Raw genomic sequence first — 922,746 nt, 5'->3', positions numbered from 1 at the left:
TCATCGCTGCTGATCGCGCTGATCTCAGCGGAAGCGGGCGCGGTGCGCTGCAAGGCTCCGCCAAGCTGCCCGGTCGCCCCGGTGATGAGAACTCTCATGCAAACACCCGCGCATCGGCAAGCGGGACGCTCGCCCGGTCCTTGTCAGACAGGATGGGCGCGGTTCCATCCAGCGGCCAGTCAATGCCGATGGCCGGATCGTCCCAGCGGACCGAATGCTCTGCCTGCGGGTCATAGGGCGCGGTGCACTTGTAGAGGAAATCGGTGTCATTCTCGAGCGTGAGAAATCCGTGCGCAAACCCCTCTGGCACATAGAACATCAGGTGATTGGCGGCCGACAGATGCACGCCTTCCCATTGCCCAAACGTCGCAGAAGACCGCCGCAGATCGACCGCAACATCAAACACCGCCCCGCGCGTGACCCGCACCAGCTTGCCCTGCGGGTTTGGGTTCTGGAAATGGAGCCCCCGCAATACTCCCCTTTGCGAGTGCGAATGGTTGTCCTGTACAAAGCTCAGATCAAGCCCAGCTTTGGCAAAGCTGTCCGCATTCCAGCTCTCTGTAAAAAACCCGCGATCATCGCCGAACAAGGCTGGCTCAATGATAACCGCGCCATCAAGCTTGGTTGGCGTAACCTTCATCGCTGCTGGCCGGGAACGGTGGGCTGTTCAAGCAGGCCAAGCAGATATTCGCCATAACCCGATTTGCGCAAAGGCTGCGCAATCCGCGCCAATTCGTCATCGGTGATAAAGCCCTGCCGCCATGCGATCTCTTCAGGGCAAGCGATCTTCAGACCCTGCCGCTCTTCAGTGATCCGCACATAGGTCGCCGCATCAAGCAGCGATGCATGCGTGCCTGTATCAAGCCAGGCGAAACCGCGCCCCATGATCTCAACCGATAACGCGCTTTCATCCAGATAGAGCCGATTAAGATCAGTGATCTCCAATTCCCCGCGTGCAGATGGCGTTAGATCGCGGGCGCGATCCGCCACTGTTTCATCATAGAAATAGAGACCTGTCACTGCGTAGTTTGATTTGGGCGCGCGCGGCTTTTCCTCAATTGAGATGGCGCGGCCATCATCGTCAAATTCAACCACCCCAAATGCGGCGGGATCGGTGACGCGGTAAGCAAATATGCTCGCGCCATCTGCCTTGGCGTTGGCATGCTGCAAAAGATCCGGCAGGCCGTGGCCATAAAAGATATTGTCACCGAGGATCAGCGCCGCTGGCTTTCCGCGCACAAAATCGGCGCCAATGTGAAATGCCTGGGCAAGCCCTTCGGGATGGGGCTGCACTGCGTAGCTCAGCGATATTCCGAAATCGGACCCATCACCCAGAACGCGCTGAAACTGCTCGCTGTCCTGCGGGGTGGTGATAATCAGGATATCGCGAATGCCCGCCAGCATCAGAGTGCTCAGCGGGTAATAGATCATTGGCTTGTCAAAGATCGGCATCAGCTGTTTCGAAACGCCGCGTGTCAGCGGATAAAGGCGTGTGCCTGATCCGCCGGCCAGAATAATGCCTTTGCGCTGCCCCATCACATCTGCCCCGTCATATTATAAGGTGCCCCTGACCCTGACTCAGACTCTGGCGCGTAAGCGAACACCGCCGCTGGCCCCTTATGGCTCCCCTGCCGCCGGATAAAGCGCTATCACATCAGCAGCCTCTTGCAGCATTAGCGGACGTTCATCGCTGGTCGAATGGCCCAGCCGCACCAAAGTTACATTCTGCTCAGGGGAAACCAGCACATATTGCCCCATATGCCCGATCAGCGCGAACAGGCTTTCCGGCGCGCGATCAGGGAAAAGGGGGTGGGGGTATTGCAGCCGATCATCGGGCCGGTTCATCCAGGTTTGATAGCCATAATGTTCAGAGGCCGGGCTGGCGGCTGTCATCGCCGCAATCCAGCCTGATGGCACCAATTGTTCGCCGCTGGGCGCTTGTCCGTCAGTGCGCATAAACTCGCCAAATTTGGCATAATCGCGCGCGCTCGCATGCATCAAACTGCCGCCGATCAATGTGCCCGCTGCGTCAAATTCCGGCACAATCGATGTCATGCCAAGCGGTTCAAACAGCCGTTCTTCAAGAAAGCCTGCCACAGCCGCGCGGCGCGTTTCGGGATCATCGCTGTCTGTCAGAGCGCGCGCGGCGATATCGGCCAGAATGACTGTGGTGTTGGATGAATATTCAAAAGTCTCGCCGGGCTCGGCTTCCAAAGGCTGTTCCATTGCCCAGCGCGCCATATCATCGCGCCCATCCAGGAACAGCATGCGCACTTCTGACGATTCGTAAGGCGGATCGCCTGCTTCTGTGTGGCGCAATCCAGATCGCATCTGAAGAAGATACTCCAGAGTGATCTCCGCGCGCGGATCGCCAGGGCGCTGCCATAAAGGCACAGGGGCGGGCTCTTTCACGCTTAACTTGCCATCAGCAACCAGCATTCCGATCAGCACCGCAGTGACCGTTTTCGCCATGGACCAGCTTAAGAACCGCGTGTCCGCATTATACCCTTGCGAATATCGTTCAGCTGCAATCTTGCCATTGGCCATCAGAACAACCGCTCGGGTTTCGCCAAGGCCTTTTTTTGTGAACAATTCGTCCACCGCGCGCGCCACCTGTGCGCGGGGCGCGCCTGCATCCTGCGTGACGGCTGCAATCGCTTCATCGGAAAGCGGCATGAGCGCGCCATCGGTTTCGCCGCTGCACGAAGCGATTGTCACACCGCCCAAAATCAGCGCGCCTGATCCAAGCACGCTTGGCAGGCGTATTATTGCACGCTTAAAGAGAGCCCTGTGATCGAACATCCTGCGATCATTCTCGCACCCGGCAAAGGTTGGCAATGGCAAATCCGCGAAATTCCCGAAGTTTGCGCATAGCGTTTTGGCTTATCATCATTGTCGCTGCGGCTTTTGCGGCGGCGTTTTATGTCTTTCGTGAACCGATTGGCGGCTATGCCGAAGTCGGCACCAGCTATGCCGCGCGTGTGGCCTGTTCGTGCCGCTTTGTCGCAGGCCGCCCGCTTGATGATTGTGCCAAAGACAAACTTGGCGGGATGGAATTGGTGACTTTGGTCGAGGATGCAGATGCCAAAAGCGTCACCGCGCGCTTTCCCTTGGTTACTTCCGCCACTGCCAGTTACCGCGATGGGTATGGCTGTGTTCTGGAGAGATGGGAGCCTTAAGCCTGGACAGATGCGGCGGTATCAATCCACCCGCCGCCCAGCACCCGCTCACCTGCATAGATAACCGCCGCCTGTCCCGGCGCGACGCCGAATTCGGGATCGGCAAAGCGTATTTGCGTGGCCGCGCCTTCTCCAAAGGGTCCCTCCAGTGTGATCGGCACAGGTTTTGCCAGGCTGCGCACTTTCGCTGTCAGCGGCTCGCCCACGGGCATTGGGCCAATGCGATTGGTTTCGATCAGCGTCGCGCTTTCGACTGCCAGCATGCGTTTGGGGCCGACCCGCACCGTGCGGGTTCCCGCATCCAGCGCGATCACATAAAGCGGTTCTGGCTGGCCGCCGATATCCAGGCCCTTGCGCTGACCCACAGTGTAATGGACGATCCCCTTGTGCTGGCCCAGCACTTCGCCGCTTGCCGCATGGACGATATCGCCTGGTACGCCGCCTTCGGGCCGCAGATCGGTGACGATCTTGGCGTAATTGCCATCGGGCACAAAGCAGATGTCTTGACTGTCCGGTTTGGCCGCGTTTCTGAGGCCAGCCTTTTCAGCCAGTTCGCGAACGACGCTCTTTTCCAGACCGCCAAGCGGAAAGCGGATATAGTCCAGCTGGTCCTGCGTGGTGGCGTAAAGAAAATAGGACTGATCGCGCGCTGGATCGACCGCGCGGTAAAGTTCCGGGCCGGAATTGCTCTGCTGCGGCCCTTTAACGCGCTGGACATAATGCCCCGTAGCCAGACAATCTGCGCCCAATTCGCGCGCCATCCGGAACAGATCGGTGAATTTAGGCCCCATATTGCAGCGTATGCAGGGCACAGGAGTGCGCCCGGCCAGATATTCATCGGCAAACTGATCGACTACGCTATCGCGAAACGCGCTTTCATGATCGAATACATAATGCGCAATCCCCAGCCTGTCCGACACCGCACGCGCATCGGCAATATCATCGCCGGCGCAGCACGCCCCCTTGCGCCCGGTCGCTGCACCATAATCATAGAGTTGCAGCGTGATCCCGATAACCTCAGCACCTGTATCATGGGCGAGCGCGGCAACGACCGATGAATCCACCCCGCCGCTCATCGCGACAACGATGCGGCAATCTTCGGGCGCGCGCGGCAAATCGAACAGCGCGGCGCTGTCGAGCCCGAAAGGCGATGAGGTGTCGAGAGAGGCAGTGGCAGTCATGGCGGGGTTCCGCTGGGCGATATAGGTGCACCCGGCCAGATAAGCCAGAGGCACATTTGTGTGCGTCTCAGGAGCGTTTCGATGGCCCGTTTGGTTAGCGGATCGCCGCGCGCTAATCCTAAGAGACAGTAAAGCCGGGTTTTACCACATCTTGACGACCGCGCTGTAGTGAGTCGGTCATGTTTGAAAAAGCTTCTTCTATTGTGCCCTCTGCGAATCGCGATTTTCGCGGCTCAGCATCGGTTGGGTTAGCGGCTGGCGATCTGATGATCGGCACAGCGCGCGGCGATTCCGAAGCCGCCTTTGCGAAAGGCGGCGATGCGCTGCGGGCACTTGACTGGAGCGAATTGACAAGCCGGTTGAACGCTGCGCGCGAGCTGCGCCTTTTGCTTCACCGGGATCATGGAAAGACGATTGGAACGGGCGCTGCCAGCTTTGGTGACGCTGCAGCGCGCTATTTTCGCGACCAATCGGAGAACGAACGCCCCGTTAACCCTGATGCTTTAGAGGCTCGAAAAGCATCGCAGTGCAATATCCTTCAAATCAAGGATGAGGCGACAACAGGCGATGCGAGAGACAGTGAATGATTGAGAATCAGGACATACGCCCCGCACAAGTGATCGGCCCCCTCGGCGAACCCTTGACGCTGGATGATCTGCCCGCGCCTTCAACCAAGCGTTGGGTAGTGCGGCGCAAGGCCGAAGTGGTCGCCGCCGTGAATGGCGGGCTGCTGACCATTGATGAAGTGCTCGAACGTTATGGGCTGACACTCGAAGAGTTTGCTTCATGGCAGCGCGCCGTTGATCGTTCTGGCATGCAGGGCTTGCGAGTGACGCGCATTCAGCATTACCGCGACCTTTACGAGCGCCAGCTTAAGTACTGATCTCACAAATCCATACCGACTTTCGCACCTGATCGCATTGTGCGCTATCGGAACAATCCCTAGACCCCCCGTTGATTGCATGAAGACAATCAATTTGGAGGAAAACATGGGTTGGATTATCGCATTGATCGTAGGCGGCGTCGCTGGCTGGCTCGCTAGCCTGGTGATGAACCGCGATGCCTCGATGGGCATTTTTTGGAATATCGTCGTCGGCTGCGTCGGCTCGGTTGTCGGCAATATGATTGTCGGCCCATTGCTCGGCATCAGCGGCAGCGTTAAGGAATTTTCGATCACAGGTTTGATCGTTGCGGTGGTGGGCGCGGTTGTGCTGCTCGGCATCGTTAATCTCATTCAGCGCGGCCGCGTTCGCGGATAAACGCGCAATTGACTTGAAAATCGGGGTTTTTGCCTCGATTTTTGGCAGTATAAAAAGCGGCGCGCCTTTGGGCTGCGCCGTTTTTTGTTATTCTGCAGCCATTGAGAGCGAATTTTGCAAGAAACCCCTTCGTCTAAGGCCAAAGTCATCAGTCGAACCGCGCATTGCGCGTTAGTAAGTAGAGGCGTATGGCTCTTGCGCGAGGTGAGTTATGCCGATAACACACTTTCAGGGCAGGTAAACGAGCAATTCTTGTTTGACCGCAGCGAGGCGACAGGATGAATTACGAGTCAACAATCACTGATGAGAACGTGGAATATGTCCCCGGCACTGCGCCCGGCGATGTTCACGCTGCCAACCGGCCCAGCAAGCGAGGCTGGTCGCGCGGGTTGCTGATTGGCGTGTTTGCCGTGCTGGCTTTGGGCGCTGCGCTGGTCGCTTACTTCGCATTTGCAGGCGGCGATACCGAAGAAGCGGCTGATGACAGCTCTCAAGCGCCCGTTGTCACGGTGGTGGCTGCTGGCCAAACCACTGTCGATGGTGTGATCGAAGTTCCCGGCACGATCGCTGCCCGCCGCGAAATGCCTGTTGGCGTTGAAGGCGAAGGTGGGCGTGTTTTATCCGTGCCGGTTGATGCTGGCCAATGGGTCGGCGCGGGCCAGGTGCTCGCCGTGATAGACCGTTCGGTTCAGGCGCAACAGGCGCAGGCGCAATCTGCGCAGATCGCCGTTGCAAAAGCGGATGCAAAGCTTGCGCAGGCCAATCTTGATCGGTCCTTGCAATTGGTAGAGCGCGGCTTTGTCTCAAAAGCTGATGTTGACCGTTTGACGGCAACCCGCGATGCCGCGACCGCCCGTGTCCGCGTGGCTGAGGCTCAATTGGCAGAATTGCGTGCCCGAAACGCGCGGCTTCGTGTTGTTGCACCTGCTGCGGGCTATGTGCTTGAGCGCAATGTGGAGCCGGGCCAAACGGTGGGCGCAGGATCACCAGCGCTTTTCCGCATCGCGCGCGGCGGCGAGATGGAAATGCTCGCCCAGGTCAGCGAAACACAGCTTGCAGGGATTTCGCAAGGCGTCAGCGCCAGTGTAACGCCAGCCGGATCTGGGAAAAGTTTCAATGGCCAAGTCTGGCAGCTTTCCCCCGTGGTTGACACGAACACCCGGCAAGGGACAGCGCGAATTGCTTTGCCATTCGCCTCTGAATTGCGGCCCGGCGGCTTTGCGACTGCCAAAATCGCAAGCGGGACAATAACCGCAACCGTTCTTCCTGAAAGCGCTGTTCTTGCCGATAGCGAAGGCAGCTTTGTTTACGTCGTTACCGATGAAAACACTGCTGAACGCCGCTCGGTTACAACCGGCATGGTAACGCCTGATGGGATCGCCATTACAGAGGGATTGGCAGGGGGCGAGGCCATTGTGCTGCGGTCTGGCGGGTTCTTGAATCCTGGCGAAACCGTTCAGCCAAGGCGCGAAGGTGCTGCCGGGGCAGCCGGTTCAGCTAAAGAATCTGGCGAAGAAGCCGCAGCCCCATGAATTTCCGCAACCTTTCCGCGTGGTCGATCCGCAATCCCATCATCCCGCTGGTGATGTTCATCGCCGTTACCTTGGCAGGTGTGGTCAGCTTTGTGCGAATGGATGTCGTCAACAATCCCGAAGTTGAATTTCCCGCTGTCCAGGTGGTGATTTCTCAGCCCGGTGCTGCGCCGACAGAGATCGAAAACCAGATCACCCAGCAGATCGAAAGCGCGGTGACATCGATTGACGGGGTCAAACAGGTATCATCCACCGCAAGCGAGGGTAGCTCCCGGACCTTTGTGGAATTCGAGATCGGCAACGATCCCGACACCGCTGTTGCAGAGGTCAAGAACGCGGTTGACCGGGTGCGCGGCAGCCTTCCCAATGGCATCTTGGAACCGCAGGTGATCAAGGCCCAGATTTCCGGCGGATTTCTGGGCATCTATGCCGTCGAAGCCAGCGATATGACGATTGAACAGCTGAGCTGGTTTATCGACGATACGGTCAGCAAACGGTTGCTGACTATTGATGGAATGGCAGAAGTGGGCCGGTTTGGCGGGGTAGACCGCGAGATCGAAGTGATCCTCGATCCGGCCAAGATGCAAGCTTATGGCATCACCGCCTCGGACATCAACAATGTGCTGCGTCAGGCCAATGTCGATGCCGCGGGCGGATTGGCCGAAGTGGGCGGCACGCGCCAATCGCTGCGCGTGCTGGGCAACAATGAAACCGCTTACGAATTGTCGCAGCGGCAACTTCAATTGGGCGGCGGCCGGACTGTTCGATTGAGCGAAGTTGCCCGGGTGCGCGATGGCTATTCCGAACGCAATTCCATCAGCGAAGTGCGCGACCGTGAAGTGGTCAATTTCTTTATGAGCCGTGCGCGCGGAGCATCTGACTTAACCGTTTTCACAGAAGCGCAGGAAAAAATTGCCGAGCTTCAGGTCGAAAACCCTGACGTGAAATTCCTCCCGCTGTTCAACACGGTCAAATACACCAAAAGCCAATACACCAGCTCGATGTCCGCCCTGATCGAAGGGGCGGTGCTGGCGGTTGTTGTGGTGTTCCTGTTCCTGCGCGATTGGCGCGCGACTTTCATTAGCGCGGTTGCCATTCCGCTTTCGGCAATCCCCACATTCTTCTTCATGGATTTGCTTGGCTTCAATCTCAATTTCCTGTCGCTGCTCGCGCTGGGACTCGTCGCAGGAGTGCTGGTTGACGATGCCATTGTGGAGATCGAAAACATCGTGCGCCATATGCGCATGGGCAAGACCGCCTATCAGGCGAGTATTGATGCCGCCGATGAAATCGGCCTGCCCGTGGTGGCAACCAGTTTTTGTATCGTGGCCGTCTTCCTGCCCGTTGGTTTGATGCCGGGCATTACCGGCCAGTTCTTCAAAAACTTCGGCCTGACCGTGGTTGTCGCCGTTTTGATGAGCCTTGCCGTCGCGCGGATGGTCACGCCGTTAATGGCGGCCTATTTCCTTTCGGCCAAAGGGCATGCCGAACACGGCGAAGGCCCGATGATGAACCTTTATCGCAAGGTGCTCGCCTGGACTCTCGATTCAAGCAAGATGGCAGCGCGCCGCGAAGGAATTGAGGGGCCGCGCTGGCGCTGGCTTTACGTGCCGAGCCTGTTGCTGCTGTCGCTAACCCTGTTGGGCGTCACAGGCGCAGTTATCTTTTCTGTCTGGGATTATCTGGGCGGGCTGGAGATACCCAAAGGCATTGCCAGCACAATATCCGACGATGAATATGGCACTGCGTTTTTCATAGTCGCGAAATTGGTCGAAGTGCTTTTGTTGGTGTTCGCATCCTTGGTTGCGTTTGCCGCTGGTTGGCTTGTGTTCAAGTTTTGCGAATTGTTCATTCATGTCGGATCGCGGCATGGTCAGAGCACACAATACCTCACCGCTCGTTTTTACGACCACCGTGTCTGGATGCTGGGTGCGGGGTGGATGTCGCTGCTGGTCACATTGGTTTTGATGTCGACCGTGCCTGGACAATTCCAGCCCGATATTGACGATTCCAACAGTGAAATCGCGATTGAGATGGTGCCCGGCACCACGCTTGAAGGGACAAAGCGGGTCACCGATCAGGTTGCCGAAATCCTTTACAAAGAACAAGAAGTTGAACTGATGCTGGAGCGGATCCGGGTCGGTGAGGCGACGATCTACATCACTTTGAAAGACGACCGTGAACGTTCTTCGATCGATTTTCAGCGCGAGATGGGACCGATCTTAAACCAGATCCCCGATGCGCGGGTTCGGTTTGTCGCCGATTCCATCGGGTTCAGTTCCGGCCGAGACATCACGATCATGCTTGCCGGGTCCGATCCGGAATTGCTCAACAAAACCGCCACGACCCTTGTCGAGCAAATGAAGGGTATCGACACGATTGTCGCGCCGCGCATTGGCGCAGACCTCAGCCGGCCTGAAATTCTGATCAAACCCAATGAGCAGATCGCCGCAGAGCTTGGCGTGTCGACTTTGGCCATCAGTCAGGCCATCCGCATTGCGACGCTCGGCGAGATTGAGCAGAACACGGCGAAATTCTCTTTGTCCGACCGTCAGATCCCAATCCGGGTGAGGTTGAGCGAGGATGACCGCGCCAATTTGACCACGATTGAAAACCTGCCAGTGCAAACGTCAAGTGGCGGCACAGTGCCATTGAGCCGGGTTGCAAGCATTGAGTTTGGGTCCGGCCCAACGGCCATTCAGCGGTTTAATCAAAACCGCCGGGTGCTCGTCGGCGCTGATCTGGGTAGCGGTGTTTTGCGAGGCAATGCGATCGAGCAGATCAATGCTTTGCCGATATTGCAGGAATTGCCCACCGGCGTGATCCGCGATGAAGTTGGCGATGATGAAATTCAGCAGGAATTGCTGTCCAATCTCAGCGTTGCGATCACCGCCGGTGTCTTGTTGGTGTTTGCCTGCCTTGTCCTTCTCTACAAACGCTTGATGAGCCCGCTGGTGAATATGACATCGCTGGCGCTGGCACCGCTTGGCGGGATCATGCTGATCTGGCTCGTAGGTTTGCCGCAAAGCATGCCCGTTTACATCGGGACTTTGCTGTTATTGGGCATCGTGTCCAAAAACTCGATCCTGCTGATTGATTTTGCCATTGAGGAAATGGCGCGCGGAACCGACAAATTTGAAGCCATCATGGAAGCAGGGCACAAACGCGCGCAGCCCATCGTGATGACAACCGTTGCGATGACAGCGGGCATGATCCCCACGGCCATATCGCTCACCGGGGATGGTGCATGGCGCCAACCTATGGGAATTGTGGTGATCGGCGGGCTGATCATGTCCACCTTGCTCACTCTGCTGATTGTGCCCGCTGGCTTCAGCCTTGCTGATGGGTTTGAAAAACGTGTGGGACCATGGCTGCGAGATAAGATGCTGACCTATAAGCCGGGCGATGACACTCGCCCCTTTGGCCAAGGTGACATTGCAACTGATCATGATCTGCCGCGTCCCGGTGGAGCGCAACCTGCTGAATAGCCCGCGCAGCCTTTGCCCGCGCAGGTGGCAGTGATGGTGGAATGTCGGTAAAGCCGCGTCCAATGTCCGATATGCGTTCCAAACCAATGATGTTCGGCGGTGAGCCGCTCAGCGATGATCGCGCGCGCCGGATGCGTTGGAGCGCGACCGGCTTGCTTGCCGCGATGGCTGCCGTCTTTTTCAGCACGCATGCCCTTGCCATTTCAGGCCATCCCGCATGGGGATATGTGAACGCTTTTGCCGAAGCGGCGATGGTTGGCGGGCTGGCGGATTGGTTTGCAGTGACCGCGCTGTTTCGCCGCCCGCTTGGCTTGCCCATTCCGCACACCGCAATCATCCCGGAAAACAAGGACCGGATCGCTGACACCATGGCGAGCTTTCTGCAGGAGAATTTCTTGATCCCATCCGTTGTCGCGCGCCGCATGTCGGGAATGAATGTCGCGCGCGCCGTGGGCGATTTTCTGGTGGCGGGCTCTGATCCCGCATCGGATGAGGATGCCCGATCGCGGATTACTGGAGGCGCAGCGGAATTGCTGGCTGAAGTGCTGGAATCGCTCGATCCGGACAGGCTCGGCAATCAGGTGCGTTCGGGGCTGGCCGGCCAGCTAGCAAAGATTGATGTGTCGCCGCTTGCCGGACGGATGCTCGAAAGCGCAATGGCGGACCGCAGCCACTTGCCTTTGATCAATGGCTTCATCCGCTGGGCCGGTCTTACCCTTGAAGACAACGAAGAAACCGTGCGCGACATCATTCACCAACGCGCCAATGGCGTGCTGCGCTGGACGGGCCTTGATGAACGGATTTCCGCCAGCGTTCTGGATGGCCTCTATAAGCTGCTCGCCGAAGTTCTTGTCGATCCAGAGCATCCCTTGCGCTCAAAAATCGAAGAGGGGCTTTCCCAGCTTGCCCGCGATTTGCAGCACGATCCTGAAATGCGTGAGCGGGTGGAAAAGATGAAGCGCGATGTGATCGACAACCCTGCGGTTGCGGAATGGTGGATGGGCGTATGGGAGCGCATTCGCCGGTCGCTGATCCGCCGCGCGCGCGATTCGCAAAGCGGGCTGGGCGTGGAAATGCGCAAAGGCCTTGCTGACCTTGGCGAGGCGCTTAAGCAGGATGACCGCCTGCAGCTTCAAATCAACCGTTTCGCAAGGCGCACAGCCGCAGGTGTCGCAACGCGTTATGGGTCAGAGATTGTCACGCTGGTATCAGAAACGGTCAAGCGCTGGGACGCAACGACGATCACGGGCCGGATTGAGAATGCGGTTGGGCGTGACCTGCAATTCATTCGGATCAACGGAACGCTGGTGGGCGGGCTGGTGGGGATGACGCTGCATTTCATTACCTCACTTATGTAACGCCCATCGGTATGAACCCCTAACCCGCCCGAACTGGCCCTATGTTGTCTAAAACAGACAGATGGCCAAACAATCCAATCCCACTCCTGCAACGCATGAAGTGCATTTAGTCCCCGGCGCGCAGGCGATCATCAATGGCGCTTTGGTAACGGCGCGAGATCATTGCGTGTTCGATGTAAGCGCGGGCGCGTTCGTTCTCAAAGGGCGCGCCTTGTGGCGCGAAAAACCAGGCTCGCGTCACCCCTGCGATGAGCTGTATTTTTCAATCCTCGAAGCAGGCATCGACGCGGATAGCTTTTACGAGGCTCGTTTTCGTCTGTTTCGATTGCTGGGCGAAGTGGTTGCCCGCGATCGCAGCTATCAGGCGCAGCGCGAATGCGCCTTATGTGCAGCCGCGATCATTGCGGGCGATGTTCAAGAAGCCACCGAAAGCGCCTCCCGCCTGTGTGCCATAACGGCTCATCCTCACGGAGCGGCGCGCAAGATCCCCGGCCGCAAAGCGGCGCGCCGTCAGCAAGAGATTGCCGTGCGGTAACCCGTCCAAAGGCGTAAGGCCACGCAAGGCCAGCTACGCGCACAACCATATCCCCTTCCCAATATCGCACTAATGGCGAGCGGCTAACCTTGGTTCATGAACCGAGGAAAAGCGGCCCTGCACCCTGTGTCTGCCAAGGCACCGGGTTCCACCAATATCGGTGACCAGATCGAAAGGCTGGCCGCCGATATAAGCGCGCATGAACGTGTGAAAAGCCGCCCCTTCATGGCGCTGCTAAAAGTGCTGGAGCCGCGAATTGGCCGTCTGATCCGCCAGTACGGCCTTGGCGATATGGGCGATGATGCCCAGCAGGCGGCGGCTATCGGGGTGTGCTGCGCTCTATCCAGCTATGATCGCGACAAGGCGTCTTTTTCCACCCATGTCACATGGCAGATCCGCGGCGAATTGCAGAGCCTGCGCCACCGTATGCGGATTGATCAACGCCGCAGTGCCCGCACAGCCGGCATCGCGACCGTTTCATTGGATGCCCTGTCCCTCACGGCAGATGGAGCGGGTACACCGTTCGAGATCGTCGATGAACGCGCCTGCGAGCGAACCGAAAAAGGCGCGAGCGATGCAATGGCGATAACGGCGTTGAACACCTGTCTCAACCGGCTCAACGCGCCCAGTGAAGAGCGCGCCATTGTGCTCGATCACATCCGCGGCAATTCAAATTCGGTGAAAGGTACCAGCCAGAAAACGGCCGAGCAGCGTCGCCAGATCGTGCGCCGAACTCTGCGCAATTGCGCCAAGCTGGTTGCGGCGTAAGCACTTAGCGCCGAAGGCAATCGCGGCCTTAGCGAAAGGCGAACGTCACGCGCTGGAAATAATAAGAGGCAACAGGATCGCCAGCGCCATTCACCGCAGGGTTAAATCGCGCGCGCTTCATCAAACCAAGACACACCGCATCATCAAACAATTGGGGCTTGTTTGATTTCATCACCGCACAAGCGCTCGCTTTGCCTGTTTTTGAAACCGTCAGGCGGACGTCAATCTTGCCCTCCATCTGACTGCTCATAAGGTAAGCGGGCCAATCGCTGGATTGCAGCCAACTGTCCTCACCGATCGGTTCCGGCGGTTTGGCTTCACCTGTTAAAGGGCGGCCCGCCTCGCTTAACAGCGCACCAACACGCTCACCGCAGGTCTGCAAACGGCCAAATTGCCCGCCCATATCGCCAAGCGCCAAGGTGATCTTGGAAAGGCCCGCCCCGCGCAATTGCAACGCCGTGATGGCCGCCAGGCGGGTGTCGGAAATGGCGACGTCAGGCGCTTCGGCATCATCATCGCGCTCCATTTCCGGTTGAACCATAGTGAGGCCGTACATCCGCAGAATAGGGCGACCTTTGCTTGATGTCGCCGCAATATAGCTGCGGACGATTTCATCCTCATCGCCCAGCTTGATCCGCACGGCTGGGCCATACGGGTTATCCAGCGGCTCTCCCAATAAGGTGAGATTGAAAACCTGGCCCGATCCGCCTTGATCGAGCCATAAGGTGACGCTTTGCTCCCCCTCGCCAAAAGTGCGGATCAGGCGGCATTTGTCATCATATTCGCGCAGCTTCCAATCAGATGAAGGTGCAAGGTCGAGTGTTGCGGCATGGGCGGGTGCGGTTAGGCATAGGACTGCCACCAGGGCAAACCACGAAGAAAAACGCACTAAGGCCTCCTTGTAAGGATCGGGGAGATGCCCGAATAGTGTTTGAGACGACTAACCATGAGCGCTCGCCTGTAAGATCTCATAGTTGATTGTTTTAACGAAAAAAGATCGCATGGGCACATCATCTTCGTCGCGCGCCGGCTCGAATTTTGCGTCCTTAAACGCCTTGCAAGCCGATCCATCCATATCCTTTGTGGCGTTCGCTTTTTGCAGCCAGCAATCAGCGACTGAGCCGTCGCTATCAACAATGGCTACGAGGGTCATGATCGCTTGCTCGCCGCGATAGCGTGCTTTTGTGGGGTATGACTTCTTGATCTTGCGATTGATTTCTCGTTCGTTCAACAGACGCGCCATCCGGCTCATGTTCTGGTGTTTTGCCTCATCAAGACCCCACACTCTTACAAAATCAGCGGTGCATGTGTTGAGCGCTTGAAACGCCGGGCCAAGTTCGCTGGTTGCGAAAGCCACAGCGCTGCCGCGATGTCCAAAGACCACTCTTTCGATCGCGCTTGCCTGATCCAGATCAATCGCTGGAACCGATTGTGCGTTAGGTGTTTCAGCGTCTTCCGTGAGGCGGCTGGCCTCGATTGAGTAGTCAATGACGCTTGCAGCAGCCCCGACATCGGCAATCTCGCCCCAATAGCTTTCCGTTTCGGGAAACCCATCACCCGGCTTCATGGCAAAATAGGTGAAGCGTTGGCCAAACACCCGAATTCGCGGTCCGGCCATTGTAACATTGAAAGTATGCCCCGGGGCGGCTTGCTCAAAATAAAGCAAATGCCGATCATCACCCTCTCCGAAAAACCGGGCAAGCCGACATCTGTCCTCACCATATTCGATGTTCCAACCTGTGCTTGGGGTCAATGTGTGAATGCGCGATGGCAAGTCATCATCTGCGCTGGCGGGCAAGGCAAAGCCGATCAAGCCAAACAACACTGTAAAAATCGCAAGAACACGCATAAAAAACCCTCCGCAAAGCACTTTAGCTTAGCGGAGGGTTTCTTCAACCTTCGGAAATTGTGCAGGTTTACTGCGTTATCACCCCAGCGCGCCAGTCAATTCAGGTACGGCATTATAGAGGTCCGCAACAAGGCCGATATCAGCCACCTGGAAGATCGGCGCATCTTCGTCTTTGTTGATCGCGATGATGACTTTGGAATCTTTCATGCCGGCCAGGTGCTGGATCGCACCTGAAATGCCGATGGCGATGTAGACCTCGGGAGCGACAATCTTGCCGGTTTGGCCGACCTGATAATCATTGGGGACATAGCCCGCATCCACCGCTGCGCGTGATGCGCCGATGGCAGCGCCCAGCTTATCAGCCAGCGGGTTGATGATCTGTTCGAATGTCTCGGAATCCTTGAGCGCGCGGCCACCCGATACGATGACTTTGGCGCTGGCAAGCTCTGGACGGTCGCTGGATGCGATTTCGCTGCTGACAAAGCTGGAGATGCCCGCATCGCCGGGTCCGCTTGCATCCTCGATTGCGGCTGAACCGCCTTCTGCTTCGGCTTTGGCAAAAGCGGTGCCGCGAACAGTGATAACCAGCTTGGGATCGGCCGATTCGACGGTTGCAATCGCGTTGCCGGCATAGATCGGGCGAGTGAACGTCTTGGGCCCCTCGACCGAGAGAATGTCCGAGATCTGCATAACATCAAGATGCGCCGCGACGCGCGGAGCGATGTTCTTGCCCGAAGTTGTGGCAGGCGCGAGGAAGGCGTCATGGCCGTTCATCAGGCCTGCAATGAGCGGGGCGACGTTTTCAGCAAGGCCATTGGCATAAGCGGCATCGTCGGCTTTCAGCACTTTGGCAACGCCAGCGATTTTGGCAGCGGCTTCTGCAACGCCGCCGCAGTCATGGCCTGCGACCAGCGCGGTGACTTCGCCAAGCTGCGCTGCGGCAGTGACGACAGCAAGAGTGGCGTCGTTCACAGCGGCATTATCGTGTTCTACAAGAACGAGAGTATTCATTTTTCTACCTCTAAAGTCCGTTCGCCCTGAGCTTGTCGAAGGGCCGTCCTTTTGTTCACCCGCGCGCCCAAAGAAGGACGGTGCTTCGACAAGCTCAGCACGAACGGGTTTGGGTTAAGCGATCAAGCGATCCCCAGCTCCTTGATCTTGGCGACGAGCGCCGCAACGTCTTCGACCTTTTCACCGGCTTGGCGAACCGGAGGCTCGCTGACATTGGTCGTGGTCAGACGCGGTGCGATGTCTACGCCGAAATCGGCAGGCGCTTTGGTGTCGAGCGGCTTCTTCTTCGCTTTCATGATATTGGGCAGCGAAGCATAGCGCGGCTCGTTCAGGCGAAGGTCGGTGGTGACGATCGCAGGCATGGTGAGCTTGACCGTTTCCAGACCGCCATCGATCTCCCGTTTCACGGTCACAGCATCGCCATCAACCTCAACCGTATTGGCAAAAGTGCCTTGCGGGCGGCCCATGAGGGCTGCGAGCATCTGGCCGGTCTGGTTTGAATCGTCCGAGATAGACTGCTTGCCAAGCAGGATGAGGCCGGGGCCTTCTTCCTCGGCAATCGCTTTGAGGATTTTGGCAACGGCGAGCGGTTCAACCTCTTCGTCGGTCTCAACCAGAATGGCGCGATCTGCACCCATGGCGAGCGCAGTGCGCAGCGTTTCCTGAGCCTTTGCAGGGCCGACAGACACAGCGATGATTTCCTCAGCCTTGCCAGCTTCCTTGATGCGGATCGCTTCTTCGACAGCGATTTCATCGAACGGGTTCATGCTCATTTTGACATTGGCAAGATCAACGCCTGTGCCATCGGCTTTCACCCGCGGCTTTACGTTGTAGTCGATCACCCGTTTGACGGGGACGAGGATTTTCATGACGTAAGTGTCCTTTCCCTTTGATCTTTGGCCTAAGAATCGCGTGATGCGGCCGTGATTTGTTGTAAGCCGTAGCTTGCGTTTACGTAAACGTCAAGTTCACCGCAGGGTTGGAAAATCAAATGGCCCATAAGGATGTACTTGCTGAACTAAGAGGCGTTTCCTCGCTTTGCGCAGAGCCAAGGTCAAGCCTCGTTTTTGCCAAGAATGATGCAATTTTTGCCCCCTTATTGCATCTGTTGCGATACACATAGGCGAAGGAGGCGGAAGGATGCACAAAACGCTTGGATTTGCAGGGGCAGCTTTGGGAATCGTTTTCGGTCAGCCACTCATGGCACAAGACAAACAGCCAGCGCCGCTTGAAACGCGCGTGATCGCGGCAGAGGACATCGCGCAATTCGAATCGCCTCCCGCCAGTTTGGCACAGCTCGATTGGCTTGTTGGCCAATGGCAAGGCGAAGGGATCGGCGGGGCGCCTGCTATGGAAAGCTGGCTTGCGCCCATGGGCGGGGTGATGGTTGGCACCTTTGTCCAAGAAACTGAAGCCGGCGCGATTATGTTCACCGAGCATATGTACATTGTCGCAGATGGCGGAACGCTCGCGCTGAAATTGAAGCACTTCAACGCCGACCTCACGGGCTGGGAGGAAAAGGATGATATGCTCACCTTCCGCCTTGTCGCCATTGAGGAATGCGCGGCCTATTTCAACGCGCTGACTTTGCGCTGCGCCGATCCGGAAAAGCCGGGTGAGGGATTGGTCGCGGCAGTGCGGATGCAGGAAGGCGGGGAGTTGGTGTTCCGCTTTCGCCCCGCTGCGGGATCAAATCCGCGCTCATACGATTGCGACGGAACGACAGTCGCGGTGAACGCCTGTCTTGCTGCGATCCGCAATCGGGCTGAGGAGCGTGAGCAACTCTATTTCGAAACTGCACTGGGTGAGAGCGGTTTGACCGAAGGAGAAAACGAACTGCACAAGCTTATGCGCGCATCGCAAGCCGCTGCGGCCGAACACCGTGTGCAAGAGTGCGGCGCGGTCTACGAGTTCTGGAAATCGGGCACGATCCGCAATGCGATGAGCCTTAGATGCTCGATCCAGCTGATCGATCAACGCACGCACACGATCTGGCGCAATTGGCTGACATATCAGGATTCGAGCGCTCCAATCCTTCCGGAACCGGGGCCAAGTCAGTAATGGAAAAATGGGCCGCCCCGGATCACTCCCAAGCGGCCCATTCAAACCAGTTTTGGCGAAGTTTACGCCGCTTTCTTCACCTCAGCGACAATCTTCTTGGCGGCATCGCCCAGATCATCAGCAGGCACAATTGCGAGGCCTGAATTGGCGAGGATTTCCTTGCCAGCCTCAACATTGGTGCCTTCAAGGCGAACGACCAGAGGAACCTGAAGGTTCACATCTTTCGCTGCCTGCACCACGCCATTTGCAATGATGTCGCATTTCATGATGCCGCCAAAGATGTTGACCAGGATGCCCTCAACGGCCGGGTCTTTCAAAATGATCTTGAACGCCGCGGTCACTTTTTCGGTCGTCGCGCCGCCGCCTACATCGAGAAAGTTGGCAGGGAATGCGCCGTTCAGCTTGATGATGTCCATCGTCGCCATGGCAAGGCCTGCGCCATTGACCATGCAGCCAATATTGCCGTCCAGTTTGATGTAAGCCAGATCATACTCGCTCGCTTCAACCTCGGCTGGGTCTTCTTCTGTTTCATCGCGCATGTCTTCGATGGCGGGATGGCGGTAAAGCGCATTTCCATCAAAGCTCATCTTGGTGTCGAGCACTAGCAAGTGCGCTTTGCCATCTTCATCCGGTTTGGTTTCAACCAGCGGATTGATCTCAAGCATGTCGCAATCGCTAGCCATAAAGGCGGTGTAAAGCTGCTTTGCCAGTTTTTGGCACTGCTTGTTGAGGTCGCCCGAAAGCTCAAGCGCAAATGCCACTGCGCGGGCATGATGCGGCATAAAGCCCTGCGCGGGGTCAATCGTGATCGTGGTGATCTTTTCCGGCGTTTCATGGGCGACATCTTCAATGTCCATCCCGCCTTCGGTGGATGCAACCATCGCGACCTGTCCCGATGCCCGGTCAACCAGCATGGCGAGGTAATATTCGCTTTCAATATCGACGCCGTCCGTAACATAAAGGCGATTGACTTGTTTGCCTTCTGCTCCGGTTTGGATCGTTACAAGTGTGTTGCCGAGCATTTCTTTGGCGTGGCTTTCCACCTCATCCAGCGAAAAAGCGAGACGCACGCCGCCTTTGGCATCTTCGGGCAATTCTTTAAATTTACCTTTGCCGCGTCCACCAGCGTGAATTTGAGCTTTGACCACATAAAGCGGGCCAGGCAGTTTTTTGGCGCCAGCAACCGCTTCGTCGACCGTCAGCGCCGCATGCCCCGCCGGGATCGCAATCCCGTGTTCTTTCAGCAGTTCTTTCGCCTGATATTCATGCACATTCATGCCGTTTGATCCCTATTCAACTGAATTTGCCCGCGACGCCGCTGCGTTTGCACACAAGCGCCAAAGTTTGTTGTGCCTAAGCATGTATCGAAGCGCTTGAAAAGTGCCTCTCGCACCGTCACGGATGGAATTGGCATGATTGATAGGAATCGCTTGGAATTGATCGTCCGCGAAGCGGGCAGAATGGCGCTCGCGCGGTGGCCGGGCGCAGGGCATGTACTGTCCAGTTGGGATAAGACACCGGGCAATCCAGTAAGCGAGGCGGATCTTGAAGTGGATGCCTTTCTAAAGCGCGAACTGGGCGCGTTGTTGCCATCTGCCGGTTGGCTGTCCGAAGAAACAGCGGATGACGAGGCGCGGCTGGACAAAGGCCTGATCTGGATGGTCGATCCGGTGGACGGGACGCGCGATTTTATCCGAGGCCGGGACGGCTGGGCCGTGTCCGTTGCGCTGATCAGTGCGGGCAAACCTTTAATCGCTGCCTTGTTTGCTCCTGCCAGAGGCGAAGAATTTGTGGCCGAGGCGGGCCAGGGAGCTCGGCTAAACGGTCAGCCAATCGCCGCATCAAAGCGGAAGGTTCTGGCAGGCGCGCGTATTCCCGCTGACCAATTGCCGCGTGCGATCAGAGACTGGGAAATGGTTGAAAAGCCCAACTCGATTGCTTTGAGAATAGCCATGGTCGCCAGCGCAAAGGCTGATGTGGTGGCAACTTTGCGATGGGGGTTTGAATGGGACGTGGCCGCTGCGACCTTGATTGCGCGCGAAGCTGGTGCGCGGGTATCGCAGGCCTTTGGCGAACCACTGAGCTTTAACAAGCGCGACCCGCGCGATTTTGGAGTGCTGGTGTCATCGCCTGCAATCCACGAAGAGGCCGCGGCGCGGATCAAGCATTTGGCGCAGGTACTGAAAGACAAATGAGAACGGGCTCCCAATTTGGGAGCCCGCACTGCTGTTCTAAGATTTTGGCTGATTAGCCCTGCGCGTTAGCCACATCGTCTTCGCTGATCGGAATGATCTTGATCTCGACCCGCCGGTTAAGCGGTTCATTCACACCATCTGCGGTTTTGACGCGCAATTGGTCGTAGCTTTCGCCAAATCCGCGCGTCGCAAGACGCCCGCGAGCCACTCCTTTTGCGGCAAGGTAATCGGCCACCGCCTGCGCGCGTTGCTCAGACAGGCGCTGGTTGAGTGCATTCGATCCGGTGGTGTCGGTAAAACCGTAAACGTCGATCAGGCTATTGGGATATTTGATCAGGCTTTCGGCGACCGTATCTAGTGTCGAGTTAAAGCCAGGATTGATCGCAGCGGAGCCGCTTGCAAAGGTCACGCCATCAGGAAGACGGACCAAAATGGCATCTTGATCGCCAACTTCTTCAATATCGATGCCGCTACCTGCGGTTTGTTCATCCAATTCCTTAATCTGGTCGTCAAACTGCTTGCCAACCACCGCGCCAGCGGTGCCGCCAATGCCTGCACCAATAATCCGCGCTGCATCGCCGCCAATCGCGCCGCCGAGCAAATAGCCCAAAGTACCGCCCAAGGCAGCGCCGATGCCTGTTCGGGAGACTTTCTGTTCGCCCGTGTTTGGATCGGTAACACAAGCGCTTGTCGTCAAAAGTGCAAACGAAGCTGTGCTGGCAAGTAGAATGCGTGATCGGTTCATGGTGTTGATCTCCTTTTCAACATATAGCGCTGTCGCACACAGATCGTTCCATATGCAAGTTGACCGCGCCAAGTCGGACATGATGTGCTGCCAATCGCTTTGCCTGTCCATGAATGCGATGTAACGATTTGTTAGCCATGTTGCACCACGCTGCTTCCATCCCTGCGCATTTGTGCTAGCGGTCTGAACGTGACACCGTTTCCCTGGTCTGACCTCATCCTGATATTTGGGCTGATTGTGCTCAATGGCGTGTTCGCGATGTCTGAACTCGCCATTGTCTCGGCCAAAACCGCCACGCTTCAGGCAAAAGCCGAAGAAGATTCTGTTGGCGCGCGCATCGCACTGCGATTGGCAGCAGAACCTGGTAAGTTTCTTTCCACCGTGCAAATCGGGATCACGCTGATCGCTATCATCACAGGCGCTTTGTCTGGCGCAAGTCTTGAAGCGCCTGTTGGAGAACGCCTGGCTGCAATTGGCGTGCCGGAGGACGTATCGCGGCAAACGGCGTTCATCATGGTGATCGCGCTGACGACCTATTTCAGTGTTGTCGTCGGTGAACTGGTTCCCAAACAGCTGGCATTGCGGGCCGCAGTACCGATATCGCTCATCATGTCGCGGCCAATGGCGTTTCTCGCCGCGATCGCTGCGCCGCTTGTCTGGGTGCTCGACACATCATCGGCCGGGATCATTCGCTTGTTTGGTATCCGCTCCAAAGGGAGCAGCAGCGTCACCGCAGAAGAGCTCCAGATGATCTTTGCTGATGCCACCCGGTCCGGCGTGATCGAGGCTGAACAGCACCAGATCCTGACTGGCGTTGTTCGCCTCGCGGAGCGCCCCGTGCGCGATATGATGACCCCGCGCACCGAGCTTGACTGGATCGAGGCTGATGCTGATCATGATCAGATCAAGCAGACTATTGACGATAGCCCGCACTCGCTGCTGCCTGTCGCAGAAGGTTCCCCTGATACGATCCTGGGCATCGTCAAAGTTCGTGAAGTGTTGGGCGCTTTGGTGGCGAACAAGCCCGTCATCATCCGGGATATGATGCACCGGGGAGAGGTTGTTCCCGATCAACTTGATGCAATGGATGCGCTGCGCGTGCTTCAATCAGCCGATATTGCAATGGCTGTGGTTCACGACGAATATGGCCATTTCGAAGGGATCGTGACGCCCGTTGATTTGCTCACCGCAATCGCGGGCAATTTCGCGAGCGATCAGGACGAAGGCGATCAGCCTTTGATCGTCGAGCGGCCCGACGGCTCTCTGTTAGTGTCAGGAGCTTTGTCGGCGGACGCGCTCGCTGATCGGCTTTCGATTGAATATGAAGAAAGCCGCGAATTCGGCACCGCAGCAGGCTACGCCTTGTCTGTGCTCAAGCACTTGCCCCTGCCTGGAGAGCGTTTCTCCGATCAAGGCTGGCAGTTTGAAATTACCGGTATGGACAACCGCCGGATCGACAAAATCCTGGTGACGCGTGAGGACAACCAGGAAACGTCCGAAAACGTCTAGCCGGCTAGCGCTGCTGGGTCGGCTCAGGACGGAATGAGCGTTTGCGCATTCGCACCATCACCTTCGGGCGCAGCGATAATATCGCGGGTCACTGTGCCTTTGGCGACGGTGTTGGTGCCCGGATCGCCCGCTTGACTGCGGATGCCGGGGGCTGAACTGCCTGCGCGGTCCAAAGTGCTGGTCTCAACCGAGCTGCGCGGTGATGGTCCGCCAAACAGGGCTTCCAGTGCTTGCTCGCTGGCCGTGCCTTCTGCGGGGCGCGGAGCACCGGGCGCTGGCGGCGTGAGCGAGAAATCAGGCGGCACGACCAAAGGCGCCTGGCGTTGCACAGCGAATTCATCGGGACGGTCACGATTGAAAATCCCGCTTCCCCCACATGCACTCAGCATGGCTGCGCCCGACAGCAGAATGATGGCTTTGGTTACGTTACGCATTTTTGGTCTCCGAAGGCGCATTGGCCTCTTCTTCATCTGTGTCGCGCACAAACAGGCTGCGAGCAAGGATAATGACGACGCCGATGGTGATTGCGGCATCGGCAATATTGAAAACAAGGAACGGGCGAAAGTCCCCGATATGAAAATCGGCATAGTCGAGCACATAACCCAAAGCGAACCGATCATAGATATTGCCGATCGCTCCGCCCAAAATGAGCGATAGGCCAAAAATATCGCCCATCTTGCGCTCACGCATAATCCACACAAGAACGACGCATGCTATCGCAGCCGTGACAGCAATCAAACCATAGCGCATTTCAGGACTGGTCGCCTGAAACATACCAAGCGAAATGCCCTGATTGTGCACGCGGGTGAGATCGAAAAAGGGCAACAGGTCCATTTTGTCACCCAGCTGTCTAAGCTCCAGCGGCCCGGCCACCCACCACTTCACCAGTTGGTCCACCGCGCAAATAATCGCAGCAATCACCAGACCGATTACGCGGTTGCGAGTAAAAAGCGCGCTCACGCCGCCGCTCCATCGATTGCAGTCACAGCATTATCGCACCGGCCGCACAGTGCGCCGTCTTCGCTGACGTCAGGCAGCAAACGCCAGCAGCGCCCGCATTTATGGTCGGTTGATTTGGTGACGATCACGTCGTCCGTTTGGCCGCGCGTCACTGTCCCGGTGATGAACAATTCGGCGAGCTGTTCGTCGGTTACGCCATCGGGCACCGCATCGGCGGGTATAGCAACGATCGCTTCATTGCTTGACCGGATCGTCTTTTCGCGGCGCAGCGGCTCAATCGCTTCGGTCACGCGTTCGCGGAGAGCGCGCAATTGTTCCCATTTGGCAGCGTTCGCGGGCACCGCAGGGACGGTCGGCCAATCGAGCAAATGGACACTGCCCTCTGCGTCGGGATAGCGGGTTTGCCACACTTCTTCAGCGGTAAACACAAGCACGGGCGCAGCATACCGGACAAGCGCATGGAACAACAGATCGAGCACGGCGCGGTAGGCCTTGCGCGAAACACTGTCAGGGCCATCGCAATACAGCGTGTCCTTGCGGATATCGAAGAAGAAGGCGGACAGGTCTTCATTGCAGAAGTCCACCAGCAGGCGAGTGTAGGTGTTGAAATCGTATTCGATCGCCGCTTGTTTAAGCTTCGCGTCAAGATCGCCCAGCAGCGACAGGACATACAATTCCAGTTCCGGAATTTCGCCCAGATCGCTCGCATCGCCTTCATATCCGTCAAGCGCGCCGAGCAGATAGCGGAACGTGTTGCGCAGGCGGCGGTATTGATCGCCCACGCCTTTCAGGATTTCATCGCCGATCCGGTGATCTTCGGTGAAATCAACGCTAAGCGCCCACAGCCGGATAATATCCGCGCCGGTTTGCTCCATCACTTTCAAAGGGCTGATCGTATTGCCGAGCGATTTCGACATCTTCTTGCCCTTGGCATCCATAGTGAAGCCGTGGGTCAGCACTTGGTCATACGGCGCGCGGCCTCTGGTGGCGCAGGATTGCAGCAGCGAGGATTGGAACCAGCCGCGGTGCTGATCGGATCCTTCGAGATAGAGATCGGCTGGCCATTGCAGATCGCCCCAGCGCCCGCTTTCGAGCACAAAGGCGTGGGTACATCCGCTGTCGAACCACACATCGAGGATGTCGGTGACCATCTCGAAATCATCGGGATTGTGCGCATCGCCCAGGAATTCGGCTTTGCGCGCTTCCTCCCACGCATCCACGCCCTCTTTTGCGACCGCTGCGACAACGCGCGCGTTCACTTCGGAGTCTTGCAGATAGGTGCCATCGGGCCGCACAAACAAAGTAATCGGAACGCCCCATGCGCGCTGGCGCGAAAGCACCCAATCGGGCCGCCCTTCGACCATGGAGCCGATGCGGTTGGCGCCTTTTTCGGGGATCCATTGGACCCGATCAATTTCCGACATGGCGCGGGTTCTGAGCGTATCGCGCTGGGTTTGCGGGGATGCGCCGCTGGAGGCTGCCGCCTCGATATCCTCAAGGGGCATGTCGTGCAGCGAAGAAGGTGCAGCGCCGCCTGTCAGCTCTTTATCCATCGGCACAAACCATTGCGGCGTGCAGCGATAGATGACCTTGGCTTTGGAGCGCCATGAGTGCGGGTAGGAGTGCGCGTAATCGGCAGAAGCGCTGAGCAGCGCGCCGACTTCGCGAAGGTCTGAGCAGATCGGGCCTTCGGGCGAGTTGAAAGGCTTGTTGATGACCGAGCGACGGCGTTCTTTGCCCTCATCGTCTTTGTCATCTGCGCCCAGCCACAGCCAATCGTCGCGATATCGTCCATCGTCCATTACCGCGAACTGAGGGTTGAGGCCGTTCGCTTTGCACAGGTCGAAGTCGTCTTCACCATGGTCAGGCGCCATATGGACAAGGCCGGTGCCTGAATCGGTGGTGACAAAGTCGCCTTCGAGGAAGGGGCGTGGGGTAGCGTAGAACCCACCCAAATGGTGCATCGGGTGGCGGGCTTTGGTTCCGGCTAGGTCGGAGCCTTTGCCTTCCCATAGGCGTTCAAAGACTTGATGAGGTTCGCCGCTATCCGTCAAGAAGCCGATCCTATCGCCGAATTCAATCATTAATTCGGTGGCGAGAAGGTACGAGCGGCCTGTCGAGCTCTTGCCTTCTTCTGGCAAGATCGTCTCACGCACGAGCACATAATCAACATCCGCCCCATAAGCCAATGCCTGATTGACCGGGATGGTCCAAGGCGTCGTCGTCCAGATCACCGCATGCGCGCCGACCAGTTCGGGCACATTCGGGCATTCCGTAATCTCAAACGCCACATCGATCTGCGGACTATCGGTCAGGTCCTCATACTCAACCTCAGCCTCTGCCAGAGCGGTTTTCTCAACCGGCGACCACATCACCGGCTTTGACCCGCGATAGAGATTTCCGGCCTCGGCAAACTTGCAAAGCTCCGCAACAATCGTCGCCTCGGCCTGAAAATCCATGGTGAGATAGGGCCGGTCCCAATCGCCCAGAATGCCCAGCCGTTTCAGCTGCTCGCGCTGGGTGTCGACCCATTTTTGCGCATAGGCGCGGCATTCGGCGCGGAATTCCTTTGGCGGAACCTCGTCCTTGTTTTTCTTTTTCTTGCGGTATTGCTCTTCCACCTTCCATTCGATCGGAAGGCCGTGGCAATCCCAGCCGGGCACATAGGGCGCGTCTTTGCCCATCAGGTTCTGCGTGCGGCACACCATGTCTTTGAGAATGTGGTTGAGCGCATGGCCGATATGCATATCGCCATTCGCATAAGGCGGGCCATCATGCAGGATGAACTTCTCCCGGCCCAGACGCGCATCGCGCAGCTTGGTATAAAGGTCGATTGTCTCCCAACGCTCCGCAATACCGGGCTCCTTTTGCGGGAGGCCAGCCTTCATGGGAAACGCGGTCTTCGGCAGAAAGACCGTGTCTTTGTAATCGCGCGTGGTTGTCTCGTCAGTCATCAGGAGGCCGCGCTTAATAGGCGGCGGGCCTCGGCGCAATCCTTGTCCATCTGAACGATCAGATCATCGAGGGCTTGGAACTTCGCCTCACCGCGCAGGAAATGGTGAAAAGCAACCTCAATCTCCTGCCCATAAAGGTCTCCGGCAAAGTCGAAGAAATGCGGTTCGAGCAACTCTTTGGGCGGCTCAAACTGGGGGCGAATGCCGATATTGGCAGCGCCTTTTAAGGTCTCGCCCGTGGCAAGCACTTTGCCTGTCACCGCGTAAACGCCGTATTTGGGCCGCAGATAGGTGTCGATGGCGATGTTGGCCGTGGGATAGCCAAGCTTGCGTCCGTTTTTGTCGCCATGCTCCACAATCCCGCGAATGGCGAAAGGCCGAGTGAGAAGGTCTGCTGCCAATTGCGGATCACCGCCGCGCAAAGCCTCACGAATGCGGCTGGAAGATACGACGCCGTCTTGCTTCACCGCCTTCACCACGCGCGAATGCAAACCGTGCTCTGCGCCAAAGCCTTGGAGGAGTTCGACATTGCCTTTTGCCCCCTCACCAAACGTGAAATCGCCGCCTGTCACCACGCCATGCGCGCCAAACCGGTTGATGAGAATATCGGTTATGAAATCTTCGGCCGATGTGTTCGCCAGATCGCTATCGAAATGGAACACCATCATCGCGGTTGCTCCGGCGGCGAGATACAATTCCTGACGCTGTTCCAGCGTGGTCAGGCGAAAGGGAGGCACATCGGGGCGGAAGAATCGCACCGGATGCGGGTCAAATGTTGCGATGATCGAAGGGCGTCCTTCGTTATGGGCCCATGCAATCGCTTCGCCTGCCACAGCCTGGTGCCCTGTGTGAAAGCCATCAAAATTGCCCAGGGCAATCACTGCACCGCGCAAGGGGTCAGGGACAGGGTTTCGGTGATCGAGCCAGCGCATACCGCGTCAGTCTGTAGCGGCGCGCTCGAAAGAGACAAAGGAATAAGCAGGGCGCATCGTACCATTTGCCTCACTCGCAGCAAAATCTGCGCGGGCAACTTCGGTCCATTCCGGTCCCGGCGCGCGCATGAATGTGTCGCCTTCAAACTCTTCATGAATTTGCGTGAGTTCAATTTTGTGAGCCGCAGGCATAAACACATCATAGATTGCCGCGCCGCCTACAATCATGACTTCGCCGGTCTGATTGTTCTGCGCGGCCAATTCCAGCGCATCAGATTGAGAGCGCGCGATCTCAGCCCCTTCGCTATCCCAACGTTCCCGCCGGGTCAGAACGATATGGCGGCGGCCGGGCAAGATGCCGGGCAGGCTCTCAAAGGTTTTGCGACCCATAATCATGGGTTTCCCCATGGTGAGCGATTTGAACCGGCGAAGGTCTGCGGGCAACTGCCACGGCAAACGGCCTTCTGTGCCAATCGCGCCATTGGCCGCGCGGGCATAGATCATCGTGATTGTGAGCGGATTGGTCACGTTCGCGTCAAATTGCTTGATGGCTAACCCGGGTCACGTGACCCATCTTTCGCCCCTTTCGCGCTTCACGTTTGCCGTAAAGGTGCAAATGCGGCTCCCCTTTTTCGGCAAGCATAGTGTGCGCATCAAGGGCATCCGCTCCGACGATGTTGCGCATATCAATGCTGGCAAAACGGGTTTCAGTCCCGCCCAAGGGCAGTCCGCAAATCGCGCGGATATGATTCTCAAACTGGCTCGTGGCCGCCCCTTCGATTGTCCAGTGGCCAGAATTATGAACGCGGGGGGCCATTTCATTGAAGATCGGCCCCTGCTTCGTCGCAAAGAATTCGAGCGTTAAAACGCCGACATATCCCAGCGCATCGGCGGTTTGCGTCGCGATATCGCGCGCCTTTTCCACCTGCTCTTCAACCAAAGCGCCTGCGGGCAAGATTGAGGAAGCGAGCATGCCGTCCTGATGCGTGTTGGCTGTGGAATCCCAGAACCGTATCGCGCCATCAGGCGCGCGCACAAGAATAACCGAAAACTCCGCTTCGAATGGAACAAGCCCTTCATAGATGCATGGCTGGCCAGGGAACCGCACTCCTTCTGCATCGTGAGCGGATGCGATCTTCCATTGTCCCTTGCCATCATAGCCATCGCGCACGGTTTTCAAAATGCCGGGCGCGCCGATGCGTTCAATGGCTCTTGCGAAATCATCCTCGCTTTCAACGCGGGCATAGGGCGCGCATGTCGCTCCCAATTGTTCAACAAAGCGTTTTTCAGCCAGCCTGTCCTGCGCCGTTTCAAGCGATCTGGCGGGTGCTGCGATCAGTCGGTCAGGTATCGCGGCCACGGCAGATAGAGGCACGTTTTCAAATTCCCATGTGACCACATCGCACTGGCTGGCAAATGCGGCGAGCGCCGCTGTGTCGCCCCAGCCATTCTCGAAGAAATCCTGACAAACATCAGACGCCACATTGTCGCCTTCAGGAGCGTATCCAATAACGCGGTAGCCAAGCTGCACAGCTGCCATCGCAAGCATGCGGCCAAGCTGGCCTCCGCCGAGAATGCCAATTGTCGATCCAGGGGCAAGTGGAGTGGTCATTGAGGAACCTCGCCCACGGCATCGCTGCGCCCTTGGCGCCATGCTTTAAGCCGCTCAGCTAGAAATTTATCGCCATTGGCAAGGATCGCGGCCGCCAGCAGCGCCGCATTCTTAGCGCCCGCATCGCCAATCGCCAAAGTGCCAACAGGAACGCCGGCAGGCATCTGCGCAATAGAAAGCAAGCTGTCCATGCCAGAGAGAGCTTTCGATTGGATCGGCACGCCGAGCACGGGCAGATGTGTCATAGCAGCAATCATGCCCGGCAGATGCGCTGCGCCGCCAGCCCCGGCGATGATGACGTGATAGCCATCATCTACGGCGCTTTTGGCGAAGGCATTCATCCGATCGGGGGTGCGGTGGGCCGAGACAATCCGGGCATCATACTCGACACCAAGTTCGTCAAGAATTTCGCATCCAAGCTGCATCGTTGGCCAGTCAGACTGACTGCCCATCACCACTGCAACTTTTGAGGCTTCATCGCCCGCCATTGATCACCCGCCCTCAGCTGTCTTTAAGGTAATACCGTGTCCCCGGCACCATATTTGCGTCAAATTCGTAAACAATCGGCTGACCGGTTGGGATCTCGAGCCCGGTAATATCCTCATCAGAAATGCCCGAAAGGTGTTTCACAAGCGCTCGCAGCGAATTGCCGTGCGCAGAGATGATAACAGTTTCACCGCTGGCAAGCACAGGCAGAATATCACTTTCCCAATAGGGCAGCACCCGCTCAATCGTCAGCTTCAGGCTCTCTGTATACGGCACAAGGATCCCGTCATAGCGTGGATCGGCGCCCGGATCATATTCACTACCCGGCTCCATCGGCGGAGGCGGTGTGTCGAAACTGCGGCGCCAGATATGCACTTGTTCTTCGCCATGCTTGTCGCGGGTTTCCTGCTTGTTGAGGCCGGTTAGGCCGCCATAATGGCGTTCATTAAGGCGCCAGTCTTTTGTAACAGGGAGCCACAACAGCCCTGCCTCTTCCAATGCCAGGTTCAGCGTTTTAATCGCGCGCGTTTGCAGCGAGGTGAAACAAGTGCTCGGGATAACCCTTTTTCGCGCAGCAATGCGCCCGCAGCTTTTGCCTCGGCGACGCCCTTGTCGGTGAGGTCTACATCCCACCATCCGGTAAAGCGGTTTTCAAGGTTCCACTGGCTCTGACCGTGGCGGACCAAAATCAATTTAGGCACTGGCGCGTCTGCTCCTCATGGTTTGGGAGCACACGCGTTAGCTTTCGCTGGCGTCCTTGGAAACCCCGCTTTTGGGCGATTCGCTCTTCATTTCGCGGACCTGCGTTTTACGGCGGCGCAGGTTTTCGCGCAGTTTTGCCGCGAGACGATCCTCTCGCGGTATATTCTTGTGCGTCTCTTCACTCATGCGAAACGCCTAGGCGATATTAGCGCAAGCATTCAAGCACCGCTTGACAACAGCGCGCCCCCAATGGATAGGCGCGCCACTTGAACGGTGTGCCGCGGTAGCTCAGTGGTAGAGCGCGTCATTGGTAATGACGAGGCCGAGAGTTCAATTCTCTCTCGTGGCACCATTTTCTTCTTCCAACCAACATTTTTGACGAGTGCGCCATTGCGCATCGGCTCCTATCCCTTGCTCGGTAAATCACACAGCTGGGAGAGCGAACGATGGATCTGGGACTTAAAGGCAAGAAAGTCATCATGAATGGCGGCGCGCATGGGCTTGGCCTTGCATCGCTCAAATTGTTTGCCGAAGGCGGCGCAGATGTCGCGTTCTTCAGCCGCAAGGATGACAAGATCCAGGCTGCCACCGCAGAGATTGATGCCGCGGGCCCGGGCAAGGTCTTTGCTGAAGTGTTCGACATGAATGATGGCGGGGATGCGTACAAAGCGTGGCTCGAAAAAGCGGCCGTCGAATTGGGTGGCTGCGATATCTTCATCCACACCGCCTCTTCATCGGGCACAGGCGGCACGGGCGATTGGCAAAATGGCCTCGACATGGACATCATGGGCGCGGTGAACGGGGTGGAGGCATTGACTCCGCATCTCGCCAATTCCGATAGTGGATCGATTGTCTTCATGAGCTCCACAGCAGCGCTCGAAACCTTTATCGCCCCACAAGCTTTCAACGCATTGAAAGCCGCGCTCATCACTTACGGATCCCAGCTCAGCCAAGCGCTTGCCCCGCAGGGTATTCGGGTAAATTGTGTATCTCCCGGCGCGATTGAATATCCCGGTGGCAATTGGGAAGCGATCAAAGGCATGATGCCCGAGCTGTACGAAGGCACTCTCGCCAAAATGCCGATGGGCCGGTTCGGGAATGACACCGAGGTCGCCAAGGCCATCGTCTTCACCGCCAGCCCGGCTGTGCCGTATATGACCGGATCGAACATCGTGGTCGATGGCGGCTTTACGCAAAGAGTGCAGTTCTAAGCCGCTCCTAGCTTCAACCATTCATCCAGAAAAAGGCCCCAAAAGCATGGCTGAAATAGATCGCGATACTCTGCTCGACATTTATACGCGTACAATGAAAGTGAACCGCACGGACGAGAAATTCCGCGAACTGCTGATGCAGGGGAAAGTGGCGGTCATGTATTACTGCGTGCGGGGTCAGGAACTCGTCTCGGGCGCGGCAATGGCTGCGCTTGATAAAGACGATTACGTTGTGTGCACTTATCGCGGGCAAGGCGAACAAACCGCCAAAGGCATCCCGATGGAGAAATGGTGGGGCGAGTGTCTCGGTAAGGCCACGGGAACCTGCAAAGGCAAAGGCGGCACCATGCACATCACCGATCCCGATACAGGGATCATGGTGACAACGGGTGTGGTGGGCAGCGGCCTGCCGATCGCCAACGGCCTTGCCATGGCGAGCCAGAACAATGGCGATGGGAAAGTCACGCTTGTCAGCTTTGGCGATGGCGCAGCCAATATTGGCGGCTTCCACGAGGCGATGAATATGGCGCAGCTGTATAAACTGCCCGTAATCTTCCTCTGCCAGAACAACCGGTACGGCGAACACACTGCCTTTGCCGATCACACTGATAGCCCAAATATCGGATCGCGCGCCGCCAGTTACGGCATGAAAGGCGTGACCGTTGACGGCAACAATGTGAACGAGATTTATCCAGCCATGGCCGAAGCAGTGGAACATGCCCGCAGCGGCAAAGGCCCCGTTCTCGTCGAAGCCATGTGCTACCGGATGATGGGCCATTTCTTCGGCGCCGATTTCTCTTACATGCCCGATGAGCATCTGGCCGAAATGCAGGCCGAAGACCCTTTGCCCAAATTGCGGCTGGTTATGCTTGAACGGCAATTCACTGAAGAAGAGCTCGACAAGATTGTCGGCGATATCGACGCTCAGATTGATGCTGCGGTTCAGCACGCACTGGATGCTCCGCTGCCGGATACAGACGAGATTTATAAAGACGTGCTTGAGGAGGTGAACTGATGGCCGAAATCACCATGACAGAGGCTTTGAACAAAGCCATCGATGAAGCCATGGCCGAAGATGACGGCGTATTCTGCTTGGGCGAGGATGTCTCTGCCAAACAGGGCGGCGGCGTTTTCAAAGTCACAAGCGGGCTCACCGAAAAATACGGTGAAAATCGCATTCGAGCTACGCCCATATCTGAGACCGCCATTATTGGCGCCGCTGTGGGTGCAGCTTTGGCCGGCCAGCGTCCGATTGCCGAAATTATGCTGATGAATTTCGTTGGCGTTTGCATGGACCAGATCGTCAATCACGCGGCCAAATTGCGTTATATGTCGGGCGGTCAAACACCGTGCCCGATCGTTATCCGCACCACGACAGGTGTGGGCGTTGGCTTTGGCGGGCAGCACTCCGACATGCTGGAGGCGTGGTTCGCCCATGTCGCGGGGATGCATGTGGTCACCCCGTCCAATGCGGCGGATGCGCGCGGGCTGATGCGCAGCGCGATTGATGCCAATGACCCTGTCGTCTTTATCGAGAACATCCTGTGCTACGGCCTGAAATCGGAAGATCCAGGGCCCGGTTACCGCGTGCCCCTGGGCAAAGCGGCTATCCCCAAAGAAGGCAATGACATCTCGCTCATCACTTATGGCCGCACCGTGCTGGATGCGCTTGAGGTCGCTGGCGAGCTTGAGAAGGAGGGCATCAGCGTTGAGGTCGTCGACCTGCGCACCATCGCGCCTTATGATGAGGAAACGGTGCTGGCCTCGGTCAACAAAACGGGCCGGGCTTTGACATTGCACGAGGCGGTTCGCCCGTTTGGCACAGGCGCTGAAATCGCGGCCAATATTCAAGAAAAATGCTGGGACAGCCTCAAGGGGCCAGTGCGCCGGATTGGCGGCACCTTTGCTGCGGTTCCGTTTGCCACGCACCTTGAACAAGCATGGATCCCGAACAAGGCGGACATCGTTACCCAAATCAAAGCCTCGGTAGGGAAAGCGTAAATGGCAGAAGAAATCCGCATTCCTAAACTCGGCATGTCAGCCACCGAAATGACCTTAACCGAATGGATGTTCGGTGATGGCGAGCAAGTCGAAAAAGGCGAGATTATCTACACTGTCGAAACCGACAAATCGACCACCGAGATCGAAGCTCAGGCCAGCGGTGTCATCCGCCCTACCGGCGAAGAAGGCGGGGTTTACAAGGTTGGCGATTTGATCGGGACGATTGAATAACCGCGGCCGATCTCGCCTGCCTTTAATACCCCCGGTTCGTTCACCAAACACATACTGAAAAGCGGGGGTTAGGAAGTGATATCGGGTCTGCGTTTCTTGGGCGTTGCACCTTGGCGCACCAACGGTTCCGGTAAATATAACAGCGCATTTGCATGTAGGAAAATGCGCATCCATTCGCCCCCAAGGCCCGCTCGCCCGCTCGCCCACTCGCCCCAGTCTTACACGCACTCACACGCCCAGACGCCCGTTCGCCCATACCCCCGCTTATCCGAGCAAAACCGCCCAGCTCTCGCCGCCGCAATTTCAGCGCCCTATTGAACCTTGCTGCCAAAATCGCCAGAACGGCTGCATGAAAAAACACAACGCAACCCCCTTCGCCCGCCCTTCCAAAATCGCTGCTCTTGCTGCCAATGCTTCGGCCATTGCGCTGCTTGCCGGATGCGCCACCACTTCGCCTGAGACCGCCATGACCGATCGCTCCCCCAAGAAGCGCCGACCCAGACCGCTGTCCTTATCCCTGAGGCCACCGGCTATTTCGCCACAGACAGCGCGCTGCCGTTCCACGCGCCTGATTTCACCCAAATTTCAGAAGCCGATTACATGCCCGCTTTCGAGCAAGGCATGGCGATCCACACCGCCGAGGTTGCAGCGATCACCGCCAATCCCGATGCCCCCACATTTGAAAACACGATTGTCGCGCTTGAAAATTCGGGCAAATTGCTGGGCCGCGTCGCCCGCGTATTCTTCCAGCTTACCGGCACCAACACCACGCCCGGCCTTGATAAAATCAACACACAAATCAGCCCCAAGCTTTCTGCCCATTCCTCCTCGATCACGCTGAACCCTGATCTGTTCGCCCGGGTAAAGGCGGTTTACGATGCGCGCGATACGCTGGGCCTTGACCGCGAAGATGCCAAATTGCTCGAAGGCACTTATGAAAACATGGTGCATGCAGGCGCGCTGCTGACCGCCGATCAGCGTGAGCAGGTGAAAGAGCTGAACACCCAGCTTTCTGTCCTCACCACCGAATTTGGCCAGCTTGCGCGCAATGCCATGGCCGATCAGCCGCTGATTGTGGACAGCGCAGAAGAGCTTGCCGGAATGTCGGATAGCGATATCCAATCGGCTGCCGATTTTGCGGCCAAGCTGGGCCAGCCCGGCAAATTTGCCATCGCGCTGCAAAACACCACGCAGCAGCCGCTGCTGCCGACATTGGACAACCGCGAAACACGCGAGAAACTGTTCAAGCTCAGCTATCACCGCGCCGATGGCCAGCGCGGGGTCGATACCCGCGATCTGATTGCCAAAATCGCCGCTTTGCGCGCGGAAAAAGCCGCCCTGTTCGGAGAGCCGGACTGGGCCAGCTACACCATGTATGACCGGATGGCGAAAAAGCCTGCAACCGCGCTTTCCTTTATGGAGCAAATGGTCCCAGCCTTGGCTGCAACCCAGCGCCGCGAGGCAGGATTGCTCAACGAAGCGATTGCCGCTGAAGGCAAAAACCACACGGTCGAGCCGTGGGATTGGTATCGCTATGCCAATCAGATCAAGGCAGAGCAATACGACCTCGATGAAGACGCCGTGATGGAATATTTCGTGCTCGAAAACGTGCTCGAAGACGGTGTGTTCTTCATGGCGAAAGAGCTTTACGGCATCACGTTTGAACGCCGCACCGATCTGCCGACCTATCATGAGGATGTGTGGGTTTACACCGTGTTCGAAGAAGACGGATCAGAGCTGGGCCTGTTCTATTTTGACCCCTTCCAGCGGCCATCCAAACGCGGCGGCGCATGGATGGGCAATTTTGTCGATCAAAGCTATGCGACAGGCAATAAGCCGGTGATCTACAACGTGCTCAACATTCCCAAAGCGCCCGAAGGCGAAGTGCAATTGGTCAGCTTTGACTGGGTGAACACCACCTTCCACGAATTTGGCCATGCGGTGCACGGTTTCTTTGCCGATCAGAAATACGAAACCTTGTCAGGCACCGCGACTGCGCGCGATTTCGTTGAATATCCCAGCCAGGTCCACGAAATGTGGACGACCTGGCCCTCTGTCCTGTCCAATTATGCCAAGCATTACGAAACGGGCGAGACGATCCCTGCTGAAATGATCGAAAAGATCGAAGCGGCGGGCAAGTTTAACCAGGGGTATGATTTTGGCGAAGTGATGGAAGCCGCCCTGCTCGATATGAAATGGCACGCTCTGTCACCCGATGAAGCGCGCGCGCTGATCGGCAATCCGGATGCGGTGGACGCGTTTGAGCGCAAATCGCTGACCGATCTTGGCCTCGAAGTTGATCTGGTGCCGCCGCGTTATCGCAGCACCTATTTCAACCACATCTTTTCATCGCCGGCGGGATATTCGGCCGGGTATTACAGCTATTTGTGGACGCAGATGCTGGACCATGACAGCCGCAACTGGTTCCGCGCCAATGGCGGGCTTAACCGCAAGGCAGGCCAGCATTACCGCGACACCGTGCTAAGCCGCGGGGGCACGATGGATTACGATGTGATGTACCGCAATTTTGCGGACCGCGATCCGGATGTGAAATACATGCTTGAAGCTTTGGGGCTGACGGGCGGGTCTGAATAGATCTTGGGGCAAGGGGAGCGATAAAACGATGAGCACACCGCGTGAAATGTTAGGGGCCGTGTATGCGGCGGCAGGCGCACGCGATTGGGCCAAGGTGGAATCGCTCCTCCACCCCGATTTCGTGCTCTATGAGGCCGAATGCCTGCCCTTTGGCGGCGAATGGCGCGGGAAAGACGCGCTGAAACGCTGCGCGGAGGCAATGTATGGGACTTGGGCGGAGGCAAAGGTCGACATCCACGACATCACCGGCGGTGATACCCATGCGGTGACCGTGCTGACGCTAACGATGACGTCCAAGCGTACGGGCGAGACGTTCGCCCAAACCGTGAACGAATGCGGGAGTTTCGAAGAAGGGCTGCTGAAAGAGCTGCGCATCCATTATTTCGATGCAGCAGAGGTTGCGGCAAAGGTTTGAGGGGTGTGGAGCGACCGCTATTGGGTTCGGCCAAGAGAGCGCGCAATGTCGGGCTTTGGGGTTGGAAGGGACAATCAAATGTGCTCCGGTCCGCGGAACCTCGCTAGCGTTCGGGCCATATGTGCACGGCGAAGCTTGCCTGTCCTCAAAAGGCGCGTAAAATCGTGCCATTGATCGAAGTTCATCAACTGATAGTGATAGTAATTCACGTATTCCAGCACGGCTAAACTGGCAAGAATGAGTGCAGCAGTCAAAGCTGCGGTCAGGCCAAATACTGTTAGACTTACAAGTGCACTTAGTAGTGCAAGGCAGGCAAGGCTAAGAAAGGGCTTCTCCGCCTTATCGGCCAGGTGAAGTGCAGTTTCCATCGATTGCTTGTCCGACCATTTGATGCGTTTGTCCAACGCTAGCCAATATCTCGCTCCGACATAAAAGAAGCTCGTGCAAGCTAAAATTGCCAGAGCCATTACGCCTATCTCGAAAAGGTTTTGGGGCGGCGCCACGAAAATAGCGAAGGCAGGAACGACGATGATATTGCCAGCCTCAAGTTGTCCATATCTTTTAAAATCTCTCATAAGCTCAAGATAGAGAGAAAACGCCACTCTCTGTCAAAGCTTCGCAAGTGGGCCGTTTGCGGAATGTCTGCTTTTGTTTGGCTCAGCAGCATTGCCGCGCTGGCCTTAAAGCGTCTGCCCATCATCCAGCACGAAATCCGCGCCGGTCACAAACTCCGCTGCATCTGAGCACAAAAACAGCACCGGCCCATCCAGCCCCTCTTCGCCCATCAGGCGTTTTCTGGGGAAGCGCCTGATGTGTTTCTTGCCCGCTTCTGTGTCGAACCATTCATCATTGATGGCGGTGCGGATATAGCCGGGGGAAATGGTGTTCACGCAAATGCCAGCGCGCGCCCATTCGCGGGCCATGCTGCGCGCGGCTTGCACAACGCCTGCTTTGCTGGCGGAATAGGCGACGAGGCCGGGGGACGGTTCAAACGCGGTGACAGAGGCGACCATAACGATCCGGCCATTGGTCACGCCGTTTGCGATCATCCGCTTTGCGCCTTCGCGCGCGGTCAGGATTGCGCCCTTCAAATTGATGGCGAGAGTGTGCTCGATTTCCTCTTCGGAAACCTCGGTGGCCATGCCATTGCCATCCACACCCGCATTGGCGATCACGGTGTTGATCGGACCCAGCGCGGCCTCTGCCCCATCGAAACCCGCGATCACATCCGCCTCGCGCGCGACATCCATGGTGACAGCAGCGGCGCTGGCGCCAATTTCGCCTGCCAGCGCCTCAAGCCGGTCCTTGCGCCGCGCTCCCAGCGCAACTTTCGCGCCATTGGCAGCGAGAATGCGGCCAAAGCGCGACCCAAGCCCCGAAGACGCGCCCGTGATAAGCGCGGTGCGCCCCGATAGATCAACCGATAAAGTCATGGCGCTACCCTGGGGTATCAAGCCTTTGCAGGCAATTCGCCATTCAGATATTTCTGCATGGTCAGGTTAAAATGGCGAACGCGGCTATCCTGATAAGAGCCAAGCTCCATCAACCCATCCTTCATCGTGCGCATCCCTTCCTGCACAAAGGGCAGGTTCGCCATGTCCTGATCGAACACATTGGCAAGCTGCGGCCCCATCTTGTCCGCGGCCCAAGCGAAGGGTTCATCATCGGGGATGTAAGTCATCTCCACCGAACGCGGGCGCTCTTCGCCTTTGGGTGTGGGGAAAAGCAGGCGAATTTCCATAATGGATTCGTGGCATGTCTCCCCCGGCAGCCAGCGATAGGTCAGCGTCGGCAGATACCCGATCCACGGGGCGAAATTGGGGAAGATGTTGTAGGTGAAATTGTCGAGCAGCTCGCTGTCCGAGGCTTCCGAATAATCATAGCCGTAAGCCTCGGCAAAACCCTGACGGCTTGCCTCGGCCAGCACTTTGCGCGCGCTCAGCGGGTCTGTCGTATCAAACGCCGCCTCATCCTCGGTTTCGCCCGCAGAGAACCGCCGATTGGTATCTGCATCTTCTCCGCCGGAAAATTCGTTCATCTTCTCCAGCACATAGTCAGAGCCTTTGCCTTTTACATGCGGGCTGAGAACGCCGGACGGCGTGATCGCGCGGTTGAAATGATCCCCGATCAAATCATAGCGCGTGTTCGCATCGCCAAGGAATGGCAGCAATTGCGGGTGCGTGGTGATCGAATGCCAGGCTTCCATGAACGCTTCGGCAGTGGCTTTCCAATTGGCGGGAAACTTCTTCTGGATCCACATGCCGGTATAGCGGTTTTCGAAATCATACCGCTCATAATGCTCCGCCGCCGGGCCGAGATATGTTTTGAAATCAGGCAGATCATGGTTCTCTGTGACCATGATAAAGCCCTGCCACAGCTCCACGCGCGCCTCGGGCAGGTCCATATCCTTGCCTTCGAGATGTTTGAAATCCCACCTGGAGGGTATCTCTTTCAGTGTCCCATCATTGCGCCAGGTGAACCCGTGGAACGGGCAGCGCAGCTGGATCGCCGGCCCGCATTCGGTGCGCAATTTGCGGCCCCGGTGGAGGCAGGCATTGTAGAACGCTTTGACGCTGCCATCCTTTTGGCGAACCAGCAGAAAGCTCTTGTCGTTGATATTGTAGACAACCGTATCGCCTGCATCGGGCATTTCATCTTCGCGCGCGGCAAATTGCCACACATTGGGCCACATCTTCTCGCGCTCAAGCTGGGCGTATTCTTCGGAGATATACGCTTCGACCGGCAGCGGATCATTGCCCATGTCGAGAGTGTTTTCCTCAAACAGATAATCGGGCGGCGTGCGCGTGTCCCCTTCCAGCATGTCGGTGTAGCTGATGCCGGGGCACCGATCCTCACGGGCGACATTTTTGACTTCGTTCATTGGCTGCCTCTTTTGATCCCAATACTCGCACTTTGCGCAGTGTTCTAAGCGATGAATATCACACAATTTGGGCGCAAGCTTACACTAGCGGATTGGAGAGGATGCGATGACGCACGCCATGGGGATTTCAGCATTGGGAGAGGTGATGCAGCTCGCCTTTGTGCCCGATGATTTTGACGCGGCAATCGCGCATTGGACGCAGGTGATGGGCGTGGGGCCATTTTTCCTGATGGAGGGCATTCATCTGGACGGCATGACATATAAAGGCGCGCCCACTGATGCGGTGTTCGATCTGGCGCTTGCCTATTGGGGCGATATCCAGATCGAGCTGATCCGCCCGCGCGATAATCACCCCTCAATCTACCGCGGCGAATACGCCGATGTCGGCGGCGGCCTGCACCATGTGTGCATTCTGGTCGATGATATGGAGAAGGCGCGCAAGGTCTGCGCTGATAAAGGCGCCAAGATCGTGATCGAAGGCACTTTGGGCGCGACCAAAGTGATCTATGTCGATCCGGGCGCGGGGCCGGGTTCCTTGGTGGAAATCCTGGAGCAAGACCCCGATGGGCCAGACCTGTTCGGCATGATCAAAGCGGCTGGCGAAAATTGGGACGGATCAGAGCCGCTGAGGACATTGGGATAGCGATAGCGCGCAAAAGCGGAACTTCGGTTTACGACCCAATTGCGGACACGAAATGACCCGCCTGTCCCCAAATTTGGGACAACGGTAGCTCAAAGTTCGATCACTGACATTTGCGCAACCATCCCTTCACCATGTCCGCCGCCCCATCATAGGCAAGCGCAACGGCGGTTTCGCGGCGCAACTGACCATCAAGTGCGAGCGTTCCAATTCCATGTGCAAGCCCCCAAAGCTTCAACGAAGATTGCTCCGCGGAACGTTCTGTCAAATTATACTCTTCGAACAAACTGATGATGAGGCGCAGTAGTGTTTCTGCAGGCGCAGCCATCGCCTTGTGGAGTTCTGGATAGGTGGCTGCATCATTGAATTCTGGCCGTCGCATAAGCCTGTAGAGGTTGGGGTTATCAAGAATGAAGCGAACGTAGTTTGCACCACCTGCAGCTAACGCTTCTCGAACGCTCTTGTTGGCATATTCGCTCTGTACCTTGCTTTCTTGAAGGCGCCTAAAACCTACAGTCGCAACTGCTGCCAGAAGGGCCTCTCGGTCTTTGAAATGATGGTAGGGTGCCATTGGGCTGACACCGACTGTGCGAGCCAACCGGCGCAACGAAAGTGCCGAGACACCCTCGTCTTCAAGCAAGTTAAGCGCAGCGGCGATGATCGCGTCGCGGAGTTCTCCGTGATGATAAGTTCCGGCTTTACTTTTCGTCATTGACGCCAGCTAGCACGCCAACTATGCAGCGTAAACTTTACAATGTAAGGATATGCGTATGATCGTAATGACTGGCGGCTCGCGGGGACTTGGTCTTGTTGCAGCAAAGCAGCTAACAGGCGCTGCGAAGACAAAGATTATGGGAGTAAGAGATCGGGCGACCGACCTTGCTGGTTGGGGTTCACATATGCTTGATCTCGCAAGCCTCTCCTCTGTACGTTCATTTGCATCTGAGCTCCCATTGGAGCCAATCACGCATCTCATACTCAATGCAGGCGGACAGCGGCCCGATGCGGACACGCGAACCATTGATGGGTTCGAAATGACGTTCGCCACCAATCATCTGGCGCATTATTTGTTGCTACGGCTTTTGATGCCGCAACTTGCCGATGGGGCGCGAATAGTCATCACCTCGAGCGGCACACATGACCCACGCGAAAAGACGGGCGTTCCACCACCCCGACATGCAAAGGCAGAATGGCTTGCCCACCCAGACCGTGATCCAAAGCTTGACCAATCGCCTACGGTGGCAGGAATGCGTGCTTACTCATCGTCGAAGCTTTGCAACCTGATGACGGCGCTTTATCTTGCACGCAGCGATTACGCGCAATCGCGAGGCTGGTCTGTATACGCTTATGATCCAGGGCTAACTCCGGGAACTTCTTTGGTGCGCGATCAATCTTTGATTGTTAGAGCACTGGTCTGGCCGCTGTTGCCATTGGTGGTGCCCTTTTCAAAAGGCATGAACTCCATGGCGAACGCTGGACTGGGACTGGCTCAACTTGCGACCAATGCTCAGGCGCCGCAAGACAGAGTGTATGCGGCTCTTCGCAAAGGGGTTTTAACTTGGCCCGATCCATCCCAGATCGCTCAGGACCCAAAGGTCTCAGAAGCACTCTGGGATGACAGTGCAAAACTCGCGGGAGTTGATTGAGCGGTCAAAGAGCCAAACAAACTGCATCATTTTGTTTCTGGAATGAGAATATCCGTTACCACCCTCAAGACTGGCCATACACGACAAGTCTTCATCGCCTAAATCGCGGCCTTGAGACCCTGTCGTTTCGGCCGGATTTGGCGGGAGCCCAGCCTCTTTAAGAACCAGCCTCTTTAAGAACCAGCCCCTTTAAGAACCAGTCTCTTTAAGAACTCGCCCCCAGATACCCCAATTGCCCCGCCTTAAAGATTGTCTGCGCGCGGTTTACGCTGTCGAGTTTCTCACCAGCGCGGTGGATGTGATAGCGGATCGTTGCGTGGCTGCGTTCAAGGATCATGCTGATTTCCCTGTCCGTTTTGCCAATCGCTGCCCAGCGCAGGCATTCCACTTCGCGTTTTGACAGCACGCAATCGGATGGGATGCGGCGTTTGGTCCGGTGCGCTTGAACATAGCCTGCGACAAAGCGGCGCGTGATCTGCGAAAACAACACGCCGTGCGTGGCGAAATCTTCGCTCAGATCCTCTTTTTCGCGGTCCATGCTGATAAAGCTGCTGGCCGAAATCTGGCCGAACGGCAAATGCACCGGGACCACGATCGCCGCTTTGCAAAGCGAGCGTTTCTCAAAATCGTGAAGGTCAATCTCTTCCAGATAGGAATTGCGCCAGCGTGTGTTGAAACCCTGGCTGTTCACCCAGAACGGCTCGCTTTCATAACGGCAGGCGCGCGGCAACGGGGAATGCAGCGCCAGACGGTGATCTTCCCACCAGCGCGCGCCATCATCCAGCCAGTGAAAGATATCGGCATTCAGGATGGTTCCTTCGGCATCGACCATGGGTTCTTTGGAAGAAATGTCATCGCACACCGCAATCTGCATGCCGCGCTGCATCGCGATGTCAGCCAGATTGACCGCTGCATCGTGAATGTCTTCAAGGCACGTAATCGTGACCGTTTCCAGCAAGCGTTCGATCTGGTCGCGCGTCGGAGCGGTTTTGAGCTCTACAACATTATTGGCCATGTGCGGCATCCTCCCTGTATTGGTCCCTCGAATCGCGATACTACTCTATTTTTGGCCAAACGCCTCATACTTTACGTAGGGGAAAATCGCATTGAGGCTGGTTAGGCCAAGCGATCTGAGCGAGGGAGCATAATGCATGTGGCAGGGCGAAAATTTCGGAGTTGCGCTAAAGGCGATTGCCGAAGGCATTGATCCTGCACGCCCGGCGATTGTGCATGGGACAAGAGTGCTCAGCTGGGGCGAATTGGACCGCCAAAGCGACCGTATCGCTGCCGATTTGCGCGCATCAGGGCTGAAACCCGGCGATATTGCGGGCCAGATGCTGCGCAACACGCCTGATTATATACTTGCATATTTCGGCTGCATCAAAGCGGGCGTGTCGCCGGTGAATGTGAATTACCATTACAAAGACCGCGAGCTATCCGACATCTGCCAGCGGTTTGGGATGAAAGCGCTGTTTGTTGAAAGCGATTTCATCAATTCTGCCAAGGCGGCGGCGCATGATGACACGCGCATCGTGGATGTCAGCGGAGCGGATTGGCAGGCCATGCTGGCCAATGATGTGCCTGCGGATTTCGCCATTCATCAAGACGCCAATGCGCTGTTCCTCACCGCAACAGGCGGCACAACGGGCATGCCCAAAGCGGTGATGTGGCCGATGATAGAAGCATGGCAGGCCTTCAGCATATCGGTGTGGCAGCGCGGCATGGGCGAGCCGCCCTTTGTCGCGGCATCTTTGGAAAGCCAGGTGGCCGAGGCGGCAAAGATCAGCCCCGACCACCCCGCCAGCACATCGCCCATGCTGTTGTTAAGCCCGCTTATGCACGGAGCCGGCCAGTTCACCGCCGTCATCCATTTGCTCAAAGGCGGAACGCTGGCGCTGCTGCCGGCGGACAAGTTTGATGCGGATCTGGCGATTGATGAGATTGCGCGGTTGGGCGCACGCGGTGTGTTTATCGTTGGCGATGCCTTTGCTTTGCCTTTGGCGGACCGGATGGATGCGCGCGGCGATGGCGGGGAAAAACTGGCCAGCCTGCGCCAGATCGTGTCATCGGGCGCGGTGTTTTCTGCCGCAGTCAAACAGCGCTTGCTCGGCCATCATGCGCAAATGGTGATTGTCGATGCTTTGGGATCGAGCGAAAGCTCGGGCACAGCCGTCACGATCACCACGGCGGCAGGATCGACAGGGGGCGGTAAGTTTTCCGCGCTGCCGGGGCGTGAGACCAAGCTGTTTGATGCAGACCTTAATGAGATCAAGCCCGGTGACGACGCGATCGGCATTGTCGCGCGCGCCGGGCCATTGCCGCTGGGTTATCTGGGCGAGGATGAAAAGAACGCGGCGACTTTCCCCGTTATTGATGGCGTGCGCTATCTGATGACAGGGGATCAGGCGCGCTGGGCCGAAGACGGCTCGCTCGATTTTCTGGGCCGCGACAATATGTGCATCAACACAGGCGGCGAAAAAGTCTTCCCCGAAGAGGTTGAAGCGGTTTTGATGGAGCATGAAGCGGTCGAAGATGCGCGCGTCGTCAGCCTTCCCGATCCGCGCTTTGGAAGGAAGATTGTGGCGGTTGTGAAGTCGGGCAAAGGGCCCGCGCTGGAACCCGCATTGGACACCTGCGCGCGCGAAGGGCTGGCCGGATACAAGATACCCCGGGTCTATGTGTTTACAAACCAGTCACTCAGGCTGAACAACGGCAAGCCTGATTACAAAACCGCGCAAAAACTGGCGGACGAAGCTGCCGCTTGAATTAAAAGGCCTCGTTTGGCGCAGCCGGTTGGGGTCCTTACTGCGCGCTAGTCTGTGCAATCAGAGCTTTATCCTCATTAGCGCGCTGGATCACATAAGCGCGGATCGCCTCGATCTCTTCTTCGGACATGGACGGGGAAAAGCCTACCATGCCTTGCTCTTTGAGAATGCCTTCAAAGACGACCGCCTTCCAGCTTTGCGCACTGCCCAATGTGCCTGACCGCCGCAGATCGGGCAGTTCGGTAGAGCCAACTGCGCCTGGCGCGTGGCAAACGGCGCAATAGCGCGCATATTTGGCCTTGCCCAATGCAATGGTTTCCTCGCTCGCACGGCTTGGCGGCGGATCAAGCGGCAGGCTGGCAAGGTCGAGTTCGGCTGGAAGCTTTGCCTGACCGCCCAATTTAAAGACCAAAAGGCGCGATACATTGCGCACCGGCCCCTGATCATTGATCATATGGCCATCGGCAGCAAGCGCATAGGCTCCGCCCCATCCGGCCAGAACCGCGATATATTGCTCGCCATCAACCGTATAGGTGATCGGCGGCGCGACTACGCCGGTTTGCGCGCCAAAGCTCCAAAGCTTTTCTCCGGTCCCGGCCTGATAAGCGGCAAACTCGCTTGACGAATTGCCTTGAAACACCAGATTGCCGCCGGTTGCCAGAATGCCGCCGTTCCACGGTCCGGGATGTTCAACCACCCAGCGCTGCTTTTGCGCAACCGGATCCCACGCCATCAGCTTACCTTTCACTGTGCCATAAACCGACTTGCGAAAGCCCAGATCAGGCGGAAGGTCACCCGCGCCCAGATCAAAGCCAACGTTGAAACCGCGTGCGCGGTCGGGTTTCCAATTGGCATCAGGTGCGTAAAGGGAGGCCGCTTCGAAGGCCGGAATATACACAAGGTTTTCACCCGGATGATATGCCATCGGATGCCAGTTATGACCGCCCAGCGGACCGGGCATAACCAAAGCCGGCTTGCCCGTCTTGTCGATGCGTGTCTCTTCGTTAAAGATTGGCCGGCCGTTTTCATCCATCCCTTTGGCCCAGTTTTGCGGGATGTATTCCTGGGCCGAAATGAACTCGCCAGTCTCCCGGTCAAGCACATAGAAGAACCCGTTTTTGGGCGCCTGCATCAAAACTTTGCGGTTTGCGCCCTCGATCTCCATGTCCGCTAGGATGATGTGCTGGGTCGCGGTGTAATCCCAGGTCTCGCCCGGCGTTGTCTGGTAATGCCAGACATATTCGCCCGTTTCCGGCCGGACCGCTACGATGCTGGAGAGGTAGAGGTTGTCGCCTTCGCCTGTGCCGTCTTCGCCCGGTGAACGATAGGCACGGTTCCATGGGGAGCCATTGCCTACACCGAAATAAAGCAGATCGAGATCGGGGTCATAAGCCATCGAATCCCAAACCGTGCCGCCCCCGCCAATCGCATCCGATCCGGCAAGAGCTTCCATATTCCAGGTTTCGGCTGCCGTTTTGAGATGATCGGGCGCGTCATCGCCTTCGGTGCCATCGGGAACGGTGTAGAACCGCCAAATTTCCTCGCCATTATCCGCATCATAAGCAGCGATATATCCGCGAACGCCGAATTCGGCCCCGCCATTGCCGATAATCACCTTGCCATCGATGATGCGCGGTGCGCCGGTGATGGTGTAGCTTTGATCCTGATCGACCGTTACAGTTTCCCATTCAACCGAACCGGTATCACGATCCAGCGCAACAAGCCGGCCATCCAGTGTGCCCAGATACAACCGGTCCCCCCAAGTCGCGAGGCCGCGATTGACTGTGTCACAGCACGCTTTGGCACCCGTTTCTCCGGGCACTTGCGGATCATATTCCCACAACAATTTGCCTGTTGCACCGTCATAGGCTTTCACTTTGCTCCATGCGGTGGAAACGTACAGCTTGCCGTCAATTACCAGCGGCGTCGCTTCTTGTCCGCGCGCGGTGTCCATATCGGCGAACCACTCAAGGCCAAGTTCGCCGACATTACCCGAATTCACTGCATTGAGAGGGGAAAAGCGCTGTTCGTCATAGGTGCGTCCGTGACTGATCCAGTTTGCACTGTCCTGCCCAGCGTTGAGCAATTGCTCTGCGCCTACCCTGTCGCCGCTATTGCTGCCCGGCTCCGTGCCGCAGCCAACCACACCCACTGCCAGCGCCGCAGCCATAGCGACCTTCCAGCCAGCGCCAAAAACCGATCCCGACATTCCCGTTCTCCCCATGCAGCACACTGAACCGGGCGATCCGATTTGTCTATCATGCGAGGCTTCTCAACCTTGTGAGTAAGTGCGCAGCCCATGACACGAAGCCAGAAAGCCGCGAGCTTAGCGCTGCATGGCCTATGTTTTACGCTCCGCCTTATCTTTGGCATTGGTGCCTTTTATCATGGCGCGCATCTGCTCCCATTCGGCATCGCCCAATCCTTCGAGCATGGGGTAGAATGTGCCGCCATTGGCCTGATAGCCCGCACCATCAATCGCCAAAGTCTGCCCGTTCACATATTCAGCGCCCGGCCCCATCAGAAACACCGCCAGATTGCCAAGCTCGTGCATTTCGCCCGCGCGGCCCATCGGGTTGAGATTATTCCCTGAATTGCCTCCCGCGCCGCCGGGATGCAGGCGCGCGCTCATGCCTTTGGTGGGGAAAAGCCCCGGATTGATCGCATTAAAGCGCAAACCATACCGGCCCCATTCGGTCGCCAGGCTCTGCGTCATCGCATTGATCGCGGTTTTCGACATTGCGCTGGGCACCACAAACGCGCTGCCCGACCACACCCAGGTGGTTAGGATCGAAAGAAAGCTCGCTTTCTTTTTCTCAGCGATCAGGCGTTTGCCCACATCAAGCGTCACATAAAACGTGCCGCGCATCACGATGTCGGCGATTGCGTTGAAGCCATTCACCGAAAGGTCTTCTGTGCGGCTGATGAAATTGCCCGCTGCATTGTTGACAACGCCCGTTAATGCGCCGCCATCGGCCCAGATCGCATCGACCATTTCGTGGATCGCTTCCGGGTCGCGAATATCGCAGGCATGGCCGACCATTTTGCCGCCGTGCTTTTCAGTGAGCTCGGTGACGCACTCATCCAGCTTGTTCTGCCGCCGCCCGCAAATATAAACGGCCGCGCCCAGTTTCAGGAACGCCTCGGACATCTCCTTGCCAAGCCCGGTGCCGCCGCCTGTTACAAGAATACGCTGGCCATCCATCAGGCCGTCGCGGAACATCAGCTTTGATACGTCCATACTATCGTTTCTTTCATTTGTGGGAGATCAAAGACCGAGCACGGTCTTTGCGATTATGTTCTTCTGCACTTCATCAGAGCCGCCAAATATCGTCGCGGCGCGGTTGTTCAAATAGCGGCCCATCGCGGTTTGTGCCGCTTCGCTGCCGACAGGTTCGGGCGCTTCATTGCCGTAAAGCGGGCGTTCCAGCGGCAATTGCAGCGCATCCGGGCCGAGCAGTTCCAGCTTTAACGTATCGACCTCTTGCCCGATATTGGAAGCGAGCAATTTGACGAGGGATGTTTGCGGGCCGGGCGATCTGCCCTTGGCCAGCTCTGCCAATATGCGCAGTTCGGTAAATTCGAGCGCCTCGGCTTCCAATCGCGCGCGCGCCAGCCGGTCGCGGAAGCGTGCATCATGCGCCATCGCGCCGTTCACGCCTGACGGTTGAGCTTGCGCCATTTCGGCAAGCTTGTCGATGCTTTGGAGAAGGCGCGGGGCAAAACATGACCCGCCGCGTTCGTTTTCGAGCAGGAATTTGGCAATCGCCCAGCCCTGACCTTCATCGCCGATCCGGTTGTCTGCGCCCGTGCGGGCATCGGAGAAGAACACCTGGTTCACTTCATGATCGCCCGACATCGAATGGATTGGCGTCACTTCAACGCCCGGCTGATCCATCGGGATCAACAAAAATGTGATCCCGGCTTGTTTTTTCACTGTCGTATCGGTGCGCACCAGCGCGAAAATCCAATTGGCGTGATGCGCGTGGGTGGTCCAGATTTTGGAGCCATTGATGACGTATTCGTCGCCATCGAGGCGGGCGGAAGTCTTCAGGCTTGCAAGATCGGAGCCTGAGCCCGGTTCGGAATATCCCTGACACCAGTAATCCTCGCCTGAGAGAATACGCGGCAGAAACCGCGCCTTTTGTTCAGGCGTGCCAAAGGCGCAGATGACCGGGCCAACCAGTTTGAGGCCAAGGATCGAGAGCGATGGTGCGCCTGCGAGCGCGCATTCCTTGTCAAAGATGAACTTTTGAACAGGGCTCCACCCCGTCCCGCCATCCTCTTGCGGCCAAAGCGGCGCGACCCAGCCTTTCTCATTCAGAATACGGTGCCATTCCAGCCCGATATCGGGTTCGACAAACACGCCGGGCGTGCGCCGCGCGCCATCGCGCAGCCGCTGCGGCAATTTGTCGCTGAGAAATTCGCGCACTTCCTCGCGGAAAGTGAGGTCTTCGGGGGAAAATGTCATATCCATAAGCGAGCGTCCCTTATTCGCCTTTTCATGTGCCGTCTCTCATCGCCCATCCGATGGAACGGCGCAGCATGTCGTAATACACATCGTAATTCCACGCGCACATTTCCTTGTGCGGGTAAAAATCCTGCATTCCGGGCAGATCATAATGCCCGCGGCAATGGCCAAGCGTGTTGTATACGATGCGGCCCTTGCCCAGATCGCGGGTGTAGAGGATCGGCACTTTGGTTTCGGGCCAATCGGCCTCTACAAATCCGGTGGCTTCGCCTTCGAATGTCGTCTGCATCAGCGTGTCGATGGGCGCGGTGGTTTTGGAGAGATACAGCTCGTCCACCACTTCGAAATCCTCAATGCCGCGCGTCAGCTCGTGGGTCTTGTTGACCACTTCAACTTCGAACTGGCCAATCGGTGGATGCGCTTTGAACTGGGTGCCCAGCATCTCGAACACATCCGGGCGGTTTTCGGGCGCATCGACAAGGCCTTCCTCGGTAAAGACAAGGATCGAATTGGTGCCATGCAGCGCCAGCCATTTGCCGCCCGCTTCCACCCATGCGCGCACCTGTTTTGCCTGCTGCTCGGTGGGCATCAGATCGCAGGTATAGGTGATAAGGAACCGGCATTGATCGAGCCGCTCCAGCCCCGAATAGTCGGCTGCGACTGTGGTGCGAATGTGCGGGTGTTCGGCCAGCAATTTGAGGATTTCGAGCCGCGGATAATCGATGTCGTGATATTTGCCCGCAGCGATAAAATGCGCATCGATCCGGGTTGCAGGTTGCTCGCTCATATCAGCTCCTGATGCTCCCTCCGCCATCGACAGTGAAATCGACGCCGGTGGTAAAGCTTGCCTCGTCACTGGCGAGGAAGACGACGGCTTTGGCAACCTCTTCGGGTTCGCCGATGCGGTTCATCGGATGGGTTGCGGCAAAATCGCGTTCGATATTGTCCGGTTCATCCGCGCCTGAGAATTTGTAGCGGTCATACATCGGGGTGCGAATTGCGCCGGGATGGACCATATTGGCGCGGATCGGCACGCCGCGTTCGGCGCAATCAAGCGCGACAGAGCGCGTCAGGCCAAGCAGCCCGGCTTTTGATGCTGAATAGGCCGCGACAAAGGCCGCCGCGCGCATCGCGATCATGGAACCGATATTGACAATCGCGCCCGGCTCACCAGCAGCCTCCATCGCCGGAAGAGCTGCACGCATGCCGAAATAGGGCCCGTGCAAATTGATATCGATGGTGCGCTCCCAAGTATCGAGCGGGCCGTCCACCACATTGCCGGGCTCTGAAATACCCGCAATATTGCACAGCACATTGAGCTTGCCGAAATGGTCCTGCGCGGTTTTTACCGCTTCGTGCCACTGGTCCAGATTGCGCACGTCCAGCTCAAATGCGGCTGCATTGCCCCCGAGTTCTTTGGCGAGAGATTGGGCTTTATCGATCTGCACATCGCACAGCAAAACTTTGCCGCCTTCGGCCACGATCATGCGGCCAACGCTCGCTCCGATCCCTTCTGCGCCGCCTGTGACAAGCGCGACCTTACCCGTCATTTTGCCCATATTCTAACGCTCCAATATCGCGACAGCAGAAAGGCCCGGCGCGCCGTAAACGTGGGAATAGCCTGTTTTCGGACCCGTCCCATCGCGCCCCGCCACTTGCCGCTGACCCCCGCGCCCGCGCAATTGTTCGACATTTTCGTAGACCTGTCGAAGGCCCGATGCGCCGATTGGCTCCCCGCATGCCAAACATCCGCCATCGGTGTTGATCGGCAATTTGCCATCCAGATTGGACCACCCATTGGCCAGCCATTCTTCCTGATCGCCATCGGCGCAAAAGCCGTTTTCGGCCATATGCATGATTTCAGCGCCGCTTTCGGTGTCCTGCAATTGCGCAACGTCGATGTCGCCGGGGCCGATGCCTGCGCCTTCGAAAGCGGCTTTCGACGCGAGCACGGTGGGTTTGCCGCCTTCTTTGACCGATACGCCAGCCTGAAACACTTCGAAACTGTCCGGCGGGCGCGTGCGCACCGCGATATGCGCGATTTTTGCCGATTTGCCTGCCTCCAGCGCGCCCATTTCGCGCGCTTTTTTCTCCGATGCTAGGATCAGCGCAACGCCGCCTTCGGCAGGGGCGCAGAACATGAATTTGGTGAGCGGGTCGTTGATCATCGGCGCGTTCATGATCGTTTCCAGATCAATTTCGCTGCGCCGCCAAGCATGCGGCGCTTTGGTGCCATTTTGAAAGGCTTTGACTGCGACCCGGCCCAATGTTTCCCGGCTGATCCCGTGCAGCTGCATGTAACGCTGAATTTTGAGCGCGAAGAACTGCGTCGTCAGCATCATGCCCGTTTGGCCGTACCATTCAGGCAGGCCGTAATCGGATGGCTTTGCATTGAACGCGCCGCGCGGATGTTTGTCGAAACCCACTGCCAGCGCCAGATCATACATGCCGCTTGCAATCGCTTGCTGCGCGGCGACCAATGCGCTGCCGCCTGTCGCGCAGCCATTGGCGACATTGGTAAACGGCAGCGAGGTCAGCCCCAGCTCATTGACCATGATATCGGCATTGCCCGCCGCCGCAGAACCGCCATAAGCGCATTCCATATCGGTCCAATCAAGGCCCGCATCGGCCAATGCCTCGCGAACAGCATAAACGCCCTGTTCGCGGCCCGATCGTTCTTCGGTGCGGCCAAATGGGTGGATGCCGGCGCCGACAATATAGACATTCTGGCTCATGCGGCTTGCTCCTGTGCGCTTGCCACGGGGCGGAAAGCGTAAGTGTCATGGGCGGCGTTAAACGGGACGATGCAAAATTCGAGTGGCATGCCCAGCGTCAGATCGTCCAGCGCGGCATCGACAATGCGCGCCTCGACAATCACTTCGCCGGGCAGCTCAACATAGCCGAGCAGGAAGGGCACAAAATCAGGCGGGCCTTCATCAGGACCGGAGCCGGGGCCTTCATACGGTTCTTTCGGCAAAAAGCCCTGCGTGGTCCACGACCACAAAGTGCCGGTGCGCGAAAGCTTGTAAGGTTCAACGTCTTTCGCGGCATCGCCCTGCGGCATGGGAAAGACTATTTCGCCCGATGGCAGCCGTCCGCCCATCAGATGCGGCTTGGCATCGTCGCTCCAAAGATCGGGATCAATTTTTTCGCCCATCGCCTGCGTCCTCCTCAAGCTGCCACAGCATATTCGGCCAGCACCGTATCGGTGTCGCCAAACATGCGGGCCAGCACCATGACGCGTTTCATCGCATGGCCAATTGCCAGTTCATCGGTGATGCCCATGCCGCCATGCATCTGCACAGCTTCGCGCGCGGTGGCATCAACCTGTTCGCCGATAAAGGCTTTCGCTCCCGCTGCTGCGCGTCCAAATCCTGCCGCATCGGATGGGTCCATCATCGCGGCGCGGTAAAGCATGGAGCGCGACTGTTCGATCCGCGAATAACAATCGACAAGCCGGTGCTGGAGCGCCTGAAAACTTCCAATGGCAACGCCAAATTGCTCGCGCTCTTTCACGTAAGTGAGCGTGTCATCAAGCAATCGCTGGCCAAGCCCGACCATTTCGGCTGCCGCACATAGCCGCGCAGCATCAATGACCTGCGCCAGCGCGCCCGGCGAAAGGTCAAGCCGAGCAGACGGCGCGGCCCGCGTGCATTTTAGCTCGCCTGCAATGCTGCCATCGGTCAGCCTATAGGGGCGAACTTCCACCCCGCCCGCATCGCGCGGGACAAGGAAGCAGGCGGCCTGCCCATCGCATTTGGCAGTCACCAGGAATTGATCGGCCAGCACCGCGCCCATGACGAAGGTTTTCTCCCCCGTCAGCACAAATCCATCTGTGCTGCCTTCGGCCACCATATGCGCAGGATCGATGGAGTACCGTTTGGCCCGTTCTGCCCAGGCAAGAGTGATGATCTGCCCCCCAGACAGCACCGCCTCAAGCGCATCTGCCGCGCCTGCTTTATCGAGCAGCAAGCTGGGCAAAACGCCCAGTTCCAGCCACGGATCGGGGGAATTTGCCGCGCCTACCGCTTCGGCAACCAGCGCCAGATCGGTAGGCGTACCGCCCATGCCGCCCGCTTCCTCGCCTGCCGCAAGCGCAATCAGGCCAAGGTCTGCCAATTGCTGCCAGCGCGCCCGGTCATAACCAGCGGGAGACAAGCGCAATTTGCGCCGCGCTTCCACATCCACAGGCGCACAAAACCGCGACACGCTTTCGCGGAACATGTCCTGTTCTTCGGTAAGGTCAAAATTCACAGCTTTATGCCTTTGCCGTATAAGTGATGGGCAGCTTGATGATGCCGCGCAAAAGGATGTTCTGGAGCACTTCGATCCCGCTCTCATCTGAAATTGCGAAGTTATCGAGCCGTTCAAACAGCTCATCAAATGCAACCAGCATTTCCTTGCGGCTGAGCATATTGCCCACGCACATATGCGGCCCCTTGCCAAAGGCGAGATGCGCGCGCGCATTCTTGCGCCCGGCATCAAAGGCATTGGGGTTTTCGAACTTTTTGGGATCGCGGTTGGCCGCAGCATACCGCAATTGAGCAATGGCGCCTGCGGGGATTTTCGTCCCGCCCAATTCGGTGTCCTGCTTAACGATGCGCCACATGCCCGAGGTGGGCGTTTCGTAGCGCAAAGTTTCCTCGACCATATTCATAATCAGCTTGGGATCGCGCCCGCCCGCTGCCGCTTTGGCTTTGGCCATCTGATCGGGATTGCGGATCAATTGAAGCATGCACCCGGCAAGGGTGGACGTTGTCGTCTCATTTCCCGCAACCATAAACTGCTGCATGATCGACATGATCTCGGCATCGGTAAGCGGCGTTTCCCCTTCGATCCGTGCTTCGACCAGATCGGTCAGCAGATCATCGCCGCCATGCTTGCGCGCCTCGTCGATCTTGCCTTTCATGTAATGCTGATATTCAACGAGGCTGCGCGCGCATTCTTTCTTGCGTTCATGATCGACCATCTGGCTGAACCGGTCGACCGCCGCATCAGACCATTTCTTGACCTGCTCCATATCCTTATCGAGCCCGATCTGGCCCGCAATCATGTGGACAGGCAAAGGAATGGCGAAGTCGGCGACAAAATCGCCGCCGCCTTTTGCTGCCATCTTTTCGATCAGTTCAATCGATTTGGCCCGCATTTCCTCTTCGATGGCGTTCACTCGCTTCATCGAAAACGCGAGATTGACCAGTTTGCGATTGCGCGTGTGGACGGGGTGATCGGCGGTTAGCAGAGTGGGCACATCGTCCCACCCTTCTTTCAGGATGGCCTGAATTTCCTCATCCTGTTCGCGGCCCATCAGGACGGTGAAATCGTTTGAGAATATCTCAGGCTTGCCCGTCGCCTCGCTGCACAGATCGTAATCGTAAACGACGAACGTGTTCATTTCCGCGATGTGTTCGATATCAATCCCGGCATCGTGGATCGCGGTGTAATAATCCCACGGTTCAAGCAGTGTATCGGGCGCAAAGACTGATGTGTCCTTGATCGCTTCAGGCTTGTTCATCGCGGCGGGCTCCCATCCCATAACAATTGCAGCCTTGTTTCTAGCCAAAGGAGCCGCCGCGGCGCGATGCGCGAATGTGTTAGGATTGCAGCTATTGCATCCTCTCAGATTTAAGAGGGAGCAAGATCGCCAAATTCGCGAACAAATTCCGCGCTGTCGAAATAATCGCGCCATTTCGCGATCTTTCCAGCCTCATTAAGCTCAAACACCCCCATCACGCGGATCGTGCGTTTGCGGCCTTTCATTTCGAACCAATCGGTGCGCTCGGTCAGCACAACATTCCCGTTGGCCGCGATATGATGCGTGTCGAACCCGCACGCTTCAACGTCGGGAAATCCGTCCATCTTGGCGCGCACTGCGGCAATGCCATTGACGGTTGAAAGCGGGATATCGGTCCATTCTATGTCGTCGGCCATGAACGAATAGATCTTCTCCAGATCGTATTCGTCCCACGCGGCAATGAAGGCGCCGATGGTTTGGGTGGGTGTCATGGGCTTTCTCCTGAAGTGTATAGAAGGGCATTGGCTAGAATGCGCCGGATATTGGGGTTGGCATAGGTTTGCGGGCCGTCACCAAATTGCAGATAGATAAGCGGTGCTTGCTCAGCGCGGGTCTCCCACCCAATGAGGTTAGAGCCGGGCGGATGGTCCCAGCCATCGCGGCTAAACATTTCGCCAGCAACAGCGCGCGCCGCGGAATAGAAATTGTCACGGGTGAATTCGAAACCTTGCGCGCGGATTATGGGCGTGACGGCACCTTCATCAATGGGGCAAAGGTACAGCTCATCGCAAACGGGAAACTCATGCGGCATGCCCGCTGTGATCGGGTGATCGCATTCGATCTTGGCGGTGTAATCGACATCGTGCCGGTATCCGGAATCGGGAACGGGCGACCCGCGCCATTCGCCCGGCTGATAGAAAAAGCGCCCGCCCAGCCATTCACGCCACCGTGGCCATTCGGACCATCCGGCAATCGCATGGTGCATGGCGACCGCGCCTTTGCCGTGCGCAAATCGGCGGGTGATGGCTTTGCGAAATTCCTGCGAAGGGGCGCGCGAGACTACCGCTCCATCAGCGAAAGTGTACCCACCCATATCGTAAAAGAGCAGCGCATCCGCCTCATCGGCGGCCCCTTCGGCGACCTCATCTTCCGCCTCCGGGTGGATGAGGTGCGTCACGTCCCAATCACCCAGCGAGTGGATCAACTCGCCAAAGGGTTCGGCCTCGTAAGGATGCCCGCCGGACAGGACGAGCAGCCGTTTCATGGCGCGATCTTGAGGATCATTTTGCCCTGGTTCGAGCCTGCGAACAAGCGCATGAAGCTGTCATATGCTCCTTCAAGACCCTCGTCGATGTGCTCTTCGCTGGTGAGCTTGCCCGCTGCGGCCCATTCGCCCATTTTGGCCGCGCCTTCGCCGAAACGCTCGACATAGTCCATGACAAGCAATCCTTGAATGGAAGACCGGGTGACGATGAGATTCCACAGATTGCGCGCGCCCACCGCATCGGTGTTGTATTCGCTGATAAGCCCGCACAGCCCGACGCGGGCGTATAGGTTAAGGTTCATCAGCCCTGCATCAAGGATCGCCCCGCCGACATTTTCGAAAATCACATCGACGCCGTCCGGGCACGCCTCGCCAATGGCTTTGGTCAGCGCTGCCTCATCCTTGCCCTTATAGTCAATCGCCGCATCAAACCCGTATTTGCCCGTTAGCTTGGCGCATTTTTCCGGCCCGCCTGCAATGCCCACCGCGCGGCATCTATGGATTTTCGCAAGCTGCCCCACAAGGCTGCCAACCGCGCCCGCAGCGCCAGTGACCAGAACGGTTTCGCCTTCCTTGGGTTTGCACACTTCGAGAAAGCCGAAATAGGCCGTCATCCCGACCGCGCCAAAGATTGACAGGTAATTGGTGATCTCGGGCACCAGCGAAGGGTCGATCGGCTGAGTAAATCCGCCCGCTTCGTTGACCGAATAATCTTCAAGCGCATTCAGCCCCATGACCCATTGGCCAGGTTCAAAACCATCTGCCTTGCTTTCCTCGACAACGCCGATTGTGCTGGCGCGCATGGGGCTGCCAAGGGGAACAGGCGGCATGTAATTGCCGCCCGCATCCATCCACCCGCGCATGGCCGGATCAAGCGAGGCATAATGATTGCGCACCAGAAATTGCCCATCGGAAAGCTCCGGCGCCGGCTGCACCACCAGCTCAAAATCATCGGGCACAGGTTCCCCATCGGGGCGGCGTTGCAACAGAAAGCGGCGATTGTCTGGCATGAAATTTCCTTAAGCTACCTTCGCAGTTTTACGCGGCGACGAGTTTGACCGGGATCGCGCTTTGAAGCGCTTGACCGGTGATCGGATCGTAGTCTGTCTCATCGCTGGTCAGGCGGTTGGTCGAGGAACCGCGTTCCCGCACATCATCTTTTGATGCATCCGCATCGCCATAAGCATGCGCCATCGAAACAAGGCCCCGGCGCACTTTATCGCTGGGTTTCACAACCCCGTGAATGGTCGCATGGGGCGATGTAATCTCGACAATCGCGTCCTCTTGTAAACCAAGCGCCGCGATATCATCGGGGTGGATGTAAGCGGGATTGGTGGTGGTTTTCGCGCGCAGTTTTTCGAGCGGATGACCAATGGAATTGAACCGGGTCTTGGACCGCCGGCTGATCAGTTTGAAATCAAACCCATCCCTGCTCAGCGGATCAGCAATGTAAGCCGTCAGGCTATCGGGCATCGCGCCTGCGGCCAGGTCAAAACGGTGAAATTCGCTTTCCTCCACCGGAGCAACCACGGGATGCGCGTCTTCATACACCACCGCCGCACCGTCTGCGGCCCGCGCGTCCTTGCGCACGGTGCTGGGCGGTACAAGACACCCTGCTGTCATCAGATCAAGAAAGGTTTCCTTCGATGGCTTTTCATCCATCGGCACGCTCCCGCCTGCCAATTGCATCGTCACGCCCAGATGTTTGGCGAGTGTCCAGAACATTTCGTATTCATCAATCACATCGCCGGGCGCAGGCACCATGGCCTCAGTGTAGCGGGCATAGGCTTCTTCGTGCCACCATTCGGATAGATTGGTGATGTCTTCGCGTTCAAGGCATTGCGACGGGGCAAGCACGACAGTGGCGCGTTTTGCGCTTGCGCTCATCCACGGGTCGATTTGCACGAACAATTCCAGATCATCGAGCGCGCGGACCATCTTTTGCTGATTGGGAAAGCCCACAACCGGATTGCCGCCCACCGATATCAGCGCGCGCACTTGCCCATCGCCGGGGGTCAGGATTTCATCGGCGAGCACATTGCACGGCATTTCAAAACCCAATTGTCCCAGCCCGCGAAAGCGCGATTGTGCCATGCCTTCTGCGCCAAACATCGGGACGGGCGGCGCGACCTGCGCGCGGCGTTCGGGATTGATATTGGTAAAGACACCGGGGATCGCGGCTTTCTCGCCTTCCTGCTTGAACCGGGCGCACACTGTGTTGAGGCACGTAACGAGATATTCGGTCAGCGTCCCATTGCCTGCCATTTCAGGGCCCGTGCCGGTAACAGCGCACCCTTTTGATCCGCCTGCAAACATGCGGGCTGCGGCAATCAATTGATCGCCGTCCACACCCGCCCGTTCTGCGGCGATTTCGGGAGTGAAGGGTTTGACCGCTTTGACCAGTTCATCAAAACCATCGACATGGGCGGCGACGAAATTGCGATCATAAAGACCTTCTTCGATGATCACATTGAGCATGCCGGCAAGCAGCGCCGGATCTTCGCCGGGTTTCACAGGCAGATAGATGTCAGCCAGCCGCGCCACATCGCTTTCGCGCGGGTCTGCGACGATGACTTTCATGCCGCGCTCTTTCGCATCGCGGATGCGGCGCGATGGGCTAAACGGCGGCACTCCGCCCGGCGGGGAATAGTGCGAGACAACAGGATTGTTACCGATCAGCAGCGACACATCGCTTTCGCTGAACGTGTTCATCCCGCCTGCCCATTTGCCATAACGCGCGGTGGTGAACACTTTGGCCGGCTGATCGAGCGTGACTGACGTATAGAAATTGCGCGTCCCGATGGCCTGCGCAAAACTCAGCGATGCCGCCATGGCGGACGAGTTCTGATAGCCGCCCGATCCCATAAACACGGCAACCGAATTGGGGCCGTATTCAGCGATAATGCGCTTAATCTCATCGCCCACATGCGCGAGCGCTGCGGGCATGGGTATTTTCTGAAATTCGCCCGCATCATCGCGCACCAATGAAGAGGTCAGCCGGTGGGATGCATTGTGCGAATCGGGCAGTTCGCGCCCTTTCATGCAGGTGTATCCGCCAAAGGCCGGATCAGCCGGATCGCCGCGCACTTCCAGCACTTTTCCATTCTCAACATCGACTTCCATCGCGCAATTCGCGTGGCAGAACCGGCAGAATGTGCGTTTGGTCTCAATACCCATGACAGTGCTCTCCTCAATCCCCGCAAGAGATTACCACAAGCACCCAGCGCTTCGACTGACACTTTTGCCCGTGGGAAGGGCGAGTTCGCGGCTGCATTACGCTGGGCAAAGGAGAACCTGCGATGACAACCACAACCCGGCAATGGCTTTTGAACGGACACCCGCGTGGGAGAGGCATTGCGCCTGATGATTTCAAGCTGGTGGAAACCGATCTGCCTGCACCCGGCGAAGGCGAGATGCTTTTGAAAACGCAATATCTGGGCTTTGATCCGGCGCAAAAAGGGTGGATGGAAAACATCGCGGATTACGTTGCGCCGATGAATATTGGCGATGTGATGCGCGGCAGCGGCATTTGCGAAGTGACCCAAAGCAATGGCGGCAAATTTGCCGTGGGCGATATCGTCTTTGGCAGCACGGGCTGGGCAGAGCATCTCATCCATGATGGCGAGGGGCTGACCAAGGTGGAAACCGCCTTATCGCCGACTGCCGTCCTGTCCGTGCTGGGGACGACCGGGATGACGGCCTATTGCGGCCTGTTCAAAGTGGGCAAGCCAGTGGCGGGCGATACCGTGCTGGTATCCGGTGCGGCGGGCGCAACCGGATCAATTGTCGGTCAGCTTGCCAAGATTGCAGGGTGCCGCGTGGTCGGCATCGCGGGCGGGCCTGAAAAATGCCAATGGCTGGTCGATAAGGCAGGCTATGACGCGGCGATTGATTACAAAGCGGGCGGGGTCAAAGACCAGATCAAGCAGCATTGCCCGCGCGGCGTTGATGTGATTTTCGACAATGTCGGCGGCTCGATCCTCAACGATATGCTCAGCCAGATTGCAACCGGCGCGCGCGTGGTAATCTGCGGCGGGATCAGCCGGTATGAAACAGGCAGCCTGCCAGCAGGGCCGGAAAATTACTTTAACCTCGTGTTCCGCCGGGCCAGCATGGCGGGCTTTATCGTGATCGACTGGATGAGCGAATTTCCCGGCATCCGCAAACGGCTCGAAGGGTTTATCGAGGACGGGCGGCTGACCTATCAGGAAGACGTGCAATCCGGTTTTGAAAACGCGCCAGACACGTTGCAAAGGCTGTTTTCGGGCAAGAACCGGGGCAAACAATTGCTCAAGCTGTAGTTCCTGTGTGCCCTTCAGAGGGGCGGTAAATCACCGGGCCGGTTCACATTCATCAGCGGCGGCTGGACGGCGACGCGGCGCGCGCCGATCTTATCGGCAAAGCCATAAAGCGCGCGCCCGCCCTGTTCGATAAACTCGGCCAAATCCGCTGTCACGGTCACAGGCCACAGCCCGGCAACCGGCTGCGTATCGACAATCGCAGCGCCGACGCCACCGCCAACGCCGCCGCCAACGTCATTGCCACCGCCGGCCAATTGCAGCGCAAGATCGGCCGGAAGGTTTGGCACATCCACCCCTGCTGAAAGGACATGCGCGAACCCCTTTTCCTCGGCAAAGCAAAGCGCCCCATACAGCCCGCCAAGAGGGCCAAACCCCGCCTCGGGCTTGTCCGGGACGCAGCCATAGCCCGGCTCATCACGGCCGCACACGATCAAGGCGGTGGTCTGCGCGCCCAGCGCATCGGCGACCGCGTCAATCAGGCGAATACCATTGTAGCGGGCATGCGCCTTGTCGCTGCCAAACCGGCGAGCTTGGCCCCCTGCAAGAATGGCCCCGAGAATTAGACCGCTGCTGCTCAGACAAATTGCTCGGTTGGTTTGCCATCGGGGCCGTACACTTCGCCTTCGGCATCGACGCGGTATTTGCGGCTGACGGCGTTTTCGATTCCAAAGCCGCCCAGATGGCCCAGCATTCCCGCATAATGCTTATCTGCAAAATGGCTGGCGAGCGCTTCTTCGCTGACCCATTCTTCAAACACATTGACGCGTTTCGGGTTATTGAGATCCGCGCTCCAATCGTAGTGAATGCAGCCATCCTGCGACAGCGCGCCATCAATAAAGGGCTGCGCGGTTCTCAAAGCTTCATCGCGCTTGTCGGCGGGCAAATCAATCTGCGCGGAAATAACGATTTTGGCCATAATCCTGCGCCCCTTTATGCCGCGTCTGCGGGTTGAAATTCTGCGATGATGGCAAAGGCGCGGTGAGTGAAGTGCCACTGCCCGTCCACTTTAGCGAGGCGATCTGTGTAGAGCCCGCCAATATGCCGGGTGGATCCGTCTTTGCCTTTTAGAATTTCTTGTGTCTGAATGCGCGCATTGGCGGTGTTGCCATCCACTTCAATCGAAGCGGGCACTCCGCAGAAACTGACCGCGTCAAACTGGCTCATCGCGCCGTTCCACAGCGCGACGATTGCCTCGCGCCCCTCTATCAGCTGACCCATGAAATCCCATGTCGCATCCTCAGCCCAGACAGAGCCCCATGTCTCGGCATCCATCCGCACCACGCCGTCGCCATAAATGTCGCTCAATTCGCGGATCGCAAGGCGATCTTCAATCGGTCCTGAAAACATGCGGCCTGCCTCTCTTGATTGTGCCGTTCTTTATTATGCCGTCTTTTATTGTGGCGGGCCAAGCTATCCGCGCGTCCGGTGCTGCGGGCAATGCCCATTTTTGGCAAGGGGGCAAAGGCGGCGCGCCATGATAAGCGGCAAGGTAACACAGGAGAGGATCAATGGGCCAACTGGATGGCAAGACCGCGGTAATTCTGGGCGCTGCAACGCCTGGCAATATGGGGCAAGTGATCGCGCGGCTGTTTGCCGGCGAAGGCGCGAAAGTGATGGTCGCCGGGCGCAAGGAAGAACCTTTGGCAGCGCTCGCCAGCGAAATTGGCGGCGCATATGCCCTGTGCGACATCACCGATCACGCGCAGGTTCACGCCATGGCGGACAAGGCCCGCGATGAATTTGGCCGCGTCGATGCCGCCGTGAATTGCGTGGGCGTTGGGCTGCTGGCAGGCTTGCTGGAAACAACGCAGGAACAGGTCGATATGATCGCAGACTTGCAATTCAAAGGCGTGCACCATTTTCTGCAAGCGTTTGTCAAAACCATGTCAGAGCAGGCGCCCACAGGCGGCTCGATCATTTCGCTGTCATCGGCGACGACCAAGGCGCTGATTAATAACCATGCGCTCTATATCGGCTCCAAACGTGCGGGCGAGGCGATGATTGAATGCGTCGCCAATGATTTTGGCCATTTGGGGATCAAAGCAAACAGCGTCTCCCCCGCTTTCACCGAAAGCCCGATGACCCAGGGCGCGTTCGCAACGCCCGGCATTGTCGATGCGTTTTTGCCGCGTTATCCGCTGGGGCGGCTTAACACATCGCAGGATGTGGCAGAGGCGTGTTTGTGGCTTTCATCCGATGCGGCATTTGTGACCGGCCAGAACATCCAGCCCAATGGCGGGGTGACCATAAGAGGCAATCCGCAGGCAAAGGATATTGAGGCCGCCGTGGGGGCCGCCATGGCAAAGGCTCAGCCGCAAGACGATTAAGTATCGAGCCAGGCCGCTGCGTCCTGAACACTGTCAAATTGCCCCGTATTGTCGCCCCTTTCGGTTACTCGCGCCACTTGCATACGCAGTATGGCGGAGTTCAAAACGAAAGCGACTCTGCGCAGGCCATTGGCAATGCCCCATGCATAGATGTTGGCCGTGTTCTGCGCCCGGTCCTGCGGCATTACGGATGTTTGGGAAAAATCGACCAGCGCATCCCATTCGCCGTCTGCATTGCGCATCCGGTTTACCGCATGTGTCAGCTCTTCAAACAGCTGGGCTGGGTCTTGTTGCATTGGCCCCGAAAAGGCGAGAGTGACCCGGCTTTTCGCCCTGTTGGTTGTTATGGAATACATGTCTGCGGCCCGGTTATTTATCGGTACCGCTTAAGCGGCGCGGTCTAAAGATTGGGCAAAAGCAGCCTAGGGGCAATCCCTGTCAATATTGCGCGGTTCCGCCATCCACGCTGAGCATAGCGCCCGTGATCCCTGCCCCTTCGGGTGATGCAAGCAGCAAGGCCATTGCCGCAATTTCTTCAACCGTGTTGGGGCGTTTGATCGCGGCTTCCTGCGCGAACATCGTGATCATCTCATCAAATTCCATTCCCATTGCCTTGGCGGTTTCAGGGCCGTTATTCTTGATGATATCGGTGACAACAAGGCCAGGGCAGATCGAATTGACCGTGATCCCGTTTTCGCCCACTTCGCGCGCGAGGCTTTTGGTAATCCCGTTCACGGCGTGTTTGGCAGCGGTGTATGCGGTAAAGACAGGCTTTCCATGCTTGCCTTCCATTGATGACATATTGATCACCCGGCCATCGCCTTTGCGGATCATTTCTGGCAAAGCGCGCCGGGTGGCCCAGAACGTGGAATAGACATTCCATTTCATCGCTTCGTCAAACGCTTCATCCGACAGCGCCACCATGGGCTGCAAATCGCCTGCGCCGCCGGCATTGTTGACGAGAATGTCGATTGTGCCGAAGTGATCGATGGTGGTGTCGATGAAAAATTCGACATCTTTTTGCTGCATCACATCGCCTGCAACAAAGATCGCGCGATCTGCGCCCTGACGGCCAACGCGCAATTCTTCAATGACCCGGTCGCCTTTTTCGCGGTTGCGCGCAAACAAAGCGACTTTTGCGCCTTCAGCCATGAATTTTTCCGCGATCCCTCGGCCAAGCCCTGCGGTGCCCCCGGTGATGGCGGCGACTTTTCCTTCAAGTTTCATGGCGCGTTCTCCTCTGAGTGACGGTGTAGCTGTCTGCGTGCGAACGTGCACCTTGCTAATTTAAGCAATTGCCCAGCGAGCTCCCAGATGGATGATGGAACAATGGACAAACCGGATATTATCGTTCTGGGCTGCGGCCCTGCGGGAATGACAGCGGCATTGGCCGCGCATGAAGCAGGCGCGAGTGCCGTGATAATCGAACGGTTTGACCGCATCGGCGGCACGGGCGCGGTTTCAGGCGGAGTGATCTGGGTCGCTGACAATCCGCGCCAGCGCGCAGCGGGAATGAAAGACAGCCGGGACGAAGCGCTCGCTTATTTCAAAGCGCTGGATCACGGCGATCTGGTCGATGAAACGCTGGAGGCCTTTGTCGATATGGGGCCAGAAGCGCTTGGCTTTCTGGAAGACACTGGCGCGCTCAAAACTGCGCTGCTGGACGGCTATCCCGACTATTATCTCGATCGTCCCGGTGCCAAGCCCGAAGGCGGACGCGCGCTCGATCACGATCTGTTTTCTCTCGATGAACTGGGCGATTGGGCGGGCCGCATCACCGCGATTGAAGAAGCAAAGCCGATGATGCTGCGCGAAACCCCTTTGGGCGGAGGCAGCGGAATTGTGGTGCCCGAAGAATTGCAGCGGCGCATGGCGGCGAATGAACGCGGATTTGGCCAGGCGATGATCGGGCGATTGCTTAAGGCGTGCCTCCAACGCGGGATTGAGCCGCTGCTGGGAATTGAAACGGAGCGGTTGATCCAGACGGGCGGGCGCGTGATCGGCATTGCCGGGCAGCGCGGGGGCGCACCGTTTGAGCTTACCGCGCGCTCCGGTGTTATCATTACGACAGGCGGGTTTGAATGGGATGCGCAGATGCGCCAGACATTCCTGCGCGGCCCAGCGCCTGCGCCCGCATCCCCGCCCACAGCGCGCGGTGATGGATTGCGGCTGGCGATGCAGGCGGGGGCACAGCTTGGCAATATGACCAGCGCATGGTGGTCCCCCACGCTCGATATGCCTGATGCGCCATGGGCAGGCGGGGAGAAGCGCGCTGCTCCGATGTTGATCGAGCGAACCGTGCCCCATTCGATCATGGTCAATGGCAAAGGCGAACGGTTCTGCAACGAGGCGGCGAATTATTCAGCGCTTGCCGGCGCGTTTCACGCTTTTGATCCGCAGACCTATTCCTATCCCAATCAGCCCGCCTGGCTGGTGTTCGATGCCCAATTTGAAGCGCGCTATCCGCTGGGCACCAGAATGCCGGGGCAGCCTCTGCCAGATCACGTGCTGCGAGGGGGCAGCGTGGCCGAATTGGCAGGCGCGATGGCGGTGGACAAAGATGCGCTTGAGGCCGCAATTGCGCGGTTCAACACCCATGCGCGCGCGGGCCGCGATCCCGACTTTGCCCGCGGCACGTCCGCTTATGATCATTTCTATGGCGACCGCACACGCAAAGGCACAGCGGTAACTTTGGGGCCGCTCGATCAGGCTCCGTTTTATGCTGTGCCTGTCCATATGGGCATGCTGGGCACCAATGGCGGGGCGCGCACCGATGGGCAGGCGCGCATTCTGGACCATGATGGGCGGCCGATCCCCGGCCTTTACGGCGCCGGCAATGCCATCGCCTGCCCCACAGGCGGCATTTACGCAGGCGCAGGCGGTACATTGGGGCCCGCGCTCACCTTTGGCTATATCGCAGGCAGAACGGCGGCGCGGGCGAATATCTAGCTATCTGTCCAAGCCGCCGGTTAATTCACCGCCCGCGCTTTACCCTCCCAATAGGGCGCGCGCAGTTCGCGGCGCAGGATTTTGCCCGAGGGATTGCGCGGCAAAGCATCGATGAAGTCCACCGATTTGGGGCATTTATATCCCGCAATATGCTGGCGGGCATGAGCGATAAGCTCCGCTTCGCTTAATGTCTGGCCCGGTTTCATCACCACGCAGGCCTTGACCGCTTCGCCCCATTTTTCATCCGGCACACCGATCACCGCGACATCAGCAACCGCTGCGTGCGAATAAAGCGCGTTTTCAACCTCGGCGGGATAGACGTTTTCGCCGCCCGATATGATCATGTCTTTCACCCGGTCATGGATATAGAGATAACCGTCCTCATCGAGGTACCCGGCATCACCTGTGCGCAGCCAGCCATCGGCATCGATGGTTTCAGCGGTCGCTTCGGGCAGGTTCCAATACCGGCTCATATTGCGGCTGGACCGCGTCGCTATCTCGCCCACTTCGCCTGCCGGGACCAGATTGCCTGCTGCATCGATAATCTTCAGCTCAACTCCTGCCAAAGGCTTGCCCACGCTGCGCATTTTGGGAGACCCTTCGGGCACGTGGTCTTCGGGGTCCAGCGCGACAATTGTGCCGCTGGTTTCTGTCATCCCGTACATCTGGATAAACCCGCAGCCGATGACATCCATCGCCTCACGCATGAGTTCGAGCGGGATGGGCGATGCGCCGTAAGTGATGTGAGTAAGGTCGCTGAAATCCACTTCGCGAACGCGCGGGTGGTTGAGCAGGATCTGGATCGCTGCGGGCACCAGAAATATCTTGGATATGTTGTAGTGCTCAATCAGCTCCAGCGCTTTGGTCGGATCATATTCGGGCAGCACAATCGAAGTTGTGCCCGCGATCATCGTGGTGAGACCATTGCCCGATCCGCTGATGTGGAAACACGGCATAGCCAGCAGCGCAACATCGCCTTCGCTGCGTTTTTGCCAGTCGCGGATATTGTCGCCGTGGCTTGCCGGATCAAGGCTTTGCAGCAGTGATCCATGCGTCATCACCGCGCCTTTGGGCCTGCCTGTGGTGCCCGATGTGTAAAGCTGCAGCGCGTCATCATGCGCGGTGATCGCGGTGCCGGGCGCTGCGGGCGCTACGGGCGGGGCCGCATCGCGCCAGCTGCGGTAATCGGCTCCATCGCAATCGGGCGCATCGATCCCGATAATGTGTTCCGCCGCGCCCGTATCACCGCTTGCCTTGCTGAGCATTTCGGCAAAACCTTCGCCCACAAACACCACGCGCGATCCCGCATTGCCAAGGATATAGGCAATTTCAGGCGGGGCGAGCCGCCAGTTCACCGGCGTCATCACTGCACCGATTTTGGCAGCGCCCAGCAAAGCTTCGAAATAAAGCGGATGGTTCTTGCCCAGATAAGAGACCCGGTCACCCTTGGCCACGCCAAGCGCGGTGAGCGCGTGAGCCACTTTGTTGGCCCCTTCATCCAGCTGCGCAAATGTCAGCGTCTCCTCGCCAAAGGTGAAAGCGGGTATATCGGGCGTCATCCGGGCATGATTGGCGACGATCTCACAAAAGGAGGCGGGCTGCGGGGCGCTTTGCTGTGTCATAGGGGCAAAGCTACGCGCACAAGCGGGCGGGGTGGATTGGCACTATTCATAGCCGCGCGATTGCACGCGCTTAGTCTAAGACCCGGATATGCGCGAAGCAGACATCCCCGAAGGCTTTAGCCCGGCCCGGTTCTCTCCCGGATTTCTGGATCATGGCGGGCCGTATTTCCTGATGCCGCGCGATGATGCGCCCAGTCTGGTGGGCCTGCGGATCGCCGCGCATCACATCAATTTTGCAGACAATGCCCATGGCGGAGTGATTGCGACCATGGCCGATGTTGCTTTGAGTTATGCAGTTTATGACGCGCAGCGCCCCCGATTGATGCCGTCTACGGTCACGCTGAATGTGAATTATCTGGGCGGGGCAAGACGGGGTGATTGGCTGATCGGCGATGTCAGGATTGACAGGCTGGGCGGGCGGCTGGCCTATACCAGCGGCGCGGTTATGCGCGCAGATGAAGTGATCGCCACTATCTCAGGCGTTTTTGCAATCAAGCGCTGATTGATCCGCGCCTTATCCCATCCACGGCGCGGCCGCCTGCGTCGATGGATCGCGTTCGTCGTGATACCCGCTTGCGCCTTGCGGTGTGTCGGACAGATCGGTGCCTTCAACCTCGCGAAACTCGCGCCAGTCATACAGGCCTGTGCGCCGCGCGATCCGCCACTCAGCGCCTGTGCCAGTGCCCCGTTTTTCGAACCGGTCAACATAACGGCCCGCAACCACGGCGGAATAGATCACCCCCTTGTCGGGGAACACATCAGGCATGGGAAATCCTGCGGGCACGGTGTGCATCGCGGTCATATAGGTTTCGGTGTGGCATACAGTGCCGCTTTCAAACGCGAACATGGTCTGGCCAAGCTGATGCTGGGTTGCCAGGCACGGATCAATCAGCGCGCGCGCCTGGCTCACAAACTCACGCCAATCGCCTTCAATCTCGCCAAAGCGGAACATCGCATCATCGTGGAACAATCGCTCCATCATGCCCCAGCGCCGCCGGTCAATCGCGTGCGCATAAGCGGCAAGCACATCGCGAATAGCTTCGCGGTCTTCAAGACTGTTGGTCATTGGTTAAGCTCCACGATAACTTTCCCGATATTTCCGCCGGTAAACAGCTTGGCATAGGCGGTAAGTGTGTTTTCAAGGCCGCGTGTCACATCATAGGGCATGGTCAATTGTCCTGCATCAAGCCACCCTTTAAGCTGCGCGGTCAGCCGCTCGCCCTGATCCATAAAGTCGGGGCTGAAGAACCCTTCGACGCGCAAACGGCGCATCAACACCTGATCGAATTCGGCAGGCGCAGTGCGCGATCCGCTGGCATAATCGGACAGCAATCCGCACACCGCGATGCGGCCATAATGGTTCATGCGGGTGAGGACTTCATCAAGGGCCGGGCCGCCGACATTGTCAAAATAGACATCAAATCCGCCTGCCTCATCCAATTGCGCGCCAATATTGCCAGCCTTGTAATCGATAGCCCCCGCGCAGCCCATTTCCTGAGTGAGGAACGCGCATTTTTGCGCGCCGCCTGCAATGCCCCACACTTCGCATCCCATCAGCTTTGCCACCTGCACCGCCAGAATGCCGGTTGCGCCCGCTGCGGCAGATACCAGCACGCGCTCGCCCGCTTTGGCCTGGCCTGTCTCGGCAATGCCCCAGAGCGCAGTCCACCCATTCATACCCAGCGGCCCGAACCATGCGCGCTTGTCCGCAACAGCTGGGTCGAGCGTGATAGCCCCGCTGGCCGCCGCATCCACTTGGCTGATACGGCCCCACACGCCAAAGGCACGCACCAGATCGCCCGGCGCAAACCCATCAGCGCGGCTTTCGATCACTTCGCCCACGACCAGACCCGTCATCGGCGCGCCCACGGGCAATGGCGGCTGATAGCCGTCTTCCCTGTCCGTCAGCCACAGCCGCGTACCGGCATCCATCGACAGCACCGCATTGCGGATGCGGATCTCGCCATCGGCCAAAGCGGGCAAAGGCGCATCCACCAATGCAAGGGCATTGGCAAAGTCGGTGCCATGGGGGCGGCGCTCTATGCGCCAGAACGTGTTTTGCATCACCGCACTGTCCGGGGTGGGGATCGCCGGGGCAAGCCCTCGCTTTTGCTAGGGGCAAATGCGCGCGCGCTATCACTTTGGCGCGGTGCGCGTCCCACGACTGAACGGCTATTCCCGCAGCACATATCGGGAGACACAAGCATGGCACTTATCACTGTAATCGGCGCATCGGGTCGTCAGGGCATGGCGCAGGTCCGTCAGGCTTTGAAGGCAGGCTATGACGTGCGCGCTATCTCGCGTCAGGCCGATCCGTTTGGCGGAGCCAAGATCGACGGCATTGACCGCGTCGAAGTGCGCGCGATGGATCTGTATGATGCCGCCACGTACAAGCCCGCGCTCGAAGGGACCGACTACGTCTTTTACACGCACCCCCTTCAGGCCCGCGCGGACCGCGCCGTGCTGATCGGCGATCTGGGCAAAGCCGCCGCTGAGCTGGGTGTCAAACGGCTGGTGTGGAACACGTCGAGCTGGATCCCTGATCGTCCCGGCGATCCCTTCACCTATGGCGAAAACACCAAAGGGATCAACGCTCTGTGGCGTTCGGGCTGTCCCGGCACCGTGTTTGGCAGCGTGCTCTTCATGGACAATCTGCTGACCAATTGGGCGCGCCCGTTTATCGTGGATGAGGGGCGCTATGTGTACCCGCACAACCCGGAATTGCATGCCAACTGGATCAGCCTTGATGATGTCGCGCGCTTCATGCTCGCCAGCCTTGATCGCCCTGATATGGAAGGCGCATGGCTCAACATTGGCGGGCCAGAGCGGCTGGTGGGCAAACAGGTCACCCAATATCTGACCGATGCCCTGGGCAAGGAGATCACCTACGATCCATGCTCGCCCGAAGAGTTTGGCCGCTATCTCGTCGAAGCCGCGGGCGACACCATGCCGCCGGAAATGCGCGAAGATTTCGCCAAAGGCATTCAGGCGTTTTACGAATACAACAACACCGCGCCCACGCGGCCTTTCGAAGTGGACATGGACCACGTCTATGAACGCTTCCCCGAGCTTGACGGAAAACTGGAGACTTTGGGCGATTGGACCAAGCGGCAGGATTGGGGCGAAAGCAATTTCCGGCCTGCCTTTGGGTGAGACATGGACCGCTGAGAGGGGTTTTTGCAAAAGTTCGGTAAACCCGCAAAGCTTGGAAAACTCGGGCCACCGCGCGTTTTCAGCGGGGCAATGGTGTAACCTTTCGTTCGGGGGCATAATCTCCTGCATCGCGGCCAGTGTGCGGCGGGCAGGATTACAGGCCTGCGCCCGTGTAGGAAAGCTTGCAAGCATGGTCTGATGAGGCGGGCAAAACGGGATCGGTCGTGCTTACAAGCGGCGGCAGCCATCTGGATATCACGCGGGAACTAACTCTCGCTCATGGCAAGGGCTGGCGCGACATGGTAGTGACGCGGCAATGCCTTGACGGATTGAACAACGCGCTGACAATCAAATCAGCGGCGCCTTTCTCGATCCAGATATCGGCCATTGCACAAAACAACGCAGCTGACGGTGCGGAGTGCTCGTTCTAAAAGAGCGGCTGCGCAAAACACTTTGAGGGGAGAGCGGCAGTGACGCTCGAGACGATCGATATTGTGATTATTGCAGGGTATGCTCTGGCTCTGCTGGGCATCGCCTTGTTCGTCAGCCGCGAGCCCAAAGGGCACGCCAAAAACACCGAAGATTACTTTTTGGCCGGTCGCGCGCTGCCGTGGTGGGCGATTGGGGCGTCGCTGATTGCATCCAACATTTCGGCCGAACAAATCATTGGCCAATCGGGCGAAGGCTTTGCCATTGGCATCGCGATTGCCGCTTATGAATGGCAGGCCGCGATTGTCCTGCTGATCGTGGCCAAATACTTCCTGCCAATCTTTCTGAAACGCCAGATTTACACGATGCCGCAATTCCTAGAGCAGCGCTATGGCACAGGCGTCAAAAACCTGATGAGCGTTTTCTGGGTGGCGCTTTACACGGCGGTGAATTTGACGGCGGTGCTGTGGCTTGGCGGTCTTGCGGTGGATACGCTGACCGGATGGGGTGTGATGCCCGCGATGATGGCTCTGGCGGCCTTTGCGGCGCTTTATTCGCTTTATGGCGGGCTGAAAGCCGTCGCTTTGACCGATATCATTCAGGTCGTGATCCTGATCATTGGCGGGCTGGCGATCACGTGGTTTGCGCTTGATGCCTTGCCGGCAAATGGCGCTTTTGCGGGGTTTGGATTTCTTATGCAGGAAATGCCGGGCCATTTCGAAATGATCCTGGATGAGGGCGATAAGGGTTATGACAAATTGCCCGGGATCTGGACGCTGCTCGGCGGGTTGTGGGTGCTCCATTTCAGCTATTGGGGCTTCAACCAATACATAATCCAGCGCGCGCTCGGAGCGGAAAACCTTGGCGAGGCGCAAAAGGGGCTGGCTTTTGCCGCATTTCTCAAATTGCTGGTGCCGTTTATTGTGGTCATCCCCGGCATCGCCGCCGTTATTCTGGCGCAGCAGGGAATGCTTGACGGAGCAGCCTTGGCCGAAAAGTCTGACCGGACTTACGGCCAATTGATGGGCTTTGCCCCGGCTGGCCTTCGCGGACTGGTGTTTGCAGCCCTGATCGCTGCGATTGTGTCCTCGCTTGCATCAATGATGAATTCCATCTCCACCATTTTCACGATGGACCTGTACCGCCATTGGCAGCCTGAGCGCGATGAGAAGCACTATGTCACTGTCGGGCGGCTAACCGCTTTTGCCGCGATGATTATCGCGCTGGTGCTGGCGCGGCCGTTTTTGGGCGGGTTTGAAAGCGCGTTTCAGACTGTGCAGGAATACACAGGCTATATCGCACCGGGCATCGTGATTGTCTTCCTCCTCGGCTTTTTCGACAGGCGAGCGAATTCTGCAGGCGCATTTACCGCATTGATCGGTTCGGTTGCGCTCAATTTGATCGTCAATGCTGCTTTGCCCGAATTGCCGTTCGTCGTTCGCATCTGGATCGTGTTCATGGTGGGAGTGGTTGCCGCCATGGTTGTCTCGCGGATGACGCGGCCGCCTGATCAAGACCGCGTGGTTGATCTTGGCGATATGCGCTTTGATACCAGCGTCTTGTTTAACGTACTGGCCGCGATAACCGTGGTTATACTCGCAGGGCTCTATGTGTGGCTGTGGTGATGCCACCGGGTGATGATCTAACCTTGCGGACGGCCTGAATGGCATCAAGGCCCGCTGTGGCCGGCGGTCTACTCAGCCGCCTGCTGCGCCTCGGCGGTGAATATTTCGGCCAATTCCTCATCTGAGGCATGGGTCAATTTCGCGGCCCATTGGTGAAACACCTGCCCGCCGCGTTCGTTCTTGCCGAAAAGGACATGGTCCATCATGCCCGATTGCAGCGCTTCGTGTTGGCGTTTGCCGGTCGCGTAATCCTCATCGCGCACAACGACTTCGAGAAAGTCAAATTGTTCATGCGCTGATTTGATGTCGGCTTCGTTTTCGGGTTGGTTCTCCATCACATAGAACTGCGTGGTAAAGCTTTCCCCCACGCTCTCGCCGGGAAACAATTGCGAGATCATCGCCCCGCGCTGTCCGCCGCCATAAAAGCTGGCGATCGAGATATGCGGGAAGATCGTCCACACCCCTTGGGTCAGCGCGTCATCGGGTAATTGCTCATCGCTCATTTCGGACAGATCAAGCATTTCATCGCTGCCCGTTTTCTGCGCGAATTTTGAGGGGCTGGAGAGGCGTTGATGCGGACCCCAGAAAAAGTAATTGGCCCGGTTAAAGAAATCCGCGCCAAAGGTGTCTTTGTGCAGCACGGGCAGATGATAGAAATCGAGATAGCCATCATAGGCCGTCTTCCAATTCGGCCCCGCCAATGTGCGCTGCGCAAACAGGGTCCACCCATCCAACCCGAACGCATCAAGCAGCGCGTCATAGCCGCACAGATAGTCCGGGATCGACAGTTTGGAATTGAGATCGAGAGTGGCCCAGATCAGCCCGGCGCTTTCATACACGGGAAACCGTTTGAGGCACAAAGCCGCCTTATCAACCGCACCGAAATCCTTTGGCGAAGCAACGCCCACAAGATCGCCGTCATTCTTGAACGTCCAGCCATGATATCCGCACATAAAGCGCGAAGCATTTCCGGTTGTCCCTGCCTCAACCACAGGATTGCCGCGATGCGAACACATGTTCAAAAATGCGCCCACTTTCCCATCGCGCTGACGGGTGAGCAGCAGCGGCACTCCGCAAATTTCCATGGCTTTGTAATCGCCGGGCTGGGGCAATTCGCATGATGGCGCGACCATAAGCGGCAACCGGCGAAAAATGTTGCGCTTTTCCAGGTCAAACAGATCAGGATCGGTGTAAGTGCTGGCCGGGATTTTGACGACTTCGTCGGCATATTCCATCGTATCAGCCGCGCCGTGATCAATCAGGCTGCGAGTCATAGTGATGAGTTCTTCGCGTGACATCTGTTTGTGCACCTTGCCAAAGCCAGCCCGCTCCCTCCACCCTTCCACCCGGATTCTACTCCGGGATATGATCCGGGTGGAAGGGTGGAGGGAGCGGGCTGGCTTTGGCCTCCACCCAAAAGAAAAAGAAAACGGACCCGAAAGCCCGCCTTCTTTTACAATATTATTCCGCCAGCCTCATCAGAAGCGGAAGCTAACCTCCGCAAAGATTTGGCGCCCGCGGTTTTGAGTCAGGATGATATCATCGCCGCCTACGGGCAGGAATGGCCGTCCGGCAGATGTGTTGGTCCAGATCTCGTCCGCCAGATTGTTGCCAACCACGGCAAGCTTCCATTTGCCATCAGCATCTCCGATCGAAACGCGCGCGTCAAATGTGACGTAGCCATCTTGGACAAAGTCGTTCAGCGAATCCTCATTGGTGATGTAGTCGTCTGAGAAGATTGCATTTCCGCCAAGGCCAAGTTCAAGGCTGCTGCCGACAGGGATCATCCAGTCAAACGCGACATTGCCTGACCATGTCGGCGCGCGGGCGGCATCACGGCCATCCAGATCAATGCCCGCCGATGTCACGAAGCTGTCAGTGAATGAGGCATCGAGATAAGCAATATTGCTCGATACGGTCAGACCTTCGACAGGAGTGCGCCAGCTAAATTCCAGATCCACACCCTGCGAAGTCAGTTCGCCAGCGTTCAAGGTAAGGAACTGGATGTTTACTGGATCAAAGTTTTGCACTTGAAGATCAGAGAACACGTAGTGATACACCGTCGCGTTCAATGTGACTGTGCGATCTGCCCATTGCGATTTAACGCCAATCTCGCCGCCGATTGTTGTTTCAGAATCGAAGATAAGGGCGGAGAAATCGCCGGACAATGCCGCCGCGCTCAAGCTGGAAGACGGCAGCGCAGAGTTATCAATGCCGCCCGATTTAAAGCCCGTTTTGAAAGAGGCAAAGATATTGATGTCATCGGCGGCCTGATATCTCAGCGTGACTTCGGGTGAGATATTGTCATCGGCAAAATCGATGGGACCAGAAAAGAACCCAGGAGCCACAAAGCCCGGGCCTTGCAGGAACAGATGCAGGAATGGCACGCTGATGGTTTGGGTTTTCTTCTCATCTGTGTACCGGACCCCGCCCGACAGCTCGAGATCGTCTGTCAGATCAAAGAAGACAGAGCCAAACACTGACAAAGCTTCGGTTTTGGTGACGTGGCGTTTGTCCCAGTCATAGGTGAAGCCAGTGATGGGATCGGCGCCGAGGAAGGATATGTTGACGGCTTGCTGCGCGGTGTCGAAGACAAAAGTGCGGTCCTCGTAAAATGCGCCCAGCATGAAATTAAATGCCCCGCCAAAATCGGACGTCAGCCGGACTTCTTGTGTGTATTGTTCAAGCTGGTTTTCAGGGTCAGAACAGCCCACACCGCCAGCGACAAATCCGCCTGCGCCATCGGGGAATTGTCCGCCATAGGAATAGCAATCAAAATCGACCGCATCGAGATCCAGAAAACCGCTGGTAGAAGTGAGTTTCAAGCTGTCTGACAGTTGTAGGTTAAACAGCAGGCGGCCAAAGAAAATCTCGGTTTCGCCGAATGGCACCCCATTGCGTCCCGCTGCCGGTGATGGTGTGGGAACTCCGGGCGCCAGGGGCGCTGCGGAATCGGGCAGGAAATAACGTTGATCGGTGTCGTTGCAGTCATAGCCCGGATCAATCAGGATGCCGCCCCCAAGCAGGGAGATCGGATCAGCTACGCCGTTCGCGCCGCAATTGAGATCTGAATGCTGGATTGCACCATCATTGGTGTTTTTCACATATTGCAGTTTGAGGTTAGCATCGAACATATCGCTCGGTTCAAAATCGAGCGTTCCGCGAATGACCAGATTGTCAGTCCCGCGGAACCGGCCATTGGCTGCTGGCGTGCCCTCCTGCAGCTCGACATATTCATCAATGTCATTCCATTGCGCCGCGAGCCGAATACCCAGTGTATCGGTGACAGGGCCAGAGATATAGCCGTTGAGCGTGTAGCCTTTTTCTTCAAATTCATATTGCGCGCGACCGCCCACTTCCCAGGTTGATGTCGGATCAGCGGAGCGGATCGCAAACACACCAGCGGATGCCGATTTACCAAAGAACAAGGATTGCGGACCCTTTAGGACATCGATCTGCTGGGTGTCGAAAAAGCCAGCCTGCACAAGGCGCATGGTCGAGATTTGCACTCCGTCAAAATCGAACGCGACCGCGCTGTCAAACGCGGCAGAGATGTTGGAAGAGCCAACTCCGCGCAAGGACAGCTGACCGCCCGAACCCGATCCGCCGACCTGCACGTTCAGTGTCGGCACACGCCCCACAACATCGGCGACCTGATCAACGCCATATTGCTCGAGCACTTCGCCGCCGATTGCGGTCACGGTCACGGGCACTTCCTGAAGGGTTTCGTTCTGCCGCCGCGCCTGAACGATGATCACAGGCGTTTCCGCTTCGTCTGTGGCGGATGCATCGATCACTTCGGCATCCTGCGCAAAAGCAGCTTGGGGCATTGCGACCAGCGCCGTGGCCGCTGCACTGCCCATCAAAGCGCGGCGCGCGGTGCGTGTCAGATTGCCAGAGGCATTGCGGGCGTGAAGTGTGATCATGTGTGTCTCTCCCTTGTGAGCGGCGCGTGACGCCGACCCATTTCCCCAGCCGCCGCTGCTTTAAATGCAACGGTAAAGCTATGACTGGAGTGTATGGAGGACCAAGAGCGCGCTCATCTAGCAAAAGCGCTAGGCAGAGTTGCAAAATGCGTCATTTTGGCCACAAAGCGCGATTTATACTCAATGCCGTAGCGTCATCTTACGTAAACGGAAGGCGTGAGTGGCGGTTATTGCGCCGCCTGCAACTCGCCGCGGCGCGGGTCATTGGGGTGCACCCAGTCATCACCAATCACCTGCTCAACGCGCAAATCAGCAGGCACATTGTCGGTGCCGATCATATTGTCGCAGCTTTGATGAAACGAATAGATGCGCGCTTCCTGATAGGATAGCGGCACAGACCTGAACGCAGCGCTTTGCATGGATTGTTGGATTGCTTCGCCAAATTGCGTGTCTTCCAAAATGATCGGGCTCATATTGCGGCCATTGGGAGAGGCCGGGTCAGGCACCGTCCAAAGATCAGGCGGCGGCCCATCACCCCAGTCGGGCGCCATCGTCACCAGCTCAAGCCGGGTGGTGGTCAGCGATGTTGGCCAGAACACCAGCGGGGGGACGAAATAATTTGACAAAGGCGACACCCAATTGGGAAACAAAGTATAGCTTTGCGTGCATGTCCGGCCAAGCTCGCCCACGGTTTCAATCTCTTGCCATTCAGGCGGACTGTCGAGCGCGCGCACATGCTCGCGGTCTGTGTTTTCAGGGGCAGGGGCCAGCATGCGCGCATGGCCATTGGGGTAGAGCGTGTTGTAATTCCGCTTGGGATCAACGAGCGGCGCAACCGTATGGGGATGGATAAAAGGGACATGGTAAACTTCCATGTTCGCTTCCATCGCGACTTTCCAATTGCAATTGAGATCGAACGAATAGCGCGCGGCAAGGCGCACTTTATCAAACGCGAATTCGTCCCATTCCTGCATCAGCGGGCCAAGCCACTGGGTAAGCGGCATGGCTTCATCGTCAAAGTTCACAAAGATGACATTGCCCAGCATTTCGCACCGGACCGGGATCAGCCCCCGGCAGCTCATGTCAAAATCTGCGGGGAAATCCTGGCGTTCGGGCACGCCCACCAGAGTGCCATCGGTTTTATACGTCCAATTGTGATAGCCGCACATCAACCGCGATGATTTGCCGCGATCCTGCGTGACAACCGGCGCGCCGCGATGGCGGCACGTGTTGTAAAACGCGCGCACCTCGCCGTCCATGCCGTGCACAATCACAATCGGATCGCCCGCATTGTGCCAGCGCATATAGCAGCCGGGTTCGGGGATCTCGTCGATATGGCCGGCAAACAGCCAGCTTTTGCGAAAGATATGTTCCTGTTCGAGCGCGTAATATTCTGCGCTCGTATACCGCGCGGCGGGCATATCGGGCAGCTTTGGAAAACCTTCAGGCGGGGCAGTGCGCTTCCCTTCCCATTCCATCAAAGCTTTGAGGCGCGCAATTTCAGCAGCGTCGATCATTGACGTGTTCTCCCGCCTGCAAATTTACGCCAGGCGCACAAGAATGCACCTCACACTTTTCTCATCGCTTTAATCAGTGGCGCGCGCCGCTCGCCTGCCTAGTCTGCGAATAAAGACACAGGCTTTTGGGAGAGAGCAATTGGCAGGAAGAGTTGAGGGGCGCGTGGCTCTTGTTACAGGCGGCGCAATGGGTCTGGGCAAGGCGGATTGCGAAAGGCTTGCCGCAGAAGGTGCCAAGGTTATCGTAACCGACCGCGAGGTGGAACTGGCGCACACAGTCGCCGACCAGATCGGCGGCGATGCCATGGCGCTGGATGTGACCAATGAAGGCCAATGGATCGACGTGATGCAGGCGGTGCAGGAACGCCACGGCGGGCTTGATATCCTCGTCAACAATGCGGGCAATGTGATCTTTGAGAATATCGAGGATTGTTCGCTCGATCATTTCAAGCTGCACCTTGATATTCATGTCAACGGCACATTTCTGGGGTGCAAATATGCGCTGCCCTTGATGAAGCATCGGCACAAGACCAATGGCGGTGGGGGTTCTTCCATCGTCAATATGGCATCAACCGCTGCCCTGATGGGATATCCGATGATCCCCGCTTATACTGCGGCAAAAGGCGCGATTTCTTCGATGACGCGCTCCATTGCGATGCACTGCCAGGATGAAGGATATGGCATTCGTGTGAACGCGCTTGCGCCCGGCGGAATTGAAACGCCGATGGTGATGGAAGTGTCAGGCCGTGCGGGCGAAGCGCCAATGGAAATACCCGCAGGCCCGTTGCCCTTGGATGGGCTGGGCCATCCCAATGATGTAGCGGGCTGCGTGTTGTTTCTCGCAAGCGATGATGCGCGGTTTTTGAACGGGCTGACGATCCCTGTCGACAATGGCCTTGATGCCAGACCCCACCATTAAACCGCCTGAGACAGCATCTCGCAGCAGCTGGTATGTGCTGGCGCTGCTGACGCTCGTCAGCATGTTCTCCATCGCTGACAGGTTGGTTTTTTCGATCCTGCTTGAGGATATCAAGGCAGAGTTTGCTTTTTCCGATGGCGAGATCGGCTTGCTCGGCGGTCTGGCGTTTGCGCTGACTTATGTGATCGCAGGCTTTCCCGCAGCGCGGCTGGCCGACCGGTCGGTGCGCAAGAACATTGTCTCTGCCGCGATCACGTTCTGGAGCGGAATGACCGCTCTGTGCGGGCTTGCGACAGGGTTCTGGACATTGTTTGCTGCGCGCACTGGCGTGGGCGTTGGCGAAGGGTGCTCTGGCCCTGCCTCGCAAAGCCTGGTGGCCGATTATTTCCCGCGGGCAGAATTGGCCAAGGCTATGGGGTTTCTCACCATCGGCGCGACCATGGGCACAGCGGGCGGGTTGATTGTGGGCGGACAGTTGAACGAGTTGTTTGGATGGCGCTGGGCGTTTGTGCTGATGGGTTTGCCCGGCATGATCATCGGGGCGATCGTCTATTTCACCGTGCGTGAACCCTTGCGCGGCCGGTTCGCCCCTGATGATGCCAAGATTGAGCAGCAACCGCTTTTGGAAACCGCAAAGACACTTGCGAAAAACCGCGTTTTTATGGGGCTGGCGGTCGGTTGGGCGGTGCAGATCATGATCGGCTATGCGCTGGCCTTCTGGATGGCGGCTGTGATGATCCGCAATTTCGGCATTTCCAGCGGGGATGTGGGGCTATATCTCGGCCTTGCTTTCTTTATCGGCGGCGTGCCGGGGCCGATATTGGGCGGCTATATTGCAGGCTGGCTGACCCGGCGCGATGAACGCTGGCGCGCTTGGATGCCGGGCATTGTCAGCCTGGGCTGCGTGGTGCCGCTCGCGCTGAGCCTGTCATCAAGCGGGTTCTGGCCGTTCCTTGGCTTTTTCGCGGTTGCCTATGCGATTTACGTGATGAGCCAGGCCCCGATCCTGTCCGGCATTCAGGCGGCGGTGGAGCCGGGCCAGCGCGGATTTGCGGTCGCGATTGCGCTGTTCTTCAACAATCTGGTGGGTCAGGCCCTGGGTCTTGCTGTGATCGGGTGGGTCAGCGATTGGCTCGCGCCCACGCAAGGGTCACTGTCGCTGACGATTTCTGTGTTCGGCGTGTGCCTTGTATCAGGCGTGATCGCCATGGCGGTGTTTGCCTGGACGGCTGCGCAAATGCGTTCCAGCGGGTATCTGGAGCGGATGCAATCGGAATGAAAGTCTGCCCTTAGAAACCGGGATGGATCGACAAGGCGCCCCCATCCACCAGCATTTCAGCGCCCGTCATAAATGGGCATTCATCGCTCGCGAGAAACGCAATTGCAGCAGCTGTTTCCGCCGGATCACCCAGCCTGTTCATCGGAGACGTTGCAGCAACTGCTGCTTTCAGGCCCGGCACGGCCTGTTCTGCCGCGTTCAAAATGCCTGTCTCGGTCGCGCCGGGGATTACGGTGTTGCAGCGAATGTTATAGCCCTTTTGCGCGCAATGGACCGCGATGCTTTTGGAAAGCACGCCCACCGCGCCCTTGCTCGAACAATAGGCCGCATCGCCCGGCAATGCGGCCATGGCCGAAGTGGACGCGATGTTGATGAGCGCCCCTTTTGACCCGCCCGGATTGGCTTTCATCGCAGCAATGGCGGCGCGGCACCCAGCCATCGTGCCTTTGATATTGACGCCGTAAGTCTGATCCCAAAGCTCATCGGTCACGTCCTCGATCGAGGCCTGCGAGATGATCCCTGCATTGTTGACAAGAATATCGAGCCTGCCGAACGACGCGGTCGCCTGCTCTATAATTTGGGGCCAAAGCGCGGTGTCTGCCACATCTTGAACCGTAAAGCCTGCGCCGACCGCTTCGCAAACGGGCCTGCCATCCGGGTTTACATCTGTGCCCAGCACATCTGCCCCATCTGCGGCGAGGCGTTTGACTGTGGCGGCTCCAATCCCGCTCGCGCAGCCAGTGACAATGGCGACCTTGCCCGAAAGGTCCGGCATTATTCCGTCTCTTGCCAAACCGCAGCGCTGGCCCGCGCGTTATGGGTTTCGACAAAGCGGGCAAGATTATCTGTCCCCTCTGGCAGTTTCCACCCAACAGTGAACCCGAAATTGGCAAAGCAAAACATCAACAAGTCCGCAAACGTAAACCGGCCAAGCGCAAGATTGTTGCTATCGCCCAAAACGCTATCAAACATCCGCCACTTCTCGTCAGACATGGCCGACAACTCTGCGCCTGCTTCTGCGCTCACCACGCTCATGCGGGGCTCAAACATGGGGCGGCCTGCGCCGGCGCGAAAGCCCATGGTCATTGGCACAACGACTTCCTGATCGAACAATCGCGCCCATTTGCGCACTTCGGCGCGCTCGGCTGCGGTCTCGCCAAACAGATTGGGGGCGGGGTGCTGTTCTTCGACATACTCGCAGATGGGCCAGCTTTCGGTAAGGCAGGTGCCATCGTCCAGTTCCAACGTGGGGATCGTGCCTAGCGGGTTTTTGGCCAGATAGTCTGCGCTTTGCCGGTTTTCGCCGGTGATGATGTCGTAGTGAACCCGTTCAAAGTCCTTGCCCTCTTCCAATCCCTTTTCGGTCATAAACATGCGCACAAGACGTGGGTTTGGCCCCAGACTGGAATGGAGTTTCGGCATCATCACTCTCCTCAAATTTGAAATTGTGCGCGATCCTATGCTTTTGAAGCTTGCCCGTCGCCCTCACAAATGCGCTAGGGCAAACGGGTGGATTGACAGGGACATGATACTGACATGGATTTCCAACTGACCGATGACCAGCGCGAACTGAAAGAGACCGCGCGCAAATTTGCCCGCAGCGAACTGACAGATCTCGCGCGCGATATGGAAGTTAAAGACTATCCGGTCCCGCACGACATGCTGCGCACTTATGGCGAAATGGGCTTTCTGGGTGTGAACTTGCCAGCCGAATATGGCGGGCTGGGGCTGGGCCATCTCGAAGCTTTGTTGGTGCTCGAAGAATTTGCGCAAGTTTCCAATGCGGTCGCCTTTCCGGTGTTCGAAGCGCTCACCGGCCCTGTGCGGACAATCGACCGGTTTGGCTCTCCCGAAATGAAAGCGCGTATCCTGCCAGAGGTTATCAAAGGCGAAAAAATCGTCGCGGTGTCGATGTCTGAACCCGATGCAGGAACCGCGCTGACCGATCTGACGACCAAGGCCGAAGCGGACGGCAATGGCTATATCGTCAACGGATATAAGCGCTGGACCAGCGGCGGTGGGCATTCCGATTACTACGTCACCTATGCGCGGTTCTCTGATGATCCGGGCGCAAAGGGGATCGGCGCGATCCTGCTCGAACGCGATATGGAGGGCATGAACTTCGGAAAGCGCGAGGAATTGATGGGATTTCGCGGCATTCCCACTGCCGATTTCGCCATCGACAATGTGAAAGTATCGCACGAAAATGTGATTGTGGGCGCCGGCGGTTTCGGCAAATTGATGAGCGCGTTCGGGCTGGAGCGCTGCGGCAATGCCACGCAATCGCTTGGCGTTGCTGCAGGGGCGCTGGAACAGGCGCTAGAATACACGCAGGAACGCAAAGCTTTTGGCAAACCCATCGTCGATTTTCAGGCGGTGCAACTGAAGCTGGCCGATATGGCGATGAAAGTGGATGCGGCGCGCCTGCTGATCCACCGGGCTGCGATCAACGCGTCTTCGCAGGATGATGGCCTGCCCACCGTTTATGAAAGCAGCCTGGCCAAATGCTTTGCCAATGAAATCGTGCGCGATGTCGCAGCGCTGGGCATGCAGGTGATGGGCGGATATGGCTATCACACCGAATACGGGATGGAGCAGCGCCTGCGCGATGCCTATGCCTGGGGGATCGCCGGCGGCGCTATTGATGTGCAGAAAACCAATATCGCAAGCGCGATGATCGGGCGGCGGTTTAACCAGCGCGCGTCTTGATCTGTTTGGGCCGCTTGCCCAAATACAGGTGTATGGACACCAATGCGCCTTCGCAATCGCCAGACCCGTTATCGGCCAGTCTCGGCCCCGCCACCCCGCCTTCGCCAAAGGCGCTTGGTGATGCTGGGGGTTTTGTTGAGGGATCCGTTGATGATAGCGCGGAGCTGACCAAGCTTGATCCCAATTATGTGAACGCTTTGCGGGTTTCGGCCATGCTCACCTCGCTGATGCTGCTGATTGGCGCTCTGGTGGCCGAAAGTGCGATTTTGCCTGAGACCGGCATGCCGCCGGGCGTGGTGGGCGGCATCACTTTGCTGTTATGCGCGTTCTGGATCATCCGCGTGCCTGCGCGCCGCTATGCCGCGCGCGGCTATCAGATCAGCGCTGATCGGTTGCGCGTGGTGCGCGGGATTTTGTGGCATTCCGACACGGTCGTACCGTTTGGCCGCGTCCAGCATATCGATGTCGATCAAGGCCCGGTTGAACGGTTTTTCAACATCGCCACGCTAACGGTCCACACCGCTGGCAATCACAATGCATCGGTTATGCTGCCCGGCCTGAATCATGATCTGGCCAAAGACATGCGCGAGGACATTCGGGCCCATATCAAGCGGGAAACCCTGTGAGCGCGAGCGTTCCGCCCATCGCCAAAACTGCTGGCGCTGATCCCGAAACACAGTCGCAGCGCACCGCCCCGTTAAGCGTTCTGGTGGGCGCGCTATCGGGCATTCGCAATGCGATTTTTCCCGCGCTCGCCGCCGCTTTCGGCAGCGGGATAGATGGCTATGGCCTTATCATCGGGCTGGGCCTTGGCGGGTTCATCATCGCGATGGGCGCGCTTGCAAGCTATCTGCGCTGGCGCAAACTCACTTACACCGTCGGGGAAGCCGATATTCGGGTGGAAAGCGGCATTCTCAGCCGCACCGCCCGTTCCGTCCCTTATGAACGGATACAGGATGTGAGCCTGGAACAGGCTTTGCTGGCGCGCGTTTTCGGGCTTGCGTCTGTGAAATTTGAAACAGGCGCTGGCGGCGGGGATGATCTGGCGCTGGCTTTCCTGAAACTGGAAGAGGGTGAGGCGCTGCGCGAACTTGTGCGCGAACGCCGCGATGATGCCGGTGCCATTGCATCTCCGCAGGCAGATGTGGCCGGGGACAGCGGCGAAGAGGCGGCGGCTGGCGCGGCCGAGACGCAATCCGAAACGCTATCTGAAACATTGTTCGCCATGGACGCAGGCCGCCTGTTCACTTTTGGCCTGTTCGAATTTTCGCTCGCCGCGTTTGCGGTGGTGCTGGGCCTGCTGCAATATGCTGACAATTTTCTGGACGTGGATTTATGGGAAGTGGATTACTGGCGCGCTCTGGCTGAAGAACAGGGCGGCTGGCTGCTTGAACTGGGTTCGAACATGGCCGCGATTGGCGCGGTTTTGGGGCTGTTATCGGTGATCGTCATCGGGTCTATCACGGGCCTATTGCGCACTTTCAGCCGCGAATGGGGATACACTCTGGAGCGCACCGCGCGCGGGTTTCGGCGGCGGCGCGGGCTGTTTACAAAAACGGATGTGGTGATGCCTGTGCACCGGGTTCAGGGCGTGAAAGTGGGCACGCGCTGGTTTCGCTATCGGTTCGGCTGGCACAATTTGAAATTCGTCAGCCTCGCTCAGGATGCAGGCGCGGCCAGCCATGTCGTCGCTCCCTTTGCAAAGCTGGATGAAATCGCCCCGATTATGGCCGCAGCAGGCTTTCACCTGCCCGATACAGATGCGCACTGGCACCGCGCGACGCGCGCTTACCGAACGGACAGCATGATCGGCGATGCGCTGCTCTTTATATTGGCAGCCTTTGCAGCGGGCATCGGCACGAGCTTTTATGCGCCGGAATGGACGCCGCTGGCGATTGCTGTGCCCTTGGTTTTGGCAGCCATATCCGCCGCGATTGCAGGCTTTGCCTGGCGGTTTAAGCGGCACAGTCTTGATGCAAGCCAGGTGATGGTGATGAACGGCGTGCTTGCCCCCAAAAGCCAATATGCAAGCCGCGTCAAACTGCATTCTGCTGAGATTTCCCAAGGACCAATTGCGCGGCTACGCGGCTATGCGACTTTGCATTTGGGGCTTGCAGGGGGCGAATTGTCGATCCCCGGCATCCCTGCCGAGCGCGCAAGAGAAGTCCGCCGCGAAGTGCTCGAAACAATTGCCGGGACGGATTTTTCGAGGTTGGAAGCTTAGGTGGTGGGCCGGGGCCGGTCGCCCCCTGTAGTCAGACCCGCAGGTCAGCCCAATCGGGATTGCGATCAAATTTGCGCGCGACATACCAGCATTGCGGATCGATTTTAAAGCCCTGTTCGCGCGCATCGGCGATCAGCGCTTCGACCAGCCGTGCCGCAACCCCGCGCCCGCCAATTTCATCGGGCACAATCGTGTGGGTCGCTACCCGCACATTATCGCCGCGCGGCTCCCATTCGAGATGTCCAGTCGCGCTCTCTCCTGCCACTTGCGCAGTGTATTTGCCGCCGGCACCGCGGCTTTCATGCGTGATGGTGACGTCCGTTTGCGTGTCGCTCATTCGCGTTCTCCTGCTTGCACTTGGCTCTATCGGGGTTAGAGGCGGTTGCAATGACTGATGTGAAGCCTTTCCTCTCCGATAACGCTGCGCCCGTCCACCCCGCCGTGTGGGACGCGATGCGCGCCGCTGACAGCGCCGATAACCCTTACGATGGCGATGCCTTGTCAGCCCGGTTGGATGAGCGTTTCACCGATCTGTTCGGACGCGAATGCGCGGCATTGTGGGTGGCAACGGGGACAGCGGCCAATTGTCTCGCGCTGGGCACAATGGTCCCGCCGCACGGCGCGGTGGTGTGCCACGAAGAGGCGCATATCGAAGTGGACGAAGGCGGTGCGCCCGGATTTTACCTGCACGGCGCAAAGCTGATCCATGCATGCGGGCAAGGCGCTCTGCTTTCGCCAGATGACATCGCAGCCGTAATCGACCCCATTCGCGATGATGTGCATCAGGTGCAGCCTCATGCGGTCAGCATCACGCAGGCAAGCGAATATGGCCGGACTTACACGCCCGGTCAGCTTTCCGCGCTTGGCGAGTTTGCCAAGACACGCGGGTTGGGCCTGCATATGGACGGCGCGCGGTTTGCCAATTCTGCAGCGTTTCTGGGCGGTGATGCGAAAGATGCGGCGCGAAAAGCTGCCGGCCCTGCCGATAGCCTCGCTTTTGGCTTTATCAAAAATGGCGGCATGAGCGCTGAGGCTGCGGTGCTGTTTGACACCGACCACGCGGCGCAAGTGCGCTATCGCCGCAAACGCGCGGGCCACCTGCAATGCAAAGGGCGCTATCTCGCCGCGCAAATCCTTGCGATGCTCGAGGACGATGTGTGGCTTACCAATGCGCGCCATGCAAATGCGGCTGCGGCTGAAATCGCGGGCGCGTGCGCCGAGCGATTGATGCATAGCGTTGAAGCAAACGAGTTGTTTGTGCGCCTGACGCCAGCCGAACGCGAAACTTTGCGCGCGCAAGGTTTCGCGTTTTACGACTGGGGCGCGGATGCCGCGCGGTTTGTCACGGCATGGAACACGCGCGAGGCCGATGCGTGCGCCCTTGCCAGGGCAATCGCAAACCTATGAGCGCGCCCGCAGCGACATTGCTGAGCCCGCGCGTTATCATTCCGTTTCTGCTGACCGGCACAATCTGGGGTTCGACCTGGCTGGTGATTACGGGCCAGATTGACGGTGTGCCTGCTGCATGGTCGGTGTTCTACCGGTTTGCCCTTGCGACGCCGGCCCTGTTTCTCGTGGCCTTTGTGATGAAGCGGCGGCTGAAGCTCACCCGGCCTGAACATTATCTTGCTGCATTGGTTGGCATTTTCCAGTTCAGCGGAAATTTTCTGTTTGTTTACAACGCGGAATTGTATGTGACATCAGGCATCGTCGCCATGATGTTCGGTTTGCTGATGGTGCCCAATGCGCTGCTTGGGCGGCTGTTTCTGGGGGAGCGGGTGCAAAGCGGATTTGTGATCGGCAGCGCTGTCGCGATCGTTGGCGTGTCGTTCCTGCTCGCGCATGAATGGCTGAGCAACCCGCAGGCGGGCGTTGTTGGCGGCAATCCGGGACTTGGTATTGTGCTTGCGATGCTGGGCATCGTCGCGGCCTCTGTTGCCAATGTCATTCAGGCCAATCCGACAGGGCGCGGCGTGCCGATGGTCAGCCTGCTCGCATGGGCAATGCTGTATGGGACGGTGTTTGATTTGGGCTTTGCATATCTCACCGCAGGCCCGCCGCCTTTGCCGAGCGATGCGAATTACTGGCTCGGCATTGTCTATCTGGCGCTGATCGGATCGGTGGTGACGTTCCCGCTCCATTATAATCTGGTGCGCGAGATCGGCGCGGGGCGCACTGCGTACAATTCGATCCTGACGATTTCGGTCGCGATGGCTTTGTCGACCCTGTTTGAGGGTTATGAATGGACGTGGCTCACAGCAGCCGGAATGGTTTTGGCGGTGGTGGGCATGGTGCTTGCGCTAAGGGCGAAGCAAACTCGATAATCCGTCGGCATAGGTCGGATATTGCGGCTGCCAGCCCAGCACCCGTTTGGCTTTACCATTCGCAACCCTTCGGTTTTCCGCATAAAAGCCGCGCGCCATTTCTGACAGGTTTGCCTCTTCCAGAGTTTCAAGCGGCGGCGGCTCCACCCCCAGCAATTGGCAGGCATATTCGGTGACCGCATTGCCGCTTGCGGGGAGATCATCGCCCAGATTGTAAGCGCCCGGCGGTGCGTCCTGGATTAGCGCACGGGCAATTCCGCTCGCAATATCATCGACATGAACGCGGCTGAACACTTGGCCCGGCAGGTCAATCCGCCGCGCTTTGCCGTCTTTCACCCGGTCAAGCGCGTTGCGCCCCGGTCCGTAAATGCCGGGCAAACGAAATGCGTGTGCGCCAAGCTCCAGCCAAGCTTTGTCCGCCTCGGCCCGCGCGTTCCGGCGGCCAGCGCCTGTTTGTGCCACCGTGGGCGTCGCCTCATCCACCCATGCGCCTTGCTGATCGCCATAGACCCCGGTCGAGGACAGGTAGAAGAGCGCGCGCTCCTTTAGATCATCGCCGTAATCATCCAGAACCGGATCACTGCCCGTTTCGCGGCTGGGAGGGACCGAGGAAAGAACGTGGCTCGCTTTGCCAAGCGCGCCCAGCACCGCTTCTCTATCGGCGAAATCCACATTGCCCGCACTGCCCGTTGCATCTACGCTCCACCCGGATGCCTCGACCGCAGCCTTGATCCGTTTTGCCGTGTAGCCAAGGCCAAATATCAACAAATGTGCCATGGGCGGGGCTGTGCCGCTGGACGTGGGCTGAAATCAACCTAAATCCACATGCATGGATATCGCAACAACACCGCAAAACCCCGAAGGCAACCCCGAAATCGCCGATGCTGCACGCGGTCCGCAGCAGCCGCCGGTGATCCTGCGAGAAGATTATCAGCCCTTTGGATGGCTGTTGCCGGCGACCAAACTGCATTTTGATCTGGGTCTTCAATCCACGCGCGTTACTGCCACTCTAGCGCTGACACGCAATCCAGCTGCCAAGCCTACAAACAAACTGCGCCTGAACGGTGATGGACTGACAGCAGACAGCGTGCAAGTTGATGGCGCGCCCACAGATGATTGGGAAATGGATGGGCCTGACCTTGTCCTCACATTGCCCGGCGCGGCGCACGAAGTTACCATAACCACCACCATTTGCCCTGATCAGAACACCACTTTGATGGGGCTGTATGCGTCGGGCGGTATGCTGTGCACTCAGTGCGAGGCCGAAGGGTTCCGGCGGATCACGTTCTTTCCTGACAGGCCCGACGTGCTGTCCACGTATTCGGTGCGGATGGAAGGCGACAGGAGCGCTTTTCCCGTTCTGCTGTGCAATGGCAACAAAACGGCGGAAGGCGATCTGGAAGATGGACGCCACTTTGCTGAATGGCACGATCCCTGGCCCAAGCCATCCTATTTGTTCGCGCTGGTCGCCGGGCAGCTGGTGGCAAAATCCGGCCCGTTCACAACGCAATCGGGCCGCGAGGTGGAATGCAATATCTGGGTGCGCGCAGAAGATCTGGAGCGCACCGATCACGCGCTCGCATCGCTCCACCGGTCGATGAAATGGGACGAGGAGACATTCGGGCGCGAATATGATCTTGATCTTTATAACATCGTGGCCGTGTCCGATTTCAATATGGGCGCGATGGAGAATAAGGGCCTCAACGTCTTCAACACCAAATATGTGCTGGCCGATCCTGACACGGCGACCGATGATGATTTTGACGGCGTCGAGGGGGTGATCGCGCACGAATATTTCCACAATTGGTCAGGCAACCGGATCACTTGCCGCGACTGGTTTCAATTGAGCCTGAAAGAAGGCTTTACCGTGCTGCGCGATCAATTGTTCAGCCAGGATATGCGCGGGCAGGCGGTTAAGCGGATAGAGGATGTGCGCATCCTGCGCGCCGCGCAATTCCCTGAGGATGCAGGCCCATTGGCGCATCCGATCCGGCCTGACAGCTACCGCGAGATCAGCAATTTCTACACCGCGACTGTCTACAATAAAGGCGCCGAGGTCATCCGCATGATGCGGTCTATGGCGGGCGAAGAGGCCTTCCGTAAAGGCACTGACCTGTATTTCGACCGCCACGATGGCGAGGCCGCGACTTGCGAGGACTTTATCAAAGCCATCGAAGACGGCGCGGGGCTTGATCTGGAACAGTTCCGCCTGTGGTATCGTCAGGCGGGCACTCCCACGCTTACGGTGCGCCAGGACGTGTCAGGCGATACGCTTACCCTGCACCTTTCGCAGACGGTCCCTGCCACTCCCGGTCAGCCAGACAAAAGCCCCATGCCCATCCCGCTGCGCGTGGCTGTGCATTCGCGGCAGGCACGGGCGCTGGGCGAAGAGCGTTTGATTGTGCTGAACGAGGCAGAGCAGTCGTTTGATCTGCCGCTTGCCGGGCCTGATCCGGTCTTATCCATCAATCGCGGCTTTACCGCGCCCATCACCGTGTCGCGCGAATTGGCGCGGGATGATCTGGTGTTTCTGGCAGGTCATGATGATGATCCCTTCGCCCGCTATGAAGCGATGCAGGAACTCGCCGTAGCGCATCTGATTGAGGCGGCTGAGGGCGCGGCCAATGCCGAAAGCGAGGCGGCCATTATCGAGGCTTTCCGCGCGATCCTGACCGATGAGGCGCTGGACGATGCCATGCGCGGCGAGCTGATGATGCTGCCAAGCGAAACCTATCTGTTTGAAGCTATGGCGGCAGGCACGCGCAAGGCTGATCCGGGCGCGATCCACACTGCGCGCCAGACATTGAAAGCTGCCATCGCCGCCGCGTGTGCCAGCGAATTGGGCGAGCTTTACGGGCGGTGTGAGACCACCGCTTTCACCGATCCAGCCGGGCGCGGCGCGCGCAAGGTCAAGACGCAGGCTCTCGTCTATCTCGCCGCAAGCGATCCTCAATTTGCAGGCCAGCTTGCCGCGCGGCAGTATGACAGTGCTGACAACATGACCGATCGGCAGGGCGCGATGATGGTGCTTGCAGGTCTTGATGTGCCCGAACGCTCCGCCAGGCTCGCAAGCTTCTATGATCGGTTCAAAGGCAATGATCTGGTGATCGACAAATGGTTCACTTTGCAGGCGCTGTCGCTGCACGATGATGTGATCGATCAGGTCCAAAAGCTCGCCAGCCACCCCGATTTCACCATGAGCAATCCGAACCGCGTCCGCTCCCTTTACATGGCGTTTGCAGGCAATCCGAAAGGGTTCCACGATGCATCGGGCGCTGGTTATCGGATGATTGCCGATGTGATCCTGGCGCTGGACCCGATCAATCCGCAAACCGCAGCCCGGTTTGTGTCCCCGCTTGGCAAATGGCGGCGGTTAGAGCCGGGCCGGGCCGCGCTGATGAAGGGAGAGCTGGAACGGATTGCTGCGGCGGACAATCTGTCGCGCGATACATTTGAGCAGGTTTCGCGTTCGCTTGATGGTTGAGTTTGATATTGAACGTTCGCCAGCGTTGGGCGATGTGCCGCACGGATTTTTCGGATCGGGCGGCGGCGCGCATCAGTTTGGCTATGGCGGGCCGGGCGATCCGGCCAAGATCGCGAAGCTGCGCTTGGCCGCCGCGCACGCCACCGCGCCGCAAAGCCAGATCGCCATGCCGCATCAGGTCCATTCGCCCGATGTTGTCACAGTGACCAAGCCTTGGGCCGATGACCCAGAAGGCCGCCCGGTGGCAGATGCGCTTGTTACTGCGGTGCCGGGCATCGCCATCGGAATTGTCACCGCCGATTGCGCGCCGGTCCTGTTTGCCGATTCGCAAGCGGGTATTGTGGGCGCGGCCCATGCCGGATGGCGCGGCGCGCATGGGGGCGTTTTGGAAAACACCATCGCTGCGATGGAAGCTTTGGGAGCAAAACGCACGCAAATCGCAGCCGCTATTGGACCAACCATCGCGCAGGCGAGTTACGAGGTGGATGCGCCTTTCCGCGCGCATTTTACCCCCGGCGATGATGCGCATTTCAAACCCGCACCCATGCGCGATAACACTGCCAGATGGCTGTTCGATTTGCCCGGATACACTGCTAAAATTCTCGCAAAATCAGGGATTTCGAAGATTCATGACATCGCACGGGATACTTTTGCACAGGCCGAGCGTTACCACTCGTACAGACGAGCATCTTTTGCCGCCGAACCGGGGTATGGACGCCAGATCAGTTTGATCGCGATCAGCTGAAACAGGGCAGACATTCTTGCGCGCAAGCGAACAGGGGATGCTTAAAACACTGTTGGATTTATCGAGCGAGTTGGCTATGCGCCCTGCGCGCAACTACGAAACAACGCATTTACGCGGATTTCTTGGTTGCCGGGGATTAACGCAAGGCTTTTCGGCAAAGCAGTGTTGAACAATGGATTGAACGCACTGGCGATGCGCGAGTGCGGCTAAACGAGCAGGATATTAAAGCGATGGCTGATATCGACGGCGTGGCAACAGCGCCTGAAGCAAGTCTCAACGCAGAAGACGGCGTGCGCCGCCGCGACTGGATCCACATTGCCGCGGTCAGCACCGCAGGTGTGGGCGGGGCGGCTGTGGTCTTCCCGCTGGCAGCGCAAATGGCCCCAACCGCAGATGTGCTCGCCGCATCCACCACCATTGTCGATGTCGCCTCGGTCCAACCGGGTCAGGCAATCAAGGCTGTCTTTCGCGGGCAGCCTTTGTTCATTCGCAAACTGACCGCTGAAGAAGTCGCCGAAGCCAACCAGGTCGATGTCGGCTCGCTCAACGATCCGCAAACCCTGGCTGAGCGCACCAAAGAGGGCAATGAAGACATGCTCGTCACTATGGGCGTGTGCACTCATCTCGGCTGCGTGCCGCTGGGCGCTGCTGATGGCGAGAATAAAGGCGAATTTGGCGGCTATTACTGCCCTTGCCACGGATCGCACTACGACACGGCTGGCCGCATCCGCAAAGGGCCTGCGCCAACCAATCTGCAAGTTCCCGAATACGAATTTACGTCCGAAACCGTCATCCGGGTCGGCTAAGCCAACGTATATTACCACGCTATCGTGCCAAGAATTTTAGTTGAGAGAACGTCATGAGTTTCGCCTGGGCAAAACAGTACGAACCAAAATCGGCTTTCACACAGTGGATTGACGAAAAATTGCCGCTGCCGCGCATGGTCTATAACGCCATTGGCGCTGGCTATCCGGTGCCGCGTAATCTCAACTATATGTGGAATTTCGGCGTGCTCGCCGGGTTCTTCCTGATGGTGCAGATCATCACCGGCGTTATTCTCGCGATGCATTATGCGTCAAATACCGGCGTTGCCTTTGCTCAGGTTGAGCACATCATGCGCAATGTGAATTACGGCTGGGCGATGCGATATGCGCATGCCAACGGCGCCAGCTTCTTTTTCATCGTCATCTATCTGCACATTTTCCGCGGCCTGTATTATTCATCTTACAAAGCCCCGCGCGAAATGATCTGGCTTTTGGGCGTGGTCATTTTCCTGTTGATGATGGCAACCGCATTCATGGGCTATGTCCTTCCCTGGGGTCAGATGAGCTTTTGGGGTGCAAAAGTGATCACCGGCCTGTTTGGCGCGATCCCGTTCATTGGTGAGCCGCTGCAAATCTGGCTGGTTGGCGGATACGCTCCCAACGATTCCACGCTCAATCGCTTCTTCTCGCTGCACTTCCTGCTTCCCTTTGTGATTGCCGGTGTGGTTATTCTCCACATCTGGGCGCTGCACATTCCCGGATCATCCAACCCCACGGGCGTTGAAGTGAAAAAGCAAAGCGATACGGTGCCTTTCCATCCCTATTACACCGCTAAAGACGGCTGGTTCTTGGGGCTGGTTCTGATCATCTTCTCGTTCTTCGTGTTCTTCCTGCCCAACGTGCTGGGTCACCCGGATAACTATATCGAGGCGAACCCGCTTTCGACGCCCGCACACATCGTACCCGAATGGTACTTCCTGCCGTTCTACGCGATCCTGCGCGCCTTTACCGGCGATCTGGTGATCCCGTTCACCGGCATCGTTCTGATTGAGGCTAAGCTGTTGGGCGTGATCGGCATGTTCGGTTCGATCCTTGTGTGGTTCTTCCTGCCATGGCTCGACAAAAGCCCGGTGCGTTCGGGGTCCTACCGTCCGCTGTTCAAGAAGTTCTTCTGGTTCGGCCTGATCCCGACCATGGCTGTGCTGACCTATTGCGGCGGCGCGGCGGCGGAACAGCCTTACGTTCTGCTCAGCCAGATCTTCACCGCGTATTACTTCCTGCACTTCCTCGTGATCCTGCCGATCATCAGTCAGATCGAGATACCCAAGCCATTGCCATTTTCCATCACCGAAGCGGTGTTGGGTTCTGACAATGACAAGCCGGGTTCCGGTGGGACAGGTTCTGGTGGGACACCGGCTGCCGCTGGCAAGCCTGCGGGCGATCTGCCCGGCGGCGAACTGCAACCGGCTGAATAAGCGCGCACGCTCTATCCATTTGATCCGATAATTAGAAAGAGTTCGGTCATGACAATCCGCCTTGGAGCCATTCTTTTCGGCCTGGTCCTCACCGGTATTCTGGTGTTCTGGTCCCTGGTCCCGGATACGCTCAAATATTCGACCCCGGAAAAGCCGAATTACTACGCTTTTCAGGAAGACAATATCTCGCCTCAGGGTGGGTTCTCTTTCGATGGGCCATTGGGCAAATGGGACGTGGCGCAATTGCAGCGCGGCTATCAGGTTTACAAAGAGGTCTGCTCGGCCTGTCACAGCCTGAAATATGTCGCGTTCCGCAATCTTGAACAGCTTGGGTACACCGATGCCGAAGTCCGTGCAGAGGCGGCCACCTGGAACGTTCCCGGCATTAACCCGGAAACCGGCGAGGAAGCTTTGCGCCCGGCAGAGCCGACCGACCATTTCCCGTCGCCCTACGCGAATGACGTACAGGCGCGCATTTCCAACAACAACGCTCTGCCGCCGGACTTGTCGCTGATTACCAAAGCGCGCCCTGATGGGGTGAACTATGTCTATTCGTTGATGCAGGGTTACAACGAGCCTGATCCCGAGGACGTGGCGAAATCGCCTGATTTTGAAACGCCATCGGGCCTCTATTTCAACGAGTATTTTTACAACGTAAACATCGCGATGCCGCCGCAGCTTTACCCCGATCTGATCACCTATGCAGACGGCAAAGAAGCCACGGTTGAACAAATGGCGCAAGACGTCACCGCGTTCCTTACATGGACCGCAGAACCGTCGCTGATTGCGCGCAAGCAAACGGGTTGGTTTGTCATTGGCTTCCTCGCCTTTGCGACGTTCCTTGCGTTTATGTCGTACAAACAGATCTGGGCCGGCGCGAAGCCGAAGAAGAAAAAAGCCTGATCTCACTCCTGTAAAACTTGGTCTTCTATCCGGGCGCCTCATCCTCTGCTTGCAGATGGTGGGGCGCTCTGCTTTGTGGGGCGGGCTGGTGCGTGGGCGCAGACTGCGTCCTGCCGAACTGGCCAATTTGAAGGATATCTATGAGCGCGCCGCAGCTTGTCCCCGATGACCTCAAATCGCTGATCCGAACCGTGCCCGATTTCCCCGAGCCCGGTATCCAGTTCCGCGATATCACCACGCTGATCGGCCACCCCCAAGGTTTCGCCGCGAGCGTCGATCTGCTGGCGCAGCGCGCGAAAGCGGCGGGCGCGCAGAAGATCGCCGGGATGGAAGCGCGCGGCTTTATCTTTGGCGCAGCGGTTGCTGTCGCGCTGGGCGTGGGCTTTGTCCCGGTGCGAAAGCCGGGCAAGCTGCCTGTCAAAACCATCGGAGTGGATTACGCGCTCGAATACGGGACAGACCGGCTGGAAATGGACCCCGGCGCTGTGAATAACGGCGAGCGTGTCGTGATCGTCGATGATCTGATCGCCACGGGCGGCACCGCGATTGCGGCCGCGCAATTGCTGCGCGATGCAGGCGCAAAGGTCAGCCATGCCGTGTTTGTGATCGACTTGCCCGATCTGGGCGGCGCGCAAAAACTGCGCGAAGATGGGCTTGAGGTTGAAATCCTGATGCAGTTCGAGGGCGATTGAGTGGGCGTGATGAACGACGCCTTGGAACTATGTGCACTCGCCGATCATTGGTCCTTTGTGAAAGCGCAAACACCTTAGATGGAAAGCCAGGCACTTGTGATCGCGACTGTGGGCGCGCTGGGTATTGGCGCGCAATGGATCGCCTGGCGCACTGGCTATCCCGCGATTGTCCTGATGCTGGCCGCTGGCTTTCTTGCCGGGCCTGTCACAGGCCTGATCGATCCCACTATCGCTTTTGGAGACGTGCTCGAACCGATGATCAGCGTCGGCGTGGCGCTGATCCTGTTCGAAGGGGGATTAAGCCTTGATCTAAGAGAGCTCAAACATTCAGGCAGCGCGGTGTGGCGATTGGCGACCATCGGGGTCGCCGTCGGCTGGGCGCTGGGCGCTGCGGCGTGTTATTACATTGCCGGGCTGCAATTCCCCGTCGCGGTGTTGTTCGGCGGCATTCTGATTGTGACAGGGCCAACGGTGGTGATCCCGCTGCTGCGTCAATCGAATATCCAAACCCGGCCCAATTCGATCCTCAAATGGGAAGGGATCGTCAACGATCCGACCGGCGCATTGTGCGCGGTTATCGCCTATGAGTTCTTCCGCAGACGGCAGGATTTCCCCGAAGCGTCGATCTTTGAAGTGGTCCCCCCGCTTATCATCGCGGCGATCCTCGCAGGGCTGGTGGGTTATGCCGCAGCGCGTCTGGTGGTCTATCTGTTCCCGCGCGGGGCTATCCCTGAATTTCTTAAAGTCCCCGTCCTGTTCACCATGGTCATCGCGGTGTTTGTGGCGACCAATGCGATCGAGCACGAAGCGGGCCTTGTTGCCGTGACAGTGATGGGTATCACGCTGGCCAACCGGGATGTCGCCAGCATCCGGTCTATTCATCCGTTCAAGGAAAACATCGCGATCCTGCTGGTATCGGGCATTTTCATCCTGCTTGCCTCTTCGCTCAAATGGGAGGAATTGGCCTATCTCGACCCGCGCGAAGAAGTGGGGCAGCGTCTGCTCGCTTTCCTGCTTGCGCTGCTGTTCCTTGTCCGCCCTGCAACAGTCCTCATCAGCCTCATTGGCACCAATGTCCCGTGGAATGAGCGGTTGTTTGTCGCCTGGATCGCGCCGCGCGGTATTGTGCTGGTTGCAATTTCGGGCCTGTTCGCGCTGCGTTTGGGTGATCTTGGCATTGAAGGCGGGCAATTGCTCACCGCGCTCAGCTTTGCCGTGGTGGTCATCACGGTGATTGCGCATGGCTTTACCATCGAACCTGTTGCGCGCTGGCTCGGCGTGAAAGGCACATCGCGGCCCGGCCTGCTGATCGTGGGCTCCACGCCTTGGACAATCGCTCTGGCTCAGGAAATGAAAGCGCTCAAAACGCCTGTCATGGTGGTCGATTCCTCGTGGCAGAAACTGGGCGCTGCGAGGCGCGAGGGGCTGCCATTTTATCACGGCGAAATCCTGAACGAGGCAACCGAACACAATTTGGATCTCTCGCCTTTTCAAGTGCTTGTCGCTGCCACCGATAACGAGGCGTATAATGCGCTGGTCTGCAATGAATTTGCGCATGAAATCGGCCGCGACAGCGTCTATCAATTGGGCGAAAGCGCGGACGAAGAAGACCGCCACGCACTGCCAATGAGCATTCGCGGGCGCGCTTTGTTTGAGAGCGGCTTTGGCGTCAACGATGTGAATGATCGCCAATTGGCAGGATGGGTTTTCCGCAAGACCAAACTGTCTGAAGAGTTCGATTTTGAACAAGCGCAGGAAAAACTGCCAGACAGCGCCAATATGCTGTTGCTGGTGCGCGCTGATGGCGCTTTGCGCTTCTTCACCCATGCCGCAAGGCCCGAACCGCGCGCGGGCGATACCATCATCTCATTCTTGCCGCCGCAGTTGAAAAACCCCGAGGGCAAACCCGCCGAAAAACCCGATCCAAAACCGGGCAGCAGCGCCGCATCGGGCGCACAAACCGCATAAAATGGCACCAAAGGACACTCGCCAGCCCATGATGAAATCTGCATCAACCGCTTTTGTTTTGACCGCTTTGCTGGCCGTTTCGGCGTGCGATCAGCGCCGCGCTTCGGATGCCGACCAACGTGCCGGTTCCGATCAGACCGCACCAGAGGCCGAGGAAACCGGCGCCGTGTCGATCCTGCGGTCCGAGGTTTCGACGCCCGAGGAGCGGGCCGAGACATTTGATCCGCTTAAAGTGACCATCGGATTTCCCGATGGCGATGAAGCGCTTGATGCGGATGCGGTGGCAGAGCTGGAAAAGGTGATTGCTTCCCCGCAGATCGAATTTGGCGGGCCGATCATATTGCGCGCTCACAGCGATTCGGCCGGCACTGACAAAGCCAATGAAGACGCATCAGAAGCGCGCGGGCTGGCCGTGGCAGGTTGGCTGATCGATCAGGGCGTGAAGGATGACCGCATCGAAGTGATCGTGTTCGGTGAACAGAACCCGGCCCAGCCCAACGCTTTGCCCGATGGCTCTCCCAATGAAGCGGGTAGGAAAGCCAATCGGCGGGTGGAAATTGAGATACTGATCCCGCCCGAAGACGAAATCGCGCCTCCTCCATCCGAGGCCGCATCCGGCGACGACGCGTCAGTCGAGAGCGGCGACTAGTTCCAATACCTTGTCCGCATATTCGGGGCGGCAAATCAGCAGATCGGGCAGATACGTGTCTTCGCGGTTATAGCGGATTGGTGATCCGTCAATCCGGCTGCAATGCAGGCCAAAGGCCTGGGCCACTGCGACAGGCGCGCAGCTGTCCCATTCATATTGTCCGCCCGAATGCAGATAAATCTCAGCCTCGCCGCGCACCACAGCCATTGCCTTTGCGCCCGCGCTGCCCATGCCGACCAGTTCGCCGCCCATGGCCTCGCTCACCGCGACCGCTTCTTTGGCGGGGCGCGTGCGGCTGACCAGGAAGCGCGGCGCATCGGCTGCGGGTTTAAGGTCTGTTATCTGATCCGTCCGAAGGATGGTGCCCCCGTCCAGACCCGGCAATGCGACCGCGCCCGTATGCGCAGCGCCATCAATCGCCAGCCCGACATGCACTGCCCAATCAGACCGCTGCTCGCCATATTCGCGGGTGCCATCGACCGGATCGACAATCCACACCCGGCTCATCGAGCAGCGCGCGGTATCGTCCTTTTCCTCTTCGGACAAAAGCCCATCATCCGGGCGCGCAGCGCGCAGAGCGTGGCACAAAAACTCATTCGCGGTCGCATCGCCAGCTTTGCCCAAAGCTTTGCCTTCAAACATGCCCGAGCTGCGCACATCGAGCAGGATCCGGCCCGCCACTTCGGCAAGATGCGCCGCAAGCTGCGCGTCGGTCATATCGGCGGCTGAGTTCATCGGCTCGCTCATTTCAGCGGCAGGATCTGTTTGATGATATATTCCGCTGCCTCAACCGGGGTCATATCGACCGTGTTCACGGTAATTTCCGCGTTTTCGGGCGCTTCATACGGGCTGTCGATCCCGGTGAAGTTTTTAAGCTCACCGGCCCGCGCCTTCTTATAAAGCCCTTTCACATCGCGTTTTTCCGCAACATCCAGCGGCGTATCGACGAAAATCTCGATAAACTCAGCATCGCCCAGCATATCGCGCACCATCTGCCGCTCTGCCCGGAAAGGCGAGATAAACGCGGTGAGCACGATCAACCCCGCATCTGTCATCAACTTGGCCACTTCGCCAATCCGGCGGATATTCTCGATCCGATCAGTCTCGGTAAAGCCAAGATCCTTGTTCAGGCCGTGACGCACATTGTCGCCATCGAGCAGGAAGGTGTGGCGGTTCATGATCGCCAGCTGTTTTTCCACCTCATTGGCAATCGTCGATTTACCCGAACCCGAAAGCCCGGTGAACCACAGGACACGCGGGGTCTGGTTCTTCATCAGCGCATGTTCTTCGCGTGATGTTGAAGTCGGCTGCCAATGCACGTTTTGCGCCCGGCGAAGCGAGAAATCGATCATGCCAGCGCCAACAGTGGCGTTGGTGAACTTGTCGATCAGAATGAACCCGCCAAGCGCACGCGAGGTGTCATAGGGTTCAAATGTGATCGGTTTGTCGGTCGAAAATTCGCACACGCCAATGGAATTGAGCTCAAGCGTTTTGGCCGCGAGGTGATCGAACGTGTTCACATCCACTTCGTGCTTGGGCGGCTGCACGGTCGCGGTGACCATCTGGCTGCCCAGCTTCATCCAATATCCGCGCCCCGGCTTCATCGCGGTTTCATCCATCCAGACGATGGTTGCAGAGAATTGATCGGAAGCCTCTGGCGGATCATCGGCAGCGGCGATTACGTCGCCCCGGCTGCAATCCACCTCGTCATTGAGAGTGATCGTTACCGATTGCCCGGCGACGGCTTCGTCCAGCTGTCCGTCAAAGGTCTCAATGGTTTTGACCGTGCTGGTCTTGCCCGCAGGCACAATGCGCACGCCGTCACCCGGTTTGATTGTGCCGCTAGAGATTTGCCCGGCAAAGCCGCGGAAATCGAGATTGGGCCGGTTCACCCATTGCACTGGCATGCGGAAAGACCGCGATTGAGCGGCTTCGTTGGCCAGTTTGACCGTCTCAAGATGCTCGATCAGCGAAGGGCCGCCATACCACGGCGTGTTCGCAGACGGTGCGGTGGTGATGTTGTCACCCTTGAACCCGGAAAGCGGGATAGCGGTGAAATCTTCGATCCCGACCTCTTTGGCAAAGGCGCGGTAATCGTCGACGATGGCGTCAAAAGTGGCCTGGTCGTAATCAACCAGATCCATCTTGTTCACTGCGAGCACCAGATGTTTGATGCCCAAAAGATGCGTCAGATAAGAGTGCCGCCGCGTCTGCACCAGCACGCCCTTGCGCGCATCGACAAGGATAACGGCCAGGTCAGCGGTGGATGCGCCGGTGACCATATTGCGCGTATATTGTTCATGCCCCGGAGTGTCCGCGACGATAAATTTGCGCTTTTCAGTGGTGAAAAACCGGTAGGCAACATCAATCGTGATGCCCTGTTCGCGCTCTGCGGCCAGCCCGTCGACCAGCAGCGCAAAGTCAATCTCTTCGCCTTGTGTGCCGACTTTCTTGCTGTCCGCTTCAAGATTGGCGAGCTGATCTTCGAAGATCATTTTGGAATCGTAGAGCAGCCGCCCGATCAGGGTCGATTTGCCATCATCCACGCTGCCGCATGTGATGAAGCGCAGCAGGCTCTTGTGCTGATGCTGATCAAGATAGGCGTCGATATCCTCTGCGATGAGGCTGTCGACCTGGAAGCTGGAATCTTGAGTGGTCATTAGAAATACCCCTCTTGTTTCTTGTCTTCCATCGAGGCGGACTGCCCCTTGTCAATCGCGCGGCCCTGACGTTCAGAGCCAGTGGCCAGCAGCATTTCCTGAATGATGAGGTTCATATCGGTCGCATCGCTTTCCGTCGCACCCGTCAGCGGATAGCAGCCCAGAGTGCGGAAACGGACCGAGCGCTCAACCGGCTTTTCGCCCTCTTCAAAGCGGAAGCGGTCATCATCGACCACAAGGATCAGCCCGTCGCGCTCCACCGTGGGGCGTTTTTGCGACAGATAAAGCGGAACAATGTCGATCTTTTCCAGCGCAATATACTGCCAGATATCAAGCTCGGTCCAGTTCGAGATCGGGAAGACGCGGATGCTTTCATCCTTGTTCTTCTTCGCATTGTAGAGGTTCCACAGCTCGGGCCGCTGGTTCTTTGGGTCCCAGCGGTGCGATGCTGTGCGGAACGAAAACACACGCTCTTTCGCGCGCGCTTTTTCCTCATCCCTCCGCCCGCCGCCAAAGGCCGCATCGAAACCGTGCTGGGTAAGCGCCCGCTTTAACGGATCGGTCAGCTGCGCTTGGGAGTAAAGCGCGCTGCCCGTGTCGAACGGATTGATGCCTTGTTCTTCCGCGTCTTCGTTTTGCGAAACGATCAATTCAAGATTGTATTCTTTGACTGTCTTGTCGCGGTGATCGAGCAGGTCCTGAAAATCCCAACCCGATGCAACGTGCAGCATGGGGAAAGGCGGCGGCGAGGGATAGAACGCCTTGCGTGCCAGATGCAGCATGACGGACGAATCCTTGCCGACCGAATAAAGCATAACCGGCTTTTCAGCTTCAGCCACGACTTCGCGAAAAATGTGAATGCTCTCGGCTTCGAGGCGTTCAAGATGTGTGAGTGTGCGCATTCCAGTGCAGCTAGACGTTGCACCGCACAAAACAACCCCGCTTTTCGGCCATCAACCAAAGCATGTCTTGCGGCCCATAAAGGGCACGTTGCATCTCGAAAGGGGTGGTGAGCGAAGCCCGGACTGGCAACGCGGTGGAGCGGGTAGGGGGAATCGAACCCCCCTAGCCAGCTTGGAAGGCTGGAGCATTACCACTATGCTATACCCGCGACCGTGGTAGGCAGCGCCATTGGCATGATTTAAGCGGTTTCGTCAACGATGAGGTTTGTCCAATTGCCGTGCCGGGTGACGGCGGCGGACGCCGCGACCTCAATGTAGACCCTCAACCCACCGCCATATTATCAATCAGACGCGTTGCGCCAATGCGTGCGGCGACCAGCAGGCGGGCGGGCGCGTGGGAAAGGGTGCCCATCGGTGCAAGCGATGCGGCATCCGCCAGCACGGCATAGTCGACACTCGCAAAACCAGCCTCTACCAATGCCTGCTGCAATTGGGTGAGCGCACGGGCCACATCGCCGCCGCTTTCCATATCCGAAATGGCCGCCTTCATTGCGCGGGGCAAAGCGGCTGCGGCTGCCCGGTCGGTGTCTGACAAATACCGATTGCGGCTCGACATGGCGAGGCCATCCGCCTCGCGCACGGTGGGAACACCCATGATCTGGTCTGCATGGGGCAAAGTGAGATCAAGATCGCGGGCCATGGTGCGGATCACGGCGAGCTGCTGAAAATCCTTCTCGCCAAAAAAGGCCATGTCGGGCTGCACTTGATTGAACAATTTGCAAACCACCGTTGCCACCCCATCGAAATGGCCGGGCCGATCTGCGCCGCACAGCCCGTCTGATACGCCGGAAACCGAAATGCTGGTCGCGAAATTGGCTGCGCCGCCGGGATACATTGCGCCGGGTTCGGGTGCCCACAACAATGCGCATCCTTCCGCCTCCAGCATGGCGGCGTCTTCTGCCAATTGGCGCGGATAGGCATCGAGGTCTTCATTCGGGCCAAATTGCGTGGGGTTCACAAAGATGGATACCGCGACATGATCGCAGGCCTCACGCGCTCGGCGCACCAGAGTTAAATGCCCATCATGCAAAGCGCCCATAGTCGGCACCAGACCAATAGTGGAGCGCCCGCTTTTCCCTGTTTGTCCTGCCTTGCCGCGCAGCGCGCCAATCTGCGTTCTCAACACATCCAGTTTATGTGCAGTTTGCACCCGGCCCTCCCCTTGGATAAAATGCCAGATGCTTCTAACCGAGCGCCGCCTTGCTTCACAAGCTGGCACACCAACATTCCTTTGAGCGGAGTTTATACAATGATGAAAACCGGGTCCGCTCCAACGCCTCATGCAGCCGCCGTGGAAACCGCGGCTTCAAACACCGCCCACAGGATCGTGTTCGCCAATGAAAAAGGCGGCACGGGCAAATCCACTACGGCGGTGCATGTGGCGGTCGCGCTCGCTTACAAAGGTGCGCGCGTCACCATGCTCGATCTTGATCCGCGCCAGCGCACGACGTTTCGCTATCTCGAAAACCGGGTGACGACGATGAACCGGCGCGGGCTTGATCTGCCCACGCCTGCCGCCGAGGTTTATGCAGGCGGCAGCAAAGAAGGCCTGCTCGCCGCGATTGAGCGGTTGGAGCAGGATTGCGACTTTCTCATCATCGACAATCCGGGCCGCGATGATCCGCTCGCCCGGCTGGCGGTGGAAAACGCCGATACGCTGGTTACTCCGCTGAATGACAGTTTTGTCGATTTCGATCTGATCGGGCAGGTCGATGGGGAAACATTCAAAGTGAAAAAGCTCTCCTTTTTTGCTGAGCTGGTATGGGAAGCGCGGATGACGCGCAGCAAAGTGACGCTTAAAAACGAGCGGCCCGAAATGGACTGGATCGTCGTGCGCAACCGCACCGGCCATGTCGAGGCGCGCAACCAGGGCCGGATTGAGCGGGCTTTGAAAGAAATGTCGCAGCGCGTCGGTTTTCGCGTGACCAAGGGTTTGTCCGAACGCGTGATTTACCGCGAGCTGTTTCCATCGGGCCTCACGCTGCTTGATAAAAAGCATCTGGGCGAACTGGGCACCAGCCATCTGATCGCGCGGCAGGAATTGCGCGCGCTGCTGCTTCAGCTGAAATTGCCCGAATTTTCTCGCAGCGCTGATGAAATGGAGCTAGCATAAGCGCATGGTAAAATTCGCAATTCTGCTGGGCCTGGCGGTGTTCGTCTATCGTTATGCGCTGGGTCAATGGCCGTGGGCGGGTCTGATGGGCAAGCCGACCCGTTCACAGGCGATCTTTAACGCGCGCAAATTGCTGGGCGTAGAGCAGGGCGCCAGCCGCGCCGATATCAAAGCCGCGCATAAACGGCTGGTCGCGATGGTCCATCCGGATAAGGGCGGCAGCAATGCGCAAGTCCATGATGCCAATGATGCGCGCGATCTGCTTTTGAGCGAGCTGCCCGATACAGGCGCGGACATTGCAAGCAATCAAGACGACGAGGCCGGCCCGCATCCCTGAACCACACCTAGAACACGCGATTGAAACAATTCACGCGCATCTGAGGGGTCGCATCCGCCATTGGTAAAGCTGAAAGATCAGCATGCTATTGGCCGCAAAAGATACACAAAGACACCCAAAGACAGGACGTTTCAGTTTATGAGCCATCAATTCGATCCCACCGTGCTGCGTGAATACGATATTCGCGGGATTATCGACGAAACCCTGCGCGCGGATGATGCCCGTGCGATCGGCCGCAGCTTTGGCACTTTGCTCAGCCGGGCGGGCGGCAAAACCGTGGCGGTTGGCTATGATGGCCGCACCAGTTCACCCATGCTGGAAGAGGCATTGGTCGAAGGGCTCACCCAGAGCGGCTGCGATGTGGTGCGCATCGGCATGAGCGCGACCCCGATGCTGTATTACGCCGAGGCGTCAAGCGATGAGGTGGATGGCGGCATTCAGATAACTGGCAGCCACAATCCCCCCAACTACAACGGCTTCAAAATGGTATTTCAGGGCCGTCCGTTCTTTGGGGCAGACATCCAGAAGCTCGGGGCAATCGCGGCTGCCGGGGACTGGAGCGAGGGAACCGGAAACGTATCCGAGCGCAGCCTCCTCAGCGAGTATGTCGAGCGCATGCTCGAGGGTCTCGTCGGAATAGAGCCCGCCGCCCTGGAAGGTATCAAAGTCGGCTGGGATGCGGGGAACGGTGCTGCGGGGCCGGCACTGGAGGCGCTTGCCGCGAAGCTTCCCGGAGAGCATCATTTGCTGTTTACTGACGTTGACGGGCATTTTCCAAACCACCATCCTGATCCAACTGTAGAAGCCAATCTGGCCGATTTGCGCGCTCTGGTCGCGGAGAAGAACCTCGATTTCGGAGTGGCTTTTGACGGCGATGGCGACCGGATCGGCGCAATCGATGGCGAAGGCCGGGTGATCTGGGGCGATCAATTGCTGATGATCTACGCCGAAGATGTCCTCAAAACCCACCAAGGTGCGACAATCATTGCCGATGTTAAGGCCAGCCGCGCGTTGTTCGACCAAGTCGCAGCCCACGGCGGAAAGCCGCTAATGTGGAAGACCGGGCACTCGCTGATTAAGTCCAAAATGAAGGAAACTGGCTCTCCGCTGGCGGGCGAGATGAGCGGGCATGTGTTTTTTGCGGACACCTATTACGGGTTTGACGATGCGCTGTATGCCGGTGTGCGCCTGCTCGCCGCATCGGCGCGGCTGGGCAAATCGGTGACCGAATTGCGCGGCGCGATCCCTGATATGCTCAACACGCCCGAAATGCGCTTTCAGGTGGATGAAGCGCGCAAATTCCCGGCGATTGCCGAAGTGACAGAGCGGCTCACCACCAATCCCGGCCCGCAGGTCGAAGAAGTCAACGCAACCGACGGCGTGCGCGTCAACACCGCCGATGGCTGGTGGCTACTGCGCGCCTCGAACACACAGGACGTGCTGGTCGCGCGCGCGGAAAGCAGCACCGAAGAAGGCCTCGATCGCTTGATGGCGCAGATTGACGAGCAACTTGCCTTGTCAGGCCTCGAACGCGGGGAAAGCGTTGGCCATTGAAAGGCATTTTGCGATATGACACCTTTCGAAGCCGCGCTTGAACCGCATCCCCCCCAAATGCGTTCGGCCCTTGAGCGGCTGAGGGGTCTTATCGTGAGTGTGGCTTTGAGCGAGCCGGAAATCGGCCCGCTGACTGAAACGCTCAAATGGAACGAACCTGCATTTTTGACTGAGAAGACAGGTTCAGGCACGACAATTCGCATCAATGCACATCGCGGCAATACGCAGGTTCTTGCGTTTTATGTCCATTGCCAGACCGATCTGGTGGCAAAATGGCGCGATCTATATGCGGATACGTTGAGTTTCGAGGGGAATCGCGCCGTCCTGATCGATGTGAACGCGCCTTTCCCCGAAACAGAGTTGCGGCATTGTATCGCGATGGCTTTGACCTATCACAGTGCAAAGAAGCATGCATGATTGCATCGCAGATCCACAAACCGTAACTGACATGTGGGGATGGCGGTGAACACAACAGCAACCAATGGAGGCGGGTCAGAAGGCTGGCCGTGGTCCGCGCTGGGCCTGTCAAAAACGAGCGATAAGGCCGCGATCCACGCTGCCTACACGGTCAAACGCGCCGAGCTTGATAGCGCAACCATGCGCATATCGGCTTTTGCTGAACTGACTGAAGCGCGCGAGAAAGCGCTGTTTCTGGCCTCAGAAATCCAGCGCGAATTGGAGCGCAAGGGGATCGCGCTGGAGCATCCTGAGCCGCTGGCTGCCGAACTTGACGCAAAGGCCGAGCAAGCCTCACTCCCGCCAGAGCCAGAGCCAGAGCCAGAGCCAGAGCCAGAGCCAGAGCCAGAGCCAGAGCCAGAGCCAGAGCCAGAGCCGGAGCCGGAGCCGGAGCCGGAGCCGGAGCCGGAGCCTGAACCAGAGCCACCGATTGGCCTCAACCCCAACCCGGACGAGGAATGGTCGCACGCTGGCAAATATACCCCCGATCAATTGCAGGTGTTCGAGCAACCGGGCCAGCAGGACAGCGAAAAACCGGATGACTGGGGCGATGAAGTCGTCGCCAAAATTGCTGCCGACACCAAAACCTTTTTCGAACGCTACCCGTTCAAGAAATACGGTTTTTTCTATGTTGCTGGCGCTTTTGTGCTGTTGAGCTTTTGCAGTGCATAGGTCTGGCAAACGCCCGCGCTCTCAGCCATAATACCCGGATCAGATAAAGGACACGCTCGCCATGAAACGCTTCATCCTCGCCGCTGCATCCGGCACTGCGCTCGCTTTCACCGCTGTGCCTGCCGCTGCACAAACTGTGGCCAGTGATGAACCCACCGCGGAGGAATTCGCTGCCCTTGGAAACATGTTCGGCGATATGTTCGGCACAGCAGAGCCCTTGGATCCGGAACAGGAAGCGCGCCTGCCTGCCGCCCGTTCGGTGGTGACCAAGCTGTTTCCCGAAGGCACCTATGCCAAGATGATGGACGAAAGCATGGCTCCCATGTTCGAAGGGATCATGGGCGAAATGGGCGGCACACCGGCCATCGCACTGAGCAAGCTGACAGGGCTTAGCCCGCTTGATTTCGCCGATGTTGAAGAGGCCAAGCTGACAGAGGCCCTCGCGCTGCTCGATCCGCAAGCGGCAGATCGCAATGCAGCGATGACGCAGGTCACTCTCGATATGATGAGCGACATCACCACCCAGATCGAACCCGCCTATCGCAGCGGTTTGGCGCGCGCTTATGCGGTGCGCTTTACGGATAGCGAGCTCGCTGATCTTGATGCTTACTTCGCCACGCCTGTCGGCAGCAAATACGCAGCGGAGAGCTTTTTGATCTTTGCCGACCCGCAAGTCATGTCGGCCATGAACGAGATGATGCCGCTGGTCATGGAAGCGATGCCGGGCATGATGGAAAGCTTTGCCCAATTGGCTGAAGACTATCCCGAAGGCCGCAAGTTCTCCGCGCTGAACGATGCGGAAAAAGAGCAATTGTCCGCGCTTTTGGGAGTTAGCCTCGAAGATCTGGCCGTGAGCGAACCAGAGGATGACTGGAACACCGATTGGGATGATGAGAGCGCTGAAGAAGGCGTGGTGGAAGATGCAGCGACCGAAGAGGCTGCTGACGCTGGCTAATCCGCGCTTGCGGCTTGAGCGGCGCGGCCCCATCTCGCATCCGTGACAACGCAAAACACCGCCGCTCCTGCAATACCGCCCGCGATCCAGCAATGGTTCGATGCGCGCGGGTGGCGTGTGCGGCGCCATCAGACAGAGATGCTGGCGAAAGCGCGCGAAGGGCGCGATGCTTTGCTGGTCGCGGATACAGGCGCAGGCAAAACGCTCGCTGGCTTTCTTCCCACCTTGTGCGATTTCGCCCCTGCACCCGGTGAAAAGCTTCCCGAAGATGGCCTGCACACGCTTTATGTCTCTCCGCTCAAAGCGCTCGCGCATGATGTAAAACGCAACCTTGTCACTCCTATCGAAGAGATCGGCCTGCCGATTCGGGTCGAAACGCGCAGCGGCGATACATCGGCGGATCGCAAGAAACGCCAGCGCACCAAGCCGCCGCATGTGCTGTTGACCACGCCGGAAAGCTTGTCGCTGCTGCTGTCCTACCCGGAAAGCCTCGACCTGTTTCGCACGTGCAAGCGAGTGGTGATTGATGAAGTGCACGCCTTTGCCACGGGCAAGCGCGGCGATCTTCTGGCGCTCGCATTGGCGCGATTGCAAACGCTCGCACCCGATATGCAGCGGGTCGCACTGTCGGCGACTTTGGCCAATCCTTTGAGCTTTCAGGAATGGCTTTCCCCGCAAATACCTGATGGCACAGGCGAGATATGCGCCGCCGATCTGGTGCAGGGGGAAAAGGGCGCAGAGCCTGATCTTGAAATCCTGCTACCGCAAGAACAGCGCGTGCCGTGGGGCGGGCATGCAGGGCGCTGGGCGGTCGATCAATTGTATGAGGCGATTAAGGCGAACCGCACGACGCTTGTCTTCACCAATACGCGCTTTTTGGCTGAATTTATCTTCCAGTGTCTGTGGGATGTGAACGAAGATAATCTGCCTATTGGCGTCCACCATGGCAGCCTGTCGAAAGAGGCGCGCCGCCGCGTCGAAGATGCGATGGCGGCCGGTGAATTGCGCGGCCTCGTCTGCACCGCCAGCCTCGATCTGGGGATCGATTGGGGCGATATTGATCTGGTGGTGCAAATGGGCGCTCCCAAGGGATCATCGCGCCTACTGCAACGCATTGGGCGCGCCGGCCACCGGCTTGATACCGCCAGCCGGGCCGTGCTGGTGCCGGGCAACAGGTTTGAATTTCTCGAAGCGATGGCGGCCAAAGATGCGGTTGATGAAGGCCAGCGCGATGGCGAGGAATTTCGGGCAGGGGGCCTTGATGTGCTTGCGCAGCACGTGATGGCCTGTGCATGCGCCGCGCCGTTTCACGAGGATGATTTGCTTGCCGAAATCCGCTCCAGCCTGGCGTTTGCCTGGGTGGATGAGGCGGCGTTGGCGCGCGTTTTGGCTTTTGTCGAAAACGGCGGATATGCCCTGCGCGCCTATGACAAGTTTAAACGGATAGTGCGGGACAAGCAGGGCGTGTGGCGGCTTGCGCATCCCAATCAGGCCCAGCGCCACCGGATGAATGCCGGGATCATCGTCGATAGTGAAATGCTCACCGTGCGGTTCAAGAACGGGCGCAAGCTGGGCAAGGTTGAGGAACGCTTTGCCGCGCAATTGTCTGCGGGCGATACGTTCTTTTTTGCAGGGATCAGCCTTGAGGTGGAAAGCGTCAAGGACATGGACGTGATCGTGCGCGCGGCCAAGAAGTCCGCCACGATCCCCTCTTATGGCGGGCTGCGACTGCCGATCACGGCGCATCTGGCAGGCCGGGTGCAGGCGATGCTGGATGACCGCGCGGGCTGGGCGCGGTTTCCCGATGATGTGCGCGAATGGCTGGAAGTGCAGGATTACCGCAGCCGCTTGCCAGCGCCGGGCGAATTGCTGGTCGAAAGCTTTCCCCATGGCGGCAAGCATTATGCGACCTATTACACCTTCGAAGGCTGGAACGCGAACCAGTCGCTTGGCATGCTGATCACGCGCCGGATGGAGGATCGCGGGCTGATGCCGGGCGGATTTGTGGCGAATGATTATTGTCTGGCAGTGTGGGGGTTGAAGCCTGTGACAGACCCCGCGCCGCTGCTGTCGCCTGATATTCTCACTCATGAATTTGTCGAATGGGTCACCGAAAGCCATTTGCTGCGGCGTGCTTTTCGCGAGGTGGCGGTTATCAGCGGGCTAGTGGAGCGCCAGCATCCCGGCAAAAAGAAGACGGGCAAGCAGGTGACGTTCTCGACCGATCTTATTTACGATGTGCTCAAGAAATATGAGCCCGATCACGTGCTGCTCGAAGCGGCCTGGGCCGATGCGCGCGCGCGGATGACGGATGTGGGGCGGCTGGCTGATCTGCTGGAGCGGTCACAGCGAGAATTGGTGCATGTCGAACTGGAGCGGGTCTCGCCTCTCGCAGTGCCGGTGATGACCATGATCGGACGCGAAGCGGTGCCGCAGGGCGCGGTGGATGATGAGCTTTTGCTGGAGGCAGAGAGCCTCGCAGGCGAAGCGATGCGGATCGGTCCCGATGATACGGCGCGCGCGCTGGAAGGGGATTAGCGCGCTTGGCTCCCCTGCCGCGGGCCGTGGAGGTATGGCACCATCCCAATCGGCGGCGAAGTGACCGCAAGGCCGACGAGCCAGCAGATGCGGTTTTGAAACACCAACATCCAAAACAAAAACGCCGCCAGTTTCCCGGCGGCGTTTGTCTGTTTGGCTGTTCGCCAGATCAATGCGTGAGGATTACTCGCCGCCGCCTGATCCGAACTGACGGTATTTTTCATTCCCGACAAAGCCGAACTTGGTGATGCCTGACCCCTTGATGATATTCAGCACACGGACCGATTTGTCATAGCTGGCGAGAGCTTCGGGCTCATATTGCAGCTCGGGCTCGGGTGTCATCGTCAATGTCTGACCCAGGATTGTAACAAGGTCACCTTCCGTGATCGCCTCGCCATTCCACAGCAGCGTATCATCAACCGTGATCAAAAGTTTGTTCTTTTGAGGTTCGATAATTACTGGCGGCGGGTTCGGGTTGGGCTGTGGCAGATCGATATCGACCGAGTGCGTGGCCACCGGAATGGTGATGATGAACATAATCAGCAGAACGAGCAAAACGTCGATCAGCGGCGTCATGTTCATGTCGAGCATCGGCTCGCCGTCGAGTTTGCCTCCGGACATACCCATGTCAAATTCTCCTTAAATTTCTTAGCGCTTTGATGATGCGCTTAGCCGTTCGGATCGACCGGGTTTGAGATAAAGCCAACCGTGGGATAACCCGCAGCCTGCACGTTGAAGATCGCGCCCGCTACGCATTTCCACGGCGCTTCTTTATCAGCGCGGATGTGGACCTGCGGAATGGCTTCGAGATCCTGCATGATCGCCTCAGCGCCGCCCGGATAGGCGTTCACAATCGCCTCAAGCCGTTTGAACGCCTGATCGCGCAGTTCTTCGGAAGTCACCGGGGTGATATTGTTGAAATACACGCGGCATTCGCCCGTGCGGGTCGCGCCGCCAAAACCACTGTTGATCGTGCCAGCGGTCGTGCCGGCGGCATCGGTGGTGCTGACGGTAAGCAGCAGGTTTTCAACCTTATCCTTGGATTCTTCGGATCGGAAAACGGGAACTTCCAGTTTCTCAATCGTCTGAATGGCCACAGGAACCGCGATCAGGAAGATGATCAGAAGCACCAACATCACGTCCACCAGCGGCGTGGTGTTGATGTCGGACATCGGGGTTTCCCCGCCTCCCATCGAAATCGCCATTGTCTTTTCCTAACTTAGTAAAGCGACAGTTCGTTGCGTAAGCTCTGCTGGCATGGCGCGCGTTGCGGCCCGGCTCATCAGAGGATCGTCGGGAACCCGGTGCCAGCGCGGATGCGCCGGGCGGGCTCCCGCACAGATCAGCTTACTTCTTCAGCGGAGCCGTTGCAGGCTTGGGCGCTGCGGCGGGCTTTTTCATCGCTTTGGCAGGGCCGGCACCAACAGCAGGCTTAACCGCACCGTTCGAACCGATATAGGCAACGATGTCGTTGGAAAATTCAACCATCAACGCCGAGATGCGGCGGTTGCGCGATTGCAGCCAGTTAAAGGCAAGCACGGCAGGCACAGCCACCAGCAGGCCGATAGCGGTCATGATAAGCGCTTCACCAACTGGGCCAGCCACTTTATCGATCGACGCAGAACCGGCGATACCGATATTAATCAGCGCGCGGTAGATACCGATCACTGTACCCAGCAGACCGATAAACGGTGCAGTAGCACCCACCGATGCGAGGAAGGACAGGCCGCCCGAAAGGCTTTGGTTGATGGTGTCTTGCGAATGGGCGAGCTCTTCTTCGACGAAGTGGATCTCGTTGCCAGCGCCTTCCATCTTGCCGTGGTGATCCTGTGCGGTGACAGCATCATCAGCAAGCTGACGCCATGCGCTGTTCTTTTCGAGCTTAGCCGCGCCTTCACGCAGCGAGCCTGCGCGCCAATATGCGCCTTTGACGTCTTTGTACTGCTTCATCACTTTGTTCTGTTCGAACAATTTGGAAAACAGAATGTAGAATGAGCCAATGCTCATAATCACCATGACGGCGAGGATGGCCCAGGCAACCGGGCCGCCTTCTTTCATGGCTTCGACAAAGCCGAACTTGTTTTCAGGTGCTTCGGTTTCAGCACCGGCAACTGCTGCGAGATACATGAGGTTCATTGCGAATAGTCCTTTTGAAAAGTTTCCCCGTGGACCGCGCCTCGCTCTCTTAAAGAGGCGTGATCCGAAATTCGATTAATTCAGACGGTATGTGATCCGGGTGGAATAGGAACCCGTGGTCGGCTCGCCCGCATCATTAAGCGCTGGGTTGAAACGCGCATAACGCTGCATCCCGCGACATGCTGCTTTATCGAGCACATCTGATCCGCTTGAATTGCTCACGCTGCATGCGCTCACCCGGCCATTGGCACCTACGGTAACACGCACGCCCACGGTTCCTTCAACCTCTTCACGCAATGCGCGCGAAGGATAATCGCCTTGGATCCGGCTTGCCCACCGACGTTCGTTCTTGGTCGTTGCACCGCGTGCCTGTGATGGCGGCGGAGGCGGTGGCGGCGGTACCGGCGCAGCCACAGGGGCAGGCGGCGGAATAATGCGCGCCGGTGGGGCTGGTGGCGGAATCGTGTCCTGCACCTGAATATCAGGCGGCGAAGGCGCGATATTGAGCGGCGGAGGCGGCGCCACAGGAGGCGGCGGCGCTGTTTCCGGCACCTCTTCTGGTGGCGGCGGCTCTTCCTCAGGCTCTGGCGGTTCTTCTTCAGCGACATCGACCATCGAGACACGCTCGATCTCTTTCTTCACGGCATCAATGGTCAAACCAATAACCATTGCAAGACCGATCGCCGCCACGATGCCAATCGCAATTATGAGAGCGGTAGCCTTGCTACCGGTCATTCCTTGATCAACGTAGGCCATCCGGCTGTTTACTCTCCATCTTCACGTCAGCGCATCCGCCGACACATTCATCACATCGCGCCTGAACCATGGTCAGGTCCGAATCAGATAGCTCCGTTTCGGACCGTCTTAGAACAGACCGCCAATGTGAAACTCAAATTTCTGGCCTCCCAGACCGGTTCGGCTGCCCCGCGACCCAGATCAGCCATCCCAGTTTGCCGAACATGCAGCTCCCACTGCAACCGCTCGGCTTGTTTCGCAAAGGCTTTGTCGCCAAAACGCCTGCGAACCATTCTCGCTTTAACGGTCAACGTTTAGTCAATCAAACGCTTTATGGGTTCAGGATTGATTCACTGTCCCAGCGCTGGAACGGTCCGACGAAAACTGTGGAGCGATTGCGCGCCGCCAAAGAAAGCCTCCAAGATGGATGTTAACGCTATTTTAATGAATAAATTCAGAGGTCTGGCGCGGGCGGCAATTTTCGCACCAGTGCTTGCATTCTTGCCCGTTCCCGCTTCTGCACAATTTTCAAGCGAAGCCTCAGCCGGCCAGCCTGAAAATATCGCGAATGCCCCAACCTATGCCGATCTGGCCACTTTGGCTGAATCCAGCGACATGATCGTGCGTGCACAGATTCGCCGTCAGACCACGGTCAAACCCGAAAGAGCGCCCGGCCTCGCCCCCGGACATGCGCGGCTTTATATAGAGGCGCGCACACTGGCGCTGATCGCAGGCCAGCGTTCTTTGGGCGAATCGCTTGTTTATCTGGTGGACGTGCCGCTCACCGCGAAGGGAAAGCCTCCCAAGCTGAAAAAGCGCGAAATGCTGTTGTTTGCAAGGCGCAGCGCCAATGGATCAACGGGTAAGGCAACCGCCCTTCAGCTGGCGGGCAAACGGGGCCAGCTTGATTACAGTCCCGCTCTGGAGGCCCGTTTGCGCCCTATCCTGACGGCTTTTGCGGCGGGCGATGTGCCGCCTGCGATCACCGGCATTTCCGACGCGCTTGCCGTGCCTGGTAATCTGGTGGGCGAATCGGAAACGCAGGTGTTCCTTGCGACCGCAGATGGATCGCCTGTATCGATTAGCGTGCTTCGCCGTCCGGGCCAGCCGCCGCAATGGGGTGTGTCATGGGGCGAAATCATCGATTCGTCCTCGCGCCCGCCGCAGCCGCAGACCTTGCAATGGTATCGCCTCGCCTGCGCGCTGCCTGATGTGCTCCCCAGCAATGCCAATCTGGCGCGCGATGCCAGCGCCCGGCAATTGACCGCGCGCGATTATGCGTTTGTGAAAGAGCAGCTTGGCCCGTGTGAGCGGCGTATCACGTAAGATTGCTTGCTGGCTGTTTGTAACAAAACAACCAAAAGCGCCGCTTGACGGAAAGATCGTGACGTTTATGCGCTTGTCGCCAAGCCACCCGCTCCCTCCACCCTTCCACCCGGATCATAGCCCGGTGTGAAAATCCGGGTGCAAGGGCGGAGGGAGCGTGTGGCCCAGCCCTAAGCCTTTGGCGGATGCCAGAGGCGCACCCAATACTGACACGCCAAAAAACACGAACCCACAAAACTCAATTTGCGGAGCGCATCTTTTGTCCAACACGCCAACCCCTCCCGCTCCCTTGCGCATTGCCATTGCCGGACTTGGCACGGTGGGCGCAGGCGTCATCCGCCTGCTTGAGACAAACCGCGATCTAATCGCTGCCCGCGCAGGCCGGATGATCGAAGTGGCCGCGGTTTCTGCGCGCGACAGGGGCAAGGATCGCGGGGTCGATATCAGCGGCTTTGCCTGGGAAGACGATATGTGCGCGCTGGCCAAGCGTGATGACGTTGATGTGGTGGTCGAACTGGTCGGCGGGTCCGATGGCCCAGCGCTTGCGCTCAGCCGGGCAGCCGTCAATTCGGGCAAGGGGCTTGTCACGGCCAACAAGGCGATGATCGCGCATCACGGATTGGCGCTGGCTGATGGGGCAGAGGCAATGGCCGCGCCGCTCAAATTCGAAGCGGCTGTGGCAGGCGGCATCCCTGTTGTGAAAGGCCTGCGCGAAGGGACCGCCGCGAACGCGCTGACCAAGGTTTACGGTATTCTCAACGGGACGTGCAATTACATCCTGTCCGAAATGGAAGCGACAGGCGCAGATTTTGCGCAGGTTTTAAGCGAGGCGCAAAAACTTGGCTATGCCGAGGCGGACCCCACTTTCGATATCGAGGGCGTGGATGCGGCGCATAAACTGGCGATCATCGCCGGGATTGCCTTTGGCGCTCAGCTTGATTTCGACGCTGTGCGCACCACCGGGATAACCGCTGTGCGCGCCGCTGACATCGCACAGGCCGATGGGCTGGGCTATGTTATCCGCCTGATTGCAGAGGTTGATCTGAGCGGAGAAGATGGCGCGCAAAGCCTGCTGCAACGGGTGCGGCCATGCCTTGTTTCCAAGGATCACCCTTTAAGCGCGGTTGATGGCCCCACCAATGCCGTGGTGGCAGAAGGCAATTTTTCAGGCCGCCTGCTGTTTCAGGGCGCGGGCGCGGGCGATGGCCCCACCGCCAGCGCGGTGGTGGCAGACCTTATCGATATTGCGCGCGGCGATGTGGGGGCGCCGTTCTCCATGCCCGTCAGCGATCTGACAGCTTATCCCCCGGCAGAGCCCGGCCAACGGCTGGAGCGCACCTATCTGCGCTTTACGGTCAATGACCGGCCCGGCGTGCTCGCGGAAATCACCGCAGCGATGCGCGATGGCGATGTCTCGATTGAAAGCCTGATCCAGCAGGGCCGCAAACGCGATGGCGGCGAAGTCTTGGTTGCGATTGTCACCCATGAAGGGCCAGAGGCAAATGTGCGCCGCGCGCTGGAATTGCTCGACGGGTCCGAAAGCCTGACGGGTGAACCGCTGGTCCTGCCGATTTTGGGATAGGTTTCCCGCCGCCGCGACCGCTTGCTTTATTCGCTCTCTTCATACTTGGGCGGCGGCAGGTCCAATGCCTCGCTGCGTTTCTTGATTTCTTCGGGCGAAAACCCCTCATCTTGCTCAAGCGGCGGCAGACCGCGGGCGATCCGGTCCGCATCTGATCCCTCAGGCGCCTGCGGCAGCGCCTCAATATCAATCAAAATGGGATGCCCGCCTGGAGCTGAGCCAAATTTCGCCTTGAAAGTAACGCCGACCATTGGCGGGGTGGGATCGATGTACATGTCCAGCGGCTTTAGCCCTTGGGTCTTTTCGGCATAGCGTTTCTCCCACGCCGCTTTATCCCAAGATCCATCCGTAACCTCGCCCAGTTTGCCGCACACGATAATCTCGCCTCGAATACGCGCGTTTTCTGCTTCTTCAGCGCATCGCTCATCAGCGATTGGATCGGGCGTCGTTTCAGTGTCAGAAACCGTCAGATCGAGCACAAATTTGTCTTGATCGCTGCCCGCTTCGCTTTGTCCCCACGCGGCCGCCGTGCAGGACAGCGCCAGCGCGCAAAGGCTGGCTGTTTGGCCTATCCACCATACAAAGGGCCTATTCGCTCTTTTCATATTTGGGCGGCGGCAGGCCCAATGCCTCGCGGCGTTTCTTGATTTCTTCGGGCGATAATTCCTCATCTTGCCCGAGCGGCGGCAGGCCGCGCGCGATCCGGTCCGCATCTGATCCCTCAGGTGCCTGCGGCAGCGCTTCGACATCAATCAGGATTGCGGCCTCGGGCGGGCAGGGCGGGATGATGCACGCGCCTGATATCGTCGCCGGCCCTTTGAAAATGCCCGCGCCTGACACATCAAGCGAGGTGTTCTCACCCTGAAACGCGGTTTCCTCGGCATAGCGTTTGCGCGCTTCTTCGCGGCTGCCGGAATAATAGTTTTCGCCTTTTTCGCCCAATTGGCGGCACACGATGATCTCACCGCTTAAGGTGGCGGCATCGGCGCGGTCTTCGCATGCCTGCGCCTGCGCTTGATTAACATCGCCGCGCGGCACGGTGATGAGAATATCAACAGGGTCAGGCCGGGCAGGCGCGGTAACAGGCTGCGATGCTTCGCCATCCTCATCCAAGGCTGCGTCTGCATCATCCGTCACGCCTGCGTCATCCTGCGCGGCCACAGGAACACTCATGCAAGCCAGCGCAAACGCGCCACCTGCCCGAAAGGATAGCTTTCGGGCATTCGGGCGGGCATTCTGGCGGGTATTACGGAGAAAGGCATTCAGATCGCTCGACAAGCCTGCCTCCTTATGACTAGACGCGGGCACATATCCAATGCGGAGAAGGACTGAATTTCGCATGAACACTGCACCTACCACGGACATTCTTGCTGACAAGCAGACAGATGATGAAAACTCAATTGAGCGCGTTCTGGTGCTTGAAATGGTGCGCGTCACCGAAGCTGCGGCGGTGGCCGCGGCGCAATTGATCGGGCGCGGCGATGAAAAAGCCGCTGATGCCGCTGCGGTCGAAGCGATGCGGCGGGCATTCGACAATCTCTACATGGATGGCACTGTCGTAATCGGCGAAGGCGAGCGCGATGAAGCGCCGATGCTGTTTATCGGCGAAAAGGTCGGCATGGGTAAGGGGCCCAAAATCGACATTGCGCTGGACCCGCTTGAAGGGACCACCATCACGGCCAAGGCCGGCCCCAACGCGCTTGCTGTTCTGGCGGCGGCGGAAGAAGGCAACCTTTTGAACGCGCCCGATGTCTATATGGACAAGCTGGCCGTTGGACCGGGTCTGCCCAAAGACGTGATCGACCTTGCCAAATCGGTAACTGAGAATGTGAAAGCGGTGGCCGATGCCAAAGGGAAAAAACCTGCCGATATCAATGTGTGCGTGCTCGATCGCCCGCGCCATGCCGATTTGATTGCCGAATTGCGCTCGATTGGATGCGGCGTGCATCTGATCGGCGATGGCGATGTGGCCGGCGTGATTGCGGTGACCGATCAGGACACCGGTATTGATATGTATATGGGATCAGGCGGCGCACCCGAAGGCGTTCTGGCCGCCGCCGCTCTGCGCTGTGTGGGCGGACAATTCAACGGCCGGCTGACATTCCGCAATGACGATGAAAAAGGCCGCGCCAAAAAGTGGGGCATCACCGATCTTGATCGCATCTACAAGCTGGAAGATCTGGCCAAAGGCGATTGCATCTTTGCCGCAACCGGCGTGACGTCAGGCTCGCTTCTCGATGGGGTAAAAACCCGCAAGAAATCGACAGGCGCCACAATCATGACAACCGACAGCGTCGTCATGCGCGCTTCATCGGGCACCGTGCGCTGGATCAAAGGCCAGCACAGAATTGCGCCGCATCATAGTTGAGCAAATGGCGGATGCACGCGCAGCGGTCCTCGCACGGCACACACAAACGTGCGCTGGATCAAAGGCCAGCACCGGATTGCACCGCATCACAGCTGAGCCAAGGGCGGATGCGAGCACGGCGGTCCTCGCACGGCACACATGACAAGACGTGCGCTGGATCAAAGGCCAGCACAGAATTGCGCCGCATCATAGCTGAGCAAATGGCGGATGCACGCGCAGCGGTCCTCGCACGGCACACACAAACGTGCGCTGGATCAAAGGTCGGCACAGGATTGCACCGCATTATGGCTGGACCGGAGGCCTGAAACAGGCGAGGCCCCGCTGCCTTGCTCAAGGTCCGTTCATCTGGGTGCGTGTTAGTGGCCGTCTCGTTTGACTTCAGGGCAGACTCCTTTGCGCATATCAACCGCCCTTTTCCTTCTTGCGACAGCCCTGCCTGCCTCTGCCGAAGAGGCTGCTCGCCAACCCGATGCGCAAGTGCTCCAACAGCTTGCTCTGCTGGGTGAACGCGATCCCGCGCTCACTGCTGCCAAAGCCAACTTGATCGATTGCGAGGAAGGGTGTCTTACGCCCTCAGAAGCGGTCGCGCTTGCTTTCACCGCAGGCGCGGACCAGCCGCGCGCCGGGCGGTTTCTGCTTGATGTAAGCGGAGGCGGGCAAAGCCTGTTTGGCAATCTGGGCGAATTGTTCTTTGTCAGCTCGCATCCCGATTATGCCGAATTTGGCACGCTCACCATCGCGTTTGAGGCGCGCGTTCTGCGCAATCTGCTGCGCCGCGCGCGCATTTGCGGGGGCACTCTGGTCAAGGGCGAGATTACGGTCGAAGGGTGCCGCGGGCGCGGCATCAAGGATGTGAACATGTTCACCATGATGCAGGCTTTGCACAAACGCCGGATCGTGGTGGAAGGCGACATCCGCCTGCAATGGATCGATGCAAGTTTCGGCCTGCGATCGCGCAGCAGCAACAAGCGCGGCGAATTTGAAAAAGGGTATTATCAGCCCTGGGTGCTGGTCGAGGATGCGGACCAGATCAGCTTTGCGTATGAGGATTGAAGGGTCAGGGCTTCAGCGCCCACCCCAATATTCAAACGCCAATTGCTGATGCAGCGCGACATAGGCCCGCGCCTCGGTTCCTTCCCAGTCCATTGGCCATTCGCCGGGCAAATCATCTGCCAGATGAGATCGGCTGACAAACCACCCCTGCCCGGGCAATCCATCCGATTGCCGCACCACCAGAACCGCCAAACCCGGCTCCCCTGCCAATCGCCCCGCTTCATCAATCCGGTCCATCGCCGCACACAGGCTGCGCATTTTGGGCCGGGTAAAGCTGTATCCCAGTAGGTTCAGCATTTGCGAATAGGTAAGCGCATTGCGAGCGCGCGCTGCCCCGATCAGCGTTTCGCGAATTTCGGCTGGGTCGAAGATTTACGACCCCTCAATCAAACAGTGAGCTGACTGAGCTTTCATCGGCAATCCGCCGGATCGCCTCGCCCACCAGCGGGGCGATGGTCATGATGCGGATTTTGCCTGATTGTTCCGCTGCCTCTGTCGGGCGGATGGAATCGGAGATGACCAGCTCTTTCAATTGCGAGCCGTCGATCCGCGCCACCGCTCCGCCTGACAGCACGCCGTGCGTGATATAGGCGGCGACCGATTTTGCGCCGCTTTCCAGCAGCGCATCGGCCGCATTGCACAAGGTGCCGCCGGAATCGATGATGTCATCAATCAGCACGCAGTGGCGGCCTGACACATCACCGATAATGTTCATGACCTCGCTTTCGCCCGGGCGATCGCGGCGTTTGTCAACGATGGCGAGCGGGGCATTGTCGAGCCGTTTGGCTAAAGCCCGCGCGCGCACCACGCCGCCGACATCGGGGCTGACGACCATCAAATCCTGATCGCCATAACGCGCCTGAATGTCCGCTGCCATGACGGGCGCGCCATACAGGTTATCGGTTGGGATATCGAAAAAGCCCTGAATTTGCCCCGCATGCAGATCAACCGCCAGCACCCGGTCAGCGCCAGCCTCGGTGATAAGGTTCGCCACCAGCTTTGCCGAGATAGGCGTGCGCGGGCCGGGCTTTCTATCCTGACGCGCATAGCCGAAATAGGGAACAACAGCGGTGATCCGTTTGGCCGAGGCGCGGCGCAGCGCATCGATGCAAATGAGCAATTCCATCAGATTGTCATTGGCCGGAAAACTGGTCGGCTGGACCAGAAACACATCTTCGCCGCGGACATTTTCGTGGATTTCGACGAAGATTTCCTCATCGGCAAACCGGCGGACGCTGGCATCGGTCAATGGGATTTCGAGATAGGCGGCGATTGCGCGCGCCAGGGGCAGGTTTGAATTGCCGGACATGATTTTCATGGTTGCGAATCCCCTCACCAAACAGCTTTATGGATCGCCTAGCCCAGCGTCATGAAAACGCAACAGATGAGGCGATTTTGTTGGGTGCGGATTGCACGTCTGTCCTGACCTTGGCCGGGTGTTTTCGTCGGGTGCGGTCAGGACATCCGTCCTGACCTTGGCCGGGCCACCCACCTCCCCGCCCGTCCACCAAAGGTTCCATAGGATATGGTGGACGGGCGGGGAGGTGGGGTGGCTCGGCGTGAGCGCCAGCGAACACAGACAAAACGCCCGTCCACCAAAGGTTCCATAGGATATGGTGGACGGGCGGGGAGGTGGGGTGGCCCGGCGTGAGCGCCAGCGAACACAGACAAAACGTTCGTCCGCCAAGGGTTCCATAGGATATGGTGGACGGGCGGGGAGGTGGGGCGGCGTCAGCGTCGTGAGGCTCAAACAAATCACCCGGCGAAGTATCTAGCCGCGCCCCACCCCGCAGTCTCACTTCTGCCAGGGGCGTTTCCCACCTGGTGCCAATCGTTTCAGTTCTTCCAGCCGCCGGGCGGCGCGGGTCTCCAGATTGATCGTAAGCAGCAACCGCTCTTTTGATCGGAAAGCGTGCGGGGTTGTCCCGAAAAAAGCCTGGAATTCTCTGATCAGATGCGACTGGTCGAAATAGCGCAGCAGAAATTCTTCTTCCTCCGCTTCATCCGAAAGCCCCAGCATCTGTGCGGCCAGATCGAGCGCGCGCGCCCGGCGTAGCACCGTTTTGGGCGTGAGGCCAAAATCGCGCCGTACCACGCGCTCCAATTGGCGCAGGCTGATATCATTGGCTTCGGCAAATTCGCCCGGCGCGATATTGGGATCAGCAAAGCTGGCAAGTTCAAACGCTGCGCTGATCGGATCGGGCGGCTGGGGATCGTGCTTGCTGATGTATTCGCGCACGCGTTCTTCCAATTGACGCGCCCATTCCACCGGCTCACCATTGATTGCGAAAATCGGAGCGCCATCATCGCCGACAAAGCCAAAGTAGTCCTTGCGCACGATCCGGTCGACCAATTCCGCCGCTGTAACGCCAAACAAACGCCGCTTGGCTCCGGGCCGGAATGCGATGTTAACGGTCGACATCGCACCTTTGCAAAGGACTTTCATATGACGCGAATGCGGACCGAGCAGCACCGCTTCGCGGCCCAAATGCACTGGTCCCTCTTTGGTTTGGGCCAGCCATTCACCATCTAGCAGCACACGCTGGAACGCCAGGTCGTTGCAAATCCCGCAATCAACCTCAAACTCTGCCGGAGCGTCGACTTTTGCCACGACAATGCGCGCGATCCAGGGATCGAGATCGGGCGCCGGCGCGCGATTGAGGGACAGGGGCATGCCGGAACGCGTCGTACCTGAGCGCGACTCGACCCCCTCTTTCGTGTTCTTCATGTCCCCCAATGCCTGATCTAATACTGACCCGTCTTTATCCAGACGATTTATGCTTAACACATGTTGGAGACAAAGACTGCATGATTTGCGTCACAGGCAGACGTAAATCATCGTGATCGAAGCAATAACAGCGAGATTTCTATCAAAGCGCTCGAATAAATCTTGGGGATCGGTCAACTGCACATGACCAAGACTGGCAATCTATCTGATTTCCGCGATCATCTGCGTGGCAATCCGGCGCTGTTCGGTGGTGATAAGGGTCGCGGTCTGCGCCTCGTCCTGACTGCCCAGTGCAATGGACCGCGTCAGGAAACCGCGCGCTTTATCGTGATCACCTGCGAGGAAAAAGGCAGACCCGGCCATATAATGAAACACCCCGTTATCGGGCGAGCGGCTGACAGCTTTTGCAAAGGTTCGGCCTGCCTTATCATAGTCCATGGCCTGCAATTGCTTGAGTCCGCGATTAAACAGCCGGTTTGCGGCCGCATCACTTGCCTGTTCATTGCCCGCCCGATTGTCGCAGCCAGCCGGACAATCACGCGCGCCCAATTGATCGCGGATCAATTGATCCTGCGGAGGCTGAGCCCGTGTGTGGGCCAGTGCGTGGGCCAACGGGTGGGCTGAGGGCAACAGGCCAGTTGATGCGCCAACAAGCGCAAAAGCGGTGATGATCTTACGGGCTGTCACGATGGCTGTTTCTCCGTTGCAAAGCATAAACGCACAGTTAGCTTCGCAAAAGCAGCGCGGATCGTTACAGGCTGGCTTTTATGACTGACACCGATCTCGCTTTTGCGCACAAACTTGCCGATGCCGCTGGCCAGGCTATCCGCCCCTTGTTCAGGGGGATTGGGAAGGGCACCGCAAAGCCGATGCCTCTCCCGTGACAGAGGCTGACCGCGCGGCAGAGGCCGCCATGCGTTCCTTAATTGAGAAGCACTGCCCCGATGACGGGATTATTGGTGAGGAATACGGCACCCGCAATGAAGCCGCCGGGCGGCAATGGGTGCTTGATCCGATTGATGGCACAGTCAGCTTTATGGCGGGCCGCCCGATATTCGGGACATTGATCGCGCTGTGTCAGGATGGCTGGCCGCTTTTGGGCGTGATTGACCAGCCGATTGCGAGCGAACGCTGGGCAGGCCAGATCGGTGTGGGCACCACATTTAACGGCAATCCTGTCACCACGCGCACAGGGCGGCCTTTTACCGAGGCTACACTGGCGACCAGCAGCCCGCATTATTTCAGCGCTGACGATGCCGATGCTTATATGAAACTGGCCGCGGCGATTGGCGGAAATCGCCCGCAGGCACCGATTATCTATGGCGGGGATTGCTACAATTACGGCCTGCTCGCCAGCGGCCATATCGACATCGTATGCGAGGCGGGCCTGAAACTGCACGATTACGCAGCGCTTGTCCCCGTCGTCGAAGGAGCAGGCGGAGTGATGAGCGATTGGCAAGGCAATCCGCTGGATGCGGGCAGCGCCGATGCCGAAGGCGGCAGGGTGATTGCCCTCGGCGATCCGGCGCGGCTCGATGATGTGCTTGAGGCGATGGGCACACCGGGGGGCTAACCGGGGGGCGGGTGCTGAACCATCGCAATCGCCCGCCGCTGTTCCAGTACGCGCCCAGCGCTATGCAATCTTTAAATCGCCTGAGAATTCACCGGGAAACAGGCTTGGCAATAAAAGGGGGCATATTCAATGAGCCGAACGGTACAAAGACGCGCTAATTGGTTCTGGAGCATTATCGCAGCAATAGGCCTTGCAGCATGCAGTGAAGCCGCAGGGCTTTCAAAACCCACGCATCAAATTGTCTATGAAGTGGATGGTGAGGCTATTCCCGAAAACGCCGACCGTGATGCACTGGCCGAAGCAACGCGCAAAGTGATTGCGGCCAGGCTTGGTGCTGGTTCGCCGGTTACACTTCATAATATCGACCTGACATCCGGTGGACGGCTTGTGCTTGATGTATCCGGCCCTGATGCGTCTGAGGCGGTGCAATCGGTTATCGGCATGAAAGGGGAAATGACCTTTCAATTGGTCGATCAATCCGCTTCTTGGCAGGATATCGAGAAGGGCATCGTGCAACCCGGCCGCGCGATTTTTCCTTCACGCGATGGCCCTCCGATGGCGGTGTACCGCCTTGGAGGATTGCGAGGCCGCAACATTATTGATGCAAAGGTAGAGATTGATGAGGCCTCGGGCCAGCCCGTTGTCTTAATCGGTCTTGATAATGCTGGCGCTTTGAAACTGGCGCAGTTGACGCGCGACAATGTGGGCAGTCCGATGGCGATGATTTTAGATGGAGAGATCATTTCTGCTCCCATGATAGTCGAACCGATTACCGGCGGCCAATTGCAGCTGTCGGGCGGCTTTACTCATGCGGAGGCCAACAGCCTTGCAATCGCCCTGAAAAGCGGTGCGCTGCCTGTGCCCCTGAAATTGGTGAAGGAGCGGGCCATCGAATAATCTGGAAGGATGCGAGGATTTCAGCAGGCAGGGAGCGTTTTCCTACAGGCGATGGAAATGGCATGAACAAAGGTATGTCTTGCGCCCACCTTTCTACGCTATTTTCGCAACAATCGCTGCATGATGGATGCACAGCACCGTGTCGCTGCCCCCAGCGCTTTTCTTCGCCAGGACCGTGTAACATGCGGTCCATGCTTCAGACTTCGAGGCGGAAACCTGAACGGCGCGGGCCATCTGTGGCGATCGGGTGCATTGCAGGCTTAGCGGCTCCGTCAAATCGCTTGCCTACAGGGGCCTGCGCCCCTAAGAGCGGCGGCTTCAACGACACGAATCAAGCGATCGGCCTGGCTACAAGGGCTGCCAGGGCCGGTTTGACGTGTCTCTATCTAGGAGATGAAAATGCCCAAGCTTAAGACCAAAAGCGGTGTGAAGAAACGCTTCAAAATCACCGCAACCGGCAAGATCAAGCACGGCGTCGCGGGTAAGCGTCACCGGCTCATCAGCCACAATGCGAAGTATATCCGCCAAAACCGTGGCACCACGGTCGTGTCCGATGCCGACACGAAAACCATCAAGAAATGGGCGCCCTACGGGCTTGACTAAGAGGGACGGCTAGCGCCGCCTGCCGCAGCCTCCCGCGCCCTCCACCCTTCAACCCGGACCATACTCCGGTTGAAAATCCGGGTAGAAGGGCGGAGGGAGCGGACGGCTTGGCACACCAGACAAGACACAAGGATATACAGACATGCCACGCATCAAACGCGGAGTTACCACTCGCGCCAAACATAAGCGGATCCTCGATCAAGCCAAAGGCTATCGCGGTCGCCGCAAGAACACCATCCGCATCGCGCGCCAAGCCGTCGAAAAGGCAGGCCAATACGCATACCGCGATCGCAAAGCCAAAAAGCGCAGCTTTCGCGCGCTGTGGATTCAGCGCATCAACGCGGCTGTTCGCGCCGAAGGCCTGACCTATTCGCAGTTCATGCATGGCGTGAAACTGGCCGGGATTGAGCTGGATCGCAAAGTCATGGCCGATCTTGCCATGAACGAGGAAGCGGCGTTCAAAACCATCATCGCACAAGCGAAAGCCGCGCTTCCCGCGTAAGGCTCAAAACGCTTTCCTACACCCTTGGCGAGCGGTTATTGCTGCATTCGTCAGGGTGCGGGACAACAATGGGGCGGTCTTGCAAAAAGGCCGCCCCTTTTGTGTTTGGCAATCGCAGGGACCGGGCGGGCTTGTAAGAATACGCCGCAAAACTTGTAGAATCGCGCCACACCGCGCAAACTGGACCAATGGGTCAGGACAGTAACAGGGGAAGCGCAGCGGATGCGCAGGCGGCGACCGGAGAGCATCGCCCCAGCGTGCGCAGCCGGTTCTACGCTCCGCCGGCGCAGTTTGATGGGTGTTTCACATCGTTCTACCAATTGGCGCTTGATGCGGATGAAGGCACGCGGGTCGAGGACTATCTGCAACCCGAATGGGCCAATATCCGCTTCTTCGCAGGCGGCAGACCTTTGGCTGAGATTGGTAGCTCGCGCGTCGAAGGCCCCCGGTTCAGCGCGACCGGACCAAGCGCGCTGCCGTGCCGGTTTGAGCTTGGCACATCGCGGATGTGGGGCATCGGTTTGCTGCCGCTGGGCTGGGCGCGGTTCATGGATGTGGATGCCAGCGACCGGGTGAACCAGGTTCGTGATGGCTCTGCTGATCCGGCCTTTGCCAAGTTCGACTGCATGTCGGACGTGCTGTGCGATGAAACCGCCGATGAAGAGGTGCAGTTTGCGCATATCGTGGAGCAAATGGGCAGGCTGATGCGGCCCAGCCGTGATGAGCCCAAGATCCTGCGAGTGCACACCGCGCTTGTCGATGCGGATCTAGCAACAGTGGGCGAGCTGGCCGATGCAAGCGGGATGAGCGTGCGAACGCTGGAGCGGGTGTGCCGCCGCTACTTTGGGTTCACGCCCAAGCTGTTGATGCGGCGTCAGCGCTTTATGCGAAGTCTGACAACATTCATGCTGCATCAGGGTTCGCATTGGACTGAGGCAATGGATGAACACTATCACGATCAAGCGCAGTTCACGCGCGAATTTCGGGAGTTCATGACAATGAACCCAAGCGAATATGCGAGCCTCGATCACCCAATCCTCGCCGCGTTTGTCGAAGCGCGAGCGCGGGTTTGGGGCTCAGCCGCGCAGACGCTCGACCCGCCGAAGGGCTGATCGCAGCCGCAGGGCGGGGCAAAGGCTTTGCATGGAGGGCCAAATAGCGCTAGCGGGCGCTCATAATGACTGACCTGACGACACAGAAAGACGCAAGCCTTGGAGCGATAGCCGGGGCTGAAACGCTGGAGGCTTTGGAAGCGGCCCGGCTGGAAGCTTTGGGCAAGAAAGGCTGGATCAGCCTGATGCTCAAGACGCTGGGCCAGATGTCACCAGAGGAACGCGCAGAGGCTGCGCCCGCCATTCAGGCCGTGCGCGCCGACGTGGCTGATGCGATAGAGGCGAAGAAAGCGCAACTAGAAGCCGCCGCGTTAGAAGCGCAATTGGCAGCAGAGACGATTGACCTCACCTTGCCCGCACAACCCTTGCCGCGCGGCTCGATCCATCCTGTCAGTCAGGTGATGGATGAACTGGCGGAGATCTTTGCGGATTTGGGCTTTGCCGTGGCGACAGGGCCTGAGATTGAGGATGACTGGCACAACTTCACCGCGCTCAATATGGATGAGAGCCATCCCGCGCGCGCGATGCATGATACGTTCTACTTCCCGGATAAGGCCGCTGAAGGGGCTTCAAGTAGCGAAGCGGTAAGCCAACAAGAACGCGCGATGCTGCTGCGGACCCATACCAGCCCTGTGCAGATCCGCTCGATGAAGGCGCTGAGCGCTAGCCACAAAGGCGGCGCACCCATCCGCATCATCGCGCCAGGCCGGGTCTATCGCAGCGACAGCGATGCAACGCATACCCCGATGTTCCATCAAGTCGAAGGTTTGGTGATCGACCGTGATATCCATCTGGGGCACCTCAAATGGACGCTTGAGACCTTCTTCAAAGCCTTCTTCGAACGCGAAGACATCACACTGCGCCTGCGCCCATCCTACTTCCCGTTCACCGAACCTTCGGTCGAAGTTGATGTGGGCTATTCCAATGAAGGCGACCGCCGCGTGGTTGGCGGGCACGGTGATGAGCCGGGCTATGACTGGATGGAACTGGGCGGCAGCGGCATGGTGAACCGGCGTGTGCTGGAATTTGCAGGGTTTGATCCAGACCAATATCAGGGGTTCGCCTTTGGCCTTGGGATCGACCGGATCGCGATGCTCAAATATGGCATGAACGACTTGCGCGCATTCTTCGATGGTGATCCGCGCTGGCTGTCGCATTATGGCTTTGCTTCGGTTGAACAGCCCACCTTGTCAGGCGGCGTGGGAGTGCGGCCATGAAGTTCTCGGTCACATGGCTCAAAGATCACCTCGAAACAGGCGCAAGCCTGCAAGAGATCGCTGATGGGTTGAATGCCATCGGGCTTGAAGTTGAGGGGATTGAAGACCCTGCCGAACTGCTCAAGGGCTTCAAAGTCGCGCATGTCATAAGCGCTGAAAAGCATCCCGATGCGGACAAGCTGCAAGTCTTGAAAGTCGACACTGGCGAGGGTGATCTTCTGCAAGTCGTGTGCGGCGCGCCCAACGCGCGCGCTGGCATGAAAGGCGTGTTGGGCCTACCCGGTGCAGTGGTGCCATCCAACGGTATGGAGCTGCGCAAAGCGGCCATTCGCGGCGTTGAGAGCACCGGCATGATGTGCTCTGCGCGCGAGCTTGATTTGGGTGAGGATCACGATGGCATCATCGAATTGCCCGGTGATGCGAGCACCGGTCACAGCTTTGCCGATTATCAAGGCTCATCGCCGGTCATTGACGTTGCGATCACGCCGAACCGCCCCGATTGCATGGGCGTTTATGGGATCGCGCGCGATCTCGCTGCTGCAGGTTTGGGCACACTAAAGCCGATCGCGTTTCCCAAATTCGGTGCATCGGGCGCTTGCTCGGTTGAAATCCGCACAGACGATGCTGAGGGCTGCCCCGCATTCTATGGCCGGGTTATCAAAGGGGTCACCAACGGCCCCTCGCCCGATTGGCTGCAACAGCGGCTGAAAAGTGCAGGCCAGCGTCCGATCTCGCTGCTGGTGGATCTCACGAATTACCTGATGCTGGCCTTTGGCCGCCCGGCGCATGTCTATGATCTGGCAAAGCTGCAAGGCGCAATTGTCGCTCGGCGGGCCAAGTCCGGCGAGCAGGTGGCGGCGCTCAACGACAAGACCTATACGCTTGATGAAAGCATGGTGGTGATCGCAGACGAGAGCGAAGTCCACGACATTGCAGGCATCATGGGCGGCGCACATTCGAGCGTTCAGGATGATACGCGCGATATTCTGCTGGAGATTGCCTATTTCGACCCACCTCGCATTGGGGTGACGGGCCGTAAGCTGGGACTGGCCTCAGATGCACGCACGCGGTTTGAACGCGGGGTTGATCCGGCGTTTCTGGATGACGGGCTGGACCTTCTCACCGGGCTGATTGTGGAACTGGCAGGCGGCAGCGCGAGTGAGGTGGTGCGCGCAGGCTCCCCTCCGGCTGAGCCCAAAGTGGTTGCGTTTGACACCGGACTGACAGCCAAGTTGGGCGGCGTCGAGGTGCCAGACCAAGAGCAGAAACGCATCCTTGAAAGCCTTGACTTTACTGTGGATGCGGATTGGCAAGTCACGTGTCCGCTGCGCCGCCATGACATTGAAGGGCCTGCCGATCTGGTTGAAGAGATCGTGCGCATTCACGGTCTAGGCAATGTGAAAAGTGTGGCTTTGCCCCGCGCGGACGGCGTTGCGCGTGCGACAGCGACGCCGGAGCAGATTACCGAACGCCGCGTGCGCCGCGCTGCGGCAGGAGTTGGGCTTAACGAGGCAATCACGTGGTCCTTCCTCCCCACGACTGAGGCGGAGCACTTCGCGCCAGAAGGTGCGCAGTTGTGGTCGCTTGCCAATCCGATCAGCGAAGACATGAAGACCATGCGCCCCTCGCTTATTCCCGGTTTGCTGATGGCGGCCAAACGCAATGCGGATCGCGGTGCTGAGACGACACGGCTGTTTGAGCTCGGTCGGCGCTATTTCAAGGGAGAGAGCGGCGCCAGCGATGAACGCGCGACCTTGGGCGCGGTGCTGGCGGGCGAGAAAACGCAGCGCGGCTGGCAATCAGGCAAAGCTGCCTCATTCGATGCCTATGATGCCAAATCGCTCGCGCGCGCATTGCTGGGCGTAGCCGGAGCTCCGATTGATAAGCTGCTGGTCATGGGCGAGGCCGGACCCCAATTCCATCCCGGCCAGTCAGCGACACTCAGGCTTGGTCCCAAGAAGGTGCTGGCCCGGTTCGGGATGATTCATCCGGCGACTTTGAAAGCATTCGATATGGACGGCCCGGTTGCAGCCGTTGAATTGTTCCTTGATGCGCTGCCTGCAAAGAAAGCGGCGAAAGGCCCGATCAGCTTTGCCCGCCCCAGTTTCACGCCGCCCGCTCTTCAAGCGGTGACCCGCGATTTTGCGTTTCTGGTGCCTGAGGATTTGGCCGCAGACGATCTGCTCAAAGCGGTGCGCGCCAGCGATAAAGCCAATATCACTACTGCGCGCATCTTCGATGTGTTTACCGGCGAGGGCGTGCCTGAAGGTCAGAAATCGCTCGCCATTGAAGTGACACTGCAACCGCGCGAGAAGAGCTTTAAGGACAAGGAATTGAAGGCGATTGCCGATGTGATTGTTGCAGCTGCCGGCAAAGTGGGAGCGCAGCTGCGCGGGTAAGCGCTGCTAAGCAAAACCTATGTCAAACCGCCGCACTTTTGCCATCATCTCGCACCCCGATGCGGGTAAAACGACGCTGACTGAAAAGCTGCTCTTGCAAGGCGGCGCAATCCATTTGGCCGGCCAGGTGAAAGCGCGCGGCGATGCGCGGCGCGCGCGGTCTGACTGGATGAAGATTGAGCAGCAGCGCGGGATCTCTGTCACGTCAAGTGTGATGACATTTGAAAAGGAGTATGACGGGGAGAAAATCACTTTCAACCTGCTCGATACGCCGGGTCACGAGGATTTCTCTGAGGACACCTACCGCACTTTGACAGCCGTCGACAGCGCAGTGATGGTGATCGATGCGGCCAAGGGTATTGAGCCGCAGACGCGCAAATTGTTCGAAGTTTGCCGGCTGCGCAGTGTGCCGATTATCACCTTTGTCAACAAGGTGGACCGCGAAGGCCGCGATCCGTTTGAGACACTGGACGAGGTTGCCGACATGCTTGCGCTGGATGTCAGCCCGCAAAACTGGCCAATTGGCATGGGCGGGCAATTTGAAGGCATTCTGGACTTTGCCAATGGCACCGTCGCTCGCCCCGAAGGCGCGTCCAAGGAATTTCTCGGCACGCGCGAGGAAAACCCCGTCATCCCTGATGACTTTGCCGAAGAAGCCGAATTGGCGCAGGTCGGCTATCCTGAATTTGACGCACAGGCTTATCGCAATGGCGATTTGACGCCGGTGTTCTTCGGCTCTGCGCTCAAAAACTTTGGCGTTACCGATCTGATTGACGCGATTGCGCAGCATGCACCGCCGCCGCGCGCGCAATCTGCAGGCGATGATCAGATCGCGCCCGACCATGACGAGGTCACTGGTTTCATCTTTAAGGTCCAGGCTAATATGGACCCCAATCACCGCGACCGGATCGCATTTATGCGGCAGGTTTCGGGCACGTTTAAGCGCGGGATGAAGCTGACGCCTTCGGGTCTTGGCAAACCCATCGCGATCCATTCACCGATCCTGTTCTTTGCTCAAGATCGTGAGATTGCCGATACAGCCGAAGCTGGCGATATTATCGGCATTCCCAACCATGGCACTTTACGAGTGGGCGACACTTTGAGCGAAAAGGATCAGGTGCGCTTTACTGGCCTGCCCAATTTCGCGCCAGAGATCCTTCGCCGGGTGCAGTTGAAAGATCCGACGAAAACCAAGCAGCTGAGAAAAGCGCTCGATGATCTGTCCGAAGAAGGGGTGATCCAGGTTTTCTATCCCGAAATTGGCGCGCAGCATATTGTGGGCGTTGTCGGCCAATTGCAGCTCGATGTGCTCATTTCGCGGTTGTCAGCCGAATACAAGGTCGAAGCGGCACTTGAAGCGGCCCCCTTTGCCACCGCGCGCTGGCTGAAAGGCGATGCCAAAGCGATGGACGAGTTTGAAAGCTTTAACCGGCCAAACCTTGCCAAAGACCGCGACGGGGATCTGGTGTTTATGGCCAAAAGTCCGTGGGACGTGAACTACCAGATGGAAAAGAACCCTGAGCTGACCTTTTCGGCTACCAAAGAACGCTAGGCTTGCGAGGGGCGTAAGTTCGGGGCAATGCGGGGGCATGACTATCGCCGGACCCACTTCACAGACTTTCATTTCGCAGCGGCTCAAGCTCAATTATTTTGACTGGGGCAATTCTGAAAAACCGCCTTTGGTTTTGGTGCATGGCGGGCGCGATCATGCGCGCAATTGGGATTGGACCGCAGAAGCCTTGCGCGATGATTATCATATTGTCGCGATGGATCATCGCGGCCACGGCGACAGCGATTGGGTGTCGGATGGCAACTACAATTCCAACGACATGATCTATGATCTGGCGCAATTGATTCATCAATTGGGACGCGGCCCGGTCAGTATCGTGTCGCATTCCATGGGCGGCAATGTTGCGCTTCGCTATGCTGGCATGTTCCCGGAAATGGTCGAAAAACTGGTCGCGATCGAAGGGCTGGGCCCATCGCCGGAATGGAAAGCAGAGCAGCGCCAAACGCCTTATCCTGAACGCATGCGCGAATGGATTGAGAAAAAGCGCAAAGCCGCCGGGCGAAGCCCTCGCAAATATGACACGATTGAGGCCGCTTTTGCCCGGATGATTGAGGAAAATTCATATCTCACCCCGGAGCAAGCACGCCATCTGACCATTCACGGCGTTAATCGCAACGAAGATGGCACTTATACATGGAAATTTGACCCGCATCTCAATGTCTGGGGTGTGGAAGATGTCGCGGACGATTTTGTCGAAGCGACATGGGGCGCGATCACTTGCCCAACGCTGTTGCTTTACGGTGCAGATAGCTGGGCTTCCAATCCCGAAAAGGATGGCCGCCTGCAACATTTCAACACCGCACAAGTGATCGAATTCGAGAAAGCGGGGCACTGGCTGCATCACGACCAGTTTGATCGCTTTATCGCGGTGCTGCGCGATTTCCTCTAGAGCTTGACGGAGACCTTACGATGGCTGACTTTTTCGATGCGTTAGAGCCCAAGCACGTGGCGATGATTGAAAAACAGCCCGTATTCTTCGTTGCAACGGGAGCGTCTGATGGGCGGATCAATCTGAGTCCCAAAGGCTATGACGCGTTTCGTGTGCTCTCGCCTACGCAGGTTGGGTATCTGGACCTGGGCGGATCAGGAAATGAAACACACGCGCATCTAACAGCGGATGGGCGGATAACTGTGATGTTCACCAACTTTGATCGTCCAGCCTTGATCTTGCGCATTTATGGAAAGGGACGGCCGGTTTTGCCGCAAGACGATGAATGGCAAAGCTTCGCTGAGCATTTCACAATGATGCCGGGCACTCGCCAAATATTTGTGATCGACATCGACAGCATTCAGACATCGTGCGGTTGGGGTGTGCCGTTTATGAGCCTTGAGGGCGAACGCGAAACGCTCAAAAAAGCACACCGCCAGACTGAGCCCGATGCATGGGAGGCCAAGATGGCGAAGCGCACCAGCAGTATTGATGGCCTGCCGACGCGCGCGACGGATCGCTATATTGCGGGTGAAGAATAGAGAATGTTCGCAAAGGTCTTGGACCTTTCCACGAAAGAATCCATCCCGAACTGCCCAAATAGTAAGCAAAAGATTAAAATTTGCGCAGGCACTATTCCAAGGGGTCTGTGCAAGCCGCTGATTCCGCTGCGTCAGCCATATTACAAAATTATGGCACGCCTTTTGCTCTCTTGATCCTGCCGGGCCGTCCGGCGCGCAAAGAGGGGGCAAAGATGAAGTTCATCATCGCCATCATAAAACCGTTTAAGCTTGACGAGGTCCGCGAGGCTTTGGGCAGTATCGGCGTTGCCGGGATGACCGTTTCCGAAGTCAAAGGGTTTGGCCGTCAAAAAGGCCAGACCGAGATTTATCGCGGCGCAGAATATTCGACCAACATGCTTCCCAAGGTGAAGCTTGAGATTGCAGCGAGCGATGAGATCGCCGCGCAAGTGGTCGAGACAATCCAGCAAACCGCCAACACCGAAGCCATCGGCGATGGCAAGATATTCGTGCTCGATCTCGCATCGGCAACCCGCATTCGCACCGGCGAATCCGGCGAAACAGCGCTGTAGAGAGGGGATCAGACAATGCAATTTTCACTCATAAAAAGTGCAGTGGTGGCACTGGGCGCGGGCATCATTGCCCAGCCAGCGCTGGCCGCTGCACCCGTTATCCCCGAAGGCGCCGAACTGGTATCGGGCGGGACCGGGTTCATTCTCAACACGCTGTTGTTCCTGATCGGCGGCTTTCTGGTCATGTGGATGGCGGCTGGTTTTGCCATGCTTGAAGCGGGCCTGGTCCGTGCCAAGAACACTTCCACACAATGCCTTAAGAATATCGGCCTGTATTCGATTGCAGGATTGATGTTCTGGGTGTGCGGTTACAATATTGCCTATCCGACATTCGCCGAGGACAGCCTTGGTTTGATCGGGGGGCTCACCTCTGGATCATACACCATGCAAGCCGTCGGCGCCGATATCCTTCAGGGCGGCGACGAAGTTGCTGGATACTCAGTCGCTTCTGACTGGTTCTTCCAGATGGTCTTTTGTGCAACCACTGCGTCGATCGTCTCTGGCACTGTGGCAGAGCGAGTGAAGATCGTTCCGTTCTTCATTTTTGTCACGGTCCTGACCGGCCTGATCTACCCTGTGGTGGTCAGTTGGGAATGGGGCGGCGGCTACCTTGATAGCGTGCACGGCTTCAGCGACTTCGCTGGCTCCACCTTGGTCCACTCAACAGGCGGTTGGGCCGCATTGGTCGGCGCGATCATCATTGGTTCGCGCATTGGCCGATATGGTCCTGATGGCAAAGTCAATGTGTTCCCGGGCACCAACATTCCTTTGGCAACGCTTGGCACATTCATCCTGTGGCTCGGCTGGTTTGGCTTCAACGGCGCATCGCAGCTTGCGATGGGCAGTGTCGGCGATGTTGGCGATGTGTCCAAGATTTTTGTGAACACCAATATGGCTGCTGCTGGCGGCGTGGTGACTGCGATCATCCTGACCCAAGTGCTTTACAAAAAGGCTGACGTTACCATGGCGCTGAACGGCGCATTGGCTGGCCTCGTTTCGATCACGGCTGAGCCGCTTGCACCATCTGTTGGCGCTTCGATTGTCATCGGTGCGATTGGCGGGGCCATTGTGGTCTTCACCGTTCCGCTGCTTGATAAGCTGAAAATTGACGATGTTGTCGGCGCCATTCCAGTGCACCTGTTCGCAGGGATATGGGGCACCTTGGTCGTGGCTTGGCACACGCAGACAACCTTCAATGAAGGTGAGCCCAATGAGTACACACTGACAGTGATGGAGCAGCTTGGCAGCCAGGCGGTTGGTGTTGCTCTTACCGCCTTGTGGGTGGTGCCTGCTTCGGCTGTCGTGTGGCTTGCTTTGAAATACACCATCGGTGTGCGTCCTTCCGAGGAGGACGAAGTGAATGGTCTCGATAAAGCTGAGATCGGTGTTGAAGCCTATCCTGAATTCGCTCGAACCTGAGCGCAAACGAATTGGCGGGGGAAGAACCTCTCCCCTTTCCCCGCCTACCCTTGTTCCTCCTGCGAACAAACACCTTACGATGGGCCGGAGCACAGCGCTTCGGCCCCCTTTTTGTTGCGCAAGTACATTCACAAAGCCCCCGTTTCAGGGGCTCTCAGGAGGGCGGAAAGGCCCTTATGCGAATTCTTTTTCGGATTGTTTTACAAAGTCGGCGCAGCGTTCGCCTATCATGATACTTGGCGCGTTTGTGTTGCCGCTTACCAGTTTTGGCATAATACTTGCATCAGCGATCCACAGCCCATCAAGCCCGCGCAGTTTCAATGTAGGATCCACCACCGCATCGCCGTCCGCGCCCATGCGGCACGTCCCAACGGGGTGATACACCGAATCCGATCGTTCGCGCAGCAAATGATCGAGCGCCTCGTCATCATCCAGATCAACCGGATGGCGGTCCTTGGGTCCAAAGGCCTGCAAAGCCGGTGCTTCTGCAATCCGGTGTGACAAGCGAACCCCTTCGCGCAGCACCGCAATATCGCGCGGATCATCAAGGAAGTTGGGATCAATCAGCGGCGCATCGGCGGCATCACCCGATCCCAGCCGCACGGTCCCATGGCTTTCGGGCCGCAGCACGCAGGCATGCAGCGAAAAGCCATGTTCTTTCACCTGCTCGCGGCCATGATCTTCGAGCACGGCGGGCACGAAATGCCATTGCACATCCGGGCTTGGCGCATCGGGCATCACTTTCCAGAAGCCCCCTCCTTCGGCGTAGCAAGTCGTCATTGCGCCAGTGCGTTTGCGGCGATGTTCGACCATGGCAGCCGCCATGCGCATCGTGCCTTTTAACGTGCCGCCAATGGGCACATCGCTTTGCGTTTCCCAGGCTGAGACATAATCGATGTGATCTTGCAGGTTTGATCCGACCGCTGGCCTGTCCAGCATCACATCAATGCCGTGATCTTTCAAATGCGCCGCAGGGCCAATGCCCGACAGCATCAGGATTTGCGGCGTGTTGAACGCGCCCGCTGACAGGATCACCCCGCGCCGGGCATATAATGTTTCGGTGCGTTTGCCTTTGCGCACGACAACGCCTGTCACCCGGCCATTATCAATCATCAGCCGTTCAACCAGAGTGCCCGTGCGCACGGCGAAATTGCCTTGATCCCGGATCGGTTCGACATAGCCGCGCGCCGCTGACCAGCGTTCACCATTGCGCTGGGTGACCTGATATTGGCCAAACCCGTCCTGGCGTTCGCCGTTGAAATCTTCATTGGATCGCAGCTGCAATTCCTGCGTCGCAGTGACGAAAGCATCGCTGACCGGATTGGGAGAGACCTGATCAGAGACGAACAGCGGCCCGCCTGCGCCGTGATAATCATCGGCGCCGCGTTCATTGCTTTCGCACTTTTTGAAATACGGCAAGACATCGTCATAGGACCAGCCATCGCAGCCCATCGCGGCCCAATTGTCATAATCCCAGGCAGCCCCGCGAATATAAACCATGGCATTGATCGCGGATGATCCGCCCAGCCCCTTGCCGCGCGGTTGATAGCCGATCCGCCCATTCAGCCCCTTTTGCGGGACCGTATCAAATTTGTAGTTCGAAGAATTGCGAATGAAGGGCATGAAACCGGGCGTTTTGATAATCATGTTATCATTGCGCCCGCCTGCCTCGATCAGGCACACGCGCCGCGTTCCGTCCACGGCCAAACGGCCTGCGGACGCGCTGCCGCCACTGCCACCGCCAATGACGATGTAATCAAAACTCTCCATAACCTCTCCTTTGGAGCAGAAGGTTAAGCAGGTTTCGCGCTGTCCGCAATCGGGTTTTGATCGGCCACTGATCTCTCGCCGTGCTGGCTTGCAGGATTTCGCGCCTCCAATTGGCGGTTCATCCAGCGCGCGCGAATGCTGGTCGATGTCTCGCGGCTGTTATCATGGCTCCATCCCGGCTCGCGCAGCAAATAGGACAATTTGTGCCGCCACGGCGCGCGCATAATATCGGTCAGCATGCCGATCCATTCGTGGAACACGGACCAGATCAGGTTGAAACTGCCCAATTGTTTGACGATGCCATAGCGGATTTGTTCGTCATCGCGTTCGGGCTCAAAGGTGCCAAACATTTTGTCCCAGATGATGAAGACTCCGGCATAGTTGCGGTCGAGATAGCGCGGATTGGTCGCATGATGAACGCGGTGGTGGCTGGGTGTGTTCATCACAGCTTCGAACCAGCGCGGCATTTTTCCGATGGCCTCGGTGTGGATCCAGAACTGATAGACAAGGTTAAACCCGCCAACAAAGGCCAGCATGGCGGGGTGAAACCCAAGCAGAACCAGCGGCAGCGCAAACAGCAATCCAAATGTGAACGCGCCCGTCCATGTCTGGCGCAGCGCGGTCGACAGATTGTAATGCTGGCTGGAATGGTGGTTCACATGCGCGGCCCACATCCAGCGGATGCGGTGGCCTGCGCGGTGGACCCAGTAATATTTGAGATCATCCAGCACAAAGGCAACCGGCCAAGCCCACCACTCGCTGCCAAAATCAAACAGGCGGTATTCATAAGCCGCGATAAACAGCGCCGCTGCCAATCCGCCAAACAGCGCGCCCGCGACCGTTGATCCCAAACCAAAAGCAAGGCTGACCAGAGTATCCATAGGTTCATAGGCATCAGGCGCGCGCAGGCGTGCCCAGATCATCTCGGCCAGAATGGCGATCACGAACAGCGGCACGGCGATCTGAGTGGGCGAAAAATCAGGCATGAACGCTGGCGTTATAACCGATTGATGGCATCGGCCCAAATGGCCGCATCATCAAGCTGAAGGCGAACGGGGCCAAAGCGTGCTTCATCCCGGCCCGGATCGACAATCAGCGCATCGACCTGTTCGCGCGCCTGCGCTGCGCCTGTCAGCACGCGGCCTGCAAATTGCCCGCCATGGCGTTTGATCACCATAATGCGCCCGGCATCATCGCGGACCAGGGCGGCATCGCCTTTGCGCGATACAGATATGCGAACAGGGTCAAATCCGTCCTCAACCTCGCCAGCGGCGCGTCGGACGACCTCATCATTATCAAGCGCAGGCTTTGCCCCAAGCCCCAGCCAGCGCGCCAGCCCATAAATCGCAAGGATCGCAGCAAGCGATCCGGCGAATATCAACAAAGGCGCCGGGATGTTCATCACAAAGCCAATTGGCATGGCGGATCAATTGCGGCAAGTTGCGGCTTAAGGAGAGACCGATGAAATCATTTGCCCGCCTGTGCGCCGCTGCTGCTTTGGTATCCATGACGGCGACAGCCGCCCCGCTGACCGCTGACAATCATTCAGCCAGCCTTGCGCCTGATCCTGTTATGCTGGTGTCAGCAGAGGCCAGCCGCACTGCGCGTGTTGCGCAAAGCCTGTGGGATTTTGCCGAGCTTGGCTATCTTGAAAACCGCTCCACCCAATTGCTGCAATCAGAGCTTTCCGCCGAAGGGTTCTCGGTTGAAGCGGGGATTGCGGATATTCCCACAGCCTTTGTCGCGGAATGGGGCGAAGGCGGCCCGGTGATCGCGATCCTTGCCGAAATGGACGCGCTGCCCGGCATCAACCAATCCGCATCGGCCAGCCGCGATCCGATTGACGGCAAACATGCAGGCCATGCCTGCGGGCACAATCTGTTTGGGGCAGGGTCGCTGACGGCGGCGATTGCGGTCAAGAAATGGCTGGAGGCCACCGGCACGCCGGGCCGGGTACGCTTGTACGGCACGCCCGCTGAAGAAGGCGGATCGGGCAAGGTCTATATGACGCGGGCCGGGATGTTCGATGATGTCGATATCGCGATCCACTGGCACGCCGATGATGAAAACAGCGCAGCGGCTCAAACCAGCCTTGCCAATCGTTCGGCCAAGTTTCGTTTTTCAGGCATTTCCGCCCATGCAGCCGGCGCACCGGAACGCGGGCGCTCCGCGCTTGATGGGGTGGAAGCGATGAACATGATGGCGAATATGCTGCATGAACATATGCCGCAGGATGCGCGCATGCACTATGTCATCACCAGCGGCGGCAATGCGCCCAATGTGGTGCCCGATTTTGCCGAGGTGTTCTACTATGTCCGCCATCCCGATCCCGATGGGGTCGAACAATTGTGGGCGCGGCTCGAAAACGCGGCGCGCGGCGCGGCAACAGGCACCGGCACCAAGGTCGAATGGGAAGTCATCCACGGCAACAACCCGCTGCTTGTCAATGAAGCTTTGGCCAAAGTGATGGATGCAAAATTGCGCATGGTGGGCGGGGTGGAATACACCGCAGACGAACGCGCATGGGCGCTTGATATCCAGAAATCGCTGGGGGATGCGGCAAAACCCTTGTCCAGCGCGCAGACGATTGGTGCTTATGGCAAAAGCCTGGGCTATGGCTCAACTGACGTGGGGGATGTGTCTTATGCCACGCCAACGGTGGGCGTTCGCACCGCCGCTTGGGTGCCCGGCACCAGCGCACATAGCTGGCAGGCAGTGGCAGCGAGCGGCCATTCGATCGGGCACAAAGGCGCGCAGGTCGCGGCTAAGGCGATGACGCTGATGGCGGTGGAACTGTACACCAATCCCGCTTTGCGCAAGGCGGCTCGGGCGGAATTTGATGCCGCGCGCGGGGCCGATTACACCTACAAATCGCTTTTGGGGGATCGCAATCCGCCGCTCGATTATCGCAAATGAGGCGGGCCTATTGGCCGCTGAGCATATCGAGCATGGGGCGAATGGGGCTGATATCATAGCCAGCCTGCATGGCCGCGCGAGTAATTTCATCGGGCGAACCGCCTGATTTCGCCTGCGCCAGCGCCCACAAAAACGTCGAACGCGTGCCCGACCGGCAATAGGCCAGCACCGGGCCATCTGCTGCGGCAAGTGTGTCGCACATTGCAGCGATCTGCGCCTCGCTGAAACCCGAATGGCCGATGGGTATGGCGGTGTAAGCGATGCCGGCATCACTGGCCGCCTGCGCAATCGCATCGCCTTGCGGTGCATCAGGTTCCTCGCCATCGGGGCGGTTGTTGACGATATGCGCGATGCCCGCCTCGCTCGCCGCGGCAACATCGGCAATCGTCAGCTGCGGGCTTGCAAACATAGTCTCGGCCAATTGTCTAAAATCGCTCATCGCATATGCACTTTCATGGTTGAGGGCCGCGCCGCTTTCAGCGAATCGCCCGCTTTCATTGCACCATGCGCGCAGCCATCAAGGGAGGCAATGGACAGGTCGCAAAGACCATTTGATGCGATAAAGCCCCCTAAAAACCCCCTAAAACCCCTCTATTGGGTTCGAAATTGTCACATATTCGCGCCATCTTTGGTTTGCAGGCTAAATCGTTCGCAAAGCTGTGCTTTGTGCGCTATGCCTTCCAGCATCGGCTATGCTCGGTTTCGTTGAGCGTATTACCGGCGACCGGCGCGGCACTGTCCCCGACCCCGGCGCATTTGAAAGCGGACAGGGTTAAAGGTACGAAGTGCGTTATGGGTTACGATAGGGGACGTCGGCGCGGCAAGGATAAGCGCGACGGTTTCGGCGAAGACGGTTTTGATCCGTTTGGTGGCGGTATGGACGGATACTCACCGCCCAGCGACTTTGGAAATGATCGCGGCGGTGATCGCTATGGCGGCGGGGGCGGTGGCACTCGCGGCGGCGGTGGTGATCGTTACAGCGGCGGCGGCGGAGGCGGTGATCGCTTCGGCGGCGGCGGTGGTGGTCGCGGCGGCCCTGGCGGCGGCGGCGGCGGCGGTTTCAACCGCATGCCCGCTCAGGTTGTCGGCACCGGCAAAGGCACAGTGAAATTCTTCAACGGCCAAAAAGGTTTCGGCTTTATCGCACAGGAAACCGGCGGCGAAGATGTGTTCGTGCACATCAGCGCGGTTGAACGGGCTGGCCTTGAAGGTCTGGCCGAAGGTCAGGAACTGGAATTCAACCTGGTTGATCGCGGCGGCAAAGTGTCTGCACAAGATCTTCAAATCATTGGCGACGTGATCGCGGCCCCTGCTGCTGACGCTGGCCCGCCCAAGCGTGAGCTGACCGGCGAAAAAGCAACTGGCACGGTTAAATTCTTCAATTCGATGAAGGGTTTCGGCTTTCTCGTGCGTGATGATGGCCAGCCGGATGCGTTCGTTCACATCAGCGCGGTCGAACGCTCTGGCCTTACCGCCATCAACGAAGGCGAACGGTTTGAATTTGACCTTGAAGTCGACCGACGGGGCAAACACTCTGCGGTCAATCTGGTGCCTGTTCAAAGCTAAAACGAACACTCACCAGACAGGCCGTTTCACCCGAATTGAGAGCGGCCATACAAAATTAGCGATGGCGGCTCTTTCAAAAAGGGTCGCCATTTGCTTTTGCGGATCAGGCGAACTCAAATTTACTCAATTGAATTGGATCACTCATGTCGATTAAGCCTCTCATGCCAGTTTACCCGCGTTGCGGCGTTCGGCCTGTAAGCGGGGATCACTGCCACCTGATTGACGAGGACGGCACGCGTTATCTCGATTTTGCCAGCGGCATTGCGGTCAATCTGCTTGGCCATTCGCACCAAGGGCTGATCTCTGCGATCCAGGAACAGGCGAGCACCCTGATGCATGTGTCCAACCTGTATGGCAGCCCGCAGGGCGAAAAGTTGGCGCAGCAATTGGTCGATCACACTTTTGCAGACACTGTGTTTTTCACCAATTCGGGCGCGGAAGCGGTCGAGGCGGCGATCAAATGCGCGCGGGCCTATCACCAGAATGCGGGCGATGCAGGCGATGCCAACCGGTTTGAACTGATCACATTTGCCAATGCCTTTCACGGGCGGACCATGGCGACCATCAGCGCGTCAAATCAGACGAAAATGCATCACGGATTTTCCCCGCTGCTTGACGGTTTCAAATATGCAGAATTTGATGATCTGGAAAGCGCAAAGGCGCTGATCGGGCCAAACACCGCAGGCTTTCTGGTTGAACCGATCCAGGGCGAAGGCGGCATCAGGCCCGCATCCGATGGCTTTATGAAAGGCTTGCGCGCTTTGTGTGATGAGCATGATCTGATGCTCGTCCTTGACGAAGTGCAATGCGGCATGGCCCGCACAGGCAAGCTGTATGCCCATGAACATTACGGGATTGAACCCGACATTCTCGCTACTGCCAAAGGGTTGGGCGGTGGCTTTCCGCTCGGCGCATTGCTGGCCACGGAAAAAGCAGCGCGCGGCATGACTTTTGGCACGCATGGATCAACCTATGGCGGCAATCCGCTCGGCATGGCGGCCGGCAGCGCAGTGCTGGATGCGGTTGGAAACGAAGAATTTCTCGCCTCTGTCCGCGACAAGGGCGAACGGATACGCACACGGTTGGAACAGTTTATCGGCAATTATCCCGATCTGTTTGAGTTGGTGCGGGGCAAAGGCCTGATGCTGGGCATCAAGATGAAAGTCGAAAGCCGCCCGTTCTTTGTCCATCTTCGCGACAATCATCAATTGCTGACTGTGGCCGCCGGCGATCAGACCCTGCGGGTGATCCCGCCTTTGGTAATTGACGACGCGGAAATTGACGAGTTTTTCGACAAGCTATCCGCAGGGGCAGCCAGCTTTACTGTGCCAGAGCCTGCATAATGGCCAGCGAACCGATGGATCTGGCGCCCAATGTGCAAAGCTTCCTTGATCTGGAAGATGCAGGCGCGGATGCGCTAGCGGCCATGCTGTCCGATGCAATTGATCGCAAAGCGGCTCGTAAGGGCATGCCCAAGGGTGCCGCTGATAAAGACGCGCCTTTGGCGGGCCGCGTTCTGGCACTGGTGTTTGAGAAAAATTCCACTCGCACCCGCGTCAGCTTTGATATCGCCATGCGCCAATTGGGCGGCAGCGTGCTGATTTTGGAAGCCGGATCAAGCCAGCTGGGCCGGGGGAAAGCATCGCGGACACAGCCCGCGTACTGAGCCGCATGGTCGATGGCATCATGCTGCGGACCGATGATCATGCCAAGATTGAGCAGATGGCCGAGCATTCTTTCGTCCCTGTCATCAATGGCCTGACAGACCGATCGCATCCGTGCCAGATCGTCGCTGATCTTTTGACGCTTGCAGAGCATGGCAAGGCGCTGCCGGGACTGGAGCTGGCGTGGTTTGGCGATGGCAACAATGTGCTGCATTCGGTGCTGGAAGCGGCGGGATTGTTCAAATTCAACGTGCGAGTGGCCGTGCCAGCCGGGTTTGAACCGGATGCTGAATTTGTAGAAAAAGCGCGCGCGGGCGGATCCTTGGTTACGATCACGCAGGATGCTGCTGCTGCTGCGCGCGGGGCCGATGTTCTGGTCACAGACACCTGGATTTCCATGGGTCAGGCCGATGCCGACGAAAAACGCGCGGCGATGGCCCCCTTTCAGGTGAACAGCGCGCTGATGGCGCTGGCAAAACCGGATGCGGTGTTTTTGCATTGCCTGCCCGCCCATGTGGGCGAGGAAGTGAGCGAGGAGGTTTTTGAAAGCGCTCAATCGCTCGTTTTTGACGAGGCTGAGAACCGCATTCACGCGCAGAAATCGGTGCTGCTTTGGGCGTTTGGCCTGTTGTAGGCAGAGGTTTTGGCGAGGCGGGGTGCGGGAGAAGCGGTGAAAGCCCCTTCTCCTTCGCCGTCCTCGTCACCATATTGCCGCGATGGCAAATCCATCTGAAACCCTGACAGAAACCTTCGCCGATAAATTGCTCGGCTTCACGATCCCATCGCGCAATGTACGCGGCCGCGCTGTGCGTTTGGATGGCCTGGTCAATGATGTGCTGTCAGCGCACGATTACCCTGCGCCCATAACGCATCTCTTGGGCGAGGCGCTGGTGCTGGGCGCGCTGATGGGCGGCCTGCTAAAAGGCGAGGGGGAAGAAGCGCAATTGACCATGCAAGCGCAAACGCAATCGGGCGCCGTATCGCTGCTGGTGTGCGATTTTCGCGGCGGGGAAATGCGCGGCTATGCCGATTTCGACGCAAAAGCGCTCGAAAACCTGGGCGCAAACCCGCCGCTTTCTGCTCTGTTTGGGGAGGGATACCTGGCGATCACATTCGAAACTGGCGCAGATCAGCGGTATCAGGGGATTGTCCCGCTCGAAGGGGACACATTGGCGCAGGCCGTAGAGACCTATTTCAGCCAATCAGAACAATTGCCGACTTTGGTGCGCGTCGCCAGCCAATCGAGTGGGGAAGGGCGGCTGGCGGCAGGGCTGCTGATCCAGCATCTGGCCGACGGCGAAGAGGGGCGCGAGCGGCTGCATGTTCGCATGGACCATCCCGATTGGGAGCATGCATCGACCATGGCGGCATCAATCAGCCACGATGAACTGGTCGATCAAAGCCTATCCATGGAAGGGATCGTGTGGCGATTGTTCCACGAAGAGAACGAGGTGCGCATCCAGCCGGGCGCGAGCCTGACGCGCGGATGCCGCTGCAGCGCGGACTATTACGCCTCAGTCATCGCCCGTTTTCCCGAAGCTGAGCGAGCAGAAATGCGAAACGATGAAGGGATCATCGCAGTGGATTGCGCGTTTTGTTCAAAGGTGTTTGAACTGGGTGAAGCTCAATTCATCGTTAATTAAGAACGCTTCGTCGATACACGCTAAGATATGCAATCATCTTTGGGGCTTTTGAGCAAAAGAAACCGAATGTTCTTTAAACAGCCAAAATTTCTTGTGACCGCGGCGATTGGTGCCGGGCTCGTATTGGGCTCAGGTACAGCTGCGGCTGTCGCACAAAGCGCTGGCGGGGAGCTGGAAATGCTCGGGAGCCTGGCCAAGGGCGAATGGACGATCAAATTTCGAGATGGCTCGGCAGATCGCAAGATTTGCGTCAAAACGGGTCAGGAATTGATCCAACTGCGCCATACCCGTTCAGATTGCAGCCAGTTTGTGGTGAATGACAGCGCATCGCGAGCAACAGTGCAATATACCTGCCGCGGCGATGGCTATGGACGCACGGACCTGCGCCGTGAAAGTCGCGATCTGGTGCAGGTAGAAAGTCAGGGGATTGCTGGCGGCGCTCCCTTCCAGTTCGCTGCCGAAGCACGCCGGACGGGCAATTGCGCGCCATAAATTTGGGCATTGTAAGTTGCCCATACCCGGCTAATCCGGGTGCGCAATGACCGAACAAAAAACGCCACTCTCTCCGCCCATAGCCGTTGTCCTGCTTTCAGGCGGGCTGGACTCAATGGTAACGGCCGCGCTCGCCCAAGAACAGGGCTTCCAGGTGCATGCACTAACGCTTGATTATGGCCAGCGCCACAGGCGAGAGCTAGGTGCGGCCAAGCGCATCGTCAAAGAGCTCAAATTGGCAAATCACACCGAACTCAGCCTAGATTTAAGAGCCTTTGGAGGTTCTGCGCTGACTGATGCGATTGATGTGCCAAAAATTGGAGTGGGAGAGGATATTCCGGTCACTTATGTGCCGGCGAGAAACCTGGTCTTTCTTGCCTTGACAACAGCTTGTGCGGAAGCGGCCGGGGCGAGGGATATTTTCATCGGCGTCAACGCACTCGATTACTCAGGCTATCCCGACTGCAGACCGGAGTTTATTTCAAGTTTTGCGGAAACTGCGCGATTGGGCACCAAAGCTGGCGTCGAAGGGCAACCTTTTTCAATCCATGCGCCGCTTCAGCATCACACTAAGTCTGATATTGCAAAAGAGACGGAGCGGCTTGGTTTAGACCCCGCCTGGAGCTGGTCTTGCTACGATCCAACCCGCGAAGGTTTGGCCTGCGGCCTGTGCGATTCGTGCCGATTGCGCAGAAAGGGTTTTGCTGAAGCGCAAGTCAAGGATAGCACACTTTATTCAGCCTGACGCTGGGCCGGTTCGCGATTGCATGAATAGGAGAATGCGTGTGAAGCAATTTGGTCTGGCGAAGCAACGCCGGAGCCTGCTCAAGTAGATCAGCCTGTGGCAGCTTACACTTTGTACGCCTTAAGCGTACTCGTGCGGGTTAATGTGCTTAATTTCGTAGATCGGCAGTTTCTTTTGATACTGGCGAATGACATCAAGGCGGATCTCGGCGTTGACGATTCCTATTTTGGTTTCCTCTTCGGCACCGCTTTCGCCGTATTTCATTCTCTATTGGGGTCCCCCTCGGCAAACTGGGCGATATTTGGAAACGGGCTCGTTTGTTGACAATAAGCCTAACTCTATGGTCAGCAATGACTGCTTTGTCCGGATTGGCAAAGAATGCCACCGCTTTGACTGTCGCTAGACTAGGCGTTGGCGTGGGAGAGGCGACTGCAGGTCCATCTGCATATACCTTGATATCTGATTGGCTTCCCGCTCGTTCACGCGCAACGGCGTGAGCGATCAATTCGTCTGGACTTTACCTGGGCGGCGGTCTTACGCTCCTGATCGGGGCCTTGATTCTCGAAAATTTGAACGCTGCGTATCCGGCGAGCGAGCGGCCCCTCGGAATTGTCGGTTGGCAAGCGGCCTTCCTATCGGTTGGGCTTCCTGGAATTGTCCGAGCTGCTTTTGTTTTGAAGCTGCGGGAGCGAGTACGAGGTGTAATAGATGGAGCCTCCTCGCCTGAAGATCCACGACCGTTCAACGGCTTCTTCAAGGTCTAATCCAAGCAATTCGAGACCTTACGATCTTCATACGTATCCGCCAGAAACGGTGACGATCCGTCACGAGGGGTCTATCAAGCCTGGTTGTCGCGCCGCTGGGCCTAGCTACCCATCTTGGCTCTTTGGCTTGTGCCATAGGCAATGGAGACGATTTCGGAGCGAGCCCGGTCTGCAGGTGAGCCCATCTGATATCAGCGGAAGAATTTGTTGGGCGTTACATATGATGAAGGCAACGCCTTTCTTTGTGATTTCGCCCATTAAACCAAACACAAAAAAGGGAGCCAAGCTATAAACTTGGCCCCCTTCTTTGTTTCAGCAAAGCTTCGTGTTCTTACATGCCCGAGCCCGGACCGTAGGAAACTTCAACTCGGCGGTTTTGCGGCTCGCGCACACCGTCTGCTGTCGGAACTTTAGGTTGGCTTTCGCCAAACGCGTTGGCGCTAATGCGAGTTCCTGGGACGCCTTTACCAGTAAGATAAGTGCGAACAGAAGCGTTACGACGCTCTGCCAAGCCCACATTGTAGCTTACACTGCCCGAACGGTCAGCGTGGCCAGCAAGCATAACACTTGCATTACCGCAGTTTGCGTAGGCTGTCACAGCTGCGTCGAGCACTGTTGTAGCATCCGCTGTCAACACCGACTCATCCCAGTCGAAGAACACAATGTAAGGACCTGTGTTGCAAACCGGAGCCGGCGGTGGCGGCGGCGGCGGTGGTGGAGGCGGTGGAGGCGGCGGTGGTGGAGGCGGTGGCGGTGGAGGCGGTGGTGGAGGTGCTTCGCCGCCAAAGTTATAAATGATCGAACCCATCAATGAGTGCGAGCTGATCCCGGACGAGAGATCAAACCCACGCGTATCGATGATATTCACATCGTCAGCGTTAAAGTAGCGATACTTCAAGCCAGCATCCCAGCTGTCATTCAGCGGTGCACGGATGCCTGCGAGGATCTGCCAAGCAAGGCCTGTGTCCGAATCGTCAAACGCTCCGGGCCCGCCCAAGAAAGCAGTTCCGTTCACGTCAACGCGCGCGACACCGATACCGGCGCCTGCAAAAGCCTGAACGCCGTCATCTGGACCGAAATCAAACAAGCCATTGAGCATAAAGCTCAACGCGTTGAATTCGCCAGCAGCGGGAAGTGTGGTGCCAGAAAAGGCCCCGGTTGGGAACGTTGTAGTGGTCGTGCCTGGCGCAAGAATTTGCAGCCCGGCAGAACCAGCTGACAGTTCGTCCAAGTTTGCAGCACGATAGCTGGCTTCGGCTTCCAAGCGGAAGGAGCCGAAGTCATGACCGACAGCAGCACCAAAATCATAACCTGGATCGAAATCAGCGATTGCATCACCGGGGGCTTCGAATGCAGCTCCGCCTGATGTTCCCGCGATATCGAAATCAACGTCTTCGACGATCATGGCTCCGCCGTCACCTTGGATATACCATTGCCCATCACGGGCCATGGCTGGCGCGGTGAGCGCGGTGGAGGCCATCGCCATACCTATGACGAAATTGCGCATTTTTATAATTCCCCTTTTATTTAGATGGAGGCTCGATGGTCCTCTAACTTCTCCCTACCGCAGTGGCAAGCGGACATTCTGTCCAAACTGTTGCATCTTTGCCGCTAACCCTTGCTCGCTGAGAAAAAACGACGGAAAACCGGTGGGTCTTAGGTTGTTTAGTGGCTTTGAAACCGCTGGCCAAGTATCTTCGATACACGGCTAAGACGTCGTATCAGCAAAAACACCGGCCTCTCTTAAAACTTCGATAAGATGGTTCACAGTGGCTCGTGCTTCTACGTCTACTACACTCCCGCCAGTGGGTGGGCTCGGTTCGGATGCGAATTCCCAAGACGAACGATAAAAGGCGTATTGTCCAGTCTCACGATCAAAAACTGACATACCTTCGATCGGATCAATAAATCGCCATGCACCCGCGATCCGCAACGCAAGCGTATCGTCTTGTCCGGCCCAATCACCTGCCGCAGGGTTCAATACAAGAAAACTATCGCCATCACTTGAGCTTGATGGCGGCACGGATCTAGACGCATTGATCGTTCTTGGCAGCAGGGCATCAATCATCGTGAACGTCTCGTTCACGAAGGGCTCTTTTTGCGCTTGGCCAGAGAAGAGAAGCGGAAACGAGAAATTTCTGCTTTCAGAAGCGAATGAGAATGGTTCAGACATTATGGTCTCCTGGGATTTAGGCGAGAGTGTCTAGCAACAGCGCTGGTGACTGGGCGTAAGTGCCGATTTGTTTGACCCACAAATCGCTAGGCCCGAAATCGGCGATGAGCTGATCGTTCACCGGGCCGGAAATGGAAAATCTATTAGTTTGTGAGTTCCAAGTTGCGTGCGGCGTAGCAACTGGCCCGAAGCCGATCAGGTATGATTCCTGTTCTTCGACGAGCGGCGTTTCAACGCTATTTTCCCAGCGCCACGCTCCCCGAGCCCGCCGAGCCCAGCAGTAGGTTATTGTGCCATCGCTTTTGGTTGAAGCGCGCGGGTGGACGGGCGTCGGCGGTCTAAGCGACAGTCCAGGGTTTTGAAATTCGGTGATTGCTGCGTCTGTATCGGCCGGGCCAATCGCGGCTATACGAGTGGACTGATCGGCTGGCACGAGTGCGGGGTCCAGCGATGTGATGCGGTTGTCCAAGAGAGTTATATCTGTCCCTATCGCGTGACCAGCTAACGCATAGTCCTCGGTACCCGCCCGCCCGCGCAGCAGCCCTGACAATCTCCAGCGGTTGCCGCCTATTGATTCGGCATGCATAAACTGCATTATTTCTGCGCCAACTAACAGCTGGTTGGCTCCAGATGCCAATCCTGCGATACTGGTTTCTTCGAAGTTCAAATCGCTCGCGGGCAGTTGGACTTCCAACGAACTGGAGGGCTCGATCATTAACGATTGTGAGCTAGAAAGCGCAGTGACCAGCGAGCCGGAAATCGCTCGTCTACTCCCTGAAGTCCCGATTGGGATCAGCGATCCGTTCTGCTCAACATACAATGAAGCGCCAGGCCACGCAGAACCTGATGACGTCGCAGCTGCATAAATGACCCGCTGCGATGAATTACCGGTTGCGGATTGGGGCACTTCGACCGCGCGCAATATGGTCGGGGTCAGCGCGATGTCGGCCGCAATTTTTGCGGTTCCGGAAGCGGATCCGACGGCATTAGCGAGTTCAGGCGCTACGCGCTGAAGGGTATATTCGATGCCGCGCTCGTACCATTCCCAAGCGGCCACTTGCCAGACCCCCGAATAGTCGGGGAGCTTAACAAACGCACCTGGGCCGATTGCTGGATCCAATTCAAATGTGCGCCATGTGATCTGTTCCTGAAGCCATCTTGACCGGTGCGCCTTTGAATTGACCAATTGCTTTGCGCCCTCAGCAGTGATCGTGGCTGGCAAATCAATCATGACTTCACTCCCACCGCCTCGCCGGCCCAATGCCCTCTGAACGCCTGGTTGGTAGTCGAGTTCTTCATCATAATAACGAAGTGAGATTGGTTCTCGAGCGGCAAGTTCCCCGCGTTGTCGGTGCCTTTCGTCAGCGTCGGCGGCGTCTAAAGCCATTTGCTCGGGCAAAAATGGCACTGATTCAGCAACCGCACCCAGAGATTGCACGGTCACTCCGTCTAAACTGCTGATAGCAACAAGTGGATAGACGCGATCAATTGCCGTTAGCGCGCTTGATACGGGGCCGCCTTCGTCGGCGAAACCGAGCGCATGCTCAAGGATTGCATGGTTTTGCGAATCCTGATTTGATGGCACGATATCTGAAAGTGAGACTTGCGCATCATCCAGCCCAAACACTTCGAAAGTCAGTGCTGGAATGCGATTGCCAAATTCTTCGAGCTGCAAGTCTTCAAAGACAATATAAGCGCAATCTCTGAATGCAGGAGCATCAGCGCCAAGCTCCGCCTCTATCAAAGGGTCGGCGTTGTCGTCGCCGCTGCCCAGATAAAGACGAACTGATCCTCCGACTTTAAGATCACCTTCCGCACCGCGAAGCAAATCGCCGTCGGCCCATATTCGTCCGACATCGGAGATCGGAGTGCTGGAAATGGCAACGGCGAATGAGACTGTGTAGCTGTAGTTGGTTCTGGATGGCTGTCCCTTGCCGCCTTGGGTCTCTGAACTTTCGGCGAGGTCGGTTGCCCAGATAATCGTGCCAGCAACGCGCATTCGACCAAAGCGTCGCGGGATTGCCTGGCCATAGCTAGACGTAGTCACCGAAAGCTCGGTGAGGCGCGGCCCTTCAATTGATCCGCCTCCAAATACCGCTTGATCGACTTGCCGGCCGATAAGGCCACCGATCGCAGATCCAAAGGGGCCCGCAACGGCAGATCCGACAGCTGAAAGAACTAGAGTTGCCAAGGTCAAACCTTTCAATTCTGAGCAAGTCGCCACGACATGATCAAGTTGAGTGAAGAAACATCCAGAGATTGAACGACGACTCGTCGCAATCCGGCATGCGCGTGAATGTAAGTGTTCTGCGTGTTGCAGATAATGAGGTGCTGCTGCGCGGGACCAGGGCTGATCAATAGGACGTCCCCGGGCCGAATTTCGTCACAAGCCGGGACAAGGCCGCATTGTGACGCTTGCTCTAACCAACTTTCTACCGCCGTGTTTCGGAAACGGTAGCCGTGAATGGGTGAGGGGTGTATTCCTATTGCTTGGAGGCTCGCATGCACCAATCCTACACAATCCAAGCCCGTTTTCGGGTCTCTGCCTTGAAGCCGAAAGGGTGTTCCGATAAGCTCCCTCGCGGCAGCTACGAGGTGCTCCCCATCGGTGGTTGATTTTGTCAAATTCTAGCCGTGCCGCGCTAATAGGTCATTGCCCGGGAGATGAGGCTCACCGCGAAAATTGACGATATTGTCAAATCGTGATGCACAGGCTGAGTGGGTGTGATCGCAGCCTTCTCTGATCTCGGCTTTGGTTCCGATCTGCGTGCCTTCTTTTAAGGGTCTGTCGAGCAGCAGGCTCGCTCCGTCGGTTGCAACGATCCCGAAGACAATGCCTGTTTGCGGTCCATCTAAAAACCGAACTTGACCATCGGCATAATCACTTGTGTTCAAGCTATCGAATTCGATATTGTTGGCATCAAAGTCGATGGCTGAAAGCGTTCTGATAGTCGTAAAACGCTGTGATGAAAGGCCGCATCTTGGGCCACAGAACTCAGCTCTGCAGGTTGGGCTAGTGCGAGGTACAAGGTCGCGAGAAAGCACAGACTTTGCTGAGCGCAGTTCGGCTGTGAAGCCGCGAGTATCATCTTTGATCGATCCGATTTTCCCGGAATAGAGAATTCGGTTCTCAAGAGTTTCCCAATCAACCGCGCCAACCTCAATCGACGCATTGTCAAACAGCCCTGCAGACAAATCCTTTTCGCGAATGGCATCGTGCGTCAACATGCCTTCCACTTCAGCATTGTCATCGGTCAAGTCGGATGTCAGCCGAATGGCTGCAGGCACCATCCCGGGTGCAGCGTGATGGCGTATTCCATCAAACACAATGTCCCGATCATGGCTTGTAAATGCGAGTGCAACCCCGTCTGGCCTGTAGAGGCGCCAGATCATAGCGACCGTATCCAGCTCCCGATCAAAAAACACACGGGTCATGCAACCTCCCGCAGCTCGATCAAGGGAACGCTCGGCGCTTCGCCCGCAGTGAAATTGACCCCGGAGATGTCTATCCGGTCCTCTGCAAACCGAACCGGCACATCAAAAAGAAAGCCAGCGCGTATGTCGGCTCCTGATGCGGGAGCGGCGTTGAACCTGAGTGCACCTGTCGGGCTAATCGTCCACCCTGTCACCTGTTCACCATCTATGCTCACGCTGACAGTGCTATGCCTTGGACGGGTTATGGGGCGCAGCTGAGGATCCTCGCCTGATCCATACGCTTTGACCAATTGGAAATCTGTTTTATGCCCGTCGCCAGTGCCGATTTTTTGATCCAGCATCGTAGGAGAACCCGTCATACCATTAGAGCTGTGATCGTAGGGGTCGCTGATCAAAAACCCTTTGGCAGCGCCGCGGCGAGCGCGGAAGAACGCGATCAGCTCTGCAAGCTCTGCTTCGGACCGAATGCCTGGTCCCACGTCAAAGTGGATCCGCGCATCCGACCACAAGGAATTGCGTCGTTCGTGACCTGACGCTGTTACAGAAACAGACGTTGAAAATTCGGGGGCAACTGCCGTGCCTCTACCAAGGGCAAAAGGGTAAAGCACGTCATCAATGGCTTGCATATTCTCTTCCTCACTAGAAGCTAGGCGGGTGTATCCATCGCGGCATATCTGCGGCATGGCCCACACATATCTGCGCGACACGCCGCGCGCGGCTGCCTCATCGAGGCCAATATCGATGTGAGCCCAATATGGCTCTGCATCTTCGGCATTGAGGACAAATCCCGACAGGTAATCTTGATCGGCAAGGGGATAACCGAGACGGTCATCGACAAAAGCGTAGGCATCTCTTCTGGAAGCTGCCGCGCCCGCCGTAAGCCAATCATAGTCTTCCAGTTGCAGCCTATCAAAAGCGGGCTTTGCCCAACCTAACGGAAGGTTGGCGCGGTGCAATTCGGGCATTTCAGGATCGAGAATTGTGGGCGTGAATGCCAGCAGCAATATCTCCGCAGAATTGGTGGCTGCGCTGCGGATTGAAGCGGTTAGATCCGCTGTCGACTGCGCGAGCATGGCCCCAGCACTGTCAAGCAAGTCCATCTGTTGCTGTGATAGCGCGGCCCGCATGTCATTGATCGCTGGTGCGTTTTCGCCAAAAGCCAATTTTGCGGCATCATCGTACAAGCAGATCTCGCCTGCTGTTGTAACCCACCACCAGGGCTCGCCTATTTGAAAGCGAACTGGCTGACCGGCGTTTTCCAGCAAGTCGACAAATTCTGCCGCACTGTTTGCAACCCAACTCATCGCATCACTATTCGCAGGCGATAACAAGCTTGATGGTGGAACCCATCCAGTAAGAGCGGGATCTCCGTTTGCGGTCCGCTGTTTCCAGCTATCTGGGCAATACGCGTTGAACAGCTCGTAAGAAATCGAAGCGATCACTTCCAGATCGAACACTCGCGCCTCTTCAAACAAGTGCGCGTGCCAAACACGAGCCGGCTCACAAAGCGTGCCTGCTTGATCAGCCAGTAAAGATCCATCCCCTTGACGCTCGAGCCGCATAAAATGGCTCATCCCAACATAGTGAACGATGTCTTCCCGATATCCCAGTCCGATGGTGTTTCGCACCAAACGCGCCGGAGTTTGGTTGTAAGCGTCGTCAAACGCCGTTGCCATGCGTTCGCCGTGCACGGGTGTGCGCACGTCACCGATTTCGATCATGGCATTTTTGCCGTCGGCATTGATTTGAGAGATGGTGACGCGTCCATTTGCGCGCTGGCTCAATGGCAAATCGCTTCCAGCGACATAACCAGGGGCGACAATCGAAATGAACATCCGATCAATATCAGCAGCGTTTATCGGTATGCCGGGAAGCCCATACCCGCTTTCAAGTTGTGAAAACGGAAGCGTAATGATGGCGTTTTCTGGGTCACCAGATGCGTAGTTCCAAAGCCTCACATACCAAGTCTGCGACTGACCTAGTGCGTCGCGCCCTTCAATGGTCAATGTCGGACCGAATGGTTGATCGAGTGGTACAGTATTGGTGGACTGCCAGCGAAAACTCAGCGTGGTGTGCGAGTAGTCTTTGCTGGTTGTGTAAGCCAAAAGGGGATGGTCAAGCGTATCCACACTTTCCCAAATCAGACCCACCAATTCACCTTCGTGGTGGAGTTCAAGATCGACCTGCAAAGAATCCGGCCCGGTCGAAACAACGGAAGCCATTGCGGGACGCGGGAAATTGACGGTCCAAAAACGCGGGTCAAAGCGCTGAATGTAGCTCGATTCTTGTGAATGGCGTTTTTTCGCAAGCCAGAAAGCCATTAAATTTCTCCGCTTCAGCTATCTTGAAGAGCACGGCGAACGGCGCTTGCGACTTGTCTGGACGAGCGCTGCATGGCTGTGGGCGCGGCGGTTCCGCGAGGGGTTGCCAGCTGGATAGCGACCCGTACATCGCGATTGCCACCAATTGCATTGCTGCCTGTTTCAATCCGGCCTGCACTTGTGGGAACAAATAATTCCGGGCCCCTTTCGCCAACGACATATCCACGTCCTGGCGAAACTGGACCGCCTGTTGCGCGGCCTGGCAGGCCAAGCAGCCCGCTCAAGGTTGACTGTAGAAATCCCCCAAAACCGCCATCAGAACCGCCAAAAAGCGAATTCAAGCCGGAGCTAAGCGCATGGGACGCGATTTCATCAAGTGCGCTGAATGCGACGCGTTTGAGATCATCAAACCCCAGGCTGCCGCTGCGCAAAGCGGACCGTAAACCGCGCTCCAACGTGTCACCAGCGCGGCCAAAACCGTCTAGCAGCGAAGAGTCCACCGTTTGCCGCATAGTCTCAAGGTCAGCCGAGAAGCCATCCGTTGTTGCGCGAACATCAATTACGAGTTCTTCAAAATTGTCATCCATTTGCGTCGCGCTCCATAATTTTTTCAATGAGGTCGTGGCTTGGCGGGGCGACTGCGGTTTGCTCAGGATCGCTTAGAGACATGGCCAGTTCGCTGGGTGTCGCTTGCCAAAATTCATTTGGCCGCCATCCGAGCAGGCGCGATGCCAAGCTGCACCAACGCGGCGCGCATTCGCTGAATTGATCGCTCACGTTTTGCCTTGCAGCACTTGACCAAGAACCGCGCGGACGGGTTTGGTCGCATTGACCAAGCCCATTGCGAGCAGAGCGGCACCCAAGTCTTCGCGTGATGGCCTGCCGCTGTCAGGAATGCAGTGCCAAATCAGGCCCGCCATTTCCGCGATCGTCATTGACCCGCTAGAAGCGCGTTCGACGAGGGCGAACAGCGAACCCAGCTCCTCCTCCGCCAGAATGAGGTTCTCAAAACTGGGACGAAGGACGTAGTCGCTCGTCCCAATCTTGATCGAAGTTTCCCCTCTTAAGGGATTGGCCGATTGGCTCACGCTGGGATGACCGGACCGGAGCTTTCCAATTGGAACGTGTAATTGCGTTCGCCATTGAAATCGCCCGAATAGTCGAGGCGCTGAACCAGAAAGCGGCCTCGCAGTTTCGCGCCGTCTTCGAATGATAGCTCATAGTCATCAAGGGTGCCGGCAAGCGCATGAGCGCGGACGGCATCTTCGGCGCCGCTGCCGAGAAAAATACCGGCGGCGCTGACCGAAACCGATCGGGTTCCCGCACCTGAAAGAAGGTCGCGCCAGCCACCTGATTCCTTGTGTGTGACGACAACACTATCGCCATTGATGGTCAATTGGGTTGTGCGAAGGCCTGCTACTGTTTCGTAAGCAGGGGTAGCGGCACCATCACTGATCTTAAGCAGGAAGGCTGAGCCGTTTTGGGCAGACATGGCTTTCTCCAGGGTTAGCTTTGAAATATACGGATGCGGAATTCGAGAAGTGCTCCGCGCAAATTGACATCGCGCGCTTCGCTTCGGGCACGCAAAAAGCGGATCGAGGCGATTTCGAAAGTTGGTTGAACCGGCGGGAGATCGAGGACACGCGCTTCAATCGCGTTTACTAAACTTCCATCCGCACCCGCATCATCGGTGCGGGTTTCAAGCTCTAGCGCGATACGCACTTCTCGGCCGCGGCGGTCCTTTGTGCCCCAGTCAGCCGAAGCGCTCGCTGCAATGCCCAACCAGGGCACGGCAGAACGAAGGGGGCTTTCCTCCTCAATCGCATTGATGACAGAGAGTGCGGGATCAGTGCGCAGCCAATCAATCAGATGCGCGCGCAGTTCATTTTCCATTGGCTATCAGTCCCGTTCAAAAGTGGGCCAAAGATATTGGGGTGAGCGCCAGGGGTGCCCCTTGGAGCTAATCCCGGCTACCGATCGCTTGTTGTGATCTGTTGCTAAGCGTTTTCCCAAGCGTGACAGTCGCTCAACCAACGCTTTGGAATTCGTTTCTACTTCGATCATGTAAGTCGGACTTTGCGCCATGGCTGCCAGAGCATGGCCACACTGTGCGGTAGAGGCATGACCTTTGCATTGGCTTGATCGCGTTCGCGGAAGTAAAACGCGGCGAGACGGATAATTCCCTGCTTCAATGCAGGTGGAAGATCTTCCCAAATGTTCGCGATCCCGACGTCAAACTGAATCGCGAAGGATCCGGTATTGCCGGCTTCGGTTATCTGGAACCGAGCATTGCCATACGCGTCATAATCAAAATTGCTCGATTGATCAGCGAGCACCTTGCGTGTGCCATCGCTTGATATGGTCTCGACTTTCGCCAAAGAGATGGCGGGGGCACTAGCGAGGCAATGCCATCCCATCTTTGCAGGAATTCGTTCCTCAACCGTTTTCCTCAGAGGCGCCTGAGCAATCGTCTCTTCGCAGGTTGCAAGGCTTGCTGCCAGCAAATCGATAAGCAGCGCGTCCTCATTTGGGCGGCTAACACCAAGCCAGGCTTTCAGATCAGCGAGTGCAGGGCCGGTAACATCAGAGGTTTGCACGATCGTCGGACGCATTGCGTTCTCCCGGATTTGCGAGAATTGAAAAAGGTTGCACCCGCGCCGCCACACAGGGCGAGTGGGCCGCCTGAGGGGGCGCGGGTGCGAGGTGCCGACCGGGGAGCAAGGGGGAACTCAACCCGGCCGGGAGGGCTTGAGCAATCTCCCGCTAATGCGAAAGGCTACTCAAAAGACTGCCGATTAAGCTTCGATTTTCAGAAGTTTGATGGCATTGCTGTCGAGCACTTTGCCGCCGACGCGCTTGGTTGCGTAGAAGTGGACGAACGGCTTGTTGCTGAACGGATCGCGCAGGACATTGGTCGCGCTATGTTCTGCGATCAGATAGCCATGACGGAAGTTGCCGAACGCGATGGGGAATTCGTCCGCTGCGATGTCCGGCATATCTTCCGCTTCAACCACAGGATAGCCAAGCAAGCGATCTGGTTGGCCTTCGACCATTCCAGGCTGCCACAGGAAAGCGCCATCGCTGGTTTTGAGTTTGCGCACAGTGGCCAAAGTTGCTGAGTTCATCACAAAGCTGGCGCCCTGGCGGTGGCCGGCTTTAAGCGAGTGAATGAGATCGATCAGCTTTGCATCAGGCGCGCTGTCGAAACCATCACTATCGCCCGATCCGATATACTGTACCGATCCAAATGCCCGAGTGCCGTCCACTGCCATGCTCGTGGTGGCCGTCAGAAAGCCTTCAGGTTGGTCTGAGCCAGTGCCAGAGACAAATGCGGCGCCTTCGGCGCGGGCAAATTCCATGGCAATTTCGCTTGCGAGCCAGTCTTCAAGGTTGAAAGCCGCATCATCGAGCATGCCTTGGCTTGCAGCGGGATTGGCATACAGATCGCCGCTTGGCGGGGCGATTTCGGCAAAGTTGGGCGCTGCTGTTTCTGGGCGCGTTGCAATTTCACTGACCCAGCCGGATGCAGTACCGCCAGTTGCGACCAGCTTGCGATAACCCGAAGTGCCAGTTTGCACGACCTGGGCGAGCGATCGGATCGGGCTGATCTCCTTTAGCTCCCGAGCGATCATCGCGTCGATTGCTTTGGGAACGGCATAGCCGCCATCACTTGGTGTCGCACCATTCATTGATTTGATCTCCGCCTCTTGACCGCGGCGCAGATAGCCATTGACGAAGCCTTTGACTTCTTCGCTGCCAGCCACCGATGTGCCGATCGCAGGACGCGATGCTGCTCGGGCGACTTTATCCATCCGTGCTTTGACTTCTTCAACGTCGCTTTGCAGCGTTTGGATGTCGGCTTCGGCCTGATCTTGGCGAGCTACGATGTCGAAGCTCTGATCCAGCGGATCAAGTGCTTCGGTGGTCGAAGTGACCGCGGAATTTGGAGTGTTAGTGGAGGTATCCATAGGGCATTTGGCCTTTCTTTGGGCATGAAAAAGGCCGCCCAATGGCGGCCGGTCGGAATACAAAATTTGATGTAGGTATATGCGTCAGAGCACGAAGTGGACGCGCGCTCCGAACTGCAGTGGGTGAGTGACGAGGCTGACCTCGAACAGGTCAATTCCAAGCAACTCCCTGCCCGCTTCGGATGTGCGCGCATTTCGCGCTCGATATCCAAAACTGAGCCCGTTTACTGAGGCTGTTTGAAGCAGATGAGCTGCTCGGCTGCCGGGGCGGTCAATTTGAGCGACAACACGCAAGCCGCGATTGTCTTCGGCAGCGATTTCAATTGTACCAATGCGCTGGTCAGGCCGGTGCTGCCACAAAAGCGGCAGGGGTTCTGTGCGAGATCGCAGAGTTTCCGCAAAAGCGCCTTTGCGAATTGTGTCGCCATCTGCATCTGCGATATCGAACAGCCCGGCATAGCCTGCAAACCGGATCGAAGGATGAGCGTTCATTGGCTTGCACCAGAGGCTTCTTCAGCCGGGAAACCCAACAATTCGCGTTTTTCCGCGCGGCTTAAGAATTCGGCATCGGAAACCTGTTTCCAAAGTCGTTCGCGATCCTCTGACAGAGCCGTGATACGGTCAAGATCAACAGTGATCGCAGCGTCAGGGAACCAGGGCTCAAGACTTTCGCTCAATGCGGAAAAGACTTTGTCTGCGAGCGGAAGCAATGTGAGGCGCCAAAGAGCCCGGTTGGCCTCACGGTAGTTCGAATATGTGTTGTCACCCGGAAGGCCAAGCAACATTGGAGGAACCCCGAAAGCCAAGGCAATTTCCCGTGCTGCCGTGCTTTTCAGCGTAGCGAAATCCATGTCGGCGGGCGAAAGCGCCATACTCTGCCATTTAAGGCCGCCATCAAGCAGCATGGGACGACCTGCATTGCTTGCTCCTGAGAACGCGTTTTCCAATTCAACGCGCAAGCGATCAAACTGGTCGGTCGATAATCCGGCTCCATCGCCTGTGTCATACACGAGCGCACCGGAGGGGCGGGCGGCGTTTTCAAGCAGTGTCCGGTTCCATTGCGACGCCAGATTATGGATCGCAATGGCACGGTGAGCTGCCGCGAGCGCTCCTGCACCGTAATGATCCTCAAGCGGATGCATGGCTTTGATTTGTACGACACCGGGCCAGCCATCCTCGTCCTCGGCGGCGATTGTCATCGTATTGCCAGAGGCAGTGTATTCGTAAGCGCATGGCCAGCCTGAGGCATCCGCAACCACTTTGACCCGGTCAGGTCGGAGCGCGAAAAGCTCAACTGGTTGCCCGCTGGCATCCTTGATAATGTGCACATATCCGTTTCCGTGAAGCAGGATATGCGCGGCGAGGGTTTCGACAAGGGATTGCCCCGCACTTGTGGCGGCGACCAGATTGGCAAGCCGCGGCTCACTGCTGTTCAGCGGAGCTTGGCCCACGCCTTCTGCTACAATTCTAACGGCTCTTTGGGCGATAGGATTGGTGAGAAATCCATCTTGCACCGCGCTTGAATATTCATAATTGCGCGGGCTTGCTGAGCTCTCATAAGCGGAAAGCCAGCTTGGCCAAATCCCTTGTGAAAGCGGCACGCGGTTTTGCTCGCCGCTTTTGAAAGCAGCGAGCATTGTGTCGAATAACGCCATGAGTGTTCCTTTATAGATTGAAATTCGAGAATTCTCGAAGGTCAGATAGATCGCACGCTAGGGCGCGATGCCGGGCCAAGCATGAGTTCGTGCAGCGCCCAGACAAGAGCATCAGCCCGATCAGGGCTGCGTCCGGGGCCTGCATAATCGCCGCCTGCAATAAGACCGCACAATTGGTCTTCGAGCTGCGGGAAGTGCCCGCAATGACGCACGCGGCCCGACGCATAAAGAGCCGCAATGGGTTCGGCTCTGGCAGTCTTACTCCGAGTTGCGTGGACGAGTTTCACAGGCAGCGTTTCGTTTGCAGCCAGCAACACACTTTCGACCATGGCGCCGCCCTGATTGGCCTCAGCGATAACGCGGTCTGCTTCCCAGGCATCGCAAGCCTGGGCAACTGCCTTTGCCCATTCATTGGGCTGCGCACCCGCAATGGAGCAATCGGCCAAAATTCGGCCCAGCCCATCACTGCCGAGCGCCGCGACTACAATGCCGCATTCATCGCCATTGGTCGAAGCGGGCGGATCGACTGCGACAACAATGCGAACATGATCGGCGTGACCGCCGGTCTCTCTCACGCTTTCGATCAAGCTTCGGGACCATAGCGCCCCTTCGATGTCTTCGATCAGTTCTCCGCCGATCTCTTGTCTTGCCAGCCTAGAACCTTCGAATTCGCTTTCGATGGCCGATAAGAAACGCTCAGGTAGATTGGCGGCATTGTCATGGGTCGATCCTCGTGTGACGACCGCGTCAGAGCTTTGCTCTTGGTTGAGCAAACGCTTGACGAGAGGCACAGAACGCGGAGTTGTTGTCGCTGTTACGCGGGGATCATTTCCCACACGCAATCCCATCAAGAGATTGTCCCAACACCGCGTCGCACGGTCATGAGCCAAGGGCCACTTTCCGATTTCATCACACCAGGCATGGCTATGCTGCGGCCCGCGCAGTGTTTCGGGTTCGGCCGCTGAGAAAAGCTGTGCCTGCGCTCCATTAGGAAATTTCAACCGCCTTAGCGATGGTTCGAAAGTGGGCCGGCTTTCTGGCGGCGTGCACGCCAACAATCCGCTTTCTCCTTCGACCATGACGGCCCTTGCTTCGGCCAAAGACGATGAAACCAGCGCAATACGTGCGGCTGGATCGCATTCAGCAATTGCCCTGACCCATTCGGCACCGGCTCGTGTTTTGCCAAAGCCTCTGCCTGCGATGATTAGCCAGATTCGCCAATCGCCCGGGGGGCGAGTTGGCTGTCGCGAGCAAAGTTACCCCAGTGAAAACCGAATTCCGCTCGCTCCTTCTTGCTAAGCGAAGAGACAATCATGTCCCGTGCATTGACAGGCGCATCGCCTAGCCAGTCCAGGCCGCCAATCATGCTGGTGACTTTTGGCTCTGTGCTTTTTCAAGTCTCAACTTCAACCGGATGTCTTCGACTTTTCGGTCGATCGAAGCACGCACCTCGGCGGCGCTAACATTGCGCTGCTGCGCTTGCGCATGCACCACATTGTCTCGGTGCGCGGTTAATAGGCGAATGGCATTGGCAAAGTCGTACTTGCCGTTGTCAGTTGCGGTCTGATCGCCTTCGCGCAGGCGGCGCAAAACTTCCATTTCCAGATGGGAATATCCTTCCCAAAGGGCAGCCAGCCAGTCCCGCGCAAAATCGGGTTCCTCGCGCCTTGCTTTGTAAGCCCGTGACGGTGTGACTTTGGCCAGTGCCGCAGATTTGGTGACATTTGAGCTTTCAGCCAAATGAGCGAGGAATTCCTTGCGCCAATGTGGGCTTGTCTTGCGTTGAGTGCAGGGCATTGACGGATTGCCGCGATTGGTCATGTTTGTTCTCCAGGCGAGGCAAGGCGGCAGCGGCCTGTTCTGAAAACCCGATAGGATAGTCAGAATAAACCGCCAGAAAACGACTCACACTTTTTCGATGATGCCCTTTACTAACCAAAGAGCGTGACGTTGTCAATACAAAAGTGCCAAATAGGTTATTTTCCTCCCTCTTGCGCGCAGAGCTCCCGTCGCCTAGGCCGCCGGCAACAGATGGAATGAGGGCCTTCGAATTGGCTTGGCTTCGCGCACTTTATGATTGGACTATGGCTAAGGCTGCCCATCCCAAAGCGGTTTGGTGGCTCGCGTTTTTCTGCTTCATCGAATCCAGCTTTTTCCCGATCCCGCCTCACCCCCTTTTGGGATTGATGTGCCTCGCAGAGCCAAAGAAGGCTTTGCGGTTTTCTATCATAGCAACACTCGCTTCGGTTGCGGGCGGGCTGCTGGGCTATGCGATCGGGTTCTATTTGCGCGAATCTGTCGGCGAGCCTCTGTTGGCGCTGATCGGCCTTTTGGACAGCGTCCCTGCTGCTGAGTGCACTTTCAACGAATACGGGGTTTATGCTGTCACAATCGCTGCTGCGACGCCGGTGCCGTTTAAGCTTCTAACGATCACCGCAGGGTTTCTCAGCATGGACCTGTTGCCATTCACGCTTGCTGCATTTGCAGGGCGAGCGCTCATTTTTGTGACCGTTGGAGTTCTCTTTCAGGTCTTCGGACGCCCAATCAAGCGGATCATTGATCAATATCTGGGCACAGTGACCACGGTGTTTGTCATTCTGGTCGTAGGAGGGTTCCTCGCCATAACTCAGCTTGCCGGTGAGGGAGAGGATGACGATCCGTGCGCTGCAACTTCAAGCCAGGTTGTTCCCGACCAGTCAAATTAGCCAGAGCACTTGGATCTAGGCGATAATTCCAACCGCTTTTCCTGCCCGTTCGAACATTTGCAGAATGGTCTTTACCTCATCCGCTGAATGTTCCGCGCATAATGAACAACGCAGCAAAGTCATTCCAGCAGGCGTAGCCGGTGGCCGCGCAAGATTGACATAGAGGCCCTCTTTCAAAAGCGCCTCCCACATCATGGCGCCGTGTTCGAGATCAGGCATAATGACCGCCACAATTGCGCTTTGCGGCTCATCTGTACCAAGCGAAAACCCTAAGTCCTTAAGGCCTTTGTGAAGCGTTTTGGAGTTCTCCCACAAATGAGCGCGCTTATTCGAACCGTGCATCAATTTTCGAATGGAGGTGGCAGCGGTCGCTACAACGCTGGGAGGCAGACTTGCCGTGAACACATAGGGGCGGCAGACAAGGCGCATGATATCGAACTTGGGGTGATTGGAGACGCAAAAGCCGCCAACAGTTCCCACAGACTTCGAAAACGTTCCAATGATGAAATCCACATCATCGATCACACCTTGGTCTTCACACACGCCGCGGCCGTTTTCACCGATGAAGCCCATGGAATGCGCTTCATCTACCAAAACCATTGCACCATAGCTTTTTGCAACCGCGATCATTTCTTTTAGCGGAGCAACATCGCCAAGCATGGAATACACGCCTTCGAGGATAACGAGCTTGCCAGCGTCCGCTGGTATACGCCTCAGCCGTTTTTCCATCGCTTCGATATCGTTGTGCTTGAAAGGGACAATTTCGGCCCTGCCCATAGCGCAGCCATCATAGATCGATGCATGGCTGTCGATGTCGATAACAACATAGTCGCCTTTGCCAGCGATAGTGGAAATAATTCCAAGGTTGGCTTGGTAACCGGTGGAAAAGACCATGGCGTGATCCATTCCGTAGAATTCCTTTAGCGCATCCTCGCACTCTTTGTGCCCCTGATACGTGCCGTTGAGAACGCGGCTTCCGGTTGTGCCCGAACCGAATTTTTCAAGAGCTTCCTTGCCTGCCTCGATCACGTCTGGATCGAACGTCATGCCCATGTAATTGTATGTTCCAAGCAGGATCGTTTCGCGCCCGTTGCAAACCGCGCGGGTCGGTGACAGCACCTTTTCCATCACGAGATTGTAGGGATCTTCGACACCAGTCGCGAGAATGGTCTCGCGCAACTGTATCATACCATCGAATTTGGAAAAAAGATCACCTTTAGCGGGAGCTACTTCGGTCGCGGGCGGGCTAACAATGTCGTTCATTGGATTGCTTCTTATCAGCTATCTTGAAGTTTATGCACGGCGCTTACCAGCTGCCCGTAGGTTTCAATTTCGGCCTGCTGATTCATGCTAATGATGACGTCAAATTCGTCCTCAATTTCCGCAACGAAATCCATGACAGTGAGGCTATCAAATTCCAGATCATTGGCAAACGTCGTGCCTTCGGTGATTTCAACGCCTTTTTTGTTGAACGGTTCAATTAGCGTTCGAATGCGCGTGTCAACTTCGGCGCTATCCATGATCAGGGTCTCTTTCATTGTTGCAAGAACTGGGATGCCGGCGATTAAGTGTGGGCCAGGTCTTTCGCTCTTTATCGCTTCAAAATATTCACCGGCAAAATGGTCATTTACCGCTCAATTGCAAGCATCACGGCGGTTCAGGTCTCAATCAGCGCTTTCACAGCATTCATGAAAGGCAGGATGGAAACTGGCTTTGAAAGGTAGCCCGAGGCCCCCGCCGATCGGATGCGTTCCTCATCGCCCTTGGCCGCAAATGCCGTAACAGCCAGCACTGGAATTTCGCGCAAGGCAGCGTCCTCGCCTGCGGCTTTTATCAAATCAATTCCAGAGATACCCGGCAATTGGATGTCCATTATGATGAGGTTTGGCGATGTTTCACGCGCTTGATCAAGCGCCAATGCGCCATCTGCTACTGGCTGCACATCAAAACCATTGGCTTTGAGCACATCGCAAAACAATTTGCGGTTGAGGTCATTGTCCTCAACAACCATAATTCGCTTGGTCACGTCTCGCCCCGCCTTTGCTTATGCGAATTCAACTACTCTTACCCAAGGCTCTTCACAATCCCACATCCTCCCGCACAATCACACAATTCCAGCGCCCCATCAGCGCCAACCCTTGCCCTTGCCGTGATCGGCTGGATCATGCAGGACCAAGACCGTGCCGAACGTTACCTTTCGTTGACGGGTTTAAGTCCAGATACCTTGCGTGCAGGTCTTGGTGACGAACAAATTCTCGCCTCAAGCCTGGAATTTCTCGTCAACCATGAACCAGATCTGGTCCGAGCGTCAGAAGCTCTTGCCGTAACACCCGAAGATCTGGTCGCAGCCCATCAGGAACTTTCTCAATGAACCGCCCTCTTATTATCAGCGATTGTGACGAAGTGATCTTGCATATGGTCGCGCCTTTCAAGGAATGGCTGGAGGAATCTCAAGGCGTCGACTTTAATCTGGAAGGCGCAAATTTTGGCGAGGCACTGCGTTGGCAGAAGACAGGTGAATTGCTTCAGGCGGTGGATGTTTGGCGCAAACTTGGCGATTTCTTCAAGACCGAGATGCCGCGCCAGCAACCTATCGAAGGCGCGATAGAGGCTTTGGCTGTTTTGAATGAGCACGCTGATGTGGTTGTGCTGACCAATTTGGTTGACGAAAATCGGGAAAAGCGAGCTCAGCAATTGTTGGCGCACGGCCTCTCGGCGCCAGTGTACACCAACCAGGGACCGAAAGGCCCTGCTCTCAAGAAGATAATCGAAGAATATTCGCCTAGCCGGGCTGTCTTTATCGACGATTTACCTCAACACCACCATTCAGCAGCGGAAACGGTTTCGGATACGGTGCGATTGCACTTGTGCGGCGAACCCCTGATTGCCGGATCGATCGACTGCGCGCACAAAGCGGGGCACGCTGATGCGCGGATCGATCAGTGGGCCGAAGCTTTGCCTTGGATAATTAATCAATTGGAGGTGCAGTCACAATGACAATCGCATCGAGACTTAATGAATTGGGCATAGTGCTGCCTGAAGCTGCCGCCCCGGTCGCAAGCTATCAGCCGCTCGTTCACCACAGCGGTTTTGCGCATATCTCCGGTCAACTTCCATTTCACAATGGCAAAGTCATGACCGGGCGATTGGGAGAAGATGTCAGCTTAGAGCAGGGTGCCGAGGCCGCGCGAGCATGCGGGATGATGATCCTCGCGCAATTGAAAGCCGCCGGTTTGCTGGAACGGGTCGATCGCGTCGTGAAATTGGGCGCTTTTGTCAGTTCCACCAGCGATTTTACGGATCAGCCCAAAGTTGCGAATGGGGCTTCTGATTTGATGTATGAGGTTTTTGGCGAAAAAGGACGTCACGCACGGGCTGCAGTGGGTGTGCCAGTGCTACCGCTTGGCGCCGCGGTGGAGGTTGATGCTGTGATCGCAGTTAGCGAGTGAGCAGACGGCGTGTTCCTGATTGGTTGACTGCGTGGGAATACGCGCATCGCGGACTGCATGGGGGGCGGTGCCTGAAAATTCGTTGGCTGGTGCAGATGCCGCGATCGCTGCGGGCCTGGGGATTGAATGCGATATCCAGCGCAGCCTCGATGATGTTCCAATGGTGTTTCATGACTGGAATTTGAAACGACTGGCTGGCGCGGATGTTGAAACAGAACAACTGGTCGCAGACGCACTTGAAGAGAAGTTCACTTTGCTCGGCACCGACCAATATCCGGTTCGTCTCAGGAGATTTTTGCAACATGTTAGCGGGCGCGTGCCGCTGCTTATCGAAATAAAGTCCACGCCTGAATATAACGTTGAATTGACCTGCGCAGTGGTACGCTCGGAACTTCAATCGTATTCAGGCCGGCACGCGGTAATGAGCTTTGATCCGCGGGTCTCGCGGTGGTTCGCCAAACATTCCGCCACAACCTTGCGGGGGTTGGTTATGCGCGAGGATGAGCACGGCCACACCCAGACGCAGTCAGAGCGAAAGGATGCGTTGGCCTGCGCCGATCCCGATTTTCTCGCCTATCATATTGCAGCTTTGCCCAATAACTGGGTGGCTGATCTGCGCAAAGGTGGTCTTGCGATCCTCACGTGGACAGTAAACGCGAAAGACACGCGAGAGCGAGCTCTCAGACATGCCGATGCGCTGATCGCTGAGGGTGAAGGGTTGGCATGAGCGCCGAGCTTACTGTCCGGATTGCGCCGTCGGTTAGGGGTTTTGACGCGGGCCAATGGAATGCGCTGGGCGGCAACCGCAATCCTTTTGTCAGTCATGAATTTCTGACGGCGATGGAGGATTCTGGCAGTGTCGGTGTTGGAACCGGCTGGGAACCAGCGCCAATCGTTGTGACCGACCAAAACGACACTTTGCTCGCTGCGGTTCCGAGCTATGCCAAAGGGCATAGCCAGGGCGAATATGTATTTGACCATTCGTGGGCCGACGCTTTGCAGAGGGCGGGCGGGCAATATTACCCCAAACTGCAAATCGCAGCGCCCTTTACTCCTGCCAATGGCCCAAGATTGCTTTTGTCTGATCCATTCTTGGCCTCGCATCTCTTGCAAGGCGCGCAGGCGCTTTGCCTCCAAAACCAGCTTTCATCCGCTCACGCGACATTTATCGAGCCGGAACAGGTGCCTTTGTTCGAACAAGAGGGCTGGCTGATCCGCAACGATATTCAGTTTCATTGGTTGAACCCGGGATATGAAACTTTTGATGATTTCCTGGCGGCACTGGCGTCTCGCAAGCGCAAAAATCTTCGTAAAGAGAGGTTAGCAGCCCAAACAGGATTGAGGATACGCTGCCTTTCTGGTGACGATATCAGACCTGAACACTGGGACGCCTTTTGGGTGTTCTATCAAGATACCGGCGCGCGCAAATGGGGGGCCCCCTATTTAACTCGCGAGGCTTTTGAATTGCTCGGCGAACGGATGGGAGAACGGCTGGTCCTCATCTTGGCCTATGATGATGCAACTCCGATAGCAGGCGCATTGAATTTCATCGGCTCAGATGCCTTGTACGGCCGATATTGGGGCTGCACGCAAGAAGTGCGGTTCCTGCACTTTGAGCTGTGTTATTATCAGGCCATCGACATCGCAATCGAGCTTGGGTTGAGCCGGGTCGAAGCGGGAGCGCAGGGCGGTCACAAACTGGCTCGCGGGTATGAACCTGTCCAAACTCATTCTGCGCACTGGATCGCTGATCCTGGCTTCAAGGCTGCTATTGCCGATTTTCTCGAGCGTGAGCGCGAAGGCGTGGCGGCTGATCAGATTTTTCTGGGTCAGCGCACGCCGTTCAAATTGACCCGGTAAGGCTCAAGCTGCTTTTCGGCGCTCATCAGCCAGCCATTGCCGTGCGCGGCGTTGGGCTTCTGCAATCTCACGGGCTGTCATCTCTTCTGAAATGTCTGAGCGCGACCATGCCGCTTCGTCATGCCCGCGCGATGCAGCAAGATTAAGCCATTTGTGCGCTTCGATCAGATCAGCGTCCAATCCGCTGCTGCCGGTCGAGTAGGCCATGCCCAAATCGAACAAAGCTGAGATGTCGCCGCGCGAAGCGGCTGCCAGACGCGTGGCGATAAGGATGTCGTCGTCAGTGCTGCCCAGTTTTTTCGCGTCGGTTGTGTCGATTTGAGTCAGTTTCATTTGTTATTCCCCGTTCGTCGATCCGCCCCCCGCGCATCGCTTGAAAGGAGATTTCCAAGATCATGGTCAACAAATGGTTAACGCAGCTTGATATTCTTAACTCACAACTGGGGAGTAAAGTGCGGCCAAAGCTGGAAACGAAAATTTTATGGCGCCGCAATACTGCGAAATGAGCTTAGCCGCTTGTGCGGCAGTCACCCCTTGCCTATAGCGCCGCACATGCGATCGATCATGTTGGGGAGCAGATCGAAATTGAAACGTGTAAGCGTCAGGACGGGACGGTCTCGAGGGGATATTTTTGGGACAAGAAAACCACATGGGCAGCGCCACCTCTGAAGAAATTGATATCCTTGAAAAAGCCAAGCGCTTGCTCGGGCCAGATTATCTGCCGAGCGAAGACGAGGAATACATGAGTGAGCCGCAGCAGAACTATTTCCGCATGCTGCTGATCGAATGGAAGCGTTCGATTCATGACGCAGCCGACCAAACCCTTCAATCGCTTCAAGACGGCCCTATTCGAGAAGCCGATTTGAATGATCGCGCTTCAAGCGAAACCGATTGGGGTATCGAGTTGCGCACCCGTGACAGGCAGCGCAAGTTGATATCAAAGATTGATTCAGCGCTTCGTCGGATTGATGAAGGCGAATATGGTTTCTGTGAAGTCACAGGAGACCCAATTGGGTTGAGGCGCTTGATTGCTCGCCCTGTGGCGACGATGACGGTCGAGGCACAGGAGGCCCATGAACGGCGCGAAAAGATCTCGCGCGACAATTAGGGCATAAAGAAAGGCATAGCCTTGCGTTTCAATTTGGGACGCAGTATTTTTGTACTGGGTCGAAGAAAACGGTTTAACGCACCGTTAACTGCCAAAAGTTAGCTCGATCTCGTCTTTCGATTGAGGTTTGTCCATTCGAAAGGTTTATCCGGACGGGTACGCTATCGCTCGGCCGGCAAAAATAGGAGCGGTCCGGCAATGACGAGTTTGGAAACAAGAAGTGTGTCGCGCGACAGCTTTTTTCTGCTCGCCACTATTCGCATTGAGCAGCAAAAAGATTCGCACAGAGTGCGCGTCCGAAATCTCTCGGACGGCGGAATGATGGCTGAGGGTTCTTTGCGAGTTCAACGCGGCAACCGACTCGAAATAGAATTGCGTAATGTTGGGTCAGTCAATGGCAGTGTCGCTTGGGTCCAGGACAATCGTTTTGGTATTGCTTTCGATGAAGAAATCAACTCGCAGCTTGCGAGGCAGTCCCCGGATTCAGACGAAAGACCCGAGAGTTCCGGTCCGGAGGGTTCTTGGGCGCACCGCGCTCCAAAAGCTCCGGAAGCGGGCAAGGTCAGAAAAATCTAGGTTTGCCGCCCCCGAAAACCCAAATCGTTGAGGTTTTCGTTTTGACGCACGCTATGGTGTGGTCCTACTCTTAAGACCTGCTATTGCTCGCGGCGCGATGCGTGTTTGCTCAAATCAAGAACTCCTCAGTTTCTGGTCGAGGCTTTGGACTGCCCTTTTGCTGGCAGCTGGCTCCTTCGCTTTGTCATCTTGCGGTAACTCGGTGCAAGAAGGCCCCGTTGCGGTGGCAGTTATTGGAGACCCTGAGAGCCTTGATCAGAGTGGGTACCGACTGTCTGTGGCGGCGCAACATCTAAGGGGCGCGACCAATGAGGGACTGGTTGCCCTTGATCAGTCAGGAAGGATATTACCCGGGCTCGCTGAGCGATGGCATGTTTCGCCTGACGGACTATACTACACCTTCAAACTGCGCGACGCCTCATGGTCGAATGATGAGCCCATCACAGCTGAAGAGGTCAGGCGAATTCTTCGTGTCACAGTGGATCAGTTGGATGGAACCTCGCTTGGTTTAGATTTGGCCAAGCTTCAAGAGATACGTGCGATGACAGGGCGTGTTTTGGAATTGCGTTTGTCCAGCCCTATGCCTGAATTCCTTCGTGTCCTGGCGCAGCCAGAACTTGGACTGGTGCAAAACGCCATGGGTTCTGGTCCAATGGTGTCTATCCGCGGTGATGATAACCAGCTGCTAGAGCTAAGTGCCTTACCTCCGGACCGCAGAGGGCTGCCAGCACGGGAAAATTGGGAGCGCTTTTTTCGCCCCCTCACGCTGCGAGTATTGCCTGCGCCTGATGCGGTTGATGAGTTTGCGCAAGGCAGCATTGACGTGTTGCTCAATGGCACTTTGGCAGATCTTCCGCGCGTCGATCTAGGTCCGCTTTCGCGCGGTACAATCCAGGTCGATCCAACGCAGGGTATTTTTGGCTTGGCGTTTCTCAATTCAAACGGTGTGCTCTCTGATCCAGCGAGACGAGAAGCCTTGTCGATGGCGATCGACCGAGACGCATTGATAGAGCCATTTGGCCTTGGCGGCTGGCAGCCCAGTGATCTTATCGTGTCGTCCTCCATGATAGAGGGTGCTGGATTTACCGAGTCTCGCTGGCCTGATCTGAGCCTGGAAGAGCGCAGGTCTATTGCCGCAAGACGAATTTCCCAATGGGAAGGCGCGGCGGGTGCTGATGCGGTGGTGCGAGTGCGGTTGGCACCGGGGCCAGGCAATGACCAGTTGTTCAACGAGCTTAGGCAATCATGGCAGGCTATAGGACTGGAAGCCGTCCGAGTGGCTGGTAATGACCCCGCTGATTTTGAACTGCGCGACGCAATAGCGCGATATTCTTCGCCTAGGTGGTTTCTAAACCAGTTTCATTGCAAAGTGAGCCAAGGCCTATGTTCGAAGCGAGCAGACGAATTGGTAGGGGCAACTCTCGATCTTCGTGACCTTGGTGCCAAGCGGCGCCTGCTGGCAGATGCGCATGACGCGTTGGTGGCCGAAGAAGTGTTTATTCCGTTCGGTGCACCCGTGCGTTGGGCTTTGGTTCGTGGCACGATTGCGTCGTTTGAACCCAATCCCTGGGGCCTTCACCCCTTGTTCCCGCTCTCTCAAGCCACCAATTAGGTTGTGAAGGAGAAGAAGTGTGGACCGTCCTGAGCCGTTTCAGCCTGCTGCATTGAACTTACCGACTGGTACGGACCCAGCATCGGTGCGAGCCCGTGTTGAGGCACTGGAATTTTTGCTTGAGCGAAGTTTTCGCGTACCCGGCATGAATGTCCCGATCGGGTTGGACGCGCTTATCGGTCTCGTGCCGGTATTGGGAGATTTCGTCACCACTGCACTTGGCGCTTACATTGTCTGGGAGGCACGGAACCTTGGATTGTCGCGGTGGCAGATCATGCGAATGGGGGGCAACGTTGCATTCGACACGGTTCTGGGCTTGGTCCCCTTAGTTGGCGATGCGGCTGATTTTGTCTTCCGATCCAACACGCGGAATTTGCGCATCATCAAACGGCATTTGGACAAACATCACCCCCAAAGCCGGATCATCGAAGGGTGACTGCGAAGACCTTTTGTGCGCTTTTGGGAAACTGACTGGCATGCCTGCTGAAATAACTTATTCGAACTATCTTGATTTAGATCGGATTTTGTCCGCCCAGCATCCCTCATCGGACGCACACGACGAAATGCTCTTCATTGTCGTCCATCAGGCCAGCGAGCTGTGGCTGAAATTGTGTCTTCACGAATTGACCGCAGCGCGCCAGGCAATCGAAACCGATGATCTTCGGCCGGCGTTCAAAATGCTTTCGCGCGTCGCTCGCGCTCAGCAGCAACTGATCCAAAGTTGGGATGTCTTGAGCACAATGACACCCCATGATTATTCGCGCATCCGTCCATTTCTGGGTGGCTCAAGCGGGTTTCAGTCACCGCAGTACCGCATGATGGAGTTCATGCTTGGAGGCCGTGACAAAAAACACATTAAGCTGCATCGTGACAACTCGGATTGGTCTGCGCGGTTGGAAGCTGAAACGACGCGCGCCAGCTTGTATGAAGCAGCCTTGTCTTTGCTGTCGCGAAGGGGCTTTGCAATTGATCCAATGGTTTTTGAGCAATCCACCAGCAAGTTTTACGCGCATAATTCAAGCGTCGAAGCCGCATGGGCCGAAATTTATCGAGAACCAGCGAAACACTGGGATCTTTATGAATTGGCCGAAAAGCTGGTCGATCTTGAATACCATTTCCAACGCTGGCGATTTGGCCATCTGAAAACGGTTGAGCGCATCATCGGCTTCAAACGCGGAACAGGGGGAACGCCTGGCGTGCCTTACCTAGAGGGGGTGCTCAAGCAGGCCTTCTTCCCAGAATTGCTCAGTGTCAGGACTGCAATCTGATGGCGCGCCGCATTTGGGATATTTCTCAAAGGCTTCGCCCCAATCTGCCTGTTTGGCCCGGCGATACAGCTTTTCAGCATGCACGGACCTGGAAAATGGAGGAAGGTTCTGCGGTCAATGTGTCGGCGCTGACATTGTCGACGCATTCGGGCACGCACGCAGATGCCCCGCTGCATTACGCAGTTGGTGCCCGTGACATCGCACAGGTCGATTTGGAGCCCTATTTGGGTCGTTGTCTCGTGGTCGATGTCTGTTCGGTAGGGGCTTTGGTGGAGGTTGGCGACGTGCCTGATGTCCAAGGCGTGCAGCGTGTTTTGTTTCGGACATTCAAGAGCTTTCCACTCGAAGATTGGATTGCTGAAACCGCCGCAATCGCGCCTGAAACGATTGACTGGCTTGCATCGCAAGGCGTTCGGCTGGTCGGGATTGATGGCCCCTCGATCGATCCGCAATCATCCCTCACGATGGCAGCGCACAAGGCCGTACTGAAACACGATATGCGTGTGCTCGAAGGCTTGGTGTTGGATGATGTGCCTGCGGGGCAATACGAGCTCATCGCATTACCTCTTCCAATTGAAGGCGGTGATGCTTCACCTGTTCGCGCCATCTTGCGGGACCTGCCATGATCGAAAGAGCTCGGGAACTCGACGCTGCCGATCCGCTCGTATCCTATCGTGATCGGTTCAGTCTGCCTGAAGGCATCGTATACCTTGATGGTAATTCACTGGGAGCCCTTCCAAAGGCCACGCCCGCCGCGATGCAACGCGCTGTCGAGCAGGAGTGGGGCAAAGGCCTCATCGGGTCTTGGAACAGCGCAGGATGGTTCGATATGGCCGCGCGAGTGGGAGGCAAGATTGCGCCGCTCATTGGGGCCAAAGACCATGAAGTGATCGTATGCGACAGCGTGAGCGTGAACCTGTTCAAATTGATCGCCGCGGCGCTGCAAATGCGGCCTGGGCGCACTATTATCCTTTCCGAGCCCGGCAATTTCCCGACTGACATCTACATGGTTGAGGGGTTGGAGAAACAGGGACTGGCCGAAAGGCGGCTGGCAGATCGCAAGGCCCTTTTCGAGGCGTTGGATGACAATGTGGCGGTGTTGATGCTCACACACGCTCATTACAAAACAGGCGATCTGTTCGACATGTCGGCCTTGACCAAGGCCGCGCATGAGGCAGGTGCGCTGGTTTTGTGGGACTTGTCTCATTCCGCAGGTGCGCTCCCTGTCGACCTGAATGGCTGCAATGCAGACTTTGCCACTGGCTGCGGCTATAAATATTTGTGCGGGGGCCCTGGTGCGCCTGCTTTTGCTTTCGTTGCCGAGCGCCATCATTCGGAATTGAAACAGCCGCTTACGGGATGGTTCGGTCACGCGAGACCTTTCGAATTCTCTGACGATTATGAGCCGGCCGCAGGTATTGAGCAGCTGCAATGCGGCACGTCGCCGATCCTCGGTCTGACGGCTTTGGAAGTGGGTGTGGAGTTGATCGCGGAAATTGGAGTTGATCGCCTAAACGCCAAGTCGCAGGCGCTTTCTGAGTTTTTTCTGGAGTGTCTGGGAATAGATGCAGCCGATTTGGAGCTAGTTTCAGCCTTAAAGGCTCATAATCGCGGTAGTCAGCTCTCGTTTCGGCACCCAGACGCGTATCCGATATGTCAGGCCTTGATCGAACAGGGTGTCGTGGGTGATTTTCGTCACCCTGACATCCTGCGGCTTGGATTTGCGCCGGCATACTTGGGATTTGAAGATATGTGGCAGGCTGCAAACAAGCTTCTTCAGGTTATCGAGAATATTGACTTCGTTCGCGATAAGTTCTCCGAGAAGAATGCAGTTACCTGAAACTGGCTCTCTCAATACATCCAAAACGGTTCTAATTCACTCAAATCCTGACATAATTAGTCTATAGCTATGGAAGGGCCGACGTTTTGTTGGTTTTTACAGGGGAGGTGAATATGGACTATTCTATTATTGTATCTATCGCGATGGTCTGCATTGCATTTTCGATGCTTGTTGTAAAAATCATCGAGATTTCACAGATGAACTGACAACAAATTGCTGGATCGGACTGGTTCTGATCTGCAACAGCCAAAGGCCGCGTTATTTTTCGGCGCGGCCTTTGATCGTGCATGTTTGTGAACTGTGACGGAGTGTGTGCCAGCAAAAGGCGCAGGTTACGCTTCCAGTTCGATGTCCCAATAGAGCCAATCTCGCCATGTCTCATGGAGGAAGTTTGGCGGGAACATTTTGCCATATTGCTGCAATTGCCAGCTAGTCGGACGGATGGGAATGATCGTGACTGGCATATTGGCCTGCTTAGGAGTGCGACCGCCTTTTTTAGGTTGCACGATGCGCAGGCGGTGGTGATGTTTTCCCAGGTGGTCTTTCCGCCCAATCGGCGCGGGATGACGTGATCGAATGTTAAGTGGTCCCTTGCGCTGCAATATTGGCATTGAAAGCGGTCGCGCAGAAATACGTTGAAGCGCGTGAAAGCGGGAAATTCGCTTTGTTTCACATACTGCCTCAGTGCGATAACGCTGGGAATTTTCATATCCAAGCTGGGCGAATGCACTTCGCGTTCGTAATTGGCGACGATATCGACCCGGTCCAAGAAGACTGCTTTTATGGCAGTCTGCCATGGCCAAAGGCTCAGCGGATAGTAGGACAGGGGAGTATAATCGGCATTCAGCACAAGCGCTGGGCACGCAGACAGATTGCGCGTCGGATCTTCCTCAGCACTGCGAAACCGTGCAGCTTCTTCGACCAGTTCGGCTTTGAACACGCTTGGCGCTCCTCCCTGATTGACGTGAACATGCCGCGCGCTTTGAGAGAGTCAAAGCTTATCTTGTCCGCTATCCACAGTCATGATCATTTTCATTGTGCGCGAAACAAAGCAACGCTGAGGGCGTTGATCATATTGTGAAGACAGTCACCCGTTTCGCGCCCAGCCCCAATGGCAATTTGCATCTTGGCCATGCTTTCTCTGCCATTTTTGCGCACGATTTCGCGCACGAACGGGGCGGTGACTTTCTTTTGCGCATCGAAGATATTGATGGGCCGCGATCCCGCCGTGAATTTGCGGATAATTTCAGGCGCGATTTGGAATGGTTGGGGTTGGAATGGCTAGAAGTCGCTCCCCAATCAGAACGCCTAGCTTCTTATGAAACAGCGGCTCAAACAATCGCAGAAATGGGAATGCTCTATGCGTGTTCATGCACTCGCAAAGAAGTGGAGGCGTTGCCCGTCCGAGCGACACAAGACGGGCAAGTCTATCCAGGATCATGTAAGGGGCGTTGCAACAATCCTGCGGAACTAGCGGCTTTAAGGCTTGATATTGATGCCGCAATGGCGCGGTTTGGCGATCTTATTTGGACCGATGAGGAAGTAGGAAGCGTCGTGGCCGATCCGCGCGAATTTGGCGATGTGGTCGTTGTTCGCAAAGACTTGCCAGCCAGCTATCACTTGGCTGCGACATTAGATGATGCTCGTGATGGAGTGACCGACGTAACGCGTGGAGCGGATCTCTTTGTCGCCACACATATCCATCGAATCTTGCAGGAGATACTGCGCTTGCCCGTACCACACTGGCATCATCACCCCTTAATCCTTGATCCAGAAGGTAAAAAGTTGGCTAAAAGCCGCAATTCGCCGCCGCTTATCAATAGGCGGAATGCCGGTGAGGACGGGAAAGCGTTGGCGGCACAATTGCGCGACAGGTATTTTCCTCTTGGAACTTAGGCGAAGGCTGCCCATTTCACCTTCATGAACTATTTCCTTATCCCCGTGCTGATTGTCCTTTGCGTCCTTGTGGTTGTGTCTTTGATCCGAGGTGTGGTCGCATTCTTGAAAACGACTAAGATCGATCTTGAAACAGGTGAAGGGGAGACCGCGACAGATATGCAGCTCGCGCAAAACAAAGCGATGTTCGCTCGGATTAAATACCAGGCTCTGGCTATTGTGGTTGTTGCGATCATATTCCTGGTGGCGCAGAACTGAGCTTTCTGGACGCACGCGCGATCGCAGTTCATACTGCGTAGCCATGGTCAAACTGAACAAGATATACACGCGTACTGGCGATGATGGGACCACTGGTCTTGTTGATGGGTCTCGAACACCAAAACATTCAGAACGCATCGCTGCAATTGGGGCGGTTGATGAAGCGAACAGCGCGATAGGTCTCGCCATATGCGCGGTTGAGAGTGATGCTCACCAATCGCTGCTTACCAGAGTGCAAAATGATCTGTTCGACCTAGGCGCTGATCTTGCGACACCTGCCGAGAAGGGTGATTTTCGCCCTTCCAAGATGGTCTTGCGAATAGTCCCTCCACAAAGCGATTGGATCGAGCGCCAGATTGATACGCTTAATGAGAAGCTGGAGCCTCTTTCAAGCTTTGTCCTGCCAGGTGGGGGGAGGCAGCTGCCCGATTGCACGTCGCACGCGCGGCCGTTCGGTCTGCTGAACGCTTTATGACCGCCCTGGCAGCTGAAGTTCCAGTTAACCCTGCTGCGCTAACTTACATCAACCGGTTGTCGGACCTTTTGTTTGTCATGGCGCGGGTGCTCAATGATTATGGGCAGGCTGATGTGAAGTGGGTGCCGGGGTCAAGCCGATAGGCGACATCTTAAGCTAAATTGCTGGCCAATCGCAAAGTGCGACGCTACTTGCCGCATGACGTGCAATATGCTGCACTTGCGAAGGGATGAGGTTGATGCGGACAATAGCTGTGATTGGTGCAGGGCAAATGGGGACTGGCATTGCCCAGACCATAGCCCAAAACGGAATGGCCGTTCTGATCTCAGATGTGGATCTGGCCCGCGCGCAGGCTGGTAAAGCGGGAATTGAGAAAGCTGTTTCCAAGCTGGTTGGCCGCGGCAAAATAGAGGCGGATGCGGCAGAAGCCTTGCTTTCCCGGATCACCCCGTTCCCGATTATGCTCCCATGGCCGATGCCCAGCTGATCATTGAGGCAGCGACGGAAAAGGAGCCCATCAAACAAGCCATTTTTGAGAATGTCGGAAAGGTGTTGGCGCCAAACGCTGTGATGGCTTCAAACACAAGCTCTATTCCGATCACCAGGATGGCCAATCATTCGCCCGATCCAGAGAGATTTATTGGACTGCATTTCTTCAATCCTGTCCCAGTGATGGGACTTATCGAGGTTATTCCGGGCCTTGCTACATCTGAAGCGACCACTGATGAAGTTACCGCCTTTGCCGAAGGTCTTGGCAAGCAGGTGGTCCTGAGCCAGGATGAACCCGGTTTTGTGGTGAACCGCATTCTGCTGCCGATGATTAACGAGGCAGTGTTTGTGCTGGGTCAGTCAACTGCAGGCATTGAAGACATCGACAAGGGCTGCCGGTTGGGCCTCAATCATCCCATGGGCCCTCTCCAACTGGCCGATTTCGTGGGCTTGGACACCTGTCTCGACATTATCAAAGTTCTCTACAAAACCACCCGCGACACCAAATATCGCCCCGCACCATTGCTGGTCAAATATGTTGAAGCGGGGTGGTTGGGCCGCAAAACAGGCCGCGGCTTTTACGACTATTCAGGTGATCAGCCCGCTCCAACGCGATGACCGGCGCTGGGATGCTTGGCAGGTTATTCAACCTCGCCAGCATCTCCCTTGCCTTTGCCACCAACGGAAGGGCTAATGCGGTTCGCATCGACAGGGATAGGGGCGTGCTCGCCCCCCTCAGCTGCCACAACGATGCGTTTGGGCGGCGAGCTGGATTTTGCACTGCCACTTGAGGGTGCAGGGGCGCTGGCAAAAGGTGACGGGCCGGCGCTCTGTGTGTTTTCTGTGAAATCACCATCACCATCAGAACTGTCTAGTTCACCATCAATCTCGTTAGGGTTTGTTTGGGCAAAGCCGTTGTCATCAAGGCTCTCGTCTTCAGCCTCATCCCCCAGCATATCATCGAAACTGGTGGCCGATGCCCAGCCAGCATTATCCGCCTTGGCAAGCTGCTCTGAGTCGTCCTCCGCAGTTTCTTCGTTTGATAGCTGTTCAGCATCTCCGTCACTGCTGGCATCAGTTCGAATGTTGGATGCAAGCAAAATTCCGCCAATCGCAATGACGGCGAGGATGCTGAGCATCACTTTATACTTTTCAAGAAACGCAATAGACATGCGAGGTTTCTAGCCCATGAGCGGTTAAGGTTTCGTAGCCGAAATCTCTCGTTTCCATTGATAGAGCAAATCCAGAGCGTCGCGGGGGGATAGGCTGTCCAGTTCCGTGTCTTTCAATCGTTCCTCCAGCACGTCCTTACCAGCGTCCTCGTTCTCGCTTGCCATACTTGCAGCAAACAAAGGCAGCTCTCCAAGCCCTGCAGCAATCCCGCCCGTTTGCGTTCTTGCATCCTCAAGCTTTTCCAGCACTTGGCGGGCGCGTGCGACCACTGGCGCAGGCAGACCGGCAAGTTTCGCCACTGCCAGCCCATAGCTCCGATCCGCCGGCCCGCTCGCAAGTTCATGGAGCAGCACCAGATCCCCTTTCCATTCGCGCGCGCGAACATGATGCAGTGAAAGCGCATCGCACTGCTCACCGAGCCGCGCCAGTTCGTGATAATGGGTGGCAAATAAGCAGCGACAGGCAATCTGGGAATGAACCGCTTCAACCACCGCCCACGCCAGCGCCAGCCCATCATATGTTGACGTGCCGCGCCCAACTTCATCAAGTATTACAAAACTTCGGCTGGTGGATTGGGCAAGAATGGCAGCAGTTTCGACCATTTCAACCATGAAAGTCGATCGCCCCCGAGCCAGATTGTCCGACGCGCCAACACGGCTGAACAGACGGTCGACAAGGCCGATTTCGGCGCTTTGAGCGGGCACAAAGCATCCCGCCTGCGCAAGCACTACGATCAAGGCGTTCTGGCGCAGAAACGTTGATTTACCGCCCATATTGGGGCCGCCGATCAGCCATAGCCGATCATTTTCGTGAAGTCCGCAATCATTCGCGACAAAGCGATCGCCGGTTTTGGCAAGAGCGGCCTCGACCACTGGATGCCGGCCGCCTTTGATATCCAGCATGGTGTCGGGGCTGATATTGGGGCGGCACCAGTCGCTTTCGGAGGCGCGTTCGGCAATCCCGGCGGATACATCAATCCGGGCAAGCGCAGAGGCTGTGCCCGCAATCGCCTGGCTGGCCTGCGAAACCGCTTGGGACAATTCCTCGAAATGGGCCTCTTCGGCAGCCAAAGCCCGCCCGCCGCTTTCTGCAATCCGCGCAGCTTCCTCGTGCAGAGCCAGAGAATTGAACCGGACCGCGCCTTTCATTGTCTGACGATGGGTAAACCCGCTTTCAGCTTCCATCAGGGCGTCGGCATGGCGCACAGGCACTTCGATGAAATAGCCTAGCACCCCATTATGTTTGATTTTGAGCGAGGAAATACCGGTTTCATCGCGGTACCTCGCTTCCATCGCTGCAATGGCCTTGCGCGCATTGCCAGATGTCGCGCGCAATTCATCCAGGCTCGCGTCATAATTTTCTGCGATGTATCCGCCGCCAGATCTATCTGTGGGGGGAGGCGACAAGTGCGCGGGCCAGCAGATCTGTCAGCGCCCCATGCCCCGACAAGCGCGGTAGCAATTCGCGCAGCAAATCGGGTTGATCGGAAACAGATGAAAGCAAGCCTGAGATGGTTTCCGCTCCGCGCAATCCGTCGCGCACTTGGCCAAGATCGCGCGGACTTCCTCTGCCTGCCGCAATTCTGCCCAAAGCTCTGCCGATGTCAGGCAATTGGCGCAGTTGATCGCGTAAATCTGCTCGTTCAATCGGCCGATCAAGCCAATATTGACCAAGGGCCAATCGGTCTTCGATCAATTGCTGGTCAAACAAAGGTGCTGCGAGATCCTGCGCCAGTTGCCGCGATCCCGCGCCCGTGACACAGCGGTCGACTGCACCGATTAGAGTGCTCGATCTGTCCGATGCCGAACCACTATTGGCGCTTTCGAGAATTTCAAGGCTCGCCCGCGTTGCTTCGTCCATTGCCATGCTGGTTGTGCCTGCATGCAATGTGGGAGCAAGAAGCAAGGGCAGATTGCCGCGACCAACATGATCAAGATAGGCGACAAGTCCTCCGGCTGCAGCGAGCATGGCGCGTGAAAAATCGCCAAACCCGTCAAGCGTTGCAACCTTGTGCACGGCGCAAAGCCGCTCGGTGCCGCGTTCGCTTGAAAATGCGCGTTTGTCATGCGCGGCGTGCGATATGATGTCGTGCACAAATCCTTCGGGCACAACCACTTCGGTGGGTCCGATGCGGGCCAGTTCCGCTTGCAGTCCATCAGCAGGGCATTCTCCAAGCACCATCTGGCCGGTAGAGATATCGCAGCTGGCAATGCCTATTGTGCCTCGCAGATCGGCGAGGGCTGCGATCACATTCGCTTTGTGCGGCTCTAGCAGCGCCTCTTCGGTCAGAGTGCCAGCCGTGACGAAACGCACAATATCGCGTGCAACCAAAGCTTTCGATGAAGGGCGCCCTTCGCGTTTGGCCCGCGCTTTGGCTTCGTCTGGTGTCTCAACCTGTTCTGCGATTGCGACCCGGCTGCCTGCTTTTATCAACCGAGCCAAATATCCTTCGGCTGAATGGACCGGCACACCGCACATCGGGACAGGTTCGCCGTCATGTTCGCCGCGAGTGGTCAGAGCGATATTGAGGATTTGTGCCGCCTTAACCGCATCATCAAAGAACAGCTCGAAAAAATCGCCCATACGATAAAACAGGAGAGAACCTTGCGCTGCCTCCTTAAGCGTAAGGTATTGCTGCATCATTGGTGTTGGGGTGGTGGAACTAGGCATTCGTCAGGACTAGACAGCATGCGAACGATTCGGAAACGGCAGGCATGTGTGTTTCCCCTATCATCTGAGCTGGGCGCGGGTTAAGCGCACAAAAGGTGGCGATCATACCCCGCGTGAAGGAAGACATACAAATGGCAGACGAACCCAAAGGCGGCTTTACCGCGCGCGAAGCGTTGTTCTATCACGAAACGATCCGGCCTGGTAAACTTGAAGTCGTCGCAACAAAACCGATGACATCGCAGCGCGATCTCAGTCTCGCCTATTCGCCCGGTGTGGCAGTACCCGTCGAAGCAATCGCCGCAGATCCTTCGCTTGCCGCGCGCTACACTGCCCGGTCCAATTTGGTGGCTGTTATCTCCAACGGCTCTGCGATCCTTGGTCTTGGAAATCTAGGTGCGCTGGCCTCGAAACCCGTGATGGAGGGCAAAGCGGTTTTGTTCAAACGCTTTGCCGATGTCGATTCTATTGATATCGAATTGGCTACCGAAGATCCCGAAGCGTTTATCAACGCTGTTGCCCTGATGGAGCCCACCTTTGGCGGCATAAACCTAGAAGACATCAAAGCGCCTGAATGCTTCATCATTGAGGCTGCGCTGCGTGAACGGATGAATATACCGATCATGCACGATGACCAGCACGGCACAGCGATCATCACAGCGGCCGGCCTACTCAATGCCTGCTACCTTACAGACCGCAAGATTGAGGATGTGAAAGTTGTCGTGAATGGCGCGGGCGCTGCGGCCATTGCCTGCACTGCGCTGATCAAAGCGATGGGTGTGCACCACGACAATGTCATCATGTGCGATCGCAAGGGGCCGATCACAATTGGCCGCGACAATGTTGACCAATGGAAAAGCGCGCATGCGGTGAAAACAACCGCAACCACTCTTGAAGAAGCGCTGGACGGGGCTGACATCTTTCTGGGCCTTTCGGCGGCAGGGGCGCTGAAACCGGAATGGGTTTCCAAGATGGCGGACAAGCCGATTATCTTCGCAATGGCCAATCCAGTGCCCGAAATCATGCCTGACGAGGCAAAGGCGGTCCGTCCCGATGCAATTATCGCGACCGGACGCAGCGATTTTCCCAATCAGGTGAATAATGTCTTGGGCTTTCCATTTATCTTCCGCGGTGCGCTTGATGTGCAGGCGACCACGATCAACGAAGAAATGAAAGTTGCCGCGGCGAAAGCCATTGCCGAGCTCGCGCGGGAACGCGTGCCTGAAGAAGTGGTGAGCGCATATGGAAAGAACCAGAAATTCGGCACCGACTATATTATTCCAGCACCTTTCGATCCTCGATTGATCGAAGTGGTATCATCCGCAGTCGCCAAGGCTGCGATGGATTCGGGTGTTGCACAATCTCACGTTGAAGACTTTGAACAATACCGAACAGCATTGCGCTCTCGTCTCAATCCAACGACGTCAGTGCTGACTGGGGTATACAACGAGGCCAAGGCTCATCCCAAGCGGATGGTTTTTGCCGAGGCTGAAGAAGACGTGGTACTGCGCGCGGCCATTCAATACCGCGATTTCGGATATGGGACACCGGTCCTGGTTGGCCGGACCAAAGCAGTGGTCGACAAGCTCCATCAGCTTTCGGTTTCCGATCCCGGCAGCTTTGAAATTCAAAACAGCGCAGACAGCCAGCATGTGCCCGCAATGGTGGATTTCCTATATGAGCGCCTGCAAAGACGCGGATACACCGAACGTGATGTGCGGCGAATGGTCAATCAGAACCGCAATATCTTTGCTTCGCTACTTGTGGCGCTTGGACATGGAGACGGAATGATTTCCGGGCTCACAAAGACATTTGCGCAGACAGTGCGCGAAGTGAACATGGTGCTGGATCCCAAGCCTGAGGCCCTGCCATTTGGCATTCACATGCTGCTTGGCAAAAATCATACGACCTTTCTGGCTGACACGACCATCAACGAACGCCCCGATGCGCAGCAATTGGCGCATATCGCGAAAGAAACGGCAGCAGTTGCTCGCCGGATGGGCCATGAACCGCGTGTTGCGTTTCTGTCCTATTCCACTTTCGGCAATCCATCGGGTCAGTGGCTGACCAATATCCGCGAGGCTGTGGCGATCCTCGATTCAGAAGATCCCGGCTTTGAATATGAAGGCGAGATGGCACCTGATGCGGCTTTGAACACCAAAGTCATGGAGCTGTACCCGTTCAGCCGTCTCTCTGCGCCTGCCAATGTGTTGATTATGCCGGGGCTGCAATCGGCCAATCTTTCCGCAAAACTGCTGAGGGAATTGGGCAGCAATACGACTGTGGGCCCGATGTTGATAGGAATGGAAAAACCAGTGCAAATTGCGCCAATGACCGCGATTGCGCCCGATGTTCTAACTCTGGCCGTTTTGGCAAGCGCGGGCGTTGTGGGCTAACCTACAGCCCGCGCCCTGATGGTATCCACGGCGCTTGTTGCCGGTGATGCGTGTTTGAATGGCGGGCGCTAGCCACATCCACATGCCCCTTCGAAGGTTTGGTGGGCGCGACATAAACTGTGACTTTATCGCCCTTCTGGATGGAAGGAGGCCGTTCCCAAAGCATCTCACTTTTGTATGTCTTTATGGTCCCCGTTTTGGGGTGTTTGGCGGCCGCTTTCACTCTCCATGGATTGGACCCATTGATGGTTATCCGCGTGTCTTTGGCGACAGAAGTGGTTGTTCCTTCAATTGCGATCCCGTGCAATTTAAGTTGCTTGATCCGATACCGGCTCCAGGTTGGAAGGCCTGCCAAAATACCGCCGATCGCCACAAAAAGGCCTCCCATTGCGGCAAAGATCATCGGCAGAAGATGCCGGTCGAAAAACGAGTCGATAATTGCAGAGTTGGAGTTTTCTGGATCGTAGATAACCGTGACCCTCTCGCCGACAGCATATTGAGAATTCGAACTGCTGACATCGCTCGAAAATACGTGGCGGACGCCGCGGTCGTCGCGATACTGAACTCTTGGGCGAAACATGGCATCGCCATCAGAATCTGTGCGGCGCTCAACTTCGATGACTGTTCCCACGGTTGAAGTTCCTGCCGCGGCAAACTGATGATCCGACCAAAAAAACCAGAGCCCAATAGAAGCAAAAAACCGCCAAAAACAGCGACGAAAATTCCCTTTTTTCAAGGCTTTTCATCTTTCTCGCCTTTGCAAAGTCTTCGCAGACTAGGCCTTACGGCGAAATCTGAAATACCAAACTTCATGACCGAAAGTCTCGCGCGCTTTGGTTTCGTAGCGTGTCTCGCACCATCCACTGGGGCGATTTTGCCAGCTCGCCGGCCCATCCGCGACCCATTCAAATTGATCAGTGAAACGCTGCATCACCATCAGAGCATGACGTAAATACACCGCGTGATCGGTGCCAAAGCGAAATTCGCCTCCTGGTTTCAATTTGTCTGCGATCATCTGCACCGGCCCATCATTCACCATTCGGCGTTTTGCATGGCGCGATTTGGGCCAGGGATCAGGATGCAGCAAATACAGCATCGTTAGTGCGCCGTCAGGCACGCGTTTCAAGACTTCCAGCGCATCGCCGTGATGCAGGCGCACATTGGCAAGCCTTTGCTCCTCAATATGGCCCAAAGCTTGCGCGACGCCGTTTACATAGGGTTCTGCGCCGATAAACCCATGATTAGGAAGCATATCAGCCCGGTAGGCAAGATGCTCTCCTCCGCCGAAACCGATCTCGAAATGCAGTGGGCAGGGCTCTCCGAACAAGGCTTGCGCTGTGACATCTCCATCTTGAGGCACCGAAATCTGCGGCAAAAGATTGTCGATCAGGCCTTGCTGGCGTTCGCGCAAAGGCTTGCCAATGCTTCGGCCATACAGCCGGTTGAGAGTGGTGGGGTCGCCTTGTTTGAATGCAGTCATAACGCCAAGCCGCTTGCGCGAGCGCTTAAAATTTGTCCAGTCCCATCAAGGTCGTCGCAGCCAAGGGTTGAGCGATAGCACTGCTTACCGCTATCGCGCCAAGTAATGGACCAATTTAACACATTTCTCTCCGCGCAGCCCATCTGGGCGCAGACCGCTATCGGTTTGACCATCCTTATCTTGACGGCAGTGGTAGTTAACTACGTGCTGAAACACGTGATCCTGCGGGCGGCAAAGCCGTGGTTGGACGAAAAAACCGACACGATAGATAAAGCTGCTGCGTGGCTTGCCACAGCGATACCTTTGCTGATCATCTCACGCGGCATTCAAACGGTGCCGCACCTTGCAGCCGACATAAGCACTGTAATCAGGAATGTCGCACAGGCCCTGATCGTCATGTCCTTTGCGATGGCAATCGTGAAAGGACTTACATACGCCAACGAGCTCTATGAACGCCAGCCGCGTGCCCGTGACCGCCCGATCAAAGGCTTTGTCCAGCTTTTGAAGATCATTATTCTTTGCGGGGCTGCGATCATTCTGATTTCAGTTCTGATCGATCAGTCGCCGCTGCTCCTGCTGTCGGGTCTGGGCGCGATAACGGCAGTGCTTTTGCTGGTGTTCAAAGACACCATTCTCAGCCTTGTGGCGAGCGTGCAGCTGTCGACCAATGACATGCTGCGAGTAGGCGACTGGATCACAATGAACAGTATGGATGCTGATGGGGATGTGATCGATATCTCTTTGCACACGGTGAAAGTGCAGAATTTCGATAAGACGATCACAACCATTCCAACGCACCGGCTCGTTTCAGATGCCTTTCGCAATTGGCGCGGTATGACCGACGCGGGTGGTCGCCGAATCAAACGGTCTTTGATGATTGATCAAAGCTCGATCCGCTTTCTGGACGATGATGAGGTCGTTGCGCTCAAACGGTTCAAGATGCTGAAGGACTATCTCGTCGCCAAGCGCGAGGAGATTGCGGAGTGGAACACGCGCGAACTATCCGGCGAAGATGCTCCCGTGAACGCCAGACGTTTGACGAATTTTGGCACTTTCCGCGCATATGTCGGCGCCTATCTGGCGTGGCATCCAAGGCTTGAACCGAACAATTTTACGATGATGGTCCGGCAATTGCCGCCAAGCGCGCAGGGCACACCATTGGAGCTGTATTGTTTTACCGACACCACCAATTGGAGCGAGTTTGAAACGATCCAGGCGGATATATTCGATCATCTGATTGCTATCGTGCCGGAATTCGGTCTCAAGCTGTTCCAGGAGCCAACCGGGGGCGATTTTGCGAAGGCTGCCCAAATGGTGACGGAAGATCAGGATGGGGCCTAGAAAGGGCTGACCTAAGGGCTGGAGCAACCACGTTCTGCAAATCGCACCATTTGCGCCAACACAAAGAAAAACGCCCGAAGCGTGAGGCTCCGGGCGTTTGTTTCACAGAAGACCGAATTCGTGAAATTCGGACCGCAGGCGATCAGCCGTTCTGATCGCATGCAGAAAACCCCTTCGGGCGCGGATCAAAGGACGCATGAGGCGTCCCGAACGCGAGCGGATCAAGCCGCTTCGACTTCTTCTTGCGGATCGCGCAGAACATATCCGCGACCCCAAACGGTTTCGATGTAGTTTTCCCCGCCGCAAGCATGGCTCAATTTCTTGCGCAGCTTGCAAATGAAGACGTCGATAATTTTGAGTTCCGGCTCATCCATACCGCCGTAAAGGTGGTTGAGGAACATTTCTTTGGTGAGGGTCGTGCCTTTGCGCAAGCTGAGCAGCTCAAGCATGGCATATTCTTTACCCGTCAGATGAACCCGTGCGCTGTCCACTTCGACAGTTTTCGCATCAAGATTGACTGCCAGTTTGCCCGTGCGAATGATCGATTGGCTGTGACCTTTCGATCGGCGCACAACAGCATGGATGCGGGCAACCAATTCTTCACGATGGAAGGGTTTGGTCACGTAATCGTCAGCGCCAAAACCGAAGGACCGGATTTTGCTGTCCATTTCGGCAATGCCAGACAATATAAGAACAGGCGTTTGCACTTTGGCGACGCGCAGTTTTTTGAGCACATCATAGCCGTGCATATCCGGCAGATTCAGGTCGAGCAGGATGATGTCGTAATCATACAGTTTACCCAGATCGAGGCCTTCTTCGCCCAGATCGGTGGAGTAAACATTAAAGCCTTCTGTCGTCAGCATAAGCTCGATGGCTTTTGCTGTGGTCGGCTCGTCTTCAATCAACAGCACTCGCATTGCTGGTCCCCTATTTGCCCTGTGTTAGGCGAAAAATTGGCAATCGGTTGACTTGGTAACCCCTCGGTAAGAGGTGTTGCCATGTATTAACCACACAAGTTCTGAACGGAAAAGGTTAATTTAGCGTAAACCAAGGGTTTCCCACGAGTCGCAGGGGTTAACACGTAGGGCCGTTGGAGCCGCTATCTGCTCATTCAAGGCATCGATCAAATGCCGTCCAGCTTCTTTTGGCGCCGTCTTTGAGCGCTGGAGCCTATTCCTGCGGCCTCGCGATATTTAGCGACGGTTCTGCGAGCAAGGTCGAACCCTTCACCTTTAAGCAGGTCGACCAGTTTTTGATCCGACAGCACTTTTTTCGGATCTTCTTCATCTGTCAGCGCTTTGATACGCGCCTTGATCGCCTCAGATGATGCGCCTTCGCCATCGCTTGATGCCACGCCGCTGGAAAAGAAGTATTTCAGTTCAAAGCAACCCCGGTCGCAAGACAGGAATTTGTTGCTGGTCACCCGGCTGACAGTGCTTTCATGCATCTCGATCTGCTCAGCAACCTCGCGCAGGGTCAAGGGACGCAATTCAGACACGCCCTTTCGGAAAAACCCGTCCTGTTGCTTTACGATTGCGGCAGCGGTTTTCAGGATTGTCTTTTGACGTTGGTCCAATGCGCGGATCAACCAATGCGCATCCGCCAGCTTTTCTTTAAGCCACCCTTGCGCCTCGGCAGATTGGCTGCCTGCGCCCACTTCGACGTAATAATCGCGATTAACCACCAGCCGCGGCAGGGTCTCCTCGTTGAGCTTTATATCCCATCCGCCCTTGCCATTGTCAGCTAACAGAATGTCCGGAACGATGGCTCCGCCGCTGTTGTGAGCAAAAGCGAGGCCTGGCTTGGGATCGTATTGCCGCAATTCACGCAGCATGTCGGCGAAATCTTCATCATCCACCTTGCAAATCCGTTTTAGCCGCTGAACCTCGCCCCTGCCAAGCAATTCCAGATTATCAAGCAGGCGAGCCATGCAGGGATCATAGCGATCCGCTTCTTTCGCCTGAATGGCGAGGCATTCGGCCAGATCACGCGCGCCGACCCCGGAGGGATCAAGTGTGTGGACGACCGCCAAAGCTCGCTCTGCAGAAGCCAGATCAATACCCAGATCATAAGCAATGTCGCGCAGATCAAACGGTAGCCAGCCTGTATCATCAAGCATACCGATCAGATGACTGGCGATAAATGCCTCGCGCTCATGGCTCGAGGCAGCTCCCACTTGTTGGCGCAGATGATCGCCCAAAGTAATGTCTGCGGACTGTGTGGCTTCGAGGTCTGGTAGCTCGCTATCGCCGCCAGCGACGCCGCCTCCTGCTCCCGCGCTCCAATCCGCGTCATTGCTGGGAGCAGCGGCATCGCCGATGCGCGCACCATCGCCAGTATCCACGTCGCGGTCCAATGCGCCAGTGTCCAGATCAAGCGGCGCTTCGCTTTCGCCTTGGGCCTGCCCCATCAATTGGTCTGCGGTAAATTCTTCGCGCGGGATATCGTCGCCATCGGCCGGTGCATCCGAGGCTTCGCTTTGCGTGTTGCCCACTTCCAGCAGCGGATTGGCTTCCAATGCGTCGCCAATAAAGGTCTCGATTTCGAGATTGGAGGCAGCCAGAAGCTTGATCGCCTGCTGCAATTGCGGCGTCATCACAAGCGATTGGGATTGCCTGAGGTCGAGGCGCGGACCTAGAGCCATAAATATCCGTTAGAGCGTAAAGCTCTCACCAAGATAAAGCCGGCGTACGTTTTCATCCGCGACGAGCTCTTGCGGGGAGCCGGCAAACAGCACTTGTCCGCCATAAATGATGCAGGCCCTGTCGACGATATCGAGCGTCTCGCGGACATTGTGATCGGTGATAAGCACGCCAATGCCGCGTTGTTTTAGATCTTTTACCAGATCACGAATATCGCTGATGGATAAGGGGTCGATCCCGGCAAAGGGTTCATCAAGCAGCATGATGGACGGTTTAGCCGCAAGCGCACGGGCAATTTCGCAGCGTCTGCGCTCACCGCCTGACAAGGCCATGGCGGCGCTGTCACGCAGACGGGTAAGGCCGAATTCGCTCAGCAGCCGCTCCAATTCTGCTTTGCGGGTCTCGCCATCGGGTTCAACCATTTCGAGCACACAATTGATATTCTGCTCAACAGTCATTCCGCGAAAAATGCTGGTTTCCTGCGGAAGATAGCCCAGTCCAAGGATAGCGCGGCGATACATCGGCAATTTGGTTACGTCTTCGCCATCCATTAGGATGCGACCGGAATCTGGCCGGACCAGGCCCATGATTGAATAAAAGCAGGTGGTCTTACCAGCGCCATTGGGCCCAAGCAGGCCCAGAACCTCACCTTTGGCGACGGTCAAGGAAATGTCGCTTAGGACGCTGCGTTTGTCATAGCTTTTGGCAATTGAGATAACTTCCAGCCCGCCGTCAGCCACGACGCTTTCCTGCGGGGTAAGGGTATCAGCAGAGGCAGCCATCTCGTTCATATGACCCTCTTAGCACCTATACCTTACCAGAAAAGGGTGCAGAGCTACCTATTGACCGATTCTGGCAGGATTTTTGCTTTGCCGTTGCGAGAGCGCTGCACGAGCTTTGCAAAATTTATCAGGTTACCGCACGGCCTTGCTAAGGCTCACCCCAAAAAAACTCGATAATCCAGCTCATTGCGGAGCTTGAATTGCGCCAAACGCAAGGTTCTGAGAATTTGGTTACTGCGCTTGCAACTCGTCCTTGTCTTTGAGATACTCTCTTCAAGAACTTTCCGTTGGGGAGCGGTGCAATGAACAATCGCGTGCAAGACACAAAGTTTGCCCAGACAGCGCAAATGGCCGGAGATAATTCCCGGCGGGCACGCGATTGGCGTCGCTCGATGAGCGATAATGTAGCTTATGCTCTCCTCGTTTACACAGGCTTGCAGATTTTCGTGACAGTCAAGGCTTTGGCGCAAGGATCCGCGTCAATTCTGCCTTATGTCGCCCTTATCATTCTTGTCGCGGGCATTATCCCGGCATGCCGCTGGTTTGAACGCCGCTGGGCCAGTTTGAGTGACGATGAGGCAATCGACCCTGCTTTTGGCGGCGCTTTCCGGCGCGATGTGATTGCCCTGTGGCTGCTCGCCATTGGTCTGCCGTTCGCCTTAACGGCCATATTCAAGGCCGTTTTCCCAGCAGGATAAGCGGGCCGCGCGCTGGATGAGTTATTCCTCAAGCGCGCTAAACCTGCTTTGATCCCTTGATCACCCTTTTGCGCGTTCGATCGCCTCGATTACAATCTGGCGCGCTTCATTGGCATCGCCCCATTTGCCAACCCGCACCCATTTTTCAGCCTCAAGATCTTTGTAGTGCGTGAAGAAATGCTCGATCTGCTGGAAAATGATCGAGGGCAAATCCTTGGTTTCGCCCACATCTGAATAGTACGGGAATGTTGTGTCCACCGGCACGCAGATCAGTTTCTCGTCCCCGCCATGCTCATCTTCAAGGTTAAGCACGCCGATGGGCCGCGCGCGCACAACGCAGCCTGCGATGAAGGGAGAGCGCGAAATCACTAGCGCATCCAGCGGATCGCCATCCGGGCTCAAAGTATGGGGCACAAACCCGTAATTGGCGGGATAGCGCATAGGTGTGTGCAGAATTCGGTCCACAAACAATGCGCCTGATTCTTTGTCGAATTCATATTTTACCGGTTCGCCGCCCGTGGGCACTTCGATAATGACATTGAGTTCTTCGGGAGGGTTTTCGCCAGTGGGAATCTTGTCGATGCGCATAATAGGATCCTGTGTTGCATGGCTCTTCGGGCCAGCGTGAGTTGACGGTCGGCCCCTCTCCCAAAAGGCTTCGGCTGGCGCTTAGCGGAGTGTTGAGGATTGCGAAAGACCTCCCTTGGTCGTAATCGCTCGCCCTTATGAGTAAGAACACACCCAAAGCAATCAGAGGCACGCAGGACATATTCGGCGCGGATGCAGAGGCGTTTGCATTTGTCGTCGAGACTTTTGAACGAGTGCGCAAACTTTACCGCTTCCGCCGCGCGGAATTTCCGGTGTTCGAAAAAACCGAGGTGTTTGCCCGCTCACTGGGCGAGACGACCGATGTTGTGTCGAAAGAAATGTACTCTTTCGATGATCGAGGTGGCACTTCTCTCACTCTGCGCCCGGAATTCACCGCCGGGATTGCGCGCGCTTATCTGACCAATGGCTGGCAGCAATACACGCCTCTAAAGGTCGCAACGCACGGCCCGCTGTTCCGCTATGAACGCCCGCAAAAGGGCCGCTATCGCCAGTTCCACCAGATAGATGCAGAGATCATAGGCGCAGGCGAACCGCAGGCCGATGTCGAATTGCTTGCTATGGCGGATCAATTGCTGCGCGAGCTTGGCATTGAGGGCGTGACGCTTAATCTCAACACTCTGGGCGATGCGGATAGCCGCGCAGCCTGGCGCGCTGGCTTGATCGAATATTTCGGCAAAGTGCGCGGCGATTTGTCCGAAGACAGCCAAGAGCGGCTGGAGAAAAACCCCTTGCGCATTCTGGACAGCAAAGACCCGCGCGACAAAGTGTTTTTGGCTGACGCTCCCAAGATTGATGAATTCTTGTCCGATGAAGCGCTCGCCTTTTTTGAAAGCGTGACAAGCGGGCTGGATGCGGCGGGCGTTAAATGGACAAGGGCAGAAAGCCTCGTGCGCGGCCTCGATTATTACCGGCACACCGCATTTGAATTTATCCCTGATGAGGGTTCCGCAGCGGCAGAGGCTTTGGGCGCGCAAAGCACGGTGCTGGGCGGCGGGCGCTATGACGGGTTGATGGAAAGTCTTGGCGGGCCAGCGACGCCTGCGGTCGGCTGGGCTGCCGGGATTGAGCGGCTCGCTATGTTGGTTGGGGAGCGGGGCGAGGCAAAACTGGACGTGGCGATTGCTTTGGAAGACGATACGCTTCTTGCCAACGCGCAACGCATTGTAAGCGACCTTCGCGGCGCTGGATTTTCCGTGGAGCTACTTGCCACCAATTCTCCGCGCAAAAGATTCGACCGGGCGGCAAAATTGGATGCCTCAGTTTTAACATCGTTACGCAAACAAAATGATGAACCATCGTATTTTTCGAAGGGTGGATTAAACGAACAAGACGACGAACGAGATCTCCGCGATTTTTTCGCGGCACTTATAGCCCATTTGTCATCCCCGCGAAGGCGGGGATCCAACTGCTTTAAATGGCAGCGACATCCGTAGGCTGGATTCCCGCCTTCGCGGGAATGACGTAGAGAGTAAGAATGCAAATCCCACCCGAACGCCTTGATCAGATCGCCAATCGCTTTGCCGAGCTTGAAGCGCGGATGGCATCGGGCACGCTTGAGGGCGATGAATTTGTAAAGGCCTCGCGCGATTATGCAGAGCTTGAACCGGTCGCAAAAACCGCCGCCGAGGTTCGGGCTATTCGCGAGGAGGTCGCCGGGCTCGAAGAGATGCTTGACGATCCCGAAATGAAAGCCATGGCGCAAGAGGAGCTGGCCGATTTGCGCGCCGCTCTGCCGGAAAAAGAGCGCGCGCTCGCCATTGCCCTTCTTCCCCGGGATGCAGCAGACAGTAAGCCTGCCATGCTCGAAATTCGCGCTGGGACCGGCGGAGATGAGGCCGCTTTGTTCGCGGGCGATTTGTACCGAATGTACGAACGGTTCGCGCAGGAGAATGGTTGGCGCGTCGAACCTGTCAGCATGAACGCATCAGAAGTGGGCGGATTTAAGGAAATAGTTGCCAATATCGCCGGACAAGGCGTTTTTGCCAAGCTCAAGTTTGAAAGCGGTGTCCACCGGGTGCAGCGCGTGCCCGTCACCGAAAGTGGAGGGCGCATTCACACCTCGGCTGCAACTGTCGCGGTTCTGCCTGAACCCGATGAAGTTGATGTGCAGATCGACCAGAATGACCTCAAAATTGATACCTACCGCGCATCGGGTGCTGGCGGCCAGCACGTGAACACCACCGACAGCGCAGTGCGGATAACGCACTTGCCAAGTGGTCTTGTCGTTATGCAGCAGGATGAACGCAGCCAGATCAAGAACCGGGCGAAAGCGATGCAGGTTCTGCGCGCGCGGCTTTATGAGAAAATGCGCGACGAGGCGCAGGGTGCAGAAGCCGAAGCGCGCAAGGCAATGGTCGGCAGCGGAGACAGGTCCGAACGCATTCGCACATACAATTTTCCGCAAGGCCGCGTGACCGATCACCGTATCGGGCTCACTTTGCACAAACTTGAAGAAGTGCTCGCAGGGACGGGCCTGGGCGAAGTCGTCGATGCGCTTACATCAGAGGACGAAGCCAAACGGCTGACAACACTTTCAGAATGAAAGTCGCAGAAGCTATACGGGCCGCGGCAGAGCAGCTGCAGGTGACCAGTGACACTGCGCGCCTCGATGCTGAATTGCTCATGGCGCACTGTTTTGGCATCGGTCGATCGGAATTGCTGCTGGGCTATATGGGCCACACAGCGCCCAAGCGCTTCGCTTCGCTTGTTGAACGCCGCGCAACCCATGAGCCAGTGGCCTATTTGACTGGCGAAGCGGAATTTTTCGGACGCACTTTTCATGTGACGCACGACGTGCTTATCCCGCGAAGCGATAGCGAAGCGCTGATCGAGACGGCGCTCGAAACTAAACACGATGCAAGCAGAGTGCTCGATATTGGGACGGGGAGCGGGGCACTGCTTTTGTCTTTTCTCTGCGAAACACAAGCACACGGGATTGGCATCGATAGTTCTGCAAAAGCGCTCGGAGTGGCCGACATAAATTTGAACGCATTGATTGCTTTCAACCGGGCAAGCCTGGATAACCGTGATTGGAGAAAGCCCAATTGGACAAAGCGCTTGGGCCAATTCGACCTCATCTTATGCAATCCACCTTATGTGGAAGAGAACGCGCAGCTTGATCCGGATGTGCTAAATTTTGAACCGGCCTCCGCATTGTTCGCGGGGCCTGATGGGCTCGATGACTATCGCATTTTAATACCCCAATTGCGTCCGCTTATGAGCGAGCATGCGAAAGCTCTGTTCGAAATTGGACACACGCAGGCCGATGCCGTGACACATTTGGCCTATGATTCAGGCTTTGCTGTTGAGATGCGCCGTGATCTGGCAGGCAGACCGCGCGTTCTTATCCTTTCCTAAGGAAAACGCGCCTAGGGCTTGGCAAAGCGGGCGATGCTCGCTAGCAAAGAATCAGGTCACGATTAGCGACAAGCGCAAATCGCTGAACCAAGCTCCAAATCTCGCTCAGAACGGCCGTCAGGGCATGCCCTTGGCCAGCATAGCGCGGAGCGTGCTCTTTTGGGGTCTTTTGGCCGGTTGCGCGCCATCAGGTGCGCCGGGCCGTTGGTGAGGAACATTTTCCTTTGAATAACAATCGTAACAATCGTCGCCGTGGTCGCGGAAATCGCAACAATCAGGGCGGCGCACACAGTCAGAACCGGATCGACAGCCGTGCGCGCGGAAATGCGCCGCAATTGCTCGATAAGTACAAGAAAATGGCGCAGGACGCTCAGCACAATGGCGACCGGGTTCAGGCTGAATATTACCTGCAGTTTGCCGATCACTATTTCCGGGTCATCGCCGATAACAAAGCGCGTCAGGACGAGGCGCGGGCCAAGCGTAACGAAGAACGCGGCGATAATGCCAGTGACGATAGCGAAGATGGCGAAGACAGCGGCAATCGCCGCCGCAACAATAACCGCCGAGGACGCTCACGCCGCGATGATGCCGACGCGATTGCCGAAGGTGAAATGGGCAGCGAAGGTGAAGCCGCGAATGACGGCGATGCGCAGGGCGACGAAAGCGAAGAGCCCAAGCGCAGGCCGCGCAAACCTCGCGGTGAAGGGCGCAGCGAAAGCAAGGCCGAGGCAAGAACTCCGCGCCGCAAACCACGGGCGTCTAAACCGCGCGATGAGGATGACAGTTCTGGTGAACTTGACCAATCTGTTCTTCCGCCAGCCATCGGTTCAGATGATGACAGCGACGACAATCTTGAGGCCGTCGGTTAATTCATGACAGCCCGCACAGGTGTGGGTGCAATGAACCGTAAGCTTACGAACAACCCGCTCAAGCCAATTGTAGAGTTCGCTGAGGCCTGGCCCAAGCTGACAGCGTTATTGCTTGGGCTGGTGACGGCCTTTGGGTATCCTCCGTTCCATGCATGGTGGCTGGCCATTCCCGCTTTGGCAGCGGCCATTGCACACTGGCATGCCGCCCCTTCATGGAAAGCGGCGCTGGCGCGCGGATTTCTCTTCGGCTGGGCGCATTTGACGCTCGCCAACAATTGGATCGCAACCGCTTTCACATATCAGGCGAACATGCCGGAATTTCTTGGCTGGCTCGCTGTACCTCTGCTGTGCATTTATTTGGCGATCTATCCAGCTATTGCCGTTTTGGCAGGGCATCTGCTGAGCCGAAAATGGATAGGAGATAAAGCAGGTTTTCTGGCTTTTGCCGCCGCGCTGGCCGGTGCCTGGATCATCATGGAGTGGGCAAGAGGCTGGATGTTCACCGGCTACCCCTGGCCGCCGCTTGGGTTATTGCTTTTGGGCGGCTGGCAAACCTCAGGTATTGGTGGTCTTCTACCATGGATGGGAACTTATGCCCTTTCTGGTCTGACGATCCTGCTGGCAGCGGCCAGCATGGGCATCGTTGCGGCGCGGCGTTGGTTGTTTGGATCATCGTGGGTGCTGGTCATCGTGGGCGGGATGCTGCATCCTCTCACCGCACCCGCTAAGCCCCCATTGCAAGGCATTCGTTACGCTCTTATCCAACCTCTTATCCCGCAAGATGAAATCAATGATGGCACAAAATTCGAAGAGCAGTTTCAGCGCATTTCAGATCTGACATTACCGGGACGCGGTGAGGAGCGGCTAGTATTGTGGCCAGAAAGCGCGATCCCTGACTACCTCGAAGATGGCTATCCACAGCGTTATTATGCCAGGATGACAGCGGGCGCTGATCCCAAATTTGCGCGCGGGCGCATTGGCAGCGTGATTGGACCGGATGCTGCCCTTCTAACAGGGGTAGTCAATCTCGATATAGGAATGGGCAGCGCTGGCTTTCCCACTGCCGTCACTGCGCGCAATTCGGTGCTCGGTTTGAATGGTGAGGGTGATATCACTCACCATTATGCCAAGGCGCATCTTGTGCCTTATGGCGAGTATTTGCCGCTTGACTGGGTGTTAGAGCCAATCGGTTTGACCCGGCTAACCTCTGGCACAATTGACTATATGCCAGGCCCCGGCCCGCAAACTCTCGACCTTGGGAATTTCGGCAAGGCGGGGGTCCAGATATGCTATGAGATTGTCTTTTCCGGGCATGTGGTCGATCGGGAAAATCGTCCCGACTATATTTTCAATCCCTCGAACGATGGCTGGTTTGGCGCTTGGGGCCCTCCGCAGCATTTGGCCCAGGCCCGGATGCGCGCGCTTGAAGAAGGTCTGCCTGTTTTGCGGTCAACCACGACCGGTATCAGCGCGGTGATCAACGCCTCGGGAATAGTGCTTAAAACTGTACCATCGGGCAAAGCAGGGCGATTGGATGGCCGGATACCAGCCGCACATGAACCGACACTCTTCGCGCGTTTCGGGCACGTTTTGACATGGGGTTGGGCGGCGCTGTTTTCGCTGATGGGCTTGGTCATGCCAAGACTGCTTGCGCTGCGCGCAGCACGCAGCTAGGGCTTTGCAAAAGACATAAAGGTTTCCTTATATCATATGGAAGCCGACCCGTTTGCTATTGCTCAGGAGCATCCATGCGCAGCGATTATCTGTTCACTTCCGAAAGCGTTTCCGAAGGCCATCCCGACAAAGTTTCGGATCAAATCTCGGATGCCATTGTTGATCTGATGCTTGCCAAGGACGCCGAGGCGCGTGTGGCTTGTGAGACCATGACCACCACCCAGCGCGTCGTTCTGTCGGGCGAAATTCGGTGCAAGCCGATGTATGATCTGTCGCGCGAAGAGTGGAAATACAACAATTACTGGGCACCTGGCGCGCGTGATGAAATCGAAAGTGCGGTTCGCCGGACGGTCGCCGAAATTGGCTATGAGCAATCAGGTTTTCACTGGGAAAGCCTCGTTTTCGAAAATCACCTGCACGGCCAGTCGGCGGAAATCGCCATGGGTGTGGATGCGGGCGATGCTGGGTCCAATAAGGACGAGGGCGCTGGCGACCAGGGCATCATGTTCGGCTTTGCCTGCGATGAAACGCCTGACCTGATGCCGGCGACGCTTGATTACAGTCACAAAATCCTCGAGCAGCTCGCGGCCGATCGCAAGTCGGGCGCGGCGCCATTCCTTGAGCCGGATGCCAAAAGCCAGGTCACTTTGCGTTATGAAAGCGGCAAGCCTGTTGGTTGCACCGCCATCGTGGTCTCGACCCAGCACGCCCCCGGCTATCACGAAGGCGAGAAAGAGGCGGAGCTAAAATCCTATGTCAAAGGTGTGGTCTCCAAGATCCTGCCCGCAGGATTTATCACTGACGAAACCGCATGGCATATCAACCCCACTGGCGCGTTTGAAATTGGCGGACCTGATGGTGATGCAGGCCTGACCGGGCGCAAGATCATTGTCGATACCTATGGCGGCGCCTCGCCCCATGGCGGCGGGGCTTTCAGCGGCAAAGACCCGACCAAGGTTGATCGCAGCGCTGCCTATATCACACGCTATCTGGCAAAGAATGTTGTGGCGGCTGGTCTTGCCCGGCGGTGCACGATCCAGATCGCTTATGCCATTGGCGTCTCGCAGCCTTTGTCGCTTTATGTTGATACCCATGGCACTGCGGCTGAGGGGGTTACTGATGCCAGGATCGAGGATGCGATTACTGCGATTGGCAAGCTGGGCGGTTTGACCCCGCGCGCTATTCGAGAGCACCTTGGGCTGAATAAACCAATCTACCGCAAAAGCGCAGCTTATGGGCATTTTGGCCGGATTGCGGATGGCGATTTCTTCCCTTGGGAACGGGTTGATCTGGTGGATGATCTTAAGGCTTCTCTGGCCTGATCAAAGCCGCTTTGGCGCACAAGAATATCGCTGATCTCGCCCCTTTCTTCGTTCATGAAACACATGCTGGGAAAGGGTGCCTCCGGAGTGGGGGAGGGCGCCCTCATTTGTCCGAGCGGTCCGCAGCGGGCGAAGACGGCGGCAAAGAAAAAGTAGCAGAGCATGAGCATGTAGGAAAATGGCTTTTCCCGCCTGCTTTTTGCCTGCCCGCGTTATCCCTCCCGCACCCGCACCCGCACCCGCACCCGCACCCGCGCCCAATTCGCTCCGCCGCGCCCCAATGCACCCGCCGCTCACGCACCGCGCGCCCAACGCGCTCCAAAACGCTCCAGCCCATGCCTCATAAGGCCCCCCGCCAGCCCGCGCAGCCAGCCCCCCGGTTCGCTAACCCATTGACCTTGGTCGATACCCTGCCATCATCAGGCCGTCACTTGAGGGGGATCACCATGTTCGCACCATCACGCAGCCAGCAGTCACGCGGCCACCTATCGAGCCGCCAGCAGTCACCCAGGCAAAAATCCGGCTGCCAACACCCGCGCCGCCTTCCATTCACGGCTCCGCTTGCACGCGCTGCGCCGGTTGCCGCCATCGCCTGCGCCATCACCGCCGCCGCCTCCATCACCGCGCCTGCCGCCCATGCGCAGCAGCCCATTGAGCTTGAAATCGGTGCCAGCTGGACCCATCCCCACAGCGGCATCATTGTGCCCGATACCCTTGGCGGTTTGCCGCGCGGAGAGGCGACCGAATTCGCTCCCGATTTCCTCAATCTGGGTTTCTCATTTCGCACTGATGAACCTTACGAGGAACTCTCGCTTTATATCTATCGCCACACCAATGCCGGGCTGCCCGTATGGTTTGAACAGTCCCGCAATGCCATTGCTGTGCGCGATGCCTATGCCGGGGCGAGCCTTGCTTTTGGTGTAGAACCGTTTGGCTGGCCGGGTGCGGAAAGCTGGCAGGGCCTGCGCGCTGTCTATGATATGCCCAAAGGCTCGCAGATCAGCAGCACGGCGGTCGCGCTGTTTTCGGTTGATGGCTGGTTTGTGAAAATGCGCGCATCATCGCAAAACCGCTCGCCTGAGCAATTGCGCGATTTGATGAACGAGGCATTTGCCGAGCTCACCCCGCCCAAGGCGCAATTTGCGCAGGCCCCGGCGGTTCCGGTCAAAGATTGCGCTGCCAAGCTGCAATTCAAGAAAAAGGCAAAGGATGCCAAACAGGACACCGGCGCTGCATTGATTGGCGCATTGCTGGGCGGCATGGCGCTGGAAGAGGTTCAAGAAGAGCAAGCCGATGATACGGCCCCGCCGCCGCCTCCTCCTACATGGTGCCGCGATGGTTCGCTCAGCGCCATGCAGGTCGCTTACCGCGCTGATGCTTCGCAGGATTCCTATATCATCGCGCTGAATGATAGCGGCATCGGCGTGTCGGTTGGGCCTGATTGGGGCGCGCAATTGCTGATGGATGACAAAGCCAAATCAAAGAAACCATCGTTTTCGATATCGGTCATCACCGATAGCCAGCGGATCAATTACGTCTCGCAAAACCGTCTGCCATCGTTTGAGCGCGTGCTGGAAATCATCAACGCCAATCGGCGGGTCAGCGCGGCATCAACTTGGGGTGACACAGACGAAATCGAAATCAGCTCAGGCGCGCTTTAGCGCCTGCGCTATGTGCCCCTAAATCGGTTTGGCCACCATCAGCCACAAAATGATGCACAGCGGCGCGGTGCTGATCAGGCCCCATGTGATCCACAACCGCGACAGGCGTTTGTATTGATCGGTCACTCCGTCCTGCGCGGTAAAGGCATTGGCCAGCCGCGCCTGCTTGATCTGGATCGGCACCAGCACAAACAGCCAGATGCATCCGGCAATCACAAACAGGATCTGGCTCCACACCAGCCAGGCATGATCAAACAGCGAATATCGCATCGCCCATGCCGCGCCATATCCGCCGGTCATCGTCAGGATAATGCCAGGTATCGTCAGGCCAAAATCGGTGCCTGTTACCAGACGCTGGCCAAATTGGACGATGCGCCAATCGCCATTGCGATCGGCAAACACTTTCCACACTGCAGTGACCGTGATGTTCCCGGCCAGCAGAATAAACCCCAGATAATGGAGGAACTTAAAAGCGAAGATTGATCCCACGCGGCCAAGATTAGCGCGCTCGATTTACAGCGCAACCTCATAATGCGCCGTGGTGCTTTGCGCGACCTGTTCCTCGGTGATGCCGGGGGCCAGCTCTATCAGGCGGAAAGCCGATGATTTGTCCGCGCGGTGGAACACGCCCAGATTGGTGACAATCATATCGACGACATTTTGCCCCGTCAGCGGCAAAGTGCAGGCCGGGATAAATTTGGGATCGCCCGCTTTGCTGGTGTGATCCATCACCACGATGATCTTTTTAACGCCGGCAACCAGATCCATCGCGCCGCCCATGCCTTTGATCATTTTGCCCGGGATCATCCAATTGGCGATATCGCCATTGGCGGCAACTTCCATCGCGCCCAGCACGGTAAGGTCAATATGTCCGCCGCGGATCATCGCAAAACTGGTGGCGCTGTCGAAATAGGCGCTGTGTTCCAGCTCGCTAATGGTTTGCTTGCCCGCATTGATCAGATCGGGGTCTTCCTCTCCTTCATAAGGGAAAGGGCCAATACCCAGCATGCCGTTTTCGCTTTGCAGTGTCACATGCATGCCATCGGGAATATGATTGGCGACCAGCGTGGGAATGCCAATGCCCAGATTGACGTAATACCCATCCTGCAATTCGCGCGCCGCGCGCGCTGCCATCTGGTCGCGGGTCCAGCCGATTGCATCGCTCATTATGCTGTCTCCCGTTTGCGAGTGGTTCGAAATTCGATTTTCTTGTCATAAGGCGCGCCCACAATCATGCGATTGACGAAAACGCCGGGCAGGTGAATGTCATCAGGCCCAAGCGATCCGGCAGGCACGATTTCCTCCACTTCGGCAATGCACACCTTGCCGCAAGTGGCAGCCGGCTGATTGAAATTGCGCGCGGTCTTGCGGAAAATCAGATTGCCGGTTTCATCGGCTTTCCACGCTTTGACGATGGCAAGATCGGCAAAGATGCCGCGTTCAAGGATGTAATCCTCGCCGTCAAAGCTTTTGATGTCCTTGCCGTCTGCAACTTGCGTGCCCACGCCCGTCTTGGTGTAGAAACCGGGAATGCCAGCCCCGCCTGCGCGCATACGTTCAGCCAGCGTTCCTTGCGGGCAAAATTCCACTTCCAATTCGCCGGAGAGGAACTGGCGTTCAAATTCCTTGTTCTCGCCGACATAGGAACTGATCATTTTTTTCACTTGCCGGGTGCGCAGGAGTTTGCCGATGCCTTCATCGTCAATGCCTGCATTGTTGCTGGCAAAGGTAAGCCCGGTGACGCCTGTATCGCGGATCGCATCGAGCAGCCTTTCGGGAATACCGCATAGGCCAAACCCGCCGCTGGCGATCAGGATGTCATTGGCGATAACACCGTCCAGTGCGGCGGCGGCGTTTGGGTAAAGCTTTGTCATATCAGTCCGTGTTCATGTGTGATCTTGAGCAGGAACGCGCGGGATCGTTTCAGGGCGGGCGTCGTTACGGGAGGGCGATAAAGATTGGCGATAAAGATTGGCGGGGGCTCTGTCATCAAATGATGTCACGAAAACCTGCCAAGCGATGAGGAATGGGTGCAAGTGATCGCTGCGCGCCCTTTCTGTCTCGGAGGAAATGCTGCGCCGCAACATGCGCCGCGCGCGTTCAATTGCCCAATAAGTAGGCAAATGCTCACTATTTGCACAGACAATTTGCGTAATTTGACATATTTCCGTCATTAAAGCGGTAGCTATTGCGCATTTTGCAACTTGCTATGCGGCTTTCGCACTTGCGAAGAATCGCCTGCGCCCGCATATCTCTTCGTGCCTTACAGGCATCCTCTCCCAAACTTTTCAGGCCCGGCCGCACTTAGGTGTACCGGGCCTTTTTCTTGCCCTGATTGCGCAGGGGCCGCAGCATCGGCGCCTATGGTTCTTTGCGGACCGCAGATACAGGCAATTGCAATGCCACCTTTGGGCTCCTAGCTAACGAATGCGTTAATTGGAGATCACCACGATGAGCGACACTCAGGACGCTCCTGTTCAAACCGTCAGATTGCAGGTTGCCCCCGCCCGGCAGGAAGAATCGGGACAAGGTTTGGCCCGCATGCCGCGCTCGGCGTTTCAGGCTTTGGGCATAACCGAAGGCGACGTGGTCGAGATCAAAGGGAAACGCAGCACAGCCGCAATCGCGATGGCCGCCTATGCCGAGGATGATACGCTGGATGTGGTGCGCCTTGACGGCCTTCAACGCGGCAATGCCGAAGCGGGATCGGGCGAGCATGTGAAAATCGTGCGTGCCGAAACGCGCCCCGCGACCCGCGTGGTGTTTGCCCCCGCTCAGCGCGACATGCGGCTGCAAGGGCCGAGCCAGGCGCTCAAACGCAATTTCTTCAAAAAGCCGCTGGTCGCAGGCGATCTGGTGGCGACCACAGGGCAGCAGCCCGTGCAGAACATGCCGCCCGATGTGCGCCAATTGCTGCGCGCGCCCGCTTATGCGCTGACGCAGATCAGGCTGTCGGTCGCGTCAACTGTGCCCAAGGGCATCGTCCATATCGACGAGAACACCGAAGTGGAGCTGCGCACCGAATTCGAAGAGCCTCGCGATGCGCGCGGCACGGTGAATTATGACGATGTCGGCGGGATGGAAGAGACCATTCAGGCTTTGCGCGAAATGGTCGAATTGCCGCTGCGTTATCCCGAATTGTTCACCCGGCTGGGCGTTGATCCGCCCAAGGGCGTTTTGCTCCATGGCCCGCCCGGCACCGGCAAAACGCGCCTCGCACAGGCCGTCGCGAATGAAAGCGATGCGGAATTTTTCTCCATTAACGGGCCAGAGATCATGGGCTCGGGCTATGGCGAAAGCGAAAAACGCCTGCGCGAAGTGTTCGAAGAGGCGACTCGCGCCGCCCCTGCCATCGTGTTTATCGACGAGATCGATTCCATCGCTCCCAAACGCAGCGGCGTGCCGGGCGAGGCGGAAAAGCGGCTGGTTGCGCAATTGCTCACTTTGATGGACGGATTGGAAGCGCGCGCCAACCTTGTCGTGATCGCCGCCACCAACCGGCCCGATGCCATTGACGAAGCTTTGCGCAGGCCCGGCCGGTTCGACCGCGAGATTGTGATCGGTGTGCCCGATCAGGGCGGCCGCCGCGAAATCCTTGCGATCCACACGCGCGGCATGCCTTTGGAAGAAACGGTCGATCTTGCTGAGCTTTCGCGCGTCACGCACGGCTTTGTCGGTGCAGACATTGCCGCGCTTGCGCGCGAGGCGGCGATTGATGCTGTGCGCCGTATCATGCCGCGGCTCGATCTGGATGCGCGCGAAATTCCGCAGGACGTGCTCGAAGATCTGTGCGTCACCCGCGATGATTTCATGTCCGCGCTCAAACGCGTCCAGCCATCGGCCATGCGCGAAGTTATGGTGCAGGCGCCCAATGTCGGCTGGGATGATATTGGCGGGGTCGGTGATGCGATCGACAAGCTGAAAGAGGGCATCGAACTCCCGCTCAAAAACGCTGAAGCATTCCGCCGTCTGGGCATCCGCCCCGCCAAAGGCTTTCTGCTGTATGGCCCGCCCGGCACCGGCAAGACCCTGCTGGCCAAAGCGGTCGCGAAAGAGGCTGAGGCCAATTTCATCTCGATGAAAAGCTCAGACCTTTTGTCCAAATGGTATGGCGAAAGCGAACAGCAAATCGCCCGCCTGTTCCAGCGCGCGCGTTCTGTCGCGCCATGCGTGGTCTTCATTGACGAGATCGACAGCCTTGTGCCCGCGCGCGGATCGGGTCAGGGCGAACCGCAGGTCACGGGCCGGGTCGTCAACACGATCCTGGCTGAGATGGACGGGCTGGAGGAATTGCAATCGGTCATCGTGGTGGGCGCAACCAATCGCCCCACTTTGGTCGATCCCGCGCTGCTGCGTCCGGGCCGCTTTGATGAGCTTGTCTATGTCGGCACGCCCGATGCGCCGGGCCGCGAGCATATTCTTGGCATTCACACCGGCGCGATGCCGCTGGCGGATGACGTGGACCTCGCCGACGTCGCGTCCAAAACCGAACGGTTTACCGGCGCTGATCTGGAAGACGTGGTGCGCCGCGCGGGCCTTAACGCGCTGCGGCGCATGGGCGGCGATGTGAGCAAGGTGGCCGCCGAGGATTTTGACGAAGCGCTCAAAGACAGCCGCGCCACCGTCACTTCAAAAATGGAAGCGGAATACCGCAAAATGCGCGGCGAATTGAAAAAACGCGCCGCCGAAGCCCAGCCCATCGGGTTTTTCCAACCGGAAAACCTTCAGCCAACGCGCGCCAAGAAACACGGCAACGACGAAGCGGATTAGGGAAGGTTTTGCTGGGTGGGGTCAGGGCATCCGTCCTGACCTTGGCCCGGAGTTTTGTTGAGTGTTCGCTTACGCTCACAGCCCGACCACCCCGAGTCTTTGTGGGGTGCGGATCAGGCATCCGCCTGATCCTTGGCCGGACCGCCCCGCCTCCCCGCCCGTCCACCAAGGGTTCCATAGGATATGGTGGACGGGCGGGGAGGTGGGGCGGCCCGGCGTGAGCGAAGCGAACACAAACAGAAACGCCCGGCAGTGAGCGAAGCGAGCACAAGCAAAAACTCTCGCTCAGCGCAGCGTCGCACCCACCCCCATCACCTAATGCGCGGCATCCCAGCTTGGCCCAGTGCCAATATCAATCGCCAATGGCACATCCAGCTCCACCACGGGCAGGGCAGCTTCTGCCATCACGCGCTCGATAATCAGTGATGCAGCGGCGACGTCGCTTTCGGGCAGTTCGAACACCAATTCATCATGCACTTGCAAAAGCATGCGCACATCATTCAGGCCCGCATCGCGAAGCGCTGGCAGCATGCGCACCATGGCGCGTTTGATGATGTCGGCGCTGGTCCCTTGGATCGGCGCGTTGATCGCGGCGCGTTCTGACCCCTGACGTTCGGCCTGATTTTTGGACGCGATCCGGGGGAACCATGTTTTGCGGCCAAACAGGGTTTCAGAATACCCTTTGGCTTTCACCGTTTCCAGCGTTTCGAGGATATAGCGCTGGATGCCGGGGAAACGCTGGAAATAGGTGTCGATCATGTCTTGCGCTTCATCGGGCTCCACTTCCAGCCGGCCCGCAAGGCCCCAGCGCGATATGCCATACAGGATCGCGAAATTGATCGTTTTCGCCTGCGCGCGGGTGTCGCGGGTCACCTCGCCAAACATTTCAGTGGCGGTGCGCGAATGGATATCCTCGCCATTGGCAAACGCTTCTTTCAGCGTATCGACATTGGCCATATGCGCAGCCAGCCTGAGTTCGATCTGGCTGTAATCGGCGGCCAGCAAAGTGTTGCCCGCCTCTGGCACGAACGCTTCGCGAATTTGCCGCCCAATGGCCGTGCGGATTGGAATGTTTTGCAGGTTCGGATCGGTGGAGGATAAGCGCCCCGTTTGCGCCCCGGCGAGCGAATAGCTGGTGTGAACGCGCCCCGTAACGGGATTGATCTGCGCTTGCAAAGCATCGGTATAAGTCGATTTGAGTTTCGATAGATGCCGCCATTCGAGCACTTTTTTCGCAATCGGCGCGCCTTCGCCGCCAAGCTTTTCCAAAGTTGCCTGATCGGTGGAATAGGCCCCGCTTTTGCCTTTGCGTCCGCCTTTCAGGCCCATTTTGTCGAACAGAATTTCGCCCAATTGCTTGGGACTGCCAACGGCAAATTCCTGGCCTGCAAGTTCGTGAATTTCGCTTTCCAACCGCGCGGTTTCGGTGGCGAATTCTTCGGACAGCCGGGCCAGCTGCGCGCGGTCCACTTTGATCCCTTCGCGCTCCATCGCGGCGACCACGGGGATCAGCGGGCGATCAACCCGCTCGTAAATCCGCGTGCCACCTTCCTGCGCGAGACGCGGTTTGAGCATCTGATACAGCCGCCAAGTGACATCGGCATCCTCGGCGGCATATTCGGTTGCCCTCGCCAGCGGCACTTCGCCAAAGGGGATGGCTTTCTTGCCTGTCCCGCACACGTCCTTGAACGATAAAGGCGTGTGGCCAAGGTGGCGCTCAGACAATTCATCCATGCCGTGCCCGCCGCCCATGCCTTCGCCCCGGCCTGCATCAAGGTCAAAGCTCATGACCATGGTGTCTTCGATGGGGGTGACGCTTACGCCCGCGCGTTCGAGCACATTGAGATCGTATTTGCCGTTCTGAAAGATTTTAAGAACCGCTTCATTGGCAAACAGCGGTTTCAATGCCGCCAGCGCGTCTTTGGTGGCGATCTGATCGGGTTTTTCGGCCAGCAGATCGGTCCCGCCATGGGCAAGCGGGATATAGCACGCATCATTGGGGCCAAGCGCCAGGCTGATGCCAACCAGATCGGCCTGCATCGCATTGAGCGAGGTGGTTTCGGTATCCACCGCAACATATTGCGCGGCACTAGCGCGGGAGATCCAAGCCTCCAGCCGCTCCAATGTCTGCACCGTTTCATAGGCGCTGCGATCAACCTTGGGCATTTCAGGCAGCGGCTGACGATTGCCCGCCGCATCGCCGGCATCGCCTGCCATATCCGCTTTGGCCGGGTTGAGATTGGTTGCGCGTTCAGGGCTGCCCGTACCAAGGCCGAGGCGTTTTAAGAGCGAGGTAAAGCCGTGCTCTTCGAGAAATGCTGCAAGCGGTTCGGGCGCAATCCCATCAAGCTTCATTTCATCGAGCGGCTGGGGCAGATCGCAATCTTCTTTCAGCGTGACGAGCACCCGGCTCATCTCTGCATCCCCGCGCCCTTCGATCAGGCGTTCTTTCAGCTTGGATTTCTTCATGTCCGGCGCCTGATCCAGCGCTGCGGTAAGCGATCCGTGCTCGGCGATCAGCTTGCTTGCGGTCTTGGGGCCGACCCCGTAAATGCCGGGAATATTGTCAACGCTATCCCCCATCAGCGCGAGCACATCGCCGACCAGTTCGGGTTTGACGCCGAATTTCTCCTCGACTTCCTCGATATAGATGCGTGCGCTTTTCATCGTGTCGAGCATGTCGATGCGCGCCGGGCCGTGGGGGCCTTCGACCTCTCCGATCAATTGCATCAGGTCTTTGTCGGAAGATACGATGGTGACGTTCCATCCTTTGCGCTGCGCCTCGCGCGCATAGGTCGCAATCAGATCGTCCGCTTCCAGCCCCGCTTCCTCGATACAGGGCAGGCTGAAAGCGCGAGTCGCATCGCGGATCAGCGGGAATTGCGGGCGCAGATCCTCGGGCGGTTCGGGACGGTTCGCCTTATATTCGGGGTAGATATCGTTGCGAAAACTCTTGGAATCTTTATCAAGGATGACCGCAAGATGGGTGGGACCAGCTGCTGTATCGAGGTCATCAGCGAGCTTCCACAGCATCGTTGTATAACCGTACACCGCGCCCACCGGTGTGCCCGCAGGATTGGTGAGCGGGGGCAGGCGGTGATAGGCTCTGAAGATATAGGACGAGCCATCGACGAGATAGAGGTGCTGCTGATCTGACATGGTGATCTGCTAGCATTCGCAGGCAGCCCACGTAAGCCGCTTTGGCACAATACCCCCCTTGCCAAGCCGATATGTTCAAACTTGTAAAATCAGGCCGAAATGAGGCGTAATTGAGGCGAAAGCGGCCGAACCTGCCTTATTTGACTTGCCTTGCCACATTCTTGCCATTATCTAGGGTGCAAGTCGGGGGTCAAAAGCCGGCTGACGCGGGGGTTTTGAAAATGCCTGCGTAACAAAACGCTGAATAAGGATTACTATTATGCGTAAGATCGTTCTTGCCGCTGCTGTGGCTACCTCGGCTCTTGGCCTTGCTGCTTGCGGCGAAACCGCTGAAAAAGCTGGCGAAACTGCTGATGCAATGGCTGCAGACGCTGGTTCAATCGCTGACGATGCAACCGCTGCTGCCGAAGACGGCGCTGCTGCTGTAGGCGACGCTGCTTCTGACGGCGCTGCTGCCGTAGGCGATGCTGCTTCTGACGGTGCTGCTGCTGTTGAAGGCGCTGCTGCTGATGGCACCGCTGCTGTCGAAGGCGCTGTTGAAGCTGCTGGCGACAAAGCTGAAGAAATGATGGCTGGCGACGAGTAGTCGTTTAAGCCTCAGCCCGCTCTGCCGGTCTGAAATAGAAAAGGCGGTGCCAGATCGGCGCCGCCTTTTTTGTTGCGTGATCCAGTCGCCTCTTAAAGGCCCTAGAGCTTACCCGCCATTGCGCGGCGCAGGGGCCCAATTGCGAGTGGGGTCGCGGTACAATCCGGCTTTGGCGGAAAACCCGTTATACAAAGCGCGCGTGATCTCTGCGATGCGTGCATCACGCTTGGCGCGCGCGGCGCGCTTGTTGCGCGATTCGTCGGAAAGGCTGGTGCTTTGCCCGGTGACATAGATCGCCGCCACAATTGCGCGGCCATCTGCGAGGCGGAAAATGCCGATATCGCTGGCGGTGCGGCTAAGCGTGCCGGTTTTGTGCGCAAGCGCTGCGGCCTGCGGCAGAGCCGCGTTCATCCGGCGGCGGCCTGTGGTTGTCTCTTCCATCGCGCCGATCAGCAGATTGCGGCTGTTCACGCTAAGCCAGCGGCCCTGATAAATCCCGGCAAGCAATTGCCCCATCGCCCGCGGACTGGCCGAATCGCGCGGATCAATCCATTCAACCGGATCAAATTCGCCATCATCGCGCACCAATGTCGCAATATCGCGCGACAGCTCAAATTCGTTAAGCCCCGCCTGACGCATCCACGCATTCACCGCCGAAGGCCCGCCGACAACGCGCAGCAGAGCATCGGTGCAGCTGTTGCAGCTTTTGCTGATCATCAGGCTGATGAGTTCATGCGCGGGGACATAATTGCCCGTGCGCACGGGCGCGCGCTCGCTCGAATATTTCTTGGAGCGCACCGGGATCAGCAGCGGATATTCGCTCGACAGGCTGAAACGGCCCTGATCGACGCCGGCAAGGAATGTCGCCGCGACTGCCACTTTGCTGGTGGACGCCATGGGAAAGCGTTGATCGCCCAGCACGGAAACTTCTTCGCCTGATGCCAGATCAACTGCATAGACCCCGATCCGGCCCAGATTGCCATCGGCCAATTCGGCGACGCGCTGTTCAAACGAGCTTTCGTAAATCGCCTCAAACGATTGCGGCTCGCGCATTTCGGTGCCCAAAGCGAGGTCAAAGCTGGCTTCGAGATCATTGCTCTGCGCGGCGGCAGGCGCTGAAAACAAGGCGAGCGAGGCGGCCAAAGCGGCGATGAAGGGGGTGCGAGAGAAAATAGCCATAGGGGCGTTGTTACAGTGTTCCGGTTTCCAAGGACTGAATGAACATCTGTAGGTGCGCACGATTCGTCGCGGCAAGCGCTCATTTCACCGACTGCGGCGAGATGTGCGCCTGCTACGGTTAATCCCCTAACTGGCCCGCGAAAGTGCGCTTTTCTCAACACACTGGGCGCAATTAGCGCGCGAATTGCTTTTACTGGCACAATCAGAGCGATTTGTGGCCCGGTTGTGCCCGGTTTGCACTTGACTGGCGCGGTGAGACGGGCAGTTTCCCAGGCAATACGCAGTTAACAGGACCACCCTTATGACGCCTCTTATCACCAATCGCACTTCGCTGCGCGCAACGCGCATCGCTTTTTCCGCTCTGATGCTTGGCACCTCTGGCCTTGCGCTCGCCCAGACCGCGCCCATCGTGCAGCCCGGCGCGCCCGGTCAGGATAGCAAAACCCTGACGGCGACAGAGGCAAGCCAACTGGCCGGTTCCAAATACACCGATGCCGATGTGATGTTCATGCAAGGCATGATCGTGCACCACAGTCAGGCGGTCGATATGGCCGAGCTGGCTGCGGATCGCACCAATAATGAAGATGTCATCGCGATTGCCGGACGCATTCTGTCGAGCCAGGCGGATGAAATCGTCTTCATGAACAACTGGCTGGATGAACGCGGCGAAAAAATGGTCATGGCCGGAAATCATCAAGGGATGGATCATTCCAAGATGGACCATTCCAAACACGCCATGGTCGATCATTCGCAAATGGCAGGCATGGCCACCCCTGCGCAGATGAAGGCTTTGGCAAAGGCAAAAGGCACCGAGTTTGATTCCCAGTTTCTCACTTTGATGATCGCCCATCACGAAGGCGCGATTGATATGGTCGAAGAATTGCTGCGCCAGCCCGGCAGCGCCTCTGACCCCATCCTGTTCCGCTTCGTCGGCGATATTGAAAACGACCAGCAGGCCGAAATTGAACGCATGGATGTTTTGCTCGCAGGGCTTTCCACCGATCCGCGCGCTGGACTGAAAGCAGGCTTTGCCGATGCAGAAGAGGCGATTTCGAACCTGCGCAAAGTTGTCAGCCTGCCCAAGCCTGCCGGTTTCTTCGATCCCGATAACCCGGCCGATCTGCGCGTGCCTGTACCCCCGCGCGAAAAAGAAGAGGCAGACGCAGGCAGCGAAGATGCCGCCAAAGCCGCCGTCGATGCGGTTCTGGCTGCCGCGCAAAAAGCAGCCGCTGATGCGCTTGCGGCTGCCGCTGGTGACACGCCCGAACGCGGCGAAGAGGAAGGCGAAAGCCTCACGCAGTTTGCCGAAAGATCACCCCTGCTTGATTTTGCCAACACCGATATGGCGTTCTTTGGCGACATCATGGTGGCCGGCGGCTATCACGGGTTCAACATCTACAAACTGGTCGAAGATGGCGCGCCGCAATTGATGAGCTCGGTTGTCTGCCCCGGCGGGCAGGGCGATGTCTCTGTTGTCGGCGACATCCTGATTATGAGCGTTGAACAAACGCGCGGGCGCGTGGATTGCGGCCTGCAAGGGGTCGAAGGCGATGTGAGCGAAGAGCGTTTCCGCGGGCTTCGTATCTTTGACATTTCAGATCTTGCCGCTGTGCGTCAGGTTGGTCAGGTGCAAACCTGCCGGGGCAGCCACACCCATTCCATCGTCAGCGCCGATGATGAAAAGATCATCGTCTACAATTCGGGCACCAGCCGCGTGCGCAAAACCGAAGAGCTGGCCCGCTGCATCGACAATCCGGTTGACACGCGCACCGCTTTGTTCAGCATTGACGTGATCGAAATCCCGCTGGCCGATCCGTCAAAATCGCGCATCACCAGCAGCCCGCGTGTGTTCGCAGACGGGGCAACGGGCGAAATTGCCGGTCTCTGGAAAGGCGGCGAAAGCGAAGATGGCGCGCAATACACCCGCCAGACCAATCAGTGCCACGACATCACCGTGTTCCCGTCGCTGAAAATCGCAGCGGGCGCGTGTTCGGGCAATGGGATCATCATGGACATCTCAGATCCCTATAACCCGGTGCGCACCGATTCTGTGTTCGATAAAGGCTTTGCCTATTGGCATTCGGCCACATTCAACAATGACGGCACCAAAGTGATCTTCACCGATGAATGGGGCGGAGGCGGCCGCCCGCGCTGCAAGGCGTCTGATCCGATGACCTGGGGCGCCAATGCGATTTACGACATTGTCGATGGCAAGCTGGAATTTCGCAGCCATTACAAAATGCCAGGGCCCCAATCCGAGCATGAAAACTGCGTTGCGCATAATGGGTCGATCATCCCTGTGCCGGGACGCGATATCTTTGTGCAAAGCTGGTATCAGGGCGGCATCAGCGTGATGGATTTCACCGACAGTTCTGCGCCCAAGGAAATCGCTTTCTTTGATCGCGGTCCCATCAGCGAAGAGCAGTTGGTGGTGGGCGGTTTCTGGTCGTCTTACTGGTATAATGGCCGCATTTACGGCACCGAGATCACGCGCGGTGTCGATGTGTTCGCGCTTGAACCCAGCGAGCATCTGACCGCAGAGGAAATCGCAGCGGCAGAAAGCGCGAGCTATGCCAACACCCGCTTTAACCCGCAGACCCAAACGCAGGTAACCTGGGATGAAGCGGTGATCGAAGCTGCCGAGCAAAGCCGCAAAGGCGGGTAAACGCGTCCAAGCCGTTCTGCCTTTGGGCGATAAAAAAGGGCCGGGAAAGCATCGCGCTGTCCCGGCCCTTTTGTTTGGGCTTTTTGTTTGGCTTACCGCGCCCTTGCTAAGCCGCTTTCACCGCTGCAATCCAGTTGTCGACCATTGTCTCAAGGATCGGCAAAGGCACCGCCCCGCCGCCCAGAACCGTGTCGTGAAAGCCGCGAATGTCGAAATCATCGCCCAGCTCCTCTTCGGCTTTCGCGCGCAATTCCTGAATGCGGATCATGCCGATCTTGTACGATGTCGCTTGGCCCGGAAGCACGAAATAACGCTGCACTTCTGAGCGGGCGACCGTTTCGGGATTGGGCGAATTTTCGAGGCAATAGGCGACCGCCTCATCCTCGGTCCAACCCTTGGCGTGGATGCCGGTATCGACCACCAGCCGGATCGCGCGCCACATTTCCGATTGCAGGCGGCCAAAGTCGGAATAGGGGTCTTCATATCCGCCCATCTCTTTGGCCAGCGCCTCGCTATACAGCGCCCAGCCTTCGCCATAGGCGGGCAGAAAGCCGCCTTGCGCGCGGAATTTGGGTACGCCTTCCAGTTCCTGCGCGATTGAGACCTGCATGTGATGGCCCGGATTGCCTTCGTGATAGGCAATCGCTTCCAAAGGCGGGATCGGCATTGCGCTCATATCGGACAGATGCGCGTAATAGACACCGGGGCGCGATCCATCGGGCGTGCCCGCGCGGTAGTGCTGTGCTGCCCCATCCTGTTCGCGGAAGGGTTCGACCCGGCGCACTTCCAGCTTTGCTTTGGGCAGACGGCCAAAGAATTCCGGCAGGCGCTGCGTCAAAGTGTCGATATGCATGGTCGCACGGTCAATATAATCCTGCGCGCCCGCTTCGTCTTGCGAGAAGAAGAATTGCGGATCTTCCCGCGTGAACACGAAAAATTCGGGCAATGTCCCTTCGAACCCGGTGTTCTGCATGATCGCTTCCATCTCGCCTCTGATGCGCGCAACTTCGGCAAGGCCCAGATCGTGAATTTCATCAGCGGTGAGATCGGTTGTCGTCATCTGGCTGAGGCTGAAAGCGTAGAAATCATCGCCATTGGGAAGGCTGGTCACGCCTTGCGCGATTTCGGCTGTGTTCTCGATATCCTGGGTGAACCAATCGATGGTCCGCTGATAAGCAGGCGCAAGCGTTTCGGTGAGAGCGGTGCGCGCTTCTTCGCGCAATTCTTCGGACCGCTCTGCCGTGATGGTGCCATCCTCGACCAGTTTGGCCAGATGCCCTTCGGTCCCGGCCCAAAGGGCTGATGGTTCGCCATCGTCGCCAAAGGGCGCGCCTGAGATAATCTTCTGCGATTCGGCAATTACCGCATCATAGGCAAAGCGCGGCGGGCGCGTGCCCGCTTCGGCATTGGTCTGAGCCAGAGTGAGCGCCTGATCCATCGCGGTGCCAATCCCTGCAAGCCGCGCGATAAAGGCTTCCATATCGCTTTCGCTTTCAACCGTGTGCTGGCTCAGCAGAAAGCTGGGCAGACCCGTGTGCAATCCGCCCATCTGGTGCAGGATATATTGCTGATCCATAAAGTCGCGCGATTTGATCGCTTGCTCGGCGCGGTATTTGAACATGTCATAGGAAATCTGATCCTGCGCTGACAGTTCGTCATAATCGAAATTCGCTTCCATATCGGCGAGCGCCTGCGTCCACCAAGTGATCTGTTCCAGCTGCGCTTCGCGGCTGATATCGTCGATTTTGTCGTAATTGGTTTTCATCCCCAATGCGGTTTGGCGGATGGGGGAAAATTCCAGCTCCTCTTCGAACTTGGTCTCAAACCAGTCATTCAGGCATTCGCCCTGAGTGGTGGCGCATTCGATTGTTGCAGCGGCCGGCCCCATCAATCCCTCGCACCCGGTCAAAGCCACTGAAGCCAGCAATATGGCGGCAAATTTGGTTTTCATCTCATGTCCTTTATTGCCGCGCATCTTGGTGCGCAGCTTTTTGCAATGCACAGCCTCATGCGGGAGGATCGCGCAGCTGCCAAGCCGCTTTGCCACAAAAAACCCCGCCGGATCGCTCCGACGGGGCCTTTATTGTTAGCGTTAGTAAGCTTGGTCTGGCTTAGAAGCCGCCCATGCCTCCCATTCCGCCCATGCCGCCCATATCGGGCATGGCAGGCGCGCCGCCGGCTGCTTTGTCTTCCGGCGCATCGGTGATCGCTGCTTCGGTGGTGATCAGCAGGCCAGCGACCGATGCTGCGTCCTGCAACGCGGTGCGCACAACCTTGGTCGGGTCGATCACGCCGGCTTCGACGAGGTTTTCATAAACATCGGTTGCCGCGTTGAAACCTTGGGTCTCATCGCCTTCGCGCAGCAGATTGCCGGAAACAACCGCACCGTCATGGCCCGCATTTTCAGCGATCTGGCGAACCGGTGCCAGGATCGCACGGCGGACAATGTCCATGCCGCGGGTCTGGTCGTCATTGTCGCCTTTGACACCGTCGAGCACTTTGGATGCGTACAGCAGTGCTGTGCCGCCGCCGGGGACGATGCCTTCTTCAACGGCTGCGCGGGTTGCGTGCAGCGCATCGTCGACGCGGTCCTTGCGCTCTTTCACTTCAACTTCCGAAGCGCCGCCAACTTTGATCACGGCAACACCGCCAGCCAGTTTCGCGAGGCGTTCCTGGAGTTTTTCGCGGTCATAATCAGAGGTTGTGGCTTCCATCTGGGCCTTGATCTCACCGACGCGGGCTTTGATGTCTTCTTCCGAGCCTGCACCGTCGACAATCGTGGTGTTGTCTTTGTCGATGGTGACGCGCTTGGCTTCGCCGAGCATGCCCAATGTGACGTTTTCAAGCTTGATGCCGAGATCTTCAGACACCATTTCGCCTTTGGTCAGGATCGAGATATCTTGCAGCATCGCTTTGCGGCGATCGCCAAAGCCGGGGGCTTTGACAGCAGCAACTTTGAGGCCGCCGCGCAGCTTGTTCACAACCAGAGTGGCAAGCGCTTCGCCTTCGATGTCTTCTGCGATGATCAGCAGCGGACGACCCGATTGCACAGCCGCTTCGAGGACCGGCAGCATAGCTTGCAGGTTCGAAAGCTTCTTCTCGTGGATGAGGATGTACGGGTTTTCCAGCTCAACCGTCATCTTGTCGGGGTTGGTGATGAAGTAGGGTGAGAGGTAACCGCGGTCGAACTGCATGCCCTCGACAACGTCCAGCTCAAATTCGAGGCCCTTGGCTTCTTCGACGGTGATGACGCCTTCTTTGCCGACCTTTTCCATGGCTTCAGCGATTTTCTCGCCAACTTCTTTATCGCCATTGGCCGAGATCACGCCAACCTGCGCGACTTCGGATGAACCGGCGACTTCTTTGGAACGGGCAACCAGGTCCGCGGTGACTTTCGCAACCGCTGCATCAATGCCGCGCTTCAGATCCATCGGGTTCATGCCCGCTGCAACCGCTGTCATGCCTTCGCGAATGATCGCCTGGCCCAGAACGGTGGCAGTGGTGGTGCCGTCGCCTGCAAGATCGTTCGTTTTCGAAGCGACCTCTTTGAGCATTTGCGCGCCCATATTTTCGAACTTGTCTGTCAGTTCGATTTCTTTGGCAACGGTCACGCCGTCTTTGGTGATGCGCGGCGCGCCAAAGCTTTTGTCGATGACAACATTGCGACCTTTGGGGCCGAGTGTCACTTTGACAGCATTTGCGAGCGTATCGACGCCCTTAAGAATGCCTTCGCGGGCATCGCGGCCGAACTTTACGTCCTTAGCAGCCATGGGATATTCTCCATTTTTGTCATCCCAGCGAAAGCTGGGATCGGGTTGTTCTTGGTAAAAAGCCGCCGGTCAGATCGGCCAGCGGCCCCAGCTTTCGCTGGGGTGACGATTCACACGGCTAATCAGCCGATCACGCCCATGATGTCGCTTTCTTTCATGATCAGCAGGTCTTCGCCGTCGATCTTGACTTCGGTGCCCGACCATTTGCCGAACAGAACGCGGTCGCCCGCTTTCACATCAAGAGCGATGCGCGCGCCGCTGTCATCGCGGGCGCCTTCGCCTACAGCGACGATTTCGCCTTCGCTGGGCTTTTCTTGTGCTGAATCAGGGATAATGATGCCGCCAGCGGTCTTGGTGTCGGCTTCAATGCGACGGACCACAACGCGGTCGTGCAGAGGACGAAATGCCATAATTTATGACCTTTCTATAAGGGTTGAAACAAGGATTGGCACTCTCCTCGTAAGAGTGCCAGTGCGCGGCATGTGGTTGCGCGGATGGCGCGAGTCAAGCGTGCACCGCCTAAAAATTTTGAAATGATTTAGGTGGGCCGCACGGCCAGCCCCAAATCCTCGCGCCGCATCCAGCGCCAGGTCAGCAGAATGGCGGCAAATAACAATCCCGTGGCCAGGCCAATCCACACGCCGATCCCTTGCAATGGGGTGTAAAAGCCAAGCCCCACTGCGAGGCCAAATCCCGGCACCCAATAGCTGAACACCGCAATCCACATCGGCACGCGGGTATCCTGCAAACCCCTTAGCGAACCCAGCGACACCGCTTGCATCCCATCGACAATCTGGAACGCGGCAGCCCACACCAGATATTGCAGCGCAAAGCCGACAAGGGCTGCGTTTTTGGCCGCATAAGGATCAAGATAAACCGACAACAAAGCATAAGGCGCAAACACCATGGCGCTGGCGGTCAGGGCCATCACGCCGGTGCCCAGGGCAATCGCAACCCACCCGGCCTGCGCGATCCCCTGGGCATCGCGCGCGCCGTAAAAATACCCCACGCGGATGGTCGCGGCCTGGCCCACGCCGAACGGTATCTGAAACGCAAAGGCCGCGATGTTGAGAGCGACGGTGTGCCCGGCCAGTTCGGATGCGCCAAAGCGCCCCATCAAAAATGCAGCCGCACCGAAAATGCCCGCCTCTGCAATCACAGTGAGCGCGATGGGCGTGCCAATAGCGATGATCTCACGAAACTTGGCCCAATCGGGCCGCCACATCTTGCCGAATATCCGGTAGCGGTGCAGCTTTCGGTCAAACCGGATGATCGCGATATAGGCCAGCATTGTCACGCTGGTGGTGATGATGGTCGCAATGCCTGCACCGATCAGCTCCAGCCGGGGCATGCCGAAATTCCCGAAAATCAGCGCGTAATTGCCCAGTGCGTTCACGCCAATACCAAGCGCGGTGATCGCGGTTGCAAAAATGGGCCGGCCAAGGGTGGAGACATAAGTGCGCAGGACATTGCCGATCACCATCGGGATCAGCGACCAGACCACCGCCAGCAGATAGGGAATGGCGAACGCTATCACTTCGGCAGGTTGGCCGGTTGCATGCATGACAGGGATTGTCACCAGCGCGAGCGCCATGCCGCCTGCGCCCGACATAACGGCCAGCCACAAAGCCATGCGCACCGCCCGCCTGACGGGGCGCACCGCATTGGGGTTCTCGCCCAGCTGCGCGGCAATGATGGGCGCAACGGCTGCGGTGAGCGAATTTAACGACCACACAATCAGCCCGAAGATTGCCATCACCAAAGATGACGCCGCCAGCTCCGCTTCCCCCAGCCGCGCGATGAAAATCACATCCACCGCATAGGTCAGCATCTGGAGCATGTTCGCGAGCGCAAGCGGAGCCGCGAGCCATAAAGTGGCCCGTATTTCCCCGCCCCAGCTTGGCGTTTGAAGAGGTTGCGTGTTGCTCATGGTGCGTCTCGCTCACCATCAGGCAAGCCGGCCCGAATAGGCGCGTGCGCGAGTCGGTCAAAGCGCTATTTTGTGAAAGGCTGCTTTATTGCGGAAACTCAACCCGGCCCAGCCCAGCCAACCCGGGCGGGGCGGGTCACTTTGGTTTAAGAAGCAGAGCATTTCGGCAAAAAAGTGGGCGGCTTGGCGCAGGTGGCCGCCCAAGGCCCGGTTTTGCTGGCCAAGCCCCGCGAGCGAAGGTATCGCCCCGCTGTGTTCAGGGCCACTTTCATTTTTGCGTGTTTGGCAATCGTCTCTTCGATGACGGTCCCGTTCGGCTATATGCCCGCCCTCGCGCATGATGGCAGTGTGATCCTGCGCATTTGTGATGGGACCATGCAGGTGCCGGATGAGACACCGGGGCATGAAACGCACCAGCAAGCCGATCACACGCAAGCCTCTCAAACACAGGCCTCTCACACGCAGGCCTCTCCCACACAAATCGCGCATGATGGGCAAAGAGGTCCCCATGCCGAGCATGACGATGGTCCCCACGAAGCGCGCTGTAATTACGCCGTAACGGTGGCTGCGAGCCTGCCCGAAGCCCCGCAAATCGCCCAATGCGCGGTGCAAGAAACCGTAATGCAGCAGTGCAGGCTCGCTGTGCTGACGGCCATATACCCCCCAGAATGCCTCCGGCGACAGGTCCGCCCGCCGCGTAACCAAGACCGATATCCCGCCTTTTTCCGGCAACAGGTTACACAAACAGGACTTTCCCAATGAGACACGCAATTTTTGTTGCGGGTGCCGCTTCGGCACTCGCGCTTTCGACCACGGCTGGCGCGCATGATGCTTATGCAGATGACCATGCGCCTATTGGAGTGATGGCAGATCACGCTCACAAAAAGGGCGAGATCATGTTCTCGTTTCGGGCCATGCACATGGAAATGCAGGGCAATCAGATCGGCACTGACAGCGTTGATCCAGAGACAATCGTCACCACCATACCCAACACCTTTTTCGGCAATCCGATGCAGCCGCCGACCTTGCGGATCGTGCCCACTGAAATGCGCACCGATATGTATATGCTGGGCATGATGTATGCTCCATCCGATGCTGTCACTTTGATGGTGATGGGCAATTACATCGAAAAGGAAATGGAACACATCACTTTCCAGGGCGGGATGGGCACAGATCGCCTCGGCACTTTTACGACCAATCCAAAGGCATTGGGCGACACAAAGGTTGCTGCGCTGTTTCCTCTGCTTGGCATTCCTGATGCAACCGATGATGTGAGGAATGAGCTGACGTTAAAGGCAGGGGTCAGCCTGCCGACAGGCTCAATCAGCCAGACAGACGATATTCTCACACCCATGGGAGGAACGCCCACTGTCAGGGTTCCCTATATGATGCAAACCGGCACGGGCACATGGGATCTTGAACCGGCGCTGACTTTCAAGGCACGCAGGGGCAAGATCGGATTTGGCGCGCAGGCGTCCGGCTCGATTAGGCTAGGCGATAATGATGCAGGCTATGCCTTTGGCGATGTCTATGAAGGCAGCGCCTGGGTGAGTTACCGGCCTGCCCAATGGGTAAGCCTGTCTGGCCGCGTGCGCGCGCGGACCACGGGCCGGATCGAAGGGTTTGATGCGAATATTATGGGGCCTGTTCAAACCGCCAATCCCGACTTTCAAGGCGGCGAGCGCGCCGATCTGATCGGCGGTGCCAATTTCGTTGCCACGCATGGCGCTCTTGCGGGTCACCGGATTGGCATAGAGGTCGGCGCGCCGGTCTATCAGGATCTCAACGGCCCGCAGATGAAAGGCCAGTGGTTTGCCACAATCGGGTGGCAAAAAGCGTTTTGAAGCGGGCGCGGGCGGGCGCACACATTGCGATCCCCCGCACCCCTTCTTGCCCCCTTTTGCCCCCTCTTGCCTGGCCTAAGCGATAAGCTCCAACCCGCGCAATCTGAGTTGGGGCAGGACGGGCGACCAGACCAGCCACAAATGGAAAAGGGCGGCGCCATTGCTGACGCCGCCCCCCATCTGCGAGCGCTTCAAGACACTCGCAAAATTCTAAGCCAAGATTACTTGAGCTCGACGGTGCCGCCGGCTGCTTCGATCTTGCCTTTGATTTCTTCGGCTTCTGCCTTGTTGACAGCTTCTTTGAGAGGCTTGGGCGCGCCTTCGACGAGACCCTTGGCTTCGGTGAGGCCCAGGCCGGTGATGGCGCGGACTTCTTTGATGACCTGAATTTTCTTGCCGCCATCGCCGGTGAGAATGACGTCAAACTCGTCTTTCTCTTCAGCAGCAGCTTCGCCGCCGCCGCCAGCAGCAGGGCCAGCAACTGCAACAGCAGCAGCGGCGCTAACGCCCCACTCTTCTTCGAGCGCTTTGGCCAGTTCAGCTGCCTCAAGGACGGTCAGCTTTGAAAGTTCTTCTACAAGTTTGGCAATATCAGCCATGATGTTTCACTCCAAATTGGCAGGGCGGATAAATGCGCCCCAAATGTTCCGTTTTTTGTACGAATAACGTCTTGTTGTGCGTGCTCTTACGCAGCGTCTTTGGCGCCGTAAGCACCAAACACACGGGCCAGCTTGTTTGCGGGCGCGTTGACGACCTGTGCGATTTTCGTCGCAGGGGCGTTAACAAGGCCAACAATTGTGCCGCGCAGTTCATCAAGGCTCGGCATCGAGGCAAGCGCCTTGATCCCGGCTTCGTCAAGAACCTGCGTGCCCATCGATCCACCGACGATTTCCAGCTTGTCGTTTGACTTGGCAAACTCCACAGCCGCTTTCGCTGCTGCGACCGGGTCAGATGACCAGGCCAAAGCTGTGGGACCAGTGAGAAACTCATCAATCCCGGTGTAATCGGTGTCTTTCAGAGCAAGCTTAGCAAGACGGTTCTTCGCAACCTTATACGTTGCACCGGCATCACGCATCTTTCCGCGCAAGTCAGTGGATTGATCCACCGTCAAACCAAGGTTGCGAGTCACAACGACCACACCAACCTCTTGGAAGGCTGCATTAAGCTGGGCAACCGCATCGGCTTTTTGCGAACGATCCATGCCATACTCCTTACATTATGGCCGCGCTGCATGAGGCTGCGCGACCGGCTCACAGTTCGGTCTGCCGCTAACCGACAAACCAAAGTCCGCTGACAAGGGAAGGAGGGTGCAACCTGCACCAGGGGGCCAGCAAAATTTCTGGCCAGAAATCTCTTTTCCCCGCCTAGGCTGCAAATTAAGAACGGGCAGATCCCGCTCAGCAACTGTCTCGGACGGATGACCACCGTGGCGGCCATTGGGCGCAATTACTTTGCAGCAAGGGAAAGTCAAGCAGAACCTTGCCCGCGTCTATTGTTCGCGGGCGGTGCGAACCTGTTCCAGCCCGTCCAGCCATGCCTGCCATGCGGGGCGTTCGAAACTGTCATCCCAACGCACAAACCCGCTGGTGGCGAGCCATTCCTCAAACCGATCTGCCGCAACCGGCTCGCCTTCATCGCGAATGGGCTGGGCGAAACTTGCGGCAAGCTGCGGCGACCAATCATACAGCTGAAACATTGTGGCGGCGCGCAATTGCGGATCTGTGGCGAATTGCTCGGTGAAAAATTCAAAGAACGCCGCCTGCCTGTTATGCGATCCGCCAATCGACGTTGCCTGCCCTTGCGGCGAATATCCCACCGGACATCCCAGTTCCTGAATGAAGATATCGCGCGTGCCAGCTGCGTCTTTCATGGTCGCAAGATCAGCGGCCCATTGTGTTTCATCTGTCACGGTGAGTTCGCCGCCGAGGCAATAATAATTGAACGTCACCATATCGGCTGCATCGCGCAGCCGTGTCTGCAGGTCCGGGGTGTTCTGGATCGCGCTGAGAGTGAGCGTGATGGTCGCTGCAATTTCGGGCACTTGCGCATTCCAGCGGGCAAAGCCTGCTTCGAAAAATGCGATCGCATCTGTTTGGGCCACCAAACCATCGGCGATGGGCGAATCCACTTCATTGCCGATTGAAATGGCCCAGACATTGCGCTGAACCAATTGCGGGCCGAGCCAGTCAAGAAGATCGGTAAAGGCGCTGACCACTTCATCAGAGGCGAGTGTCAACCCATCGCGCAAGCCATCCGCATCACCCAGATAATCAGGCACCGTCAGCCCTTCGCTGTCGAGCGTGGACAACAGCATGATCACATTCATGCCCTGAAGGTTCGGGTCGGCAAAGGCATCCGCCAAAGCCTGCTCGTCATAAACCCCTTCAGATGTTTCCAGTTCGGACCAGTCGATTTGAACGCGGCCAATCGATGCCCCCGATGCGGCGGCCTCTTGATAAAGACTGTCTGCCAGCGCCGCGCGTTGGGTGTTGAGCGGCTCAAACCCTGTAATCATGCCCAGATGCGGCCCAGCGGCAAGGCGGGGGATGGACGCGGTTACCGGTGCTGGCGGGGATGGGGAAGCCATGGGTGTGGGTGGGGGCGTGGGCGCTGCCATGGATGTGGGCGCGGATGCATCACCATTGCCGCAGCCCAGCAATCCGCAACTTGCAAGTGCAATGGGGGCGATCATCAGTTTGGGTGATTTAGACCTCATCGCCGCACTTTACAGCAAAGGCCCGCCGGCACCAAGGTACCAGCAGGCCTTATGGTTTGGCGCGCTAGCTTCGCCTTAATCCGCTGCATATTCCAGCAGATCGCCTGGCTGGCAGTCCAATTCGCGGCAGATCGCAGCAAGGGTTGTGAACCGGATTGCTTTGGCTTTGCCCGTTTTCAGGATCGACAGATTGGCCAGTGTCAGCCCGACCCTGTCGGCCAATTCAGTCAGCGTCATGCGGCGTTCGTGCAAAAGGTCATCCAGTTTGACCATGATTACGGCTCCTTCGTCATCGGCTGGCATCACACGGTCCCTTCCAGATCATCGCGCATCGCTGCGCCATGTTTGAAAACGCGGGCAAGGATGAACAGGATCAGCACCAGCAAAATCCCTTCAAGATCAAACCCTGCATCTATTGTGATATCGGCGTTCTCCATTGGCTCGGCCCATTTCGCCACCAGCAGCGCAAGGCCCGCAAGCGGGATAAGGATCACTTGCCCGGCAAGAGCCAGCCAGCCCATCAGCTGCAATCGCGCCGCATTTTCCGGAGCGAATGGGTCGCCTTCGCCCACCGTGCCAATAATGGCGCGCAATTTGCCGAAAAAGACAAATCCCAGAGCCATCAGGCCCAAAGCAAGACCGAGGATCCCGGCCACAGAAAAGGCCGGAAATGCGCCAACGGCATTGCCAAATTCTTCGGCTATTTCCGCATTGATGTGCCCTTGAAAAATTAGCATCAAAGGAATGGCCAGGACCACCGCCGCCGCGCCAAAGGCTATTGCGATCTGCATCAGTATGGTCAGGACTTTTGCTGCCAGCAGCAAAAGGTCATTGGGTTTGTCAGTCATGGATTGCTCCTGTTGAATTGGGGGCGATCAGGCCAGTTCAGCGGCCACAAGCGGCGCACCCGCATGAGCAGGCGGAACCGCAACGATGGCGCCAATCGAGCCAAAAGCGAGGATAGCCGCAGCGCAGATGGCGAGTGTTTGAGTGAAAAGGTCTGTCATATCGTTCTCCTATAAGGTGCATATTGTTATTCAATAAGGATCATATGAGTGATTCGAAGTTTATTGTCAATCAATAATATCGAAAAACAATATGCAGCAGCCATTCCTGACGCGGTCTTCCCGCCAGTGTCGCTGTTTGAGCCGCCTCGCGGTGCGTGCATTGCAATCCCTGTCCGGTCAGCTAGGGCGGGGGATGGAAAAGGGGGAATTGCATTGATTACACGCAAGATTATTGTCGCTGCGGCAGCCAGTCTGGCACTCGCGGCTTGTTCCGGGAGCGAAAGCGCCAGTGTTGAGGACGCCGTTACGCTCGCCAATGGCGCGCCGGCTGTTTCAGGTTTCGAAGAGACTGACTTGGTCAGTGAGGAAATCGATGCCGAAAAAGGCAAGCACGAGATTGAATATATGGCCAAGGGGTCTGTGGCCGACGCTTATGAATTTTACCGCGCATATTTTGCCGGGACGGATAGCACCGTCTCGACCGCGATCCTTATGTTCGAAGGCAATCAGCCCGGCACAGGCGGCTATGTTCAGGTGTTCAACGAAGGCGAGCGCACCATGGTGCATGTCAGCCCCAAAAAGGACAGCGTCACTGCCGAGGTAACCACCGAATTCGGCACAGGTTTCCCGGTCTATCCCAATGTCGCAGAAGCGGATTACGATGTAAGAGACCGGTCTGGCGGATCGCGAATGGTCATCTTCCGGGTTCAGGACAATCCGCTGGCCATTCTTGATTTCTACCGCGATGCAGCGCTTGCGGCAGGATACACTATAGACAGCGCGACCTATGATACCAGCGATGGCAAAGAGCGCTTTGTTATCAAGCCGCAAAGCCCAAGCGGCGGCACCAAAGTGCGCGCCACTAGGTACGATCTGACAAAACAGTAATCGCCGGCAAAGCTTCCCCGGCCGCGGGATAATCATCCGGCCGGGGCAAGCTGGCGGGCGGGCTTTAAGCCGGGCTATTTGATCAGATCGGCGCAGCCTTGGAATTTGTCAGGCCCAAGGGGTTTGACAGCGTGCGACTGTGTTCCTACATGACTGTCCAGACGAGTTTCGAGACAGTCCGATTCATACGCGGGGATCGGTTCCAGAATAGAAATCTCGCTCACCATAATCGCGACGATACATTGGCTGCACCCCGGTTTTCACAAGAGAGCTTTATGGGGAGGCGGCTTTTGCGCGTTGATATGGTGGATTGATCCCGTGATGAGCGTATTTTTCAAGCGCGCGAGCATTCGTTCGCGCGTGCACCACCTGTAAAGAGGCACATCTCCTCCATGGCGACCAAGGCGAAACCAACCCGCAGCCGCGCAGCAAAAGGCACGGCGAAACGGCGTATCCGCAAAATCTTCGGCGATATTCACGAAGTTGTCGATATGCCCAACCTCATCGAGGTTCAGCGCGAAAGTTACGAGCAGTTCCTGCGTTCCGACAAGGAAACGGGCTATGTCTCAGGCCTTGAGAAAACCTTGCGCAGTGTTTTCCCGATCCGCGATTTTGCCGGCACTGCCGAATTGGACTTTGTTCATTACGAGCTTGAAGAGCCCAAATACGACACCACCGAATGCCGCCAGCGCGGGATCACTTATGCGGCCCCGATGAAAGTGACGCTTCGCCTGATCGTGTTCGAAGTCGATCAGGAAACCGAAACGCGCTCGGTCCTCGATATTAAAGAGCAAGACGTTTACATGGGCGATATGCCGCTGATGACGGAGAACGGCACGTTCATCGTCAATGGCACAGAGCGTGTGATCGTTTCGCAGATGCACCGTTCGCCCGGCGTGCTGTTCGATCATGATCGCGGCAAAACGCATTCTTCGGGCAAGCTGCTGTTTGCTGCCCGCGTCATTCCCTATCGCGGATCATGGCTCGATTTTGAATTCGACGCCAAAGACATCGTCAATGTCCGCATCGACCGCAAGCGTAAGCTGCCGGTGACCGCGCTGCTGTATGCGCTGGGTCTCGATAGCGAAGGCATTCTGCATCACTTCTATGACACCATGTCGTGGGAGCGGGCGAAAGACGGTTGGAAAATCCCGTTTGTCGCTGAACAATGGCGCGGCCAGAAACCTGCTTTTGCGTTGGTGGATGCCAAAACCGGCGAGGAAATGTTCGCATCGGGTCAGAAAATCTCCCCGCGTGCGGCCAATAAAGCGGCCAAGGATGGCTTGACCCATCTGTTGCTCCCCACCGAAGAAATCGTCAGCCGCTATGCCGCTTATGATATGATTGATGAGGCAACGGGCCGCATCCATATCGAGGCAGGCGATGAAATCACGCTTGAGCACATCGAAGCCTTTGACGAGGCCGGGATCGACTCGATCGAACTGCTCGATATTGATGAGGTCAACACCGGCCCGTGGATCCGCAACACGCTGAAAGTCGACAAGGCTGAAAACCGTGATGAAGGTCTTGAGGCGATCTATAAAGTGATGCGCCCGGGTGAGCCGCCGACCAAGGAAACCGCAGACGCTCTGTTCGAAGGCCTGTTCTTCGATGGCGAACGCTATGACTTGTCCGCGGTTGGCCGTGTGAAACTGAACATGCGTCTGAACCTTGATGCAGAAGACACGGTGACGACCCTGCGCAAGGAAGACATTCTTGCCGTGGTTAAGGAACTGGTCGGCCTGAAAGACGGCAAAGGCGATGTTGATGACATCGACAACCTCGGCAACCGCCGGGTGCGTTCGGTGGGCGAATTGCTCGAAAACCAGTACCGCGTTGGCCTGCTGCGGATGGAGCGTGCGGTTAAAGAGCGCATGTCGTCTGTCGACGTTTCAACCGTGATGCCCAACGATCTGATCAATGCGAAACCAGCGGTTGCCGCTGTGCGCGAATTCTTCGGCTCTTCGCAGCTGTCGCAGTTCATGGATCAGACCAACCCGCTGTCCGAAGTGACCCACAAACGCCGCGTATCGGCGCTTGGCCCGGGCGGTTTGACGCGCGAGCGCGCAGGCTTTGAAGTCCGCGACGTTCACCCGACCCATTATGGCCGGATCTGCCCGATTGAAACGCCAGAGGGTCCGAATATCGGCCTCATCAACTCGCTGGCATCGTTCAGCCGGGTGAACAAATACGGCTTTATCGAAACGCCTTATCGCAAGGTTCAGGACAACAAAGTCTCTGGCGATGTGATCTATCTGTCCGCCATGGAAGAACAGCGCCACACTGTTGCGCAGGCTTCTGCTGAGCTGACCGAAGACGGCACGTTTGTCGAAGACCTGATCTCTGCTCGCCAGTCGGGTGATAACCTGATGGCGCCCAGCGATCAGATCACTTTGATGGACGTCTCGCCGAAACAGCTTGTGTCGGTTGCCGCATCGCTCATCCCGTTCCTGGAAAACGATGACGCCAACCGCGCATTGATGGGATCGAACATGCAGCGTCAGGCTGTGCCGCTTGTTAAGGCAGAGGCCCCCTGGGTCGGCACCGGCATGGAAGAAACCGTGGCGCGCGATAGCGGCGCTGCGATTGCGGCGAAACGCGGCGGTATCGTCGACCAGGTCGATGCAACCCGTATCGTGATCCGCGCAATCGGCGATGTCGAGGCGGGCCAGTCCGGCGTTGACATTTACACGCTGCAAAAGTTCCAGCGTTCCAACCAGAACACCTGCATCAACCAGCGCCCGCTGGTGAAAGTGGGTGAGACGATTGAGCCGGGCGATATCATCGCTGACGGTCCTTCGACTGATCTGGGCGAATTGGCGCTGGGCAAGAACAGCCTCGTCGCGTTTATGCCCTGGAATGGCTACAATTATGAGGATTCCATCCTCATTTCAGAGCGCATCGTGAAGGATGATGTCTTCACCTCGATCCATATCGAGGAATTTGAAGTCATGGCCCGCGATACCAAGCTTGGGCCGGAAGACATCACGCGCGACATCCCGAATGTTGGCGAGGAAGCGCTTCGCAATCTCGATGAGGCAGGCATTGTCTATATCGGTGCAGAAGTGCATCCGGGCGATATTCTGGTCGGCAAGATCACACCAAAAGGCGAAAGCCCGATGACGCCAGAGGAAAAACTCCTGCGCGCCATCTTTGGTGAGAAAGCGTCCGATGTTCGCGATACCTCGCTGCGTCTGCCGCCCGGTGTTGCCGGCACCATCGTTGAGGTCCGGGTGTTCAACCGCCACGGGATCGAGATTGATGACCGGACCCGCGCCATTCAAAACGAGGAAATCGAGCGCCTGCGCAAGGATGCCGCTGATGAACGCGCCATCCTGAACCGGGCGACCTATAACCGCCTCAAAGACATGCTGATGGGTCAAACCGCGTCTGCGGCTCCCAAAGGCATCAAAAAGGGCATCGAGATTTCCGAGCAAGTGCTTCACGATGTTGAAAAGCACGAATGGTTCAAATTCGCGGTTGCCGATGACAATCGTCAGCAGCAGATCGAAGCGATCAAATCGCAATATGACGATGCGGTTGGCCTGATTGATGCGAAATTTGAAGACCGCAAGGAAAAGCTGGAGCGCGGCGATGAGCTGGCACCGGGCGTTCTCAAAATGGTCAAAGTCTTTGTCGCGGTTAAGCGCAAGCTGCAGCCAGGCGACAAAATGGCGGGCCGTCACGGGAACAAGGGTGTGATCTCTCGCATCCTTCCGGTTGAAGACATGCCGTTCCTCGAAGATGGCACTGCGGTCGATATCGTTCTGAACCCGCTGGGTGTGCCTTCACGCATGAATGTCGGGCAGATCTTTGAAACGCATCTCGGCTTTGCTGCGCGCGGGCTGGGCATGGATATCGCTGACAAGCTGGAAGATTGGAAACGCGCCAATCCGAACGCTGCGGATGATTACGCCAATGCCAAACCACCCGAAGCGGTCGTGGACCGGTTGAAGGATGTTTATGGCGAGCAATATTTCGAAGATCTCGAAAGCCGCTCGGCTGAACAGATCGTCGATTTGGCGACCAATCTGTCCGCCGGTGTCCCGATGGGTACGCCGGTTTTTGATGGCGCACGCGAACCCGACGTGTCGGATATGCTGGTGAAAGCCGGTGTGGACAGCTCTGGCCAGTCCACGCTCTATGATGGCCGCACAGGCGAAGCGTTTGACCGTAAGGTGACCGTGGGCATTATCTACATGCTCAAACTGCACCACTTGGTTGACGACAAAATCCACGCTCGTTCCATCGGCCCCTACTCGCTCGTCACTCAGCAGCCGCTGGGCGGTAAAGCGCAGTTTGGTGGTCAGCGCTTTGGTGAGATGGAGGTCTGGGCATTGCAGGCATATGGCGCCGCCTACACCTTGCAGGAAATGCTCACTGTCAAATCCGATGACGTGGTTGGCCGGACGAAAGTCTACGAAGCCATTGTCAAAGGCGACGACACCTTCGAAGCGGGCATTCCAGAGAGCTTCAACGTTCTCGTCAAGGAAATGCGCTCGCTGGGCATGAATGTCGAACTCACCTCCATCGGCGATGGCGAGGATGACGACGATTTCAGCGCGATAGCAGCGGAATAATATCTCTCCCCTCCCGTTTGCGGGAGGGGCCGGGGGTGGGCGCGAAAGCAGATCGGCTCACCCATACCAGACCCACCCCTAACCCCTCCCGCAGGCGGGAGGGGGATAAAGGAAGAGAAAAATGAACGAACTGACCAAATTCACCAACCAGCTGGCCAAGCCGGAAACCTTTGACCAGATCCAGATCGGCATCGCCTCGCCAGAGCGCATCCGTTCGTGGTCTTTCGGCGAAATCAAAAAGCCGGAAACGATCAACTACCGCACGTTCAAGCCTGAGCGTGACGGCCTCTTCTGTGCCCGCATCTTTGGCCCGGTGAAGGATTACGAATGCCTTTGCGGCAAGTATAAGCGCATGAAGTACAAAGGCGTCGTCTGTGAGAAGTGCGGCGTTGAAGTCACCGTCACCAAAGTACGCCGCGAGCGTATGGGCCACATCGAGCTTGCTGCTCCGGTTGCTCACATCTGGTATCTGAAGTCGCTGCCATCGCGCATCGGCCTACTGCTCGACATTCAGCTGAAACAGCTTGAGCGCATCCTTTATTTCGAGAGCTATGTGGTGATCGAGCCGGGCCTTACCCCGCTTGAGAAATTCCAACTGCTGACCGAAGACGAGCTGCTCGAAGCGCAAGACGAATATGGCGAAGACGCGTTCTCTGCCGATATTGGCGCTGAGGCGGTCAAAGTCATGCTGATGGACCTCGATCTGGAGCAAGAGCGCGACGATCTGATGGAAGAGCTGGCGGTGACCAAGTCAACGCTCAAGCCGAAGAAGATCATCAAGCGTCTGAAAGTCGTCGAAAGCTTCATCGATTCGGGCAACCGCCCCGAATGGATGATCCTCGAAGTGATCCCTGTGATCCCGCCAGAGCTGCGCCCGCTGGTGCCGCTCGATGGTGGCCGTTTCGCGACGTCTGACCTCAACGATCTTTATCGCCGCGTCATCAACCGCAACAACCGCTTGAAGCGTCTGATCGAACTGCGCGCGCCGGACATCATCGTGCGCAACGAAAAGCGTATGTTGCAAGAAGCCGTGGACGCACTGTTCGACAATGGCCGCCGCGGCCGCGTGATTACGGGTGCCAACAAACGCCCACTGAAGTCGCTGTCTGACATGCTCAAGGGTAAGCAAGGCCGCTTCCGTCAGAACCTCCTTGGTAAGCGCGTCGACTATTCAGGCCGCTCGGTCATCGTGACCGGCCCTGAGCTGAAACTGCATCAGTGCGGTCTGCCCAAGAAAATGGCCTTGGAACTGTTCAAGCCGTTCATCTACGCCCGGCTCGACGCAAAGGGTCTTTCGATGACCCTCAAGCAAGCGAAGAAGTGGGTTGAGAAAGAGCGCAAAGAGGTTTGGGACATCCTTGACGAAGTGATCCGTGAACACCCGGTTCTTCTGAACCGCGCGCCCACGCTTCACCGTCTTGGCATTCAGGCGTTTGAGCCCGTGCTGATCGAAGGTAAAGCGATCCAGCTTCACCCGCTGGTTTGCTCGGCCTTTAACGCCGACTTCGACGGTGACCAGATGGCGGTCCACGTGCCGCTTTCGCTCGAAGCTCAGCTCGAAGCGCGCGTTTTGATGATGTCCACCAACAACATCCTTTCGCCTGCTAACGGTAAGCCAATCATCGTTCCGTCGCAGGATATGGTTCTGGGCCTCTACTACCTCTCGATGGAGCGGCAGGAGAAAACGCCCGAATTCCTCGAAAACGAAGACGGCACCAAAGTCGAAAAACTGCCGCGCTTTGCCGATATGGCCGAAGTGCACCAGGCGCTTGAGACCAAGGCTGTTACGCTGCACACCAAAATCCTCGCCCGCGTTCCGCAGGCTGATGATGATGGCAATATCGTGATGCGCCGGTTTGAAACCACGCCGGGCCGCATGCTGATCGGCGAATGTCTGCCGAAAAACAGCAAGGTGCCTTACGACATCATCAACCGCCTTCTTACCAAGAAGGATATCGGTGATGTGATCGATGAAGTGTACCGTCACACTGGCCAGAAAGACACGGTGCTGTTCGCTGATGCGATCATGGTGCTGGGCTTCCGCCATGCATTTAAGGCGGGTATTTCCTTTGGTAAGGATGACATGATCATCCCCGATGCCAAGGAAGGTCTGGTCGAAGAGACCAAGGCGCTGGTGGCTGATTACGAGCAGCAATATCAAGACGGCCTGATCACTCAGCAGGAAAAATACAACAAGGTGATCGATGCCTGGAGCCGCTGCGGTGACCAGGTGGCCGATGCCATGATGGACCGCATTAAAGCGACCCCGATCGACAAGGACGGCAAGGAAGCGCCGATCAACTCGATCTATATGATGAGCCATTCGGGCGCGCGTGGTTCGCCAGCGCAGATGAAACAGCTTGCCGGGATGCGCGGTTTGATGGCCAAACCTTCGGGCGAGATTATCGAAAACCCGATCATCTCGAACTTTAAAGAAGGTCTGTCGGTTCTCGAATACTTCAACTCCACCCACGGCGCGCGTAAGGGTCTGGCGGATACGGCGCTTAAGACGGCGAACTCAGGATATCTGACGCGGCGTCTGGTTGACGTGTCGCAGGACTGCACGATTGTGGTGCAGGATTGTAAGACCGAAAACGCGCTGGAAATGCGCGCCATCGTTCAGGGCGGCAGCGTCATTGCCTCTTTGGGTGAGCGTATTCTGGGCCGCACGGTCGCAGAAGACATCGTCAATGCAGCCACCGACGAAGTGATCGTGAAAGCGGGCACTTTGGTGGATGAACCAATGGTCAAAGCCATCGAAGCTGCCGAAGTGCAATCGGCCAAAATCCGCTCACCACTGGTGTGCGAGGCGGATCAGGGCGTGTGCGCGACCTGCTATGGCCGCGATCTGGCGCGGGGTACGCCTGTTAATATCGGTGAAGCTGTCGGCGTTATCGCTGCGCAGTCCATCGGTGAGCCGGGCACCCAGCTGACCATGCGTACCTTCCACATTGGCGGCGCTGCTCAGCTGAATGAAACCAGCCATCTGGAATCAATCTCCGATGGTAAGGTTGAACTGCGCGATATGCCGACCATCACGGACAAAAAGGGGAATATCCTCTCGCTTGCCCGCAATGGTGAGATTGCCGTCATCGATGCCGAAGGCCGTGAACGCGAGATGCACAAAGTGCCTTATGGTACGGTCATCAAGTTCAAAAACGGCGCCAAAGTCAAAGAAGGCGACCGTCTGGCGGAATGGGATCCGTTCACTCTGCCGATCATCACCGAGCAATCGGGTGTGGTGCGCTATCAGGATCTGGTCGAAGGCACGACGCTCGAAGAACAGACCGATGATGCCACCGGTATCGCTCAGCGTGTGGTGACTGAAAACCGGGCAACAGGCCGCAAGAAGAAAGAGGAATTGCGTCCGCGCATGACCTTGCTTGGTGAAGGGCAAACCGATGCGGACGAGACAGAGGCACAGCGTTACATGCTGGCCCCTGGCACGACTTTGTCGGTGGAAGATGGCCAAACGGTTGAAGCTGGCGACATCCTTGCCCGCGCCAGCCGCGAAGCTGCCAAAACCCGCGACATCACGGGCGGTCTGCCGCGTGTGGCCGAATTGTTCGAGGCGCGTCTGCCCAAGGACATGTCGGTCATCGCCAAAATCTCGGGCAAGATTGAATTTGTCCGCGAATACAAGGCGAAACGCAAAATCGCGATTGTGCCTGAGGAAGGTGATGCAGTTGAGTATCTGATCGCCAAAACCAAAGTGATCGACGTGCAGGAAGGCGATTTCGTGAAGAAGGGTGATACCCTTGTTTCCGGCGCGCCGAACCCGCACGATGTTCTTGAGGTGATGGGCGTTGAGGCGCTGGCTGAATATCTCGTCAATGAGATTCAGGAAGTGTACCGCTTGCAAGGCGTGAAAATCAACGACAAGCACATCGAGGTGATCGTTCGCCAGATGCTGCAAAAAGTTGAGATCACCAAAGGCGGCGATACGACATTGCTTCCGGGCGAACAGGTCGATCTGGCTGAAATGCAGGAAATCAACGGCAAGCTTGGGCGCAACAAACAGCCCGCTGAAGGCACGCCGATCCTGCTGGGTATCACCAAAGCTTCGCTGCAAACGCGCAGCTTTATTTCGGCCGCATCGTTCCAGGAAACGACGCGCGTTCTCACTCAGGCATCGGTTGAGGGTAAGAAGGACACGCTGATCGGCTTGAAAGAGAACGTGATCGTGGGCCGTCTGATCCCGGCAGGTACGGGTGCAGGCATGAACCGCATGCGTGTGACCGCGTCCAGCCGCGATGCAGCGCTGAAAGCGCAATGGAAAAAGCAACAGGATGCGCTGGCTGCTGCCAATGCGGTTGAGCCTGAACCTGCTGCTGATCCTGTGTCGAGCGAAGATGCGATGAAAGCGGCTATGAGCGGCGGTTCAGGCGGCGACTCTGCCCCGGCGGATGATACGCCCGCGGCTGAATAAACCTGTCGCACCGCTAAATGAATAACCCCGCCAAGGCAGTCGCTTTGGCGGGGTTTTCTTTGTTCAGCCTGCAGTCGGTTTCAAATCAATAGGCTGAGGCTGGAATTAGGGAAAAAGGGGAAATTCATGAAAAAGCTCATCATTACTATCGCGGCAATGGCGACTGCCATGCCGGTCTTTGCGCAGGATACCATTGTCGTCACTGGCGCGCGTCAGGACCGTTCGGCGGGCAATGCCTATTTCTCAGCCAACAATGGCCCCGCTGCCATCGGCGTGACACGCAAGGCGGATTATTTCGTCACGCCTCTGTTCGTCAGTTCCGATCTCGCGCGACCGCGAGGCACGCGTTGAAGAATTGTTCCAGATGCTGGGCGCGACGCTCGACCGGGCTGATGCCGAAGGGATCACCATGGTCGCCGGCCGGTACAAGCTTGAACCTGTTACCAAAGCCAATATGCGCCAATTGCCTTTGATGGGGGGCAACCGGCCCGATACCAACCGCGTGCAGATCTATGCCCGCATTCCCCTGCGCGGCAGTGATCCTTCGGTGAGGTCCACAGCTGAGGCGATCAAAGCGTTTGTGAAATCGGTGCCTGCAACCGGGCGGTCCTTCATTGATATCGGCACAACGGGCCTCGCGATTGATGATCCTGAGCAATACCGCTCCGATGTGGTCCGCCATGTCGCGAAGGAAGCCACCAGCTATGCCGCCATGTTTGGCAGCGATTACGGCGTGGATATCACCGGGCTTGATGGCGATCTGTACTGGCAGCAATCGAGCGAGACCGAGGTGTTCATCTATATCGATCACAGCTTTTCGATCCGCCCGAAATAGCATCATTACCGGGTAGAGCCGGTTTTAGCTATTGCGAAGCGTTTGCAACTTAGTCATGGTGTGCCTGTCGATGCGAAACAAATCGATACGCAATAAAAGGCCCGCACATCATGGCTCAAAGCCGTTCTACCACCGCCCATGCAATCATCGCCAAGCTGAGCGAGCCGCCCCGCATCAGCGCGCTTCATCCGATCGCTGCGCGCTTTGTCTATTCGGTGCGCATCATCGCGCTGCATGAACGGGCCAAGCGTGATCCCGTGCCCGAACTTGCAAACAGGCTGGGCAGCATGGATGCGGCAGCAAAATCGCTCGCGCTGGCGAAAACCGTGATGCGTTCATGGCCTGAAAACATCCATGTCTCGCGGTTTTGCTGCGGATTGATGAGCCATGATGAGGCAGCGCTCGGCGCAATGATCACGTGCACAGCCCGCCGCGATCGCACCGGATTTGACCAGGCATTAACCGGCCTTATCCGGCCTGAGCGGATCGATGCCCTGTGGGACGCCAGCGCCGATCTGGTTGCGGCAGAGTTTTCCGGAGGCTGAACCGCTTGCGGGCAGGGCCTGCGCGCTCTAACGCTCGCGGCCATGACTGTCACACGATTTGCCCCTTCTCCCACTGGCCGCCTGCATGTCGGCAATATCCGCACCGCTTTGCACAATTGGATGCTCGCCGAAAAAGCGGGTGGGCAATTTGTCCTGCGCATCGATGACACCGATGCTGCGCGCTCCAAGGAAGAATATGTCGATGCGATCCGCGCTGATCTGGACTGGCTCGGCATCCATTGGGACCGAGAGGAACGCCAGTCGCAAAGGCTTGACCGGTATGAGGCAGCCTTTGATGCCCTGCGCGATGCGGGCCGCATTTACCCGGCTTACGAAACCGCGCAGGAACTGGAGCTGAAACGCAAGGTTCAATTGGGCCGGGGCAAACCGCCCATCTATGACCGTGCAGCCTTGGCATTAAGCGACGCTGAGCGCGCGGCGAAAGAGGCAGAAGGGACTGCGCCGCATTGGCGGTTCAAGCTCGATCATGCAGAGCCGCTCGAATGGAATGACGGCGTGCGAGGGGCCGCCAAGTTTGACCCCGCTTTGCTCTCGGACCCTGTGATCCGGCGCGCGGATGGATCGTGGCTCTATATGCTGCCGAGCACTGTTGATGATGTCGATATGGGCATCACGCATGTGCTGCGCGGCGAAGATCACGTGTCGAACACGGCGGTCCAAATCCAGATGTTCACCGCCATGGGGGCAAAAGTGCCCGATTTTGCGCATGAAGCTTTGCTGGTGGGTAAAGAGGGCAAGCTGTCCAAACGGCTCGGATCGCTCGGCTGCGATGCGTTTCGCGAAAAGCATATTGAACCCGAAGCCATCATCGCGCTGCTGTCGCGGCTGGGCACATCGCTGCCGGTGGAGCCGATTGCTGACAGAGACGTGTTGCTCGGCACATTTGATCTGTCCACCTTTGGCCGTGCGCCGGCCAAGTTTGATGATGCTGAGCTGGAGCGGGTGAACACCGCGATTGTCCATGCGATGCCTTATGACGCGGTGAAGGACCGCTTGCCCGGCGGGATGGATGAGGCAGGCTGGCACGCAGTCCAGCCCAATATCGCAAGCCTTGGTGAAGTGGGCGAATGGTGGCGTCTAGTCACAGGCCCGATTGATCAGCCCGAATTTACCGGCGAAGATCGGGAATATTTGGCGCAGGCGCTTGCTGCGCTGGAATGGGGCGATGATCCGTGGGCCGCGCTGACGGGCGCGCTCAAATCCAGCACCGGACGCAAAGGCAAGACGCTGTTCCTGCCGCTGCGTCAGGCATTGACGGGTATGAACCACGGGCCGGATATGGGCGAATTGCTGCCATTGATCGGAGAGGAAGAGGCGCGCGCGCGGCTTGGCAAAGCGGCAGGTTAGGGCGTTTCGCTTTCGGCATCAGATGCGTTCGGACCTGGATTATAATCCGGCCCCTTAAACTCGCTCACCGCCGCGCCCGCATCGCACAATGTCACATTCGTTTCGAGATGCAGCCGCAAATCCTCGACATAGCCAAGCTGCTGTCCGCGCGATGCAATTTCATTCATCGCATCAAGCGTCTTGGTGTAATTGTCGCACGCCAAGGCGCGCCGCTCCGCTTGCCGGGCAATATCGGCAAGGACCATTCGGCCATAGGCCAGATCGCGCAGATTGCTGAGCGAACGATTGGTCTGCGCGCTCACTTCCTCGCGCCGGTCGATCACTTTTTGCTGGCGATCAATCGCCTCATCAAATCGGCCCAGCCGCGCATCAAGAGCGGCCTGTTCCTGCGTCAAAGTGTTGGCGAAAAACACCAGCGATTCGTCGTTCTCCTCAATCAGTCGCAATTGGCGAATGGTGCCTGTTGCGGTTTCCAAAAGCTTAATCGCATCAGGCTCCCGCCCGGTCTGGCGCGCAATGGCACCGCCGTAATAAGCTGCCCAAGATTTCCAATACAGCGCAATCGGATCATTGGGTTCGCGTTTTAGAACGGCATCAAACTTGTCCAGCGTTTCGAAAAATTCCGCGACCGCCCGCCCGTAATCCGCCTCGTTACCCAAAGAATGCCGGGTGGCTGCGTAATAGGCGAAGATTGCTGCGTTAAAATCGCCAAAGCGCGAATTGCGCAAGTCTTCGGGCCAGACCGCCATCTCATCTCCAAACGCATCGAGCGCGGCTTCCATCGACGTGCGATCCATTCCCAGATCTGCGTTTTCCAATTGAGCGCGGCGCAATTCCGCCCGCGCGCGCAGCCAGGCTTCGTTCCGGCTGGTTTCCGGCACTTTATCCAAAGCGCTCAGACCTTGTGCAAATGCCGCCTTGGCCTCTTCGGGTTTCCCTTTGCCATGCAAGAGAGTGACGGATGTGAACGCTTGCAATGTTCCAAACCCTGCGGCGATCTCGGCCTTGCGCGGTTGATCGATTTCGGTCAGCAACGCCTTGGCCCTGCCCAGATTTTCAAGCGCGCTGTCAGGATCGCCGTAATTGGGAAAGCCCGCCACACCCTGAATGCGCGCGATTTCAATAAAGCCGAGCGCCACATCGAGTTTAAGGCTGGGATCCTCATCGCTTAACGCTTCAAGCGTCAGCAAATAGCTTTGCGCCTTGTCGACAAGGTCCGCGCGCGCGGCGCTGTTGCCGACGACGGTCTGGAGCTTGGAATTGTGATCAAACAGCATGTAATTGGCAAGCTCGCGCAATTGCTCAACGCGGGTTGCCTCGGCGGCGCGGGCGGCTTCTGCGCGGAAATAGGCGGTGCCTGCCGTGGCAAGCGCGCCCAGTAGCACAGCAAGGCCAGCCGCGCTGGCGAGCACGGGCAGCCGGTTGCGTTCATAAAATTTTGCCATCACCGTGCGGCGGCTGGCGGGCCGGGCGCTGACCGGGAAATTGCGCGCATATCGGTCCAGATCGCGCGCAAGATCGCTGGTGGTGGCATAACGCTGTTCCGGATCATCGGCTGCCGCCTTGTCGATAATGGCGCGCAGATCGGCGTCTGGCCGATGGCGTTCGGCGAGCTTGGCAAGCAATTTCCCGATTGAATAGATATCGCTCAATGTGGTCGCGGGTGCGCCCGTATACCGTTCAGGCGCGGCATAGCCCGGTGTGAGGCTGAGCGAAGACAGCGAGGAGGATGCGGCAGGCGAGGAGGGCGTCTCACCCCCGCCGCCATCGTCTTGCGGTTTTGCAATGCCGAAATCGATCAGCTTGGGTTCGCCTTCGCGTGTCACCAGCACATTATTGGGAGTGAGATCGCGGTGAATGATCAAGTTCTGATGCGCAAATCCTACCGCAGCGCACACATCGCGGATCAGTTTTAGCCGCGCCTCCAGAGAAAGCGCATTGCTGCGCGCCCAATCATCAATCGGCACGCCATCGATAAACTCCATGACGATATACGGCCCGCCTGCATCGGTGGTGCCGCCGTCATACAGCCGCGCAATGCCGGGATGAGAAAGCCCAGCAAGGATCTGGCGTTCGCGTTCAAATCGCTCAACAAAGCGGGGGGACAAAATACCCGGACGCACCAGCTTAATCGCGACCAGATGGTCAAAATCGCCCGCATCGCGCTGCGCTTTGAACACTGCGCCCATCCCGCCCTGGCCCAGCATTTCAATGGTTTTGTAAGCGCCAATGCGTTCCGGCATGCGGGCGGTGTCAGCATCATCATCCAACGCGCCCACAGCGCCAGTGGAAAGGCGCTGTGATGCCGCTTCGCTGGCGTCCAGCAATTCGAGCGCGCGCGTCTTGATCGCCGGATCGGTCCCGGCCTGCGCCTCGATCCATGCCCGGCGCGTGCCTTTGGCCTGCTCAAGCGCCTGTTCCATCAGCGCCATCGCTTCAATATCGCGCGATGCCTCGGTCATATCTGTCCCCCTGCTTGCAGCATTTCCCAGGGCCCTATCGCCCGCTGGCTGCTCGCTGCCCCCTTGCCGCAAATCCTCTCCATGCTACCTTTTGCACCGCCAGCGTCAAATCGGGGCTGGGCACGGGGGAAAGGCCAAGGGGGGCTTGTGCAGTTTGACGAAGCGCTTTTGAGCGCAATCCAGCCCGATCTGGAAAGGATCGCGGCTTCGCGGCTGGCGATGGAGCACAATTGTTCGCTTGCCGCTCTCGATCTGGTGAACGAGGCATTTGTGCGCATCATCAATCTGGATGGCATGGGCACGATGACCCGCGCGCGTGTGCTCGCGCTGGTCAGCCATGTGATGCGCAATGTCCTGATCGATCATGCTCGGCGCAAGCTTGCGGATAAACGCGCGCACCAAAAGGTTACCCTTGTAACAGGTCTGGCGCAGGATCCGCCGGTTGATCTCATAGAGCTTGATCTGCTTTTGTCAGAATTGGCCGAGGTTGACCGCGAGCGGGCGCAGCTTGTTGAAATGCGCTTTTTCGGCGGCATGACGATTGATGAAATCGCCGAGGTTACCGGCAGCTCGCCTGCCACTGTTAAGCGGCGATGGACCGCGACGCGCGCATGGCTGTATAAGCGTATGGTGGGGTAAATGCAGTTGCCCCCCGTCAATTCACGCCCGTAACGCTGAGCGAGGCGGGCAAAGTGTCGGCGCTTTTTTGCAGGTTGACCAATTGCTGGACCAGCGCGATCACCTGAAGACTGCGTGCCTGCGCTTCGCCCGATGGCGGATCGGCCGCTTCTTCGGCTGCACTGATAAAGAACCGGCTGCCTCGAAATTCGGTCGCGATCAGCGCTTTGCCGCCGCCTTGTTTGAGATCAATAATCGGGCGCGACAGGATCGAGCCGGGCGAACAATCGCCATAGCAGGATGGCACACGGTACACCGCATCTGCGCCCAGTTCGCGGCTTAACCGAACATATTCGCCCAGAAAGTAAATCAGCCCCAGCGTTGATCGCAGCCGGGGGCGCAGAATGTATCCGGAAAGCTTGGGATCAGCGGTAATGCCATCGCAGCGCGGCCTGTCACGCTCAGCAATGCGCACCGAATTGGTCGACCCTTCGATAACCAGAGTGTCGCCAGTTAGCTTGACCCCGTCGCTTGATATCAGTTTGAGCAATTCGGCAATTTCCGCGCGTCTGTCGCTTGGCTTTGTGTCCTTGTCACTGACCGTGTCCTTGTCGAACAATTCGCCAAACTGCGCGAGCGGGACGGACGATGACGTCGGCTCTGACACCAGCCCGTGCGTGCATAACAATCGCGCAAATTCGCCCCCACGATACGGATCGTTGATGATGGTGAAAGCGGGCACCGTGTCACCCGGATCGCGGTACGCCTCCACCCGTTCCACCATCAGCGCCATCAGCTGTTCATCGCGCCAGCCTGCATCAAGATAATAGGCCGCGAGCTCTGACGGGATAGGCGCCTGAATGCCGCGCTGGAATTCATCGGTGGCAAGCACCGTTGCGCGAAAATTGGGATTGGTCGAAATCCCCGTGCCAGCGCTCGCATCCACCGGATCATTGCCGGGGCTGAGGGTCACGCCCACGCCTGCATTCAGCGCAAGGCGGGCATTGCCCTGCACTTCGGTGACAGTGGTGAAATGCAGCGGATAACGCCTGCTCGCCCGCACAATATTGAGCAAGGTTAGCTCATCTGCGCTTTGGGCGACCATCCGGTTGTGATCCACCGCAACCCGGCTCAGCTGGGGAGTGAACGCGCACCCCCAAGCACCTGCCCAAGCATGGCCGCACCTATCGCCGTTATGGCAGTGCGTGCAGGCCCCCCTAAAGCGTGCCATAATCAAAAGCCCTCCACACCAAAGTCGCGGCGGGCAGAGATGATGGTGACGACCATACCGGCCAGCGCATCAACCAGCACCATGGCGGTGATGATAAAGAACGTGCCGGTGGCAAAGCTTTCCAGCATCAAAAACAGCATCAGACAAAACACGAATAACAGCATCGACAAGATGTGGTTCACGATGCCGGCAGAGGCGGTGTTGGTTGATTTGATGACTTCGACAAACAGAAACGCGACCGCAAAAATCACCATCAATTCGCCCCAGGTGATCTGCATGGTGACACCCGACAGCATCGGAATTGTCATCGCGGCACTGTCCAAAGTCCGCGCAATCGCCGGAGCGTCAGAGCTGATCTGATCGCCCGCAAATGCGGCCATCGCGCAATACACAATCACCGGAACCAGCAGGTACGGAAACACATCTGAAAAAAATTTGAGCCGGTTTCCGCTCCCCTTACGCTTTGTAGGATTGAAGGCATTTATGTCGTTCGAAGTTAGTGGCGGAGCCATTATTCCCTCCCAATGAAGAATTGGGAGCAGTAATTCTGCGCGCCAATCCAAGTAAAAAGTGAATTAGTTCTATTGCATCCGCACTCATATTCGTAGCAAGATAAACAATAGATCATGAAATGCGGATATAATACTTTACAGATGATGTAAACACCGTTAGCAACGCCAATCAATGAAGGAGGGGGCTTTGAGTTCAATGCAGGATCAGGCAGCAGAGGGCCTTCGCGCCGCGCAGGATGGCGTCAGCCAGGCGATTGATCGCATCCCGCCCGATGCATGGCCCTTTATCGACATATTGTTCCGCATCGTGATTGCGCTTGCGGTTTTGTGGGTGGTGCTCGCGCTGATCGGCTGGTGGCGCAGGCGCGCTTACAATCTGACCGTTGCGGCATCGGCAGACCGCAACAAAAAGGCGCAGCCCGATTTTCTCAGTGTCGATGAAAAGGCACGCAAAGAGCAGATCAAAGCGGGCGAACGCCACGAGGATGTGCTGGAAAAACGTGAGCGTGAAGAGGCTCTGGCTGCACTTAAAGCGGCCAAGGAGCCCATGACGCTCGCCAGCAGGCTCGCATCGGCGGCGACTTTCGTCATGTCGCTTATCACGCTCGTCACCGGGTTTTCCGGCGCGGTTTTGGGTGTTGGCCGGATCAGCGGCCAGCTCGAACAGGCCGGCACCGCCGGCAAGGTCCAATACCTCCTCACCGAACACACGCTCGGCTGTGTCATCGTGGCCTTTGTTATCGGCTACCAGATCTGGCGCTTTATCGCTGAAAAGAAATGGAAAAAGGCGTAAATCCTATGTCATCGCAACCGCTTGTCCTGACCGACCCGAATATGCTCGCCGAATTTGTCCGGCAGAGCCAGTTGAAAACCATTTTTGAAAAACGCTTTGCTGCGCCCGCTGATCTTGGCGCGATCCTGTTTCGCGATGGCGGAATCGTGGATGGCTATAAAGGCACGCAGTTTTCCATTGGCGGGGTGTGGGAAAACCTGAAAGGCGTGATCGGCGGATCGCACCATTATGAGATCATGCTGGTTGATCTCAAACCCTTCACCGCGACCATCCCCGTGCGCGGCATGTCGAAAGACAATGTCGAGATTGTCGGCGAAGCCACGTTCGAAATGCAGATCAATCCCGACATGCCCACCAATGCGCTGGGCCTGATGCGCGGGGTTGCGCGCAATGAAAGCGATCCGGATGAAAAAGGCGGTTATGCTTCCAAAGGGCGCAAGGCGCTGCTTGTCGGCGATGTTGTCGCCCGGATTGAACCGCAATTTCGCGAGCGGGTGTTTGGCAGCATTTTGAGCCGTCACAACGCTGATGAAATTCGCGGCAATCGCGGGATGCAGGATCAGATCCAGGCCGACATGATGAAAGAAGCCAAGCGCATTCTGGGCGATCTTGGTGTGATGGCCCGCAGCGCGACAGCCAATTTCGCCACCAATGAAGTGGAGCGGCAAAACTTTGAACTCGCCCGCGTCAAGCGCGATGAGGCGATGAAAGATCATCAATTAAAGCTGCTCAAACGGCAGGTGGAACGCGAAGCCGATTCCACCGCGTTTATGCTGAATAACGAGCTTGATCTGGCAAAGCTTGAGCGCGCCAATGATGATGAATTGCGTCTGATGGTGCTCGACAGCGAAACCGGCTTTATCGATGCGCGCGAAACCCATGCGCGCAGGCAGGAAATGGAAGCGCTGGAGCATGAGGCGAGCGTGGTGCTGGCTGAAAACGCTGCAAAGACCAAGATCGCTTTGGGCGAAATTGAGGATGCGACTGCCAAAACCGAAGCGAAAATTTCGCAGACGAAGGTTGAGCAGGAACTGACTGTTCTCAGGGACGATTTCCGGCTCAAACGTCAGGATATCGAGGATGATGCCCGGCGCAAAAAGGAAAAAGAGGACGCCAAGCACGCAGCGGACGTCAAAGATATCAATCGCGACACGCAGGGTAAGGATCACGACCAGAAAATTGACGAAACCCGCGACTATCAGGATCTGGCCGCGCGCAATCTGGAACGCCTCAATGAAATAGAAGTCGCCAAAGCCAAAGGCGAAGCCAGCGTCCGCATGATGGAGCAGGAGGCCGAATCTCAGAACGAGATCAACAAGATGATGGCCGCAGGCCGCCTGACGCCCGAACAATTGGCGCAATATATGCCCGGCGTATCCGAAAGCGCAGCGCAAGTTGCCATCGCCAGAGCGCAAGCGGAAAGCCGCAATGCCGATGAGATGATCAAACTGGCGCGCGAGTTGACTTCAGAAAGCCGCGATCATGAACACGCCATGTTTGCCACCGGCATGAAAGGCGGCGGCGCGATGGCAGCAGGGCTGGGCGGGAAAGGCGATGCAGGCAGCGGCGGCTCTGAAGCGGCCAGCGTTGAATGCCCCAATTGCAAAACGGTCAATTCGGCCAAAGCCAAGTTCTGCAAAACCTGCGGCACCCAGCTCAGAAATTGAGGGGAGCAGCGCGATGCCATCCTTGAGCGATCCTGCGGCGCATCCTGGCCTAAACCCCGCCTCTCACAATCGCGGGCGGTCGTGCTGTATTGGCAGCGCGCTCGAAGACAGCGAGGCGACGTTTTGCATCCAATGCGGCAAGCCGCTGCTGCGCTGTATGGCGTTTTCCAAATGTGGCGGGATCGTCAATGAAAGCGGGCACTGCCCCGTGTGTGTCCACCCGCAATTGCAGATCGCGGTGGGCGCGCAGATGAAAGCCAGCGTCGGCGGATCGGTGACTGTTCCGTTTGAACTGGTCAACGGATCGCAGGTCGATCGCAAAATCTATGTCCGCAGCCTGTGGAGCCGTGAAGGCGGCGAATGGCGCAAGGAACGTTTGGGCTGGGCAGGGCTGGACCCCGAAGAGCGCAAATCAGCATCGGTTGCCGCCTGCGAGATTGAACGCCACGGCCTGCATAAGATTGAAATCATGTGGGTCGTCGCCTCGCAATATGGCGCGCGCGAGGAGCAATTTGCCTATGCCACCAGCGTTCTGCTCGACGTGCCTGATACCAGCCATCAGCCCGGTTCAAACATCCAGATCAATGGCGAGGATCAACGCGGCGCGATCATTCAGGTGAAACTGCCTGATGGAGGGCAGGGCGGCATGTCCCGGACAATCGAAGCCATTGATATGAAGGTTGAACGCCAGGAGATCGAGGAACGCCGCATGGGCCTGCGCGGAATTGATGGGCGCGAACATATTGCGCGTTCTGCCAGGTTTGAATTCGCAGGCTTTGCCAAAGCGCACGCCCCGGCCAGCGATCAGCCGATCGTCACTCCCGATGCCATGCTGGTGTTTGGCCGCGATTATCGCAGGGGTGAAGGCGGCAACACCGATTTGCGGCTGCTGGCGATGGATGCAGACGGCGCGATTGATGAAAACCTGTCTCGCGCAATCTCGCGGCGGCATTTCGAGGTCTATATCGAGAACGAACGGCTGGTCCTGCATGTCGCGGCCAAGTTTGGCCTGAAAGTGAACGATCAGACCCACACCGTCGATAGCCTGGTGCCGCTCGCAGAAGGTGACGTGATCACTCCGATTGTGAGCCAGCCCGGCGCTCTCAAATTGAAAGTTTCCATGCGCCGCCAGCGCAACACGATCAACCGCGTGATGTTCACCCGCATTCCCGCCGCAAAGGAGCAAACGCCATGAAGACCTGCCCCCAATGCGGGACTCAGAACGACGATGACGCGAATTTCTGCACCCAGTGCAACACCGCTTTTCGTTCGCGCGATACGGTCGGCAGCATCGGCACCGCTCTGCCCGAAGGCATGATGCCCAAAGAACAAAAGCGGCTGCTTTTGGAGCCGGGCGAAGTGTTTGCGGGCCGGTATGAGATTACCGAACAGATCGGACAAGGCGGCATGGGCGTCGTCTATAAAGCGAAAGACCGGCCAAGCGGCGGGGTGGAACGCGACATCGCTTTAAAGCTGATCCGGTCAGAATTGCTGGTCAATGACGCCGCGCGCGACAAGCTGGTGCAAGAAGGCGTGCTGACCCAAACCATCCGCCACAAAAACGTGGTCGCGGTGCACAATGTGGGCGTGTTTGAAAGCCAGCCATTTGTCGCGATGGAATTTGTCGATGGGCTGTCCATGCGCGAATGGCTGCGGCGCAAGTTTAATTTTCGCGATGAGGAAGGATTGAAAACCGACATTCCTTTTCCGGTGGTCGCCAAAATCATCAAAGAGCTGCTGAACGGTTTGGAAGCCGCGCATGAGCTGGGCATAATTCACCGCGATCTGAAGCCGGAAAATGTGATCTTTACAGGCGAACCCGGCGGGGATGGTGCGCCGTTGCAAATCCTCGATTTCGGCATTGCCCGCGCGCCCGGCCCTGCCTTGACGACGGGTTCAGGGCCGATGGGCTCATTTGAATATATGGCGCAGGAACAAAAGACCAATGCCGCTGGCGCTGGTCCGGCGGCTGATCTCTATTCGCTTTCGGTGATGTTTTACGAAATGCTGATGGAAGTGCTGCCGCGCGATGAGGGGCGCGATCTGGGCGGCACGCGCGGCGATGTGCCCGATGGTGTGGCAGCCCTTATCAGCAAGGGTTTGGCCAACAGCCCGCGTTCTCGCCCGCAAACAGTTGCGCAATATCGCGCAGCTTTGGATGAGGCTCTAAAACAAACAGGCGGCCGGGCGGGCGGGCAAACAGGCGTCCGGGCGGGCGGCAATGTGCGCAAGGGCGGCAAACGCCCCGATCCCAAGGATATCGACAAAGGCAAGCATATCCCGCCCCCGCCTGAGCCCACGAAAATCCCCGTGCCCGCGGTTGTGGGCGGGTGTGCTGGTCTTGCCCTGATGGCGTTTGTGGGTCTGATCATCGCTCTGCCTGGCCCTTCGGATGATGGGGGCGGAAGCGACACCACCACCACGTCCAGCGGCACTTCTGGCAGCTCCTCTGGCGATTATACCAGCAGCACATCAGGCGGCGATGGCCCGGATTATGAAGGGTATGAATATCTGGGCGGGATGTGGATCGATGATACAGGCGAGGGCACGCAGGTTTATGTCGCGCCCGATGGATCGTTCGAAACGAGCGACACCGATGACATGGGCAATCCCATCACCTTAAGCGGCAATCTGCCCGAGCAGCGGTTCACCTTTTCCAACCAGTTCGGCAGCGCGTCTGCCAATATGCGGTGGGATGGCGCGTGCCACATCAACTTCACCCTTATGGACGCGAACGGGGTGGCGCGGCCGCAGCAATTGCATCTCGATCACCCGCCCGATGCTGATGTTTGCCCTGAAAAATTTAACCGATGACAGCATCAGCGCAGCCACCTTGCATGATGGGAGAGATATGATGAGCGAATTTGACGAATACAGCCTGACGGGCTGCCTGATTGATCCCGAATACAATGATGCGCCGCAATTGCGCAGCCTTGGCGGTAGTGATGCGATGTCTAGCGCCGGCGCTTCCGGGGCTGGCGCAGCCCTGCCGCCGCGCGTGGACTTGCGCAAACATTGCAGCCCTATCGAAGATCAACAGCGCACCAATAGCTGCGTTGCCAATGCCGTGGTGGGCGCGCTTGAATTGCTCCAGCGCAAAGAAGGCCATTCGGTCCAGGATCTGTCGCGTCTGTTCAATTATTACAATGCCCGGCTGTTCCATGGGCAAGAGCCGCAGGATCAGGGCACCTTTGTCCATTACGCCGTCGCGTCTTTGCTCGCGCAGGGCATCTGCGAGGCGCGTATGTGGCCGTTTTCGCAAACCACTATCAATGATGCGCCCACACAGGCGTGTTATGAGAACGCGCAGAGTTATCGCGGGATCGAATTTGCTGAGGTGCAAAAAGGCACTCCGCTCACGCATATCATCGCGCAGGAGGTTCCGGTTATCATCGCGGTCGAATTGCCGCGAGAGGCGTACATATCGGCGCATCGCACAGATGTGATGGCTTTGCCTGAGGGCGGGTCTTCGGGAGGCGGGACCGCGCATCAGCATGGCCGCCATGCGATGCTGGTGGTTGGCTATGACCTTGAAAACAAGACCTATCTGGTGCGCAACAGCTGGGGGACGCGTTTTGCCAAGGATGGGTATTTCCATATGCCCATGGCGATTTTTGACCATGCCAGCCTGGCAGGCCAGCAATGGGCGATCGGCGCTCTGAACGGTGCGCCGGGTCTCGAATTGCTGGGCCGCAGTGTCGCGCAAAGCGTCGAAGGCATGGTGGCAGCTGCTGCCAGCCCAAGGGTCAAGGATTTGTCGAGGTTCTCAGCCAGTGTGGCCAAAGAGATGGACACCCGGCTCGCCAGCGCGAAACAGGGTTTCCGCAGCCGCTTGCGCGGCAATTGAAGCGGCGTAGACAAGCGCGCCATCCCGCCAGTCCATGAGCCTTTGATGCAATCCCGTCTCAAACCCGAAGTGAATGCGATGGACCTGTTCGAATGGGCTTTGGAGCAGGAAGGCGCAAACCATGGTGATCCGCCAGACAAGCCGCCAGACAGGGATCAAACCGCAGCCATAATTGCCAGTGTCGCACAGCCGTTGGCGGTGCGGCGATTGGCGCTTGAATTGTTGGACGCGCATTGCCGCGCGTCTCGTCTCATAGAATGAACCGATGGACGCCGGAATGTTCTATCGCAAATCATAACAGTGCAATTTGAGTTTAGAAGTTCCGATCGGATTTAGGGATCGAATCATGGCAAAACTCTCCGTCGCGCTTTTCGCGGCCTCATCGCTCGCTCTTGCTTCCTGTTCAAGCGCGGAGGCAGCGCCGCCATCAGGTTGGCAGGCTGTGTCCAATAACGATGTAGGCGATGTGTATAGCGGACCGAATGGCGCGACCATGCGCGTTGCAAGCCGGGCGGAGCTTGAGGCGGGCTGTTCATGCAAACTGCCCATCAAAAGCGCATCCTGGGGTGAGGAGGCTTTGCTCGAAGCGTTGGCGATCATGTGGGTGGATGTTGATCAGCACCAGATGCGCGGCACTGGGGCGCGCGCGACTATGCGCGGTAATGGCATGAACGAAGATGGAGATGTCGTCTTTGCTGCACGCGCCGCCGGTGATGCGGTGCATGTCCTGTTCGCGCGCAATGCGGCCGGTCTGACGAAATCGGATGCTCTTCTTTCGGCCAATTGGAGCGGATCAGGCAATGCGCCGGCCCGGCAATTGGCGGCTAACAGCGAACAACAATCGCGTTCATCGAACCAGCGAGTATCTTCTGATAAAATAGGCAGCTACACACCGCCTGCTAATCTTTCTGTGGCGGGAAAATGGCCCAAGAAGGGGCAATGGTGGGCGACGCAAAAGCCCAATGATCCGGCATCGCCGCGATTTGCATCAGGTCAGACGGGGCCAAAATATGATGTCACAAATTTCGCAGGAACTATTGGGGCGATGGAGAAATATTTTGGCGTAAAGTTCAAGTCGCGCCCCGTATATGAAAAGATTGAAGCCTGGCAATCTCTCGACGGAAGCGATTTTCGCATTGCTTTTGCACCGACAGATTTGAACGGAGTGGATGGCGTTGCCTTCGTGCTCGCGAAAAAGAACAGAGGCAGCGACCAGTTTGCGATGAATGTGTTCGAAATGCCGCGACAGACGTTTGTCGAATGGGGCGGGGCTGCGCGCATGATAGTTATTCGAGGCCTACTGCCGAGTATGGATGTGTTTCCGAAAAATGAACGTAGCCGCATTGCGCGCGGCTCTCTCTCCAGCCAGACCAAGTTTTACGAGGCAGCGGCGACCAAATACTTCGAAATGAAAGCCGCCCAAACCTACGCAATGACGCAGTCGAATCTTCTTTTGGGGATGCAGGAGCTCAACTACGACTTGCTGTTTGGCAATGATTACGGAACATCAGTGGTTTATTAATAGGGTGGGCCCGGCGGGCTGCCATCTCACCCCTTATGCTTGTCGAGTTCATCACCTGACAAGGTAACCACATGCAGCAAATTGGTTGCGCCCGGCGTTCCAAACGGTACGCCTGCCAGCACCACCTGTTTCGATCCCGCCGTGCCAAATCCGTGGCGCAGGGCCATGCGTTTGCCTTTAGCGATCATCTCTTCAAAGCTGCCGATATCCTTGGTCGCAACAGCGTGTGTGCCCCATAGCAAAGCCACGCGCCGCGCGGTTCGCATGCTGGGGGTGAGCACGAGGACCGGCGTGCCGGGCCGCTCACGCGCCACGCGCCGCGCGGTTGATCCGCTGGCGGTGAAAATGGTGATCGCGCTGATCGGCACGGTGTCAGCAATCGTCATACAGCTGTGCGCGAGAGCATCCGATGTGGTCGCATCGGGCGGTGTATCAAGGAACCGGATGCGTTCGCGGTATCCCTCTTCGCTTTCCACTTGGGTTGCGATCCGGTGCATCATGGTGACCGATTCTTCCGGCCAATCGCCCGCCGCGCTTTCCGCAGACAGCATCACCGCATCCGCGCCATCATAAACGGCATTGGCCACATCGGACACTTCTGCGCGCGTGGGCATCGGGCTTTCGATCATGCTTTCGAGCATTTGGGTGGCCACGATCACCGGCTTGCCCGCTTTGCGGCTGGCATTGACGATGCGTTTTTGCAGCGGGGGAACCTCATGCGGCTCAAGCTCCACCCCAAGATCACCGCGCGCGACCATGATGCCGTCTGACAATTCGATAATCGCATCGAGCCGTTTGACTGCCTGGGGTTTTTCAATCTTGGCGCACAAAGACGGCCCGATAGAGCCGTGCTGCGCGATCAGTTTGCGCGCCTCGGCAATGTCTTCGGGCCGCTGCACGAATGACAGGGCGATCCAGTCCGCCCCGTGCTCCACTGCAAAAGCGAGATCCTTGCGGTCTTTTTCGGTAAGCGCGGGGATCGGCACTTCGGCATCGGGCACATTCACGCCCTTGCGGTCCGAGATGACCCCGCCCACTTCGGCTGAGCAAAAGATGCGGTTATCGTCCGCCTCTTTCACAATCAGGCGGATCTTGCCGTCATTGATCAGCAGCCTTTGCCCGCGCTCCATAATGCCGAACAATTCAGGATGCGGCAGACACACGCGGGTTTCATCGCCGGGCGTGTCATCCCTGTCGAGCGTGAAATGTCCGCCATGGCGGATCACCGCTTTGCCATCCTTAAATGTGCCGACGCGCAATTTTGGCCCCTGCAAATCGGCAAGGATCGCGATGGGCCGGGCAAATTCTTTTTCCAGCGCGCGGATCGCAGTGATAGCGGCGGTGTGATCGGCGTGATTGCCGTGGCTCATATTGACGCGAAACGCATCCGCGCCCGCTTTGAACAGCTTGCGCAGCATTTCAGGCGAGCGGCTGGCCGGGCCAATTGTCGCCAAAATCTTGACCTTGCGCCCGCGCGGGTCAATTCGTGTGTGATCGCTTTTTGTCATGCCGCCGCGTGATCCCTTCTGGGTGGCTCGTTCGTCTGCGGCTATGGCACATCAAAATTTCAACTCAAGGAAAAGCCCAACCATGCCCGATGAAAATCCACAAGCCGGTCTTAGTCAGCTCGATGACGCAGTGGCCGCCGCTGCTTTTCGCCGTCTCGTCAAGCATTTGCAGCACCGCCACGATGCGCAGAATATTGAACTGATGGGGCTTGCCGGGTTCTGCCGCAATTGCCTTGCTGACTGGATCCGCGATGCCGGATTTGACGGCGACAAAGCCGCCGCGCGCGAGCTTATTCACGGCATGCCTCAAGAGACATGGAAAGCCACCCGGCAGACCCCTGCAAGTGATGACCAATTGGCCGCGATGAAAGCCAGCGTGGCGAAAAACGATCCTGATTTGCACTAAGCTGCTGGCTAGCCACAGCCTTATTCACAATTGAGGCTTCCGCAGGCGAAAAAGGGCTTCTATCGCCCGCTCAACTGATTCCCCATTTTGACCGGAGACATTCCCAGATGGCCGAAGCCACCGATGACCGCCTGCGCCTTTTGATCGAACGCATCGAACGCCTTGAAGAAGAAAAGAAAGGCATCGCCGATGATATTCGCGATGTCTATGCTGAGGCAAAAGCGGTGGGTTACGACACCAAAATCATGCGGCAGATCATCAAACTGCGCAAAATGAAACCGGATGAGCGCAGCGAACAGGATATGGTGCTGGAAACGTATAAAAACGCGCTTGGCATGGGATAAGGGGCTGCGTTTTCGCTCACCCCCACATCACCACATCGCTTAAAATCAGCAGGTTAAACGCAGCGTGTTGGGCTATGGCAGCGCCAAGGCCCAACCGCGTCCGGGTATAGGCAAGCACCAATCCGCCGACCGTTTGCGATGCAACCAGCATTACATCCACCGGGCTGGTGACACTTTCGAAATTGACCAGATGCGAAAGGCCAAAAGCAATGGTGCTGCCCCATACCAGCTTGCCATAATGCCGTTTGAACCAGGCGGGCACCTCAGTTTCAGTTTTGCGCGTGGCGATCCATTGGAACAGGCCGATCAGTACCAGAATGAACGCGATGCCTGTGACGCTGCCCAGCATTGCCCAGCCCAGCCATTCAGACACCAGCACCAGCGCAAAGGCGATCCACGCAATCCCGGCAAATCGCAAAGCCGCCAATTGCCCGCGCAGCCAGCCGCGAAACAGCGCTTCCTCCAACACCGGCGCGATCAGCACCATGTTGAGAAAATCTTGGCTGAATGAAAATTCGGTTTGAATGGGATCGGGAAAGGCGTGGCCAGCCGCCGCAATGCTGGCGGTGAGGGTTTCAAGCCCAATCACCAGCGAGCAATCGAGCACGAACAATGCGCCAAACAAGATGGCGAACCCCGCACCCATCGGAATGGTCGCCGCCGCCATAGCCGGGCGCAGCCCAAAGCGCGCGACATCGCGGTACAGACCAAAAACATCACCGAAAGTGAGGGGCAAGCTTGCTTGCGGCACTGCCATTGCTTAAGCGAAATCCATTCCATTTAGCCCAAGGCAAGAGATACCCATGGCAGGCCATTCCAAATTCAAAAACATCATGCACCGCAAGGGCGCGCAGGACAAGAAGCGCTCCAACCTGTTTTCAAAGCTCAGCCGCGAGATCACCGTGGCAGCGAAAATGGGCACGCCCGACCCTGATATGAACCCGCGTCTGCGGCTCGCGGTGAACACCGCGAAATCGCAATCCATGCCCAAGGACAACATCCAGCGCGCGATTGATAAAGCGAGCGCGGGCGATGATGAGAATTACGAAGAGGTCCGCTATGAAGGATACGGCCCCGGCGGCAGCGCGATCATTGTCGAAACGCTAACCGACAACCGCAATCGCACCGCCACTGCGGTTCGCACCGCTTTCAGCAAAAACGGCGGCAATCTGGGCACCGAAGGATCGGTTGCGCACGGGTTTGAGCGGCTCGGCTTTATCGAATACGGCGCAGAAGCGGGGGATGAGGAAAAAGTTCTGGAGGCCGCTTTGGAAGCGGGCGCGGAAGACATTGCATCCTCCGCTGATGGCCACGAGATTTGGACCGCTGCTGAGGATTTGCACGAAGTATCCTCGGCGCTGGAAAAGGCTTTGGGCGAGGCGAAAGAGGTTAAGCTTGCGTGGAAGCCCAACATTACGGTCGAGATGGACGAAAAAGGCGCAGGCACATTGCTCAAGCTGATCGACACTCTGGACGATGATGACGATGTGCAAACGGTGTGGGGCAATTACGAGATTCCCGATGCGGTGATGGAAAAGCTCGACGTTTGATCGCGCTCTATGAGTGTGTTTGGTGAGCTGGCGCGAATGGGCCTTTGCGGCCGCTTTGGGCTCTGCCTTTTTGCTGGCGGCGGCATGGCGGCTGGGCTTGACCGTGGGGCTGGGGTGATGGCTTTGCTGAGCGGGCGGGCGTTTTGATTATCCTCGGCCTTGATCCTTCCCTAAGCTGCACCGGCTGGGGCGTGGTGCGCGCAGAGGGATCGCGAATTTCTCACCTCGCCAATGGCCAGATCCCGACCGATGCCAAAGCACCCATGGCCGCGCGGCTTGCTGTGCTTCAAACGGGCATTGCGGCAGTGATCGCTGCGCACAATCCGGACCGGGCAGCCTGCGAGGAAGTGTTTGTGAACAAAAACCCCCAATCCACTTTGAAACTCGCCCAAGCGCGCGGGGCGGTGCTGGCCGCATGCGGGGCAGCGGGTCTGGAAGTAAACGAGCATGCGGCGCGCAAGGTCAAACAGGCGGTCACAGGAACAGGCGGCGCAGACAAAGCGCAGGTCGCCGCCATGGTCAAAGTGCTGTTGCCCGGCTCTAACCCAGCGGGAGCTGATGCCGCCGATGCGCTTGCCGCCGCGATTGCCGATGCGCATCTGGCACCGACACAAGGACACAAACCATGAACCACTTTTACGGCATTCCCAATTGCGACACGGTGAAAAAGGCGCGTGTATGGCTCGATGCAGAAGGCATCGCCTACACTTTTCACGATTACAAAAAGGAAGGCGCGGACCCTGCAAAACTTGCCGTTTGGATCGCGGATAAAGGCGTAGAGACCGTGCTCAACAAGCGCGGCACCACGTTTCGCAAGCTGTCCGAAAGCGAGAAGGCGGACGCATCAGACAGTCACAAGGCTGTAGAATTGCTTGTTCACAACCCTTCAATGATTAAGCGGCCAGTGGTCGAAACACCCGAAGGCATTCTGGTTGGTTTTAAGGAAGATGAATGGTCCGCACACTTTACTTAGTCGCGCTTGCAGCCGCGCTGTCATTACCGGGGGTCGCAATGGCACAGTCTGATCCGCTGATTATCGCGCATCGCGGCGCATCGGGTGACCGGCCCGAACACACGCTTGCAGCCTATGAGCTCGCGATAGAGCAGGGCGCGGATTACATCGAACCCGATCTGGTGGTGACCAAGGATCTGGCGCTGGTCGCCCGGCATGAAAACGAGCTGTCCGGCACCACTGATGTGGCGAGCCGCGAAGAGTTTGAAGACCGCCGCCGCACCAAAACCATCGAAGGCCAGCAAGTCGCCGGATGGTTTGCTGAGGATTTCACCCTTGAAGAACTGCGCACATTGCGCGCGCGCGAACGGGTCGGGGCAATCCGCCCGGCCAACACCGCCTTCAACGGATTGTACCAAGTGCCAACCTTTGACGAGATCGTGCAATTGGTCCGCGCGAAAGAGGCAGAGACCGGGCGCACAATCGGCCTTTATCCCGAGCTAAAGCATCCCACCTGGATCCTCGAGCAGGAAGGGATCGACATGGTCGATCTGCTGGTCGTCAAACTGCGCGAGCTTGGGCTGGATGGCGCGGATGCGCGCGTGTTTGTGCAAGTGTTCGAGGTTGGTCCCTTGCAGCGCCTTAACAAGCGGATTGATACGCCGCTTATCCTGCTGATCCGGCCCACAGGCGGCCCTTATGACGAACCCGAGATGCGCTGGGACGATATGATGTCGCCCACAGGCCTTGAAGAAATCGCGCAATATGCCGACGGTATCGGCCCATGGCTTGGCCATGTGATCAATGATGACCTTGCGCCCACGGGCCTTGTCCAAAATGCGCATGCAGCCGGGCTTAAAGTGCATCCCTGGACGATGCGCAAAGAAAACGGGTTCCTGCCTGCCAGTCTGCAAATGGAAGGCGGCCCGTCTGTCGATGGGCAGTATGAGCGCCAATGGAAAGCCGCCATTGCGAGCGGTGCGGACGGGTTCTTTACCGATAATGTTGCGGAATTTGTCGCTCTGGTAAGGGGCGCGAATTAACCCTTAGGCCGCGCAGCCAGAATGTAATTGAGTGTGTCATCATCGGAAAGATGCAGGCCTTTGGCGGGACTGAAAGCGATCCCGCGTGTGGTTGTAACCTCTAGGCCCACTGCGGCCAGCAATTCTTCCAGCTCCTCTGGCTGGATAAAATCGCGCCAGTGATGCGTTCCTTTGGGCACATAGCCCACAGCCTCTGCCGCACCCACCAGCAGCACACGGCTGGCAGCGGTGCGATTGGGAGTGGACATGACCAGAAGGCCATCAGGCGCAAGGCGCGCCGCGACATCGGCCAGGAATTGCTCTTTGTCCGCGACATGTTCGACCACCTCAAGGCAGGTCACCAGATCAAAGGTTCCGATATCAAGGCTAGCCACTTCGCCGGCCATATAGCGGATATTGAGCCCGGTGCTTTCCGCGTGCGCGCTCGCGGCGGCGACATTGTCAGCGGCGGCGTCAACGCCTGTCACATCGCCGCCCAGCCGCGTGAGCGGCTCGCACACCAATCCTGCCCCGCAGCCAATATCGAGCGCCGTCTTGCCCGCCAAAGGCTTCGCCGCGCCGGCCATATCGGGCCAATGCGCATCCATGCAATCGCGGATAAAGCTGAGCCGCACCGGGTTCACCTGATGCAGGCTGGCCATTTTGCCTTTCGGATTCCACCAGTCGCGCGCAAGATTTGAAAAGAATGCGGCTTCATCGGGGCGAATGGTTGCGTTTGCAGCAGTGGTTGGGTTTGCGTTTGTCATAAACTCTCGTTAGCAGCGCGCGCACGGGCAAACCAGCAAGGAGTGTGATCGCTTTGGCGCGCACCAAGCAAAGAATTGTGATGAAGTTCGGCGGCACCTCGATGGCGGGGACCGAACGCATTCGCCGCGTCGCAGGCATTGTGCGCGCTCAGGCTGCGCGCGGGGATGGCGGCGATGAGGTTGCTGTTGTCGTCAGCGCGATGGCCGGGGAAACCGATCGTCTCATCAACTTCTGCCGCGAGGCCAACGCACTGCACGATCCGGCCGAATATGACGTGGTGGTCGCCAGCGGCGAACAGGTGACCAGCGGATTGCTGGCTCTCACTTTGCAATCGCTGGGGTGCAAAGCGCGCAGCTGGCTGGGCTGGCAAGTTCCTGTCAAAACCATTGAAGCGCACGCAAAAGCCCGGATCGATACGATTGACGCGCCTGAAATGGTCGCAGCCATGCAAGATGGTGAGATCGCCGTGGTGCCGGGTTTTCAGGGAATTTCGCCCGAAGGCCGCATCGCGACATTGGGGCGCGGAGGGTCCGACACATCGGCGGTGGCGGTTGCCGCGGCTGTGGGCGCGGACCGGTGCGATATCTACACCGATGTGGACGGCGTTTATACCACAGACCCCCGCATCGTTGCCCGCGCGCGCAAGCTGAAAGCGGTGACCTATGAAGAGATGCTGGAGCTTGCCAGTGTCGGCGCGAAAGTGTTGCAAACGCGCTCTGTCGGCCTTGCCATGAAGGCAGGTGTGCGCATTCAGGTGCTGTCGAGTTTTGGCGGCGATGATGCGCTGCCAGCGGACGAATTGCCCGGCACGCTGATTGTCTCAGAAGAAGAAATGAACGCATTGGTGGAGAAAGGCGAAATGGAACGCCAGCTCGTGACAGGTATCGCGCATGACAACAAGGAAGCGAAAGTCATCCTGACCCGCGTGCCTGACAAACCCGGCGCGGTGGCCGATATATTCTCCCCGCTGGCTGATGCGTCGATCAATGTCGATATGATCATTCAGAATGTCGGGCGCGATAAAGGCGAAACCGATGTGACCTTTACCGTGCCGCAGGCCGATCTGGCGCGGGCGCAGGCTTTGCTGGAGGATCGGCGCGAGGATATCGGGTTCAATCGTATCATCACTGACAGCCACATCACCAAGATCAGCGTTGTCGGCGTCGGCATGAAAAGCCATGCCGGTGTGGCCAGCACCATGTTTCGCGCTTTGTCAGATCGGGGGATCAACATTCAGGCGATCTCAACTTCGGAAATCAAGGTGAGCGTAATTATTGACCGGGACGAGACAGAGCTGGCTGTGCGCGTGCTTCACACCGCTTATGGCCTTGATGCAGAAGATTAGGCGGCCACGCTGCCTCCAGCTCTGCTCTCAGGCCGCACAGGCGGTGCAATCCCTCGCAAGTAAGGGCTGGCCGCTAACTCCATCTTAACTTTCTGGCGATGATTATGATCGTTCCCAACTGGAGCGATCAATCATGGCGATCAAAGCCCACCTTGAACACCCGTCCAATCCCAACGAAAACCGGCAACATCCGCGCAGGTCGATGTATCTGGAAACCAGCGGGCGAATACCGGGCGGGGCTGAAGCCAATGTCACGATCCACAACTTGTCGGTCGCAGGTCTGCTGCTGGAAACCGATGCCGATCTGGACGAGGGCGAGGTCATCGATATCGATCTGCCGCAAATCGGCGGCGTTTCCGCTGCGATAGTTTGGCACAGCGGCGATTTGTATGGCTGCGCGTTTGACCGGGTTTTGAGCGAAGCGGCTTTGGCTGCAGCAGCCTTGCGCGGTACAGTGATTGGATCGCTGGACCCGGTGTTTCCGCTGGGATCATCGCCCGCATCTTCGCGCACGTCCCCGCCTGCATCCCCGCAGGATCATCAAGCAGCGCCGGCCAAACCCGCAGCCCATCGCGGTGAACCCTTTGGCATCCGGCTCAACCGCCTGCGCCGCGAACGATCAATGACCTTGGCCGATGTTGCCGAGGCGTTGGGCGTCAGCAAGCCAACGGTCTGGGCATGGGAGAAAGGCAAAGCCAAACCCATCCCCGAACGTCTGGACGCGATCGCACATGTTCTGGGTGTTTCGGCGGATGAATTGCGTGTGTCAGGCGGCGCAGGCGACAGCGCGGCTTTGATCGAGGAATGCCGTTTACGCATTGCTACGGCCTACGGAACGGACCCCCACAACATTCGTATCATGGTTGAGGTGTGAGGGTGTAAAATCCGATAAAAACGAAATCGAATCCCTGACACACCTGTTTTACATGGTAAATTGAGTAATAATTCGATTCGAATATTAGTTGAGTTAGCCTAATAAAAATAGAAATACTTAGTAGAATGCCTTATAAGGGTGAATTCACGCTAAATAAAAGCTGATTTTTAGCTTACAAGACTCACAGAGATTCGAAGAGAATAACAGGGTGTTTTTAGCCGGGGGCTTTCGGCATGGGATTTGGTTTGAATATCGTAGAGGGGCAAGTGCTCCACGGATTGCTTGAAGAGGCATCGGGCGACATTGTCGTCAAACTGGATGCCAATGGGTTTATCATCCACGCATCTGCCAATATCGCGCAGCTGGGCGAAGACTTGAACGCGCAATTGTTGATGCCGCATATCAGCGATCTATCCGAACCTGCTCACAGCGACCTCGTTGCCGCTTATGCTGAGGATGTACTTACTCAGCAGGCGCATGCCGAATGCGTTGAATTTCCGGTGCTGGTTTATGACAATGGCGATGATTGCCTGCCATCGGCATCGCAGCGCTGGTATTCCTTAAGTCTGCGCCCGATAGTTGGCGGTGAAAGCGCTGGCCCGCCAGCCGCGATTGACTGTCCCAATCTAGCGCATCGGGCAGCTTCAACGAAGCCAGGTGAAATCATCGGCGCGGTTGGTTTGCTGCGCTCGGTTCAGCATCTGCGCCGCCTCGAAGGTGAGCTGCATTCGCGCGCGGTCACCGATCCGCTGACAGGGCTTGCCAATCGCCCCGCCTTTTGCGCTCAGATGCGCCGCAAACTGGCAGCCGGCAGCGAGCAAGTGGTCGTGGTGTTCGCCGTTGACCGGATGCGCGCGATGTTGCTGCAATACGGCCAGCGCACTTCGGATGAAATCCAATGGGGCTTTGCCAAATTCCTCGAAGCGATGATCCAGCCGGGTTTCGAACTTGCTCAGCTAGACGGGGAAAGGTTTGCTGTGATGGTGCCCGATCTCACTCTGGCTGATGCGCGGGCTTGGGCGCAGGATGTGCTTGCCACCTTTTCTGATATCGCGATGGCTTCCTCGCAGCGTTCGCCCCGATTAAGCGCAAGTGCCGGGATCGCGCGGCTGGAATCCACGGTGGATTGGACTTTGCGTCAGGCCGAACTTGCGCTCGTGATTGCGCGGGCTGGCGGGGGCAAACAGGTGGGGCAATGCGAGTATCAAGCCAAACCGTTTGAACGGCTGGCAGCGGGGCACACCGGCCCCGGCCTAGAACCGCATACCAACCACGCTTAGCCTGTCAGATAAAGCCGCAACCCGGCGCGCATTTGCATTGTTCAGCGCCACTTTGAGCTGCAATTTATAGCTTGCGCGTGCCCGCTGTTTGCAGGTGCGATATTGCCGGTGGCCTTGCCCAAACCGGACCAGCGGGCGCTTGCCGCAAACTTCGCGCACGGCGCCGTATAATCGCCGATCCAGCATCCCGCGCTGGCTTCGCTGTGTCAGATCAAGTGTGTGAAAAGCAACCCGTACCGCCTTATACCCTGCATCATCGCTGCGCACTTCATCAGAGGAAGCATGGACGGCGCTGCCCGATGCCATCGCCATGCCCGCAAGGCTTGCGGCCAAGCAGATGCGTGCAAAGCGATATTGCGCTGGATTGGTTTGGTCAGCGGGCATTTGAATGGGCGGCTTTCAAGAATTGGTAGGGTGAGCCGCTTTGGCAGAAATGGATTACGCATTGCTTACCTTGGCATCATGCTCACGCCGCTCGATGGCAGGGAAGCCGAACAAAATGGCTGGCAACACCCACCCAAACGCCTTAGCGCCTCGCCATTATGATGCGCCCTCTTGTTCTTACGCTGGATTGTGCCGATCAGCCCGGCATCACTGCAAAGGTAACCGCCTTTCTGTTTGAGCGCGGCTGCAACATTCTTGATGCGCAGCAATTCAATGATCGCGGCAGCGCAGACGGGGATGGCCGGTTCTTTATGCGCGTGGTTTTTGAACCTGCTGAGGGCGATAACGATACGGCTGGCCCCAGCGATTTGCGCAGCCAGTTTGCAGGTTTTGCACAAAGCTATGCAATGCGCTGGAAGATCGCTCAGCGTGATCGGCCGCGCCGCACTATCATCATGGTCAGCAAAGCCGATCACTGCCTGGTTGATCTGCTTTATCGCTGGCGCACGGGCGAATTGAACATCGATCCGGTTGCAATCGTCTCCAATCATCCGCGCGAAACTGCGATCCGAATGGATATTGGCGATATCGCTTTTCATCACGTGCCCGTGACCAAAGGGACAAAGCCCGAGGCAGAAGCGCAATTGCGCGCGATCGCAGAGCAAGCGGATGCTGAACTGATTGTGCTGGCGCGTTACATGCAGATATTCTCAGATGAACAATCGGCGTATTTTGCCGGGCGCTGCATCAACATCCATCACAGTTTTCTGCCCGGTTTCAAAGGCGCGCGGCCCTATCATCAGGCGCATTCCCGAGGGGTCAAGATCATCGGTGCGACCGCCCATTTCGTCACCGCTGATCTGGATGAAGGTCCGATCATCCATCAGGATATCGAACGCATCGGTCACGCCGACAGCCCTTCTGATCTGGTGCGCAAAGGGCGCGATATTGAACGCCGCGTACTGGCAGAAGCGGTGCGTTTGTTCGTTGAGGAACGCGTTTTGCTAAACGGCAATCGGACGGTTATCTTCAAAGACTAGGCATCTTCGACGATAAGCAACGCACGAAGATAAGCGATGTATAAGGGAAAAGGCAAAAAGATGATTGTTGAGCGTCTCGATCATGTGAACATCATTACCAATCAATTGGATCGGTCTGCAAAGTTCTACGCCCAACTCCTCGATCTCGAAGAACGCGACGGACCTCCTCCTATGCGGCCGGATCAGGTGCGATGGATGTGCGATGGTTCAGGCCAGGCGATCTTGCATCTCAACTCGGCCGATTTCCCGCGATTTTATGATCGGTCTGTTTCACCCGGCGCGCCAACAGGGGCGATCCACCATATCGCGCTGAGATGTCGGGATTTTGATGGCGTGAAGGCTCGCCTTGATGAAAAGGCGGCCGATTATGAAGTGAATTCCGTGTCATCTGCAGGACTGCGCCAGATATTCACCCGTGATCCTGACAATATCCTGCTGGAATTGAACTTCTTCTCCGCCAGTGATGGATGACAGCGGCCGTGCCGCGTTATTCTGGTCTTTCAAAGATCGCTTGGCGTTTCTAGATATAGCCGAACATGCCAACAAGGAGCCGCTGAAATGTGCGAAGACGCTGATCTTAAAACCTGGGCCAAAGACACCATAAGCCGGCGCCAATTTGGGGTAATGACGGGCGCAGGTGCGGTTGCGGCCTGTGCGCCTGCACAAACCGGCGCAAGCGCGGAGGGAAACACCAGCCCAGAGGCGTTGGCAGTAAAAGAATCCGGCGTAACCTTCGACACAGCCGACGGCACAATGGATGCCTTCTTCGTCCATCCGGAAGAGGGCAAACACCCCGCTGTCATCTTCTGGCCCGATATCGCGTCTCTGCGAGAAGCCAAGCGCAATATGGCCCGGCGGCTCGCGGGCGAAGGCTATGCCGTGCTCGTCCTCAACCCCTATTACCGCGATGTCGCAGGCCAGCAATATGAAGACTTCGCCGCCTGGATTGATGGCGGCGCATTGGAAGCGGTCGCGCCATATCGCGCCAAACACAACGCCGACAGTATTGGCCGCGATGCTCTGGCGGCTGCGGCCTGGCTCGATGAGCAAGACGCGGTCGACACATCCAAAGGCATCGGCACACAAGGCTATTGCATGGGCGGCCCCTTCACCATCTGGAGCGCAGCCGCAGTGCCAGACCGGATCAAGGCTGCGGCCAGCTTTCACGGCGGGGGACTGGTGCGCGATGATTACGATAAAAGCCCGCACAAACTGCTCGATTCTGCGAAGGCCGCGCTGCTGATCGCGGTCGCAAAGGACGATGATGAAAAAGCGCCCGATGAAAAGACGCAGTTCGCAGCCGCGGCCAATGCAGCAAACCTTTCAGCGGACGTGAAAGTCTATGATGGCAATCACGGCTGGACTGTACCTGATACGCCGTCCTACGACGGCGAAGCGGCAGCCATCGCCTATACGGACCTGCTGGCGCTTTATAAGGCCAATCTCTAGCGTTCCTCCGGTCTATCCCGCCGAATTGCGCTGCTTTTCCCGTTCATTGATCGGGCCAAACCGCCCATGCTTGCGGAACCGCAGCATCCAATCATCAAGGAACAGTCCAAGCGGTCTGGGCTCAATCCCAAGATCCGCAAAGCTGCGATGTTCCCCCGATACAGTGCTGCCGGGTTTCAAAAGCGTCCATTGATCGCGGCTCATCGGAGTAAGCGGCATGGCGGCAAACAAAGATGACAGCCCATCCGGCATCGCAATAAAGGTCCGCTCGCGCCCTTGTGCCGCCGCAATCCTCTCATTGATCTCCATCATGGAAAGCTGCTCTGGCCCGCCCAGCTCATAAGTGGCGCCGCCATGATTTTCAGGCTGCTCAAGCGCGGCAGCAATCGCCTCGGCCACGTCATCAACATACACCAATTGCAGTTTGGCATCCGGACCAAAGACGGGCAGCACCGGCAATGTCTCGATCATCTGGCCAAACATATTGAGAAAATTGTCATCCCTGGCAAAGACAATGGATGGCCTCAGCACTGTTGCCTTGGGAAAGGCATCCAGCACGCGCGCCTCGCCAAGGGCTTTGCCTCGCGCATATTCGGCAGAGGAATTGGCATCTGCACCAATCGCGCTCACATGGACAAACGCTGCGGCGCCATTGTCCGCGGCAATTTGCGCCATCCTGCCAGGCGCTTCACCCATAAGCTCGGTAAGGTTGCCAGCGAAAGCGCCTACCAGATTGACCACATAATCAGCGCCGTGAAGGCTTGCACGAACGCTGTCTTCGCTGGTGATGTCACAGCGCGCAAACTGCAATTGTCCCAGATTGGCAAGCGGCTTTAACGCATGTGCTTTTTCAGGATTGCGGCTGGCGATCCGAAGCCTGGCCCCGCGCGACAGCAGACTCTGCGCGACATATTGACCAATATAGCCGCTGCCACCGAAAACGGTGATGAGTTTGTTTGAAAGCGGAGAAGTGCTGGTCATGTCGATACGCTCTTAACACGGTTGAGACGAAGAAGGCCCGAAGGATTGCCTGCCCCATGCGTCAATGAGCCGGCTTGGGCAAGAGTTCCTTTGTTCCGAATTGATGCGCATTAGCGCGCAAGCAGCGAGGTTTGCGTTGACAGAGCGCCCCACGCCTCGCTATTGGCCCGCGCCTACCCAAAGCCGCACGCTGCGCGCTTTGATGTGTGTGCCCAGATGGCGGAATTGGTAGACGCGCGTGCTTCAGGTGCACGTATTCGCAAGGATGTGGAGGTTCGAGTCCTCTTCTGGGCACCATTTGATAATTTCCCGCAACGTCTTAGTGGTTGAGGAAAGCCCGGATTTCTGCCAAATAAAGGCAGTTTCTGGTCGCGTTTGTTCGTCCATGTTCGCCTGCAATCGCTCGCTGAATGGGGCCACTTGAGGGGCCACTTTTTGCAGCGGATGATGGTGGCCCCCAAATGCCTTTGACGGATACTGCGATTCGGAATGCCAAACCTTCGGCAAAACCTCGAAAGATGTTTGATGAGCGCGGCTTATTTTTGCTCGTTCAGCCGTCAGGTGGAAAACTATGGAGGCTGAAATATCGGTATCTCGGTAAAGAGAAGAAGCTTTCGCTAGGCCGGTATCCTGACATCTCGCTCAAGGTAGCTCGGGAAAGGCGCGATGAAGCCCGGACCCTCTTGGCGAATGGAGCTGATCCGGCGAGCGTAAAGGCTCAACTTGCCAACGAAAAGCGTGAAGCGTCCGAGAACACCTTTGGAGTGATCGGCGAGGAGTATGTCGCTAAGATTGAGAAAGAGGGACGCGCTGCGGTTACGATTAAGAAAACCCGTTGGCTTCTTTCTCTGCTAGCAAATGATATCCAACATCGACCAATCACCGAAATCACAGCTGCTGAGCTACTAAGCGCGCTTCAGAAAGTTGAGGCGAAAGGTCATCATGAAACCGCTCGTCGGATGCGTTCTCTGTCTGGCAGGGTCTTTCGATATGCAGTTGCCACCTCGCGAGCGACAGCCGATCCATCGGCGCTGCTCAGAGGTGCTTTGATCACACCAACGGTCAAGCATCATAGCGCCATAGTCGACCCCAAACAGGTTGGAGAATTGCTAAGAGCTATCGATGGTTTCGCAGGCCAACCTCTTACCTGGCTGGCGCTTAAGCTCACCCCACACGTGTTCGTTCGCCCAGGTGAGCTGCGCCGTGCCGAATGGGAGGAGTTTGATCTAGACAAGTCTGTTTGGACTATCTCAGCAGACAAAATGAAAATGCGCGACCCTCACATGGTCCCACTGTCACGGCAAGCAATGGGAATTCTGGAAGCGGCGAGGGTGATCAGTGCGGGGCAGCGATACGTATTCTCTTCGCTCTACCCGGGCAATCGGCCCATGTCTGAAAACACGATCAACGCAGCCCTTCGAAGGATGGGCTATAGCGGCAACGAGATGACCGCTCATGGCTTTAGGGCGATGGCGAGCACGCTCCTGAACGAAAGTGGGAAATGGTCCGCTGATGCAATCGAGCGAGCGTTGGCCCATAAAGATTCCAACACAGTGCGGGGTATCTACCATCGTGGTACTCATTGGAATGAGCGTGTCGAAATGGCCCAATGGTGGAGCGATTATCTCGACGAACTAAAGTCGTCCTAATTTGTTCTAAAACACGGAAATAAAACACTAATTGGACGGCATGCTGCCATATTGCTAAACTGTAGCTGGCTAGGGCGGCATGGTGCCGTGCGAGCCAGAACAGGATACCGCGATGAAGGGGCAGCCAGCTAAAGTGCTTCAAGGCAGTGATGTTGATCGCCTGCTGCGACACTGTCGCACCAAGAGGCACAAGCTACGAGATCAGGCCATTGTGCTCTTGAGCTTCAAGGCAGGTTTGCGAGCTTGCGAGATAGCTGGCCTCACATGGCAAATGGTCCTTAGATCGGACAACAAAGTCGCCGACCAACTAACCCTAAGTGGCGGGATTGCAAAGTATGGCAGCGGCCGGACAATCCCTCTGCATAGAGACCTCAGGCGCGCGTTGAAACGCCTACATAGGGAGCAAGGCAAACCTGCCACTGGTCCTGTGGTGCTTTCCGAGCGTGGCGGTCACATGACCCCGCGAGGCATCGTGAATTGGTTTGGGTTCGCATATCGCGACCTTGGGTTGGTTGGCTGCTCGTCCCATTCGGGGAGACGCACATTCATCACACAATCAGCTAGATTGGTGAGCAAGTTTGGCGGTTCACTGCGCGATGTGCAGGAGCTTGCCGGACAAAGGGCGCTGACCACTACTGAGCGCTACATACAAGGCGATAGGGATGCGCAACGCACACTCATCACGATGCTGTAAATATGCATAGAACAAAAAGTGAACGAGGAAAATATCATGCGAAACAATAGAGGGGCGAAGAGCCGCGACAGGACTACGCGCATCCGAGAACTGAATGACCATTTTCGAAAAACTCAGCGCGGCGGATACAAATTCGTTAGCGATGGCATCTCTGATTTAGGCTATGATGTATACTGTCAAATGAGTGGCAATCGAGAAACTCAGCTCGAACCTCATCAAATATACGGAGCAAGAACAGCTTCTGAGCATCATCAATGCGATACAGATCGAAAAAAAACCGGTGTTCTTTACCGAAGGCAGCACGGATCCGATCATTATTAAGGAGGCTTGGCATCGCCTTTACGGAACCGAGCTGCCATTCATCCCATTCTACGCGTTCAGTTGCAGCTATCTGAAGCAGCTGCTCCAGGATAATCGAATCTTGGTCGAGATGGACGGCAAGCCTATGTTCGGACTGTTTGATCTCGACAAAGCTTATGATCATTGGAACGGCCTGCAAGGCGATCTGGTCGAAGAAGACCTAATGCGCGGAATGTGCAAGAAACTCGGCGATAGGAACTCCTACGCATTCCTTCTGCCTGTACCGGAAAATGAGACAATCAAAGCACAGGTGTTGAAGCCAGATGGCAGTTGCTTTGGGGGCGCATCGCTTTGCGAGATAGAGCACCTCTTCTATGGAGCAGAGGAGACCGCTGAATTCTTTACAACGGAGCCAATGCCTGGCGGCGGCGAGCGGATTGCCATTAGGTCTGACGCTCAAAAACACACGTTTGCCACTGAGACGCTACCAAGGTTGAGTACCAGCTTTTTCGAACCTTTCAGACCGATGTTCGAGCTCGTAGTCAGCAAAGTCTAATTCCAAGAAAAATAGGCGGACTGTGCCCATTTTTGGCAATAGTGCATGAGTTGGCGAGAGGGCTGAGAGTAGCTTCTAACACTAAGATTTGTTGGCCTTCAAATGCCCGGCCTGCTCCAACAAACTTCAAGTCTTGCAGCCCAGCACCAGCGCTACCCGCTCAATGTTCAGCAGCGTAGGCATGATCAAAGTGGCTCACATTGTTGATTTCACGCGAAGCCATATTGATGAACTGGTGCGCTGCGCGCGGTCGTTTTGATAGCCAAAGGGGCCTGATTTTGGGCCGAGAGGTGACTGTCCGCTCTTGGTTGCTCGATCCTTAGAAGCAGACAGTTTGTTCACGACCCAATTTCGGACGCAAGCAGATTGTAGGGCGCCGGCATGCTTCTGCGTATGCTTGATGGGCTGCTTCTAAGACACTCCGCGGATTAGAAGGATTAGGCCTCCTGCTAGGATAGCCAAGATTGCGAACGCTGCGAACATAGCAGTTAGCATTGATGCGATCTGGTTGTCGGTGAACACGAAGAGCGCGATTGAGGGGACAATCACTGAAGGCAGGGTGTTTGAGAGATTCATGAAGCCGAGTAGCAGGCCGCGCTTTGCGTGGCCCCCAACCAGCTGAGCAACCAAAGCCGTATCAACAGAGAGATAGGCCGCTAAAGCTGATTGGATTAGCGCATAACCTACCAAGAACAGGACGAATTCATTGGTTCCTGCGAGGATTCCCAATCCAATTGCAAACATGTATGCAAAGACAAATAAAGGCCTGCGTCTTCTGCCCCATCGATCAGAGATATAGCCGGCAATCAGTGTCGCCGTGATCGCAAGAATGGCTGCTGGCGTCGTGAGCGCGGCTAAGACTTCGCTCGCACCTGCGTTTTGCCAGATCTCTTTTTGAAGCTGTACTGCGCTAATATACAGGTAGATGTAACCGATCACGAAGCCCGCACCCGTTTGGATCAGCAATCGTGATGACCATGCAAGGGAAAAATCTCTCCAGAGCGACGCGCGCGCAACGATCGGTGGGTTGGCTACACTGTCACGTCCCGTAGCGTCTCGGCTGCGCTTTGCGTCCGTTTCGCCGAGCACAGGGCCAAGTCTCCAAGAAAGAAGAAGGGGCAAAAGGCAAAGCACCACCACTGTACCAGTCAGCAGAAACGCGGGATAACCATCTGAGGGAAAAAGCCAGGCAACCGGCAAGACCAGCAAGCTGGAGGTTGGGAGTGCGGCAGTCATCCATCCGCTCAACCTACCTTTGACTGCGTCGGGAAAATGGTCCGCCAGCAAAGCACCAAGGGGCGAGAAACAGCAATTAAGCGCGACCTGAAAGAAGATGAGAGCGGCAAACAGCTGCTTTACGTTGCTGGCAATCGCGAGGCCGATATAGGACAAAAAGAGTAGACCTACACCCACACTGACCAAGCCGCGACGAGTGCCAAACCGTTCAAGCCAGCGATCTCCTATTGCGCCAGCTGTGACATTGGCGATCCCTGCGACAACTCCGCCAGTTAGCAACAGCCAGCTGAGCCAGGACGCCGTGCTTTCAGGCGCGAGCGCTTCGACACGCCGGGGCAGCAGCAGGATAAACAGCGGCATAAAAGCAAGATGCGCTCCTAAAAAGGCGAGCGCATAGGTCCAATAGGCAGTGAAGGGGAGTGCCTTTGACAAACTAGGCAGCTTGGTACCGGGCAGCCGTGCTCTCGCGCTCAATAAATTCGAAAGGCAGTTCAAAGCACCCCCGCTATTGTCGCCTGATGCCGCAGCGATAAGGCCCTCACAAGCGCGCGCAATCATCGCCGCTGTAGGCTGGCGGATCGCTGTCATCGGGGGCACGCTGAGACAGACGCCGGGCGTGTCTTCGAAGCTAATCAGGGCCAGATCGTCAGGGATCTGCAAACCAAATTCTTGGACCTTGTGAAGGACGGCGAAAGCCATCTGGTCATTATCAGCGATTATCGCAGTGGGGCGATCTTTGCTTTCAAGCCATTGATGCGCGACCTTGCTTGCGATCTCGAAATCAAATTCACCTTTGCCAATCCACTCCTCGCGAAGATCAAGGCCTTGCTGATCAAGCATCGCCCGAAAGCCATCCAGTCGCATTTGTGAAGTGCCGTAATCAGGAGAGCCAGCGAGGTAGCCGATACGGGTGTGACCGAGTTCGACGAGGTGCTGTGTTGCCCGCGCTCCTGCCCCCTTTTCATCCATGCACACATCCACAAAGCCATTGCCTTCGCGCCGTCCGACACGTGCACAAGCAATACCTTCGTCTGATAAAAGCCGGTTAAGGGCATCGTTGTCGCTGTGCGGGGGGTCAAGATAACACCGTCAGGGCGCAGTTCTGAAATGACTTTAGAAAGCTTTTCAAGCGCTTTTTCTGGCTGTGTGTCTATCAGCTCAAACACCATGTGGTATCCGTGCTTTTCGCACTCTGTCATGCCGCCAAACAGCATTTGGTCGACCCAGTCATTGCCGCGGCCCGCGCGCCAATTGTCATAGGTGCGCTGACGATCATTGATGGCGAGGATCAAGTAAGACCGCGCACCACGCATCCGGCGCGCTGATAGGTTGGGCACATAGCCGAGCCGGTCGATTGCTTCCTCAACCTTCTCGCGCACCACAGGCTTAACATTGGGGCCGTTATTGATGACACGCGACACAGTTTGCCGCGACACGCCAACATCGCGCGCCACATCGCGAATAGTCACATTTTGCTTAGTAACCATTTTCCTCTTCATCCCGTCGGGTAACATTATGGCCGCATTTTCACCTGAACTTCAAGTGATAATGTGACCGGTCACATTTTTTGCTTGTGACCGGTCACAAAACGCGATAGCCATGGTTCCCGAAGGCTCCATATGAGAGCCAATAAGGGGAGAGAATCGATGCGTCGTTTTACCGCCGCGCTTGCTTTTGGGGCATCCGCTTTGGCGCTTTCTGCACCTGCCATCGCGCAGGATCAGGAAGCAAATCAGAATCAACAATCCGAACAATCGGCAGATGATAGCAATGCGAGCAATGCAATTATTGTGACCGCTGACCGGCGTGAGCAAACCTTGCAGGACTTTGCCGGAACCGCATTTGCGATCAGCGGTGAGGATTTAAGAGCGCTGGGCGTTCAAAATGTAACAGACTTACAAAATCAGATCCCGGGCCTTTCGGTCGCCAACAACCAAGGTAACGTCGAAGTATACATTCGCGGCATTGGTTCATCCAACAACACCGAGCTGGGCGATCCAGCGGCTGCATTTCACCTTGATGGGGTAAACATTCCGCGCCCATCAGGCATTGGATCGGCGTTTCACGATATTGAGCGTGTTGAAGTCAATGTCGGACCGCAGGGTACCTTACGTGGTCGCAACGCCACAGCAGGGTCCATCAACGCGATCTCTTTCCGTCCGGGCCTTGGTGGGTTTGATGGCGGTATTGAGGCGGAATATGGCAATTTTGATCACCGTTCTGTGCGCGGTGTTTTGAACATCCCACTGTCAGACACGGTCGCAGTGCGTTTCTCTGGTCTCTACCAAGCAAACGATTCCTACTATGACAATGTTGGCCCTGTCGAAGGGATTGATGTGGCGGAAGCGCAGGACAATCTTTCTGGCCGCGCGCAGCTTTTGTGGGAGCCGACCGATCGCTTGTCCATTCTTATTGCTGGCGATTACATTGCCGAAAATGGTACTGGCTATACCGGCACAAATTACGCACTGCCGCTGGGTGCGCTTGAAGATGGCGACATTACCCAGGCAGAGTTTGACAATATTGACCCGCGTGACGTGATTGCCCGCGGGATCACACCGCAATTGAACACCGATCACTGGGGTATCCGCACGACCATTGAATATGAAGGTGATGGCTTCAATGTAGAATATATCGGTAGCTATCGTGACGCGGTTTACGATTACGAAGCCACGACGCCGCTGACGCCCGATTTTCCGGGTGTTTTGGATCGGCTGTCAGAGCGTGACAACATCTTTACGCCTGAGCCTGATGATGTGATCAACGACCCGATCATTCTCGCAGAAAATCTCGACAATTTTTCACGTTTCCGGATCATCTCGGATTCGCGTTCGCAGTTCCATGAGCTCCGCATCTTCAATACTACTGGTCCCTTTATTTGGAGCCTGGGCGGTCTTTATATTTCTGAAGAACAGCGTTCCTTCTTAGGGTCAACCGGGGACCGCGGGCCCTTCTTCCAAGGGATCGAATTCAACACACGAACTGACACCGATTCCTATGCACTCTATGGCGATGTGACTTACGAGGTGAGTGACAATGTCAGGCTGACCGGTGGCATTCGTTACACTGATGACAGCAAAGAGCGCACCGGAGTCGCTGCGCGTTATGGTCTCGCTCTTGGAGGTGGCAGTTTCGAATGCTGCCTAGGCGTTCGCGTGGGCACTGAGGGCTTCGAATTTTCCGCCTTTGATCGCACCATCATTGATCCAGATACCGATGGCGATGGCACAATTTCAGAAGCGGAAGTGTTCGCATTCCACCGCGATGGCATCGCGCAATTTGGCGAGCGCGATAACCTTGATGAAATTTTGGACTTTGGCCCCTTGCCAGGCGATGTTTTTGAGCGTCCTGGCGCAGCTGAATGTCTTGATACAGTGAGTTTCGACGGCCTGTTTTGTGATGGCTTCACCAGGGGTGATCCATTCTTCAACAGCCAATTCACTTTCGCTGTTCCGTTCGGTGGCCAGATATTCCAGCAGGACGGAGAGTTCCAGGACGATTTCATCGATTGGCGTCTTCGCGCAGAGCTAGACGCTACTCCTGACAACCTGCTTTACGCGCTAGTCGCGAATGGCCACAAGTCGGGCGGATTTAACGACAATCTTGGAAACAATGGTGTCGCCCCGATCTATGGCACAGAAAATGTCGTTCTTTATGAGATTGGCTCGAAGAACGAATTCGATATCGGTGGTAAAAGGGCTTATCTGAACGCATCGCTGTTTTACAACGACTATACTGATCAAGTTTTCACTGGGCTGTTGAGCGTTGCGACTGCGATCGAAACATCGGTTGGTATTCTTGGTCAGGATATCGCGGTTCCGCCGGGAACAAACACCGATCTTGTCGTCTCCTTCAGCTTTAACGCGGCAGATTCAGAGATTTACGGCGCACAAATCGAAGGTGGATTTGAGTTGCCTGCCGATATCAACTTTGATTTTTCGATCCTGTGGCTTGAAGCCCAGATCAACGACGCTGAAGAAATTCCTGATTTCCGGTTCCAACCTGATGTGGATTCGGGTAATGCAGTCTTCCGTTCCGTCGAGGGGAGCCGCTTGCCGCGCACGCCGCGTTGGCAACTAAACGGCAAGCTGAGCCAAGTGATCGAGCTGCCAACCGGTCAGCTCGATTGGGTAGCCTCTCTCGGTTATCGTTCGTCACAGTTCCACACCATCTTCAACAGTCTGGAATTTGATGAGAATGGAGTGGGCACCAGCGTCACAAGCGGCCGCTTGCTTGATCGGATCGATGGCTACTTCACTCTCGATATCGGCGCGGGCTGGAGCATTGATGACGAAGGCAAATACCGCTTCGAAGTCTATGGCAACAATGTCACCAACGCACAGGAAGAAGCGGCGATTATCATCACGCAGTTTGACAATACGCGCTTCTTTATCCGGCCTCGGACATTTGGCGCACGCTTGCGCGCCAAGTTTTAACTGGGCCGGGTTGCAGGGATGTCAGAGCGCGCACGGGGAATGACGTTCTGACATCCCGCTTCAATCGCTGTCTGGCCAGCGCGGTGTGACGGGCGCTGACCAATGTCATTCCAATGGGACCGGATGATCATGAAAAGGAAACTTATTGGCGGCCTTTTAGTGGGCCTTACGGCAGGCGGTATTTTGGCATCGGCGGCGGCTAAATCGAACGGCGCGGATACACATGAAACGCAAGCCGGCAATGAGCAGGTTGCGGAGGCTAATCCTGCTCGGACCAAGACGAGTGTGCCTGCTGGCTTTAAGCTGGTTTGGTCAGATGAATTTGACACGCCGGGCCTGCCTGATCCTGCCAAATGGAAATACGATACCTTCCGCAACGAGCAAGGATGGTTCAACAACGAAAAGCAGTATTACGCTGCTGGTCGTCTTGAAAACTCACGCGTTGAAGATGGCCGATTGGTTATTGAGGCGCATAAAGAAGACTTGGGCGCGGGGCGTTTTTCTGATTGGGGCGGCCAAGAATACAGCTCTGCCCGTTTGATCACCCGAGGGCTTGGCGACTGGACATACGGCTTTTTCGAAATCCGCGCCAAATTGCCCTGCAGCAGAGGGACGTGGCCTGCGATTTGGATGCTGCCAACAGACCCCGATGTCGTATGGCCCGCTGGCGGCGAGATCGATATCATGGAACATGTGGGTTTTGAGCCGGGCGTGATCCACCACTCTATCCACACCACCGCTTTCAACTTCTCTCGGGGCACGCAAAAGACAAGCCAGCATGAATTGCCAACGGCATGCGATCAGATGCACAAATATCAGCTGCTTTGGGCACCCAATATGCTGTTGTTCGCTGTCGATGATGCGCCAAAATTCCTGTTCCAGAAAGAGAGCGATAAGCAAACCCGTTGGCCATTTGATAAGCCGCAGCATTTGCTTTTGAACGTCGCAGTAGGCGGCACATGGGGCGGTCGGCGTGGCATAGATCCAGCTGCTTTCCCGGCGCGCATGGAAGTGGATTACGTGCGTGTTTATCGCCCGACCAGCCTAATCGAAGCGGAAAGCGCGCAGGCCACTCCGTAAACCGGTCCTTGCCCAGAGCGCCCTTTCGCGTGTTTAAGCTAATTCTGAGAGATTGAAAAATGAAACGTCTTGCTCTTGCTGTCTCACTTGCCTGCGGGACCATGTTGAGCGCTTGTGCAATCACGGGGCCGCAGACCCCGTTGCAAACCGCTGCATCGCAGCCCGTCGCGCAGCCAATTGCATTAAGCGATGAGGGGCAGATCGCGGATCTTTTGGCGCGGATGAGCCTTGAGCGAAAGGTTGCTCAGCTGATTATGCCGGACATTTCGGCAATCACCCCAGCTGATGTGCAAGCATATCGATTTGGCACTGTCCTCAATGGTGGCAATTCTGGGCCCAATGGTGATGATTTGGCCCCGGCTTCTGACTGGCTTGAGCTGGCGGATGCCTATTGGGACGCCTCAATCCAGCCTCTGCCTAATGGAGAGCCCGCTGTCCCGGTATTGTGGGGCACGGATGCAGTACATGGTCACTCCAATATTATCGGCGCGACAGTCTTCCCCCATAATGTTGGCCTAGGCGCTACGCGCGATCCTGATCTTATTCGCCGGGTTGGAGCTGCAACCGCTGTCGAAATCGAGGCTACAGGCATAGATTGGACTTTTGCGCCCACAGTGGCCGTTGCCCGCGATGACCGCTGGGGTCGCACCTATGAAAGCTATTCAGAAGATCCCCAATTGGTTTCTGCCTTGGGTGCTGCAATGATCGAAGGCTTACAGGGGCGCGCGGGCGAGGCGGATCACCTGTCTGCGGGCCGCGTTGCAGCAACAGCCAAGCACTTCTTTGGCGATGGCGGCACCGAACAAGGTGTAGACCAAGGCGATGTGAACGGCGATTTGGATGAGCTGATGGCGATCCACGCGGCGCCTTACCCCGCCGCCATCGAAGCCGGTGTGTCAACGATCATGGCCAGCTTCAACTCGATCAATGGACGCAAAATGCACGGCAATGGCCCGCTTCTCGATGGCGAGTTGCGCGGCAATCTTGGTTTTGAAGGCTTGGTTATTGGCGATTGGAATGGTCATGGCCAGATCGAAGGCTGCACCAATTCCGATTGTCCTCAAGCGCTGCTGGCAGGACTTGATGTCTATATGGTGCCTGAAGATTGGAAGGCGCTGTATGAGAACACGGTTGCTCAGGTGCGCGATGGGACAATACCGATGGAGCGTCTGGATGAGGCGGTGACGCGGGTTCTAAGGCTCAAACAGCAACTCGGTATTTTGGGTGGCGATGCCGATGGCGGATTGCGCCCATCCGAACGCGCTAATGCTGGAGATTGGGAGAAATTGGGCTTCGCAGATCACCGCGACGTTGCGCGCGAAGCGGTTGCGAAATCCCTTGTCTTGCTTAAAAATGACGCGGTTCTGCCGATCCGTTCTGCCGCCAATATTGTTGTCGCAGGAACCGCGGCTGACAACATACCGCAGCAGGCAGGTGGCTGGTCTGTCACATGGCAAGGTGGCGGCGAACTGACCGCTGAACATTTCCCCGGAGCAACATCAATCTTTGGCGGAATTGTCGCGGCCGCTGAAGCGGCAGGAGGCTCTGCCATACTCAGCACGGATGGCTCTTCAGTTGGGGGTGCGAACCCCGATGTTGCCATAGTTGTGTTCGGAGAACAGCCTTACGCGGAATTTGTCGGCGATCGCAAAGATCTGGTGTTCCGCGATGAAGAAGGGCTTGAGCTCCTCAAAAGCTACCGAGCACAAGGGATTAAGACTGTCGCCGTTTTCCTTTCGGGCCGTCCGATGTGGATGAACCGCGAAATCAATGCAGCCGATGCCTTTGTTGCCGCATGGCTGCCAGGCAGTGAAGGGGCGGGCGTCGCAGATGTGCTGTTCGGCGCGCGCGCGCCCACCGGACAGCTGTCATTCTCTTGGCCCGCAACCTGCGAAGGCGATCCGCTAAACAGCGCAGAAGGGGCACTTCTCCCGTTTGGCTTTGGCCTTCGCTATGACGCGGCCAGCGAGACTGCTCAGCTTGATGAAACATGCGCCGCGCTCAACACCGCAGGCGGCGCGCAATGGTTTGCAGCTGGCCGTTTGGCCGATCAGGTAAGGGCACTGTCCAACGGAACCTCTTTTCCCGACTTCCGTGGCTCAGCTGGCGGTGTTGTCATCCGTGGAATTGATCGAAACACCCAAGAGGACGCGCGCGAAATCACGTTTGGACCAGATACCGCGATTGAGCTGAGCGGACCGCAAGGGGGCAATGGCTACCGGATCGAATATCTCGTATCCGAGCGTCCTTCTGCACCTGTCGTCTTGGCAAGCGGCGGAAGCACGCTCGATATCACGCAGGAAATGTCCGTTGCAGCTGGCAAAGGTTGGCGTAGTATGGTGCTGGCCGAAGAATGCTTGGCGGGGCTCAATAACGCGCTTGCCATCCGTTCGAGCGCCTCTTTCACCATTCAAATTTCGGCTGTTGTTTTGCAAGATTCTGCGCAGGGTACGGGCTGCTCCTTTTGATGAGCGCTCAACAATTTAAGGGGGGTCTGCAATGACGCTTGAGACGATCGATATCATCATAATTGCAGGCTATGCGCTTGCGCTTTTGGGGATCGCGCTGTTTGTGAGCCGCGAGCCTGCGGGGCACAACAAGAACACCGAGGACTACTTTCTCGCAGGCCGAGCCCTGCCATGGTGGGCGATTGGCGCATCGCTGATCGCTTCGAATATTTCAGCGGAACAGATCATCGGCCAGTCAGGCCAAGGCTTTGCCGTCGGCATAGCGATTGCCGCCTATGAATGGCAGGCGGCCATCGTGCTGCTCATAGTCGCCAAATACTTCCTGCCGATCTTCCTAAAGCGCCAGATCTATACGATGCCGCAATTCCTGCAGCAGCGCTATGGCGACGGCGTGAAAAACCTGATGAGCGTCTTTTGGGTGGCGCTTTACACAGCGGTGAACCTGACAACTGTTCTTTGGCTGGGCGGGCTAGCGGTCCAAGCGCTCACCGGTTGGGGCATAATGTATTGCATGATGGCGCTAGCTGGTTTTGCTGCTTTGTATTCACTTTACGGTGGATTGAAAGCGGTTGCGCTTACTGACATTATTCAGGTTGTGATCCTTATCCTAGGAGGGACGGCGATCACGTGGTTTGCCTTGGACGCTCTGCCAGCGGATGGCGCGTTGGGAGGCTTTGGCTATCTGATGCAAGAGATGCCGGGGCACTTCGAGATGATCCTTAGCGATGATCACCCCGCCTATAATGACCTACCAGGGATATGGACCTTGCTTGGTGGTCTGTGGGTGCTGCATTTCAGCTATTGGGGGTTCAACCAATACATCATTCAAAGAGCGCTTGGAGCTGAGAATCTGGGCGAAGCGCAAAAGGGGCTGGCCTTTGCTGCGTTCCTCAAAATTCTGGTGCCTTTTATCGTCGTTATTCCTGGCATTGCGGCAGTTATTCTTGCGCAGCAAGGCGTGCTCAACGGCGATGCGCTGACTGAAAAGTCGGATCGCACTTATGGCGAATTGATGGGCTTCGCGCCGGCTGGCCTTCGTGGGCTGGTTTTCGCGGCGTTGATCGCTGCGGTGGTCTCCTCATTGGCATCAATGATGAACTCGATCTCGACCATCTTCACGATGGACCTGTATCGCAGCATTCAGCCCAAGAAGCCCGAACAGCATTATGTGACCGTTGGCCGATTGGCTGCCTTTGCGGCAATGGCGATTGCGCTGGTTCTGGCCCGGCCTTTCATTGGCGGGTTTGAGAGCGGGTTTCAGACGGTTCAGGAATACACCGGCTTTATCGCGCCGGGCGTTGTCATCGTGTTCCTACTCGGATTCTTTGACAAACAAGCTAACACTGCGGGTGCTTTTACGGCGCTGATCGGATCGTTCGCACTGAATGTTATGTTGAAGGTTTCGCCTGAATTCGGCGCGCCCGACATCCCGTTCATCATCCGCATCTGGATCGTTTTCGTCATCTCTTTTATTGCTGCGATGATCGTCTCTCGGATGACAGACAGACCTGCCGAGGATCGCACAGTCAAGCTGGGTGACATCGCCTTCGCAACGAGCACACTTTTCAAAACGCTAGCCGCAATCACTTTTGCCATATTGATAGGGCTCTATGTCTGGCTGTGGTGAGTGAGTGACTAGGCTTCCCATTACTCAGAGGGCTTACTTCCTTTCTCTGTGCAATGTCCGCTTCCTACCAGTGTCCGACGCAAACGAGGAACCTTGCGTATACTGAAAGCGGTCGCTCAGGAGTCCTAAGCGACCGCTTGAACGTCAGATTTCAGTCTTCTCAGCGAGCGTGAGTGCGTCCTCTATGTCGACGCCAAGGTATCGAACCATGTTCTCAATCTTTGAATGGCCAAGCAAAATTTGGATCGCTCGGATATTCCCTGTGGCTTTGTAGATGATCGAAGCCTTGGTCCGACGAAGCGAGTGAGTACCGTATTCCTCTGGTCGCAAGCCAATCGCCTCAACCCACTCATCGACCAATCGTGCATATTGCCTTGTACTGAGATGCCGGGAGTGGTCTACGCGGCTTGGAAAAACAAAGTCCTCGATGTCACCTCCTCTGAGTTCCAGCCAGGCAAACAGGCTTGCACGCGCGTCTGATGCGATCTCAAACTGAACCGGCCGACCTGTCTTGCGCTGTGTGATTGTCGCCCGCGCTCTGACTACTGGACCACTAACCAAATCACCGATCGTCAGCTCGACGAGGTCACAGCCTCGCAGTTTGCTATCGATCGCCAAGTCAAAGAGCGCTCGATCTCGAATGCGCTGCTCGCGATCGAGGAAGAAACGGATCGCCCAAATCTGCTTCTGATTGAAGGGGCGCTTGGGACCGATCTTCGCGCCGAAGTTCCAAGGCACACGGTTTTGGTAAGCTGGGTCAAAGTGTGAATACGTCATTGTCATTCTCCTTGGCCGGAATGGCCTCAGAGAATGTCCGCTTTTGGGGAACTAAGATCTCGGACGGCTACGTCTTGGACTGGGGCGCAAAGCTGACAAATGGATTTGCCAGATCGCATTCTTCGGCTCCCATGAGTTCAGTGTTACTTTATTCAATTGAGAATTTGGGGGACGTGCGTTGTCTCTCCTACCTTTCTCACTGGAAAATTGTGAACTAAGAGGAATGACAGCGAACAAGAACGGCCGACGGGAACCGAACCCTCGCAGACGTTTTTGCATAGGGGCCATTTTGGGGGCCACGAATTCCGACATCAACGCGTTGTATTTTAATAACAATAGCTTGCATTGCAAGCGCGAGTCCTCTTCTGCACCAATAATTCAAGTACCGGAAAAACAAAAAAATTGGCAGGTTGCGAGTCCTTCTTGAGGATTCCAACCTAGTGCCTCTGATTGCCTTTTTGTTTCGACATCAGTCTCTTGCGATTTCACCCTTTCGAATCTCGCTTGGTCCCAAGCTGTCCCAACTGAGAAATTTTGCGGCCTTTCTTTTGGGCCTTTCAATAGACGGCATCGCGAGGCCCGCTTTGTCACTGATTTGGTTCGAGAACCACGCCTTTCAAAGAGCGAGTGTAAAGCCGCCGTTTACTGGATAAGTCTGTCCGCTGATCCACGAACTTGCGTCGGACGCCAGAAAGAGCGCCATGTTCGCTATATCGTCCGGTTCGCCTGGGCGGCGGACAATGTAGCGAGAGAACATCTTTTTGACCCGTTCAACATCCTCCAACTGCTTTTCAATCGCCGGGGTGCGTGTCGCGGAAATTGCTATGCAGTTTGCGTTGACCTGAAACCGGGCCGCGGTGCGCGCAACGCTGCGCATAAAGCCTGCTGCACCCGCCTTTGCACCGGCATACATTTCCAGCCCCGCATCGCCATTGCGCGCAGCATCGGAGATGATCGTAATAATACGCCCTGGAGCGTTTCGCTCGATCAAGTCAGGCATCACAGCAGCGGTGCAATTCATAACGCCATAGAGATTGACGCCAATCGACTGGTTCCAGACCTCTGGCCCGGTTTCCCAGAAAGGTTTCATCACATCTGCGGTCGGGTTTGCACCCATATTGCCAGCATTGTTGATCAGCGTCCCAACCGGGCCCAAGTCCGCTTTGACTTTCGCGACCATGTCTTTGACCGCATCAAGGTCTGTCACGTCGCACTGTACCGCAATCGCTTTGCCGCCTTCCGCGCGAATTTCTTCGGCAACCGCCTCTGCCCGGTCGAGATGGTAGTCGTTTACGGCGACGCCGCCGCTGTTGTGGGCCGACAGGTGAAGGGCAATCTGCCTGCCCACGCCTTGCCCTGCGCCTGTGACCAGTGAAACCCGGCCTGATTGATCGAGCATGTCTTTGTCCATTTGGTGAGATCCTCTCAAAGGCGTATTCGTCATTCACGACGCTGACACTGTTCCATTTTCAATAAGGTGTTCGATCTCATTGGCGCTGTACCCGGCACCGCTGAGAATTGTTCTAGAGTCTTTACCCCTTGGCGGGATCGCCTGCGGAGCGGCGCTGGTGTCGCGTGAAAATTCGGGCGCGGGCTTGGTCTGCAACACGTCGTCCACGCGGTGATAGACGTGCCGGTGCGCCATATGAGGGTGCTGTGCTGCTTCATCAGGGGCAAGGACAGGAGCAAAGCAGCTGTCCGTGCCTTCGAGAAGAGATTGCCAATGCGCGCGCGGCTGGCTTGCAAAAAGCCGAGTGAGTTCATCGCGGAGCTCAGGCCAAAGGGCCGGATTGAGCTGCCCTCTTGTAAAGCGCTCATCTGCACCGAGCCCAATCCGCTCTATAAGTTCGGCGTAGAATTGCGGCTCAAGCGGGGCGATATTGATCCAACCGCCATCAGCGCAAGGATAGCTTTGGCCAGCCCAGTGTGAATTGTCGAACCCCTGCGCATTTCTGGCAAAATCGCCGCCGCCGGACGCTATCATTGATAGAAGCAGATTGAGGAGGTTCGCCGATCCGTCGACGATTGCGGCATCGACGACTTGGCCCTGTCCACCTGATCTTACGCGCAGTATGCCGGACAGGATTCCGAGCGCCAGATAGAGCGCTCCGCCAGCGATATCGCCAAGCACTGTTGATGGGGCTTGCGGAGCGCTGCCTGATGCTCCGGCGTACCAAAGCGCTCCTGACAGGGCTGTGTAGTTGCTATCATGTCCAGCCGCCTGGGCGAGCGGTCCGGTCTGCCCCCAACCAGTCATACGACCGTAAACCAGCGACGGATTGCGCTCCAAACACACGTCCGGGCCGAGGCCTAGCCGCTCCATTACGCCGGGCCGCATTCCTTCGATGAGCGCATCAGCATTTGAGATGAGTTTGAGCACGACTTGGGAAACGCCAGGTGCTTTGAGATCGAGCACAATCGAGCTTTTGCCGCGGTGGTATATCTGGTTAGGCCGCGCTTTGCCCATGTCTGAGGCGGGACGCTCAATAGCGATGACCTCCGCGCCTAAGTCGGCAAGCAACATGCCGCAAAACGGCCCCGGACCAATGCCCGAGATTTCAATGATTTTGACCCCGGCAAGAACACCCGTCATTTTAGCAATTGCCGCGCCATCACTCGGTATTTGTGCACTTCGGTCGGCCCTTCATAAATGCGGGCGAGCCTTTGACCATCGAACCAATGGGCAAGCGGGCTCTCATAGGTGCCGCCAGCACCCCCGTGGATTTGGATTGCGCGGTCGATGACTTTGCCCACCATTTCGGTGCAGACCATCTTGATCATGCTCGCCTCGACACGGGTGTCGTGGCCCTGGTCGGCCTTTTCCGCGCAGGCATACATCATCAGGCGGTTTTGTTGGATCTCAATCCAGCTGTCGACAATCATCGACTGAATTGCCTGTTTCTCGCTCAATGCGCTGCCAAAAGCGTGGCGCGTTTTGGCATAGTCCACCATCATTTCATAACAGCGCTGAGCGATGCCCAAGGCGCGTGCGCCGACTTCAAAACGGGCGGCGGAGAGCGCCTTTTGCGCCCCTCTGAAACCAGCGCCTTCACCGCCGATCAGGGAAAGCTCATCCACTTTGCAATCGTCAAAGATCAGCTGATGGGTTTTAAACTGGCCCAGCATTGGAATTTCACGAGCGGTAATACCCGGATTGTCCGTCTCGACGCCAAACATGGAAATCCCAGCGGCTCCTTTGCCCTTCTCGGTGCGAGCAACAACAAAGACATAATCAGCGTGAGAAAAGTTGCTGATCCAAATCTTGTCACCATTAATAACCCACCCACTCGCATCTGGGTCGCGCTTTGCGCTGGTGTTGACGGACATGGCCGGGTCGGCGCCGCCACTGGGTTCGGTCTGAGCAAAACAATGCCGCTTTTCGCCAGCAAGAAGCGGGTCAAGATACCGCTTCTTCTGCTCGCCTTCCAAACCGTAAAGATTGGTGAGCGTACTGCTTCCTCCGAATTGGAGCTCTGCCAGGCACTTACATTTCTCTTCAAAGATGGCGAGGTAGGTGACAATCGGCAGCTCAATTCCGCCTAGCGATTTCGGTGCTGTCAGACCCCAAAGGCCAGCCGCTTTTGCAGCATCGCGTCCGGGCGCAAAGTCATCAGGGACAAGCGTTTCGCCCGCCAATATGCGCCTTTCAAGCGGCGCCTGATGATCTTTGACCAATCGCCGGACCAGTTCAACAATCGCGGTCGTTTCTTCCGAGAATTGGTACATGCACGAATTTCCTCACCCAAAGGGACATTCTTCTTGACTCATCATCAAGCATGATACTTGTTGGCCGTCAAATATATTGTGAGCCGGGAAAAGGCCGCTGAGTATTAGGGATGCGACGCGGAATTGCACAGAGGTCGGCGACGCATTTGGGAGGGAACAATGCACCTTGGGATGCACTTTGACCGCGCGATTGCGGCCTTTGGAGACAGGGAAGCGATTATCGATGGAGCTGATCGGATAAGCTACGATCAGCTTGGCGAGAGCGCGACCCGGTTGGCCAACGCAATGTTGGCGGCTGGCTTAAAACAGGGAGACCGCGCGGCAATCCTGATGCCTAATTGCCATCAGGCGATTGCTGTCGATGGTGCGATAATGAAGAGCGGGATTGTGAAAGTGCCGCTCAATGCGCGTGTTTCGGCAGGCGAGCTTAAGGGCATGCTTGAGGACAGCGGAGCGTCGATCCTGTTCACCCACGCTGGTTTGGCTGAGCTTGCCAAGGCTAGCCTTGAGGGTGTCGCCGGCGTCCGCAAAGTTGTGGTTGTTGGCGAGGTTGATCCCGGCCTCGGCTGGACCGATTTCAACACCTTCAAAAACACGGGAAGCACTGAACCGACCACCGCAGAGCTGGACGAGGACAGTCTTTACAAGCTTGCTTACACATCCGGGACCTCCGGTGTCCTCAAAGCAGCGATGCTAACGCATGGCAATTGGATTTGCCTAACGCGGGCCTATCTCATCGCACAAGGCCTCGATGCGACCGAGCCAAGGCTTTCCGCCTATGTCGCGCCGATCACACATGCTGCTGGCGGGCAGATATTGGCCAACATGCTGTCTGGTAGAAGCAACCTATTGCTCACCAAGTTTGAGCCCGCTGATTTTCTGCGGGTTGTCGAGGAATACAAGGTCACCGACGTGCTGCTCGTCCCGACGATGATCAACATGCTCCTCGAATGTCCCGATGTTAAGACCCGCGATCTTTCTTCGCTCACGAAGATAACTTACGGGACAGCGCCAATGGCGCCTGAGCGTATCAAGCAGGCGATTGCAGCCTTTGGTCCGGTCCTGGCGCAAGGTTACGGACAAACAGAATCTACCGCTGTTATCTCGACCCTCGGATTGGAAGATCACCTCGCAGTCAATGATCCTGCGCTCATTCATCGGCTGGCCTCGGCTGGCAGACCGTCTTTTGACGTCGACATTCGCATTGTGGATGAAGCCGGTGTCGCCGTACCGCCCGGTGAGATCGGCGAGATAATCGTGCGCGGCGATATGGTGATGAAGGGCTATTGGAATGCGCCCGAGCTGACCGCCGATACGATTAAAGATGGCTGGCTTTACACCCGCGATATGGGACGGATTGACGAGGACGGGTATCTGTATCTGGTCGACCGCAAATCCGACATGATCATTTCCGGCGGCTTCAACGTCTATCCAGCCGAAGTCGAGAACGCACTGATGGAACATCCAGCCGTTTTCGAAGCCGCTGTTGTCGGTGTTCCAGACGATAAATGGGGCGAAGCGGTCAAGGCGGTTGTTGTAACAAAAGCTGACGTGGGCGAAGAAGAATTGGTCGCGCATTGCTCTGAGCGTCTCGCGCGTTTCAAGGCACCGCGCAGTGTCGATTTCGTCGATGCCCTACCCAAAAGCGCGGTTGGCAAGACCCTGAGACGGGTCGTGAAAGAACGGTATTGGAAAGGCCAAGAGCGCCGCGTGCACTAAGCAGTTAGGGATCAACACAATGGCATTGGAACGCTCTTATTTTCGCATGGTCAATTGGGGCCTCTTATCTGCAATCTGTTTCTGGCTCTTTGGTGCCGCAGCCTTGGCACAAAGCCAGCCTAACGTGGAAACCAAATCCGGGGCGGTGATTGGGCAATCCAATGACGGGATAGAGTCCTTTCTGGGCATCCCCTTCGCGCCCTCAACCGGAGGGGAAAGACGGTTCATGCCGCCCGGTGCGCCGCCTGTCTGGAGCGAGCCATTGAAAGCCACCAGTTTCGGACCAGCATGCCCTAGCGTTGATCCCACGCGCGGCAATGTCAGGATTGAAAACTCGAGCGAAGACTGTCTCTCTTTAAACATCTGGAGGCCAGAGGGCGACGCGAGTGATCTTCCGGTTATGGTTTGGATACACGGCGGCGGATATCAATTCGGCTCTTCGCGAACCGAAGTCATCAATGGCGAACGGCTGGCGAGGCGCGGCAATATGATCGTGGTGACGATCCAATACCGGCTCGGCATCTTGGGGTGGATGGATCTCACCCATCTGGGCGGGGACGCCTATCGCACCAGCGGTAACAATGGCGTGCTCGATCAAGTGGCTGCGCTGCGCTGGATAGGCGACAATATTTCAGCCTTTGGCGGCAACCCTCAAAACGTCACCATCTTTGGCGAATCCGCAGGGGCCGTATCGGTGGGGACGCTGCTCAACACCAAGCTAGCGCGCGGCCTGTTCGCAAGAGGTATCATCCAATCGGGGCATCCGTTTATTCTTACGACCAAACAAGAATCCGCCTTCGTAACGCGCAGCGTCATGGAAGAAGGCGGGATTAAAACAATCGCGGATTTGAAGGCATTGAGCGCTGAAGAGATCTTGGATCTTCAGACGGCGTATCTTTCGGGGGTGGGGCAAAAGTACACTTTGGGCTCGTTCCTCCCAAGTCTGGACGGAGAAATCTTGACCGAGTTCTATGGGGAGAATTTGGCCGACCCTGATTTTACTCCCGTGCCTGTGATTATCGGCTCCAACCGCGATGAGTTCCGCAATTGGGCGCATTTGAACGGTATAGCGAGACTGCCTTTCGACTTCTATCAGCCATGGCTCGATGCGCTAACGGATGGGCGTAGCGCCGCCGTTTATGATGCGTACAAATCCGAGCGTCCAAGCTTAACCGACGGCGAGTTTGGCATGGCGGTGATGGGAGACGCTCTATTCAGAATGCCAAGTATTCGTCTTGCAGAGAAGATGAGCGCAAACGGGCATCCGGTGTGGATGTATTTGTTCGAGTTTGAAACTAATGTACCTGGCAGCAAAGTAGGCAGCCCGCATGCGATGGACATACCTATCGTCTTCGGGAATCTGGACGCGCCGCAAACGAGACAGCATCACATTTTGGTGACTGACGCGAACAGGCAATCTCTGCAACAATTCTCCGACCGGGTTCAGGATGCGTGGATAGCCTTTGCACGCACCGGCGACCCAAGCACTGCAACCCTGGGTGACTGGCCAGCCTATGACGAGCAGACGCGCGCAACCATGGTGCTGAACCTCGAAAGCCGCGTCGAGAATGACCCGGTAAGCGCAGAGCGCACAATCTGGGACGGCGTCGCCTTTGATGGCGTCACCCCGTCTGCGCATCACTCCCAACCCACCTCGCACTCGGACACAAAGGTCACCTTTGGTACGATCGTCGCGGTGATGGGGCCTTTGCAAGTGGCCCTGTGGGGCGTTGGAATTGTGGCAGTTCTCTTGCTTGGCGTGTGGGGGCTACGGAGGCTGATGCGCACGCGAAAGGTGGCTGCAAACTGAGGCTACAAGGACACAGCCAATCCGAAACAATCTGCAAAGGGCTCCTTGACTTTGAGGCTTAAACACTGGAATCCACAAACAAACTATCCCGCAAGCAAATATCTATTGCCTGACCAACAAATATGTTTAGGCTCGCAATCGTCAGGCTCTCAATGAACATCAAAAGATGTCTTGCGCCGGCTTTTGGGAGAAAAGTTTATGCGTGGAATTATCCTTTCGTCCGTGGCGCTTGCCGCTCTGGCTGTGCCGATGGCGGCACATGCTCAAGACAATGATGAAGAACCCGCCGTCAGCGTTGATGAAAATGTGATTGTGGTCACAGCGCAGCGCCGCGCTCAGGATCTGCAAGAAGTGCCGCTCTCGGTGACCGCGTTTAGCGGGGAGACGCTAGAGGAGGCTAGGATCAATGACGTCATTGACCTGCAGACGTCGACACCCGGCTTTCAGGCATCGACAGCCAACCGGCCTGCAACCTCAAGCTCATTTTTCCTACGCGGCTTTGGTACCGCTGGAAGCGATCCCGGCATTGAAGCGGCCGTTGGTTTGATTATCGATGATGTTTATCGGGCGCGGTCCGGCAACGGTCTAGGCGACTTGGTCGATATCGCGGGTCTCGAAGTGCTGCGCGGTCCGCAAGGCACATTGTTTGGCAAAAACACAACCGCCGGCGTAATCAAGGTAACAACCCGGCGTCCCAACCTCAGTGATTTCGAAGGCTTTGGTGAGCTGACGGGCGGCAATCATGACCTTGTCCGTTTCCGAGGCGCGGCCAACTTGCCAATTGCTCAAGACAAAGCCGCATTGCGCTTCAGCTTCGGTTATCAAAGCCGCGACGGCTTCATCGACGATCCGCTGCGCGATACATCCTACAATGATCGCAATCGGTTCACCTTTTCTGGCAAGCTCCTTTGGGAGATTGCTCCGGGATTTGAAGCCTACATCATCGGTGACTATTCAGAAATCGATGAATCGTGCTGCCAGTCTGTACGCTTTAGCAATCCCGATAATCCATTGCCTGGTATCCTTGCCGGGCTCGCCGCAGCAAGAGGCGCGAGCTATCCAAACCCGCCAACTCCGACCGAGTTTACCACGTCGGTCAATCGTCCGGTTGTCAACACGAACCGGGATCGTGGTATCCAACTCCAGCTCAATATCGATTTGGGCGGCGCTGAACTTTCATCGGTAACTGCGTATCGCGATTTTGATGACTTCACCACCAACGATGTGGACTTCTCCGGTGCGGATTTGCTCGGGCAACAAATCGATTTTGGAATCCGAACATTCACTCAGGAAATTCGCTTGCAAGGCGATGCGTTTGATGGCCGTCTCGACTGGCTCATCGGCGGGTTTTATTCGGATGAGCGGATTGAAACTGCAGGCAACATCTCGCTTGGGGGAGACCTGAACACCTGGGGGCAAATCCTTGGACTTCCGGCGATCTATCCAGCTCAAGAAGCTGCATATGGAAATGAAGCAAGCCAAGATGCCAACAGTTTCTCGATCTTTACGCACAATATCTTCGAAATCGCAGATGGGCTGAACCTCACCGCAGGCCTGCGTTGGACGAAGGAAGAGAAGGATGCGGTCCAAACGCCGTTCTTTAACAACTTTGCGTCCAATCTGCCGTTCACAGGTTTTGCACCAATCGGATTTTCGTCATTCGCTTACACTGAATCTCGCAGCGAGAGTGACTTTTCCGGTACTGCATCGCTTAGCTACCAGTTCACGCCGGATGTTATGGCTTACGCAAGCTATTCGCGCGGATTTAAAGCCGGTGGTATCGCGCTTGGCAGAGACTCCGCTGGACGGCAGTTTTCTGTCAATCCAGCATGCTCGGCCAACAATACGGTTGCACTAGCGGTTCCAGGACTAACAGTGTTTCAGTGTGATCCACTCGACCCAGAATTCGAGGATGAGACTGTTGATTCATACGAAATCGGTCTTCGTTCGGAATTCTGGGATCGCCGTATCAGGTTCAACCTGACCGCGTTTCGCGCCGACATCTCGGATCTCCAGCAAAACACCTTTACCGGCACGGGTTTCTTCGTCTCGAATGCAGGTAACGCCCGAAGCCAAGGGCTTGAGTTAGAGACGGCGGTAAGAGTTTCTCCAAACTTTAGCTTCGGAGGTAACATCAGTTATCTCGACACTGAGTTTGGCCCCAATGTACCTAGCGTTGCGGGCGGGGAACCCCCGCTGGCTGGGCAGGATTTGGGGGCAGCTCCAGAATGGAGTGGGGCCGTTTTCGCAAGGCTTGAAGTGCCGCTGTCTGATACCGTGGAATTCTATGCTCGGCCTGAGTATTACTTCCAGTCCTCGACCTTTACCAGCACACGCGTCGCTAGCGATGGCAGTGAGCTCAAGGCCGACGGATATGGCCTGCTGAATGTTTCCGCCGGCGTGAGCCTTAGCGAACAGTTCGAAGTTTCAGCCTTCTGCCGCAACTGCACGGACGAGGTCTATAACAGCTTGATATTCTCGTCAGTGTTTCAGCCGGGTAGCAAGGACGGGTTCCTTGGTAACCCAGCCGAATATGGTGTTTCGCTCAGGTTCGAATGGTAAGAAATGCCCAAGCAGCTGTTCGAAAATCGCAGCACTTTTGACTAGCTCCTCACAGTGGCCCGGTTCCCGCTTTCCGGAACCGGGCCACTTCCTTGATAAGGGCTGCAGACAAAATTTGGCGAGCGCGCACCCAAATTACTCAGACCGCTAGCCACAATATTTGACTTAGGAGAGTCGCCATGAGCGATGTAAAAACAGCCAATGCTAGTGAGGGAACATCGGGAACGCCCACACCGCGCACGGTTGAATATTGGGCTTCGGAAAAATCGGACGCGCTCGCCCTGGTAGAGGGCGATAAATCGCTAACCTACGGCGACTGGAATGCGCAAGCTGACAAGGTCGCCGAAGGTTTTGTCCGGCTCGGCGTTGAAGCGGGCGACGTAATCGTCACGCGCCTCCAGATACGGACGGAATGGGCCATTATTGCCTCGGCTGCGGCAAAGCTTGGCTGTTCGATCCTTGGTCTCAACTGGCGTCTGACGCCCAGCGAAGTGAATTACGTCCTCACCAACAGTGATGCGAGGGTGCTTGTTTGCGACGATACTGATCCGTCGGCATTGTTGCCCGCATTCGAGGGTGCAGCGCTCAAGCTCAAGGTCTCACTTGACGTTCCGGCCGATGAGTTTGTGTCCTACCAAGACCTGCTGGCTGATGATGCCCCTGCGCGCTTTTCAAAAGGAGAGGCACCTCTCATCATTTACACATCGGGCACAACAGGCTTGCCCAAGGGCGTGAATATGAGCCCGGGTGAAGGCGCGGATATACAAAAGATCATGGAATATTTCCAATCGCTTGCCGCTGCGCGTCCGCAAATTCCCGGTGATGTGGTTTTGATTTCTATGCCGATGCACCATGGCGCTGGTCCAGGGCTGGTGCGCGCAACCCTGAGCAATGGCAACACTGGGATTTTGCAAGGGCGCTTCGATCCCGAAGGCACTCTCCAATTGATGCAGCAACACAAGGTCACGTTCTGGACCGGCGTGCCGACTATGTACAAGCGGATCAATGGCCTGCCGGAAGAAACGCTGAACAAATACGATGTGTCTTCGCTCCGCTCGCTTGGTGTTGGTGCGGCCCCTGTTCCAGCATCGCTTAAGGAGTGGATCCGTTCGTTCTTCGGTGAGGTTTTGCACGAAAGCTATGGCGCGACCGAAGTAGGCATGATCAGCAATTTGGCTCCCGAGGAGCAAAAGCTCAAACCCGGATCATCAGGAAAGCCGCATAAGCACGTGCTGATCGAAATCCGCGACGAAGATGGCAATGTGCTTCCCGCAGGGGAAGCTGGCGAGATATGGATCAATACGCCTGTCACCATCCGCAACTATGTAAACGCTGATTTGCTCGCCAGCGATACGCTGGATGATCGCGGCTATTTCCGTATTGGCGACGTGGCGATGCTCGATGAGGACGGCTACATTTACATCACCGACCGGGTCAAAGACATGATCATTTCGGGCGGCGTGAACATCTATCCAGCTGAGATCGAGGCGGCCATGATCCAGCATCCCGACATTCAGGACGTTGCAGTTATCGGCGTGCCCGACGAAGAATTTGGCGAAAAGGTGATGGCTTTTGTCGAACCTAAGCCGGGCAAAAGCTTGAGCGAAGATGACGTCCGCGACTTCGCAGGCGAACATCTCGCGTCTTACAAAAGGCCGCGCGTTATCGAGTTTCGTGATGAACTGCCGCGCAACACTATGGGTAAGCTTTTGAAGAAAGATTTGCGGGCACCTTTTTGGGAAGGCCGCGAGCGCGCAGTATGACGCCTGGCAAAGCAATCGGAGAGGCCCTGAGATGACATATATTACAACCGAGGCGGATGACCATATTCTGACCATAACGCTCGATCGTCAGGAATCGCGCAATGCCTTTAACCGGGCCATGGCCGAAGAGATGGAGCAAATCATCGACGACTACGAAGCCGATACCGAGCTTCGCTGCGCGATCATTTGTGCCAAGGGGCCGACCTTTTCTGCAGGGCAGGATCTTAAAGGAGCGCTGAAAGGCGATTTGGCGGTTGCGCCAAAGCGCGGCGGTTTTGGCATTATGAGCAAACCACCCGAAAAGCCGCTCATCGCAGCGGTTGATGGGCAAGCTTTGGCTGGCGGAATGGAGCTGACCTTGTGCTGCGACATCATTGTCGCATCGGAAGATTCCGTTTTTGGCCTTGCCGAGGCAAAGCGAGGGCTGGTGGCAATTGGTGGAGGGTGTTTCCGACTGCCTCACCGGATCCCGCATAACATTGCGATGGAAATGGTGATCACCGCTGAGCCCAGATCAGCGCAAGACATGCATCACTTTGGCTACGTCAACAGCGTCGTGAAATCAGATGGCGTGATGGGCGAAGCCATGCGCTATGCCAAATTGGTTGCGCGCAATGGGCCGATTGCGGTCAAGGCTTCGAAGGCGCTGGCTTACCGTTCTGCGACCGAGCAGTGGACCGACAAGCAGGCTTGGGAAGAACAGGGGCCCATCATCGAACCGATGATGAATTCAGCGGACCGCATCGAAGGTATGAAGGCATTCGCTGAGAAACGGGACCCTGTTTGGACCGGCAAGTGAGCGCCCCTGCACAGACGGCATCGGAAACACCCGCCGCGACGAGGCCATGGCTGACCGTGGCGATGCTTTGCGCTGTCTATGCCTGTAGCCAACTTGACCGCCAGATCATGGGCATTTTGCTCGAACCGATCAAACAGGATTTGGGCGCAAGCGATACGCAGATGGGTTTTCTCGTCGGACTGGCCTTTGCCGTCTTCTACACCTTCCTCGCCATCCCGATCGCCGTGGTCGCCGATAAGGGGTATCGCCGCAACATCATCGCCGCCTCCGTCATCGTATGGAGCGCAATGACGGCAGTGTGCGGGTTGGTGAACACCTATGCCCAGATGGCGTTCGCGCGAATGGGGGTGGCCGTCGGAGAAGCTGGATCGACCCCTGCCTCAATCTCGATTATCTCATCTTTGTTCGATGAAAAACGCCGTGCAACCGCGATGAGCGTCTTTGCCATGGGCGCAAGCCTTGGTGTGCTCCTTGCCTTCCTTGGGGGCGGCTATCTGCTTGATACCGTTGGCTGGCGGCAGACATTTATTATTGTCGCCATACCCGGCATCCTTCTTGGGGTCCTCGTGCTGTTTGTGGTGCGCGAACCGCCTGTACCACCGCAATCCTCGCCTGATGACAAGGCATCGGTTGGGCCGACTGTCCGGCACATGCTTAAGAACAAGGCGATACGCCACATCTTGATCGGCAAATCCCTGGGCGGATTTGTCGGCTACGGAATGATCGTTTGGACACCGGCATTTCTTGTTCGCACACATGGTTTGAGCGGGACAGAAATCGGGCTGACCCTTGCGCTTTTTGCAGGAATTGGCGGAGCCATCGGTACGCTTATGTCAGGCCGCATAACCGACTATCTCGGGCAGTTTGATGAGCGCTGGCGCGCTTGGGCGATGGCTATTGCCATGGTGATCGTGGTTCCATTCTCGGTTTTTTGGTTCACGATTGATAGCTACTGGCTAGCTCTGTGCTTCTACGCAGTGCCGGCCTTGCTCGGTGGTTTCTACCTCGCGCCTTCTACCGCTCTCATTCAAAATCTGGTCCAACCTCGTATGCGCGCAGTGGCATCAGCGATTTCCATGTTCCTGCTCAACATCATCGGCATGGGGCTCGGCCCACAAGGAGTTGGGATTTTGAGCGATCTGCTCAAACCCGCATATGGCACGGATTCGCTGCGCTATACCTTATGCATATTCTTGGCGGTGAACATCTGGGCCGCTGTGCATTTTTGGATTGCCGGAAATCATCTCAGCGCGCCGGGTGACAAAGCGGAGCCAGAAGCAGCGTAGTGAAACCCGCGCCAACATATTTGCTAATGAACAAATAAATGACTTGAAGGCAATCGGAGCCAATACAAAAAGATGCCGCGAAACAAGGAGACAATCATGGATAGCGCAAACGACGCGTTGTTTTGTGCAGAGGGCACTGATGCTGCCGCAGATATACCGGCGCTATTGGGCGGAAAGTGCAATGCGTGCGGAGCCGTGTTTTTCCCGATGCAGACCTATGGCTGCCAGGCGTGCGGGTCAAAGGATCTCGCGCCTCATAAGCTGACCGGTCGCGGTACGCTGATTTGCAGTGCCCCTGTTTTCATGTCGATGAACCCCGCCCTGCCTGCGCCCTTCACCGTTGGCTCGATTGAGTTGGAAGACGGCCCCAAAGTGCGCACCATGCTGGCGGTTGAGCCTGGGACGCAGCTTACTCCGGGCGATGCGATGGAGGCGACACTCGTGCCGCAACCGCGCGAAGGCAAAGGCGAACATGATCTGCGATTTGCTCCAGCTGGGAAAGGAAACTGACCATGGCCAAACTGATCTCTGATCTTGCTCCGATTTATGTCGTTGGCGTCGGATTTCACCGCTACCAGCATGCCTCTGCCACCCCCTACGTTCAGCTTGGACTAGAAGCCGTCCGGGGCGCGCTGGCTGATGCGGGAATTGAATGGGAAGGCGTTGAGAGCTCTTATGTGGCTCATGCACTCCTCGGAATGGCGGTGGGACGCCCGATGCTCAGCCACCTTGGCGCATTGGGCAAACCGATCGTTCACGTTGAAAATGCCTCGGCCTCTGGTTCAACCGCGTTTCGTCACGCCTGTATCGAAGTCGCCAGCGGCATCAGCGATGTGGCGCTTGCCGTTGGCGTCGATAAACCGCCAAAGAACGGCGTGTTCCGCTCACCAACGGGCATCGACAATCTGGCAGATGACGCAATTGCCCCGTTCACGCATTTTGCTCTTTTGAGCGATGAATACAGTCATCGCCATGGGATCGCTTCAGAAGACATCGCTAGAATCGCGGTCAAGAACCACGCGAATGGGGCGAAAAACCCCAATGCCCAGCGGCAGAAGGTTCGCAGTTTGGATGATGTGGTAGGCGCGCCGCCAATTTCCGGCACGCTGACCGCATTGCAATGCTGCCCCATTGGCGAAGGCGCGGCAGCCGTAATTGTCGCTTCAGAAGAAGGGATCAAGCGCCTCGGAATCGATCCCGCACGGGCAATCCGCGTTGCGTCATCAGCGGCAGGCAGTGAGAAGGCCAATCAAGGGCTCAACCCGGACACTGCGCTCAGCAATGAAACCATGATGCGGGCGATTGCAGAGGCTCAGATCACGCCACAGGATCTTGATGTGATCGAGCTTCATGATGCATTCGCCACAGAGGAACTGCTTTACGCGGAGGCAACGGGCATCTGTAATCCCGGTGAATTCATCCCGATGCTCAAAGATGGCCATTGGGATATTGGCGGGCAATGCGCGATCAGCCCCTCTGGCGGTTTAATCGCGATGGGCCATCCTGTCGGACCAACCGGTGTCGGGCAAATTGGTGAACTGACAATGCAACTGCGCGGGGAAGCGGGTGAGCGTCAACAACCGGGTGCCAAGCATGGTCTTGCGCATATGGTTGGCGTGGGCGCTGTTTGTTACGTCCACGTCCTGTCGAACTAAACAATTAGCGACCAGATCAAGGGAAACTTCTCGTGCTTATTGAACCACGCCTCAAGAGCGATCTTCTGAATGACAAAGTGGCTATCGTCACCGGCGGCAGCCGCGGGATAGGCGGCGCGACATCTGAGATGCTCGCTGCGAACGGTGCGCATGTGGTCATCGCGGACGTTGACGCTGACGCAGCCCAAAAAGCCGCCGATAACATCAACGGCGCTTTTGGGTCAGACAGCGCCAGTGCATTTATCGGCGATCTGCTGGCAGAAGGCGCGTGCGACGAGCTTGTCCATGGGACTGCAAAGGAACGCGGCCGCCTCGACATTGTCGTCAATAATGCCGGCTATGCGTGGGATGGCGGTATCCATTCCATGACCGACGAGCAATTCCAGGCAATGCTCGACATCCATCTTATCGTACCGTTCCGTATTTCGCGCGCATGTGCTCCTATATTCAAGGCGGCGGCTGAGAAAGAAGATGCGAGCGGAGCGTCCGACTATCGCAAGATGATCATGGTTTCCTCCATGGCCGGGCAATGGGGCCTGATGGGCGCAGGCAATTATGCCTCTGCGAAGGCCGGGATGCTGGGCCTGATGCGAACGCTTGCTCAAGAATGGGGCCGGTATCGCGTCAATTCCAACGCCGTTGCATTCGGAGTGATCCAAACCCGTTTTGGCCAGCCGCAATCCGAAGATGAAGTCATTGAAGTGGACGGCCGGAAAATCCATGTCGGCATGACGGCAAAGCAAGCTGCGCGGATGGGGGTAAAGGTCGATCCAGACCACAAGCCGACGCAGGAAGAGATTTACGCGACCAAGCCAAATCCGATGATCACGCTTGGCCGCTCAGGTTCCATCCGCGAGGCGGCGGAATCGATCTTCTGGCTGGCTTCCCCGCTTTCAGACTACGTGACCGGACAAGTGTTGACGGTCAGTGGCGGCGCGCGGGGCGGCATGAGCTGATCACAGGTCGTCGTTTTTAGATGGTTGGCTTACGGAGCCAACCTGGCGCACATGGTGGCAATGAACTCTTCCCCCGCCGCATTCTGATCGAATGACTTATCAAGCGCCGCAAATGCCATCTGCCCGCGCAGGAATGAATAGATCACTGGAGCATGCGCAGCAGGATCAATATCTTTGCGGATGTTGCCCAATTCGATCCCCGTCCTGATCTCTGCTTCGATGCCCTTCTTTCCCTCGGAATTGAGCTTAGCGATGGTCTTACTCAATCTCGGGCTGACAAGCGCCTGCGCAATCAAAATCTGAAGGGTTCGAATTTCGACCCCATGGCCCGCAACATAGCTGCGCACCAGCGCGATCAATGTCGGCAGCCCGCGTTCGGTCGAGGAAATATCTGCGGCGCGTTCATTATACGCGCCAACCACATGTTCTGCGACGCGGGCGAGAAGATCTTCTTTACTGCCAAAATAGTGGGCCGGAAGACCTCTGCTGTAACCAGCGCTTTCGGCGACGTCAGCGAGTGTAAAGCCGTCATAGCCGAGTTTGCCCACAAGCTTCACCGCCTGATCGAGCATTTGGGTCTCTGCTTTTTCGCGTCGCTCAGCTTGAGTTCGGCGTTTTACCTCAGCCATGAATTGGTCTCATATTGCTTGTGATCTCGCCAACCAATTAGACGAATAATCTGGCGTTCGAATAGGGACTTCTGAAGGCAAGTGTCAACGCGGCCTATATCGAGAGATTGGATTGAGAGCACTGAGCTATCGAACATATTCCGGCCGGAAGGCGCGAGCCGCGTTACTCACGTGACGCACTAGCGGGGATGCCTTCGACACCAGCAGACCAACAGCATCTTCAAGTTATTGATCAACGGACAAACAAGTGTTACCCCTCGACCGTTCTGAAGTCGAACTGGCAAAGACCTGCTCTCGGCACGCGGTTCCACAATCGAACGCAGCAAGGGAGTGCCGCAATGTCAGCTCATGAAATCACCCGAACCCCATTTCCGCTTATCTCGATGGAGCAAGAAAAATTCAAGGCCACCTATGGCGGTTCTGAGGGTGTTGTCGTGGTGTTCTGTACGCTTATCCGTTCAGAAGTGCCGTCTGACACTTGCTTGATAACGATGCACCCCATTGGCGGCACCGGGTGGCTGCCGATCATGAACGAATTTGTGCAGCAGGGCGTGCACGTGCTGGCATGCGACGGGCGTTATCGCGGCGCGGATTATGCGCTCAATATGGAAAAATGCGCGGTCGATCTTGGCTCTGCGGTCAAGCATGCCAAGGAGGTTCTGGGTTACAAGAAAGTGGTTCTACTGGGATGGAGCGGCGGTGGATCGCTCTCGGCGTATTATCAATCTCAGGCTGAAAACCCTACCGTCACCTCGAGCCCTTGTGGCGGCGGCGTTGACCTGACCGAAGCCGGCCTCGTTCCCGCCGATGGGGTGATCCAGATGGCCGCGCACGTCTCGCGTCATCACACGCTCACGCAATGGATGGACGCATCGATCATAGATGAAGCCGATCCCGACAAGCGCGATCCGTCGCTTGATCTTTATGGCGAGGAAGTGAAGCCGCCTTACTCGGCCGAGTTTCTCGAACGCTACCGCGCTGCGCAGATCGCCCGCAATCGCAAAATCACCGCTTGGGTAAAATACAAGCTCCAGGAATTGGCTGATAAGGGCCGCGAGAATGAGGAATTTGCTTTCACCACCCATGGCACGATGGCCGACCCGCGCTGGCTCGACCCGGCTGTCGATCCCAATGATCGCAAGCCCGGCTGGTGCTATCTCGGCGATCCGAAAGTCGTCAACAATGGCCCGGTTGGGCTGGCGCGCTTCAGCACCCTTCGCAGCTGGCTATCGCAATGGAGCTATGATGATGCGCACGCTCATGGCCCGGCGAGCCTTGCCCATGTGACAAAGCCCGTTCTGGTGGTCGGCAACACGGCCGACGATGCCTGCACTCCCAGCCACACCCAAGCGATCTTTGACGGAGTGGGCCACGACAATAAGGAACTGCACCAGATCAAGGGTGCAACCCATTACTACGCCATGCAACCCGACAAAGCGAAAGAGGCCGCGAGCCTCGTGATGAACTGGTTGGAACGCCAGGATCTACGCTGAACGCATGCAAGAAATATCTATGGAGACGCGCAAATGAGCAAGAACATCAAGGCCAATGGTCTCAACCATCTGGCGATTTCGACCAACAATATGAAAGAGCAGATCGAGTTCTACACCGATGTGCTGGGCTTTAGGCTTGTGGCGCTTTACTGGATGCACGGAGTAGAGGGATGCTGGCACGGCTTCCTTGAAATGAATGATAGCAGCCAGGTTGCCTTCGTTTTCAACCCTGCAAACAAGGACGCGAAGGTCGAGTATGGCCGGACCAATCCGGGCCACACAGGCGGTCCTTCTGCGCCAGGCACGATGCAGCACCTCGCGTTCAACGTCGACACCCTTGATGACCTCCTGAACATGCGCGACCGCATTCGTTCGCGTGGGTACAATGTGATGGGTCCGATGGACCACGGCATGTGTCACAGCATCTATTTTCAAGGACCAGAAGACACCTGCCTTGAGGTCGCGACATTCGGCAATGCTGATTATCCGATTGGACCAAAGGACTGGATTGATCCTGAAGTGCAAAAACTCGCCGGGATCAGCGATGAGGAATTGGCGAAGTTTACAAACCCGATTGAGTTTGAAGGCCAAGGCGGAAAAATCCCTAACCCCGGTTACAATCCCGATAGTTATAATCCGGACCGCCCCGCACAGCTCCTCCAAGGGTTGTTCGCGATGCCTGATGAGCAATTCGCTATGATGCCAATGGAAAAGCGGCCCCCTTCCATGATGAGCGAGGAAGACCGCGCAGCGAAGCACGCGGGCTAGTGGCGTTTCACAGTTTGAGGCAAACATCGTGAACACAACAACTCCAGTCCACTATACTGGCGTCGCCAAATTCCTGCATTGGGCGATCGCGCTGCTGATCATCATGATGCTGGTGTTTGGACAGGGCTTTGAAGACATCACAAATCCGGACGATATGGCTTTTTCTTTAAGGGGGCATTCGACGCTGGGCTTTACGGTCATAACCTTGCTGGTCTTGCGCATCTTGTGGCGGCTTGGAAATCCGCCACCAGTGCTACCAGAGACGGTGGCGCCGATGCAGGCGATGCTCTCAAAGCTCTCGCACCTGCTGCTTTACGCTCTGATGATCTATGTGCCGGCGACAGGCATCTACACGGCGGCTGCGCATGAATATGCTGTGCTCCCATATGGGGCTTTCGATGTGCGGAAAGTGTTTGGCTTTCTGGGGGGCAGCGACTTTGACGGGCGGCGCTTCTTGCATGAGGTCGGCACTTGGTTGCTGATCGCGCTCTTGGCCGTCCACATCACTGCCGCATTCTTGCATCAATTCGTCCAGAAGGACGGCGTGCTGCGCCGGATGTGGTTTGGAGGCGGAAAGAAGCGCTGATTTCCTTGGGAGGGGAATGGAATGACACAGATCTGGATTCGACTGCTGATTTCTTTCGCAGCCATTCTGGGGCTTTCCAGTACGGCGATAGCGCAAGAAAAACCCAATTTCCTGATCGTTGTAGCCGACGATCTGGGCTGGTCCGATCCCGGTTTTCTGGGCAGCCGGATCAGAACACCAACGCTGGACAGTCTGGCGCAGCGCGGCATCTTCATGTCTCATTTCTATGTCGCGCCAACCTGTTCTCCGACCCGCGCGATGCTGATGACAGGGGTGAGCAATCACGCGGCTGGCGTCGGCACGATGCACAATCTCCAAGCCGAAAATCAGATCGGCCAGCTCGCCTATGGTGCTCAGCTGCATGATGGCGTCGTGACCGTCGCAGAGATGCTCCATGCCCATGGCTACAGCACGATGATGAGCGGCAAGTGGCATCTTGCCATTGATGAGAACCAACGTCCGCATCGTCGCGGGTTTGCACGCAGTTTCGGCCTTGTCGAAGGCGGGGCAAGCCATTTCGCCGATGCGATGATGATCACACCGTCGGAAACCGTCACCTACCTCGAAAACGGAAAGCCAACAAAGCTGGCGAGTGATTGGTATTCGACCATTGGCTACACAGATAAGATCATCGAATATATCGACGAAGCGGGCGATCAGCCGTTCTTTGCCTATCTCACCTACACCGCGCCGCATGATCCCTTGCAAGTGCCCGACGAATGGCTGGATCGCTATGCAGGCGTGTTTGACGATGGCCCCGAGGCATCGCGTGAAGAACGACGCCAGCGCCTGATCGAATTGGGGCACCTCGGTGCTGATGCTGAAATGGCGGAGGCGCTCAACTTTCCTGCATGGCTCGATTCTCACCAAGCACCGTGGGATGAGAGAAGCGATGAGGAGCGGCGCACCCATGCCAAGCGCATGGAAATCTACGCCGCTATGGTCGAACTGCTCGATTCCGAACTGGGCCGGGTCATTTCGCGTCTCGAAGAGAACGGGCAGCTATCCAATACCTACATCATGTTCATGTCGGACAATGGCGCAGCGGTGACTACACCGCTCGCCTATCGCGGCAACACCCGCGAATGGCTGCATGAGAATTTCGATCTCGGCCGCGATGAAATGGGGCAGATGGGGTCCTTCACGTCGATGGGACGCGATTGGGCGCATGCGAGCAACACACCGTTCAGCCGGTTCAAAGGCACCGTTGCGGAAGGCGGAGTGCGCTCTCCGTTGATTGTTGCCGGACCGGGAATGGAAAGCGGCGCAACGCGGACCATGCCTGCGCATGTCACCGATCTGGTGCCCACAGTTTATGAGCTGGCCGGTATCAATTCCGCTGACGCCCCGCTGTATGAAGGCAAACTTCAACCGCAAGGAACATCAATTCTGCCGATTTTCGAAGAGGCGAGCTTCGATGAAACGCGCGTCTTCTTCAACGAGCTGTTTGGAAACCGGATGGCGAGAAAGGGGCGCTGGAAAGCGGTCTGGCAGAGTCCACCCTCGGAAGCGGTGAATGGGAATTGTTCGATATCGTGGCCGATCCCAGCGCCATGAAGAACCTTGCCGAGGCGCATCCAGAAGTAGTCTCTGAACTGGTTGCGGCCTATGATGAGTTTGCGCAAGAAAACGGCGTTATTCCGCCCCATCCGCGCCGCAGCCTACGATCGGGTATCTGGTACGAAGGTGAATGCAATTGGTGGTGCGAGGCGAAGTTCAGTTTTGTTAACACGCTGGCCAATCCCACCGGTCGTATCATCCTGTTCGTAGGTATTCTTGGTGTCTTTGGCATCATCCTTTTTCTCGCGTTCCGGTGGCTGCGGTGTCGCCGCAAGGTGGCTCAGCAAGGCTGAAATGAGCTACCGGTATAATTTGCAAGCAACTTAGCGGGAACGGATCATTGGCTCATGAAACGGCTTTACGACGATGGCAGCGCTCCGTTTATGGTCTGCCCTATATTGGATACTCGATAGCGACACTTCCGGTCGTTGCGTTCATTCCCGCCTTCTATGCATCTGACCACGGGCTTAGCCTCGCTGCAGTCGGACTGATGATTGCGCTGACCCGCGTTTCTGACGCCATCACCGACCCCTTGGTTGGTTGGGTCTCCGACCATTTGAAAACGCCGATTGGGCGGCGCAAACCGATAATAATTCTCGGACTTCCATTGCTTTGTCTGGCTGCATGGATGCTGTTTGTTCCGCCCGGAGAAGTCAGTCTATCATATGTCTTTATCTGGGCGGCACTGCTCTACTTTGGTTTCACATTGGTTGATTTGCCGTTCAAGGCTTTCGGCGCTGAACTCTCACCCTATTATGACGAACGCGCAGAGCTTGCCGGTTGGCGAGAGGGGCTTGGGCTTGCTGGTACCATGCTGGGCTTGTTGGCTGCTGCCTATGTTTCCTTATCTTTGGGCGGAGGATTGAGCGATCAATTGTTCATCATGGCAGCCATCGCCGTCATTGCGACACCGATATTGTTCTCGATCACGCTTAGCCTGCTGCGCGAACCCGAAGTGGTCGATCTGCCAACACACGAGCGTTCTCCCTTCGCCAAGATGCAGCTTATTTGGAAGAATGGTGCATTTAGGAGTCTTCTTCTCGTGTCGTTCATCCTGCTCGCCACGGAATTTGGAGCAAACGCGCTCAAGGCACTCGTGCTGGAACAAGTTCTCTTGAATACAGAAATCTTCCCGGTCTTGTTGCTCTGCGAACTTATCGCAATGGTGGCATCTATCCCGGTCTGGCTCTATTTTTCCCGCCGTTTTTCCAAGCATCAAGTGCTTGCAATAGCGGTAGTGTGGGGTGGCAGTATCAGCCTGCTTATTCCCTTTTTCGGTGGCAATTCGCTCGGCATTTTCTTCATTCTTGCAGTATTGAAAGCAACATCAGTCGGGGCGCTCACCGTGCTAACCAATGGTATCGCCGCAGATGTGATTGATATCGATGCCGCAAGAACCGGAGAGGCACGAACCGGTGTCTATTTCGCACTTTGGGGCATGGTCAACAAGGGTGCGGTGGGGATCGGCGTGTTGGTTGCAACCAATCTGCCTGCGTTGATGGGATATCAATCAAACGGGGCTGAAGTAGAGGGAGCGTGGGCGCTTCTTTGGACATTTGGCCTCATGCCAGCCATCGGCTTTTTGTTGGTCGCGCCGGTGTTTTGGTCTTGGCCGCTCACCCGCGAGCGGCAAGCGCGTATTCGCGCCGCGATTGAACGCCGTGCAGCCAGAAACCAGAAAGTTGAACAGCTATCATAGGCCGGTCGCGGTTAGTTTGACAGCACCTCAGCGAAGTACCGACCACTAAGGAGACCGAATGTCTGCCAAGCAATATGACGTTCTAATCGTCGGGTGCGGTCCCGTCGGTGCGACCCTTGCGAACCTCCTGCGCGAAAGCGGGCGCTCGGTTGCGATTTTCGACCGGGACAAGGACGTGTTTCACTGCCCGCGCGCGATGATGTTCGATCCCGAAAGCTGCCGCATCTATCAGCGCATTGGGGTTATGGACCGGATGTTCCCTGATGATGCCAAGCCGTTTCAGACCTTTCGCATGGTCAATCACAAGCGCAAAACCCTGGTCGAAATGGACTACAGCCAAGTCCCGCCAAGCTTTGGCCACTCAGGCGTTGGAACCATGTTCCACCAACCCACCTTGGAGCGCCTGCTTCGCGACGATTTTGAGAAGGGCGTGAAAGTCGACAGCTTCCTTGGCTATGAAGTTCTTAGCGTCTCATCGGGCGATGCCTGTGCGACCTTGACCGCAAGAAACACAGAAACCGGCGAAGAGACCGAATTCACTGGCAAATACATCGTGGGGTCAGACGGCGGGGCGAGCCTGTGCCGCCGGTCCATTGGTGCGCGGCGGATCGACTTCAACTATCGCCGCAAATGGATCGTGATTGACGTTGTCGTTCACGACTACGCCTATTGGGAGGGGCTGGAAGACTTTTCAGAATTCATGTGTCGTCCAAACGGGGCAACGGTGTTCGTCAAAGGGTGCCGCGGCCATCTGCGCTTCGATTTTGAGATCGACGAGGAACTGGCCAATCAATTCACCCATGACGATGCGCGTGAGCACATCTCCAATTACATCGACACCTCCTCCATCGAGATACAGCGCTGCGCGCCTTACAATTTCTATGCCGGAATGCCGGATATATGGCGCAAGGACCGGATTTTGCTCGCTGGCGATGCGGCCCACCAAACCTCGCCCTTTGCCGGGCAAGGGCTCAATATGGGTCTTCGAGATGCCGCTCATCTCAGTTTTCTGTTCGACCTGATCTTTGACGGCAAAGCCGCTGACAGCATTCTCGACACCTATCACGAGGAACGCTGGCCGCATTGCGAGAAGGTCATCAACAGAGCCTCGCGCACGGGATTGCAGCTGAGCACGACCAGCAAATGGGAGCAGGTGAAGCGCAACTTTGGTTTCCGGCTCATAAGGATGTTCCCAAAGCTTGGCGGGGTCGCCAATTCGGATGATCGCTACCCGGCTTATAGGGGCGGCCTGATTGGAACAGGACACCGCCTATGCGGGAGGCGATTGTGTCAACCCGAAGTTGTCGATGCTTCGGGTCAGCGCATACTGCTCGATGAAGTAATCGGGGACGGGTTTGTGCTCTTGCTGTCCGACCCGGCTGCGGGCGAGGCTATCTCTTGGTTCAAAGAAGAGTTTGGCGGATCTGTTGTCGTGATTGGCCAAGACTTTCAGGACGCCGATGGGAAGCTAGCCGAATTCACCGAAGGCAGCGTCGTTCTCGCTCGGCCCGACCGCTATATTTTTGGCGCAAACGAGAATGCGGACGAGTTGTGCGCGGCATTTCGCGCCCACGTCGCCCGTTTTCAAAACTAAACGATCAAAATTCCTTCGCAGCCTCTCTCGCTGCTTCCTTCGCTTTGGCCAACGCTTCATCGAGAGCTGGTCCCGGCATACCTGTTGGTTGAACCCGGATCAGGTTGATGTCGGTAAAGCCGAGGAAACGGAAAATATGATCGATATATGTGCTGGCAAAATCGGTCTTGGGCGCGTCCGATGCCAGCGGGAAGCGGTCTTCATACGGGCTGCCGCTTGCCATGATGACCTGCAAAGGCCGGTCTGTGATTTGGCCGACATACTCAAACTTATTGTTGACCATCACCGTCACGCCAACTTGGGTGACAAGGTCAATCCAGTGTTTCAGGCGGTAAGGAATTGAGAAGTTCCACATCGCGGTGGATACCACCACCTTGTCCGCCGATTTCAGCCGCTCAATCTCTTGCATGACACCTGCCCATTCGCCTTGCGCCTCGATCCCTGAGCCAGTCGTCATCAGCTTCATGAGGTTTTCCATCTTCTGGTTCGCGCCTTGCATTCCAAGCGGGGCGAGCTCGGTTTCAAACAGCGGAAGATGTTCTATCTCATCGTCTGGATTGGCCGCCTTGTAGCTTTCTAGAAATTCATTCGCGATTTGGCTGGAGTACGAGCTCTCTTTGCGCGGGCTGGCTTCGATGAAAAGTACTTTCGCCATGTGATGTATCCTTCGGTTTCTAGACCAGTTTTTAGGTGGATAGGCGCTGTCAAAGCGATTGTCCGTCGTCCACGGTGAACGTGCCTCCGGTGACGTGGCGGGACGCGTCTGAGCACAGGTACAGCGTCAGATCATCGAGCGCATCGATGTCCATTAGGCGTTCACGATGCCAACCGGCAATTTGCCTCTCACCGCCCTCGGTATCGAACCAGTCGCCTACGATTTCCGTTCGGATGTAACCGGGCTGAATGGTGTTGACGTTGATACCCTTGCGAACCCATTCACGGGCGAAAAGCCGGCCAAGATGCGCCACGCCTGCTTTACTCGCGGCGTAGGCAGCATCACCCGGTGCATTCATTTGCGCGGTAATCGACCCGATCAGCACTATCCGCCCCTGGCTCGCATCGGAAGAATTGGCGGCAATCATGCGCTTTGCGCCCTCGCGGGCAAGTAAGTAGACGCCCAGAAAATTGGTATCGAGAACCGTTCGAATGCCTTCAATAGGCACATCGGTTGAACGACCATTCGCAGCTGTTCCCGCATTTGCGATAACCGTGTTCACGGGCCCGAACGCGGCCTCAGCGGTGTCGTAAGCCGCAACAACAGATGCCTCGTCAGTCACGTCGAGAGCGACCGCCAACGCCTTGCCGCCAGCCTCCTCCAGTTCACTGGCAAGCGCCTCGGTTCTGTCAGCTCTGCGAGCACCGAGAACTACCTTGGCCCCCGCTTTGGCAAGGACGCGGGCGAGATGCGCGCCGATGCCAGACGAGGCCCCGCTCAACATCACAATGCGATTTGTTAAGTCTAAGATCATCGCTTGGTGCTTAGGTGGTCCTGCTTGGATTGCTGTGCAAAAGCGGCCCTTCGTAGGGCTTAGTAGCTAACCAATCAACAAATATTATGCGCGTTAGATCGCGCCGCTTAGCGTCTCAATGCCTGGGAAATCTTTCGATTTGCAACCTCACACAGCGTCTTGGCGTGGGCCCTTGTGGAGACAGCTAGTATCCGATCAAATTTATGGCGGTTGCAGTGGGCGTTACTCTGTTTCACATTCGAACCGGTCGTTTCGAGCTATTCGATCACTTCATGATGATAGCGATTTTAAAATCTAGAAAATCGCTATCAGCCTGCTTTGGAAAAGCGGCAAGTTATGCAAGACAAATCCGATTAAGCATTCTTTAGTGAGCAAAATCCCTTCATCATGACATCGATTATTCTTTACACCGGGCCCACACCCAACGGACGCAAGGTATCGATTGCTCTGGAGGAAATGGAGCTCGACTATACGGTCAAGCACGTGGACATTCTTGCTGGTGATCAGCACCAGCCGGAGTTTCTCGCGCTCTGCCCGAACAACAAGTTTCCAGTGATTGTGGATCCGGATGGCCCCGGTGGCGATTCGCTTACGCTCTGGGAATCCGGGGCGATCCTCTGGTACCTTGCCGAAAAGACAGGCAAATTCCTCCCTGAAGGTGGAATTGAACGCCACATAGCGCATCAATGGTTGATGTTTCAAATGGCCGGAGTCGGGCCTATGTTTGGCCAGTTTGCGCATTTCTTCTTTTATGCGAAGGAGAAACATCCATACGCAATCGAGCGCTACTCGAACGAGATGCTCCGGCTGGTTAGGGTGATGGACGAGCACTTGGCCAAGAATGAATGGTTTGCGGGTGAGCGCTACACAATAGCCGATATGTCGATCCTTCCGTGGCTAGAAGGCCTGGTTAAACAGCCCACCCTCGAAAGCCGGGTGCATCTGAAGCGCTGGGCTTACGCTCTTCTATCTCGGCCCGCTGTTGTCCGCGGTTTGGATGTCGAGCGGTCAAATGTGAGACCCGAAATTGTCGAGGGTGGAATGGTCGGATTTGACGATGAACATCGCTCAGAACTGTTTGGCGACAAGCAACACAAGCGGAACAACACCTAGGCTCTATCGCGCGAAAGGGAACTGTTTCAAATGGCCATCGAATAGGCCGCAAGAGGAAGTGCCGGGCCTAGCTGGCCAACACGCTAAAACTGCAATTTCGCAAACGGTGAGTGGGCCTTTCTGTGGGCCTTTTGGAAAAGACGAACCAATTTGCTGCAAAAGGATAACAGCTTAAGCCGTCAGGAGAGTCCCCCTCTTGCCATTTGCGCCGATTAATCGGCTCCAACAACATTTGGGTCAGGTTTTCGGGGCCGCGTTTGGGGGCATTTGTCAGAACACGAATGGTATTCTTATGACTGCTCGCATATCGGTCGCATCGTCGGTTAGGCCGGCTTCAAGGCCGAAATTCACACTCGTTCGTTTATCGACTTTATAGGTTGTACCGAACAGAAAGCGGCCCACTTGCAGATCGCGTGATCGCTGGGTTGCCAAAGTTGTTTCGTCATCGCCATTAATTGTGGTTGTCTCGGTTCCAAAACCCCATGTGTGCGCATAGCCGAAATTGACGGATAGCCGCGGGTTCAGGGCCAAGCCTACGCCTCCGCTGAAGGACAGCGAATCGCCCGGATCCACGCGCGCGATGGTGACGGGGGAATTTGTGCATCCACAGTGCCGGCAAAGTTCTTGGTGTAGCTGATACTGCCAAACAGCACGCCGGGATCGCTGGGCAGGATAGCGGTAAGCCCGCCTGTCAGGCTCCAAAAGCCAGACCCGGTGGCGGCCTCTGCGGCTTCGCCAAATTCGTTGCGAGTGACTTCGAAGGGTCCTGTTCCCGTTGGCACTGTCGCTTGCACATTGCCGACCAGATAAGGGCCAAAGCCGCGCGGCGCGTGCAGCTGCTTGCGCGCTGACAATTGGATATCGCCCAGGCCATAACCATTGGCGCTATTGTCGATTTCGCGGGCATCATCGCCTGATGCCGCTACCGGGGTCAGGATGGATGTATCCCAGCGTGCAACGAAGGGCACATCGACACCAATCTCGATATCGCTCGTCAAGCCATATTGCAGGCCTATTGTGTTGGTGAAGACATCCTGACGGCTTTCATTGATATCGAAAACGCCGACGAGGACAGATTCGACGACTTCGACCCCGCGAAATAGAGCGCGATTGCGATCTGCGCGGGCATAGCTCCACTGAACCTCGCCGCTTAGACGCCCCTTTTGAGTGATTGCGCTTCCCTGACGGCCAAGGCTTGCGATCTCTGGCTGGCGGCCATCATCTTCGGGCGCCACGCCGACAGCCTCTCGGGGCTGGGAAGATTGATTAGCAGCTTGCTGCGGCGCTTGCTGCGGCGCTTGTTGCGGTGTTGGTGAGGGCTGTGCCAGTCGGGGTTGCGGCGTGTTTTGAGGAGCAACTGGTTCTTCACCGAGCGCGATCGACAAACGGCGCTCTAGCGCGCCTAGCCGTTTTTGCTGAGCCTGAAGCGATGCGATCTGCTCCGACAGTGCGGCGCGTTCTGCTGCAACCTCGCGGCGCAGTTGGGCGAGGTCTTGAGTGTCGCTAGGCGGTGAAGGCTGCGCGGCTGTTTCGCTGGTCGCCGCTTCCACCTCGACAGCGTCCTGAGCGGCCGCGGCCGCCGCGAGCAGCGATGCACAGCCCAAAACCGGACCCAAAATCAAACCACGCAAAAGCTTGCGCATATATCATCACCCAATCGGGCTTCGGTAAGCGGGAGAGCTCTCCGCTAAAAACCGAAGCTTGCTGTTTCTCGGGCAAGTGTTCCCAAAGTGGGGATCAGCGATCCAACCTCGCCCACAGCGGTGCGGGACAGGTCAATATCGACGGTCGTGACAGTGGTGATGGTGCGGTTGTCCGCCACATTGGCGATGGAGCTTCCGGTTACGCGCCCTGCGAGGTGAGAGATCTGCGATCCCTCCATCTCGATTGTGACAACGCTGCCTTTTGCATCCTGCGCTGTATCGACACTGCCTGTGTCTGACACTTGCTCTACGGATACAACGGGTCCGGTTTCTGCCAGCACGTAAGAGGAGCGCAAAACGAGCTCTCCATCAACGCTGGTTTCCTGAAAAATGGCGAAATCCAGGTCGATCCCGCCAGGCATTATGAAGCCGCCGCGCGCCTCGGCCAATTCTGCATCATCCATGGCCACAGCATCGCCGAAAGGCGATTGCGCAGCCGCAGGGGATGCCAGAACGGCAAGACATGCAAGACAAAGGCGAACAAGTCGCATCATCAAAACTCTCCATAGCCCGGCGCGGTCAAGGCCAGCGCTTGCTGGCTGATCGGCTCGAAGGCGCCATGATCCACGCCAAATGCGGCGACGCGGTTCCATTGCGCGTCTGCGTTTAGCGGGGTGTGGTTAATTTTTGGTCCATTGGTGACGACGAAATAGACGCCGTTCCAGGTTTCTTCGAAAGATTTGCGATCCATCCGGCGCAGGCCAAGTGACGGATCGCCGACCAGAACGAAGTCATCCTCGACCCCTTTGACGACGACAAAATGGCGGTAGCCATCGGGGGCAATCAAAGCGATGCCGGGTGTCTTGGAAGCGCGGATTTGCTCGAGATCAACGCGGTATCCGTCGGCTTTGAGCCCCCCAGCGGCGAGATAGCGTTTCATATCGAGCAGCGAGAAGCCAAGGCGCTGAATGGCTTCTTGATCGCCATCGCGCCACATGCCCTGAAACACTTCGTTCTCACCGCGGGAAAGATCGTAGTGGTAGCTTAACAATGTCGCGAGCGCAGCCAGTCCGCAGCTGAAATCAAATTGCTGCCGGATGACGGTGTCGTATTTTGTCTCCACCATCGTGCGCGGGGCGGTATCAAGCGCAAACAGCCCCTGATGCGTTCCCAAGGCAAACCGCGCATCATCCATCGGTACGGCTGCGCATGCTGACAAACATGTGCCAGCGATCGCAGTTATTGCGAGGGACCGAAAGGGGCGGATTGCGCGGTGCATTGGATCAAAATCCAGCCGTTACTGGCCGGGAGCACTCACTGCGGGCAATGCGACATTGACCTGGATTGAGGCGTTGATCGCGACGTTGTTCCCGGTGTTGGCATTCAGAATGACAAAGCCGTTCGTATTGCTGAATGCCTGATCACTGACACTGATCGTGCCCGTGACGGAGTTGTCGCCGACATCATTGCCGTTCACCGCGTTTTTCTGTTCCGCATTCGTTACTTGGTTGACATCTTCTCGCCCAGCAATCTTGGCAAGCTTGCTCTCAGCAATAGGCTCGGCCTGGGCAAAGGGGCTTGCTGCCTCCTGTGCCTTTGCGGGCGCTGCGTCCTGTGCAGCCACAGGAGCGGCTAGCAAGGTGCATGTAAGCGCGGTTATGATCTGGATTTTGGCCATTTGTACCTCGTTGAAGGAAAAGTTATGTGCCATTCAGGTTATGAATGGCACACATAGTCACTTCATTTGGTTAGTTTGCGTCAAACCCATCGCCAGACACAGCAATCGTCACGCTGGCATTCTGCGCAGCGCCAGTGCCTGTGTTCTGGTTAAGTGCGTTCATGCCCGAATAGTTGCGGAACGCATTGCCGTTATTGCGCAGCTGGGTGTTGAAGTTTGCAGAATCTTCGACATCGCCAAAGTTCACGTCAACACCGGTCACGACATTGGACAGAGTTGTTTCAGCCACAATAGCATTGTCGCCAAACACGCTGTTGCTGTTGATGCCGGTGCCGGATGAGAAATCCTGCGAGTTGTCATCGAAGCTGTCTTCGAAGACGCGCTCGGAATTGTCATCGAAGCTGTCGTTGAAGACTTCTGAATTGTCATCGAAGCTGTCGTTGAACACGCGGTCTGAATTGTCATCAAAGCTGTCTTCGATGGTGGTCGACGCGTCGATTTCCGTCACATCACCGCCGGTCAGGTCAGCATCTTGAGCGTAAGCAGCAGGCGCGGTTGATACGAGCGCTGCGAGAATAGCAATTTTGGTCAGTTTCATGATGGTCTCCAAAGCGATTTATTGAATTTCTGTTTCGTTCGCCTTGGTGTAAATACGGATGAACCTCTTCATAATTGGAAAAAGGCGTGCCTAGCGATGGGTCACCACGCATGGTTACCGCAGGGTAAACGGAGGTAAGCCTTCTTAAGGCGGCAGATAGAGGGCATAGACTGGGTAGGGCCGCGCGGTGCGCGCAGGCCTTGCGTGATTATGTTTCGGGGCCGGCTGAACTGAGCGGGAGGCCCGGCTGGGATCAGTCTTGCGTTATGGGTTCAACGACGCACAGCACAGCATCGACCTGCACTTGCCCGCCTTCGGAGGCTGCGAGTTCGGTGACGGTCCCATCAAAGGGCGCGGTGAGCGCATGCTCCATCTTCATCGCTTCGAGCACCATAAGACGCTGGCCGGCGGTGACGGTTTGGCCATCGGTGACATCGACGGCGATGACCTTGCCCGGCATGGGGGCGAGGATGGCTCCGTCGGCTGCGGAGGCGGAACCGCCTGCATCGTGCCGGTCGTATTCGGCGAAGAACCATCGACCACTCCGAGGAATTGCCCAGCCTCCCTCGGCCTCTTCGGCATAGAGTTCGCTTCGTTTCCAGCTATCTGAAAGCTCAACAGTTTCGCTTTGGCCATTCACCCGGACTGGAATGCCGCGCTCGATGCTTGAGTTTAGACGAAAGCCCCAAGCCTCGCGCCAAGGCTGAGCTGGACCGGAGCTTACCAACTCTAGTCGATCATCGATGAGATCGTGTTTCCGGTTTTGCCACTCGCTCGCTGCAATCGCGACTGCACCAGCCCAGAACACTTCGTCCTCTGGCTCACGCGGGGGCAGCAAGTCTGCCTTGTGTTTCTCAATGAAGCCAGTGGTGATGTCGCCCGAAAGAAATTCCGGGTGCTCCAATGCTCGCCACATGAAAGCTGCGTTTGTCTGCACCGGCCACACATCAATCCGTTTGCAGATGTCTGCTACCGCTTGAGCCGCCTCGCTGCGGCTGTCTCGATGAGCTACGATTTTCTCGATCATTGGATCGTAGAAGCCAGTAACCTCATCTCCTTCTTCATATCCAGTTTCGATCCGCGCTCGCTCGAAGTGGGGGCGGTAAATTTTCAGTAGTCCGGTGCTCGGTAGGAAGTCGATGGGGTTTTCAGCATAGAGCCTCGCTTCAATTGCGTGGCCGGTGATCGAAAGCTCTTCCTGCTTCAGCGGAATCGGCTCACCCGAAGCTACGCGCAGCTGCCATTCCACCAGATCGACCCCGGTGATCTCCTCAGTCACCGGATGCTCAACCTGGAGGCGGGTGTTCATCTCCATAAAGAAGATGCGGTCGGCGCGCAGGCCTTCGCTGGCGTCGGCGATGAATTCGATTGTGCCCGCGCCCTCGTAATCGACCGCTTTGGCGGCGCGCACGGCGGCGGCGCAGATTTGTGTCCGAGTGGCCTCGTCCATGCCGGGGGCAGGGGCCTCTTCGATCACCTTCTGGTGGCGGCGTTGGAGCGAGCAGTCGCGTTCGAACAGGTGGACGACATTGCCGTGTGAGTCCCCGAACACTTGCACTTCGATATGACGCGGGGAAGTGATCCACTTTTCCAGCAGCACCTCATCATTGCCAAAGCTCGCCTTGGCCTCGCGCTGGCAGCTTTCGAGTGACGCGGCGAAGTCGGCGGGATCATCGACCTTGCGCATACCCTTACCGCCGCCGCCCGCGACCGCTTTGATCAGCACTGGATAACCGATTGTGTCAGCTTCGGCAGAGAGGCGCTCCACCGATTGATCTTCACCCAAATAGCCCGGCGTGACCGGCACGCCAGCTTTAATCATCAGCGTCTTGGCCGCGTCTTTCAGGCCCATGGCGCGGATGCTCTCAGGTTTAGGCCCAACCCAAATCAGTCCCGCATCAATCACAGCCTGCGCGAAGTCAGCGTTCTCGCTCAAAAAGCCGTAACCGGGATGGATTGCTTCCGCGCCTGTTTCCTTGGCCGCTTCGATGATCTTTTCGCCAACCAGATAACTCTCGGCTGCGGGCGAGGGGCCGATATGCACCGCCTCATCGGCGGAGCGGGTGTGCAGCGCTTTGGCATCGGCATCGGAATAGACCGCGACTGTAGCAATACCCATCTCGCGCGCGGTGCGCATGATCCGGCAGGCGATCTCGCCTCTGTTGGCGATAAGGAGTTTTTTGATCATCGCATCACATCCTGAACACGCCGAATGAAGGCCGCTCGGGTATCGGGGCCTCCAACGTTGCAGCAAAGGCCAGCCCCAGCACATCGCGGGTCTGCACGGGGTCGATCACTCCGTCATCCCACAATCGCGCAGTGGCGTAATAAGGATTGCCTTCATCCTCATATTTCTGGCGGATTGGGGCTTTGAAGGCTTCGGCTTCGTCCTCGCTCCATGTGCCCGCATTGCGGTGGACGGTCGCAAGCACGGATGCAGCTTGTTCGCCGCCCATTACAGAAATGCGCGCATTCGGCCAGGTGAACAAGAAGCGCGGAGAATAAGCGCGCCCGCACATACCGTAATTGCCCGCGCCAAAGCTGCCGCCGATCACCACGGTGATCTTGGGGACGGTAGCGGTCGCAACAGCTGTCACAAGTTTCGCGCCGTGCTTGGCAATGCCTTCCGCTTCGTATTTGCCGCCAACCATAAAGCCGGAGATGTTCTGGAGGAACAGCAGCGGGATACGGCGCTGCTGCGCTAGCTCGATAAAATGCGCGCCCTTCTGAGCGCTTTCAGAGAACAGCACGCCGTTATTCGCCAAAATCGCGACTGGCATGCCCCAGATATGCGCGAAACCGCAGACGAGGGTGCTGCCATATTGCGCTTTGAACTCGTGAAACTCACTGCCATCGACCAGCCGCGCAATCACTTCTTTCACATCATAAGGCGCGCGCACATCATCCGGAATGATCGCATAAAGATCATCCGCCTCGAATTTGGGTGGGCGGGGGTCTTTGAGAGCGATGTTCTCAGCCGCGCCGGTATTTTCGCCCAGATGGCTGACAATATCGCGCACTATGGTGAGCGCGTGTTCATCGCTCTCCGCGAGATGATCGACGACGCCGGATTTCTTTGCATGCAGATCGCCGCCGCCCAGATCCTCTGCGGTGATTTCTTCGCCCGTTGCTGCTTTCACAAGGGGAGGGCCGGCAAGGAAAATTGTACCTTGATTGCGCACAATCACTGTCTCATCGGACATGGCCGGGACATAGGCGCCGCCCGCCGTGCAAGAGCCCATCACACAGGCAATCTGCGGAATGCCCAGCGCCGACATATTGGCTTGGTTGAAGAAGATGCGGCCAAAGTGATCGCGGTCTGGGAACACCTCGGCCTGATGCGGCAGGTTCGCGCCGCCGCTATCGACCAGATAGATGCAGGGCAGCCGGTTCTCCTGCGCAATTTCCTGCGCGCGCAGGTGCTTCTTGACCGTCATGGGATAATAGGTGCCGCCTTTGACCGTCGCATCATTGCAAACAATCATCACTTGGCGTCCCGACACCCGCCCAATCCCGCAAATGAGCGAGGCGCCGTTGATATCGCCCTCATACATGCCGTTGGCGGCAAGCTGACCGATTTCGAGGAATGGGCTGCCCGGATCGAGGAGCCGCTCGACACGATCACGGGGTAAGAGCTTGCCCCGCAACACATGCCGCTCGCGTGATCGCTCCGGACCGCCAAGCGCGACCTTGGCAACGCAGGCGCGCAAATCGGTCGCCAAAGCCTTGTTGTGCTCTGCGCGTGCTTTGGCATCCTGCGCTTCACTATCAAGTTTGGAAGTCAGAACGGGTGCGGTCATATGGTCCCTGCTGTTGATTTAGTGCTGTGCAAATGCGCGGATGCTGCGAAAAACACAAACGCCGCGAACGCACTTTGCATAAGGAAAGGAACGAGAAAATCGTCGTATCCAATCAAGTATGTATAGCCATTGACGATGACGTTGGATGCCATAATCGCAACACCCAAAATCACTCCCGGCCTTTCTCTCGCCCAAACCAGAATTGCGGCTAGCGGATCCAGGAAGATCAGCGAGGTCCAATAAATATTCCAAGGCAGCGGGCGAAAATCATAAGGAAGCCAGCCGCCATAGAAAATATCGAGAGCATGTGTTGTGGTTCCGATAAGGAAACCTGTTGTCCAGATAATCTTAGCAATGCTGGGCATCAGTTCGAAGCAGGGCCCGGATTATCGGTTGGGTTCTCAAGCTCCGCTTGAAGACCTGCGAGAATTGCCGATTTCAGACCTTCAATATCTTCGATGTCGAATTTGTGCGAATAGGCATAAGCAGCGTGCGTCGCCAAATCCGCAAGCAGTATCCCAAATCCAAACGGCTGCAGATCCGCCGGTGGATCAATGAAAATTCCGCCGTGGATCGGTTCTCCTTCGGGCAAAAAGACGCGAGCAACCTCACGCGCATCCTTTAGGTCAACATCCGCCAAATCGATGGAGCCTTGCGGTTGAGGACGCACCACGTTCAACCCGCCGCTCCAATTAGCTCACGCCCTATCAACATCCGACGGATTTCGTTCGTCCCAGCGCCAATGTCGAGCAGCTTCGCATCGCGCATATAGCGCTCCACTGGCCAGTCGAGCGTGTAGCCCGCGCCGCCAAGCGCCTGTACGCTTTCGGCTGCCACGCGAAAGGCGTTCTCGCTTGAGAGCAGGATTACGCCCGCCGCATCAAAGCGTGTCGTTTGGCCAGCATCGCACGCTTTTGCCACTGCGTAAGTGTATGCGCGCGCCGATTGCAGGGCGACATACATGTCGGCAACCTTCGCCTGCATCAATTGAAACGAACCAATTGGCTTTCCAAACTGAGTGCGTTCGCGAAGGTAAGGGATGACGGTGTCCAAGCACGCCTGCATAATACCTAGCTGCAATCCAGCCAGGACTACGCGTTCATAGTCCAAGCCGCTCATCAGCACGCCTACCCCGCCATTGACCGGGCCCATGACGCGATCTTCGGGGATATGGCAATCGTCAAACACCAGTTCAGCTGTCGGCGAACCGCGCATGCCGACTTTTTCGATTTTCTGGCCGATTGAAAAACCTTCATCGCCTTTCTCGATTAGGAAAGCTGTGATCCCGCGTGATCCGGCTTGGCCATCGGTTTTGGCGTAGACGACAAGGGTATCGGCGCATGTCGCGTTGGTGATCCAGAATTTAGTGCCGTTTAAGACATAGCCACCCTGAACCGCGTCGGCCTTCAACTTCATGGAAACCACATCGGACCCCGCGGATGCCTCTGACATTGCCAGCGAACCGACATGCTCGCCCGAAATCAGTCCTGGCAGATACTTGGCTTTTTGTTCATCACTGCCCCAGCGTCGGATCTGATTGAGGCACAGATTGGAATGCGCCCCATAAGATAAGCCAAGCGATGCACTGGCCCGGCTGACCTCTTCGACAGCAATCACGTGCTCGAGATAGCCAAGACCCAGCCCGCCATCTTCTTCTTCCACTGTGATCCCGTGCAAACCAAGCTCGCCCATCGCGGCCCACAATTCCGCGCGAGGGAAATAGTCTTCGCGGTCGATCTTTTCGGCCAGCGGTGCGATCTGCTCATCGGCAAAACGCGCAACGTTTGTCCGGATCATGTCGGCGCTCTCGCCAAGTTGAAAGTCAAAATCCGGGGTCGCGCGCATGGTTTCTCCTCAAAATCTAAAGCAACAATATGTCGTCATAGCACACTAATGCAATAAGTCTTTGTGGTGGCTTTGTCCTCGCTGGCTTTGCTAGCGGCACTGGCGTCTGATCAATTCCTTCAGCGCCGCTGCGTGCTTATATGTGTCTTCCCGCTTTTCGAAGGATTGCATTGAGAATTGCAACTGATTGCAATCAAACACGATGCCGCGCTGATTCGCCTCCGACAGAGTTTCGACATAAATATCTGCCGGCAGTACATTCAGGCCGCGCTGAACGAAGGCGGGATGCCATCTGGTTGTGCCCGAAACCAGATCGGTCAGTGCTGAACTGCTATCGCTGTTCGCGGCAAAGAGACGCTTTCCCATATCGACCAGAACTTCATCACTGGTCTGTTTTTGCAGCATTAAAGCGACAAAACGATGGGCAGCTTCTTTCTCATCTCCAGCATCCATGGCAATGCCCATCATGGCATGTTGAGCCAGGGGATCGCGCCAGCCTCGCCGGGCGGCGTGTTGTATGGTAAGCGCGCTGCTTGCCACTTGCCCTGCCCGAAATTGCGCGGCGGCCAATAATCGCAGGTTTTGCGCAGGCATGGGCCTCCGCCGAACGAGGTTTTGAGCATGCGTCAGAGCCGCACTGTGTTCATCATTGGCGAGCGCAGAGGCCGTGAGCCGCGTCTCAGCGAAAGCTCTGAAGGGTTCAGGCACATAGGGCGCAAGCGCAGGTGTTACGCGCGATTGCCGGTCCAATTGCAAGCCTGTTGTCCCCAGGCCAAGCACGGCAAGTGCAATGATCCAAATCGCCCGGCCAATCATCGACTGACTCTCTTCTGCGGGAGCTCACGTTGGTCAATCGAGGATCGGATCAATAACAAAACAGCAACACTCGCGGTTGCCAGCAAAGCCTGATTTCTGAGCGGGAAACTGGTGATGGATTGCGCGGCGAGCACGAACAAAATGGAGAGGCCTGCCAGCCCTGTCCATGGGTCGGCGGCCTTGCGCAGGCCTATCGCATACCACCCGCAAATCAGCACCCAACCAGCAAGGATTATGAGGCCCGGGAGGCCTGCTTCAATCAATAATTCAAGATAGTCATTATGCGCGCGGCCAGCACGACGCTCTGTGATATTCTCAAGCGACTCATCAATCTGGAAAACTTCGTCAAACGTCCCCATGCCCGATCCAATGGGCCAATATCGCTTCGCCGAATAGGCTGCATCTTCCCAGATATATGAGCGCGCATCGCCGGTCGCCTCAAAGCGGGACAGCGTGTCGTTGATGCGCCCAGTTGGACTAGATCCGATTGCGGCGATCACGCCGGTTACAATGACCGCAGCGCCGACTATTGATATCAAAAATGGGGTCCGCCACGCTGTTGTACGATCGGCGTGTCTGAAAGCAAAAAACATGCGGACTATGGCCAGGCCTGCCGGAATGGCGGCCAATACCAGCGCGCTGCGCGAGCGTGTCAGCACGATCCCGACAATCAGCAGCACACACAGGCCAATTCGCACCATCCATATGCGGCGATGCGGGGTTGGTGCGGGCAAAAGGGCTGCGCAGGCCAATGCGCTTACCAAGAAAATTCCGGCCGAATTCCGGTTGGCAAATGTTCCGAACAATACGCCCGGCATGGGGTTTTCAGGATAGAACAGCCCAAATGCGCCATTGCTCAAAATCTGGACTGCGCCAATCGGCAGGGTGATGCCGCCAAGGATGGCGAGGGCCCAACCAAGAAAGACGAGATGATCGCGCCGCAATGCCGAGCCCAAGGCAAGTATGGTGACCGGCACAATCAGACCGCTCAACGCGACCAGACTGCGTGCCGGATCGACGCTGATCGCGGCCCAATCGTCTTGCGCGCCGATCAATGCGAAGGAATCTATAACCGCCTGCCTTCCCGGCAGCGATGTCCAGATGGCGGGCGGCAACGGTATGGCGTGCAACAGGGGTAGGGTCAGACTGGCAAAAACCAGTGCCGTGAGGGCCAAGGGGGCTTTTTTTACCCCGCAAAAGAACGCGTCTCGGTTTAAGCAAAGGCAGGCCAACGCTGACAACTGCACTGCCAAATTGGCAAAGCCATAACGAACACCTCCACCGCCAAAGACAAACGCCATGACCAAAATCACGCAGAGCGCAATCGTGAGCCTATAGGGCGCGTTAGAGGTATGGATGCCCATAATGCCGGCCTAAAAAAAGCGCGAGGCATAAACCACCACGCGCTTTTTGATCAGCATCGTTTCGGCGAAACGCAAGTGCAGTCAGTTACCGCCAGGTGATTGATTGTTGCCATCATCGGCAATGATAAAGACCACTCCCGTAAACCACGAACCAACCAAGAGTGCGATGAAAAAATTTGAAAAATCAGTGGCCAGCCCCGCGCCGGCCGCTTCGCCATCGAGCAAAGCCCCCGCATTGCCATCTGCGTCGTTCGCATTCGTAGCGTAGACGTTGCCACTATCGCCAGCGCGCGTGTTGGCTTGTGCGGCTATGGGCGAAAATGCCAGACCAATTGCTGCCATCATGCAGATCAGACGTGATCGAGTATTCATATCCGCGCCCCTAAAGCAGACCTTACGTAAAAATGCTTAATGCAACCGGGGTGGTTAAACAAGCAATCAACGACTTTTCATCGCGAGCCCGACGCCTTTTTGTCAACGCGCCTCTGCTGGACTTCACAGGGCACAGCCTGTTAATCGCAAGGAATTGTGTCGTCAGCGCTTCAGGAACATATCGAATATCTGTCCATAAAGGGACGGTTTGACCTTTTCGAAACAGCTTTTGCCAACGTTATCCATGAAGGTGCAAAAGTCGCCGATCTGGGCTGCGGTGTTGGTGTGCTGGGTCTGCAATGCCTGAAAGCAGGCGCATCCCACGTCTATGGGATTGATGCGAGCGATGCGATCTATCTTGCGCGCGAAACCATGCAGCGCGCCGGATTAAGCGGCCCATACACTTGCATCTCCGGATCCACCTTTGACACTGAACTGCCTTGCCGTGTCGATGCGCTGGTGTGTGATCACATTGGGTATTTCGGATTTGATTACGGCTTGATCGACATGATCCGCGACGCGGCTTCGCGTATGCTGAAGCCGGGGGTGTTATTGTGCCGGACCGGTTGAAACTTCAAGTCGCGGCGGTGTCATCCCAAAAAATGCGGAACCTCGCTTCCGCCTGGAACGCAGAGCATGTGCCAGACCAATATCGCTGGCTGGATGAGCAAAATCGCAACCAGAAATTCTCTACGCAATTGACTGGAAAAGATCTTTGCTCGGCACCGAGCGTTATCGCAGATATTGTGCTCAACGCGGATACGCCCCGATTTCTGTCGCTAGACACCATTCTCACTGTCGAAGAGAGCGGGCAATTCGATGGGATAGCGGGCTGGTTTGATTGCCATTTGGGTGGCAGTGTTTGGATGACGAATTCTCCCGTTGAGACACGCGGTATTGAACGGCCTCAGGCGTTCTTGCCTGCCTTGAAACCGTTTGATGTGAAGGCGGGAGATCAGATCGGCGTGTCGCTGAGGTTCAATTCAAGCGGCGACTTGATTGCCTGGACTATTACGCCGCCTCTTGACGAGAAGGGCCGCGCCAGTCCGCAAAAGCTGTCCACTTTTGGTAGCGCGGTTCTGGCTCCCACCGATCTTGCAAAGCCCACCGATCAGGCGGTTACTTTGTCTAAAAAGGGCGAGGCGCGTCGTTATATTCTCGGGCTGGTCGATGGAAGCCGCACGCGCGAGGATATCACGGCAATTGCTCTGGCTGAGCGGCCTGACCTGCTACCAACCGAGGCCGCGATCCGCGAATTTGTCGAAGGCGTGATAAAGCGGGACAGCGCTTCAGGCACTTTGCTGTAGTTTTGATATGAGCGGGCTGGCGGCAATTATCCGGACAGATGGCGGCCCGGCAGATCGTGCCGGCATAGGCAGGATGGTAGCTGCGATGGCTCACAAGGGGCCGGATGGGACGACCAGCTGGAGCGATGGCACGGCCGCTCTCGCCCAAGCGACGCTCCATACCACAGCAGAATCGCATACTGCGCAGCAACCTCTGGTGAGCAGCGATGGTCAGTGCGCGATCATACTGGATGGCCTGCTCACAAACCACTCAGAACTGCGCCGCGATTTGTTAGAGCGGGGTACCATCTTGCGCAGCAGGAGCGATGCAGAGCTTGTGCTGGCGGCCTATGACCGGTGGGGAGAGGATTGTGTCCAGCGTTGCGACGGAGAATTTGCATTTGTTTTGTGGGACGGGCGGGCGCAAAAAGCATTGTGCGCGCGCGACCACCAGGGCCTTCGCCCGCTTCTCTACGCCCAGCTGAAAGATCGGGTCGTAATCGCGTCCGATCAGCGCACGATCAATGCCGGGCTTGGATACAGGCCCGAACCCAATTTTGAATACCTGGCGCAATTGTCCGCCGCCCAATTCCATGCGCCCCAGCAGACCGCAGCGCGCAATGTTTTCAGGTTCAAGCCCGCACATTTCTACTGGGTCACGTCCAATGCGGTCACACACAGATGGTATTGGACCCTTCAGACTGGCGTGACGATCCGGTACCGAAATGATGCCGATTACATTGAGCATTACCGGGAGGTCCTGACCCGTTGCGTAACAAGATCGGCGCGCACGGATCGTACTTTGGCTCTCGAAGTGAGCGGCGGGCTGGATTCATCCGCTACTTTTTGCCTTGCGCACGATCTGCATCGAAGCGGCAAGCTGCCTGCGCCTAGCCTACGCGGCTACACACTTCAGGGCGTGCCAGGTTCTGCTTCTGATGAATTGGAATATGCACGGTCTGCGGTGCGCCATGTGAGCGGCACTTTGCGTGAAATCCCGCTGTTCGAACCACCGCTTGATTGGTTCACCCAGCAAGCGGCGCTTGAGCAGGATATTCCCACCTACACCAATGGCGCGATGTCGATGGGGCTGGAGCAAGCGGCAAAAACTGATGGCTGCCGCGCAATACTGGGTGGGACAGGCGGGGACCAATGGCTGGATGGAACGCTGGACTATTATGTACAGCATATCAGGTCGCTTGATTTGCCGCGGATTGCGGCCGCCATTGCGCGGGACAAAGCTGAATGGGGTGCGCGCTTTACGTTTTGGTTTGCCGCAAAACAGGCGATCGCAGCTGCTTTGCCATTGCGCATCGCAAACATGTTTCGCGCACGCACGATAGGCGAATTTGTTGGCGATCTGGCTGACCTCGATTGGCTTTCAAACTCCTCAAAGCTGAGCTTGGATCAAGGCTTCAAACGGCTCGCCCAAAAACACAGCGGCCAAGCGCCGGAACACGCGCGCAAAACACTGCGCCTCGAACGCGCTGATGCCCAATTGGCCTTTGATCTGATGAACCGCCAATATGCGCGAGGGCATGTGGAATCGCGCAGCCCCATGTTCGCTCGCGAATTCATTGAATTCAGCGCGGCAACGCCGGAGCATATCCGGTATCGAGGCGGCGTGACAAAATGGGTCCACCGCGAAGCGATGCGCGGTATCTGTCCTGACGCTATATTGGACCGGCACACAAAAGCCGCTTTTCCCGCCGCAGACCTGGTTGATGCAGCTCGCAAATTCTGCGCAGGTCATGCCAATCTTTTGTCCGCGAATTTGTGCGATGAAAATGGTCTTCGGCGGATCACAGAGGCAGACGAGCTCACGTCATTTGACACAAGGCTCGCGGGGAACTTATGGGGAACCTATGCAAGCGCGGCTTTTCTGTCCTCAGATCAGCCAAAAAGCGGTTTGCAGGGGGAAAATTTATGACGTGCACAACCGGGCATTCGGGTGCCAAATCCGTATATAAAACGCCAAATCTCATCCATTTCGGCTCGGTTCGAAACCTCACAGGCGGCAGCCTGGGTCTAGAGAATGACGGCATGATCCTGATGTCGGGAAGCATGCTTTTGATGGGCCTCGATATGGGCATGATGGGCGGCATGTGATGGAGGGCTGAGTAACGGGCGCTTCTATGCCCGTTCCCCAGCATTTCAAGCACGATATGGACTGGACGCTTTGCCCTCCGCGTGCGCAGCGCCTCTTATCAGAAGAACCATATGATAGCTGGCTGGCACCTGGCGGCGATTGCATCGCTGAGTTTTATCGCACTCAAACAGGGTTTCTGGTCCGCTTTGATGGTAGGGCTGATTTTGAAATCAACCAAGAGGATCTGAGCGTTCGCGCAGTGCCCGCAATTGGCACGCGTGATGATGACATTGCGGCAATAGCGCACAATTCCATCGCGCCGCTCTTGGGTAATTATAGAGGCGGCCTTTACCTTCATGCAAGCGCTGCTTGCGTAAATGGAAAAGCCATTGGTTTTCTGGGGCAATCGCGCAGCGGTAAGACCACATTGGCAGCAAGTTTTGCCAAGAACGGATTTCAATTGCTGACAGAAGATGTGCTCGACCTGTCGCACAGCCGCGAGCGTTACTGGGCCGCTGCAAAGCCAACTTCTCTTAGGCTTTTCTGCGATAGCGCTGAATTCCTTCTGGGCGCACAAGAGGCGCATGACGAGGACGAGGGTAAGCGGTCAATCGCCTGCCCATCTGAATTGCCTTTTGTGCAGAATGGCGCTGAGCTTCAGGCTTTGTTCGTGCTTGGGTCTGACCATTTGGCGCCTTTGCAAGTGCGCCGATTGAGCAAACAGAATGCCCTGGCAGCGCTTATGCCTCACGCTTTCATTCTTGATGTTGAAGACAAAGAATTGCTGCGAAAGCACTTCGAAAAGCTAGCTGACATGGCGCGCGTTGTACCGGTTCTTTCGCTTGACTATCCGCGCGACTACGCGAGGATCCCGCAGGTGATCACCGCAATCGTCCAATCCGTTGAGAAGATGTAGAAATGCCCTCAGATAATTCTGTAATAAGTCCAGCTGAAACGGTGGTCGCGCGACTTGTGGGTGAGGACATGGTGCTGCTCGATTTGGAAAGCGGCCAGTATTTTGGCCTCGATACTGTGGGCGCAAGGGTATGGGAATTGCTTGAAGAGGCACCTCGGACATTGCGCGATGTGAGTTCCCAAATTTACGCCGAATTCGATGCTCCTCGCAGCACCATCGACGCAGATATCGCCAATCTTGCCAAGCAGTTGGCTGACAAGAAACTGATCGTCTCAATGGAAGACTAAGGCTGATGCCTGTCCAGTGATATAACGCGGTCTGCCAAGGCCAGACTGGCAGGACGGTGCGTTATCAAAAGTACGGTTGTTCCTTGCAAGGCATCGAGGCTGGCCTCAACAAACGCTGTTTCGCTATCGGTGTCATACATGCTGGTTGCTTCATCCAGAATTATGATCGCGGGGTTGTGAACAAGTGCTCGCGCCATGGCGATTTTTTGCCGCTGACCGCCAGATAACCTGATGCCATTGTCACCGATCTGAGTGTCGAGACCAGATGGAAGTGCATCAATGAACGCAGCGGCCTGTGAAAGACGGATTGCCCGTTCGACAGCTGCCGGATCTGTGGTGGCAAAGTCGTCCCCGAGACCAAATGCGATATTCTGCCTAATTGTCCCATCGAACAGCAAAGCGCGCTGCGGGACATAGCCGAATTGCCGCCGTAAGGATTGTATCTGAATATCGGCAACGTCTCGACCATCAAGAGTAATTTTGCCTGCCTGCGGCTGATAAAGGCCAAGCAGCAGGTGCACCAATGTGGACTTGCCAGCGCCATTGTCTCCGCCAATGGCGACCATGCTGCCCGCATCAATCTTGAGCGAAAAATCGCGGAGCACATTTGGCCTGCCCGCATATCCAAACGTCACAGTATCAAAAGCGATATCACCTTTTGCAACGGTCAGAATTTTTCCGCGCGCATAGCCAGGTTCCTCCGGTTTCTTGAGTACCGTTCTCAGCCGCACGAGCGTGCTGCTTGCCAATCGGTAATTGCCATAAATATTGGCCAGCGAGCCAATTGGCCGAGTTAGCAATGCCGCATAAAGGACAAAGGCGAACAGCTCTTCTGGCGAATTTTGCTCACTGCCCAATCGCGCGCTCGCTAAGACCAGCAGGCCAATCGCTCCCAAACCAGCGATCAGCGTTGCCATCGGGGCAAGGAATGCTTCTTGACGAGCCTGTGCTAGAGCCGTCTGCCGCGCTTTTTCTGCGATCTGTGCAAAGCGTCGGCTTTGGGGCTCCTCGACTGCAAACGTCTTGATCGCGCTCACCATATTGAGGTCAGTGTTTGCCCCTTCGACCAGGTCATTTTCTGCTTTGCGCAGTTTGCTTGTCGTCACCCGCAAGCGTCTGCCAAATAGCTTTGCGATAATAAAGAAGATGGGCACCAGCAAAGGCACGATTATGGCCATTGCAGGGTCAATCCAAATCAACGCCAAAATCGCGCCCAAAGCCGTCAATATCTGAGCTGGGACATTGGCGAGAGTGGAGGCCAAAAATCCGCTTAGATGCAGAACTTCATAAGTCATCAGAGCGAGCAGGTCGCCATGGCGGTTTTGATCGTGAAACTGCATCGGCAAACGCTGAAGGTGATCGTAGACATTCTTGCGAAGTGTCTTGAGAATTTTCCCTGAAGCAGCCTCTGAAGCGATTGAAGTCGCCACATTGAGGCCAGCAAGCCCAATTAGCGCGGCGGCGATTACCGCGACAAGTATTACAGGGGCTGCTGCGTCTCTGCTGAAGACATCGCCAAGAAATTGCGCTGCAAGCCACGGCAGCGCAAGCGTGCCTATTGCGTTAAAAATGCCAAGGCATGCGATGAGAGCGAGTTCGCCCTTAAATCGCTTTGCCCAATCGAGAATGAACTCAATCATTTGTAAGAACCTTGCGGCACACCCGTGCCGCAGTTTCGGCACAAAAACGCAACTGCAGAACAGGCCTTGGCCAGCCTCGCGCCGCAGGATATTTTTTGGCCAGATGCGAACGTGGAGGCAAAGCGCGCGAGGCCACCATCCGCGCGCGCAGCCGCCACGAAGACGTCGTGCGCAGATCCATCCAAAACTCGTCCATCTTGTCGCGCAGTGACAGATAGGTGGCAAAATCGCTGCCAAGTCGCATCGTCTCAAGCTCAGCCATATGGCTTTCGGGCAATGGAGTATCCAAATTCGCGGCCATCCGCCTCAAGCTTTGAGCGATAAACGGCCCAATTTTCTTCTGCTGGCACAGGATTACAAGCTCTTCCCAAACCGCTTCGCTCGCATGGCGGACAATGCGATTAACATCATACAGCCATATTAGGCGATAGGCGCCGTCCACGCGGTCTGGGCCGACCTGATAGCCGTGCACAAAGTGCCACTGTTGGTTCAACACACATTGGACCAAGGTGAAAGCAGGAGAAGGGCAACGCGCATTACTGGAGAAGGTGGGTAGGGGCTGCGCGCTGGCAAAAAACTCCTCCACATCCATGATCGATTGCACGATCGGTCTGTCACTTATTTGCCAGTGGAGGTCGATCATATGCACAAATCCGCCACCGCTTTGACGCTGCCAACCTTCTTGAAAAGACAGCCCATGCGGATCGTTGGATCGCGACCAGCCAAGCTCGTTTAGTTTCTCGCGCACTTGTCCAAGATCGCAAGCCCGCACCAACAGGTCACTGTCGCCGCGTCGCCGGATTTCAGGTTTCGTGTAAACCGAATAGGCAAGCGCCGAACCTTTCAGCAGGAGGCAGTCAATCCCAGCGGCACCTAGGCTTTCCACCGCGCATGATACTTCGATTTGATGTGTTGCTTCCCACAGGCCAGCCAGGCGGGCCTCACCGCAAATGCGTTGCCAAATGGCGGCTGGCCAAATGTGGGCTCCTTGTCCGTGGCCAAACAGAAAGGGTTGAAGGCCGTGAAATTCGATCCGCTTCCAAACCTCTTCGGTGAAAGCAGCATCTTCCCAGTCCAGCTTTCTTGAAACCAACCTCTGCGATTGGCAGGCGGGGCGCATCATTGCGGCCAGAAAAGCATCAATCGCAGCAGTGTTCATCATGAAAGGACCGCCGCAATTGCGTGCGGACAGAAGGTAAATGGGCGTTGCGAATACATCGATGCCCAGCATGGCTCAGCCTGTCTTGATTTTCCAGTTCAGCGGTGAACATGCTGTCATCCATCCCCGCTTGCCGATTGACCGCAGGTTTGCTTGCTGCGATGCGAAGACGGGAGGAGACGCTATGATGAGCGGCGCTGATCAGTGCGGGAACAAACCACTTTGACCAAATTGCTCATAACCGGCGGTGCCGGCTTTATTGGCGGCAATTTCGTGCACCACCGGGCCGCGTCCCATCCTGACAATGAAATCACTGTTTTGGATGCGCTGACCTATGCTGGCAACCGTTCGACTTTAGCGGGTGCGGAATGTGTAGAATTGGTCGAAGGCGATATCTGCGACACATCGCTGGTTGAACGTCTGCTCCAAGACCGATCAATCGACACGATTGTCCATTTTGCAGCTGAAAGCCATGTTGATCGATCAATCATCGGACCCGATGCTTTTATTGATACCAATATCATCGGAACGCATAGCCTTTTAAAAGCCGCCCGGAGGGTTTGGCTGGATAGCGGATCGGGCCAGCCGCACCGTTTCCATCATATCTCGACAGACGAAGTTTTTGGCTCTCTGGGGCCTGATGATCCGGCCTTTCATGAAAGCACTCCCTATGCACCCAATTCGCCCTATTCGGCGTCAAAGGCCGCTTCAGATCATCTCGTCCGGTCATATCACCACACCTTTGGATTGGACGTGACAACCAGCAATTGTTCAAACAATTATGGACCCTTTCAGTATCCTGAAAAATTGATCCCGCTGTTCTTTTTGAACGCGTTAACTGGCAAACCGCTTCCGATTTACGGCGATGGCTTGAATGTGCGCGATTGGTTGCATGTGGCTGACCATTGCCGCGGCATTGAAGCGTGCCTTTCCCACGGCAAAGCGGGTGAAACGTACAATATTGGCGGCGGAGCCGAGTTGCCGAACATGCACGTCATCCAATCAATCTGCGCCGAGGTCGATCAGGCGTTTGAAGACATTGAAGGCTTGGCCAGCCGCTATCCCGATGCGCCTGCTGCTAAAGGTGAAAAGAGTGAAAGTCTGAAAACTCACGTCACGGATCGCGCAGGCCATGATCGGCGCTATGCAATCGACGATGCCAAGGCGTCGCAGGAATTGGGCTATCAAGCGCGCCTTGGTTTTTCCGAGGGGCTGCGGCAAACGTTGCGCTGGTATTTGGATAATGAGCACTGGTGGAAACCTCTTATGCGCAAAAATCAGCCGGTCTGAGGCATGGGCATCGAATATCATTCGCAGGTTCGCACCGATATCGTCCCGCTGGTTCCTCGGGTAGTTCGATTGCTGGATGTGGGCGGAGGAACGGGCGCAACAGCGCGCCACCTGAAGGAGATCGGACTTGCCCAAGAAATCGGTGTTATCGATGCCGTGGCAGATGAACATCGCGGAGGACTTGATTTCGCATCGTCGGCCAACCTTGATGACCATGACGCTGTAGAGGCCTTTCTTGAAAGCGTGGCACCGCTAGATGCAATCTTGTTTTGCGATGTGTTGGAACATTTGATGAACCCTTGGGGGCTGGTGCAATTGGCTTCTCGGTATCTTTCTGCGGAAGGTGTTTTGATCGCCAGCGTGCCCAATATTCGCCACGTATCTGCACTTGGGCCTTTGCTGCTAAAGAATGAATGGACCTACGCCGAAACAGGACTGCTTGATCGCACTCACCTGCGCTTTTTCGTTCAAGATACAGCCAAAAAATTGATGGAGCCCGACGGGTTTGCTGTCGATAAATTGATCGGCACAGCCATTACCAATCGCAAACATCGTTTGATAAACGCGATGACAATCGGCGCTGCATCATCATTCTTTACTCTCCAATATTTGATTAGAGCCAAGCGTGATGACTGATCTTTGTGCTGATGATTTTTGCGCGATTGCTGCTGTCAATGACGAGGCAATCTTGCGCGATTGCTTAGCGCGTTCGCCTGATATCGTTGAGGGCCGCTTGCCGCTGACAGTTATCAAGCACGCCCCATCAATGCCGGAGGCGTATAATCAAGGGCTGATGCAAACAGACCGGCCAATCTGTGTCTTGGTGCATCAGGATGTCTATTTGCCAGCCGGTTGGCTGGATCAGGCAATTGCTGCGCTGAACGCTCTTACAGAAAGTCAGCCAAGTTGGATGGTCGCAGGCCCTTACGGGGTGTGCGATGATGGCCGCCATGTGGGACGCGTTTGGGATGCCAATATGAAGCGCGAATTGGGCGTTCCTGGTTTTGCCCCTCAACGCGTGGGCTCTTTGGACGAATTGCTTTTGATCCTCAGGCGAACAGATCAATTTGTATTTGATGAAGCGCTCCCGCACTTTCACCTCTACGGTACCGATTTGGTGCAAAGCGCGCGGGCCATGGGGCGCGGCGCTTTCGCAATTGAAATACCCGTGGTGCACAACAATCGGCCGTGGGACTCTCTGGGCGGGGGTTATGCGGATGCCTATCGGTATGCGCGCGATAAATGGCGCGCGAACCTGCCAATCCACACCACTGTATGCTCGCTTTCCAAAAACCCCTTACCCTTGCTACGAGCGCGTTGGCGCAGGCGACATATCAAAACCCGCGACGACCATAAACTGGCCGATTCGCGTGAACTTGCCCGTTTGGCCGGATACGAAATGGGCTAGTCGCGTGAGGCAAGCGCGCGTTTGGCCTTGGTGATGGCGCGTTTCCAGAACGAGCACCGCTGATGCGCAACGCGGTCAATGCGGGCCGGATCGATACCGTTGTTGCCATCAAGTGATTGAAATTTCAGCTGCGTCTTACGCAAGACCCATGAAAAGCTCATTTGATCGCGTTTCGTGTATTCAAAGATTTGCGACCACCACAAACTCATCGCCGCGGCCAGCCTGGTTGCTTTGTGATCCCGGACCAGAACGTAGCATGCGGGAATGGGAGCATTGAGATCGATCCCGTCGCTTGCATAGGTCGCCAATTGCTTTTCAACCCGTGCAAAATCCCAGCTATCGAATTTGCTTAGGGCACAGATCTCCGCCTCTTTTGAAAGCGAATGTCCGTGCGGGTGCCAAAAAGCCCCAATATCGGCGCTTTTTGACCTAATCTGCCCCACTAGATCCCTAAATTGTCCGTCAAAACGGATGTTGCCATCCATATAGATCGACCACCGGGCAGTGGGGAAAAGGTGGTGAGCGAAGAATTTGTGGAACCGATTGATGTCGTGGCCGCGAGTCAAGGCTGGCGGATTTTGCAAGGGACGGACATCCCAGCCGCTTGAGTGAATTTTGGCCGGCTGATCTGTAAAACACACAAAGGAAATGCCGGCCTCGCTTGGCGCTTGCATCAGTTCTTTGTCGTAGCCGCCTGTGATGCAGGTATAGACAATGATATCGGTCATTTTGGCCAGGCTTAGCGGGTCAAAACGAGGAACTGATCGTCGATATTGAAGTGGGCTTTGAACCCTTCTCGATCAAAGACAGCCATCATTTCTGCCATTTTTGCGTCTCCCAAAATCGCAGGGTGCGCCTCCAGGATCAGCTTTCGTAATAAGCCAAACGACGTGGCCTGTGTGAAAAGGTCATATTCCCCGCCTTCAATATCGAGCACAATAGCGGTGGCTTGCTCTTGTGCGATAACATCTTCGAATTGGAGGCATGGGACAGCCTCAACAATTTCGCCGCCATCTCGGTCATACATGGACGAAGAACTGGCATTTGCGTTGGACGAAAATTGTATTTCCCGCTCAATGTTATCACCAGCCGCCAAAGTACCAAACTGGGTGCGCACATCTTTGCCGTTCAGGTCAAACATATGCTTGGCCATCGCAAGGTTTCGGCGGTCTGCCTCAATCACAATATGCTGTTCGCGACTGACCAAATCGTAAAGGATGAGCGATGTGACCCCCATGCAAGCGCCCAATTCGATAACGCGATCATCTTTGCTGATAAGATCGCGGATCATCTCGATTTCCATCCTTTCATAGGAGTTTTTGAGAATGGAGCCGCCGATCAGCGCATTGCAGCGCGGATGATGAATATCGAACAGGTTTCCTTCATACTCCACCACAGGGCCATGTTTGGCGACCAGTTCTTCATTGGAAAGCTGGCGCTTAATCCCCAGTGCGTGCGCCATCTTGCGAATTGGCCGTTTGACGTCCTCGGCCAGAATGTTGAATTGGGTGCGGCTCATTGTTCTTGCCTTTTGGCGGGCTTGGAAAACGTGGCCTGGAGGCTGTCGAAAATCATCCGCAAACCCTCAGGGAACAGGCGATGGGCAATCACAAGGCAACTCACAAACAAAAGTCCATTACCAGCCCACAAGGTCAACGGATCCAGCATGAGGGCATTCCAGATAACGGCGGCAATCAGGGCGAACCCAGGAAGCCAGGCAATTGGCAGCACATCACTCAGCAATTTGCCGAACCCGCAAAGCAGGGCCGCATCCAGAACAGAGCGGGCATTGCGTGCCAGCGCAACACCAACAATTCCGCCCAAAAGCGCCCCGATCACCACCAGAACCGCGTAAGGCGGTGCTTGCCATGCGCTCACGATAAAGGTGGCTTTGGGCCGCCCTTGTGCCTCTAGCAGCATAATCGCCACTATTGCGATCGCATTGACCCACAAGGAAAGCGTGACGAGGCTGGCTGCAAGCCCTGCTTCTGCTGCAAAATCAGCACTGATCCAGAGCGAGAGAAATGGCCGGAACAAGACAATCGCCAACAGACAAACGATAGTCATCACGGCTAGATTCGCCCGAATTGCCCGAACAGCAAGATCCCGAGCCTGTGGCGCGCTGCGTTTGGCAAAATCGGGAAACATAGCACTGGCAAGCGCGCGGGGGATCTGCCCGCCTCGCGAAATGAGCTGAAAGGGAATTGCATAATATGTGACGGCGATAGGCGTGAGCAGCGCCGCAATCACGAAACGATCCAGATTGCCGACAAATTGAAGGATCGATTTGCCCAAAGTGACCCAGCCGCCATAACCCAGCATCTCTTTAAACAAGTTAGCGTCACCCAGCCGCGGAATAAGCGTGGCGTCCATGGCGCGAAAGGCCATTGCCGCAAAAATGCTTAACCCCAAGGCTCTGGCGGCAACGGTAGCGGGAACAGCGACATCAAGCGTTGGTGATATCCAGATCACTGCGGCCAATGGAAGAAACTGGACCAGAACCGCGCCAAATAGGGCTCTGATATTGAGAGCCAAGAATTTGCCTTTTCCCATAAGGGTTCCGGCAAACACGCCTTCCAAAGTTGTGATCGGTATAGCGAGCGCGATCCAGATATAAGTCGTCTCAAGCTCTGCCAATAGATCATCTGGGGTGTTGAAAATATGCTCGAACAGCACTGGAGCGAGCCCGTAGACGAGGGCGCCACCAGCAAGGCCAAAGCCTAGATTGAGGACGATAGCAGTCCACAAAATCCGCTCAGTTTGGCTATCATCGTCATTTGTCGAACGAGCGGCTTTGTAAGCAGTTGCCTGACCCAGACCAAAATCGAAAAAGCCGAAATATCCTGTCAGCAGCCACACAATTGCAAGAAGGCCGTACCGTACATCTCCAACCCAGCCGAGATAGAGAGGAACGCTGATCAGCATTAGCAAGGCGGGTGCAAACGTCCCGCCCAAATTGTATGCAGTGTTTCGTTTGACACCCATACTAGGCGGTTTGCCGCACTAGAAGGCAATCCGCAAATTCTCTGCGACTTAAATGTCGGCAATCTCCGGCTGTGGGTCTCTGTAACAAGGCAAAGGATGCGCGTGATGGTTTGTCGAGGCACCAACCATCACGCGCTGACTTCGCTATTTGATCGCGCCAACTGCGGCTAGCCCGATGCGTTTTTTGCCAAACAGATCAAAGCCGAAAATGGGCGGCTTTGATTGGGTCACGAGTTGGCCCTGCGGGGCAAAATTGCCATTGGCGGCATTGTTGAACAATGTCTCCATTGTTCCGCCAATCGTAGCATTGGTTTCAACCGAGAATGCCGTTCCGCCTGCGGCGTAGTGGCTCGAGGTGACCGTGCCTGCAAAGCTTGATCCGCTCTCCGATCCACCGCTTTCAAGCACATTATGACTCATCAAAAGATAGCTGTCGGCGGCGAAATTCGCTCTCACCGTCAAGCCTTGGTTGGGCATTGAATTGTGAGCAAAAATCAGATGGCTGTGCGTGCCATCCAACTGCGACACACCGTCTGTATCGACGCTTTGATGCCAGGCATTGTTGACGATCGCGAAGTCCTGATGACTGCCATTCTCAGTCAAGAAAATGGTCTGGCCGAACAAATCCCAGCTTCTGTTGCCATAGACCAAGACATTCTCACGGGTCGAGTTGGTGGTGTTGCCTTGATACCAATCAGCATGAAGATCAAACTGGGTCACGAGCGTCAGCCCGCCTTCAACATTTGTATCGCCAAACGAGCCACCAGACGAATTAGCCAAGCTTAGCGCTGTGGCTCTGCGAGTGTCATCAAGAACTGCGGCAGACCAGCCGGAAATGCCATTGATCCAGTCGGCTACCGCTTGGACAGTGAATGTGCCGTTTGTACGATCCGAACCGGATTTGCCGACGCTGAATGATCCGACTGTGGTGCCATTTTCCTTGGCCGTGAAAGTCCGAGTATTGACATCATTCGCGCCTGACAAAGACAATGTAGCACCAGTAGGGCCGGTGACAGTCAGTGAGGCAATTTCGCTCGAGAATGACCTGCTGTCGTGGACTTTGACGATATTGCTTGCAACACAATGCGCGCGACTGAACAGATCGTTGGCGACGTTTTCGAAAATGCAGCCACGCACCAATTCAATCCCGCGCATGCCCGCGTCAAGCAGGAAGTCAAACGAACAATCAGTCAGCCATGCGCCATCTTCGCCAATACTCTCAAACAAATATTGGACAGTTTTCGGTCCGCGGAACAACGTGGGGTCATCAAACCCGCCCGTATCGGTGAATCGCACTCCGTCGAAAAGCGGCTGGGTTTGGCCTGACCTTCCCCAAATGCGACCAAATAGCGCATATCGAACGTAATGTTGGACCCGCGCCAGTGCAGCCCGCCGATCCGCGAAATAAACGTGCCCGCATCCTCGAGCGTTTTTGAAACGGTGACCGGCTCATCCCATTCGATGACGATGCGTCCATCGGGTTCAAAGTCGTAGTTATTGAGATAGCCGCTCAGATCGAGCGCGGGGCCTTTGCCTAAGACGCGCCCAGTCGTTGCGTTCACGCTGCGCAAATAGGATAGAGCGCGACGCAGATCGTGATAGTTTTCGCCAACGACGCTTGGTTGAGAAAGATCGATTGTTACCTCATATTCGAATTCTGTGTCAGCCAAGACATACGAATACGGGCCGATCACTCGGTTCTGCATGGTTGCATCTGCTGGGATGGCTTCGATGTAGAGTTGAGCGATGCCGCTGAGCGCTTCCTTGCTTAGTGTTACCCAATAGCCAAGCTGCCTGTATGCTGACCCATCGTGACGCACGAAAGTTTGTAATGTGGGTTCGATGACATCGATAACATTTCCCTCAAACCGGAAGCGTACTCTGTCAATGCCTCCTATGAGAGTTCCGGCATTGTTAGCCAGAGCCATTGCGCCGACCACAAGCGTGTCGGTGACGGTAAGCTTGGGCGCGGTAAGCATGCGCAATATCGGCTTTGCGGTTGTGCGAGCCGGATCGCTGGGCACGGTTCCAAATCCGCTCGAAGCCGTTCCCGCCCAAGCGGCACTGGGCGCAATGGAGGGCGGTTCAATATTGGCTAACCCTCCAATCATGCTTGGCCGTGACCAAGTCGACATCACATCAAAGTTGATGTCCATAATCAGATCAGCCCGATAATATCAGATGCTGTCGTTCCGTTGACGCGAATTGCCTGTACCCGCACAGGCAAGATCGCTCCGCCAGGGAAATTCGCGAATGTGACATCAGTTTCTGAACCGATCGGGCGAAGAACCAGATCGCCACCCGTGCCAACATAAATAGCCTTGGTTGCGCGTGGCAGGTCGGCTGAATTGTGCGGTTCAATCTCAAAACATTCTGCTGCTGGAGAACTGAGGGAATTGGCGGTGTCTTTGAATGGATCTTGGAACATGTTCACTCCTGTTCGAACAAAAAGAGAACATTTGATACTGATTCGGATCCATGTAGGAAAGTGAATTGCGAAAAGGCACGGCGTGCGAACCGGCGCTGTTAAATGCGCCTAATAGGTTTGCGTGCGCTCCACACAATTCTATGGTGCGCTATATGGCTAATCCGGCTTTTCCCATTCGACCTATGAACCGGCATCGGCCTCGAGCGCCGACTGGACATGCAAACAGGTCCGACACTGTAGCGCAGGCGATGACCCGGATTATTCCCGCAGCCATACTTATATATTCGGCGCTCTTGCCATTTGAAATTCGGATAACGATCGCCGATCAAACGCTTTATCCGCCGCGCATCGCAGCTTTCGCCGTCTTGCCGTGGATCCTTTTGAAGCTGCCCAAAACTCAGGGAAGGTTTGTAATTTGGGATGCGCTGTTTGCGTTTTCGGCCTTGTGGATGGTGATCGCCTTTATGGCCAATTATGGACCGATGACGGGTCTGGTGCGCGGGGGCATTCTCGCGTTTGATATTGCCGTGCCATATCTGGCTGCTCGTGTTGCTATCCGCGATGGCAATGATTTAAGGCGCTTGCTGGTGCTGATTGCGCCAGGTCTTTTGCTTGCAGGGCTTAGCATGCTTGCAGAGGTAGTGGCGGCACGCTCGCTAATCCGTCCATTCTTCGCCAGTATTTTTGGCCCTCTGCCGCTCTATCAGGGCGGCGATGCAGTGGGAGTGGCAAACAGCGCTTCTTTTGAGCGGCGCCTCGGTATTTTACGAGCTTCGGGTCCGTTCTCACACCCCATCCTCGCAGGCCTATTTCTCTCCAGTTTCTTGCCCCTTTACCTTTATTCAGGTTTGAGGCGCTGGCCTCTTTTTGTAGGCATCGGTGCGAGTGCATTGTCGATCTTCTCGGCAAGTTCCGCGCCGATCTTGTTGCTTTTTATCAATGCCGGTTTGTTGGTCGTTGATTGGTTTCAGCGCGTTGTTTCCTTCGTTTCCTGGAAGATAATTCTACCTGTGACCGGGGTGGTGTTGCTCTTACTGCACCTAGGCAGCCAAAACGGATTGGTGAATGTCATCATTCGCTTCACTTTGAATCCTCAGACTGGATATTTCAGGCAGTTGATCTGGGAATATGGAAGCATCTCGGTTTCGAGGTATCCGTGGTTTGGGATTGGGTATGCAGGTTTTGACAGGCCATCTTGGATGCCAGAATCCGTCGACAATCACTGGCTCTTATTGGCCATGAGATTTGGATTACTTCCTGCCATTGGCATGGGAATTGTAGTTGTCGCTGCGATCACGTCGCTGTGCCTCAAGTCTCGTAGCGGCGATGAATTGCAGCGCAAGCTTTGCGTTTCGCTTGCGGCGTCCCTTTTTAGCTTTGCTTTGCTCGGCTTCTCCGTCGCATTTTTCGGCGGCATTTTAACATGGTTCACTATGCTCTTGGCGATTGCCATTTCAATTGCGATGAATTCAAATCGACGCGATATTCCCCAAGCTGGAATAGCGGTTCGCAATGCCAGCTGAGCTTTCGGTCATAATTGTCAGCTACAACACGCGTGATCTGACTCTGAAGGCGATTGAAACGCTGCTTCGGAATGCTGGCGAAGTTGAGCTCGATGTTGTCGTCTTTGACAATGCATCAAGCGATGGCTCTGCTGACGCAATCGCTCAGCGGTTCCCGCATGTTCGCTTGATCGCCAATGACGAAAACCTTGGCTTTGCCGCAGCCAATAATCGCGCTGTTGAACTGGTTGATACTAAATGGGTCTTGCTGCTTAACCCGGACACAGAAACGCATCCTGGCGCAATTGAAAACCTGTTGCGTTTTGCGGAGGGAAACCCTCGGGCTGGTATCGTCGGAGGACGAACAGTTTTTCCTGACGGTTCGCTCAACCCATCATCTTGCTGGGCGAAGATGACGCCGTGGAGCCTGTTTTGTCAGGCCTTCGGTTTGTCTACCTTGTTCGCAAAATCGCCTTTTTTCGACCCTGAAAGTATGGGCGATTGGCAGCGCGACACCGTCCGGCAAGTTGATATCGTGGTGGGGTGCTTTTTCCTTATAGAACGCGATCTTTGGAACGAGCTCCAAGGGTTTGACACCAAGTATTTTATGTATGGTGAGGAAACCGACATGTGCCTGAGAGCGCATCGCCTCGGCTATCGACCTATGATAACTCCTGATGCGCAAATCATGCATTTGGTGGGAGCATCCGAAAAGGTCAGCCACGACAAGATCATTCGGTTGATGCGCGCGAAATCAACATTGATCAAAGATCACTGGGGGCCGGTTTCGCGGCGGTTTGGCCTAGTGCTGTTGTGGTGTTGGATCGCCAATCGGCGAGCGGGTTCGGCGATAAAAGCTATATGGGGTAGCGACGTCCGGGCTTGCGAAAAGTGGCAAAAAGTTTGGACCGCGCGGCGGCAATGGATGCAGGGCTATGGCTAATCCGTTTTGGAGCAAGCATCATCCAAGGCTTGGCTGTAGGCACGCGAAATTACGGGCCTAGAGAATTTCCGAGCTTGGTCGCCTCTTTGCCAGTGTGCCAAACTTTCCTTTAACCTCATCTCATTTTCGCTTGCGAAAATCATCGCTTTTGCGATCTCGTTTGGGTCGCGGGGATTGACGCGTATCGCAAAATCCAAGCCGTCAAAGTAGCCATCCAAAGCATGTCCGGCTGGGTAAATGATGGGCAAGCCAGCATATAAAGCTTCGATGAAAACAAGGCCGAAGGATTCGCTCAGGGAAGGCATCACGAACGCTTTCGCTTCGTTCATGAGCTTGCGCACTCCGTCACGATCTCGCGAGCCGGCAAGACGCACTGGCAAGCTTGCGCCTATTATTTTTTGGCACGCCAGAATGTCATTTGTATCCCCACTACCAACCAATTCGAGAGTCAAATCCGCACCCTTCTTATTCGCGAGGCTCAGGCCTCTAGCGATATTAGCCAAGTTCTTCGTGACGTGATTTTTGAGATGGAAAACCGATAATAAGCTGGCTTCCGATTTCCTTGGCTCAAGCGGAGTGTCAAGATCGGTGGGGCAAGGGATGATGTGTGTTGGCCCCGTTCGTGGCCTCAGTTTCGCCTCGATTTTCTCGCGCGCTATTGGCGTGAATGCCACCACCATCGCGGCATTGTGATAGATTTGCGCGAAAATTGCTTTCAAGTCTGGCCGCGCTCGAAGAATTTTGTCGTCGGTGTGACTTTGAATCGTAATGGCATAGGGAAGCCCAAGCTTTTCTGCAGCGTGCTGCACCGCTATTCCTTCGATTGTCAGCTTGTGACCAAGCAACAATCTAGGCTCATGATTGCTTTGAATAATCTTCGCGGCCAGCCAATCACCCAATTCGATCAACCGCGTCCTGTGCAGCAATCCCTTTGCCGGCGCCTCGTAGGCAATCGCGGTGCCATACCCAAATGGCTGCGACCGAATGGCCATTTTTGCCTGCCCTGTAATTTGCTGCGCTATTTTCAGAGGCGAGGTTGAAGTACGATTGATCGAATAAACGGTATGGTCAAAACCCGTTGAGGTCAGGTCAACCAAACTCTCGATCACCCGTGTTTTCGAAAATTCGATGGGGTCTGGAAAATCCCCTGTCAGATGGATAATGCGTTGACGCTGCAAGGCAGGTTACCTGTCTTGGAGGAGGGGGTGTTGGTGAAATGACATCCATGCCGATCACACGATCATTGCGCTGCAATGTCTGATTACGTGCGATCCTGACCGTATTGGTAATAACCGTATTGATAATCGTAGGCTTGTCCGGCCTCTAAAGCGCGATATTTTGTGAGGATGACTCCCATGACTTTGGCACCAGCATAGCGCATTCTGCGCAGCGCCGCCTTGGTCTGGCCAAATTGCACTTTATTGGCTTCGAGGACAAAGATCGTGCGATCCACCAATGATGCCAAAACGGGCGCATCAGCCAACCCCATCACCGGGCAGGAATCGAAGATAATCAACGAATATTCGTGACGGTTGATCTCAATAAACTCGCGCAATTGCGGCGATGCCAAAACCTCGGTGGGATTTGGTGGAACCTCCCCGACGGGCAGAATATCCAGGTTTTCATGGACCCCACGAATGACCGAAGACTGCAAATCCGCCTTGCCCAGCAACACTTCGATCAGGCCAGAAGAGGGACGATCAATATCCAATAACTGGGCAACTGAAGGGCGCCTTAAATCACCATCAATCAGCAGTGTCTTGCGGCCCATGCTGGCGAACAATTCGGCCAGGATAACCGCCGTTGTGGATTTTCCTTCTGATGCTTGGCTGCTCGTTAGCTGGATCACATTGCTGTCACCGGGCAATGCAAATTCGATTGTAGAACGGATGGATGCATAGGCTTCCATCAATGCGCTAAACCGGTCAGTGCCTTCGGATTCCAGGTCGCGTTCAGCGACAAACGGTGTGTGGCCAATCAGTGGTAGACCGATCTTGCTTTCCACCTCGTCAAGCGAGCGGATACGATCGTCAAAAGTCTCACGCAAGATCGCCAGTCCGCCAGCAAGAGCAAGCCCGAATATCAGGGCAAAGGACATATTGCGAAAAAGACTTGGCGAATACGGCGTGTCCGGCACCAATGCTGCATCCAGAGGTGTTATCGATCCACTTTCAACATTGGCTGCGCTGCTGATCTGATTGAACCTGTCCAGCAATACGCCCAATTGATTGCGTAATGCTTGCGCCTCGCGTTCAAGCACGCCGTATTGAACCTGCCTGTCCTGTTCGGCCAAAGTTTGCCCGGTTAACGATGCCAGTTCCTTGGAGAGTGCTTCTTCCTGATTGCGAGCTACGATAAAATCATTGCGAACGGTGGCTTTGATATTCGCGCTTGATGCTTCAATCTGCGTTTCAAGCGCTTTGATTTGTGCGACCAAATTTGTAATCTGCGGGAAATTGTCATTGTAACGCTGGCGCAGGTCAATGAGCTGCGTCTGCTTGGCGATCTTCTCCGTCACAAGACCCTGAAGGACCGGACTTTGTTGCACTTCGGGCAATTGCGCGGCTGGCAGGTTCTGTACCGAGCGCCATCTTTGTTCCGCCTCGATACGCGCTGCTCTCGCGGCTGAGACGCGTTCGTTGATGCTGGCCAGATTTGACCCCGTCATTGTTCCGCCGCCACCTGAGCCATCTGCACTCGGAGCGGATTGCTGTACGATGATCCCGCTGTTGCGGGCATATGTGTTGACCGCGTTTTCCGCCTCTCTCACCTTCTCCCTGAGGCTCCCAATTTCTTTCTTCAGGATTTCTTGAGCGTATTGATTGTTGCTTACGGAGACTTCCGTGTCGGTGCTCGAAAACGCATCAGCATAGCCATTGGCCAGTTCTGCAGCGAGTACCGGGTTGGCATCCTGGTAAGCGATCGAAAGAACCCAGCTATCATTTGGAACTTCAGCATAGACCCCAGCCGATAATATAGAAGCTGCGATGCTCTTCTTTTCTTCAAGCCATTGTTCATCGCTCAGATTTGGTGGGCGGCTTTCATCAGTGTCCTTACCCAACAAATCATTTCGTTCTGCTAGGTTCAGATTTTCCACTACACTCATAGCCAGCTTTCGGCTTTTTATGATGTCGACCTGAGTGGACAGATAATCATAGACTTGATTGGAAGCGATCCCCGCATCGATGTCCTGACCGGGCAAGATATAATTGCTGAAGGGTTCAACACGCACTGTGGCTTCAGCCTCGTACATGGGTGTTGCCAGCAAAGTCAGAACCAATCCGCCTAATAAGGCGGCGCTCAGGACAGCTGCAACCAGCCAGCGCTGGCGAAAAATCATGCCGCGGATCGATGCGATGTCGATAAATGGTTTGGGCGCTTCGTCCGGTCCGAATTTCTGTTCGGGCAGGTACGTCTCGATCCACATGCCGCCATTCCCATGCTCGGGGCGCTTGATCAAAGTGTTATCATTCATGACAGCATCACAATGACGTCGCGTTGGCGAATATGCCGAAAGCCGGCAGGGCTCTTAAAAAGTCCTGCCAGAAAACCGAGAGGCCATCTGTGCCCATGACGACACGATCACCAGGTTCAAGGATCGGATCAAGCATCGATCCTTGGCGCATTTTCCCATAGTCAAACTTGGCGACAAAGGTCCCCTCCGAAGTCTCTCGAAAAACCGCAACTTGATCGATTTTCGCTGTCCGTTCCGGTCCGCGAGCTTGCGCAATGGCGGACGACAGTCTGGAGCCTGGGACAAATTCGTAAACGCCGGGCTGCCTGACTGCTCCTTCTACGGTAACTAGGTGAGATGCATAAGCGGTGATGTTCACGTTCACCAAAGGCGCTTTTACGCCAGATTGAATGAGGCGTTGCGTGACATCTTTTTCGAACTGAGCGGCTGTGAAACCAGCGGCTGGGATTGATCCGAGCAATGGAAGAGAAACATTGCCTTCAACTCCGATCTGCACATCCTCAATGCTGAAATCGGGTTCGCGAAAAACGTTGACGGACACCTTGTCTGATGGGCGCATCAGGTAAATCGTGGAGCGCGAATAGCTAAAACGTTCCTGTCCAAGTGCGCTTACCGGCTGAGAGGCCGCTGCCCCAATCACGGGTTCAGGCGTCGAAGCGCAAGCAGTCAGACAGAGTCCTGCCATGCAGGTCAACCCAATCTGTTTGCAACGAACACGCATGAAATCCTCCCCGCCCGGTGTCCTGCCTAGAGCCTCAAAACTGGGCGCGCAACACGGATCCGTGCCAGAATGATACGATCTTGCCCGATCTCAGCCTGATGTTGCGTTGTTGCCGCTCTATTTCAAAATTGTAACGCCTTTTGGTTTGGTGTTGCTGATCGGCAGAAAGTTCCGGTGCTTTCTTGCGCAAGCAGCTTGAGCGGTTCAAAAGCCAGAAACTTCGCGGCCACTGGGATGTTTTGGGGCCAGATAAAAGGGGGCAGAGTGGCAGGCGGACCATCATTCTTAAGTCTGTTCGCCTGTGGTTTATACGGCATCGTCTTGGCCAGCTGCGTCGCAGCATCCCGCTGCGCGCCAATAGCCAAGGCGCCTTTATGGCATCGCCGCGCTTGGATAGCTCTGGCGATCCTATTTGTAGCCTTGGCGCTTGCGCGGTTGCTAAACTTGGAAGAGCTTGTGCGTGGCGAGCTTCGCAGTCTGATGAAGGGGCATGAAAGCTATGACGAACGACGCGATTGGCAGGCCGCGATCGTAGCCGCGTTGGCGGCGATTGGAGCTTTGACCGCATTCGCAGCGGCTCATCAATGGTCGCGCAAAGCCCGCAACCGTCTGGATTTAACCGTTGCGCTCGCCTTAGCGGCTGGCGTTGGAATGATCGGATTATTGGCTCTTAGGATCACGTCATTGCACGGGCTTGACGAACTTTTGTTCGGGCCTCTTAAACTCAATTGGCTTGCAGATTTGGGAATGAGCGCTCTGACATTCTTGGCGGCGCTACGGTACTATAAGCTTCAGAATTAGGATAACGATCCCAGCGGTTTAATCGTGCCCAGTTGCGATGATCTGAGCGATTTTCTCACTGGCCGTCCCGTCCCCGTATGGATTATGTGCTTGAGCCATTGCACTATAGGCATGCGGATCATCTAGCAGGCGCTGGGCATGGTGTAATATCGCCGTTTTGTCTGCGCCCACCAGCATGGATGTGCCTGCTTCTACGCCCTCTGGTCGCTCGGTCGTGTCCCGCATCACGAGGACTGGTTTGCCTAAACTTGGGGCTTCCTCTTGGATGCCGCCAGAATCGGTAAGCATCAGGTCGCAAACCTCCATCATCGCAACAAAGCCAAGGTAATCCAGCGGTTCTATCAAAGCGATGTTCTCGCGCCCTTCCAGCGCCGGCTGCATCACCTTAACGACATTCGGATTGGGATGCATGGGATAGATGATTGCGACATCATCTCGTTCGCTAAGTTCTCGAAGAGCAGCGGCAATCTCTTCCATTCCGTGTCCGAAATTCTCGCGCCGGTGAGCTGTTACTGCGACGATACGCTTGCCCGCAAAACGCTGGGCAAGCTTTGCCACTTCAGGCGCAAGATCGGGCTTTTGCGCGATTTTCTCGCGCGCGGAAAGCAGCGCATCGATCACCGTGTTGCCGGTCACATGGATGCAGCTGGCCGGCACATTTTCTGCCCTCAAGGCAGCGGCGGCATTGGTGGTTGGGGCAAAATGCAGATCGGCCACAGCGCCTGTCACTTTGCGGTTCACTTCTTCAGGCCAAGGCGAATAGATGTCTCCGCTTCTAAGGCCTGCTTCGACATGGCCAACGGGAATGCGGCGAAAATAGCAGGCGAGCGTTGCCATCATCGTTGTGAGTGTATCGCCGTGCACCAAAACCCTATCCGGCTTTTCGCTATCAAGGGCTTCACCAAAGCGAGTGACGATGCGCGCTGAGAGCGCATCAAGGCTTTGCCCCGGCTCCATCAGGTCAAGATCGATATCCGGCTTAATATCTGCAATTTCAAGAACCTGATCGAGCATCTCGCGATGCTGCGCAGTCACTGCCACGCGCACATCGAACCGGTCTGCGGCTTTGAGAGCGGCCACAACCGGGAACATTTTTATGGCTTCAGGCCGCGTACCAAATGTTACCAGAATGCGCGGGCGCCGCGAAGCATTGCTCATCGTTTAAGCATTCCGCGCGTATCGAAAACAATCCGGCCCGCAAGATCGCTTGGCACCAGATGTTTGAAAGCTGTGTGGTCTACGAGAATTACGATGACCTCGGCTTCGGCCAAGGCTTCGTCAAGTTCAACCAGCCGGGCACCTGTGCCGTCAAACCCGGACGGTAAAGTCTCCGCAAATGGTTCAACCACCAGCATTTTCTCGCCTAATTCAGGAGCAAGGCTTTCGGCGATTTCGAGTGCCGGGCTTTCGCGAAAATCATCTATGTCAGGCTTAAACGCGAGACCCAGCAATGCGACTTTCCCACCCGGAGCTGCCTTCAGCAGCGAGCGGATGCGGTTTTGAGTGTGCAAAGCCTTGTAATCATTGACTTCACGCGCTGTTCGCACAAGCTTAGCGGCAGCAGGGGCGCAAGCCACCAGGAACCAGGGGTCAACCGCTATACAATGCCCCCCACCCCGGGACCAGGCTGGAGTATATTAACTCTCGGATGCCGGTTAGCGAGCCGGATAACATCCCAGACATCGACGCCGATTTCATCGGCGATCATCGACAGTTCATTGGCAAACGCAATGTTCACATCGCGAAAGCTATTTTCAACCAACTTGACCGTTTCGGCAATGCGCACATTGGTTTGTAAGCAATCACCTTTGACGAAACTTGTATACATCGCTGCGGCGCGTTCAGCGCAGGCGGGGGTGATGCCGCCGATTACGCGGTCATTGGCTACCAGTTCGTGCACGATTTTGCCTGGCAGCACGCGTTCAGGGCAATAAGCGAGCGCGATATCGGCTGGCGCATCAGCAGCTTGGCCGAAACGCGGAACGTTCAAATCGGGGCGTTGCTCCGCGATAATCTCTGCGACTTTTTCTGTCGTTCCGACCGGAGATGTGCTTTCAACGATTACGCATGCGCCGGGGAGGATTTTGGGAGCAATTGCGCGGGCGGCCGCCTCGACATAGCCGATATCGGGTGTGTTATCTTTTGCGAGCGGCGTCGGCACCGCGATCATATAGAAATGCGCAGCGGGCACTTCGGTAGAGGCAATCAGTTTTTCTGACGCAATGGCGTCATGGACCAGCTGGTCGAGATCGCGTTCCTCAATATGCACGCCTCCAGCATTCACTGTATCAACCACGTCTCTAGACACATCGACACCGCACACATTCCAGCCATAGCTCGCTAAAACGGCTGCAGTTGGCAGCCCGATATAGCCTAGTCCTATAACGGCAATCTGGTGATCAGGTGCTGGTTGCACCGCTGCATTAGGGCCAGTTGCTAAGGCTGTATCAAAAGGTGCATTCATTGCAGGATCATCCATTTTCTTGCTGCGCGGCTGCATAAGGTGATCTAGCTTAAAATCGTGTTAGTCTTGAATGGGGTTTAGCCGATTTAACCTGCTTGGCATCCAGTTTTTACATTTTGCGCGAGCAATGCTTAGATCGTCCCGGTCGCAATAAATGTGGCAATGGCGGCTTCAAGTTGGGCGGTCGCAGGTGGACTTGAGGCCGCGCCCGCCTTGGTCTTCAGCCCCAATTGGATGGCTGAAAGCAAGTCATGCTCTTCGAAAACGCAGTGAATCCCGGGCCTTTGTCCCAATTGCCGGCAAGTGGCCAATTGATGGTCGTTGCGGTGCTCGCCCAAACTCGCTCGGCGCGGAAACAGCACAATCGGTTTGGAAAGCCGCTTTGCAGTGAGGACCGTGCCTATTCCGGCATGGCTCACGATTAGATCCGCAGTTTTGGCCAGCGCTTCAAACTGATCTGCTGCCAATGTGCCGTGCTGTTCCATATGCCGGGCCTTAAAAGAACCCTTGCCGCTTTGTGCGATCACTGGCTGTTCAAGGTTTGGGGCAAGTTCATCCATCACTTTAATCAAACGATCAAAGCCAAGTTGCATCCCAACCGTTACCAGGATCAAAGCACTGCCCCGCGAAAACTTGGACGAGGCTCGGCAGCCAGATGCTCCCATTGCGTGAGACATTCATGGGCCACCCGCTTCGATAATCTGCCAGACATTGACATGGCATCGGCATTGGCAACGCTATCGATCCATAAGGTGCGCGCGCCAACAAGGCGGCCCATCAGGATGCAGAAAAAGCCCGGCGCCGCGCCAGTTGACACAACGACATCTGGGCGAACCTTCAAGATCAACCAGCAAGCGGCGAACATACACCAGACAGCGCGAAATGGCTGGTGCTGGTTGCAATCGGGTAGCAATGCCGCGTTTTCGATGCAGTGCAGTTGGGGCATCGCAGCGTCCGTTGTTGCATAGCTTAGATCTTGCCCTTCAAACGCTCCGCGCAGCAGCATAAGCTGCTCCCAATGCCCGCCTCCAGATGCAGCCGCAAGCACACGTTTTGGAGACTTATTCAATTTGAGCTACCCCGCCGTCTCAGTTGCGGTAAAGGTCTTGAAAGAGCGCCATGGCCAAGTCAATTGGCGGACGGGGCCGCGCTGTTAAAGGATAGAGAGGGACACATAAGGATGGCTAATCAAACAGGCCCGCTAGAAGGGCTGAAGGTGGTGGAATTTAGCGGTATCGGCCCCGGACCTCATGTCGGAATGCTGCTGGCCGATCTGGGCGCAGAAATTGTGCGAATAGAAAGGCCTGGCAGCGCGCCAAGCAATCCAGTGGTCGAACGCGCACGGCACCGGATTGCTCTTGACCTGAAATCGGAAGAAGGGCTCGCTTTTTGCCTTGATGCGGCGAGTAAAGCGGATGTTCTGATCGAAGGATTCAGGCCCGGCGTGATGGAGCGGTTAGGGCTGGGACCTGATGAATTGCACAGCCAAAATCCGCGCCTTGTCTACGCCCGGATGACTGGCTGGGGCCAGGACGGCCCATTGGCGCAGGCGGCAGGACACGACATCAACTATATCGCCCTTACAGGCGCTTTGTCGGCCGTGGGTAAAGCAGGCAATCCGCCTGTACCGCCGCAAAATCTCGTCGGCGATTTTGGCGGGGGCTCGATGTATTGCGCGTTCGGAATTTTGTCAGCGCTCTATGAGCGTGAACGCTCTGGGAAGGGTCAAGTGGTTGACGCAGCCATCGTCGATGGCGCGACCAGTTTGATGAGCTTTTTCTTCGGAGTGCGCAATCGTCCGTTTCTAACCACCGAACGCGGCATGGGCATGCTGGGGGGCGCGGCGCATTTTTACCGCTGTTTTGAATGCAAGGATGGCAAAGACATCTCGCTAGGCGCGATCGAACCGCAATTCTACGCAGAGTTTTTGGCCAAAGCGGGCGCGCCAGCAGGCCTTGCAGAAGGGCAGATGAACCCGGCCAATTGGGATAACAATGCTGAGCAGGTCGCGGCTTTGTTCAAGACAAAAAACCGAGACGAATGGTGCGAATTGCTTGAAGGGACAGATGCGTGTTTTGCCCCTGTGCTTGACCTCGATGAAGCTCGGCATCACCCCCATATGAAAGCGCGCGGTGCATTTGTTGAACATGATGGGGATTGGCACACAGCGCCTGCACCGCGATTCAGCCGGACACCCGGCGCGGTGCGTTCGAGCGATGATGCAGGGCGCGATGTGGTCGCGTCTTGGGAAAAGCAGGGGTAGCAGACATGGCGGGCAAATGCTTCGATGAATGGCAGCTTGGCGAACGGATTGAGCACGAAATCCGCCGAACTGTAACTGAAACGGACAATCTGCTGTTTTCAACCATGACACACAATCCGCAGCCACTGCACCTAGATATCGAGGCTGCAAAAGAAAGCGGATTTGGCCAAATCCTGGTGAACTCGACTTTCACTTTTTCGCTGCTTGTCGGACTGTCAGTTGGCGACACCACTTTGGGCACGTTGGTCGCAAATCTGGGCTTCGATAAAGTGGTGACGCCCAAGCCTGTTTTCATCGGTGATACTATGCGCGCCCAAAGCGAGGTGACGGGGCTCAGGGAGAGCAAATCTCGCCCTGAAGCAGGGATTGTGACGTTCACTCACGAACTGCTCAATCAGCGTGATGATGTCGTGTGCCGGTGTGAGCGGGCCGCATTGCTAAGGCGATCTAATTAGGTGCTCGCATCATCAGCTGCAGGTGGCTTCGTGTCCCCGCCAAGTGCTTGCCACAAAATGATGCGCGCGCGCATCGCGCGGCCTAGTGCGGCTGCGGCACGCTCGCCGCTCGCATCAGCAGCACGGCGGGCTTCGAGCACTTCGAGGAAATTCGCTAAACCAGCACGGTATCGAGTTTCAGCAAGCGATGCGGCCCGCTGCAAAGCGCCGCGTTCCTGGATCGACAGGTCGGCTTCGCGATCGCTGGCCTCAATCAGGCCGTACGCAGCCTCTGCATCGCCGAGCGCCTGAAACACCGCGCCGCGATAGGCTGCAAAAGCGATGCGCTTATTCGCGGCAGCACTATCAATCTGCGCCTCAATACGGCCAAAATCGAATATGGGCCCGGCAATTCCTGCGGTGAGCGCGCCCACGAGGGAATCACTGTCAAAAACATCGCCCGGGTTAAAGGCAAGCAGACCGACAACCGATGAAAGGTTCAGCTGCGGAAATCGTGACCGCGCAGCCGCAGCCAAATCCTGATCTGTCGCAGCAAGTTCAGCGCCCGCAGCCAACACATCAGGACGATTGGCAAGCAATTGAGAAGGCAAAGATCGCGGCGGGGGGGTTGCGCAAGCGCTGGACCTTCAGATGCCAAGGCCTGCGCAACCAGGCTGGCTGGTTGCCCTGTCAGCGTGACTAAACGCCCGATCATCCGAACGCGCTCGCTTTGCAAAGTCGCGAGCCGCGCGCGCGAGCTGCTTGCCGCCGCTTCAGCCCGCAACCGGTCAAACCCTGGAGAAATGCCAGCATCTTCGCGCACTTTGGCAAGCTGGGCGAGTCGTTCAGCGGCGCTCACGTCGGCTTCGAGAGCTGTCATACGCTCAGCCAGAACGCGCCAGTCAACTATGCTGCCTGCGATTTCAGCAAGCAGTGCAATGCGCACACTTTGAGCTGCAGCGCTTGCGCTGTCTATTCTCGCAATCGCCGCTCGTTCGTTTGCTTTCAGTCTGCCAAACAGATCGGCATCCCAGCTAGCAGTGAGGTTTGCTCCATAAACAAGCTGTTCGGTATCGATTTGCGAGGCGAACGGATTGTCTGCGCCAAACTGATTGGGGTTAATCCGGTTGCCCGTAACTGAAGCATCGGCTGTAAAATTGGGTAAACGCGCCGCCGCCGCGCCGCGCACACCCGCTCTTGCTGCCTCTACGCGGCCTGCCGCCTCTGCCAGTGTAGGCGCGCCTTCTAGTGCTGCGCTGGAAAGCGCTTGATAAGCAGGATCGCCGCCTGGCAAGAGATCGCCAAGTGTTGCATTGGTATCGGCGGGTACGTTGAAGTAATACTGCGTGCCAAGATCTGGCGCAGGTGTCGCGATTTTGGGCGCGGGACCCGCCACGCATCCGGCAAGACTGATTGATGCAAGCGAAATTACGAGCGTGCGCATGGCTCATTCATCCCCGCTTTGCTTGGATGCATCGCTGCCGGACCTGCTCGTTTCGCGGGCAGCGATAAAGGCATCAACCTGCTGGCCCACACGGAAAATATCGGTTTGGGGGAGAGCATAAATCACTTGAAGGACACGGACATCAACCCGCTCAGCCGCGCTGTTAGTCAGCTGTCTTTTGGGTACCACTAGCGGCTCTGCACGCACGAATTCAGCTTCGATCTGCAAGTCAGCCGCGCCGCGCGGTGACACGGTGGCAGGCGCTCCAATTTTGACCCGAACCGCCTCGTTCTCATCGATATCGACTCTAACATGCAGCGGCATTGTCTCGCCCATCTGAATAAAGGGCGCGCTCGCGCCGCCCTGTGTTGCGACAAATTCGCCTGCGCGGATGTTGACCGCGAGGATTTCGCCGGCAATCGGAGCGCGGACTGTCAACCGGCTCAGCTCTGTTTTGGCGCTGCCAGATCGAGCTTGGGCTGCCGACAGGCGCGCGCGTGCAGAATTGAGGCGGCTGGCTGCAGCGCGCTCCTCTCCCTCTGCTTGGATGATTTCTGCCTGGCTGACAGCGGCCGGATCGTCGAGGGCGCGATAGAGTGCCAATTGGCGCCGTGCAGTGTTGCGCGCGGTTTGTGCTTCTGAAATTGCTGCTTTTGCTTCTTCAATGGCGGCATTCGCTTCTGTCAGTTGAGATCGTACTGCGCGATCATCAACAACAAATAGCGGCTGGCCTTTCTCCACTCTATCCCCCGGTTCCACGCGCACATCTGTGACAAGTCCCGACAAAGCACTGCCGATATCGATGATCTCGCTCGATGGTTCGACCAGACCAACACCAGCAACCCGCGCCGAATTGGCCAGAGAGCCGGATGCCTTGGGAGGCTCCGCCTGCGGCTGGGTGTTTTCCCGGTCGGGCAGTCCAGACAAAACGTATAACGTCGCCAAGACAAGACCGATCAATGCGAGAACGGGCAAGATCTGCCTGGAAAAGCTAAGATTTTGGGGAAGAAGCGACATGGTGTCCTCAAGAGGTGCTGGCGATAAATGGAAGGGATTTAGTGGCCATCGGGCATATCTGAACCATCATGCGTGATGCGCCCATCTTCGAGCACCAGAATACGGTCAGCCAGATCGAAGATGCGGTTGTCATGCGTGACGATGATGCAGGCGCGGTCTTGTGAAACCGCCACATCGCGCAACAGGTCCATGACCTTCCGGCCAGACCGCGCATCGAGCGCAGCAGTTGGCTCGTCGCAAACCACCAATCGGGGTTCGTGCACCAGCGCACGGGCAATGGCGACGCGTTGCTGTTGACCACCCGAAAGCTGGCGCGGCAGCTTGTCTGCCTGATCGGCAATATTTAGCGCATCGAGCAATTCGGTGGCCTTGCGCCGCGCGCGCCCGATTTCCATGCCCTTTGCAATCAGCGGAACTGCCGCGTTTGCGGCGGCATCAATGCTTGGAATGAGATTATATTGCTGGAAAATAAAGCCGATATTTTCGAGCCGGAAATTGACCAATTGCGTGTCGGAAAGAGCGTAGATGTCCGTTCCAAAAACCTGCACTTCGCCGTCAGTAGGCCACAAAATTCCACACATGATCGAAATAAGCGTGGTTTTGCCAGAGCCGCTTTCGCCAACAACAAACGTCATTTCGCCGGAGCGTATATCGGTATCAATCCCGTGCAGAACCCGAATAGTTGATTGCCCAGCTTGAAAATCGCGCACGATCGCGCGCGCGCTGATCGCTGAGGATGCTGTTTTAGCGGGATTGTCTGATGGCGTATGCATATGCTCTGCGATCTTTACCTGAAGACCGAGGCAGGTTCTGTTCGCATAACGCTACGAAGAGAAATCCAACCAGTCATCGCCAAGATAACAACAACGGCGACCAGACTGATCAAGGGAATTTGCCATGGGATATAGAAACCTTTGAAAGTGGGGTCTCCCGAAAAGCCCCAGACAAAAACTGCGGTGCCGATGACGCCCATCGCATAGCCGACAGATCCGACCAATGCGGCCTGCGCCACGACCATAGTCGCAATCTTCGAATTGGCGACACCGATCGCTTTTAGCGCACCAAACTGTTTGATATTGTCGCGAATGAATAGGCTGAAAGTTAGGCCAACAATCGCGACGCCGACTATAAATCCAAGAGCCACTGTGATCCCGAAATTGAGCGGGATCCCTGTATTCTCGATAATGAAATCAACTCCTGACCTTGCCAGATCTTCGCGAGGCAGAGCTTTTAATCCGGTTTGCTGCGAAATGCGGTTGGACAAACTTTCCGGCGTTTCTCCCTCACCGACACCCACGAGGACAAACGTCAGCCGGTTACGGGTTCCCGGCACGTAGTTAAGCGCTCGGCTATATTTAGTGTATAACGTCACCTGCCCCGTAAATGCCGGGATTGAGTCAGCGATACCGCGGATAACTGCGCGCTGGTCGTTCAACTCCAGCCTTTGACCAATGGGGTCTTCACCGTTCTCGAACAGCTTCGAAATGCCTGTATCATCAATCAAGACACTGTCTGGCTGGGAAAGGGTCAGCCGGTCGCCTTCGATCAGCCGTTCGGGCAATCCGATCAACGTCGAGTCATCCACGCCGACGATGTTCACGCCTTCCAAATCACCCGTGCTGGTTCGAACTGACGCCGTCGCGCGCAAATGCGGCACAGCCCATTCCACCCCTTCCACCGATCGAACTTCATCAAGAGCGGTCGAAGGCATGGCATAATTCACCTCGGTCGTGCGGCTGACCGGGTCCATAACCCACACTTCTGCCTCTGGTGCGTTGTAGACGCCGCTCGCGCCGCGTTCGATAAGATTTACGAAGATCGTGAGCTGCTGGGTGATTAACAGCGTTGAAAAGCCAATGCCGAAAAGGAGCCCGTAGAATTTCTGCGGATCTCCTGTAAGCATTCTAATGGCGATCCAGAGCACGACGGGGAACCTTTGGCGAAGGGTTGGGGTTGAGAACGCAGGAGCAAATGCTATTATTGAACGGAAGCGTTTAATTGAACGCCTCCGTACAGTTTGTCAATGACCATGTCTCAGAATGTATCCCTGCCGCCTGCTAAAAAGCTTGGCCGACCTGTAGATAGCGCCAAACGGCGTGCCATTATAGCTGCAGCGGCACAGCATTTCTTCAAGCACGGATTTGCTGCCACCGCGATTGAGCAAGTCGCTGCAGATGCGGGCGTTTCTAAAGTAACGGTTTACAATCACTTTGGAGATAAGCAGGCTTTGTTCGCTGCCGCTGTCGAACTGGAATGCGCGAGGATGAGCGGGCTTTTCTCGCTTGATGCTTTGCCGCCAGGCAGTATGCGCGAGCGTTTAGTGGTGATCGGCGAAAGCATGTGCGATTTTCTGATGCGCCCGGAAATGCGCCGATTCGAACATCGTATTGCCGCCGAGACGCAGGACCATCCGAACATTGCCCGTGCTTTTCTGGAAGCAGGACCTTGGCGCATGAAAGCCGCGTTTAGCGAATTGTTGGCCTATGCTGATGCGTCTGGCGAGCTGAATATTGATGATCCATCGCTTGCTGCTGAACAGTTTGTCTCTTTATGCAAAGGCATGGGTGATCTCGAATATCGCTTCGGCGAGACCATCTCAAAAAAGGATCGAGACCGCAGGATCGCAGGCGCGGTGAGTGTGTTTTTGGTTGCCTATGGCTGCAAATAGGTCTGCTTTGACGGAAACCGCCCCCTAACGGATACGTCACGTTATCTTGCCATTCACGCGCCTAATCCTACATTGATGTTCTGAGAAAGGAATCACTTTAGATGAGCGACCAGAACGATCCGAACCAGCAACCTCCTGAGGGCCAGAACCCGTGGGTGAAACAGCTGATGATTTGGGGCGGTATATTCCTCGCTCTGCTGTTGGCGGTTTCCTTGTTCACCAATTCAGGCCAGCCCGCTGGGCAGGAAATTCGCTATTCTGAATTTCGCGACGCCATTACTGAGGGCCGAGTGAAAGATGTGCAGTTGGGTGAGGATCGGATCACCGGGACGCTCACGAATGATGAGCCTTTCCAGACGATCCCAGTTCCGACCGACACCGAGCTGACTGGGCTGCTGGAAAAAAACAATGTTGATTTTACGGGACGGCCGCGTGAACAGACCAGCTTGCTCGCCTATATCTTAATCAATTCGCTTCCTTTCATCTTAATCCTCGGCATTGCGTTCTTCGCTTTGCGTCAGGTTCAAAAGGGCGGCGGTGGCGGCGCTATGGGTTTTGGCAAATCGAAAGCGAAAATGCTCACCGAACGCCAGGGCCGCGTCACTTTTGATGATGTTGCAGGTATTGATGAAGCGCGCGAGGAATTGCAGGAGATTGTTGAGTTTCTCAAAGATCCTCAGCGGTTTTCCAAACTGGGCGGTCAAATTCCCAAAGGCGCTTTGTTGGTTGGATCACCTGGTACCGGTAAAACGCTACTGGCCCGCGCTATTGCTGGCGAAGCGGGTGTCCCCTTTTTCACCATCTCCGGGTCCGATTTTGTTGAAATGTTTGTTGGCGTTGGTGCAAGCCGTGTGCGCGATATGTTCGAACAGGCCAAGAAAAACGCGCCCTGCATTCTCTTCATTGATGAGATTGACGCTGTCGGCCGTTCGCGTGGCCACGGGCTCGGTAATTCCAACGATGAGCGTGAGCAAACCTTGAACCAACTGCTCGTTGAAATGGATGGCTTCGAAGCCAATGAAGGTATTATCATCATCGCGGCCACCAACCGGCCAGATGTTCTGGACCCCGCCTTGTTGCGTCCCGGTCGGTTTGATCGCCAAGTGGTGGTCCCCATTCCCGATATCGAAGGCCGCGAGAAAATTCTCGGCGTACACATGAAAAAAGTGCCGTTGGCCCCGGATGTGAAGCCGCGCACGATTGCGCGCGGAACACCGGGCTTCTCAGGCGCTGATCTGGCCAATCTGGTGAACGAGGCTGCTTTGCTGGCTGCGCGCCGGAACAAGCGTCTTGTGGCGATGCAAGAATTCGAGGATGCAAAAGACAAAGTCATGATGGGCGCAGAGCGCCGCTCCATGGTGATGACCGATGATGAGAAGAAAATGACCGCCTATCATGAGGCAGGCCATGCGATTGTCTCTGTCCACGAAGAAGCGTCAGACCCAATTCACAAGGCCACGATCATCCCGCGCGGTCGCGCCCTGGGTATGGTCATGCGTCTGCCGGAACGCGACAGCTATTCTTATCACCGCGATAAAATGCACGCGAACCTGTCGGTCAGCATGGGTGGACGCGTGGCTGAAGAACTTATTTTCGGCCACGACAAGGTTAGTTCGGGCGCGTCTTCCGATATCCAATACGCCACCGATCTTGCTCGGAACATGGTCACCAAATGGGGCATGTCTGAAAAGCTGGGTCCCTTGCAATATGAGCAGAGCCAAGAAGGCTATCTCGGCATGGGGCAAACCGCGCGCACAATGGCCGGCGAAGAAACCAACAAGATGATTGATGCCGAAATCAAAGACTTGGTTGAAGGCGCTCATAAGCGTGCGACCGATCTGTTGAAGAAACACGGCGATCAACTCGAATTGTTGGCTCAAGCGCTGCTTGAATACGAGACCTTGTCGGGCGAGGAGATCAAGGTCTTGCTGGATACAGGGAAATTTGATCGTCCTGATGCGCCCGCTGGTCCGGTTTCAAGCATTCCAACACATGGCTCTGCTATACCCAAGGCAGGCAAGCGATTCGGCTCAAATGGCGACGAAGCCCCTCAGGGCGCTTAGTCGAGTTTTCGAAGAGGTCAGGAAGGCGCCGGAGTGATCCGGCGCCTTTCTCATTAAACGCCTCTGCCGCATTCCCAGAGGTCAGAAAGCGCCAAGCAGAAACAGCACTTGCAGAAATCCGATCATCACGAACATTATGCCGAACAAAAGGCCGACAAAGCGCCACAAAGTGGAAAATCGGGACAAGCCATAAGCATGGCGCAAATGCTTGTTGATATGCAACGGCGCGATGATGGCAAAAGCAGTGAAAACCCAGTTCAAGTTAAGGCCAGCTGCGCTGACAAGCGAAAGCGCAATAAACAACAGAGACATAAAGCTCAGCGAGTAGGTGATGAAAACCGTGTGATCGTAAGCGTGAAATTGTCGCCGCCACAAGAATAGCAAAAGCATGGTGGGAAGCGAAAGTGGGATAAGCAACCAGCTGAACTTGTATCCATTTGCCTGTAACTTATAAAGCATTAGGCTCGGGTTGCGCTGCCACTTTTCGATAAGCCCCCTATCCAGTTGCTCAATCCCCGTAAGGTTGACCTCCATGTCGCGTAGATTGATCGAATTGCCGCCTGGATCGGTCGCAGGACTCCGCACTTGCTCGAGAAACTCCCGCGTCGCTGCGAGCGCTGCTTCTGTTTCTTGGCGGCTCGTTTCATAGCCCTCTGCACCCGGCTCAAGCTCAGCCAGCTCGGTTGTCAGCTGCTCCTCCTGTTGCACCAGAAACTGCTCAGGATACTGACTCACTCCTTCGACACTAAGGTCTCCGTCCAAGTCGGCTGGAACCGACAGGCCGAGCATTTGGAACACAGCGAACATCGCAAAAACGCTGAATAAGAACATTGCCATAGGGCTGACGAACTTTGCACGCTCGCCCTCGATGTATCGCCGCGTAAGCTCACCGGGCTTAAAAGTTAATAGCGGAAGCGTCGTAAACAGCTTGCCATCCAGATGCAGCACACCGTGCATCAGGTCATGGCCGATTGCCCGCAGAGTGCGATGAACGTGCAGCTTCTGGCCGCAGTTCCAGCAATACGCGCCGCTGGCTTTAGCCCGGCAATTCGGACAGGTTTCGGTTCCTTTAGGCGAGGTTGGATCGCCGCTATCGGGTTCAACTGCCGCGCTTAAGAGTGCGCCCTCGGCAACGCCGCCAACACCTTCTGCAATATCAGCCATCTTTGCGCCCTTGCCCCTATGCGATGCTCACGCAGGTGAGTGGTATAGGGAGAGGTTGCGAGCTTATCCAGACCGCGCAGCTTGATGAGTGCTTTTGATCGGCAGCAATTTACGCATACAAATCTCAACCCATTGCCAGTTTGCGCTCGATCGCAGTCCACAATTGGGCGAAACCGCGTGCGGCTATTGAGCGTGGTGCAAAGGCGCCAACCGGTTTGCGTGTCACCGCGCATTGCTCAATCGCGCTTGCCAATGGGATGATTGGCCAATTGGGATTTTCTTCGCGCGCGCGCTTATGAAGGCTTCGCCGCATATCTACCATAGATAACACAGGCAGGATCGGCGGGTGTTTTTTGCCGCTGCCGCGGACTTCAGCAACAACCATTTCAAATGCTCTACTGGAAAGAGGCGAAGGGGGCAGAGGAACGATAACCAAATCTGCCGCTCGCATCACCTGACCGCTGATCTCATTCAGCACTGGCGGACAATCGAAAATGATCCTGTCGTAATCCTTTGCAAGCGCAGAGTTCAGCTTTGCCAGCCGTTTCTTCTTGCCCAACTGGTTGAACTGCCGATCCAATGTGCGAATGCTCTCATCAGCAGGGAGAAGGGAAAGATTGCTATACTGTGTTGATTGGATGAGTTTGGTCACATCACGCTGTCCGGAGAATACTGACTTTGCCGCGTGTTTTTTCTTCGAATCAATTCCGAGCAAAAATCCTGATCCATTTGACGCATCCAAATCCCATAACAGCGTTTTGCGGCGGGAAATGTTGGCGGCACACCAGGCCAGATTGACTGCAAAAGTGGTCTTACCCACGCCGCCTTTGACACTGTAGACCGCAATCGATGCCATGGGATTGAGCTGCTCAGTCCTTTGCGTGAAGTGTGACGTTGTTTGGGCGGATATTGGTAGCGCGCACGATCAAACGGCCGCCGTTCCGCTATTCATCGCTACGCTACTAAGCAACAACCGAAAGATGTTGCACAAAAAAGCGTGTGCGTCCCAAAATGAAAAAGGCCGCCCGGTCAGGCAGCCTTTCATGCCGGAATGATCCGGCCGTGTCGTGATCCTTCAACCTTCGTAATCAGCGCCAATCGACGTTGAGCGAGTGGGTGCGGATGCCGTGATGCGCAAAGCTTCGGCCGACTGGCTGAGCGAGCCGATTTCATCGGCATCATCTTCATCATCAGGAAGGATTTTTTGAAGACCCGTAACCAGCGATTCCTGCAGATCTTTCGGCCGTACCGTTTGATCGGCAATTTCGCGAAGAGCCACAACCGGGTTTTTGTCGCGATCACGATCAATCGTCAGTTCGCTACCGCCCGAGATTTCGCGTGCGCGTTGGGCTGCCAGCAACACAAGGTTGAAACGGTTTGGAACCTTGTCGACGCAATCTTCAACGGTAACGCGTGCCATGGACGAAATGTCTTTCTGAAATTTTAGGAGAAAGGCTCACCTATGATATCGGCGGGAAAAGTCAAGAAAATGCCGCGTTGAGGCGACACGTCTTGGTTCCTATCATTCAAAGCCCCATTCGGAATAGTCTTTGAGGTTGGGCGAGGTGAATTTGGTGAATTCGCTCTGGAAATGCAGCGGGACGTTGCCGGTTGAGCCATGACGCTGTTTTGCGATATTGACTGAGGCACGGTTTTTGAGCTCTTCGTACTTTTCTTCCCAGGCCCGATATTTCTCAACCGAATCGGGGCTTGAATTCTCAGTTGGGAAATCGGGTTTGATCGCTTCGAGATAATAATCGTCCCGGTAGACGAACCAGACCATATCAGCGTCCTGCTCAATTGAACCCGATTCCCTGAGATCGGACAGCATCGGACGTTTGTCTTCGCGCTGTTCCACGGCCCGGCTGAGCTGTGATAGCGCGATAACCGGTACGCTGAGTTCTTTCGCAAGGGTTTTCAGCCCCCGGCTGATCTCTGAAATCTCATTGACGCGGTTGTCGTTTGCGCGGCCAGATCCTTGCAACAGCTGGAGGTAGTCGACCACGATCAATCCTATGTCATGCCGCCGCTTCAACCGCCTGGCGCGCGTGCGCAGCGCACCAATGGTAAGCGCCGGCGTATCATCAATGTACAAGGGCAGATCGGACAATCGCTGGCTGGCGAAAGATAGACGCTGAAAATCCTCTCGGCTCATTTTACCGCTGCGCAGCGCTTCTGAGCTGATTTCCGCTTGTTCCGCCAAAATCCTGGTGGCGAGTTGGTCTGCGCTCATCTCTAGGCTGAAAAAGGCCGCGGGTGCGCCGTAATTGTGATCGCCGCCATCATGTTGCCAATTCAAATGCGCCTCAGCGCAATTGAATGCGATATTGGTCGCAAGAGATGTTTTGCCCATGCCTGGACGACCAGCAAGGATGATAAGGTCGGAATTATGCAGGCCCGAGGTCTTGCGATCAATCGAATCGAGCCCGGTCGTCTTGCCCGAAAGCCCGCCGCCTGAATTCATCGCGGCTTCGGCCATTTTGATGGCTTCGAGCGCGGCAGTGCGGAAACTTGATGCCTCTTTGCCTGTGGCAGCGCCTTCTGCGACTTTGAACAGATCGGCTTCGGCTTGGCTGATCCTGTCCATTGGATCGGTTTCTTCCGACGTATCAAGCGCCCCTTCGACCAGCCCGCGCCCGACGCTCACCAATTCACGTAGCAATGCCAGATCGTAAATCTGCTGAGCAAGTTCACGCGGGGCAAGCAGGCCAGCGCCGCTTGCGGTGAGTTTCGCCAGATAGCTTGGACCGCCCAGCTCTTTCAACGCTTCGTCCGCTTCGAAATAGGGGCGCAAGGTTACAGGCGATGCGGTCGCGTTGCGTTCGAGCAAAGTCAAAACCCGCTCAAAAATGCGTTGATGCAGCGGTTCGAAGAAATGATCAGCGCGAATCGGCGCTTGAAGCTCCTCGATCACACGGTTGTCGATCAACACCGCGCCCAAAAACGCAGCTTCCGCTTCAAGATTGGAGGGAAGCTTGCGCACGGCGTCATTTTCGGCCGGGACGATCGATAGAATTTCGGTTTCAGGCATTCGCTCTTGATGCGCGCAGCCAGTCGCTTGATGCAAGGGCAAAGGCAGAGAATTTATTTTTTCGCTCGGCCAAAACCTTGTGGATTGCGGGGATGGTTTCGCGAAGAGCTTGAAGTGTGACCATCCGATCTGCGAAGAGCTTGATCCATGGCCACTCTGCCGCCCGATTCCTCTGCTGCCGGAACGCACCGGATTGCTCATATCGCTCTTGACGAAGAGACGATCCTTTGGCGCAATGCGGATGTCGAACAAGAACGCCGTGTGGCAATCTATGACTTGATTGAGGAAAACACGTTCAAACCTGTGCGAAGTGTAGAGCGCGGTGCCAATGGACCCTACAGGCTGCATCTTGGGGTAACCGATGGCCGGTTGGCCATGGATATCAGCAGTGAAGCCGAAGAGCCGCTCGAGACGTTGCTGATCGGATTGGCGCGGTTCCGCCGTCCGATCCGCGAGTATTTTGCTATTTGCGACAGCTATTACCAGGCCATCCGCAAAGCCACACCGGCGGAGATCGAGACGATCGACATGGCCCGGCGAGGGATACACAACAGCTCTGCTGAGCTTTTGCTGGAACGGCTTGAGGGCAAGGTCGAAACTGATTTCGCAACAGCACGCCGTTTGTTCACGCTGATCTGCGTTCTTCATATCAAAGGGTAGGGCGGGCTTTGGCTGTTTCTTCCCAAACCAAGCGCCCTGGTGCGCGTTCCAAGCGCAAAACCACTCAGAGCCGGTGGTTCAGGCTAATCTGGCTGACCATTGCTGCAGGAGTGCTTGTTGCGATCATTTTTGCAGCATGGCTGTGGATTGACATGCGCGAATGGCGGCCTGACACCGCATTATACCCCGAGCAGGGTGTCGTCATTCCACCAGAGCCTGAGGGCATGCAATACGCCGCGCTTTCGGCCATTGGCGCACAATTTGTGTATCTGCGCCTTGAGCAACAATCACGAGCGCTGGATGATGATTTTGCCGATAGATATGCACGGGCATCGCAAACACCGGTGAAGATTGGCGTTGTTGTTTCTTTTAACCCTTGCACTTCTGCCGACATGCAAAGCGCTTATTTTACTCAGATGGTCCCGCGCAGCCCAGAATTGTTGCCGCCTGCCATCGAGCTTGAACGATTGGCAAGCGATTGCCCCAAAGCGGTTAGCGATGCTGCGGTCGAAAGCGAGCTGATGACATTGGTCAATCAGATCGAAATGCATGCGGGAAAACCTGTCATTCTGAAAATCGGCGAAGCGTTTGAACAACGCCATCGCACCGCACGCAGTCTTGAGCGTGATTTGTGGCTGATGCGCGACAGGGCGCGGCCGGATTACGCCGGGCGGCCCTGGCTGTTATGGAGTGCGAACAGTCAATATCACAGCGCTGCGGCTGATGAGCCGCTTGAATGGGTGGTGGTGCAGAAATGAGATTTGATATTGGTCAACGCGACGCATTGATTGCAGCAGCGCGCAATGCTTCGCATAATGCCTATGCGCCCTATTCCGATTATCAGGTGGGTGCGGCTTTGCTGTTCGACGATGGCGCGGTGATTACTGGCAGCAATGTTGAAAATGCCAGCTATGGGCTTGCGCTATGCGCGGAAACGGTGGCGGTTTCGCGCGCTTTTGGGGAAGGTCGGCGTGGCGGGCTGGTAGCCGTTGCGGTCATTGGACCGGATGATAAAGGCGCTGGTGAACCGATTACGCCGTGCGGGCGATGCCGCCAGATCCTGCATGAATTGGCGGCATTAGGCGGGAGCGATCCGGTCATATTCTGTGTGGGCGCAGATCAAGTGCGCACAGTGCGTTTGTCCGACCTGCTCCCGCATGCCTTTGGCCCCAAAAGTCTCGCTTAGAAAATGCCGCCAAGACCTTTCAGCGGGTTCTTGCGAAAGGCGATTTCTTCTTTGCCGACATATTTGAAAATGCCGTCCAAACCCTGATCGGTGACAGTTTTATTGACGCTTTCGCGGTTCAACCCTGCTTGGCTGATAAGGCTGGACTGTGCGCCCAGTTTCTCGATCTGGCCATGAATGCCCGCATCGCCCAGAGCGCTGTCGACCAGTGGCAAAAGCTTTTCGAGCAGGCTGTCGTTCGATGATTGCCGCAGATATTGCGTGCCGCCGTCGTTCTGCTTGATGATGCCGGGGGCATCGCTGAACGACAGACCGTCAATTGCCTCGCGAAAGATCGGTTTGGCCTCGCCAGCGGCTACGCCTGCGCCATCATTGATGCCGCGGATAATGCCATCAAGTCCCGGAAGGCCCGCCAGCTTCGAGCCTGCTCCAAGGACAGTGCCAAGCAATCCCCCGCCGCCGGCTTTCGATCCGCCGCCCAGTTTGCCCAGCAAAGGCAGACCTATACGAATATCTTGATCGTTGAAAAAGGCGCCGGGCTGCGCCAGATCATCAAGCGCATTGTCTGTTGCCTTGCCCAGCAGCGATGACAGGCCAAGCCCGCTATCGCCGTTCGATTTGCTGCCACCCAAAATGTCACCAAGGCTTTGGGCATGGGCGGCCGCGGGCATCACAAGTGCTCCGCTCGCCATGCCAATGCCCGCCAGAATGGCCCGCCTGTGAATTGGTGAGTGTAGTTTTGAATGTGGCACAGCGTCTCTCCCTCTATCGTCTCAAGAGGTGCTATATCACAATGCCAGCCCGCCAGTATGAACATCGCCTGCCAGAAATGGTAAATTGTGTTGCTGGTCTATTCGCGTGCCTCAAGCCATTCGGCCAATGCCGCCAGGCAGTCGCGCGCCAGCATTTTACAGCGCTCCGGTGACCATCCCTGCTCCGGCTCCGGGAAATCGGCCAGATCTTTGTAAGGCATTTCCAACGTCATGGCGCAGGCACCAAAACGTTCTGCTACCTGATTGGTGCTGATCCCCAAGTTGGCTTTGCCCGCAGCCGTCTTGGGATAGCCCAACTTGGTCTGAAAATCGGGCGTGCGCCGATCAAGTATGCGCTGGTATCGATAGAATTGTTCGCCTTGTTCATCGCTCCATGAAGGAATGCCTTCAAATCCTGCGAGGAAATTGGCTGGGATGGCTTCATCGCCGTGCACATCCATCGCGAAATCAACGCCGCTCTCGTCCATGGCGTTGCGGATTGCGAGCACTTCGGGAGATTTCTGAGCAGAAGGATTGGCCCATTCGCGGTTCAAATTGGTGCCGATTGCATTGGTGCGCAAATGCCCGCGGGCAGACCCATCAGGATTGCAGTTGGGCACGATGAACAACCGGCATTTGTGCCTTAATGCCCGCGCTACCGGATCGGTAGGATCGGTGAGGCATTCCAGCGCCCCTTCCATCCACCATTCGGCCTGTGTTTCACCAGGGTGCTGGCGAGCATAGAGCCACACTTTTGTCTCACCTTCGCCCATGCTCAGCATATCAAGCGGACGGCCCTCAAGCGTTGTGCCAAGCCGGGTAACCTCCACCCCTTCGCTTGCCGCTGCCTCTGCCACCAGATCGTGGTGACGCTCAATCGGATAAGGCGCAAAATAAGCGAAATAGGCAATGTTTGAGGCTGGCGTGTAGCGGATTGTGAGTGTGCCTTCTGCTTCGTCTTTGTCAAAGCTACTGGCTGCACGCGCCCAATATTCGCGATCTTCCGATACGCACGCATCATAGCCCGGCCAGCCGCCAGGATACGCGGATTTGTTGAGGCCTGTAATTTTCAATTCTAGCTCTTCGCCAGCGCCGCACGTCACTCGGAAATGAAACCACTGTGCAAATTGCGACAAGTTGTCCTTGCAGATGGCAAGGTGAGCGGTGCTGCCTTCGATTGAGAGCACTTCGATATTTCCGCTGTCAAAAGCGGCATCGATGGCAATAGCGGTCATAATGTCCCTTAAAGGTCGTCGACGTCGACGCTGATCGTCTCGCCATTACCGCCGGGAAAATCGCGGAACAAGGCTTTGGTTAGGGCCTGTGCACTGGCGTCAACGTCGGCATAGTCTGAATTGACAGAGATCGCCTGCTGTGCGCGGCCTTCCCAAAGGGTTGCCCCGGTTGCATTTGTGATGCGCACGGACAGATCAGTAACCGCATTGGGCCCGCGCTGGCCGCCGCCCAGATTGATCCCCAGCCCGAGGCCAACACCGCTGCCAAACCCTCCTGTTCCCCCGCCGACACCCACGCTGACCGGTCCGCGCGACCTGCCTGCCGAGGCAATGGAATTGCGCGCCGTATCAACGCTTGCCACGTGCGCTGCGCCGATACCTTCAGGCGGACTGACGAGTTGCACATCATATCCCTGCTCCGACAATTCCTGCGCTATCGCAGCGGCAAAGGCCTGACGGGTTTCCGGCTTGAGTTCGTCATTGGAAAACTCGATGCGGATCGGACCTTGGCCGAGCCCTGCGGGGTTTTCAGCCACAAAGCGGGTGACTTCGACAGGGCCGGTGTAAGTGCTGACGCAGCCTGCCAATCCGGTCGCTGCGATTGCGGCGAAGATCGTCAAGGGGCGTTTCTTGGTGAAGGACATGGTGCGAATCCCTTTCTGTTGGTTTCAAAAGACTAGCACAGGCCCGCCGCAAAACCGTATAATGCATCCCAAACATTACATGTTTTTCCAAGGCTTTCATTCTTTTGCAGTGCATTTGTGATAGGCGGCTCCGCATGACGACACATTCAAACACGCAATCCACCAAGCCCTGTGTCCTCGTTACTGGCGGAGCGGGCTATATTGGCAGCCATGCCGTCCTCGCCTTGAGCGATGCGGGCTGGCCCGTCGTGGTGATCGACAACCTTACCACAGGCTTTCGGTTCGCTGTGCCCGACACAGTGCCGTTTTATGAAGGCGATATTGAGGATGCAGCATTGCTGGCGCAAATCTTCGCCAAGCATGATTGCAAGGCGGTGATGCATTTTGCAGGCTCGATTGTGGTGCCGGAAAGCGTCGAAAACCCGCTTAAATATTACCACAACAATACCGTCAAAAGCCGCGCCTTGATCGAGGCCGCGGTTACAGCCGCCGTGCCGCATTTCATCTTTTCATCGACCGCTGCGACTTATGGCATACCCGAAGTTTCTCCCGTGACAGAAGACACGCCGCGCCAGCCGATCAATCCGTATGGCTGGTCGAAATTGATGACCGAACAGATGCTGGGCGATACGGTTCAGGCGCATCCACTCAATTTCTGCGCCTTGCGGTATTTCAATGTGGCTGGCGCTGATCCGCGCGCCCGCAGCGGGCAATCAACAGCTGGCGCGACGCATCTTATCAAAGTCGCCGTTGAAGCTGCGCTGGGCAAGCGGGACAGTGTCAGCGTATTCGGAACCGACTACGACACCCCCGATGGCACAGGCGTGCGCGATTATATCCATGTGAGCGATCTGGCCGCCGCTCATGTCCTTGCGCTTGAGGCTTTGATGGATCAGCCTCAGCGTTCGCTCACCATGAATTGCGGGTATGGCCGGGGGTTCTCCGTGCTCGAAGTTCTCGATGCGGTGGACCGCGTGACCAATTTACAGATCGACCGCCGCATTGAAGGGCGCCGCGCAGGCGATCCCGATTCGCTGGTGTCAGACCCTTCGCGTATCCGGGCGACCCTTCCCTGGGAGCCAAAACACGCCGATCTTGATACGATTATTGCGCATGCTCTCGCTTGGGAGCGTAAATTGACCGAAATCCGCAAGAATGCTTGACCATTCCTGGCAGAGCACCTAACTGGCCCAGTTGAGATTGAAGTGCGCCGGGCCGGTTGCTTGGCGCTTTTTTATTTGACCCCTTCGCAAAAGGTAAGCCCTGTGAAAATCCGCAACAGCCTCAAGTCGCTGAAAAACCGCCACCGCGATTGCCGCGTGATCCGCCGCCGTGGGCGCACTTATGTCATCAACAAGACCAATCGCCGCTTCAAAGCCCGTCAGGGATAATTGAGCGCGAAAGGCCGCTTGGATAAGCGGTTCTAGGTTTCAGCGGCCCGCCTCCTTTTACCGGAGTGCGGGCCGCCGCTGTTTGAGGGAGCGGAATGGATAAAGCGGTTGTCTTTGATGTGGGCCGGGTGCTGTTTCAATGGAACCTGCGCCACTTGTTTGCAAAGCTGATTGATGATCCAAAACAGCTTGACTGGTTCCTCGAAAATGTTGTCACCGAAGCCTGGCATTTCGAACATGATCGCGGGCGCTCTTTAGCGGATATGCTGCCTGAGCGCATCGCGCTTTTCCCGCAATACGAACCGCTTATTCGCGCCTATGCTGCGCGCTTTAACGAGACGGTTCCGGGGCCTGTTCCCGGCAGTCTTGAGCTGGTGCAGCGCTTGTCTGATGCAGGGGTTCCGCTGTTTGGTCTCACCAATTTCGGCGAGGAGTTCTGGGACGGGTTTCGCCCCGCTCAGCCCGTTTTTGATCTGTTCGATGATATCATTGTTTCGGGCACTGAAAAGGTCGCGAAACCTGATCCCAGAATTTACGAGATCACCGAAAACCGCAGTGGGCGAAAAGGCTCGCAATTGTTCTTTACCGATGACAATCCCGACAACATCAAAGCGGCGCAAAATCGCGGCTGGGATGCGTATCTTTTTACCTCGGCAAAGGCGCTGGAGGGGCAGCTTGTAGAGGCGGGGTTTCTGGTTTCTTAGTTGACCAAACACATTCTAATCAGGCCCCAATTTGGAGTGGGGAATGACGGCTTTGGCCGCAAACCTTGGCTGCCTGAAAATTTCCTACATTTGTAATAAAAGAACACGCCCCCAAGCGCTCACACGCTCCCCGCGCTTACACATCCCACACCGTTCACACCCCCCAAGCGCTCCCTCACCAACCAGCGCCCACCTACCAGCGCGCACAAAAAACCCCGGTGCGCATCTGGGGAATGGGCGCACCGGGGTCATGTCCGGCCGTTCGCGATGGAGAGAAGCGAGCGGCCGTTTGTCAGCACTCGGTCACATCAATTGCCGTTGCATTTCGCCAGCTTGTCCGCTTCCAAGGCTTTGCCTTTGGCGGTGAAGCTGGTCACTTCGCCAAATTCGCGCGCCAGGCCGCGGCAGATGCGCATGGGGCGAGAGGTGCCTTTATTGGCGACGCACATATTGTCTTTGCACGCCCAGGCAACGCCGCCTGCCACAGCGCGGTTTTCGCCCGCAGGCTGCGCCAGCATTGCGGTGTAATAGGGGCCATCCGATTTCGCGATGGCGGCAGTGGAACTGGTCGCCACGCCGAAGGTCGCGCCGGTATACACCAGAGCCGAAGCAAAGATCAGCACGCGTCCAAACGACGGCAGGGCGCGGGGGAGTGAGAGGGAGAGGGACATCACGTTTTCCTTAATTCCAAGGGGAGCATTGAATTTTTGAACAAAAGGTTTCATATCAAAACCAGTTGCGAATCACTACCTATGTGATTGGGTTTTAAGTTGCAACCTAAAACTGAATATTTTTTGCATGCGCCCCGGAAAACAGGTTAAGCTTTACGCTGGGGAAAGGATTATTATGGGTGAAATAAGAGAGCCACTGCGCGATTTGTGCGAATGCGGCCTGCCGCAAGCGCTTGAAGTTATGGGGGAACGCTGGTCATTTATGATCCTGCGCGCCAGCTTTAACGGGCTCAAACATTTCGAGGAATTCCTGACCGAATTGGGAATCGCCCGCAACATTCTGTCCAACCGGCTCGCCAAACTGGTCGATCACGGCATCCTTAAACGCGAACCATGCGAAGATGATCGCCGCAAAGTGGAATACCGCCTCACTGCAAAAGGGTTCGATTTGCTCCCCTCGATGATCGCTTTGCGGTTGTGGGGCCAGAAATACAGCAGCGATTTCGTTGCCGAAGATCCCGTTCTGGTCGACGATCAGGACCGGCTGCCAATATCATCGGTATCGGTCCTGTCGCATGACGGCCGCATTCTGGAACACACCGATCTCAACCTCATCAAAAAGGCAGATCTGGGCAAACGCGCCGACGGCACCATCGCCGTCCCGCTGCCGGGCAGCGGCAATGGCGATGTGGTGGAGCTGGGCAAAGCGAAAAAAGCGGCGGGCTAGGCCGGTTTGCTTTGGCTAACCCGACCAGCGGGAATATTATGGCCCGCGTTTATTCCGGCGTGATGCCTATTCCAGCGTTATTGTCGCATCCTGCGTTTTAAATAGCGAACCGCCTCCAACAATTCCAAACGATGTCGCTACCATCTGGTCGCCCTTTCGGCATGTCTGCAATTCAGTTGTGGTCATCAACCAATTGAACCGGCGTGTCGAAGGGCTCAAGCACATTTTCTTCAACGGGTCTTTGCGCTTGATAAAATCAGATCGATTGTAATTCTTGGCCACCAGTTTCCCATTGCGCATGGTTGAAACAGACACCCAGAAATCCCAGCCAGTCGACACTAGAAAGTGCGTGCCGGAACAATCGCCAGTGTCCAGTTTCATCCACCCGACCAATCGCCAGTTTTTGTCCTGCCCGGGTTTGGGGAATTCTGGCGGTTGCTGTTCGGCCCCGGCAATCCAGATGGAAGAACCCGTCTCGTTGCAGAATTTGAGCCGTGTTGATGCCGATGCTTCTTGAGATATTCCCGCAAGCAAAACCGCAAATACGGCCAAAAATAGAAATTTCATCGCCCCGCCCCTCGTTTACAAAAATGTAAATTCGGTTGTGATCAGGCGCATTGGTCAAGTCAATGCGCTGCTTGGCCAATGCGCCTGATACGCCCCGCGCCCGCCCGGTGCCCGCCCGGTGCCCGCCCGGTGCCCGCCATGCGCCTGCCTCCCTCTAAATGACGGACCCCTCCCAAAAAAAGCGGCGGGATAACTCGCTTTTCATCGCATCGCCCGGCTGTAATGGCGGGGCGGATCGGCTAGGCTTATGCGATGGATGCAGGCACTCTTCCTTCAATTCACGAAATCCTGCGCGATACATTCGGGTTTCCCGGATTTCGCGGCCAGCAAGAGGCGGTGATTGCGCGGATCATGGCGGGCGCGCCCACTTTGGCGCTGATGCCGACAGGGGCGGGAAAATCCTTATGCTACCAAATCCCCGCCCTCGCGCTGCCGGGCACGGCGATTGTGGTCTCCCCGCTGATTGCGCTGATGCACGATCAAATTCGCGCGGCGCGCGCGGTGGGCATTCGCGCTGCATCGCTCACTTCGGCAGATAACAACCGCGCTGAAACGCTCGATCGGCTGCGCAGCGGAGAGCTTGATCTGTTATATGTTGCGCCCGAACGCGCGACGACGCCATCGTTCCGTTCGCTTTTGGGCGAGGTGCCCATCAGCCTGTTCGCCATTGATGAAGCGCATTGCGTATCGGAATGGGGGCATGACTTTCGCCCCGATTACCGCGGTCTTCGCCCCGTGCTTGATGCGTTTGAAACCGTCCCGCGCCTCGCTCTGACGGCGACAGCGGATGAAGTGACGCGCGCCGATATTCTCAAACAATTGGGCATTCCTGATGAAGGCATGGTGGTGGCAGGGTTTGACCGGCCCAATATCACGTACCGCATTGCCGCGCGCGAAAACACCGCGCGCCAGATCGCCGATTTCGTCAGCCGCACGCCGGGTGCAGGCATTGTCTATACGCACAGCCGCAAGGCGGCTGAGGATTTGGCTGCGAAACTGGCGGCAACAGGGCGGCCAACGGGCGCTTATCATGCAGGCCTGCCGCCCGAAGAACGCGCGCGCGTCCAGGCAGAATTTGTGCGCTCTGAAGATATGGTGATGGCCGCGACCATCGCCTTTGGCATGGGGATTGATAAACCCGATGTGCGCTTTGTCGTTCATGCAGGGCTGCCCAAATCCATCGAGGCCTATTATCAGGAAACGGGCCGTGCGGGCCGCGATGGCGACCCGGCAATCGCGCAGTTATTTTGGGGAGCGAGCGATTTTTCGCGCGCGCGCCAATGGCTGGCCGATATCGAGGAAGCACGCCTGCCCGCTGAACGCGCGCGGTTGAATGCGCTGGCGGGATTGGTGGAAGCGGCGAGCTGCCGCCGGGCCATTCTGCTCAAACATTTCGGCGAGCAGCCGGATGAGACTTGCGGCAATTGCGACAATTGCCTTGATCCGCCGCGCGTTCTGGATGTGAGCGAGATTGCGCAAAAGCTGCTCTCGGCGGTCTACCGGACCGGGCAGAGTTTCGGGATTGGCCATGTCGAAAAGGTTCTGCTGGGCCGCGATGATGAAAAAGTGACGCAGCGCGGGCATCATGCTTTGTCGGTGTTCGGCATTCTGAGCGGGGAGGATGCGCCGATGCTGCGCCCGGTTATGCGCGCGCTGATGGCGCATGAAATGCTGGTGCCTACCGAGCATGGCGGCATGGCGCTGGGCGGGGATGCGCGCGATGTTCTGAAAGGCGAGCGGCCCGTTTTGATCGCAGAGCCGCCCAAGAAAAAGCGCAAGAGCAGAGGCGCGCGCGGCGAGAACACCGCCAATCCGGTGGGCGATCCGCTGTTTGATGCATTGCGCGAACGGCGCAAAGCTCTCGCGCAGGAACACAATGTGCCCGCTTATGTGATTTTTCACGACAGCGTGCTGCGCGATATGGCGGTGAGCAGGCCTGAGACTTTGCGCGAGATGGGGCAAATCTCCGGTGTGGGCGCGAAAAAGCTCGACAATTGGGGCGGGGCGTTCGTCGAAGTGGTACGCGATTTTGCCGCTCAGGGTGTTTAGGGCGGCGCTGTTTAGGGCGGGGCTGATAAGGGTTTGGCGAGCGCCTCTTAACGAGCAACCGCGCGGGTGTAGTCGATCTTGATCCGCACCCATGATCCCACTTGGCTGCGCCCGCCCACAACCGCCGGGCGCACGCGAAACTGCCATGCAGCAGCCAGCACTGCGCGCCCGATTTGCGATCCGCGCGGGCTTTCGCCCAGCAATTGGCAATCCTCGACATAGAAATCGGGCACGGTCCTGCACACGATCAGCGCGGTTGCAGGGCCGGTGGCGGTGGAGAGATAGCCTGCGAGTTCCTGGCGTGTGGGTTCGCGGTACCAGCGCGCGGCATAAAGCGGTTCGCCATTAGGCGCAGTGCCAACGCGGCGGCTGTCATTGGCGCTGGAGCCGCCGGTATTGGGCGGACCATAAGTGCGCGCGGGCGGGCCCTGAGCAGGTTTTTGCGCAGGTCTTGGCGCAGGGGGCGGCGAGCGTGGAGACGGCTGGGCGCGCGGCGGTGCAGGGGCCGCCGGCGTGGGTGTTGGCCGGGGCAGTGGCAATGGCGGCGGCGCTAGCGGGCTGGGTTGCGGTTGCGGCTCAGGTTGCGGCCGGGGCGGGGGCTGCTGGGGTGATTGCTCTTCGGGCTGCGCGGCTTGCTCAGGCTCGGCAGCGTCTTCGGGTGCCTCGCTGGAGATATTGCTCGCCGCGATGGTGGTGACCTTGGCGCTTTCCTCCTCGCCGCCTGCCAAATTCCAGCTGAGCGTGAACAGCAGCGCAATCACCAGCACTTCGGCGATGATCGTGGCGGTGATGCCGATGACGCGCTTTTTCAGCGTGTCTGGGCGCGCGTCGCGGGATGCGGGGCTTGATGAGGACGCGGGTGAAGAAGACGCAGGCATGGCGGCGCGGGCTTAGACCATGCGCGCAGGAAATGGCAGCGGATATGCGGCGGCTTGCTGGGCAGCGTTACCGAACTGCGGCGCGCTGCCGGTAACTCAGCGCCTCTGCGATGTGCGCGCGCGCGATCTGGTCTGCCCCTGCAAGATCGGCAATCGTGCGCGCCACGCGCAGCATGCGGGTGTAGCTGCGTGCGGACAGGCGCAGCTTTTCCGCCGCGCGCATCAGCAAAGCGCGCCCTTCCTCGTCGGGGGCGGCATGCGTTTCGAGCGCATCGCCTTCCAGTTCCGCATTGGAGCGCACCCCGCGCGCCGTAGCCAGCGCCCGTGCAGCCGCGACCCGGCGCGCAACGTCCGCGCTGCCTTCTGCCGGGGGCGGCATGGCAAGGTCCATGGCGCTGACGGCTGCCACTTCGACATGGCAATCGATCCGGTCGAGCAGCGGGCCAGACAATCGACCCTGATATTCGCCGACACAGCGCGGATGGCGCGCGCAGATATTGGCCGCCTCGCCCGCATGGCCGCAGCGGCACGGGTTCATCGCGGCGATCAATTGGACACGCGCGGGGAACGTCACATGCGCATTGGCGCGCGCCACATCAACCTGGCCCGTCTCCAGCGGTTGCCTCAGCGAATCGAGCACGGGGCGCTGGAATTCGGGGAGTTCATCAAGAAACAGCACGCCAAGATGCGCAAGGCTCACTTCGCCCGGGCGCACTTTCAATCCGCCCCCTGTCAGCGCTGCCATGCTGGCTGAATGGTGCGGCGCGCGAAACGGGCGCGCGCGGCTGATCGTGCCCGCTTCCAGCGTGCCCGCCACCGATTGCACCATTGACACTTCCAGCGCTTCTGTCGGGGTAAGCTCGGGCAGAATCCCGGCGAGGCAGGATGCCAGCAGGCTTTTGCCCGATCCCGGCGGCCCCATCATCAGCAGATTGTGCCCGCCTGCCGCCGCTATTTCCAGGGCTCTTTTGGCGCTTTCCTGCCCCTTGACCTGTTTCAGATCGGCCGCGGGCGGGCCATCTTTCACCGCGCCGCGTTCCGGCTCGGCAAGCACGCTGTCGCCTTTCAGATGCGCGAGCAAGCCGGACAGATCGCGCGGCGCCAGCACAGGCACGCCGCTTGCCCACTTTGCTTCTGATCCCTGATCCAGCGGGCAAATCAGCCCCTTATCCGCCTCGCTTGCATGCAGCGCAGCGATCAAAACGCCGGGGGATGCGACCACTCTGCCATCCAGCGCCAATTCGCCCACCGCGATCCAATCGCCCAATTGCTCCGCATCGGTGATCCCCATCGCGCCCAGCAGAGCCAGCGCAATCGGCAGATCATAATGCGATCCATCCTTGGGCAGATCGGCAGGTGACAGATTGACCGTGATCCGTTTGGGCGGCAGCGCCAGCCCCATCGCCGCCAGCGCTGCCTGCACGCGCTCGCGGCTTTCGCTCACCGCTTTATCGGGCAGACCGACGATGGAAAAACGCGGCATTCCGGGCGCAACCTGGCATTGCACCTCGACCCGGCGCGCCTCAAGGCCCAGATACGCAACCGTTTCCACCAGCGCTACCACGTGGCCTTGCCCCTTATCCGCTTCCGTCCCGTGTAGCCGCGCCCGCGCAAATCGCGCGATTAACATCATGTTATTGGAAGGCGGCGGCGATTGTTTGAGCAATGGTAAACGCCCCATTAGGCACGATGCCGTAATACAATCGCAAGCATAAAACTTCGCTCTTCTTAAAAGGGCGCGGGGGCATTGTCCCCTAGATGAAAACGCTCACTCGCCTTTTTCTATGTCTTGCGGTCATGCTGCCGTTCTCGCCAGCTTCGGCCGAGAACGTAGCAATTCAGGCCAATGAAATTCAGGCCAGTAAGAATCAGGCCGGCGCGCGCACTCTGCATTCCGAACGCTGGGTCGAAGAATGGGACGCGGCCACGCAAAGCTGGGTGCGGGTGGAAGATGCCGATCCGCGCAGCCTGCTGTCGGCAAGCGCGCCCCAATCCACCATCACCACCACCACGACCGAGATTATCGGCGGTGTTATCACCACGCAGACCACCACCGTTCTGCGCGATGCGGCCCGTTACAGCGCGCCAGTTACGCCGCGCCGGGCTCCGCAGATTGCCGCGCAATATGGCCCGTTTCAGGTTCTCGATAACACCCGCGCGGCAATGATGGGATCAACCGATGCCGCCGCGCCTGCGCATTTTGATGCCATGCTGCGCGATTTTCCCGATCTCAAAGTGCTTGAGCTGATCGAGGCACCGGGCACCAGCCATGATCTGGCCAATCTGGCACTGGGCCGCCGGATCAGAGCCGCCGGAATTTCCACCCATGTGCCCGCTGGCGGATCGGTGCGATCTGGCGCTGTGGAATTGTTCCTTGCAGGCGCAACCCGCAAAATTGACGACAGGGCCGAATTTGCGGTCCACTCCTGGCGCGATGCCTATGGGCGCGAGCCTGATGATTTCGCTCCCAATGCGCCGGAAAACCGCCTCTATCTCGATTATTATGTCGAAATGGGCATGAGCGAGCGGCGCGCGCGCGATTTTTACGCGATGACCAATTCGGTGCCGCATCACAGCGCTTTATGGCTGAATGGTGATGAAATGCGCGCTTGGGTGAAAGAACGCCGGAACACGGGCAATGCCTGGGATCAAAGCGTCGCGCAAAAGGTTGAGGTCCAGAAATCTGAAGTCCAGAAAGCCGGGGCCAAGAACACCGCAGCGCCTGTATTCGTGGCTGTCTCTGCGCCTGTTATCAGCTACGAACACTTGTTCACCGCTCACATCGCGGCGGCACGCCCGCTTTGAAAAGCGCGCATATGCGGGGGGAATGCAGGCGCGCCTGCTTCACCTATTGCTTGACTCTGCCCCAACCATCCCATAACCGCGCGCACCTGATTTGATCGTTTTAGCAGGCCTGCTGCGCGGTCGTTTTTCCCGGTACCTGCCCTTTTGCACCTGTGTGCAAAGTGACGGTATCGAACCAGATATTCGAGGACGAAATGAAGCGGACATTCCAGCCAAGCAATCTCGTGCGCAAACGTCGCCACGGTTTCTTCGCACGCAAAGCCACCGTGGGTGGCCGTAAATTGCTGCGCGCCCGCCGCCGCCGCGGCCGTAAAAAACTGACGGCTTAACTGTTTTGCGCAGCCCCATCCGGGGCTGCGACTTCCTCGCTCATGCGGCCTAAAGGCCGCGTCGCTGCGGGCGGCCTTGCAGGTGGCCTTTGGCCAGCTGCGTCTTCGACTTCGCTTCCGCCCTTGCGGCGCTGCGCGCCGTGCTCCGCCACCAAGCCGATGACTGGCACAAAGCGTCAGGGGACAACAGGTCCAACCGGCGATGATTGCGAGCCGGAGGCGAGCCAGAGCGCGACTGCGCGACCGCAGGCGCTCAAAGCCGGACGAAGCCCGGCTTTGAAATAGCGCCGAGGACGAAGGCGCGGATGCGCCTTCGCAAAACAAAAACACCAATGTTCTTGGCGCTCTTATCGTTGGCTTGGAATGGTTCGGGCCGCAGGCCCGCAAGGGCGACCGCCCGTCGCGGCTTATGCCGCGTAGCCAAGCGGGCCGGATGGCCCGCGCCCGGCGCTTGAGGACTCAAACAAACAAACGCCCGGATGGGGTGCGGACAACAAAGACTCAAAAACACCCCCAAACAAAACACTCCCTTATCACCGCATTCTTGCGCTACCTGTTCGCCATGACACCCGTTGTTCTTACCAAGCGCGCTGATTTTCTTGCTGCCAATAAGGGCCTGCGCAATGCGCGGCCCGGCTTTGTGCTCCTGACCCGGCCCAATGGCGGGGAGGGGGTGCGATATGGGATCACGGTTACCAAGAAGATCGGCAATGCGGTTGTGCGCAACCGGATGAAGCGGCGCTTTCGCGAGCTTTTGCGCGATGCTTTGCCGGATAAGGGGCTGGCGGGCCATGATCATGTGCTGATTGGCCGGGCTGGCGGGGTGGAACGCGATTTTGCGAAGCTGGCCGATGAACTGGCCGCCGCATTGGTGCGCGCTGGTGAGGGTAAGGGGGATGGTCCCCGAAGAGGGCCGCGCCGCCCCCGGCAGGGCAATCGCGCCCCAAAAAGACCGACACATGAAGCACATTCTTATCTGGATTGCGCGCGGCTGGCAGCTTGGCCCATCGCGGATTATCCCGCCAACGTGCCGCTTTGCCCCCTCTTGCAGCGAATACGCTATTCAGGCTTTGCAGAAACATGGCGCGATCAAGGGTGGATGGCTGGCGGCAAAGCGTATAGGGCGCTGTCACCCTTGGGGGGAAGCGGGCATGATCCGGTTCCATAAAGGGTTGGGAATGGCAGCTGTCATACCTATATAATACACTTACGCGCTACAGATAAACGGGCTCAATCTTGGACAATCAACGCAATCTTATCCTCGCCGTCGTGCTTTCCGGCCTGCTGATTTTGGGCTGGGATCTGGGCATGCGCTTCTTTTATCCCGAAGCATCGGTCACCGCTGCGGTTGTGGATGAAGACGCCGGTGCCGCGCAATCGGGTGATCTGGCTGCCGGTGATCTGCCGGGGGGTGATCCGAATGCAGCTGGCGCGCCCAAAGGGCCGGTGGACCTGCAAACGGCGCTGACCAGCGACACCCGCGTAAAGATCAAGGCGCCGCGCGTCGAAGGCTCAATCAACCTGGTTGGCGCGCAGATTGATGACATCACGCTGATTGATTATCGTCAGACAGTCGAAAAAGACGCGCCGCCCGTCCAATTGTTCAGCCCGGCGCGCACCAAGGGGCAGTATTTTGCCGAATTTGGCTTTATCGTCGAAGGCGAGCGTTTGCCCAGCGACACGGTGTGGCAGGCCGATGGCGACACGCTGACGCCGGAAACACCCGTTACACTTACTCATACCACCGGTAGCGGCGCGGTTTTGTCGATCCGTTATGAGATTGACGATCAATTTATGATCTCCGCCACGCAAAAGGTTGAGAATGCAGGCGAAGGCGCGGTGATTGTGCAGCCCTCTGCCTATATCACTCGCACCAGCACAACCGCGACGCCCGATCAGTTTATCGCCCATGCTGGCCCGATCGGAGTGTTCGGCGGGACATTGCAAGACCCGCATACTTACGAAGAACTGACAGAGCTTGGCCGCTGGAAGCCCGAAGGAATGCCCAATTGGCTTGGTTACTCGGACGATTACTGGCTAGGCGCCGTGGTGCCGGGGGCAGGCGATGTGGCGAGTTACGGTTTCCGTTCGCTCGGCGACAATCTGTTCCTCGCAGGGGTCACGTATGATGCGGTGACAGTGCCAGCCGGCGGTTCGGCTGAGCAATCGACCCAGCTTTATGCCGGAGCGAAAGAAAGCTCGGTCCTCGACGCTTACGAAGAGACCGGCATCACCTATTTCGGCAAAGCGATAAGCTGGGGCTGGTTTGAATGGTTTGAAAAGCCCCTGCTGTGGCTGCTCACCACTTTGCACGGATTGATCGGCAATTTCGGCCTTGCGATCATCGCGCTCACATTCATCATTCGCGGGGCGCTGTTCCCGATTGCGCAAAAGCAATTTTCTTCCATGGCGCAGATGAAAGCCGTGCAGCCCAAAATGAAAGCGATCCAGGAACGCTTTAAGGACGACAAGCAAAAGCAGCAGCAAGAAGTGATGAAGCTGTATAAGGATGAGGGCGTCAATCCGCTGGCGGGCTGTTTGCCGCTGATTATCCAGATCCCGATCTTCTTTGCGCTTTACAAGGTTCTGATCCTCTCAATTGAGATGCGGCACGAACCGTTCCTGTATATCCGCGATCTGACCGCGCCTGATCCTGCGACTTTGCTCAACCTGTTTGGATTGCTGCCGTTTGAGGTTACCGGCTTCCTTGGCATTGGCGTTTTGGCAGTGCTGCTGGGCGTGACGATGTGGCTGACGTTCAAGATGAACCCATCCGCGATGGACCCGATGCAGCAGCAGATTTTCAACATCATGCCGTGGATTTTGATGTTCGTCATGGCGACGTTTGCATCCGGCCTGCTGCTTTACTGGGTGACATCGAACATCCTCACGCTGGCTCAGCAAACCTATCTTTATTCCAAGCACCCGCAATTGAAAGCGGCGGCGGAAAAAGAGAAGGCGGACAAAGCCCGCGAGGCTGAAAAGGCCACGGCTGAGGCCCAGCCTGAGGAAAAGCCTGAAGCAAAGTCGGATGCCGACGAAGCGGACAGCAAGGCGTAAGCATGACGGGCGAGGCCGATGAAGAGCGCGCGCAGGTTTTGCGCGAAAAGCGTGCCTCGCGCCTGTTTTCAGGGCGAGTGGATTTCCTGCTGTCCGCGCCGCAGCTGAAATTCCTGCCCGATCCCACCGTGCCCGAAATCGCCTTTTGCGGGCGCAGCAATGTGGGCAAATCCTCGCTTTTGAACGCGCTCACAGGGCGCAAGGCCATCGCGCGCGCATCGGTTACGCCGGGCCGCACGCAGGAGCTTAATTTCTTCGAAGTGGGCGAGCCGACGCAGTTCCGGCTGGTCGATATGCCCGGATACGGCTTTGCCAAGGCGCCTAAAGCGGTTGTCGACAAATGGAAGAAACTGGTGCGATCATACCTGCGCGGGCGGCAGGTTCTGGCGCGCAATCTGGTGCTGGTTGATAGCCGCCACGGGCTTAAAGATGTCGACCGCGAGATGATGAAAATGCTTGATGAGGCCGCCGTGGGTTACCGCGTGGTGCTGACCAAGACAGACAAGATCAAAGCGTCTGATCTGGAACGGGTCGCAGGCAAAGTCGCAGAGGAAGCCAAAACGCACCCCGCCGCTTTTCCGCAGCTCCATTTGACCAGCGCAGAAAAAGGCATGGGCATCGAGGCGTTACGAGCCGCCCTTGTGGCCGATGCCCTGGGTGAAGGGTGGTTCAATCAGCCCTGATCCCTCTCGCGCCGCTGCGATGCGGCTTGGCGATGATCCAGCCACCGCGCCAGCCGCACGCCGAACGTAATCAGGAACGGCACCAGCACAATCGACAGCGTCACTTTGGCGAGCACTTGGCCGATCATCAGATTGGTGATGTCAAATTCGCCGTAAAATGCCAGCGTGATGAAAATCACCGAATCGAATGCCTGACTGAGCGCAGAGGCAATCGCGCCCCGGATCATCAGGCCAAAGGTTGTCGCATCCCCGCTGCCGCGCAGCCGGTCGAATATCCAGATATTGAGCAATAGTGACGTGATGTAAGCCGCCGGACCCGCCATCAAAATGCGCGGGGTCTGGCCCAGAACGCGTTCGAACGCGGCAAGATCTTCGGCGCGAAATTCGAGCATTTCAGCAGAGGCAGGCAGGCTCAAAACCAGATAGATCAGCGCCGCTGATAAGGCGAGCGGCACAAATCCCCACCACACCAGCCGGGTCGCCATGGCGCGGCCATACAATTGCGAGATTGTGCTGGAGATAACGACCAGCAGCAGGAACGGGAAAATGCCCGATTCCACGGCCAGCTCGCTCGGCACCAATTGCACTTGTTTGAAGGCCACCACGCCTGCCAGCACGGTCATCCCGCCATACAGGATCAGGAACGCAAACAGACCCGCCGGCACATGCACCACAGGGCCATCTGTGTTGTCATAAGGGGCAAAGGCGGTTGCGCCGCCAGAGGGGCCATTGGATGAGCCGCTGGATGGCCCGCTGGTAGGCCCGTTAGAATGTACGTTCATCGCGCAAGGTTAGGCAGAGCTTTGCCAAAAGAAAGCGGCCAGCAACACTTCATCCCGCTTTGCACGACGATATGCTTGCCAGCATCGCCCCAAAATGCCACCCCTGCGCCTTCGGGATACACAATATCGGGGGCGCGGCCCGCACGGGCGGCGAAGCACAGCCATTCTACCCTATCTCAATTCTATTGCGGGGATCGCAGCGATCCTTGCCATCGCGTTTCTGCTGTCATCGGGCAAACGCAATATAAATCTGCGCGTTGTCGCATCCGCCTTTGCCTTGCAGGTTGTGATGGCCGCGCTGGTGCTGCGCACCGATATTGGCGCGCTTGTGATCAAATTCCTTTCTGACGGTGTGATCGCGCTGCTTGGCTATTCGGTGAAAGGGATAGAGACGCTGTTTGGCCCGATGGGCGCAAACCCGTTTGCCAACACTTTCTTGATCGCGGCGCTGCCTGTGATCGTGTTCTTCGCAGCATTGGTGTCGATCCTGTATTATCTGGGCATTATGCAGCGTCTGGTGCGCTGGCTGGGCGGGGCGATTGGCTGGATCACCGGCATCAGCAAAGTCGAAGCACTGGGCAGCGCAGCCAATATCTTTGTCGGCCAATCGGAAAGTCCGCTGGTCGTGCGGCCTTACCTCGCCAGTTTGCCGCCTTCGCGCCTGTTCACGTTGATGTGCGTCGGCATGGCGGGCGTGGCAGGCACCATTCTGGCGGGATACGCATCGTTTCTGGGTGATGAGGCTGTGCCCTATCTGCTCGCGGCTGCCTTCATGTCAGCGCCCGGCGGCATCCTGATGGCGAAAATCATCATGCCCGATGATCCGGTAGAGGCCGCAGCCCACGACAAACAGCTTGAAGACGTGACCGTATCGGAAACCTTCGAAGAAGGCGAAAAGCCCGCCAATATCATCGAGGCCGCCGCGCAAGGCACGACCACCGGCGTCAAACTGGCGGTGGCCGTGGGCGCCATGGTGATGGTGTTTGTCGCGCTCGTCGCGCTGGCAAACGGTATTTTGGGCGGGATTGGCGGCTGGTTCGGCTATCCCGATATCTCGTTCCAGCAGATGTTCGGGTATGTCTTTGCGCCTGTCATGTTCTTGATCGGCATTTCGGATTGGGAACAGGCGCAGATCGCAGGCGGATTGTTCGGGACGAAAATCGTTCTGAATGAATTTGTGGCGTTCATCGAACTGGGCGCGGTCGAAGGTTTGACGGAGCGAAGCCGCAATATCATCACCTTTGCGCTGTGCGGCTTTGCCAATTTCTCCTCCATCGCGATCCAGATGGCGGTGACAGGCGGGCTGGCTCCCAATCAGCGCCCGGTCATTGCACGGCTGGGGCTGAAAGCCTTGGCCGCAGGCTCGCTCGCCAATTTGATGAGCGCGGCGCTGGCCAGTTTATTCCTGCCGTTTTAGACCTATTTGCAGAAGGTTAGCCTCTCTATTAAAAGACACTTATGACTGCATCCTCCCAAACCCCTTCTGTGCAAATCGCCAGCGTCTCGCTGAACCGTCCGCTCGAAGATATTGCCGATGAATTGGGCCGCAGCTTTGCCGATGTCGGTTTTGCCGTGGTGCGCGATCACGGCATCCCAGCCGATCTGATCGCCAAAGCAGAGGCCGCCTCGAAAGAGTTTTTCGCGCTGCCTGACCAGCTCAAACGCAGTTACAAACTGGATGGCGGCGGCGGCGCGCGCGGATACACCCCGTTCGGCACCGAAAAGGCCAAGGATGCGAGCGTCTTTGACCTGAAGGAATTTTGGCATGTCGGGCGCGACCTGCCCCATGGCCACGAATTGTCCGAATTTATGGCTCCCAATATCTGGCCGGACGAGATTGACGGGTTCGAAGCGATTTTCCGCGAATTATACGCTGCCTTTGAAGCCGCAGGCGCGCGCGTCCTCGAAGCGATTGCGCTGCATCTGGATCTGCCGCGGGATTTCTTTGCCGCAACGGTTAAAGACGGCAATTCGGTGATGCGTCTGCTGCATTACCCGCCGCTTGGCCCTGATGCGCCCGATGGCGCGATCAGAGCGGCAGCGCATGGCGATATCAACACGATCACTTTGCTGCTCGGCGCAGAAGAGGCGGGCCTCGAATTGCTTACCAAATCGGGCGATTGGCACGCGGTAGAAGCGCAGGAAGGCGCGCTGGTTATCAATGTGGGTGATATGCTGGAACGGCTGACCAATGGCCGGCTGGTATCGACCACGCACCGGGTGGTGAACCCCAGCGGTGATGCGGCGCGGCGGTCGCGTTATTCGATGCCGTTCTTCCTCCATTTCCGTCCGGATTTCTGGATTGATCCGCTGCCCAATTGCACCGGCGACGGCTGCTGGGACACACCGCCCGAAGCGATCAGTTCGCACGATTTCCTGATGCAGCGCCTGCGCGAGATCAATCTGGCTTAAACCCCATGCGCGAATCGCGGACGTATCCGCTTGCGACTCCAGCAAGCGGCAGGGCCGCGGCCGCCTCAAAATTGGCCCAATATCGGATTGAATTCGCCCCGCCGCCTGTTGGCAACAGTCCATCGCTGTTTGTTCAGGCCCCTTGCAAATATCCTTATTTCGTGGCGCGGCTGCAACACAGGGCCAATAACCCACGGGAATCCAAGCCTTAGCCTGTGGATGGATTGGTATTGCGACCCGCTCTCAATCCGCGCCCCGGTCAGTGTCACACACTTGTCACAAAACCGTCGCTTTTCCGAAGTGGAGCGCTCCTAGGGGGGCTGCATCACACTCTCTCTCCATCGTGTTTAGGGGCCTATACATGAAAATTAAGTACCTCCTGGCAGCCAGCGTCGTATCGCTCACCGCCGCCGCCACTATCGCTGCTCCCGCAGCAGCGCAGCAGATTACTTCAGGCGTCGAAGGGTCAGTCACTGACGCCAGTGGCAATCCGCTTGCCGATGCATCCGTCGTCGTCACTGACACCCGCACCGGGGCAGAGCGCACATCGAGCACCGGCAGCAACGGCACATTCCGTATCCAGTCGTTGCAACCGGGCGGTCCTTACACCGTCACTGTCACTGCGCCGGGTTTTGAAGGCCAGACCATCGAAGACGTCTTCACCAATATCTCGGGCAATGTCGGCTACACTTTCACGCTGAACGAAAGCGCGGAAGGCAACACCATCATCGTGACCGGCGCGCGCGCCCGCGCCAGCCAGGTTGCTGTGGGCCCGGGTACTGCGTTCGATACGCAAACGCTGGAATCCTTCCCTTCGATCACGCGCGACGTGCGCGACATCATCCGCATCGACCCCCGCGTAAGCCTTGAACAAAACAACGATGTTGACCGTATTTCCTGCCTTGGCGGCAATGACCGGACCAACACTTTCACCGTTGACGGCATCGTCCAGTCCGACACCTTCGGCCTGAACGGCACGCCCTTTGCCGCGCGCAACTCGTTGCCGCTGCCATTTGACGTGATTGAGCAGATCTCGGTTGAGTTCGCTCCATTCGATGTGGAATATTCCGAATTTACCGGCTGCCTTATCAACACCGTCACCAAAGCGGGTTCGAATGAATTTCATGGTTCGGCTTTCATCACCTATTTCGATGATGGCCTGTTCGCCAACGAAATTGACGGCGCACCGCTGAACGCCAGCGAAGAAAAGCGCTGGGGCGTTACCTTGAACGGCCCGATCATCCCTGATCGCCTGTTCTTCTCGTTCGGCTATGAAGAAGCTGACCTTACGCAAGGCAACAATTTCGGCCCTGCAGGCGGCGGTTTCACCAACGAAGCCAACTTCGCCAGCGTTGCCCAGCTTAACCGCTTCGCCCAAATCGCGCGCGACGTGTACGGTCAGGACATCGGCGAATATCCGAACACTCTGCCCGAAGGCAATGTGCGCTATTTCGGCCGTCTCGATGCCATCATCTCTGACGATCACCGGCTTGAGGCGACCTATCAGCGGCTTGAGGAAACCAATATCGAAGCTGACTTTGGCGGCGGCGAATTGGGCGGGATCAACTCGTTCGAGGATGAGGGTACAATCTCCGATTATTACTCGGTGCGTCTGTATTCGCAGTGGAGCGACAGCCTTTCCACCGAACTGCGCGTCAGCCGTTCAGAAGTTGGCGATGTTCAAGGCCCGCTTGGCTTTGGCGAAGCGCAATCGGACAACCCGACCCCGCGTCTGGTCGTCGGCGTTGCACCTGACGGCAGCGGCACCACGCAATTCGGCGCGCTTGCAACAGGCCCCGGCATTTTCCGTTCGGCCAACCAGCTCGACCAGAAAATCGATCAGGCCCGTTTCCAGGTCAATTACGAAGCAGGCGGCGGCCACTTCCTGAAATTCGGCGCAGAGGTCAACGATCTGGAAGTGTTCAACCTGTTCGCAATCAACGCGACCGGTACGATCTTCTTTGAAAATCTCGATGCGTTTGAACAAGGTCTGGTTGCGCCCGGCTTTTTCTCAAGCGTGTTTGGCAACCGCGATGATTTGTCCACCGGCGGCGCGCTGGGTGGGTTCACCATCGCAGCGGGCGTTGATGGCGATATCAACAACGCAGCAGCCACATTCAGCCGCCGGATCTATTCGGTTTACGCGCAGGATGAATGGCAAGCGACCGATCAATTGTCAGTCAATGCCGGTGTCCGCGTCCAGCTGTATGACGGCGATGCACCGCGCGCGAACCAGGCCTTTATCGACCGATATGGCTTCACCAATGCCAATTCGTTCGGCCGGCTTGGCCCGGTTGTGTTGCCGCGTCTGTCGGCGACCTATGAATTCGACAATGACGGCTTCTTCTCAAACAGCCGTCTAACCGGCGGCGTCGGCGTCTTTTCTGGCGGCGATCCGGTGGTCTATTTCTCGAACGCGTTTTCGAACAATGGCTTCTCTTCTGCCAATGGCAGCAGCTTTAGCCCGGAATGCGCGGGCGCAGTGCCGGTTGATCCGGTTACCGGCCAGTTGCAAGTTGTGCAGAACGGCCAGTTCATCGGCTTCCCGCAATGCGCGATTGATGCAGGTGCTGCGATTGCAGGGGCAGGCGGCGCTGACATTCAGTCCACCGATCCCGATTTCGACATCCCGACTGTGACGCGCGCCAGCCTGGCGTTCCAAACCACATTCGGCGCGGAAAGCGGGTTTTTCTCAGACTGGGACTTGCAGCTCGATTATATCTATTCGCGCTTCAACAACACGCTGAACTTTGTCGATCTCAGCCAGGCACCGGACATTCGCACCAATGGCGGCTTCACCGTCGATGGTCGTCCGATCTATCAGGCTGTTGATGCGACCGCTGCTGGGTGTAACGCCGTGCTGCAAGGCACGGGCGGAACGCCGCCTGTTTACACGGGCCTGACGGCGGATTGCTTTAACACCAGCCGCGATGACAACATCCAGCTGACCAATGGCCGCCGTGCAGAATCGCACTCAGTGTCAATCGCGCTGAGCAAGCAGTTCGACAGCGGTCTGATCACCAGCGGCGGTTCGACACGGGTGCAGTTCGGCTATGCCTTCACCGATTCGAGCAATGCTCGCAACAACCAGTCATCAACCGCGACATCATCGTTCGATGCAACCGCCGCGTTTGATCGTCAGGATCCCGCAGTATCGACTGCAACCACAGAAACCCGCCACAACTTCACCGCGGCGGTCAATTTCCGTGAGCAGTTCTTTGATGGATACGACACCAGCCTGGGCATCTTCTTCCGGGCACGCGAAGGGCGTCCTTACAGCCTGACATTCGATGGCGGAGGCGTGTTCGCTGACAGCGCATCGGGCAATGACAACGCCCTGCTCTATGTGCCGTCAGGTCTTACTGATCCTAACGTTTCACCTTTGTCTGATCCGGCTGCGGTTCAGGATGTGATCGATTATGTGAGCGGCACGAATTGCGGGTTCACACCCGGCGAATCGATCAAGCGTAACAGCTGCCGCAATGATTGGCACTACGATATGGATCTGCGCTTCAGTCAGGAAATCCCGTTCATCGGCAGCCTGACTGGCATCGCCGAGGACCGGATCGAAGTGTTTGCTGATTTTGCGAACTTCCTGAACTTCATCGATGATGGTGCCAACATTCTGCGTTCGCGCGGCGGGTTTAACGGTCTGGTCGACGTTGCTGATGGCGGCGTGGATGATCAGGGTCGTTACATCATCTCGGGCTTCAACCCCGATGATCAGAACTTCATCGCGATCAACCCATCGGCATGGCGCATTCAAATCGGTGCTCGCTACGAATTCTAATTCGGCGCGTTTCGATTGACTAAGCACAAGCGGCGAGGCCTTAGCGGGTCTCGCCGTTTTGTTTTGGGCGGTTCTGTTTTGGGCGGTCCTGTTTTGGAGCCGCTTTGTTTTGGGTGTGCGAAATGGGGCGGTGTGTAATGGTCCGGGGCGAAATGGGCCAAGGCACGACGGGCCAAAGCGCAATGGGCCAATGCGCAATTGGGCGTTGTGTTTGGCCGTGATGCGGCATGCTAGCCGTCTGGCTGTGAGGGTAGGTGAGGCCGCGCGTGGAGCTACTCGTCAAAGAGCCAGCGCAAGGCCTGCAAAAGCGATTGGCGGTAAAGCGCGCTGCTAGGCGCGGGCGGCGGCTTGTCTAAACCCGCGAGCCCCGGCGGCGGCCCTTCGAATGCCCGCTGCTGGCCGCTCTGAGCTTGCCACCGGCGAAGAACGCCTCCGCCCCACCTTGCGACCGCCCCCGCTTGCAACCCACCAAGGCAGCATCCGGCGAGCCTAGGGGGCCCTGCTGCGCGCGCTGGACTGCGCCATATCCTCTGCCGCATCATCAGCGAGGCTCAGCAGTTCAAACGCCAGCGCTTCCTGAATTTTCGGATCAAGCTCCATCCTGAGCGCATTTTCCAAGGCCGAGGCCTGATCGCCCAGTTCAGGCTCATCAAACATCGCGGCGGTTCCGGCCAGTTTGTGGATCAGTTTTGCCAAAGCTTCGCGCGCGGGCGCTTCGCTTGGCTCTCCATTAAGGTGGTCATGCGTGAGGGCTGCGCGAACCGCTTCGACCGCTTCCTCGCGGCGTTCCACCCAGCGTTTGATCAAAGCGGGCGAATGCTTGCGTGCAGACTGCTCAGCAGCAGCGGATTTCGCCCGGTTTTCCGCGCGCGAGGCATGGAGCAGATCGATCACTTCGGATCTGTCCGGTCCGCTGCTTGCTTCATCGCGCGGCCGGGATGGTGGGCCGTATTCCATGTTCTCTCCATTTTCTTCGCCGGGTTCGACAATGCGAGTGGGCAGCCACCGCTGCAACACCCGCGCGAGGTCTGAAAACACCATCGGTTTTGCCAGATGCGCCTGCATCCCCGCTTTGCGTGCGGCGGTAACATCTTCGGGAAAGGCATTGGCCGTCAGCGCGACAATCGGCAATTGATCCGGCGTTATCCCCTCTGCGCGGATCGCGCGGGTCGCGTCATAGCCATCGCAGCCCGGCATCTGCATATCCATCAGCACCAGATCATAAGGAGAGCCGCGCATCACGCTGTCCATCACCATGGATATGGCTTCATTGCCATCATGCGCCACTGCAACCGTCTGGCCGCAGCGTTCGAGCATTTCGCGCGCCAGCATGCGGTTCACATCGTGATCTTCGGCAAGCAGGATGCGCGCGTGATGCGGCAAGTCTTCGAGCACATCATACTCTGTTTCCGGCTCAGGCTCGCTTGGTTCTTCCGATGGTTCCGCGTGCAAAGCGGGCAGCACCAGAGTGAAGCATGATCCCACATCCACTTCGCTGGTGACTTCGATCCGTCCGCCCAACAAATCAGCCAACTGGCGGCTGATCGACAGGCCAAGCCCGGTGCCGCCAAATCTGCGCGCGGTGTCCCCTTCGGCCTGAGTGAAGGGATTGAAAATCATATCGAGCCGCTGATTGCTGATCCCGATCCCTGTATCTGCAACGCTGATCGAAAATTCATCGCCATCGCTGCGGCAGCTGATTGTGATAGTGCCCGACTGGGTGAATTTGATCGCATTACCAATGAGGTTGAGAACAATCTGGCGCAGCCGCAAGGCATCGGTCATCACCCACGGCATCACTGCGCGGGGCGTGTCATCGCAATCATTGGCCGCAACGTCAGGCCATTCGAGCGCAATCTCCAGCCCTTTTTTCAGCGCAGCCGGCTGATGCAGGGCCGCGCATTCGGCGATGGTGGCATCCAGATCAACCGGCGCGTTATCAATCGCGATCTGCCCCGCTTCGATCCGCGACAGATCAAGGACATCATTCAGCAACATCATCATTGAACGGCCCGACTGGACAATCATTTCCGCCTGACGCCTCTGGTCGTCTTCCAGTTCGGATTGCAGCAGCAATTCTGCAAAGCCCAGAACGCCGTTCATCGGCGTGCGGATTTCGTGGCTCATATTGGCGAGAAATTCTGATTTGGACCGCGCCGCATTTTCAGCATGGCGGCGCGCACGGGTCAGCAGCAATTCCAGTTCCACCCGCTGGGTCACATCGCGCGCGGCAATCACCATGCCTTCGCGGGTTATACCGCCGCGCCCTTGAACAATCGCGCATTCCGCCTCGATAAAGACTGGGCTGCCATCTTCGCTGTCAAGGAAGCGGCGATAGGTAAAGCGTTCGTTCTGCGATACGCCTGATAGCAATTGACGTTCCGCTTTGGCGATCCGATCGCGCGCATCCTCGTGCATATTGTCAGCAAAGCGCGCGCCGAGAAAGCGGGCGGGATCCTCCCCCAACACGCCGCGAACCGATGGCGAGGCATAGGTGCAAATGCCATCGAGATCGTAATGCAAGACCGCATCGGAGATATTGTTTGCCAGAATATCAAGCTGCTGTTTGCCGCGTTCCAACTGGTCAATCATGCGTTTGCGCCCGGCAAGCGCCGCCGCAACAGGCAGGCCGGTGAGGAAATTGGCCGCGATAAATGCCTGAAGCACATGATTGCGAAATGCAGGTGAGCCGCTTGCCTCATAAATGGGGCCAAGTCCCATCGACGTCATGGTAAAGGCCAGAACAGACAGTGCCCCCACGAACAAGGCCGTGCCCAGCGCGCCCACTCTGAAGGCATGGAACAAAGTGATGACCGGGATCACAAACAGCAGCGGATAGGCGTTCTGGGCAAAGACGGCATAGCTTGCCGCAAGGCCAAAGGTGATAAGCGCCAAAGCCTCGAACAATTCAGCAGTGCCCAGCACAAACCGCCGCCGCCACAGATCACCCAGAAGCAGGATCGCCGGGACCAGCAAAACAATGCCCAGCCCATGGGCGAGATACCAATTGATCGCCTGATTGATAAGCGCGGGGCCTGTAAGTCCCAGATCAAACGCCATGCTGGCCGCGGCAATGGCAGTGGATGCAAGCGGGCTTATCAATGCGCCGAACCACAAGATCATCCCAAGATCGCGGATTTTGGTGACGGCAGGGTGGGGACCGCAGAAACGCCGGATCAAGCTGACAGCGACCACTGCCTCTGCAACATTGGCCAATGCGAAAACCGCCGATGTGACGGAGCTGAAACCGGCCATTACATCGGCGCAATAAATACCGGCAAACAGCCCTGCGAAAAATGGCAGCTCATTCTTGAGCGGCAATCGCAGAAGAAACGCAGCGGCAACCGCTGCCGGCAGCCACACCGTGGCAAGCGAGCCATCGCCAATGCGCGCCGCGCTTAACGAAAGCGATGCCAGCGCAAAACTGACGAAAGCGCAGACAATCGCGATAAGGATGCTGCGTGCATCGGGAAGGCCAAGGCCGATCAGCGCGCCTTTGCCAGCCGGAGCGCCCGCATATCTCGCCCCGGTGTCATATCCGCCGTGCCGGGAGGCCTGATAGACCGGGCCAGCATATCCGCCATAAGGCGGCCTGTCTGCAACCACGAGATCGCGGTCCAGAGGGTCTGTATCTGTATCGTGTCTTAGCACGATTTTACGCTCCATCGATAAACTTGCATCCCTTTGTATAGACAGTCCGGCTAGGTTTCGGGCGCAAGTGCACCCGTTTTGGTCCGAATTGGATTGGATGGGTCTGCGCTGTGCGATAAGCCGGGCACACACAGTTCGGGCATACGGTCAGGCAAAGCGCCAAGGGATAGGAGGCAAACGGTTGGCAAAGCGGGTCACACGCTATGGAACACGCAAAAAGCGCATTCGCTGGCCGCTCGTGCTGGTGCTGGTGGCGGTGCATGTCGCGGCGCTTTATGGGCTGGCGCGGGTCTTTGCTCCTGAAATGACCGCCTCGGTTGAGCAGCAGGTTGCATCGGCATTGACCGTTACTGTCTCGGTGGCAGAGCCTGATCCCCCGCCGCCTCCTCCGGCTGAGCCTGAACCTGACGAAGGCGCGCAGGGCGATCCGGGTAAGGAAGCTGTGCCTCAGCCTGTCACCGCGCCTCCGCCCAAAGTGCGCCTGCCCGAACCCAAGCCTGCGCCCAAGGCATCCTCCACCGGAACCGCGACCAGATCGGGCGCGCGCGATGCGGGTGTGGGGACAGGCGCTGATGGCCGCGGCACGGGCACGGGAAGCGGCCAGCGCGGCAGCGGGCAGGGCAATGCGATTGCCTCCAAACCGGAGCATATTTCTGGCAGCATCAACAATGCGCGCGATTATCCCGTACCAGCGGGCGGTCGCAGCGCCCGGCGCGGGACAGAGGTGATCGTGCGCGTCATTGTGGGCGTGGATGGCCGGGCCAGCCAATGCTCTGTCTACCGCGCCAGCCCTGATGCAGAAGCCGACGCGATCACTTGCCGCCTGGTTGAAGAACGCCTGCGGTTCCGCCCTGCCACCGATCAGGCTGGCAATCTGGTTCCAGCGCCCTATTACTGGCGCCAAAGATGGTTTTAGTGTTTTGAAGACCTTAGCAAAAACTTTGCAAATTGCTGATATCGTTCACACATTCAGGAGAAGCATGTGAACAGTTCGCCGGATATGGGCCTGCTCAAGTTGGGCGCGCACGCGGATGCGATCTATCCTGTTATCCTGTGCGGTGGCAGCGGCACCCGGCTGTGGCCGGTCAGCAGTCCTGCGCATCCCAAACCGTTTCTGCCTTTGATCGGTGATGCGACCCTGTTTGAACAGGCGATTGCGCGCGTGGCCGGAGCGGGAATGTGCGGGGCAGGTGATGCGGCCGATTTTGCTGATCCCATCGTGGTCGCAGGCGGTCAGCATTGCGATGCGATCACTGCGCAAATGCACGGGGCCGGGCACACCATCATTGTCGAACCCGCCGCGCGCAACACCGCGCCTGCGATTGCGCTGGCGGCTGCCATGCTGCCTGATGAGGCGGTGATGCTGGTGTGTCCCAGCGATCATCACATCGCCAACACGGCTGCTTTTCGAGAGGCGGCGCACGCGGCGGCTCAGCTTGCCCGGCAGGGGCGGCTTGTCTCGTTCGGGATCACGCCGGAGCATCCCGAAACAGGCTATGGCTATTTGCGCCGCGGCGGGGAGCTTCCCGGCGGATATGAGATTGCGCAATTCGTTGAAAAGCCCGATCTGGAGCGCGCCAAAAGCTATCTGGAAAGCGGCGAATACAGCTGGAATGGCGGTATCTTTGCCTTTCAGGCGGGCACTTTGATGAAAGAGCTCGCCCAGCACCGCCCCGATATGGCGCGCCATGTCACCGCCGCGATTGCCCGGGCCAGGCGTGACGGTGTGCAGGTTCACCCCGATAGAGCGCAGTTTGAAGCGATTAAGGGCGAGTCCATTGACTATGCCATCATGGAAAACACCGATCGCGCGGCCATGGTGCCTGCTGATATGGGCTGGTCAGATATCGGCAATTGGGCTGCGATGCAGGATGCGCTTTCCAAAAACGAAGATGGCGCGAGCGGTGCCGCGAATGATGCCAGCACCGATATTAGCACCGACGAAAACGCCAACACAGCGCGCGGCCCGGCGGATTTTGATGGGTGCCGCAATGTCCTTGCCTATAGCGATGGCGCGCGGGTTTCTGCCGTGGGGCTGGAAGATGTCTGCATCATTGTGTCGGGCGGTGAAGTGCTGGTGACAACCCGCGATGGCGCGCAGCGTGTGGGCAAATTACCGGGTGCAGGCGGAGTTAAACCCCTCGCAGGATCGCCATCAAAGTGACCCGCGTGCCCGCCGAAAAATCAGCCCGGTGGCTGGAGACCACCCAGGTGGAAAAGGTGTGGGGCAGAGATGCCTTGCCCGCGCCTTTTGCCGCCCCGCCGGGCAAACGCATTGGAGAGATCTGGTTTGATCCCATTCCCCAGTGCGATCAGCTTTTGGTCAAATATCTGTTCACCAGCGAAAAACTCTCCGTTCAGGTTCACCCCAGCAGCGCGAACGCTTTACAGGGTGAAGCGGGGAAAGAGGAATGCTGGCTGGTTTTGGATGCAGAGCCGGGCGCGCAATTGGCCATCGGTTTCAAGCAGGAATATACGCCGGATGCCGTGGCCGCCGCCGCGCTTGATGGCTCTATCGAGCAGCTGCTGGAATGGCACGATGCAGGCAAAGGCGATGTGTTCTATCTGCCCGCAGGCACCGTTCACGCCATCGGGCCGGGGCTGTCGCTGGTCGAAGTGCAGCAGAACAGCGACACGACGTTCAGGCTCTATGATTATGGCCGCCCGCGCGATCTGCATCTGGACCGCGCAATGGCGGTCGCCGATTGCGGCCCCTATGCTCAGCATCATCGCAGCCGCGTGACGCGCGATGAACAATGCCTGGTGAATGCAGCACATTTCCGGCTGGACCGAGTGGTGGGCACACCAAGCGAGGCTTTGCGTGAAAATTATCGCGGCGGCGTTCTGGTGCTGCCTTTGGAAGGCGAGATTGGGATTGCGGGCAGCGAGCAGCCGCCTGCTGGATCAGGCTACTGCCTTTATGCGCCTGATCTAGCAGCGGTCGATTTCACCCGAGCAGGCGTCACTTTGCTGAGCTGGACCGCTTAGGCGTAATCCCCACAAGGCCGGCCAAGACGATCAGTCTTTTTCGAGCAATTTGCCGCCATTGCTTTTGACCGCGCGCTCCAATGTGCCGCGCAGGAAACCCAGCATGGGCGGCAATTCCATCTCTATCGCGACGCTTTCATCAAACACTTCAATGGTGCCGGGGATGCGCTGGCCCGCCGCCGTAATCAGCAGCGCCATCACGTCTTCGCTGGTCCAATTGGTTTCCACCGTCGCCATGCCGCGCGGAAAGTGATCGGCGATTTCATGCGCGTGGGCGTGCATGCGGCGGCGCACTTCTTCGCGTCCAAGCGAATGGGGGAGGGTGACGCGCATGCGGGCCTACCGCGGCTGCTTGGTCGGCGTGGCGGAGAAATCGGGCAAAGGCACGCCGGTGTCGGGCGAACCTGTCATATCGGCGATCAGCTCGTCCCCGCCATAGCGGTAATCGAGATAGCGCGATTTGATCGCCAGATCATCCAGCGCCCCCTCGGCAAGGCGGCGCGTCACTCGGTCAATTTCGCCGGAGATTTTGGTGAGGCTGGTGGTCAGCCTGTCATCCGCCGTTCCGCCTGCATGATCCTCGCCGCGCAAATGGGCAGGGACTTTGAGGTAATTGTCGATCGTCTCCGGGATGTACTCGCCCACCAGCTCGCGCACTTCGGCCATGGCCGGGTGCGCGTCATCAATGCTGTCCAATTGCACTCCCAAAGCATCAAGCTGCACGCCCAGCCGGTCAACGATCATCGCGGCGGCTGCTGGCAGATCGGGGCGCTTTGCTTCCAGCCAAAGCTCTGTGCGGGCTACCATTTGCTGAGGATTGCCTTGTTTAAGTTCTGCGCGCTTGGGAGTTTTGACTTTTGGGTAGTTCGAAAACACATAAGCCGCCGCCATCACGGCAAGAGCGGTCATCATAACGCCGGTAAAGCCAATGCCTTGCAGAACCACGCCTGCGACCCCTGCGGTTACAAGGATCGTCAGCACAGCGCCTGCAAAATATTTTGCGCGGTTCAGCCAGTTCTTGCGCTTTGCGCTCGCCGATCCCTTGCCGATGGATGTGCCGCTTACTCCGGGCCGATGCGTGCCGCCTTCATCGCGCTGGGTGCGAAGGGATGTGCCCGCTGCGCTTAATATCTGATCGCTGTCCCGCGTGCTGTCCGGCATAATGGCGGCCTAGCTATCCAGCGCCAGCAGCGATGGTTCGCTCGCGACTTTCGCTTGAGCCTGCGCCTGGCCCTCAGCGCGGGCGATATAGCCTTTGGATTTCTCCACCTCATCGGTCAGCACATTCACCGTCTGTTTCATGCTGTCGAGCGCGCGGACTTTAAATTCGTCCACTTCATCCATCGTGTCATAGATGTTCTGGAACGCGCGTTGCAGCGTCTCAAGCGGGATTGTGGAAGCGGCCGCCTGTTCGTGGATTTGCCCCGTCTGTTCGCGCAGCAGCGTGCTGGTGCTGTCGATAATGTCGGACGTTGTCTGATTGAGCGAGGTGATCTGCTGAAGCACAAGTTTCTGGTTGGTCATCGCCTGCGCCACGGTCACAGCGGTGCGCAATGCGCCAACCGTGGTGGTGGATGCGCGGTCAACGCCTTTGACCAGCTCAACATTGTTCTTCTTCACCAGATCAAGCGCGAGGTAACCCTGCACGCTGACCGCCATCTGGGTGAGCAAATCCTGTGTGCGCTGGCGGACATAGAACAAAGCGCTTTCGCGCAAAGCTTTCGCCTTTTCAGGATCGGAAGCGTCCAGCTCCAACGCTTTGGCTTCGAGTTTTGCATCCAGAGCCTTGGCGATGTGGATCATCTGTTCCAATTCGCCCATCGCTTCCCACAGCTTTTGCCGTTCGGTGTCGATCGCAGCGTTATCCAGATGCAGCTCTTTCTTGCCGCCTTCCAGCCGTTCAAGGATCGCCTGAATATGCCCTTGCGCAGAGGTGTAGCTGTCGAAATAATTCTTCAGCTTGCTGCCAAACGGGATGATGCCGAACAGCTTGCGCGGGGATAGCAATTTGCCTTTGCGGCCTGGATCAAGATCTTCGACCGTGCGGCGCAGTTCCGCCAGATCGCTGCCGACAGAGCTGTCACTATCCATCGCGCGCACCGGGCGATCAAGGAAGCGGTTCGAATGCGCAGCGGCGGCGCGGATCTGTTCCTGACCCATGCGCGTGATCTGATCGACCTTTTCGCCAAAAGCGGGCGAATTGGCATCTTGCGAGATAAGCTCGGTGACAAACGCATCGACTTTCACGTCCAGCTTGGATTTCTCCTCCGCTGAAACCGGGACCAATCCTGCCGCCTGTTCGGGCGCAACCACGGGCACCGGATCGGGCGGGGTCAGCTCAAAATCGGTCGCGGTTTTGGTTTTTGTCGCGATGTTCAGATCTGGCGATGTCTCACTCGTCATGCAGCTTTGGCTCCCTTATCCGCGCGTCATGTGGCCATGCTTTGCGGCGCTCAACCTATATTGCTGTATTAGGTATCTAAAACACAGCTTTCAAGTGAGACTAGCGCGGAAGGCGGGTGTGCGTCCATTGTTGATTGCGCTGCCCGAATGGAGCTTGGCCGGTGGCAACGCGTGTAACTGTTGGCCTTTGCCCTTTCGCGCGGCTAAGTGTGATGATTACGCCATCCATTCCAGCAGCTCACATGGTTGACAATTTGAGTGACTGACAAAACCGAAACCACGCCTGAGGCCGCCCCGCGCGTGCCTTCATCATCCGGATACACGCCGATCCCGTCAAACGGCACGCCAGGTGCATCGGCGGCGGCGCTGGGTGAACAATCGCCGTATCAGAAGATCGCTAAATCACTTAAAAGCTGGTGGCACGAAGAAGTTATCGGCGCGATTGATCAGGGCGAAGTGATCGAGAAACGCCGCGCCGAATGCGCTTTGTCCGAACGATACCTGTTCATGACCGCGATGAGCGCCGGCATTGCGGTGCTGGGTCTGCTGCTTTCATCGCCTGCCGTGGTGATCGGGGCGATGCTCTTATCGCCGTTGATGGACCCGATTATGGGGCTGGGATTTGCGCTGGCGATTGGCGATTTCCAATGGCTCAAACAATCCGCGCGTAGCCTGCTTTGGGGCAGTCTTTTGGCGATTTTGCTGACAGGCGCGCTGGTGTTTGTCTCGCCTATTCAGACGATTACGCCGGAAATTGCCGCCCGCACGCAGCCTAATCTGTTCGATTTGTTCGTCGCGCTGTTTTCCGCGCTTGCCGGCGCCTATGCGATGATCCGCGGGCGCGAAGGAACCATTGTGGGCGTGGCGATTGCAACCGCGCTGATGCCGCCGCTCGCCACAGTTGGATTTGGCCTTGCGACGCTGAATTGGACCGTGTTTTCCGGCGCGCTGCTGCTTTATGTGACCAACCTTATCACCATCGCGCTCACCGCATTGGCGATGGCGCGGCTGTATGGGTTTCGCACCCGCCTTTCCAAAGGGCAGACGCAGGCACAAAGCCTTGCCGTGATCGTCGTGTTTATCGCGCTGGCCGTGCCGCTGGCCTATTCGCTCCAGCAAATCGCATGGGAAGCCAACGCGCAGCGCATCGTGCGCGGCGAGATTACCGAGCGGTTCGCGACCGATTCCGAAGTGTCGCGCGTGGACGTTGATTTTCGCAGCGATCCGCTGCTGGTCGGCTCAACGATTTATACCCCAGCGGTAAAACCTGAAATTGAAAGCGAGATCGAAGCCGCTTTGACAGAGCGTCTGGGCCGCCCGGTCGAATTGACATTGAGCCAGTTTCAGGTCGGCACCAGCGCGTCTGCCGCGCAGCAAGCGCAGCTTTCCGCCGCGCGCGCGAATGAGGAAGAGGCGGCGCTCGCGCGGGCAGAAGATCTGGCGCAGCGCCTCGCTCTGGTGGCCGGGGTCAGCGAGGATGATGTGCTGGTTGACCGGACCCGGCGCAAGGCCATGGTGCGCGCGCAGCGTCTCGAAGGCGCAACCTTGGCCGCCTATCGCGCGCTGGAAATGCGGATTGCGGCAACAGAGCCGGAATGGACGGTCGAATTGCTTCCGCCGCTGGCGAGCCTGCCGGATGTGATTGCCTTTGGCGAAGAGGGGCCAAGCATGGACGGGGCCAAGGCGCTAAGCGTGATCGAATGGGCAAGTGCCCGTGTGGATGTGCCGATTGTGCTTGTAGGCGATGCAGAGACACGCGAACGCGCGAGCGCGATCCTTGCCGAACGCGGGGTGTCTGTGGAGCTTGAACCCGGCTTTGGCCCCTTGCGCGCCGAATGGGGCGAGCTGGGGGAATGAGGCTGAGCCAAGCGGCTTTCGCCGAATAAACCGGAGACCGCGGATTGGGTGCGGAAAAAGAAACTCGAGCGCGAGCGAGCCAAAGGGCGACCGCCCGCCCGAGTTTATGCGAGGAAATAGCACCCCGCCGGGGTGGGCAAAAAAGCCATCCGGCCCGAAGGGCCGCAAGGGCGACCGCCCGCCCGAGCTTATGCGAGGAAATCGCGCCCCGGATGGGGTGCGCAAAAAACTAAGCCGCCAATTCCAAAGGCACAATCTCACCCGCAAGATACAGCTTTTTCGCTTTTGCGCGGCTCAGCTTGCCCGATGATGTGCGCGGCAATGTGCGCGGGGGGACCAGTTCCACAACGCAGCTCATGCCGGTGACAGAGCGGACCTTGTCGGAGATCTGCTCGCGCAGTTTCACCCGTTCTTCCGGGTCCGATACGCGGCAATGCACCAGCACTGCGGGCGCTTCTTCGCCATTGTCGGTCTCGATTGAGAACGCGGCAATATCGCCGTGGTTAAAGCCGGGCAATTGTTCCACCGCCCATTCGATATCCTGCGGCCAATGGTTCTTGCCATTGATGATAATCATATCCTTGGCGCGGCCCACGATGAACAGATAGCCATCGGCCAGATAGCCCATATCGCCGGTGTCCAGCCATGTCTGTCCCGCATCATCAGCGACCAGACAATCATCGGTCGCTTCGCTGTTGCGGAAATAGGAGTGCATCACGCTTGGCCCTTTGCACCAGACCTTGCCGATCTGGTGATCGCCGCGCGGTGCGCCGTCTTCGCCTCTGATCTCAACGACCATATCGGGCATGGGTTTTCCGCAATTGACGATGGCGCGGTACCGGGCGGGGCGTGACAGATCGCGCGGAGTGCCGGAGAGGCGCTCTTCTTCGACCAGTTCCACCCGGATCCCCTCGCCCGGCGGCATTACGGTGACGCCCAGAACCGCTTCGGCAAGACCGTAAGAAGGAGTGAAAGCGGCGGCTTTGAACCCGGCATCGGCAAAGGCGTTGACAAAGCTTTGCATGACATCGGGCCGGATCATGTCCGCGCCATTGCCCGCCAGCCGCCAGCGCGACAGGTCAAAGCGTTCGGCAACATTGGACTGGCTGGAAATGCGGCGCGCGCAAATGTCATATCCGAATGTGGGCGAATAAGAGATCGTTGTGCCTTCATTGGCGCTGATCATATCAAGCCATGCGAGCGGGCGGCGCGCAAAGGCATCGGGTTTGAGATAATCGCCTGACACCTGATTGGCGATCAGCGATAGAAAACAGCCGACTAGCCCCATATCGTGATACCATGGCAGCCAGCTGACGCAGCGTTCATTGTCGCGCAATTGCATGCTGGTGGAATGGCCATACAGATTGTGCAGCAGCGCCTCATGCGTCACCGCTACCCCTTGGGGAAAGCGAGTGGAGCCGGAGGAATATTGCAAATAGCAAATATCATCTGAAGATGCGGCAGGCAGATCGCATTGGGGCGCATCGCGCGTTGCAAATTGCTCCCACGTCTCACTTTGGCATCCCTGACGCTGGCCCGCTGCACCGGCAAGATCGGCGATTTCTTCGGGGTAAAGCAGGATAACGGGATCGCAGCTTTCCAGCTGGACGCTCAATTGATCAATATAGCTGTCCTTGCCGCCGAAAGTGGTGGGCAAAGGCAGCGGCACGGGCCATGCGCCTGTGTAGACGCAGGCGCAGAACAGGGCGGCAAATTCCGGCCCGGTTTCCGCGATCAGCGCCACGCGGTCTTCGCGTTTGATGCCCGCGGCAATCATCCGGCGCGCCATTTCCAGCGCATCTTCGCGCAATTCGGCAAAGGGATAGACCCGCTCAAGTTTTCCACGCATGTCGTGAAAATTGAGCCCTTTTTGAGAGCGCGCGGCGTAATCTATCGCGTCGTTAAAGGTCGCAAATTGGGCGCGGATGCGCGGCAAATCGCAATCGTTCGGCGTCGGCTTCAATGCGGCGTCGGTCATTTTATCTAACGATACCCGTAGCTTACGACGCTGCGAAGAGCGCCCTATCCTATCTCTTTTTCCCGCGCCATAATGGCGCGATGCGATCCTTAATCCTCCCATTTCAGAAGGACTGTGGCACGAATAAGGCGAAATGGTTTCACATAAAAGCAATTTGTCTTCGTTTGGTAGCGCGTGTTTGGGCGATGCAGCCATGGCGGGATGGTCAGAATTGCGGTCTGGCCGCGAGTAAGGAACCACGCGATGGATGATGAGGAAAGCGGCGGATTTGGCGCAGATGGCAAGAACCCGAGCCGCAGGGCCAATCGCCGTTCCCAAACGCCAAAGAAACGCAAACCCCTTGATGAAACCGCCTTGCGCGATTTGGGGCTATCATATGCTGCAAGGTTTGCGACAACGGGAGCTAAGCTCGAAAGCTATCTCGCGCGCAAAATTCGGGAGCGCGGGGTGGCGGACGATGGTGATGGGCGCACGCTTGATCTGGATGTGACGGGGCTTGTCACCCGGCTGATTGAGCTGGACTATGTCAATGATGATGCCTATGCGCGGGCCAAATCGCGCGATCTGACAGGGCGCGGATACGGTGCGCGGCGCGTGGAGCAGGCCTTGTGGGCGGCAGGCGTTGAAGAACCCGTGCGCGAGGCGCATGCCCCGCATGAAGCCGAAGCGCGCAGAGCCGCGATCTTGCTGGCGAAAAAGCGCCGCTTTGGCCCCTTTTCGGCTGATGCGCGGGCGGATGAGGATGAGAGCGCGCGCGACCGCGAAAGCATGCAGGCGGCTCAAAAACTGCGTGATAAACAGATTGCGGCGATGCTGCGCGCAGGCCATGTGTTTGACCATGTGCGGTTCATTCTGGATGCATCGCGGATTGAGGATATTGAAGAATGGCTGAGCGAGGCGGAGACGCTGGAAGCGCAAGAAAAAGGACAGGAGAGCGGATTGTGGTGAAATTGGCAGGAGCAATCGCAGCCCTTGCGCTTGCCGCAGGTCCGCTGACCGCGTGTTCGCCCGCTGAGACGGGCGCTGCGCTGTCGCAAAGCCCGCAGAAAGCTGAGACAGCTACGAGCGATGCCGAGACCCGCACGCATCCTGTCTCGAACCTAAGGATCATTGATGTCACCGTCGCGGGGCCGGGTGATGAGACCATCACGTTCGCCACCGAACTGGCCGACACGCCAGAGGCGCAATCGCGCGGGCTGATGTTTCGCACTGAACTGGCCGATGATGAAGCGATGATTTTCCCCACAGACACGCCGCAGCAGCGCAGTTTCTGGATGAAAAATACCCCTTTGCCGCTCGATATCATTTTTGTCGGACCAGACGGAACAATCACCAATATCGCCGCCAACACGGTGCCCTATTCACTCGATTCGGTGCCATCGGCCGGTCTGGCAATCGCCGTGCTCGAAATCCGCGGCGGGCTGGCAGAAGAGCTTGGGATTGAACCCGGTGATGCAGTGACGTGGGATGCGCCTGAGGGGTGATGTGGGGTTTTGTTGCGTGAGCGCAGGGGGTGTTCTTGTTTTAAGTTCGCTAACGCTCACGCCGGGAGTTTTTTGTTTGGTGCGGTCAGGACGTCCGTCCTGACCTTGGCCGGACCGCCCCGCCTCCCCGCCCGTCCACCAAGGGTTCCATAGGATATGGTGGACGGGCGGGGAGGCGGGGCGGTCCGGCGTGAGCGTTAGCGAACTTAGTACAAAAGACTCCCGGCTGGGAACGCATGCGCTCACAGATGGCCTCCCCAAACTGCGCGTTCCGCAATTCCCCCGCTTGAAGCTGAACTCAAATCGCTCTAACCGCTCCTCATGGGAATCTTAGGCAAAATCTTCACTTGGTGGGATGGGGCAACCATCGGCACGCATTTGTGGTCCTCGCGCAATGGCGAACATGTCGGCACTGATGCGCAGGGCAACAAATATTACCGCGCGAAAACAAAATCAGGCGCGCCTGCGAATGGCTCTTACATTCAGCGCGAACGCCGCTGGGTCATGTATGACGGGGCCAATGATGCCAGCCGCGTGCCGGCTGAATGGCATGGCTGGCTGCACGGCGCGTTTGACGATGTGCCTGAAAGCCATTTGCCGCCTGCGAAAATCTGGGAAGTGGATTACACTCCCAACGCCACTGGCACAGCGTCCGCTTACCGGCCGCAAGGCGCGCTGGAACGCGGCGGCAAACGCGCGGGCGCTGTGGGCGATTACGAAGCGTGGTCACCTGATGAGGATGCAGCGGGCGGCAACGCCTAAAGCGTGATGACGATGCGCGTGCGTTGCCTTCCTTTCGCTGCGATGCTCAGCCTTGCGGGTATGGTGGCTGCTTGTTCAGACGAAGCGCCCGAGGCTGAAGCTGAAGCTGAAGCTGAAACAGCACAAGCTGAGACTCAAGAGGGCACTGGCGAAACATCTGACGAAGCACTGGCCGCAACACCTGCGGCTGATGCAGAACCATCCAGTGCAGAACCATCCGATGATGAAGAGCCCGCCCCCGATGTGATTGCCGCCAGCGATGGCGCGACCCCGATGGCAGAGCGGGTTGCCACCATTGGCCTTTTGAACAAGCGCAACAATGTCTCCATCGATCTGGAAATGAGCCCCGGCGAAACCCGCGAGGAAGGCCCCGTCTCCATTACTCTGGCCGCGTGCGAACGCACCGCGCCTTGGGAAATGCCTCAGGAAACCGGCGCTTTTGTTCAGGTCGATGTGCTCGAACGCGGGCAACAGACGCGCACGCGCGCTTTTTCAGGCTGGCTGTTCAAAAGGTCACCCAGCCTTAATGTGGTCGAGCATCCGATTTACGATGTCTGGGTTAAAGATTGCGCGATGCGTTTTCCGGGCGATGAAGCCCCTTCGGGCTGATCCCGCGAAAATTCATCAAAAGCCTGCCGCAGCTGCAAAATCGGCTCTCCCCGGCAGCGCGCAAGGCCTTTCAGATACATTTGCTGAGGTATTTCCACCGCGCCCATGCTCGAAAGATGGTCGGTCATAAACTGGCAATCGAGCAGGCCAAATCCCGCGCGCCGCATCACCGCCACCAGCCAGCACAAAGCGACTTTGCTGGCATTGTCTGCTCGGCTGAACATGCTTTCGCCGCAAAACACCCGGTCAAACGATACGCCGTACAATCCGCCGACCAGCCGGGGCGGGGCCCCATCTTCTTCGGAGGCGCGTACTTCGTGGTCACCTTCCTCAGCGCCGCGATCCTCGCTTATCCAGCACTCGATGGAATGCGCATGCCCGGCGCGGTGCAATGCCGAATAGCTCGCAATGATCCGGTCGCTGATCCAGGTGTCGGGATGGCCGGGGCGGGGCGCTGCGCATTCGCGCATGACGGCTTCGAATGCGGTGTCCATCGTGACGATATAGCGATCTGAGCGCACAACCTTGCGCAGAGATTTGGACACATGCAGCCGGTCCAGCGGCAGGATCGCGCGGTCGCGCGGCTCCACCCAGAACACTTCCAGATCATCGCGCGCATCGGCCATGGGAAAAATCCCGCTGCGATAGGCAAGCAGCAGGGTTTCAACAGGGATAGCAGCGTTCACGGGGGCATGCATGGCTGCGCAGTGTATCAGCTTGGCCGGGCGCGGCTAGGGGCCTTTTGCTATAGCCGCGCCGATCCCAAACGCGCGCAGCTGCGAGACCAAGCGCGAAACAAGTGTTGCCACGGCCGCATCCGCATTATAGAGCGCTGCCGCAATGTAGGGGCGTAGCTCAGCTGGTAGAGCGTCGGTCTCCAAAACCGAAGGTCCAGAGTTCGAGTCTCTGTGCCCCTGCCACCAACCACTTATATTTGTCGTCTGTTGGCACCCGCATTGCGCGGCGGGAATGGCCGATGTCAGTCTTTGATGGGTTAGGGTTAGCCTGCGCGGGTCAGTTCTGCGAGCGCGCTGCAAAAGGCCGCTGGCCTGTCAAAGGTGAACAATTCGCCAGACCCTGCGATCACGCGGCACTGCGCGCCCGGCACGGTTTCGCAAAAAGCGGCGATGCGGCCAAAACTGATCCATTCGTGCAGCTCGCTCTGGATGAAGCAGAGCGGCATTTGCGCCGCGACATTGCGTGCTGCCCGTGTCCAGTCGCTTGTCCAGTAAATCAGTTCATCCACTGACCGGCGCGGTGTGCTCATATAATCGGACATCGCTTTGCTGGCAGGCTCGTAAATATGCGGATGCTTTAGCAATGCGGTGCAGTTGGGCGATTCGGCGAACTGGCTTTTCATGAAAGCGCGGTGGCCTGCATCGTCCTTGGTCGCTGATGCCGCAGCAAAAGCGAACGGCGCGTAAAGCAGATCGGGCGTGTTTTTTGCAGCAAGGAAAATGCGGCGGCTGGCCTCTGGCATATCTTCAAACTGGGCCTGCACTGTCATCGGGATGCCGGTATCAAACAGACCGGCAGCGCTGAATCTGTCCGGAAACCGCTCTGCTGCATGCACGGCATAGACCCCGCACATGGCGTGCCCTGCCAGCGCGGCGCGGTCGATCTGCAAATGGTCAAGCAGGTGCAGGCATTCCTCGATAAAGGCCATGGGACGGAACGTGCCATCATCCGCTGATGATTGCCCCACGCCTGGCTTGCACGGCGCGATGATTTGCAGATTGTGGCTGACTGCGGATTTGAAAATCGCATCGGTGGGCACAGCCGATGATGTGTGGCCGTGCAAAAACAGCACCGGATCGCCATCATTGTGCCCATAATGGGCAAATTGCAGCAACCGATCGCGCCGCACGCTTAACAGGGCGATGTTCCTGAAGCTGTCCTCGTGATGGCCTTGCTCGGCCTTGTCGCGGTGGAGTTTTGGCGCGATGTCGATCACATGCATCAGGCCAATGGCAAGGCTGATAAATTCGCTTTGGCTGGAAACCTGCGCTTTGCTCAAAAGCGATTTGATCTGTTTTTGGACAGTCGTGATTGACCGCGCGCGTTCCGCGGCAATCTCGCTGCTTTTGCGCCCTTCATACAGGCTGCGGGCGATGTCCATTTCCGCTTTGGTAAAGCCAAAGGACTGTTCCAGCACCCGCGCGCCGCTGCTGGCCCATTCGGCATGGCACGATTTGACCAGCAACACCGTTTCCGCCTCGATATCAGCAAATTCATGCCGTTTCAGATGCTCGATGATGATGATGGTCTCTTTGCCATCGGGCAGCAGGTAAAGCGCAGCTGTGACCGGCCGCGAAGACGTGTGCCCGGCTGTTTCAATGTCGCCCAAATTGCTTTGGCCCGCGCTGCTTTGGCCACCCCTGTTTTGGCCCGCGCTGCTCTCACTGGAAGGCTGCAATTTTTGCGCATGGTCGAACAGCGATTTGCCAGTCTCAAGCCCAAAACGCTGCTTGAACGCGGTGTTGCCAGCGATCAGACTGCCATCCAGTCGCGTGACAGCAGCGGCGAATTTCTGGTCATCAAGAAAGCCCTGAACCAGATCTTCGCGTTTCACTTTGGTTTTTTCAAACACTTTAAGTGCCCGCTCAAAGTGCTGCTTGAGTGTGTCCAGATCAACGCTGCTTGCCGCATCCAGATCATTCGCGGCCAGCATGGGTTCAACGATATTATCGTCCCAAACCTCGGCAAATTTCAGATAATTTTCAGGAGTCAGAGCCGTGTCATAAATCGCATCGATCAGCATCGAATAACCGCTTTTCTCTGCGCTATGCACCCCTGAGCCCCCCAAATTGCGAACCTGAAAACCTATTTGTTTCAATTTCCTATGCTGAAATACGCGCATCGCGCCTGCACGTCATACCCCAATTGGGGCATGCGGGCCTAATTCAATCATGTTCTAAATCCTGCCTTCATCGGGGGAGTTGGACATTTGATCTTTCGCAAATTGGTTTTGGCTTCGGCTTTGGGACGGGCAGGGGCAGCAGCGGCAGCGGGTCTTGCGCTGGCAATTCCATCGGGGGCGGCGCTTGCGCAGGAAAAGACCGAGCATCAGACCATGCCTTCTGGGACGGATGTCTGGCGAGTGGAACTGCGCAATTATGACGAAGTGCTGCTGATCGAAAACGCGGATTCCGATGATAAGGACGAATTGCATTCGGTCGAAATCATTCTCGCCAACGAATATTATGAATCGAGCCGCTTAGCGATAAGGCAGCCCGTCGAGACTGAAAATCAATACGATGCGGTGAAAGAAACCGCGATCAATCTGGCGGTCAATGATCGGGCGGGAAGCCGCGCTTATGTGCCAGCGCGCCGCGGCGATAAGGTCGAACTGGTCCGCCGTCCCAGCTCAACTTACAATTTGTGGGTCCACACCCGGCAGTTTCGCGAAAGCGCGGATTTGCCGCCGATGATCTTCTTTACAGTCACGGTCAAAACCCGCGAGCTGAGCTGTTTTCGCAAACGCGTGTGCAAGCGCGGATATTACGGCGAATACACCTATCAATTCACTGTTCCTGCTCCCTCTGTTCGCTCCTCTCACTGTGTGTCTGCCAACACGTTTGATTTCGAAGCGCAAGCGGATGAAATCGAAGTGCGCGCCCGCGCCAATGGCGAACCTGCCGAGGGTTGGGACATAGAGCGCGCGTCCGCTCGCAGAGCCCCGCAAATGTTCCTCAAATCGGGCGAGATCTGCATCGCTTCGACCAGCAAATGAGGGCGTGCCTCCCAGTTTTCATAGATTTCATCAGGAGAATACAGCGATGATTGGCAAAACCGCAAAATGGCTTGCAGCTTCATGCATGCTGGCGCTGATGTCTCCCGCCAATGCGCAGGAAAAAACGCACAATCACACAATGGCGTCGGGCGAGGATGTGTGGCGGATTGAACTGCGCACGCTTGAGAATTTTCTCACCACGTCGGTCGGCGATGACGAAGGCACGAGCGAGCTGTATTACATCGACATCACCTTGTCTGGGCCAAACAGCCAGTTTCACAAAGTGCGCGAGGTCAATCCGTTCCTCCAGGTGAATGGCGGTCCGCGATCGCTTCGCAATACGATCAATGTGCAGCTGGGCGATAGGGTTTCGCTTGATCGTTTGTCGCCGGAAACTCTCGATACCTATGACCTATGGATCCACACGCGCCCATCACGCGCGCCCGGCTCTGATGAACGGATGCTCAATTTTCAGATCACAGTGGCCGCGCGCGAACTGGATTGTTTCAGAGATCGCGTCTGCAACAGGGGCAGCACCGGCACGCTTACCTACAATGTCAGCGTGCCTGTTCCTGAATGGCGTTCCAGTCGCTGCTCGGCGCAAAACACCTATCAAATCTCGGCGGTGAACGGGGCGCAAATGGCTCTGCAACCGCGCAATAGAGGCGGGCGGCGCGGCAGGATCCCGGTGAATAGCGAGGCAAGCAACAGCCATTCCGGCAAATTGATCGCGCGCGGCGCAAAAGATGCGGTGCGCCTGTCGATGCAAAGCGGCCAGATCTGCGTGGCATCGACCACTCGGTAAAAACCGGCCTTCCGCAGCCCAGCAGCATTCAACAGGAGGCGTTTATGATCGCCGTAAAGCCCAATCTTGCACCGCGCAGCCTACTCGCAGCGGCGGCGGCCAGCCTTGCTTTTGCGCCTTTGCCCGCTTTTTCAGGGGAGAAAAGCTCCAATCACACTCTGGGTTCGGGCGAGCACATTTACCGGATCGAAGTGCGCAATCTCAACCGGCTTGAAGTGCTGGAAGCAGGCGACAGGGACGGCGTGGGCGAACTGCACGCAATGTACATTGAACTCAGCGCGCATGACCTTGCCAAAGGGCGGCAATATCACCGTCACAATTTCAGCGGCACGGAACTGTACGGGATCAACAAAGGCGGCCTTGTGGGCGGCAGGCGCAATTTCCCGGTAAAGGCGGGCCAGCATGTCTTTACCGCCCGCGACAGGCGCCCCACCGACGAAACCCAGCTGTGGGTGCATGTCTATGCCAACCCCGATGATGCCGAATACACTGCGCGGTTTCCCGATGGGAAAGGCGCGATGGTTTCGCTGCATGTCTGGGCGCAGGAACTGGATTGCGCCGGGCAGCGCGTGTGCAGGCGGCGCAGCACGGGCGGCGTGACCGTGCGCTTGCGGATCCCTGAATTCGCCTCGCCGCCGTCCAATCGCTGCGGGCCTGACAACACCTTTCGCCTCGAAAAACTGGACGGCGATATTCAGATCAGCGGCCTTTCAGACACCAGCGTTTCATCCCACGCGAGCAGCCGAACGATGATTGGCGGGATTGATTACAAAAAAGGCGGCCCGCGCCTCCAGCCGTTTAACGCCGACATCTGTATCGCCAGCACCGTCCGGCGGCCTGCCGTCCAATAATCAGCATCGCACAGCCTGCGCGCGCCAAATCCAAGCGCCAAAACCAGACGTCACATTCGAAAGGGTAACCGGATGATCCAAAGCCTTAGAACCGCAGCAATCGCTGGCATGGCTCTTTTCACAATTGGGGCCATCCCTGCCGCCACCGCGCATCAGGCCAAGGCGGATTACATCCGCAGCGCGTTCGATATGTCGAAATGCCTTGGCGTGCCCGATGGCAATAATGGCACGCGGGTGCGGATTGAAAACTGCGATCCGGGCGGCCGGGCGCAGCAGCAATGGAATTACAATGCGCGCACTGGCGAGATTTCCAATGAAGCTTTTCCGAGCAAATGCCTGCACAAGGCCAGCGGCGGCTGGGGGCGGGGCAATCGCATTCATTTGTGGAGCTGCGGGGCAGGCGGCACCGAAATGCGCACCTGGCGGCGCGATACGGCCTTTGGCACTATCAATGCGCGCGAAAATGCAGGGATGTGTTTCCGAATAGAGGGGAGTACTATCGAAAGCGGGTCGGTCATTTCGCTCAATCCCGATTGCCGTTCAAATTCCGACATGATCACATGGCGGATGACGAGCAAGGATCAGCAGGATTGTGCGGTTTTTGACGGTGTGGTGCGGCCAAATCTGGGCCTGATCACGGACATGATCAACCTACGCCTGCCTTATTCGGACAAGATCAATCGCCGCAAAACGCTGGTCATGCACCGGGCCACATCGGTTTTTGCCAATGGCTGCACTGCCACCATCAGCGCCGATGTCACGATGAAACGCAAAATTCGCAAAGACGCGCATGGCAACATGATGCTCACCGCAAAACTGCATTCGCTTGGCGCGGGGTATATCTGCCTGCGCGATCCCAAGGTTTTGAGCGTGAACCTGTCAAACCTGACGGGCGTCGGAGAAAATTTCTACCGGCGACGCGGTACCAAAAGTCTTCCTAGTGAAATGTGCGTGGCGATTTGATGCCTCCCTGTTGATGGGCGGCCGGTTCCAATTTTCAAACACCAAAAAAGAGACAATATATGCGCGCAGGATTTAGCCTTCTTCTCATCATGGCCCTTGCTGCTTGCGGTTCGGACCAATCTGCCAACGCTTCCAATGCGTCATCCTCTGGCGAACCAAAATTGACAGACACGCCGATCGCGTTTGCCGATGCCGTCGGAGACAATTCTGAAATGCGCGAGGTCGGCCCATGCCCCTTTGTCCAAGATGAAACGATCATTGCCAGTGTGCGCACCAGTTACGAGATTACTAGGCGCGAGGTCTCCAACACCAAATGCCGCTGGGCTTACAATGCCGGATTTGCAATCGAGGTGACGATTGAAGATCTGGCCGATGCCCGGCCTGTGTCCCAGCGCCGCTATAATATGGATATCGACCCCGTGCTTGAACCGCAAAGCGGCCCCGGCGCGAATGCGGCAGTGCTGAATGATACCGCTTTTGGCAATCCGCTGCCCTTTGCATACAGTTTTGAGCAAGACGATAAGCTCGTCTTTATGAGCTATACAGGCTTCAAAACCAATGCTGCGATTATGCGCCCTGCGGCTGATGAAATCGCGCGGCGCATGGGCGATATGCCGCAAATCACCGCGCAAAGGCGCGAATTGGCGGTGCCGTTCAAAGCGTGCGAGGTGTGGAGTGAGAGCGATATCAAGCTGGCCTTTGGCGCAGGACCTGCCGCCAGCGCCATGACAGGCGCGCGCGGTCCATCGACCTGCGCGTGGGAAATGATCGAGGACGGCGTTGCAGGCCGGCGGACCGCTGCGTTCAACATTTTCAAACCAGTGCCGGGCCAAAAATCAGAGCATGAATATTCAAGCTATGAGCCCTTCGAAGAAAATGGCGAAACGCACTATTTGCGCAAAGCGCCTTCGGATTTTGGCACCTATATCCATATCGTAACGCCGCGCGCCGGGGGGATCGTGCACACCACCGTGTCCGATGCCAATCGCGATGCGAGCGATGTTGCCAAACGCCTGCATTACAATCTGCTGGGCCGATTGACGTCCTGACGCGCTGTCTTGCGCCGCCACGTCGGTTTTGCGCGGGCGGCGCTTTTCCATTCAGGCAATCTGCAACAAACCTGAACGCTGGCTAACCACCTCGCTCAGCTTTGCGCCAGACCACCCGTGCATAATCATCGCCGAACCGAAGGGCAGCCTTTGGTGATCCGGCAATCTTGCCAATGGAGAATTGCACATGACACAAGCAACCATTCGTTCTTCGCGCCCGCACACCTGGAACAGCCCGCGCCCGCCGGTTGATCCTGCGCTGCGCCTGCGCGCTTATGGCAAAGTGCAATCCATGTATCAGCCGACCTTTTTTGAGCGCCTGTTTCGCCGCAACTGATCGCAGACAGGAAACGCTTTGGCGGCACTTTTTTCGGAACCAAATTCCGCCATCGGATTTATACCTAGCAAGTGATTAAACGCTAAAACGCAAAGGAATCAACGCTATGACATCGGCCACGATCCGATCATCGGCGCCAGACCGCTGGAATCAGCCGCGCCCGCACACCGATGCCACCATCCGCCGCTTAAAGCATGGCCGGGTGCGCCCGATGGAAGAGCCAAGCTTGCTCGAACGCTGGTTTGGCGGGGTCTAAACACCACCCAAATTTGACAGTCCCCCCGACGAAAAACGCCGGAGCCTGCGAAAGGCCCCGGCGTTTTTTGTGTCTGCTGCTCAATTGAGCGGGGTTAATATTCGAGCGGCTCCTCCGGAGTGTCAGCGCGGAAATCCCTGCCCGCTTTCTTGTCGCCCTGCGCCAGCTTGAACACCACGCCCGACAGCAGGACCAGTGCGACAAGGTTCGGCAACGCCATTGCCGCGTTGGAGATATCGCCCAGGCGCCAAACCAGTGTCAGATCGAGCGTTGATCCCAGATAAATCACCACGCACCACAGCACGCGCCAGATGATGTGCAGGATTTTCTCACCGCCGCGGGTTGATCCGGGCACCCGGTCATAGATGAATGTGATCGCCCGCTCGCCGTAATAGCTCCAGGTAAGCAGCGTGGTGAACACAAACACGATCAGCGCGACAGATGCGATCAATGTGCCCAGCGGAATGCTGGCGATCTCAACCGGGAACGCAGCGGCAAATGCGCCGCTGGTCATCGCGAACCCTTCAAGGTCTGAATTCCACGCATGCGCGACCGCTTCGCCGCCGCCGGTGAAATCGCCCTGAACGGTCAGGATCACCAACGCTGTCATGGTGCAGATGACGATGGTGTCGATGAAACATCCGAGCATCGCCATGCGGCCTTGCTGTTCTGGGTCATTGGTCTGCGCCACAGCGTGAGCGATCGGGGTGGAACCCTGACCGCTTTCGTTAGAGAACAGCCCGCGCGCCACCCCTGCGCGGATGGCCAGCATGATCGCTGCACCAAGGAACCCGCCGGTGGCCGATTGAAAGTTAAAAGCGCCGTGGAAGATCAGGCCGAATGTTGCAGGAATGTCCTGAATATTCAGCAGCAGCGCGGTTACCGCCATCACGATATAGGCGGCAGCCATAAACGGAATGACGCTTTCTGCGACGCGTCCGATGGATTTGATCCCGCCGATAATCACGACGAACACTGCCACAGCAACGATTGCGCCGCCCACGGCTTCTTCAATGCCGAACAATTCGTTCAGGCCATCGGCGACTGCATTGGCCTGGATCGAATTGCCGGTTACCAATGCGGAAAACAAAGTGCCGATGCAAAACAGGATGGCAAGCCATGTCCATTTGGGGCCAAGGCCTAGCATGATGTAGCTCATCGGGCCGCCGCGATAAGTGCCATCGGAGGTTCGTTCGCGATACCGGATCGCAAGCGACCCTTCGGCAAAAGCCAGCGCCATGCCGATCAGCGCGGTGATCCACATCCAGAAAATCGCACCCGGACCGCCCAGCGCGATGGCCGTGGCAACCCCTGCAAGATTGCCTGTGCCCACTTGCCCCGAAAGCGCGGTGGAAAGCGCGGCAAAAGGAGAGATTTCCCCGTCGCCATCGCCCTTGCGGCTTTTGAACAGGCCGGCAAAGGCGCTGCCCAATTGGCGCAGCGGATAGAATTTGAGGCCAGCCATCATGTAAAGGCCAATGCCCAAAAGGATCAGGACCATAGGCGGGATCGGTTGGCCGCCAATTGATAGCCATGGCAGAGCTTCCCCGTTCCACGTGCCGCCCCAGATAAAGTCCGAGACATTGGTCACGCGGTCAATCAGGCTCATCGCCTCCGCTGGATTGGCTGCCATTGTGTGAAGTCCCCTGAAAAATGCTTACCCAGCCGCGTCTAAGGCGCGGTATGTTTGAAAGCGGTGCACGCTAAAGCGGGTCGCGGCGCTTGACCAGCCCTCAATCTGCGCAGCGCGTGACGGGAAGGGCGGTGTTACATTTTTGTTGGGTCGGTGTTCTTGCTTGTGTTCGCTAGCGCGCGTTCCTGTTTGTATTCGCTATCGCTCAGGGCCGGGAGTTTTTTGTTTAGTGTTCGCTATCGCTCACGACCGGGCCGCCCCACCTCCCCGCCCGTCCACCATATCCTAATGGAACCCTTGGTGGACGGGCGGGGAGGTGGGGCGGCCCGGCAAGCCCTTGGCGGATGCCAAGGGCGCACCCAACAAAAACTCGGGGTGGTCCGGCGTGAGCGATAGCGAACACAAACAAGAACGCCCCGGCCCGTGAACCGAAGCGCCCCCCAAACAAGAACGCGCATCAGCGAACTCAAACGCCAACGCCCGCAAAACACATCTTGCTTTCCGGCACTGCGCGCCATATTACGGCGCTTAATTCCGACATTGGTAGCGTTTAAAGCCACCCGGCGATCTTGTCCCCGGCGGCGATGGACCCTACCTCGAAGACTTTGGTGGTGTTGGCAGCAAACAGGCTTTGCTGCCGGTGAGCACGACAGACTGACAGGACAAAGGCGGCGCCCATGGCCGAAGAGAAGAAAACCAAGACGAGCGTTCCGCAATTCGTCAACGAAGTGCGCTCTGAAACGCGCAAAGTCGTGTGGCCCACGCGCGAAGAGACAGTGCGCACCGCGATTTTCGTGTTCATTCTGATGGTGATCTTGTCGCTGTTCTTTCTGGGCGTCGACAGCCTGTTCAACTTTGTTGTCAAAACGCTTTTGACGCTGGCCTGATCGGCAGATCCCGGCAACCTCATCAAACACACAATATCAAAACGTATTTCAAGGACTTAACATGGCTCGCTGGTATATCATCCACGCTTATTCGGGCTTCGAAAACAAAGTGAAGGAAGCCATTCTTTCCGAAGCGGAGCGGCTTGGCCTGTCCGAAGGCGTTGAAGAGGTTGAAGTGCCGGTGGAAACCGTCACCGAAATTAAGCGCGGCAAGAAAGTTCAGGTCGAACGCAAATTTATGCCCGGCTATGTGCTGGCGAAATTGCGGATGAACGACGATGTCTATCACCTTGTGAAAAACACGCCCAAAGTCACAGGATTTCTGGGCAATAACAACAAGCCGCAACCGATCAGCGAAAAAGAAGCCGCGCGCTATTTTGGCGGCGTCGAAGAAGCGAAAGCCGCGCCCAAGCAGGACATCACGGTCGATTACGAAATCGGCGATCAGGTCAAAGTCTTGGACGGTCCATTTGCCAGCTTCAACGGCGTGGTAGAAGAGCTCGATTTCGACAAAGCGAAAGTCAAAGTCAGCGTGTCGATCTTTGGCCGGGCCACCCCGGTTGAGCTTGATTTTGAGCAGGTCGAACTGGTCAAGTAAGCGGGGATGCGGGCCGAGTGAAAACCCGTCCCTGATGAAAACCCGGCCCGGCATCTGCAATCGCAAAAAACGTTTCGCCACGCGCGAGGCGGCTGAGCTGGCGGCGGGCAAAGCGCCGTTCAAACTGCGCGCCTATACCTGCGAGCTGTGCGGCAAGTTTCATCTCACCAGCCGAACAAAGGGGATGAAGACGCCCGCTCATGAATTGCAGCGGATCACTTGATCCGCGCGCGCAGCAGAATCTCGAAGGTTTTGGTGTCGTCATACCCTTCGGCAACGCCGCCAGAAGGTCTGATCCGCACTCGCAAAACGGCAGGATCATAGGCGCCATTGGGCACATAGCCGAAATTGTTCAAGCCGGAGGCAAATTCGGAATATTCGATCTGCGCCGCTGAGCAGCAAGATAGCCCCGTTGCCGCAGCGCCTGTTCCATCGATAAACTCAATCGGCAAAGGCTCCGTCCCGCTGAACGCGCCGGTCCACAATTCGACATCGGTGGGCAGAACATCGGTGATGATGATCGAATTGGCATCAATCGCCGCGCCCGGATTGGCAAAACCGATTGTGTAGGTCTGATCGGCTCCGGGGATGCGGAACACATCATCGCCGCTGGTCGCGGTTGATGCGCTGATTTTGGATACGGTGACAGGGGCATCGGGCGCGCGGCAAAACGGCGTGGCAGCCAAGCTGGGCGCAGATGCGGAGGGCTGGCCAAGCGCGCCTTGCGTTGCGCCATTGGGCGGGAATTCAGTCATGGACGAGGCCGAAGTCACGCCATTTGTCCCGCCGCGTGCAAATGTCACGCTAACCCCGCCGCTGGCGGCGATCACACCGCCGCCGCCGCCGCCGCCCGGCCCTTCGTTTTCGTTGTTGGTGATAAGCTGATTGCCGCCATCGCCCCCGTCTGCGAGCAAAGATGCGCTGACGCCGCTGCCCGATTGCACGACAATGGTGCCGCCCGCGCCGCCGCCTCCGGGGCCATCATTGTGGCGCGGACTGGTGTCTTCGCCATCGCTGCCATCGGAACGGATAGTGCCGCCGCCTGTCACAGTGCCTGCGGATATAAAGATCAACCCGCCGCCATTGCCGCCTGCGCCGGCTGCATTGTTATTGCCATCGCCAGCGCCGCCGCCGCCGCCAAAAAACAGCCTGCCTGTGGGGTCATAGGTCATCGGGCGCCCGCCAAGCCCGCCCAATTCGCGGCGGAAATCATTGCCCCATGACGGATCACCCGGAGGAGTCGTCAGCGCATTTCCATCGCGCGCATAGGTGTAACCGCCGCGCCCGCCGCCTGCATCCGAAGTGCTCGCTGTCAGCGTGCCATCAATGTTCCATGCCTGCGCCCAACTGGGATCGGAATTGTCGGGCACACCCTGGCCGGCCCAGCCATTGCCATTGTCTCCATTTGAGCCGCCACCGCCGCCTGCATTGTGGCTGTTGCCGCCGCCGCCGCCATTGGCAGGGGCTCCGCGCCCGTAGAAGTTTCCGCCAGGAAGCTCGTTGCGGTATCCAGCGATCCCTTCGCCTTTTTCCGCGCCGTTATTGGCGATGTTGCTGCGATAGCCCATAAAGCTGGAGCCTGTGGGCGTGGTCAGGTTGTCAATTCCGCCGCCGCGAAATCCGCGCGCAGAGGCGTCGATTGAGCCTGTAACGGTCAAAGTGTCAGCAACGGTCATCGCGACAACTCCGCCCGTTGTGCCGTCCCATGGGCGCGGGACGACGCTGCCTGATACGGTGAGATTGCGGTATTGCGGCACGCGGATCACCTGCGCTTTGCCTGCGGCGCTGTAAGAGTATTCAAGGCCCGTACACGCCCCGCCATAATCGTGCAGGATTATCGTGTTGCCCGCGACCGATTTGACCGTGTGAAATTCATACCGTCCCGCCGATCCCAGCGAGGTTACCGCGCCATAAGCGGCCGTATCGGCGGCATTGATGCTGGCCCCTTGCGCCTGATACAGCATGATAAGATCACCCGCTTCAAGCGAAGGCAGATTGGCGGCCAGTCCCGCCACATTGATCGACGGCGCACCTGCTGATGCGGTGCCGGAAAGACTGGCATATTCATTGACGATCTGAGTGCCAGCAATGGTCACATCGCCATCTTTGCCCGGCGTTTCTGCGCGAAGCGGCGCGGCGATGAGCAACATCGCCAGGGCGGCGCACACAGCAATACCCCACGCACGCAGCCACGCAGCCGCAAAAGCGCGCAAGCGGGAAAGGCAAGGGTTGGTCATCATCAATCAGCGCACCCTTAAGGCTCGGTTTGCTGCGCTATAAGGGAAACAAGGTAAACGCTCGGTAAGGATCGCGGGCGCAGCGGTGTAAAATCGCGTTTCGCGCGGCCCTTGCAGGGTTTCGCGCAGATTGAAGGGAGGCCCTTCCACGGGACACTGCTTAGGATGCACCCCCGTGCTTGCACGGCACATTCCCCTTGCACCTGCGCGCAAACACGCTATGTGCGCCGCTCCTCGCTGTTGCAGCGGGGAAACCCGTGCGGGAGGCAGGCCAGCAGGCTTGCCGCTGAACCGCTTAACATGACCCTGCCGCGGCAATGCTTCAGGGAACAGTGCGAAAGGAGGCCCATAGTGGCCAAGAAAATCGAAGGCTATATCAAGCTGCAAGTGCCCGCTGGCACGGCAAACCCATCGCCGCCCATCGGCCCGGCACTGGGTCAGCGCGGCGTTAACATCATGGAATTCTGCAAAGCGTTCAACGCTGCCACGCAGGATCTTGAAAAGAACGCCCCCATCCCGACAACGATCACCGTCTATGCGGACCGTTCGTTCACGTTCACCTATAAAAGCCCGCCCGCCAGCTATATGATCAAGAAAGCGGCGAAGCTGAAATCAGGTTCGTCAGAGCCGGGTAAAGTCGTGGCAGGCTCAATCAAGCAGAGCCAGGTCAAGGAAATCGCCGAAGCGAAGATGAAAGATCTCAACGCGAACGATATCGATGCGGCCATGAAAATCATCGAAGGGTCATGCCGTTCGATGGGCCTCGAAGTGGTGGGAGGCTGATCCGATGAAAATGACCAAAAAGCAAAAGACTCTCGCAGAGCTCGACAATGACAAGCTCTACACCGTTGACGAAGCGATCAAGACGCTGCGGACGCACAAGGCGAAATTTGACGAAACCGTCGAATTGTCGATGAACCTTGGTGTGGACCCTCGCCATGCAGACCAAATGGTGCGCGGCATGATCTCGCTGCCATCGGGCACGGGTAAAGACGTGAAAGTCGCCGTGTTCGCCAAAGGCGACAACGCAGAGAAAGCCGCTGCCGCGGGTGCTGACAAGGTTGGCGCAGAAGACCTGATGGAAGACATGCAGGCGGGCAATCTTGATTATGACCGCGTGATCGCAACTCCTGATATGATGGGCGTTGTGGGCCGTCTTGGTAAAGTGCTTGGCCCCAAAGGCCTGATGCCGAACCCCAAGCTTGGCACAGTCACTCCCAATGTCGAACAAGCCGTGAAAGACGCCAAAGGCGGTCAGGTCGAGTTTCGCGTTGAGAAAATGGGCATCATCCATTCCGGCATCGGCAAGCTGTCGTTTGACGATGCGGCTTTGAAAGCAAACTTCGAAGCGCTGACCCAGGCGATTGTGAAAGCCAAGCCTTCGGGCGCGAAAGGCAAGTATGTGAAGAAAATCTCGCTCACATCGACCATGGGCCCCGGCCTTAAAATCGATATGGCAGAGGTCGAAGGCGCGTAAGCTTTTGCGCTTCAAGCGCCAGCGGGGCCATCTGCTCCCTTGGCGTTCCTGAAGGACCGAATACATTATGGGGCCGGAGGCGTTTAGGCTTCCGGCCCTTTTTGCTTTGGCCTGCTGGCTATTCATGCGCGGGTAAGTCGCACGGGTGCACATTTCGCCGCGGGCAGTCAGGGGAGAGAGGTAATGCGGTTTTGGGCAGCAATTGCGGTGACACTGGGCATGTGCTTTTCAGCCAGCCTTGTTCCCAACTCTGCCATGGCACAAAACGCCGCCAAAGCCGCGCCAATCACACTATCCCAGCTTGAGGCCAAAGCGCGAAAGGCATGCGGCGCGGCTGTTTCCCTATCGCCCACAGCGATCACGCGCGCTGATCTCGATGGAGATGGGCGCGTTGATATGCTGTTTGATTGGCGGCAAGTAACATGCCGATCATCGAGCGCACTGATGACCCTTGGCGCTGGCCATTGCGGGATGCACAATTGCAGCATCGATATCTATCTTTCCTCGCATTACCGGCACGGGGCTGCTGGCAAAAGAGGCTGGCCCAAGGCGGTTCTCAATCACTCCGAAATCGCGCCAAGCGTTGTTGATGGCAAATTGCGCACCGCGACGCAGGGCGGATCGTGCAAATTTGCGCATGTGTGCCGCTGGGAATGGAGCTGGAATGGCAAAGAGCTGGTCAGCCGCCCGCTTGCCGAAGGTGAGGGAGGAGGAAGCGGCGCGGAAGGGTCTGCAAGCGCGCTGCCTGTGACAGCGGAAAACCTCACGGGCATCTGGGCAGAAGCGGGCGACAAATGCGCCACCGATTTCGTCCTCGCGCTAAAGCCGGGCGGTGACTACGCCTCTTATGAAGAAAACGGCGACTGGCGGCTGGTGGGTAACCGCATCGCGGTAGTGGTGCGAGAGACTTACACTTTGGGCGATGCAGGCAGCACAAGGCCCGTACGCAATCCCAAGGCAAGGATGCTGACGGTTGAAAGCCTGACGAGGGACAGGCTGATCGTGAAGTTCAGCGATGGCTCTGGTTTCGCCTTTCGCCGCTGCGGTTGATCCAACCGGCGCTGCGCAAAAAAGCCGACCAAACGAAAGCGGCTGTAACCACGCCCGACATTCCGACGAACAGCAGGTAAGCCCCGATGCACAGCATGCATGAGGGCGATTAGCCGCTTGAATTGGAAATGGAAAACATCATGTCTGCTGTCTCATTACGCTTTCGCGCAAATCCCTTGAGCGAAGCTTCACTTGATGGAGATGATATGATTGCCCCGAAATGGCTGGTGCTTGGTGTTGTGCTGGTCGCCTTTGCCTTGATTGCATCATATGACCGTGATTTCGGCATAGCTGCTGGCGCGGTGTTGGGAGTGATTGCGTTTCCGATTGTCTGGATGCGAGTTCGGCTGTGGCTTGCCGATCATGAACCTGGCTCCACCCGAAAAGCTCTGGTCGAACGCTTTCGCAAACGCAGCGAAAACCGCCGCCGTGCGCGCGCGAAAGAGCTATCGGGAAAGAACTGAGCGCGCTCAGATACCGCCGGGGGTAAAATCGTACCCATGGGTGGCAAGGCCGTCTGACAGGCTGTCGGCTGCGCTTTTCAGGATATCGGCATCGGTGGAGCGAATGACGAAATTGGCTCCGACACGGCCTTCGCGAAAGAAGGGATAAGAGCCGATCTGGCAGTCATCATGCGCCTGTTCCACTTCGCGCAGCAGGCCGGCGATCTCGCTTTCCGCGACCCAGCTGCCAATGGTTTCGGTAAGCAGCGGCGCGCCGCCTTCCAGCTGACCCGTAAGCGCATCCAGCATGCCTGCGGCAATATGCGGAACGCCCGCCATTAAAATGACATTGCCGCGCCGGATGCCGGGCGCACCTGACATGCGATTGGGAATAAGATCAGCGCCTTCGGGCACGCGCGCCATGCGCAAACGCCCTTCGTTAAGGCCGCCCTTATCGGCGTAATATCGTTCAAGCAGCGCGCGCGCGTCATCGTGGATGACAACCGGCACGCCGAGCGCTTTGGCGACGGCATCGACAGTGATGTCATCATGGGTGGGGCCAATGCCGCCAGTGGTGAACAGGTAATCATTGGCCGCGCGAAGAGCGTCCACCGCTTCCACGATCCGGTCTTCTATATCAGGGACCACGCGGACTTCGGCGAGGCGGATGCCCTGCACCTGAAGCCAGCTTGCGACCTGCGCGATGTTCTTGTCGTGTGTGCGGCCAGACAGGATCTCATCGCCAATCACGATGAGGCCAGCGGTCCAAATCTTAGTGGGAGAATTCATGCGCGCAGGATTAGGCGAAACAGGCGCGGCGGGCCAGCCCTTAAGTGCAGCCCCTTGGCGTAAACCTGCGCGGTTACTCCGCCGCTTCCAATTGCGCATTTGCGCCGCCAGCTGCATTGGCCGAGCTTCCAAATACGAGCAGCCCATCATCAACCGGATCATCACGCATCTGCTTGCGATCCAGCACATATTCCTGATTCAGCCACCAAGGAAAGCTGGTGCTGCTTTTGGGATTGATCGATTTGGCCCGCTGGAGATAGCCGCTGGAGAAGATTTCATAAATGTCCTCTTCTTGAAGGCTTGCTTCTGTCTCCGGGGTCATCACAGGCGTGGCCAGATCACTGCCCCTCTCGCGCATCGTATTGAGCACACGGCAGATATAATCGGCATTGATATCCGCGCGCAAAGTCCAGCTGGCATTGAGATATCCGAACACCACCGCAAGGTTGGGCAGGTTGGAGAACATGCAGCCTTTGTAATAATAGTGCTCGGCAAAATCGACAGGTTTGCCGTCCACGCTGAAAGCGATCTTGCCAGCGACCGCGAGTTTCAGCCCCGTTGCCGTCACAATCACGTCCGCCTTGATAAATTCGCCCGATTTCAGGCGGATGCCGTCTTTTTCGAACGCTTCGATATGGCCAGTGGCGATGCTTGCTTTGCCTGAATTGATCGCTTCGAACATGTCGGCATCCGGCACCAGACAAAGGCGCTGCTCCCACGGATTATAGGGCGGGGTAAAGGCCTGCTTGTCGTAATCCTTGCCCATGGCCTTTTCGAGGCCCTTGGTCAGGTTCTTGATGACCTTTTCCGGTTTGTTGCGCGCAATTTTATACGTGAAATCCTGCATCCAGATATTGCGCGCGCGGGTGATCTTATAGGCCAATCCTTCGGGCATCACTTTGCGCAGCGAATTGGCAAACCAATCCTTTGCAGGGCGCGATACCATCCATGTCGGCGTGCGTTGGAGCATGGTGATATGCTCTGCCTGATCCGCCATTGATGGAACGATCGTCACCGCGGTTGCGCCTGATCCGATCACCACAATCCGTTTGCCGGCATAGTCAGGATCGCTCGGCCAGAATTGCGGGTGCCACACTTCGCCTTCGAATGCGGACAGGTCAAAGCCTGCATCATGGGGCTCATCGTAATCGTAATAGCCAGCGCCGAGATAGACGAAATTGGCGGTGATCTGACTGCGTGAGCCGTCGCCTTGTTCAATCTCGACATACCAGCGCGCGTCTTCGTGATGGAAATCGGCGCTGATGACTTTTTGGCCAAACCGGATGTGCTCACGAATGCCGCGTTCATCGACAATGTGGTTGAGGTAATCGAGAATGGCAGGTGCATCTGCGATGCTTTTTTCATGCCGCCAGGGTTCAAAATCAAACCCCAATGTGTGCATGTCGCTGTCAGAGCGAATGCCGGGATAGCGGAACAAATCCCACGTGCCGCCCAGCTTTTCGCGGCGTTCAACAATGCCAAAACTGTGGCCGGGCGCTTTCATTTTCATATGCGCGGCCATGCCGATGCCCGAAATCCCTGCGCCGACGATCAGCACGTCGAGATCGGGCTTGTCCTGGTTGAAAGCTGCTTGGGGCATCGGATTCTCTTCCTCATTGGCTTATTGCCTTGATGCGGATGTAACCACACACCTTGGATAAAAGCGAGTCTTGATGGCATTTTGCAACTGACTTTGGCAGCGGCGTGCCCTAGGCGGCGCGCCATGTTGCATCTTACGCGTTTCGCTCCGTCACTATTCCTTTCCGCATCACTGATGGGGCTGTGCGCACCTGCCATGGCGCAGGATGGCTCGCCCGAACCTGATGAAGACAATGTATGGGACGGCGAAATCGTTGTGCTGGGCGAAGGGTTAGACCCCGCGCCATCCATCGGTGCCTATGCCGTTACCACGATTGAGCGCGAGGCGATTATCGCGACCGGGTCAGGCCGGATCGAGGACACACTGCGCAATGTTGCAGGTTTCCAGCAATTTCGCCGGTCAGACAGCCGCTCGGCCAATCCTTCTGCCCAAGGTGTTACATTGCGCGCCCTTGGCGGCAACGCGACCAGCCGCGCTTTGGTGCTGCTCGATGGGGTGCCTGTGGCCGATCCGTTTTTCGGGTTTATTCCGTTAAGCGCGATTGCGCCGGAAAGCCTTGCGCAAATTCGCGTGACGCGCGGGGGCGGGGCGGGGCCATTCGGTGCTGGCGCATTGGCGGGCACGATTGAGCTGGAAAGCGCTGGCCCGGCCACGCTTGGCCCTGTTTCTGGCAGCGTGCTGATTAACAATCGGGCAGAGACAGAAGCGTCTGCCAGCATTGCCCAAAATTTGGGCAGCGGATTTGCTGTTGTCAGCGGACGGTGGGACCGGGGGCGCGGATTTTTCACCGCGCCAGACGATCAGCGCGTCCCCGCCAGCGCGCGTGCGGCGTTTGACAATTGGCAGGTCGGATTGCGCGCTGTCGCACCGCTTTCCTCCAACACTGAATTGCAAGCCCGCTTCAGCGTATTTGATGACAATCGCACGCTGCGTTTTGGTGGAGCCAATTCCTCGCATCAAGGGCAGGATGCAAGTGTGCGCGTGATCGGGCGCGGCGCGTGGGAGTATGACGCGCTGGCTTATGTGCAGGCGCGCAATTTTTCGAATGTCGTGATCAGCTCCTCGCGGTTCACTCGCGTGCTCGATCAACGCAATACGCCTTCCACCGGGCTGGGCGGTAAGCTGGAAGTGCGCCCGCCCATCGACGAAGCGCACACTTTACGCCTTGGCCTCGATTATCGCCGCGCAGATGGTGAATTGCAGGAAGAGGCGTTCAGCGCGTTCACAGGCGCTTTGCGCGAACGGCGGCGTGCGGGCGGGACGAACACCAATTTGGGCCTGTTCATCGAGGATGACTGGCAAATCGGCCCGCTGCTTATAACAGGCGGATTGCGCGCGGATCGCACCAGCATTGCCGATGGCTTTTTCCGCGCGGTCGATGCGGGCGGCACCGTGGTGAGCGAAACGCTTGCGCAAGGCCGGTCTGATTGGGCCGTCAGCTGGCGTGCGGGCGCATTGTTTTACGCCTCGCGCACACTGGAATTGCGCGGCTCTGCCTATACCGGGCTGCGCCTGCCGACTTTGAATGAACTGTACCGCCCCTTTGTCGTGTTCCCTGTGGTGACCCAGGCCAATGCCGCGCTTGAAAACGAGCGGCTTGAAGGGTTCGAACTGGGCGCTGATTGGCGAGCGAGCCGCAATGTACGCGTGTCGCTTACTGCGTTTGACGGCCGGGTTGAAAACGCGATTGCCAATGTCACCATCGCGCCCAATCTGCGCCAGCGGCGCAACCTTCCCGCTATTGACGCGCAAGGGATAGAAGGCGCGATTGCCGCAGAATTCGGCACAGTTAGCGTGGATGCCTCGCTGACCTATACTGATGCACAGATCGCAGGCGAGGGCGCGGCGGCAGCTTTGGATGGCAATCGCCCGCCGCAAACGCCTGAGCTCGCAGCCTCTGCGACATTGGCGTGGCAGCCAGCGGCAGGTTGGCGCATTGCAGGCACTTTGCGGCATGTATCAGCGCAATTTGAAGACGATCAGGAAACCGACCGTCTGGCTCCTGCAACGACGCTTGACCTGTTTGCACAGGCCCCGGTGACGAAAACGATCAGCGTGGTTGTCCGCGGGGAGAACCTGTTCGATGAAGATATCATCACGCGCAATGCGGGCGGAGCGATTGATCTGGGTGTGCCCAGAACGCTTTGGCTGGGCGTAAGAGTGGGATATTGATGTTAAATTGGGTGCGCCGCGCGCAACAAACTTAGCCTTCAGGCCGCGCGCTTATAGCTTTGCTGCACTGCAGCGTAACATGTTGTATTTTTGCTACAATCGCGCAAAAGCGCCCAACCGCTCTTGTGGGAGGCAAAACCGCTGATAGTCTTCGCCCATCACGAAGCGCGCCAACCAAGGCCGCTCTCGATAGGGAGAAAAATATGACACGTAAGGTTGCAGCCTATGCTGCTGGCCTCCTGGCTTGCACTACTTTTACAGCGCCTGCTTTTGCACAAGACACAGATGGAGCCGAAGCCCCCGAAGCGGATGACAATGTCATTATCGTGACGGCAACGCGGCGCGCTCAGGATGTTCAGGATATTCCGCTGGCTGTGACCGCCGTTGGACCCGCTCAGTTGGAGCGGCAAGGCATCAATGAAATTCGCGATGTTACAGCCGTGGCTCCCAGCTTTTCGAGCACCACTGCTCAGACTGCGGCTGGATCGGTTGTGCTGCGTATTCGCGGTGTCGGCACCACTTCCAACAATATCGGCTTTGAATCAGCCGTCGGTATTTTCGTCGATGGCGCTTACCAATCGCGTCCCGGCGTTGCTCTTGGCGAGTTTGTGGATATCGAACGGGTCGAAGTGCTGCGCGGTCCGCAAGGCACGCTTTTTGGCCGCAACACCTCAGCTGGCGCGCTCAACATCACCAACAAACGGCCCGATTTGGGCGAGTTTGGCGGATTTGCAAACGCAACCTATGGCCGGTTTGATGAAATCGGTGTTCAAGGCGCGGTGAACGTGCCGATCGTTCAAGACACCCTCGCTTTGCGGGTCACCGGGGCTTATCGCCAAAGAGACGGCTCGCTGACGGTTGTTGATGCGGCAGGCAATGAGATCGGCGATACCAACGATATTGATCGCTATTTGCTGCGCGGTCAGCTTGGTTGGGAAACCGATTCAGGGTTCAGAGGCCGGATCATTGCTGATTATTCGAACAACCAGTCCAGCGCTGGTGCAGCGGTACAGGTTTTTGAAACCCCGCTCAGTCCCTTCTTTGCAGCAGTGGGACTTCCCGCCACTGGCGGCCAACCAACGGCGAATTTCGCCACATCGCCTTTTGATCAAAGAGGGTTCAAGAACGCTGCGCAGGACCGCACTGTCGCGCTGAACAGGATCCCTGTTGCAGATGTCGAAAATTACGGGGTCGTCGCAGAGCTTGAGCATCCCATTGGCGACAGCGCTGATATTATCTTCATCGGTTCATACCGCGAATACAGCGCTGTTGAAGATTACGATTCCTCGTTTTCTGCTATCGACATTCTGAACGTCACTTTGGACACCCAGATCGAGACATTCACGGCGGAACTGCGTTTTCAGGGCGAAGCTTTGGGCGGCCGATTGAACTATATGATCGGCGGTTATTATTCGGACGAGCAGATTGAGGCAAACAACCGCTTCACACTGGGTGAAGATTTTGGCGAGCTGACAGGTTTCTTGTTCGCCGGTCTGTCTGGCGGCGCGACATTGGGAACGCTTGGCGCCAACCCGCTTTCAGCGCTGACGGGCGGTCTTGATCCAGCAGGTTCCAGCAGCCTCAACCGGTTCACGCAAAGCGCAGAGAGCTGGTCAATCTTTACGCATAACAGTTTTGAGATCGCAGACGGGCTTGAATTCACTCTCGGCGCGCGCTGGTCGGATGAAAGCAAATCCGGCGGGTTTGAGCAGCTCGAAAACACCAATGCGGTGTGCCCGGCCTTTGTTGCAGGGCTGACTGGCGGCGCGTTTGATCTTGGCCCGCTGAACACGCTGGGCATTCTGACGGGCTGTTTTGGCTTCACAGCTCCGGCAGACACTCCGGCATCGGCTGTTCTGCCTTTGCCGCAAACATTCCAGGACACTTTCAACGATGAGGAGCTGATCTATACGGTCAAGCTGGGCTATGAATTCAGCCCTGCTGCCAATGTATATGCCAGCTTCACGCACGGTTATAAATCGGGCGGGATCAACCTTGATACGACTGCTGGTGTGTTCGGCGCGGATCCGACTTTCGAATCTGAAGAAGTTGACGCCTATGAAATTGGGTTCAAGTCGCGGTTCCTGGATGATGCGGTGACTTTGAATGTCGCGGCTTTCCATCAGGAATTCACGAACTTCCAGGTTCTCGAATTCACCGGCGCAGCGTTCCAATCGTTCAATGTGCCTCAGGCGATTTCAACCGGCCTTGAGATTGAAAGCACCATTCGTCCAAACGAAAACTGGACTTTCAATCTTGCGACGACAATCCTCGATTCGCGCTATCCGGACGATTGCAATGGCGATCTGGTCAATGTGACGGTTATCTCGCTGTGCGGGAATGATCTGACCAATGCGGCCAATCTCACCGCGATTGCCGGCGTTTTGTACGAGAATGAGCTGACCGATAACATCGACTTCTTCTTCTCGGCACAAGGCCGGATGGTTTCGGATGAGCGCACTTCGACACAGGCGATTGTGCCGCCGACAGTGGCAGCCGGTGCAAGCGAGGCTGAAATACGGGCCGCGGCTGCAGCAGCGCCCTTGATCGTTGGCGACATTCAAGACGCCAATGTGAAAGTGAACCTGCGCGCAGGTATTAGCGCTGCTGATGATGCGTGGGCGATTGAGGCATTCGTTCTCAACGCGACCGATGTGGTGACACGCGGCGTTACGTTTAACAACGTGCTTCGCGGAGTGGGCGCGATCAACGCCCGGTCAAGCTTCGTCTTGGAGCCGCGCACTTACGGTGTGACGGTCCGCACTCAGTTCTAAGTTTGAGACCAAGTTATGTGGCCTTTGGGAGAGGGCTACAGGAAGGGGCGGCACACCGTAAAAGTGGGCCGCCCCTTTTTGCATCCTCGAAGTTGAAATATGGGTCTACATGCTGCGCGCGATCAGCATTTTCATCACTTCGTTTGACCCGCCAAAGATCCGCGTGATGCGGCTGTCGCGGTACATTTTGGCGATGGGGTATTCGTTGATATAGCCCGCGCCGCCATGCAATTGCAGGCATTTGTCGACGACTTCGCCTTGCAGCTCTGTCACCCAATATTTCGCCATGCTGGCGGTTGCGACATCAAGCTCGCCGTTGAGCAGTTTGGCGATGCAGTCATTCACAAAAACGCGCGCAGCCGTGCCGCGCGCTTTCAGATCGGCAAGCACAAATTGCGTGTTTTGAAAGTCCCAGATGGTCTGGCCAAACGCTTTGCGCGATTTGACGTATTCGACCGTCGTCTCCAGCGCTTTTTCAATACCATTGGCAGCGCCCATCGCGATGACGAGGCGTTCCTGCGGCAATTCGCCCATGAGCTGATAGAACCCTTTGCCTTCCACCCCGCCAAGCACATTTTCAGCTGGCACAAACACGTCCTCGAAAAACAGCTCCGATGTGTCGGCTGCATCCATGCCGATCTTGTCGAGTTTTTTGCCGCGCTGGAATCCGTCTGCCCCGTCCGTTTCCAGCAGCATCAAAGATATGCCCTTGGCCCGCTCATTCGGATCGGTCTTGGCGACAACCACGATAAAGTCCGCGGTCTGACCGTTGGAAATATAGGTCTTTGCGCCATTGATCCGGTAGCCATTGCCATCTTTCAGCGCAGTCGTGGTGATGGATTGCAGGTCTGATCCCACGCCGGGCTCTGTCATTGCGATTGCGCTGACGAGCTCTCCTGTCACAAGCTTGGGAAGGTATTTCTTCTTTTGCTCTTCGGTGCCGTGGCGCACGAGATAGGGCAGGATAATGGTGTTGTGCAGACTGGCGGCAAAGCCATCCACTTCGTGTTTTGATTGCTGATCAATCACCACCATTTCATGGCGAAAGTCCCCGCCATGGCCGCCATATTCTTCGGGAACGGATGCGCCGAGCAGGCCGGCTGCACCGGCTTCATTCCAAAATTCGCGTTCAACCTGGCCCTCTTCGCGCCATTTTTCGACACGTTTTTCGGGCGCATGCTGCTGGTAGAATTTGCCAACCGCATCAGCGAAAATCGCGATTTCCTCGTCTTCCATGAAAGCGGGCTGGGGAACGTCGATTACAGGCATTTGTTTCTCTCCTTGATGCCGCAGCCACCCGCGCCCTCCGCCCTTCCACCCGGATCGTGCCCCGATGCGATAATCCGGGTGGAAGGGCGGAGGGCGCGGGTGGCCTGGGCGCGCGCCGCCGGCGCGCACCAAACCATATCTATCTTATTTGCCCTTCCAATTGGGAGCGCGCTTTTCAGCAAAAGCAGCGGCGCCTTCGCGGGCGTCTTCGGATACGAATACGGGCGCGATCAGCTTACCCTGATTGGTATAGCGATCTTCCATCGCCCAGCTGCGCGATTCCTTCATCACCTGCTTTGAAACCTTGACCGCAAGCGGGCCATTGGCTGCGATTTTCGCGGCCAGCGCTTTCGCGCCATCAAGGGCCGAACCATCTGTGACCGTGTTGATAAGGCCAAGCTCATACGCGCGCGCCGCATCGATAAAGTCGCCCGTCAGTGCCAATTCCATAGCAATGCGTTCGGGGATCTGGTCCGGCAGCATCATCACGCCGCCAGCGGCAGCGACAAGCCCGCGCTTGGCTTCTGGGATGCCGAATTTCGCGCCGGAATTTGCAACCACCAGATCGCAGGCAATCATCAGCTCAAGCCCGCCCGCCAGCGCATAACCTTCGACAGCGGCAATCAACGGCTTTGCAGGTGGTGCCTGAACAACTCCGCCAAATCCGCGTCCCTCAACGCTGGGGCTTTCCCCGCGAAGGAAGCCTTTCAAGTCCATGCCGGAGCAGAACGTTCCGCCAGCGCCTGTCAGAATGCCGACGCGCAGATCATCTTCAGCATCGAGGCGGTCCATCGCTGCGGCAATGCCTTCGGCTGCCGCTTTGGTCATCGCGTTTTTGGCTTCGGGCCGGTTGATCGTCACGATCAAAACCCCGTCATCGACTTGCGTCAGAACTTCCTCGCTCATCAGGCTCTCACTCCCATTTTTATTAGAAACCTATTCTTGTGAAAGAAGTGCAGGCGGTTTACGAAAACGTCAACAGCAATTTCGATAAGATAAATGGGAAGAGGATATTATGGGCCAAGCTTACATCATTGATGCGGTGCGCACGCCGCGCGGAATTGGCAAACAGGGCAAAGGCGCGCTGGCCGAAGAGCATCCGCAGCATTTGGCTGCAACCGTGCTGAAAGCGATTGCGCAGCGCAATGGCCTTGATACCGCGACAGTGGACGATGTGATCTGGTCCGTTTCCACGCAAGACGGCATGCAGGCGGGCGATTTGGGCCGGATGGCGGCGCTTGATGCGGGCTATGACATTACCTCAAGCGGGACGACTTTGGATCGCTTTTGCGGGGGCGGGATCACGTCTGTGAACCTTGCCGCTGCTCAAGTCATGAGCGGTATGGAAGATTGCATCGTTGCAGGCGGCACCGAAATGATGAGCCTGACGGCCGCGATGTCGAAAGAGAAAATGCAGGCCGGGATAAAGCCGCCAATGATGGGCAGCTATAATGAACGACTGCAAAGCGTTCACCCGCAATCGCATCAGGGCATTTGCGGCGATGCGATTGCCACAATGGAAGGGTTCACCCGCGAGGAGTTGGACGAAGTTGGTTTCCGCTCTCAGCAGCGCGCAGCAGAAGCGATCTCCGAAGGCCGTTTTGACAAGTCGGTCGTTCCCGTAACGGCGGATGATGGCACTGTCCTGCTCGACCGGGAGGAATATCCGCGCCCGCAAACGACAATGGAAACATTGGCCGGGCTGGAGCCTGCTTTCACCAAAATCGCCGATGTACCGCTCGATAAAAACGGCACGACATTCCGGGGGCTGATCAACCAGAAATATCCCGATCTCGACATCCAGCATTTCCACCATGCCGGCAATTCATCCGGCGTTGTCGATGGCGCAGCAGCGGTGCTGGTGTGCTCGAAAGAATATGCTGAAAAGCACGGGCTGAAACCGCGCGCACGGATCGTGCAAACCGCCAATATGGGCGATGATCCCACGCTGATGCTGAACGCGCCTGTGCCCGCGGCCAAAAAGGTGCTGGAACGCGCCGGGATGAGCCTTGAGGATATCGACCTGTTCGAAATCAACGAAGCGTTTGCCGTGGTGGCAGCGAAATTCGTGCGCGATCTTGGTCTTGATTGGGATAAGGTCAATGTGAATGGCGGCTCGATCGCATTGGGTCACCCCATCGGGGCAACAGGTTCGATCCTGATCGGCACTGTGCTGGACGAGCTGGAACGCCGCGACCTCAAAACAGGGCTCGTGACGATGTGCGCAGCGGGCGGCATGGCGCCTGCGATCATTGTGGAGCGGGTGGACGGCTTCGTTGACTGATCTGCAAGCACACATTGCGGACAATACGCCTGTCATCATTGGCGTCGGGCAATATTCCGAACGCACCGATCAGCCCGGCTATGAGGCTTTGTCTTACATGGACCTTGCCGGGCGGTCGCTTAGCGCTGCGATTGCCGATAGCGGGGCTGCGGGGTCTGTGGCGGGCGCGATCGATACGCTCGCTGCGATCCGCGCGTTTGAAATGTCGCGGCCTGATCGCGATCCGCCTTTTGGAGCGCCGGACAATGTGCCGGGCGCTATTGCCAAACGCGTCGGGGCCAATCCTGCTCGCCAGATCCTGACGACAACCGGCGGCCAAACCAACCAGAAACTGGTTGGCGAATTTGCGCGCGATATTGCCGATGGCAAATGCGAATGCGCGGTGATCACCGGGGCCGAGGCGATTTCGACCGTGCTTGCTCTATCGGCCAAAGGGGAAAAGCCCGATTGGTCCGAAGAGATTGGCGGCGAATTTGAGGATCAGGGCTTTGGCCTTGACGGAATGATCGAACCGGCATTGTTCGCCCATGGGGCAGGCGGGGCGATCCCGCTTTATGCGATTGCCGAAAATGCGCGCCGGGCAAAGCTTGGCAAATCGCTTGATGAATATCGCCGCGATATTGGCGAATTGTTTGCCCCTTTTACGAAGGTTGCCGCCGCCAATCCCCATGCCGCTGCGCCGGTTGAACGCAGCGCCGAAGAACTCGCCACCATTACGCAGCGCAACCGGATTGTGGCAGAACCCTATCCGCGCATGACAGTCGCGCGCGACCAGGTGAATCAGGCGGCAAGCATCATCATCGCCAGCGCTGGCAAAGCGCGCGAATTGGGCGTGCCGCAAGGCAAATGGGTGCACATTCACGCGGTCACCTCTGCCACTGAGCTGATGCTGTCACAGCGGCCCGATCTGGCCGCCAATCCAGCCTCGATTGCCAGCGTTGAGGCGGCACTTGCCCGGGCAGGCAAAGGGATGGGGGATATGGCCTTCCTCGATTTCTATTCCTGTTTTGCCATTCCCGTTTTCAATCAATGCGACCATTTCGGTCTTGCCGCTGATGATCCGCGCGGGCTTACGCTGACAGGCGGATTGCCGTTCTTTGGCGGGGCCGGAAACAATTACTCTGCCCACGCCATTTGCGAAGCGGTCCAGCGCGCGCGCGGCAGGCCCGGCTCCTTCGCTCTTACCGGGGCCAATGGCGGGTGGATGAGCAAATATGCGACCGGCATCTATTCGGCCCAGCCTGCCGACTGGTCGGCCAATGACCGGTATGAAACGCTGCCATTGGCCGATGATGCGGTGCTGCGTTCTGATGAAACGTTCGGTATGGCCACCGTTGAAAGCTATACCATCAATCACGGCAAGAAAGGCGCAGCCGCCATTTGGATCGGGCGCAATGACAGCGGCGAGCGGGTTGTCGGCAATGCCGATCTCAGCGATGAACCAACGCGTTCGGCTTTTGAAAGCGGGGAACCATTCGGCGTCCGGCTGAGTATCAGCAGAACGGACAAAGGGCTCAATCTGGGCAGGGTTGGTTCATAAGATACATCCTGAGCGGAGCGGGGGGAGACCTTTGACAAATAGTCACACTCTGCCTATATAGTTTCAATTGAAACCATATAGTTTTGCGCGAAGGTTCTCCTCATGACTGTCCAAGCCCCGATCCATCCCGGCGATCTGTTTGAAAACCCCGCTGGCCTTGATGGCTTTGAATTCGTCGAATTTTGCGCGCCTGAAAAAGGCATGCTGGAACCTGTGTTCGAGGCGATGGGCTTTGCGCTTGTGGCCAAGCACCGGTCGAAAGATGTGCATCTGTGGCGGCAGGGCGGCATCAATCTTATCGCCAATTACGAACCCAAAAGCGCGGCGTGGTATTTCGCCCGCGAACACGGCCCGTCAGCGTGCGGCATGGCGTTCCGCGTGCGCGATGCGGCCAAAGCTTACGATCATCTGATGGAGCAAGGCGCAGAGCCTGTCGCCAACGAACCCGGCCCGATGGAACTGCGCATCCCCGCGATCAGAGGCATTGGCGGCGCGATCCTTTACCTCGTTGACCGCTATCCCGATGCAGCGGGCGAGGGGCTTTCCATCTATGACATCGACTTTGAATATCTGCCTGGCGCGGACAAACATCCCGAAGGCTGCGGTTTCCAATTGATCGACCACCTGACGCACAATGTCTATGGCGGGCGCATGGCCTATTGGGCTGATTTCTATGAGAAACTCTTCAACTTTCAGGAAATCCGGTATTTCGATATCAAAGGCGAATATACCGGCCTCACATCCAAAGCGCTGACCGCGCCCGATGGCAAAATCCGCATTCCGCTGAATGAAGAGGGCGAGAACGGCAAAGGCCAGATCGAGGAATATCTGCGCGAATATAATGGCGAGGGCATTCAGCATATCGCGTTGATCTGTGATGATCTGGTCGCCTGCTGGGACCGGCTGCAAAAGCATGGCGTGCCGTTTATGACCGCGCCGCCGCAAACCTATTATGAAATGCTGTCCGAACGCTTGCCGGGCCACGGCCAGGATGAGGCTGCCTTGCAAACGCGCGGCATTTTGCTTGATGGCACCACCGAAGGCGGCAGCCCGCGCCTGCTGCTCCAGATCTTTGCAGAACCGCGCATTGGCCCTGTCTTCTTTGAATTCATCCAGCGCGTGGGCGATTACAAAGACGGCTTTGGCGAAGGCAATTTCAAAGCTTTGTTTGAAAGCATCGAACGCGATCAGGTCGCGCGCGGCGTGCTGGATGTGGCGGATTAGACAATAGTATCGTCATTGCGAGCCGCAGGCGAAGCAATCCATCGTCAGACATAACGTCTTGATGAACCATTCGAACATGGATTGCCGCGTCGCCTTCGGCTCCTCGCAATGACGAGGAGAGAGTGATGACCAAAACGACTACCAACCACCCCGTTAAACTGGGCGGCGTCCATCACGCGGCGTACCGGTGCAAGGACGCGAAAGAAACGGTCGAATGGTATGGCCGCGTGCTCGGCATGGAATACACCACCGCCTTTGCTGAAGATCACGTGCCCTCAACCGGCGCATATGACCCGTACATGCACGTGTTTCTGGATGCAGGCGGCGGCAATATCCTGGCGTTTTTCGAGCTGCCTAACCAGCCCGAAATGGGCAGCGATCCCAACACACCTGCATGGGTGCAGCACCTCGCTTTCCGCGTGCCTGACGAAGCGGCTTTGATGGCGGCAAAAGATCACATTGAGGCGCAAAGCATCGACGTGCTTGGCCCCACGCATCACGGCATTTTCAAATCAATCTATTTCTTCGATCCCAATGGCCACCGCGTCGAACTCGCCGCCGATATCGGTACGGACGAACAATACGCCGAGCTGAAACGCGTCGCGCCTGCAATGCTGGACGAATGGAGCGAGACGAAGAAAGCGCCGCGTCACGCAGACTGGCTGCACGAGCTTGCACGCAAAGAGCACGGGAGTGCTGGCTGAGGCCAACATAAACCACCGCTCGTCCTGAGCCTGCCAGTGGACCGCACTTTATCTTTGAGCTCTCCGAAAAAAGGTAAGGACGACCCTTCGACAAGCTCAGGGTGAGCGGGTTTTCGTAATCAATGCTTGCGCTCTAACGCTCCCGTGAGGGCGCGACCAGCACGGCATTTGCCAGCAGCAGGTCAAGCCCATCAAGATAAGCGCGCGTGGTGGGGTCTTGGGTGAAAGCAATTGTCAAACCGTCGCCTGAACGCTGAGCCATCAAATACGGCTTGAACGCCATCTGGCGACGGTTTTCGTCCCAAACATATCCGCTGGCGAGTAATTGCTGCGGCCCGGCATAGCGCAGGACATTCACGCCATCAGCCCGGTCAAGCGGGGTGTAAATCTGCGATCCTGTGGCATTCACCACCGCGCGTCCGCCTTCTCCATCGCCATAGCCTGCTGACAGGTAATGGTCGGGATCAGCCAAGGTGTTGAGCAAAGCGCCGGGCAGATTATCAGGCAGGGCGGTTTCATCCTGAATGGCGGCGCGGTATTCTTCCTCGCTGGTAAACTCGCGGCCTTGGGCAAGAGGCGCGCTGGCTTCATCATCGCTTGCCGCCTCCAGTCCCAGCGCGGCTTCTCTTGTGACAGACAGCAGCGCATCATCGCCGCCTGCAAAGGTGCGCAGCGAATTGCCCAGGGTTACCAGAACGCCGCCGCGCTTGACGAAATCCGCGATGGTGTTTCTGCCGCCGCGTCCAAGCGTTCCTGCAGGCGACCCATCAGGCACGACCAGCACATCATAATCGGACAAATCCGCGCGCGCGAACCGGTCTGTACGGATGGGGGAGACGGGCAGTCCAAGCCTCCGCTCCAGCACATAGCGGGCCGATCCTGCGCTCAATTGCGACACGCCATCATCCCACGCCATCGCAACGCGCGGCAATGTCAAGCGGACGAACGCTTCGCTGCCCAGATTGGGGCCATCATCGACCCAGCTTGATGGCATGCGGGCTGTGTGCGCGCCAATCTCGCGCGCCAGTTCGTCAAGACGCGCCATGGCTTCTGCTGTATTGCTGGCGGCCGGGAAAACCACTGTGCCGCGCCCGAATTTCCGCCCGTTCTGGGTGAAAGCCTCATCGGTAATGCGGGCTTCCAATCCTTCGCGCAATGCGAGTGTGACAAGGCGCGCCTGCCCGCTATCGGTCCACGGGACAGCCACGGCGTAATTGCCGCTGCCCTCGGTTATCGGAGCGATAGGGGCGCTGGCATCCAAGGCCGAACCGCCCACCGCGCCGGTGCACAGCGACACGTCCACGCCCGACATCAGGCCAACAGACCAGGCGGTTACATCGTAGAGTTCGTGCGGTTGATCCTCGGATCGGCGCTGTTCCTGCTCGATAATGAACTGGCGCGGCAATGGCGTGTTTGTGTCAAGCAGGCTGCGCACAAGCCGCGCAGCGGGCTGGGCTTGGGGAACGGCGAGATATCCTGCCGGATAGCGCGTACCGCACACGCTGACAGGGCCATCGCGGCGCAGAACGGTGATGCCTTGGGCGGCCAATCTGCGGCCCAGGCCTTCTGCATTCCAGCGGCGTTTCGACAGATCGATAACATAGCTGCCCCGGCCCGCTGCGCCATTGGCATTGCCCGCGCGGTAGGATGCAAAGCTGGAGAGGAAATAATCCGCGTTCTCCGCCACCGCTTCGGCAGTGGAGAGGCTCGCGATGAACTGATTGCGCACTGTTGTCGCATAAGTCAGCGTTTCGCCATTGCGGCGGTCAAACAGCAGCCCGCGCGAAGAGCCTTGCTCATAAGTGCTGCCAATCGCGCCGTGATGCGCGTTCCAAGTGTCGCCATATCCGGGGTAGAACAGGTCATAGACCTCGCGCGTGAAATAAGGCTGGCCCAACTCATCGAAATAGCGCGCATTGTTGCGCCCGATAATCTCATATCCGCGCAATTGTTCAGGGGTGATATTGGGATTGATGGGGTCTGCAGCGGGGCTGAAGAAGTACGTTTCATCCCCGCCCATTTCGTGGATGTCTTTCACCACAACCGGGTTCCACGCGCGCACAGCCGCAACTTTGCCGCGCGTTTCGGGCTGGCTTAAAGTGAACCAATCGCGGTTGAGATCGAACATGTAATGATTGACGCGTCCTGATGGCCACGGCTCGTCATGTTCTGCGGTTTGCCTGTCGCCCAGCGGGGTGAGCCCCAAAGCGGTGCGGAAATTATGGACAAACCGCGCGCGGCCATCGGGGTTTTGCAGCGGATCAATAACGACAATGGTATCGCGCAGGATTTGCGTAACGCGCGCATCATTTTGCGCCGCCAGCATATGATAAGCCATCATCAATCCGGCATCGGTGCCCGAGATTTCGTTGCCGTGCACGCTATAGGCAAGCCAGGTGACAGGCAGCGCGCTGCCATTGCCCGCGCGGCCCGCTGCGATGGTGGCAAGGTCCGATTGGATCGCATCAATGCGCGCCATATTCTCAGGCGCGGTGATGACGAGGTAATGCAGCGGACGGCCCTGCCATGTGCGCGCATATTCCACCAGCCGCGTGCGATCCGGCGCAGCAGCGACCAGAGCGCGCAGATAGGCATGCGCTTCTTCGGGCGAAGTGATCCGCGTGCCCGGTGCATGGCCCACCGCGCTTTCAAGCGTCGGGATGGCAGCGTCAAATTCGCCATCTGCAAAGGATTGGGCCGATGCGGTAGTGGCCAGAAGGCCCAGACCCAAGGCCGCAATGCCTGCGGTTATCGTCTTCGCAATTCTGGCCGCGATGCGTGCGCTCATATCGGTCAATGCCCCTGATAAATTGTCGCAAATACGCCGCAGCTATTCGGCCAAGGGCGGTGCAGGGTCAAGCAGCCTTTGCCTTCTGCATGAGCACCAATCGCGAGCGGCGCGATGAGATGTGACCAATTGCGGTGCACATTTGCAACATAATTGCCGCAATCGTTACGCTAAAGTTACAAATTGGCATGTCGTTCTTTACCCGACTTCGCACTTGCAGCATGTCTGATTGCCCAGACACCTCAGGAGGCCCTCTTGCAATACGCCAAATTCTCCCGCCACGCTTTGCTGTTTACCGCCGCAAGCACATTGCCGTTTGCTGCCCATGCGCAAGATGCGCCGCCCCCTCCAGCAGATGATGGCGCAGATGAACAGGTGATCGTGGTGACAGGTTCGCGCATTGCGCGCGATCCCAATGTTGGCGCGCCTGCTCCGATACTGTCGGTGACTGCGGAAGAATTGAAGCGTGCAGGCACGGCCGATGTGGTGGACACTTTGCGCGATGTTCCCGCTCTCACCACTTCGACCAGCACGGATGGTTCGATTGATGGTATCTTTTCCGAAGGCGTTGGCCAATCGGTGCTGAACCTGCGCGGGCTAGGCGCGAACCGCACTTTGGTGCTCGTCAATGGCCGGCGGCACGTCTCCGGTGTGGCTGGCGAACAGGCGGTCGATATCAACTCGATCCCGACCGCGCTGATTGAGCGGGTGGAAACGCTGACAGGCGGCGCATCCTCGATCTATGGTGCGGACGCTGTGACAGGCGTTGTGAACTTTGTCCTCAAAGACGATTTCGAAGGCCTTCAAGCCAATATCCAAGGGGGCCTTAGCGGTGAAGGCGATGCTTTCCGGATCAATGGCGATCTGACATGGGGCACCAATTTTGCCGATGGTCGCGGCAATTTCGTGATCTCTGGCGAATATGCCCGTGCTGACGAAATCCAAATCGGCGACCGCGCATTCTCGCGCGACAACAACAATGAAGACGATCAGCCAAACCCGGCTCTGCGCTTTCAAACCGGCGAGCTTAGCGCCGCTGACACACCGAACTTTTTGGCCAATGGCGCATTCACTGGCGGTTTGATTCCCGGCAGCGCAGATGGCTTCACGCCAACGGCAGCTGAACAAGCCCTGCTTGACCGCGCAGCCAATTCCACCACTCGCCTTTTTGCGCGCGATCCGCGCTTCTCGCTTTCATCTGCGGGCGGCATTGTTGCACCCGGCGATATCGGGCTTAGCGATGGTCCGGATATCAACAATAACGGCATTGCCGATTGCCTTGAAAGCTCGGTCGGTTTCAACTCCACCTTTAATCCGGGCGCTTTCGGTCTTGCAGGTGGCTGTGCGGTTATCAATGATGACGGCTCGCTCAGCGTGTATCAGGATGGCCTTGTCACAGGCACGTTCAACCAGTTCGGCGGGAACGGCATTCCTAACGAGTTTAACGTAAACTCTCTGATCCCGGAAACCGAGCGCTGGTCGATCAATGCCAATTTCAGCTATGAGTTTTCTGACGAGGCCGAACTGTTCTTCGAAGGAAAATATGTTTCGAACTCGGCGGAATTTCAGGCCCAGCCCAACACCTTCTACGATCTGTTGACGATCCGCGCGGATAACCCGTTCATCACGGGCGATTTGCAGCAATTTGTCGCGCCGCTATTCTTTGGCGATGGGGTGGAAGAAGGGCTGTATCTCACCCGAGACCCGGCCGACCTTGGCCCCAACCGTGACCGCGAAGAATACGAAACATGGCGTTTTGTCGCTGGTATGCGCGGCGATATCACCGATCATTTCAGCTATGAGATCACCGGGAATTACGGCACGTTCCAGCGCACATCGATTGATAACAACCGCGTTATCACAGACCGCTGGTTCGCCGCGATTGACGTGATCAGCGATCCGGTAACGGGCAATCCGATCTGCCGTTCTGATATCGATCCCACCGCGCCTGCGACAACGCCATTTGGCATTCCCGTGGGCGATCCGGGCTTCTTCACCTTTAACCCCGGCGATGGCCAGTGCCGTCCGGCCAATGTGCTTGGCGGGTCAGGCGCGATCAGTCAGGATGCGATTGATTTCATCACCGCGACCACAACCGACGTGTTCGAGCTGGAACAATTGGTGTTCAGCGCGATCTTTACCGGCGATACCGGCGCGTTCCTTGAACTGCCGGGCGGTCCGATTGATTTTGTGACCGGTTTCGAATTCCGCGAAGAAGTGAGCCGGTCAAACTTTGACCCGCTGGTGCGCGGCGTGATCCCGGTGACAACCGCCGATGCCAATGAAGGCGATCTAATCCGTGATCTTCCAACAGCGGCGAACTCGCTGGTGTTCGATCCCGATGCAGTCATCGACAATGATGGCGGCGAATTTACCGTCTACGAATTGTTCGGTGAAATCCGCCTTCCCATCCTGTCAGGCGTCCCCTTTGCCGAAGTGCTTGAATTGGAAGGCGCGGCGCGCTGGTCTGATTACACGACCGTTGGCACGACTTTCACATGGAATGTCGGCGGCATCTGGGCTCCTGTGGAGGACATCCTGTTCCGCGGCTCTTATGCCCGCGCCATCCGTGCGCCAAATATCACAGAGCTGTTCAGCCCCGCACAGGGCGCAACATTCCGCCCGGTTGACCCATGCGATGTGGCAGAGCTTGCGACGGCGGCTGATCCGGCACTGCGTCAGGCAAACTGCACCGCGATCTTTGACCAATTGGGCGTCGATGAAACGCTTGGCACGGGCGCCTATGCCTTTGTTGATCCGCTCACCGCACGCTTTTCTGGTTCGGTTTCGGGCAATCCAGACCTTCAGGAAGAAACCGCCACGACCTGGACAGTGGGCGCGCAATTCACGCCAAGCTTTGTGCCTGGCCTCGTGCTGAGTGTCGATTACTACAATATTGAGCTGGAGGACGCGATCAACGCTGTCAGCGCGCAGGACATCGTCGACAATTGCGTGGATTCAGCCTCGATTGATAACCAGTTTTGCGCCAATGTGGATCGCCGCGCTGACAATGGCGGTTTCCGCTTCCTGCGTCAGTCGGTTGTCAACTTCGCGCGGCGCGAAACCGCTGGTATCGAGGCATCTGCCCGGTTCAACTTTGACCTTGGCGATCACGGCTTCACGATCAATGCCGGCGGCACATGGGTTGAAAAACTCGATGATTTCTTCGACCCCAGCGATCTGACTTCGGTCGATCCAGAGCTTGGCGAATTGCAGCGTCCTGAATGGGCCGGGCGCGGTTCACTGACATGGGATTGGAACGGTCTGAGCGTGACTTACGGCGTCACCTATCTTGACGCGATGGCACTGCGCTCTGCTGAGATCGAGGCCATCGGTGATGGACCAAACTTCCAGTTCACGCGCGAAAATGGCGTGGGCAGCGACGTGTTCATTCACGATATCTCGTTCAATTACGAAGCCACCGATCAGTTCACCGTCTATGGCGGTGTGAACAATCTGTTCGGCCGCGATCCCTATACAACCGAGCAAGCCTATCCGGTCAGCCCGGTGGGCACATATTTCTTCCTCGGCGCAACAGCGACGATGTAAGGCGGGTTCGCTGATCAAGTCACTTACAAAAGGGGCGGGCTGAAAAGGCTCGCCCCTTTTTTGTTTCAGATGGGGGAATGCGTGATGATACCAAGGCGGCAATTTATGGGCGGGCTGATGGTCGTCGGCGGGGCGCTGGCGGCGTGCAGCGACGTGAGCGGTGATGGAGCCGGAGGAACGGCGAGTTCGGGCGCTGCAAAGGCGCTTTCCGCTCAAGACTTGGAAGATGCTTTGGTCGGCTCATCCTATCTTGGCACGGGTGGCGGCGGGAGCTTAGCCGCAGCGCGTGAGCTTGTTGCAGCAGACCTTGCTGCTGGTCACACATTCAGCGTCTTGAGTGTGGCCGATTTGGCTGATGAAGACCGGGTTGCCTGCCCCTATGGCCTTGCCAGTCTTGCGCCGATGAGCGATGCAATGGCGGCGAAATTGGAGGCGGCTGAAAACCGAATTGAACTGCCGGTTCAAGGTGCCTTTACCGCGCTCGAAGAGCATTTCGGCACCAAATTCTCAGGCGTGATCCTGGGTGAGATTGGCCCCTTGAGTTTGGCCGAGGCGCTTTCTACCGCCGCGCGGCTGGATGTTCCGGCTCTCGATGCCGATACGGTGGGCCGCGCCGTGCCAGAGATTAACCAGCACTCGGTGAAAGTCGCCGGAGTGCCGCTTACCCCCATTGGCGCAGCAACGCCTTTTGGCGATAAAATGGTGGTGAAAGAGCTGGGTGATCCCAGCCGGGCAGAGGATGTCTTGCGCGCCGTCGCCGAAGCCAGCCAGGAATGCGGCGTCGCGGATTCGCCGATTACGGGCGCGCAGGCCAAAACCGATGGAGTGCTGGTGAAAGACAGCCTCACGCTGGCGCGCAAACTGGGCGCAGCGGTGCGCACAGCCAAGGCAGACGGCAGCGATCCGATAGCCGCCGCGATTGCCGCAGGGGATGGCTATCTGCTGTTCACCGGCACAGTCGGCGATTTCAATTGGCGCGATGAAGACGGGTTTTTGAAAGGCGATCTGACGTTGGCGGGCAATGGCGATTTTGCAGGTCAAAGCTTTGCGACCGAATATATCAACGAACATCTGATCGCGCGCCGCAATGGGAAGGTTGCAGCCACCTGTCCCGATCTGATCAGCGTGATCGATATGGAAAGCTATGACGGGCTCAACAATCCCGATTTCACGCGCGGTCAGCGTGTGAGCGTGGTGGGCTTTCGCTGCGATCCCTTATGGCGCAGCGATGCAGGGCTGAAAGTGTTCAGCCCCGGATATTTCGGGTTCGACGTGCCTTACACCCCGATTGAAGAGCTGATCTAACGCGCCGCTTGGCCCCGCGTCCGGTCTGAGCAATACCGATTTGCTTTACGCCAGTTTGCTTTGCGCCAGATCGCTTTGCAGCAGGGCAGGCGAAGGGGCGGAAGCAGGGGGATCGGTCACCACATCCTTGCGCTGATCTTCGGCATTGCTCACGCGGTCGCGGCCCGTTGCTTTGGCCTTGTACAGCGCTGCATCTGCGCGGCCAAACAGGCTTTCATAACTTTCCCCTTCGCGCGCTGTGGCAATACCGAAACTCGCCGTCAGCCGGATGTCATCGTTCAGCCCGTCATGAGTAAGGCTGGCAAAGGCCAGTCTGATGCGTTCAGCGAGCCGGGCAGCGGGCGCGTTTTCGCAATTCCACACCGCGATGCAAAATTCCTCGCCGCCAATGCGGCCTGCATTGTCGCATCCGCGCACCATCTTTTGGATAAGGTCGCCAAAGCTCGAGATCGCCTGATCGCCAGCCTGATGGCCCCAAATGTCATTCACTTGTTTGAAGTGGTCGATATCGGCCACCACCAAGCTTAGCGGACGCCCCTCGATCTGCGCTTTGGGCAGCAGATTGCGCATGGTTTCTTGGAAAGCCCTGCGATCCTGCAACCCTGTCAGCGTATCGCGTTCGCTGCTGGCGCGCAGCGCTGCGGTCCATTCCGAGATAGAGGCCCCGATCAGCACCATGGCTGTCGCAATCCCTTTCAGAGCAAGGCCAAGGCCGATCATCGAATAGTACAGCGATTCCCGGTAAACTTGCGCCGGGATTGCCCCTTCGAACAGCAATGTAAGGTTGGGTCGGATGAAAAAGTCCGCCGCCTGATACACCATCACAGCGATGATCGCGGCATCAACCAGCGTGCGGCGCGGGGCGGCGAGCAGGGTCGCAACGCCAATCGTGAACATCACACCATAACCTGTGTTGACGATGATCAGCCGCGCGCTCACATCGTTGGAAAAGCTGATCGCCACGCCTAGAACCAGAGCGGTGATGATGTAGACGCAGACTAAGCTGACCAAATGCGAATTTTGCCCGGCGCGTTCGCACACCGATGCTATCATCACTATCGACCCAAGCGCGTAGAAAAACTGGCTCGCGTGGAAGACGTAAAAGGCATCGACCGGCAGAAAATGAGTGAGCAAAAAGCCTATCGCTGACAGGGCATAGGCAATGCCAAATCCTAGCACGTGCCGCTGCAACCGGCCAACCCGCCATAAAACTACAAATGTTGCGGCAAAAAATAGCGCCATGAACGGCGTTATCAGTCCCAATATCTGTGTTTGCATTGACCCTATGCGCTCCCTTGAGAACGCCTTAGGCAAAGAAGGTTAACGCAGCCCTTAGGGTTACCGCGCAGGGCCAAGCACCAATCGACAACTTTCAATGATAAAGATATGTCCTGAAAACTAGAGAAAATGGCGGAGACGCAGGTGGCGAGCGCTAGCGTGTACGCGCTTGTGGAAGATGGCATAATCACAGGGCTCTAAGGCGAAGTGAATTGCGCGCGGATCAGCGCAAACCCATTTAACTCGGATGGATTGTGAGCCAAGCTGGCGTTTGAGGCCGTGTCTGGGCCTGGCGCGGAACGGCAGTTTTCCGATCTGCCAAGCAATAAGCCGCCATTCGGCCTACGACCCACTATCGGCCTTCAGTCTTGTCTCGAACTGGGCCGGTGGCGGACGGTCTGTTTTGCACGGCCAAAGGTAAAGAAGCAGACGTTACCCTTTCGGTCCACTGGCAGACATTGAGGATCGGATGATTTGACTGAGAATTCGATCATCTCAACGGAATCATCTCAACAGCCCCAAGCGAGAAACCCGGCTCAGGCAGCTGAGCCGGGTTCTGTCACTCGCGCGGGGAGACGATCAATTGATGTCCTGGACGTCCATCACCAGCTCGCCCCATTTGCGCTGGTTTTCAATGTCGTGCTCCAGCCCCTGCTCGTCGGCGATCGTGAAACGCTTTAGCGCAGGCGTTTTGCTGGTCGCTTGATAAAGCCAATAGGCTTCTGCTTTCAAAGCCTCATCAATTGGCTTGTCGATGGATTCATACACCATCTGTTTGCATGCATTGATGGATTCGGCTGGGAAGCGTGCGATGCGTTTGGCCAGAGTGTCGACATATTCGCCGATTTCATCGGGCTCCAGAACTGCGTTTACAGTGCCAAGACGAACGGCTTCATCGGCATCATAATCCTGCGCGCTCAAGATGATCTCCAGAGCTTTGCCAAGGCCGGTTTGCCGTGCCATCCGCGATGCACCGCCACCGCATGGCAAAATGCCCATGCCGACTTCCATCTGCATAAATTTGTACTTGCCGCGTGCTGCAAAGCGCATGTCGAGCGCCAGCGCCAATTCATGTCCGCCGCCGCGCGCAAAACCTTCGAGTTTGGCGATGGTTGCCTGCGGCACTTTGCTGATCCGCTCACACACAGCCTGCAGATCGAGCAATTGCGCTTCTTCGCGTGAGACCGCCTCGTCAGACATATCTTTCAGCAATTCGGTGTCATAGTGGCAGACCCAGATTTCAGGGTTGGCTGACTGGAAGATGACGACTTTTGTTTCGCGGTCACGCTCAAGCCGCATCGCAAGGCTGTTCAGGTCGGCCAGCATTTCCTGGCCTTGAACATTGACCGTGCCGAAATCGAATGTGACGTGCATTACGCCTTCATTTTTCTCAACCGAAAACGTTGTAAATCCTTCGTATTTCATAATCTCTTCCTTTCAGTGCGGTGGTGGATTGCAGGCAGACCTCTCCCATTGATCAAAAGCGAGCTTTGATCGGGAACCGTGCCTGCGGTTGGTGAGCGATCAGCCGATCAACTGCTCAATCGCGGCGATAACGCGCTTGTTCTTCGCCGGGTCTGCGGCATCGGGATGTGGCTGCCCAAAGCCCTGGCGATCATTGTCGTAATAGCGGCCTGAGGCGTTTGCGAACTCATCGCTTAGGGCAGCGCGGGTCAAGATATCTGCGCCAATGCTGAGGTCGTGTCCGGCCTGGCCATAGGCTTCCTTGACCATTTTGCTGCCCAAAAACGAAGCGGGGTTAACCGCCACAATCATCGGGCCGTCTGCGCCAAGGTCATGTGCCATTTGCGCGGACCACATGGTCAATGCAAGTTTGCTTTGTCCGTAGGCGGCATTGTCGGAGAAGGGCCGCTTTTCAAGGAAGGCTTCGACCTGAACAGAGGACTGCGCAGCGGATGATAGGTTCACAACGCGGCCCGCTGAGCCCAACTTGGGAAGCAGCAATTTGGTGAGCAAATACGGCGCCACCGCATTGACGATAAACCGCGTGTCATAGCCGTCTGCATTCACCGGCTGCGGAGTTGTGAAAACACCGGCATTGTTGATCAGAACGTCGATGGCCTCAAAGTCTCGGCTGATTGCATCGGCCAAAGCTTCAACCTCTGACAAGACCGACAAGTCGGCGCGATATGTTCTAACTTCTCCAGCGCCGCGAATGGCAGAGACTTCCGCTGCTGCCGCTTCAATCTTCTCTGGGCTGCGTCCATGCAGCAGCAGAGTGTGCCCTCCAGCGGCAATCATTTTTGCAGTTTGAAGGCCAATGCCATCGGTTGCGCCAGTGATGATGATAGTCTTGATCATGGTGATTTTTCCGATTGTTAAAGAGGGAGATTGGGGCGAGGCTCTTTCTAGAAAGGAGCAAAACCATCGGAAGGGATTTGCGGCACAGTCCAACGTTCCGCTGCGGTTGCGGCTTCACCGCCCTGACCATGCTGATAGGGAATTTGGCCGTGTTGGCCATAGAGCCAGAGAACGAAATTGTGCCGTTCGCCCTTGGTAATCGGCTTGGATGCATGCATTGCGCTGCCATGGTGGATCAGCGCCGTACCCGGGGCAAATGTCAGATCCTTCACCGACTTCGTAGCTGGGTCCATAAAGCGCACAGCAGACCCATCAAATTCCTCACCGGGAAGGTTGAGGTTGATATTCAATGTCACGCTGGATGCATCGGTATGGGCTTGAAGGGTTGTATCCTTACCCGCTTCCCATTGGATTGAGAAACCAAAGGTCTGGCTGTCATAGCCATAGACATCCGGAAACAGCAGCCGTGCGATGGGACGCATGAAATGATCCATCAGGTCTTGGTAAAAGGCCTGAAGGGTCGGCGCAGCGAGATAGCCTTGCGAACGCGGATCGAGCATTGCGCCGCCGCGATTAAGGACCAGCCCATAGGGCGGGCGCATTGGAATATCTGCATCAGCGGCGCGGTCCAGAAATGTGCGAAGGTCGCTCAGTTTTGCAGGGTCAAAGAACTGCGCTTCGTAGACATCGGGAAACACCTCGGTCCAAAGATCTTTGACGAGGGTTTCTTGCGCAGGATTGTCCCAAGCATCTTCAACGGCTTTGCGCAATTCGGGCGCATAAAGCGACCTGTCGAGCGTGAGCCCTTTCAGATTGCCGGCCTTCTCCCATTCATCCCAAGCGCTTTCGAAGACTTTTTCATTCTCGTCCCAGAAACGATTAACTGAAGGGGATCTTTGCAACATTTCGCCGCGTGACGGGCGGATAACAGTGCGTGCTTTTGTAAGTGTATCGATTGACATGGGCCTTGGCCTTTCATGAATTAAGAATAGCGGATGAGTGTCCGGCTCTCGATGCTTTTGCGCGGCACAGTTGCTTTGATGTCATCAGGCAGATCGAGCGCGCTATGAGCCAGATGCGGACGTCCGCTGCTGTCATAAATGTTGAAGATTATCGCCTCATCCGGGGTCATGTTGGAGCGGTAGAACCATTGGTGGTCCTGATTGCTCGCCACGCCTAGAATCTGGCCAAATCGGTCAGGGTAGATAAGGCCGATATCCATCCAATCATCGCGCTGCATGGATACCGGATTGATGAAACCGAGCGGTGATGACTTGATCACGTTTTCGATAGGACGCCAAACATTGACGAAGCCAAACCCTGCGTCCTGAAATTCCTGTGCGCGGTCCTCACCCACCAAATCAATCAAGCGCTGCTGAGCGCCGGCTTCATTGTAGTCATTGTGGACATTGCGGGCCGGACGACGTGCGGCCTGCGGATCGTCAACGCGAATGGTGTGATCAAAAACGATCACTTCTTTTGCGCCAAGCCGGTCTCCAAGAAGCGACTGCAATTCGCGCTCGTATGCGGCTTTCCAATCTTCCTTATCGCCAAAATCTTTCACGCCGGAAGGTTGATCAATGAACTCTACGCCGTCGCGGTGAAACGTGGGCTGCCAGTCGCTGCCGCGTAGATCGGTCACATTGACGGGCCTGGTTTCAAGGTCTGGCGACAGGAGGTTGCCTACAATGCCGTCGACATCGAATTCGAACGCTTGCGGCGCAGTCTTCTTTACGTGGTAATTCACGGTCGCATTGATGTGCATCGGATTTCTCCATCTGAGCGGCCAAACATTCTGCCGCATTCGTTGGGAGTGATCTATTGCCTGACATATCAATATGAAATAGAGTAATTCTTGATGCAGTTTATGGATTTTTGATATAATATGGATACTGAAGCTGTCCGCCTCTTCGTCCTTGCAGCTGACCTTCTGAACATCAGCGCAGCGGGCCGCGAGCTGGGCCTTTCACCTGCGGCAGCGGGCACGCGCCTGGCTAAATTGGAAAACGAAGTGGGCGCAGACTTGCTCCACCGGTCAACACGAAAAGTCTCCTTATCTTTAGAGGGTTCGGAGTTTCTGCCGTTCGCCAAGGAGATTATTGCGCAGGAAGATGCTGGTCTCGTGGCGCTCGGCAAAGGCAATCCGGTGGCATCTGGAACCTTGCGATTTGCGTGTTCAAGCACGTTCGCCCAGCTTTACATAGCTCCCATCCTGCCTGAGTTTTTGGAGACATATCCTCAAATCAGTCTCGACCTCAGGCTTTCGGACACTCAGGCCAAGCTGATCGAGGGCGGATATGATCTCGCCCTGCGCAATCTTGCGATTGAAGACAGTTCTATGATTGGACGAAAATTGGCAGATGACACGCGCATCTTATGCGCATCTCCCGCCTATCTTGCCCGGTATGGCACGCCTGAGCAGCCTGATGACTTGCACACGCACCGATTGCTTACCTTTGGCGAAGGCAGCCGCATTTTGACCGCTGATGACAAGCGGCTGTGTCATTTCCCGCCAGAAGGCACGCCTGAGCGGGTCGCCTGCGATGATGGAACGAGTATGAAAATAGCCACTCTTGCGGGCACAGGCATATCGATGAGTTCGCTGTGGAGCATCCATCAAGAGTTGCAGGATGGGTCATTGGTTCGGGTGCTGGCTGATTATGAAGTCAAAGACGGATCAGCGGTTTGGCTGGTCTATCCCAAGTCTAACGTGCTCTCAGCAAAAGTGCGTGTGATGATCGATTTTCTAATCGACCGGATTGGCTCCCCTCCGATCTGGGACAGAAGATAGGGGGTATCCCCTTTGGATACGTCACTAACTCTGCTAAATTCTGGCATCACGAGAGCCGTCACCACCGTCCAGTTCTCCACCGCCCAGTTCTCCCGCAAATTTCCAAATGACGAAGTCTGCTTGCAGCACTTGTTCGACGTTCGCTTTGGCGACGGTTACGAATGTCCAAAGTGCGAACGCGCCTTTAAATAGTTTGGCATCAAGGCCGAGGGTGCTGGCAGTCTAACTGCAACTTGTCTCTGATTGGCGGAGTTGTCCCTTACCCGATATCAGTTCAAACCATAAGGCTTTGTTACTCAACCAGTGCGGCTGAGCGGGCAGTCTTGTAAGTCTGTCTGTCTACAGGATGGCGTTGGGCGCTGAAATGGTCGTGAACGTTGGCGTGAACCGAGGCGGACTTTCGTAGCGATTTCATCTGCCGAAATCTTAGCATCGCGCTTCCTCGTCGCCGGAAAGTAAGGTGGCTGTTTTCACCCTGCTGTTAGCCCATCGTCCCACTTCCTGCTTCTCAGCATTTCTGAGCTCTCGCATCGCAGAAGGGTATGAATTGAGCCCGTCGGTTGCGATTTTCTCTCCCCGACCGTGCCGCTTCCATTGCCTGAAGCTACGCATCCGGCTTGCCCGCTGGCGCTGCACATTTGCCGCGAACAGCGGACTAACCCGGCTCTACCACTGCCGCACCGTCTCCTGGTAAATATCGATCCCGCGCTCCGCCAGTAGGTCTTCGACGTTCCGCAGGCTCAACGGAAACCTCCCATACATCATCATGATCAAGCGTATTATCTCAGGTGGCGAGTTGAAGCGTCTAAAAGGGCTGGGCGGTGTGGGGCGTCTTGGTATCAAGCGGCCTTATCCCAGCCACCTCAATCCTCAACAGGCGCAGTTGGTCTGACAGCACCGAGAAGCACAGAGACGGATCCCGAAGTTCCAACGAACGGCAGTTAGCCCCGTTAACACCGCCACATACCGCGGCCTTGCGCGGATACCCTGTAGGCAAAGACCAGTGCTGGGGGTTGATGGCGGAGACGGAGGGATTCGAACCCTCGATACCCGTTACCAGGTATGGTTCCTTAGCAGGGAACTGGTTTCAGCCACTCACCCACGTCTCCGCGCCGCATTTTGGCTGCGAGGCGTGCGCTATAGTCATGGTTCTGGCGGGCGGCAAGGTGGCTTTCGACAAAATTGCGCTCTGCGCCGCATCTGATGCCTGCCGCTGCGTAGAAACCCGCAATCCTCGCCCGCCAATTCGCCTGCGGTTCACGTCACTTGCTCTAATCCGATTCCATTCAACGCGTTTTCGATTCGGTCTGTCGCCTTTTCGATTGCTTGGACAGGCGCCTTCGATTCTGCTTGCGCCACGCACAATTGCTGCATTTTGCCGCCAAGAGGTATTGTCATGCTCTCGCTTTTCGCTCGCACTCCTGATGTTCTTTCCAGATTTGCCATTGCTTTGCTGGCCGCATTCGCGTTGGCCAGCACCGGGACAATCGCGAGCGCGCAAGGGGTGGAGACATTTGATCCCGACGAGATTTTTGCAGCCCCCGAAACAGCGGCGCAAACGGCGGCGCAAACAGCTTCGCAAGCTGCGGGACAGGCGGCCAGCCAGCCTGCGCGAACCCCGGCGAGCCGCACAATTGACGCCGATCTGGCCGATCCGGGCGCCGTCCGCGCACCTCAGCCTCCGACCTATACAGCACCCACCTACACAGTTCCTGGCGATAATGCCCAGCAGCCGGTTCCATCCCAGCCCACCAGCGAACCCGGATTTGAAGGCGTGTTTGATCCCTATTCCGATTACGGCGCGGCTGGTTCTGCGCAGACATCGGCGGCGGGCCCTGATATTGCTGCAGGCGAAAGCGCGCCTGCCATTCCCACCGCGGGCGCGCAGGATGCCAGCACTTACGGCGAAGATGACCTGATCGGCGCTGCCGAGGGCGTGTTTGGCAAAGGCGCAGAAGGGCTTGCCCGAATGATTCAGGGGCTGCTGAAAGATCAGGGCCAGCCCAATGGCTATATCGTCGGGCGCGAAGCAGGCGGTGCGTTCATTTTTGGTGCGCGCTATGGTTCGGGCACTTTGCATCACAAGGTCGAAGGCCAGCGCAAAGTGTACTGGACGGGCCCCTCTGTTGGCTTTGATGCGGGCGCGAATGCAGCGAACACCTTTATCCTAGTCTACAACCTTTATGACACACAGGAATTGTTCAAACGCTATGCTGCGGGCGAAGGGCAGGCCTATTTGATTGGCGGGCTGCATGCGAGTTATGTGCGCCGGGGCGATAAAGTGCTCATCCCCATCCGCATGGGCGTGGGCGCGCGGCTTGGCATCAATGCCGGCTATCTGAAATTCTCTGAAAAGCAGCGCTGGTTGCCATTTTAAGTCGCCAGTTACGGCAAAGTCGCAATTATCGAGCAAAAGGCGGTTGCAGCGCGCGGCCAAGCGCGCCATGGCACGCGCGTTATGCTCAACAACCTTGAACCCCAATCGCCCGATGCGCTGCTGGCGCTGATCAAGCTTCACGCGGCTGATACCCGCCCTGATACGATTGACCTTGGCGTCGGTGTCTATCGCACTGGTCAGGGAGATACGCCTGTATTTGCCGCGATCAAAGCGGCTGAACAAAAGCTGGTCGATGAACAGCCTTCCAAAAGCTATCTGGGACCAGAGGGCGATATGGGGTTTGTCACCGCGCTGATGCCTTATATCTTTGGCGGCGATCCGACCATGGGCGGGCGCATTTCGGGGATGCAGACGCCGGGCGGCACGGGCGCTGTTCGCCTTGCTCTCGCATTGGCGCAAAAAGCGGGCGTGAAACGGCTGCATATGGGCACGCCCAGCTGGCCCAATCACGCGCAGATCATCAATGATCTTAAGCTTGAGCTTGCCGCGTTTGATCATGCCAATCCCGATGGCACGGCCAATCTCGATGCGGTTCTGGCCGCAATCCGGGGCGCGGGCGAGGGCGAGGCCATCCTGCTTCATGGCTGCTGTCACAACCCCACCGGCATTGATTATTCTGATGAAGACTGGGGCGCGATTGGCGATGCGATTGCGCAAAGCGGCATCTTTCCGATCATCGACACCGCTTATCAGGGGCTGGGCGGGGGTCTGGAGGAAGACGCGGCCGGGCTGCGCTCGGTTCTTGCGAAAGTGCCCGAGGCGTTCATCGCTTACAGCTGCGACAAGAACTTTGGCATGTACCGCGACCGGGTGGGCGCGTTCTATGTGATGGCGGATGAGGCGGATGTTCTGGACAAGGCATTTTCAAACGCCAACGCGCTCGCACGGGCCAGCTGGTCAATGCCGCCCGATCACGGCGCGGCTGCTGTTCGGCTGATCCTGCGCGATGCCGATATGACGGCGATGTGGACCGATGAGCTTGACCAGATGCGCGAACGCATGCGTCAGGTGCGCGCGCGGCTGGCTGATGCTGGTATGGCGGGCAGTGTCGATCTTACCCCGCTCGGCAGTCAGAACGGATTGTTCTCCATGCTGCCTGTGACCAAGCAGCAGGTCGTGCAATTGCGCGAGGATCACGGGATTTATATGGCCGCATCGGGCCGGGTGAACATTGCTGGGCTGACCATGGGCAATATCGACAAATTTATCGCCGCGATTGCCGCTGTAACGGGTTGATTGACGGGGCGAAAGGAACCGCCAGCGCAATGGCCAGCACGATGGATCGCCAGCCCACCCTTACAGGGGACCGCGTCACGCTGCGTCCGTTGGTGCAGGACGATTGGGGGGATCTGTTCGCCATCGCGTCAGACCCCGCCGTATGGGAACAGCATCCCATGCACGACCGCTGGCGCGAGGATGTCTTCGCCGAATTTTTTGCCGATGCTCTGGCCAAAGGCGGCGCGCTTGCCGTGATTGATCGGGCCAAGGATGCAATCATCGGCTCCACCCGGTTTCAGGCCTATAATCCAGAGGATGGCGGATCAGTTGAGATCGGCTGGACTTTCATCGCGCCGCTGTATTGGGGCAAAGGCATCAATGCGCAGATGAAACGCCTGATGCTCACCCATGCGTTTGAAAGCGTTGAGCGCGCCCAATTTCGCGTGGGCGAGACCAATTACCGATCACGCATAGCGCTGGAGAACATCGGCGCCGTTCGCACAGATCGCACCGAGCTTGCCCGGTATCAGGGCAAAAGGGTGCTCCATATTGTCTATGAAATCACGCGAGCCGGATTTGAGGCAGGCCCGCTTTGTGCGCCTTCCTAAAGCCGTTTGCACCTGGATTGATATCTACGCGGTTCTAAGATAGCTTCATCGCGCCGATGCCGATCTAGCGGCTAAGGATGGAGGAGGAGGCTGCGCTGCCATTTGTGGCAGTGTGGAGCGCTTTGCGATACGGCCCGGACCGCCTTCGCATGGCAATCCTCGCGTCCTTGGAAAATCAAAGTCATGCCTTATACGCGGCACAATCTCGCCTATCGTCTGCGCCTTTCTGATCGGCTGGCGATCCGCCATTTTCGCAAATCCCTTCCCCGCCAATACGCCAAAGATTTCGACCAAAGGTTTGCAGTCATCATGCAAGCGGAGCGCAAATATTGCGATGACCCAGCCACGCAAAGCCTGACCATTTTTGCGGCCAGCGCATTGGCTTTGTACCGCGTCTTGCTTGCGCATTGCTCAGATGTCCAAAGTGCAAGGGTTGAGGTTTCTAAGCCTATCACAAGCATGAGCAGGCGAACCTCGAAGGTGATGATGTGGCTCATGAGTGCCTCATCGCGGGATCCTTTTGAAAGCGTGCGCCGCTATTCGCGTGAGACGGCGCCGCGCCTCTACGGACCCAGCTTTGCAATCGGTTTTGAGGAGGAGGATGCGGGCAGCTTTGTAAGCGTGGTAAAAGCTTGCGGATTTAAGGACATCCTGGACCGTCACGGCGCACCAGAATTGCTTGGATTGTTCTGCGAATGGGATCGCGTTTGGATTGATGCTTTACCGTCCAGCATCAAATTCAACAGGCCGCAAACCATCGCCGCAGGTGCTGCCACTTGCAGGTTTGAATTTGACCGAAGATAACAGGCGGGGCGCTTTGGCGAATTTGCCATGCGCCCCGCCTGCCCGGTCAAAACCCGAAAGCGAACCCTGCCTGCGCGATCACTTCGCCTTCGCCGCTATTGCCGGCAACGCCAGCGGTTAGCGCCAGATTGTCGCTCGCGCGGCCTGTCATGGTGAGGGCAAAGCCTTGTTCGCCGCGATAGGTGGCGACATTGCCTGCGATGACGAAATCCTTGCCCGGCATGGCAATCGCGCTGCCCAATGCGGCGGCAGCTGCGATCCCGCCTGCAAGGCTTTCTTCGGCATCCTCCAGCGCAAATTCAAGGCCCGTCAGCCGGCTGTCGAGCCCGTTCACTCGGTTTTCCAGCGCGCCAAATTGCGCATCGGTAACCTGCGCCAAAGCGTTCATCGATACGCGCACATTGGCAACGGATGCTGCGGTTGCCGCCTGCTGGCGGCCCAAAGTGCCGTTCTGATCTATTGTGACGACATCGACCGGCCCCTGCTGTGCATCGGTGGAGGCATCGATATCGCCGATCCGCACACTTGATCCTGTGCCGCCCAGCGACACTTGATCGTTGCGATTGGTGGCCGCGCCCGCGCCAATTGCGGTGGAGCGGGTGTTCGATGCGACCGCTTCAAACCCGACAGCGGTGCTTGCAAAGCCGCTGCCTACGCTGTTTTCGCCCACGGATGTGGCGCGCTCGCCTGCATTGGCGCCAAAACCCACGGCTGTTGCGCGTGCGCCGGTTGCGCGGCTGTCTTGCCCAACGGCTGTGGCCCGTCCGCCGGTTGCCCCTGCGGTGTTGCCCACAGCGGTGGCGCTGGCCGCGGTGGCAAAGGCATTGCGGCCCAAAGCGGCGCTGGAAAGGCCAGAGGCCTGCGTTCCCGTGCCCAATGCAGCGGAGTTTTCTGCCGTACCGCGCGCGCCCGATCCAACGGCAAGCGCATTGGCATTTTGGGCAAAGGCATCCGCGCCCAAAGCGGCGCTTTGCAGGCCTGTGGCAATCGCGCCATTGGCATCGCCATCATCGCCGTCGCCGCCGATTGCAATGGCGCTGATGCCGGTTGCCTCTGTCGCCTGACCCAGCGCCACTGCATTATCCATCGATGCAAGCGCGTCCTGGCCCAAGGCTGTGCTGTTCACTCCTTGAGCAAGCGCGCCATCGCCAAATGTGGTGGACCGGTCCCCGATTGCGCTCGCGCTGGTGCCAAAGGCCGCCGAATTGTCGCCATCAGCCTGCGAGTTCACACCAAAAGCGGTTGAGAAATTGCCCGTGGCGTTGGCGGTCTGGCCAATCGCTGTGCCAAATGTGCCGGTGGCGTTGGCCAGCGCGCCGATGGCGGTTGCTGCCGCTCCTGTTGCTGTCGAACCATTGCCAAGAGCCGTGTTGTTGCTGACAGAGGTCGCATTCTGACCCAGCGCAACCCCGCTGCCTGTCGTGCTCGCGCCTTGGCCGATTGATGTGCCGCCTGCCCCTGTGGCAGAGGCGCTGGCGCCAATAACTGTCGCGCCATTCGCATCCGCCATACTGTCTGCGCCAATTGCAATCGTGTTATCCGCCAGCGCCTGTGCGCCTTCGGTGTTGCCATCGGGCCCATCGCCGCCAATCGCAATGGCGCCAGCGCCTGTGGCATCAGAAGCATTGCCAACCGCCAGCGATCCGATGCCGCTGGCATTGGTGTTTTGACCCAATGCGGTTGCCTGCGCTGCGGTGGCGTTGGCCGCTTGGCCAAAGGCAGACGTGTTCGCCGCAGTGGCGGTCGCGAAATGGCCGACCGCTGACGAATCGGATCCGGTAGCATCGGAAATGCGTCCGACAGAAATGGACCGATCGCCCTGCGCATTCGCGCTGCTGCCAAAAGCGCTGGCGAACGATCCTGTCGCCTCTGCCCCGACACCGCAAGCGACCGATGCGTCATCGTCATCGGAATTGGCGCTGCCATCATTGTCCGCCGTGCCGATATCAACTTGGCCATCATTGTCGCGATCAAGCAGACAATCATCCGCGAGCGCAGCCTGCGGCGTGGCCATCAGCGCGAACGTGCTGGCCGCCATTGCAGTTGAGATCAGAAATTTGGTGTTCACGTTCTTTCCCCTTCAAATCGGCATGTGCGAAAGCAGGCCATCGCCATTTGGCAAAGGCGGCGGCATCATTTTCGCAGCAGGCTTCGATCGAGCCTTCGCGCAGGGGAATTAGCAGTTTTGTGCGTTAATGGCTTGCCCAAATCCGATCCAAATTTGGAACACTTTGTTAACCATAACGCCGCGAAAACAGCGCGAAAACAGCGCGAAAACAGCGCGAAAACAGCGCGAAAACAGCGCGAAAGGCGCGGATTAACCGGCGGCGGCCAGCCCTTGCATTCGCCGCAGATAACGCGCCAGAACATCAATCTCCAGATTGACCTCGTCACCTGTTTTGAGCGCGCCCAAAGTGGTCACTTCGCCTGTATGCGGGATGATATTGAGTGCAAAATCGCAGGTTCTATCAGGCTTGTCGCGCACATCATTGACCGTCAGCGAAACGCCATCGACCGTGATTGAACCCTTTTCGGCAATAAAAGGCGCCATTTCCGCGCGCGCGCGGATCACGATTTTCCAGCTATCGCCGACCTGGCTTGCGACCACGACTGTGCCGATATCATCGACATGGCCGGTGACAATATGCCCGCCCAATTCATCGCCCATGCGCAGCGATGGTTCAATGTTGAGGCGGCTGTCTTTTTCCCACATCCCGGCCCGCGTGCGGCTGACGCTTTCGCCGGATACATCGACATCAAACCAGGCATCGCCAGCGCTGCCGCCGCGATCAACGACTGTCATGCAGGCCCCTGAACAGGCAATCGATGCGCCAATATCAATGCGTGCCGGGTCAAGCGGCGCGGCAATCCGCACGCGCAAATCGCCGCGTTGATCGCTGGAAGTGACGGTGCCGATGGCGGTGACAATGCCGGTGAACATCTTGAGCAGGTTCCTTAAAGGTTACGGCGGCGCAAATAGACTTCGAACGTGTCGCTGCCAAGCGTTGAGCGATGCGAGCGGTGCCAGCGGTCATGCGCCTCAGTCAAATCGGTAAGGCCAAACGGGCCGATTGCGCGCAGCCCATCGCCAATGATGATGGGCGCGCGGTAAAGGTGCAATTCATCCACCAGATCCGCTTTCAGGAAACTCGCAGCAGCCCCCGCGCCCCCTTCGATGTAAAGGTAATGCACATCGGCCAATTCGCTGATCGCATCCGGTGAAGCGATAACGCGCGCGCCTTTTACGGAGCCGCTGGTCAGCACGATCCGCTCAGGACTGCGCGCGGCGAGGCCAGGCAATCGCACATCGAGGCGCGGTTGATCTTGCCGCCAGGTTCCCGCGCCGACAAGGATCGCATCGTTTCTGGCGCGCACCGCATGGACATGCGCGCGCGCGGCCTCTCCCGTGATCCATTGGCTGGTCCCATCGGCAAGCGCGATGCACCCATCCAGCGACATGGCAAGTTTCAGCGTGACATAGGGCCGTCCCAGCCGGTGCTGGGTGAGAAATCCTGCCAAACTTCGTGCAGATGCCTCATCATCCAGCACCTGCGCCGCGATGCCCGCCGCTTCCAGAGCCGCAATCCCTTTACCAGCGGTGCGCGGGTCGGGATCGATCTGCCCGATAATTACGCGTGCAGGCTCAGCCTTTGCCACCACTTCGCAGCATGCTGGCCCGCGAGCCGAAATATGCGCGCAAGGCTCCAGCGTGACATAGATATCCGCGCCCTGTGCGCCGGCCAAGGGTAATGCGCCCAGCGCGTGCTTTTCCGCATGAGGCCGCCCGCCAGCCTGCGTCCATCCGCGCGCAATCAGACGGCCTTCTTTCACCACGAGGGCTGCAACACCCGGATTGGGCCGCGCAATTGGTCGCGCGCGGGCCGCCAGCCGGGATGCGGCGGCCATCCAATCGCGATCTGTGGCGGCAAAACTGGCCATTGCCCTGGCTATTGCGAACCGCCTTCTGGTTCGCCTTCATCGCCGGCAGCTTCTGCCTGGCGCGCTTCTTGTGCGGCCATTTGTGCGGCTTCTTCAGCGGCGCGTTCCGCTTCGGCTTCGGCTTCAATCGCATCGACATCCATACCTGATGCCCGGCCCAGCGCTTTATACGCTTCTCGCTTGCGTTCAGCGAGCATTTCGGCATTCGCCTCGCGCAGTTCCTTTACCTCTTGATTGGCAGCGTTGGAGGCAGCGATCTCGGCATCGCTTCTGTCAGGATCGAACGAGGTGATATACGTGATCTGCGGGCGTTCCGGGTTGGTGTAGACCTCTTCGGATGCGGCCCAATATATGATCACAAGAATAGGCAGGACAGACACCGCCAGCATGGGCCAGCGATAGGGGTTGGGTTTGCGAAATTCACTCCAGAAATCCGCGATCCCGGTCTTGGGATTAAAACGAGAAACAAAAGCCATAGACTAGAATATAGGAGCGCGGGCGCAGGCTGGCTAGAGCGGTTTTAAGGGGCGGTTTTAAGGATCAGTGGGGGCGCGGTAATTCAGCTACCCAAAACTGGCATAGAGCGAGCGGCCCTTATCCTTCAGCCAGGCATCGGCTTCTGCCACATCGCCATCAAACACCTCGCCCAGCAATTGGTGAAATGCCGGGCTGTGGTCAAAGTGGACAAGATGCGCAACCTCGTGTGCAACAACCGAGCGGCGGACAAAATCAGGCGCCTGGATCAAGCGCCAATTGATGCGGATGCGCCATGTGCCGTTTTGCCCTCCATCAGAACAGCTGCCCCACCTTTTTTGCGCGCGCGACAGGCCAATGGGGACACGGTCAAGCTTTGCCCGCGCGCAATAAAACCCGATATCATCTTCAATCGCATCCAGCGCCTCGCGCTCCAGCCAGCGGCGCAGCCTTGTGTCCAATCCTTCCAGCGGCCCGCCGATCTGCACGGTATTATCGCCAAGCACCGGGCGGCGGCGATAGCCATCGCTCCAGTCAATCGCGACGCTGCGCCCGCGATAGGTGAAGCGCGCGCCGGGGCCAATGGTTTCGCGGGCAGGGATGCGGGCGCGCTGTTTTGCCAGCCAGTCAGACCGCGCATGGGCAAAAGCAAGCGCTTCTCTTGCCTGTGCCCAGCGGGGCAGAGTGACGCGCACTTCGCGGCCATCGGGCGCCAGACGCAAGGTCAGCCTGCGCGCGGTGTTGTGGCGGCGCAGAACAATCGGGATGGTTTGCCCGTTGAGCGATATCTCAGCATCAACAGGAGCGCGTTTCAGCCAGTCGATCATGCGCGTGTCCCTTTGCGCGGTTGGTCTGCTCAGACTACTTCATCTTCCGCATCATCGTCCAGCCGGGGCATGGCCCATTCCACGATATGATGTTCAAGCGGCCCTGCATCGGTCTCGCTCACCACGCGCCCGGCCACCGATACGCCTGCTCGCGCTGCGTCATCGCGGTCGCCGCTGATCAGGTAATGCCAGTGCGGCAAGGGGCGGCCGTTTGCGCGAATGCGATAGGCGCAGGTCGCAGGCAGCCACGGGACATCTTCGACAATCGCCAGTGTCAATCGCAGGCAATCGGGCACAAACGCTTTGCGGTTGCGATAATCAGAGCATTGCGCGGTGCCAGTGTCGAGCAATTTGCACGCGACATTGGTGTGCGCAATCGCGCCTGTATCGGCATCTTCGATTTTGTGCGTGCAGCATTGCCCGCAGCCATCGCACAAGGCTTCCCATTCGGCGCGCGTGAGCTGTGCCAGCGGCAGCTCCCAAAAACGTTCCCTTAGCTCACCCATTTTTCAATTTCATCTGCGACCGCTTCGGCGCTTTCATCAACTGGTAGAGTGGCGAGCGGTTTTCCGGCTGGATCGAACAAATAGACGATGTTGGAATGGTTCATCAAATACGTGTCGTTCACGTCCGCGCCGCGTTCGTAATACACTTTGAACGCATCGGCAGCGGCTTTCACTTGCTCAGCCGTGCCAGTAAGGCCGACAAGATCGTCTGAGAATGCAGCGGTAAATTCATCCACCACCGCGCGTGTGTCGCGTTCAGGATCGATTGTGATGAAAATCGGCGTAATCATATATTCGAGATCGGGCCTGCGCCCACTCGCTAGTTTCAGGCCGCGCACCATTTGCGACACGTCAGCAGGGCAGATGTCGGGGCAGAATGTGTATCCGAAATAGACGATGCGGTACTGATCTTTGAAATCGGCCCAGCGCACGGCTTTGCCGCCCGGTCCTTCAAGTTCAAATTCGCCGCCAATTGTCGCGCCGGCCAAAGGGGGTTCTTCAGGCGGAGCAGGCTCACTCGTGCAGCCGCTCAAAGCAAGCGCGGCCATTGCGGCCAGCGCGGTCACAGCCCTTTTGCGGGCGGAATGATAAGAATGCTTGGCTTGCATATTCATGCTTTGCTAATTGCGTCCCTGCGAAGAAAGATTATCTGGGGGCAATCCAGACAATTTGTATCTGACAGGAAACGGGAAAGGTTCAAGCGGCTGTGTCTATTGTTTTGCGCAAAATGGGGTCGATAGGCAGGAATGCCAAGATCGTGCTCGTCGCACTTGTCTCCATGGCGCTGGCATGGGCTGCGATGCCGCCTGCCGCGGCCCAGCTGTATTCTCCCGGCTATGAATTTTTGAAAGCGGTGAAAGACCGCGATGGCGATGCAGTCACCAAAATGCTCAACGATCCGGGCACGACAATCATCAACACACGCGATATCACATCGGGCGATTCCGGCTTGCATATCGTTGTGCAGCGGCGCGATGCCTTGTGGGTGCGGTTTTTGATCCAGCGCGGAGCGGATGCGAACTTGCGCAACAATAAAGGGCAAACCCCCATTCAGCTCGCCACCACCATGAACTTTGTTGAAGGTGTCGAAGAGCTTATCAAAGGCGGCGCGCGCATTGATGTGGCCGATAGTCAGGGGGAAACCCCGCTGATTGCGGCCGTTCACCAGCGCAGCGTTCCTTTGGTGGCGCGCTTGCTGAAAGAAGGCGCAGATCCGGATCGCAATGACAATTCCGGCCGCTCAGCGCGCGACTATATGGAATTGCAAACCGGCAATCTGCTGCTGCGTCAGGAATTCGCCGCCGCCGATGCCGAACGCAAAGAAACGGGAACCACAAAGCAATACGGGCCTTCTTTCTAATATGACAGACACTCCCGACTTTGCCGACATGACTTTGGAAGAGCTGCGCGTGGCGCTGGCTCCTGACATTGCCGCTTCTGCTATCTTTGATGGCTGGAACGAGACAGCGCTGCTGGCTGCTGCCGATATGGCCGGCGCGGACGCGGATGTGGCAAAGCTGGCGTTCAAAGGCGGGGCGATGCAAATGATTGAGGCATGGATTGTCTCGGTCGATCAAAAGATGGAAGCGCAATGGCCGGCTGAAAAACTGGCTGAGCTTAAAATTCGTGAACGCATCCGCACTTTGGTTGCGTTTCGTCTTGAAGCGGTCAGCGATATTGACGAGGCGGTGCGCCGCGCTCTGGCGATCATGGCAATGCCGCAAAACGCGCCGCGCTCGCTGCAATTGGGCTGGAACACGGCGGATATTATGTGGCGGCTGGCAGGCGACACCTCCACCGATTACAACCATTATACCAAGCGTATGATTTTGGGCGGAATTTACTCGGCGACTTTGGCGGTCTTCATCAATGATGACAGCGAAGGCAAAGCCAAAACATACGAATTTCTCGACCGCCGCATCGATGGGGTGATGAAGTTTGAAAAGTTCAAACATCAGCTCACCAGCCGCGATGTGGAATTGCCCAGCCTGACGCGCTTTCTTGGCCGCTTGAGGTATCCTTCGCGGTAATAAACTTTCCGCAATCACGTGGAAAACACCGCGCGCCAATAGCGCGGCGCGGGCCCCTGTCCTATTACGCTGATAAGAATCGGATACAGCGCAAGGGAATTTTAGAACATGGCAGGCTCGCTCAACAAGGTTATGCTGATCGGCAATCTGGGGGCGGACCCGGAAATCCGCAGTTTCCAGAACGGCGGCAAGGTTGCCAATCTGCGCATCGCCACATCGGAAACCTGGAAAGACCGCAACACCGGCGAACGCCAGGAACGCACCGAATGGCACACTGTCGCGATTTTCTCCGAAGGTTTGGTGAACGTCGTTGAAAACTACCTCAAGAAAGGCGCGAAAGTCTTTATCGAAGGGCAGTTGCAGACTCGCAAATGGCAGGACCAGCAAGGCAATGATCGCTACTCCACCGAAGTCGTTCTGCGCGGATATAATGGCACGCTGACTATGCTCGACGGCGCATCAGGCGGCGGTGGGGGCGGCCAGCGCTCCGGCGGAGGCGGCGGTTATGGCGGCGGCGGCGGAGGAGGCCAAGGCGGCGGCGGCTGGAACCAAGGCGGAGGCTCAGGCGGCGGCAATGGCGGCGGTGGCGGCCAAAGCGGCGGCTATGATGATCTTGATGACGATATCCCGTTTTGATGCGGCCCTAAACGGACCAATCACCCAAAAGCCTCGCAGCGATCTGCGGGGCTTTTGTTTGGCGCAGCGTTCACCCCTTTTTGAGCGCCGCACTCAATGCGCTCGCCAGCGGCCCTGTTGGCGTGGTTTCATCGGCCAGACCCGCCGCAGCCCTTGCAGCGTCAGCGCCGGGCCCTTCGGCGTAGGGATCAATCGCCAGTCCAAGCGATTGCGCAACCGCTTCGCCAAGGTCGATAGTCTCGCCTGAATATCCGATCTCGTCGGCATCGTCCGCCAACAGGTCCACTTCGATAGCGCCATCTTCATTGACTTCGCCTGCATCGCGCGCGGCCAACACGGCATTTTCTACGAATAAGAGGTTGAGCGTGTCGGTGATCGAGACATCAAATTCCTCGCCCGATACCGCGCATATCTGCGTGATGGCCGCATTAAGCGGGCCGGTGGCCGCAATCCCTTTGGCGGTTTTTTCCAAAGCGATTTCTGCATCCAGCCGTTTAATTGCGGCGATGCCAAATCGCTGGGCGAGCGCGCTTCGTTCTGTCTCATCCGCAGTGACCGGCACAGGATCACCGGGCAACAGGCGCGCTTTCACAGGCCGGGAAAGTTCGGGCGTTATGCCATCTGGCGGCAGGGGCGCGTTCACCAAATGCCGCTCGCTTTCATTAATTCATCGTCGCTGCGCGCTGCCAGCCGTTCGGACAGGCTGAGCAATTTGCCCGCGACGCAGGCAGCGGCTTCGTCTTCATCCGTGCCTTCTGAAAAGGTCACATTGCGCTGCACGGCGGCGGTCAGCTTTTCTGCATCGCGGTTCACCAAGGCGCTGCGATAGGCGCCCAGCCTGCCGCCAAGAACGCTCATCAATTTGCCGATGCGTTTGCCCACCACCACATCGTTGACGCCAAATTCGCGCAATTGGCCGTCCATATCCTCGACGAAGAGTTCTGCCAGCAGCGCGCTTTCCGCGCGCATCTCAGAGGCTTCGATCCGCACCATGACCGTGCACAAGACCGCGGTGATCAGATCGAACCGCCCACCCACGCTGTCGGCCACGCCGCAGGTTGCATAAAATGACGGCTCACGCGCCAGTTCGACCACGCGGTGCCACAGCGGGCGGATGGTCTCTCGCGGGTCAGGAGCGGTGCCAAGCAGGCGGGACAGAAACGACATGGGACTAGATACGCTTTCAAATCAGAATGGCCGCAAGGGGCTGTTTTATGGAGCAACAAATACCTCGCATATTCTGTTCCGCAATAGTGCTTAGCCTTGGCAGATAGGAGCAATTGGGGATGCGCAGCTGGCCCATTCATCGCCAATTCAATCGCGCATCGCCACCTCGCCAACAGACCGCTTAATTGCGGACATTGCCAGCCAGCGCAGCGCGCGATAAGGCTTGGTGCACAATCAGCGGCGCGGCTGCTGTTAGGAATGACATAAGGATTTTCGGCGAGTGACAATGAACAAAGCAGCATGCGCAATTTTGGCGTTGGCCGCAGCGGTAAGCGTTTCGGGATGTTCATCCATCCGCGAATCGCGCGGCTATGTGACCGATAATGTGCTGCTGGAATCGGTCCGTCCCGGAATTGACAATCAACGTTCTGTCGAAGGGACTTTGGGCCGCCCGACATTCACCAGCCAATATGGCGAGCCAACCTGGTATTATGTGTCCAGCGTCACGGGCCGCAAACCATTTGTGCGCCCGAAAATTCAAACGCATGGCGTTCTGGCGGTAAAGTTTGATGCGGCAGGCAATGTTGCCTCGGTTGAACGCAGCGGTGTCGATAAGGTCGCCTATTTCACGCCCGATGGCGACAAAACGCCCACTTTGGGACGCGAGCGTTCCTTCCTCGAAGATCTGTTCGGCAATATCGGCCAGGTCGGCGGCGTGGGCGGCGGTCCGGGCGGCGGGCCTTAACCATCAGCGCCTCTGCTTGACCCCAGCGGGTGAGCGCCCATATCGCACTGCATGACTACACCAAATGACAGCCACGGCCTGGTCCAGTGGCATGGCACCACCATTGTCGGGATCAAGCGCGGGGACAAAACCGTGATTGCCGGCGATGGGCAGGTTTCGATGGGCAACACCGTGATGAAACCGAACGCGCGCAAAGTGCGCCGTATCGGAGAAGGCGGCAAAGTCGTCGCCGGGTTTGCAGGTGCAACCGCGGATGCATTCACCTTGTTTGAGCGGCTTGAGGCCAAGCTGGAACAATATTCAGGACAATTGCTGCGTGCCGCGGTGGAACTTGCCAAGGATTGGCGGACCGACAAATATCTGCGCAATCTCGAAGCGTTGATGATTGTTGCAGATCAGGAAACGCTGCTGGTGCTAACCGGCAATGGCGATGTGCTTGAACCCGAAGGCGGGATTGCAGCGATCGGATCGGGCGGGAATTACGCGCTGGCAGCGGCGCGCGCTTTGTCCGATTACGAAGAGGATGCAGAACAGATCGCGCGCAAAGCGATGGCGGTCGCCGCCGATATCTGCGTCTTTACCAATGGCAATCTGACGCTTGAAACCGTCTAATTCTAACTTCCTTGCGAAAGCTTCCATGACAGATACGATTACCCCAGATGCGTTGACGCCGAAACAGATCGTCACCGCGCTCGACAGTCATATTATCGGCCAAAAAGATGCCAAGCGCGCAGTGGCCGTGGCCTTGCGCAATCGCTGGCGGCGGCAAAAGCTGGGCGATGATTTGCGCGATGAGGTGACGCCCAAAAACATTCTGATGATCGGCCCCACAGGCTGCGGCAAAACCGAAATCAGCCGCAGGCTTGCTAAACTGGCTGAGGCGCCTTTTGTCAAAGTCGAGGCGACCAAATTTACAGAGGTCGGCTATGTCGGGCGCGATGTAGAACAGATTGCGCGCGACTTGGTCGAAGATGCGATCCGGCTGGAAAAAGAACGCCGCCGCGAATCCGTGCGCGAGGCTGCATCAGAAGCGGCGATGGAGCGCTTGCTCAACGCCCTTGTCGGCGACAATGCATCCGAAGCCACACGCGAAAGTTTCCGCCAGCGCATCGTTCAGAACGCCATGAACGATGTCGAGGTCGAGATCGAAGTGACAGAAGCGAGCTCTGCCCCGTTTGATATGGGCAATATGGGCGGCAATATGCAGATGATCGACCTGTCGGACATGATGGGTAAAGCGTTTGGCAAAACGCCAACCAAAAAGCGCAAGCTGCGCGTGCCTGATGCATGGGACAAACTGGTGGATGAAGAGGCGGACAAGCGCCTTGATGATGACGATGTAAACCAGACCGCGCTCAACAATGCGGAGACCAATGGCATCGTTTTCCTGGATGAAATCGACAAAATCGCCGTATCCGATGTGCGCGGCGGCAGTGTCAGCCGCGAAGGCGTGCAACGCGATCTGCTGCCGTTGATCGAAGGGACAACGGTTGCGACCAAATATGGTCCGATGAAAACCGATCATGTGCTGTTCATTGGATCAGGCGCGTTTCATGTGGCGAAACCTTCTGACATGCTGCCCGAATTGCAGGGCCGCTTGCCCATTCGTGTTGAACTGCGCGCTTTGACCGAGGAAGATTTCGTTGCGATCCTGTCAGACACGCGGGCGAACCTTGTCGAACAATATCGCGCGTTGATCGCCACCGAAAAGGTCGAGCTGGAGATCACCGATGATGCCGTGCGTGAGGTTGCGAAGATTGCAGCGGCGGTGAATGAAAGCGTCGAAAATATCGGTGCGCGCCGCCTGCAAACGGTGATGGAAAAGCTGCTCGAAGACATCAGCTTTAACGCTGAGGATCACGAGGGCGAAACGGTGACGGTCGATGCCGCCTATGTGCGCGAGCGGCTCGAAGGGCTGGCGGGTAACACTGATTTGTCGAAGTTTATCCTGTGATGACGCCCGGTTTTGTGCGCGACCTGCAGGCGATGCTTGTGGGGATGGAGCCGGTGCTCGATGATGCGCCCTATGCCTTTGCCGCCAAAAGGGGCGAAGGGGCGACTTTTGCCGTCATAAACGAGGCGGAGGGCCCGACGTTCATCGTGCAGGCGACAACCGAGCCTGCCCCTCATTTCGCCCGCATCACTTTGCAAGTGCATTCCGATCTCGAAGGGGTGGGCTTAACCGCAGCGATTGCCACGGGGCTCGCCGCTGAAGGCATCGCCTGCAATGTCATCGCAGGATTTCACCACGATCATCTGTTCGTGCCTTGGGACAGGCGCGAGGATGCTCTGGCCGCCCTTAAAAAAATCGCCGCTGACGCACGCGATTAAACCGCCGCAGCGGTCTCTTCCTCGCGGTTTTCGCTGGCTTGCTGCATCCACATTTCGGCATACAGCCCGCGCGCTGCGAGCAGATCATTATGCGTGCCGCTTTCGGCAAGCTTACCGTGATCGAGTACCAAGATCCGGTCTGCATCCGCAATCGTAGAAAGCCGGTGCGCAATAGCAAGAGTCGTGCGCCCTTGCGCAATCCGGCGCAAAGTGCCCAGGATTTCCTGTTCTGTCCGGGTGTCCAATGCGCTGGTGGCTTCATCCAGCAGCAGGATCGGCGGATTCTTCACTAAAGTCCGCGCAATTGCGACGCGCTGTTTTTCCCCGCCTGACAGTTTCAGCCCGCGTTCGCCCACCATCGTATCAAACCCATCGGGCAGCCGTTCAATCAGCGGCATAAGCGATGCATCGCGCGCGGCTTGCTCGACTTCCGCCTCAGAGGCTTCATCCGAGCCATAGGCGATGTTGTAGCGAAGCGTGTCGTTGAACAGCACGCTGTCCTGCGGGACGATGCCGATGGCTGCGCGAACGCTATCCTGCTGGACCCGCGCAATATCCTGCCCATCAATCAGAATGCGGCCCGATGTCGGATCGTAGAACCTGAACAGCAATCGCCCGATGGTGCTTTTGCCAGCCCCCGATGGCCCGACAATGGCCAGCGTCGATCCTGCAGGCACTTCAAAACTGAGACCGTGCAGGATGGTGCGCTCTTTTTCATAGCCGAAAGTCACATTGTCGAATGCAAGGCCCGGTCTGCTTACAACCAGAGCGGGCGCGCCCGGCGCGTCATGCACTTCGATTTCGGTGTCGATCAGGCGGAACATCTCGCCCATATCAACCAGCCCCTGACGGATGGTGCGGTAAACCCAGCCCAGCAGATCAAGCGGGCGGAAAAGCTGCATCAGATAGGTGTTCACAAACACCAGATCGCCAACAGTCAGTTCGCCCTTGCTCCAACCCCAAACGGTGTAGGCCATAGCGGCCGCCATCAGCGAATTGGTGATGAGCGATTGCGCAATGTTCAAAAGCGCGAGCGAGTTCTCTGATTTCATCGCCGCTGCAGCATAAGCGCGCGCAGCGGTGCCATAGCGTTCTTCCTCGCGGTGTTCGGCGCCGAAATATTTGACGGTTTCAAAATTCAGCAGCGAGATCCACCGCGCGGTGCAAAGCCTGACCATCCAGATCGTTCATTTCGCGGCGCAATTTGGTGCGCCATTCGGTGATCCAGCGCGTGACCGCGATATAGGTGACCACGGTCAGGCCAGTTGCTGCCACCAGTTCCCAGCCGAAATTGAGGTAGAAAATCACGCCCACTGCAATCAGCTCAATGGCGGTGGGGGCAATGTTGAACAGCAGAAAATAGAGCATCATGTCGATGCTTTTGGTGCCGCGCTCAATAATCTTGGTAACCTCGCCTGTGCGCCGGGTCAGGTGGAAACGCAGCGACAGACGGTGCAGGCGGCGGAACACATCTTCTGCAAGCGCCAGCGTGGCCATCTGGCCGACACGCTCGAATGCGATGTTGCGCAGATTGTCGAACAATAGCGAGGTGAACCGGCCCAGCACATAAGCGCACACCAAGGCGAGCGCGACGCTGGCGCCTGTATCAATCGCTGCAACCGCAGGGTTGCCCTCCATCGCATTGACGGCGCCTTTGTAAGCAAAGGGCAGGGCAAGCGTTACGCCCTTAGCGGCGAGCACCAGCACCAGCGATATCGCAATCCTTACCCTTAGGCCGGGATTATCGCTTGGCCATAGATAGGGAAGAAACCGTTTGAGCGTGTGCCAGCCCTCCGCCTCAGGCGGCGTGTTTGCGGTGTCAGGGGAGGGATTGTCAGGCGGCATTGCGCTGCACCATGTGGGCGCGCGCAGGCCCTAGGGCAAGGGACTGCTATCCGTATTGGGTTTGAGCGGAGGCTTTTAAAAGCTGTGCGAGCTTCGCCGCGCGCGCCGCATTTCACGCGCTACATCGCGGGGCACATCGAACAAGATCCGCTGGTTGGAAAAATCAATCGCCACCCGGTCAAACATTTTAAGGTGCTGCATGCCGAGTGAAAGGACCGGCTTGTCCTTCAATCCCAGCGCTTCGAATGCGGGCGCATCGGCGAATGTCAGAGGAACATTGGTCAGCGCCAATCCCTGTATTTTCAAAGTTCGCACGATTGCCAATTGGCCAATCATCGAAACCCCGTTCACATCGGTCGTCTCAACTTCTGTTGCGCGTTTGGCGCGCAGTTTGTCGCGCAAGGCGTTGTTGGCGAGGCTGAACTGCGCCCCTGTATCAATGATAACGGTGGCGCGCACGCCTTCGACAATCGCATCGGTGATGAGCAATTGGCCCAGTTTTGACCGAGCCCGCACGATAATCTCAAAACCTTTGCGGTAATTGCCTTTGCTCGCAACATCTTCGAGCGCGATGGTCTCTTCGCGAAAATCCATGAGAACCCGGAAATCCTGGAGGCTATCAAGACCGATAATGCCATCCGCTCCCAAATGCTGGCGATCCAGCACGGGAGCCTCCAGCCCCTCGATCACATGCGAACCGACGGTCATGCTGTCGACCTCGACAAGGCTAACGGGCCGCCGGCTGGCCATACCGACAAGCGTGGCGGTGCCCAAAGGTGTAAGCGCAAGGCCTTCATTGATCTGGTGAGTGACCGCTGTCGCCTGGCTGCCGGTGTCGATCATAAAGTCAAAAGGCCCGCTGCCTTCAATCATGACAGGCACAGTGAGGCGCTGATTGCGTTCTTCGTCGAGATCGAGAATTTCGGTGGCTGGATTGGCGAGGTTCGGCGTGATTTCCGCCTTGTCGATCCCTGCAACCGGCACTTTGGGCTTGGGCGCGGGCTGGATGAATGGGGCGTTGCTTTCGGCGGCGACGTTTTCCGCGAAGGCAGGGCTGCTTGCCAAAGAAAGAGCCAAGACTGCGGCAGTGACGAAGTGCTTATAAGACATATGATCCGATCCCAGACGCGCCTTGATTCTTGGTGCGGCGCTGTAAGCAAAGCTATCAGACAATGCAGGATTGCCCAAATGGCAGGCAGCTTAAAGCGGAGCGCTCGGCAATTCGCCCGATGGATCAATCGGTCCTGCAGGTTTTTTCTGGCGCAGCATTTCCCAGCTGTCGCGCACGGTCTGCGGCCAGATGAACCATAAGGCGGCACCATAGACGGCCGCGCCGACCGGCACAATCGCGAGCAATCTCCACCAGGGGGCCCATTGCGGCATCGCTCCAAGCACCAGATAGACCGCCCCTCCCATCATCGCGCCGGACATAATCGCAGGCAGCCAGGCCTTAAACAGATCCATCACGCCCAATTTCAAGGCAGGCAATGTAAGCGCCATCGTAATCGCCAGCAATGTGGGCGCAGCGATCCACCAGGCATAGGTCAGCCCAGCGGGTCCATAAGCCACGCCGAAAGCAAAGCAGGTGGCAAAAGCAATCGCGCCGCAAATTGATGTGGTGAGGTAAATCCAAGGTTTGCCGATAGCATTGGTCGAAGGCGCACACACAATCTGCACGGCAAATACCGGCATGATGATCGCCAGATTGGCAAGCAGCGGGGCCATCCCCATCCACTTGGGTCCAAACAGAGTGGCAACCGCTTCGGTCGCGGTGAAAGACAGCCCGATATAGATCGGCGCAACCACCAGCGCGACGGTCTGCTGCACGCGGGCAAAATAGGGAGCCAGCGCGCGGCCTTTGTTGTGAAGCTCCGAATAGGCGGGGAACGAAACCTCGTTGATCGGCGGCAAAAACCGCCCGGTCACGATCAGCGCGACAAATAGCGCCTCGGAATAAAGGCCCAGCTCATAGGTTTCGAACGCGCGGCCTGCGATGAAAATGTCAGATTGGCTCTGAATGATCCAGAACAGCTGGCACAGGGTCAGGGTGCCGCCAAAGGTAATGATCGCGCGCGCCCCGCGCAGGTCGAATTGCGGCCAGGCAATGATGCGCGCGGCAAAGGATACGATAATTGCGCGCACCGCGAACAGCGCAATGGGCGCATAGACCAGCGCCCAAACGCCCCAGCCAAAATAGGCCATGCCAAGCGCCACGCCCGCGCCGCTGACAGCGCCCGCCATGCTCGCAATCGCTTGCGGGCGGAATTGCAATTGGCGCGCCAACATCGCCTCGGGCAGCGCCATGAACGGGACGATAAGGAAGATGACCATCTGGATACGCAGCAGCTCAGCAACCTGCGGCTCGCCGAAATAGGCGGCAGAAAATGGCGCGAGGATGAAAACAAGCGTCGCAAGCGTTATATTGAGCATGAGCAAAAGCCCAAATACCTGGCTCACTTCGCGCGGGCCGACATTGGCCGCGCGCACCAAAGAGGCCGCAAAGCTTTGCCCGTTCATAAAGGCGAGGGCGGTAATCAGCACCTGGCTCATCGCGAACAGGCCGTAATCCGACGGATCGAGCAGCCGCACCACCATGATGGTAGAGCTCCAGGTGATGATCTGCGCTGCGACCTGACCGCCATATCGCCAGGCCACGGCAAGGCGCACACGCGAAGCAAACCCGCCATCTGCTTGATTCGCAGATGCCGCGCCGCGCGATTCGCTTGCTTGGTCTGCGACCGAAGGCCTGTTTTCAGAGCTCATGGCGCTGCCCATAGCGCAAAATCATGAACAATCCGAAGCCTAGCTTTGGCTTATGGTTACTTTGGAATTGAATTTTACAGTCGGGATTGCGCGGGCAGGGGTTGCAATTGCGCGCAGCAACCCCATCTCTAGCGGGTCGGATGGCTACATAAACCCCGGAAATCTGGCGTTTTTGAAGTTGTTTGAAATAAAATTGCAAAAAGGCGTTGACCGAATCTCAGGTCGCGCCTAGATGACCTCCACCGACGCGGCGCTGACGGTTTAACCGGCCCCGCCAACGTTGGTCGCCAACATCAAACGGATAGCCGGTCCCCCGGTGTAAATCGGGGATACCATTGCTGTCCGCTTCTGCTGCTTGGTGAGCTCTTTGACATTGTTGGTTTTTGATGAAGGGACATGTGGGCGACGGCGCCCGGTCTGGAGGCATTAAGGCTCCAGTAACCGGTTAATTTCAAGCCGATGCCACATCCTTCCAGGCTCCACAGTCTGGATTGATGATACATGTTCATTCGTATCCATTACGTTTGACAGTGCAGGTATCGGCTCCTTGATATTCTGGCTTGTCGGAACGGCGAAGTTTACTTCGTGTCCGGTAGGTTAGTCTCACAAACTTGAGAGTTTGATCCTGGCTCAGAACGAACGCTGGCGGCATGCCTAACACATGCAAGTCGAACGAACCCTTCGGGGTTAGTGGCGCACGGGTGCGTAACGCGTGGGAACCTGCCTTTAGGTTCGGAATAACTCAGAGAAATTTGAGCTAATACCGGATAATGTCTTCGGACCAAAGATTTATCGCCTTTAGATGGGCCCGCGTTAGATTAGATAGTTGGTGGGGTAACGGCCTACCAAGTCGACGATCTATAGCTGGTCTGAGAGGATGATCAGCCACACTGGGACTGAGACACGGCCCAGACTCCTACGGGAGGCAGCAGTGGGGAATATTGGACAATGGGCGAAAGCCTGATCCAGCAATGCCGCGTGAGTGATGAAGGCCTTAGGGTTGTAAAGCTCTTTTACTAGGGATGATAATGACAGTACCTAGAGAATAAGCTCCGGCTAACTCCGTGCCAGCAGCCGCGGTAATACGGAGGGAGCTAGCGTTGTTCGGAATTACTGGGCGTAAAGCGCGCGTAGGCGGCTTTTTAAGTCAGGGGTGAAATCCCGGAGCTCAACTCCGGAACTGCCCTTGAAACTGGGAAGCTAGAATATTGGAGAGGTCAGTGGAATTCCGAGTGTAGAGGTGAAATTCGTAGATATTCGGAAGAACACCAGTGGCGAAGGCGACTGACTGGACAATTATTGACGCTGAGGTGCGAAAGCGTGGGGAGCAAACAGGATTAGATACCCTGGTAGTCCACGCCGTAAACGATGATAACTAGCTGTCCGGGCTCATAGAGCTTGGGTGGCGCAGCTAACGCATTAAGTTATCCGCCTGGGGAGTACGGTCGCAAGATTAAAACTCAAAGGAATTGACGGGGGCCTGCACAAGCGGTGGAGCATGTGGTTTAATTCGAAGCAACGCGCAGAACCTTACCAGCCTTTGACATCCTAGGACGATTTCTGGAGACAGATCTTTTCCCTTCGGGGACCTAGTGACAGGTGCTGCATGGCTGTCGTCAGCTCGTGTCGTGAGATGTTGGGTTAAGTCCCGCAACGAGCGCAACCCTCGTCCTTAGTTGCCATCATTTAGTTGGGCACTTTAAGGAAACTGCCGGTGATAAGCCGGAGGAAGGTGGGGATGACGTCAAGTCCTCATGGCCCTTACAGGCTGGGCTACACACGTGCTACAATGGCATCTACAGTGAGCAGCGATCCCGCAAGGGTTAGCTAATCTCCAAAAGATGTCTCAGTTCGGATTGTTCTCTGCAACTCGAGAGCATGAAGGCGGAATCGCTAGTAATCGCGGATCAGCATGCCGCGGTGAATACGTTCCCAGGCCTTGTACACACCGCCCGTCACACCATGGGAGTTGGTTTCACCCGAAGATAGTGCGCTAACCTTTTAGGAGGCAGCTAGCCACGGTGGGATCAGCGACTGGGGTGAAGTCGTAACAAGGTAGCCGTAGGGGAACCTGCGGCTGGATCACCTCCTTTCTAAGGATACAAGCGAAAGCGCCAGACCTCGCGTTTGGAAGTGCTTCGCAAGTTCCAAAGAACATTGCCGTCGTCCTCATGTCCTTTCATCAATCAGATACAGCGCTTCGGCCGCTTTTGCGGTATTGTTGCGTTGTTTGCCTGAGCTGGCTCGCGCCGCAATCGGCCATGCTTTCTTGTAAGAGAATGCAAGCCGGTTCATCGGTGCAGGTCCGTAGCTCAGTTGGTTAGAGCGCACCCCTGATAAGGGTGAGGTCGGTGGTTCAAATCCACTCGGACCTACCATTGCTTGATCGCGATGGCTGTTCACCACCTAAGGGGCCTTAGCTCAGCTGGGAGAGCACCTGCTTTGCAAGCAGGGGGTCATCGGTTCGATCCCGATAGGCTCCACCAGGTATTTAATCTGATAGATGAAACGAAACAGATCCTGTCTTCTGACAGGTCAGGCGGGTTTCCGCCGATCATTTGACATTGTGAATGGGTTTTTAAATCGATGCCGTGGCGCATTGATTGCACGGATGGTCTAGCCGACCATTCTAACGCGATCAGTGCATCACAAAATCAATCAAATTGATTATCTGGCTGAGATAATTCTCTACATCATCGCAAGACTTCAGATCTTTATGCAGGTCTGTCGTTGATGGTGTGGATTCTCAAGCGTGAGGTAAGAGCATTTGGTGGATGCCTTGGCATGTACAGGCGAAGAAGGACGTGGCACGCTGCGATAAGCGTCGGGGAGATGTGAGCAATCTTTGATCCGGCGATTTCCGAATGGGGAAACCCACCTTCACCATTTCTTTCATTTTCTCTTCGGAGAGATTGAGAGAGGTGGATAAGGTATCACCTTAGTGAATATATAGCTTTGGTGAAGCAAACCCGGGGAACTGAAACATCTCAGTACCTGGAGGAAAAGACATCAACCGAGATTCCCGTAGTAGTGGCGAGCGAACCGGGACCAGGCCAGTGCCTTTTCTATTATTAGCAGAACTCTCTGGAAAGTGAGACCATAGTGGGTGACAGTCCCGTATGCGAAAAGACTAGAAAAGGACTTGAGTAGGGCGGAACACGTGAAATTCTGTCTGAACATGGGGGGACCACCCTCCAAGCCTAAATACTCGTACATGACCGATAGCGAACACAGTACCGTGAGGGAAAGGTGAAAAGCACCCCGATGAGGGGAGTGAAACAGTACCTGAAACCGGATGCTTACAAGCAGTTGGAGCCCCATAGGGGGTGACAGCGTACCTCTTGCATAATGGGTCAGTGACTTAATCTAGCATGCAAGCTTAAGCCGTTAGGTGTAGGCGAAGCGAAAGCGAGTCTGAATAGGGCGACTGAGTATGTTGGATTAGACCCGAACCCCGGCGATCTAGGCATGAGCAGGTTGAAGGTGCGGTAACACGCACTGGAGGACCGAACCGTTGCATGTTGAAAAATGCTCGGATGACTTGTGTTTAGGGGTGAAAGGCCAATCAAGCCGGGAAATAGCTGGTTCTCCGCGAAATCTATTGAGGTAGAGCGTCAGATGTATGCCGATGGGGGTAGAGCACTGGATGGGCTAGGGCTGCGCGAGCGGTACCAAACCTAACCAAACTCCGAATACCATCGAGTCTTGTCTGGCAGACAGACGGCGGGTGCTAAGGTCCGTCGTCAAAAGGGAAACAGCCCTAACCTACAGCTAAGGTCCCCAAGTCATTACTAAGTGGGAAAGCATGTGGGAATCCCAAAACAACCAGGAGGTTGGCTTAGAAGCAGCCATCCTTTAAAGAAAGCGTAACAGCTCACTGGTCTAAATAAGGGTTCCTGCGGCGAAGATGTAACGGGGCTAAAGTAATGCACCGAAGCTTAGGGTTCATAGTTTACTATGAGCGGTAGCGGAGCGTTCCGTAAGTTGATGAAGCCGAAGGGTAACCGACGGTGGAGATATCGGAAGTGCGAATGCTGACATGAGTAGCGATAAAGAGGGTGAGATGCCCTCTCGCCGAAAGACCAAGGGTTCCTGCTCAACGCTAATCGGAGCAGGGTTAGCCGGCCCCTAAGACGAGCCCGAAGGGGGTAGTCGATGGGAACCACGTAAATATTCGTGGGCTTGGAGATGTGTGACGGATGGCGGAAGTAGTGTGGCCTTATTGGATTGGTCATGCTGCCAAGTTGTTCCTGGAAATAGCCTCTCCGTATAAACCGTACCCGAAACCGACACAGGTGGTCAGGTAGAGTATACCAAGGCGCTTGAGAGAAGTATCCTGAAGGAACTCGGCAAATTGCCTCCGTACCTTCGGAAGAAGGAGGCCCTGTATTGAGGCAACTCTTTACAGGGGGCACAGGCCAGGGGGTAGCGACTGTTTATCAAAAACACAGGACTCTGCTAAGTCGGCTTCAAGACGACGTATAGGGTCTGACGCCTGCCCGGTGCTTGAAGGTTAAGAGGAGGAGTGCAAGCTCCGAATTGAAGCCCAAGTAAACGGCGGCCGTAACTATAACGGTCCTAAGGTAGCGAAATTCCTTGTCGGGTAAGTTCCGACCTGCACGAATGGCGTAACGACTTCCCCACTGTCTCCAGGATATGCTCAGCGAAATTGAATTCTCCGTGAAGATGCGGAGTACCCGCGGTTAGACGGAAAGACCCCGTGCACCTTTACTGCAGCTTTAGAGTGGCATTAGGAAGAAATTGTGTAGAATAGGTGGGAGGCTTTGAAACTTGGGCGCCAGTCCTTGTGGAGCCAACCTGTGAAATACCACCCTGTTTGTTTCTGATGTCTAACCAACTACCGTTATCCGGTAGTGGGACCCTCTATGGCGGGTAGTTTGACTGGGGCGGTCGCCTCCTAAAGAGTAACGGAGGCGCGCGATGGTATGCTCAGGCCGGTTGGAAACCGGCTGCGAGAGTGCAATGGCATAAGCATGCCTGACTGCGAGACCGACAGGTCGAGCAGAGACGAAAGTCGGTCATAGTGATCCGGTGGTCCCTCGTGGAAGGGCCATCGCTCAACGGATAAAAGGTACGCCGGGGATAACAGGCTGATGATTCCCAAGAGCTCATATCGACGGAATCGTTTGGCACCTCGATGTCGGCTCATCACATCCTGGGGCTGGAGCAGGTCCCAAGGGTTTGGCTGTTCGCCAATTAAAGTGGTACGTGAGCTGGGTTCAGAACGTCGCGAGACAGTTTGGTCCCTATCTGCCGTGGGCGTCGATACTTGAAAGGAGTTGCCCCTAGTACGAGAGGACCGGGGTGAACATACCTCTGGTGTACCAGTCATGCCGCCAGGCGTGCCGCTGGGTAGCTATGTATGGACGGGATAACCGCTGAAAGCATCTAAGCGGGAAGCCTCCCTTGAGATAAGGTATCATCGAACCGTAGTAGACCACTACGTTGATAGGCCAGGTGTGGAAGCGCAGTAATGCGTGTAGCTAACTGGTCCTAATAGTTCTGTTCGCGCTTGAGAGTTCGCACTGTCAATGACAGCCCTGCCTGATGGTAGGCTGGCATTGGTGAGAGAATTAACCAAGCCAGATACGCCCAAGAATACCAATAATTGTTGTTCAAACACACACATCGATTTAGCCCGCATATCCGACAGGCCCCATTGCTTGGTGGCCATAGCGTCTGTGACCCACCCGATCCCATCTCGAACTCGGCCGTGAAACCAGATAGCGCCGATGGTACTATGTCTTAAGGCATGGAAGAGTAGGTCGTCGCCAGGCATTGAAGCCTGTTGGATAGCGTTTCAAAACGCGCGCGGGATATAAAACCCATTCATATGTCAAAGGGCTGGCCTATCTAGGTTGGCCCTTTTGGCGTCTCTGGTGCGCATATGCCTGAGAGACGCAGCTCGGTAGCGCGGGATGGAGCAGTCCGGTAGCTCGTCAGGCTCATAACCTGAAGGTCGTAGGTTCAAATCCTACTCCCGCAACCAGCAATCTTGCATATCCAACTTACGAAATGCCTCACTGGTAACAGTGGGGCTTTTTTCGTTTTGCGGACATATATGTGAGCAAGGCCGGTGATGATCATTGCGCCGCACCCCAGCGTCTGGGCTTCTTTGGCCAGTTTGCCGCCTGTAAGGACAGAGTTCTTTAGCGAACTTGCGGTTCAAATTGTTCGATGAAGAGCCACGAACGGTTCAGGCCCTCTTGCCGATTTTTCGCCGATCTTTTGCCACCAATTTGAGCGGTTGGATCGATGTCAAATCCCGCTCCTGCCCTCAATCAGGCAGATCTCGCGTGGTTAATTATTGTAAAACCATGGCTTTTTAAGCGATTGAGAAGACTTGTTCACGAAATTCGTCGGCATTTGAACACAGCTCGTCTGGTCATGATTTGGCTTTGTGCTAATCTTGGTTGATGCAGCAATTGCCAGAAAATGCGTCTTTTTACATAGGCGATTTTTAAACGGTTTGAGGGGTCTGCGGTGAAAAGCAAAACAAAGCGCAAGTCTCATCTTTTGGCGCTTGAGCCTCGAATGATGTTTGACGGTGCGGGCGTAGTCACTGCGCTTAGCGTCGATGCGGCACAAAGCGCGCAGACGCTCGATCATATTCCTATGACGTCCGCCTTGGTGGGGCCGATTGCGATGGATCCGCAAAGCGTGGTTGCTCGCGACGGGGCCTACACCGCACTGCCCGCAAAATCGGGGGCGATTGGCGATCCGGTTGATTTGGGTGATCTAGATGCCGGCGGGCATGGTGATCTCGCGGATGATGCGGTGGATGCAAGAGTAGCGGCGTATTTCGGATCCGAGCGAGGAAATGCGGCGGATTTTGGCTTTGACCAAAGCTTGACGGCGCCCGTCACTGCCGGTGCGGCCAATGACTTTATCTTCATCGACACCAGCATCGAAAATTATCAGGAGCTGGTCCAAACCTGGCAGGGGCGCGGCACGATCGTTTTGATCGATGCCGGATCTGATGGGGTGGATCAGGTTCTTTCTGCTCTGGCCGGGCAAAGCGATATCGGAGCCATTCACATCGTCAGTCACGGCGAAGATGGCATGTTCTGGCTGGGCGATACACGCATTGATAACGCGGCACTGACCGGCGAATTGGCAGGCGTATTCGCATCAATCGGTGCAAAGCTTTCGGCTGACGGCGATATCCTTCTTTATGGCTGTGATGTCGGGGCGGATGAGGCGGGTCAGGCCTTGCTTAACAATCTGGCGGCGATCACGGGCGCGGATATTGCCGCATCGGTGGATGATACCGGCCATATCCTGCGCGGCGGGGATTGGACGCTGGAAAACCGGGTAGGCCAGATTGAGGCTGCCACTCTGGTTGCACAGGATTGGTATGGCCTGCTGGCGCCAGCGGCATTTGTCACAGGCGCTTTTGATGTCTTTGATGAAAACGGCAATCAGGTGGCGGACAATACGCGCCTGACAGCGGTTGGATCCTCTGCTGTTTGGTTTGATGTCGCGACGGTCAACGGCCAGCAAATCAGTGTCAGAGCGACGGTAACGGCTTTGACCGCTGGCGATGATGTCCAATTCAGCGGGCCGGGCGATGATTTCGGCGTGTTCCTGCGCAAAGGCAGTTCTGCAGGGCTAGGCACGGTTGAGGTTCGCTGGGACATCTTCTTCACTGCTACAGGCGCGCCAGCCAATGTCGATGTGAATTTCACTGTCGCAGATATTGACGGCGCTGGAGGGCCTGAAACACGCGAGTTTCTGGTGATCGACACCGATACTTTGTCCTCGTTTGAGGCTGCCAATGGCTCCAACGTCTTGTTTGACACATCTGTTCCGGGCGAAGTTACCGCATCAGGCTCGCAGAATGAGAGCGGCGGTGTACCTTCCGCTGCTCGTTTCAACTGGCTCGATACCAACAGTTTCACCATTGAATACAACCTTGCCAATGGATTTGGCGGCGCGTTTTTCCGGCATGATGGCGATGCGGATTTCAACCTGGGGACCGGCGGCACAACCGTTTCGATCCCAAGGCTTGATTTGGATGGAAATAACAGCACGGCGGCAGGGTCCGCCTATATGGGCACCTATGTTGAAAACAGCGCTGGCGTGTCGATTGTCGATAGCGATGTCACGATCACCAATCCCAATGGCCTGGTTGAAGGCGCGAGCATAACGCTGACCAATGCGCAGGCGGGTGATGGCTTGCTGGTCAATGGCTCAGCTGCGGCATCGGGCACTTTGGCGGGCGGCATTGCCTATACGCGCACGGCAACCGAGATCATTTTGAGTGGTCCTGCGACTGCCGCACAATATCAGGCGGCGCTTCAGGCTGTCACATTTGAGACTGTGGGCGAATTTCCCAGTCAGGCTGATCGGTTGATTGATATCAGCTTTGAAAATGCCGCGCTGACATCGAATGTCGCGACCGCGACGATCAAGGTTGTCGAGGTTAACGATCCGCCCATAGCGGTGGATGATCCGCAGCAGACCACCGATGAAGACACGCCGATCACCAATATCGATGTGCTGGCCAATGATAGCGATGTCGATGACGCTGTGCTTACCGTCACGGCGGCGAATGCGAGCAATGGGACGGTCACGATCAATCCCGATGGCACGCTGAATTACACGCCCAATGCCGAATTTAGCGGCACGGATACGATCACTTACACCATCAGCGATGGACGAGGCGGGACAGATACAGCCATTGTCCCGATTGTGGTGAATGCGGTCAATGATGCGCCCGTGACCGCGGGTAACCTTCCCCCGCAGACCAATGTGGATGCCGATAGCGGGATCAGCGTTGATACCTCTGCCGGGTTTAGCGATGTCGACAATGCATCGCTGACATACAGCGCGGCCGGTCTGCCGCCCGGTCTTTCCATCAACACGGCCACTGGCGAGATCACTGGCACGATTGACAATTCGGCGAGCCAAGGCGGCGCTGCGGGTGTTTATAGCATCGTGGTCACGGCAACGGATGCAGGCGGGCTGAGCGCGACGCAGAATTTCAGCTGGACTGTCACCAACCCTGGCCCTGCGGCCAATGATGACACCGCATCGACTGATGAGGACACACCCGTCACTGTCGCTGTGCTGGGCAATGACGCAGATCCAGACGGCGATGATCTGACCGTCACATCGGCAAGCGCGCCCAATGGCAGCGTGGTCATCAATGCGGATGGCACGATAACCTATACGCCTGATGCTGATTTTAACGGCACTGATACCGTGACATACACTATCAGCGATGGCGAAGGCGGCACATCGACAGCCACTGTTACCGTTACCGTGGACGCGGTGAATGATGCACCTGTGGCAGCCGGGACATTGCCGCCGCAAACCAATGTGGATGCAGATGGCGGGATCAGCGTTGATACCTCTGCCGGGTTCAGCGACGTCGATAACGCATCGCTCACTTACAGCGCGACCGGGCTTCCCCCGGCCTTTCCATTGACGCTGCGACCGGCGAAATAACCGGCACTATCGACAATTCAGCGAGCCAAGGCGGCGCTGGCGGGGTGTATTCCATCGAAGTGACAGCGACGGATGCGGGCGGTTTATCGGCCACGCAAACCTTCAGCTGGACCATCACCAATCCTGTGCCCATCGCGGTTGATGACACGGCGAGCACCAATGAGGATACGCCCGTTCTTATCGATGTCTTGCCCAATGACAGCGATCCTGATGGCGATGTGATCAATGTGATATCGGCGGTGGCATCGGTGGGTCAGGCCACCTTGGTGGGCAATCAGATCAATTTTGTGCCGCCTGCAAACTTTAACGGCACGGCCACAATTACGTACACAATCAGCGACGGCGAAGGCGGAACATCGCAGGCTGAGGTTGTTGTTACTGTGGGCGCGGTGAATGATGCGCCCATTTCCATGCCAATTCCGCCCGAAAATGTGCAGGATGGTGAAACGATTTCGGTGCCGGTCGCCGGTTCCTTCACCGATGTCGAAGGCGATACTCTCACCTTTAGTGCGGCCGATTTGCCGCCGGGTCTGTCGATTGATCCTGTCACAGGTGTGATATCGGGCACGATCACTCCTGATGCCAGCCAGACGAATGGCGGCGTCTACACAGCCACCATCACAGTCGATGATGGCAATGGCGGGACCACGACGGAAACGATCACGTTCAACGTATCGAACCCGCCCCCGCTCGCCAGCAATGACAGCGCATCCACTGACGAAGATACGCCCGTTACAATCGACGTGCTGGCCAATGACAATGATCCTGATGGTGATCCGCTGACCGTTACGTCTGCCGATGCGCAAAACGGAACGGTTGTGATCAATCCCGATGGAACCGTCACGTACACTCCGAACCCGGATTTCAACGGCACTGACACTATCACTTATGAAATTTCCGATGGGAATGGCGGCACGTCAATCGCGACCGTGACTGTCACTGTGGCGGATATCAATGATACGCCGATGACAAGCGGTTCCATCGGCGATCAGAGCAATCTGGATGATCAGGCGATCAATCTGCCGGTTGCAGGGGCGTTCAATGATCCTGATGGCGACGCGCTATCCTTTTCGGCAACGGGCCTGCCTGCCGGACTGACGATTGATCCGGTGACGGGCATCATTTCGGGCACGATTGATAATTCCGCCAGCCAGGTGAATGGCGGTGTTTATTCGGTCACTGTGACGGCGGATGATGGACGCGGCGGAACCATTTCGCAGACATTTGAATGGACGGTTGCAAACCCTGCGCCCATTGCCAGCAATGACAATGCGACCACCGATGAAGACACGCCTGTCAACATCGACGTGCTTGCCAATGATGTAGATCCCGATGGCGATGATCTGACCGTGATTTCGGCCAGCGCGGGCAATGGCACTGTCACAATCAATCCCGATGGCACGCTGGTTTACACACCCAATCCTGATTTCAACGGGACGGACACGATTGTCTATACCATCAGCGATGGGGAGGGCGGGGAAAGCTCTGCCAGCGTCGATGTGGTTGTTGCGCCTGTCAATGATGCGCCGACAACCGTTGGCTTGCCCAATCAAAACGGCGAAGACAGCCAGACCGTTTCAATCCCCACGGCAAGCGCGTTCAACGATGTCGATGGCGATGCGTTGACATTCACAGCGACAGGCCTGCCGCCGGCTTTGACGATTGATCCGGTTACCGGCGTAATTTCAGGCACACTGGCAGCGGATTCTTCGCAGAACGGGCCGTTTATTGTCACCGTGACAGCGACCGATCCATCAGGCGAACAGGTCAGCACGCAGTTCGTCTATTCGATCCAGAACATCCCGCCGATCGCGCAAAATGATACGGCCACCACAGCTGAGGATACGCCTGTCACCGTGGCGGTGCTGGCCAATGACAGCGATCCTGATGGCGATCCGTTGACCATTACCAGCGCCAACAGCGACAATGGCACAGTTGTGGTGAATGCCGATGGGACAGTCACTTTCACGCCCGATCCCGATTTTAACGGCGATGCCACAGTGACTTACACGGTAAGCGATGGGCAGGGCGGTGTTGCAACGGCGACTTTGGTTGTCACTGTGACCGGCGAAAACGACGCACCAACAGCGGTCGCAATCCCCGATGTGGTGAATGAGGATAACCAGTCCGTTTCTGTCGCGACGGATAGCTTTTTTGATGATGTTGATGGCGATACGCTCACCATCTCGGCCACAGGTTTGCCTCCGGGCCTTGCAATCGACCCTGCCACTGGCATTATTTCGGGCACTCTCGATATTGATGCAAGCCAGGGCGGGCCAGCGGGCGACGGTGTTTATGCCGTTACGCTGACGGCTGATGATGGCAATGGCGGCACCGTTTCCCAGACATTCAACTGGACTGTCACCAATCCTGCGCCCACGGCCAGCAATGATGCAGCGACCACCGATGAAGAGACATCGGTGAATGTCGATGTGCTGGGCAATGACACAGATCCTGATGGCGATCCGCTCACGGTGATATCCGCCAGCGCGCCCAATGGCACTGTGGTGATCGAAGCGGACGGCACGCTGACTTACACGCCCAATGCTGATTTTAACGGCACCGATACGATCACGTATGAAATAAGCGACGGCAATGGCGGGTTCTCAACCGCTGCGGTGGTGGTGACAGTCAATCCGGTCAACGATCCGCCAGTGGCGGTTGATGATGCGGTGACAACAGATGAAGACACTCCCGTCACAATCGGCGTGCTGGGCAATGACAGCGATGTGGATGGCGATCCGCTGACTGTAACAAGCGCGGCATCGCCCGATGGCACGGTTGTCATCAACCCCGATGGCACGATCACTTTCACGCCAAATCCTGATTTCAACGGTAACACCACCATCACTTATGAAATTTCCGATGGTAATGGCGGCACTGCGACAGCGATTGTCGATGTCACGGTCAATCCGATCAACGATCCGCCTGTGGCAAATCCCGATATGGGCACCACCAATGAAGACACGCCTGTTACGGTTGATCTGATCGGAAACGATACCGATGCCGATGGCGATCCTTTGACCATCACCGCGGCCAATGCCCCCAATGGCACAGTGGTTATCAATGGCGATGGAACGGTAACCTATACGCCCGATCCTGATTTTAACGGCACAGATACAATTACTTATACGATCAGCGATGGCAATGGCGGGTTCTCCACCTCCACCGCGACGATCACGGTATCGCCTGACAATGATGCGCCGGTTGCCGCGCCCATTGCCCCGCAAAGCAACAATGACGATGCGCCTGTCACTCTGGATGTGTCAGGCAATTTCAGCGATGTTGATGGCGACACGCTGACATTCAGCGCGGCGGGTCTGCCGCCGGGCCTGTCGATTGATGCAAACGGCAACATCACCGGCACTATCGACAATTCAGCAAGCCAGGGCGGGCCTGCTGGCGATGGTATCTACACTGTCACGGTCACGGCCGATGATGGCAATGGCGGGACTGTTACATCCGCATTCACCTGGACAGTGGCCAACCCGGCTCCTGTTGCAATTGATGACAGCGCGGCGACGGATGAGGATACGCCCGTCAACATCGACGTGCTTGCCAATGACAGCGATCCCGATGGTGATGATCTGACGGTTACCAGCGCACTTGCAGCCAATGGAACGGTCGTGATTGAGGCGGACGGAACTGTCACATACACGCCCGATCCCGATTTTAATGGCACCGACACCATCACCTATACGATCAGCGATGGCGAGGGCGGAACATCGACCGCTACGGTCACTGTCACGGTCGATCCTGTCAACGATGCACCTGTTGCGGCGCCGATCACCGCGCAGAACAATGTGGATGCAGACAGCGTATCCCTGTCGGTCGCTGGCAATTTCAGCGATGTCGATGGCGACACTTTGACATTTGCGGCAACCGGCCTTCCGCCAGGCCTCAGCATTGATCCTGCCACGGGCGAGATCACTGGTACAATCGACAATTCCGCCAGCCAGGGCGGGCCGGGCGGTGATGGCATTTATTCGATTACCGTTACCGCCGATGATGGCAATGGCGGCACGGTCAGCTCAACGTTTAGCTGGACAGTGACGAACCCCGCGCCAGATGCGGCGGATGACACCGCGGCAACCGATGAAGATACGCCGGTCGATATTGATGTTCTGGCCAATGACAGCGATCCTGATGGCGATGATCTGACGGTCATTTCTGGATCAGCGAATAACGGGACCGTGTCGATCAATCCCGATGGGACGATCAATTACACACCTGATCCCGACTTTAACGGCACGGACACGATCACTTACACCATCAGCGATGGCGAAGGCGGGACGGACACGGCCACTGTTTCCGTGACGGTAAACCCGCAAAACGATGCGCCTGTTGCTGATCCGCAATTGACCAATCAAACCGATGAAGATGGCGATGCGATCGCGCTGGATGTGTCGGGCAATTTTGATGATATTGATGGCGATACGCTCACCTTTACCGCGGCCGGGCTTCCCCCTGGCCTGTCGATTGATGCCAATGGCAATATCACGGGCACAATCGACAATTCAGCAAGCCAGGGCGGACCCGGTGCAAATGGCCTCTATACCGTCACTGTAACTGCAGATGATGGCGATGGCGGCACGGCCAGTTCCACCTTTGTCTGGACCATTGGCAACCCGCCGCCTGTCGCATCAGATGACACCGCGACAACCGATGAAGATGTGCCGGTTACCATCCCCGTCCTTGCCAATGACAATGATCCTGATGGCGATACTCTCACCGTTACTGCGGCCAGCGCGAATAACGGCACAGTCATCATCAACGCTGATGGCACGGTCACTTACACCCCCAATGGCGATTTCAATGGCACCGACACCATCGTCTACACCATTGATGATGGCGAAGGCGGCACATCGACAGCGACTGTCACAGTCACTGTAAACCCTGTAAATGACGCGCCTGTAACGGTGGGTCTGCCCGATCTGGTTGATGGCAATAACGAGGCGATCAGCGTCCCGCTTGCCCCTGCGTTCAACGATCCGGATGGCGATCCGCTGACTTTCAATGTCACAGGCCTTCCAGCAGGGCTAACCTTTGATCCTGCAACGGGGCTGGTTTCAGGAACGACAGACCCGACCGCATCGACAGGCGGGCCAGGTGGCGATGGTATTTACAGTGTCACCGTGACAGCCGATGATGGCAATGGCGGGGTCACCTCCACCACATTCACCTGGACGATCAATAACGAGCCGCCGACCGCCGTGAATGACAATTTCACGACGGACGAAGACACGCCCATCACTATGGATGTGCTTGCCAATGATATTGATCCTGATGGCGATCCGACAACGCCCATCACAGTGATTGCTGCAACGGCGACAAACGGCGTGGCAGTGGTAAATCCTGATGGCACGATCACTTTTACGCCCGATGCAAACTTTGTCGGCACGGCGACCGTCACCTACACGATTGAGGATGCCAATGGCGATCCGGCAACGGCGGTTGCAACGATCACGATCGATCCTGTCAATGACGCGCCGATTGCCACCAATGTCCCTGACCGCGCTGATGAAGATGGCGACGTGATTGCCATTGATGCCTCTGCGTTCTTTAGCGATATCGAAGGCGATGCGCTGACTTACAGCATCAGCAATCTGCCCGCAGGGCTCAGCATTGATGCCAATACAGGATTGATCACCGGCACGATTGATCCTGATGCAAGCCAGGTCAATGGCGGCGTCTATTCAGCCATTATCACAGCCGATGATGGCAATGGCGGCACGACTGATATCATGTTCGTTTGGACTGTCACCAATCCCGGCCCCGCCGCGGCGAATGACACCGCATCGACAACCGAAGATACGCCAATTGCCTCCATCGATGTGCTGGCGAATGACAATGATCCCGATAACGATGCACTAACGGTCGTATCGGCAAGCGCGCCCAATGGCACAGTGACTATCAACCCCGATGGAACCTTGGCCTATGTGCCCGATCCTGATTTCAACGGCACCGATACGATAACTTACCAGATCACTGATGGGCAGGGCGGCACATCAACCGCGATTGTCACAGTGACAGTGGGGGCTGCGAATGATGCCCCAACTGCGCAGCCTCTGCCGCCGCGCGCGAATGCGGATGCTGAACCCATCAATATCGATGTGTCCGGCAGTTTTGACGATGTGGACGGTGATACGCTGTCTTTCACCGCCAGCGGATTGCCAGCAGGGCTTTCGATTGATGCGGGCGGCAATATCACCGGCACGATTGATTCAGGCGCCTCCATTGGCGGGCCTGGCGGTGACGGTATCTACGACGTGACGATCACAGCCGATGATGGCAATGGCGGCACTGTCAGCACCACGTTCACTTGGAGCATAACCAATCCCGCGCCTGTCGCTCAAAATGATGCAGCGACAACCGATGAGGACACGCTCGTCAATATAGATGTGCTGGACAATGACAGCGATCCCGATGGCGATGCGCTGAGCGTTGTCACCGCCAGCGCGCCCAATGGCACGGTGGTGATCCTGCCCGATGGCACGATTGATTACACGCCGAACCCTGATTTCAATGGCACCGATACGATCAGCTACACGATCAGCGATGGCAATGGCGGCACGGCCAATGCGACTGTGACTGTAACTGTGAACCCGGTGAACGATCCGCCGGTTGCGCAGGATGACAGCGCCGTCACCGATGAAGACACCCCTGTCACTATTCCCGTGCTCAGCAATGACAGCGATGTTGATGGCGATCCATTGACCGTAACAAGCGCTAGCGCGCCTAATGGCACTGTCACTATCAATCCCGATGGAACAGTAACATACACTCCAGACCCTGACTTCAACGGCACTGACACCATCACGTATGAAATTAGTGATGGAATGGGCGGCACTGAAACAGCGAGTGTTACTGTCACTGTCACGCCAGTGAATGATCCGCCTGTCGCTCAGGATGGTACGGCGACCACGCCGGAAGATACGCCTGTTACCATCCCCGTGCTCAGCAATGATAGCGATGTGGATGACGATACCTTGACGGTGACCGATGCGGCATCGCCCGATGGCACCGTTACGATCAATCCTGATGGATCGATCACTTTCACGCCCGATCCGGACTTTACCGGCCCTGCCACCATTACCTACACCATTGATGATGGCATGGGCGGCACAGCCACCGCAACCGTAACGGTCGATGTTGGCGCTGTGAATGATCCGCCGGTTGCGGTGGATGATACAGCAACCACTGATGAGGATACGCCCGTTACCATCCCGCCGCTTGTGAATGACAGCGATGTGGACGGCGACCCGCTCGAAGTGATCGATGCGAGCGCTGGCAACGGAACGGTCGTCATCAACGCTGACGGCACCGTAACCTACACGCCCGACCCCGATTTTAATGGGACCGATGTCATCACATACACCATCAGTGATGGCAATGGCGGCACAGACACTGCGACGATCACTGTTACGGTTGACCCCGTGAATGACGGACCTGTCGCACAAGATGACACGGCCAATACGGCCGAAGATCAGCCCATTACCATTCCGGTGCTTGCCAATGACAGCGATCTGGATGGCGATCCGCTAACGGTGACAGATGCTACATCGCCCGATGGCATGGTCACCATCAATCCTGACGGGACGATCACGTTTACCCCCGATCCCGATTTCAACGGCCCCACCACTATCACTTACACCATTGATGATGGCATGGGCGGAACAGCAACCGCGACTGTCACTGTGAATGTTGCGCCGGTGAATGATCCCCCTGTCGGTGTTGATGATACCGCCACCACCGATGAAGACACGCCTGTCACCATTCCCGCTCTCACGAATGACAGCGATGTGGATGGCGATCCGCTTACCATCGTGTCTGCCAATGCGCCCAACGGCACGGTCACCATCAACCCTGATGGCACGCTGACCTATACACCCAATCCCGATTTTAACGGCACCGACACGATCACCTATCAGGTGAGCGACGGCATGGGCGGGTTTGACACAGTCACGGTCACAGTCACGGTGAACCCGGTTAATGATCCGCCTGTTGCAGGCAATGATGTAACCAGCGTTGACGAGGACGGTTCGGTGACCATCCCTGAACTGGTGAACGACACCGATGCGGATGGCGATCCGCTGACGGTTACCGAAGCTTCTGCTGAAAATGGCACGGTCACGATCAATCCGGACGGATCGATCACCTATACGCCCAATGCCGATTTCTTCGGCACCGATACGATCACTTACACCATCACCGATGGCAATGGCGGCACGTCCACCGCGACGATCACTGTCACGGTCAACCCCATCACCGAAACACCGATTGATGACGACGAAGCATTCACTGTCATCAGCGGGGGCGAGCGTATTTTGGATGTGCTGGCCAATTCCAGCGATCCCGATGGCGATCCGCTCAATATCTTCTTTGCAGAAACAGATGTGGGCGAAGTTGTTATCAATCCCGATGGCACTTTGTCATTCACCGCGCCGCCTGAATTCGATGGCATTGCGACCATCAATTACATTGTGTCTGATGGTAATGGCGGGTTTGTGGCATCAACCGCGATTGTCACTGTGGTTCAGGCAACTGCTGATATTTCGTTCCTGATCAATCAGGATCCCAGTGCCGGCTTCCCCGATCTGGAGCGGACCATCCGCGAGATTGACCAAGATGATCAGTTTATCGCAGCGCCGCTTGTCATCCTTGATACGGCAAATGGTTTCCGCGATCTTCGCGGCACAGGCACATTGAATGTCGATCAGCCTTTGCTGACCGCCGTTAACAACATCAATTCTCTGCGCGGGCTGGGCACGCTGGATGTGCAGGGCAGCCCGATCAATGACGTAACGCGTTATATCGATGATATTCGCGATATCCGGTTTGGTGTCGACCGATTGTTCGATCCGCGCTTCGGTGATTTCATTCCGGAAAGCCTCACCGGGTTCTCTGTCCGTCAGCTTACGACAGGCAATGAACTGTTTATGATCGAGAGCATCGTGCGCGACCGTGTGGTCTATGTCGAAATGCGCGACATTGGCCCCGAAAACGCGCCGCGCATTGTCGAATTTCAGCTGGTGACCCGCGATGGATCGCCTCTGCCTGACTGGATCCGCATGGATGCACGCGGTTTGGCGATTATAGAGCGCCCGGTTGATGCAGAAGCGATCCGATTGATTGTTCGCGCCGTTTTGGAAAATGGCGAAACGGCCGAAACAGCCGTCGTAATCCAAGGGGCGACCGGCGAAATTCAGCTTGATAATGGCAATAGCGACCAAGCGGCGAAAGCGGACACGCTCGATGCGCTTATGGCCAAGGTCAATTCGGAAAAAGACGACGAGGCGAGCGCATTGCTCGAAGCCTTCAGTTAAGAAAATTCAACGACGAAACTCAGATAAAGGCACGGTGGTAAGGTTATGAAAAAAGGTATCGCACTTACGAGCGTCTCGGCACTTTTTCTGAGTGCCTGCGCAACTGTACCTGAGCCGTTTACGGGGGCAGAACTGAGCGAGACAGCCCAGCGCAATTACGCGCAGGTCGATGTGGATCAAGAGCCGATTGCAGGCGAGGTTGATCTGTATGAAGCGATGGCGAGGGCGCTGAAATACAACCTTGATTACAAGGTTGAGCTGATGGAAATCGCGCTGCGCGACCGCGAGCTCGACTTGCAGCGCTATGATATGCTGCCGCAATTGGTGGCCAGCGCAGGATATGGCGGGCGCAACAATTTTGCAGGCGCAAGCTCTTTGTCGCTGCTTACCCGGCGGCAATCCTTGGAGCCATCGACTTCGCAGGAACGCGACCTGTTCACAGCCGATCTCGCGCTTAGCTGGGATGTGCTCGATTTCGGGCTGTCCTATGTGCGGGCAAAACAGGGCGCGGATGAAGTCCTGATTGCGCAGGAACGCCGCCGCAAAGTTGCCAACCGGATCATCGAAGATGTCCGGTCATCCTATTGGCGCGCGGTCAGCGCAGAACGCTTGCTGACCAAATTGCAAGAGCTGGAAGGCTCGGTCACCACCACGCTCGAAAATTCAGAGCGGCTGGCGGAGCGCCGTTTGTCCGCGCCGCTTACCGCGCTCACTTATCAGCGCGAATTGCTCGAAATTCAGGCGCAAATCCGCAAGCTTCAGCGCGAGCTTGTGGTGGCCAAGGCGCAGCTTGCAGCTTTGATGAATCTGCGGCCCGGCACGCAATTCACGCTTTCCCTGCCAGACCGTTCCACCAATCTTCCCGATGTGAAATATGACGGTGAAGACATGATGATGACAGCCTTGCTTAACCGGCCCGAACTGCGCGAGGTGAGCTACCGCCAGCGGATCAATTCGCGCGAAATGGATGCAGCGCTTTTGTCGGCATTGCCCAGTTTCCGCGGGATTTTGGGCGTCAACGTCGATTCCAATGATTTCCTGTTCAACAATAACTGGATCAATTACGGCGCCCGCGCGAGCTGGAATGTGCTCAACCTGTTCCGCCTGCCTGCGCATAAGAAAGCGGTGAAAGCGCAGGATGCCTTGCTCGAACAGCGCGAGATGGCCTTGACCATGGCGGTCATCACACAGGTCCATGTCGCGCGCGCGCGGTTTGGCCATCTCAACAATGAACTCGATACCGCATCTCGCCAGATGAGCGTTCAGGACAAAATTCTTGACCAAATCCGGTCTGGCCACAAGGCAGGCGCGATGAGCCGCCAGACTTTGCTGCGCGAAGAAATGAACACGCTCGTATCCGAAGTGAAATACGACATCGCTTATGCCGAGGCGCAAAACGCCTATGCAAACCTGTTCGCATCCATGGGCATTGATGAATTTAGCCCCGATGTGACAGGCCAAGAAGATGTGGCCACTTTGCGCGCTTCTCTTGCGCAATTGTGGCAGGACCGCGAAAATGCAGTCCGGCTATCTGGGCAGTGACATTATGAGCGATGATACGCAGCTGGATGAAACGGTCCCGGCTGCTGACACTTCAAAGACCAAGTACCTCGTCGGCGGGGGTGTCCTCGCCGCTGTGGTGCTGGGCGCTTATGCTTTTGCCAATAGCGGCGAGACCGAATGGTCACAGGCCGAAGAAGCGCCTGCAGAGGAGGCAATTGCCGCCTCCGAGGAGCCTGCGGCTGTAGAACCTGAGCCCGAACCGGAATTGACAGCGCGCGGCGTGATCAAGGCGAAAGAGGAATCCGTAATCGCCTCGCGCATGACGGCCAAGATTACTTCCATGCCATTTGGCCAAGGGCAAAGCTTTCGCAAAGGCGCATTGCTTGCCCGGTTTGATTGTTCGTCAATCCAGGCGCAATTGAACGCGGCGCGCGCTTCTGCGCAGGCCTATAAGGTCACTTATGACAACAATGTCGAACTCGACGCATACGAAGCTGTCGGCAAGAACGAAGTTGCCGTATCGCGCGCCAATCTGAGCAAAGCTCAGGCTGAGGCGAGCGCCATTTCCGCCCAGCTAAAAGACTGCGCCGTCTATGCGCCTTTTTCCGGCAGCGTTGTCGAAGAGATCGCAGGCAAGGGTGAGATCGCGGCGAGCGGCCAGCCGCTGATGAAAATTCAAAGCGGCGGCAGTCTGGAAGCGGAATTGATTGTTCCGAGCAATTGGCTGACATGGCTGCGGCCCGGCGCTGATTTTGGCTTTGCAATTGACGAGACGGGCAACGAGATAACCGGCTCTGTCACGCAATTGGGGGCCGCCGTTGATCCGGTGAGCAAAACCATCCGCATCACCGCCGATATCAATCGCGGTGACGGGCTGGTTCTGCCCGGAATGAGCGGCACGGCCACATTCGAAGACCCGGACAAGCCTGAGGAAGCGGAACCGGCAGCAGATGAGGCTGGCGAAAAGGCTGCCGAGACCAAAGCCGAGGAAAGCAATGGCAGCGAGCCAGGCTGACCCTTCCAGCGCCAAGCCGGTTTTGGCAGAAGCGCCCGCCCCGCGCATCCCCGATGCGCAGGGTCTGGCCGCGCTGTTGCAATTTGAAGCGGATATGCGCCGCCAATCCACAGTGAATGAACTGCAATACTGCATCGCGAATGATGCGCGCGCGATAGTGCCTTATGGGCAGATGTTTATCTTCCAGCAGAAAATCATGGGCGAGGGGTTCAAAGCCACTTGCGCATCCTCGCTTGCGGCGATTGATCGCAATGCGCCTTTGATACAGGCGCTGGAACGGCTGCTTGGCGCGATGCAGGATGATCGCGGCCTTGGCAAAGTGCGCGTATTCGATATCGCCCAGTTTGGCGATGATGAGGCGCTGGCCGATTATCCCTATGCCAATATGCATTGGCAGCCATTGCTCAGCGATGATGGCGCAGCTTTCGCTGGATTGCTGGCCGCGCGCGAGGAGCCTTTAAGGGAAGGGGAGGCCAAACGCCTCGCTCGCATAGCAGAGACTGGATCGCATGCCTGGCGCGCGTTAAGCGGAAACAAGCCTGTGCGCCGGTTTTCCGCACTGGATAGCAACAAGAAGAAATGGATTGCCGCCGCAGCGGTAATCGCGCTGTTATTCCCGGTGCGGCTCACCGCGCTTGCACCGGCTGAAATCGTGGCGGAGCGCCCCTTTGTCGTGGCGGCCCCGTTTGCAGGCCAGATTGCATCGGTGGAAGTCACGCCCAATGCGCCTGTTACAAAAGGACAGGTGCTGCTGCGGTTCGATGATGTGCGGCTGGCCAATGAATTGGAGCTTGCAGAAGAACGCCTGCTGGTGGCGCGCTCTCGGCTTGAACGTTCCACCAGCTCTGCTTTTGGAGAGCGCGATGAGACATCGGATATCGCCATCATGCGCGCAGAACTCGAAGTGGCTGAGGCGGAATATGACTACGCCAAGGATCTCGTCGGCCAATCGGCCATCACCGCGCCGCGCGATGGGATGGCTTTGATCAGTGATCGCCGCGATTGGGAAGGGCGCGCGGTGAACACTGGCGATCCGATTATGCAAGTGGTTGATCCAACGGCAACGATGATCCGCATTGATCTGCCCTCAGCTGAGCAGATGGACGTGGAAAAAGGGGCCAAAGTCAAAATGTGGCTGGATGCGCAGCCGCTTTGGGCGATTGATGCGACGCTTGAGACGGCAAGCTATCAGGCACGCCAGACGCCAGAGGGGACATTGGCATTTGCTTTGACGGCCCGGCTGGATGGGGACAATCCGCGCATCGGATCACGCGGCACGGCGCAGATTTATGGCCAGTGGGTGCCGTTTATCTATTCGCTCTTGCGCAGGCCGATTGCCGCCATCCGCCAATTTATCGGCATTTAGGGCGCGCGCGGTGGCAGATGCTGCAATTCCGATCGAGCTGCCCGGCATTCCTGCGCCGCCGCCGCCGCTGCCAGCTTTGCGGCAGGAATTGCGGATAGAGGCAGGGGCACCGCTCGTAACAGGCGCGCCCAGTTGGACGTTGTTTGATCCGGTTCGCCATGCATTCTTTCAACTTGGCAAAGTGGAATTTGCGATACTTTCGCGCTGGGCATCGGGCAAGATGGACGGGATTGCGGGCCAATTGCGCGCACTGGGCCTGGACGGGGAAGAGGCCGATGATGCGTTTAATGAGGTGGTGGAATTTGCCGCGACCAACGGGCTGACAATCGCGCCTGTGGGGCAAGACGCTGTCACCACTTACACCGCCCAGCGCAATGCGGGCAAGAAAGCGGCGTGGAAATGGCTGCTCGACAATTATCTTTTCATCCGATTGCCGCTGGTTAAACCCGCGCGGTTTTTGGAGCGGACGATTGACCGGGTCAGGCCGCTCTGGTCGCCTTACAGCCTCATATTCTTTGCCTGCCTTGCGCTTGTCAGCCTGTTTCTGGTGTCGCGCCAATGGGACGTGTTCATCGCATCATTCCTGTATTTCTTCAGCTGGCAGGGGCTGATCGCTTATGGCTTTGGGCTGATCGCGGTCAAAATCCTGCACGAGCTTGGCCATGCATACACCGCCACTCGCTATGGCTGCCGGGTGCCGACCATGGGGGTCAGCTTTCTGGTGATGATGCCGGTGCTTTACACCGATACAACTGCGGCCTGGCGGCTGAAATCGCGCAAGGAAAAGCTCGCGATTGATTGTGCCGGAGTTGCGGCTGAACTGATGGTGGCCAGCATCGCGACGATGGCGTGGGTGCTTTTGCCCGATGGCTTGCTGCGCAGCGTCGCCTTTATCCTTGCGACCACAAGCTGGGTGATGAGCCTTGCTGTCAATCTCAATCCGTTCATGCGGTTTGATGGGTACTATGTCCTGTCTGATCTGCTCAATGTGCCCAATCTGCAACCGCGCGCCTTTGCACTGGCGCGCTGGAAACTGCGCGAGGTGTTTTTCAACATCGGTAATCCGGTGCCCGAAAGCGTGCCGCGCCGATTGCATGTCGGCATGATTGTGTATGCCTATGCTACTTGGATTTACCGTCTGTTCCTGTTCACCGGGATCGCCATCCTTGTGTACAGCGTCTTTTTTGAACCGCTTGGCCTGATCCTCGCCGTGGTAGAAATGGCTGTGTTTGTGGGCCGTCCCATCTTTTCAGAGCTTAAAGTGTGGCACGAAATGCGCAGCCGCATCTTTGCAACGCGGCGCGGTAAAGCCTGGCTGCTGCTCGCATTGGGAGGGGTTATCCTGGCGGTTTTGCCGCTTGATCGTCATGTGTCGGGCCATGCGGTGCTGGCCCCTGTGGGCGCATCCCCAGTTGTCGCAGGCGAAGCGGCGCGGGTCGAACGCATTCTGGTCAAGAATGGAGACCGCGTTGAAGCGGGCGCGCCGCTCGTTGAGCTGATCGCGCCGCAGCTTTCAGCCGAAACAGCCGCGACCAAAGTGCGCGTTGCCCAGCTTGAGCTGCAATTTGGCCGCGCGGTGGCGGATGATCGTGATTTGTCCAATCGCGCGGTCATCGAACGGGAACTGGCGCGCGAAAAGAGCAAGCTTGCAGGGCTTGAGAGACGATCAGAAAAGCTGGTTCTGCGCGCGCCCATTGCTGGCACCGTATCGGACCTTGGGCCAGAGGTGCATACCGGGCGCTGGCTGGATGGGGCCGAGATTATCGCATATGTTTTGAGCCCTGCTGATTACGATCTTCAGGCTTTCATCAGCGAAGATGACATCTGGCGGATTGAAAATGAGGCGATGGGAACTTTTGTCGCCTCGCACGGCACCGATGCCGCGCGCAAAGCGAAACTGATCGAGGTTTCAACCAGCGCGATTGAGCGGCTGGATCAGCCCATTCTTGCATCCGAAAATGGCGGCCCAATTGCCGTCAACAAGGATGGTGATGAGTATAAACCGCGCGAGGCGCTCTACCGCGTTCGCCTTGTCGCAGAACGAGGCCAGCAGGGCGATGAAAGCCATCAGATCCAACCGATCACAGGCGTGGTTCAGATCGAAACCGATGGGCGCAGTTTTGCAGGTTGGGCGTTAAGCGAAGCGGCCCGCATGGTGCGGCGGATACTCTAAAGGAGGGCGAGGATCGCCGCTGGGCAAACGCGCTGTGGAATCCCGCGCGCATCTCCTGCCCCATTTACGCCGTGCGAGCGGCTGGCGCGGGCGCCATGCTGGGATCATCCGGCGCGATTTCTTCGTTCATCTGAATTGCGAGGGCATTTCCCGACACCGGGCGGCCAACCATGTATCCTTGCACCATTTCCATGCCGGTGCGTTTGGCAATGGTCATGCCAAGCTCATCCTCCACGCCTTCGAGCAGGCACTGGACTTCCAACGTTTGCGCAAGGCCCACCATCGAACGCAGGATCTTTTCAGTCATCGGATCGTGCAGATTTTCTACGAAGGAACGGTCGATCTTCAACTTTGAGATCGGCAAAGCGCGCAGATTGCTGAAATTCGAATAGCCCGTGCCAAAATCGTCGATTGCGATGGCGTGTCCGCGCGCTGCAAGCCGCCGCACATTCTTGCTCGCCTTGTCCAGATCGACGAGCATCGCGGTTTCGGTGACTTCAAACTCAATCAGCGAAGCATCCGTTTCGTTCTGGTTGAGCAGATCGAGAATGGCCTGCGTGGTGTCATCTGAATTGAGATCGGCCGCCGACAGGTTGACCGAAACAGGCACGCGGTTGTCCCAGTGGCTCAATTGCGCGATGGCCTTGCTGACCACGGTAAGCGAGATATTCGCCATCAATCCGCATTCTTCGGCCACTTTGATAAAAGTGTTCGGTTCAACCAAGCCAAGAACTGGGCTGTTCCACCGGGCGAGAGCTTCTGCGCGTTCGATAGTGTTTGTGCGCAGGTCATATTGCGGCTGGAACACAAGTTCGAGCTCGTCGGCAAAATTCGCGCTGCGCAAGGCCTGCTCAATTTTGTAATGTTCCGCGAAGGATTTTGCATGCTCATCATTGAACGAGATCGAACGGTTCTTCCCGCTCCGTTTGGCATGAAGCAAGGCAAAGTCTGCATTCTTCATCACATCGCCAGCATCACGTTCCCCGTTCAACTGACAGCACCCGATTGATCCGGAAATCTGGATAAGACGTCCATCAATCGGATAAGTCTGTCCGATCCTGGAAAGCAGCTTTCCGGTCAGCTCCTGAATGTCTTCTTCGGACATGGGGCGATTGAAGATAAGCGCAAACTCATCGCCGCCGATCCGGCTTACAAGAGCATCCTCACCGCAAAATGCGCGCAGCCGAAAGCTCACCGCTTTCAGCAATTCGTCCCCCATCATGTGGCCGTAATTGTCATTCACCTGCTTAAAACCATCAAGATCAAGCAGCACGACCCAGCCATGCGTATCGCCTTCAACGCAGGTTTCAAAAGAATCGAAGAAAGCGCGCCGATTGGCGAGGCCTGTCAGAGTGTCTGAGAAGGATTCCTTTTTCAGCACAAGCTTTGCCGACACTTCGTGATCGAGCTTCTTTTCCGCCTTCGCATGCGCCTCGCGCGCTGCAATTTCTGCCTTGGCCGCCGTGCCGATTGCCTTGCGCAGGTGATGAGAGATACCCGTCGCACTCAACGCTGCGGCAAGTCCGACCAGCGCATAGGTTACCAATTGTTCTGACCCATTCGCGACAATATGCCAACCAAGCCCGCCCAGCGCCGCCGAGCAGGTCACAAAGGCCTGCCTGAGCGTCAGGCTCGACAACGCAAATAACGTGGTTGCGATGATGAAATAGGCCAGCTTGGCTTCGACAAATTCAAGATATATGGCGACAATGATATTGGCCAGCACCAGCGCATTCACGAGCATGGTCTGACACGTGATCGCGCGGGTGTTTGCCTGGCTGGGCAAGCGATAAATCGACAGGCAGATAAGGCCGCAAGTTACCGATGAAATCCCGGCGTAGACCAACAGCTCAGCGCCAGATACCAACATGAAGTTGGTCACGGTGATAACAGCATAATACACCGCCAATGTCGCGAAGTATCCGCGGATCATGGGCAGATATGTTGCTGCAATGGCGTTATCCAGCTGCTTGCCGGTCACGTAAGCGTCCCCTAGTTCCGATCTCCGGCTTGCAGCGTTGATCGCGTTTGAGTGACTTTACTTAGGGGAAGGGTATTAAAAATTCATAAGTCGCTGAATGGTCAGCAATTTGGGTTCGCAGGAATTAAACTTCTCGGACTTTTTTGAGGAAGTTTTCCACCTGTTCGCTCAGATGATTGGCCTGTCCATCAAGTTCAGTCGCGCTGGTGAGCACCTGGCTCGCCGCAGCCCCGGTGGATAGCGACAAGGCGCGCACATCTTCGATATGGCCGGAAACGGCTTCGGTCCGGCGTGCGGCAAGGTCGATGCTTTGCGCCAGATCCTGGCCCGCCACCGATTGCTGATCCACCGCGCTTGCGATTGAAATAGCAGTGCTTTCCAGCTCTTTGACCTGGCCCGCAATCGACCGAAGTGCGTTGACGCTGGCGCCCGTTGTGTCCTGCATGGAGCGGATTTGCTCGCTAACCTGATCGGTGGCGCGGCTTGTCTGCATGGCAAGCTCTTTGACTTCGCTTGCAACAACCGCAAATCCGCGGCCCGCTTCGCCGCCGCGCGCGGCTTCGATCGAGGCGTTGAGCGCCAGAAGGTTGGTGCGCTGGGCAATGGTTTGGATCAATTCAACAATCTGGCCAACTTCGTCTGCCGACGCGGAAAGGGCTGAGATGGTTGTATCGGCCTGCTCTGTCGCATCGGCGGCCTGGCGGGCAAGCTCGCTTGACGAGGCGGCCTGACGGCTGATTTCTCCAATGGACAAGGCAAACTCATCGCTTGCAGCAGCAGCCGATGTGGCACCTGCATTGGCCTCGTCCATGTTCTCCGACAGGGAAACCGTGCTCGCACCAGCTTCATCAGCGGTGCTGGCCATCCGGGTTGCGGTTGTTTGGAGCTCACCCGATGCCTTAGCAACGCTTTCAACGACTTCGCCGACTGTTTGTTCGAACTGCTCAGCAACCTGAGAGATAAGGGATGCCTTGCGAGCATCCAGTTCTTCGCGTTCGCGCGCCAGCTCTTTTTGCGCATTGATTTCCTGTTCGGCGCGTTCTGCGCGTTCGCGTGTCCACATCTCGAGTTTTTGGTTTGCGCGTTTGAACAGGGAAATCGCACGCACCATTTCACCAATCTCGTCTTTTCTGTTGCGCCCTTTGATGACGAAATTGCCATCCCCGCGCGCCAGTCGAGTCATTCCGGCGGTCACTTCACCGATCTTGCGGGACACGTCGCGTGAAAGATAACTTAATCCGACCAGCAATATGAATGTCGCAATCAGAGCGAGCACTGCAGAAATCGCCACCATGGTAAAAAAGTATTCGATGCCAGAGCTCTGGACCTCTTCGAATTTGATTTTCAAGTCCTGTGCAATAACGTCAGATTCTTCAAACAATCGGTCACCGGCATCGGAAATCTCATACGCCAAAGCAACCGTGCGCTCATTGCGGCCCTCTGCTTCTATTGCAGTCCTCGCGCCCTCGAATGCTGCGTCATAGGCTTCGAGATCAGCCGCCGCGCTTGCTATTTGGCTTTGCATTTCCGGCACTGTTTCGGAGATGATCGCAGCAAGGTCGGCAAGCTTCTCTTGTGCTGCTTCATAGTTTTCCTGACGAATTTCAAGAACTTCGGGTTCGCCTTCAAACACAAATCGGGCCGTGTTGTAACGCATTTCCCCTGTCGCACCGCGCAATTCAGTGGCTGTCAGGACTGCTGTTTGGACCTGAGCAGAGGTGTTGTAGCGAAACCAAAGCTCTGTCAGTCCAAGACCAAGAACCAGAGCAATCGCGAAACCCACGGCGAAAAAAGTGCCGAAGATCGCACGAATTTTTGCGGCAATGCGCAAGTTGCGAAACACATTGAAGCGTTCGAGGAAAAAGCCGGATTCTTCGTCTTCAGGGCTCTGCTCGTCAACCACGTCTGCTTCGAACTGGTCATGAATGGAATGCAGGAATTCTGGTCCTGCTTCTGTCTCGCTATTAACCTGAAGGCTTGCCATATTCATGCGAGTATTCCCGAGTTCTACCTAGGTCATCGTTAATGAACGAAAATGGTTGATAAATGCTTGCCGCGCAGCTTTCGCTCCGCTCAAACCGAACGATCCCGGATAATTCCAAGGCGCAGGTTAACGCGCAAATGCACGCTTGGGCTTGATTGGAAATTGCGCCGCGTAGAGCCCGTTCAACCTGCTGCCGCTTTTCCAGGTAGCATTGTGACGACGGCACCGCTGGCTTCATTCTGGGCCTCGATTAACACGTCAATCTCCCGGGCGGGCATTGCCTTGAAATACAGCCAGCCCTGCATTTGATCGCATCCAGCCAGACGAACCATATCTGCTTGTTCAGCGGTTTCCACGCCTTCGGCAGTGACCGCCATTTTGAGCGCTCTTGCAACCGCAATGCTGGATAGCATCATGGCGCGGCTGCCATCATCTTCGCCCGCTTGGACGACAAGGCTGCGATCAAGTTTGAGTTTTTCAAACCGAAACTGGCGCAGGAAGCCGATTGAGGCGTATCCGGTCCCGAAATCATCAAGGCTGATTTTTACGCCAAATCCGCGAATGACATCGAGGCTGCGTTCCGCGACGACCGGGTCAAGCACGAGGCACGTTTCCGTGATCTCAAGCTCTAATTGCTTGGGTTCAAAGCCGGTTTCTTCGAGTATTTCGCCCAGCTTTACAGGAAATTCCGGATTGCGAAGCTGCGCGGCGGAAATATTGACCGATAAAGTTATGTCGCCCCAATTGAGTGCATCTGACATAGCCTTGCGCAAGACCCAAAGCCCGATGGGGTTGATGATACCCGATTCCTCGGCGACCGGGATAAAGACATTGGGACCGATCTGGCGGCCATCCTTGCGGTTCCAGCGCAGGAGCGCTTCGACAGCGACGATGTCTTTAGTATCGGCGTCCACCAGCGGCTGGTAAGCCAGCGCGAATTCCTCGTCGGCCAAACCTTCGCGCAGATCATCTTCGATCTCGCGAACAGCTTCGCGTCTTTGATCAAAGGTTTCGTTGAACCAGGTGCAACGCATTTTTCCGCCGCGTTTTGACATTTCCATCGCGATATCAGCGCGCCGCAACATTTCTGACGAAGCGACAAGGCGCTCACGCTCTGATCGCGCAAGCCCGATACTTGCTCCAACCGTGATCCGGCGATCGCGCACCTCGAAGGGAGTGTGCAGCCGCTCGAGGAAAGTCCGGCATAGTCCTTCAAGGATAGTGCCAGCAACCTTGCCGGAAAAGACCACTGCAAATTCGTCCCCGCCCAGCCGGTAACAGCGCGCATCAGAGCCCATGACGGTTTTGAGCAGGCCGGCGCATTGCTGAATCAGCGCATCGCCAACGGCGTGCCCATAATGGTCGTTGATTTGTTTGAAGCCATCCAGATCGACAATCGCAATCGCAACTTCCTCGTCTGCTTTCGAGCTTTGCTCAACAAACGCATGGAGTTCCCGGCGATTGGGCAGGGCGCTGAGCGCATCGGTTGTGCCCAGCGCTTCGAGTTCGCGCACGCCCGCAAAACCATTGCGAGCCAGCAGCACGATGGTGGAAGCGTAAAGCAGCGTGCCAGCAATCAGCAATGCAGATGTCGACATCACAACGATCTGATCGCTCGCAATCACAACAAGAGCGATGAGCGCGAAGACAAAAGTGAGCACGGCAAACGGCATCACCACCAATCCTGTTGGTGTGAGGCGCAAGGGTTTGCTTTTTGTGGCCACCACTTTTCCTTTATCGGTCCCAAAGGTGCGCAACACCGACCGCATAAGGCCAGTTAATCTGTATTAATTATTAAAGAGGAGTGGCTAAGAATGTGTGAATGCGGGCGGCGCACCAGCACGGCGCGGACACTTCAATGCGGCTTGTAAAGGCTGGCCTTTTGTTCAACCGGGTCAAATGCGCGGGTTTGACCGACCACGGTTTCGCCCGCGCCCAGCATCAAAAACCCGTCCAAGGCCAAAGCGGAATGCAACCGTTCGAACACACGCGAGCGCATGTCGCGATCAAAATAGAGCATGACATTGCGGCATAAGATAAGGTCAAATTTCTGCCAGCCGGGCGGTTCTGTCAGAATGTTATGGACGCGAAAATCGGTAAGCGAGCGCGCATTTTGACTTATCTGCCAACCCTCTGGTGTTTCCTCAAAATGACGAAGCATCTCTGTCACGCTCAGGCCGCGTTGAATTTCGAACTGGCTATAAAGGCCTTTGCGCGCGGTTGAGATTGCGCGGTGCGACACATCGGTGCCCAGAATATCAATCGCCCAGCCATCCCACAGTTCTGATCTGTCAGCGATTGCCATCGCGAGCGAATAGGCTTCCTGTCCGGTCGAGCACCCCGCGCACCAGATCGAAAGCCTTTTTGTGTCTTGCCGGTTTTGCGCCAGCGCCGGGAGGACACTCTGGGGCAATTGGTCAAATGTTGGCTTGTCTCGGAAGAAATAGGTTTCATTGTTCAAAAGCGCTTCGACCACTTGTTTGGACAAGGCGGCATTGTGCTTGTCATCGAGCAAACACACCAATTGATCGACATTGCTGATCCCATGTTCGCGAAACACGCCAGATAAGGCGGAGCTCACGCGCCAGCGGCGGCTTTCGGTCAGGTGCTGGCCGGTTTCGCTCGCCAGAAGATCGGCAATAATCTGGTGCGAGGCGTTGCTTCCGTCCATTATCCGCGCATGCATCCGATCAGCGATTGCCGCTGCGATTTGCCTGCGCGATCATGGCTTCGGCGAGTTTTTCCGGCTGCGCCACAAGGCTGGTTAGACCCGCTTTTGCGACCGCTCCCGGCATTCCCCAAACAGCGCTGCTGTCTGCGTCCTGAGCAAACACCATGCCGCCATTGTCAACCAGTTCGCTTGCCCCTTCGGCCCCGTCGCGGCCCATGCCAGACAGGATGATGCCAAGCACATTGCCGTCGCATGCCTTGGAAAGGCTGGAAAGCATGGGATCGACAGAGGGCATGCAGCCGCTGCGCACGGGATCGGAAGAGACACCGCACACAAGCTGGCCGTATTCGCGGCGGATATTCATGTGGCCATGGCCTGGCGCGACGACAATTTCACCCGATTTGATCGGTGTTCCAGCTTCGCCAATCACAGTGCGGCGATCGCAGGCGAGTTCAATTTGCCGAGCGAAAACGGGAATAAAACTTGCCGGCAAATGCTGTGTAATAACAATCGGCACAGTGAAGTCCGGGGTCAATGACTTCAGCATGATATTGAGCGCATGGATGCCGCCTGTCGACGCGCCAATGGCTACCACTTCTGGCCGAAACGTGGAGGATTGCAGCGGTTGCGATAATGGGCCTGCACCGTTTCGCGGGCTGCCGGACGAGCTGTCGAACCCATCATCCTTGCCGCCCAGGGCCGCAATTTTTGCCAGCAACTGCGAGCGGTATTCATCATTGAACCCGCCAGGCCGCGGCTTGAGCATGGTATCTGCTGCGCCCATGGAGAGGGCCTTGAGAGTGGCTTCTGCTCCATCTTCAGTAAGCGAGGAGACCACCAGAACTTGCACCGATGGAGCAGCGTCCAGGATCATTGGCAAAGCTTCGAGCCCGCCCATTCCGGGCATTTCCAGATCGAGCAGCACAACATCAATCCGGCCAATCTCATCGCCATTGCGCAATTGTGCAATCGCTCGTTCTGCGTTGCTTGCCGTGGCAGCCACGTGAAGGCCCTGCGCGCTTTCGCACATGCGTTTGAAGATCGTGCGAACCGTCAGGGAATCGTCGACGATCATCACTCTGATATGATCGTCAAACTGGTCGGAGCTCTCCTTGCGAAGAGAAGCAATCGGGGCGTTCATGAAAAGCCAACAAGCTGCAATTTGATCTGAAGCGTTTCGTGATCAAACGGCTTCATCACGTATTCGTCTGCGCCTGCAGAAATAGCTTCGCGGATGTGGGCAACATCGTTTTCAGTGGTGCAAAAGACAACTTTTGGTTTGTCACCGCCCGGACGTTGGCGCAGCTGGATGATGAATTCGATGCCGGTCATAACAGGCATATTCCAATCAAGCAGCACCACATCGGGCATCTGCTTGTCACAAGCGTCAAGCCCGAGCTGGCCGTTTTCGGCTTCGTCTACGTTGAAACCCAGGGTTTCGAGAATATGCCTCGAAACCTTTCGGATCACCCGCGAATCATCTACTATCAGGCACGTTTTCATGAAGACCTCTGTTATGTTTCGTGAAACAATACGAAACACCCGTAACCAATCAATTAAGCTGCAGCTCCGATGTCTTCTGTGGGCTCGATCAGTCTGGGCTCAATCAAATTGGGCAGATTGATTAGCAAAGCAGGGCCACCCATCGTTTCGATCATTCCAGATGCCGCCTGCGTCCATGCTTTGCCGAAACCGCCCGGCACTTGCTCGGCGCTGGTGACTTGAGTGGTGATATCCTCGATTCCATCGACACAAAGGGCATAAGAATACCCGTCTACTGCGACCACAATCGCGCGGTGATCGAGGGTCCACTGCGCCGGGTCGAAACCCAATGCCACGCGGCTGTCAATCACGGTGAGCGACTGGCTGCGCAAAGCTGTGATCCCGGCAATATATGGCGGGGTGCCTGGAACAGGTGTGACATCGCCCAATTCAATCACCGATTGCACATCATGCGCATTAAAAGCGCATCGGCGCCCGGCGATCTGAGCCATTACGAGCAAGTCTTTCATGATTACCTCGCGCCGCCTCTCACCTGTTTCAAAGCGTTGAGAACCCCTTCGCGGTCATAGCGATAGATGGTCCTGTCCTGATTATCCGGGCCAGTTTGTGCGGCCACCGGTTGCGGTTGGCTGCGCAGCCGAATGATCGCGCCATCTGCTGCGATCTCGCCAGCATCCTCGAATTCTGGATCATCTTCAAAAACAATGGTGACATCCGAGCCGTCTTGCGATGACACTTCATATCCGGCCGATTGTATCAAGGGGCCAAGAATAGTTCGCGCCCATTCGCCATCGGGCAGCCGGCAGGTTGGTTTGCCCGCATGATCGGGCGGCCGGCCAAATTGCGCGAACAATTCGTGGCCATCGATCAGCGATACGGCGGTGTCATCGATAAGCGTGATGGCTTCTGTAAGGGGATCCTCGCGGACGGGGGTAAGCGCGCCGGTCATTTCATGGGCATCGTCAATTTCACGCACTGCATAAAGCAATTCGCATCCGCCATCGCTCAGCCGCAACAGCCGCAATTTCTCAAGGGCTGGCATAGGATCAGGAAGGCCAATAAGCGGCAATATCAGGCCATCAATGACCGCACGCGGCGTTTCGCCAGACTGATCGATCGCATGTATTGGCGCAGTTTCGATGCGCTGCACCAGCTCCAATCGAACCGCGCATCGGCGGCCGCGCCAATCGGTAAACAGCATCACGCGATTGATCGCGGTGTCCGCATCTTTTTGTTCGTCTGTCTCAGTGTTGCGAACACGTGTTCGGGCGTCCGAAACCAGATCATAGCGCGCTGCCACATTGGTCATATCCAGCAGCAGGATGGGCTGGCCATCATCCGACAGGGTTGTACCTGCATACAGCCCGCATTTCATAATCGCAGGCGATAGCGGCTTAATAACCAGATCGCCGTGATGGGCAATGCCATCCACTGCGAGCGCAAATTGATCCCCGCTGGCAAGCCGCAGCATCACCATGGTGTATTCGCCCAGCGATTTCTCGCTTGCAGGCAGATTAAGCACATCGCTCAGCATCAAACAGGGCACGCGCTGTCCGCGAAATGTCACCATGGCCGTTTGTCCCAGCCGGGTGAAATCGAGCGCTTTTGAGGATGCGTGAATGATCTCTTCGATATAGCTTTGCGGGATGGCAAAACGCTGGTCGCTGACCTGAACGGTCAGCCCGGCGATAATGCTGAGAGTGAGCGGAACCTGCAAAGTGAACAGCGTGCCAACATCGGGAGTGCTCGACACTTTGATGCTGCCGCCGACCTTTTCCAGATTGTCGCGCACCACATCCATGCCGACGCCGCGCCCGGATACCGAGCTGACGGCCTGAGCCGTTGAAAAGCCGGGTTCGAATATCAATTGCAGAATTTTGTCACGCGGCATTGTTTCGCGTTGGCGGGCATCAATCAGATCCGTCGCCAATGCCTTATCGGCGATGGCTTCTTCTGCCAATCCGCGCCCGTCATCGCTGACGACGATGGAAATTGTATTGCCCGATTGATGCGCGGAAATGGACAAAAGGCCGATCTCGCGTTTGCCTTTGGCCAATCTGTCCGCGGGGCTTTCCAGTCCATGATCGATGGCATTGCGAATAATGTGCGTCAGCGGATCACGGATGGTTTCGATCATTTCGCGGTCAAGCTCGACATCGCCGCCTTCCAGATCGATCATCACCTGTTTGCCAAGTTCGCCCGATAAATCGCGCACCAAACGCGGCAAGGCTGCGAACAGAGTTTCAATCCGCTGCATCCGCATGCGGGTGATCGCATCGCGAACATCGGACAGGATCGTGGTGAGGCGCTCAAACGGTCCATCAATCGTGGGCTGCGTGCCTGCCTGGCGCAAACGGTGCGCCAGATCATTGCGCGCCAGCACCATGTCCGACACACCGCTCATCACCCGGTCGAGCAGATCAACGGGCAGCCGGATGGAGCGCTGGACTTGGGGTGGTTGAGCCGGTTTGGCCGCCGCATTTTCGCGGCTGCCAGTGTCTGCGCTATCAGTGTCTGCGCTATCAGCGTTTGCGCTGCCTGTTTCCGGGCCGGGATGTGCGGCCTTATCCAAAAAGGCGCTGGCGGGTTCATGTGCAGGCTTTGGCTGATTGGCCGCTTGTGATGGGTGTACGGCGGGGTGTCCGCCATTTCCCAAAGCGGCAATCAGCGCGTCATCGCCGCCATCGGCAAATTCCTCGCCCGCTTCGATTGCATCAACCATTTGCACGATGCGGTCGATAATCGCGAGCACGGCGGATACCAAAGCGGTGTCGGCTGTCCGGTGGTCTGCGCGGCAATCGGCAAGCGCATCTTCGGCAGCGTGGCTGAGAGCAGCGAGGCGGGGAAAATCGAAAAAGCCGCAATTGCCTTTGACCGTATGGACAAACCGGAAAATGGTGTCGAGACGCGCGCGGTCGGCTGGATTGGCTTCCCAGGCGATAATCTCGCCCTCGCTTGCCTCCAGCATTTCGCGTGTTTCTGCGACGAAATCCGCCAGCAGGTCATCCATGGCGCACAGGCCCCCGTTCGACGCTACAATTCTCGCCTCTGCATATGCCTGCTGATGGTTAACGAAACGCTATCACAGGCCCTCGGCATTGTTCCGGGAGGAGGGGGCGGGGGGCGATATTAGGCAGATTTGCGGCGAAGCAGCACCCACCACACACATGCAGAACCGGTTAACGCGCCAAGGCAATTGGCCGCCAGTTCAGCCGAATAAATCGCTGCGCTGCCCCAGCTGGGTTGCAGCAGCCAGGCAATTGGCAGCATCACGAGGAACACCCGCATCGCGGATTGGGCAAGGGCGAAAGCGGCTTTATCGATTGCGTTCAAAATGCCGTTCGCCACGATAAGGATGCCAAATCCTGCATAGCCCCAGGCGGCAATTTCCAGATAGAGCGCAAATTCCTTTATCACGGCGGGCTTGTCGGTGAACAGCAGCGCAAATGTCTCCCCGGCTGATACCAGCACGGCGGCTGTGCCAAGGCCCCATACGATGCAGAACAATCCCGCATACAGCGCCGCCTTGCGCGCCCGGTCATATTGATCCGCGCCCCAGTTCTGTCCCACAATCGACCCAATCGCGCCGGACAAAGCAAGGAGGGGAACCGTGGCAAAGCTCTGCAATCGGCCCGCCGCGCCAAATCCTGCCACCGCATCCTGTCCTGCGCTGGCAATAAGCGCGGTGAGAATGCCAAGGCCGATCGGATTGATCGCATTGGAAAACGCGGCAGGGCCTGCAACCTTGGCAATGGCGGATGCCGAGTCGCCAAGATTGCTTTTCTGGATCAGCGACAGGTCAATCGGGATGTCCGTTTTCTTGACCAGCACAAACGCCATAACAGCGCCCACGCCCCAGCCGATAATCGTCGCATAAGCCGCGCCGGCAATGCCAAATCCCTCAAACCCCAATGCGCCAGTGATGAGGATAGGATCGAGCACCCAATTGGCCGCCGCATAAGTCAGGCTGACATAGCTCGTCTTGCGCGCTTCGCCTTGGCCGCGCAGCACGCCGTTAAAGCCCATGATCGCTAGGATCAGCGGGAACCCCAGCGCGAAGGGGCGCATATAGGTCTGGATCAGCGGCATCAGATCATCGGGCGCATTCATCAAACGGAACAGCGGCTCAGACAGCGCAAACAGCAGCGCGCCCATCGCCAGCCCCACGCTTGCGGCAAACAGCAATCCGAAATTGGCGCGCCGCGCTGCCCGGTCCTCGTCCCCTTCGCCAAGAGCGCGCGCGACGACCGAATTGATCCCGACCATCACTCCGACCCCGAGCGACGACAGCGCCACAGAAATGGGGAAGATAAACGCAATCGCAGCCAAGGCCTCGCTGCCCAAATGGCCGATGAAATAGGCATCCACCAACCCGATCGACATGATCGCCGCAACGCCGATGATCGCGGGCAGGGTCTGCCCAACGAGATGGGAGGGAATGCTCCCTTGAGTTAGCTTGGCTGTTGGGGTGGAGGAGGCGGCCATGGATTGTCCCCTGCGCTATACGGCTGCGGCCAGCTTGGCAAAAGCAATCATACCGGCGCCTGAAAACACCTCTCATCACGACGGCTTGCAGCAGGTGGGGAAGGCTGCGATACTGCGCTCAATATTCAAAACAAAAATTCGTGAAGGAAGCCCGCCATGGCAACACAGCTAAAACAATCAGACAGCCTCGAAGGGCAGGTAAGCAAAGAGGAATGGCAGGCGCGCCTTGATCTGGCGGCTTGTTACCGCATTTTCGATCACCTCGGATGGTCAGAATCGATCTACAATCACATCTCTTTGAAAGTGCCGGGCGAAGACGACACGTTCCTTATCAACCCGTTTGGCCTGCTCTATGACGAAGTGACCGCCAGCAATCTGGTGAAGATCGACGTCGAAGGCAACAATGTCGGCGGGTCGCCTTATATGGTGAACAAAGCCGGTTTTACCCAGCATGCCTATTTCCACAAACATCTGGGCGAGCGCGCGAACGCCATTTGCCATGTCCACACCACCGCAACCATGGCCGTTTGCAGCCACAAGAACGGGTTGATGCCGACCAATTTTTACGCCTGCAATTTTCAGGATCAGATCGGCTATCACGATTTCGAAGGCGTGACCGTGCGCGAAGAAGAAGGCGAGCGGCTGGTCAAGAACCTTGGGAACCACACCATTTTGATGCTGCGCAATCACGGCCCTGTTGTGATGGATAAAGGCATTCAGGGCATGTTCGTCAAAATGTGGGCTTTGCAGCGCGCTTGCGAAATTCAGGTCGCCACTCTCAGCCAGGGCGAGGCCAATATCGTGCCGCAGGATGTCGTTGATGTGCATCAGCGCGATTTGCACGTCATGCAGGCGCAAGGCGGCGCGGGTGTGTTTGATTTCGAAGCGTGGAAACGCAAAGTCAGCCGCATCGATGACAGCTGGCGTTCGTAAGCGCCTGCACCAGCATTCTGCGCCAGACACTTGCGATAGAAATCTGCCATGCCGCGACTGACGGTTAATGATCGCCCGGTCGAGTTTGATCTCGATCCTGATATGCCGCTGCTTTACGCGCTTCGCGAAGCGCTCAACCTGACCGGCACCAAAAGCGCCGGTGGGGGCGATTGTTCGTGCGGGGTGTGCATGGTGATGGTCGATGGCGCGGCGCTGCGATCATGCCGGATTACTTTGGCAGAGGCCGAGGGGCGCTATGTCACCACTATCGAAGGGTTATCGCGGGATCGTTCGCACCCGGTGCAGCGGGCGCTGGTCGAAGCGCAGGCGATCCAGTGCGGATATTGTACGCCGGGCATTGTGATGTCCGCTGCAGCGCTGCTTCAGCGCAATGCAGCGCCCAGCCGCGATGATGTGGTGGATGCGATCCCCAATATGTGCCGCTGCGGGGTCTATCCCCGGCTGGTTGATGCGGTGCAAAAAGCGGGACGAGTGCTGCGCGAGGTTGACGCAATCGATGCGCCCCCTGCGCCGGGAACAAGCGCCGCCGATGCGGCGGAAGAGGTGCCGGCGATCACAACGCCTCAAGAAAGTAGCGCACCGTCCGAAGGCGGATAAGCCTCCGAATGTCCCAAAATAGGACAAATTTGCACAGGTGAAGGTGACAAAGTTGACACCGTGTCACCCGGCCTTTTCGCCGATTTCACACGATATTCCATACGCTTATACCGAAAAAGCGAAGGTGACACTTTGCCAACATGAAACGCGTTTCATAGGGGTATGGGGATGCAATTTTGAAAGAGCCGACAGCGAGTTTGGCGAGCAAAGGTTGTGTAGGAAAGAGCGGCACACAACGAAAAGCAGCCATTCTGCTTTCGGCTGATTTTGTCGGACCTGCCAATGACTGTTCGTGGGGGCGATTACCGCCATTGGAGCGCTCGAAAAAATTGATCGAGCAGATGCGCCGAAATGGTCGTCATATGACGGTCGTGGGCCTGAATGTGGCAAGCACCGATCTATTCGACAAGTTCGCGTTTGAAGACCGGACTGGCCTGGGAATTGGTATGGTTCTGACGGGGGTGGATTAGCGCATCAGCCTAATATCCGGCCTTCAAGCTTGATCGCTTTCCAGCGCATAGCCATTGCTTGTCGTCGCCGCTCCAAACCGGCATTGTCTTTGCGGAATTGGGGCTTAGGCCGCAGCGCCAGCGTGTAACCCGACAGGTCCGATAAGAGCGCCCTCAGCGTACTCATGAGGTGGCGGTGTTTGAACGCTGGTTTGTCGCGGCAATAGCCAAGATAGACAACCAACTGTCCGGTTTGTCTGTCCGAAGCGAAGCGCCGCTCATTGTCCGCTTGGCTGAGATCTTCGGCGAGCGCTTTGTCTACGTATGGGGCAATCTCTTCGAGCAGTTCTCGCGGCTGGGGTTTGGCACCAAATCGCTGAAACAGAGCGTCTGAAAGGCTTAGCTCTATCTGCGGCGCCTCCCCTTTTTGAGCGATAAGTTCGTAGTTGGCTTTGTCGAAATCATGGGGGTCAGAGGTGATCGTCCATTCATCCGCGCCGAAGAACGCCGCGGTTCCCTCGACAGCAGATTGGTACATACGCCGTGGAATGAGTGTGGTTTCATCAGCTTCGGGGTCGAAGAATTGATCAATGGAGATTGATCCGCCCTCGCCAACTACGAGCGCCATGTACCAATGAATATCAAACTTTGCCTCAACCAGTTCGCCCGCGTCGCAGTGTAGAAAACAGTCACAACCTTCGTCATTGCCGCCGGCGAAGATCACCGCATGGCCCAACTTAGCGCTGAGCGATGCGCAAAGGGAAAGGGCGTAATCGTCGAACAGATTCACATCGCCGCCCTCCTCTTTGATCCGGTCGCGGATGGCTTTGGCCTGCGTTTTGATTTTTGCGGACACGCGCGGCTTTGCGCCATGGAAATGGAGTGGTTCGAAAAAAGTGATCGGCTCGTTTTCGGTTGGGCCATCGGTCGGTCCCTCAAGGTACCACACCTCAGCATCGCTCTGTCTAAACAACCGCCATGCAGGCAGCCAATCAATCTTTTTGAGTTTTGCGACATCAGGCGCTTGGCGAAACGCGTAAAACTCTACATCGCAGCCCATGCATCCAGCCCCTTGGTTCCCTATTAGGCGTTTGACTTTAGGCAGGACCGACCGCGAAGCCAAGATTGCTTGCAAAACCCATTTCCCCGTACAATCCAACGTGCATCCAAAGGGAGAGAGAACACTTGGCCGAGGTTTGGATCGCCATCCAAATGTCCGCGAATGGGTCGACAGCCGAATGTCGGCTTACACCTTCAGACGTGTAGGTGCGGACGTTGGCGCGGGGATATGTATTCCCTTAAGTGACGCCGCGCCTCACTGTAGGCGCGGCGTCTCTCGTTTAGAACTGCGCTGTTACTGCGAACCTTGCGTTCAATGGCGCGCCGACTGTTGCCTGGTGGGTGGAGTGTGAAGTGGGGAAATAGAGCGTGTCTGTCACGTTCTCCACATTCACTTGAAGGCGCACATTGTCGCTGACGTCGTAATAAGCCGCCGCATCGATCCGTGTGTAAGCGGGCAGGGTGGCGCGGGTGGTGACTTCCACCGTCTCGGTCTCATCGAGGTATGTCACATTGCCATTGGTGATAAAGCTGTCCGATTGGTGCGTTAAGCCAAGGCCAATGCCGAACCTGTCTGTCACCTGCACATTGTTCCAGATCGAGAACATGTTTTCAGGCAATTCGCGCGGGCGAAGGCCATCATTGCCCAGCGCATCCACCTGCACCCCATCAAGGAAGCTGTAGCCCGCAGATACGAACCATCCATCGGTGATCTCGCCCTGCAATTGCACTTCGAAACCCTGAATATTGCTGTCGATCACATCAAGCGTTTCGGGATTGTCATCATTGGGCTGGGGCGAGGATTGTTCGATATCGAACACGGCGGCGGTCAGGCTGAAACCCTGATCGAAATCCCATTTGATGCCCGCTTCCAGATTGGTGAATGTATCGGGCGCAAGCGCATCATTATCGCCATTGATATTGGCAAACTGTTCGCCCGAACGCGGCAGGAAGCTTTCCGAATAACTCGCATAGATCGAGATATTCTCTTGCGGTTTCAGAATAATGCCGCCGCGCGGGGTAAATTCCTGATCGCGGCGGGTGCGGATTTCTGCACCGGGGACATTGTTGACCGTGATATCGAAACTATCGAAGCGCCCGCCCACAACGACCCGCAGCCAATCAGTCAATTTGATCTCGTCCTGCACATAAAGCGAGATCACATCAATATCGACGCGTGTGTCATCATTCAGGCTGACGGCGGGATCAAACGTGACGCTGGTTGGGTTTCCCAAAGCGTTGATGCCAATACCATTTCTGAAATTGAGCGGGCGTTCGATTGTAAACACCTCGTTATCATCATTGGTCTGGTCCCAGATCGGATTGATCCGGTTCTGATCGGATGATGTGTTGATATATTCCCCGCCCACGATCAGCGTATGATTGATGGCGCCGGTTTCAAATTCACCCACCAGATTGCCCGACAGGATCAGGTTCTGACGCTCGGTCGTGTCGATATAGCCATCGGTGGTCACGACATCGGGCGTTGCCAGCTGGTTGTATCCCGATGCGTAAAAGTTTGAATAGACCTTGTCATAGTCGCCGTAAAAGGCGGAAAAATTGCCTTTGAGGTTCTCTGAAAATTCATGCGCAAGATTGGCGCGCAGCAGATGCGCTTCCAATTCGGTGAAGTTCAATACTTCATCGCCGAACGTAATGTCCTGCAACGCTTCAACCGGGCGGCCATCTATGCCTGTCGGAATGCCGCGATCAATGAAGCGATCATGGTTGGCATATTCATAGGACAGATCGAGCGTTGTTGCTTCGCCCAGCGCAATGCGCGCTGTGGGGTTAAAGCCAATGCGTTCGCCATCGTAGAAATCGCGGTGATTATCGAGGCTTTCATAAGCGGCATTCACCCGCAGCGCGATGGTGTCGCTGGCCGAAAGGTTGATATCGCCTTGAACGCTGAATGCGCCGAATGTGTCCACGGCAAGCTGTCCGCCGCCAAAAGTTTCGCCCAGCGTCCCCTTTTTGGTCACGCGGTTGAGGATGCCGCCCGTACCGCCGCGGCCGAACAACAGGGCGTTGGGACCGCGCAGGATCTCGACCTGTTCTAGGTTATACAGCCCGCGATAATATTGCACGTCATCGCGCACGCCATCGATGAAGAAATCCGCGGTGGACCGCACCCCGCGAAAGACGATGGCATCGCGGTGCCCCTCGCCTTGGGAATTGTTCACGCCGGGGGTGTAATCGACGATCTGGCCGATGCTGTCGAACCCGCGTTTGAGGATTTCGTCCTGCGTGGTGATTGTCAGAGATTGGGGCACGTCGATGATCTGCGTCGGCGTTTTGAGCGCGTTGACCTGGTCAGAATAGAGCACATCGCCTGTCACGATAATGCGCCCGTCATTTTCGCCTGCTTCGCGATTGGCTGCCTGATTTTCCTCCTCGGCATAGGCGGGAACTGCGGCCAGAGCGGTGCTGAGACAAAGAACTGCGTAACTGAGGCGACGTGACATGATGATCCTTTTCATTGCTGGCGGGCGTGATGTGCCAGCGTGCTTTTCGTTGTTACGCAAAATCCGCTATTGCAAGCGATTTGCAAAAACAAGTGAAATTGCGAATTATTCTCGAAAAGGATGATCTGTGGCTTTTTTGCCAATATCTGGCTACTCGCCTCCCGGTTCAATTTTGCGGAGATCAGGGACTATGAAAGCAACCATCTGGCACAATCCCAAATGCGGTACATCGCGGAAAACATTGGCTATTTTAGAAGATCAGCCCGGTGTTGAGGTGACTGTGATTGAATATCTCAAACACCCGCCCACGCGCGAAAAACTGGCGCAATTGTTCGCCGATGCCGGAATGACCCCGCAAGAAGGCCTGCGCCTGCGCGGCACCGACGCCGAAGAACGCGGCCTGCTTGCCTCCGATGCCGACACGGTGCTTGACGTCATGGCGGCAGAACCCAAGCTGATCGAACGCCCTTTGGTTGAAACCGAAAAAGGCGCCAATTTATGCCGTCCGCAAGATAAGGTGTTCGCCTTGCTATAGGGGGCGATTTTCCCGGCGCTCCGAATGTACTTGCCTAACGAAGGCGGGTAAGCAGGCGGCCTAATTGTCGCGAGTCATCACGCTATCAGCTTGCAATCCGCGCCAACCCAGAATGGCAACGATCAGGCACAAAACGATCACCAGACCAAAGCCAAGCCAATCATTCAGCGAATAGAGCGCAACGCCCAGCGCCGGTGCATAAATAAAGCTGGCACCGGCAACGCTGGCAACGACGCCCGATGCCTGCCCTTGCTCTGCCCGCGTGACCGCCAGCGATGTTCCCGCCGTGGTGCCGGGCCTGAACAGCCCGAAGCCCAAAGAGGCGATGGCATAACCCAGCGACAGCCCAAAAACGCTCCACGATGCGGCAAGAACCGCCGTTCCAAAAGCGGCGACCAGCACGCCCGACAAGGTTGCCATGCGCGGCCCCATTTTAAAGCGGGGGATAATCCCCCATTGCGCCAGCAGGGTCGCGACCGCTCCGAACACCAGCACAAGGCTGACATAGGTCGCGCCCGCTTCGGGGTCGCCGCGCAGGCCCAGCCGGTCAAGCACCAGAAAACCCGCAATTCCCATCACCATGGCATGCGCATGACCACCGATAAGACCGGCCATTACCCAGGGACGAAGGCGCGGATCGGACCATTTTAACCGGCTAGGCGATGGCGGGCTGTCATCCTCATCAAGCTCCATGCCCTCAGACGCGCTTGAATAGGGCGCTGCTTGTCCGCGCGCCGCGAATTGCGGTTCGTCATTGGGAAGGCGCAGCCGTAGCAAGACAAGCGCGACCAGTCCCACGAGCGCAAACCCCATAAACGGCCCGACCAGCCCCAGACCAAGGAAAGACACCACCATCAAAGGCGCCAATACCGGCCCGATGACAGTGCCGAGGCCAAAGCTTGAGGCGATCAGCGAAAGCGCATTGGTGCGCTCAGATCGCGGGGTGCGCGATGCGACGTAAGCTTGCACTGCTGGCGGAGCGGCGCTGCCGAACCCGCCATAAAGACTGCGCGCAGCCGCAAAGGCGATGAGCGCCCACAGCGGGGTCAGCCATCCGGTAAAGCCAGCCCACAAGACCGCTCCGCAAAGGGCCATCGATACGATAAAACCGACCAGCCCCAGCGCCATCATCGCTTTGCGCCCGCGCCTGTCTGATCGGCGCGCCCAAATGGGGGCGCACACGACCCAGAGCAAGGCGGACCAGCTATAGGCCAGACTGATCCAGACATCATTGACGTCGAGCGCTGTGCCAATCGATGGCATCACCGATTGCATGGCGGTGTTGCCCGCAGCGGTAACGAGCATAACGCTGAACAGCAGCGTCATACGGGCAGTGGATATGCCTTTGGCTTCCTCCCCGGAAGGAAAAGGTCCGGCCGGACCGCCATCGGGGAAGGGGAAGAATGCGCCATAACAGCCGCGCTAGGCCAGCGGGCTTATGCTTTCAATCGGGCATTGCACATATCGGTGTTTTTGATGGTGCGCGTTATTGCCCGGCTATCCAAATGTCGAAGTGATATCCTCATCGCTCATCCCGGCAAGCTGGCGGTACATTGCGACAGAAATCCCGCAAATGATAAGCCCGATGGCCATCCCCATCACTCCGTTCAAAATGCCAAGGATCAGCATCGCAGTGGTGCCTGTGCCCGCCAAGGCTGACAACAGACCGAACACGGCGCCCAGCAGCAGTGCGATGACGAAATAGGCAATGAACAGAACCACCCAAAAGACCAGGATCATCCATTGGTTGGGACCGGTGAGCTTAACCGAGCGCCAGACGGATGTGAGCGGGTTGAGATTGCTCTCCAGCACCATCACAGGCATGGTCATCGACATGCGCGCAGCAATGTAAACAACAGCAAAGATGATTGGCAGCACGGCAAGCGCTGCGATTGCCGGTGTCCCGCTGGCCCCACTAAGAATGCTGAATGGCACCGCGACAATGATGGCGGCAAGCAGATAAGCGAGCATAAACAGGATAAAGACCGCGATCATGCTGGGCACAATTTTAAAGCCCCTCACAATCGCTTCGCCGACTGTCGGCCTGTCATCGCCCATCAAGGCGATAATCGCGCCATAGCCAGCAAATTGAACGACAAATGCGGCAAGCCCGATGGCTATTAATGGGCCGATCATTGAAAGCAATTGTTCGCTGACCACCTCCGGGTCGGCATTGGGATCGGCCAAAATCGCCAGATCCGGGAACATCAGATAGATCGCGACAGAAGGCAGCAGCAGAAACACCGCAGCTACAATGGACAGCAATTGAAAATTGTCCCGGATCAATTCCATTCCCCGCGACCAGGCCGCGCTCATGTCGAAATTCATGGCGGTGTGCTCCCCACAGACATTCAAGTCTTGATAAGCGGCTGCAATGCCTGCACGCACGGGCAATGGCAAGTATTGCAAGCAGTCAGAACGAGCCGTCCGCCGCGCGCGCGATAGAGTGGCAGCGCGAAACCGCGCTTGTGCCTTACACGCTTGCGTTGGAAGAAATGGACGCGCGGAGCACCGCAATCGGTGCTGGTGATGAATCAGAACTGGTGTGGTTGCTTGAACACCCACCCATCTACACCGCAGGCACCAGCGCAGATCCGGCAGAGCTTCTCAATCCTCAGTTTGATGTGGTCAAAGCCGGGCGAGGGGGGCGGTACACCTATCATGGACCGGGCCAGCGGGTTGGTTATCTCATGCTCAACCTGGCGCAGCGCGGTAAAGACGTGCGCTGTTTCGTTCATGCAATCGAAGGCTGGGTGATCGCCACTCTCGCTGATTTTGGGGTCGAGGCATGGCGCGCGCAAGGCCGCGTGGGCATTTGGACCAAGGACATTGACGGGCGAGAGGCAAAGATTGGCGCGATTGGCGTTAGAGTGCGTCGCTGGGTAACGATGCACGGATTTTCGATCAATCTTGACCCGGACCTTTCCCATTTTTCCGGAATTGTCCCTTGCGGGATCGAAGAATTCGGGGTCACCAGCATGGCACGGCTGGGCAAACCGATCTCAAACGAGGATTGGGACGACGCTTTATTCGCCCATGCTGACAGCTTTCTTGACGCGCTGGGGGTGATGCCCGAAAGGCGTCGAAATGATGAGACAGTTTCATACCGCTTTTGCGTTGCCGCTTTTGTTTGTCGCAGCTTGCAGCGAAGAAGCCGCGCCTGATGATGGTGCCGATGGCACGGTAGAAAACCGAGCAACCGGCAGTGTGCTTGGCGGCACAATTAGCGATGATATGCTGCCGCTCGAACAATTGAGCTCGCAATCCCCATCTGCCAAGGATGATCCAGTCGGCGCGCGGTCAACTGATGCGGCCGGAAGCGAAGACACACCGTCTTCTGCCGGTGGCTCAAACGCTTCGGCTTCGGACAATGAACCTGCTGCGCAAACGGGTGATGATGAGGCAGCATCAGGCAATTCTGTCCCTGCTCCCGCGCCGGCACAGACGCCCAGCGCTCCTTCGCCGACACCGCCGCCCGCTGCACCAGATACGCCAAGCGTTGCGCCGCCGCTGGACGATGGCCGCTAGGCGGGTTTAGCCTGCTTTTGCGGCCTGTTCTTCGGCTAGAGTCGGATAATCGACATAGCCTTGCGGGATCGGGAAGTACCAGCTTTTGGGCACGTCCTTATTAGGCGCAAATTCTGCCCCCACTTTGATCCGGTGAGCCAGATCGGGATTGGAGATATAGGGTCTGCCAAAGCTGACCGCATCGCACCGCCCACTAGAAACATCCGCCTCAGCCTCGGCAGCCGAATAGTCGGAATTGAGGATCAGCGCGCCTGAATAAATCTCGCGGATCAAGGGATCCTGCTTGGGCACGTCTGTCTGGCCGAACGTGCCATCTGGCCCAGGCTGGCGCAATTCAAGAAAGGCGAGGCCCATATCTTCTATTACCTTGGCAGCAGCACCAAATGTCTTGGCTGGATCGCTGTCATCGGTTCCTTGGCTATCCCCATTGGGTGACAGGCGAATACCAACCCGGTCTGCGCCCCAAACATCAACAATCGCTTCGAGGACTTCTCGCATGAAGCGAGTGCGGTTTTCGGCAGAGCCGCCATATTCATCGGTGCGCAGATTGGTTTTGTCGCGGAGGAATTGGTCCACAAGGTAGCCATTTGCGCCGTGCAATTGCACCCCGTCAAAGCCTGCAATTTTCGCATTTTCTGCGGCGCGCTTATAATCAGCGATTGTGCGTTTGATGTCTTCATGGGTCATGGCGCGCGCTGTCACATAGTCTTTGGTCCCCTCGGGCGTGTGCGCATGGCCGGGGGCGCAGGTCGCGCTTGCCGAAAAGGGCGGTTCGCCATCAAGGAAATAGGGATGGACGATGCGCCCCATATGCCACAATTGGCAAACGAACAGCCCCCCTTCTGCGTGCACAGCGTCGGTTGCCAATTTCCAGCTTTCTGTTTGTTCCGCGCTCCAGATGCCGGGTGCAGAAGGCCAGCCAAGCCCTTCGCGGCTGATACCGGTTGCCTCTGACAGGATCATCCCGGCATTCGAACGCTGGCGGTAATAGGTGGCCATCAATTCATTCGGTTCAAACATCGGATCGGCTGCTCTTCCGCGTGTAAGCGGGGCCATGAAGATGCGGTTTTTGGCCTCCAGCGAGCCCATTTTCAAAGGTTCAAACAGGGAATCGTGCATTGGGTTCTCTTTCAAAATCTATCTGCTGTTCACTTGGCGTGCCTGTGGCTAGGGCGCAAGTATGGAAAAAGCCCGCGTCCCAAAATCAAAGCTATCACAAGGGCGCGGGGCGTTGCTTTTGACTGCTTTATTGGTGGGAAATGCTGCATTGGCACTAGGGCCGTGGCTGGTGCGGCTCGCTGATACTGGGCCCGTGTCCGCCGGGTTTTGGCGGCTGTTTCTAGCGCTCCCATTCATGATGCTGCTTGCCAGGATAAGCGGACAAAAACTGGGCGGCATACCGGCTCGCCCGTTAGGACTCATCGCCATTGGCGCCATCGCCTTCGCTCTCGATCTGGCCAGCTGGCATATCGGGATCGGGATGACGCGGCTGGGCAACGCAACCCTGTTCGGCAATGGCGGATCATTTGTTTTGCTTTTTTGGGGCTTCTTGATTGCCCGCAGCCTTCCACGCGGCGCAGAATGGCTGGCGATCGTTTTTGCAATCAGCGGCGCTGCAATCCTGATGGGGCGCAGTCTGACAATTTCTCAAACCACGCTGATAGGCGACCTGTTCTGTCTGGCAGCTGGGCTTTTATACGCAGTTTATCTGGTCAATTTGCAGGCTGCACGCGAGCATTTTGGATCGTGGAGCCTTTTGGTCTGGGTAAGCTTTTTTGCCTGCCCCGTTCTGCTCGCGCTTGCTTTTGTTTTGGGCGAGCCTGTGTGGCCAACTGATTGGACACCCGTGCTGGTGCTGTTTGTTACCAGCCAGCTGATCGGACAGGGATTGCTGGTCTATTCATTGGGACACTTCTCGCCGCTCGTGATCGGGCTTGCTCTGCTGACACAGCCCGTCATTGCTGCAGGCATCGGCTGGAGTATTTTTGGAGAGGTTCTTACACCGCTTGACGTGTTGGGTATGGTACTTCTAGGCTCTGCGCTTGTCGTTGCGCGAGTACGCAGTGAGCGGCGCAGTTAGCCACTCACAATTCTGGCGCTCAACCAATAATCCCCCACGATAAGATTGCCTTTTTCGGGCGCTTTGGCGATCGCATCATCGTCGAAAACTACATTGATCGTGGCCCCTCCCAAAACCTCAACCAAAGTGCGCCAATGGCTGGAACCATCTTGGGTGGTCATCAGCTCGGCCTCGACTATCGTGCCTGCAAAGCTTGCTCTTGCGCTGGGCTTTTCGCCAAACAGGCCTGAAGGAATAAAGAAGTCGGACGCCAGTTGCGGCTCGGTTTTGCTGTCGGCCTGCACTTGCAGAAATGTGTCGGGGGAAGCGAAGATTTCTGGCTGAAATACAAAGGCGGTCAAATCCAGCATGGCCGCGCGCTGCGGCCCGCTTTCGGAAAAAGTGGTAGCTTCGCGCGGGTCAGCAAGCTCGACGAGCAACGGAATTTCAAAATCGCTGAAAGTGACTGCCAACTGATATTCAAACGGTTCCCAGTCCGCATCAGACGTACGCCCTTCAACAATAACCGGAAAGCGGCTTTTGCCCACAAATGCGGGGTTGGCGGTGATGACTTCTGCCGCGTCATTTTCAACGCGCAGACCCAACCACACTTGTCCGCCATTGTCCTTTTGCTGCATGCAAGCAATGGCATCACCTGAAAGTTCGTAAAAGTCGCATTGGGCGAGCACAGTATCGATTGACGCGCTGTATCCTTCAGGGTTGGTCAAATCGATCTCGAAACCCACCATTGAAAAATTGCTGGTGGCGGGTTTCTCTTGCTGGGATTCGGATTGGGCAGGCGCTGCAAAGCTCGAGCACAACGCCATTGCAGCGGTAATCAGCGATTTCGCATGCATGAACTTAGTCACCGTCAACCGAAAACGGTATCTTGCCTAGATCGCCCATGCCAACCGTCCCGCTGGCCATGTCCAGCATTCGATCAAGGCTTGCTTTCGCTTTCAGCCGGAGATCTTCGTCAATCTCAATCCGAGGTTCGAGATCGCGCAAGGCGGCATAGAGTTTCTCCATCGTGTTGAGCGCCATATATGGGCAGATATTACACGAGCAATTCCCATCTGCCCCAGGCGCACCGATGAAGGTCTTTTCCGGCAATGCCTTTTCCATCTGGTGCATAATGTGCGGCTCTGTTGCCACGATAAGCGTGTCGCCTTCGAAGTTTTTCGCAAAAGTCAAAATCGAGCTGGTCGAGCCGACGTGATCAGCATGGTCAATAATCGTCGGCGGGCATTCCGGGTGCGCGGCCACAGGCGCGCCGGGGTGCAGCTCTTTCAGTTTCAAAAGCTCTGTCTCGCTAAACGCTTCGTGCACAATGCACACGCCCGGCCAAAGCAGCATTTCGCGATCAAACTTGCGCGCCAGCCATCCGCCCAAATGGCGATCAGGACCAAAGATGATCTTTTGGTCCCGCGGTATCTGCTCAAGGATTGTCTCAGCGCTTGAACTGGTTACAATCACATCGGACAGCGCTTTCACTTCGGTTGAACAATTGATGTAAGTCAGCGCGATGTGATCGGGATGGGCTTCGCGGAAAGCCTTGAATTTCTCTGGCGGGCAGCTGTCTTCCAAGCTGCAACCTGCATCCATATCGGGCAGGATCACGGTTTTCTCAGGGCTTAGGATTTTGGCGGTATCTGCCATAAATTTCACCCCGCAAAAGGCGATGACATCCGCGTCTGTGTCTGCCGCCTTGCGCGACAATTCAAGACTGTCACCCACGAAATCGGCGATGTCCTGGATATCGGGCGTCTGGTAGTAATGCGCCAGGATCACGGCATTGCGCTCTTTGCGCAGCCGATCAATTTCGGCGAGCAGATCAGTCCCGCTGGGGATCTTGCTCTCAACACTCATTCGGGTACCCCGCTAACTTTCTTGTCTGCGATGTAGGATCGCAATCGCACTTTTGCGAGCGATTTGCCCATGTTCTGTGTTAGTCACAAGGGGGAGAGGTAAATATGTACACACTCGATCTGAAAGAGGCTTATTGCCCCGCGCAAGCAGACACGCCCTATACGGAGCGCACAATTGGTCAAATGCTGCGCGAACAGGCTGCTGCAACGCCTGGTGCGCAGGCCTTGCGAGAGCTTCTCGCGGATGGCAGCATCTGGCGCGAATGGACTTACGCTGAATTGCTTGCGGAAGCGCAGCGCGCAGGTAAAGCGCTTGCGTCGCGTCATCCGGCCGGCACCCGCATCGCGATCATGGCTGGCAATTGTCCTGAATGGGTGTTGGTGCAATTGGGCGCAGCGCTGGCGGGCCTGACCATTGTGACTGTCAATCCCAGTTTTACCGTTCGCGAAGTGCGCTATGTGCTGGACCAATCGGGATCGCAGGCGGTGTATTATCAAAGCCATGTGCGCGGCGCAGCGCTTCGCCCAATCATTGATGAGGCTGCAGCGGGTCTCGCCGCATCACAGCATATTATCGACATCGAAGAACACACTGAACTTTTCGCAGGGCAAGGCGATGGCGAATTGCGCGATAGCAACCCGCGCGACATTGTGATGATCCAGTACACATCGGGCACCACTGGCTTTCCCAAAGGGGTTTTGCTGCATCAACACGGCCTTGTCCAAAGCAATCACGACGTGTTTCACCGCTGGGGTCTGTCGGCTGGCAAGACCGTGATGTGCCCGTTCCCCTTGTTCCACACCGCAGGCAGCGCCGTCTGCGTGCTGGGCGTCTTGGCGCATGGCGGTTGTTTGCTGCTGGTGTCGGTGTTTGATCCTGTCGCCTGCGTCACCGCGATTGCGCGCGAAAAGCCTGAGATTGTTGGCGGGGTCTCCACCATGATCTTTGCGATGATAGAAGCTGCCAAAGCCGCAGGCACCGATGTCAAAGTGGTTGAACAGATTATCAGCGGCGGTGCAATGGTGCAGCCGGCGCTCAATCAGGCATCGCAAGATGTTTTCGGCGTGCCCATCCTAATCGTTTACGGCCAAACCGAAACTTCGCCCGCTATCACTGCTGCATGGCCCACGGATACGGGCGCGGAGCTTACAGAGACCATCGGCCAGCCCTGTAGCCACATGGAAGTCGCGATAAAGAACCCGCAAACGGGCGAGATTTGTGCAGTCGATGAACAGGGCGAGATTTGCATGCGCGGCTACAATATGATGGTCGGCTATAACGACAATCCCAAAGCCACCGCTGAAACGATTGATGCAGAGGGCTGGCTGCACACAGGTGATCTGGGAAGCATAAGCGCGCGCGGTTATGTGAAGATTACAGGCCGCGTAAAAGAGATGATCATTCGCGGCGGCGAAAACCTGTTTCCCGCCGAAATAGAGGCGGCGCTGCTGGAGCATCTTGCGCTCGCCGAAGTCGCAGTGGCAGGCGCGCCCGATGAGAAATGGGGCGAGATTGTGGTGGCGTTCATGCGGATTGCCGAAGGGGCTGAGCGGCCTTCTGATGATGACTTGAAAGCGTTCATCCGCGAACGTCTCTCCCCGCAGAAGACGCCTGCGCATTGGGTCTGGATGAAAGAGTTTCCGCTTACGGGATCGGGCAAGATCCAGAAGTTTCAGCTGGCAGAGAGTTTTGCTAAGGGGGAGTTGGGCTAGGTCTGTTTGCGACCCGGTTTCGGACAACGGCAGAGCGCTGAAGGATCTATTCCGAGATGCTTGTAATCATCTGACCTTCTATCGTTTCCGTAGAAACAAGAGTGCCATGAGAGGAGTTGGTAGCCCGTAGATTGCTACGGAAATGGCCGCATAACCCATAGGATATACAAAGTTGAAGGGATCGGTCATCGGTCTTCCACTCAACAACCAGCCCATCAAAGACAGCACGAGCCAAGCTGCGAGGGCGTTGAGCATTATCCATTCTAGTGTGAGACGACCGCTTCTGATCAGCCTAGCGGTTATGGGAACAACGACGAAGGAGATGGCTGGGAGCACAAACACCAGATTTAAAATCACCGACCCAAAGATACGTTGTGGCAGGTAGAGTGATCGTTGGGCCTCCGTGTAGTAGCATTGCTGGATTAAATGAGTGAATGTTGCATCGCTATCTACGTAAGAGAGAACTGCCAACCCGGAGATTGATATGCCAAGACCGATAGCAAGCGTCGAATACGCTCTGGTGGCATGACTCGCGAGAGGAACTATTCTGGACCAAAAAAGAGATGCAGCAAATATGCAAAGCGCTGCAACCGGATAAATCAAAATGAAAATTATTTCGGTTCCCATAAGCCCCTCCAAAATTGCAAAGCCTTGCGAGCATCAGCTGCGGCAAAAAACCTAGCCAAAATGGCTTGCATTGGATTGAGGCTATTGTCCGCTCCCACTTGCAGAACTAGATGATCATCGGCAGACCTCAATCAAATTCAAACGGCTGTCCAAACATCACCATCCGCAGCCACGAGCGCCCGCCGCTCCATATCGATCAGATGCGCCGTAACGCTCAATTCGGCGGCGGGGATCAGGCGTTCGTCCAGCCCTTTATACATCTCGGGGATAAAGCCGCTCACATCTCGCGCCCGCTCCCCTAACAACCGCAAAATCTGGTTCTCGCGCTGGCGGCGGTGGCCTATCATGCCGCGCACCAATTGCTTAGGCTTGGTGATCGCTTCGCCGTGGGCTGAGTGATACACGCGGTCCTCGCGCGCCATCAGCTTTTCAAGGCTCGCCATGTAATCGCCCATATCGCCATCAGGCGGGATTACGACGCTGGTCGACCAGCCCATCACATGATCGCCTGTGAACAGCGAACCGCTTTCTTCCAGCGCATAACACAGATGGTTCGAAGTGTGCCCCGGCGTCGCGACTGCGGTTAGCGTCCATCCCGTGCCGCGCATCTGTTCGCCATCTTCCAGAACGCGGGTCGGCGCATAGGTCGTATCGAATGCTTCATCTGCGCGGGGGTGATCGCTTTCGAGCACCAAGGGCGCACATCCCGCGACCGGCGCCCCCGTCCGCTCAGCCAAGGGGGCAGCGGCAGGCGAATGATCGCGGTGTGTGTGGGTGCACATGATGGCGGTGATCGTCCGTCCCGCCACCGCGCTCTCTATTGCATCAATATGCGCAGTGTCATCCGGACCCGGATCTATCACCGCGCAATCGGGACCACTCGGGTCGCCAACAACATAGGTCTGCGTGCCGGTGAACGTGTAAGGGGAAGGGTTAGGCGCAAGCACGCGAGCGATCAGCGGCTCAACCTGCTCTGCAAGGCCTGTTGGCCAAGGCTTGGGGGGAATGCGGCTCATGGGGCTTGCGTATGCATTTGATATCGGCAGAAGTCGAATGAGATTTGCATCGCGGGGAACACACAATGGCTGATTACATCCTGGTTTTGGACGAAGGGACCACTTCGACACGGGCTATGGTCTTTGCCAGCGACGGTGTTCTTGCCGCGAGCGCACAGGCAGAGCTGACCCAGCATTACCCGCAATCAGGCTGGGTTGAGCATGATGCAGCCGAGATATGGGACAAGACGCTGGCCTGCGCGCGTGAAGTGATCCCGCAAGTCGGCGGAGCGGCGTGTATTGCAGGGCTTGGCATCACCAATCAGCGCGAAACCGTTGTTGCTTGGGACAAGGCGACGGGGGAGCCCCTCACGCGCGCCATTGTCTGGCAGGATCGGCGAACCGAGGGGTTTTGCGCTAAGCTGCGCGAAGCAGGTCACGAAGCGGATATCCAGAGCCGCACGGGCCTGCTGCTCGATCCCTATTTCTCAGGCACCAAGATGCGCTGGATGCTCGACAATGTGCCTGAGGTGAAAGCGGCGGCGGAGGCAGGCACTTTAGCCTTTGGCACGGTGGAAAGCTGGCTTGTCTTCAAGCTTACCGGCGGCGCATCGCATATCACCGATGCGAGCAATGCCAGCCGCACTTTGCTGATGGAGCTTGCTGGCGCCGGGTTTGACGAAGCGCTTTGCGAGCTTATCGATGTGCCCCATGCAGCCTTGCCGCAAGTGGTCGATATGTCAGGCGCGCTTGCGACGACCAATGCCCGGCTGCTGGGCCGCGCCATACCGATCACGGGGATGGCCGGCGATCAGCAAGCGGCCACTATCGGCCAGGCCTGCCTTGCGCCGGGCCAGACCAAGGCGACTTACGGCACCGGGGCCTTTGTCCTTGCCAATGCGGGCACAACGCCGCCGCGATCCGATCACCGCTTGCTTTCAACGGTCCTTACCCAGATCAAGGGCAAGCGGACATACGCTATCGAAGGGTCTGTCTTCGTTGCGGGATCGCTGGTTCAATGGCTGCGCGATTCCCTTGGCATTGTCGATGTGGCGAGCCAGACCGAAGAGCTTGCCCGCTCCATTCCCGATTGCGGCGGCGTGACGATCGTTCCCGCGCTTGCAGGGCTTGGCGCACCGCATTGGAGAGCCGATGCGCGCGGGGTCATCACCGGGCTCAGCTTTGCAAGCGGCAAGTCAGAACTGGCGCGCGCTGCATTGGAGGCAATGGCGCATCAGACGCATGATCTGGCAAAGGCTTTCGCTGCTGACGGCGCTGAGTGGGCTACCCTCAGGATTGATGGCGGGATGGCTTCCAATGACTGGATGGCGCAGGATCTTGCCAATATGCTCGGACTGACGGTCGAACGGCCTGACTTTGTCGAAACGACCGCCCTGGGCGCAGCGATGCTGGCAGCGGCGGGATGCGGGCTGTATCCCGATCTTGCTGCGGCAGCGGATGCGATGCGGGGCAAGCTTGCCCAGTTTGAGCCTGATATGGACGATGATGCCCGCGCTGAGCGATTGGCGCGCTGGAACAAGGCCCTGGCGGCTGCCTAACAGGGGCGGGCATAGGGCGAGACATGGACCGCTTACCCCCTGTTTTGCAAAATGTTCAAAATTCCAATTTCGCCCAAGATTCAGGAGGTAGAGCCGCAAATTCGCGCCGTGAGTGTAACCTTATTCATATTGCAAAAATGCCAAGCCTGAACGGTGATGGGTTGGCGCATGCGCGCACCGGTCTGCGCAGCATAAAAGCCAAAACAGAGCCCTGAAATCGGCCCCGAAACCAACAATGTGAAAGAGCGAAAGCACACCTTTATAAGACGCTCATCGCAAGTAGGAAAACGCTCGCGCCCTTAAGGGGCAAATCCGCCGCGCTTAACCCCAATCAGACCCAGCCCAATCAGATCTAGCCCAGATCAGCAAGTCGCCGTTCAAGCCGCCCTTGGAAAGCGCGCGCGGGCGAATTCATTTCGAAATTCTGCCGCCATGCCTCATCCAGCCGCGCGATACGCTGGTGCAGTTTCTCGGTCTCTGCGATCAGCGCGCAGGTTTCCGGTTCCAGCCGCTGCAATTGTTCTGGATCAGCTTTGCGATCCGATGGCAGCACGCCATGCTTGCGCACCTGACTTTCGCTCAGCTCGCCGGAGAAAAAGGCCCGCTGGTTCAGCAGCCATGCCAGCACATGCATCATGCGAGTGGTGGTCTTCAGCCCCTCGGTCGATAGAGCGAGGCGCACCATGCAATCCTCCCCCATGTCACGGTTGTCAGATCCCAATGCAAACACCGAACGCACATCGTCGGTGAGGACGAGCGCTTCGGTATAAAGGGCCTCAATTATCGGGCGGGAAAGGCTTGATGTGCGGGTCATGTTGGAGCCAAACGCTAATGGCTTGATCGCCTGTTCGCCAGCACCCGGCATGGTTTATCCCGCCCCAAACTGGGACCGTCCCTGAGCGGGACAGGAACGGGGACAAACCCTTATCGCGCGTTAGGGATAAACACCCCTGAGGGCTGCGGTTTTTGCCCCTCGCAGTGTGCGAAATGCGGTGGACGAAGCTTGCAAAAATTCCGTGGAACAAGTGGGCTTTACGCGCGGGCCGCTATTCAAAAACCATGCGCGACCCCCCCAAGCGCGAACCCCCATTCGCCACCCCAATGTCCGTTTTCGCACACTAAAGCGCACAAAGCCTAAGCGATGATATCGGGGACCAGATTGTCTTCGATCATGGCGATTTGGTCTTTCAGCCGTAATTTGCGTTTTTTCAATCGCGCAATCTGCAACTGATCCTTTGCACCCGCATCAATCAAGGCGGCGATCGCGGCATCCAAATCGCCATGCTCTGTGCGGAGCAATTCGAGCCGTTTGCGAAGCTCAGCCTCATTCATAAAATTGCGCCCTTATCGAATATCGCAGATCACGTGGCTTGCAGTGCGGCCCAAGGCTTTCGCGGCCCAAAGCCTTCCATGGCCCAAAGCCTTCTATGGCCGGTGCTCATAAAGCGCCATACCACTGTGCTGGCAGGCTGCAAATCGGCGGTTGGGATCGGCCAAGAACGCCGGGGCACTATATGGGACACTAGGCATTGCCCACGATTGACCGCGTATTTCCAACGTTGGCTCGCCTTCACGCTGTGTTGGGCCTTTTCAAGACACGATGTGTGTGGTTTGATCCGTGTTGGCCGTTCGGCGTTTCATGTGCCGAGTCGCTCATCCGGGGGCAGACCCCCGCTTACACAGGAGACACGTCAATGGTATCGTCGCACGTCCATGCCCTCCAATCCAAGCATGCCGGCATCGAAGCGCAATTGCGCGATGAAATGGCCCGCCCGGTGCCTGATGCAGCGACAATACAAAGTCTCAAGAAACGCAAATTGCGATTGAAAGAAGAGCTATCCCGAAACTAGCTCGCCTGCGGCTCCGGTCGCCATCAATTTGGGTTCGTTCACCGGATTACCATGGCGCAATCCGCTTTGCTTTTGGCTGCATTGACAGCTAGGCTTGCGTCCGCATGAGTGCTGCTGCTTCCGCCCGACAAATACTTACTCGCCTTCACGAGGTGATGGCTTCGCGTATGCACACGCAGGGCAAGCTTGACGGTGTGGTGCAGATTATCGGCGAAAGCCTCTCATCAGAGGTGTGCTCAATCTACCTTCTTCGCGAGAGCATGCTGGAGCTGTTCGCGACGCGCGGCCTTAATCAAAGCGCGGTGCACGTTACCCGCATGGCGATTGGTGAGGGGCTAACGGGCGTCATCGCAGACAATGTCGAAACGCTGAACCTCGCCGAAGCAAAAGCGCATCCAGACTTTCAGTACCGGCCGGAAACGGGCGAGGAGAAATTTCACTCCTTTGCCGGCGTCCCGATTGTTTACAGGGCGCGCGCGGTGGGCGTGCTGTGCGTCCAGCATGTCGATCCGCGCCGGTACGAAGAGGTCGAGATTGAGGCGTTGCAGACCACGGCCATGGTCCTGTCTGAATTGATTGCCAATGCTGAATTGGTCGATGATGAAGAGGTGCTCAATCTTGGCGGGGCGCAGACGGGGCAGCAATCGCTTACCGGGCTGACTTTGGTCAAAGGGCTCGGCGTCGGACAAGCGGTTTTTCACCAGCCGCGCGTCCAGATCACGCAGGTAATGGCCGATGATATAGAGGCGGAACGCGCCCGGGTTTACCGCGCCTTTGACAAAATGCGCGATCAGATTGACCACCTGGCAGGTCAGGCAGAATTTGGCGTTGGCGGCGAACACGAAGAGGTTTTGGAAACCTACAAGATGTTCGCTTATGACGAAGGTTGGTCGCGCCGCATCAACGAAGCGATCGACAGCGGCCTGACAGCCGAGGCCGCGATTGAACGGGTGCAGCAGCACACCCGGATGCGCATGCGCGAGATTGACGATGCTTTGCTGGCCGACCGGATGCATGATCTGGAAGATCTCGCCAATCGCTTGCTGCGGATCGTTTCGGGCCAGCTCGCGACTGCCGCGTCGCAAGGGCTGCCGCGCGACACTGTGCTTATTGCCCGCAATCTGGGCCCTGCTGAATTGCTCGAATATGACAAGCGCCGGTTGAAAGGCGTGATCCTGGAAGAAGGCTCGCTCACCGCGCATGTCGTTATCGTTGCGCGCGCGATGGGTGTGCCGGTTTTGGGCCGCACCAATGGCTTGCGCGGGATCGTGCGCGAAGGCGACGAGGTTTTGCTGGACGCGACCGCTGGCACAGCAACAGTGCGCCCGTCCGCTCCGATCTCCGAAGCGTTCGCGGCGCGGTTTGCCCGGTCGCGCGAAAAACAGGCGGCCTATGCCGAATTGCGCGATGTTGAGCCAAAAACGCTGTGCGGGCACCGGATCGAAGTGATGATGAATGCAGGCCTGCGCGATGATATGAGCGCTTTGGCTATGACGGGTGCGGATGGTGTCGGATTGTTCCGCACCGAATTTCAGTTTCTGGTTTCCGCCACGCTTCCCCAACGCGAACGCCAGATGAAATTGTACCGGGATGTGATGGAGGCCGCAGGTGACAAGCCTGTTATTTTCAGAACGGTCGATATCGGCGGGGACAAAGCGGTGCCATATCTCGCCTCAGATATTGCCCGCAATGATGAAAACCCGGCCATGGGCTGGCGCGCTTTGCGGCTGGCACTTGAACGTCAGGGGCTGATGAAAGCGCAAGCGCGCGCTTTGCTTGAGGCAGGGGCGGGGCGCAGTTTGCACGTGATGTTTCCGATGGTGTCCGAAGTGTGGGAATTTGACGCGGCAAAAGCCGTGTTCGAAGAACAGCTCGCCTTTCTGCGCTCCAAAAAGAAACAATGCCCCGATGCCATCCATTATGGCGCAATGCTCGAAGTCCCGGCTTTGGCAGAAACGCTTGATCTGCTTTTGCCCAAACTCAGCTTTTTGTCGGTTGGCACCAATGACCTTACTCAGTTTTTGTTTGCGGCTGACCGATCAAACCCGGAACTTGCGCAGCGCTATGATTGGCTGAGCCTGCCGATCATCCGGTTCTTGCGCCGGGTCACGAGAGAGGCAGCAGGCAGCGACACGTCTGTCGGCGTATGCGGAGAGATGGGCGGGCGGCGGCTGGAAGCTTTGGCATTGCTCGGCATCGGATTTCGCCGCCTTTCGATCACGCCCGCAGCTGTTGGCCCGATCAAGGAATTGGTGTGCAAGGTCAATTTGTTCGAATTGGAAAACGCCATGGAAGGGTGGCTCGCTGACCCGCAAGTCAATTTGCGCGGCGCCCTTATGCAATGGGCTGGCGAGCGCGCAATCGAGGTTGAATAGGCCTACCTTTTTCAACCATCGGTTGACATGCGTTCACAAAACTTGACAGACAGGATGAAAGACAGCGCGCGGCCATTGTGCTAGCGGGCGGGAAGCCACGAGTTGAGCGAACGAGAAACCGGGTCATGGATAGCGAGCAAGAAACCAGCGAAGCCGAGCACTTGAGCGAAGCGGAAACATCCACCGGACCGATGGGGCCGGGCGAGCAATTGCGCGCTGCACGGCTTGCCAAGGGTCTCGATCTCCAATTCGTAGCTGCCGAAACGCGCATACCGGTCCACCATCTCGAAGCGCTTGAGAATGAAGCGTTCGAAAATATGCCCGCGCGCGCTTATGCGATTGGGTTTGCGCGCAATTATGCGCGTGCAGTCGGGTTGGACGAGGTTGAAATAACCGATGCCGTCCGCGCAGAAATGGTCGATGAAAACGAATGGCGCGCCGCTCAAACCGGCGGCATGGAGCCGGGTGATCCGGCCAAGCTGCCCTCTGCTGGCCTCGCATGGTTCGGCGCATTTGCCGCGATAGTGCTCGCCGCGGGCGTTTATGCCTTTTACAACACCTATTACGCCTCAGGCCCCGGTCTTGGATCTTTGCTGGCAAGCGATGAGGCGAGCAGCGAAGGGGATGGGGAAGCTCTTGCTGCGGCCGATGGCGGCGCACAGCCCGAGTTCAATCCGAACGGGCAAGTCGTGTTCACGGCTCTGGATGACGAAATTTGGGTGCGTTTCTTTGTTGAAGGCGGGGATGTCCTGCTTGAGACAACGATGGCGCGCGGCGATGAATTCCGGGTGCCTAAGAATGTGCCCAATGTTCAGCTGAACACTGGCCGTCCGCAATTTCTTTCGATCACAATCGACGGCAAGGATGTGCCCAAATTGTCGGATGAGCAGGTCACTTTGGTTGAGCCTGTAACGGCACGCGATCTAATCGCGCGTTTTGCTCCCGTCGGCGACACGGCGCTAGAGGCCCAAGGCGCCAATACCGGCACCGCTTCGTCTCCGGCGGGGCAGGCACCGCCCGTCCGCTCGAACCCGCGACCCGCCTCATCATCAAATGCCGCAGGAAATGCGCCGGCTCAGCAAGAGGCTCCGACTGAGATAGAGGGCGACCCATCCGCCGATGCGCCTCCGCCAGCCGCAGATCAAACCGCTGCACCGTCTCAGCCAGCCGATGCGCCTCTATCCGAACCCGCGTCTGAACCAGCCGCACCGGCAAGTGAAGAAGCACCGCCGCCTGCTCGTTAGGCCAAGGGGCTAATTGCCCATTCTGGTTAGGAAGTGTCGGAAATGGGATCGTCTGGCCGGTATCATTTGTGATCAATCGCGCCAGTTACCCCCAAACTGAACCCGATTTCCTTGGGATTTCGCCCGCCGCGCTCTCGACTTGACCGCCGAGGGCGCGCAAAGATTCGGCCACGGTTCAGGCGCGCTGTGTCATTCCATCAAGAATGCAGCCACGAAGAATAGGGAGCCCACGCAAGCCATGCTCAAACTAGGAACGCCCAAAACGCAGTCATCGGTGATTGCGCCGTTATTCAAGCGACCTCAGGTCAAAAGCGGCATTGGTGCATGTTTTGCAGTGCTGGCTGTGCTTGCGGCGCCCGTCCCCGCGCTGGCTCAGGACAATTCCGAGGCGCGCTTGCGCAAGATCGAAGCGGAAATTCGCGCTTTGCAGCGCAATGTATTTCCGGGCGGTGCAGGGCGCTATTTTGAGCCCCAGATCGCGCCGGAAACAGGCGCAGCGCAAGGCAGCACTGCCGACGGTATTGCCGCGCCATCGACCACGGCTGTTACAGATATTCTCGCCCGGCTTGATGCGATGGAGCTGCAATTGCAGCGGCTAACAGCGCTTAGCGAGGAACAGGCCAATGCCATCGCCTTGATGGATGACCGGGTGACCGCGCTCGAATCTGGTGGGACCAGCACTCCGCTAACAGGTGGCGGGTCAGAAGAAGCAACCGAAGTGGACAGCAATCTTTCCGCTCAGGGTGCGGGAAGCGATTTGGGATCGCCTGGTTCCGGTGCGCAATCACGTCCGGCTGAAACGCCAACGCCAGCGGCGACGGGTCCGTCCGCCGCGCGGCTTGCCGCGGTGCAGGCCATCACCAAACCGCAAACCGAAGATGCGGGCGATGATGAATATTCCTATGGTTTCCGCCTTTGGAACGCGGGCTTTTACCCCGAAGCGCGCCAGCAGCTTACCAAATATGTTGAGGAGTACCCGCTCCATTTCCGGGTAACCTATGGCCGCAATCTGCTTGGCCGGGCTTTCCTTGATGATGGCATGCCGCAAGAGGCAGCGCGGTGGTTCCTGCGCAATTATCAGGCCGATAAAACCGCGCGCCGCGCACCTGACAGCCTGTTGTTCCTTGCCGAAAGCATGATCGCTTTGGGTGACACGACGCGCGCTTGTATCGCCTTGTCGGAATTTGCCGAAACCTATCCGGCGGTCGCAACCGGGCGTTTGTCGGACAAGTATGAGAGCAATAGGCAAAAGGTCACTTGCTCTTAACGCCGCGCTGTTCCAGCACTGCGGGCGATGTCAGAACCGTTCGAACTTGGCGCGCTTAATTTAACCGGGTTGAATGACGCGGACCTTGCCGAACGCTTTTCGCGCGCGCTCAGCCTCGTCTGGCCGAGAGAGGCGCGCGCCGGGCCACTAGGACTGGCGGTGTCTGGCGGACCGGATAGCCTGGCTCTGGTGCTCCTCGCGCATGCTGCGTTGGATGGCGATATCGCGGTCGCCAGTGTCGATCACGGATTGCGAGCAGAAGCGGCCAGCGAAGTCGCATTTGTGGGCGAATTGTGCGCCGCGCTGGATGTGCCTTTTACCCCGATTAAAGTGACACTTTCTCCCGGCAATCTTCAAGCCCGCGCGCGCGACGCACGGTACCGGGCGCTTGGTGCATGGGCAGAAAAGGCTGAACTGGGCGCGCTTGCCACCGCGCATCACGCTGATGATCAGGCTGAAACGCTGCTTATGCGTCTTGCGCGCGGAAGCGGGCTGGCGGGACTGGCAGGAGTGCGTGCTGCCTCGCATGTGCCGGGTTTTGATGATTTGCTTTTGATCCGCCCGCTGCTGCGTTGGCGCAAAGCGGAACTTGAAAATGTCGTTGCCCGGTGCGGGATTAAGCCGGTCAATGACCCATCCAATAAAGACGCTCAGTTTGACCGGGTGCGAGTGCGCAAGCATCTGAGCGAGAATGACTGGCTCGCTCCCGACCAGCTCGCTCAGAGCGCCGCCAATCTGGGTGAGGCATGGCTGGCTTTGAGTTGGTTTGCCGAAATTGACTGGGAAGACATGGTTCACCGCGATGGCGATGGTTCGGCAGCGTTCACCTATTACGCCAATGTCCCCCGCGCGGTGGCAGTGGAGACGATTTGCCGGATTGTTGGTGAATTGGGCGGGGCCGTCAGCCGGGCAGAAGCAGGCCGCGCCTTTGATCGGTTATGGCAGGGCCAAAATGCTTCGTTAGGCGGAGTGCTGGCTGTGCCGGGATCAGAGCTTGTCGCGAAGGTGGGCGTTGAAATGCGCAGCTGGCGTTTTACCCCTGAACCGCCGCGTTCATTGCATTAGTTTGCGGTGGCTTGCTCCTGTGTTCGCTAGGGCGTGTTTTTGTCTGTGTTCGCTAACGCTCACGCCGGGCGTTTTTTCTTTAGTGTTCGCGTGCGCTCACAGCCGGACCACCCCGCCTCCCCGCCCGTCCACCAAGGGTTCCATAGGATATGGTGGACGGGCGGGGAGGCGGGGTGGTCCGGCAAGCCCTTGGCGGATGCCAAGGGCGTACCCAACAAAAACTCGGGGCGGTCCGGCCAAGGATCAGTCGGATGTCTGGTCCGCACCCAAAACAAAAAAGGCCCGCCATCAGGCGAGCCTTTTCAATGGTTCAAACCGTTTGATCAGAGCATTTTGTGACCAAGGCCAACGATATTGCCCTTGGTAATCACAACCTTGTCGCCCCGCTTTGCAATGGCGAACAGCTTTTCGGCAAAATCATCGGGAACACCGATGCAGCCATGGCTGGCATAACCGTTGAGCACTGGCGAGCCATGAATAGCGATACCGCTCCATGTCAGACGCAAAGTGTATGGCATCGGCGCATTGTTGTATTTCTCGGACACGTTGTCGATCTCTTTGGTCAGGATCGGAAACACGCCCAGCGGTGTGGGATGCTTTTTCGTTCCGAGCAGAGCAACAGAAGTGCCGATTTCATGGCCATCGCGGAACACAGAGATAATCCGTGCATCGAGATCCACTGTGATGATCAGCTTGCCTTTGGTCGGCGCGCGGGTTTCGTCCCAATACCATTCGCCATAACGGATGGACCCGCTGATCGGCAGAATGCTTTTGATAACGAATGGATCATCGCTTTCGATGACCGGCGTAGGCGCGGCCTCTTCGACATAGGCCTGCGCTGGCGAGGGGCGCGTTACCGGCGGCGCGATGGGCAGGGATGCGGTGTTGTTCGAAAAAGTGGCAGGCCGCGCCGGGATTGTGCGCGCGGCGGGACCGCGCGGCGCGGCAGGCACCGCGGCATCGCCAGTGATAGGCGGCAGGGCCGCAATGGTGCGGTTGGGCTGTTCGCTCGATGCGATGTCTGCACCGTAAGGTGTGGGCAGGCTGGGATCGATAATCGCCGAAGGAGCGCCGGTATTAGGGTCAATCGCCCGGATCGCGTCGGATGCTTCGTTGGCGATCAACTCGGCTTCATCGCCAAGCAGGCTGGTGGCACTATCCTGTGCGGCCAGCGGAGAGGCGAAAACGCACGCAGCCAAAGCCATGGCAGCGGTGAATCGGTTGGGTGTCTGCATCTTTTTCATGCATGCCTTATGCCTCTTTTGCGCATTTTGTGCCAGTGGCGCGATGGCTCAAGTCCCCTCGGGGGACGCGGATTTGGCAAAAGTTAACGCGTTCAGCCAGCGTCAATCGCCTGCGCAAAGGCGGCTGCGGCTCCCAATAGGCCGGGTTGAGGGTGCGTGATAAGTTTCACAGGGATGGTCCCCATCAAGCCTGCGAACCGCCCCTTAGCGCGAAAACGTGAAGCGAACCCCGAAGACAGGAGCGTATCGCGAATGCGGTAGCCAAGCCCGCCTGCAATGACCACACCGCTTGCGCCTTGTACCAGAGCGATGTCGCCCGCCACGGCTCCCAAAGACAGGCAGAACCGGTCTACCGCAGCAGCAGCAAGGCTATCGTCACCGCTCGTGCCTGCGGTCCAGATCGCGACATCGTCCAATTCGGAGACCGCGCGTCCCTCTATCGCGGCGAGCGCCTCGTAGATATCGACAATCGCCGGCCCGGATACCACGCGTTCGGTGGAAACCCGATTGTGGCGCTTGCGCAAGCGGGCAAGGATCGCATCTTCGATGGCGTCAAGCGGGGCGAAATCGCCGTGTCCGCCTTCGGTCGCTTGAACGCGGTAGTGTTCGGGCGCGCTTCGCCAGAAATGCGCAACGCCAAGGCCCGTGCCGGGCCCCAATACGCTAATCGTGCCGGTGCCGGGCAATTCGCCTTCAGGCCCTGTGAGATGGAGGAATTGGTCAGCCGGCGCGCGCGCTGCGGCATGGGCGACAGCTTCGAAGTCGTTGACAATCACATGCGCTGTGCAGCCCAGTTTTTCTGCCATCAATGGCGGACGGATTATCCAGGGATTGTTGGTAAAGCGGATCATATCAGGCTTGATCCGCCCAGCGACAGCCATTGCGACGTTATCTGGCAAGCTGCCGCCCTTCTCCTCGCGGAAATGCTCCCAAGCGGTTTGAAAGCTGGCGTGCGCTTCGGTGTGCAGCGTTACCGGTTCGCCCAGTTCAATGGCGCCATCGCTCGCAATCGCGGCGATCGCAAAGCGTGCATGCGTGCCGCCAATATCAACCGCAACAAGATCGGTGCTCATTAAAGCCCCGCCGCTTTCAGCATGGCCGATGCGCCCTGTTCTGCGCCATCGGCGTGCGACTGCATCATCCGGTAAAGTTCACGCCCCACGCCCCATTCGGGCGCGGGATCGGGTGCAGGGGTTCGCGCATCAAGATCGGCTGTGGTGGAAAGCTCTCCGGTTGCTGCGCACACAGTCACAATATCGCCATCTGCAATGCGAGAAAGCGGCCCGCCGCCAAGCGCTTCGGGTGTGCAATGGATCGCGGCTGGCACTTTGCCTGATGCGCCCGACATGCGCCCATCGGTAACCAGCGCGACCGAGTGGCCTTTGTCCTGCAAGACCGCGAGGGCAGGGGTGAGCGAGTGCAATTCCGGCATACCATTGGCGCGCGGCCCCTGAAACCGGACGACGACAACAACATCGCGGTCAAGCTCGCCTGCTTTGAATGCCGCCGTGACTGCATCCTGTGTTTCAAACACGCGGGCGGGCGCTGTGATTGTCCAGCGCTCTTTGGCAACAGCAGAGGATTTGAAGCACGCCCGCCCCAGATTGCCGGTTAACAATTTCATCCCCCCATCGCCTTGGAATGGATCGTCAGCAGGCCGGACCATCGTATCATCGCGGCTTTCGGCAACGCGGGACCACAAAAGCGCATCGTCCTGCCAGACAGGTTCGGCGGCGTAAGCCTCAAAACCATCCTCCCACACGGTCAGGATATCGCGGTGGGCGAGGCCAGCCTCAAGCAATTCGCCAATCACATATCCCATGCCGCCCGCGTGATGGAACTGGTTCACATCGCCTGATCCATTGGGATAGACGCGGGCAAGCAATGGGACGACGCTGGAAAGCTCGGCCAGATCGCTCCAGTCGATGATAATGCCCGCCGCGCGCGCCATGGCGGGGATATGGATCGCATGATTGGTCGATCCGCCGGTAGCAAGCAGGCCGATCACCGCATTCACGATGGCTTTTTCATCAACGACCTGAGCAAGAGTGCGGGTGGTGGTGCCTGACAATTCGGCAAGCCGGTGCACCGCGGCCCGGTCCAATGCCTGGCGCAATTTTGTACCCGGCTGGACAAAGGCGCTGCCCGGAACATGCAGCCCCATCATCTCCATCATCATCTGATTGGAATTGGCTGTGCCGAAAAAGGTGCAGGTGCCCGGCGAATGATAGCTGGCAAGCTCGCTTTCGAGCAAAGCATCGCGGCCCACTTCACCCGATGCGAATTTCTGGCGGGTTGCCTGTTTCTGGCTGTTGGAAATGCCGCTGGGCATGGGGCCGGAGGGCACAAAGATCGCGGGCAAATGGCCAAAGCGCAAAGCGCCCATCAGCAGACCCGGCACAATCTTGTCGCAAATGCCAAGGAACGCTGCGCCGTCATACATCTGATGAGACAGCGCAACGCCGGTGGCCATCGCGATATTGTCGCGGCTGAACAGGGACAATTCCATCCCGTCTTCGCCCTGCGTTACCCCGTCACACATGGCCGGCGTTCCGCCTGCAACTTGCGCCGTGGCTCCCACTTCGCGCGCGTAGATCTTCATGCGGTCAGGATAGCGGCCATAAGGCTGATGCGCGCTCAGCATGTCGTTATACGCGCTGACAATCCCGATATTGGGCCCGCGATTGTCTTTTAGCGCGTCCTGATCCTCCAGAGCGCCTGCAAAGGCATGGGCCAGAACAGAGCAGGACACGGCTTCGCGCTCTGGCCGGCGATCCGCCTCGCGCTTCATCAATTCGAGATAGGCGCTGCGCCCGGGCTTGGAGCGTCTGGTCACGCGCTGTGTCACGCGGTGGATGGTGCCGTTAAGTTCACTCATGCCAGCTGACCCCGTCGCGTTCTGCCAAGGCAATCGCCGCGCTTGGGCCCCAGCTGCCTGCGGTGTAGGTCTTTGGCGTCATATCCGCATTTTTCCATGCAGCACGGATCGCATCGACCCATTCCCATTGCGCCTCAACCTCATCGCGGCGCACAAACAAGGTTTGATCGCCTTTTATGAGGTCCAGTAACAAGCGCTCATAAGCAATCCTGCGATGTGATCCCACGAATGCGTCGGGCATTGTGATTTCCAATGGCACCTCGCGCAGGGCATTGCCCGTCGCTTCAAGGCCTGGAACTTTCGCCATCAGCGAAAGGGTGATGTTTTCTTCCGGCTGAATACCGATCAGCAACGAATTGGGATTGAGGCCGCTGCCGCCTGCGCCAAAGATGGAGTGGGGGACACAGCGAAACTGGACCAGAATTTCCGTTACGCGTTCGGGCAGGCGTTTGCCCGTGCGAAGGTAAAAGGGCACACCTTTCCAGCGCCAGTTTTCAACATGCGCCTTGATCGCGGTGAAGGTTTCCGTGTTGGAGGCTTTGCCCAGTTCTTCGTCATATCCGGGCACTGCCTGTCCGCCGATTGCCCCTGCCCGGTATTGTCCGGTAACTGTTTCGTTGGCGATGACAGGCCGCAAGGCGCGCAGCACTTTCACTTTCTCATCGCGCACAGCGGTCGCATCAAAGCTGGTGGGCGGCTCCATTGCAACAAGGCTGAGCAATTGGAGCATATGGTTTTGGACCATATCGCGTAAAGCGCCTGCATCATCATAAAAGCTGACGCGGCCTTCCAGCCCGACGGTCTCTGCCACAGTAATCTGAACATGCTCGATAAAGTTCGCATTCCAGATGGGTTCAAACAGGATGTTGGCAAAGCGAAGAGCCAGCAGGTTTTGCACCGTCTCTTTGCCGAGATAATGGTCGATGCGGAAAATACGCTCTTCGGGGAAGGCATCCGCAACCGCATCATTGATAACCGCCGAACTTTCCAGATCAGTGCCGAGCGGTTTTTCGAGGCACATCCGCACCCTGTCACCCGCCAGACCTGCATGGCGCAGGCCTTCGATCGTAGGCTCAAACAGGCTGGGCGCGGTTGAGAGGAATATTGCGAGGCCCTGCTCCGAATAGTCGCCGACCTTTGCCGCAAGATCATCGAACCCTTCGACAGTGGAGGCATCCAATTGCTGGTAGCTCAGCCGGTTGAGGAACCCCGCCATCCCGCCGCGCCGCTCGTCTTCGAGATGAGCCTCTAGCGCTTGGCGCGCCATATCGCGAAAGCCCGCATCGTCGAGTTCGCTTCGTGCAGTGCCAATGATCTTGAGCCCTTCGGGCAGCAATCCATCAGCATCAAGCGCGCACAATGATGGCAAAAGCTTACGGCGCGACAAATCGCCGGTAGCACCGAAAAGAAGGAGCCTGTCAGCGGCAAACTGGGTCATCTATGATCCCTAAGACATGAGCGGAGCGTAGCGTCACGCTGCTAGCCAATTGTTTTAGGAGCGGCAATCCAAATTGACGCCCTACAGGCCTGTTATTTGCGCTTAATCAATCAGAGTGACCTCGACGCTGCTACTAAGGAAGTTAATGGGAGCAAAGGAGGTGAGGAAACTGACATCGGCGGCATCGCGGCCCACCCCGATTTTCGCCGTGTTTGCAGGATCAGCCATGCCCGTGGGATCAACCATCTGCCATGTTCCGCCTCCCGCAATGGCTGGATCGGCCAAAAAGACTTCGGCGATGGCGTGAAAATCGGGCGGGGTTACGCCGGGCGCATAACACGCGACATAACGCGCGGGGATAGCAGAGGCACGTGCCAGCGCGATCATCACATGCGCGAAATCGCGGCAAATGCCTTGCCGCTCGATAAAGGTCTGCCGTGCATCAGTATCGGCATTGCTCGAACCGGGCACATATTCGAAATGCTGGTCAATCCACGCCAGGATTGCAGCGATGCGCACGCCGCCCTCAGTCCCGTCAAATTCCGAGGCGACGAGCGCCTGAAATTCCTGACCCCTGCAATACCGGGAATCCAGCAGATATTGCACCGCTTCGCCAGGCAATTGATGATGAGGCAGCCCCTCAAGCGCGCTGAGATCATCGCATTGCCGGTCTATCGTGACGGTTGCGGCATAATCAATCTGGATCAGGCCATTGCACCGCAACCATGCCCTCTCGCCAATATTATCGTGCGCACCGATACGAGCGAAATGCGCGGACCGGGTGACAAGAGTGGACAGATTGCTCAGCTGTTGCTCAGGCAATTGGGCAGCTTCGAATTGCAATAGAACATCGGTTGGCTGATCAGCTTCGAAAGCGATGGAAGATTGAATTTGAAGAGGCATACTTCATCCAATCGCCCAATTGCGATAGGGTTGCGCAAAAGCTAAAAGAAAATCGCGAAGATACAGCTGCTCCAATTAACCTTTGCGTGCCCAAGTGCCCCATTTTGCAACGGTTTAGTGCACAGCGCATGGGGCCAACCTGTCTGTCCCATATGGGATATTCATGACGGGTATGGCCCGGCCTAATTGATCAATCCTCATCAACGCAGTGCCGGTCTTGCTTCCCGAAAGACGATCCGACCGGCGCTCATACAAGGGATTGTATCCATGAAAATCAGTGTTCTGGCGATTGCCAGCGCCGCGCTTGTGACCGGCTTCGTTGCCGCTGCACCGGCTCAAGCAGAAATGACGGCGGGGCCTTTTGACAAGCTCAAAAAGGCAGCCAAGAAAGCCAAGAAAAAAGCAGACCAGGCCAGCGAAGCCGCGCGCACCGTCGATGCGGTTGTGAATGGCGGCGGTGTCTCCGCAAGCGGTGTCGGTGCATCGGCCAATGGTTCGCGCTGCAATGCCAATCGCGGCAGCAATTCCAATTCACCGTGCACCGCCCGCGCCCCGGATCATGCGGGCAGCGCGGGGCCAACCCCGGCGAAATATGCAAGCGCAACCCAATGCGCAAATGTAGGCCTTGGAAACGCGTTCGTTGCGCGTGATGGCGAATACACTTTCAGCCAGGGTATCAGCACTCAAGAGCGCAGCGGCCTCCTCGATCGCCGCAATGTTCAGCCAACAAGCGGCTGTGTGTTCGAAGGTTTGGGCGTTGGCGATGTGCTCTATGTCGAATTTGACAAGAACAAATACAAAAAACACGCTTATGCGATCCAATGCGTGTCTTTTGACGGCGGCGAGCAGCTCAATAACACCAATGGCCCCAGTGTCGGCAATTATGGCGGGAAGGCAATCATGCTGCACACCGGCAATTCAACCGGCTACACACCCACGGCGTCTGGCAGCAATTCTGACCGTTCGAGCGCTTACAAAGCGTATATGGACAAGCGCGGACGCACTTTCACAACGTTCAATTTCGGCGCGTTGCACACCGACAAATCCGGCACGGATTTTTACTGCCAATGGTTTGATAAAAGCACCGGTAAAAGCGCCGTTGCCCTGACATTCCGCCGCGGCCCTGCCGGTTAATTTCAGTTTCTTGAGGCGACCCGCGGGCAAGGCGCATACCCAAGTGAATTTTTCATTTCGCTTTGCTCACACTTTGCAGCGGTCAGTGGATGCTGGATTTTTCCAGGCTCATTGGCCGCTGCATCTTTCGCCTCCGATTTCTTCATAAAAGGACAAACATCATGCGTATTCGTATTGCTCTTCTCGCCGGTGCACTTGCTATCGGCACTGCTCCTGTTCTTGTGGCTCCGGCATCCGCACAATCATCCTCAAGCGAGGTCGCAAAGGACGGCTCGTGCCCCAAAGGGTTCAAACAAAGCGGCAGCAGCTGCAAATCATCCAGCCAGGTCGCGATCACCAAAATCGGATCATGCCCCACAGGCTTTAAAGCCAGCGCCAATTACTGTGTCGGTGACAAAGGTGATTATGCCGAAGTGAAAAGCGGATCTTGCCCTTCAGGGCTGAAAGCTTCGGGAAAATACTGCATCAAGTAATCTGCGCCTAAAACGATTGAGTAACCGCGCCCGTCTAGGATGGGCGCGGTTTTCGCGTATGGCATTCCCGCCGCGCAGTGTTATCTGCCTCTAGCCAAATCGAGCCCCATTCAGTGACCGATCCAGACAATCAGCTAGATGTGCAATCCGTGATTGCGAAAGCGTATGCCGCTGTTGCAGAGCCGGAGCAATTCGTGAGCCTGATGCCGTTATTGGTTGAAACCAGCGAACATTCCGATTTTACGCATAACGGCGCAGATGAGCATTTCGAAAACACGCTGCGAATTCTGGACAAGCTCTACCCGCTCAAAACCACCAATTTCAACGCCATCCAAACCGAAGCGGGCGCGATCATGGATTGCGATCTGGCGCTCGATGACGATCTGCGAATTGTCTATTTCGATGCGCGCACATTCGCAGACAATGATCTGAAGTTTGGCGCGTTTCTGCCAGATGTGTTGTTCAATCCCGTCACCGAAAAAGCCGATATTGCTTTGCTGCGCGGGCTTAAGGCGGCAAACGAACCGCATTTTCTCAAGCTGTTCTCCAGCGGTGTGTCCAAGGCACCGCGCTGGTTTGCCGCGCGGCGGATCGACGGCGAGGTTTCATCGCAAATCGTCCTCACGGCAGTTAAGCTGAGGTGGGATGAAGCCAGCAGCGACATTTTCGCCCGCGCATTTTCAATGACTCCCACCGAATTGGCGTTGACCCGGCATTTGGTGATCGGCGGCAGCGTGCGCGAATTCTCCGAAATCCGCGAGCGTTCTTTGGGCACGGTGCGCAACCAATTGAAAGCTCTGCAACGCAAGCTGGAGATCAATTCGAAAGAGGAATTGTTGCTGCTTTATGCCGGGTTCATTCATTCGCTAAACCCGGTTGGATCGGTCGATGATGATGCATTGTCGCTCAACACGAATATCTTCAACATTGCCAAGGGTATCACGATCGCTTGGGAGCAATGCGGCGATCCTGCGGGTGATCCGGTGCTGTATTTTCACCCGCTTGAAGGCCCGATGATGCCCTTGCGGGTGCATAAAGCGGCAATAAATCAGGGGCTGCGTATCATCGCGCCGTGGCGGCCTGGTTTGGGCGATTCAAGTCCCGCACCCACGGGCCCTGCTGCACCGGTCGCGCATGCTCAGCGTTTTGCGGCCTTGCTGGACATCCTTGAGATCGAAAGCGCTGCGGGTCTTGCCACCCAAGCAGGCATGCCGTTCATGATCGGCATGGCCAATGCGATGCCGCAGCGATTGTCAAAAGGGATTGGGGCAGGGGCATTTTTCCCGTTCTCAAAGCGCGAAGATTTTCAGCATCTAAAGACGCAGCCGCGCATTCATATTCGCACATCGCGGATCGCTCCGGCTTTTGCGCGCGCTTATATCCGCGCTATGCTGGCCAGTCTTGGAAACGGGCAGTTTTACCGTTTCGTCGAAGATTTCTACAAGGATTGTGAGCGGGAGCTGGAAACGGCGCGCGATCCGGAAATCGTCAAGCTATTCCGCCATGCAGCGCGCTATGGTCTTTCGCCTGGCTCCACCGGGATGCTCGATACCATGATGAATTGGTCGCATGACTGGGGACCGGAGCTGGCCAAATGCGAGCTGCCTTTGCACCTGCTTTTGGGAGAGCGTGACGGAACAACGCCGCGCGCTTTTGTCGAAACGATGTGCGAACGCTATGGCCTCGATGCGCCGGTGATGATCCCGGGTGGCGGCAGTTTTCTGCTTTATGATGAGCCGCAGGCAGTGACCCGCTATATCCGCTCGGTGATGGACGGGCTGGACTAGGCGCGGATCACGCCGAACAAATCATGCGCATCGGCATCCTCGATCTCAACGTCCACGATCGCGCCGGTTTTTAGCGCTGCGGGAACATTGCGCAGGTAGACGGCGCCGTCGATTTCGGGCGCATCGGCCTGGCTGCGCCCGGTGGCACCTGTATCGCCGTCTTCGTCGGGTTGGCCGACTTCATCGATGATGACAGGCAATATCTTGCCCACTTTGGCGGTAAGCTTTGCCGCGCTGATCTTTTCGGTCAATTCCATCAATCGGGCATAGCGTTCTTCTTTGACCGTCTCAGGCACCGGATCGGGCAGAGCATTGGCGGCCGCCCCTTCGACGGGTTCGAAACGGAATGCACCCACCCGGTCCAATTGCGCTTCTTCCAGCCATTCGAGCAGATATTCAAAATCCGCCTCCGTCTCTCCGGGGAAGCCCACAACAAAACTTGATCGGATGGCAATGTCGGGACAAATCTCGCGCCATTTTTTGAGCCTTGCGAGCACTTTTGCTTCGTTCGCGGGGCGGCGCATGGATTTGAGCACTGCGGGCGCGGCATGCTGGAACGGGATGTCTAGATAAGGCGTCAGCAGCCCTTCAGCCATCAAAGGGATCACTTTGTCGACATGAGGGTAGGGATAGACATAGTGCAATCGCACCCAGGGCGGAATGCCATCTGCTGTCCGCAGACCGCCCAATTCACGCGCGAGATCGGTCATATGCGCGCGCACTTCGCGGCCTTTCCAGCTTCGCGGATCATGCTTTGTATCGACGCCGTAGGCTGAGGTATCCTGCGAGATCACCAGCAATTCGCGCGTCCCGGCAGCGACCAGCTTTTCCGCCTCGCGCAAGACCGCATCAATCCGGCGGCTGGCCAGTTTTCCGCGCAGATCCGGGATGATACAAAAGCTGCACGAATGATTGCAGCCCTCTGAAATCTTGAGATAGCTGTAATGGCGCGGGGTCAGCTTTATCCCTGCCTCGTCCGGCTGGGGGATCAGATCGACAAACGGACCCTGGCTTGGCGGGGCGTGCGTGTGCACCGCTTCGACCACCTGTTCGTACTGATGCGCCCCTGTCACTGCGAGCACTTGCGGGTGAGCGGCGCGGATTGTGTCTGCCTCTTCGCCCATGCACCCTGTCACGATGACGCGGCCGTTTTCGGCGATCGCTTCCCCGATTGCGGCGAGGCTTTCTTCCTTGGCGCTGTCGAGGAAACCGCAGGTGTTCACCAGCACCACATCGGCGCCTTCATAGTCGGGGCTCATCGCGTAACCATCGGCTCTTAGGCGGGTTAGGATGCGTTCGGAATCGACCAGGGCCTTGGGGCAGCCGAGGGATACCATGCCAACCTTTTTGGCGTCGGGCAGAGTGGTTGAAGGCGTGTTCATTGCGCGGGCCATTACACGGTTCACTGGCTGGGTGCCATAGGCTTTGCAGGCGCGATTCGCTGATTAAGTACATACGGGGGATGGGGGTTTAGACAGGTTTTGGCAGGGGGAGGGGGCCTTTTGCTGAGCCGCTCCTCCAACCCCGCGCACAAACGACCCCGAAGCAAAAGTAGCACGCGCCGGCTATGTAGGAAAATCCCGCCGCATCTGCCCGCCACAGACGCTCTGAATCCACTGACCCCGCCACCACAGCCGCACACTTCTGGCTTAACCCCCTGTCCACGTCGCGTATCCCCCGCTAGGCTTGCATCAAAAGAGCAATTGAGCAGGAGGGGACACTATGAGTGATTTTGCATTATGGCCGGTGCTGGCAGGGGCAGCCGCGTTCTTTGTTGTCGGTATGATCTGGTACGGCGCGCTGTTTGGTAAAGCCTGGCAGAAAGCCGCAAGGATGAGCGATGCCGAAGTGGAAGGCGGCAATATGGCCATTATCTTTGGCCTGTGTTTTCTGTTTGAAATGCTGATCGCGATGGTGCTGTGGCATCTGCTAGCCCGCGTGAACCCTGCGCCTCATGTGGTGATGATGATGGCCATGGGCTTTGCCGGCGGGATCATGATCCCCGCCATGGGCATCAATTATCTGTTCCAGCGCAAATCTTTTATGCTTTTTGTGATTGATGCGGGCCATTTCCTGCTCGGAATGGCGGCGATGGGCGGCGTGTTTGTGTGGTTTCGGGGGTAAGCCGACCGGGGAGCGGCGCACCAATCGCGCCTCTCTCTTTCTCCTAAAACAATACGAAATTATCATTTCACAATAAAAAGTATTTGCTTTTCGGCAAATCTGGCCATAATGCGATTCTTGCAATCACATTTGGAGCCTAAAGCCGACCCTACCCCGCAACCCACCCAAACCCCGCCCGCTTGGTCTTGGCTAAGTCTGCGCCCTTAAACAGGCTCAGCATGGTCTAGGCCAAAGCGGCAACCGGGCCCGGCCAACGGCTCCTTTCACACAATGTGGATCTGGCGCGCAGCGATTTGCGCGGCGGATTTTTGCGCCCAAATCAAATCTAAGGAATACACAATGAAACACTTAACCCCCTCCTACTCACCGTTCCCCCTCACACTCGCGGCCCGATCCGCAATCACTGCATTCAGCGCTGTCGCAGCGCTAACGGTGTTGACCGCATCCAGCGCAGCCTTTGCGCAGGATGAGGAAAATTTCGAAGGCGTCAGCATTGGCGCACAAGGCGGTTATTCGCGCCAAAGCGTGGATGAAACCGTTCTGACAGGCGCGAATGCGGCAGTGCTGGATGAGCGCAAAAGCGGCATCACTTATGGCGGGTATATCGGATATGACGCGCAGTTTGAACAGTTTGTGCTGGGCGCAGAGGCGGGCTTTAGCCCCAATGGCCGCACCATTACGGGCGATGTAACAGGCGGCGGCACCGTCAATATTGACCCCAAATGGTCTGCCGATGCTTCGGTTCGTGCAGGCGTTGTTCTGGGCGACCGCGTGCTCTTTTATGGCCGCGCAGGATACAGCCGCACCCGCCTTTCGATCAATCGGTTCGCCAGCGGCAACGCTGATACCGCCATCGCCACAGAAACCGAAAACCGCGATGGCTTTATGTTTGGCGGCGGCGCGGAATTTGCGGTGAACCGCAATGCAGCTTTGCGGGTCGAATATCGCCGCACAAATTTGAGCGGCTCCTTGCGCTCAGATCAAGTCTTGGCCGGTGCGACACTGCGCTTTTGACTTGTCTTGATGTTGCTGGGCAGGTCCGTACCCCCACCAGGGATCTGTCCAGCAGCATCTTTTTCCAACCCAGTGAAGGGCGCTGCATGAAACATGCGAAATATCTGATTGTATTGGGTTTAATCGCTTTGATTGTGCATCTGATCGCTCTTGTCACCGCGTTCTTTTTGACCGCTTCGAACAGCTTTTCGGGCTGATCGATGAAACGGAGATGACCCATGAAAATGACAATACCCCCGCTTTCCCCAGCCCCGCTTTCTCTGGCCCCGCTTCGGATGGCGCCTCTTTGTGTGGCCACTTTATCCATGGCTGTGCTTTTGGCTGGCTGTGTCAGTCTGTCGGACCGGCAAATCTCGCGTTTTGACGCGATGTCGTGCAGCCAATTGGCGGTCGCGCTGGATTACGAACAGCGCGGCGAGCGCGAGGCGGAGACCAGCGGCGCGCTCAATTCAGTGTCCAGCCTGCTGGGCAAAGGGGCCGTCGCTGACAATGCGGCCTTGGATGCGCTGGGCGATGATCTGGATGCTGATGAACACCGCGCGGCCAAGGATTATATCCGTGACCGGCAAGCTTACCTCGATTGCTGATGCCTATAGCGCGCGCGGTCTTGCGTCCGCGGCAGGTCTTGCTGGCGTGGTATTTTTTCATGCAGGGCAGGGCCTGCCCAGCGCCATTAAGCCGCAGGCATGTTTCCTCGCCTTTGCGCAGTGTTTTTGAAAAGGGAAAAGATTACACAAACACCGCTCGGCCTGTATGCCGGGCAAACAATTTTTCGAAAAGAGACGCCATGCAAGACGATCGGCCAACCCGCAGTCATTTAAGCCCTAACCCTGCGCTGTACCGGGTTATGCGTGTGCTGGCCGGGGTGATGACAGTGATCGCCGGCATGCTGGTTTCTTATGCCTGTATCGCTGCCCTGTTTGGCGATACAGAATTGCTGATGGAGTTTATTGATGAAGATGGGGGCGTTTTGACGATGAACGCGCCCACTATCATCGCGATACTCGCTACCAATGCGCTTGCCCTTACATCCTTGTGGCTGCTGTTTTTCTCCATGAACCGCTTTTTAAGACAGGCCGCGCGCGGCGAATTGCTGGTTTCATCAGCGCGCAATGCGCTGAAACGTCTGGGGGTTGGGATGATCCTTTTATATCTGACCACGCGGATGATGGCGGTGGGCATTCCCTTGATCGGCATTGCCGGCTTTTGGGCGGATAACGGCATTATGATCCCGTTTTCTTTTGTGGATTTGGACTTTTTGTACCTGTTGATCGGCGTGGTTTTGCTGGCATTGGGGCAGGCCTTGCGCGAAGGTCAGGCCGCCAAGGAGGAGGCAAAGCAATACGTCTGATGGCTATCGAAGTAACTCTCGACATCATGCTGGCCACGCGCAAGGTGAAATCAAAGGATCTGGCCGCCCATATCGGGATCACCGATGCCAATCTGTCCTTGCTCAAATCGGGCAAGGTAAAAGGCGTGAAGTTCGAAACGCTGTCGAAAATCTGCGATTATCTGGAATGCGAACCCGGCGATATTCTGCGCCATATTCCCGATGGCCCGGACGAAGAATAGGGCAGGCGCGGGCTAAAGCTCCCGCCTTGCGATATGCCCTAAACGTGCAGGCCAACCCCGCCTGTATCGCGGTTGCCATTGCCGTTTTCGGTCGGCACAATCTCCACGATGACATCGCCTTTTTGCAGGCACTGGCATTCATCTTCCCAATATCCGATGGCGCGGCCATTGCGATAAATGCGCAATCCGCGCCCGCCGCTTTTCAATTCGGTGATGGCAGCGCCGCATTCATCTTCTTCGACAATGCGTTCGACCAATTGCACCCGGCCTGAAACTGAGGCGAGATCGGCAAGGTAATCGGAAATATGCGCCCCTTGCGCGCTGCCAGCCAGCAGCAGCCCTGTAAACCGCACCGGATTGATGACATTGTTCGCGCCCGCCTGACGAGCGAGCAATTCATTGTCATTGGCGCGCACGACCACGCTGATGGGAACTTTAGGTGCAAGATGCCGCACGGTCAGCACGATCAGGATGGATGTGTCATCGCGCCCCGCTGATACCAGCACGCTGCCCGCTTCCTCTATTCGCACAGCCCGCAGGGTTTCATCGCGCGTCGCATCGGCAGCCATCACATTGGCGCCCAGCTTTTCGGCTTCTGACAGGCGGTCCTCGCTGGGATCGACCACGACGATATTGGCAGGATCGGTGCCGCGCTGGATCAATTCCTCAACGCTTTGCGAACCCGATACGCCATATCCCAGCACCACGACATGATCGGCCAGATTGTCCTGAATGTTGGACATGCGCCATTTCTCCCAAGAACGCTTGATAATGAAGTTATACGCTGTGCCCACGAAAATGAAGAACACCGCAAACCGGATGGGGGTGACAATCACCGCTTCGACCAGGCGCGCTTTATCGCTGACGGGTGCGATATCGCCGAACCCTGTCGTGGTGATCGAAATCATTGTGAAATAGACGACATCAAGAAAGCTGACATGGCCATCGACATTGTCGACCAGCCCTTCGCGGTCCCACCAATGGATCATCACGACGATCATGATAAGGATCAGCGCCGCGCCCAGCCGGATGCTGAGATCGCCCCATACCGGCAGTTTGACCGCGCGGCGCAGCGGTTTGAACCGGCGGCGAGCGATGCGATAGGCCTGTTTGTCGCGGCCTGTCAGCCCGCCCGATTTGTCAGTCTTGGACCCGTCCATGGCTTAACCGATAACAGCGCCCGGCTTACCCGGCAAATCGTTCTGATAGGGCATTGATGCTGGCATGGTACGTCAGGTCCAATTGCAGCGGAGTGACCGCGATAAACCCGTCCTCAATCGCTTCCAGATCGGTGCCGTGGTCGGCCGTGTGTTCGATGGCGTGCAGGCCGAACCAGAAATAGCGCTGCCCGCGCGGATCGCGCCCCTCGACGATGGAGCCGCGCGAATAATCGTGAAACCCCTGACGCACCGCGCGAATGCCTTTGACCGCATTGGCCTCGCATGGGGGGAAATTGACATTGATAAGCGTGCGATTTTCGAACGGCGTTTCAAGCAAGGGTTCAATAACGCGCTTGCCCCACGCTTTTGCCGCGCCGAACAGGTCATCAGGTGCGCTATCACCGCCGCGATAAACCTGGCTCAAGGCGATTGAACGAATGCCTGCAAGCGCACCTTCGATCGCGGCTGACACCGTGCCGGAATAGGTGATGTCATCGCCCAGATTGGCCCCGCGATTGATGCCCGACAGGATCAGATCGGGCGGGGTGTCCATCACTTCGCGAAGGGCCATCATGACGCTGTCTGTCGGCGTGCCCGTGACGGCAAAGCGGCGCGGGCCAAATTGCTGGAGGCGCACCGGGCGGTTGAGCGTGAGCGAATGGCCCGCACCCGATTGTTCCTCCGATGGCGCGCACACCCAGACATCATCCGACAATTCAGCGGCGATGGCTTCGAGGACTTCGAGGCCGGGCGCGTGGATGCCGTCGTCGTTTGTTACGAGGATTTTCATAGTCTTAATCTCTCAATCCGCTCGCCCTGAGCTTGTCCCTGAATTGGTCAAAGCGCTTTCCTTCTTTTGCGATGTCGCCCCGAAGACAAGGGCGATGCTTCGACAAGCTCAGCATGAGCGGGGGTTGGGTTAGGGCGAACGGGTTTATTGTGGAGTGAGCCGCGTGACCCCGCCCATGTAAGGATGCAGCGCCTCTGGCACGATCACGCTGCCATCGGCTTGCTGATAGTTTTCAATAATCGCGACGAGAGTGCGCCCCACAGCAAGGCCGGAGCCGTTTAGAGTGTGCACGAACTCAGTCTTCTTCCCGCCTTCTGGCCGATATCGCGTGTTCATCCGGCGCGCTTGAAAATCGCCGGTGTTCGAGCATGAGCTGATCTCGCGATAGGCGCCTTGGCCCGGCAGCCACACTTCCAGATCATAGGTCTTGCGCGCGCCGAAACCCATATCGCCGGTGCACAAAAGCATGGTGCGATAGGGCAGGCCCAAAGCCTCAAGCACGCTCTGCGCCGCTTTCAGCATGCGTTCGTGTTCGTTTGCGCTGTCTTCGGGGCGGGTGATGGAGACAAGCTCGCACTTTTCAAACTGGTGCTGACGGATAAATCCGCGCGTATCGCGCCCCGCAGAGCCCGCTTCGGAGCGGAAACACTGGGTGAGCGCGGTCATCCGCATGGGCAGGGCGCTGTCGTCCAAGATTTGCCCCATGGTCGAGGCGGTAAGGGAGACCTCGGCTGTGGGGATAAGCCAGCGGTCATCCGTTGTGCGGAAACTATCGTCCGCAAACTTCGGCAGCTTGTCCGTCCCGTACATCGCCTCGTCCTTGACCAGAACGGGGGGCATGCATTCGGTGTAGCCGTGCTGCCGGGTTTGCAGGTCGAGCATGAACTGGCCCAGCGCCCGGTGCAGCCGCGCCATATCGCCGCGCAGGAATGTGAAACGCGCGCCGGACAACAGCGCTCCGGTTTCAAAATCCATCCCCAGATCAGGCGCGAAATCGGCGTGTTCCTTGGGTTCAAAATCGAACGAAGGTTTCTCGCCCCAACTGGAAACCTCAACATTGTCCGCTTCATCCGCGCCGCGCGGCACATCATCAAAAGGCAGGTTTGGAATGACAGCGAGCGCGTTTTTCAGCCGCTCTGCCACCGCGCGTTCGCGATCTTCCAGTGCGGGCATTGTCTGTTTCAGCTCGGCAACTTCGGCCTTCAGCTTTTCCGCCTCATCCGTATTGCCCTGTCCCATCGCTTTGCCGATGGCTTTGGAGGCTTCGTTGCGGCGCGATTGTGCGGTTTGCAGCTGGGTGGCAAGCGCGCGGCGCTCTTCGTCAAGCGCAAGGATTTGCGCGGCCACAGGTTCGCCCCCGCGCCGGGCGAGATTGGCATCAAAGCTATCGGGATCATCCCGGATCAGGCGAATATCGTGCATGGGGCACGCCTATGCCGCCTTCGCGCGCGCTTGGAAAGGGCTTACCCGATGGCAAGCATGACAGCGGATGACGCGCCCTGCAATTCGCCCTGATTGGCATCCAGAGTTTCAGGAAGGGCCGCGCCCGGATAGGCCTTGGCAAGCTTGTCCAAAGCCGCGCTGATGGCCTCTGCGACTTTCGGGTCTTCGGCTTTGATCGCGCCGGCTGACCCATCAAAAGCGGCCTTGGCGGATTTGTAAAAGCCATAGCCATCCAGATAAGGGCCGTAGATCTTTCCTTCGACCGCTTCACCATACATGCTGGCGGCGCGCTCTATCTGGTCAGCGGCCACACCTGCTGCGACCATGGCCGCGCTGGTGCCATTATCGGGCGCTTTATCGGCTGCTGCGCGAAGGGCGGCGATGATGCCGTCATAATGCGCGTCCACTTTGGCAGCGTCATCACCGTTCAGAATACCTTGAGAGGCCGCGTTGAACAGCGGCTTCATATCTGCAACGCCCAATTGCTTAAATGTGGGATCAAGATCGGCCAACACTTCGGATACAGGATGGCCGAACATTTCAGCGGCTGCATCACTTTCGCCCGCTTTGAACGCATCGCGCGCGGCGATCACATGCGCCTCTGCAATGGCGAGAGCAGAGCCATAGACAACCGGATCGCTGCCCGCTTCGCCCACAGCAACACCGCCTTCGCCGCCCTCACCACCTTCGCCGCCTTCGCCGCCTTCTCCTTCGCCGCTTTCGCCCGCTTCCCCGGCCTCACCGGTTTGGGCAGCCTCGCCGCCTTCGCCAGCCTCACCCGCTTCCCCCGAACATCCCGCAAGACCCGCGCCGGCCAGCGCTGTGGCAAGGCCAAGAGTTTTCCAGGTTTTGGTGGTGACTTTCATTTTGTGTCCTCCGGGGATAATCTTTGGCTTCATCTGTCCTTGTGTCATAAGCCGCCTTTGCGCTGATGCAAATCATTATCATAAAGCGGTGCACACTTTCCCATGATCCTAACCCTTACCGCCATTCAGGATGCGGATAAACTTGCTGAGATCACCGCCGCGATTGCCGCATTGCAATGGCGCGATGGCAAACAAACCGCTGGCAAAACCGCGAGCGCTGTGAAGCAAAACCAACAAGCCGTGATGGCCGATAAAGCGGGCAACGCTGTTCAAGCGCTTATCATGCAGCATTTGAACCAGAACTCCGTGCTCTCTGCGGCAAGTCATCCGCGCCGGTTTTCGCACCTCATCATCAGCAAGACGCACGATGGCGGGCATTATGGATCGCATATTGATAATGCGCTGATGGGCGCAGGCACAGCGCGGATGCGGACCGATATGTCTTTCACTCTGTTTCTAACCCCGCCCGAGGATTATGAAGGCGGTGAATTGGTGATCCACACCGCCGGTATGGATTACACCGTCAAAGGTCAGCCGGGGGAATTGGTGCTCTATCCCAGCTCCTCCATTCACGAAGTGACCCCTGTGACGCGCGGCGCGCGCATAGTGTGTGTCGGCTGGATTGAAAGCCTGATTGCTGATCCCACCGCACGCGAGATGCTGTTTGATCTGGAAAATCTGCGCGTCAGCCTGCGCGCGCGTCTGCCGAAAGGGGCGCCGGAATTGCTGACTTTGGACAAGACGATCGCCAATCTTATGCGGATGTGGAGCGCGCCTTAACCCCGCCTTTGGAAGCGCGCCCGGGGTCTTCTACCTTGGCTTTCCCCTTACGCTTACCCTGCGCGGTGAAATAGATAATCAGGCCAACTCCAACCACGCTTGGCCCGGCCCATACCACCGGGTTGAACACATGCTGCGGCACCCAGCGGATCAGCCCGACCGACATAAACGCGGTGTAAGCAGAGATCCCCATCCCAATGAGCGCGCGAAAATGTTCCCCGACATAAGCTTTGGGCGAAGGGGCTTCGCGCCGCCAGATAAACAGCTGCTGGATCGCCATGGCTGCAACGCCCAGAGCGCACAGGGCCATCATCAAGACATCGCCAATGCGAAAGCCGTAATATCCGCAGTAAAGCCCCGATATCACCACAGCGCCGATCACGATTTGGGTGCGGGGCCGGCGCAATGCTATGCGATTGCGCGCGTGTTTGACAACGCTGAGGCCGTAATCGGCAAAGCCAATCGTCAAAATGCCAAGATACAGCATCATCCAGACAAACAACCCTTCGAACAGTTCGCGGTCGGTGATTTCGGGGTGGCGTTTATCGGGTGCGTAGAGCGTGAGCAGCGCCATAGCGACAGCCAGCGCGCCCGCTCCCATAAAGCCGTAACACGCCCATTTGCCGCCCAGCCGGTGGTTCCTGGCCCCTTTGCGCGTCGCAATCGGCACCCAGAACGCGATCAACCCGGTCAGCCCGGTGACCACGTGTAGCGCGATGAGGATGACAAACAGGTCCACAGCGCCAAGCTTAAAGAGTTCTGGATGCCGCGCAATATGATCGCGCGCGTAAACTTTCGCAAAAACGCTGTTGCAAAAGGGGACGCGCGTTAGGCGGTTAAGCGATTGGCGACACTTTCCCGCTAACACGCACTCTGCAAACTAATCGCGTGTGCGGCGTGCGCCTCTAACAAAGCGGCGGGCGCGGCCGGGCGATAGAGACAAACACTAAACAGGCAAAATTCGGGCATTGATGGCGATGTTCGGCAGGAGGAATTGATGCAGATTTCGCGGCGCAATATGCTCGCCGGGGCGGCAGCAGGCATCGCGGCCAGTGGGCTTGGCGGATGTTCGACGGCGTCCATGGGCAGCCGGTCGAGCTATCTTACCAATATCGTTGATCCCAAACATGCGAACACGGTCTATCACTGGGTTGATATCGTGATGCAGCAAGTGCGCGATCAGCGGGTTGCACCGCCGCGCGCTGCGTATAACTTTGCCGCGCCCATGGTGGCCGGTTTTGCCGCGGCTAATGCGATCATGGGGCGGTACGACATGCCCTATGACTTTGGCGAAGCACCCGCGGGCGCTGATCCCGAAATCGCTTATGGCACGGCCTTTGCCACGGCTGCATCGGAATGTTTCCAGCAGCCATTCCTGTGGGAAAGGCGCGCGTTCAAAGGGCGCTTTCCCGATGGAGAAGCCAAGGATCTGGGCGTTAAATGGGGCCGCCATGTTGGCCTTGCGATCAACAAGATGCGCACGCATGACGGGGCAGAACCGCACCGGGTAAACTTTTACCATGGCCGCTATCCGCGCCGCGACGATGTGCTCAAATGGACCCCAACCGGCCCCTCTTACAGCGCCGGGCCTGGCCCTGCGATCGGCGCGTATGAGCGCGGGCTGTTTCCCGGTCACGGCACGATCAAGCCGTGGACGATGACCAGCCCTGCGCAGTTCCGCGTGCCCGATTTCCTAGATCCGAAAAGCCCGGAATTCGCCGCTCAATTTGATCTTGTGCGCAAGTTGGGGGGTAAGGATTCCACCCGTCGCACCGAAGATCAGGCAGAGATCGCGCTGTTCTGGGAAGATGGCCCGTGGGGTATCACGCCGCCGGGGCATTTCCTTTATATCGGGCTTCAGGTGATGCAGGACAGAGGGTATGATTTCCTCGATCATGCGCGCCATTTCGCGCTGATGGGCGCGGTGCAGGCTGATGCCTCGATCAATGCCTGGGACAGCAAATATCACCACGATATCCTGCGCCCGGAAACCGCGATCAAATTTCGTTGCAGCAAATTTGGCAGCACCGACCCGCGTATTGTCGAACAGGCGAATTGGGAAAGCATGATCCCGACGCCCAATTTCCCCGCTTACACATCGGGGCATTCGACGTTTGGCGCGGTGGGGGTTGAGATGATCAAGCTGCTGATTGGCACCGATGCGGTCAGTTTCAGTCATGAAAGTCCCGATCAGGTGCTGTGGCCCACTTTGACCGGCAAAAGGCGGTATTTCACCAGTCTGGATCAGGCCGCCCATGAAAACGGGTGGAGCCGGATTTACGGCGGTGTCCACTGGCTTGCCGATCACGAAGCTGCCGACAATGCCGGCCGCCAGATCGCGCGCCATGCTGTCAAAACCATGTTCCGCAAAAAGGCGTAAGAGCAATGATGCGCACTCTTTTCCCAGCCAGCTTTCTGGCCAAAGCCTTTGCCAGCGCCGCTGTGTGCGCGGTTTTGCCCGCCGCCGCCGCCGCGCAGGACGTGAACCTCAATTACGACAATCTGTCCTCATTCGAGGAACCCTTGTCGATCGAAGCGGGCGATGTGACTATCGCTGTCACCGGGCTGGCGGATGCCAATATCACGGCTGACTTTGACGAATTGATTGATGATGAAGAGGTCACCTTTGGCTTTGTCACCAATGTTCAGGTGTCAGCCGAAACGCAGCTGGCGAACAGATGGACGCTGGGGCTCGCTTACTTCGCGCAATATTCGGACAATGCGCTGGGCGTGCCCGATGATTATTCGGACAATGTCGCAGGCTTTATCGGCACCAGTTTTGGCACCGTTCTGGGCGGCAATGTCAATGGCCAGGTGCGCGAATTGACCCGGCGCCAGCGCGGGGTTGGCAATTCCTTTTTGGCGTTTGATGATTTTTACGGCCAGCTCGATAATTGGGGCGGGGCCTATGTTGGCCGGTTTGGCCCCAGCATAATCGGGGCGGTGGTCGATCAGAACGGCGATTTCGAGGTTGGCGCGCAGTTTCAGCGGCCTTTGGGCGAACGCGATGTGCGCTTTGCCGCGCGCTATCGCCGCTCGCAATACACCGCGCCCGATGGCATCACCCGGTTTGACAGCGACGGGGCGGGGCTGGTCGGCGAATTTGTTTATGGCAGCTCGCTTTACGATCTGGGCGTAGGCTACGAACGGCTCGATGGCGCTTTGGTTGATGCGGATCGCTGGTTCGTATCGGCAGGCGGGCAAACCCAGTTTGGCCCGCTGCAAATGTCGGTTGAAGGGCATTACGGACAATTGGACGGCGCGGACGAAATATCAGGAGCCGTCGGCGCATCCTACGCGCTTGCCCGCGGGCTATCGGTTAACCTTGGCGGCAATTACGCCAATGCCAGAATCGCCGCAGATGGCGTCACTATGCTGGATATTGAGGAAGTTACCGCCGTTTCTTCGCTGCGTTTCGCGTTTTAGGTCGGTCCCAAAACCCACTTGGCGGGATTTCGCCACGTTCCATCCCTTTTCAAGGATGCTTGCTTTCAAGTTAATCTTCTTTCGACATTTATTGGTCAGGTTGGCGATGCAGCAGGGGATGGAATGCGGCGTAGGGACCAGCAATGACGACTATAACAAAAGAAAAATCGGCCTCAGGCACGAACAACGCAAAAAAGCCTGAAACGGGACATGAACCTCGAAAATCGACGCAGCCAGAGACCTCTGGCACATCGCAGCCCGCAGCGAAGTCCGCAGCGCAGTCCGCATCAAAGGTAACGCCGAACGCCAAAGCGCTCGGAAAGGTTGCTGGTGTCAGCGCGCTTGCCTTGGGAACGGCAGCATGTGGCGGCGGCGGCGGTGGCAGCAGCCCCACAAGCGGCGGCGCAGTTGCTGGCGGAGGCGGGGGAACCCCGGCCCCGACCGTAGCGCGGCCGCAAAACGATACAGAAGCCGCGCGCTTTTTGCTTCAAGCAAGCCTTTCAGCCAGCACCGCTGCAATCCAGCAAGTGCAAGATCAAGGCTATGAACCCTGGCTCGATGCGCAGATGCGCACCCAAAACAGCCAGACCGCGCGGCAATATTTTGCGGAACGCGGTTTCGATCAGGTGGATTCGAACCAGTATTACAATCTGCGTTTCCCCGGCGATTACATGATCTGGTCGCAATTGCTTTCGGGTTCCAGCCCGGTTCGCAAACGTTGGGCGCTGGCTTTGTCCGAATTTTTCGTCGTCTCTTTCAACAGCGTCAGCATCGCGCACCGCTCACCTGCCATTGGCGAATATTGGGATCTGCTCAATCGCAATGCCTTTGGCAATTACCGCGAACTCATCGAAGAGATCACACTGAACCCAGCCATGGGCGTGTTTTTGAACACGCGCGGCAACCGCAAAGCGGACCCGTCTTCTGGCCGGGTGCCCGATGAAAATTATGGCCGCGAGATCATGCAATTGTTCTCCATCGGCCTGTTTGAACTCAATTCGGACGGGACCGAGCGATTGTCCGGCGGCAACCCCATAGAAACCTATGACAATGATGATGTGACCGGCATCGCCAAGGTTTTCACCGGGTATGATTATGATTTTACCGGCATTGGCCGGACACAGGCTTTTGGTGGAACTTGGCAAGTGCCCGATCCTGATTATGCACGCCAGCCGATGACCGCCGATGCAACGCGCTGGGCCTATCCCGACAACAGCAGCTATCATTCCGATGAGGAAAAGAGCTTTCTTGGCCTCACCATTCCCGCAGGCACGGGGGCAGAGGAAACTTTGCGTCTGGCGCTCGATCACCTGTTTGAGCATCCCAATGTCGGCCCGTTTTTCGCCAAGCAGATGATCCAGCGTCTGGTCACCAGCAATCCCAGCCCTGCTTATGTGGGGCGCGTCGCGTCGGTCTTTGCCAATAATGGCAGCGGCGAGCGCGGCGATCTGGGCGCGGTGTTCAAAGCCATTGTGCTCGATGATGAAGCGACCAATATCAGCAATGCCAGCGATCCCGGTTTTGGCAAATTGCGCGAACCCATGCTGCGATTTGTCCAGTTGAACCGCACATTCGGCGTGCGCTCTGTCAGCGGCAATTTCGAAGTGCGCAATCTGTCGGATGACAGTTATGGCCTTGGTCAATCGCCGCTGCGCCCGGCTTCTGTGTTCAACTTTTTCCGCCCGACCTATTTTCCGGTGGGATCGCAGGCAGCCGCCAATGATCTGGTTGCGCCAGAATTTCAGCTGGTGAACGAAACGACCGTCGCAGGTTATGTCAATTTCATTCAATTGGCGATCAACACATCGCATTGGCAAGTGCGTGATCTGTCGCTCGATTATTCGGCTGAAACGGCGATTGCCGATGATCCGGCAGCCTTGGTGGACCGGTTGGACCTGCTGCTGACGGCCAACCAATTATCCGATGATGTGCGCGATACGATTATCGGCGCGCTCGACACTATCAGCATTGATGCGGCCAGCGATGCCGAAGACCGGTTGCAGCGGGTTCATACCGCTGTGCTGCTCGTAATGGCATCCACCGATTACCTGATCCAAAAATAAGAGGGCCGCTCACCATGTTTATTGGCAAACAATCCGAATTGTCGCGCCGTGCCTTTATGCGCCGGTCCAGCCAGCTTGCCGCGATGGGAGCTGCATCATCTTACGCCATGGGCCTTGCTGGAATTGGGGAAGCTGCGGCCTTTTCAAACAGCGGCGGGTATAAAGCGCTGGTGTGCATTTTCCTGTATGGCGGGAATGATCAGGGCAACACGCTGATCCCGTTTGATGCGGCCAATTATGCCCGGTATTCCGCCATTCGCGGCGGCGACGGGTCCGAAGCAGGCGGCGGGATCGCGTTGCCGCGCGCATCGCTGGCGAACACCGTGCTGACCCCGCCGCAGGGCCAGACGCTGACAGATGACATCACCTATGCGCTGGCGCCCAGCATGCCGCTGTTGAAGCAGCGCTTTGACCAGGGCAATATGGCGCCTTTGCTGAATGTGGGGCCGCTCTTGGCGCCGCTTACCCTGTCGCAGTTTCAAAATGGCAGCGCGCCGATCCCTGCAAAGCTGTTTTCGCACAACGATCAGCAATCCACCTGGCAAAGCTCGCAGCCCGAAGGCGCGCCATCGGGCTGGGGCGGGCGCATGGGCGATCTGGCGCAAACATCCAACACCAATGCAATGTTCACCGCGATCAATGTGAGCGGCAATGCCGTGTTCTTAAGCGGCCAGAATTCGGTGCCTTACCGCATCGGGTCCAGCGGAGCGACATTGTTCCGGCCTTTGCGTCAGGGCAATCTGTATCGCTCACGCGAAGCGGCAACCGCTTTGGATACTATCCTGCGATCAGGCAGCGGCAATGTGCTGGCGGCCGATCATGCAATGGTGAATGACCGTTCGATCCAATATGGCCAGTTCGTCAATGATGCGCTGGAAAACGCCTCATTGAGCACTGATTTTGGTAGCGGCAATGGCTTTAACGATCAGCTGCGCACGGTGGCCTCGCTGATTGCGGCGCGCAGTTCGCTGGGTGTAACGCGGCAAGTGTTCATGGTGGCGCTGGGCGGGTTTGACCATCATGACGGGCTGATGGGATCGCATGAAGGTTTGCTCTCCACGCTCGATAACGGGATGGACATCTTCTACCGCGCGACACAGGAATTGGGCGTGGCCGATCAGGTGACGACTTTTACTGCATCTGATTTTGGCCGGACGCTCGCATCCAATGGCGATGGGTCCGATCATGGCTGGGGCGCGCATCACTTTATCATGGGCGGAGCGGTGAACGGTGGCCGTTTTTACGGCACCGCGCCCAGCGTTTCTGTGGACACGCCTGACCAAGTGGGCCGCGGGCGATTGCTGCCCAGCACGGCAGTCGATCAATATTCAGCGACGTTGGCGCGGTGGTTTGGCGTATCAAACAGCGAATTGCCCAGCGTTTCGCCCAATATTGGCCGGTTCGCTTCAAGCGATCTTGGCTTTATGCAAGCGCCTGCATAATTGTACCGGTCCAGACAGTCGAAAGAGCGTTGAGGCCGATTTTTCGCTCAACGCTCTTTCATGCGCTTTATTGTGCGGTCTTCAGGCCCGCTGCGTTCGTCCAGTTCAGGCCAGCCCTAGAAGGTGTAGCCAACCTCTACCCCGAACCGGCGCAGGCCGCCCGGTGAAATAAACGATCCGCCAAATTCAATCGCTGGAATAACCTCGTTGAGGTAATTCTCGTCAGTCAGATTGTCGACAAAGGCGGTGATGCGGAATGTGTCGATCTCCAGCCCGACGCGCACATCGAGGATAGAAAACGTGTCGCGTTCGGTGATCGAATAATCCGCATTGCCCACTTCTGCTGGCAAAGCGAGCGCAGAGCCAGGGAGCAGCCCGCTGAACAAGGTCGGGCTCACATCATCCTGCACCGTGTGGAACCATGTAGGCCCGGTGATCCGGTAATCGGCGCGCGCGACAAAATTGATCGTGTCGGTCAAAGGCTGATCGATCTGAGTGCCCAGATTGATGGTGTAGTCCGCCGTATAGGGGCTTTCATTGCCAACCGTGATGGGCCGCGATGAATTCGCATTGATCTCGCTGCCGGTGGCATTGGCCGATCCGAACACGCTCCACCCATCCACGATTTCGGCAGTCAGGTTAAGCTCTGCCCCGATCACTTCCACTTCATCAATGTTGGAGACGACGCGCAGCAATCCGAATGTGCCAACGAAGAATTCAAAGAACTGCATATCGTCGATTTCGGTGTAATATCCGGCCAGATCAAACGTGACGCGGCCATCCAGCAGCGATCCTTTGAAACCGGCTTCGAATGCGCTTGATGTTTCCTTGTCGAACAGATCGGTGATGAGGACATTGGTGCCAATGAACTGGTTGAAATTCTGATCAACAATCGCGGCAGAGCCCTGGTTGTTGAACCCGCCCGATTTGAACCCGATGCCCCAATTGGCGTAGAAATTGATATCGTCCGTTAGCGCGTAGCGGAATGTCAGCTTGGGCTGCAATTGCTTGAAGCTTTCCGACTGATCGGCAATCGGGCCAAAGGCAAGCCCCGGATTGATCGGCGCGCCTGTGATCGGGTCGAGCACATTGGGCACCAGATTGGTAACCGAGCGGTCCTCAATATCATATCGCAGCGCCAGACCCAGCTGAGCGCGGTCGCTCATTTCCCATTCAAGCGATCCGAACACCGCATAGACATCGGTTGAAAAGTCATCGTTATAAAGCAGAGTCGTTGGATTGCCGGACCCGGCTGCGTTGAACAGGCTTGTGCTCACTCCATTGCCCAGATCCGCGCCCAGCGACACGCCGGTTTCGCGGTCAATATGCAGATAATACGCGCCCACTTGCCATTGCAGCGGGCCATCTGTGTCTGAGGCCAGACGGATTTCGCCGCTGATATCGCTTTGCTGGCGGGTTTGCAGCTGCGTCCCGTCGCATGTTGTGGGGCTATAGGGGCCAAACGTGGACCCGTTCACCGGATCAAAGATAAACGGCACGGGCGTTGCGCCAATAAATCCGGGCGGATTGACGGGAAAGCCTGTCAATCCAGCCGTGGTGGCAAAGCAGGAATTGGATGCGTCGATCGAATCCTGCGTTGCACCGGGAAAAGTAAAGCGCGCAAAATCTGCCGATGTGCCATCCGCCGTCAGCAATTGATCGACATCGCTGTAAAGCGCCCATGCGGTGAGCACCATGCCATCAAAATCATGCTCGATCTTGGCGGACACTTCGAAGGTGTCTTGCGTGTTGGTGGGGCGGATATTGGAATAATAATCAAACGGATGTTCGTTCACATCTTCAAAGAACGCTCCGCCAAAACCGGGCAGGTGAAAAGCCGCGTTGAAATTGATTGATGCCCCATCAAGGCTGGCATAGCGCGCTTTTACGTCGAGTTCGGTCGCTGGCGTCAGATTGGCGACAAAGCGGCCATCGATAGACCATGTCTCGCTATCATCGACCACGTTGTCGTTAAGAAAGCGGTTGAAGAAAAACCCGTCGCTGGTCGCGTAAGATCCTGACAGGACAAAGCCAGCATCCTCGCCCACGGGCACAGAGATATAGGCGTTGGCGGCATAGGTGTTGTCTTCGGCGGCAGAAACCTCGATCCCGCCTTCAAGGAAACCATCGGGCTTTAACGTCTGGATCACAATCGCGCCTGCGGCTGCGTTGCGGCCATACAGTGCGCCTTGCGGGCCTTTGAGGATTTCGACCTGACGCAAAGTGCCCTGGTTCTGGTTCAATTGCGCGGTGTTGGTTTTTAGAATGCCGTCAACCACCAGCGCTACCGAACTTTCCGCATCGCGCGCACCGTTAATGCCGCGAATATTGATCTGCGTGTCGCCTGCCTCTGCGGTGCCTGTCACAATGGTCACGCCGGGAGTAAGCTGGACGAAATCATCCGCGCGCTGGATGCCGGTTTTCTCAATCGCATCAGCAGACAGCACCGTGACGGATGCGGGCACTTCGGCAAGGCTTTCGCTTTGGCGCCGCGCGGTCACGATGATCGCGTTGTCATTGTCATCTTCGTTTGCGGCTGCATCCTGAGCGAGCACCGGGCTTAAAAAAGCGGGGCTGGCAAAGGCGGGCAGGGCAGCAGCGGCGAGAAGGTGGCTTTTGCGAATGCGCATTTTGGTCTTTTTCCCTGATTGGCACGGTTGCGGTGCTGGATTTGGCGGCGCCCCTTATTCGCATCCCTATCGAAAGACCGTTGCGCCGAGCCCACGACATTGTATACAATCTTTCACAAGTCAATCATGCGGCAGTGCTCAAATTTCATAGGGGTAATCTGCGCTGGTTCGCGTAGGTATCGGTCACCCATCACATTTTACACATATAAACAACACTTTAGATTCTTCGAACGAACATCGCCATCGCAATCGGCACTGGATTTGACTGGGCTCACGAAGTTCTACATTGGTCGATAGTCGGATATGTGTGGCTATTTGTATACACGTTGCGCTTGCATCCACTTAACAGGCACTGCGCCAAACAACGCCAAACAGCGGCCCTGCAATCAGCAAACAGCAGGGCCGCCCACTGCAAAAGGACAAACGCCAATATGAGCTATCGCCTCGGAGTAGATGTGGGGGGGACATTCACCGACCTCCTGCTGTTCAACGAAGACACAGGCGCGTTTTGGCGGCACAAAACGCCATCGACCCCGCATGACAGTTCCGAAGGCATTCTGACAGGCGTTGAAGCGATCACGGCAGAGGCCGGCGTTGCGGCTTCTGAAATCGAATATTTCCTGCACGGCACGACCGTGGCGACCAATGCTGTGCTTGAAGGGAAAGGCGCGAAAGTCGGCCTGATCGTCACCGAAGGGTACCGCGATGTCATGCAGATCGCGCGCAGTTTCGTGCCCGGCGGTCTTGCCGCGTGGATCGTGTGGCCCAAACCGCAACCGCTCGCCCATCTTGAAGACACGGTTGAAGTGCCCGAACGCATGGGCGCGGACGGCGCAGTGGTGCGCGAATTGGACGAGGATGCGGTGCGCGCGGCGCTGCAAAAACTGAAAGGCCAAGGCGTCGAAGCGCTGACTGTCAGTCTGATCAACGCCTATGTCGATGGCCGCCACGAGGCGCGCATTGGCGAAATTGCAGCCGAAGAATTGCCCGGCATCCCCGTATCGCTTTCCCATGAAGTGCTGCCCGAAATGCAGGAATACGAACGCACCTTGTCCACTGTCGCCAATGCGGCGGTGCGCCCGGTGGTGAGCAAATATGTCTCCAATCTGCGCGATCAATTGGAAGCGCGCGAGATCAAGGGGCGCTTGTCGCTGCTGCGTTCCGATGGCGGTTTGATGTCGAGCCAGAAGGCGGAAGAACATCCCGTCAATATCTTGATGTCCGGCCCGGCTGGCGGCGTCACTGGCGCATTGTGGGTTGGCAAGAATGCAGGCGTGAAAAACATCCTCACGCTGGATGTGGGAGGTACCTCGACTGACGTGGCGCTGATTGAGGGGCTGGAGCCGCGCCGGCAACGCACCACAGAAGTGGGCCACTTGTCGGTGCGGGCTTCTGCATTGGATGTAAAGACAGTGGGCGCCGGTGGCGGCTCCATTGCGCACGTGCCCGAACTTACAGGTGCCTTGCGCGTCGGCCCCGAAAGCGCAGGCGCAGTGCCCGGCCCTGTCGCTTATGGCAAAGGCGGCGAAGCGCCCACGGTGACGGATGCCAATGTGGTCTTGGGATATCTGCCCGAAGATCTTTTGGGCGGCTCTTTCCAGCTTGACCGTGAAGGCGCGAAAAAGGCGGTGCAAACCATTGCCGATGCACTGGGCGTGGGCCTGATGGAAGCCGCGCGCGGGATCATCGACATTGTGAATGAGAACATGTTCGGCGCATTGCGCATGATCTCGGTTCAGCAGGGTTATGACCCGCGCGATTTTGCCGTCATGGGATTTGGCGGCGCGGGGCCATTGCATGTGAATGCCGTTGCCAAATTGATGAGCAGCTGGCCCGCGATCAGCCCGGTTTCCCCGGCGTGCTGTGCGCGCTTGGCGATGCGACCACCCGGATGCGGACAGAAACCGCACGCTCTTTCAGCAAGCTTGCCAAGGATACCCATGTCGCCGATCTGATGGGCGTTCTTAAAGAAATGGAAGATCAAACCCGCGGCGAATTGCTCGCCGATGGGGTCGCTGAAAGCGCGATCACTTCTGAATTCGAAGTCGATGTGCGCTATGCCGGGCAGGCTTTCGAAGTGCCGCTGACGATTGACCGCGCAACTTTGGAAGCAGACGGGATCGCAGGGCTGCTTGCCCGGTTTGACGCGGAACATTTGCGGCTTTTCACTTTCAACATGGATACCCCGCACGAAATCGTGAACCTGCGCGCTGTCGCCTTGGGCATCGCGCCTGATCTGCCCGCAAACGAGCTTCCTAAGGGCAATGGCGATCCATCCGAGGCGAAAATCCGCGATCACACTTTATGGATGGACGGGGAAGAGCGCGCCGCTGTCATCTATGACCGGGCAAAGCTGAAACAGGGCGATATCATCCCCGGCCCCGCCATCATCACCGAGATGGATTCGACCACTCTCGTTGAAAATGGCTGCACCGCGCGCGTCGACCCGGTCGGCAATATCCTCATCAACTTGAACGAAAAGGGCTGAGACGATGCCAGCACAGATCATCCAATCGAACACCACCCCTTTTGAAAAAATCGATATTGATCCGGTCACTCTCGACATTATCGAGAACGCGCTTCGCAATGCCCGGATCGAAATGGATGCGACGCTTGTGCGCACCGCCATGTCGCCCGGCATCCGCGAACAAGGCGATGCCTTTCCGCTGATCGCTGCGCCCACGGGCGAGATGATTGTCGGCCAGTTCGGCAGCTATATCGGCCCGTTCCTCGATGGGTATGACGGCACGGTAGAGGAAGGCGATATGATCTTCCTGTCCGATCCCTATTCTGTCGGCGGCGCGATCAGCCATTCCAATGACTGGCTGGTGCTATTGCCGGTGTTCAAGGATGGGCGTCTGATCGCGTACACATCCATGTTTGGCCACCAATCCGATATTGGCGGCATGGTGCCCGGCTCCATGCCCATTGGCGCGACATCCATCTTTCAGGAAGGTGTGCGCATTCCGCCTGTGAAGATCTGGAAAAATGGCGAATATAACGAAGACCTGATGAAGCTGGTGATGCACCAGACGCGCAAGCCAGACTGGTGCCAGGCCGACCTCAACGCGCTCATCGCCAGCTGCCGTGTCGCGTCCAATCGCGTAATTGAAATGGCTGAGCGGTTTGGCGATGATGTCTATTATTCGGCCACGCAAGAATTGCTCGCTCGCAATCACCGCGCAATGAAAGCGCTGATCGGGCAAGCCATCCCCGAAGCCAAAGCGAGTTTCGAAGATTACATCTGCGATGATGGCAAGGGATACGGCCCTTACAAGATCAAATGCACGATGTGGCGCGAGGGCGATAAAGTCATTCTCGATTTCGACGGCACCGATCCGCAATCGGCGGCCTCGATCAATTTCTATCTCAACGAGAACATGTTCAAGATGTTCTTTGGCATTTACATGATCATGGTCTTCGACCCGCAGATCCTGTTCAATGATGGGTTCTACGATCTGATCGAGGTTCGCATTCCCGAAGGATCGCTGCTCAAACCGCAATTCCCCGCTGCTTTGTCTGGGCGCACGCATGCCTTGGGCCGGATTTTCGATATCCTCGGCGGATTGCTGGGGCAGGGCACGCCTGAATTTTTGAACGCGGCTGGCTTTAGTTCATCCCCGCACGTTTTCTATTCCGGGTGGGATACGCGGCAGCCGGGCCAGCGCGACTGGTTCCAGCTGTTCCAGATCGGATTTGGCGGCATTCCGGGCCGTCCCATGGGCGATGGGCCTGATGGGCATTCGCTGTGGCCGGGCTTTACCAACGTGCCCAACGAATTTCTGGAGCGGTATTTCCCGCTGCGGATCGAACGCTATTCCACCGAACCAGACAGCGGCGGGGCAGGCCTGCACCGGGGCGGCAATGGCATCCATATGACTTACCGTTTCCTTGCGGATGGCGACATTGCCATCCACGATGATCGCTGGTTCGTGCCGCCTTGGGGCGTGAATGGCGGCCATCCGGGCGCGCGCGCGAAAAAGGTGCTCGAACGCGGCGATGGAACATCCGAAATTGTCGGCAACAAAGTGGAAGATGTCGCTGTGAAAGCGGGCGATCTGCTGCACTTTATCACTTGGGGCGGCGGCGGCTGGGGCGATCCGCTGGAACGCGATCCCGATCTGGTTGGCCTCGAAATCCGCCAGGGCCTTGTCACACCCGAAGGCGCGAAGGATTACGGTGTTATCGCTGATGAGGAAGGCACGGTTGATGCGGGCGCAACTGAGGCTTTGCGCACCAAAATGCGCGGGGAACGCGGCGAATTGCCGCTGTTCGATTACGGCCCCGGCATCGAGGCTTTGCGCGCCAATTGCGAAGAGGAAACGGGCCTTCCCGCCCCGATCCAGCCCGAATGGCACACCGATCATGCGGAGGCGGCAGAATGAGCACAGCTGATAAAACCGGCGCATTGGAAGGTTTGCGCGTGGTCGAAATGGGTCAGCTTCTCGCTGGGCCGTTTTGCGGGCAATTGCTGGGCGATATGGGCGCGGATGTTATCAAGATTGAGCCGCCGGGCACAGGCGATCCCATGCGCAATTGGGGCCAGGGCGAAACCAAAGTGCAATGGGAAGTCATCGCTCGCAACAAACAATCGGTGACGTGCAATCTGCGCGAAGCAGAAGGCCAGGCAATCGCCAAGGCGCTGATTGATAAAGCCGATGTGCTGATCGAGAATTTCAAGCCCGGCACTTTGGAGCGCTGGGGCCTTGCGCCTGAGACATTGCACCAGACCAATCCCGGCCTCATCATTGCGCGCATGTCGGGCTATGGTCAGACAGGCCCCTATTCCAAGCGCGCCGGATTTGGCGGCATTGGCGAAGCGATGGGCGGCTGGCGTTACATTGTGGGCGATCCGGATCGTCCGCCTGCGCGCATGGGCATTTCCATCGGCGACACTTTGTGCGCCAGCTATGGCACGATGGGCGTGCTTGCCGCTCTGCGTCACCGCGACAAGACGGGCGAAGGTCAGGTGATCGACACCGCTTTGTACGAAGCGGTCCTGCAAGTCATGGAAGGGCTGGTGCCCGAATATGACTATAACGGGTTTATCCGCGAGAGATCCGGTTCGATCCTGCCCGGCATTGCGCCTTCCAATGTGTATTCGTGCAAGGATGGCCCGTTCATGATTGGCGGCAATGGCGATGCGATTTTTGCCCGCCTTGCGCAGGCAATGGGCAAGCCCGAAATGGCCGAAGATGCGCGTTATAAAACGCATCTGGCGCGCGGCGAAAACCAGACGGAGCTTGATGAGATTATCAACGCCTGGACGGCCACTTTGACGATGGACGAGGTTGAGGCGCTGATGATCGAATATTCGATCCCTGCCGGGCGCGTCTTCACCGCCAAGGATATGCTGGAAGACCCGCATTTCAAAGCGCGCGAGGCCATTATCGAGGTTGAAACCGAAGGGCGCGGCAAGCTGAAAATGCAAAACGCTTTCCCCCGCTTTTCCAAAAGCTTTTCAGGCTTCCGAAAGTCTGCCCCTGTCACGCCGGGACAGGACAACGCGCAGATTTATGGCGAGCTTCTCGGCTGGGACGAGGCGACCCTTAAAGAGCATCAGAAAAGGGGGCTGGTATAGGCTGAGAGGCCTTTCCACTTCGATATGGCAACCCAGCTTCCCGCCAATGATGACCGTGTAAAGCCGACGCTTTCGAAAGCGGCAGACCGTGCCTATGACACTATTGGCGCGGCTATTCTGGATGGCCATTTCAAACCCGGCGACCGATTGAGCGAAGAAGATCTCTCGCGCCGCTGCGGGGTCAGCCGAACGCCGGTGCGCGATGCTTTGCGCAGGTTGGCGGCGGAATATTTCGTTGTCATACGCCCCAATCAGGGCGCGGTTGTGGCGGTGTGGAAGCGCCGCGATATCGAAGACCTGTTCCACATGCGCGCACTGCTCGAAGGGATGGTCGCAGCGCGCGCCGCGACCCGGCACGATGCGGCATGTCTTGACCGATTGCAGCAATGCGTGGACCGGATTGATGTGGCGGTGAATGCAGCGCCTGAACCCGATGTGGAAGGGTTCCTTGCCGAAAACACCGTGTTTCACCGCGCCATTCTGGATGCAGCCGACAGCCCGCGTTTAACCGCCACTCTGGCCAATCTGATCGCGCCTGCGATTGTCACGCGCACGGCCGATAAATACTCCGTTGCCGATCTTCGCCGCAGCAATGAACACCACCGCGAACTTATAGACGCTCTTAAAAACCGCGATGCGCAATTGGCAGACACCATCATGCAAGTGCACATCCGCGCCGCGGCCAACAGCTATTTCTCCCGTCAGGATTGATCCTATGAAACCCGCTATCACTATCCTTGATGTCAGCCCGCGCGACGGCTTGCAGAATGAACAGCGTGTGTTCTCCACGCAGGAGAAACTGGAGCTGATTGATCTGGGCATTGCAGCCGGGGTGAAGCGGGTTGAAGTCACCAGCTTTGTCAATCCAAAGCGAGTGCCGCAAATGGCCGATGCCGATGCGCTGAGCGGTATGCTGCCGCGCCGCGACGGGGTGGAATATATCGGCCTTGTGCTCAATCTGCGCGGGGCGGAGCGCGCTTTGGCAGCGGGGCTGGATGAATTTGGCGCGGTGTGCGTGGCCTCTGATACGTTTGCCGGCAAAAATCAGGGCCAGACCCGGCTGGAATCGGGCGAAAGCTCGGCTAAGATTGTCGCTTTGGCAAAAGAACATGGCAAACGCTCATCGGTAACAATCGCCGCATCCTTTGGCTGTCCGTTCGAAGGCGAGGTGCCGCACGAAAATGTCGCCCAGCTGGCGCAGATGGCAGTGGATGCTGGCGCGGATGAGATTTCGCTGGCTGACACAATCGGCGTGGGCGATCCGTGGGCTGTGCGCGAATTGTTTGACAAAGTGCGCGCCGTGACAGGCGATACGCCCCTGCGCGCTCATTTCCACAACACCCGCAACACAGGGATCGCCAATGCCTTTGCAGCGATAGAGGCAGGCGTGACCACGCTGGATGCCAGTTTTGGCGGGATTGGCGGATGCCCGTTTGCGCCTGCGGCGACCGGCAATATCCCGTTTGAAGATTTGCTCTACATGTTGGAGCGGGCCGGGTTTGAAACCGGCCTGGATCTGGACGCGGCAATCGCGGCGGGCGGATGGCTGGCGGATAAATTGCCGGGCCGGGTGCCGGGCATGCTGATCCGTGCAGGCGGCTTTCCTGCGGGCGACGATACAGCGCCCAGCAAAACCCAAGCAGCCGGTTGATCGCGGGGCCGGCCCGTTCTGGCTGACCTTTGAGCGATTGTGTGTTGAGCGCGGCGGGCCTTGTGTTAGGCGTGGCGCGTGATGTTGGCACAGAAAATCATCATCCCTGCAATTATCGTGGGCGCTGTTTCAGCGGCCGGTCTGCCATTGATTTTTCAGTCGAATTCGCAGCCAGCCGAAGCTGCCGCTCAGCCGATCCTCAAAACCCCGCCGCGTTTAACAGGCGGCGGCACACCGTTTGCCGACACATTCGATAGCCTGAACAAGCCGCGCTGGAATGTCTCGCATGGCTGGCGCAATGGCAAATGGACAGTCAATGACTGGCGGCGATCGCAGGCGCGCTTTGATGGATCGCTCAAACTCTTGCTGGAACCGCGCAAGACGAACCTTGCGCAGTTTGTTGGCGGCGAAGTGCAAAGCGACAAGAATTACGGGCACGGCTATTTCGAAGTGCGCATGCGCGCGGCCCATGCATCGGGCACGGTCAGCGGGTTCTTCACCTATACCGGCCCCCCTTTGGCAAGCCGTGGGACGAGATCGACATCGAAATACTGGGCGCAAAACCACGCGAGGTTTTGATGACCTATTACCGCGACGGCCAAAAACGCGAACATCTGCACCGCCTCGATTTTGACGCGACAAAAGAAACGCACACTTACGGATTTGACTGGCAGCCTGAATATATCCGCTGGTATGTCGATGGCGAAATGGTGCACGAAGCGCGCGGCGAAGGGCTGCCATTGCCCAAAAACACGCAGAAATTGATGCTGTCGCTGTGGGGTTCAAAAACGCTGACCGAATGGGTCGGCCCGTTTGATCCGCGCGACCTGCCAACGATGATGGTGGCCGAATGCGTCAGCTATTCGCCCAGTTTTGACGCGCGTCAGCCGTGTGATTGATTAAGGTTTTGCGCCCAATGGCGCAGGTCTGCATGAATGGCTGCGGCGGAAAAATGGCTTTTTGCAATTCCCAGCGCGCGGCTTGCCAGATCGGCGCGGGCAGCCTCATCCTCCATCAAATGCGCAATCGCATCCGCTGTTTGATCGGGGTTCTGCGCAAGGGTAACGCCGGGGCCGCACACCTCTTCTACCCCTTGTAATGTGACAGGCGATACCACCATCGCCTTGCCCATCGCCATCGCTTCAACCAGCTTGATTTTGAGGCCCGATCCAAATGTCAAAGGCGAGATAACAACGCCTGCATCGCGGTAAAGCGCGCCCAAGTCATCGACGATCCCCAGAAACCGCGTGGCAGGGTATTCAGCGCCGGCAAAAGCGCGGTTCACAGTGCCGGCGATGTGCAATTGCGCATGGGGGCGGCGCGCGATCACTTTGGGCCAGGCGTGCTCAAGAAAATCCTTCAGCCCTTCGACATTGGGCGCGGTGTTGCTGCCGATAAACAGCACATTATCAGCCTTGCCCACTTGCGGCGCGTCCACGGGGAAAGCGGGCATGGGCACCAGAATGGGCGCGGTTTGCGGCACGTTTTGAGCGAGGAATTTCTGCTCATCCTGCTGGATCGCAAAGACACTGCCGGCCCGGCTGAGCGCAGCAATCTCTTCGTCGCGCGTGACAAGCGCCACCGAATCCTTGCCGCCGCCACCGCGCGCGTGGAACAGATCGTGCATCACTATGGCGGTGGGTGTGCGCTTGCGCGCCCCTGCGGGACCGGGCGCCTCATCAAAACCGGGCGCGCAAAACATATAGTCAGCAATAACCGCGCGGGTCTGCGGCGAGATATTTGCGCGCAGGAATGCGCGGTCTGCCTGTGTCCAAGGCGTCGCGATGGCATAGGGCGCAGGTTTATCGGCCATGCCAAACACCCGCGAGATCACGCCGCGAACAGCCCCCAGCCAGACGGAAGGATTGGCGAACACCCACATATCGCCCATCCGCACCGCCCCGCGCACCCGGTGGCGTTTGAACACCGCCATTTCGGGCCGCATCCGCATGTAAGGCGTGCGCCCGGCGATTGCCGGCGAAGGCTGGATCAGCTCCACATCAAAGCCTGCCTCATCCAGCGATCTCGCAATCGCGATCAGATAGGCCGATGATCCATTCAGCGCGCCTGCGACGCGCTGTTTGCTGATGATGGTGATGACCGGGCGCTGGCCTTGCAGACCGCCCGCATTCATGGCGCATCGCCTGCATTTTCCCCGTCGAGCATTTCGCGCAGGCGCGATCCGGGCTGCGCGGCGAGGTCTTTGAAACGGCCCCGTTCCACCACTTTGCCCGCGTCAATCGCAATCACTTCATCGGCAAAACGGATCATGGACGGGCGGTGCGCAATCGTCACAATGGTGATGTCACCGCGCATCGCTTCGATATCGGCTGCGATGGCTTTCTGGTTTTCCCAGTCGAGCGCGCTGGTCGCCTCATCAAGGATCAGCAAAGATGGATCGCGCAGCAGCGCGCGCGCCAAGGCAATGCGCTGGCGTTCGCCGCCTGATAATTTGGTGCCGCGTTCCCCCACGATCGTATCAAGGCCGCTGCCTGCCCGTTCCACAAACCCTTTCGCTTTGGCGCGGGTCAGCGCATCCCACATGGCTTCATCGCTCGCATCAGGGGCGGCAATCGCAAGATTGGAGCGGACCGTGTCGTTGAGCAAAAACGCCTCTTGCGGGACAAAAGCAACAGCGCCGCGCCACAACCGGCGATTGGCATCCGTTATTGCGGTGCCATCCACCGTGATGCTGCCCAAACTGGGCCGCAAAAGCCCCATCAGCATATCGGCAATCGTGCTTTTCCCGCTGCCTGATGGTCCGATCAACGCGGTAAATTTGCCTTTTTCGATCACCAGATCAAAGCCGCGCACGGCAGGCTCGCTTGCGCCCGGATAAGTGAGCGAGACTTGCTTAAACTCAATCGCGCGCGCAAAGGAAGGCGGCTGCGCGCCATCATCGCTAAGGGGTTCTGCTGCGCTTTCAAAATAGTCGATTTGCGCGCGGATGTTTTCATAGGCCGCCATATTGCCCAGCAGCGCCTGCGTGGAATCCTGAATGGTGCCAAATCGCGGGGCGAGCCGGATAAAGATCAAGATCAGGATGATAAGCGGGCCAAGATCAAGCTGGGCCCATCTGACGGCAAACCAGATGAACAGCACAGCGGCAACCGCGCTGAGGATCTGGAATGCCATCGTGCTGGTCGCGTTAAGCTGTCCAATGCCCAGCAGATTATCGCGCACTTTCAGAACTCTGTCTGTAAAGGCGCGGGCATAGCGCGGCTCTGCCACAAAGCTTTTGGCCACCCGGATGCCGGTCAGAAAATCGAGCAATGTCTGGTTTTCGCCGCGGTAAAGCCGGCTCAGCTCTTCGCCATATCGCGTCGCCCTGCGGCGCAGCGGGAACAGCACGGCGAGCATGACCACTCCTGCGGCTGCGGCAAACAGCGCCATCTGCCAGGAAACCAGCATGGCGAGCAGGAAATAGGTCGCCGCCAGGATCAGCGACTGCAGCAGCCGGGTGAGATTGCTGGCGGCCAGATTGGCGCGGCCTGCCTCTTGCACCAGCACGTTTTGCAAGTCTGAGACGCGCGCCTGCTGCACCACATCCCACCGCGCCGCGCCAACGCTGGCGAAAAAGCGGGTGCGCATCGTATCAATCGCGCGCTGCATGATCGCGGCGAGATATACGGTTTTCACGCGCACCAGCACTGCCTGAAACACAATCAACGCCAAAAATCCCAAAAGCAGCATTTCAAGCGAGGGGTTTATCTGCGCCAACATCGCTCCCACCACCGGGATATCGTCAAACCGCGCGGCATTGCCGGGATCAATCAGCGCCACCAGCGGGATCAGCAGAAACAGCGAAATCCCTTCGGTAAAGCTGGAGACGAAATTAAGCCCAATGGCATAGGCAAGCCGCCCTTTGGTCAGCTCCATCATATAGCGCAGAAACTGAACCGAACGGCGGATCATGCTGGCAATTCGCGCATGATCTGGGCGACGTGATCCACCGTTTCATCCAGCCGCGCCAGATCATCGGGAATATGCAGAGCGCCGACCAAAGCGCTGTCGGCAAGGCCGACGGACTGGCTGAAATGCCGGCGATTGTCGTTTTTCGTCCGCGGCGCATTGCCAAATCGCGGCATATAGCTGAACCGGGTGATCGTCTCGATTGCCTCAGCCATATCGGACCGGACCAGCTGCGGCCTGTCGCCGCCGCGCACCAGCCTTACAACGCAATCAAGACTGGTGGCCGACGTCATCATGCCGGGCAATTTGTGCTGGCGCTTGGGAAAACCGTCATAAACAAGCGGCTGCGCATCGGCTCCGTCAATCTGGATCGCTGCGGCCGCTTTGTCTTCAAGCTTGAGCTGGGCAAAAGCGGGATAGCACCGGGGCGGGGCGCCTTTTTCCAGTTTCACCGCCAGCAGATCATCGGTCACCAGCGGATGGCCTGCGCGAATAAAGGCAGCAGCCGTGGTCGATTTGCCCGCCAGCTTGTCGCCCAAAAAGCCGATCGTGCGCCCTTCGACCTGCACCGCGCTGGCGTGCAGAACGAACAGCCCGCGCGCATTGAGCATCCACGCCATCACCGGGCCAAGCAGCGGGAAAGCGAACATTCGATCGGTGGTCGTATCCGGCTTTTCCGCCCAGATTGTGCTGTCACCTATAAACCGGAACCCCGCCACTTCGGGCCAGGCCATCACCACGCCATCAGGGCAGGTGTAATCCATCAGAACGCCGTCTTCGCGGGCCGGCATTGCCCTGCCAATCGGGTGATTGCGAATGGTGATGTCGGGCACGCAATCGGGCGGGGCCGCGCGCAATTCGTGCAGCGGAAAATCGCTGGCGATGCACAGGCCAAAGGCATCGTAATGATAGGCGCTTTTGGCGGTCATATAAGCGGTGCTTGCCCTTCGCTGCTGTCCAGAATTCCGGCATCACGGTCCATCGCGAGCCAATATCCCAGCACTGCTGCACGCCATAGACCGCGCGCGGTGGCAATGGAAATATCGCGGCCAAGGTGATCTACTTTGGCCCAGTTTTCGTGCAACCATTGCGAATTGACATATTGGGTGAGCGCGGGACTGGCGGGATCGGCATATTGCCGGGCAAACGGGCTGGCGATCAGGCCGCCGATAAAATCCTGCGTAAAATCGTTCTTGTCGCGCCTGTTTGCAATGCTGGCGGGCACCAGCGGGCGGATGGCTTCGCGCAGCACATACCGGGTGTATCCCCCGCGCAGTTTCCAATGCGATGGCAATGAAACGCACAATTGCGCCAGCTCACGCGACATAAACGGCATGGCGATGTTGAGGCCGTAATACCGCCCCGTCAGCGCAATGGTTTCCAAAGCATGCGGCTGCACCGGATGCTCCAGCGCGGCGATGTGCAGGTCGCGCTCTGAATGTTCGGGCCGCTGTTGCAAGGGCCGCTGATCGCCATCTGTGCGGGATTTATGCGGTGTAAGCGCGGCTGCCAGTATCCCTGTTTCGGCGTTTTTCTCTGGCATGGCAGGTTTGGGCGCAAACAGCTTTGACCAACGCTGTTTGAGCCAGCGATATTTGGGCCTGTGCACCAGATACCGTTTGAAAATCGCCCATTTTGATTGCCCGGATAGCCCCGCTGCGCCTTCGGCCTCGCGCCATAAAGTGCGCCATTCGCCGCCGCGCGCGAGTTCGTTCAGACGCCCAACGCCATACGAGATGATCTCATCCCCGCCATGGCCATGCAGAACCGTGCGCAATCCGTGCGCCTTGGCAAAAGCAAACAGGCTGGTGCTGACCGAAACGCCGTAACCAAAGCACGGGCCGTCCATGGCCTGCAGCACCTCGCCTATCTCGGCGAAAGGGTCGTGACCGGTGCTTGGCAGGCTGCGGTGATCCATCGCCAGCGATCCGCGCATTGCAGCGATATATGGACCATCAACCCAGCCCGGATTGCCATCATATGTCAGCGACAATGTCGTAACATCGCGCGTGTTTTCGCGAATATCCGCAGTGATCGCGGCGACTGCGGAGGAATCGAGCCCGCCGCTTAAGGGCACAGCAACCCCTTCACCGGTGCCGCCGCCCGCTTTTATCTCGCGCGCAAGCTTATCGCGCACCTGATCGGCGGGACCGCGTGCAGGTTCGCATTCGGGGATAGCGCTGAGTGACCAATACGCCTCAGACTGATCCGCATCGCGCGAGATTAGCCGCCAATGGCCGGGCGCAACCCGCGTTAGCCCTTCGTGAAACGTGGCGGCCGTGCTGGATAGTTCGCCGTCGACGAAATCGGCGATCATGGCGCGGTCGGGCGTGCTGGCAAGCTGCGCGGCGCGCCGGGCGGTGCGCGGACAATGCGCTGCGGCGATCCGGCTAGGGGTGCGGGCGACAAACAGCGGCTCCACCCCCAGCGCATCGCGCGCGCAATACAGGCTTTGCGCATCAGCATCGAACACCGCGATAGCAAAAGGACCGGTCAGGTTTTGGGAAAGGCGATCGGCAAGGGCTGTGCCCCATGCCCGCCATGCAGCTGCGATGACGTTTGCCGGGTCCGCCGCCGCGTCTAAGCCAAGCTGAGCGCAAAGATCGGCTGCACCGTCTGCCCGCCAAATGCCTGCAACTTTCACGCGCGCAGCTTTGCCGCCTGTGCTGAATGCGGCTGCCGGCCATGCGGCGGCATTGGCTGATATGCAGCGCGCCTGTGCAAGGTCCGCGCCCATTGTGATCGACCATCCCAGCGCCGATATGCCCCTGTCGCCTGAAATCATGGCCGCTTTATCAACCCGGCTTCAGATCGGTCATGACGACATAGCGATCCACATTGGATTGCGGCCCGCCAATCAGGATCGCATCATCCTGCATCACCCAGGCATGGGCCATGATCTTGCCCTTTTCGGTCGTGCGCACGCCGATGCGGATCACACCCTCTTCGCCAAATCGGCCAAGCATATGCTGTACCGCCAGCGCTTGTGTCAGGCAGCTGGCAAATGGCACGATGCGCGATGTGTGCTTGACCGACCAGGCAATCGCTTCGCTTGACGGGCGTTTACCCGTGGAAGCGGTCGACCGATCATGCCGCGCGACGCTGACCGATTTGGCCAACTGTTTGTATTTGAGGAAAATCAGCGCGATACGGAAATATATGACAGTGAAAAACGCGCGGCACAGCAACGCAAAATGTCGCCTTCCCAAACCCCAATATCGGCGAAGTTTCATTTATCCTCGCGCGGTTATGAGGCCTGCTTTGGAAAACTGTTCCAGCATGATCTTAACGTCCGCCAGTGCAGTGGCCTCATCAACGTCATATGTTTGGGAAAGCTTCGAGGCGATCTCTGCAGCGGTTAGCGGGCCATCGGCCAATTGTTCCCAGATGAAATTGGCAGTGCCGTTAAGCTGGAAATAGGTGCTCGTTTCAAGATCGAGCAGCGCGCTGCCATCCTGAATTTCGCAAACCACCACGTGCTCTGCACGGATGTACCCTTGTCGTTCGTCAATCGCCATTTCATGCCCGTCAAAAAGGTCGTCACCGCAAGGGAGCTGATGCGCAAACCTGCATCAGCGCCACCTGCAAAAACGGCCGCAAAATGCGGCCGTTTTCGTCTTACCTGATTGTTGGGCTCACGAAAAGGTGAGATCTTCCGAAGGTGTGGTCACCGGGAAGGTAGCGTCCAACTGACCGCCGCTAGAAGCAGCTTTGGTCATGGTCTCGAAAGAGCCCAGTTTCTGGAATGCCGGTTTTTCATACGTCTTTTTCATAGTCAGCTCCGTGCCGAAGAGAGGTTCAAATTCGTTAATTTTGTTATGCAACCCACGTTCAATTTTTTAGTTTCCAAAAAACTTACGGTTTCGCAATCGTAAATTTCCCAGAAACAAAAGCTATCCCATAATGGGACAGTCTTGAGCCGTGCATGTTCCCTGTTTTGAATTTTTACGCGGCTTCGCGTTTCCTTTTCCCGCAGCGGCATTAAAGGGTTTTGGATGGCTTTCAAAGCTCAACAAACTTTAATTTGGCTCCTTTCGGCGGGGATTCGCAACGCTTCACAGATAAGTGTCGATCCGGAGGGGATTGACTGGGACGAACTGCATAAAATCGCGCACGGCAATAAGGTTCTTCCCCTAATCGCCCATTCACTCGATTCGCTAGGAATTGAACCGCCTAAACAAGTCGCGGCCCGCTTTCGCCAGATCCGAACCGATTGTTTCGCTCACAACATGGCGCACATCGCCGCCGCTGTCCGGCTGGCGCGCAATTTTCACACGCATGGGATTGATGTGGTCTGCGTCAAAGGCACGGCGCGCGCTTATGAGGTGTATGAAAGGTGGGATGCGCGCTTTGCTCACGATATCGATTTGCTGGTCCGCGCGCGCGACTACCGTGAAGCGGCCAAGGTTTTGACGTCGACTGGATATGACGCGCCAATTTCGGAAAAAGACGTGTGGTGGCACGAATTCCTGGGCGAATCGCCTTATTTGCCCATTGGCACAACCGGCCCGACTGTGGACCTGCATTACAAGCTGCATCAGCCGGGCACGCCTGCTTTGTCAGACCTCGACGATCTGCTCGATCATGCCGTGATGCGCGATCTGGGCCAGTTTTCGATACCGATGCTGGAAAAGCGCGACGCGATGATGTTGACCGCAACCGGGTTCGGCAAGGCAATCAGAGCGCGCCAGCCCTGGATCAGCTATGCGCACGAGATTGCCTATGCCCGCGCCAATGATCCTGCGATGGGTGATGACATGCTGGATGATTATGCCCGGCAATGCGGGATGGCGCGGCTGTGGCAGCATGCAAAATCGGTCGCTGACAGTGTGTTCTACCCTGAATTCGGCGAGCAGCAGGGGCATGCCAAGCAGACATCGGTGCAAGTGCCCGATTTGCAGCCAGAGCCGCAGCTTTTGTACCGGTCACGCCTATTATGGCGGTGGAGCGAAGGCGTGCTGACCCGGCCTTTTGCATTCGCGCGCGAATTTATCTGGTCAACTCTGGCAGAGATCCAGCACGATCTGTTCGCCGATCGCGCGTCAAAAACACCGCGTTAAAAAAGGCGCGTTAAAACCGGCGCGCTCGGCGACTGCGCCGCACCTCCATTTTGGAGCCAGTTTCTTAGAAATACCGCTCGCCCACGCGGATTGTATCGCCGGGGCGCAGATAGATCGCGCGGCCTTGATCCAGTTCGTAGGTAAATTCGGTTTCTTCGCCCGCGCGGCGGATGAACACGCGCCGCCTGTCCGCCCGGTAAGTGAACCCACCTGCCAGCGCCACAGCTTGCAATGCGGTCAGCTCAGGCTTGTATTTAAACTCGCCCGAACGGCCCACTTCGCCCAGCACATAGATTGGGCGAAAATTGAGCACTTCGACATTGACGCGCGGATCATTCAAATACCCATCGGCGAGTTTATTGGTGAGGAAATTGGAAAATTCGCTCGCCGTTTTGCCCGATGCGGGCACATCGCCCAGCAGCGGAAAGGCGATGTCGCCAGCGGTTGTGATGACGTAATTCTTGGTAAGCGCGGGTTCGCCAAACACAGTGATGCGCAATTGATCCGCAGCCGCCAGCCGGTATTCGTTCGCCTCATAAGGGTTGGAAGCGAGCGGGGGCGCAGACCCCACGCATCCTGTAAGGCTGGCCAAACCAGCGATCAGGGCAGCGGCACTCAGCGATTGGCGAATTGTCATAGGCGTCACTCCAAACGGGATTGCCGATTTGCAAGTCATCCCGGTCTGTTAATCATCCCGGACTGTTAGTCATCAAGACCGCCTTGCGCAACCGATGGTCTTGCGCCTCAACCTGCGCCCAAAAGCCGGGCAAGGCGCGCTTTTATCGGCATGGAATAATGACGCAAAGCTGAAGGGCGGCGGATGATTGCTCCCAATGCGGCGGCAAAATGCTTTGCTTTCAGGGCGTCAACACTGGCCGAAAAGGCGGCGGCATCAAGGATCGAGGCATAGCGCGCCTGATATTGGGCGCTGTCTTTGCCGGCCGCAGCGACTTTTGCGCGAATGTCTTGTTCAGACCTTACCATCAGCGCGCTGTGCGCAGCGGACAGCCGGTGCGAGATAGAGGCATCGTGTTTGCGGTAGCGGTATAGCGGGCGCGGCGCATAGGCATAAAGCGCGCCTGCCAGCAGCAATTGAATGACGAGCTCATCATCTTCGCCAATGCGCAGATCATCACGGTAAGTGACCGCGTGATCGGTAAGCGCGCTGCGCCGGATGAGCGGTTTGAGAAAGCCCAGATTGGGCGCATCGCCAAACATGCGCGTGCCGGTAAAATATTGGTCCAATGTGATGATGCCCGCAGGAGGGGCATAGGTTTCCCCAAGATGGCGAGTGGTTTTCACGCTGCCGCCAAACACCTGCAAATCATCGGCGATCATATCCGCACCGGCGGCATCGGCGGCATCAATCAGCGTTCGGCAGCGGTCAGGTTCAAACGCATCGTCGCAATCCAGCACCGCATACCATTGCCCCCGCATCTGCGCGATCCCGACATTGCGCGCCCCGCCGGGCCCTGCATTGGCATCGGTTTGGAACACCCGGATACGCGGATCTTGGCGAGCGAGCTTTTGGGCAAGTTCGAAACTGTTATCGCTCGACCGGTCATCAACTATTAGAATTTCTATTGTTACACCGCGCTGTCCCAAGGCCGATTCGACCGCAGAGACAAGAAATTCGCCCGCATTATAGCAGGCCATAACTATAGATACCTCCGGCGAGCGCTCCGGTTTCTCCCCTGTTTCCATAGGTTTAGTGGGAGGGGTCAACTTAGACACTGACAAAATACGCTTTTTTGGTAAGACACAACACGATGTACGCTTTTCCCAAATTTACGGCGCGCACCCCTCGCCCGGTGAAAGGGGAGCGGATTTACGCGATTGGCGATGTTCATGGCCGATACGATCTGCTGATAGAGTGTCTAGCCGGAATTATCAGTCATTTTCCGACATTGGAGCCTTCGCCGGATCGTTTGACGCTGGTTTTGCTGGGCGATCTGATCGATCACGGCCCCGAAAGCGCGCGCTGCGTTGAATTGGCTCGCAACCTTCGCGAAGAATCGGGCGCGGTCACTCTGCTGGGTTTTCATGAGCATTTGCTGCTGGAAAGCCTGAATGGCGATGGGGAAGCGCAGGAAGCCTGGCTCGCTATGGGCGGGCTGCGAACGCTGGACAGCTATGGCATCAGCGCGCCCAAACTGTCCGAAGACCCGTTTGATTTTGCCGAACGGTTGGAAGACGGCATTCCGGGCGATCATATCGAATTTCTGAAATCGCTTGAGCCGTCTTATTCGAGCGGTTCGTATTTCTTCGCCCATGCAGGGGTAAAACCCGGCGTGCCGATTGCCAAACAACCGCGCGAGGCGCTGGTTTCGATCCGCGATGAATTTACAGGCTCCGATCGCTGGCACGGGCAGGTCGTGGTGCATGGCCATTCGCAGGTCGATGAGGTTGAAGTTTATGACAACCGCATTGCGTGCGATACGGGCGCTTACAAAACGGACACGCTATCGGCAGTGTGCCTTCAGGATGACGCGGTCGAAGTTGTTACGACCTGACCGGTCCCAAAATTCTCAATCAGCGGATCAAAAGGGCAATTTCTGCGGTCTTGCTGGGTGATCCCAGACATTTAGAGCTGCCCGCGCGCGCCCATTTGCCGCAGTCCCAATACACTTGCTGCGTGCGGCTGCGCAGTTCCTGGCGATAGACGATATCGGGCGGATTGCGTTTCAGGCTATCGGGATCAAACGCCGATGGCATGGCGGACCCCGCGCTCCACCCGACCACTCGGCAGCTTGGCTTGCCTTCGCACAAGGCAACTGCATCAAGCGCCCAGCGGCCCGGTTTTGTGCCCGCAGCAATGGGCCGGATGATCGGTTTTTGCCAGTTTCCGGGCGCAGGCGCGCGCGCAGCAGGTTCTCCCAAATTCACTGCAAAGGCTTCTGCCACAGTGGGCTTGCCGTCCTCTTCCGCTGCTTCCGCTTCGGCGAGCACTTCCTCGCTTGCCGCGCCATCGTGCCAGATATCGTAACTTGCCAGAGCCTTGATTGCAGGCTCCTTGCCCGAAGGCGCAGAGGTAAAGGCGGCTTTTGTCCCCCACCAGCCGGGCCAGCGGAAGAAGATGTGCGTTTTGACAGCGGCGGTCTTGTCCAGGCTGTCGCTCCAATAGGGATACACCCAATTCGTGTGATAATGCGTTGACCAGCCGACCCGCGCATCGCGCGTGCCCCGCAGCATCGTTGCTGCCAGCGTCTTGGCCGATTGATATTGCGCCGATGAATAGCGCCGCCTGCTCATCGATCCATCGCAGGTAAAGCTGAACTGGCACCCGGTTGCGCGCGCTTGCCCTTGAAACACCACGCCGCACACGCTGTTTGGCCAGGCGGGATGGCGCACCCGGTTGAGCACCACTTGCATCACGGGGCGCTGATCATCGCGCGACTGGCCCGCTTCGTACAGGCCCGCAATCGCAAGGCAGCTTTCCGCGCGGTATAGGTCTGCGCCTGCAAGACCGGAGCTGAACGCGCTCGCCGCATCAATCGGGCGCGTGCCAAAAGCGCGGGCGGCGTTTTTCTTCCAGGCCGATGTGTTGGTGATTGCCTCGCTCTGCTGCGCATCGCCCGGCTCTGCCCCCACTGGCACAAAATCTGCCGCCATGGCCGAGATATCGGCAAGCGGGATACGGCCGCCAGATGGGCTACCCCGGTCAAGCTTAACCGAGAGGATCGTTTTGTAATTGCCCGCAAACCCCGGCAACATCGCCCAAGCAGCCCCTGCCGCCACGCACAAAGCGGTAAGCGCGGTGGCAATCCAAACAAATCGCTTGGCAAAAGAAGGCGAGGGCAGGGCAACCATAGTGATCTATTATCGGGTGTTTATGCCATTTTTGCGAGCATTTCAGCGCAAACCCGTGCACTTTTGTCTCGGATTGAGGCATTTTGGTCTTGGTCAGACCTTGGCAGGAGCAGCTCCCGGCAGGATTCTAGCGACGATATGATCGCCCAATTTGCGCAAGTGTTTGCGCGCCGGATTCTCGATGCAGACATAGGCGATCTGAGCGAAGATGAGCGTCAAACCTAAGATCGCGGCAAAGTCGATCAGATCATGGCCAAACCCGCCCAGCTCTTCCTTTACAATCCAGATTGAATGTCGGTGGAGCAGATAAAGGCCGAAAGAAATCTCGCCCAGCCAATACAGAACGGGCGAGCCAAGCGCGCGGGATGTCCAATTTTGAACTCCGACCGCGCAAGACCACACCAATCCTGCGCAAATCGCCAAAGTGAACGGATCAGCGTAAATGGTGCCCGGGATGATCGGGTTCGTGATGTAGGATGGGACCACAAAATAGGCGATCAACAAGACTGGCAGCAACCAATTGGCGATGCTCAGGCTTTTGGGGCCAGCCTTTTCCGCGAGAACGCCTACGATCATACCAGTGAGGAAAACGTGTAAGTATCTCAGCAGGTTGATCTGGTCGAAATTGTTGGTGATCACGAGCGATGCTACCACCATTACAGCCGCGCCTGTATACAAGGCGGTGTTGCTGAGCAGCCCGCCGGAGCGCAGCAACCACAACAGCACAAAGGCTGCATAAAAGTGGAATTCTACTGCAATGGTCCAAACCGTCCAGGCAGAGCCCATGAACATCAGGTGTTGATCGACTTGCCAGGTGTCGAGTTGGAATATTCTCGACCCGGTAAAGTGGTTGATTGCTGCTGTACCGATGATGACGCAGGCGAACAGCGGATAAATCCGCGCAAGGCGAGCGACTGCATATTTCCCGATTGCTTGCGGTGTGGCTGGCCTTTCGAGGTAAAGCTTGGCCATCAGAAAGCCGCTTAAAACGAAAAACAGCATAACGCCCAAAGATCCGCCAAAGCGCGTATCGAGCGAATGCGCAACCAGCACTGAAAGCGCTGCTATCCCGCGAAGTCCGTGAAGTGATTTAATCATCCAACCACACTCTTGCAAAACCATGCGAGGCTGGCCGCCTCACATCTGCCCCTTAAGCGGGAAACCATAGGACGAACCGGTAAAAATTTAGACTGTGCTTAGACGGGGCGCTCTTAAAACGCGTCTTAACGCAGGTTTGGCCTATTTCCCGATCGCGCTCATTCGCCAAAACGCGGCATGGCCCAATAACAGCGCGCGGCGAGCGAGATTGCCCTTATCTGCCAGCGGCGCCCGCCATTTCCATGTGCGCGCGATGTGCATGCGCGCTTCGTTTTCGAAATGGGCGATATCGGGATTTTGCGCAAAGTAGCTTTTGACGGCCCGGTTCATCGCTCGGCTTGCCTTGATCGTTTCTGCCATAGGCGTCTTTTCAGGCTTACGCGCCCACCACAGACCAATCATCGCCAGCGCAGTTTCATGGCTGATGTCGCGGCCAGTCAGCCGTTTATGCTCGCGCCGGGTAATTTCGGTGGCGCACCGCAATTGCGGTTCTTTGTTCTTGTCCGTCGTGCTGCCATAGCCAACGCGCCAACGGTACAGAACATCCTCGATCACGGCGAAGCGGCCCAGATGCAAAAGGCGGCACCACAGATCGTAATCCTGCGAATACCGGAAATGCGGATCATATCCGCCCGCCTGCAGATAGGCACCGCGCCGGAACATCACCTGACCATGCCCGCCAATCCGATTGGCAAAGCCATTATACAGCCCAATCAGTTCCTCGGGGCCAACGTCGTCAGAGACCATCTTGACCGTGCCATCATCGCGGAAATGCTCAAAATGCGAAGTCACCGCGACGCATTCGGGGCGAGCATCCAGCACGGCCACTTGGCGTTCAAACCTGTCGGGCAGGCACAGATCGTCGGCATCCATGCGCGCGACAAGATCGCCGCTGGCCGCATTCATTCCGGTAACGGTTGCTTTGGTGGTGCCGCCATTTTCGCGGCTGATGATCTGAATGCGGTTGTCTCTGGCGGCATAGTCTTCAAGGATCGTCAGCGTCGCATCGGCCGAACCATCATTGACGATGATATATTCAAAATCGGCATAGGTCTGCGCAAGCACGCTTTCGATGGCTGCGCCGACATAGTCTTCGTCATTATAGGCGCACATCACCACGGATAACTTGCGGGCCATCTCAGCTGTTTCCGCTTGAACCGAACCGCGCGCGAGCCCACACGGCGCGAGTGCCCCAGATCAGGATGTTATAGAAAAACACCGCCTTGTATCCGAGATAATGAGGTGGGACTTGTTTGGTGCGCCACCACCAACGTGCGGCGATAGAACGGCGCACTTCAAATTCTTCCGCGCGCAATTCAGGATTTTTCTTGAAGAACGCCGACACCACTTTCTGCATCGCTTTGGACACGCGCGCCGTGTCGGTGCGCGTTGTCGCTTCGGCTGGCATCTTCCACCAGAAATATCGCAGTCCCAAGGCGACATCTTCATCCAGAGCTTCGCCTGTCAGCCGCTGATATTCGCGTTTGCACGTGCGCAGCGAATGCGTTGCCTGCTCTGTCTTGCTGCGTTTTGAAATGCTGTCATGCCCGGTGCGGAAGCGGTAGATAATCTCGTCCACAATTCCGAAATCGCCGACTTGCAACAAACGGGTCCACAAATCGTAATCCTGCGCCATGCGAAACGCCGGATCATATCCACCCGCTTTGTGATAGGCATCGCGCCGGAATATCACTTGCCCATGCCCGCCGATCCGGTTTGAGAAGCAATTATACAGCCTGAGCAGTTTGGGATCGATCCTGATTTCGGCGACATGGCTGATTGTGCCATCGTCAAAGAAATGTTCGACATCGCCCGTGGCTGCGACAAGGCCGGGATCGCTGTCGAGCAGCGCGACTTGTTTTGCAAACCTTTCCGGCATCGAATAATCATCTGCGTCCATGCGTGCGATATATTGCCCGCGCGCTGCATCCACTCCGGTGCACAAGGCGATGGTCAGCCCGGTGTTTTCCTGATCAATCACCCGGATGCGGGCATCGCGCTGGGCATAATCCTCGATGATTGCCAGCGATCCATCCTTTGACCCATCATTGATGATGATGAATTCGAAATCGGTGAACGTCTGACCCAGCACCGTATCAATCGCATCGGCCAGATATTGCTCGCCATTATATACCGACATGACGACGGAAACTTTTGGCGCATTACCGTTGGGCCCAGTTTCGGCGGGCGTGTTGGGGGAATTCATGCCTTGCCTTCCTTAGGCGACAATTTGCGCAGCGCCTTTGCCGCAAGGTTTTTGACGATACCAGCGCATTCGCTTTCAACCGTGTCAGCTTTGCCGCCCATAACCCACAGGCCGTACAGCACAAGCGGGTAAGTCGCCGCGCCAAGCACCACGAGCAGGCCTAAAACGGAGATCTGCGTCCAGAACCCTTCCATCGCTGGCAGCGCAAGATTGACGCTGTAAACCAGCGCGGCCATCGCCAGGATCGCCGTCAAAGGCCGCCAGATATAGGACCAGTGATCCATCATCGATACAGGGCTGATCCGCGACACCAACCGCACATTCAGCACGGTGTTGATCGCAACAGAGACGATCTGACCGATCATGCCGCCAATCAGTGTTGAATATGGATCGCCGCCGCCCGAGCTATATCCCGCATACAGGCCCGCAAGAACCAGCGGCCAGCGGATGAAGAAAGCGCGAATGTCGCGGTGGAACAAACGCTTTGTTTGGGCGGTGGCCATCGCGATGGAGTTCACATTGTCCGATGACTGGATGATCCGGATCACCGCAATCATCTGCATCAGCGGGACCGCGGGCAGCCATTTTGCGCCAATCGCCAGCACCACGATGTCTTGCGCCAAAACGGCGAACCCGGCGGCAATGGGAAAGGTGATCAGGCACAAGGTGCCTTGCGAGCGCATATAACCAAGCCGCAGCCGCGCCTTTTCATCCTGAAGCCGCGAAAAGGCGGGAAACAGCAGCGCCTTGATCGGCGATGTTGCCTGATCAATGGTTTTGCTGACCAAGCGCTGGCTGACGGAATATTGGCCCAGCAGGCTGGCGGGAAGAATATAACCAAACAGCAAAGGCTGCGCGCGCCAATTGAGCGCCTGAACCCAGCGGCCCAAAGTCAGCCAGATCGAGAAAGACAACAGATCGCGATATTCGCGCAGGCTTGCTTTGGGCAGAAACGGGATGAGCGCGTAAGACACGATCACAATCGCGCTTTCAGTGGCGAGCACGCCGAATACAAGCGCCCAATAGCTTTGGTATATCCAGGCGATGGAAACGGTGACGCAGAACCCGGCAAGCTTGCTGGCAAGGCGGATGATGAACGATTGGCGAAAGCTAAGCTCGCGTTCGAACACGACGAGCTTGGGATTGATAAAGCCGCCCACCAGAGTGATAAAACCGAGCAGCCACAAAATCTCAGCCAGCCGCTCATCGCCGTAAAAGACGCTCAAAGGGTGGCCCAGACCGGCAATGACCGCGCCGATAATCACCGCGCGGATCACGTTCATGGTGAAAGCGGTGTGATAGTGGTTCTCGCTCGGATCGCGGTGCTGGATCAGCGCCTTGGACAGCGAAAATTCCGAAACCACACCGATAATACCGGTGAGCGCAGTGGCGATGGCGACCAGCCCGAAATCTTCGGGCATGAGCAACCGCGCAAGGATAAGCGTGCTGATAATGCCCAGCGAATTGACCGCAATGCTGGCTGCCGAAACCCAGCCAGCGCCAATCAGCAATTTGGAGCGTGAAACGGTCATGGCTCAGCCCAGCAGCATCACATCATCGCGCGCGGCAATTGCGGCCATATCGGCTTCATATTCGCCCGACAGGCGCGCCTGATCTTCTTCAGACCACGGCATAAACCGCCCAGAATTGGCTTTGCCGCGCGGATATTCAGCTTGCAGGGCAAGCATGCGGAAAACGCGCTGATCGGGAGTTAGGCCGGGCGCCTGCGCGATCATCTGTTCAATCGCTTTGCCCGATGCGCTGGGCAGCACATCTTCGGCTGAGGGTTTGAGCAGTTTGTCCGCTTCAATCCCGCTCAGCCGCGTGAGGATATCCTCTTCAAGCCTGCCGAAATCCTCATATCGCCACACGATGATCTGCGCATGCGCGATGCCAGCGCGGATGGCATCAATGATCTGGAGCCATTGGCCCGCGCAGGATTGGTTGACCGTCATCATTTTTTGCGGCGTTGTGAACATGCCGTGCCGCAGCGATTCAGCGTAAAGCGAGGCAAGAAACGGCGCATAGGAGCGCACGCATAAGTGGACTTCGACCGGGCGATCTTTCAGCAATTCACCCAAAACGCCAAGCGTTTGAGGCGCGCGGCGGTAGAACACTCCTTTGTAGCAATCATCAGCATTGCCAAGGATGTTCTCTTCCGAAATCGTCACATCATAATCATCAAGCAGCATGGAACGCAGCCGGGCAATCGCGGGCGCTTCGGGCTCGCTTGCCTTGGTCCAGGGCAATGACCAGCCGGATTTATCCGCGCCAGCTGCGTGGCTGGGCACTTGGCGCAAAGCCGCGCGAATGGTGTGAAGCGGCCAATAGGCAACGCCCGCAGCCGCGCTTTGCGCGCGGTTCAGCAGCAGGGTTTCCTGAATATAGGTCGATGCGGTTTTATGCGCTCCGACATGCAGTCTGACCATCCGCCCTGCCATGGTGTTTTCCTGTTTTGCCCCTTGATTGGCCAAACCCGTTGACCCGTGGTTTTCATCGCGGAGCTGCTAGAACAATATTGTGCGCCGCAACACCGCTGGATGGCCGTCTCTACGACCGTGCGCCCTGTATGTCAGCCGAACTAAGCGCTTTCGTGGGTGGTTTCCTGTTGCAGTCCATATCTGGGACGATCGCGGCCCCAATTCCAAAGCCATTCTTTCACAAATCCCGCGCCCCAGCTCACATGCATGATCATCGCCGGAATGCCTGCGAAAAGGCCCATTCCGCTGCCCCCTGCTTTCAGGCCTGCGACCGCGCCCAGAACAAGGCAGGTCAAAGCCCAGCCGAGCACGGGCAGCGCGAATATCGGGTGCAGCAGGGCAAGCGGGCTTGCGCATACAGCTGCAAAGATCGCCACAGGCGCAAGCTGGCGCGGTTTCATGCGCACTTTGTGCCGCCGAACGGTGCGCGCGCGTCCCGTGCCATAGCGAAAGTACTGACGTGCCAATGCGCCTAAAGATTTGCGCGGGAAATAGGTGATGGCAGCGGACGGGTCGAGCCAGATGCGCAGGCCAGCATCGCCTTGCCGCACATCAAATTCCGCATCTTCATTGCACGGCATCGCCTCGCAATATCCGCCCAGCCGCGCAAAAGCATCCACTCGCATCAAGGCATGGTGGCCGTGATCGACCCATTGCCCCTCGCTCATATGGCGGTGCGCTGAACCGCCTGTGCCCAGCACGCTGTTTTGCGCGATGGCAGTGGCTTTCTGCCAGCCATCTTTGCCTTTGGTGATCATCGGGACGACCACTGCATCTGCTTGCTTTTCCTGCGCGATTTTCAGCAAGGTCGCGCCGTAACCACTGGGATAAAGGCAATGCGCATCAATACGCACCAACCATTCATGCGAGCTGCCAAACCGCGCCACGGCCTGATTGATCCCGGCGCTTTGAATGCGGGCGGGATTGTCCAGCAATTGCAATCTGGGATCGCGCAGGCGGTGCGCAGCGATGATATCAAGACTGCCATCACTGCTGCCGCCATCGGCAACGACCACTTGACCATAGGTGGGGTCAGCCAGAACCTGACTAAGCAGCGCATCAAGATGCTCGGCCTCGTCCAGGCAGGGGATGATCGCGAGCACGCTCATCTGTCGGCCGCAGCATCGATAAGGCGTACCAGTTCGCGGCATTCCTGGAGCGAACATACCACCGCATTAATATCAATCGCCGCTATTTGCGCGCGGAGCGCGTCCAGATCAGCAGGGGTCATGGCAAGCAGCTGGCCAGCCGCCTCGTCTGCATGTCCGACCACCATCCCTGCGTCTTTTGCGCGCAGCCACTGGCCCACTTCAACATCGGCAAGGGCAATGGGAACCGCGCCGTAAGCAATCGCTTCGTAAATCCGGTTTGGCAGCAGCCATTGGCTGTTCAGCCCTTCTTCGAACCAGTCAATCGACCAGGCAAAATCGCATTGCCCGTACAGATCAGGCAGGTCGTCATAGGCATAGGGGCCGGTGAAAGTCATACCCAGTTGCGCTGCGACATCGCGTTCCAGATGCGGCAATTCAGCAGGTGAAGGTTTGCCCGCAATCAGCACCTTGATGCGCCCATCAGACCGTGCCACCAGATCTGTGAGAAACGCCAAAGTCCGCTTGCAGCGCAGCATCCCGAACCAGCCAATGGTGATCGGGCGTTCGCCTGCAGGGGGTCGATCGGGCTTGGCAGGCGCGCTGCCTATGGGATCAAGCAGCAGCTTGTTTTCCACGAGCACGGTGCCCCCTTTTACGGGCCGTTTGGCAAAATGATTGCGGATGAAAGCGGGCGATGATGTGATCAGCAGCTCTGATCGCCGCAGCAGCGCAAGTTCCAGCTCCTGGATCATGCGCGCCGGAATGCTTTTGCCCAGCAAAGCGCGGTGAATATCAAGGCATTCATAAATCACAGGACGGCCATCTGAAACGCGCATGGCAATCGCCAATTGCTCTAGATTGCGCGCGATAATCGCATCGCAATCATCGAAAAATTCTTGCAGCCGAGCTTTCGCAAAAGCGTGCTTTATCGTCATCATCGCGCGCGCCGCCAAAGCGGCATCGTGCGAGCGGCCCAGCATCATCGCCCCGCGCGCTTTTGCTGCCGCGCCGACATCCTCGTCGCGGCAAAATCCTGCAAGGGTAATGGCGGCCCCACCTGCATCCAGCATCCGGCACCGGCGCTCCACCGCGGCATCATTCAGATTGTGCACCAGATAGCCCAGTCGCAAATGTGCCTCCTTTCAGGCGATAAAGCTTGATTGCAGTCTTTGTGCGCTGCAACAAGGGCAAGTGTGCGGGGATGTCAACGCCGCACGCTTTTTAGGCAGCAGGGACCACATGCGTGTCACAGATTGAAACGACAGACCCTTGCGTGGCGGTGATTATCGCCGCTTTCAACGCGGAAAAGACGATTGCGACCGCTGTCAAAAGCGCTTTGATACAGTCCGAAACGCGCGAAGTGTTTGTCGTGGATGACTGTTCCAGCGATGCGACGCTGGATATCGCGAAAGCTGCGGGCGAGGGCGACCCACGGCTTATCACGATCAAGCAGGCTTTCAATCAAGGCCCGTCTGCTGCGCGCAATGTCGCTTTGGCACAAACGGATGCGCCTTATGTCGCTGTGCTCGATTCCGATGATGCGTTTTTGCCGGGGCGGTTCAAGGCCATTCTGGCGCAGAAAAACTGGGATTTGTGCGCCGACAATCTGCATTTCACGCATGATCACAACGCTGTACCAGCGGCCAGCACTCCGCCGGGTGAAGCAGGCCGGTCCTGCAGCATAGATTTCGAAACCTTTGTGCTGGGCAATCTTGGCCGCCGCAATGACAATCGCACGGAACTGGGCTTTTTAAAGCCGGTGATCCGCCGCGCTTTTCTGTTGGAGCACGACCTTGCATTTGATGATCGCTGCCGATTGGGCGAAGATTTCGTGCTGTATACGCAAATGCTTGCCTTGGGCGCGCGTTACACCTTGATCGAGGCATGCGGATACAACGCTTTGGTCCGCCCCAATTCATTAAGCGCGCAGCATTCAATCTCTCATTTGCGAGCCTTTTTGACAGCATCGCGCACAATCAGCCGCAGCCCGCATCTGTCAGGCAGGGATAAAGCGGCGATAACCAAACATGTCAGGCATCTTGAAGAGAAAGTCATTCACCGCGAGGCTTTAGAAACCCGCAAATACCGCGGCGGGGTCAGGACAGCATGGTTTTTGATGCGCAGGCCGACTGCGGTGCGGGACATATTGCTTGATCGGTTCAGGGGACAGCAGGAAAACATCATGGCAGCGCGCGCGCTCCTTACATCGGACGATTTTGATAGATTGACGCAATGACCATCCGTTCAGCCGATGATGTCCACGAAAGCGTCATAACTACAGATATCGCAATTATCGGAGGCGGGCCTGCCGGGTTAAGCCTTGCAGCGCATCTCGACCGCGATTGCATCGTAATTGAAAGCGGCAATGTCGCCACCGATGTGCGCACGCATCACGTATTCCATTCGATCAATACAGGCGAATTGTCGAAGATTGATGCAGTGCGTGTGCGCGGTATCGGCGGGGCGAGCCTTCGCTGGACGGGGCGCTGCATTCCTCTGGATGCTTATGATTTTGCTGATCGTCCCTGGATCAGCGAAACGGGTTGGCCGGTCAGCCATGATGAGGTTCTGTCCTGGTGCGATAAAGCGGCCCAATTGATGGGTTTGCCCCGCGATGACGTGGGAGACGCGCTGATTGCGCAAAAGGCGCAGGCTGACGGACGGCTGGTGCCTGCAACCTGGCGGTTTGCCGAACCTGAACCGGGCGAAGCCCTCCGCTTTGGCGCGCATCTCAAATCGGCGTTTCAGGGCGCGAAACGATCCATCATCCATGCCGCGCATTGCACTCAGATCATGGCGACCCACCGCGAAGTGAAAGCGGTGCAATTGGTGACGCGCGATGGCCGCAATGTGCTGGTGAAAGCGCGCCATTTCGTCATCGCGACAGGCTGCGTTGAGGCATGCCGAATGCTGCTTGCGGCGCAGCGCGCCAATCCGGAAATTTTGGCCGGCGTTGCCCCGTGGCTGGGGCGGGGTTTTGGCCAGCATTTGCGCCTTGATGCAGGCGAGATTGAGGCAGACAGCGTGCAACTTGGCGCATTGCAGCGCGCCTTTGGCATAGTGCGCAAAAAAGGGCGTGCGATTGCCGAAACTGGTATGGCGATCAATCCCGATTTCGCTCGCACAAACCAGCTGGGCAATGCGTCCATCGTCCTTCGCTATGTCCCCAAGAGAGGGTATTCCCCGCGCGGCTGGCTGGCCGCTGCAAAGGGGCGCATGCTTGGCGAAACCGTGCATTACGACAAAGCGCGCGTTCTGGTCGAAATGGATACGGAACAAACCGTCGATCATGCGAGCCATATCGGGCTTGCGGATGAGCTTGATCCGCTGGGCCAGCCGCGCGCAAAGGTTCACTGGACAATCGGCCAAACCGATCGCCGCACTGTTTACAAGACTATGCAGGCGTTTGGCGGCTTTATCGCGCAATCAGGTCTTGGCCAGATGCGACCCGCCGAAGGGATCACGCCGGACCGGATTGATGTGGCCGTTCGCAGGGATAGTTTGCACCAGCTTGGCGGCACAAGGATGAGCGATAGCCCGAAAGACGGCGTCGTGGATGCCAATTTGCAAGTGCATGGGACTGCCAATTTGTCGGTTGTCGGCGGATCGGTTTTTGCGACCGGCGGCCATGCCAATCCCACCCAAACCATCGTTGCGCTCGCTTTGCGTTTGGCGCAGCATCTGAACGCAAAGCCGCAATCAGAACCGCTTCAGGTCAACAGCGCTATCTCAGACAATTCAGTGACGGCCTGATCGGTGTGTGCGGGGTTTGAACGGCGCAGCACCCGGCGCAATATCGCCTGCGCCAGATCACCATATCCGTGCAATTGCCCGATCAATTGCCACGCCTGCTGACGCTGGATTTCATCGGGACCTCGCAGGCGCCACACCAACCCTTCGATGAGTTCGCAAACGATCGCGCGCCCTGCCGGGCTGCTTTGCCCAAGCGCGCGCAATTCGGCCAAAGCACCGGGCGCAAGCGCGCCTGCAAATCCGTGCTTGCCCGCCATAGCCCTGCGGCAAATGCCGTTTTCCACTGCTGTCAAAGGCGCATCGGATAAAGCGGCTGCGGCTTTCCAATCGGCGATGGCATGGTCCCACAGATCATGCCGCGCCATAATGGTCGCGCGCTGGAGGAGAGCGGCGCGCTGAACCAATTCAGTCTTGGCGCTTGCGAACATCCCTTCAAAGAAGGACAGCGGCACATCGCGGTAAACCCGTTCAAAAATGCGCGCGTCATAGTCCTGCCAAACCGTGTTTGACTGGCCCGCATCATGCAGCATCGCAGAAGGCCCGCGCGCGCCTTCGTGTTTGCGCTGCCAGAAAATAAGATCATCGGTAAAGGCCGCCTGGCCGCGCATCGCGATCCGCACAAACATATCGTAATCCTGTGCGCGCAGCATGGCGGGATCAAACGGCCCGGCGGCCTCATAAAGGCTGCGCCGGGCAAGCGCAGCGTTGTGCATGACAAACGCATCTTCGAAGATATGGCGCGCGGGAGACCCTTCCTCCAAAGACGGCCGATGCGCCATGCCCAGGTCCACGCGCACACCGCCGCGATGCGTGAATTTGGCATAGCGGCCAAAGACATAATCTGCCCCCGTCCGCTCAATCAGGCCATGCAAAGTGGTGACCGCTTCGGGGCACAAAACATCGTCATCATCGCAGATCCAGATATATTCGCCGCGCGCCTGCTGCATCGCGCGATTGAGAGCGACCGATTTTCCAGCATTGTCCTGCCGCATATGCGTGATCGCTGTGCCAAACTGCGCCAGCACCTGCGATGTGTCATCATCGGACCCGTCATCGACAATGATAATCTCGTCTGTGTCATCCATCTGGGCAAGGATCGAACCGATAGCCTCGGCGATGTAATCGGCGCGGTTATAGGTTGGGACAAGGAAGCTGATCCGCGTGCTCATGCGCGCTTGCCTGCGGATGGACCAAGATCAGGGACGGGGCCAAAATGCGCTTCCATCGCGCGAATTTGCTCATCATTGCCATCGGAATAGAGGTTCTGCGCGGCCAGCGCGACGTCCTGCGAATGGGGCCAATCAACGATGTCGAAATGGCCCGGAACGCGCACATGCCGCGTGCCCGCTTTGCGCGCCATCCAGAAAAACCAGATATCATCGCCCCTTGGGCACAGCTGCGTAAACAGCGCCTCATCCAGGACATCATCGGCAAAACAGCCGGGCGGATACAGGATGCCGCCAACCCCTGTGGGAAACAGCACGCGGCCATCATCGCGGTTTTCGGTTTGCGATGCGGCCAGTTCCCACGTGGCATAGGGCGCCAGCATGCCCGCTGCATCGCGCAGCGCCATGTGAGACCGGGCCGCGATCACAGCGCCGGGATGCTGTTTTGCGCGCCCCACAAGGCTCGCCAACCAGTCCGGCGGATAATAGACATCATCGTCAGCTGTCACATAGAAACAATCGGGCCGCTGATTGAGCGCAGGGATCAGTTTTTTATAGCTGCGCGTATCGGCGCACGGCTTTATCTCCAGCCCCGCTGGCTCCAATGCGCGCACATCATGCGGCACCGCGTCCATATCCTCATGCGCGATCCACAATTGGACCGTATCGGCGGGTACTTTTTGATCGAGCAGCGATCGCAATGTCTTTGCCAGATCGCCAAATCGCGGTGGATAGGATGTGAGTGTGATGATCAGCGGCGCATCAAGACCGTGCGGTACTGCGTCTCTGTCTCTCACAACAGGGAACCGCTGGACCGCCCGCAGCGCGCGGGCCAGCAGGATCTTGGCTCTTAACCATTGATAGATCACTTTTAATCGGTAGACGCCGCGCATTGTTCTGTCTCAAAACACCTTGGTGAATACGCTTAGGCAAATTGAAGAAATGTCTGGTAAAGATCGTTTCGACACGCGCTTGGCAATAAGCGCATCATTGTAGGATTGCGAACGCGAAATGCACAGCAGCGCGAAATTGGGACTGATTACGATGGCTTATGGCCGGCAGAAATATGTCGACCAGGCGATTTCGCTCGCGCAATCGGTAAAGCGGCACGTGCACCATCTGCCGATCTGTCTGGTCACCGACCGGGCAGATCCGGTCGCGCCGTTTGACCATCAGGTCCGCATGGAAAGCTTTGCCGAAGCGGGGACAGTGCTCAAGACGCGGATTTACGAATATTCCCCATTTGAAGAAACCTTGTTCATCGACAGCGATTGCCTGGTCACGCGCGATTTTACCGCGCAATTGGACGCCATCCGCGCATGGGATTTCTCGCCGGTGGTCAACACCTACCTTACCGCTGGCGATAAAGATTTGTGGCTGGAGGATGTGGGCGCAGCACTTGAAAAAGTGGGCGGCGCGCGCTTTCCCAAATTCAATGGCGGGGTGTATTTCTTTCGCAAAGGCGACATCGCGGCCCAAGTGTTTGGCGAAGCCGAAGCCATCCGCCACCGGCAAAGCGAGCTTGGCATTCTCGATTTTGATGCAGCAGGGCCGGGCGAAGAAACGCTGATTGGCCTTGCCTGCGCGAAAATGGGGCTGACCGATCTGTACGATGATGGGGGCCGGTTGATGCGCACGCCGCTGAATGCGACAGGGCCGGTGCATCTCGACATTTTAAAAGGCGAATGCCGATTTGAAAAGCACGGGCGCATGGTCGAACCGGCCATCGTGCATTTCTGCGGTGAATGGATTGATCATCCCGCTTATCGGATTGCCGTGGAGGAAATCGCTTCGGGCAAAAAGCTGTCCGGGGTCAAACGCACGGCCATCACTGCGCAGCATAAAGCGGGCCGATTGGCGCAGAAGGTGGCCGATAAGGTCGGCTAGGCGGTCCCGCGCTATCCGCGCCGTTCCAATTGCGCCTGTATTTTACCAAGGGCAAGCTTGGCCAGCATCACCGGATGGCGAAAGCGGGCATATTGCGGGTGATCGACAATCCTGTCGGCTGTCTCTGGATCATCGCTGGGCAACCAGCGGATGCCGCGCGATGCCTGATCGATGAGGGCGTTTTCTTGCGCTTCGACAAACCCGCGTGACATGCGAAATGCAGTCCGCGTGCGCGCCGGGGCCGGGCCATGGTCATAGCCGTGCCGGATCAGCAATTCATGGCAAACCATATCGCACACCTGCCTGATTTCGGGCGGTAAATCAGCGCGCCAGGCATATTTGCGCGCGTTCGTCATCCCGTCTGCCACTTGCCCTTTCCAGCTTTCATTAGCGGTGGATACACTTTGTGCGGACTGGCCAAACTCGATCATCGCGGGATCAAAATCCTCCCCGATATGATCGCAGATCGATTGCAGCACGCCTGCTGCATCATCGACAATGTCCTCATACCGAACCGTGGTAGAGCCCGCATCTGCTTCAAGAAACGGCTCAGCTGCCGCATTCCATTGCTGCCACAGATAGATATTGGGCAGGATATGGTCGCTGAATGTCGGCAATTTACGCGTAGAAAGCCCCACATCGCGGGGATCGCGCAGGATGCGAATGATGCGCGCATCGGGCCACAGCTTTCGTATTGTTGGCAGGTGCTCGATATGATTGGGCGTTTTTTCCACCCAGCGCGTTTTGCCCTGCCGCTGGGCAAAGGGCACCACCAGCGCTTCCAGCAAAGCGGCAATCCCCGGTTCGCGCTGCTCCAAATAGCGGGTCAATTGATCGCGGTCTGTCCCGAACAGGGCGCTCACATCCTGTTCGGCCAGTGTAAGCGAGGCAATCAGACCGGCCCCCGCGCGCGGCCAATCAGGATCGCGCGCTGCCTGTTCAAGCGAAAGGGTGGGCAATTTGCTGAAAAACTGCGTTTCCGGCCCGGCTGATAAATGGGGATGCGAAGCCAGCATGGCCGCCAGCATAGTCGTCCCCGAACGCGGCGCGCCGACGATAAATATGGGTGGTGGGGCGCAAGGTTGCATTTATGGCACGCTTCGTCTGAAAAACTGTGTCGAAAGGTCGACTGCTTCCTATGAAACGCGCTTCAATCTGACTAGAGCTAATAATCGCGGCTCTGGTCGGCTTGTTCCGGTGCAATTTTTGAATGTTCAAGGGTGGATAAGGCAAATCCACCATGTCACACAGGGATTGGCGCAAGGAAAAAAGCCCTAGAGTTGTAAGTCATTGTCGGCACGAACGGGAAACCTACGTGAAAATTGAAGTTCCAGTAGACGATCTAGACGATGATGATGGCCCTTCAGAGGCCTCTCAGCGCACACCTTTGCTGCCCGATCCCAGCTTTTTGTGGCAGGTGTTCCGCCGCAATCTGTGGCTGTTCCTCGGCTGTATTCTGGCTGCTGTGCTGGCGGCTGTCGCCTATTTGCTGACAGTGACACCTGAATACACCGCGCGCGCCAGCCTGCTGATCGAACCGGCAACCGATCCTGTGCGCACATCGGGGCCGAATGAAAATTCGCTGATCCCCAATGCCGATGAAATTGACACCGAGATCCGCCTGATTGGTTCGCCTTTGGTTTCCGAGATTGCGGGCCAATTGTATGCGGAACGCTTTGCATCGCCCGATGGTGATGAATTTACGCCTGCTGAAATTGAAAGCCTGGGCAATCGCATCCGAAACGCGACCAGTGTTGTGCGTTCTGGTTCGACCAAAGTCATCGATATTTCGGCAAAGGGTCCGGACAATATCTTTGTCGCGGCTGCTGCCAATCTTCTGGCAGAGGCGTATCTGCAATCGCAAGTGAATGACAAATTGCAGCGGTCTGCCGCGACGCAGGCGTTTATTTCAGAGCGTCTGACCGAGCTTGAGCGCAATGCAATCGATGCGCAGACCCAGCTCGACAATTACCGTGCATCGCGCGGCCTCGTTAGCGCAAATGGCGGCAGCAATGCCGAACAGGAAGTATCCAATCTCAACCAGCAGCTCGCTTCTGCTCAGGCCGATCTGGCGGAAAAACAGGGGCGGCTTAGCGCGGCACGTGAACAATTGGCGCGCGGCGGGGGCGGTGCGGATGTTGGCGCGGCTTTGGGATCGGGCACGATCACCAGCCTTCGCCAACAAGAAGCGCGCGTGGGCGCACAATTGGCCGTTTTGACAGAGCGCTATGGCGAATTGCATCCTGAACGCCGCCAAACACAATCGGAATTGATTGAGATCCAAACCCGCATCCAGCAGGAAATCAACCGGGTCATCTCCAGCCTGCAAGCCGAGGTGCAAACCGCGCAGTCGCGGGTGTCCTCACTGGCTGGGAGCAGGGAGCAGGCGCTGGGCACTTTGACCGCCAATAGCCGCGCGCAGGCTGGCCTTAGCGAGCTTGAGCAGAAAGCGCAGGCGGCAACGTCGATCTATCAAAGCTTCCTTGAACGCTCACAGGAAAATGTCGCCCTGCGCGACAGCGCGCTGCCAGATGCCAGCTTTGCCGCGCGTGCATCGGTGCCAAACAGCCCATCGAGCCCCAATTACCCGCTGACTTTGGTCTTGGCGATGCTGGCCGGGTTTGTGCTGGGCTTTGCTTCGATCTTTATCGCGGAATATCTGCGCCGCGGGGTGCAGACCAAACGCGATGTCGAACGGCGTTTGCGGCTGCGCTATGCTGGCGCAATCCCGACCCTGCGCTCAACGATTAAAGGGCGCATGGCGTTGGAGCCGCCGCAGGAATATGTGGTGAACAATCCCAAATCCTTGTTTGCCGAAAGCTTCCGGTCCATCCAGACTTTCCTCACATTGTCACCGGGCAAACGCCCGCGCGCTATCGCCATCACTTCGGCGCTGCCGGGAGAGGGCAAGACCACCACTTCTGTCTGCCTTGGCCGGGCGACTGCGATGGTGGGCGTGAAAACCATATTGGTGGATGCCGATTTGCGCCGCCGCGGATCGAGCGAGCTGCTCGATTATGAAAGCGAACACGACATCTATGATTACCTGCATGGCCGGGCTGATCTGGATGCGTGTATTTACACCGATCCGCGCACCGGGCTTGATCTGCTTGGCAGCAATGACGGGTCCGATGATGCGGGCAATCCGATGACGGATGACAAAATCCGTGAAATGATCAATGAACTGCGCAATCGCTACGATGTGGTTGTGGTCGATACCGCACCGATCCTGGCCATTGCAGAAGGCCGGGTTATTGCAGCGGCCGTGGACCGCGTGCTGCTGGTTACCCAGTGGAAGAAAACATCAATCCGCGCGGTCGAAGCGGTGGTCGATATGCTGCTTGAGGCCGGGGCAAAGATCACCGGGCTCGCGCTCAGCCAGGTCAATATCAAGAAATTCGCCAGCACGGGCGACGGTGATGTCTATGCCTATACGAAGAAATTCCGCGGCTATTACGTCAATTAACGGTCAAGTTCATATCAGGGGGAAACTGACGATGGCGAAAGCCAATGGGGCGAAAGCCACAGGCGGCCTGCGCGCTGCCAGCATTGTAAAAAGCGCCGCAATCTTTGCTGGGGCAGGGGCCGCAATAGCTTTGCCTGCCGCCAGCGCGTCTGCGCAATCGGACCGTCAGGCGCAATCGGTTGCCGAGCGCAATGCGCCGGAATTTTCCAGCACGCCGATACCTGTTGGCGGGTTTGAAATGTTTCCATCGATTGATCTGGACGTTGAATATAACGACAACGTCTTTGCGACCGAGACCAATGAGCGCGACGATCTGATCGTATCGCTGCGGCCCAATATCCTGCTGCGCGATCGGCGCGAAGATGGCGAGACCCGCGTTAATCTGTCAGCGGACCTTCGCCGTTTCACCGATATCTCTAGCGAGAATGCAGAGCAGTTCCGGCTGGATGCGACCACTCGTCAAGGGATTGGCACCGGGTTTGAATACAATCTGGGCGTGCTGCTTGAACGCAATAACGAACAGCGCCGCAATATTGACGCGTTCGATGTGGTTACAGCGCAGCCTGTGTCGTTCACCAATGTTCAAGCCACTGGCGGCGTGGCCAAGGAATTTGGTCCTTTCCGGGTCAGCGCAGAAGGGCGTTTGCGAGCGGTATCGTTTCAGGGCGATGTCAATGTGGGCGGCACTCTGTTTGATTTAAGCTTTCGCGATTTTGAAACCTATCGCGGCACGGTGCGGGCATCCTTTGCCCGCTCGCGTGATCAGCGTTTCTACGTGCAAGCTCAAATTGATAAGCGCGACGCGGAACTTGCCCCCCTGTTCGAAGAATTTGTGGTCGTTGATTTCATCGATCGATCATCGGACGGCTTCCGGTTTGAAGCTGGATACGGCCAGCAGGTGACCGAGCTATTGTATCTGGATGTGCGCGCCGGGTATTTGCGGCAGAATTTCGATGATCCCACTCTCAACCCAATCGAGGGATTGGCATTCCAGGCGGATGTCTTGTGGAATGTCACGCCGCTCACATCAGTGGCATTTTCAGCGCTGAGGCAAGTGGATGAAACGCTCAACCCGGAATTTACCGGCTTGCTGCGCACCGAAGGCCGAGTGCAGATCGAACATGAATTGCTGCGCAATCTCGTTCTGACCGGGCGGCTGGGTTACGCCGATCTCAATCTTGGCAATTCTGATCGCGATGGTCGCCGGTGGAATGCCGGTTTCCTTGTCGATTACAGACTGGATCGCCGCTGGAGCTTCCTGCTTGAGGGGCGGTACTTTGATCGCACCGGCCTTAATGACTTTATACAAAATTCGATCTCGGCAGGGGTCAGATACAGCTTCTAGCGTAGCAATTCGCTAACGATCGTGCTTATATACCGGCTGAGCTCGAAAACGAGCCGCACCGGGAGACAAACGATGCCAGCTATTCGTGGTCGCAGGCACGATGCCAATTTGCTTGCTGTAACGCTTGAACCGACAATGACGTCCGCTTTCCTCCGCAGGAAAGTGGGAGACCAGAAAGCTGGTCGTGCGCGCGCGGGCAAGTATCAACGTTCGACGCGATTGCTCATATTGCTGGCGGGAATTGGGGCCAGCTGGGCGCTGGTGATCGGCGCTGGCTACGGCCTTGTCAGTCTTTTCTCATAGCGCCCATTTTGTCCCATTTTGAGGCTCTGATTGCGGTATAAGACAATGTCGCTTGAGTGTTACATTCTGGGGCAAACTTCGACCTTGCGAATCAGAACAGTTTCAAAGCTCCTAATCCGGTGTTAGCGCCTTTTTAAGGTTCAACCAGGTTTAGGGGATTCGGCAATGTCCGGCGGTCAGGCGCGGAAACTTGCACAATATGAACGCCCGAGGATTATCTCTCGGAGCGATTTCATTATTGATGACCCTGTGTCAGCAAAGATCATCGACCGTGTCGGCTCGTTTTTCTTGCTGGTGATGGCTGCACCTTTAATGGTGCTTATCGCGCTTGGCATTATGATTTCTTCCAAAGGGCCGGTCTTATTCAAACAGCAACGCATTGGGCGCGGCGGTAAGAAATTTGACTGCTACAAATTCCGCACCATGGAAGTGGATGCGAAAGAGCGGTTGGATCGTCTGCTTGAAAACTGCGCGGCGTCGCGGTTTGAATGGGCCAAGGATCACAAGCTGAAGAATGACCCGCGCGTCCACCGCATTGGGAATTTCCTGCGCAAAAGCAGCCTTGATGAGTTGCCGCAGCTGTTCAACGTCTTGATCGGCGATATGAGCCTGGTCGGACCGCGCCCGATTGTTGAAGGCGAGATCAAGAAATACGGACGGTATTTCGCGCATTATTGCGCCGTGCGCCCCGGTATCACCGGGCTATGGCAGATCAGTGGCCGCAACGATGTCGCCTATCGCCGGCGCGTCGCGTTCGATGTGGTCTATGTGCGCAAGGGCCGTGTCGCAGACAATGTGCGTATCTTGCTGCAAACTGTGCCAGCAGTGTTGGCCGCGAAAGGCTCTTATTGAGCGATCTGACCTGCGGGGCGATGCCCCTGTCGGTCATTACTTGCCAGACCTCGTGCAAAAAACCGTCCCAAATCAGGACATTAGCTTGCACTATAGTAAACACTGAGTAAAAACCGTGCGCCTGCGCGGGTGTAAACGCAACTTTATTGCGAACTTATCCACTCGGGCGAGTGATGTTTGTTGTTTTGCTCAGGTTCAGAGTAGCTTCATCGAGTCGAGAGGGGCTCGACCAATCAAGGGGCTATCTATGCAAAAGATGAAATTACTGCTGGGCGTCGGTGTTATCGGGCTCGCAGGCGGTCTCGCCGTGCCAGCAATGGCATCAGAAAATGAAAACAGCGAAGAAACGGTCGCACTGGAAGCGCGCGGCACGTTTGAAGGTTTTCAGATCAATCAGCGTCTGTCCACCGTGATGGCGCCCGACCTTTCGATGGCATCCACATTCGCCACTCCTGAAAATTATGAAGCGGTCCCAGTGCCTGCGAGCCCGGAAATCATCGCGCGCGATGATGTTGGCGTTGGCGGTATCATTGATGTCAACAACACGCAGCCATCGGTTGTTCAGCTCTTTATTCAAGACAATGTCACCGGCGGCATTTTCTTCAATTGCACGGGCACGGTCATCAATCCGCGCACGGTGCTGACAGCGGCGCACTGTTTGAACAGCCGGCCATCAGAAGCTTACGGCACACCCGGCACGGGCGACACATCGGTGCTGATCTCGTCCGGCGTTGATAGCTCGGTGCGCTTTTTCGAGTATCTGGGCACAGGCGCTGGCTATAATGAAGGCGGCGTCGCGACGAGCACGGACGTTGTGATCCACGCATCCTCCAACCAGGAAAATGGCGGCTTAGCCTTCCCATGGGCTGATATCGCTCTGGTCGCTGTGGACGCGCCGATCACCGATATTCCCTCAATGCCCATTCTGCTGACCCCGCTGGATGAGCTGACTCATGTCGTCCAAGTTGGATACGGCACATTCGGTGTTGCCAACGGTGTTGAAGGCGGTGGTTCTGAAGGGATTGGCTTCCTGCGCCGCGTTGGCGAAAATATGCTGGGCGCGATCGCATCGCCTGCCGATCTGGGCGATAGCCTGTTCCCCGCTTTTGCGCCGACATCCGATTTCGGGTTCGAGACGCAGGCCTTTTACTTCACCGACTTCGATAACCCCGATCGCACTCAGGAAGAGCTGGATGGATGTGTGTTCGACCCATTCGGTCCAGTATGCGACAGTTTGGAGGCGGTTCGCGCGATCGACTATTTCGATGATGATGCGCTGCCAAACGAAGTTGCGACAGCGGGCGGTGACAGTGGTTCGCCACTGATTGTAGATGAGCTTTATGATTTCCCGATTGTCACAGCGGTCCTGTCGGGCGGGTTTGATTTCTTCGGCGTTCCCGAAGGATACGGCGATATCAGCTTCTACAACCCGATCTATCCGTTCTTTGAGTTTATCTCGGAGAACACGGCATACAAATATGTCTCCGCCAAAGCGGGCAATGGCGTGTGGTCTGATGCGTCTCGCTGGACGCAGGATCTCGATCCCGGCTTCTTTGTCGATGACGGCACCGGCACTCTTGTAAACGGTCTGCCAACCGGCAGTGAGCCGGGCGTTTATGAAGCAGGGCCCAAACTCGGCACGATTGTCGGGATTGATATTTCGGGCAATTCCACGGCGCCTTCGCCGTTCCTGCCGCCCGAAGGCACGCCCAATTTCGGCGCTGACACACCCAACAGCTCTGTGCTGCTTGGGCCGGGTTCAACCGGGTTCGTCCCGCAAAACACCGATGGCACACCGGGCGCTGCGTTTGAAAATCCTGCGCAATATTTCGAAGTGCATCTCAACAATTTCGGGCGCACCACGGTCGATCTTGATGTTGAGATTGATAAGCTTGTGATCGACAATGGCGATGCGAGCTTCATCTTGCCGAGCGCCTACTCCTTCTCATCCATTATTGGTGTCGAGCAGTTCGATGGCACATCGAAAATCGACGGCACCTTGGATGCTGGCATCGTGGCGCTGTTTGGCGGCATTATGTCGGGCGGGGGCACCGTTAACACGCAGGCTTTCTTCAACCTTGCAGGCGGTTTGGCACCGGGCAAACTTCGCGGCACGGGTACGCTGAATATTGATGGCGATTACATCCAAGCCTCATCGGGCGCCTTACTGGTTGATATCTCCTATTCGCGTAGCCGGATTAAGTCCGATCTGTTGAATATCAGCGGGGACGCAAGCCTTGCAGGAACTTTGGCTATCAGAGGCCTTGGCCGCCCACGTTTTGGGGATGAGGCTGTTGTCCTCAGCGCCAATTCCATTCTGGGTGATTTCCAGGAAGTGAACCTGTTTACGCGGTCCCCTGTCCTGTTTGCTGAAACCCGGATTGATGGCGGCGATGTCATCGTCACGATCAATGCCCGCAGCATTGGCGATATGGTTTCCGGCAATCTCACAGGTGTCGGACAAGCGCTCGATACGCTGCGGTTCTCTGGCCGGGGCGATAATTTCGTCGGGTTGTTCGATGTTATCGATAATGCCGGGTTTGACAGCCTGTTGCCCACTTTGAATTCGTTGACTCCGGTCAGCGCGTTTGGGCAATCCATGGTCGCCAACAGCTTCTCGCAGCGTTTCACCGGGCAATTGGGTCAGCGCACGCTGGCTTTGCGCGGCGCCAACAAAGCGGCAGCGGGCTTCTCATCGGCGGGCAATGCTTCTTTTGCAATTGCAGGGACAGCTCCGGGCGAAGAGAACAAGCTGGGCTTTTTCTCTACCGTATCGGGCGTGTTCTTGAACGGTGCAGACCGCAATACGGGCGCTAATGCATTCGAAGAAGCCGCTTTCACTCAATCGGGTGAGCTGACGCTTGGCGCGGATATGGAAGTGTCCGATGGCTTTAGTGTCGGTTTCGCAATGACCAGCATCCGCAATTCCGGCACCAATATCGGCGCATCGCAGCGTCCCGATGATACCAGTGTCGCAGGCGCGGGCTTTGCCGCCTACCAGTTCGGCAATGGCTTTGCCGATATGTATGTCGGCTTTTCCGAGCAGACATACGGTGTCGAGCGGGCAGCACAGGGCGATTTTGCCAGCCAATATCTCAACGCCAATGGCGCAGCAGATGGCTCGCAGACATTTTCAGGCATGCGTCTGGGCTACACGTTTGACATCGCCAAAGGTGTTGAAATGGGTCCGGTGGCGAGCCTTGATTATGTTCGCAACAATATCGGCGGTTACACCGAATTTGGCGCAGGCCAGTTCGGGCTGACGGTGCTGGATCGCACATTCACATCAGCAGGTGCAAAAGTTGGCCTGATGGGATCGCTGGACACGGGCATTGGCAGCAAAGGCCAGTTGAGCGCCTTTGGCTCAGTCGCATATGCACGTGAACTGGCGGACAATGCAGATATCGTGACAGCGCACTTTATCGGTGCTTCCGATGTGCCCTTCGCGATCAGCAACGCGCTTGATCCGGAATGGGTCAGCGTCAATGCTGGCGCGCAATTGTCGCTGGGCAATGATCTGAGCGTTAGCGTGAGCGGCACTTCTGATCTTGGCCGCGGAGTGCTGACCAACAATCAGGGTCGTATGACCCTGAACTGGCGCTTCTGATCAGACCCGATTGATCGGCACAGTGCCTTAGAAGCGGCCGCGTTTCCTCTACAGGGAAGCGCGGCCGTTTTGCGTTGTGACGGGTTGCAGCGATCTTGTGCCGCCATCGCAGGAGCACGTCGTTGGTGACTGCAACATGGGCCGCAAAGGCAGGGCCCAAAGCGCAGCGGTTCGTCGGGACACAGACATCTCTACGTGCGCCGCTGTGCGGCGAAACTATCAGGCATCAACAGGGTTGCCCGAACCTCATGGCTCGGAATGTCTCCCTAAGACGTATTGCCGCTTTGATCCGTAAAAGTACGCAGCCCACCAGCGTGTTGTAAGTTCTGCAAGTGAGCTCTTAAGAGTAGCGGTCAGTCGTGTCCCACATTCACGAACTCTTTTGTGGGCGTGCATTTCTCGGTCCTTTGGCGCCACCAGCGCAACTTGTAAAATCCTATGAAATCGGAGCCTTAGCGCGCCTAATTCTGGGCATAAGTAATATTTAGGCAAGGATTTGTTAGGGATGCTGCTCTAGCCCAAACTGGTGACAGCGCTCTGAGGGGGCTCTGCGTTTATTCATGTGGGTGCGCAAAATGCGGTATTTTGGACGACTGACCGAACAGCTTTTGGCTAATCTGAAATGGTTGCTGATCGGGTTTGTGGCTTTGACCATGGGCACTGCCGCAAGCGCTCAGGATTTGCAGATAACCGATTATGTCTCTGCGCCTGATCCAGTTGCGGAATCGGCTGATGCGACGTTCACGATAACTGCGGCCAATAACAGCGCGCAGGCCGTGAACAATCCGGTCGTGACGATTGATGTGCCCTCAAACTTCGAAGTCACTGCTGGCGATGTGCCGGCCTTTTGTTCGGTCAGCGGTGCTGTTGGGTCTCAGACCATCACTTGTAATCTGCCTACACTGGTAAGAAACAGCCCGCAGACATTCAGTTACACCGCGACAGCGCTTACAAGCGGCGCCGCGTCCACGACGGCTACTATTTCTGCAGCAGGCATTACCGACCCCAATTCCGGGAATGATTCTGTTACGATCACGCCTACGGTTCGCAATGGTGCCGATCTGTCGGTTGCCAAGGCGGGCTCTGCGCCGAATGTTATTGCGGGCGGAACGCTAACTTATACATTGACCGTCCAAAACGCCGGCCCGTCGACCACTTCTGCTGTGCGAGTGACCGACAACCTCCCGGCCGCATCCGATTTTGATTTCCAAAGCGCAGGCGGCACTGGCTGGTCGTGCTCGCGATCAGGCCAAACGGTTACGTGCGACTATTCAGGTGCGGCGCCCGCTCCGGGCAATCCCTATCCCGATATTTCGATAGTCGGCCAGATCATATCAAACTCCGCTGGCACAATCTCAAACATCGCCAGTGTTGAGATCACGGAGCTGACAACGCTCGATCCTGACTTGTCGAACAACACGTCCAACACAGTTGTGACCAATGTCGAGGCGGGCAGCGATCTTGCCGCGCAAAAGTCCATGCCGTCGACAATCATCGTTGGTGAAAGTGCAACGATCCGGCTGACGATCAGCAACACGGGTCCGCAGACCGTGCCGGCTGGTGTGACGATTTCCGATACGATTGATTCCTCGCTCACCATTGGTGCGCTGCCTGCTGGTTGTACGCAAAGCGGTCAGAACGTGACCTGTACTGCCGGTTCGTTGAATGCGCCGGGGCAGGCTGTTTTTGATATTCCGGTTACAGGCGCTTCTGCCACAGGCGGACAGATCAACAACGTTGCTACTCTTACGCCCGTTCCTGGATTTCCTGATCCCGATGCGAGCAACAACACAGTTTCGGTTCCATTTGAGGTTGAAGAGCCGAATGCTGATCTTCGCCTGCGCGCGAAAAACAAATTCCCTAACCCTGTTGCGCCCGGTTCGAATGTCACATCGCGTATTTTTGTTCGCAACGATGGCCCGTCGGTTGCAAGCTATTCAGCCGCGAACCCGCTCATCATTACTGACCAGCTAGGTCCGGATGAAACGTTTATCAGCGGCCCTGCAGATTTTGATTGCACCACGGCACCGAATGCAGGTGGAACTCTTGTTACCTGCCGCACCAACACGACAGGCACGGTGGCGGTCGGAAGTGATCTGCGGATTGATCTGATCACTCAGGCCAATGCTGGGACAAACGGAACAATCACGAACGAGGCCTGCACCGACACGACTGCAGGTTCGATGCACACGCCTTCTTCGGCAGCCAGCCCCTCGGGCGATGATTGCTTTTCGCGCGGTGTTACAGCGACAACATCTTCTGCCGATTTGACGATTGACAAGTCTGTCAGTCTGTCGCCCAACAGCGGCTTTTCTGGCAATTTGGTCATCCCTGATACGACTGATGTTTTCTACATCCAACTGGTTGCCCGCAATCGGTCCGGTGATGTTGCAGCCAATGTTCGTCTTCGTGATCTCTTTCCCAACCTGATCAATTCTGGCGGCCTAACAACCGGCGTAACGCTTGAAAGCGCGACCACGGCAGCGACACTCAATTACCAGCCGAACAACAACCGGGCGGATATCAATTTCAACAATCTGACGGTGGGTTCGCCGCAGACTTTCGTTCTGCGCGTTGAGCGGCCCTTTGGCAGCGGCACTTTCACAAACACGGCCACTATTTTCTCGTTCAACACGACCGAAACCGATAACAGCAACAATAGCGACGATGCCAATTACACGATTGGCCCTGTTGCTGACATGACGATCAACAATAAGAGCGTTACGCCTGATCCGATGCGGGTTGGTGTGCCAGCGACGTATTTGATCAGTGTGCGCAACGATGGCGCTAACCCAGCTGAGGATGTGGTCGTCACCGATGTGATCGATCCGGCTTTGTTTGACATTATCGGCACGCCCACAACAACCAAACCTGGTGGAAGCTGCTCGGTGGCGCCCGCAACCGGCACGGTGACGTGTAATCTCAACCAGTTCATCCGCAATGAGATCCGCCAGGTTCAGATCCAGGTTCTGCCTAAATTCCCATTTGGCTCAACCTCGTTCACGAACCGCGCGACGGTTGAGACCAGCAGCCTTGATAGCGATGGCGGCAATGATCCCAATGCCGGCAACAACTTCTTTGATCTTGTCCATGATGTTGATCCGCCAGAATTTGATTTGGCCGTCACCAAGGTTGAAACCAATCCCGCAACCGATGATCCTGTGCGTTTTGACGAGACGTTGAATTACGACATTCGCGTGTCGAACTTTGGCCCGTCGCGCGCCACTGATGTCCTGCTGACAGATATTCCAGCGCCGCCGTCCGGTCTGACAATGACGCTTGATACGGTCACTATTAACCCGGTTGGCGCCAATAGCGGGCTGTCTTTGCAGGCTGCTCCGAACGCAGGTTGCTCGCCTTCTGGTGCCAATGTGCTGTGCCGCATCGATACGACCAGCACGGCGGATAACTTCCTTGACCCCGGCAATCAGGTGATCTTCCGCCTGACCTTTACCACAGGCGGCACGCCGCCTTCGGGGGTTGTGACCTTTGGTAACGCGGCCGAAGTTACAGCGGCCGAGCAAACCTCGACGACTGGCGCTGGTGCAGATTCTCAACTGCCCAACAACACCGCGTCGCAAAACACGACTGTTCTTCCGTCAACCGATCTTGAGATTGTCAGCAAGGTTCGCAATGGCGCGCTTCTTCGCAGCGTGAACGAGCCGGTCGAATATGTGATCCAATTCCGCAACAATGGTCCCTCGACCGCGACTGAAGTCATCATTACGGACGCCTTGCCGACGGGCTTTGTCTATTCGGCAACGCCTGCGCCCAGCACTTCCATCCCCGGCGGCAGCGGGGCCAGTGTGACCGGTGTCGTCTGCACCGGCACAGGCACTATCACTTGCACAGTTACGGGCAATTTTCCGGCGGGCGCTGCCAACACGGTCGACCTGTCAGTGTTTGCTGTGGCTGAGGCCCCGTATTCCGGTGATGTCGCACCGACCAACGCCACCAACACGGCCACTATTACGCCTGGTGTTGATGGATTTGGCGACCCGCTCAGCGAAGATCCCAATAACGCCAACAATGATGGGTCTGCCAACACGCAAATCCAGCCTTCGTCCCTGTCGGGCACCGTTTATGGTGATGCCAATGAGAACGATACAATTGACGCAGGCGAAGGCCAGTCCGGCATCACGGTAACGCTCAGCGGTGATGATGCGTTTGGAAATATGGTCAGCTTTACCGCCACGACTGATGGCAATGGCAATTACACGTTCCCCAATCTGCCGCCATCCGATGCAAATGGCTATCAGATTGTCGAAACCGAAAGTCCTGCCTTCTATGACCGGGCGGAAACCGCAGGTTCTGTTGGCGGCACAGTCAACAACGGTACCTTTGGCGATAGCGCCGCTGAAAATACGATCAGTGCGGTTGTTCTTGCGGCGTCCACTGATGCGACAGGCTATATCTTCCAGAACCGCCCCAATGCGGTGATCGATGCCGATGATGACAATCCGGCAGCTGTTGTTGGCGCGATGGGCGGCGATGACATCATCAATGTGCTCGACAATGATGAGTTCAATGGCGCGACTGCTACGCTGGGTGAGATTGATATCAATATCGTCAACCCTGCCACTCCGATCAATGGCGGGTCGGTTCCTGTGCTCGATCCGGCGACCGGGCTCGTCGATGTTCCCGCTGGTACGCCTGCTGGAACCTACACTATCGATTACGAAATTTGCGACGAGGATGATCCCGATAACTGCGCACCTGCGACGGTCACCATCGAAGTCACCGCTGCATCTATCCTGGCGGTTGATGACAGCGAAACCGGGGTCAATGGCCTCACGGGTCAAACCAATGTGCTCAATGTCCTTGATGACGACATGCTCGACGGTGCAGCGGCAGATATTGCCGATGTGACGATTACCGTCGCGACCGGTTTCACCGTTCCGGCTGGCCTGACTTTTGATCCGGCGACGGGCAATGTCTCGGTTGATCCAGGCACGCCTGCTGGCACGTACACGTTCGATTACACGATCTGCGAAACGATCAACCCGATGAACTGCTCGACCGCGACAGTAACCATCGATGTTGATGCCGCTCCTATTCTTGCAGTTGATGACAGCGCATCAGGCATTGATGGCGCAGTGGGCCAGGCCAATGTGCTCAACGTCCTTGATGACGACACTCTGAATGGCGATCCGGCAACAACAGGCGAGGTTGTGATTACAGTCGCCACGGGTTCAACGGTTCCGGCCGGGCTCACATTTGATCCTGCGACGGGCAATGTTTCGGTTGATCCGGGCACGGCTGCCGGCACGTATCAGTTTGACTACACGATCTGCGAAATCCTCAACCCGATGAATTGTTCAACTGCGACCGCAACGGTCACTGTTGATGCGACGCCTATTCTGGCGGTTGATGACACGCGGCTTGGTGTTAACGGGCAAGATGGTGAGGCCGATGTTCTCAACGTTCTTGATGACGATACGCTCGATGGCGCTCCTGCGACGACCAGCAATGTGACCATCACGCTGGCGACAGGTTCAACTGTCCCTGCGGGTCTGACTTTCGATCCGGCAACCGGCAGCGTCTCGGTTGATCCGGGTACACCCACTGGCACGTACAGCTTTGATTACACGATCTGCGAAATTGCAGTGCCGACCAATTGCTCAACTGCAACTGCAACCGTCACGGTTGATGCGGTACCGATCGTTGCGGTGGATGACAGCGCGACGGGTATCAATGGCCTTGATGGACAAAATGATGTCCTGAATGTGCTTGATGATGACACGCTTGATGGTGATCCTGTTGATCTGACCACGGTCACGCTGACTGTGGCAACCGGCTCCAGCGTTCCTGCAGGGCTCACATTCGATCCGGCGACGGGCAGCGTTTCGGTTGATCCGGGCACGGCTGCTGGCACCTATCAGTTCGACTATACGATCTGCGAAATCCTCAACCCGATGAACTGTTCAACTGCGACGGCGACAGTGGTTGTCGATGCAGCGCCGATTGCGGCGGTGGATGACAGCGTGGGCGGCATCAATGGCGCTGATGGCGGCGATGATGTGCTCAATGTGCTTACCGGCGACACGCTGAACGGCGATCCGGCGACCACGGGTAATGTCGTCATCACGGTTGCGACCGGCTCCAGCGTCCCCGCAGGTCTGACATTCGATCCGGCAACGGGCGATATCTCGGTTGATCCGGGCACGCCTGCTGGCACGTATGAGTTTGATTATACGATCTGCGAAATCCTCAACCCGATGAACTGCTCAACCGCGACAGCCACTGTTGAAGTGATTGCCGCGCCGATTGAAGCCAATCCGGATGTGGCAGCGCCCACCAATGGTGCTGATGGTGCCAATGGCGTGATTGATGTTCTGCCCAATGACACGCTGAACGGTGTGCCAGCAGATCTCAGCACCGTGGATATCACAGTGGTAACGCCTGCTGATCCTGTGAATGGCGGGCTGGTGCCTGTGCTTGATCCGGCCACTGGCCTGGTGAATGTGCCGCCCGGCACGCCTGCTGGAAATTACGAGATCACCTATCAGATCTGCGAAGAGATCAACCCGACCAATTGCGCGACCACTACGGTTACCGTTCCAGTCGAGGCATCTGAAATCCTCGCCGAAGATGTGAGCGTGAACGATATCGTCGGCGCGAATGGTGCAGATGATGTGCTCAATGTTTTGACCGGTGACACGCTGAACGGCGTGCCTGCCACAATCGACACTGTCACGATCACGGTTGCGCCGGGATCGGCAGTGCCTGCAGGGCTCACATTCGATCCTGCCACTGGCAGCATTTCGGTTGATCCCGGCACGCCTGCTGGCACTTACAGCTTTGATTATCAGATCTGTGAGACACTCAATCCGACCAACTGCACCACGGCTACCGCGACGGTCACCGTGATCGCAGCCCCGATTGAAGCGACCGATGACAGCGAAGTTGAAATCGACAGTTCGTTCGACCAGCCTAATGTCCTCAACGTCTTTGATGGCGATACAATTGATGGTCAGCCCGCGGGGCCCGACAATGCGATCCTGACAATTGCGCCCGGTTCATCGCTGCCGCCCGGTATCACTTTCGATCCGGCCACCGGTATCGTGGGTGTCGAACGCGGCACGCCAGAGGGTGATTACAGCTTCGAATATCAAATCTGCGAAGCTCTGAACCCGACCAATTGCACCACTGCGACGGTCAATCTGAATGTCGTACCGACAGCTGGCGGGATTAGCGGCGTGGTCTTCCTCGATGAAAACCTCAACCGCACATTCGAAGGCGGAGAGGATCTGCAGACCGGTTGGACCGTGCAGGTTGTGCGTAATGGCGAAGTGGTTGCCACCGTCCAAACCGATGCGGATGGCTTCTATACAGTCGAAGACCTGCTTGCAGGTGATGACTATGAAGTACGCTTCTTCAGCCCCAATGGCGGCGCGCAGTTTGGCTCGATCGAAGATATTACGATCGCCGCCGGAACCACGACGACCGATCAGAACCAGCCGATTGACCCGTCAGGTGTCGTTTATGATGCGATCTCGCGTCAGCCAGTGACAGGTGCGGTCGTCAATCTGGTTGATCAGTTTGGCAATATTCTGCCAGATGTCTGCTACATCGATCCAAGCCAATCGGGTCAGATCACTGGTCCTGACGGCTTCTATCGCTTTGACATTGTCGCTGGCGCTGATCCGGCCTGTCCTGTGGGACGCACCGAATATGCGCTTCAGGTGACTGCGCCCAATGGGTTTGCTGATCCGATATCGACTATCATTGCACCCGAAGACGGTTCGTTGAATGTCGCAGGTCTTGGTGATCCCGCAGCGGTTGTGCCAAACTCGCGCGCACCGCAAGTGGGCGAGCCGACGACCTACTTCCTCAGCTTCCTGATCGCGCAGGGCGATGCGAATGTGGTGAACAACCACATCCCGCTTGATCCCTTCACCGATCGGCCTGATCTGTTGGTGACCAAAACCAGCACCAAGCGCACGGCAAGTGTGGGCGAGCTGGTTCCGTACACGATCACAGTGCGCAACACTGAAGCCACTGACCGCGACAATGTCGATATTGTCGACATCCTTCCGCCAGGCTTCAAATATGTGCCCGGATCTGCACGGGTGAATGATGTGCCCGAAGAACCCGCCGAAGCGGTTCGTGAGCTGCGCTGGGAAGATCAATTCCTCGCCGGCAATGCCACCAGCGTCTATTCGATCATCGCGGTGATCGGGGCAGGTGTCAGCGAAGGTGACCGGATCAACACAGCGGTTGCACAGAACGGCAATTCCAATGCCGAGGTGTCCAACCGGGCCCAGGCGGTCGTGACGATCACGGCAAGCGCGATCTTCGATTGTGCTGAGATCATCGGCAAAGTCTTCGATGACTTTGATGGTGATGGATATCAGGACGAAGGCGAGCCGGGCATTCCGGGCGCGCGCGTCGCAACGGTCAACGGTGAGCTGATTACGACTGACGAATTTGGTCGCTATCACATCACTTGTGCAGCCGTGCCAAATGCTCAGATCGGTTCGAACTTCGTGCTCAAACTTGATCCGCGCACCATCCCGGATGGCTACACGCCGTCCACTGACAACCCGCAGTCAATCCGCCTCACACGCGGTAAGATCAGCGAGTTGAACTTCGGAGTGGTCAAAGGCCGCGTCATCACCATCGCGATTGATGATCGGGCCTTCGAAAGCGGCGTCGTTCTAAAGCCTGCCTTTGCTGGCAAGCTGGCTGATCTGGCCCGTCTCGAAGAACAGCGTCTGGTGATCCAGGTGACCTATTCTGCGGGGGCAAGTGAGAATGATGCGATGATCGCAGATCGTCTGAGCACGATGCGTTCCGCGATCGAGGCTGCCTTTGCTGACGATGAATGGGATGGGCCACCACCCACCATCGAAACCAACATGGTGCGCGCAGCCAATGGTGCTGCCACCAGCAGCGCGGGCGGGGAGTGAAGACAATGAAAAAATCTAACACCATCTTCACCTCGCCCACCGCGAACAAGGCCGCTTTGAAAGTGATCATGTTGGCGGGCGTTTCGACCACGGCCTGCCTGACCGCAGCATCACCTGCTGCGGCCTTGAATACGGCCAAGCTGGCGGATGACGAAAAGCCGGAAGCTGGCGAAAATGCGAGCGCGGCTGCAACTCTTGCTTCGCTCGAAGCCAGTGAACAGGGCAACCGCGCCAATGTCTTTGTGGCGGAACCCGCGCTTGAACAGGAAGTTCAGCCCGAAGTTCTCGTGCTCGAAGAAGGCATGCAGATCACTCTGGATGCTCCCGAAGAGCGCACGGCAGAAAATCCCTATTCGGTCAAAGTGCGTACCGATCAGATCCATGTGGATCCGGTGCTGGCTGTTGCATTGCGCGATAGCGAACGCGCGATTGTCAAAGATACCGAGGCGACTTTTGTCACTTACACCAATTACCCGACTTTCATTGAAAAGGGCGAAGTGCGGATTTTCCGCCAGGGTGTAAGTGTCGATTCAGAGCCGCTTGCCATTGTAACCGCCGATAAGGATGGCGTTGCACGCTGGACGCCCGAGGGCATCGACTTTGCTGAGCTGTTCTTTGTGTTCCGCGCTTATGATGCAAAGGGCCGTTTTGACCAGACACAGCCGCACGAGCTGACAGTGCTGGAAAAACAGTTCGATCATCCGGTAGAACCCGTTCGTCCGCTGTTTGGCACCCAAGACGAAGCAGCGATCCGCAATATCAGCGTGGAACGCGGCACAACCGTTACTGTCACGGGCAATGCGCCTGCTGGCAATGACCGGGTGCAGGTTGCAGGGCAGACCGTGCCAATTGATGAGGACGGTTTCTTCGTCAGTCAGCAGATCGTTGATCGCGGCACGGATGAAGTGAATGTCCGCATCGGCACTGCTGATGCTGTCAATTTCACCGCGACCCGCGATGTCGAAGCGGAAAAAGACGATTGGTTTATCGTTGGTCAGGGCGATCTGACTTTCGTCTCAACCAATGGCGGGGCAACTGCGGTAGAAGTGAGCGGCGATCCGCTGACCGACGGCGACAATGTCGCATCGCGCGCGGCCTTTTATGCCAAGGGCCGATTGAAAAGCGGTGTGACCATTACGGGCGCGCTGGATACGGGCGAAACGCTGCTGGAAGATATCTTCAGCAATCTGGATCGCAAAGACCCGCGCCAATTGCTGCGCAGGCTCGATTCCGATGAATTCTACACCACTTATGGTGACGATTCGACGCTTGTAGAAGATGCTCCGACGCAAGGGCGGTTCTATCTCAAGGTGCAAAAGAACGATTCCAGCCTGCTGATCGGCAATTACATTGCCGATATCGAACAGGCGGAACTCGCTCAGCTGAACCGCGGGACATTCGGTGCGATCATCGATCACAATTCGCTGGCCACTACCGAATTTGGCGAACGCAAATTTCAGGTCACTGCTTTTGCTTCTGATCCTGGCACCATTCCGGGCCGCGATGAATTTCGCGGGACGGGCGGATCGCTTTATTTCCTCAATCGGCGCGATATCACGCTGGGTTCAGAGCGCCTGAGCGTCGAGGTTCGCGATCTTGATACAGGTCTTGTCCTTTCGCGGCGCGATCTGCGTCCGCAGGAAGATTACGACATTGATTATTTCCAGGGCCGCGTTGTCCTGCTCAATCCGCTGTCATCTTATGTGGCTGACGGTTCGCTGGTGCGGCAAAGCTCGGCTCCGGGCAATGTCCCCGTGCTGGTTGCGCGTTATGAATTCTCGCCAACCGTTGGCGATGTATCGGGCTATACGCTTGGCGGGCGGGTTTCAGGCTGGATTGGCGATGTCGTAAAACTGGGCGCGACCGCTCAGCGCGAGACGACCGATGCGGCGGACCAGACCCTGATCGCAGGCGATGCGACCATAAGGCTGCATGCAGGCACCTATGCCAAGGCAGAGTTTGCTCAATCCGAAGGGCCCGGCTTTGGCCAGAACAATTCGGTCGATGGCGGCCTGTCCTTCACCAATATCGGTGCAACGGGCGTCGCTGACATTAAAGCGAACGCCTATCGCGGCGAGATTGCGGTTGATTTTGCGGAAGTCTCTGGGTCCACTGGAGACCTTGGCAAGCTGACGGCCTTTTACGAAGACTTCGAAGCAGGCTTCAGCGCCAATGGCCAATTGACCCAAACAGACACCACCCGCTGGGGCGCAGCGCTTGATGCGAAAATTGGTGAGACCACGCGTTTTGCTGCTGAGATCGAGATGCTCGACAGCGATGGGATTGGTGATCGCACGGTGGCCTCTGCCGATATAACGCAGGCGCTTGACAGCGAGATTTCGCTCAGCCTTGGTGTGCGCCATGATGATCAGGCCGCAGGCCTTATCGGCAACAGCGCACAAAATGGCGCGCGCACCGATGCGGCTTTGCAGCTCGGTTATGATCCGCTGGACAAGAACTGGTCGGTCTATGGCTTTGGCCAGCTGACTTTGGACCGCGATGTCACTCGTCAACGCAACAACCGCTTCGGTGTCGGGGGTAAAGCCGAAGTGACCGACCGCGCCACCATCAGCGCCGAGGTTTCCGAAGGCGATGGCGGTCTGGGCGCAGCGGTTGAGCTGGCGCATCGTTATGGCAATGGGTCAGAGGCCTATCTTGGATATACCCTTCTGTCTGATCGCACCGATCTGGGGCTGCAACCGCTCAGCTCGCTGGCCAATGCCAATCGCGGCACGCTGACATTGGGCGCGCGGCACCGGTTCAACACCGCTCTGTCGATCTTTGGCGAAAACCGGATTGAGCATGCTGGCCCTGCGCCCGCATTGGTGCGCAGCTTTGGCCTCAATTGGGATCCGTCCGAGCACTGGTCCTTGTCAGGCAGTTTCGAAAATGGCCGGATTGACGATGTTTCAACCGGCGTGTTCACTCGCCGCGCATTCACGCTTGGGCTTGGTTATACGGACGAGAAATTCCAGTTTGCCACCAATGTCGAAGGGCGTTTTGAAAAAGGTGAGAACCGCAATCAAGATGTCTGGCTGGTGCGCAACACTGCGTCTGTTCAGGTGCATCCTGACTGGCGCGCGCTTGGCAGGTTGAATTTTGCACTGGCTGATAGCGAAACCGACGATGTGCGGCTCGCTGATTATGTCGAGGGGACGGTCGGCTTTGCTTACCGGCCGATCCATCATGACAGGTTCAACCTGCTCACCCGTTACACCTTCCTGCAAGACCTTGGCCCTGTGGGTCAGGTGACAGCAGGCGGGACGCTGGCAGCGCCCAAACAGCGCAGCCATGTGTTCTCAATCGATGGCAATCTTGACCTCACCAAAACGCTGACTTTGGGAGCGAAATACGCGGTGCGCGAAGGCAGCGTATCGCTGGGCCGTGAAAGCGACCAGTTCGTCTCCAGCAGCACGCAGTTGGGTGTGCTGCGGCTTGATTGGCGGCTTGTGAAGGAATGGGATGTGGTTGTTGAAACCAGCTATCTCACCAATGACATTGCAGGCGATGATCGCTGGGGCGGATTGGCGGCGATTTACCGCCATATCGGCAACAATGCGAAAATCGGTGTGGGTTACAGCCTGTCGGATTACTCAACCGATCTGACCGATCAAAGCTATTCGAGCGATGGGTTCTTTGTGAACCTGCTTGGCAAGTTCTGATCTGACCAAAGCTTTGATGGCAATAGGGTAAAGCGGGCCGGCATTGCGATGCTGGCCCGCTTTTGTTTTGTCAGCCGCTGTTCCTAAGCGCAGTGGCAATCGCGTTGATCGACAGCTTGATCCCCTCTGCAATCCGCGCATCGCTTTCATTGGCGCGGTGGCGTTTGAGCAGTTCCAGCTGAAGCAGGTTGAGCGGTTCAATATAGGGCAGTCGCAAACGGATCGACGCATCCAGCTTGGGCGACTTTTCCAGCAGATAGCTTTGCCCGGTTGTATCGAGCAGCGCATCGTGCGTGTTTTGCCAGCCGTCCTTGATCCGCGTAAAAATGGGCTGAGCCAAATCCTGATCTTCGACCAATTGCGCATATTCCGCCGCAATCGCCATGTCTGATTTTGCCAAAACCATTTCCATATTGGCGAGGACATTTTTGAAAAACGGCCATGTCTGCGCCATTTCGCGCAGCAGGCCCTTATCTTCAAACTGGCCGAGCGCATGGCCCACACCATACCAACCGGGCAGCATGACGCGCGCCTGGCTCCAGGAAAACACCCAGGGAATGGCGCGCAAATCCTCAATCGCATCAGACGCTTTGCGGCTGGCGGGCCGCGATCCGATTTTCAGTGTCGCGATTTCTGCAATCGGGGTGAGCTGACGGAAGAAATCGACAAATTTTGGCGTGCCGTACACCAGATCGCGATAGGCATTGAACGCATTGGTGCTGATCGTATCCATCGCACTTGCAAAGCGTTCGTATTCAGCCATGGGCACCCGTTCAGGCTCCAGTGTGGCTAGCACGCTGGCGCTGGCCATCGCTTCGAGATTGGCGGCTGCGGTTTCGGGCGTGCCAAATTTGGCAGCGATAACCTCGCCCTGTTCGGTGATGCGGATGCGCCCATTGACGGTGCCTTGCGGCTGGCCGCGAATGGCTTCGAATGCTGATCCGCCTCCGCGTCCAACAGATCCGCCGCGCCCGTGGAACAATTGCATGGTGACGCCTGCTTCAGCAAAAACGGGGGCAAGCGCTTCACTGGCGCGCGCCAGCATCCAACTGGACGTGAGATAGCCGCCATCCTTGTTCGAATCCGAATAGCCGATCATCACTTCCTGCGCGCCGCGCTGGGCCGTGATTGCGGCGATTTCGGGCAGCGCGAAATAGGCTTTCATCACGCCCGGCGCGTTTTCAAGATCGCCAATAGTTTCGAACAAAGGCACCGCCATGATCGCGCATTCGGGTTGCTCGCCCGGTTGGTACAGCCCAGCCTCGCGCAGCATCACATGCACTTCGAGCAGGTCAGAGACCGTCTCGGCCATGGAAACGATGTATTGCACAATGCAATTCGCGCCGTATTGCGCATGCGCCGTGGCAGCCGCATCAATGATGGCGAGTTCCTTGACGGTTTCCTCGCTGTATTCGGCCCAAGGCGTGCGCAGCGGGCGCTGGCCCGCAAGCTCTTTGCGCAAGATAGCCACGCGTGCATCTTCATCCAGCGCAAGGTAATCGGCTTCTACCCCAGACTTGGCGAGCAGTTCAGCGACAACGCGTTCGTGGACTGAGCTGTTCTGGCGCATGTCCAGCGTCGCCAAGTGAAAGCCAAAGGTTTTGACCGCGCGGATCAGCCGGCCCAATGCTCCGCTGGAGGCGAGGGTCGCGCCGCCCAGTTTCTCAAGCGAGCGGGCGATGGCGCGCAGATCCTTTTCAAGATCATCGGGGTGATTATAGGCGGGCTGCTGACTGTTCGGCAGGCGAGCAGGCGGCTTGCCGCAAATTTGTTCGTAAGTGGCCGAAAGGCGCGCATAGATCCCGATAATCGCGCGGCGATAGGGTTCATCAAGCCGGTGCGGCGACAGATCATCGCTGGCATCGGCAAGCGCAAGGATATCAGGCTCAATCTCGGCCAATTCGCTGGAGATAGACAATTCGCGCCCCAGATCGTGCAATTGTTCAAGATAGAACCCCAGCACTGTCTCCGCCCCGCGGCCCAGCGCGTATCGCAGGCTGTCAGCGGTTACATTGGGATTGCCATCCCGGTCTCCGCCGATCCAACTGCCCAGCCGTAGGAAACTGGCAGGCCGCTCGCCCAAAGTGTCTTCCCACTGGTGATAAAGTTCGGGAAGAACAGGCAGGAACACACCGCCCAGAAAATCGAGCGCATTGTCAACTTCATCGGTCACGTACAGGCGATCTCGCCGTAACGTGCGAGTGCGCCATAGTAAGGCAATCTGGCGCAAAATGGCGTTTTCTACTCCGCTTGCATCCTTGCCGGCCGCCAGTTCGCCATCACGCTGTTTCATCAGATCAGCGATCCGTGTGCGGTGATCGATCACGCTTTTGCGGCGCACTTCGGTGGGATGCGCGGTCAGCACAGGCACGATCAACGCGTTTGACAGCAGTTCGACAATCTGAGCGCGGTCAATTCCGTGTTCGTCCAGCCGCTCTACGGCTTGCGCGAAATCAAGCCCGGTATCCGCCATGATCCCGTCGCGATCCTCGGCCAGATTGGCAAGCATGGAAAACAGGCCAAACCCGCGCACAAAGGCGAGTGTTTCATCGAGCGACAATTGATCCAATTCAAGATCAACCAGTTCCCCGCCGCGATGGCGATTGATACTGGCAGAGCGAATATGTTCGGTCCGCTCAAACAGGCGCTCGCCCGCATGGTCGCGGATAACATCACCCAATAGCTTTCCAAGAAAGCGGATATCCGGGTTTTGCTGAATGGGAGGGCGTGTCGTCAAAATGTTCTCCTAAAAGAAGGCGGCGATCAAGGTTGCAAAATGGCCGCGTCAATTGCACTGGGGGAGGAGATGTCTGCGATAAAGCGGATGCGCGTGCGCGCAATAAAAAAGGGATAAAAGGCTCCTTATGAAAGAGAAATTGTCAAACCGATTGGGATCGGCGCCAATTGTGCCGCTCATTGGCGAAAATGATGCCGCCCGTGCGGTTGCCACTGCCAAGGCTTTGGGCACAGGCGGATTGACCGTGATTGAGGTTGTGATGCGCAGCCAGGATGCGCAAAAAGGCATGGAAGCCATTCTGGCGCAAACCGAAGGCTTGATTGTCGGCGCGGGCACTGTCCTGACGCTCGATCAGGCGAAATCGGTGCGATCGAGCGGAGCGGAATTTATTGTGTCGCCCGGGCTGGTCGACAATATCGCGGAATATTGCCTGTCGGAGAATATCCCGTTCTACCCCGGCACGATGACAGCGGGCGAAGTCCAGCGCGCCTTTGCCATGGGACTGCGAGAGGTGAAGTTCTTCCCAGCCAGTCTGGCAGGCGGTGTGCCGATGTTAAAGGCTTTATCTTCGGTGTTTCGCGAAATGCGCTTTATGCCCACTGGCGGTGTCTCGGCGAGCAATCTTGGCGAATTCCTTGATCTGCCCAGCGTTATTGCCTGCGGCGGAAGCTGGCTTACGCCTAAAGATGCGGTGGAAAGCGGCGATTTTTCCGCGATCACCAGATTGGCTCAAGAAGCGATTGCTGTCGCTTCCAAGGTGAGGCCAGATACGGCCCGTTAGGGCTGAAAGCCGCGCGGATTGTAAAAACACATTTCACAATCGCCTTGGACATGATTTTGCGATGCCGTGCTGCTAGTCTGCACCGTAGAAAAGGAGCGTGACATGCGCAAAGCCGTTTTGAAACTGTTGGCAACAAGCCTCTTGGTGGCCATGCCGAGCCAAGTTCTTGCCGCACCCGATGGGCATGTCAGCTACACGGTCAAGCCTGCGGACACCCTGTTTGAATTGACCGGGGATTACCTGATTAACAGCGCAGCTTTGGAAGAGGTGCGGCGGCTTAATCGGGTGCGCAATCCGCGCCTTATGCAGATTGGCAAAAAGCTACGTATCCCGCGGCGTCTGCTTAAACATCGCCCGGCCAAACTGACGGTTGAGAGCTTTTCAGGCAATGTCAGTTTTGTTCAAGGGCGGCGTAAACTGACAGCAAGGCGCGGGCTTTTGCTGCGCGAGAACGTCGAGATTGTGACCGGCCGCAACAGTTTTGTTTCTATTTCCGGTGACGGCAATTCGAGCGTCGCAATCCCGTCAAACTCGCGCGTGCGCATTGTCGATGCGCGGCGTTATTTGATCAACGATCAGATCGATGTGCAATTGCGCGTGCTCGAAGGTCGCAGCGAAGTGATTGCGCCCAAAATCAACGGCGATGGCCGCTACCGCGTGGGCACACCTATTGCCGTGACAGCGGTGCGCGGCACGGGCTTCCGCGTTGGCTTTATGCCCAATAAAGACATTAGCCTGACCGAAGTGGTCGAAGGGCAAGTGGTCGTTGCAGCAGGCGATGCAGAGCAACCCACAGCGGCTGGCTTTGGCCTTTCCGCAGCAACCGATGGGTTGGGAGAGCAGGAGCGTTTGCTGCCTGCGCCGGATCTGGTGGAGCCGGGCAAAATCCAAACCGCTGAGGTCGCCAGCTTTGCCATTCAGCCTGTCGAGGGAGCAGTGGGTTACCGCACTCAGATATCAACCGATGCGGGCTTTGTAGATGTGGTGACCGAAACGATCAATGCCGACACCGCCGCGCAATTCGAAAACCTTGAAGATGGTCGGTATTTTATCCGCTCGCGGGCGATATCCGAAGTGGGGCTCGAAGGTTTTTCCAAAGTCCAGACTTTCCGCCGGAAACGCGCAGGGGTTGAAGCAGGAGCAGAACCTTCCAGCCTTGAAGACGCGTTCAAATTTGCCTGGCGCACGCAAGGCGATGGCGAGGTGTTCTACGCATTCCAATTGTGGAATGCGCAGGATCCCGGCGTGCTGGTGGTCGATGAGGTTGCCTTGCGCGACACGGCTGTTTTGGTGTCGAAACTGGAGCCTGCCACTTACCAATGGAAAGTCGCTTCATTCCAAATTGACGAAGGTGATGTCATAAAAGTGTGGGGCCCCGTGCAAGAACTGGTAATCAGCGAATAAGTTTGGCTGGGCTTTGGTGGAGCATAGCCAATTCATTTGAGAACGTTTCGACTATTTGGTGAGTGGTTCGTCCTGCTGGCGGCGACGCTTTTGCTTGTAATGGTTGCATGGCATCAGGACTGGACCGCCAAGGTGGATGCCGGGCTACTCGACCTGGCCACGCATCTCAGCCTCGCAGAGCCCGATCCCGATATCGTTGTGGTCGCCATCGACGACCGGGCTGTTACGGAAATTGGAAATTGGCCGTGGGATAGAGAGCGCCATGCCGAGTTGATCGAGCAATTGGCTGGTTATGAGCCAAAGCTGATCATATTCGATGTGCTGTTTGTCGATCCAAGCGCGCCTGAAAGCGATGCGCGTCTCGCGCAGGCGATTGCTGAGGCAGGCAATGTGATTTTGCCGCATTCGGTGATGCGCGCGCCCAATACGCTTGATGCGATCCAGCCATTGATGCCGCTGCCGCAATTTGAAGCGGGCGCGCTGGATGTTGGGCATGTCTTTGTTGAGCCGGATCCTGACGGGATTGTTCGGCGGTTCGATTTTGAACTCGAGACCACGCAGGCCGCGCACGATCATCTGGCGCAAACCGCGTTTGCAGCGCTTGGCGGCGATCCGCAGGAGCTGCCGGAAACGGGCGTTGACCCGATAGCCCCGATGCACCCGCCCGGTTCGTTCAAAGACCCAAGCGCGGCCGATGTGATCACGGGCGCAACACCCAAAGCCATATTGCAAGACAAGATCGTGCTGATCGGCGCAACTGCGCAAGGTCTGGGGGATCGCTACGCTGTTTCGGCCTATGCGGGCGGGATCAAGGCTGGCGTAGAAATGCAGGCGAGTTTGCTAAGCGGGCTGATGGGCGGCGAATTGATAACCGAAGTGCGCCCCGCAATCGTAATAGCCTTGTTGATCGCGGCCATCGTGATCCTGTTTCTGGTGTTCTGGCAATTTCCGCCAAGCTGGACTTTGCGCGCTTCGCTTGGCCTGATCGCGGTGCTGATCGCCCTTTCTTTTGGGATGGTGCTGTTTGCTGACCTGTGGCTGCCTGTGTTCCCGGCAATCCTTGGAATATTGCTGGCTTATCCTGTTTGGGGGTGGCGCCGATTGAGCTCTGTTAGCCGGTTTCTCCAAACAGAAGCGGTTGCGATGGGCGGGCTTGAAGCGGACAGCAGTGCAGCTGACAACAGCGGTTTTGATCCTATTGCCAAACAGGTCAGTCAGGTGCGCGGACTGATCGGCGAAACACGCGAGCGTTTGTCGTTTTTGCGGCGGGTTCTGTCGGGTTCTCCCGATCCTATGTTGGTGTTTGATGCCGATGGCGGTCTTGTGTTGATGAATACGAGAGCGGAATCGGTGTTTGGCAAGGAAGCGGCATGCACCGGGCTAACCCTGTCGCAATTGCTGATAGAGCAGGGCGCCGCCATGGATAGCGACAAGCAAGAGCTTGAGTTTGCGGATGGCAGGGTTTTCCTTTTGGCTTCGTCGGAAACTGCCATGCGCGAAGGGGGCCAGATCGTATCTTTGCGCGATATCAGCACTATCCGTCAGAGCGAGCGGCAAAGGCGCGAAATGCTTGAGTTTCTTTCGCACGATATGCGATCCCCACAAGCGGCTATTGTCGGTTTGGTGGGGGCAGCGGGGCAGGCTCTGCCAGAGAAGGAACGGCTGACTCGGATTGAGAAACAGGCGCGCCGCACGCTCAAACTCACTGATGATTTCGTGCAGATTGCGCGGCTCGAATATGAGGGCGTCAAACCGCAGGAAACCGATCTTGGTGCGTTGCTTTATGAAGCCATGGACCGTGCCTACCCGCTCGCAAAACGGCGCAAAATCGCGTTTGAGGCGGATATTTCAGCCGAGCCGGAATTCTGCCAGGTTGACCCATCATCCATGTCACGCGCGATTGATAATTTGATTGGCAATGCGATCAAGTTTTCACCGCGCAATGAAACCGTCTCGATTGGCCTGTCACGCCAAAACGACGACAGCCTGCTCATCTGGGTCGCAGACAATGGGCCTGGCCTGCCAGCGGAGCGGGTCAAAGATACGTTCGCGCGCTTTGGTGCGCGCGATACCGAGGCCGGGCCGAGCGCGGGGCTGGGGCTTGCCTATGTCAAAAAAGTGATCGATGAACACAATGCTGAGATCGATGTCGAAACCCGCAACACGCAAGGAACACGGTTCCAGATTACGTTGCCGTGCAGCGGGATTGACGCAGGCTAGAGCCTAATTTCCGGTAAGCTCAGCGGCGAGCAACCGAGCCAATTCCTCAACTGGCAAGGCATCATCAACGCAGGTTGTGGTTTCAACTTCGGAGCGTTTAATCAGGTCTCCGGAACCGCGATCAAACACCGCAAGGCTCGCTTTAATCCGGGATGCCTCGCATGTGTCCAGCCAGTGCGGTTCGCGCGTGTCGGCGATGGGGCGGGCATTTTCATCAGACCCGCCAGCTTCGCTCGCATACAGACCTACCGTGCTGGCGCTTCGAGCAATCGCAACTTCGCCGATTGCGTTTGCATCCCCGCTAACCCGCACGCCTTTTGCTTGCAGCGCGCTGGACATAGCGGTGTGCATTCTGAGCCGCTGGGTCTGCTGTGCGGCAGGTTCAATCAAGTTGATTTGAGAAATAGTTTGCGCCGCGCCGACGCTGGATCGCACTTGCGGCGGGGTTTTGACCGAACAACTCGTCAATAAGGCACAGCTCATGCCCAAACCCACAAAACGTAGCAGGTTGGTTGAGCGATATTGAGGTTGTGTCATGCCTTACCCGTTAGCAGTTTCCTCATCGATATACGCATCCATACGATAACCGAAACCAAAAACCGTTCGAATGACATATCCATTGTCCGGTTTCAGCTCCAGTTTAGAGCGCAAGCGAGAGACGTGAACGTCGATTGTTCGTGTCTCAAGCTCTATGTTTCCGCCCCAAACTCTCGAAAACAGATAGCCGCGCGACAGGGGCCGATCGAGATTTTGGAACAGCAAATCGATAAGATCGAATTCCTTCGCCGTAACGGCAACCGCTTTGCCATCAAAGTCGATTTCCTTGGCTTTGCGATCAAGCGTGTATTTGCCGTACTGAACTTCGGTTTCGGGACGATCTGCCCCAATCCGCCGGCCAGCCGCTTCAAGCCGCGCGCGGATGATATCGTCGCTTTCGGGCTTGGTGATGTAGTCAACAGCGCCTGCTTCGAGGCCGCGCACAATGTCATCTTTTTCACCGCGACTGGTGATCATAATGAAAGGCGGTGCAGAGGGGAGATTTTCTGATGCCCAGTACAGAATATCGAGCCCCGTTTGGCCCGGCATATTCCAATCCAGCATCACCACATCAAAGGTTTCGCGTTGAAGCGCGCGTTGCAGCTCAAGCCCGTTCTTGAATGTTTCCACCTCGTGCCCGGCAGACAGCACGATGGCTGCTATTTGGTCGAGCAGCTCTTGTTCGTCATCAGCAAGTGCAACGCGCATGATTGGTCCCCTCACAATCGATTTAATACCTTTGTAAAATGCTAACTACATGGGGTGATGGCTCTGATCCAGCGCTTGGGGGTTGAAAAAGCCGCCAATTTGCAACCTTTTACAGAAACTGAGAGCATGAAACGGCCTCTAGCTCAGCACAGTTTCAAGCAGCGGATTGGTGAATTGCCGCTTGATCGTGACCGCGTAAAAGACCTCGCTGATTGCAGGCAATTTGGCAAACTCGCGCAAAGTTCCGCTGGCCAATTCATCGCGCACCACGATGGGCGGGATGACCGCCAGGCCAAGATCAGCGCGGGCGAGCAGGCGGATCATTGCCATGTCATCGGCTTCGGCAGCGATTTTGGGCACCACTCCCAGCCGAGCTAGCAAAGCATCGAAACTGGCGCGCAAAGACGTTTCGGGTGTTGGCAGGATCAGCGGGGATGACGACAAGATGGAGGCTATTCTCTCAGTCTCTGTGCTGCCGCCATCTTCATCCAGACCCGCAGCTTTTGCGCGTTCGGGTGTGCCGACCAGGCTGACATCCTGTTCATCGATCCGCTGAAGCAGATACGGGCTTTGAGCATCTCGGGCAGGCGCAAGGTTGGTCAGCACCACATCGAGCGACAAGGCCTGAAGCCCCTGCAGCAGATCCTCTTGCGCGCCGGATCGCAGAATCACCTCAACATCATCGCGCCCGGCAAGCGGTTCGATAAAGCGCATCTGGAAATTGCGCGACAGCGTCGCCAGCGCCCCAATCCGCAGCACTTTGCGCTGGCCTTCTGCCCGGTTCAGCGTTGCGGTGAGGTGGTCTGCGGTGCGGAAAATCTCGTCAGCATGGTCAAGCGCAATGCGGCCGGCCTCGGTCAGATGCAGCGCTCTTCCGCGGCGTTCGAACAGGTCGTGGCCGAACGATCCCTCCAGCGTTTTGATCTGGGTGGAAACCGCGGATTGCGAGATGTTCAAGAGCCGGGCAGCGCCGGTTAATGACCCTTCTTTGGCGACTGCTCTGAACAGGCGGAGGTGGTGCAGGTTGATAAAGTACATCCTGAGCTTGGGGTTGAAGGTGGGGTGAGGGTAGGGGCAAGGCAATGCTCCAAAGTTCTATAAAATAGAACGATAAAGATCAATATATGAATTTTTATTTATATTCTTCCCCCGCTATCTGCAACCCAACCCCACCCGCAGGAGCCTTTTTCGATGATCTCGCCCGTTATCACACCGTTTTTCTCGCTCGCATTTCTCGCGCCGCTTGTGCTGCTGGCCGGGGCTGCCATTGCGCTTGGCCGTCCGGGCAAGCGCCCCGGCATTGTCCCGCGTCTGTCTGAAAGCGCGGCTTTGATCGCTGGCTTGCTGACGGCAGCGGGCCTGATCCAAACGGCCATGGGCAGCGCGCTGCCCGCTACCCTTACCCATGGGGCCTTTTCGCTTTCACTGCGGGCCGATCTGGTCAGCGCGTCGATGGCGCTGCTGATCGGGTTTATCGGCTGGATCGTTATGCGCTACAGCCGCACTTACATTGACGGTGAGGAGCGCGAGGGCACTTTCCACGCGCTGATGCTGGCAACCTTGGCTGCGGTTCTGGTGTTCGCGCAGGCCGGCAGCTTTGCCGTGATGATCGCAGCGACCATTGCGGTGGGCATCGCTTTGCGCCGTTTGCTGCTGTTTTATCCGGGCCGGGCAGAAGCGCGCCGCGCCGCCACCAAATTCGCGCTTGTCTGGCATACCGCCGATGCCGCGCTGATCCTTGCGGCAGCTTTGCTGATCGCCGCATTCGGAACGCTGGACCTAGCCGCTTTGGGCACGGCTGTGACAAACCAAGGCCTTGGCACGCTGGGTCATATCGCGGTTGGGTTCATCATCCTTGCCGCCGCGCTGAAAACTGCATCATTCCCGCTGCATGGCTGGCTGACCGAAGTGATGGAAGCGCCAACGCCTGTTTCCGCGCTGCTGCATGCCGGCATTATCAATTCAGGCGGCGTCCTTTTGGTTGCCGCCTCTGCGCTGGTTTCGCAAAGTTCGGGCGCGATGGCTGCGCTCGCTATGATCGGCGGGTTCACCGCTTTGTTTGGCGCCGCGGTCATGCTGACCCAGTCGGCTGTTAAAACCGCGCTTGCCTGGTCCACCGTGTCGCAAATGGGCTTTATGCTGCTGCAATGCGGGCTGGGCCTTTGGACGCTCGCGCTGCTGCACATCATCGCGCACTCTTTGTATAAAGCGCACGCTTTCCTGTCTTCGGGCGGAGCGGTGCAGGATGTCGCCAGCATTCGCCGCCCTGGCCCTGTGGCTGTGCCCAGCATTGCGGCGGTTCTCAAAAGCTTTGGCCTTGCGCTGCTGCTGTATGGCGGCATCGCCAGCCTGTTTGCGCTTTTGTTCGGCGCGAAAAGCCCGCAGGCCTACGCCCTTGGCGCGATCCTGATTTTCGGCGTTGCCTATCTGGTTGCACAAGGCCTCGCCGATGAAGCCCCTGAAAAACTGGCAAAGCGCACCTTTGGCACCGCGATTGCCGCAGCGATTGGCTATTTCGGGTTTCAGGTCGTGGCAGAAGCGGTGTGGGGCGCAGGCCTTCCCGCAGCGCCCGTGCCAAGCCCGCTGGAATGGGCGCTGATCGTAATGGCGGGAGCCTCGTTCGGGCTGGTCGCTTTTGCACAGGCGCTGTTCCCCCTGTGGGCGCATCACCCCTCCACTGCCGGATTGCGCGTGCATCTGGCCAATGGGCTTTACCTTAACGCTCTGCTCGACCGCGCCATTGGCGGTTTTGCGACCAAGCCTTTGAAATAGGCGCAGCCATCCTTTGCCCAAGCATCCTTTGCCGAGCCCCTTCTTGCCGATTTTTCACGAAAGATTGATCCCATGTTCCTGAAGCATTCTCAAATCACCCCGGCGCGCATGTCAGAAATTCTTGGAGCAGCCGAAGCCGCTGCCCGCGCAATTCCGCCTGCATTCCCGCTGGATGCGACCGTCGCGGTCAATCCGTTTCTGGGGCAATCGGGCGAGGATCTGGCGACCGCATCGGCGCGGCTGGCCCGTGTTGCTGGTGCGCGCATCACGCAATCCGCCGCTGCTTACGATCGCGCGATTGCAGATGGCACAATCACCGATGCCGATCTGGAAGCCGCTTTGGACGCCAGCGATCTGCCGCAAAAGCCAAGCTCAACCGCTATGCTGAAACTGGCAGCATCCGCGATTGATCGGCTGGCCGAAGACGCCGCCTTGCCTACGATTGCCGATCTTGCCGCCGATGCAAGCGGCACCGATTGGCCTTCTGTGATCGACAAAACCTTTGGCATTTGGGCCGCAGGACAGTTTGATCGCGGTCAGGCGCTGTGGTCCCCTGCGCCGGGCGAAGAGGCCTATAGCGCATGGCGCGCTTTTGCGGTGCATGATCTGACACCGGAAATTGCCGGGCTGACAGGGTTCTGTGCCCATGTCGCGGCAGCGCCTGACACAGCCGAACGCGCGATTGTTGCCGCCGCTGATGCACTGGGGTTGAGCGGGCAATCGGCGCAAACCGCGTTTCACCGTTTGTATATGACCCTTGGCGGGTGGTCGCAGCATGCGCGCTGGATGCTCTGGCAGGCCGAAATGGCAGGCACGGGCGATCAGACGCTCGCAGGAATGCTGGCGATCCGGCTCATCTGGGAAGAGGCGCTGCTGGCCCAGTTCCCGCAGGTTGCGGATAAATGGGAATTGATTGCCGCAGCCCACGGCGAACCGGTTGCCCCAAGCCGCGATCAGACTGCTCTCGCCATTCTGCAAGATGCCGCTGATAGAGCGCATCAGCGCAAATTGGCAGAACAGCTGACAGGCACATGCGAACGCCAATCGGGCACGTTGCTGCAGGCTGCGTTCTGCATTGATGTGCGCTCCGAAGTGTTCCGCCGCGCGCTCGAAAGTGTCGATGGCGGGATTGAAACGCTGGGTTTTGCAGGCTTTTTCGGCCTTCCGCTGGCGCACAAACCGCACGGGTCCGACGTTATCGAAAACCGTCTGCCGGTTCTGCTCAAGCCCGCAATGCACACCACCAGCCAAGGCGATGCGGAAACCGATTTTGACACGCGCATCCTGGCCCGGACAAAGCGGGCATGGGGCAGGTTCCGTCAGGCGGCTGTGTCCTCATTCGCTTTTGTGGAATCCATGGGGCCATTTTACGCGGTCAAACTGATGAAATCCTCGCTTGGCCGGTCGGACAGTCAGGCGCAAAGCCCGGCCCCGCAAGTGATCGGCGATATGTCTGCTGAAACCAAATGCGACACCGCGCAAAGCATTTTGAAAGCGATGAGCCTGACCGGCAATTTTGCGCGCATAGTCCTTTTGCTGGGTCACGGCGGCAACACCACCAACAATCCGCATGAAAGCGCCTATCACTGCGGCGCGTGCGGCGGGCATGCAGGCGATGTGTCGGCGCGCATTCTGGCAGATTTGCTCAACGATCCAGAAACCCGCTCAGGCCTTGCGCTGCGCGGCATTTGCGTGCCGGATGATACCCGGTTTGTCGCAGGTCTGCATGATACGACCACCGACAGGGTGACGGTGTATGATGATGATCTGCCTGCAATTCTCGAAGATGCGATGGACGAAGTGCGCGAATGGCTGGATGAAGCCACTGCCATTGCCCGGACCGAACGCGCGCCCAAACTGCCCGGCTCGCATTGGAGCGATATTGATCTGCGCGCGCGCAATTGGGCCGAAGTGCGCCCCGAATGGGGTCTGGCGGGATGCGCTGCCTTTATCGCGGCCCCGCGCGGCGCGACCGCTGGCAAGGATTTGTCCGGCCGCGCGTTTCTGCACAATTACGACTGGAAAGCGGATGGCGGCTTTTCTACGCTCGAGCTGATTATGACAGCCCCGGTTGTCGTCGCGAGCTGGATCAGCTTGCAATATTACGGTTCGTCAGTTGCGCCCGATGTGTTTGGCGGCGGCAACAAGCTCATTCACAATGTCGTTGGCGGTATCGGCGTGATCGAAGGCAATAGCGGGCGTCTGCGTCCCGGTCTGCCGTGGCAAAGCGTGCATGACGGCGATGCGCTGATGCATGATCCGGTGCGGCTGTCCGTGATGATTGAGGCCCCGCGCGAGGAGCTTTCCAAAGTGCTCGAAGCGCACCCGCAAGTCCGCGATCTGTTCGACAATGGCTGGCTGCATCTGTTTGCGCTGGCTGATGGCAAAGTGGATGCGCGCTATATACCTGGCAAAGGGTGGCAGGATCACGAAGCGAGCGAATTGCTGGCCGCGTGAGGCCCCGCAGCGCGCGCGATTATCGCGGTCAAGCTTGCATTACGCGGGCATCCTTATAGGGATGGGGGTCTTAGCAATTTCCGGCTTGATCGTGGCTCGCCCGCTAAAGGGCAGCCCCGCTTTGTTTATCTGTGCGATATTGGCGCAATGGCAAAGATATAAGCGCCACGGCGAAAGTATCCATGACCAGCGATCCCGCTGACGCACACCCAGTTGACGCATCCACGGCTGACATATCCGGCGCTGACGCATCCATATCAGGCGATTGGCCGATTGATCCGCCCATGGTCGATTTGCCGATCGACACTCATGATCGCGGATTTTACGATGGGTTCAGCCGCGAGGTAACGATCCCTGCCAAGATCATCGTGACGCTCATCATCTTGTGGGCGCTGTTTTCGGCCGCGTCGGAAACTCTGTTCGGGGCCAGCGCAGAGGATGTGTTTGGTGCAAGCGCAGAGCAAACGCTCGCCGCTGCCAATTCGTCGATCATCGCGCAGTTCAGCGGATGGTATGTCTATCTGGTCGCGGCTTTGGTGGTGGTTTCGCTTGTGCTTGCGCTGGTGCCCAAGATCGGATCGCTGCGCATTGGAGCGCCGGGCGAGCAGCCTGAATTTTCGCGCTTTTCCTGGTTTGCCATGCTGTTTGGTGCAGGCATCGGCATTGGCATGTTAACCTTTGCTATTGGCGAACCGCTGGCCCATTTCGTCAACAATCCTGACGTGATCGCGGGCACGGTTGAAGCGCAATCGGCTGAAAATGTCCGGCCTGCTTATCTCTACACATTCCTGCATTGGGGCTTTGGCGCGTGGTGCACTTATGCGCTGGTGGGGCTGGGGATCGGCTATGTCGCGCACCGGCGCGGGCTGCCATTGACGATCCGCTCAGCGCTCGCGCCTTTGTTTGGGAAAGCTATGTCCGGCTTTTTCGGCCATGTCGTCGATGTGGTGGCCGTGGTCGCGACCATTTTGGGCGTTGCGTACACGATGTCGCTGGGCGTGCAGCAATTTGTCGCAGGGTTGTTTCGCCTGTCGGGCAGCGAATGGCTGATCGGAGCAGAAGGCGCTGCATCCAACGCTGCTGTCATCGTGGCGCTGATCGTGCTGGTGGGCGCATCCACATTGAGCGCGCTTTCCGGCGTGGGGCGCGGGATCAAGTGGCTGTCCAATATCAATATGACGCTGTCTTTTGCGCTTCTTGCCCTGTTCGCTTTTCTGGGATCGGGGCTTTATGCGCTTGAGCTCCTCGGGGTGGGCATCTGGGATTACTTCATCAATCTGCCCGCGCTTTCGCTTACCCTGTTTGCCCGCGATGGCACTGCGGCTGGCGATGCGCTGGTGGATTGGCAATTGGGCTGGTCGGTATCCTATTGGGCCTGGTGGATCGCTTTTTCCCCGTTTGTCGGCATGTTCATCGCGCGCATTTCCAAAGGGCGCACGGTGCGCGAATATATCCTCGGCGTGGCTTTGGTTCCTTCGCTGATGTGCTTTATCTGGATGGCACTGGCGGGCGGCACGGCGATTGACCTGGAATTAAGCGGCGCGGCAGATGGCAGCATATTGGGCACAGCCATGGCCGATCAGCTTTACGCAACACTTGCCCTGATGCTTAGCCCGGAAATGATGCTGATCGTCTCCGCTCTCGTTGTGGTGCTGCTGATGACGTATCTCGTCACATCGGCTGACAGCGCAATCCTGATCATCAACACAATCAACGGAGCAGGCGAAGATGAAGGGTCGCGCAAATATCACATCATCTTCTGGGGTGTGGCTTTGGCGTTTATCGTTGGCTCCATGCTGATCCTGGGCGGGGTCGAAGCGATCCGTATCACCATGATTTTGGGCGCTTTGCCGTTTTCCTTTGTGCTGGTCTTGATGGGCGCATCCATCGTTAAAGCTGTGATTTACGACATTATCCGCAAACGCCACGGCATCCCCACAACATCGCAAGCCTGCGAAGATTGGGACGGGAAAGTAACGCCCGCAGAGTAGGTCAGATATAGCTGATCAGAATTATAAGTAAAATTTGAGATGCACTTGAATAAAATCGGCAAAAATTTGCATTTATTTTCGCGATTATAAGTACTCAAATTTTTGCACTGCAAAAGATAAAAGTAGACTTGTTTCTTCTGCGAAATTAACATGATCAATTTGATTGTGTGGTTATTTTACAACAAGCTTGCACAGCTTCCCCAAATCTTACCGCCTGACTGTGGCCAGCCCTGCCGCAGCTTGTTAACCGACCCCTGGTTCGCGCGCTGATCTCATTTCGCGCGCGCCCGTTTCTTGGGGTAACGCTGGTGCACTTCCGCATCGCGACCCTCCTGAAAGCTCAAAGGGGCATACAAAATGTCGAAGTATATAAGCGGGGCGTCGCTTGGCGCACTCGCGGTCGCAATCGTTTCGCCTGCATCGGCGCAGGACACCGCTCAGGCTGCACCTGCCACAGAAGAACGCGAAGGCGGGGTGGGTTCAATCATCGTGACCGCTCAGCGCCGCAGCGAAGATTTGCAGGATGTGCCGGTTTCGGTTTCTGCCATCGGTGCAGAAGCGCTGGACGAATTGAACATCGACACGTTTGAAGATTACCTCGATCAGATCCCAACCGTGACAGCGGGCGGCAATGGTCCGGGGCAAAGCACGATCTATATTCGCGGTCTGGCTTCCACCACGCCGAACATCACGGTTGCAGGGGTCGCAGGCCTCGCGCCCAATGTCGCGCTTTATCTCAACGATCAACCGCTTTCGCAGCCGGGCCGTAACCTTGATGTATATGCTGCTGACTTGGAACGGATTGAGGTTCTCTCCGGTCCGCAAGGCACCTTGTTCGGTGCCAGCTCGCAAGCGGGCGTTGTGCGTCTGATCACCAACAAACCTGATCTGTCCGGCTTTGATGCCAGCGCATCGGCTGGCGTGTCTTTCACCAAAGGCGGTGAGGCAAGCTATCAGGGCGAAATCATGGTCAATGTGCCTGTGACAGACAGCTTTGCATTGCGCGGGGTTGCCTATCTTGATGATCAGGGCGGCTATATCGACAATGTCCCCGGCACGCGCGATCTTACCGAAAGCGCCCGGTTCCGCCCCGAAGGCTTCGTGCGCGAAAACGGCGTGCCGGTTTCCGCCGTGCGCGCCGGGTTCCAATCCACTGCTGACCTGTCGAATGTCACATTCTTGTCTGCTGACAATGCGGGGAGCGCGCAGGACGATTTCAACGACACAACCTATGCCGGTTTCCGCGTCAGCGCGCTGTGGGAAGTGACCCCTGACTGGAGCGTCAGCATTTCGCACCAGCGCCAAAGCCTCGAATCAGACGGCGTGTTCTTCGCCGATCCTGAACTGGATGGGCTGGGCGATCTGGAAATTGAACGGTTTGAAGAAGACCGGTTGGAAGATGATTTTTCCAACACCAGCTGGACCGTTGAAGGCCGCCTTGGCTTCCTCGATGTGATTTACACCGGCGCTTACACCGATCGCCGCAGCGATCAGCGCGCCGATTACACAGACTATCTGTTTGCTGGCCAATATCTGCCTTATTACATCTGCGATGGGTCGGTGACTTATCCGGGTGCAGCAGACCCCAGCGGCACGTGTCAGGCGCCCAATCTGTATGTGAATTCCTTCTCCAAAACGCAGGTTTTCACGCAGGAATTGCGTTTCAGCACGCCTGAAGACTGGCGCGTGCAGTTTCAGGGCGGGGCGTTCTATTCCGACCTCAGCCTCGAAGAGCGCGTGGATTTTGCCTATCCCGGCAATGTGATCGCGCAGCCATTTGGCGCTTTTGCAGAAAACTTCCCGCAAACAACCGGGTTCTTCTCTGATCCCGGCCCGTTCCCGGCAGACACGATTTTCCGCAACGATATTCGCCGCACCGATGAACAGTTCGGCATCTTTGGCGAAGTGAATGTGGACGTTGTGCCCGATCTGCTCGCCGTGACATTGGGCGCGCGCTATTACGATGTCGAAGTGGACTTTGAAGGGTCTGCCAACGGGTCGTTCTGTAACTCTGGCGCGGCAACCGATGCGAACGCATTCGGCACCAATATCAGCGACCTGTATGATGGAGACGGCGAATTTACATTCATCGGATCGTGCAATGCCGCTTTGCGTCAGACATTCAATCTGAACGATAGCCTTGCCGATATCGAAGCAGCCGGATTGTCAGCGGCGCAGGCTCAGCAAGTGTTCAACGCACTGCGCGCGCCTGATGTTGCTGAAACCAGCGGCACGATCTTCAAAGGCACGGTCACTTTGACCCCGACGCCTGACTTGCTGTTCTATGCGACCTATTCCGAAGGGTTCCGTCCCGGCTTCCTCAACCGTCCCGGCGGCGCTGTGGGTGCAGGCGGGTTTGTTGTTCCGTTTGAGCTTGAGACCGATGAGGTCCAAAACTACGAGCTCGGCTGGAAAATGGATCTCTTGGATGGTCAGTTCCGGTTCAACGGTTCGGCCTTCTTCGTGGACATTCAAAACCTGCAAACGCAGATCTTTGATCCCTCGATCACCAACCTGTTCTTCTCATCCAATGCAGCCGATGCAGAGATTTACGGGGTAGAGGCGGACTTCACGATTGCGCCGTATTCGCTGCCGGGCTTTTCATTCTCAGGCGCTTTCTCGATCCTCGATACCGAGATCACGGAAATCCTGATCCCGACCAATGACGTTCTTGAAGGTGAAGAGCTCGCTTATGCTCCCGGTTTTCAGGGCAATATGCGGGTCCGGTATGAGTGGGATTTGAATGACAGTCTTGAGGCGTACATTCAGCCCCAGATGACCTATTCGGGCAGCAAGTTCACCGACATCATCGAGATCAACAAGATCGAGCTTGATAGCTACACCACGTTCGACCTCGCTGTCGGCGTCAAAGCGGAACAGTGGCGGTTCGAAGTATTCGGCGAAAACCTGTCTGACGAGCGCGCCGAAATCTCGGGCATCTTCGGCAATGACCGGGAGCGCATCATCACCAACCGTCCTTTGACAGTGGGTATGCGCGTTACCTTTGACTACTAAGCCCGAAGGTTAGCAATCAACGCGGCGGGGGTGGCAATGGTTCACTCCCGCCGTTTTGCTGTCTAAGGCGGGTGCAATGACGCGCGAGCAACAGTTGAAACAGGCGCAAGAGGCGCTGCAAGCCGGCCAGTTTGAGGCCGGGCTTACTGCCGCGCGCGCTGTTCTCGGCGAGAATCCAGCCGATGGCGAGGCGCTGTATATGGCAGCGGTTGCCGCGCGGTATTTGAAACGCTTTGACGATGCCGCGACGCATCTTCGCGCGCTTCATTCCGCGATGCCCGAATATGGGCGCGCCTGGCAGGAAGAGGGGCATCTGGCGCTGGCGCGCGGTGATGCAGGGGCTGCTTTGGCAGCGTTTATGCGCGCCACTCGGTTCAATCCTGCGCTAGAGGCAAGCTGGCGTGAGCAGGCGCGATTGGCCGGCGAAGCAGGCCGCACAGGCGAAGCGCAGGCGGCGCAGGCGCAGCACGCGCGGATTACAGCGTTGCCGCGCGAATTGCTCGCGGTCACCAATCACCTGGCCGAAGGACGGCTGGTGCGCGCCGAAGAGATTTGCCGCCATTTCCTGCGCGCCAATCCGCGCAATGTCGAAGGCATGCGGCTGCTTGCGAAAATCGGGATAGAGCTTGGCATTCTTGATGATGCGGAATTTCTGCTGGAAAGCGCGGTGGAATTTTCGCCTGACGATGTGCAGCTGCGGCTCGATTACATCGACGCTTTGCGCCGCCGCCAGAAATCAGCCGAGGCGAAAGAGCAGGCCGAACTGCTCTATGCCCGCGATCCGGCAAACCCGCTGTTTCAGTCACGCCTCGCGATTGAGTGCATACAAACGGGCGATTATGATCGCGGCCTTGCCCTGTTTGATAGCGTGCTTGAGAAAATCCCGAATGATCCGGCCAGCTTAACCAGCCGCGGCCATGCGTTGAAGACCAAGGGCGAGAGGGCACAAGCAGAGGCCAGTTACCGCGCGGCGATTGCGGCAAAGCCCGATCATGGCGACGGGTATTACGCGCTGGCGAACCTCAAAACATACAAATTCAGCGACGCAGAAATTGCCGCCATGCAAGCCCAGGCCGCGCGCGGTGATTTGGCGTTTATGGACCGGGTGCATCTCAATTTTGCGCTCGCAAAAGCGTTCGAGGATGCAGGCGAATACGAAGCTAGCTTTGCCCACTATAATGATGGCAACGCGCTGAAACGCGCACAAACCCGGTACAGCGCCGATGCGATGAGCGATGAGCTTGCGCGGCAGAAAGAGCTGTGCACACCTGACCTGTTTGAAAAGCACGAGGGCGCGGGGGACGCGAACGGCGATCCCATCTTCATCCTCGGCCTGCCGCGCGCGGGTTCGACGCTGCTCGAACAAATTCTCGCAAGCCATTCACAAATCGACGGAACTCTGGAATTGCCCAATATTTTGGCACTCGCGCACAGACTGCGTGGGCGCAAGGCAGGGCAATCGCAATATCCCGAAATGCTGCATGATCTGAACAGCGAGCAGCTGGCAAAGTTTGGCGCGGATTTTATCGAGAACACCTCGATCCACCGCGAAGGCGCGCCGCTTTTTATTGATAAAATGCCGAACAATTTTCGGCATATCGGTCTGATCCATCTGATCCTGCCCAACGCCAAAATCATTGATGCGCGCCGCGATTCGATGGATTGCTGTTTCTCTGGCTTCAAGCAGTTGTTCGCCGAGGGGCAGGAATTCACTTACGGGCTCACTGAAATTGGCCGATATTACGCCGATTACGTTGATCTGATGGAGCATTGGGACCGCGTTCTGCCGGGCAAAATCCTGCGGGTCAGGCACGAGGATGTGCTCGATGATCTGGAAGGTCAGACCCGGCGGATGCTCGATTATCTTGAAGTACCGTTTGAGGAAACATGCCTCACTTTCCACCAGACCGACCGCGCCGTGCGCACCGCATCATCCGAACAGGTGCGCCAGCCGATAAACCGCAAGGGGCAGGGCGCGTGGAAACCGTTTGAGCCTTATCTCGGCGACCTCAAAACCGCGTTGGGAGATCTGGTCTAGGCCAATCGGGCCCCATCAGGCACATCGCCAGGTGCCGCCAGCACAATCGCGCCGTCTTTATCGGGAAAGCCAAGCACCAACACCTCAGACATAAACGGGCCAATCTGGCGCGGCGGGAAATTGACCACCGCCATCACTTTGCGCCCCACCAACCCTTCGGGCGTGTAATGTTCGGTGATCTGGGCTGAGCTTTTTTGACCCCGATCTCCGCGCCAAAGTCCACCACGAGCTTGATCGCCGGCTTTCGCGCTTCGGGAAAAGGCTCCGCGCTCACCACGGTGCCTGCGCGAATATCGAGCGCCATGAACGTATCAAAATCAGTCTGTTCCATGCCGCGCAGACTAAAGCGCCCCAAACCGGGTGCAAGCGCAATTGCGGTGTTCGGTTTCATCCGGCAAATTCATCTGGAAATTGCGCCGCGTCACAGGCACACACAAGCCCAACAAACAGCACCAGCAAAAGGCAGCGATTATGGCACAGGCCCCCGGCGGATTTGTCAGCCGACCAGCAGATGACAGCGGCGCGCAGTGTACGTCTGATCAATATGCGCAGATGTACGAAGAATCGATCAGCGATCCCGACGCATTCTGGCTGGAACAGGCCAAACGGCTCGATTGGAGCCGCGCGCCCAGCAAAGGGGGCAATTGGTCCTATGATCCTGTCAGCATCGCATGGTTCGAAGATGGCGCGCTCAACCTGTGCCACAATGCGGTGGATCGTCATGTCGCAGCGGGTAGAGGCGACAACACTGCGCTGATTTTCGAAGCTGATGATCCCGCCGCGGCCACCCGCACGCTGACATATGCGCAGCTTTTGCAAGCGGTCATCCGAATGGCCAATGCGCTTAAATCCATGGGCGCTGCCAAAGGCGACCGGGTCACGCTTTACATGCCGATGGTGAACGAAGGCGTGATCGCCATGCTCGCCTGCGCGCGCATTGGGGCGGTGCATTCGGTGGTCTTTGGCGGGTTCTCTCCTGAGGCGCTGGCAGGGCGCATTATTGATTGCCAAAGCCGCTTTGTCATCACCGCTGATGAAGGTGTGCGCGGGGGCAAACCCATTGCCTTGAAAGCCAATGTGGATGCCGCCTTGGAAATTGAAGGCACCGATGTGACAGGCGTTCTGGTGGTGAAGCACACAGGCGGCGATATCGCGATGGTGCAGGGCCGCGATCATTGGCTGGATGATGCAGCCAGCGATGCAGATGTCCCGTGTGAGGATATGACCGCCGAAGACCCGCTGTTCATCCTCTACACCTCAGGTTCCACCGGAACGCCCAAAGGGGTGCTGCACACAACGGGCGGTTTTGGCGTGTGGGCGGCAACCACGTTTCACTACACGTTCGATTACCGCGCAGGCGAAGTGTTCTGGTGCACTGCCGATATCGGCTGGGTAACCGGGCATTCCTATGTCGCATATGGTCCGCTGATTTGCGGGGCGACGCAGGTCGTGTTCGAAGGCGTGCCCAATTATCCCGACCACGGACGGTTCTGGGATGTGGTGGCCCGGCACAAGGTCAATATCCTCTACACCGCGCCCACAGCGATCCGCGCGCTCATGCGCGAAGGCGATCAATTTGTGACCAGCCGCGATCGATCCTCGCTGCGATTGCTGGGTTCTGTGGGCGAACCGATCAATCCCGAAGCGTGGCGCTGGTATCATGATGTTGTGGGCGATGGGCGCTGCCCGATTGTCGACACCTGGTGGCAGACCGAAACGGGCGGCCATATGATTACAACACTGCCTCACGCGCATGATATGAAACCGGGCAGTGCGGGCCTGCCGTTCTTTGGGATACAGCCGCAATTGGTCGATAATGAAGGCGGCGTGCTGGACGGCGCGGCCAGCGGCAATCTGTGCATCACGTCGAGCTGGCCCGGTCAGGCGCGCACCGTTTACGGCGATCATGCCCGGTTCGAGCAGACCTATTTTGCGACTTACAAAGGCAAATATTTCACCGGCGATGGCTGCCGCCGCGATGATGATGGTTATTACTGGATCACGGGCCGCGTTGATGATGTCATCAATGTCTCAGGCCACCGCATGGGCACGGCAGAGATTGAAAGCGCGCTGGTGCTGCACGAATTGGTGGCAGAGGCAGCGGTGGTCGGATACCCGCACGATATCAAAGGGCAGGGCATTTATTGCTATGTCACTTTGAATGCGGATGTGGCGGGATCGGATGCGCTTTACAAAGAATTGCGCGCCCATGTGCGCAAGGAAATTGGCCCGGTGGCATCACCCGATCATATCCAGTTTACAGATGGCCTTCCCAAAACCCGTTCGGGCAAGATCATGCGGCGGATTTTGCGCAAAATTGCCGAGAATGATTTCGGCTCGCTGGGCGATACATCGACTTTGGCTGATCCTTCGCTGGTGGACCGGCTGATCGATGGGCGGCAGAACCGTTAGGGGGGCTTTATTCCAGCCCCAGTTCAGACAGGTCCATCGTCGCGGCTGAATAACTCGCAGCGGCCAGCCTGCCATTTAGCTCGGCTTTGATCGCGCGGATTTCCGCTTCGGCGGCGCGTTCTTCCTGCAAGTTTACGCGGAAGAAATCGCCCGCGCCAAGGCGGAACCGCTTGCGTTCGCCGGCAACCACTTCGCTTGCGGCTTGCACCTCTTCATCGGCAAGGCTGGCAAGGCGCAGGGCCGCGTTGAGATTGGCGAGGATATTGTCGAGCTCCACCTGGATCTGGTCTTCAACGCGGCGTTGATCCAGCTCCGCTTCGCGCAGTTCGGCCTCTGCGCGTTGCAGCCGCCCGCGCGCCTCGCGGCGTTGCAGCGGCACTGTGAACGTCACGCCCACCACAGTATCGGTGGAATCGAAAGTCGATCCGCCATCGCCAATCGCGCCAAAATCGCGTGATAGTTCAACGCTCGCATCAAGACGCGGTTTTAAATCATTGCGGCGCAGGGCAATTTTGTTGGTCGCGCGCTCAATCGCGAGGCGGAAAGTTTCCAGCTCTGGCCGGCTTTCCAGAATATCATCGCGCCGGGCCTCCAGCAGTGATTGCATATCGGGCAGGGCGCGCAGCTGGCTCTGGCTGGGCAATTGGCTGCGAGTGGGCACGATCAATTGCCCGTCGCTGCCGCGCAAATAGTACGACAGGCTGTTTGAAGCTGTGGCGAAATCGCGCTGCGCTTCTTCGACCAGAGTGCGGCGGCGGATCACATTTTGCCGGTTTTCGGTCAGCGCAATGCGCGGCGCTGCGCCCAGCCTGATCTCTCGCGATAGGCCAATGGCGCGCGCTTCGGCGATTTCGAGCAGTTCTTCATAAACGCTGATCTGTTCACCCGCGGCGACCCAGCGCCAATAGGCACGCAAAGCTTCAAACTGCACATTCAGTTGAACCAGAACGATATCGAGCCGCGCCTGACTGGCGGCCAGCCTTGTATCCTCAATGGCAAAACGGCGCTTGTCGATCCGCCGATCGCGCAGCAGCGAAAACAGCGCGCCAACCTTAAATTCGCCCGCCTGATTGGTGTTGTAGATGTTCTCATAAATGGGAAAACGCCCATCAGACAGGCGGTAGGAACCGAACACTTTTGCACCGTATGGGCGCAATTGCTGGGTTGCCTTTACCTCGCCATAGCCGCCCGAAAATGTGCCCGTTACCCGGTCATAAACCTCGCCTTCGAGCAGCAAATCAAACGCACCATCAGCGGCGAGCTGATCGCTGCGCGCGGCCGCTTCGCGTTCGAAGCTGGCCAGAATGCTCGGAAAGGTAAGGGCAGAGCTGCGCAGCACCTCATCGGGCAGCAAGGGGCCCTGCGTCAACGCTACTTCGAGCGGGTCTTCAAACGGTTCGATATCCTGCGCCAAAGCGGCAGTCGGGCCAGCGGCAATCAGCCACACGCCTGCAAAAAGGGCCGCTGCCTTTAATGCGCGAGCGAACGCCATGGTCAGGCCGGCTGTTCCGGCGCGGTTTGCGGATTTTCAGGCGGGAAATTGTTCAGCTGGCGCCAGATTTCATAGCCCACCGGCACAGTCTCCAGCAGAACCCATGCCTGAACCGATGCACCAAAGCGCGCAAACTGATCGCCCGGCCACGCATTGGGCTGGCTGGTGTCTTCCGATATCAGCACGCGGAACCGCCCATCAGGCTGGGCAGACTGGTCAACCGATGTGACAATGCCGCCAAATGTGCCCACCGCAACAGAGGGCCAGCCGCTTGCCTGCAAAACCGGCCAGCCTTCAAACTGGATGCGCGCGGTATCGCCCGGCTCGACCAAGCCCACATCGCGGCCATCGACGAAAATCTCGATCACGCGCTCGGTCGTCTCGGGCACAAATGTCGCAAGGATCGCGCCCGCGCTGACGACGGTGGCGGCATCGCCTGCATTGACGCTTTGGATAAAGCCATCGCGCGGGGCGGTGACCAATTGTTCCGACTGGCGCGAGAGGGCCGTTTCGGTGCGCGTGAGATTGGCTTGCGCTTCGGCAACGCGTCCGCGCATTTCTTCAACTTTGATCTGCGCCAATTCATAATCGCGCCGGGCAACCAGACCCGATGCAAACAGCTCATTCATCCGCCGCAAGTCAATTTCGGCAGTGGACTGGGCGTTGCGCGCCGCATTCAGCTGGATTTCAACCTGCGCGCGTTCCGCTTCCAGCCGCTGGATAAGCTGCGGGTCGATATCGGCAATGCGCGCGATAGGATCACCCATTTTGACCTGACTGCCATCGCGCACAAACCATTCCTCAATCCGCCCGCCGACAAGCGCGTTGATCTCTTGCTGGCGTTCATTGGGATTGAGCGTTGTCACTTTACCCTGACCGCCCGTTGTCTGGACCCAGGGCACGTAAATCATAAACAGAATACCAGCTATAACCGCGGCAAGGATCAACACGAAAATCGTGCGAAAAATGCGCGGCATACGGATCGTATCCAGCGTCTTGAAATGCGCCATATCAGCATCGATTGCAGCCATTGCCTGTCTCCTCGCTGCCTATTCCGCCACTGCGCCAATATTGGGCGACAGGGGGCGCGGGCCTTTGGGCCGGTGCGGTGATTGTTTGTTCACAGCGAGGCAGAAATCCTCGAAATTATCGAAATAACGCTGCTGGCGTGCTTCCAGATAAAGGAAGGTTTCAAACCCCAGATCAATGCGCCGCCCGGAAAAATAGACAACCGTCGTATAGGCCTGTTCGCGCAATTCCGCGATGCTGCGCGACAGGTGTTCTTCATCTAGCAAATCAAACAGCCGGCTCAGCACCAGCACACGCGGGCGTTCCAGCAGCGCATTGGCGAGCTTCAATTGCTGCAATTCCACCGAGGACAATGGCGACCCGGTGGCCGCAATCAGGGTGTCGAGCCCCTTTTCAAAATTCGCGATGGTCCGGTCGAGGCCCACCGTTTCAAGCGCGCCGATCATCCGGCTGGGGGCGGAATCGGGGCATGACAGGTTGAGATATTCGCGGATCGTCATGCCGACAAAGCTGGGCCGTTCCAGCACATGCACATCTTTGCGCAAATTGTGCGCTTCGATATCGTTAAGGTCGATCCCGCCGAGCGAGGCAAAACCGTTATCGGGCACTTCGTGCATTTTGAGCACATCGGTAAAGGCTTTTTGCACCCCGTGATGGCTGGCCGCTGCCATGACAATGGCGCCGCTGGGTATCTCAAAATCGAGCACGGCGGTTTCATGGCGCGCTTTGCTGGATACCGAATGCAGCACCAATGTGTGATCATCGCCGCGCACGGGGTTGTCGCCTTTGGCTTCTTCCTGCTGCACATCATAAAACAGCGACAATTCTTCAACCGCTGCGCACAGATCATAGAAATAAGTGAGATAGGTGCCCAATTGCGCGACGCCAAAAAACGCGACGGACAAGACTAGTTCAGCGGCAACCAATTGGCCAAGCGACAATTGCTCCTGCAAAACCAGCCAACCCCCAAGGCCAAGCAGGGATGCGCTTGCCGCTGCATACAGGATCAAGAATGCGATTGTCTGGCCGAAATGCTGGCGGAAATGCCGCTTGCGCTCACCAATATAGCGCGCGGTGTATTCGTCGGTCCGGTCGAGCGCGTAATCAATGCGCCGCTGCGATTTGAAGAACCCATTGGATTCGCCCAAGGTTTCAAGCCATGCAGCGGTCCCATGCTTGGCATGCGACATGTCGATCCCGGTGCGAATGGCGCGGCTGCCCCACACCAGCCAGATAACCCAGATCAGCGCCGACATAACAATCGTGAACACCAGAAACAGCGGGTGATACAAAGACACCAGCACAAACCCCACCGCGACCTGCAACACGACGGAAAAGCCGCCAACGAACAGAACCGGCAGCGCCTTTTGCACATTGATGACGTCAAAATAGCGGTTGAACAGCCAGCCATCCTGATTGTCGACGAAGAACGGGTTTTGCGCATAGACCGAAATCAGCGAAATTTCGGCGACCATGCGGGCGTAAAAGCGCCGGGCGAACAGCTCCATCAAATGAATGCGCAAGGCGTTCATCAAAGCGAACAGCAGCAAAAGCCCGAACAATGTCACTGATAACACCACCAAAGGCGCGGCCAGCGCAGTGTTGGCAACGGTGTTAATCAGCATCTGCACCGAAATCGGTGTGGCCAGCGAAAGCAGGCTGATGCCCACGCCATATACCAGCGCTAGCCAGTAGAAGTTCGCCTCTGGCCTAAGAATATCAATGAATTGACGGAAGAACTTAACGAGCGATATGCGCGTTCCGTAGCTCTCTTGTGAGCTTGATATGGTGTTGGCCATAGCTGCCGGGTCCGTCCAAATAGCGTCAAAAAATATGCAATCACATTCGCGCGTTCACCCGTGACCCCCGCGGGCGTAAGGCCGAAATCAAAACAATTCCGCCCTTTTGCTGACAATTGAACGAGTAACCGCGCTTGCGGTTCCTGCAAGTGACTTGGAAAGTTATCATTGCGATTGTCGGATTATTGTATCACGCGGGTCACGCAATGACAGCCTGCGATAAATCCCTAATCCTATCCTTTCCAGCATGGCTTGTGGGCCGGCTAAGATGAGCCGGGACAAAAGCCCGATCATTCTGGTGGGCGGCGGGCATTCGCATGTGGCTGTTCTGGCCGATTGGGCCAAAAACGGTTTGCCATGCAGCCGCGCGGTTTTGCTCACGCCTGAGCCATATTTGCGGTATTCGGGCATGGTTCCGGGCTGGATATCGGGCGAACACAAGCGCGATGATGCGTGCGTTGACCTTGCCGGGCTTGCGCGGGCGGCGGGGGCACAATTGGTGCTTGATCGCTGCGTCGCGCTTGATCCAGAGGCGCGCTCTATCCTGACGCTGGATCATGGTCTGCTGACATTTGATATCGCTTCGTTCGATACAGGCGGCGCGGGGCAAGCGGCCAAAGTTCTGGGTGATGATCCGCGTTTGATTGATGTGCGCCCCATTGGCCGCTTTGTCGAAAAAACAGCCGCTGCCTTGGCTGAGCCCGCCAACAAGCCGCTGAAAATCGCCGTGATCGGCGGCGGGGCGGCGGGGTTTGAACTTGCCTTTGCCCTGCGCAATGCGAAAGGCGTTTCAAAAGCGCCTGACATCCAATTGGTCGTTGGCAGCGATGGGCTGTTGCCGGGCTTGTCATACGCGGCCCGGCGTTTGGTTTGCGAAGAGTTATCTGCACAAAAAATGCAATTGATCCATGGAGATGCAAACTTTTCTTCAGGCGATCTTATGGTTGAGGGCCAGTCACTCGAACCGCGCGATATCATCATCGCGGCGATCGGATCGGGCGCGCCGGATTGGCCGCGCGCGGCAGGGCTCGCGGTGGATGAGGAAGGCTTTATTGCCGTGGGCGAACATCAACAATCTACCTCGCATCCGCATATCTTCGCTGCTGGCGATGTCGCTGCGCGGATGGATTGCGCGGTGCCGCATTCGGGCGTTCATGCGGTGCACACAGGACCGGTTCTCGCTGCCAATTTGCGCCGCGTCCTTGCTGGCAAGAACCCGCGCCGTTCTTATCGTCCGCGCCCGGCAAGTCTTTACCTGCTATCCACCGGACGAGGCGAGGCGATTGCCGCTTATGGACAATTTGCGGCGAAGGGGCGCAGGCTTGCCCGGCTGAAAGCATGGATCGACAAACGCTGGATCGCGCGATACGCCGCGACCATAAAAACCGGGCTGTAACAAAGCCATCAAAAGCAGCGAACCAACCGCGCATAAGGGGCTTTAGCCGATGAAGAAGATTGCCATTATCGCAGCGCTGGCGGCCATGATCGCGGCGTTTTTCTATTTCGGATTGAACGAGCGGCTGTCGGCCGAAGGTATTTCCAGCACCATTGCCGAGGTTGAGGCGTTTCGCGCGGAAAATGCGGGCCTGGTGCTGGTGGTGTTCTTTCTCGTCTATATCGCAGTGACCGCGGCCTCTTTGCCCGGCGCTGCCATCCTGACTTTGATCGCGGGGGCTTTGTTCGGGCTTGTAACGGGTTTGGTCCTCGTATCATTTGCGTCGACCATTGGTGCGACTTTGGCTTTTCTTTCATCGCGTTACGTGCTGCGCGACAGCATTGAGGGACGCTTTGGTGAGCGGCTCAAATCCATCAATGAAGGGCTTGAACGCGACGGCGCGTTCTACCTGTTCACTTTGCGGATGATCCCTGTGATCCCGTTTTTCGTCATCAATCTGGTGATGGGGCTGACGCGGATCAAAACGATGACATTCATCTGGGTCAGCCAATTGGGCATGCTGCTGGGCACAGCGGTTTATGTGAATGCCGGCACACAATTGGCGCAGCTGGATAGTTTGGATGGCATTTTGTCTCCGGTGATGATCGGGTCGCTGGTGCTGCTCGCCATTGTTCCGTGGATTGCGAAATTTATCATCGGCGTTTTGAAACGGCGCAAGGTCTATAAAGGCTTTACCCGGCCCAAAACCTATGACCGCAATATGGTGGTGATCGGCGCAGGCGCGGCGGGGCTGGTGTCTTCGCTGATTGCTTCCACCGTCAAAGCAAAAGTGACTCTGGTTGAAGCGCACAAGATGGGCGGCGATTGCCTGAATACTGGATGTGTCCCTTCCAAAGCTCTGATCAAAAGCGCAAAAGTTGCCGCCCAAATGCGCAATGCGGACAAGTATGGGCTTGAAGCGCACGAGCCTAAAGTCCCCTTCAAACACACCATTTCGCGCGTGATGGACGCGGTCAAAACCATTGAGCCGCATGACAGCGTGGAACGCTATGAAAGCCTGGGTGTGGACTGCGTGATGGGATACGCCACCATCATTGATCCGTGGACGGTAGAGATCGCGCGCAATGATGGCGAAACACAGCGGCTGACGACCCGCTCTATTGTGATCGCGGCAGGGGCTGCGCCATTTGTCCCTCCGATCGATGGGCTCGCAGATAGCGATTATCTCACGTCTGACACGATGTGGGATGCTTTTGCGCAAATGGACAGCCCGCCTGCGCGTGTCGCAATCCTTGGCGGCGGTCCGATTGGCTGCGAGATCGCACAAAGCCTTGCGCGGCTGGGATCAAACGTCACTCAGATCGAAATGGCTGACCGGATCATGGGCCGCGAAGACGCCGAGGTTTCCGCCCTTGCCAAAACGGCCTTGGAAGAGGCGGGCGTTACTGTCCTTACCGGGCACAAAGCGGTGAAAGTCGCTGGCGGGAAAGTCATCACCGAAAGTGATGCGGGCGGCACTGCTGCCGCATTCGATGCGCTTATCGTCGCGGTGGGCCGGGCGGCCCGGCTAAGCGGTTATGGCCTCGAAAAGCTTGGCGTTGACACCAATAAGACCGTGGTAACCGATGAATTTCTCGCCACAAAATTCCCCAATATCTTTGCCGCTGGCGATGTCGCGGGGCCGTTTCAGTTCACGCACACCGCATCGCATCAGGCCTGGTTCGCGGCCGTAAACGCGCTGTTTGGCCAGTTCAAAAAGTTCAAGGCCGATTACCGCGTCATCCCTGCTGTTACATTCCTCGATCCTGAGATCGCGCGTGTTGGGATTAACGAGAGGGAAGCCGAGGAGCAGGGCATCGACTATGATGTGACGCGCTATGATCTCGATGATCTGGACCGCGCGATTGCCGAAAACGAGGTAAAAGGCTTTGTCAAAGTGCTGACCGTAGCGGGCAAAGACAAAATCCTGGGTGCAACCATTGTCGGCCATAATGCGGGCGAGATGCTGGCGGAATACACGCTCGCGATGAAGCACGGTCTGGGCCTCAACAAGATCCTTGGCACCATCCATCCCTATCCTACCATGGCAGAGGGCAACAAATTCGCCGCAGGGGAATGGAAGAAAGCGCGCAAGCCTGAAAAGCTGCTGGCATTGGTGGAGAAATATCACAGCTGGATGCGCGGATAAGGCGCGCGCATTGTGGAGCTGTTCGATCAATTTCGCGGTTTCTTCGGCATCGGTCTGTTGTGCCTGCTTGCCTGGGGGCTGAGCGAGGATCGGGCAGGCCGCCCCGGCTGGCGCTGGATTGGTGGCGCATTGGCGATGCAGGCGGCCCTGGCGCTGGTGATTGTGCGCGTGCCGTTTGTTTGGGACGCGATGAAAGCGGCCAATGCAGGCGTGCGCGCGGTGGAGCAGGCGGCGCTGGCGGGTTCGTCTTATATGTTCGGCTATTTGGGCGGTGCGCCTTTGCCGTTTGAAGTGAAGCAAGGGGCTGATCAGCCGCTTGTTATCGCTTTTCAGATCCTGCCTTTGGTGATCGTGTTTTCTGCGCTTGCTGCATTGTTGTGGCATTGGGGCGTGCTGCGCTGGCTGGTGAAAGGCCTCTCGCTCGCGCTGCAACGGACATTGGGGGTAAGCGGCGTTGTCGGCCTTTCGGGCGGGGCCAATCTGTTTTTGGGCGTCGTGGAAAGCCCGCTGGTGATCCGCGCCTATTTTGCGCAAATGAGCCGGGCAGAATTGTTTCAGGTGATGACGCTCACCATGGCCAGCATAAGCGGCGCGGTGCTGGTGCTCTATGCCAGCACTTTGCAAAGCGTGCTGGGCGAAGGGGCAACCGGGCATTTGATTTCCGCTTCACTGGTCTCTCTGCCCGCCGCTCTGCTGATTGCAAAGCTGATGGTGCCGGGTGACGGGGCCAAAACCGCAGCGGATGAAGATGAGGAGCCGAGCCTGTCTTATGCATCCAGCATTGATGCGATTGTCAAAGGGACGATGGACGGCATGCAATTGTTCCTCAGCGTCATTGCGATCATCATCGTGGTGTTTGCGCTGGTGGCATTGGGCGATCAGATCCTGGCTGCATTCCCGCCGGTTGATGGCGAACCGCTATCGATCAAGCGCATTTTCGGCTGGATATTTGCGCCCTTCATGTGGCTGCTGGGTGTGCCATGGGCCGAAGCGCAGGCCGCTGGCAGTTTGATGGGGACCAAAGCGATCCTGAATGAATATGTCGCTTTTCTGGAACTTTCCGCATTGCCCGGTGGCACTTTGTCACCGCGCGGATTGCTGATTGTCACCTATGCCCTGTGCGGATTTGCCAATCTGGCGAGCATTGGCCTGCTGGTTTCCACCATCGGCACGCTGTGCCCAGAACGCCGGGCAGAGGCGGCGGGACTTGGCATCAAAAGCTGGATAGCGGGCAATATCGCCAGCGCCATGACAGGCGCGTGGATTGGTATTGTGACCTTTGGCAGCTAAGGCCTGCGCGATGTTCGATGCCAAATTTCGCCCGCTGATTGACCCGCCGCTCAATGCCGCAGGGCGCTGGCTGGCGGGCATGGGGGTTACCGCGAACACGCTCACCTTTGCAGGGCTCGCGCTGGGGCTGGGCGGGGCGGGCGCGGTGGCGGCGGGCGAATTGTGGCTGGCTCTTGCGCTCATCATCGCCAACCGGGTGTGCGATGGCCTTGATGGCGCGGTGGCAAGAGCGCGCGGGCCAAGCGCGCTTGGCGGGTACTTCGACATCGTTGCCGACTTTGCCTTTTATGTATCGGTGCCTGCAGGCTTCGGCTTTTTGAGCGCGGACAACACTCTGCCTGCGCTGATATTGGTTGCAAGTTTTGTGCTGACCGGGGTTAGCTTTCTCGCTTTCGCAGTGATCGCAGCAGAGCGCGGCGAGACCGCCAGCGCGCATGGGCAAAAGAGCTTTTTCTATTCCACTGGCCTTGCCGAAGGGGCCGAAACCATCGCGGTGTTTATCGCCATGTGCGCGCTGCCTGCATGGTTTGGCGTGATCGCCTATGCCTATGCCGTTTTATGCGTGCTCACCGTGATCCAGCGCAGCGCGCTTGCGGTGATGACGTTTAAGGAGCAGCCCTAGCGCTGATAGAGAGCGCCCCTAGCGCTGACCAATGCGCGCCGCTGTTGCCTCACGCAAAGCTTTGATCCGGGCAGCATTTGCGCCCAGATCGCTTTGCCCGACACGGCTGACCGAACGAAAATCAATCTGCGTTTCGCTTATCCGCGCGACAACGTCATCTTCAAAGCCAAACCAGAACGTTTCCGCTACCCCTTCCACGCGGCCTTCATCCACTTCGGACCGGATGTTCGATAGGCCGATATCCTCCATCGCAGCCGCCACCGCAGCGACGGCATCCTTCGCGCTTGCGCTGCCCAGCGGAAGCGGCGCGAGATCGGCGTAGTTTTCGGTGATGACCTGAGCATGGCTTTGAATGGCGAGCTGCGGGGCGACGTCTTTATACGTCGAAATCTCACCAAGCGGAGTTTGATAATCGCTCACCGGATTGGCATCGGCTTCTTTGCGCGTCTGCATGGTTTGCGCTGAAAACACAGGCGGATTGCCCGTATCCGTTGCCACATCATGAATGGGATTACCCGCCGATGTTCCTAGCGCAGACAGGCCCATCACCACGAAAACAGCCGGAATTGCCATTGCAAGCGCGGGCCAGATCCACCCTTTTCGCGGGGCTTTGAACACCACAATCAACAGCGAAATAAGCGCGAGGCCCGCGACAATCGGCACCAGAAACAGCCCGGCCCCAAAAGTCAGCGACAAAAGGCCCGTTTGCCAGCTCCACAAACCAAACTTGGTCCCCAATGCGGCGATCGCGAAATACACCGGCAGGAGCAAAGCCAGATAGAATACGATGCGGGCATGACGCGGTGTTTTGGGTTTTGGGTTCAGATTATCCATGGCCATCCCTTTAGACAGATGATGGATTTACGCAAACAGTTGGTCGCTTTGCGGGCGCGATGCGCGGTGCCTGCTGGCTTTTTGATTGGGGGTTAGGGAACAAAGCCTTTGCCTGTGCTTTTCTACGCAATGTGCTGCTTTCCTTAGCGTCCAAAAACGGTTAGGGGATTTTTGCGGGATCATGAGTATTTCAAAAGGGAATTTTTCTATGAAGCATAACGTTCTTTTGGGCGCAGTGGCTGCAACCAGCCTGATCGCTCTTTCCGCATGCGGTGGCGGTGCAGAAGAAGCGCCGGCAACTGACGACACAGCAGCAGAAGCGCCCGCAGCAGAAGAAACCGCCGCGGCTGAGCCTGCTGAAGAAGTGGCAGCGGTTCCTGCCGCTGAAGCCAATGGCACAATCATCGAAGTTGAAATGCTTACGCGTGATCCCGACACTGGTCGTCAGGTGTTCAAGCCCGGCCTCTTGCGCGCAAAAGTGGGTGACACGATCGTGTTCAAACCGACCGATCCCACTCACCAATCACAATCAATTGACGAAATGATCCCCGCCGGCGTCACCGGATGGCAGGGCGCGATCAATGAAGAAGTGTCCTATGTCATTCCGGCACCGGGCATTTACGGTTACAAATGCAACCCGCATTACGCCGCTGGCATGATCGGTCTGATCATCGTTGAAGGCGAAGGCATGGACGCCAATCTCGAAGCGGCAAAGGGTGTTACGCATCCCGGCCTTGCTGGCAAAGCATTCGAAGAACTGTTCGCCGAAGCCGGCATCTAAAAAGCAGCTCTACAAGACGCAAAAAAGGGCGGCAGGGGATGACCTTGCCGCCCTTTTTTTGTTCTCGCTTAATTCTTGCAGGGCTTAGCCATACTCAGTTCGAGCTAAACATTGGCCCGGTCAAACCTCGCCATTGGCTTTGAGATAGGCAACCAGATCAGCGCGGTCTTGCGCGTCTTTGATGCCGGGGAACGCCATGCGTGTGCCGGGGATGTAATCCTGCGGCGCTTTGAGATAATCAAACAGGGTTTCTTCTGTCCACGTGATGCCGCTGTTTGCATTGGCAGCGGTGTAGTTGAACCCATCAACCGAACCCGCTGCGCGGCCGACAATGCCATAAAGGTGCGGACCCACGCGGTTTACGCCGTCTTCGATGATGTGGCACGACATGCACTTGGTAAAAACGGTTTTGCCAGCCGCTGCATCGCCGGTCAGATCGGCAAATGCAGCCGCCTCAACTGCAGCTTCAGGCGCGGGCGTCTCGGGCGCGGTTGCCGCGGTGGGGGCTGTCTCGGTCGCACCGGAGTTTGTGGGGGGCTCTTCACCTGACTGACCGCCGCAGGCTGCAAGCGCGCATATGCCTAAAATGGCCATTCCATTGGATAATCTGGTTCGCATATCCGCTCCTCCCTTATTCGCCCAAACTGCACATAGTCTGGCGATATCCTGACCCTTAGGCAGGTTATCAGGCCGCCATTTGGCCGCGCGCCAATTCGCACCGGGACCAGATTTCACTCAGCGCCGTGACCAAGCGGTCAATATCGCCATCATCATGCACGGGCGAAGGGGTCAGCCGCAGCCGTTCTGTGCCCACAGGCACAGTGGGATAATTGATCGGCTGCACATAGATGCCGTGATTGTCCATCAGCCAGTCGCTGATCATTTTGCATTTCTTGGCATCGCCCACCATCACAGGAATGATGTGGCTGGGATTGGGCAGATGCGGAATGCCCATAATATCCAGCTGGCGGCGCACCTGTTCCACCCGGTCGCGCTGTTGTTCGCGCTCTACATTGCTGGTTTTAAGGTGGCGAATGCTCGCCGCTGCGCCCGCTGCAACAGCAGGCGGCAGCGCGGTTGAAAAGATAAATCCGCTGGCAAAACTGCGCACGAAATCAACCAGATTGCGGCTGGCCGCGATATAGCCGCCCATTACGCCAAAAGCTTTGCCCAAAGTGCCCTCGATCACGTCGATCCGGTCCATCAGGCCTTCGCGTTCGGCAATCCCGCCGCCATGCGGGCCGTAAAGGCCAACGGCGTGCACTTCATCAATATAGGACATCGCCCCGTGCTTTTCGCAAACATCGAGAATGTCGGCGATGGGCGCGATATCGCCATCCATCGAATAGACGCTTTCAAACGCGACCAGCTTGGGCACATCGGGGCCGTATTCCGACAGCATCCGGTCTAAATCTTCTGGATCGTTGTGTTTCCAGATTTTGTAAGGCGCGCGGCTGTGGCGAATGCCTTCGATCATGCTGGCATGGTTCAAGGCATCGGAAAAGACGACGCAGCCGGGGATTTTGCCCGCCAAAGTGCCAAGGCCCGCCCAGTTTGAAACATAGCCCGATGTGAACAGCAGCGCGCTCTCTTTGCCGTGCAGATCAGCCAGTTCCGCTTCGAGTTCGACATGATAGTGATTGGTGCCGGAAATGTTGCGCGTGCCCCCTGCGCCCGCGCCGCATTCGTCCAGCGTTTCGTGCATCGCTTCGAGCACGCAAGGGTGCTGGCCCATGCCCAGATAATCGTTAGAACACCACACCGTCACTGCCTGCGTGTCTTCGCCGATAAAGCGCGTTGCGTGCGGAAACTTGCCGCGATGCCGCTTGATATCGGTGAAGACCCGGTAGCGACCTTCTTCGCGCACACTGTCCAAGGCCTGCGCAAAATAGGTTTCGTAATCCATGGCGTGTCCCTCTGCTTGGTATTCTAAGTGTTAGTTTGGATGCGAATTGGATGCAGCCGACTGGCTTGCACCGCGCTGCGATGATGATTTGCGATTGGAAAAAGCCCAGCCCCACAGCATCCCGTCGCGGAATGGCAGAGCCAGAAAAATATGCTCAAGCGCGCCCAATAGGCACAGGCTCGTCAAAAGGCTGGCTCCCACCATTTCGGCCGAGCCCACAGGCGCTGCCAAAGCGAGCGATCCGAACCAGCCGGCCAGCGCCACAATAGCGAGGATCGAGATGGCCAAGAGCCCGGTCATCCGGTTGGGACCAAAATAGGTTTTGAGATAATCGAGATGCGGCGGGAGCATTTCTGATGTGGAATTGGGCACGCCGACAAACAGGTTGATCTTCGAAGAAAGGCGCAGGCCAAACAATAGCACAAACACGGTCGCGCCGATCTGATTGGGCACATTCCACGATAGCGAGATAAGCAGCAGCGCTGTCAGCGCCAAGGCGACCTCGTGATGCAGCACCGTTGCGCTGGCCTGGGCAAACCGGCGCGCGCCGCGCAGATCGGGCTGAGCTTGCTCCCGCCGCGGGCCAGCCGATGCGCCCGTTAAAAAGCCGATTTCATGCCAGCCCCACACCATCAGCGCGCCGATAAAGGCAAGGTAGACCGCGCTCACCGATACCGACAGCGAAGCAAACAGAATGACGATCAAACCGCCAATCCCGCCCGCACCGCCAATGATAAGGCTGCGCGAAAACGTGCTGCGGCCAAGATTATCCGCCCAGGCAATCAAGCCCGTGGCGAAAAACCAGATCGCGACTGCCACGATAAACGGCAGGATATGACCGCTCCAACTTACCACGCCAAAATCACCATGCCGGTTGAAGCCTGATTGATTGCGGCAATGCGTTGGATTTGGTGCGCTGGAAATACATCCGCGCAAAATTGTATCCAGCGCCTGCAATCCCGCTTATGCGCTTGGCCATTCCGCCAATGCCGCCTTGTTCCTTGCCATCTTCGATCCGGGCAGCGGCCAGGCGCAGCTTTTCCATCCGGGCGCGGAATTTGGGATCATCAATATCCAGCTCCACCGGGAAAACCTGGCGGCTGATCTGATTGGTGATTTCAAACACCTTGTAATCATACTCGGTCGGATCAACGCCCAGCGCCTTGTGAAAGACAGGACGGTCATGATCGCGCACATACATTGTGGCGTAAACCGACAGCAGGAAAAACCGCACCCACAGCTTGTTCGATCCCTCCAGCAGCTTGGGATCAGCGCGCATCAGCATCGCAAACGCTTCGCCGTGGCGAAATTCGTCATTGCACCATTCCTCGAACCAGTCGAAAATCGGGTGAAACTTGTGCTGCGGATTGGCGGCCAGATGGCGGTAGATCGTGATATAGCGGGCATAGCCGATCTTTTCCGACAAATAGACCGCGTACCAGATAAACTTCGGCTTGAAATAGGTGTATTTCTTGGTCCGGGTAAGAAAGCCCAGATCAACGCCAATGCCTGCATCTTTCAGGCTTTCATTGATAAAACCTGCATGACGGCTTTCATCGCGCGCGAGCAGCTTGAACAGCTGTTTGACATCGGGGTTCTTGGTGCGCTTGGCAATTTCGGCATAAAGCACACAGCCGGAAAATTCCGACGTCATCGAACTCACCAGAAAATCGGTAAACTCCTTGCGCAAAGCCGGCTCCAACCCTTCGATCACGCCTTCGAAATTGGCCTTTTGGCGAAAGTGATACTTGTTGGGATCGGCCGTCATATCGGCGATCAACTGGTCCCATTCCGCCCGCACGCTCGACACATCAATCGCATCAAGCGCGTCGTAATCGGTGGTGTAGAACCGGGGGGTCAGCATGGTTTCGGTGGTCGCAAGGGCCATCGCATCTTCGCTGGTCATGGGCTTGTATGCGTTCATTTGATCCTCCCTGCGTTAAAGCTGACTTCGTACAATTCGGCGAGGTCGAAATAGGCCGCCAGCCGCGTTAGCGCGCGGACAAGCGGGCCTGCGCGCGTGACGGTTGCGGTGCGCTCGAACACTTCGCGCGAACCAAAGGGGATGGAAATCGGATCGCCGTGCACGCGCACTTTGTCGCCCGGTTCCATTTCAATGTCATCGGGCAGATCGACATGGGCGTGAAAATGCTCTGAGCTTTGCTCAACCGTGATTGTGCAGCCAATCTCAAATTGCCGCGCCGTGATAGCTGATCCCTGAGCCATCGTGTTCGCCATTATTCGGCTCCCTGTTGTGAAAAAGCAGTGCGCGCAGATTGTGCGTGCAGCATTTCGGCAAAGACGGCGCGATTGTCTGCGCCGAAAGAGGCAAGTTCGATGGTTTTGCCGGTCGTGTCATCGCCCAAAGTGAGCGCGCCATTGTCCCATTCGACCAAGGTAAAGCCCGTTTCCGACCCGATCCCGCGAATGCGGCGCTGATGGACCAAAGCGCGCGCGGTTTGCCGCACAAATCCGCCAGTGCCTGCGTTAAATTCACCGATCACCATGCCGCTATTGGCATCTTCCACCCGTACAATCCCGCCGGGCGCATCGTAAAACTGGATGGACCGGACCGCGATTTCTTTCGTGCCTTGCGCCGCGCGGATTTCGGAAGGCACGCCTTCGCGATCAAAATAGCCCAGAGTTACAGATGCGGTTAGCGCGATTGAGCTGATGACAACCGCCCCGATCATCATCAAAGGCACGCGGTGGACCGCAATGTCATCGTCTTCGTCAAAGGTTCTGACGATCATGCCGGTGCCCCTTCCATGCCGCCTGAATTGCCGCGCTGCGGCGCCTGACCAGACCGGTGGTCAAGGGCCTGATGGTCACGGGCAGGCTGCGGCCGTGTTTCTGCGCCCATGGATGCAGATGCTTCGCCCGGCGCGCCGCTGATATTGCGATCAATCGCGCCGTAATGCGCGCGCGCCTCAGCCAGAGTTTGCGCCACGCTTTCAGCATCCGCCACACCGCGCAGCATTGGTTGCGGGCGCGAGAAATGGAACGGGCGCACATGCGGCCACAGCAGGAAATAGCCAAGCAGCCGCTCACCCTTAAGGTCCACCGCGATATCGCCAAAACCTTTGCCGCGCATTTTCAGATCCGCCGCGCTGATATGTTTCAGCGGCACATTGATCCGCGTTTCAATCGCCATGCCAATGCGCAGGATCAGCCGCACATCGGTAAGGATATACAGGCTTGTGCGCGCGCTCAGATGCGCAATCCCCGTCAGCACTGCAACGCCCAGCGCGCCAAGCCCCACCACGATCATCGCTTTTTCGAAAGAACCAAACGCAAAAGCGAGCCCTGAAAGCACTGCGAAATACACCGCGACTTTGCGCGTGTGAAAAGCCGACCGCGCAAGCACTGCGGGATCGGGCCGTCCTTTCCACAAGACCCGCTCATCAGCCGCAGGCGTTCCCATCGGGTCGCCATGCGCGGTGGGGCCGGCTTCGCTGGCAAAGCCATCAGGTTCATTCAGCTGCGCGCTGGCAGGCGCATTAACGCGCCCATCAGCATCGCCGCTGGATTTTGAGGTTAGATCCACGGTTCAGCCCTCTCAGCCGTTGCATACATGTATCCGCCGCCGAAATAGGCCATGATCTTGTCTTCCTCGAGGCGAGTGATCTGCCCCGGAGTGGCCAGACGAGGAACATCAGCGAATTGATCGGCGGTGATGGCATCAATCTCGATCTCATCGGCTTTGTCAGGCCAGATGCCAGTGAGCAGACCCTTGCCGCCGACACAGGCGACGAACATGGGCGCAAGCACTTTGTCGCCTGCATTGGTTTCCACTTCGAGATAGCGGATCAGATGCTCGGACTGATCGACCCAGATATCGGTGACTTTGCCAGCGACTTTCTTGTCCGCTGCGACCACAGGCCAGCCGATCACATCGGGATCACCCGGCGCAATTTCTATCTCGTGGCTCACGCCAATCGGAACAATGCGCGGGCGGCCATCAAATGTGAGGTCGGGATAATCCGCACGCTCGGTAAAGGCAGCCGGGCCCATGCCGTCTTTCATCGGATTGCCCGTCGGCACAAATGGAGCGCCGCCGCCGCTGAATGTTTGTTTGGCCGGGATATTGGCAATTTTGCTCAGCTCATCGCGCGGTTGATCTTCGGGCACGTAAACCCCGCGGCCATGCGGCAGCTTGAACACTTTTTTGTCGCCCACATTGAGCAGCGGCACGCTTTCAATGCGGCCGGTTTTCTCATCTTCGAGCGGATAACCCTCGCGACGACTTTCGCGCGCAAGATACAGCACAAGGCCGATAAAGAAGAAGAAAAACAGGAAAAATGTCAGCTCTGCGACATCGAAAGTTCCCACGATATAGGCGGTTCTCATAGTACGGTCCTTCCTTGAGGTAGGGCGGCTGATCCCTTGGGCCGCATCATGTTGGGAATTCGCGCAGGCCAAACGGCTGACCGGCGCTTTCCCCGTTATCGGTGGTGGAATTGCGATGCCGGCCAACAAGCGGCCCGATCGCGGCGAGAGCTGCCAAAAGCAGCAGAATTTCGATGAGATAGACGGCGCTGTACCCGGTCGCGCGGGTCGCCACCGCAGCAGACAGATCGCCTGACAGCGCAATTGCCGCGCTGATGTCGCGGATCGCCCCGCCAAGAGCAATGCCTGCGCCGGCGCATGTCGCCTGCACCGCGCCCCATGCGCCCAGCGCAAGGCCCGATGTCTCGGCTTTGGCCAAATTCATCGCTTCGATCAGAGTGCCAACCGAAAATAAACCGAGCCCAAGACCGATGACGATGGAGCCTGCAAACAATAGCGCGGATGAATTGAACGGCGCTGCAAACAGCACCAGCAAAAACGCCGCCACGCCCAATACCAGCCCCGCGCCCGCTATGCGCAAAGGATCGCCCCCGCGCGCAAGCCAGCGGCCCGATACCAGGAACCCGCCCAGCGCGCCCAGTGCCCAGGCGCCCGTCAGCCCAGTGGTTGCGCCCACGGACAGGCCAAGGATTTCCCCGCCATACGGTTCAAGCAAAGCATCCTGCATCGCAAACCCCGCAGCGCCAATTCCGATTGCCGTCAGCAGCCGCGCATTGCGGCCATCGCGCACAAATGCGCGCCACAAGCGGCCAAAATCCGGGGTTTCGCGGTCCGGCGCAGTGGCGGCTTTGTTGCGCGCTTCCTGTTTCCACAGAGCGACCACATTAAGCGCCATAGTCAGCACCGCAGCGCCCTGAATGACTTGCACCAGCCGGGTCGGGCTGAAATCGATCAGCAAACCGCCGATCACAAATGCCGACAGCATCATGCCGACCAGCAGCATCACATAAAGCAGCGCAACCGCGCGCGGGCGCTTGTCTTCAGGCGCAAGATCATTGGCCAGCGCCAATCCGGCGGTTTGCGTGGTGTGAAACCCGGCGCCGGTCATCAAAAACGCCGCTGCCGCTGCGACGACGCCCACGCTTTGTTTGGCCGGATCTTCCAGCAAAAGCAGCGCAAATGGCATGATCGCCAGTCCGCCAAATTGCAGCATTGTGCCCATCCAGATATAGGGCACTCGCCGCCAGCCCAGCACCGAACGGTGCGTGTCCGATTTGTGCCCGATCAGCGCTCGGAAAGGCGCAACCAGCAATGGCACCGCGATCAGCAGCGCGACAATCCATGCGGGCACCGACAATTCGACAATCATCACCCGGTTCAGCGTGCCGTTAAGCAGAACTGCCGCCATCCCAACGCTCACCTGAAACAGCGCGAGCCGCAACAATCGCTCCAGCGGCAAATCCGCGCTTGCCGCATCGGCAAACGGGAGCCAGCGCATGCTGAGCTGCGTCAAGGGGGAGGGAGGGCGAACAGGCGTGGTCATCCGTGGCGGACCATTTCCAGCGCCTGGCTTTTGTAAAACCCGCTCGAGATGCGCTGCGAGCGGCCGATAGACCAACCGGGAATAGCGGAAAGCCGCGCGCGCAGTTCTGTTTCTGCCACGGGCACAATAGCGGGCGAGCGGTCGCTTTTGGGGAAGACCTTGCCCACCGAATGCATCGCGCCCAGCAGCTTTGTGTGCGGGGCGAATGTGAACAGGATCGAACGGGTGGTGCGCTGCGCCAATTCGGCAATGGAATCGACCAAATCAGCAGGCGCATAATGAATGAGCGAGTCCATAGCGACCGTGTGCTCAAATGTGCCAAAGGCCGGATCTAGCATATCGCCCGTGCGCCAGCGCACTTTGCCATGGCCCACAAAGCCCTGCGCGCGCCCGCGTGCCACATCGACAAGGCCGCCTGCGACATCAACCGCAGTGACATCTGCGCCCCGGCACGCTGCTTTCACTGCCAAAGCGCCCGTTCCGCAGCCCGCATCCAGCACGCGTGTGCGGCGCAAATCGCGCGGCAACCAGCCCATCAAAGTTTCGCGCATTTCCTCGCGTCCGGCGCGCACGGTTGCGCGAATGCCGCTGACTTTTGCGTCAGAGGTAAGGTCAATCCAGGCCTGCTTTGCCGTGCTGTCGAAATAGGTCGCAAGCTTTTCGCGGCGCTCGGTATAAGGTGTGTCTGATACGCGGCTGGCCATTATTCAAACCCCAGAAAGTCGAAAATGTCGCGGTCTTTCATCGGCGCGGCTGTTGACGGCTCAACGCCTGCCCACAGCATCGCGGCAAGGCGCAGATATTCATCCTGAGCCTGGATCACGTCGGGCGCATCTTCCATTTCGAACAAAGTGCATTTTTTAAGGCGCGAGCGGCGGATCGCATCGACATCGCGGAAATGCGCCAGCCGCGGCATCCCAATCTCTTCGCAGAAGCGGTCAATCTCGTCGGTTTCGCGTGAACGGTTCGCGACAACCCCTGCAAGGCGCACATCGTAATTCTTGGATTTTGCTCCGATGGCCTGAACGATGCGGTTCATGGCAAAGATGCTGTCAAAATCATTGGCGGCAACCACCAAAGCGCGCTCTGCATGTTGCAAAGGCGCGGCAAATCCGCCGCACACCACATCGCCAAGCACATCGAAGATCACCACGTCGGTGTCTTCGAGCAGGTGATGCTGCTTGAGCAGTTTGACCGTCTGGCCCACAACATAACCGCCGCAGCCCGTGCCCGCTGGCGGGCCGCCCGCTTCGACGCACATCACGCCGTTATACCCTTCGAACATGTAATCGTCGGGGCGCAGTTCTTCTGAGTGAAATTCAACCGTCTCCAGCACATCAATCACGGTCGGCATAAGTTTTTTGGTCAGCGTAAACGTGCTGTCATGCTTGGGATCGCAGCCGATTTGCAGGACGCGGTGGCCAAGCTTGCTGAAAGCGGCTGAAAGGTTCGAAGAGGTGGTCGATTTGCCGATCCCTCCTTTGCCATAAACGGCGAACACTTTCGCGCCTTTGATCTGATCGGCAGGGTCAAGCTGGACCTGAACTGATCCTTCTCCGTCAGCTTTGCCGAAGCTGGATTTGGGTGTTTGTAGGTTCATAGTCTCAAGCGATCCCTCTGCTTATCCTTCGCTCGCAAACACGCCTTCGAGGCGGTCTTCGAGTTCGTCATTGGCCTCGCGCAGTGCGGCGAGTGTTTCATCATCGGGTGTCCACAATTGGCGGTCACACGCTTCCAGCAGGCGGCCTGCAACGCGCGCAGATGCTTTTGGATTGAGCTGCGAGAGGCGGCGGCGCATGTCTTCATCGAGCACGAATGTCTCGCTGATCTGCTCATACACCCACGGTTTCACCTGCCCCGTAGTGGCAGACCAGCCCAGCGTGCTCGTCACATGACCTTCAATCGCGCGCACGCCTTCAAATCCGTGATCGAGCATGCCTTCAAACCATTTGGGATTGAGCGTGCGAGTGCGCGCTTCAAGGTCGATCTGTTCGGATAAAGTGCGCACTTTCGCCTTCGAACCGCGCGTTGCATCAAGGATGTAGACCGGCGCGTCTTCGCCTTTGGCTTTGGCAACCGAACGGCTGACCCCGCCAAGCCCGTCGACATATTGATCGACATCATTGATGCCGAGCTCGATGCTCTCGAGGTTCTGGTAAGTGAAATCGACGGTGCCCAGTGCGCTTTGAAGCAGGTCGCGCTGCTGCACGGGTGTGCCGCTGACACCGTAAGCATAGCCTTTGTTGACCTCAAACGCATTGGCGAGTTCATCAGGGTCTGCCCATGCGCCGCCGTCGATCATCTGATTGACGTTCGCGCCGTATGATCCTTCGGCATTGGAGAAGACGCGTAAAGCGGCGGTTTCGATATCGCAGCCATGTTTTTCAGCGTGAGCAAGCGAGTGTTTGCGCACGAAGTTTTGTGTGACGGGTTCGTCCGCTTTGGCGGCAAGCAAGGATGCCTCTGCCAGCATCCGCGTTTGCAAAGGCAAAAGATCGCGGAAAATGCCCGACAGGGTCATCACCACATCAATGCGCGGACGGCCCAGCTCCTCCAGCGAGATTAGCTCTGCCCCGCACAGCCGGCCGTAAGCATCGCGCCGCGGTTTGGCCCCGATCAGCGTCATCGCCTGCGCAATCTGGACGCCTTCGGTTTTCATATTGTCAGTGCCCCACAGCACCATTGCGATGCTTTCGGGGAAGGGATCGCCGCTTTCGATATGGCGCTCAATCAGCTTTTCAGCCTGATCGCGGCCCTGCATACAGGCATAAGCGGAAGGCACGCGGAAAGGATCAAACCCGTGGACATTGCGGCCCGTCGGCAGCACGTCGGGATTGGCGACAATATCGCCGCCGGGGGCGGGCTGAACATAGCCGCCATCCAGCGCATGGATCAGCGATCCAAGTTCATCGCTCGCATCAAGTTTGGCCGACATGGCATCGCGGTCTGCGCTTTCGCCAGCGGTTTGGGCTGCCTCTACCATCGCATCGAGCATATCCTCGCGGTTTTCACCTTGCGGGTTTTGCCCAAGCACATGCAGACCATGCGGGATCAGCGTTTGCTCCAGCTCGTAAAGCTGCGCGCCCAGTGCGGAAATATCCGCGCATTCAATATCGAGCGCATCACATTGATCTGTAATGAGTTCGGCAAGATCGGCGCGCTCTGCCGCGCTATCCGACATGCGCCAGCGCTCCACGCTCTCTTTCAGCTCGGTAAGGCCTTTATACAGGCCCGCCTGCGCCAGAGGCGGTGTCATATAGCTGACGAGAGTGGCAGCCGAGCGGCGTTTGGCAAGCATCCCTTCGGAGGGGTTGTTGGCCGCATAGAGATAATAATTGGGCAGATCGCCGATCAACCGTTCGGGCCAGCAATCACCTGACATGCCCACTTGCTTGCCGGGCATGAATTCGAGCGCGCCATGGGTGCCGAAATGCAGCACCGAATGCGCGCCGAAATCCTCGCGGATCCAGCGGTAGAACGCGCTGAACGCATGGGTGGGGGCAAAGCGGCCTTCGAACAAGAGCCGCATCGGATCGCCTTCATATCCAAAGGCAGGCTGCACGCCCACAAAGACATTACCGAAATGCGCGCCGAGCACGTGAATATTGCTGCCGTCTGATTGCGCTTTGCCCGGCGCAGGGCCCCAATGCTCTTCGATCTCGTCAAGATGCACTTCGCGCCGGACATGCTCGTCCGCTGGAATGCGCGCGGCGACATTGGCATCTGCGCCGTATCGTTCGGCATTGCCTTTGAGCAAAGCATCGCGCAAGTCGTCGACGCTTTCGGGAACTTCGACGCTGTATCCCTCGCTGGCGAGGCGTTTGAGCGTCGCATGAAGCGATTCGAACACCGCCAGAAACGCCGCAGACCCGGTTGCGCCTGCATTGGGCGGGAAATTGAACAATACCACGGCCAGCTTGCGCGCGGCGCGCTGGGAGCGGCGCAATTCGATCAGCTTGGTCACACGCTTGGCCAATGCGCCCGCGCGCTCGGGATCGGCTGTCATCGTGCGAACTGGGCCATCGGATGTGTTCGTACGCCCGCCAAACACACTCGGCACAGTTCCGCCGTCAAGTTCGGGCAGCGCCACCATCATTGTCGCTTCAATCGGGAGCAGACCTTGCGAGCGGCCTCGCCATTCCTCGATCGTCTGAAATTCCAGCGCATGGGCAGCCAGATATGGCACATCCATATCGCCGAGCACTTCGCGCGCGGCTTCCGCATCGTTGTAAGCAGGCCCGCCCACTAGCGAGAAACCGGTTAGGTTTACAATCGCATCCACGCTGGGCTTGCCGTGTTTGTCGTAGAAAAACCGCTCAATTGCAGGCCGCGCATCAAGGCCGCTGGCAAAGACCGGCACGACATTAAGCCCGGCTGCTTCGAACGCTTCGATCACACCGTCATAATGGCCGCTATCATGGCCCAGCAGATAAGAGCGCAGCAGGATCAGCCCGACAGTGCCGTTCTTGCCTTTGGGCGAAGGCAGCAGCCGCAAACCTTCGGAAATGCGCTGACGAGTACGGGGATGATAGACGCCGGTTTCGGGATATTCGCGCGGCGCATCGGCTTTGGTGATGCCGCGGCGTGCCATGCGCTCTCCGCCCGCATACCGATCAATCAGCGCGCGCACCATCGCGATGACGTTTTCGTCAGAACCCGCCAGCCAATATTGCAGCGTAAGGAAATAGGCGCGCACGTCCTGCGCGGTCCCGGGAATGAATTTGAGAATTTTAGGCAGGCGGCGCAGCATTTTCATCTGGCCCGCGCCCGATGATGCGCCCTGTTTCTTCGATCCGCGCAGCTTTTTGAGCAGCGCCAGTGGTCCTTTGGCCGGCGCATCCATCCGGTATCCGCCAAGCCGCGTCAGCTTCACCACTTCGCCAGCCGACATAAGCCCAAGCATGGCATCGCAATGTTCGCGCCGTTCTTCCAAGGCGGGCAGGATTGCGCGCACATGATCGTCAAGGAACAGCATGGTCGCAATGACGATATCCGCCTCGGCAATCGCGGCTTTGGCCTCGTCCAGATGGACGCTGTCGCGGTCCCAATCCGCAGCGGCGTGCAAAGTGAGGTCGATATTGTCGCGCGCGAGCTGATCACCGGCGCGCTCGGCTGCGCCTTTAAGGTGATTGTCGAGCGTGATGATCGCAACCCGGACGGGCGCTTTGCTGCGCAGGGCAGGCGGTGCGGGGCGCGCACTACCGGGCATAATGCGCTTTCGCATCGTAAAGCGTGTCGAGATCTATCGGTGCCCGGCTGTTCTGGGCGGCGAACGCTTCGGTGTTGCGGCGGGCTTTCCCGCGCACGAAAAACGGTATTTTCTTCAGCTCGCGGCTGGCTTCGTCGGTCCAGACTGCCCCATCAAACGCGGTCACTTCGGGTTCGGGTATGGGATCAGCCTCTGCCCCCTCCTGCGCCGCCGGAGCCGGAGCCGCAGCAGCCGCTGGCATATGGGCGCGGGGCGAATGCGCAGCGTGATGCGATGCGCCCGCTTCATCGGAAAACTCAAAATCCTCACGGAACATGGTGAGCAGGTGTTCTTCCAGCCCCATCACCAGCGGATGGACCCATGTATCGAAGATCACATTCGCGCCTTCAAAACCCATTTGCGGGGAATGGCGCGCGGGGAAATCCTGCACATGGACAGGCGAGGATATCACCGCACACGGCATGCCCAGCCGTTTGGCGATGTGGCGTTCCATCTGCGTGCCCAGAACCATTTCCGGCGCGGCTTCGATGATCGCTTCTTCGACTGCGAGATGATCGTCGGTGATCAGCGGTTCGACACCGTAAAGCTTGGCAGCTTCGCGGATTTCGCGGGCAAATTCGCGGTTGTAACAGCCAAGGCCGCAGACCTCGAAGCCCAGCTCATCACGCGCGATACGCGCCGCTGCAACGGCGTGGGTCGCATCGCCAAAAATGAAGACGCGTTTGCCGGTGAGATAGGTCGAATCGACGCTTCGGCTCCACCATGGCATGCGGGAATGGGTGTCGCCGAGGGCAAGCGTGGGATCTGCACTTGCCAACTCGGCGACGTCGGCAATGAAAGCGCGTGTGGCGCCCACGCCGATAGGGATTGAGCGAACCGTTGGCTGTTTGAACGTGCGTGTCAGCCAGCGGGCCGCTTCATCTGCTATTTCGGGATAAAGGGAGATATTGAAATCGGCATTGCCGATCCGGGTGATGTCATGCGGGGTCGCGCCCAATGGGGCGACCAGGTTCACTTCGACATCCAGTTGTTCGAGAATCTTCTTGATCTCAACCAGATCATCACGGTGGCGGAAACCAAGCGCGGTGGGGCCAAGGATATTGGCGCGCGCTTTCCTGCCTTCGCGTGGTTCGCGCGTCACGTCCTTGTCAGCCAGCCCGCGCACGATCTGATAGAAGGTTTCGGCAGCGCCCCAGTTTTCCTTGCGCTGATAGCTCGGCAATTCCAGCGGGATCGCAGGGCAGGGCAGGTCCATCGCTTCGGCAAGGCCAGCGGGATCATCCTGGATGAGCTCTGCGGTGCACGATGCGCCGACAATCATCGCCTGCGGTTTGAAACGCTCCGCAGCTTCTCGCGCGGCGGTTTGAAACAATTCGGCAGTGTCTTTGCCCAGATCGCGCGCTTCGAATGTGGTGTAAGTGACAGGCGGGCGTTTGCCGCGCCGTTCGATCATGGTGAAAAGCAGATCCGCATAGGTGTCACCCTGCGGAGCGTGCAGCACATAGTGCAGCTTCTCCATCGCGGTGGCCACGCGCATCGCGCCGACATGGGGCGGGCCTTCATATGTCCAGACCGAAAGCTGCATCTGCTACACCTCCAGCCTGTCGCGGCGGCGCAGGGGCCGGGCGAAAAGTTCTGCAAGATCGCCGGCCTGATCAAAGCCGTGAATTGGCGAGAAGACGAGCTCGATCGCCCATTTGGTTGAAAACCCTTCCGCCTCCAGCGGATTGGCAAGGCCCAGGCCGCAAACGGTCAGATCAGGTTTGTCTGCGCGCACGCGGTCCAATTGGTTGTCGACATGCTGGCCTTCGCTGATGCGTGTGTTTGGCGGCAGAAGGTCAAGCTCGCGCGCGCAATGCGTGCGGTGGAGATACGGCGTGCCAACCTCGATAGGCTGCATGTTCAGCTCGGAGCTGAGGAACCGCGCGAGCGGCACTTCCAATTGGGAATCCGGCAAGAAGCTGATGCGTTTGCCTTCGAGAGCTTCCAGAGAATGCGCGATGGCGCGTTTGGCCCGCTCACGTCCCGGCGCGATCACCGTTTCAAAATGGGCAGGGTCAATTCCGAAGGCGTCGGCAGCTGCGCGAAGCCAGTCTTCGGTTCCCTCAGCGCCAAACGGGAACAGAGCATCAAGGCGGGTCGCCCCGCGTCCTTCAAGCGCCATGGCCGTGTCGGACAGGAAAGGCTGGGCGAGCAGATAACGGGTATTTGGCCCCACTGAGGGCAGATCGCGGGCATTGCGCGCGGGCAGAACGCCAACACGGTCAATTCCAAGCTGATCGAACAGGCGCAAAAACTGATCTTCGACAATATCAGGAAGCGCGCCGACAATCAGCAGCTCTTGCGCGCTATCCGCCGCCAGAGCAGGCATTTCAGGGACCAGCGCTGCAAGGCAGGCATCTTCGCCCTGCGTAAAAGTCGTCTCAATTCCGCTGCCTGAATAATTCAGGATGCGGACATCAGGCATATGGCGCGCGCCAAGACGTTCGGCTGCTTTCGCAAGATCAAGCTTGATAACTTCAGACGGGCAAGATCCGACAAGGAACAGTGATTTGATATCGGGGCGGCGAGCCAGCAAGCGGTCAACCACCCGGTCAAGCTCGTCCTGCGCATCGACCATGCCGGCCAAATCGCGCTCTTCCATGATCGCGGTGGCAAAGCGGGGTTCTGCAAAGATCATCACGCCAGCGGCTGATTGGAGGAGGTGCGCGCAGGTGCGCGATCCAACCACCAGAAAGAACGCATCCTGCATTTTGCGATGCAGCCAAACGATGCCCGTGAGCCCGCAGAACACTTCGCGCTGTCCGCGTTCGCGCAGGACCGGACGTTCAGTGCGCGGGGCCTCCAGCGTATCGCAGCCGGTAAGAGTGGCGGCCACATTCATGCGGGCACCGCCTGAGCCATCGGCGCCTCAAGCCGCGCCATCCGCAGCTTCCACAGGAATTGCCCTGCATTGATCACATAGGTCGCATAGGCGGCCAAAGCGACAAACAAGCGCTGCTCAACCGAACCAATGCCGCCAAACAGCATCACCAGATACAGCGTGTGCAATGCCAGCACCGCCATCGAAAACACATCTTCCCAAAAGAATGCGCGGGCAAACAGCCATTTGCCAAACACGACCTTTTCCCAGATCGAACCGGTGACCATGATCGCGTAAAGCACCAGCGTCTTTACGACGATGGAGATATCAGCGGCAAACGCGCCTTCGCCTGTTGCCAGCGTGCGGATGACCAGCGTGAGGCTGATGAGGAAGACCAGAAATTGGAAGGGAGCGAGCAGACCCTGCACCATCGTCCAGCGCGTTTCATCGCGCCGCTGGCGTTCAGCTGGCGTGTAAAGCGCGGTGCGCGCTGCCTCTCTCTCGCTCGACCGGGCTGCTGCCGTGGGTTCGACCGGGCCTGGTTGGACTGGGGATACGTGATCCGTCCGAGTCATTAAGCGTTTACCCTTCCTGTCAGAATCAGGAATTACGCCCTTCGCCCGGAAAGTGTCAACTCTTATTGACGTAATAATAAAGTTACACACTGGAGCGTGATTGACGCAGACATTGCAGCAGGGGCGATTGTAGCCTATGGCTTGTCTTGTCGAGTGTTGGACTCGGAAGGTTTGGAAGAGACCCTCGGCGTTGACGCGAACTCGCGTCACGGACCGGGCTGAACCACCCGGAGGCCTGGGAGGGTCGTTATGACAGCATCCAAGGGCGCAGGCTCACGAAACATCCAGCCGGCAGGCGCTGCGACAGCGGCCTTGCGCAAAGTCATGGACCGTTCGTTGGGCCGCGGAAAATCCAAACCGGCTGACACCGCAGCAAATTTCGGCGCGGGGGCATTGGCCGATATGCTCTCGCAAGATCCGATCAATGATGTGATCGAAAGCGAGCTTATTCCGCGACTGATGATGGTGCATTCGGCGCCCAAAGTGGTTGACGGCGATGCCGATACGCACTCTGCGGAAAAACTCTCTTTATCTGTGAAAGCTGCTGATTTTGCTGGTCTTCCGCTCCATTTGGAAGCGGGCGATCTGCTCGATCACATTGACGGACTTATCAAGGACGGCATCAGTTTCGACACGATCTGTGTCGATGTGCTGGCACCTGCCGCGCGCCATCTGGGTGAGATGTGGTGCACGGATGAATGCGATTTTGTCGACGTTACCATGGGTCTTTGGCGCCTTCAGGAAGTGATGCGCGAATTGTCTGCGCGCACGCCGGGCAGGCGTTCGCAATCGGTTATTCCCGGCACCGCGCTGTTTTCGCCCATGCCGGGGGATACACACGCATTTGGCGCGCAGATGCTCGAGGAGATTTTCGCCAAACATGGCTGGCTCAGCGAGCTGATAATCAAACCCCAACGGCGCGAATTGCTTGACCGGATGTCGCGCAAACCGTTTGACCTTGTCTGCCTTACGATCACGCGCGATTTTTCCGTGTCAGTGATTGCCAGTCTTATCAAGACAATACGCGGCATTTCCGCCAATCCAGACATCACGGTCCTGATCGGCGGAAACATGGTCAATGCCAATCCGGGCCTGGTCGATGAGGTCCGCGCAGATGGAACCGCAAAAGATGCGCATGGGGCGCTAAAATTGGCGGAAAACCTGGTTGAAGCATCTCCCGCGCGCAAAGCGCTTACTTTACGGTAATCCGCAATGCCCATGCTCTCCCGCAAACATTCGCTCGAAGGCAAGAACCCGTTTGGCGATGCCGCCAACCTGTTCGACACGCTCGATTCCGAAGCCGCCATGAAATTGGCGATGGTGGCAGGCGATGTCACTCTCGTTCTGGATGACACCGGCACCATCCTTGATGCAGCCTTTGATCCCAAGGAATTTCCCGAGTTTGGCGAATGGGCAGGCGAAAACTGGATCGAAACGGTCACAATCGAAAGCCAGCCCAAGATCATGGAAATGCTGGCTGCTGCGCGCCGGGGCGAAGTGCAGCATTGGCGTCAGGTCAACCATCCCTCACGCAGCGGCGATGTGCCGATCCGCTATGCCGTTTTAAGCGTCAATGATGGCGATCATTTCATCGCCTTTGGCCGCGATCTGCGCGATGCGGGCAAATTGCAGCAGCGACTTTTGCAAGTGCAACAATCACTTGAGCGTGATTATTTGACAATGCGTCAACTGGAATCGCGCTATCGCATGCTGTTCGATCTTTCGGCAGAGCCAGTGATGATTGTTGAGGCATCGAGCCTGCGCATAAGGGAGGCAAACCCTGCTGCGCACAGCCTTGTCGGCGCGCGTTTGGGCAGTTTGCCGGGCAAAAAATTGCTCAGCCTGATCGACCGTGCATCGCGCGATCCCTTGCAAGCCATGGTGGGCGCGGCTTTGGCTGCCGATTCCATCGGCCCTGCCACGATCACACTGGCGAAAGGGGCGCGCGAAGTTGCGGCATCCATGGCCGGTTTCACTCAGGATCGCGGGCAATTTCTGCTTGTTCGGCTGGTTCCCCACGGCGAAGGCGGCGCGGCTGAGCCATCGCCGGTCGCAGACCTTGTTGAAAATATGCCTGATGCTTTCGTGGTGGCGAATGCAAATATGGAGATTGTCAGCGCCAATCAGGCCTTTGTTGAACTGGTCCATGCGGCCAGCTTTGATCAATTGCGCGGCCAGCACCTGTCTGAAACCATTGGCAGACCCGGCATTGACCTTGATCTGATCGAAAACCAGATCAGCCAGCATGGCGCAGCTCGTAATGTCAGCACTGTGCTGCGGGCAGGCGATGAAATTGATGGTGAGCCAGTGGAATTGTCCGCGGTTCGCAGCGGAGGCGAGGAGCCGCTTTACGCCTTTGTCATCCGCCCGATTGGCCGCCGTTTGCGCGATCTGCCACCCGGATCGCAGGATTTGCCCCGTTCCGTGGACCAGCTGACCGATCTGGTCGGACGGATGCCGCTTAAGGATATTGTGCGCGAAAGCACTGATTTGATTGAGCGTTTGTGCATTGAGGCGGCGCTCTCTTACACTTCGGACAATCGCGCATCGGCCGCCGAAATCCTCGGCCTGTCGCGCCAAAGCCTGTATTCCAAGCTGCATCGCTACGGCCTCGGCAATCTCGCTAGCGATCCTGAATAGGCACCCCCGTAACGCCTTAGCCGGGGGTAAGGCCCCTGCAAGCAGGGTGTAATTGGCGGCAAGGCCGGCCCCAATCTGCCCCTTCATTCCGCAAAATTGGACACATTCATGTCACCACAAGGGGCGAAATTTGCCTCCTGATGGGACATTTCGGCGCAAAAGCGGCCTATGCCGGGATAAGAGTGTCAAAATAATTTGACGCTTTGTATTGTCACACGTAACTTGTCAGCATGGAAAAACAGGCCGTTTCGACTCGCGCCGCGCCGCTTCCGGCGCTTCGTGATGTTGTGCAGCTTTTACGGCCCATCACCTGGTTTCCGCCCATGTGGGCATTCATGTGCGGCGCTATTTCATCAGGGGCAGGGCTGGATGGCCGCTTGTGGTTTGTCGCAGGCGGCATTTTGCTGGCTGGGCCGCTGGTGTGCGGGACAAGCCAGGCGGTCAATGATTGGTTCGACCGCGAAGTGGACGCGATCAACGAACCCGATCGCCCGATCCCCTCTGGCCGCATAGCGGGCCGCTGGGGCCTGTATATCGCGCTGATCGGCACGGGCATTTCTGCAATTGTGGCTTGGCTGCTGGGGCCGTGGGTGTTTGCCGCAGGGTTGGTCGGGCTTGCGCTTGCATGGGCGTATTCCGCGCCGCCATTTCGTTTCAAGACAAGCGGGTGGACAGGGCCTGCCGTGGTCGGCTTCACATATGAAGGGTTGAGCTGGTTCACAGGCGCGGCCGTGTTGCTGGGCGCTTTGCCATCTGCGTATGTGCTGATCGTGCTGACGCTGTATAGCATCGGGGCGCACGGCATCATGACGCTCAATGATTTTAAAGCGGTCGAAGGGGACCGCGCAACCGGGCTCAAATCGCTTCCCGTTACGATGGGAGTGGGCGGTGCGGCGCGGCTTGCCTGCGTGACCATGGCGCTGGCGCAGCTTGCCGTGATCGCGCTGTTGGCCTTGTGGGGATACTCGCTCTCGGCGCTGATTGTGGCCGGTGTGCTCGCTGCGCAGATCGCCGCCATGCCGCGCCTGCTCAGCGATCCGGGCAAATACGCGCCGTGGTATAACGGGGTTGGCGTGACCCTTTATGTGCTGGGCATGCTGGCGGCGGCGTTTGGGCTGGGGGGCTATATCTGATGGCTTCGCTCGCTCGCACTGGTGGATCTGGCGGCGCATCTATTGGCGCATCTATTGGCGCATCTGCGACAGGCTTTGGCTGGTTTGCCATTGCGCGCATTGGCTTGGTGCAGGCATCGCTTGGCGCGCTGGTCATGTTGTCGACCACCGTTTTGAACCGCTTGATGGTGGTCGAATACGGGCTGATTGCGGCTATTCCGGCGGGATTGGTCGGTTGGCATTACGGGGTGCAGCTGTCCCGCCCGTTATGGGGGCACGGCTCTGACCAGGGCCGCAAGCGCACGCCGTGGATCATGGGCGGTATGATGGTTCTGGCCGCGGGCGCGCTGCTCGCATCTTATGCGACTCCCATGATGAAGGCCGACTTTGCCGCCAGCATAGCTCTGGCCATTGCCGCCTACACCGCGATCGGCATTGGCGTTGGCATGGCGGGTACATCGGCGCTGGCGCTGCTTGCCTCCGGTGTTGCCCCGCAAAGGCGCGCAGCCGCAGCGGCGACGACATGGATCATGATGGTTGCAGGGATTGTCATTTCCGCCATCACTGTGGGCCAATTGCTCGATCCTTATTCGCCTGCCCGGCTGATGTCGGTGGCAAGCGGACTGGCTGCGATCGTTTTGTGCATCACGGCTTTGGCCACGTTCCGGCTGGATACGGGGCACATCGTTTTTGCAGAAACCAAAAAGAGCGAGCCCGCGCCCGATTTTCGCAAGGCTTTGTCCGAGATTTGGAATGAAACAGCCGCGCGCCGCTTCACAGTTTTCATCTTTGTATCGATGATCGCGTTCAGCATGCAGGATCTGATCCTTGAACCGTTTGCCGGGCTGGTGTTTGCGATGACACCGGGCGAATCCACCCAGCTGGGCGGCCAGCATCAAGGCGGCATTTTGCTGGGAATGATTGTCGCAGGGATTGGCGGCAGCGCGTTCAAAGGCAAGCTGACATCCAATTTGCGGCTCTGGATCATTGGCGGATGCCTTATGTCCGCTGCGGCCTTGTGCGGACTGGCGCTGGCCTCTGCTGTAGGGCCGGGCTGGCCGCTTGCGATCAATGTGTTTGCGCTGGGTCTGGGCAATGGCATTTTCGCGGTTGCTGCCATCGGTTCCATGATGGGTCTGGCAGGCGCGGGCAAAACAACGCGCGAAGGGGTGCGCATGGGCGTATGGGGCGCGAGCCAGGCGATTGCCTTTGGCCTTGGCGGATTGCTGGGGGCAGGGGGGCGCGACATCGCGCTGGCTATCACTGGCAACAATTCAGCTGCGTTCCAGATCATCTTTTCCATTGAGGCAGCGCTGTTCGTGCTTGCCGCGGTGCTTGCGCTGGGGGTTGCTGCTGGGCGGCGGACCACGCGCGATGGGGTCAATCAAGAAGCGGAGGCTTTCGCATGAGCGAGACAATTTACGACGCAGTCATCATTGGCGGCGGGCCAGCAGGGGCCACGGCCGCAAACGATTTGGCGCAGGCCGGCCACTCGGTATGCCTCCTTGAACGCGGCGGCCGGATCAAGCCGTGCGGCGGCGCCGTGCCTCCCCGGATGATGGAAGATTTCGACATCCCGCAAAGCCTGCTGGTCGCACGCGCGCGCTCTGCCCGAATGATCGCGCCATCGGGCCGGGCGGTCGATATGCCCGTGGGCGAGATCGGCTATGTCGGCATGGTTGACCGCGATGAATTTGACGAATGGCTGCGCGAACGCGCGCGCCGCTCGGGTGTGGAGCGGCTACCGGGCACTTTCGAAAAAGTCGAGCGCGATGACGCAGAGCATCCCATTGTTACTTACCGCACACAGCGCGGCGGCCCGATTGAACGCATTCGCGCGCGCTGCATCATTGGCGCAGATGGCGCACGGTCCTCTGTCGCGAAACAATGCCTCGACGGGGCAGAGCGGATGAAATGCGTGTTCGCCTATCACGAGATCATCAAATCCCCTGACAATGACACCGAAGCGTTCGATGCGGCGCGCTGCGATGTGTTCTATCAGGGACGCCTTTCGCCCGATTTTTACGCCTGGGTCTTTCCGCATGGCGACACAGCCAGCATTGGCGTTGGCAGCGCGAACAAGGGCTTTTCCCTGCGCGGCGCGGTATCGACCATGCGCGATGATCTGGGCCTTGCCCGGTGCGAGACCGTGCGCCGCGAAGGCGCACCGATACCGCTCAAACCCTTGAAACGCTGGGATAATGGCCGCGATGTGATCGTGGCGGGCGATGCAGCAGGGATCGTCGCTCCGGCATCGGGCGAAGGTATCTATTACGCCATGACCGGCGGGCGCTATGTTGCCGAAGCTGCCAGCCAGTTCCTCGCCACAGGCGAAGCCAAAGCGCTGCGCAGCGCGCGCAAACGTTTCATGAAAGACCATGGCCGCGTTTTCTGGATTTTGGGTATGATGCAATATTTCTGGTATTCCAGCGACAAGCGCCGCGAGAGGTTTGTCAGCATGTGCGATGACAAAGATGTCCAGCACCTCACCTGGCAGGCCTATATGAACAAGAAGCTCGTGCGCTCCAAACCCATGGCGCATGTGAAGATATTCCTGAAGGATACCGCCCATCTTCTGGGCTTGAGAGAGGCGACAAGATCATGAATATGGCTGTTCGCGCAACGCGTGTTATCCCGATTGTTCTGGCCACTATCGCGGCTCTTGCAGTGGCGGCCATGGGCGCATTTATGACCGATACTGGCCCCTGGTATCAGAGCCTTGCAAAGCCATCCTGGACGCCGGCTGATCCGATATTCGGGATGGTGTGGACGGCGGTATTTGCGCTGATTACTGTGTCGGCCATCACCGCCTGGCGCGCTGCGCCAACTGCGCGCGTGGCGCAGCGCATTGTGGTGCTGTTTGCGATGAATGGCTGTCTCAACATCATCTGGAGCCTGCTGTTTTTCCGCATGCAGCGCCCGGATTGGGCCATGGCCGAAGTGAGCGTATTGTGGCTCTCGATCATCGGATTGATCGTTTATTGCGGCCGCTATTCGCGCATTTCCAGCCTGGCTTTGGTGCCGTATCTGGCATGGGTCAGCGTGGCTGCAGCGCTCAATTGGGCGGTGGTCGATCTGAACGCGCCATTTGGCTGAAACCCTGCTTGAACCGGCACCGCGCGTGCGAGATTTCGGGCGCGGAGCGTCTTTGAAAAGCAAAGCCCATCCATGACTGACAGCGCCATCCACTGGTTGTTCAGCGCCGGACACAGCGCGGACATTGTGCTGGGCGTGCTGGCGGCCGAGGCTTTATGGCTGCGCACACGCTGCTGGGATTGGGGCCCGATTTTGGGGCTGCTTGGACCGGCGGCGTTGATCGTGCTTGGTCTGCGCGCCGCGATGGTCGGGGCAGAATGGTACTGGACCGCGCTGCCGCTGGCGCTGTCTTTTCCGGTGCACATCATGGATATCAAGCTGCGCGAACGTGCGGCTGCGCAGGCGGAACCCGGAGAGGACTGAACGGGTTCAGTAGGTCAGGCCTGTTTGGAGCTGGGTTGGGGCCAGGTTGAGTAAGGGGCCACCGGGCTCTTCTGCTGGCGAATGCCAAGGCCCCAGAACATTTCCCGCTGCCGTTTAAGGCCCAGCCGGTCGCCGCTTCCGCTGTGACCCCGCACACAGCAGACCTTCGCTAACCTAAATTCCGCCCACGAAAAAGCCCGGCATCTCAAACGAGAGAGGCCGGGCTTCGGGGAAGGCCTTTTGCGGTTCAGGGGAAGATCCGCATCACCCCCTTGGCCGCATCAGGCCATCAGGTAAGCTGCATCATTTGGGCGCGTAATAATGCTCTTGCGCCCAGACATACCAGTTATCGACCACTGTGCCGGTCAGCAGAATGCCGATGCCGCCTGTCAGCGTCGTCAGCACTGCAAACCACCATGCCCAGCGGTGGATCGATTCCATCGTGGCGTTAAAGCCCATGGTCCAGCGCCAGAACAGGCCGGCTCGCTCCGATGCTGTGCCGCGATCAGTGATCTGCTCGATCTCACGTTCGCCGCCATACCGGCCCACAGCAAGGATCGTCGCGCCGTGCATCGCGAACAGGATTGCCGATCCATACAGGAAGACAATCGAGAGCGCGTGGAATGGATTGTAGAACAGATTGCCGTAAATCAGCGAGAAATTGTTCGTCCAATCCAGATGCGGGAAAATGCCATAAGGCACCGCTTCGGCCCAGCTGCCCATCAGAAGCGGGCGGATAAAGCCCAGCACTGCAAACAGCCATACAGCCGACGAAAACGCCCAGAAGATATGCAGCCCCATGCCCAAAGCTTTGGCCCGGTAATACGTCCGCGCCAGCCAGCACAGAACTGAGATCGACAGGAACGCGCCGGTCATGATGAACCAGCCGCCCTCATTCAGGGGCACAAACGGGCTAAAGCCATATTCGGGGCCGGGAGGATCAAGCGAGAGCCAGAAAAACTCGCGCATGAAACCTTGCGGGCTCCAATTGACGTCCGCTGCCATATTCAGGCCGATAATCATGATCGCTGCGCCGCCAAAGGCGAAGGACATTAGGCCAAGCCAGCCCAGATAGATCGGACCAAGCTGCGCTTGTCCAAATTTGCCCATCCAATAGCTGTATCCCGTGATCGGAATACGCGGCTCGCTGCCGTCAATATGCGGCACGCCCGCTTCGGGAGCGGCTTTGACCTGGATCTGGGTGAAGATGTTTTGATATGTAGCCATTGCTTATTTACTCCTCACGACCAGACCGGAATTTCTTTCCACCAGTCCCACCAATCGACCCAGCTTCCTGTGACCAGCGTGCCTGAAATCACGATGCAGACCGCGCTCCAGAACCCGGCGCTCAAAGCGAGGAACAGGCCAACGCGGTGAATGCCCAATGTGCCGACCGAATAGCCGATGAAATCGCGGAAATAGGTGTCTTCATATTCCGGTGTTTTGACATCTGTGCCTTCTGACGGGTTCACCGCCGACAGCACCAGACCGCCATGCAATGCCAGCGCGAGGCAGTTCGTAAAGAAGAACGTGATCGCCAGCATGTGAACCGGATTATAGTGGAAATTCACAAACATATATCCGGTGTTCGAAACCCAATCGAGGTGGCTCCAAATGCCGTAGGGAAATCCGTGTCCCCATGCGCCCATCCAGAACGGCCGGATCACATTGAGTGTCACATAGGCAAACACGGCCACCGAAAAGGCGATCGGGATATGATAGCCCATGCCTAGCTTGCGGCTGATTTCGGCCTGACGGCCAACCCACGAACCAAACGCGACAACCGCGCAGATCGTGATGATCTGCCAGTATCCGCCTTCAGCCATCGGAGCGATAGCCAGGCCTGCGTCAATCGGAGGCGGCTGAATATCGATCAGCCAGGGGTTTAAAGTGGGGCCTTCGGCAGCGGCTGCAAAAATCAGCATCGTGCCAAGAAGAGCGCTGATGGCCGCCGTCACTCCAAAGAAGCCGACATAAAACGGGCCAACCCAGAAATCAAAAAGGTCGCCGCCGATCAATGTGCCACCGCGCACGCGGTATTTCCGCTCAAAACTAAGGAGCGCCATAGGTCCATCCTTCCCGCCCGAGAGGCGGGTTCTAGAAATTTGTAGCCAATGTTAGGAGGCAGGCAGGCGAACCTGCCCCCTCACATTATGGTCTGCTTTAGCTGTTCGTCGGAAGTTCCGACGGAGCTGCGGCTGCTGCTGTTGTCACAGCAGGACCAGCGCCCTTGATTTGGGAATCATCGAGCCAGTTGTACTTGTCCGTGCTGAGCAGGATGAAGTGGATGGTGAATGCCAACACTGCGAGTGCGACATGCAGGCCAACCAGTGCCCGGCGGATATCGAAATAGAGCCAAATTCTCCACATGAGAAAATTCCTTAAAAGTTGTCAGTTGCAAGTGAGCCGGCAGACACAGGCAAAGCCCAGCGCATCCGGCGCAACAAAGCGCTGATTAAAGTGGGAACCAGGGCTTATCGAAATACACGAGAGCGTGTGCGACAAGCGCGATGGCCACATAGAGGCCAAAAGTGCCCATGAAACCCTTGTGGATTTCCTGCGCTTCTTCCGACGTCAGGTGAACCCCGACGCGATCCGGATCATTCATTGATAATCTCCGTTCTTTGCTGTTGGAGTGAAGGCAAAGCCTCCGGTCGACATCCCCGCGTGATCCCCCACGTGGATTGGATGTGCCCGATCCCCAGGCAAATTCGGTTATTCAAAAGATTGGCAAGAGCGCGCGCGCAAAGCTGCGGCTGCGATACAGTCGGCGCTGGAAGGGCAGCGATCATGCGCTTTCTCCTTCCAATTGCGGCGCTTTTGCAAAAGCGGCGAGGCAGTCCAGTGTCACTTCGGTTTTGCCGCGCCCTCGGGCTGCGGTTTCAGCGGCATCGCGCATGCGTTTGGCCGCAGAAATCCGCACCAGAACGGGCTGAGCTTCGACTAATGCGTCAAGCTGTGCTTTCGCGTCTCTAGTCCAGGATACTTCTTGTTCGATGCGCGCTGGCGTGGCCTGTGCGCGGTCCATTTCGGTGCCGAGCGGCAGGATATGGAACAATGCATCAAACAGCGCATTGCACACTTCCTGCACCAGATAGGTTGCGCCGGCATATCCCATAAACGGTGTGCCAGTGTGGCGGCGGATCGCAGCGCCGGGGAAGCTTGCAGGGATAAATTGGCCTTGAGGTCCAAACCCTTGCCCGCCTGATGCGCTGGCAGCCTCGGCCATATACATGCGTTCGTTATAGCTGCCAAAGACCACCAATGGCGGGTTCGCATGGATTGCGGCGCGCACGTCGTCATTGGCAGTTTTAACCCCGGCTACCCTTGCAAAATCGAAACTGCAGGGCAGGCCCATATCGCCTTCGAGAAACATGCGAATGCCGCGCGCATAGGTTTCATTTGCGACAATGCCGAAGCTGGCCGTGCCGAAGAAATCCTGCGTCACAGAACGCCACAAATCCCACAAAGGTTTGATCGTGGTGTGCTTTTCACGCTCGATAAAGGGTTCCGGATCAAGGCCGAGTTCTTCGCCCAGAGCGCGCAGGAATTTGGTGGTGGACGTGAGGCCGATAGGGGCCTGGAAATAGGGCCGCTCCAACGTCTCGCACAGGTTCCGGCCAAATTCGCGGTACATGCAGACATTGGCATCCGCCGTGCCAAGCTGGCGGATATCGGCAAGATGGCTGCCCAATGGGAAGACCATGCCAATTTCAGCGCCAATCCCCTCGACCAGACGGCGGATTTCCGCCAGATCCGATGGCATATTGAACATGCCATAAGACGGGCCAATAATGTTGACGCGCGGCTTTTCACCCTCTTTGCGAGGCTTGGGCTTAACCGCTTTTTTGGGGCCAAACTCGGTCCATAGCCATGTTAGCGCACGGTCGGCGCTTTCCCACTGATCTTCATCAATGGTGCGCGGCAGGAAGCGCTTGATATTCGTGCCTTCGGGCGTCACGCCGCCGCCAATCATTTCGGCAATGGAGCCGGTGACCACTACGGCAGGCAATTCTGTATCGAGCGCTTTCCACGCGCGCTTCATTGCGCCTTCGGTGCCGGTTTTGCCCAGCTCTTCCTCGCCCAGGCCTGTGACCACAATTGGCAATTCGTGTGGGGGAAGGGCATCGGTGTAGTGCAGCACGGATGTGACTGGCAGGTTTTCGCAGCCGACCGGGCCATCAATGATGACCTGCAAGCCTTTGACAGCTGTAAAGACGTAAGTTGCGCCCCAATATCCGCCAGCGCGATCATGATCGAGGACAAGGGTCATGTGCCCACCGCCTCGGACGCTTTGCGCGCCGCTTCGTTCAATGCTGCGTATTTCTTGCGGAATTTGGGCCGGTCCACCGGCACATCTTCCCAAACGCCGGCTGCGTGATCGGTGCCGACGCCTTTGAAAAAGTCGCGCATTTTATCGAACCGATCCTTATTCGATATGGCCGCATTCACGACCTGCGCGAGGCTCCCGGCGCCTGCCGGACCCATAAGGGGGCGCGCCGAGATTAAATTGGTGAAGTAAAGCGAAGGAATGGCTTTCGCCTTCGCGTGCTGCACCACCGGGGTGGTGCCGACCGCCAGATCGGGTTTGAATTCATCCACTGCGGCAATATCGTCTTCGAGGCTGGCGCGGAAATTGACATGGGTGCCGCGCGCTTCAAGCCATTCGCGGTCAGCGGCAGACCACTTCGTTTGCGGGCACGCGCTACCGACATAGGGCACATCTGCGCCGCTTTCGATCAAGAGCCGCGCGACCAGCAATTCAGAGCCTTCATAGCCCGAAACGGTGATCCGGCCTTTGATCGGCATCTGCGCCAAAGCGCCTTTGCAGGCGCCGATCATCGCGTTTTTGACGCTGTCGACTTTACCTTGAGCAATGCCAAGCGTGTCGCCAACCGATTGCAGCCACGCAGCCGTGCCATCCGCGCCGACGGGCGCAGAGCCGATGATCGGGCGGCCAGCGGTTTCAAATTCGCGAATGCTGGCGGTGTAGAATGGGTGGATCGCGGCCACCGCTGCGCAATCGAGCGCAGAATACAATTCGCGCCATTCGCGTGTTGGGACAACCGGACCAGCCGACAGGCCAAGGGGTTCGAGCATTTGCCCGATCACCACAGGGTCTGCTGGAAACATTTCGCCAAGCAGCGTGATCGATGGTTTGTCCGAGCGCTCTTTCGGCGCGGCGACAGGTCCAGCGGCCACTTCCTCACGCGCATATTTCAGCATCGCGCCGGCGAGCACGTCTTTCGCCTCTGCATGGGTTGGGATGCCAAAGCCAGGCACATCAATGCCGATAATGCGCACGCCGTCGATCTGGTCTGGCAGCAGGCGCAAAGGCACACCGCTGGCCGTGGGAACGCACAGATTTGTCACCACGATGGTGTCGTAAAGCTCAGGATCGGCGAGATCTTCGACCGCTTCCTTGATGTCCTCAAACAGCTTGCCTGTGACCAATGTCTCAGATGAAAACGGCACATAGCCAACCGTGCGCCGCGCGCCGTAAAAGTGCGAGGTGAAAGTGAGGCCGTAAACGCAGCACGCGCTGCCCGAAAGCACAGTCGCGGTGCGCTTCATCCGCAGGCCCACACGAAGCGAGCCAAAGGCGGGGCACATGCTTTGCGGTTGATCATGCGGCCCGCGTTCCGGATCGACCGGATAATCAGCCGCATATTGATCGAGGATATCGCTCTTGCCCGCCTTGCGCGCCGCGTCCTTCATGGTCGCTTTGCTTGAGCAGCCGCCTTCGGCCGAACCAAGGTCCAGCGTGTCAGGGGCGCGTTTCGCGTTCGAGGCGGGACCGTCAGCCATCAAACCTCGTCGTAGATCACTTCGAGTGATGGCTTTTCTTCAAAGATACCGCCGCGCATATCGGCCTGGGTGGCCGGGATCAGCTCAACATTTCCGCCCGTTTCTTCCGGGCTGAACAGGTCGAGCAGGCCATCCTGGTCCAAGGGAGAGGGCTGGCGCGGCGGAGCCGATGCGACGTTTTCGGCTAAAGTCTCAAACAGACTCGCCCATTCGCCGCCTGGCTTTCCGATAATCTGGTAATTGGCTGATTTGCGGCGAATATCTTCATCCGCAGGAATTGCTGTGAGGACGGGAATATCGACCGCTTCGGCAAAGGCCTGCGCTTCGCCTGTGCCGTCATCCTTGTTCACGATCATGCCGGCAACGCCGACATTGCCGCCCATTTTGCGGAAATATTCAACCGCGTGGCACACATTGTTGGCGACATAGAGCGATTGCAGATCGTTCGAGCCGACCACGATCACTTTTTGGCACATGTCGCGCGCAATCGGCAGGCCGAACCCGCCGCACACCACATCGCCGAGGAAATCGAGCAGGACATAGTCAAAGCCCCATTCGTGAAAGCCCAATTTCTCAAGCAATTCAAAGCCGTGAATAATCCCGCGTCCGCCGCAGCCCCGGCCAACTTCTGGCCCGCCAAGCTCCATCGCGAACACACCGTCACGCTGGAAGCACACATCTTCGATGGTAACTTCTTCGCCTGCGAGTTTCTTCTTGGAGGACGTTTCGATGATGGTCGGGCATGATTTGCCGCCGAATAGCAGACTGGTCGTGTCCGATTTTGGATCGCAGCCGATTAGCAAAACACGCTTGCCCTGCTGCGCCATCATATAGCTGAGATTGGACAGCGCAAAACTTTTGCCCGAACCGCCTTTGCCATAAATCGCGATAACCTGCGTTTCGCTGGTCGCTTCGCCCGTGTGGACGGGGTCCGGTTCCTGAGCGGCTTCTTCTCGCAGTGCTTCTGCCTGGGATTCCAGCATGGTCATGCGTTATCGCTCCAATCGAGTATCATTTTAAGGCAATCGGGATCGGTAAAGGCCTGCGGATAGGCTTCATCCGCTTGGCTCGCCGGACGGCGCGTGGTGATGAGGCCGCCCAGATTGAGCGAGCCCGCCTCGATCAGATCGCGCGTGGCGGCGAGATCAGCGGGCTGCCATTCCGCGGCAATGCGCAGGCGCGCCTCTTTCATAAAGGCTGCGGCAAAGCCGAAATCCACACGGCCTGCGTAAAAGCCTGCCAGTGTAACTTCGCCGCCTTTATCAAGCCTGCCGATCAAAGTGTCCAAGATAGCCGCATCGCCGCTTGCGTCGTAAATCGCGCGGTAATCGCGGTGCGCGTCATCTTCGGGCGCGATCACGTGATAACCTTCCGCGCCAGAGCGGCGGTGTTCCTGCGTCTCCCACACGACAGGGGCAGGCGCGCCCATTGCGATGGTCAGCCGGGCGAGCAAGCGCCCCAGAACGCCGTGTCCGATAATCAGATCAGGCGGACTGCCGCCAGCAATGGCGTGCAACGCGGTGGCGGATAAAGCGCACAAGACGCCCGCTTCGCCAATGTCTTCAGGGATGGGGAACGCCTTGGCAGAGGGGATCACGACCTTGCTGGCTGTGCCGCCGAACAATCCGCGCGCGCCTTGGTAGCAATTGGCGCCGGGCACAAACACCCAATCACCAATTCGGCCGCGTACATCCACGCCTGCATCAACCACGCGGCCAATGCTCTCATATCCGGGGACAAGCGGGTAACCCATGCCGGGAAATTGCGGCATATTGCCTGTCCAAAGCAGCCGTTCCGTGCCCGAGCTTACGCCGCTCCACTGGATATCGACCACCACATCACCAGAGCCAACCGGCGCAAGCTCGAGCGTCCGCAGCGCCAGGCGCTTTGGTTCCTCAAGTATGACGGCCAGTGTGTCCATGCTGGGCATTCGCTCCTGTTTTTGGCGCATTCTGCATCGGGTGGGCCGCATTTGTTGCGACTCATGCAAGCTGAATGGCACCTTTCAATGTGTTAAGTACGCCCCACAATCTAAAGTGTCAAACCAAACGGACACATTTACCGTCAGGCTACGGCGACAATGATGCTGGCGATGACCGGTTGCGCGGTTGCGACGGTCTGAATGCGCGCAAATCCGGCGGTTTTGAGCATCCGCGTAATCTCGTCAGCGCTGCGAGGGCGGCCGGAGCCCATGGCCCACAGATAAAAGCCGAAAAATGCCTCTCCCATAGCCTCTGCTCCGGGCACCTGTGCCATCGGCTCTGCGATCATCAGGCGCGCGCCGGGGGCCAGGCTTTTGTGGATTGCGTTGAGGATGGATTGCGCCGGGCCATCATCGTGATCGTGCAGAATGCGAACGAGCGAGACGAGGTCATACCCGGTGGGAATGGGATCGCTGAAGAAATTGCCGGGATGCGCTGTGATCCGCTCTTCGCCGAGCACTGCGCCTGCTTCACGCGCGCCGTTTTCCACAACCTGCGGCAAATCAAACAGGCCAAATTGCAGATCGGGATACACCGCGCCGACGCGGGTGATGAACGCGCCATGCCCGCCGCCAACGTCCAGATGCTTGCCCGTGCGCGGAAAGGAAAACGAGGCGAGCACCTGATCCGCCACGAATTTCTGCGATGATGCCATCAGCTGCGAATATTCATGCGTGTCTTCCCCGCGCTGAGCCGATCCGCGCAGTGCGCCTGCGTAAGACCAGAACTGCGACAACTGCGTGGGCTCCGCGCGATCGGCGCGCAACATGGCGAGCGGGTCTGCGCCATCGGCGTATAGCAGCCGGTGATGGCGCACCATTGCCTGCGTCCCCGGATCGGCATCAAGCACCGCGCCCTGTTCGCCCAGCATCCATTGATCGGGCAGCACTTCCTGCGAAAGCATCAAGGACCGGGCCGCGCGCAGCAAAGTGAGCGCTGCCTCTTCGCTCAGATCAATACGCTGCGCCACTGTCTTTGCATCCAGCGGGCCATCGCGCAGCACGCCAAGCAGATCGGCATCCACCACGGCGCGCAGCACCTGATAATAGGAAAAGCCCACCACCACATCGAACATCGCGCCTGCGCGCGCTCTTGCAATGCGGCTTACCCCCGGAATGCGTGCGGCCCAATATTGAAAGCGCGGATGGGCAAACAGCCGATTGCGCCGGGCCACCATGCGGACCTTAAACGGGCGGGGAGACGTCATGCTGAGCCGAAATTACACATAATATGTCCAAATGATTGGACAGTTGTGATAGTAAGGTCAATAAGATTGTCGCCGCACGCGGCACTGTGGAGAGATTCGGTGAGCGAGAAAGTCGCAATTATCGGAGCAGGGATTGGCGGGCTATCCAGCGCCGCATTGCTTGCCTCGCGCGGCTTTGATGTGACGGTTTTCGAAAAAGAAACATGGGTCGGCGGTAAAGCCCGTGAGGTTGATGTCGCAGGCGCAAAAGTCGCTGGCGGTCCCACCGTTTTCACCATGCGCGATGTGTTTGACGGCATCTTTCGCGAATGCGGGGCGCGGCTGTCCGATCATCTTGACGTGCGTCAGGCCGAAGTGATTGCGCGCCATGCGTGGGCCCATGAGGGAAGCGGAGGGGCAAAAGACCGGCTTGATCTGTTTGCCGATCCCATCCGCTCAGAAGAAGCCATTGGCGATTTTGCAGGCGCAAAAGCAGCCGCAGGCTATCGCAATTTCCGCCACGAGGCGCGGCGCATTTTCGATGTGCTGGATGAGCCATTTCTGCGCGGCAAAGCGGCCAGCACCCCGTTCCCTATGATGTGGCGCATCGGGCTGTGGCGGCTTGATGCGATGATGGCGATGCGCCCGTTTGACAATTATTGGAAAGCCTTGGGCCAGCATTTTGCCGATCCGCGTTTGCAGCAATTGTTCGGCCGTTATGCGACCTATTGCGGATCATCGCCTTACCGCTCGCCTGCCACATTGATGCTGATCGCGCATACAGAAGCGCGCGGGGTCTGGGTGATTGATGGCGGCATTCATGCTTTGGCCGGGGCGCTGCGCACTCTGGCTGAGGGCAAAGGCGCGACAATCAAAACCGGGCAAGCCGTCACGCATATCCTCAGCAAAGGAGGCTCTGCGTGCGGGGTGGAGCTTGCCAATGGCGAACAGATCGCCGCCGATATGGTTATCGCCAACGCTGATCCATCCGCGCTTGGCACGGGCCGATTTGGCAAAGCGGCCGCAAAGGCTGTCCCCGCTCTGCCGCCCAAGAAACGCTCTTTGTCCGCGCTGGTCTGGTACGGATACGGCAAGACATCGGGCTTTCCGCTTCAGCATCACAACGTCTTTTTCTCACCCGATTACGCCCGCGAATTTCGCGAGATTGCGAGCGGGCAAACCCCCAGCGAGCCCACCGCATATCTGTGCGCGATGGATCGCAGCGCGGCGCATGGCGAAGGGCGGCCCGCCGGATCGCGCAAAGCGGGCGAGGATGGGGCGGAACGCTTTCAGATCATCGTCAACGCACCCGCCAATGGCGACAGCCACGAATACACCCAACAGGAGAGAGACCTATGCACAAAAGCCATGAGGAACACGCTCCAACGATGCGGCCTGACACTCGAGGATCAAGCGGAATATTCGCTGGCGACACCGCAGGACTGGGAGAGCCTGTTCCCAGCCACGGGCGGAGCGCTTTACGGCAGAGCGTCGCACGGCTGGGCCGCTTCTTTCCAACGCCAGGGCCCGCGCACGCGGATGAAACGGCTTTACTGCGCAGGCGGAGCGACGCATCCATCCGCCGGCGTCCCGATGGCCGCCTTATCCGGCATTCTGGCAGCGAACACCATTCAACAGGACCGCGCTTCGACAAAGCAATTCCGCCCGGCGGCTACACCTGGTGGTATGTCGATGCCATCAGTGATGACGGGCAATACGGGCTGACGATTATCGGTTTTCTGGGCAGCGTTTTTTCGCCCTATTACAAGAAATCGGGACGGGGCGATCCGCTCAATCATGCATGCCTGAATGTCGCGCTGTATGGCCCGAACCAGCGCTGGGTTATGACCGAGCGGCCCTCTGCCAGCGTCACGCGCGATGCGTCCAATTTGCAGATTGGGCCAAGCGCGATGCGCTGGGATGGCAATGAATTGGTGATCGACATTGAAGAGCGCGACAAGCGGCTGTTCATCCCCGGCGGACGGCGCGTGTGCGGGCGCGTGCGAGTGATCCCCGAAGCGCTCAATCCCACATCCTTCACACTCGATGCTGCCAAACACCATGTCTGGCATTGCATGGCTCCGCGCGCGCGGATCGAAGTAGAGATGAAACAGCCCGGTTTTTCGTGGAGCGGCAAAGGGTATTTCGATCACAATCGCGGGGCTGAACCGCTGGAGGATGGCTTTCGCATCTGGCACTGGTCGCGCGCGCATATGAAACGCGGCGCGGTTGTCTGCTATGAAGGTGAGCGCACCGATGGATCGCTGTTTGCCAGCGCCATGCGCTTTAACGCCGAAGGTGTGCCAAGCGAGGTGGAATTGCCGCCGATTGCGCCGCTTTCCAAAAGCAAGTGGCGCATTGATCGGCGCACTCGCTCAGAGATTGGCGTCGCGCAGGTGCGCCGGACTTGGGAAGACACGCCTTTCTATGCCCGGTCAGAACTGGCATCAAAGCTCTACGGCGAAGAGGTCGTCGCGGTTCAGGAAAGCCTGGATATGCGCCGGTTCAGCAATCCGGTTGTGCAGGCCATGCTGCCTTACCGGATGCCGCGATCGCGCAAATAGGCTGATTATTCAGGCGCGCTCTCGTCTTCGCGCGCCTTTGCTTCTTCTTCTTTTTCGAGCCGCCGCGCGCGGGTCGCTTTCAATTCGCGGTCGGTTTTCCAATATTGCCATGCGGCAAACCCAATCGCAAAGCCGTAGAACAGCACAATCTCGATCCAACCGAAATTCATGGCACTGTTTGACGCTGCGATTGCCGCAGCGGCTGCAAAGCTGGTTCAATCAGGCTCATCACCTGCTCGGGGGCTTCTTCGTGTGCGAGGTGGCCGAGACCTTCGATCACATGCAAGGCGGAATGCGGCAGATATTCATTCGCCTCGCGCGCCCAATCGAGCGGGATGGCTTTGTCCTTGTCGGAATGGATCAGCGTTACGCTGTTGGCGATATCCGCCATCCGGGTGCGCAAAGTGGGCAGATCCCAGTTGGCCATCATGGCAAGCGCGCCTTTGGTGTGGCGCGGATTGCGCAGCAATTCGCCGTAGCATTTCAGCCCGGCCTCATCGATGACAGAGCCGGTTGCGCGGGCAAGGAACCGGTCCGCTTCGCCCGGCAAGGATGCAGCGCCCGAAAATATGCGAGGCACCAGCGGGTTGACGAACAATAGCTTGGCCAGTGCGGGAAAAACTTGCGCGGCGGGGCCGGGAAAGGGGCGCAGGGCTGAATTAAGTCCGATCACCGGGCCAGCGTATCCGTGATCGAGCGCCAATTGCAGCGCCAGCGCCGCGCCCGCCGAATGCCCGATAATCGCGGCGGGTTTGACCTCCAGCGTTTCCAAAAGATCAGCAATCGCGCTTGCCATGCGGGGTAATGACATGTCGTGCGGGCCGTGGCCGGATGTAAAGCCATGGCGAGGCAGGTCGGGCGCGATGACGCGCGCATTTTCAGCCAGCATTGGCATAATTCCGCGCCAGGAATGCACCGATGCGCCGGTCCCATGCAGCAACAATACGGGCGGATGCGCGGGATCGCCCATGCTTTGCACATGCCAGCGCGCGGCGCCTGCATCAATAAAAGCGCTTGTCTCGCGGTGCGGCCAGATCAGCCCCTCACGGCTCCAGGATAAAGCGCGGCTCACACCCGTTCTCGTGCCGAGGTTGACGCATCAATCGCAGCGTGCAGCGCTTTCGCATCGGCGCGGGGCAAAGCGAGGAACCGGGCCTGCATCGCTTCGGCCAAGGCTGGCCCTTCGCGTCCCGGCCTTGGCGCGATGTCAACAACCAGCGCATCAATTCCGGCGCGCGCAATCGCTTTGGCAGCTGCCTCGGCATCTTCGCCCGCCTGTTTGCGCCCCGGCGTGCCATCAGCAGCGATATTGGCGCGGCCATCGGTGAGCACGATCAGGCTGGCCGTGCGACCGCGCGCGATCACCGCCTCGGCTGCTTCGCGCGCGGCGTTTAGTCCCATGGCAAGCGGTGTTCCGCCGCCGCCGGGCAATTCGGCCAAAGCACGCCGGGCGCGAGTGAGCGAGCGGGTGGGAGGCAGCAGGACATCCGCGCTTTCCCCGCGAAAAGCGACCAGCGCGACCTCTGACCGGGTGACGTAAGCCTGGCCAAGCATCAGCTCAACCGCGCCTTTCGCCTCAGCCAGCCGGGCGGCGGCGGCAGAGCCAGAGGCATCGACAGCGAAGATGGTGACGCGCGCCGATTTCTCTTCAAAGCGGCGAATGCGCAAATCATCCTTGCGCACCTGAATGGCGGAAGCGTTTGCCTCAACTTCGCCTCTGCCCCCGCGATCTCCCTCGCGCCGGCGCGCTTCCTGCCACGGGACCGCCGCGCGCAAAGTGTCGATCAGAGCAAGCCGCGCACCGCCGCGCGGCATCCCCGGACGCGCGCCCAATGGCTTTCCGCGCAGGCCCGATTTCTTCTTTTGCCCCGACCCGCTGCCGCTCAAACGGCGCGGCGCATTGCCTTTGGCCAATTGGGCCAACAAATCAGCCGGGATCGCGGCAAGCGCGGCTTCGATCAGCATATCATCGGGCGGCGTGTCCGAATGGGCCGGATCAGCGTTGCTTTCTTCTCGGTCGCCCGGTTCAGGGGGAGGGGGCGGTTCGGGTGATGGATCGGGCGGGGGCGTGTCTGCTTGCGGAATTTGCGTCGCTCGCGGGGCCAGCACCAGGCGGACGGCAGCGGCAAGGTCTGCCTCCCCTGCTTTTGTGCGCCCGGCCAAGGCTGCATGCGCGCGCGCTGCATGCCCTGCGAAAATCAGCGGACGGATGCCTGCCACGCCCAAAGCAGCAGCAGTGGCGGCGAGCGCTTGCAAATCATCCTGTGCCAGCGGGGCCACCGCAGAAAGAGGCGTTTTGGAAGGCGAGGGCAGGGCAATCCCTTCCCGGCAGCGCGAGGCGGACAGATCGCAGTGAAACGCCAGCCTTTGGCTCAAACAATCGGGCGGGGCATCCTCGTCATCCACGCTGTCATCGAGCGCGATCAACGCGGCTGTTCCTGCATCGAGTGCCTGCGCCAGCCGGCCTGCGAGCGCGCTTTCGCAGCGTTCGGCCATGGGCAGCACCAGCGCGGCGCCTGCTGCATGAGCTTCTTCGAGCAATCCGGTTTGCTGCACCGGTTTTCCCGCAGCAAGGCTGGCGGCGATATCGACGCCGCCCATTAGGCGCGCATCATCAATATGAGCGGGCAAGCGGCGGCGCGGCACCGCGTCACCCAGCGCGATGAGCAAGGCATCGCGCGCGGGGCCAGCGCCGCGCAGAACCATACCGCCAAACAGGTGAGGGCTGCTGACAAACAGCCGCGCTGCCAATCGCGCATCGCGGGCCGCGTCCCCCAAGGGCGCATCGAGGGCCGCGTCCCCCAAGGGCGCATCAAGCTCAAGGTTCGATGCGCCGCGCTGTGTCATCCGAACAGTTCATCAAGCGCGCGAGTGATGCGCACCGTTGATCCCGTCTCATCCAGAACATCGCGGCGCAAACGGTGGCGCAGGGCCAGCGGCGCAATCGCAATGAGATGCTCACGCCGCACCGATTTCGCGTTCGAAAGCGCAGCAAAAGCGCGCGCTGCCCGCATCAGGGTAAGCTCTCCGCGCAGGCCATCTGCGCCCACGGCCAGGCACAATTCTGCACAATCGCGCAAAATGTCCTCACCCGGTTCAAGCTTGGCAAGTTTGGTTTTTCCGCGCGCGATTTGTTTGAGGATTTTTGTATCTTCACCGGCCCATTCGTCTGCAAAGCCTGCCGGATCGCTTTCATTGCGGGCCACGCGTTTCATAATCGCGATGCGCGTTTCAATCTCGGGCGGGGTGCGCACATCAACCGACAATCCGAACCGGTCAAGCAATTGCGGGCGCAATTCACCTTCTTCAGGATTGCCGCTGCCGATCAACACGAATTTGGCCGGGTGCCGCACCGAAAGCCCTTCGCGCTCCACCACATTTTCGCCCGATGCCGCCACATCCAGCAGCAGATCGACCAGGTGATCTTCGAGCAGGTTAATCTCATCTATGTATAAAAACCCGCGATGCGCCTTGGCGAGAAGGCCCGGCTCAAAACCCTTTTCGCCTGATCGCAGCGCGCGTTCCAGATCGAGCGAGCCGATCACCCTATCCTCGGTCGCGCCCAGTGGCATGTCGATGAAAGGGACCGCGCGTTTGCGCAAAGGGCCAGTGCCGCACACATCGGGATAGAGCGCCTGATCGTCCGCCGAGCAGCCATAAACGCAATCCTTGATCGCGGTGATTGGCGGCAGCAATGCAGCGAGCGCGCGCGCAGCGGTGGATTTGCCCGTGCCGCGATCGCCAAACACCATGACCCCGCCAATGCCCGGATCGACCGCAGCGATTAGCAAAGCCTGCTTCATCTCGTCCTGACCGACGATGGCTGAAAAAGGGAAACGCGCCATAGGTTCAGCCTTTTGGACGAGCCACGCGCATTGGACAAGCATGGATGACAATTTTGCCTGACACTTGGCTGGATTGGACCAATTTGAGGCAGTATTGCGGGTTAGCTGCTGCGCCCACTTGTCCGGTTAAGCAGCAGGACAGGCAGCAATCCCGCCGCCAGAAGGATGAGCGCTGGCACTGATGCCTCCACCAGCCGTTCATCGCTCGCCAGCCTGTAAGTGCGGGTGGCGAGCGTTTCCAGATTGAACGGGCGCAGGATCAGCGTTGCGGGCAATTCGCGCAAAGTGTCGATCAGCACCAACGCACCGGCAGCGGCAAGGCTGGGGCTGAGCAAAGGCACATAAATGCGCGCCAGCACGCGGGCAGGGCGCGCGCCCAAAGACCGCGCGGCAGCATCAAGGCTGGGCGGGATTTTCGCCATCCCGCTGTCGAGCGCGTTGTAAGCGACAGTGAGAAACCGGACCGATAAAGCATAGATCAAAATAAGGCTGGTGCCGGTTAAAATCAGTCCGCCTGTGTAGGATGTGCCATCGCGCAAAGCGCGCGTCAGGCTTTGGTCGAACGCTCCCAATGGCGCGAGCAAGCCCACCGCCAGAAGCGCGCCGGGCAAGGCATATCCCAAAGTCGCCACCCTAATGGCGCTGCGCCCGAATATGCCCGCTGAACGCGTCTTGGTAAACACCAGCACCAATGCCGCTGTGCAGCATAGCAAAGCGCTCGCTATGCCAAGCCACGCGCTGCCGCGAGCATAAGCGCCCAGATCGCGCGCGGCGGCGATCGCGGGGTCGGTTATCGCCATGGCGGATAACGTGATAGCGGGCACTGCAAACCCCAGCAGCACCGGGATCAGACAGGCGGCGCATGCAAGCGCTTTGCCCACTGGTGAAAGCGTCACCAGTGCACCCGGCCGCGCGCCGCCTGGTCCATCGCGGCTGTCGCTGCGTCCGCGCCGGGTGATCGCCTCGAATGCGACCAGTGCGATCACAAACACCAGCATGATCGCGGCCAATCCCATCGCCGCCTGTTTGTCGCCCATGGCCAGCCAGCTGCGGAAAATGCCGGTGGAAAATGTGGGGATCGCAAAGTAATCCGCGACCCCGAAATCGGCGAGCACTTCCATCAAGACCAGCGCCAATCCCCCCGCAATCGCCGGGCGCGCACCGGGCAGGGCAATGCGGGTAAAAGCCGCCAAAGGCTTTGCGCCAAGGCTGCGCGCGGCCTGAAACTGGGTGATGCTTTGCGCGGCAAAAGATGCGCGGGCGAGCAGGTAGACGTAAGGATACAGCACCAGCCCAAGGATCACTCCGCCGCCCCAAAGCGAGCGGATTTGCGGAAAATCATAATCCCCCACGCCCCAGCCCGTCAGCGCGCGCAGGCCGCTTTGCACAGGGCCTGCAAAATCGAGCAGATCGGCATAGAGATAGGCCGCGATATAGGATGGCACAGCCAGCGGCAGGACCAGCGCCCACGACAATATGCGCCGCCCCGGAAAATCTGCCGCGCTCACCAGCCAGGCACAGCCCGTGCCCACCACCACCGCAATCCCCCCTGCAATCGCCATTAAAGCGGCGGTGTTGGCGATGTATTGGGGCAAAACGGTGCTTGCCAGATGGCTGATTGCGGCGCTTTCGCCTCCTGGCAGAGCAAACGGAACAGCCAGCAAGATGGCGATAATCGGCACAGCGGCCAGAGCAGCGATAAGCGCAGCGCTGATGGCCCACCCATCTATTGCAAGGCGGGGCCGGGCTGCATGGGCGCGCGTTGAAGCGGCGGCTAAGGGCGATTGCGGCGTTTCGCCAGCAAGGCTTGCCCCGGCCATACTCTCTTGCCTAAAGCGGCGCATTATCGCGCCCGCCGCTCAGAACAATGCCCCAAAGGACATATACGCCGCCCATCATGTCGCTTGAATTTCGCCATATTGCCCATGCTTACGGCCCGCTAGCAGCGCTTGAGGATATTGAGCTTACCGCGCCATCGGGTGAGATTACGTGCCTGCTTGGCGCGTCGGGCTGCGGGAAGTCAACCTTGCTGGGATTGGCGGCCGGTCTTTTGCCCGTGCAGACAGGCGCGATTGTGTGGGACGGAGACGTGCTGGCGGATGAAGCGCGCAGCCCCCACCTGAAGAGCGCCCTGTCGGTCTGATGTTTCAGGATGGCGCGCTGTTTCCGCACATGACTTTGGCGGGCAATGTCGGTTTTGGCTTGCCGCGCGCGCGGCGCGGTGAAGCGGAGGAATGGCTGGGGCGCGTGGGGCTTGATGGCTTAGGCAAACGCTATCCGCATCAGCTTTCCGGCGGGCAACAGCAGCGCGCCGCCTTGGCGCGGGCTATGGCGCCCGAGCCGCCTGTGCTCTTGATGGATGAACCCTTTGCCAGCGTCGATATTGTCCTTCGCCGCCGCCTGCGCCGCGATTGCCGCACCATTTTGAAAGCGAGCGGCACAACCGTTCTGCTTGTCACGCATGACCCTGTCGAAGCGCTCGACATGGCCGATCACATCGCGGTGATGGAGGAGGGGCGGATTGTGCAGTTCGGCACGCCGTCACAATTGCACGAACACCCCGCAACGCCCGCAGTCGGCGCAATTTTCGGCGGCGCGCAGATTGTTACCGGCTGGCGCGCAGGGGCGGGGGTTGAATGCGATTTTGGCACGTTTGAAAGCGATTGTCTGACTGGCGCGGTGCCACAAAGCGATGAATTTGATCTGCTCATTTATGCCGATGCGGTGCGTTTGGCCGATGATGCAAAAGGGCTGTACGTGCGCGATTGTCATCCGCTGGGCGCGGCAACACGGGTGGTGCTGGTGGATGAGCAGGAACAGGAAATCACGGTTGAAACCCGCGCGGATGTTGATCCGGCGATGCGTTACCGGCTGGTGCCTGATGCGGGCAGCCTGCGCGCATTTGAGCGCAAATAGAGCTTGCACGGGGATAAATAATAATGCAAGTCATTCGCAACTAAGAAGACAAGGACGTTCCATGCATAAGACATTCACCGCTCGCATTGCCGGCATCGCTGGCCTTTGCGCGCTTTCGCTCACTGCCTGTTCCCCAAGCGAAACCGATGGTGATGCCCAGTCCGGCGAAGCGGCTGAGATCACGGGCGAGGTGAACCTGTATTCCTCGCGCCATTACGACACCGATCTGGCGCTTTATGAAGACTTCACTCGCGAAACCGGGATCAAAGTGAACCGGATCGAGGCCGATGCCGACGCATTGATCGAGCGCATTGCGAGCGAGGGGGAATTCAGCCAGGCTGATCTGCTCGTCACGGTTGATGCGGGCCGCTTGTGGCGCGCGGAAGAAGCGGGCGTGCTTGCCTCTGCCAAAAGCGCTGTGCTTGAAGAGCGCCTGCCCGAATATCTGCGCCACCCCGATGGGCTGTGGTTCGGCCTTTCCACCCGCGCGCGCGTGATCATTTACAATAAAGCTGCAGGCGTGCCCGAAGGTCTTGCCGATTATGCTGATCTGGCGGACCCTGCCTATAAAGGCGATATCTGCATGCGTTCTTCCTCCAACATCTACAATATCTCGCTGCTCGCCAGCGTGATCGCGCATCAGGGCGCGGATGCGGCAGAAGACTGGGCCAAAGGCGTGGTCGCCAATTTCAAGCGCGACCCGCAAGGCAATGACACTGCCAATATCGAAGCGGTGGCAAGCGGGGAATGCGGCATTTCCCTGGTCAACACATATTACCTCGCCCGGTTCGCAGGCGATGAGGAGAAAGCCGGATTGCTCGATCAGATCGGCGTGATTTTCCCCAATCAAGGTTCCACCGGAACGCATGTGAATGTCAGCGGCGCAGGCCTTGTCAAAACCGCGCCCAACCGGGAAAACGCCATCCGCTTCCTCGAATATCTCACGTCGCCAAGCGCTCAGAGCTATTTTGCTGATGGCAATAATGAATACCCCGCTGCCACGGGAACAAAGGCCAATTCGGCCGTCGAGGGGCTGGGCGAATTTACCCCTGACACTCTCAACCTGTCGGCATTGGGCCAAAACCAAACCCAAGCGGTGCAGATTTTTGACCGAGCCGGTTGGAACTGACGCACCGTGTGAAAGCGCGCTTTGCATCCTCCCTCTCTCCCTAACGGAGCAAGGCGCGCTTTCACCCCATATCACTAATCTACCTTGAAGAGCGGCGCGCATGGGTCCATTTGCGCTGCCAATTGAGAAATAACACCCAAAGGTAAGCCCAAGTGAACCAGCCCGTACTCGATCGCGACCAATTCACCGAAAGCGCTGCGCTTTCCGTTGAGACAGTGACGCATGTGCACCATTGGAACGACACGCTTTTCACTCTGAAAATGACCCGGCCTGCCAGCTTCCGTTTCCGCTCTGGCGAATTTGTGATGATTGGCCTGCCGCAGGACAATGGTAAGCCATTGCTGCGCGCCTATTCGGTCGCCTCGCCCAGCTATGATGAGGAACTGGAATTTCTCTCCATCAAAGTGGAAGATGGCCCGCTGACCTCGCGGCTTCAGCATATCAAGGTTGGCGATCCGATTTATCTTGGCAAGAAACCCACAGGCACTCTGGTTACCGATGCGCTGCTGCCGGGCAAGCGGCTCTTCATGCTGTCCACCGGTACGGGTCTGGCTCCGTTCCTTAGTCTCGCGCGCGATCCCGAAGTGTACGCCATGTTTGAAGAAATCATCGTGGTGCATTCGGTGCGCCAGGTGAACGATCTTGCGTACCGCGAGATGATGGAAACGAAGCTCGAAGGCGATCCGCTGCTCGAAGATGAAGACCGCGAACGCTTCATCTATGTGCCCACCGTAACGCGCGAAGATTTCCGCACACAGGGCCGCATTCAGGCGCTGATCGACGATGGCCGCCTGTTCGAACAATCCAAAGGCCCGCAGAAATTCGTGCCTGACGAAGACCGGGTGATGCTGTGCGGTTCGATGGCCATGATCAAAGATCACGCAGCCGACTTGGAGAAGCGCGGGTTCGAAGAAGGCGCAAACAACAAGCCTGGGCAGTTTGTGATCGAACGCGCATTTGTGGGGTGATGCCTAGCTCTCACGTCCGGTTTTGACCATTCTGAGCGATTTGCAATGGCACACACCTACGATCCAGAAAACGCGCTCCAAATCCGGCAGATCGACAATCTAAGGGCCTGGCTGGAAAAGAACGCCGGTCGTGAGACAGGCATCTGGATCGTTAGCTTCAAGAAGTCCCAAAAATATTTTGTACCATATGGCGATGTGCGCGATGAGGCGCTGTGTTTTGGCTGGATTGATTCCAAGAGTGAGCGAGTCGACAGCGAACGAACCGCGACGTGGCTCTCACCTCGCCGAGCTTTGAGTCCTTGGTCAGGTGTCAACAAGAGTAGGGTGGCTGCGCTTCGGGAGGCAGGTCGCATGACGCAATTGGGCGAACAAGCGATCCGTAATGCGGAGAAGGACGGGAGCTGGACCATTCTCGATGAAGCGTCAGCTCTTGTAGTCGCAGCTGATCTTGCTGACGCACTAGAAAACGAATGCGCTCGCGCAAGCTTCAACGCCTTGCCGCCGTCCAAGCGTCGCTCAATGCTTGAGGGAATAGCCCTAGCGAAAACGGCGAAGACGCGCGAAGTCCGGATCAAGAGGATCGTCCACGAGTGTTTGGCGTCCAGGAGTCCATGAAGTGTCGGCAACTGGGTCGCAAGCCGCCCGCCCGCAAACCGCACCCCCTCACTTGCATCTTTCGCGCTTGACGTCCCCGTAAACATGCGCTCCACTCGGTCCCAGAAAACAACTTATCTGGAAGAGGGATCTCCGCATGCTCGATACAGCCCACCGCACGGCCTATAACGAAGACCACGAAGCGTTCCGCGACACGGTTCGCAAGGTTCTGGGCGAACATATGGAGCCGTTCCTCGACCAACACGAGGAGGAGGGCATTGTCCCGCGCACCGCATGGAAAGCTCTGGGTGAAGCAGGGATGCTCTGCCCCACGGTTGCGGAGGAAAATGGCGGGCTGGGCCTCGATTTCGGCTTTAACTGCGTGCTTGCCGAAGAGCTATCATACATGGGCACGGCCGCTGGGTTTACGCTGCAAAACGATATCACGGTCAATTACTTCGAACGCCTTGGCAGCCCGGAGCAGAAGGAGAAATATCTGCCCGGTATGATTTCAGGCGACACGATCACCGCGATTGCGATGACAGAGCCGGGGGCGGGATCTGACCTTCAGGGGATCAAGACCACCGCGAAAGAGGATGGCAATCACCTCGTCATCAACGGGTCGAAAACCTATATCACCAATGGTCAGAACGCCGACGTGGTGATTGTGGTGGCAAAAACCGATCCCAATGCAGGCGCGAAAGGCACTTCGCTGATCCTTGTTGATGCAGACACTCCCGGATTTGAAAAGGGGCGCAATCTCGACAAGATCGGCCAGCATTCCGCTGATACATCCGAGCTGTTTTTTCAGGATGTGCGCGTGCCCAAAACCAATATTCTGGGCGGGGAGAACGCAGGCTTTATCCACCTTATGGAAGAGCTGCCGCAAGAACGCCTCTCCATCGCGGTATCTGCGCAAGGCGGCGCGCAGCGCGCGTTTGATGAAGCGGTCAATTTCACCAAGGATCGCAAGGCGTTTGGCAAGAGCGTGTTCGAATTTCAGAACACCAAATTCACGCTGGCTGATCTGCAAGCCAAGCTGCAAGTCGGCTGGGCGCATCTCGACTGGGCGATTTCGCGGCACCTGCGCGGAGAGCTGACTACGGGCGAGGCATCCTCTGCCAAACTGTGGCACACCGAAATGCAATGGGAAATGGTCGATGCCTGCCTCCAACTGCACGGCGGGGCGGGCTACATGAACGAATACGCGATTGCGAGGCTTTGGCGAGACGCGCGCGTGCAGCGCATCTATGGCGGCACGAGTGAGATTATGAAAGAAGTGATCTCACGGGAGATCTGAGCGGCGATGCAGAAATCCTGGCGAAAGATCAGAGATGCGATGCAAGTCTTCGCATCTTCAGAGGATGAGCAGAAGGCATTCATCCAAAGTGCAGGATTGCCGCTCTTGATTAAAGATGATCTGGCCGAGGACTTCAGCTTCCTCATCGAAACCATGGAGGCAAACGGAAAGAGCGCTGAGTTCAGCATCGATCAACTTGCCTTAATCAAGAGCATAGACAGAATACTGGATCAGAAATCGGGCAACGTGGACCTCGATTTTTGGCAAATGGGCAGTGCATCATGCATAGCTGGATGGGACGAGGTGAGGACCATGGCCAAAGATTACTTGGCTCTCGGCGTTACTGATGAACCCGAATTGTTCGCTGAGTTTTAACCGCGCTCCGCTCAGCCTGAGCTTGTCGAAGGCCATGCGCCTGCCCCGCCTCAAGACCGGGCACGCCCCCGCGCGAGCTCCGAAAGCAATTCCCAGTTGCCAACGATCAGGGCTTCCTTTTTGGCTCTGCTCCAGCCCTTGATTTGCCGCTCGGCGCTGAAGGCTTCGTCGCGTGTTGCGAAGCTTTCGGACCACACCAGCTCAATGGGCAAGCGCTTGGCTGTGTACCCGCCAAGGGTGCCGCTTTTGTGCTGCGACATTCGTGCTACCAGGTCGTCAGTGTGTCCAGTGTAGTAGCTACCATCGTTGCAGCGCAGGATGTAAGTGTGGAATTCCATCACTTTGTTGCTACCCTTGATGAATGGCCTTCGACAAGCTCAGGCTGAGCGGGTTTGGCTTTTTGGATGTAGGCCGTTTAAGGAACATTGATGACCAACCCCCTCGATTTTACCGGCAAGCGCGTTCTCATCATTGGCGGCTCATCCGGTATTGGCAATGGAATTGCGCAGAGCTTTCGCGCCGCTGGGGCTGAGGTCCATGTTACGGGCACTCGGCCTGATGAGGGCGACTACCTTGAGGCCGAGGACAGCGACCTTACCGGGCTTACCTATCATCAGCTCAACGTGATGGACCGCGATGCGGTGGATGGCCTGCCTGATGCCATGCTGGAGCCGCATGTCCTTATCCAAAGCCAAGGCACGGTGCGCTATGGTCGCGAAGAGTTTCAGCGCAAAGGCTGGGATGATGTCATCGATGTGAACCTCAATTCGGTGATGGATGTCGCGCGCGCGTTTCATTCCGGCCTTGCCGATACGGGCGGCACGATGATTGTGGTCAGCTCCGTTGCAGGGTTTAAATCGACCATGGGCACGCCTGCTTATGCCGCATCAAAACATGGCGCTGTGGGCCTTGTGAAGACATTGGGCGAAGCGTGGGCGAGGGACGGTATTCGCGTCAACGGCATTGCGCCGGGGCTGGTCCCGACCAAGCTGACCGCTGTCACCACCGAGCATCCGGAGCGATTGGAGGCGACGCTGAAATCCATACCTCTGCGCCGCGTCGGCACGCCCGAAGATATGGCGGGGGCAGCGCTTTTTCTCGCCTCGCCCTTAAGCGCCTATATCACCGGGCAGACATTGGTGGTCGATGGCGGTCTGACTTTGAGTTGAGCGCCCACGCGTCATGGCTTCGCCTCTGGCTTGCAGGGACGATATTGGCTTTCCTACAATACGAAAACCGGCCTAAGCGGCACACCTGTAAGGCCAGCAAAACGAGAAAAAAGTTGGAAAAGTGTCAACTTCGATATTTGGATAAGTTAGAAACAAAAACAAAGGTATAGGTCGAAAAAAGCTGGGTGACACGGTGTCACCTTTGTCAACTTCGCTGCGAAATATTATAGTAGTTTCGCGTAATAATCGGAGCATAACCCATGAAGTTCACGCGCCTCGGTAATTCTGGCCTCTCGGTATCGCGCCTGTGCCTTGGCTGCATGACCTATGGCGACAAGACCAAAGGTTGGCACGGCGATTGGCTGCTCGATGAGGAGGAGAGCCGCCCGTTTTTCAAGCAGGCGCTGGAGGCGGGGATCAACTTCTTCGACACAGCCAATGGTTATGCGGGCGGCACGTCCGAGGTGATTACGGGTAAGCTGCTTTCCGAAATGGCGAACCGCGATGAGATTGTGGTGGCGACCAAAGCGTTTATCCCGTGGCGCAACGCTCCTAATGCAGGCGGGTTATCGCGCAAATCCTTGATGCAGGCCGTTGATGACAGCCTTGGGCGGCTGGGCATGGAGTATGTCGATCTGTTCCAGATCCACCGCTGGGATGATGCAACGCCCATCGAGGAAACGATGGAGGCGCTTCACGACATCGTGAAAGCGGGCAAAGCGCGCTATATCGGCGCATCTTCGATGTATGCTTGGCAGTTTGCAAAAGCGCAGGAAACCGCCCGCGCGAATGGGTGGACCCGGTTCATATCCATGCAGAACCAGCTGAACCTCCTATACCGCGAAGAAGAGCGCGAAATGCTCCCCTTTGCCAAGACCAAGGCGTCGGTGTCATCCCGTGGAGCCCGCTGGCGCGCGGCCGTTTGGCGCGGCCTGTTGGTGAGGAGACGGTGCGCAGCAAAACCGATGGAGTTGGCAAAGCGATCTACCCCGAAGACGCCGCTGATGACGCGGTGATCGGCGCGCTAGAGGCCCTGTCCAACCAGCGCGGCGATGCCATGGCGAGCCTGGCTTTAGCGTGGCATTTCACCCGGGCGAGTGTTGCCGCCCCCATCATCGGCGCATCCAAACCGCACCATATCGAGGCAGCTGTGGCTGCACTCGACATCGCGCTGACGCCAGAGGAGATCGCGCCTTTGGAAGCGCCCTACCGGCCCAAAGCGCCCACTGCCATGGCCATGGGAATGCCCGCGATGGATCAGGTGAGCGTGCGGGGGTGAGGCAAGCGCGCAGCAGAGCGGCAAACAAACCGCTTTCCTACTCGATTGGTCAAAGCCTATGGCGCAAAGCTAGTACCAGACAGGCCGCTTAGAACTCCGCCTTAAGCCCCAGTGAGAAGGAGGTGCCAACATCGAATGTGTTGATCTCAATCCGGTTGCCATTGAGCTCCTGAAACTCGAAATTGTCCCGTCCAAACAGATTTCGCGCTTCGAATGAAAGCTCCAGCGGCAAACCGCCAAGGGTCAGCTCTGACCGGGCGACGAAATCGAGAGTGAAGCCGGGATCTTCGACCACATCGGGCAGCGCGCCGCCGCGCAGCGTTATCCGTTCCGAGGCGTAATTGACGAAGAACGTGAATTGCTGCGTTTTCTCAGTGTCTTCCAGCCCAATGGAGATATTGGCAAGATGATCGGATTGCCCAACCAAAGCCGCGCCATCGTCAAACAGCTGATTGGCTGCCTGGTTCTCGTTCCCCGGCACAGGCGCGATATCGCCATCGCCAACCGAGATTGAGGATTGGGTGTAGGTGTAGTTGGCGATGATCATGATCTGCTTCGTTTCAAAGAAGCTGCCGCCAAGATCATACAGATCAATGCCGTAAACCAGATCAAGCTCTGCCCCGAACAGTTCAGCCGACGGCGCGTTGGCAAAGCTGGTAAGGATCTGGCCTGAGGCTGAGACAAGCGTGTTTTCAATAGGGTTCTGGATTTCCTTGTAGAACCCGGCAAGGCTGACCCGGTCGGTGCCGCTGATGTAGTATTCAGCGCGCGCTTCAAGGTTGGTCAGTTCGCTGTCTGTAAGGAAGGGGTTGCCGCGGAAACGGCGGTTGGATGCGGGATCGAAATAGGTCTGCTCCACCAGCTCGCGGAATTGCGGACGAGCGATGGTTTGAGACGCTGACAGGCGCAATTGCAGCTCGTCAATTGGAGAATAGGTGACGGTGCCTCCGGGCAGGAAGTAGTCATTGCCAAGGTTGGTTGCAGTCGCCCCTGCGATTGGGCTGTTGAAGACGGACTGATCGAGATCAACCGTCTGGGCTGCATCCTCATAGCGCACGCCTGCTTCCAGCGTCAGCGTATCGGTGGGCACCCAGCGGAACAGGCCATAGCCAGCGTAGATCTCTAGCGCTGCATCGAAGACGGGGAAGGGGGTCGCCTCTGTCAGAGTGACAGTGAAGCCTGCAAGCGTCGCCCCATTGATGATGTCACCCGGACGGCGAAGGCCCAGTGCCACGGCGACATTCTCGTCAAGCCCGGCAAGATCAGGGTTCGATGTGTCCGGCGTGATAAACGGGCGAAACTCGCGGCTGGAGGAGCGCCTGTCAGTGTCGTTGTAAGCGCCGCCAATGGTGACTTCGAACGTGTCAGTAAGCGCATAGGAGAGATCAGCGCCAAGAAAGCGGTTCTCTTCGGTCAGATCATCAAACGAAGCGGTCGAAATACCGGCATCGGAAAGCTGGTTGAAATAGGCAACAAACTCATCGCCGAACGGGCTGGAAGGGATGTTGGTGCGGGTGTAGCTGAAGGTGGTGTTGAACGGCGCCTCGCGGTCAGTGCGGGCGTATCCAGCGCGAAGGTCGATCTCGAAACTGTCGAAATCGAGCTCGGTCACCAATTGGGTGTCGATCAGTTGGCGTTCAAAGAAAGCGGTTTGCTGATTGATAAAGTCAAATCCGTTAAGGCCGGGGAAGGGGTCAAACGCTTCCTCGAGCCGGGCGGTCTTCAAAGTGTCGCGGATATACAGATTGGTCCAACGCACAGTGTGCGGGCCGAAATCGAGACCAAGTCCGAGCAGCGCGTTGAACAGCGCGTTTTCATCGGTGATAAACGTGGTGCTGGTTTCAAAGACTTCGGATAGATCGCTGCTGCCGCTTTGCGATAAGACGCTGCGATTGCGCAGGCTGTTCTTGAGCGAAGCGGTGGCAAGGATGCCCAGATAGGTGTCATCGCCAAGCTCTATCGACGCGCCGCCGGTGATCGAGCCGGAGAAGTTGGGCCGCTGATCGCTAACGCGTTGCAGTGTGACAAGATTGGCCGGAAACAGCTCTCCTGCGATCCCTTCGGCGGTTGCGATATCGACTGTGCCGATGCGTTCGCCGCTGTCGATGAAGGCTTGCAAATTGGTCGGGATATCGCGGTTGCCATTGTCGAACCCGAAGGAATCGAGGTCTGATCCGAAATAGGTGAGGCCGTTTTGAAAAGTGGTCTCAGTGTCGCCGCTGACGCCGAAGCTGACCGAGAGGAAATCCTCAACCGGCACAGCCTTGGTTGTCAGGTTGATCACGCCGCCGCCAAATTCGCCCGGGTAATTGGCCGAATAGGTCTTTTGCACCAGCGATGAGGACACGACATTGGTCGGGAAGATGTCGAGCGGGACAACCCGGCTCAAAGGTTCAGGGCTGGGCAAAGGCAAGCCATTGAGCAGCGCGAGCGAATAGCGATCACCAAGCCCGCGCACAAACACGCGGCCATCTCCCACTAAGGCCAGACCCGTCACGCGGCTCAACGCGCCAGCAATATCACCTTCGCCCGTGCGCGCGATATCCTCTTCGGAAAGCACGGTAAGCACCTGTGTCGAGGAGCGTTCAGGATTGCGATTGCGGCGGCCTGTGACGATGATCCCGCCGCCCGGAACCGAAACATCGGGTTCGTTCAGCGTTTCATCAGATTGCGCATCATCGATGGCGTCTCCATCCAGATCGCCGCTGCTTTCATTTTGCGGATCTGCCGCCGAAGCGTCCTGTGCGTGAAGAACAGACGGAACGGACAGAGCTGTGCTGAGAAGCAGCAATCCTGCCAGACGCTTGCCGATGGACATAATGTGAGACCCCCTCATGACTAGGCCTTGGTACTGGGAACAGCCGATTTTGCGGCTTGTATTGAACAATCAAGGGAGGTGCGCGAAATGCCGCTGCATCTCCCCCGATTGCAGATACGAAGATTAGCTGACCGGCAGCGACGTGCAGGCACCGCCAGCGCTGCCGAAATCGGCCGTGGCCGAATTGCAGGTCCAGTCGCCGAAATCGGCTGTGATGTCGCTTTCAACCCCGCCCACAAATGTCGAAGCGCTAAAGAAGCTTGAACGCGCGGTGGCATCAAACGCGGCCACGGCGCCTTCATTTGCCCCGTTCACAAACACGCCGGTAAGCGAGATCGTGAAAGCCAGGTCGCTGTTGGCATCGAACAATCCGGCGAGCGCTGTATCGCTTGCCGCATCATTGTTGGCGCCGCGAACCGGACGTGTCCCATCGCAATCACCAACCAGTGAGTTCAGCCCGATAATGGCATCCTGCGTCGGTTGCTCATCAACGCGGAAGCACAGGCCAGACCCGTTGTCATCGGCATCAAGCACGCCGTTCGAAAGCGCCAGCGCCGCACCGCCGCGCGCCCGCACGATTTGCGATGAAGCCGAAGAGCGCTGCACAAAGGTGAAATTGTTCACCTGCAGCTGCGTTTGCGGCTGAGCATTGCCCGGCGTGCCGTCACCCAGATCATCAGGGGAATCGAGTTCGATCAAGCTGTCGCCGGTGTTTGCTCGCTGCGCCACCACAACCGTTTCCAGATTGACGCGTGCGCCCGTGTCCACGTCGAGTGAGTCGTCCGATGCGCCGATCACGGCAATATTGCTCGCGTCAAACTGGCCGCCGAAAAATTCGAGGCCATCGTCAGAGCTGTTGAATGAGAAGACATTGTTGATCGTCGTGCCGCTGCCAACACCGCCGGTAGTCAGTGATTGCAATTCGTTCGATTGCTGAAGCTCAAAGCCTGAATAACGGATCTGGTTGTAAGTGAACGAACCAGAGCTGTCGGCATCGTCTGCCCCGCCAAATGGCGTTGCAACCACGGTCCCTTCGAGCTGCTGTTCGCAGGTCGGGTTGGTAGTGAAATCGCCCGGCGTCGTGTTGAACACCTGTGTTGAGCAATCTGAAACGCGTGCCCGGCCAAGCAGGACGACACCGCCCCATTGCGCCTGGCTGTTGTCATTGCTGACACCGATCACATTGTCGCGGCTGGTCCAGATGATTGGATTGGTTTCGGTGCCGTCCGCTGCAATGGCATTGCCGCGATTGACGACGAAGAAGCTTTCCGCCTGTGCAAACAGGATCACGCCCGGTTCGATGGACAAAGTCACATCAGTGCCCGTGCTGTTAAAGCCTTGGTCTGTGCCCACATTCACGCGGTTTTCGATCTGATAAAGAAGACCGTCGATCGCCGGCAGGTTGTCGTCGACCGTAAATGTCGAAGGCAAAACGCACACGCGATATTCGCCAGTGGGGCCGCTGATGGTGCCGGCATCGGTAAGGCCTGCGGGCGTGCTGATGGTGGGGCAGCCCGATGCGGGAGTGACCTGTGCCTGTGTTGGGGTGGGGGTTGGCGTTGGGGTGGGTGTGGGCGATGGATTGTTGATGATGATATCGCCGCTGGTGCCGGGCGAGACGATTTCGTCCGCGCCGCAACCGGCCAAAACAACAAGACTGCTACCAAGTACGAGATGACGTTGAAGAGTATTCACAGCGAGCGGTCCCCTCAAAAAAACCGAGAATCAAAAAAGCGCGAAAAACTTCGCTGGGGCCTCCGCTAGGGACGGTAAGTGACAGAATTTTTGCAGCCTCGCGGTGAATACGTAAGGACTGTCATATCAGTGAAAAAAAGCCGAAGCGCCCTAAGGCGTGTCGCTTTCTTAATCGGGTCGTCACACCAGTGTCACAATTTGATCCATAAAAAATAGCGTAATATCAGAATGATAAAACGCAAAATGACATAAATACGTATATATGACATTTTTATTGCAATTTCTCTCAGCCGCGCGCATGATGATCTCATTGAAGGAGATAAATCATGCTGACCCCGTTCCTGGCCGCTATTTTGGCCACACAGGCCGTCGCAGAGCCCGCCGAAACGCAAACCAGCGCCGCGCAGGATGCCCCGGCTGAAGTCAAATCCGCTGATTTTCAGGCAGAAGCGCTTGCCGCTGGAAATGGTGATGAAGCGATCGTCGCTTTGGAGCGAGTGCGTGCGCGGCATTCTGACGACCCGGCGGTGCTTATCAATCTGGGTGTCGCCTATGCCCATCGCGGCGATGATGCGATGGCGCGCAACCTGTTCAAAGCCGCCTTGCAAAGCCGCACCGAACAATCGCTCGAAACCGCCGATGGCGAAGTGAATTCGCGTAAACTCGCACGCAAAGCTCTGTCCATGCTGGAGCGCGGCGAATTGCGGATGGTGAAAGCTTCGGTTCAGCGATAAACCCGTGTAACGCTTGATCTTCGGATCAGGCGCACATTTTTTGAGGCAAAGCGTTGTCCTTTGCCGATGGTGTGCAAACACCCTTAAAGAATTATGTCTAGGCTCACCCTACTGTCACCTGTCTGTCACTTAGGCTAGACATGGCAGCACGAGGACCAAATGCTGGGAGGCCCAGACATGATTCTAGCGCGCGCATGCTGTGTTGCGGTAGCCTTTACATTCGCTTTGACAGGCGCTGCGGCGCAGGCTGATGTGATGGAACTGGATGCTGATGGTGCCCGCTGGGTTGCTGGCGGGACGGCTGGCGTTGTCGCGCTGCCCGCAGGGGAAATGGCGGCTCCCACTGCTGGCGCTGCACCTTCTGATGACATCGGCGTCAATATCGGCGCTCTGATTGTCCCTGACATCGCGATCTCAAACACGGCCGCCCACAAAGCGGGCGTGCCTGCGAGGTATGTCGCCAAGGTCGAAGAATTGTCCGCGCGTTATGCACTCAGCCCCAGCCTGATTGAGGCGCTGGTATGGCAAGAAAGCCGCTGGCGCGAAAACGCGGTGTCTCACGCAGGTGCGCGGGGTCTTGCACAATTGATGCCGGGCACTGCCAGATATCTCGGCGTGAACCCCGATGATCCCATGCAGAACCTAGAGGGCGGGGCGCGTTATCTGCGCGAACAACTGAACCGCTTTGATGGCAATCTGGAACACGCTTTGGCCGCCTATAATGCGGGGCCGGGCCGAGTAATTCGTGCAGGCGGTGTTCCCAATATTCGTGAGACAAGAAACTATGTCGCGGCAATCATGGGCCGTTTGGCCAATCATTCGCGCGTCAATTGATAGGATTATGGACAGCAATATGAACCTGGTTTCCCGTTTTTCGGCTCGTATAGCCGCTTTTATGACACTGCTTGCCATGCCCGGCATCGCGTTTGCGCAGGCGGCAGGGCAGGGAGCTGACCCAGCTGGATCTGGTCCGATCAATTCTGCGCTGTTGTGGTTGCAGGGCACTTTGCTGGGCACTGTCGCCACCACTGTCGCGGTAATGGCAGTGGCTGCGATTGGCTTTATGATGCTGACAGGCCGGATGAACTGGCGGTTCGGCGCCACGGTGATTGTCGGCGTGTTCATTCTGTTTGGCGCGACCACAATCGTTGCGGGCATTCAGGCAGGAGTGGGTTAACCATATTATGCTAGGCCGCGCATCATGAGCGAATTGAACCGTCATCCCGTGCACCGCGCACTCACTCGCCCGCAAATGTTTGCCGGCGTGACGATGAATTTCTTTATCATCAATCTGATGGTGACGACGATTGCGTTTCTGATCCTCAAGAGTTTCTGGATCATTCCCGTGCCAATTGTGATGCACGCGATCGGCTATTTCGCATCTTTGCGCGAACCGCGCATCTTTGATCTGTGGATCACGAAAGTTTCCAAGTGCCCGCGTGTGCCCAATTACAAATGCTGGGGCTGCAATTCTTATGCTCCTTAAAGGAGCACAAGCAAAGACCCGCCTGAAGGAGGGCTGGTTGATATGGTGAAATGGATCGGACCGGCTGCCTGGAGCGCGAAAGAAGCGCGTGTGGGCGAGCGTCTGCCGTATGAACGGCTGATCGATGAAAGCACGGTGCTCTTGCGCGATGGCTCGGTTATGTCCGCGATCCAGGTGCCGGGTCTTTTGTTCGAAACCGAGGATTCCGAAGCGCTCAACGCCCATGCCGCCACGCGTGAGGTGATGCTGCGGTCCACATTGGATGCGCGCTTTGTCCTTTATCATCACGTCATCCGCCGCCGGGTCGAGGTTGAGCTGGATGGCGAATTTCCCGATCCGCTCTCGCGCCATATCGATGCGCGCTGGAAAGAGCGGCTGGCGGGCGGATCATTGTTCATCAATGACCAGTTCGTTACTCTCATCCGCCGCCCCGCGCGCGGCAAAGCGGGTCTGGTTGAAAAGGCGAGCAAGTTCTTTGCACGCGCCGGCCAGGATGCGCTCGAAGCGGATCCCAAGGATGTGCGCAGTCTTAAAGCGGCGATCACCGGGTTGACGGCATCCTTGTCCGCTTATGGCGCGAGCGTTCTTGCAGACTATTCATCGCACGATAACGGCACCAATTCTGAAATGCTGGAATTGTTGTCAGCGCTTTACAATGGCGAAATGCGCCCTGTTAGGCGCCCGCATGCGGATACCGATATCGGCGATATGCTGCCCTATAGACGGGCGAGTTTTGGGCTGGATGCGATGGAATTGCGCGGATCTGCTGATCCCGATTTCTCAGCGATTTTGGGGCTTAAAGATTATCCCGAGGCGACATCGCCGGGCTTGCTCGATCCGCTGTTGCGCTTGCCTTATGAGATGATCGTCACCGAAAGCTATGCGCCCAATGAGCGCACGACATCGCGTGAACGCATCGATCTGGCGCTGCGCCGATCGCGCTCTGTCGATGAAGAGGCGGCCGCTGAGCGCGCTGATATGATGGCGGCCCGCGATGCCTTGGGCAATGGCGCGGTTGGATTTGGCGATCACCATCTGACGGTGCTGGTGCGCGAGACATCGCTTAACCGGCTCGATGATGCGTGCGCGTCATGTGCAGCCGCTTTGGCAGATACGGGCGCGATTGCGGTACGAGAAGACACCAATCTGGAGCCTGCTTTCTGGGCGCAATTCCCCGGTAATGAGGAATATATCGTGCGCCGCGCGCTGATATCCTCGGCCAATATGGCAGGCTTTGGCAGCTTTCACGGTTTTGCCTTGGGCCAAGCCAGCGGCAATCATTGGGGCGATGCTGTGACTTTGCTGGAAACCACCAGCGCCACCCCGTTCTTCTTCAATTTCCACCACGGCGATCTGGGTAATTTCTCGGTCATTGGCCCGTCCGGTTCGGGTAAGACCGTGGTGATGAATTTCCTCGCCGCTCAAGCTCAAAAGTTCAAACCGCGCACCATCCTGTTCGACAAGGATCGCGGGGCAGAGCTGTTCATTCGCGGCATTGGCGGGCGCTATGACAAGATCGCCGCTGGCGCGCCCACAGGCTTTAATCCGCTCGCGCTGCCCGATACGCCTGCCAACAAGGCATTCTTGCGCGATTGGCTGGGCGTGCTGCTGAATGCAGACGGGCCGGAAGAATTCGCGCTGATCTCTGCCGCTGTTGACGCGGCCTATGCCAATGACAGCCGCTTGCGCCGTCTGCGCCATTTCAAGGAATTGCTGGCCGGCGCACGCCGTCCGCAGCCGGGTGATCTGGCTGACCGATTGGCAGCGTGGATCGGATCGCAATCGGGTGATGACGGCGAACATGCATGGCTGTTCGATAACGAGGCTGATCTGCTCGATCTCGACACCCGCGTGCTTGGGTTTGATATGACTGCGCTGCTCGAAAATCCGCGCCTGCGCACGCCTGTTATGATGTATCTGTTCCACCGCATTGATGAGCGGCTGGATGGCCAACCCACCATGATCCTTATCGATGAAGGGTGGAAAGCGTTGGATGATGAGGTGTTCGCTGCACGCATCCGCGATTGGCTGAAGACCTTGCGCAAACGCAATGCGCTGGTGGGCTTTGCGACGCAATCAGCGCGCGATGCATTGGAAAGCCGGATTTCGACCGCTCTGGTTGAGCAGACCGCGACCATGGTGTTCATGCCCAACAGCCGCGCGCGGCCCGAAGATTATTGCGACGGGTTTGGACTGACCGATCACGAACTCGCGCTCATTCGCACTTTGCCTGCGCATTCGCGCTGCTTCCTTGTGCGCCAACCCGATGCGAGCGTAGTTGTGCGCCTCGATCTGTCAGGCGCGCCCGAAGTGCTGACGGTGCTTTCCGGCCGTGAGGCATCGGTGCGTCAGCTTGATCTGCTGAGAGAGGCCGTTGGTGATGAGCCAAGCGCCTGGTATCCCGCGCTGACCAACACCGCCTGGCCTGATGGTTCGCTGGGGCTGGACCAGCACGGCCAGCCGATCCCGCAGGCGGCGGAATAATGGCAACAAGCTGCGATCTTGTTGCTGAGGAAATGGGTGCAGGCGTCGCCGCCGCGCTGACAGCGGTCGATTGCATCGCCAGCCAGGTGAGCGAGCAGGCGTTTGGGCGGCTGTTCGGCAGCGATGGGCAGATGGCCTTGGCGCTGACATTGATGCTGGTCTTCTTCATCGCTTTTTTCGGCATCAGCCTGATGCTGGGACGGTCTAACCTATCAGTCAGAGCGCTGGTTCCCAAGATCATGACCATGGGTCTGGTGCTGACATTTGCGACCAGTTACGTCGCGTTTTCCAGCGTCTTCTACAATATCTTTGTCGAAGGGCCCGATGAAATTGCAGGCGTGCTGACCGGCACCGATGGTTCCGCCACTGCGACTTTTGCAGCCAAGCTTGATGTGGTGTTTCTCGCCATTCAAGAAGCGAGCGGCGATGCAACAGACATCAACACGTTTTCGCCCGAAGGGATGATGTGGCTGGGCGCAATGTTGCTTTTGCTCGGTACAGTGGGCCTGCTGGTCACCGCGCGCATTGGGCTGGCTCTGCTGCTGGCGGTGGGGCCGATCTTTGTTGTGCTTGCGCTTTTCAATGGCACGCGCGGGCTGTTTACCGGCTGGCTTAAAGGCATGACCATGCTCGCGCTCGCGCCTTTGTTTGCGGTGCTTGGCGGGTCGATCATGCTTGAAATGGCTGTGCCCATTCTTGCCGCTTTGGTCGCTGTGCCAAATGAGATTGACCAGCAGGCCGCAATGGCGTTTTTCCTTGTCGGTGCAGTGCATTGCGCCCTGATGTTTATGAGCCTGAAAGTCGCGGCCACTATGGTTTCCAGTTGGCAGGTCTTTGGCCTGGTCCCCTCAAAAGAGGAGCGCGCAGCATATGACACTGCGCGCCCGGCGGCTGCGAGCACCCAGATGCTCGCCCCTGACAGAGCTGCGCGCACCGCCAGTGTGGCGGCCACAACGGCGGGCCAGCGCCGCATTGATGTGCGCGCGCCTGCGACCGGGATTGCGGCCAATGATGCAGGGTCTGCGGGTACCAGCACAGTGCGTGAGACCAAGGTTTACGCCACATCAGGCGGCAGCGGGCAGGCAGCGCCCCTATCGCCCAGCGCATCGCGCACTCGCGGGATCGGCAATCGGTTCCGTTCAACATCCATCAGCGGCGCAAAAGGTGGGGCCGCCCCAAAACCGGAGACCCCGCGATGAAGCGGCGCATCACCCTTTTACGCCTTCCTCTGTTGGGTTTGGCAGCGTTCAGCCTGCTGGCGGCCAATCCTGCGGCGGCCAATGATCCGCGCCTGCGCACGCTGGTTTATGACGAGACTGCCGTGGTCACGATCAATGGCCGGGTGAAAGTGCAAACCACGATCAAATTCGCCGAAGACGAAGCGATTGAAAATGTCGCGATCGGCGACAGCTCTGCCTGGCAGGTTCAGCCCAACAAAGCGCAATCGATTCTGTTTGTAAAACCGCTGGCGACAAATGCTCGCACCAATATGACAGTGGTGACGAACAAGCGGACTTACCTGTTCGATCTGGTCGCATCATCGCGCAATCGCCCGCTTTATGTGATGCAGTTCCGCTATCCAAAGCTTGAGCAAGCCAAGGAAGAAGCGCGCCTTGCCGCGATTGAAGAGGCAAAGCAGGAACAGGCCAATGCCGCTGAATTGGCTGCGGCCAGCGATCCTTATGCCGTGGTCGATCCCGCGCAGCTTAATTTCGCATGGGACGGCGATGGCGATAAAGATCTGCTGCCCGCGCGCGCGTATGACAATGGCGAGGCGCTGTTTCTCACCTGGCCCAAGGATGCGTCTGTTCCCGTGATCCTTGTCACCAATGATGACGGTGATGAAGGGCCTGTGAATTACACTGTGCGCGGAGAGACAATTGTGGTCGATCAGGTGCCTGCGCAAGTGATCCTGCGATCAGGCCGCGACAGTGCGACGCTGACGAATACGAGCGCTGTGCAGGTGTCCGCGCGCGATGAAAAACGCCGCAAGAAACGCCAGCGCGGATCATGAGGGGCCACATGATGCTTATGCAAACCGCCTTTGTGATGGAGACGAGATAATGCGCCTTGCCATGCGACTTCCGGCCAAAAAGGGCGGTTCAACCGATGGTTCGTCAGGCGGCGACCCGCGTGAGGGCGAGACCGCAGAAGTTATCGACCTTGCCAGCCGCAGCGCCTTTCCCGCTGTCACCCAGCGCAAGGCGGGCGGCGACAAATGGGGCCCGGCTTTGGGCGTTGCGATTGTCGGCCTGCTTGGCGCGACGACATTTTGGGCGATGAACGCAGCTCAGCAGGGCGCTGATGAAGCCACCGGAGCAAGCGCCGGTGAAACGGCTCCTGCGCCTGTAACTCCTGCAGCCGCGCCCGTTGTGGTGAAACCGGAACCGATCAAGCCGCCCGTCGCCCCTGTGGGTGCACCAGCGCCGGTTATCTCGCGCGCGCCGGGGGCTTCGGCTGTTCCTGTGGCCAATCCCTATGCCAGCCCGCAATTGATTTTTGATGCGTCCCGCTCAGCCAACGCGCCGCGCCTTGTCGAAGGAGCAGGCGCACCAGCCCCAACATCGACAACTGCTGCACCAACAGCAGCCGGCGGCCCGGCGGGCGAATTTGCCAGCCGCATTGGCGGCGTGGGCGGCGGACCTGCGCAAGCGACGCGCACGATCAATCAATCCACGACAGTCACCAAAGGCACTTTGATCCCGGCCATTCTGGAAACCGCGATCAACACCGATGTGCCCGGATTTGTGCGCGCTGTGGTGAGCCAGGATGTGCGCAGCTTTGATGGGACAAAGGTTTTGATCCCGCGTTCCTCGCGCCTTGTCGGCCAATACCAATCGGGCGTGCAAAACGGGCAAAAACGCGCTTATGTCATCTGGACAGATCTGACCCGGCCCGATGGCGTAACAATCAAGATCGCATCCCCCGCTGTCGGATTTGACGGGACCACCGGCCTTGCCGGCGAAGTGGATACGCATTTCTTCCAGAGGTTCGGGTCTGGTCTGCTGCTCTCGCTAATCGGTGCAGCTGGCACGATAGCGTCAGGCGGGGCGGGCCTTGTTGTGGCAGGCGGGCAGAACGCTGCCAGCACAGCTTTGCAGCAGGATGGCCAAATCCCGCCAACCATCCGCGTTGCCATGGGTGAACCGGTGCGGGTGTTTGCCGCGCGCGACCTTGATTTCAGCACGGTAAGCAATTGATCGCGCCAGCGATGCGCAACTGACGCCATGACAGCAGACATTCACCCTTTGACCAGCGGCACTTCCTCAGAGACGATCGGCGATACAGCGCCTGTGCCCGAGGAACGCAGCGTCTATCTTGATGCCTATCTCGCCCCGTTCAAACGATGGCTTGACCGCGACACGGTGACAGAAATCATGGTCAATGGCCCTGGTGAGGTTTGGATCGAAGATGCCTCAGACCCCGGCATCAAGCGTATTGAAACCCCCGAAATTGATGACCGTCTGGTCCAGCGGCTTGCCGAACAGGTTGCGCGTGTCAGCCATCAGGGGATCAACCGCGAACATCCCCTGCTTGGGGCGACTTTGCCTGCCACGGGAAAAGAGGGCGGCGCCCGGATCCAGTTTTGCGGACCGCCTGCCAGCCGGAAACACTGGGTGATGGCGATCCGCCGCCATCGCAGGCTTGATCTGCCATTGGATGCCTATGACGCAGGCCCGCTTACCAGCGAAACCGAAATCGCGATGCCTGATCCGCAGATGGAGCCGATCGGCTATTTGCGCAAAGCCATCCAGAACCGCCGCACAATTCTCATATCGGGCGGCACCAGCACGGGTAAGACGACGTTCTTGAACGCAATGCTCGGCGAAATTCCGCAGGCAGAACGTGTCATCATGGTCGAAGACACGCCCGAATTGAAATATCCCGGCGACAATTCGGTTGGCCTTGTCGCTGTTAAAGGCGAACTTGGCGAAGCAAAGGTCACCGCGAACGAATTGTTGCAGGCCGCCCTGCGCCTGCGCCCTGATCGCATTGTGCTGGGCGAATTGCGCGGGGCAGAGAGCGTTTCGTTCTTACGCGCGATCAACACCGGCCATCCCGGCAGTTTTTCGACGATCCATGCAAACTCGCTTCGAGGCGCTTTGGAACAATTGTCGCTGATGGTGATGCAGACAGGCATTGGGCTTACCCGGTCTGATACCATTGCCTATGCAGCCAGCGTGATTGATGTGATTGTGCAATTGGGCCGCGATGCCAATGGCAAGCGCGGGATCACGCAAATCGCAGACAGCCGCTCTTTGGTGTGAGCAAATCAGTGGCCAAGAAGAAAAACGCCGAAACCCCTCGCGCCGCGCCATCTGCATCCGAGGCGATGTATTTCAATCGCGAATTGTCCTGGCTTTCGTTTAATGAGCGCGTTCTGGCAGAAGCGCGCAACGAACAATATCCGCTGCTTGAGCGGCTGCGGTTTCTGTCCATTTCGGGCAGCAATCTCGATGAATTTATGATGATCCGTGTGGCCGGGCTGGTTGGCCAGGTGCAGCGCGGGATTGGCAAACCTTCGATTGACGGTCGCACTCCATCACAGCAACTCAAAGCCATTCGTGAAAAATTGAGCGAATTGTCCGATGCTCAGCAGCAAATCTGGCGTGATCTGCATAACAGGCTGGGTAAGGCTGACATCCACGTCACCGATGAAGAACGTCTGCAACCCCAGGCCCACGATTGGCTTAAGGCGTTCTTTCTTGAAGAAATCTTGCCCGTCATAACCCCGCAGGCGCTCGATCCGGCGCACCCTTTCCCGTTCGTGCAAAACGAAGGGATGGGCCTGTTGTTTACGCTGACCCGTGACGCGGACAGCGAAGAGATCATCGAGATGATCCTAATCCCCAGCGCGCTGCCCCGCTTCGTCCGGGTGCCCAGCGATATTGGCGGACCCGATGAAGCGATCTACATCTCCATCGCCAGCCTTATTCAGCGTTATGCGCACAAATTGTTTCCCGGCTTCACAATCGAAGGCGATGGCCTGTTCCGTGTGCTGCGCGACAGCGATATCGAGATTGAGGAAGAAGCCGAGGATCTGGTGCGCACCTTCCGCAGCGCGATTCAGCGACGCCGCCGGGGCCAGGTGATCCAGCTCGAACTCGAAGAGGATTTCCACCCAGAGGCGGAAAAAATCCTGTTGGAACAATTGGGTGTCCACGAGGCGGCGGTGATCAAAACCGATGGGATGATCGGGGTTGATGGCCTTGCCGAAATTGTCAGCGAAGATCGCCCCGACCTCAAATTTGACAGCTATTCCCCGCGCTATCCCGAACGCGTGCGCGAACATGATGGCGATCTGTTTTCCGCGATTGGCGAAAAAGACATCATCATCCAGCACCCTTATGAAAGTTTCGAGGTGGTGGTCGACTTTATCCGGCAGGCCGCCGCCGATCCGGATGTGGTTGCGATCAAACAGACGCTGTACCGCGCAGGCACGCAATCAGCGGTTATCAACGCGCTGATCGAAGCGGCTGAAAACGGCAAATCGGTCACCGCTGTGGTCGAATTAAAAGCGCGCTTTGATGAGGAGCAGAACCTCAAATGGGCGACCAAGCTTGAACGCGCGGGAGTGCAAGTGATCTATGGTTTCACCGATTGGAAAACCCACGCAAAAGTCGCGATGGTTGTGCGCCGCGAGGATTCCAGTTTTCGCACATATTGCCATTTCGGCACTGGCAATTATCACCCCGTCACTGCCAAGATTTACACCGATCTGTCCTTCTTTACCGCCGATCCCAAACTGGGCCGGGATGCAGCCAAGATGATGAATTTCGTCACTGGTTATGTTGAACCGCACGGGCTCGAATTGATCAGCATCGCGCCGCTTGATCTGCGCGCCGAATTGTATCGCCGCATCGAAAAAGAGATCGACAATGCAGGCAAAGGCAAGCCCGCAGCGATCTGGATGAAAGCCAATCAGATCACCGATTCCGGAATTATCGACATGCTGTATGCCGCCAGCAGTGCAGGCGTAAAAATCGAATTGGTGTGCCGCGGCATTTGCTGCCTTCGCCCCGGCGTGCCGGGTCTTTCCGAAAATATCCGGGTGAAGTCGATCATCGGACGGTTTCTGGAACACAGCCGCATTTATGCTTTCGCCAATGGCCATGCGATGCCCAGTTCGGCAGCGGCGGTGTTTATTTCCTCTGCCGATTTGATGGGCCGCAATCTGGATCGCCGGGTGGAATCGCTCATTCCCATCCAGAACCGCACCGTGCACGATCAGATTTTGCAGCAGGTTTTGCTCGCCAATATGCTTGATACTGAACAAAGCTGGTGGCTGAATTCCGATGGAACCTATTCACGCGCTGAAACGCAGGGTAAGCCTTTCAATTGTCATCGATACTTTATGACAAACCCATCTTTGTCGGGCCGCGGCGGCGCATCGGAGGCTGGGGGTGTCCCCAAATTGTCGTTGCGCAAGGGCGGGTCGAGCTAGGCCCTGCCAGCAAATGGAGTGCGGATCATGGTTGACCCCAAACGATTGCAGTCAAGAAGCGAGCGCAGGTGCATAGCGGTGGCTATGAGCCAAACGAGCGACGCTGAATGCGAGCACTTGGGGCCGCGCCATGACGGCACCCCATTTGCTGGCAGGGCCTAGGCAGCGATATATGAGCTTGAAAAGACGGCGAGGGGATCGCGAAGGGGCCTTTTCAGGACTTCTGCCAGAGCGCGCGATTATCGACATTGGTTCCAATACAGTGCGGCTGGTGGTGTATGGCGGAACGATGCGCGCGCCCACAGTGCTGCTCAACGAAAAAGTCACGGCGAAACTCGGCCGGGATATTGGGCGAACAGGCGCGCTGGCCGATGAGGCGGTCGCGCTGGCGATGCGCGGTCTTTCACGCTTTGTCTTGATGCTGAGCGATTTGGGAGTGAACACCATTGAATGCGTCGCAACCGCTGCCGTGCGCGATGCCTCCAATGGTCCGGAATTCGTCAAAGGTCTAAAAGAGTTAGGGCTGAAACCGCGCATTCTTTCTGGAGAGGAAGAAGGCAAAATCAGCGCATCGGGCGTCTTGGGGGCCTTTCCCAAAGCAGACGGCATTGTCGCTGATCTTGGCGGGGGCAGTCTGGAGCTGGCTGCAATATCAGGCGGCAAAGCCATTTCTGCCCAAACATTGCCATTGGGCACTTTGCGCTTGCCCGATCACCGCGGCGATGACCCTAAAGACATGTTTTCAAGCCTTGAAAAAGCGCTCAAGAAAAGCGGCTGGGATAAGGCAGGTGACGGCAAGCAAGATGCGGCGCATCTGTATCTGGTGGGCGGCACATGGCGTGCAATGGCGGTTTACGCAATGCAGGAACAGGGCCATCCGTTGAGTGACCCGCACGGATTTGGCGGATCGCGCAAAGCCGCAGAAGCTTTGGCGCAGGCGCTTGCAAAAGAGGACAAGGACAGCCTGAAGGCGCGGGCGCGCATTTCGTCTATGCGCGCTGAAAAGCTGCCTGATGCTGCGATATTGCTGCGCGCTTTGCTAGCCCGGCTGGGGCCGGATCGGATTACCTTTTCATCCTGGGGCCTGCGCGAAGGGTTGTTGTTCGATGGCCTGCCGCCAGAGGCGAAAGCGCAAGATCCTCTGCTGGCCGGGATTTCGGTGTTCGCCAGCCAGCGCGGCGCGCCCGCTATGCTCGCCGCTCAAATGGCGGGTTGGACAGTGCGCGCCGCGCCAGCCGAAGGCAAAGGCGGCGAAAGGCTGCGGCTGGCGGCGACAATGCTGGCGCTTGCCAGCATGCAGATAGAGCCGAACATTCGGATGCATCAGGCGATGGATTGGGCTTTGCACAAACGCTGGATTGCGATTGACGGGGAAGGGCGCGCCATGCTGGCCGCTGCAATTGCCGCCAATGGCAACCAGCTGGATCTGCCCGAAGAAGTGCGCGCTCTAGCCAGCAAGGATGTGTTGGAAGAGGCGATCTGTTGGGGGTTGGCGATCAGGCTTGCTCGCCGATTGGGTGCGCGCTCAAGGCGGTCTTTGCAGGTCAGCCGCTTGCGCGTCAAAAAGGGCGATTTGGTGCTGCGCCTTGCGCAAAGCCACGAGGCATTGTTCGGAGCGCCGGTTGAAAAAGATATGAAGCTGCTATCAGCGCGCCTTGGACTGGATTGGCGCGTGGATATCGTGGCCGACGATAAGCTTGGGATTGCCCCAGAGGATTGATGCCTGCAGGCCTCGCGCGCTTACGTTTTGCTCGAAAAAGGCGAAAAATCGGTGTCCATGTCAAACAGATCGACCCCTTCGGCTTTCTTCAACCGGCCCACCACGAAATAGGTGACAGGGGTTAGAGCGGCTTCCCAGATAACTTTCAGCGCCCAATTGGTGATCATCACAGTGACAACCAGTTCCGTGGTCCAGATGCCGTAAAACGCGATGGGGTAAAAGATAAGGCTATCCACGCCTTGCCCCACCACGGTCGAGCCGATTGTGCGGCTCCACAAGGCTTTGCCTTTGGTCCAGACTTTCATCTTGGCCATGACATAGGAATTGACGAATTCGCCAGCCCAGAATGCGACTATGGAAGCAACGACGATGCGCCAGGCATTGCCGAAAACTGACACATAGGTTTCCTGACAGATCTGCCCCGTGGACATTTGCGCCCCGTCACGCGTCACCAGCGGGCCTTGGCCGTCAAACCCGCTTGCCGCGCACGACCAGCCATCAAACGGCGGCAGCGCGACCACGACATAGCTCATAAAGGCGAGGAAGATCATGGCGGCAAAGCCAGTCCAGATCACTCGCCGCGCGCGGGCAAATCCGTAAATTTCAGTGAGGACATCGCCGATCACATAGCCAAGCGGGAAGAACAGGATCCCTGCGCCGTAGATCAGCATCCCATCTGGCGCGGGCCACATCCCTTCGGGCCAAAAGGGGACAGGGATAAAGGTCGTCTTGGCAGCGCCAATGATATTGGAGAGCAGCAGGATGGCAACGAAAGCCGCCATGACAAACTCATAATATTTGAAAGTGACAGGCGCGCGCGATGTCGCAGCGATCCCATCACCCGGATCGGTGTCGAATTCTAAGGCTGGATCACTCTTGTCCATAGCTGCGCGCCTTAGCGGCATTTGAATGCTTGCGAAAGCGCGCTATTGGCTTTGCGGCGCGCGCCCTTAGCTCATCTGGATAGAGCGCGAGACTTCTAATCTTGAGGCAGCAGGTTCGAGTCCTGCAGGGCGCGCCATTTTCACTTCGTTCAAATATCCACGCCCTCGTTGTAGGTGGTTCGAGCTTACGCTCGTTGGGCGCGCCAACTTACCTGATCACGTACTGGATCGGGCCAGACCTGACATAGCGTCGTTGCCCCGGTTACCCCCGTGCAACTGTTTCCAACGATTCCGCGGTCACAGGATAGCCAGCGTCCTGCATTATCGTGAGCATGGTTTCGCCTCCCTTCGTATCAATTTTTGGGACAATGGTCTTCACCGGGATCGCCTCTGCTTGAGCGCGGGCTTCGTCAAAACTGGCAAACAAGGCAAGGCGTTCCAGATTACGGCGCGTGGGAAAGATCAGTTTGATGTCGCCTTTGGCAGCAAGATCGAGCGCGCCTTGTGCGCTGACCCAGAACAGCTTGGTGTTTTCTGAATTGATCGAGACATCCACATCGCCCGTGCCCAGATTGGCCAGATAAAAGCGCGTATCGTAAATGCGGCTGAGCTTTTCGTTCTTGGGAAACCACCGCGCAAATGGGACGATCTGGGGCAGGTCCAATTGCCAATCAAACGCTTCCAGAACAGGCGCGAGAGCCCCTTTTTCTTCCAGCATGGCGCGCGCTATTGCAGCCTTTTCGGCGGTGATTTCGCCGGTCAATCCTAATGCAAGGCCAGTTTCTTCGAGCGTTTCGCGGACCGCAGCGATCTGATGCGCGGCTTCGTCCGGGGGCGGTGCGCTGGCATCTGCGGCGGACACAGTTTCGCCCAAGGCAAAATCTGCCGTATCGACCCGTCCACCGGGAAACACCGCCATGCCGCCAGCAAAGGACATAGTGCGCGATCGCACCGTCATCAGGATTTCGGGCGGACCACCTTCAGCAGATGCGCGAAAGATGATGATGGTGGCAGCCGGGATGGCTTCGGGCGATTCTGGAGCGGTTGCGGAAGCTGTCATGCGCCCTGTGTTGCCCGGTGCTGGCCCGCTTGCCAAGAGGCTGGCCGATCCATTCGGCGTAACATCGCTCTGCCCAAAGGCTGGCTGTGTCGGTCCAGTTTACATTTGGCACTATGGTAAATGGGTCTTAACCACCGAAACCCGCACAAATGCGCGGGCGGCCATTTTTGGCACGCTCAATGCATAGTCTATAACAGCTCCGAATGGTCTTCGAGCAGAGACGAACCTTCTCCTGGTCTCTAGGTTCAGTCTCCCCGATATAAAAAAAACCGCCTTGCGTTGGTCTGCAAGGCGGTTTTTTTGTGCGCGAGTGGTGCGCGAATTTATGTTTCGGCTTTTTTGACGCCAGATGCGTCCATCATCTGCTTCAATTCCCCCGCTTCAAACATTTCCATCATAATGTCTGATCCGCCGACAAATTCGCCTTTAACGTAAAGCTGCGGGATCGTCGGCCAGTCTGAGAATGTTTTGATGCCCTGACGGATTTCCATATCCTGCAAAACGTCGACGCTTTCATAGGCAACCCCGCAATGATCGAGGATCGCTACCGCGCGGCTGGAAAAGCCGCATTGCGGAAACAAAGGTGTGCCTTTCATAAACAGGACAACATCGTTGTCGCTTACAAGGCTTGAAATGCGGGCGTCGGTGTCAGCCATAAAAGAGGCCTCTTTCAATTTTTGAACAGGAATATGCGTTGGGTGTTACGTGGGAACGCGCGTGGAAACTTGCAAGGCGTGCAATTCCCCGCCCATCTTGTCACCAAAGGCGGCATAGACCATTTTGTGCTGAGCAATGCGTGTTTTGCCCGCAAATTGCGGCGCTGTGACCACCGCTGCCCAATGATCGTTATCGCCCGCCAGATCGGTCAATTCAACTGCCGCGCCGGGCAATTCCGCCTGGATCGCAGCGATGATATCGTCGCCTTTCATCGGCATCGGATCAGCTATCGCCTAGCAATTGTCGGCGCGCTTCGATGGCGAATTCTTCCAGCTTTGCGCGGATATCGGCATCGGAGATATTGGTATCGGCAGCGGTAAGATCGCCCAAAAGCTTGCGGATGACGTCTTCATCGCCTGCTTCTTCAAAATCGGCCTGCACAACCGCTTTTTTATAGGCGTCGGCCTCTTCTTCGGTGAGGTTCATTTCCGCTGCTGCCCATTCGCCAAGCAAACGATTGCGGCGCGCTGCGACTTTGAAAGCGGTTTCACTGTCGAGTGCAAATTTGGCTTCTTCAGCGCGTTGGCGGTCGTTAAAATCTGTCATCTGTCCCTCCGATGAGTATTGCTGGGGAGATAGGGAGCGGATCGGCGCGCGGCAAGCGTCAAACGCCGATATCACATGCCCCGATCAAACGCATATGCCCTATCAATCCATCGTGACGACCAGTTTGCCGACGGCCTCGCGGTTTTCCAGCTTGGCAATCGCATCGCCCGCGCGTTCCAGAGGGAAGGTTTCGGACACCAGTGGATCGATTTTGCCATCCTTCATAAGGGCAAACAGCTCTTTCACTTGTTCGACGAACTTTGCAGGTTCCCGCGCAGTGAACGCGCCCCAGAACACACCGCAAATATCGCAGGATTTCAGCAGCGTGAGATTGAGCGGCATTTTCGCGATACCGGCGGGGAAACCAACGACGAGAAACTTCCCTTCCCACGCGATGGAGCGCAAAGCAGGTTCAGAATATTGGCCGCCAACAATGTCATAGACGATGTTTGCGCCATTGGGCCCGCAGGCGGCTTTGAAAGCGCTGGCGAGCTCTTTGGATGCAGCTTTGTCCATGTCCTCGCGCGGATAAATCACCACATCATCCGCGCCAGCCTTGCGTGCAATGTCTGCTTTGGCCTCAGAGGAAACCGCCGCCACAACGCGCGCGCCATAGGCTTTTGCAAGTTCCACTGCTGAAAGTCCAACTCCGCCGGCCGCGCCAAGGATAAGCACGACATCGCCTTCCTTAATGTGTCCGCGATCCTTAAAGCCGTGAATGGTGGTGCCATAGGTCATCAAAAGCGAGGCGGCTTTTTCAAAAGGCACGCCTTCGGGGATCGGGAAAAGCCTGCCATCAGGAACAATCGCTTTTTCGCGAAGACCGCCATTGCCAAGCATGCCGATAACCCGGTCGCCGGGCTTGCAGCTGGTGACCCCATCGCCAACGGCTTCGACCACGCCTGCAATTTCGCCGCCGGGGGAATAGGGGCGTTCGGGTTTGAACTGGTACAAATCGCGGATCATCAAAGTGTCAGGATAATTGATCGCGCACGCTTTGACCGTCACCAGCACTTCGCCTTTGCCGGGGGAGGGGGCCTCTATCTCATCAAGCGTGAGTGTTTCAGGCCCGCCAATTTCATGCGTGCGGATGGCTTTCATTGATGTCTCTCCCAGTGGAATTTCAGATCGCGGTGCCGCGCGTCATCCAGCTTTGACTGGATGCTCGGCGCATTTCATATGCGCTGATCGCTTGCCCGCGTTCCATGGTGAGTGCAACCTCATCAAGCCCGCCAAGCAGGCAGTGTTTGCGAAAAGGGTCGATTTCAAAGGAAAAGCGATCCTGAAACTGGGTCGTAACAGTCTGCGCCTCAAGGTCGATATGGATCGGATCGCCAGCTTTCGCGACTTCCATCAGACGGTCAATCGCCGATTGATTGAGCACCACAGGCAAGATACCGTTTTTCACCGCATTGCCTGAGAAAATGTCGGAAAAGCTGGGTGCGACAACCACGCGGATGCCCATATCGCCAATCGCCCAGGCCGCGTGTTCGCGGCTTGAGCCGCAACCGAAATTGTCGCCTGCAATCAGGATTGGCGCGCCTGCAAAAGCCGGATCATCGAACACATTATCAGGATCATTGGCGCGAATGGTTTCAAACGCGCCTTTGCCGAGCCCTTCGCGCGTGATCGTTTTGAGCCATTTCGACGCGATGATGACATCTGTGTCGATGTTCTTGGCGCCAAAGGGGATGGCGTTGCCTGATACGGTTGAAAGCGGTTCCATCAATCAGTCTCGGGTTTCTCGCCGGATGGCACGGTTTTGGGCGGTTCCTCCGCGCCCGCCTTTTTGGAGCGCCGGTTCACGTAAAGCAAAGCAGCAGCAATCGCAGCGGATCCAATGGTCGCAGCCGCACCTATAGCCGCGTTGCGGGCCGTGGTGGATTTGTTTGAGGATTGGGGTTCGTCGTCAGAGGTTTTGTCAGTCATGCCATTCTCAATGCGGTGCGTTTATTCCGAATACAAGGCGGCATGCGGTTAAAGTGTGCGCACATCGGTCAGCCTGCCTGCAACAGCGGCTGCGGCGGCCATGGCGGGAGACACCAGATGTGTGCGCGCGCCTGGCCCCTGCCGGCCTACAAAATTGCGGTTTGAAGTTGAGGCGCAGCGTTCGCCAGCGGGGATTTTGTCAGGATTCATGCCAAGACATGCCGAGCATCCCGGCTCGCGCCATTCAAAACCTGCTTCGGTGAAGATTTTATCCAGACCTTCCTCTTCGGCCTGACGTTTCACCAGTCCCGATCCCGGCACCACAATCGCCCAGCGGACAGTGTCTGCCTTTTTGCGGCCCTTGAGCACTTCGGCTGCGCTGCGAAGATCTTCGATGCGGCTGTTGGTGCAGCTGCCGATAAAGATGTTTTCAATTGGGATTTCGGTGACAGGCGTGCCTGCTTCAAGCCCCATATAGTCGAGGCTTTTTTGCGCAGCAGTTTGCTTGGTTTCGTCCGCAAAGCTGGACGGCATAGGGACCGCCCCGCCAACCGGCACGACATCTTCGGGACTGGTGCCCCATGTCACAGTCGGCGCAATCTGCGCCGCATCGAAAACCACCGATTTATCGAAAACGGCACCAGGATCGGAGTGTAGCGTTTTCCAATACGCCACTGCCTCTTCCCAGTCGGCACCTTGCGGGGCCATGGGGCGGCCTTTGAGATAAGCAAATACGGTTTCATCGGGTGCGATCAACCCAGCACGCGCGCCGGCCTCAATACTCATATTGCACACGGTCAGACGCTGCTCGACGCTCATTTGTTCAAACACCGGTCCGCGATATTCGATGACATAGCCTGTGCCGCCAGCAGCGCCGATCTCGCCAATGATATGCAGGATAAGATCTTTGGCTGTAACGCCGGGGCCAAGCGTTCCTTCAACGCGCACTTCCATGGATTTGGACTGTTGCAGCAGCAAAGTTTGTGTGGCGAGCACATGCTCAACTTCGCTTGTGCCGATACCAAAAGCGAGCGCGCCAAGGCCGCCATGCGATGCCGTGTGCGAATCCCCGCATACTATTGTGGTTCCGGGCAGCGAAAAGCCCTGCTCCGGCCCAACCACGTGCACAATTCCCTGCTCTGCGTCTGCATCACCGATATAGCGAATGCCAAAGGCAGGCGCATTGCGTTCAAGCGCTTCCAATTGCAGCGCGCTTTGCGGGTCAGCGATCGGCACCCGCGCGCCTGAAGCATTTCGCCGTGCGGTCGTGGGCAGGTTGTGATCGGGCACAGCAAGCGTGAGTTCCGGGCGGCGCACGGGGCGGCCCGCAAGACGCAGTGCGTCGAACGCCTGCGGACTGGTCACCTCATGCACCAGATGCCTGTCGATATAGATCAAGGATGTGCCATCATCGCGGGTTTCCACGATGTGAGCATCCCAGATTTTTTCGTAAAGTGTGCGTGGCTGTTTAGTCATGGCATTGCGCTAATCCGGTGCCGCTAGCCTTGCAAGGCTTGGCGATCAGAATTGACCGCGTGGCAGATTCTCTTGTGATTTGAAGCAAGCGTGGACGCGCAAGAAATGATGCCTTGCCATGCCCTAACGGAACCCGCGTCATTTTGGCCACGATTGGGCTTAAATCCGCTCCAATACCCACCCTATGCGGGTTGGATTTTAAGGTGTTTGGGAATATGTAATCCGCATGCCCGCCGCGTCCCATATACACCCGATTAACATCATCCCTGAAGACATTGATTTCATGGGGCATGTGAACAATGCACGCTATCTAAACTGGGTGCAGGATGCGGTGCTTTCGCATTGGAACAAACTGGCTCCCGCTGATGATGTCGCGTCCAAAGCCTGGGTCGCGTTGAAGCATGAAATTACCTACCGCAAGCCAGCCTTTCTTGACGATGATGTGATCGCGCAAACCGTGCTGGAACGGTATAATGGTGCACGCGCATTTTATCACACAGTGATCCGCCGCGGCGAAGATGTGCTGGCCGAGGTTCAATCAAGCTGGTGCTGCATTGATGCAGAGACATTGCGCCCGGCGCGCATTGGCGAACATCTGCGCGAGTTTTTCTTCCCCGAAGGCGAATGATCCAGCGCTAAGGCAAATGCTCTATACGCACCCTTGCTGGCACGGTATGCGTATATCCAGCAGATGACCCAAGGTTTCACTCTCCCGCCTCGCAGCACCCAGCGCGTGATTGGACTGGCGCTGGCCGCTATGATTGCGGGCTCTTGGCTTGGCATTCATTTTTACGCGATGTTTGTGTTCGAGCTGAGCTGGTCTAGCTGGCCATTCGCGCTTCTCATGGCGACTGTGCAGATATGGCTTTCAGTGGGAGTTTTCATTGTCTGTCATGATGCGATGCATGGCACCCTTGCGCCGGGCAGGCCGCGGATCAATGCCGCGATCGGCGCTGTTCTTTTGATGCTATATGCCGGGTTTAACTGGCGCACTTTGCGCGATGCCCATTTCACGCATCACAAATTGTCAGGCCATGCAGGCGATCCCGATTTTGACGAGAGCAATCCGGGGCATTTTCTCAAATGGTATTGGACGTTCTTCAAACGCTATTTCGGGTGGCAATCCTTAGTGTTCGTGCACACGGTGGTGGTGATCTATTTGTTTGTCTTTGATATTTCGTTCCTGAAAATCTTCGTGCTGTATGGAGCGCCAGCGCTGTTGTCCTCGCTCCAGCTGTTTTATTTCGGCACCTACCGCCCGCACCATCAGGCAGAGGGACACCCCTTTGCTGACAAACACAATGCGCGCAGCAATGATTTTGGCGTTCTGGCGAGCCTCTTCACCTGTTTCCATTTTGGCTATCACCTCGAACATCACCGCAAACCCGATGTACCTTGGTGGGCTCTTCCCGCTGCGAAAAGGGCAGGGGTGGGAGCTGTCTTGGAAAGCTCTGCCGATGCGAGTAAAGAGGCCGCAGCATGACGTGGTTTGAAGTGTTCCTCACTGTAATGTCCTCCCTTATCGGGATGGAGCTTTTTGCGTGGTGGGCGCACAAATACATCATGCATGGCTGGGGTTGGGGATGGCACCGTGACCATCACGAACCGCACGATCATATGTTTGAGAAGAACGACCTGTTCGCCGTCGTCTTTGGCACGATCAACGCTGCGATGTATATTTACGGCTCGCTGTATTGGGATTGGCTGTGGTGGTTTGCTGTCGGCATCACGTTGTACGGTGTGATCTATACGCTCGTTCATGACGGGCTGGTGCATCAGCGCTATTGGAAATGGGTCCCGAAAAAGGGATATGCCAAACGCCTGGTGCAGGCGCACAAGCTGCATCACGCCACTATCGGCAAAGAAGGCGGGGTCAGCTTTGGTTTCGTCTTCGCGCGCGATCCGCAGGTCTTGAAGAAAGAGCTGAAACAGCAGCGTGAGGCAGGTGTGGCCGTGGTGCGCGAAAGCGCAAGCGGGTGAAATCAGATGACAGACCCGCACAATATTAGCGGTCGGTGGACCGGGACCTTCAAATTCTTCGCTTCACAAGATATCGGGGAATGGCCTTTTAAAGCCAGGCTCTCAGTCAATGGTGACCGGGTGACTGGCATCGTTGTTGAACCCCACTTGAGCGGCAATGGGGACATAAAGGCCGAGCTCGAAGGCGCTGTAGATGGCCGATCTATAAGCTTTTCAAAGCGCTATAAATCCGAAAGCGAAGATTATATGCGCGAAGTTCAATATGATGGATTGGCCGCAGATGATGGGTTGTCAATCACAGGCACTTGGAGACATTCCGACAATAGCGGCGAGTTTCGAATGGACAAAGTTGTCTAGGCAAACAATTGCTTGGGCAAGTTGCCACGATAAAGACTTGCCTTAGTCTGCCGCCAGCCGCGCAGCATGTTCCTTAACCAGCGCGATCATATTGGGCACGCCCTGAGTGCGATTACTTGACAGCTGGCTTTTCAAATCAAACGGCTCGAGCGCGGCGACCACGTCCATCTCTGCCACTTCGTCTGCGGGCCTGTCTTGAACCGCCGAGATCACCAGCGCGACGATCCCTTTGGTGATCGCGGCATTGCTGTCTGCGAGGAAGTGGAGTTTGTCGGTTTGCTCGGCTGGGTATACCCATACAGCCGCCGAACACCCGCGCACCAAAGTCGCATCGGTTTTAAGCGCATCGGGCATATCTTCCAGATCGCGGCCAAGCTCGATCAGCAGGCGGTATCGTTCATCGCCTTCGAGAAAATCATATTCTTCGAAGATGTCTTCAAGAGTTCGCATGCGCCGCCATGTAGGGGGCGCAAATGCATTTGCCTAGCTTGGCGGCTTAAGAATTAAAGCTCAACCCCGCTGGCAATCGCTTCGAGTTTTTTGATGCGCTCTTTGAGGTCAGCAAGCTCGATCCGCGCGGCTCCCACCCCGGTATTGCGTTCGATCTCGCGGCCTGAGGCATGTCCATCACGCGCCATCTCTTCGCGCTTCAGGTCAAGCCAACCCTGCCAAGCGCGCAGCAGACAAACCGACAGCAAAGCCAGTCCCAGCAAGCTGGCGGCAGAGATTGTGATAACCGGGTCCATCATTTGTCTATGTCCTCCGTCTTGGTGGAAGAGCGCCGGGCAATATCGCCGCGCAGGGATTCAATTTCAGCAGCAATGCGCTGGGCTTTGCGTGCTTCTGCACTGTTTTCAGATGTCGCAATGCGTTCGAGCACTTGCACCCGTTCGCGCAAAGCCGCGAGCTCTTCTGCTTCAACCGCCTCATCGTTGTCGCTGGCGGTCTGATAAAGCGCATGCTCCAGATGCTCGATCCGGTCGATCAGCCGATTGCTGCGCCCGCGCTCGCGAAAATAGAGCGCGACAAAAACAAGCAGGGGGATGAACAGCCAATACATCAAACTATGCTTTTCTCTCGTTTAGAACCGCCGATGAGCTGTCCAGAATTTCGATGCCTAATGTTTCGGTCTCTTTGGTGATCTGGCCCTGGGTTTGAAGCAAAGCAGAACCCTGAACGGTGTTGTGATCTTTCAAAACCGCGGCAATTTCCTTCAGATCGGCTTCGATGTGGTCCCAACTTTCGCTCTGGCGCCGCAACCGCTCGTGTTTGTAGTCAAGCACACGCTTGGCGACGGCATAGAAAGTGTAACTTATGATACCAGTCATCAGCACCAGCGCGAGCAGTTTGATTTCGATGTCAGGGATCATGAGCGCTGCCCTTGTTTGTCGCTCGTAGTCCGCAAAGCTTCGATCTCGCTGGCGATGCGGGCTTGTTCGCGCGCATCGAGCGTGTTGTTATCGGTTGCAATGCGTTCGAGCACTTTGACCCGTTCGCGCAAGGCTTCAATCTCGCGGCGCGCATCTTCGATGGCGGAGTGGTTTTCGGCTGGATTGACCTGCGCCAAGGTTTCATTGCCATCTTCATCCGTAACAATCCCGGCGCGCGCTTTGGCTACCTGAACTCCGCCCCAAATGATGATGGCAATAACAACGACAAATTCCCAACCCATCAGTTCAAACTCCCTTGCCTGTTTTCATCGCGCAAAGCTTCGATTTCATCTGCCAAGCCAATTGATCGGTCCGTCGCGATGCGTTCGAGCACGCGCACGCGTTCTTCGAGATCAGTATTGGCTTCGAGATCAGCATTGGCCACGCTATCGATTGCTTTGCGGCTCGCTTTGGACTTGCTGCGCTTCATCGCGATGAAGACCGCGCCGCCTGTAAGAACCACTGCCAAGCCGACCATCTGGACCGCGTCGAACATCAATTGGGTGTCAGGTCCAAACATTACGCGCTGCCTTCATCCTTGCGGTGTTCCAGAGCGCGGTCGCGCACGGAATCTCTGAGCGCATCAATTTCGCTGCTGAGCGTGTAGCCGCCATCGGTCACGATCCGTTCGACATTCGCGAGCCGGTCTTTCATCGATCCCACTTCCGCGCGCAATTCGGCATTTTCCTGGGTGAGAAGAGTGATGCGCTGCTTTGCTTCGTTATCGGTTGTGGGCTTCAAGGATTGGCCCCACATCCCTTCGAGCGGATAGCCGTGCTTTATCTTGAGCCGGGTGGTGTGAATCCACCCAAGGGTTCCCGCCGCACCCACCGCGAGCGCGCCGCCAATAATCCAGGGAAGGTGCGGAATAATGGTCGCTGCTGCATCCACGCCGCTCATGACTGAGTTTCCTTCTTATTGAGGTTCAAAGGCACGCCGTTATCGGTTTGCTTGGCTGGCACATCGCGCAGGGCTTCGATTTCATCTGAAAGACTATAACCACGGTCCGTCACGATCTTCTCGAGCACAACCATCCGGTCCTGCATGGAATCGAGCTTGTCATTCAGTTCGCGATTTTCAGCCTTCAGGCGCTGGTTTTCTTGGGTGTCGGTCTTTTCTGTTTTGCCGCCCCACTCGTCTTCAAGGGCATAGCCATGTTTGGCTCGGATCCAGTTGTTGATGATCCACCCGCCCATGCTCAGAGCGATAATCCCCATGACAAATTCAGGGCTACCAAAATCCATCACGCTTTCTCCGTTGAGCCGATATTGAGAGGTATGCCAGAGCCGCTATCTTCGACTTCTTTGATGTCGCGCAAAGCTTCGATTTGCGTTGCAACATCATATCCGCGATCGGTGACGATGCGTTCAAGCACCTGGACACGGTCTTCGAGCTTGCCGACTTGCGCGGCGTATTGAGCAGCCTTTTCAGCGGTGTTGTTGGCTAACGATTCTGATTGAACCTTAGCGAGCTTTTCTTTGTGGTTCGTCCAAACTCCAAAGAAACCCAATAAAATACCCAGTATCGGTATCATCACACCAAAATATTCAATTCCCATCGGTTCAGTCCCTCAAGTTCGTGTGATTACCGTAAGTTTTCGATTTCCCGCGCGGTGCGTTCGGCGGGATCGGTGGCGATCCTTTCGAGCACTGCGATACGGTCTTTCATGTGGTCGATTGTCTCTTTCAGGTCCGAGTTTTCATTCGTGAGTTGCTGGCTTTCACCCGCATGCTTAAACTTCAGCTCGGCCATCTCCTTGCGGTGATCGAGGATGGTGTGAACCACGCCCCAGATGGCTGATCCTCCGAATGTGAGGATCATGATGCCAGCGCCAATCATCCAACCTTCCATAAAATGTCTCCTAAACCTTGGCCGACTACCGCAGCCGCTCGATTTCGGCGGTCAGGCGGGTGTTGGTGTTGACGTAATGCGTCTCCACATCGGCCAGCCTGCGGTCGATGTCGCGGAACCGGGCACGGATTTCGCGCGCGGTGCGTTTCGGACTTTGGCGCACACCTTGCCAATATTTAGCTTCGGCTTTGTCGGTGTAGAGGTGCGGCGGCTTCTTGTTTAAAACGAAACCAGCGATGATATAGGCAACCGGAAGGATGGGGCCGAGCGCCAATATTGTAAGGCCAACTGCACCTGCGCGAACCCAAAAACGTTTTATCCCTGTGTATTCTGCAATGCCTGCGCATACGCCCAAAATCTTGGCGTTGTGACTGTCGCGGTAAAGAGTGGTGCGGGGGGTGTTCACGCGCTGGTTCCTTTCTTTTCGGCCATCATCTGCTCAAGTTCGCGCAGCTGCTGGTTGTCGGCATCCTGGTCTGCCTGGAGGCGTTTGACAGGATTGTAAGTTGGGTCATCCACGGCAACGAGCCGCTCGACCGTGTCCATCCGCTCATCAAGGCGTTTGGCGAGGTTGTAGAGTTCTTCCAGCAGCACTTCGTCATCGGTCGTGATGGAGCCGCCGGTTTTCCATTTCGTAACGTAATGCAGGATGAGCCAAGGAAGGCCGATCACGACCATTGGGACGATTATGATAGCTTCACTCACGATTTACTCCCCTTTCGCATCAGGTTTGCCGAGCGCTTTTTTCATCGCGGCAAGTTCATCATCAATCGCATCGGCCCCTTCGAGAGCGGCGATTTCGTCGGACAGTGACGGCGTTTTACCCTCAGCAATGCCCATCGCATCGGCGCGGCCTTCGGCGTAATCGACCCTGCGTTCGAGCTGGTCGAATTTCGACAAAGCTTCATCCGTGCGTTCCGTGCTCATCAAAGTGCGCAGTTTCACGCGGTTTTCCGCGCTTTCGAGGCGAGCCGCGATTTGCGTCTGGCGGCTGCGTGCCTCGCGCAGGCGATGCTGCAGTTTCTGGATGTCTTCTTCGTAAGCGCGCAAAGCATCATCAAGAACCGCGATTTCGGCGCGCAATTGATCGCCCATGCCGCTGGCCTTTTTCTTTTCAACCAGAGCCGCGCGGGCCAGATCTTCGCGTTCTTTGGACAGGGCAAGCTGCGCTTTATCGGCCCAGTCAGCCTCCAGCTTATCCAGCTTCACCACATGGCGATGCATTTCTTTCTGGTCAGCAATGGTGCGCGCCGCACTTGCGCGAACTTCAACGAGTGTTTCCTCCATTTCGAGGATGATCATCCGGATCATCTTCGAAGGATCATCCGCTTTATCCAGCATGTCGTTGAAATTGGCAGCGATAATATCGCGAGTGCGGCTAAAAATGCCCATAAAGGCTACTCCATCTAGAAACGGGTTGGTGCGGGTCTCGCGCTTTTCAGTTTCGCGGGACTCGCGTGAATATGCCCTGTTAGATTGCGTCGGAGTGGGGCTGGTGCGCAAGGCTTCTATTTCGTCATCCAATCTTGAAGAGCGTTTGAACGGGGTCAGTTCAGTGCTGGTGGGGTGGGCCGAAGCGGTGTCGCTTGATGCGAAAGATGCGGGGTCACCTTTGGCATCGCGCTTCGGCCCTGTGGGGTTGGGGGTAGTGGGTTTGGTCATTGCAGCGCTCGCTTACGCGATTTCGATCAGTGCGGGGGTGTCCGCTTGCTGGTGAAACAAGGCGGCACCGGCACTGCCCGGCATGGGGTCGGCATGAACTTGCGAGGACAGGATTACCATTGCGGACATCGCGGCAATGCTGGCAAGCGATGCGGCGCCGAGTTTGCTCGACCAAAAGCTGGCTGGCTTTGCTGTGTTTGGTCCAGTGTTTTGTGTCGTGCGAGTTTGCATGGGATGGCCCCTTGGTTGAATGTTTGCGCCCTTGCGGGCTTCTCCCATCACTTTGCAACCGGCGTGCCAAACTTGAAAACTGGCAGAATTTCGCCAGTTTTGAGCCAACCCCCAGCCATCATATTGGTTTCTATTGCCAAGCATTGGGGTTTTTCACTATAGGTTGGTGTGTAACGCGAATTGGGGTGAAGAATGGAGCGCGAAAACCAGTTTATTGGCCAATCTGGCGCGTTCCTTGACGCGGTTGAGCGCGCCAGCCGCGCTGCCCCGATGAGCCGGCCCGTGCTGGTTATCGGCGAACGCGGGACAGGCAAGGAATTGATTGCAGAACGTCTTCACCGCCTGTCCGCGCGCTGGGGTGAGCCCTTGGTCACGATGAATTGCGCGGCTTTGCCTGAAACTTTGATTGAGGCCGAATTGTTTGGCCATGAAGCGGGCGCGTTCACAGGCGCGACCAAAGCGCGCGCGGGGCGATTTGAGGAAGCCGATCAGGGGACTTTGTTCCTTGATGAACTGGGCACATTGTCGATGGGCGCTCAGGAACGCTTGCTGCGCGCGGTTGAATATGGCGAGGTCACACGGATCGGCGCATCGCGCCCTGTTCGCGTCGATGTGCGCATTGTTGCGGCCACCAATGATGATTTGCCCGCTTTGGCCAAAAGCGGCGAATTTCGCGCGGACCTGCTTGACCGATTAAGCTTTGAAGTCATCACCTTGCCGCCTTTGCGCGTGCGCGAAGGGGATGTGGCAGTGCTAGCCGAATATTTCGGGCGGCGCATGGCGGCAGAGCTTGATTGGCACGGCTGGCCGGGATTTGCACCCCACGTCAACGCTCAGCTTGAGGATTACGCCTGGCCCGGTAATGTGCGCGAATTAAGAAATGTGGTCGAGCGCGCGGTCTATCGCTGGGATGATTTCGATAGCCCTATTGCGCATGTCCAATTTGACCCGTTTGACAGCCCATGGAAACCGGCCGCTCCATCGCACAGGCGTTCTGACCATGCTTCGGCGGCGAGTGCGCCCAGCGTTGCGGGTCCGGCCCAACCGCCTCCAGCGGCTTTGGATTTTGAGCAGATCGATGACCTGCGCGCTGCGGTGGAAGGGCATGAACGCGCAATAGTCGAACACGCATTGGGCAAGCATCGCTGGAACCAGCGCCAGACCGCGAAGGCATTGGGGCTTTCCTACGATCAGCTGCGTCACGCGATTAAGAAGCATGGATTGATGGAAGAAGCCAGCGAAGGCTAGCGTTCACAATCAACCGGGGCTTTTGATTGTGGGGGTCAAGGCCGGTTCCTAACCGCTTGTTTACCCATCGCGGTGTAGCAATTTTCGCAGGGTATTGTGGTAACACGTAAGACTGGGGAATATCCGTGCGACTTTTTTTGATTTGCTGGACAATATGACCAACACGGTTCGGGTCATTGCCGGCCTGTTTATCCTGTGCATGTTTGGTTTTGGTCTGATGATGACGCTGGGCGCAACTTATGTTGCTCCTACAGCTATAGAAGGCATGGCCGAAAAAGCGATTGAGGCCAATGAACGCCAGATGCAGGCGGCGGTTGAAGCGAACCGCGACAGGGAATTGGCAAAAGACGGCTGGGGCTATGGTTCTGGCGGCGAAGCTGAAGGTGCTGAACAAAGCGCTCGCGCAGGTCGCAGAGGCGATGGCTGGGGCAACGAATAAGGTCTGGTGCGCTAAGGCCAGGCTCGCGGGCCTCGCTGGTCCACGTAGAAACGCTTACCCGTTTGCCGGGCTGCGCTAACCATTACGCTTTATGGCCCTGCAACTATGCCTGGGTCAGCCAATCCCGATTGCGAACCGGAAAGCACATCATCTGGTCAGCCCTTTACCGGGCGGCGCGGCGCGGCGCGCTTGCGGTTGTCGCTGCCCGCGCGCTTGCAAACCATGTATGATACTAGGCGCTGCGTACTTCTTGATCTGTCCCGGACGGGCGCACAGCTTGGAGTTGAAAAGCCCTTGCGCAACGGCGAAAGCGCCATTCTGGAACTGGCTGTCCCTGATTTTCGCGATATAGATCAGTTTGGCACCGTTGTCAGACAATCAGAAAGCGATACGGGCAAGCTGATTGGTCTGAAATTCGAAACGCCTTTGAGGGACGCGGATATTCTGGCTGTCCGGCGCCTGCACGATAACTATGCTGCCGATAAACGGCAAAGCCTGCGAGCAGAGGTGCGCGCCTGGGTCTCTGGCGCAGTATAGCATCACAGGCTTGCCGGTTTGTTTTGCTTTCGCTCTTGAAAGGCTTGCAAACTTCGTAGGATGCTTCTAATTGAGCGTTATCCCGACATTGTCGATACAAATTCTGTAACGCTGGCGCCGTAAGGGGCCGGCCATCAATCGCTTTTGTATCACTGGTGTCGCATTGTGTTTCTACGAAGGTGCCTGTGACCGATCTTACGCGCTTGATTGAACTGGTGGAGCCTGAAGCGAAAGCTTTGGGCTTTGATCTGGTGCGCGTGCAGATGATGCAGTCCGAAGCGGGTGAGGGCGGGCAGGCTTTGCAGATAATGGCCGAAGACCCTGCAACGGGCCAACTGGTGATCGAACAATGCGCTGAATTGTCGCGCCGCGTCTCTGAACTGATCGACACGCGTGAGGAAGCGGGCGAAATGCTGGTTGAAGGCGCGTATCATCTGGAGGTATCATCGCCCGGTATTGATCGCCCGTTGACCCGCGAAAAAGACTTTGCCCAATGGTCCGGTCACGAAGCGCGCATCGTTATGCAAAAGGGCTGGACGGGCGAAGCCAGCGATAAGCGCGTGTTCAAAGGCGAATTGCACGGCATAAAAGACGGCGTGGTTTCGCTGGATGATGCCAAGACGGGCGCGGTGACGCTTCCGCAAAATCTTATTCACAGCGCCAAACTGGTTTTGACCGACCGGCTGATCGCTGCGACAAAGCCGCTTGATACAAGCGGCGCTGATACAATCGAAGAAGACACTCAAGAAAAGGCAGACAACTGATGGCCAGTGCCATTTCCGCCAACAAGGCAGAATTGCTAGCAATTGCAAACTCGGTGGCATCCGAGAAAATGATCGACAAATCGATCGTTATCGAAGCCATGGAAGAAGCGATCCAGAAATCCGCGCGCAACCGTTATGGCGCGGAGAACGACATTCGCGCAAAGCTTGATCCGCAAACGGGCGATCTGACCTTGTGGCGCGTGGTTGAAGTGGTCGAAGAGGTTGAGGATTACTTCAAGCAGGTTGACCTGAAAGCCGCGCAAAAATTGCAGGATGGCGCCGCGATTGGCGATTTTATCGTTGATCCGTTGCCGCCGGTTGATCTGGGCCGCATTGACGCGCAGTCCGCCAAACAGGTGATCTTCCAAAAGGTCCGCGATGCAGAGCGTGAGCGCCAGTTTGAAGAGTTTAAGGACCGGGCAGGCGAGATTATCACCGGTGTCATCAAATCGGTCGAATTCGGCCATGTCATTGTAAACCTTGGCCGCGCCGAAGGGGTGATCCGCCGCGATCAGCAAATCCCTCGCGAAGCTGCACGTGTGGGTGAACGGGTGCGCGCTCTTATCACCAAGGTTGAGCGCAACAATCGCGGTCCGCAAATCTTCCTGAGCCGCGCTGCGCCTGATTTCATGCGCAAATTGTTCGCGCAGGAAGTGCCCGAAATTTACGACGGCATTATCGAGATTAAAGCCGCTGCACGCGATCCGGGAAGCCGGGCAAAAATCGGTGTTATCTCTCACGATTCCAGCATCGACCCGGTTGGGGCCTGTGTGGGGATGAAAGGCAGCCGCGTTCAGGCAGTCGTCCAGGAATTGCAGGGCGAAAAGATCGACATCATCCCATGGTCGGATGATGCGGCGACCTTTATCGTAAACGCTTTGCAGCCTGCCACAGTTGCGCGGGTTGTCCTTGATGAAGACGATGGCCGCATCGAAGTGGTGGTTCCTGATGATCAGCTTTCGCTTGCCATTGGCCGGCGCGGTCAGAACGTCAGGCTGGCAAGCCAGCTGACGAGCAACCAGATCGACATCATGACCGAAGAGGAAGCTTCGGAAAAACGCTCCAAGGAATTTGCTGAGCGTTCCAAGATGTTTGAAGAAGAGCTCGACGTGGATGAAACTTTGTCGCAGCTGCTCGTGGCAGAAGGCTTCGCAATGCTCGAAGAGGTTGCCTATGTCGAATTGGCGGAACTGGCCGCCATCGAAGGTTTCGATGAAGAGCTGGCCGAAGAATTGCAAAGCCGCGCAAGCGAGGCGATTGAGCGCGCCGAAGAGGGCCACCGGACAGTCCGGCGCGAACTGGGCGTTGAAGATGACCTTGCAACCATGCCGCACCTTACCGAAGCGATGTTGGTCGTGCTGGGCAAAGCGGGGATCAAAACTCTCGATGATCTGGCCGATCTTGCGACCGATGAATTGATCGCCAAGAAACGCGAAGCGCCCAAGCGCCGCAACAACAATCCCGATGGCCCGCCAATGCGCCGCCCGCAGCGCGAGCAGGACAAAGGCGGTGTGCTGGGCGAATACGGTTTGACCGAAGAGCAGGGCAACGAGATCATCATGGCTGCCCGCGCGCACTGGTTCGAAGATGAGGAGCCCGCAAGCGCTCCCGCTGAGGAGGCCGCCAATGCGGACTCCACCCAATGAGCGCGTAACGTCCGCCATCGCTGAGACAAAAGGCACTCGCGCTTCTGCGAGCGAGAGGCGCTGTGTGCTGTCGGGTAAGACCGGCCTGCGCGCCGATCTGGTGCGGCTCGCCATTTCGCCGATTGATGAAAAGGGCGAATGTCATGTGCTGCCCGACCCATCCGGCAAAGCGCCGGGACGCGGGGCATGGATTGCGCCTGACAGAAAGGCACTTGAAGCGGCGATGGCTGATGGCCACCTTAACCGGGCGTTGATGCGCGCGTTCAAAGGCGGGCCAAAAGACGCCAGCTTGACCATCCCGGACGATTTACCGGACCGCGTCGATGCCGCATTGCGCCGCAGCCTGACCGAAAGGCTTGGTCTGGAATGGCGCGCTGGCACTTTGGTTTTGGGCTCGGCCCGGATCGAAGAACAGGCCCGAACCGGGCGCATTGCGCTGCTTGCTCACGCCTGTGATGCCAGCGAAGATGGGCGCAAACGGCTTGATCAGGCATGGCGAGTGGGCAGCGATGCGGAAGGTTCCGGCAAGCGCGGGGCAACCTTGCCACTGGACCGGGCCAGCCTGTCTGTGGCATTGGGCCGCGAGAACACCGTCCATCTGGGCGTTGCAGGCCATGCGGGCGACATGCGCGCAGCAGGCCGGGTGGGTCAGGCGATTGATCGTCTGGCGAAGTTTACAAGCGGCGATATGCCCGCTTTTGAAGGATCGAACACGGGCGCATCATGCGCCACGCCCGCTGAATGATCGGCGGGGGCAAATGGTTATATTTGAAGGGCTTTTGAGCACATAATGAGCGACGAACCAGAAAAACGCACACGCAAACCACTGGGCCTTAAACGCGCGGTTGATGCTGGCGAGGTCAAGCAGACCTTTAGCCATGGCCGCACCAATAAGGTGGCTGTGGAAGTGAAGCGGCGGCGCAAGCTCACCAAGCCGGGCGAAACCCCAGCGCCCGAAGCCGCGCCCGCTCCAGCGCCTGAACCCGCACCCGCGCCAGCCCCTGCGCCTGCTCCGGCGGTCAAAAAGCCTGCGCCTGCCAAAAAAGCGCCCGCTGGCGAAACCCCGCAGGAACGCGTTGCCCGTATGCAGCGTGAGGCGGAAGAACAGCGCCTTCAACAACTGGCCGAGGACCGCAAGCGCGAAGACGCCAATGCGCGCAAAGCTGCCGAAGAAGAAAAGCGCCGCGCAGAAGACAACAAAAAAGCCGAAGCCGACGCGCGGAAACGCGCCAAAGAAGAAGCCGCTGCTGCTGCTGAAGCTGAAGAAGCCGAAGCGAAAGCCAGCGCTGATGCTCCGGCGGAAAAACCCGCTGCTGCTCCTGCCGCGCGCAAGTTCACACCGATTGCCCGGCCAGAGACCAAAAAGCCTGAAAAGAAAAAGAAAGAAGACAAGCGCCCCTCCAAGGATGCAGGTGGCAGCAATGACAAACGCCGTTCTGGCAAGCTGACCGTATCGCGCGCACTCAACGAGGATGAAGGCCGCCGTGCGCGCAGCCTCGCCGCGCTCAAACGCGCGCGCGAAAAAGAGCGCCGGATGCAAGGCGGCGGATCATCCAAGCCGCGTGAAAAGCAAGTGCGCGATGTGATCGTGCCCGAAGCGATCACCGTCGGCGAACTGGCCAAGCGCATGGGCGAAAAAGGCGCAGATCTTGTGAAAGAGCTGTTCAATCTCGACATGATGGTGACGGTCAATCAGACCATCGATCAGGACACGGCAGAATTGCTGGTCGAACAATTTGGCCACAATATCGAGAAAGTCTCAGAAGCCGATATCGATATCGTTGCCGAAGAGGATGTCGATCCCGAAGAAACGCTGAAACCGCGTCCGCCGGTCGTCACGATCATGGGCCACGTCGATCACGGCAAAACCTCGCTGCTGGATGCACTGCGCGGTGCCAATGTCACCAAAGGCGAAGCAGGCGGGATCACGCAGCATATTGGCAGCTATCAGGTGACCACCAAGGACAAGCAGACGATCACGTTCCTTGATACGCCCGGCCACGCAGCCTTCACCGAAATGCGCGCGCGCGGGGCGAATGTCACCGATATCGTCGTGCTGGTTGTTGCTGCCGATGATGGCATCATGCCGCAGACGATTGAGGCGATCAATCACACCAAATCGGCTGGCGTGCCCATGATCGTTGCGATCAACAAAATGGACAAGCCCGAGGCCAACCCGGACAATGTCCGCAACCGCTTGCTCGAACACGAGGTGATCGTCGAGAAACTGTCTGGCGAAGTGCAGGATGTTGAAATTTCCGCGATCAAGAAAACGGGCCTTGATGAACTGCTCGAAAAGATCGCTTTGCAGGCTGAACTGCTCGAATTGAAAGCGAACCCGGACCGCGACGCCGATGCGACCGTGATCGAGGCGCAATTGGACAAAGGCCGCGGCCCTGTTGCTACCGTGCTAATCACGCGCGGGACTTTGCAACGCGGTGATACCTTTGTCGTTGGCACCGAAAGCGGCCGTGTGCGCGCCATCGTTAACGATCAGGGCAAGCAGATCAAGAAAGCCGGACCATCGACCCCTGTCGAAGTTCTGGGCCTTGGCGGCGTGCCATCGGCCGGCGATCAGCTGACCGTGGTTGAAAACGAACAGCGCGCCCGCGAAGTTGCCTCCTATCGTCAGGAAAAAGCGACCGAGCAGCGCACGGCGCTTGCCCCGACCAGCTTTGATACGATGTTCGCAGGCCTTGCCTCCAACGTCATCGAATGGCCGGTTCTGGTCAAAGCGGACGTGCAAGGCAGCGTTGAGGCGATTGTCACCGCGCTCCACAACATCTCTACCGACGATATCAAAGTCCGCGTGCTGCATGCAGGCGTTGGCGCGATCACGGAAAGCGATGTGACACTGGCAGCGGCATCAAATGCGCCGATCATCGGCTTTAATGTGCGACCCAATCCCAAGGCGCGCGATCTGGTCAAGCGCGATGATGTGCGCATGATGTATTACGATGTGATCTATCACCTCACCGAAGAAGTCGCCAAGGAAATGGCCGGCGAGCTTGGCCCAGAACGGATTGAAACCGTGGTTGGCCGCGCTGAGGTCAAAGAGGTGTTCAAATCGGGCAAGAAAGACAAGGCCGCTGGCCTGCTCGTCACCGAAGGCGTTATCCGCAAAGGCCTGTTCGCACGCCTCACGCGCGAGGATGTCATCGTATCGGCCACCACCATCGCATCCTTGCGGCGGTTCAAGGACGATGTGGACGAGGTCCGCTCGGGCCTAGAATGCGGCGTTGTGCTGGAAGATACGAACGACATCAAACCGGGCGACAGCTTGGAGGTGTTCGAAGTTGAAGAGCGCGAACGCACGATTGAGGTTGGGTGATCGAAGTCCCCTCCCGCTTGCGGGAAGTGCGGGGGTGAGAATGGGCTGAAAGGCCCCCTCTGGCGAGCGACTGGGCCCATTTATGCGAGTTAAGTATTGCTGCTTTCCCGCAAAATGGGGGTGAAGGGGTTTTGAATGACCAAATTCTGGGAAGGCCAACGTTCACCCTCAGCAGAGCTTATGGGCAGCGAATTTGTCGCGTTCGATGCAGACAAATGCGAACTCACAACCCGTTTCACCCCGCCGCCCAGCTTTGCGAGCCCGCGCGGCGCGGTGCAAGGCGGCCTAATTGCTGGTTTCCTCGACGAAGTGATGGGAGGCGCATTGCTGGCTTCTACGCAAGGCAGCGAAGACGGTATGAAGCTCCCGCTCAATCTCGATATGAACCTGACTTTCCTTGCCATGGTCCCGCTTTCCCCGATCATCGCCAAAGGGCGCGTGGTCAAATCCGGGCGGCGCGTCGCTTTCCTCGAAGGTGAATTATATGACGAAGTCAGCGGCAAAATGCTCGCGCGCGCGACTTCCACGGCTTTGCCCACCCCTGTTCCAGAAGATGCCACATGAGCGACGATAAAAACGGCTTTCCCGGCCTCGCTATTGATAGCGTCATGGGCTCCCCTCATTCCGATACGCTCGGCGCAGAATTTGTGTCGTTCGATGAAGAGACGGCCACAGCGACCATGCGCTTTACGGTCAAGGATCAGATGACCACTTGGCGCGGCGGGGTTCAGGGCGGATTGGTTGCAGGCTACCTCGATGATGTGATGGGCTATGCTTATGTCGCGGCGACGAGCGGGGAGCAGGCTCCGCTTAATCTTGAAATTTCCATGCAATTGCTGGGGCTTATCCCGCGCGGCGCTACCATTATCGGCAAGGGCCGGGTGGTGCGTGGCGGGCGGCGAGTGATCTTTCTCGAAGCGGAATTGCAAAGCGAAGAGGGCCAAGTCTTGGCCCGCGCAACCTCAACCGCAATCCCAACGATGCGGCCATCACCTGATGAGACGGGCATGGGATGATGCAGCGTTTCCTCGCGCTTCTCGGCAGTATCAATATTGGCGGCAACCGGGTCAAAATGGTCGATGTAAAGGCGGCTTTTGCCAATGCAGGATTTGGCGATGTGACCACAGTGGCGGCGAGCGGCAATGTCATCTTTGACAGCGCCAATGATCCCTCGCTGATCGAGCTCCAATTGGAAGATCTGATCGCATCTTCATTCGGCTTCAAATCCTGCGTTATGGTGCGCAGCCGCGAAGAGGTTGAGGCGGCGATTGAAGAAAACCCGTTTCACGGCACCGGCCCTAGCCATGGCAGCGACAAGATGGTCCACTCCATTTTCCTGAGCCAGCAACCAGAGCAAACCGCAGTGGACGCTCTGATCGAAGAACATCGCAGCAAGGGAAGCGAGCGGCTTGCGCTGGGTGACCGCGTGCTGTTTCTGGATTACGTGCACGGGGTGGGCGTATCGGATCTTTCGAACAAGGTTTTAGAGCGCCGACTCAAATGCAAAGGGACTGCGCGCAATATGAATTCGCTCAAGAATATTCTTGGAAAAATGATGTGAAAGCTACGCTTGGCGCGCACACAAAAAGGGCGAGCTGCTTTGCGCAGCCCGCCCTTTTGATTAACAGCGCGGCTTGGTTTAAGCGCCGTCGCCTGCGTTCTCTTTTGCGAGGTTGATTTTGCCCGCTTTGGCTCCGGTAATGTGGCCGGTTGAGCGCGCGGTGTTGTCAGCCCGGCGATCTGCGGTGCGTGTTTCTTCGCTCAATTCAACAGTGCCGCTGACCGTTTTCGTATTGGCTTCGTGGCGGTCATGCGTGCCGGGAGTTGCCCAGCGCTGCGCAGATGCCATAGAAGGCAGGACAAGCGCTGCAGCGACGATCATGTAAGTAACAGTTTTCATAAAGATCCCTCTTTTCGATTGCACTGACAGATATACCCATTAGCGTACCAAGAGTTCCAAATAACCACCGGAAAAGAAACGCTTTACTGATTTCAGTTTGCCATCGAACTTTTTGAAAAAATACACTCGATCTTGCTTGCTTTGTGAAATTTTTTAAGTGTTTTTATCGAGGAAATGACCGAAAATGTCCCGCCGCCAAGAACACACCGCAGAACAACATTCGGTTCGCGTCCTCAAAGTGGGGGAGCGGGTGCGGCATATCCTTTCGGAATTGCTCGCGCGCCAGGAAGTGCATGATGACGTGGTGAGCGCGTCCAATATTGCTGTGACAGAAGTGCGCATGACGCCTGATCTGCGCAATGCCACCGCTTATGTGAAACCGCTGCTCGGCACGGGTGAGGATGATGTGGTGCGCGCTCTTCGCCAGAACACCGCGTTTCTTCAGCGCGAAACCGCCAAACGGCTGGGCCTTAAATTCGCGCCCAAGCTCACCTTCCGCAAGGATGAGAGCTTTGCCGAAGCGGACCGGATCGAAGAGCTGCTGAATGATCCCAAAGTCGCAAGAGACTTGGATAGGGACGAGACTGGCTGACACTTGCAGTGCGCCCGCCTCAGGCCAATGCCTCATCATGACAGGCGGGGCGAGGGGGTCAGAGTAGCCTCTCCCAACGCCGCCAAGCTGCGCGATTGTCAGTTCGGCGTCATTCGCGCTTTCAGGGTGATCTTGACCTTTTTGCCGACGATCAACTGATACGCTGTCATCCCGTAATCGCGCCGGTCGATTGTCATCGTGCCGGTGAAGCTCACCGCCTGCCCTTTGGCCGCGCGCGCCGGATCGCGGTCAAATGTCACCGCAAGGGTCTGAGTTTTGGTCACTCCGCGCGCGGTCAATTCGCCGGTCACCGTGCCTTTGGTCGGTGATGATAGTGTGAGCGATTTTCCGACAAACCGGATGGCCGGATATTTCTCAACCCAAAAGAATTTCTGACCGCGTAGCCGGTCCAGCGTGGTTTTATCAGGCGCTTCCAATGCGGTCGCGTCGAAGGTGACATTGACCCGCGCGCGCTCAGGTGCGCCCGGTACGATGGTGACCCGGCCTGACATCTTGGGAAAACGCGCAGTTTTGCTCGACAGGCCAAAAAAGGGGACTTTGGCTGAAACCGCGCTCGCGCTGGGATCGAGCGTGTATGTGCGCGGCGCAGAGCTGTTGGCGAGCAGCGCAAAGGGTGCAAGCAGGGCAAACAGCATGAGGCGCATCGGGGGCATAGTCACAAGTCCTTTAACAGGAATACGTGCCAGCCCCGCGATAGGTTTCACCCCGCAGAGCCTGGCAGTGCATATCCGACAGGCGCGTCAGGCCCCAATGGAATGCCAAGATAGAACCACAGCACAATCAGCACAGTGCCCGAAATCAGCAGCCAGATCGAATAGGGGATCATCATCGCGGTAAGCGACCCGAGGCCAAAATCAGGCTGCCAGCGGCGCGCAAACACCAGGATCAGCGGGAAATACACCATTAGCGGGGTGATGATATTGGTCGCGCTGTCGCCCACCCGGTAAGCCGCCGTTGCGCCTTCGGGGCTGATCCCCAGCAGCATCAGCATCGGCACAAGGATCGGGGCAAGCAGTGCCCATTTGGCCGAAGCAGAGCCGACAAACAGGTTCAGAAAGCCCGAAAACAGCACCATCAATCCCAGCACCAGAGGCAGCGGCAATCCGGTCGACTCAATCGCACCTGCCCCGTGAACCGCCGTGATAAGGCCAAGATTTGACCAACTGAACATCGCGACAAAATGCGCCGCGGCAAAAGCGAGGACGAGGTAATAGCCCATATCCTTCATGCTTTCGGCCATCATCGCGACCAGATCGCGGTGGTTTTTGATCGAGCCGGTTGCGCGGCCGTAAGCCCAGCCGGTTAGCAGGAAGAGCAGGAAGAATGCCGCAACCAGCGATTGGTAAAGCGGGCGAAGCTGCGCATGGATCGAACAATCGGCCGGATCAATCCCTTCGCAAGCCGCCTCGTTCACAAGCGGCGTGCCAGGGCCAAAGACCATGAACACCCACAGCCCCACAACCACCAGCGCCGCCAGTCCCGCAGCGCGCAGGCCTTTGCCAGCGAGGGCCGCGTCCTGTGTAGACGGGTCTGTTTCATCACCGCCAGCAGATGCGCCGCCTGTCCATGCGCCCAGTTTGGGTTCGATCACTTTGTCTGTCACATACCAGATGATCGGCAGATACAGGAATGTCATCGCTGCGATGAAATACCAGTTTCCGGCCAGATTGGCCGTCCATGCCGGATCCAGCGCAGAGGCCGCGACGGCTTCTTCGGTAATGCCGAACAACAGCGCATCCAGCTGACCCGGCGAGATATTGGCCGAAAATCCGCCAGAAACCCCGGCAAAAGCCGCCGCGATGCCTGCCATCGGATGACGGCCCGCAGCAGCAAACAGAATTCCTGCCAACGGGATAAGCACCACATAGCCTGCATCGGCTGCGTGATTGCCAATCATCGCCACAAGCGCAACAACAGGGGTCAGCAAAGATGTCGGTGCAGATTTAACCGCGTTCGCCATGCCAGCGGCGAAAAAGCCCGAACGCTCCGCCACGCCTGCGCCCAGCATCACCACCAGAACATAGCCCAGCGGGTGGAAATGGGTGAAGGTTTTGGGCATTTCGACCCAGAGCCTTTGAATGTTTTCAGGCGATAACAGGCTGACCGCAGTGATAACTTCGGCGCTGCCAGTGGTTTCATCCAAGCTGGTGGGGTGGAGCGCGGACACGCCCAGCATCGCGCACAAAACCGAAATCAGAACGAGTGCGATAATCAGGTAAAAGAACAGGAACACCGGATCGGGCAGTTTATTGCCGGATCGTTCGACCCACCCCAAAATGCCTGTCATACCTTGCGCGTTCGTCGCGTCTGGTGCGGCCGATGCCATAAAATTGATCCCCGTCTGAAGTTCGAAAGCGCGTTGGCTAGCATTGCGCAGGCCGCCTGTCAGGGGGATTAATGCGCATCTGCTTCTGGCGCAGCGCGAGCAGGGTGGTTAGGCACAGCCTATGGCGAAACTCTATTTCTATTATGCCAGCATGAATGCGGGCAAATCCTCTTCGTTGTTGCAGGCGGATTTCAATTACCGGGAACGCGGGATGCGCACCATGGTGTGGACAGCGCAGATCGACACGCGATCGGGTGCAAAGGTGAGCAGCCGCATCGGGCTTAAGGCGGACGCACACACATATAGGGCAGACACTGATTTAGGCGCGCGCATTGCCGCCGCGCATAGCGAGCAGGCGCTGGATTGTGTGCTGCTTGATGAAGCGCAATTCTTGTCCGAAGCGCAGGTATGGCAATTGGCAAAGCTGGCGGATGAAAGCGGCATTCCGGTGCTGTGCTATGGACTGCGCACCGATTTTCAGGGCGCGCTGTTTCCCGGTTCTGCCGTTCTGCTGGGCATTGCGGATGCTTTGGTTGAGCTGAAAGCGGTGTGCCATTGCGGACGCAAGGCGACGATGAATTTGCGCGTCGACGACGCTGGCCGTGCGGTGGCCGAAGGAGAGCAAACCGAAATCGGCGGGAATGACCGCTATGTTGCTTTGTGCCGCAGACATTTCAGCCGGGCACTGGCCGGTGATGCGAGCGCGGCAGGATAAGGCGGTGAGCGAGGACAAGAAACCGCAACCCCATGGCTGGATCATCCTCGATAAGCCGCGCGGGCTTGGTTCAACCCAGGGCGTCGCGGCGGTCAAACGCAATCTGCGTCAGGGCGGCTATGCCAAGACCAAAGTGGGCCATGGCGGGACGCTTGATCCGCTGGCCGAAGGGGTTTTGCCGATAGCTCTGGGCGAGGCGACGAAGCTGGCCGGGCGGATGCTGGATGCCTCGAAGATTTACGAGTTTGCCGTCAAGTTTGGCGAGGAGACCGATACGCTCGATACTGAAGGCGAAGTGACCGAGCGTAGCGACGTGCGCCCGATTTTTGAACAGATTGAAGCGGTGCTACCCCAATTCACTGGACCGATCGAGCAAGTGCCGCCTGCGTTTTCCGCTATAAAAGTGGACGGCAAGCGCGCCTATGACCTGGCGAGGGCGGGGCAAGCGGTGGAGCTAAAGAGGCGGGCTGTCATAATACACTCTCTCACCGTTCATCCTGAGCTTGTCGAAGGATTGTCCTTCACTTCCAGCCAATCAGGACAAGAAAAGAACAGCCCTTCGACAGGCTCAGGGCGAGCGGGGTTAGAGAGCCTCACTCTCACAGCCCACGTATCCAAAGGCACTTATATCCGCAGCCTTGCCCGTGATATCGCTCGCGCTCTTGGAACTTGCGGCCATGTCACGTATTTAAGGCGCACAAAGGCAGGGCCATTCTCCCAAACCCAGGCGATTTCGCTGGACAAGCTCAACGAAATCGCTAATGGCGCGCGGGTTACTGACCTCCTCCTGCCGTTAGAGGCGGGGCTGGACGACATCCCGGCCCTTTCCCTCAATCAGACAGACGCGCAGGCGGTCCAACAGGGCCGGGTCTTGTCTGATATGCCCCAATCTTCCGGGCTCTATTGTGCGATGCTGGACAATCGTCCGATTGCGCTGGTCGAGCTGATGGATGGGACGGCCAAGGTCGTCAGGGGTTTCAACCTTCCCGATGTCGCTGAGTAGAAAGAGAAATTATGTCCGTTTCGCCCGAGCGCAAACAAGAAATTATCAAAGAACACGCCCAACAAGACGGCGATACCGGTTCGCCGGAAGTTCAGGTCGCGATCCTTACAGAGCGTATCCGCAACCTCACCGAACACTTCAAAGGCAACCACAAAGACAACCATTCGCGCCGCGGCCTTCTGATGATGGTCAACAAGCGTCGCAATCTGCTTGCATACCTTAAGAACAAGGATGTTGAGCGGTACAACGCACTGATCCAGAAACTGGGTCTGCGTAAATAAGCAAACTGTGGAAGCGGCCCTTTGATCGGGCCGCTTTTGCTATCGGGGTGTGAGCAATCCCGCTACACCGCGATCCCATCAGGCAAAGGCACGCAATTCGGCGGCCTGGCCTTGGGGCATCGTTTCAACAGCCCCAGACCGGACCGGGACGGTACACCCGGTACTGGAAGTATCGCAGCAGAAAGTGGGTTTCCGGTTTCTGCGCCCGCGATGCGACCAGACAAGACAGGCCCCGCGCGCGCAATCAGGCCGGGCGGGTTCAAAAGGAAAATACATGTTCGATAAGAAAACCGTATCGCTGGAGTGGGGCGGCAAAACCCTCACCCTCGAAACAGGTCAGATTGCCCGTCAGGCAGACGGCGCTGTTTTGGCCACTTATGGCGAAACCGTGGTGCTGTGCGCAGTAACCGCCGCTAAATCGGTGAAAGAGGGCCAGGATTTCTTCCCGCTCACCGTGCATTATCAAGAAAAATTCTCAGCCGCAGGACGCATTCCGGGCGGCTTCTTCAAGCGCGAAGGCCGCGCGACCGAAAAAGAAACGCTGACATCGCGTTTGATCGACCGTCCGTGCCGCCCGCTGTTTCCCGAAGGTTTCTACAACGAAATCAACGTAATTTGCCAGGTTCTTTCCTATGATGGCGAGACCGAGCCCGATATCGTTGCGATGATCGCAGCCTCTGCCGCGCTCACCATTTCTGGCCTGCCGTTCATGGGGCCGATTGGCGCCGCGCGCGTAGGCTTCAACAACGAGGGCGAATATGTCCTCAACCCGACCGTTAGCGAAGCGCTCGGCGAAGATGGCAATCTCGACCTCGTGGTCGCCGCGACACAAGACGCTGTGATGATGGTCGAATCCGAAGCGAAAGAACTCACCGAAGAGCAAATGCTCGGCGCTGTCATGTTCGCTCACGAAGAAAGCCGTAAGGTTATCGGCGCGATCATCGATCTGGCTGAACAGGCTGCGAAAGATCCGTGGACGCTCGATCCGGTGGAAGACAAGACCGCTGCTCTTGAAGAGCTGCGCGGAGTTATCGGTGATGATCTGGCCGCTGCCTACAAAATCACTGACAAATCTGCCCGTCAGGATGCAGTGAACGCTGCGCGCGAGAAAGCGCGGGAACATTATGCTGACCTCGCAGAGAGCGATCCGGCGGAATATATGGGCCGCCTAAAGCTCGTCAAAAAGCTGGAAAGCGACATTGTGCGCAAGGCGATCCTTAAGGATGGTCAGCGCATCGATGGCCGCAAAACCGACGAAGTTCGCCCGATCGAGGCCATGGTCGGCCTGCTGCCGCGCACCCATGGTTCGGCGCTGTTCACGCGCGGTGAGACGCAGGCGATCTGCACCACCACGCTTGGCACCAAAGACGCAGAGCAGATGATCGACGGGCTCGAAGGGCTGTCGTATAACAACTTCATGCTGCACTATAACTTCCCGCCTTATTCGGTCGGCGAAGTGGGCCGCTTTGGCTTTACCAGCCGCCGCGAAACCGGCCACGGTAAGCTTGCCTATCGCGCGCTTCACCCGGTTCTGCCGACGGTTGAGGATTTCCCTTACACCATTCGCGTTTTGTCAGACATCACCGAAAGCAACGGCTCGTCCTCAATGGCGACAGTGTGCGGCGGTTCGCTCTCCATGATGGATGCAGGCGTTCCGCTCAAGCGTCCGGTGTCGGGTATCGCGATGGGTCTGATCCTCGAAGGCGATGACTTTACCGTTCTGTCGGACATTCTGGGTGATGAAGATCACTTGGGCGACATGGACTTCAAAGTCGCCGGCTCCGAAGAAGGCATCACTTCGCTGCAAATGGACATCAAGGTTGCCGGCATCACGCAGGAAATCATGACTCAGGCGCTTGAGCAGGCGAAAGCGGGCCGCGCGCACATCCTTGGCAAAATGACCGAGGCATTGAGCTCTTCACGCGGTGAAGTTTCCAAGCACGCGCCGCGCATCGAAACCATGCAGATCGACAAATCCAAGATCCGCGACATAATCGGCACAGGCGGCAAGGTTATTCGCGAAATCGTCGCGGAAACCGGTGCGAAAGTCGACATTGACGATGAAGGCACGATCAAGATCAGCTCTTCAAACGCTGATGAGATCGAAGCGGCCAAAAAATGGATCGAAGGCATTGTGGAAGAAGCCGAGGTTGGCAAAATCTACAACGGCAAAGTCGTCAACATTGTCGATTTTGGCGCTTTCGTGAACTTCATGGGCGGCAAAGACGGTCTGGTCCACGTTTCGGAAATGAAGAACGAGCGGGTTGAAAAGCCCACTGACGTTGTTTCCGAAGGTCAGGAAGTGAAAGTCAAAGTGCTCGAGATCGACAATCGCGGCAAAGTTCGCCTGTCGATGCGCGTTGTTGATCAAGAAACCGGTGAAGAGCTGGAAGACACCCGCCCGCCGCGCGAACCGCGCGGCGATAAAGGCGGACGCGGCGGCGGGCGTGGCGGCGATCGCCGCGGCGGCCGAGGCGGTGGCCGCGGCCCGCGCGGTGGCGGCGGCGGCCGTGATGGCGGCGGCGACAATGGCGGCGGGGGCGGTGACGGCCCGGCATCCATGCCCGACTTCCTCAAAGACTGAGCCTAACCGCTCTTTTATAAAAAGGCCGCTTGGGAGTAATCCTGAGCGGCCTTTTGCTTGTATAGATTGCTCGCACAAACAGTTTGGAGAACACCATGCTCCCCCGTGAGACTTTGGCAACGGCGCAAATTCCCGGCGGCGATGTTCTGACGCTTGTCAGTCATGGCCGTGATTTCATCATTATGCTGGGCCGCGATGAACTGATGGGCACGAGGATGCGGTATTCTGAGGAGCAATTGGCAAAGCTTACCTTGGAACAATTGGATGCGCCCGCACCGCATATCCTGATTGGCGGGTACGGAATGGGCTTTACCTACCGCGAGGCCCTACGCCGATTGCCCGAACGCGGGCGTGTGGTGGTGGCCGAAATTGTGCCCGAAATTCTGGATTGGGCCAAAGGACCGCTGGCTGAGCTGACCGGCGACACGCTGAATGATCCGCGCGGCACAGTGGAACTGTGCGATGTCGCAGGCCTGATTGATCGGGCCGGGGCCGGGGCAGGGGTAGGGGCAGGCGAGGGGTACGATGCCATTCTGCTTGACGTGGACAATGGCCCTGACGGCGTGGTGCGCGGCGCGAATGATCGGCTCTATTCGCGTACGGGACTTGCCAAAGCGCGCGATGCGCTGTTGCCGGGCGGCATTCTGGCCATTTGGTCAGCCGCGCCCGATCCGCAATTTACGCGGCGTTTGAGAGAAACCGGCCTGATGGTGGAGGCACGCGAAGTGCGCGCGCGGCCCGGAAACAAGGGGCCGCGCCACACGATCTGGTTTGCCAAAAAACAGGGTTAGAGGGGCACAAACCTGCCCTCGATCAGAAATCGTAGATCAAAGTGATCCGGCTGAGCGTATCGGTTTGCACCGCGCCAAGCGGCGGATTGGTGTCATGCTCAATCGTGTAGGATGCGCTCGCAGACAGCCCGCCGCCCAGCGCCGCAGTGATCCCGGTGGTGCTGGTATAGGTGCTGTTGCCCGACTGGATAAATGCGGCGGCATCTTCCGTTAGCGTCAGATTGTCCGAGATTTTCCAGTCAAAATCGAGTGCGGCAAGCCCCGCCAATGCGTTATCGCTGGTGCCATTCACAAATTCGGTGCGGCGATAGGCCGGGCCTGCTTTGAGTGAAAGCTGCATATTGTCGTTATCGATCACCCGGTAACCCAGACCGCCGGACACTGAATAGCGTGCTGAAAAGCCTTGAAACGTGTCGCGTTCCCACTGACCAAGGCCATAAGCGAACAAGCGATCAGAAATGTCGTAATTGGCCTCATAAGCAGCAAGGAATTGTTCGCGCGTCGTCACGCCGCCGCTTTCCTGGTAATCTACGAGACCCGTCAGCTTGTGCCGCCATTTGATACCCACGCGTTCAAGCGAAAGACCTGCGGTTACGCCCGTGTTTGACGCATTGCCGGTTGACCGGAACGCGCCCAATTGGCCCTGACCTGACCAATTGTCGAAGATGCCGGCATTGCGGATGGCTTCTTTTTCTGCGGCGGCTTCGGCAGCGGCAATTTCGGCCTGCTGCGCGGTGAAATCGGCCACCAAAGCGTCAATTTCGGCGGTGTCATCGGGATTGGTTGATTTGGCAATTTCGACCACGGCGGCGACCTTATCAGCATCGCCTGTCGCAACCGCGGCATCAATCATTGCTCGTACAGGATCGGGCACATCGGCCAGCGCAGCGCTTGGCAGGCCTAACGTCAGGACAGTGGCGGATACAGCAATGGCGGACTTCGAAAAGAACATATCAGCTCCCAATAATACGCGGTGCAAACAGATAATCGCGTTTGGTCAGCGGTAGCCCTTTCATGCGCAGGATGTCGTAAAAAGTTGTCGCATGGAAATAGAAATTGGGCTGCGAAAAGCTCAGCAGGAAATCCTGCATGGTGAATTGCATCAGGGTCTTGCCGCCTAGGATAAACGCGGTTTGGTTTTGCGCAGATGCTTCCAACTCATCGGAGGAAACGGCAGATATTCCGGCAAGCGCATCGTCAATCATCGCGCGCATCGCGTCCCAATCCTGCGGCAAATCGGTAAAGTCGGGGGTAAATTCGCCCGTCGGCGCCAGCTCCAGCGCAAGTTTGGAATGCACCCAGCACGATCGTACATGATACGGCAGCGGCCACATATCATCGGCCAGCTTTGCTTCGATCAGCTCGCTTGCAGGCATGCCCTGATCGGCGGCGAATTGTTCAGCCTTGTCAATCTGGGCGCGCACCCCGCGAAGGATCTGGCGGTAGCTGGGGACAAGAGCGTCATACAATGTGATGGCCATAGGCGCGTTCCTTTGTTTGCATTCAATTGATCGTCCATTCGCCGATACAGCGGCAAGACATCAAAGCGGGGGTGTTCCAGGATACCGTGTAATCGCGATCAAAGGGGCGTCAAGCAAGCGCAAGACTGTCTCGCGAGCGCACGGAACCGGGCAAAGGCAACGGCCCAAGTCACGCAGAATATCCCGTTAGGGATGGCTCACCGGTTCAGGGCTTCTTGTTCGAGCTAACGTCGGAAAGCAGGCTGAGCATGCTTTCTTTTGAACGAAAGCAAGCCAGCGCCCACAAAGCCAAACCGCCTGCGATCAACAGCATAGGCCACGATCCAGCCACCGAAAAGGTCTCTTCGGTAATGGTCGTATAGGTGAGCAACGCGGCTGCACCGGCGAGGATTAAACCCCAAAACCGTGACCACATAGTGCCGATCTTACGATCTAACCTATCAAAGCCGTTTTCAGCGCTCGGTTCGCTCATCTTTCCCTCGTGAAACGATTATAGCGTTTGATCTGAGTGACGAGGGAAAGACATAGCAAGCAAAAGTTACCGGACCCTTGGCCCGCCAAATGGCAGCGGGGGAGGGGGACGGCGCGCGCCGCGGGGCAATTGTGCCTGATAGGCTCTGCCGCAATGTTCAACGCAATAGGGAAAGCCAGGGTTCACCGGCGTTCCGCAAAAGTGGAAATCGGGTTCACCAGGGTGGCCCATGGGCCAACGGCAGACCTTGTCCGACAGATCGAGCAGGCTGGTCTTGTCCGCGATTTCTGGGCTGGGCTTGGCCGGGACCAAGCGGCGCGGCGGCGCAGGCGGGATCGGCGGTTGCTGATCGCCGGGGCCTTGCCGCAGGAAGCCGCCGGGGCCAACCGAGACGATCTTGGGCAGATCAGAAGAAGGGTTGGGAAGCGGCTGGGACGGGCCATCATAGGCCGGTTTGGCAGGCTCTGCCGCTTTGCCGCTGGCCGCAGCCGATTTGGCGGGCGCAGCGGGCTTTGCAGCCGGTTTGCCTGCGGCGGCCGCGCTGGATGCCTTCTTGCCTGTGCTGGCGGGCTTTGCCGAAGCCTTCTTGGCCGCCTTCTTTTTGTCGCTTGCCTTAACCGGGGAGGGGCGCGATTTCAGCCCCAAGCGGTGCGCTTTGCCAATCACGGCATTGCGGCTGACGCCGCCCAGTTCCTCAGCGATCTGGCTGGCGGTTGAGCCACCTTCCCACATCTTCTGGAGCGTCGCGATGCGCTCATCAGTCCAACTCATAAAGCCTCATCAATCCTTGTTTTCGGCGCGTGGCCGTATCCGGTGCGCCTGAGAGTGCAGGTGCAAGTTTTGCTCGCTTGCCTCTGTTCCTGCAAAGCACTAGGCGAGCGGCTATGGCCGATCAAGTCTCACCCAATTCTCTGACCGATCCAGAGCGCAATCCTGACAGCAGCACATTGTCCCCTCTCGCCAGTTTCCCGCCGCGCGGTGAACCGGTGATAACAGGCATCAATCGTGTTGGTGTCCTTGCCCTCTATATGAAGGAGGTGCGGCGGTTTCTCAAGGTGCAGACGCAGACGATTTGGGCTCCTGCGGTCACAACCTTGCTGTTTTTGGTGATTTTCACTGTCGCTTTGGGGCGAGGCGGGCGCGAAGTGCTGGATGTTTCCTTCGCAAGCTTTGTCGCGCCGGGGCTGATTGTAATGGGTATGATGCAAAATGCGTTTGCCAATTCCTCCTTTTCGCTGCTGTCGGGAAAGATTCAGGGCACAATCATTGATTTGTTGATGCCGCCGCTGTCACCGGGCGAACTGATGGCAGGGATAGTCCTGGCCGCGATAACACGCGCAATTGCGGTGGGCTTCACGGTTGCGCTCGCCATGGCGCTATGGCCGGGCGTTGACCTTGGCGTTGCGCATGTCTGGGCGGTCCTCTGGTTCGGCCTGATGGGTGCTATGATGCTTGCGCTGCTTGGGCTTGCGACATCGGTGTGGGCGGAGAAATTCGATCACAATGCCGCGATCACCAATTTTGTCATTGCGCCCTTATCTTTGCTCTCGGGGACGTTCTACGTGCTCGACAATCTCGCACCCGCTTTCCAGGCAATCAGCCGGGCCAACCCGTTCTTTTACGTCATTTCGGGCTTTCGCTATGGCTTTTTGGGGCAGAGCGACATTGGCAGCGACACCGCCGTTTGGATTGCGGCAATTGGGATTGGCGTGTTCAATCTTGTTATTGCGCTTGGAGTGTATGCAGTGCTTCGATCAGGCTGGAGATTGAAGAGCTGAATGCGTGTGCGAATAGCTTGGTGACAATTGGCCTAGGGCGCGGTGCGCACCCATAATGTCGGACACCGTGCCCAGATTGAAATGTTCAATGGTCCGGTCACCGTCGCTGTCGCGCCCGATCGCAATCGGCAGTCTGAGCGTACCAGTGCCATCGGGATGCTCGCTGCGTTCGATCTGGCCAATCCGATCACGCGGGACTGACTGAACTGATAATTTCCTGCCAAGCTGCAATTTCAAGACCCGTCTGGTCGTGACGACATAGAGGACTTTGCCGCCCTGCCAAAAAGGTAGGAATGGGACAGACAGCATTCCAATCCCGACAGCAATGAACGGCACACCAAACAAAGGGAATGCGTAAGACAGCAATCCGATGCCCGATCCATCATTAATGCTAGAGACGCCGGCAAAGGCCATCGCCGTCCAGAAAAGCGCAAATGCAGTCCACGGAACTGCAAAAAAATATATGCCGAACAGCTTGGCCTCGATCCGGGCCAATTGCATGCCGCGCCAGACAACTTGCTCGCCATCTTCCAGCTCACGGGAAAGCGCAAGGTCTAGCCTATGGCGCAGATTTCCATGGCCATGATGATTTCGAAACTGCATGCGCAATTACATTACGCAGCAAGCCGTTAGCGTTTGGTTATCGAGTGTTACCGAGGCAGATAGGGGTGCGCTTACGGTTTGGCGAGCGCCGAACAGCAGGCTTACCAAATAGCAGGCCTACCACATTGCGTGTCTAGTGCGTCAGCGCGCGCCGCATTCTGTAACGGCCATCCTTGAACCGCTCAAACAATTGCGGAACCGTTGGATGATCGACAGGTCCGCCTTCTGCGTCAGAGAGCAAGTTTCCTTGGCTGACATAAGCGACATAGCTTTCATCTTCGTTCTCAGCGAGAAGGTGATAAAAGGGCTGATCGCGCGGGGGACGGATATCTTCTGGGATTGATTGATACCAGTCTTCCGAGTTGGCAAAGACAGGATCGATATCAAACACAACGCCGCGAAAATCGAACATTCGGTGACGAACCACATCGCCAATACCAAAATGCGTGCGGGTTTGCCTGGGGGCGTTCAGCGTTCGCCCCGCCTGTGTTGAAAAGAATTCTGCACGGTCCATACTGCGGAAATATGGCCCGTTATGCGCGCAAAACAAGCATCTTGGCGATAGCTGTCCAAGATATACCCGCTTTTCAGAGCATTTGAGGTCTTGGCAAGATTGCGCGGACGCGCTAACCGCCGCGCTTCTTAATCGGCTCTGCGCATGACTGTGCAGAGCAGTGAAGACCTCGGTTAGGAGAGATGCCGGAGTGGTCGAACGGGGTAGTCTCGAAAACTACTGTGCCCTTACGGGTACCCAGGGTTCGAATCCCTGTCTCTCCGCCACCTACCCCCAGCACTGTTCTCTGTCTTCAGGCCACCTGCGCAAAGCCGCTGTGTGTGCGGGCTTTAGTAGGCCAAACCGCCGTTCGTTGGAACTTCAGTATCAGTCTCTGCACATTTCAGGCGGGTATTGCGCGGGCAGTCTCTGCGCCAATCGCAATCAGTTCGGTTTCCCTGTTTCGCAGGGAATTAACAGGGAAATTTGTTAATTTGAGGCCAAAAACAGGCCAATGTCATCAGATTCTCTCGAACGTTGACGGATAGAAATCCGCAATTACAGCGGTTTATAAGCCCCGAAAGGGGTTTCCCTGTTATTCGGCGTAACAGGGTATTTATTCGTCCATAACAGGGTACAAATTCAAAATAACAGGCCTGATACTCAGCCGAACAGGGAGGCTAGTGTACTGCCCAATCGAGCAGTTTTCGTTGCTCTTTCCAGCATAGCGGTATGTTCATTTCGATAAGCTGCTGAAGGTTGAGCGATGGCGGCTGCCGCCCTTCCAGGATATCGCGCTGAATATCTGGCGCCAGGAATGCTAGCCGAAGCAGTTTGCGCAGATAGGCAGTAGGCAGCGATTTCTCGATGAGAGGCATTCCTTTGCGATCACGGTCGAGCATGGAATGCGCGCGGCGCAACGCTGCAATTAGAGTCGGATCAGGGCTGATATCGGGCTTGCCGGATGCAACGATTCTGCGCTTTCCGCCGCGCAGTGGAAGTGCGACCGGCACGTGGATCCGGCAAAGCTTGGCGGAGGAATGGATGATCTCTTCACCATCATTTAGATATTGAGCGATGTCATCGTTAAGCTTCGCAGGACATTCAAAGATCAGCCCTCGATCGGCGATCTTTATCGCCAATATGGCGTTGATCGGTTGTTCCTCGCGCGGGAGCCAACGCGATGCGGTTTCGTTGACGATGGCTTCAATTTCCGGCGCGGGCAGTCTTTGAACAATGGTATCATCACGCTGACTGCCACCTTGTTGAAGCGAACCGGAGACATAATAGCGGAACACTCTGCCCGAGCTGCCCCGCGAGAATGATGGGCTCATCACCTCGCCAATTTGATCAAACAGCTTGCCGGCTAGCGTCGCCTTGGTGACACGGGTTTCGGTATCTGTGCGGTAACGGCGAGAATTTGCATTGAGCTTGGCTTGGACACGCTCGAACAACTCCGGATCGAGAATACCATCACGCTCGCCTTCATGGACCTTGTCCTTGTGAACGATCTTTCCAAGGTAGGTCCGATTGCGCGGCAGATGGAACAAGGCGCCTCGGCTAGACGGAAGACCGCCAGATGTTCGGCCTTTGGAATAGGTGTGCAGCTTGGAGATAAAGCCTTGCTTGGTAAGTTCGCGCTGGGAGGCATGCACCGAACCCAAATCCCAATAAAGGGCAAAGATGTGTCGGACATTTTCGGCCTCGGTCTCACTGACCAAAAGCTTTTGGGTGCCAACTTTTGGCCTGTCATATCCCAGCGGCAACGCGCCGCCCATCCACATGCCTTTGCCAGGCGAGGTGACCGCGAACTCACCATCGAAGAAAGGCGCGAAGTGTGGAAATGCACCCGCATGCCCCACAAGGTGCAATGGCCGGACTGGTGGACGGTCAGGGGCTGAAAGGCTGCTTTGCGCCCCAATCCAAGACATTGTGATCCGAAGCTTAGTCCCTGAAACTGGACCTCCGCGAGGTTGATTCGACTAGGGTTTCCAATACACAATCAATTGTGCAACAACTTCAAAGTACTCGGCCTGAGGCGATTTGATTTGGGGAAAAGAACTTTGGACTGGGCGATTATCTCGGAGGCTATGCAGCATCTTGATACGCTTGGATCAGATGATCTCGCCAAAGAGCTTGAGCAATTGCAAACAAACAACCCAGCACTTTCAGAAAGGATCGTTGCGCTTCGTGGAGGCAAGGCCAATGCCGGATCGTTCATGCAGACCAGAATGCCCGGCAGCGCTGGTGTAGGCAAACCTTCACTTGCAAAAGGCGCGACAGTGGATGTCTGGCAAATTGCCGAACTGTTAGGTTCTGGCGGCATGGGCGAGGTTTACAGAGCACAGCGTGCAGACGGTCTGTTCGAGCAGCAAGTCGCGCTCAAAATCGCGAAGACCAAAACTGCAGCTTTCAAGCAGAAGTTCGATGCAGAGCGCCAACGCTTGGCTCAATTGGAGCATCCCAATATCGCGCGGATTGTCGATGGTGGATCTGCCAAAGGGGGCGCTCCTTACATGACGATGGAGTTCGTGGACGGGCAGCCAATCGACGGATTTGTGCAGGCGAAAGGGCTCGATAGGAACGCGCGTCTTGGCCTGATTGGAAAGCTATGTGCAGCGGTTGCGCACGCGCACGGGCGGTTGGTTCTTCACCGCGACATCAAACATGAAAATGTTCTGATCAATTCTGACGGCGAGCTGAGACTGATCGATTTTGGCGTGGCCTCTTTGATCGAAGATACAACAGCGGAGACTGCTAGCGGCCCCCTGACTTTGGCATATGCTGCGCCCGAACAATTGCACGGCGAACCCGTTAGCGCGGCTACCGATATTTTCGCAATTGGAATGCTTGCGCACTTTCTTGAAACCGGCACTCTGCCAAAACGCCAAAGCGACGGCGGAGTGGCGATTGATGGCGGGCGGATTGGTGATGTGGACCTTGCTGCGGTGCTGGCAAAAGCCACCGCTTTTAGCCCGGCCAATCGTTACGCCTCGGCCGATGCGCTGGGTGATGATTTGCGTAGGTTGAAAGGCGGGTTTCCAGTGCTGGCCCGGCCTATCTCGGCAATGACTCGCTTTAAGAAGCTGGCAATGCGCAACAAGCTCACCTCAGCAATGAGCGTGGCGGCTCTGGCGGCAATTGTTGCCGGTGTCATCGGGGTGAGCGTCTTCGCAGTGCGAGCGAATGAAGAGGCGAATGCCAGCCGAATTGCACAGCAAAAAGGCGCGAACACAATCGAATATTATGAAACTTTGAACGCAGGTTTCATTGATTTCATCGCTGACATTGATCCGCGGTCCTCCGAGGGTAAAGCGGTGTTTGGCTCGATAGCCAAGCTTGAAGGGCGCGCGGTGCAATGGGAGCAGAGCGATCCGCAAAAGGCACTTCAAACCTATATTTTCCTAGCTGAAGTCTATGCCGATGCCGGAATGGATTTTGAAGCCGCGACAATCGGGCAAAGGCTGGCCTCGCAGGCTACGCAGTTGTCTTACGCCCCGGCATTAACTTTATCGAGCTTGATACATCCCTCTGAGGGTCTCGTTGAGAACAAGAAACTGCTTGATCAGTTGGATCGGCTTTATGCATTCTTTTCAAGTGACCAAATCGTTCACTCGTTCGATATCGCGCACAATCGCTGTGTGAGAGCAAGGCTAACCCGCGACAAGTCCGATGAGCGCGTTTGCCTCGATCTGGCGACGCGGCACCTCTCGCAAATCGATACAGACAACTATGCCGAAGCATCCGGTAACCTGACCTTGAGAGGGTATGCGATGGAAAGCGCGAGAAGCTTGCAAGAAATGGGCATGGCTAAGAAGATAGCCGAGGAAGCGATCGGGTATTACGGGAGCGATGATCGGCCCACTCCCGTCCCTGAGGCAAACTTCTGGCTCGGCCTTTCTGATATTGCTCAGATGGAAGAAGAATGGAGCACTTCTTTGGACAAGCTAAGCTCTGCATCACGGGCGCTCCAATCCTCTGCCCCTGCTCCATACCTTGAAATCGCAGTGAATATGGAGCTTGCGCAAACTCACTTCGCTATGGCTAACTATGCCGCAGCACAGGTAAGCGCCGAAAAAGCCGAAGCACAAGCCACGCAGATATACGGAGCTGATCATTATCAAGTGCGAGATGCTCGCTCCGAGATCGCACGCGCGCTCGGCAAACAGGGCCAAGAAGCTTTAGCGGGTCAGATGTTGGAAGATGTTATCAGTGCGGAGGCCAAAAGCGACAACGATCCTGCTGCTATAAAACGATACGGTAAAATGCTTGCCAGCGTGCGGTCCAATTAGCGATCAAGCCACATGCCGTGCCAGCCAATTGCGCGCATCGCTCCAATCACGGCGAACCGTTCGTTCTGAAATCTCGAGCATTTCTGCGGTCTCTTCTTCCGTCATTCCGGCGAAATAGCGCGCATCGACAATTCGCGCCCAACGCGGGCGGACGCTTTCAAGCTGGGTCATGAGCTCACCAATGGCGACCAGTTCTTCGGGGCTTTCGCCATATTCGACGATCTGTTCCACCGCGTCTTGATCATCGACTCGTTCATGTTGACGTTTCGCGGTGATTTTGCGGCGGGCATAATCGACGATCACATGCCGGATCGCGAGCGATGCTGCGCAAAGGAAGTGTTTGTCATCCTTCCACGTCTTGTTCTGCCCCAGCTTTAGGAAACTTTCGTGCAGGATATCCTCCGTCATCATCGTGTCGGCCACATTTGATCGGCGGCGACGCCCACGGGCTAGGCGAGCGAGCTTATCATAATGCTGCGTGAACAGGCGCGATGCTATGTCACGCTCGGTCTCATCATAATTGGCGGTATCTAATGGCGGCATCACCGCGCAGCATATCCTAGCACGCCGCATGCTCAATATTTTTCGCAAGAACTTTGTCCGGATTTTCCGCGGGCTCCCGTTGTCCATGATGAGACGAGGCATTTTGCCTCCGGATATTTGCGGGAGAGAAACGCGTGAAACACAGATTGATGAAAACGGCGCGAGTGGCAGCGTTTGCCGGTATTCTAATGTCGACCACTAGCATAGCTCATGCCAATTGGACGGGCACATGGGATAGCCAGCACGGCGAACTTCGCCTCGTCCAGGAAGGCGAGCGGGTTTACGGCGATTACGCCAATCGCGGCTATTTCGAAGGGCGCGTTTCGCAGGATGGCAACCGGCTTCGCGGAACGTTCCAATATAACAGCCGCCGAAGCCGCAGCGGCTATATCGAATTTATCCGAAATGGGGACAGTTTTACCGGCGGATGGAGCTGGGCGAAGGACGGCCCGGTATCCCACATGCTCGGAAACTGGAGCGGTAGTTTCAAAAACGGCGATTATCCTGCACTTGTCTATGCCGTGGGGAAAAGCGAATATTGGGCCGATTTCTGGCGCGGCTCCAATATGGGTCTCGCTTGGGTCAATGATGGTGTGTTTCAAACGCAGCAGCCAATCTTTGCCGGCCAGAACGCGCCTTACGATCCCGGCACGGGCATTCAGGGTGATGAATGGACCGGCACGTTCGACACCAATTATGGCGAGCTGCGTCTGATCCAGAACGGTAGGCGCGTGTTCGGCGAATATGCCAAGCGCGGATATTTCGAAGGCTGCGTGCATGATGGCGGCGCTACCTTGCGCGCGACATTCCAATATTTCAGCCCGCGCCGCAATCACGGCTTTATCGAATTTCGCACTGACGGGGACGGTTTCGAGGGGACGTGGACCTGGACCAAGAACGGCGTCCCTTCAACTGCCAGCAAGATCAACTGGCGCGGCGCCCGCACCAACCCCGAAGTGCGCGAGGATGTCTATGTTCGCGCCAATGAAATGGGCTTTGCCGACATGTGGAGCACCATCGACGACAGCCAGCGCCGCTGGGTTCTAGGCAGCGATTACTACGACAGCTGCGACCCGCCTGAGGTCGATTACGAGGGCAATGAAGAGTTCCCCGGCGAAATGCTCGACCCGGCAGGTTGAGCACGCCCAGCGCACTCGCGCCGCACCCACAGCACCCAAACACTAAACCGGAGATCATCCGATGACACTTGCACGCACGATAATGAAAACTGCCGCGATTGGCGCGGCCTTGATGACCAGCACCAGCGCCTTTGCCCAATGGCAGGGCACATGGGATACCAAGTACGGCGACGTAAGGCTGCATCAGACCGGTCAGCATGTTTACGGCGATTATGGGACATGGGGCACAATTGAAGGTCTGGTGAGCCAGGACCGGCGCACAATTCGCGGAGTTTACCGGCGCAATGACGACGGCTCATCGGGCTATTTCGAATGGAGACTGGTAAGCACCCAAGGCTTTTCTGGCCATTGGGCCAGCGCTCAGCGGGCGCTCCCGCGTTGGAATGGCGGCGGAACCAAATGGACCGGTACCCGCAGGCGCAGTGCCAAGCCAAGCCTGTCGGTCTATCGCGGCAACGGGAATATCGGCGATTTCTTCGGGCGTCAGGAGGTGAAATACATCAATTGGGCGAGTGCAGATTGGGCGCGTGCAGCATCATCGGCATCTGCTCCGCCAAGAACAGCTTCGGCGGGGCAATCGACAGCAGCTGCACCGGCTGAACCGAAAATCAATCCGCTCGCGAGACGGTTTCCAAAACTCAAAGACTACAGCGCAGAATTCAAGCCAAGCTTCTTCGAGATATCGCTGAAAGAGATGACAGGTCTTGGGACCGAACAAAGACCGGAATTCTACGGTTTGATCGGCATCTACGCTTATTGCGAAAGCGCTTCAGGATCGCGGGCGCTCCGGCCATTCGGAAACCTCAAAGCCCGCGTGTTTGATCTACCTCGGAATAACCCGGCTCGTGTACGATCCGGCAATGTTTACTATTTTGGTGAAAGCACAGTCCGCAAATTTCCAGTCGATGCAGCATGCCTGAGGGAACCGAATGCTAGACTCAAAATCCAACTTCAGACGAATTTGAAAGAAAAAGAGATTGGTGGCGGAGCAGCTGATGAGATTTATGGGTATCGCTCACTCGCGTTCTATCTTGATCGGATACCCTCATCTGATCAGCCATCGAATCAGGTGGTTGTTACCGAAGCAGACACCATAATACTGCAGAACACCTATGGGCGAAGTGCGAAATTCTTTGCCAGCTTGAGAGATCCGCAGGGCCCGAAGAATCGCGCCTTTGGATTAAGCATCGAGGGCACCGTGGAGTTTACCCGATGAGCCCGCGCTTCATGGCAGCTACCGCGCTGCTCGTCACTCTCTCCGCTTGCGGTGGGTCTGAACCCTCTGCAGACGATTTCGTCAATGACGCCTCTGATATGGCGGCTGGCATAGAAGCCGCGTCCGAAGAGCTTTCTGCCGAAATGCAAGCTGCTGCTGAACGAACCGGCGATATGCCGTGCGAGTTGCCCCAGATGCCCGATGCCAGCGCTGCGCAGCCTATGGCTGGCGAAGGCAAAACTTTCACCACTGGCCAAACGACCGCAGTCGCCGCTGCATTCTACATCGCAGCAGCTGAGGCTCGCGGTGGCAGTGCCGCCGCTTCAGGCCCGGCAGGCTTTGCTGAAATCCAGCTAATTCTCGGCGATGCAGGCAACTGCACCGTGTTCGCGCAAGCGCAGATGAGCGGCGGCACCAACATCCAAATCACGAAGCAACAATAATTACCCTCAAAAAGGAGGACGCCATGCGTAAACTTGTACTCATTTGCCTGAGCCTGATCGGCCTTGGCCTGGGCGGCGCGGTTGTCGCGCAAACCATTGGCAGCGTATCAAATGGTTATATCGAAGAAGGCGATTTATACCGGCCAGGCAATCTCATCAAAACCATCACGATGAGCAACCGCGGCCAGGACGAAACAACGTGCCGTAAGGCGTGCGATGGCGACAGCAATTGCAAAGCCTATAGCTACGTTCAAGAAGCGTCTAATCGCAAACCGTTATGCTACTTGCGGCTAGCGGCAATACCTGTGCAGGCGCGGCGCAATCACGGTTATGCCAATGTTGTCTCGGGCACAAAGGTCAGTTTTCTGCGTGATGAACTCGGTATCAATAGTTATCCCGGTCGAACGATAGATGGCGCTGTTGAGAAAGGCTCCTTCAAGATCACAAACGAAGATCCGATGGCCTGTGTTGACGCGTGTTGGCGCGATGGGACGTGTTCGAGCTTTACTTACAAGCCTGCTACCCGGTTTCCCAAATCCGCTCCGGCGCAATGCACACTGCATACAAAGGATGGGAGTTTGAGCACGAAGACGGTGCCGGGCATCCTCTCTGGCAGCAAAAGAAGGATGAGCGTGCCACGGGCATCACGGTTACCAAACCGGTCAAACACGGTGCCAAAGCCGCGTGCGACGTTTGAGCCGCGCCCCAAGCCTGTGATCGAGCGGCCAAAAGGTCAGACAATCACCATTCCAGATGATAATGCCAATGGTGGCTCACTGTCGGACGATGATGATGCACAGTTCCCCGGCGAAATGCTTTCGCCTGATGATCAATAGGCAGAGGAGGGCGATGATGACGAGCAATTTTCCCGGGAAATATTGCAACCTGAACAACGCTTTGGCCTTTAGACAGGTTTGACCAGAAAGTGCGAGGCGCAAGCTGCGTCCCTTTGCGGGTTTAGTTCTCAAGCCATTGAGGATGGCTCAGCTACCTCACAACGCTGTGCCGTGTCAGGTCACTGACCATGTCGCCAATAGATTGTGCAACAGCGGGCGTACCGCTGTTGGCCCAAAAGTTGAGCTGTGCAAAGCCGATCAGAGCTAGCATAAGTTCGACCGAGAAGGAGATCAAAACCCAATCCGCCGGTTTGAGTCGGGCTTGTGCTTTGCTTCAAGTTCTAGCCGTGCGACGAGATCAGCGGGCGTAAGGTTCCTTTCATAACGCGCCTGTTTTGCCACCAGCGCGAGATCACCCGGCGTCAGATTGGTAAGTGATTGCAGTGATGCAGGCGGAGCGACGCCGAAGAACCGCACAAACGCTGCGTCCAACCGTTGACCGGTTAGCGGCTTCAAAACCAGCTTGAACACAAAGCGGCGTGCTGTTGCCGGGTCGAGATTACGGGCAAAGTTGGTCGCGGCGATCACCGGCAAGGGATGCCGATCGAGCCATGTCAGCAGCTCGTTGACCTGACTGACCTCCCATGTCGCCTTCGCGTTCGAGCGGTCGAACAGCAGCGAGTCCACCTCATCGAGCAGCAGCACGCTGTCTTTCGCCCGCGCATCAGCGAACATATCGGCGATCCGCGCTTCGGTCTCGCCGACCCATTTTGACAACAGATCGGACGTGCGCCGCACCATCAGCGGGCGATCCATCGCGCGCGCAAAGTGGTGCGCGAGCGCGGTCTTGCCCGTGCCCGGCGGTCCTGTCAGCAACAGCGAGACATCCGCATGCCCGCTTGCTGAAACCTTTTCGACAAGGTCGGCCACTGGCTGATCACACTCATACAGGTTGAGGTCGATCTCGCCTGGCCCATCGAGTGGCAGCTCGGTTCCACGCATCGCTTTGGCGAGCGAACGAGCCGCAACAATGCCGCCGGTCGGATCGTTGGCCAGACGCGCCGCACGCGCCGACACGCGCAACACCGCTGCGGTCTCCGGCGCGCTTTCGATAAGGCTGTGCCATTCAGACCCCGGTGCAACGCCTTCCTCAGCTCCCACCCGCTCGAGCATTTGCATCGCAACACTGCGCGAAGGGAGATCAAGCTTCAGCACATAACTCATGCGGCGCAGGATCGCCGGATCGACATTACCGATTGCGTTGGTGGTCCAGATCACGGGCACACGGTTCGTTTCGACCAAGCGGTTGACGAAGACCTTGCTGCCTTCGCGCCCGCGCATCCAATCGCCGGCGGCCGGCTGTGTATCGCCGATGAAGTCTTCCATCTCGTCAAACAGCAGCACATCATTGGTGCTGCTGGAGAGCAGGTGCTGACCCATCTGTAACGCGCTGATGCGGTCACGACGGTCCGGCTCTTCACCATCGTCGAGCACTTCGCCCACAGCATAAAGTTGCGCATGCGCGGCCTTGGTCAGAGCGCGCGCGAATTCGGTCTTACCCGTCCCCGGCGGCCCGTGGATCAGGATGTTGACCCCCTCCGCGTTCTCACGCAGCGCGCCCATCAGCAGGCGCAACAGAAAGTCTGCATCCTCGACATGCGCAAAGGCATCGAAGGGAAGCGGCGCTGGCTGGCAAGGGCCGACCATCAGATCAAGGATCGCCTCGGCGGTTTCAGGCTGTCGGTCGAGCACGCGCTCGAACGTCCAGCGGAGCGACATTTCAACCTTGCCCTGAAAATTCGCGCTAAACTGCACAAAGCCCTGACGCACGAGCAAATGCTGGCGCACCATGCTTTCAGCGCGTGCAGGATCAAGTCCCGCGACCTCGCCGATCAGCACAGGCAGGGGGCGCCCGCGATCAGCCAATATCTCGCCAAGTTCGGCGACGCGCGGCACCCGGTCAAACGCCAGAAACGCGGACAGGATTGCCGTGTCGGCGTCATCCAGATCCAGCAGACGCGCGAGCTCATGCCCGAATGCGAGCACTCCATGCGCCGGATTGGTCCGCGTCGGATCTCCCCGCAGCGCGCTTTTGAAACTGGTCCAGGTGAGCGCGTTGGCTTTACTCGGAGAAAGTCCGAACAACCACGCTGCGTGCTTACGACCATAGCCGAGCACGTCCTTTGCCAGCGGATGTGATGCGAGTAGGCCTCGCGAAGTCCGGAGCAGCATGCTCCGCACAATTTCAAATTCGGTAGTCATATAATTCGCCTGCAAACCGCAAAGGCCATGCCGCACGGGCATGCCTTTCGGCATTCATGTTCTCTAATGTCAGGGATGCTGCGCGCGTCAGGCCCGGCCCGTCGCGCAGCGTGAGAACACGTCTAGGCGAAGGGCTGGAACGCGGCGCCGCAAGCGCCCGATCTACAATTCTGTTCCAGCAACGGTTTTCTCCAAAATGCTCCCGACACGAAGCCGGGAGGCGCGCTGTTAGACACGACTTTCCTCAACGTCAAGCGCTCACGCCCGCCCAATCAAGCCCGAACTTGGCCAGATATTTGCGCAGGCGGTCGGCGTCATTGGTGGATTTGCGCTTTGCGCGCGACTGGGCAAACAGGATGCGTCCTGCTTCGGACAGGCTGCGCGCGGTGCGGCAGATTTCGATCACGAATTCCAGCTGCACACGGTCAAACGGATCGATCTGAGCCATGGCGCGTTCGTCCATGATTTGAGTTAGTGCCAGTGATGCGGGAGTGGTTGTGCGGCCACCCCATAAAGAGCGCAGACGGTCCTGTTCCAGCGCCACCGCATTCCGATCAATCCGGCCGCTCGGGCACAAGGTTGCCATGCGAGTAACGCTGGCGGCGAGGTCGCGGAAGTTGCCCTCCCACGCAGCATCGGGTCCTTCGGCAAAGGACAGGAAGGCTGCGCGCGCTTCGGCGTTAAAGGTGACGCGTTCACCCTCGGTTTGGGCAAATCGGTCCAGCTCGTAGTCAAGATTGGGCGCGATATCCTCGCGCCGCTGAGCCAAACCGGGCAGGGCAAAGGTCCACAGGTTAAGCCGTGCGAACAGGTCTTCGCGAAAACGTCCTTCGGCCACTTCGGTCACAAGGTTGCGGTTGGTCCCGGCGATCAGCTGAAACTCGCTCATTGCCTCGCGGTCAGCGCCTACGGGCAGGAAGCGCCCTTCCTCTATCGCGCGCAGGACCATGGCCTGTTCGTCCAGTCCAAGCTCGCCGATTTCGTCCAGGAACAGCACCCCGGTGTCCGCCGTTTTCAGCAGGCCCGCCCGTTCACTCGCCGCGCCAGTGAACGCGCCTCTCTTATGCCCGAACAGCGCGGACATGGCGCTGTCGCCTTTCAACGTGGCGCAGTTCACCTCCACAAACGGGCCCGTCACCTGATGGCGCAGTTTCTTCAGTTCGTAGATTTTGCGCGCCAGCTGGCTCTTGCCCGCACCCGTTGGCCCCATCAGCAGGATCGGCGCACGGCTGCGCATCGCGACCTGCTCGATCTCTTCGATCATGCGGTTGAAGGCTGGGTTACGGGTTTCGATCCCGCTCTTGAGGACATTCGCGCTTTCCGCGCTAGTTTCGGCAAAGCGGGTGGCGATGCTGTCATAGCGCGAAAGGTCGAGATCGATGGTCGCCCATGACCCAATCGGTTGTGGCGCGCCGCGTCGAGGCTGTGTCTGAAGCAGCTTGCCCGGCAGGAACCGCGCTTCAGTGAGCAGGAACAGGCAGATCTGCACCACATGGGTGCCGGTCGTGATGTGGATCAAATAATCATTGTTATCAGGATCGAAGGGGTAACTCTGCGCGAAATCGAGCAGCTTTGTGTAGACCTCTTCGAAGTCCCATGGATCGTTGAAGCCCAGAACTCGCTCATCGACCTCTGTTTCGGGTGAGACATCTTGAATGTCGCCGATCACTTTATCGGCGAGGCGTTGGTGTGATTTGCCGTGGATGAGCACGAAGCGATCAACCCGCAGGTCTTCCTGCATGCAGATGCTGACCGTGGGTCGCCACTTGCTCCAACGCTCTGGACCCCATTTGGCGGCGTCGAGCGTGGACCCAAGAAATCCGATGACGGTGAGAGGCTTCATACAAGTCTTATAATTTGAGATAAGAAATTATACAACAAGCCATATATTTCCTACAGCCTTGACCAATTCACATCCCCCAAAGAGTGTATTTCATCAACTAACTCAGTATCTTGACTATATTTTCGGCTAACCTCCGGGTTTTGGCACAGCCCCTGCAAAACCTAATGCGCCGGGCATGTCGAACACCCGGCCAAGCAGCGGAACCGGGGTGGCTGGAATGGGCCAGCCACCCCAAAGGCTCTCGGACAGTGAGAGTACCGCGCTGGATAATTAGGATTGAGGCAATGGAACAGACTTACGAATTCACCCCCGTTGAAGGCGGAGCTCCGATCAAATCGTGGACGCGCGGCGTTCCGGTGGACGAGAAAGCCAAAGAGCAAATGGCAAAGGCGGCGAAGATGCCTTTCATCTTCAAGCATGTCGCCGCGATGCCAGATGTCCATGTCGGCATAGGCGCGACCGTTGGTTCGGTTATCCCGACCAAGGGCGCGGTGATCCCGGCAGCTGTGGGCGTCGATATCGGATGCGGCATGATGGCTGCGCGGACCTCGCTTATGGCGAGCGATCTGCCTGACAATCTTGCCGGTATCCGGTCAGCCATCGAAGCCGCCGTGCCGCATGGCCGGTCTGCCGGTCGGCGTAGGGACAAGGGTTCTTGGGGCGACCCGCCAGCGTCGGTGATAGACGCATGGGCCGGCTTGAAAGCGCGGTTCGATGCGCTGCGCGAACGCTATCCGCGGCTAAAGAACACCAACAACGTTCTTCATCTCGGTACGCTAGGCACGGGCAACCACTTCATTGAGCTTTGCCTTGATACCGAACAGCGGGTGTGGGTGATGCTCCACTCGGGGTCGCGGGGCGTGGGTAACGCGATTGGCCGCTTCTTCATCGAACTTGCGAAGAAGGACATGCGGCAATGGCACATCAACCTGCCTGATGAAGACCTCGCCTATTTCCCGGAAGGTACGCAGCATTTTGACGACTATGTCGAGGCTGTCGAATGGGCGCAGGACTTTGCCGCGCTTAACCGGCGGGTGATGATGACGCACACGCTTGATGCGTTGCGTTCACAGATCGCCAAGCCGTTCGAGGCTGAATGCGAAGCGGTGAACTGCCATCACAACTATGTGACGCGGGAGAACCACTTTGGCGAAAACGTGCTGATAACCCGGAAGGGCGCAGTGCGGGCGGCGAAAGGCACGCTCGGTATCATCCCGGGTTCGATGGGAGCGAAGAGCTTCATCGTGCGCGGGCTGGGCAATGCGGAGAGCTTCGATAGCTGTTCGCACGGCGCAGGTCGGGTGATGAGCCGGACCCAAGCAAAGAAGCTGGTATCGCTCGACGAGCATATCGCAGACACTGCCGGGGTTGAATGCCGCAAGGACGAAGGCGTGATTGATGAAACGCCTAAGGCCTATAAGCCGATCGAAAAGGTTATGGCCGCACAGGCCGACCTTGTCGAAATCGTGCATACGTTAAAGCAGGTGGTGTGCGTGAAGGGGTAACCCTCTTCATCGGGCATCACCTGCCATATAGGAGGTCGAAATCCAAAAGCTAAAATGCCCTTGCTGCGGTTATCTTACGCTATCTAGTCGCGCTGACTATGAAATCTGTCCAGTATGCTTCTGGGAAGACGATGGACAAGACGATGAGCATGCGGACGAAGTATGGGGCGGGCCCAATTATGACCTCAGTCTGAAACAAGCACGCGAAAACTTCGCCAGATACGGAGCAACAGAGCAGCGCTTCATCCAAAATGTGCGCCCGGCGACAGACGAAGAGAAAGACAAATGATCACTATCGACGGCTCAGAAGGTGAAGGCGGGGGTCAAGTGCTGCGTTATGCAGCGGCGCTCTCGCTCGTCACTGGCGAGCCATTCACCATTGAGAACATTCGTGGCGGGCGAACCAAGCCGGGCATGATGCGTCAGCATGTGACCGCCTTGGAGGCCGCCTGCGCAATTGGCGGGGCTGAGGCGAGCGGGCTGGCCGTTGGGTCGGATACCCTCACCTTCCGGCCCGGCAGCGTCACGCCGGGTGAATATCACTTTGCGGTTGGCACTGCGGGCAGCACGGGATTGGTGCTTCAGACCATTCTCGTGCCGCTGATGCTGGCGGACAAGCCTTCACGCGTAGTGATCGAAGGCGGGACGCATGCCATGGCTGCGCCTCCGTTTGAATTCATCGCGCATACTCTCCTGCCGGTTATTGCCAAGATGGGGCCGAGTATCACTGCGACGCTTGTGCGGCATGGGTTTTACCCGCGCGGCGGTGGGCGGATCGTGGTCGAGTTTGATCCGGCTCCGCTGGGGCCCATCGAGTGCATGGATCGTGGCAAGCCGGTCTCGCAAAAGGCCGAAGCTGTGGTCGCGGGTGTACACTATGACATCGCCGACCGTGAACTGTCAGCTATGAAGAAGGTATTGGCCGACTGGCCCGAAGGAGCCTTTGCCCCGCGCCAGCTTTCCGCTGATGAAGGGCCGGGTAACGCGCTGTTGATCGCGGCAGAATTCGAGCATGTGACCGAGGTCATGTCCGGCTTTGGTAAGATCGGCGTGCCCGCCGAAAAGATCGGCAAGACCACGGGAAAACGGATGGCTGGTTATCTGGCAAGCGGTGCCTTTGCAGGGCCCTACTTGCAGGACCAGCTGCTGTTGCCCTTTGCTCTTGCGCGGGATGGGTCGTTCACCACAGTCAAGATCAGCCAGCACACACGCACCGCTATTGATCTGATCGAGCTGTTCACAGGAACCTCCTTCCGGATCAGTCCTGGCGAAGGAAAAGCGCATCTTGTCGAAGTTGCTCGTTGATAGGCCGGTTTCAGACTGGAGCTGATTGACCGCTTTTCTAGGGGACCTTTCCAAGATCAGACAATCCACTATCGGCCCAGTTCAAGCCAACGTCTCATGACTGATTATGCAGGTGAAAGCGGGCATCAAAAGTAATGCCTTTTAGCTTTCTGGTGGTGGGGGCGCTTCGTGTCAACGATGCGAAAGCCGATATGATCAGTGCCTAGGTCGCGCTCCTGATACTGACGCGCTGCTGGTCTGTAGCGGGCGCAGTAGTTTTGTGCGCACAAGAACGAACCGCCTTTGATGACATTGCTTGGGCCATCGACGGCGGCAGAACGACTTGTCCATTCCCAGACATTTCCGATCATGTCATGCAGCCCAAAGGCATTGGCATCAAAACAACCAACCGGCGCTCTTGAGGTATATCCATCTTGACCCAAGTCACGCTCTGGAAAGACGCCTTGGTAGTAATTGGCATTGATTTTGCCAGACGTGTCTTTTGGCTCAGGCAACAGATCATTCCCAGCGCGCGCAGCGAATTCCCATTGCTCTTCATTGGGGAGTCTTGCTCCTGCCCAACGCGCATAGGCTAGGGCGTCGTCATAAGTGACTTGAACAACGGGATCATTTCCGCGACCTTCGATGTTGCTATCCGGGCCAATGGGCGCCTGCCACCAAGCTCCGGCAACCCAGGCCCACCAAAACCGATTTTCCGGTGTTGGCACGCGAAAGACTGCAGATCCCGGGACCGACATTTCCGGCGGTGCACCAGGCAACGAAGGAGGAGTACGTTCTGCCTGGGTCTTGTATCCAGTTTCCGCCACAAACTTTGCAAACTGGTTGTTGGTCACTTCCGTCTTGGACATCCAGAACCCGTCGACAGCCACCTCTCTTGGTGGACCCTCTTCAGGATAGAGTGGGTCTTCGCCCATGATGAAGGAGCCGCCTTCAATCCAGACCATCTCTTGCTCGGCGATACCATTGCAGCTTTGCGCGTGATCGAGTGCGACCTCTATAAGCTTAGAGGGAGCTTGCTCGTCAGAAGGGGAGCATCCGACGGTAATTAGGCTGATAACGGGTATCCATCGCATGGCGAGCGTCTTTCAGGTTTCTTGCGCATTGTCACGTTTCTCGTAGAAGCATGCGTGATCAGAGAATGATCACAATGGGAGCGAAGAGAGAGGATTTTCCTGCGTAAGGAACGCAGCGAGCTGTCCCATATCGAGGATTTGGATCTTGCCATATCCGGTCTGGATCAAATCCATTGTTGCCAGCTGGCCCAAAGCCTTGCCAACCGCGACGCGCGACACGCCCAACATGAAAGCGAGATCTTCCTGACGACATTCTACGATTGCATGCTTGGCACCATTTTCGACCTCAGAGTAAAGCAATCGGGCAACTTGCGCTGGCAAGGAATGCGAGCGCTGCATATCCATAAAGCTGACTAATTCATGCGTTCGCTCAACCGTCATTATGAGCAGTGCGCGCTCGATGGCGGGCTCTCTATCTAGAAAGTCAAGAAAGTCCTCTCTCTCGATATTGACTATTTCGGTTTCGCCGCTGGCCCAAAGACTGTGGGTGCGGGGTAAATCAAGGAATGTTGTGAACTCGCCAAATGTGTCTCCGACCCGCATTAATGAGGACGGAACAAGCGATCCATCTTTGCCCATATTGGCTGCAATCGCTTCGCCTGATTTCACCACCGAAATCCCGCGCCAGCCATCACCACGCTGCTGAATGAGCTCGCCATCGGTATAATTAAGAGACCTTCCAGTCGCAAAAAGAGTATCCAATGTCTCTTGCGGCAGAAGATCGAAAAGCGTCGTGGCTTGCCGGCGAAACGTTCTGAGCGTCATGAAATGTAACTTTTTAGCATTCTCTACCCTCATATGGGGCTAAGGGTCGCTGAAATGCAAGCGCAGACTACGAACGGTGCGCTTGATCTTTAGGCGCGAGAGAGAGGGCATTTATGCGATCATTCATTCAACTGGCCGGGGCGGCCTTAGCCTTGGTGTTTTCTCAGCTGTCATCGACCGCAATGGCCCAGCAACCGAATATCGTTGTAATCCTCGTCGATGACGCAGCGCTGATGGATTTCAGCGGCTTTGGCGGCGAAGCGCGAACGACGAACATTGACGCTCTGACTGCGACAGGCGTGCCTTTCTCGAACTATCACACGTCGCCAATGTGTGCCCCATCGCGGGCGATGCTGCTTACTGGCATCGACAGTCATAAGATCGGAATCGGCGCACTGCCTGAGATCATGAGCGACGAGCAGCGCTTATCGCCTGCCTATGGCCATAGCTTTCTTCCGGGCACACAGACGCTTGCAGGCCTCCTTAGAGCCGGCGGTTATCAGACCTTCATGGCGGGGAAATGGCACCTTGGCGAAGGGGAGGGTGATCTGCCCAATTCGCATGGGTTTGAGCGTTCGCTTGCGCTTGAGGCGTCTGGTGCAGACAATTATGAAGACAAGCATTTCATGCCGTTTTACCACGACGCGCCGTGGTTTGAGGATGGCAAGCCGATAACGCTGGAGGAGGATTTCTATTCCTCTGAGCTGCTCGTCGACCGCATTGTTGGTTATCTGAAGGATCGTGATCAGGCGAAGCCCTTCTTCGCCTATCTCCCCTTCCTAGCAATCCACATCCCTGTCCAGGCACCGCGCGCCTACACTGATCGCTATAAAGGTGTTTACAGCGATGGGTGGGACGTCCTTCGCAAGGTTCGGTTTGAGCGAGCTAAAGAGCTAGGCTTTATTCCCGAGGATGCAAAATTCCCCATGACCCCTGCCTCTTTGCGCAAATGGGATGAGCTTTCCGCTGAGGACCAAGCCCATTATGAGCGGCGGATGATGGTGAATGCCGGGATGCTTGAGGCGATGGATTTTCACATTGGCCGCCTCATCGCACACCTCAAATCAACCGGCGAGTTCGACAACACCATCTTCGTTGTCACCTCTGACAACGGCCCCGAATTTGGCGAACCCAATCTAAGCGAAGATTTCCAAAGTTGGATGGGACGCAATGGCTACAATGACGATTTCGAGACCCTGGGCGAAAAGCGCAGCAACTTTGGCATTGGCGCGGAATGGGCCAATGCTGCCTCGGGCCCCAGCCATTTATTCAAAACCTTCGCTAGCGAAGGAGGCACACGGGTTCCGCTCATCATTAGCGGCCCTGGAATTGCGCCACAGTCGTTTAATTCGGCGCGCTCATTTGTCCTCGATATCACGCCAACTCTAACCGAGCTCGCAGGCGTTGCGATGGGCAAAGTGGACGGACGCAGCCTTGTTCCTATCCTGAAAGGCGAGAAGGCCGAGGTGTATGGCGAAGAGGACGCCATCGGCCTTGAGGTCGCAGGCAATTCGGCGCTTTATAAGGGGCGCTACAAAATCACCCGCAACACGCTGCCTTTTGGCGATGCGACATGGCGTCTTTATGACCTTTCTTCAGACCCTACCGAAACTCAGGATTTGTCTGAGGAGATGCCAGAGCTGTTTGCTCAAATGCAGGCAGATTACGCCGAATACGCTGAGCGAAACGGGGTGATTGCCCTGCCTGATGACTTTGATGTGTACGAACAGCTGACGAAGAACGCAGAAGCGCGCGCGATCGGCAGGATTATGCCCTATGCCATTGGTGGCGGGCTTTTGATCCTTATTCTGGCAGGTACAGCGTTTGTGCTTTTTCGCCGTCGCCGCGCTCGTTCTGCCTAAATCTCACGCAGCTCGAAAATTAGGGCTCCGCATCATGTTCACAGTCTATGGTCTGAAAATTTCCTATTTCACAGGTAAGCTTGAAAGCTACCTCAAATACAAGGAAATTCCCTATAATTTTCGTGAGCTAACCGGCGCAGAGTTTGAGAAACTTCTCCCGGAAAAAACCGGCGCGATGCAGATGCCGGCCATAGAGCTCGAGGATGGGCGCTGGATGACCGATTCAACGCCGATAATCGATTGGTTCGAAGGGCAATATCCAGACCACAGCATCCTGCCCAAGGATCCCGTTCAAGCCTTCGTGTGCAAGCTCATCGAAGATTACGCCGATGAATGGCAGTGGCGCCCGGCGATGCATTATCGCTGGAGTTATCCGGAGAGCGCCAAATTGCTCTCGCGCCAGCTAGCGGAGACGATGGGGCGTGAAACGAAGGTCCCAACATGGCTGCTGCGCCAACGCATTGAAAAGCGCCAGCACACCAATTTTGTTGTCAATGACGGGGTCAATGATGTCACGCGGGGCCACGTTGAGCAGTCGTACTACCGCCTGCTTGGTTTTATCCGTGAGGTCGTCAAATCGCGTTCCTTTATCTTTGGTGCGCGACCGACCTTGGCCGATATCAGCCTGATGGGCCCACTGTTTCGCCACTATGCGATGGACCCCAAGCCAGCCGTCATCATGCGCGAGGATTGGCCTGATGTAATGGAGTGGGTGTACCGCGTCTGGAACGCCAGGGCCTCACAAATGAAGGGTGATTTGGTCGAGGGGATACCAGACGACGTCGCCCAATTCCTTACTGAAATCGGGCAAACCCATCTTGAGGCGCATTGTGCAAATGCCGAGGCGCGAAAACAGGGTCACAAAAAGCACGATCCTGTGATCCAAGGCGTCCAGTACCGGGATGTTCCAACAAGCCTATACCGCATGTGGTGTTTGGAAGAGCTCCAATCACACCGTGCTTCGCTCGACCCAGAGGCGCTCAAACAGGTGGATTACTTGATGAAGACGAACGGTGCGCTGGAGCCATTGCTGCGGTTGGAAGGGTTGTCCAGCGGTTACAACACCGGGGGCCATGCGCCGTTCGGGCGATCGGCCCCGGTTTATGAGACAATCGTATAGCGATTAGACCCAAATCAGCGATTTCGAAAAATGACATCCTTCACCCTATGGGATGTAATCGCCTCACCGTATCTGTTAAAAATACAAGCCCTACTCGATTACTCTGGGCGAAGTTGGGTGCGCTACCCCGCCCAAGCTTGGCGCCTGCCCGGCGCGTTCTTCCTGTGGAAGTTGGAGCGCGCGAAGAAGCGGAGAGAAGTGCAGCGCTACACTGGGCTAAATCCAGCGGCTGATGAATACCCCAGCGTGCCGTTTTACACGCTGGAGAGGCACACGTTCTATTACGATTCTAGCAGTCTGGCTGATCACCTAGACGCCCTTCCTGACCGCAAAACTTACTTGCTTATCCCAGACGATCCCACTTTGGCCTTCATCTGCAGGCTTATTGATGAGGCCTTTGATGAGTTTGGCCTTTACATGGTGCACCATAATCGCTGGGCCGTGTCGGCAACCACGAACATCATGGGCGCCATGACAGCGAAGGAGTTCGCAAGCGTTCTGCCGTCATCCGAGGCGAAGAAAATGGCCCGCCAACTGCCCAAAAGGCAGGTTCGACGGTGCCCCTATCTCTTTAGCGTTGCATACGATGGTTTCGATGCGGGAGTAGGGCAAGATCTAACGGTGCCCAGTAAAGAAGGCTTTCCCCCAACTCACGATCTCTTAAACACAGCGTGGCGCAGGTATCTTGCGGCTCTTGAGCGCATTTTGGCCGCCCAGCCGTTCTTGCTTGGAGACAGGTTCACACTCGCCGACGCGAGCGTTTACGGCCAGCTCAGCATGAATTTCGTCGATGGCATAGCTAATTGTCAGCTCGCCGAACTGGCGCCAATTACGCATCGTTGGCTCAAATCAATCGAACGTGGTGAACACAAGATTAGTAGAGGCAGTCTTTATCTCAGCGAGAATTTATCGGACTTGCTGGAGACAGTCAGCGAAACCTTCGTGTCACTCATGGTGCAAAACGAAGCAGCTTATGGGACTGAGCGAGGTCGAGGCGAAACCGTTTTTAATGAAAAAGCCTTTGATCAAGGGCGGAGCCTCTACACAGGTGTTTTGATGGGCCGTCCGTTTAGATCGGTGGTGAAAACCTTTCAGGTTCGCGTTTGGCAAGATCTCAAGATCCATTGGAAAGAGCTCCAAAAAGAAGAAAGGGAGAAGCTCGGAGCATATCTACCCCATTCTACTTTTGCTTCCTTAAGTGATTAGATCACACCGCGACTTCACTTTAGTCAACAATTCAAATCTAGATGCGGGATGAATGTCGACTCGACTGGCTTCCGATAGAGTTTGCGAACACTAGAAATGATGTGGCGAAGGGACAGAAATAAGCTGCTCCCTTTTGGGTGTGGTCTGAATGTCTGCTCTTCGAACTCGCCTGGCTAGGACCAGACATCCCGCTATCGGCCCACTTTGAGCCACGGGATTTTGGCAGGAATTGGGGGTGAAAGCGGAATTGGTGGCGTCCAGTCGGTTGCACTTTTTCAGCAAGCCCTTCCAATTCTTCTACTCGTATTGTCACCAGTATTAGGACGTTCGGGTTCGGAAGATTTTCGCCGCCATCACAGCTACAAAAGGAAGCAGTGCCCTAGCTATTGGACGCCAATTTTGTAGTCTTGTGAGTATGGTGCGCATCATACTCTTGTTTGGCTCCACATTGACCGGCCTCGCCTTCGCCTTGACGTGGTGGGAACATAAATTCTGGATTCGAGATATTAGCTGGCAAATTTATGGAGTTGTGGTCGCGGGTGTCTTTGCGTCGCTTGGGATTTGGGTTGAACGCCAAAGAAGCAAAGCCAAACCAGAATTGTTGAATGGCCGAAACGAAAAGGCCATCAAGGCCCTAGGCCTAACATCTCGCGAGGTGGAAGTGCTTGAATGCTTGCGCCTCGGTGAGAGCAACAAGCATATTGCACGTTCCTTGGATATTTCACCCAATACCGTCAAAACGCATTTGCAGAGCCTTTATACAAAGTTGGGTGCGACCAATCGAACACAGGCGGTAAACCGCGCTGCGGAATTGTCGATTTTCACGATCGTCTAAAGGGGTGAAAGATCGCAGATCACCCGTTTGGATGAGTGACAGTGGAGACGAAAAGGTTAGCTTCATCAAATCCAACCGGGAGGATACGAATGAACACTACACCGGCTAAATTCGGGTTTTGGAAAACAGCGGCAGTATATGGCGGCCTCGCTGGTTTCCTCATCATCTTAACGATGGTGACAGGTTTCTTGACCTTCGGCCTCGATAGCTTTGCCGGATCGCAAACCTTTGGCTTCCTCCTCATGTTCTTTGTCTTGTCGTTAGTGTTCTTTGGAATGAAACGGTTTCGCGATTTCGACCAAGGCGGGGTGATGAGGTTTTCGCAGGGTCTGCTGCTCGGTATCGCCATGTCTCTTTTTGCCGGGATTGCTTATGTTCTTGTCTGGGAAATTTATTTGGCTGCGACGGACTATGCCTTCATCAATCAATACACTGACCAGTTGATCGCGCAGCAAGAGATCAAGGGCACTAACGAGGAAGCGCTGCGCGCCTTCATCGAAGAAATGAATACGATGAAAGACAATTACGCACAGCCAACCTTCAGACTGCCGCTAACATTTCTGGAGATTTTTCCGATGGGATTCATCGTCACACTGATTTCTGCAACCACGCTACACAGCCCCAAATTCTGGGCTCGAAAGGACTAGATTATGAGCATTGGTGCATTTTCACTGAGCTTGTCAGTTAAGGATATCAAGGCGTCTTTAGAGTTCTATCGCGAGCTGGGGTTTGACGAGTTTCACGGCGATATCAAACAAGGCTGGCTGATACTTTCTGATGGACAAACGAAAATCGGTCTTTTCCAAGGTATGTTTGAAAAGAACATGCTGACCTTCAATCCAGGGTGGACATCTGACGCCCAGATCCTGGAGTCTTTTGTGGACGTTCGAGACATCCAAAAGAAAATAAAGTCGGCGGGGATTCAGTGCTCAAGTGAAGCAGATGAAGCAACAAGCGGCCCTGCTAGCTTTATGATCCAAGACCCCGATGGCAATCCCATCTTAATCGACCAACACGTATAAAGAAATTTAGCCCAGAGGCGCGCTTTCAATGCCTTGTTGTCCAGAGTTTTTGACACCTCGATGGCCTGATAAGCCTTCAGTGGATGTTGCGCTTGTATTCTCAGCTAACCCAACGTCCGAAAGTGGGTCGACAGCAGACCAGCCGCTCTCAGTGTCTAAGTAGGACGAGCTGCCAGTCTGCTACAAGCATCGCCCAATTTGTCGCTGATAGGCTGCTTATGGGGGGCAAAGCGGAGGGCGGGATATTGGTTTGGGGGCGTGACGAGTGAGGAATACAGTCTATTCTTAAGGCGTAAGCTCTCAGTGTTTCGCATGATGAAGAGGGCTATGCCGAATTTGTCTTTTCGTATCCAAGAGTGCGCGATCATGAAGCATTTGCCGGATCTAGAAGCGCTCGTTGCCGAAAACGAACCGGTGACTGATGAAAACGGGCGTAAAATTGTTTCTCGAAATTGCCGCGTGAACCGAATCCGCTGCCTCGTGCGATAGCCTCAACGTTATCAGCGGTTTCGATCAGTTTCGATGCAGCCGTTGCCAATCTTCGGTCGAGCACATGGGCCCAAATGCTGTTTCCGATCTCCTTGCGGAAGATACGATTCAAATTGGCCCGCGAAGACAGGCTGTGTTCGCAGACGTCGGCGATTGAGAAGCGACGGGCGAGGTTCAATTCTATAAAGTTCAGCGCCCGCAGTGCTGGCGGGCTTATAGCGCCGACATGGGCTGATCTGCGATTGGGAGTTTCGCTGTACCTGCGAACCGCCAGCGATAAGAAAGAACGGAGTAACTCGTCGACATGCTGCCTCCCCACTGGAAAGCCGCTGAGCGCCTGGCTTGCGATATCGAGGCCTAGATGGGCGATTGTCGGAGCATCGTCTCCCAAGGCCAATCGCCATTGCAATTCTTCAGGCCGATCAGCGAAGATCATGACCGCAGCCTGCTCCATCACGCGAGGCTCAAAATAAAAGCAAACTCCCTCGATCTTGCCCGCCCATTCAATCGACCATTCTGCGCCCGGTGGGTCGAATGCGACCATACCTTTGCGATAGTTGAAGGATCTTCGGTCGAGTTTGCCGGACACTTCGGTAAGCTCAATCGACCGGGTCGGGATAAAGACTTCGAATAGGTCGCGCAGGACTTTCTCGCCGCTGCCAATGCTCGTGTCGACGACAGCGATGGTTGTTGGCCAGGCGCCATCGATCGTGACGATCAATGGCTGCTTCACACCGGTTGACGCCAATGCAGAACTCGTGCGCTCCAGACGCTCGACTATCGGCTCATTTGCGCCGTCCGGACTTCCTTTTCCCACCCGATGCTCCCAATTGGCTCATCAAATTGAGCGTATTTGCGTTATGTCAGCGTGTAATATGTCCGGACAAATTGCGCAATAGTGAGGGGAAGCGCTCGTGAACATCAGATTTTTAGGCAGTGTTTCCGCATTGGCAGTTCTTACAGCAGGAACAGCAATGCCCGCGATGGCGCAGGATGCTGATAAACCAGATGCAGCGAATGAAGACGACTCGCGCGTTATTATCGTCACCGCTCGAAAACGTGAAGAGACGCTTCAAGATGCGCCATTGGCCATCACGGCATTCTCGGAAGCAGAGCTTCAGGCTTGGATGACATCACCGACTTTTCCAAGGCAACGCCTGGTCTTTTTGTTGAATCGTTCAATTCAGGCGTCAACAACAATGCGAGGGTCGATACGACCCCGCGTTTCCGCGGCATCTTCCTGGATAGCGGTAGTCGTCTGCAGCAGACCGCCGCTGTGTTCTTGGACGGGGTGGCCGTGTTCGGCGGTATCCAGACAATTGGTGTGAACGAGCTCCAGCGGGTTGAAGTTACCAAAGGTCCGCAATCCGCATTGTATGGTCGCAACACGTTTGCCGGTGCGATCAACTATGTGACCAAAGACCCAAGCGAGGAACTGAGGTTTGATCTCGACGCGACTGTTGCTACGCGCGACGAATATCGGATTGCTGCAGGTGTTGAGGGCCCCATAATCCCCGGCGTTTTGTCGTTTAGGCTTGCGGGCCGATATGACGATGTCGCTGGTCATTATGACAATTTTGCTGCGCCTGGCGAAAGGCTTGGTGATGAATCGCAATGGAACATCAACGGCACCTTGCTTTTCACCCCCAGTGACCGATTCCGCTTGAAAGTGCGCGGCTCTTACAGGGAACTTAATGACGGTGTTGCCGCACTGATCGGGGGCGCCTTTGGCCCAGCGACGCACAATTTCGGTGGTTTCTTGCTGGACGCCAATTGTAATCCGATCGCAGGTGCTCCAACTGTTCAGCCCAGTTCAAATACGCAATGCAGCCCGGGTGTAGCGCGGACAGGCGCGAACAATCCGCTTGGCGAAGCCGAGCCGTTTTTCGGGCGCACGAATTCCATTTTCCGCGGTACGATCGACGGTGGAGATATTCCCGCAAGCGAAATCGGGATCAACACCGACTTCTCGCTGATCGAAGCATTCCGAAACAACGTAATGAACGATCCGCGCTTTGATCCGGCCACAAATGTGCTGGCGAATGGATTGACCTTCAGTCCATTTGAGAAAGACGATTTCGGCCTCGACCTCGAAGAGATTCGGTTTAGCGCAAATCTCGAATATGAATTAAGCGACGACATCACTTTCGTTGCTCTGGGTGGATACAGCGACGAGGCATTCGGCTTGTTCACCGAACTGGACCTTACCCCAGATAACTCCTTCACCACATTCACGGGCCGAGATATTGTTGATTGGTCGGTTGAAGCGCGACTGCGCGGTACAGCGTTCGAGGACCGCCTCTCATGGTCTGTGTGGGGGAGCTATATCGATGTGGAAGTGCGGGAGCTGGGTTCGATTGCCAGCAACCTGTTCTTCCCAATCGTGTTTGGCGACGGTTTTAGATCAACGCCTTTCGTGTCTGGTGCAGAGACATGGGGTCTGTTTGGCTCGCTAGAATACGAATTGACAGACACGATCAGCGTGTCGCTTGAGGGGCGCTATCAAGAAGATACGATCATCAGCGAAACGGTCAATGAAGCGGTGCCAGGGCTTTCCCCTGCGACGATCACAAACTTCCTGCCGCGTGCCACTGTCCGCTGGGAGCCATCAGCTGACACCACGTTCTACGTGACGTACAGCCAAGGCAATCTTCCGGGTGGGTTCAACCCAGAAGTGGCAGAGCTCGACGATGCCGCTCTGCAGGATGTTCTTTCCCGGTCACCCACGGCGTCATCAGTATTTAGCGAAGAGAAACTCGAAAACTACGAGTTTGGATGGAAGCAGGCTTTCGATGGAGGCGATGGCTTTATCAACCTCGCCGCATTCTACATGAAACGCTCTGATGAGATTTTCGTCGCACTTGAGACCGCGCCGGATAACCGACCCGGTGCAGCAAACCCTCGCCGCACAGTTACTTTCTCAGGCAATGGTGCCACCACGAACATCCTCGGTATTAAGATCGATGCGAGTTGGCGAGTTTCGGACGCGTTCACAATCGGCGGATCATTCGCATATATCGATTCCGAGATTACTTCTTTCCCCGAGGCGGGCGGCACAGACAGGTTTGGATTGGTCTTTGGTCCTAACGAAAGCCCCGTTGGCCAACAGGCGCCAAAATTTCCGCCACTTAGCTTCTCTTTCAACTCAACCTTGGAGCAGCCGCTTAGCCTTGGTCCCTTTGACACGTGAAACCTTCGTCAAGACATGTTTTATACTGGCAAATACTACACCAGCAATGCGAACCTGACAGAAGTTGAGCAGGCCATCGACCTGAACCTGCGCACCGGCATTAAGAGTGCGAACACGACTATCGAAGTTTTCGTAACAAATTTGCTCGAAGAAGACGCGCCTGTCTCTGTCCAGACCTTCGCAGATACGAGCTTTGATGTTCGAACAGCTCCTGGTGGATTTTTTAACTTCAACGCGATTGGCAATCGTATTGGTCTGAGAGATCGTCGACAGTTTGGTGTGCGCTTGCTCCAATCCTTTTGACCTTTGCCGCAATGAGTTTCTCATCCGACGGCAACCGGCCAACTGAACACTTTTAGGCAGTTTGCATCGGATGAGGGTCTCTCAAACCAACATAACTCGCAGGCACGTTCTAGCCGCGTCGACAGGAGTGCTCGTGGCAATCACAGGATGCACAGGATCGCCTACAACCAAAGGTCTAGTTCAAACAAAAGACGGCGGTGGCCAGATCTTTGTTCTGGTCCATGGCGCCTGGCACGGTGGATGGTGCTGGAAGTATGTAAAAGAGGCGCTTGAGGGAGAAGGGCACCGCGTATTCGCACCGACCCTCACCGGTCTAGCCGAGCGCAGCCATCTCCTCGATGCGTCGGTTGGCCTTGATACGCATGTCCAAGACATCATCTCGCTTATTGAGAGCGAAGATTTAAACGACATAGTGTTGGTCGGCCATTCCTATGGCGGGATGGTCATAACTGGTGTCGCCGATCGGCTGAAGCATCGCATCAATCACATTGTCTATCTCGATGCAGGCACGCCGACTGAGAGCGGACAGAGCTTTTTGGACTATGGACCGGACTCTAATCCGGAAAGCGTTGCAGCGGCTCTGGAACAATTACGCGCGCTTGCACCCGACGGGATTGCAATGTTGCCATTGCCGCCCATTGCGTTTGGCATCCCGCCAGCGAATGCCGAAGCCACCGCATGGGTGGAGGGGAAGCTAACACCGCACCCCCTCAAAACGTGGACTGATCCGCTCACATTGGAAAATGGCGGCTCTAGGGGCCTCGCAAGAACATTCATTTTGTGTACCTCACCGCCGCTCGAGAATTCCAGCATTGGAGCAGCTGCCCGGTTAATCCGAGAGGATCCCAGCTGGCATTACATGGAATTGGAAACGGGCCATGATGCTATGATACTTGCGCCCGAAGAGATCGCAGGCATTCTCATAAATGTGGGTAGCTAAACCACTTGGCGAAAGCCCCACTGAATACCGAAAAGCGATCGGCGTCTCCCTCGGCCTTTTTGAACTCGCCCAATGACGAAGTCGCGTTTTCGCATCATTGCCTCAGACCTGCGAAAGGCGATTACGGCTGGTAAGCTGAAACCGGGCTCCAAGCTCCCGACTGAGAGCCAGTTGTGTGAACAGTATGATGTTAGCCGCGGCACGTTGCGCAATGCGCTCGCGCTCCTGAGATCTGAAGGACTTATTGATCCAAGGCAGGGCGCCGGTACAACGGTCAGCGCTACAGGTAGGCGCAAGGGGATGTTGCGCCAACCTACTGGCAGCTTCGACGATATTCTCGCTTATGCGACCGGTCGACAAAGGTCGTTTCAAATCTTGCCACCGCAGCAATTGCCCGAAGACATCCAGCAGTTGGCCGGGATCAAGTCGACATCGAAGTGGATTGCACTTTCCGGTCAAAATGTTTCGGATGATCGATCGACCCTGGTCGAGGCGACTATCGCCTGGATCCCAAGACGGCATAGCAAGAATGTCGATAAGCTCGACTTGGCGAGCGACACATTGTTTCGGCAAATTGCTGACTTTGAAGGGTTTACAACGACCAGCATCTCGCAGTTCATACAATCAGTAGAGCCCGAATTGTGCCCCGCCAACATTCTGACTCAAAGGCCGAAGCATCCGGTTCTTCGAGTGGTTCGATGTTTTAGGAACGAGAAAAGCAACGTGTTCGAGATTTCTGCTAGTTATCACTACGACGCGCAGTTCTCTTTCACGACAAATTTCGATATTATGTCTGGAGATCTGCATTGAACAAATTTGCCAGAATTACTGAGCGAAACATGCGCAGTGCTTCTCGAATTCACCTTCAATCCAGATCTGCTGCAATTGGGTCGTGAGCCGAACGCCGGGTTCTGCAATTTAGCTGTAACAAATTGGACGTTCTGCGTTCGGTCCGAATACGAGCGCCTCTATTTTCGCGTATATTGGCTTTGGCGCAACTGTCGTTCGTTTGCTGCTTCCGCCGAGAAGCCAACGTTGAAGTGCGAAGTTTGGTTACAACCGAGACCAGACTCGTCTAACTGTATGTTACGTTGTAATTTTTGGTCAAAGTGAATGGTTTGAGTGTTGGCAGTACTTCAATCCCCAGCCACGTTGTCCGCAAGCCCCGATGTCCTTCGCTACGTGCTCGATCCGGCCTGCATTCTGGTAGTTTGGCTGTCTGGCAATCTGGAAACGCAGGCCGCAGTTTGCGCTAGAGAATATATTGTCGGATGACCTTTGTGACATTCGTTTCAAAGTCGCCTCTAGGTCGCTGCGTGAGCGCCTTCAAGAAAAGCTTGATGAGGCGGGATATGCGGGCGCTGTTTAAAGATATGAATTGATCGATGACATCGCGGTCTTGGCAGATCACTATTGCGCCATTCCTGGCCTCGCCGAACCGGAACTCAGGCTTGAAGTCGTCACGACAAACTCCTGTCGCAAATGGCTCTCTCAACAAGATGCCGACCGGGCAAAACGAGGTCATGAGCCTCTGAATATCAACTCGATGTTTCAGGGCGACGTGGGCATTTTCAAAGGTAAAGTCGCTACAAACGCAACAACCATCCGTCGCTCTCCTCCGATAAGTGGGGTCAGCGAAAGACGCCTACTTCTCGCCCTCAACCATCCTGATCATAGCTGACATGGCGGGTGGCGCAAAGATTGATCGGGCAGCAATCGGTGTTAGTCCTATTTGCGTGGCGCATAGCGCCGTTTTTCCAATGCCCGCGATCAGCGCGCTGTTTTTCGAATCTCTGGTGGGTGCGGAGTAGGCGCTGTCAGGCCAACTGTACTTTTTGCGGATTGAGATGGCTGGGATAGGGCAGTTTGATACCCAGACGCCGCATATCGCGCAGCCCTTCTAAACGCCTTAACTCTTCTCCCGAAGTCATTCGACTTATTGTGATGATGTATGTCCGCTTTCCACTTTCGCTTCGGGACGTCGAGCATCTGCTGGTCGAGTGCGGGATCGACATCTGCCATGAAACGGTCCGGCTCTAGTGAAATAGGCTCGACCCGATGTTCGCAGCAGATGTGCCGCGCTAGCGGGCAAGTCGGATGCGCGGCATTCGCCAATGGAAATGATATCTCGATGAGGAGTTTGTAAAGATCGACGAGAACATCCATTGCCTCTGGCGAGCGGTCGACCAAGTGGCGAGATCCTAGAAAGCTACGTCACCAAAGCGCGCGATAAGAACGCGGCCTTGCGTTTCATTAGGAAAGCGCTGAAACGCCAGGGATATCCCAATGCAATCACCACTGACGGCTTGAACTCCTGCAAAGCTGCGATGCGCGAACTCGGTAACATCAGAAGCAGGAAGTGGGACGATAGGCTAACAACCGGGTGGAAAACGGTCACCTGCCCTTCCGACGAAGAGAGCGAGTGATGCAGCGTTTTCGGAGGATGAAGTCCTCACAGAACTTCGCCTCCGTCCACGCCAACGTCTACAACCGTTTCAGTTCTGATCGCCACCTCACCGATAGACAAACTTACAAGACGACTCGCTCCGCTGCCCTGGCGCAGTGGCAATCGCTCATGGCTTGAAGAACGGCGAGGATAGGCGGCTTCGAGTCTAGCGGAGACGAGTTCGCGTTAGACTGAAAGTACCCCTCAATCACTAATCTGTGCCATAGACCCTGACCGGTTACAGTTTGAGGCAGCGATTACGGGCGGCCCGGAATGTGCCACAGGGCCCCTTTTTCAGCCGGTCCAATATAGTCTACTTCCAGTTTGCCGGCTTCAAGATTGAGATATTGATGCTGTTTGGCAACGTTTTCGATGCGGTAAAAGCTGCCATTCGCATTCTCCAATTTCCATAGGAATTGGGGGTTATTTGTCACACTCACACCGCCTCCTCTGATCTGCAAACCTGCATTGCCGATACCAACATATGCTGGCGATCCGTATGCCATGCTATAAATCAGGACGTTATCGCCAACCTTTTTGAATTCCCAAGTCGCAAATTTGTCCTTCGGTTTGGCGTTAGCTGGGTTCACCTGGAACGAGAATTGATAGACGAGAAATGCGTTCATATCATCGGCGTTTTGGATGTAGGTTCCATTTCCAACCGCTGCGGATTGATCGACGAATAGCGGAGAATAAAAGAACCCCTGATTGCCGCCTGTCGCACCGACATTGTGGCCTTTTTTGAAGTTCGGATAATCCTTTTGCACTGGCACTGCAAAATTGCCGTCGGACATCATGCCAAATGAATATTGATCCAGCGCATTATCCTTCCACGCCTGTTCAATCTCTGCAGGTTCAGCCAATTTCGCATTGTTTGCAGCGGCCAAGGCTTTGGCTTGGACAAGCTGAACGCCCGGCTGTGCCTGAAATCTAATATCAAAGGTGCACTTACCAGCGGCAAGGATTGCCCCAACGGGACAATCCAATGTCGGCACTTCGAATGTGACCAGACCCCGGTCGGCTGGTTCTGCAACCAAGTTCTTTAGCAAAAGCGTGAAAACCGTCGATTTCTCCGCATGGGTTGGATCAGGGCCCAAAACCTCATTGACCGAGTAAATCGAATAATTGCGGGCATCAAAGGTCAGCGAATCCTCGAACAACTTGGTTTTGATGATTTCGGCAAGTTCCTCTCCCAAGGTCGCCGCAGCCATTACAATCATCCCGACGAAACCGACAGCCGAGCCAGCGACTTTGGTTCCTGCCTGCACCCCGATTTTAGTGCCGACTTTCGTTCCGATTTTAGTTCCGATTTTGGTGCCGGTTTTCGTGAACATTCTTTTGAATGCTTTTTTGAGCGAGTCTTTGGAAAACTTCTTGAACGCCTTTTCCGCAGCATTCTGTGCTGCTTGGCGTGAAACCGGATCAGCGCCCGGTTTGAGCATAGCCTTCACACCGGCATCAGCAACCGCTTGGAATTTTAGTCTGGCAAGCTCACCAGCCAAAGCTGGCGCTCCGGATGCCACGCCAATAGCAGCGCCAAATGCTGCGCCGCCACCAATCCCGGCCAGAGTGGAAACGGCCGTGAAGTCCTCCCTGACCAAGCTGACGTCGGAAAAATCGGGATAATCAGGGGAGTTCTTTGCTCTGAAAACCTCGATCACATTGGCCAATGCAATCCGCCCTTTGCCGCCAATATACATCGGATTGCCGCCATTGGTGACGTCAAAGCCCGAAATGCTTGGTCCCGCTGTTTTGAATACCGACAAAGCTGGATGACTGTATTGAGGGTTCGGATCGACCCACGCGATGTTTATGCCATTGATAGTGCTACCCGAGCTGCTCTTTCCTACATGCTGGTTCCATGCATTCAAACCGCGTCTTGCAGTCAAATTCGCGTCGCAACCAGCCCAGATTTCAAAGCGGCGTTTGAACGATGCTTGGGCAGCATTCGGGTTTGCCGCGACCAAAGCTTCCCAAGCCTCTTCAACCATGAACGGGGCAAATTCCCAGCGAAGTTCAGGGTCTGCTTGCAATTTTGCGAACAAGTCAGCGTAGGCAGCTTTGCCTTTGGCAGGCCCCTTCCGCGCGAGCAGTTTATCAGCGGCTGCCTCCAACATTGGCCGCTCGGGGCCATTCCATCCATCATACATGAAATTGCCCGAATAGGCGCACCGATCCAGCGCTTCATCGACAAAAAGCTGAACCGGTTGCGGCTCACCTTGGCCGGGCAGGGCAGGGGCAACGGCGGCCGCGTAGATCGGTGACGGGCAGACACGGCGCGTGCCTACGATCCAAGGGGTTCTGTTTTCCGGGCAACCCGTAAAATTATATGACCTTTTCGACGGGTCATAGTCGCTCACACAGAACCAGCCTTCGCGCGGGGTCTTGATGGGATATTCAGGTGCCGCACAAAAGATGGGGGCTTCTTCTACAACAGGTTCTGGCGCGGCATTATTGGTGATTGTGGCCGTGGCCATGATGATTTCTTGAGGTGGCTGGGCGGGCGCGGGCGCGGGCGTATCCGAGGGCGATGCCGCATCGACATAGAGGATACCCTTTACCAAAAAGCTCGGCAAATCAGCGCCGCGAAAATTCACACCTCGATTGGTCAGTCCAACTTTGTTCTGCACGGGTATCGCGTGAGCTCCATCAGCCATTTTATAAGCTGCGCCCGTGTGCAGCCCCAGTTTCTCCCACGCGGTTTCAACCTCTTCAGGAGTGGCAAGCCGCCAATTGTTCTGGGCCAGGACACGGTCAATTTCTTGAGGGTCGCTAACTACCATTTGATGCACTTTGACTTCGGTGTGACATCCGCTTGCATCTTTGGATATTTGGCCTGTGGGGCAGTCGGTATAGGTCAGGGTTCCTTGAGCCAATTCTTGCTGGGCATGGGCTGCAAAAGGAAAACTGACACCGGCCAGCAACGCTGCCGATGTCGCCATCACAAAGCGCGATTTTGAACTCGTGGTTGAATGGTTTTTAAGCATTAGAATTATCTCCCGGAATTGGATGGCCTGAGGCGAGTTGCTTTTGTGAGCCACAAAAATGATTGAAAAAATTGTTCGCAGGCCAGCTGCGAACTTGCGGCTGAAAACACACGGAAACCGGGGCAAACCTCAGCGATCGGGGCTGGAAAACTGCGGTGAATGCAACCGCAGTTTTCCTCGCTGCGCTGGGGGCGTGAATGCATCGCCCGCCGCCGTATCGCCTGCTGTTATAGAGGGTGCTTGCCTCGTGTTTCATGAAGGCACCAGCACTTCGCTTGCTTCATTCGTATCGACGGGCCGCCTGCGCAATCGCACAGTCATCAAGATGATGCAGGTCACGGCAAAAATTCCCGCGACAATGAAATACATCATTTGCGGATTGCCCATTTCATCTGAGGCCGCCGCGATTGCGTTGCCAAGGGGGCGGCCGAAATTGCCTGCCGCCATGAAGATCGTAAACTGGGTTGCTGCAACAGCGGGATCGCATAGCCGCATAGCGATCGGCACGATCGCCACCATTAGCAAAACTCGGACGAGCTCAATCTCCCAGAAAAAGACAGTGAGCAGAGTGTGATTGTCCCAGAAGCCTACCAAAAGACCAAAGCCGGCAAGGCTGAATACTGCGACCACACTGCCAATCAGAGTTGCTCGCTGCGCTCCGATTTTAGAGACCAACCAGCCGCCAATGATCATTACGAAGAGGCCTGAGGCCAATTGCGCGCCAGAGATGGTGTTGGTGTATTCGGTTTGGGCCCAGCCTGCTGTGCCTGTTGCTAAGCTGGGATGATACGCCTCTGCTATTCCGGGCATTGCGGAATGGGCTAAAATCACAAAGGCTGCCAAGAGGCTCGCAGGGGTGATCATCGCTTTTCCGCTTTGGATCAAAAGCGGTTTCCACGCGTCAATTTGCAGTGCGATATTGCGCGGATGGGCTGTGCCTTGCGACCATGGAAAGCGCTTTTCGTCCTCGCGCTCCTGCACGCATATTCCAAAGACCAGGACGCATCCCACAACGCCCGCGGCCACTAGATAGCCCGCTGCCACGCCGTAGTGAGCGATTAATTGACTGGCTGCGTATGTGCATCCCGCAATGCCCAATGTTTGCGCACCGAACATTATGCCCGCGGCTTTGCCGCGCTCATCCTCCGGCATGATATCAACAGCAAGGCTGTCGATGGCAACGTCCTGAAATGCGGTGCCGGCATTGGACAGGAAACCAAAGGCAGAGATGAGCCAGACCTCACTAGCATCGGGAGAAAACACTGCCCCGAGCAAGAGAATGGCCACAATTGTGGATTGCGAGGCGATGATCCAGATGCGCCTGCGCCCCATCGCCAGATAGGTGTATCTGTCCATCACAAAGCCGACGAAGAACTTTAACGTCCACGGCAGAATGGTTGCGGCCAGCACCCCTGCAACCGCGGCCGTCGATGCGCCATTGGATGCGAGCCAGGCAGGGATAGCGTATGCAAAAAGGCCAATCGGGACCCCTTGCGTAAAATAGAATAGGAATACGGTTAGCAGTCGCAATTTTGTGCTGTGCTCAAGGATCATTTTTGGCCACCCCATTGGCCTGCGCGTCCAGCCCTTTGGCTCGAGCATTCAAAACAGCCGTTTCAGCTTTGGATGGGAAATTCCGGCAGGCAGCCGGGTCGCTAATCTGCCTGCCGGAATTGAATTGCCGCGGTCCTATTGGCTCAGTGCAGGCCAACAAATTGACCGGCACTGAGCACATTTGTCGCAGCAGTTGATTTTGAGCAGCTTTTAATCGTCGAGGAGCTTCACTTCGCGAAGCAGCGCGACGCTCTGAATTTTGCGAATTTTGTTGTAGAGCTCGATCACGGTCTCATTGCCCTGATCGATGTTCGCTTTTCCGAAAGCTTCAAGGAATGCGAGGTAACGCTCTTTATTCGGCTGAAGCATTTCTCCGCTCGGGAAAGTGATCCGCAAAACCATGTTATAGTCTTCTTTGTAAGGGACCATATAGATGGCAAAGCTGGATATCACGCCTTGCTCTTGCTGAATTTTATTCGCTGCAACCCAAGTGCTTTTCAGCCCTTCGACATAAACTTCTTCTTGCCCCTGATCGACCTGAACAAAAGTCAATTCGGTGACCTCTTCAGCGGGCTCCCAATTTTCGTAGATTTCCATCTGCGCCGCGGCGGGAGCCGCCAATGGTAGAGTGATGGCCACGGTTGCAGCCGCCAGCATAGTCTTGAACTTCGTCATTATGTCCCCCTTGGTTAGTCGAGGAGATTGCATCTGCCACCGCGACCTAAGCTGCGTCCTGAGGAAAATATGATTTTTTTATGATGATCGCCGTTGCACCGCAGCAGCTTGTCAAATACGCTCGCGGTCAATCGCTCCTATCAGGAGGCGGATGGAGCATTCGTTTGCCTGACACACTCACATTGCCGGGCTCGTTCCAAATTAGCGGCGCGCTGGTAAAACCGTCTCAATTAAGCATCGAAGATGGCCCCGCAATTGTGCGCATGCAGCCAAAAGTCATGGCGCTGCTGGTTGCGCTTGCTCAAAAGCCGTATGTTCAGATTAGCCGCGATAAGCTCATCGACACGATCTGGAAAAACGATCAGGGAAGCGATGAATCGTTAACCCGGCTTGTCTACCAATTGCGCACCGCCTTTAGATCCTTCCCTAGTCTCGCCGGCAGTTTGCGAACGATTTCGAAATCTGGCTACATGTTGGAAGCTGAGGTTACTACAGGTCACAGCTTGGGATCAGCCGCAGTGCCCGAATTTGATCGCGCAAAAGACGCGAGCAAGGAATACAATTTCACGATCGCGGTTGCAGGCATTGTTGATCAAGAAAGCCGCCAGCAAAACGATTATCTTGTTGACGGATTAAGCCGTGATTTAACCCGGCTGTTGGCTGCAACCCCAATGTTGAGTGTTGTCCCGCAAAGCTCTGTGATCGCATTGTCAACGGCAGAGCCAAGTCTGAAATCTCTAAGCGACTTGATGGCCTGCCGCTTTATCCTAACTGGAAGTTTTCGCCGCCAAGATGAACGGATTTTGCTGCGGTTTGAACTGGCTGATATGCTGGATGGCGCGCATTGCTGGTCAGGCAAGTACAAATCCCTGCTCGACGAATTCTTTGAGGTTCAAAACGATGTCCTCTTGAATGTCTCAATCGCAATTTCGACGAGAATACGGTTCCCGCTTGAGCCTGCGACAGCGCCGGCTCGTCCGTTTCGCAACAATGTCTACAAGATATTGCAAACCGCAGAAACGCTGCGCCACAGTTATGGGCCCAAGGCGGCTCAAGACATCGTCGCACTTGTGCGCGAAGGCCTTTTGATTGCACCTGACGATGCGCAATTGAACGCGGCGCTGGCGGTCCAGTTAAGCCAAAATGTTGTCAGCCAATGGGAAGCGGACCCTGAGAGCGCGCGTTTGGAAGCGCACGAAGCAATCGCTGCGGCATTGTTGGCAGAGCCCAAAAATCCCGAAGTTCTGGCGAGCGCTGGCATTGTGAACACGATGTTCCACCGCCCCGATGAAGCGATCCGATATCTGCAAGAAGCAACGTCGCGTGATCCTAATAATGCCCATGCGGATGCGGTTCTGGGCTGGCAGATATGTTTGCGCCAATCCGACCCAAAAGGGATCGCGCATATAAAGAATGCTGAACAATGCGCGCCGCATCATCCCCGATTTGGCCTGTGGGCGACATACCGCGCAACATCCTATCTCTTCATGCTAGATTATAAATCAGCCATGTCCGCTTGCGAGGAAGCGATCGCGCGCACGCCCAATTATTATCAGCCACGCTTGTCGCTTGCATGGTCACTTATCGGGCAAGGTGATGAGAAAGCTGCGGCAGAGGCAGTGAGGGCAGCCGAGCGTTTTGAGGGAGACGCCATTGTGGCCAAGTTTGTTGAGGAGATGAAGCGGTGGTCAGCCAATTCGCCCAACGCAAAAGCGTGCAAGGAAGTGCTGGATCAGTTATTCGCATTGTGATGAGCGTACGGCTAAAGGCTCAAAAGCTCTTGGCAACCTCAATCGCCCAGCGTGCAGGTTCATTCAGAGCAGCATTGGGAAATGCCCCTAAAGCAGTCACTTGCGCGATGCGGCGGTTATCAAAAACGTTTTGACCGTTCAAAGATACGCGCAAATCGCTTGGGATGTGATGGTAGGAAATCTGCAATCCCACTTCAGAAAAACCATCGCCTGAATAAGTGCTTTGTGTCTGATTGGTTTCAAGGAAGAACACGCGGCTTTGATAGCGGTAGGCCGCTGAAACCGACAGATCGCTTTGACGACCCAGAGCGAACTCATAGACGGCTGATGCGAACAATTGGGCGGTTGGCGCACGGCTCAATCGGTTGCCTGTGATGTCGGTTTCAGCCAGAGGTATCGGTGCGCCAATTGGAAACACGAGGTCTTCTGGCACGGCAGGGATTATCCCTTGTGTGAACCGCGTATCGAGCCAAGAAGCATTGCCAGAAATTGTGAGCCCGCGTGCGGGCATCAAGGCAAATTCAGCCTCTGCGCCCAAAATCCGGGCCTGGGCAACGTTCGCAATATTGACCCCGCCTGTGGGCACCGGGAGCCTGACTTGGAGGGCAGAATAATCATACGCGAAAGCGCTCAGATTGAGCCGGACTGCATCTTGCCAGAACTGGGACTTTACGCCGATCTCGTAAGCATCGACCCGTTGCGATTCAAATTCTGCTGCAAGGCCGAAGGCGTTAAATCCGCCGCTGTTAAAACCATGCGAATAGCTGGCATAGGCAAAGACACTGTCTGTAAGCTTGCCTTCCAATACAAACCGGGGGGAAAACTCATCAAAGCTTGCACGGTCTTCAAACAAAGGAGGTGCCGCGATCGGTGTGCCGGGCGCCAATGTCTGCCCTGGAAAGACCGGAGCGCTGCCCTCGTTTAAAGTGGTTACGGAAAGCCTGTTGGTAAAACGTTTGGTTTCGCGCGAATATCTCCCGCCCAAAACAAGCGCCACTCGCTGCGTCAGCGCCACTCTGCCCTCGGCAAAAACAGCGTAGGCATTGACCGTTTGGGAAGCTTGGAACTGCGCCAATGTACCAAGGCCAAAGAAGCCGCCGAAATTCCGGATGCGAAAGAGAAGATCGTTTTCTTCGCGGAAATACAGCGCTCCTGCTATCCAGGAAATACTGCGATCATCGGGCGATGAAAGCCGAATTTCCTGACTGAACTGTTTGTTGTCCCCAGACCCCTCATTGTTGATGAGCTGAAGCGGCGTGCCGTCCGAATCTTGTGCGGCATCAAATTCATACCGGCGAATGGCGGAAATCCAGTCAATCGCTACGCCGCCAAGGTCCCAATGCGCTTTGACGTTAAGGCCGCGGTGGTCGCCGTTATAGAAATTGGGATCGTTCGATGCAAAAATCCGGTCTTCCAAAACCCTCTTAAGATCGGGGCGAATGACAAACGGGGATGCTGCCGCTGGATCGGACAAATCCGCCACGGCAATTGTCCCCGGCACTGATGATTGGGAAATTGCATCGCCGATAATATCGAGCGTGAAATTGGGCGCAGGCGTGATGCGAATGGATGCTCTTGCAAATCGGTCTTCAGAACCCCCGACGCGCGATCCGTCAACCGGGTTGGTGCCGTAACCATCCTTGTCCCAAAACCCGCCCGCAATGCGAACCGCGATAAGGTCCTCGGCAACAGGAGCATTTATAGCGCCTTCTACGCGGTAATTGCCGAAACTGCCAACAGAGGCGCTGACATGGCCAGACCAATCGGGGGCGGGCTTTTTTGACTGGATTGAAACAGCGCCAGCGCTGGAATTGCGCCCGCGCAAGGTTCCTTGGGGGCCGCGCACAACCTCAACTGCGTCAAGATCGAAAAGAGCGGCGGTGGAAAAGCCCAACCGGCCCAAATACACCTCGTCAAGATAGACTGCGACAGGTTCATCAGCGAAGAAATTCCCGCCGCCATTGGCCCCGCCAACACCGCGTATAGACAGCGGAGCTGCGGCGTAATTCACGCTTTGCGTGGTGACTAGGCCGGGCACTGTAGCGGGGAGGTTTTCAAGCGAGTCAACGGCGTTGCGAGCCAGAAAATCAGCAGACAGACTTGTTACCGCGACGGGCACAACTTGCCGATTTTCCTCACGCCGCTGCGCTGTAACGGTAATGGTATCGAGGCGTTCGGAGGTTTCCAAGAATGTTTGAGGCGAAGATGATTCCACCTCTTGAGCTAGGATAGGGGCACACCCCGAGCCTAACACGAACAGCAAAGCAAACTTAAAAGTCGATCGAAATTTGCCCATGCCGCCCCCATTGTAAGCGGCGCTTACGGCAAATTCTCCTCGTGGCAAGATGATTTTCATCATTCGCTTGGTGGTTATGATCGATGTTCGGTTACCTGTCTCATTGCGCAGCGTTAAGGATCTGCTGGCTGAGCGCGGGATCGACATTCGCCATAAAACGGTTCGTTTTTGGTGGAACAGGTTTGGTCCAATCTTCGCCGCCGACACTAAGCGTCAGCGGATCAGTAGGCTGCGCGGCTTGCGTCACTGGCGCTGGCACGCCGATCAGGTTTTCGTAAAGATCAATGGCGAGACCTATGATCTATGACGAGCGGCCGATCATGAAGGTGAAATGTTCGAGAGCTATGTCACCAAAAAGCGAGACAAAGAAGCCGCTTTGCATTTCTACAACAAGACGCTGAAGCATCACGCAAAGGCTGATAACATCGTCACAGATGGTCTTAAATCCTAACCTGCGGCGATGCGCAAGATTACTAGAACTGCTGCTCTGCCACCCAGTCTGTGACTTTCCCGGCATGCGAGAACAGGCGCGCTGAAACTCCGCAGTTTTGAGGGGTTTTGCAGCTCTTTGGGTGCCTCACAGAGCCTTTCTCCGGGATGCTGACAGGTCCGCATGCCGGCGGGCAAAATTATGGCCCTTTGCACACCGGCATTCCAATCCTGATAGCCAGCGCTGCAAGCCGCGTTCTCGCAAAGCCTTTCCATTGCGCGCTATCCAAGATAGATTGCATCATGCAACTGAGAGGTGATGATGGCTAAGTTTGTGTTGAACGGGGAACGCGTAGAGGCTGAGGCTGATCCGGCAATGCCGATCCTTTGGGTCGTGCGCGAACAGCTTGGCCTGAATGGCACCAAGTTTGGATGCGGGATTGCCCAATGCGGCGCGTGCACCGTGCATCTTGATGGCAAACCTGTGCGCAGCTGCTCAACTCCCATCGCGCAGGCCGAAGGGCGCGAAGTGACCACGATTGAAGGCATTGCCGGGCCAGATGGCGAATTGAGCAACCTGCAGCAAGCCTGGGTCAGCGAGCAAGTGCCGCAATGCGGATATTGCCAATCCGGCCAGATCATGAGCGCGTCTGCTTTGCTGCGCGACAATCCCAGCCCCACCGATGAGGATATCGACGCGGCGATGTCCGGCAATATCTGCCGCTGCGGCACATACACCCGCATCCGCCGCGCGATTAAGGTTGCCGCTGGTCTCCAGCCTGCCCGCACAGATGGAGCAGAGGCATGAGCGCGGGCGCAGCTGAAAACGATACCAAGCCCCAGCGCAGCCGCGCGGCCAAATGGACCCGGCGCGGGTTTATTGGCGCAGGCGTGCTGGCAGGTGGCGGATTGCTGATCGGTGTCGGCATCCGGCCTGGCAATCCGGTGGGCAAATTAAAACCATTGGTGGCCGCAGGCGCGGGCGAGGAACTGGTCAACAGCTGGGTGAAAATCGGCGCGGACAATGTCATCACCGCGATCGTTCCGCACTGCGAGATGGGCCAAGGTGTGCATTCGGTGCTGGGCCAGATGCTTGCCGATGAACTGGACGCGGATTGGAGCATGGTCAATGTCATGCAGGCGCCCGCTGATGGCAATTATGTCGTGAATGATACCGCGCGGCTGTTTGTTGCGCCGTCCACCATGAATGCTGCCGATTGGCTTGAGCCGACATTGGACGGCCTGTTCACGCAGATTGGCAAACTGGCCGATGCGATGATCACAGGCGGTTCGTCGTCTATCCGCACAACCGGCCAGTATCAGATGCGCATTGCGGGTGCTGCGGCGCGCAAAATGCTGGTGGGCGCAGCAGCCGATGCGTGGGGTGTGCCCGCCGAAGAAATTGCAACGCGCGATAGCATGCTGATCCACAAAGCATCGGGCAACAAAGCGCCTTATTCGCAGTTTGCCGCCGCCGCTGCTGAGCAGCCGATGGATCATTCGCCCAAGCTTAAGGACCAATCGCAATACCGTTTAATGGGCAAAAGCATGGCCCGCACCGATATCCCTGCCAAAGTGAACGGCACGGCCGAATTCGGGATCGATGCCGTGCCCGAAGGGCTGGACCTATCCTACGCCGCGATCCGCAGGCCGCCTGCGCCCGGCACTGATGTGGTCAGCATGGATGCCGAGCGGGCGAAAAAGATGCCCGGCGTTCTGCAAATCCTCAATATGGGCAATTTCGTCACAGTCATTGCGGATAGCTATTGGCAGGCCGAACAGGCGATTGGCGCGATTGATATCGAATGGAGCGTATCTGAAAGCGCGATCAAATCGAGCGAAGATCAGTTTGCCGCCTTTGCCGCTGCACTTGATAAAGCGGGGGATGAAGGCGGCGATCAGGTCGCTGGCAAAGGCGATTTTGCCTCCGCTTATGCTGATGCGGCCACCGCGATTGAGGCGGAATACCGGGTGCCTTATCTTGCCCACGCCCCGATGGAGCCGATCAATTGCACCGCATGGTTTCGCGATGGCGCATGCGATGTCTGGACCAGCACGCAGGTGCCGCTAATGGCGCGCAGCGAAGTTGCTTCTGCTGTGGGCCTTGGCAAGGATGACATCACCATCCATCACCCCATGCTGGGCGGGGCATTCGGCCGCCGATTGACAAGCGAATATGTCGCCATGGCCGTGCGCGTCGCCAAGGCGGCTGGCTATCCCATCAAAATGATCTGGTCGCGCGAGGAAGACACGCGCACCTCGATGTATCGCCCCGCCGATATCTCCCGGTTTAAGGCAGGCCTTGATAAGGCGGGCAAACTGGTGAGTTACGACAATATCTTCACTCAGCGCCATGACCCTGCAGAAGCAAGCGTTCCGGGCATTTACAGCATTCCCAACACATCGGTGCGCGTGGCAGAGGCGGAATTGTATCTGCCCTTTGCTGCATGGCGATCGGTTGACCATTCGCAGCACGGCTTTTTTATCGAGAGCTTTATTGACGAAGCGGCCCATGCAGCGGGTGCTGATCCGGCGCAATATCGCCTCGCCATGCTGGGCGATGCGCCCCGGCATAAAGCGGTGCTGGAAAAAGCGATGGCGATGAGCGGTTGGGGTGATCCAGCGGCAGAAGGCACTGCGAAAGGCATCGCGATTGTGGAATCCTTTGGCACTATTGCGGCCCAAGTGATTGAAGTTGATATGTCAGCAGGCAAGCCCAAGCTCAACAATGTGTGGGCGGCGTGCGATGCGGGCTATGTCATGAACCCCGATGGGTTCCGCAACCAGATCGAAGGCGGGATCGTCTTTGCGCTGACCGCAGCGATGTATGGCGAGCTGGATCTGGCAGGCGGGGCGGTCAAGCAGAGCAATTTTCACGATTACAAAATGCTGCGCATCAATGAATGCCCCGATATCGAGGTTGCGATCATCAATAGCGGCGATGTGCCGATTGGCGGGGCGGGGGAGCCGGGAGTTCCGCCGGCTGCGCCTGCATTGACCAATGCGATCTTTGCCGCGGCAGGCACGCGCATTCGCGAGCTTCCCATTGCCAAGCAATTTGCATGAACGGGCAGGGTGATAAAATGACGAAGCGAGGTATTGCTTGCCTGACGCTGGGCGCGCTTTTTCTGAGCGGGTGCGGATCATCCGAGCAACCGCCGGTTGAACAGATCGTGGTGCGCGAACCCGGCTCACCTGCCGTCGCCGTCCAGCCGCCTGCCGATATCGTCTCAACAGGCAAAGCCGCATTTGCCGCGTGTTCCGCCTGTCACACAGCGGGCAAAGGCGAAGCATCGGCAAGCGGTCCCAATCTATACGGTGTGCTGGGCAGACGCGCGGCATCGCTCGATGATTTTGCGTATTCGGACGCGCTTACCCAATCAAACATCACTTGGGACGAGGCGCAATTGGATGCGTTTCTGGCCGATCCTGCAGGCACTGTCCCGGGCACGAGCATGGCAGCAGGCGCGGTTTCTGATGCTGAGCGGCGCGCGGCGATCATCGCTTACCTCGCCAGCCTTGCCGATTAGGCTCTGCCGCCGCCATCGTGGATACGCCCGCCGTCTTCCAGTTTCTTGCTGAACAAGCGCGCAGCGGCAAACGCACCGCTTTGGTGACCGTATGCGCGGTTGAGGGTTCCTCAATGCGCAATCCCGGCACGCATATGGGCGTAAGCGAGGATGGCAGTTTTGCAGGATCATTGTCAGGAGGCTGCATAGAAAACGCAGTCGTCGCCGAAGCGCGCTCTGCGATCACACAGGGCGAGCCGCGCATGGTGCGGTTCGGGGCGGGTTCGCCTTACCTTGATATCAAATTGCCCTGCGGCGGCGGGCTTGATCTGCATTTTCAGCCTTTAAACGATGATAGTTTGGTCCGCTCTGCATGCGAAGCGGCGATGCGGCGCGAACCGTTTTCGATTGAGATCACGGCACACGGCACCCAATTTGCCAAAGGGTTCTCCGCGCCTGCTTTCGATCACACGAAGCGCACGGGTACGGGCACATTTGGTCATTGGCCCGCATTGCGCTTGCTGATTGTCGGGCATGGGGCAGGGGTAGAGGCACTGGCTGCGCTCTCCCGGTCGATGCAATGCGATGTCGAGGTGCTCACGCCTGATGATAGGATTGAGCGCGCTTTGACCCGCCAATCCATTACCGCGCGGCCTCTGAAGCGAACCACCGACACGCATTTGCTCACCAGCGATCCGTGGACGGCGATCACTTTTCTGTTTCACGATCACGATTGGGAGATTGATCTGGTAAAGGCCGCGCTTGCGCTGCCCCATTTCTATATCGGCGCGATGGGCGGGCGCAAAGCGCATGAATTTCGCCAGAGCGCGCTTATCCAAGCGGGCGTTAATCAAAGCCAGATTGACACCATCCACGCACCTCTTGGCCTGTTCCATTCCTCGCGCGATCCGCAAACATTGGCGCTGTCTGCCCTAAGCGAGATCATGCTTGCCTATCAGCGCGCCGATTTTGGCAGCGATCATGGCTGAGCCTGCCAAACTGGCCATTGCGATATTGGCGGCGGGCCAATCGCGGCGATTTGGCGACAAGGACAAGCTTACCGCGCCCATTAACGGCACAATGCTGGGCGTGCACGCGGCGCAGAAACTGGCAGGCATTGAGGCGGCGCATAAATGGATCATTGCACCGGGCAAGGGGCATCCATGCGAGCAGATATGGCGCGCGGCGGGATTTGAGATTGCCGTCAATCCAGATGCAGTGCGCGGCATGGGCACATCAGCCGCGCTCGCCGCTTCGCTTGCCATGGAACACGGCGCAGAATGCCTGCTGATCGCGCTTGCCGATATGCCGTATGTCCCCGCCGCGCATTTCGAACGCTTGGCCGAAACCGCGCGAACCCTTGGCGAAAACGGCGTCGTCGCCTCCAGCGATGGCGTCACCAACATGCCGCCTGCCTGTTTTGGACGGGGGCATTTTGGCGCCTTGGCTCAGTTGCAAGGCGATAGGGGGCAAGGGCGCTGTTAAAGGATGCGCATACGGCGCAGTGCCCGCCGGAATGGCTTGCCGATATTGACGAACCTAAGGATATTGAGCGACCATAGAGCGCGCGATTTTGCTGCGGGATACCGCCAGCGGACCGTGATCAGAGCGAGGGACAATCACGATGCGCTGCGATTATGTGGATTGGGAATATGGGCAATTGCATGTGCGCAGGTGGGGGCTGGACCATGCCGGAAAACCGCCGCTTATCTGTTTGCCTCCTGCTCCCTTTTCCAGCCTTGCCTACAACACTCTAGGCCCGCTGCTCGCCGCAGATCATCACGTGATCGCGCTTGATTATCCCGGCTTTGGCGGGTCAAGCGCGGTCCCGCGCGATCTTGTCATGGCGGATTTGTCGAACGCGGCTGCCGCGATTGCCGATGCGTTTGCGCCGGGTCTTGGCGTGCGCCTGCTGGGCTTTCATACAGGCACTATTGTTGCCGCTGATATGGCGATTTCGCATACCGATAGGGTTGACCAATTGATGCTGATCGACGTGCCGTTTTTCGATGCGCAGCAGCGCCGGGCGGAATTTGAAGCAAAGCCGCGGATCTTCCCGCTCAGCAGCGATGCAGACATGCTGGAGCCTGCATGGCATTTCAATGTCGCTCGGCGTGTCGGCCTGATTGAGCTGCCGCGCGCGTTTGAAAACTTTGTCGATATGATTTCCTCGGGCGAGGGGCGCAATGCCGCCTTTCGTGCCTCGTTCGAATATGATTGCATGGCTGCCTTTGCGAAGGTCACCCGGCCTGCCACCTGCATCGCGACCGCCGCGATGTTGACCGAGCAAACCCGCGATGCCGCAGCCGCGATCCCCAATGCCAAGCTGATCGAATTGCCCGAAATCCCTACCGCCGTGCTGGATGCAGGAGCCAAGCGTTTGGCGCAGGTGGTTTTGCAGGAACTGGCAAGCTGACAGGCAGGCCCAGCCAGAAGCGCTGGATCATTTTGCCGCTCCCGTGCGTTTAATGGGAGAGAGGCGCAAGGTTTGCTGCACAATTCTCGCTTTACAATGCGCCTTTGCGATTGACATCATACTCTCGCATGGGCAAATTTGTCCGGACAACTTTTGAAAGCAAAATCATGGCATCCGATCTTCCCCCTCCTTACACCGCTTTGACCCGGCATCCGATGATGCCGAAAACGAGCCATGATGAGGCAGCTCGGTTTAATTTCCTAACGCATTTCAACCGCTTTCTGTCTGGCTCTGTCGGCACTGGGAACAAGCTGGCTTATGAAAAGCAGGTCTTGCCCAAATTTCGCGCCCAGCATGGGCGCGATCCGGAGCATCGCTATGAAATCCGCGATGGGATGAACCTGAATGATTGGCACCGGATCTGGTCTGCGCTGAAACGCAATTCGATGGAGATGCGCCAGCATTTCGGGCGGCAAGCGGTGCTGCGCCAGCTTGATGAGCTGGACGCCAAGGCATCGGAATATAATGAGAAATCCGGCCTGCTTGAACTCGATCCCACTGTTCAGCAGCCGCATTACCAAACTGCGGTTGATATCCATTGCCAGCCCGGCGGATACCATTCCGAAGAGCGTGCAGGTGATGTCACCATGGGCGCGAATTACGATATTGGCCTGTTTGCAACGGTCGGCGGTGCGCTGGGCGGATTGAACGATGGCGGCGGTCAGGCCGTGGTGGAATGGGCAAAGAAAGAACGGCCCAATTGGCAGCCCAAGCGTATTCTGGATATCGGCTGCACGGTTGGCCACAACGCTGTGCCCATCGCCCAGGCTTTTCCCGATGCAGAAGTGATCGCGATTGATACAGCGGCCGCCACATTGCGATATGCCGCTGCGCGCGCCGCATCCATGGGCGTGACAAACATCAAGTTTATCCAGGCATCGGGCGAGGATTTGTCGCGCTTTGATGATGGATCGTTTGACTGGGTGCAAACCACAATGTTCCTGCACGAATTGTCATCGCAGGCCATGCCCAAACTGCTCGGCGAGGCGCACCGTGTGCTGGTGCCAGGCGGGCTGATCCTGCATATTGAACAGCCGCAATATTCAGATGAAATGCCTTTGTTTGAACAATTTATGCGCGACTGGGATGCGTTCAACAACAACGAACCGTTCTGGTCTGCCATGCACGGCCAGGATTTGAAAGAGGTGATGGCAGGCGCTGGTTTCCCGCGTGATGCGCAATTTGTCGCAGGCGTGCGCGCGGTGGTCGATCCGGAGATTTTCCCGCCATCGCCCGATGACGGCGAAGAGGATTTTGGCCGCGCGGCCATCTGGAACGCCTATGGCGCATGGAAACCCGAAACTCAGGCGGTGGCAGCATGAGCGATCCGATAGATTGGGTCGCCCTTTCCGGCCGCAGAGCCAAAGGCAAACGTCCCGAATATTTCGAGGATCCCGCGCTGGACCGGCTGTATTCCACTGTCTTTGCGCTGGCAGCAGAAGTGTCTGCTTTGCGTGACCGGCAAGATACGGTGGAACGCCTGCTCGATACAAAAGGTACGATCAGCCGCGAGGATATCGAAAACTATGCCCCTGACAGGCAGGCGGGCGAGGAACGCGGACTATCCACGCGGGCTTACGTGTCGCGCATCATGCGCGGGTTCCAGCAACAGGTCGAAGCGATGGAAGCGCAAGACCCGCCGATCATGGAGATCGTGGAGAAGCTGGCGCGCGAATAAATTTGGATGCGATTAAGGGGAGGGAACATGCGCGATTTGAAAAGCGATAAGCACACTTTTACCGGGCCGCATTCGTGAGCCGCGGAATTGATCGGCGTGCTTTGCTGGGTGCGGGCGCTGGTGCTGCAGCAGCGGCGACATTTGATTGGACCGCTTTTGCGGCGCCCGCAGCAGCCGCGACGGGAAATCCGGGCGATCCGGTGCAGATGCGCTCTGACGGGACTTATGCGACCGTCCCCTTAAAGAAAGACACGATTTCCATCGCGGTCGCTCAAACCCGCGTCGTCCCGGTAGAGCTTGGCAATATCCGGCAGACGCGCCGCGCCAATGTGCAGCATATGTGCGATGTGATCGACACCGCAAACGGGTTTTCAGGGGCAAAAGACCTCATCTGCTTTCATGAATTTCCGATCACCGGATATCGCCATGTCTGGGATTTGAACGACGCGCGCAAAATCGCGATTGAACTGCCGGGCGAAGAAAGCGAAATGCTGGCCGCCAAAGCGCGCGAATATGGCAGCTGGCTGGTGTTTGGCTCCTATGTCCGCGATCCCGAATGGCCCGAACGCCTTTTGTCGATCACGACGGTGATGAACGACAAGGGCGAGATTGTCGCCAAGGACTGGAAAGCGCGCAATCTGAAAGGGTTTTTCCCCGGCGGGCGCGAGCTGTTCACCACCACCATTTACGATGTGCTCGATGAATATGTTGAGCGTTATGGCTGGGATGCGGTGCTGCCTGTTGTGCGCACGCCATTGGGCAATCTGATCACCAGTTCATCGCAATTGGAGCCTGAATTGTTCCGCGCTTTTGCGATGAAAGGCGCAGAGATTATGCTGCGCACGGCGACGGGTAATTACAACGAGTTGGATATCCGCGCGACCTCCATGTACAACCGCGTTTATTCGACGATCGCGAACAATTCCGCCTCGCCTGAAAACAAGTATTACCTTGCCGATTCCAATCCCGGTTATGCCGGGATCGTCGGGCCGGATGGCGAATTTATTGAACGGTCTGAAACCGATTTCGAAACGCTGGTCTATGGCCGCATTCCCATCGCCAGTTTCCGCGCGCGCCACCGGCAACCGATTGTGCACAGCGAGCTGGTGATGCCGATCTTCGAACAATATCGCAGCCCTTATGGCCCCAATCTGCTGGCTGATTATCAGCCGACGGACACCAAGGATGCTGGCCGGTATCTGCGCGAAAAGACCCGCTGGAAGAACGGGCGGTGATAAAGCGCGCTCTGGTCTTGTCCTTCGCGGGCGTGCTGGCTTTGACGGCCCTTTCAGCCAGTGCGCAGTCCAATAGCAAAGCTGCCGGGGCAAAGGATGTGGTGGGCGAACTTGCCGCGTTTATGATCGGCCATTACGCCACCGCGCCGGATAACCTCGATCAAACGATCATAGATCGCCGGATCGCCGTGCGGGTCGATGGCGCAGATGGCGTGTGGTTTTACAGCCAGCTCAATACGGGCGAGACGCAAAAGCTTTACCGCCAGCGCTTTCATCAGCTGACCCTTTCCGCCGATGGACAAAGCGTTGTTCAGCGCAGCTTTGCCCCTGCCAACGCGGCCAAATTCGCCGATCCGTGGCAACGCCCCGAAATCCTGAGCGGGCTTGGCATGGCCGATATGCAGCCGGTTCTGGGCGAGGGGTGTGAGCAGGTTTGGACGAGGAGTGATGCGGGCATTTGGCAAGGCCGGGTTGATCCTGAAACATGCTCACTGTTTTCAAAACGCCGCCAAACCACAATCCGCATTGGTGCAGATGGGTTTTATCGCGGATCAGTCCACGGCACATCAGAACGCGGCTTTGATGCCGAAATGAACCCTGTCTGGGGCTCCAAACCCGGCGAATACATCTTGCTCAATCGCTGCCGCTCGCACCTTTGCGCGTATGAGGCGCGCGTGCTTTTGCAGCGCAACCAACCCTAGTTTCAAAGGAATACCAATGCCAGCCTATATGATCGTAACCGCCAAAATCGCTGACCGCGATGCCTTTATCCAGGGCTATGGAGCGAAAGCTGGCGAATTGGTCGCGAAATTTGGCGGGCGATACGTGCTGCGCGGACCGGGGGCAGAATTGCTCGAAGGGGACTTTGGCAATGGCGCATCCATGGTCATTTCAGAATGGCCCGACAAAGATGCGGCCAAGGCTTTCTGGAACAGTGCAGAATATGGCGAGGCCAAAAAGCTGCGCGAAGGGATCGCGGATTGTCAGGTGCTGCTTATCGAAGCGCCCAGCATTGCGCAGGCACTGGCATGACCGATGTGATCAAACGCACCACCGTGATGGTGCGCGATGCCGAAGCCGCCGCGCAGTGGTACGAAAATGTGCTGGGTATGCGCCGGTGGATGGACACGCCGTTCACTCTGTCCGGCAATCAGCTCGCGGCAGGCAAAAAGGGCGATTTGACCCGGCTGGTTATTATGCAGGCCGAACATGACGAGATCGGCATGATCGGGCTGTTGCAATGGGTGGACCCGGTGCGCGGTGATATCCCGGCGCAGCTTCCCACCGAAATCCCGTTTGGAACACCGATATTCGTGATCGCGTCCAAAGACACGCAGGCTGCGGTTGAACGCGCGCGGGCGGCCGGATCGCGCATTCATGCAGAGCCGCTGGAATGGACAGTCACAGGCGCAGATGGCCGGCAAAAAGATATGGTCGGCGCAAGCTTCTGGGACTTGGACGGCAATTTCTTCGAAGTGAACGAGGTCGTTCGGATCCGCGATTGATGAGCGTTAGCAGCTCTTTGGCCGCATTCGATGCGAATGACAGTCACGGCATTGACGATGACGCCAATTACCAATGGCGCATCGCGCAAAGGCCCGATGGCAATGTGGTTCCGCAAGATTTTGCCTGGCATTCGCAGGCCGTGCCCGAACCGGGCGACGGCGAGGTTCTGCTGCGCACCCATTATCTGGGCCTTGCGCCTGTTATGCGGTTCTACATGCAGGGCACTGCGCGCACGGGCGATGCGACTTTGACGCCGGGCGATGTGATCCACGGACGCGGCGTTGCCCAGATCGTCAAATCGCGCCACCCCGACTGGCGCGAAGGGGAAATGGTGCAAGGGCAGATGGGCTGGCAGACATACAAGGTCAGCCGCATGACGCCGATGGAAAAGTTTTACCGCATGCCCAAAAACGGCCTGCCCGCAGCATTGGGCGCAGGGGTTTTGGGGATGACGGGGCTGTCCGCCCATGCCGGACTGTTTGCATGCGGTGATCCAAAGGAAGGCGACCGGATGGTGCTTTCGGGCGCGGCTGGCGGGGTCGGATCGATGGTCAGCCAGATTGCTGCAAACATTGTGGGCTGCGATGTCGTAGGCATGGCGGGAGGGGCGGACAAATGCGCCTTTATCCGCGAACACGGATGCGCATCGGCGATTGATTACAAGTCTGATGATATCGAAGCGATGCTCGATGAATTGCGCCCCGACGGGATTGATCTGTATTTCGACAATGTTGGCGGGGAAACGCTGGAGGCGTGCCTCGAACGTCTGCGCATGAATGCGCGCATCGTGCTATGCGGATCGATCAGCGAATACACCCGCGATGATCCGTTCAAATTGTCCAATTACACCCGCCTGCGCGCGACCGACAGCGTAATGCGCGGTTTCTTCGTCTACAATCACATCGACCGCTGGGCCGAGGTGATGGACGAATTGTCCGGCTGGATCACCGATGGCCGATTGAAGCCCGTGCAGGACATCGAAGACGGCTTTGAAAGAATGCCGCGCGCGCTCGCCAATTTGTATTTCGGCGCCAATGTCGGCGTTCAATGCTGCTCTGTTCGCGGCGAACCAGAGGAATGGTTATGACCGATAAACCGCCTGTCCGTTTTCAACGCGCCAATTTCACAGTGGCGGATCTGGACCGTGCGCTGACCTTTTACGAAGGGGTGCTGCAATTTGAAGTTGAATACCGCCTGGGCGACAACCCGGACAGTTATTCGCGCCCCGTCTTCGATATTCCTGACGAGGCTAAGCTGGGCTTTGTCACGCTGAACCTGCCCGGTCAGCGCCGCGTTATGGCGCTGACAGAGGTGACAGGCATTCCGCTTGAACCTGTCCCCCATCCGCGTCGCAGCGCGATTGTGCTGGAGACGCAGGATCCCGACGCCGTGATGGCAGGCGCGCGGGGCTTGGGGCTTACCGTTTATGACGAAGAAGTGCTGAAAACCCCTGATGGCAGAGTGGGGCGCGAAATTGGTATTGCCGATTTTGATGACAATCTGGTGGTGATCTACAATTTCCCGGAAACAGACGCATGAGCGCGGGTGCGGGCTCAAGCTCGGCACCTTCTCCGGCATCGGCCCCAGCTGCGGCGGAGAAACCATACCCAAGCGCAGTGGCAGGCTGGCTACTCGTCCTTTTGCTGACGATGGCGTATATTTTCAGCTTTATTGACCGGTATATTCTGGGCCTGCTGATTGAGCCGATAAAGGCCGAATTTGGCTTGTCGGACCGCGCGATTGGCTGGCTGCTTTCAGCCTTCACCTGGGTGTATGGTTTTGTCGGCATTTTCATGGGCTGGCTGATTGATCGCGGGCGGCGCACATGGATTGTCGCGATTGGCATGGCCTTGTGGTCAGCGGCCACGGTGGCAACGGGCATGGCCAAGAATTTCGTCCAGCTGTTCACCGCGCGCATGGGTGTGGGCGTGGGTGAGGCAACGCTTAGCCCTGCGACATTCTCGATGATCGGTGACAGTTTCCCGCCCGAAAAACGCGGCAAGCCGATTGCCTTTTATTCCAGCGCTTTGCCCATTGGTGCAGGGCTCGCGTCCCTGCTTTCCGGCGCAATCATTGCGTGGACCGCGGCGAGCGGCAATCAAACGCTGCCGCTGTTTGGCGAAGTGGAGCCATGGCGCTTTACGCTGATCGTCGTGGGCTTGCCGGGACTGTTTTTCGCCGCTTTGTTTCTCTTTATCAAAGAACCCGTGCGCCGCCCCGCACCGGCCAGCGAAGAGGTGATTGGCGGCAATGGCATTGGCGATGCGGCGAGATATATCCTCGACAATTTCGCGCTCTATTTTGGCTTTGTCATGGTGGTGTGCTGCATGACAGCGATTGCCTATTCGCAAGGGTTTCTCGCCCCCGTCTTTGAGCGGACATGGGGCTGGTCCCCGCAGACCTATGCCTATGTCAATGGCACAGCTTTGCTGATTATCGGCCCGCTCAACATGATGTTGATGGGCACCATATCAGACCGCTGGACAGCAAAGGGCGTGCCCGATGCGGCTTTGCGGATGATGTATATCGGGTTTTTCATCATGGTGCCGACCGCTGCGCTGCCCATGTTTATGCCTGATGCGTGGTCGGCCTTTGCGGTGCTGTGCATCAACACGATCGGAATTGGCATTGTGTCTGCCATCGGCGTGACGGCTTTGCTGGTCATCACCCCTGCGCAGGTGCGCGGGCAGATTGTGGCATTGTATTACTTTGCGATCAGTCTGTTTGGATCGCTGGGGCCGATTGTGGTGGGCGAGCTTTCCAGCCAGGTCTTTGGTGAAGACGAATTGCGCCTGGCGGTGGCCTGTGTGCCGATTATCTTTGCGATTATCCCGCTGGCGATGATGCCCATGACGCGGCGCAAATATCTGGAACAGGTGCGCCGGATCGAAGGCGGCGCGGGTTAAGGCGGGCGGGGTGACACGGGCGGATTGAGACGGGCGGTCGGCTGGTAGTGCTTTTCTAGCCCTATTCGCCCGCCTGCCCCACAGCGCCTGCATCCAGAAGTGCAGCAATTTTGCCCGCGTCATAACCCAGCGCCTTCAGCACAGCGCGGGCATCCTCGCCCGGCTTGGGCAGTGACTGGGCAGAGCCAATCCGCTTGCCATCCATTTCCAGCGGAATGGTGGGCAGGCGCACCTGCGTGCCGTTATCCAGCGTCACATCCTCAAGCCCGCCTTGCGCCAAATGCGGATCGTCAAACATATCCTCTGGCTTGCCGATTGGGGCGAAAGGCAGGCCGGAACCGTCCAGTTTCGCAATCACTTCAGCGGCTGTCATCGTGCCGATCAGCGCGCGGATTTGCGGGATGATCTGATCGCGCGCCATCACGCGGGCATTGTTTTCGCGCCAGTCCTCGTTCGCCCAAAGATCATCGAGAGCGAACAGCTTGCAGAACTTCTCCCACAAGGCATCGGTGACAACGCCGATAAAGACGGGTTCGTCTTTGGTTTCGAACACATCATAGACCGCCCAGGCAGACACGCGCGCGGGCATGGGGGCAGCGGGCGATCCGGTGACGGCATATTGCGCCATGTGCTGGCCCACGAGGTAGATGGTGGTTTCAAACAGGCTGGCGGTGACTTTCTGGCCGCGCCCGGTGCGGTGGCGCTGTTCCAATGCGGCCAAAATGCCGATCACGCCGAACATGCCGCCGGTCACATCAATAACGCTTGCGCCTGCGCGCGTGGGTTTGCCCGGGTGGCCGGTCATATAGGCAAGCCCCCCATCATCTGCGCGACCTCGTCCAGAGCGGTGCGGTTTTCGTAAGGGCCGGGCAGAAAGCCTTTTTCGCTGGTGTAGATGAGGCGTTCATTGCTCTTTGCGCATTCCTCATAACTCAGGCCCAGCCGATCAAGCGCGCCGGGGCGAAAGTTCTCAACCAGCACATCAGCTTTGGCGATTAAGTCTTTGGCAACGCTTAAACCTTCTGCCGATTTGAGGTTAAGGCAAATCGATTGCTTGCCTCTGTTGTACATCGGGAAATAGCCTGATCCGGAACCGAGCAAGCGGCGCGTTCGGTCTCCGCCAATGGGCTCCACCCGGACAATTTCCGCGCCAAGTCCTGCGAGAATGTGGCCCACGGTTGGCCCCATGACCATATGGGTGAATTCAACAACCTTGATCCCGGCAAGCGGCTGGGGAGTGGCAGTTTGAGTGGCGCTCTCGCTCATGCTGCGATCCTTTGTGCGTAATCTTTCATGGGGCCAGCATCGGGCGTAAATCCGTACATCGGCTCGCCCGGCAGCGCGTCTTCGATGATGGCGCGCACTTTCAATAGGGCATCAAGGTCAATGCCCGTCTTGCAGCCCATCGCATTGAGCATCAGCACCAGATCCTCTGTCACCAGATTGCCGCTTGCCCCCGGCGCAAACGGGCACCCGCCAAGCCCGCCCAGCGAGGCATCAAAGGTGGTGATCCCTTCCTCCAGCCCCGCAACCACATTCGCAAGGCCGAGCCCGCGCGTGTTGTGCAGGTGCAAAGTGGTGAGCATGTCATCGCCCACCGCCTGCTTCACCTTGCGCGTCAATCGGCGCACTTGCGCAGGGTCAGCATAGCCTGTTGTGTCCGACAGGCTGAATTCCATTGCGCCTGCCTCGGCGGCTTTTTCTGCCAGACGCACCACCTGATCGTCTGCGACCGCGCCTTCCATGGTGCAGCCGAATGCGGTGGAAAGCCCGACGGCAAAGTGGATGCCATGATCCTTGGCGATTGACGCGGCAGCGGCGATTTCTGCAAGCATGGCGGGGTGATCCTTGCGCACATTCTTGACCGAATGCGTCTCGCTCATCGAGAAAGGGATGCTCATCCCATCCACGCCCGCTTTCGCAGCGAACTCAGCGCCTTTGGCATTGGGCACCAAGGTCACCACATTCAGCCCCTCGATGGTTTTAGCAAACGCGACCAGCTCCGCTGTGTCCGCCATTTGCGGCAACAGCTTAGCAGGGACAAAACTGCCCACTTCGATCTCTTTCACTCCGGCAGCGGCTTCGGCTGCGATCCAGCGCTTTTTGGCATCAAGCGGCATCACCCGGTCAATGCTTTGCAGGCCATCGCGCGGGCCCACTTCGGATATGAGGATATCGGTCATTTATGTCTTCTCCAGATACACCCATGGCCGCGCGGGTCTGTCCGCGCTCAGCCATGTTTCGATAGCGTCCGCCTGAGTGAGAGTGAGGTCAATCGCATCAAGACCTTCGCCCAGCATCTGCTTGGCTTCGGCATCAATGTCGAAAGAATGGACGGCGTTCGCGCACGTCACTTGCTGCGCGGCGAGGTCGATTGTTACTTCGCAATTGGCAAGGTTTTCAATCACATCACGCGGTAAAGTGACAGGCAGGATAAAGTTGCGCACGCAATTGCCGTAAAAGATCGGGGCGAAGCTTTCCGCGATTATCGCGCGGATGCCGTATTCGGCCAAAGCCCATACGGCGTGTTCGCGGCTGGACCCGCAGCCGAAATTGGCGCCCGCCAGCAGCAATTGTGCGCCCCTGTGGGCAGGCTGGTTGAGGACGAAGTCCGGGTTTTCGCTGCGCGCATCGGCATTGGTGTACCGCCACGGCGCAAACATCCCATCGGCCAATCCATCGCGCCCGGTGGTGCGCATTTCGCGGCTGGGAATGATCGTGTCGGTGTCGACATTGTCGCGCATCAAGGGTGCAGCAAGAGCGGTGAAGGGCTGTGGGAAGGCGCTCATTTGGCATATTCCCGCGGGTCAGCAATCGCGCCTGCCAGCGCGCTTGCCGCGACGGTTTCGGGCGACGCGATATGCGTGCGGATGCCGGGGCCCTGGCGCCCTTCGAAATTGCGATTGGTGCTTGATATGGTCCGCGAACCTTCGGGAAAACCTTCGCCGCCTGCATAAAAGCACAAGCTGCACCCGCTCATGCGCCATTCAAATCCGGCAGCGGTAAAAATGGTGTCGAGCCCTTCTTCCTCTGCCTGCCGTTTGACCGCCAGCGATCCCGGCACGACCAGAGCTTTCTTGATCGAAGGGGCAATCCGGCGGCCTTCAAGGATGGCGGCTGCGCGGCGCAAATCGGAAATGCGGCTGTTGGTGCACGACCCGATGAATGCCGCATCAAGCGGTGTGCCTGCCAATCCATCGCCCGGCGCAAGCCCCATATATTCATGCGAGCGCGCTGGCCCCTGCGGCACTGGATCGCCGATGGGGATGGTCTGTTCAGGGCTGGTGCCCCAGCTGACCATGGGCGCGATTGCCGATGCATCAATCACGATCTCAGCATCGAATGCCGCGCCGTCATCGCTGGAAAGGCCTGCCCAATAAGGATCAGCAAAATCACCGGGCGCAAAAGGGCGGCCCGCCAGATATTCGAATGTCTTTTCATCCGGCGCGATAATGCCTGTCATCGCGCTGAACTCGGTCGCCATATTGCAAAGGGTCATGCGCGCTTCCATCGCCAGCGCTTTGACAGCATCGCCGGCAAATTCGACCACATGGCCCGCCCCGCCGCCTGCGCCGTGCTGCGCGATCAGAGTTAGGATCATATCCTTTGCCGTCACTCCGAATGCGAGCTCGCCTTCGAAACGGGCCTGCATCGTCTTGGGTTTTTCCAACCGCAACGTGCCCGTGACCATCGCGTGTTCGGCTTCGGATGATCCAATGCCCCAAGCGAGCGCGCCAAACGCGCCTTGTGTGCAAGTGTGGCTGTCAGGCGCGACCAGCGTGAGGCCGGGCAGCACCACGCCTTGTTCGCCGCTGATGATATGGACGATGCCCTGATCCCGGTCGTTCACATCGAACAATCGGATACCGGCCGCTTTGCAGGCGGCGCGGGTTTCGGTGATAAATCCGCTGCCCCCCGGCATCAGCGTATGATCGCCGCGCCCAATGCGCGTGTCGACAATGTGATCCATCACCGCAAAAACGCGCGCCGGATCGAGCACTTTGCGGCCCATTTCAGCCATGCGTTTCAGCGCCGCTGCGCCCGTGCGTTCGTGCAGAAACACCCGGTCAATCGCAATCAGGGATGAGCCACCTTCGGCGTGATTGACCGTGTGCCCATCCCAGATTTTATCCAGCAGTGTCTTTGCCATAAGTCCCTTGGTTGGCCTATTCGTTCAGGCGCTGGCTTTCATTTCAGCATCAATCGCGCGCCAATCCTTGGTCACAAATGTCTCCTGAATGGCAGTGCGTGTTTCAAGCATTCCATCGCGGATCCAGTGCCATGTGCGGCAGCGGTTCTGACCGTCATCGGATATCTGGATTTGCTCATAGAGGTAAAGCGAGGGATCGCCTGTGCGCTGCCAGTAAAGCATCATTGTGCGGTTATATTCATCCAGCGCCACTTCGGATGCCCATCCCTGGATCAGGTCATTGTCCCACCAGATGCGCCCATCGCGGTAGGTGGCGGGAAAATCGCGCGTTTCTGTTTTGCCGTCCGGCCAGGTGTAGAAATTGGTTTGGTGATAGGGAATGTCATCCTTGCCCGTCATGCGGCACATCAGGCGGCTGGCGTGCTGATCTATCTTTTCGTCCTGCGCGTTGAAATAGGTGTAGGTGCCGTCCCATACGCCTTCATGGCGAGCGAGCAGCGGCATATTGGCGGCAAATTCGGCATAGGTTGTCATCGTCAGCTTTCCTTCTTGGTCTGCAAATATTCGTGCCAGCGGCGCGCTTCGGCTCCCGCTCTTATACGGGCGGTGGCGCGCTGTTGTAAGGTGTTGAGCGCCAGGGCGCTGGGTTCGAGCGGGATCGCATTGGAGGCGCTCGCTTCGTACCACGGGGCAAAAATGCCTCTGCCCGCGCTATGGCCCAGCTGCGTTGCAGGTGCTGGCCAAACCGGTCCGGGCTAAGATCAGGGTAAAGCTGATCGGGATCGCCTGCGGGGATTTCGGGCCAAACAATCTCGCTTGCATTCAAAGCATCTGCCGCAGCCTGGATGGCCGCACCTATATCGGCGGCGGGATCGGACTGGCCGTGGCCGGGCACATCAATCGCGAGCGCGCCCGCTTCAGGCTCGGCCATTTCGCCGGCAGGCCCGTGCAGCACCAGAGTGCCGCCGCGCGTCCCTTTCCAATGGATCAACCCTGTATCCAGCGCCAGCCAGCCTTCATCTGCATTGCCGTTCAGCCCATCTGCCGAAGCAGAGGCGGGATGCGATTGGAGAAAGGCGAGGCTCTCAGACCAGTGATCGGCAGGCGTTGCCACCTTCTTCGCGCTCCACCCGGCAGGCATATCGCCAAGCCTGTCAATGTGTTCCTGCAAAGGATCGCCATCATAAGCCGTGATCAGGCACGGCGGCGACTGCTCGCCGGTTCCGGGAATATCGCGCGGCGCGCGCAGCACTGCGCCGTATCCCGCGCGGTAATCATTGCCCGCATCGAGCATTTCAGAAACCGCCTGATTGACCCGCGCAATATCGGCATGCGCGACAGACAATCGCGCTTCCTCGCGCGTGTCGAACCATGGGAAAACCCAGCTTTGCTCCAGCATCCGGTTCCACAGCCAGGTGAGGTGTTCGCCATAATCCGAAGGGTGAAATTCGGGCAGATATTTCTCCCCAAAGATGCGCATTTCCTCATCGGTCCATATCGCATAGCCGCCAATCGCGAGGCTATCGAAACGGGCCGGATGCCGTTTTAACGCGGTCACCAGAATGATCCCGCCCGAATGAAAACCATAAGCCGGGCAGCGATCCACTCCCAGCGCATCTAGAAATTCGATCAATCCATCGGCAAAATCATTGATATCAGGGTTGCCCGGCAGGGCTTCACTTTGTCCGAACCCCGGAGAATCTGGCGCAATGCACGTGAAATGCGCGGACCATTGCTGCATCAGCGCTTCGTATTCAGCGCTGGAACGCGGGCTTTGATGCACCATCAAAAGCATCGGGCCTGCACCGCATCGGCGATAATGGACGCGCCTGCCTGTGCTGGGTATCGATACGATGTGACGGGTGATTTGTGCGCTCACGAAAGCCTCAAAGTTGTCCGGACAAATTTTACTCGACACGGCCTTAAGGGCGTTTATGGTCCGCGTCAAAGCAGAATCGAAGGGCATATATATGGCTGATCTCGTCGGCACCAAAATGATCGAAGAGGGCAAGACCGCGCGCGAATTGTTTGAAAGCGTCATGGCGAACCCTGCGAGGAAGAAATTCGGCTTTGGCGAAAAACTCGCGATTGTGAATGTCGATGTGCAGCAGGCCTACACCCGCACCGATCTGTTCAAGACCGCGTATGAGACCGATCCGCGCCAGATCGAATATATCAACACGATCAGCCGCCTTGCTCGCGAAAAGGGCATGCCGGTAATCTGGAGCCGGGTCGCCTATAAAAGCGATGCGGGCGATGCAGGGGTATGGGGCACGCGCACAGACACGCCCGACAGTTTGCAGAACATCAAATATGACAGCGAGCGCCATCAATACGACCCGCGCTGCGAGGTTGATGAAAACGACCTCCAATACACCAAGCGTATGCCATCCAGCTTTTTCGAAAGCCCGCTCGCAAGCTATCTGACATTTCACAAAGTCGATACGGTGGTTGTGACAGGCGGGTCCACCAGCGGATGCGTGCGCGCAACGGCGGTGGATGCACTCAGCTATGGATACCGCACGATTGTCCCGATTGAGACCTGCGCGGACAAGCATGAAAGCTATCACTTTGCCAATCTTACCGATTTGCAATTGAAATATGCCGATGTTGAACCCGTGCAAACGGTGATTGACTGGCTGGAGGCGCGCTGAGCTATGAAGGAAGGCGCGCCCGATCCCGATCTTTACGATTACGCGCCCTATCGCGGGCGGCCAAAACTTGAATGGCCCAGCGGCAAAACCTGCGCCGTCTGGGTGGCGCCAAACCTCGAATATTACGAGATCGACCCGCCCATTGGCCCGCACCGTAAACCCTGGGCCAAAGCGCATCCCGATGTCGCCGGCTATTCCTACCGCGATCATTCCAACCGCGTCAGCCATTGGCGCATGGCCGATGTGATGAGCCGGCACGGCTTTCCCGGCAGCGTCAGCCTGTCGGTGGCTCTGTGCGATCATCACCCCGAAGTCATCGCGGACGGCGCAGCGCGCGGGTGGGAGTTTTTCAGCCACGGCATTTACAACACGCGCTATTCCTATGGCATGACCGAAGCGCAGGAGCGCGCGATCATTGAGGATTCCATCGAAACGGTTGACCGCGCAACCGGGCAGCGCATTCGCGGCTGGCTCGCGCCTGCTTTAACGCACACGCCGCGCACGCTGGACCTGCTGGCGGAATATGATTTTCACTACACCTGCGATCTGTATCACGATGATCAGGTGCAGGCGGTGAAAGTGGCAAAAGGCAATCTCGCCTCGATCCCCTACAGCCTTGAAGTGAACGACCATTACGGTTTCAACGTCTACGGGATGTCGGGCCGCGAGTATGCCGATTGTCTGATCCAGCAATTTGACCGATTGGCAGACGAGGGCGAGGCTACCGGTTCGGGCACTGTCATGTGTGTGCCGCTGCATGCATATCTGATCGGACAACCCCACCGCATTGGCCCGTTTGAAGAAGCGCTGGCGCATATCGCGGCAGACCCGCGCTGCTGGAAAGCGCGCGCGGGCGAAATTGTCGATGCGTGGCGGCTTCAGCAGGGGAGGGCCGGGCAATGAGCCTTCCCGAAAACTACACCATCTATCCCCATCGCCGCGAAGGGTATGACCATCAGTTCTACGAATGGTCGAACATGCACAATCGCCCAGCCATCCAGTGGCCCGATGGCAAATCGGTTGCGGTGTGGCTGTGCGTCAGCCTTGAATGGTTCCCTATAACGCCCGAGGATAAACCCTTTCGCGCGCCGGGCCATATGGTCACGCCTTACCCCGATTACCGCCATTACACGGTGCGCGATTACGGCAACCGGGTGGGCGTGTTCCGCATGCTCGATGCGTTCAAAGCGGCGGGTGTTCGTGCAAGTTTCGCTGTTAATGCGGCGGTGGCTGAGCGCTATCCGGAATTGATCGAAGCTGTGCTTCAAGACGGTCATGAAATCATCGCGCATTCCGCTGATATGAACGGAACAATCACATCCGATCTGCCAGAAGCCGAAGAGCGCACTCTCATCGCAGACAGCCTGTCGCGGCTGGAGGAGGCAAGCGGGGCGCGACCCAAAGGCTGGCTCTCCATCGCCCGTTCGCAAAGCTGGCACACCGCCGATATTTTGGCAGAGCACGGCGTCCAATACACCTGCGACTGGGTGAATGATGAATTGCCGTACCGGTTCAAAAACGGGCTGGTGAACATGCCGCTGAACACCGAATTATCCGACCGCATGATTGTCGCCACGCAGCAGCATTCAGCAGAAGGCTGGGCGAAGATGATGCGCGACAGTTTCGATTGGCTGGCCGCTGAGGCCCGAGGCTCAGAAGGTGGACGGGATTACACAAAAGGCGGCGGGCGGATGCTGCCCATCCACTTAACGCCCTATATCATGGGTCTGCCTTATCGCATTGGCGCGCTTGAGAAATTGCTGGCCGATTTCACCGCGCGCGGTGCAGCATGGATCGCAAGCGGCGGTGAAATTGTGGCCGAATGGGAAAGCCAGCAATGACAACAATGCATGCCCGCAACCCCCGCACTGGCGAGGCGGATTATGAATTCGCCACCAGCACGCGCCAAGACGTCAATGCGCAGGCCGTGCGCCTCGGCAAAATGCAACCTGCATGGGAAGCCATGGGAGCTGAGGGCCGCGCTGCTATTATGCTTCGCTTTGCCGATGCGGTAGAGGCCGCCGCGCCGCAGATTGCCGAAGCGCTTGCGATTGATACAGGCCGTCACGCGGTCGCGTGGATTGAGGTTGAGGGATTGTCGCGCAGCATCCGCCGCTGGGCTGCGCGCGGGCCTGAATTGATCGCGGGGCTGGACCGGGCGGCGACCCCCTCTGCCACGCCCGGTTTTGAAATTACGCCCGATTATTCCGCATATCCATTGTTCGGCGCGATTGCCCCGTGGAATTTCCCGGTCATCCTCAGCCATATTGATGCCGTGCCGGCTTTGATGGCGGGCTGTGCAGCCTTGGTGAAACCGTCCGAAGTTACCCCGCGATTTGTAGAGCCGATGCGGGCCGTCCTGGCCAAGGTGCCTGAATTGCCGCTTGCCTATGTCATGGGCGGGGCGGATGTCGGGCAGGCCTTGATCGAGGAAGTGGATTATATTTGCTTCACCGGTTCCACCACGACGGGGCAAAAAGTTGCCGAAGCCGCCGCGCGTCAGCTTATTCCGGCCAATCTGGAATTGGGCGGGAAAGATCCGATGATCATCACCGCCAGCGCTGATCCTGAATGGGCAGCCAATATCGCTTTGCGCAGTTCGATTGTGGCGACCGGGCAGGCGTGCCAATCGATTGAGCGGATTTACGTGGCGCGTGATATTGCCGAACCTTTCCTTGGCTTTTTGGCGGATGCGGCAAAGCGGGTCGAAATCACCTATCCCGACCCAAAGTCAGGCCATATCGGCCCGTTCATTTTCCCCGATCAGGCGGGCAAAGTGCAGGCCCAAATTGATGACGCTGTCGCCAAAGGCGCGCGCGTTCTGGCAGGCGGCAAAGTGGAGACTTTGGATGGCGGGCAGTATTTGCGCCCCACGGTCCTCACCGATGTCACGCCAGACATGGCCGTCATCGTTGAGGAAACCTTTGGCCCGGTTCTGCCTGTCACTGTCTTTGACGATGTAGACGATGCCACCGCGCAGGCGAATGACACCGCTTACGGTCTGGCTGCCGCCGTGCTGGCCGGATCATTGGATGAAGCTGCGCAGGTTGGCGCGGGGCTGGAAGCGGGCGCGATCAGCCTTCAGGACGGGGCGCTCACCAGCATGGTTTCCGATGCCACCAACCATTCACGCAAAGCATCAGGATTAGGGCCAAGCCGGATGGGCGATGAAGGCATGCTGCGTTTCCTGCGCCGCCGCGCGATGATCGCGCAAACGGGCCAGGCGCTGCCCATTGATGCCTACCGCGAAGGGCAATCCGCATGAGCAACCGCGCCGCTTTGGAAGCGATAATGCCCGCTATGCTGCTCCATGAAGGCTGGTGGGACGGGATGTACCGCGATTTTGATCTTAATGGCACGCTCACCGATGAACGCCGGGTCAAAACCCACTGCGAATTTCCTGATGCCGGCGATTGGCATTATATCCAGCACAATTGGTTGAGCTGGGCCGATGGGCGCGAGGCGGTGTATGAATTTGGCGGCAGGCTGGAAGGAGACAGACTGATCTGGAACACGGATCGCTTCTCTGGATATGGCTGGCAAACCCACGAACACACGATCATGCTGCGGCTCAACCGGTTGGATGTGCCGGGCGCTTGCTATGTCGAGATGATCGGGCTGTTCCCCGGCGCACAAAACCGCGCGCGCACGTGGCAATGGTTCAAAGACGACGAGCCATGGATGCGCACCTTGTGCGATGAGAAAAGGATTGAGGGACCATGATCGCACTGAGTTTAGCATTGGCCTTGCAAGGCGTAGCAGCGGGCGAAGCACCACCGCCGCCGCAGACCACTTGCGATCAGCCCGTGGTGATGGTCGTTACCGGGCTGACGCTCGACCGGGCCCGCATGGCCGCATATGGCAAAGCCATCGCCGACAGCAAAATCTATGAGGAACTGGGCGGCTATTACCTCAACATTCCGCGCTCGCTTGAAACCTTTGAGGGCACCCAAGACCCGCGCGCGACCACGATCACAGTGCGCTTTCCCTGTATCGAGAATGCGCGCGCGTTCTGGTATTCCAAGACCTATCAGGAAACGATCCTGCCGCTGCGCCAAAATCCCAGCGCGGGCGATTACAGCGTGCGTGTCTACCCTGAGGCACCTTTGCGCGAAGACATGATCGGCAAAGTGGGCGATGCGACCTACATGTCCGATTTCCCCGCTGACGCGATTGAGCAGGTTGAGCGCTAACGCTCCAGTTCGACCAATTCGTACCGGTTCATCATATACCCATCGATTGAACCATAGACGAGCACATGGTCATCATCGGCGGTCACCCACATATCAAAATCAGGATGGCGCGTGCCGCCCATGCCTTCATCGCTTTCATCGACATAGCGGTAATGGCGGCAGGCAAAAGTGCCCGCTTCGACGGTGCGCTGTTCTTCGCCGACATATTCCATCGTCATTTCAAGATAAGCGATCTGCGGCGCGGTTGCTCCGCGATGATCGGGCGAGGGGAGATAGAATTTCAGCCGCCGCTTATGGGGCCCGCGCGCCAGATCCATCAGCCGGGTGGTAAAGCCATCGCCCGCAATCGGATGCGTGCCAAAGGCGTCAAAATCGCCCGCCGCGCGGCTTTCTGAATTGCGGCCAATGCCGGGGCCAAAACTTTCGCAAGTGATCTGATCTGCGCCTGCATCATAACGCATCCAGCCCGAGCCCAGAAATTCATCACCCAAAGTCAGATGCACCAGCAGATTTTGCGGCTTTCGATCCGGGCCGATATGGCACGTGATATTGCGAAGGACAGCGGGGTCGGGTTCTTCAATTTCGCACTGCGCGCTCATGATGACAGAGCCATCTGCATGGTGCGAGAAATTGAACCATTCGCGCCCCCTTTCCTGTCCCTCCATGCCCGGCTTCATTGAGGAATAGCGGATTTTCCCGCGCACATTACGGTGTTTCATCAGATCAACCCGGCGCTATCCAGCCGGGCAATCACTTCTTCCTGCGCGCGCTTGAAGTAATCGCGCGGGGGATCACAGGCGCGCCGTCTTGCATCATGCCATTGGCGCGGTGAAACGCCTCAGCGCTCGCGGCATAGGCATCGGCGAAGAGGCCGGGGCGCTGACGGGCGAGGGAATTGATCATAGCAGGCGCGCGCCGCGCTGCACGCAAAGCGGCCAGATCAACCGTGCCAAACGCGGTAAAGGTTTCCCCGTCGCCTGCCTGCGACATCAGCTTGCCGCGATAATCGACCATCCGGCTGTTCCCATCCGCACTGGCCAGCGGCAGGCCCGTGCCTGCAATCCCGGCGGTGTTCGCGGATACGACATAGGCCATATTCTCAAACGCGCGCGACTGTTTGGCGATATCTTTTGGCGTGGCGAGCGGCGATCCGATTTCGCTGGAGGAATGGGCGAACACTTCGGCCCCGCGCATTGCCAGAACGCGCGCAATTTCAGGATAGAGAATTTCCTCACTCGCCACCGCAGCAATCCGGCCAATATCGGTGCTGGCGACGGGAAAGACCCCTTCGATCCCGTAACGGTCCAGATAATCCTCCCATACATCATGCGGGGAAGGGGCAAACATCGACAGCAAGCGGCGATAGCGCAAAACCGTATCGCCGCTTGGCGCGACGACGAAGCTGGTCTGAAAATAGAAATCGGGAAAAGCGCCATCGCGTTCATAGGCATTGCCCGCGATGAACAGTCCCAGCCGCTGAGCGACTGCGCCAAGGGCTGTGTATTCCGGCCCGTCCACATCCCACGCGGCCTTGGCGGCGAAATCCCCAATCGATATGCGCCCCGGATAGGACGTGAACAGATATTCGGGCAGCACTGCCAGTTTGACAGGTGCGCCCGCATATTGCGCGATGAATATCGACGAGGCGCGGATCTGCCCTTCGATCGCGGCAATATGATCAAGCATAGCGCGGCGCGCGGCATCATTATCCAGCGGCTCGACCGCGCGCGCGGTCAATTGCATGGCGACAGCGGCGTAAGGTTGCGGTGTGGTCATGGCGGCCCCTTCAATCCCTCACTACAGTCCGAGCGAGCCGGGGTTCATCATGTTTTTGGGGTCCAGTTCAGCTTTCGCCGCTTTCAGCAGAGCATCGGCGCGCGGATGCAGGCTGCCGCGATAACGATAAGTCCGCCCGATCTGGAAATGCGCCGCGTCGTGATCGTAAAAGATATCGACAATGGCTTGCTTCAGCTTTTGCGTCAGCGCCCATGCATCGGCATTGGCCGCGCCTTTGGGCAGTTTCTTAAGATGCGCCGCCTCAATCGTGTCCTCGATCAAAGGATTGCGTGCATCGGGCCAATACAGGCACGGTTCAATCACCATGCCCGCACCGCCAACCGCCGCGATCAGAGTTCCATAATGCACGCCCAGCGCCTCCATTTCGACAGCGTGATCGGCAAACAGTTTTTCAAACGCGGCAAAGCAGGCGGGCGATTGACCATGCGAAACCAGCCCGTGAATGGGCGCCCAGCGTTCTCCATCGGGGCCAAGGATTGAATTCAAAGGCCCAAACGGATTGGCGCGGATGATCTTGGGAATGGTGTTTTCCACCTCGCGCCCGCCGCACCGTTTTACGATGCCGCGCGCAATTTCGATATCGGCATCAGCAGCCGCTTGAATGCGTCCTTCGGCAAGGACATGCATCGAGAAATTGGCGTCTTTAAGGAAATCGCGGCCCGCCGCGACAACCTTTGCGCCTTCCTTCAGCGCTTTCAGAACGCCGCCTCCGCTGCCGGCCTGCTTTTTCATCATGCCGACCAATTGCTTGGCATCGCTCGTCAGGCTGTCGCGCTTCATCCGAATGGCGTTCAAGTAGGGGTCAAAACCAAAGCACTCGGTCGCGATCCCCTGCCGCTCAATCGCGCTGGAGGCTGCGAACCAGCTTTGCGCATCATCGAATGCAAAGCTCGCGTAAGCGTGGCAATCAGCTTCCGGGATCAGTTTGAGCGTCACGGTCGCCTTGATCCCCAATGCGCCTGTATCGCCCAGAAACATGCCGGTGAGATCGGGGCCGTAAGGGCGCGTGTGTTTCTTGCCCGTATTCATCAAAGTGCCATCGGCCAGCACCACTTCGAGCGCAGTGCAGCTTTGCACAGCAGAGCCATAGCGGCCTGTGCCCCAGAAAATGCCGTTCTGGCTCATCCCGCCGCCAATGCTGGCCTTGAGGCCTGACAATGTGCCCCACATGGGCGTGCGCAAATGGTGATGTGACAGCCGCTCTTTAAGCGCTGCCCAGGTGCAGCCCGCCTCCACCGTGACCGTCATGGAAACATCATCCACTTCGATGACACGGTTCATGTGCCCAAGGTCAAACAACACCGCGCCCGCGCGCGTTTGGGTGTATCCGCCCGTATAGCTCATCCCCCCGCCGCGCGGGGCGACCGGATGCCCGGCATCTGTTGCAGCTTTAACCGCTGCGGCCAATTGGTGTTTGTCACGGGGGCGCACCACAGCGGCGAGGTCCGCACCGCGATCGTAGATATCGTGCGCGTAAAATTCGAGGCTCGCGCCGTCGGTGAGCACATCAGCGCCGCTCGCGCGAAGGCTATCAGCAAGATCGGTGGGGGTGGCGGCAAGAGTGGCCATCAGGCAGGCTCCATTTGGGGGTCAGAAGGTGTTTCCGCTTCGGGAAAATCATCGGGATAGCGGCCCAGAAGCAGCAATAGCGCGCCGCCAACTACGAACGCTGGGATCGCCAATTGAAGTACTGAATCAAAGCTGCCTGTCGTGTCGAAGGTTCTCGCGTAGACTACCGGTGAAGCGGCGGAGAAGAGACCGAAGGGCATGTAAAGCATCCCATAGATTTTGCCGTAGTGGGCCATGCCGAAGTATCTGCCAGTCAGGTAGGCAATTAGATCGCTTTCAGCGCCTGCGGCAAAGCCAAGAAAAAACCTGCAAGTGCTGCTGTCACTAATGTGAGCCCCGGATCAAGAAGAAGCATGGCGGACAGGGCGGGGAGGCACAAAAGTGGGAATGCCACAAACCCTTGCCAGAATCTGTCGAGCAGTGCGCCAGTTATAATCCGGCCCGAAAAGATACCTACCGCAAGCACCGTGATTACTGTCGCAGCGTTACGAGCATCTATTCCGCGCTGCTCAACAATGGTCGCCATATTGATATACGCCCCGCCAAAGCTGAGCGCGATCAAAGCGATTGAGATCCATATCAAATAGAAGCGATAGTTTCGAAGTGCAGCTCCGAGTGTCACGCCAGTTAGGTTCCCACCTTCACCTTCGATGGCTTTGGGACGCTCTTCTTTAGTGGGCTCGCGGAACAAGAAATAAGCAAGGATTAGAGCGGCAATTGGAAATAGTCCCAAGGCCGCGAACATCGACCGCCATCCAAGCCCCTCGATTATGCGAACGGCAATTTGAGGAACTATCATTGCAGTAAAGCTCGTGCCTGTAAGCAGAATGCCAAGCGCCAAGCCGCGATTCTTGTAGAACCACAAATTTATAGCTCGGCTCCAAGTGACCGGGGTGGAGCCTATGCCAACAAGCCCGACCAAGACCCAGAATGCGTAGTAAATTGGCAGTGCTGCAGCACCGTCCCCTTTTGGTGTCAGAGAAATTGCAGCAAAGGCGGCAGCGAAAGCAAATAACGACCACAAGGCAACCGGCCGCACTCCGAGACGATCTGCCATCCAGCCAAAAAACGGCGCTAGAAAACTAGCGATTACTCCAAATATTGTGATTGGCAGCACTGCTTCTGTCTGCGTCCAGCCAAACTCATCGCGCAGCGGTTTTATGGTAAAACCAATGATTGCATAAGGGATCGGCGATGCGCCGCACATCACGCCCAGGGTGGACGCAAGCAGAACTTTCCAGCCGAGCGAAAATTCGCCCCTTTCCGGTTGGGCGGGAGGCGAAGTTTCGTCAGTCATTGGCGCTGTAGAACTCCGTCAAATTGCCATCGGGATCGCGCACGGCAAACATATCCACCGTGCCGATCCCTTCGATCACAACATCCGCCGCTTCGTAGGCAAATGCAATGCCTTTGGCGGAAAGCATTGCGCGGTAGGCAGCAAAATCCGCCACGGGATAGCGCACCGACAGAATGCCCAGATTGGGCGGAGAGGCGCGGCTGGACAAATCCTCGCCGGTAAAGCCTGCGATCTGCATCACTTCGACCCGGCCCGTCTCGTCGCCGGGCACGGGCTGCAACGCCGCAGCGCTGCGGGGGTGTCCGGGGTGAGGTTAAGCGGAATACCAAAATTGGATCGGGCAGGCGTAGCGGGTTCGCTATCCACATCGAAGAGCACGCCAAACGCAAGCGTATCTTCGTAAAAGCTGCGCGCGGCCGCTTTGTCGCGGACCATGCGCATGGAATTGAACCCCTGACTGATCGCTCCAATGGGAAAAGCGGTGAAATCGGGCGTGATGCGTTCATAGACGGCAATATTGATGCCATGCGGGCCTTGCAGCACCACATTGCGCAGGTCCGATGTGCCAAACTGGAAACGGATCGGCTGGCTTTCCGCCCACCAGCCCAGCGCAATTGCCGTGTCGAACAGCTTGGGAATATCGTCAGAGCGGACCATCAGCGAATAGATGCCGCCAGTATCCCACGCGCGCGCTGCGATGCGGATGGGTTTTTGCGCGGTGCCTTGGAACCGGACAAAGCGGATGCAGCCTGTTTGCGCTTGCGGTGCGCACCAGCGTTCGAACCGCGCAGTCGCCGCTGGCGGTAAGGCCCAGTAATCAAGCTCAGTGCGAGAAACCTCGCCGCTTGCGCGCAGATGCCATCCGCCGGCCACGCGGAACAGCCGTGTCACCGGATCAAATTCGGCAACGCTGATAACGGTCTCGCTCCATGGCTTAACCCCGTACTGCGCCGCTTGGGGTTCGGGCCGGGCAGCATCTTGCGCCGCAGCCGGGGCGGGCAAAGCGGCACTGACGAGGCCCGCGCCCAACAGCGCCAAGCCAAGCAAAAATGCGCCGGCCACTTTGGGCCGGCGCAGGAGAGAGCCAAGGGTCAGGCGATCACTCAAATGAGACGCCTACATCAATTCCAAATGTCAGCGGCGGCGCGGCAAACACCTGATTTTGCGAACCGCCAGCAAAGGTGTTGGCGCGGAAATATTCGCGGTCGGTCAGGTTCTTGCCCCAGATGGTGACGCGCCAGTTATCCGCGCGGTATCCGATCCGTGCATCAAGGCGAAAGCCGGGTTCCTGCTCAGTGCCGGGAACATTGGCGACCAGGCCGAACGTATCATCTTCCCATGATCCATCACCGCCAAAGAACACTTCGCCATTGCCCACAGGAATTTCGTAAACAAACCCCAGCAATGCTTTGAAGTCTGGTGCGTTTTTCAGATCAAGGCCCAAGGCACAATCGATGATCGCCTGTTCGTAGGCCGCCGTTCCGGGAGCTGCGCCAACCGCGCCGCAGGCAAGGCCGGGCACTGTGGTGGTGCTGCCCGAAAGCAGGCCAGCCTGATCGAAATTGAGCGATTGATATTCTGCATCAAGGAAGCTGGCATTGCCGTAGATTTGCAAGCCATCAACAGGCTCAAGCCGCCCTTCGATCTCAATGCCCTGAATGCGCGCTTCGCCGGCATTGATCCGGGTAAAGCCGCCTGTGGGCAGTGTTCCGCTGATCTGCAGGTCTTGATAATCGTTGTAGAAATAGGTCGCGTTGAATGTGCCGCGATCATCCCAGAACTGTGTGCGATAGCCAACTTCGATGCTGTCGAGCTGTTCTTCATTCACACCGCGGAAACACGCGACCGGGCTAAAGCAATCGGGCGAGAAGCCGGGTGATTTGAAGCCTGTCGAATAGGACGCATAAAGCAGGATATTATCGGTCAGCTCATAATCGACTTTGCCTGTCCAGGTGATGTTGTCAGTGCTGGTTTCGCCTGTGATCCCGCTGCCAAATCCTGCGAGCGGCCCGCCTGCATTGCCTTCAAATTCGCGATCTTCGGTGGTCCAGCGAAGCCCGCCGGTCAGCGTCAAGGCATCGGTCACATCAAAGGTTGCTTGGCCGAACAGCGAGAAGCTTTCGGTCTCGACCTCGTTCTGGAAAGGGAACACGAAAGTGTAATTCAGATTGACGCTTTCCTGATAATAGAATGCGCCCGTCGTAAGGTTGAAAGGCCCTGCAAAATCGGTGTTCACCAGCACTTCCTGGCTGAACTGGTCCTGCTCGGTCTGCTGGAAGAACGGGAAACTGATAAAGCTCGACAGATCATCGCTCAGCGCGCGCAATGCGGTGATCGAGGTTACCGAGAAATTGTCATATTCACCCGTCAGCTGGATCGATGCGCCATAGGCTTCAACCGAGCTGTCGAAATTGGTCACACAGCCGATGGGCTGGAAATTGACGGGGGTGAAGCCCGAACAGGTCACGCCCGCTGCCGGTTCGACTGTGAAAATATCCTGATCGACGTCGGTTGTGATCGCCGGATTGGTGCTGCTGGCGGCAAGCGAGCTTGGCACCGGGTCGCTGTTGTCTGCGGTGTAATCAAAGATCGCCAGCGCAGTCCAATTGTCATCAAGCTGGCCGAACAGGCTGCCGCGAAACGCGATCACTTCCTCTTCGCCCACTTCGGTGCCCGCCTCGCCAGCGAAATCGCCGTTGGGGTTCAATGTGTGGAACCCGTCGCGCCGCTTATACAGGCCCGTCACCCGGCCTGCGATATCATCCGAGCCGACATTGACAGTGCCGCGCGCCATGATCCGGTCAAAATTGCCGTAGCCAAAATCAGCGGAGAAAGTGGTCTCCCCCAATTGCGGGCGAACCGAGGTAAACTTGATCGCGCCGCCATTGGTGTTGCGGCCATACAAAGTGCCTTGCGGCCCGCGAAGGACTTCGACCTGTTCAACATCAAGCAGATCGACAAGCGAGCCAACCGTGCGGCCAAGATAGACATTGTCGATGTAGATGCCCACCGCAGGATCAACCGCGCCGCGCGATTCGTCTTCGCCAACGCCGCGGAAAAAGATCCGCGCGGATGAAGACGTGCCGGTGCCGGTGGTAATCACCACGCCGGGGATCTGCGATGTCAGATCGTTCGCATCATTGATCTGGCGGCTTTCCAGCTGCGCCGCGTTCAGCGCCGAAACCGATGCAGGCACATCCTGAAGGTTTTCAGCGCGGCGCTGCGCGGTGACAACGATTACATTGTCATCCTCTTCCTGCGCGCCAGAGGTGTCCTGTGCGATCGCGGATGAAGGGAATGCTATGAGCGCGCCAAGCGATACGCCTGTAGACAGCGCGAGAGCCTTGAAACGAGAGAGATGCATTGCTGGATATCCTTTTAGGAAATGAACTGGGCAGACTTGCCAAGCGATCCCGTGCGTTGGTAACGGGATTTGTCCGGACAAATACTTGCCTGTCAAGCCGGGAAGTGCAATTTGTCCGGACAAATTGAACGAATCTGCCGCCAAATGCGTTTTTCTTGCAACAGTTTTGCTTTCGATCTTTCCTAAGGAGAGCCCCGTGTCGTTACCTGATCTCGCTTATCCGACCCTTGTTTACGCGCATTTGCTGTTGTTCGTGCTTTGGCTGGGCGCGGATGTGGGTGTGTTTGTGCTGGGTCAGCATTTCCGCCGCCGCACGGTGTATACGCTCGACCAGCGCATTGCCCTGCTCAAATTGCTGGTGGAGGTGGATATGGTCCCGCGCAGCGCTTGGGCGCTGATGGTGCCTTTGTCGCTGAGTGTGGTGGATCTTGGCAATTGGTGGGATGTGCCTACCGCTTTGCTAATCGGGGCATGGCTTGTGGGTCTGTTTTGGCTGGCGCTTGTCTGGGATTCTGCATTTTCACGATCAAACCCCGCGCGCCGCGCGCAATCGCAAAGTCGAAGGCTGGCTGCGCTGGCTCATTGGCGGTTTTTACCTCTGGTTGGGCGGGCAAAGCTTAATTGTGGGCGAGCCGCTAGCGCCGGAATGGCTGGCTTGGAAAGCACTGATGTTCGGCTTTATCTTTGTGGCGGCGATCATGATTGATGTGACGTTCAAACCTGTCGGCGCGCAGCTGATGGCGGTGCTTGAAGAGGGATCGAGCGACGAAACCGAAATACCCCTGCGCCGAACCATGGACCGCACGCGCATCTGGGTGTGGGCGGTTTACGTGCTGCTGCTGATCACGGCCTTTTTGGGCAATGTGAAACCGTTGCTTTGAGAGCGCACTTTTCGTCGCAATCAAAACTTGTTCAGAAATTTGTCTGGACAAATTTTTCGACTGGTGCAGGATTAGCACCAAGGACGGACATGCGCTGACAATAGGATTGCAGCGCACATGAAGGAGGGAAATCATGAAAAGACTGCTTCGCGGTGCATTGCTTGCCGCTACTGTGATGACACCGGGCGCGTTGCTCGCTCAAACCAGCGATGCCGCGCCGGATGATGACGGCGCGCAAACCACCAATGACAATGTCATTATCGTCACCGCGCGCAAAACCGAAGAGAGCATTCAGGATGTGCCGGTTGCGGTCTCCGCTTTCACGTCAGAAGATCTGTTCGAACAGGGTATCCGCGATATTGAAGATCTGTCGCGGCGCACGCCCGGCTTTGTGTTCGATACGCCGTTTGGCCGCCAGTTTGACCGGCCGATCATTCGCGGACAGGCAAACATTCTGGGCGATTCCGGCGTTTCGGTCTTTATCGATAATGTGAACGTCACCCAGTCCATTCGCAGTCTCAACTTTGGCGATATCGACACGATCGAGATTATCAAAGGCCCGCAATCGGCGCTGTTTGGACGCAACACCTATTCGGGCGCGATCAACATCACCACGCGCCAGCCGACCAATGATTTTGGCGGTCAGTTAAGCGTCGAGATTGGCGAGGATAGTCTGTACGAAGTGCTCGGCAATGTTCGCGGCCCGATCATTGATGACAAGCTCTTTTTCTCAGTGTCAGCGCGCTATTACGATTTCGAAAGCGAGTTTGACCGCCCTGAAAACATCAACCCGTCATTGGGCAATGAAAGCTCTTTCAGCATCGGCGGCACGCTTGAATTTCGCCCCACACCGGGCTGGACCAGCAAATTGCGCGTTGCCTATAACGAAGATGACGATGGCCATTTCCCCATTGGCCTGTTCGGATTTGGCGGGCTGAATGTGAATGTGCCCGGCGGCACGGATCTGGGCGGCGTGCAGCCGTTTTTCCAAGGCGTCGTGCCCGTTTCCGCGCCCAATCCCAGCGGTTTTCCGCAGATCACCAACACTCTTGGCGAAGGCGGCGGGATTGAACGCGAGGAGTTTTTCGTCTCGCTCAACAATGAATTTGAGCTGGGCGATTACACGCTGTTTTCAACTGTGGGTTACACGCGCGAGGAATTTCGCGATGAACTCGACAGCGATGGCCAGCCCGGATCATTCGGCACCGCGATTGTCGCAGGGCCATTTCCTGCACCGTTTATCTTTCCAGGTGCAACCGGCGTCGTATTGCTGCCGTTTGATTTCACCACCACCGATGATGATCTGCAAAGAACATATGTCGCTGAGGTTCGGCTGGATTCCCCGCAGGACAAGCCATTTCGCTGGCGCGTAGGCGGGTATTATTTCCGCAATGAAGAACGCGACGAAAGCCTGCTTGGCGCATTCACGCCAGAACGCCAGGCCGGGGTGGAAGCATCGGGCCAGGCGACAATCGCTCAGATCGCAGCCGCTTTGGGTGTGCCGGCCTTTACGATTATCAATCTGGGCGGCGGTTTCGACATTGGCCCGGAAGACCCCGAAGAGCTTCAGATCGAAAACTTTTCGGTGTTCGGCTCGGTCGCTTACGATCTGACTGACCGCCTCACAGCGACAGCAGAATTGCGCTGGGCTGAGGAAACCCAGCGCCTGCGTGTGTTTGATTTTGCGACAGGCGCATTATCGACGCTGAATGATGGATCACCGTTTGATGTCGAAGGCACCTTTGATGCCATCACGCCGCGTTTCATCCTCGATTTTGAGGCGACCCCCGACAACCTGCTTTATGCCAGCGCTGCGCGCGGGACAAAGCCGGGCGGCTTTAACGGCGCGCAAGGGTTCCAGTTTGGCTTTGGCACATTCGATGAAGAATCGGTGTGGCAATATGAGCTGGGTTCGAAAAACGCTTTTGCAGGCGGAAATCTCATTTTCAACATTGCGGCCTATTATTCCGCTTTGCAGGATTACCAGCTGACCGAAAACCTCGCCGCACTTGGCGCGGCCAGTCCGACGGGATCGGTCACTGCGAACCTTGGTGATGTTGATATTTTCGGAGTGGAGATCGACACGATCTGGACCCCGTCAGCTTTGCCCGGCGTGACACTGGGCGGCAGCTATGCGTGGACGGATACCAATTTCACCTCCGGTTCCGAAGCGACGCAGGGCGCGGTGTTTGGCGATCCTGATCTGACCGGGCAAAGCCTGCCGCGTCAGGCGCGCCATCAGGTGTCGTTCTATGGCGATTACGAAGCGTTCTTTACCGACACCATATCGACCGTGTTTTCGGTAAACGGCAATTACCTTTCCAGCCGATTTGCGCAGGTGCAAAACCTGGCAGAAACCGGGGAAGCTTTTGAGCTGGATGCACGCATCACACTGAAATATGGCGATAATGTCAGCCTTGCGCTTTATGCGCGCAATCTCACCAATGAAGATGCACCGCTGGGCGTGCTGCGCTTTATTGATCCCACCGGCGGCAATGGCAGTCTGGTGGTGAATGGGGTGAACATCGAAAACGGCTTTACGCTGAGTTCGGCGGGACAATCGCGCGGTTTCCAGTTCAACAACCGTTTGGGCCGCAGGTTTGGTGCGGTTCTGCGCTTGCAGTTCTAATCACGCAGGTATGACCGGCAAAAAGGGCGGGGCGGCTTAGGCTTCCCCGCTCTTTTTTGGGCCCCTTCTTTTTGGCCCGCCCTTTTACGCCTGCAAAGCCAAAACCCGTTTGGCCGCGCGTTCGCCGCTTTCCAGTGCGCCTTCCATGCCGCTGCTTTGGATCGCCAGATGTTCGCCGGCAAAATGCAGATTGGTGCCAAGGGTCTGGCATGCGCGCGCGTGATGTGCCGCCATGCCGGTGCCGAGATGGTGATAGATGCCGCGCGCACCCCTCTCGCGCTGCCAGCTGAACAATCGCTCCAGCTTAAGCTTGCCCGCCGATGACGGGCGCATTTTTGCAATCCGCTTGGTAATTTCAGCCTCGGCCAGATCGCGCGGCATTCGGTCAAGCATGTCTGCGCCTGCGCCGGTCGTCCACAATTTGACCATGGGCGGCGCGTTTCCAGCGCTTGAGCTAGCACCGCCGCCAGTGCCGCCGCCAGCCCCATCCGACAGGATAAACACCCGGCCAATCAGCGGATCATCGCTCCACAAAGTGTCCGGATAAGGATCATCGCGCCAGAACGGCTCTGATGCGGAAAGATATGCGAAACTGGCGCGGGTATAGGGCAGATGCGCCATGCTGAAAGCGAGCGAGGCGCTGAGCGGGGCAGCGATCATTTCGGGGCTGAGCGCGGCAAAGGGTATGGTGCAGATCACATGGCGCGCGGTGATGGTGCGGGTTTTCGCGCCCGGGCTCTCATCATCCGCCAGTGTCACGGTAACCGCGCCGGGTTCCTGCACGATCCGTTTGACCCGGCTGGTGAGCCGCACGCCGTTTTTGAGCGCTTCCGCCATCGCTTCGGGCAATCGCTGCGCGCCGCCTGTAATGGTGGACACAGGGCCAGCGCCCGCGCGAAAAATCGCAAAGCTGCGCGCCAGATGAAGCTGCGACATGCTGGCCAGCGAATTGCCGTTGAAATTGGCTTCGATCAGGCGGAGTGCCTCTGGGCTGGCTCCGGCTTTCGCAAGCGCCATCTTCACCGAGACATCAGACGCAGGCTCAGCGCTGAGCCAATCGGATGGCGCGCCAAATCGCGGCAGACCGCCCGCGAATTTGAGCAATAGCCGCGCTGGTTCGGCGGTGAAGGCCGGGTCGGCGGGCGGGTCCGCCAGTGGGTCTGCCAGCGGGCCTGACCCCTGCGCGGTCCATTCATCAGCGGTGTAGCGCTGGCCGTTCACCCAATACAGATTGCCCGGTGCTTGCACCCGGCCAGCGCCAGCGCCCGCATCGCTAGACAAGCCCACGCCAAGATCGCCCGCAATCCGGTGCAGCCGGGCGTATCCCGCGCCGACCTGTATTCCGCCTGCATCGGGCGCGCCCGGCAGATTATCGAGCGTGTGGAGCCGCCCGCCAATGCGGCTCTCTCCTTCGAGGACCACGACCGAAAGCCCTGCATCCTCGCACAGCCGCGCGGCATTCAGGCCCGCCAATCCCGCGCCGATGATAAGGACATCAGCTTCGGTCCGGCCCCAAGCGGTGCGCGGAGCAGCACCCGCGATAATCGCCGCAGAGCTGCCCGCCAGAAATGCGCGCCGCGTCGTCATCAAAGCCGCTCGCCAGCCCAAGCCTAGCTCAAGCCTTACTCCTCACCAGAAGGCGCGGCTGCGTTATTGCCGGCCGCTTCAGCCGCTTGGTCTTTGAGCAATTTGAATTTCGTCCAGGTGGTTTCATTGCGGCGCGTGTCATCCTTGGGCGGGGCCTGTTCATAGATCGGATAATTGGCGCGAATTTCGGTTTTCAGGACATCGGGCAGCTCCTCAAAACCGCCCGGCAATTTGCGGCCCATGGCGTTGAACACCATCTGGCCCGGCCGTCCGCCCATTTCCATCCACGGCGCCCAAGGCGAAATGCGCACCCAGCTTATCATCGGATACGCAGTGGGTTTGGAGGCATCGAACAAGTCGCTTTTCAAAGCGGCAAAATCAAAGATTTCCATCGCGTGATATTTGTTGCCGACATAATCCTGATACCCGCCTGCCAGCGGATTGGTGTAAAACAAAGGCACTTCGAACGGGATAAAGACAAACTCGCCCGCTTCCTTCATGGTCGACAAAGTGAACGGCTTGCCATCGGCGCTTTTGGGGAAATTGGGGCGGCCATTGACCGGGTCATTGTGGATTTGCATCACATCGACCGTCTCGCCTGTGTAAGGGTTTTCCCATGTGTTGACGACTTCGCGGGTTTTCGGGTCAAGCATCAACATGATCTCGCGGCTGATCAATCGCCAGCCTTTGCCGCGCACCGGGTCTTCCACCTCGACACAGCGGCGGATGTTCATCCCTTCGCCCCAAAACAGCAATTTATCGCGCACGCCGGGGCTGCGGCCATAAATATTGCCCGACCAGTGGTAAACCGCAGGCTCATCGGCTGACACGCCGCATTGCAGCCGCTTGGAAATTTCGAGCGCTTCTTCGGGGACATTGGGGTCCAGCATTTGCGCGCTTGCCCCGCTGGAAAGGGTCATTGCGCTGGCGGCCATCCCTGCTGCTGCGAAAAATGACGTAAACTTGGGCGCAAATAGGGCCATGAAAATTCTCCAAATCGGGACGGGAACAAAATTTGTCCGGACAAATTACTATTTCTTGCTTGACTTTATATTTGTCCGGACAAATTGTGAAGCCTTATTAATGGCACTTGTGTCCGAAATTTTTGAAAGCGAACCCAACGCCCGTGTTTTCAGCTGCCAGCCTTTTGTTTGTGCCCGGTTCCCGGCCGGATCGTTTCGCCAAGGCGAAAGCGGCAGGCGCGCAGCTGACCGTGATTGATTTGGAAGATGCCGTTGCCGCCGAGGACAAAACGAGCGCACGCGATGCTGCCCTTGGCGAAGTGGCCGCTGCGCCTGATGGCTGGGCGATCCGTATCAATGCAGTGACGAGCGCCGCCGGCGTGCGAGATTTGGCTGCGCTCAGTGTGCTGGATGATTTGCCCAAAACGCTGCCCGAAACGCTATTGGTGCCGATGGTGGAAACCGCTGCGGAACTGGATGTGGTCGCTGGCGCGCTGGGTGAGCATTGCCCTGCGCTCATCCCGCTGATTGAAACACCCAAAGGATTGCGCCACGCGCTGGAAATCGCGCAGCACGCACAGGTTCAGGCGGTGATGTTTGGCGGGGGCGATTTTTCTGGCGAACTGGGCGTCGAACTCGCCTGGGACCCGCTGCTGATGGCGCGGCAAAGCGTTATCCTTGCCTGCGCAGAGGCGCGTAAACCCGCAATTGATGTGCCCTTTATCGCGCTTGACGATGAAGCGGGCCTTGAGGCTGAATGCGCGGCTGCCAAGGCCGCTGGCTTTACCGCCAAAGCAGCGATCCATCCCCGGCAATTGCCTGCAATCAACACCGCTTTCGCCCCAAGCGAGGCTGAAATTGCCGAAGCCCGCGAAGCGCTTGCTGCGTATGAAGCGGGAGGGGGCCGGGCCATTCGGTTTAACGGGCGCATGTTAGAAGCGCCATTCATCAAGAAATATCGCGCGGTCATCGCGCGGGCAGAAGGAACACAACATGCGTGATGGTGTCATCGAAGTTGCCCCCGGGCGTTTTCGCGAAGTGCAGGGCCGGTATTTTGAGGATTTTGTGGTTGGCCATATTTATGAGCACCGGCCCGGACGCACGATCACGGATGCGGACAATGTGTGGTTCACGCTGCTCACCATGAACACGCATCCCGCGCATTTTGATTACGAGCTTTCGAAAGACACCGAATTTGGCAAGCCGCTTGTGGTCAGCCCGTTCACTATCGCGCTGATGACCGGGATGAGCGTTTCTGACACCAGCGGCAAAGCCATTGCCAATCTGGGCTGGGATGAAGTGCGCATGACCAAGCCGCTGTTTGTGGGCGACACGCTGTATTGCGAAAGCGAAGTGCTTGAAACACGCGAAAGCAAAAGCCGCCCCGAACAGGGCATTGTGACATTCAAGACCATTGCCAAAAATCAGCACGGCGAAATGGTCAGCCATTACAAACGCACCGTTCTGGTGTGGCGCCGGGGTTTTGGCGGCCTCGACGATTAAGCGCTGCATCCAGCACCGATACTTTAGACAAAGGGACAATCATCATGGCAACCGCCGCAGTACTCGACGATCAAATCCGCACTATCGATCCGGATGAAGAACGCGCCTTTATGGATGCGATTGACAGGTGGCTGGAACGCGAGGTTATCCCTGTTGTTCAGCACCACGATCACGGCGATATCTGGCCCGAAAAACTGGTGCATCAAATGGCTGAGATGGGCCTGTTTGGTGCCACCATCGGTCAGGAATATGGCGGTCTTGGCCTGCCTGCGACCACTTATGCCAAAATCGTGATGCGCATTTCGTCTTATTGGATGGCGATCACGGGGATATTCAATTCGCACCTGATCATGGCGGCGGCAGTTGAACGGTTCGGCACGATTGAGCAGAAGATGAAATGGCTGCCCAAAATGGCGAGCGGCGAACTGCGCGGCGGGCTTGCTTTGACAGAGCCGAATGCCGGCACCGATCTGCAAGCGATCCGCACGGTTGCAACCAAGAATGCCGATGGCGACTATGTGCTGAACGGCACCAAGACGTGGATTTCCAACGCGCTTAATGGCGATTGCTTTGCCATGCTGGTAAAGACCGATCCCGATGCGGACCCGCGTTATAAAGGCATGAGCCTGTTTATCGCTGACAAGCGAGAGGGTCTGACGACGGGCAAGAAATTTGACAAGCTGGGTTACAAGGCGATCGATTCAGCCGAACTCATCATGGAAGACTATGTCGTGCCTGCAGATCAGCTGATCGGCGGCGTAGAAGGACAAGGGTTTTTCCAGGCAACTGGCGGGCTGGAACTTGGCCGGATCAATGTGGCCGCGCGCGGGGTTGGTCTGGCCGAAGGGGCTTTGCGGCTTGCCACCGAATACGCCCAGCAGCGCGAAACCATGGGCAAACCTATCGCGCAGCATCAGGCAATCCAGCTGAAACTCGGTGAAATGGTAACCAAGGCGCGGGCAGCCAGGCTTTTAACGCTTGATGCCTCTATCGCCTATGACAAAGGCGAACGCTGCGACAAGGAAGCGGGTATTGCGAAATATTACGCATCCGAAGCCGCAGTGGAAAACAGCCAGGAAGCGATGCGGATTTATGGCGGCTATTCCTATTCCAAGGAATACGACATCGAACGCTATTACCGCGACAGCATGCTGATGTGCATCGGGGAAGGAACAAATGAAATGCAGCGGATGATTATCGCCAAACAGCACCTGAAAGAAAACCAGATCTAATCGGTCTGGCCCAGAACTGGTATCGTCATGCATCTTCCCCTGAAGGGTTTTCGAGTGATCAGCGCCGAACAATACGGCGCTGGTCCTTACGGCACCATGCATCTGGCGCAATTGGGCGCAGAGGTCATCAAGATCGAGCCTCCGCGAAAAGGTGGAAAAGGCGGCGGCGACACCGCGCGTATGGTGGGTCCGCATTTCCTGTCCGATCAGGAAAGCCTTTACTTCCAATCGTTTAATCTCAACAAGAAATCCATAGCGCTGGATCTGCGCAGCGATGATGGTCAGCGCATTTTCCGCGAATTGGCCGCGACGGCTCACGTGGTGGCGAACAATATGCGCGGCGATCTGCCGGCGAAGTTGGGGCTGGATTATGCGGCGCTGAAAGACCTCAACCCCGCGCTCGTGTGCGCGCATCTGTCCGCTTATGGCCGCGACAATGACCGCGCGAAATGGCCGGGATATGATTATCTGATGCAGGCAGAGGCGGGGTATTGCAGTGTCACAGGCGAACCGGGCGGCGAACCCCAGCGCATGGGGCTGTCCATGGTCGACTTTATGACCGGCACCATTTTCGCCATTGGCTTGCTCGCGGCGCTGGTTGATGCGCAGCGCACAGGCAAAGGCCGCGATGTGGACACCGATTTGCTGTCAGCAGCCGTCCATCAGACCAGCTATCCCGCGCTGTGGTATATGAATGAAGGTGATGAGACGGGCCGCACGCCGCGCTCTGCTCACCCATCCGCCACGCCCAGCCAGATGTTCAAAGCCGCCGATGGCTGGATGTTCGTGATGTGCCAATTGCCCAAGTTTTGGGATATTCTGGTTGATCGGATGGGCCGCGATGATCTGCGCGATGATGCGCGCTTTGCCACCAATGCCGACAGGCTGGCGAACCGCGATGAATTGACGCGGCTGCTTGATGCAGAGTTTTCGCAGAAACCGATGGCGCATTGGCAGGATCTCTTGGCAGGATTTGTGCCTGTTGCGCCTGTCTATGAACTTGGCGCGGCGCTCGACAATCCGTGGCTGCGCACCACTGGCATGCGCGATACTGTGGAGCATCCTACGAAAGGCCCGATTGAAATCCTCGCCAGCCCGATCAAGCTGGACGGGCAGCGTGTGCCCAATCGGCTTGCCCCGGAATTGGGCGCGGACAGCGATGCGCTTTTGGAAGAGCTGGGTTACAACGCTGATGATATTGCGCAATTGCGCGCTGGCGGGATTATCTAACCGATCATGGGCAAGCTTTCAGGCATCACCGTTGTCGATCTGACGCAGTTTCTGCCCGGTCCCATGATGACCGTCATGATGGCCGATCAGGGCGCACGGGTGATCAAGGTTGAACCCAAAGCGGGCGATCCAGCGCGCGAACAAGCGCCGTTTGAGGCGGGCCATTCGGTCTGGTTCGCCAATCTCAATCGCGGCAAGCAATCAGTCACGCTCGATCTCAAATCGGACGAAGGCAAAGCCGCGCTGATGGAGTTATGCGCCATTGCCGATGTGTTTGTCGAAGGGTTTCGTCCCGGCGTGATGAAGCGGCTGGGGTTTGATTATGACGCGGTTAAAGCGATCAAGCCGGACATCGTCTATTGCTCGATCTCAGCTTTCGGTCAGGACGGCGCGCTCGCTCATCATCCCGCGCATGATATGGCAGTGCAGGCGCTCGCCGGGTTTCTCAGCGTCAATGATGGCTCTGATGGCACGCCCGTTGTGCCCGGCGCGCCCAGCGCTGATCTTGCCGCCGGGCTTACCGCATTGTCAGCCACGCTCATGGCTTTGATCGGGAGGGACCGGACAGGCGAGGGCGCCTATATCGACACCGCCATGTTTGACAGCCTGCTCCCCTGGTGCGCGCACACCGCAGGCAGTGCAATTGCAGGAGGACCCAGCCCCGTATCAGCGCGACAAAGATCGCTGGGCGGGGCTGGTTTCTATCAGGTCTACACCACATCCGATGGCAAGCATGTCTCTTTGGGCGGGCGTGAGATTAAATTTGCGCGCAATCTGCTCACCGCATTGGGGCGCGAGGATTTGATCCCTCATGCGCAGCGCGAAGCGGGCGAGCAAAGCGAGCTTATCGCGTTTCTCGCTGAAACTTTTGCCGCTCGCACCCGCGATGAATGGGTGAAATGGTTCACCGACAAGGACGTGGCTTTCGCGCCCGTTCTCAATTTTCGTGAAGCTTTGGACGAGCCGCATATCAAAGAGCGCGGCCTGATCGCGAAAAGCGCAGACGGCGCGCATCACATCGCCCCGCCGATCCGTTTTGCGGGGGAGCAATGGACCCCCGGCCCCGTGCCCGAACTGGCAAAAAAATGAGAGCCTCAGCGGTCGAGGTCGATATGCATCGCATAAGCGAACCGGTCGCCGGGATGATGGCTGACCGAAATTTCGTAAATCTTGGCATCGGTGTTGAGATAGCAGCGAATGATCCGCAGCACCGGCTCACCTTCGTCAATCTCAAGAAAGCCCGCGACCCGGCTGTCAGCACAGATCGCCTGAATATCCTGCGTCACCCGGCCAATTGTAACGCCCGCAATGCGTTCGATCTGGCTGAACAAAGTGCCTGCGGCCAGGTCCAGCTCGTCCACCGTATCGGCCAGTCTTTCGTGAAAATAGACATCGGTGACCGCAATCGGTTTGGCCCCCGCCGACTGCCTGCGCACTCCGCGAAATCTACGCCAGATGCCTTTGGTGTCTTCGCCGATCTGTTCCGCCACCGCATCCTGCAAAGCTCCGCGATCGCGCTCTTCATACACCACTTCGCTGCCCTGGGCATATTGCAAAAGCTCACCCACATTCGACAGCGGCTGATGCAAAGCCCCTCCGCGCTTAGAGGCGGGATGAACCGTGGTGCCCGAACCGCGCTTTCGAGCGATCAACCCTTCGCTTTCAAGCCTTTTCAAAGCTTCGCGAACGGTAAAGCGGCTGACATCATATTTCGCGCACAAAGCCGTTTCGGTGGGGAAAGGTTTGCCATCGGCATAATCGCCTGCCGCAATCGCTTCGCGCAATTGACCAGCCACCTGCATATAACGCGGCAGTTTTGCAAGTTTGGGCGCGGCGGCCTTGGCCAAGGGTCTCTCCTATTCCCGAAGCGAGATTTATGGGTTGATGTATGAGCGATCCGTTGATCCCGCAACTCTCGCAGCGCTTATCGCGTGCAATTGGGCAAAAAGAAATCGCCCGTGCCCGGCTGCATCTGCTGGATTGGCTGGCCTGCGTCGCAGGGGCGCTGGGCAGCGATGCGGCAAAGGTTGCTGCCGGGATCGACGCGCCAGAATGGCAGCGTGCCTGCTATCTTGGCAATGTGCTTGAAATGGATGACGTGCACCGCACCGCTTTGCTGCATCCCGGTCCTGCGGTGTGGCCTGCCGCTTTAAGCGTCAAAACCGCCTCCATGACCCGCAGGCTCGAAGCTGCCGTGCGCGGATACGAAGCGATGATTGCCATTGGCGCATCGCTGGATGCGCATCATTATGCCCACTGGCATCCCACCACGAGCGCGGGTGTGTTTGGATCAGCAGCGGCAATGGGATCGCTGCTTGGGTTTGATGCGAACAGGTACACAGATGCGCTGGGCAATGCCGGATCGGTATCGGGCGGGCTGTGGCATATGCGCCATGCAGGCGATGTTTCGACCAAGCAATGGCATATCTATCACGCGGCAAGGACAGGGCGCGATGCCGCTTTGCATGCCTCTGCGGGCGCGCGCGGACCTGCGGCCATTTTGGAAGGGCCGCAGGGTCTGTATGCCGCGATGACGCGAGATCCCAAATCGCTTGCTGGCCGTGATGATGACTGGTTGATCGAAACGGTCAGTTTCAAACCCTTTGCCGCCTGCCGCCATGCGCATCCCGCGATTGATGCAGCGCTGCAATTGCGCGAAGCGGGCGAGCTGTCTGCGCCCTTTACCGTTGAAACCTTTGCTGATGCGCTAACCTTTTGCGACCGGCCCAATCCAGCCAGCGAATTGGAAGCCAAGTTTTCGCTGCAACATTCCATTGCCGTCATCGCCGATGGCCGCGATGCGAAACCTGAAGATTTTACGCCGGATGCCATTGCCGCGCTTGCCGATTTGCGCAGCCAGGTAACCGTCAGCGAAAATCCGTGGATCACGGCGCGCTATCCCGATCATTTTGGCGCCCGCGTGAACGGGTTTGAGATCATTGATACTTTGGGCGATCCTGAAAGCCCCGTTTCCACCTATCAATTGGAAGGCAAAATGCGCGATCTGGCGGCGTGGGGCGGTTTGGATGACAGCGAAGCGGACGCTGCGATAGGCATCGCTTTGCGCGGTGATGATGCGAGCGAGCTCGATGCGCTGCTTGCAAGGTGGCTGTCTTGAGCGCGACGCAGGCCATCCTTGATTTTGCCGCTGGCGATCACGTGTTACCTGACAGCGTGCGAGCGGATACTTTGCGGTTATTGGCCGACACTTTGGCAGGCGGTGCGGCTGGCGCTCAATCTGCCGAAGCGCAAAAGGTGCGCAGCGCCTTGGCAGGATTTGGAAGCGATCCCGATGCGCGACTGTTATGCGGCGGCGAAGTGCCTGCGGCCTCCGCTGCATTCTTTAATGGATTTGCGATACACTGTCTGGAATGGGATGCGGTGCACGAAGGCGCTGTGGTCCACGCCTTGTCGGTCGTCACCGCAGCCGTGATGGCGCAGTGTGATGACAATGGCGGGATGGACCCCGAACGTGTTCTTACTGCTCTGGCTGTGGGCGTGGACATTGCGAGCGGTTTGGGAATAGCCGCAACTGGCCCCATGGCATTCTTTCGCCCTGCAACCGCAGGCGCCATCGGCGCGGCTTTGGCCGCAGCGCGGCTGACCGGTATACCCCGCGACAAATATGCTGATGTGATGGGCCTTGCCTATTCGTTTGCCAGCGGCACGATGCAAGCGCATGTCGAGGCATCCATCGCGCTTCCTTTACAAATCGCCAATGCCGCGCGCGCTGCCATCACTGCAGTGGCGATGGTCGAAAACGGATTGGACGGCCCGCACGACGCGCTCGAGGGGCCATTTGGCTATTCCAAACTGTTCGAACCGCTCGATCTGTCGCGATATGTGGCGGGTCTTGGCAAAACCTGGCGCATATCCGAAGTTGCCATCAAACCGTTTCCCTCGGGCCGCGCAAGCCATGGCGCATTGGGAGAGCTGGATGCGCTTTACCGAGGGGGCTGCGCCTGAGCGATGTCGCAAGCCTTCAATTGTTTGCGCCCCCTTGATTGAACGGCTGGTTGGCCGCCCTTACAAGCCGGATATGACGGCTTCCTATGCGCGGCTGTGCCTGCCGATCCTTGCGCCCTTGATGCTGCGCGATGGAATTATTGACCCGGCGCTGTTTGATGATGACGCGCTGCATGGCCGCGAATTGGTTGAGCTCGCGGCCAAGGTTTCCGTTACGCTTGATGACAATCCCGATGGCAACGCCATGGCGCCTCAACGCCTTGTCCTCACGACCAAAGCTGGCGAGACACTGGAACGCATTATCACAGCCAATCTGGGCAGCATTGCAAACCCGATGAATGCTGACCAATCAGCCGCCAAATACGCGCTTTGCGGCAAGCTGGCAGGCGGCGAGGCTGACCGCAGAATTTTCGATGACCCTCTCTCTTACTTTGCGAATTCTCTATGACTTATCCGACTTACTTCGAAGCTTTCGATGCCAAACAGATGCTGGCGGATTATCCCGTGGGCCAGGCATTTGTGGACCGCTATAAATCCATGAGCCGCGATGAGCTGTTCGCGCTTCAGGATGCGCAGTTCAAACGCCTGATGGTGCGCGGCTGGCAGGTTCCGTTTTACCAGCGATTGTGGGGCGAAAAGGGGATTGAGCCGGGCGATATTGCGGGGCTGGAGGATATCACCAAGCTGCCCGTTTACGACAAAACCGATCTGATGGCCTCCATCGCCGAGCATCCGCCTTATGGCGATTTTCACGGGATGAAACCCGCCAGCGCCCGCGATCCGGTGGTCTTTCACACGACCAGCGGCACGACGGGCAAACCGCAAGTGCTGATGTTCGGACCCAAGGGACGCGAAGTTGGCAACTTGCTGGTCGGGCGGATGTACCGCTGGATGGGGCTGGACAGCGAAGACGTGGTCCATTCGGTCTATGGCCACGGCATGATCAATGGCGGGCATTACATCCGCGAATCCGTCACCAAGTTTACCAATTCGATCTTTCTGTCCGCAGGCACCGGGATTGAGACGCGCAGCATCAATCAGGTGCAGCTGATGGCCGATTTCGGGGTCACAGCCGTGGTTGGCTTTGTCGATTATATTCGCAAACTGGCAAGCACAGCCGAGGAACTGGGGCTGTTTGACACAATCGATATCCGCATGATTATCGGCCATCTGGGCACAGAAGACCGCGCTGCAACCGAGCAGGCCTGGCACGGGGCAAAAGCGTATGACTGGTACGGCGTGGGCGATACAGGTTCCATCGCGGGCGAGGGGCCGGAGCGTGACGGCATGTATGTGTGGGAAGATGCGCAATATCTCGAATTGCTGGGCGTCGATGATGGCAAGCCTGTCGCAAAAGGCGAAACCGGCGATATGGTCGTCACCTGCCTTTACAAGGATGACATCGCGCCCTGCATCCGGTTCAACACGCACGACATCACGCATGAACTGGATGGCCGGGGCGAGATCGCGTTCAAGCGCATTGCCGGCTTTCGCGGCAGGTCTGACAATATGGTGAAACTGCGCGGGATCAATGTCTTCCCGCACGCCATTGGCGCCATCATCGAAAACCGCTCGGACCTGACCGGCGAATATGTTTGCCATCTCACGCGCGATGCAAAAGGGCGCGATAGCATGCGCGTGACGCTGGAAAGCCATGGCGGCACCAGCGCGGAAGAATTGGCCGCGACGTTGAAACAGGGGCTGGGCGTGGAAGTTGATATTGCGCTGTGCGGAGCGGGCGAAACGGCCGCCGTGACCGAGATCGACAAACGCCAAAAACCGCTGCGCCTGATTGATGAGCGGGGCGTTTAAGAAGCGCAATGAGCGATCCCTACAACGCCTTTCTCTACCGCGATGATGACGCTTCTGGCAGTGAAGGGCCGCGAGGCGAGGGCGCTCTTGCCGGAATGACGGTGGGCGTGAAAGCCAATATCGCGGTCAAAGGCATGCCATTCCACGCAGGGATTGGCGCGTGGGAGGATCGCCGCGCGGACGCAGATGCGGACGTGGTCGCGAAAATGCGCGAAGCTGGCGCAGCGATCACCGGCATTCTCAACATGGAAGAAGGCGCGCTGGGCGCAAAGACTGACAACCCGCATTTCGGCCCGACGCATAACCCCCACCTTTATGGCCATTCCCCCGGCGGATCATCAGGCGGCAGCGGCGCGGCGGTGGCAGCGGGGCTGTGCGACATCGCTTTGGGCACCGATACGATGGGGTCTGTCCGCATCCCGGCGGCGCATTGCGGAGTGTATGGGTTCAAACCCGCCACAGCGCGCGTGAGCCAGAACGGGCTAATCCCCGCAGACCCATCGCTCGATGCCATCGGCCCGCTGGCGCGCGATCTTGATATTCTGGAGCGCGCCGCGCGCACTATCAGCGATTTCGAAGAGGGCGATATAAAAGCCGCAGGCGCGGTGCTGGTGGATCACGGGGTAGAGACCGCTTTGCCCATTGCTGCCACATTCGAAGCGGTGATCGCAGGGCTGGATCATCCACCTGCACAAATCGCCTTAAGCCATCCGCAATCGCGCATCCGCTTTGCAGGCTTTATCGGCGTGTCGAAATTCATGGCTGAGGATCTGGCCGGAGTTCCCGTATCAAAAACCCTCGCCAAGCTGCTGACCTACGGGCCAAAACGCACGGCAAAAGATTGGGAGCAGGACCAGGCGATCATCGCGCAAACCCGCGATGAAGTTCGCGGCGTCATCGCAGCGCACGGCTTTCTTATCATGCCCACTGTGCCCAACACGGCCTTTGCCCACACCGAGCCTGAACCCGCAGCGCAGGCCGATTTCACCTGCCTTGCCAATATTGCAGGACTGCCCGCAATCAGCCTGCCGATGGGCACTGCATCTGGTGGCCTGCCCATGGGCGTGCAAATCGTCGCGGCAAGCGGACATGAAGCGGCGCTGTTCACGCTTGCCCGCCAAATTGATGCCAAACTCAGCGCCTATCGCGCGCCCACAAGAGGAGCCTAAAGCCGATGCGTATTATCGTCCCGTTCAATCTCAAACCCGGCACCGATATCGCCGAATATGAAGCATGGGCCAAGGATAAGGATATCCCGACTGCCAGCGCGCTGCCTTCTGTCAAAAGCTTCACCGTGCACAAGGCAACCGGCCTGTTCGGCGATCCCGATACGCCGCCGCCTTACGCCTATTTCGAAGTGCTCGACATCACCGATATGGACGCCTTTATCGCCGATGTGTCGGATGAGGAATTTCAGGCGAAGGCGGCTCCGTTTCAGGATTACGCCGATGCGCCGCAATTTATTCTGACCGAGGATCTGTGATCCATGGGCCAAGAAGCAGGGAAATACTCAGACAAAACGATTGTCGTCACCGGATCGGGCAAACAAAAAGGGCTGGGCCAGGGCATTTTGCAGGCCTTTGCCGATGCAGGCGCAAATTGCGTTGTCTCTGATCTGACAATTGATGATGAGGCCGAGGCTGTGGCCGAAGAGCTTCGCGGGCGCGGGGCGAAAGTCGCCATGATCGCATGCGATGTTTCAAAAGCTGCCGATTGTCAGGCGCTTGTGGCCAAGACCTTAGAGCACTTCGGGGCGCTGGATGTGTTCGTGAACAATGCAGGCATCGGTTTCAAAATGAAGCCATTGCTTGAAGTGGATACCGCCGAAGAGTGGGACCAAGTGATCGCTGTCAATCTGTCGGGAGCCTTTTACGGCACGCAGGCTGCTGCACGCGCGATGGTGGAAAAGGGCGGCGGCGGGCGGATCATCAATATCGCCAGCCAGGCGGCCAAAACCGGCTTTCCCCATTTGCCCGCTTATGTGTCGTCCAAACACGGCATGGTCGGCCTGACCCGCGCTTCTGCTGTCGAATTGGGCGCGCATGGGATTACGGTGAATGCCGTGTGCCCCAACCATGTGACGACCGGGCTGGGCGCGCAGCAGAACGAGTATTTCTCAAAGCTGTTGGGCTTTGAAAAGGTCGAAGATTACCTCGCCAATATGAGCGCCAAAAACCCCATGGGACGCCCCGGCCTGCCCAGCGACACGGCCGCAGCGTGCCTGTGGCTGGCAAGCGATGAGGCATTCTATGTGACTGGCGAAGCGCTGAATGTGAGCGGCGGGGAAGAGATGCATTAGTTTGCGGGCTCGCTAACGCTCGCGGGCCGTGCCACCCGCTCCCTCCACCCTTCCACCCGGATCGTATCCCGGAGTATCATCCGGGTGGAAGGGTGGAGGGAGCGGGTGGCCCCGGCACCTAGGATTGCACGGATGTGCAATCCGCACCGAACGTGAGTGAGGAAAAGAAACTGGACTGGAGCCGAGGTCAGCATGCACATGCGATCAGCACCGAGTGTGAGTGAGGAAACATGACTCTTAAAGAAGAACGTATGGACCTGCCCGGCGGCGCGAAGATGGCTTTATCGGTTGTCGTCAATGTCGAAGAGGGCAGCGAGATGACGATTGCTCGCGGCGATAGGGGCATGGAGCCAGTCGATGAGCTGGGCGTTTTCGTGAAGTCGAAAATCCGCAATTATTCCAATGAAAGCAATTACCTTTACGGGATTAAAGCGGGCGCGCCGCGGATTGTGAAATTGCTCAAACGCTATGACATTATGGCCAGCTGGACAGTGGCCGCGATGGCGCTGGAAAACCATCCCGAGATTGCTGAGGCGATTGTAGAGCTGGGCCATGAACCCGTCAGCCACGGATACCGCTGGGTCCACCAGTTCAAAATGGATGAAGAGACCGAGAGAGACTTTATCCGAAAAGCTACGCAAAGCATTGAAAAGACATGCGGCGTGCGGCCCTATGGCTGGCTGTCGCGCTATCTGCTGACCGACAACACGCGGCGATTGTTGCAGGAAGAGGGCTATTCCTATCACATGGATGATTATTCGGGCGACGTGCCCTTTTGGGACCGGGAGACCACGGGCACTCCCATGTGCATCATGCCGTATCAGCTCGACAGCAATGATATGAAAATGTGGACCGATCCCGCGCTCACTCCGCATCAATGGCTCGATTATGCCAAGGCGAATTTCGATCAGATTTACCGCGAAGGCGAAGAGGGCAACCCCAAAATGATGAGCTTGGGGCTGCATTTGCGCATTATCGGGAGGCCGGGCCGGATCTGGGCATTGGAAGAGTTTTTCAAGCATGTGCGCGCGCATGATGATGTGTGGGTGACAACGCGCAGGGCAATCGCGGATCACTTTATGCAGGAGAACCCTGCGTGAGCGCCGGAACTGACAATCTTCGCCTCGAAATAGACGGGCCGGTCGCGCATTTGCTGATTGACCGGCCGGATAAACGCAACGCGTTCAACATGGCGATGTGGGAGGCGATGCCCGCTTTGCTTGCACAGGCATGCGCGGCAGACGGGGTGCGATTGCTGGTGCTGCGATCCTCGCAGGCAGAGGGCGCGTTTTGTGCAGGCGCAGATATCAAAGAGCTGTTGGCGAACAAGGATGATGCGGGTTGGCGCAGCGCAAACCAAGCGGCGATCAACCGGGTGCAATATGAGCTGGCGCGGCTCACATTGCCTAGCATTGCGCTCGTCGGCGGGGACTGCATTGGCGGCGGGTGCGGATTGGCGCTGGCCTGCGATATGCGCGTTGCCGTAAGCGATAAGGCGCGGTTTGGCATTACGCCTGCGAAACTGGGCCTCGTATACCCGCTGCACGATGTAAAACTGCTGACCGATCTGGTCGGGCCGGGACAGGCGAAGCGGATGCTTTACACAGGCATGCTGCTGGGCGCTGAGGAAGCTTTGCGCATTGGCCTCATCGAAGAGAAAACCGATGCGCCGCGCGCGCTCATCACCGCATTACTGTCCGCCAGCCCGCATTCGATCCGAGAGACAAAGCGGTTTGTGCGCCGGGTGCTGGATGGGCAGGCTGAGGATGATGCCGAAACGCTCAAAGTGTTTGGCGATGCATTTACGGGCGCAGATTTCCTCGAAGGGACCACCGCTTTCGTTGAGAAGCGCTCGCCGGAGTTTAAGCCATGACCTCGCACGAAAAGATCGCGCACGGGACCATTATGGGCGGGCTATCGACTGTCCCCGATCTTGCCGCCGCCTTGAAAGGGTATCGCGATTGCCTGGGGCTGGAACTGGTGGAGGAGGGCGCATTGCCCGCCGATCTCGCCGCAAGCTGGGGATGCAATGGCAATGCCGGATCGCCCTATGCGGTGCTGCGCCCGAAAAGCGGCAGCCCGTGCTGGTTCCGGCTGGTTGAACAAAAGCAGCACCCCGGTTTCAAGCCCACGCGCACCTATGGCTGGGCCGCGTTTGAATGCACGGTGGAAGATGTGTGGCACTGGCCCAAGGTGGCCGAAGATGCAGGCTTCACCATTGTCGGCCCGCCCAAAAAGCTTGAGAATATCGAGCCCGCTTTCATCCCCATGCAGGTGCTGGGGACGGGCGAGGAGATGGTCTATCTCAACCAGGTACTGAACGATATGCCCGGCACTGATCTGCCGCGCGCGCAATCGGCGGTCGACCGTATCTTCATCGTAGTGCTCGCCGCCCCTGACCGCAATGCCAGTGTCGATTGGTATGCTAGCCGCCTTGGCCTTGCGCGCGGGGCGGATTACACTTTGCCGTACGGCATGATCAACAACGCCTTTGGCCTGCCCGCTGACACGCAAACGACCATCACCATGGTCCAGCACGCGCGTATGCCAATCGTTGAGGTTGACGATTACCCCGTAAACACAACCCCGCGCCCGCGCCATGATGGGATGCTGCCGCCGGGCAATGCGCTGGTCACACTCGCGGTGAGCGATCTTGATGCGTGCGATGCCGAATGGATCGCGCCGCCTGCTGCCCGCGCTGGACCCCTGTATGAAGGCCGCCGCGCCGCCACTGCTATCGGTGCGGGGGGCGAGCTGGTTGAATTGGTTGAGGTGGGGGGATGATCCGCGTAGTTTTGGCCTCAATCGCCATGATAGGCACCGCCTTTGCCGCGCCGCAATCGACTAGAGCTCAGGACGCCAGCGCTCAATCCGCCAGCGAGCAAGGCGAGGCCAGTCCGCGCGAAGTGGTCAAACGCGCGATTGCCGCGCATGGCGGCGAGATATTCCTCGATCCCAAAACTCTGCAACTTACCGGCACCGCCACGTTCTTCGATCCAGCCACAGGTGCAGTGCGATCCACTGCCGATGATTACCGCATGTGGCGCGAATTTGAACGGGGGCGCACCGTTTCCCACGGCGCTGATGGCAAAGTGCGCATCATCGCCAAAAGCGGCACGCGCACCTTGTTCGAGGTCGGCTATGATGGTGCAAACACCTGGACGCAGGACGGCATCATGGCCAAGGATAAGGCCGATGCCTATTGGGCCAGCAATTTCGGCTTTGGCATAATCCGTTCCGCGCTGGATGACGGTTTCACTTTAAGCCGCGCGCCCGACCGCGCCATTGGCGCAAACCCGGTCCACCTGATCCGCATCACCGATCCTAACGGCGCGCAAACCCTGTTCGGCTTTGACCGCGACAGCGGGCTGATCCGCTATATGGCATTTGACAGCAAGCGCGGTTTTCATGAACGCATTTACGATCAATTCATGGCGCTTCCCGAAACAGGCTGGGTGCAAGCGCGCAGCGTTACCTTGCTGTATGATGGCATTGTCAGCAACACCGTGACGTGGCAGACGGCGCAAATCGGAGAGGCAATCGGCCCGCAGGTCTTCACCCCTCCGGCCCAATAGAGCCTGCTAGGGGAGAGCCACATATGACCTTGTTCGCATTCCTATGCCGCGATGGCGCAAACAGCGCGGGCCTGCGCGAAAGGCTGCTGGCCGATCACCTTGCCTATATCGAAACCGTGCTGGATAATATCGCGGTGGCCGGCCCGTTGAAAGAAGCGGGCGAGACCATTGGTTCGCTGCTGATTATCAAGGCCGAAACCGAAGACGAAGCGCGCGCAACTTTCGAAGGTGATCCCTATTTCGCCGCAGGCGTATGGGATGAGGTGAAAGTTGACCATTTCCTCGGCGTGGCGGGCGAATGGGTCGGCGGAGCTGCCTGGAAAAACTGATACTGCACCAAGCGGGGCATCCGTCCCGCCATCAATCCCGTTTATGCCGTCCGGGTTCCCACACATCAGCGGAATAGGCCGCGCTGGCAAATTCCAGCGGTTTATCTTCCAGCTCGGTGGCGAGCGTGTCGTTCCAGCGATTGAGAAAGCCAAACAGGCCGATCACGCCCATAATCTCCATAATCTGACGCTGCGAAAAATGCGCTTCCAATTCGCGGAAATGGGCATCGCTTGCGCCATTGGGCTGGGTTCCTGCTGCCAGCGCCAGATCAAGCGCGGCGCGTTCGTTATCATCGAACAGATCGCTGGTCTGATATTCCCACACAGCCGCGATCTTGTCCGCATCGCCGCCTGCCATCCGCACCGCACCATGCGCGGTGTGCGCCTGACAATACCGGCACCCTGCCGCGCCGCTGGTGATGGTGGCGATCATGCGTTTGAGCACCGGATCAAGCTCGCCCGGCCTATAAATCACTTGCACCAGGCCTTCCATCGCTTCGAGCAATTCGGGCCAATGCGCCATGGTCAGCACATCATTGGGCGCAAACCCCATAATGCCTTCCGCATAGGATAAAGCCTCGCGCGTTTTTGGCGGCAGATCTTCGATTTTGACAGGCGCGATCCGGGTCATTGCGGGGCGGCCTTTTCAAACATGTCTGCGGTTACCTCGGGCGAGAAATTGTCCATATCGCGCCAGATTTTCCAGCCGCCATCCTGCCATTTGTAAACCAGCAGCGAACGGCCTGCGATGACGCGCGGCTCGCTGCCCGGAATGGCAATATCCATCCGGTATTTGGCGGTGACGAACCCCAGATCAGCCGCGCCTGCGCCGCTACCTGTCAGCACTTCTTCGTTTTCAAATTGCAAAACCGCGCTGCCGCCTGCGCGCGATAATCTTTGGAGGAACGTGATGATCGTATCTGCGCCTGCTGATTTGGGCGCACCGTGCGGCATCAAAACCGCATCATCAGCATAAAGCGCGCGCAACGCCTCCCAATCGCCCGCATTATAGGCCCGCTGCCACTGCGCGCCTGCCTGCGCCAGTTCCGCCTCGCGGCTTTCCTGCAAAGCGCTCCATTGTGCTTGTCTCCCTTCAGATGGCTGGCAGGCAGACAGAGCAAGCGCGGCGGGCAGTATCAGGGCAAAAGCGTTTGTCATGGCAAAAGCACCGTTGATCCCGTGGTCTTGCCAGATTGCAGATCGCGGTGAGCTTGCGCTGCATCCTGCAAGGCATAGGTTTGGCCAATCGTGACGGACAATGCGCCTGTTTCAAACATCTGCCAAACCCGCGCCGCGCCCGCTGCGCGCTCTGCTGGGTCTTCGTAATAATGGAACAGCATGGGCCGCGTGTTGAACAGTGATCCTTTCAAGGCCAGAACGCCCACATCCACTTCGCCCACAGGCGCATCGGCATTGCCGTAATTGATGACAAGGCCTCTTTTGCCTGTCGCATCCAATGATGTTTCCCACGTCGAACGGCCAATCCCGTCAAAGGTCACCCGAACGCCGTCCCCGCCAGTAATCTCGCGCGTGCGTGCGGCGGTGTCTTCTTCCTTGTAATGGATGATATGATGCGCGCCTGCTGCGCGCGCGGCTTCGGCTTTCGCTTCGGTTGATACGGTGCCGATAACTTCTGCGCCGATATGTTTGAGCCACTGGCACAGCAGCAATCCGGTCGCGCCAGCGGCAGCGTGAACCAGAACGGGCCAGCCTGATTGCACTTTGCCGCAGCGTTCAACCAGAAATTCGGTGGTGCAGGCTTTCAGGATCGCGGCAGCGGCGGTCTTGTCATCAATGCTGTCTGGCAGGCGGAACAGATGCTCTGCGCCGATATTGCGGTGCGTGGCATATGCGCCGATCAATGGGCCAAATGTTGCGACGCGGTCACCAATGGCAAAGTCTGATACGCCGCTGCCCAATGCGGTGATGCGCCCTGCTGCTTCCAATCCCAAACCGCTGGGCAAGGGCGCGGGATAAATGCCGCGCCGGTGATAGGTATCGATGTAATTAAGGCCCACCGCGCCGTGCTCAATGGTCACCTCGCCGGTGGCGGGGGCAGGGTGGTCTTCAGTGATCCATTCGATCACTTCGGGGCCGCCGGTTTGCTTGATGATGGCGCGTGTGGATTGCATGGTTTCAGATACCTTCGATTTGGGTAGGAGCAGCGCTGCAACTGGCCTGGACCCAGCGCAGATTGATCCCGACAATGTCCGATGTGGGCGCGCCCCAGCTGTAACTTTCCGCGCGAACGGGGTCGTCTTTGTGGATGTAAAGGGCGCGCACGGGTTTGTTCGTGCTGCCTTTGGCCCAGGTCACATTGCGCACGCGAATGGTGACATCGGGGGCCAGCTTTTCGCCTGAAATATCTTCGCCGGCAATATGGATGCGCCCGCCTTGGTCGAATATCGGCATATTGCGCTGAAACGTCCAGTCTTCACTGCCATCGGGTTTGCCTGCAAATTTGCGCACCGCAATCCAGCACATCATGGGCTGGGCCTTGCGCAGCTCGCTTGCGCCCACTTGCCAGCCGCCACCTGCGCGCGGGGAAAGATCAGGGATGGGCGTATCTGTCCATTCGGTTGTGGCAGCGCCAAATGGGTCAATGCGGCGCCATTGTTTGGCCTCGTTGATCTCAAAGCCTGCCCATTCGCCTTGTTCGCGGCCTTCTTCCTCGGCGAAATAGACGTCCTCATTATTGGTCCAGATGCCGGGGGCGGGAATGGTAGGGCCAGACAGGGAAGAGGGCGAAGGCTGCGGCGTTTCTTGAGCAGCGATCGGAGCAGCTGCAAGCAGCGCGGCGGCGATAAGGGGGATGGCTTTTGTCATGACTGCGCGAGCCTACAGCGCTCGCTCCGGCTTGAAAAGAGTTGTCCGGACAAATTATCCGGTCGCTGACTTTGGGATGGGGGCTTTTGGGATGGGGGCATTCAGGCGATGGGCACAGCGGTTTCGTATTTGATCCGCTCCATCGCGAAACTGGCCGATACATCCGATAAAGGTACAGCAGCGATGATCTGTTTGTAGACCCGGTCATAATCCGCGACATCACGCACGAGGATTTTGAGCAAATAGTCAGTGTCGCCTGCCATCCGGTAAAATTCGACAACTTCGGCGATATTGGCGGTGGCGCTCGAAAATTTGGCCAGCCATTCCCCGCTGTGATCGTCGGTTTTGACAGCGACAAACACGGTGACATTCAGGCCAACCGCCTCGGGCGAAACAATCGCGACGCGGCGTTCGATTATGCCTGCCGCCTCCAGCTTTTTGACGCGCCGCCAGCAAGCATTGGTCGACAGGCTTAGATCAGCCGCGAGCGCTTCGAGCGAGACCGAGGCATCAGCTTGAAGCGTCTTGAGAATGGCGCGGTCGTTTGCATCAAATTTTTGCGTAATTTGCTCCATGTAGGAGAAATTATCACAGGCCGGTGCAAATTGACAGAATTTTTCGCAATGATTTCCCACACCACAAAAGGCGATACTGCGCATGTACTTGATAAAGGAAACGCAATGCTCGATCAAACCTCCACCAGTGCAAAACTGGGCTGGGATTGCCTGGAAAAACTGGTCGGAAAAACCCCGCTAATCCGCCTCGAAATTCGTTTCGGCGGGCGCGATTTGACCATCTTTGCCAAAGCGGAAATGTTCAATTATTCGGGCAGCATCAAAGACAGAATGGCCTTGACGATCTTGAAGCGGGCAAGTGAAAAAGGCGCGCTACAGCCAGGCCAAGCAATTGCCGAGGCAACCAGCGGAAACGCGGGAATAGCGCTGGCTGCAATGGCCCGCGCACTGGGTCATCCGATCACGATTTTCATGCCTGATTGGATGAGCCAGGAGCGCAAGGCATTGCTCAAAAGCCACGGCGCAGATCTGGTGCTGGTCTCCAAAGAGGAAGGCGGATTTCTGGGCTCCATCGCGCTGGCAGAAAAGATGGGCCGCGAACAAGGCGCGTTCCTGCCGCGCCAGTTTTCAAACAGCGACAATGTCCTCGCGCACTACAACGGTACCGGCCCTGAATTGTGGTCACAAATCGCAGGCCAACATGCCGAACTGGGCGCTTTTGTCGCAGGGGTCGGCACCGGCGGGACAGTCATGGGGGTTGGCAGCTACCTCAAAAGCCAGGACCCCAGCATCGCCATCCACCCGCTGGAACCTGCCCAGTCGCCAACTCTGACAACGGGCCACAAAGTAGGCTCGCACCGCATTCAGGGGATCTCCGATGAATTCATTCCCGACATCGTGAACCTCGATCAGCTAGACGATATCATTGCGGTGGATGATGGCGATGCGATCTTGATGGCGCAGAAATTGTGTTCAGAGCTGGGCTTGGGCGTCGGCATTTCAAGCGGCGCAAACCTGATCGGCGCGATCCGTCTCGCCATGGCCCGCGATGATGGCAAAGCGATAGGGACCATATTTTGCGATGGCCTGCTGCGGTATCTCTCAACTGATCTGTGCAAGACAGAGTGCGTCAAACCGGGATTTATCGCGCCCGATGTCGAGATTGTGAGCACCAAGGTGATACCGTTTTGAATGGGACGGCGGTGATTTCACCGCCTAGATAAATGTCCGCCAGTTGGAGAAGCGCCTGGCCCATCTCCCGAAAGATCATAGCCGGGCTTAGTCATTGCCCCATAAGGTTATGCAATGAACCATTCCATCTTTCAGACTATGACCCGGATTGTCGTCCTGTCAGGCGCGGTGCTGACTTTGTGCGCATGCGCCACTATGCGTGCAGAAAATGAAGCAGGCGATGCCCCAAGCCGTTACAGCGCCGCGGATGAGGCCATTTACCTCGCCCGGTTTCAGAGGCTTGCAGAGGGTGGAAGCGGAGGAGCTGGATTGGGTTCATACGATCCGCTTGAGCCTGTTAAGGGCGCATCGGTCCCTCAGGAGTTTCAGCTCACAACCACCACGACCGTAACACCTGCAGCATTGGATGAAGCAGCCCAGTACGCCGAACAACGGAGCAGTTCGGCCCTTATCGTCTGGCGTGATGGCGCAATCGAGCGCGAGGCGTATTTTGGCGATTTTGATGCCGCCACTGCGATGGTGTCAAAGTCTCTTTCAAAACCCATCACCGCTTTGATCGTTGGCCGCGCTTTGCAGCAGGGGCACATCCAGTCGCTTGATCAATCAGTGGCCGATTTCATTACGGAATGGCAAGGTGATGAGCAGCGAGAGAAAATCTTGGTTCGCCACTTGCTCGATATGCGATCCGGGCTTTTGCCGCAGGGTTTTGTGCGCGATCCGCAGGATGTTCTGAACCGAGCATATCTCCATCCGCGCCATGATGAGGTGATCATTCACGATTACCCACTGACGCATGAGCCGGGCACGCGGTATGAATATTCGAACGCGACTTCGGAACTTGTCGCTCCGCTTATCGAGCGAGCAACGGGTATGCGGTATTCCGAGTATGTAAGCCGCGCGCTGCTTGAACCGATTGGCGCTGCGGGCGGCTTTGTTTGGGTCAATCGCGATGGCGGGATGGCCCATTCGGGTTGCTGTATGCTTCTGCCTGCACGCACTTTTTGAAGATGGGTGTGCTCGTGCTGCAAGACGGGGTGTGGGATGGCGAGCGACTGCTGCCAACTGGATATGCCGATCAGATGCGCACTGGGACCACCGAAAACCCGCATTACGGGTTGGGGCTTTGGCTGGCTGGCCCCTATTTAGAGCGGCGTGGTTTTGCTCACCCTTCAAATCCATATGGCAAAGTGCTGCATTCTGAGCCTTATGCAGACAAGGACATTGTTTTGTTCGATGGCAATGGCAATCAAACTGTAACCATCATTCCGTCCAAAAAAATGGTAGTTTTGCGATTGGGCGGTCGTCCGCCAGAAAAGCTCGAATGGGATAACACTTTTCTTCCCAATCTTCTCATCCGTGATCTGGCCGAAAAGGGTGGCGAAACGCTGCCTGTGGCACAGGCTAAGCCAGCAGAGGCGCAAGTTCAATGAACGCTAGCGTCGCAGATAATGCAGGTGAAAGCGCCATCGGGAAGGCAAGCGTTCAACCCACTACAAAATTGCCGATTGGACTGAAGATAGGCTGGGCATCTGGCGCATTCGGTGTCGCGATATTGATGAATGGCATCTCTGGCGTAATTCTGGGTTTTGCCGGCACAATTCTTGGGATTGACCTATGGCTTGCAGGTTTAGTGATTTTTGTGAGCAAGCTGTTTGATGTCGTTACCGATCCTATTGTCGGGATGTGGAGTGACAAGCACCATTCAAGCAAAGGGCGGCGCAGGCCGTTTTTGCCGTGGGGCGCGTTTTTGAGCGCGGCCAGTTTCGCAATGATCTTTACGACGCCTATTTTCGACAACCAGTATCTTACAGCGCTTTATCTTTTCGGTGCGCTCTGTGTTTATGCCTTCGGCTACACTCTTTTCAACATCCCTTATATGTCGATGCCGGCAGAGATGACGGATGACTACCACGAGCGTTCTTCGATCCACGCTTACCGCATTGTGTTTGTAGCACTGGGGGGAATGGTAGCGGGTTCGGGTATCAAGATCGCATTGGATGGATTGGGTGCCAATGATATCGAAAGCTGGCGGATCGTAGGCGTCGTGTGCGCCGGAATCATCCTTACAAGTTTGATCGGCGCTTATCTGAGCACAGCCAAGGCGCGTTTCACACAGCCTGAAGAGAGCATTCCCGAAACCAAGTTTTCGCAGTTGAAACGCGAATCCAGCGCGGTCTTGGGTAATCGGAATTTCGTCCGATTGATTGCCGTCAAATTTTCGCAATTGATGGGTGTCCAGACCATTGGCGCAGCGATGCTGTATTTCTTCGTGCAGTATCTGAAAAGTGATTTTCAGACATTGGGTATCTTTTTCATTATTGTGACAGTGTCGACCATTTTGTTCGCGCCCGTGATGGTGAAATTTTCCAAGATCTACGGGAAAAAGGCGGCCTACTACCTCGCAGCGGGAGCAAATATTGCTTACGCGCTAAGTTGGTCATTGGCAGTCCCCGGCGAACCGGAATGGTCCATCCTGGCAAGGGCATCGATTGTGGGCATCGCGTTTGGCGGCAACGTTGTGATGGCGATGAGCATGCTCACCGATATCATCAATGAAGATGCAAATCGCACTGGCGTAAGGCGCGAAGGCGCATTCACCGCGCTCTACAGTTTTGTTGAAAAACTGACGGGAGCCATCGGACCGCTCATTGTTGGCGTTGCGTTAAGCGTTGTCGGTTTTGACAAGGATTTGCCATTTGGCGCCGAACAAGGCGAAAACGTGAACACGGCGCTTTTGCTTGCAGTTTCGTGGTTGCCCACCATTTTCAATCTCATCGCAATCTGGCTCCTGTCTGGGTATGATCTTACCGAGGAGGACGTGCAGAAATCAGCTGACTTAAAACGTACAGGAACGATCTCATGAACCAGCACATCAACGCCCCTGAACTACGCCAGCGTGGTCGCGCTTCGGTGGATTTTCTGGTCCAGATGCTTAAATCATCGGGCCCGATATTCGCGCAGGTCAATGCAGAGATTGCAGCAAAACTGCCTGATCCTTCAGTGCTCCCAGATGATTTGGACGATCGGCATGCAACCATGGATGAAATGCTCAGTGACAGCGATGCATTTGCAGCGCAGCGTCTGTTAGGTGACTGGCATGGGCGCATGCACGGCCGCGTTTCCGCAGAGGCGTTTGCCGAGATTGAGAATGACCTCGCGCCGGTGATTGAGGCAACGTCAAAAGGTCCGGCAACAATCGAGTATGATGCCGATCTGGAATTTCCCGACTATTATGATGGCGTCAATTTCCACCGCACAACCGGTGGTTGGACTGATAATGCCAATCAGGGATTTATCCACGGGGAACTGATCCATCGCAAAATGCTCGGACAGACATTTCCGGGCGGTATTTTTCAACAACGACTTAATGTCGCCGCGATGGCTCCGCGCGATCAATACGATAACATCCTCGATATGGGCTGTTCTTCGGGCCATTTCACCTACGCTCTGCAAAAGACGTATCCCAGCGCTCAAATTACGGGGATCGATTACGCCGCTGAAATGATGGAGCACGCTTGGCGCACTGCCAACGCGAATGGTTGGAATTGGAAACTTTATCAACGCGGAGCGGAAGCGACCGGCTTTGCGGATAACAGTTTTGACCTGGTTGCCAGCTACATAGTTCTTCATGAAATGCCTGAAAATGCCATTCGCAAAATGTTTGCAGAAGCATACCGTGTGCTTGAACCTGGCGGTGATATGCTAATGAGCGATGTGACCCGCTATGCCGACTTGGACAAGCTGTCGGTTTGGAAAGCGGACCGAGGCGCAAAATACGGTGGTGAGCCGCATTGGCGAGAGAGCGCCCAGCTTGATTTTGCTGCGATTGCTAGTGAATGCGGGTTCACTGAGGTCAAAGCCGAAGGGCAATATCCGCACGTCGTCCAAGGTAGAAAGCCTGCATAATGACGACTGAGGATCCAAAGAGCTTCAATCTACCTGATGGCGCTCTGCTCGGCGAGGGGCAGATTGACAATGTGGGGCGCGCACTCATCACATTGATGCGCGAAGTTGCGGTGTTGAACGACCGGGTCCAGGTTATGGAAACCCTGCTTGATCAACAAGGTGTTGTCGCATCAGAAGCAATTGATACCTTTCAGCCTGACGAAGCATATCAGGCCAAGAGCGCGGCAACGATGGGAGCGATCATCGGCAATGTCATGGCAGCGCTTCAGGGTGCAGATGGCGACACAGGTAAATAGCAGCCCGCCGCTTCGCGCTCAAAACCCCTGAGAACCAGATTACGCTACAATTGAGGCCTGACAGCCATGTTCGTCAGCCTGGAACAGTGTGCCAGCGGACTTCGTATGCGCTTCGAGCGAAGCGAAAGGCGGCTACGCCATGTCAGACATTCTGTCTGAACAATGGTGAATCTTGATAAAGTTTAGCGCCAAACAGCTCCGTCTAACCGACGAATGGATAAATGCGGGCAATTAGCTAGAGGACTGTTTGTCCGACCAGTCACCAATGCTCTGTAGCGTTATTAAACGGAGGTTATCACGATGTCGGTTTCAAGAAAGTTTCGTAAGGCAACCCGGTTGCTCGCATCCACGGGCGTTGTTGCGGCTCTCATGAGTGGCGCTGGCACCGCAGCTCTGGCTCAGGACGGGGAAGAACCGGCGGCCGCTGAAGACAATGGCAACGTAATCATCGTGACTGCACGGTTTCGCGAAGAGAACCTGCAAGATGTTCCTATTGCGATCACGGCATTTACCGAAGAAGACATCGAGCGCCGCGGATTGCAGGAATTGGATGACGTTGCGCGTTTCACGCCAGGGTTTAGCTTTGAAGACTTCTCTGGCGGTTTTGCTCAACCGACCATTCGCGGTCAGGCCACCACGCGTGTCACCGCTTTGGAGTCAAATGTTTCGACTTTCTTTGACGGTGTTTACATTCCGCGTTCTTGGGCCGTAGATATCGGCACGACCAATTTGCAGCGAGTTGAGATCGTCAAGGGTCCACAAAGCGCGCGCTATGGACGCAACGCTTTTTCTGGTGCGATCAACTACATTCCGCGCAAAGCTGAAATGACAGGCGACATATCGGGCACAATCGATGGGACCGTCGGTACTGATGAGCGGTATGATTTTGGCGCATTTCTCAATTTCTCTGTGACCGACAATTTCGCGCTTGCGGCCAGTTATGATTACTCCAGCTTTGATGGCTCATGGGAGAATGCGCATCCTTTCGCTGATCTCGATATTCCAGGTTCGAGCACGCAAGGTAACGTTGGCGGTTGGGACAATGAGGCTTTGTCCGTATCTGCAATCGCAGAGCCGTTCACCGGCGTTACGATTTCAGCATCATATAACTATTTCGACACCCAAAACGAAGCGCGCGCGTCGCGCTACTTTGCTGATAGCACTGGAGGGATCCTTGATCCGGAAGCCAGCCTCGCCTTGACACCGATCACCAATGGCGGCGCGCTGCGGTTTGGCGCCTTTTCCCCGCTTTTAGTGGGAGAATTCCCCGATCCTGCTGATGTGGTCCTGACCGATCCACGCAGCTTTGCAAACCAAGCGGAAACTGGGATTTTCCGTGCCGAGATCAACGCAGAACTCACAGACACGCTGACGTTCAACTACATCTTTGGTAATGTGAATGGTGATGTGAATATCGGCACAAGCGGCGAACCAGACCCGGTTAATTGCGGCACCGTGGTGAACATCGTTGTGCCTTTGTGCAATTTCCAACAGACACCAGTCGGCGGAATTGATTACGACACGCACGAAGCAAGATTGACATTTGATAACGATCAAATCCGATTTGCTGTTGGCGGCTTCATCTCAAGTGGACGTGATCAAAACACTTTCACGTCTATCAACATCGCGCCCATCACCGATCCAAATAACTTTGCACCCTTCAACGGCACGCCTGCGCCCAATTTCGATGTGTTCGGGCCGTTTAATATTGTGCTTGCTAACGAAGACACTGAAACTGATGTCTCCTCCGTGTTTGCGGAGCTCTTCTGGACTTCAGCCGATGGACGGCTGACGCTTGGTGCTGAAGGGCGTTATTCCGAAACTGAAATTACCGCGATCGACAATCGCCGATCAGTAACGTTGAATGACACTTTCAAGGAATTCACCCCGCGCTTTACCGTGGACTATGAATTGAACCCTGATGTGCTTGTTTTCGGTTCAGTCGCACGCGGAGCCAAGGCTGGCGGGTTCAATGTGACGGCGCGCCAAGTGGAGGACTCTGTATTCGATCCAGAAGAAAACTGGACTTACGAGCTTGGCGTGAAAAGCACTTTGATGAACGGTGATCTCATTTTCAACGCCTCAGTCTTCTACACGGATTGGAGCGACATTCAGGTCAATGCAGCTGATGAGGATCCAAATGATCCGTCAAACCCAAACGTGCCGTCGATCACGCAGAACCTTGGCAATGCTGAAGTGTACGGCGTTGAACTGTTCACTCGGTGGCAGGCGAGCGACAATTTTAGCATTGATGCGACATTTAGCCATACCGAAGCCACCTATTCCGACGATACCGTTGATAGCAGGTTTAGCCGCGGTACTCCCGGCGTTTCGGCGCCTTGTGATGATGTCGTTTGCAACACAAACGGCAATATTGGCGGCAATGAAGTTGAACGTCAGGCTCCGACACAAGCGTCACTTGGCGCGCAGTGGGAAGGGGAGTTTGGGCAATCCAACAGCTACTTCCTGCGCGGTGATGCCAGCTGGCAGAGCGACTTCTTTGCTGACAGTGCGAACCTGTCGATCATTCCCAGCCGGTTCCTTGTAAACGCAAGCGCTGGGATCACGTTCGATGATCGCTATACCGTTCGCATATGGGCGCGCAATTTGCTCGACGAGGCGTACACCTCAAACGCTTTTGTCGTGCTGCTGCCGTTCGGCAACACATATGGCCAGTTCTTTGGTGAACGACGGACCATGGGTGTGAGCGCTTCGGTCGACTTCTAAGGCGTTGAGCCGCGGACAAGAATGGCGGCGGAGTGTTTGGCTCCGCCGCCTTTTCTTTGAGCAGGCTTCAAACAGCACATGCTATTTTTGGCGAGCGGCAAATCTCTCTTGAACGTGGTTTACCACGCCGGGATTTTCGATTGTTTGGGGCACCGTAAATGCCGATCCATTGGTGATCGCACGCAACAGGTTGCGCAGGATTTTACCGGATCGCGTTTTGGGCAAAGCATCAAGAGCAATGCAATCGCGCGGTGCTGCAATCGGGCTGATCCGGTTACGCACGGCCTGCGTGATCTGGCCTACGGGGTCGTTTGTTCCGCCTGGCGATGGAACAAAGAAAACCACGGGTACTTCGCCTTTCAGTTCATCATTGCCGCCGATGACTGCGCACTCGACAACGCAGTGGCATCCCGCGACGACCTCTTCGATTTGGCCGGTAGACAGTCGGTGACCTGCGACATTGATGATATCATCGGTGCGGCCCATTACACGATACGCACCGTCCTCGCCTCTCAAGCCTGCGTCGCCAGTGGCGTATTCACCTTCAAACGCGGTGAAATATCCCTCAAACCCAACTTTGTTTTGCCACAACTCTCGAAAGCTACCGGGTGGGAGCGGTTTGCGAATGATGAGATTGCCGGTGGTTTCAGATGGGACCGGGCGTCCAGTTTCATCCAGCACGTCAAAAGCAAATCCGGGTACGGGATACCCTGCCGCACCAATCGCGGCAGGTTGACTGCCAAGCCCAATGCAAGTCGCCAATGCTGGCCAGCCTAATTCGGTTTGCCACCAGTGATCTATGACCGGCCGATTAAGCTGTGCACCGATCCATTCTACCGTGTCAGGATCAGCGCGCTCACCGGCGAGAAACAGTGCGCGCAGACAGTCTGGTGCTGCTTTGGCGAGCAATTCGCCGTCAGGATCGGCTGCGCGAATAGCGCGAATTGCGGTAGGAGCGGTGAACAAGGTGCGCACGCTGTGCTTCGTCACTATTTCCCAAAACACGCCCGCATCGGGTGTGCCCACTGGCTTTCCTTCAAACAGGACGGTGGCATTGCCGTTCAACAATGGCCCGTAAACGATGTAGCTGTGCCCTACGACCCATCCGATATCAGATGCGGCCCAATAGGTTTCACCCGGCTTTGCGCCGTAGATGTTGGGCATCGACCAAGCCAGCGCTACGCCGTATCCTCCCGTCTCGCGAACCACGCCCTTGGGCTGCCCAGTCGTGCCTGACGTATAGAGGATGTAAAGAGGATGATCCGATGCAACTGGCACGCATTCGGCCGGCCCCGCTTTTTCCAATGCTGCTTGCCAATAGACATCGCGATCATCCGACAATTCGACTTCGCATTGTTGACGCTGCCATAAGGCGACTTTGGGCCGCTCACACTGCGCCAAGTCCAGCGCTTCATCAACGATGGGCTTATATGGGATCACCCGAGCACTCTCTATGCCACAAGAGGCTGTGAGGACGAGGACAGGGTGGCAATCATCCATGCGCTTTGCCAGTTCTGCAGCAGAAAACCCTCCAAAAACCACCGAATGCACAGCGCCTATTCGCGCGCAGGCAAGCATGGCAAAGATCGCCTGCGGGATCATGGGCATGTAGATGATGACCCGGTCGCCCATTGATGCGCCGAGCTGCGCGATCATGCCGGCGGTTTTAGCGACTTCGGTTTGCAATTGGGCGAATGTGTAGGTGTGCGAATTGCCCGTTACAGGGCTCTCATAAATAAGCGCTGTGTCATCGCCGCGTCCTGCATCTACGTGCCGATCGACCGCATTATGGCACAGATTGAGCGTCCCATCTGCGAACCATGCGGCATCATTATGCTCTAGCGCATTTGTTGGGGGCGTGCTCCACTCGAGCGCCTTTGCGGCATCGAGCCAAAACGCTGCTGGATCGCTGATGCTGGCCTGATAGGTTTTCTCATAGTTCATCTGGCAAACTCTCTTTTCGCGGATCTTGGGCCGCTTGCATTTTCCAAGGAGGGTTATGCGATGCCTCGTTAGTTACGCTAAGCGAGCCACGCTCTTGTCCACCCTTCGGTGAGTTGCTGTTGAGCATCAGTCACGCGTAATGAACGTGGCAATACGGTGAGCATTCCTGATAAAATAAGGCACGACCATGACAGACATTGCGATCAACAAGCCAGATCCGGGCAAAGCTGCAGCAGCATTTCTGGCGCGGCCGTCACAAGGGAACTTTATCGATGGTTCATGGACTGCTGCGCAGGCCGGAACAACCTTTGATACTTTGGATCCTGCGACAGGAGAGGTCCTTGGCCAATTGCCGCGATCTGGTGCCAATGATGTAGATGCTGCGGTCAAAGCCGCTCGGCGGGCATTTGATGATGGACGCTGGTCTGGTTTGACTCCGCTGGAACGCAGCAAGACGCTCTGGAAAATTGCCGATCTGATCGAGGCTAACATTGATGAGCTGGCAGAGCTTGAAACACTTGACCAGGGCAAGGCGCTGTATGTCGGCCGCTGGGCCGAGATACCGGGCGCTGTGAATCAGTTTCGCTATTTCGCTGGCCTTGCAACCAAGATCGAAGGGGCAACCATCCCGACATCGATCAATTATCAGCCAGAAGGCAAAGAGGTTTTTGCCTACACGCAAAAAGAGCCAATTGGCGTGGTAGGCGCGATTGTTCCGTGGAATTCGCCCCTGGTATTGACCGCAATGAAACTCGCACCAGCATTGGCGGCGGGCTGCACTGTTGTTTTGAAGCCAGCTGAAAACACCTCTCTCACGGCTGTCCGATTGGTTGAACTTATGGCCGAAGCCGGTCTGCCAGATGGGGTGATCAATCTTGTATGCGGGTTTGGCGCAGAAGCAGGTCAGGCGCTCGCAGCACATCACGGTGTCGATAAGGTTGCCTTTACAGGGTCAACAGCAACCGGGCGCCGTATTTTGGATGCGGCCAAGGGTAATCTTAAGAAAGTTACGCTTGAGCTTGGCGGCAAATCGCCAGTGATCATCATGGACGATGCCGATGTTGATGCTGCGATTGCAGGGGCAGCCAATGCGATATTCTTTAATGGCGGGCAGGTGTGCATTGCGGGTTCCCGGCTCTATTGTCACCGCACTTTGTTCGACAAAGTGACGGAAGGGATCGCGAGCATCGCGGCTGGTATCCAGCTTGGCCATGGTCTTGATCCGTCCACCCAAATGGGACCGCTTGCGTCGAAAGAGCATTCGGCCAAGGTTGGCGACTTTATTGCAGGTGGCCGCAAGGCCGGGGCCAGCGTGCTTTGTGGGGGGGATGTCGCTGGCCCCAATTCAAGCTTTGTTACACCAACCGTGTTGACCGATGTTAGTCCCGATATGGAAATTGTTCGCGAGGAAGTGTTCGGGCCAGTTCTTGTGGCGACGCCTTTTGATGATCTCGACGAGGTCGTCGCAGCGGCGAATGATAGCGATTACGGTCTGGCTGCAGGCATATGGAGCGAAAGTCATTCCAATGCGATGCGGCTTGCCAATCGTATCAAGGCAGGCACCGTGTGGATCAATAGCCACGCAATGTATGACCCTTCACTGCCGATTGGCGGGATGAAACAGTCAGGCTGGGGCAGGGATAGCGGGCAGGCTGCGCTTGAGAATTATCTGGAGTTGAAAACGGTGTGCTCAGTCTATTGAGTTAGGCTGTTCTGGCCCCGTCAATGGGGATTACTGAACCGTTTAGGTAACTAGGCGCATCGGCCAGCAGCCAGCGCACCGTTTCGGCTATCTCGTCCATTGCGCCAAACCTGCCAATCGGTGTTTCTGCACGCAGTTTCTCAAAAATCTGCGGAACTGATTTTTCAATTTGAGCAAATTTTTCAGTTTCTGTAATGCCGGGCGCGATCGCATTGATACGTAGGCCTTGCGATGCGTATTCAATCGAAGCTGACTTGGTAAGACCTATCAAACCCCACTTCGCTGCGGAATAATCCGCCATATGGCGCGTCCCGCGCAAGCCCCCTGTGGAACTGTTGTTCACAATCGCTCCGCCGCCGCTTTTGATGAGAAGCGGGATTTGGTGGCGCATCAGATAAAACACGGCATCCAAATTGACAGCAATGCTGGCGCGCCACCGATCAAGCGGCATCTCATGCAGCGGCCCATCACCAAGAGTATCGCCAAGATTATTAAATGCACCGTTGAGAGTGCCGAACTCTGCTGCAATCCAGTCAACCAGATCAGCGCATGATTGTGCATCGGTGCCATCAAATGATCTGGCGCTCGCGCTACCGCCAATGTCGCCTATCATTGCTGCAATTTTCGCGCATTCGTCGCCTTTTCGTGATGCGACGATCACGTGTGAGCCGTGCTTTGCAAGGTAAAGTGCAGTTGCTTTGCCCATTCCCGAGCTTGCCCCTGCGACAAGATAAACCGGCTTATCCAATTCCCAGCTCTTTCATAAAGCTTTCAATAGCTTGCGCTTTTGCGGTCGGCGTTGTGCAGTTTGACGCAGTCCGGACGTCTGGCACCAACGCCGCGATCTGCGCAGTTGAAGGATCAAGAGCATGGTCACAATCGCTCAATACAAGAGTGGGCACATCAATCTGCGTGAGCGCGCGGCGCACCTCATGGCTGAAAACAGCCTCATAAGGCATGTGATATGTTTGGAGGTTGCTTAGCACATCCAGTGTGAGTTCATGGAGCAATGCCGGATCAAGCGAACCGCCCATGCGCATATGATCGGCATCTTTCTTGTAGTGAGGAAAGAATATCATTTGATCACGAATGAAGTTCCAAGCCCAATGAAACTGCGCGCCGTTGGGTTGAACGGTCTGTGGCGGGGCATAGTGAGTACGGAATTCGTCGCGGGTTGCGTCATCCAATAATGCAACGCCGTCAAGCACCAGTGCTTCGACTTGATCAGGCCGGGCGATTGTCCATTCAATCGCGATATGAGCGCCAGTATGTGTTCCGTACAGAACGAGCGTATCCAACTCTAAGGCGATCGACCCGCGCGCGATCATATTAGCGAAATCTGCGATTGAAGGCTTGTTCATTGCAGGAGCGCAGGATTGCCCGTTGCAAGGGGTGTCAAATGCGAAGAGCGATATGTCTGCGCAAATCGCTTCCATCAAGGGCTCAAGCGACCGCGAAGACGACGGAGAAGCATGGAGCATGGCCAATGCGGGCGCGCGATCTGAACCTCTGCGTTGCCGCAGGTGAAGTTGTCCTTCAGCAATCGAGGCATACGCTTTGTCTATTGCTGTGCTCAAGTCTTCAATTGACCCGCAAAATGCGCTTCATGGTTTTCGACGTACCAATCCGCGATTTCCTCACGCGTTGCCCACCAAATGCCATCGAGCCCTTGGGCGTATTCGATAAATTCGCGCAAAGCCCGAATGGTGTAGGCGCGCCCCGATACGTGCGGATGCAGCCCAACATTCATGATCCGTCCGCTTTTCTCACCTTCTTTGTGCAGCACTGATAGTTCTTCGATCAACAGATCGCGATATTCATCAGTCGTGCGATTGTTTCGGGTGAGGATGGTGAAGTCATTGATGACATTTGAATAAGGTGTCGCCACGATGGGGCCAGCTTCTGTGCGGATCATATAGGGCTGATCGTCATTCATTATGTCGCAATATGCTTTGAACCCTTCTTCCACCAAAATCGTTGGAGTGTTCAACGTTCCGCGTAGCGAACTTGATAACCACACTTTGGGTTTGCGCCCGACATGTTCTTCATAGATCGCAATCGATCGCTGGATAATGTCGCGCTCGGCAGCGATGTCATCATGAAAATCGGTGAGCAATTCGCCCTGCTCATAATTATGCGCGACCAGTTCCCAGCCACGTTCAAGGCAAGCATCGGTCATCGCCTTGCGTCGCTCAAATGTGACCGCATTGGTCGTACAGCCGGCCTTGGCGCCCATTTCGTCGAACATCTCAAACATCCGCCACACACCGATGCGTTGGCCATATTCACGCCAGGAATAGTTGGGGTAATCCGGTATACGTCCAGCGAGCGCGTTAGGCAGCAAAGCGGGACCGCCCGCGTAATAGGGTTTGTCGGTATCCTTGACGATGTCCCATGTTTCCAAATTGAAGGTAAACATCAGCGCGACTTTTGCGCCGCCTGGCCATTTGAGTGGCGCACGCTTTGAAATTGGAACGTAATCGTATTCGAACATTGTTTGATGGTCCTTAGAATTCTTGAAGCAGACGGCCAAAACCGTAAACTTTGTCGGTAATGCCATTTTGGCGCAGCGCGTTCCAATAAGTCGCTGTGTTGATCGCAATCACGGGCTTGCCAAGGTAAAGCTCTGCCGCCGCTGCCAGCCTTGTCATCGATAAATTCGTGCCGACTTGAACAAGTGCGTCCACATCATCGCCATCAAGGCTGTGCAATTCCTCCCGCAAAGTTTGGGTCGGTACTTGTGCAATGGAAGTCCAGCTGGGGCATTTCAGACAAGTATCGCGCACCACTTCGATACCATGGTCCGACATGAAATGGGCAACCTGCGCGTTCGCGCTAGGGTAGTAAGGCGATACTACAGCGATCTTTTTGATGTGGCCGCCATACGCGGCGAAAGCCTCAATCAAGGATTGCGACCCCGTGCACAATTTCAGGCCTGCTGCATCCTCGATATTGCTCCGCCATTCTTCTGCGCCTTTCGCGCCGCCGTAAAAAGTGACCGCGCTCATTCCCATGACGAGATAATCGGGATTGCATGTCAGGACGCCTCTTACCGCGTCCAGTGTATTGCGGCTGATTTCAAGCGTGCCCGCCATAAACGTCTCATCCGAAATCGCTTGTGCATCATCAACGACAATCCGGCTGTAATGATTGGTGACGCCTGGTACCCGTAAGTCATCAAAATCGGGCTGGACGATTGTATTGGTTGATGGACCAAGCACACCGAACAACCGCCGATGACCCAGCGCGTCGGGATTGGGGCGAGATTTGCCGGGCATCAAGCTATCGCCCTCTCATCCTCCAGACATTGGATCATAGCTTGCCGCCTCAAAAACTCGCGCCGCCGTTCTGGATTGTCTTTGGTGGCGAGCAGATCGGCCTTGCGCTTGTCATGCAGATTGCCTTGACCGTCGGACAGATATTCCATGTTCTTGATAGTCTGAGCCTGGATGAAGTCATGCGTTGTAGTGCGGCGTTGGCGGTCAAACAGGCCCAAAGCTTCGGCTGGATCAAGCCCATAGTTGAAGATACCATCCAAACGTTCGCACAGATTGAAGGCATCATGAATGCCGCTGTTCATTCCAAACCCGCCGATTGGATTGTTCAAATGTGCGGCATCGCCGATGATTGCAACGCGGCCATCCACGAACTCTTTGGCGACGCGCTGATGCACCCGGTAGATAGTACGATGGAAAGTTTCGACGCTCTCACCATCCCCAAGCAGTCTATCGAAAACTTCATTTTTCTTAGCGTCGCCGCGCAGTTCTGCATCTGACATCTCGTCTTTGGCCGGCACAAGGATCCGCCAGAGTGAGGGCACTCGCAGCAGCACCATCCACTCCTGCGGATCAGAAACGTAATTCACATAAGAAAGGTTGGCCAAGTGCTCTTCGAGCGGCACTTTTGAGGTGTAGCACAAGAAGCGCTCGGGATAGGTGAACCCGTCAAAGCCGGTTCCAAGCCATTTGCGCACCATCGAATTAGAGCCATCAGCCCCGATGAGATATTCGGCATTAATCTTTACGATTTCCGTCGGGCTTTCGACGAAAACATCAACGCTTTTCGCGTCTTGCTCAAAACCAACAACGCGGTGATTGAACAGCACTTCTGCGCCATTGGCATTTCTAACGGCTTCCGAAAGCATGCGCGAAAGATGATATTGTTCGCACTGAACGCGATAGGGAAAGCGTGTAAGGTCGGACAACTCGCTGAGGTCAAAATCGATGACTTCGCCCGACTGGCGCTCTCTGAAATGATAGATAGGCGCTTTCAGGCCCATTTCGATCAGCTTTTCTGTAATCCCGAAATCATCAAGCATTTCCAGAGTGGGCGGGTGGAAAGTCGACGCTCTCAAATCCAGGGCACAATCCTCCTGCGCTTCAACAAGCACAACCTCAATGCCTCGCTGTGCAAGAAGGTAAGCTGCGACGGTCCCAACCGGGCCTGCGCCCGCGACAACAACTTTGGTCTGATACTCTTTCATTGAGTGCTCCAAGAATAGATCTCGAAATCCTCATTAGGTTTGCTGCACATCTGAGCGGCCAAATTTGGGCAGCGTCTCCGCTGTGCGGTAAGCCGCATCTGGGTTATCCGTCCGGTGGTTAGAATTGGCGCGCGCTCTTCTAGGAGGTGCTGCACGTTCTAGATTTCAAGGAACACAGGAGAATATTGATGCCGCTCAATACATCGCCACTTCGCGAGATCACGCAAGACGATATTGACACATACAATCGCGACGGTGCGGTGTGCATCCGCAAGGTGCTCAACCAGGAATGGGTTGATGTTCTACTGCGCGAGGCGCGCGAGGTCATCGTCGAGAAAAAGGACGTGGGTCTGCTCCCCACAATTCCTGGCCGATATATGGCGCGCTGTCTGCCAGATTATCGCAAGCTGATGTTTGAAGGTCCAGTAGCTGAGGCGGCGGGCAAGGTTCTCCAATCAAAAGAAATCCGGTTCTTCTTCGATGAATTCTTTGCCAAGCCGCCGCAATCGGATGCGGCGACTTTGTGGCATTGTGACCGGATGGCTTTTCCTGTTGAGGGTAAGATGGTCCCATCGCTTTGGATCCCGTTGACCCCAATTGTTGAGGAAAACTGCCTTGAGGTGCTTGCTGGCACTCAAAACGACGACGTGCCCTATTGGCTGTTTAGTCCCAATGCGCGCAAAATGATCAAACCTGATGACCGAGTGCCGCATCCCGAGATCGAAAGCCGGCGAGGCGAAGAAGGGCTGAGATTTTTAAAGTGGCAAATGGATCCTGGAGACATGCTGATTGTGCATCCTTGGGTGCTGCATTACTCGGCTGGCAATCCGACAAATGATTGGCGTGTTGCTATCTCAGAACGCGTGTTCGGTGATGATATACGTTGGGCTCCGCGCCCTGATTGCCTTAACATTGCGGGCGTCAGTTTTGACGAAATGCTTGACGGCGAAAAGCCCGAAGGTGACCTGTTCCCCTTACTGTGGTCCGAAGACGGTCGCAGGGACGATGACAGCCGCTATCCGCGCGGTTTCGCAACTCGCTGGCCGAAACGCGAAATGGGCGGGGTCAACGAATACGACACATTCAAGAAGATGAAACAGAAAGAGGACGCAGGGGAATTGTCTGCGAAAGCCCAATCACCCGATCACAAAAAGGTGGGCGCTCATTGAAACTTTTTTATTCACCCTTTCACACCTTCATCCATAAGGTCCTTGTTACAGCGCACGAATGCGGATTGTGGGATGACATTGATTTTGTGGCGACGTTCCCGTTCAAGAACCTGGATGGAGAGGATCAGGGTGAGGCCTATTCGATTGCGGCAATCAACCCGCTGAGCAAGGTGCCAACGCTCGCTACTAAGTCCGGGCAGGTCATCTTTGGCAGTCAAGCGGTGTGTGAATATCTCGATGCCAATTCCAAAGCGGCAAAGATGTACCCAGAACCTGGGCCCGCTCGGTGGGATGCCATTACGCGGCTCGCCATGGCCGATACGGTTTTTGAAGGCACTGTCCAAATGGTCGCAGAGCAATGGCAGGAGCCCGGTCAATGGAACATGTTTGTGTTTGAGCGAATGTGGCCAAAGTTTATCCGCGTACTCGATTGGATGGAGAGCGAAGCTACAAAGGGCTGGGGGCATTTCGATATTGGCCACGCAGCCATGCTGCACGCGATCAGCTATCTCGGTTTTCGGGCAGAATTCTATGAGGCCAAGGATCCACTTTATCCCAACTTTGATTGGCGCGAAGGCAGACCCGCTTTGGCGGAATGGTATGATGAAGCTGTTCAGCGACCTTCGGTTACTTCGCATTACAATGTTGATTTTACCGGCGATGTCTCGGCAGGGCGGTTGCAAATGGCTGTTGCCGAAGTGCTGGAAACCCAAAAGGCTAACGGGAAATGATTGACTTTTATTTCTGGCCCACGCCCAATGGGCACAAGATTTCCATTGCGCTGGAAGAGTTCGGCCTCGATTACACAGTCAAGCCAATCAACATACTCCAAGGCGAGCAGCATAAAGACGAGTTTATCGCGATCAGCCCGAACAATCGCGTACCCGCCATTGTCGATCATGATGGGCCTGATGGAAAATCTCATACCGTGTTCGAAAGCGGGGCCATTTTACTGTATCTGGCCGAAAAGACAGGAAGGTTTTGGTCCGATAGTCCGCTGGAACAATCGCTCATTCGCCAATGGCTATTCTTTCAATGCGCCAATATTGGACCGATGTTTGGCCAGTGCGGACATTTCCGCGGTTATGCTGATGAGAAGGTGCCCTATGCGATCGCGCGCTATTCCGGGGAAGTGCAGCGGCTTTACGGGTTAGTAGATCGCCACTTGGCTATACATGATTGGATGACACCCGGCATGGAGTTCGGCATTGTGGACATGGCGACTTATCCTTGGATGGACACTCGCCAGCAGCAATTGCACGGAGTTGATATCGCGAATTTTCCGCATGTCGCTGCATGGGTCGACAAGGTGGAGGCTCGTTCCGGCGTTCAGCGGGGAATGGCGGTCCTTGAAAGTGATATGAAGGTCGGCAATCCGTCAGAAGAAACGAAAAAGGCCTTTTTCAACCGGCGTTGATCACTCTGCGGCGCGGGTCAGTAAGTTGGGAATGACTGAGTCGTCATACTGAAGGTTCACTTCACCAAAGCGAGCAACCACCAAATCCTTGGATGGGATGATATACACACGCTGACCGCCAAAGCCGTCAAAGTAAATTAGGCCTTTATCCTCAAATGGTTCCGAATGAGGGATCTTGATCGGATTGCCAGCGCTGTATGCGCGTTTTGGGGTGTGCTTGCGACCTAGCCAAACATGAAAGCCATATTGCGGGTTGGCTATGGATGGAGCCGACATCTCCTCGATCCATTCAGCGGGCACGATCTGAGTGCCTCCAACCTCACCGCCATTGCGAATTAACTCGCCAATTCGCGCATAGTCAGGAAGGCTGGCATGCAGCCCTGCATACCCACGCGCTTTTCCTGTCTGGTCAACCCAAACTTGAGCCACGCCGTTACCAAGTGGGCACCACAATTCGTTTTGAAGAAACGATAGCACTCCGCCTTTGCCCGCTTTGGCCAATTCGCGATCCAATACTATCGTAAGTACTTTGGTGATTGCATTGTTGTAGGCGAATTCAAGGTCAGGAGCGGCCACTCGCTCCAATTGCAAGGCCTCTGTTGCAATATCGGGAGCAAGAAGGATTTTCGTGAAGTCGGATTGACCAAGCCCAGCCGACATCGTCATAAGCTGCCTAAGGGTAATATCGCCGCGCTTATCGTCATTCCATTCCTCGATGTAGTCGCCAACACGGTCATCGACAGAGGCAATCACACCATCATCAATTGCAATGCCATACAAAAGCGCAATCACCGATTTCATCATCGAGGCAGATGCGCTTGGAGTGTTGCTTCTCACACCTTCAGCGAAGCTGCCATGCAATAGCATTCCACCGCGCAAAACGATAAATCCAAGACCATCGTGCTTATCGGAATAATCCTGTGCTGCCAGAATAGCTTCAGCCATTGGTAAACTTGGCTCTGCTCGCGTGATCGGTTCTGACTGGCACGAAGTTAGCTTGTATGTAGGGCGGTATCGCTCAACATCCAAAACGCTAGTGCTTTGCGGGAGGTCAGCAATTGTCGTCGGATTGTCGAGATCCGAATACAGGGAGTCGATGGATGATGGCGTGGTAAGCTGAGCCGTGGCGCTGGGTTCTGCGCACCCTGCAAACATAGCTGAAGCGACAACTAGGATCGTTGAGTAGCGACCAAAACGCGGCGTCATTCTGAATTATCCTTATGTGATTCCCCGGACAATGCGGGACCGAGCGTGCAAGGCTTCTCTACGCCTGAATTTCTTTGCGCAAACCGAAGCGAGCGAGCAAGCGCTCGGTTGAAAAGGGCGGCACTGTCGGCAGTGGGTTCATCTTTTAATCGCCCGAAGATACCTCCGAAATAGTGATCGATACCAGAGCCGACCCACAATTGCGCGGTGCCCTTGGGGGCGTAGTCGAAGCTGGCTTTGTGCATCTCCCAATTGTCGATAAACCCCGGCAGAACATCGTTAGTGCCCGTGATTGTGAGTGAGGGGACGGCCATGCTTGCCCAAGTTTGCTCATCCAGCCTGCCAGGGATCAAACCCGGCGGAGACCATGCGATCGCACCTGCGACATTCGTAGCGCGCAAATTGTCACGCACCGAGCCGCCGCCAATCGGCTGCGCGCCGCCCGCAAATTGGGCCATAAGCGCGCCAAAGCTATGCCCCATAGCGATCGCTTTATCCTCTGACGTTGTAATGCCCTGCTCATTCATCGTTTCGCGCACGCTTTCGGGCACGTCCAATGCGAGGCGCATATCTGTATTGCGCGTGGCCCATTGGGAAGCGGGTGAAGGGGGCTGAGCCAGATCCATATCTTCGCTGTCGATATGCATCGGTGCAATCACGACAAATCCGCTCGCAGCAAGCGGGCCGAGCATTGCAGCATAGCGATCAGGCGCTGCAAATGCTCCATGCGAAAATGCGATGACGGGGTATTCTCCGGGCGCAGCAGGAAAAACAGGCTGATCGGGATTTCGCGGTTGTCCGCGGCAATTGTCAGCTCAGAAGTTCGATATTCTTGAGACAGGTGGTCACTGCACTGGGCAGTGATTGCCTGCATCCGCGTGCTGTTCGTTGGGTTAGTACATGCGCAGGCCAAGGGCAGCAAACAAAGAGCGGTTGTCCGCATTATCCCGCGCGCGCGAAAAATCACTCCAGCAAGTCCACACTGGAGCCCGCTCCTGCTGCTTCGGCGGATTGCCATACTGCGTATGCTGCGGCCAAATCTTGCGCGGCTACACCGAGCGATTTGTACATTGTTATTTGCTCTTCGCTGGTTCGGCCCGGTATTTTACCGTCAGCCACTTCTCCGATTTCTCCGGCGATGTGGGATTGCGTTACAGTTCCATTTTCGATTGCATTTAGCAACTCACCTGCGGCTGCCATGGCTGCGGGGCGATAGTCGACCACAAATCGCGCGCGAGATACAGCAAGGCAATCCACTTCTGCGCTTGTAGGAATTGCCGCGCCAACAAGGTTAATGTGTTGTCCCGGCTGCAAGTCGGCTCCGTGCAGAATTGGCTGTTTGGCCGAAGTGGTCGTGCAGATGATGTCGGCCTTGGCCACTGCCTGTGTTGGAGACGCATGCGATTGCACTGGAAGACCAACCCGCGCTGCAACTGCTTCTGCAAATTTGCGGGCGCGTTCTGGGTCTCTGCCCCACACATCAATCTGCGCAATGGGGCGCACAGCCATCATCGCATCAACATGGCGAGCCGCCTGTTCGCCATTGCCGAGGATCGCGAGGCGCGTTGCATCCTCGCGCGCCATCAGCTGCGTTGCCAAAGCGCTCGCGGCTGACGTTCGGATCGCGGTCAGCGATGATCCTTCAATCATTGCCAAAGGCACACCTTTTACGCTGTCAAACAGCAGCACCATGCCGACATGCGTGCCCAAGGGATCATCCTGAGGCCGCTCATATTTGCACACCAGCTTGATCCCGAAGGATGCGTCCGCCGCTTCACCAGCGGTGCCCAATGATCCGGGCATGATCGCCATCTTACCCGCTGCGCCGGGCACTGGCATAAACTGACGGATGGGCAGAGTAACATCGCCTTTGCTCACCGCGATCATCGCATCGCGCATAACGTCGACGCATGCGCTTACTGGCAAAAGCTTCTCAACGGCCGATTGGGGGACAATTCGCATCATTCTAACCTGCGCTGCGCGGCGGGAGGAATTTCATTTTTGTCATCACGTCCGCCACATCGTCAGGTCTGTCGAACGGTTCTGGCATGGGATCGCCCGGCGTTCGGTCTTTGCCGATGGCGTAGAACCAGTCCTCCAGGCCTGGCGGGAAGAACACCCAGAACATTTTCATGTCGGTGTCGCCTGTGTTCTTTATCCAGTGCGTGCAGTTGCGTGCAAACAGGATGGTAGTGCCGGGCCCAAATTCGGTTTCTTCGCCGTCAATATCGACCACGCCCGTGCCTTCATAGACGAAGACAAGCTCATGATTTTGCTTATGTCCATGTTCGCGCACCATCCCGCCGGGCGGCATCACCTGAATGCCGCTAGACCAGGTGTCATAGGGCATATTGTCAGCTGTCAGGTTCACATTGACATAGCCGCGCGAGGGCATGGGTTGCCACAGGCTACGCCCTTCATCGGGCCCCACGATCACAGATCGACCTTTTGTGATGTGGCCTACTGGCGGGTGAACCGGGTCTGATGCCATGGCATTATGCCCTTCTTATCAAGCGGTTAGAAATTCAAGGACGCGCGGATTATAATCAACGCTCGCCGCGATGGGGCAAAAATGGCCGCCGCGTTCAAGCAGATGTGTCTCGGCGCCTTCTATCAATTCGCCCATTTCCTGAGTGAAACCGGGCGGTGTTATGGAATCGTCCATTGCTCCGATACAAAAGGTGGGAGTGGCGATCTCATGAAGGCGGCTTCTCAAATCGTGCGTGTAAACCGCATTGATGCGGCTAAGTTCAACTTCGAGCCCTGGAAATGCCGCCACCCGTTCTTCCATAAATTTGCGAGCGCCTTTGGCCGGATCGGCCATTTGCGGTTGCAGAACGCTGGGCGGCATCGCGAGGTATGTGCCTGTCGTGAGGTAAGCCAGCGGACCGCAACTGATAAGGATTTCACGGCGGGTTCGAAACAGTTCGGTTAGATAGGTATCAGGCCCGGCCCAGCTGCATGATAAGACCAGTTTTTTAAGACGTTCAGGCGCGCCAAGCGCGATATGCTGCCCAATCGCACCGCCGGTGGAATGGCCGACCAGATACGCGCTTTCAATGCCCATCGCATCCATCATGCCAAGCACATCGGTGGCCATGTGTTCAGCGCCGTAGACAACCTTGTCAGGCGTTGAATTGCCGCAACCGCGATGATCGAATGTGATCACGCGGAAATGTTTGGCAAAGTGCTGGACCTGATTGGCCCAAAATGCTCCGCGCCCGCCAAGGCCTGCCACCAATAGCAAATCCGGCCCGCTGCCCGTTGTCTCAACGTGAATTTCCGCATCACCAACATCGATGCGTTGCACGTCGGTAGAGATTGTTTCGTCAGTCATAGCGCTGCTCATAATGTGGTGAAGACCGATTTGGTCTGGAGATACAATTCAAGCCCATCGCGGCCATTTTCGCGGCCGACACCTGATTGCTTGTATCCGCCCAATGGCACGTCCCAATCTGCGCCGGATGCGTTGTTGATACCGATAATGCCTGCGCGAATGCGGCGCGCCATGCGGTGCGCGGTGGCGACATCGCCCGTCCAAACAGACCCGGCAAGACCAAAGTCGCTGTCATTGGCGAGCGCGATGGCTTCATCTTCGGTTTTGAACGTTTGGGTAACCAGGACGGGGCCAAAAATCTCTTCGCGCACCACGCGCATGTCGTTTGTGGTGTTGGCAATGACCGTGGGTTCGATGAAGAAACCGCTATTGCCGTGACGTTTTCCGCCGCTGGCAATCTCTGCTCCTTCAGATGCGCCGAGTTCGATGTAGTCCTGAACCTTGTCGAATTGTTTCTCCGACACGATTGGGCCGATCATGGTCTCCTCATCAAGACCCGCGCCCAGTTTTAGGGATTTTCCAACCTCGGCAACGCCGGCAATGACTTCATCCTTGATGTCCTCGTGGACATACAGGCGCGATGCAGCGGTGCAGGTTTGACCGGTGTTCCAAAAGATACTCATCGCAGAGGCGAGAATGGCTTTTTCCAGATCGGCATCAGGCATGATGATATTGGGCGATTTGCCGCCCAGTTCCAAACTGACTTTCTTGAGCCCTTCTGCCGCTGCATGGGCGATAACTTTGCCCGTCACGGTTGATCCGGTGAAAGCGATCTTGTCGATCCCCTTGTGATGGATCAATGCATTACCAGCGGTTGCGCCGTATCCGGTGACGATGTTCAGCACGCCTTCTGGCAAACCGGCTTCGAGGAAGAGCTCGCCCAAACGCAAAGCGGTGAGCGAGGTGTCCTCGGCAGGCTTCAGAACCGCAGTGCAGCCCGCGGCCAGGCATGGGCCCAGTTTCATCGCTGCCATGACAATCGGATAGTTCCACGGAACCACCAGTGCAGCGACGCCAACAGGCTCTTTGAGAGTGTAGACGTGGTGATCGCCGGGCATATTGATATTGTGGGTCGTGCCGGTGATTTTGTCCGCCCAGCCGGCATAATATCGGATGGCGCCAATCGCTGCAAAAACCTCGCCGCGTGCAGAATTGATCGGTTTACCCGTGTCGAGCGTTTCAAGCTGGGCAAGTTCTTCGTGATGCCCGGCCATAATGTCTGCAAGCGCGTGGATCATCGCGGCCCGCTCACCTGGCTTCATTGTGGGCCAGGGCCCTTCGTCAAATGCCTTGCGTGCAGCCATGACGGCCCGGTCAACGTCTGCTTCGCTGGCATCCGCGATTGCGCTCAATTGTGTGCCATCAGAAGGATTGATGACGCCAATCGGTGCGTCGCTGCTGGCATCTGTCCAGCCGCCGCCGATCAGGATGCGTTTGTCCTTGGCGATAAAAGAGGTGGTTTCAGGGATAAGGTCGATCAAAGCCATGGTGTCAGGTTTCTCCATTGGATTGGGATTGGACCATCGCGCGGTAAGGGCGAATGGCGAAAGTGATTAGAACAGCGCCCACCGCGATGGTGAGCGGCACGGCAATGGCGAGAGACAAATTGATTGCCTTTTCGTCGCCGAAAACACGGTCTGTCAGATATCCGATGAACAAAGGGCCTGCAGAGTAACTGAGGAGATTGGCGATGAGCAAATACACCGCCATGATCTGCGCGCGCATCCGGTTGGGAGTGACCAATGGGAATGTCGCGACCCCTGCTCCAAACGGGATTGTGCCCAAAACGGTCACTACACCCAGCAGGGCAAGCGCGGCCAAAGGCGAAGAAACAAGCGGGAACGCGATTGCAAAGGGGAAAGCCAACAGGGCGGCAAACAGGGGCAGGCGCAAGGTCGCATCTGTGACCCCTCGGGCAAGCAGCGCCTCAGCCGCAAATCCGCCCGCGATGACGCCAAATGGCCCTGCCACCATCAGAACGGGTCCAAACATCTGCCCGACATCAAGCTGGGTCCAACCATGCACTCTGATAAAGTAACTCGGAGCCCAAGCGCCCAGCCCATATTGCGCGGCGGCGAAGCACGAAAAGCCCACAAACAGGGGCAAAAAAACGTTCCAATGCTTGAAAACGAAACTCAGAATTTCAAGCGGTGGCGGGGCATTTTCTTGCGATACGGCCTGCCCATTATCCTGGCGCTGCGGTTCGCGGATCAGCAGCATCAGGAAAAACAGCGGCACGCTTAGCAGCGACACACACATGAAAGTCAGCTGCCAAGGCTGGAATGTGCCGAAAAGCAGCGTGGTCGGCCCCATTTCAGCCAGCGTTGTGTAGAGATACCCCCCAAGGATCAGCGCAATGCCAGATCCCACAAAACCGCATCCTGTGAACACGCTGATAGGGCCGGGCAGTTTTTCCTTTGAGAAATAGTCACTGATGATCGAAAATCCCGCAGGCGATAAGGTCGCCTCTCCGACGCCAATAAACATGCGCGCAATGAAAAGAGCGACAAATACACCTGCAAGTCCGCTCGCAAATGTCGCCATGGACCAGCAGACCAGGCCGATCAAAATCACGTATTTCCGGTTGTGCCGGTCCGCCACCCAGGCGAGCGGGATGGCTAGTACTGCATAAAAAAGCGCAAATGAAATGCCCATCAAAAGGCCCATTTGCACGTCCGATACACCCAGATCCGCTTTAATAGGCTCTACCAGCAAGGTAATGATTTGCCGGTCGATATAGGCGACAATCCCGGCAAGGGAGAGAACTGCGACGACGAACCACGGCCGGCTTCCAATGCCGCGCGCATCCTGCGCCTGTACTTGAGCTGGGTACAGTGTTGCCATTGAGACCACCTAGCCAATCATCGATACAGGGCCACTGACCGCTCCGAGTGTGACCGTCTATTGGATAGCGTTTGAACCGCGCCTCGTTTCCCGGCCAGGATTTGCTGATAGGGTGCCTTTATGAAGCAAGCTCATATGCAACCTCCACCCGCCAATACTTCGTTTTTAGAACAGCTGTCCGCAAGTCTCGATTCCGATTGCGTGGTTTTGGACGAAGCTGAGCGGCGCTTTCAATCTCAGGATTTGTTCTTCCAAGGGGACTTGCCCCTTGCTGTAATACGCCCGCGTGAAACGGCAGATGTGGCCGCGCTCGTAAAGCTCTGCGCGGCGCATGACATTGGCATTTATCCTCGCGGCGGAGGGATGTCATACACCGACGCTTTCCAGCCCAGGGGCAGCAATTCTATCGTGCTCGACACCATCTCGCTCGGCTGGATTGGCGAGGTTTCGGCGCAGCGCGATTACGTGACAGCAGGGGCGGGCTGCTCTTGGGCCGCGCTCGATGCGGCTTTGGCCAAGGTTGGCATGCGCGCGCGGTTCTGGGGACCGATGTCGGGCGCGATTGCGACGCTTGGCGGATCGCTCAGTCAGGGGTCGGTTACTTTCGGTTCCGGGCAAGCGGGCGCTTCGGCGAACACGGTCAAGAGCTTTGAGATCGTGACCGGAACTGGCGATATCATTCGCACCGGGTCTGATGGATCACACGCAACTGAGCCATTCAACCGGCATTTCGGCCCGGACCTCACGGGCATCTTTTGCAACGATGCGGGCGCTTTGGGGATCAAAACCGCGGTGACAGTCGAGATTGAGCCGCGTCCTGAATGCGTGACCGGGCTGTCATTCGCGTTTGACGATTTTACGGCCATGGCGGCGTTATTTGGCGAAGTATCCCGGCGCCGTTTAGCCAGCGAGTTTACCGCAATGGATGCCGATTTCGCGCGGCAGAATGCCGGTCCGCCCGATCTGATGAACGATTTGCGATCGCTTTGGAAAGTGGGCGTTTCAGCTGGCAATCCCCTGGCGGCGCTTGGCCGAATGGCGCGGGTCGCTTTGGGAGGGCGCGCCTTTATGGACAAGGCCCGCTACACCGCGCATTTCGTGATCGAAGGACGCGATGCCAAAGACATTGCAAGCCGGGTCAAAGCGCTGCGCAGCTATGCAAGACGCGGCAGTGAAATCGTCAACACCATCCCGCTTATGATGCGCGCTGACCCTTTTCCGCGTCTGCCAGTCACACACCCTGATGGGCGCCGCATGGTGCCTGTGCATGGCATTTTCTCGCCCGATGGAATGGACAGCTTTCACGCGGAATATCTCGAACTGAAACAAAGATATGCGGCTCAGATGGCGGACTGCGGAATGACGATAGCGGAGTTTTTTGCAGGGATCGCAGGTGCGGGGTTTCTGTACGAGCCTGTGTTTTACTGGCCCGATACCCGGTACGAATATCACGCGCGGATGACGCCCGATTACATGCCTGATCTGCCTGAATTTCCTGAGAACCTGCCAGGCCGTGATCTTGCAAACACAATGATTGCCGACATCACCGCGTTGATGCGCAAACACGGGGCGACGCATTTCCAACTCGGCCGAATGTATCCTTACGCCGAGACGAAGGAGCCGGCGGCATTGGCATTTATCAAGGGGCTTAAGCAGCAGCTTGATCCCCAAGGCATCCTCAATCCGGGAGCTCTGGGTCTATGAGCACAATTGCAATTGTGGGCGGCGGAATTGGCGGGCTTGTCGCCGGGATCGCTCTTAAAAAAGCGGGACAGCAGGTCCGCATTTATGAACGTGCGCCTGCTTATGGCGAAGTTGGTGCGGGCATTTCCATGTCGCCCAACGCAGTGCTTGGACTGCGATCACTAGGTCTGGGACAATGGCTGGAAGATACAGCGAACGAGCCGCTTGAACAGCAATTGTGCCACGGGGGAACAGGCGAATTGCTGCAAGCGATAGACCGGCGGCAAACTCGCGAGCGGTATCATGCACCTTATCTCCAATTGCACCGCGCTGATTTGCTCAAGGCGCTGATTGACGCATTTGGTGCAAGCGATTGCCAAATGGGGGCAGACCTTACTGCCATCGAAAGCGGTGATGACGCAGCGACGCTGACTTTCAGCGATGGCTCCACTGCCCATGCTGATGCCGTGATCGCGGCCGATGGTTTGCGATCGGTCGTGCGCGATGCCTTGTTTGAGACAGGCGATCCGCAATTTAGCGGGCACATTGCTTATCGCGGTTTGATCCCTGCTGAAAAAGTCACATCGCGGGCCGTTGAGCCGGTCAATATCAATCACCTTAACGAAGGCCGCAACCTTGTGAGTTATCCTGTGCGCAGGGGTGAATTGGTCAATGTCGTGGCTCTGTCTAAAGCGGATGGCTGGGCCGAAGAAGGCTGGGCGGTCAAAGCCGACAAGGCGGAATTGACAAAGAAATATTCCGGGTTTCCTGATTATGTTCAGGAATTAATTGATAAAATTCCGGAAGATGAGCTTTTCTGTTGGGGCCTTTTCATTCGTGAACCTTTGGAAAACTGGCGCAAGGGCCGCACGGTTCTGTTGGGCGATGCTGCGCATCCGATGCTGCCTTATATGGGGCAGGGAGCGAGCTGCGCGATTGAAGATGGCGTGATTTTGGGGCGCGCCTTTGCACATTGTAATGATGTGGACACAGCGCTGGATTGCTATGTCGCAACCCGGATCGAACGCGCCAGCCTGCTTCAGCGCGAGAGCAATCTGGGCGGTGAACGCTTGCAAGCGATCAAGCCTGATATGTTCAAGGATACGCCGATCAAGGACGAAGATGCGCTTGGCATCTTCGCCTATGATCCGGCAACAACTCCTTTATTGGGAGTGTAGCCCGAAATTAAGCTGGCTTGCGCGCGATCAGCGATTGCAGGAAGGGATTAGCAAGCGCAGGCCCAGGTTCAACGACAAAGCCAGCCGCTTCGATTATCCCTTTGAAATCAGATGCCACAAACGCCGGCGAATACGGCTCGCAATTGTCGCGGCTGTCATTGTCGATCATGAAGCGGTGGCCATCGCTGACTTTCATCGCATCATTGTTGTTCGGGAATTCATAGATCGAAAAGACCCCGCCAGGGCGAAGCACTCGGAATGTTTCGGCGATGATTTCCTTCATCTTTTTGACCGGCACTTCGTGGAATAGAATATACGACAAGACCATATCAAACTGGCCATCCGCAAATCCGCTATCCTCAGCCAAGGCCTGTTTGAAATGCACGTCCTTGCCGCGATTGGTCGCTCGCATATGGGCGTATTTGATGAGCGGCAGACCGACATCAAGACCCCAGATCTCAGCATCGGGATAGAGGTCTTTCAGCACCGTTGTGGCTTGTCCGATTGAGCACCCGATATCGAGCACATTGGCTATTTTGCCATCAGCAGGTTTGGTGGCTTTTTCGGCAAGCTCGATATGAAGCTCATCCTGATCGTTAAAGCCTTCGTAGAAAATCTTGGTTCCGTAGTGGAAGACCGGGCCGCCGATAGGATCGTCGGTGTATCCTCCCGGCTGACAATGAATTTCGCAGCGCGTGTATTTGGGCGGCTCAAAGTCCGGATCATAATGGATATTGCCCGGATTGGCTTTTTCGGCCGCTTCCATTTCTTCGAGCAATTGGTCCCCTTTGCGCAGCAGGCTCTTGCGCGTGCCGCGCCACATCATTTCCTGCTGGGATCGGACAAAGCGCTGCCATGTTGGTGTGAATGGCACTTTGGCAAACACTTGCTTTACCTGATCCAGCGGAATGTCAGAACCATCGTCCGGCCGGGCAACTTCGCCTGCCTTGACCGCGCGCTCCAATTCCGCCTCACCATTGGCGGCCATAACGGGAAAGCCGCGTTGAATCGCGAATTTGCGGAACGAGGTTACGAACTCAAGATAGCTTTCATCCGCCAGTTTCGTGGGACGGGGAAGGATGCCGATTGTACCGCGATCCATGGTGTTCACTCCTGATTACCACCGGCAGGCTGTTCAGCTGCTGCCTGGCCAATATTGTGCGTAGGACGGCGCAAGAATGCTCCGAAAACCTGATCGACAAAAGCATCGCGCTCGCTCGCTCGGCGCTCGATCTCAGCTTGGTCGGGCATGTGCGCTTCGATCTCATCCGAAACTGAAATGCCCTTTTTCTCGAGGATTTGTTCAAGAACAAGCACACGGTCGTGATGCGACCAGACGGCGGCTGACAGTTCCAGGATTGCGTCAAGGATGTTATCGAACACAACGTTCTCGAAATAAACCCGGCCGCGGCCTGTGATTTCCTCGCCCAGTTCCTTCGGTATGCTTTCATCCATCACTGTGTCTTCCAACTGTTCCAGCTCCTTGTCGCTTGATAGCATGAAGTTGGAGTTTGATAGGGGTTTAATCGACCCGGACCGTGTGGTTCATCCGCTTGTTGGATAGCCGCTTCGACCAGACAATGCAGGGGCGAAAGCCGATTGTAAGTGATGTGACCATGCCAAATTCTGATGTCCCAGCACAAAGTTTGAAAGCGCAGCTTGCGCAATCATCGGTCATAACCGCCCCAGGCATTTATGATCACATGAGCCTCTTGATGGCCAAGAAGGCGGGTTTCAAAGCATTCTATGCCTCCGGTTACTGGAATGCGGCATCTGCATTGGGCGAACCGGATGTCGGCATTGCTGGCATGTCCGATTTTTTAGCCATCTTTGCGCGGTTTGCGGCCAAAGCAAATGCTCCGATAATCGCCGATGCGGATACCGGATTTGGCAGTCTCACCAATCTTGATCGCGCAGTACGGGCGTATCAGCGCGCTGGCATCGCAGCGATACAGATCGAAGACCAGGCTTTCCCCAAAATTTGCGGTCATGTGGGAAAAGCTTCCAGCGTTCCGGCCGCCGAAATGGAGCAGCGCGTGCGTGTGGCCGTGGATGCACGCGCCGATGGCGATATGCTCGTTATCGCGCGCACGGATGCACGGCGAACCGAGGGGCTGGAGGCCGCCATTGACCGGTTGCACGCATACAGTGCCGCTGGCGCTGATATTCTTTTCCTGGAAGGCCCTCAGAATGAAGAGGAAATCGCGGTCGCAGCGAGCGCACTTGATAAACCGTTATTGCTGAACGCAGCGCATGGCGGTGTGACGCCAATCCTGTCGCCGCAGCGTTATGAAGAATTGGGTGCCAAGCTGGTCATTTACCCCGCAGGAGCCCCCTTAGCGCGGCGCATGCGGCGCAGAATTTTTACGAGGCGCTTGCCAATGGCGATCCCAACACCGACCATAGGGCAATGTTTGATTTCACCGAAATGTCCCGGCTACTCGGCATGGACGACGTCGTTGAATTTCAAGCTCGCCATCGAGCTGCGTAATGCCGCGCAAGGTTCTAGCTGCGATATCAAGAGGCAGGGGCGCGCCTCCCGTTATTGAGCCGCTTATGCTCGATGATCCTGCACCTGATGAATTGGTGATTGAGGTCAAGGCAGCAGGCATTTGCCACACTGATATCGGCATTGCCCAGTGGTCGGCCAATCCGCGCGTTTTTGGTCATGAAGGCGCTGGTATCGTCGTGGAAATAGGCAGCGAGGTTACCGATTTTGCCATCGGCGACCGCGTAGCTGCCACTTTCGGCTTTTGCGGAGAATGCTCCGTTTGCGGATCAGGCAGGCCAGCCTATTGCGTCGATGGTATTGCGCTCAATATCGAAGGTTCACGCGCTGCGGGCAGGCCGAGCTACACCAGACCTGATGGAGCGCCCCTATCCGAGCCTGTCGGCGGCGCTTTTTTCAGCAAAGCTGCTTTGCCACCCATGCAATCGTGACCGCGCGCAACATTGTCAAAATCCCTGATACGATGAGTTTTGTTCAAGCCGCGCCATTTGGATGCGGGGTGCAAACGGGCGCTGGCGCTGTGTTCAACCAATTGGGCTTGAAGGCAGGCTTTCCCCTGGCAGTCATCGGTTGCGGCGCGGTGGGGTTGTCGGCGATAATGGCGGGGCGCATTGTGGGGTGCGATCCCATCATTGTTTTCGATCTTGTAGAGGAAAGATGTGACATTGCCCGTCAAATGGGTGCGGATTATACTTTTACTGGCGACATCGCAGCCTCAATCCGATCTGTAGTTCCCGAAGGGGTCGCAGCTGTGCTCGATACGGCGGGCGCTCAGGCGACGTTCGAACAATCGCTGCACAGCTTGCGGCCCGGCGGATCTTTGGGTGTTCTGACCATTCCTGGCGAGTTTGAAGATCCCGTGCCTCACCCCGGTGGTTTGCCATTCATGACAACCAATATCATCGGCATAATCGAAGGCGACAGCGTGCCCGAGACTTTTCTGCCATACCTGTTCGAACTGTTCGAAAGCGGAAAATTGCCGATTGATGAACTGATCGAAACATTTGCGTTCGAAGACATCGCCGATGCGTTCGAGGCGATGAAGAATAACCGTGTCATCAAGCCTGTGCTTACATTTGGAGCAAGCTGAACAATGGATGCGATTGCAGTTGTAAAGACCGATGCGGTCGATACGATAATGGACATTCCCGTCATTGTCGTTGGAGGAGGAGGCACTGGCTTGTGCGCTGCACTGGCCGTGCGCGATGCGGGGGTTGATGTGCTGGTGGTCGAACAAGATCGCCAGCCGCTTGGCACCACGTCTATGTCGACCGGGCTGATCCCGGCTTGCGGCAGCGCCATTCAAAAGAGCGCAGGTGTTGAAGACAGCGTAGATCTGTTTGCAGGGGATATCGCCGCCAAAACCAACGGGCTGATAGATAAGGTGATGGTGCGCAATATCGTCTCAGAATCGGCGGCAACAATCGACTGGCTGTCGGAAAAACACGGCCTTGATCTAAGCCTTGTCGATGGCTTTACCTATCCCGGCCATTCGGTGCGCCGTATGCATGGAATGCCTAGCCGGTCAGGGGGTGAATTGATGGGCGCATTGTATGCCGCATGCGAAAGTGCAGGTGTCGACTTTTTCACCGAAAGCACTGTGAACCGCCTGTTTGTAAACCAGGAAGAGCAAGTTATCGCAGTAGGGTGCACCAGGCCCGATGGCTCTGAGGACGTGATCGGCTGCGGCGCTTTGATCCTTGCCTGCTGCGGATTTGCCGGCAATCAGGCCATGGTATCTGAGCTAATTCCCGAACTTGAGCATGCGACCTTTCACGGTCACCCCGGCAATAAAGGCCATGCGATTGAATGGGGCCGGGCCCTTGGCGCTGCGATGGCAGATATCGCTTCATACCAAGGTCATGCCGGCCTTGCGGCTGGATATGGCATTCCGATCCTTTGGCCTTTAATCGTTGAGGGCGGCGTGCAAGTGAACCGCGCAGGAAAGCGGTTCTCCAACGAAGCGGCAGGATATTCCGAACAGGCTGTCGAAGTCCTAAAACAAGACGGCCATGTCGCGTGGAGCATCTATGATGAGCGCCGCCATAAGGTGATGGAGCAGTTTGACGATTACCAGCAGGCGATGTCAGCTGGCTGTTTGAAAGTGGCAGATGACATTGGCGATCTTGCCGCTCAGACAGGGATAGACCCCGACGGGCTTCAAGCCACAATCGAGGACACTTGGATGCATGTGGATAGCAGCGAGCCTGATGAATTTGGGCGGAGTTTCGCGGGGAAAGTGAAGCTTTCGGCACCTTTTTACGCCGTGAAAGTCACCGGGGCCCTGTTTCACACTCAAGGCGGATTGGAAGTGGATGAAAATGCCCGCGTCCTTCGCACCGATCGCAAACCGTTTCCCAATCTCTATGCGGGCGGAGGGGCTGCACGCGGCATATCGGGGCCGGGCGCGGATGGGTATCTGGCAGGCAATGGACTTATGACGGCCACGACTTTGGGGCGATTGGCCGGCACGCATTCAGCCAGCATTGCGGGGTGACTGCAATTGCCGTTCGCTTCAGGCGAATTGCTTTATGCCAAGGCCTTGACTGATTTTCTCGGCGGTTTCCTGCATCATTGGCAGAAATTCGCCAGCAGCTTCATTGGGTTTGATCGCAGAAGCAAAATAAATGAGCGCCATCGAACCCACCAATTTGCGATCCTGATCGAACATTGGGACGGCCAATGAAGAGGTTTTACCCGGTTCAAAATTATGCTGATTGCGCGCTTGTAAGGCGTATCCCGCTTCTTTGATTTTTCCCAGCGCCACGCCGTCGGACAAAAGCAAAAGGCCGGTTTGCGCCGCTTCGCTGTCGGTTGCCTCGAACGCGTCTTTAATCATCTCGCGTTCCGTTTCTTCACAATTTGCAAGATACGCTTTTCCGGTCGCGCATTCGGAGATTGGAAGCGTAAAGCCGGGATAATAATTCGTGAAAGTGAGCGAGGTCATTTTGTGAGTGGATTCGCGCACCATCATGCGCGTTCCAACCCGCGTGGCGAGCGAGATCGGCCAGCCGACTTTCTGGCACAATTCTTCCATATGCGGACGCGCTTGAGCGGCGAGCTCATCTTCCTGCTGGAAGCCTGTCGCCAGCGACTGGACAAGCGATGTGACGCGGTATTTCTTGCGCCCCACTTCGCGTTCGATCAAACCTTCATGCATCAAGGTTTGAACAACCCTGCATGCAGTCGCATAAGGCACATCAGCGCTGCGCGAAATGCCCATCAATGTAATCGGTCCATCGCGGCTTACCGCTGATAGCACGGCGAAACCCCGGCTGATGGCCCGAACTGGTACGCCTCTTTCCATATCTACCTCATCTGTCCGATGTTTGGGTACGGGTTTTGAGCGTAGCGCACAAGTTTTATGACAGTTTTGTGTGTCCAATTTTTCGGACGGTGATGCAAGGTTGCCGCGCTTTTGAGGCGGTCATCCAAGGCGTTTGATTGTCGCTAAAGCACGGCTTTGTTCATTGCCGACAATGCAGATTGCCTCATCAACGCCCATACCGGGCTTCGCGAGCATCATATCCGCCTGCATCGCCAGCGCGACATGCACACATGCTCTTGCAGAAAGATCGGTTTCCGCACTGGTTCCGCCGCAATATGCTCCAATGCCTGTTTTCTTGGCGTATTGAATTGCATGGGCTGTATCCAGCACGCTGCCAACGTCCGGGGTCTTAATCTGGACGATATGCGCAGCTTTCGCGTCGCAGAAATCGCGAATATCGCGCAAAGTGTTGCAGTGTTCGTCTGCCACGATTTTTGCTGACGTGCCCAGCTTTTCCATTTCGGCGACTATCTCGGCAAACTTGTCGATTTGTTTTTGCCTGTCGCCGTAATCAACCGGACTTTCGATTTGCAGATCAAAGCCGGAAACGCGGTCCGCGCATCGCGCGATAAACTGCGCGACTTCGGCCGGCTCATCGCTGAAACCAAGGCCAACCCAGCCATACAGATCAAAATGGAGCGCCGGGCGATAGTCACTGCCGCCCAGCTGGTCTGCGCGGTGTGCGACCCATTCGGCATATTCGACAAAGGTTGCGCCATTGGGGCCGAATTTTTCGGCTGAATTGATGAGCCCATGCGGGAGAATATCGACCTTCTTCAACACCATCTTGTCGACATTTAATCGCCGATCATCACCGCTTTGCGCGAAAATGGGGATGGGGGCGGCGGGCAGGGGGCGATCGAAGATATCGCAAACCACCTCAGCCATTGTGCATCGCTGCGCCAGAGCCGCCGCGCTCAATAAGGCCTGACTGACGCCGTATTTGATCGCAATCGGCAGGCTTTCGTTCCGGTCAAGAACCGCTTCGCAATTGGCCCTAGCGGTAGCTGGATCGCGGCCAATAAGGTGTGGGCTGATATCGGCCGCGACGATTTGTGCGATTTTCTCCGGATCGAACAGCGGATCACGCCCCGCTGCACCGGAATACTGGACACTGACCATATCGCCCCAGGCAACCGCGCCATCATCCAGCACCAACCCAATGCTCAGCGCAGTGGCAGGTTGTCTGACGTGGGTGAAGCCCGGCGTTACTGGCTTGCCCGTATAGTTGAAACCGTCTTGGCCTGCGCCGGCTCTGATGGCGGCCTGATCGTCATAAAAGAACGACCCCATCGCAGGGGCAAGGATCAGATCAGTGATTTGCGGCATTGGGCAATTCCAGTGGTGCGGTGATGGGTTCGCTCGCCGCGCTGCCGCCTTTCTCACCCGTAAGTGATCGCAAAGCTGCGTTTATCCGGCAGGTGATGAGCGGCAATCAGCCTGCCCCTTTGCCGCGCTTCGCCTTTCTTGATTTCGCGATACGCGGCAGCAGGAACAAATAGACCCCGGTGCCCCACATAATCAGCAGCAAAACGCCCGTTGGAAGGAACACATAAAGCTTGATCTCATCGGAAAAGAACGAGCCATCATGGATCGCTTCAATCAGGTCAGAACGCCTGTATGCCACTTTCAAAACTTCAGCCGTGTGCGTGTCAACTTGCACTTCCCAGCCTGAATTTGCGCGCAATTTGGCAATGCCCCGGTCAACCCTCAGGTCGATGCGGTCAATGTCCGACCATGCCTGAATACCGGCTTCGGGGTGCTGGCGGGCGGCGTCGAGAATTTGCTCAAACGAAGCGGCGGGCAATTGCGCCTCGACAACTCCGCGAGTGGTGCTGGGCTGGATCCATTCGATCTCTTTTTTCAGCATCAGCATTATCCCTGCGCCAATCATTGCCAGCGCTGGAACCAGCACGGCAAGCGAGAGCCAGTAGTGAACCTGACGGAAAAGGCGCTGGGGTTTCATGATGACAAAAGGCGCAAGGTTACGGGATCTTGCTGCCCCGGACCCACGGCGCACCTGCGGCTTGCAAGTCGGCCTCGAAAGCCGGGATGGTCTGCTCTGTTAAAGTCATCAGCCGGGCGCGGACCTGGTCAAAATCTGACCTGGCATAGGCCAATTGGTCGCGGTGCGTCTGAGTGGGGCCATAGGTTGATCCGAACAATCCGGTCATGATTTTGCCCAATCGGCTGCGCACGGTTGGCTGAGTTCTTTCGTAAATCGCATTGCGCGCGGCATTGCCGTTCAGCAGTTCATCCAATGCTTCTACTTCGCTGCGGATAGTTTCCAGCCGATTGTCGAACGTGGTTGGATCGCCGCGTTGAACACGTGATGTCGCCACTGCCAGCAGATTAAGCTTTGTCTTTGCATCAGCCATGGTGCGCGCGGCGGCTGTGACCGACCGGTCAAACGCTGCGATCTGTGCCCAAAATTCATCGGCATCACTCTGCCGCGGCAACGCGCCGGAACGCAGGGGTTTCACCGTGAAAGGCTGCGGCCCAACAAGCTCAGTCGTCTGCCCGCGAACCCGCTTCGCCATCGACACAGTGTATTGGCCGGGCGAAACCAGAAAGCCCGACGGTTCATCACCGTCAGCCGGCGTAACGCTCGCCTCGCTCATATCGGAAAAGCGCAGGTTCCAATTGACGCGGTGAAAGCCTTTCTTGGCCGGTCCTTTGATCCGCCGCACCACATTGCCATCCGCATCACGCACCGTCAGCCAAATGGCAGGAGCAGTTTCCTGAATCTCCTCAGTGAGCGTTCCGAAATCCGGCAAAGGCGTATCTTGCCCAGCTTTCACGCGGGGTTTTTCGCGTTTTTGACGGTCCTCTTTCAGCGACGCAATGCTGTCAGCCAGATAGTAGGTAAAGTTTGCTCCAAAGGGCGGGTTGGGTGCGCGAAAATATCCATGGCCCTGGCTGCCGCCTGCCGAAAAGGCGAGCGGGTGCTGCTCGATATACCAAAGCGCATCGCGCCCGGGGAACAGCATGGCTTCGGAGTTTAGACTGCTTTGCGACAAAGTTCGCAGCGGTGAGATATCATCGACAATATAGAAACCCCGGCCAAAGCTGGCTGCGACAAGATCGTCCTCGCGTCTTTGAATGGTGACATCGCGGAAAGAAATGGTCGGCGCATCGCCAGACAGCTTCACCCATTTGCGGCCGCCATCAAGGCTGAAGAACAGCGCAAATTCCGTCGCGGCGAACAACAGGTTCGGGTTTTCGTGGTCCTGCACAACGCGCCAAACCAGATGGCGCGCAGGGATATTGCTTGCAATGCTGCGCCAAGTGCGCCCGCGATCCGTGCTTTTCAAAAGATACGGTTTGAAGTCGCCATATTTGTGATTGTCGAGCGCTGCATACACTGTGTTTTCGTCAAACAGATCGGCGCGAATGTCATTCACATAGGCGGTGGAGGGAACACCCGGCATCGAGCCGACCTCTACGCGCCGCCACGTTTCGCCGCCATTTTCGGTGATCTGGATCAGACCATCGTCAGTGCCGACATACAGCAGATCCTCGTTGAGCGGGCTTTCCCCGATATTGGCGATCGTGTTGTACTGGCTCATCGCATAGATATCCCAACCCGCATCCCAGCTTTGCTGGCGGCCTTGGACAGGCAGGCGCAGGCGGTTCTGATTGCGCGTCAGATCAGGCGAGATAGCCCGCCAGCTATCGCCGCGATCATCTGACCGCCAAAGCCGCTGCGAGGCATGATAAATGCGCGTCGGCTGGTGCTGGCTGACCAGAATGGGCGCATCCCAGTTGAACCGCGGGATATCATCGCCGGGGACCGGCTGCGGCTGGATATGAACCACTTCGCCCGTGATCCGGTCAACGCGGGCCAGATTGCCCTGCTGCCACTGCGCATACATGATATCAGGATTGCCCGGCTCGGTCGCGGATTGGTGTCCGTCTGCGAACAGAGTGATGAACCAGTCATCATTGCGAATGCCGTGGCGATTATCAGTGCGCGATGGTCCGCCTTGCGAGTTGTTGTCTTGCGTCCCGCCATAGACGAAATAGAACGGCTCGGCATCATCCACTGCAACCTTGTAAAACTGGGTGACGGGCAGATTGCTGATAAAGCGCCATGTCTTGGTATGGTCATAGCTTTCATAAAGCCCGCCATCAGAGCCGAACATAATATAATCAGGATCATCCGGGCGAAACGCGATGGCGTGATCGTCCACATGCTTTAATTCGTTGTTGAGGCCGGACCAGCTTTTGCCGCCATCATTCGATATCTGGCTGGTGTTGGAGACAAGATAGATGCGGTCGAAATAATGCGGGCTGGCGAAAAGCTCTTGATAGTAATGCGGTCCTGTGCCGCCGCTCACCTGATCAGACATTTTGGCCCAGCTTGATCCGCGATTGTCAGACCGGAAAACGCCGCCTTTGCGCCGGTCCAATTCAATGGCTGCGTAAACGACATCGGGCTGCATGGGGGAAATAGCCAACCCGATTTTGCCCATATTACCCTTGGGCAAACCTGTTTTCAGCTCATCCCAGGTTTCACCGCCATCCTCGCTGCGCCAAAGCCCGCTTTCCGGCCCGCCGCCCACATAGGCGGCAACGGTGCGCTGGCGTTGCCACATGGCGGCATAAAGGCGATCAGGATTGCGCGGATCGATAATCAGATCGCCTGCGCCCGTAAACTCGCCCGAGGAAAGGACGTTGGCCCAGGTTTCTCCGCCATCGGTGGATTTATAGACCCCGCGCTGGCCGCCCGGCGACCAAAGCGGCCCTTGTGCAGCGACCCAGATTGTGTCGGAATCCTCAGGATGGACAATGATTTTGCCAATCCGCTCAGATGTTTCGAGGCCTTTCTTCGTCCAAGTTTTGCCGCCATCTTCGGACAGATACAGCCCATCGCCATAGCCAAGGTGCCGACCGCCATTGTTCTCGCCTGTGCCAACCCAGATGCGGCTGGGATCGCTGGGGTCAAGGCCGAGTGAACCGATCGAATACGAACCTTGACCATCGAACAGCGAGGTCCAAGTTGTGCCAGCATTTTCGGTTTTCCAAACGCCGCCAGATCCCACCGCGACATACCAGGTCGCCGGGTCATCCTGCACAATCGCGATATCTGCAATCCGGCCTGACATGAACGCAGGACCGATGCTGCGCAATTTGAACGCTTCGAATGTTTTTTCAGAAAGGGCTGGCTGCTCATCACCGCTTTCGCTTTGCGCCAAAGCAGGATTGGCAAGTCCGAGCGCCAGAAAAAGACCAACGAAAAATTTGACCAGGTTCATTCAATAGCCCCTTAAAACGCGCGCAATGCGTTTTCCCCTGCGCGCGAGGTGCCCGCGCGAAATTTCAGCCTAAAGTCTTTGTTATCCCAGCGCAACGCGCAGCAGCAGGCTTTTTGACCAATGGCGCACAGGACCGGTCAAACGGCCGGTCAAACAGCCCAAGGCCCGGTTATCGCGAGTGTTCGGGCCGGAGCATATGCGTTCACAAAGAACCACTTGCCATCGGGAGAAAAGCACCCGCCGGCAAGCTCTGTCTGCATGTTGAGACGCGCAAAAGCGTAAGGAGAGCCCGCAGGCGTGATACCGCGCACATGGTTATCGACCACTTCGGTGTAGGCATCCTCGCAGACGAGCAAATGGCCATTGGGCGCGGCGCACAGATTGTCGCCGAAATTGAACTGCTCGATGCTTTCACTTTCGAAGAACAACTCGGCCCGGTCTGGCCCATTGCCGCGTCCCGGGACAAACCGGAAAATCTGCCCAAGCTTTTTGGCCCCGCCGCTGGTTGAGCAGAAATAAAGATCATCTTCGCCCATATGAATGCCTTCGCCGCGCGCGATCAGCGTAGCGCCCTTGGCCGCTGCACGCAGACGCAGATCGTCTTCGGGCGCTTCGACATTATCGAGATCAACCCAGCTTACCTGATAGCTTTGCCTGATCGGCATTGCGGCTGCGTCCCAATTGCGCGTGTCTGGCAGGCCTTCAATAACCATCGCTTGCAGGCGGCCACCTGCTGCCAATTGGCCTGGCACTTTGGGAATGAAACGATAGAGGACGCCGTCATCGCGGTCCTCCGTTTGATAGACAAAGCCGGTAAGCGGATCGACGCACGCAGCTTCGTGATTGAAACGGCCCATGGCGCGTAAGGGGACTGGATCGATCAGGCCGCTAGCTTTGCCCGGTATTTCAAATGTCCAGCCGTGATTGATGGCAAGGCCTTCGCCGTACCTTTGGCCGGGGCCTGTCGGGGCCTCCTCGCATGTTAGCCAGCTGCCCCATGGGGTGACACCGCCTGAACAATTGCGGATCGTCCCGCCCAATGTGCGAAACTGGCGTTTGACCGCAAGCGTTTCGGCATCGAGCACGATATTGGTCGTGCCGCCCGGTGTGTATGCGCCGTTATATGTGCCAAACCCTTTTGCTATTGGCCCGCCTGCATCATCTGCGGGGATGAGTTCATGATTGCGCACCAGGACAATTTCCGGGCGACCATCTGCCCCCGCGCCGATATCGAGACAGCCCATTCCATCCGCTTTGTCAGGCACTGTGCCGCCGTCGTCCATCATATCGCCAAGGCTGGAGAGAACCCTGTAAGAAAATCCCTTTGGCAGATCGAGCATGCCTGCAGGATCGCCTTGCAGCGGCCCGTAATCAGAAAACCGCACAGCGGCAGGAGCAAGCGCTGCACCGCGGGTCATACACCCGCTGGCAAGCAAAGCTGCAAAGGCTGATCCTGTGGCTGCGAGAAACTGACGGCGACCCGCCGGGGGAAGAAGCATTGTTTGGTTTCCTATTCAGTCCGCTATTCAGTTCGTTATTCAGTCCGTAGGGCCTCGATGGGGGATAGCCGCGAAGCTCTGACAGCGGGATAGCCGCCAAAAACAAGCCCCAAAAAGGCTGAAAAAGCAATGGCGCCAATTGCTGTGCCAATCCCGACAGGCACGGGAAACTCGGCAAAGGCAGTCAGCGCAGCGCCTGCGCCCCAAGCGAGTGCCAGACCAACCCCGCCGCCCAAAACGCACAGCACTGCGGCCTCAACCAGAAATTGATTGCGAATATCGCTGCGCCTTGCGCCCAAGGCCATGCGCAGTCCAATCTCGCGCGTCCGCTCTGTCACGCTGACGAGCATGATGTTCATGATCCCGATCCCTCCGACGAGCAACGAGATCGAGGCGATGGAGACAAGCACCGACTGCAAAATACCGGTGATGAAATTGCTCTGCTCAACAAATTCCTCGGTCGTGCGAACGGTGAAGGGGGTCGGTTCGCCATCTTCGACGCGGTATCGGTCACTCAAGACTGCAACGATATCATCCTTGCCGCGGGTTAGCGATGCGCTTTCGTTGAAAGCGACGAAGGCAACCTGCAAGTCATCAGGGCCGGGCAGGCTGTCACCTGAGAAGCGCTGGCGCATTGTAGAGATCGGCATGATAAGCGTATCATCGCTGTCATCACCCAATGTTGATCCCTTTTCCTCTAGCAATCCGATGACGACGAAGGGAACACCGTTGACCCGAACGCTTTCGCCGACAGGATCAAATTCGCCGAACAAATCTTCCGCCACGGTGCGGCCCATAACCACGACGCGTGCGGCGGAGCGGACATCGGATTGCGTTATGTAGCGTCCGCGATCAGCCGGATGCGTGGTCACCAATCCATAGCCGGGCGTGGTGCCAACCGCGCTGGTCGATGTGGCGCTTCCGGCGACGACTAGGTCCACGGGTTGCAGCAATTGAGGGGCCAGCGCGCGGATATTGGGCACTTCGCTCTCGATAGCTTTTAGATCGCGCTGGGTGAGGCGCCCGCGTTCCCGCACGCGCCTTGGCGGACCGGATTCTTCGCCATCATCGGGACGCGGCAAAACAATGGCCATGTTTGAGCCAAACCTGTTTATCACATTGGTGATCGTCTCTTGCGCGCCGCTGCCCACCGCCACAGCCAAAGTGACAGCAAACACCCCGATAAGCACGCCAAGCATTGTCAGGATTGAACGCAGCAAATTGGTGCGCAGCGCGGTCAAGGCAATCGCGACATTCACCGCCCAGCTGGAGACGAGATTGCGTTTCGGCTTTGCAACCGGGGGAGGGGATGCGGTTGCCATTATGCCGCGATCTCGCTTGCGATTGTGCGGTTCTCAACCAATCGATCCTCAATGACTTTGCCATCGCGAAATTCGATCCGGCGCTTGGCGTGATCGGCAATCTCCCTTTCATGGGTCACTACAATCAAAGTGATGCCAGCTGCATTCAGATCTTCGAACACTTGCATAATATCTTCGCTAGTCTTTGAATCGAGCGCGCCCGTCGGCTCGTCTGCCAGCAGCAATAAGGGTTCGGTCACAAGCGCTCTTGCTATGGCCACACGTTGTTGCTGGCCGCCTGACAGCTTGGCGGGCGTGTTAAGCAGCCGCTCGCCAAGGCCCATTTCGACGAGCTTTTGCGTGGCTTTCTCGCGGCGGCTTTTCGTATCGAGCCCCGCATAGATGAGCGGCACCGCAACGTTATCAATCGACGATGTCCGGGCGAGCAGGTTGAACTGCTGAAACACAAATCCAATTTTGGCATTGCGCAAATCAGCCAGAGCATCGCTCGACATTTCGCGGGTCGGGATGCCATCAATCAGCACGTCGCCCTGGCTTGGCACATCAAGGCAGCCAATCATGTTCATGAATGTGGATTTGCCCGATCCGCTTGCGCCCATGATCGCGACATATTCACCGCGTTCTATTGTCAGCGATACGTCATTGACCGCGTGAATGGTCTCTCCGCCCAAAGTGTAGGTTTTGACGAGCCCGCGGGTTTCAACGAGCGGCTGCGTGCTGCTGGGTGAAGCATTGGCCACGATTAACCGCCATCATCGCTTTTATCGCGTGAGCGGACCAGCACTTGCGATCCCTCGGCCAAGCCGTCTGTGACTTCGACAAAATCCTCACCTTTAAGCCCTGTGGTTATGGCGTGCCGCGTGGGTTGGTATGGCTCTTCGCCCGGCAGCCAGACGGTCACTTCATCGCGCGCCTCGTTGTCATTGTCGTCCTTGTCGTCCTCAATAGTGGGCCGATCCGCTTCTTGCGGCAGAAACCGCGTTGCTGCGACTGGCACGCGCAGCACATCGTCTTTCTGGCCAGTGATAATATCGACATTTGCCGTCATCCCGGTGAGCAGCAGCCCATTGATATTATCAACGTCAAGGATCACCAGATAACTCACTGCGCTTTGACCCTGAGTTGCCGATTGGCGGATTTGCTGCACTTTTGCGACGAAGATTTCATCGGGATAGCTATCAACCGTAAAGCGCACATCCTGACCTTCGCGCACTTGGCCAATATCGGCCTCGTCCACGGCGGCTTCGACTTGCATACGGCTTGTGTCAGCCGCGATTGTGAACAGGTTGGGCGTTTGAAAACTGGCGGCAACCGTGGTGCCCGGTTCCACCAGCTTGTCGATCACCACGCCGCCAGTGGGCGCGATAATACGGGTGCGCGACAGATCCAGTTCGGCAGAGCGCAGGCTGGCAAGGCTTTGCGCGATCTGGGCGCGCGCGCTTTGCGCCTGAGCCAAAGCTGTGCTGAGCGATGCCTTGGCCGCCACCAGCGCATTTTCGGCCTGATCGCGGCCAGCGCTGGATACGAACCCTTTTTCCGCAAGCTCTGCGCGCCGGTCAAATTCACGCGTCTGTACGTCCACGTCGGTGCGCGCGCGGATGATGGCAGCTTCGGCCTGGGCAAGGCTGGCGCGGGCCAGATCAACCTGCGCGCGGGCCTGCGTCACCTGTGCGCGGGGACGGGTGGGGTCAATTTGCGCGAGCAATTGTCCTTTTTCGACAGGCGAATTGAAATCGACATATACTGCTGTGATCTGCCCGGAAACTTCCGCGCCAACATTGATTGTGTTCAAAGCGCGCAATGTCCCGCTGGCAGACACGACGCGGATAACCTCGCCGCGTGACACCTCATCGCGTTCGTATTCGTAGTCACGCTCACCGGTGAATAGAAAACTGGCTGCTATCAAAAGCGCGATAATCGCGATGAAGGCTGTGATAAAAGGATGGCGTTTTATCCAGCCAAATATGCTTTGCATCATTGCCCCTTTACCGCCGGATCGCCCCTGCATAACTCCGCGCAGCGATATTGGCGGCGGTGCTGCGTGCGTGCAAGCCTTGAATTCGAAAGGGTAAGGCGCACATCCGCTTTGCTATGAAGGGCAAAGACAAAACGACCAATGACGTGGCGCGCGATGCCAAGCGGCTCAAAGTCTGGTTCGATGGAGCGTGCCCGCTGTGCCAGCGCGAAATAAGCCTGATGCGCAGACTTGATCGGAATAGCGCGATTGATTTTGTCGATGTCTCTGAAAATGGCGATCCATCCTGTCCGGTCAATCAGGCCGACCTGCTGGCGCGCTTTCATGCTGAGGAAAATGGCAAAGTGTTAAGCGGCGCTGCTGCCTTCGCCGCCATGTGGCGCGCAATTCCGTTGCTTCGTCCTTTGGGGTTTGCTGCGCGCAATGGCTTTGTTCTCAAGTTGCTTGAGCGTTTGTACGTCCTGTTCCTCAAGGTTCGCCCTCAATTGCAGCGCTTGGTCAGCTAAAACCGCTTGCCCTTGCTGGTCTGTTGCGCTCAACAATGCCGCAAACAGGAGAGGCGATCGATGACCTATTTTGGCGCGATGCAGAACGCGATTTACAATGCCGGTCTAAAAGGCGTGTTGCCCGAATATCCGGTGGATTTTGCGACATTGGAAGCGCGCGCACACGAAGCGCTGGGCCCGATGATGACCAATTATGTCGCTGGTGGTTGCGGCGATGAGCACACGCAGGACACCAATGCCAGCGCGTTTCACCATTGGGGCATGATCCCCAGAATGATGGTTGATTGCGAAAGCCGCGATCTTTCGATTGAGCTGTTTGGCGACACCTATCACAGCCCGTTATTTATGGCGCCGATTGGTCTGAACGGCGAAGCATCGCAGGATCGCCATGGCGATATTGCCGCAGCGAAAGCGTCTGCAGCCACGGGCGTTCCGTTTTGCGCTTCAACCTTGTCCAATGATCCGCTGGAGGATGTGAAACAGGCCTGCGCCGACACGCCCGCATGGTTCCAGCTTTACACGTCGAGAAACAAGGATGTGGCCACAAGCATGATCCGACGGGCAGAGGCGGCGGGTTACAAAGCGCTGGTGGTCACATTGGATACATGGGTCACAGGCTGGCGACCGCGCGATTTGAACGCGTCCAACTTTCCGCAATTGCGCGGCAAGGTTTTGCAGAATTATTTTACCGATCCAGAATTTCTCAAGCTGCTTCCCAACCCCCCGAAGAAGACCCCGAGACCGCAATCATGATCTGGGCAGGCACATTTGGACAAGTGCTGACCTGGGACGATATCGCCTGGTTCAAATCAGTCACTGATCTACCGATAGTGCTGAAAGGGATATGTCATCCAGATGATGCTCGAAAAGCGGCCGATCACGGGGCCGATGCGATTTATTGCTCCAACCATGGCGGACGCCAAGCCAATGGCGGGATAGCGACGATTGATCTGTTGGCTGACGTTGTGGCAGCGGCGGGCGATCTGCCGGTTTTGTTTGACAGCGGTATCCGATCCGGCACCGATGCCATCAAGGCAATAGCATTGGGCGCAGCAGCGGTCGGCGTGGGGCGGCCTTACACCTATGGCCTGGCTTTGGGCGGAGCTGATGGTGCGGCATTTGTGCTCAATTCAATTCTGGCCGAAGCGGATTTGCTGATGGCGGTGAATGGTTACCCAACATTGGCTGACGTGCGCGCCGCAGGAGCCGTGCGAACCGACCGTAAATGATTGGCTGCGAATTCGCGTCATAATCTTGCGCGGCTTTGAATCATTTGGGTTGATTGGGAATCTGGCGAAGATGTAAAATTTCGCCTTAGTTCAAATCCATGCTTAGTTTTCCACAGATTCAGTGTTACGTAACATCCCTAACAAGACGCGAATCGGGGACGCGAAAATGGAAAAACCAACGATTTGGTCCAGTGGACCAGACTGCATGGGTCGCACCATGTGCCTGCACGATGAAAACGCCCGCCGTGCGCGCTATGGCCGTATCAGGCCGATGGCCGCGCGCAGCACTTTGATGAATGCGCTTTCGCGTTGGATGCCGCTCGGCTGAAAAGTGCTGGTATGCCTTAGCTTAGGCAGGCGCGATTGCGGACTTTACCTCCGCTAAAATACTCAAAGGCGCTGCTGAGGGAAGACGCGCGCAGCCAGAGGCGCGCGCCAGAACACACAAGCCCAGCCCTACCGACAAATTTTAATGGATTGTAACTTTGTTGCGTGACCGCTAAATCAGCGCGGTCAGCTGCGACAAGGAGAGAGCCATGCTGGTCGGTGTCCCTAAAGAAATCAAATCGAGCGAATTTCGCGTCGGCCTAACCCCCGAAGCGGTGAGGGAATACATCGCCGCCGGGCATTCGGTGCTGGTTGAAACGGGCGCGGGGCTGGGTATCAGCAAAACCGATGCGGATTACGCCGCCATTGGCGCAGAAATCGTTGATACAGCGCAAGAGGTTTTCGCCCGCGCCGAAATGATCGTCAAAGTCAAAGAGCCGCAGCCGTCAGAATGGGTGCAGCTTCGCGAAGGGCAAATCCTCTTCACCTATCTCCACCTCGCTCCTGATCCCGATCAGGCGCGCGGGCTTGTGGAAAGCGGTGTTTCCGCTGTCGCTTATGAAACGGTGACCGCGCCTGATGGCTCGCTGCCATTGCTAGCACCCATGAGCGAAGTTGCAGGCCGCTTGTCAATTGAGGCGAGCGCGCATTCCAGCCACAAGGTCCACGGCGGACGCGGTATTCTGATGGGCGGCGTTCCCGGAGTTCTGCCCGCCAAAGTGGTTGTGATCGGCGGCGGGGTTGTCGGCACGCAGGCCGCGCGCATGGCAGTGGGGCTGGGCGCGAATGTCGAAATCCTCGACCGCTCCTTGCCGCGCATTCGCGAACTTGACGATATGTTTCAGGGGCGCGCCGTCACGCGTTATTCGAATGCGGGCACGATCGAACACGCCATCACCGAAGCGGACGTTGTAATCGGCGCTGTGCTTATTCCCGGTGCCAGCGCGCCGCGATTGGTGACGCGCGATATGCTGGGCTTAATGAAGCACCGTGCGGTGCTGGTTGATGTGGCCATCGATCAGGGTGGATGTTTTGAAACGTCAAAACCGACAACTCATGGCGAACCCACCTATATCGTCGATGACATCATCCATTATTGCGTCGCCAACATGCCGGGCGCAGTGCCGCATACATCAAGTTATGCGCTGAACAATGCGACCATGCCTTTCGGATTGGCGCTAGCCAATAAAGGGATCGCCGCGTGCGAGGATGATCCTTTTCTCGCGCCGGGCCTTAACGTGCACCAGGGGAAGATTGTAAATTCTGCAGTATCTGACAGTTTGGGCTTCTAGTTGTTGCAGGGAACCGAACAGTGCTTGCATGCATTCTTAGGGTAATCGCAGCTGCGGATACGTATATGCGAACTGCCGACAGAGACTTTGTCAGGGCGCTCGACAATGGGGTTGAGTAGAAGGGGCGAAGTCACTTGAGAGTGCTTTTCCGTGAAACACATCGATACCCGCCCGCTGGTCCGCGAAGTCAACAAAGATGCGGTGATTAACAGCCACGTTACCCCGGAAACGACGAGCGATAAGATCGCGTTTTCGTTTGTTAAACTGCTGCGCTTTTTCGCCGATACCCTCTTTGCCAAACGCTATGGCCACCGCGCTGTTGTGCTGGAAACCGTTGCCGCGGTTCCGGGCATGGTTGGCGGATTATGGCAGCACCTTCGCGCGCTGCGCCGCATGCGCGATGATGAGGGCTGGATTCGCACTTTGCTGGATGAGGCCGAGAATGAGCGGATGCATCTGATGACGTTTATCGAGATCGCGCAACCCAGCAGGTTTGAGCGCGCTCTGATTGTCGCTGTCCAGCTTATCTTCTACAACTTCTACTTCTGGCTATACCTGTTCGCCCCGCGCACCGCGCACCGGGTTGTTGGCTATTTCGAGGAAGAGGCGGTCATTAGCTACACTTCCTATCTCGCGGAAGTTGATGCAGGCCGTCATGAGAATCTTGCTGCACCGCAAATCGCAATTGATTACTGGCAATTGCCCGCCAATGCGCGGCTGCGTGATGTCATCATTGCCGTGCGCGCGGATGAGGCAGAGCACCGGGATGTCAATCATTGCTTTGTTGATGCGCTGGACGAACGGCGCGAGGGATCGCGCGATAAGCGGCGTAAACTCGGCGAAACCTGATTGCGGCCTTGCGCCTCCTGATTGCTGCGCATAGCGATGCGCAAATATCAGGAGGAGTGATCCATGAAGACCAGAGCCGCCGTCGCTTTCGAAGCCAAAAAGCCGCTTGAGATCGTCGAGCTTGACCTCGAAGGCCCCAAGCACGGCGAAGTGCTGGTCGAGATTATGGCCACCGGTATCTGCCACACTGATGCCTACACTCTGGACGGGCTGGATAGCGAGGGGTTGTTTCCCAGTGTCCTTGGCCATGAAGGCGCCGGGATCGTTCGCGAGATTGGCCCCGGTGTGACCTCTGTTGCTCCGGATGATCACGTCATCCCGCTTTACACGCCTGAATGCCGCCAGTGCAAAATGTGCCTGTCCGGCAAAACCAATCTGTGCAGCGCTATCCGCGAAACGCAGGGGCGCGGCCTGATGCCCGATGGAACCTCGCGCATGAGCTATAAGGGTGAGACGATCTATCACTATATGGGCTGCTCGACCTTTTCGAATTTCATCGTCCTGCCCGAAATCGCGCTTGCCAAGATCCGCACCGATGCCCCGTTTGAAAGCGCGTGTTATGTTGGCTGCGGCGTCACGACAGGCGTGGGCGCTGTCACCAATACGGCCAAGGTTGAGCCCGGCGACAATGTCGTTGTCTTTGGCCTTGGCGGAATTGGCCTCAACGTGATCCAAGGCGCGAAGATGGCGGGCGCTGACCGGATCGTTGGCGTTGATCTCAATCCTGCCAAACGCGAATGGGGTGAGAAGTTCGGGATGACCGACTTTGTGAACCCCAAAGAGACAGCCGATGTCGTTGCGCATCTGGTCGAATTGCTCGACGGCGGCGCGGATTACTCCTTTGATTGCACCGGCAATACGGACGTCATGCGCCAAGCGCTTGAATGCTGCCACAAGGGGTGGGGCACTTCGATCATCATTGGCGTCGCCGAAGCGGGCAAAGAGATCGCGACCCGCCCATTTCAACTCGTCACCGGACGCAATTGGCGCGGGACAGCTTTTGGCGGGGCAAAGGGCCGCACCGATGTGCCCAAAATCGTCGATTGGTATATGAACGGCAAGATCGCGATTGATCCCATGATCACGCACCAGCTGACACTGGAAGAGATCAACAAAGGCTTTGACCTCATGCATTCAGGCGAAAGCATCCGTTCGGTTGTGGTGTTCTGATGACCCGGAAAGTCAACCTATCGGACAAGTTTGCTTTGTTCACCGATCATTGGGCGCCGCGTATCGCCGGGCGCTATAACGACAATGAAGTGCGGCTTGCCAAGGCTTCGGGCGATTTCCAATGGCATGCTCATCCAGATACTGATGAGTTGTTTCTAGTGATTGAGGGCGAGCTCCATATGGAGTTTCGCGGCAGCGTAGAAGTGGTTAGGGCAGGGGAGATGATTATCGTCCCGCGCGGAGTGGAGCATTTTCCCCGCGTCCCAGAGGGGGAGGTGAAGATGGTGATTATCGATCCCAAAGACACTGCCAATACAGGCGATGCTGAAACCGCTTTTACACCCATGGAAATCTGAGGTGTTTAGAACGCACTCCGGGTCTATCGCGGCACTTGCAAGTAGGAAAGCGGTTTAGACCGCCACCACGTTCTGCTCAATCGCGCCAAAGATCGAATGGTTGTCCGCATCGCGCATTTCGATCCGCACAGCATCGCCCGGTTTCATGAAAGGAGTGGCCGCCTCGCCATCGCGGATCGTCTCGATCATGCGGATCTCAGCAATGCACGAATAGCCAAGCCCGCCATCTGCTACAGGCGTGCCCGGACCGCCATCTGCACCCTTGTTCGACACTGTTCCTGATCCAACGATTGTGCCTGCGCAAAGCGGGCGGGTCTTGGCGGCATGCGCGACCAGCTCTGCCAGATTGAAGGTGGCATCAATGCCCGCTTCAGCGCGCCCGAATGCTTCCCCATTATAGTCCACCATCAACGGCAGATGGACGAGGTTACCTTTCCACGCATCGCCCAGTTCATCGGGTGTCACCGCGACGGGGGAGAAGGCTGTCGGCGGTTTGGACTGGAAGAAGCCGAACCCTTTTGCCAGTTCGCCCGGTATCAAGCCGCGCAGTGACACATCATTGACCAGCATGACAAGCTTGATGTGGCCTGCCGCGTCATCAGCCGACACGCCCATTGGCACGTCATCCGTGACAACGGCAATCTCGCCTTCCATATCGCAGCCCCAGCTGACATCGCCCAAGGGGATACTGCCGCGTGGGGGCAGGAACGCGTCCGAGCCGCCCTGATACATCAGCGGATCAGAGTAGAAACTCTCCGGCACTTCGGCGCCGCGGGCCTGACGCACCAGTTCGACATGGTTGATATAGGCGCTTCCATCGGCCCATTGGTACGCGCGCGGCAAAGGCGAATGCGCCTCGCGTTCGTGGAAGCGTTCGCATGGCACCGCCTCGTGTTCGACATCAACGCTAAGCAGCTCAAGCTTCGGCGCGATATGCTCCCAATCATCCAATGCCGCTTGCAGAGTTGGCGCGATATAGCCTGCTGCGCAGCACCGTGTGAGGTCTTTCGAGACCACCACCAGCTTTCCATCGCGGGTTCCATCGTTGAGTGTTGCAAGCTTCATGAACGGTCCTTTTGCTGCGCGCTATTGCGCATCTGTCTGCTTGTCGGGATGCGCGCCCTGAAAGGCGGGCAGGGCAAGGCACGCGGCCTCTATTCGGGTGATGCGGGGATGCAGCGTCAGGTCATAATGGAACCTTCGCGCATTGTAGATCTGCGGGATCAGCACCGTTTCAAACAGGCCCGGCGCATCGAACAGGAAGCTGCCGGTGCCCAGCTGTTTCAGCCGTTCCTCAACCGGGTCAAGCGTGCGTTTCAGCCAGTGGCGATACCAGTAATCGATGATGCGCTGCGAATGGCCCAATGGCTCTTTTAGATATTTGAGCACCGGCAGGTTGAGCGGCGCGTGCAGCTCTGTCGCAATCGCATAGGATAGCTCGCGCGCGGTGTAGCGCTCTTCCATATCCGCCGGCAGCAAAGCGGGGGCATCGGGATAGGCTTCATCCAGCCATTCCAGCAGCGCCATGGATTGCGCGCGGTCGCGCCCTTTGGCTTCCAGCATGGGGACAGAGCCAAACGGATTGCGCGCGGTGAACGCTTTGTCTTTTTGCGCCCCATCGCGCAGGTTCACCGGCACGTTCTCGTATTCGAGTCCCTTTAGCGCTAGCGCGATGCGCAAACGGTACGAGGTTGAGCTGCGGTAATAGCCATAAAGCTTCATATGATTGCCATTTCCTGACCGGTCCATGGACCGCTCACCCCCCTGTTTTGCAAAATAGTGAGTTTCGCACAAAGCTCAGTTTTTGTTCGATTATCTTCAATTTGAGCGATGCGAAGTGTCACTTTCAAGTATCCAACAATTGGGGCCGCAGATTGTGCCCGTGATTTGCCAACTCTTAGTCTTTCACAGGCGTGTAGGACAGGGGGCACGAATTGCAGCAAGACCGGCTATTAAAACGCCGCCAGACCAGTGATCCCGCGGCCAAGGATCAGCGCATGGACATCGGCGGTGCCTTCATATGTGTTGACCGTTTCAAGGTTTACCGCATGGCGGATCACCTGATATTCTTCGGATATGCCATTGCCGCCATGCATGTCGCGCGATTGGCGCGCGATTTCGAGCGCTTTGCCAACATTGTTGCGTTTGACGATCGAGATCATATCGGGGCTAAAGCGGCCTTCATCCATCAGCCGGCCCACGCGCAGGCTCGCCTGAAGGCTGAGGGCAATATCGCTCATCATATCGGCAAGTTTGCGCTGATACAGCTGGGTGCCTGCCAAAGGCCGGCCAAACTGCTGGCGATCAAGGCCGTATTGGCGCGCGGCATGCAGGCAGAATTCGGCCGCCCCCATCGCGCCCCAACTGATGCCATATCGCGCGCGATTGAGGCAGCCAAACGGCCCTTTCAATCCCTGCACATGCGGCAGCAGAGCGGATGCGGGCACGCGCACATCCTCCATCACAATCCCGCCTGTGGTGGAGGCTCGCAGGGAGATTTTGCCTTTGATCTTGGGCGCGGACAGCCCCGCCATCCCTTTTTCCAGAACAAAGCCGCGAATGCCGCCGCCATGCTCTTCGGATTTGGCCCAGACCACAAAGACATCGGCGAACGGCGAATTAGAAATCCACGTTTTCGCGCCAGAAATGATGTAATCATCGCCGTCTTTGCGCGCGGTCGTTTTCATGCCAGCCGGGTCGCTGCCTGCATCGGGTTCGGTCAGGCCGAAACAGCCGATCAATTCGCCAGAGGCAAGGCCGGGCAGGTATTTCGCGCGCTGTTCGTCCGAACCATAGGCATAGATCGGATGCATCACGAGGCTGGATTGGACGCTCGCCATGGACCGGTATCCGCTGTCCACGCGCTCAATTTCACGAGCGATCAGGCCATAAGAGACGTAATTGGCGCCTGCTCCGCCAAATTCTTCGGGGATAGTCGCGCCCAAAAGGCCCGCTTGTCCCATCAGCGGAAACAGTTCGGGCGCGTCTGTTTCTTCGCGGTAAGCATCAATGACGCGGGGTTGCAATTCGCTTTGGGCAAAGCCGCGGGCGGCATCGCGGATCATGCGCTCTTCTTCGGATAGCTGGCTATCGAGATCGAAGGGGTCTTCCCAGTTGAACGGGACAATCCCCGCCGACGGATTGCGATCAGCGCCATCGCCGCGTGATGCAGCGCTGGGTGAGGGGGAAGCGGATTTGGGGGCAGTGCCGTGCACTAGTCTCTCCTGAAACTATTTATGCACGGACTCTTGCAGGTGCGGTCCCGCTAAGCAAGCAATTCCCGGCGCAGTTCGCATGCGCCGGTCATGCGTGGTGGATCACTCAGCAGGCTCAGCCTCAAGCACTTGGCTAACCGCGCTTAAAATGGCGGTCGGAGGGCAGGGTTTTGCCAAAGTGGTCGCGGACGGAAAGCGTTTGGCGACCTCGTCCTTGGCATCGCGGCCAGAATGGAAAATGATCGGTATGTTTTCAGCGTCCAGCTTTTCAGCCAGCGGGAACACAATGCCATCATCAAGAGCAATATCTAGGATGGCAAGATCAGGCTTTTCCTTTTGAAAGGCGAGCATGGCTGACGAGATTCCAGCATATGGCCCTTCGACCTCGTAACCGGCCTCTGCAACGGTGTCGCACAGGTCGAAACCTGTTATCAATTCATCTTCAGCGACCAATATCCGTGCAGCCATCAGCGTCCTCCTTTAAGTGCAACGTTAACTGTAACACAAATTGGACACCATTGTCGCAGCAAATTTACGTGTTCTGTCCGAACTTAGCTGCAAATCCCGAATTATCGCCTGCGGCCAACAGCTTAGCCTGGTCAACCCAGTGATCGCGCGTGATGCGTCCCTGGAACCGGCCCAGCATCGAATCGATGCGTTCGATGTCAGCATCGCTCCACGCGGCAATCTGGGCAAAGCTGGTGATTCCCTGATCGTTGAGGATACCGGCAAGCTTTGGTCCGACCCCCTTGATCGTGGTGAGATCATCCGGCGCGCTTGTGGTTTTCGGCGCGGCTTTTGGCGCAGGTTTCGGAGTGGGTGCAGGGGCAGGTGCAGGTTGGGCCGTGGGAGCCGGAGCAGGCTTAGGCTCAGGCTTGGGCGCAGGCGGAGTAACGCTCGGAGTGACAGCCGCAGGCGCGGCATCAATCAGCGCCTGATTGCGAGCAGCAGGCGCAGCGCCTTTATCCAGCACATCGCCGCGAGTGAGACCCGCATCGCGGACCACAACGGTCGATTTGCCAAGGCCCAGCAAAATGCCCGCTGCAATGAAAAACAGCAGCACGCCAAGGATAAGCAGCACAATAGAAATGGTAGACATGGTGAAAACTCTCCGCTCAGAATCGATGTCGCGAACGCGGTGTAGCAGCGGATTTGTCCCGCGCGCTAGTGGGGCGGTGCAGTCGCAGGCCAAAACCCGCATGCGATGATGCATCGGCGCAGCAAAAGGCCCGCGCCAGCATCCTGCCGGGCGGGCCTTGTTACAGGGACTGGTGGCGGTTGCCGCTGCCTTCGATCAGCCGCCTTTCATTCCTTCTGCAAGCTCATTCAATTGCAGGAATTCCTGCCGCCAGTAATTGCTTTGCTTGCCCGCCAGCGCGCTGACATCGGCGTGGTCAAATCCGTTCATCAATTCATCTCCCCGCAGGATCTGACCAAAGGCGGCCACCGATGCGGCAAAGGCAAAATCTCCGCGCGGCGCTTTGGCGGTGACCAGAGCATCGCTGCGCACGATGGTGTCAATCAGGCGGGATGTGTCGCCACCCGGCAGTTTGAACCGCAATTTGACATGCGCCGCCTCTGTCATGCGGCTGGTTGCCGCTTCGGCTTGATTGTCCTCATACCGGCGCGGCGCGATCCAGCCTTTGGTTCCCGCGGGCACAATCTCGTAAATCGCGGTCACCTGATGGCCTGCGCCAATGTCGCCTGCATCAATCGCGTCATTGTCAAAATCCTGCTCGCGAAGCGCGCGGTTTTCATAGCCGACAAGCCGGTATTGACTGACAATCGCCGGGTTAAACTCCACCTGGATTTTTACGTCCTTGGCGATGGTGAAAAGGGTCGAGGACATCTCATCACCCAGCACCTTTTTGGCTTCCAAAGCGCTGTCGATATAGGCGTAATTGCCATTACCGTGATTGGCGATCTGCTCCATCATCGCTTCGTTGTAATTGCCCCTTCCAAAGCCAAGCGTGGTGAGCGTAATGCCGGTGTCGCGCTTTTTCTCGATCATTTCGATCAGCGCGTCATTATCGGTCTGACCCACATTAAAATCGCCATCGGTCGCAAGGAGCACGCGGTTGACGCCGCCTTTGATGAAATTGTCCTCGGCAATATTGTAGGCAAGCTGCAAGCCGGCCCCGCCAGCGGTCGATCCGCCAGAGCGCAATTGATCGAGCGCGCGGCGGATTTCTTTCACGTCATTGGTGGGTTCCAGCACAAGGCCCGCAGCGCCTGCATAGACAACGATGGAAACGCGGTCCTTTTCGCCCAATTCGCCCGCGAGGCCGGACAAGGCGGTTTTGACCAACGGCAGTTTGTCAGGCGACCCCATTGATCCTGACACATCCATCAGAAATACCAGATTGGCAGGTGGCCGCTCGGTCCGGTCAATGTCATAGCCGCGAAGGCCAATGCGCATCAGATAGCTTTTATCATTCCACGGCGTTTTGGCGACATCGGTTGTCACGCTGAACGGGATATCGCGGGTTTCAGGCCGGTTATAATCATAGCGGAAATAATTGATCATCTCCTCTGTTCGGACAGAGGCAGCAGGCGGCATTGCGCCATCCGTAAGGAAGCGGCGTGTGTTGGTGTAAGCGCCGGTGTCCACATCGACGCTGAACGTGCTGACTGGTTCTGAGGCGACGAGTTTGACAGGCGAGACTTCCTCCCCGTCATAGCGTTCGCGGCCCGGATCGGTTGGGACGACGACCGGAGGTACGTAAATGCCGGGAGCGGGCGCAGTGCGTAAGGCTTGCGCTGCGTATCCGTCTGTGCGCTTGCGCGCCGTAACAGTGATTGCCTGGCTTTCGGCCACAACTGGCGCAGACGGCGGCGGCGGCGGCGGCGGTGGAGGCGGCGGGGCCACCGCAATATCTGTTTTATCATCACCCTTTGCAGTGCCTGCATTGCCAAGGTCACCAGACTGCTGGCCCGCGCATCCGGCAAGCGCCACGCTGAGCGCTGCAATGCCGACAAAACCTCTGCCCTTAAGTGCGGCGATATTCATACCCTAACCCCTTTTCTTACCCGTCATAAGGCTCGGCTCATCGCACTGAATGCTGAGTGAATGGAGCTATCAGGAAGTTGTAAGGCGCAGGCCCGCCCGGCATTTCAGCCCATCTATTCAGCAGGTTGCGCAGGCTTCTTCGCAGCGTTTGGCCGGAAGAGAACCTTGTCTTCCTCGCCAAATCCGCGTTTCCAGATCACATAGCCGTAAAGCGCAAGGATCACCGGAATGCCGATTGCCAGTTCCACCCATTCGGGCAGGAACGTGAACGCATATCCGGCCACCACAGCGGGCGCTGCGGCATAGACCAGCGCCCAGCGCCAATTGGATACGGGCGCTTTCAGCAAGGTTTTGAGCACTAGCGCTTTCACCAGGCTCGACACCGTCAGCGCGCAGAACAAGGCGGCAGCGGGCATGGCGGCTTCGAACCCTGCATCAACCTCATAGGATTTGGCGATCAGAATAAAGGTGATGGTCAAGGCGGCCTGTAATGCCAAAATCCCGACCGAAATCGCCAGATTGCGCTTTTTCGCGATGTAGACGAGCACGCTTTCGGAAACGACTGCCATGCTGGCGGCCACTTCTGCTGCGAGCAGAAAGGCCAGCGCTGCCGTGCCTGCAACATAGGCCGGGCCCCACAGGCCCATCACCCCTTCGCCCGGTATGCCCAGCGCCAGCGCAATGCCCAATTGGATCGCGATGATCCAAAAGCCCACTTGCCGCACCTGGCTGGCGATTGCGGCCATATTGCCGGTTTTCAAATTCTTGGTGATGACGGGCGAGAGGATCGGCTCAAATGAGGTTTTCAGCTTTTGCGGCAAGCTCGCGATTTGTTGGGCGACGTAATAGATGCCAACGGCGGCAGGCGGAGCGAACAGGCCAAGGATAAAGATATCCAGCAGCCGCGTGCCGCGCTCCACCGCATCCGCGCCCACCAGCGGGAAAGCGGACGATGATTGTTTGAGCATGGCTTTACCATTCGGTCGCCACCCTTTTGGCAAGCCATAGGTGCGCAAAAACGGCCACAGCGCTGTCACCAGCCCCGCCAGCACCGAAAACAGATAGGCAAGGCCAAGCCCTGCATCGCGGGTCTCATCGAAAAACAGGAACACGCCCACCGCAATCGATATCGCCCACGGTTCAACAATCGCGCGCGCGCGCACCGTGGTGGCGATGTCATAGCGATAGGCCTGCGCTGCCAGCACAATCTCGGTCAGCGCAAAGGCAGGGATGGCCGCGATCATCCACATATCGAGCGGTGAGTTCATCCCATTGGGGAACATCACCTGCGGGAAGATCAGCAGCGCAAGGGCTGCAACCAATGAACAGAGCAGCCCCAGCAAAAGGCCATCATAAACCAGATTGGTCTCTGTTTGCGGATCGTCATTCCCGCCCAGCCGCAATCTTTGCGCCAGTCCGCGTTTTTCGCCGAGCGAACACACAAGCCCGATAATCTCGATCAGAATAAAGGCAGAGGCAAACCGCCCCAGCGCATCTTCCCCGTAATAGCGCGCGGCAATAATCAGAAACGGAATGCGCGCGAGCAGGCGCACGACAAAACCCATCGTGTTCTGCCGTCCGCCTTTGGCCAATGCGGCCATATCGGAATTATCACCGCCGGGCTCACCGCCGGGCTGGGGCGCGGGTGTGGGCGGCACGGTTGGCGGAACGCTCGTCACGCAGGCTTTTCCGCTTTTAACGGGCGAGCAAGCAGGCTGGCGACCGCTTGGCGCGGGTCTTCGCCTTTCAAAATGGCATCGACTGCGGTGACAATCGGCATTGCGATGCCGCGTTTTTGGGCAAGGTCAGCCAGCACGGGCGCGGTATGCGCGCCTTCTGCAACAGTGGTCCGGTCTGCCATCAAGTAGGTTGCTGATCGACCTTCGCCCAAGGCTTTACCAAGGGAGAAATTGCGGCTGGACGTGGAGGAACAGGTCAGCACCAAATCGCCCATGCCGCACAGCCCGGCAAGCGTTTCGCTGCGCGCGCCGAGCGCTGCGCCGAACCGCTCCATTTCTGCGTATCCGCGCGCAATGAGAGCCGCGCGCGCATTCTGGCCAAGGCCAAGCCCATCGACCAGCCCGCACGCAATCGCGAGCACGTTTTTCACCGCGCCGCCAATTTCTGCGCCTGTGACATCGTCGGAATAATAAGGCCGGAATGCTGGCCGCGCGATGGCGGGTTTAAGCCGTTCCCACTGCGCCTCGCCTCCGCTGCAAGCGAGTGTAACCGCGGTGGGCAAGCCGCGTGCCACTTCGATTGCGAAAGTGGGGCCGGACAGAACCGCAATATCGCTATTAGGACATGCCGCGCGCGCCACATCATTCATCAGCCGTCCGGTTCCCGCCTCAATGCCTTTGGAACACAGGATGAGATCGCGCGGCTGCGCGCTTAAGTTTTGAAGAACACTGCCCAAAGCCTGCGCAGGTGTGACAGCCAAAAGCGTATCAAGCGGGGCAAGCTCTGTCAGATCGTGCACCGCGCGGATGGTTCTGGAAAGCTGCGCGCCTGCCAAATATACAGGGTTTTCATGGGCCCTATTGATGGCATCGGCCACTTCGCTCTCATACGCCCACAACACGACATCGCGCCCGTCTGAGCTGAGCATTTGCGCCAAGGCTGTGCCCCAGGCGCCTGCGCCAATTACGCCGATGGTTTCGTGTTTGCTCACGCTTTCACCCCTGCGCCGCGCGCGCGTTCCGCTTCCCTGTCGAGCGGCCAACGCGGGCGCGCTTTAAGATCGAGCGGATCGCCTTTGAAGTTCGGCTCAAGCGCCAAGCGCTCAAGCCCGGCCCACGCGATCATCGCTGCGTTATCGGTGCACAGCGACAGCGGCGGCGCGGTAAAGCGCATGGCGTGTTGGGCCGCGAGCGCCTCAAGCGATGCGCGAACCGATTTGTTCGCCGCCACTCCGCCAGCAACGACAAGCGCTGGCCACGGGCCGGACAAAGTCAGTGCGTGTTCGAGCCGGTCTATCAGGCAATCAATCGCAGCCGATTGAAAACTCGCCGCGATGTCAGCGGGTGAGTGCTGTCCGCTTTCAAACGCGCGCAGCACCGCGCTTTTCAAACCTGCAAAGGAGAAGTGCGGTTCTTTCGATCCTTTTAGCGGGCGGGGCAGAGGAACCGACGATGCATCCCCTTTGATCGCCAATTCTTCAACCGCCGGCCCGCCGGGATAGCCAAGGCCGAGGATCTTGGCGGTCTTGTCAAATGCCTCGCCCAAAGCATCGTCGATGGTTGTGGCAAGGCGGCGGTATTCGCCAACGCCTTCAACGCTCAAAATCTGGCAATGCCCGCCGGATACGAGCAGCAGCAGATAGGGAAATTCAAGGCGCTCATCGGCAAGGCGGGGGGACAAGGCGTGGCCTTCAAGATGATTGATCGCGATTAAAGGTTTGTCCGATGCCATCGCCAGCGCCTTTGCACTGACAAGCCCGACCATAACCCCGCCGATCAGCCCCGGCCCCGCGGTCGCGGCAATCGCATCGATATCGCTTAGTGCCAGTTCAGCCTCGTCCATCACCGCTTCGATCATCGGGGCCAATTTCACCGCATGCGCGCGCGCCGCGATTTCGGGAACGACCCCGCCATAAGGTGCGTGCTCCTCGTTTTGAGAGGCGATTTGCTGCGCGATAATGGTGCGATCATGGGCCACCAAAGCAACCGCTGTTTCATCGCAGCTTGTCTCCACCCCAAGGACGATCAGGGGGCGTTTGTCAGGCCGAAATGGGGACGCAGTGCTCATGGCTCTTTCAATGGGCATTGTGCGCAGCTATCGCAATGCCCGCAATGAGTATGTCACCCGATGAGAATACGAACGGCGCACCCCGGCTGAGACTGGGCACGCGCAATTCCCCGCTTGCCATGGCGCAGGCGCATGAAACCCGCGACCGGCTGTGCGCGGCCCATGGCTGGGACCAGGATGCGGTGGAACTGGTGCCGGTTACAGCCAGCGGCGATAAAGTGCTCGACCGGCCTCTGGCAGAGATTGGCGGGAAAGCGCTCTGGACCAAGGAACTGGATCAATGGCTGGCTGAGGGGCGCATTGATGTGTCGGTTCATTCGGCCAAGGATGTGGAGACCGAGCGGCCCGATATATTCGCTTTTGCCGCATGCCTGCCGCGCGCTGACAGGCGCGATTGTCTGGTGGGCGCAGACAGCATCGCCGCCATCCCTAAAGGCGCCGTCGTGGGCACAAGCGCGCCGCGCCGCGCTGCGCAATTGCTCAATCTGCGCCCCGATTGCAAAGTTGTGACTTTTCGCGGCAATGTCGCAACCCGGCTGGGCAAACTGGCAACGGGTGAGGCGGATGTGACCTTTCTGGCCGCAGCGGGTCTTGAACGGCTCGGTCAAAGCGATGTGGGCGTGGCTCTTGATGAAAGCGACTGGATCCCGGCTGCGGCTCAAGGGGTAATTGTTCTCGAAGCGCGCGCGGATGATGCGGCAACGCATGGGCTTTTGGCAGCGCTCGACAATGGGCAGGCGCGCGCCGAATTGGAAGCCGAACGCGCATTGCTCGCCCGGCTTGGCGGGACATGTCATTCCCCGGTCGCGGTTTTGTGCACAGGCGATGCCGCGCGGCTGACAATGCGCGCAGCCGTGTTCAGCCCGGATGGAAGCGAGCGTATTGCAGGTGAGGCAGGTTTTGCTCCCGGCGATCACACCGCGATTGCGAGGCTGGCCGATGATTTGTTGGCGCGCGCTAGCCCCGCAATCACGCAGCATTTCGGCGGGGCATGAACGAGCCGGGCTTTACCGCCTCGGCGCGGCCCGTGCTGGCCATTCGGCCAGAGCCGGGATTATCCGCGACAGTGGCGCTGGGGCGCAGCATGGGTCTTTCCATGCATGGCTGCGCGCTGGCGCAGGTTCAGCCTGCCGAATGGGCGATGCCCGATCCCGCCCAGTTTGATGCGATCTTATTGGGCAGCGCCAATGCGATCCGCCATGGCGGTGATGCCCTCGCAAACCTGACCTATCTGCCCGTCCATTGCGTGGGCGATGCAACCGCGCGCGTGGCCGCAGAGGCAGGCTTTACCGTCGCCCTGTCAGGCACGGGCGGATTGCAGCGCGTCATCGATCAGGTGCGTGCGCCGATCCGGTATTTAAGGCTGGTTGGCAGCGAATATGTCGAACTTTCCCTGCCCGCGGGCATCACATTCGAACCAGTTCAAACTTACAGCGTAACCCCGCAAAGCTTGACGAAGGAGGCCGCAGGCCTGCTGGATTGCGAGCCCATTGTCCTTCTCCATTCAGCCGCGATGACCCGGCAATTCATGCTTGAATGCAAGCGGTTAGGCTTGGACCGGAGCCGCATCACTCTGGCGGCCATGGGAGAGCGGATTGCGCAGCCGGCGCGCGCAGACGGCGAGAGCGAATGGCGCGCTATCCACGTTTCCGGTGCGCCCAATGACACAGCATTGCTGGAAATGGTGCGAGACGTGTGCATATAAGCGGTATGATTGACCGCGCGCCCCCGCGCACAAAGCGGTCGCAGGGTCTGGGATATAATGGAATCGAAATACGGCTCACGCCGCAAAACTGGCTCTCGTAAATGGCCTTTTCTGGCCAGCGTATTTGCTTTTGTCATTGGCGGCGCGCTGGTGGGATATGTGGTTTGGTACAATCTTGACGGCGGCGGCGCGGCCGAAGGCGCAGATACGCCAGCCGCGCTTGCAGGTGCTGGCGGGGCGTCGCCAACGCAAACACCCAGCGCGGTGATATCGCCATCGCCCACAGGCGGCGAATTGGCTGATGCAATTGAAGCGGACAATGCCGAGGAGGCGGTTGAAGTCGTCACCCGCGTTGCCGAACAGCAGGGCGGACTTGACCAGCGCATTGCGGCTGCTGAACAGCGCATCGCCCGCATTGATCTGCAAACGCAGGCCGCATCAGGCAACGCCGCGCGCGCCGAAGCTTTGCTGATCGCTTTTGCCACGAGGCGGGTGATCGAGCGGGGGGATGAGCTTGGCTATCTGGCGGATCAATTGCGGCTGCGTTTCGGTGATGAGCGGCCCAATGCGGTCAGCACGATTATCACCTTTGCGCGCAGCAATCCGCGTATCAGGCTCGACCAGCTGATCCTGCGGCTGGACGGGCTGGCCCCGCAATTGACCGAAAGCGAGGATGGTTTTTCATTCGGCAATATCTCCCGCGAATTTCGCCAATTGTTTGTAATCAGGCGCGAAAGCACGCCCTCTGCTTTGCCCGAAAGGCGCCTTGAACGCGCGCGATTTGCGATGGAGCAGGGGCGCTATCAAAACGCGATTGACGAGATCAAGGCGCTGCCCGGCGCAGCGGCTGCCCAGGCGTGGATCACTGATGCGGAAAGTTTCCGCGACGTGATGATCGCGCTTGAAAACATCGAAACCGCAGCGGTGCTTGATCAGCAGGGCCTGCGCGATGGCACAGGCGAGGTCGTCCGCCAGCCAAGCCCGGTGGATAGCGCCGGTGAAAACTAATCACCCACTTAAGCCTAACCGCGCAGCAATTGCGGCAAATCGCCAGAAACACCGCGCGCTTCGTCCATAAAGAACGTCTTTAACGGCGCGGCGCGCTGCACGCCTGCCATTCCAAGGCGGCGGACGGCGGATGCGGTTTTGCCCGGAACACCGAAAATCCGCGTGAGACCATCGGTCGCTAGTGCCACCATAAAGCTGTCGAGCCCGCGCCAGTTCTCATAGCGTTTGAGCAATTGCGCATCCCCCGGATCAAGTCCGATCCGCGCGCCATCTGCCAGCACTTCGACCAAAGCGCCCACATCGCGCAGACCTAGGTTCAATCCCTGCCCTGCAATCGGGTGGATGCCGTGCGCGGCATCACCGATCAATGCGAGGCGTTCATCAGTGATCTTGGCGGTGTGATGGAAACCCAAAGGCCAGCTTGACCGCGTACCCACTGTTTCCACCGCGCCCAAACAATCGCCCATACGTTCTTGTATTTCGGCTAGAAATGCGCGGTCGCCGAGTTTCATTACGGCTTTGCCATCTGCTTCGGATACGGTCCACACCAGCGAAGAGCGATGCGTTCCATCGGCATCATCATTCAAAGGCAGAAGCGCAAACGGGCCGGCGGGATAGAAGATTTCCCACGCGACATTGCTGTGCGGTTTGGAATGGGTGAGGCCGGCGATGATCGCGCGGTGGTGGTAATCCCACTTTGCAATGGCAATGCCGGCTTCATCGCGGGTGGGCGATCCGCGCCCTTCGGCCGCGATCATCAAGCGGCCTTTCAGCTTGCGATCATCGGCAAGGACTGCGGCCACTCCAAATTCGCTGCGCTGGCGTTCGACGATGTCAGCCTTGGCCACCCAATTGATAAGCGGCTCGGCGGCTGCCGCTTCGAACAGGGCAAGGCGCAGGCGGCGATTGGGGAACATCCGCCCCAAAGTGCCTTCGCCTTCGCCCGGCACGAAATCGAGCCTGCCGGGGCGGTTTTGATCGGTGACAGCAATGCTGGCGATATCGCAGGCGAATTCCTCTAGTCCGTCAGCAATGCCGATATTGGTGAACAGGTGCCAGCTGGCCGTGGAGATAGCGGTTGCTCGGTCATCAAACCCTTCTGCGGTCAGCTCTGCCGGGTCCGCGCGGTCAATCACATGGGATGACATGCCCTTTTTCGCTGCCGATAAAGCCAGCGCCATACCCACAAGTCCCCCGCCGAGGATCAACAGGTCTTTGGTTTCAGTGTCGGCTTTGCTCATGTGTCACTTTCTGCGCGGCAATTGCGAATAGCGTGAGACCGTCCTAGAGGTTTCGCTGTGTCCGACGCAAGAATGTTCGCCCCTCTCATCCGTTACTTCGCTGCATGGTGCTTTGCATTGTGTGCATCGCTGGCGCTGTCCTTACCTATCGCCGCGCCGCTGCGCGCTCAGGAGCAGCCAGCCGAAGTTACGAAAGAGGCGCGCTTTGGCGATGCGAATATCGCAGCTGTGCTTTATGCTGATGGCCTGCCCACAGCGGGTGAGGAATGGATGCTTGCGCTGCGGTTCACTCCAAGCGCACCCGAATGGCACGGATATTGGTCCAATCCGGGCGATGCGGGGCTGGGCATGCAGGTGGAGCTGAACCTGCCCGATGGCTGGCAAATGGGAGAGGCGCTTTATCCCGTGCCCCAGCGCCTGATGATCGGCGATTTGATGAACCACATTTACGAAGGGCAATATGCCGTGCTGATCCCGGTGCGCGTGCCTGGTGATGCGGATGTCGAAGGGGTATCAGGAGTAAGCGGCTTTGCCGATTACCTCGCCTGCACCGACGAAGTGTGCGTGCCGCAGGATGCGGTTTTGCAAGCGCGCCAGGGCGGCGATTTTGCTCGCTGGCGCGCGAGTATCGCGCCGCAGCTTAGCGCGGACACACGCTTTGAAGTGAGCAGCGGCAATCTAAGGCTCGCCATACCCCTGCCGCAAAGCGTCGAGCTGCCTGATCCGCATGTCTTTATCGCCAATGCGCGGCTTGTGGATTACCCCCCGTTTCAGACTTTCCGGCGTTCAGGCGATATGCTGACGGCCACCATTCCGCTTGTTGAATATGGCGGCGATACGCCCAGCGCTGTATCGGGAATTGTCTCGTTTGGGAGCGGAGACGGGGTCGCTTTTACCGCGTTCCCCGGCACAGTGCCGGTAGGCGGTGATGTGCTTGTGACCATGAACAGCGCGCAAGGGGTCACGCCGCCTTTATGGACGCTGGTTTTGGGCGCTCTTGTTGGCGGGCTGATCCTCAACATCATGCCTTGTGTGTTTCCAATCCTCAGCCTGAAAGCGATTGCCTTGGCGCGGGCTGGCGGAAGTGAGGCCGACGCGCGGATCGAAGGTTTTGCTTATACCGCAGGCGTAGTGCTGGCCTGCATTGCGCTGGGCGGCACCATGCTGGCTTTGCGCGCGGCGGGTGAGCAGGTGGGATGGGCGTTTCAATTGCAAAACCCTGGCGTTGTGGTGCTGCTGCTCGTGCTGGCCGCTGCGATCACGGCAAACTTTGGCGGCTTGTTTGAGCTGCCCTCATTCGGATCAAGTGCTGGCCCGAAGAAAGGCGCAGGCGGCGCGTTTGCAACCGGATTGCTCGCCGCCTTCGCTGCCACACCGTGCACAGGGCCGTTTATGGCCGCAGCCATGGGCGCAGCGCTGCTGCTGCCTGCGGGGCAAGCGCTGTTGCTGTTTGCGCTGCTTGGGCTTGGCCTTGCTTTGCCGTTTCTGCTGATCGGTTTAGTGCCCGCATTTCGCCGGATGCTGCCCAAGCCCGGCGCGTGGATGGACACATTCCGCCGCGTGATGGCAATCCCGATGGGGCTAACCGCATTGGCGCTTGTCTGGCTGGTCACGCAGATTGGCGGCAGATATTTTGCCGGTGCGGCGCTGCTCCTCGTCTTTGGCGTGATTTTGGGCTTGTGGGCGACCGGCCAGTTGCAGCGGCGCGGCAAGATGGCATGGCCCGCATTCGCTCTGATCGCAGCGCCATTCGCCGCGTTTGCTGTCATTGCAATGCCGTCGCTTTATGCCAAGCCGTCAGGCGAAATTGCGCAATCGGTGTTGGAGCCCCAGAATTTTTCGCCCGAAGCTTTGGCTGAGGCGCGCGCTTCGGGTCGGCCGGTGTTTGTGTGGTTCACTGCCGATTGGTGCGTCACTTGCAAAGTCAATGAAAGCATCGCGATTGAACGCGAGGCCACGGCACAGGCTTTCAAAGATGCGGGCGTCATCGCGGTTGTCGGCGATTGGACACGGAGCGATGAGGCCATCACTATGTTCCTGACGCAGCAGGGCGCAGCAGGGGTGCCGCTTTACCTGTGGTATGAGCCGGGCGCAGAGGCCGAGCAATTGCCGCAGGTTCTCACTCAGGATCTTCTGGTGGAGAAGGCTCAGGCGTATCAGGTTCGGGCTGGTCAGACTCGGGCAGGTCAGGCTGAGGCGGCTGAAGCTCAGGCTCAGGTTCAACCTCAGCCATAATCTCAAGCTCAGGCACAGGTTCAAGCTCAGGGGCTTCCAGCTCGGGCGTGTCATTTTCAGGCGTTTCAGTCAAAGGCCGGGCGCACGCAGCAATAAGCTGTCCGGGGCGCGGGCTTGCGTTAAGCTCCACCATGCCTGCCCCTGGTATCGTGGCGGTGACTTTGCGCGGACCGATGAGCGGCTCGATATTGCGATCGCTCGCCGCCACTCGCCCGCGCCAATGGCGGCTTTTGCCAAGCTCTACCGCGTCCACTTCGATCCGCCCAATCGCGCCATTGCCAACCAGCGCCAGCAGCGCCTGCGCGCCTTTATCAGCAGGGGCCATGCGAGTGATCTCAATCAACGCTTCGCCCGCATCATCCCTGCATTCGAGCGCCATTAAAGCAGGCTCCTCAGGCACACCGTAGATGATCCGGCCCGCTGTCTGGCTGGATACCCAGATCGCACCTTCCACATCAGGTGAGGGCAGGGGAGCAGAGGCAAATGTCGGCTCTGCCTCAGGCATTTCGCGCACGAGCGCCGCATCACCAGGAGGCGGCTTGCACCCCGATGCGGCCAGCATCAAACACAGCGCAAAGCGTCTCATCGCGCGCGGATAAAGCGGCGCAAATCCTGGCTGAGTTTGCGCCGGTCCTCATCGCGGACATACATCATGTGGCCCGCATCGTAATATTCGTAAGTCACCCTGTCCTGCGGGATACCCATGCGGTTGAGCGAATATTCCGCGCCAAAAAACGGGGTCGCAAAATCATACCAACCTTGCGCGTTGAAAACGCGAAGCTGCGAGTTTTGCCGCATCGCCTTGCCGATAAATGGCGCGACGTTGAGATAGGCATTGCGCTGCCAGCCAGACCCGCCCAACGACCAATCCCAGTTTGCCCCCGGCTCGCGCCCGATCGAATTGTAAGGGCGATCCGTTTCAAAGCCCAATCCTTCGCGCGCCCACTGATTGACCGAAGCGGTATAGCCTGCATCAATACCGTAAAAGCTGGGGTCGGCATCCGGATATTCGCCCGCATTGTCATAATCGCTGCCCGTGTAGCGCGCATCCAAGCGGCCAATGGTGAGCCCCCTATCGCGCAGCAGTTCTTTGTAGAAACGCTGCGAGGTAACGCGCAGATTGGCGCGGTCGAGATATTCTTCGGACAGGCCGGTTAACTGCGCCATGCGCGCGCGCACCGCGGCCCGTTCGTCGCCGGGCAAGTCCTGCCCTTTGAGCAGCGCAGCGGCGAACGGCCCGATGGCAAACTCGCGCGCTTCCTGGACAATGTCCTCAACCGATCCGCCTTGCGCTTTGCCATGATAGTGCGCAGCTGCCGCCATATTGGGGAGCGTCACGATATAGGCCATTTCATTGCCCGGCGTCGGTTCGCGTGCAGCAAAATCGAGGATGGTTGAAATCAGGATGAGACCGTTCAGGCCGACATCGTTATAGGTCGAACCTTCCAGTTCATCGACAACCATCGCGGTGCGCGTGGTGCCATAGCTTTCCCCGCCAAGATATTTGGGGCTGGACCAGCGGCCATTGTCATTGATCCACCGCCGGATAACCTCGGCAACCGCTCGCGCGTCCTGGCGAAGTCCGTAATACTTTTTCTTGTCAGTGCCCTGCGTAAGATAGCTAAAGCCTGTTCCAGGTGGATCGATAAACACCAGATCAGCCACATCGAGCAGGCTGTCAGGATTGTCGAGCAGCGGATAAGGCGGCGCGCCATCATCGCGGGCATCAGAGGGAATTGCGACGCGTTTGGGGCCAAAGGCGCCCATCTGCAACCAGACAGAGCCGGAGCCGGGGCCGCCATTGTAGATAAAGAACACCGGCCGCGAAGTATCGCGCGGGCTCTTCACATAAGAGGTGGTGACAATGACGGCTTCCTGTTTCCCATCATCGCCCGAAAGGATCGTCTCGCCAATGGTCGCGGTGTATGGGACGCGCACACCGCCAAATGTACCGGTAAGGTTGCGCGTCTTCACCTGCGGCGTGATGGCGGCAGCGGCAGCTTTGCCCGCGCCATTCGCATGGTCATCGGCAAAGGCAGGACCGGCGGCAAAGGCGATAGCAGCGGCGGATAAAGCGCTGAGAACGGTTTTGGTCATGGCTGCGATGATTGGCACTCAATCAGGCTTGCTTCAAGAGTTAAGCGCTCAAGGCTTGCCGCCCATGAACTTTGTTCGCTTTTTGCCGTAACGGGTCTTGCGCGTGCCGGGGCGGCCTGCGTCTGAGCGGCCCACTTTGGGGGCTTTTTTCTCGCCATCGGGCAGGCCAAGCTCATCATTTTCCAACCGCCGGATTTCATCGCGCAATCGCCCGGCCTCTTCAAATTCGAGATTGGCAGCGGCATCGCGCATGCGCTTTTCGAGGTCTTCGATATAGGCGCGCAGATTGTGGCCGACGAGATTGTTGACCTCATCATCGCCCGTATCGACTGTGACACCGTCTTGCGCGGCTGAATGCGCGACGATGTCTGCAATGTCGCGTTTGATCGTGGCTGGCGTGATGCCGTGTTCTTTGTTGTAGGCCTTTTGCTTTTCACGGCGGCGGTCGGTTTCGGCCATGGCGCGTTCCATGCTGCCGGTTACCCGGTCTGCATAAAGGATGACTTTGCCATCGACATTGCGCGCCGCGCGGCCAATCGTCTGGACGAGGGATGTTTCCGAACGCAGGAAACCTTCTTTATCGGCATCCAAAATCGCGACCAGCCCGCATTCAGGAATATCGAGCCCCTCGCGCAGCAGGTTGATCCCGATCAGCACATCATACACGCCAAGGCGCAAATCGCGGATCAGCTCGATGCGTTCGAGCGTTTCGACATCGGAATGCATATAGCGCACTCGCACACCGGCCTCGTGCATAAACTCGGTGAGGTCTTCTGCCATGCGTTTGGTGAGGGTGGTGACGAGGGTCCGGTACCCTTTCTTGGCCGTGGCAAGGCATTCCTGAATGCAATCCTGCACCTGATCTTCGACCGGGCGGATTTCAACGGGCGGGTCGATCAGGCCTGTGGGGCGGATCACCTGTTCGGCAAACACGCCGCCCGTCTGCTCCATCTCCCAATTGCCGGGCGTGGCGCTGACGGCAAAGGTTTGCGGGCGCATCGCGTCCCATTCATTGAAGCGAAGCGGGCGGTTGTCGATGCAACTGGGCAGGCGGAACCCGTGCTCTGCCAAGGTGATTTTGCGCCGGTGATCGCCTTTTGACATCGCGCCGATCTGGGGCACGGTCTGGTGGCTTTCATCGACGAACAATAGTGCATTTTCGGGCAGATATTCAAACAGAGTTGGCGGCGGTTCGCCCGGAATGCGGCCCGTTAGAAAGCGGGAATAGTTCTCAATCCCGGCGCAGCTTCCCGTCGCCGCGATCATCTCAAGGTCGAAATTGGTCCGCTGTTCAAGGCGCTGATGCTCCAGCAATTTGCCTTCCGCCTCCAGCTCTTTCAGCCTTTCAGCAAGCTCAAACCGGATCGCATCTGCCGCCTGTTTCATGGTCGGTCCGGGCGTCACATAGTGCGAATTGGCATAGACGCGCACGGTTTCCAGCGCTGCGCCCGTCTGCCCTGTCAGCGGATCAAACTCGCTGATCCCTTCAATGTCATCGCCAAAGAAACTGACGCGCCATGCCATATCTTCATAGTGGCTGGGGTAAATCTCCAGATTGTCGCCCCGCACTCTGAATGTGCCGCGCTGGAATGCGGCATCGTTGCGTTTGTATTGCAGGGCGACCAGCTTGCGGATCAATTCGCGCTGATCGACGACATCGCCCACTTTGATATCGAAAATCATCGCCGAATAGGTTTCGACAGAGCCGATACCGTAAAGGCACGAAACAGACGCGACGATAATCACGTCATCGCGTTCAAGCAGCGACCGCGTGGCCGAATGGCGCATCCGGTCAATCGCCTCGTTTACGCTCGATTCCTTCTCGATATAAGTGTCGGAGCGCGGCACGTAGGCTTCGGGCTGGTAATAGTCGTAATAGCTGACGAAATATTCGACCGCATTGTTGGGAAAAAGCTTTTGAATTCCCCATAAAGCTGCGCGGCCAGGATTTTGTTGGGCGCAAGGATCAGGGCAGGGCGCTGCAATTCCTCGATCACTTTCGCCATCGTGAAGGTTTTGCCCGAACCTGTAACCCCCAAAAGCGTCTGCGTCTTTTCATCCTCGCGCGCGCCCGCGACGAGCTCTGCAATGGCGGTGGGCTGATCGCCTGCCGGTTCATAGTCTGAGACAAGCTCGAACCGTTTGCCCGGCATCGACTTTTCAGGCCGGGCGGGGCGGTGCGGGGTGAATTCTTCGCCGGTTTCCGGTTCTTCAAGACCGCGGCGGATGACGAGTTCTGACATGGCACCTGATATGAGGAGCAAAGCGGCCATTGTGAAGTGCGCTATGTGCCCCTAGCGTCCCTACCGAAGAGCGGATCATCACGGGATTCGCCAATGGAGGGAACATTACATGAAGAAATTCGCGACAATCAGCATCTTGGCGCTGGCACTTTCAGCATGCGGCGGCGGCGCAACCGATGCAGATGCGGATGGCGATGGCGAAGTCACGTCCGAAGAAGTGAACGCAGCGGTTGCAGCAGCAGGCGATGATATAAAACCCGAGCCAGGCAAATACAAAGCGACGATGAGCGTCGTTAAAGCCGAGATCACCGGTGCGCCGCCTGAAATGCAGGAAATGATGAAATCGGCCATGAGCACGACAACAGAGTTTTGTCTGACCCCGGAAAAGGCAGAAGAAGGCTTCGAGAAATCGCTGACTGAGGGTCAAGATGGCTGCACGACCAAAAGCTTCACCATTGATGGCGGTGATCTCGACATGGCGATGAGCTGTGCGCAAGGCGAGGGCACGATGGAGATGACCATGAAGGGCAATGTGTCGCCCACCCGTTCGGAGATGAAAATGACGATGAAAGGCAATATGGCCGGAATGGGTGATGCTGACATCGAAATGGATATGACGCAGGAACGCATTGGCGATTGCGATTCCTGATTGGAATTGGGTGAGGGCGAAACCTTAAGCCTACCTGACACCGACTTCACGGGGCATTCAGCGCGCTGCTTTAGCTGTGGCTGAATGTCCCGTTACAAGTCTCTCTCGCAGTTTTCCGAAACCCGCATCGCGGCCACTTGGTCCGATAGCGAACTCGGCCGGCGGCTCGCGCTCGCGTTTGAGCCGGCTTCGGGTGATGAAGCCGGTAAGCCGCAGCTCATCAGCCTGCTGCGCGAGCTTGATCTGCTGGTCGAACCTGCACGCCGCCCGTTTCGCAATCTGAAAGTTTCGCGCGCGGCCAATCCGCAAACGGTGATGATCCTGCCCGGTTTCGCGACCCCGCCGCGCCGGATGCGCTATCTTGCGCAGCAATTGGAGCGAGCCGGCCACACGGCAAAGCAATGGGGAGCAGGGTTCAACTGGGGCCCGACCGAAGCGCGGTTTGCGCTGCTCGAAAACCGGCTTATCCAGCTGCATGCGGCGACAGGGGCCAAGATCGTTTTGCTTGGGTGGAGCCTGGGCGGGATTTTTGCGCGCGAACTGGCCAAGCGGCATCCTGACAAAGTGTCCAAGGTTATCACTATGGGTTCGCCGTTTTCGGGCAGTCCGCGGGCCAACAATTTGTGGCGTATCTATCAATTCATCACGGGCTTTCGCGTGGATGACCCGCCGATTGAGGCGCATCTTGCACAAAAACCGCCGGTTGAAACCATTGCTCTGTGGAGCCCGCGCGATGGCGCAATTGCCCCGCATTGCGCAGCCGGATTGCCGGGCGAGCGTGATCGCGCAATCCGCGTGAACTGCACTCATAGCGGTTACAGGTACCACCCCGAGGCGGTTTATGCCGTTCTTGGGGAACTTGAGAGCCCAGCCAAGCATTAGGAAAGAGCGGTTTCCTTTTGGTCCAAGCTGGTTACAACGTGGGTCCGCACCGAATTTAAATTCAGACATGCGGGGGATCATGGCCGGCAAAGGCATCGACAGCAGCGGTAATTTTGACGAGATGCACGAGCCGGGCGGCGCGATCCGCACTGCCTATTCCGATTATTGCGGTTGGCTGGATGAACAGGACGCGGCCTGGCTGAAACGCAAAAACGTCGAAGCCGATGACAGTTTCCGCCGCACTGGCATCACTTTCAATGTCTATGGCGAGGATGAAGCTGAAGAGCGGCTGATCCCGTTTGACATGGTGCCGCGCGTCATCACCGCAAGCGAATGGCGCAAGCTTACTCGCGGG

Annotated in this window: 830 protein-coding genes, 10 tRNA genes, 3 rRNA genes and 20 pseudogenes (2 of these 863 cut by a window edge); 453 read left to right on the top strand and 410 right to left on the bottom strand. The window is 57.2% G+C overall.

Annotated elements, in window-relative coordinates:
- The 4 genes from rfbD to AC0V6L_RS05190 form a co-directional block, all read right to left on the bottom strand.
- A protein-coding gene (rfbD, locus tag AC0V6L_RS05205; RefSeq protein ID WP_486153306.1) for a dTDP-4-dehydrorhamnose reductase crosses the window boundary here: on the bottom strand, nt 1–98 show its beginning. It extends 787 nt beyond the left edge of the window; only the first 98 of its 885 coding nucleotides appear in the window; the start codon lies at nt 96–98; its stop codon lies beyond the left edge, outside the window.
- Nucleotides 95–640 (bottom strand): dTDP-4-dehydrorhamnose 3,5-epimerase, encoded by a 546-nt coding sequence (gene rfbC, locus AC0V6L_RS05200; RefSeq protein WP_486153305.1) that lies wholly within the window; start codon nt 638–640, stop codon nt 95–97. The genes rfbD and rfbC overlap by 4 nt, the downstream gene beginning before the upstream one ends.
- Nucleotides 637–1,536 carry a glucose-1-phosphate thymidylyltransferase RfbA gene (gene rfbA / locus AC0V6L_RS05195; RefSeq protein WP_486153304.1) on the bottom strand — a complete coding sequence of 300 codons (900 nt, stop codon included), beginning with the start codon at nt 1,534–1,536 and terminating at the stop codon, nt 637–639. The genes rfbC and rfbA overlap by 4 nt, the downstream gene beginning before the upstream one ends.
- Before the next feature lie 81 nt (nt 1,537–1,617).
- Nucleotides 1,618–2,802 carry a serine hydrolase domain-containing protein gene (locus AC0V6L_RS05190; protein ID WP_486153303.1) on the bottom strand — a complete coding sequence of 395 codons (1,185 nt, stop codon included), beginning with the start codon at nt 2,800–2,802 and terminating at the stop codon, nt 1,618–1,620.
- 35 nt (nt 2,803–2,837) lie between these two features.
- On the opposite strand from AC0V6L_RS05190, the gene AC0V6L_RS05185 reads away from it, so the two are divergent.
- A complete protein-coding gene (locus AC0V6L_RS05185) occupies nt 2,838–3,179 on the top strand; it encodes a hypothetical protein (protein WP_486153302.1) in 342 nt (113 codons plus the stop codon).
- Here AC0V6L_RS05185 and mnmA read toward each other — a convergent pair.
- Nucleotides 3,176–4,360, bottom strand: a complete 1,185-nt coding sequence (gene mnmA, locus AC0V6L_RS05180) for a tRNA 2-thiouridine(34) synthase MnmA (protein ID WP_486153301.1) — start codon at nt 4,358–4,360, stop codon at nt 3,176–3,178. The genes AC0V6L_RS05185 and mnmA overlap by 4 nt on opposite strands.
- 179 nt (nt 4,361–4,539) lie before the next feature.
- Between mnmA and AC0V6L_RS05175 the strand changes: the two genes are divergently transcribed.
- The 8 genes from AC0V6L_RS05175 to AC0V6L_RS05140 all read left to right on the top strand — a co-directional run bounded on the left by AC0V6L_RS05175 (nt 4,540) and on the right by AC0V6L_RS05140 (nt 13,300).
- Entirely contained in the window at nt 4,540–4,947 is a 408-nt protein-coding gene (locus AC0V6L_RS05175; protein ID WP_486153300.1) for a hypothetical protein, read from the top strand.
- Nucleotides 4,944–5,243, top strand: a complete 300-nt coding sequence (gene sciP / locus AC0V6L_RS05170; RefSeq protein WP_486148833.1) for a CtrA inhibitor SciP — start codon at nt 4,944–4,946, stop codon at nt 5,241–5,243. Before AC0V6L_RS05175 ends, sciP begins: the two co-directional genes overlap by 4 nt.
- Nucleotides 5,244–5,349: 106 nt before the next feature.
- Nucleotides 5,350–5,619, top strand: coding sequence for a GlsB/YeaQ/YmgE family stress response membrane protein (locus tag AC0V6L_RS05165; protein WP_486153299.1), 270 nt, complete (start codon nt 5,350–5,352; stop codon nt 5,617–5,619).
- Between the two features lie 278 nt (nt 5,620–5,897).
- Nucleotides 5,898–7,151, top strand: a complete 1,254-nt coding sequence (locus tag AC0V6L_RS05160; RefSeq protein ID WP_486153298.1) for an efflux RND transporter periplasmic adaptor subunit — start codon at nt 5,898–5,900, stop codon at nt 7,149–7,151.
- Nucleotides 7,148–10,639, top strand: coding sequence for an efflux RND transporter permease subunit (locus tag AC0V6L_RS05155; protein ID WP_486153297.1), 3,492 nt, complete (start codon nt 7,148–7,150; stop codon nt 10,637–10,639). Before AC0V6L_RS05160 ends, AC0V6L_RS05155 begins: the two co-directional genes overlap by 4 nt.
- 71 nt (nt 10,640–10,710) lie before the next feature.
- Nucleotides 10,711–11,997, top strand: coding sequence for a DUF445 domain-containing protein (locus tag AC0V6L_RS05150; RefSeq protein ID WP_486155048.1), 1,287 nt, complete (start codon nt 10,711–10,713; stop codon nt 11,995–11,997).
- Nucleotides 11,998–12,058: 61 nt separating this feature from the next.
- The gene (locus AC0V6L_RS05145; protein ID WP_486148825.1) at nt 12,059–12,532 is read left to right on the top strand and encodes a hypothetical protein; all 474 of its coding nucleotides are present in this window, start codon (nt 12,059–12,061) and stop codon (nt 12,530–12,532) included.
- A gap of 96 nt (nt 12,533–12,628) precedes the next feature.
- Nucleotides 12,629–13,300 (top strand): hypothetical protein, encoded by a 672-nt coding sequence (locus AC0V6L_RS05140; RefSeq protein ID WP_486153296.1) that lies wholly within the window; start codon nt 12,629–12,631, stop codon nt 13,298–13,300.
- A 28-nt stretch (nt 13,301–13,328) separates the two neighbouring features.
- On the opposite strand, the gene AC0V6L_RS05135 is transcribed toward AC0V6L_RS05140, so the two are convergent.
- From AC0V6L_RS05135 to AC0V6L_RS05120, 4 genes are all read right to left on the bottom strand, one after another.
- Nucleotides 13,329–14,189, bottom strand: a complete 861-nt coding sequence (locus AC0V6L_RS05135; RefSeq protein ID WP_486153295.1) for an energy transducer TonB — start codon at nt 14,187–14,189, stop codon at nt 13,329–13,331.
- Nucleotides 14,190–14,240: 51 nt separating this feature from the next.
- On the bottom strand, nt 14,241–15,149 hold the full coding sequence (locus AC0V6L_RS05130; protein WP_486153294.1) for a TonB family protein: 909 nt from the start codon (nt 15,147–15,149) through the stop codon (nt 14,241–14,243).
- A gap of 78 nt (nt 15,150–15,227) precedes the next feature.
- Nucleotides 15,228–16,160: an electron transfer flavoprotein subunit alpha/FixB family protein gene (locus AC0V6L_RS05125; RefSeq protein WP_486153293.1), complete on the bottom strand. Its 933-nt coding sequence runs from the start codon at nt 16,158–16,160 to the stop codon at nt 15,228–15,230.
- 122 nt (nt 16,161–16,282) lie between these two features.
- Nucleotides 16,283–17,029, bottom strand: coding sequence for an electron transfer flavoprotein subunit beta/FixA family protein (locus tag AC0V6L_RS05120; protein ID WP_486148815.1), 747 nt, complete (start codon nt 17,027–17,029; stop codon nt 16,283–16,285).
- Nucleotides 17,030–17,300: 271 nt separating this feature from the next.
- Here AC0V6L_RS05120 and AC0V6L_RS05115 point away from each other — a divergent pair, with 271 nt between their 5' ends.
- A complete protein-coding gene (locus tag AC0V6L_RS05115) occupies nt 17,301–18,221 on the top strand; it encodes a DUF6265 family protein (RefSeq protein WP_486153292.1) in 921 nt (306 codons plus the stop codon).
- A 62-nt stretch (nt 18,222–18,283) separates the two neighbouring features.
- On the opposite strand, the gene sucC is transcribed toward AC0V6L_RS05115, so the two are convergent.
- On the bottom strand, nt 18,284–19,498 hold the full coding sequence (sucC, locus tag AC0V6L_RS05110) for an ADP-forming succinate--CoA ligase subunit beta (protein WP_486153291.1): 1,215 nt from the start codon (nt 19,496–19,498) through the stop codon (nt 18,284–18,286).
- A gap of 135 nt (nt 19,499–19,633) precedes the next feature.
- Here sucC and AC0V6L_RS05105 point away from each other — a divergent pair, with 135 nt between their 5' ends.
- Nucleotides 19,634–20,416 (top strand): 3'(2'),5'-bisphosphate nucleotidase CysQ, encoded by a 783-nt coding sequence (locus tag AC0V6L_RS05105; protein WP_486153290.1) that lies wholly within the window; start codon nt 19,634–19,636, stop codon nt 20,414–20,416.
- 52 nt (nt 20,417–20,468) lie between these two features.
- Here AC0V6L_RS05105 and AC0V6L_RS05100 read toward each other — a convergent pair whose 3' ends face one another.
- A complete protein-coding gene (locus AC0V6L_RS05100; RefSeq protein ID WP_486153289.1) occupies nt 20,469–21,161 on the bottom strand; it encodes a YiaD family glycine zipper/OmpA-like lipoprotein in 693 nt (230 codons plus the stop codon).
- Nucleotides 21,162–21,350: 189 nt separating this feature from the next.
- Here AC0V6L_RS05100 and AC0V6L_RS05095 point away from each other — a divergent pair, with 189 nt between their 5' ends.
- Nucleotides 21,351–22,670 (top strand): hemolysin family protein, encoded by a 1,320-nt coding sequence (locus AC0V6L_RS05095; protein ID WP_486153288.1) that lies wholly within the window; start codon nt 21,351–21,353, stop codon nt 22,668–22,670.
- 23 nt (nt 22,671–22,693) lie between these two features.
- Here AC0V6L_RS05095 and AC0V6L_RS05090 read toward each other — a convergent pair whose 3' ends face one another.
- The 9 genes and pseudogenes from AC0V6L_RS05090 to AC0V6L_RS05050 form a co-directional block, all read right to left on the bottom strand.
- Nucleotides 22,694–23,104, bottom strand: coding sequence for a DUF3035 domain-containing protein (locus AC0V6L_RS05090; RefSeq protein ID WP_486153287.1), 411 nt, complete (start codon nt 23,102–23,104; stop codon nt 22,694–22,696).
- Nucleotides 23,097–23,630: a signal peptidase II gene (gene lspA / locus AC0V6L_RS05085; protein WP_486153286.1), complete on the bottom strand. Its 534-nt coding sequence runs from the start codon at nt 23,628–23,630 to the stop codon at nt 23,097–23,099. Before lspA ends, AC0V6L_RS05090 begins: the two co-directional genes overlap by 8 nt.
- Entirely contained in the window at nt 23,627–26,584 is a 2,958-nt protein-coding gene (ileS, locus tag AC0V6L_RS05080) for an isoleucine--tRNA ligase (protein WP_486153285.1), read from the bottom strand. The genes lspA and ileS overlap by 4 nt, the downstream gene beginning before the upstream one ends.
- Complete coding sequence (locus AC0V6L_RS05075) at nt 26,584–27,516, bottom strand: bifunctional riboflavin kinase/FAD synthetase (RefSeq protein ID WP_486153284.1); 933 nt, start codon at nt 27,514–27,516, stop codon at nt 26,584–26,586. The genes ileS and AC0V6L_RS05075 overlap by 1 nt, the downstream gene beginning before the upstream one ends.
- A 6-nt stretch (nt 27,517–27,522) precedes the next feature.
- Nucleotides 27,523–28,020: a dihydrofolate reductase gene (locus AC0V6L_RS05070; protein ID WP_486155047.1), complete on the bottom strand. Its 498-nt coding sequence runs from the start codon at nt 28,018–28,020 to the stop codon at nt 27,523–27,525.
- A gap of 31 nt (nt 28,021–28,051) precedes the next feature.
- Complete coding sequence (locus AC0V6L_RS05065) at nt 28,052–29,128, bottom strand: 5-(carboxyamino)imidazole ribonucleotide synthase (RefSeq protein ID WP_486153283.1); 1,077 nt, start codon at nt 29,126–29,128, stop codon at nt 28,052–28,054.
- Complete coding sequence (purE, locus tag AC0V6L_RS05060; RefSeq protein WP_486153282.1) at nt 29,125–29,616, bottom strand: 5-(carboxyamino)imidazole ribonucleotide mutase; 492 nt, start codon at nt 29,614–29,616, stop codon at nt 29,125–29,127. Before purE ends, AC0V6L_RS05065 begins: the two co-directional genes overlap by 4 nt.
- Nucleotides 29,617–29,629: 13 nt before the next feature.
- Nucleotides 29,630–30,315, bottom strand: a pseudogene (gene gpmA, locus AC0V6L_RS05055) (2,3-diphosphoglycerate-dependent phosphoglycerate mutase).
- Between the two features lie 37 nt (nt 30,316–30,352).
- Nucleotides 30,353–30,502, bottom strand: a complete 150-nt coding sequence (locus tag AC0V6L_RS05050) for a hypothetical protein (RefSeq protein WP_486153281.1) — start codon at nt 30,500–30,502, stop codon at nt 30,353–30,355.
- Nucleotides 30,503–30,593: 91 nt separating this feature from the next.
- Between AC0V6L_RS05050 and AC0V6L_RS05045 the strand changes: the two genes are divergently transcribed.
- From AC0V6L_RS05045 to AC0V6L_RS05015, 7 genes are all read left to right on the top strand, one after another.
- Nucleotides 30,594–30,668, top strand: a tRNA-Thr gene (locus AC0V6L_RS05045).
- Nucleotides 30,669–30,762: 94 nt separating this feature from the next.
- The gene (locus AC0V6L_RS05040) at nt 30,763–31,527 is read left to right on the top strand and encodes an SDR family NAD(P)-dependent oxidoreductase (protein ID WP_486153280.1); all 765 of its coding nucleotides are present in this window, start codon (nt 30,763–30,765) and stop codon (nt 31,525–31,527) included.
- A gap of 46 nt (nt 31,528–31,573) precedes the next feature.
- Nucleotides 31,574–32,542: a thiamine pyrophosphate-dependent dehydrogenase E1 component subunit alpha gene (locus AC0V6L_RS05035; RefSeq protein ID WP_486153279.1), complete on the top strand. Its 969-nt coding sequence runs from the start codon at nt 31,574–31,576 to the stop codon at nt 32,540–32,542.
- A complete protein-coding gene (locus AC0V6L_RS05030; RefSeq protein WP_486153278.1) occupies nt 32,542–33,528 on the top strand; it encodes an alpha-ketoacid dehydrogenase subunit beta in 987 nt (328 codons plus the stop codon). The genes AC0V6L_RS05035 and AC0V6L_RS05030 overlap by 1 nt, the downstream gene beginning before the upstream one ends.
- Nucleotides 33,529–33,759, top strand: coding sequence for a biotin/lipoyl-containing protein (locus AC0V6L_RS05025; RefSeq protein WP_486148781.1), 231 nt, complete (start codon nt 33,529–33,531; stop codon nt 33,757–33,759).
- 600 nt (nt 33,760–34,359) lie between these two features.
- Complete coding sequence (locus tag AC0V6L_RS05020; RefSeq protein ID WP_486153277.1) at nt 34,360–36,354, top strand: M3 family metallopeptidase; 1,995 nt, start codon at nt 34,360–34,362, stop codon at nt 36,352–36,354.
- A 28-nt stretch (nt 36,355–36,382) separates the two neighbouring features.
- Nucleotides 36,383–36,769, top strand: coding sequence for a nuclear transport factor 2 family protein (locus AC0V6L_RS05015; RefSeq protein WP_486153276.1), 387 nt, complete (start codon nt 36,383–36,385; stop codon nt 36,767–36,769).
- A 74-nt stretch (nt 36,770–36,843) separates the two neighbouring features.
- Here AC0V6L_RS05015 and AC0V6L_RS05010 read toward each other — a convergent pair whose 3' ends face one another.
- The 3 genes from AC0V6L_RS05010 to AC0V6L_RS05000 form a co-directional block, all read right to left on the bottom strand.
- The gene (locus tag AC0V6L_RS05010) at nt 36,844–37,371 is read right to left on the bottom strand and encodes a hypothetical protein (protein ID WP_486153275.1); all 528 of its coding nucleotides are present in this window, start codon (nt 37,369–37,371) and stop codon (nt 36,844–36,846) included.
- Nucleotides 37,372–37,449: 78 nt separating this feature from the next.
- Nucleotides 37,450–38,202 carry an SDR family NAD(P)-dependent oxidoreductase gene (locus AC0V6L_RS05005; protein ID WP_486153274.1) on the bottom strand — a complete coding sequence of 251 codons (753 nt, stop codon included), beginning with the start codon at nt 38,200–38,202 and terminating at the stop codon, nt 37,450–37,452.
- A gap of 17 nt (nt 38,203–38,219) precedes the next feature.
- Nucleotides 38,220–39,650: an aromatic ring-hydroxylating oxygenase subunit alpha gene (locus AC0V6L_RS05000; RefSeq protein ID WP_486153273.1), complete on the bottom strand. Its 1,431-nt coding sequence runs from the start codon at nt 39,648–39,650 to the stop codon at nt 38,220–38,222.
- A 106-nt stretch (nt 39,651–39,756) separates the two neighbouring features.
- On the opposite strand from AC0V6L_RS05000, the gene AC0V6L_RS04995 reads away from it, so the two are divergent.
- Nucleotides 39,757–40,293 carry a VOC family protein gene (locus tag AC0V6L_RS04995; RefSeq protein WP_486153272.1) on the top strand — a complete coding sequence of 179 codons (537 nt, stop codon included), beginning with the start codon at nt 39,757–39,759 and terminating at the stop codon, nt 40,291–40,293.
- A 100-nt stretch (nt 40,294–40,393) separates the two neighbouring features.
- Here the strand turns inward: AC0V6L_RS04995 and AC0V6L_RS04990 are convergent, their stop codons facing one another.
- Nucleotides 40,394–41,002, bottom strand: a complete 609-nt coding sequence (locus AC0V6L_RS04990; RefSeq protein WP_486153271.1) for a TetR/AcrR family transcriptional regulator — start codon at nt 41,000–41,002, stop codon at nt 40,394–40,396.
- A gap of 58 nt (nt 41,003–41,060) precedes the next feature.
- Here AC0V6L_RS04990 and AC0V6L_RS04985 point away from each other — a divergent pair, with 58 nt between their 5' ends.
- Nucleotides 41,061–41,936 (top strand): SDR family NAD(P)-dependent oxidoreductase, encoded by an 876-nt coding sequence (locus tag AC0V6L_RS04985; RefSeq protein WP_486153270.1) that lies wholly within the window; start codon nt 41,061–41,063, stop codon nt 41,934–41,936.
- Between the two features lie 205 nt (nt 41,937–42,141).
- Here AC0V6L_RS04985 and AC0V6L_RS04980 read toward each other — a convergent pair whose 3' ends face one another.
- Entirely contained in the window at nt 42,142–42,951 is an 810-nt protein-coding gene (locus AC0V6L_RS04980; RefSeq protein ID WP_486153269.1) for a helix-turn-helix transcriptional regulator, read from the bottom strand.
- Between the two features lie 136 nt (nt 42,952–43,087).
- Here AC0V6L_RS04980 and AC0V6L_RS04975 point away from each other — a divergent pair, with 136 nt between their 5' ends.
- Complete coding sequence (locus tag AC0V6L_RS04975; protein ID WP_486153268.1) at nt 43,088–44,701, top strand: AMP-binding protein; 1,614 nt, start codon at nt 43,088–43,090, stop codon at nt 44,699–44,701.
- 37 nt (nt 44,702–44,738) lie between these two features.
- Here the strand turns inward: AC0V6L_RS04975 and AC0V6L_RS04970 are convergent, their stop codons facing one another.
- The 13 genes from AC0V6L_RS04970 to AC0V6L_RS04910 form a co-directional block, all read right to left on the bottom strand.
- Nucleotides 44,739–46,910: a PQQ-dependent dehydrogenase, methanol/ethanol family gene (locus AC0V6L_RS04970; RefSeq protein ID WP_486153267.1), complete on the bottom strand. Its 2,172-nt coding sequence runs from the start codon at nt 46,908–46,910 to the stop codon at nt 44,739–44,741.
- A gap of 132 nt (nt 46,911–47,042) precedes the next feature.
- Nucleotides 47,043–47,942 (bottom strand): SDR family oxidoreductase, encoded by a 900-nt coding sequence (locus AC0V6L_RS04965; RefSeq protein ID WP_486153266.1) that lies wholly within the window; start codon nt 47,940–47,942, stop codon nt 47,043–47,045.
- Nucleotides 47,943–47,969: 27 nt separating this feature from the next.
- Nucleotides 47,970–49,178 carry an acyl-CoA dehydrogenase family protein gene (locus AC0V6L_RS04960; protein ID WP_486153265.1) on the bottom strand — a complete coding sequence of 403 codons (1,209 nt, stop codon included), beginning with the start codon at nt 49,176–49,178 and terminating at the stop codon, nt 47,970–47,972.
- 25 nt (nt 49,179–49,203) lie between these two features.
- Complete coding sequence (locus tag AC0V6L_RS04955) at nt 49,204–49,959, bottom strand: ThuA domain-containing protein (protein WP_486153264.1); 756 nt, start codon at nt 49,957–49,959, stop codon at nt 49,204–49,206.
- A 1-nt stretch (nt 49,960) separates the two neighbouring features.
- Complete coding sequence (locus AC0V6L_RS04950) at nt 49,961–50,731, bottom strand: SDR family NAD(P)-dependent oxidoreductase (RefSeq protein ID WP_486153263.1); 771 nt, start codon at nt 50,729–50,731, stop codon at nt 49,961–49,963.
- Nucleotides 50,732–50,734: 3 nt separating this feature from the next.
- Nucleotides 50,735–51,907: a thiolase family protein gene (locus AC0V6L_RS04945; RefSeq protein WP_486153262.1), complete on the bottom strand. Its 1,173-nt coding sequence runs from the start codon at nt 51,905–51,907 to the stop codon at nt 50,735–50,737.
- A complete protein-coding gene (locus AC0V6L_RS04940; RefSeq protein WP_486153261.1) occupies nt 51,904–52,329 on the bottom strand; it encodes a Zn-ribbon domain-containing OB-fold protein in 426 nt (141 codons plus the stop codon). The genes AC0V6L_RS04945 and AC0V6L_RS04940 overlap by 4 nt, the downstream gene beginning before the upstream one ends.
- 14 nt (nt 52,330–52,343) lie before the next feature.
- Nucleotides 52,344–53,426, bottom strand: coding sequence for an acyl-CoA dehydrogenase family protein (locus tag AC0V6L_RS04935; protein WP_486153260.1), 1,083 nt, complete (start codon nt 53,424–53,426; stop codon nt 52,344–52,346).
- Between the two features lie 4 nt (nt 53,427–53,430).
- Nucleotides 53,431–54,705, bottom strand: a complete 1,275-nt coding sequence (locus AC0V6L_RS04930) for a cytochrome P450 (protein ID WP_486153259.1) — start codon at nt 54,703–54,705, stop codon at nt 53,431–53,433.
- A gap of 89 nt (nt 54,706–54,794) precedes the next feature.
- Complete coding sequence (locus AC0V6L_RS04925; RefSeq protein ID WP_486153258.1) at nt 54,795–55,175, bottom strand: limonene-1,2-epoxide hydrolase family protein; 381 nt, start codon at nt 55,173–55,175, stop codon at nt 54,795–54,797.
- A complete protein-coding gene (locus AC0V6L_RS04920; RefSeq protein WP_486153257.1) occupies nt 55,172–55,948 on the bottom strand; it encodes a ThuA domain-containing protein in 777 nt (258 codons plus the stop codon). The genes AC0V6L_RS04925 and AC0V6L_RS04920 overlap by 4 nt, the downstream gene beginning before the upstream one ends.
- Nucleotides 55,945–56,958, bottom strand: a complete 1,014-nt coding sequence (locus AC0V6L_RS04915) for an NADP-dependent oxidoreductase (protein WP_486153256.1) — start codon at nt 56,956–56,958, stop codon at nt 55,945–55,947. Before AC0V6L_RS04915 ends, AC0V6L_RS04920 begins: the two co-directional genes overlap by 4 nt.
- A 28-nt stretch (nt 56,959–56,986) precedes the next feature.
- Nucleotides 56,987–59,125 carry a molybdopterin-containing oxidoreductase family protein gene (locus AC0V6L_RS04910; protein ID WP_486153255.1) on the bottom strand — a complete coding sequence of 713 codons (2,139 nt, stop codon included), beginning with the start codon at nt 59,123–59,125 and terminating at the stop codon, nt 56,987–56,989.
- Between the two features lie 122 nt (nt 59,126–59,247).
- Here AC0V6L_RS04910 and AC0V6L_RS04905 point away from each other — a divergent pair, with 122 nt between their 5' ends.
- On the top strand, nt 59,248–60,249 hold the full coding sequence (locus AC0V6L_RS04905; protein ID WP_486153254.1) for an NADP-dependent oxidoreductase: 1,002 nt from the start codon (nt 59,248–59,250) through the stop codon (nt 60,247–60,249).
- A gap of 14 nt (nt 60,250–60,263) precedes the next feature.
- On the opposite strand, the gene mobA is transcribed toward AC0V6L_RS04905, so the two are convergent.
- From mobA to AC0V6L_RS04890, 3 genes are read right to left on the bottom strand one after another with little or no spacing between them, the layout of a single operon-like run.
- Nucleotides 60,264–60,797 carry a molybdenum cofactor guanylyltransferase gene (gene mobA / locus AC0V6L_RS04900; protein WP_486155046.1) on the bottom strand — a complete coding sequence of 178 codons (534 nt, stop codon included), beginning with the start codon at nt 60,795–60,797 and terminating at the stop codon, nt 60,264–60,266.
- Nucleotides 60,798–60,823: 26 nt separating this feature from the next.
- The gene (locus AC0V6L_RS04895; RefSeq protein WP_486148733.1) at nt 60,824–61,165 is read right to left on the bottom strand and encodes a putative quinol monooxygenase; all 342 of its coding nucleotides are present in this window, start codon (nt 61,163–61,165) and stop codon (nt 60,824–60,826) included.
- 14 nt (nt 61,166–61,179) lie between these two features.
- Nucleotides 61,180–61,596: a nuclear transport factor 2 family protein gene (locus AC0V6L_RS04890; RefSeq protein WP_486153253.1), complete on the bottom strand. Its 417-nt coding sequence runs from the start codon at nt 61,594–61,596 to the stop codon at nt 61,180–61,182.
- A gap of 161 nt (nt 61,597–61,757) precedes the next feature.
- Here AC0V6L_RS04890 and AC0V6L_RS04885 point away from each other — a divergent pair, with 161 nt between their 5' ends.
- Complete coding sequence (locus tag AC0V6L_RS04885) at nt 61,758–62,576, top strand: SDR family NAD(P)-dependent oxidoreductase (protein WP_486153252.1); 819 nt, start codon at nt 61,758–61,760, stop codon at nt 62,574–62,576.
- Here the strand turns inward: AC0V6L_RS04885 and AC0V6L_RS04880 are convergent.
- A complete protein-coding gene (locus tag AC0V6L_RS04880; RefSeq protein ID WP_486153251.1) occupies nt 62,573–62,932 on the bottom strand; it encodes a hypothetical protein in 360 nt (119 codons plus the stop codon). The two genes, AC0V6L_RS04885 and AC0V6L_RS04880, sit on opposite strands and share 4 nt — an antisense overlap.
- An 82-nt stretch (nt 62,933–63,014) precedes the next feature.
- The gene (locus AC0V6L_RS04875) at nt 63,015–63,803 is read right to left on the bottom strand and encodes an SDR family NAD(P)-dependent oxidoreductase (protein WP_486153250.1); all 789 of its coding nucleotides are present in this window, start codon (nt 63,801–63,803) and stop codon (nt 63,015–63,017) included.
- 87 nt (nt 63,804–63,890) lie between these two features.
- On the opposite strand from AC0V6L_RS04875, the gene AC0V6L_RS04870 reads away from it, so the two are divergent.
- A complete protein-coding gene (locus tag AC0V6L_RS04870) occupies nt 63,891–65,525 on the top strand; it encodes an FAD-dependent oxidoreductase (protein WP_486153249.1) in 1,635 nt (544 codons plus the stop codon).
- Nucleotides 65,526–65,545: 20 nt separating this feature from the next.
- Here AC0V6L_RS04870 and AC0V6L_RS04865 read toward each other — a convergent pair whose 3' ends face one another.
- Nucleotides 65,546–67,147: a fatty acid--CoA ligase gene (locus AC0V6L_RS04865; protein ID WP_486153248.1), complete on the bottom strand. Its 1,602-nt coding sequence runs from the start codon at nt 67,145–67,147 to the stop codon at nt 65,546–65,548.
- Between the two features lie 88 nt (nt 67,148–67,235).
- On the opposite strand from AC0V6L_RS04865, the gene AC0V6L_RS04860 reads away from it, so the two are divergent.
- Nucleotides 67,236–67,649, top strand: coding sequence for a PaaI family thioesterase (locus AC0V6L_RS04860; protein WP_486153247.1), 414 nt, complete (start codon nt 67,236–67,238; stop codon nt 67,647–67,649).
- A 12-nt stretch (nt 67,650–67,661) separates the two neighbouring features.
- Here the strand turns inward: AC0V6L_RS04860 and AC0V6L_RS04855 are convergent, their stop codons facing one another.
- Together AC0V6L_RS04855 and AC0V6L_RS04850 are read right to left on the bottom strand one after the other, a co-directional pair.
- Nucleotides 67,662–68,213: a nuclear transport factor 2 family protein gene (locus tag AC0V6L_RS04855; protein WP_486153246.1), complete on the bottom strand. Its 552-nt coding sequence runs from the start codon at nt 68,211–68,213 to the stop codon at nt 67,662–67,664.
- The gene (locus AC0V6L_RS04850) at nt 68,210–69,211 is read right to left on the bottom strand and encodes an NADP-dependent oxidoreductase (RefSeq protein WP_486153245.1); all 1,002 of its coding nucleotides are present in this window, start codon (nt 69,209–69,211) and stop codon (nt 68,210–68,212) included. Before AC0V6L_RS04850 ends, AC0V6L_RS04855 begins: the two co-directional genes overlap by 4 nt.
- Before the next feature lie 141 nt (nt 69,212–69,352).
- On the opposite strand from AC0V6L_RS04850, the gene AC0V6L_RS04845 reads away from it, so the two are divergent.
- The 3 genes from AC0V6L_RS04845 (at nt 69,353) to AC0V6L_RS04835 (ending at nt 72,354) form a co-directional block, all read left to right on the top strand.
- Nucleotides 69,353–70,300: an SDR family oxidoreductase gene (locus AC0V6L_RS04845; protein ID WP_486153244.1), complete on the top strand. Its 948-nt coding sequence runs from the start codon at nt 69,353–69,355 to the stop codon at nt 70,298–70,300.
- A gap of 182 nt (nt 70,301–70,482) precedes the next feature.
- Nucleotides 70,483–70,731, top strand: coding sequence for a hypothetical protein (locus AC0V6L_RS04840; RefSeq protein ID WP_486153243.1), 249 nt, complete (start codon nt 70,483–70,485; stop codon nt 70,729–70,731).
- Between the two features lie 39 nt (nt 70,732–70,770).
- Complete coding sequence (locus AC0V6L_RS04835; RefSeq protein ID WP_486153242.1) at nt 70,771–72,354, top strand: sodium:solute symporter family transporter; 1,584 nt, start codon at nt 70,771–70,773, stop codon at nt 72,352–72,354.
- Between the two features lie 68 nt (nt 72,355–72,422).
- On the opposite strand, the gene AC0V6L_RS04830 is transcribed toward AC0V6L_RS04835, so the two are convergent.
- The 3 genes from AC0V6L_RS04830 to AC0V6L_RS04820 all read right to left on the bottom strand — a co-directional run bounded on the left by AC0V6L_RS04830 (nt 72,423) and on the right by AC0V6L_RS04820 (nt 77,797).
- Nucleotides 72,423–73,652, bottom strand: coding sequence for an aromatic ring-hydroxylating oxygenase subunit alpha (locus AC0V6L_RS04830; RefSeq protein WP_486153241.1), 1,230 nt, complete (start codon nt 73,650–73,652; stop codon nt 72,423–72,425).
- A 180-nt stretch (nt 73,653–73,832) separates the two neighbouring features.
- A complete protein-coding gene (locus AC0V6L_RS04825; RefSeq protein WP_486153240.1) occupies nt 73,833–76,280 on the bottom strand; it encodes a TonB-dependent receptor in 2,448 nt (815 codons plus the stop codon).
- Nucleotides 76,281–76,507: 227 nt separating this feature from the next.
- A complete protein-coding gene (locus tag AC0V6L_RS04820) occupies nt 76,508–77,797 on the bottom strand; it encodes an aromatic ring-hydroxylating oxygenase subunit alpha (RefSeq protein WP_486153239.1) in 1,290 nt (429 codons plus the stop codon).
- Between the two features lie 163 nt (nt 77,798–77,960).
- Between AC0V6L_RS04820 and AC0V6L_RS04815 the strand changes: the two genes are divergently transcribed.
- Together AC0V6L_RS04815 and AC0V6L_RS04810 are read left to right on the top strand one after the other, a co-directional pair.
- On the top strand, nt 77,961–78,716 hold the full coding sequence (locus AC0V6L_RS04815) for an SDR family oxidoreductase (RefSeq protein WP_486153238.1): 756 nt from the start codon (nt 77,961–77,963) through the stop codon (nt 78,714–78,716).
- A complete protein-coding gene (locus AC0V6L_RS04810; protein WP_486153237.1) occupies nt 78,697–79,995 on the top strand; it encodes a spinster family MFS transporter in 1,299 nt (432 codons plus the stop codon). The genes AC0V6L_RS04815 and AC0V6L_RS04810 overlap by 20 nt, the downstream gene beginning before the upstream one ends.
- A 10-nt stretch (nt 79,996–80,005) precedes the next feature.
- On the opposite strand, the gene AC0V6L_RS04805 is transcribed toward AC0V6L_RS04810, so the two are convergent.
- Both AC0V6L_RS04805 and AC0V6L_RS04800 read right to left on the bottom strand, forming a co-directional pair.
- A complete protein-coding gene (locus AC0V6L_RS04805; RefSeq protein ID WP_486153236.1) occupies nt 80,006–80,770 on the bottom strand; it encodes an SDR family NAD(P)-dependent oxidoreductase in 765 nt (254 codons plus the stop codon).
- A complete protein-coding gene (locus tag AC0V6L_RS04800; protein ID WP_486153235.1) occupies nt 80,770–81,420 on the bottom strand; it encodes a glutathione S-transferase family protein in 651 nt (216 codons plus the stop codon). Before AC0V6L_RS04800 ends, AC0V6L_RS04805 begins: the two co-directional genes overlap by 1 nt.
- 111 nt (nt 81,421–81,531) lie before the next feature.
- Between AC0V6L_RS04800 and AC0V6L_RS04795 the strand changes: the two genes are divergently transcribed.
- The 3 genes from AC0V6L_RS04795 to AC0V6L_RS04785 are packed head-to-tail and all read left to right on the top strand — an operon-like array spanning nt 81,532 to nt 84,928.
- Nucleotides 81,532–82,704: an acyl-CoA dehydrogenase family protein gene (locus AC0V6L_RS04795; RefSeq protein ID WP_486153234.1), complete on the top strand. Its 1,173-nt coding sequence runs from the start codon at nt 81,532–81,534 to the stop codon at nt 82,702–82,704.
- Between the two features lie 32 nt (nt 82,705–82,736).
- Nucleotides 82,737–83,330 carry a PH domain-containing protein gene (locus AC0V6L_RS04790; RefSeq protein ID WP_486153233.1) on the top strand — a complete coding sequence of 198 codons (594 nt, stop codon included), beginning with the start codon at nt 82,737–82,739 and terminating at the stop codon, nt 83,328–83,330.
- Nucleotides 83,327–84,928, top strand: coding sequence for a PH domain-containing protein (locus AC0V6L_RS04785; protein WP_486153232.1), 1,602 nt, complete (start codon nt 83,327–83,329; stop codon nt 84,926–84,928). Before AC0V6L_RS04790 ends, AC0V6L_RS04785 begins: the two co-directional genes overlap by 4 nt.
- 31 nt (nt 84,929–84,959) lie before the next feature.
- Here AC0V6L_RS04785 and AC0V6L_RS04780 read toward each other — a convergent pair whose 3' ends face one another.
- A complete protein-coding gene (locus tag AC0V6L_RS04780) occupies nt 84,960–85,265 on the bottom strand; it encodes a GNAT family N-acetyltransferase (protein WP_486153231.1) in 306 nt (101 codons plus the stop codon).
- Between the two features lie 50 nt (nt 85,266–85,315).
- On the opposite strand from AC0V6L_RS04780, the gene AC0V6L_RS04775 reads away from it, so the two are divergent.
- Nucleotides 85,316–86,335 carry a threonine aldolase family protein gene (locus AC0V6L_RS04775; protein WP_486153230.1) on the top strand — a complete coding sequence of 340 codons (1,020 nt, stop codon included), beginning with the start codon at nt 85,316–85,318 and terminating at the stop codon, nt 86,333–86,335.
- Entirely contained in the window at nt 86,332–87,252 is a 921-nt protein-coding gene (locus AC0V6L_RS04770; RefSeq protein ID WP_486153229.1) for a DMT family transporter, read from the top strand. The genes AC0V6L_RS04775 and AC0V6L_RS04770 overlap by 4 nt, the downstream gene beginning before the upstream one ends.
- Here AC0V6L_RS04770 and AC0V6L_RS04765 read toward each other — a convergent pair.
- Nucleotides 87,229–88,029 (bottom strand): Rossmann-fold NAD(P)-binding domain-containing protein, encoded by an 801-nt coding sequence (locus tag AC0V6L_RS04765; protein ID WP_486153228.1) that lies wholly within the window; start codon nt 88,027–88,029, stop codon nt 87,229–87,231. The genes AC0V6L_RS04770 and AC0V6L_RS04765 overlap by 24 nt on opposite strands.
- 52 nt (nt 88,030–88,081) lie before the next feature.
- Here AC0V6L_RS04765 and pepN point away from each other — a divergent pair, with 52 nt between their 5' ends.
- From pepN to AC0V6L_RS04725, 8 genes are all read left to right on the top strand, one after another.
- Nucleotides 88,082–90,736 carry an aminopeptidase N gene (pepN, locus tag AC0V6L_RS04760; protein ID WP_486153227.1) on the top strand — a complete coding sequence of 885 codons (2,655 nt, stop codon included), beginning with the start codon at nt 88,082–88,084 and terminating at the stop codon, nt 90,734–90,736.
- Entirely contained in the window at nt 90,729–91,481 is a 753-nt protein-coding gene (pgeF, locus tag AC0V6L_RS04755; RefSeq protein WP_486153226.1) for a peptidoglycan editing factor PgeF, read from the top strand. The genes pepN and pgeF overlap by 8 nt, the downstream gene beginning before the upstream one ends.
- 230 nt (nt 91,482–91,711) lie before the next feature.
- Nucleotides 91,712–92,287, top strand: coding sequence for a ubiquinol-cytochrome c reductase iron-sulfur subunit (petA, locus tag AC0V6L_RS04750; protein WP_486153225.1), 576 nt, complete (start codon nt 91,712–91,714; stop codon nt 92,285–92,287).
- Between the two features lie 53 nt (nt 92,288–92,340).
- Nucleotides 92,341–93,720 (top strand): cytochrome b, encoded by a 1,380-nt coding sequence (locus tag AC0V6L_RS04745; protein ID WP_486153224.1) that lies wholly within the window; start codon nt 92,341–92,343, stop codon nt 93,718–93,720.
- A 48-nt stretch (nt 93,721–93,768) separates the two neighbouring features.
- On the top strand, nt 93,769–94,623 hold the full coding sequence (locus AC0V6L_RS04740; protein WP_486153223.1) for a cytochrome c1: 855 nt from the start codon (nt 93,769–93,771) through the stop codon (nt 94,621–94,623).
- 140 nt (nt 94,624–94,763) lie between these two features.
- On the top strand, nt 94,764–95,315 hold the full coding sequence (locus AC0V6L_RS04735; RefSeq protein WP_486153222.1) for an adenine phosphoribosyltransferase: 552 nt from the start codon (nt 94,764–94,766) through the stop codon (nt 95,313–95,315).
- A gap of 78 nt (nt 95,316–95,393) precedes the next feature.
- On the top strand, nt 95,394–97,283 hold the full coding sequence (locus tag AC0V6L_RS04730) for a cation:proton antiporter (RefSeq protein ID WP_486148666.1): 1,890 nt from the start codon (nt 95,394–95,396) through the stop codon (nt 97,281–97,283).
- A 28-nt stretch (nt 97,284–97,311) separates the two neighbouring features.
- Nucleotides 97,312–97,932, top strand: a complete 621-nt coding sequence (locus tag AC0V6L_RS04725) for an OmpA family protein (protein ID WP_486153221.1) — start codon at nt 97,312–97,314, stop codon at nt 97,930–97,932.
- Here the strand turns inward: AC0V6L_RS04725 and AC0V6L_RS04720 are convergent.
- From AC0V6L_RS04720 to panC, 5 genes are all read right to left on the bottom strand, one after another.
- Nucleotides 97,912–98,649 carry a 3'(2'),5'-bisphosphate nucleotidase CysQ gene (locus AC0V6L_RS04720; protein ID WP_486155045.1) on the bottom strand — a complete coding sequence of 246 codons (738 nt, stop codon included), beginning with the start codon at nt 98,647–98,649 and terminating at the stop codon, nt 97,912–97,914. The genes AC0V6L_RS04725 and AC0V6L_RS04720 overlap by 21 nt on opposite strands.
- Nucleotides 98,650–98,675: 26 nt before the next feature.
- On the bottom strand, nt 98,676–100,592 hold the full coding sequence (gene cysN, locus AC0V6L_RS04715) for a sulfate adenylyltransferase subunit CysN (RefSeq protein ID WP_486153220.1): 1,917 nt from the start codon (nt 100,590–100,592) through the stop codon (nt 98,676–98,678).
- Complete coding sequence (gene cysD / locus AC0V6L_RS04710) at nt 100,592–101,494, bottom strand: sulfate adenylyltransferase subunit CysD (protein ID WP_486153219.1); 903 nt, start codon at nt 101,492–101,494, stop codon at nt 100,592–100,594. The genes cysN and cysD overlap by 1 nt, the downstream gene beginning before the upstream one ends.
- Nucleotides 101,495–101,629: 135 nt before the next feature.
- A tRNA-Gly gene (locus tag AC0V6L_RS04705) sits at nt 101,630–101,703 on the bottom strand.
- Between the two features lie 113 nt (nt 101,704–101,816).
- The gene (gene panC / locus AC0V6L_RS04700) at nt 101,817–102,704 is read right to left on the bottom strand and encodes a pantoate--beta-alanine ligase (protein ID WP_486153218.1); all 888 of its coding nucleotides are present in this window, start codon (nt 102,702–102,704) and stop codon (nt 101,817–101,819) included.
- A 102-nt stretch (nt 102,705–102,806) separates the two neighbouring features.
- Between panC and AC0V6L_RS04695 the strand changes: the two genes are divergently transcribed.
- The 7 genes from AC0V6L_RS04695 (at nt 102,807) to AC0V6L_RS04665 (ending at nt 110,179) form a co-directional block, all read left to right on the top strand.
- Entirely contained in the window at nt 102,807–103,667 is an 861-nt protein-coding gene (locus AC0V6L_RS04695; RefSeq protein WP_486151496.1) for a division plane positioning ATPase MipZ, read from the top strand.
- Nucleotides 103,668–103,671: 4 nt separating this feature from the next.
- The gene (locus AC0V6L_RS04690; protein WP_486148656.1) at nt 103,672–104,004 is read left to right on the top strand and encodes a J domain-containing protein; all 333 of its coding nucleotides are present in this window, start codon (nt 103,672–103,674) and stop codon (nt 104,002–104,004) included.
- A gap of 138 nt (nt 104,005–104,142) precedes the next feature.
- Nucleotides 104,143–105,558 (top strand): phosphoglucomutase/phosphomannomutase PgmG, encoded by a 1,416-nt coding sequence (gene pgmG, locus AC0V6L_RS04685; RefSeq protein ID WP_486153217.1) that lies wholly within the window; start codon nt 104,143–104,145, stop codon nt 105,556–105,558.
- A 15-nt stretch (nt 105,559–105,573) separates the two neighbouring features.
- Complete coding sequence (locus AC0V6L_RS04680) at nt 105,574–105,975, top strand: DUF1801 domain-containing protein (protein WP_486153216.1); 402 nt, start codon at nt 105,574–105,576, stop codon at nt 105,973–105,975.
- A gap of 45 nt (nt 105,976–106,020) precedes the next feature.
- Nucleotides 106,021–106,686, top strand: coding sequence for a hypothetical protein (locus AC0V6L_RS04675; protein ID WP_486153215.1), 666 nt, complete (start codon nt 106,021–106,023; stop codon nt 106,684–106,686).
- Nucleotides 106,687–106,747: 61 nt separating this feature from the next.
- Entirely contained in the window at nt 106,748–107,641 is an 894-nt protein-coding gene (locus AC0V6L_RS04670; protein WP_486153214.1) for a DUF2059 domain-containing protein, read from the top strand.
- A gap of 42 nt (nt 107,642–107,683) precedes the next feature.
- Nucleotides 107,684–110,179 (top strand): ligase-associated DNA damage response DEXH box helicase, encoded by a 2,496-nt coding sequence (locus AC0V6L_RS04665; RefSeq protein WP_486153213.1) that lies wholly within the window; start codon nt 107,684–107,686, stop codon nt 110,177–110,179.
- A gap of 183 nt (nt 110,180–110,362) precedes the next feature.
- On the opposite strand, the gene AC0V6L_RS04660 is transcribed toward AC0V6L_RS04665, so the two are convergent.
- The 4 genes from AC0V6L_RS04660 to AC0V6L_RS04645 form a co-directional block, all read right to left on the bottom strand.
- A complete protein-coding gene (locus tag AC0V6L_RS04660) occupies nt 110,363–110,806 on the bottom strand; it encodes an ExbD/TolR family protein (protein WP_486153212.1) in 444 nt (147 codons plus the stop codon).
- A 41-nt stretch (nt 110,807–110,847) separates the two neighbouring features.
- On the bottom strand, nt 110,848–111,384 hold the full coding sequence (locus tag AC0V6L_RS04655; RefSeq protein ID WP_486148642.1) for an ExbD/TolR family protein: 537 nt from the start codon (nt 111,382–111,384) through the stop codon (nt 110,848–110,850).
- A 142-nt stretch (nt 111,385–111,526) separates the two neighbouring features.
- Nucleotides 111,527–112,315: a MotA/TolQ/ExbB proton channel family protein gene (locus AC0V6L_RS04650; RefSeq protein WP_486148640.1), complete on the bottom strand. Its 789-nt coding sequence runs from the start codon at nt 112,313–112,315 to the stop codon at nt 111,527–111,529.
- 75 nt (nt 112,316–112,390) lie between these two features.
- A complete protein-coding gene (locus AC0V6L_RS04645; RefSeq protein WP_486153211.1) occupies nt 112,391–113,050 on the bottom strand; it encodes an energy transducer TonB in 660 nt (219 codons plus the stop codon).
- Between the two features lie 444 nt (nt 113,051–113,494).
- On the opposite strand from AC0V6L_RS04645, the gene AC0V6L_RS04640 reads away from it, so the two are divergent.
- Together AC0V6L_RS04640 and AC0V6L_RS04635 are read left to right on the top strand one after the other, a co-directional pair.
- Nucleotides 113,495–114,376 (top strand): hypothetical protein, encoded by an 882-nt coding sequence (locus AC0V6L_RS04640; protein ID WP_486153210.1) that lies wholly within the window; start codon nt 113,495–113,497, stop codon nt 114,374–114,376.
- A gap of 259 nt (nt 114,377–114,635) precedes the next feature.
- Nucleotides 114,636–115,958, top strand: a complete 1,323-nt coding sequence (locus AC0V6L_RS04635; protein ID WP_486153209.1) for a homoserine dehydrogenase — start codon at nt 114,636–114,638, stop codon at nt 115,956–115,958.
- A gap of 26 nt (nt 115,959–115,984) precedes the next feature.
- Here the strand turns inward: AC0V6L_RS04635 and AC0V6L_RS04630 are convergent, their stop codons facing one another.
- Together AC0V6L_RS04630 and AC0V6L_RS04625 are read right to left on the bottom strand one after the other, a co-directional pair.
- On the bottom strand, nt 115,985–116,437 hold the full coding sequence (locus tag AC0V6L_RS04630) for a hypothetical protein (protein WP_486153208.1): 453 nt from the start codon (nt 116,435–116,437) through the stop codon (nt 115,985–115,987).
- Nucleotides 116,438–116,546: 109 nt separating this feature from the next.
- A complete protein-coding gene (locus tag AC0V6L_RS04625) occupies nt 116,547–117,131 on the bottom strand; it encodes a hypothetical protein (RefSeq protein WP_486153207.1) in 585 nt (194 codons plus the stop codon).
- A gap of 166 nt (nt 117,132–117,297) precedes the next feature.
- Here AC0V6L_RS04625 and glpX point away from each other — a divergent pair, with 166 nt between their 5' ends.
- Nucleotides 117,298–118,326, top strand: a complete 1,029-nt coding sequence (gene glpX, locus AC0V6L_RS04620) for a class II fructose-bisphosphatase (protein ID WP_486153206.1) — start codon at nt 117,298–117,300, stop codon at nt 118,324–118,326.
- Between the two features lie 393 nt (nt 118,327–118,719).
- The gene (locus AC0V6L_RS04615; RefSeq protein ID WP_486153205.1) at nt 118,720–119,379 is read left to right on the top strand and encodes a hypothetical protein; all 660 of its coding nucleotides are present in this window, start codon (nt 118,720–118,722) and stop codon (nt 119,377–119,379) included.
- Nucleotides 119,380–119,391: 12 nt separating this feature from the next.
- Here the strand turns inward: AC0V6L_RS04615 and AC0V6L_RS04610 are convergent, their stop codons facing one another.
- From AC0V6L_RS04610 to AC0V6L_RS04595, 4 genes are all read right to left on the bottom strand, one after another.
- Complete coding sequence (locus tag AC0V6L_RS04610) at nt 119,392–119,676, bottom strand: ribose-phosphate pyrophosphokinase (RefSeq protein WP_486153204.1); 285 nt, start codon at nt 119,674–119,676, stop codon at nt 119,392–119,394.
- A gap of 85 nt (nt 119,677–119,761) precedes the next feature.
- Nucleotides 119,762–120,697, bottom strand: a complete 936-nt coding sequence (locus AC0V6L_RS04605) for a ribose-phosphate pyrophosphokinase (protein ID WP_486148624.1) — start codon at nt 120,695–120,697, stop codon at nt 119,762–119,764.
- Nucleotides 120,698–121,174: 477 nt separating this feature from the next.
- Complete coding sequence (locus AC0V6L_RS04600) at nt 121,175–122,053, bottom strand: helix-turn-helix domain-containing protein (RefSeq protein ID WP_486153203.1); 879 nt, start codon at nt 122,051–122,053, stop codon at nt 121,175–121,177.
- A 255-nt stretch (nt 122,054–122,308) separates the two neighbouring features.
- Complete coding sequence (locus tag AC0V6L_RS04595; RefSeq protein ID WP_486153202.1) at nt 122,309–122,794, bottom strand: tetratricopeptide repeat protein; 486 nt, start codon at nt 122,792–122,794, stop codon at nt 122,309–122,311.
- 80 nt (nt 122,795–122,874) lie between these two features.
- Here AC0V6L_RS04595 and AC0V6L_RS04590 point away from each other — a divergent pair.
- The 12 genes and pseudogenes from AC0V6L_RS04590 (at nt 122,875) to amt (ending at nt 135,420) form a co-directional block, all read left to right on the top strand.
- Nucleotides 122,875–123,680, top strand: a pseudogene (locus AC0V6L_RS04590) (inositol monophosphatase family protein).
- Between the two features lie 129 nt (nt 123,681–123,809).
- Nucleotides 123,810–124,577 carry a preprotein translocase subunit SecD gene (locus tag AC0V6L_RS04585; RefSeq protein ID WP_486153201.1) on the top strand — a complete coding sequence of 256 codons (768 nt, stop codon included), beginning with the start codon at nt 123,810–123,812 and terminating at the stop codon, nt 124,575–124,577.
- A 399-nt stretch (nt 124,578–124,976) separates the two neighbouring features.
- Nucleotides 124,977–125,180 (top strand): 50S ribosomal protein L35, encoded by a 204-nt coding sequence (rpmI, locus tag AC0V6L_RS04580; protein ID WP_486148616.1) that lies wholly within the window; start codon nt 124,977–124,979, stop codon nt 125,178–125,180.
- Between the two features lie 142 nt (nt 125,181–125,322).
- Nucleotides 125,323–125,682, top strand: a complete 360-nt coding sequence (gene rplT, locus AC0V6L_RS04575; protein ID WP_486148614.1) for a 50S ribosomal protein L20 — start codon at nt 125,323–125,325, stop codon at nt 125,680–125,682.
- A gap of 188 nt (nt 125,683–125,870) precedes the next feature.
- The gene (locus AC0V6L_RS04570; protein WP_486153200.1) at nt 125,871–126,794 is read left to right on the top strand and encodes a helix-turn-helix domain-containing protein; all 924 of its coding nucleotides are present in this window, start codon (nt 125,871–125,873) and stop codon (nt 126,792–126,794) included.
- 65 nt (nt 126,795–126,859) lie between these two features.
- Entirely contained in the window at nt 126,860–128,011 is a 1,152-nt protein-coding gene (gene pheS / locus AC0V6L_RS04565) for a phenylalanine--tRNA ligase subunit alpha (protein ID WP_486153199.1), read from the top strand.
- Nucleotides 128,008–130,410 (top strand): phenylalanine--tRNA ligase subunit beta, encoded by a 2,403-nt coding sequence (gene pheT / locus AC0V6L_RS04560; RefSeq protein ID WP_486153198.1) that lies wholly within the window; start codon nt 128,008–128,010, stop codon nt 130,408–130,410. The genes pheS and pheT overlap by 4 nt, the downstream gene beginning before the upstream one ends.
- A gap of 19 nt (nt 130,411–130,429) precedes the next feature.
- Nucleotides 130,430–131,962 carry a peptide chain release factor 3 gene (locus AC0V6L_RS04555; protein WP_486153197.1) on the top strand — a complete coding sequence of 511 codons (1,533 nt, stop codon included), beginning with the start codon at nt 130,430–130,432 and terminating at the stop codon, nt 131,960–131,962.
- Between the two features lie 37 nt (nt 131,963–131,999).
- Nucleotides 132,000–132,869, top strand: a complete 870-nt coding sequence (locus tag AC0V6L_RS04550; protein WP_486153196.1) for an alpha/beta fold hydrolase — start codon at nt 132,000–132,002, stop codon at nt 132,867–132,869.
- Nucleotides 132,870–132,889: 20 nt separating this feature from the next.
- Nucleotides 132,890–133,450 carry a pyridoxamine 5'-phosphate oxidase family protein gene (locus tag AC0V6L_RS04545; RefSeq protein WP_486153195.1) on the top strand — a complete coding sequence of 187 codons (561 nt, stop codon included), beginning with the start codon at nt 132,890–132,892 and terminating at the stop codon, nt 133,448–133,450.
- 212 nt (nt 133,451–133,662) lie between these two features.
- Nucleotides 133,663–134,001, top strand: a complete 339-nt coding sequence (locus AC0V6L_RS04540; protein ID WP_486148600.1) for a P-II family nitrogen regulator — start codon at nt 133,663–133,665, stop codon at nt 133,999–134,001.
- A 15-nt stretch (nt 134,002–134,016) separates the two neighbouring features.
- The gene (gene amt, locus AC0V6L_RS04535) at nt 134,017–135,420 is read left to right on the top strand and encodes an ammonium transporter (RefSeq protein ID WP_486153194.1); all 1,404 of its coding nucleotides are present in this window, start codon (nt 134,017–134,019) and stop codon (nt 135,418–135,420) included.
- A gap of 174 nt (nt 135,421–135,594) precedes the next feature.
- Here the strand turns inward: amt and AC0V6L_RS04530 are convergent, their stop codons facing one another.
- Genes AC0V6L_RS04530 through AC0V6L_RS04520 form a run of 3 tightly spaced genes read right to left on the bottom strand, consistent with a single transcriptional unit; the run spans nt 135,595 to nt 138,610 of the window.
- Entirely contained in the window at nt 135,595–137,190 is a 1,596-nt protein-coding gene (locus AC0V6L_RS04530) for a GMC family oxidoreductase (protein ID WP_486153193.1), read from the bottom strand.
- A 23-nt stretch (nt 137,191–137,213) separates the two neighbouring features.
- The gene (locus tag AC0V6L_RS04525) at nt 137,214–138,176 is read right to left on the bottom strand and encodes a sterol desaturase family protein (RefSeq protein WP_486153192.1); all 963 of its coding nucleotides are present in this window, start codon (nt 138,174–138,176) and stop codon (nt 137,214–137,216) included.
- An 11-nt stretch (nt 138,177–138,187) separates the two neighbouring features.
- Nucleotides 138,188–138,610 (bottom strand): hypothetical protein, encoded by a 423-nt coding sequence (locus tag AC0V6L_RS04520; protein ID WP_486153191.1) that lies wholly within the window; start codon nt 138,608–138,610, stop codon nt 138,188–138,190.
- 41 nt (nt 138,611–138,651) lie between these two features.
- On the opposite strand from AC0V6L_RS04520, the gene AC0V6L_RS04515 reads away from it, so the two are divergent.
- Complete coding sequence (locus AC0V6L_RS04515; protein ID WP_486153190.1) at nt 138,652–140,106, top strand: amidohydrolase; 1,455 nt, start codon at nt 138,652–138,654, stop codon at nt 140,104–140,106.
- Nucleotides 140,107–140,113: 7 nt separating this feature from the next.
- On the opposite strand, the gene AC0V6L_RS04510 is transcribed toward AC0V6L_RS04515, so the two are convergent.
- Nucleotides 140,114–140,545, bottom strand: a complete 432-nt coding sequence (locus AC0V6L_RS04510; RefSeq protein ID WP_486153189.1) for a protein tyrosine phosphatase family protein — start codon at nt 140,543–140,545, stop codon at nt 140,114–140,116.
- Between the two features lie 353 nt (nt 140,546–140,898).
- Between AC0V6L_RS04510 and AC0V6L_RS04505 the strand changes: the two genes are divergently transcribed.
- The 6 genes and pseudogenes from AC0V6L_RS04505 to queC all read left to right on the top strand — a co-directional run bounded on the left by AC0V6L_RS04505 (nt 140,899) and on the right by queC (nt 146,216).
- Nucleotides 140,899–141,672, top strand: a complete 774-nt coding sequence (locus AC0V6L_RS04505; RefSeq protein WP_486153188.1) for a cold-shock protein — start codon at nt 140,899–140,901, stop codon at nt 141,670–141,672.
- 143 nt (nt 141,673–141,815) lie between these two features.
- Entirely contained in the window at nt 141,816–143,015 is a 1,200-nt protein-coding gene (locus AC0V6L_RS04500) for an acetylornithine transaminase (protein WP_486153187.1), read from the top strand.
- Between the two features lie 14 nt (nt 143,016–143,029).
- A pseudogene (gene argF, locus AC0V6L_RS04495) lies at nt 143,030–143,970 on the top strand (ornithine carbamoyltransferase).
- 82 nt (nt 143,971–144,052) lie between these two features.
- Nucleotides 144,053–144,979, top strand: a complete 927-nt coding sequence (gene hslO / locus AC0V6L_RS04490; protein ID WP_486153186.1) for an Hsp33 family molecular chaperone HslO — start codon at nt 144,053–144,055, stop codon at nt 144,977–144,979.
- 66 nt (nt 144,980–145,045) lie between these two features.
- Nucleotides 145,046–145,471: a DUF3617 domain-containing protein gene (locus AC0V6L_RS04485; protein WP_486153185.1), complete on the top strand. Its 426-nt coding sequence runs from the start codon at nt 145,046–145,048 to the stop codon at nt 145,469–145,471.
- A 46-nt stretch (nt 145,472–145,517) separates the two neighbouring features.
- Complete coding sequence (queC, locus tag AC0V6L_RS04480; protein ID WP_486153184.1) at nt 145,518–146,216, top strand: 7-cyano-7-deazaguanine synthase QueC; 699 nt, start codon at nt 145,518–145,520, stop codon at nt 146,214–146,216.
- A 120-nt stretch (nt 146,217–146,336) separates the two neighbouring features.
- Here queC and AC0V6L_RS04475 read toward each other — a convergent pair whose 3' ends face one another.
- Nucleotides 146,337–146,480, bottom strand: a complete 144-nt coding sequence (locus AC0V6L_RS04475; RefSeq protein ID WP_486153183.1) for a hypothetical protein — start codon at nt 146,478–146,480, stop codon at nt 146,337–146,339.
- Between the two features lie 53 nt (nt 146,481–146,533).
- Here AC0V6L_RS04475 and AC0V6L_RS04470 point away from each other — a divergent pair, with 53 nt between their 5' ends.
- Nucleotides 146,534–146,713, top strand: coding sequence for a hypothetical protein (locus tag AC0V6L_RS04470; protein WP_486153182.1), 180 nt, complete (start codon nt 146,534–146,536; stop codon nt 146,711–146,713).
- Between the two features lie 598 nt (nt 146,714–147,311).
- Here AC0V6L_RS04470 and AC0V6L_RS04465 read toward each other — a convergent pair.
- From AC0V6L_RS04465 to AC0V6L_RS04385, 17 genes are all read right to left on the bottom strand, one after another.
- Nucleotides 147,312–148,487, bottom strand: a complete 1,176-nt coding sequence (locus tag AC0V6L_RS04465) for an OmpA family protein (RefSeq protein ID WP_486153181.1) — start codon at nt 148,485–148,487, stop codon at nt 147,312–147,314.
- A 201-nt stretch (nt 148,488–148,688) separates the two neighbouring features.
- Nucleotides 148,689–149,153 carry a DUF2793 domain-containing protein gene (locus AC0V6L_RS04460; protein WP_486153180.1) on the bottom strand — a complete coding sequence of 155 codons (465 nt, stop codon included), beginning with the start codon at nt 149,151–149,153 and terminating at the stop codon, nt 148,689–148,691.
- A 16-nt stretch (nt 149,154–149,169) separates the two neighbouring features.
- Entirely contained in the window at nt 149,170–151,344 is a 2,175-nt protein-coding gene (locus tag AC0V6L_RS04455) for a phage tail protein (protein ID WP_486153179.1), read from the bottom strand.
- Between the two features lie 11 nt (nt 151,345–151,355).
- On the bottom strand, nt 151,356–151,778 hold the full coding sequence (locus tag AC0V6L_RS04450) for a C40 family peptidase (protein WP_486153178.1): 423 nt from the start codon (nt 151,776–151,778) through the stop codon (nt 151,356–151,358).
- Nucleotides 151,779–151,781: 3 nt separating this feature from the next.
- The gene (locus AC0V6L_RS04445) at nt 151,782–152,588 is read right to left on the bottom strand and encodes a DUF2163 domain-containing protein (RefSeq protein WP_486153177.1); all 807 of its coding nucleotides are present in this window, start codon (nt 152,586–152,588) and stop codon (nt 151,782–151,784) included.
- A complete protein-coding gene (locus tag AC0V6L_RS04440) occupies nt 152,585–154,909 on the bottom strand; it encodes a DUF2460 domain-containing protein (protein WP_486153176.1) in 2,325 nt (774 codons plus the stop codon). Before AC0V6L_RS04440 ends, AC0V6L_RS04445 begins: the two co-directional genes overlap by 4 nt.
- A gap of 14 nt (nt 154,910–154,923) precedes the next feature.
- Nucleotides 154,924–155,496 (bottom strand): tail tape measure protein, encoded by a 573-nt coding sequence (locus AC0V6L_RS04435; RefSeq protein ID WP_486153175.1) that lies wholly within the window; start codon nt 155,494–155,496, stop codon nt 154,924–154,926.
- Nucleotides 155,489–155,686, bottom strand: coding sequence for a phage tail assembly chaperone (locus AC0V6L_RS04430; protein ID WP_486153174.1), 198 nt, complete (start codon nt 155,684–155,686; stop codon nt 155,489–155,491). The genes AC0V6L_RS04435 and AC0V6L_RS04430 overlap by 8 nt, the downstream gene beginning before the upstream one ends.
- Complete coding sequence (locus tag AC0V6L_RS04425; RefSeq protein WP_486153173.1) at nt 155,683–155,997, bottom strand: gene transfer agent family protein; 315 nt, start codon at nt 155,995–155,997, stop codon at nt 155,683–155,685. Before AC0V6L_RS04425 ends, AC0V6L_RS04430 begins: the two co-directional genes overlap by 4 nt.
- Nucleotides 155,994–156,401, bottom strand: a complete 408-nt coding sequence (locus AC0V6L_RS04420; protein ID WP_486148558.1) for a phage major tail protein, TP901-1 family — start codon at nt 156,399–156,401, stop codon at nt 155,994–155,996. Before AC0V6L_RS04420 ends, AC0V6L_RS04425 begins: the two co-directional genes overlap by 4 nt.
- 14 nt (nt 156,402–156,415) lie before the next feature.
- On the bottom strand, nt 156,416–156,802 hold the full coding sequence (locus AC0V6L_RS04415; protein WP_486153172.1) for a DUF3168 domain-containing protein: 387 nt from the start codon (nt 156,800–156,802) through the stop codon (nt 156,416–156,418).
- Between the two features lie 167 nt (nt 156,803–156,969).
- Entirely contained in the window at nt 156,970–157,521 is a 552-nt protein-coding gene (locus tag AC0V6L_RS04410) for a head-tail connector protein (RefSeq protein WP_486153171.1), read from the bottom strand.
- 183 nt (nt 157,522–157,704) lie between these two features.
- Nucleotides 157,705–158,877, bottom strand: coding sequence for a phage major capsid protein (locus AC0V6L_RS04405; RefSeq protein WP_486153170.1), 1,173 nt, complete (start codon nt 158,875–158,877; stop codon nt 157,705–157,707).
- 84 nt (nt 158,878–158,961) lie between these two features.
- Nucleotides 158,962–159,369, bottom strand: coding sequence for an HK97 family phage prohead protease (locus tag AC0V6L_RS04400; RefSeq protein ID WP_486153169.1), 408 nt, complete (start codon nt 159,367–159,369; stop codon nt 158,962–158,964).
- Nucleotides 159,366–160,532, bottom strand: coding sequence for a phage portal protein (locus AC0V6L_RS04395; protein WP_486153168.1), 1,167 nt, complete (start codon nt 160,530–160,532; stop codon nt 159,366–159,368). The genes AC0V6L_RS04400 and AC0V6L_RS04395 overlap by 4 nt, the downstream gene beginning before the upstream one ends.
- Before the next feature lie 41 nt (nt 160,533–160,573).
- On the bottom strand, nt 160,574–161,680 hold the full coding sequence (locus tag AC0V6L_RS04390) for a DNA-packaging protein (RefSeq protein WP_486155044.1): 1,107 nt from the start codon (nt 161,678–161,680) through the stop codon (nt 160,574–160,576).
- A gap of 214 nt (nt 161,681–161,894) precedes the next feature.
- On the bottom strand, nt 161,895–162,272 hold the full coding sequence (locus tag AC0V6L_RS04385; protein WP_486153167.1) for a hypothetical protein: 378 nt from the start codon (nt 162,270–162,272) through the stop codon (nt 161,895–161,897).
- A 344-nt stretch (nt 162,273–162,616) separates the two neighbouring features.
- On the opposite strand from AC0V6L_RS04385, the gene AC0V6L_RS04380 reads away from it, so the two are divergent.
- Nucleotides 162,617–163,237, top strand: a complete 621-nt coding sequence (locus tag AC0V6L_RS04380; protein ID WP_486153166.1) for a YqaA family protein — start codon at nt 162,617–162,619, stop codon at nt 163,235–163,237.
- Between the two features lie 15 nt (nt 163,238–163,252).
- On the opposite strand, the gene spt is transcribed toward AC0V6L_RS04380, so the two are convergent.
- The 3 genes from spt to AC0V6L_RS04365 form a co-directional block, all read right to left on the bottom strand.
- Nucleotides 163,253–164,500 (bottom strand): serine palmitoyltransferase, encoded by a 1,248-nt coding sequence (spt, locus tag AC0V6L_RS04375; protein WP_486153165.1) that lies wholly within the window; start codon nt 164,498–164,500, stop codon nt 163,253–163,255.
- Between the two features lie 14 nt (nt 164,501–164,514).
- Complete coding sequence (locus tag AC0V6L_RS04370) at nt 164,515–164,757, bottom strand: acyl carrier protein (protein ID WP_486148538.1); 243 nt, start codon at nt 164,755–164,757, stop codon at nt 164,515–164,517.
- 137 nt (nt 164,758–164,894) lie between these two features.
- The gene (locus AC0V6L_RS04365) at nt 164,895–165,263 is read right to left on the bottom strand and encodes a response regulator (protein WP_486148536.1); all 369 of its coding nucleotides are present in this window, start codon (nt 165,261–165,263) and stop codon (nt 164,895–164,897) included.
- 57 nt (nt 165,264–165,320) lie between these two features.
- Here AC0V6L_RS04365 and AC0V6L_RS04360 point away from each other — a divergent pair, with 57 nt between their 5' ends.
- The 5 genes from AC0V6L_RS04360 (at nt 165,321) to AC0V6L_RS04340 (ending at nt 168,546) form a co-directional block, all read left to right on the top strand.
- Nucleotides 165,321–165,608, top strand: coding sequence for a DUF3572 domain-containing protein (locus tag AC0V6L_RS04360; RefSeq protein ID WP_486155043.1), 288 nt, complete (start codon nt 165,321–165,323; stop codon nt 165,606–165,608).
- Nucleotides 165,605–166,234: an HAD family hydrolase gene (locus tag AC0V6L_RS04355; RefSeq protein WP_486148534.1), complete on the top strand. Its 630-nt coding sequence runs from the start codon at nt 165,605–165,607 to the stop codon at nt 166,232–166,234. The genes AC0V6L_RS04360 and AC0V6L_RS04355 overlap by 4 nt, the downstream gene beginning before the upstream one ends.
- Nucleotides 166,231–166,686 (top strand): RidA family protein, encoded by a 456-nt coding sequence (locus tag AC0V6L_RS04350; RefSeq protein WP_486153164.1) that lies wholly within the window; start codon nt 166,231–166,233, stop codon nt 166,684–166,686. The genes AC0V6L_RS04355 and AC0V6L_RS04350 overlap by 4 nt, the downstream gene beginning before the upstream one ends.
- Nucleotides 166,687–166,753: 67 nt before the next feature.
- Entirely contained in the window at nt 166,754–167,413 is a 660-nt protein-coding gene (locus AC0V6L_RS04345) for a glycerophosphodiester phosphodiesterase family protein (RefSeq protein ID WP_486153163.1), read from the top strand.
- The gene (locus AC0V6L_RS04340; RefSeq protein WP_486153162.1) at nt 167,410–168,546 is read left to right on the top strand and encodes a GNAT family N-acetyltransferase; all 1,137 of its coding nucleotides are present in this window, start codon (nt 167,410–167,412) and stop codon (nt 168,544–168,546) included. Before AC0V6L_RS04345 ends, AC0V6L_RS04340 begins: the two co-directional genes overlap by 4 nt.
- A gap of 3 nt (nt 168,547–168,549) precedes the next feature.
- Here AC0V6L_RS04340 and AC0V6L_RS04335 read toward each other — a convergent pair whose 3' ends face one another.
- The gene (locus AC0V6L_RS04335; protein WP_486148526.1) at nt 168,550–168,879 is read right to left on the bottom strand and encodes an SEL1-like repeat protein; all 330 of its coding nucleotides are present in this window, start codon (nt 168,877–168,879) and stop codon (nt 168,550–168,552) included.
- Between the two features lie 316 nt (nt 168,880–169,195).
- Here AC0V6L_RS04335 and dksA point away from each other — a divergent pair, with 316 nt between their 5' ends.
- The 7 genes from dksA to kynU all read left to right on the top strand — a co-directional run bounded on the left by dksA (nt 169,196) and on the right by kynU (nt 174,950).
- Nucleotides 169,196–169,654: an RNA polymerase-binding protein DksA gene (dksA, locus tag AC0V6L_RS04330; protein WP_486153161.1), complete on the top strand. Its 459-nt coding sequence runs from the start codon at nt 169,196–169,198 to the stop codon at nt 169,652–169,654.
- Nucleotides 169,655–169,852: 198 nt separating this feature from the next.
- On the top strand, nt 169,853–170,230 hold the full coding sequence (locus AC0V6L_RS04325) for a PilZ domain-containing protein (protein ID WP_486153160.1): 378 nt from the start codon (nt 169,853–169,855) through the stop codon (nt 170,228–170,230).
- A 277-nt stretch (nt 170,231–170,507) separates the two neighbouring features.
- Nucleotides 170,508–171,842, top strand: a complete 1,335-nt coding sequence (locus AC0V6L_RS04320) for an ABC transporter substrate-binding protein (RefSeq protein WP_486153159.1) — start codon at nt 170,508–170,510, stop codon at nt 171,840–171,842.
- A 19-nt stretch (nt 171,843–171,861) separates the two neighbouring features.
- Nucleotides 171,862–172,278, top strand: coding sequence for a DUF4112 domain-containing protein (locus AC0V6L_RS04315; protein WP_486153158.1), 417 nt, complete (start codon nt 171,862–171,864; stop codon nt 172,276–172,278).
- Between the two features lie 40 nt (nt 172,279–172,318).
- Nucleotides 172,319–173,110 (top strand): tryptophan 2,3-dioxygenase, encoded by a 792-nt coding sequence (locus AC0V6L_RS04310; RefSeq protein ID WP_486153157.1) that lies wholly within the window; start codon nt 172,319–172,321, stop codon nt 173,108–173,110.
- Nucleotides 173,110–173,736 (top strand): arylformamidase, encoded by a 627-nt coding sequence (kynB, locus tag AC0V6L_RS04305; RefSeq protein WP_486153156.1) that lies wholly within the window; start codon nt 173,110–173,112, stop codon nt 173,734–173,736. The genes AC0V6L_RS04310 and kynB overlap by 1 nt, the downstream gene beginning before the upstream one ends.
- On the top strand, nt 173,733–174,950 hold the full coding sequence (gene kynU / locus AC0V6L_RS04300; protein WP_486153155.1) for a kynureninase: 1,218 nt from the start codon (nt 173,733–173,735) through the stop codon (nt 174,948–174,950). The genes kynB and kynU overlap by 4 nt, the downstream gene beginning before the upstream one ends.
- Before the next feature lie 332 nt (nt 174,951–175,282).
- Here the strand turns inward: kynU and AC0V6L_RS04295 are convergent.
- Nucleotides 175,283–175,875 (bottom strand): annotated as a pseudogene (locus AC0V6L_RS04295) (HNH endonuclease).
- Between the two features lie 149 nt (nt 175,876–176,024).
- On the opposite strand from AC0V6L_RS04295, the gene gluQRS reads away from it, so the two are divergent.
- The 3 genes and pseudogenes from gluQRS to AC0V6L_RS04280 all read left to right on the top strand — a co-directional run bounded on the left by gluQRS (nt 176,025) and on the right by AC0V6L_RS04280 (nt 178,686).
- Complete coding sequence (gene gluQRS / locus AC0V6L_RS04290) at nt 176,025–176,846, top strand: tRNA glutamyl-Q(34) synthetase GluQRS (RefSeq protein WP_486155042.1); 822 nt, start codon at nt 176,025–176,027, stop codon at nt 176,844–176,846.
- A gap of 301 nt (nt 176,847–177,147) precedes the next feature.
- A pseudogene (locus AC0V6L_RS04285) lies at nt 177,148–177,722 on the top strand (cob(I)yrinic acid a,c-diamide adenosyltransferase).
- 95 nt (nt 177,723–177,817) lie between these two features.
- A pseudogene (locus tag AC0V6L_RS04280) lies at nt 177,818–178,686 on the top strand (3-hydroxyacyl-CoA dehydrogenase NAD-binding domain-containing protein).
- A gap of 23 nt (nt 178,687–178,709) precedes the next feature.
- On the opposite strand, the gene AC0V6L_RS04275 reads toward AC0V6L_RS04280, so the two are convergent.
- Together AC0V6L_RS04275 and mutS are read right to left on the bottom strand one after the other, a co-directional pair.
- A complete protein-coding gene (locus tag AC0V6L_RS04275) occupies nt 178,710–179,240 on the bottom strand; it encodes a hypothetical protein (protein WP_486153154.1) in 531 nt (176 codons plus the stop codon).
- Nucleotides 179,241–179,264: 24 nt separating this feature from the next.
- Nucleotides 179,265–181,884, bottom strand: a pseudogene (gene mutS, locus AC0V6L_RS04270) (DNA mismatch repair protein MutS).
- 158 nt (nt 181,885–182,042) lie between these two features.
- Here mutS and AC0V6L_RS04265 point away from each other — a divergent pair.
- Nucleotides 182,043–184,304, top strand: a complete 2,262-nt coding sequence (locus tag AC0V6L_RS04265; RefSeq protein WP_486153153.1) for an NADP-dependent malic enzyme — start codon at nt 182,043–182,045, stop codon at nt 184,302–184,304.
- Nucleotide 184,305: 1 nt separating this feature from the next.
- On the opposite strand, the gene AC0V6L_RS04260 is transcribed toward AC0V6L_RS04265, so the two are convergent.
- The gene (locus tag AC0V6L_RS04260) at nt 184,306–185,040 is read right to left on the bottom strand and encodes a DUF3592 domain-containing protein (protein WP_486153152.1); all 735 of its coding nucleotides are present in this window, start codon (nt 185,038–185,040) and stop codon (nt 184,306–184,308) included.
- Nucleotides 185,041–185,079: 39 nt separating this feature from the next.
- Nucleotides 185,080–185,784, bottom strand: coding sequence for a tRNA (guanine(46)-N(7))-methyltransferase TrmB (trmB, locus tag AC0V6L_RS04255; protein WP_486148504.1), 705 nt, complete (start codon nt 185,782–185,784; stop codon nt 185,080–185,082).
- A 105-nt stretch (nt 185,785–185,889) separates the two neighbouring features.
- Here trmB and AC0V6L_RS04250 point away from each other — a divergent pair, with 105 nt between their 5' ends.
- On the top strand, nt 185,890–187,125 hold the full coding sequence (locus tag AC0V6L_RS04250; protein WP_486148502.1) for a mechanosensitive ion channel family protein: 1,236 nt from the start codon (nt 185,890–185,892) through the stop codon (nt 187,123–187,125).
- Nucleotides 187,126–187,346: 221 nt separating this feature from the next.
- Here AC0V6L_RS04250 and ctrA read toward each other — a convergent pair whose 3' ends face one another.
- From ctrA to lptB, 3 genes are all read right to left on the bottom strand, one after another.
- Nucleotides 187,347–188,042 (bottom strand): response regulator transcription factor CtrA, encoded by a 696-nt coding sequence (gene ctrA, locus AC0V6L_RS04245; RefSeq protein WP_298305869.1) that lies wholly within the window; start codon nt 188,040–188,042, stop codon nt 187,347–187,349.
- A 206-nt stretch (nt 188,043–188,248) separates the two neighbouring features.
- On the bottom strand, nt 188,249–189,769 hold the full coding sequence (rpoN, locus tag AC0V6L_RS04240; protein ID WP_486153151.1) for an RNA polymerase factor sigma-54: 1,521 nt from the start codon (nt 189,767–189,769) through the stop codon (nt 188,249–188,251).
- Between the two features lie 9 nt (nt 189,770–189,778).
- Nucleotides 189,779–190,558, bottom strand: a complete 780-nt coding sequence (lptB, locus tag AC0V6L_RS04235; RefSeq protein ID WP_486153150.1) for an LPS export ABC transporter ATP-binding protein — start codon at nt 190,556–190,558, stop codon at nt 189,779–189,781.
- Nucleotides 190,559–190,941: 383 nt separating this feature from the next.
- On the opposite strand from lptB, the gene AC0V6L_RS04230 reads away from it, so the two are divergent.
- The gene (locus AC0V6L_RS04230; RefSeq protein WP_486153149.1) at nt 190,942–191,247 is read left to right on the top strand and encodes a hypothetical protein; all 306 of its coding nucleotides are present in this window, start codon (nt 190,942–190,944) and stop codon (nt 191,245–191,247) included.
- A 60-nt stretch (nt 191,248–191,307) separates the two neighbouring features.
- Here AC0V6L_RS04230 and ppa read toward each other — a convergent pair whose 3' ends face one another.
- The gene (ppa, locus tag AC0V6L_RS04225) at nt 191,308–191,835 is read right to left on the bottom strand and encodes an inorganic diphosphatase (protein ID WP_486153148.1); all 528 of its coding nucleotides are present in this window, start codon (nt 191,833–191,835) and stop codon (nt 191,308–191,310) included.
- A gap of 137 nt (nt 191,836–191,972) precedes the next feature.
- Between ppa and hisS the strand changes: the two genes are divergently transcribed.
- From hisS to AC0V6L_RS04190, 7 genes are all read left to right on the top strand, one after another.
- A complete protein-coding gene (gene hisS, locus AC0V6L_RS04220) occupies nt 191,973–193,289 on the top strand; it encodes a histidine--tRNA ligase (protein ID WP_486153147.1) in 1,317 nt (438 codons plus the stop codon).
- 41 nt (nt 193,290–193,330) lie between these two features.
- On the top strand, nt 193,331–194,398 hold the full coding sequence (gene prfA / locus AC0V6L_RS04215) for a peptide chain release factor 1 (RefSeq protein WP_486153146.1): 1,068 nt from the start codon (nt 193,331–193,333) through the stop codon (nt 194,396–194,398).
- Entirely contained in the window at nt 194,395–195,213 is an 819-nt protein-coding gene (prmC, locus tag AC0V6L_RS04210) for a peptide chain release factor N(5)-glutamine methyltransferase (RefSeq protein WP_486153145.1), read from the top strand. Before prfA ends, prmC begins: the two co-directional genes overlap by 4 nt.
- 224 nt (nt 195,214–195,437) lie before the next feature.
- Nucleotides 195,438–196,082: a DUF4167 domain-containing protein gene (locus AC0V6L_RS04205; protein WP_486153144.1), complete on the top strand. Its 645-nt coding sequence runs from the start codon at nt 195,438–195,440 to the stop codon at nt 196,080–196,082.
- Between the two features lie 3 nt (nt 196,083–196,085).
- The gene (gene lnt / locus AC0V6L_RS04200) at nt 196,086–197,756 is read left to right on the top strand and encodes an apolipoprotein N-acyltransferase (RefSeq protein ID WP_486153143.1); all 1,671 of its coding nucleotides are present in this window, start codon (nt 196,086–196,088) and stop codon (nt 197,754–197,756) included.
- Nucleotides 197,757–197,830: 74 nt separating this feature from the next.
- Complete coding sequence (gene metK, locus AC0V6L_RS04195) at nt 197,831–199,078, top strand: methionine adenosyltransferase (RefSeq protein ID WP_486153142.1); 1,248 nt, start codon at nt 197,831–197,833, stop codon at nt 199,076–199,078.
- 446 nt (nt 199,079–199,524) lie between these two features.
- A complete protein-coding gene (locus tag AC0V6L_RS04190; protein WP_486153141.1) occupies nt 199,525–200,739 on the top strand; it encodes a hypothetical protein in 1,215 nt (404 codons plus the stop codon).
- 18 nt (nt 200,740–200,757) lie between these two features.
- Here AC0V6L_RS04190 and AC0V6L_RS04185 read toward each other — a convergent pair whose 3' ends face one another.
- Genes AC0V6L_RS04185 through AC0V6L_RS04175 form a run of 3 tightly spaced genes read right to left on the bottom strand, consistent with a single transcriptional unit; the run spans nt 200,758 to nt 202,613 of the window.
- Entirely contained in the window at nt 200,758–201,228 is a 471-nt protein-coding gene (locus AC0V6L_RS04185; protein WP_486148479.1) for a DUF2269 family protein, read from the bottom strand.
- Nucleotides 201,229–201,252: 24 nt separating this feature from the next.
- The gene (locus AC0V6L_RS04180) at nt 201,253–201,906 is read right to left on the bottom strand and encodes a CoA transferase subunit B (protein WP_486153140.1); all 654 of its coding nucleotides are present in this window, start codon (nt 201,904–201,906) and stop codon (nt 201,253–201,255) included.
- The gene (locus AC0V6L_RS04175) at nt 201,906–202,613 is read right to left on the bottom strand and encodes a CoA transferase subunit A (protein ID WP_486148475.1); all 708 of its coding nucleotides are present in this window, start codon (nt 202,611–202,613) and stop codon (nt 201,906–201,908) included. Before AC0V6L_RS04175 ends, AC0V6L_RS04180 begins: the two co-directional genes overlap by 1 nt.
- A 577-nt stretch (nt 202,614–203,190) precedes the next feature.
- Between AC0V6L_RS04175 and AC0V6L_RS04170 the strand changes: the two genes are divergently transcribed.
- Nucleotides 203,191–205,509: a CDC48 family AAA ATPase gene (locus AC0V6L_RS04170; protein WP_486153139.1), complete on the top strand. Its 2,319-nt coding sequence runs from the start codon at nt 203,191–203,193 to the stop codon at nt 205,507–205,509.
- A gap of 315 nt (nt 205,510–205,824) precedes the next feature.
- Here the strand turns inward: AC0V6L_RS04170 and polA are convergent, their stop codons facing one another.
- Nucleotides 205,825–208,668 (bottom strand): DNA polymerase I, encoded by a 2,844-nt coding sequence (gene polA, locus AC0V6L_RS04165; RefSeq protein ID WP_486153138.1) that lies wholly within the window; start codon nt 208,666–208,668, stop codon nt 205,825–205,827.
- Between the two features lie 259 nt (nt 208,669–208,927).
- Between polA and AC0V6L_RS04160 the strand changes: the two genes are divergently transcribed.
- A complete protein-coding gene (locus tag AC0V6L_RS04160; protein WP_486153137.1) occupies nt 208,928–209,254 on the top strand; it encodes a hypothetical protein in 327 nt (108 codons plus the stop codon).
- 108 nt (nt 209,255–209,362) lie between these two features.
- Here the strand turns inward: AC0V6L_RS04160 and AC0V6L_RS04155 are convergent, their stop codons facing one another.
- The gene (locus AC0V6L_RS04155; RefSeq protein ID WP_486148465.1) at nt 209,363–210,433 is read right to left on the bottom strand and encodes a serine hydrolase; all 1,071 of its coding nucleotides are present in this window, start codon (nt 210,431–210,433) and stop codon (nt 209,363–209,365) included.
- 301 nt (nt 210,434–210,734) lie between these two features.
- Here AC0V6L_RS04155 and AC0V6L_RS04150 point away from each other — a divergent pair, with 301 nt between their 5' ends.
- On the top strand, nt 210,735–213,098 hold the full coding sequence (locus AC0V6L_RS04150) for a DUF305 domain-containing protein (RefSeq protein ID WP_486153136.1): 2,364 nt from the start codon (nt 210,735–210,737) through the stop codon (nt 213,096–213,098).
- Between the two features lie 106 nt (nt 213,099–213,204).
- Here AC0V6L_RS04150 and AC0V6L_RS04145 read toward each other — a convergent pair whose 3' ends face one another.
- From AC0V6L_RS04145 to AC0V6L_RS04125, 5 genes are all read right to left on the bottom strand, one after another.
- Nucleotides 213,205–215,049: a DUF885 domain-containing protein gene (locus AC0V6L_RS04145; protein ID WP_486153135.1), complete on the bottom strand. Its 1,845-nt coding sequence runs from the start codon at nt 215,047–215,049 to the stop codon at nt 213,205–213,207.
- 160 nt (nt 215,050–215,209) lie between these two features.
- The gene (groL, locus tag AC0V6L_RS04140; RefSeq protein WP_486153134.1) at nt 215,210–216,868 is read right to left on the bottom strand and encodes a chaperonin GroEL; all 1,659 of its coding nucleotides are present in this window, start codon (nt 216,866–216,868) and stop codon (nt 215,210–215,212) included.
- A 122-nt stretch (nt 216,869–216,990) separates the two neighbouring features.
- Nucleotides 216,991–217,278 (bottom strand): co-chaperone GroES, encoded by a 288-nt coding sequence (gene groES / locus AC0V6L_RS04135; protein WP_486153133.1) that lies wholly within the window; start codon nt 217,276–217,278, stop codon nt 216,991–216,993.
- Nucleotides 217,279–217,406: 128 nt separating this feature from the next.
- Entirely contained in the window at nt 217,407–218,798 is a 1,392-nt protein-coding gene (locus AC0V6L_RS04130; protein WP_486153132.1) for an MATE family efflux transporter, read from the bottom strand.
- A 57-nt stretch (nt 218,799–218,855) separates the two neighbouring features.
- Nucleotides 218,856–219,542: a hypothetical protein gene (locus AC0V6L_RS04125; RefSeq protein WP_486153131.1), complete on the bottom strand. Its 687-nt coding sequence runs from the start codon at nt 219,540–219,542 to the stop codon at nt 218,856–218,858.
- Nucleotides 219,543–219,556: 14 nt separating this feature from the next.
- Between AC0V6L_RS04125 and AC0V6L_RS04120 the strand changes: the two genes are divergently transcribed.
- On the top strand, nt 219,557–220,642 hold the full coding sequence (locus AC0V6L_RS04120) for a transporter (protein WP_486148454.1): 1,086 nt from the start codon (nt 219,557–219,559) through the stop codon (nt 220,640–220,642).
- Between the two features lie 221 nt (nt 220,643–220,863).
- On the opposite strand, the gene rplL is transcribed toward AC0V6L_RS04120, so the two are convergent.
- The 6 genes from rplL to AC0V6L_RS04090 form a co-directional block, all read right to left on the bottom strand.
- On the bottom strand, nt 220,864–221,241 hold the full coding sequence (rplL, locus tag AC0V6L_RS04115) for a 50S ribosomal protein L7/L12 (RefSeq protein WP_486148452.1): 378 nt from the start codon (nt 221,239–221,241) through the stop codon (nt 220,864–220,866).
- A gap of 86 nt (nt 221,242–221,327) precedes the next feature.
- Nucleotides 221,328–221,843: a 50S ribosomal protein L10 gene (rplJ, locus tag AC0V6L_RS04110; protein ID WP_486153130.1), complete on the bottom strand. Its 516-nt coding sequence runs from the start codon at nt 221,841–221,843 to the stop codon at nt 221,328–221,330.
- Between the two features lie 288 nt (nt 221,844–222,131).
- Entirely contained in the window at nt 222,132–223,334 is a 1,203-nt protein-coding gene (locus AC0V6L_RS04105) for a hypothetical protein (RefSeq protein ID WP_486153129.1), read from the bottom strand.
- Nucleotides 223,335–223,433: 99 nt separating this feature from the next.
- The gene (locus AC0V6L_RS04100) at nt 223,434–223,661 is read right to left on the bottom strand and encodes a helix-turn-helix domain-containing protein (protein WP_486153128.1); all 228 of its coding nucleotides are present in this window, start codon (nt 223,659–223,661) and stop codon (nt 223,434–223,436) included.
- Nucleotides 223,661–224,206, bottom strand: a complete 546-nt coding sequence (locus AC0V6L_RS04095) for a DUF2975 domain-containing protein (protein ID WP_486148442.1) — start codon at nt 224,204–224,206, stop codon at nt 223,661–223,663. The genes AC0V6L_RS04100 and AC0V6L_RS04095 overlap by 1 nt, the downstream gene beginning before the upstream one ends.
- 27 nt (nt 224,207–224,233) lie before the next feature.
- Nucleotides 224,234–224,365 carry a hypothetical protein gene (locus tag AC0V6L_RS04090; protein WP_486148440.1) on the bottom strand — a complete coding sequence of 44 codons (132 nt, stop codon included), beginning with the start codon at nt 224,363–224,365 and terminating at the stop codon, nt 224,234–224,236.
- 213 nt (nt 224,366–224,578) lie between these two features.
- Here AC0V6L_RS04090 and AC0V6L_RS04085 point away from each other — a divergent pair, with 213 nt between their 5' ends.
- The 7 genes from AC0V6L_RS04085 (at nt 224,579) to gltX (ending at nt 237,010) form a co-directional block, all read left to right on the top strand.
- Nucleotides 224,579–225,253, top strand: coding sequence for a hypothetical protein (locus AC0V6L_RS04085; RefSeq protein WP_486153127.1), 675 nt, complete (start codon nt 224,579–224,581; stop codon nt 225,251–225,253).
- Nucleotides 225,254–225,645: 392 nt separating this feature from the next.
- Nucleotides 225,646–229,833: a DNA-directed RNA polymerase subunit beta gene (gene rpoB / locus AC0V6L_RS04080; RefSeq protein WP_486148436.1), complete on the top strand. Its 4,188-nt coding sequence runs from the start codon at nt 225,646–225,648 to the stop codon at nt 229,831–229,833.
- Nucleotides 229,834–229,954: 121 nt separating this feature from the next.
- Nucleotides 229,955–234,262 (top strand): DNA-directed RNA polymerase subunit beta', encoded by a 4,308-nt coding sequence (gene rpoC / locus AC0V6L_RS04075; protein WP_486153126.1) that lies wholly within the window; start codon nt 229,955–229,957, stop codon nt 234,260–234,262.
- Between the two features lie 126 nt (nt 234,263–234,388).
- The gene (locus tag AC0V6L_RS04070) at nt 234,389–234,613 is read left to right on the top strand and encodes a hypothetical protein (protein ID WP_486153125.1); all 225 of its coding nucleotides are present in this window, start codon (nt 234,389–234,391) and stop codon (nt 234,611–234,613) included.
- Nucleotides 234,614–234,626: 13 nt separating this feature from the next.
- The gene (locus tag AC0V6L_RS04065; RefSeq protein WP_486153124.1) at nt 234,627–235,097 is read left to right on the top strand and encodes a hypothetical protein; all 471 of its coding nucleotides are present in this window, start codon (nt 234,627–234,629) and stop codon (nt 235,095–235,097) included.
- Nucleotides 235,098–235,207: 110 nt separating this feature from the next.
- Nucleotides 235,208–235,642, top strand: coding sequence for a DNA-directed RNA polymerase subunit beta' (locus AC0V6L_RS04060; RefSeq protein WP_486153123.1), 435 nt, complete (start codon nt 235,208–235,210; stop codon nt 235,640–235,642).
- Between the two features lie 42 nt (nt 235,643–235,684).
- Nucleotides 235,685–237,010: a glutamate--tRNA ligase gene (gltX, locus tag AC0V6L_RS04055; protein WP_486153122.1), complete on the top strand. Its 1,326-nt coding sequence runs from the start codon at nt 235,685–235,687 to the stop codon at nt 237,008–237,010.
- On the opposite strand, the gene AC0V6L_RS04050 is transcribed toward gltX, so the two are convergent.
- Nucleotides 237,007–239,472 carry a serine/threonine protein kinase gene (locus tag AC0V6L_RS04050; RefSeq protein WP_486153121.1) on the bottom strand — a complete coding sequence of 822 codons (2,466 nt, stop codon included), beginning with the start codon at nt 239,470–239,472 and terminating at the stop codon, nt 237,007–237,009. The genes gltX and AC0V6L_RS04050 overlap by 4 nt on opposite strands.
- Before the next feature lie 147 nt (nt 239,473–239,619).
- On the opposite strand from AC0V6L_RS04050, the gene AC0V6L_RS04045 reads away from it, so the two are divergent.
- Nucleotides 239,620–240,111 carry an ECF-type sigma factor gene (locus AC0V6L_RS04045; RefSeq protein WP_486148424.1) on the top strand — a complete coding sequence of 164 codons (492 nt, stop codon included), beginning with the start codon at nt 239,620–239,622 and terminating at the stop codon, nt 240,109–240,111.
- Nucleotides 240,112–240,127: 16 nt separating this feature from the next.
- On the opposite strand, the gene AC0V6L_RS04040 is transcribed toward AC0V6L_RS04045, so the two are convergent.
- Both AC0V6L_RS04040 and AC0V6L_RS04035 read right to left on the bottom strand, forming a co-directional pair.
- Nucleotides 240,128–241,195, bottom strand: coding sequence for a hypothetical protein (locus AC0V6L_RS04040; protein WP_486153120.1), 1,068 nt, complete (start codon nt 241,193–241,195; stop codon nt 240,128–240,130).
- Between the two features lie 128 nt (nt 241,196–241,323).
- Nucleotides 241,324–241,701 (bottom strand): hypothetical protein, encoded by a 378-nt coding sequence (locus AC0V6L_RS04035; protein WP_486153119.1) that lies wholly within the window; start codon nt 241,699–241,701, stop codon nt 241,324–241,326.
- Between the two features lie 319 nt (nt 241,702–242,020).
- Between AC0V6L_RS04035 and AC0V6L_RS04030 the strand changes: the two genes are divergently transcribed.
- The 7 genes from AC0V6L_RS04030 to AC0V6L_RS04000 all read left to right on the top strand — a co-directional run bounded on the left by AC0V6L_RS04030 (nt 242,021) and on the right by AC0V6L_RS04000 (nt 249,662).
- Complete coding sequence (locus AC0V6L_RS04030) at nt 242,021–242,626, top strand: hypothetical protein (protein WP_486153118.1); 606 nt, start codon at nt 242,021–242,023, stop codon at nt 242,624–242,626.
- Between the two features lie 5 nt (nt 242,627–242,631).
- The gene (locus tag AC0V6L_RS04025) at nt 242,632–244,293 is read left to right on the top strand and encodes a zinc ribbon domain-containing protein (RefSeq protein WP_486153117.1); all 1,662 of its coding nucleotides are present in this window, start codon (nt 242,632–242,634) and stop codon (nt 244,291–244,293) included.
- A gap of 22 nt (nt 244,294–244,315) precedes the next feature.
- A complete protein-coding gene (locus tag AC0V6L_RS04020) occupies nt 244,316–245,488 on the top strand; it encodes an FHA domain-containing protein (protein WP_486153116.1) in 1,173 nt (390 codons plus the stop codon).
- On the top strand, nt 245,485–247,107 hold the full coding sequence (locus AC0V6L_RS04015; RefSeq protein ID WP_486153115.1) for a protein kinase domain-containing protein: 1,623 nt from the start codon (nt 245,485–245,487) through the stop codon (nt 247,105–247,107). Before AC0V6L_RS04020 ends, AC0V6L_RS04015 begins: the two co-directional genes overlap by 4 nt.
- Nucleotides 247,108–247,144: 37 nt before the next feature.
- Nucleotides 247,145–248,140 carry a C1 family peptidase gene (locus AC0V6L_RS04010; RefSeq protein WP_486153114.1) on the top strand — a complete coding sequence of 332 codons (996 nt, stop codon included), beginning with the start codon at nt 247,145–247,147 and terminating at the stop codon, nt 248,138–248,140.
- Nucleotides 248,141–248,185: 45 nt separating this feature from the next.
- Nucleotides 248,186–248,401, top strand: coding sequence for a hypothetical protein (locus AC0V6L_RS04005; protein ID WP_486153113.1), 216 nt, complete (start codon nt 248,186–248,188; stop codon nt 248,399–248,401).
- A gap of 85 nt (nt 248,402–248,486) precedes the next feature.
- Nucleotides 248,487–249,662: a hypothetical protein gene (locus AC0V6L_RS04000; protein WP_486153112.1), complete on the top strand. Its 1,176-nt coding sequence runs from the start codon at nt 248,487–248,489 to the stop codon at nt 249,660–249,662.
- Nucleotides 249,663–249,688: 26 nt separating this feature from the next.
- On the opposite strand, the gene pyk is transcribed toward AC0V6L_RS04000, so the two are convergent.
- On the bottom strand, nt 249,689–251,170 hold the full coding sequence (gene pyk / locus AC0V6L_RS03995; RefSeq protein WP_486148404.1) for a pyruvate kinase: 1,482 nt from the start codon (nt 251,168–251,170) through the stop codon (nt 249,689–249,691).
- 82 nt (nt 251,171–251,252) lie between these two features.
- Here pyk and AC0V6L_RS03990 point away from each other — a divergent pair, with 82 nt between their 5' ends.
- On the top strand, nt 251,253–251,576 hold the full coding sequence (locus tag AC0V6L_RS03990; protein ID WP_486153111.1) for a DUF1244 domain-containing protein: 324 nt from the start codon (nt 251,253–251,255) through the stop codon (nt 251,574–251,576).
- 107 nt (nt 251,577–251,683) lie between these two features.
- Nucleotides 251,684–251,920: a DUF2312 domain-containing protein gene (locus AC0V6L_RS03985; RefSeq protein WP_486153110.1), complete on the top strand. Its 237-nt coding sequence runs from the start codon at nt 251,684–251,686 to the stop codon at nt 251,918–251,920.
- Between the two features lie 16 nt (nt 251,921–251,936).
- On the opposite strand, the gene AC0V6L_RS03980 is transcribed toward AC0V6L_RS03985, so the two are convergent.
- Nucleotides 251,937–252,677, bottom strand: a complete 741-nt coding sequence (locus AC0V6L_RS03980; protein ID WP_486153109.1) for a CPBP family glutamic-type intramembrane protease — start codon at nt 252,675–252,677, stop codon at nt 251,937–251,939.
- A gap of 46 nt (nt 252,678–252,723) precedes the next feature.
- On the opposite strand from AC0V6L_RS03980, the gene AC0V6L_RS03975 reads away from it, so the two are divergent.
- The 4 genes from AC0V6L_RS03975 (at nt 252,724) to AC0V6L_RS03960 (ending at nt 255,465) form a co-directional block, all read left to right on the top strand.
- The gene (locus AC0V6L_RS03975; RefSeq protein WP_486148394.1) at nt 252,724–253,470 is read left to right on the top strand and encodes a YebC/PmpR family DNA-binding transcriptional regulator; all 747 of its coding nucleotides are present in this window, start codon (nt 252,724–252,726) and stop codon (nt 253,468–253,470) included.
- A gap of 143 nt (nt 253,471–253,613) precedes the next feature.
- The gene (gene ruvC, locus AC0V6L_RS03970; protein ID WP_486153108.1) at nt 253,614–254,099 is read left to right on the top strand and encodes a crossover junction endodeoxyribonuclease RuvC; all 486 of its coding nucleotides are present in this window, start codon (nt 253,614–253,616) and stop codon (nt 254,097–254,099) included.
- Entirely contained in the window at nt 254,096–254,443 is a 348-nt protein-coding gene (locus AC0V6L_RS03965) for an ArsC family reductase (protein ID WP_486153107.1), read from the top strand. Before ruvC ends, AC0V6L_RS03965 begins: the two co-directional genes overlap by 4 nt.
- Nucleotides 254,422–255,465: a glycerophosphodiester phosphodiesterase gene (locus AC0V6L_RS03960; protein ID WP_486153106.1), complete on the top strand. Its 1,044-nt coding sequence runs from the start codon at nt 254,422–254,424 to the stop codon at nt 255,463–255,465. Before AC0V6L_RS03965 ends, AC0V6L_RS03960 begins: the two co-directional genes overlap by 22 nt.
- On the opposite strand, the gene ubiG is transcribed toward AC0V6L_RS03960, so the two are convergent.
- Entirely contained in the window at nt 255,462–256,211 is a 750-nt protein-coding gene (ubiG, locus tag AC0V6L_RS03955; RefSeq protein WP_486153105.1) for a bifunctional 2-polyprenyl-6-hydroxyphenol methylase/3-demethylubiquinol 3-O-methyltransferase UbiG, read from the bottom strand. The two genes, AC0V6L_RS03960 and ubiG, sit on opposite strands and share 4 nt — an antisense overlap.
- A gap of 80 nt (nt 256,212–256,291) precedes the next feature.
- Here ubiG and AC0V6L_RS03950 point away from each other — a divergent pair, with 80 nt between their 5' ends.
- The 3 genes from AC0V6L_RS03950 (at nt 256,292) to AC0V6L_RS03940 (ending at nt 259,711) form a co-directional block, all read left to right on the top strand.
- Nucleotides 256,292–257,557, top strand: a complete 1,266-nt coding sequence (locus AC0V6L_RS03950; RefSeq protein WP_486148384.1) for an aspartate kinase — start codon at nt 256,292–256,294, stop codon at nt 257,555–257,557.
- 133 nt (nt 257,558–257,690) lie between these two features.
- Nucleotides 257,691–258,431, top strand: a complete 741-nt coding sequence (locus AC0V6L_RS03945; RefSeq protein WP_486153104.1) for a helix-turn-helix domain-containing protein — start codon at nt 257,691–257,693, stop codon at nt 258,429–258,431.
- Between the two features lie 233 nt (nt 258,432–258,664).
- Nucleotides 258,665–259,711, top strand: a complete 1,047-nt coding sequence (locus AC0V6L_RS03940; protein WP_486153103.1) for a GGDEF domain-containing protein — start codon at nt 258,665–258,667, stop codon at nt 259,709–259,711.
- On the opposite strand, the gene AC0V6L_RS03935 is transcribed toward AC0V6L_RS03940, so the two are convergent.
- Nucleotides 259,685–260,095 (bottom strand): UrcA family protein, encoded by a 411-nt coding sequence (locus tag AC0V6L_RS03935; RefSeq protein WP_486153102.1) that lies wholly within the window; start codon nt 260,093–260,095, stop codon nt 259,685–259,687. The two genes, AC0V6L_RS03940 and AC0V6L_RS03935, sit on opposite strands and share 27 nt — an antisense overlap.
- A 158-nt stretch (nt 260,096–260,253) precedes the next feature.
- Between AC0V6L_RS03935 and purU the strand changes: the two genes are divergently transcribed.
- From purU to AC0V6L_RS03920, 3 genes are all read left to right on the top strand, one after another.
- Nucleotides 260,254–261,135 (top strand): formyltetrahydrofolate deformylase, encoded by an 882-nt coding sequence (purU, locus tag AC0V6L_RS03930; protein WP_486153101.1) that lies wholly within the window; start codon nt 260,254–260,256, stop codon nt 261,133–261,135.
- 36 nt (nt 261,136–261,171) lie between these two features.
- Nucleotides 261,172–261,606: a VOC family protein gene (locus AC0V6L_RS03925; protein ID WP_486153100.1), complete on the top strand. Its 435-nt coding sequence runs from the start codon at nt 261,172–261,174 to the stop codon at nt 261,604–261,606.
- Nucleotides 261,607–261,693: 87 nt separating this feature from the next.
- Nucleotides 261,694–262,584: a dienelactone hydrolase family protein gene (locus AC0V6L_RS03920; RefSeq protein WP_486153099.1), complete on the top strand. Its 891-nt coding sequence runs from the start codon at nt 261,694–261,696 to the stop codon at nt 262,582–262,584.
- A 12-nt stretch (nt 262,585–262,596) separates the two neighbouring features.
- On the opposite strand, the gene AC0V6L_RS03915 is transcribed toward AC0V6L_RS03920, so the two are convergent.
- Nucleotides 262,597–263,565 (bottom strand): complex I NDUFA9 subunit family protein, encoded by a 969-nt coding sequence (locus tag AC0V6L_RS03915; protein ID WP_486153098.1) that lies wholly within the window; start codon nt 263,563–263,565, stop codon nt 262,597–262,599.
- A 210-nt stretch (nt 263,566–263,775) separates the two neighbouring features.
- Here AC0V6L_RS03915 and AC0V6L_RS03910 point away from each other — a divergent pair.
- From AC0V6L_RS03910 to AC0V6L_RS03895, 4 genes are all read left to right on the top strand, one after another.
- Nucleotides 263,776–263,862 (top strand) — tRNA-Leu (locus AC0V6L_RS03910).
- A gap of 113 nt (nt 263,863–263,975) precedes the next feature.
- On the top strand, nt 263,976–265,214 hold the full coding sequence (locus tag AC0V6L_RS03905; RefSeq protein WP_486153097.1) for a tyrosine-type recombinase/integrase: 1,239 nt from the start codon (nt 263,976–263,978) through the stop codon (nt 265,212–265,214).
- 79 nt (nt 265,215–265,293) lie between these two features.
- The gene (locus AC0V6L_RS03900; protein ID WP_486153096.1) at nt 265,294–265,908 is read left to right on the top strand and encodes a tyrosine-type recombinase/integrase; all 615 of its coding nucleotides are present in this window, start codon (nt 265,294–265,296) and stop codon (nt 265,906–265,908) included.
- A 184-nt stretch (nt 265,909–266,092) separates the two neighbouring features.
- The gene (locus AC0V6L_RS03895; protein ID WP_486153095.1) at nt 266,093–266,764 is read left to right on the top strand and encodes a hypothetical protein; all 672 of its coding nucleotides are present in this window, start codon (nt 266,093–266,095) and stop codon (nt 266,762–266,764) included.
- A 411-nt stretch (nt 266,765–267,175) separates the two neighbouring features.
- Here the strand turns inward: AC0V6L_RS03895 and AC0V6L_RS03890 are convergent, their stop codons facing one another.
- Nucleotides 267,176–268,969 carry an MFS transporter gene (locus tag AC0V6L_RS03890; protein WP_486153094.1) on the bottom strand — a complete coding sequence of 598 codons (1,794 nt, stop codon included), beginning with the start codon at nt 268,967–268,969 and terminating at the stop codon, nt 267,176–267,178.
- 371 nt (nt 268,970–269,340) lie between these two features.
- Nucleotides 269,341–269,487 (bottom strand): annotated as a pseudogene (locus tag AC0V6L_RS03885) (LacI family DNA-binding transcriptional regulator); the annotation flags it as partial.
- Between the two features lie 159 nt (nt 269,488–269,646).
- Here AC0V6L_RS03885 and AC0V6L_RS03880 point away from each other — a divergent pair.
- The 4 genes from AC0V6L_RS03880 (at nt 269,647) to AC0V6L_RS03865 (ending at nt 277,611) form a co-directional block, all read left to right on the top strand.
- Nucleotides 269,647–272,436 carry a TonB-dependent receptor gene (locus AC0V6L_RS03880; protein ID WP_486153093.1) on the top strand — a complete coding sequence of 930 codons (2,790 nt, stop codon included), beginning with the start codon at nt 269,647–269,649 and terminating at the stop codon, nt 272,434–272,436.
- A gap of 129 nt (nt 272,437–272,565) precedes the next feature.
- Entirely contained in the window at nt 272,566–273,516 is a 951-nt protein-coding gene (locus tag AC0V6L_RS03875) for a glycoside hydrolase family 16 protein (RefSeq protein WP_486153092.1), read from the top strand.
- A 59-nt stretch (nt 273,517–273,575) separates the two neighbouring features.
- Nucleotides 273,576–275,984, top strand: a complete 2,409-nt coding sequence (locus tag AC0V6L_RS03870) for a glycoside hydrolase family 3 protein (protein ID WP_486153091.1) — start codon at nt 273,576–273,578, stop codon at nt 275,982–275,984.
- A 31-nt stretch (nt 275,985–276,015) separates the two neighbouring features.
- Nucleotides 276,016–277,611: a sodium:solute symporter family transporter gene (locus AC0V6L_RS03865; protein ID WP_486153090.1), complete on the top strand. Its 1,596-nt coding sequence runs from the start codon at nt 276,016–276,018 to the stop codon at nt 277,609–277,611.
- A 144-nt stretch (nt 277,612–277,755) separates the two neighbouring features.
- Here AC0V6L_RS03865 and AC0V6L_RS03860 read toward each other — a convergent pair whose 3' ends face one another.
- The 4 genes from AC0V6L_RS03860 to AC0V6L_RS03845 form a co-directional block, all read right to left on the bottom strand.
- Nucleotides 277,756–278,388, bottom strand: coding sequence for a tyrosine-type recombinase/integrase (locus tag AC0V6L_RS03860; protein WP_486153089.1), 633 nt, complete (start codon nt 278,386–278,388; stop codon nt 277,756–277,758).
- 616 nt (nt 278,389–279,004) lie between these two features.
- Entirely contained in the window at nt 279,005–279,799 is a 795-nt protein-coding gene (locus AC0V6L_RS03855) for an SDR family NAD(P)-dependent oxidoreductase (RefSeq protein ID WP_486153088.1), read from the bottom strand.
- Nucleotides 279,800–279,832: 33 nt separating this feature from the next.
- Nucleotides 279,833–280,981 (bottom strand): CaiB/BaiF CoA transferase family protein, encoded by a 1,149-nt coding sequence (locus AC0V6L_RS03850; RefSeq protein ID WP_486153087.1) that lies wholly within the window; start codon nt 280,979–280,981, stop codon nt 279,833–279,835.
- Nucleotides 280,978–282,114: an acyl-CoA dehydrogenase family protein gene (locus AC0V6L_RS03845; protein ID WP_486153086.1), complete on the bottom strand. Its 1,137-nt coding sequence runs from the start codon at nt 282,112–282,114 to the stop codon at nt 280,978–280,980. Before AC0V6L_RS03845 ends, AC0V6L_RS03850 begins: the two co-directional genes overlap by 4 nt.
- 159 nt (nt 282,115–282,273) lie before the next feature.
- On the opposite strand from AC0V6L_RS03845, the gene AC0V6L_RS03840 reads away from it, so the two are divergent.
- From AC0V6L_RS03840 to AC0V6L_RS03800, 9 genes are all read left to right on the top strand, one after another.
- Nucleotides 282,274–283,833 carry a class I adenylate-forming enzyme family protein gene (locus AC0V6L_RS03840; protein WP_486153085.1) on the top strand — a complete coding sequence of 520 codons (1,560 nt, stop codon included), beginning with the start codon at nt 282,274–282,276 and terminating at the stop codon, nt 283,831–283,833.
- A gap of 19 nt (nt 283,834–283,852) precedes the next feature.
- Nucleotides 283,853–285,643, top strand: coding sequence for a carboxylesterase/lipase family protein (locus AC0V6L_RS03835; RefSeq protein ID WP_486153084.1), 1,791 nt, complete (start codon nt 283,853–283,855; stop codon nt 285,641–285,643).
- Between the two features lie 198 nt (nt 285,644–285,841).
- Nucleotides 285,842–288,205, top strand: coding sequence for a TonB-dependent receptor (locus tag AC0V6L_RS03830; RefSeq protein WP_486153083.1), 2,364 nt, complete (start codon nt 285,842–285,844; stop codon nt 288,203–288,205).
- A 179-nt stretch (nt 288,206–288,384) separates the two neighbouring features.
- Entirely contained in the window at nt 288,385–289,968 is a 1,584-nt protein-coding gene (locus tag AC0V6L_RS03825; RefSeq protein WP_486153082.1) for a class I adenylate-forming enzyme family protein, read from the top strand.
- A gap of 31 nt (nt 289,969–289,999) precedes the next feature.
- Nucleotides 290,000–290,767 carry a crotonase/enoyl-CoA hydratase family protein gene (locus tag AC0V6L_RS03820; protein ID WP_486153081.1) on the top strand — a complete coding sequence of 256 codons (768 nt, stop codon included), beginning with the start codon at nt 290,000–290,002 and terminating at the stop codon, nt 290,765–290,767.
- Nucleotides 290,764–292,053: a spinster family MFS transporter gene (locus AC0V6L_RS03815; RefSeq protein ID WP_486153080.1), complete on the top strand. Its 1,290-nt coding sequence runs from the start codon at nt 290,764–290,766 to the stop codon at nt 292,051–292,053. Before AC0V6L_RS03820 ends, AC0V6L_RS03815 begins: the two co-directional genes overlap by 4 nt.
- A 96-nt stretch (nt 292,054–292,149) precedes the next feature.
- Nucleotides 292,150–292,563, top strand: coding sequence for a Zn-ribbon domain-containing OB-fold protein (locus tag AC0V6L_RS03810; protein ID WP_486153079.1), 414 nt, complete (start codon nt 292,150–292,152; stop codon nt 292,561–292,563).
- 2 nt (nt 292,564–292,565) lie between these two features.
- Nucleotides 292,566–293,708, top strand: coding sequence for a thiolase family protein (locus tag AC0V6L_RS03805; RefSeq protein WP_486153078.1), 1,143 nt, complete (start codon nt 292,566–292,568; stop codon nt 293,706–293,708).
- A 32-nt stretch (nt 293,709–293,740) separates the two neighbouring features.
- The gene (locus tag AC0V6L_RS03800; protein WP_486153077.1) at nt 293,741–294,664 is read left to right on the top strand and encodes an SDR family NAD(P)-dependent oxidoreductase; all 924 of its coding nucleotides are present in this window, start codon (nt 293,741–293,743) and stop codon (nt 294,662–294,664) included.
- Between the two features lie 29 nt (nt 294,665–294,693).
- On the opposite strand, the gene AC0V6L_RS03795 is transcribed toward AC0V6L_RS03800, so the two are convergent.
- A complete protein-coding gene (locus AC0V6L_RS03795; RefSeq protein WP_486153076.1) occupies nt 294,694–295,293 on the bottom strand; it encodes a TetR/AcrR family transcriptional regulator in 600 nt (199 codons plus the stop codon).
- A gap of 338 nt (nt 295,294–295,631) precedes the next feature.
- Between AC0V6L_RS03795 and AC0V6L_RS03790 the strand changes: the two genes are divergently transcribed.
- The 7 genes from AC0V6L_RS03790 to AC0V6L_RS03760 are packed head-to-tail and all read left to right on the top strand — an operon-like array spanning nt 295,632 to nt 302,993.
- Nucleotides 295,632–296,786: an alpha/beta hydrolase gene (locus AC0V6L_RS03790; protein ID WP_486153075.1), complete on the top strand. Its 1,155-nt coding sequence runs from the start codon at nt 295,632–295,634 to the stop codon at nt 296,784–296,786.
- A gap of 33 nt (nt 296,787–296,819) precedes the next feature.
- Nucleotides 296,820–297,554 (top strand): VOC family protein, encoded by a 735-nt coding sequence (locus AC0V6L_RS03785; RefSeq protein ID WP_486153074.1) that lies wholly within the window; start codon nt 296,820–296,822, stop codon nt 297,552–297,554.
- A gap of 28 nt (nt 297,555–297,582) precedes the next feature.
- On the top strand, nt 297,583–298,140 hold the full coding sequence (locus AC0V6L_RS03780; protein ID WP_486153073.1) for a cytochrome b: 558 nt from the start codon (nt 297,583–297,585) through the stop codon (nt 298,138–298,140).
- A 21-nt stretch (nt 298,141–298,161) separates the two neighbouring features.
- Nucleotides 298,162–299,697, top strand: a complete 1,536-nt coding sequence (locus tag AC0V6L_RS03775; RefSeq protein ID WP_486153072.1) for an arylsulfatase — start codon at nt 298,162–298,164, stop codon at nt 299,695–299,697.
- Nucleotides 299,676–299,993, top strand: coding sequence for a hypothetical protein (locus AC0V6L_RS03770; protein WP_486153071.1), 318 nt, complete (start codon nt 299,676–299,678; stop codon nt 299,991–299,993). The genes AC0V6L_RS03775 and AC0V6L_RS03770 overlap by 22 nt, the downstream gene beginning before the upstream one ends.
- A 47-nt stretch (nt 299,994–300,040) precedes the next feature.
- On the top strand, nt 300,041–301,399 hold the full coding sequence (locus AC0V6L_RS03765; RefSeq protein WP_486153070.1) for an MFS transporter: 1,359 nt from the start codon (nt 300,041–300,043) through the stop codon (nt 301,397–301,399).
- Nucleotides 301,400–301,457: 58 nt separating this feature from the next.
- The gene (locus tag AC0V6L_RS03760; protein ID WP_486153069.1) at nt 301,458–302,993 is read left to right on the top strand and encodes an FAD-dependent monooxygenase; all 1,536 of its coding nucleotides are present in this window, start codon (nt 301,458–301,460) and stop codon (nt 302,991–302,993) included.
- Between the two features lie 4 nt (nt 302,994–302,997).
- Here the strand turns inward: AC0V6L_RS03760 and AC0V6L_RS03755 are convergent, their stop codons facing one another.
- Both AC0V6L_RS03755 and AC0V6L_RS03750 read right to left on the bottom strand, forming a co-directional pair.
- The gene (locus AC0V6L_RS03755) at nt 302,998–303,648 is read right to left on the bottom strand and encodes an FMN-dependent NADH-azoreductase (RefSeq protein ID WP_486153068.1); all 651 of its coding nucleotides are present in this window, start codon (nt 303,646–303,648) and stop codon (nt 302,998–303,000) included.
- A 49-nt stretch (nt 303,649–303,697) separates the two neighbouring features.
- Nucleotides 303,698–304,462 (bottom strand): SDR family NAD(P)-dependent oxidoreductase, encoded by a 765-nt coding sequence (locus AC0V6L_RS03750; RefSeq protein ID WP_486153067.1) that lies wholly within the window; start codon nt 304,460–304,462, stop codon nt 303,698–303,700.
- 387 nt (nt 304,463–304,849) lie between these two features.
- Between AC0V6L_RS03750 and AC0V6L_RS03745 the strand changes: the two genes are divergently transcribed.
- Complete coding sequence (locus AC0V6L_RS03745; RefSeq protein ID WP_486153066.1) at nt 304,850–305,575, top strand: glutathione S-transferase family protein; 726 nt, start codon at nt 304,850–304,852, stop codon at nt 305,573–305,575.
- 270 nt (nt 305,576–305,845) lie between these two features.
- Here the strand turns inward: AC0V6L_RS03745 and AC0V6L_RS03740 are convergent, their stop codons facing one another.
- From AC0V6L_RS03740 to AC0V6L_RS03675, 14 genes are all read right to left on the bottom strand, one after another.
- Nucleotides 305,846–306,106 (bottom strand): hypothetical protein, encoded by a 261-nt coding sequence (locus tag AC0V6L_RS03740; RefSeq protein ID WP_486153065.1) that lies wholly within the window; start codon nt 306,104–306,106, stop codon nt 305,846–305,848.
- Nucleotides 306,107–306,108: 2 nt separating this feature from the next.
- Nucleotides 306,109–307,218, bottom strand: coding sequence for a transporter family protein (locus AC0V6L_RS03735; protein ID WP_486153064.1), 1,110 nt, complete (start codon nt 307,216–307,218; stop codon nt 306,109–306,111).
- Nucleotides 307,219–307,262: 44 nt separating this feature from the next.
- A complete protein-coding gene (locus AC0V6L_RS03730; RefSeq protein ID WP_486153063.1) occupies nt 307,263–307,772 on the bottom strand; it encodes a hypothetical protein in 510 nt (169 codons plus the stop codon).
- Entirely contained in the window at nt 307,772–308,437 is a 666-nt protein-coding gene (locus tag AC0V6L_RS03725; RefSeq protein WP_486153062.1) for a C39 family peptidase, read from the bottom strand. Before AC0V6L_RS03725 ends, AC0V6L_RS03730 begins: the two co-directional genes overlap by 1 nt.
- 78 nt (nt 308,438–308,515) lie before the next feature.
- On the bottom strand, nt 308,516–308,842 hold the full coding sequence (locus AC0V6L_RS03720; RefSeq protein ID WP_486153061.1) for a hypothetical protein: 327 nt from the start codon (nt 308,840–308,842) through the stop codon (nt 308,516–308,518).
- 124 nt (nt 308,843–308,966) lie between these two features.
- Complete coding sequence (locus tag AC0V6L_RS03715) at nt 308,967–309,494, bottom strand: hypothetical protein (protein ID WP_486148326.1); 528 nt, start codon at nt 309,492–309,494, stop codon at nt 308,967–308,969.
- 253 nt (nt 309,495–309,747) lie between these two features.
- Nucleotides 309,748–311,682, bottom strand: a complete 1,935-nt coding sequence (locus tag AC0V6L_RS03710; protein WP_486153060.1) for an acetyl/propionyl/methylcrotonyl-CoA carboxylase subunit alpha — start codon at nt 311,680–311,682, stop codon at nt 309,748–309,750.
- A 4-nt stretch (nt 311,683–311,686) separates the two neighbouring features.
- The gene (locus AC0V6L_RS03705; RefSeq protein ID WP_486153059.1) at nt 311,687–313,294 is read right to left on the bottom strand and encodes a carboxyl transferase domain-containing protein; all 1,608 of its coding nucleotides are present in this window, start codon (nt 313,292–313,294) and stop codon (nt 311,687–311,689) included.
- Nucleotides 313,291–313,659 carry a hypothetical protein gene (locus AC0V6L_RS03700; RefSeq protein ID WP_486153058.1) on the bottom strand — a complete coding sequence of 123 codons (369 nt, stop codon included), beginning with the start codon at nt 313,657–313,659 and terminating at the stop codon, nt 313,291–313,293. The genes AC0V6L_RS03705 and AC0V6L_RS03700 overlap by 4 nt, the downstream gene beginning before the upstream one ends.
- Nucleotides 313,659–313,967, bottom strand: coding sequence for a DUF5076 domain-containing protein (locus tag AC0V6L_RS03695; RefSeq protein WP_486153057.1), 309 nt, complete (start codon nt 313,965–313,967; stop codon nt 313,659–313,661). Before AC0V6L_RS03695 ends, AC0V6L_RS03700 begins: the two co-directional genes overlap by 1 nt.
- 2 nt (nt 313,968–313,969) lie before the next feature.
- Nucleotides 313,970–315,139: an acyl-CoA dehydrogenase family protein gene (locus AC0V6L_RS03690; protein WP_486153056.1), complete on the bottom strand. Its 1,170-nt coding sequence runs from the start codon at nt 315,137–315,139 to the stop codon at nt 313,970–313,972.
- A gap of 90 nt (nt 315,140–315,229) precedes the next feature.
- Complete coding sequence (locus tag AC0V6L_RS03685; RefSeq protein ID WP_486153055.1) at nt 315,230–315,607, bottom strand: hypothetical protein; 378 nt, start codon at nt 315,605–315,607, stop codon at nt 315,230–315,232.
- 344 nt (nt 315,608–315,951) lie between these two features.
- Nucleotides 315,952–317,010, bottom strand: a complete 1,059-nt coding sequence (locus AC0V6L_RS03680) for an O-antigen ligase family protein (protein ID WP_486153054.1) — start codon at nt 317,008–317,010, stop codon at nt 315,952–315,954.
- 390 nt (nt 317,011–317,400) lie between these two features.
- Entirely contained in the window at nt 317,401–317,691 is a 291-nt protein-coding gene (locus AC0V6L_RS03675; RefSeq protein WP_486153053.1) for a hypothetical protein, read from the bottom strand.
- 156 nt (nt 317,692–317,847) lie between these two features.
- On the opposite strand from AC0V6L_RS03675, the gene AC0V6L_RS03670 reads away from it, so the two are divergent.
- The 6 genes from AC0V6L_RS03670 (at nt 317,848) to AC0V6L_RS03645 (ending at nt 322,269) form a co-directional block, all read left to right on the top strand.
- Nucleotides 317,848–318,261 carry a methyltransferase gene (locus AC0V6L_RS03670; protein ID WP_486153052.1) on the top strand — a complete coding sequence of 138 codons (414 nt, stop codon included), beginning with the start codon at nt 317,848–317,850 and terminating at the stop codon, nt 318,259–318,261.
- Between the two features lie 68 nt (nt 318,262–318,329).
- Complete coding sequence (locus AC0V6L_RS03665; protein WP_486153051.1) at nt 318,330–318,998, top strand: hypothetical protein; 669 nt, start codon at nt 318,330–318,332, stop codon at nt 318,996–318,998.
- A gap of 85 nt (nt 318,999–319,083) precedes the next feature.
- Complete coding sequence (locus AC0V6L_RS03660; RefSeq protein WP_486153050.1) at nt 319,084–320,907, top strand: asparagine synthetase B family protein; 1,824 nt, start codon at nt 319,084–319,086, stop codon at nt 320,905–320,907.
- Nucleotides 320,904–321,086 (top strand): hypothetical protein, encoded by a 183-nt coding sequence (locus AC0V6L_RS03655; protein WP_486153049.1) that lies wholly within the window; start codon nt 320,904–320,906, stop codon nt 321,084–321,086. Before AC0V6L_RS03660 ends, AC0V6L_RS03655 begins: the two co-directional genes overlap by 4 nt.
- A 26-nt stretch (nt 321,087–321,112) precedes the next feature.
- The gene (locus tag AC0V6L_RS03650; protein WP_486153048.1) at nt 321,113–321,982 is read left to right on the top strand and encodes a hypothetical protein; all 870 of its coding nucleotides are present in this window, start codon (nt 321,113–321,115) and stop codon (nt 321,980–321,982) included.
- Nucleotides 321,983–321,984: 2 nt separating this feature from the next.
- The gene (locus AC0V6L_RS03645; protein WP_486153047.1) at nt 321,985–322,269 is read left to right on the top strand and encodes a PqqD family protein; all 285 of its coding nucleotides are present in this window, start codon (nt 321,985–321,987) and stop codon (nt 322,267–322,269) included.
- Here AC0V6L_RS03645 and AC0V6L_RS03640 read toward each other — a convergent pair.
- Nucleotides 322,266–323,909 (bottom strand): ABC transporter ATP-binding protein, encoded by a 1,644-nt coding sequence (locus tag AC0V6L_RS03640; protein WP_486153046.1) that lies wholly within the window; start codon nt 323,907–323,909, stop codon nt 322,266–322,268. The genes AC0V6L_RS03645 and AC0V6L_RS03640 overlap by 4 nt on opposite strands.
- The gene (locus AC0V6L_RS03635) at nt 323,902–325,029 is read right to left on the bottom strand and encodes a nucleotidyltransferase family protein (RefSeq protein ID WP_486155041.1); all 1,128 of its coding nucleotides are present in this window, start codon (nt 325,027–325,029) and stop codon (nt 323,902–323,904) included. The genes AC0V6L_RS03640 and AC0V6L_RS03635 overlap by 8 nt, the downstream gene beginning before the upstream one ends.
- A gap of 261 nt (nt 325,030–325,290) precedes the next feature.
- Here AC0V6L_RS03635 and rfbB point away from each other — a divergent pair, with 261 nt between their 5' ends.
- The 3 genes from rfbB to AC0V6L_RS03620 are packed head-to-tail and all read left to right on the top strand — an operon-like array spanning nt 325,291 to nt 327,766.
- Nucleotides 325,291–326,358, top strand: a complete 1,068-nt coding sequence (rfbB, locus tag AC0V6L_RS03630) for a dTDP-glucose 4,6-dehydratase (RefSeq protein ID WP_486155040.1) — start codon at nt 325,291–325,293, stop codon at nt 326,356–326,358.
- A gap of 3 nt (nt 326,359–326,361) precedes the next feature.
- Complete coding sequence (locus AC0V6L_RS03625) at nt 326,362–326,994, top strand: methyltransferase domain-containing protein (RefSeq protein WP_486153045.1); 633 nt, start codon at nt 326,362–326,364, stop codon at nt 326,992–326,994.
- A complete protein-coding gene (locus AC0V6L_RS03620; RefSeq protein WP_486153044.1) occupies nt 326,987–327,766 on the top strand; it encodes a hypothetical protein in 780 nt (259 codons plus the stop codon). Before AC0V6L_RS03625 ends, AC0V6L_RS03620 begins: the two co-directional genes overlap by 8 nt.
- Here AC0V6L_RS03620 and AC0V6L_RS03615 read toward each other — a convergent pair.
- From AC0V6L_RS03615 to AC0V6L_RS03590, 6 genes are all read right to left on the bottom strand, one after another.
- Nucleotides 327,763–328,494: a glycosyltransferase domain-containing protein gene (locus AC0V6L_RS03615; RefSeq protein WP_486153043.1), complete on the bottom strand. Its 732-nt coding sequence runs from the start codon at nt 328,492–328,494 to the stop codon at nt 327,763–327,765. The genes AC0V6L_RS03620 and AC0V6L_RS03615 overlap by 4 nt on opposite strands.
- A gap of 11 nt (nt 328,495–328,505) precedes the next feature.
- Nucleotides 328,506–329,285 carry an FkbM family methyltransferase gene (locus tag AC0V6L_RS03610; protein ID WP_486153042.1) on the bottom strand — a complete coding sequence of 260 codons (780 nt, stop codon included), beginning with the start codon at nt 329,283–329,285 and terminating at the stop codon, nt 328,506–328,508.
- Nucleotides 329,282–330,751 (bottom strand): oligosaccharide flippase family protein, encoded by a 1,470-nt coding sequence (locus AC0V6L_RS03605; RefSeq protein ID WP_486153041.1) that lies wholly within the window; start codon nt 330,749–330,751, stop codon nt 329,282–329,284. The genes AC0V6L_RS03610 and AC0V6L_RS03605 overlap by 4 nt, the downstream gene beginning before the upstream one ends.
- A gap of 144 nt (nt 330,752–330,895) precedes the next feature.
- Entirely contained in the window at nt 330,896–331,978 is a 1,083-nt protein-coding gene (locus AC0V6L_RS03600) for a hypothetical protein (protein WP_486153040.1), read from the bottom strand.
- Nucleotides 331,942–332,907, bottom strand: coding sequence for a hypothetical protein (locus AC0V6L_RS03595; protein WP_486153039.1), 966 nt, complete (start codon nt 332,905–332,907; stop codon nt 331,942–331,944). Before AC0V6L_RS03595 ends, AC0V6L_RS03600 begins: the two co-directional genes overlap by 37 nt.
- A gap of 2 nt (nt 332,908–332,909) precedes the next feature.
- A complete protein-coding gene (locus tag AC0V6L_RS03590; RefSeq protein WP_486148278.1) occupies nt 332,910–333,179 on the bottom strand; it encodes a spike base protein, RCAP_Rcc01079 family in 270 nt (89 codons plus the stop codon).
- Nucleotides 333,180–333,427: 248 nt separating this feature from the next.
- On the opposite strand from AC0V6L_RS03590, the gene AC0V6L_RS03585 reads away from it, so the two are divergent.
- Both AC0V6L_RS03585 and AC0V6L_RS03580 read left to right on the top strand, forming a co-directional pair.
- A complete protein-coding gene (locus AC0V6L_RS03585) occupies nt 333,428–334,702 on the top strand; it encodes a hypothetical protein (protein WP_486153038.1) in 1,275 nt (424 codons plus the stop codon).
- Complete coding sequence (locus tag AC0V6L_RS03580) at nt 334,692–335,624, top strand: glycosyltransferase family 2 protein (RefSeq protein ID WP_486153037.1); 933 nt, start codon at nt 334,692–334,694, stop codon at nt 335,622–335,624. Before AC0V6L_RS03585 ends, AC0V6L_RS03580 begins: the two co-directional genes overlap by 11 nt.
- On the opposite strand, the gene AC0V6L_RS03575 is transcribed toward AC0V6L_RS03580, so the two are convergent.
- The 3 genes from AC0V6L_RS03575 to AC0V6L_RS03565 form a co-directional block, all read right to left on the bottom strand.
- Nucleotides 335,621–336,802: a glycosyltransferase family 4 protein gene (locus AC0V6L_RS03575; protein WP_486153036.1), complete on the bottom strand. Its 1,182-nt coding sequence runs from the start codon at nt 336,800–336,802 to the stop codon at nt 335,621–335,623. The two genes, AC0V6L_RS03580 and AC0V6L_RS03575, sit on opposite strands and share 4 nt — an antisense overlap.
- An 83-nt stretch (nt 336,803–336,885) precedes the next feature.
- Entirely contained in the window at nt 336,886–339,099 is a 2,214-nt protein-coding gene (locus AC0V6L_RS03570) for a GumC family protein (protein ID WP_486153035.1), read from the bottom strand.
- Nucleotides 339,100–339,106: 7 nt separating this feature from the next.
- The gene (locus AC0V6L_RS03565) at nt 339,107–339,784 is read right to left on the bottom strand and encodes a polysaccharide biosynthesis/export family protein (RefSeq protein WP_486155039.1); all 678 of its coding nucleotides are present in this window, start codon (nt 339,782–339,784) and stop codon (nt 339,107–339,109) included.
- Nucleotides 339,785–340,276: 492 nt separating this feature from the next.
- Between AC0V6L_RS03565 and AC0V6L_RS03560 the strand changes: the two genes are divergently transcribed.
- Nucleotides 340,277–340,621 (top strand): hypothetical protein, encoded by a 345-nt coding sequence (locus tag AC0V6L_RS03560; RefSeq protein ID WP_486153034.1) that lies wholly within the window; start codon nt 340,277–340,279, stop codon nt 340,619–340,621.
- An 18-nt stretch (nt 340,622–340,639) separates the two neighbouring features.
- On the opposite strand, the gene wecB is transcribed toward AC0V6L_RS03560, so the two are convergent.
- From wecB to AC0V6L_RS03540, 4 genes and pseudogenes are all read right to left on the bottom strand, one after another.
- Entirely contained in the window at nt 340,640–341,779 is a 1,140-nt protein-coding gene (gene wecB / locus AC0V6L_RS03555) for a non-hydrolyzing UDP-N-acetylglucosamine 2-epimerase (RefSeq protein WP_486153033.1), read from the bottom strand.
- A pseudogene (gene wecC, locus AC0V6L_RS03550) lies at nt 341,776–343,085 on the bottom strand (UDP-N-acetyl-D-mannosamine dehydrogenase). Before wecC ends, wecB begins: the two are co-directional and overlap by 4 nt.
- A gap of 131 nt (nt 343,086–343,216) precedes the next feature.
- Nucleotides 343,217–343,750, bottom strand: a complete 534-nt coding sequence (locus tag AC0V6L_RS03545) for a glycosyltransferase (protein WP_486155038.1) — start codon at nt 343,748–343,750, stop codon at nt 343,217–343,219.
- Entirely contained in the window at nt 343,696–344,154 is a 459-nt protein-coding gene (locus AC0V6L_RS03540) for a glucuronosyltransferase (RefSeq protein WP_486148260.1), read from the bottom strand. Before AC0V6L_RS03540 ends, AC0V6L_RS03545 begins: the two co-directional genes overlap by 55 nt.
- A gap of 111 nt (nt 344,155–344,265) precedes the next feature.
- On the opposite strand from AC0V6L_RS03540, the gene AC0V6L_RS03535 reads away from it, so the two are divergent.
- A complete protein-coding gene (locus tag AC0V6L_RS03535; protein WP_486153032.1) occupies nt 344,266–345,348 on the top strand; it encodes a CaiB/BaiF CoA transferase family protein in 1,083 nt (360 codons plus the stop codon).
- 5 nt (nt 345,349–345,353) lie between these two features.
- Nucleotides 345,354–345,803 carry a MaoC family dehydratase gene (locus tag AC0V6L_RS03530; RefSeq protein ID WP_486153031.1) on the top strand — a complete coding sequence of 150 codons (450 nt, stop codon included), beginning with the start codon at nt 345,354–345,356 and terminating at the stop codon, nt 345,801–345,803.
- Here AC0V6L_RS03530 and AC0V6L_RS03525 read toward each other — a convergent pair.
- From AC0V6L_RS03525 to AC0V6L_RS03505, 5 genes are read right to left on the bottom strand one after another with little or no spacing between them, the layout of a single operon-like run.
- On the bottom strand, nt 345,800–346,360 hold the full coding sequence (locus AC0V6L_RS03525) for a TolC family protein (protein ID WP_486153030.1): 561 nt from the start codon (nt 346,358–346,360) through the stop codon (nt 345,800–345,802). The two genes, AC0V6L_RS03530 and AC0V6L_RS03525, sit on opposite strands and share 4 nt — an antisense overlap.
- Nucleotides 346,282–347,226: a TolC family protein gene (locus AC0V6L_RS03520; protein WP_486153029.1), complete on the bottom strand. Its 945-nt coding sequence runs from the start codon at nt 347,224–347,226 to the stop codon at nt 346,282–346,284. Before AC0V6L_RS03520 ends, AC0V6L_RS03525 begins: the two co-directional genes overlap by 79 nt.
- 3 nt (nt 347,227–347,229) lie before the next feature.
- Nucleotides 347,230–348,243, bottom strand: coding sequence for an efflux RND transporter periplasmic adaptor subunit (locus AC0V6L_RS03515; protein ID WP_486153028.1), 1,014 nt, complete (start codon nt 348,241–348,243; stop codon nt 347,230–347,232).
- Nucleotides 348,244–348,281: 38 nt separating this feature from the next.
- Nucleotides 348,282–349,016, bottom strand: coding sequence for an ABC transporter ATP-binding protein (locus tag AC0V6L_RS03510; RefSeq protein ID WP_486153027.1), 735 nt, complete (start codon nt 349,014–349,016; stop codon nt 348,282–348,284).
- Between the two features lie 14 nt (nt 349,017–349,030).
- Nucleotides 349,031–350,167 (bottom strand): ABC transporter permease, encoded by a 1,137-nt coding sequence (locus AC0V6L_RS03505; protein ID WP_486153026.1) that lies wholly within the window; start codon nt 350,165–350,167, stop codon nt 349,031–349,033.
- A gap of 99 nt (nt 350,168–350,266) precedes the next feature.
- On the opposite strand from AC0V6L_RS03505, the gene AC0V6L_RS03500 reads away from it, so the two are divergent.
- Both AC0V6L_RS03500 and ftsH read left to right on the top strand, forming a co-directional pair.
- A complete protein-coding gene (locus AC0V6L_RS03500) occupies nt 350,267–350,911 on the top strand; it encodes a TetR/AcrR family transcriptional regulator (protein ID WP_486153025.1) in 645 nt (214 codons plus the stop codon).
- Between the two features lie 101 nt (nt 350,912–351,012).
- A complete protein-coding gene (ftsH, locus tag AC0V6L_RS03495; RefSeq protein ID WP_486153024.1) occupies nt 351,013–352,974 on the top strand; it encodes an ATP-dependent zinc metalloprotease FtsH in 1,962 nt (653 codons plus the stop codon).
- A gap of 81 nt (nt 352,975–353,055) precedes the next feature.
- Here ftsH and AC0V6L_RS03490 read toward each other — a convergent pair whose 3' ends face one another.
- The 4 genes from AC0V6L_RS03490 to AC0V6L_RS03475 form a co-directional block, all read right to left on the bottom strand.
- Nucleotides 353,056–354,138 carry a DUF3667 domain-containing protein gene (locus AC0V6L_RS03490; RefSeq protein WP_486153023.1) on the bottom strand — a complete coding sequence of 361 codons (1,083 nt, stop codon included), beginning with the start codon at nt 354,136–354,138 and terminating at the stop codon, nt 353,056–353,058.
- 124 nt (nt 354,139–354,262) lie between these two features.
- Nucleotides 354,263–354,994 (bottom strand): ParA family protein, encoded by a 732-nt coding sequence (locus AC0V6L_RS03485; protein ID WP_486153022.1) that lies wholly within the window; start codon nt 354,992–354,994, stop codon nt 354,263–354,265.
- Between the two features lie 219 nt (nt 354,995–355,213).
- Nucleotides 355,214–355,558 carry a DNA-directed RNA polymerase subunit omega gene (rpoZ, locus tag AC0V6L_RS03480; protein WP_486148240.1) on the bottom strand — a complete coding sequence of 115 codons (345 nt, stop codon included), beginning with the start codon at nt 355,556–355,558 and terminating at the stop codon, nt 355,214–355,216.
- Nucleotides 355,559–355,660: 102 nt separating this feature from the next.
- The gene (locus AC0V6L_RS03475; protein WP_486148238.1) at nt 355,661–357,169 is read right to left on the bottom strand and encodes a replicative DNA helicase; all 1,509 of its coding nucleotides are present in this window, start codon (nt 357,167–357,169) and stop codon (nt 355,661–355,663) included.
- Between the two features lie 147 nt (nt 357,170–357,316).
- On the opposite strand from AC0V6L_RS03475, the gene AC0V6L_RS03470 reads away from it, so the two are divergent.
- From AC0V6L_RS03470 to AC0V6L_RS03460, 3 genes are read left to right on the top strand one after another with little or no spacing between them, the layout of a single operon-like run.
- Nucleotides 357,317–357,829 (top strand): UPF0262 family protein, encoded by a 513-nt coding sequence (locus AC0V6L_RS03470; protein WP_486153021.1) that lies wholly within the window; start codon nt 357,317–357,319, stop codon nt 357,827–357,829.
- An 8-nt stretch (nt 357,830–357,837) separates the two neighbouring features.
- A complete protein-coding gene (locus AC0V6L_RS03465; protein WP_486153020.1) occupies nt 357,838–358,587 on the top strand; it encodes a glycoside hydrolase family 25 protein in 750 nt (249 codons plus the stop codon).
- The gene (locus tag AC0V6L_RS03460) at nt 358,584–359,015 is read left to right on the top strand and encodes a cytidine deaminase (RefSeq protein WP_486153019.1); all 432 of its coding nucleotides are present in this window, start codon (nt 358,584–358,586) and stop codon (nt 359,013–359,015) included. The genes AC0V6L_RS03465 and AC0V6L_RS03460 overlap by 4 nt, the downstream gene beginning before the upstream one ends.
- On the opposite strand, the gene AC0V6L_RS03455 is transcribed toward AC0V6L_RS03460, so the two are convergent.
- From AC0V6L_RS03455 to AC0V6L_RS03445, 3 genes are all read right to left on the bottom strand, one after another.
- The gene (locus tag AC0V6L_RS03455; RefSeq protein WP_486153018.1) at nt 359,012–359,686 is read right to left on the bottom strand and encodes a DUF4197 family protein; all 675 of its coding nucleotides are present in this window, start codon (nt 359,684–359,686) and stop codon (nt 359,012–359,014) included. The two genes, AC0V6L_RS03460 and AC0V6L_RS03455, sit on opposite strands and share 4 nt — an antisense overlap.
- A 179-nt stretch (nt 359,687–359,865) precedes the next feature.
- Nucleotides 359,866–361,002 (bottom strand): M14 family metallopeptidase, encoded by a 1,137-nt coding sequence (locus AC0V6L_RS03450; RefSeq protein ID WP_486153017.1) that lies wholly within the window; start codon nt 361,000–361,002, stop codon nt 359,866–359,868.
- A gap of 8 nt (nt 361,003–361,010) precedes the next feature.
- Nucleotides 361,011–361,646: a DUF4136 domain-containing protein gene (locus tag AC0V6L_RS03445; protein WP_486153016.1), complete on the bottom strand. Its 636-nt coding sequence runs from the start codon at nt 361,644–361,646 to the stop codon at nt 361,011–361,013.
- 134 nt (nt 361,647–361,780) lie between these two features.
- Between AC0V6L_RS03445 and galE the strand changes: the two genes are divergently transcribed.
- The 3 genes from galE to AC0V6L_RS03430 all read left to right on the top strand — a co-directional run bounded on the left by galE (nt 361,781) and on the right by AC0V6L_RS03430 (nt 363,741).
- Nucleotides 361,781–362,809: a UDP-glucose 4-epimerase GalE gene (galE, locus tag AC0V6L_RS03440; RefSeq protein WP_486153015.1), complete on the top strand. Its 1,029-nt coding sequence runs from the start codon at nt 361,781–361,783 to the stop codon at nt 362,807–362,809.
- A 102-nt stretch (nt 362,810–362,911) separates the two neighbouring features.
- Nucleotides 362,912–363,037, top strand: coding sequence for a type B 50S ribosomal protein L36 (gene ykgO / locus AC0V6L_RS03435; RefSeq protein WP_007165381.1), 126 nt, complete (start codon nt 362,912–362,914; stop codon nt 363,035–363,037).
- Nucleotides 363,038–363,132: 95 nt separating this feature from the next.
- Nucleotides 363,133–363,741, top strand: coding sequence for an HAD family hydrolase (locus AC0V6L_RS03430; protein ID WP_486153014.1), 609 nt, complete (start codon nt 363,133–363,135; stop codon nt 363,739–363,741).
- Between the two features lie 308 nt (nt 363,742–364,049).
- Here AC0V6L_RS03430 and AC0V6L_RS03425 read toward each other — a convergent pair whose 3' ends face one another.
- A complete protein-coding gene (locus AC0V6L_RS03425; RefSeq protein ID WP_486153013.1) occupies nt 364,050–364,412 on the bottom strand; it encodes a CC_3452 family protein in 363 nt (120 codons plus the stop codon).
- A gap of 175 nt (nt 364,413–364,587) precedes the next feature.
- On the opposite strand from AC0V6L_RS03425, the gene AC0V6L_RS03420 reads away from it, so the two are divergent.
- Nucleotides 364,588–365,139, top strand: a complete 552-nt coding sequence (locus AC0V6L_RS03420) for a winged helix-turn-helix transcriptional regulator (RefSeq protein WP_486148217.1) — start codon at nt 364,588–364,590, stop codon at nt 365,137–365,139.
- Nucleotides 365,140–365,395: 256 nt separating this feature from the next.
- On the opposite strand, the gene AC0V6L_RS03415 is transcribed toward AC0V6L_RS03420, so the two are convergent.
- Nucleotides 365,396–365,785, bottom strand: coding sequence for a hypothetical protein (locus AC0V6L_RS03415; RefSeq protein ID WP_486153012.1), 390 nt, complete (start codon nt 365,783–365,785; stop codon nt 365,396–365,398).
- 173 nt (nt 365,786–365,958) lie between these two features.
- On the opposite strand from AC0V6L_RS03415, the gene recQ reads away from it, so the two are divergent.
- Nucleotides 365,959–367,755: a DNA helicase RecQ gene (recQ, locus tag AC0V6L_RS03410; RefSeq protein WP_486153011.1), complete on the top strand. Its 1,797-nt coding sequence runs from the start codon at nt 365,959–365,961 to the stop codon at nt 367,753–367,755.
- A gap of 47 nt (nt 367,756–367,802) precedes the next feature.
- On the opposite strand, the gene AC0V6L_RS03405 is transcribed toward recQ, so the two are convergent.
- Both AC0V6L_RS03405 and AC0V6L_RS03400 read right to left on the bottom strand, forming a co-directional pair.
- Nucleotides 367,803–368,633 (bottom strand): hypothetical protein, encoded by an 831-nt coding sequence (locus AC0V6L_RS03405; RefSeq protein ID WP_486153010.1) that lies wholly within the window; start codon nt 368,631–368,633, stop codon nt 367,803–367,805.
- A gap of 67 nt (nt 368,634–368,700) precedes the next feature.
- Nucleotides 368,701–370,197 (bottom strand): YifB family Mg chelatase-like AAA ATPase, encoded by a 1,497-nt coding sequence (locus AC0V6L_RS03400; RefSeq protein ID WP_486153009.1) that lies wholly within the window; start codon nt 370,195–370,197, stop codon nt 368,701–368,703.
- A gap of 194 nt (nt 370,198–370,391) precedes the next feature.
- Between AC0V6L_RS03400 and AC0V6L_RS03395 the strand changes: the two genes are divergently transcribed.
- The 6 genes and pseudogenes from AC0V6L_RS03395 to yihA all read left to right on the top strand — a co-directional run bounded on the left by AC0V6L_RS03395 (nt 370,392) and on the right by yihA (nt 375,510).
- Complete coding sequence (locus tag AC0V6L_RS03395; protein ID WP_486153008.1) at nt 370,392–371,438, top strand: hypothetical protein; 1,047 nt, start codon at nt 370,392–370,394, stop codon at nt 371,436–371,438.
- Between the two features lie 194 nt (nt 371,439–371,632).
- The gene (gene rpmH, locus AC0V6L_RS03390) at nt 371,633–371,767 is read left to right on the top strand and encodes a 50S ribosomal protein L34 (protein WP_082701027.1); all 135 of its coding nucleotides are present in this window, start codon (nt 371,633–371,635) and stop codon (nt 371,765–371,767) included.
- A gap of 562 nt (nt 371,768–372,329) precedes the next feature.
- Nucleotides 372,330–372,689: pseudogene (rnpA, locus tag AC0V6L_RS03385) on the top strand (ribonuclease P protein component); the annotation flags it as partial.
- A 37-nt stretch (nt 372,690–372,726) separates the two neighbouring features.
- A pseudogene (yidD, locus tag AC0V6L_RS03380) lies at nt 372,727–372,935 on the top strand (membrane protein insertion efficiency factor YidD).
- A gap of 68 nt (nt 372,936–373,003) precedes the next feature.
- Complete coding sequence (gene yidC / locus AC0V6L_RS03375) at nt 373,004–374,827, top strand: membrane protein insertase YidC (protein WP_486153007.1); 1,824 nt, start codon at nt 373,004–373,006, stop codon at nt 374,825–374,827.
- A gap of 2 nt (nt 374,828–374,829) precedes the next feature.
- Nucleotides 374,830–375,510 carry a ribosome biogenesis GTP-binding protein YihA/YsxC gene (gene yihA / locus AC0V6L_RS03370; RefSeq protein WP_486153006.1) on the top strand — a complete coding sequence of 227 codons (681 nt, stop codon included), beginning with the start codon at nt 374,830–374,832 and terminating at the stop codon, nt 375,508–375,510.
- Here yihA and AC0V6L_RS03365 read toward each other — a convergent pair.
- Nucleotides 375,501–376,292 carry a queuosine precursor transporter gene (locus AC0V6L_RS03365; protein WP_486153005.1) on the bottom strand — a complete coding sequence of 264 codons (792 nt, stop codon included), beginning with the start codon at nt 376,290–376,292 and terminating at the stop codon, nt 375,501–375,503. The genes yihA and AC0V6L_RS03365 overlap by 10 nt on opposite strands.
- Before the next feature lie 163 nt (nt 376,293–376,455).
- Between AC0V6L_RS03365 and AC0V6L_RS03360 the strand changes: the two genes are divergently transcribed.
- The 3 genes from AC0V6L_RS03360 to AC0V6L_RS03350 all read left to right on the top strand — a co-directional run bounded on the left by AC0V6L_RS03360 (nt 376,456) and on the right by AC0V6L_RS03350 (nt 382,494).
- Nucleotides 376,456–377,709, top strand: coding sequence for a NupC/NupG family nucleoside CNT transporter (locus AC0V6L_RS03360; RefSeq protein ID WP_486155037.1), 1,254 nt, complete (start codon nt 376,456–376,458; stop codon nt 377,707–377,709).
- Between the two features lie 41 nt (nt 377,710–377,750).
- Complete coding sequence (locus AC0V6L_RS03355; protein ID WP_486153004.1) at nt 377,751–378,704, top strand: isopenicillin N synthase family dioxygenase; 954 nt, start codon at nt 377,751–377,753, stop codon at nt 378,702–378,704.
- 361 nt (nt 378,705–379,065) lie between these two features.
- A complete protein-coding gene (locus AC0V6L_RS03350; RefSeq protein ID WP_486153003.1) occupies nt 379,066–382,494 on the top strand; it encodes a TonB-dependent receptor in 3,429 nt (1,142 codons plus the stop codon).
- Nucleotides 382,495–382,983: 489 nt separating this feature from the next.
- Here AC0V6L_RS03350 and AC0V6L_RS03345 read toward each other — a convergent pair whose 3' ends face one another.
- On the bottom strand, nt 382,984–386,160 hold the full coding sequence (locus AC0V6L_RS03345) for an ATP-binding protein (protein ID WP_486153002.1): 3,177 nt from the start codon (nt 386,158–386,160) through the stop codon (nt 382,984–382,986).
- A gap of 166 nt (nt 386,161–386,326) precedes the next feature.
- Between AC0V6L_RS03345 and AC0V6L_RS03340 the strand changes: the two genes are divergently transcribed.
- The 3 genes from AC0V6L_RS03340 to AC0V6L_RS03330 all read left to right on the top strand — a co-directional run bounded on the left by AC0V6L_RS03340 (nt 386,327) and on the right by AC0V6L_RS03330 (nt 389,133).
- Complete coding sequence (locus AC0V6L_RS03340) at nt 386,327–387,061, top strand: energy transducer TonB (RefSeq protein WP_486153001.1); 735 nt, start codon at nt 386,327–386,329, stop codon at nt 387,059–387,061.
- A gap of 84 nt (nt 387,062–387,145) precedes the next feature.
- Entirely contained in the window at nt 387,146–388,309 is a 1,164-nt protein-coding gene (locus AC0V6L_RS03335) for a mannose-1-phosphate guanylyltransferase (protein WP_486155036.1), read from the top strand.
- Entirely contained in the window at nt 388,306–389,133 is an 828-nt protein-coding gene (locus tag AC0V6L_RS03330) for a class I mannose-6-phosphate isomerase (protein ID WP_486153000.1), read from the top strand. The genes AC0V6L_RS03335 and AC0V6L_RS03330 overlap by 4 nt, the downstream gene beginning before the upstream one ends.
- Nucleotides 389,134–389,163: 30 nt before the next feature.
- On the opposite strand, the gene AC0V6L_RS03325 is transcribed toward AC0V6L_RS03330, so the two are convergent.
- The 3 genes from AC0V6L_RS03325 to AC0V6L_RS03315 are packed head-to-tail and all read right to left on the bottom strand — an operon-like array spanning nt 389,164 to nt 391,536.
- Nucleotides 389,164–389,466 carry a polyhydroxyalkanoic acid system family protein gene (locus tag AC0V6L_RS03325; protein WP_486152999.1) on the bottom strand — a complete coding sequence of 101 codons (303 nt, stop codon included), beginning with the start codon at nt 389,464–389,466 and terminating at the stop codon, nt 389,164–389,166.
- Nucleotides 389,467–389,472: 6 nt separating this feature from the next.
- Nucleotides 389,473–390,294, bottom strand: coding sequence for a hypothetical protein (locus AC0V6L_RS03320; RefSeq protein ID WP_486152998.1), 822 nt, complete (start codon nt 390,292–390,294; stop codon nt 389,473–389,475).
- Between the two features lie 9 nt (nt 390,295–390,303).
- Nucleotides 390,304–391,536: a toxic anion resistance protein gene (locus AC0V6L_RS03315; protein WP_486148185.1), complete on the bottom strand. Its 1,233-nt coding sequence runs from the start codon at nt 391,534–391,536 to the stop codon at nt 390,304–390,306.
- Between the two features lie 258 nt (nt 391,537–391,794).
- Here AC0V6L_RS03315 and AC0V6L_RS03310 point away from each other — a divergent pair, with 258 nt between their 5' ends.
- The gene (locus AC0V6L_RS03310) at nt 391,795–393,393 is read left to right on the top strand and encodes a TIGR00341 family protein (RefSeq protein ID WP_486152997.1); all 1,599 of its coding nucleotides are present in this window, start codon (nt 391,795–391,797) and stop codon (nt 393,391–393,393) included.
- Between the two features lie 229 nt (nt 393,394–393,622).
- On the opposite strand, the gene AC0V6L_RS03305 is transcribed toward AC0V6L_RS03310, so the two are convergent.
- Nucleotides 393,623–395,371 carry a fatty acyl-AMP ligase gene (locus AC0V6L_RS03305; protein WP_486152996.1) on the bottom strand — a complete coding sequence of 583 codons (1,749 nt, stop codon included), beginning with the start codon at nt 395,369–395,371 and terminating at the stop codon, nt 393,623–393,625.
- A gap of 243 nt (nt 395,372–395,614) precedes the next feature.
- Here AC0V6L_RS03305 and AC0V6L_RS03300 point away from each other — a divergent pair, with 243 nt between their 5' ends.
- From AC0V6L_RS03300 to AC0V6L_RS03285, 4 genes are all read left to right on the top strand, one after another.
- Nucleotides 395,615–396,319 carry a regulatory protein RecX gene (locus AC0V6L_RS03300; protein ID WP_486152995.1) on the top strand — a complete coding sequence of 235 codons (705 nt, stop codon included), beginning with the start codon at nt 395,615–395,617 and terminating at the stop codon, nt 396,317–396,319.
- Complete coding sequence (locus AC0V6L_RS03295) at nt 396,316–396,855, top strand: DUF192 domain-containing protein (protein ID WP_486152994.1); 540 nt, start codon at nt 396,316–396,318, stop codon at nt 396,853–396,855. Before AC0V6L_RS03300 ends, AC0V6L_RS03295 begins: the two co-directional genes overlap by 4 nt.
- A gap of 321 nt (nt 396,856–397,176) precedes the next feature.
- Entirely contained in the window at nt 397,177–397,617 is a 441-nt protein-coding gene (locus tag AC0V6L_RS03290; RefSeq protein WP_486148177.1) for an NADH:ubiquinone oxidoreductase subunit NDUFA12, read from the top strand.
- A 12-nt stretch (nt 397,618–397,629) separates the two neighbouring features.
- Nucleotides 397,630–398,226, top strand: a complete 597-nt coding sequence (locus tag AC0V6L_RS03285; RefSeq protein ID WP_486152993.1) for a DUF2155 domain-containing protein — start codon at nt 397,630–397,632, stop codon at nt 398,224–398,226.
- Here AC0V6L_RS03285 and AC0V6L_RS03280 read toward each other — a convergent pair.
- Nucleotides 398,163–398,924, bottom strand: coding sequence for a leucyl/phenylalanyl-tRNA--protein transferase (locus tag AC0V6L_RS03280; RefSeq protein ID WP_486152992.1), 762 nt, complete (start codon nt 398,922–398,924; stop codon nt 398,163–398,165). The genes AC0V6L_RS03285 and AC0V6L_RS03280 overlap by 64 nt on opposite strands.
- Nucleotides 398,925–399,070: 146 nt before the next feature.
- Here AC0V6L_RS03280 and AC0V6L_RS03275 point away from each other — a divergent pair.
- A tRNA-Trp gene (locus AC0V6L_RS03275) sits at nt 399,071–399,146 on the top strand.
- An 80-nt stretch (nt 399,147–399,226) separates the two neighbouring features.
- Here AC0V6L_RS03275 and AC0V6L_RS03270 read toward each other — a convergent pair.
- Nucleotides 399,227–401,017 (bottom strand): bifunctional helix-turn-helix transcriptional regulator/alpha/beta hydrolase, encoded by a 1,791-nt coding sequence (locus AC0V6L_RS03270; RefSeq protein WP_486152991.1) that lies wholly within the window; start codon nt 401,015–401,017, stop codon nt 399,227–399,229.
- 156 nt (nt 401,018–401,173) lie between these two features.
- Here AC0V6L_RS03270 and AC0V6L_RS03265 point away from each other — a divergent pair, with 156 nt between their 5' ends.
- From AC0V6L_RS03265 to AC0V6L_RS03235, 7 genes are all read left to right on the top strand, one after another.
- On the top strand, nt 401,174–401,959 hold the full coding sequence (locus tag AC0V6L_RS03265; protein ID WP_486152990.1) for a hypothetical protein: 786 nt from the start codon (nt 401,174–401,176) through the stop codon (nt 401,957–401,959).
- A gap of 46 nt (nt 401,960–402,005) precedes the next feature.
- Nucleotides 402,006–402,764, top strand: coding sequence for a hypothetical protein (locus AC0V6L_RS03260; protein WP_486152989.1), 759 nt, complete (start codon nt 402,006–402,008; stop codon nt 402,762–402,764).
- Nucleotides 402,765–402,808: 44 nt separating this feature from the next.
- On the top strand, nt 402,809–403,615 hold the full coding sequence (locus tag AC0V6L_RS03255; protein WP_486152988.1) for a hypothetical protein: 807 nt from the start codon (nt 402,809–402,811) through the stop codon (nt 403,613–403,615).
- Nucleotides 403,616–403,723: 108 nt separating this feature from the next.
- Nucleotides 403,724–404,578 carry a ricin-type beta-trefoil lectin domain protein gene (locus tag AC0V6L_RS03250; protein ID WP_486152987.1) on the top strand — a complete coding sequence of 285 codons (855 nt, stop codon included), beginning with the start codon at nt 403,724–403,726 and terminating at the stop codon, nt 404,576–404,578.
- 59 nt (nt 404,579–404,637) lie between these two features.
- Nucleotides 404,638–405,627: a hypothetical protein gene (locus AC0V6L_RS03245; protein WP_486152986.1), complete on the top strand. Its 990-nt coding sequence runs from the start codon at nt 404,638–404,640 to the stop codon at nt 405,625–405,627.
- A gap of 187 nt (nt 405,628–405,814) precedes the next feature.
- Nucleotides 405,815–405,964, top strand: coding sequence for a hypothetical protein (locus AC0V6L_RS03240; protein WP_486152985.1), 150 nt, complete (start codon nt 405,815–405,817; stop codon nt 405,962–405,964).
- A 106-nt stretch (nt 405,965–406,070) separates the two neighbouring features.
- Nucleotides 406,071–406,220 (top strand): hypothetical protein, encoded by a 150-nt coding sequence (locus tag AC0V6L_RS03235; RefSeq protein ID WP_486152984.1) that lies wholly within the window; start codon nt 406,071–406,073, stop codon nt 406,218–406,220.
- Nucleotides 406,221–406,314: 94 nt separating this feature from the next.
- On the opposite strand, the gene AC0V6L_RS03230 is transcribed toward AC0V6L_RS03235, so the two are convergent.
- Nucleotides 406,315–407,853, bottom strand: a complete 1,539-nt coding sequence (locus tag AC0V6L_RS03230) for an alanine/glycine:cation symporter family protein (RefSeq protein ID WP_486152983.1) — start codon at nt 407,851–407,853, stop codon at nt 406,315–406,317.
- A gap of 677 nt (nt 407,854–408,530) precedes the next feature.
- On the opposite strand from AC0V6L_RS03230, the gene secE reads away from it, so the two are divergent.
- From secE to AC0V6L_RS03215, 3 genes are all read left to right on the top strand, one after another.
- Nucleotides 408,531–408,740, top strand: a complete 210-nt coding sequence (gene secE, locus AC0V6L_RS03225) for a preprotein translocase subunit SecE (RefSeq protein ID WP_486148153.1) — start codon at nt 408,531–408,533, stop codon at nt 408,738–408,740.
- A 61-nt stretch (nt 408,741–408,801) separates the two neighbouring features.
- Nucleotides 408,802–409,338, top strand: coding sequence for a transcription termination/antitermination protein NusG (nusG, locus tag AC0V6L_RS03220; RefSeq protein WP_486148151.1), 537 nt, complete (start codon nt 408,802–408,804; stop codon nt 409,336–409,338).
- Nucleotides 409,339–409,372: 34 nt separating this feature from the next.
- Nucleotides 409,373–409,561, top strand: coding sequence for a hypothetical protein (locus tag AC0V6L_RS03215; protein ID WP_486148149.1), 189 nt, complete (start codon nt 409,373–409,375; stop codon nt 409,559–409,561).
- Here AC0V6L_RS03215 and AC0V6L_RS03210 read toward each other — a convergent pair.
- The gene (locus AC0V6L_RS03210) at nt 409,554–411,578 is read right to left on the bottom strand and encodes a hypothetical protein (RefSeq protein ID WP_486152982.1); all 2,025 of its coding nucleotides are present in this window, start codon (nt 411,576–411,578) and stop codon (nt 409,554–409,556) included. The genes AC0V6L_RS03215 and AC0V6L_RS03210 overlap by 8 nt on opposite strands.
- A 348-nt stretch (nt 411,579–411,926) precedes the next feature.
- Between AC0V6L_RS03210 and rplK the strand changes: the two genes are divergently transcribed.
- From rplK to AC0V6L_RS03190, 4 genes are all read left to right on the top strand, one after another.
- A complete protein-coding gene (gene rplK / locus AC0V6L_RS03205; RefSeq protein ID WP_486148145.1) occupies nt 411,927–412,358 on the top strand; it encodes a 50S ribosomal protein L11 in 432 nt (143 codons plus the stop codon).
- A 4-nt stretch (nt 412,359–412,362) separates the two neighbouring features.
- Entirely contained in the window at nt 412,363–413,052 is a 690-nt protein-coding gene (gene rplA / locus AC0V6L_RS03200) for a 50S ribosomal protein L1 (RefSeq protein ID WP_486148143.1), read from the top strand.
- 183 nt (nt 413,053–413,235) lie between these two features.
- Nucleotides 413,236–414,102 (top strand): hypothetical protein, encoded by an 867-nt coding sequence (locus tag AC0V6L_RS03195; RefSeq protein WP_486152981.1) that lies wholly within the window; start codon nt 413,236–413,238, stop codon nt 414,100–414,102.
- 140 nt (nt 414,103–414,242) lie between these two features.
- Entirely contained in the window at nt 414,243–414,566 is a 324-nt protein-coding gene (locus tag AC0V6L_RS03190) for a hypothetical protein (RefSeq protein WP_486152980.1), read from the top strand.
- 6 nt (nt 414,567–414,572) lie between these two features.
- Here the strand turns inward: AC0V6L_RS03190 and AC0V6L_RS03185 are convergent, their stop codons facing one another.
- Together AC0V6L_RS03185 and AC0V6L_RS03180 are read right to left on the bottom strand one after the other, a co-directional pair.
- A complete protein-coding gene (locus AC0V6L_RS03185) occupies nt 414,573–415,334 on the bottom strand; it encodes a competence/damage-inducible protein A (protein WP_486152979.1) in 762 nt (253 codons plus the stop codon).
- A 73-nt stretch (nt 415,335–415,407) separates the two neighbouring features.
- Nucleotides 415,408–416,934, bottom strand: a complete 1,527-nt coding sequence (locus AC0V6L_RS03180) for a flavin-containing monooxygenase (RefSeq protein WP_486152978.1) — start codon at nt 416,932–416,934, stop codon at nt 415,408–415,410.
- 123 nt (nt 416,935–417,057) lie between these two features.
- On the opposite strand from AC0V6L_RS03180, the gene AC0V6L_RS03175 reads away from it, so the two are divergent.
- Entirely contained in the window at nt 417,058–419,106 is a 2,049-nt protein-coding gene (locus tag AC0V6L_RS03175; RefSeq protein ID WP_486152977.1) for a TonB-dependent receptor, read from the top strand.
- Between the two features lie 203 nt (nt 419,107–419,309).
- On the top strand, nt 419,310–421,880 hold the full coding sequence (locus AC0V6L_RS03170) for a TonB-dependent receptor (protein WP_486152976.1): 2,571 nt from the start codon (nt 419,310–419,312) through the stop codon (nt 421,878–421,880).
- Nucleotides 421,881–421,985: 105 nt separating this feature from the next.
- On the opposite strand, the gene AC0V6L_RS03165 is transcribed toward AC0V6L_RS03170, so the two are convergent.
- Both AC0V6L_RS03165 and AC0V6L_RS03160 read right to left on the bottom strand, forming a co-directional pair.
- Entirely contained in the window at nt 421,986–423,149 is a 1,164-nt protein-coding gene (locus AC0V6L_RS03165; RefSeq protein WP_486152975.1) for an acyl-CoA dehydrogenase family protein, read from the bottom strand.
- Between the two features lie 144 nt (nt 423,150–423,293).
- Entirely contained in the window at nt 423,294–424,055 is a 762-nt protein-coding gene (locus AC0V6L_RS03160; RefSeq protein ID WP_486152974.1) for a crotonase/enoyl-CoA hydratase family protein, read from the bottom strand.
- Between the two features lie 109 nt (nt 424,056–424,164).
- Between AC0V6L_RS03160 and AC0V6L_RS03155 the strand changes: the two genes are divergently transcribed.
- From AC0V6L_RS03155 to AC0V6L_RS03140, 4 genes are all read left to right on the top strand, one after another.
- Nucleotides 424,165–425,433, top strand: coding sequence for an acetyl-CoA C-acetyltransferase (locus AC0V6L_RS03155; RefSeq protein ID WP_486152973.1), 1,269 nt, complete (start codon nt 424,165–424,167; stop codon nt 425,431–425,433).
- Entirely contained in the window at nt 425,426–426,973 is a 1,548-nt protein-coding gene (locus tag AC0V6L_RS03150) for an acetyl-CoA acetyltransferase (RefSeq protein WP_486152972.1), read from the top strand. The genes AC0V6L_RS03155 and AC0V6L_RS03150 overlap by 8 nt, the downstream gene beginning before the upstream one ends.
- Before the next feature lie 102 nt (nt 426,974–427,075).
- Nucleotides 427,076–428,197, top strand: coding sequence for a 4-hydroxyphenylpyruvate dioxygenase (hppD, locus tag AC0V6L_RS03145; RefSeq protein ID WP_486152971.1), 1,122 nt, complete (start codon nt 427,076–427,078; stop codon nt 428,195–428,197).
- Nucleotides 428,198–428,322: 125 nt separating this feature from the next.
- Entirely contained in the window at nt 428,323–428,901 is a 579-nt protein-coding gene (locus AC0V6L_RS03140) for a VOC family protein (RefSeq protein ID WP_486152970.1), read from the top strand.
- Between the two features lie 133 nt (nt 428,902–429,034).
- Here the strand turns inward: AC0V6L_RS03140 and AC0V6L_RS03135 are convergent, their stop codons facing one another.
- A complete protein-coding gene (locus tag AC0V6L_RS03135) occupies nt 429,035–431,689 on the bottom strand; it encodes a M14 family metallopeptidase (RefSeq protein WP_486152969.1) in 2,655 nt (884 codons plus the stop codon).
- Nucleotides 431,690–431,944: 255 nt separating this feature from the next.
- Between AC0V6L_RS03135 and AC0V6L_RS03130 the strand changes: the two genes are divergently transcribed.
- Together AC0V6L_RS03130 and AC0V6L_RS03125 are read left to right on the top strand one after the other, a co-directional pair.
- Nucleotides 431,945–435,238: a TonB-dependent receptor domain-containing protein gene (locus AC0V6L_RS03130; protein ID WP_486152968.1), complete on the top strand. Its 3,294-nt coding sequence runs from the start codon at nt 431,945–431,947 to the stop codon at nt 435,236–435,238.
- A 105-nt stretch (nt 435,239–435,343) separates the two neighbouring features.
- Nucleotides 435,344–436,543, top strand: coding sequence for an S-methyl thiohydantoin desulfurase family protein (locus AC0V6L_RS03125; RefSeq protein ID WP_486152967.1), 1,200 nt, complete (start codon nt 435,344–435,346; stop codon nt 436,541–436,543).
- A gap of 45 nt (nt 436,544–436,588) precedes the next feature.
- Here AC0V6L_RS03125 and AC0V6L_RS03120 read toward each other — a convergent pair whose 3' ends face one another.
- From AC0V6L_RS03120 to AC0V6L_RS03100, 5 genes are all read right to left on the bottom strand, one after another.
- Complete coding sequence (locus AC0V6L_RS03120) at nt 436,589–437,821, bottom strand: GGDEF domain-containing protein (RefSeq protein ID WP_486152966.1); 1,233 nt, start codon at nt 437,819–437,821, stop codon at nt 436,589–436,591.
- Nucleotides 437,822–438,400: 579 nt separating this feature from the next.
- Nucleotides 438,401–439,246, bottom strand: coding sequence for an enoyl-CoA hydratase/isomerase family protein (locus AC0V6L_RS03115; protein WP_486152965.1), 846 nt, complete (start codon nt 439,244–439,246; stop codon nt 438,401–438,403).
- Nucleotides 439,247–439,345: 99 nt separating this feature from the next.
- Nucleotides 439,346–440,143 carry an SDR family NAD(P)-dependent oxidoreductase gene (locus AC0V6L_RS03110; RefSeq protein WP_486152964.1) on the bottom strand — a complete coding sequence of 266 codons (798 nt, stop codon included), beginning with the start codon at nt 440,141–440,143 and terminating at the stop codon, nt 439,346–439,348.
- Between the two features lie 47 nt (nt 440,144–440,190).
- Entirely contained in the window at nt 440,191–441,105 is a 915-nt protein-coding gene (locus AC0V6L_RS03105; protein ID WP_486152963.1) for a 2OG-Fe(II) oxygenase family protein, read from the bottom strand.
- A 20-nt stretch (nt 441,106–441,125) separates the two neighbouring features.
- Nucleotides 441,126–441,908 carry a CmcJ/NvfI family oxidoreductase gene (locus AC0V6L_RS03100; protein ID WP_486152962.1) on the bottom strand — a complete coding sequence of 261 codons (783 nt, stop codon included), beginning with the start codon at nt 441,906–441,908 and terminating at the stop codon, nt 441,126–441,128.
- Between the two features lie 120 nt (nt 441,909–442,028).
- Between AC0V6L_RS03100 and AC0V6L_RS03095 the strand changes: the two genes are divergently transcribed.
- The gene (locus AC0V6L_RS03095; protein ID WP_486152961.1) at nt 442,029–442,934 is read left to right on the top strand and encodes a LysR family transcriptional regulator; all 906 of its coding nucleotides are present in this window, start codon (nt 442,029–442,031) and stop codon (nt 442,932–442,934) included.
- Between the two features lie 12 nt (nt 442,935–442,946).
- The gene (locus AC0V6L_RS03090) at nt 442,947–443,126 is read left to right on the top strand and encodes a transposase (protein WP_486152960.1); all 180 of its coding nucleotides are present in this window, start codon (nt 442,947–442,949) and stop codon (nt 443,124–443,126) included.
- 100 nt (nt 443,127–443,226) lie between these two features.
- On the opposite strand, the pseudogene AC0V6L_RS03085 reads toward AC0V6L_RS03090, so the two are convergent.
- Together AC0V6L_RS03085 and AC0V6L_RS03080 are read right to left on the bottom strand one after the other, a co-directional pair.
- Nucleotides 443,227–443,774, bottom strand: a pseudogene (locus AC0V6L_RS03085) (DDE-type integrase/transposase/recombinase).
- Nucleotides 443,775–443,951: 177 nt separating this feature from the next.
- A tRNA-Ser gene (locus tag AC0V6L_RS03080) sits at nt 443,952–444,043 on the bottom strand.
- Between the two features lie 287 nt (nt 444,044–444,330).
- Between AC0V6L_RS03080 and AC0V6L_RS03075 the strand changes: the two genes are divergently transcribed.
- From AC0V6L_RS03075 to AC0V6L_RS03060, 4 genes are all read left to right on the top strand, one after another.
- Nucleotides 444,331–445,311 (top strand): DUF1134 domain-containing protein, encoded by a 981-nt coding sequence (locus AC0V6L_RS03075; RefSeq protein WP_486152959.1) that lies wholly within the window; start codon nt 444,331–444,333, stop codon nt 445,309–445,311.
- 81 nt (nt 445,312–445,392) lie between these two features.
- Nucleotides 445,393–446,568, top strand: a complete 1,176-nt coding sequence (locus AC0V6L_RS03070; protein WP_486152958.1) for an amino acid aminotransferase — start codon at nt 445,393–445,395, stop codon at nt 446,566–446,568.
- A gap of 29 nt (nt 446,569–446,597) precedes the next feature.
- A complete protein-coding gene (locus AC0V6L_RS03065) occupies nt 446,598–447,158 on the top strand; it encodes a GNAT family N-acetyltransferase (RefSeq protein WP_486152957.1) in 561 nt (186 codons plus the stop codon).
- A gap of 183 nt (nt 447,159–447,341) precedes the next feature.
- Nucleotides 447,342–447,962 (top strand): L-2-amino-thiazoline-4-carboxylic acid hydrolase, encoded by a 621-nt coding sequence (locus AC0V6L_RS03060; protein ID WP_486152956.1) that lies wholly within the window; start codon nt 447,342–447,344, stop codon nt 447,960–447,962.
- A gap of 46 nt (nt 447,963–448,008) precedes the next feature.
- On the opposite strand, the gene AC0V6L_RS03055 is transcribed toward AC0V6L_RS03060, so the two are convergent.
- The 7 genes from AC0V6L_RS03055 to AC0V6L_RS03025 all read right to left on the bottom strand — a co-directional run bounded on the left by AC0V6L_RS03055 (nt 448,009) and on the right by AC0V6L_RS03025 (nt 454,322).
- Nucleotides 448,009–450,030, bottom strand: a complete 2,022-nt coding sequence (locus AC0V6L_RS03055) for a YadA-like family protein (protein WP_486152955.1) — start codon at nt 450,028–450,030, stop codon at nt 448,009–448,011.
- 249 nt (nt 450,031–450,279) lie between these two features.
- Nucleotides 450,280–450,903: a riboflavin synthase gene (locus AC0V6L_RS03050; protein ID WP_486152954.1), complete on the bottom strand. Its 624-nt coding sequence runs from the start codon at nt 450,901–450,903 to the stop codon at nt 450,280–450,282.
- Nucleotides 450,904–450,917: 14 nt separating this feature from the next.
- A complete protein-coding gene (gene ribD, locus AC0V6L_RS03045) occupies nt 450,918–451,901 on the bottom strand; it encodes a bifunctional diaminohydroxyphosphoribosylaminopyrimidine deaminase/5-amino-6-(5-phosphoribosylamino)uracil reductase RibD (protein WP_486152953.1) in 984 nt (327 codons plus the stop codon).
- Nucleotides 451,902–451,909: 8 nt separating this feature from the next.
- Nucleotides 451,910–452,377 (bottom strand): hypothetical protein, encoded by a 468-nt coding sequence (locus AC0V6L_RS03040; protein WP_486152952.1) that lies wholly within the window; start codon nt 452,375–452,377, stop codon nt 451,910–451,912.
- A gap of 87 nt (nt 452,378–452,464) precedes the next feature.
- Complete coding sequence (locus tag AC0V6L_RS03035; protein WP_486152951.1) at nt 452,465–453,202, bottom strand: M48 family metallopeptidase; 738 nt, start codon at nt 453,200–453,202, stop codon at nt 452,465–452,467.
- Nucleotides 453,203–453,231: 29 nt separating this feature from the next.
- Entirely contained in the window at nt 453,232–453,708 is a 477-nt protein-coding gene (locus AC0V6L_RS03030) for a YcgN family cysteine cluster protein (RefSeq protein ID WP_486152950.1), read from the bottom strand.
- Nucleotides 453,696–454,322 carry an SCO family protein gene (locus AC0V6L_RS03025; protein ID WP_486152949.1) on the bottom strand — a complete coding sequence of 209 codons (627 nt, stop codon included), beginning with the start codon at nt 454,320–454,322 and terminating at the stop codon, nt 453,696–453,698. Before AC0V6L_RS03025 ends, AC0V6L_RS03030 begins: the two co-directional genes overlap by 13 nt.
- Before the next feature lie 143 nt (nt 454,323–454,465).
- On the opposite strand from AC0V6L_RS03025, the gene AC0V6L_RS03020 reads away from it, so the two are divergent.
- The 3 genes from AC0V6L_RS03020 to ssb all read left to right on the top strand — a co-directional run bounded on the left by AC0V6L_RS03020 (nt 454,466) and on the right by ssb (nt 456,374).
- A complete protein-coding gene (locus tag AC0V6L_RS03020) occupies nt 454,466–455,068 on the top strand; it encodes an ankyrin repeat domain-containing protein (RefSeq protein ID WP_486148084.1) in 603 nt (200 codons plus the stop codon).
- A 1-nt stretch (nt 455,069) separates the two neighbouring features.
- Entirely contained in the window at nt 455,070–455,738 is a 669-nt protein-coding gene (locus AC0V6L_RS03015; RefSeq protein WP_486152948.1) for a COQ9 family protein, read from the top strand.
- Nucleotides 455,739–455,846: 108 nt separating this feature from the next.
- Nucleotides 455,847–456,374, top strand: a complete 528-nt coding sequence (gene ssb / locus AC0V6L_RS03010; protein WP_486152947.1) for a single-stranded DNA-binding protein — start codon at nt 455,847–455,849, stop codon at nt 456,372–456,374.
- Between the two features lie 70 nt (nt 456,375–456,444).
- Here the strand turns inward: ssb and AC0V6L_RS03005 are convergent, their stop codons facing one another.
- Nucleotides 456,445–457,017, bottom strand: coding sequence for a YceD family protein (locus AC0V6L_RS03005; RefSeq protein WP_486152946.1), 573 nt, complete (start codon nt 457,015–457,017; stop codon nt 456,445–456,447).
- Entirely contained in the window at nt 457,014–457,541 is a 528-nt protein-coding gene (locus tag AC0V6L_RS03000) for a ubiquinol-cytochrome C chaperone family protein (RefSeq protein WP_486148076.1), read from the bottom strand. The genes AC0V6L_RS03005 and AC0V6L_RS03000 overlap by 4 nt, the downstream gene beginning before the upstream one ends.
- Before the next feature lie 286 nt (nt 457,542–457,827).
- On the opposite strand from AC0V6L_RS03000, the gene AC0V6L_RS02995 reads away from it, so the two are divergent.
- From AC0V6L_RS02995 to AC0V6L_RS02980, 4 genes are read left to right on the top strand one after another with little or no spacing between them, the layout of a single operon-like run.
- A complete protein-coding gene (locus AC0V6L_RS02995; RefSeq protein WP_486151471.1) occupies nt 457,828–458,286 on the top strand; it encodes an outer membrane protein assembly factor BamE in 459 nt (152 codons plus the stop codon).
- Between the two features lie 51 nt (nt 458,287–458,337).
- On the top strand, nt 458,338–458,898 hold the full coding sequence (gene hslV / locus AC0V6L_RS02990; protein ID WP_486148074.1) for an ATP-dependent protease subunit HslV: 561 nt from the start codon (nt 458,338–458,340) through the stop codon (nt 458,896–458,898).
- A gap of 25 nt (nt 458,899–458,923) precedes the next feature.
- A complete protein-coding gene (gene hslU / locus AC0V6L_RS02985; protein WP_486148072.1) occupies nt 458,924–460,240 on the top strand; it encodes an ATP-dependent protease ATPase subunit HslU in 1,317 nt (438 codons plus the stop codon).
- Nucleotides 460,240–460,617 carry an ACT domain-containing protein gene (locus AC0V6L_RS02980; RefSeq protein WP_486152945.1) on the top strand — a complete coding sequence of 126 codons (378 nt, stop codon included), beginning with the start codon at nt 460,240–460,242 and terminating at the stop codon, nt 460,615–460,617. Before hslU ends, AC0V6L_RS02980 begins: the two co-directional genes overlap by 1 nt.
- Here the strand turns inward: AC0V6L_RS02980 and AC0V6L_RS02975 are convergent.
- The 3 genes and pseudogenes from AC0V6L_RS02975 to AC0V6L_RS02965 form a co-directional block, all read right to left on the bottom strand.
- Nucleotides 460,614–462,462: pseudogene (locus AC0V6L_RS02975) on the bottom strand (ABCB family ABC transporter ATP-binding protein/permease). The gene AC0V6L_RS02980 and the pseudogene AC0V6L_RS02975 overlap by 4 nt on opposite strands.
- Before the next feature lie 75 nt (nt 462,463–462,537).
- Nucleotides 462,538–463,572, bottom strand: a complete 1,035-nt coding sequence (locus AC0V6L_RS02970; protein WP_486152944.1) for a retroviral-like aspartic protease family protein — start codon at nt 463,570–463,572, stop codon at nt 462,538–462,540.
- Between the two features lie 90 nt (nt 463,573–463,662).
- Nucleotides 463,663–465,225, bottom strand: a complete 1,563-nt coding sequence (locus AC0V6L_RS02965) for a lipopolysaccharide biosynthesis protein (protein WP_486152943.1) — start codon at nt 465,223–465,225, stop codon at nt 463,663–463,665.
- 607 nt (nt 465,226–465,832) lie between these two features.
- Here AC0V6L_RS02965 and AC0V6L_RS02960 point away from each other — a divergent pair.
- From AC0V6L_RS02960 to AC0V6L_RS02905, 12 genes are all read left to right on the top strand, one after another.
- Nucleotides 465,833–467,318: ribosomal RNA gene (locus AC0V6L_RS02960) — 16S ribosomal RNA — on the top strand.
- A 208-nt stretch (nt 467,319–467,526) separates the two neighbouring features.
- Nucleotides 467,527–467,603, top strand: a tRNA-Ile gene (locus AC0V6L_RS02955).
- A 32-nt stretch (nt 467,604–467,635) separates the two neighbouring features.
- Nucleotides 467,636–467,711 (top strand) — tRNA-Ala (locus AC0V6L_RS02950).
- 261 nt (nt 467,712–467,972) lie between these two features.
- Nucleotides 467,973–470,763, top strand: a 23S ribosomal RNA gene (locus AC0V6L_RS02945).
- A 145-nt stretch (nt 470,764–470,908) separates the two neighbouring features.
- A 5S ribosomal RNA gene (gene rrf, locus AC0V6L_RS02940) occupies nt 470,909–471,023 on the top strand.
- Together the 16S, 23S and 5S rRNA genes with 3 tRNA genes alongside form the textbook arrangement of a ribosomal RNA operon.
- A gap of 135 nt (nt 471,024–471,158) precedes the next feature.
- Nucleotides 471,159–471,235: transfer RNA gene (locus AC0V6L_RS02935), tRNA-Met, on the top strand.
- 545 nt (nt 471,236–471,780) lie between these two features.
- The gene (locus AC0V6L_RS02930) at nt 471,781–474,699 is read left to right on the top strand and encodes an Ig-like domain-containing protein (RefSeq protein ID WP_486152942.1); all 2,919 of its coding nucleotides are present in this window, start codon (nt 471,781–471,783) and stop codon (nt 474,697–474,699) included.
- Nucleotides 474,633–484,025, top strand: a complete 9,393-nt coding sequence (locus AC0V6L_RS02925; protein WP_486155035.1) for an Ig-like domain-containing protein — start codon at nt 474,633–474,635, stop codon at nt 484,023–484,025. Before AC0V6L_RS02930 ends, AC0V6L_RS02925 begins: the two co-directional genes overlap by 67 nt.
- 45 nt (nt 484,026–484,070) lie before the next feature.
- Nucleotides 484,071–485,567 (top strand): TolC family protein, encoded by a 1,497-nt coding sequence (locus AC0V6L_RS02920; RefSeq protein WP_486152941.1) that lies wholly within the window; start codon nt 484,071–484,073, stop codon nt 485,565–485,567.
- Nucleotides 485,542–486,543: an efflux RND transporter periplasmic adaptor subunit gene (locus AC0V6L_RS02915; RefSeq protein WP_486152940.1), complete on the top strand. Its 1,002-nt coding sequence runs from the start codon at nt 485,542–485,544 to the stop codon at nt 486,541–486,543. Before AC0V6L_RS02920 ends, AC0V6L_RS02915 begins: the two co-directional genes overlap by 26 nt.
- Nucleotides 486,524–487,909, top strand: coding sequence for an efflux RND transporter periplasmic adaptor subunit (locus AC0V6L_RS02910; RefSeq protein WP_486152939.1), 1,386 nt, complete (start codon nt 486,524–486,526; stop codon nt 487,907–487,909). The genes AC0V6L_RS02915 and AC0V6L_RS02910 overlap by 20 nt, the downstream gene beginning before the upstream one ends.
- Nucleotides 487,910–487,919: 10 nt before the next feature.
- On the top strand, nt 487,920–490,082 hold the full coding sequence (locus AC0V6L_RS02905; protein ID WP_486152938.1) for a site-2 protease family protein: 2,163 nt from the start codon (nt 487,920–487,922) through the stop codon (nt 490,080–490,082).
- A gap of 64 nt (nt 490,083–490,146) precedes the next feature.
- Here AC0V6L_RS02905 and AC0V6L_RS02900 read toward each other — a convergent pair whose 3' ends face one another.
- The 9 genes from AC0V6L_RS02900 to AC0V6L_RS02860 form a co-directional block, all read right to left on the bottom strand.
- A complete protein-coding gene (locus tag AC0V6L_RS02900; protein WP_486152937.1) occupies nt 490,147–492,063 on the bottom strand; it encodes a putative bifunctional diguanylate cyclase/phosphodiesterase in 1,917 nt (638 codons plus the stop codon).
- Between the two features lie 124 nt (nt 492,064–492,187).
- Nucleotides 492,188–494,053 carry a methyl-accepting chemotaxis protein gene (locus tag AC0V6L_RS02895; RefSeq protein WP_486152936.1) on the bottom strand — a complete coding sequence of 622 codons (1,866 nt, stop codon included), beginning with the start codon at nt 494,051–494,053 and terminating at the stop codon, nt 492,188–492,190.
- 176 nt (nt 494,054–494,229) lie between these two features.
- A complete protein-coding gene (locus AC0V6L_RS02890) occupies nt 494,230–495,771 on the bottom strand; it encodes a putative bifunctional diguanylate cyclase/phosphodiesterase (protein ID WP_486152935.1) in 1,542 nt (513 codons plus the stop codon).
- Nucleotides 495,772–495,902: 131 nt separating this feature from the next.
- Nucleotides 495,903–496,718 carry a CheR family methyltransferase gene (locus tag AC0V6L_RS02885; protein WP_486152934.1) on the bottom strand — a complete coding sequence of 272 codons (816 nt, stop codon included), beginning with the start codon at nt 496,716–496,718 and terminating at the stop codon, nt 495,903–495,905.
- A gap of 19 nt (nt 496,719–496,737) precedes the next feature.
- The gene (gene cheB / locus AC0V6L_RS02880; RefSeq protein WP_486152933.1) at nt 496,738–497,859 is read right to left on the bottom strand and encodes a chemotaxis-specific protein-glutamate methyltransferase CheB; all 1,122 of its coding nucleotides are present in this window, start codon (nt 497,857–497,859) and stop codon (nt 496,738–496,740) included.
- Complete coding sequence (locus AC0V6L_RS02875; protein WP_486147986.1) at nt 497,856–498,221, bottom strand: response regulator; 366 nt, start codon at nt 498,219–498,221, stop codon at nt 497,856–497,858. The genes cheB and AC0V6L_RS02875 overlap by 4 nt, the downstream gene beginning before the upstream one ends.
- 53 nt (nt 498,222–498,274) lie before the next feature.
- Nucleotides 498,275–498,712: a chemotaxis protein CheW gene (locus AC0V6L_RS02870; RefSeq protein WP_486152932.1), complete on the bottom strand. Its 438-nt coding sequence runs from the start codon at nt 498,710–498,712 to the stop codon at nt 498,275–498,277.
- Between the two features lie 20 nt (nt 498,713–498,732).
- A complete protein-coding gene (locus AC0V6L_RS02865; protein ID WP_486152931.1) occupies nt 498,733–501,231 on the bottom strand; it encodes a chemotaxis protein CheA in 2,499 nt (832 codons plus the stop codon).
- Nucleotides 501,232–501,350: 119 nt separating this feature from the next.
- Nucleotides 501,351–502,706 carry an MATE family efflux transporter gene (locus AC0V6L_RS02860; protein ID WP_486152930.1) on the bottom strand — a complete coding sequence of 452 codons (1,356 nt, stop codon included), beginning with the start codon at nt 502,704–502,706 and terminating at the stop codon, nt 501,351–501,353.
- Nucleotides 502,707–502,862: 156 nt separating this feature from the next.
- Between AC0V6L_RS02860 and AC0V6L_RS02855 the strand changes: the two genes are divergently transcribed.
- The 3 genes from AC0V6L_RS02855 to AC0V6L_RS02845 all read left to right on the top strand — a co-directional run bounded on the left by AC0V6L_RS02855 (nt 502,863) and on the right by AC0V6L_RS02845 (nt 504,727).
- Nucleotides 502,863–503,639, top strand: a complete 777-nt coding sequence (locus AC0V6L_RS02855) for a class II aldolase/adducin family protein (protein WP_486147978.1) — start codon at nt 502,863–502,865, stop codon at nt 503,637–503,639.
- 48 nt (nt 503,640–503,687) lie between these two features.
- Nucleotides 503,688–504,257: a (2Fe-2S)-binding protein gene (locus AC0V6L_RS02850; RefSeq protein ID WP_486152929.1), complete on the top strand. Its 570-nt coding sequence runs from the start codon at nt 503,688–503,690 to the stop codon at nt 504,255–504,257.
- 176 nt (nt 504,258–504,433) lie between these two features.
- Nucleotides 504,434–504,727 carry a hypothetical protein gene (locus AC0V6L_RS02845; protein ID WP_486152928.1) on the top strand — a complete coding sequence of 98 codons (294 nt, stop codon included), beginning with the start codon at nt 504,434–504,436 and terminating at the stop codon, nt 504,725–504,727.
- Between the two features lie 4 nt (nt 504,728–504,731).
- On the opposite strand, the gene AC0V6L_RS02840 is transcribed toward AC0V6L_RS02845, so the two are convergent.
- Entirely contained in the window at nt 504,732–505,496 is a 765-nt protein-coding gene (locus tag AC0V6L_RS02840; RefSeq protein ID WP_486152927.1) for a hypothetical protein, read from the bottom strand.
- Nucleotides 505,497–506,046: 550 nt separating this feature from the next.
- On the bottom strand, nt 506,047–508,230 hold the full coding sequence (locus AC0V6L_RS02835) for a TonB-dependent receptor (protein ID WP_486152926.1): 2,184 nt from the start codon (nt 508,228–508,230) through the stop codon (nt 506,047–506,049).
- Between the two features lie 190 nt (nt 508,231–508,420).
- Here AC0V6L_RS02835 and AC0V6L_RS02830 point away from each other — a divergent pair, with 190 nt between their 5' ends.
- Entirely contained in the window at nt 508,421–508,765 is a 345-nt protein-coding gene (locus AC0V6L_RS02830; RefSeq protein ID WP_486152925.1) for an arsenate reductase family protein, read from the top strand.
- Between the two features lie 60 nt (nt 508,766–508,825).
- Here the strand turns inward: AC0V6L_RS02830 and AC0V6L_RS02825 are convergent, their stop codons facing one another.
- Entirely contained in the window at nt 508,826–510,091 is a 1,266-nt protein-coding gene (locus AC0V6L_RS02825; RefSeq protein ID WP_486152924.1) for an MFS transporter, read from the bottom strand.
- Nucleotides 510,092–510,262: 171 nt separating this feature from the next.
- A complete protein-coding gene (locus AC0V6L_RS02820) occupies nt 510,263–511,093 on the bottom strand; it encodes a hypothetical protein (protein WP_486147968.1) in 831 nt (276 codons plus the stop codon).
- Between the two features lie 65 nt (nt 511,094–511,158).
- On the opposite strand from AC0V6L_RS02820, the gene lipB reads away from it, so the two are divergent.
- Together lipB and AC0V6L_RS02810 are read left to right on the top strand one after the other, a co-directional pair.
- Nucleotides 511,159–511,929: a lipoyl(octanoyl) transferase LipB gene (lipB, locus tag AC0V6L_RS02815; protein WP_486152923.1), complete on the top strand. Its 771-nt coding sequence runs from the start codon at nt 511,159–511,161 to the stop codon at nt 511,927–511,929.
- Nucleotides 511,853–512,293: a hypothetical protein gene (locus AC0V6L_RS02810; RefSeq protein WP_486152922.1), complete on the top strand. Its 441-nt coding sequence runs from the start codon at nt 511,853–511,855 to the stop codon at nt 512,291–512,293. Before lipB ends, AC0V6L_RS02810 begins: the two co-directional genes overlap by 77 nt.
- A gap of 6 nt (nt 512,294–512,299) precedes the next feature.
- On the opposite strand, the gene AC0V6L_RS02805 is transcribed toward AC0V6L_RS02810, so the two are convergent.
- Nucleotides 512,300–513,412: an alkene reductase gene (locus tag AC0V6L_RS02805; RefSeq protein WP_486152921.1), complete on the bottom strand. Its 1,113-nt coding sequence runs from the start codon at nt 513,410–513,412 to the stop codon at nt 512,300–512,302.
- 118 nt (nt 513,413–513,530) lie between these two features.
- Between AC0V6L_RS02805 and AC0V6L_RS02800 the strand changes: the two genes are divergently transcribed.
- Nucleotides 513,531–514,373 carry a DMT family transporter gene (locus AC0V6L_RS02800; protein ID WP_486152920.1) on the top strand — a complete coding sequence of 281 codons (843 nt, stop codon included), beginning with the start codon at nt 513,531–513,533 and terminating at the stop codon, nt 514,371–514,373.
- Here AC0V6L_RS02800 and AC0V6L_RS02795 read toward each other — a convergent pair.
- Both AC0V6L_RS02795 and nadA read right to left on the bottom strand, forming a co-directional pair.
- On the bottom strand, nt 514,370–515,221 hold the full coding sequence (locus AC0V6L_RS02795) for a hypothetical protein (protein WP_486152919.1): 852 nt from the start codon (nt 515,219–515,221) through the stop codon (nt 514,370–514,372). The two genes, AC0V6L_RS02800 and AC0V6L_RS02795, sit on opposite strands and share 4 nt — an antisense overlap.
- Complete coding sequence (gene nadA, locus AC0V6L_RS02790) at nt 515,214–516,221, bottom strand: quinolinate synthase NadA (protein WP_486152918.1); 1,008 nt, start codon at nt 516,219–516,221, stop codon at nt 515,214–515,216. Before nadA ends, AC0V6L_RS02795 begins: the two co-directional genes overlap by 8 nt.
- Nucleotides 516,222–516,325: 104 nt before the next feature.
- Here nadA and AC0V6L_RS02785 point away from each other — a divergent pair, with 104 nt between their 5' ends.
- Nucleotides 516,326–517,933: a class I adenylate-forming enzyme family protein gene (locus AC0V6L_RS02785; RefSeq protein ID WP_486152917.1), complete on the top strand. Its 1,608-nt coding sequence runs from the start codon at nt 516,326–516,328 to the stop codon at nt 517,931–517,933.
- Between the two features lie 764 nt (nt 517,934–518,697).
- Here AC0V6L_RS02785 and AC0V6L_RS02780 read toward each other — a convergent pair.
- Entirely contained in the window at nt 518,698–519,576 is an 879-nt protein-coding gene (locus tag AC0V6L_RS02780; protein WP_486152916.1) for an MBL fold metallo-hydrolase, read from the bottom strand.
- 65 nt (nt 519,577–519,641) lie between these two features.
- On the opposite strand from AC0V6L_RS02780, the gene glpK reads away from it, so the two are divergent.
- Nucleotides 519,642–521,114, top strand: a complete 1,473-nt coding sequence (gene glpK, locus AC0V6L_RS02775; RefSeq protein WP_486152915.1) for a glycerol kinase GlpK — start codon at nt 519,642–519,644, stop codon at nt 521,112–521,114.
- Nucleotides 521,115–521,466: 352 nt separating this feature from the next.
- Here glpK and AC0V6L_RS02770 read toward each other — a convergent pair whose 3' ends face one another.
- Nucleotides 521,467–521,928: a DUF1465 family protein gene (locus AC0V6L_RS02770; RefSeq protein ID WP_486147949.1), complete on the bottom strand. Its 462-nt coding sequence runs from the start codon at nt 521,926–521,928 to the stop codon at nt 521,467–521,469.
- A 320-nt stretch (nt 521,929–522,248) separates the two neighbouring features.
- On the bottom strand, nt 522,249–522,446 hold the full coding sequence (locus AC0V6L_RS02765; protein WP_486147947.1) for a DUF465 domain-containing protein: 198 nt from the start codon (nt 522,444–522,446) through the stop codon (nt 522,249–522,251).
- Between the two features lie 362 nt (nt 522,447–522,808).
- On the opposite strand from AC0V6L_RS02765, the gene AC0V6L_RS02760 reads away from it, so the two are divergent.
- From AC0V6L_RS02760 to tilS, 5 genes are all read left to right on the top strand, one after another.
- Complete coding sequence (locus tag AC0V6L_RS02760; RefSeq protein WP_486147945.1) at nt 522,809–522,964, top strand: YdcH family protein; 156 nt, start codon at nt 522,809–522,811, stop codon at nt 522,962–522,964.
- Nucleotides 522,965–523,068: 104 nt separating this feature from the next.
- Nucleotides 523,069–525,339, top strand: a complete 2,271-nt coding sequence (gene ptsP / locus AC0V6L_RS02755) for a phosphoenolpyruvate--protein phosphotransferase (protein ID WP_486152914.1) — start codon at nt 523,069–523,071, stop codon at nt 525,337–525,339.
- Nucleotides 525,340–525,464: 125 nt separating this feature from the next.
- Nucleotides 525,465–526,583 (top strand): RodZ domain-containing protein, encoded by a 1,119-nt coding sequence (locus tag AC0V6L_RS02750; protein ID WP_486152912.1) that lies wholly within the window; start codon nt 525,465–525,467, stop codon nt 526,581–526,583.
- Nucleotides 526,584–526,821: 238 nt separating this feature from the next.
- Nucleotides 526,822–527,850, top strand: a complete 1,029-nt coding sequence (locus tag AC0V6L_RS02745) for a tetratricopeptide repeat protein (protein ID WP_486152910.1) — start codon at nt 526,822–526,824, stop codon at nt 527,848–527,850.
- 27 nt (nt 527,851–527,877) lie between these two features.
- A complete protein-coding gene (gene tilS, locus AC0V6L_RS02740; protein WP_486152908.1) occupies nt 527,878–528,915 on the top strand; it encodes a tRNA lysidine(34) synthetase TilS in 1,038 nt (345 codons plus the stop codon).
- Between the two features lie 323 nt (nt 528,916–529,238).
- On the opposite strand, the gene AC0V6L_RS02735 is transcribed toward tilS, so the two are convergent.
- From AC0V6L_RS02735 to AC0V6L_RS02715, 5 genes are all read right to left on the bottom strand, one after another.
- Nucleotides 529,239–530,159: a L,D-transpeptidase family protein gene (locus tag AC0V6L_RS02735; protein ID WP_486152906.1), complete on the bottom strand. Its 921-nt coding sequence runs from the start codon at nt 530,157–530,159 to the stop codon at nt 529,239–529,241.
- A 92-nt stretch (nt 530,160–530,251) separates the two neighbouring features.
- Nucleotides 530,252–531,232, bottom strand: coding sequence for a glucokinase (locus AC0V6L_RS02730; protein ID WP_486152904.1), 981 nt, complete (start codon nt 531,230–531,232; stop codon nt 530,252–530,254).
- Nucleotides 531,232–533,037, bottom strand: a complete 1,806-nt coding sequence (gene edd, locus AC0V6L_RS02725; RefSeq protein ID WP_486152902.1) for a phosphogluconate dehydratase — start codon at nt 533,035–533,037, stop codon at nt 531,232–531,234. Before edd ends, AC0V6L_RS02730 begins: the two co-directional genes overlap by 1 nt.
- Nucleotides 533,030–534,475, bottom strand: a complete 1,446-nt coding sequence (gene zwf / locus AC0V6L_RS02720) for a glucose-6-phosphate dehydrogenase (RefSeq protein WP_486152900.1) — start codon at nt 534,473–534,475, stop codon at nt 533,030–533,032. Before zwf ends, edd begins: the two co-directional genes overlap by 8 nt.
- 102 nt (nt 534,476–534,577) lie before the next feature.
- Nucleotides 534,578–535,378 carry a transglutaminase-like domain-containing protein gene (locus AC0V6L_RS02715; RefSeq protein WP_486152898.1) on the bottom strand — a complete coding sequence of 267 codons (801 nt, stop codon included), beginning with the start codon at nt 535,376–535,378 and terminating at the stop codon, nt 534,578–534,580.
- Between the two features lie 267 nt (nt 535,379–535,645).
- On the opposite strand from AC0V6L_RS02715, the gene AC0V6L_RS02710 reads away from it, so the two are divergent.
- The 3 genes from AC0V6L_RS02710 to AC0V6L_RS02700 all read left to right on the top strand — a co-directional run bounded on the left by AC0V6L_RS02710 (nt 535,646) and on the right by AC0V6L_RS02700 (nt 538,772).
- On the top strand, nt 535,646–536,512 hold the full coding sequence (locus AC0V6L_RS02710; RefSeq protein ID WP_486152896.1) for a hypothetical protein: 867 nt from the start codon (nt 535,646–535,648) through the stop codon (nt 536,510–536,512).
- Nucleotides 536,513–536,673: 161 nt separating this feature from the next.
- A complete protein-coding gene (locus tag AC0V6L_RS02705) occupies nt 536,674–536,985 on the top strand; it encodes a hypothetical protein (protein WP_486152894.1) in 312 nt (103 codons plus the stop codon).
- A gap of 113 nt (nt 536,986–537,098) precedes the next feature.
- On the top strand, nt 537,099–538,772 hold the full coding sequence (locus AC0V6L_RS02700; protein ID WP_486152892.1) for a bifunctional helix-turn-helix transcriptional regulator/alpha/beta hydrolase: 1,674 nt from the start codon (nt 537,099–537,101) through the stop codon (nt 538,770–538,772).
- Here AC0V6L_RS02700 and rimO read toward each other — a convergent pair.
- Entirely contained in the window at nt 538,769–540,154 is a 1,386-nt protein-coding gene (gene rimO, locus AC0V6L_RS02695; protein WP_486152890.1) for a 30S ribosomal protein S12 methylthiotransferase RimO, read from the bottom strand. The two genes, AC0V6L_RS02700 and rimO, sit on opposite strands and share 4 nt — an antisense overlap.
- 340 nt (nt 540,155–540,494) lie before the next feature.
- On the opposite strand from rimO, the gene AC0V6L_RS02690 reads away from it, so the two are divergent.
- From AC0V6L_RS02690 to AC0V6L_RS02665, 6 genes are all read left to right on the top strand, one after another.
- The gene (locus tag AC0V6L_RS02690) at nt 540,495–540,896 is read left to right on the top strand and encodes a DUF1761 domain-containing protein (RefSeq protein WP_486152888.1); all 402 of its coding nucleotides are present in this window, start codon (nt 540,495–540,497) and stop codon (nt 540,894–540,896) included.
- Nucleotides 540,897–541,235: 339 nt separating this feature from the next.
- Complete coding sequence (locus AC0V6L_RS02685) at nt 541,236–541,910, top strand: outer membrane protein (protein WP_486152886.1); 675 nt, start codon at nt 541,236–541,238, stop codon at nt 541,908–541,910.
- A 290-nt stretch (nt 541,911–542,200) separates the two neighbouring features.
- Nucleotides 542,201–542,497 carry a hypothetical protein gene (locus tag AC0V6L_RS02680; protein ID WP_486152884.1) on the top strand — a complete coding sequence of 99 codons (297 nt, stop codon included), beginning with the start codon at nt 542,201–542,203 and terminating at the stop codon, nt 542,495–542,497.
- The gene (locus AC0V6L_RS02675) at nt 542,469–542,627 is read left to right on the top strand and encodes a hypothetical protein (protein WP_486152882.1); all 159 of its coding nucleotides are present in this window, start codon (nt 542,469–542,471) and stop codon (nt 542,625–542,627) included. Before AC0V6L_RS02680 ends, AC0V6L_RS02675 begins: the two co-directional genes overlap by 29 nt.
- A gap of 70 nt (nt 542,628–542,697) precedes the next feature.
- Nucleotides 542,698–543,261: a hypothetical protein gene (locus AC0V6L_RS02670; RefSeq protein ID WP_486152880.1), complete on the top strand. Its 564-nt coding sequence runs from the start codon at nt 542,698–542,700 to the stop codon at nt 543,259–543,261.
- Nucleotides 543,261–543,482: a helix-turn-helix domain-containing protein gene (locus AC0V6L_RS02665; protein ID WP_486152878.1), complete on the top strand. Its 222-nt coding sequence runs from the start codon at nt 543,261–543,263 to the stop codon at nt 543,480–543,482. Before AC0V6L_RS02670 ends, AC0V6L_RS02665 begins: the two co-directional genes overlap by 1 nt.
- 38 nt (nt 543,483–543,520) lie before the next feature.
- Here AC0V6L_RS02665 and AC0V6L_RS02660 read toward each other — a convergent pair whose 3' ends face one another.
- The 4 genes from AC0V6L_RS02660 to AC0V6L_RS02645 form a co-directional block, all read right to left on the bottom strand.
- Nucleotides 543,521–544,642 carry a potassium channel family protein gene (locus tag AC0V6L_RS02660; RefSeq protein WP_486147910.1) on the bottom strand — a complete coding sequence of 374 codons (1,122 nt, stop codon included), beginning with the start codon at nt 544,640–544,642 and terminating at the stop codon, nt 543,521–543,523.
- A gap of 25 nt (nt 544,643–544,667) precedes the next feature.
- The gene (gene surE, locus AC0V6L_RS02655) at nt 544,668–545,432 is read right to left on the bottom strand and encodes a 5'/3'-nucleotidase SurE (protein WP_486152876.1); all 765 of its coding nucleotides are present in this window, start codon (nt 545,430–545,432) and stop codon (nt 544,668–544,670) included.
- A 144-nt stretch (nt 545,433–545,576) separates the two neighbouring features.
- Nucleotides 545,577–546,854: a serine--tRNA ligase gene (serS, locus tag AC0V6L_RS02650; RefSeq protein WP_486152874.1), complete on the bottom strand. Its 1,278-nt coding sequence runs from the start codon at nt 546,852–546,854 to the stop codon at nt 545,577–545,579.
- A 41-nt stretch (nt 546,855–546,895) separates the two neighbouring features.
- Entirely contained in the window at nt 546,896–547,789 is an 894-nt protein-coding gene (locus AC0V6L_RS02645) for a hypothetical protein (RefSeq protein WP_486152872.1), read from the bottom strand.
- Nucleotides 547,790–547,843: 54 nt separating this feature from the next.
- On the opposite strand from AC0V6L_RS02645, the gene AC0V6L_RS02640 reads away from it, so the two are divergent.
- The gene (locus AC0V6L_RS02640) at nt 547,844–548,521 is read left to right on the top strand and encodes a Fe2+-dependent dioxygenase (protein ID WP_486152870.1); all 678 of its coding nucleotides are present in this window, start codon (nt 547,844–547,846) and stop codon (nt 548,519–548,521) included.
- On the opposite strand, the gene AC0V6L_RS02635 is transcribed toward AC0V6L_RS02640, so the two are convergent.
- Nucleotides 548,496–549,260, bottom strand: a complete 765-nt coding sequence (locus AC0V6L_RS02635; RefSeq protein ID WP_486152868.1) for a hypothetical protein — start codon at nt 549,258–549,260, stop codon at nt 548,496–548,498. The two genes, AC0V6L_RS02640 and AC0V6L_RS02635, sit on opposite strands and share 26 nt — an antisense overlap.
- Before the next feature lie 258 nt (nt 549,261–549,518).
- Here AC0V6L_RS02635 and AC0V6L_RS02630 point away from each other — a divergent pair, with 258 nt between their 5' ends.
- From AC0V6L_RS02630 to AC0V6L_RS02615, 4 genes are all read left to right on the top strand, one after another.
- Nucleotides 549,519–550,901, top strand: a complete 1,383-nt coding sequence (locus AC0V6L_RS02630; protein ID WP_486152866.1) for a vanadium-dependent haloperoxidase — start codon at nt 549,519–549,521, stop codon at nt 550,899–550,901.
- A 5-nt stretch (nt 550,902–550,906) separates the two neighbouring features.
- A complete protein-coding gene (locus AC0V6L_RS02625; RefSeq protein ID WP_486152864.1) occupies nt 550,907–551,947 on the top strand; it encodes a hypothetical protein in 1,041 nt (346 codons plus the stop codon).
- 143 nt (nt 551,948–552,090) lie between these two features.
- A complete protein-coding gene (locus tag AC0V6L_RS02620; protein WP_486152862.1) occupies nt 552,091–554,010 on the top strand; it encodes a DUF1800 domain-containing protein in 1,920 nt (639 codons plus the stop codon).
- Between the two features lie 14 nt (nt 554,011–554,024).
- The gene (locus AC0V6L_RS02615; RefSeq protein ID WP_486152860.1) at nt 554,025–555,452 is read left to right on the top strand and encodes a DUF1501 domain-containing protein; all 1,428 of its coding nucleotides are present in this window, start codon (nt 554,025–554,027) and stop codon (nt 555,450–555,452) included.
- Between the two features lie 116 nt (nt 555,453–555,568).
- Here the strand turns inward: AC0V6L_RS02615 and AC0V6L_RS02610 are convergent, their stop codons facing one another.
- Nucleotides 555,569–558,082 (bottom strand): TonB-dependent receptor, encoded by a 2,514-nt coding sequence (locus tag AC0V6L_RS02610; RefSeq protein ID WP_486152859.1) that lies wholly within the window; start codon nt 558,080–558,082, stop codon nt 555,569–555,571.
- A 431-nt stretch (nt 558,083–558,513) separates the two neighbouring features.
- Here AC0V6L_RS02610 and AC0V6L_RS02605 point away from each other — a divergent pair.
- The 7 genes and pseudogenes from AC0V6L_RS02605 to AC0V6L_RS02575 all read left to right on the top strand — a co-directional run bounded on the left by AC0V6L_RS02605 (nt 558,514) and on the right by AC0V6L_RS02575 (nt 566,213).
- A pseudogene (locus tag AC0V6L_RS02605) lies at nt 558,514–560,570 on the top strand (hydantoinase/oxoprolinase family protein).
- Between the two features lie 4 nt (nt 560,571–560,574).
- On the top strand, nt 560,575–562,467 hold the full coding sequence (locus AC0V6L_RS02600; RefSeq protein WP_486152857.1) for a hydantoinase B/oxoprolinase family protein: 1,893 nt from the start codon (nt 560,575–560,577) through the stop codon (nt 562,465–562,467).
- On the top strand, nt 562,464–563,663 hold the full coding sequence (locus tag AC0V6L_RS02595) for a CaiB/BaiF CoA transferase family protein (RefSeq protein WP_486152856.1): 1,200 nt from the start codon (nt 562,464–562,466) through the stop codon (nt 563,661–563,663). Before AC0V6L_RS02600 ends, AC0V6L_RS02595 begins: the two co-directional genes overlap by 4 nt.
- A 24-nt stretch (nt 563,664–563,687) precedes the next feature.
- Nucleotides 563,688–564,374, top strand: coding sequence for a GntR family transcriptional regulator (locus AC0V6L_RS02590; protein WP_486152855.1), 687 nt, complete (start codon nt 563,688–563,690; stop codon nt 564,372–564,374).
- 4 nt (nt 564,375–564,378) lie between these two features.
- Nucleotides 564,379–565,314 carry a hydroxymethylglutaryl-CoA lyase gene (locus AC0V6L_RS02585; protein ID WP_486152853.1) on the top strand — a complete coding sequence of 312 codons (936 nt, stop codon included), beginning with the start codon at nt 564,379–564,381 and terminating at the stop codon, nt 565,312–565,314.
- An 81-nt stretch (nt 565,315–565,395) separates the two neighbouring features.
- Complete coding sequence (locus AC0V6L_RS02580; RefSeq protein ID WP_486152851.1) at nt 565,396–565,893, top strand: family 16 glycosylhydrolase; 498 nt, start codon at nt 565,396–565,398, stop codon at nt 565,891–565,893.
- Nucleotides 565,893–566,213 carry a family 16 glycosylhydrolase gene (locus AC0V6L_RS02575; protein WP_486152849.1) on the top strand — a complete coding sequence of 107 codons (321 nt, stop codon included), beginning with the start codon at nt 565,893–565,895 and terminating at the stop codon, nt 566,211–566,213. Before AC0V6L_RS02580 ends, AC0V6L_RS02575 begins: the two co-directional genes overlap by 1 nt.
- Here the strand turns inward: AC0V6L_RS02575 and AC0V6L_RS02570 are convergent.
- The 7 genes from AC0V6L_RS02570 to AC0V6L_RS02540 form a co-directional block, all read right to left on the bottom strand.
- Nucleotides 566,198–567,448, bottom strand: a complete 1,251-nt coding sequence (locus AC0V6L_RS02570; protein ID WP_486152847.1) for a glycosyltransferase — start codon at nt 567,446–567,448, stop codon at nt 566,198–566,200. The genes AC0V6L_RS02575 and AC0V6L_RS02570 overlap by 16 nt on opposite strands.
- Nucleotides 567,445–569,229: an ABC transporter ATP-binding protein gene (locus AC0V6L_RS02565; protein ID WP_486152845.1), complete on the bottom strand. Its 1,785-nt coding sequence runs from the start codon at nt 569,227–569,229 to the stop codon at nt 567,445–567,447. The genes AC0V6L_RS02570 and AC0V6L_RS02565 overlap by 4 nt, the downstream gene beginning before the upstream one ends.
- The gene (locus AC0V6L_RS02560) at nt 569,226–570,155 is read right to left on the bottom strand and encodes a serine kinase (RefSeq protein WP_486152843.1); all 930 of its coding nucleotides are present in this window, start codon (nt 570,153–570,155) and stop codon (nt 569,226–569,228) included. The genes AC0V6L_RS02565 and AC0V6L_RS02560 overlap by 4 nt, the downstream gene beginning before the upstream one ends.
- On the bottom strand, nt 570,152–572,011 hold the full coding sequence (locus AC0V6L_RS02555) for an asparagine synthase-related protein (RefSeq protein WP_486152841.1): 1,860 nt from the start codon (nt 572,009–572,011) through the stop codon (nt 570,152–570,154). The genes AC0V6L_RS02560 and AC0V6L_RS02555 overlap by 4 nt, the downstream gene beginning before the upstream one ends.
- A gap of 10 nt (nt 572,012–572,021) precedes the next feature.
- Nucleotides 572,022–572,459, bottom strand: a complete 438-nt coding sequence (locus AC0V6L_RS02550; RefSeq protein ID WP_486152839.1) for a lasso peptide biosynthesis B2 protein — start codon at nt 572,457–572,459, stop codon at nt 572,022–572,024.
- Complete coding sequence (locus AC0V6L_RS02545) at nt 572,460–572,744, bottom strand: PqqD family protein (RefSeq protein WP_486152837.1); 285 nt, start codon at nt 572,742–572,744, stop codon at nt 572,460–572,462.
- A 117-nt stretch (nt 572,745–572,861) separates the two neighbouring features.
- Nucleotides 572,862–572,999, bottom strand: coding sequence for a lasso RiPP family leader peptide-containing protein (locus AC0V6L_RS02540; RefSeq protein ID WP_486147854.1), 138 nt, complete (start codon nt 572,997–572,999; stop codon nt 572,862–572,864).
- A 222-nt stretch (nt 573,000–573,221) separates the two neighbouring features.
- On the opposite strand from AC0V6L_RS02540, the gene AC0V6L_RS02535 reads away from it, so the two are divergent.
- Nucleotides 573,222–574,286, top strand: coding sequence for a nucleotidyltransferase family protein (locus tag AC0V6L_RS02535; protein ID WP_486152835.1), 1,065 nt, complete (start codon nt 573,222–573,224; stop codon nt 574,284–574,286).
- A gap of 64 nt (nt 574,287–574,350) precedes the next feature.
- On the opposite strand, the gene AC0V6L_RS02530 is transcribed toward AC0V6L_RS02535, so the two are convergent.
- Both AC0V6L_RS02530 and AC0V6L_RS02525 read right to left on the bottom strand, forming a co-directional pair.
- Nucleotides 574,351–574,923, bottom strand: a complete 573-nt coding sequence (locus tag AC0V6L_RS02530; RefSeq protein WP_486147850.1) for a polysaccharide biosynthesis/export family protein — start codon at nt 574,921–574,923, stop codon at nt 574,351–574,353.
- Between the two features lie 107 nt (nt 574,924–575,030).
- The gene (locus AC0V6L_RS02525) at nt 575,031–575,990 is read right to left on the bottom strand and encodes a glycosyltransferase family 2 protein (protein WP_486155034.1); all 960 of its coding nucleotides are present in this window, start codon (nt 575,988–575,990) and stop codon (nt 575,031–575,033) included.
- A 65-nt stretch (nt 575,991–576,055) separates the two neighbouring features.
- Here AC0V6L_RS02525 and AC0V6L_RS02520 point away from each other — a divergent pair, with 65 nt between their 5' ends.
- Nucleotides 576,056–576,799, top strand: a complete 744-nt coding sequence (locus AC0V6L_RS02520) for a metallophosphoesterase (protein ID WP_486152833.1) — start codon at nt 576,056–576,058, stop codon at nt 576,797–576,799.
- 19 nt (nt 576,800–576,818) lie between these two features.
- Here AC0V6L_RS02520 and AC0V6L_RS02515 read toward each other — a convergent pair whose 3' ends face one another.
- From AC0V6L_RS02515 to AC0V6L_RS02480, 8 genes are all read right to left on the bottom strand, one after another.
- On the bottom strand, nt 576,819–578,096 hold the full coding sequence (locus AC0V6L_RS02515; protein ID WP_486152831.1) for a cell wall hydrolase: 1,278 nt from the start codon (nt 578,094–578,096) through the stop codon (nt 576,819–576,821).
- 93 nt (nt 578,097–578,189) lie between these two features.
- Entirely contained in the window at nt 578,190–579,194 is a 1,005-nt protein-coding gene (locus tag AC0V6L_RS02510; RefSeq protein ID WP_486152829.1) for an acyltransferase family protein, read from the bottom strand.
- A gap of 141 nt (nt 579,195–579,335) precedes the next feature.
- On the bottom strand, nt 579,336–580,331 hold the full coding sequence (locus AC0V6L_RS02505; RefSeq protein WP_486152827.1) for a glycosyltransferase family 2 protein: 996 nt from the start codon (nt 580,329–580,331) through the stop codon (nt 579,336–579,338).
- A 1-nt stretch (nt 580,332) separates the two neighbouring features.
- On the bottom strand, nt 580,333–581,400 hold the full coding sequence (locus AC0V6L_RS02500; RefSeq protein WP_486152825.1) for a glycosyltransferase family 2 protein: 1,068 nt from the start codon (nt 581,398–581,400) through the stop codon (nt 580,333–580,335).
- Nucleotides 581,397–582,932 (bottom strand): lipopolysaccharide biosynthesis protein, encoded by a 1,536-nt coding sequence (locus AC0V6L_RS02495; RefSeq protein WP_486152823.1) that lies wholly within the window; start codon nt 582,930–582,932, stop codon nt 581,397–581,399. Before AC0V6L_RS02495 ends, AC0V6L_RS02500 begins: the two co-directional genes overlap by 4 nt.
- A gap of 3 nt (nt 582,933–582,935) precedes the next feature.
- A complete protein-coding gene (locus tag AC0V6L_RS02490) occupies nt 582,936–583,841 on the bottom strand; it encodes a hypothetical protein (RefSeq protein ID WP_486152821.1) in 906 nt (301 codons plus the stop codon).
- Between the two features lie 140 nt (nt 583,842–583,981).
- Entirely contained in the window at nt 583,982–584,989 is a 1,008-nt protein-coding gene (locus tag AC0V6L_RS02485) for a glycosyltransferase family 2 protein (protein WP_486152819.1), read from the bottom strand.
- Nucleotides 584,986–586,101 carry a glycosyltransferase family protein gene (locus tag AC0V6L_RS02480; RefSeq protein ID WP_486152817.1) on the bottom strand — a complete coding sequence of 372 codons (1,116 nt, stop codon included), beginning with the start codon at nt 586,099–586,101 and terminating at the stop codon, nt 584,986–584,988. The genes AC0V6L_RS02485 and AC0V6L_RS02480 overlap by 4 nt, the downstream gene beginning before the upstream one ends.
- A 113-nt stretch (nt 586,102–586,214) precedes the next feature.
- Here AC0V6L_RS02480 and AC0V6L_RS02475 point away from each other — a divergent pair, with 113 nt between their 5' ends.
- Complete coding sequence (locus AC0V6L_RS02475) at nt 586,215–587,207, top strand: glycosyltransferase family 2 protein (protein WP_486152815.1); 993 nt, start codon at nt 586,215–586,217, stop codon at nt 587,205–587,207.
- Nucleotides 587,204–588,724 (top strand): GMC oxidoreductase, encoded by a 1,521-nt coding sequence (locus AC0V6L_RS02470; RefSeq protein ID WP_486152813.1) that lies wholly within the window; start codon nt 587,204–587,206, stop codon nt 588,722–588,724. The genes AC0V6L_RS02475 and AC0V6L_RS02470 overlap by 4 nt, the downstream gene beginning before the upstream one ends.
- On the opposite strand, the gene AC0V6L_RS02465 is transcribed toward AC0V6L_RS02470, so the two are convergent.
- Together AC0V6L_RS02465 and AC0V6L_RS02460 are read right to left on the bottom strand one after the other, a co-directional pair.
- Nucleotides 588,682–589,893: a glycosyltransferase family 2 protein gene (locus tag AC0V6L_RS02465; protein WP_486152811.1), complete on the bottom strand. Its 1,212-nt coding sequence runs from the start codon at nt 589,891–589,893 to the stop codon at nt 588,682–588,684. The genes AC0V6L_RS02470 and AC0V6L_RS02465 overlap by 43 nt on opposite strands.
- Nucleotides 589,890–590,783, bottom strand: a complete 894-nt coding sequence (locus tag AC0V6L_RS02460; protein WP_486152809.1) for a hypothetical protein — start codon at nt 590,781–590,783, stop codon at nt 589,890–589,892. The genes AC0V6L_RS02465 and AC0V6L_RS02460 overlap by 4 nt, the downstream gene beginning before the upstream one ends.
- 118 nt (nt 590,784–590,901) lie before the next feature.
- On the opposite strand from AC0V6L_RS02460, the gene AC0V6L_RS02455 reads away from it, so the two are divergent.
- A complete protein-coding gene (locus tag AC0V6L_RS02455; protein ID WP_486152807.1) occupies nt 590,902–591,777 on the top strand; it encodes a hypothetical protein in 876 nt (291 codons plus the stop codon).
- Nucleotides 591,778–591,788: 11 nt separating this feature from the next.
- Here AC0V6L_RS02455 and AC0V6L_RS02450 read toward each other — a convergent pair whose 3' ends face one another.
- Complete coding sequence (locus tag AC0V6L_RS02450; RefSeq protein ID WP_486152805.1) at nt 591,789–592,865, bottom strand: sulfotransferase family protein; 1,077 nt, start codon at nt 592,863–592,865, stop codon at nt 591,789–591,791.
- A gap of 227 nt (nt 592,866–593,092) precedes the next feature.
- Between AC0V6L_RS02450 and AC0V6L_RS02445 the strand changes: the two genes are divergently transcribed.
- The 6 genes from AC0V6L_RS02445 to AC0V6L_RS02420 all read left to right on the top strand — a co-directional run bounded on the left by AC0V6L_RS02445 (nt 593,093) and on the right by AC0V6L_RS02420 (nt 613,924).
- The gene (locus AC0V6L_RS02445; protein ID WP_486152803.1) at nt 593,093–595,243 is read left to right on the top strand and encodes a GumC family protein; all 2,151 of its coding nucleotides are present in this window, start codon (nt 593,093–593,095) and stop codon (nt 595,241–595,243) included.
- A gap of 31 nt (nt 595,244–595,274) precedes the next feature.
- The gene (locus tag AC0V6L_RS02440; RefSeq protein ID WP_486152801.1) at nt 595,275–596,588 is read left to right on the top strand and encodes an outer membrane beta-barrel protein; all 1,314 of its coding nucleotides are present in this window, start codon (nt 595,275–595,277) and stop codon (nt 596,586–596,588) included.
- A gap of 552 nt (nt 596,589–597,140) precedes the next feature.
- Nucleotides 597,141–597,743, top strand: coding sequence for a sugar transferase (locus AC0V6L_RS02435; RefSeq protein WP_486152799.1), 603 nt, complete (start codon nt 597,141–597,143; stop codon nt 597,741–597,743).
- Between the two features lie 247 nt (nt 597,744–597,990).
- The gene (locus tag AC0V6L_RS02430; RefSeq protein WP_486152797.1) at nt 597,991–601,350 is read left to right on the top strand and encodes an autotransporter domain-containing protein; all 3,360 of its coding nucleotides are present in this window, start codon (nt 597,991–597,993) and stop codon (nt 601,348–601,350) included.
- Between the two features lie 560 nt (nt 601,351–601,910).
- Complete coding sequence (locus tag AC0V6L_RS02425; protein ID WP_486152795.1) at nt 601,911–610,262, top strand: putative Ig domain-containing protein; 8,352 nt, start codon at nt 601,911–601,913, stop codon at nt 610,260–610,262.
- Nucleotides 610,263–610,267: 5 nt separating this feature from the next.
- Complete coding sequence (locus AC0V6L_RS02420) at nt 610,268–613,924, top strand: hypothetical protein (protein WP_486152793.1); 3,657 nt, start codon at nt 610,268–610,270, stop codon at nt 613,922–613,924.
- A gap of 70 nt (nt 613,925–613,994) precedes the next feature.
- Here AC0V6L_RS02420 and ppc read toward each other — a convergent pair whose 3' ends face one another.
- Nucleotides 613,995–616,661: a phosphoenolpyruvate carboxylase gene (gene ppc / locus AC0V6L_RS02415; RefSeq protein WP_486152791.1), complete on the bottom strand. Its 2,667-nt coding sequence runs from the start codon at nt 616,659–616,661 to the stop codon at nt 613,995–613,997.
- 127 nt (nt 616,662–616,788) lie between these two features.
- Between ppc and AC0V6L_RS02410 the strand changes: the two genes are divergently transcribed.
- The 3 genes from AC0V6L_RS02410 (at nt 616,789) to AC0V6L_RS02400 (ending at nt 621,066) form a co-directional block, all read left to right on the top strand.
- Nucleotides 616,789–617,442, top strand: coding sequence for a bifunctional 4-hydroxy-2-oxoglutarate aldolase/2-dehydro-3-deoxy-phosphogluconate aldolase (locus tag AC0V6L_RS02410; protein ID WP_486152789.1), 654 nt, complete (start codon nt 616,789–616,791; stop codon nt 617,440–617,442).
- A 102-nt stretch (nt 617,443–617,544) separates the two neighbouring features.
- The gene (locus tag AC0V6L_RS02405) at nt 617,545–618,846 is read left to right on the top strand and encodes a FecR family protein (protein WP_486152787.1); all 1,302 of its coding nucleotides are present in this window, start codon (nt 617,545–617,547) and stop codon (nt 618,844–618,846) included.
- Between the two features lie 90 nt (nt 618,847–618,936).
- On the top strand, nt 618,937–621,066 hold the full coding sequence (locus AC0V6L_RS02400; RefSeq protein WP_486152785.1) for a CHASE2 domain-containing protein: 2,130 nt from the start codon (nt 618,937–618,939) through the stop codon (nt 621,064–621,066).
- A 3-nt stretch (nt 621,067–621,069) separates the two neighbouring features.
- Here the strand turns inward: AC0V6L_RS02400 and AC0V6L_RS02395 are convergent, their stop codons facing one another.
- From AC0V6L_RS02395 to AC0V6L_RS02385, 3 genes are all read right to left on the bottom strand, one after another.
- The gene (locus AC0V6L_RS02395) at nt 621,070–621,603 is read right to left on the bottom strand and encodes a hypothetical protein (protein WP_486152783.1); all 534 of its coding nucleotides are present in this window, start codon (nt 621,601–621,603) and stop codon (nt 621,070–621,072) included.
- A gap of 3 nt (nt 621,604–621,606) precedes the next feature.
- A complete protein-coding gene (locus AC0V6L_RS02390) occupies nt 621,607–622,311 on the bottom strand; it encodes a response regulator transcription factor (RefSeq protein WP_486147790.1) in 705 nt (234 codons plus the stop codon).
- A 138-nt stretch (nt 622,312–622,449) separates the two neighbouring features.
- Entirely contained in the window at nt 622,450–623,349 is a 900-nt protein-coding gene (locus AC0V6L_RS02385) for a LysR family transcriptional regulator (RefSeq protein WP_486152781.1), read from the bottom strand.
- Between the two features lie 153 nt (nt 623,350–623,502).
- Here AC0V6L_RS02385 and AC0V6L_RS02380 point away from each other — a divergent pair, with 153 nt between their 5' ends.
- From AC0V6L_RS02380 to AC0V6L_RS02360, 5 genes are all read left to right on the top strand, one after another.
- The gene (locus AC0V6L_RS02380) at nt 623,503–625,083 is read left to right on the top strand and encodes a proton-conducting transporter transmembrane domain-containing protein (RefSeq protein WP_486152779.1); all 1,581 of its coding nucleotides are present in this window, start codon (nt 623,503–623,505) and stop codon (nt 625,081–625,083) included.
- 72 nt (nt 625,084–625,155) lie between these two features.
- Nucleotides 625,156–627,540, top strand: a complete 2,385-nt coding sequence (locus AC0V6L_RS02375; RefSeq protein WP_486152777.1) for a YbcC family protein — start codon at nt 625,156–625,158, stop codon at nt 627,538–627,540.
- A 182-nt stretch (nt 627,541–627,722) separates the two neighbouring features.
- Nucleotides 627,723–629,531 (top strand): BCCT family transporter, encoded by a 1,809-nt coding sequence (locus tag AC0V6L_RS02370; RefSeq protein WP_486152775.1) that lies wholly within the window; start codon nt 627,723–627,725, stop codon nt 629,529–629,531.
- 357 nt (nt 629,532–629,888) lie between these two features.
- Complete coding sequence (locus AC0V6L_RS02365) at nt 629,889–632,546, top strand: TonB-dependent receptor (protein WP_486152773.1); 2,658 nt, start codon at nt 629,889–629,891, stop codon at nt 632,544–632,546.
- A 76-nt stretch (nt 632,547–632,622) separates the two neighbouring features.
- Nucleotides 632,623–634,584, top strand: a complete 1,962-nt coding sequence (locus AC0V6L_RS02360) for a tetratricopeptide repeat-containing sulfotransferase family protein (protein WP_486152771.1) — start codon at nt 632,623–632,625, stop codon at nt 634,582–634,584.
- On the opposite strand, the pseudogene AC0V6L_RS02355 reads toward AC0V6L_RS02360, so the two are convergent.
- Nucleotides 634,581–634,915: pseudogene (locus AC0V6L_RS02355) on the bottom strand (tRNA-binding protein). The gene AC0V6L_RS02360 and the pseudogene AC0V6L_RS02355 overlap by 4 nt on opposite strands.
- A gap of 140 nt (nt 634,916–635,055) precedes the next feature.
- On the opposite strand from AC0V6L_RS02355, the gene acs reads away from it, so the two are divergent.
- Nucleotides 635,056–636,996 (top strand): acetate--CoA ligase, encoded by a 1,941-nt coding sequence (gene acs, locus AC0V6L_RS02350; protein ID WP_486152769.1) that lies wholly within the window; start codon nt 635,056–635,058, stop codon nt 636,994–636,996.
- 7 nt (nt 636,997–637,003) lie between these two features.
- Here acs and AC0V6L_RS02345 read toward each other — a convergent pair whose 3' ends face one another.
- From AC0V6L_RS02345 to AC0V6L_RS02335, 3 genes are read right to left on the bottom strand one after another with little or no spacing between them, the layout of a single operon-like run.
- Entirely contained in the window at nt 637,004–638,488 is a 1,485-nt protein-coding gene (locus AC0V6L_RS02345) for a TolC family protein (protein ID WP_486152767.1), read from the bottom strand.
- A 2-nt stretch (nt 638,489–638,490) separates the two neighbouring features.
- On the bottom strand, nt 638,491–639,519 hold the full coding sequence (locus tag AC0V6L_RS02340; RefSeq protein ID WP_486152765.1) for an HlyD family secretion protein: 1,029 nt from the start codon (nt 639,517–639,519) through the stop codon (nt 638,491–638,493).
- A gap of 18 nt (nt 639,520–639,537) precedes the next feature.
- Entirely contained in the window at nt 639,538–641,316 is a 1,779-nt protein-coding gene (locus tag AC0V6L_RS02335; RefSeq protein ID WP_486152763.1) for an ABC transporter transmembrane domain-containing protein, read from the bottom strand.
- 268 nt (nt 641,317–641,584) lie between these two features.
- On the opposite strand from AC0V6L_RS02335, the gene AC0V6L_RS02330 reads away from it, so the two are divergent.
- From AC0V6L_RS02330 to AC0V6L_RS02315, 4 genes are read left to right on the top strand one after another with little or no spacing between them, the layout of a single operon-like run.
- Nucleotides 641,585–642,712 carry an FAD-dependent oxidoreductase gene (locus tag AC0V6L_RS02330; RefSeq protein WP_486152761.1) on the top strand — a complete coding sequence of 376 codons (1,128 nt, stop codon included), beginning with the start codon at nt 641,585–641,587 and terminating at the stop codon, nt 642,710–642,712.
- Between the two features lie 49 nt (nt 642,713–642,761).
- Nucleotides 642,762–644,900 carry an FAD-dependent oxidoreductase gene (locus tag AC0V6L_RS02325; protein WP_486152759.1) on the top strand — a complete coding sequence of 713 codons (2,139 nt, stop codon included), beginning with the start codon at nt 642,762–642,764 and terminating at the stop codon, nt 644,898–644,900.
- 12 nt (nt 644,901–644,912) lie between these two features.
- Nucleotides 644,913–646,190, top strand: a complete 1,278-nt coding sequence (locus AC0V6L_RS02320; RefSeq protein ID WP_486152757.1) for a NupC/NupG family nucleoside CNT transporter — start codon at nt 644,913–644,915, stop codon at nt 646,188–646,190.
- A 10-nt stretch (nt 646,191–646,200) separates the two neighbouring features.
- On the top strand, nt 646,201–646,812 hold the full coding sequence (locus tag AC0V6L_RS02315) for a CDP-alcohol phosphatidyltransferase family protein (RefSeq protein WP_486152755.1): 612 nt from the start codon (nt 646,201–646,203) through the stop codon (nt 646,810–646,812).
- An 18-nt stretch (nt 646,813–646,830) separates the two neighbouring features.
- Here AC0V6L_RS02315 and AC0V6L_RS02310 read toward each other — a convergent pair whose 3' ends face one another.
- On the bottom strand, nt 646,831–647,646 hold the full coding sequence (locus tag AC0V6L_RS02310; RefSeq protein WP_486152753.1) for a DUF1499 domain-containing protein: 816 nt from the start codon (nt 647,644–647,646) through the stop codon (nt 646,831–646,833).
- 208 nt (nt 647,647–647,854) lie between these two features.
- Here AC0V6L_RS02310 and AC0V6L_RS02305 point away from each other — a divergent pair, with 208 nt between their 5' ends.
- Nucleotides 647,855–648,427 (top strand): pseudoazurin, encoded by a 573-nt coding sequence (locus AC0V6L_RS02305; RefSeq protein ID WP_486152751.1) that lies wholly within the window; start codon nt 647,855–647,857, stop codon nt 648,425–648,427.
- A gap of 120 nt (nt 648,428–648,547) precedes the next feature.
- Here AC0V6L_RS02305 and AC0V6L_RS02300 read toward each other — a convergent pair whose 3' ends face one another.
- The 15 genes from AC0V6L_RS02300 to bchF form a co-directional block, all read right to left on the bottom strand.
- Complete coding sequence (locus AC0V6L_RS02300; RefSeq protein WP_486152749.1) at nt 648,548–649,045, bottom strand: c-type cytochrome; 498 nt, start codon at nt 649,043–649,045, stop codon at nt 648,548–648,550.
- Nucleotides 649,046–649,112: 67 nt separating this feature from the next.
- A complete protein-coding gene (hemA, locus tag AC0V6L_RS02295; RefSeq protein ID WP_486152747.1) occupies nt 649,113–650,333 on the bottom strand; it encodes a 5-aminolevulinate synthase in 1,221 nt (406 codons plus the stop codon).
- A 30-nt stretch (nt 650,334–650,363) separates the two neighbouring features.
- Nucleotides 650,364–651,188 (bottom strand): putative photosynthetic complex assembly protein PuhE, encoded by an 825-nt coding sequence (gene puhE, locus AC0V6L_RS02290; RefSeq protein WP_486152745.1) that lies wholly within the window; start codon nt 651,186–651,188, stop codon nt 650,364–650,366.
- Between the two features lie 7 nt (nt 651,189–651,195).
- A complete protein-coding gene (gene acsF, locus AC0V6L_RS02285) occupies nt 651,196–652,257 on the bottom strand; it encodes a magnesium-protoporphyrin IX monomethyl ester (oxidative) cyclase (RefSeq protein ID WP_486152743.1) in 1,062 nt (353 codons plus the stop codon).
- Nucleotides 652,254–652,571 carry a hypothetical protein gene (locus AC0V6L_RS02280; RefSeq protein ID WP_486152741.1) on the bottom strand — a complete coding sequence of 106 codons (318 nt, stop codon included), beginning with the start codon at nt 652,569–652,571 and terminating at the stop codon, nt 652,254–652,256. The genes acsF and AC0V6L_RS02280 overlap by 4 nt, the downstream gene beginning before the upstream one ends.
- Nucleotides 652,571–653,086, bottom strand: coding sequence for a photosynthetic complex assembly protein PuhC (gene puhC / locus AC0V6L_RS02275; protein ID WP_486152739.1), 516 nt, complete (start codon nt 653,084–653,086; stop codon nt 652,571–652,573). Before puhC ends, AC0V6L_RS02280 begins: the two co-directional genes overlap by 1 nt.
- Entirely contained in the window at nt 653,083–653,880 is a 798-nt protein-coding gene (gene puhB / locus AC0V6L_RS02270) for a photosynthetic complex putative assembly protein PuhB (RefSeq protein WP_486152737.1), read from the bottom strand. Before puhB ends, puhC begins: the two co-directional genes overlap by 4 nt.
- Complete coding sequence (gene puhA, locus AC0V6L_RS02265) at nt 653,871–654,683, bottom strand: photosynthetic reaction center subunit H (protein ID WP_486147742.1); 813 nt, start codon at nt 654,681–654,683, stop codon at nt 653,871–653,873. The genes puhB and puhA overlap by 10 nt, the downstream gene beginning before the upstream one ends.
- A 46-nt stretch (nt 654,684–654,729) precedes the next feature.
- Nucleotides 654,730–656,166: a BCD family MFS transporter gene (locus AC0V6L_RS02260; RefSeq protein ID WP_486147740.1), complete on the bottom strand. Its 1,437-nt coding sequence runs from the start codon at nt 656,164–656,166 to the stop codon at nt 654,730–654,732.
- Nucleotides 656,163–656,870: a magnesium protoporphyrin IX methyltransferase gene (bchM, locus tag AC0V6L_RS02255; RefSeq protein WP_486152735.1), complete on the bottom strand. Its 708-nt coding sequence runs from the start codon at nt 656,868–656,870 to the stop codon at nt 656,163–656,165. Before bchM ends, AC0V6L_RS02260 begins: the two co-directional genes overlap by 4 nt.
- Entirely contained in the window at nt 656,870–657,766 is an 897-nt protein-coding gene (bchL, locus tag AC0V6L_RS02250; protein WP_486152733.1) for a ferredoxin:protochlorophyllide reductase (ATP-dependent) iron-sulfur ATP-binding protein, read from the bottom strand. Before bchL ends, bchM begins: the two co-directional genes overlap by 1 nt.
- A 21-nt stretch (nt 657,767–657,787) precedes the next feature.
- The gene (locus AC0V6L_RS02245) at nt 657,788–661,375 is read right to left on the bottom strand and encodes a magnesium chelatase subunit H (protein ID WP_486152731.1); all 3,588 of its coding nucleotides are present in this window, start codon (nt 661,373–661,375) and stop codon (nt 657,788–657,790) included.
- Complete coding sequence (gene bchB / locus AC0V6L_RS02240; RefSeq protein ID WP_486152729.1) at nt 661,365–662,960, bottom strand: ferredoxin:protochlorophyllide reductase (ATP-dependent) subunit B; 1,596 nt, start codon at nt 662,958–662,960, stop codon at nt 661,365–661,367. Before bchB ends, AC0V6L_RS02245 begins: the two co-directional genes overlap by 11 nt.
- 3 nt (nt 662,961–662,963) lie before the next feature.
- Nucleotides 662,964–664,259 carry a ferredoxin:protochlorophyllide reductase (ATP-dependent) subunit N gene (locus AC0V6L_RS02235; RefSeq protein WP_486152727.1) on the bottom strand — a complete coding sequence of 432 codons (1,296 nt, stop codon included), beginning with the start codon at nt 664,257–664,259 and terminating at the stop codon, nt 662,964–662,966.
- Nucleotides 664,256–664,813 carry a 2-vinyl bacteriochlorophyllide hydratase gene (bchF, locus tag AC0V6L_RS02230; RefSeq protein ID WP_486152725.1) on the bottom strand — a complete coding sequence of 186 codons (558 nt, stop codon included), beginning with the start codon at nt 664,811–664,813 and terminating at the stop codon, nt 664,256–664,258. Before bchF ends, AC0V6L_RS02235 begins: the two co-directional genes overlap by 4 nt.
- A 249-nt stretch (nt 664,814–665,062) precedes the next feature.
- Between bchF and AC0V6L_RS02225 the strand changes: the two genes are divergently transcribed.
- The 7 genes from AC0V6L_RS02225 to AC0V6L_RS02195 all read left to right on the top strand — a co-directional run bounded on the left by AC0V6L_RS02225 (nt 665,063) and on the right by AC0V6L_RS02195 (nt 672,024).
- Nucleotides 665,063–666,019 carry a cobalamin B12-binding domain-containing protein gene (locus AC0V6L_RS02225; protein WP_486152723.1) on the top strand — a complete coding sequence of 319 codons (957 nt, stop codon included), beginning with the start codon at nt 665,063–665,065 and terminating at the stop codon, nt 666,017–666,019.
- A gap of 6 nt (nt 666,020–666,025) precedes the next feature.
- A complete protein-coding gene (gene ppsR, locus AC0V6L_RS02220; RefSeq protein ID WP_486152721.1) occupies nt 666,026–667,453 on the top strand; it encodes a transcriptional regulator PpsR in 1,428 nt (475 codons plus the stop codon).
- 230 nt (nt 667,454–667,683) lie between these two features.
- The gene (chlG, locus tag AC0V6L_RS02215; protein WP_486152719.1) at nt 667,684–668,586 is read left to right on the top strand and encodes a chlorophyll synthase ChlG; all 903 of its coding nucleotides are present in this window, start codon (nt 667,684–667,686) and stop codon (nt 668,584–668,586) included.
- Nucleotides 668,586–669,974 (top strand): BCD family MFS transporter, encoded by a 1,389-nt coding sequence (locus AC0V6L_RS02210; RefSeq protein ID WP_486152717.1) that lies wholly within the window; start codon nt 668,586–668,588, stop codon nt 669,972–669,974. The genes chlG and AC0V6L_RS02210 overlap by 1 nt, the downstream gene beginning before the upstream one ends.
- Complete coding sequence (locus AC0V6L_RS02205; protein ID WP_486152715.1) at nt 669,971–671,170, top strand: geranylgeranyl diphosphate reductase; 1,200 nt, start codon at nt 669,971–669,973, stop codon at nt 671,168–671,170. Before AC0V6L_RS02210 ends, AC0V6L_RS02205 begins: the two co-directional genes overlap by 4 nt.
- Nucleotides 671,167–671,661, top strand: coding sequence for a TspO/MBR family protein (locus AC0V6L_RS02200; protein WP_486147716.1), 495 nt, complete (start codon nt 671,167–671,169; stop codon nt 671,659–671,661). Before AC0V6L_RS02205 ends, AC0V6L_RS02200 begins: the two co-directional genes overlap by 4 nt.
- A gap of 72 nt (nt 671,662–671,733) precedes the next feature.
- Complete coding sequence (locus AC0V6L_RS02195) at nt 671,734–672,024, top strand: hypothetical protein (protein ID WP_486152713.1); 291 nt, start codon at nt 671,734–671,736, stop codon at nt 672,022–672,024.
- A 303-nt stretch (nt 672,025–672,327) separates the two neighbouring features.
- Here the strand turns inward: AC0V6L_RS02195 and pufM are convergent, their stop codons facing one another.
- The 9 genes from pufM to AC0V6L_RS02150 all read right to left on the bottom strand — a co-directional run bounded on the left by pufM (nt 672,328) and on the right by AC0V6L_RS02150 (nt 681,021).
- A complete protein-coding gene (gene pufM, locus AC0V6L_RS02190) occupies nt 672,328–673,251 on the bottom strand; it encodes a photosynthetic reaction center subunit M (RefSeq protein WP_486147712.1) in 924 nt (307 codons plus the stop codon).
- A gap of 14 nt (nt 673,252–673,265) precedes the next feature.
- On the bottom strand, nt 673,266–674,090 hold the full coding sequence (gene pufL, locus AC0V6L_RS02185; RefSeq protein ID WP_486147710.1) for a photosynthetic reaction center subunit L: 825 nt from the start codon (nt 674,088–674,090) through the stop codon (nt 673,266–673,268).
- Between the two features lie 97 nt (nt 674,091–674,187).
- On the bottom strand, nt 674,188–674,394 hold the full coding sequence (gene pufA / locus AC0V6L_RS02180; protein WP_486147708.1) for a light-harvesting antenna LH1, alpha subunit: 207 nt from the start codon (nt 674,392–674,394) through the stop codon (nt 674,188–674,190).
- Between the two features lie 85 nt (nt 674,395–674,479).
- Entirely contained in the window at nt 674,480–674,632 is a 153-nt protein-coding gene (gene pufB, locus AC0V6L_RS02175; RefSeq protein WP_486147706.1) for a light-harvesting antenna LH1, beta subunit, read from the bottom strand.
- A 180-nt stretch (nt 674,633–674,812) separates the two neighbouring features.
- The gene (bchZ, locus tag AC0V6L_RS02170; RefSeq protein ID WP_486152711.1) at nt 674,813–676,297 is read right to left on the bottom strand and encodes a chlorophyllide a reductase subunit Z; all 1,485 of its coding nucleotides are present in this window, start codon (nt 676,295–676,297) and stop codon (nt 674,813–674,815) included.
- Nucleotides 676,294–677,832: a chlorophyllide a reductase subunit Y gene (gene bchY / locus AC0V6L_RS02165; RefSeq protein ID WP_486152709.1), complete on the bottom strand. Its 1,539-nt coding sequence runs from the start codon at nt 677,830–677,832 to the stop codon at nt 676,294–676,296. The genes bchZ and bchY overlap by 4 nt, the downstream gene beginning before the upstream one ends.
- On the bottom strand, nt 677,832–678,821 hold the full coding sequence (locus AC0V6L_RS02160; RefSeq protein WP_486147700.1) for a chlorophyllide a reductase iron protein subunit X: 990 nt from the start codon (nt 678,819–678,821) through the stop codon (nt 677,832–677,834). Before AC0V6L_RS02160 ends, bchY begins: the two co-directional genes overlap by 1 nt.
- Entirely contained in the window at nt 678,818–679,753 is a 936-nt protein-coding gene (bchC, locus tag AC0V6L_RS02155; RefSeq protein WP_486152707.1) for a chlorophyll synthesis pathway protein BchC, read from the bottom strand. Before bchC ends, AC0V6L_RS02160 begins: the two co-directional genes overlap by 4 nt.
- 143 nt (nt 679,754–679,896) lie before the next feature.
- Nucleotides 679,897–681,021 (bottom strand): methyltransferase, encoded by a 1,125-nt coding sequence (locus tag AC0V6L_RS02150; RefSeq protein WP_486152705.1) that lies wholly within the window; start codon nt 681,019–681,021, stop codon nt 679,897–679,899.
- Nucleotides 681,022–681,120: 99 nt separating this feature from the next.
- Between AC0V6L_RS02150 and crtD the strand changes: the two genes are divergently transcribed.
- The gene (gene crtD, locus AC0V6L_RS02145) at nt 681,121–682,725 is read left to right on the top strand and encodes a 1-hydroxycarotenoid 3,4-desaturase CrtD (RefSeq protein WP_486152703.1); all 1,605 of its coding nucleotides are present in this window, start codon (nt 681,121–681,123) and stop codon (nt 682,723–682,725) included.
- A 119-nt stretch (nt 682,726–682,844) separates the two neighbouring features.
- Entirely contained in the window at nt 682,845–683,564 is a 720-nt protein-coding gene (locus tag AC0V6L_RS02140; RefSeq protein WP_486147692.1) for a hydroxyneurosporene dehydrogenase, read from the top strand.
- A 5-nt stretch (nt 683,565–683,569) separates the two neighbouring features.
- Here AC0V6L_RS02140 and AC0V6L_RS02135 read toward each other — a convergent pair whose 3' ends face one another.
- The 5 genes from AC0V6L_RS02135 to AC0V6L_RS02115 all read right to left on the bottom strand — a co-directional run bounded on the left by AC0V6L_RS02135 (nt 683,570) and on the right by AC0V6L_RS02115 (nt 689,229).
- On the bottom strand, nt 683,570–683,734 hold the full coding sequence (locus AC0V6L_RS02135; RefSeq protein WP_486152701.1) for a hypothetical protein: 165 nt from the start codon (nt 683,732–683,734) through the stop codon (nt 683,570–683,572).
- Nucleotides 683,731–684,636 carry an alpha/beta fold hydrolase BchO gene (bchO, locus tag AC0V6L_RS02130; protein ID WP_486152699.1) on the bottom strand — a complete coding sequence of 302 codons (906 nt, stop codon included), beginning with the start codon at nt 684,634–684,636 and terminating at the stop codon, nt 683,731–683,733. The genes AC0V6L_RS02135 and bchO overlap by 4 nt, the downstream gene beginning before the upstream one ends.
- Entirely contained in the window at nt 684,633–686,411 is a 1,779-nt protein-coding gene (locus AC0V6L_RS02125) for a magnesium chelatase subunit D (RefSeq protein WP_486152697.1), read from the bottom strand. The genes bchO and AC0V6L_RS02125 overlap by 4 nt, the downstream gene beginning before the upstream one ends.
- On the bottom strand, nt 686,408–687,409 hold the full coding sequence (locus tag AC0V6L_RS02120; RefSeq protein ID WP_486147684.1) for a magnesium chelatase ATPase subunit I: 1,002 nt from the start codon (nt 687,407–687,409) through the stop codon (nt 686,408–686,410). Before AC0V6L_RS02120 ends, AC0V6L_RS02125 begins: the two co-directional genes overlap by 4 nt.
- A 101-nt stretch (nt 687,410–687,510) precedes the next feature.
- Nucleotides 687,511–689,229, bottom strand: a complete 1,719-nt coding sequence (locus tag AC0V6L_RS02115) for an ABC transporter permease (RefSeq protein ID WP_486152696.1) — start codon at nt 689,227–689,229, stop codon at nt 687,511–687,513.
- Nucleotides 689,230–689,306: 77 nt separating this feature from the next.
- Between AC0V6L_RS02115 and AC0V6L_RS02110 the strand changes: the two genes are divergently transcribed.
- The 7 genes from AC0V6L_RS02110 (at nt 689,307) to AC0V6L_RS02080 (ending at nt 694,691) form a co-directional block, all read left to right on the top strand.
- A complete protein-coding gene (locus tag AC0V6L_RS02110) occupies nt 689,307–689,552 on the top strand; it encodes an ATP-binding cassette domain-containing protein (RefSeq protein ID WP_486152694.1) in 246 nt (81 codons plus the stop codon).
- Nucleotides 689,552–690,325 (top strand): ABC transporter ATP-binding protein, encoded by a 774-nt coding sequence (locus tag AC0V6L_RS02105; protein WP_486152692.1) that lies wholly within the window; start codon nt 689,552–689,554, stop codon nt 690,323–690,325. Before AC0V6L_RS02110 ends, AC0V6L_RS02105 begins: the two co-directional genes overlap by 1 nt.
- Nucleotides 690,326–690,386: 61 nt before the next feature.
- On the top strand, nt 690,387–691,454 hold the full coding sequence (locus tag AC0V6L_RS02100) for a Fe(3+) ABC transporter substrate-binding protein (protein WP_486152690.1): 1,068 nt from the start codon (nt 690,387–690,389) through the stop codon (nt 691,452–691,454).
- Between the two features lie 152 nt (nt 691,455–691,606).
- A complete protein-coding gene (locus AC0V6L_RS02095; RefSeq protein WP_486152688.1) occupies nt 691,607–692,422 on the top strand; it encodes a ferredoxin--NADP reductase in 816 nt (271 codons plus the stop codon).
- Between the two features lie 45 nt (nt 692,423–692,467).
- Complete coding sequence (locus AC0V6L_RS02090; RefSeq protein ID WP_486152686.1) at nt 692,468–693,037, top strand: YdeI/OmpD-associated family protein; 570 nt, start codon at nt 692,468–692,470, stop codon at nt 693,035–693,037.
- Nucleotides 693,038–693,173: 136 nt separating this feature from the next.
- Nucleotides 693,174–694,316: an acyl-CoA dehydrogenase family protein gene (locus tag AC0V6L_RS02085; RefSeq protein ID WP_486152684.1), complete on the top strand. Its 1,143-nt coding sequence runs from the start codon at nt 693,174–693,176 to the stop codon at nt 694,314–694,316.
- A 6-nt stretch (nt 694,317–694,322) separates the two neighbouring features.
- Nucleotides 694,323–694,691, top strand: a complete 369-nt coding sequence (locus AC0V6L_RS02080) for a hypothetical protein (protein ID WP_486152682.1) — start codon at nt 694,323–694,325, stop codon at nt 694,689–694,691.
- Between the two features lie 50 nt (nt 694,692–694,741).
- Here the strand turns inward: AC0V6L_RS02080 and AC0V6L_RS02075 are convergent, their stop codons facing one another.
- Complete coding sequence (locus AC0V6L_RS02075) at nt 694,742–695,029, bottom strand: GIY-YIG nuclease family protein (protein WP_486152680.1); 288 nt, start codon at nt 695,027–695,029, stop codon at nt 694,742–694,744.
- A 90-nt stretch (nt 695,030–695,119) separates the two neighbouring features.
- Between AC0V6L_RS02075 and AC0V6L_RS02070 the strand changes: the two genes are divergently transcribed.
- Complete coding sequence (locus AC0V6L_RS02070; RefSeq protein WP_486152678.1) at nt 695,120–695,860, top strand: SDR family NAD(P)-dependent oxidoreductase; 741 nt, start codon at nt 695,120–695,122, stop codon at nt 695,858–695,860.
- A gap of 260 nt (nt 695,861–696,120) precedes the next feature.
- A pseudogene (locus AC0V6L_RS02065) lies at nt 696,121–697,139 on the top strand (aldo/keto reductase).
- 88 nt (nt 697,140–697,227) lie between these two features.
- Here the strand turns inward: AC0V6L_RS02065 and AC0V6L_RS02060 are convergent.
- Nucleotides 697,228–699,957, bottom strand: a complete 2,730-nt coding sequence (locus tag AC0V6L_RS02060) for a TonB-dependent receptor domain-containing protein (RefSeq protein WP_486152676.1) — start codon at nt 699,955–699,957, stop codon at nt 697,228–697,230.
- Between the two features lie 123 nt (nt 699,958–700,080).
- A complete protein-coding gene (locus tag AC0V6L_RS02055; protein WP_486152674.1) occupies nt 700,081–701,652 on the bottom strand; it encodes a hypothetical protein in 1,572 nt (523 codons plus the stop codon).
- 326 nt (nt 701,653–701,978) lie between these two features.
- On the opposite strand from AC0V6L_RS02055, the gene AC0V6L_RS02050 reads away from it, so the two are divergent.
- From AC0V6L_RS02050 to AC0V6L_RS02000, 11 genes are all read left to right on the top strand, one after another.
- Nucleotides 701,979–702,386: a tetratricopeptide repeat protein gene (locus AC0V6L_RS02050; RefSeq protein ID WP_486152672.1), complete on the top strand. Its 408-nt coding sequence runs from the start codon at nt 701,979–701,981 to the stop codon at nt 702,384–702,386.
- Between the two features lie 177 nt (nt 702,387–702,563).
- Nucleotides 702,564–703,220, top strand: coding sequence for a lytic transglycosylase domain-containing protein (locus AC0V6L_RS02045; protein WP_486152670.1), 657 nt, complete (start codon nt 702,564–702,566; stop codon nt 703,218–703,220).
- 19 nt (nt 703,221–703,239) lie between these two features.
- Entirely contained in the window at nt 703,240–703,563 is a 324-nt protein-coding gene (locus tag AC0V6L_RS02040) for a TrbC/VirB2 family type IV secretion system protein (RefSeq protein WP_486152668.1), read from the top strand.
- A gap of 24 nt (nt 703,564–703,587) precedes the next feature.
- Nucleotides 703,588–703,872, top strand: a complete 285-nt coding sequence (locus AC0V6L_RS02035) for a VirB3 family type IV secretion system protein (RefSeq protein ID WP_486152666.1) — start codon at nt 703,588–703,590, stop codon at nt 703,870–703,872.
- 42 nt (nt 703,873–703,914) lie between these two features.
- Nucleotides 703,915–706,356: a VirB4 family type IV secretion/conjugal transfer ATPase gene (locus tag AC0V6L_RS02030; RefSeq protein ID WP_486152664.1), complete on the top strand. Its 2,442-nt coding sequence runs from the start codon at nt 703,915–703,917 to the stop codon at nt 706,354–706,356.
- Nucleotides 706,356–707,555 carry a TrbL/VirB6 family protein gene (locus AC0V6L_RS02025; protein WP_486152662.1) on the top strand — a complete coding sequence of 400 codons (1,200 nt, stop codon included), beginning with the start codon at nt 706,356–706,358 and terminating at the stop codon, nt 707,553–707,555. The genes AC0V6L_RS02030 and AC0V6L_RS02025 overlap by 1 nt, the downstream gene beginning before the upstream one ends.
- Nucleotides 707,552–708,370 (top strand): TrbG/VirB9 family P-type conjugative transfer protein, encoded by an 819-nt coding sequence (locus AC0V6L_RS02020; RefSeq protein ID WP_486152660.1) that lies wholly within the window; start codon nt 707,552–707,554, stop codon nt 708,368–708,370. Before AC0V6L_RS02025 ends, AC0V6L_RS02020 begins: the two co-directional genes overlap by 4 nt.
- A gap of 49 nt (nt 708,371–708,419) precedes the next feature.
- A complete protein-coding gene (locus AC0V6L_RS02015) occupies nt 708,420–709,556 on the top strand; it encodes a TrbI/VirB10 family protein (RefSeq protein WP_486152658.1) in 1,137 nt (378 codons plus the stop codon).
- 27 nt (nt 709,557–709,583) lie between these two features.
- Nucleotides 709,584–710,624 carry a P-type DNA transfer ATPase VirB11 gene (gene virB11, locus AC0V6L_RS02010; protein ID WP_486152656.1) on the top strand — a complete coding sequence of 347 codons (1,041 nt, stop codon included), beginning with the start codon at nt 709,584–709,586 and terminating at the stop codon, nt 710,622–710,624.
- Between the two features lie 8 nt (nt 710,625–710,632).
- Nucleotides 710,633–712,801, top strand: a complete 2,169-nt coding sequence (locus AC0V6L_RS02005) for an RNA degradosome polyphosphate kinase (RefSeq protein WP_486152654.1) — start codon at nt 710,633–710,635, stop codon at nt 712,799–712,801.
- Between the two features lie 172 nt (nt 712,802–712,973).
- Nucleotides 712,974–714,521, top strand: a complete 1,548-nt coding sequence (locus tag AC0V6L_RS02000) for a Ppx/GppA phosphatase family protein (RefSeq protein ID WP_486152652.1) — start codon at nt 712,974–712,976, stop codon at nt 714,519–714,521.
- Between the two features lie 20 nt (nt 714,522–714,541).
- On the opposite strand, the gene AC0V6L_RS01995 is transcribed toward AC0V6L_RS02000, so the two are convergent.
- Nucleotides 714,542–715,405: a queuosine precursor transporter gene (locus tag AC0V6L_RS01995; RefSeq protein WP_486152650.1), complete on the bottom strand. Its 864-nt coding sequence runs from the start codon at nt 715,403–715,405 to the stop codon at nt 714,542–714,544.
- 60 nt (nt 715,406–715,465) lie between these two features.
- Here AC0V6L_RS01995 and AC0V6L_RS01990 point away from each other — a divergent pair.
- A tRNA-Arg gene (locus AC0V6L_RS01990) sits at nt 715,466–715,542 on the top strand.
- A 125-nt stretch (nt 715,543–715,667) separates the two neighbouring features.
- On the opposite strand, the gene AC0V6L_RS01985 is transcribed toward AC0V6L_RS01990, so the two are convergent.
- From AC0V6L_RS01985 to leuC, 8 genes are all read right to left on the bottom strand, one after another.
- Nucleotides 715,668–716,465 (bottom strand): NUDIX hydrolase, encoded by a 798-nt coding sequence (locus AC0V6L_RS01985; protein ID WP_486152648.1) that lies wholly within the window; start codon nt 716,463–716,465, stop codon nt 715,668–715,670.
- 323 nt (nt 716,466–716,788) lie between these two features.
- Entirely contained in the window at nt 716,789–717,121 is a 333-nt protein-coding gene (grxD, locus tag AC0V6L_RS01980) for a Grx4 family monothiol glutaredoxin (protein WP_486147636.1), read from the bottom strand.
- Nucleotides 717,122–717,166: 45 nt separating this feature from the next.
- Complete coding sequence (locus AC0V6L_RS01975) at nt 717,167–717,400, bottom strand: BolA/IbaG family iron-sulfur metabolism protein (RefSeq protein WP_486152646.1); 234 nt, start codon at nt 717,398–717,400, stop codon at nt 717,167–717,169.
- Nucleotides 717,401–717,404: 4 nt separating this feature from the next.
- Nucleotides 717,405–717,728 carry a DUF1476 domain-containing protein gene (locus AC0V6L_RS01970; RefSeq protein ID WP_486147632.1) on the bottom strand — a complete coding sequence of 108 codons (324 nt, stop codon included), beginning with the start codon at nt 717,726–717,728 and terminating at the stop codon, nt 717,405–717,407.
- Between the two features lie 102 nt (nt 717,729–717,830).
- Entirely contained in the window at nt 717,831–718,829 is a 999-nt protein-coding gene (locus AC0V6L_RS01965; RefSeq protein WP_486152644.1) for an NADPH:quinone oxidoreductase family protein, read from the bottom strand.
- A 22-nt stretch (nt 718,830–718,851) separates the two neighbouring features.
- Complete coding sequence (gene leuD, locus AC0V6L_RS01960; RefSeq protein ID WP_486152642.1) at nt 718,852–719,454, bottom strand: 3-isopropylmalate dehydratase small subunit; 603 nt, start codon at nt 719,452–719,454, stop codon at nt 718,852–718,854.
- Entirely contained in the window at nt 719,454–719,657 is a 204-nt protein-coding gene (locus AC0V6L_RS01955; protein ID WP_486147626.1) for an isopropylmalate isomerase, read from the bottom strand. Before AC0V6L_RS01955 ends, leuD (AC0V6L_RS01960) begins: the two co-directional genes overlap by 1 nt.
- 48 nt (nt 719,658–719,705) lie before the next feature.
- Complete coding sequence (leuC, locus tag AC0V6L_RS01950) at nt 719,706–721,133, bottom strand: 3-isopropylmalate dehydratase large subunit (RefSeq protein WP_486152640.1); 1,428 nt, start codon at nt 721,131–721,133, stop codon at nt 719,706–719,708.
- A 226-nt stretch (nt 721,134–721,359) separates the two neighbouring features.
- Here leuC and AC0V6L_RS01945 point away from each other — a divergent pair, with 226 nt between their 5' ends.
- The 4 genes from AC0V6L_RS01945 to AC0V6L_RS01930 all read left to right on the top strand — a co-directional run bounded on the left by AC0V6L_RS01945 (nt 721,360) and on the right by AC0V6L_RS01930 (nt 723,470).
- Nucleotides 721,360–721,761 carry an acyl-CoA thioesterase gene (locus AC0V6L_RS01945; protein ID WP_486147622.1) on the top strand — a complete coding sequence of 134 codons (402 nt, stop codon included), beginning with the start codon at nt 721,360–721,362 and terminating at the stop codon, nt 721,759–721,761.
- A gap of 63 nt (nt 721,762–721,824) precedes the next feature.
- Complete coding sequence (locus AC0V6L_RS01940) at nt 721,825–722,616, top strand: fatty acid desaturase (RefSeq protein WP_486152638.1); 792 nt, start codon at nt 721,825–721,827, stop codon at nt 722,614–722,616.
- Nucleotides 722,613–723,113, top strand: a complete 501-nt coding sequence (locus tag AC0V6L_RS01935; RefSeq protein ID WP_486152635.1) for a sterol desaturase family protein — start codon at nt 722,613–722,615, stop codon at nt 723,111–723,113. Before AC0V6L_RS01940 ends, AC0V6L_RS01935 begins: the two co-directional genes overlap by 4 nt.
- A gap of 120 nt (nt 723,114–723,233) precedes the next feature.
- Entirely contained in the window at nt 723,234–723,470 is a 237-nt protein-coding gene (locus AC0V6L_RS01930) for a hypothetical protein (RefSeq protein WP_486152634.1), read from the top strand.
- A gap of 42 nt (nt 723,471–723,512) precedes the next feature.
- On the opposite strand, the gene AC0V6L_RS01925 is transcribed toward AC0V6L_RS01930, so the two are convergent.
- The 14 genes from AC0V6L_RS01925 to AC0V6L_RS01860 are packed head-to-tail and all read right to left on the bottom strand — an operon-like array spanning nt 723,513 to nt 728,644.
- Nucleotides 723,513–723,920, bottom strand: coding sequence for a SufE family protein (locus tag AC0V6L_RS01925; RefSeq protein ID WP_486152632.1), 408 nt, complete (start codon nt 723,918–723,920; stop codon nt 723,513–723,515).
- A 53-nt stretch (nt 723,921–723,973) separates the two neighbouring features.
- Nucleotides 723,974–724,219, bottom strand: coding sequence for a hypothetical protein (locus AC0V6L_RS01920; protein ID WP_486147612.1), 246 nt, complete (start codon nt 724,217–724,219; stop codon nt 723,974–723,976).
- Nucleotides 724,216–724,530 (bottom strand): hypothetical protein, encoded by a 315-nt coding sequence (locus AC0V6L_RS01915; RefSeq protein WP_486147610.1) that lies wholly within the window; start codon nt 724,528–724,530, stop codon nt 724,216–724,218. The genes AC0V6L_RS01920 and AC0V6L_RS01915 overlap by 4 nt, the downstream gene beginning before the upstream one ends.
- Nucleotides 724,531–724,534: 4 nt before the next feature.
- Entirely contained in the window at nt 724,535–724,840 is a 306-nt protein-coding gene (locus tag AC0V6L_RS01910) for a hypothetical protein (protein ID WP_486152630.1), read from the bottom strand.
- Nucleotides 724,837–725,142: a hypothetical protein gene (locus AC0V6L_RS01905; RefSeq protein ID WP_486152628.1), complete on the bottom strand. Its 306-nt coding sequence runs from the start codon at nt 725,140–725,142 to the stop codon at nt 724,837–724,839. Before AC0V6L_RS01905 ends, AC0V6L_RS01910 begins: the two co-directional genes overlap by 4 nt.
- Nucleotides 725,142–725,420: a hypothetical protein gene (locus AC0V6L_RS01900; protein ID WP_486152626.1), complete on the bottom strand. Its 279-nt coding sequence runs from the start codon at nt 725,418–725,420 to the stop codon at nt 725,142–725,144. The genes AC0V6L_RS01905 and AC0V6L_RS01900 overlap by 1 nt, the downstream gene beginning before the upstream one ends.
- Nucleotides 725,420–725,800: a hypothetical protein gene (locus AC0V6L_RS01895; protein WP_486152624.1), complete on the bottom strand. Its 381-nt coding sequence runs from the start codon at nt 725,798–725,800 to the stop codon at nt 725,420–725,422. The genes AC0V6L_RS01900 and AC0V6L_RS01895 overlap by 1 nt, the downstream gene beginning before the upstream one ends.
- Nucleotides 725,797–726,144, bottom strand: a complete 348-nt coding sequence (locus AC0V6L_RS01890) for a hypothetical protein (RefSeq protein WP_486152622.1) — start codon at nt 726,142–726,144, stop codon at nt 725,797–725,799. Before AC0V6L_RS01890 ends, AC0V6L_RS01895 begins: the two co-directional genes overlap by 4 nt.
- Nucleotides 726,144–726,458 (bottom strand): hypothetical protein, encoded by a 315-nt coding sequence (locus AC0V6L_RS01885; protein ID WP_486152620.1) that lies wholly within the window; start codon nt 726,456–726,458, stop codon nt 726,144–726,146. Before AC0V6L_RS01885 ends, AC0V6L_RS01890 begins: the two co-directional genes overlap by 1 nt.
- Nucleotides 726,459–726,484: 26 nt before the next feature.
- Nucleotides 726,485–726,751, bottom strand: a complete 267-nt coding sequence (locus AC0V6L_RS01880; protein WP_486152618.1) for a hypothetical protein — start codon at nt 726,749–726,751, stop codon at nt 726,485–726,487.
- A gap of 25 nt (nt 726,752–726,776) precedes the next feature.
- Entirely contained in the window at nt 726,777–727,157 is a 381-nt protein-coding gene (pspC, locus tag AC0V6L_RS01875) for an envelope stress response membrane protein PspC (protein ID WP_486152616.1), read from the bottom strand.
- Nucleotides 727,154–727,456, bottom strand: coding sequence for an envelope stress response membrane protein PspB (gene pspB, locus AC0V6L_RS01870; protein WP_486152614.1), 303 nt, complete (start codon nt 727,454–727,456; stop codon nt 727,154–727,156). The genes pspC and pspB overlap by 4 nt, the downstream gene beginning before the upstream one ends.
- A gap of 3 nt (nt 727,457–727,459) precedes the next feature.
- Complete coding sequence (pspA, locus tag AC0V6L_RS01865; protein ID WP_486152612.1) at nt 727,460–728,413, bottom strand: phage shock protein PspA; 954 nt, start codon at nt 728,411–728,413, stop codon at nt 727,460–727,462.
- 12 nt (nt 728,414–728,425) lie between these two features.
- Nucleotides 728,426–728,644 (bottom strand): hypothetical protein, encoded by a 219-nt coding sequence (locus tag AC0V6L_RS01860; protein WP_486152610.1) that lies wholly within the window; start codon nt 728,642–728,644, stop codon nt 728,426–728,428.
- A 192-nt stretch (nt 728,645–728,836) separates the two neighbouring features.
- Here AC0V6L_RS01860 and pspF point away from each other — a divergent pair, with 192 nt between their 5' ends.
- The 10 genes from pspF (at nt 728,837) to AC0V6L_RS01810 (ending at nt 738,170) form a co-directional block, all read left to right on the top strand.
- On the top strand, nt 728,837–729,892 hold the full coding sequence (gene pspF, locus AC0V6L_RS01855) for a phage shock protein operon transcriptional activator (RefSeq protein ID WP_486152608.1): 1,056 nt from the start codon (nt 728,837–728,839) through the stop codon (nt 729,890–729,892).
- 154 nt (nt 729,893–730,046) lie between these two features.
- On the top strand, nt 730,047–730,331 hold the full coding sequence (locus AC0V6L_RS01850; RefSeq protein WP_486152606.1) for a hypothetical protein: 285 nt from the start codon (nt 730,047–730,049) through the stop codon (nt 730,329–730,331).
- Nucleotides 730,332–730,436: 105 nt separating this feature from the next.
- Nucleotides 730,437–730,868: a PilZ domain-containing protein gene (locus AC0V6L_RS01845; protein ID WP_486152604.1), complete on the top strand. Its 432-nt coding sequence runs from the start codon at nt 730,437–730,439 to the stop codon at nt 730,866–730,868.
- A 185-nt stretch (nt 730,869–731,053) separates the two neighbouring features.
- Nucleotides 731,054–731,632 (top strand): ribosome maturation protein RimP, encoded by a 579-nt coding sequence (gene rimP / locus AC0V6L_RS01840; protein WP_486147584.1) that lies wholly within the window; start codon nt 731,054–731,056, stop codon nt 731,630–731,632.
- Complete coding sequence (gene nusA / locus AC0V6L_RS01835) at nt 731,632–733,278, top strand: transcription termination factor NusA (protein ID WP_486152602.1); 1,647 nt, start codon at nt 731,632–731,634, stop codon at nt 733,276–733,278. Before rimP ends, nusA begins: the two co-directional genes overlap by 1 nt.
- Nucleotides 733,259–734,023: a DUF448 domain-containing protein gene (locus AC0V6L_RS01830; RefSeq protein WP_486152600.1), complete on the top strand. Its 765-nt coding sequence runs from the start codon at nt 733,259–733,261 to the stop codon at nt 734,021–734,023. The genes nusA and AC0V6L_RS01830 overlap by 20 nt, the downstream gene beginning before the upstream one ends.
- Before the next feature lie 45 nt (nt 734,024–734,068).
- Nucleotides 734,069–736,609 carry a translation initiation factor IF-2 gene (gene infB / locus AC0V6L_RS01825; protein WP_486152598.1) on the top strand — a complete coding sequence of 847 codons (2,541 nt, stop codon included), beginning with the start codon at nt 734,069–734,071 and terminating at the stop codon, nt 736,607–736,609.
- 135 nt (nt 736,610–736,744) lie between these two features.
- The gene (locus AC0V6L_RS01820; protein ID WP_486152596.1) at nt 736,745–737,173 is read left to right on the top strand and encodes a PaaI family thioesterase; all 429 of its coding nucleotides are present in this window, start codon (nt 736,745–736,747) and stop codon (nt 737,171–737,173) included.
- Entirely contained in the window at nt 737,170–737,625 is a 456-nt protein-coding gene (locus tag AC0V6L_RS01815) for a PaaI family thioesterase (RefSeq protein WP_486152594.1), read from the top strand. Before AC0V6L_RS01820 ends, AC0V6L_RS01815 begins: the two co-directional genes overlap by 4 nt.
- Entirely contained in the window at nt 737,622–738,170 is a 549-nt protein-coding gene (locus AC0V6L_RS01810; RefSeq protein ID WP_486152592.1) for a DUF1697 domain-containing protein, read from the top strand. Before AC0V6L_RS01815 ends, AC0V6L_RS01810 begins: the two co-directional genes overlap by 4 nt.
- 78 nt (nt 738,171–738,248) lie before the next feature.
- On the opposite strand, the gene AC0V6L_RS01805 is transcribed toward AC0V6L_RS01810, so the two are convergent.
- Nucleotides 738,249–738,509 (bottom strand): hypothetical protein, encoded by a 261-nt coding sequence (locus tag AC0V6L_RS01805; RefSeq protein ID WP_486152590.1) that lies wholly within the window; start codon nt 738,507–738,509, stop codon nt 738,249–738,251.
- Nucleotides 738,510–738,693: 184 nt separating this feature from the next.
- On the opposite strand from AC0V6L_RS01805, the gene rbfA reads away from it, so the two are divergent.
- Nucleotides 738,694–739,101, top strand: coding sequence for a 30S ribosome-binding factor RbfA (rbfA, locus tag AC0V6L_RS01800; RefSeq protein ID WP_486152588.1), 408 nt, complete (start codon nt 738,694–738,696; stop codon nt 739,099–739,101).
- A gap of 98 nt (nt 739,102–739,199) precedes the next feature.
- Here the strand turns inward: rbfA and AC0V6L_RS01795 are convergent, their stop codons facing one another.
- Both AC0V6L_RS01795 and AC0V6L_RS01790 read right to left on the bottom strand, forming a co-directional pair.
- Nucleotides 739,200–739,775, bottom strand: coding sequence for a YceI family protein (locus AC0V6L_RS01795; RefSeq protein ID WP_486152586.1), 576 nt, complete (start codon nt 739,773–739,775; stop codon nt 739,200–739,202).
- Between the two features lie 47 nt (nt 739,776–739,822).
- A complete protein-coding gene (locus AC0V6L_RS01790; protein WP_486152584.1) occupies nt 739,823–741,448 on the bottom strand; it encodes an AbgT family transporter in 1,626 nt (541 codons plus the stop codon).
- A 121-nt stretch (nt 741,449–741,569) separates the two neighbouring features.
- Between AC0V6L_RS01790 and AC0V6L_RS01785 the strand changes: the two genes are divergently transcribed.
- The 5 genes from AC0V6L_RS01785 to AC0V6L_RS01765 all read left to right on the top strand — a co-directional run bounded on the left by AC0V6L_RS01785 (nt 741,570) and on the right by AC0V6L_RS01765 (nt 746,822).
- The gene (locus tag AC0V6L_RS01785) at nt 741,570–742,163 is read left to right on the top strand and encodes a thymidine kinase (protein ID WP_486152582.1); all 594 of its coding nucleotides are present in this window, start codon (nt 741,570–741,572) and stop codon (nt 742,161–742,163) included.
- Nucleotides 742,144–743,166, top strand: coding sequence for a tRNA pseudouridine(55) synthase TruB (gene truB, locus AC0V6L_RS01780; protein WP_486155033.1), 1,023 nt, complete (start codon nt 742,144–742,146; stop codon nt 743,164–743,166). Before AC0V6L_RS01785 ends, truB begins: the two co-directional genes overlap by 20 nt.
- An 11-nt stretch (nt 743,167–743,177) precedes the next feature.
- Nucleotides 743,178–743,447, top strand: coding sequence for a 30S ribosomal protein S15 (gene rpsO, locus AC0V6L_RS01775; RefSeq protein WP_486147560.1), 270 nt, complete (start codon nt 743,178–743,180; stop codon nt 743,445–743,447).
- Between the two features lie 274 nt (nt 743,448–743,721).
- Nucleotides 743,722–746,031 carry a polyribonucleotide nucleotidyltransferase gene (gene pnp / locus AC0V6L_RS01770; RefSeq protein ID WP_486152580.1) on the top strand — a complete coding sequence of 770 codons (2,310 nt, stop codon included), beginning with the start codon at nt 743,722–743,724 and terminating at the stop codon, nt 746,029–746,031.
- Between the two features lie 95 nt (nt 746,032–746,126).
- Complete coding sequence (locus tag AC0V6L_RS01765) at nt 746,127–746,822, top strand: spermidine synthase family protein (protein WP_486152578.1); 696 nt, start codon at nt 746,127–746,129, stop codon at nt 746,820–746,822.
- Between the two features lie 22 nt (nt 746,823–746,844).
- Here AC0V6L_RS01765 and AC0V6L_RS01760 read toward each other — a convergent pair whose 3' ends face one another.
- From AC0V6L_RS01760 to AC0V6L_RS01745, 4 genes are all read right to left on the bottom strand, one after another.
- Entirely contained in the window at nt 746,845–747,774 is a 930-nt protein-coding gene (locus AC0V6L_RS01760) for a DUF481 domain-containing protein (protein WP_486152576.1), read from the bottom strand.
- A 1-nt stretch (nt 747,775) separates the two neighbouring features.
- Nucleotides 747,776–748,303, bottom strand: a complete 528-nt coding sequence (locus AC0V6L_RS01755) for a DUF1993 domain-containing protein (RefSeq protein WP_486152574.1) — start codon at nt 748,301–748,303, stop codon at nt 747,776–747,778.
- 205 nt (nt 748,304–748,508) lie between these two features.
- Entirely contained in the window at nt 748,509–748,775 is a 267-nt protein-coding gene (locus tag AC0V6L_RS01750) for a hypothetical protein (protein WP_486152572.1), read from the bottom strand.
- A gap of 66 nt (nt 748,776–748,841) precedes the next feature.
- Entirely contained in the window at nt 748,842–749,546 is a 705-nt protein-coding gene (locus AC0V6L_RS01745) for a GcrA family cell cycle regulator (RefSeq protein ID WP_486152570.1), read from the bottom strand.
- A gap of 113 nt (nt 749,547–749,659) precedes the next feature.
- Between AC0V6L_RS01745 and AC0V6L_RS01740 the strand changes: the two genes are divergently transcribed.
- A complete protein-coding gene (locus AC0V6L_RS01740) occupies nt 749,660–750,553 on the top strand; it encodes an ABC transporter permease (RefSeq protein WP_486152568.1) in 894 nt (297 codons plus the stop codon).
- Here the strand turns inward: AC0V6L_RS01740 and AC0V6L_RS01735 are convergent.
- Together AC0V6L_RS01735 and hspQ are read right to left on the bottom strand one after the other, a co-directional pair.
- Nucleotides 750,530–751,156, bottom strand: a complete 627-nt coding sequence (locus AC0V6L_RS01735; RefSeq protein WP_486152566.1) for a hypothetical protein — start codon at nt 751,154–751,156, stop codon at nt 750,530–750,532. The two genes, AC0V6L_RS01740 and AC0V6L_RS01735, sit on opposite strands and share 24 nt — an antisense overlap.
- Before the next feature lie 133 nt (nt 751,157–751,289).
- Entirely contained in the window at nt 751,290–751,670 is a 381-nt protein-coding gene (gene hspQ, locus AC0V6L_RS01730) for a heat shock protein HspQ (RefSeq protein WP_486147543.1), read from the bottom strand.
- A 176-nt stretch (nt 751,671–751,846) separates the two neighbouring features.
- Between hspQ and AC0V6L_RS01725 the strand changes: the two genes are divergently transcribed.
- Nucleotides 751,847–751,936: transfer RNA gene (locus tag AC0V6L_RS01725), tRNA-Ser, on the top strand.
- 393 nt (nt 751,937–752,329) lie between these two features.
- On the opposite strand, the gene AC0V6L_RS01720 is transcribed toward AC0V6L_RS01725, so the two are convergent.
- Nucleotides 752,330–753,427, bottom strand: coding sequence for a recombinase family protein (locus AC0V6L_RS01720; RefSeq protein ID WP_486152564.1), 1,098 nt, complete (start codon nt 753,425–753,427; stop codon nt 752,330–752,332).
- A gap of 270 nt (nt 753,428–753,697) precedes the next feature.
- Between AC0V6L_RS01720 and AC0V6L_RS01715 the strand changes: the two genes are divergently transcribed.
- Nucleotides 753,698–755,941 (top strand): protein kinase domain-containing protein, encoded by a 2,244-nt coding sequence (locus AC0V6L_RS01715; protein ID WP_486152562.1) that lies wholly within the window; start codon nt 753,698–753,700, stop codon nt 755,939–755,941.
- A 3-nt stretch (nt 755,942–755,944) separates the two neighbouring features.
- Here AC0V6L_RS01715 and AC0V6L_RS01710 read toward each other — a convergent pair whose 3' ends face one another.
- Nucleotides 755,945–756,484: an ECF-type sigma factor gene (locus tag AC0V6L_RS01710; protein ID WP_486152560.1), complete on the bottom strand. Its 540-nt coding sequence runs from the start codon at nt 756,482–756,484 to the stop codon at nt 755,945–755,947.
- A 134-nt stretch (nt 756,485–756,618) separates the two neighbouring features.
- On the opposite strand from AC0V6L_RS01710, the gene AC0V6L_RS01705 reads away from it, so the two are divergent.
- The 4 genes from AC0V6L_RS01705 to AC0V6L_RS01690 all read left to right on the top strand — a co-directional run bounded on the left by AC0V6L_RS01705 (nt 756,619) and on the right by AC0V6L_RS01690 (nt 760,118).
- On the top strand, nt 756,619–757,623 hold the full coding sequence (locus AC0V6L_RS01705; RefSeq protein ID WP_486152558.1) for a hypothetical protein: 1,005 nt from the start codon (nt 756,619–756,621) through the stop codon (nt 757,621–757,623).
- 112 nt (nt 757,624–757,735) lie between these two features.
- Nucleotides 757,736–758,839 (top strand): hypothetical protein, encoded by a 1,104-nt coding sequence (locus AC0V6L_RS01700; protein ID WP_486152556.1) that lies wholly within the window; start codon nt 757,736–757,738, stop codon nt 758,837–758,839.
- Nucleotides 758,836–759,282, top strand: a complete 447-nt coding sequence (locus AC0V6L_RS01695; protein ID WP_486152554.1) for a hypothetical protein — start codon at nt 758,836–758,838, stop codon at nt 759,280–759,282. The genes AC0V6L_RS01700 and AC0V6L_RS01695 overlap by 4 nt, the downstream gene beginning before the upstream one ends.
- A gap of 23 nt (nt 759,283–759,305) precedes the next feature.
- Entirely contained in the window at nt 759,306–760,118 is an 813-nt protein-coding gene (locus tag AC0V6L_RS01690; RefSeq protein ID WP_486152552.1) for a PAN domain-containing protein, read from the top strand.
- A 291-nt stretch (nt 760,119–760,409) separates the two neighbouring features.
- Here AC0V6L_RS01690 and AC0V6L_RS01685 read toward each other — a convergent pair whose 3' ends face one another.
- Both AC0V6L_RS01685 and rtcR read right to left on the bottom strand, forming a co-directional pair.
- Nucleotides 760,410–762,263 (bottom strand): AAA family ATPase, encoded by a 1,854-nt coding sequence (locus tag AC0V6L_RS01685; RefSeq protein WP_486152550.1) that lies wholly within the window; start codon nt 762,261–762,263, stop codon nt 760,410–760,412.
- Between the two features lie 367 nt (nt 762,264–762,630).
- Complete coding sequence (gene rtcR, locus AC0V6L_RS01680; protein ID WP_486152548.1) at nt 762,631–764,223, bottom strand: RNA repair transcriptional activator RtcR; 1,593 nt, start codon at nt 764,221–764,223, stop codon at nt 762,631–762,633.
- Nucleotides 764,224–764,507: 284 nt separating this feature from the next.
- Here rtcR and AC0V6L_RS01675 point away from each other — a divergent pair, with 284 nt between their 5' ends.
- From AC0V6L_RS01675 to rtcA, 3 genes are read left to right on the top strand one after another with little or no spacing between them, the layout of a single operon-like run.
- On the top strand, nt 764,508–765,728 hold the full coding sequence (locus tag AC0V6L_RS01675; protein WP_486152546.1) for an RtcB family protein: 1,221 nt from the start codon (nt 764,508–764,510) through the stop codon (nt 765,726–765,728).
- A gap of 40 nt (nt 765,729–765,768) precedes the next feature.
- Complete coding sequence (locus tag AC0V6L_RS01670; protein WP_486155032.1) at nt 765,769–766,017, top strand: CPCC family cysteine-rich protein; 249 nt, start codon at nt 765,769–765,771, stop codon at nt 766,015–766,017.
- Nucleotides 766,014–767,033, top strand: coding sequence for an RNA 3'-terminal phosphate cyclase (rtcA, locus tag AC0V6L_RS01665; RefSeq protein ID WP_486152544.1), 1,020 nt, complete (start codon nt 766,014–766,016; stop codon nt 767,031–767,033). The genes AC0V6L_RS01670 and rtcA overlap by 4 nt, the downstream gene beginning before the upstream one ends.
- A 125-nt stretch (nt 767,034–767,158) precedes the next feature.
- On the opposite strand, the gene AC0V6L_RS01660 is transcribed toward rtcA, so the two are convergent.
- Together AC0V6L_RS01660 and AC0V6L_RS01655 are read right to left on the bottom strand one after the other, a co-directional pair.
- The gene (locus AC0V6L_RS01660) at nt 767,159–768,106 is read right to left on the bottom strand and encodes a formylglycine-generating enzyme family protein (protein ID WP_486152542.1); all 948 of its coding nucleotides are present in this window, start codon (nt 768,104–768,106) and stop codon (nt 767,159–767,161) included.
- A 69-nt stretch (nt 768,107–768,175) separates the two neighbouring features.
- Complete coding sequence (locus AC0V6L_RS01655; RefSeq protein WP_486152540.1) at nt 768,176–768,904, bottom strand: Crp/Fnr family transcriptional regulator; 729 nt, start codon at nt 768,902–768,904, stop codon at nt 768,176–768,178.
- Between the two features lie 80 nt (nt 768,905–768,984).
- Between AC0V6L_RS01655 and AC0V6L_RS01650 the strand changes: the two genes are divergently transcribed.
- The 6 genes from AC0V6L_RS01650 (at nt 768,985) to AC0V6L_RS01625 (ending at nt 774,916) form a co-directional block, all read left to right on the top strand.
- Nucleotides 768,985–770,733, top strand: coding sequence for an arylsulfatase (locus tag AC0V6L_RS01650; RefSeq protein ID WP_486152538.1), 1,749 nt, complete (start codon nt 768,985–768,987; stop codon nt 770,731–770,733).
- Nucleotides 770,696–771,853, top strand: a complete 1,158-nt coding sequence (locus AC0V6L_RS01645) for a glutathione S-transferase N-terminal domain-containing protein (protein WP_486152536.1) — start codon at nt 770,696–770,698, stop codon at nt 771,851–771,853. The genes AC0V6L_RS01650 and AC0V6L_RS01645 overlap by 38 nt, the downstream gene beginning before the upstream one ends.
- Nucleotides 771,854–771,883: 30 nt before the next feature.
- Nucleotides 771,884–773,059 carry a glutathione S-transferase C-terminal domain-containing protein gene (locus AC0V6L_RS01640; protein ID WP_486152534.1) on the top strand — a complete coding sequence of 392 codons (1,176 nt, stop codon included), beginning with the start codon at nt 771,884–771,886 and terminating at the stop codon, nt 773,057–773,059.
- 448 nt (nt 773,060–773,507) lie between these two features.
- Nucleotides 773,508–773,894 carry a response regulator transcription factor gene (locus AC0V6L_RS01635; RefSeq protein ID WP_486152532.1) on the top strand — a complete coding sequence of 129 codons (387 nt, stop codon included), beginning with the start codon at nt 773,508–773,510 and terminating at the stop codon, nt 773,892–773,894.
- 89 nt (nt 773,895–773,983) lie between these two features.
- On the top strand, nt 773,984–774,541 hold the full coding sequence (locus AC0V6L_RS01630) for a DUF4199 domain-containing protein (RefSeq protein WP_486152530.1): 558 nt from the start codon (nt 773,984–773,986) through the stop codon (nt 774,539–774,541).
- A 3-nt stretch (nt 774,542–774,544) separates the two neighbouring features.
- Nucleotides 774,545–774,916 carry a VOC family protein gene (locus tag AC0V6L_RS01625; protein WP_486152528.1) on the top strand — a complete coding sequence of 124 codons (372 nt, stop codon included), beginning with the start codon at nt 774,545–774,547 and terminating at the stop codon, nt 774,914–774,916.
- A 364-nt stretch (nt 774,917–775,280) separates the two neighbouring features.
- Here the strand turns inward: AC0V6L_RS01625 and AC0V6L_RS01620 are convergent, their stop codons facing one another.
- Nucleotides 775,281–776,222 (bottom strand): helix-turn-helix domain-containing protein, encoded by a 942-nt coding sequence (locus AC0V6L_RS01620; RefSeq protein ID WP_486152526.1) that lies wholly within the window; start codon nt 776,220–776,222, stop codon nt 775,281–775,283.
- 306 nt (nt 776,223–776,528) lie between these two features.
- Between AC0V6L_RS01620 and AC0V6L_RS01615 the strand changes: the two genes are divergently transcribed.
- The 6 genes and pseudogenes from AC0V6L_RS01615 (at nt 776,529) to AC0V6L_RS01590 (ending at nt 782,422) form a co-directional block, all read left to right on the top strand.
- Nucleotides 776,529–778,595: a TonB-dependent receptor gene (locus AC0V6L_RS01615; RefSeq protein WP_486152524.1), complete on the top strand. Its 2,067-nt coding sequence runs from the start codon at nt 776,529–776,531 to the stop codon at nt 778,593–778,595.
- A gap of 15 nt (nt 778,596–778,610) precedes the next feature.
- A complete protein-coding gene (locus AC0V6L_RS01610; protein WP_486152522.1) occupies nt 778,611–778,898 on the top strand; it encodes a hypothetical protein in 288 nt (95 codons plus the stop codon).
- Between the two features lie 133 nt (nt 778,899–779,031).
- On the top strand, nt 779,032–779,838 hold the full coding sequence (locus AC0V6L_RS01605) for an alpha/beta fold hydrolase (protein ID WP_486152520.1): 807 nt from the start codon (nt 779,032–779,034) through the stop codon (nt 779,836–779,838).
- A gap of 72 nt (nt 779,839–779,910) precedes the next feature.
- Nucleotides 779,911–780,648 (top strand): GntR family transcriptional regulator, encoded by a 738-nt coding sequence (locus AC0V6L_RS01600; protein WP_486152518.1) that lies wholly within the window; start codon nt 779,911–779,913, stop codon nt 780,646–780,648.
- A 568-nt stretch (nt 780,649–781,216) separates the two neighbouring features.
- Complete coding sequence (locus AC0V6L_RS01595) at nt 781,217–781,519, top strand: DUF1826 domain-containing protein (protein WP_486152516.1); 303 nt, start codon at nt 781,217–781,219, stop codon at nt 781,517–781,519.
- Nucleotides 781,520–781,707: 188 nt separating this feature from the next.
- Nucleotides 781,708–782,422: pseudogene (locus AC0V6L_RS01590) on the top strand (IS6 family transposase).
- A 119-nt stretch (nt 782,423–782,541) separates the two neighbouring features.
- On the opposite strand, the gene AC0V6L_RS01585 reads toward AC0V6L_RS01590, so the two are convergent.
- The 3 genes from AC0V6L_RS01585 to AC0V6L_RS01575 form a co-directional block, all read right to left on the bottom strand.
- Nucleotides 782,542–785,226 carry an RICIN domain-containing protein gene (locus tag AC0V6L_RS01585; protein ID WP_486152514.1) on the bottom strand — a complete coding sequence of 895 codons (2,685 nt, stop codon included), beginning with the start codon at nt 785,224–785,226 and terminating at the stop codon, nt 782,542–782,544.
- Between the two features lie 297 nt (nt 785,227–785,523).
- Nucleotides 785,524–786,825, bottom strand: coding sequence for an MFS transporter (locus AC0V6L_RS01580; protein WP_486152512.1), 1,302 nt, complete (start codon nt 786,823–786,825; stop codon nt 785,524–785,526).
- 210 nt (nt 786,826–787,035) lie between these two features.
- Nucleotides 787,036–787,482 carry a hypothetical protein gene (locus AC0V6L_RS01575; RefSeq protein ID WP_486152510.1) on the bottom strand — a complete coding sequence of 149 codons (447 nt, stop codon included), beginning with the start codon at nt 787,480–787,482 and terminating at the stop codon, nt 787,036–787,038.
- Between the two features lie 98 nt (nt 787,483–787,580).
- Between AC0V6L_RS01575 and AC0V6L_RS01570 the strand changes: the two genes are divergently transcribed.
- Nucleotides 787,581–789,251, top strand: a complete 1,671-nt coding sequence (locus AC0V6L_RS01570; RefSeq protein ID WP_486152508.1) for a winged helix-turn-helix domain-containing protein — start codon at nt 787,581–787,583, stop codon at nt 789,249–789,251.
- A 19-nt stretch (nt 789,252–789,270) separates the two neighbouring features.
- On the opposite strand, the gene AC0V6L_RS01565 is transcribed toward AC0V6L_RS01570, so the two are convergent.
- On the bottom strand, nt 789,271–791,439 hold the full coding sequence (locus tag AC0V6L_RS01565; protein WP_486152506.1) for a TonB-dependent receptor: 2,169 nt from the start codon (nt 791,437–791,439) through the stop codon (nt 789,271–789,273).
- Between the two features lie 157 nt (nt 791,440–791,596).
- Here AC0V6L_RS01565 and AC0V6L_RS01560 point away from each other — a divergent pair.
- From AC0V6L_RS01560 to AC0V6L_RS01485, 16 genes and pseudogenes are all read left to right on the top strand, one after another.
- Nucleotides 791,597–791,995: pseudogene (locus tag AC0V6L_RS01560) on the top strand (DDE-type integrase/transposase/recombinase); the annotation flags it as partial.
- Nucleotides 791,996–792,295: 300 nt separating this feature from the next.
- Nucleotides 792,296–792,784 (top strand): (2Fe-2S)-binding protein, encoded by a 489-nt coding sequence (locus tag AC0V6L_RS01555; protein WP_486152504.1) that lies wholly within the window; start codon nt 792,296–792,298, stop codon nt 792,782–792,784.
- The gene (locus AC0V6L_RS01550; RefSeq protein ID WP_486152502.1) at nt 792,781–795,042 is read left to right on the top strand and encodes a xanthine dehydrogenase family protein molybdopterin-binding subunit; all 2,262 of its coding nucleotides are present in this window, start codon (nt 792,781–792,783) and stop codon (nt 795,040–795,042) included. The genes AC0V6L_RS01555 and AC0V6L_RS01550 overlap by 4 nt, the downstream gene beginning before the upstream one ends.
- 17 nt (nt 795,043–795,059) lie before the next feature.
- Nucleotides 795,060–795,506, top strand: a complete 447-nt coding sequence (locus AC0V6L_RS01545; protein ID WP_486152500.1) for a c-type cytochrome — start codon at nt 795,060–795,062, stop codon at nt 795,504–795,506.
- A 17-nt stretch (nt 795,507–795,523) separates the two neighbouring features.
- Nucleotides 795,524–796,474, top strand: coding sequence for an XdhC family protein (locus AC0V6L_RS01540; RefSeq protein WP_486152498.1), 951 nt, complete (start codon nt 795,524–795,526; stop codon nt 796,472–796,474).
- On the top strand, nt 796,467–796,970 hold the full coding sequence (locus tag AC0V6L_RS01535; RefSeq protein WP_486152496.1) for a nucleotidyltransferase family protein: 504 nt from the start codon (nt 796,467–796,469) through the stop codon (nt 796,968–796,970). Before AC0V6L_RS01540 ends, AC0V6L_RS01535 begins: the two co-directional genes overlap by 8 nt.
- Nucleotides 796,971–797,109: 139 nt before the next feature.
- Nucleotides 797,110–797,901 (top strand): alpha/beta fold hydrolase, encoded by a 792-nt coding sequence (locus tag AC0V6L_RS01530; protein WP_486152494.1) that lies wholly within the window; start codon nt 797,110–797,112, stop codon nt 797,899–797,901.
- Nucleotides 797,902–798,068: 167 nt separating this feature from the next.
- A complete protein-coding gene (locus AC0V6L_RS01525) occupies nt 798,069–799,283 on the top strand; it encodes a class I SAM-dependent methyltransferase (RefSeq protein WP_486152492.1) in 1,215 nt (404 codons plus the stop codon).
- Entirely contained in the window at nt 799,280–799,639 is a 360-nt protein-coding gene (locus AC0V6L_RS01520; RefSeq protein WP_486152490.1) for a hypothetical protein, read from the top strand. Before AC0V6L_RS01525 ends, AC0V6L_RS01520 begins: the two co-directional genes overlap by 4 nt.
- A gap of 74 nt (nt 799,640–799,713) precedes the next feature.
- On the top strand, nt 799,714–800,874 hold the full coding sequence (locus AC0V6L_RS01515; RefSeq protein WP_486152488.1) for a nitrilase-related carbon-nitrogen hydrolase: 1,161 nt from the start codon (nt 799,714–799,716) through the stop codon (nt 800,872–800,874).
- Complete coding sequence (locus AC0V6L_RS01510; RefSeq protein WP_486152486.1) at nt 800,871–801,575, top strand: chromophore lyase CpcT/CpeT; 705 nt, start codon at nt 800,871–800,873, stop codon at nt 801,573–801,575. Before AC0V6L_RS01515 ends, AC0V6L_RS01510 begins: the two co-directional genes overlap by 4 nt.
- Before the next feature lie 16 nt (nt 801,576–801,591).
- The gene (locus AC0V6L_RS01505) at nt 801,592–801,906 is read left to right on the top strand and encodes a DUF1330 domain-containing protein (RefSeq protein WP_486147419.1); all 315 of its coding nucleotides are present in this window, start codon (nt 801,592–801,594) and stop codon (nt 801,904–801,906) included.
- Nucleotides 801,903–802,379 (top strand): VOC family protein, encoded by a 477-nt coding sequence (locus tag AC0V6L_RS01500; protein ID WP_486152484.1) that lies wholly within the window; start codon nt 801,903–801,905, stop codon nt 802,377–802,379. Before AC0V6L_RS01505 ends, AC0V6L_RS01500 begins: the two co-directional genes overlap by 4 nt.
- Nucleotides 802,379–803,467, top strand: coding sequence for an NADP-dependent oxidoreductase (locus tag AC0V6L_RS01495; RefSeq protein ID WP_486152482.1), 1,089 nt, complete (start codon nt 802,379–802,381; stop codon nt 803,465–803,467). The genes AC0V6L_RS01500 and AC0V6L_RS01495 overlap by 1 nt, the downstream gene beginning before the upstream one ends.
- Nucleotides 803,464–803,919 (top strand): VOC family protein, encoded by a 456-nt coding sequence (locus AC0V6L_RS01490; RefSeq protein WP_486152480.1) that lies wholly within the window; start codon nt 803,464–803,466, stop codon nt 803,917–803,919. The genes AC0V6L_RS01495 and AC0V6L_RS01490 overlap by 4 nt, the downstream gene beginning before the upstream one ends.
- Nucleotides 803,916–805,286 carry an MFS transporter gene (locus AC0V6L_RS01485; RefSeq protein WP_486152478.1) on the top strand — a complete coding sequence of 457 codons (1,371 nt, stop codon included), beginning with the start codon at nt 803,916–803,918 and terminating at the stop codon, nt 805,284–805,286. The genes AC0V6L_RS01490 and AC0V6L_RS01485 overlap by 4 nt, the downstream gene beginning before the upstream one ends.
- A 61-nt stretch (nt 805,287–805,347) precedes the next feature.
- Here AC0V6L_RS01485 and AC0V6L_RS01480 read toward each other — a convergent pair.
- The 6 genes and pseudogenes from AC0V6L_RS01480 to AC0V6L_RS01455 form a co-directional block, all read right to left on the bottom strand.
- Nucleotides 805,348–806,474: pseudogene (locus AC0V6L_RS01480) on the bottom strand (CaiB/BaiF CoA transferase family protein).
- A 74-nt stretch (nt 806,475–806,548) separates the two neighbouring features.
- Nucleotides 806,549–807,469, bottom strand: a complete 921-nt coding sequence (locus AC0V6L_RS01475; protein WP_486152476.1) for a hydroxymethylglutaryl-CoA lyase — start codon at nt 807,467–807,469, stop codon at nt 806,549–806,551.
- Nucleotides 807,470–808,075: a 3-isopropylmalate dehydratase small subunit gene (gene leuD, locus AC0V6L_RS01470; protein WP_486152474.1), complete on the bottom strand. Its 606-nt coding sequence runs from the start codon at nt 808,073–808,075 to the stop codon at nt 807,470–807,472.
- Entirely contained in the window at nt 808,072–809,436 is a 1,365-nt protein-coding gene (locus AC0V6L_RS01465) for a 3-isopropylmalate dehydratase large subunit (protein WP_486152472.1), read from the bottom strand. Before AC0V6L_RS01465 ends, leuD (AC0V6L_RS01470) begins: the two co-directional genes overlap by 4 nt.
- A gap of 24 nt (nt 809,437–809,460) precedes the next feature.
- Nucleotides 809,461–809,970: a DUF3598 domain-containing protein gene (locus AC0V6L_RS01460; protein ID WP_486152470.1), complete on the bottom strand. Its 510-nt coding sequence runs from the start codon at nt 809,968–809,970 to the stop codon at nt 809,461–809,463.
- Nucleotides 809,971–810,031: 61 nt separating this feature from the next.
- The gene (locus AC0V6L_RS01455) at nt 810,032–811,315 is read right to left on the bottom strand and encodes an alpha/beta hydrolase (RefSeq protein WP_486152468.1); all 1,284 of its coding nucleotides are present in this window, start codon (nt 811,313–811,315) and stop codon (nt 810,032–810,034) included.
- Between the two features lie 91 nt (nt 811,316–811,406).
- Between AC0V6L_RS01455 and AC0V6L_RS01450 the strand changes: the two genes are divergently transcribed.
- Genes AC0V6L_RS01450 through AC0V6L_RS01425 form a run of 6 tightly spaced genes read left to right on the top strand, consistent with a single transcriptional unit; the run spans nt 811,407 to nt 816,283 of the window.
- The gene (locus AC0V6L_RS01450) at nt 811,407–812,090 is read left to right on the top strand and encodes an isochorismatase family protein (protein ID WP_486152466.1); all 684 of its coding nucleotides are present in this window, start codon (nt 811,407–811,409) and stop codon (nt 812,088–812,090) included.
- A 3-nt stretch (nt 812,091–812,093) separates the two neighbouring features.
- On the top strand, nt 812,094–812,993 hold the full coding sequence (locus AC0V6L_RS01445) for a polysaccharide deacetylase family protein (protein ID WP_486152464.1): 900 nt from the start codon (nt 812,094–812,096) through the stop codon (nt 812,991–812,993).
- Entirely contained in the window at nt 812,990–813,931 is a 942-nt protein-coding gene (locus tag AC0V6L_RS01440) for a polysaccharide deacetylase family protein (protein ID WP_486152463.1), read from the top strand. Before AC0V6L_RS01445 ends, AC0V6L_RS01440 begins: the two co-directional genes overlap by 4 nt.
- A complete protein-coding gene (locus AC0V6L_RS01435) occupies nt 813,928–815,355 on the top strand; it encodes an aldehyde dehydrogenase family protein (RefSeq protein WP_486152461.1) in 1,428 nt (475 codons plus the stop codon). Before AC0V6L_RS01440 ends, AC0V6L_RS01435 begins: the two co-directional genes overlap by 4 nt.
- Nucleotides 815,352–815,813 (top strand): hypothetical protein, encoded by a 462-nt coding sequence (locus tag AC0V6L_RS01430; protein ID WP_486152459.1) that lies wholly within the window; start codon nt 815,352–815,354, stop codon nt 815,811–815,813. The genes AC0V6L_RS01435 and AC0V6L_RS01430 overlap by 4 nt, the downstream gene beginning before the upstream one ends.
- On the top strand, nt 815,810–816,283 hold the full coding sequence (locus AC0V6L_RS01425) for a DUF1330 domain-containing protein (protein ID WP_486152457.1): 474 nt from the start codon (nt 815,810–815,812) through the stop codon (nt 816,281–816,283). Before AC0V6L_RS01430 ends, AC0V6L_RS01425 begins: the two co-directional genes overlap by 4 nt.
- Here AC0V6L_RS01425 and AC0V6L_RS01420 read toward each other — a convergent pair.
- From AC0V6L_RS01420 to AC0V6L_RS01385, 8 genes are all read right to left on the bottom strand, one after another.
- Nucleotides 816,280–817,002, bottom strand: a complete 723-nt coding sequence (locus AC0V6L_RS01420) for a hypothetical protein (protein ID WP_486152455.1) — start codon at nt 817,000–817,002, stop codon at nt 816,280–816,282. The two genes, AC0V6L_RS01425 and AC0V6L_RS01420, sit on opposite strands and share 4 nt — an antisense overlap.
- 31 nt (nt 817,003–817,033) lie before the next feature.
- Entirely contained in the window at nt 817,034–818,059 is a 1,026-nt protein-coding gene (locus AC0V6L_RS01415) for a nitrilase-related carbon-nitrogen hydrolase (protein WP_486152453.1), read from the bottom strand.
- Nucleotides 818,060–818,080: 21 nt separating this feature from the next.
- Entirely contained in the window at nt 818,081–819,649 is a 1,569-nt protein-coding gene (locus AC0V6L_RS01410; protein ID WP_486152451.1) for an FAD-binding oxidoreductase, read from the bottom strand.
- The gene (locus tag AC0V6L_RS01405) at nt 819,649–819,849 is read right to left on the bottom strand and encodes a hypothetical protein (RefSeq protein WP_486152449.1); all 201 of its coding nucleotides are present in this window, start codon (nt 819,847–819,849) and stop codon (nt 819,649–819,651) included. Before AC0V6L_RS01405 ends, AC0V6L_RS01410 begins: the two co-directional genes overlap by 1 nt.
- A 65-nt stretch (nt 819,850–819,914) precedes the next feature.
- On the bottom strand, nt 819,915–820,946 hold the full coding sequence (locus tag AC0V6L_RS01400; protein WP_486152447.1) for an MFS transporter: 1,032 nt from the start codon (nt 820,944–820,946) through the stop codon (nt 819,915–819,917).
- Nucleotides 820,939–821,217: a VOC family protein gene (locus AC0V6L_RS01395; RefSeq protein WP_486152445.1), complete on the bottom strand. Its 279-nt coding sequence runs from the start codon at nt 821,215–821,217 to the stop codon at nt 820,939–820,941. Before AC0V6L_RS01395 ends, AC0V6L_RS01400 begins: the two co-directional genes overlap by 8 nt.
- Nucleotides 821,184–822,053, bottom strand: coding sequence for a hypothetical protein (locus tag AC0V6L_RS01390; protein WP_486152443.1), 870 nt, complete (start codon nt 822,051–822,053; stop codon nt 821,184–821,186). The genes AC0V6L_RS01395 and AC0V6L_RS01390 overlap by 34 nt, the downstream gene beginning before the upstream one ends.
- The gene (locus AC0V6L_RS01385; protein WP_486152441.1) at nt 822,046–824,310 is read right to left on the bottom strand and encodes a TonB-dependent receptor; all 2,265 of its coding nucleotides are present in this window, start codon (nt 824,308–824,310) and stop codon (nt 822,046–822,048) included. Before AC0V6L_RS01385 ends, AC0V6L_RS01390 begins: the two co-directional genes overlap by 8 nt.
- Nucleotides 824,311–824,506: 196 nt before the next feature.
- Here AC0V6L_RS01385 and AC0V6L_RS01380 point away from each other — a divergent pair, with 196 nt between their 5' ends.
- The 3 genes from AC0V6L_RS01380 (at nt 824,507) to AC0V6L_RS01370 (ending at nt 827,820) form a co-directional block, all read left to right on the top strand.
- Complete coding sequence (locus AC0V6L_RS01380) at nt 824,507–825,016, top strand: hypothetical protein (RefSeq protein WP_486152439.1); 510 nt, start codon at nt 824,507–824,509, stop codon at nt 825,014–825,016.
- A complete protein-coding gene (locus tag AC0V6L_RS01375) occupies nt 824,979–825,191 on the top strand; it encodes a hypothetical protein (RefSeq protein WP_486152437.1) in 213 nt (70 codons plus the stop codon). The genes AC0V6L_RS01380 and AC0V6L_RS01375 overlap by 38 nt, the downstream gene beginning before the upstream one ends.
- 133 nt (nt 825,192–825,324) lie before the next feature.
- Nucleotides 825,325–827,820 carry a TonB-dependent receptor gene (locus tag AC0V6L_RS01370; RefSeq protein ID WP_486152435.1) on the top strand — a complete coding sequence of 832 codons (2,496 nt, stop codon included), beginning with the start codon at nt 825,325–825,327 and terminating at the stop codon, nt 827,818–827,820.
- Between the two features lie 84 nt (nt 827,821–827,904).
- On the opposite strand, the gene AC0V6L_RS01365 is transcribed toward AC0V6L_RS01370, so the two are convergent.
- Together AC0V6L_RS01365 and AC0V6L_RS01360 are read right to left on the bottom strand one after the other, a co-directional pair.
- Nucleotides 827,905–829,407 (bottom strand): flavin monoamine oxidase family protein, encoded by a 1,503-nt coding sequence (locus tag AC0V6L_RS01365; RefSeq protein ID WP_486152433.1) that lies wholly within the window; start codon nt 829,405–829,407, stop codon nt 827,905–827,907.
- Between the two features lie 35 nt (nt 829,408–829,442).
- Nucleotides 829,443–830,390: a DUF1838 family protein gene (locus tag AC0V6L_RS01360; protein WP_486152431.1), complete on the bottom strand. Its 948-nt coding sequence runs from the start codon at nt 830,388–830,390 to the stop codon at nt 829,443–829,445.
- A gap of 143 nt (nt 830,391–830,533) precedes the next feature.
- On the opposite strand from AC0V6L_RS01360, the gene AC0V6L_RS01355 reads away from it, so the two are divergent.
- The 5 genes from AC0V6L_RS01355 to AC0V6L_RS01335 are packed head-to-tail and all read left to right on the top strand — an operon-like array spanning nt 830,534 to nt 835,423.
- A complete protein-coding gene (locus tag AC0V6L_RS01355; RefSeq protein WP_486152429.1) occupies nt 830,534–831,370 on the top strand; it encodes an HpcH/HpaI aldolase/citrate lyase family protein in 837 nt (278 codons plus the stop codon).
- Nucleotides 831,363–831,872 carry a MaoC family dehydratase gene (locus AC0V6L_RS01350; RefSeq protein ID WP_486152427.1) on the top strand — a complete coding sequence of 170 codons (510 nt, stop codon included), beginning with the start codon at nt 831,363–831,365 and terminating at the stop codon, nt 831,870–831,872. Before AC0V6L_RS01355 ends, AC0V6L_RS01350 begins: the two co-directional genes overlap by 8 nt.
- 44 nt (nt 831,873–831,916) lie before the next feature.
- Nucleotides 831,917–833,104, top strand: coding sequence for an acyl-CoA dehydrogenase family protein (locus AC0V6L_RS01345; RefSeq protein ID WP_486152425.1), 1,188 nt, complete (start codon nt 831,917–831,919; stop codon nt 833,102–833,104).
- Nucleotides 833,105–833,131: 27 nt separating this feature from the next.
- A complete protein-coding gene (locus AC0V6L_RS01340; RefSeq protein ID WP_486152423.1) occupies nt 833,132–834,334 on the top strand; it encodes a CaiB/BaiF CoA transferase family protein in 1,203 nt (400 codons plus the stop codon).
- A gap of 6 nt (nt 834,335–834,340) precedes the next feature.
- Nucleotides 834,341–835,423: a CaiB/BaiF CoA transferase family protein gene (locus AC0V6L_RS01335; protein ID WP_486152421.1), complete on the top strand. Its 1,083-nt coding sequence runs from the start codon at nt 834,341–834,343 to the stop codon at nt 835,421–835,423.
- A 5-nt stretch (nt 835,424–835,428) separates the two neighbouring features.
- Here the strand turns inward: AC0V6L_RS01335 and AC0V6L_RS01330 are convergent, their stop codons facing one another.
- Nucleotides 835,429–836,181: a GntR family transcriptional regulator gene (locus AC0V6L_RS01330; RefSeq protein ID WP_486152418.1), complete on the bottom strand. Its 753-nt coding sequence runs from the start codon at nt 836,179–836,181 to the stop codon at nt 835,429–835,431.
- A 41-nt stretch (nt 836,182–836,222) separates the two neighbouring features.
- On the opposite strand from AC0V6L_RS01330, the gene AC0V6L_RS01325 reads away from it, so the two are divergent.
- The 12 genes from AC0V6L_RS01325 to AC0V6L_RS01270 all read left to right on the top strand — a co-directional run bounded on the left by AC0V6L_RS01325 (nt 836,223) and on the right by AC0V6L_RS01270 (nt 846,315).
- Nucleotides 836,223–837,452 (top strand): MmgE/PrpD family protein, encoded by a 1,230-nt coding sequence (locus tag AC0V6L_RS01325; protein ID WP_486152416.1) that lies wholly within the window; start codon nt 836,223–836,225, stop codon nt 837,450–837,452.
- Nucleotides 837,449–838,300 (top strand): MmgE/PrpD family protein, encoded by an 852-nt coding sequence (locus tag AC0V6L_RS01320; RefSeq protein ID WP_486152414.1) that lies wholly within the window; start codon nt 837,449–837,451, stop codon nt 838,298–838,300. The genes AC0V6L_RS01325 and AC0V6L_RS01320 overlap by 4 nt, the downstream gene beginning before the upstream one ends.
- Before the next feature lie 73 nt (nt 838,301–838,373).
- Nucleotides 838,374–838,748 carry a hypothetical protein gene (locus AC0V6L_RS01315; protein WP_486152412.1) on the top strand — a complete coding sequence of 125 codons (375 nt, stop codon included), beginning with the start codon at nt 838,374–838,376 and terminating at the stop codon, nt 838,746–838,748.
- On the top strand, nt 838,745–840,112 hold the full coding sequence (locus AC0V6L_RS01310; protein WP_486152410.1) for a phenylacetate--CoA ligase family protein: 1,368 nt from the start codon (nt 838,745–838,747) through the stop codon (nt 840,110–840,112). Before AC0V6L_RS01315 ends, AC0V6L_RS01310 begins: the two co-directional genes overlap by 4 nt.
- Nucleotides 840,113–840,120: 8 nt before the next feature.
- Nucleotides 840,121–841,281 carry an amidase gene (locus AC0V6L_RS01305; protein ID WP_486152408.1) on the top strand — a complete coding sequence of 387 codons (1,161 nt, stop codon included), beginning with the start codon at nt 840,121–840,123 and terminating at the stop codon, nt 841,279–841,281.
- Nucleotides 841,282–841,286: 5 nt separating this feature from the next.
- Nucleotides 841,287–841,595 (top strand): REDY-like protein HapK, encoded by a 309-nt coding sequence (locus tag AC0V6L_RS01300; RefSeq protein WP_486147347.1) that lies wholly within the window; start codon nt 841,287–841,289, stop codon nt 841,593–841,595.
- 3 nt (nt 841,596–841,598) lie between these two features.
- Complete coding sequence (locus AC0V6L_RS01295) at nt 841,599–842,411, top strand: SDR family NAD(P)-dependent oxidoreductase (RefSeq protein ID WP_486152406.1); 813 nt, start codon at nt 841,599–841,601, stop codon at nt 842,409–842,411.
- Between the two features lie 230 nt (nt 842,412–842,641).
- The gene (locus AC0V6L_RS01290; protein WP_486152404.1) at nt 842,642–843,511 is read left to right on the top strand and encodes a polysaccharide deacetylase family protein; all 870 of its coding nucleotides are present in this window, start codon (nt 842,642–842,644) and stop codon (nt 843,509–843,511) included.
- Complete coding sequence (locus AC0V6L_RS01285; RefSeq protein ID WP_486152402.1) at nt 843,508–844,284, top strand: enoyl-CoA hydratase/isomerase family protein; 777 nt, start codon at nt 843,508–843,510, stop codon at nt 844,282–844,284. Before AC0V6L_RS01290 ends, AC0V6L_RS01285 begins: the two co-directional genes overlap by 4 nt.
- Nucleotides 844,281–845,195, top strand: a complete 915-nt coding sequence (locus AC0V6L_RS01280) for a VOC family protein (RefSeq protein ID WP_486152400.1) — start codon at nt 844,281–844,283, stop codon at nt 845,193–845,195. Before AC0V6L_RS01285 ends, AC0V6L_RS01280 begins: the two co-directional genes overlap by 4 nt.
- Complete coding sequence (locus AC0V6L_RS01275) at nt 845,192–845,986, top strand: hypothetical protein (protein ID WP_486152398.1); 795 nt, start codon at nt 845,192–845,194, stop codon at nt 845,984–845,986. The genes AC0V6L_RS01280 and AC0V6L_RS01275 overlap by 4 nt, the downstream gene beginning before the upstream one ends.
- A 23-nt stretch (nt 845,987–846,009) precedes the next feature.
- The gene (locus AC0V6L_RS01270; RefSeq protein ID WP_486152396.1) at nt 846,010–846,315 is read left to right on the top strand and encodes a YciI family protein; all 306 of its coding nucleotides are present in this window, start codon (nt 846,010–846,012) and stop codon (nt 846,313–846,315) included.
- 31 nt (nt 846,316–846,346) lie between these two features.
- Here AC0V6L_RS01270 and AC0V6L_RS01265 read toward each other — a convergent pair whose 3' ends face one another.
- From AC0V6L_RS01265 to AC0V6L_RS01245, 5 genes are all read right to left on the bottom strand, one after another.
- Nucleotides 846,347–846,946 (bottom strand): carboxymuconolactone decarboxylase family protein, encoded by a 600-nt coding sequence (locus AC0V6L_RS01265; protein ID WP_486152394.1) that lies wholly within the window; start codon nt 846,944–846,946, stop codon nt 846,347–846,349.
- On the bottom strand, nt 846,943–847,473 hold the full coding sequence (locus AC0V6L_RS01260) for a YybH family protein (protein WP_486152392.1): 531 nt from the start codon (nt 847,471–847,473) through the stop codon (nt 846,943–846,945). The genes AC0V6L_RS01265 and AC0V6L_RS01260 overlap by 4 nt, the downstream gene beginning before the upstream one ends.
- Complete coding sequence (locus AC0V6L_RS01255; protein WP_486152390.1) at nt 847,470–848,447, bottom strand: quinone oxidoreductase family protein; 978 nt, start codon at nt 848,445–848,447, stop codon at nt 847,470–847,472. Before AC0V6L_RS01255 ends, AC0V6L_RS01260 begins: the two co-directional genes overlap by 4 nt.
- Nucleotides 848,448–848,451: 4 nt before the next feature.
- Nucleotides 848,452–849,141 (bottom strand): hypothetical protein, encoded by a 690-nt coding sequence (locus tag AC0V6L_RS01250; protein WP_486152388.1) that lies wholly within the window; start codon nt 849,139–849,141, stop codon nt 848,452–848,454.
- A 101-nt stretch (nt 849,142–849,242) separates the two neighbouring features.
- Nucleotides 849,243–849,716, bottom strand: coding sequence for an Lrp/AsnC family transcriptional regulator (locus tag AC0V6L_RS01245; RefSeq protein WP_486152386.1), 474 nt, complete (start codon nt 849,714–849,716; stop codon nt 849,243–849,245).
- A 105-nt stretch (nt 849,717–849,821) separates the two neighbouring features.
- On the opposite strand from AC0V6L_RS01245, the gene AC0V6L_RS01240 reads away from it, so the two are divergent.
- The 7 genes from AC0V6L_RS01240 to AC0V6L_RS01210 all read left to right on the top strand — a co-directional run bounded on the left by AC0V6L_RS01240 (nt 849,822) and on the right by AC0V6L_RS01210 (nt 857,776).
- Nucleotides 849,822–850,847: a PLP-dependent cysteine synthase family protein gene (locus AC0V6L_RS01240; RefSeq protein ID WP_486152384.1), complete on the top strand. Its 1,026-nt coding sequence runs from the start codon at nt 849,822–849,824 to the stop codon at nt 850,845–850,847.
- Between the two features lie 114 nt (nt 850,848–850,961).
- Nucleotides 850,962–851,852, top strand: coding sequence for a serine hydrolase domain-containing protein (locus tag AC0V6L_RS01235; protein ID WP_486152382.1), 891 nt, complete (start codon nt 850,962–850,964; stop codon nt 851,850–851,852).
- 8 nt (nt 851,853–851,860) lie between these two features.
- On the top strand, nt 851,861–852,277 hold the full coding sequence (locus AC0V6L_RS01230) for a hypothetical protein (protein WP_486152380.1): 417 nt from the start codon (nt 851,861–851,863) through the stop codon (nt 852,275–852,277).
- Nucleotides 852,274–853,710: an MFS transporter gene (locus AC0V6L_RS01225; protein ID WP_486152378.1), complete on the top strand. Its 1,437-nt coding sequence runs from the start codon at nt 852,274–852,276 to the stop codon at nt 853,708–853,710. The genes AC0V6L_RS01230 and AC0V6L_RS01225 overlap by 4 nt, the downstream gene beginning before the upstream one ends.
- Nucleotides 853,707–854,753, top strand: a complete 1,047-nt coding sequence (locus AC0V6L_RS01220) for a class I SAM-dependent methyltransferase (protein WP_486152376.1) — start codon at nt 853,707–853,709, stop codon at nt 854,751–854,753. Before AC0V6L_RS01225 ends, AC0V6L_RS01220 begins: the two co-directional genes overlap by 4 nt.
- Nucleotides 854,753–855,049, top strand: coding sequence for a hypothetical protein (locus AC0V6L_RS01215; protein ID WP_486152374.1), 297 nt, complete (start codon nt 854,753–854,755; stop codon nt 855,047–855,049). The genes AC0V6L_RS01220 and AC0V6L_RS01215 overlap by 1 nt, the downstream gene beginning before the upstream one ends.
- A 336-nt stretch (nt 855,050–855,385) precedes the next feature.
- Nucleotides 855,386–857,776, top strand: coding sequence for a TonB-dependent receptor (locus AC0V6L_RS01210; RefSeq protein ID WP_486152372.1), 2,391 nt, complete (start codon nt 855,386–855,388; stop codon nt 857,774–857,776).
- A gap of 81 nt (nt 857,777–857,857) precedes the next feature.
- Here the strand turns inward: AC0V6L_RS01210 and AC0V6L_RS01205 are convergent, their stop codons facing one another.
- On the bottom strand, nt 857,858–859,720 hold the full coding sequence (locus AC0V6L_RS01205) for an AMP-binding protein (protein ID WP_486152370.1): 1,863 nt from the start codon (nt 859,718–859,720) through the stop codon (nt 857,858–857,860).
- A gap of 187 nt (nt 859,721–859,907) precedes the next feature.
- Between AC0V6L_RS01205 and AC0V6L_RS01200 the strand changes: the two genes are divergently transcribed.
- On the top strand, nt 859,908–861,422 hold the full coding sequence (locus tag AC0V6L_RS01200) for an aldehyde dehydrogenase family protein (protein ID WP_486152368.1): 1,515 nt from the start codon (nt 859,908–859,910) through the stop codon (nt 861,420–861,422).
- A 1-nt stretch (nt 861,423) separates the two neighbouring features.
- Here AC0V6L_RS01200 and AC0V6L_RS01195 read toward each other — a convergent pair whose 3' ends face one another.
- The 5 genes from AC0V6L_RS01195 to AC0V6L_RS01175 form a co-directional block, all read right to left on the bottom strand.
- Nucleotides 861,424–862,170, bottom strand: a complete 747-nt coding sequence (locus tag AC0V6L_RS01195; protein WP_486152366.1) for an SDR family NAD(P)-dependent oxidoreductase — start codon at nt 862,168–862,170, stop codon at nt 861,424–861,426.
- Nucleotides 862,163–862,750 (bottom strand): alpha/beta fold hydrolase, encoded by a 588-nt coding sequence (locus tag AC0V6L_RS01190; protein WP_486152364.1) that lies wholly within the window; start codon nt 862,748–862,750, stop codon nt 862,163–862,165. The genes AC0V6L_RS01195 and AC0V6L_RS01190 overlap by 8 nt, the downstream gene beginning before the upstream one ends.
- Before the next feature lie 245 nt (nt 862,751–862,995).
- Nucleotides 862,996–863,916 (bottom strand): polysaccharide deacetylase family protein, encoded by a 921-nt coding sequence (locus AC0V6L_RS01185; protein WP_486152362.1) that lies wholly within the window; start codon nt 863,914–863,916, stop codon nt 862,996–862,998.
- Nucleotides 863,917–863,929: 13 nt separating this feature from the next.
- Nucleotides 863,930–864,700 carry a maleate cis-trans isomerase family protein gene (locus tag AC0V6L_RS01180; protein ID WP_486152360.1) on the bottom strand — a complete coding sequence of 257 codons (771 nt, stop codon included), beginning with the start codon at nt 864,698–864,700 and terminating at the stop codon, nt 863,930–863,932.
- Nucleotides 864,700–865,905: an FAD-dependent oxidoreductase gene (locus AC0V6L_RS01175; protein ID WP_486152359.1), complete on the bottom strand. Its 1,206-nt coding sequence runs from the start codon at nt 865,903–865,905 to the stop codon at nt 864,700–864,702. The genes AC0V6L_RS01180 and AC0V6L_RS01175 overlap by 1 nt, the downstream gene beginning before the upstream one ends.
- A gap of 188 nt (nt 865,906–866,093) precedes the next feature.
- Here AC0V6L_RS01175 and AC0V6L_RS01170 point away from each other — a divergent pair, with 188 nt between their 5' ends.
- The 3 genes from AC0V6L_RS01170 to AC0V6L_RS01160 are packed head-to-tail and all read left to right on the top strand — an operon-like array spanning nt 866,094 to nt 868,491.
- A complete protein-coding gene (locus AC0V6L_RS01170) occupies nt 866,094–867,074 on the top strand; it encodes a phytanoyl-CoA dioxygenase family protein (RefSeq protein ID WP_486147299.1) in 981 nt (326 codons plus the stop codon).
- Nucleotides 867,071–867,805: a glutathione S-transferase family protein gene (locus AC0V6L_RS01165; RefSeq protein ID WP_486152357.1), complete on the top strand. Its 735-nt coding sequence runs from the start codon at nt 867,071–867,073 to the stop codon at nt 867,803–867,805. The genes AC0V6L_RS01170 and AC0V6L_RS01165 overlap by 4 nt, the downstream gene beginning before the upstream one ends.
- Nucleotides 867,802–868,491, top strand: a complete 690-nt coding sequence (locus AC0V6L_RS01160) for a glutathione S-transferase family protein (RefSeq protein WP_486152355.1) — start codon at nt 867,802–867,804, stop codon at nt 868,489–868,491. Before AC0V6L_RS01165 ends, AC0V6L_RS01160 begins: the two co-directional genes overlap by 4 nt.
- Here the strand turns inward: AC0V6L_RS01160 and AC0V6L_RS01155 are convergent, their stop codons facing one another.
- The 8 genes from AC0V6L_RS01155 to AC0V6L_RS01120 form a co-directional block, all read right to left on the bottom strand.
- Nucleotides 868,492–869,436: a serine hydrolase domain-containing protein gene (locus AC0V6L_RS01155; RefSeq protein WP_486152353.1), complete on the bottom strand. Its 945-nt coding sequence runs from the start codon at nt 869,434–869,436 to the stop codon at nt 868,492–868,494.
- A 257-nt stretch (nt 869,437–869,693) separates the two neighbouring features.
- Nucleotides 869,694–870,437: an alpha/beta hydrolase gene (locus tag AC0V6L_RS01150; RefSeq protein ID WP_486155031.1), complete on the bottom strand. Its 744-nt coding sequence runs from the start codon at nt 870,435–870,437 to the stop codon at nt 869,694–869,696.
- Nucleotides 870,353–870,571, bottom strand: coding sequence for a hypothetical protein (locus AC0V6L_RS01145; RefSeq protein ID WP_486152351.1), 219 nt, complete (start codon nt 870,569–870,571; stop codon nt 870,353–870,355). The genes AC0V6L_RS01150 and AC0V6L_RS01145 overlap by 85 nt, the downstream gene beginning before the upstream one ends.
- A gap of 89 nt (nt 870,572–870,660) precedes the next feature.
- Nucleotides 870,661–871,662: an ornithine cyclodeaminase family protein gene (locus tag AC0V6L_RS01140; protein ID WP_486152349.1), complete on the bottom strand. Its 1,002-nt coding sequence runs from the start codon at nt 871,660–871,662 to the stop codon at nt 870,661–870,663.
- Nucleotide 871,663: 1 nt separating this feature from the next.
- Nucleotides 871,664–872,188: a cupin domain-containing protein gene (locus tag AC0V6L_RS01135; protein ID WP_486147287.1), complete on the bottom strand. Its 525-nt coding sequence runs from the start codon at nt 872,186–872,188 to the stop codon at nt 871,664–871,666.
- An 18-nt stretch (nt 872,189–872,206) separates the two neighbouring features.
- A complete protein-coding gene (locus tag AC0V6L_RS01130) occupies nt 872,207–873,034 on the bottom strand; it encodes an alpha/beta fold hydrolase (protein ID WP_486152347.1) in 828 nt (275 codons plus the stop codon).
- Nucleotides 873,035–873,042: 8 nt separating this feature from the next.
- On the bottom strand, nt 873,043–874,539 hold the full coding sequence (locus tag AC0V6L_RS01125) for an aldehyde dehydrogenase family protein (RefSeq protein ID WP_486152345.1): 1,497 nt from the start codon (nt 874,537–874,539) through the stop codon (nt 873,043–873,045).
- Nucleotides 874,526–875,878, bottom strand: a complete 1,353-nt coding sequence (locus tag AC0V6L_RS01120; RefSeq protein ID WP_486152343.1) for a spinster family MFS transporter — start codon at nt 875,876–875,878, stop codon at nt 874,526–874,528. Before AC0V6L_RS01120 ends, AC0V6L_RS01125 begins: the two co-directional genes overlap by 14 nt.
- 135 nt (nt 875,879–876,013) lie before the next feature.
- On the opposite strand from AC0V6L_RS01120, the gene AC0V6L_RS01115 reads away from it, so the two are divergent.
- Together AC0V6L_RS01115 and AC0V6L_RS01110 are read left to right on the top strand one after the other, a co-directional pair.
- On the top strand, nt 876,014–877,582 hold the full coding sequence (locus AC0V6L_RS01115) for an FAD-binding oxidoreductase (RefSeq protein ID WP_486152341.1): 1,569 nt from the start codon (nt 876,014–876,016) through the stop codon (nt 877,580–877,582).
- On the top strand, nt 877,579–878,739 hold the full coding sequence (locus AC0V6L_RS01110; protein ID WP_486152339.1) for an FAD-dependent monooxygenase: 1,161 nt from the start codon (nt 877,579–877,581) through the stop codon (nt 878,737–878,739). Before AC0V6L_RS01115 ends, AC0V6L_RS01110 begins: the two co-directional genes overlap by 4 nt.
- Nucleotides 878,740–878,746: 7 nt before the next feature.
- Here the strand turns inward: AC0V6L_RS01110 and AC0V6L_RS01105 are convergent, their stop codons facing one another.
- Together AC0V6L_RS01105 and AC0V6L_RS01100 are read right to left on the bottom strand one after the other, a co-directional pair.
- Entirely contained in the window at nt 878,747–879,841 is a 1,095-nt protein-coding gene (locus AC0V6L_RS01105; RefSeq protein WP_486152337.1) for a class I SAM-dependent methyltransferase, read from the bottom strand.
- Nucleotides 879,842–879,846: 5 nt separating this feature from the next.
- Nucleotides 879,847–880,209 carry a hypothetical protein gene (locus AC0V6L_RS01100; protein WP_486152335.1) on the bottom strand — a complete coding sequence of 121 codons (363 nt, stop codon included), beginning with the start codon at nt 880,207–880,209 and terminating at the stop codon, nt 879,847–879,849.
- 110 nt (nt 880,210–880,319) lie between these two features.
- On the opposite strand from AC0V6L_RS01100, the gene AC0V6L_RS01095 reads away from it, so the two are divergent.
- The 4 genes from AC0V6L_RS01095 to AC0V6L_RS01080 are packed head-to-tail and all read left to right on the top strand — an operon-like array spanning nt 880,320 to nt 883,745.
- Nucleotides 880,320–881,288, top strand: coding sequence for an isocitrate lyase/PEP mutase family protein (locus AC0V6L_RS01095; RefSeq protein WP_486155030.1), 969 nt, complete (start codon nt 880,320–880,322; stop codon nt 881,286–881,288).
- A 7-nt stretch (nt 881,289–881,295) separates the two neighbouring features.
- Nucleotides 881,296–881,679, top strand: a complete 384-nt coding sequence (locus AC0V6L_RS01090) for an alcohol dehydrogenase catalytic domain-containing protein (protein WP_486152333.1) — start codon at nt 881,296–881,298, stop codon at nt 881,677–881,679.
- The gene (locus AC0V6L_RS01085) at nt 881,676–882,338 is read left to right on the top strand and encodes a zinc-binding dehydrogenase (protein WP_486152331.1); all 663 of its coding nucleotides are present in this window, start codon (nt 881,676–881,678) and stop codon (nt 882,336–882,338) included. The genes AC0V6L_RS01090 and AC0V6L_RS01085 overlap by 4 nt, the downstream gene beginning before the upstream one ends.
- A gap of 3 nt (nt 882,339–882,341) precedes the next feature.
- Nucleotides 882,342–883,745, top strand: coding sequence for an FAD-dependent oxidoreductase (locus AC0V6L_RS01080; RefSeq protein WP_486152329.1), 1,404 nt, complete (start codon nt 882,342–882,344; stop codon nt 883,743–883,745).
- An 18-nt stretch (nt 883,746–883,763) separates the two neighbouring features.
- Here the strand turns inward: AC0V6L_RS01080 and AC0V6L_RS01075 are convergent, their stop codons facing one another.
- From AC0V6L_RS01075 to AC0V6L_RS01035, 9 genes are all read right to left on the bottom strand, one after another.
- Entirely contained in the window at nt 883,764–884,555 is a 792-nt protein-coding gene (locus AC0V6L_RS01075) for an IclR family transcriptional regulator domain-containing protein (RefSeq protein ID WP_486147263.1), read from the bottom strand.
- A gap of 120 nt (nt 884,556–884,675) precedes the next feature.
- Entirely contained in the window at nt 884,676–885,905 is a 1,230-nt protein-coding gene (locus tag AC0V6L_RS01070) for a methylaspartate ammonia-lyase (protein WP_486152327.1), read from the bottom strand.
- Nucleotides 885,889–886,011, bottom strand: a complete 123-nt coding sequence (locus tag AC0V6L_RS01065; RefSeq protein WP_486152325.1) for a hypothetical protein — start codon at nt 886,009–886,011, stop codon at nt 885,889–885,891. Before AC0V6L_RS01065 ends, AC0V6L_RS01070 begins: the two co-directional genes overlap by 17 nt.
- Nucleotides 886,012–886,542 carry a PepSY domain-containing protein gene (locus AC0V6L_RS01060; RefSeq protein ID WP_486152323.1) on the bottom strand — a complete coding sequence of 177 codons (531 nt, stop codon included), beginning with the start codon at nt 886,540–886,542 and terminating at the stop codon, nt 886,012–886,014.
- Between the two features lie 19 nt (nt 886,543–886,561).
- Nucleotides 886,562–889,834, bottom strand: a complete 3,273-nt coding sequence (locus AC0V6L_RS01055; RefSeq protein ID WP_486152321.1) for a WD40/YVTN/BNR-like repeat-containing protein — start codon at nt 889,832–889,834, stop codon at nt 886,562–886,564.
- 149 nt (nt 889,835–889,983) lie between these two features.
- Nucleotides 889,984–891,333 (bottom strand): alkaline phosphatase PhoX, encoded by a 1,350-nt coding sequence (locus AC0V6L_RS01050; RefSeq protein ID WP_486152319.1) that lies wholly within the window; start codon nt 891,331–891,333, stop codon nt 889,984–889,986.
- A 35-nt stretch (nt 891,334–891,368) separates the two neighbouring features.
- The gene (locus AC0V6L_RS01045) at nt 891,369–892,655 is read right to left on the bottom strand and encodes an ABC transporter permease (RefSeq protein ID WP_486152317.1); all 1,287 of its coding nucleotides are present in this window, start codon (nt 892,653–892,655) and stop codon (nt 891,369–891,371) included.
- Nucleotides 892,655–893,395 carry an ABC transporter ATP-binding protein gene (locus AC0V6L_RS01040; RefSeq protein WP_486152315.1) on the bottom strand — a complete coding sequence of 247 codons (741 nt, stop codon included), beginning with the start codon at nt 893,393–893,395 and terminating at the stop codon, nt 892,655–892,657. The genes AC0V6L_RS01045 and AC0V6L_RS01040 overlap by 1 nt, the downstream gene beginning before the upstream one ends.
- Before the next feature lie 2 nt (nt 893,396–893,397).
- Nucleotides 893,398–894,633 carry an efflux RND transporter periplasmic adaptor subunit gene (locus AC0V6L_RS01035; RefSeq protein ID WP_486152313.1) on the bottom strand — a complete coding sequence of 412 codons (1,236 nt, stop codon included), beginning with the start codon at nt 894,631–894,633 and terminating at the stop codon, nt 893,398–893,400.
- A 113-nt stretch (nt 894,634–894,746) separates the two neighbouring features.
- On the opposite strand from AC0V6L_RS01035, the gene AC0V6L_RS01030 reads away from it, so the two are divergent.
- The 8 genes from AC0V6L_RS01030 to AC0V6L_RS00995 all read left to right on the top strand — a co-directional run bounded on the left by AC0V6L_RS01030 (nt 894,747) and on the right by AC0V6L_RS00995 (nt 900,359).
- Complete coding sequence (locus tag AC0V6L_RS01030; protein ID WP_486152311.1) at nt 894,747–895,136, top strand: thiol-disulfide oxidoreductase DCC family protein; 390 nt, start codon at nt 894,747–894,749, stop codon at nt 895,134–895,136.
- 60 nt (nt 895,137–895,196) lie between these two features.
- Nucleotides 895,197–895,889 (top strand): alpha-hydroxy-acid oxidizing protein, encoded by a 693-nt coding sequence (locus AC0V6L_RS01025; RefSeq protein ID WP_486152309.1) that lies wholly within the window; start codon nt 895,197–895,199, stop codon nt 895,887–895,889.
- Nucleotides 895,886–896,365 (top strand): alpha-hydroxy-acid oxidizing protein, encoded by a 480-nt coding sequence (locus tag AC0V6L_RS01020; protein WP_486152307.1) that lies wholly within the window; start codon nt 895,886–895,888, stop codon nt 896,363–896,365. Before AC0V6L_RS01025 ends, AC0V6L_RS01020 begins: the two co-directional genes overlap by 4 nt.
- A gap of 166 nt (nt 896,366–896,531) precedes the next feature.
- Complete coding sequence (locus AC0V6L_RS01015; protein ID WP_486152305.1) at nt 896,532–896,693, top strand: hypothetical protein; 162 nt, start codon at nt 896,532–896,534, stop codon at nt 896,691–896,693.
- A gap of 208 nt (nt 896,694–896,901) precedes the next feature.
- Nucleotides 896,902–897,984 carry an alanine dehydrogenase gene (gene ald, locus AC0V6L_RS01010; RefSeq protein WP_486152303.1) on the top strand — a complete coding sequence of 361 codons (1,083 nt, stop codon included), beginning with the start codon at nt 896,902–896,904 and terminating at the stop codon, nt 897,982–897,984.
- 201 nt (nt 897,985–898,185) lie between these two features.
- A complete protein-coding gene (locus tag AC0V6L_RS01005) occupies nt 898,186–898,833 on the top strand; it encodes an alternative oxidase (protein WP_486151461.1) in 648 nt (215 codons plus the stop codon).
- Between the two features lie 63 nt (nt 898,834–898,896).
- On the top strand, nt 898,897–900,003 hold the full coding sequence (locus AC0V6L_RS01000) for an S-(hydroxymethyl)glutathione dehydrogenase/class III alcohol dehydrogenase (RefSeq protein ID WP_486152301.1): 1,107 nt from the start codon (nt 898,897–898,899) through the stop codon (nt 900,001–900,003).
- Complete coding sequence (locus tag AC0V6L_RS00995; RefSeq protein ID WP_486152299.1) at nt 900,003–900,359, top strand: cupin domain-containing protein; 357 nt, start codon at nt 900,003–900,005, stop codon at nt 900,357–900,359. The genes AC0V6L_RS01000 and AC0V6L_RS00995 overlap by 1 nt, the downstream gene beginning before the upstream one ends.
- A 54-nt stretch (nt 900,360–900,413) precedes the next feature.
- Here the strand turns inward: AC0V6L_RS00995 and AC0V6L_RS00990 are convergent, their stop codons facing one another.
- The 9 genes from AC0V6L_RS00990 to tsaD form a co-directional block, all read right to left on the bottom strand.
- Nucleotides 900,414–901,424, bottom strand: coding sequence for a fumarylacetoacetate hydrolase family protein (locus AC0V6L_RS00990; RefSeq protein WP_486152297.1), 1,011 nt, complete (start codon nt 901,422–901,424; stop codon nt 900,414–900,416).
- Nucleotides 901,425–901,445: 21 nt separating this feature from the next.
- Nucleotides 901,446–902,081, bottom strand: coding sequence for a maleylacetoacetate isomerase (gene maiA, locus AC0V6L_RS00985; RefSeq protein WP_486147235.1), 636 nt, complete (start codon nt 902,079–902,081; stop codon nt 901,446–901,448).
- A gap of 230 nt (nt 902,082–902,311) precedes the next feature.
- Nucleotides 902,312–903,487 carry an acyl-CoA dehydrogenase gene (locus AC0V6L_RS00980; protein WP_486155029.1) on the bottom strand — a complete coding sequence of 392 codons (1,176 nt, stop codon included), beginning with the start codon at nt 903,485–903,487 and terminating at the stop codon, nt 902,312–902,314.
- 189 nt (nt 903,488–903,676) lie between these two features.
- Complete coding sequence (locus tag AC0V6L_RS00975; RefSeq protein WP_486147233.1) at nt 903,677–904,042, bottom strand: response regulator; 366 nt, start codon at nt 904,040–904,042, stop codon at nt 903,677–903,679.
- Between the two features lie 64 nt (nt 904,043–904,106).
- Nucleotides 904,107–904,673, bottom strand: coding sequence for a helix-hairpin-helix domain-containing protein (locus tag AC0V6L_RS00970; RefSeq protein ID WP_486152295.1), 567 nt, complete (start codon nt 904,671–904,673; stop codon nt 904,107–904,109).
- A 195-nt stretch (nt 904,674–904,868) separates the two neighbouring features.
- The gene (locus AC0V6L_RS00965) at nt 904,869–906,584 is read right to left on the bottom strand and encodes a vWA domain-containing protein (RefSeq protein ID WP_486152293.1); all 1,716 of its coding nucleotides are present in this window, start codon (nt 906,582–906,584) and stop codon (nt 904,869–904,871) included.
- Nucleotides 906,585–906,697: 113 nt separating this feature from the next.
- Complete coding sequence (locus AC0V6L_RS00960; protein WP_486155028.1) at nt 906,698–908,185, bottom strand: lipopolysaccharide biosynthesis protein; 1,488 nt, start codon at nt 908,183–908,185, stop codon at nt 906,698–906,700.
- Between the two features lie 74 nt (nt 908,186–908,259).
- Entirely contained in the window at nt 908,260–909,255 is a 996-nt protein-coding gene (locus AC0V6L_RS00955) for an NAD(P)H-dependent glycerol-3-phosphate dehydrogenase (RefSeq protein WP_486152291.1), read from the bottom strand.
- The gene (tsaD, locus tag AC0V6L_RS00950; RefSeq protein ID WP_486152289.1) at nt 909,252–910,331 is read right to left on the bottom strand and encodes a tRNA (adenosine(37)-N6)-threonylcarbamoyltransferase complex transferase subunit TsaD; all 1,080 of its coding nucleotides are present in this window, start codon (nt 910,329–910,331) and stop codon (nt 909,252–909,254) included. Before tsaD ends, AC0V6L_RS00955 begins: the two co-directional genes overlap by 4 nt.
- Nucleotides 910,332–910,375: 44 nt before the next feature.
- On the opposite strand from tsaD, the gene hemC reads away from it, so the two are divergent.
- From hemC to AC0V6L_RS00935, 3 genes are read left to right on the top strand one after another with little or no spacing between them, the layout of a single operon-like run.
- Nucleotides 910,376–911,326, top strand: a complete 951-nt coding sequence (gene hemC / locus AC0V6L_RS00945; RefSeq protein WP_486152287.1) for a hydroxymethylbilane synthase — start codon at nt 910,376–910,378, stop codon at nt 911,324–911,326.
- Nucleotides 911,323–912,036 (top strand): uroporphyrinogen-III synthase, encoded by a 714-nt coding sequence (locus AC0V6L_RS00940; RefSeq protein ID WP_486152285.1) that lies wholly within the window; start codon nt 911,323–911,325, stop codon nt 912,034–912,036. Before hemC ends, AC0V6L_RS00940 begins: the two co-directional genes overlap by 4 nt.
- A gap of 57 nt (nt 912,037–912,093) precedes the next feature.
- Nucleotides 912,094–913,044 carry a hypothetical protein gene (locus AC0V6L_RS00935; protein WP_486147217.1) on the top strand — a complete coding sequence of 317 codons (951 nt, stop codon included), beginning with the start codon at nt 912,094–912,096 and terminating at the stop codon, nt 913,042–913,044.
- A gap of 14 nt (nt 913,045–913,058) precedes the next feature.
- On the opposite strand, the gene AC0V6L_RS00930 is transcribed toward AC0V6L_RS00935, so the two are convergent.
- A complete protein-coding gene (locus AC0V6L_RS00930) occupies nt 913,059–914,285 on the bottom strand; it encodes an FAD-dependent monooxygenase (protein WP_486152283.1) in 1,227 nt (408 codons plus the stop codon).
- A 57-nt stretch (nt 914,286–914,342) separates the two neighbouring features.
- Between AC0V6L_RS00930 and AC0V6L_RS00925 the strand changes: the two genes are divergently transcribed.
- The gene (locus tag AC0V6L_RS00925) at nt 914,343–916,520 is read left to right on the top strand and encodes a protein-disulfide reductase DsbD family protein (protein ID WP_486152281.1); all 2,178 of its coding nucleotides are present in this window, start codon (nt 914,343–914,345) and stop codon (nt 916,518–916,520) included.
- Here AC0V6L_RS00925 and AC0V6L_RS00920 read toward each other — a convergent pair.
- The 3 genes and pseudogenes from AC0V6L_RS00920 to uvrB all read right to left on the bottom strand — a co-directional run bounded on the left by AC0V6L_RS00920 (nt 916,405) and on the right by uvrB (nt 920,860).
- Nucleotides 916,405–917,106 carry a hypothetical protein gene (locus AC0V6L_RS00920; protein ID WP_486152279.1) on the bottom strand — a complete coding sequence of 234 codons (702 nt, stop codon included), beginning with the start codon at nt 917,104–917,106 and terminating at the stop codon, nt 916,405–916,407. The genes AC0V6L_RS00925 and AC0V6L_RS00920 overlap by 116 nt on opposite strands.
- Nucleotides 917,103–918,617, bottom strand: a complete 1,515-nt coding sequence (locus AC0V6L_RS00915; RefSeq protein ID WP_486152277.1) for a S10 family peptidase — start codon at nt 918,615–918,617, stop codon at nt 917,103–917,105. Before AC0V6L_RS00915 ends, AC0V6L_RS00920 begins: the two co-directional genes overlap by 4 nt.
- Before the next feature lie 48 nt (nt 918,618–918,665).
- A pseudogene (uvrB, locus tag AC0V6L_RS00910) lies at nt 918,666–920,860 on the bottom strand (excinuclease ABC subunit UvrB).
- A gap of 109 nt (nt 920,861–920,969) precedes the next feature.
- Between uvrB and AC0V6L_RS00905 the strand changes: the two are divergent.
- From AC0V6L_RS00905 to AC0V6L_RS00895, 3 genes are all read left to right on the top strand, one after another.
- Nucleotides 920,970–921,509: a DUF3617 domain-containing protein gene (locus AC0V6L_RS00905; RefSeq protein WP_486147209.1), complete on the top strand. Its 540-nt coding sequence runs from the start codon at nt 920,970–920,972 to the stop codon at nt 921,507–921,509.
- 84 nt (nt 921,510–921,593) lie between these two features.
- The gene (locus tag AC0V6L_RS00900) at nt 921,594–922,391 is read left to right on the top strand and encodes an esterase/lipase family protein (RefSeq protein ID WP_486152276.1); all 798 of its coding nucleotides are present in this window, start codon (nt 921,594–921,596) and stop codon (nt 922,389–922,391) included.
- 79 nt (nt 922,392–922,470) lie between these two features.
- Nucleotides 922,471–922,746 carry the 5' end (the start) of a circularly permuted type 2 ATP-grasp protein gene (locus tag AC0V6L_RS00895; RefSeq protein ID WP_486152274.1) on the top strand. 1,176 nt of this gene lie beyond the right edge of the window, so 276 of the gene's 1,452 nt are visible here — the first part of the coding sequence; its start codon is at nt 922,471–922,473; the stop codon falls past the right edge of the window.

Source organism: Erythrobacter sp. JB1-15 (assembly GCF_057365035.1).
The sequence above is the reverse complement of the archived record's forward strand: the minus strand, read 5'-3'. Positions and strand labels throughout refer to the sequence as shown.

Coding starts and splice junctions, on each gene's coding strand:
- AC0V6L_RS01575 (WP_486152510.1), bottom strand. CDS start 787,482: ATGCTGGCGGCTGCAACCGTGGCCATCACTCTACCATTGGCGGCTCCC.
- AC0V6L_RS03535 (WP_486153032.1), top strand. CDS start 344,266: ATGGCTAATCAAACAGGCCCGCTAGAAGGGCTGAAGGTGGTGGAATTT.
- AC0V6L_RS03980 (WP_486153109.1), bottom strand. CDS start 252,677: ATGGCAGTGCCGCAAGCAAGCTTGCCCCTCACTTTCGGTGATGTTTTT.
- AC0V6L_RS01375 (WP_486152437.1), top strand. CDS start 824,979: ATGTTCGGCTTTATCTTTGTGGCGGCGATCATGATTGATGTGACGTTC.
- AC0V6L_RS01570 (WP_486152508.1), top strand. CDS start 787,581: ATGATGATCGCCGTTGCACCGCAGCAGCTTGTCAAATACGCTCGCGGT.
- AC0V6L_RS03545 (WP_486155038.1), bottom strand. CDS start 343,750: ATGGGAGCATCTGGCTGCCGAGCCTCGTCCAAGTTTTCGCGGGGCAGT.
- AC0V6L_RS02570 (WP_486152847.1), bottom strand. CDS start 567,448: ATGAATGCGGGCGGTCTGCAAGGCCAGCGCCCGGTCATCACCATCATC.
- AC0V6L_RS04310 (WP_486153157.1), top strand. CDS start 172,319: ATGCCTGCTGAAATAACTTATTCGAACTATCTTGATTTAGATCGGATT.
- AC0V6L_RS02530 (WP_486147850.1), bottom strand. CDS start 574,923: ATGACAATTCGCCAATCGCTGAGTGCCGCTGCCCTGATCGCTGGTTTG.
- bchC (WP_486152707.1), bottom strand. CDS start 679,753: ATGGACACACTGGCCGTCATACTTGAGGAACCAAAGCGCCTGGCGCTG.
- AC0V6L_RS03395 (WP_486153008.1), top strand. CDS start 370,392: ATGAAAACGCTCACTCGCCTTTTTCTATGTCTTGCGGTCATGCTGCCG.
- AC0V6L_RS01755 (WP_486152574.1), bottom strand. CDS start 748,303: ATGGCCATCACATTGTATGACGCTCTTGTCCCCAGCTACCGCCAGATC.
- AC0V6L_RS01550 (WP_486152502.1), top strand. CDS start 792,781: ATGAGCGCGGGCGCAGCTGAAAACGATACCAAGCCCCAGCGCAGCCGC.
- AC0V6L_RS01985 (WP_486152648.1), bottom strand. CDS start 716,465: ATGACAGCTTCCGCAACCGCTCCAGAATCGCCCGAAGCCATCCCGGCT.
- AC0V6L_RS03880 (WP_486153093.1), top strand. CDS start 269,647: ATGCGTCGTTTTACCGCCGCGCTTGCTTTTGGGGCATCCGCTTTGGCG.
- hslV (WP_486148074.1), top strand. CDS start 458,338: ATGACTACACCAAATGACAGCCACGGCCTGGTCCAGTGGCATGGCACC.
- AC0V6L_RS02645 (WP_486152872.1), bottom strand. CDS start 547,789: ATGACACAAGGACAGATGAAGCCAAAGATTATCCCCGGAGGACACAAA.
- acs (WP_486152769.1), top strand. CDS start 635,056: ATGGCACAGGCCCCCGGCGGATTTGTCAGCCGACCAGCAGATGACAGC.
- leuD (WP_486152474.1), bottom strand. CDS start 808,075: ATGAGCGCCTTCCCACAGCCCTTCACCGCTCTTGCTGCACCCTTGATG.
- cysD (WP_486153219.1), bottom strand. CDS start 101,494: ATGCGCACACTCACACATCTTGAACGCCTCGAAGCCGAGAGCATTCAC.
- AC0V6L_RS02910 (WP_486152939.1), top strand. CDS start 486,524: ATGGCAGCGAGCCAGGCTGACCCTTCCAGCGCCAAGCCGGTTTTGGCA.
- AC0V6L_RS02090 (WP_486152686.1), top strand. CDS start 692,468: ATGGCACACACCTACGATCCAGAAAACGCGCTCCAAATCCGGCAGATC.
- AC0V6L_RS05140 (WP_486153296.1), top strand. CDS start 12,629: ATGAACCGAGGAAAAGCGGCCCTGCACCCTGTGTCTGCCAAGGCACCG.
- AC0V6L_RS04570 (WP_486153200.1), top strand. CDS start 125,871: ATGGGTCAGGACAGTAACAGGGGAAGCGCAGCGGATGCGCAGGCGGCG.
- ppsR (WP_486152721.1), top strand. CDS start 666,026: ATGCCCATGCTCTCCCGCAAACATTCGCTCGAAGGCAAGAACCCGTTT.
- AC0V6L_RS03690 (WP_486153056.1), bottom strand. CDS start 315,139: ATGCGCGCGACCCCGGATTTTGACTTTCAACTTGGCGAGAGCGCCGAC.
- AC0V6L_RS01240 (WP_486152384.1), top strand. CDS start 849,822: ATGCTCGATCAAACCTCCACCAGTGCAAAACTGGGCTGGGATTGCCTG.
- AC0V6L_RS01110 (WP_486152339.1), top strand. CDS start 877,579: ATGAGCACAATTGCAATTGTGGGCGGCGGAATTGGCGGGCTTGTCGCC.
- maiA (WP_486147235.1), bottom strand. CDS start 902,081: ATGAAGCTTTATGGCTATTACCGCAGCTCAACCTCGTACCGTTTGCGC.
- AC0V6L_RS04505 (WP_486153188.1), top strand. CDS start 140,899: ATGGGTTACGATAGGGGACGTCGGCGCGGCAAGGATAAGCGCGACGGT.
- AC0V6L_RS00935 (WP_486147217.1), top strand. CDS start 912,094: ATGGAATCGAAATACGGCTCACGCCGCAAAACTGGCTCTCGTAAATGG.
- pspF (WP_486152608.1), top strand. CDS start 728,837: ATGGAGCGCGAAAACCAGTTTATTGGCCAATCTGGCGCGTTCCTTGAC.
- AC0V6L_RS04810 (WP_486153237.1), top strand. CDS start 78,697: ATGCCAGACCCCACCATTAAACCGCCTGAGACAGCATCTCGCAGCAGC.
- AC0V6L_RS02440 (WP_486152801.1), top strand. CDS start 595,275: ATGGCGAAAGCCAATGGGGCGAAAGCCACAGGCGGCCTGCGCGCTGCC.
- AC0V6L_RS03565 (WP_486155039.1), bottom strand. CDS start 339,784: ATGGCAGGACTCTGTCTGACTGCTTGCGCTTCGACGCCTGAACCCGTG.
- AC0V6L_RS03890 (WP_486153094.1), bottom strand. CDS start 268,969: ATGGATGAAAAGGGGGCAGGAGCGCGGGCAACACAGCACCTCGTCGAA.
- AC0V6L_RS00960 (WP_486155028.1), bottom strand. CDS start 908,185: ATGGCCGCATTGGCCAAAGGCGGACGGCAGAACACGATGGGTTTTGTC.
- AC0V6L_RS01245 (WP_486152386.1), bottom strand. CDS start 849,716: ATGGAGCAAATTACGCAAAAATTTGATGCAAACGACCGCGCCATTCTC.
- AC0V6L_RS04440 (WP_486153176.1), bottom strand. CDS start 154,909: ATGGCTTTCTGGCTTGCGAAAAAACGCCATTCACAAGAATCGAGCTAC.
- AC0V6L_RS03245 (WP_486152986.1), top strand. CDS start 404,638: ATGCGCGCAGGATTTAGCCTTCTTCTCATCATGGCCCTTGCTGCTTGC.
- AC0V6L_RS04370 (WP_486148538.1), bottom strand. CDS start 164,757: ATGGATAGCGCCGAAGTTGACACGCGCATTCGAACGCTAATTGAACCG.
- AC0V6L_RS02110 (WP_486152694.1), top strand. CDS start 689,307: ATGTCGCTTGAATTTCGCCATATTGCCCATGCTTACGGCCCGCTAGCA.
- AC0V6L_RS02535 (WP_486152835.1), top strand. CDS start 573,222: ATGGCTTTCAAAGCTCAACAAACTTTAATTTGGCTCCTTTCGGCGGGG.
- amt (WP_486153194.1), top strand. CDS start 134,017: ATGCAATTTTCACTCATAAAAAGTGCAGTGGTGGCACTGGGCGCGGGC.
- AC0V6L_RS04865 (WP_486153248.1), bottom strand. CDS start 67,147: ATGACACAGCAAAGCGCCCCGCAGCCCGCCTCCTTTTGTGAGATCGTC.
- AC0V6L_RS01145 (WP_486152351.1), bottom strand. CDS start 870,571: ATGCAGGCAATCACTGCCCAGTGCAGTGACCACCTGTCTCAAGAATAT.
- AC0V6L_RS03710 (WP_486153060.1), bottom strand. CDS start 311,682: ATGATCAAAAAACTCCTTATCGCCAACAGAGGCGAGATCGCCTGCCGG.
- AC0V6L_RS02120 (WP_486147684.1), bottom strand. CDS start 687,409: ATGGCGCGTTTCCCTTTTTCAGCCATCGTCGGTCAGGACGAGATGAAG.
- AC0V6L_RS03140 (WP_486152970.1), top strand. CDS start 428,323: ATGACCAAAACGACTACCAACCACCCCGTTAAACTGGGCGGCGTCCAT.
- AC0V6L_RS01215 (WP_486152374.1), top strand. CDS start 854,753: ATGACGACTGAGGATCCAAAGAGCTTCAATCTACCTGATGGCGCTCTG.
- AC0V6L_RS04940 (WP_486153261.1), bottom strand. CDS start 52,329: ATGGGCGAAAAAATTGATCCCGATCTTTGGAGCGACGATGCCAAGCCG.
- AC0V6L_RS03975 (WP_486148394.1), top strand. CDS start 252,724: ATGGCAGGCCATTCCAAATTCAAAAACATCATGCACCGCAAGGGCGCG.
- AC0V6L_RS03250 (WP_486152987.1), top strand. CDS start 403,724: ATGGCTCTTTTCACAATTGGGGCCATCCCTGCCGCCACCGCGCATCAG.
- AC0V6L_RS01045 (WP_486152317.1), bottom strand. CDS start 892,655: ATGGCAACCGCATCCCCTCCCCCGGTTGCAAAGCCGAAACGCAATCTC.
- rfbA (WP_486153304.1), bottom strand. CDS start 1,536: ATGGGGCAGCGCAAAGGCATTATTCTGGCCGGCGGATCAGGCACACGC.
- AC0V6L_RS04930 (WP_486153259.1), bottom strand. CDS start 54,705: ATGGGATGGGAGCCCGCCGCGATGAACAAGCCTGAAGCGATCAAGGAC.
- AC0V6L_RS03530 (WP_486153031.1), top strand. CDS start 345,354: ATGGCGGGCAAATGCTTCGATGAATGGCAGCTTGGCGAACGGATTGAG.
- AC0V6L_RS03420 (WP_486148217.1), top strand. CDS start 364,588: ATGGGTGAAATAAGAGAGCCACTGCGCGATTTGTGCGAATGCGGCCTG.
- AC0V6L_RS02745 (WP_486152910.1), top strand. CDS start 526,822: ATGCTCAAACTAGGAACGCCCAAAACGCAGTCATCGGTGATTGCGCCG.
- AC0V6L_RS03210 (WP_486152982.1), bottom strand. CDS start 411,578: ATGATGACCAACCCTTGCCTTTCCCGCTTGCGCGCTTTTGCGGCTGCG.
- AC0V6L_RS02875 (WP_486147986.1), bottom strand. CDS start 498,221: ATGAAAACGTGCCTGATAGTAGATGATTCGCGGGTGATCCGAAAGGTT.
- AC0V6L_RS02715 (WP_486152898.1), bottom strand. CDS start 535,378: ATGCCTCTTCAAATTCAATCTTCCATCGCTTTCGAAGCTGATCAGCCA.
- AC0V6L_RS01895 (WP_486152624.1), bottom strand. CDS start 725,800: ATGAGCGGCGTGGATGCAGCAGCGACCATTATTCCGCACCTTCCCTGG.
- AC0V6L_RS04435 (WP_486153175.1), bottom strand. CDS start 155,496: ATGGATGACAATTTTGAAGAACTCGTAATTGATGTTCGCGCAACAACG.
- AC0V6L_RS03040 (WP_486152952.1), bottom strand. CDS start 452,377: ATGGCTTTTGTTTCTCGTTTTAATCCCAAGACCGGGATCGCGGATTTC.
- AC0V6L_RS01015 (WP_486152305.1), top strand. CDS start 896,532: ATGGAAAAACCAACGATTTGGTCCAGTGGACCAGACTGCATGGGTCGC.
- AC0V6L_RS03875 (WP_486153092.1), top strand. CDS start 272,566: ATGAAAAGGAAACTTATTGGCGGCCTTTTAGTGGGCCTTACGGCAGGC.
- AC0V6L_RS02430 (WP_486152797.1), top strand. CDS start 597,991: ATGCAAAAGATGAAATTACTGCTGGGCGTCGGTGTTATCGGGCTCGCA.
- AC0V6L_RS04955 (WP_486153264.1), bottom strand. CDS start 49,959: ATGAGCGAGCAACCTGCAACCCGGATCGATGCGCATTTTATCGCTGCG.
- AC0V6L_RS04765 (WP_486153228.1), bottom strand. CDS start 88,029: ATGGCACATTTGTTGATATTTGGCCTTGGCTACACGGCAAAACGGATC.
- rplL (WP_486148452.1), bottom strand. CDS start 221,241: ATGGCTGATATTGCCAAACTTGTAGAAGAACTTTCAAAGCTGACCGTC.
- AC0V6L_RS01135 (WP_486147287.1), bottom strand. CDS start 872,188: ATGGCATCAGACCCGGTTCACCCGCCAGTAGGCCACATCACAAAAGGT.
- AC0V6L_RS01075 (WP_486147263.1), bottom strand. CDS start 884,555: ATGGAAAGAGGCGTACCAGTTCGGGCCATCAGCCGGGGTTTCGCCGTG.
- AC0V6L_RS02765 (WP_486147947.1), bottom strand. CDS start 522,446: ATGAATGAGGCTGAGCTTCGCAAACGGCTCGAATTGCTCCGCACAGAG.
- AC0V6L_RS04170 (WP_486153139.1), top strand. CDS start 203,191: ATGAGCGACACTCAGGACGCTCCTGTTCAAACCGTCAGATTGCAGGTT.
- AC0V6L_RS04915 (WP_486153256.1), bottom strand. CDS start 56,958: ATGCCAGACAATCGCCGCTTTCTGTTGCAACGCCGCCCCGATGGGGAA.
- AC0V6L_RS04645 (WP_486153211.1), bottom strand. CDS start 113,050: ATGACCGGTAGCAAGGCTACCGCTCTCATAATTGCGATTGGCATCGTG.
- AC0V6L_RS04880 (WP_486153251.1), bottom strand. CDS start 62,932: ATGTATTCCATAACAACCAACAGGGCGAAAAGCCGGGTCACTCTCGCC.
- ctrA (WP_298305869.1), bottom strand. CDS start 188,042: ATGCGAGTGCTGTTGATTGAAGACGAGCCGACCACAGCAAAAGCCATC.
- AC0V6L_RS03190 (WP_486152980.1), top strand. CDS start 414,243: ATGTCTGCTGTCTCATTACGCTTTCGCGCAAATCCCTTGAGCGAAGCT.
- AC0V6L_RS04920 (WP_486153257.1), bottom strand. CDS start 55,948: ATGAAACGGCTGCTCGTCCTGTCCGGCGGGCATCCTTACGAGGCCGAA.
- AC0V6L_RS01130 (WP_486152347.1), bottom strand. CDS start 873,034: ATGACTGACGAAACAATCTCTACCGACGTGCAACGCATCGATGTTGGT.
- AC0V6L_RS03510 (WP_486153027.1), bottom strand. CDS start 349,016: ATGCATACGCCATCAGACAATCCCGCTAAAACAGCATCCTCAGCGATC.
- AC0V6L_RS03160 (WP_486152974.1), bottom strand. CDS start 424,055: ATGAGCGAGGAAGTTCTGACGCAAGTCGATGACGGGGTTTTGATCGTG.
- AC0V6L_RS03785 (WP_486153074.1), top strand. CDS start 296,820: ATGAGCAAGAACATCAAGGCCAATGGTCTCAACCATCTGGCGATTTCG.
- AC0V6L_RS02780 (WP_486152916.1), bottom strand. CDS start 519,576: ATGAGCCGCATTCCCCCCAAGCCTTGGCCAACAGGCCTTGCAGAGCAG.
- AC0V6L_RS03905 (WP_486153097.1), top strand. CDS start 263,976: ATGGGGCCACTTGAGGGGCCACTTTTTGCAGCGGATGATGGTGGCCCC.
- AC0V6L_RS01350 (WP_486152427.1), top strand. CDS start 831,363: ATGCGTGATGGTGTCATCGAAGTTGCCCCCGGGCGTTTTCGCGAAGTG.
- AC0V6L_RS02735 (WP_486152906.1), bottom strand. CDS start 530,159: ATGAAAAAGATGCAGACACCCAACCGATTCACCGCTGCCATGGCTTTG.
- dksA (WP_486153161.1), top strand. CDS start 169,196: ATGGGCAGCGCCACCTCTGAAGAAATTGATATCCTTGAAAAAGCCAAG.
- bchM (WP_486152735.1), bottom strand. CDS start 656,870: ATGGCCAGCCGCGTATCAGACACACCTTATACCGAGCGCCGCGAAAAG.
- AC0V6L_RS03825 (WP_486153082.1), top strand. CDS start 288,385: ATGAGCGATGTAAAAACAGCCAATGCTAGTGAGGGAACATCGGGAACG.
- AC0V6L_RS02200 (WP_486147716.1), top strand. CDS start 671,167: ATGAATATGGCTGTTCGCGCAACGCGTGTTATCCCGATTGTTCTGGCC.
- AC0V6L_RS00920 (WP_486152279.1), bottom strand. CDS start 917,106: ATGAGACGCTTTGCGCTGTGTTTGATGCTGGCCGCATCGGGGTGCAAG.
- AC0V6L_RS02025 (WP_486152662.1), top strand. CDS start 706,356: ATGGCAACAAGCTGCGATCTTGTTGCTGAGGAAATGGGTGCAGGCGTC.
- AC0V6L_RS03915 (WP_486153098.1), bottom strand. CDS start 263,565: ATGACCAGCACTTCTCCGCTTTCAAACAAACTCATCACCGTTTTCGGT.
- AC0V6L_RS02330 (WP_486152761.1), top strand. CDS start 641,585: ATGAGCCGGGACAAAAGCCCGATCATTCTGGTGGGCGGCGGGCATTCG.
- galE (WP_486153015.1), top strand. CDS start 361,781: ATGACGACACATTCAAACACGCAATCCACCAAGCCCTGTGTCCTCGTT.
- rimO (WP_486152890.1), bottom strand. CDS start 540,154: ATGAACACGCCTTCAACCACTCTGCCCGACGCCAAAAAGGTTGGCATG.
- AC0V6L_RS01175 (WP_486152359.1), bottom strand. CDS start 865,905: ATGAAAGAGTATCAGACCAAAGTTGTTGTCGCGGGCGCAGGCCCGGTT.
- virB11 (WP_486152656.1), top strand. CDS start 709,584: ATGACAGCAGACATTCACCCTTTGACCAGCGGCACTTCCTCAGAGACG.
- AC0V6L_RS05130 (WP_486153294.1), bottom strand. CDS start 15,149: ATGCGTGTTCTTGCGATTTTTACAGTGTTGTTTGGCTTGATCGGCTTT.
- AC0V6L_RS04040 (WP_486153120.1), bottom strand. CDS start 241,195: ATGGTCGCCCAAAGCGCAGATGAGCTAACCTTGCTCAATATTGTGCGG.
- AC0V6L_RS03735 (WP_486153064.1), bottom strand. CDS start 307,218: ATGCGCAAGCTTTTGCGTGGTTTGATTTTGGGTCCGGTTTTGGGCTGT.
- AC0V6L_RS05120 (WP_486148815.1), bottom strand. CDS start 17,029: ATGAAAATCCTCGTCCCCGTCAAACGGGTGATCGACTACAACGTAAAG.
- AC0V6L_RS01400 (WP_486152447.1), bottom strand. CDS start 820,946: ATGACTGACGAAACTTCGCCTCCCGCCCAACCGGAAAGGGGCGAATTT.
- AC0V6L_RS02205 (WP_486152715.1), top strand. CDS start 669,971: ATGAGCGAGACAATTTACGACGCAGTCATCATTGGCGGCGGGCCAGCA.
- AC0V6L_RS02835 (WP_486152926.1), bottom strand. CDS start 508,230: ATGTCACGTCGCCTCAGTTACGCAGTTCTTTGTCTCAGCACCGCTCTG.
- AC0V6L_RS02000 (WP_486152652.1), top strand. CDS start 712,974: ATGAGCTTGAAAAGACGGCGAGGGGATCGCGAAGGGGCCTTTTCAGGA.
- AC0V6L_RS02820 (WP_486147968.1), bottom strand. CDS start 511,093: ATGAATTTCGACATGAGCGCGGCCTGGTCGCGGGGAATGGAATTGATC.
- AC0V6L_RS03365 (WP_486153005.1), bottom strand. CDS start 376,292: ATGAACGTACATTCTAACGGGCCTACCAGCGGGCCATCCAGCGGCTCA.
- AC0V6L_RS02600 (WP_486152857.1), top strand. CDS start 560,575: ATGCCAGCACAGATCATCCAATCGAACACCACCCCTTTTGAAAAAATC.
- grxD (WP_486147636.1), bottom strand. CDS start 717,121: ATGGCTGACACCGACGCCCGCATTTCAAGCCTTGTAAGCGACAACGAT.
- AC0V6L_RS01185 (WP_486152362.1), bottom strand. CDS start 863,916: ATGTTCGAATACGATTACGTTCCAATTTCAAAGCGTGCGCCACTCAAA.
- AC0V6L_RS01465 (WP_486152472.1), bottom strand. CDS start 809,436: ATGGCAAAGACACTGCTGGATAAAATCTGGGATGGGCACACGGTCAAT.
- AC0V6L_RS04510 (WP_486153189.1), bottom strand. CDS start 140,545: ATGAGCGATTTTAGACAATTGGCCGAGACTATGTTTGCAAGCCCGCAG.
- AC0V6L_RS02885 (WP_486152934.1), bottom strand. CDS start 496,718: ATGGACGGAAGCAACGCCTCGCACCAGATTATTGCCGATCTTCTGGCG.
- AC0V6L_RS01655 (WP_486152540.1), bottom strand. CDS start 768,904: ATGAGGGTAGAGAATGCTAAAAAGTTACATTTCATGACGCTCAGAACG.
- AC0V6L_RS04670 (WP_486153214.1), top strand. CDS start 106,748: ATGAAACGCTTCATCCTCGCCGCTGCATCCGGCACTGCGCTCGCTTTC.
- AC0V6L_RS01300 (WP_486147347.1), top strand. CDS start 841,287: ATGCGTATTATCGTCCCGTTCAATCTCAAACCCGGCACCGATATCGCC.
- AC0V6L_RS01690 (WP_486152552.1), top strand. CDS start 759,306: ATGCGTAAACTTGTACTCATTTGCCTGAGCCTGATCGGCCTTGGCCTG.
- AC0V6L_RS01410 (WP_486152451.1), bottom strand. CDS start 819,649: ATGGCCACTCTTGCCGCCACCCCCACCGATCTTGCTGATAGCCTTCGC.
- AC0V6L_RS04875 (WP_486153250.1), bottom strand. CDS start 63,803: ATGAAACTTGAAGGAAAAGTCGCCGCCATCACCGGGGGCACCGCAGGG.
- AC0V6L_RS03485 (WP_486153022.1), bottom strand. CDS start 354,994: ATGGCATCGATTGCGGTCTACAGTGTCAAAGGCGGCGTGGGTAAGACC.
- AC0V6L_RS02965 (WP_486152943.1), bottom strand. CDS start 465,225: ATGAGCTCTGAAAACAGGCCTTCGGTCGCAGACCAAGCAAGCGAATCG.
- AC0V6L_RS02075 (WP_486152680.1), bottom strand. CDS start 695,029: ATGGAATTCCACACTTACATCCTGCGCTGCAACGATGGTAGCTACTAC.
- hslU (WP_486148072.1), top strand. CDS start 458,924: ATGACAGATACGATTACCCCAGATGCGTTGACGCCGAAACAGATCGTC.
- AC0V6L_RS03180 (WP_486152978.1), bottom strand. CDS start 416,934: ATGCCCCAAGCAGCTTTCAACCAGGACAAGCCCGATCTCGACGTGCTG.
- AC0V6L_RS01860 (WP_486152610.1), bottom strand. CDS start 728,644: ATGCAAACTCGCACGACACAAAACACTGGACCAAACACAGCAAAGCCA.
- AC0V6L_RS02425 (WP_486152795.1), top strand. CDS start 601,911: ATGTGGGTGCGCAAAATGCGGTATTTTGGACGACTGACCGAACAGCTT.
- AC0V6L_RS01255 (WP_486152390.1), bottom strand. CDS start 848,447: ATGCAATCCACACGCGCCATCATCAAGCAAACCGGCGGCCCCGAAGTG.
- AC0V6L_RS04445 (WP_486153177.1), bottom strand. CDS start 152,588: ATGACCCGTGTGTTTTTTGATCGGGAGCTGGATACGGTCGCTATGATC.
- AC0V6L_RS02405 (WP_486152787.1), top strand. CDS start 617,545: ATGCGCAAAGCCGTTTTGAAACTGTTGGCAACAAGCCTCTTGGTGGCC.
- AC0V6L_RS00965 (WP_486152293.1), bottom strand. CDS start 906,584: ATGAATATCGCCGCACTTAAGGGCAGAGGTTTTGTCGGCATTGCAGCG.
- tilS (WP_486152908.1), top strand. CDS start 527,878: ATGTCAGAACCGTTCGAACTTGGCGCGCTTAATTTAACCGGGTTGAAT.
- AC0V6L_RS02395 (WP_486152783.1), bottom strand. CDS start 621,603: ATGACACAACCTCAATATCGCTCAACCAACCTGCTACGTTTTGTGGGT.
- AC0V6L_RS02080 (WP_486152682.1), top strand. CDS start 694,323: ATGCAGAAATCCTGGCGAAAGATCAGAGATGCGATGCAAGTCTTCGCA.
- AC0V6L_RS04610 (WP_486153204.1), bottom strand. CDS start 119,676: ATGCTGAACCTACTGGGATACAGCTTTACCCGGCCCAAAATGCGCAGC.
- AC0V6L_RS03845 (WP_486153086.1), bottom strand. CDS start 282,114: ATGTACCAATTCTCGGAAGAAACGACCGCGATTGTTGAACTGGTCCGG.
- AC0V6L_RS01900 (WP_486152626.1), bottom strand. CDS start 725,420: ATGTTTGGACCTGACACCCAATTGATGTTCGACGCGGTCCAGATGGTC.
- leuC (WP_486152640.1), bottom strand. CDS start 721,133: ATGACTAAACAGCCACGCACACTTTACGAAAAAATCTGGGATGCTCAC.
- AC0V6L_RS02470 (WP_486152813.1), top strand. CDS start 587,204: ATGACCATCCGTTCAGCCGATGATGTCCACGAAAGCGTCATAACTACA.
- AC0V6L_RS01260 (WP_486152392.1), bottom strand. CDS start 847,473: ATGACAAACGCTTTTGCCCTGATACTGCCCGCCGCGCTTGCTCTGTCT.
- AC0V6L_RS05075 (WP_486153284.1), bottom strand. CDS start 27,516: ATGCGCTGGCTCGATCACCGAAACCCTGTCCCTGACCCCTTGCGCGGT.
- AC0V6L_RS02135 (WP_486152701.1), bottom strand. CDS start 683,734: ATGAATTTCGGTTGGATCGAGATTGTGCTGTTCTACGGCTTTGCGATT.
- AC0V6L_RS02560 (WP_486152843.1), bottom strand. CDS start 570,155: ATGACCGCCAAAAGCGCCTATCATTACGATGCCTTTGGCCTGTGCATC.
- AC0V6L_RS01675 (WP_486152546.1), top strand. CDS start 764,508: ATGGAACAGACTTACGAATTCACCCCCGTTGAAGGCGGAGCTCCGATC.
- AC0V6L_RS03345 (WP_486153002.1), bottom strand. CDS start 386,160: ATGGAGCGTAAAATCGTGCTAAGACACGATACAGATACAGACCCTCTG.
- AC0V6L_RS03790 (WP_486153075.1), top strand. CDS start 295,632: ATGTCAGCTCATGAAATCACCCGAACCCCATTTCCGCTTATCTCGATG.
- kynB (WP_486153156.1), top strand. CDS start 173,110: ATGGCGCGCCGCATTTGGGATATTTCTCAAAGGCTTCGCCCCAATCTG.
- yihA (WP_486153006.1), top strand. CDS start 374,830: ATGACGGGCGAGGCCGATGAAGAGCGCGCGCAGGTTTTGCGCGAAAAG.
- AC0V6L_RS04870 (WP_486153249.1), top strand. CDS start 63,891: ATGGATGATGGAACAATGGACAAACCGGATATTATCGTTCTGGGCTGC.
- AC0V6L_RS03125 (WP_486152967.1), top strand. CDS start 435,344: ATGGGCGGGCTGATGGTCGTCGGCGGGGCGCTGGCGGCGTGCAGCGAC.
- rfbC (WP_486153305.1), bottom strand. CDS start 640: ATGAAGGTTACGCCAACCAAGCTTGATGGCGCGGTTATCATTGAGCCA.
- AC0V6L_RS02410 (WP_486152789.1), top strand. CDS start 616,789: ATGAAAGAGAAATTGTCAAACCGATTGGGATCGGCGCCAATTGTGCCG.
- AC0V6L_RS03655 (WP_486153049.1), top strand. CDS start 320,904: ATGACGTGCACAACCGGGCATTCGGGTGCCAAATCCGTATATAAAACG.
- AC0V6L_RS04780 (WP_486153231.1), bottom strand. CDS start 85,265: ATGAGCGACACGCAAACGGACGTCACCATCACGCATGAAAGCCGCGGT.
- AC0V6L_RS03860 (WP_486153089.1), bottom strand. CDS start 278,388: ATGACGTATTCACACTTTGACCCAGCTTACCAAAACCGTGTGCCTTGG.
- AC0V6L_RS04415 (WP_486153172.1), bottom strand. CDS start 156,802: ATGGAAAATGAACTGCGCGCGCATCTGATTGATTGGCTGCGCACTGAT.
- AC0V6L_RS02030 (WP_486152664.1), top strand. CDS start 703,915: ATGGTGAAATGGATCGGACCGGCTGCCTGGAGCGCGAAAGAAGCGCGT.
- rpmH (WP_082701027.1), top strand. CDS start 371,633: ATGAAGCGGACATTCCAGCCAAGCAATCTCGTGCGCAAACGTCGCCAC.
- AC0V6L_RS03100 (WP_486152962.1), bottom strand. CDS start 441,908: ATGCACATCAATGCGACCGTGAATTACCACGTAAAGAAGACTGCGCCG.
- AC0V6L_RS04180 (WP_486153140.1), bottom strand. CDS start 201,906: ATGAGCGATGCAATCGGCTGGACCCGCGACCAGATGGCAGCGCGCGCG.
- AC0V6L_RS02580 (WP_486152851.1), top strand. CDS start 565,396: ATGTTGGCACAGAAAATCATCATCCCTGCAATTATCGTGGGCGCTGTT.
- AC0V6L_RS01885 (WP_486152620.1), bottom strand. CDS start 726,458: ATGGGAATTGAATATTTTGGTGTGATGATACCGATACTGGGTATTTTA.
- AC0V6L_RS01520 (WP_486152490.1), top strand. CDS start 799,280: ATGAGCGATCCGATAGATTGGGTCGCCCTTTCCGGCCGCAGAGCCAAA.
- AC0V6L_RS03500 (WP_486153025.1), top strand. CDS start 350,267: ATGACCATGTCTCAGAATGTATCCCTGCCGCCTGCTAAAAAGCTTGGC.
- AC0V6L_RS03805 (WP_486153078.1), top strand. CDS start 292,566: ATGGCCAAACTGATCTCTGATCTTGCTCCGATTTATGTCGTTGGCGTC.
- AC0V6L_RS01055 (WP_486152321.1), bottom strand. CDS start 889,834: ATGAACCTGGTCAAATTTTTCGTTGGTCTTTTTCTGGCGCTCGGACTT.
- AC0V6L_RS04650 (WP_486148640.1), bottom strand. CDS start 112,315: ATGAACCTCATGTATCTCGCAGCAGTTGCCGGTGCTGAAACCGAAGCA.
- AC0V6L_RS03685 (WP_486153055.1), bottom strand. CDS start 315,607: ATGATGGGCATTGCCATGGATGCTGGAGATGAGAAAGAAGCTGCCCAT.
- AC0V6L_RS01095 (WP_486155030.1), top strand. CDS start 880,320: ATGCAGGGGCGAAAGCCGATTGTAAGTGATGTGACCATGCCAAATTCT.
- AC0V6L_RS04885 (WP_486153252.1), top strand. CDS start 61,758: ATGGGCCAACTGGATGGCAAGACCGCGGTAATTCTGGGCGCTGCAACG.
- AC0V6L_RS01140 (WP_486152349.1), bottom strand. CDS start 871,662: ATGATGCGAATTGTCCCCCAATCGGCCGTTGAGAAGCTTTTGCCAGTA.
- AC0V6L_RS02465 (WP_486152811.1), bottom strand. CDS start 589,893: ATGAGCACGCGGATCAGCTTCCTTGTCCCAACCTATAACCGCGCCGAT.
- AC0V6L_RS02085 (WP_486152684.1), top strand. CDS start 693,174: ATGCTCGATACAGCCCACCGCACGGCCTATAACGAAGACCACGAAGCG.
- AC0V6L_RS04980 (WP_486153269.1), bottom strand. CDS start 42,951: ATGGCCAATAATGTTGTAGAGCTCAAAACCGCTCCGACGCGCGACCAG.
- AC0V6L_RS01440 (WP_486152463.1), top strand. CDS start 812,990: ATGAGCCTTCCCGAAAACTACACCATCTATCCCCATCGCCGCGAAGGG.
- AC0V6L_RS01695 (WP_486152554.1), top strand. CDS start 758,836: ATGAGCCCGCGCTTCATGGCAGCTACCGCGCTGCTCGTCACTCTCTCC.
- AC0V6L_RS02500 (WP_486152825.1), bottom strand. CDS start 581,400: ATGAATTCCCCCAACACGCCCGCCGAAACTGGGCCCAACGGTAATGCG.
- tsaD (WP_486152289.1), bottom strand. CDS start 910,331: ATGAGCACTGCGTCCCCATTTCGGCCTGACAAACGCCCCCTGATCGTC.
- AC0V6L_RS02365 (WP_486152773.1), top strand. CDS start 629,889: ATGTCGAAGTATATAAGCGGGGCGTCGCTTGGCGCACTCGCGGTCGCA.
- cysN (WP_486153220.1), bottom strand. CDS start 100,592: ATGACCACTCAAGATTCCAGCTTCCAGGTCGACAGCCTCATCGCAGAG.
- AC0V6L_RS03230 (WP_486152983.1), bottom strand. CDS start 407,853: ATGGCAGCCAATCCAGCGGAGGCGATGAGCCTGATTGACCGCGTGACC.
- AC0V6L_RS02995 (WP_486151471.1), top strand. CDS start 457,828: ATGAACAAAGCAGCATGCGCAATTTTGGCGTTGGCCGCAGCGGTAAGC.
- AC0V6L_RS01290 (WP_486152404.1), top strand. CDS start 842,642: ATGACTCTTAAAGAAGAACGTATGGACCTGCCCGGCGGCGCGAAGATG.
- AC0V6L_RS02260 (WP_486147740.1), bottom strand. CDS start 656,166: ATGACCACGCCTGTTCGCCCTCCCTCCCCCTTGACGCAGCTCAGCATG.
- AC0V6L_RS03355 (WP_486153004.1), top strand. CDS start 377,751: ATGACTGCATCCTCCCAAACCCCTTCTGTGCAAATCGCCAGCGTCTCG.
- AC0V6L_RS00995 (WP_486152299.1), top strand. CDS start 900,003: ATGACCCGGAAAGTCAACCTATCGGACAAGTTTGCTTTGTTCACCGAT.
- AC0V6L_RS04530 (WP_486153193.1), bottom strand. CDS start 137,190: ATGGAGAGTTTTGATTACATCGTCATTGGCGGTGGCAGTGGCGGCAGC.
- sciP (WP_486148833.1), top strand. CDS start 4,944: ATGATTGAGAATCAGGACATACGCCCCGCACAAGTGATCGGCCCCCTC.
- kynU (WP_486153155.1), top strand. CDS start 173,733: ATGATCGAAAGAGCTCGGGAACTCGACGCTGCCGATCCGCTCGTATCC.
- AC0V6L_RS04855 (WP_486153246.1), bottom strand. CDS start 68,213: ATGACCAACAGTCTTGAAGACCGCGAAGCTATTCGCGATGTGCTTGCC.
- AC0V6L_RS01660 (WP_486152542.1), bottom strand. CDS start 768,106: ATGCGATGGATACCCGTTATCAGCCTAATTACCGTCGGATGCTCCCCT.
- AC0V6L_RS03350 (WP_486153003.1), top strand. CDS start 379,066: ATGAAAATTAAGTACCTCCTGGCAGCCAGCGTCGTATCGCTCACCGCC.
- AC0V6L_RS02665 (WP_486152878.1), top strand. CDS start 543,261: ATGGCTATCGAAGTAACTCTCGACATCATGCTGGCCACGCGCAAGGTG.
- AC0V6L_RS04525 (WP_486153192.1), bottom strand. CDS start 138,176: ATGCCTGATTTTTCGCCCACTCAGATCGCCGTGCCGCTGTTCGTGATC.
- AC0V6L_RS03745 (WP_486153066.1), top strand. CDS start 304,850: ATGACATCGATTATTCTTTACACCGGGCCCACACCCAACGGACGCAAG.
- AC0V6L_RS02245 (WP_486152731.1), bottom strand. CDS start 661,375: ATGCCCGGTAGTGCGCGCCCCGCACCGCCTGCCCTGCGCAGCAAAGCG.
- metK (WP_486153142.1), top strand. CDS start 197,831: ATGCGCAGCGATTATCTGTTCACTTCCGAAAGCGTTTCCGAAGGCCAT.
- AC0V6L_RS04335 (WP_486148526.1), bottom strand. CDS start 168,879: ATGAAACTGACTCAAATCGACACAACCGACGCGAAAAAACTGGGCAGC.
- AC0V6L_RS03715 (WP_486148326.1), bottom strand. CDS start 309,494: ATGAAACTGACCAAAATTGCTATTCTCGCAGCGCTCGTATCAACCGCG.
- AC0V6L_RS05090 (WP_486153287.1), bottom strand. CDS start 23,104: ATGCGTAACGTAACCAAAGCCATCATTCTGCTGTCGGGCGCAGCCATG.
- AC0V6L_RS02340 (WP_486152765.1), bottom strand. CDS start 639,519: ATGGCTGCAATCGATGCTGATATGGCGCATTTCAAGACGCTGGATACG.
- AC0V6L_RS02040 (WP_486152668.1), top strand. CDS start 703,240: ATGAACCTGGTTTCCCGTTTTTCGGCTCGTATAGCCGCTTTTATGACA.
- AC0V6L_RS03750 (WP_486153067.1), bottom strand. CDS start 304,462: ATGATCTTAGACTTAACAAATCGCATTGTGATGTTGAGCGGGGCCTCG.
- AC0V6L_RS02505 (WP_486152827.1), bottom strand. CDS start 580,331: ATGGCCCGCAAGTTATCCGTGGTGATGTGCGCCTATAATGACGAAGAC.
- AC0V6L_RS02970 (WP_486152944.1), bottom strand. CDS start 463,572: ATGTCTTATAAGCACTTCGTCACTGCCGCAGTCTTGGCTCTTTCTTTG.
- AC0V6L_RS04850 (WP_486153245.1), bottom strand. CDS start 69,211: ATGCAAAACACGTTCTGGCGCATAGAGCGCCGCCCCCATGGCACCGAC.
- AC0V6L_RS02565 (WP_486152845.1), bottom strand. CDS start 569,229: ATGATCCGCCGTTCGGTTCAGTTTCTGCGCTATATGATGGAGCTGACC.
- AC0V6L_RS05125 (WP_486153293.1), bottom strand. CDS start 16,160: ATGAATACTCTCGTTCTTGTAGAACACGATAATGCCGCTGTGAACGAC.
- AC0V6L_RS01365 (WP_486152433.1), bottom strand. CDS start 829,407: ATGACGACGCGGCGCGCATTTCTGGCGGGCAGCTCTGCGGCGATTATC.
- AC0V6L_RS03515 (WP_486153028.1), bottom strand. CDS start 348,243: ATGTCGCTTCTTCCCCAAAATCTTAGCTTTTCCAGGCAGATCTTGCCC.
- AC0V6L_RS03775 (WP_486153072.1), top strand. CDS start 298,162: ATGACACAGATCTGGATTCGACTGCTGATTTCTTTCGCAGCCATTCTG.
- AC0V6L_RS01020 (WP_486152307.1), top strand. CDS start 895,886: ATGATCTGGGCAGGCACATTTGGACAAGTGCTGACCTGGGACGATATC.
- AC0V6L_RS02760 (WP_486147945.1), top strand. CDS start 522,809: ATGGTATCGTCGCACGTCCATGCCCTCCAATCCAAGCATGCCGGCATC.
- AC0V6L_RS02730 (WP_486152904.1), bottom strand. CDS start 531,232: ATGAGCACCGATCTTGTTGCGGTTGATATTGGCGGCACGCATGCACGC.
- AC0V6L_RS02235 (WP_486152727.1), bottom strand. CDS start 664,259: ATGAATGTGGCCGCCACTCTTACCGGCTGCGATACGCTGGAGGCCCCG.
- bchL (WP_486152733.1), bottom strand. CDS start 657,766: ATGAACCTACAAACACCCAAATCCAGCTTCGGCAAAGCTGACGGAGAA.
- AC0V6L_RS04060 (WP_486153123.1), top strand. CDS start 235,208: ATGGCTCAAAGCCGTTCTACCACCGCCCATGCAATCATCGCCAAGCTG.
- AC0V6L_RS01035 (WP_486152313.1), bottom strand. CDS start 894,633: ATGATGCAAAGCATATTTGGCTGGATAAAACGCCATCCTTTTATCACA.
- AC0V6L_RS04690 (WP_486148656.1), top strand. CDS start 103,672: ATGGTAAAATTCGCAATTCTGCTGGGCCTGGCGGTGTTCGTCTATCGT.
- AC0V6L_RS01750 (WP_486152572.1), bottom strand. CDS start 748,775: ATGAGCGAACCGAGCGCTGAAAACGGCTTTGATAGGTTAGATCGTAAG.
- AC0V6L_RS01325 (WP_486152416.1), top strand. CDS start 836,223: ATGAGCGATCCGTTGATCCCGCAACTCTCGCAGCGCTTATCGCGTGCA.
- AC0V6L_RS01090 (WP_486152333.1), top strand. CDS start 881,296: ATGCTCGATGATCCTGCACCTGATGAATTGGTGATTGAGGTCAAGGCA.
- AC0V6L_RS03925 (WP_486153100.1), top strand. CDS start 261,172: ATGTATAAGGGAAAAGGCAAAAAGATGATTGTTGAGCGTCTCGATCAT.
- pufB (WP_486147706.1), bottom strand. CDS start 674,632: ATGAATGATCCGGATCGCGTCGGGGTTCACCTGACGTCGGAAGAAGCG.
- AC0V6L_RS04680 (WP_486153216.1), top strand. CDS start 105,574: ATGACACCTTTCGAAGCCGCGCTTGAACCGCATCCCCCCCAAATGCGT.
- AC0V6L_RS01030 (WP_486152311.1), top strand. CDS start 894,747: ATGAAGGGCAAAGACAAAACGACCAATGACGTGGCGCGCGATGCCAAG.
- AC0V6L_RS01415 (WP_486152453.1), bottom strand. CDS start 818,059: ATGACCACACCGCAACCTTACGCCGCTGTCGCCATGCAATTGACCGCG.
- AC0V6L_RS03070 (WP_486152958.1), top strand. CDS start 445,393: ATGCTCAACAACCTTGAACCCCAATCGCCCGATGCGCTGCTGGCGCTG.
- AC0V6L_RS03730 (WP_486153063.1), bottom strand. CDS start 307,772: ATGATGCGACTTGTTCGCCTTTGTCTTGCATGTCTTGCCGTTCTGGCA.
- AC0V6L_RS01310 (WP_486152410.1), top strand. CDS start 838,745: ATGACTTATCCGACTTACTTCGAAGCTTTCGATGCCAAACAGATGCTG.
- AC0V6L_RS03960 (WP_486153106.1), top strand. CDS start 254,422: ATGGTCCGCACACTTTACTTAGTCGCGCTTGCAGCCGCGCTGTCATTA.
- puhC (WP_486152739.1), bottom strand. CDS start 653,086: ATGATCGTCAGAACCTTTGACGAAGACGATGACATTGCGGTCCACCGC.
- AC0V6L_RS03430 (WP_486153014.1), top strand. CDS start 363,133: ATGGATAAAGCGGTTGTCTTTGATGTGGGCCGGGTGCTGTTTCAATGG.
- AC0V6L_RS04800 (WP_486153235.1), bottom strand. CDS start 81,420: ATGATGCCGAAACTCCATTCCAGTCTGGGGCCAAACCCACGTCTTGTG.
- AC0V6L_RS01405 (WP_486152449.1), bottom strand. CDS start 819,849: ATGCCCTTCGGTCTCTTCTCCGCCGCTTCACCGGTAGTCTACGCGAGA.
- AC0V6L_RS02630 (WP_486152866.1), top strand. CDS start 549,519: ATGCAGATTTCGCGGCGCAATATGCTCGCCGGGGCGGCAGCAGGCATC.
- ssb (WP_486152947.1), top strand. CDS start 455,847: ATGGCAGGCTCGCTCAACAAGGTTATGCTGATCGGCAATCTGGGGGCG.
- AC0V6L_RS05145 (WP_486148825.1), top strand. CDS start 12,059: ATGGCCAAACAATCCAATCCCACTCCTGCAACGCATGAAGTGCATTTA.
- bchB (WP_486152729.1), bottom strand. CDS start 662,960: ATGCAGCTTTCGGTCTGGACATATGAAGGCCCGCCCCATGTCGGCGCG.
- AC0V6L_RS03605 (WP_486153041.1), bottom strand. CDS start 330,751: ATGGGTGTCAAACGAAACACTGCATACAATTTGGGCGGGACGTTTGCA.
- AC0V6L_RS04350 (WP_486153164.1), top strand. CDS start 166,231: ATGACAATCGCATCGAGACTTAATGAATTGGGCATAGTGCTGCCTGAA.
- hspQ (WP_486147543.1), bottom strand. CDS start 751,670: ATGGACCGTGCAGAATTCTTTTCAACACAGGCGGGGCGAACGCTGAAC.
- recQ (WP_486153011.1), top strand. CDS start 365,959: ATGGATGCAGGCACTCTTCCTTCAATTCACGAAATCCTGCGCGATACA.
- AC0V6L_RS02305 (WP_486152751.1), top strand. CDS start 647,855: ATGAAGCATAACGTTCTTTTGGGCGCAGTGGCTGCAACCAGCCTGATC.
- AC0V6L_RS01740 (WP_486152568.1), top strand. CDS start 749,660: ATGGCCGATCAAGTCTCACCCAATTCTCTGACCGATCCAGAGCGCAAT.
- AC0V6L_RS01585 (WP_486152514.1), bottom strand. CDS start 785,226: ATGGCGACATCGGCAGCGTTGCTGGCCGGTGTCAGTTTTCCTTTTGCA.
- AC0V6L_RS04790 (WP_486153233.1), top strand. CDS start 82,737: ATGGACACCAATGCGCCTTCGCAATCGCCAGACCCGTTATCGGCCAGT.
- AC0V6L_RS02865 (WP_486152931.1), bottom strand. CDS start 501,231: ATGGATGACCTGCTGGCGGATTTCGTCGCAGAAACACGCGAAATGCTG.
- AC0V6L_RS03660 (WP_486153050.1), top strand. CDS start 319,084: ATGGCTCACAAGGGGCCGGATGGGACGACCAGCTGGAGCGATGGCACG.
- AC0V6L_RS02930 (WP_486152942.1), top strand. CDS start 471,781: ATGATGTTTGACGGTGCGGGCGTAGTCACTGCGCTTAGCGTCGATGCG.
- purU (WP_486153101.1), top strand. CDS start 260,254: ATGATGCGCCCTCTTGTTCTTACGCTGGATTGTGCCGATCAGCCCGGC.
- AC0V6L_RS03945 (WP_486153104.1), top strand. CDS start 257,691: ATGGCGATCAAAGCCCACCTTGAACACCCGTCCAATCCCAACGAAAAC.
- AC0V6L_RS02525 (WP_486155034.1), bottom strand. CDS start 575,990: ATGGAAACAGGGGAGAAACCGGAGCGCTCGCCGGAGGTATCTATAGTT.
- AC0V6L_RS03585 (WP_486153038.1), top strand. CDS start 333,428: ATGACCCGGATTATTCCCGCAGCCATACTTATATATTCGGCGCTCTTG.
- AC0V6L_RS03590 (WP_486148278.1), bottom strand. CDS start 333,179: ATGTTCCAAGATCCATTCAAAGACACCGCCAATTCCCTCAGTTCTCCA.
- wecB (WP_486153033.1), bottom strand. CDS start 341,779: ATGAGCAATGCTTCGCGGCGCCCGCGCATTCTGGTAACATTTGGTACG.
- AC0V6L_RS04160 (WP_486153137.1), top strand. CDS start 208,928: ATGCGTAAGATCGTTCTTGCCGCTGCTGTGGCTACCTCGGCTCTTGGC.
- pufL (WP_486147710.1), bottom strand. CDS start 674,090: ATGGCGCTCCTTAGTTTTGAGCGGAAATACCGCGTGCGCGGTGGCACA.
- AC0V6L_RS02490 (WP_486152821.1), bottom strand. CDS start 583,841: ATGGCAGGGCGGATGGTCAGACTGCATGTCGGAGCGCATAAAACCGCA.
- AC0V6L_RS01745 (WP_486152570.1), bottom strand. CDS start 749,546: ATGAGTTGGACTGATGAGCGCATCGCGACGCTCCAGAAGATGTGGGAA.
- AC0V6L_RS01050 (WP_486152319.1), bottom strand. CDS start 891,333: ATGCTTCTTCCCCCGGCGGGTCGCCGTCAGTTTCTCGCAGCCACAGGA.
- rpoZ (WP_486148240.1), bottom strand. CDS start 355,558: ATGGCACGCGTTACCGTTGAAGATTGCGTCGACAAGGTTCCAAACCGT.
- AC0V6L_RS02045 (WP_486152670.1), top strand. CDS start 702,564: ATGATTCTAGCGCGCGCATGCTGTGTTGCGGTAGCCTTTACATTCGCT.
- rpoC (WP_486153126.1), top strand. CDS start 229,955: ATGAACGAACTGACCAAATTCACCAACCAGCTGGCCAAGCCGGAAACC.
- AC0V6L_RS05050 (WP_486153281.1), bottom strand. CDS start 30,502: ATGAGTGAAGAGACGCACAAGAATATACCGCGAGAGGATCGTCTCGCG.
- AC0V6L_RS03795 (WP_486153076.1), bottom strand. CDS start 295,293: ATGGCTGAGGTAAAACGCCGAACTCAAGCTGAGCGACGCGAAAAAGCA.
- prmC (WP_486153145.1), top strand. CDS start 194,395: ATGAAAGTCGCAGAAGCTATACGGGCCGCGGCAGAGCAGCTGCAGGTG.
- AC0V6L_RS05100 (WP_486153289.1), bottom strand. CDS start 21,161: ATGAACCGATCACGCATTCTACTTGCCAGCACAGCTTCGTTTGCACTT.
- AC0V6L_RS04540 (WP_486148600.1), top strand. CDS start 133,663: ATGAAGTTCATCATCGCCATCATAAAACCGTTTAAGCTTGACGAGGTC.
- AC0V6L_RS04775 (WP_486153230.1), top strand. CDS start 85,316: ATGACTGATGTGAAGCCTTTCCTCTCCGATAACGCTGCGCCCGTCCAC.
- AC0V6L_RS03445 (WP_486153016.1), bottom strand. CDS start 361,646: ATGTCCTTCACCAAGAAACGCCCCTTGACGATCTTCGCCGCAATCGCA.
- AC0V6L_RS04275 (WP_486153154.1), bottom strand. CDS start 179,240: ATGTCTATTGCGTTTCTTGAAAAGTATAAAGTGATGCTCAGCATCCTC.
- AC0V6L_RS01025 (WP_486152309.1), top strand. CDS start 895,197: ATGACCTATTTTGGCGCGATGCAGAACGCGATTTACAATGCCGGTCTA.
- lptB (WP_486153150.1), bottom strand. CDS start 190,558: ATGAACGAGATGGCTGCCTCTGCTGATACCCTTACCCCGCAGGAAAGC.
- AC0V6L_RS04695 (WP_486151496.1), top strand. CDS start 102,807: ATGAAAACCGGGTCCGCTCCAACGCCTCATGCAGCCGCCGTGGAAACC.
- AC0V6L_RS04420 (WP_486148558.1), bottom strand. CDS start 156,401: ATGTCTGCCCAAAACGGCTCAGCCTTCCTGCTTAAGATCAGTGATGGT.
- AC0V6L_RS01795 (WP_486152586.1), bottom strand. CDS start 739,775: ATGCCCCCGATGCGCCTCATGCTGTTTGCCCTGCTTGCACCCTTTGCG.
- AC0V6L_RS01525 (WP_486152492.1), top strand. CDS start 798,069: ATGGCATCCGATCTTCCCCCTCCTTACACCGCTTTGACCCGGCATCCG.
- AC0V6L_RS04500 (WP_486153187.1), top strand. CDS start 141,816: ATGTCGATTAAGCCTCTCATGCCAGTTTACCCGCGTTGCGGCGTTCGG.
- leuD (WP_486152642.1), bottom strand. CDS start 719,454: ATGGAACCGCTTTCAACCGTATCAGGCAACGCCATCCCCTTTGGCGCC.
- AC0V6L_RS03985 (WP_486153110.1), top strand. CDS start 251,684: ATGGCCGAAGCCACCGATGACCGCCTGCGCCTTTTGATCGAACGCATC.
- AC0V6L_RS03705 (WP_486153059.1), bottom strand. CDS start 313,294: ATGACCGCACCCGTTCTGACTTCCAAACTTGATAGTGAAGCGCAGGAT.
- AC0V6L_RS00915 (WP_486152277.1), bottom strand. CDS start 918,617: ATGACCAAAACCGTTCTCAGCGCTTTATCCGCCGCTGCTATCGCCTTT.
- AC0V6L_RS01505 (WP_486147419.1), top strand. CDS start 801,592: ATGCCAGCCTATATGATCGTAACCGCCAAAATCGCTGACCGCGATGCC.
- spt (WP_486153165.1), bottom strand. CDS start 164,500: ATGAACGACATTGTTAGCCCGCCCGCGACCGAAGTAGCTCCCGCTAAA.
- AC0V6L_RS04890 (WP_486153253.1), bottom strand. CDS start 61,596: ATGTTTTCAGGACCGATTGAAGATCGCCTTGCGATCCGCGAATTGAGC.
- AC0V6L_RS00930 (WP_486152283.1), bottom strand. CDS start 914,285: ATGAGCAAAGCCGACACTGAAACCAAAGACCTGTTGATCCTCGGCGGG.
- AC0V6L_RS01460 (WP_486152470.1), bottom strand. CDS start 809,970: ATGACAACCTATGCCGAATTTGCCGCCAATATGCCGCTGCTCGCTCGC.
- AC0V6L_RS04175 (WP_486148475.1), bottom strand. CDS start 202,613: ATGACAAAGCTTTACCCAAACGCCGCCGCCGCACTGGACGGTGTTATC.
- AC0V6L_RS00905 (WP_486147209.1), top strand. CDS start 920,970: ATGAAGAAATTCGCGACAATCAGCATCTTGGCGCTGGCACTTTCAGCA.
- AC0V6L_RS03570 (WP_486153035.1), bottom strand. CDS start 339,099: ATGAATGATAACACTTTGATCAAGCGCCCCGAGCATGGGAATGGCGGC.
- AC0V6L_RS02390 (WP_486147790.1), bottom strand. CDS start 622,311: ATGCGCGTTGCACTTGCTGATGACGAACAAGAGCTGCTCGACCAAATA.
- AC0V6L_RS05040 (WP_486153280.1), top strand. CDS start 30,763: ATGGATCTGGGACTTAAAGGCAAGAAAGTCATCATGAATGGCGGCGCG.
- ptsP (WP_486152914.1), top strand. CDS start 523,069: ATGAGTGCTGCTGCTTCCGCCCGACAAATACTTACTCGCCTTCACGAG.
- AC0V6L_RS03260 (WP_486152989.1), top strand. CDS start 402,006: ATGATTGGCAAAACCGCAAAATGGCTTGCAGCTTCATGCATGCTGGCG.
- ppa (WP_486153148.1), bottom strand. CDS start 191,835: ATGCGCATCGACAAGATTCCCACTGGCGAAAACCCTCCCGAAGAACTC.
- AC0V6L_RS03760 (WP_486153069.1), top strand. CDS start 301,458: ATGTCTGCCAAGCAATATGACGTTCTAATCGTCGGGTGCGGTCCCGTC.
- AC0V6L_RS04355 (WP_486148534.1), top strand. CDS start 165,605: ATGAACCGCCCTCTTATTATCAGCGATTGTGACGAAGTGATCTTGCAT.
- AC0V6L_RS03105 (WP_486152963.1), bottom strand. CDS start 441,105: ATGTCAATCGATACACTTACAAAAGCACGCACTGTTATCCGCCCGTCA.
- AC0V6L_RS03185 (WP_486152979.1), bottom strand. CDS start 415,334: ATGAATTCTCCCACTAAGATTTGGACCGCTGGCCTCATCGTGATTGGC.
- rplJ (WP_486153130.1), bottom strand. CDS start 221,843: ATGGATCGTTCGCAAAAAGCCGATGCGGTTGCCCAGCTTAATGCAGCC.
- nadA (WP_486152918.1), bottom strand. CDS start 516,221: ATGAGTGTTGAGAGCAAGATCCCCAGCGGGACTGATCTGCTCGCCGAA.
- AC0V6L_RS02575 (WP_486152849.1), top strand. CDS start 565,893: ATGACCTATTACCGCGACGGCCAAAAACGCGAACATCTGCACCGCCTC.
- AC0V6L_RS04485 (WP_486153185.1), top strand. CDS start 145,046: ATGTTCTTTAAACAGCCAAAATTTCTTGTGACCGCGGCGATTGGTGCC.
- lnt (WP_486153143.1), top strand. CDS start 196,086: ATGACAGCCCGCACAGGTGTGGGTGCAATGAACCGTAAGCTTACGAAC.
- AC0V6L_RS01180 (WP_486152360.1), bottom strand. CDS start 864,700: ATGCCCGGCAAATCTCGCCCCAATCCCGACGCGCTGGGTCATCGGCGG.
- AC0V6L_RS03850 (WP_486153087.1), bottom strand. CDS start 280,981: ATGACGGGTGTTCTTGCCGGGGTCAAAATCATTGAAATCTCGGGCATT.
- AC0V6L_RS02670 (WP_486152880.1), top strand. CDS start 542,698: ATGCAAGACGATCGGCCAACCCGCAGTCATTTAAGCCCTAACCCTGCG.
- rplT (WP_486148614.1), top strand. CDS start 125,323: ATGCCACGCATCAAACGCGGAGTTACCACTCGCGCCAAACATAAGCGG.
- surE (WP_486152876.1), bottom strand. CDS start 545,432: ATGAAAATCCTCGTAACAAACGACGACGGCATCCACGCGCCCGGCCTC.
- AC0V6L_RS02585 (WP_486152853.1), top strand. CDS start 564,379: ATGAAACCCGCTATCACTATCCTTGATGTCAGCCCGCGCGACGGCTTG.
- AC0V6L_RS01650 (WP_486152538.1), top strand. CDS start 768,985: ATGCGATCATTCATTCAACTGGCCGGGGCGGCCTTAGCCTTGGTGTTT.
- AC0V6L_RS02590 (WP_486152855.1), top strand. CDS start 563,688: ATGGCAACCCAGCTTCCCGCCAATGATGACCGTGTAAAGCCGACGCTT.
- AC0V6L_RS02855 (WP_486147978.1), top strand. CDS start 502,863: ATGGCAACACAGCTAAAACAATCAGACAGCCTCGAAGGGCAGGTAAGC.
- AC0V6L_RS03195 (WP_486152981.1), top strand. CDS start 413,236: ATGCGGTTTTGGGCAGCAATTGCGGTGACACTGGGCATGTGCTTTTCA.
- AC0V6L_RS02550 (WP_486152839.1), bottom strand. CDS start 572,459: ATGAAACTTCGCCGATATTGGGGTTTGGGAAGGCGACATTTTGCGTTG.
- AC0V6L_RS02515 (WP_486152831.1), bottom strand. CDS start 578,096: ATGGTTGCCCTGCCCTCGCCTTCTTTTGCCAAGCGATTTGTTTGGATT.
- AC0V6L_RS03675 (WP_486153053.1), bottom strand. CDS start 317,691: ATGAATACTCGATCACGTCTGATCTGCATGATGGCAGCAATTGGTCTG.
- AC0V6L_RS03240 (WP_486152985.1), top strand. CDS start 405,815: ATGACACAAGCAACCATTCGTTCTTCGCGCCCGCACACCTGGAACAGC.
- AC0V6L_RS02660 (WP_486147910.1), bottom strand. CDS start 544,642: ATGGACGGGTCCAAGACTGACAAATCGGGCGGGCTGACAGGCCGCGAC.
- AC0V6L_RS02710 (WP_486152896.1), top strand. CDS start 535,646: ATGAAAATCAGTGTTCTGGCGATTGCCAGCGCCGCGCTTGTGACCGGC.
- AC0V6L_RS02805 (WP_486152921.1), bottom strand. CDS start 513,412: ATGCACGATTCCCTGTTTGAACCTTTGAAAATGGGCTCGCTGGAGGCC.
- secE (WP_486148153.1), top strand. CDS start 408,531: ATGGCCGAAGAGAAGAAAACCAAGACGAGCGTTCCGCAATTCGTCAAC.
- AC0V6L_RS02105 (WP_486152692.1), top strand. CDS start 689,552: ATGTTTCAGGATGGCGCGCTGTTTCCGCACATGACTTTGGCGGGCAAT.
- AC0V6L_RS02540 (WP_486147854.1), bottom strand. CDS start 572,999: ATGAAAAAGACGTATGAAAAACCGGCATTCCAGAAACTGGGCTCTTTC.
- AC0V6L_RS02685 (WP_486152886.1), top strand. CDS start 541,236: ATGAAACACTTAACCCCCTCCTACTCACCGTTCCCCCTCACACTCGCG.
- AC0V6L_RS04970 (WP_486153267.1), bottom strand. CDS start 46,910: ATGTCGGGATCGGTTTTTGGCGCTGGCTGGAAGGTCGCTATGGCTGCG.
- AC0V6L_RS04025 (WP_486153117.1), top strand. CDS start 242,632: ATGTCATCGCAACCGCTTGTCCTGACCGACCCGAATATGCTCGCCGAA.
- AC0V6L_RS04550 (WP_486153196.1), top strand. CDS start 132,000: ATGACTATCGCCGGACCCACTTCACAGACTTTCATTTCGCAGCGGCTC.
- AC0V6L_RS01340 (WP_486152423.1), top strand. CDS start 833,132: ATGCATCTTCCCCTGAAGGGTTTTCGAGTGATCAGCGCCGAACAATAC.
- pheT (WP_486153198.1), top strand. CDS start 128,008: ATGAAGTTCTCGGTCACATGGCTCAAAGATCACCTCGAAACAGGCGCA.
- AC0V6L_RS04655 (WP_486148642.1), bottom strand. CDS start 111,384: ATGGCGATTTCGATGGGAGGCGGGGAAACCCCGATGTCCGACATCAAC.
- AC0V6L_RS04380 (WP_486153166.1), top strand. CDS start 162,617: ATGGCTAAGGCTGCCCATCCCAAAGCGGTTTGGTGGCTCGCGTTTTTC.
- ftsH (WP_486153024.1), top strand. CDS start 351,013: ATGAGCGACCAGAACGATCCGAACCAGCAACCTCCTGAGGGCCAGAAC.
- AC0V6L_RS02020 (WP_486152660.1), top strand. CDS start 707,552: ATGAAGCGGCGCATCACCCTTTTACGCCTTCCTCTGTTGGGTTTGGCA.
- AC0V6L_RS01640 (WP_486152534.1), top strand. CDS start 771,884: ATGACATCCTTCACCCTATGGGATGTAATCGCCTCACCGTATCTGTTA.
- AC0V6L_RS01975 (WP_486152646.1), bottom strand. CDS start 717,400: ATGCCGATGAAAGGCGACGATATCATCGCTGCGATCCAGGCGGAATTG.
- AC0V6L_RS01000 (WP_486152301.1), top strand. CDS start 898,897: ATGAAGACCAGAGCCGCCGTCGCTTTCGAAGCCAAAAAGCCGCTTGAG.
- AC0V6L_RS04410 (WP_486153171.1), bottom strand. CDS start 157,521: ATGCGTCCGACGATCGTGCAAACCTCTGATGTTACCGGCCCTGCACTC.
- AC0V6L_RS03000 (WP_486148076.1), bottom strand. CDS start 457,541: ATGTCGTTTCTGTCCCGCCTGCTTGGCACCGCTCCTGACCCGCGAGAG.
- AC0V6L_RS01630 (WP_486152530.1), top strand. CDS start 773,984: ATGAACACTACACCGGCTAAATTCGGGTTTTGGAAAACAGCGGCAGTA.
- AC0V6L_RS04095 (WP_486148442.1), bottom strand. CDS start 224,206: ATGACTGACAAACCCAATGACCTTTTGCTGCTGGCAGCAAAAGTCCTG.
- AC0V6L_RS01275 (WP_486152398.1), top strand. CDS start 845,192: ATGATCCGCGTAGTTTTGGCCTCAATCGCCATGATAGGCACCGCCTTT.
- AC0V6L_RS01625 (WP_486152528.1), top strand. CDS start 774,545: ATGAGCATTGGTGCATTTTCACTGAGCTTGTCAGTTAAGGATATCAAG.
- AC0V6L_RS04735 (WP_486153222.1), top strand. CDS start 94,764: ATGAGCGCGCCGCAGCTTGTCCCCGATGACCTCAAATCGCTGATCCGA.
- AC0V6L_RS05160 (WP_486153298.1), top strand. CDS start 5,898: ATGAATTACGAGTCAACAATCACTGATGAGAACGTGGAATATGTCCCC.
- AC0V6L_RS02140 (WP_486147692.1), top strand. CDS start 682,845: ATGACCGAGCGGCCCTCTGCCAGCGTCACGCGCGATGCGTCCAATTTG.
- AC0V6L_RS04230 (WP_486153149.1), top strand. CDS start 190,942: ATGAGCGATAATGTAGCTTATGCTCTCCTCGTTTACACAGGCTTGCAG.
- AC0V6L_RS01955 (WP_486147626.1), bottom strand. CDS start 719,657: ATGACTGACAAAACCTCTGACGACGAACCCCAATCCTCAAACAAATCC.
- AC0V6L_RS02485 (WP_486152819.1), bottom strand. CDS start 584,989: ATGAGCGTGCTCGCGATCATCCCCTGCCTGGACGAGGCCGAGCATCTT.
- AC0V6L_RS02860 (WP_486152930.1), bottom strand. CDS start 502,706: ATGGCCGCCTCCTCCACCCCAACAGCCAAGCTAACTCAAGGGAGCATT.
- AC0V6L_RS03300 (WP_486152995.1), top strand. CDS start 395,615: ATGGATGATGAGGAAAGCGGCGGATTTGGCGCAGATGGCAAGAACCCG.
- AC0V6L_RS04975 (WP_486153268.1), top strand. CDS start 43,088: ATGTGGCAGGGCGAAAATTTCGGAGTTGCGCTAAAGGCGATTGCCGAA.
- AC0V6L_RS01155 (WP_486152353.1), bottom strand. CDS start 869,436: ATGGCTGAAGCTATTCTGGCAGCACAGGATTATTCCGATAAGCACGAT.
- AC0V6L_RS01580 (WP_486152512.1), bottom strand. CDS start 786,825: ATGATCCTTGAGCACAGCACAAAATTGCGACTGCTAACCGTATTCCTA.
- AC0V6L_RS02455 (WP_486152807.1), top strand. CDS start 590,902: ATGCACAGCAGCGCGAAATTGGGACTGATTACGATGGCTTATGGCCGG.
- AC0V6L_RS02015 (WP_486152658.1), top strand. CDS start 708,420: ATGCGCCTTGCCATGCGACTTCCGGCCAAAAAGGGCGGTTCAACCGAT.
- infB (WP_486152598.1), top strand. CDS start 734,069: ATGAGCGACGAACCAGAAAAACGCACACGCAAACCACTGGGCCTTAAA.
- AC0V6L_RS05165 (WP_486153299.1), top strand. CDS start 5,350: ATGGGTTGGATTATCGCATTGATCGTAGGCGGCGTCGCTGGCTGGCTC.
- AC0V6L_RS04120 (WP_486148454.1), top strand. CDS start 219,557: ATGAGACACGCAATTTTTGTTGCGGGTGCCGCTTCGGCACTCGCGCTT.
- AC0V6L_RS05155 (WP_486153297.1), top strand. CDS start 7,148: ATGAATTTCCGCAACCTTTCCGCGTGGTCGATCCGCAATCCCATCATC.
- AC0V6L_RS01280 (WP_486152400.1), top strand. CDS start 844,281: ATGACCTCGCACGAAAAGATCGCGCACGGGACCATTATGGGCGGGCTA.
- AC0V6L_RS01235 (WP_486152382.1), top strand. CDS start 850,962: ATGAACCATTCCATCTTTCAGACTATGACCCGGATTGTCGTCCTGTCA.
- AC0V6L_RS03700 (WP_486153058.1), bottom strand. CDS start 313,659: ATGCCCAGCATTGCTAAGATTATCTGGACAACAGGTTTCCTTATCGGA.
- AC0V6L_RS05185 (WP_486153302.1), top strand. CDS start 2,838: ATGGCAAATCCGCGAAATTCCCGAAGTTTGCGCATAGCGTTTTGGCTT.
- bchF (WP_486152725.1), bottom strand. CDS start 664,813: ATGACTCGGACGGATCACGTATCCCCAGTCCAACCAGGCCCGGTCGAA.
- zwf (WP_486152900.1), bottom strand. CDS start 534,475: ATGACCCAGTTTGCCGCTGACAGGCTCCTTCTTTTCGGTGCTACCGGC.
- AC0V6L_RS01450 (WP_486152466.1), top strand. CDS start 811,407: ATGGCTGATCTCGTCGGCACCAAAATGATCGAAGAGGGCAAGACCGCG.
- AC0V6L_RS03235 (WP_486152984.1), top strand. CDS start 406,071: ATGACATCGGCCACGATCCGATCATCGGCGCCAGACCGCTGGAATCAG.
- AC0V6L_RS01610 (WP_486152522.1), top strand. CDS start 778,611: ATGTTTTATACTGGCAAATACTACACCAGCAATGCGAACCTGACAGAA.
- hemC (WP_486152287.1), top strand. CDS start 910,376: ATGAGTATGTCACCCGATGAGAATACGAACGGCGCACCCCGGCTGAGA.
- AC0V6L_RS01170 (WP_486147299.1), top strand. CDS start 866,094: ATGCCGCTCAATACATCGCCACTTCGCGAGATCACGCAAGACGATATT.
- AC0V6L_RS03830 (WP_486153083.1), top strand. CDS start 285,842: ATGCGTGGAATTATCCTTTCGTCCGTGGCGCTTGCCGCTCTGGCTGTG.
- AC0V6L_RS03065 (WP_486152957.1), top strand. CDS start 446,598: ATGGCCAGCACGATGGATCGCCAGCCCACCCTTACAGGGGACCGCGTC.
- AC0V6L_RS03325 (WP_486152999.1), bottom strand. CDS start 389,466: ATGCGCGTCACCCTCCCCCATTCGCTTGGACGCGAAGAAGTGCGCCGC.
- AC0V6L_RS00970 (WP_486152295.1), bottom strand. CDS start 904,673: ATGTCTACCATTTCTATTGTGCTGCTTATCCTTGGCGTGCTGCTGTTT.
- AC0V6L_RS01555 (WP_486152504.1), top strand. CDS start 792,296: ATGATGGCTAAGTTTGTGTTGAACGGGGAACGCGTAGAGGCTGAGGCT.
- AC0V6L_RS03645 (WP_486153047.1), top strand. CDS start 321,985: ATGCCCTCAGATAATTCTGTAATAAGTCCAGCTGAAACGGTGGTCGCG.
- ileS (WP_486153285.1), bottom strand. CDS start 26,584: ATGACTGACGAGACAACCACGCGCGATTACAAAGACACGGTCTTTCTG.
- AC0V6L_RS03965 (WP_486153107.1), top strand. CDS start 254,096: ATGAACCACTTTTACGGCATTCCCAATTGCGACACGGTGAAAAAGGCG.
- AC0V6L_RS02345 (WP_486152767.1), bottom strand. CDS start 638,488: ATGGCGTTCGCTCGCGCATTAAAGGCAGCGGCCCTTTTTGCAGGCGTG.
- AC0V6L_RS05105 (WP_486153290.1), top strand. CDS start 19,634: ATGATTGATAGGAATCGCTTGGAATTGATCGTCCGCGAAGCGGGCAGA.
- AC0V6L_RS04960 (WP_486153265.1), bottom strand. CDS start 49,178: ATGGATATGACATTTTCCCCCGAAGACCTCACTTTCCGCGAGGAAGTG.
- AC0V6L_RS02620 (WP_486152862.1), top strand. CDS start 552,091: ATGACGACTATAACAAAAGAAAAATCGGCCTCAGGCACGAACAACGCA.
- chlG (WP_486152719.1), top strand. CDS start 667,684: ATGGAAAAACAGGCCGTTTCGACTCGCGCCGCGCCGCTTCCGGCGCTT.
- AC0V6L_RS03405 (WP_486153010.1), bottom strand. CDS start 368,633: ATGCCTGCGTCTTCTTCACCCGCGTCCTCATCAAGCCCCGCATCCCGC.
- AC0V6L_RS04925 (WP_486153258.1), bottom strand. CDS start 55,175: ATGACACCCACCCAAACCATCGGCGCCTTCATTGCCGCGTGGGACGAA.
- AC0V6L_RS05175 (WP_486153300.1), top strand. CDS start 4,540: ATGTTTGAAAAAGCTTCTTCTATTGTGCCCTCTGCGAATCGCGATTTT.
- AC0V6L_RS01830 (WP_486152600.1), top strand. CDS start 733,259: ATGCGGACTCCACCCAATGAGCGCGTAACGTCCGCCATCGCTGAGACA.
- AC0V6L_RS02160 (WP_486147700.1), bottom strand. CDS start 678,821: ATGACCATGCTGGAATCCCAGGCAGAAGCACTGCGAGAAGAAGCCGCT.
- AC0V6L_RS04405 (WP_486153170.1), bottom strand. CDS start 158,877: ATGGATACCTCCACTAACACTCCAAATTCCGCGGTCACTTCGACCACC.
- AC0V6L_RS04950 (WP_486153263.1), bottom strand. CDS start 50,731: ATGGGCAAAATGACGGGTAAGGTCGCGCTTGTCACAGGCGGCGCAGAA.
- AC0V6L_RS03920 (WP_486153099.1), top strand. CDS start 261,694: ATGTGCGAAGACGCTGATCTTAAAACCTGGGCCAAAGACACCATAAGC.
- AC0V6L_RS02870 (WP_486152932.1), bottom strand. CDS start 498,712: ATGGCTCAGATCGCCGGGCGCCGATGCGCTTTTAATGCGCATGATGTG.
- AC0V6L_RS04325 (WP_486153160.1), top strand. CDS start 169,853: ATGACGAGTTTGGAAACAAGAAGTGTGTCGCGCGACAGCTTTTTTCTG.
- AC0V6L_RS03940 (WP_486153103.1), top strand. CDS start 258,665: ATGGGATTTGGTTTGAATATCGTAGAGGGGCAAGTGCTCCACGGATTG.
- AC0V6L_RS01160 (WP_486152355.1), top strand. CDS start 867,802: ATGATTGACTTTTATTTCTGGCCCACGCCCAATGGGCACAAGATTTCC.
- AC0V6L_RS00940 (WP_486152285.1), top strand. CDS start 911,323: ATGAACGAGCCGGGCTTTACCGCCTCGGCGCGGCCCGTGCTGGCCATT.
- AC0V6L_RS02225 (WP_486152723.1), top strand. CDS start 665,063: ATGACAGCATCCAAGGGCGCAGGCTCACGAAACATCCAGCCGGCAGGC.
- AC0V6L_RS01880 (WP_486152618.1), bottom strand. CDS start 726,751: ATGGAAGGTTGGATGATTGGCGCTGGCATCATGATCCTCACATTCGGA.
- AC0V6L_RS01420 (WP_486152455.1), bottom strand. CDS start 817,002: ATGAAACACCGTAATGTGCGCGGGAAAATCCGCTATTCCTCAATGAAG.
- rtcR (WP_486152548.1), bottom strand. CDS start 764,223: ATGAAGCCTCTCACCGTCATCGGATTTCTTGGGTCCACGCTCGACGCC.
- AC0V6L_RS01305 (WP_486152408.1), top strand. CDS start 840,121: ATGAGCGATCCCTACAACGCCTTTCTCTACCGCGATGATGACGCTTCT.
- rpsO (WP_486147560.1), top strand. CDS start 743,178: ATGTCCGTTTCGCCCGAGCGCAAACAAGAAATTATCAAAGAACACGCC.
- AC0V6L_RS03025 (WP_486152949.1), bottom strand. CDS start 454,322: ATGAATATGCAAGCCAAGCATTCTTATCATTCCGCCCGCAAAAGGGCT.
- AC0V6L_RS01475 (WP_486152476.1), bottom strand. CDS start 807,469: ATGACCGATATCCTCATATCCGAAGTGGGCCCGCGCGATGGCCTGCAA.
- AC0V6L_RS04725 (WP_486153221.1), top strand. CDS start 97,312: ATGATGAAATCTGCATCAACCGCTTTTGTTTTGACCGCTTTGCTGGCC.
- puhA (WP_486147742.1), bottom strand. CDS start 654,683: ATGAGAACCGCCTATATCGTGGGAACTTTCGATGTCGCAGAGCTGACA.
- AC0V6L_RS03450 (WP_486153017.1), bottom strand. CDS start 361,002: ATGACCGCTATTGCCATCGATGCCGCTTTTGACAGCGGAAATATCGAA.
- AC0V6L_RS01295 (WP_486152406.1), top strand. CDS start 841,599: ATGGGCCAAGAAGCAGGGAAATACTCAGACAAAACGATTGTCGTCACC.
- AC0V6L_RS05000 (WP_486153273.1), bottom strand. CDS start 39,650: ATGAACGAAGTCAAAAATGTCGCCCGTGAGGATCGGTGCCCCGGCATC.
- AC0V6L_RS04600 (WP_486153203.1), bottom strand. CDS start 122,053: ATGCCCCTGTCCCTCAATCGCGCGCCGGCGCCCGATCTCGATCCCTGG.
- purE (WP_486153282.1), bottom strand. CDS start 29,616: ATGGCGGGCGATGAAGCCTCAAAAGTTGCAGTGGTGATGGGCAGTCAG.
- AC0V6L_RS03840 (WP_486153085.1), top strand. CDS start 282,274: ATGCACCTTGGGATGCACTTTGACCGCGCGATTGCGGCCTTTGGAGAC.
- AC0V6L_RS04820 (WP_486153239.1), bottom strand. CDS start 77,797: ATGATCGACGCTGCTGAAATTGCGCGCCTCAAAGCTTTGATGGAATGG.
- cheB (WP_486152933.1), bottom strand. CDS start 497,859: ATGAACGCCCCGATTGCTTCTCTTCGCAAGGAGAGCTCCGACCAGTTT.
- AC0V6L_RS02770 (WP_486147949.1), bottom strand. CDS start 521,928: ATGACCCGCACATCAAGCCTTTCCCGCCCGATAATTGAGGCCCTTTAT.
- AC0V6L_RS04745 (WP_486153224.1), top strand. CDS start 92,341: ATGAGTTTCGCCTGGGCAAAACAGTACGAACCAAAATCGGCTTTCACA.
- AC0V6L_RS02915 (WP_486152940.1), top strand. CDS start 485,542: ATGCAGTCCGGCTATCTGGGCAGTGACATTATGAGCGATGATACGCAG.
- AC0V6L_RS01600 (WP_486152518.1), top strand. CDS start 779,911: ATGACGAAGTCGCGTTTTCGCATCATTGCCTCAGACCTGCGAAAGGCG.
- AC0V6L_RS01700 (WP_486152556.1), top strand. CDS start 757,736: ATGACCAGCACCAGCGCCTTTGCCCAATGGCAGGGCACATGGGATACC.
- AC0V6L_RS04395 (WP_486153168.1), bottom strand. CDS start 160,532: ATGGCGTTATTCGACACAATGCTCGCTGCTTTCAAAAGCGGCGAGCAA.
- AC0V6L_RS01765 (WP_486152578.1), top strand. CDS start 746,127: ATGCTCCCCCGTGAGACTTTGGCAACGGCGCAAATTCCCGGCGGCGAT.
- AC0V6L_RS02830 (WP_486152925.1), top strand. CDS start 508,421: ATGAAAGCAACCATCTGGCACAATCCCAAATGCGGTACATCGCGGAAA.
- AC0V6L_RS05035 (WP_486153279.1), top strand. CDS start 31,574: ATGGCTGAAATAGATCGCGATACTCTGCTCGACATTTATACGCGTACA.
- AC0V6L_RS01710 (WP_486152560.1), bottom strand. CDS start 756,484: ATGCCGCCATTAGATACCGCCAATTATGATGAGACCGAGCGTGACATA.
- AC0V6L_RS03460 (WP_486153019.1), top strand. CDS start 358,584: ATGAGATTTGATATTGGTCAACGCGACGCATTGATTGCAGCAGCGCGC.
- pnp (WP_486152580.1), top strand. CDS start 743,722: ATGTTCGATAAGAAAACCGTATCGCTGGAGTGGGGCGGCAAAACCCTC.
- AC0V6L_RS01080 (WP_486152329.1), top strand. CDS start 882,342: ATGGATGCGATTGCAGTTGTAAAGACCGATGCGGTCGATACGATAATG.
- hisS (WP_486153147.1), top strand. CDS start 191,973: ATGAGTAAGAACACACCCAAAGCAATCAGAGGCACGCAGGACATATTC.
- AC0V6L_RS04605 (WP_486148624.1), bottom strand. CDS start 120,697: ATGAAAATCATGTCCGGCAATTCAAACCTGCCCCTGGCGCGCGCAATC.
- AC0V6L_RS01530 (WP_486152494.1), top strand. CDS start 797,110: ATGCGCTGCGATTATGTGGATTGGGAATATGGGCAATTGCATGTGCGC.
- AC0V6L_RS04050 (WP_486153121.1), bottom strand. CDS start 239,472: ATGACCGAGGCATCGCGCGATATTGAAGCGATGGCGCTGATGGAACAG.
- AC0V6L_RS02460 (WP_486152809.1), bottom strand. CDS start 590,783: ATGCGCGGCGTCTACCGATTAAAAGTGATCTATCAATGGTTAAGAGCC.
- AC0V6L_RS04990 (WP_486153271.1), bottom strand. CDS start 41,002: ATGACGAAAAGTAAAGCCGGAACTTATCATCACGGAGAACTCCGCGAC.
- AC0V6L_RS04105 (WP_486153129.1), bottom strand. CDS start 223,334: ATGATCGCCCCCATTGCACTTGCAAGTTGCGGATTGCTGGGCTGCGGC.
- AC0V6L_RS04945 (WP_486153262.1), bottom strand. CDS start 51,907: ATGAGCCAGAATGTCTATATTGTCGGCGCCGGCATCCACCCATTTGGC.
- AC0V6L_RS04090 (WP_486148440.1), bottom strand. CDS start 224,365: ATGACAGACCTTTTCACTCAAACACTCGCCATCTGCGCTGCGGCTATC.
- AC0V6L_RS05070 (WP_486155047.1), bottom strand. CDS start 28,020: ATGATCTATGCCCGCGCGGCCAATGGCGCGATTGGCACAGAAGGCCGT.
- AC0V6L_RS03255 (WP_486152988.1), top strand. CDS start 402,809: ATGATCGCCGTAAAGCCCAATCTTGCACCGCGCAGCCTACTCGCAGCG.
- AC0V6L_RS01500 (WP_486152484.1), top strand. CDS start 801,903: ATGACCGATGTGATCAAACGCACCACCGTGATGGTGCGCGATGCCGAA.
- AC0V6L_RS03835 (WP_486153084.1), top strand. CDS start 283,853: ATGGCATTGGAACGCTCTTATTTTCGCATGGTCAATTGGGGCCTCTTA.
- AC0V6L_RS03640 (WP_486153046.1), bottom strand. CDS start 323,909: ATGATTGAGTTCATTCTCGATTGGGCAAAGCGATTTAAGGGCGAACTC.
- AC0V6L_RS02210 (WP_486152717.1), top strand. CDS start 668,586: ATGGCTTCGCTCGCTCGCACTGGTGGATCTGGCGGCGCATCTATTGGC.
- mnmA (WP_486153301.1), bottom strand. CDS start 4,360: ATGACTGCCACTGCCTCTCTCGACACCTCATCGCCTTTCGGGCTCGAC.
- AC0V6L_RS04845 (WP_486153244.1), top strand. CDS start 69,353: ATGGCACTTATCACTGTAATCGGCGCATCGGGTCGTCAGGGCATGGCG.
- AC0V6L_RS03990 (WP_486153111.1), top strand. CDS start 251,253: ATGCCCGATGAAAATCCACAAGCCGGTCTTAGTCAGCTCGATGACGCA.
- AC0V6L_RS04625 (WP_486153207.1), bottom strand. CDS start 117,131: ATGAGTGTTCCTGTGGCCGCGCAGGATGACGCAGGCGTGACGGATGAT.
- AC0V6L_RS04720 (WP_486155045.1), bottom strand. CDS start 98,649: ATGACCGACGCGCAGCTTGCGGCGCATCTTGCCGAAGTGGCGGGCCGG.
- AC0V6L_RS03215 (WP_486148149.1), top strand. CDS start 409,373: ATGAAAACCCGGCCCGGCATCTGCAATCGCAAAAAACGTTTCGCCACG.
- AC0V6L_RS04520 (WP_486153191.1), bottom strand. CDS start 138,610: ATGCCAATTGGCTTTGTGATGAACATCCCGGCGCCTTTGTTGATATTC.
- truB (WP_486155033.1), top strand. CDS start 742,144: ATGCGAGCGCGGCAGGATAAGGCGGTGAGCGAGGACAAGAAACCGCAA.
- AC0V6L_RS04015 (WP_486153115.1), top strand. CDS start 245,485: ATGAAGACCTGCCCCCAATGCGGGACTCAGAACGACGATGACGCGAAT.
- hppD (WP_486152971.1), top strand. CDS start 427,076: ATGACTGTCCAAGCCCCGATCCATCCCGGCGATCTGTTTGAAAACCCC.
- AC0V6L_RS01250 (WP_486152388.1), bottom strand. CDS start 849,141: ATGACAAAAGCCATCCCCCTTATCGCCGCCGCGCTGCTTGCAGCTGCT.
- ubiG (WP_486153105.1), bottom strand. CDS start 256,211: ATGACAAACGCAAACCCAACCACTGCTGCAAACGCAACCATTCGCCCC.
- AC0V6L_RS02850 (WP_486152929.1), top strand. CDS start 503,688: ATGCCGCGACTGACGGTTAATGATCGCCCGGTCGAGTTTGATCTCGAT.
- AC0V6L_RS04150 (WP_486153136.1), top strand. CDS start 210,735: ATGACGCCTCTTATCACCAATCGCACTTCGCTGCGCGCAACGCGCATC.
- AC0V6L_RS01370 (WP_486152435.1), top strand. CDS start 825,325: ATGAAAAGACTGCTTCGCGGTGCATTGCTTGCCGCTACTGTGATGACA.
- AC0V6L_RS03120 (WP_486152966.1), bottom strand. CDS start 437,821: ATGCAAACACAGATATTGGGACTGATAACGCCGTTCATGGCGCTATTT.
- AC0V6L_RS03635 (WP_486155041.1), bottom strand. CDS start 325,029: ATGCGCCCCGCCTGCCAATCGCAGAGGTTGGTTTCAAGAAAGCTGGAC.
- AC0V6L_RS02310 (WP_486152753.1), bottom strand. CDS start 647,646: ATGGATAATCTGAACCCAAAACCCAAAACACCGCGTCATGCCCGCATC.
- AC0V6L_RS02150 (WP_486152705.1), bottom strand. CDS start 681,021: ATGACGTCTCCCCGCCCGTTTAAGGTCCGCATGGTGGCCCGGCGCAAT.
- AC0V6L_RS01205 (WP_486152370.1), bottom strand. CDS start 859,720: ATGAACTATGAGAAAACCTATCAGGCCAGCATCAGCGATCCAGCAGCG.
- AC0V6L_RS03285 (WP_486152993.1), top strand. CDS start 397,630: ATGCGCGTGCGTTGCCTTCCTTTCGCTGCGATGCTCAGCCTTGCGGGT.
- AC0V6L_RS01720 (WP_486152564.1), bottom strand. CDS start 753,427: ATGGGCGGCGCGTTGCCGCTGGGATATGACAGGCCAAAAGTTGGCACC.
- rpoB (WP_486148436.1), top strand. CDS start 225,646: ATGGCGACCAAGGCGAAACCAACCCGCAGCCGCGCAGCAAAAGGCACG.
- AC0V6L_RS02785 (WP_486152917.1), top strand. CDS start 516,326: ATGTACACACTCGATCTGAAAGAGGCTTATTGCCCCGCGCAAGCAGAC.
- AC0V6L_RS03580 (WP_486153037.1), top strand. CDS start 334,692: ATGCCAGCTGAGCTTTCGGTCATAATTGTCAGCTACAACACGCGTGAT.
- AC0V6L_RS03110 (WP_486152964.1), bottom strand. CDS start 440,143: ATGATCAAGACTATCATCATCACTGGCGCAACCGATGGCATTGGCCTT.
- AC0V6L_RS01490 (WP_486152480.1), top strand. CDS start 803,464: ATGACCGATAAACCGCCTGTCCGTTTTCAACGCGCCAATTTCACAGTG.
- AC0V6L_RS04340 (WP_486153162.1), top strand. CDS start 167,410: ATGAGCGCCGAGCTTACTGTCCGGATTGCGCCGTCGGTTAGGGGTTTT.
- AC0V6L_RS03320 (WP_486152998.1), bottom strand. CDS start 390,294: ATGCCGGACAGCACGCGGGACAGCGATCAGATATTAAGCGCAGCGGGC.
- AC0V6L_RS04795 (WP_486153234.1), top strand. CDS start 81,532: ATGGATTTCCAACTGACCGATGACCAGCGCGAACTGAAAGAGACCGCG.
- AC0V6L_RS04515 (WP_486153190.1), top strand. CDS start 138,652: ATGAAATCATTTGCCCGCCTGTGCGCCGCTGCTGCTTTGGTATCCATG.
- AC0V6L_RS01315 (WP_486152412.1), top strand. CDS start 838,374: ATGACGGCTTCCTATGCGCGGCTGTGCCTGCCGATCCTTGCGCCCTTG.
- AC0V6L_RS02325 (WP_486152759.1), top strand. CDS start 642,762: ATGAAGAAGATTGCCATTATCGCAGCGCTGGCGGCCATGATCGCGGCG.
- AC0V6L_RS03855 (WP_486153088.1), bottom strand. CDS start 279,799: ATGGACAAAGACATGCTCGATCAATCAGGCCGGGTTTCACTGGTCACA.
- AC0V6L_RS05015 (WP_486153276.1), top strand. CDS start 36,383: ATGAGCACACCGCGTGAAATGTTAGGGGCCGTGTATGCGGCGGCAGGC.
- AC0V6L_RS02360 (WP_486152771.1), top strand. CDS start 632,623: ATGACGCGCGAGCAACAGTTGAAACAGGCGCAAGAGGCGCTGCAAGCC.
- AC0V6L_RS02640 (WP_486152870.1), top strand. CDS start 547,844: ATGATCCTAACCCTTACCGCCATTCAGGATGCGGATAAACTTGCTGAG.
- AC0V6L_RS04895 (WP_486148733.1), bottom strand. CDS start 61,165: ATGGCCAAAATCGTTATTTCCGCGCAGATTGATTTGCCCGCCGACAAG.
- lipB (WP_486152923.1), top strand. CDS start 511,159: ATGGCAAGTATTGCAAGCAGTCAGAACGAGCCGTCCGCCGCGCGCGCG.
- AC0V6L_RS01225 (WP_486152378.1), top strand. CDS start 852,274: ATGAACGCTAGCGTCGCAGATAATGCAGGTGAAAGCGCCATCGGGAAG.
- AC0V6L_RS01735 (WP_486152566.1), bottom strand. CDS start 751,156: ATGCAGTTTCGAAATCATCATGGCCATGGAAATCTGCGCCATAGGCTA.
- AC0V6L_RS05115 (WP_486153292.1), top strand. CDS start 17,301: ATGCACAAAACGCTTGGATTTGCAGGGGCAGCTTTGGGAATCGTTTTC.
- AC0V6L_RS03035 (WP_486152951.1), bottom strand. CDS start 453,202: ATGATCGACTGGCTGAAACGCGCTCCTGTTGATGCTGAGATATCGCTC.
- AC0V6L_RS03075 (WP_486152959.1), top strand. CDS start 444,331: ATGCTCTCGCTTTTCGCTCGCACTCCTGATGTTCTTTCCAGATTTGCC.
- AC0V6L_RS03625 (WP_486153045.1), top strand. CDS start 326,362: ATGGGCATCGAATATCATTCGCAGGTTCGCACCGATATCGTCCCGCTG.
- AC0V6L_RS04910 (WP_486153255.1), bottom strand. CDS start 59,125: ATGGGTATTGAGACCAAACGCACATTCTGCCGGTTCTGCCACGCGAAT.
- AC0V6L_RS03305 (WP_486152996.1), bottom strand. CDS start 395,371: ATGACCGACGCCGCATTGAAGCCGACGCCGAACGATTGCGATTTGCCG.
- AC0V6L_RS03475 (WP_486148238.1), bottom strand. CDS start 357,169: ATGCCTGAAACCGAAATTCTATCGATCGTCCCGGCCGAAAATGACGCC.
- AC0V6L_RS03155 (WP_486152973.1), top strand. CDS start 424,165: ATGGGCCAAGCTTACATCATTGATGCGGTGCGCACGCCGCGCGGAATT.
- pgeF (WP_486153226.1), top strand. CDS start 90,729: ATGGTTGAGTTTGATATTGAACGTTCGCCAGCGTTGGGCGATGTGCCG.
- AC0V6L_RS02705 (WP_486152894.1), top strand. CDS start 536,674: ATGCGTATTCGTATTGCTCTTCTCGCCGGTGCACTTGCTATCGGCACT.
- AC0V6L_RS01125 (WP_486152345.1), bottom strand. CDS start 874,539: ATGGAGAAACCTGACACCATGGCTTTGATCGACCTTATCCCTGAAACC.
- pepN (WP_486153227.1), top strand. CDS start 88,082: ATGGATATCGCAACAACACCGCAAAACCCCGAAGGCAACCCCGAAATC.
- AC0V6L_RS01970 (WP_486147632.1), bottom strand. CDS start 717,728: ATGACAGATTTTAACGACCGCCAACGCGCTGAAGAAGCCAAATTTGCA.
- AC0V6L_RS02545 (WP_486152837.1), bottom strand. CDS start 572,744: ATGGCGATTGACGAACGACAAGGGTACATCCGTGCAGAGCACGTGGTG.
- AC0V6L_RS01200 (WP_486152368.1), top strand. CDS start 859,908: ATGACAGACATTGCGATCAACAAGCCAGATCCGGGCAAAGCTGCAGCA.
- serS (WP_486152874.1), bottom strand. CDS start 546,854: ATGCACGATATTCGCCTGATCCGGGATGATCCCGATAGCTTTGATGCC.
- groES (WP_486153133.1), bottom strand. CDS start 217,278: ATGGCATTTCGTCCTCTGCACGACCGCGTTGTGGTCCGTCGCATTGAA.
- AC0V6L_RS03030 (WP_486152950.1), bottom strand. CDS start 453,708: ATGGGTGAGCTAAGGGAACGTTTTTGGGAGCTGCCGCTGGCACAGCTC.
- AC0V6L_RS02300 (WP_486152749.1), bottom strand. CDS start 649,045: ATGCGAACCAGATTATCCAATGGAATGGCCATTTTAGGCATATGCGCG.
- AC0V6L_RS02895 (WP_486152936.1), bottom strand. CDS start 494,053: ATGAATATGGCAAGCCTTCAGGTTAATAGCGAGACAGAAGCAGGACCA.
- AC0V6L_RS02615 (WP_486152860.1), top strand. CDS start 554,025: ATGTTTATTGGCAAACAATCCGAATTGTCGCGCCGTGCCTTTATGCGC.
- AC0V6L_RS00990 (WP_486152297.1), bottom strand. CDS start 901,424: ATGAAGCTTGCAACACTCAACGATGGAACCCGCGATGGAAAGCTGGTG.
- AC0V6L_RS04130 (WP_486153132.1), bottom strand. CDS start 218,798: ATGAGCAACACGCAACCTCTTCAAACGCCAAGCTGGGGCGGGGAAATA.
- rpoN (WP_486153151.1), bottom strand. CDS start 189,769: ATGGCTCTAGGTCCGCGCCTCGACCTCAGGCAATCCCAATCGCTTGTG.
- AC0V6L_RS01265 (WP_486152394.1), bottom strand. CDS start 846,946: ATGACCCGGATCGCGCCTGTCAAAATCGAAGATCTGCCGCCAAAAACG.
- AC0V6L_RS01890 (WP_486152622.1), bottom strand. CDS start 726,144: ATGGATTTTGGTAGCCCTGAATTTGTCATGGGGATTATCGCTCTGAGC.
- AC0V6L_RS04640 (WP_486153210.1), top strand. CDS start 113,495: ATGAATAAATTCAGAGGTCTGGCGCGGGCGGCAATTTTCGCACCAGTG.
- AC0V6L_RS01220 (WP_486152376.1), top strand. CDS start 853,707: ATGAACCAGCACATCAACGCCCCTGAACTACGCCAGCGTGGTCGCGCT.
- glpK (WP_486152915.1), top strand. CDS start 519,642: ATGGCTGATTACATCCTGGTTTTGGACGAAGGGACCACTTCGACACGG.
- AC0V6L_RS01820 (WP_486152596.1), top strand. CDS start 736,745: ATGACCAAATTCTGGGAAGGCCAACGTTCACCCTCAGCAGAGCTTATG.
- AC0V6L_RS05190 (WP_486153303.1), bottom strand. CDS start 2,802: ATGTTCGATCACAGGGCTCTCTTTAAGCGTGCAATAATACGCCTGCCA.
- AC0V6L_RS01805 (WP_486152590.1), bottom strand. CDS start 738,509: ATGAAAACTGTTACTTACATGATCGTCGCTGCAGCGCTTGTCCTGCCT.
- AC0V6L_RS04545 (WP_486153195.1), top strand. CDS start 132,890: ATGGCTGACTTTTTCGATGCGTTAGAGCCCAAGCACGTGGCGATGATT.
- groL (WP_486153134.1), bottom strand. CDS start 216,868: ATGGCTGCTAAGGACGTAAAGTTCGGCCGCGATGCCCGCGAAGGCATT.
- AC0V6L_RS01105 (WP_486152337.1), bottom strand. CDS start 879,841: ATGGATCGCGGTACAATCGGCATCCTTCCCCGTCCCACGAAACTGGCG.
- AC0V6L_RS03810 (WP_486153079.1), top strand. CDS start 292,150: ATGGATAGCGCAAACGACGCGTTGTTTTGTGCAGAGGGCACTGATGCT.
- bchZ (WP_486152711.1), bottom strand. CDS start 676,297: ATGACCCTTGTCCTCGATCATGATCGCGCTGGCGGATATTGGGGCGCA.
- AC0V6L_RS01345 (WP_486152425.1), top strand. CDS start 831,917: ATGGCAACCGCCGCAGTACTCGACGATCAAATCCGCACTATCGATCCG.
- AC0V6L_RS02920 (WP_486152941.1), top strand. CDS start 484,071: ATGAAAAAAGGTATCGCACTTACGAGCGTCTCGGCACTTTTTCTGAGT.
- rplA (WP_486148143.1), top strand. CDS start 412,363: ATGAAAATGACCAAAAAGCAAAAGACTCTCGCAGAGCTCGACAATGAC.
- AC0V6L_RS03315 (WP_486148185.1), bottom strand. CDS start 391,536: ATGACGAGTGAGACATCGCCAGATCTGAACATCGCGACAAAAACCAAA.
- AC0V6L_RS04035 (WP_486153119.1), bottom strand. CDS start 241,701: ATGGCCGCATTTGCGGGCGATCAGATCAGCTCTGACGCTCCGGCGATT.
- AC0V6L_RS04995 (WP_486153272.1), top strand. CDS start 39,757: ATGACGCACGCCATGGGGATTTCAGCATTGGGAGAGGTGATGCAGCTC.
- AC0V6L_RS01360 (WP_486152431.1), bottom strand. CDS start 830,390: ATGGCCCTATTTGCGCCCAAGTTTACGTCATTTTTCGCAGCAGCAGGG.
- AC0V6L_RS01945 (WP_486147622.1), top strand. CDS start 721,360: ATGCCCGCCGCGTCCCATATACACCCGATTAACATCATCCCTGAAGAC.
- AC0V6L_RS03470 (WP_486153021.1), top strand. CDS start 357,317: ATGGCCACTCTGCCGCCCGATTCCTCTGCTGCCGGAACGCACCGGATT.
- AC0V6L_RS03900 (WP_486153096.1), top strand. CDS start 265,294: ATGGTGCCGTGCGAGCCAGAACAGGATACCGCGATGAAGGGGCAGCCA.
- AC0V6L_RS05025 (WP_486148781.1), top strand. CDS start 33,529: ATGGCAGAAGAAATCCGCATTCCTAAACTCGGCATGTCAGCCACCGAA.
- AC0V6L_RS02385 (WP_486152781.1), bottom strand. CDS start 623,349: ATGTACTTTATCAACCTGCACCACCTCCGCCTGTTCAGAGCAGTCGCC.
- AC0V6L_RS01995 (WP_486152650.1), bottom strand. CDS start 715,405: ATGGACAAGAGTGATCCAGCCTTAGAATTCGACACCGATCCGGGTGAT.
- polA (WP_486153138.1), bottom strand. CDS start 208,668: ATGTCAGATCAGCAGCACCTCTATCTCGTCGATGGCTCGTCCTATATC.
- edd (WP_486152902.1), bottom strand. CDS start 533,037: ATGAGTGAACTTAACGGCACCATCCACCGCGTGACACAGCGCGTGACC.
- hemA (WP_486152747.1), bottom strand. CDS start 650,333: ATGGATTACGAAACCTATTTTGCGCAGGCCTTGGACAGTGTGCGCGAA.
- AC0V6L_RS03870 (WP_486153091.1), top strand. CDS start 273,576: ATGAAACGTCTTGCTCTTGCTGTCTCACTTGCCTGCGGGACCATGTTG.
- AC0V6L_RS02375 (WP_486152777.1), top strand. CDS start 625,156: ATGTTCCTGAAGCATTCTCAAATCACCCCGGCGCGCATGTCAGAAATT.
- AC0V6L_RS03095 (WP_486152961.1), top strand. CDS start 442,029: ATGGATACTGAAGCTGTCCGCCTCTTCGTCCTTGCAGCTGACCTTCTG.
- AC0V6L_RS01915 (WP_486147610.1), bottom strand. CDS start 724,530: ATGTATTGGCTGTTCATCCCCCTGCTTGTTTTTGTCGCGCTCTATTTT.
- AC0V6L_RS03595 (WP_486153039.1), bottom strand. CDS start 332,907: ATGGACATCAACTTTGATGTGATGTCGACTTGGTCACGGCCAAGCATG.
- AC0V6L_RS02810 (WP_486152922.1), top strand. CDS start 511,853: ATGATGAGACAGTTTCATACCGCTTTTGCGTTGCCGCTTTTGTTTGTC.
- AC0V6L_RS03290 (WP_486148177.1), top strand. CDS start 397,177: ATGGGAATCTTAGGCAAAATCTTCACTTGGTGGGATGGGGCAACCATC.
- AC0V6L_RS03335 (WP_486155036.1), top strand. CDS start 387,146: ATGGGCCTGCTCAAGTTGGGCGCGCACGCGGATGCGATCTATCCTGTT.
- AC0V6L_RS03170 (WP_486152976.1), top strand. CDS start 419,310: ATGACACGTAAGGTTGCAGCCTATGCTGCTGGCCTCCTGGCTTGCACT.
- AC0V6L_RS03135 (WP_486152969.1), bottom strand. CDS start 431,689: ATGAGCGCACGCATCGCGGCCAGAATTGCGAAGACGATAACCGCAGGC.
- queC (WP_486153184.1), top strand. CDS start 145,518: ATGACCGAACAAAAAACGCCACTCTCTCCGCCCATAGCCGTTGTCCTG.
- AC0V6L_RS02980 (WP_486152945.1), top strand. CDS start 460,240: ATGACGCCCGGTTTTGTGCGCGACCTGCAGGCGATGCTTGTGGGGATG.
- AC0V6L_RS05020 (WP_486153277.1), top strand. CDS start 34,360: ATGCCCGCTTTCGAGCAAGGCATGGCGATCCACACCGCCGAGGTTGCA.
- AC0V6L_RS04965 (WP_486153266.1), bottom strand. CDS start 47,942: ATGGACGTATCAAAGCTGATGTTCCGCGACGGCCTGATGGATGGCCAG.
- AC0V6L_RS02555 (WP_486152841.1), bottom strand. CDS start 572,011: ATGATTTCAGGCGACAGGGGCATATCGGCGCTGGGATGGTCGATCACA.
- pspA (WP_486152612.1), bottom strand. CDS start 728,413: ATGACCAAACCCACTACCCCCAACCCCACAGGGCCGAAGCGCGATGCC.
- AC0V6L_RS04100 (WP_486153128.1), bottom strand. CDS start 223,661: ATGCCAGCCGATGACGAAGGAGCCGTAATCATGGTCAAACTGGATGAC.
- AC0V6L_RS03620 (WP_486153044.1), top strand. CDS start 326,987: ATGACTGATCTTTGTGCTGATGATTTTTGCGCGATTGCTGCTGTCAAT.
- AC0V6L_RS05065 (WP_486153283.1), bottom strand. CDS start 29,128: ATGACCACTCCACTTGCCCCTGGATCGACAATTGGCATTCTCGGCGGA.
- AC0V6L_RS02690 (WP_486152888.1), top strand. CDS start 540,495: ATGAGTGATTTTGCATTATGGCCGGTGCTGGCAGGGGCAGCCGCGTTC.
- AC0V6L_RS03175 (WP_486152977.1), top strand. CDS start 417,058: ATGTTGCATCTTACGCGTTTCGCTCCGTCACTATTCCTTTCCGCATCA.
- AC0V6L_RS03520 (WP_486153029.1), bottom strand. CDS start 347,226: ATGCGCACGCTCGTAATTTCGCTTGCATCAATCAGTCTTGCCGGATGC.
- AC0V6L_RS02750 (WP_486152912.1), top strand. CDS start 525,465: ATGGATAGCGAGCAAGAAACCAGCGAAGCCGAGCACTTGAGCGAAGCG.
- AC0V6L_RS04770 (WP_486153229.1), top strand. CDS start 86,332: ATGAGCGCGCCCGCAGCGACATTGCTGAGCCCGCGCGTTATCATTCCG.
- pgmG (WP_486153217.1), top strand. CDS start 104,143: ATGAGCCATCAATTCGATCCCACCGTGCTGCGTGAATACGATATTCGC.
- AC0V6L_RS01385 (WP_486152441.1), bottom strand. CDS start 824,310: ATGCATCTCTCTCGTTTCAAGGCTCTCGCGCTGTCTACAGGCGTATCG.
- AC0V6L_RS02050 (WP_486152672.1), top strand. CDS start 701,979: ATGCTGACCCCGTTCCTGGCCGCTATTTTGGCCACACAGGCCGTCGCA.
- AC0V6L_RS01760 (WP_486152576.1), bottom strand. CDS start 747,774: ATGTTCTTTTCGAAGTCCGCCATTGCTGTATCCGCCACTGTCCTGACG.
- AC0V6L_RS02420 (WP_486152793.1), top strand. CDS start 610,268: ATGAAAAAATCTAACACCATCTTCACCTCGCCCACCGCGAACAAGGCC.
- AC0V6L_RS00900 (WP_486152276.1), top strand. CDS start 921,594: ATGTCCCGTTACAAGTCTCTCTCGCAGTTTTCCGAAACCCGCATCGCG.
- AC0V6L_RS01495 (WP_486152482.1), top strand. CDS start 802,379: ATGAGCGTTAGCAGCTCTTTGGCCGCATTCGATGCGAATGACAGTCAC.
- AC0V6L_RS02595 (WP_486152856.1), top strand. CDS start 562,464: ATGAGCACAGCTGATAAAACCGGCGCATTGGAAGGTTTGCGCGTGGTC.
- AC0V6L_RS01785 (WP_486152582.1), top strand. CDS start 741,570: ATGGCGAAACTCTATTTCTATTATGCCAGCATGAATGCGGGCAAATCC.
- AC0V6L_RS02610 (WP_486152859.1), bottom strand. CDS start 558,082: ATGCGCATTCGCAAAAGCCACCTTCTCGCCGCTGCTGCCCTGCCCGCC.
- petA (WP_486153225.1), top strand. CDS start 91,712: ATGGCTGATATCGACGGCGTGGCAACAGCGCCTGAAGCAAGTCTCAAC.
- AC0V6L_RS04145 (WP_486153135.1), bottom strand. CDS start 215,049: ATGAAAACCAAATTTGCCGCCATATTGCTGGCTTCAGTGGCTTTGACC.
- AC0V6L_RS01850 (WP_486152606.1), top strand. CDS start 730,047: ATGACCAACACGGTTCGGGTCATTGCCGGCCTGTTTATCCTGTGCATG.
- AC0V6L_RS02115 (WP_486152696.1), bottom strand. CDS start 689,229: ATGGCCGGGGCAAGCCTTGCTGGCGAAACGCCGCAATCGCCCTTAGCC.
- rpmI (WP_486148616.1), top strand. CDS start 124,977: ATGCCCAAGCTTAAGACCAAAAGCGGTGTGAAGAAACGCTTCAAAATC.
- AC0V6L_RS04730 (WP_486148666.1), top strand. CDS start 95,394: ATGGAAAGCCAGGCACTTGTGATCGCGACTGTGGGCGCGCTGGGTATT.
- AC0V6L_RS01335 (WP_486152421.1), top strand. CDS start 834,341: ATGGGCAAGCTTTCAGGCATCACCGTTGTCGATCTGACGCAGTTTCTG.
- AC0V6L_RS03950 (WP_486148384.1), top strand. CDS start 256,292: ATGAAGTTCGGCGGCACCTCGATGGCGGGGACCGAACGCATTCGCCGC.
- AC0V6L_RS02495 (WP_486152823.1), bottom strand. CDS start 582,932: ATGACCGTTTCACGCTCCAAATTGCTGATTGGCGCTGGCTGGGTTTCG.
- AC0V6L_RS01425 (WP_486152457.1), top strand. CDS start 815,810: ATGATCGCACTGAGTTTAGCATTGGCCTTGCAAGGCGTAGCAGCGGGC.
- AC0V6L_RS02070 (WP_486152678.1), top strand. CDS start 695,120: ATGACCAACCCCCTCGATTTTACCGGCAAGCGCGTTCTCATCATTGGC.
- pyk (WP_486148404.1), bottom strand. CDS start 251,170: ATGACAAAAAGCGATCACACACGAATTGACCCGCGCGGGCGCAAGGTC.
- AC0V6L_RS02335 (WP_486152763.1), bottom strand. CDS start 641,316: ATGGCCAACACCATATCAAGCTCACAAGAGAGCTACGGAACGCGCATA.
- AC0V6L_RS04265 (WP_486153153.1), top strand. CDS start 182,043: ATGGCAGACGAACCCAAAGGCGGCTTTACCGCGCGCGAAGCGTTGTTC.
- trmB (WP_486148504.1), bottom strand. CDS start 185,784: ATGACTGCATTCAAACAAGGCGACCCCACCACTCTCAACCGGCTGTAT.
- AC0V6L_RS03280 (WP_486152992.1), bottom strand. CDS start 398,924: ATGCATGCCCCCGTGAACGCTGCTATCCCTGTTGAAACCCTGCTGCTT.
- AC0V6L_RS01810 (WP_486152592.1), top strand. CDS start 737,622: ATGATGCAGCGTTTCCTCGCGCTTCTCGGCAGTATCAATATTGGCGGC.
- pufM (WP_486147712.1), bottom strand. CDS start 673,251: ATGGCTACATATCAAAACATCTTCACCCAGATCCAGGTCAAAGCCGCT.
- gltX (WP_486153122.1), top strand. CDS start 235,685: ATGACTGTCACACGATTTGCCCCTTCTCCCACTGGCCGCCTGCATGTC.
- AC0V6L_RS01845 (WP_486152604.1), top strand. CDS start 730,437: ATGCCTGGGTCAGCCAATCCCGATTGCGAACCGGAAAGCACATCATCT.
- AC0V6L_RS01060 (WP_486152323.1), bottom strand. CDS start 886,542: ATGAAACCCCAGCGCCTTTTCCGTCAGGTTCACTACTGGCTCTCGCTT.
- AC0V6L_RS03650 (WP_486153048.1), top strand. CDS start 321,113: ATGCCCGTTCCCCAGCATTTCAAGCACGATATGGACTGGACGCTTTGC.
- AC0V6L_RS01485 (WP_486152478.1), top strand. CDS start 803,916: ATGAGCGCGGGTGCGGGCTCAAGCTCGGCACCTTCTCCGGCATCGGCC.
- AC0V6L_RS04465 (WP_486153181.1), bottom strand. CDS start 148,487: ATGCGCAATTTCGTCATAGGTATGGCGATGGCCTCCACCGCGCTCACC.
- AC0V6L_RS04905 (WP_486153254.1), top strand. CDS start 59,248: ATGACAACCACAACCCGGCAATGGCTTTTGAACGGACACCCGCGTGGG.
- AC0V6L_RS01430 (WP_486152459.1), top strand. CDS start 815,352: ATGAGCAACCGCGCCGCTTTGGAAGCGATAATGCCCGCTATGCTGCTC.
- AC0V6L_RS02825 (WP_486152924.1), bottom strand. CDS start 510,091: ATGACGCTGCTGTTCAGCGTTATGCTCGTTACCGCTGCGGGCAACACC.
- AC0V6L_RS04475 (WP_486153183.1), bottom strand. CDS start 146,480: ATGAAATACGGCGAAAGCGGTGCCGAAGAGGAAACCAAAATAGGAATC.
- rbfA (WP_486152588.1), top strand. CDS start 738,694: ATGTCCCGCCGCCAAGAACACACCGCAGAACAACATTCGGTTCGCGTC.
- AC0V6L_RS01920 (WP_486147612.1), bottom strand. CDS start 724,219: ATGATGGACCCGGTTATCACAATCTCTGCCGCCAGCTTGCTGGGACTG.
- AC0V6L_RS03820 (WP_486153081.1), top strand. CDS start 290,000: ATGACATATATTACAACCGAGGCGGATGACCATATTCTGACCATAACG.
- AC0V6L_RS02280 (WP_486152741.1), bottom strand. CDS start 652,571: ATGGCGAACACGATGGCTCAGGGATCAGCTATCACGGCGCGGCAATTT.
- AC0V6L_RS01115 (WP_486152341.1), top strand. CDS start 876,014: ATGCAACCTCCACCCGCCAATACTTCGTTTTTAGAACAGCTGTCCGCA.
- hslO (WP_486153186.1), top strand. CDS start 144,053: ATGGCAAATCCATCTGAAACCCTGACAGAAACCTTCGCCGATAAATTG.
- AC0V6L_RS04250 (WP_486148502.1), top strand. CDS start 185,890: ATGGACCAATTTAACACATTTCTCTCCGCGCAGCCCATCTGGGCGCAG.
- AC0V6L_RS01815 (WP_486152594.1), top strand. CDS start 737,170: ATGAGCGACGATAAAAACGGCTTTCCCGGCCTCGCTATTGATAGCGTC.
- AC0V6L_RS04010 (WP_486153114.1), top strand. CDS start 247,145: ATGATGAGCGAATTTGACGAATACAGCCTGACGGGCTGCCTGATTGAT.
- AC0V6L_RS01935 (WP_486152635.1), top strand. CDS start 722,613: ATGACGTGGTTTGAAGTGTTCCTCACTGTAATGTCCTCCCTTATCGGG.
- AC0V6L_RS03115 (WP_486152965.1), bottom strand. CDS start 439,246: ATGAAATACGAAGGATTTACAACGTTTTCGGTTGAGAAAAATGAAGGC.
- AC0V6L_RS03935 (WP_486153102.1), bottom strand. CDS start 260,095: ATGCCCGCTGACCAAACCAATCCAGCGCAATATCGCTTTGCACGCATC.
- ald (WP_486152303.1), top strand. CDS start 896,902: ATGCTGGTCGGTGTCCCTAAAGAAATCAAATCGAGCGAATTTCGCGTC.
- acsF (WP_486152743.1), bottom strand. CDS start 652,257: ATGAACGCATACAAGCCCATGACCAGCGAAGATGCGATGGCCCTTGCG.
- AC0V6L_RS04555 (WP_486153197.1), top strand. CDS start 130,430: ATGTCAAACCGCCGCACTTTTGCCATCATCTCGCACCCCGATGCGGGT.
- AC0V6L_RS03050 (WP_486152954.1), bottom strand. CDS start 450,903: ATGTTCACCGGCATTGTCACCGCCATCGGCACCGTCACTTCCAGCGAT.
- AC0V6L_RS05030 (WP_486153278.1), top strand. CDS start 32,542: ATGGCCGAAATCACCATGACAGAGGCTTTGAACAAAGCCATCGATGAA.
- AC0V6L_RS03060 (WP_486152956.1), top strand. CDS start 447,342: ATGCCTTATACGCGGCACAATCTCGCCTATCGTCTGCGCCTTTCTGAT.
- pufA (WP_486147708.1), bottom strand. CDS start 674,394: ATGTGGAGAATTTGGCTCTATTTCGATATCCGCCGGGCACTGGTTGGC.
- AC0V6L_RS01070 (WP_486152327.1), bottom strand. CDS start 885,905: ATGCCGCAAATCACTGATCTGATCCTTGCCCCTGCGATGGGGTCGTTC.
- AC0V6L_RS02520 (WP_486152833.1), top strand. CDS start 576,056: ATGTACGCTTTTCCCAAATTTACGGCGCGCACCCCTCGCCCGGTGAAA.
- AC0V6L_RS04155 (WP_486148465.1), bottom strand. CDS start 210,433: ATGGCTATTTTCTCTCGCACCCCCTTCATCGCCGCTTTGGCCGCCTCG.
- sucC (WP_486153291.1), bottom strand. CDS start 19,498: ATGAATGTGCATGAATATCAGGCGAAAGAACTGCTGAAAGAACACGGG.
- rtcA (WP_486152544.1), top strand. CDS start 766,014: ATGATCACTATCGACGGCTCAGAAGGTGAAGGCGGGGGTCAAGTGCTG.
- AC0V6L_RS04460 (WP_486153180.1), bottom strand. CDS start 149,153: ATGTCTGAACCATTCTCATTCGCTTCTGAAAGCAGAAATTTCTCGTTT.
- nusA (WP_486152602.1), top strand. CDS start 731,632: ATGGCCAGTGCCATTTCCGCCAACAAGGCAGAATTGCTAGCAATTGCA.
- AC0V6L_RS02125 (WP_486152697.1), bottom strand. CDS start 686,411: ATGACACAGCGCGGCGCATCGAACCTTGAGCTTGATGCGCCCTTGGGG.
- AC0V6L_RS04070 (WP_486153125.1), top strand. CDS start 234,389: ATGAAAAAGCTCATCATTACTATCGCGGCAATGGCGACTGCCATGCCG.
- AC0V6L_RS04190 (WP_486153141.1), top strand. CDS start 199,525: ATGTTCGCACCATCACGCAGCCAGCAGTCACGCGGCCACCTATCGAGC.
- AC0V6L_RS01905 (WP_486152628.1), bottom strand. CDS start 725,142: ATGGGTTGGGAATTTGTCGTTGTTATTGCCATCATCATTTGGGGCGGA.
- AC0V6L_RS01965 (WP_486152644.1), bottom strand. CDS start 718,829: ATGAAAGCCATCCGCACGCATGAAATTGGCGGGCCTGAAACACTCACG.
- AC0V6L_RS03425 (WP_486153013.1), bottom strand. CDS start 364,412: ATGTCCCTCTCCCTCTCACTCCCCCGCGCCCTGCCGTCGTTTGGACGC.
- AC0V6L_RS03615 (WP_486153043.1), bottom strand. CDS start 328,494: ATGACCGATATCATTGTCTATACCTGCATCACAGGCGGCTACGACAAA.
- AC0V6L_RS02450 (WP_486152805.1), bottom strand. CDS start 592,865: ATGCAACCTTGCGCCCCACCACCCATATTTATCGTCGGCGCGCCGCGT.
- AC0V6L_RS04985 (WP_486153270.1), top strand. CDS start 41,061: ATGATCGTAATGACTGGCGGCTCGCGGGGACTTGGTCTTGTTGCAGCA.
- AC0V6L_RS04860 (WP_486153247.1), top strand. CDS start 67,236: ATGCGCGAAGCAGACATCCCCGAAGGCTTTAGCCCGGCCCGGTTCTCT.
- AC0V6L_RS04830 (WP_486153241.1), bottom strand. CDS start 73,652: ATGTCACGCGAAGAACTCATCACTATGACTCGCAGCCTGATTGATCAC.
- AC0V6L_RS01940 (WP_486152638.1), top strand. CDS start 721,825: ATGACCCAAGGTTTCACTCTCCCGCCTCGCAGCACCCAGCGCGTGATT.
- AC0V6L_RS03165 (WP_486152975.1), bottom strand. CDS start 423,149: ATGCCTGTAATCGACGTTCCCCAGCCCGCTTTCATGGAAGACGAGGAA.
- AC0V6L_RS02060 (WP_486152676.1), bottom strand. CDS start 699,957: ATGTCCATCGGCAAGCGTCTGGCAGGATTGCTGCTTCTCAGCACAGCT.
- AC0V6L_RS01910 (WP_486152630.1), bottom strand. CDS start 724,840: ATGATCCCTGACATCGAAATCAAACTGCTCGCGCTGGTGCTGATGACT.
- AC0V6L_RS03865 (WP_486153090.1), top strand. CDS start 276,016: ATGACGCTTGAGACGATCGATATCATCATAATTGCAGGCTATGCGCTT.
- pheS (WP_486153199.1), top strand. CDS start 126,860: ATGACTGACCTGACGACACAGAAAGACGCAAGCCTTGGAGCGATAGCC.
- AC0V6L_RS04585 (WP_486153201.1), top strand. CDS start 123,810: ATGAGCCGAACGGTACAAAGACGCGCTAATTGGTTCTGGAGCATTATC.
- AC0V6L_RS00975 (WP_486147233.1), bottom strand. CDS start 904,042: ATGGCTGCACGGATATTGGTCGCTGAAGATGAATTGATAACAGGTTTC.
- AC0V6L_RS04660 (WP_486153212.1), bottom strand. CDS start 110,806: ATGGGTATGTCCGGAGGCAAACTCGACGGCGAGCCGATGCTCGACATG.
- AC0V6L_RS02100 (WP_486152690.1), top strand. CDS start 690,387: ATGCATAAGACATTCACCGCTCGCATTGCCGGCATCGCTGGCCTTTGC.
- AC0V6L_RS01270 (WP_486152396.1), top strand. CDS start 846,010: ATGACCTTGTTCGCATTCCTATGCCGCGATGGCGCAAACAGCGCGGGC.
- AC0V6L_RS01435 (WP_486152461.1), top strand. CDS start 813,928: ATGACAACAATGCATGCCCGCAACCCCCGCACTGGCGAGGCGGATTAT.
- AC0V6L_RS05005 (WP_486153274.1), bottom strand. CDS start 38,202: ATGACTTTATCGGTTGATCTATCGGGGCGCACCGCGCTTATCACGGGC.
- AC0V6L_RS02510 (WP_486152829.1), bottom strand. CDS start 579,194: ATGATTAAATCACTTCACGGACTTCGCGGGATAGCAGCGCTTTCAGTG.
- bchY (WP_486152709.1), bottom strand. CDS start 677,832: ATGGCTGACGGTCCCGCCTCGAACGCGAAACGCGCCCCTGACACGCTG.
- AC0V6L_RS01445 (WP_486152464.1), top strand. CDS start 812,094: ATGAAGGAAGGCGCGCCCGATCCCGATCTTTACGATTACGCGCCCTAT.
- AC0V6L_RS01190 (WP_486152364.1), bottom strand. CDS start 862,750: ATGATCGCGCGCGGGTCGATCGCCTTAGAGTTGGATACGCTCGTTCTG.
- AC0V6L_RS02035 (WP_486152666.1), top strand. CDS start 703,588: ATGAGCGAATTGAACCGTCATCCCGTGCACCGCGCACTCACTCGCCCG.
- AC0V6L_RS03755 (WP_486153068.1), bottom strand. CDS start 303,648: ATGGCGAAAGTACTTTTCATCGAAGCCAGCCCGCGCAAAGAGAGCTCG.
- AC0V6L_RS03490 (WP_486153023.1), bottom strand. CDS start 354,138: ATGGCTGATATTGCAGAAGGTGTTGGCGGCGTTGCCGAGGGCGCACTC.
- AC0V6L_RS04825 (WP_486153240.1), bottom strand. CDS start 76,280: ATGATCACACTTCACGCCCGCAATGCCTCTGGCAATCTGACACGCACC.
- AC0V6L_RS02380 (WP_486152779.1), top strand. CDS start 623,503: ATGATCTCGCCCGTTATCACACCGTTTTTCTCGCTCGCATTTCTCGCG.
- AC0V6L_RS01790 (WP_486152584.1), bottom strand. CDS start 741,448: ATGGCATCGGCCGCACCAGACGCGACGAACGCGCAAGGTATGACAGGC.
- AC0V6L_RS01120 (WP_486152343.1), bottom strand. CDS start 875,878: ATGGCAACACTGTACCCAGCTCAAGTACAGGCGCAGGATGCGCGCGGC.
- ribD (WP_486152953.1), bottom strand. CDS start 451,901: ATGGCCAGTTTTGCCGCCACAGATCGCGATTGGATGGCCGCCGCATCC.
- AC0V6L_RS03610 (WP_486153042.1), bottom strand. CDS start 329,285: ATGAGCCGCACCCAATTCAACATTCTGGCCGAGGACGTCAAACGGCCA.
- glpX (WP_486153206.1), top strand. CDS start 117,298: ATGAACACTGCACCTACCACGGACATTCTTGCTGACAAGCAGACAGAT.
- AC0V6L_RS01925 (WP_486152632.1), bottom strand. CDS start 723,920: ATGCGAACTCTTGAAGACATCTTCGAAGAATATGATTTTCTCGAAGGC.
- AC0V6L_RS03015 (WP_486152948.1), top strand. CDS start 455,070: ATGACAGACACTCCCGACTTTGCCGACATGACTTTGGAAGAGCTGCGC.
- AC0V6L_RS02315 (WP_486152755.1), top strand. CDS start 646,201: ATGTTCGATGCCAAATTTCGCCCGCTGATTGACCCGCCGCTCAATGCC.
- AC0V6L_RS04400 (WP_486153169.1), bottom strand. CDS start 159,369: ATGAACGCTCATCCTTCGATCCGGTTTGCAGGCTATGCCGGGCTGTTC.
- AC0V6L_RS05150 (WP_486155048.1), top strand. CDS start 10,711: ATGCGTTCCAAACCAATGATGTTCGGCGGTGAGCCGCTCAGCGATGAT.
- AC0V6L_RS03455 (WP_486153018.1), bottom strand. CDS start 359,686: ATGCCCGCGGCCGCCCATGCCCAAAGCCTTGGTGACATTTTGGGTGGC.
- AC0V6L_RS04005 (WP_486153113.1), top strand. CDS start 248,186: ATGCAATCCCGTCTCAAACCCGAAGTGAATGCGATGGACCTGTTCGAA.
- AC0V6L_RS02370 (WP_486152775.1), top strand. CDS start 627,723: ATGACCAGCGATCCCGCTGACGCACACCCAGTTGACGCATCCACGGCT.
- prfA (WP_486153146.1), top strand. CDS start 193,331: ATGCAAATCCCACCCGAACGCCTTGATCAGATCGCCAATCGCTTTGCC.
- AC0V6L_RS04805 (WP_486153236.1), bottom strand. CDS start 80,770: ATGCCGGACCTTTCGGGCAAGGTCGCCATTGTCACTGGCTGCGCGAGC.
- AC0V6L_RS02195 (WP_486152713.1), top strand. CDS start 671,734: ATGACTGACAGCGCCATCCACTGGTTGTTCAGCGCCGGACACAGCGCG.
- AC0V6L_RS02625 (WP_486152864.1), top strand. CDS start 550,907: ATGATGCGCACTCTTTTCCCAGCCAGCTTTCTGGCCAAAGCCTTTGCC.
- nusG (WP_486148151.1), top strand. CDS start 408,802: ATGGCTCGCTGGTATATCATCCACGCTTATTCGGGCTTCGAAAACAAA.
- AC0V6L_RS04065 (WP_486153124.1), top strand. CDS start 234,627: ATGCTGGGCGCGACGCTCGACCGGGCTGATGCCGAAGGGATCACCATG.
- AC0V6L_RS01535 (WP_486152496.1), top strand. CDS start 796,467: ATGGCTGAGCCTGCCAAACTGGCCATTGCGATATTGGCGGCGGGCCAA.
- AC0V6L_RS01545 (WP_486152500.1), top strand. CDS start 795,060: ATGACGAAGCGAGGTATTGCTTGCCTGACGCTGGGCGCGCTTTTTCTG.
- AC0V6L_RS04000 (WP_486153112.1), top strand. CDS start 248,487: ATGGCAAAACTCTCCGTCGCGCTTTTCGCGGCCTCATCGCTCGCTCTT.
- AC0V6L_RS04740 (WP_486153223.1), top strand. CDS start 93,769: ATGACAATCCGCCTTGGAGCCATTCTTTTCGGCCTGGTCCTCACCGGT.